The following is a 904,684-nucleotide window of genomic DNA, read 5'->3' as shown; positions in this document are numbered from 1 at the left end:
CAGGGCGTCGACCACTACAACAAGGAGAAGGGCGCGAACGTCCAGGTCGTCGGCTGGGACGGCACGACCGGCTCGTTCACCGGCGGCTTCGAGGCCAACCAGGACGCCAAGCAGGTCGCGGTCAACATCCTCGACCAGGGCGTCGACGTGATCCTCCCCGTCGGCGGGCCGATCTACCAGTCCGCTCAGCAGGCGATCAAGGAGTCCGGCAAGGACATCGCCCTGATCGGCGCGGACGCCGACCTGTTCGTCACCGACCCCAGCACGGAGGACATCGTGCTGACGTCGGTGCTGAAGGCGATGGACCTGTCCACCTACCAGGCGGTCCTCTCCAGCGGCAAGGACGAGTTCGACCCGGAGGCCTACATCGGCACCCTGGAGAACGAGGGCGTCGGCATCGCGCCGCTGCACAACTTCGAGGACAAGGTCGACCCGGCCCTGATGGAGGAGGTCGAGGCGCTCAAGCAGGCGATCATCGACGGCGAGGTCACCGTCACCTCGTACCTCGCCGAGTGACGACCCCGTGACACCGAGGAGGCCGGCTCATGTCGGCCTCCTCGGTTCGTTTCCGCCGGGGCGCCCGAAAGGCGCCGGCATCCGTCTGAATAGGATCGACCACATGAAGCTTGAACTGCGCGGCATAACGAAGAGGTTCGGCGCGCTGACGGCCAACGACCACATCGATCTCACCGTCGAGCCGGGCGAGATCCACTGCCTGCTCGGGGAGAACGGCGCGGGGAAGTCGACGCTGATGAACGTCCTCTACGGGCTCTATCAGGCCGACGAGGGGGAGATCCTCCTCGACGGCGTCGTGCAGCACTTCACCGGCCCCGGGGACGCGATGGCCGCCGGCATCGGCATGGTGCACCAGCACTTCATGCTCATCCCCGTCTTCACCGTCGCCGAGAACGTCATGCTCGGTCACGAGCAGACCACCTTCGGCGGCCGCCTCGACATCGCCGCGGCGCGGACCCGGGTGCGCGAGATCTCGGAGCGCTTCGGCTTCGACGTGGACCCGGATGCCGTCGTCGAGGACCTCCCGGTGGGGGTGCAGCAGCGGGTGGAGATCATCAAGGCGCTCTCGCGCGACGCGGAGGTGCTGGTCTTCGACGAGCCGACCGCCGTGCTCACCCCGCAGGAGACCGACGAGCTGATGGCGACGATGCGGCAGCTCAAGGAACAGGGCGCCTCGATCGTGTTCATCACCCACAAGCTGCGCGAGGTCCGCGAGGTCGCCGACCGGATCACCGTCGTGCGCCTGGGCAAGGTCGTCGGCGAGGCCTCGCCGACGGCGTCCAACGCGGAGCTGGCCTCGCTGATGGTCGGCCGCGCGGTGGAGCTGACCGTGCACAAGGAGCCCCCGCGGCTGCGCGACGAGTCCCTCGTCGTGGAGGGCCTCACCGTCACCGACCAGGCGGGCACCGTGCTCGTCGACGACGTCTCCTTCGAGGTGCGCGGCGGGGAGGTCCTGGCCATCGCGGGCGTGCAGGGCAACGGGCAGACCGAGCTGACCGAGGCGATCGTCGGCTTGCAGCCGCGGGTGCGCGGCAGCATCCGCCTGAACGGCCACGAGCTGGTCGGGCGCAGCGTCCGTGAGATCCTCGACGCCGGCGTCGGGTTCGTGCCCGAGGACCGCAGCGTCGACGGCCTGGTGAAGGAGTTCTCGATCGCCGAGAACCTGATGCTCGACCGCTCCCACGGCGGCGAGTTCGTCTCGGCCGGCACGATCCGCCGAGGTGCTCTCGACGAGTTCGCGCGCGAGAAGATCCGCGAGTTCGACATCCGCACGCAGGGTCCGGCGCAGTCCGCCGGGCGTCTCTCCGGCGGCAACCAGCAGAAGGTCGTGCTGGCGCGCGAGCTCAGCCGCGACCTGTCGCTGTTCGTGGCGGCCCAGCCCACCCGCGGCGTCGACGTCGGCTCGATCGAGTTCATCCACAAGCGCATCGTCGAGACGCGGGATGCCGGGATCCCGGTGATCGTGATCTCCACGGAGCTCGACGAGGTCAGCGCGCTCGCGGACCGCATCCTCGTGATGTACCGCGGCCGCGTCGTCGGCATCGTGCCCGGCGACACCCCGCGGGACCAGCTGGGCCTGATGATGGCCGGCATGAAGGGAGAGGGCGAATGAGCAGCGCTGACACCCGGGCACCGCTGGCCGAGCCGGAGACCCCGGTGGCGCCGTCCCGCTGGCGCGTCGCCTTCCAGAGGATCGTCACCGGCAGCGGCATCATCTCGGTGCTGGCGGTCCTGCTCGCCGTCATCGTCGGCTCGATCATGATCGCGGCCACGAACGAGGACGTGCAGACAGCCGCCGGCTACTTCTTCGCCCGGCCAGGCGACACGTTCGCCGCGATCTGGTCCGCCGTCTCCGGCGCGTACGCGGCCCTGTTCCGCGGCGCCGTCTACAACTTCAACGCCGACGACGTCCTCACCGGCCTGCGCCCGCTCACCGAGACGCTCAAGTTCGCCACGCCGCTGATCGCCGCCGGCCTCGGCGTCGGCCTGGCGTTCCGGGCCGGGCTGTTCAACATCGGCGGCCAGGGTCAGATGCTCATGGCCGCCGCCGCGGGCGGCTACGTCGCCACGATGATCGACCTGCCCTTCCCGCTGCACCTGATCGCCGCCGTCGTCGCGGGCATGGCCGCCGCGGCGATCTGGGCGGGCATCGCGGGGCTGCTGAAGGCGAGGACCGGCGCGCACGAGGTGATCACGACGATCATGCTCAACCACATCGCCGTCTACCTGCTGGCCTGGATGCTGGCCACCCAGGGCGTCTTGCAGGCGCCGGGCTCGAGCAACCCGAAGACCGCGCCGATGCCGGACTCCGCGGTGCTCCCGCTGCTGCTGGGGGAGCGCTACAAGCTGCACTTCGGCCTGCTGATCGCGCTCGCCGCGGTCGCCTTCACGTGGTGGCTGCTCGAGCGCTCCGCGCTCGGGTTCCGTTTCCGCGCCGTCGGCGAGAACCCGGCGGCGGCCAGGGTCGCGGGCATCGACGTGGGCCGGATGTACTTCATCGTGATGCTGATCGCCGGAGCGCTGGTCGGCATCGCCGGGATCAGCCAGATCCTCGGCACCGAGACGAACGGCTTCGGCGGCGGCATCGACGCCGGCATCGGGTTCGACGCCATCACGGTGGCGCTGCTCGGCCGCTCCTCGCCGCTGGGCATCCTCGCCGCGGGGCTGCTCTTCGGCGCGTTCAAGACCGGCGGCTTCACGATGCAGTCCTCGCAGGGCATCCCGATCGAGATCGTGCTCGTGGTGCAATCCCTCATCGTGCTGTTCATCGCGGCGCCGCCGCTGGTGCGTGCGATGTTCGGCCTTCCGCAGCCGGGCCGGCCGTCGCGCCGGAAGACCCGCGCGGCGGCATCGTCCACGAAGCAGGAGGTGCCGGCATGACCACCGCCGCGAACGTCGCCCCGCAGACCGAGGAGCACCGCACCATCGCGGTCGCGTCCTGGAAGGCCCCGATCATCTTCGGGATCTTCACCGTCCTGCTCGCGCTGCTGCCGGGCCTGGCACCGCGGGAGGGCGCGACCACCTTCCGCCTCACCTCCGGTGCCGCGTTCTTCACCGTGCCCGACGTCGTCGTGCCGGCCACGGCGACCGCCTGGATCGCGGTGGGCCTGCTCGCCGCCGCCACCGTGCTCGCGTTCTCGCTCGCGGCCGCGCGCCGCCGCATCCCGCTCTGGCTCGTGATCGGCTACGTCGCCGTGCTGCTGATCGGGTTCCTGGCCTGGGCGGCCGCGGGTAGCACCCTGCCGATGATCGGTCTGCTGGGCGGCGCGCTCGCCCTGGCGACGCCGCTCATCTTCGGGGCGCTGGGCGGCGTGATCGGCGAGCGGGCGGGTGTGGTCAACATCGCCATCGAGGCACAATTGCTGGCCGGCGCCTTCGCAGCGGCGATCGCCGGATCGCTGGCGGGCACGCCGTGGGCCGGGCTGGTCGCCGCGATGGCGGCGGGTGTGCTGGTCGCGCTCGTGCTCGGGCTGTTCACGATCACCTACTACGTCGACCAGGTCATCGTCGGCGTGGTGCTCAACGTGCTCGTGATCGGCCTGACCACCTTCCTGTTCCGGCAGGTGCTCGCGCCGAACACCGAGGCGTTGAACAGCCCGCCCACCTTCGACGCGGTGGCGATCCCCGTGCTCAGCGAGATCCCGGTGATCGGGCCGATCCTGTTCCGCCAGTCGTTCATCGTGTACCTGATGTTCTTCGTGGTGGCGCTGGTCTGGTACGGCCTGTACCGGACCCGCTGGGGCCTCCGGCTCCGCGCCGTCGGCGAGCATCCGCAGGCGGCCGACACGGTCGGCATCAAGGTGTTGGCGACGCGCTACCGGGCGATCCTGCTCGCCGGCGCGGTGGCCGGGCTCGGCGGCGCGTTCTACACGCTCGTGGCCGTGCCGCGGTTCAACCAGGAGATGACCGCGGGCGCCGGCTTCATCGCCCTCGCGGCGGTCATCTTCGGGAAGTGGGATCCGATCCGGGCGACCCTGGCGGCGCTGCTGTTCGGCTTCGCGACGAATCTGCAGGGTGTGCTGTCGGTGATCGGTTCGCCGGTGCCGAGCCAGTTCATGCTCATGCTGCCGTACGTCGTGACGATCTTCGCGGTGGCCGGACTCGTCGGGCGCTCCCGCCCGCCGGCGGCCGACGGCGAGCCGTACATCAAGGCATAGGCGTCACGTGCGCGGGGATGCGCGCCGCGGGCGTCGGAGTGGAGGAGAGACGGTGACCGACATCGACTGGGACGAGCTGCGCCAGGTCGCGACCGAGGCCATGCGGAAGGCGTACGCGCCGTACTCCCGCTACAAGGTGGGGGCCGCGGCGCTCGTCGGCGACGGGCGCATCGTCGCCGGATGCAACGTGGAGAACGCCTCCTACGGGGTGACGCTGTGCGCGGAGTGCGCCCTGGTCGGCGACCTGCACATGTCCGGCGGCGGCCGCCTGGTCGCCTTCGTCTGCGTGAACGGGGACGGGGAGACGATCATGCCGTGCGGACGGTGCCGGCAGCTGCTGTTCGAGCACGCCATGCCCGGGATGCTGCTGGAGACCGTCTCCGGCATCCGCACCATCGACGAAGTCCTGCCCGACGCCTTCGGGCCCCGCGATCTGGAGGAGGCACGATGACGGTCGAGCCCTTCGACGCGGTCGATGTCATCCGCGCCAAGCGCGACGGCGGCGTCGTCCCCGAGCCGGCGCTGCGCTGGATGGTGGACGCCTACACCCGCGGCTACGTGTCCGACGCGCAGATGGCCTCCTTCGCGATGGCGGTCTACCAGCGCGGGATGGAGCGCGAGGAGATCCGCGTGCTCACCGACGCCATGATCGCCTCCGGGGAGCGGATGGACTTCGCCGGCCTCGGCAAGCCCACCGTCGACAAGCACTCCACCGGCGGGGTGGGCGACAAGATCACCCTGCCGCTGGCGCCGCTCGTGGCGGTGTTCGGGGTGGCGGTGCCGCAGCTGTCGGGGCGGGGTCTCGGCCACACCGGCGGCACGCTCGACAAGCTGGAGTCCATCCCCGGCTGGCGCGCGGCGCTGTCGAACGAGGAGATGTTCGCCCAGATGAAGGGCGAGGTCGGCGCGGTGATCTGCGCCGCCGGTTCCGGGCTGGCGCCCGCCGACAAGAAGCTGTACGCACTCCGCGACGTCACCGGCACGGTGGAGTCGATCCCGCTGATCGCCTCCAGCATCATGTCGAAGAAGATCGCGGAGGGCACCGACGCCCTGGTGCTGGACGTGAAGTTCGGCTCGGGGGCGTTCATGCAGGACATCGACCGGGCGCGCGAGCTCGCGCGCACCATGGTCGCCCTCGGCACCGACTCGGGCGTGTCCACCACCGCCCTGCTCACCGACATGAACGTGCCGCTCGGCCGCGCCATCGGCAACGCCAACGAGGTGCGCGAGTCGGTGGAGATCCTCGCCGGGGGAGGCCCCGCCGACGTGCGGGAGCTCACCCTCGCGCTCGCCCGGGAGATGCTCGCCCTCGCCGGGCAGCCGGATGCCGACGTCGAGGCCGCCCTGGACGACGGCCGCGCCATGGACCGCTGGAAGGCGATGATCCGCGCGCAGGACGGCGACCCGGACGCGCCCCTGCCCGTCGCCCGTGAGACCCACGTCGTCACCGCGGAGGCGGACGGCGTCGTCGGCCGCATGGACGCCCTGCCGTTCGGCATCGCCGCCTGGCGTCTGGGCGCCGGACGCGCCCGCGCCGAAGACCCCGTGGTGCACGCGGCCGGCATCGACCTGCACGTCAGACCCGGCGACGCCGTCGCCGCGGGCCAGCCGCTGTTCACGCTCTCCGCCGACGACGAGGCCCGGTTCGCCCGCGCGCTCGAGGCACTGGACGGCGCCTACGCGATCGGCGCCGAGGCGCCCGAGCGGGGACCGATCGTGCGCGAGCGCATCACCGCCGACAGCTGAGAAGAGGACAGGATGACCATGGACCGCAACGCCGACGTCCGCGTGCAGGGCATGTCGCTGCGCCGCCTGCCGAAGGTGTCGCTGCACGACCACCTCGACGGGGCGGTGCGCCCGGAGACGATCCTGGAGCTCGCCGACGCGCAGGGCGTGGCGGCGCCGGCATCCGACCCGAAGGCGCTGCGCCGCTGGTTCGCCGAGCGCAGCGCCGCCGGGTCCCTCGTCGAGTACCTGAAGACCTTCGACCTGACCACCGCGGTGATGCAGACCGAGGAGGCGCTCACCCGCGTCGCCCGCGAGTTCGTCACCGACCTCGCCGCCGACGGCGTCATCTACGGCGAGGTGCGCTGGGCGCCCGAGCTGCACGTCGGCGGCGGTCTCACCCCGGCGCAGGCCGTGGAGGCCGTGCAGCGCGGCATCGAGGAGGGGGAGGACGAGGCGGATGCGGCGGGCCGCAGCATCCGGGTCGGGCAGATCCTCTCCGCGATGCGGCACGCCGACCGGGCCCGCGAGATCGCCGAGCTCGCGGTGTCCTTCCGGGAGCGCGGGGTGGTCGGCTTCGACGTCGCCGGGCCGGAGGACGGCTACCCGGCATCCCGACTGCGGGACGTGTTCGACTACCTCGCCGGCGAGTTCCTGCCGGTCACCGTGCACGCCGGCGAGGCCGCGGGCCTGGCATCCATCCGCTCCGCGCTCATCGACGGCCGCGCGCTGAGGCTCGGCCACGGGGTGCGCATCGCCGAGGACCTGCAGGTGGTCGACCGTGAGGGCGACGAGGTGCAGGTGCAGTTCGGCGATGTGGCGCGCTGGGTGCGCGACCGGGAGATCCCGCTGGAGCTGTCGCCGTCCTCGAACTTGCAGACCGGAGCCATCGCACAGTGGGGCGCCGAGCTCGCCGACCACCCGTTCGACCTGCTCTACCAGCTCGGCTTCGCGGTCACGGTGAACGTCGACAACCGCACCGTGAGCGGCACCTCCCTCACCCGCGAGCTGGCCCTGCTCGTCGACGCCTTCGGCTACGACCTCGACGACCTGGAGGCGTTCCAGTTCAACGCGGCCGCCGCCGCGTTCCTCCCCGTCGAGGAGCGCGAGGAGCTCGTCGAGATGATCGCCGAGGGCTTCGAGCGCTGACCCCCCGCCCTCGCCCCCTCTCTTCGTTTGTCGGGTTTGGGGCGGATTCTCACGTTCGGGGCGGCGCAGCACCGCCCCGAACGTGAGAATCCGCCCCGAACGGGAGGTGAGGTCCTCCTCCACATCGGCGGGGTCTGCCCGGGTTGTGCACATCGCTGGGATTCCGCGCAGGCGACGGCGACGGATGCCGGATGCTGGTCGGATGCTGTACGTGCCGGCACTTCTTCGCGGAACCGATCTGGGCGCCGTCCGTCGCCGGGCGGCCGCATACCGCTCGTCCGCCGTGGACGGCGACCTGGTGCGCGTCCGGCCCGGCGTGTACGCCCGCGACGAGGAGTGGCGGCGCGCCCGGCCCGAAGGGCGCGTCGTCGCACGGGCGCGCGCCCTGATCATGGGGGCATCCGCCGAGCCGGTGCTGTCGCACGAAACGGCGGCGGCCGTGCACGGGTTCCCGCTGTTCCGGCCGCATGCGACCAAGGTCCACGTCAGCCTCGAGCCGTGCCGGCCGGGCGCGGCGCGGGGGACCATCCGGCACAGGGCACAGCTGCGGGACGAGGACATCGTCATCGTGGACGGCCTCCGCGTCACCTCGATGGTCCGCACGGTCGCCGATGTCGCCCGCACCGCATCCTTCGAGCAGGCGGTCGTGGTCGCGGACGCGGCTCTGCGGCGGGTCGCGGGGGAGCGCCCCGATCGGTACGACGAGGTCCGCGCCGCGGAATTCCGGCGCGAGGTGATGTCCGTGGCGGAGCGCTCTGCGCACGGTGTCGCGCGGGCATCGAGGGTGCTGGCGTTCGCCGACGGGCGCGCACAGCTCCCCGGCGAGAGCATCAGCCGCATCCGCCTGACGGAACTCGGTTTCCGCGGCATCTCCTTGCAGCTGCCGGTGCCGGGTCCGCACGGCGAGTCGTACCTCGTGGACTTCGCGGTCGGGGAGGGGCGCGCCGGCTGGCTCGGCGAGTTCGACGGCCGGATCAAGTACGCCGACGCCGACCTGCGCAGCGGACGGTCCGTCGAGAGCGTCGTCGACGACGAGAAGCGCCGCGAGGACTGGATCCGCGGCGTCCGGCAGCAGCCGATGGCGCGGTGGGGGTGGCCGCACATCGACACCGCGGACCTGCTCGGCGCACGGCTGCGCGCCTTCGGCATCCGTCCGCCCCGCTGATCACCCTCGTTCCCCGACCTCTCCCTCATCCCCCGGGCCCTCTTCCCTCGAGTTGGGGGCGGATTCTCGCACTCGGGGCGGCGCAGAACCGCCCCGAACGCGAAAATCCGCCCCAAACCCGGAAAGGTGGGGAAGGTGGGGAAGGTGGGGAGGTGGGGAGGTGGGGAAGGTGGGGAGGTGGGGGAACGGGGGTGGGGGGAGGACGCGGGGTCAGGCGCGATCGGCGAGGAGGGCGCGGACGGCGGCCTCGAGCTCGGCGACGGCGGCGCGCGCCGCCTCGGCCGACTCGCCGCGGGCGTCGATGTACACCTTCAGCTTCGGCTCGGTGCCGCTCGGGCGCACGATGACGCGCGACCCGTCGGCCAGGCGGTAGCGCAGCACATCGCCCGCGGGCATCCCGCCGTCCACCGCGACGGCGAGATCCTCGGCGGATGCCACGGCGCGGTCGCCGAAGGATGCCGGCGCCTGGGCGCGCAGCGAGGCCATCGCTCCCGAGATCACCGACAGGTCGTCGACGCGGATGGAGACCTGCCCGCTCGCGAAGTGCCCGATCTGAGCGCTCAGCTCCTCCAGCAGCCCGCTGATCGTCGTGCCGCGCACGCGCGCATCGGCCGCGAGGCCGAGCATGGCCACGGCCGCGGAGATGCCGTCCTTGTCGCGCACGGTCTGCGGGTTGACGAGATAGCCGAGCGCCTCCTCGTACCCGAAGACCATCCCCGGCGCCCGCGAGATCCACTTGAAGCCGGTCAGCGTCTCGTGGAAGTCCAGACCGTACCGTTCCGCGATCGCACCCAGCCCGGGCGAGGACACCAGCGAGCACGCCAGCGAGGCCCCCTCGGTGTCCTGCGCGGCCCGGGCGGCGCGCCAGCCCAGCAGCAGACCGACCTCGTTGCCGGTGAGCCGGCGCCAGCCGCCCTCCGCATCCGGATCGGGCACGGCGACGGCGAGGCGGTCGGCGTCGGGGTCGTTCGCGAGCACGAACTCGGCATCCACCGCGCGGGCACGGGCGAAGGCGAGGTCCATCGCCCCCGGCTCCTCCGGGTTGGGGAAGGCCACCGTCCGGAACGTCGGGTCGGGGTCGCGCTGCTCCTCCACGATCCGCGGCGCCGGGTAGCCGGCGCTCTTCAGCACGCGGGAGAACGTCTCCCAGCCGACGCCGTGCATGGCGGTGTACACCCAGCGCATCTCCTGCACCCCGTACGGGGCCGGCGCCACGGCGGCGGTCGCCGCCACGTACGCGTCGACGACCTCCTCGGAGGCGATCTCGTAGGCGTCCGAGCGCGGCAGCAGCCCGATGTCCCCGGCATCCGCCACCCGCTGGATGTGTCCGGCGATCTCGGCATCCGCCGGCGCCACGATCTGCGACCCCTGGTCCGCGCCGCCGAGGTACACCTTGTACCCGTTGTCGTCCGGCGGGTTGTGACTGGCGGTCACCATCACCCCGGCATCCGCGCCAAGGTGGCGCACCGCGAACGCGAGCACCGGGGTGGGCAGCAAGCGCGGCAGCAGGATGGCGCGCAGCCCGGCCCCGGCGAACAGCTCGGCGGAGTCCAGGGCGAAGCGCCGGGAGTTGCGGCGGCCGTCGTAGCCGACCACCACGGTCGGCCGCGCACCCGCCGACCGCGCCAGCAGGTAGGAGGCGAAACCGGCCGCCGCCTGCGCGACGAGCACCCGGTTCATCCGGTTGCTGCCGGCACCGAGCGCCCCTCGCAGCCCCGCGGTGCCGAACGCCAGCCGCGACCCGAACCGGTCGTCCAGCTCGGCCAGCGAAGCGGTGTCGCCGCCGGCGGCGCGCGTGATCAGGCCGGCCAGTTCGTCCCGGGTCTCGGGGTCGGGGTCCTGCCGCAGCCAGGCGCGGGCCTGGGTCAGTCGGTCGCTCACAGCGCCTCGATCACTCGGGCGAGCAGGGCCGAGATCACCGGCTCCGCCTCGCGTCCGGCTTCGATCACCTCGGCGTGGCTGAGCGGCGTCTGCTGGATGCCCGCGGCGAGGTTGGTGATCAGCGAGAAGCCGAGGACCTCCATGCCCGCCTCGCGGGCAGCGATGGCTTCGAGCGCGGTGGACATGCCGACGATGTGGCCGCCGATCGCCTTCGCCATCTGCACCTCGGCGGGCGTCTCGTAGTGCGGCCCGCGGAACTGGGTGTACACGCCCTCGTCGAGGGTGGGGTCGACCGAGCGGGCGATGTCGCGCAGGCGCTTCGCGTACAGGTCGGTGAGGTCGATGAAGGTGGCGCCCTCGAGCGGGGAGTCGGCGGTGAGGTTGATGTGGTCGCTGATCAGCACCGGCTGGCCGGGCTTCCACGTCTCGCGGATGCCGCCGGCGCCGTTGGTGAGCACCATGATCTTCGACCCCGTGGCGGCGGCGGTGCGGACGGAGTGCACGACCCGGCGGACCCCGTGGCCCTCGTAGTAGTGCGTGCGCGCGCCGATCACGAGCACGTTCTTCCCCTGCGGGGTGCGGATGCTGCGGAGGGTGCCGACATGCCCCTCGAGGGCGGGCTTGGAGAACCCGGTCACCTCGGTGGCGGGGATCGTGGCGACGGTCTCGCCGATCAGCTCGGCCGCCTTGCCCCAGCCCGACCCGAGGGTGAGGGCGATGTCGTGATGCTCGACCCCGGTCAGCCGCGCGATGTCCGCGGCGGCCTCGGCGGCGACCACGAAGGGGTTCGCGCTCGCGTCGTCCAGGGGGTTCGTGGATGTCTCAGGCATGAGTCCACTCTATGAACGTGCAGGCTCCGCGGCCATGATTGCGGAAGAATGGAATCCATGTCTCAGACTCCCTTCGCGAACAGGCAGAGTGTCGCCGTGCTCGGCGGCGGTCCCGGCGGCTACGAGGCGGCACTCGCCGCCGCGCAGCTGGGCGCGGAGGTGACTCTCGTGGAGCGCGTCGGGGTCGGCGGATCGGCCGTGCTCACCGACGTGGTGCCCTCGAAGAGCCTGATCGCGACGGCGGATGCCGCGGTGGCGATCGCCGAGGCATCCGATCTCGGCGTGCAGTTCTACGCGAAGGGCGCGAACGGCAAGCCGCTCAAGCCCGAGATCGCCATCAACCTCGCCGCCGTGAACAAGCGCCTGCTGGCGCTGGCCGGTCAGCAGTCCGAGGACATGCGCACCGCCCTGCTCGGGGCGGGCGTGCGGATCCTGTCCGGGCACGGCCGGCTGGAAGGGGCGAACGCGATCGTCGTGTCCACCGCCCCCGGCGGCACGGACTTCGACCGGGTGGAGGCCGACACGCTCGTCGTCGCGGTGGGCGCCTCGCCGCGCGAGCTGGACTCCGCCAAACCCGACGGCAAGCGCATCCTCACCTGGACGCAGCTGTACGACATGAAGGAGCTGCCCGAGCACCTCATCGTGGTCGGCTCCGGTGTGACCGGCGCCGAGTTCGCGTCCGCGTACATGAACCTCGGCGCCAAGGTCACCCTGGTCTCCAGCCGTGACCAGGTGCTCCCCGGCGAGGACAAGGACGCCGCGAAGGTGCTCGAGAGCGTGTTCACGCGCGGCGGGATGCAGGTGCTGTCCAAGTCCCGCGCGCAGACGGTGGAGACCACTGAGGACGGCGTGCGCGTGACGCTCGCGGACGGCCGCACGGTGGAGGGCAGCCACTGCCTGATGGCGGTCGGGTCGATCCCGAACACGGCCGGCATCGGCCTCGAGGACGCCGGTGTGGAGCTGACGGAGTCCGGGCACGTCCGGGTGAACCGGGTGGCGCGCACCTCGGTGCCGAACATCTACGCGGTGGGGGACTGCACCAACTTCTTCCCGCTCGCCTCGGTCGCCTCCATGCAGGGGCGCACCGCGGTCTTCCACGCGCTCGGCGACATCGTGATCCCGCTGGAGCAGCGCAAGATCACCGCGAACATCTTCACCGCGCCGGAGATCGCGACCGTCGGCTACTCGGAGCAGGACGTCGAGAACGGGGTCGCGGACGGCATCGTCTACAAGCTGCCGCTGGCCGCCAACCCGCGCGCAAAGATGATGGGCATCCGCGACGGGTTCGTGAAGGTCATCGCCCGCAAGGGGTCGGGCACAGTGATCGGAGGGGTGATCGTCGCGCCGAAGGCCTCCGAGCTGATCTACCCGCTCGCCGTGGCGGTGGAGCGACGCCTGACGGTCGACCAGGTCTCCCGCGTGTTCGCCGCATACCCGTCGCTGTCCACGAGCATCACCGACGCCAGCCGGGCGATGCACGTCAACATCGCGTAGCGTCTGGACGCGCCCGCCGCGGGCCGCGCCGTCCCCGTCCCGGTCGTCGGGCGGGGACGCGTGCGGCGCGCCCGAGACGAACCACGGGTCGCCTCAGACGTCGCCGCCCACGGCTCAGGAGATCGTCAGCAGCTGGTGCCCCGCCGACACGGTCGCACCCGGCTCGGCGTTGATGTTGCCGATGACGCCGTCCTTGTGCGCCTGCAGCGGCTGCTCCATCTTCATCGCCTCGAGCACCACGACCAGGTCGCCCTTGACGACCTGCTGGCCCTCCTCGACGGCGACCTTGACGACGGTGGCCTGCATGGGCGACTTCACCGCGTCGCCGGAGGCTCCCGCGTTCACGGTCGCCGCGTGGCTGCGGCGCGACGGCGGCACGGCGGCCGGGCGACCCGCCGTGTTCGCGACCGGCGCGGCGACGCGGTCGGGCAGGCTCACCTCGAGGCGCTTGCCGCCGACCTCGACGACGACGGTGTGCCGGCCGGGGGCCGACGCCGGGTCCTCCAGCTCGCCGTCCCATGCCGGGATGTCGTTCACGAACTCGGTCTCGATCCAGCGGGTGTACACGCCGAACTCGCCGTTCTCGGCGGTGAAGGCGGGGTCGCGGACGACCTTGCGATGGAACGGGAGCACGGTGGGCAGGCCCGCGACCTCGAACTCGTCCAGGGCGCGGCGGGCGCGCTCCAGGGCCTCCTCGCGGCTGCGGCCGGTGACGATGATCTTCGCCAGCAGCGAGTCGAACGCGCCGGAGACCGTGTCGCCGGCGGTGACGCCGGAGTCGAGACGGATGCCGGGGCCGCCGAACGTCTTGAACACGTGGATCGGCCCGGGCTGCGGCAGGAAGCCACGGCCGGGGTCTTCGCCGTTGATGCGGAACTCGATCGAGTGGCCCTGCGGTTCGGGGTCGGCGTAGTCGATGGTGCCGCCCGCGGCGATGCGGAACTGCTCGCGGACGAGGTCGATGCCGGTGACCTCTTCGGAGACGGGGTGCTCCACCTGCAGGCGGGTGTTCACCTCGAGGAAGGACACGGTGCCGTCCGCGCCGATGAGGAACTCGCAGGTGCCGGCGCCGACGTAGCCGACCTCGCGCAGGATCGCCTTGGATGCGTCGTACAGGGCGCGGTTCTGCTCCTCGGTGAGGAACGGCGCGGGCGCCTCCTCGACCAGCTTCTGGTGCCGCCGCTGCAGCGAGCAGTCGCGCGTGGAGATGACGACGACGTTGCCGGCGGCATCCGCGAGGCACTGCGTCTCGACGTGCCGGGGCTTGTCGAGGTACTTCTCCACGAAGCACTCGCCGCGGCCGAAGGCGGCGACCGCCTCGCGCGTGGCGGACTCGAACAGCTCGGCGACCTCGTCCAGCTCTCGGGCGACCTTCAGCCCGCGCCCGCCGCCGCCGTACGCGGCCTTGATCGCGATGGGCAGGCCGTGCTCCTTCGCGAAGGCGATCACCTCGTCGGCGGAGTCCACCGGCCCCGGGGTGCCGGCGGCGAGCGGCGCGCCCACCTTCTCCGCCACGTGCCGGGCGGTCACCTTGTCGCCGAGGGCCTCGATCGCCTCCGGCGAGGGCCCGATCCAGGTGAGCCCTGCCCCGATCACGGCGCGCGCGAACTCGGCGTTCTCGGCGAGGAAGCCGTAGCCGGGGTGCACGGCGTCGGCGCCGGACCGGCGCGCCACCGACAGGATCTTGTCGATCTGCAGGTACGTCTCCGCACTCGTGGAGCCGTCCAGGGCGTAGGCCTCGTCGGCGAGTCGCGCGTGCATCGCATCCCGATCCTGGTCGGCGTACACGGCGACGGAGGAGATCCCGGAGTCACGGGCGGCGCGGATGATGCGTACGGCGATCTCGCCGCGGTTCGCGATGAGCACCTTGGCGATATCAGGCATGACTGTCAGCCTAGCGAGTGCGCGCGCGTTCCTTTTGACGACTCTCCACAAGAAATCGCGGAGATCGTGTCGTCCCGGCTACCACTGCGCCTGCGGCGTCCCGCGCGTCACCAGAGCTCGGTCCACACCACGCCCAGCTCGCCGGCCAGGCGCCGGAGGGTGGACAGCGACATCCCGACCACGGTCGACGGGTCCCCCTCGACGCGCGTGATGAACGCGCCGCCGAGGCTGTCCACGGTGAACGCGCCGGCCACGTGCAGCGGCTCGCCGGATGCCACGTACGCGGCGATCTCGGCATCCGACACGTCCGCCGCGAACGTCACCGACGCCTCCGCGACCGCCGTTGCCTCGCGCGGGTCGGCGCCGGGGGAGAGCCGGAACACGGAGTGCCCCGAGTGCAGTGTCCCGGTGGATCCGCGCATCCCGCGCCAGCGCCGGGTGGCCTCCTCAGGCGTGTAGGGCTTGCCGTACACCCGACCGCCGATCTCGAACATGGAATCGCCGCCGGCGACGAGGCCGTCGAAGTCCGGCTGCTCGGCGCGCAGCCGCCGGGCCACGTCGGCGGCCTTCTCGCGAGCGAGCAGCAGCACCAGCTCGTCCGGTGCCAGGGCGGTGCCGCGCGCCCTCTCCGCGGCGGCCGCCACCGCCTCCTCGTCCACCTGCGGCGCCATCGTGACCGGCTCGATCCCGGCCTGCCGCAGCAGCATCAGACGGGCGGGGGAGGTGGATGCCAGGCACACGCGCATGCCCTCCACGGTATCTGGGATCATCGGAGGATGACCTCTCCCGCTGGCGACACCCTCGATCTCGATATCACCGGCATCGCCCACGGCGGCACGGTCGTCGCCCGGCACGAGGGACGGGTGGTGTTCGTGTCGGATGCCATCCCCGGGGAGCGGGTGCGTGCGCGGCTGGCCGAGGGCAGCGGGGAGACCCGCCGGTTCTGGCGGGCCGACGCCGTGGACGTGCTCGAGGCATCCCCCCACCGCCGCCCGCACGTGTGGCCGGAGGCGGAGATCACGCGCGCGCCGCAGGACCGCGCCGGCGGCGCCGACCTGGGGCATATCGCCCTGGACCATCAGCGGGTGCTCAAGCGGCGGGTGTTGCAGGAGGCGCTGGACCGGTTCGCCGGCGGCGGCCTGGAGGCCCCGGCGGTGGCCGGTCTCGACGATGGCGACGGGCTGGGGTGGCGCACGCGGCTCACCCTGCACGTGGCCGAGGACGGGCGGATCGGCCCATACGCGCCGCGCAGCCACCGGGTGATCGAGGTGTCCTCGCATCCGCTCGCCCGCCCCGCGGTGGCGGAGGCGGCGCGCGGGCTGCGGGGCCTGAAGCCCGGGCGCGTCGATCTCGTCGAGCCCGCGGACGGCCGCGTGCGGGTGCTCGCCCGCCCGGACCGGGGACGGCACCGTCCGGCGCCGGAGACCATCGTCGAGACGGTGGCCGGACGCGACTTCCGGCTCGATGCCGGCGGGTTCTGGCAGGTGCATCCGGCGGCCGCGCGGACGCTGCACGACGCGGTCGTGGACGCCCTCGCCGGGCGGGTCGATCCGGATGCCACGCACTTCGACCTGTACGGCGGCGTCGGCCTGCTCTCCGCCACCCTCGCCGGGCTCGGCGCCACGGACATCGTCACGGTGGAGTCCGATCCGCGCGCCACGGCCCACGCGCGGGAGAATCTCGCAGACCTCGACGTCGAGGCGGTCACCGCCCGCGTCGACCGGTTCCTGGCGGGTGCGCCCGAGGGCACGCGCGCAGGAACCGTGGTGCTGGACCCGCCGCGCTCGGGCGCGGGGCGCGCGGTCGTGGAGGGCGTGCACGCGCTCTCCCCGGAGGCGATCGCCTACGTCGCGTGCGATCCGGTGGCGCTCGCCCGCGATCTCGGCACGTTCCGCGACCTCGGCTGGCGGGTGGAGCGGCTGCGCGCCTTCGACCTGTTCCCGCACACGCACCATTTCGAGACGGTGGCGCTGCTGCTGCCCGCGGCGTCGTGACGGCGGGCCGTCTCGCGACCGCGGAAGCCGTCAGTAGGCTGAGCGTATGAGCACCGTCGCCCTCATCGACGACCACGAGTCCGTGCGTCTCGGCCTGGAAGCGGCCTGCCAGCGCGACGGTGAGCAGACCGTCGTGTTCTCCGGCGCGACCGTGCGCGAGTACCTCGCATGGCGCGCGTCGTCGGATGCCCCGCCGGTGGACGTCGTCGTCCTCGACCTCACCCTCGGGGACGGCACCACGGTGACCGAGAACGTGGCGACCCTCGTCGCCGACGGCGCGAGCGTCGTGATCCACAGCGTCGCCGACCGGCCGGCCGCGGTGCGCGAGGCGCTCGTGGCCGGCGCCGCCGGGGTGGTGAGCAAGTCCTCCGCGCTCGACGACGTGCTCGACGCGATCCGCACGGTCGCCCGCGGAGACGCGCTGAACAACGTCGAATGGGCCAGCGCCGTCGACGGGGACCGCGAGTTCGCCCACGCGCAGCTCTCCAGCCGGGAGCGCGAGGTGCTGCGCCTGTACGCGACGGGGCTGCCGCTGAAGGTCGTGGCGGAGCGGCTCGGCGTCGCGTACTCCACGGCGAAGGAGAACATCACCCGCATCCGGGTGAAGTACGTCGAGGTCGGACGCCCCGCGCCGACGAAGGTCGACCTGCTGCGCCGCGCGATGGAGGACGGCATCGTCTCCCCCGACGGGGTGACGAGTGGCGGCTGAGGCCGGGTCCATCCGGGAGGCGTGGAGCCGCATCCCGTCGCCCGGGGTGAACGGCGGCGAGTTCGAGCGCTTCACCGGGGAGCGGATGGAGCGCATCCTCGGCATCGTCACCGCGATCGGATCCACGGCGCTGGGGGCGCAGGCGCTGTTCGCCGCGATCACCCGGCTGCCCGAGGCGGACCCCGCGCGCATCGCGATGATGATCATGGTGTTCGGCCCGCTGCTGGCGATGATCCTGGCCTGCATCACCGGCCGGTGGGCCCGGCAGGCGTGCGGGACGTTCGCCGTCGTGTACGTGCTGGCGCTGCTGCTGTGGCCGCAGGTGGTGAACCCGGCGGTGCGCACGCCGGACACCCAGCCGTGGATCTTCTTCCTGGTCAACATCGGGGTGGCCGCGGCCATGATCGCCTTCCCCGTGGTGCTGCAGTTCGCGTGGGCCATCGCCGTCCCGTTCGTGTACGGCTTCGTGCGGCTCGTGCAGGGGGAGTTCTCGCAGAGCTTCTGGATCTCGACCGCGTTCGACGTGTCGTTCACCCTGATCCTCGGCATGGTGATCGTCTCCCTGGCGTGGATGTTCCGTCAGGTCGCCGGCGGGGTCGACGAGGTGCGCTCGCAGACCGTCTCCGCCTACGCCCGGGCCGCGGCCGCCACCGCCGCCGAGGAGGAGCGGGTGTCGCTGGCCGCGCTCATGCACGACAGCGTGCTCGCGGCGCTCATCGCGGCCGAGCGCGCCGAGAGCGACCGCGAGCGCGGCCTGGCCGCGGGGATGGCGAGGGAGGCGCTCACCCGGCTGGCGAACACGGAGGCGTCGATCGCGCAGGAGGGCAACGAGCAGCCGATCGCGGGCGTGCAGGTCGTCGCGGAGCTGCGGCGGGCGCTGTCCGAGCTGGGCGCCGACGCCGTCGTGGAGGAGCGGGGCGTCCCGGCGGCGATCCCGGAGCGGGTGGCGCGCGCGATCGTGCTCGCCGCGCGTCAGGCGATCGGCAACGCGATGACGCACGCGGGCGGGCGCGGCCTGCACGTCGTGGTGGAGGCCGCGCGACCGGATGCCATGTCGGTGACGGTCCTCGACAGCGGCCCCGGCTTCGACGTCGACGCGATCGGGGCGGACCGGCTCGGCATCCGCGCATCGATCCTGGCCCGGATGGCGGCCATCGCCGGGACCGCGGACGTCCGGTCCGGGCCCGGCGGGACGACCGTCACCCTGTCGTGGGAGGCGGCATGAGGCGCACCGTCCGCAGCATGGCCACCGGTCTCGCCCTCGGGTTCGCGGTGTACTTCGCTGCGCGCGCGGTGTGGTGGATCGTGCAGCCCACAGCGCCGCTGCTGATGGTCGCGGCGATCTTCCTCTACCTGGCGACGATCCTCACCGTCGTCCTCGTGCAGCAGGCGGTGAGCGTACGGATGCCGCTGTGGGCCGCCGTCCTCGCGCTCGCCGCGAGCGCCGTGATCCCCGTGCTGGTCAACCTGTCCCTCGAGCCGGCGGTGCGCACCGCGCCCTTCGCCACCTGGTACATCGGGGGGATCGGCCTGCTCGGCGTGGTCTGCGTGGTGCGGCGGCGACCGATGTTCGGCTGGGTGATCCTGGCGACGCTGATCGTGTCGGCCTGCGCCTTCCTCGGCATCGGCGAGGCCTTCACCTTCGGTCTCGTCGGCTCCATCACCTGGCTCGTGCTGGCGCAGCTGCTGGTGTTCTTCTGGGGGCGGGCGGTGCGCGACACGGAGCGGCTGGCGGACATCCAGCAGGCCGTGTCGGCCTGGCATGCGACGCAGCTGGTGCGGCAGCGGGAGAGGCGGATGCGGGTGCAGCTCGCGCTCGAGGTGGCCGGCCCCGTGCTGGGCAGGACGGTCGCCGCGCAGGGTCGGCTCACTCCGGAGGAGCGGCTGGAGGCGCGGCTCGCCGAGGGGCGGCTGCGGGACGAGCTGCGCGGGGCGAGTCTGCTCAACGATGCGGTGCGGGACGCGATCCAGGCTGCCCGGCGCCGTGGCGTCGTGGTCACCGTGTTCGACGAGGGCGGTCTGGATGACGTGCCGGAGGAGCGGCGAGCGCAGATCCGGGACGAGCTCGCCGACGTGCTCGCTGAGGTGCGGTCCGAGCGGGTGATCATCCGCGCCGGCCGGGATGAGACCGTCGCGGTGACGGTGGTCGGCCGGGCGGCCGGCGGGCACGACGAGGACGGGGTCGACCTGTGGCACGAGATCCCGCGTCGGAAGGCGGACTGAGCGCGGCATCCGCCCGGCGTCGTCCGATCCGTCGCGCAGACGGACGGATCGGGCGTGAGCGCGGCTGTCCAGGACCGCCCGGTCGTCCAGGGCCGACCGGCTGGGGATCCGATCGGCTGGGGGAGAGAGAGGGCGAGGGGCGGCGAAGCCGCCCGCCCCTCGCCAGCGCGGAACAGCTACCCGAAAACTGTCCGCTAAAGGGCGGTTGTGCGTCTGCCTACCCTGGGACAGAGCATCCGCCTAACGCGAAGCGTTGACACCAGTCTTCCGATTCGCAACGGGTCTGTCTGTAGGTATTTCGGGGGACAAAACCGGCTCTTCGGGGGCAGATCCGGCCTTCCGGAAGGGATCGCCGCTCGGACGGCATCCTCAGCCGGAGAAGCGGCCCCAGGGGATGTCGCGCCGCAGTGGACGGCGCAGCCCGCGCTGGGTGCGCTGCCACACCGAGACCGGCGGCTGCTCCGCCACGGCCTCCTCGCTCTCGTGCGCGTAGGCCTCGCTCACGACGGCGATCAGCGCGGCGAGCTCCTCCTCGGTGGGTGCTCCGCGCACGATGGCCGGCTGCGGCGACGGCTCGCTCACAGCGGGATGTTCCCGTGCTTCTTCGGCGGCAGCTCTGCCCGCTTGCCGCGCAGGGCCCGGAGGGCCTTGGCGATGGCGACGCGGGTGGCCGCGGGCTCGATGATGCCGTCGATCTCGCCGCGCTCGGCGGCGAGGAACGGCGAGGTGACGCTGTACGTGTACTCGTTGGCCAGCCGCGTGCGCACCGCCGCGACGTCCTCACCGGCCTCCTCGGCCCGCTTGATCTCTCCCCGGTACAGGATGTTGACGGCGCCCTGGCCGCCCATCACCGCGATCTCGGCGGTGGGCCAGGCGAGGTTCACGTCGGCGCCCAGCTGCTTCGAGCCCATCACGATGTAGGCACCGCCGTAGGCCTTGCGCAGGATCACGGTCACCAGGGGCACGGTCGCCTCGGCGTAGGCGTAGATCAGCTTGGCGCCGCGGCGGATGACGCCGGTCCACTCCTGGTCGGTGCCGGGCAGGTATCCGGGCACGTCGACGAGGGTGACGATCGGGATCGAGAACGCGTCGCAGAAGCGGACGAAGCGGCTGGCCTTCTCGCCCGCGTCGATGTTGAGCGTGCCGGCCATCTGCGACGGCTGGTTGGCGATGATCCCGACCGAGCGGCCCTCGACCCGGCCGAAGCCGATCACGATGTTCGGCGCGAACAGCGGCTGCACCTCGAGGAAGTCGCCGTCGTCCACCACGTGCTGGATGACGTCGTGGATGTCGTAGGGCTGGTTGGGGGAGTCGGGGATGATCGTGTTCAGGCTGCGGTCGGCATCCGTCGTCTGGAACTCGAACGACGTCTCGTACGCCGGGATCTCGGCCATGTTGTTGTCGGGCAGGAACCCGAGCAGCGTGCGTGCGTAGTCGATCGCATCGTCCTCGTCCTCGGCGAGGTAGTGCGCGACGCCGGAGCGGGTGTTGTGCGTGAGCGCGCCGCCGAGGTCCTCCATGCCGACGTCCTCGCCGGTGACCGTCTTGATCACGTCGGGGCCGGTGACGAACATCTGGCTGGTCTTGTCGACCATGATGACGAAGTCGGTGAGCGCCGGGCCGTACACGGCGCCGCCGGCGGCCGGTCCCATGATGATCGAGATCTGCGGGATGACCCCGGACGAGCGGGTGTTCAGCCGGAAGATCTCGCCGTACTTGCTGAGCGCGAGCACGCCCTCCTGGATGCGCGCCCCGCCGGAGTCGAGGATGCCGACGATCGGCATCCCGCCTTGGAGGGCGAACTCCATGATCTTGATGATCTTGTCGCCGGAGACCTCGCCGAGCGAGCCGCCGAAGGTGGTGAAGTCCTGGGAGTACACCGCCACGGTGCGGCCGTGGATCGTGCCGATGCCCGTGACGACGGAGTCGCCGTAAGGGCGGTTGCGGTCCATGCCGAAGGCGGTGGTGCGGTGTCGGACGTACTCGTCGAACTCGACGAAGCTGCCCTTGTCGACCAGCAGCTCGATCCGCTCGCGGGCGGTCATCTTGCCCTTGGCGTGCTGCTTCTCCTGGGCTTTCTTCTCCGCGTCGATGACCGCTTCGGTGTATCGCGCGCGCAGGTCCGCGATCTTGGCGGCCGTGGTCGAGAGGTCAGGCGTGTCCGTCACGGAATCCACCCTAGTGCCGGGGCGCGGGGAGCCGTTGGACGCTCGCCACAACGGGTCCGCGGATGGTTTGCAGGATGCCGCGCACTGGGAGCACGGCCGTCGTGCGCTCCTCCGCGTATCACCTCGGTGTAACGAGAAAAGGCCGAAGATTCAGTGCGCGATGGGCGGCGGCGGGGCTTTCGGGTCGATCGGGTAGAGCATGCGGTCACGGTAGGAGCGGCCGCCGACCCGCACACGGCCGCTGGACCCCCGTCGCCGTGACCGGGGGAGAAGCCGGGCTCAGGCCTCGTCTGTGGAGGAGGAGCGCTCCGCGGCGGCGACCTCGTCGCCGGCCTGCTCGCGATCCCTGCGACGCAGCATCCCGCCCGTCTTCCGGCCTGCGGCGCCCAGGCCGCGCACGGCGGAGCCTGCCGCTCCGGCGACGGCATTGCCGACGAACTTCGCGCCGTCGACGATCCTGCTCTCGATCCGCTCCGTGCCGGGCACCGGCTCGAGCTCGGCCGGCAGGCTGGCGGGGGCGATCCCGAACGCACGCCGCGATGTGGTCAGCACGCGACGGCCGAGGAGGTGATTGCCGGCGCCGCCGATCGCGGCGCCGATGCCGAAGGGCAGGGCCTTCCCGAGCAGCGAGGCGCTGTCGCGGGTGGCGAACTGGTGGATGAACGCGGACTTCAGCCGGTCCAGGAGCGGCCCGACCGCGGCGCGCGGCAGCGACTTGGTGACCAGTTCGCCCCAGTACGCCGAGCGAGGGCCGCCCTTTCCGACGGCCTGCCGGGCGAGCTGGGAGACCAGGTCGACGCCCTCCTTGCCGAGCATGAGCGTCATCACCAGCGCCCGCGCGCGATCCGGGTTGTCGATCGCGATGCCGTGGACCTCGGCGAGCGACTGGGCGAACAGGGCGGTGGCCTCCATGAATCCGGCGGTCTCCACGCCCGACAGCGCCAGCGTCACGCCCGTGCCGATCCCGGGGATGACCGCGGTGGCGCCCACCGCTGCGCCCCCGGTGGTCACCGCCGTGAGGTAGCGGTTCTCCAGGATCTTCACGATCTGCGCGGGCGTCGCCTCGGGATGGCGCCGGCGGATGCTGCGGATGTGCGCCACGACGAGCGGGCGCTGCACGGTCATGACGCGGTCGAGGCCGCGCACGACGAGCGGATGCTCCGGGGATCCCACCGGCGGGACGGGGGAGTCCCACGGGGCGTCGTCAGGGAGCGAGTGGATCTTGTGAACCTTCTCGCGCATGAGGCGATCCTATGTGCGAGATCCGCGAGTACGCCGAGAGCCCGGCATACAGAACGCCGAGAGCCCGGCATCCGCTGGGGGAACCGGGCTCTCGACGCGATCGCAGGATCAGACGTAGTGGTTGGCGCGCTCGAGGTCCTCGGCGAAGTCGATCTCGACCGCGTACAGGTCGGAGATGTCCATCGGCTCGAGCAGCAGGCCGTTCTCGGCGATCGCGAGCTCGAGGCCACGCTCGAAGTAGTCCTGGTCGTCCACGCGCTGCAGCTGGCGCATGAACGCCTTCTTGTCCGCCGCGGAGATGTAGTTGATGCCGACCGCCTCGCCGAGCCCGCCCTTGACGGTCTTCGACAGCTCCTTGATGTAGCCCTCGGGGGTGACCGTGTACTTGACCTCCTCGTCGCTCACCTTGGAGGTGTTGACGGTGACGAACGACTGGTCCCGCTCGATGTAGGGCATCGCGCGGCCCAGGATGCGCGGGTCGAAGACGACGTCGCCGTTCATCCACAGCACGCCGCCCTTGCCGGTCACGCTGAGCGCACGCAGCAGGCTCTTGGAGGTGTTGGTGACGTCGTAGCGCTCGTTGTGCACGTAGTTCACGTTCGGGAACGCCTCGATGATGGTCTCGGCGCGGTAGCCGACGACCGTGGTGATGAGGGCGTCGTCGCCGAACGCGGCACGGATGTTGTCGTGCTGCTGCTGCATGATCGTGCGGCCGTCGCTCAACTCGGTGAGCGGCTTGGGCAGGGCGCGACCGAGGCGCGAGCCCATGCCGGCGGCGAGGATGACGGTCTGAAGAGCCACGAAATTCTCCTAAGGTTCGCTGTCGATTCGTTCACTGTCGGTTCATCGACGGGACACCTCTTCGTGCCGCTGTCATGCTAGCGATGTCACCTGGGAGAGCGCCGGTCGCGCGGATGCCGTTGCCGTTTCGTGACCGAGTGCACACCGAACGCTCAGGTTCGCCGGAGTGCGCGGGAAGCGGCTTGATACCTTAGGCACGTGACTTCTTCTCTCGATTCCGGAGCCGATCCTGCTGACGCCGCGACGGACGAGATGACGGATGCCCGCGCGGGCGGCGCCCGGGCGGGAGGCGCGTCCGGGCGCACCGCATCCGAGGGCGCGACCGACGACGCCGGCGCGCGGAAGTCGGCGAAGAAGACCGCTGCTGGCAAGACTCCCGCCGCATCCCCGGATGCCGCCGCGACCGCCGCGGCGAAGGCGGCCGCACGCAAGACCGCCGCCGCGAAGGCGGCCGCACGCAAGACCGCCGCCGCGAAGGCGGCCGCCACCAAGCGAGCGTCGGCGGCCGCCGCGGCCAAGACCGCCGCGGTGAAGGAGGCGGCCGCGAAGGCCGCGGCGGCGAAGAGCAGCGCGAGGACAACCGCCGCCAGGACGACGGCGGCCAAGACGGCTGCCGCCAAGGCCGCCGCTGCGAAGGCCGAAGCGGCGAAGGCGGAGGCCGCGCAGGCGGAGGCGGAGGCGGCTGCTGGGGGGAAGCCCGGGGACGCGGCTGTCGCGAAGAAGACGGCGGCGAAGAAGACCGCGACGACGAAGACGGCGGCGAAGAAGCCGGCTGCGCGGAAGACCACGGCCGCGAAGACCACTGCAACGAAGACCACGGCCGCGAAGACCGCCGCGACGAAGACGTCCGGCACGAAGACCGCGACCGCCAAGACCACCGCGAGGAAGAACGCCGCCGGCGAAGCGGCATCCGTCGAGGACCCGACCAGCGCCGCCACCACCGCGGCCGAGGGCGCGACGACGAAGACGACCACCACGACGGCACGGACCACGAAGGCGCGGAAGTCCGCGGCGGCCACGCTGGCCGCCGATGCGGAGGCGCCGTCCGACTCGACCCAGCCTGCTCCGACCGAGGCCGTCTCGACCGAACCTCCGGCGACCGAGCCCGCCGCGACGGAAGCGACCCCGCGCAGGAAGCCGGCGCGCGCGACGTCCGCGAAGACCGCTGCGACCCGGCCCGCGTCGCGCACCTCGTCCGGCTCCGGGAGCGCTCGCGGGTCGCGGGCGACCGTCTCCAGCGACGACGCCAAGCGCACCGAGATCGACGTCGTGTCCGGGCCCATCGAGACCATCTCGAAGCCGGCCTCGGTCGAGGAGCCCGCGCCGGCGGTCGACGAGTCCGGGTCGGTCGTCGACGAGTCCACGTCCGCCGTCGCGGAGCCTGAACCGGCCGTCGCGGAGGTTGCGCCGGCCGTCGAGGAGCCTGGCCTGGAGCAGGACGCGTCCCCGGCATCCGACGGCCCTGCCGCCGATGCGGCCGCGGCTGAAGCGCCCGTCGCGGAAGCCACCCCCGCCGACGCGCCTGCCGGGGAGACCACCCCGACCCAAGCGCCCGCCGCCGAAACCGCCACCACCCCGCGCGTGACGCCCGCCGCCTCGGCGGCCCCGGCCGAGGCGATCGTGATCCGTGGGCTCGTCAAGCGCTTCGGCGAGAGCCGGGCGGTGGACGGCATCGACATCACGGTTCCGGCCGGCTCCTTCTACGGGCTCGTCGGCCCGAACGGCGCCGGCAAGACCACGACCCTCTCCGTCATCGCCGGGCTGCTGCGGCCGGACGCGGGCAGCGTGATGATCTGCGGCATCGACCAGCGGGTCAAGCCGCTGGCCGCCAAGCGGGTGATGGGCGTGCTCCCCGACCGGCTGCGCACCTTCGACCGCCTCACCGGGCGGCAGCTGCTGCACTACTACGGGCAGCTGCGCGGCCTGCAGCACGCCGTGATCGAGAAGCGCATCGCCGACCTCGCCCGCGCCTTGGACCTGACCGAGGCTCTCAGTCGCGTCGTCTCGGACTACTCGGCCGGCATGACCAAGAAGGTGATGCTCGCCGGCGCGATGATCCACTCGCCGCGCGTGCTCGTGCTCGACGAGCCGTTCGAGGCCGTCGACCCGGTGTCCTCCGGCGTGATCCTCGACATCCTGCGCTCGTACGTGTCGCACGGCGGCACCGTGATCCTGTCCAGCCACGGCATGGACCTCGTCGAGCGGGTCTGCTCACGCGTCGCGATCATCGTCGAGGGGGAGGTCCTCGCAGAGGGCACGATCGACGAGGTGCGCGCCGGCAAGTCCCTGGAGACGCGCTTCGTCGAGCTGTCCGGCGGCGGCGGGGAAGTGGAGGGCCTCGAGTGGTTGCACACGTTCTCCGCCTGAGGCTGGCGCTCCTGGTCGGAGCGCTGCGCGGCGAGCGGCCGGTGCGCACCGCGCTCGGGTTCGCGATCGCGGTCGTGCTCACCGTCGCGGTGTGCGTCGCCGTGCTCGGCCTGGACGACGCGCCCGCGCCCGTCGCGCGCGCCGTCATCGTGCTCGGCGGGGCCGCGGCCTTCCTCGCCTTCCTGGTCGGGCCGATGCTCTCCGGCACGGTGGACCAGCTCGACCCGAGGCGCTTCGCCCCGTTCGGCGTCGACGAACGGCGGATGCCGTGGATCCTCCTGCTCGCCTCGGTGGTCAGCGTTCCGAGCCTGGCGATGCTGGCCATCGCCGCCTGCGTCGCCGTCGTCGCGATCGGCGCCGGCGTGCCGTGGCTGCTGGCCGTGCTGTGCAGCCTCGTCGGCGCGATGACCACGATCATGGTCGCGCGGATCGGCATGGCGGCCAGCGCGATCCTGCTGCCCGAGCGGCGCTCGCGGGAGCTGACCGTGCTGTTCACGATCCCGGTCATCGTGATCGCGTTCCCGGTCGCGGTGTACTTCGCCTCGCTGGCGTGGAAGGGGCGGGTGCCGCACGGCGTCGAGACGATGTCCGCGATCGCCGGTGCGACACCGCTCGCCGCCCCGTACGGGCTCATCTTCGCCGCCGAATCCGGAGACACCGGCGGGGCGTGGCTCTCCGGCATCGTCGCCCTCGCCACCGCGGTCGGCATCGCCTGGCTGTGGAACGCGCTCGTGCGGCACATGCTCACGACCACCGAGCGCCCGGTCGCCGCCCGGGAGCGCTCCGGCATGGGCTGGTTCGGCATCATGCCGTCCACCGCGTTCGGCGCCGTCGCCGCGCGCAGCCTGGTGTACTGGCTGCGCGACCGGCGCTACATCGTCAACGTGATCGTCGTGCCGATCGCCGGCGTCCTCACCGTCTTCCCGCTGCTGGTGGCCGGAGTGCCGCTGTCGATCGCCGCGCTGGTCCCGGTCCCGGTGATGGCGCTCTTCTTCGGCTGGCTGCCGCACAACGACGTCGCCTACGACTCGACCGCCGTGTGGATCCACGTCGCCAGCGGCCTGCGCGGCATCCCCGACCGGCTGGGCCGGCTGGTGCCGGTGACGCTGGTCGCGGTGCCCACCCTGGCTGTCGCGATCTCGGTCAGCCTCGCCGTGGCATCCCGCTGGCATCTGCTGATGCCGATGATCGGCCTCGCCGCGAGCCTCCTGCTCACCGGCCTGGGCATGTCCAGCATCGCGTCGGTCATCGCGCCCTACGCCGTCTCCCGGCCGGGCGACAGCCCGTTCCAGCAGCCGCAGCGCTCCTCGTACGGATCGTTCGGCCCGGCGCTGACCTTCGTGGGTGCGATCCTGCTGAGCGGCCCGACGATCTGGCTGTTCGTTCTCGCGGTGATCACGGGCGGCCACGGGGCCGCCGCGTTCTGGGTGGGCGTCCTCACCGGCGCGGTCGTCGTCGCCGGCGGCGTGATGCTCGGCGGGCGCATCTTCGAACGCAGCGGGGAGCGGCTGATGGAGTTCGCGGAGACGACCTGAGCCGGGCCGGGCGCGACTAGACTCGCGGCATGAGTACTCCGCTGGACAGCCCCGATCAGGGCGGCGTGGCAACGCTTGATCGTGAACTCGAAGAGATCCTCCGCGAGGAGAACCTCGAGCCCGGCGACCATGAGCGCTTCTCGCATTACGTGAAGAAGGACAAGATCCTCGAGTCCGCGATTACCGGCAAGCCTGTGCGGGCGCTGTGCGGCAAGAAGTGGACGCCCGGGCGCGACCCGGAGAAGTTCTCGATCTGCCCCACCTGCAAGGAGATCTACGAGGGCCTCAAGAACTGAGGCCGGGCCCTAACGGGCGTCTTCGAAGACGGTCGGGATCGCCGGGTCGGACTTGCTGAGCGCGAGAGCGCGGATCGGCAGCTCCTCGCGCACCTGCAGGTGATGGGCGCGCGCGGCGGCCGTGCCCTCGGGCCCCTCGTGCGCGGTGTCGATGTCGCCGTGGTCGACCAGGGTGATCTGCAGCGGCCGGGACCCGGGGTGCTCGGACGGCACGTCGACCTCTTCGAAGCCGTCGGAGACCGCGATCGTCTCCGCGGTGGCCACGCCGTCCTCGAGCGTCCGGAACGCGGCCTTCCGGCCGCCCTTGGACCCCTTGTCGGTGGACGCCTTCGCGACGGCCACCCACGAGCCGTCCGGCGCCTGGCGTGCGACGAGCTTGTACACCATGCTCGCGGTCGGGTAGCCGGATCCGGTCACGACCGAGGTGCCGACGCCGTAGGCGTCCACGGGCGAGGCGGCGAGAGCGGCGATCGCGTATTCGTCGAGGTCGCTGGTGACGGTGATCTTCGTCCCGGTGGCGCCCAGCTCGTCGAGGTGCGCGCGCACCTCGGCGGCCACGATCGGCAGGTCGCCGGAGTCGATGCGCACGCCGCCGAGGCCGGTGCCGGCCACGCGCACCGCAGTCTCGACGCCGGCGCGGATGTCGTAGGTGTCGACGAGCAGGGTCGTCCCGGTGCCGAGCGCCTCCACCTGGGCGCGGAACGCGTCCTCCTCGGTGTCGTGCAGCAGTGTCCAGGAGTGCGCGGCCGTGCCCATGGTGGGGATGCCCCAGCGCCGGCCGGCCTCGAGGTTGCTGGTCGCCCCGAACCCGGCGATGAACGCAGCCCGCGCGGCCGCCACCGCGGACTCCTCCGCAGCCCGGCGGGAGCCCATCTCGGCGAGCGGGCGCTCACCGGCCGCGATGCTCATGCGCGAGGCGGCCGTCGCCACCGCCGAGTCGTGGTTGAGGACGCTGAGCGCGAGCGTCTCCAGCACCACCGCGTCGGCGAAGGTGCCCTCCACGGTGAGGATGGGGGATCCGGGGAAGTACAGCTCCCCTTCCCGGTATCCGCGGATGGTCCCGGTGAACCGGTAGCCCTCCAGGTAGCGCAGAGCGTCGGCATCCACCACGCGGTTGTCGCGCAGATAACGCAGCTCGTCCTCGCCGAAGTGGAAGTCGCGCAGCAGCGACAGCAGGCGCCCCGTCCCGGCCACGACCCCGAACCGCCGGCCGCCGGACAGGCGCCTGGAGAACAGCTCGAACACGCTGGGCCGCCGCCCCGTCCCGTCGCGCAGCGATGCCGCCAGCATGGTCAGTTCGTAGCGGTCGGTGAGGAACGCGGTGCTCATGGGCTCAGTGTACTGAGCGGGCTCCGGCCGACCCGCCGCCGGATGCGGCCGGATGCCGCCGCGGCGGCGGCCCCGGTACCGTGATCGCATGACCGGGAACGACGGAGTGCGGGACGAACTGGACACGCTGGCGACGGAGGCCGTGGACCCGGCCTACGCCGAGCTCGACCTGATGAGCACGGCGGAGCAGGTCGCGGCGATGGCGGAGCAGGGGGTCGCCGCGGCCGAGGCGGTCCGCCGGGCGCAGGCGAGCATCGCCCGTGCCGTGGACGGCATCGTGGCGAGGCTGCGCGGCGGAGGCCGGCTCGTCTACATCGGCGCCGGCACGCCCGGCCGCCTCGGCGTGCTCGACGCCAGCGAGGTGCCGCCCACGTTCGGCGCCGATCCCGGCCTCGTGGTCGGCATCGTCGCGGGCGGAGAGACCGCGCTGCGCCGCGCTGCGGGCCGCGCGGGCGAGCGGCGCCTTCACCGTGGCGCTGGCGGCTAACCGCGGCGCCGAGATGTCCGGCGAGGCGGACGTCGCGATCGAGGTCGAGGTCGGCCCCGAGATCGTCGCCGGGTCGACCCGGCTGAAGGCGGGCACCGCGCAGAAGCTGGTGCTGAACACGCTCTCCACCCTGACGATGGTGCAGCTCGGCGCCGTGCACGGGAACCTCATGGTGGACGTGCAGGCCACGAACGCGAAGCTTCGCGCCCGCGCGGAGAGGATCGTGATGCACGCGACCGGCTGCGACGCCCGAGTGTCCGCGCAGGCGCTCGAGGCCGCCGACGGCTCGGCGAAGCTCGCGATCGCGATCGTCGCGGGCGGGACGGATGCCGCGCGGGCGCGCGAGGCCCTGGCCGCCTCCGGCGGCGTGCTGCGGGAGGCGCTCCGGACGCTCGGCGCGTCCGGAGCCTAGGAGCCGCGTCGGGAGCTGCCGGGCCGGGGCTGCCACCGCCCGATCGCACCCGCCGTGCCGGGATAGGCTGGATGATCATGAACGACGCGCCGATCGGCATCTTCGACTCCGGTGTCGGCGGGCTCACCGTCGCACGCGCGATCCGCGCGCAGCTGCCGCAGGAGTCGCTGGTCTACATCGGCGACACCGCCCACTCGCCCTACGGGCCCAAGCCGATCGCCGAGGTGCGCCGGTACGCGCTCGAGGTGCTGGACACCCTCGTCGACCAGGGCGTGAAGATGCTCGTGATCGCGTGCAACACGGCATCCGCCGCCATGCTGCGCGACGCCCGCGAGCGCTACGACGTCCCCGTCGTCGAGGTGATCGGGCCCGCCGTGCGCCGCGCCGTGTCCACCACCCGCAACGGCCGGGTCGGCGTGATCGGGACCGTGGGCACGATCGGCTCCCGCGCCTATCAGGACATGCTCGAGGTGAACGAGCGCCTGGAGGTGTTCACAGCGGCGTGCCCGCGCTTCGTCGAATTCGTCGAGGCCGGGATCACCGGGACTCCGGAAGTGCTCGCGACCGCCGAGGAGTACCTCGCGCCGCTGCGGGATGCGGGCGTCGACACGCTGGTGCTCGGATGCACCCACTACCCGTTCCTGCGCGGGGCGATCAGCTACGTGATGGGCGACGGGGTCACCCTGGTCTCCAGCGATGACGAGACCGCCGCGGACGTGTACCGGCAGCTCGTGCGCGGCGACCTGCTGGCGCCGGAGGGCGCTGTGCCGAGCTACGTGTACGAGGCGACGGGGGAGTCCGCAGACGACTTCACCCGGCTCGCCAACCGCCTGATGGGGCGCGAGGTGCGCGACGTGCAGCTCGTGCAGACCGGGGCGATCACCCTTCCCCACCTGTCGCGGGCCGACCGCGCCTGAGCGTCATCCGCACATCCGAGAGGACACCATGACCGACATCGTCCGCGCCGACGGCCGCGCCCCCGACCAGCTCCGCGAGGTCCGGATCGAGCGCGGCTGGTCGCGCCACGCCGAGGGCTCCGCGCTGATCAGCTTCGGCGGCACCACCGTGCTGTGCACCGCTTCGTTCACCAGCGGCGTGCCGCGCTGGCTCACCGGCAAGGGCAAGGGCTGGGTGACCGCGGAGTACGCCATGCTGCCGCGATCGACGAACACCCGCAACGACCGCGAGAGCGTGAAGGGCCGCATCGGCGGGCGCACTCACGAGATCTCCCGGCTGATCGGCCGTGCGCTGCGCGCCGTCGTCGACACCAAGGCCCTCGGCGAGAACACCATCGTGATCGACTGCGACGTGCTGCAGGCCGACGGCGGCACACGCACGGCCGCCATCACCGGCGCCTACGTCGCCCTCGCGGACGCGATCGCGTGGGGCCGTGCGCAGAAGCTGATCGGGAAGAACGCGGTGCCGCTGCGCGATTCGGTCGCGGCGGTGTCCGTGGGCATCATCGACGGCGAGCCCATGCTGGATCTGGCATACGTGGAGGACGTGCGCGCCGAGACCGACATGAACGTCGTCGTGACCGGCCGCGGACTCTTCGTCGAGGTGCAGGGCACCGCCGAGGGGGCGCCGTTCGACAAGAGCGAGCTGGACGCCCTCCTCGACCTCGGACTGGCCGGATGCGCGCGGCTCACCCAGCTGCAGGCCGCCGCCCTGTCGGACGCTCAGCCGGTCTCGGACGCTGAGCCCGTCGAAGCGCCCGACCCGGGGTCCGCGCGATGAAGGTCGTGCTCGCCACGCACAATCCGCACAAGGTCGCCGAGTTCCAGCAGATCGTGGCGAAGGCCCGCCCGGACCTCGAGGTGATCGGCTACGACGGTCCGGAGCCGGTCGAGGACGGGGTCACCTTCGCGGAGAACGCGCTGATCAAGGCACGTGCCGCCGCCGCGCACACCGGGCTCGCCGCGCTCGCCGACGACTCCGGCATCTGCGTCGACGTGCTGGGCGGTGCACCGGGCGTCTTCTCCGCGTACTGGGCCGGCCAGCGCAAGGACGCCGCGGCGAACCTCGATCTGCTGCTCGACCAGCTGCGCGACATCGCCGACGCGCACCGCGGCGCCGAGTTCCACTCCACGATCGCGCTGGTCACACCCGACGGCCGGGAGCGCGTCGTCGAGGGGATCTGGCGCGGCCGGCTCGCACACGCCCCGTCCGGCAGCGGCGGCTTCGGCTACGACCCGATCTTCATCCCGGACGGCCAGCCTGACGGCGCCGAGCGCACCGTGGGGGAGTACACCGCCGAGGAGAAGCAGGCCGAATCCCACCGCGCCCGCGCCTTCGCGGCGCTGATCCCGCTGCTCGCCGAGCTCTGAGCATCCGACGCCCGGCGGCGGACGTCCGTCGGTCGGGCATCCGGCCGTCCGCATCCGCCTTCTGAGAATCATCACCATTCCCGACTGCGCCGACCTGCGCCGTGCCGGGGCGGTGCCGTCCTAGCCTGGATGCATGCACGACCACGCACATGCACACGGCAGCATCCGGGAGGCCGGCGGGCGCCGGCTGCTCGCGATCTCGCTCGCGCTCACCGCGACCGTGATGGTCGTGCAGATCGTCGGCGCCGTGCTGTCGGGGTCGATCGCGCTGCTCGCCGACGCGGCGCACATGCTCACCGACTCCTCGGCGCTCGTGATCGCACTCATCGCCAGCATCGTCGCCGCCCGCCCGGCCGACGACCGGCGCACGTTCGGCTACCAGCGCGCCGAGGTGTTCGGGGCGCTGATCAACGCCGTCGTGCTGCTCGTGCTGATGACGGTCGTCGCCGTGCAGGGGGTTACCCGGCTGATCCAGCCCGGCGAGGCCGAGGTCGCCGGCCCGCTGATGCTGATCGTCGCCGTGGTCGGCATGCTCGCGAACGGCTTCTCGCTGTGGCTGCTGAGTGCGGCGCAGCGGAAGAGCATCAACGTGCGCGGCGCGTACCTGGAGGTGCTGGGCGACCTCATCGGCTCGGTGTTCGTGATCGCCGCGGCGATCGTGATCGTCGCGACCGGATGGATGCCGGCGGATGCGATCGCCTCGCTCGTCATCGCGGTGATGATCCTGCCGCGGGCGGTCTCGCTGCTGCGCGAGGTGTTCTCCGTGCTGGCCGAGTCCGCACCGAAAGGCACCGCGGTGAGCGAGATCCGCGGCCACCTGGAGGGCTACCCCGGGGTCGTCGGCGTCCACGACGTGCACGTCTGGCAACTCACCCGCGGCGCCCCGGTGTTCACCGCCCACGTCGCGGTCGACCCCGCGCTGCTCGCGTCGGGCGGGTCGTCGGCCCTGCTCGCGGATCTGCAGGCCTGCCTCGCCGACCACTTCGACGTGGAGCACTCCACCTTCCAGCTCGAGCCCGCCGATCACCCGGACTGCGAGGCGGCGCACGCCTGACCACGCCGCCGGTCGGGCTCGGCGCCGGTCGGGGCTCGACGCCGGTCACGGCTCCACGCGCACCTCGTCGGGTGTCTTGTCCGGTCGGAGGCCGCGCCAGCGCGCGTGCCGCAGGATGCCGCCGGGAGTCCACTCCGAGAACTCCACCTCGCCCACGAGCTCGGGTCGCACCCACTGCGCGTCCTTCGCCTCCGGTCGAGGCACGTCCGGCACCGCCGGGGCCGGCGTGCGCAGCGGCTCAAGGCGGGCGGACAGGTCGGCCAGCATCCGTTCGGTGAACCCGCTGCCCACCTTGCCCACATAGCGCAGCCGGAGCGTGCCGGCATCCTCCTCCGGCACGGCCAGCAGCAGCGACCCGATCGTGCCCTGCCGGTTGCCCTGCCCGGGACGGATGCCCACGATCACCGCCTCCTGGGTGCGGGTGTGCTTGAGCTTCAGCCACGCCGACGACCGCACGCCCGGCCGGTAGCGGGAGGCGGGGTCCTTGGCGACCACCCCCTCCAGACCGTACTGCCGGCTGGCGTCCAGCGCCGCGTCGATGTCGTCGAACACCGGGGCGACCTGCACCGGGGCGTCGAGATCGGCGGCGACCTGTTCGAGCAGCTCCCGGCGCTGCCGCAGCGGCATCCCGGTGAGCTCGTGCCCGTTCAGCCGCAGCAGGTCGAACAGCAGGTACACGACGGGCGTGCGCACCACCTCGCGCTCGATCTCCCGAGGCCGGGTCAGGTGCATCCGGTTCTGCAGCCGGGCGAAGCTGGGGCGTCCGGCCGCGTCGAAGGCGACGATCTCGCCGTCCACGACCGCCTCGTCGGCGGGCAGGAGAGGGGCGCCGTCGGCGGTGAGCTCGGGGTAGCGGGCGGTGATGTCGGTGCCGCGGCGGGCGTGCAGCCGCATCCGCCCGTCCCGCCACGTGCCGAGGGCGCGGATGCCGTCCCACTTGATCTCCGCCCAGGCCGGATCCCCGAGGGCGCGGGCGAGGCCGGGCGTCCCCGCCTCGGCCAGCATCGGCTCGAGCGTCGCGAGGGTGGGCTTGTCTCCGGACGCCGAGCCTGCGAACGCTGAGCCCGTCGAAGCGTCGCCTCCGGACGCCGAGCCTCCGGACGCTGAGCCCGTCGAAGCGTCGCCGTGCGTGGCCGCGGACCCGGCGACAGGCTCGGGGGCCGACGGGGGTTCGCCCGGGTGGGCCGTCGGATGCCCGTGCGGGTCCTTCATGCGGTGGAGGAGCCACTGCGACTTCTCCCCGCTGCCCTCGGTGCGGATGAGCGCCAGCCGCACCGACCCCAGCCGCCCGCCGGGGCGGCCGGTGAAGGTGCCGATCACCTCGTCGTCGCGCCACTTCTCCAGTGCCACCGTGCCGGTGTCCCACAGCGTCATGGTGCCCGCCCCGTACTCGCCCTTCGGGATCTCCCCCTCGAAGGTGAGGTACTCCAGCGGATGCGGCTCGGTCATCACGGCCAGATGATTGCGATCCGAGGTCTCCGGCACCCCCTTCGGCACCGCCCAGCTGATCAGCACCCCGTCGCGCTCGATGCGCAGGTCGTAGTGCAGCCGTGAGGCGTGGTGCTCCTGGATGACGAACCGCGGGGCGCCTGAGCCGCCGGCGGATGCCGTCCGCGGCATGGGCTCCGGCGTCTTCGACGCGTCGCGCTTGGCCAGATACGAGGAGAGGGCGGTGGACGGCGGGGCGAGGGAGGCGAACGGGTCGATCCCGGCATCCACCCGGTCCAGCACCTCGCCGAACGAGAGGTGCGCGAGCTCGGGGTCGTCCAGCTCCTCCCACGTGCGCGGCGCCGCGACCCAGGGGTGCGCGCGGCCGCGCAGCGAGTACGGCGCGATGGTCGTCTTCGACGCGCTGTTCTGGCTCCAGTCGATGAACACTTTTCCGCCGCGCGCGGACTTCGCCATCACGTGCGTCGCCAGGTCGGGGTGGTCCGCCTCGATCAGCCGGGCCAGCTCCTTCGCCACCGCGGAGACCTCGTCGCTGGTCTGCAGGCCGGTGCCGTCCTCGCTCGTGGGCAGCCGGCAGTAGAGGTGGATGCCCTTGCTGCCGCTGGTGACCGGCATCGGCTCCAGCCCCATCCCGGTCAGGATGCCGCGGGCCAGCCGCGCCACCTCGGCGCACTCGGGCAACCCGACCTCCGGGCCGGGATCGAGGTCGAGCACCATGCGATCGGGACGGCCCCGTCCGCCCGAGGCGGTGAACCGCCACTGCGGCACGTGCAGCTCCAGGGCCGCCATCTGCGCCATCCACACCAGGGTGGGGACGTCCTCGATGAGCGGGTACTCCTTCGGCCCGTCGGAGTGCTCGATCGGCATCCGCCGGATCCAGTCCGGGGCGCCCTGCTCGAGCTGCTTGGTGAAGAACGCCTCGGCCGGGGCATCCGTCGTCCCCACGCCGTCCACCCACCGCTTGCGCGTCGCCGGACGACCGCGGACGTGCGGGAGCATCACCGGGGCGATCCGCGTGTAGTAGGCGATCACCTCGCCCTTGGTGGTGCCGGTCTCGGGGTAGACGATCTTGTCGAGATTGGTCACGCGCAGGCGGCGCCCGTCGATCTGCACGACCTGCCCGCCGGATGCCATGCCGCCAGCGTATCCGCCGTGCGCAACCCCCTGGTCGTGAAAGGTGTGCCTGGTGTCTACTGGTGTGATGAGAAGCATCTGGAAGGGCGCGCTGACCTTCGGCCTGGTGAACGTGCCGGTGAAGGTGTACTCGGCGACGGAGGACCACGACGTGCCGCTGCATCAGGTGCACGCCAAGGACGGCGGCCGCATCCGCTACCAGCGCACCTGCGAGGTGTGCGGCGAGACGGTCCCCTACGCCGACATCGACCGCGCCTACGTCGACGACGGGCGCACCATCGTGATCACCAAGGAGGACCTCGACGCGCTGCCGGCCGAGAAGAGCCGGGAGATCGACGTGGTCGAGTTCGTGCCCAGCGACCAGGTCGACCTGCTCACGCTCGACCGGGCGTACTACCTGGAGCCGGACTCGAAGTCGCCCAAGGCGTACGTGCTGCTGCGGAAGACCCTGGAGCAGACCGATCGCACCGCGATCGTGCGGTTCACGCTGCGGCAGAAGACCCGGCTGGCGGCGCTGCGGGTGCGCGGGAACGTGCTCGTGCTGCAGACCCTGCTCTGGGCGGACGAGGTGCGCGAGGCATCCTTCCCGGCCCTCGAGGAGGACGTGACGATCAGCAAGAAGGAGCTCGAGCTGTCGGCCTCGCTCGTGGACAGCTATTCCAGCGACTTCGACCCGGATGAGTACGTCGACGAGTACCAGAAGGAGCTGCGCACCCTCATCGACGCCAAGATCGAGGCCGGCGAGGGCTTCGACGTCGCCGAGACCTTCGCCGAGGAGGGCGAGGAGAAGGGCGGCGAGGTCATCGACCTGATGGAGGCGCTGCGCGCGAGCGTGGAGAAGTCCAAGGCCGCGCGGAAGGATGCCGGCGGCAAGGAGTCGAAGGAGTCCGGGGCGCCGGCGAAGAAGGGCAAGAAGAAGGCCGGCTGAGCCTCCGACGTGGGCTGCAGGCGGCGGCTCAGCGCTTGCCGTCGCCGTCGAGGTCGGGGGCCCGCTCGAACACCTCCGGGTCGAGGGCGAGGTGAGCGGCCTCCTCGCGGTCCACGATCACGTCCTCCCCGGCCGCCGCGGCCTTCTTCGCCTTGTGCCGCTCGACGAGGTAGTGCCAGAGCGTGACGACGGCGGTGCCGCCGACCGCGGCGAGCAGGATCAGATCGATGTACTCCTTGACGAACCATGCCACCGGCGGGATGAACCCGATCACGTAGCCGAACATGGTCAGCCCGAAGCCCCACAGCACGGCGCCGATGAGGTTGTAGAGGGTGTACTTGCCCTTGTGCATGTGGCCGACGCCGGCGGCGACCGGCGCGAAGGTGCGGACGATGGGCACGAAGCGGGCGAGGATGATCGTGATGCCGCCGAACCGCTCGAAGAACGCGTTGGTGCGCTCGACGTTCTTGCGGCTGAACAGGCCGGACTCCTTGCGCTCGAACACCGCAGGGCCGCCCTTGTGGCCGATCAGGTAGCCGACCTCTCCGCCGACGAAGGCCGCCAGGCCGATCAGCAGCGCCACCCACCACACGCTGATGCCGAACACCCCGTTCGGGGCGTACGACTGCGCGTGGGCGAGCAGACCGGAGATGACCAGCAGGGTGTCGCCGGGCAGCAGGAAGCCGACGAGCAGACCGGTCTCGGCGAACACGATGAAGCACACCACCAGCAGGGCCCAGGGACCTGCCGCGCCGATGATCGTCTCAGGATCGAGCCAGGGGATCAGCGCCGTCGGCGCCTGCAGAGCGGTGTGAAGCATGACGTCCCGTCGTGTCAGAGGTCGGCGGTGGGCGGCGTCAGCGGGAAGCCTGCGCCCCCGACGCTCGTGCGGAAGGTGGGACTCGAACCCACACGCCCGAAGGCACAGGAACCTAAATCCTGCGTGTCTGCCAGTTTCACCACTCCCGCGCGGTCCGTTCAGTCTACTGACCGGGATCCTCCTGCTGACCGGGATCCTCGCGCCGTCCGCGAAGCCGGTGGACGGCCGCGCCGCTAGGCGGAGGGCACCTGCAGCACCCGGCGCCGCTCCGCGCCGTCCCCGTCGAGGCGGTAGGTGACGACGACGTTCGCCGGTCCGGACAGGGTGAGCCGGGAGACCAGCGTGAACTCCACCGCCTCGCCCGGCGCGAGCAGCGGCCGCGGCGCGGCGCTCAGGCGCCGGCGGTCGAGCTCGGTGAGGCCTTCCACGTGCACGTCGAGCGCGGGCACCGTGCCCTCGTTCACCAGCAGCCAGGTCTCGCCCCGGCGATGGACCCGACCCACTGGGCCCACAGCGAGCTGATCTCGTACGGCGTCATACCGGGAGGGTAGCGCCGGCCGCGGACGGGGTGTGGATAACTTCCGCGGCCGTCGCCGCCGTTCTGTCATGATGCCCGCGTGAGTCATCCGTCCGTCCTCGTCGCCGAGAGCGTGCGGCGGCGGCTGCGCCTGGAGAACACCGACCCGTCGGCGGCGCCGGAGCAGGCGCGCCGCATCGCCCAGGCCGAAGTGCGCCGGCACAACGACCTGGCACTCGCCCGCGGCCACGCCATGATCGACGACGAGGCGGCGTGTGTCCGCGACGTGCTGGCGGCCGTGTCCGGCTTCGGGGTGCTGCAGCCGCTGCTGGACGACCCCGACATCGAGGAGATCTGGATGAACGGTCCGGATCGCGTCTTCGTCGCGCGCGGCGGGGTCAGCGAGAGGATCGACCTGCCGCTCACGGAGGCGACGCTGCGCGATCTCGTCGAGCGGATGCTGCACTCCACCGGCCGTCGGGTGGACATCAGCCAGCCGTTCGTCGACGCATCCCTCCCGGACGGCTCCCGCCTGCACGTCGCGATCGCCGACGTCGTCCGCGGATCGTGGGCGGTGAACATCCGCAAGTTCCTCCGCCGGCACCGAAGCCTGGAGTCGCTCGTCGCCCAGGGCTCCGTGCCCGCCGAGGTGGCCGAGCTGCTGCACCGGGCGCTGCTGGAGGGGCGGAGCATCATCGTCTCCGGCGCCACACACGCCGGCAAGACCACGCTGCTCGGGGCGCTCCTCGCCTCCTGCGCGGACCGGCAGCGGATCATCACGGTCGAGGAGACGTTCGAGCTGGCCGTCGAGGGTCCCGACGTCGTCGCCCTGCAGGGGCGGCAGGCGAGCTTGGAGGGCACCGGGGAGATCACGCTGCGCCGGCTCGTGAAGGAGGCACTGCGGATGCGCCCGGAGCGCCTCGTCGTCGGCGAGGTGCGCGACGCGGAGGCGCTCGACCTGGTGCTCGCGCTCAACACCGGCGTGCCCGCGGCCGGCACGGTGCACGCCAATTCCGCGGTGGAGGCGCTCGAGAAGCTCGCCCTGCTCCCGCTGCTGGCCGGCCGCAACATCGACCGCGCCTTCATCGCCCCCGCGCTGGCCGGGGCGATCTCCTACGTCGTGCACTGCACCCGCGAACCAGACGGCGGCCGGCGGGTGACCGAAGTGGTCGCGCCGACCGGCGAGGTCGTCGACGGGCGGATCGTCACGCGCGACGTGTACCGTGCCGGAGCGCCCGCATGACACTCCTCGTGGGCACCCTGCTCGGCGCCGGCCTGCTGCTGTGCGTCTCGCCCTGGCTGTGGCCGCTCGCGGCGAGAGCCGAGCGCCCGTCGCGGCGCGGCCGTCTCGCCCGGCTGCTCGAGGAGGCCGGATTCCCGCGGGCGGCCCCGCGCACCCTGATCGCGGTGATGGTCGCCGCGGCGCTGCTGGCGGCATCCGTGGTCTGGCTGCTCACCGCCATCCCCGCGCTCGCCGCGGTCGCCGGCCTCGCCGGCGGCGCCGCGCCCGTTCTGCACCTGCGCGGGCGGCGGCTGCGCCTGCGCAAGGCGCGCCGCCAGCTGTGGCCGGACGTGTGCGACCTGCTCGTCGCGGCCATCCGCGTCGGGCTCCCGCTGCCGGATGCGGTCGCCAGCCTTGCCGACTCCGCCCCTCCCGCCGTACGGCCCGCCTTCGCGGTGTTCGCCCGCGATCTTCAGGCGACCGGCCGCTTCGAGACCAGCCTCGACCGGCTGAAGGCGGCGCTGGCCGACCCGATCGCCGATCGCATCCTGGAGACGCTGCGGATGGCCAGACAGGTGGGCGGCACGGAGCTCACCACGGTGCTGCGCGCGCTGTCGTCCTCGGTCCGCGCGGATGCGGCACTGCGCGGCGAGGTGGAGGCGCGGCAGTCCTGGATCCGCGGCGCCGCCGTGCTCGGCGCGGTGGCTCCCTGGGTCATCCTCGGGCTCCTGGCTCTGCGCCCGGAAGGGCGCGACGCGTACGCCAGCCCGGAGGGCGTGATCGTGATCGCGGTCGGCGCGGTCGTGTCCTTCGTCGCCTTCCGCATCATGCTGCGGATCGGTCGCCTGCCCGAGCCGGAGCGGTGGTTCGGATGAGGGCGGTCACCGATCTCGCGATCGCCGTCCTACTCGGCGGCGCGCTCGCCGCAGGGCTGATCGTCCTGCTGTCCGCGCTGCCGCGCTGGCGGGCTCTTCCGCTGGAGCGCCGCATCGCCCCCTACGTGCGCGACGCCGTGCCCGACGAGCTGCTGCCGCCGGGCATCCTCCCCGCCCCGGGTGTGATGCGCATGCCGGGCCGGTGGCTGTGGACGCGGGTGCGCGAGGGCTTCGAACGGATGCTGGGCGGCGGCGACGAGCTCCGGCTGCGCTTGGCGCAGGCCGGGATCGACAGCACTCCGGCGGCTTTCCGCGGCCGGCAGCTCGCCTGGGCGGTCGGCGGGCTGGTCGCCGGGGCCCTCGTCGTGGTGGCTCTCGCGGTCGGCGGGCGGATGACGCCGCTGGCGGCCCTGCTGCCCGTCCTCCTCGCGGCGGGGGCGGCGGTGGGCTGCGACCTGCGGCTGAGCGGCCGGGCCCGTGCCCGCCGGGCGCGTCTCGCTGACGAGCTGCCGACCACCCTGGAGTTCCTCGCTCTGTGCCTGTCGGCGGGGGAGTCCCTGCTCGACGCGCTTCGCCGGGTGTCCGCGATCGGCACGGGCGAGCTCACCGCGGAGCTGCGCCGCTCGGTGCTCGCGGTGCACACCGGCTCGCCGCTCGCGGACGCCCTCGGCGAGCTCGCGGCACGGCTGCGCCTGCCCGGCCTCACCCGCGCGGTGGACCAGGTCGTCGCCGCCCTCGAGCATGGAGCACCGCTGGCGGCGGTGCTGCACGCGCAGGCGGCGGATGCCCGGGACGAGGCCAAGCGCGTGCTCATCGAGCAGGCCGGGCACAAGGAGATCCTGATGCTCCTGCCCCTGGTGTTCCTGATCCTCCCGCTCTCCGTGCTGTTCGCGGTGTACCCCGGTTTGTTCATCCTCCGGCTCGGCCTCGGCTGAGCCCCGACCCAAGGAGCTGCCCATGTCGACGATCGGACGATGGTACGCCGCCCTCCGCGCGAGCGCCCGAGAGACCTTTCAGGACGAGCGCGGTGACGTGCCCGGCTGGGTGCTGGTCACCCTGATGACCGCCGCCCTGGTCGTCGTGATCTGGGCGGTCGCCGGCCCCGCGCTGGTGTCGTTGTTCGAGCAGGCGATCGGCCGGGTCTCCGGGCTCTGAGCGCGATGCGGCGGCGGATGCTCGGCGACGACCGGGGTTCCACCCCGGTCGAGTTCGTGCTCGTCGGGACGCTGCTCACCGCCCTCACCCTGGCCGTGCTGCAGGTCGCGTTCGCCGTGTACGTCCGCAACGTCGTGCACGACGCCGCCGTCGAGGGCGCGCATCATGCCGCGCTCGCCGACACCGCACCCGCGGAGGGCGTCGCCCGCACCCGGGCGGTGATCGAGCGGGCGATCGGCGCCGAGTACGCGCAGGACGTCACGGTCGGGGAGGACACCGCGCTCGGGCATCCGACCGTCGTGGTGCGCGTGCGCACCACGCTCCCCGTCCTGGGGCTCATCGGCATCCCGTACGGACTGGAGGTGGAGGGGCGTGCACCGGTCGAGACCCTCGGCGGGGAATGAGGAGCGGGTGAACGCGCGGGCGCGAGGAGAGGAGGGCTCCGCTGCGCTGGAGTTCATCGTCGTCGGACTGCTGCTGCTGGTTCCGCTGGTGTACCTCGTGATCACGCTCGGCGCCGTGCAGGAGCAGACGCTCGGGGCCGAGGCCGCCGCCCGACACACCGCCCGCGTGATCGGGCAGGCGCCGGATGCCGAGACCGCCGCCGCCCGCGGCGACGCCGTGCTGGCGAGCGTCGTCCGCGAGTACGGCATGGAGGCGGATGCCGTGCAGGTGTCGATGTCCTGCGCGCCGGCGACCGACCCGTGCCCGGATGCCGGGGCCGTGGTCGTGGTGACTGTGCGGACGCGGGTGAGCCTGCCGCTCCTGCCGCCGCTGTTCGGCCTGGACCGGCTCGCCTCCATCCCGATCGAGGCGCAGGCGGCGCAGAAGATCTCGCGACTGTGGGGGAGCGGATGATGCGGCTCCGGCCGGCGCTCGGACGCGACGAGGACGGCAGCATCCTGCCCCTGATCCTCGGCTACGTGCTGCTCGCCGTCGCGGTGGTGCTCGTCTGCGTCTGCGCGACCGATCTCTACATCGCGCAGAAGCGGCTGGACGCGGTCGCCGACGCCGCGGCGCTGGCCGGCGCCGACGGCTTCACGCTGCAGGTGGAGGGCGGCGCCGTCCGCGCCGAGCTCACCGACGCGGGCGTGCAGGAGCAGGCCGCCGCCGTCATCGCCGGCACCGCACCCGGGGTCGCGCTCCTCGCCGCCGGCACCCCCGACGGCGTCTCGGCTCGGGTCACGGTGGGCGCCGCTTGGCATCCGCCCCTCGTCTCCGCGTTCGTGCCCGCCGGGGTGCCGCTGGAGGCCACCGCGACCACCCGCACCGCCCTCGAATAGACCTGTCAGTCTCGGCGCGGGACGTAGCGGGGGATCCAGCGCAGGAAGCCGGCGGCGCCGAGCAGGGCCAGGCCGCCCATCGTCCCGGCAGCCACCGGCAGCGACGCGATCGCGGTCACCGCCGAGACGATCAGCGGCGCCACGGCGCCGCCGGCATCCGTCAGCGTGCGCCACGATCCGAGGAACGGCGCCGGGGTCCGCGTCGGCGCGAGGTCCGCGCCGAGGGTGAGCAGGATGCCACTGGAGAGGCCGTTGCCGACACCGAGCACCGCCGCCATCATGCCGAACCACAGCATCCCCGCGTCGAGGGCGTGGGTGACGGCGAGCACCAGGAACGCCGACCCCATCAGCAGCATGGCCGGCATCGCCGCCCACAACCGGCCGAACCGGTCCATCACCTGGCCGCTGGCGTAGAACAGTGCGAAGTCGATCGCCCCCGAGACGCCGACGACGAGGGCGATCGTCTCGGCGTCGAGGCCCAGCGTCACACCCCACAGCGGCAGCACCACCTGACGCGCCGACCGCACCGCCGACAGGGACGCCGCGGCCAGCCCGAGCCGGGAGAGCACCGCGCGGTACTCCCACATCGTGCGGAACACGCCGTGCCGCGCCACGGTCGGGATGGAGCCGCTCACCGGCTCGCCCGAGTCCTCCTCGGACGGCGTGTCGGTGGGTTTCGTGATCGGCGGAGCGCTCTTCTCCGGGTCCGGCCCGACCAGGACGAGCACCACCATGACCGCGAGGCACGCCAGCAGGAACCAGATCGAGGAGCGCTCGCCGCCGAACAGCCCGATCAGCGCGGCCGCGACGAACGGGCCGACGAAGATCCCGAGCCGGAAGCTGCCGCCCAGCAGCGACAGCGCGCGCGCGCGGAATCGCGGCGGCACCCGCGTCGTCATGAACGCGTGCCGCGCCAGCCCGAACGCGGCGGCGCAGAACCCGAGCAGGAACACCGCCGCGGTGAACAGGCCCAGCGCCGGCGCGAGGAGCATCCCGGTCGCGGCGAGCATGGCGACCAGGCCCGCCACCGCCATCGTCATCCGCTCGCCGATCCTCGCCACCGCCCACCCGGCGGGCAGGTTGCCGCACAGCTGCCCGACGACGAGAGCGGAAGCCACGAGCGCCGCGCCCGCGACGCCGGCGCCCAGCTGCGTGGCCAGCACCGGGATCAGCGGGATGACCGCTCCCTCGCCCAGCGAGAACAGCACCGTGGGCGCGTACACCATCGGCCCGAAGCTGCGCAGGACGGTCGCCGCGGATGTGGTCACGCCCCACACGCTACCCGCGACCGGGCGCGGCGCGGGGGAGCGGCGGCGCGATAGGCTGGAGTGCCATGCTCGAACTCGATCTCTCCGCCGACATCCAGGCCCTGCGACAGACATTCGGCGACATCCGTGAGGTCGTCGACGTGAACTCCCTGCGCGAGGACATCGCGCGCCTCAGCGAGGAGGCCGGCGCGCCCGACCTCTGGGACGATCCCGAGAAGGCGCAGAAGGTGACCAGCGCGCTCAGCCACAAGCAGGCCGAGTTGAAGCGGGTGACCGAGGTCGAGCAGCGCCTGGACGACCTCGAGGTGCTCGTCGGTCTCGCCAACGAGATGCAGGACGAGGAGTCCGCCGCCGAGGCGCGTGCCGAGCTCGCCGCGCTGACCGAGACCATCAACCAGCTCGAGGTGCAGACGCTGCTCGACGGCGAGTACGACGACCGCGCCGCGATCATCACGATCCGCTCCGGCGCCGGCGGCGACGACGCCACCGACTTCGCCGAGATGCTGATGCGGATGTACCTGCGCTGGGCGGAGCAGCACGGCTACCCGGTCAAGGTCATGGACACCTCCTATGCCGAGGGCGCCGGCATCAAGTCGGCCACCTTCGAAGTGGACGCCCCCTACGCGTTCGGCACCCTGTCGGTGGAGGCCGGCACGCACCGCCTCGCGCGGATCAGCCCGTTCGGGTCCGCCGATAAGCGGCAGACCTCCTTCGCCGCCGTCGAGGTCATCCCGCTGATGGAGGAGGCCACCGAGGTGGAGATCCCGGAGGGCGACATCCGCGTCGACGTGTTCCGCTCCTCGGGCCCGGGCGGGCAGTCGGTGAACACCACCGACTCCGCGGTGCGCATCACCCACCTCCCGACCGGCATCGTCGTGTCGATGCAGAACGAGAAGTCGCAGATCCAGAACCGCGCCGCCGCCATGCGCGTGCTGCAGACCCGCCTGCTGCTCCTGCAGAAGGAGGAGGAGGCGGCGAAGAAGAAGGAGCTCGCCGGGAACATCACCGCGAGCTGGGGCGACCAGATGCGCTCCTACTTCCTCTACGGCCAGCAGCTCGTCAAGGACCTGCGCACCGGCCACGAGTCCGGCAACCCCGCCGCCGTGTTCGACGGCGACCTGGACGGGTTCATCTCGGCCGGCATCCGCTGGCGCAAGCGCAAGAGCGAGGACTGAGACACCCGTCCGAAACGCGAGGATCCCCGGGCCGGCGCCCGGGGGATCCGTCGTCTGGGGGAGGGTCAGCGTGCCGTCGCGGTGACGTCGACGCGCGCGACCTCCTGCAGCAGCTCGTCGGTGATGATCACGGTGTACGACGGCGACTCGGCGACGTCGAACGACACCAGTCCCTCCACCTGGTCGCCGCTCTGCACGGAGTCGCCGGGCAGCGCGCCGTCGACCATGAAGTCGAAGTCGCCCTCGTTGCCCTCGGCGTCGAGGACGCTGAAGTACAGCGGGTTGGCGTTCGTGGTGCCCTCGACGCCCTCCCACAGCACGTCGAGGATCAGGTAGCCGCCGTTGACGGCGTCGATGCCGATGTCCGAGCCGTTGTCGACGCCCCAGGTGGCGCTGCGGATCGTCACCTCCGCGGTGCCGTCCATCTGCACGACGGCGACCGGCTCGCCGAGGGCGCCCTCCTCGACCGGGGCGGAGCCCTCACCCGTCTCGGCCGGCTCGTCGATCGGCGGCGCGCTGGGCAACCCGTCCGCGAAGTCCTCGAGCTGGCTGGCGGTGCTGATGACGATCACGAGGAACAGGATCGTGCCGGCGATGCCGCCCACGATCGACAGGACGAGGCCGGTGATCGCGGGCCACTTGCGGGTGTTCTTCAGGAACAGGGCGACGATCGACACCACGAACGCCGCGAACAGCACGAAGACGCCGAGGCCGAAGGTGATGAAGATGCACGCCAGGATCGTGCCGACGACGGCGAGGCCGAGCCCCACATACCCGACGATCGGCTGCTTCTGCGGCCCGGGCGCGGTGGCCGTCGCGTACGCCGGCGCACCGTAGCCGGGGGCCGCCCCGTAGGGCGGCTGACCGCCGGGTGCGGCGTAGGGCGGCTGACCGCCGGGTGCGGCGCCCGGGTAGCCCGGAGCCGCCGGTCCCGCGTACGGGGGCACCCCGGCGCCGGGAGCGGGCGGGGCGGTGTAGCCCGGCGCCGCATACCCCCCGGATGCCGGCGGCGCGTACGCCGGCGAGGCCCCGGGCGCCGGGAAGGCGGTCGTCTCCGCCGGGATCTCCGTCGGCGGAGGGACCACGTCGTCGCGGCCGGGTGCCGGCGACGCGTCCTCGGCGTCGGGCTCGGCGTGAGGGCCGGATGCCGCCTGATCGGACTCCGTGCCAGGGGCCGACTGCGCAGACTGCGCGGCCCCGGCGGACTCCGCAGACTCGGCGGACTCGGCGGACGCTGCGGCCTCGGCCGACTCGGAGGCCGGCTGCGCCTGCGGAGTCTGCGCCTCCTGGGTCTGCGGCTGCTCGGGGGCGAAGTGCTCCGTCCACTGCGTGCCATCCCACCAGCGCTGGCGTCCTGATCCGTCGTCGTACCATCCCGCCGGAACGCTCATGGCACCCTCCTCCTGCTCGCGTCGCATGAGCGACCCCCGTCACGGCGCGATCGCGCAATAACCTGTATAGCAGTCACCGGCGACGCCGCACGATGTGGAGCCCTGCCCATCCCGCGCGGGGAGTGTCGCTGATCCGCCACGGGCGGAGCGCGCTTAGGCTCGAATGGCCATGATCCGGTTCGAGAACGTCACCAAACGCTACCGCGGCACCAGACGACCGGCGCTCGCGGGCGTCGACTTCGAGGTCGAGCGCGGGGAGTTCGTCTTCCTCATCGGCGCCTCCGGGTCGGGGAAGTCCACCTGCCTGCGCCTGATCCTGCGGGAGGAGGTGCCCACCTCCGGCCGCGTCGCCGTCCTCGGCCGCGACCTGCGGGCCCTCGCGAACCGCAAGGTGCCCTATTTCCGGCGCCACATCGGGTCGGTGTTCCAGGACTTCCGGCTGCTCTCGTCCAAGACCGTGTACCAGAACGTGGCGTTCTCGCTTCAGGTGATCGGCGCGTCCCGCGGGTTCATCCAGCAGGCCGTCCCCGAGGCGCTCGAGCTCGTCGGCCTCGAGGGCAAGGGCAAGCGGATGCCGCACGAGCTGTCCGGCGGCGAGCAGCAGCGCGTCGCGATCGCCCGTGCCATCGTGAACCGGCCGCAGGTGCTGCTCGCCGACGAGCCGACCGGGAACCTGGACCCGGCGACCTCCGTCGGCATCATGCAGCTGCTCACCCGCATCAACGCGGGCGGCACGACCGTGGTGATGGCCACGCACGAGGCCGGTTTCGTCGACCAGATGCAGCGTCGCGTGATCGAGCTGCGCGACGGCGAGATGGTGCGCGACGAATCGGGTGGTGGATACGGCGACACCTCCAACATCCCGCGGCTCACGCCCGAAGCGGTCCGCGGCGCGGCCGCCGCGGCGGCGCTCACGGCGGTCAAGGAGGTGCAGCGCGAGACCGCGAGCATCCAGCCGATCCAGGCCCCGGATGCCGGGGACGCCGCGCCCCGCCCGGCACGCACGGATGCCGAGCCCGCCCGCACCCCGGGCGCAGCGCCGGCTCCGAGCCCGGCCCCGGCCGCCCCGCCGGCCCCGGAACCGGGCACGCCCTCCGCGCCCGAACCGCCGCGCCCGAGGACCGGGCCGCGCACGCACCCGATCGTGCTGCCGGAGGTGGAGGTCGCCGAGCTCGGCGTCGCGGACCGCCTCGGCCTGTCGGACTCCGATGACGAGGAAGTGGGTCCCACGTCGTGAACGTCGGTCTCATCCTCACCGAGGCCCTGCTCGGCCTGCGGCGGAACATCTCCATGGTGATCTCCGTCGTGCTCGTCACCTTCGTCTCGCTCACCTTCGTCGGCGCCGCCATGCTCATGCAGGCGCAGATCGGAACCATGCGCGCCTTCTGGGGCGAGCGCGCGGCCGTCACCGTGTACATGTGCTCCTCCGTCTCGGAGTCGGAGAGCTGCGTCGGCGGCGCCGCGACCCCCGAGCAGCTGGAGGAGGTGCGCGCCCAGATCGACGGACCCGCCCTCGCGCCGCTGATCAGTGAGGTGCGCTTCGAGTCCAAGGAGGAGGCGCTCGCCAACGTCGTCGAGCAGCTGGGCGAGGACCAGGCGAGCGTGCTCACCCTCGACCAGATGTCCGAGGCGTTCCAGATCACCCTGAAGGACCCGGGCCAGTCGCAGGTGATCGTCGAAGCGTTCACCGGTCAGCCCGGGGTGGACGCCGTCACCGACCAGCGCCGCTACCTCGACCCGCTCTTCTCCGCCCTCACCGTGGCGACCTACATCGCGGTCGGCATCGCCGCCCTCATGCTGGTGGCGGCCGTGCTGCTGATCGCGACGACCATCCGGCTCTCCGCCTACGCACGGCGGAAGGAGATCGGGATCATGCGTCTCGTCGGCGCATCGAACCGCTCCATCCAGACGCCGTTCGTGCTCGAGGGCGTCTTCGCCGCCTTCCTCGGCTCCCTGCTCGCCAGCGGCGCCGTCGTCGCGGGCGTGCACTTCGGCGTCGAGGGGTACCTGTCGGCTCGCGTGCCGTTCATGCGGCCGCTGGTCGGGATGCAGGAGGCGGCGGTCGTCGTGCCCGTGCTGATCGGGATCGGCGTCGTGCTCGCCGCGCTCTCGGCCGGCTTCGCGATCCGGCGCTGGCTGCGCACCTGATCACCGGCGCCGGCTGCCGAGGTGGCGGAGCGGAGCCCGCTGCGCCGTGCGCGGCGGCGGAGTGTAAGCTGATGGGCTGCCGTGCCCTCACGCGCCTCCGGGCGCGTGCGATCCCCGCACGGCGCGGACCAGGAGAGAACCATGCCCAGGGAACGCGGCGAGAAGCTCATCGCGACCAACCGTCGTGCGCGCCACGACTACAACCTCGAGAAGTCGTACGAGGCCGGCCTCGTGCTCACCGGCACCGAGGTCAAGTCGCTGCGCCAGGGCCGGGCGAACCTGTCCGACGGGTACGCGTACATCAAGGGCGGCGAGGCGTTCCTCGACGCCGTGCACATCCCGGAGTACACCCAGGGCCACTGGACGAACCACTCCGCCAAGCGGGTGCGCAAGCTGCTGCTGCACCGTGAGGAGATCCTCAAGCTCGAGCACGCGGTCTCGGCCGGCGGTTACACCCTCATCCCGCTGCGGCTGTACTTCTCCGACGGCCGGGCGAAGGTCGAGATCGCGCTCGCGAAGGGCAAGCGCGAGTACGACAAGCGCCAGGCGCTGCGAGAGCGGCAGGACAACCGCGAGGCCGAGCGCGCCATGCGGCTGCGCAACCGCCTCGGCGAGTAGCACCCGGCCGGGCCCACGCTCTCAGAGCGCGGGCGTGAACCCGAACACGCGGCCGAGGAAGCGCAGCTCGGTCTCCAGCGACGCGATGATCGTCTCCGCGCGCCGGAATCCGTGCCCCTCGCCCGGGTACAGCACGTACTCGTGCGGGATGCCGCGGGCGGCCAGCGCGTCCCGGATCGCCTCGGATTGCGAGGGCGGCACCACCAGGTCGTCCTCGCCCTGCAGCAGCAGCACCGGCACGTCGATCCGGTCGGCGTGCGTGAGCGGCGACCGCGCCACGTAGACGTCCTCGGCCTCGGGCAGAGGACCCACCAGCCCGGTGAGATAGTGCTTCTCGAAGTCGTGCGTCTCCGCGGCCAGCATCCGCAGGTCGGCGACGCCGTAGCGGCTGATCCCGGCGGCGAACGCCCCGCCGCGCACGAGGGCGCTGAGCACCGTCCAGCCGCCGGCGGATCCGCCGCGGATCGCGATGCGGGCGGGATCGGCGGCGCCCGAGGCGGCGAGTCCGCGGGCGGCGGCGATCACGTCGTCGACGTCGACGACACCCCACTGCCCGTCCAGGCGCTCCCGGTACGCCCGTCCGTACCCGGTGGATCCGCCGTAGTTGACGTCGAGCACGCCGATCCCGCGGCTGGTCCAGAAGGCGTAGGCGGCGGAGGCGGCGCCGGCGACGTGCGCGGTGGGACCGCCGTGCACCATGACGATGTACGGCGGGCGCTCGCCGGACGGGCCCTTCGCGTCCGGGCTGGCGGGCGGGTAGTCGAAGGCGTGCACCGGACCGTGCGGGCCCTCGAAGGTGACCGGCCGGGCCGCTGGCATCCACGCGGGGTCGGACGGCTCACCGCCGCGGACCGCGGTCGCCGCCCCGGAGCTCAGTTCGAGGAGCCAGAGGCCGCGCGCGACCTCGGCGCCCACCCCGGAGACGAGCACGCGGTCGCCGGAGACGTCGTCGACGCTGACCTCGCTCGTCGCCGGCACGGGGAGGCGGTGGACGGATGCCGGGGCGGGGGACGCGTCGATCCCCACGCCCCCTCCACCCGCCGCTACGCGGCGCGCGGAGCCTCCGGCGCGTGGGCCCGGCTCAGCGTCCGGGCCGGGCTCAGCGTCCGGGAGGTCGGGGGAGAGCAGCACCACCTCGTCGGCACCGTGCGTGCGCACCGCGACGATGCGGCCGTCGTCGAGCGGCCGGTACCAGCGGGTGCCGAGCACCCACAGGCCGCCGCCGGTGTCCGCATCCGCCGGCGCCACCGCCGCGTCGTCGGTCACGCCGATGCCGTCCACGGTGAGCCGGCGCAGGTTCCAGCGGCCGGAACGGTCGTCCGCGAACAGGAGACCGCCCTCGCCGACCCACTCCGGTTGCAGCGCGGCGCGGGATTCGACGGTGGTGCGCGCCCCGTCGGCGAGGCGGAGCACGGTCAACTGAGCCTCCTCCCACGGCATCCGCGTGCCGCTCCACTCCACGAACGCCAGCCGGGTGCCGTCCGGCGACAGCGCGGGATGCGCGAAGAAGCCCGGACCGTCCACGAGCACCCGCTCGCGCGCCTCGCCCGCGGCGGCGGAGCCGTCCACCGGGATCTCCACGATCCCGCGCCGGTGCGGCTGCTCGCGCAGGTTCTCGCGCACAGCCAGCAGCCGGCCATGCTGCAGCGACAGGCCGCCGTGCTGCGGCCCCGGAGCGGTGAGCGGATGCGGTTCGCCGCCGCGCGGCATCCGGTACACCCGCTGATCGGCGGCGTGCACGAAGAAGAGAGTGCCCTCGGCATCCGCCGTCCAGGCCCCACCGCCGTACTCGTGGACCCGCGAGCGCGCGCTCCACGGCGCGGGGAGCACCTCCGCGCCGGACGAGCTCCGCACGCTCACCCGCCCGCCCTCGGCGGGCACCGACTCGCCCCACCAGATCTCCTCGCCGACGAAGCGCGCACCGTCGATGCGCGGCGACGCCTGCGCGATGCGGGCGGCGGTGAACGGCGACGGCCAGGAGCCGTAGGGGAGGGATGCGGGTGAGCCGGACATGACTCCGAGCCTAGCCAGCAGCCCGTCCGCGACACGGCCGAGTGCGATCCGGCCGGGCACGCCGCGGCGTCGCGCGACATGCACCGTCATACCGTGCGACACATGGCGTCACACAGTGTGCGCCCGGTTCCGGGGCCGTTCTACCCTGCTGGAGGACGTGACCGACGAGCCGGAGGAGGAGCAGCACCATGGCCCGAGTGCCGTTCTCCTTCGAGCTCTACCCGCCGCGCTCACCCGCCAACGCGGACGCCCTGCACGAGACCATCCGGCAGCTCGCGGCGGTCGGGCCCGAGTTCCTCTCCGTCACCTACGGGGCCGGGGGATCCACCGGCGGGCGCTCGCTCGAAGTGCTCCGCCACATCCGGCAGCACACCGACGTCGAGCCGCTCGCGCACCTCACCTGCGTGGGCAACACCTACGCCGGGGCGACCCGGCTGATCCGCGAGTTCCTCGACGCCGGCATCCTCAGCTTCCTCGCCCTGCGCGGCGACCCGCCCGCCGGTCAGGACGAGGGCGACCCGTTCCTCGGCGACCTGGAGAGCGCCGCGCAGCTCGTGCAGCTCATCGACCGGGTGCAGGCCGAGCGCGCCCCGTACGAGGAGTCCCCGGTCCCGGGCAATCCGGGCGCCGTCCGCGTCGCGCCCCGCCGCAAGGTGAACATCGCCGTCGCCGCCTTCCCGAACGGGCATCCGCGTTCCGCCTACAGCACCCAGCACGTCGAGGCGCTGCTGGCGAAGGAGGCCGCGGGCGCCACCTTCGCGATCACCCAGCTGTTCTTCCACCCCGACGACTACCTCGCCTTCGTGGAGCGCGCCCGCCGCGCCGGCGTGACCATCCCGATCCTGCCCGGCATCATGCCGATCACCTCGCCCGCCCGGCTCGCTCGCGTGCTCGAGCTGACCGGCGAGGAGCTGCCGGGCGAGCTCGCCGTCGCGCTCGAGGTGGAGCCCACCGCCGAGGGCCGTCGCCGCATCGGCATCGAGTGGGCGGCCCGCCTGGCGCGAGCCGTCGTCGCCGGCGGCGCACCGGGAGTGCACCTGTACGCCTTCAACCAGCACGAGACCGTGCTCGAGGTTCTCGCCGAAGCCGGGATCATCCCCGCCCTGCAGTTCTCATCGAAAGGAACACCATGACCGCTTTCCCCGACGGGACCATCCTCGGCTACCCCCGGATCGGACGCCGCCGCGAGCTCAAGAGGGCCGTCGAGTCGTTCTGGGCGGGCCGCATCGACGAGGCCGCGCTCGAGACCGCCGCCGCGGAGCTGCGCGCGGCGAACCGTGAGCGCCTCGCCGCGCTGGGCCTCGGCCGCGACGACTCCTCGATCCCGGAGTCGTTCTCCTTCTATGACCAGGTGCTCGACGCCGCGGTCACGGTCGGCGCGATCCCGGCCCGCTTCGAGGACCTGCGCGACGAGGACGGCCGCATCGGCCTGCCGGCCTACTTCACCATCGCGCGCGGCGAGGGGGACCGCGCGCCGCTGGAGATGACGAAGTGGTTCGACTCGAACTACCACTACCTCGTGCCCGAGATCGGCCCGGACACCGACTTCTCGCTCTCCAGCGACCGCCTCGTGCGCGAGGTCGCCGAGGCCGCGGACGCCGGCTTCCGCACGCGCCCCGTCGTCGTCGGCCCCGTGACCCTGCTCGCCCTGGCGAAGGCATCCGATGACGCGCCCGAGGGCTTCGACCCGCTCTCCCGCCTCGACGATGTGCTGCCCGTGTACGCCGAACTGCTCGCGGCGCTCAAGGCCGCCGGCGCCGCCTGGGTGCAGCTGGACGAGCCGGCGCTGGTGAGCGAGTCGCTGCCGGCGTCGCCGCAGGCCCTCGCGGATGCCGCGGAGCGCGCCCTCGCCGTCCTCGGCGGTGCGCAGGACCGCCCTTCGATCCTCGTCGCCGCCCCGTACGCCGCCCTCGACGCGGCGTTCCCGGTCCTCACCGCCGCACCGATCGAGGCCATCGCGGTGGACCTCGTCCGCGGCGGCATCCCGGCCGGAGCCCCGGGCCTGGAGGGCAAGACCCTCGTCGGCGGCGTGATCGACGGTCACAACATCTGGCGCGGCGACCTCGACGCGGCCTTCGCGAAGCTGGAGGCGCTGCGCACGCTGGGCGCCGCGGCGGTCACCGCCGCCACGTCGACCTCGCTGCTGCACGTGCCGCACGACGTGGAGGACGAGTCGAAGCTGGACGCGCGCCTGGTCTCCTGGCTCGCCTTCGCCGACCAGAAGGTCGGCCAGGTGGTCACCCTGGCGCGCGGTCTCGCCGAGGGCCGCGACGCCATCGCCGCAGAGCTCGACGCCGCATCCGCCGCGCTCGAGGACCGCCGCACCGCACCCGGTGTGCGCGACGGCGCCGTGCGCGAGCGCGCCGCCGGGCTCGCCGAGGCCGACTTCGCCCGCGCCCCGTACGCGGAGCGCGAGGCTGCGCAGCAGGCGCTGGACCTGCCCGCCCTGCCGCTGACGACCATCGGCTCCTTCCCGCAGACCGGCAACATCCGCCGGGCGCGGGCGCAGTTCCTGCGCGGCGAGCTGCCGCAGGAGGACTACGAGGACTTCCTGCGGGCCGAGATCGACCGCGTTGTCTCGCTGCAGGAGGAGCTCGGACTGGACGTGCTGGTGCACGGCGAGCCCGAGCGCAACGACATGGTGCAGTACTTCGCCGAGAATCTGGACGGCTTCGCGGTCACCGAGAACGGCTGGGTGCAGTCCTACGGGTCGCGGGCGACGCGTCCCTCCATCCTGTGGGGCGACGTGTCGCGTCCGGCGCCGATCACGGTGTCCTGGGCTTCGTACGCCCAGTCGCTGAGCGCGAAGCCGGTCAAGGGCATGCTCACCGGGCCGGTGACGATCCTGGCCTGGTCGTTCGTGCGCGACGACCAGCCGCTCGGCGAGACCGCGAACCAGGTCGCCCTCGCGCTGCGCGACGAGATCGCCGACCTCGAGGAGGCCGGCATCGGCATCATCCAGGTCGACGAGCCCGCCCTGCGCGAGCTGCTGCCGCTGAAGCGGGCCGACCAGCCGGCGTATCTGGACTGGTCGGTGCGCTCCTTCCGCCTGGCCACCGGCGGCGCCGCCGCCGCCACGCAGGTGCACACGCACCTCTGTTACTCCGAGTTCGGCGTGGTGATCGACGCGATCCGCGCCCTGGATGCCGACGTCACCTCGATCGAGGCGGCGCGCAGCCGGATGGAGGTCGTCGCCGACGTCGCGGAGGCCGGCTTCGACCACGGCATCGGCCCGGGCGTGTACGACATCCACTCGCCCCGCGTGCCCAGCGTCGACGAGGTCGAGACGCTGCTGCGTCGCGCGACCGAGGAGCTGCCGCTGCGCCAGGTCTGGGTCAACCCGGACTGCGGCCTGAAGACCCGCGGCTACGAGGAGACCGTGGCCTCGCTGCGCAACATCGCGGAGGCGACGCGCCGCGTCCGCGAGGACGTCGCCGTCACGGCCTGACCGGCCCCACGCGTTCGGGGCGGATTCTCACACCCGGGGCGGCGGAGAACCGCCCCGAACGTGAGAACCCGCCCCGAACGGATCAGGCGCGAGGCGTCAGACCGCGCGCAGCACCGCGACGACCTTGCCGAGCACGGTGGCGTCGTCGCCGAGGATGGGTTCGAACGCCGAGTTGCGGGGGAGCAGCCAGGTGTGACCGTCCCGGCGGCGGAAGGTCTTCACCGTCGCCTCGCCGTCGAGCATCGCCGCGACGATCTCGCCGTTCTCGGCCGTCGACTGAGTGCGGACGACGACCCAGTCCCCGTCGCAGATCGCGGCGTCGATCATCGAATCGCCGGAGACCTTGAGCATGAACAGCTCGCCCTTCCCGACGAGCTGCCGCGGCAGCGGGAAGATCTCCTCGACCTGCTGCTCGGCGGTGATCGGCACCCCTGCGGCGATCCGGCCGACCAGCGGAACGAGCGCGGCGTCGCCCACGGCCGGGCCCGCGTCGGCGGGATTCTCGCCGCTCGCCCCGGGCAGATCGATCAGCACCTCCATCGCTCGGGTCTTGCCCGGGTCGCGACGCAGGTAGCCGCTCAGCTCCAGCTGACCGAGCTGGTGCGTCACGCTCGACAGGGACTTCAGTCCCACGGCGTCGCCGATCTCGCGCATGCTCGGCGGGTAGCCGTGCTTGGCGATCGAGGTCTGGATGACCTCGAGGATCGCCATCTGCTTCGGGCTGAGGCTCTTGCGCCGGCGCGTGCGCGGCGCTTCGGCGGCGTTGTTCTCGCTCATCTGTGCTCCTTCGTGCGCCGTCGCTGGCGACCGGGTTCGAATGTCGGTGGCCCGTGATGGGGTGTCGATATCGAAACCGTATCCGAGATCCTCACGATTTCGGAAGATCTGTTCGAGCGTGTCGGAGACCTACCTGACAGGATTTCGAAGACGTGTTGACAGATGTTCGATATCGAAGATAGATTCGGAACGTAGCTTCGCATCCGGCTCTCCCGGCCGAGGGTCGGATGCGAAGCTGCCGATCACATCGAGGAGCACAGCACATGAGCACCATCGCCATCCAGGGTCCGATCGCCCGCCCGCGCACGCGTCTCCGCCTCACCGCACGCGGACGCCGGGTGCTCCTCGCTCTCGCCGCCGCCCCGCTCGCCGCCGGCATCGCCTTCTCGGCGCTCGCGGGCGGCTCCGCCCTCGCCTCGGGTGAGCAGGCGTACCGGGCGTCGTTCGAGACCGTGACCGTGATGCCGGGCGACACGCTGTGGTCGATCGCCGCGCACGTGGCGCCGGACGCTGATCCGCGCGACGTCGTCGACGACATCATCCGCCTGAACAATCTGCCGGGCGGCATGGTGCAGGCGGGCAGTGAGATCGCCATCCCCGCTGCTTACGCGGACTGAGCCGCCGGTTGCGCGGGCTCTCCTGCCGGCTGCGCGGACTGACCCGCCGGCACGCCGGCCGCGCCCGGCTCGGAACCGTTCGTCGCACGCGCCGAGCGCCCCGGCGGTTCGTCCTAGCATGGGAAGGGTGACCTCCCTCGATGAGCTGCCCCTCCGCGACGATCTGCGCGGGCTCACACCGTACGGCGCGCCGCAGGCCCCTCTCCCCGTCGCACTGAACGTCAACGAGAACACGCATCCGGTGCCCGACGAGGTGGCCAGCGACATCCTCGACGACATCGCCCTGGCCCTGCGTGACGTGAACCGGTACCCCGACCGCGAGTTCACCCTCCTCCGCGAGGGATTCGCCGAGTACCTCGGCCACGGCCTCACGCCCGACCGCATCTGGGCCGGGAACGGGTCGAACGAGGTGCTGCAGCACATCCTGCAGGCCTTCGCCGGCCCTGGACGCACCGCGTTCGGCTTCGCCCCCACCTACTCCATGTACCCGCTGCTCACCCAGGGCACGGGCGCGCGCTGGATCGCCGGCACGCGCGAGGCGGACTACCGGGTGAGTGCCGAGGACGGCGCCGCCCAGGTGGCGGACGCCGACCCGGATGTCGTCATCCTCTGCACCCCGAACAACCCGACCGGCACACCCCTCGGCCTCGACGTCGTCGAGGCCGTCTACGAGGCCGCCCGCGGCGTGGTGGTCGTCGACGAGGCGTATCAGGAGTTCGCGCCGAAGGACGCTCCGTCGGCCCTCACCCTGCTCGACGGCCGCCCGCGGCTCGCGGTGTCCCGCACCATGAGCAAGGCGTTCGCGTTCGCGGGTGCACGGGTCGGCTATCTCGCCGCCGACCCGGCCTTCATCGACGCCCTGCGCTTGGTGCGCCTGCCGTACCACCTCAGTGCGCTCACCCAGGCCGCCGCGGTCGCAGCGCTGCGCAACGCGCCGACCATGCTGCGGATGGTGGACGACATCGTCGAGCAGCGCGACCGCATCTCCGCCACCCTGGAGGCGCTGGGTTACCGCCCGCACGAATCGTGGACGAACTTCGTGCTGTTCGGGGGAGTGGACGACCCGAAGGCGGTCTGGCAGTGCCTCTACGACCGAGGCGTGCTCATCCGCGACGTCGGCATCCCCGGCCACCTGCGCGTCACCGCGGGAACCGAGGCCGAGACCACCGCCTTCCTGGACGCGCTCGCATCCGTGGGCGACACCGCCTCGGTAGGATCGGCGTCATGAGCGCCGCCCCCTCCGAGCCCCGCACCGCGGGCGTCCACCGCAGCACATCCGAGTCCACCGTGGAGCTCGAGCTGAACCTGGACGGCACCGGCCGCAGCAGCATCGACACCTCGGTGCCGTTCTTCGACCACATGCTCACCGCGTTCGCGAAGCACTCGCTCACCGACCTCACCGTGCGGGCATCCGGCGACACCGACATCGACGCCCACCACACCGTCGAGGACATCTCGATCGTGCTCGGCCAGGCCATCAGGCAGGCGCTCGGCGACAAGGCCGGCATCTCGCGCTACGGCGACGCGCTCGTGCCGCTGGACGAGGCGCTGGCGCAGGCGGTCGTGGACATCTCCGGCCGTCCGTTCCTCGTGCACGAGGGCGAGCCCGCAGGCTTCGAGTTCCATCTCATCGGCGGGCACTTCACCGGATCGCTGGTCCGGCACGCGTTCGAGGCGATCACGCTGAACGCCGGGCTCACCGTGCACGTGCGGGTGCTCGGCGGACGCGACCCGCACCACATCGCCGAGGCCGAGTTCAAGGCTTTCGCGCGCGCCTTCCGCCAGGCCAAGGCGCTCGATCCGCTCGTCGAGGGCATCCCGTCGACCAAGGGGGCGTTGTGACCCGCACGCCGCGCGTGGCGGTCTTCGACTACGAGTCCGGGAACGTGCACTCCGCCGTCAAGGGGCTGGCGGCCGCCGGCGCCGACGTCGAGCTGACCGGCGACCGGCAGGCCGCGCTGGAGGCCGACGGCCTCCTGGTGCCCGGGGTGGGGGCGTTCGCCGCCGTCCGCGACGCCCTGCACGCGCGCGGCGGCGACGAGATCATCGAGCGCCGCCTCGCCGGCGGGCGGCCCGTGCTCGGCATCTGCGTCGGGATGCAGGTGATGTTCGCGCACGGGGTCGAGCGCGGGCACGACACCGAAGGTCTCGGCCAGTGGCCGGGGGCGGTGACACGGCTGGAATCGCCGGTGCTGCCGCACATGGGCTGGAACACGGTGGAGCCGGATGCCGGGACCGTGCTGTTCCGCGGGATCGAGGACGAGCGCTTCTACTTCGTGCACTCCTACGCGGCCAAGGCCTGGGAGCTCGACGTGATCCCGCCGTTCCCGCAGCCGGCGCTCACCTGGTCGACCTACGGCGAGCGGTTCCTCGCCGCCGTGGAGAACGGCCCGCTGTCGGCGACGCAGTTCCACCCGGAGAAGTCCGGCCAGGCCGGCATCCGCCTGCTGCGCAACTGGGTGGAGAGCCTGTAACGCACCGGTTTGGCGCCCGCCCGATGCGGGACTACTCTCTTGATTCGTGCCCGCGACCGGGCCTCCTCTGATCCACCCAAGGACGACATGAACGACTTCGCGCAGTCACCCTCCCTGATCCTCCTGCCCGCTGTGGACGTCGCCGGCGGCAAGGCCGTCCGCCTGACGCAGGGCGAGGCGGGCACCGAGACCAGCTACGGTGACCCGATCGATGCCGCGGGGGAGTGGGTCTCCCAGGGTGCGCAGTGGATCCACCTCGTCGACCTGGACGCGGCGTTCGGACGCGGCAGCAACGCCGGCATCCTGCGCAAGGTCATCAAGCAGTTCCGCGGCGTCAACGTCGAGGTCTCCGGCGGCATCCGTGACGACGCCAGCCTCGAGTCGGCGCTCGAGTCGGGCGCCGCGCGCATCAACCTCGGCACGGCCGCGCTGGAGAACCCGGAGTGGGCGGCCGACGTGATCAGCCGGTACGGCGAGGCCGTCGCCGTCGGCTTGGACGTGCGCGGCACCACCCTCGCGGCGCGCGGCTGGACCAAGGAGGGCGGCGACCTCTGGGACGTGCTGGAGCGACTGGAGGAGGCCGGCTGCAGCCGCTACGTCGTCACCGACGTGACCAAGGACGGCACGCTGCGCGGCCCGAACCTCGAGCTGCTGCGCGAGATCACCTCGCGCACGCCGAAGCCCGTGATCGCCTCCGGCGGCGTGGCCAGCCTCGACGACATCGCGGCGCTGCGCCAGCTCGTCCCGCTGGGCGTCGAGGGCGCCATCATCGGGAAGGCCCTCTACGCCGGGGCGTTCACCCTGGCCGAGGCGCTGGATGTCGCCGGGGACTGACGACCACGCCTGCCATCCGGCGGGCGACTCCGCCGGCGTTCCCTGGGAGGGGCGCCGCTTCCAGGAGAACCCGCACGCCGCGGACGACGGCTCCGCCGACCCGGCGCTGCTCGACGCGTTGCGGCGCTTCCGCGCCGGCGAGGGGTCGCAGGTCGAGGTGGTCGACGCGTTCCGCGGCGCCCGCGTGCTCGTCCCGCTGCTGGCGGCGAAGGGCGAGGAGGGTGTCGGCCCGCACGGGCTGGTCGTCGACAAGACGCAGGAGCTGTCGATCGTCACGGTTGCGGCGCCGGACGGCCGGCGCGTGCAGCCGGTGTTCACTTCGGTGGAGACCATGGCGCGGTGGGATGCCGGTGCCCGCCCGATCCCGGTCGAGGCGACCCGCGCCGCGCTGGCGGCGTCCAGCGACGACACCGACCTGATCGTGATCGACCCGGCCTCGGACACCGAGTTCGTGATCCGCCGCCCCGCGGTGTGGGCGGTGGCACAGGACCAGCGCTGGGAGCCCAGCCATCTCTCCCCGGAGGTGTTCGCCGCCCTGCAGCGCAGCGTCGCGCACGAACTCGCCGTCGTCGACCTCTCCGTCGCGCCCGGCGACCCCGATGCGCGGATGCGCGGCCCCGAGCTTGTCGTCACCCTGCACCTCGTCGACGGCCTCGAGCGCGAGACCCTGGACGCCGTGCTGGCGCGCCTCGCCCAGCGCTGGGCCGCGGACGACCGCATCGCCGTGCTCGTGGACTCCCTCACCGTCAAGCTCACCGCCGCAAGCTGACCCGCCCGCTCGCCCCGCTCGTCGAGCGAGCGCAGCCAACCTGGCGCCGTAGGCCGACGGATCCCGTGTGCGTTCGCGCGGCCTTGTGCGGTTCCCGCGGCCGAATCTTCGGCATCCGTCCGCGCGTAGCGCACATCTCCGCGCGGACTGTGCGCGGCGGCGCCATCCGTCGGCGTGCTCGGATGCGGATGCCGGGCATCGGAAGGATCCGCGGCGAGCGCAAGGAACCTCCCAGCCGCCGGATCACGGATGCTAGGTGACCGGACCCGTCCACTTCTCGCCCGGTCCCTGCCCGATCGGGTCGGGGATGACGGATGCCTCGCGGAACGCGAGCTGCAGGGAGCGCAGGCCGTCCCGCAGCGACCGGGCGTGCATGTCGCTGACCTCGGGTGCGGCGGCGGTGATCAGCCCGGCGAGGGCGTTGATGAGCTTGCGCGCCTCGTCCAGGTCGCGCTGCGAATCCGGGTCGTCGGCCAGCCCGACCTTCACCGCCGCGGCGCTCATCAGGTGCACGGCGGTGGTCGTGATCACCTCCACCGCGGCGACGTCCGCGATGTCCCGCGTCGCCGCGGCCGCGGCCTCCTCCTGCTCCTGCCAGCGCTCGTGGCGCGCGTCGTCTGCGGCATCCGATCCCGGAATCGTCACTTCATGGTGCTTTCTGGTAGACTTCTGCGGGCTCCGGGGCGTCATGCTCCGGTACGAAAGAGGATTCGATTCCCACCCGCGCTTGCCGTTCCAGGCTACCGGGTTCCAGCGCTCCGCCGGCCGCGTGCCGGTAGGCCGGTGTCCGCACCGGCGACAGGGTGCAGAGCCGGCGTCTGAGCTGCCGGCGGGTGGGGAGACTCCGATTTCGCCCGTGACGCGAACCGCGTCGCGGAGGCCGAAAACCCCCAGCTAAGGAGTTCCGCATCAGCGATCCCCGCACCAATGAGCGCATCCGCGTGCCCGAGGTCCGCCTCGTCGGCCCCGGAGGCGAGCAGATCGGCGTCGTCGCCATCCAGGTGGCGCTCCGCCTCGCACAGGAGGCCGATCTCGACCTGGTCGAGGTGGCACCCAACTCGAAGCCGCCCGTGGTCAAGATCATGGACTACGGCAAGTTCAAGTACGAGGCCGCACAGAAGGCGAAGGAAGCGCGTCGCAACCAGGCCAACACGGTCCTCAAGGAGGTCCGGTTCCGCCTGAAGATCGAGGCTCACGACTACACGACCAAGCTGAAGCGCGCCGAGGGCTTCCTCAAGGCGGGCGACAAGGTCAAGGCGATGATCCTGTTCCGCGGCCGTGAGCAGTCCCGTCCCGAGCAGGGCGTGCGCCTGCTGAAGAAGTTCGCCGAGGACGTGGCCGAGTTCGGCACGGTGGAGTCGAACCCGACCATCGACGGTCGCAACATGGTCATGGTCATCGCACCGCTGAAGAACAAGTCCGAGGCCAAGGCCGAGCAGAACGCCCAGCGCGCCGCCAACAAGCAGGCGGCCCGCGAGGCCAAGTCCGGGAGCGCCGCCGCTCCCGCCGCGGAGTGATCCGCCCCTGAGACTCCCGCGCCGAGCGGGTGCCCACCGTCGCCCGCAGGGCGCCACACGAAGGAAGAGAAGATGCCGAAGCAGAAGACCCACTCGGGCAGCAAGAAGCGCTTCAAGATCACCGGCAGCGGGAAGATCAAGAAGCAGCAGGCCAACATGCGCCACAACCTCGAGCACAAGTCGAGCCGTCGCACCCGCCGCCTGAACCAGGACCAGGTCATCTCCGGAAACGACCTGAAGGTCGTCAAGAAGCTCCTCGGCCGCTGAGCGCCCGAACGCAGGAATAGGAAGACAGAGAAATGGCAAGAGTCAAGCGCGCCGTCAACGCGCAGAAGAAGCGTCGCGTCATCCTCGAGCGCGCCTCGGGTTACCGTGGCCAGCGTTCGCGCCTCTACCGCAAGGCGAAGGAGCAGGTCACCCACTCCCTCGTCTACGCGTACCGCGACCGCCGCAAGCGCAAGGGCGACTTCCGTCGTCTGTGGATCCAGCGCATCAACGCCGCTGCCCGCCAGAACGGCATCACGTACAACCGCTTCATCCAGGGTCTCGGCCTCGCCGGCGTCCAGGTCGACCGCCGCATGCTCGCCGAGCTCGCGGTGACCGACCAGGGTGCCTTCGCGGCTCTCGTCGAGGTCGCCAAGAAGGCGCTGCCTTCGGACGTCAACGCGCCGAAGTCGGCCGCCTGAGACATCGCATCCGGAATCGGGCGTCTCCCTCCGGGGAGGCGCCCGTTTCCGCATCCGGGGCACCCATAGACTGGGAGCGTGCTGGAGAACCCCCGCTCGCCGCGTGTCCGTGCCGTCGCCAAGCTCACCAAGCGCAGCGCGCGCACCGAGACCGGCCTGTTCCTCCTGGAGGGGCCGCAGGCGGTGCGCGAGGCGCTCGCCTACCGGCCGGACGCCATCGTCGAGCTGTTCGCCACGCCGACCAGCTGGGAGAAGCACGCCGACCTCCGCGCCAAGGCGCAGGCGACCGGGGTGCAGGTCGAGTTCGTCACCGAGTACGTCCTCTCGGCCATGGCCGACACGGTGACGCCGCAGGGTCTCGTCGCCGTCGCCCGGCAGACGCCCACCTCGGTGCGCGACATCTTCGCCGCCTCACCGCGGCTGGTCGCGATCTGCGAGGAGGTGCGCGACCCCGGCAACCTCGGCACCATCATCCGTGCCGCGGATGCCGCGGGGGCCGATGCCGTCGTGCTCACCGGCCGCACCGTCGACCCGTACAACCCGAAGGTGGTGCGCGCCACCACCGGCTCCCTGTTCCACCTGCCGGTCTCCGTGGGCGGGGATCTCGCCGACGTCGTCCAGCACGCGCACGGTGCGGGCCTGAGCATCCTCGCCGCCGACGTGAAGGGCGAGGATCTGCTCGCCGCCCGCGCCGAGGGCGTGCTCGCCGGGCCCACCGGATGGCTGTTCGGCAACGAGGCGCGAGGGCTCGAGGAGGGCGCCCTCGCTCTCGCCGACCGCATCCTGAAGCTGCCGATCTTCGGCCGCGCCGAGTCGCTGAACCTCGCCACCGCCGCGAGCGTGTGCCTCTACGAGAGCGCCTTCGCGCAGCGCGCCGACGTCACGAATCGGTAAACACCCACGGCGCGCATCGCCGCCGTCGGTCGCTGCTCCTAATGTGGAGGCATGGCAGAGCGCAACGACGCCCTCGTGGTCGTGGAGAACGTCCAGAAGCACTACGGCGAGTTCCACGCCCTCAAGGACATCAACCTCCGGGTCGACAAGGGCGAGGTCGTGGTCGTGATCGGCCCGTCCGGGTCGGGCAAGTCGACCCTGTGCCGGACGATCAACCGGCTGGAGACGATCACCAGCGGCGAGATCCGCGTCGACGGCAAGGCGCTCCCCGCCGAGGGCAAGGACCTCGCGAAGCTCCGCGCCGAGGTCGGCATGGTGTTCCAGTCGTTCAACCTGTTCGCGCACCTCACGATCCTCGAGAACGTCACGCTCGGCCCGATCAAGGTGCGCGGCATGACGAAGGCGGATGCCGAGCGCGAGGCGATGCAGCTGCTCGAGCGCGTCGGCGTCGCCCAGCAGGCCTCCAAGCTGCCCGCGCAGCTCTCCGGCGGCCAGCAGCAGCGCGTCGCGATCGCGCGGGCCCTGGCGATGCATCCGAAGGTGATGCTCTTCGACGAGCCGACCAGCGCCCTCGACCCGGAGATGATCAACGAGGTGCTCGACGTCATGGTCGGCCTCGCGCATGAGGGCATGACGATGATCGTGGTCACCCACGAGATGGGCTTCGCCCGCAAGGCGGCCAACCGCGTCGTGTTCATGGCCGACGGGCAGATCGTCGAGGAGGCCACGCCTGAGGAGTTCTTCACGAACCCGAAGAGCAGCCGGGCCAAGGACTTCCTCTCCAAGCTGCTCACCCACTGAGCCGTCACAGCCAGCAACCTGCACCAACAGAAGGAGACGCACATGCGACGCACACGGACAATGGCCGGAATCGGTATCGCGGCGGCGGCGCTGCTCGCGCTGACGGCCTGCAACAGCGGCTCGCCCTCGAGCCCGGGCGGCGGCACCGGCGGGGAGACCGGCGAGGGCGGCGAGGAGACCACGTGGTTCGAGGTCGCCGAGGACGTCAACCTCGAGGGCAGCCCCACCTTCGACAAGATGAAGGAGCGCGACGGCGTCGTCGTCGGCGTCAAGGAGGACCAGCCGGGCCTCGGCTACCTCGACGTCACCACCGGCGAGCGCACCGGCTTCGACATCGACATCGCCCGCTGGATCGCCGCCTCGCTCGGCTTCGACGAGGACCAGATCGAGTTCAAGCCGATCGCGTCGGCGAACCGCGAGCAGGCGATCGTGAACGGCGACATCGACTACTACGTCGGCACCTACTCGATCAACGACAAGCGCAAGGAGCAGATCGACTTCGCCGGCCCGTACTTCGTCACCGGTCAGGGCCTGCTGGTCGCGAAGGACGCCCCCGAGGCGGACAAGCTCGAGGACTTCAACGGCAAGACCGTCTGCTCGGCGACCGGCTCCACCCCGATCCAGAACATCAAGGCCAACTTCCCGGAGATCAAGACGCAGGAGTACGACCTGTACTCCGCCTGCGTGCAGGACCTGATCGACGGCAAGGTGGACGCGGTCACCACCGACCAGGCCATCCTGATCGGCTACGCCGCGCAGTACCCGGACGACGTCAAGGTCACCGGCGGCCTGTTCACCGAGGAGCGCTACGGCGTCGGCCTGCAGAAGGGCGACGACGTGCTGCGCCAGCACATCAACGACCTCTTCACCGAGGGCGGCGACATCTGGCAGGCGATCTTCGACAAGAACCTGGGCGACTCCGGCATCGAGGTCGAGCAGCCCGAGGTCGACGCGTACTGAGCGACCGCGGCGGCCCCGCCCTCGGGCGGGGCCGCCTCCCATCCACCTGAGAAGGAGACGGTGACGTGGACGTCATCTTCGGCAACCTCGATCTGTGGGGACAGGCGATCGGGAACACCCTGCTGGTGTTCTTCGTCGGCGGCCTGATCGCGCTGGTCCTGGGCGTCATCGTGGGCGCCATGCGCGTCTCGCCGATTCCGATCGCACGCGCCGTGGGGACCGTGTACGTCAACCTGGTGCGGAACACCCCGCTCACCCTCGTCTTCTTCTTCTTCGTGTTCGGCTACCCGCAGCTCGGGCTGCCGGACCTGTCCAACACCGTGCTCGGCATCCTGGCGATCGGCGTGTACACCGCCACCTACGTCGCCGAGGTGCTGCGCGCGGGCATCAACACCGTCCCGGTCGGGCAGGCCGAGGCCGCGCGTGCCATCGGCCTCCCGTTCGGGCAGGTGATGACCCTGGTGATCCTGCCGCAGGCGTTCCGCTCGGTGGTGCCGCCGATGATGAGCGTGTTCATCGCCCTGCTGAAGAACACCACGGTCGCCGCCGGCTTCTCCATCGCCGAGCTCGCCGCCCTCCGCGCCACCATCAACGACGCGCCGAACCGTCCCGGCAACCCGATGGAGGTCCTGCTCTGGGTCGCCGTCGTCTTCGTCGTCCTGGTGCTGCTGATGAGCGCGGTGCAGCGCCACCTCGAGAACCGCTGGAGGATCGCCCGATGACTTCCGTCCTCTACGACGTCCCCGGCCCCCGGGCGATCGCGCGCAACCGCATCCTCGCCGTCCTCACCGTCCTGGTGGTGCTCGCCGTCATCGGCTTCGTCATCTACCGCATGATCGCCACCGGCCAGTTCACGCCGCAGAAGTGGTACGTGTTCACGTTCAGCGCGGTCTGGATGGGCATCCTGAAGGCGCTCGGCAACACCCTCGGCGCGTTCGCCCTGGCGGCCGTGCTCGCCCTGGCGCTCGGCTTCGTGCTCGCCATCGGCCGGCTCTCCGACCACTCCTGGGTCCGCGTGCCGGTCACCACGATCACCGAGCTGTTCCGCGCCGTCCCGGTGCTGGTGTTCATGATGCTGCTGTACTACGGCCTTCCTGTCGTGGGCATCCGCATGGACCCGTACTGGGCCGTAGTGCTCGCCCTGATGGCCTACAACGGGTCGGTGCTCGCGGAGGTGCTCCGCGCCGGCGTCGAATCCCTGCCGCGCGGGCAGAAGGAGGCCGGCTACGCGATCGGGCTCCGCAAGAGCGGGGTGATGCAGTTCATCCTGCTGCCCCAGGCGATCCGGGCCATGCTTCCGGTCATCATCGCCCAGCTGGTGGTGACCATGAAGGACACTGCGCTCGGGTTCATCATCACCTACCAGGAGCTGCTCTACTACGCCAAGCAGCTGACCTCGCAACAGGGCCGGCCGATCCTGCAGTCGGCCTTCATCATCGGCGGCATCTACGTCGTGATGTGCCTGATCCTGGCCTGGGTCGCGAAGGTCGTCGAGGACCGCACGCGCCGCTCGCCCAAGCTGAAGGGCTACACCCCGGATGCCGGTGGCGGCGACCCACGCATCCACGACGGCTCCACGGTGACCGAGGTGATCGCGATGCAGCGCGGCGCGGGGAAGTTCGACGCCGGCAGCGGAGTCCCACCGACGAACCTCTGATCCGCGCGCTTCGGCCCTCACCGCCTCCGTCACGGGCCGGCGTGCCCGCACCGGTAGACTCGACTCTCGTGTCCGAATCTCCCGAGAATCCGCCTGAGATCACGCCCGAGGCGGTGGAGTCCGCGGTCGCCGCAGCGCTCGCCGCGATCGACGCCGCCGCCGACACCGCCGCGCTGAAGGCCGCGCGCGCCGCGCATGTGGGGGAGGGTTCGCCGCTCGCCGTGCTGAACGCCTCCATGCGCCAGGTCGCGCCCGAGCACAAGGCCGCGTTCGGCAAGCTGATCGGGCAGGGACGAGGCCGCGTCACCCAGGCCCTCGCGGCGAAGGAGGCCGAGCTCGCCGAGGCCGAGACCGCGCGGCGCCTCGAGGCCGAGCGCGTGGACATCACCGCCGTCCCGTCGCGCAGCCGCGTCGGCGCCCGGCATCCGCTCAGCCTGCTGCAGGAGCAGGTGTGCGACGTGTTCGTCGGCATGGGCTGGGAGATCGCGGAGGGACCCGAGCTCGAGCACGAGTGGTTCAACTTCGACGCCCTGAACTTCGACGAGGACCACCCCGCGCGACAGGAGCAGGACACCTTCTACGTCGACCCGCCCGCCCGTCACCTGGTGATGCGCACGCACACCAGCCCGGTGCAGGTGCGCTCCATGCTCGAGCGGGAGGTGCCGATCTACGTGCTCTGCCCCGGCCGGACGTACCGCACCGACGAGTTCGACGCGACCCATCTTCCGGTGTTCAGCCAGTTCGAGGGCCTGGTCGTCGACAAGGGCATCACGATGGCGCACCTGAAGGGCACGCTCGACCACTTCGCCCGGCAGATGTTCGGGCCGGAGGCGAAGACCCGCCTGCGCACGAACTACTTCCCGTTCACCGAGCCGTCCGCCGAGCTCGACCTGTGGCATCCGACCTTCAAGGGCGGCGCCCGCTGGATCGAGTGGGGCGGATGCGGCATGGTCAACCCGAACGTCCTGCGCGCGGCCGGGATCGACCCCGAGGTGTACAGCGGCTTCGCCTTCGGGATGGGCATCGAGCGGACGCTGATGTTCCGCAGCGATGTGAAGGACATGCGCGACATGGCCGAAGGCGATGTGCGCTTCAGCGAGCAGTTCGGGATGGTGGTGTGATGCGCGTTCCGCTGTCATGGCTGCGCGAGTACGTGGATGTGGCGCCGGATGCCACCGCCGAGGACGTCCTGGCGGCCCTCGTCTCCGTCGGCTTCGAGGAGGAGGACATCCACCGCTTCGACATCTCCGGTCCCGTCGTCGTGGGCCGGGTGGTGTCCTTCGAGGAGGAGCCGCAGTCCAACGGCAAGACGATCCGCTGGTGCCAGGTCGACGTCGGCGCGGAGAACGGCGGCGTGCGCGGCATCGTCTGCGGCGCCCGCAACTTCGCCGTGGACGACAAGGTCGTGGTGACCCTGCCCGGCTCGGTGCTGCCGGGGCCGTTCCCGATCGCGGCGCGCAAGACCTACGGTCACGTCTCCGACGGCATGATCGCCTCGGCCCGCGAGCTGGGCCTGGGCGACGAGCACAACGGCATCCTGATCCTGTCCGAACTCGGCGTGGACGCGCCGGTGGGGACGGATGCCATCGCGCTGCTCGGCCTGGACGACGTCGCCGTCGACATCAACGTCACCCCCGACCGCGGCTACGCGTTCTCGGTCCGCGGTGTGGCGCGCGAGTACTCGCACGCCACCGGCGCGGCCTTCCGTGACCCCGCCGACCGGGACTTCGCCGAGCTGCAGCCGGGAACGGGCCGCACGGCGATCGTCGACGACGTCCGGCCGATCCGCGGCCGGGTGGGGGCAAGCGAGTTCGTCACCCGGGTGGTGCGCGACGTGGACCCGTCGCGTCCCACGCCGCCGTGGATGATCGCGCGCCTGTCCCTGGCCGGCATGCGGTCGCTGGGCGTGCTCATCGACATCACCAACTACGTGATGCTCGAGCTGGGCCAGCCCATCCACGGCTACGACCTCGACCGGCTCGACGGCACCATCACCGTCCGCCGCGCCGAGGCCGGCGAGAAGCTCACCACCCTGGACGGGCAGGAGCGGGCGCTGCACCCGGAGGACCTGTTGATCACCGACGGATCCGGGCCGATCGGGCTCGCCGGCGTCATGGGCGGCGGGACCACGGAGATGAGCGCGGACACCCGCAACGTGCTCATCGAGGCGGCCACGTTCGATCCGGTCACGATCGCGCGCACCGCGCGCCGGCACAAGCTGCCCAGCGAGGCGTCCAAGCGCTTCGAGCGCGGCGTCGACCCGCTCATCCCGTTCGTCGCGGCCCGCCGGGTCGCCGATCTCATGGTCGAGTTCGCCGGCGGCACGCTCACCGACGAGGGTGGCGCGCTGTTCACCGACGTCGTGATCGAGGGCATCGAGCTGCCCGCCGGCTTCGTACAGGGCGTCGTCGGGGTCGAGTACAGCGACGACGAGATCACCGGAGCCCTGGAGACCATCGGCGCCGAGGTGACCCGCGCCGACGCTGAGCCTGTCGCGGACGCTGAGCCCGTCGCGGACGCTGAGCCCGTCGCGGACGCTGAGCCCGTCGCGGACGCTGAGCCTGTCGAAGCGTCCCCGTCCGCCGGATGGTTCGTCATCCCGCCGTCCTGGCGGCCCGACCTCACCGACAAGTGGACGCTCGCCGAGGAGGTCGCCCGCATCCACGGGCTGGACCGCATCCCCTCGGTGCTGCCGACCCCGCCGTCCGGACGCGGCCTCACGCCGCTGCAGCAGGGACGCCGTCGCGTGGCGGACGCCCTCGCCGCGGCCGGCTTCGTGGAGACCCCGGCCTTCCCGTTCACGACCGAGGCGCAGAACGACCTGCACGGCTCGGCATCCGGGGAGCACCTGCCGGGCATCCGTCTCGCGAACCCGATCGACGGGCACGTGCCGTTCCTGCGCCGCTCGCTGATCCCGGGCCTGCTGCAGACCGCGCATCGCAACATCTCCCGCGGACTGACCGATCTCGCGCTGTTCGAGACCGGGGTGGTGTTCCTGCCCGAAGCCGGGGTGTCCTACGGCACCGACGACGTGCCGCCGCTGGGCGAGCGTCCCTCGGACGAGAAGCTCGCCGAGCTGAACGCGTCGATCCCGCCGCAGCGTCGTCACGTGGCCGTGCTGCTCACCGGCAGCATCTCGCCGCGCCAGCCCGGCCGGGCCGCCGAGGCCGCCGGGCTGTCCGACGCGCTGGACGCCGTGCGGGTGATCGCCGCGGCGGCGGGCGTCGACATCGAGGTGGCTCAGGGTCGGCGCGCCGCGTTGCATCCGGGCCGCACCGGCGTGCTCACGGTCGCCGGCGAGGAGATCGGCTACGTCGGCGAACTGCATCCGCAGGTCGCGGACGACGCCGACCTGCCCGGACGTGCGGTCGTCGCGGAACTCGATCTCGACCGCCTGCTCGACCTGGCCGGCTCGCGGGTCGTCGCCGCGTCCCTGTCGACCTTCCCGGCGGCGACGCAGGACGTGTCGCTGGTGGTCGCCGCGGATGTGCCCGCCGCCGAGCTGCGTGCCGCCCTCGTCGAGGGGGCCGGCGAGCTGCTGGAGTCCGCGCGGCTGGTCGACGACTACCGGGGCGAGGGTCTGCCGAACGGCTCCAAGAGCCTGACGTTCGCGCTGCGCTTCCGCGCCGCGGACCGGACGCTCACCTCCGCCGAGGCGACCGAGGCGAAGATGGCGGGTGTCGCGGTCGCGGCCGAGCGCTTCGGCGCGAGCATCCGGGACTGACAGGGAGTACCGAACATGAGCGACTACGAGATCACGCAGATCGGCGCCCTCGGGGAGTGGCGCGGGCACTACGGCGGCTTCGACGCGGCGCGCTCGCGCGACGGCCGGCGCGTGGTGGACCACGAGCTGACCATGCAGTACATCGGGATGACGGCGAACGCCCTGGTCCCGGGCGAGGAGGCCGGCTACTGGCACACCCACTCCCGGGTCGAGGAGCTGTACGTGTTCCTGGAGGGGCTCGGGCAGATGGGGCTGGACGACGACGTGATCGACGTGGGCCCCGGAACGGTCGTCCGGGTCGGGCAGGGCGTCTGGCGCACCTGGCGCGCCCGGCCGGAGAGCCCCGGCGAGCTGCGCTGGCTGTGCATCCGCGCCGGCGGCGAGGAGCTGCCGCACATGCCGAACGACGGCGCCCGCGACCCCGACCGGCCGATGCCCTGGGCGGACTGAGCCGTCCGGAATCCGCCCCGCGGCGTCGCGTGGGCGAGAGCCCGGCGGCATCCGCTGACGGCGGATCTCCTTCCGGTGTCGGCCCCCGGACTGGTGTCATGGGGGCATGACGCGTGTGCTGATCCTCGGTGGGACGGGCTGGCTGTCCGGGCGGATCGCCCGGCGCCGGCGGGATGCCGGTGACGAGGTGACGGTGCTGGCGCGCGGGTCGCGTCCGGCGCCCGGCGGCGTGGTGCTCCTCCGCGGCGATCGCGACGACTCCGGCGCGTACGACGCCGCGGCTCGGACGGACTGGGACGAGATCGTCGACATCTCCTCGCGCGCCGGGCACGTCCGGCAGGCGGTCGCGGCGCTCGGCGAACGGACCGCGCACTGGACGTACGTCTCCTCGGTGTCGGTCTACGCCGACGAGACCGTGCCGGATGCCGATGAGACGGCCGCCCGGCATGAGCCCGCCCACGACGGCGACGAGTACGACTACGCACGGGAGAAGGTGGCCGCCGAGGATGCCGTCGTCGCCGGCCTCGGCGACCGTGCGCTCATCATCCGGCCCGGACTCATCGTCGGTCAGGGCGACCCCACCGACCGCTTCGGCTATTGGGCGGCCGCCTTCGCGCGCGCCGGCGCGGAGCCCGTGCTCGCACCGCGCCCCGCCGGGCGGACGACGCAGGTGATCGACGTCGAGGACGTCGCCGCGTTCGCCGCCGGGCCGCCGCGGTCGGGCGTCGTGAACGCGGTCGGCGACCCGCTGCCGCTCGCGGACCTGCTCGGGGACATCCGCGCGGCGGCCGGGCACACCGGGCCAGTCCGACGCCTCCGTCCTCGACGCGCGGGCGGCGCTGGGACCGGACGCGGTCATCGGCCTCACCGCCAACACGGCCGCCCACCTGGACGCCGTGCGCGCTCTGCCCGTCGGCACTGTCGACTACCTCGGCGTCGGCGTCATCCACCCCACCGCGACCAAGCCGGATCACCCGCCTGCGCTCGGGATCGCAGGCTTCGCCGCGTTCGCCGCCGACAGCCCGCTGCCCTGCGTCGCGATCGGCGGGATCGGTCTCGACGACGTCGCCCCGCTCCGCGCGGCCGGTGCCGCCGGGGTCGCCGTGGTCTCCGCCCTGTGCGCGGCTGAGGACCCGTGCGCCGCCGCGCGGACGTTCCTGCGCGCCTGGCGCGGCGACCGGCCGCCCCGCGTGCTCAGCATCGCCGGCAGCGACCCGTCCGGCGGCGCCGGCATCCAGGCCGACCTGAAGTCCATCGCGGCCAACGGCGGGTACGGCATGGCCGCCCTCACCGCCCTCACCGCGCAGAACACGTCGGGTGTGCGGTCCGTGCACACGCCACCGGCGGCGTTCCTGCGCGAGCAGCTGGACGCGCTCTCCGACGACGTCGGCATCGAGGCGGTCAAGATCGGGATGCTCGCCGGGGTCGAGGTGATCGAGGTGGTCGCGGCGTGGCTGCGCCGGGAGCGCCCGGAGACGGTCGTGCTCGACCCGGTGATGGTGGCCACCAGCGGCGACCGGCTGCTGGACGCCGCCGCCGAGGACGCCCTGCGCGAGCTGCTGCCGCTGGCCGACGTCGTCACCCCGAACCTCCCCGAGCTCGGCGCGCTTCTGGGCGAGCCGGCCGCGGACGACTGGGACGCCGCGCTCGCGCAGGCCGGACGGCTCGCCGCCCGCACCGGCGCGCTCGTGCTCGTCAAGGGCGGGCACCTGGACGGCCCGCACGCCCCGGACGCCCTCGTCGGCGCCGACGGCGTCGTCGCCTCCTTCCCCGGGGAGCGGATCGCCACCGACGCCACGCACGGCACCGGATGCTCGCTGTCCTCCGCGCTCGCCACCCGGCGGGCGCGCGGCGCGGACTGGCCGCGGGCGGCCGAGGAGGCCCGCACCTGGCTGCGCGAGTCGATCCGCGCCGGCGCCGACCTCGACGTCGGCCGCGGCCACGGGCCGGTCAGCCACTTCGCCGGCCTGTGGGCCCGCGGCGGCCTGGACACCGCCCCGACGCCCGCCGAGATCGAGGCGGACTGGTGGGACCGGATCGCCGGCATCCGCACCGGCATCGACGAACTGCCGTTCATCCGCCGCCTCGCCGACGGCACGCTGCCCGACCCGGCGTTCCGGTTCTACCTCGCGCAGGACGCACTGTACCTCAGCGATTACGCGCGGCTTCTCGCGGATGCCGCCCGGCGCGCGCCCTCCGCACCGGAACAGGTGTTCTGGGCGGAATCCGCGGCGCGTTGCATCGCGGTCGAGCGGGAGCTGCACGAGTCGTGGCTGGGCGAGCCCGCCGGCGACCCCGCCCCGGCCACCAGGGCGTACCTCGACCATCTCCGCTCCGTCGCGCACGGCGGTGGATACGCGGAGCTCGTCGCCGCCCTGCTGCCCTGCTACTGGCTGTACGCGGACCTCGGCGAGCGGCTGCGGGCCGGGGATTTCGGCGCGTACACGCAGGATCCCGGGCATCCGTACGCCTCCTGGCTGGCGACCTACGGCGATCCGGCGTTCTCCGCCGCGAGCCGCCGCGCGACCGACATCACCGCCGCCGCGGCGTCGACCGCGGACACCGCGACCCGGCAGCGCATGTTCACCGCGTTCGAGCGCTCCGCCGCCCACGAGCTCGCCTTCTTCGCCGCGCCACCCCTGTGATCGGAATCGCGCAATCGGCGGGAATCCGGCCCGGCCGATTGCGCGATTCGAAAGGGCAGAGGATTTGCGGAGGCCGCGACGCGACCGCTATCGTCGCGACATGCCTTCGGCCGCGCACCCCCGTCCGACGCTCGTCCCGAGCGTCCCTGTCGTGCGCCGACGCCGCGGCGGCCGCCGAATCTAGGCGACCCCGCCTCCCGTCGTGTCCGCGGACCCACCGCCGACGGGGTGAGCCGGGTCGCCGTCCCCGGCCAGCGCTCCGGCCCGTTGTCGCACGGCAACAACCGATCGGAGCGGAACCCACGACCGTTAAGGTGGCAACATGACGTACACCGTCGCCGTCTCCGGCGCATCCGGCTACGCAGGAGGCGAGATCCTGCGCCTGCTCGCCGGGCATCCCGACATCGAGATCCGCACCGTCACGGCACACTCGAACGCCGGTCAGCCTCTCATCGAACACCAGCCGCACCTGCGCTCCCTCGCGCACCTCACCCTCCAGGAGACGACCCCGGAGATCCTCGCCGGCCACGACATCGTCTTCCTCGCCCTGCCGCACGGGCAATCCGGGCAATACACGGATGCCCTCGGCGACGCGCCGCTGGTGATCGACGCGGGCGCGGACCACCGGCTCACCTCGCGGGACGCCTGGGATGCCTTCTACGGCGGCGCGTTCCACGAGCCGTGGACCTACGGCGTGCCCGAGCTGCCCGTCGGCGGCGGCAAGCAGCGCGAGCACCTGCGCGGCGCGACCCGCATCGCCGCCCCCGGCTGCAACGCCTCCACGGTCAGCCTCAGCCTGGCCCCGGTGTGGCGGCCGGGGTGATCGACCCGTCCGACATCGTCACCGTCCTCGCGGTCGGGCCGTCCGGGGCGGGCAAGAGCCTGAAGCCGCACCTGCTCGGCAGCGAGCTGCTGGGCACCGCGAACCCGTACGCCGTCGGAGGCACGCACCGGCACATCCCGGAGATCCGGCAGGCGCTGGCGGCGTCCTCGCTCCACGATCGGGGGGACGACGGCATCCGCATCTCCTTCACGCCGGTCCTTGTGCCGATGGCGCGCGGCATCCTCGCCACCTCCACCGCCCCGATCGCCGAAGGCGTCACCGACACCGACATCCGCGACGCGTGGGAGGGCGCCTACGGCGACGAGACCTTCGTGCAGCTGCTGCCCGAGGGACACTTCCCCCGCACCGCGGACGTGCTCGGCGCCAACACCGCGCTGATGGGCCTCGCCGTCGACCGGGCCGCGAACCGCGTCGTCGTGGTCACCGCCGTCGACAACCTCGTCAAGGGCACCGCCGGGGCGGCGATCCAGTCCATGAACATCGCGCTCGGTCTCCCCGAGGACCGCGCCCTCACCGTGAACGGAGTGGCACCGTGACCGTCACCGCACCCCATGGGTTCGAGGCCGCCGGCGTCGCCGCCGGGCTGAAGTCCACCGGAAAGCCCGACGTCGCCGTGGTCGTCAACCGCGGCCCGCGCAAGGTCGGCGCCGCCGTGTTCACCACGAACCGCGCCAAGGCCAACCCGATCCTGTGGTCGCAGCAGGTGATCGTCGACCGCACCGTCGAGGCGATCGTGCTCAACTCCGGCGGGGCGAACTGCTTCACCGGCAGCTTCGGGTTCCAGACCACCCATCTCACCGCGGAGAAGGCGGCCGAGCTCCTTGGGGTGAGCGCGGGCGACGTGCTCGTCTGCTCCACGGGCCTCATCGGCACCGGCGACGAGCAGTTCCGCGCCCGGGTGCTCGCCGGCGTCGAGCAGGGCGTCGCGGAGCTCAGCGCGGACGGCGGGCAGGCGGCGGCGGAGGCCATCATGACCACCGACACGGTCGCCAAGACCGCGGTCGCCGAGCGCGACGGCTGGACGATCGGCGGCATGGCGAAGGGCGCCGGGATGCTCGCGCCGGGCCTGGCGACGATGCTCGTCGTGCTCACCACGGATGCCGACCTCGAGGCCGTCGACGCGGATGCCGCGCTGCGCCGCGCCACGCACGTCAGCTTCGACCGGCTCGACTCGGACGGATGCATGTCCACCAACGACCAGGTCACGCTGCTCGCCAACGCGGCCAGCGGCATCCGCCCCGACCTCGACGAGTTCACCGCCGCGCTCACCGAGGTGTGCCTCGAGCTCGCCCGCAAGCTGCAGCAGGACGCCGAGGGCGCCAGCCACGACATCACCATCGAGGTGAAGGGCGCCGCCTCCGAGGAGGACGCGGTCGAGGTGGGCCGCTCCGTCGCCCGCAACAACCTGTTCAAGGCGGCGATCTTCGGCAACGACCCGAACTGGGGGCGCGTGCTCGCCGCGATCGGCACCACCCGCGCCGTGTTCGACCCGTACGACGTCGACGTCTGGATGAACGGCGTCCGCGTCTGCACCGCCGGCGGGCCCGACCGCCCGCGCGAGGAGGTCGATCTGACCCCGCGCGCCACGCACCTCGTCATCGACCTGAAGGCCGGCGACGAGACCGCGACCATCCTCACCAACGACCTGACCCACGACTACGTGCACGAGAACAGCGCCTACGCCTCATGACAGACCTGCAAGACACCCCGCCCGAGGAGGCCGCGGTCAAGGCGGCGACCCTCATCGAGTCGCTGCCGTGGCTGAAGACCTTCCGCGATCAGATCGTCGTCGTCAAGTACGGCGGGAACGCTATGGTCTCGGAGGAGCTGCAGGACGCGTTCGCCCAGGACATCGCCTACCTGCGCTACGTCGGCGTGCAGCCCGTCGTCGTGCACGGCGGCGGCCCCCAGATCTCGAACATGCTCGACCGGCTGGCCATCCCCAGCGAGTTCCGCGGCGGCTACCGGGTGACCAGCACCGAGGCGATCACGGTGGTGCGGATGGTGCTCACCGGGCAGGTCAACCCGCAGCTGGTGGCGAAGATCAACTCGCACGGACCGATCGCCACCGGCCTGAGCGGCGAGGACGCCGGCCTGTTCGGCGGCCGCCGCCGCGGCGTCGTCGTGGACGGCGAGGAGGTCGACCTCGGCCGCGTCGGGGACGTGGTCCAGGTCGACCCGACGCCGGTGCTCGACCACCTCGCCGCCGGCCGCATCCCCGTGGTCTCCTCGATCGCCCCCGATCTCGACCACCCCGGGCAGTCCCTGAACGTGAACGCGGATGCCGCGGCATCCGCCCTCGCAGTCGCCCTCGGGGCGCGCAAGCTCGTCATCCTCACCGACGTGCCCGGGCTGTACGCGGACTGGCCCAACCGCGACTCCCTCGTCTCGCACCTCACCTCCGCCGAGCTGGTGCAGATGCTGCCGACGCTGGAGTCGGGGATGATCCCGAAGATGCGCGCCTGCCTCGACGCCGTCGAGGGCGGCGTGGGAGCGGCCGCCATCATCGACGGGCGGGTGCCGCACTCGGTGCTCGTCGAGCTGTTCACCAGCAAGGGGATCGGCACGGAGGTGGTGCGCTGATGATCGGCTGGCAGCACGATGCGTCCCGCGACCTGATGAATCTCGGCGGGCGGCTGGCGCTGCTCACCCACGGTGAGGGATCCCAGGTGTGGGACGCCGACGGAAACCGTTACCTGGACTTCCTCGGCGGCATCGCCGTGAACTGCCTGGGCCACGCGCATCCGGTCTTCGTCGAGGCCGTGTCCCGGCAGGCGGCGACCCTCGCGCACGTGTCGAACTACTTCGCCACCCCGCAGCAGCTCGCTCTCGCCGCCCGGCTGAAGCGCCTCGCGGGCACCGGCGAGCAGGGGCGGGTCTTCCTCGCGAACTCCGGCACCGAGGCGAACGAGATGGCGATCAAGCTCGCCCGCCTGCACGGCGGTGCGGAGCGGCCGACCATCCTCGTCGTGGAGGGCGCGTTCCACGGCCGCACCATGGGGGCGCTGTCGCTGACGCCCAAGGCCGCCTACCGCGACCCGTTCCAGCCCGCCATCCCGGGGGTGCGCACGGTCGCCCGCACCCTGGACAGCCTGGAGCAGGCGTTCGACGACACCGTGTCGGCCATCATCGTCGAACCCATCCAGGGCGAGGCCGGGGTCGTGGAGCTGCCCGAGGGCTTCCTGACCCGCGCCCGCGAGCTGTCCACCGCTCACGACGCGCTGCTCATCCTCGACGAGGTGCAGACCGGCTCCGGACGCACCGGCGAATGGTTCGCCTTCCAGCGTGAGGAGGCCTTCGGCCGGGACGGCGTGACGCCCGACGCGGTGACCCTCGCCAAGAGCATCGGCGCCGGGTTCCCGCTCGGTGCCCTGATCACCTTCGGCGCGGCCAGCGAGCTGTTCTACCCCGGCACGCACAACTCCACCTTCGGCGGCAACCCGCTGGCCAGCGCCGTGGCGGATGCCGTCCTCGGCCACATCGAGGACGAGGGGCTGCTCGGCAACGTGACCGCTCGCGGCGCCCAGCTGCGCGACGGCGTGAGCGGCCTGCCGCTGGTCACCGGCACGCGGGGCGCGGGGCTGCTCATCGGCATCACCCTCGCGCATCCGGTCGCCGGCCGCGTGCGCGAGGCCGCCCACGAGCGCGGGCTGATCGTGAACGCGCCCGCCGACGACGTGATCCGCATCGCCCCCGCCTACACCATCGGCGATGCCGAGGTGTCGGAGTTCCTCACCCTGTTCGGCGCGGCGCTCGCCGCCGTCGCCGAGACCATCGACGCCCCCTTGGAGACCCAGAAGTGACCCGCCACCTGCTGCGCGACGACGACCTCACCCCGGCCGAGCAGGCCGAGATCCTCGACCTCGCCCTCGAGCTGAAGAAGGACCGCTGGTCGAACAAGGCTCTCGCCGGTCCGCAGACCGTCGCGGTGATCTTCGACAAGTCCTCCACCCGCACCCGCGTGTCGTTCGCGGTCGGCATCGCCGACCTCGGCGGCTCGCCGCTGATCATCTCCACCGCGAACAGCCAGCTGGGCGGCAAGGAGACCCCCTCCGACACGGCGCGGGTGCTGGAGCGCCAGGTGGCCGCGATCGTGTGGCGCACCTACGCGCAGTCCGGCCTGGAGGAGATGGCCGCCGGCACCCGGGTGCCGGTCATCAACGCCCTCTCCGACGACTTCCACCCCTGTCAGCTGCTCGCCGACCTGCTCACCATCCGCGAGCACAAGGGCCGGCTCGCGGGGCTCACGCTCAGCTTCTTCGGCGACGGCCGCAACAACATGGCGCACTCCTACGTGCTTGCCGGGGTCACCGCCGGCATGCACGTGCGGGTCGCCTCGCCGGCGGCGTACGCGCCGCGCGAGGACGTCGTGGCGGATGCCGAGCGCCGAGCCGCGGAGACCGGCGGATCGATCACGCTGCTCACCGACCCCGAGGAGGCGGCGGCCGGCGCCGACGTCATCGTCACCGACACCTGGGTGTCGATGGGCAAGGAGGAGGAGAAGATCGCCCGCATCCGCGACCTCGGCGGCTACAAGGTGACCTCCGGCATCATGGGGCTCGCCGACCCGGAGGCGATCTTCATCCACTGCCTCCCCGCCGACCGCGGCTACGAGGTCGACTCCGAGGTGATCGACGGCCCGCAGAGCGTCGTCTGGGACGAGGCGGAGAACCGTCTGCACGCGCAGAAGGCGCTGCTGGTGTGGCTGCTCGGGAAGAAGGACGACTGATGGCCGGCACCACCAACGACGGCGCCCTGTGGGGCGCCCGCTTCGCCGGGGGACCCTCGCCCGAGCTCGCCGAGCTCAGCCGGTCCACCCACTTCGACTGGGCGCTCGCTCCCTACGACATCGCCGGCTCGCACGCCCACGCCACCGCGCTGGAGGCAGCCGGGTACCTCGAGCCGGAGGAGGCGCGGCGGATGCACGAGGGCCTGGACGCCCTCGCCGCACGGATCGCCGACGGCAGCCTGCGCCCCGACCCGGGCGACGAGGACGTGCACGGTGCCCTCGAGAAGGCGCTCATCGCCGAGGTCGGCCCGGAACTGGGCGGGCGCCTGCGCGCCGGCCGCAGCCGCAACGACCAGATCGCGACGCTGGTGCGGATGTACCTCATCGACCACGCCCGGGTGATCGCCCGCGACATCCTGCGCGTCGTCGACGCGCTCGTCGCGCAGGCCGAGGCGCATCCGTCCGCGATCCTGCCGGGGCGCACGCACCTGCAGCACGCGCAGCCGGTGCTGCTCGCCCACCACCTGCAGGCGCACGCCTGGCCGCTGGTGCGCGAGCTCGAGCGACTCGTCGACTGGCGCCGGCGCGCCGGGGTGTCCCCGTACGGCGGGGGCGCGCTCGCCGGGTCCACGCTCGGCCTCGACCCGGCTCTCGTCGCGCGCGAGCTCGGCCTGGACCGGCCGGCGGAGAACTCGCTGGACGGCACGTCGGCGCGCGACGTCGTCGCCGAGTTCGCCTTCATCGCGGCGATGACCGGGGTGGACATCTCCCGGCTGAGCGAGGAGATCATCCTCTGGAACACGCGTGAGTTCGGCTTCGTCACGCTCGACGACGCGTACTCGACCGGATCGAGCATCATGCCGCAGAAGAAGAACCCCGACATCGCCGAACTCGCGCGCGGCAAGTCGGGTCGGCTGATCGGCAACCTCACCGGCCTGCTGGCGACCCTCAAGGGGCTGCCCCTGGCGTACAACCGCGATCTGCAGGAGGACAAGGAGCCGGTCTTCGACTCGGTGCAGACCCTCGAGGTCGTCCTGCCCGCGTTCGCCGGCATGATCGCGACGCTGAGGTTCGACACCGCGCGGATGGCGGCGCTGGCCCCGGAGGGCTTCTCGCTCGCCACCGACGTCGCGGAGTGGCTGGTCAAGCGGCGGGTGCCGTTCCGCGACGCGCACGAGATCTCGGGTGCGCTGGTGCGGGCGTGCGAGGAGCGCGGGATCGGGCTCGAGGATGCCGACGACGAGCTGCTCCGCTCGGTGTCCGAGCGGCTGACGCCCGAAGTGCGCGACGTGCTCTCGATCGAGGGCTCCGTGGCCTCCCGCGCGGGAGCCGGCGGCACGGCGCCGGAGCGGGTCGCCGAACAGCGCACCGAGCTGATCGCGCGCGCGCAGGCCGCCGTCCACGCCCTCGGTCTCTGAGGTCTGCCGTCGCCCGATAATGCCGTATACGGTTATATTTTCGGTATATGCCTTTATACAGAATCTTACCGAGATATTCGTGATAAGGTTATGTCATGGTCATCGCGGTCATCGCGGACATCGTCGGCTCCCGCCGGCTGCGCGATCGCGCCGCGGCGCAGCGGATGCTGGATCACACCATCGCTCGGGTGGAGCGGGATCGGCCGCTGGCCGTCCAGCCGCTGACGCCCACCGTGGGGGACGAGCAGCAGGGGGTGTACGGCGGTCTCGGCGAGGCGCTGACCTCGCTGCTGATGCTGCAGCTGGCGCTGCCGGGGGGACTGGGCTTCCGATTCGGGCTCGGCGTCGGCGAGATCCGCGCCTTCGACTCCTCCGGGGGCCCGCTCAGCGACGGGCCGGGATGGTGGGCGGCGCGGGCGGCGATCGGGATCGTCCAGGAGCACGAGCGGGGCGGCATGCCGAGCGCGCGCAGCTGGATCGTGGCCGCCGAGGGGCAGGATGAGGTCATGGAGAGCACCGTGGCCGCCGCGAACGCCTATCTGCTGCTGCGCGACGAGCTGGTCGGCGCGATGAGCGAGCGGGAACGGCGCCTGGCGTACGGGCGTCTGATCGGCACCTCGCAGCAGGAGCTCGCGGAACAGGAGGGCATCACGCAGCCCAGCGTGTCGAAGGCGCTCCGCCGCAGCGGGGCGGTGGCGATCCTGCAGGGGCTGCCGCAGCTGAGCGGAGGGGCGTCGTGATCGTCGCCGGGCTCGTCCTGCTCGTCGTCGGGGCGGCGGATCTCGTGCGCCAGTTCGTCGAGCGGCGATGGATCGGCTACCTCGTCGTCGCCGCGGCCGCGCTCGTCATCGGGGGGCTCACGGATGCGGTGCTGCCGGCGGTCGCCGCGCTCGCCGCCGGGGCCGGCTGGGTGTGGAGCATGCCGGATCGCGGCGAGTCGCGCATGGCGTTCTGGCCCGCGGTCGCCCTCGGCGCGATCACGGCGGCGGCCGTGCTCTGGCTGGGCGATCGGGGGCCGGCCGGCGTCCTCGGCGGCGTGTGGCGGCTGGACACGCCGTTCGGCGAGGTCTCGGCGGATCTGGCCCTCCTCGTGCTGGGCGTCGTGGCCTTCCTGCTGGAATCCGGGAACGTCGTCGTCCGCGCGGCGCTGGCGGGGGAGCACGCCTGGCACCCCGCCGAGGTCGGCTTCGCAGGCCCCACGGCGGCATCCGAGCCCTCGACCCCGAGACCCGAGTCCTCGGCCCCGGGATCCGAGCCCTCGGCCTCGGCATCCGCGGTCCCGCCTCCCGCGGCGGTGCCGGCGCCGCTCACGGGCGGATTCAAGGGCGGGCGCCTGATCGGGCCGCTCGAACGCCTCATCGTGTTCCTGCTCACCCTCGCCACGGCATACTCGCTGCTCGCCGCGATGCTGGCGGCGAAGGGCATCGTGCGCTTCCCCGAGATCTCCCGCGACGGGGAGACCGGTGCGCGCGCGGAGTACTTCCTCGTCGGCAGCCTGGTCAGCTGGGTGATCGCCCTCGCCGCCGCCTTCCTGGTCTGGTGGAGCGTGAACGCCTGATCCCGGGCCCCCTGACCCGAGGGCGCCGCACGGGACGCGTCCGGCGCGCTGATAGCCTGGAACGCGTGTCGAATCCCGCTCTGACGACCGCGCCGGTGGCGCTCGATCCCTCGTTCGAGAACGTGTGGGACGAGCTCGTGTGGCGCGGACTCGTCCACGTGTCCACCGATCCGGAGGCGCTGCGCGCCCTGCTTGCCGGGGACCCGATCACCTACTACTGCGGCTTCGACCCGACCGCGCCGAGCCTGCACCTGGGCAACCTCGTCCAGCTGCTCACGCTGCGGCGCATCCAGCTCGCCGGGCACAAGCCGCTCGGGCTCGTCGGCGGCTCCACCGGCCTCATCGGCGACCCGCGGCCGACCGCCGAGCGCACCCTGAACACCCGCGAGACCGTCGAGGAGTGGGTGGGCCGGCTGCGCGCCCAGGTGGAGCGCTTCCTCAGCTTCGAGGGCGAGAACGCCGCGCGCATCGTCAACAACCTCGACTGGACCGCGCCGCTGAGCGCGATCGACTTCCTGCGCGAGATCGGCAAGCACTACCGCGTCGGCACGATGCTGAAGAAGGACGCCGTCGCCGCGCGGCTGAACTCCGAGGCCGGCATCAGCTACACCGAGTTCAGCTACCAGATCCTGCAGGGCATGGACTTCCTCGAGCTGTACCGCACGTACGACTGCGTGCTGCAGACCGGCGGCAGCGACCAGTGGGGCAACCTCACCAGCGGCACCGACCTCATCCACCGTGTCGAGGGCGTCTCGGTGCACGCGATCGGCACCCCTCTGATCACGAACAGCGACGGCACGAAGTTCGGCAAGAGCGAGGGCAACGCGATCTGGCTGGATCCGGAGATGTGCAGCCCGTACCGGATGTACCAGTTCTGGCTGAACACCGACGACGCCGACGTCATCGACCGGCTGAAGGTGTTCACCTTCCTCACCCGGGCCGAGATCGAGGAGTACGCCGCGCTCGTGGAGGCCGAGCCGTTCCGGCGCGCCGCGCAGAAGCGCCTCGCCCTGGAGGTGTGCGCCACCGTACACGGCCCCGAGGCGACGGCCGCGGCGATCGCCGCGTCCGAGGCGCTGTTCGGCCAGGGCGACCTCGCCGCCCTCGATGCGGGCACGCTGCGCACCGCGCTCGAGGAGCTGCCGAACGCGACCGTGGCGGCCGGCACGCCGGTGACCGAGGCGCTCGTCGAGACCGGCCTGGTCAGCAGCGTCTCCGAGGCGCGCCGCGCGATCTCGCAGGGCGGCGTCTCCCTCGACGGCGCGCGCGTCGCGGACGACACGGCGACGGTGCAGGGCTCGCTGCCAGGCGGCGTGTCGGTGCTGCGGCGGGGCAAGAAGACGCTCGCCGGCGTGTTCCTGCGCTGAGCCGACCGCGGAGGGGCAGCGGATGCCGTTGACACCCAGCCATGCGGTGGTGGCGCTGCCGTTCCTGCGCACTCCGCTGGTGCCCGGCGCGATCGCCGTGGGCGCGATGACCCCGGACCTGCCGCTGTTCCTGCGGGTGCTGGACTACGGGTTCACGCACGCCTTCGGGAACGCGATCTGGACCGCGGCGCTCGCGTTCCTGCTGTTCCTGGTGTGGCGCGTGCTGCTGAGGCCGGTGGTGCCGGAGCTGATGCCCGCCGCGGTGGCGCGCCGGCTGCCGGCCGAGTGGTCGGAGCCGGCGGCGGATGCCGCGCGGCACGCGGTCGGGGTCGGCCGCGGCGTCCGGTACCCGGTGCTCCTGGCGGGATCGCTGCTGCTGGGCGTGTTCTCGCACATCGCCTGGGACCTGTTCACCCACGAGGGACGCTGGGGCGTCACCGCGATCCCGGCGCTGCAGGAGCAGTGGGGCCCGCTGCTCGGCTACAAGTGGCTGCAGCACGGCTCGAGCGCCGCAGGTCTCGCCGTGCTGGCGGTGTTCGCGGTGCTCTGGCTGTCGCGCCGGGACGCATCGACGCCGATCACGCGGGTGCTCCCCGCGTGGGCACGGCTCGGCTGGTGGCTGGCGCTGCCCGCGGTGCTGGTGGTCGCCTGGGTCGCCGGGCTCGTCGCCCTCGGGCCGTTCACCGCCGAGTTCACCCCGCAGCACCTCGCCTACCGGGTGCTGCCGCCGGCGTGCGCGGTGTGGGGCGCGGCGACGCTGGCGCTGTGCATCGTGCTCGCCGCGCGCCGGCGCCGCTGAGCCGCGCCTCGTGCTCAGTCGCGGGTCGAGCGGGCCGCCGCTCGGCGCGGCCGCTCACCAGGACGGAACGTCCGCGCCCCACGGGCGCGGCGCCGCGTACGCGAAGCCCGGGATCGCGGATGCCGCGGTGACCACGGCGCGACCGGCGACCTCGAACGCCTGCGAATGCGCGGCGGGATCGAACGGACGCTCCGGCTCGGGCTCGCTCCGTCGCGGCATCCCGAGCAGCTCCGCCGCCACCCGCCGGAGCGAGGTGCGCACGAGCCAGGTGCCGCCCTCGTCCCGACGGCGTCGGAGCGCCGTGCACACGCCGGCGGCGAGGAGATAGCCGGCGCTGTGGTCGAGCGCCTGTGCGGGAAGCGCGCCGGGCCGCTCGCCGTCGGGCGACTCGATGACCGCGATTCCCGACTCGGCCTGCACCAGACTGTCGAAGCCGCGCCGATCGGGCACGCCCTCGCCCCACGCGCTGAGCTGTGCGATCACGAGGCCGGGGCGGCGGGCCGCGAGCGTGTCGGGGGAGAGGCCGATCGCCGCCAGCCCGCTCGGGCGGTAGCCGAGGACGACCACATCCGCGCCGTCGATCAGGGCGTCCACGGTCGCGGCTCGGGCGTCCGCGATCGCGGACCGCTTCCCGTGCCCGGTGTCGAGGTGCTGCCATTCGGGCTCCGCCAGGCCCGGCGGGTCGATGCGGAGCACCTCGGCCCCGAGGAGTGCCAGCGTGCGCGTGCACACGGGGCCGGCGATCACGCGGGTGAGGTCGAGAATGCGGATGCCGGCGAGCGGGAGCGCCGGGTCTGTCCGGACCTGGCGGGTCGGGCCCTCCGTCGACAGACGGGTCACCGGGATCAGCGCGCGCCGCCGCAGCTCGCGGTCCCGGGCGGGATCCTCGGGCAGCACGCGCACGGCCAGGCCGCCGGCGTCGGTGATCCGGGTGACGGCGTCCTCGGCGTCCAGACCCGCGATGGTCTCGGCGGTCCGCCCGGCCGCGGCGTCCGCGGGGAGGGCGAGACCGCGGCGGAGCGCCCGCGCGTGATGCGGGTAGTTGCCGTGCGTGCGGATCCAGCCGTCCCGCGCCCGCCAGAAGCCGGAGAGCGCAGACCAGACATCGGGAGCGATGCCGTCGATGGTGAGCAGGCGGTCGCTCCGGTACGCCGCCGCGATGCGCTCGGGGTCGGGGACCGCCGGCGGGCGCCGCCCGTCACCGGCGGACGCCGCGGCGGCGAGGATGGATGCCCACGCCAGCGCGCCGGTCGCCAGCCGGGAGGGGAGCGGCACCGGCTGCGGCGGAGCCGCGGGGACCAGCACGGACGCCGGCAGCCGGAGCTCGGCGGAGAGCCGCTCCAGCAGGGGGAGCGCGGGGTCGTCGGCCATGCGCCGATCGTACGACACGCCCGGGATCCGAGGCCGATTTGCCGGGTCGGCGGGATCCGCGTAAGTTATTACCTGTTCGCCCCAAGCGGTTGAGCGGAAGGCCGGAAGGTCCAGCTCCCCTCCAAGCGGCGGACACACCTCCTACTTCACATCAGTGGTCACGTTGGTGTAGGATGGAGGGCCCGGGTCCGGAAGGCTGCACAGCCTCAACGGTGCCCGGACAGATTGCGAAGTTGCCCTGCGCGTCCTGCCTTGGTTGGTGGGTGTGTGGGTGCGTCCGATCCTTGAGAACTCAACAGCGTGCACTTGTCAAATGCCAAATTATCCTCGTCGGCTTTTCGGAGTCGTTGAGAATTCCTTTGGATCAATTTGCGGATGTCAGTGACATTCGTTTTGGTCATGATTGAACTCGCTGGCCTTCGACTGTTTTCCCGGTTGTTGGTTGGCTTCTGTTTTTTTACGGAGAGTTTGATCCTGGCTCAGGATGAACGCTGGCGGCGTGCTTAACACATGCAAGTCGAACGATGAAGCCCAGCTTGCTGGGTGGATTAGTGGCGAACGGGTGAGTAACACGTGAGCAACCTGCCCCTGACTCTGGGATAAGCGCTGGAAACGGCGTCTAATACTGGATATGTGCCATGGCCGCATGGTCTGTGGTTGGAAAGATTTTTTCGGTTGGGGATGGGCTCGCGGCCTATCAGCTTGTTGGTGAGGTAATGGCTCACCAAGGCGTCGACGGGTAGCCGGCCTGAGAGGGTGACCGGCCACACTGGGACTGAGACACGGCCCAGACTCCTACGGGAGGCAGCAGTGGGGAATATTGCACAATGGGCGCAAGCCTGATGCAGCAACGCCGCGTGAGGGATGACGGCCTTCGGGTTGTAAACCTCTTTTAGCAGGGAAGAAGCGTGAGTGACGGTACCTGCAGAAAAAGCGCCGGCTAACTACGTGCCAGCAGCCGCGGTAATACGTAGGGCGCAAGCGTTATCCGGAATTATTGGGCGTAAAGAGCTCGTAGGCGGTCTGTCGCGTCTGCTGTGAAAACCCGAGGCTCAACCTCGGGCCTGCAGTGGGTACGGGCAGACTGGAGTGCGGTAGGGGAGATTGGAATTCCTGGTGTAGCGGTGGAATGCGCAGATATCAGGAGGAACACCGATGGCGAAGGCAGATCTCTGGGCCGTAACTGACGCTGAGGAGCGAAAGGGTGGGGAGCAAACAGGCTTAGATACCCTGGTAGTCCACCCCGTAAACGTTGGGAACTAGTTGTGGGGTCCTTTCCACGGATTCCGTGACGCAGCTAACGCATTAAGTTCCCCGCCTGGGGAGTACGGCCGCAAGGCTAAAACTCAAAGGAATTGACGGGGACCCGCACAAGCGGCGGAGCATGCGGATTAATTCGATGCAACGCGAAGAACCTTACCAAGGCTTGACATACACGAGAACGCCCTAGAAATAGGGAACTCTTTGGACACTCGTGAACAGGTGGTGCATGGTTGTCGTCAGCTCGTGTCGTGAGATGTTGGGTTAAGTCCCGCAACGAGCGCAACCCTCGTTCTATGTTGCCAGCACGTTATGGTGGGAACTCATGGGATACTGCCGGGGTCAACTCGGAGGAAGGTGGGGATGACGTCAAATCATCATGCCCCTTATGTCTTGGGCTTCACGCATGCTACAATGGCCGGTACAAAGGGCTGCGATACCGCGAGGTGGAGCGAATCCCAAAAAGCCGGTCCCAGTTCGGATTGAGGTCTGCAACTCGACCTCATGAAGTCGGAGTCGCTAGTAATCGCAGATCAGCAACGCTGCGGTGAATACGTTCCCGGGTCTTGTACACACCGCCCGTCAAGTCATGAAAGTCGGTAACACCTGAAGCCGGTGGCCTAACCCTTGTGGAGGGAGCCGTCGAAGGTGGGATCGGTGATTAGGACTAAGTCGTAACAAGGTAGCCGTACCGGAAGGTGCGGCTGGATCACCTCCTTTCTAAGGAGCATCTGGCACCTGTTGGTGTCCAGGCGCCGGTTCGGGGCGAACGTTCCCGCCGGTCAGCTCATGGGTGGAACATTTGACATGACGTCAGCGCAGCTGTCTTCTGCTAGTACGCCGCTTCGGTGGTTGGAAGGTGGGGGGTGGTGAGCGGGGCGTCTGCACGCTGTTGGGTCCTGAGGGACCGGGCCGGCTTTCGGGTTGGACTGGACCTCGTGGCCCTTTCTTCTGTCGCCGTGGTGGTGGTGGGGGAGGGGGACCGCCCGTACTTTGAGAACTACACAGTGGACGCGAGCATCTTAAAGAAAACTTCGACCGGCCCTTTTGGGGTTGGTCGTGCTCATGTGATTTCAAGTCTTTAAGAGCAAACGGTGGATGCCTTGGCATCTGGAGCCGAAGAAGGACGTAGCAATCTGCGATAAGCCTCGGGGAACTGATAAGCGAGTTTTGATCCGAGGATCTCCGAATGGGGAAACCCCGCCGGGCGGCGTGCCGACCTGGTGACTCCCGTCTGAATATATAGGGCGGGTAGAGGGAACGTGGGGAAGTGAAACATCTCAGTACCCACAGGAAGAGAAAACAACCGTGATTCCGTGAGTAGTGGCGAGCGAAAGCGGATGAGGCTAAACCGGGTGTGTGTGAGAGCCGGCAGGCGTTGCATATCCGGGGTTGCGGGACTCTCCTGGTCGTTCTGCCGAGTGGCCGACGTGATGCGATCGTATAGACGAATGGTCTTGAAAGGCCAGCCGTAGTGGGTGCCAGCCCCGTAGTCGAAATGCGGTTCGCAGCGTGGAGTGTATCCCAAGTAGCACGGGGCCCGAGAAATCCCGTGTGAATCTGTCAGGACCACCTGATAAGCCTAAATACTCCCAGATGACCGATAGCGGACAAGTACCGTGAGGGAAAGGTGAAAAGTACCCCGGGAGGGGAGTGAAATAGTACCTGAAACCGTTTGCTTACAAACCGTTGGAGCACCCCTGGTAGGTGTGACAGCGTGCCTTTTGAAGAATGAGCCTGCGAGTTAGTGATATGTGGCGAGGTTAACCCGTGTGGGGTAGCCGTAGCGAAAGCGAGTCTGAATAGGGCGTTTGAGTCGCATGTCCTAGACCCGAAGCGAAGTGATCTATCCATGGCCAGGCTGAAGCGACGGTAAGACGTCGTGGAGGGCCGAACCCACTTAGGTTGAAAACTGAGGGGATGAGCTGTGGATAGGGGTGAAAGGCCAATCAAACTTCGTGATAGCTGGTTCTCTCCGAAATGCATTTAGGTGCAGCGTTGCGTGTTTCTTGCCGGAGGTAGAGCTACTGGATGGCCGATGGGCCCCACCAGGTTACTGACGTCAGCCAAACTCCGAATGCCGGTAAGTGAGAGCGCAGCAGTGAGACTGTGGGGGATAAGCTTCATAGTCGAGAGGGAAACAACCCAGACCACCATCTAAGGTCCCAAAGCGCGTGCTAAGTGGAAAAGGATGTGGAGTTGCTCAGACAACCAGGAGGTTGGCTTAGAAGCAGCCACCCTTGAAAGAGTGCGTAATAGCTCACTGGTCAAGTGATTCCGCGCCGACAATGTAACGGGGCTCAAGCACGCCACCGAAGTTGTGGCATTGACATTTTTGGTAGGCCTTCGTGGTCCAGCCGTGTTGATGGGTAGGAGAGCGTCGTGTGGGCGGTGAAGCGGCAGAGTGATCTAGCCGTGGAGGCCACACGAGTGAGAATGCAGGCATGAGTAGCGAAAGACGTGTGAGAAACACGTCCTCCGGAAGACCAAGGGTTCCAGGGTCAAGCTAATCTTCCCTGGGTAAGTCGGGACCTAAGGCGAGGCCGACAGGCGTAGTCGATGGACAACGGGTTGATATTCCCGTACCGGCGAAGAACCGCCCCAGTCAATCCAGTGGTGCTAAGCGCCCGAACCATCACACCGCCGCCTTCGGGTGGCATCGTGGTGGGGAGCGCGCGACCCCATGCTGGTGCGGCTAGCGTATTAACAGGTGTGACGCAGGAAGGTAGCCCAAGCCAGGCGATGGTTGTCCTGGTGCAAGTGCGTAGGCCGAGTCGTAGGCAAATCCGCGGCTCATACAGGCTGAGACACGATGCGGATGAAAAGTGGGTGATCCTATGCTGCCGAGAAAAGCATCGACGCGAGGTTCTAGCCGCCCGTACCCCAAACCGACTCAGGTGGTCAGGTAGAGAATACCAAGGAGATCGAGAGAATCGTGGTTAAGGAACTCGGCAAAATGCCCCCGTAACTTCGGGAGAAGGGGGGCCCTCCGCTTATTAGGACTTGCTCCGAAAGGGCGTGGGGGCCGCAGAGACTAGTGGGTAGCGACTGTTTACTAAAAACACAGGTCCGTGCGAAGTCGCAAGACGATGTATACGGACTGACGCCTGCCCGGTGCTGGAAGGTTAAGAGGACCGGTTAGCCGCAAGGCGAAGCTGAGAATTTAAGCCCCAGTAAACGGCGGTGGTAACTATAACCATCCTAAGGTAGCGAAATTCCTTGTCGGGTAAGTTCCGACCTGCACGAATGGCGTAACGACTTCCCAACTGTCTCAACCGCGAACTCGGCGAAATTGCATTACGAGTAAAGATGCTCGTTACGCGCAGCAGGACGGAAAGACCCCGTGACCTTTACTACAGCTTGGTATTGGTGTTCGGTGTGGCTTGTGTAGGATAGGTGGGAGACGGTGAAGCTCGGACGCCAGTTCGGGTGGAGTCATTGTTGAAATACCACTCTGGTCACTCTGGATATCTAACTTCGAACCGTGATCCGGTTCAGGGACAGTGCCTGGTGGGTAGTTTAACTGGGGCGGTTGCCTCCCAAAGAGTAACGGAGGCGCCCAAAGGTTCCCTCAACCTGGTTGGCAATCAGGTGTCGAGTGTAAGTGCACAAGGGAGCTTGACTGTGAGACTGACAGGTCGAGCAGGGACGAAAGTCGGGACTAGTGATCCGGCAGTGGCTTGTGGAAGCGCTGTCGCTCAACGGATAAAAGGTACCTCGGGGATAACAGGCTGATCTTGCCCAAGAGTCCATATCGACGGCATGGTTTGGCACCTCGATGTCGGCTCGTCGCATCCTGGGGCTGGAGTAGGTCCCAAGGGTTGGGCTGTTCGCCCATTAAAGCGGTACGCGAGCTGGGTTTAGAACGTCGTGAGACAGTTCGGTCCCTATCCGCTGCGCGCGTAGGAAGTTTGAGAGGATCTGACCCTAGTACGAGAGGACCGGGTTGGACGAACCTCTGGTGTGCCAGTTGTTCCGCCAGGAGCACCGCTGGTTAGCTACGTTCGGGATGGATAACCGCTGAAAGCATCTAAGCGGGAAGCCGGCCTCAAGATGAGACTTCCATCACCCTCGGGTGGAGAGGCTCCCAGCCAGACGACTGGGTTGATAGGCCAGATGTGGAAGCCCAGCAATGGGTGCAGCTGACTGGTACTAATAAGCCGACGACTTGATAACACTTTCCCTTGAGAAAGCTCGCGTCCACTTTGTGGTTCTCGACGTACGGTCGGAACCAAACAACACACCACACGAGTGTGTTGCCGATGAACATGTCAACAGTGTTTCGGCGGCCATAGCGTGAGGGAAACGCCCGGACACATTCCGAACCCGGAAGCTAAGCCTCACAGCGCCGATGGTACTGCAGGGGAGACCCTGTGGGAGAGTAGGACACCGCCGGACTTCTCTTAAGTAAGATGGCCACCCAGAGCTGGGTGGCCATCTTGCGTTAACAAGACAACAGGGAGTCAGAATGTCGGAAGATCAGCGAGACCGTCGCGAGAACGCGGACGGAGCCGCGGACCGGCGTTCGGGCTCTGACCGGGCGCGCATGCCGCGCTTCTCCGATGCCGGCAAGCGTCGCCCGCAGGGTGATCGCGACCGGAACGCCTCCGACCGCGGTGAGCGGGGAACGGGTGAGCGCCGTCCCTACGGTGAGCGTAAGCCGTCGGGCGAACGGCGCCCGTACGGCGACCGGAATCAGTCCGGTGGGCGCCGTCCGTTCGGTGACCGGAATCAGTCCGGTGGGCGCCGTCCGTTCGGCGACCGCGCCGCATCCGGTGAACGCCGTCCGTACGGCAACCGGAACCAGTCCGGTGGGCGCCGTCCGTACGGTGACCGGAATCAGTCCGGTGGGCGCCGTCCGTTCGGTGACCGGAACCAGTCCGGCGAACGTCGCCCATACGGCGACCGGAACCAGTCCGGCGAGCGCCGTTCCTACGGCGACCGGAACCAGTCCGGCGAACGTCGCCCATACGGCGACCGCAAGCCCTCGGGCGAACGGCGCGGATTCCCGCAGCGCGGCGGCGCGGACCGCCCCCGCAACGAGCACGCTCCCGTGCGCGAGCGCGTTCCCGAGCCGCCGCTGCCCGAGGACATCACGCCCAAGGACCTGCATCCGGCCGCGCGCAACGAGCTGAAGACGCTGAGCAAGGAGAACGCCGAGCAGGTGGCCCGGCACCTGGCGATGGCCTCGCGGCTCATCGACGACGACCCGCAGCGCGCGCACGAGCACGCCCTCGCGGCATCCCGGCGCGCCGGTCGCGTCGCCGTCGTGCGGGAGACACTCGGCATCACCGCCTACGCACTGGGCGACTTCGCCCTCGCCCTGCGCGAACTGCGCACCTACCGCCGCATCTCCGGGCGCGACGATCAGATCGCCCTCATCGTCGACAGCGAGCGCGGCGTCGGCCGCCCCGACCGCGCGCTCGAGGAGGGCCGCGCCGTGGACCGCGCGTCCCTTCCGGTCGAGGTCCGCGTGGCCCTGGCGATCGCCATGTCCGGCGCCCGGCTCGACCGCGGCGAGACCGAGCTCGCGCTCGGCGAGCTCGAGATCCCCGAGCTCGACCCGAACCTCGCATTCGCGTGGAGTCCCGCTCTGTTCGCCGCCCGTGCCGCCGTCCTCGAGGACCTCGGCCGGACCGAGGAGGCCGCGTTCTGGACCGAACGGGCCGAGGTCGCGGCATCCGCCCTCGGGCTCGAGGACGACGAGGACGAGATCGTCGTCGAGGACGGACTCGTCGAGGACGGACTCGTCGAGGACGAGGGCCACGCCGACGCGAGCGAGGCCGGCGCGGAGGAAGGGACGACGCTTCGACAGGCTCAGCGTCCGGAACCGGCTCAGCGTCCGGAAGAGGCTCAGCGTCCGGAGGAGGGGGAGGCCTGATGGGGCTGTTCCGCCGCAGCACCCCGCCGACCCCGCTGACCGGGCGGGACGCCGTCCTCGCCGACCTCGACGGCGTCGTGTACGCCGGCCCCGGGCCGCTGCCGCACGCCGTGGAGAGCCTGAACCGCGCCGCCGAGGCCGTGCGGCTCGGCTACATCACGAACAACGCGGCCCGCACGGATGCCTCGGTCGCCGCACACCTGCGCGAACTCGGCCTCGACGTGCGGCCCGACGATGTGATCACCAGCCCGCAGGCGGCGATGCGGCTCCTCGCCGACATCGTCCCGCCGCCGGCGACCCTTCTCGTCGTGGGCGGCGACGGCCTCGTGCACGAGGCCGAGAAGGCCGGGTACACCGTCACGCGCAGCGCGCAGGACGGACCCGACGCCGTGGTGCAGGGCTTCGCCCCGCACGTCTCCTGGACCGACCTCGCCGAGGCCGCCTTCGCCCTCAAGCAGCCCGAGGACGAGGGCGGCATCCCGTGGATCGCCACCAACACCGACTGGACCATCCCGCAGCAGCGCGGCGTCGCCCCCGGCAACGGCACCCTGGTCTCCGCCGTGCACACCGCGATCGGCAGGCTCGCGACCGTCGCCGGCAAGCCCGAGACCCCGATCTTCGAGGAGGCGATCGCCCGCTTCGGCGCCGCCAACCCGCTCTTCATCGGCGACCGGCTCGACACCGACATCCTCGGCGCCTGCCGCGCCGGCATCGACTCCGCGCTCGTGCTCACCGGCATCGACCGTCCCAAGCACGTCCTCGCCGCGCCGCAGGGCTCGCGTCCGACCTACATCCTCGGCGACCTGCGCGAACTGCACGAGCCCTACCCGCAGACCGTCGAGAAGAACGGCGTGTTCACGGTCAACGGCGCATCCGTGCGCGTCACCGGCGCCGAGGTCGAGATCGTCGCGGAGGGATCGGCGCAGATCGACCTGCTGCGCGCGGGCGCCGCGGCGATCTGGGCCACCGGGGCCGCGATCTACGTGTTCGACGTCCCCGAGCGTCTGTACGCGGACCCTTTCCACAGGCCCTGAGCGTCACCCCGCCCGCCCTCGCAGCGCGGGATACAGTGGACGGATGGACGACACCGCCGAGCCCGACGCCCGCCGCGTCGACGAGCCCACGGACGCGCTGTGGAGTCGCCTTCGCCTCATCGAAGGCCAGCCGCTGGCCGCGCGCGCCGAGGCGTACTCCGCGCTGCACGACGAGCTGATGAAGCGCCTCGACAGCGGGCCACGGTGACCCGCCTCGACGCCGCACTCGCCGCCCGCGGCCTCGCACGCTCACGGACCCATGCCGCGGCGCTGATCGCCGACGGCATGGTGCGCGTCGACGGGCGCCCCGCCGTGAAGCCGTCCCTGCAGGTGTCCGACGATGCACGGCTCACCGTCGACGGCGCCGACCAGTACGTCAGCCGCGCCGCGCACAAGCTCATCGCCGCGCTCGACGGGTTCCGGATCCCGGTCGCGGGCCGGCTCGCCCTCGACATGGGAGCCTCCACCGGAGGCTTCTCCCAGGTGCTCCGCGAGCGCGGCGCCCGGCGCGTCCTCGCCGTCGACGTCGGGCACGGTCAGCTCGCGGCATCCGTCGCGGCGGACCCGGGCGTCGTCGCTGTCGAGGGCTACAACGTCCGGCACATGACCCCGGAGAACCTCGCCGCCGCCACCGGCGAATCAGCGGCGCCCGACCTCGTCACGGGGGACCTCTCCTTCATCTCGCTCGAGCTCGTGCTGCCCGCCGTCGCGGCGGTGGCGGCGACGGATGCCGACGTGGTGCTGCTCGTCAAGCCGCAGTTCGAGGTCGGACGCACCGCGGTGCGCGGCGGGCTGGTCACCGATCCCGCCACCCGGGCCGACGCCGTCGCGCGCACGGTGTGGAGCGCGTGGGATGCCGGACTGGGCATGCTCGGCATCCTGCCCTCTCCGATCCTGGGCACCCGCGGGAACGCCGAGTACCTGGTGCACCTCGCTCCGGGCCGCGGCGAGGATCCGTCAGAATGGACGAAGCGGATCGACGAGCTGGCAGGAGGACGATGAACGAGCGCAGCATCCTGGTCGTCGCCCACGCCCACCGGGACGACACCGTGGCCGCCGCGCTGCGCGTGGTCGAAGCACTCCGCGCAGCCGGAGCCCGCCCCGTGGTCGCCCCCGGCGACCGGGAGGACCTCGGCGCCGTCGACCCGCGCTTCAGCGGCGTGGACGTGCTCGGCGCCGACGTCGAGGCGTCGGCGCTCGAACTCGCGATCGTCCTCGGCGGCGACGGCACCATCCTCCGCGCGGCCGAGCTCGTCCGGGGCACCGGTGCGCCGGTGCTCGGGATCAACATGGGTCACGTCGGATTCCTCGCCGAGATCGAGCGGGACGACATGGATGACGCGGTGCACCGCGTCATCGCACGCGACTACGAGGTCGAGGAGCGGCTCGCACTGTCCGTGCGGGTGAAGGACGCCGACGGCGCGGTCGTCTACGAGACCTGGGCGCTCAACGAGGCGACGGTGGAGAAGGCCAGCCGGGAGCGGATGATCGAGGTGGTCGTGGAGATCGACGGCCGCCCGTTGTCCACCTTCGGATGCGACGGCATGGTGGTGTCCACGCCGACCGGATCCACCGCGTACAACTTCTCCGCCGGCGGTCCGGTGATCTGGCCGTCGGTCGAGGCCATCGCGCTGGTGCCGCTCTCCGCCCACGCCCTGTTCGCCAAGCCGCTCGTGGTCGGCCCTGAAGCGGCCGTGGCGATCGAGATGCTCGAGCGGACCGACGGCACCGGCATCCTGTGGTGCGACGGACGGCGTTCGCACGAGCTGCCGCCGGGCGCGCGCGTCGTCGTGCGCCGCTCCTCCCAGCCGGTGCGGCTGGCGCGGCTGCATCCGGCCGCGTTCACGGACCGCCTGGTGCGCAAGTTCCAGCTCCCGGTGACCGGCTGGCGCGGACAGGGGGCGTCGGCGTGATCGACGAGATGCGCATCCGCGGCCTCGGCGTGATCGACGACGCCGTGCTGCCCCTCGGGCCCGGCTTCACCGCCGTCACCGGCGAGACCGGCGCCGGGAAGACCATGGTCGTCACCGGGCTCGGCCTGCTCCTCGGCGCTCGCGCCGACTCCGGCGCCGTGCGCGCCGGCGCCGCCCAGGCATCCGTCGCCGGCGTCTGGGTCGTCCCGCCGGAGGGGCGCGTCGCCGAGATCGTCGCGGATGCCGGCGGCGATCTCGAACCCGCCGGCGACGCCGCCGAACTGTACGTCTCGCGCACGCTCACCGCCGAAGGGCGCAGCCGGGCCAGCGTCGGCGGTCGCCCGGCTCCGGCCGGCGTGCTCTCCGCCCTGGCCGACGAGCTCGTCGTCGTGCACGGCCAGTCCGAACAGCTCCGGCTGCGATCCGCCGCCGCGCAGCGCGACGCGCTCGACCGATTCGGAGGAGCGGCCGTCACCGGCCCCCGCGCCGTCTACGCGGACGCCTACGCCCGGTGGCGGGAGCTGGAGGCCACGGTCGCCGACCTCACCGAGAACCGCGACCGCCGCGCCGAGGAGGCCGCCCGCCTGCGCGAGGACCTCGCGCAGATCGAGGCGATCGACCCGCAGCCGGGGGAGGACGTCGCCCTCACCGAGCGCGCCGAGCGGCTCAGCAACGCCGAGGAGCTGCGCCTGGCCGCCGCCCTCGCCCACGAGGCCCTCTCCAGCGAGAACGACGCCCCGGACGTGCAGGGCCTGCTGGCCGAGGCGCGACGCGCCCTGGAGCGCTCCTCCGACACGCAGCTGACCGCGATCGCAGAGGGCGTCGCCGAGATCGGGTACCGCGCCGCCGACCTCGCCGGCCAGCTCTCCGCCTACCTCGCCGACCTCGACGAGACCGGGCCGCACGAGCTCGCCGCCGTCGAGGAGCGTCGCGCGGCGCTGGCCACCCTCATCCGGCAGCACGGCTCGCTGGACACGGCGCTGGAGGTGTGGCGGACCGGATCGGCCCGGCTCGCCGAACTGGACGACGACGGCGACCGCATCGAGCGCCTGCAGGCCGAACGCGACGCCGCCCGCGCCGCGCTGGACGAGGCGGCCGCCGCGCTGACCGCCGCTCGATCCGCCGCGGCCGAGCGCCTCTCCGCCGCCGTCACCGAGGAGCTGCACGCCCTCGCCATGCCGGACGCCCGGCTCGAGGTGCGCGTCGCACCCGGCGCGGAGAGCTCCCACGGCCGCGACGACGTCGCGATCCTGCTCGCCCCGCACCCGGGCGCCGAGCCGCGTCCCGTGGCGCGCAGCGCCTCCGGCGGAGAGCTGTCGCGCGTCATGCTCGCGATCGAGGTCGTGATCGCCGGCACCGACCCCGTGCCGACCATCGTGTTCGACGAGGTGGACGCCGGAATCGGCGGCGCCGCGGCGATCGAGGTGGGGCGCCGGCTGGCACGGCTCGCCGAGACGTCGCAGGTCATCGCGGTCACGCATCTGGCGCAGGTCGCGGCGTTCGCCACGAACCACTTGTCCGTGGTGAAGTCGAACGACGGCGTGGTGACGGCCTCCAGCGTCCGCCGCCTCGAAGGCGAGGAGCGCGAGGCGGAGATGGCGCGGCTGCTGTCGGGTCTCACTGACTCGGATGCCGCGCTCACGCACGCCCGCGAGCTGCTCGACCTGCCCCGCTGAGACCCGCCCCGCTGAGACCCGCCCGGCTGCGCCTCAGCGCAGGTCGCGGACGGATTCCCGCACGATGAGCGGCATCGGCACCCGCTCGTGCGCGAGCTCCGGCCACGATCTCCGGCAGATCGCCGATGATGCCGATCCTGCGGTGCCCGCGCTCGAGGAGGTGGCGGACCACCGCCGCGCCGGCCTCCCGCTCCGCGGGCAGCACGTTCGGATGCTCCAGTGACGAGGAGCCGTTCACGATCACGAGCGGTAGATCGTGCTCGGGCACGACGACGCCGGGAACGGGGGCGTGCGGATCGCGTACGACGCGGAGTCCGGCGTCCTCACGCACGACCGGACCGGCGCGGGGACGGCCTTCCCGGACGCCTTCCGGACCGTGCAGCGGATGCCCGTCGGCGCGGGCCGTCGGCTGGCGTTCACGGCCTGGCTGGATGTCTCCTCCGTGGAGATCTTCGCCGACGGAGGCGTGTCGGTGCTCACCGATCTCACCGACGTGAAGGCCGGCGAACGGGTGTCCGTGCGCGGGCTCGGCGGGCCTGTCGAGCTGGAGCGGTTCGCGGTCGCCGCGCCGCGCGGCTGACCGTACGATCAGCCCGTTCGAGGGTGCGGGCTGATAGCATGGAAGCCCGTGACGGACATTTCTCGCGCGGACGCCCGCCCCTCGGCCGGGGACAAGACCACCAAGCACATCTTCGTGACGGGCGGTGTCGTCTCCTCGCTCGGAAAGGGCCTGACGGCCGCCAGTCTCGGCAACCTGCTCACCGCGCGCGGACTGCGCGTCGTGATGCAGAAGCTGGACCCGTACCTCAACGTGGACCCGGGCACCATGAACCCGTTCCAGCACGGCGAGGTGTTCGTCACGGACGACGGCGCCGAGACCGACCTCGACATCGGACATTACGAGCGCTTCCTCGACATCAACCTGTCCCAGGCCGCGAACGTCACCACCGGGCAGATCTATTCGCAGGTGATCGCGCGGGAGCGCCGCGGCGAGTACCTCGGCGACACCGTGCAGGTCATCCCGCACATCACGGACGAGATCAAGCGCCGGATGCGGCTGCAGGCCACCGAGGAGCCCCGGCCCGACGTCATCATCACCGAGGTGGGCGGCACCGTGGGCGACATCGAGTCGCAGCCGTTCCTGGAGGCCGCCCGTCAGCTGCGTCACGAGCTCGGCCGCGACAACGTGTTCTTCGCGCATGTGTCGCTGGTGCCGTTCATGGGCGCCTCCGGCGAGCAGAAGACCAAGCCCACGCAGCACTCCGTCGCCGCGCTGCGTCAGCTCGGCATCCAGCCGGACGCGCTCGTGCTGCGCAGCGACCGGCCGGTGAGCGAGAGCAACCGCAGCAAGATCGCGCTGATGTGCGACGTGGATGCCGAGGGCGTGGTGAACACCGTCGACCTGCCCAGCATCTACGACATCCCGTCGACGCTGAACGAGCAGGGCCTGGACTCGTACATCGTGCGCCGGCTGGGCCTGCAGGCCGGCGAGGTGGACTGGACGCGCTGGAACCGGGTGCTGCACGCCGTGCACAACCCGAAGACCGAGGTGACCATCGGCCTGGTCGGCAAGTACATCGACCTGCCGGACGCGTACCTGTCGGTGACCGAGGCGCTCCGCGCCGGCGGCTTCGCGCACGAGACCAAGGTCAACATCCGCTGGATCCCCTCCGACACCTGTCAGACGCCCGAGGGCGCCGCGAAGGCACTGGCCGACCTGGACGGCATCTGCGTGCCCGGCGGCTTCGGCATCCGCGGCATCGAGGGCAAGCTCGGCGCGCTGCGTTTCGCGCGCGAGCAGGGCATCCCCGCCCTGGGGCTGTGCCTGGGCCTGCAGTGCATGGTCATCGAGTACGCCCGCCACGTCGCCGGCATCGAGGGCGCCTCCTCGACCGAGTTCGACCCGGAGACCTCCGAGCCGGTGATCGCGACCATGGCGGAGCAGGTCGAGATCCTCGACGGCGGCGACCTGGGCGGGACCATGCGCCTCGGACTGTACGAGGCGGCACTGGCGGAGGGCTCGCTCGCGCGCGAGCTGTACGGCGAGGCGGTCGCCTCCGAGCGCCACCGCCACCGCTACGAGGTGAACAACACGTACCGGGACCGCCTGGCGGAGGCAGGCCTGGTGTTCTCCGGCCTGAACCCGGAGCTGGACCTCGTGGAGTACGTCGAGCTGCCGCGCGAGGTGCACCCGTTCTACATCGCCACGCAGGCCCACCCCGAGCTGCGCTCCCGGCCTACCGCGGCGCACCCGCTGTTCCGCGGGCTGGTCGGCGCGGCCATCGAGCGTCACCGCGCCAGCGAGCTGTTCCGCGACGATGAGTGACGCCGCCTCGGCCGCCGGTCTGCGTGACGAGCCGTTCCAGCCGGAGGTGCTGGAGAGCACCCTCGCGTACCGCGGAGCGGTGTGGGACGTCCGCGACGACCGGGTGCGCTACGGCGACGGCGAGATCCGCCGCCAGTACGTCGACCACACCGGCGCGGTCGCCGTGGTCGCCCTCGACGACGAGGGGCGGGTGCTGCTGATCCAGCAGTACCGGCATCCGATCCGCTGCCGCGACTGGGAGCTGCCCGCAGGACTCCTCGACGTGGAGGGCGAGGAGCCGCTGCTCGCCGCGCAGCGGGAGCTGGCCGAGGAGGCCGACATCGTCGCCGCCCACTGGGAGCCGCTGCTGTCGACGTACACCACCCCGGGCGGGAACAGCGAGATCATCCACGTCTTCCTCGCCACGGGGCTCGCGCGCGTGGATGCCGTGCACAGCCGGATCGACGAGGAGGCGGACATCCGGGTCGCCTGGGTGCCGCTGAGCGAGGCGGCCGACGCGGTGCTGGAAGGGCGGATGCGCAACGCGGTGCTCTCGATCGGCGTCCTCGCCGCGGAGCGCCGGCTCGGCGCCACGCGTACCGACGGCGGGGCATCCGCGTCCGGAAGCGCGCAGGGCGGGACGCGAGCCGGCGGGGCCTAGCGTGCAGCTCGACCGCGCGATCGACGCCTACCTGAGGCACATCACGATCGAGCGCGGCCTGTCCGCCCACACGGTCGCCGCCTACCGACGCGACCTCGACGGCTACCGCGACTGGCTGACGGAGCGCGGGATCGGCGACACCGCCGAGGTCACCGCATCCGTCATCGCCTCGTTCGTCGCCGAGCGGGCCGGGGCCGAGCCGCCGCCCGCGGCGACGAGCCTGGCCCGCCTGCAGTCCTCGGTGCGCGGCTGGCACCGCTTCCTCGCCCGCGAGGGCATCGAGCCGGACGACCCCTCCGGCCGGCTGCGGCCGCCGAAGACCCCGAAGCGGCTGCCCAAGGCCCTCACCATCGACCAAGTCGAGCGGCTGCTGGCCGCACCCCCCGCCGACGAGGCGATCGGCATCCGCGACCGCGCCCTGCTGGAGCTGCTGTACGCGACCGGAGCGCGGGTGTCGGAGGCGGTCGCGCTGGACGTGGACGACCTCGCCTACGGGGACGTGCTGCGGCTGCGGGGCAAGGGCGACAAGGAGCGGATCGTCCCGGTCGGCTCCTTCGCGCGCGCCGCGGTGGACGCCTACCTCACCCGGGTCCGCCCGGCGCTGGCGGCGAAGGGCAGGGCGACCGCGCGCCTGTTCCTCGGCGCCCGGGGCGCCCCGCTGTCCCGGCAGAGCGCGTGGCTGATCATCCGCGACGCCGCCGCCCGCGCGCAGATCAGCGCGGAGGTCTCGCCGCACACCCTGCGGCACTCCTTCGCGACCCACCTGCTGCAGGGCGGGGCGGACGTGCGGGTGGTGCAGGAGCTGCTCGGGCACGCCTCGGTGGCCACCACGCAGATCTACACGCACGTCTCGGTCGACACGCTCCGCGACGTCTACGCCACCTCGCATCCGCGCGCCCGCTGAGCGCCGCGTCCGTCGCCCGCCGGGAGGCGGATGCGGCGGATCGCCGCACACCGTCAGGGATCGACGGACGCGGGTCGCTACAATCGACCAAGCACGAGGGAGCAGGAGAACCGGTGGCGGAGAACGCGGCGAAGACGAGGACCAAGAAGGGCGACACCCCGATCGGACCGACCGGACGCCCGTACAACGGCTTCCCCATTCCGGCGCCCCTGGACTCGCACGGGCCGGCCCGCATCATCGCCCTGTGCAATCAGAAGGGCGGGGTCGGCAAGACCACCACCTCGATCAACCTCGCCGCCGCCCTCGCCGAGTACGGACGCAAGGTGCTCGCCGTCGACTTCGACCCCCAGGGCGCGCTGTCGGCAGGCCTGGGCATCCAGACCCACGACGTGCCCACGATCTACGACCTGCTGCTGGACACCAAGCGGGACGCGCACGACGCGATCGTGCACACCGCGGTGGACGGGCTGGACGTGATCCCGGCGAACATCGACCTTTCCGCGGCCGAGGTGCACCTGGTCAACGAGGTCGCCCGCGAGACGATCCTGTCCCGCGTGCTGCGGCAGGTCACCGGCGAATACGACGTCATCCTCATCGACTGCCAGCCGTCCCTCGGCCTGCTCACGGTGAACGCCCTCACCGCCGCGCACGGCGTGCTCATCCCGCTCGAGTGCGAGTTCTTCGCACTGCGCGGCGTCGCGCTGCTCATCGAGACGATCGACAAGGTGCGCGACCGGCTGAACCCGGCGATCACGCTGGACGGGCTGCTCGCCACGATGTACGACCCGCGCACCCTGCACTCCCGCGAGGTGCTGGAGCGGGTCGTGGAGGCGTTCGGCGACGACGTGCTGGAGACCGTGATCGGCCGCACCGTGAAGTTCCCGGATGCCTCGGTCTCGGGCGTTCCGATCACCGAGTTCGCGCCGGAGCACGCCGCCGCCCAGGCGTACCTGCGACTGGCGCGGGAGCTGGTCGCACGTGGCGCCGTCGCCTGACAGGGTTTCCGGGTCCGCCCCTGCGCCCGTCGAAGGGCCTGACGCTTCGACAGGCTCAGCGGACGCTTCGACAGGCTCAGCGTCCGATACCGGCTTCCGCGTCTCGCTCGGCAACTTCGACGGCCCGTTCGATCTGCTGCTGAACCTCATCTCCAAGCACGAGCTCGACATCACCGAGGTGTCGCTGAGCAAGGTCACCGACGAGTTCATCTCCTACCTGAAGGAGCTCGACGGCGACGAGGAGCTCGAGCAGGCCTCCGAGTTCCTCGTGGTCGCCGCCACGCTGCTGGACATGAAGGTCGCCGGACTCCTGCCGCAGGGCGAGCTGGTGGACGCCGAGGCGGTCGCGCTGCTCGAGGCGCGCGACCTGCTGTTCGCCCGCCTGCTGCAGTACCGCGCCTTCAAGGAGGTGTCCGTCTGGTTCGCCCGCTGCCTGCAGCGCGAGGAGCGCCGGCACGTGCGCGCCGTGCCGCTGGACGAGAAGCACCGCCGGAAGACCCCGGAGCTGGTGTGGACGCTCAGCAAGGAGGACTTCGCCGCGCTGGCGGTGCTGGCCTTCGCGCCCAAGGAGATCCCCACGGTCGGACTCGACCACCTGCACGCGCCGCTGGTCAGCATCCGCGAGCAGGCCGCCACCGTTGTGACGTTGCTGCGCAGCACCGAGTCGATGACCTTCCGCGAGCTGGTGTCGGGGGTGACCGAGCCGGGCATCGTCGTGGCACGGTTCATCTCGGTGCTGGAGCTGTACCGGCACGCCGCGCTGTCGTTCGAGCAGCTCGAGCCGCTGGGGGAGCTCACGCTGCGCTGGAGCGCGGAGAGCTGGTCGGATGAGATGCTCGCGACCCTGGGAGCCGACTATGACCGATGAAGGAGCGACCATGGACACGGACCCCGAGCCCGCCACGGACCCTGAGCTCGCTGCGGACCCTGAGCCCGTCGAAGGGTCCACCCAGCGCGCGGAGACGCCGCTCAGCGAGCGCGTCGAGGCGATCCTGCTGATCGTGGACGAGCCGATCGGCCTCGTCGCCCTGGCCGCGGCCGTCGGCGCGCCCGTGCCCGCCGTGCGGCAGACCCTGGAGCGGCTCGTGGCGGACTACGACGGGGGCGGGGACGGCCCGCGTCGCGGCTTCGAACTGCGCGAGGTCGGCGGCGGCTGGCGGCTGTACGTGCGCGAGGACCACGACGACCTCGTCGCCGAGTTCGTCGGCGGGCAGGCGCCGGCACGGCTCTCGCAGGCGGCGCTGGAGACGCTGGCCGTGATCGCCTACAAGCAGCCGGTCACCCGCGGCCAGGTGGCCTCGATCCGCGCCGTGAACGTCGACTCCGTAGTGCGCACGCTGCTCGCGCGCGGCCTGATCACGGAGCTGTTCGCGGATGCCGAGACCGGCGCGATCAACTACGGCACCACGGACGCCTTCCTGCAGCACCTCGGCATCAACTCCCTCGACGAGCTGCCGCCGATCTCCCCGCTGCTGGACGACGGGGCCAACGGGTTCGACGAGGTGATCGCGCGATGAGCGGCGGCACGGGCCTCGAGGGCGGGGCTGAGGGCGTCCGCCTGCAGAAGGCGCTGGCGAACGCCGGGGTCGCCTCCCGCCGGGTGATCGAGCAGTACATCGTCGAGGGCCGCATCCGCGTGAACGGGCGGACGGTCACCGAGCTCGGCACCCGCATCGACCCCGAGCACGACCTCGTCGACGTCGACGGCACCGCGGTGCAGCTGGACGTGTCGAAGCGCTACGTGATGCTGAACAAGCCCACCGGCGTGGTCAGCTCCCTGCGCGACGAGAAGGGCCGGCCGGACCTGCGCCGCTTCACGAAGGAGTGGCCGGAGCGGCTGTACAACGTGGGCAGGCTCGATGCCGACACCAGCGGCCTGCTCATCCTCACCAACGACGGGGAGCTCGCGCACGTGCTCGCGCACCCGTCCTTCGGCGTCACCAAGGTGTACATCGCGAAGGTGGCAGGCACCGTCACCCCGCACACGATCGCCCGGCTCACCCGCGGCATCGACCTCGAGGACGGGCCGATCGCGGCCGACAAGGCGCGGCTGCTGGACACCTCCTCCGGTGGCGGCAGGCCGTCCAGCCTGGTGGAGCTGACCCTGCACTCCGGACGCAACCGCATCGTGCGCCGGATGATGGCGGCGGTCGGGCATCCGGTGCTCGAGCTGGTGCGCCGGCAGTTCGGGCCGCTGCACCTGGGAACTCTCCCGGCGGGGAGGACGAGGGAGCTGACTAAGATCGAACGCGGCGCGCTGCTGACCCTCGCGCGCCAGGATCCCTCTACGGACGCGTCGTCGAGCCGCGAGCAGGGCAGCGTGCAGGAGACCGAGTGAGCGATACCATCCCGTCGCGCGAGAGCGAACGAGCGCGTGCGGCGCAGGTCGCCCCACGCCTGTCGGGGACCGTGCGCATCGTCGGCGCCGGCCTGCTCGGGTCGAGCATCGGCCACGCGCTGCGCGCCAAGGGCGTGGACGTGGTGCTCGCGGATGCCTCGCCGGCACAGCTGCGGCTCGCCATCGACTACGGCGCCGGCCGTGCGGCGCGGGACGACGACCGCCCGGCGCTGATCGTGGTGGCAGTGCCGCCGGACGTGACCGCCGACGTCATCGAGGCGGAGCTGGAGCGGTACCCGGATGCGGTGGTGACCGATGTGGCCAGCGTGAAGCTGGAGCCGCTGCACGAGCTGCGCCGTCGCGGCGTCGACCTCACCCGCTACATCGGCTCGCATCCGCTCGCCGGCCGGGAGCGGGGCGGGGCGATCTCCGCCCGCGCCGACCTGTTCATCGGGCGTCCGTGGGTGGTCTGCCGCGACGAGGAGACCCGCCCGGCCGACCTCGCGCTCGTGGAGGACCTCGCCCTCGACCTCGGCGCCATGCCGCTGGAGATGACCCCGGAGGAGCACGACCGCTCGGTCGCCCTCACCTCGCACGTGCCGCAGGTGGTCGCCAGCCTGCTCGCCGCTCGCCTCGCCGCCGCCGACGAGGGCGCGCTGCGGCTGGCGGGTCAGGGCGTGCGCGACACCACCCGCATCGCGGCGTCCGCCCCCGAGCTGTGGGTGCAGATCCTCGGCGCGAACGCCGAGCCGGTTGTCGAGGTGCTCGACGCGTTCGCCGAGGACCTGCGCGAGGTGGCGGAGGCGCTGCGCGCGCCGGAGGCCGCAGGCGCCCGCCGCACCGTCGCCGACGCGATCCGCCGCGGCAACGACGGCGTGGAGCGGCTGCCCGGCAAGCACGGCCAGAACCGCCGGTTCGAGAAGCTCGTCGTCATGGTCGACGACACCCCCGGCCAGCTCGGCCGGCTGTTCGGCGAACTGGGCGAGCTGGGCGTGAACGTGGAGGACCTGCGGCTCGAGCACTCGCCGGGCGCGCAGTTCGGCCTCGCCGAGATCAGCGTCGAGCCGGCCGCGCTGCGCGGCGCGATCGAGGGTCTGGAGCAGCGCGGATGGCGGATCGCGGGAGACACGAATGAATGAGCACACGGTCGATCTCATCGCGATCGACGGCCCGGCCGGGTCCGGCAAGTCCAGCGTCTCGAAGGAGATCGCCCGCCGCCTCGGCTACGGCTACCTGGACACCGGGGCCGCGTACCGGGCTCTCGCCTGGCACGTGCTGGAGCGCGGCGCGGACACCGAGGACGCCGAGGCGGTGCGCGCCGCGGCATCCGATTTCCCGCTCCGGCAGGGACTGGACCCGGACGACCGCCGCGTGCTCGTCGGCGACACCGAGGTGACCGACGCGATCCGCGAGTCGCGGGTGTCGGCGGCGGTGAGCGGCGTGGCGCGCGTGCCCGAGGTGCGCGTGCAGGTGAACGAGATGTTCCGGCGCATCGTCGCGGAGGCGCCGTATCCGGCGGTCGTCGTCGAGGGCCGCGACATCACGACCGTGGTGGCACCGGATGCCCCGGTGCGCATCCTGCTGACCGCGGCGCCCGAGGTGCGCGCCGCGCGCCGGGCGAACGAGCTGGGCGCGGAGAACGCGTCCGCCGTCGCGGAGGCGCTGCACAAGCGCGACGCACGCGACAGCACCGTGGTCGACTTCCTCACCGCCGCGCCGGGCGTGGATGTGGTGGACTCGACCGCACTGGACTTTCCGCAGACCGTCGAGGCCGTGCTCGCGGTGATCGAGCGACGATGCGGCGATGGAAGAGGAGTGGACAATGGCTGAGGACGAGTACGAGGGCGCGCCCGATCATCTCGCCGAGAAGATGGCGGAGCTCGACGAGGACCTCGCCGAGCAGCGGGCCGAGGCGCTGCGCGCCTCCCTCGCGGACTACGAGCTCGACGAGGACGACGCCGAGCTGCTCGAGGGCTCGGTGCTCGGCGAGGACGGCATCGAGTACCTCCCCGCGCTGCCGGTGGTGGCGATCGTCGGGCGGCCGAACGTCGGCAAGTCGGCGCTGGTGAACCGCATCCTCGGTCGCCGCGAGGCCGTCGTCGAGGACACCCCCGGCGTGACGCGCGACCGCGTGACGTACAAGGCCGAGTGGATGGACCGGCGGTTCTCGCTCGTCGACACCGGCGGGTGGGAGCCGGATGCCCGCGGCATCGACCGCTCGGTCGCCGCGCAGGCGGAGGTCGCGATCGACCTGTCGGACGTGGTGCTGTTCGTGGTGGACGCCATGGTCGGCGCCACCTCGACGGACGAGCACGTCGTGCGGCTGCTGCGCAAGAGCGGCAAGCCGGTGTTCCTCGTCGCCAACAAGATCGACGACGCGCGGCAGGAGCCGGAGGCCGCCGCGCTGTGGAACCTCGGGCTCGGCGAGCCGTACCCGGTGTCGGCGATGCACGGGCGCGGTGTGGCCGATCTGCTCGACGCCGTGATGGCGAAGCTGCCGGAGGTGTCGGCGGTCGCGAAGCAGGAGATCGGCGGACCGCGCCGCGTGGCGATCCTCGGCCGGCCGAACGTGGGCAAGTCATCGCTGCTGAACAAGGCCGCGGGGGAGGAGCGCGTGGTCGTCAACGACCTCGCCGGCACCACCCGCGACCCCGTCGACGAGGTCGTCGAGCTGGGCGGCAAGATGTGGCGCCTGGTCGACACCGCCGGCATCCGCCGCCGCGTGCACCTGCAGCAGGGTGCCGACTTCTATGCGTCGCTGCGCACCTCGACGGCGCTGGAGAAGGCCGAGGTCGCCGTCGTCGTGCTGGATGTGAGCCAGTCGATCAGCGTGCAGGACCTCAACATCATCGACATGGTGCTCGAGTCCGGGCGCGCGCTGGTGCTCGCGTTCAACAAGTGGGACCTGCTGAATACGCCGGAGTACGAGGACCAGGACCGCCGCCGCTATCTGGAGCGGGAGATCGAGCAGGATCTCGCCCACGTCGCGTGGGCGCCGCGGGTGAACATCTCCGCGAAGACCGGACGTCACCTGGACAAGCTGGTGCCGGCTCTGGAGAAGGCGCTGGAGAACTGGGACCGCCGCATCCCGACCGGGAAGTTCAACGCGTTCCTCACCGAGCTGGTCGCCGAGCATCCGCACCCGCTGCGCGGGGCAAGCAGCCGCGCATCCTGTTCGGCACCCAGGCGTCCACCCGTCCGCCGACCTTCGTGCTGTTCACGACCGGGTTCCTCGACCCGGGGTACCGCCGGTTCATCCAGCGGCGCCTGCGCGAGCTGTACGAGTTCGAGGGCACGCCGATCGTCATCAACATGCGGGTCCGCGAGCGCCGCCAGCGCTAGCGCTCCCGTCTCCTCGGCTGACGGGCCCTGAGCCTGTCGAACGGTCCCTGAGCCTGTCGAAGGGTCCCTCCGCGCGCGATAATGGATGCGGATGCCGCAACACCGCGGCATCCGCAGCGCACGCCCACAAGGCCCGCCGAAAGAGGACGCGATGACGCACCACACCCTGCCCCTGCCTGATTTCACGCACGAACGGGTGGAGGTGATCACCGGGTCTCGGAGCGGCCTGTTCATCGCCGTCGCGCTGCACTCGTCCGTGCTGGGCTCCGCTCTCGGCGGTGCGCGGCTCTGGACGTATCCGCACTGGAGCGACGCGCTGGGCGACGCGCTGCGGTTGTCCGCCGCGATGACGCTCAAGAACGCGGCGGCGGGGCTGGACGCCGGCGGCGGCAAGTCCGTGATCGGCTTGCCGGAGGGAACCGTGCTCGACGCCGACCGGCGGCGCGCCGCCTTCCTCGACCTCGGTGACGCCGTGGAACTGCTCGGTGGTCTCTACCGCACCGCGGAGGACGTCGGCTCGACCACGGAGGACATGCTCGTGGTCAGCGAGCGCACGGCACACGTCGTGGGCCTTCCGTCGACGGTCGGCGGGTCGGGCGAGCCGGCCGGGCCGACCAGTCTCGGTGTGTACTCCTCCATGCAGGCGGTGTTCGAGCGCATCGCCGGATCCGCGTCGCCTGCGGGCCGCCGGGTGACGATCTCCGGCCTGGGCCAGGTGGGCGGGCGGCTCGCGAAGCGCCTCGCCGACGAGGGCGCGGTGCTCACCGTCACAGATGTGAACCCCGCCAAGAAGGAGCTGGCGGAGGCGATCGGGGCCACCTGGGTCGAGCCCGGCACCGAGCACCTCGTGCCCGCCGACGTCTTCGTGCCGGCCGGGATCGGCGGGGTGCTCACCGACGAGGTCATCGACGCGCTCGACGTGAAGGCGGTGTGCGGTCCGGCGAACAACCCGCTTGCCGATCACTCGGGAGCGGACCGCCTGGCGGCGCGCGGCATCCTGTACGCGCCCGACTTCGTCGTCAACGCGGGAGGCGTGATCTACCTGGACCTGGAGGCCAAGCACCTCGGCAGCACGGAGGAGATCATGGCGCGCGTCGCGGGCATCGGTGACACGGTGCGCCGGATTCTGGACGACGCGGAGACTCGCGGCATCACCCCGCTCGCCGCGGCGGAGGAGCTGGCGGCGGCGCGGCTGAACGCCGGGGTCGCCGCGCGCTGACGATCGCGGTCGGCTGCAGGTGCGTCCGGGCGCGAACTGATGCGCGGCGTCCGATCCGGACGGCGGCACGGGCGCCGCGGCTGTGAAAGGCTGGAGAGGTGACGATCGTTCCTCCCCAGCCCGGTGAGCCGCGGCGCCCGGAAGGGCCGCGGGACAGCGGCGACGCCTGGGTGGTCGCGCCGTCGGGGGAGCGGTACTGGGGGCGGTACGGCGCGGCGGGCCTGCTGGCGGTCGACCCGGAGCGCGGCGTGCTGCTGCAGCACCGCGTCGGGTGGAGCCATTACGGGGGGACCTGGGCGCTGCCCGGGGGTGCACTGCACGAGGGGGAGTCCGCGCTGCACGGCGCTGTGCGAGAGGCGCAGGAGGAGGCCGGCATCCCGGACGAGGCGGTGCGGCCCTGGTTCGCGAGCGTGTTCGATCTCGGGTACTGGTCGTACACGACGGTGGTCGGGGAGGTGCTGGAGCCGTTCGAGCCGGTGATCAGCGACCCGGAGAGCCTCGCGCTGGAATGGGTTCCCGTCGGCGAGGTGACGGAGCGGCCGCTTCATCCCGGGTTCGCGGATGCCTGGGCTCGGCTGCGTCCGCTGCTCGAGGTGCGGCCGGCGATCGTGGTGGATGCTGCGAACGTCGTCGGATCGGTTCCGGACGGGTGGTGGAAGGATCGAGCCGGCGCAGCCACGCGGCTGCGCGAGCGTCTGCGCCGGTGGACGCACGCCGGAGTGACGGGGGCCGCGCTCGGCCTGGACGCGGAGCGGTGGTACCCCGAGGTGTCCCTCGTCGTCGAGGGCGCCGCACGGGGCATGGATGACGGTGCCGGGGCGGCTTCGAGCGGTCGTCCGGATGGTGGGCTCGCCGGGGGCGCTGCTGTCCGTGTGGTGCGTGCCGACGGACACGGCGATGACGCGATCTTGCGCGAGGCTGTGGCGCGACGCGACGCCGGGCGCCGCGTGACGGGCGTCACCAGCGACCGGGAACTGCGGGGGCGTCTCGAGGCCGCCGGGGTGCCGGTGATGCCGGCCGGGTGGTTGCTCGACCAGTTGCCGGACTGACGGTCCTTTCAACCATGAGGCGTTCGCAATCGTGCGGACGCGGGCATGTTCGGACGTGGGCACGTTCGGACGCGGGCGTGATCGGACGGCTTGCTCGACACGGCTTGCTCGACAGGGCTTGCTCGGACGCGCGGCATGTTCGGAGCCGGCCTGCTCAGACGCGGGCACGCTCAGAGCCCTGGACTGGAGGTGGCCGTTCAGAAGGGTGCGGGCTCTCGTTCCGGTGCGGGTCGCCAGTGATCGGGCCGCTGGCGCGCGGGATCGGATTCAAGGACTGGATCTGAACGTCGGTCTGGATCTGGACCCGGGTCGGCATCCGGACCCGGATCGGGGTTGGGGGTGAAGAGGACCCGTGCTCGGGGTCGGTCGGTGTGGGTGCGGCCGAGGGGGCTGGTCCATTCCAGAGTGCCATCAGGAAGCTGGCGGACGGCCCAGCGGATGTGGTCAGGCAGATCGGGGTGCTTGATGGTGTGGTGGGTCAGGCAGAGGTGGCTGAGGTTGCCGATCGCGGTGGGTCCGCCTTTGGCGTGATCGTGGTTATGGTCGATCTGGCAGCGGTGGGCGGGCATGCGGCAGCCGGGGAAGCGGCAGTGTTGGTCGCGCGCGCGGAGGAACCGTCGCATGGGCTCGGTCGGTGTGTAGGTGTCGGTGTGGGTGGTGAGGCCGGTGGGCGAGAGGAAGAGTCGGGTCCATCCGGTGGTGCGGCCGGCGAGGGCGCGGGCGGTGTCGGGGTGGAGGGGGCCGTGGCCGTCGAGTTCGGCGGGGTGGTCGTCGTCGCCGTGGAGGGTGGTGGCGTTGATGGTGACCTGGATGCGGGCGGTGATGGCGTCCAGAGCAGTGCCCCGGGCCTGGGCCGGATCCGTGGTCAGGAGGAGGTCGGCGAGCAGGTCCGCGCGGATCTGATCCAGCGTGCGCGTCTCCTCGACCGTGGGCGATTCGGCGGGGAGAAGCGGTGCGGGGTCGGCGGAGAGGATCTGTTCCCAGATCCGCGTCCATTCCTTCTCATCGATCCCGCCGTCGTCCTCGTCTTCACCGTCGTCATCGACGTCGTCGTTGTCGGAAAGAAGCGATCCTTCGTCGTGCTCACCATCAACCTCGTCGAGTTGGCGGCGGAAAGCGTCGACGGCTGCCCAGTCCTCGGCGGTGAGGGCATGCTCGTCCTCGTGCGCGTCCAGGAGGGCGATGCCAAGGTCGGGATCGAGCGGTCCCGGCCGCCCGGTCCCCGCCGCCGCACCGGCTCCGGCCGCTGCGGTGGTCCCTGCACCCGCCCCGGCTCGTGCGGTTCCCGCCGCCTTGGTGGTTCTGGTGGGTTTGTGGGTGCGGAGGAGGTGGCGGCCCATCTGGGTGAGGCGGTCCATGATGCCGGCGGCGAGGTGTTCGGGCAGGACGGCGGTGAGCAGGGCGAGGCCGTCGCCGACGGAGCGGATGGTGACGGTGCGTTCGGCGCGGGCTTTGCTGTGCCGTTCGGTCACGGTCTGCCCGGCCAGGGACGCGGCGACCTGCCGGGCGTGCGCGCGGGTGCGGGCGGGGCTGTCCTGTTCGGCCACCACCAGCACCGCCGCCTCGTACAGGGCCAGGGTGCCCGGGGCGACCGCGCCGTGCCCGATCGCCTCGTGCACCGCACCGGCGCAGCGCACGATCTCCCGCACATGCCCGATCGTGACCCGCCCATCCTGGAGCGCTTCACGTACGGCGGGGAAGTCCTCCGCCAGCGCCCACGCGTCCGTGAACGCGTACTCCACGCTGCCCTTGGAAAGCCGACCGGCGGCGGAGTACTCCGCGACCATCGACCGCCAGATCCCGTCCCGATGCACCGGCGACCGGGCCGCATCGGTCTCCATCACCCGCATCCGCTCCGCGAGCAGCCCCGCCGCCCGCGCCTCCAGCGCCGCGATCTCGGCCCGGGTCCGCACCCACTCATCCAGCAGCGCCGTCCGCCGCTCGAAGTCCAGAGGATCCGTCCCTGCCATGAACCCATACTAGAACACAACTACGAAAGAAGCAACAGAATAGTTAGAAGAAATCTTCGCTTGTGGGGTAGGAGTCGCGGCCGCGCAGACGGTCGATCTCCCGGCGCTCGCGCTTCGTGGGCCGACCCGCACCGCGATCACGCACGGCGACCAGAGCGACAGGTTCCCGTGGTGGGGTGCGGTCCTCGTACGCCGTGACGGCGACCGGGGCCCCGACCCGCTTCGACAGCGTCTGCCGCACGACGAGGAGCCGATCGAAGCCCGAGATGCGGACGCGTACTTCGTCGCCCGGTCGGACGGTCTGTGCTGCCTTCGTCCGTTCCCCGTTGACCCGGACGTGCCCCGCTCGGCAGGCGGTGGTCGCCGCCGATCGGGTCTTGTAGATGCGGATCGCCCACAGCCAGCTGTCCACTCGGACCGGCTTGTCGTTCATCGGCGGGCTCACGTTCGCGCAACATCCGTCCATCGTAGGCGCGGGATGCGGGTGAAGTCCGGCGTCATCCCTGAGATTGAGGGTCACGAGGACGCGCCCCCGCGTCAACGGAGCACCCTGATGGAAGCCCTGCGCGAGGAACGTCGAGAGCGTGCCGTGGAAGAGATCGTTGGAGCGGTGCTCGCCCTCGGAAGTGTCGACGGGATACGCCTCGATGAGGCGGGCGCCGGACTCGCGCGCATAGTCGATCGCCGCGCGGAGCAGTTCGGTGTTGAGCCCCTTGCCGCGATGATCTCGGCGCACCACGAAGCAGGTGACCGACCAGACGCCGGGGTCGCCGAAAGGTTCGGTCGTGGCCGCCGCGATCGCCCGGGTGCGAGGAATGCGCCGTTGCCGGTCGCGCGGTCCGATGCGGATCCAGCCCGCTGCCTCTCCGTCGACGTACGCGACCAGGCCGGGCGCGGGTCCGGCGGCGATCTCGTCGTGGAACATCGCGCGCCGTTCGTCGACGTTCGTGGCGTTCCAGTCCTTGTTCGTCAGCATCGGCCACATGCACTGGCAGCTGCGTCCGTCGCCGCCGCCGGTGAGCGAGTGCTGAATGTCGTCCCAGCGCTCGATGGTGGCCTTCTCAGTCGTGATCCTCGACATGTCAGCACGCTACGCGGTGCCTCCGACTTCGGGCAACGATCCGGCGCCACGCCCGTCCGTCCGCGGTTCGCGGGGCTCTGCCTGGTGGGCTACGATAGGGGAGTTGCCCGCGCGAGAGCGCGGTCGTCCACGGGCTGTGGCGCAGCTTGGTAGCGCACTTGACTGGGGGTCAAGGGGTCGCAGGTTCAAATCCTGTCAGCCCGACCAGGTGAGGCTTACTGCAAATACCGACCCTATGGGCCGGGTTTGGAGGAGCTTCCAGGGTCAACGAAGTAAGGGAGTCGCCCATGTGGGCGGCTCCCTTCTTCTTCGTCTGGTAGTGCTTGGCCCAGGAGGCCTGGGCGAGGTCGTGCAGGCGGCCAGGCGGTGCTCCGATGGTGCTGGCGTGGTAGATCGTCTGGACGGTGAACAGGTCTCCGAGCGGGTCTTCGAGGTCGTGGTCGATGATCTCGTCGTGGTCGATGAAGATGTGCTTGAAGATGGCCTGGTTGAGGCGTCGGCGGACTTCGTCGCTGGCGTTCATGTACAGCTCGTAGGGGGTGAGTCGCCCCGGCATGTCCGGAGACTGGATTCCTTGGAAGGATCAGTCTCATGGGACGTCCCAGTAAATACCCGGTCGAGTTGCGCGAGCGCGCCGTCCGGATGGTCGCGGAGGTGCGACCGGACCACGACAGCGAGTACCAGGCGATCAGTCACGTCGCCAAGCTCCTCGGCGTTGGCTCGCCGGAGACGGTGCGGCAGTGGATCCGGCGGATGCAGGTCGACACCGGCGCTCGGCTGGGCGTGACGAGCGAGGCGCAGGAGGAGATCAAGCGTCTCAAGCGCGAGGTCGCGGAGTTGCGGCGGGCGAATGAGATGGCGGATTCAACCGGTCAACGCAATGGGAGCTGTGAACTTCTCCGATGGTGTCAGATAGCCGAGCGTCTTGCGTGGTCGTCCGTTGAGCGAGTCCTGGATCGCGGTCAGGTCCGCGCGGGTGACGATGCTCAGATCGGTGATCGTCGGAAGGTATTGACGTAGCAACCCGTTGGTGTTCACATTGCTGCCCCGCTGCCACGGGGAGTGCGGGTCGCAGAAGTAGATCGGGATCCCGGTTGTGGCTGTGAACTTGAGGTGCTTGGCCATCTCCGCGCCCTGATCCCAGGTGATCGTCCGCGCCAGCGACGACGGGAGCGCGGTGATCGCTTCGCGCATCCGCGGCCTCCACCTTGTCTGCACTCTTCCCATCAGGCAAATGCAGCAGGAGCGTGAGGCGGGTGCTGCGTTCGACGAGGATTCCGACGGCGCTACGGCTGTTCTCACCAAGGATGAGATCGCCTTCCCAATGCCCGGGAACGGCACGGTCCTCGTCCTCAGCGGGGCGCTCGCTGATCATGACCATCCCTGGCAGACGGCCGCGCCGATCCGTTGCCGTTCGCGCCTTCCTGGCCGTGCGTCCCGATCTCAGGCAGCGGGCGAGTTCTCGGCGCAGTTGCCCGCGTCCCTGTACGAACAGGGACTGATAGATCGTCTCGTGGCTCACGTGCATCTCCGGGTCGTCGGGATGCTCCAACCGTAGGCGGGCAGCGATCTCCTGCGGCGACCACAGCTGCTTCAACTGCGCTGTCACGGTCTCGAGCAACCGGCCACCGTCAAGCTTGAACGGCTTCGGCCTGCGGGCCTGCTCCCGGGCGTCCTCATGCGCCCGCCACGCCGAGTACTCCTCGCGTCCGCCGCCCCGCTTGACCTCGCGGCTGACCGTCGACACCGCCCGCCCGAGGCTGCGCGCGATCGCAGTGAGCGTGTCACCGCGGGCGAGACCACGAGTATCTCCTCGCGATCGAAGACCGGGTGATGACCCTCGCGCGGCTCCCAGCCGAACGGTTTCCCGTCGAGGTGACGCCCTTCCCGCGCCATGCGGCCGACCATCGGCGCCGTGCACCCGATCTCGCGAGCGATGTCGATGAGTCCCCATCCCTTCGAGTGGAGACGGAGCGCGAGCTGCTTCTGCTCACGACTGCGATGACCATGCTTGCCCTGCAACCGATGCCTCCTGAGATCAATGTCTACTTCATCTCACAGCACCCATTGCGTTGACCGGTATGATCCGCCTAGATGTACCGGGTCATCACGTTGGTGCCAGTCGGGTGATCGGCGGGTGGCCTCCGAGGGCTGAGTGGCGCCGTCCAGTGTTGTAGTGCTCGAGCCAGGGTGCAAGCGCTGCGGTGCGGTCTGTGTTGGTGAGGAAGACGTGCCGGTAGGCCCATTCGGTCTGCAGGGTGCGGTTGAAGCGTTCGACCTTGCCGTTCTGCCAGGGGCAGTGCGGCTTGATGAACTTCTGCCGGATCCCGTGCGCGGCGCAGACCTCGCGCAGCGAGAACCTGTAGGCCCAGGCGTTGTCGGTGATGAGCCGCTCGATGCGGGGGATGCCGTGGGCGGCAAAGTAGGCGATCGCGCGTTCCAGGAACGCCGCGCAGGTGGCTCCCTTCTCGTCGGGCAGGACCTCCGAGTACGCGAGCCGGGAGTGATCGTCGACGAGTGAGTGGACATAGTCGTACCCGACCTTCGTGTTCCGGTCTCGCAGGATGGATCCGCTGGCGCGGCCGTGTGCTTTCCAGCCGCCGCCGTCGGGATCTTGCCGAGCTTCTTCACGTCCATGTGGACCAGCTCGCCGGCCCGGTCCCGCTCGTAACGGACCGCGGTGGTCTTCGACGCGCGGATCACCTCCCCCGTGATCGGATCCAGTGCCCGCAGCGGCGGGACGCCGTGACGGGCGAGGATGCGCGAGACCGTCCGAGCCGACATGCCCAGTCGCGCGGCGATCTCCTCACGCCCGATGCGTTCCCTCTGGCGCAGCTCGAGCACTGCCTCCTCGCGCCCGGGACTCGTACGCGTCGGGCTGGTGTGCGGACGCGAGGAACGGTCGACCAGCCCAGCCTCGCCCTCGGCGCGGTAACGCTCGATCCAGCGCTTCACGCAACGACGTGAGACTCCCATCGCCGCGGCGATGTGCGCCTGCTTCCAGCCGGCTCGGGCACGTTCAATGATCAACCGCCTGCCATGAACGGTCAGACGGGCGTTAGCGTGGGCCATGGGACCTCCGTGTGCTTCGTGAAGACGTCAGATATCTCCACTAAGCCCGGAGGTCCTCCCCATTCACAATCCCAACGAGGGGACCAACCTCATGGCCGGGTACACCTAGAGCGTTGTCCTTCGCTCGTCGGATGGTGCGGTCCTGTGCCGCGCTACGTGATTGTGGAGGTAGTTCAGATGGCTACGAATGAGACGAACACGGCAGCTTCTGCTGAGGGGGCCGTTCCGGATACTCCTGCGGCCAAGGCGCCGGGCTCTGCGTCGCGAGTTGACCGCGCACCTTCGGCTGCGCGGGTCCCTGACGGGGCCGGGGCCGAGTCGGCGGGGCGTACGACGATCGCGGACGGGGTCGTGGCGAAGGTCGCCGGTATCGCTGCCCGTGAGGTGTCGGGTGTGCACGCGCTGGGCGGCGGGGGAGCTCGCGCGCTGGGCGCGATCCGCGATGCGGTGAACGCAACGGACTTCACGCAGGGTGTGAAGGTCGAGGTCGGCGAGACGCAGGCTGCTGCGGACATCACGATCGTGGTGGACTACCCGGCGCCGATCCAGGACGTCGCGGAGAACGTCCGTCAGGCTGTGACCGATGCGATCACTCGACTGGTCGGTCTGCAGGTCGTCGAGGTGAACATCGACGTGAACGACGTGCACCTGCCCAGCGACGACGCTGACGACGACAGCGAGTCCCGCGTCTCATGAGCACCACGCTGACCGGCGCCCTCGTCGGCGCAGTGCTCGCCTTCGCGGCGTTGACCTTCGGATTCTGGGGATTCCTGCTGGTCGCGCTGCTGATGGGTATCGGTGCCCTGGCCGGGCGAGTGGTGTCCGGTCAGCTGGATCTCCGCGCCCTGGCCGGGGTGTTCACGGGGAGGCGCGTCTCGTCATGAGCACGCTGACCGTTGAGGCACCGGCCGGAGCCGCCCCCGCGGTTCGGGGATCGGTGCACGTGCGGGAGCGGGTGATCGAGAAGGTCGTTCGCGAGGCATCGGCGGTCACGATCGGCGTGCCACGGGCAGACGTGGATGTTGAGGTGTCCGAGTGGGGCGGTGGTCTCGCCGTGCGTGTAGCGGCGAAGCTGCCGATCCCGGACCTCGACGACACGGAGGCCATCCGTGCTGCGCCGACGGTGATCGAGCGGCTCCGGCAGATGCAGACGGTGCTCGGTGTCGAGCTCGGTCGGTTGACCGGGCGCGATATTCGACGGGTGTCGTTCACCGTGACGGGTGCGACGGTTCCGGAGCGAAGGAGGGTGAGGTAGATGACGAACACCGTGATGACGCGCGTGGTGCGCCGCGAGATGCATTCTCCGCGCACAGTGGTGACGGTGGTCGTGCTCGGCCTCGTCGTGGTCGCCGCTGTTTATGCCGGTGTCGAGATCGTCCTGCACCTGGTGGGGGCGGCCCCGTTGCTGGCGGCGCCGGGTGCGGCGCTCGCGTGGGTAGCGGAGCTGCCCGCAGCGGAACCGCGCGCGGCGGTCATCGCCGGGGCCGTGGCGGTCGCGATCGTCGGGCTCGTCCTGTTGTGGTTCGCGGTCACCCCGGGGCGCCGCCCCAAGCATGCCCTGGGTGTCACGGGGCACGCGGTGATCGTGGACAACGGGGTGATCGCCTCGGCGGTCGCCGAGCGGGTGCGGCGTGAACTCGATGTTCCGAAAGGGGCGGTGGTCGTGGGGATCGGTCATCGCACCGCGGATGTGACGGTTCGCCCGGAGCCCGGGCAGGTGATCGATTGGGCCCGTGTTCGTTCGATCGCGGGGGAGGAACTGAACGGGTACGCGCCCGAGCCGCGGTTGAAGGTGCGGGCACGGGTGCTGCCGCCCGCGGGGAGGGACGAGACGTCATGAACGCGACAAATCGAGGAACGAACCGGGCCATCCTTCTCCTCACCGGGCTGATACTTCTCGCCGCCGGTGCGTGTACGGTCCTCGCATCGGCGTGGCCGGTCGCAGCCCAGGCCTGGGAGGCGTGGGCAGGTGATGCGGTGTCCTGGATGCAGGATGCGGATGAATCCTCCCGCCTCTCCGACGCGACGACCGTGAGCTGGCTCACGATGGGCGTGCTGGCCGTGCTGCTGGTCATCGCGGTGGGAGCGGTGGCGGTGATCGCCCGGTTGGGTGGCGGTCAAAGCAGCGTGGTGATCCGTGAGGAGAGCGGCGAGGGTGCGCAGGGAGCGGTGGTGATCCGGCAGGGCTTCGCCTCCGATGCCATCACCCATTCGCTCGCCTCCCGGGGGAGATCCTCACGTCGCGCGTGAGCGCGAGCAGGGTGCGTGGCGAAGACGTGCTGCATGTCCGTGTCACGCCGAGGCAGAACACCTCACCGGTCGATGTCGCCGAAGCGGTGGCCCGGCTGGTCGACAACCTGGCGAGGCTTACCGGCCGTGAGACCCCGACGCTCATCTCGATCCACTCGGGCGTCCGAGCCCGTCTCGCAGCCGACCAGCCGCGAGTCAACTGACACTCCCTCGGGAGAGAAAGGAGTAACGCGATAGGCAAGAACATTGTGATTCTCGCGGTGATCGTCACCGCCGCCTATCTGGTCGGTGTGGAATCGGCGAAGTCGCGGGGGAAGAACTACGAGGACCTGCGTCACCAGATCGAGCACCTGTGGACGAGTCCGGACGCGAAGAAGGCGAGGCGGCGGATGCGGAAGAACCTGCGGAAGTCGATGGGGAAAGCACGCAATAACGTCCTCGGCAGTTAGCTGACGACCCGCCGCATGGCACGCACCCGGTCAAGATGCGGCAGCGTCGGCCACGTCTCGATCTCGCCCGACGCGCGGTCGACCACGATCCACGGGGCGCCGATCTCGACAAGCCCGCGCCGCTCGTCGTCGACGACCCGTTGCGGCGTCACGAGGAGCGCGCCGTCGTCTTCCCAGCCGTCACGAGCGAAGGGCTCGCCGAAGTGCTCGGCGGCGACCCGCAGCGCTTGCTCGAACGTCAGCATCAGGTGTTCTCTCGGCGTCGATGTGACCGGAAAGTGTCAAGGCGGGTGAGACAGATTCCGTCAGGCGGTCTGTATGAGGGCCTCCTGTGAGGGCTGGTTGATCCAGGCGGCCTCGGGCAGCTTGGGCGCCTGGGGTCGGCGGTGGCCGAAGCGCTCGGGACGGGCGGCGTAGGCCGCGTCCAGGGTGGCCTGGCGCTGGGCGCGGACCTGCCCGGCGGTGCCGAAGTGGACGCTGGCGGGGGTGTGCAGCCCGATCCCGCAGTGGCGGTGCTCGTGGTTGTAGTAGGCGAAGAACTGCTCGGCGAACGCGCCGGCGTCGGCCAGGGACCCGAAGCGCTCGGGGAAGACCGGGGCGTACTTCAGCGTCTTGAACGCCGCCTCGCTGTAAGGGTTGTCGTTCGACACGTGCGGGCGGGAGTGCGACCTGGCCACCCCGAGGTCGACGAGCAGCTGAGCGACCGGTTTGGAGGTCATCAGGTCCCGCGGTCGGCGTGGATCGCCTCCGGCACGCCATGGATGCCCATGGCGTGCTCGAGCAGGTTCTTGGCGATCTCGGCGTCCTCGCGGGCCGCGATGGTCCAGCCCACGACGAACCTGGAGAAGATGTCGAGCACGACGTACAGGTCGTAGTACACGCCCCGCTCCGGCCCCTTGAGCTTTGTGATGTCCCAACTCCACACCTGCCCCGGCGCCGTCGCGACGAGCTCGGGCCGGGTCCGGGGCGGGTGGCTCGCCTGCCGGCGCCGTTCCCCGGCCATGTCGTGCTCGCGCAGGATCCGGTGCATCGTGGACATCGAGCACAGGTAGGTGCCCTCGTCCAGCAGCGTGGCCCAGACCTGGGCGACCGACTTGTCCGCGAACCGCTGGCTGGTCAACACGGCCAGCACGTGGGCCCGCTCGGCGGCGGACAGCTTGTTCGCCGGTGCCGGCCGCGGTGTCCGTGGACGTGGCGGTGGCGGGTTCTTGGCCCGGTAGTGACTGGCGCGGGAGCGACCCAGCAGCGCGCACGCAGCCGCGGTGCCGACGTGCTCGGCCAGCCCGTCGACGGCCGGGTTGATCACCGCGGCGACCGCGGCGGCTTGTCCGCGCTCTCGGAGAGCGTCTCCAAGAGCGCGTGTGCTTTTCCCATCAGGTCCAGCGCCGCCCTGGTCTTGGCCAGCTCGGCCTCGGCCTTCTCCGCCCGGGCCCGTAGCGCCTGCAGCTCCCGCTCGCGCCGGTCCCGCGGCTTGCTGCCCAGCCCGGACAGCGAGCCGGCGGCCGCGGCCTTGCGCCACTCGATGATGTGGGAGGTGTACAGGCCCTCCCGGCGCAGGATCTCCCCACGCCCAGAGCGGTCCGCGGCGTCGTACTCGGCCAGGATCGCCGCTTTGAACTCGGCGGTGAACGTCCGCCTCTTGGGCCGGTCAGCACGAGGAGCCATAGCCCCATCATCGGTGCCGACGTCAGCAACCGTCATCGTCATCTCAGTATTGGTCCGTTCTCGCCCCGTGCAGTGCGAAGGTCAGCAGTGCTGGTGTCTCACCCCATCCTGACGCACAGGGGGACGCCGACCGAAGGCGCAGGCAACCACTGGTGGTACCGTCTTGAGCCCGATGACCTCTACGCGCATCAGCTCCCGAACGTGATCTCGTCCCGGATCACGAAGCCCGCACCATGGTGACGAGCGCTAACATGGGGTCATACCACCCGGCGCCTCTGGCGCCGGGTCTTTTCTTTGCGCATCACCGACGGTCCGGGGCGCTCGGTACCCTGGGAGCCGTGCGCCGTCCGGAGACCACCGCTGAGATCGATACCCTGCGGACACGGATCGCGAGACTGGAGCGGGAACTTGCAGAAGCCCGCGAACAGCTGAGGGAGCTTCAGCGAGAGGAGCCGGTCGGCGCGCGCCCTCGCTCCGATCTGCTTCCTACCGTCACGGCGGCCTCGTCGAGCGCCGAGAAGCTCGCCTTGTTCCGAGCGCGCTTCACCGGCAGGAACGACGTCTACGCAACGCGCTGGACCAGCGCGCGCACGGGGACGTTCGGCTGGAGCCCTGCCGTGCGCGGCGGCTTCTACACCGGCTCCGAGACCGCTGCTGACTACCTGCCACTCGATGAGCGCACGATCGAACGGCATCTGCGGGGCGCGGCTGCTCATGGGGAGCGCGAGTTCCATATCGGTCTCTACCCGATGCTCGAAGGCGACCAGTGCAGGCTTCTCGTCTGCGATTTCGACGACGCAGAGTGGCGGCACGATGCCGCGGCCTTCGTCGCAGAGTGCGAGCAGGTTGGGATCCACGCGCTCACCGAGGTCTCCCGTTCCGGCGAAGGCGCGCATGTCTGGATCTTCTTCGAGGACGTGCTCCCCGCCATGACGGCTCGCGCAGCGGGGATGCGGCTCCTGCGCGCTGCGATGACACGCAGGCCGGCGATGGACTTCCGCAGCTACGACCGCTTCTTTCCCTCGCAGGACACGCTGCCCGAACGATCCTCAGGGCGGGCGCGCCTGGGCAACCTCATCGCGTTGCCCTTGCAAGGCGACTGCCGCCGACGCGGGACGACCGTGTTCGTCGACCCCGACACATGGCGTCCGCACGAGGACCAATTCGCGGCACTCGCGTCGACGACGCCCGTCTCCGCAGAACGAATCAGGGAACTTGGAGCGACGAGCCACGCAGAGGCGCGCGTGGGGCCCGCCGAGTCGTTGGCCACCAGGCCACGGCGAGCGAGCATCCGAGCGGCCGCGCGCGGAACCGCGCATAGGTCGCTGAAGCTTCGCCGCGATGCTCTGCTGCACGTCCCGACGGCACACCTTGCGGGCATCGTGATCACCGAGCTCAAGCACATGGCATCGGTGCCCAACCCCGAGTTCTATCGGAGGCAAGCACAGCGGTTCAGCACCTTCGGGACGCCACGCCTGGTCACCAGCTTCGAGCACGACGAGCACGAGCTGCGGCTACCACGGGGGCTTACCGACGAAACCGTGGCGCTCCTCGCGGATGCGGGATTCCAGGCAGCGATCGAGGCAACAGCGACGGCACAGACACGTCTGGAGCTGACATTCACGGGGCAGCTGCGAGAGAAGCAACAGGAAGCCGTCGACGCGCTCCTCGCACATGACACCGGAGTGCTCGTTGCACCGCCCGGGGCGGGCAAGACGGTCATGGCCTGCGCGCTCATCGCCGAGCGCGCCAGGCCGACGGCGATCCTCGTGAACCGGGCCGAACTGCTCACACAGTGGCGTGAGCGTCTACAGCAGTTCCTCGGCCTCACCGACAAGCAGATCGGACAGCTGGGAGCCGGGCGTCGGAAGCGGCGAGGTGTCGTGGACCTGATCATGATGCAGTCCGTCTCGCACCGGAACGCCGACCCTGCGGTGCTGGAAGAGTACGGGCAGATCATCGTCGACGAGTGCCATGCCGTCGCCGCTCCCGCGACCGAGGCCGCCCTGCGCAATGTCAGCGCACGCTACTGGGTCGGGCTGACAGCGACCCCCTACCGTGCCGATCAGATGAACGGCCTGATCACGATGCAGTGCGGGCCGGTGCGGCACGTGCTCGACTCTCAGGAGCGAGCGGAGCGCAAGCTGATCGTCCACGAGACGACCTTCCGCACGGACGAGCCCGGGACAGACGGGCCGTCTATCCAAGCGATCTACTCGGAGCTCGCCGCCGATCCCGAGCGCAACGCGATGATCGCCCGGCACGTCAATGAAGCGGTCGCCCAGGGGCGGACGTGCCTCGTCCTGACGAACAGGCTCGAGCATATCGACGCGCTCGCAGATGCATTGAAGGGATGCGCGGCGCCAGTGGTCGGGCTCCATGGGCGCCTCCCCACCGCGGAACGCCGAAGCATTAGAGCGTCTCTCAACGAGATGGAAGCACGGCAGCAGCCATACGTGCTCCTCGCCATCGACAAGGTCGCCGGCGAAGGGCTCGATCTCCCGGCGCTCAACACGCTGTTCCTGGGAGTTCCGGTCTCCTCCAAGGGGCGAGTGATCCAGCAGATCGGACGCATCACCCGCGGGCATGATGCCAGTCACCTCCCCGCCACCGTTCATGACTACCGCGACATGTACGTACCGCTTCTGGAGCGCATGTACTCGCGACGACGGCGCATCATGGCGAAGGAGGGCTTCGTGACGGCGGGGCCCTCCGAAGAGGAGTAGGTGTCGTTCATCGACGAGGACGCAGTACCCGTCTGATCGTGGATTCGCTCACTCCGTACATCTCCATCAGCTCGCGTCGGGTCGCCCCGCTGGCGAACAGACGCCGAGCCTCGGCCTTCTGCTCCTCGCTCAGGGCTGCGCGCTTCGACTTGGCGGTGAGGTCGAACCCTGCGCGCCGGAGCGTGTCGCGGACGGTGTTGCGGCGCACGTTGTACCGCTTGGCAAGCTCATACGTGGATGCTCCGGCCTCATAGTCATCGATGATGAGCCTCACGACCGATCGATGCAGTGCGTTTTGCTGGGGGAGTGGTCGGTCATCCGCTTCCCGCGTCGAGCCTCGCGCAGTGGCCAGGAGTTCGGCCAGTTCCGCGGTTTTCCGCGCTTGTTGGCAGTAGTTTCGCAGCAGCCCGACCATTGAGGGCCGGATCTCGCACGAGTTTCCGGTCCTTCTAGCGTCCGCCGCCATGCCGCTTCCCGGGGCTCGCAGACCCGAGCGCCCGGTCTGGTGTCGGGTGCGTAACGCTGAGTCGCTGGTGACATGTAGCCGCGAATCGGCTCGCCGAAGCTCGGCCCGGAAAAGGGCTCAGACCTGCTCGGTCAGCTCCTGTAGTCTCCGCGCCAGGAACCCCCGATCGAGCTCGTTGTCCGCGAACTCCCATGCCCGGGCGAACTCGGCCCGGGCATCCGCGTTCCGGCCGAGGCGGTGCAGCAGCTCGCCGCGGGCCGCGTGCAGGTGGTGGTAGCCGTCGAGGTCGAGCGTGTCGAGCATCGACAGCCCGGCATCCGCCGACTCCGCCTCTGCCACGGCGATCGCCTTGTTCAGCGTCACGATGTCGGAGTCCAGCACCTGCTGCAGATCGGTGTACAGCGACACCACACGCGACCAGTCGACCCGGTCGCGCGCGTGCTCGGCCGCGATCTGCGCCTGGATGATGTACGGCGTCCGGATGCCGGTCGACCCCGTGGAAGAGCATCAGGGCGAGCAGGCCGTGGATGCGGCACGAGTCGGGCAGCAGCGCGCTCATCACCCGTGCCAGCCAGATCGCCTGGTCCGCCAGCTCGGCGCGCCCCGCATACCCGGCGTTGAAGATGAGGTAGATCACGGTGAGGACGGCATCCACCCGCGTGTCGAGGTCCGCCGGGCGCGGCATCGCGAACGGGATGCCGGCGTCACGGATCTTGGCCTTCGCGCGGGTCAGCCGGCGCTTCATCGTCTCCTCCGGCACCAGGAACGCCCGCGCGATCTCGACCGTGCTCATGCCGATCAGCGACCGCAGCACGAGCGCCACCTGCGCCTCGCGCGACAGCGCCGGGTGACAGCAGGCGAAGATCAACTCCAGCCGGCCGTCCGGGATGGCCGTGGCCGCCCCGGCATCCGTCCCCGGGTTGCCGACCGCCGATGGCAGGGACTCGTCGAGCCCGACGTCCACGCGCTTGTCCCGCCGCAGCGCGTCGATCGCCTTGCGGCGCCCGGTGGTGCGCAGCCAGGCACGCGGGCTCTCCGGCACACCGTCCCTCGGCCACGCCCGTGCCGCCGCCTCGAAGGCCTCCTGCGCGGCCTCTTCGGCGACGTGGATGTCACGGAAGAGGCCGCACAGGTAGGCGACGAGCTGGCTCCACTCGTCGCGGAAGATCGTCTCGATCAACCGGTCCGCTCCACGACCGGGCGGATCTCGATGGCGCCACCCTCCGACGCGGCCGGGATGCGGCGCGCGATCTCCATGGCCGCGTCGAGGTCGGGCACGTCGACCAGATAGAACCCGCCGAGATACTCCTTGCTCTCCACGAACGGCCCGTCGGTCACGAGCTCGCGCCCGTCCTGGATGCGGACCGTGGTCGCGCTCTGCGGCAGCTGCAGCTGCTCGCGGCCGACGGTCGCGGCGTCCATCCCCACCGCCGCATACCGGCTCATGACCTCGGCCACCTCGGCCTCGCTCCGGGTGCTCCAGGCGTCCGGGGTGTCGTAGATCAGCAGTGCGTACTTCATCTTCTCTCCGTTCTCTCGGACGATCCCGCCGTCGATGGACGTCACCGTCGACGCTCGTCACAGTGTTGACGGACGGGATGCCCGGATGGGGACACCGGCGCCGGAATCCGCTGCGGATCCACTATGGCGCCGGCACGGCCTCACCGGCCAGGAGCTGTTCCGCCTCTCGACGAGGCCGGCGGACATCAGCGAGCGGTCGAGCGACAGGCTGCCGTGCGATGGCATCGACGGCTCCTCGCAGCGGAGTGCGTTCAACGCTCCGCCGCGCCGAGGAACAGCGCGACGAAGGCCAGCAGGTTGACCGTGACGTGCACGACGACGGCGGTCGCCGTCTTGCGCTGCACGCCGGCGAGCGCCACGAGAGGCACGGTGAACACGAGGATGGTGAGGACGGCCTGCGGCTGCCACAGGTGATACAGGCTGAACAGCCCGGCCTCGGCGATGCCGCCGATCATCCACCCGCCCGGCATCAGCGGAAGGAGGCGGCCGCGGAAGTACACCTCCTCGATCACGGGTCCAACGATGACCTGCGTGATCAGCCAGAGAACCACGGTGGTGCCGACCACGAGGGGTGGATGCTCCGCGAGTGCGCTCGGACCGGCGGTGAACCATCCCGGCAACCAGGACAGCACGGCGTCGTGGATGATCGGCTCCAGCCAGACCACGGCCCCGGGCGCCAGCAGCGCCGCCACCAGAGCCGCGAGAAGCACCGGCAGGTCCTCCCGGCCGATCCGCCCCAGAGGGAGGACGGTCACGCCGGTCGCGGCCGCGCGGCGCTGCAGCCGTCGACCCAGCCAGACCTCGAGGGGCAGGATCACCAGCACGGTGCCGAAGAGCAGCGCCCACACAGGTGGCAGGCCCGCGGTCTGCAGCGCAGGAGCGGTGAGGAGGAAGAAGAGCAGCAGCGCCGCGCCCGGCGCGAGGTGCAGCAGCACGGCGGCCGGCCAGGACAGCAGGCGAGGACGCTCGCCGGCGCCGGCTACGCGGCCGGCGGCGGGCAGAGGAGTGGCGTTCACGACATTCGACCTTCACCTTCGGAGCCCTCCTTCCGGGTGCCGCCGGGCGGCACCCGGAAGGAGGGCGGGTCGGGATCAGCTCCAGAGCCCGACCGGGTTCCCGTCCGGGTCGCTGACGATCGCGATGCGCCCGTAGTCGCCGGGCAGGTCCATCGGTGGGAGGTACACCGTCGACCCGAGCTCCTGCGCCCGGGCGACCGTGTCCTCCAGCGAGTCGGTGCGCATGTAGATCTTCACGGCCGCGTCTTCCGGACTCGTCTTGGGCCCGATGCCGCCGCCGACGCCGTTCTCTCCGACGCCGTTCTCTCCGACGCCGTTCTCTCCGACGCCGTTCTCTCCGGCGCCGGTGTCGACGAGGCCGTAGCCGTCCTCATCGACCTGGATGCGCCAGCCGAACAGGTCCGAGTAGAACGACCGGAGCCGCGCCGGGTCGTCGCTGACGATCTCGAAGAAGTTCACGGGATGGTTCGACATTGCTCTTCCTTTCGATATGCGGATGATGCGAGGGGGACGCCGGGGTCAGTGGACCGGGCGCGGATCGACCGCGACCGGGAACGGCAGCAGCAGCCAGTCGACCGTGCCGACGTCGTCGAGATACGCCGGGTCGTGGTCCCGCAGGCGCTCCAGCTCGTCCTCCGAGTCGGCCTGCACGACGCACATCCCCCAGCTGCCGTCGGGGTCGGCCACCGGCGAGTAGATCAGCACCCGCCCCTGCTCGAACGGCTCCCGCCAGTACTCGATGTGGCGCTGCATGGTCGCCATCTCGGCATCCGACATCGTCTGGGCGAAGTCGGGGCGATGCGCCCGCAGGCGGTACAGATACCAGGACATCTCCGCTTCCTTTCGCGTGAGTTCCGGCAAGGTGGGCGTCGTCGGCCGCCGGAACCCAGTAGACGCCGGCGTCCGTTAAGCGATCGTTAGCGGTTTCGGCACGCCGGCCCCCGTCGGGCGCCGGGTCGCGGCATCCGCTCGCGACCGGTACGCTCGCAGACGACGTTCCCGCATCCGAACGAAGGAGCACCCTCCCGTGACCCAGAGCGCCTCCCCGGCAGCCGGCGCCGTCCCGCAGCGCGCGGAGTGGACCGGTCAGGTCGGCTTCATCCTGTCCGCCGTCGGCTCGGCCGTCGGACTCGGCAACATCTGGCGCTTCCCCGGCGTCGCCTACGAGAACGGCGGCGGGGCGTTCCTCATCCCGTACATCGTCGCCCTGCTCACCGCCGGCATCCCGATCCTGTTCCTCGACTACGCCATCGGCCACCGCTTCCGTGGTTCGGCGCCGCTCGCGCTGCGCCGCCTGGCCGGCCGGTTCGGCGAAGGCCTGGGCTGGTTCCAGGTGATGATCTGCGTGTTCATCTCGCTCTACTACACCGCCGTGCTCGCCTGGGCGCTGAGCTTCTTCGTGTTCTCCTTCGACCTGCGCTGGGGGTCGGATGCCGCGGCGTTCTTCACCGGCGACTACCTGCGTGTCGCCGGCGAGCCGTTCACTCTCGACTTCGTGCCGGGCGTGCTCCTGCCGCTGGTGCTGATGTGGGTGGTCACCCTCGGGATCCTCGGGGCCGGGGTGGTCAAGGGCGTGCAGCGCCTGAACGTCATCGCCGTCCCGCTGCTGGTGGCGGGATTCCTCATCCTGGTCGTGCGGGCGCTGTTCCTGCCCGGCGCGATCGACGGCCTGAACGCCTTCTTCACCCCCGACTTCGCCGCGCTGGGCAGCCCGTCGGTGTGGGTCGCCGCGTACAGCCAGGTGTTCTTCTCGCTGTCCGTCGCCTTCGGCATCATGCTCACGTACTCGTCGTACCGCCGGCGCAAGTCCAACCTCACCGGGCCCGGCCTCGTCGTCGCCTTCGGGAACTCGTCCTTCGAGGTGCTCGCCGGCATCGGGGTGTTCGCGACGCTCGGGTTCTTGGCCCACCAGCAGTCGATCGCCATCGCCGAGCTCGAGGGCCTCACCGGCGTCGGACTCGCCTTCATGACCTTCCCGGCCATCGTGGCCGAGATGCCCGGGGGACAGTTCTTCGGCGCCCTGTTCTTCGGAGCCCTGGTGCTCGCCGGCCTCACCTCGCTGATCTCGGTGATGGAGGTGATCCTCGCGGCCGTGACGGACAAGTTCGGCCTCAGCCGCGCGCAGGCCGTGTACGGTCTCGGCGGTGCGCTCGCCGTGATCTCGATCGTCCTCTTCGGCACCACCTCGGGCCTGACCGCCCTGGACACCATCGACAACTGGGCGAACAACATCGGCATCGTCGGGTCGGCCGTGGTGATGACCATCACCGTGTTGTGGATCCGCCGTGCCGGCACCGAGCTCAGCGGCCACCTCAGCATGCTGTCCACCTTCAAGGTCGGCCGGATCTGGCTGTTCCTGGTGTCCGTCCTCGGACCGGTGGTGCTCGGGTACATGCTCATCGCCACCGTGTTCGGACTCCTCTCCGAGCCCTACGGCGGCTACGACGAGACCTACCTGCTCATCGTCGGCTGGGGTTCGGTGGTGCTCATGATCGCCGGGTCGCTGCTGCTCACCCTGAGCCCGTGGCGGCGCGACCCCGCGCTGTTCACGGTCTGGCCCGCGGTGCCGGGGGAGCGCCCGCGTCCGGCATCCGCAACCACGGAAGGAGGTGCACGATGACCGGCATCGCACTCGTGTTCCTGGTGATCGCCGTCGTGATCATCTGGGGCGGTCTCGTCGTCAGCACCGTCCTGCTGTCCCGGCGCCCCGAGGTGACCGCGTACCCGCCCGGCGGCGACGAGGTCGAGGCGCAGGACCACTCGGGGCGCGCATAGCGGCTCGCGGCAGCGCGCGCCACCCCCGTTGACCGGCTCGCGGGCGCGGGGTAGACCGGATGCTCCGACGACCCCCACCGGGAGGAGCGACCATGCGCGTGGCGACAGAAGCGGTGCCGGAGACGATGCGTTCCCTGATCGGCCGCATCGGAGCGGCGAAGTCCCTCGACCCCGTCGTGGAGAAGGTCAGCGGCTGGGTGACCGCGCTCACCCGATCGACACCGGTCAAGAACGCCCTGTCCGGCTCCTGGCTCGGCCATCAGCTGCATCCGGTGCTCACCGACCTGCCGATCGGGGCGTGGAGCTCCGCCGTCGCGATCGATCTCACCTGCGGCGAGGCGGGCGCCCCGGTCGCGCGCCGCCTGGTCGGTCTCGGGCTGCTGGCATCCGCCCCCACGGCTCTCTCGGGCGCCGCGGACTGGAGCGACACCTACGGGCGCGACAAGCGGGTCGGCTTCGTGCACGCGGCGAGCAACGAGACCGTCTCCGGACTGCAGGCGGTGTCGTGGCTGCTCCGGCGGCGCGGCCACCGCGGCGCGGGAGCCGCGCTGAGTCTGCTGGCGCTCGGCGTCACCCTCGGGTCCGCGTATCTCGGCGGTCATCTCTCCCTCGCCCGCGGCATCGGCGTGAACCACACCGCGTTCCAGCCGCGGGTCACCGACTGGACCGACGTCGCGGCGGACGCCGACATCGCCGAGGGGGAGATGATCCGGGTCGAGGCGGACGGCGTCCCGGTGCTGCTGGCCCGGCAGGACGGAAGCCTGAACGCGATCTCCGCCGTCTGCTCGCACGCCGGCGGCCCGCTCGAAGAGGGCAGCCTGGATGCCGACGGCTGCGTCACCTGCCCCTGGCTCGGCAGCCGGTTCTTCCTGGAGGATGGGAGCGTTCAGCGCGGCCCTGCCAGCGTCCCGCAACCACGGTGGAAGCTGCGGGTCGAGGGCGGACGCGTCCGCGTCCGCTCCGCCTGACACCGGCTGTCCCGGGCGGACCGGGAGCAGTGGAAGGAGAAAAGCACCATGACACACCGCATCGGCTACCTCGTCGGCAGCTTGTCCAAGGACTCGATCAACCGGGTGCTCGCGAAGGCGCTGGTCCGCCTCGCGCCTGACGAGCTCGAGCTCACCGAGATCCCGATCGGCGACCTGCCGCTGTTCAACCGCGATGACGAGATGAACCCCGACCCGGCAGTTCCCCGGTTCAAGGAGCGGGTGGAGGCCTCGGACGGCCTGCTCTTCATCTCGCCGGAGTACAACCGCTCCATCCCCGCCCCGCTCAAGAACGCCATCGACTGGGGCTCCCGGCCGTGGGGGAAGAACTCCTTCGCGCGCAAGCCCACCGGCATCATCGGCGCCTCGGTCGGCGCGATCGGCACCGCGGTGATGCAGTCGTCGATGCGCAGCGTGCTGAGCTTCCTCGACGCGCCGCAGCTGAATGCCCCGGAGGCGTACATCTCGTTCAAACCGGAGGTGTACGGCGAGGACGGCGAGGTGAAGGACCCCGGCACCGAGAAGTTCCTGCGCCACTACATGGAGGAGTACGCCGCCTTCGTCGCGCGGGTGCTGTCGGTCACGCTGCCGGGGCACATGGGGGACTCCGATCCCGACACGATGCACTGAGCGGTGCGAGCCGCGACGGATGCGGAGGAGGAGGCGGCACGATGCCCGACGTGGACCGTCCGGCGCCGCCCGCTGGGTACCGGATGCGGCGGGCATCGACGAGCTCCGCAGCGCCGTGCACGACTGCCGCGGATGCGAGCTGTGGCGTGACGCCACCCAGGCGGTGTTCTCGCAGGGAGCGCCAGGGGCCGCGCTGATGCTCGTGGGCGAGCAGCCCGGCGACAAGGAGGATCTCGCGGGCGAGCCGTTCGTCGGCCCGGCCGGGCGGGTGCTGGACGACGCCCTCGCGGATGCCGGGATCGGTGGGGCCTCCGCCTACGTCACCAACGCGGTGAAGCACTTCCGCTTCGAGCGCCGCGGCAAGCGCCGCATTCACGAGAAGCCCGCCGTCGGGCACATCGTCGCGTGCCGGCCGTGGCTGGAGGCAGAGATCGCCGTCGTGCATCCGCAGGTCATCGTCGCCCTGGGCGCCACCGCGGCCCGCGCGGTGCTGGGGCGCACGGTGAAGATCGGCGAGGTGCGCGGCGTCCCCCTCGAGGCCGCGGATGCCGCGCGGACGACCGTGGTCGTGACCGTGCACCCCGTCGAGCATTCTGCGCATCCGCGAGGAGGAGGAGCGCCGGGCGGGCTTCCGCGCCTTCGTCGCGGATCTGCGCACGGCGGCGGACCTGGCCGGCTGAACGGCAGCATGCGCCCCGCTCAGGACTCGCGCGCGATCCGCTCGTGGACGGCCTCCGCGATGGCCGCGTCCAGCGCGACGATGCGGATGTCCTGCACGGACGTCGGCGTCCCGGCGAGCATCCGCACCGCCGTGTCGATGGCGTCCTCGCGCGGCCAGCGGTACACGCCCGCGCTGATCAGCGGGAAGGCGACGCTCAGCGCGCCGAGCTCGTCGGCGACCTGGAGGGAGCGGCGATAGCAGGACTCCAGGAGTGAGCGCTCGCGCTCGCCGGATCCCCAGTCCGGGCCGACGGTGTGGATCACCCAGTGGGCGGGCAGGTCCCCGGCGGTGGTCCAGCCGGCGTCGCCGGTCGCCAGGCCGTGCGGGAACCGACGGATGCAGTCCTCGAGGATCGCGGGTCCGCCCGCGCGGTGGATGGCGCCGTCGACGCCGCCCCCGCCGCGCATCGAACGATTGGCGGCGTTGACGACGGCATCCACCTGCTGGGCGGTGATGTCGCCCTGGACCGCGGTGAGAGCGGGCACTGCTACGCCGGGACCAGCGCGCTCTCGGCGCGCGCGATGCGTGCCAGCACGTGGCGGACGTGCCAGCGGGCGGCGAAGCTCTGCTCCGGCAGCAGCTCGAGCAGGGCGGTGTCCTCCGCAGACAGCCCGTCGCGCGCCGCCTCGCGGAGCAGATCGTCCTTCACAGCCGGGTACTCCATACTGCGCAGGAAGCGATCGAGGGTGGGGGAGAGGCTCATCGTGTCGTCCTTTAATGCGGGAGTCGGCGGATGCGGAAGGGGGCGTCCCTCCGCGGGGGCGCCCCCTCGATGGCGGGGCGGATCAGGCCGCGATCTCCTGGCGGTGCTCCGCGGCCTCGACCGTGATCTTGCGTGGCTTGGCGCGCTCGCTGACCGGGATGATCACCGACAGCACACCGCTCTCGTACGACGCACTGATCTTGTCCACGTCCACGCCGTCGCCGAGCGTGAACTGGCGCAGGAAGGTGCCGGAGCTGCGCTCGCGCGCGAGCCAGCGGACGCCTTCGCCGCTGTCGGCCGTGCGCTGGGCGCGGATCGACAGCTGCGAGCCGTCGACGTCCACGTCGATCGACCCGGGGTCCACGCCGGGCAGATCGGCGTGCAGGACATACTTGTCACCGTCGCGGAACAGGTCCACCGGCATCAGTCGGGGTGCCCGAACGGAGTCCAGCACGCTGGCAGCAAAACGATCGAGCTGACTGATCGGATCGAATGTCATTCCCATGTGTTCTCCTTTCGTGCGGCCCGGGAAGGGCGGGATCGGTTGTATGATGATGCAGGTAATCTGCATCTGTGACTGCAAATTTGTTATAGGACAAATCGAGAAGATTTGCAACAGATCTGAAGGAAACTCTCAGCATGACGGAACGCGACGGGCGCACTCCGCTGTACGGCATCGCCGTGGCGGCACAGCTCGTGGACATGCCGGAGGCGACCCTGCGTCTCTTCGAGCGCAAGGGCCTGCTCACACCCTCCCGCAGCGAGGGCGGCACGCGCCGCTACAGCGACGACGACATCGAGCGACTCCGGCGCGCCGCGCAGCTGCGCAGCGAGGGCATGAACATCGCCGGCATCGGCCGCATCCTCGAACTGGAGGACGAGAACGCCGGTCTGCGCGAGGAGCTCGCCGCGGAGCGCGGCGAGGTGCCGGGGCGTGGAGAGGTGCCCGGGCACGACGAGGTGCCGGGGCGTGGGGATGTGCCGGGGCGTGACGCGGACAGGCGCTGAGCCGGCGCGTGGACGGGTTCGGCGGCCGGCGGTTCGGACGCTTCGACGGGGCTCGGCGCGTCGAAGTCAGTGCTCGCGCAGCATCCGGATGAGCTCCGCCTTGCGCTTGCCGGAGTACCCCTCGAGCCCGAGTTCCTTGGCGCGCTTGCGCAGCTCGTCGACCGTCCAGTCCTCGTAGTCGCCGGCCTTGCCCCCGCGACGGCCCACCGTGGAGCGCCCGTCCCTGGCCGCCGCGTTCGAGATGCGCGCGGCCTTCTCTTTGGAGGCGCCCTCATCGCGGAGCTTCTCGTACAGCTCCTCGTCCTTCAGTTCCGGCTGAGGGGTCATCCGGTCCTCCTCTCGGCTGCGGCCCGCGCTCGTCCGCGCCGGGGCCCTGGGGACGAGGTTAGGCGCGCTCCCGCGCATCCCGCACCGCCTTGACAGCCGCAGGGCGCGCACCTAGAGGACGGCCCGCTCCCACGGCTCGACCTCGCCCTCGATCGCGACGAAGAGCGGATGCGGCGACGGCGCCTCCCGCTCCCAGCGCGCGGCCGCTGCGGCATCGCGCAGCGCGAGCTTGCGCCCGAGATGCGCCCACTCGAGCGCCAGCTGCCCGGTGGTCACCGGGATGGTCCCATCCGGCTCGGCCGGTGACAGGATGCAGGTGGCATCGAACCGGTAGCCGCGGCGGCCGGCCTCGGCGCGGAGCCCGGTCAGATAGGCGCCGACGGCCGCCAGCGGATCCGGCCGGGTGCGGAACCGCTCCAGCTGCGGGTGGTGGCGGTACCCACGCGTGCGGCCGGACAGCACGGCCTGGGCGAGCAGGGACTCCCGCCAGCAGGCGGTGAGGCCGGCGCGGTCGAGATGGCGCGGATGCAGCGACCAGAGCCTCATGCGCTGCGCCTCCTTCCGACCGGCCCGGCAAGGCTAACAGCACGGCGCGGTCGGCCGGTCCGGTGGCAGGTGCCGGAGCCTAAAGTGGGGGCATGGAGAGAACGCTCGTCGTCGCGGCATCCGCTCCGGTGCCGCGCGGGAACCGGGTGGAGATCGCGCAGGTGCGCGAGGGCGAGGCGGATGCCGGGGCGGTGGCCTTCGTGTTCGACCTCGACCGCGGCATCCGGTACCGGCTGCGGGACATCCCGGGCGAGCGGGTCGAGGTGTGGCGCGGGCACGTGCGCGACTGCACCGTCGCCGACACCGCGGCGGGACCGCAGACGACGCTCGTGGTGGCGGCCGTGGATCCGGCCGAGTCGGCCGACGCGGCCCTTCGCGAGGCGGATGCCGCTGCCGCAGCGGCGAAGGCCGAGGCGGATCGGTGGGGCGGCGCGGACCGTCCGCCGGCGGAGGCGCCGGACCGGTTCTGGTGATCAGGCCGCGCCGCGCGCGGTGCCGCCGGACCATCCGATCGGCTGATCCGATGCTCGCCGGTCGTCCGATGCCGGCCGAGGCGGGAGGCCGCAGACTGGGGGCATGACCCCGCGCCCGATCACCCCGTATCCGAGGTTCCCGCGCGCGATCGCCCTGCTCGCCGGTGTGGCGGCGGCCGTGCTCGTCGCCTGCGCACCCGCGGCACCCGACCGATCGGGTCCATCCGGTCCATCCGGTCCATCGTCGTCGGCATCCGCCGCGAGCGATCAGCAGCAGCGGTTGGACGCGCAGCTGCGGGAGGCGGCCTGGGCGGACGACGTCGAGACCGCCGCCGACCTCATCGCCCGCGGCGCGGACGTGAACGCCAAGGACGACACGCAGCAGTCCGCGTACCTCATCGCCACCAGCGAGGGCCACCTGGAACTGCTGCGGCTGACGCTCGCGCACGGCGCTGTCGTCGACGACAAGGACAGCTGGAACGGCACCGGTCTGATCCGCGCCGCCGAGCGCGGGCACGGATACGTCGTCGGCGAGCTGCTGCGCGCCGGCATCGACCGCGACCACGTGAACCGGATCGGCTACCAGGCCATCCACGAGGCGGTCATCTTCGGCGAGGACACCGAGAGCTACGCCACCACCGTCCGGGCGCTGATCGCCGGCGGGGTGGAGCTGGACCGCCCCTCCGGCGGGGAGGGCTGGACGCCGCGGGAGATGGCGGAGCAGCGGGGACTGGAGGGGCTGCGCGCGATCCTGGAGCACGCTCTCCGCCCCGGCGCCGTCGGATCCGGACGCCGCCCTGCTCGCCGCCGCCCGCGAGGGCGATGCGGATGCCGCAGCCGTCGCGCTGCGGGCGGGGGCCGCGGTCGAGGCGCGGGATTCCGAGCAGCGCACCCCGCTGATGCACGCGGTGCTGGGCGACCACGTCGCGGTGGCCTGGGTGCTGGTCGCGATGGGCGCCGACCCCGGCATCCGGGACGCGCAGGGGCGCACGGCGCTCGAGAACGCGCGTCGTCTCGGGCACGAGGAGATCGTGGCGGTCCTCGGCGGGTGAGCCGGCGCGCGGCGCCGTCGCGCGGCGCGGCTGCGGGCGGAGGTCGCGGGCTCACCGGAAGTCCCTCGAACGGTGCGGGACGCCGGTGGGCAGATCCTCGAAGGCATCCGCCATCACGTTGACCACCCCCTCGGGGGAGCGCTCCAGGATGCCGCGGACGATGAGAGCGGGGGAGTCCCGCGCGACCCGGCGGTAGCGGTTCCACACCCCGGTCGAGCACACCACGTTCACCAGGCCGTGCTCGTCCTCCAGGTTGAGGAAGGTCACGCCGGCCGCGGTCGCCGGCCGCTGCCGATGCGTCACCAGCCCGGCGACCTCGATCCGCCGGCCGGGCTCGTGGTCGCGCAGCCGGTCGGAGGGGAGCACCCCGCGCTCGGTCAGCGCGGGGCGAAAGTGCGTCATCGGATGGTCGTCGGTGGAGACGCCGGTCGCCCACAGATCGGCGGTGAGCCGCTCGTAGCTGGTCTGGTCGGCGAACAGCGGCGGCTGCACGGCGACGGCGGTGCCGGGCAGGTAGCGGGCGCGGTCCTCGGCCGCGGCCCCGGCCATCCAGATCGCCTCCCGGCGGGTGAGGCCCAGGCACTCGAAGGCGCCCGCGGTGGCGAGGGCCTCCAGCTGGGCGGCGGTGGCGTCCGTGCGGCGCACCAGGTCGTGCAGGTCGCGGAACGGCCCGTCCTGCGCGCGCGCGGCGACGATGCGCTCGGCCAGCGCGGTGCCGATCCCGCGGATGCCGGAGAGTCCCAGCCGCACCGCGAACCGCCCGTCACGGCGGTGCGCGGCGGAGGTGTCCGGCGCGTCCGGGTCGAAGGGGCCGGGTTTCGGATGCTCCTGCGCGAGGCATGCGTCCATCCCGGTCGGGCCGGTCGGGTCCGCCGGATCGAGCGGCTCCAGCCCGTCCAGCACCCCCGAGGCGTGCAGATCGGGCCGCAGCACCCGCACCCCGTGCCGGCGGGCGTCGGCGGTGAGGGTGGACGCCGAGTAGAAGCCCATCGGCTGCGCCCGCAGCAGCCCGGCCAGGAACGCCGCCGGGTAGTGCAGCTTGATCCAGGAACTGGCGTACACCAGCAGCGCGAACGACAGCGAGTGCGACTCCGCGAACCCGAAGTTGGAGAACGCCTGGATCTGCGCGTAGATGCGGTCGGCGGTCTCGTCGTCCAGCCCGTGCCGGCGCATCCCGGCGTACAGCGATTCGCGGATGCGCTCGATCCTCTCCAGGCCGCGCTTGGATCCCATCGCGCGGCGCAGCAGGTCGGCCTCGTCGGCGGTGCAGTCGCCGAGCACGGTCGCCATCTGGATCAGCTGCTCCTGGAACACCGGGATGCCCAGGGTGCGCTCCAACACCGGCTCCAGCGCCGGATGCGCATAGGTCACCGGGTCCTTCCCGGTCTTGCGGCGCACGAACGGATGCACCGCGCCGCCCTGGATCGGGCCGGGGCGGATCAGGGCGATCTGGATCGCCAGCTCGTAGAACTCCCGCGGCTGCAGCCGCGGGAGCAGGCCCATCTGGGCGCGCGACTCCACCTGGAACACCCCGATCGAGTCGGCCCGGCAGAGCATGTCGTACACCGCCGGCTCTTCCTTGGGCAGGGACTGCAGCGTCCAGGTCTCCCCGGTGTGCGCGGCGATGAGGTCGAAGCAGTGCTGCAGCGCGGCCAGCATCCCCAGCCCCAGCAGGTCGAACTTCACCAGCCCCATCCAGGTGGCGTCGTCCTTGTCCCACTGGATGACCGTGCGGCCGGGCATCCGGGCGTGCTCCACCGGCACCACCTCGCCGACCGGGCGGGCGGTGATCACCATGCCGCCGGAGTGGATGCCGAGGTGCCGCGGCGCCTTCAGCAGCTGCCCGGCGTAGGCGAGCACGTCCTCGGGGATGTCGTGCCCCTCGCCGACCTCGACCCCCGCGCTCCAGCCGTCCACCTGCCGCGACCAGGCGTCCTGCTGCCCGGGGGAGTGCCCGAGGGCCCTGGCCATGTCGCGCACCGCGTTCTTCGGCCGGTACTGGATGACGTTGGCCACCTGGGCGGCGCGCTCCCGGCCGTACTGCTCGTACACCCACTGGATGATCTCCTCGCGCCGGTCGGAGTCGAAGTCCACGTCGATGTCGGGCTCCTCCTCGCGGGTGGTGGCGAGGAAGCGCTCGAACGGCAGCCGGTAGCGGATCGGGTCGACGGCGGTGATGCCCAGCAGGTAGCAGACCGCGCTCGCCGCGGCTGATCCCCGCCCCTGGCACAGGATGCCGCGGCGCTTCGCCTCCGTCACGATGCCGTGCACGATGAGGAAGTAGCCGGGGAAGTCCTTCTCCTCGATCACGGCGAGCTCCCGCTCGATCCGCGCCCTGCCCTCGGCGTCCAGGTTCGGGTACAGCCGCGGCACCGCCTCCCAGACCAGGGCGCGCAGGTGCTCCATCGGCGTGCGGCCGTCCGGCTCGTCCAGTCGGGGCAGGTCGGGCTTGGCGCGCCGCAGCGGGAACGCGCACTCCTCCGCGATCCGCAGCCCGGTCGCGATCGCCCCCGGATAGCGGCGGAACCGCTCGGTCATCTCCGCGCCGCTGCGCAGGTGGGCGCTGCCGTGCACGGGCAGCCAGCCGTCCAGCTCGTCCATGCTGCGGGTGGCCCGCACGGCGGCCACGGCCTCGGCCAGCCCCGCACGCTCGGGGGCCGCGTAGTGCACGTTGTTGGTCGCCACCACGGGCAGCCGGAACTCGGCGGCGAGATCGGCGAGCGCGTCGTTGCGGCGGGTGTCGAGCGGGTCGCCGTGGTCGATCAGCTCGACCGCGACGCTGTCGTGACCGAAGAGGTCCACCAGGCGCCGCAGCGGCGTGACCGCATCTCCGCGGGCGAGCCCCCGCCGCACGCCCCCCTTGCGGCATCCGGTGAGGATCGTCCAGTGCCCGCCGGCGCTGGCAGCCAGATCGTCCAGGTCGTACAGCGGGCGGCCCTTCTCGCCGCCCCGCAGCTGGGCGCGGGTGATCGCGCCGGAGAGCCTGTGGTACCCCTCGATGCCGCGGGCGAGGACGAGCAGATGCTCGCCGACCGGATCGGGCGCACCGCTGCGCGCGGGGGACGGACCCGTCCGCGTGCGACCCGTCCCCTCGAGGTCGCCCAGGGAGAGCTCGGCGCCGAACACGGTCTGCACCGAGGTGAACTCCGCGGCCTCGGCGAAGCGGGCCGCCCCGTAGAAGCCGTCGTGGTCGGTGATCGCCAGTGCGGTCAGCCCCAGCGCCTCCGCCTCGGCCAGCAGCTCGTCAGGGGAGGAGGCGCCGTCGAGGAAGGAGTACGAGCTGTGCGCGTGCAGCTCGGCGTACGGGACCGCATCCTCCGGCCGGACCACCGGCGGCGGGGCGGCCGGAGTGCGGCGCCTGCTCAGCGGACCGGGGTCGGCCCGGATTCCGGTCGGTTCGGCGGATGCCGGCTCGGTGGGGGCGCTCAGGGTGCGCTCCAGTTCGGCCCAGGTGTAGCCGGGATTGTGCCAGCCCATCAGCGGTACCTCCCCTCGGCCCACCACCGGCCGTCGGCGAGCATCACCAGCCAGGCCCGCTGGTGTGCGTCCAGCAGCTGGAACCGGTGGGCGTCCAGCGCCCGGTCCGGATCCCAGCGGTGTTCGCGGATCGGCCAGGGCCCGGCCCAGCCGGCGACCTGGCAGTCGTCGATGAACGCGGGCGGGGCCGACAGCGCGCCGCGCGCATCGACCCGGATCTTCTCCCCGCCCGCCGCGGTCACCCGGATCGGCCGCGGCGGGACGAACACCTCGGCCGGGAGCGGACCGGGCAGCCTCCCCGGCCACGGCTGCGACGGGTCGCGCTCGGTCACCGGCCGCTCGCCCCACGGGGTCAGCACCTGCCGGTCGGCGAGCAGCCGTCCGCCGGCCACGCTCGCCGTGACCACGCCGCGGTGGCCGAGCAGCGTCTGCACCCGGGAGACGGCGTGGTGCAGACGCTCGTCCGTCCCCGCGCCGAAGAGACCCGGCTGGTGGTGCGCGGCGTCGTCGACGGCGACCGGGACGATCCGCACCCCGACGATGCCGTGGAACGCGTGCGCGGCGTCGTCGTCGGGGACGTCGGAGACGAGCGCCTCCAGCTGCCAGCGCACCCGGTCGACGAGATCGGCGGCGTCGAAGCAGGTCGGATGCAGCCAGGTGCGCGAGTGCACCCTGCCGTCGTCGTCGGTGAGGTCGATGCGCACCTCCGTGCACACCGCGGAGGCGTCGGCGAGGGCGAGCAGCACGGCATCCGCGGTCTGCCGCACCGCGAAGGCGATCTGATCCGCCTGGCCGAGCGGGGTGTCGAACGCGATCTCGCGCGCCAGCTCCGGATCCGGCGGACGGGGGGAGAGCGGACGGGAGTCGGCACCGCGCGCCAGGGCGTGCAGGCGCGCGCCGTGCTCCCCGAACCGGGTGCGCACCTGGTCGGCGCCGAGCGCGGCGAACCCGCCCAGAGTGGTCACCCCGAGCCGGAGCAGCAGGCCGGTCAGCTCCTCGTCGTCGAGCACCTGCACCGGCAGCGGGGCGAGGAACTCCCGCGCGCCGCCGGGCGGCACCGTCGCCCAGGGCGGCCCGTCCGCCGCCGCGCTCGCCCTGGCCGCCAGTTCCGCGGTGAACACGCCGTCGGCGATGCCCACCCGCACCTCCGGGTACCCCGCCTCCGCCAGCATCCGCAGCAGCGCCAGGGCCGCCTCCTCCTCGCCGCCGTGGTAGCGGGAGACGCCGCGGGAGCGGAGGGCGGCCAGGCCGGGGCGGATCAGCAGCACGCCCGGGGAGTGCTCGTCGATCAGGCGCAGCACGGGGAGGAAAGCCCGATCCTCCTGTGCCTCGTCGTGCGGCAGCAGCCGCAGCTGCGGCATCCGTCCCTGCGCGAGGCGCCGGCGCTGCCCGGCCCGCACCCCGTGCGCACGGGCGGAGGCGGTGCAGGCGGTGACGACGTTCCCGCGGACGAGGGCGACGGGCGGATGCGGGGGCGGCTCGCCCAGCGCCGCGCGCAGCGGCCAGTCGGGGAACCACAGCGCGTGCACCCGGAGGGGCTCCTGCGCGGTCATCCCGCGGCCCTCCAATCCGGCACGGCGGCGATCCGCGCGGGAGCGCGCTCGACTCCGCGCTCCACGCGGTCCGCAGTCACGCGGTCCGCAGTCGTGCCGTTCGCAGCCGCGCGCTCCACGCCGCCCAGGCTGCCGGGGAGCCGCACCCGCACGCTCTGCGGGCGCGGGGTCGTCCTCGTCTGCGCCGTCACCGTGACCGTCCGGTCGGACAGCAGCCCCACCCCTCGCCGAGCCCCTCCCAGTGCGGATCGTGCAGGGTGATCAGCCCCTCGCCCTGCGGCCACGGGGAGGTGGTGAGCAGGGTGCTGCCGCGGTCGCGCAGACGGGCCGCGAGCCGCGCGGCCTCCGCCTCCCGCACCGGCGTGCCGGGGTTCATCGCGATCAGCGGCACCACCTCGGAGAGCGCGGAGACCACCGCCAGCCAGCGCTCCCCGGGCGAGGGCACCAGGATGAGGCGGGAGAGGTCGATCCCGGAGGCGGCCGCCGCCTCGAGGCCCAGCGTGGGCATCCCGACCGCGGCGCACCAGCCGCCCCGGCGGGAGGCGGCGCTCATCAGCGCGAAGATCAGGCTCGGGGAGGGGGAGACGGAGTAGACCGTCCCGGTCTGCAGCCCGCCGCCCGGCAGCAGCCCCGCGAGCGCGGGGTCCAGCGGCAGGGTGGGGTCGTCGCTGCGTCGCCGCTGCATCCGCCCGATCTCGCGGCGCAGGCGGAGGATCTCCCCCGCCCTTTCGTCGGCGGGGGAGAGCGCCGACAGCGTGGCCTTTCCCATGCATCCATCCTCGAAAACATCTTCGAATAGTTCAAGTCCGATATGGACGCTAGTTCGGACATCCGACATCCGCGGAACGGCGCCGATGTCGGCGCTCGAAGGTACGCTGAGCGCATGCGGATCGAGTTCGAGAGTCCGGTGACCCGGTGGGACGCCCGCGTCGACTCCTGGTTCTTCGCGACCCTGCCGGAGGAGCTCTCCGCCGACATTCGCGAACTGCCCGCCCCGCCGCGCGGCTTCGGGTCGCTGCGCGTGAACGTCCGGATCGGCACGACGACCTGGCGCACCTCGATCTTCCCGGGCCGGTCGGGGTACCTGCTGCCGGTGAAGAAGGCCGTGCGCGACGCCGAGGGCATCGGCGACGGCGACGTCGTGCTCGTGGACCTCGAGATCCTCGACCTGTAGCGGCTTATCCACAGGGCGTCGTCGCCCTGCGCGCGGATGCCCTAGCCTTCGGGCATGTCCCTCCACGCCGTCGCCGTCGTCCTCGTGCACCTCGCGCTCGCGGCCGTCGGGCTCCGGCTGATCGTCATCGACGCCCGCGAGCACCGGCTGCCGAACCGGATCGTGCTGCCGACCCTCGCCGCGCTCGTCGCGCTGGTCGTCGTCGACGCGCTCGCGACGGGGGAGAGCGGGCGGATGCTGCGCGCGCTGCTCGGCGGTCTGGCGCTCGGGGCCTTCTACGCCATCCTGCACCTGGTGTCGCGCCAGGGCGTGGGCGGCGGCGACGTGAAGCTGGCCGCCGTGATCGGCCTGGTGCTGGCGTGGCACGGCTGGCAGACGCTGCTGATCGGAGCCGCGGGGGCGTTCGTCCTCGGCGCGGTCTACGCGCTCGCGCTGATGGCGCTCCGGCGCGCGGACCGGTCCACCCGGATCGCGTTCGGGCCGTGGATGATCCTCGGGGCGGTTCTCGGGATGGTCGCCGGCTGAGCGGCCCACGGGGGTGTCGGAAGCCCTCGGCGGGCGTGCCGGGCGCCCTTCGGCCCGATGACCGTGACCGGGTCTATGGTGAGCACATGGCACTCGCACGACTCCACGGCGGCCCGCTCGACGGGCAGATCATCCGGCTCGACGACGCCGAGCAGCAGACGCTCATCGTCCCGTACAGCGAGACGCAGCTCACCTACCGCCGCGGCGGCGAGCCGAGCAACACCGGACCGCACGACGGCCCCACCGAGATCGGATTCTGGTTCGCCGAATCCGAGGACGACTTCGTCCCCCGTGTCGACTGACCCCGTGTCGACTGACCCCGTGTCGACGGGCCCCGTGTCGACGGGCCCCGTGTCGACGGACCCCGTGCCGACGGGGGCCGGGGCGGACGAGCCGTCGCGCGCGTTCGAGGTCGAGCGCAAGTACGACGCGGATGCCGCGACGCCCCTGCCGGACTGGTCGGCAGTGCCGGGCGTGACCGCGGTCACGGAGGGGGAGCACCGCGCCCTCGACGCGCGCTACCTCGACACGGCCGACGCCGCCCTGGCGCGCGCGGGCGTCGCCCTGCGCCGGCGCACCGGCGGCCCGGACGCGGGATGGCACATCAAGGGGCCGCGTCAGGGCGACGGACGCCTGGAGCTGGGCTGGCCGTTGGACGAGGACGGGACCATCCCGGCCCCCGTCGCCGAGACCGTCGCGCAGTGGACCCGCGCGCCGCTCGCGCCGCTCGCGCGCATCGAGAACGCGCGCACCGCGTACCACCTGCTCGGCGACGGCGGCGTCGTCGCCGAGTTCGTCGACGATCACGTGCGCGCGACCGACGAGCGCACCGGCATCCGTCGCGAGTGGCGCGAATGGGAGATGGAGCTGGGTCCTGCGGCCCCGACGGATGCCGCGGAGCGGGCGGACTTCTTCGCCGCGGTGGAGCGGGCGGTCGTCGCCGCCGGCGGGCGTCCGGCGTCCTCGGCGTCGAAGCTGGCCCGCGCGCTGGGGTTCTGAGCGGCCGGCGCGGAGCACGGACCTTCCCAGAGAGCCCGGGACGACGCAAGCCCCTTCCCCCGGGCGGCGCGTGCTGATTGAGTGTCGGCATGAGCCGTCCGGTGCAGCTGAGGTCCCTGTCCACCGTCGTCCCGGAGACACCCCTCGAACAGCAGACCGTGCGCGACGTGTTCGCCGCGCAGCCCGAGCTGGGGCGGCTCGCGAAGCGCCTCGTCACGGCATCCTTCGACGGCTCCGGGATCGAGACCCGGCACACCGTGCTGCGCGAGCTGGACCTGTCCGAGGAACCTGACGACCCGATGTTCTTCGACCGCGCCAGCGGCACCCTCCTCGCCCCGGGGACGAAGGCGCGCAACGAGGTCTACGCCCGCGAGGCGGGCGCGCTGTTCGTCGAGGTCGCCCGCGGCGCGCTCGAGGCCGACCCGGTGATCGGCCCGGATGACGTCACGCACGTCGTCACGGTCTCGTGCACCGGGTTCTACGCCCCCGGCCCCGACTATGCGATCGTGCAGCGGCTGGGACTGTCGGATGCGGTGCAGCGCTACCACCTGGGTTTCATGGGCTGCTACGCCTCGGTGCCGGCGCTGCGCGCCGCGCGGCAGTTCTGCCTCGCCGACCCGGACGCCGTCGTGCTCGTGGTGAGCGCCGAGCTGTGCACCCTGCATCTGCGCTCCTCGGAGAACCCGGACACGATCGTCGCCACCTCGCTGTTCTCCGACGGCGCGGCGGCCTGCCTGGTCACCGCCCGCGAGCTCGGCGACGAGGCGCCGTCGTTCTCGCTGGACGGCTTCCACACCGCGATCGCCACGGAGGGCGAGAAGGACATGGCGTGGACGATCGGCGACAGCGGGTTCGAGATGGTGCTCTCCACCGCGGTTCCGCAGATCATCGGCGAGAACATCGAGGCGGCGCTACGGCCGCTGTACGCCGCGGAGGAGGAGCTGGGCGCCGCATTCGACGCCGGCGACATCGGCGACGCCGTGACGCACTGGGCCATCCATCCGGGCGGGCGCAGCATCCTGGACAAGGTGCAGGAGCGGCTGCGGCTCAGCGACGACCAGCTGCGCCCGGCGCGGGAGACGCTCCGCGAGTACGGGAACATGTCCAGCGCCACCGTGCTGTTCGTGCTGCAGCGGATCCTCGAGCAGGAGCGGGCGCGGCCGGGCGAGCGCGTCGCCGCGATGGCGTTCGGGCCCGGGCTCACCGCCGAGAGCGCGCTGCTCACCGTCCTCGCACCAGGACATGGGGCCTGACCTCAGCGCACGCGCCACCGGCATCCGGGAGCTGATGGACGAGCCGGATGCCGACCGGCGGATGCTGCAGCGCACCTACGCGCGCTTCGCCCTGGTCAATGGGATCGTCTCGCCGTGGCGGGGCGGGTACCGGCGCGACATCCGGCCGCGCGCCCGTCGCGGATCAGTGCGGATCCTCGACGTCGGATCCGGCGGCGCCGACCTCACCCGCGCCCTCGCCCGGCGGATGCGCAGGGACGGGCTGGCCGCGGAGATCACCGCCCTGGACGCGGACGCGCGGGCGAACGCGTGGGCGTCGGCGCGCGACGGCGGGCTCGGGATCCGCTACGTGCACGGCGTGACCGCCGACCTGGTGCGCGCGGGCGAGGAGTACGACGTCGTCCTCTCCAACCACCTGCTGCATCACCTGACCGCCGGCGAGCTGCGCGCGCTGCTGGCCGACGCGCAGCGGCTGGTGCGTCCCGGGGGCGTCGCCGTGCACCACGACATCGCCCGCAGCCGCGCCGCGTACCTCCTGTTCGCCGCCGTGACGCTGCCGCTGGCTCCGACCGTGCTGGCGGGTTCGTTCATCCGGCCGGACGGGCTGACCAGCATCCGCCGCTCCTACACCGCTGACGAGCTCGCCGCGGCGGTCCCGCCGGCCTGGACGGTGCGCCGCCGGGCGCCGATGCGCCTCGAGCTGCGCTGGGAGGCGCCGGATGCCGGATCATGACGTGATCGTCGCCGGCGGCGGCCCGGTCGGGCTGCTGCTGGGCTGCCTGCTCGCCGCGCGCGGGATCGACGCGATCGTATGCGAGCGCCGGGACGGCCCGGACCCGCGGACGCGCGCGATCGGCATCCACCCGCCGGGGCTTGCCGCGCTCGCCGAGGCGGGTCTGGCCGACGCGATCCGGGCGGAGGCGCTCGCGCTGCGCGGCGGCGAGGTGCTGTCGCGTGGACGCGTGCTGGCGGCGGTGGCATTCGGGGCCGGGTCAGGTGCCGGGCTGAGGTCCGGGGTGGGCTCCGGGCCGGGCTCCGGGCGCCCGGTGCTCACGCTCCCGCAGCACCGCACGGATGCCCTGCTGCGGGCGCGTCTTGCCGAACTGTCCGGCGGACTGCGGCCGGGGACGGAGGTGCTGTCGGTGCGCGACGAGGGATCGCGGGTGCGGGTCGCCGTGCGCGAGCGCGGCCGGGAGCGGGAGCTGACGGCGGCCCTCCTCGTCGCGGCCGATGGGGTGCGCAGCGGCATCCGCACCGCACTCGGCCTCGGCTGGCGACGGCGACCGGGCAGCGCCGGGTACGCGATGGCGGACGTGCCGGATGCCGGGGCAGGCGTGCGATCGGGGCCGGATGCCGGCTCGGATGCCGTCGCCCGGCTGCACTGCGAACCCGGCGGGCTGGTGGAGTCGCTCCCGCTGCCCGGCGGGATCCGGCGCTGGGTGGTGCGGCGGACCGGGCCCGGCTCGCTGGCAGATGCGGCGGCCTTCCGGGCCGAGATCGCCGCGCGGCTCGGGACCGACCCCGGCATTCCGGAGGACGCGCGGCCGGTCGAGTTCCTGGCCGCGCAGCATCGCGCCGGCCGGATCGCGACCGGCCGGATCGCCCTCCTCGGTGACGCGGCGCACGAGATCAGCCCGATCGGCGGCCAGGGGATGAACCTCGGCTGGGCGGATGCCCGTCGTCTCGCCGCGGCGATCGAGGAGGCGCTGCGCTCCGGCCGCCCCGACCTTGAACGGTACGCCCGGGCATCCGTGCGGGCCGCCGCGAGCGCGCACCGGCGGTCGGCGTTCTACATGGCGATGGGCGCACCGGCATCCGGCCCTCTCCTCACCGCCCGCGAGACGCTGATCCGCGCCCTCGGCGCGCCCCGCTGCGGGCGCGCGCCGCCGCCCTCGTGACCATGGGAGGCCTCTGACCCCCGCGACCCCTCCGCCCCCTTGCACGGGAAGGCCCCGGTCCCTTGGGGAGGGGCCGGGGCCTTCGCGGGCGCAGCGCGCCGCGTGTCAGAAGTTGATCATGTGACCGGCGAGGCCGTGGAAGCCCTCCTGCAGCGCCTCCGACAGCGTCGGGTGGGTGTGCACGTTGCGGGCCAGCTCCAGAGCGGTGAGGTCCCACTTCTGGGCCAGGGTCAGCTCGGGCAGGAGCTCCGACACGTCCGGGCCGACCATGTGCGCACCGATCAGCTCGAGGTGCTCGGCGTCCGCGATGAGCTTCACGAAGCCGACCGGCTCGCCCAGGCCGTGCGCCTTGCCGTTGGCCATGAACGGGAAGGTCGCGACCTTGATCTCGCGGCCCTCGTCCTTCGCCTGCTGCTCGGTGAGACCGAACGAGGCGACCTGCGGCGAGCAGAACGTCGCCCGCGGCATCATCCGGTAGTCGCCCAGCGTCATCGTCTCGGCGTTGCCGATGGTCTCCGCCGCGACGACCGCCTGCGCCTCGGCCACGTGGGCGAGCTGCAGCTTCGCGGTGACGTCGCCGATGGCGTAGATGCCCTCGACGTTGGTGCGCATGTGGTCGTCGATCTCGATGGCGCCGCGCTCGGTGAGCTTGACGCCGGTGTTCTCCAGGCCGTAGCCGTTCACGTTCGGAGCGAAGCCGACCGACATGAGCACCTTGCCGGCCTCGATCGAGCCCTGCTGGCCGTCCTTGCCGGTGTAGGTGACGGTGACCGACGAGCCGTTGTCGACCACGGACTCCACCTTGGTGGACGTGAGGATCTCGATGCCGTAGTTCTTGTACTGCTTGGTGATCTCCTTCGACACGTCCGCGTCCTCGTTGGGGAGCGCGCGGTCGAGGAACTCGATGATCGTCACCTTCACGCCGTAGTTCGACATGACGTAGGCGAACTCCATGCCGATGGCGCCGGCGCCGACGATGACGATCGACTCGGGGAGCTCCCGGGAGAGGATCTGCTCCTCGTAGGTGACGACGTTGTCGCTGAGCTGCACACCCGGAAGCAGGCGGACCGTGGAGCCGGTGGCGATGATGACGTTGTCGAAGGTGACCTCCTCGGTGGAGCCGTCCTTCTTGGCCACCGAGATGGCCTTCGGGCCGGTGAAGGTGCCGCGGCCCTCGTACTCGGTGACCTTGTTCTTCTTCATCAGGAAGTGGATGCCCTTGACCCGGCCGTCCGCGACGACGCGGCTGCGGTCCCACGCCTTGCCGTAGTCGATCGTGAACTCACCCGAGATGCCGAAGAAGTCGGCCTTGTGCTTCAGGGTGTGCGCGAGTTCGGCGTTCTTCAGGAGGGCCTTGGAGGGGATGCAGCCCACGTTCAGACACACACCACCCCAGTACTTCTCCTCGATGATGGCGGTGGACAGGCCGAGCTGGGCGCTGCGGACGGCGGCGACGTAGCCGCCAGGGCCCGCGCCGAGGATGACGACATCGTAGTGTGGCATGCCCTCAGCCTATCGTCCCGAGGTGCGCGACGACGCAGTGCGACAAGGTGCCTGCGGATGCCGGGAGACTCCTCCCGCCGGGCGGAGGGGATCGGATAGGCTGGGGATCGAGGAGGGAACCCGTGACAGAGAGCGACAGCCCGATCGGCGCCGATGGCGCGATCCACCGCAGCGGCGAGCAGCGGCACGACGTGACGCAGACATTCGGCCACGACTCCGATCTGTCCTTCGTGCCCTTCGGCGTGGAGTTGACGGATGCCGAGCAGGCCGCGATCGCCGCTCTGCCCTCGGGCTCCGCACTGCTGCTGGTCCGCTCCGGCGCCCTCGCCGGCGCGCGGTACCTCCTCGACACCGACGTCACGACGGTCGGCCGCCACCCGGAGGCGGACATCTTCTTCGACGACGTGACGGTGTCGCGTCGTCACGCCGAGATCACCCGCTCCGGCACCGCGTTCGAGATCATCGACCAGCGGTCGCTGAACGGCACCTACGTCAACGGGGAGCGCGTCGACCGCAGCAGCCTGGCCAACGGCTACGAGCTGCGGATCGGGAAGTTCCGACTGAACTTCTTCGCCTCGCCGGTCGACCTCGCGGCGGCGAACGCCTGATGGCGGCAGTGCGTGCGGCCCGGGAGCGCTCCGCGCCCACGGGCCTCCTGAGCATCGGCCAGGTCCTGGCGCGGCTGACGCCGGAGTTCCCGCAGCTCACCTCGAGCAAGCTGCGGTTCCTGGAGGTCCAGGGGATCGTCACGCCGTCGCGCACCGAGTCCGGGTACCGCAAGTTCTCGCCGTCGGATGTCGAACGGCTGCGCACCGCGCTCATCCTGCAGCGCGACCACTACCTGCCGCTGAGCGTGATCCGCGAGCAGCTCGACGAGGCCGAGGCGCGCGGGACCGCCTGGAGCGACGTCGTGCCGCGCTCGATCGCGCCCGCGGCGCGACGCTACCGCCGGGACGAGCTGCTGTCCGCGACCGGCGCGGCCCCGCAGCTGCTGAACGAGGCGGTCACGGCCGGGCTCATCCCGGCCGCGGAGACCTACCCCGAGCAGGCCGCGACGCTGCTGCGAGAGCTGGTGGCGCTCGGCCGGCACGGCATCGAGCCCCGGCACCTGCGCGCGCTGCGCCAGTCCGCCGAGCGTGAGGTCGCCCTGATCGAGTCGGCCCTCTCCTCGCTGCTGCGCCGCACCGACGCCGCATCCCGCGGCAGGGCCGGCGAGCTCGCCCCGGAGCTGGCGGCCCGGATCGGCGAGGTGCGGGCGCTGCTGGTGAAGCAGGCGCTCGCCCGCGTGGTGTCGTGACCGGCGCGGTTTCGTAACGAACTGGTTGCGACACACCTTCGCCCGATCACGGATGTCGTTGCCGCTGCGGGGGTGCTGCTTTAGCGTTGAGGTAACCGTTCAAGGAGGACAGAGATGAATGCGGATGAGCTCTCCGGCGACCCGCGGTTCGTGACCGAGCTCCTCTTCACGGACGGGCTTCCGGCCATGGATGACGAGGTCGGCTACCGCGGTGCGGTGGCCGCTCGCGCCGCCGGCATCACCTACCGTCAGCTGGACTATTGGGCGCGCACGGAGCTCGTCGAGCCCACGGTGCGCGGCGCCAGCGGCTCGGGTTCGCAGCGCCTCTACGGGTTCCGCGACATCCTCGTGCTGAAGCTCGTCAAGCGCCTCCTCGACACCGGCATCTCGCTGCAGCAGATCCGCACCGCCGTGGAGCAGCTGCGCGCCGCCGGCATCCGTGATCTCGCCGGCACCACGCTGATGAGTGACGGCGCCTCGGTGTACCTGTGCACCTCGAACGACGAGGTCATCGACCTCGTCAGCCGCGGTCAGGGCGTGTTCGGCATCGCGGTGGGCAAGGTGCTCCGCGAAGTCGAGTCCACGCTCGTCGAGTTCGACCCGACCGCGCCGGATCCCGTCGACGAGCTCGCCGCTCGTCGCGCGAAGCGCACCGCCTGACGGACCGGCCGACAGTCGACAACCCGGTCAGGCCTGCGGCCCGGCCTCCGGAACCGGCACCCGGCCGGTGCGGATGATGCGGTTCAGCAGCTGATCGAAGTCCGCCGCCAGCTCCTGCGCGGAATCGCCCGGCCAGATGTGCAGCGGCTTCGCGGCGCCCTGCGCCTGCTGCAGCGAGGTGCGCTCGGGCAGCTGCGGGGCGAGCACCAGCGGACCGAACATGTCGCGCAGCTCCTTGATCCGGAACTGGTGCTCGATCGACTGCGGGCGCACCCGGTTCACCACGATGCCCAGGGGCTGCAGGCGGGGGAGAGGCCGCGGCGGATCTCCTCGATCGCGCGCAGCGCGCGGTCGGCCGCGGCGACGGAGAACAGCCCCGGCTCGGTGACGACCATGACGCGGTCGCTGGCCGCCCAGGCGGTGCGGGTGAGCGCGTTCAGCGAGGGCGCGCAGTCGATGAGGACGAGGTCGTACTCGGACTCGACGGTGGCCAGCGCCTCCTCCAGCTTCCACACGTCGCGGACGCTCGGGTGCGGGCCGTCGAAGTTGATCGCGGATGGGCTGCCGATGAGCACGTCGATGGTCCCCGGATGCACCTTCGCCCAGCCGCTGGTGGTGATCGCCTGACGGACGACCTTCTCCTTCGGGTTGGCCAGGACGTCGGCGACGTTGAGGCGCCCGGCGATCTGGATGTCCATGCCCGTGGAGACGTCCGACTGCGGGTCGAGGTCCACGACGAGGGTTCGGATGCCGCGGGCGAAGGCGGCGGAGGCCAGACCGAGGGTCACGGTGGTCTTCCCGACGCCTCCCTTCAGGGAGCTGACGCTGAGTACGTGCACGGACACCACGTTACCGTGCCCTAGTCTGGACACACACTCAGCCCCGGCCCCTGTGCGCGCACCGCGTACATCGAGCAGACAGAGGTGTGCATGTTCCAGAAGATCCTGGTGGCCAACCGCGGCGAGATCGCGATCCGGGCATTCCGAGCGGCATTCGAGGTGGGGGCGCGCACAGTCGCGGTGTTCCCCTACGAGGACCGAGGCTCCCTGCACCGGCTCAAGGCCGATGAGGCTTACGAGATCGGGGAGCGCGGGCATCCGGTCCAGGCCTACCTGGACGTGGACGAGATCGTCCGCGTCGCCCTCGAGGCGGGCGCCGACGCGATCTACCCGGGCTACGGGTTCCTGTCCGAGAACCCCGAACTCGCCGAGAAGGCGGCCGCGAACGGCATCGCGTTCATCGGCCCGCCCGCGCGCGTGCTGGAGATGGCGGGCAACAAGGTGGCAGCCAAGGCGCACGCCATCCGGGCGGGTGTCCCGGTGCTGCGGTCCACCGAGGCCTCGAGCGACGTCGAGGAGCTGGTCGCGCAGGCCGACGAGATCGGCTTCCCGCTGTTCGCGAAGGCGGTCGCCGGCGGCGGCGGCCGCGGCATGCGGCGCGTGGAGACGAAGGGGGAGCTCGCTCCTGCCCTCGCCGAGGCGATGCGCGAGGCGGATGCCGCGTTCGGCGACCCGCGGATGTTCCTCGAGCAGGCGGTGCTGCGCCCGCGTCACGTCGAGGTGCAGATCCTCGCCGACGGGCACGGGCACATCGTGCACCTCTTCGAGCGCGACTGCTCGGTGCAGCGGCGGCACCAGAAGGTGATCGAGATCGCGCCGGCGCCGAACCTCGACGACGGCATCCGTCAGGCGCTGCACCGCCACGCCGTGGCGTTCGCCGAGTCGATCGGCTACCAGAACGCCGGCACCGTGGAGTTCCTGCTCGAGACAGCCGGTCCCCGTGCCGGCGAGGTGGTCTTCATCGAGATGAACCCGCGCATCCAGGTGGAGCACACCGTCACCGAGGAGGTCACCGACGTCGACCTCGTGCGGGCCCAGATGCAGATCGCGGCGGGCGCGACCCTGGCCGAGCTGGGACTGGAGCAGGAGGACATCCACCTGCGCGGCGCGGCGCTGCAATGCCGGATCACCACCGAGGACCCGACGCGGGGGTTCCGCCCGGACACCGGCAAGATCACCACCTACCGGTCGCCCGGTGGCGCGGGCATCCGTCTCGACGGCGGCACCACCGCCGCCGGCGCCCAGGTCAGCCCGTACTTCGATTCGATGCTGTCGAAGCTCACCTGCCGTGGCCGCACCTTCGAGAGCGCCGTCTCGCGCGCCCGCCGCGCCCTCGCCGAGTTCCGCATCCGCGGCGTCTCCACCAACATCCCGTTCCTCCAGGGCGTGCTCGAGGACCCGGCCTTCCTCGCCGGGGACCTCTCCACCTCGTTCATCGACGAGCGCCCCCAGCTGCTGCGCAGCCGCCCCTCGAAGGACCGCGGCACGAAGATCCTGCGCTGGCTGGTGGACACCACGGTGAACAAGCCGCATGGCGAGAACCCGCTGGCCGCCCCGCCGGCGTCGAAGCTGCCCCCGATCGACGTGCGGGAGCCGGCGCCGGCGGGCTCGCGGCAGCGGCTGCAGCAGCTCGGACCGGCCGGGTTCGCCGCCGACCTGCGCGCGCAGACCGCGCTGGCGGTCACCGAGACGACGTTCCGCGACGCGCACCAGTCCCTGCTGGCGACGCGCGTGCGCACCAAGGACCTCGTCGCCGTCGCGCCCTACGTGGCCCGGATGACCCCGCAGCTGCTGTCGGTGGAGGCGTGGGGCGGTGCCACCTACGACGTGGCCCTTCGCTTCCTCGCCGAGGACCCGTGGGACCGGCTGGCCGCGCTGCGCGAGGCGCTGCCGAACATCAACATCCAGATGCTGCTGCGCGGTCGGAACACGGTCGGGTACACGCCGTACCCGACCGAGGTGACCGACGCGTTCGTCGCGGAGGCCGCGGCCACCGGCGTGGACATCTTCCGCATCTTCGACGCGCTGAACGACGTCTCGCAGATGCGCCCCGCGATCGACGCCGTCCTCGCCACCGGCACCGCTGTCGCCGAAGCCGCCCTCTGCTACACCGGGGACCTGCTCAATCCCGCGGAGGATCTGTACACCCTCGACTACTACCTGCGCCTGGCCGAGCAGATCGTGGACGCCGGTGCGCACGTCATCGCCATCAAGGACATGGCAGGCCTGCTGCGACCCGCCGCCGCGGCGAAGCTCGTGCGCGCGCTGCGGGAGCGGTTCGACCAGCCGGTGCACGTGCACACGCACGACACCGCCGGCGGACAGCTCGCGACGCTGCTCGCCGCGAGCGACGCGGGGGCGGATGCCGTGGACGCGGCGTCCGCGCCGATGGCGGGAACGACGAGTCAGCCGCCGCTGTCGGCCCTGGTCGCGGCCCTCGCGCACACCGAGCGCGACACCGGGATCGACCTGCAGGCCGCCGCAGACCTCGAGCCGTACTGGGAGGCGACCCGCCACCTCTACCGTCCGTTCGAGTCGGGGCTGCCCGGCCCCACCGGCCGGGTCTACCACCACGAGATCCCGGGCGGTCAGCTGTCCAACCTGCGGCAGCAGGCGATCGCGCTCGGTCTGGCCGACGACTTCGAGCTCATCGAGGACATGTACGCCGCGGCGAACCGCATCCTCGGCAGGGTGCCGAAGGTGACGCCGTCCTCGAAGGTGGTCGGCGACCTCGCCCTGCATCTCGCGGCGGTGAAGGCCGACCCGGACGACTTCGAGCGCAACCCCGAGCGCTACGACATCCCGGATTCGGTGGTCGGGTTCATGGCGGGGGAGCTCGGCGACCTGCCGGGCGGATGGCCGGAGCCGTTCCGCAGCAAGGTGCTCGCCGGGCGCTCGGTGAAGCCCGCGATCACGCCGATCACCGACGAGCAGGCGGCCGCGCTGTCCGGCTCGTCCGAGGAGCGCCGGGGGATGCTCAACGAGCTGCTGTTCCCCGGTCCCACCCGGATCTTCCGCCAGAACCGGGACGAGTACGGCGACCTGTCCGTGCTGGACACGGCCGACTACCTGTACGGGCTGGTGCCGGGTGCCGAGCACGTGGTGGAGATCGAGCGCGGCGTCCGCCTGTACGTCGGCCTGGAGGCGATCGGCGAGGCCGACCCGAAGGGCATGCGCACGGTGATGACCACCCTGAACGGGCAGCTGCGCCCGGTGGCGGTGCGCGACCGCTCGATCGCGGTCGAGGTGCACGAGGCGGAGAAGGCCGACACGTCGAAGCCGGGTCAGGTCGCCGCGCCGTTCTCCGGTGCGGTGACGCTCAAGGTAGAGGAGGGCACCGAGGTGCGGGCCGGGGAGCCGGTCGCCTCCATCGAGGCGATGAAGATGGAGGCCGCGATCACGGCCCCCGTCGACGGCGTCGTCGAGCGGCTCGCGATCGCGTCGACCCAGCAGGTGGAGGCGGGGGATCTTTTGGTCGTCATCCGCCCGTCGCACTAACCTTGTGCGGGCGAGAAGCTCGCACAAGCTTGGAGTGAAACAGTGACGCCGAAGAAGACCGACGAGCCGGAGGCCGACGACGAACTGGGTGTCCTCGACGAGACCCCATCCATCGACACCACCAGCCTCGGCATCCTCGGCGGCACGGCGCAGGTGAGCGTCAGCCTGCCCGCGGAGGAGGACGACGACCTCGTGGACGACGGCGTCGTCGACGGCGAGATCCCCACCGACCTCATCATCGACACCTCCGCGGTCGCGGACCCGGACACGATCGCGCGCATCCAGCAGGAGACGCCCGAGATCGTGATCGAACTCCCGGCAGGTGCGGACGAGGCGGCAACGGATGCCGGGTCCGCGCCGGTCGACGAGGACGAAGCCGAGGTCGAAACCGAGGTCGAGGTCGAAACCGAGGCCGAAGTCGAAACCGAGGTCGAGGTCGAAACCGAGGCCGAGGTCGAAACCGAGGCCGAAGTCCAAGCCGTCAAGGCTGAAGCCGTCGATCCCGAGGACGCTGCGGCGGAGGGCGCCGGTCCTGCGGCCCGGTCCGCGGACGACGCGCCCACGGATGCCGAAGACGGTCGTCTCGAGGTCGCGCACGACGCCGCGGACGCCGAGGGCGCCGAGGTCGAGGACGAGGACGAGGGCGCCGGGCTCGAAGACGAGGACGCCGAGGTCGAGGACGCCGAGGTCGAGGACGCCGAGGTCGAGGACGTCGAGGTCGAGGACGAGGGCGCCGGGCTCGAGGCCGAGGCTGCCGAGGACGCGGACCTCGAGGACGACGCTGCCGAAGACGCGGACCTCGAGGGCGACGGCGCCGAGCTCGAGGCTCAGGGTGCCGAGGACGCGGAGCCGGAGGAGGAAGGCGCCGAGCTCGAGGAGGAGGACGTCGAGGTCGAGGACGCCGGGTTCGCGGGCGACGAGGTGGAGCTGCGGGAACGCGCGGACGAGGACGTCGACGACGTGGCCGAGTTCGACGACGCGGATCTCGAAGACGCCGAGGACGCCGACATCGACACCGCCGGCGCGCCGGCAGCCGGCATCCGCTCCGTCCCATCGCCGGCCGCCGCATCTCTGTCCGCGACGCCTGACGAGCGGCACACCGCCGAGCGGCAGACCATCGCCGACGGGCTCGCCGCGGCGAGAGCCGCCGTCGCGGCGGCCGCGGCCCGCAGGCCCGGCACCCCGACCCAGGAGGAGCGACCCGTGGACACCGACGATCGTCCGAATGCGCCGCGCGCGGCATCCGAAGTCCCCGCGCGCGAGGTGACGCTCACGGCCAAGCGTCTCGAGGACCTCGGCGATACCTCGCGGGAGAGCGCCGACCTGCTCACCGCCGACCGCCTGCTCGATCCGCACCGCGTGGCGAAGCCCGAACCCGAGGGACCCTGGAGCCGCCTGCTCTACACCCTCTCCGGCCGGCGCATCAACATCGGCGACGGCAAGCGCGTCAAGGCCCGCAAGGAGCTCACCGCCCGCATCGCGGCGCCGCTGACCGGAACCGCCCGCTTCGTGCCCGTGCTCTCGCGCAAGGGCGGCGTCGGCAAGACCACGGTCACCGCCCTGCTCGGCATGGCGCTCGCCGACGCCCGCGACGACCGGGTGGTCGCCATCGACGCGAACCCCGACCGCGGCACGCTCGCCGAGCGCGTCGTCGGAACGCACCACGGCAGTTCGGTGCGCGACGTGGTCCGCATCCAGGACGACATCCGCGGCTTCCACGACATCTCCGCGATCGTCGCGCGCGACGAGACGCGCCTCGACGTGATCGCCTCGGACACCGACCCGCACGTCTCCGAGGCGTTCGGCGATGCCGACTACCGTGACGTCGCCGCCGTCGCCGCGCAGTACTACTCGCTCGTGATCACCGATTCCGGCACCGGCATCGTGCACTCCGTGATGGGCGCGATGCTCGACCTCGCCGACCAGCTCGTGATCGTGTCCGGGCTCAGCGTGGACGAGGCGCGGCTGGCGTCCGAGACGCTCACCTGGCTCGAGACCAACGGGCGCACCGAGCTCGCCCGGCAGGCGATCGTCGTGCTCAATCAGTCCACGCCCGGATCCCCGCTGGTGCGGCTGAACGAGCTGGAGACGCACTTCGCCACCCGCGCGAAGCACGTCGTCAGGATCCCCTACGACCCGCAGATCGCCGGCGGGGGAGCGATCGACTTCCAGAGCCTGCAGCCGGAGACCCGGCGTGCGGCTCGTGAGCTCGCGGCCCGCCTGGTCGAGGGCCTGCGGGAGGCGGCGCGATGACGGTCCGCGAGATCCGCCTGTATGGCGACCCCGTCCTGCGCACCGTGTGCGCGCCGATCGAGGAGATCGACGAGGGCGTGCGCGCTCTCATCGCCGATCTGCTCGACACCGTCGCGGTGCCCGGGCGCGCGGGCGTCGCTGCCAACCAGATCGGGGTGGCGCAGCGGGCGTTCAGCTACAACATCGACGGCGACATCGGGTACGTGATCAACCCGGTCCTCACCGAGGTGCGCGGCGAGCCGGTGCCGACCGGGGAGGGATGCCTCTCGGTCCCCGGGCTCTGGCACGACACGCCGCGGCATCCGTGGGCGCGGGTCGAGGGCATCGATCTGGACGGGAATCCGGTCGTGCTCGAGGGGGAGGGGCTGCTGGCCCAGGCCCTGCAGCACGAGACCGACCATCTCGATGGCACGGTGTACCTGTCCCGCCTCCAGGGGGAGACGCGCCGGCTGGCGATGCGCCAGGTGCGCGAGAGCGACTGGTTCTGACACGGGCACCCGGTCGTCGAACGGGTGTAGCGCTCATCCGTCTCGCGGGCGCAGCCCCACCTGGTCGTTGAGCGAGCGTCAGCCGAGGGAGACGTTGGTGGTCTGCACCGGCTCGTCGTAGATGCGGTCGATCTCGTCGGCGAAGTCGCTGAGGATCACGTTCCGCTTGATCGACATCTTCGGGGTGAGGTGTCCGCTGGCCTCGGTCCATTCGATCGGCAGGATGGTGAACTTCCGGATCGACTCCGCGCGCGAGACGGCCTTGTTCGCGTGGTCCACGGCTCGCTGCACCTCGGCCCGCACGGTCTCGTTCTTCGCGGCCTCGGCGAGCGGCATGTCTGCCGGCAGCCCGTTGTTAGCCAGCCAGGTCGGCAGCATCTCCGGGTCGAGGGTGATCAGCGCGGAGATGAACGGGCGCTGGTCGCCGACGACCACGACCTGGCCGACGATGGGGTTGGAGCGGATCGGGTCCTCCAGCGCGGCCGGGGCGACGTTCTTGCCGCCGGCGGTGACGATGATCTCCTTCTTCCGCCCGGTGATGGTGAGGAACCCTTCGGTGTCGATGCTGCCGATGTCGCCGGTGCGGAACCAGCCGTCGTGGAAGGCGGCCTCGGTGGCCTCCGGGTTCTTCCAGTACTCCTTGAAGACGTTGATGCCGCGCACCTCGATCTCGCCGTCCTCGGCGAGACGGATGCCGACGCCCGGCAGCGCCGGGCCGACCGTGCCGATCTTCGACTTGTCGGCGAGGTTGACGGTGGCCGGCGCCGTGGTCTCGGTGAGGCCGTAGCCCTCGAGGATCACCACGCCGAGGCTGTGGAAGAAGTGACCGAGCCGCGGTCCGAGGGGAGCCGAGCCCGACACCGCGTACACGACGTTGCCGCCCATCGCGTGGCGCAGCTTGGCGTACACGAGCTTGTCGAACAGGGCGAACTTCAGCTTCAGGCCGAGGGGGATCTTCTTCCCCTCCTCGCGCAGCTGGGAGTGCTCCACCGCGACGGCGGCCGCGGCGCGGAAGATCTTGCCCTTGCCGGCCGCCTCGGCCTTCTGCTCCGCGGAGTTGTACACCTTCTCGAACACGCGCGGGACGGCGAGCAGGAACGTCGGTTTGAAGCTGCCGAGCGCCGGGAGCAGCTGCTTGGTGTCGGGCTGGTGCCCGGTGCGCACGCCGGCGTGCACGTTGAGGATCGAGATGAAGCGGGCGAACACGTGCGCGGTGGTGATGAACAGCAGCGTCGAGGCGCCCGGCGTCGCCACGACGGCGTCCAGAGCCTTGGCGGCGTTGCGGGTCAGCTCCACGAAGTTGCTGTGCGTGAGCACACACCCCTTGGGGCGCCCGGTCGAGCCGGACGTGTAGATGAGCGTCGCGATGTCCGAACCGACGGCGAGGCTGCGGCGCCGCTCGATCTCGGCATCCTCCACCTCCGCTCCGCGTGCGGTGAGGGTGTCGATCATGCCGAGGTGCAGCTGCCACACCTCGCGGATCAGGGGGAGGTCGCCGCGCACCTCGTCCACCCGCGCGTAGTGGTCGGCGGACTCGACGATGAGGCCGACCGCACCGGAGTCCTCGAGGATCCACTGGATCTGCGCCGGGGAGCTGGTCTCGTAGATCGGGACCATGACCGCGCCGGCGTAGAACAGCGCGAAGTCGACCAGCGTCCACTCGTAGGTGGTGCGGGCGAGGAAGCCGATCTTGTCGCCGGGCTGCACGCCGGCCGCGACGAATCCCTTCGCCAGGGCGACCACGGCGGTGCGGAAGTCCGCGGCGCTGATGTCGCGCCAGCCGTCGCCCTCCGGCACGGCGAACAGGGCACGGTCCGGCGTGGACTCGACGCGCTTCTCGAGCAGATCGGTGATGTTGGCCTCGGGGTCGGCAGGGACGATCGCGGGGACTTCGAACTGGACCACGGCAGCTCCTTCGGTACCGGACGGGCGGCTATGCACTGAGTCTAGGCCATGGGATTCAGTCGCACAGAATGTGGAACTGGGTCGCGCAGGCATCCGCGGCGCTAGACTGCAAGGCGATGTTCTACTGGCTGATGAAGTACATCGTGCTCGGGCCCCTGATCAAGGCGGTCTTCCGCCCCTGGATCGTGGGTCGTGAGAACGTGCCCGCGACCGGGGCCGCCATCCTTGCCAGCAATCATCTGTCCTTCTCGGACTCGATCTTCCTTCCGCTCATGATCGATCGCCCGATGTCGTTCCTCGCGAAGAGCGACTACTTCACCGGCCGCGGACTGAAGGGCTGGGCGACCCGCTTCTTCATGAAGGCGACGGGCCAGCTGCCCATCGACCGCTCCGGCGGCAAGGCATCCGAGGCCTCTCTCAACACCGGCCTGCAGGTCCTGGGCCGCGGCCACCTGCTCGGGATCTACCCGGAGGGGACGCGCAGCCCGGACGGCAAGCTGTACCGCGGACGCACCGGCATCGCACGCATGGCGCTGGAGGCGCACGTGCCGGTGATCCCGGTGATCATGGTCGACACCGACACGGCGATGCCGATCGGGCAGCGCATCCCGAAGGTGATGCGCGTCGGCGTGGTGATCGGGGAGCCGCTCGACTTCTCGCGCTACGCCGGCATGGAGAACGACCGGTACATCCTCCGCTCGGTCACCGACGAGATCATGGTGGCGCTGCAGCGCCTCGGCGCGCAGGAGTACGAGGACGTGTACGCGTCGACGGTGAAGGATCGCCTCCCGGTGCGCGCGGGCAGGCGCCGCTGAGCCGCCTCCGAACGGGCGTCACAGCGCGATCGGCACCTCCGGACCCGCACTAAGCTGAGAGGATGCTTCCCTCGCACCCTGACCTCGACGCGTGGCGATCCCTCCCCATCAAGCAGCAGCCCCAGTGGCCCGACGCCGAGCGCGTCTCCGAGATCTCCGCGCAGATCGCGGCGCTGCCCCCGCTGGTGTTCGCCGGTGAGGTGGACCACCTCCGCGACCGGCTGGCCCGCGCGGCATCAGGGAAGGCGTTCCTGCTGCAGGGCGGCGACTGCGCCGAGACCTTCGCCGGCGCCACCGCCGACCAGATCCGCAACCGCATCAAGACGGTGCTGCAGATGGCGGTCGTGCTCACCTACGGCGCCTCGATGCCCGTGGTGAAGATGGGGCGCATGGCCGGGCAGTTCGCCAAGCCGCGCTCCAGCGCCACCGAGACCCGCGGCGACGTCACGCTGCCGGCCTACCGCGGCGACATCGTCAACGGCTACGACTTCACCGAGCAGTCCCGGCAGGCCGACCCTTCGCGCCTGCTGCAGGGCTACCACACCGCGGCATCCACCCTGAACCTCATCCGCGCGTTCACCCAGGGCGGCTTCGCCGACCTCCGCGAGGTGCACTCGTGGAACAAGGGCTTCGCGCAGAACCCGGCCAACCAGCGCTACGAGCGCATGGCCGCCGAGATCGACCGCGCCATCCAGTTCATGGAGGCCGCGGGCGCCGACTTCGACGAGCTCAAGCGCGTCGAGTTCTACACCGGGCACGAGGGTCTGCTGATGGACTACGAGCGCCCGATGACCCGGATCGACTCGCGCACCAACACGCCCTACAACACCTCCGCGCACTTCCTCTGGATCGGGGAGCGCACGCGCGACCTCGACGGTGCGCACGTGGACTACTTCTCCCGCATCCGGAACCCGATCGGGGTCAAGCTGGGCCCGACCACCACGCCGGAGACCGCGCTCGCCCTCATCGACAAGCTCGATCCCGAGCGCGAGCCCGGCCGGCTCACCTTCATCACCCGCATGGGCGCCGGCAAGATCCGCGACGCGCTGCCGCCGCTGCTCGAGGCCGTGAAGGACTCGGGTGCCAACCCGCTGTGGGTCACCGACCCGATGCACGGCAACGGCATCACCACGCCGACGGGGTACAAGACCCGGCGGTTCGACGATGTCATCGACGAGGTGCGCGGCTTCTTCGAGGCCCACCGCGCCGTGGGCACGTACCCGGGCGGCATCCACGTCGAGCTCACCGGTGACGACGTCACCGAGTGTCTGGGCGGCTCCGAGCAGATCGACGAGGCCGGCCTGGCGACGCGCTACGAGAGCCTGTGCGACCCGCGCCTGAACCACATGCAGAGCCTCGAGCTCGCCTTCCTCGTCGCGGAGGAGCTCGAGAAGCGCTAGGTAGTCCCCTTCCGGTCGTTGAGCGAGCACCGCCGGAGGCGGAGCGAGACGAAACGCACTGTTGCGCCGGTCGGTCGGTGACCGGTCGTGGGGTGCGGATGCTTTGACGCGCTCAGCATCCGGGGCGGGGCGTTTCGTCTCGGTCGCGCTGCGCGCGTCCTCGCTCAACGACCGGAAGCGTGGCATCCGTTCGGGGGGCGTTTCGTCTCGGTCGCGCTGTGCTGGGTCAGCCGCTGAGCTGGATGGTCAGCTTCACGGTGCCGCCGCGGGGGAGGGAGGCATCCGAGCCCGGGTCCTGCGCGGTGACCTGGGCGAGATCGGCGAATCCAGGCAGGTCGCCCCAGGCGGCGTAGGTCGCCGTGAAGCCGTGCTCCTCGAGCTCGGCCTTCGCCTGCGCGAGCGTCTGACCGGTCACGTCGGGCACCGGGAAGAGCTCCGGGCCCTTGGACACGATGAGGGTCACCGTGTCGCCGAGACGCCAGTTGCCCTCCTCGGCGCGGTCCGCGACGCCGATCACGATGCCCTTGTCGAGCTCGTCGCTGAAGGCGTACTGCGGCTCCGACGATACCTGCAGATCGTGCTCGGTGAGCGTGCGCGTCGCCTCCTCCACCGACATCCCGGACACATCGGGGAACGCGCCCACCGAGACGTACAGCTCCACGCTGTCGGCCTCGAACAGGTCGCACCCCTCGCCGCATCCGTACGCCTCCCCGCCCGCGCGCGGCGTGACGAACGCGTTGATCACGGTGTCGCGGTCCGCGCGCGAGAACATCCGCAGCGACTCCTCGGCCACGGTGACGTTCAGGCTCGCCAGGTACTCCCGCGCCTCCGTCTCGGTCTTCCCGTTCAGCGGCTCGACGGTGTGCGCGGCAGGTCCGGCCGAGACCACCACCGTGACCTCCGCGCCCTGGTCGAGGCGCTCCCCCTCGCCGGGCTGCGAGCGGATCGCGATCCCGGCCGGCACCTCGACGGAGTTCTCCTCCGCGCGCGCCGGGATGAACCCGTCCTCCTCCAGCGCGGCCGCCGCCTCCTCGTAGGTCATCCCGGCGACCGCCGGAACCGCCACCAGCGATCCCGGCCCGGAGCCGAACCACCAGCCCACGCCGCCGGCGAGCACCGCCAGCAGCAGCACGAGCGAGAGCAGGAACGCACCGCGCGCCCGGCGCCGTGCGGTGCGCCGGCGCAGCAGCGTGGCGTTGTCCGCGTCGGCGAGAGGTGCCTCGCCGGTCTGCCGCCCGATCACCGCCGTGGCCCCGGGGAGCACGGTGGTGACCGCGCCCGAGTCGAGACCGCCGCCGCCGTGCGCCGTGGTGGTCGTCACCACCGGCGTCACGCCGATCTCGCGCTCGATCTCGCGCAGCCGGTCGAGCATCTCCTGCGCATCCGAGGGGCGCTCGTCGGGGGACTTCTCGGTCGCCCACAGCACGAGCTCGTCGAGGGCCTCCGGCACCCCGGGATTGCGGATGCTGGGGCGCGGCACCTGCTCGGTGGCGTGCTGGAACGCGATCTGCATGGGCTGCTCGCCCTTGTACGGCTGCTCCCCGACGAGCATCTCGTACAGCATGATGCCCAGCGCGTAGATGTCGCTGCGGGCATCCGCCGTGCCGCGGGTGACGAGCTCGGGCGCGAGGTACGCGATCGTGCCGAGCAGCTGCTGACCGGTGGCGGTGTTCGCCGTGGTCGCGCGGGCGAGCCCGAAGTCGCCGATCTTGATGCGGCCGTCCTCGGCAAGCAGCACGTTCTCCGGCTTCACGTCGCGGTGCACGATGCCGGCGCGGTGCGCGGCGGCGAGCCCGGCCAGCACGGCGTCCATGATCGTGATGGTCTGCGTGACCGTGAGACGCTTCTGCTCCTTGAGCAGTTCGCGCAGCGTGATGCCGGGCAGGTACTCCATCACCAGGTACGCGAGCTCGCCGTCCTGACCCTGGTCGAAGACGTTCACGACGTGCGGGTCGGCGAGGCGGGCCGCGGCGCGGGCCTCCTGGATGAACCGGCTTTGGAACGCCGAGTCATCGCTGAGGTGCGCGTGCATGACCTTCAGGGCGATGCGGCGCTCGAGACGCATGTCGGTGGCGACATACACGGTGGCCATGCCGCCGCGGGCGATGCGCGCTCGCACCCGGTAACGGCCGTCGACAAGCCGCCCGATGAGGGGGTCGGCCTGCTGATTGGTCGTCACAGGGAGAGTCTATGAACAAGCGCCTGTGAGCCCCGGCAACGGCTCACCGCTGCAAGGTTTCGATCCGGTGACGGATGCCCGGGTTCAGCTGAGACCGGCCAGCCACTGGTGCGCCTGCTGCTCCCACTGTCCGTAGCGGTCCGGGTAGGCGGAGATCTGCACGGCCTGTGCCGCCTCGCTGAAGCCCATCTCGTGCCAGCCGCTGAGATCGCGCAGGCCGCGCGAGGCGTGGCCGTTCGGGTCGCCGGAGCCGCCGTAGAACACGCGGGTGCTGCGGTCGGCGTCCAGGATCTGCTCGGGCGTGCCCCAGCCCTGGCTGGGCCGCTGCTGGAACAGGCCCAGCGAGTCGCGGTCGCCGTAGTCGAGGTTCCGCAGCGACGATTCCACCATCGCCGTGGCGAGGGCGATCGCGATGCCGCGGTCGGGCACGCCGAGCTCCCGGCCGATGCGGATGATCAGCGAGGCGTTGGCCGCCTGCTCCGCATCGAGGGTCGCGAAGCGCTGCGCGTTCGGCGGGGGAGTGAGTCGCAGCGTCTGGCCCGGGTAGATGATCGCGCCCTCGCCGAGTCCGTTGGCGGCCAGGAGGGTCGCCACCGTGGTGCCGTGCTTCGCGGCGATCCCGAACAGCGTGTCGCCCGCGACGACGGTGTGCGTGTCGGCGGGCGTGGCCGGTGCGGGGGCGGCCGCCGGCGCGGGGGTCGACGCGGCGACGGGGACGGGAGCGGCCCCGCCGATGCGGAGCTGCTGGCCCGGGTAGATGATCGCGTCGGGGCCGAGGCCGTTGGCGGCGATGATCGCGGCGACCGACGTGCCGTGGGCGCGAGCGATCCCGTACACCGTGTCGCCGGGGGCGACGGTGTACGAGGCGGGCGCCGCCGAGGTCGGCGCCAGGCGAGCGGCGTGGTGCGGGAGGGCGGCGGTCGCGGGGGACGGGTGCTGCGCCGGGCGCGGCAGCGACGCCGCGGGCACCGCGAGCGGCCCGGTCTCGGCCCCCGCCGGCGCGGCGGTCAGGGTCGCGGCGAGCGTGCCGATCACGGCGGCCGGCAGCCCGACCCGCAGACCGTGCTCGCGGATGGTCCGGTGGCGAAGTATCACGGATTCCCCCTTGCTTCTCACTCACGACACGCTGGCACGGCTGTAAACAGTTGTCAACAGGAGTGACGCGTGTGACTGATGTGACGGATGCGTGGTGACGACGCCGTCGGCCCGGGATGAGCGGCGCGCGCGGAGGTGAGATAGTGGGCTCGTGCCTGAGAACGACCCTGTTCCTGAGAACGACTTTGTTTCTGAGAACGACCCTGTTTCCGAGAACGATCCCGTGTCCGACAGCGACGCCGTGCAGTGGCTCACCGTCCCCGAGGTCGCGGAGGCGCTGGGTGTCACCCCCGGACGTGTCCGCCGCCTGCTCGACGAGCACTACCTCGTCGGATCCCGCCGTCACGGCCCGCTCGCCGTGCCCGCCATCTTCCTCGTCGACGACGGCCCGCTGCCGTCCCTGCGCGGCACGATCATCGCGCTGCACGACGCCGGCTTCGACGACGACGAGGTGATCGATTGGCTCCTCGCCGAGGAGGACACCCTCGGCCGCACGCCGATCGCGGCGCTGCTCGCGGGGCACAAGAGCGAGGTACGCCGGGTCGCCCGGACCCTCGCCTGAGCCCCTCGTAGCGACATCCGCGTGGTCAGGACGTCCGCGTGGTCGCGGCGTGGGCGAGCCGCCGCAGCTCCTCGAGAGCGGATGCCTCGAGTGCGACGCCCTCCCGTGCGGCATCGTCCAGGGCGGCATCCGCAGCGGCGACGTAGTCGGCGATCATCGCCTCGACGCGCTGGAGCGCTCCGCTGGAGCGGATGGCGTCCTGCATCCGCTCCACCTGTGCCGGGTCGAGCCCGGGATTTCCGAGCGCGGCGTCCAGGGCGGCCCGGTCCGCGCCGGAGAGCCGCTGCCGGGTGAGCGCCACCAGCACGGTGCGCTTGCCCTCGCGCAGATCGTCCCCGGCCGGCTTCCCGGTGAGCGCCTCGTCGCCGAACACTCCGAGCACGTCGTCGCGCAGCTGGAAGGCCATCCCGATCGGATGCCCGAAGGCGCGCAGCGCGTCGCGCTGCCCGGCATCCGCCTCTGCCAGCGCGGCGCCGAGCAGGAGCGGCTGCTCCACGCTGTAGCGCGCCGACTTCAGGGAGGCCACCCGCAGCGCGCGCTCCAGGTGCATCTCGTCGGTGTGCGCGCTCCACGCCGACTCCTCGGCGATGTCCAGCATCTGCCCGACCGTGACGTCCCGGCGCATCCGCGCGTACTCCGCCCGCACCGCGGCGGCCTGCGGATGCCCCGAGATCGCCTGCTCCATCAGATCGTCGCTCCAGGCCACCAGCAGATCGCCGAGCAGGACCGCGGAGGCGCGCCCGAAGGACTCGGCGTCGCCGTCCCAGCCCTCCCGCCGGTGCGCGGACTCCAGCGCCCGGTGCGTGGCGGGCCGGCCCCGGCGGGTGTCGGAGTTGTCGATCAGGTCGTCGTGCACCAGCGCCGCGGACTGGAAGACCTCCAGGGATGCGGCCAGATCCCACAGCGCCGCCGGTTCGGTCGCCTCGGCGGAGCGGGCGCGGGCGACGGCCGCCCATCCGCTGTGGCAGAAGCGGGCGCGGAGCCGCTTGCCGCCCTCGAGCGTCGCGGCGGCGGACTCCATGAACAGGGCCGCATCCGGACCGTACTGGGCACCGTCCGCACGCACGTCGGAGACGAAGGCGGCGAGGTGCGCGGAGACCGCGTCGATGACCGGAGAGGAGGGCACGATTCCCAGCCTAGATGCAGGTATCCAGGGGCTCTCCGGCTAGCCGCTGCTTCCGAACGAGCGTAGACTGGAAGGACTGACCCGAGGGGGACGGACATGCCTCTTTCCGAACAGGAGCAGCGTCTGCTCGACGAGATGGAACGCCATCTCCTCCAGAACGATGCCGATGTCGTGAGCGCGCCATCCGGGGACCGTGCGCTGAGCTACCGGAACCTCGTCTACGGCGCCCTTCTGCTGCTCGCAGGCATCGGCGGACTCATCGCGGCGGTCGCCCTCGGCGGCCGGCTGGGACCCGTCGCCAGCATCGTCGTCGGCGTGCTGGCCTTCCTCGCGATGCTGGCGGGCGTCATGCTCGCCTTCACCCCGGTGCGGCGCTCCGCGTCCGGTGCCTCGGGATCCGATCCGTCCCGCGGGCGCGGCCCGAAGCCGAAGGGCTCGGGCTCGTTCATGGACCGGCTGAACGACCGCTGGGATCGGCGCCAAGAGGAGCGCTGAGCCCACCCCGTCACGAAGACCCGGATGCTGAGCATCCGGGTTTCGTCGTTTCCGGAGGGGTCGGGATCCTCCGCAAGCGTCGCCTGCGGTCCTCCTCCCCGCCCCCTCCACCCGCCCTCCACTGCGCCTCCAGTGCGCTCCACCCCCGTGATTCCGCGGAATCACGGGGGTTCTCTGCGTCCGGGGCGCGATCCGGCTCCAGAAAGTGGCGCGCGACCGTAGGAAAGTGGAGGGAAGTGGAGTAAAGTGGGGTGCACCTCGAGTCAGGCCGGAGCACAGAGGGGGTGATGGCCGATGTTGCTGGGGACGCACACGCCGAAACTCGACGACAAAGGGCGTGTCATCCTCCCCGCGAAGTTCCGTGAGGACCTGGCCGGCGGCATCGTCGTCACTCGAGGTCAGGAGCGCTGCCTGTATGTGTTCAGCACGGCCGAGTTCGAGGCCGTGCACGAACGGATCCGGCAGGCGCCCCTGAGCAACAAGCAGGCCCGTGACTTCCTGCGGCTGTTCCTCTCCGGCGCGAGCGCCGAGATGCCGGACAGCCAGAACCGGATCACCATCCCCGCCCACCTCCGGCAGTACGCGGGGCTGGAGAAGGAGCTGGTGGTCACCGGAGTCGGCGCCCACGCCGAGATCTGGGATGCCGCGGCCTGGAACGCGTACCTGGAGAGCAACGAAGAGACCTATGCCGAGCTGGAGGAGGAGGTGATCCCGGGCTTGTTCTGACCACGGCTGTGATGCCTCGCCGCTCCGCCCCGACACACTTCCCCGGTGCCGGGTCGAGCGGAGAGGAATCAGAGCCGGAGGTCCCCGGAAGAGAGATGAACCTCCGCGACATCCACACCCCGGTCCTCCTCGAGCGCTGCATCGAGCTGCTCGGCCCCGCCCTGAACCGCGACGGCGCCGTCCTCGTCGACGCCACACTCGGCATGGGCGGCCACGCCGAGGCGTTCCTGGAGCGCTTCCCCGGCATCCGCCTCATCGGCCTGGACCGCGACACGGACGCGCTGCGCATCGCGGGGGAGCGGCTGTCGCCCTTCGCCGACCGCATCGCTCTCGTGCACGCCGTGTACGACGAGATCGGCCTGCACGCGCAGGGCGCCTCGGCGATCCTCTTCGACCTCGGCGTCTCCTCGCTGCAGCTGGACGAGGCCGAGCGCGGCTTCGCGTACGCCAAGGACGCCCCGCTCGACATGCGGATGGACCAGACCCGCGGGATGACCGCCGCGCAGGTGCTCGCCGAGTACAGCGAGGGGCAGCTGCGCCGCATCTTCGAACGCTACGGCGAGGAGAAGCTCGCGGCACGGTACGCCCGGTTCATCGTCCAGGCCCGCACCGAGAAGCCCATCACCCGGTCGGGCGAGCTGGTCGACCTGCTCGTGGCAGCCACCCCGGCCGCCGCGCAACGGGCCGGCCACCCCGCCAAGCGCGTCTTCCAGGCGCTGCGCATCGAGGTCAACGCCGAGCTCAGCGTCCTCGCCGACGCGATCCCGGCCGCGATGGACGCCCTCGCCGTGGGCGGTCGCATCGCGGTGATGTCCTACCAGTCGCTCGAGGACCGGCTCGTCAAGCAGGCCTTCGCCGCGGCATCCGCCTCGACCGCGCCCGCCGGGCTCCCGGTCGAGCTGCCCGAGCACGCCCCCCGGTTCCGCACCCTGACCAAGGGCGCCGAGCAGGCGAGCGACGAAGAGCGCGCCCGCAACCCGCGCGCCATCCCGGTGCGGCTGCGCGCCGCCGAGAAGCTGAGGGAGAAGCCATGAGCCTCCAGGCGCTGCGCGCGCAGCCGCGGACGGAGCCGATCGCGGCCCCGGTCCGCCGACTGCAGGCCGTCCCCGAGCCCGACCGCCGCCGGCGGCCGAAGCTCGCCTACGCCCTGCTCGCCGTCGGCGGCGCGCTCGCGATCGGGGCGGCGCAGATGGGCCTGTCCCTCGCCGCCACGCAGGACTCGTTCGTGCTCGCCGAGCTCACCGCGCAGCAGCGCGCGCTGACCCTGGAGAAGCAGGCCCTCAGTGAGGAGATCGTCGCGCTCAGCTCGCCGCAGTCGCTGGCCAGCAAGGCGGATGCCCTGGGTCTCGTCGTCGCCGGCTCCGCCTCCTACCTGCGCCTCAGCGACGGTGTGATACTGGGGGCGAGCCAGAGCGCCGACGGCCGGTCCACCGTGAACCCGAACGGGCCCAGTGCGGTGGGCAACGCGCTGCTGGCGCCCGAAGGGGCGCTGGTGGGCTCCGGGGAGATCGCCGACTCGACGGCCCAGGACGTGCAGGGCCCGATCGCCCCGCCCGCCCTCAGCGACGGACTGCCCACCCCCACGACCCGCTAGCCATCACCCGGACGGAGACCGCAGCATGACGACACGAGCAACGCGCGGCCCCCGCCGCCGCACCGTCGCCGCCCTCGCCGTCATCCTCGCCGTGCTGTCCGCCTTCATCGTCCGCCTCGTCGACATCCAGGTGGTCCGTGCCGATGAGCACGTGGCCGACTCCCTCAGCGTCGGCCAGCTCGGCTCGACCCAGACGATCGCCGGCGCGCGCGGCGACATCGTCGACGAGAAGGGGACCGTGCTGGCCTCGAGCGCATTCGTCTACGACGCCGAGCTCGACCCGCTGGTGATCACGCAGCTCGAGGAGGACGAGGAGCATCGGCCGGACCTGCCCTGGGCCGAGGCCAGCGACCGGATCGCCGACGTCATCGGCAAGAGCGGCGACGAGGTGCGCGCGCTCGTCGCGGACGCGCTCGTCGCCAACCCGCAGTCGCGCTGGGTGCAGCTGGCCCGCGGCCTGTCCACGCAGCAGTACCTCGATCTGCGCGAGCTCGGCCTGCCCTACCTGCACATGCCGCCCCGCTCGGTGCGGGTGTACCCGAACGGCGCGGTCGCGGGGAACATGATCGGCTTCCTGAACGGGGAGGGCGAGGCGCAGTACGGCGTCGAGCGCCTCGAGGCCGAATGCCTGGCGCCCACCAACGGCGAGCGGTCGTTCCTTCGCGGCAAGGACGGGGTGATCATCCCTGGAAGCGAGCGCGTCACGCCCGCGGTCGACGGCGGCACGGTGAAGCTCACGATCGACAGCGACCTGAACTGGTACCTGCAGCAGATGATCGCCGAGGAGGCGCAGCTGCAGGGCGCGAAGGGCGCGACCGTCACCGTCGTCGAGGCGGAGACCGGCAAGATCCGCGCCGCCGCGGAGTACCCCGCGGTCGACCCGAACGACATCGAGGCGGTCGACCCGGCGCACTGGAGGTCGCAGATTTTCTCCGACGCGTACGAGCCCGGTTCGACGTTCAAGGCGATCACGGCCGCCGCTCTCATCGACCAGGGCGCCGCCACGCCGCTGTCGACGGTGTCGGCCGCCGACCGCGAGGTCTTCCCGAACGGCGCGGTCATCAACGACCCCTTCCGCCACGGCGTCTCTCAGTACACGCTGGCCGGGGCGCTCATCGACTCGTCCAACGTGTCGATGTCCAAGTTCGGCACCATGGTGGCGCCCGAGGTGCGCGGCGAGTACCTGGAGCGGTTCGGGGTCGGCCGGCCCACCGCGGTCGGCTTCCCCTTCGAGGAGGAGGGGATGCTCACCGACCCGCTCCGCTGGGACAACCAGACCCTCTACACCAGCACCTTCGGGCAGGGCGCCTACACGATCACGATGGCGCAGCTCGCCGGCGCGTACCAGGCTCTCGCCAATGACGGCGAGAAGATCGACCTGTCCCTCGTCGAGTCGTGCACCGGTGCCGACGGAACCGTCACGGAGGCCGCCGATCCCGGTCGCGAGCGGGTCGTCTCCGCCGACACCGCGGCTCAGCTGCGGCGGATGCTGGAGAACGTGGCCGTCCAGGGCGGTCTGAACGAGCAGGTGCAGATCCCGGGGTACCGGGTCGGGCTGAAGACCGGCACCGCGCAGAAGACCGACGGCAACGGCGGATACAAGGCCGGGGTGTACTACACCAGCATGGTCGGCATGGCGCCGATCGAGGATCCGAAGTACATCGTCGTGGTGAGCATGGACGAGCCGACTAGGCTGAGGTCTTCCGCGGCGACCGCGTCGGCCTTCCAGAAGGCGATGACCCAGGTGCTGAAGACCTACCGGATCGCCCCGTCCTCGCAGCCGATGGACGAACCGCTTCCCAAATTCGATTGAGCCGGCCCTCCGCCGCGCATGGAGACACGATGATCGCCCTGTCGCTCGCCGAGATCGCCGCCATCCTCGGCGGTGAGCTGCGCCCCACGGCCGGAGACACCCCTGAGACGGTGGTCGACGGTCCCGTCGACACCGATTCCCGCACGATGGTCCCCGGCGCGATCTTCGTCGCCAAGCCGGGGGAGACCACCGACGGCCACCGGTTCGTCCCCGAAGCGGCCGCCGCCGGCGCGGTCCTCGCGGTCGTCGAGCGCCCCGTCGACGCCGACGTGTCGCAGATCGTCGTGCCGGATGCCGTCGCCGCCCTCGCCGACCTCGCCCGGGCCGTCGTCGCGCGGGTCCGCGCGCAGGGCGACCTGCGGATCGTCGGCATCACCGGATCCAACGGCAAGACCACGACCAAGAACTTCCTCGCCCGCATCCTGCAGGACGAGGGAGAGACCGTCGCACCGATCAAGTCCTACAACAACGAGGTCGGCGCCCCGCTGACGATGCTGCGGGTGACGCCCACGACGCGCTTCCTGGTCAGCGAGTTCGGCGCCGCCGGCCCCGGCAGCATCGCCCGCCTCGCCGGCCTGGTCGAGCCCGATGTCGCCGTGGTGCTCATGGTCGGCCTGGCGCACGCCGGCGGGTTCGGCGGCATCGAGCTGACCGCGAAGGCGAAGTCCGAGCTCGTGCGGTCCGCCCGCCCGGGCGGCACGGCCGTGCTCAACCTGGACGACCCCCGCGTCGCCGCCATGCGCGCGATCGCCGAGGAGCGGGGCATGACCGTCGTCGGATTCGGGCAGGGACCCGCCGCCGACGTGCGCGCCCGCGACATCGAGGTGACGGCATCCGGCACGTCCTGCGTCGTCGAGACGGCGGGCGAGCGCCTGCCGCTGCGGTTGCAGGTGCTCGGCGCCCATCATGTGGCGAACGCCCTTGCGGCGATCGCCGCGGCCGGGGTGCTCGGCGTCCCCGCCGCGGATGCCATCGCGCGCCTGGAGACGGTCGAGCTGGCCGAACGCTGGCGGATGCAGCCGATGGGCAACGACCGGGTGCGCATCATCAACGACGCCTACAACGCCAGCCCGGACTCCATGGCGGCGGCGCTGCGCACCCTCGCCCAGATCACCGGGCCGGGGGAGCGCACGGTCGCCGTGCTCGGCGCGATGAGCGAGCTGGGGGACGCCGCCGGGGAGGAGCACGACCGGATCGGGCTGCTCGCGGTGCGCCTGAACATCCAGCGGATCGTCGTCGTGGGCCCCGAGGCCCGCCGCCTCTACCTCGCCGCCGTCGGCGAGGGCTCCTGGGACGGCGAGGCCGTCCACCTGCCCGACCAGGACGCAGCATTCGAGTACCTCCGGGCCGAGCTGCGCGACGGCGACCGGGTGCTGGTGAAGTCCTCCAACTCCGTCGGGCTCCGGCACCTCGGCGATCGTCTGGGAGAATTGTTCTCGTGAGGTCTCTGCTTATGGCGACGGCGATCTCCCTCGCCTTCTCGCTCTTTCTGACCCCCGTCTTCCTGAAGCTGTTCCGCAGGCTCGGCTGGGGGCAGGTGATCCGCACCCCTGAGGACATCGCCAACCCGAGCCACGGCGCCAAGCGCGGCACCCCCACCATGGGCGGCCTCATCTTCATTCTCGGCACCATCGTCGGCTACCTCGTGGGCGTCTTCGTCGGCGGCAGCACGCCGGCGCTGTCCGCGATCCTCGTGCTCTGGCTCATGCTCGGCTTCGGGGTCGTCGGCTTCATCGACGACTACATGAAAGTGCGCAGCCAGCGCAGCCTCGGCCTCTCCGGATGGCGCAAGATCATCGGCCAGCTGCTGGTGATCATCCCGTTCGGCGTGGTCGCGCTGAACTTCCCCAACCGGTGGGGGCAGTACCCGGCATCCAGCCACGTGTCGCTGTTCCGCGACATCCCGTGGCTCGACCTCATGCTCATCGGCGGCCCGATCCTGGGCTGGGTGCTCTACCTGATCTGGATCTCCGTGATCGGCGTGGCCACCTCCAACAGCGTGAACCTGACCGACGGCCTGGACGGCCTCGCCGCCGGCGCCGGCGTGTTCGTCGTCGGCGCGTACAGCCTGATCGCGTTCTGGCAGTTCAAGCAGTCCTGCATCGGCGCCTCCATCGCCGGATGCTACGAGGTGCGCGAACCGCTCAACCTCGCCACCGTCGCCGCCGCCTTCGCCGGTGGCCTGGTCGGGTTCCTGTGGTGGAACGCGCCGAAGGCGAAGGTGTTCATGGGCGACGTCGGCTCCATGGCCATCGGCGGCGTCATCACCGCGATGGCGATCCTCACCCGCACCGAGCTGCTCCTGTTCGTCATCGCCGGCATCTTCGTGATCTCCTCCGGCTCGGTGATCCTGCAGCGGCTGTACTTCAAGGTCACCCGCGGCAAGCGGCTGTTCCTGATGAGCCCGTTCCACCACCACCTCGAGATGCGCGGCTGGCCGGAGGTCACCATCGTCGTCCGACTGTGGATCATCGCGGGCCTGCTCGCCGTCTCCGCGGTCGGGCTGTTCTACGTCGACTGGCTGATCCTGATCCACGCATGAGCGCCGACCGTCTGGACCGGCTCACCTCGTGGCACGCCGACTGGTCCGGCCTGCGGGTGGCCGTGCTCGGCCTGTCCGTCACCGGCTTCTCCGTCGCCGACACGCTCACCGAGCTCGGCGCCGAGGTGCTCGTGCTCTCGGAGTCCGCGAGCGATGAGTACGAGCGGCTCGTCCCGGTGATCGGAGCACGGCTCGAGCTCGGCGCCCTCGACGAAGTGCCGCAGGCGCTGCGCGCGTTCGACCCCGAGGTGGTCATCGCCTCGCCGGGGTTCCCGCCCTCGCACCCGGTCATCCGCTGGACGCAGGATGCCGGGATCGCGCTCTGGGGCGACGTCGAGCTCGCCTGGCGCGTGCGCGACAAGGTCGTCCGCCCGGACGGCACGCCCGCCGAGTGGATGCTCATCACCGGCACGAACGGCAAGACGACGACCACCCAGCTCACCGCGACCCTGATGTCCGAGGGCGGGCTGCGGGTCGCACCGTGCGGCAACATCGGCGTTCCCGTCCTGGACGCGGTCCGCGACCCCTCCGGCTTCGACGTCCTCGTCGTCGAGCTGTCCAGCCACCAGCTCTGGTACATCGGGCAGTCCAGCCCGGCCGGCGAGCTCGTGCCGTACGCATCCGTCTGCCTCAACCTCGCCGACGACCACCTGGTCTGGCACGGCAGCGCGCAGGCGTATCGCGACGCGAAGGCCGTGGTGTACCGCAACACGCGCGTCGCGTGCGTGTACAACAAGGCGGATGCCGCGACCATGCGCATGGTGGAGGAGGCCGATGTCGTCGAGGGCGCCCGCGCCATCGGCTTCGATCTCGGCAGCCCCGGCCCCAGCGAGGTCGGCATCGTGGACGGCATCCTCGTCGACCGCGCCTTCCTCGACGACCGCCGGCACCGCGCCATCGAGCTCACCACCCTCGAGGAGCTCCGCCGTGCCGGGCTGTCGGCGCCGCACATCGTGCAGAACATCCTCGCCGCCTCCGCGCTGGCGCGCTCCTTCGACGTCGCGCCGGAGGCCATCCACCGTGCCCTCGCCGGCTTCCGCCTGGACGCGCACCGCATCGAGCTGGTGGCCGAGCACCGCGGCATCCGCTGGATCGACGACTCGAAGGCGACCAACCCGCACGCGGCGGCGTCCTCGCTGCGCGCCTACCCGGGCGCGGTCTGGGTGGTCGGCGGCGATCTGAAGGGCGTGGACCTGTCCGAGGTGGTCGCGGATCCCGGCGGCACGGCGCGTGCCGCGATCGTGATCGGCGTGGACCGGGAGCCGGTGCTCACGGCATTCCGGCGACACGCGCCGCACGTGCCGGTGTACGAGGTCGACGCTGGCGACACTGGAGATGTCATGGCCCGTGTCGTGGAGCTCGCGACGGGGATCGCCGGTGACGAGGGCACGGTCCTCCTGGCCCCCGCCGCGGCATCCTTCGATCAGTTCCACAGCTACGCGGACCGTGGACGCCGCTTCGCCGAGGCGGTGCGGCAGTGGATCGAGCGGGGGAGTGCGGATGACGCAGACGGCTCGCCCGCCTCGCCCTGACGGCGCCGGGCTCGCCGCCCGGGTGTCGCTCGGGCGGCTGTTCACGCCGGTGTCGACCGAGTTCGTGCTGATCGCGTCCACGGCGCTGATGCTCACCGTCTTCGGCCTGGTGATGGTGCTCTCCGCCACCAGCGCCAACGCGACCGCGCCGTTCGAGGGCGCGCTCAAGCAGGGCATGTTCGCGCTGCTCGGCATCCCGCTGATGTTCCTCGTCAGCCGCATCCCGATCGCGGTGTTGAAGCGGCTCGCGTGGCCGGCGCTGATCGGCGCGGTGATGCTGCAGCTGCTCGTGTTCGTCCCGGGGCTCGGCATCGAGTCCGGCGGCAACCGGAACTGGATCGGCCTGTTCGGGTTCACGCTGCAGCCCTCCGAGTTCCTCAAGCTCGCGCTGGCGCTCTGGGCCGCGTTCGTGCTGCTGCGCAAGCAGACCCGGCTCGGCATCTGGCACCACGTGTTCATCCCGGTCGTGCCGGTCTCGCTGCTCGCGATCGGCACGGTGATCGCGGGCAAGGACCTCGGCACCGCGATGGTGCTCATCCTCGTCGTCCTCGGCTGCCTGTTCTTCGCGGGCGTGAAGCTGCGGCTGTTCATCATCCCGGTGCTGCTCGGCATCGCCGCCGTCGCGTTCCTCGCGGTCGCCAGCCCCGACCGGATGCGGCGCATCCTCGCCGCCTGCGACGACATGTCGCTGTACGCGACCGACTGCTATCAGCCGATCCACGGCATCTGGGGCATGGCCAACGGCGGCGTCTTCGGCGTCGGGCTCGGCAACTCCCAGGAGAAGTACGGCTGGCTGCCCGCCGCCGCGAACGACTACATCTTCGCGATCATCGGCGAGGAGCTCGGGCTCATCGGGTGCGTGCTCGTGCTCGCCCTGTTCGGATGCTTCGCGGTGGGCGCCTTCCACATCATCCGCAAGACCGACGACCCGTTCGCCCGCGTCGCCACCGGCGGGATCGTGGTGTGGGTGATCGGGCAGGCGCTGATCAACATCGGCGTCGTGCTGCGGGTGTTCCCGGTGCTCGGCGTGCCGCTGCCGTTCATGTCGCAGGGCGGCACGGCGCTGCTGGCGGTGCTGATCGCGTGCGGCGTGATGCTCGCCTTCGCCCGCACGATCCCCGCGGGCGGACGGGGTAGGGTCGCGGGGTGACCACCTACCTCCTCGCCGGCGGGGGCACCGCCGGCCATGTCAATCCGCTGCTCGCCGTCGCCGACGTGCTGCGCGAGCGCGAGGGCGCGTCCGTGCTCGTGCTGGGCACCCGGGAGGGGCTGGAGGCGCGTCTCGTGCCGGCCCGCGGATACGAGCTGCTGACGATCGAGAGGCTGCCGTTCCCGCGCCGTCCGAACCGCGCCGCGCTGGGTTTCCCGCTCCGGTTCCGGCGCGCGGTGGCGCAGGTGCGCCGGTACATCCGGGAGCGCGGGGTGGACGTCGTCGTCGGTTTCGGCGGCTACGCCTCGGCGCCGGCCTACATCGCGGCGGCGCGTGAGCGCATCCCGTTCGTGGTGCACGAGGCGAACGCGCGGCCTGGCCTGGCGAACGTGCTCGGCGCGCGCTGGGCGGCCGCCGTCGGTGTGGCCTTCGAGGGGACGCCGATCCGCAAGGCCGAGGTCGTCGGGATGCCGCTGCGCCGCGAGGTCGTCGACCTCGACCGTCGCGCCGCCCGCCCCGAGGCGGCCGCGGCGTTCGGGCTCCACCCGGACCGGCCCGTCCTCCTCGTCTTCGGCGGGTCGCTGGGAGCGCAGCGTCTGAACGAGGCCTTCGCCGACGCGTGGCGCGACGTGCTCGCGGCCGGATGGCAGCTGCTTCACGTCACCGGGGAGCGCAGCGACCTCGCCGACCCGGGGGCGCCGGGCTACGCGCTGCGGCGCTACGTGGACCGGATGGACCTCGCGTTCGCGCTGGCGGATGCCATCGTCTCCCGGGCCGGATCCGCGACCGTCAGCGAGGTCAGCGCCCTCGGCATCCCGGCGGTGTACGTGCCGTACGCGGTGGGCAACGGCGAGCAGCGGCTGAACGCCGCCTCGGCGGTCGCCGCCGGTGCCGCCATTCTCATCGACGACGCGGGCTTCGACGGCGACACCGTGCGCTCGCAGGTGATCCCGCTGCTGCAGGACCGGGAGCGGCTGGACGCCATGGCCGCCGCGGCCGCCCGGGTGGGCACCCGCACCGGCACCGAGAACGTCGTCGCCCTCGTCGACCGAGCCCTCGCCGCCTCCGGTCGTTGAGCGAGCGGCGCGACGAGAGACGCACCGACCCCGGGCGCCCGCGGCGTGCTCGCTCGGCGCCCCGAGATCGCGACGTAGACTGAACCAGCCATGATCAGACCCGACCTCACCCTCCCCATCCCCGAGCACATCACCGCCGCGCACTTCATCGGCATCGGCGGTTCGGGCATGAGCGGTCTCGCGCGGATGTTCCTCGATGCGGGCATCCGCGTGTCGGGTTCGGACCGTGCCGACAGCGACAATCTGCGCGCCCTCGCCGAAGCCGGCGCGACCGTGCACGTGGGCCACGACGCGGCCCACCTCGGCGATGCCGACACCGTCGTGCACACCGGCGCCATCTGGCCGGAGAACCCTGAGTTCGTCACCGCCAAGGAGCGCGGCCTGCACGTCATCCACCGCTCGCAGGCGCTGCACTGGCTGATCGGAGGGCGTCGCCTGGTCGCCGTGGCCGGCGCGCACGGCAAGACCACCTCGACCGGGATGCTGGTGACCGCCCTGCAGGCGCTCGGCGCCGACCCCAGCTTCGTGAACGGCGGGGTGATCGAGCAGCTGGGCACCTCCAGCGCCACCGGATCCGACGAGCTGTTCGTGATCGAGGCGGACGAGTCCGATGGCACGTTCCTGCTCTACGACACCGCGGTCGCGCTGATCACCAACGTCGACCCCGACCACCTCGACTTCTACGCCTCCGAGGACGCCTTCTACGACGCGTTCGTGCGTTTCGGGAACGAGGCCTCTGAAGCGGTCGTCATCTCCAGCGACGACCCGGGCGCGCAGCGCGTGCGCGCGGGCCTCAGCCACCGCGCCGTGGTGACGTTCGGCCAGGCGGAGGACGCCGACGTCCGGCTCACCGACGTCGCCACCGCGGGCGCCGCCGCCGCCACGCTCACGCACCGCGGCGAGTCCGTGCGGATGCAGCTCGCCGTCCCCGGCGCGCACAACGCGGTCAACGCCACCGGTGTCGTCGCCGTGCTGCTCACCCTCGGTCACGGGCTCCCCGACGCGGTCCGCGCCGTGGAGGGCTTCGCCGGCACGGTCCGCCGCCTCGAGCTGCACGGCGAGGAGCGCGGCGTGCGTGTGTACGACGACTACTCGCACCACCCCACCGAGGTGCGCGCCGCGCTGCAGGCGCTGCGCGGGCTCACCGGGGAGGGGCGCCTGATCGCGATCCAGCAGCCGCACACCTACTCGCGCACCCAGCACATGTACCGCGAGTTCGCGGAGGTGCTCGAGGAGTGCGCCGACCACACCGTCATGCTCGACGTGTACGGCGCCCGCGAGGACCCGGTGCCCGGCGTGACCGGCGCGCTGGTCAGCGGCGCCTTCGCCGATCCGGCGCACGTGCACTACGTGCCGGAATGGCAGGAGGCGGCCGACTACACCGCGCGCATCGCGCGGGAGGGCGACGTGGTGGTCACCCTGGGCTGCGGGAACGTGTACCAGATCATCCCGCAGGTGCTCGACTCCCTTCGGCGCATCCCCGGGGCCTGACGTGCGCCGGCCCGCACCGCTGCCCGCCCGGCCGGACGAGCCGAGCCAGGAGGACGCGGAGGTCCGCGCCCCCGCGCCGTTCCGCAAGCCGCGTCGCGGGGTGTCGGATGCCGCGGTGCCCACCGCCGACGCCGCGGACGCGCAGGCCCTCGCCGGCGCGGCGGACGTGCAGGCCCGTGACGGTGCGGCGGATGCCGTGCCCGACCGGCCGCTCAGCAGCGCGGACGTGTGGCGGGCCGCCCGCGCGCGCCGGAGAGCGCTGCGCGCCGAGATCCGCCGGTTCACGCTGCGGTCGCGCCGGCGGCGGATGATCTGGTTGGGATCGCTGGGAGCGGTCCTGCTGCTGGTCCTCGGCAGCGTCGTGGCCGCCTACAGCCCGCTGTTCGCGGTGCAGAAGATCACGGTGGCAGGCGCGCAGACGCTGGATCCGGCTGCGGTCGAGGCCGCCCTCGCGGAGCAGCAGGGGACGCCACTCGCTCTCGTCGACCGCAGCGCGGTGCGCGCGGCGCTGATGACGTTCCCGCTGATCGAGTCGTACTCCCTGGAGGCCAGGCCCCCGCACGAGCTGCTGGTGCGGATCGTGGAGCGCGTGCCGATCGGGGTGATCGAGTCCGAGGCGGGCTTCACCCTGGTCGACGCCGCCGGGGTGGTGCTCTCGACCACGCCGAGCAGGCCCGACGGCGCCCCCCTGCTGGAGATCGACGGCGGCACCGATTCGGCTGCCTTCCGCAGCGCAGGGATGGTGGTGCGTTCCCTCCCCGCCGACGTGCGCGCGGCCCTGGTCGGCGTGAGCGCCTCCTCGGCGGACGACGTCACGCTCACCCTCACCGACGACCGCTCGGTGGTGTGGGGGAGCGCCGAACGCTCCGCCGAGAAGGCGGCGACCCTCGACCGGCTGATCGCGGCGCGGCCGGATGCACGCACCTTCGACGTCTCCTCGCCGAGCGTCGGCGTCGTCGGCGGCTGAGCCCGCGCCGTCGCCGCTGATTCCGGAGGCGATCGTCACGACACGCCGTGTCGCTGCGGGCAGCCGGGATGCCTGCGCATACCTTCGTCTCAGGAGAACGCAATACCGGGAAATACTTTACACCTCTAGTTGAGGTTTAAGGTTCACCCCGCACCAGGCTCGAATAACGGAGGCCGGCCATGAGCCAGAACCAGAACTACCTCGCCGTGATCAAGGTCGTCGGCGTCGGCGGTGGCGGCGTCAACGCCGTGAACCGCATGATCGAACTCGGCCTGCGTGGCGTCGAGTTCATCGCCGTCAACACCGACGCGCAGGCGCTGCTGATGAGCGACGCCGATGTCAAGCTCGACGTGGGCCGCGAGCTCACCCGCGGCCTCGGCGCCGGTGCGGACCCCGAGGTCGGCCGTCGCGCCGCCGAGGACCACGCCGAGGAGATCGAGCAGGCGCTCACCGGCGCGGACATGGTCTTCGTCACGGCGGGCGAGGGCGGCGGTACCGGCACCGGCGGTGCGCCGGTGGTGGCGCGCATCGCGAAGTCCATCGGCGCCCTCACCATCGGCGTCGTCACCAAGCCGTTCTCCTTCGAAGGCCGTCGCCGGCAGAGCCAGGCCGAGGCCGGCGTCGCGAAGCTGAAGGAAGAGGTCGACACCCTCATCGTGGTGCCGAACGACCGGCTGCTGGAAATCAGCGACCGCGGCATCTCGATGATCGAGGCGTTCGCCACCGCCGACCAGGTGCTTCTGGCCGGTGTACAGGGCATCACCGACCTGATCACCACCCCCGGCCTGATCAACCTCGACTTCGCCGACGTGAAGTCGGTCATGCAGGGCGCGGGCTCCGCGCTGATGGGCATCGGCTCCGCGCGCGGCGCGGACCGCGCGATCAAGGCCGCTGAGCTGGCCGTCGAATCGCCGCTCCTGGAGGCGTCGATCGAGGGCGCCCACGGCGTGCTGCTGTCGATCCAGGGCGGTTCGAACCTCGGCATCTTCGAGATCCACGACGCCGCGGACCTGGTCAAGGAGGCCGCGCACCCGGAGGCGAACATCATCTTCGGCACCGTGATCGACGACACCCTGGGCGACGAGGTGCGCGTCACCGTCATCGCCGCAGGCTTCGACGGCGGGGAGCCGGCTCCGCGCCTGGAGCCCATGGTCGTCGAGCGCCCGGCCGCCGCGCTGCCCGAGGTGCGCCTCGAGGAGAAGGCCGAGGAGCCCGCGGCATCCGAGCCGGTCCGTCCGTCGTCCCCGGTGTCCGCTCCGGCCCCGACCAGCCTCGAGCCGGCCTTCGCCGACGACGACATCGACATCCCCGAGTTCCTGAAGTGAGTCTGGAGGCGCGGCTGTCGGCGATCGACGAGCGGATCGCCGACGCTGCGCGCCGGGCCGGCCGCGACCCGGGGGAGATCACCCGGATCGTGGTCACCAAGTTCCACCCGGCGTCGCTGGTGCGCGAGCTGCACGCTCTCGGCGTGCGCGACGTCGGCGAGAACCGCCAGCAGGAGCTCACCGCCAAGCGCGGCGAGCTCGGCGACCTGGATGGTCTGCGCTGGCATTTCATCGGCCAGGCGCAGACCAACAAGGCGTCCGCGATCCGCCGCGACGCGCACGTCGTCCACTCCGTCGACCGCGTCAAGCTCGCGGACGCCCTGCATCGCGCGGCATCCGGCGAGGACGTGCTGGACGTCCTCGTGCAGGTCAACCTCACCGACGATCCCGGCCGCGGCGGTTCGAGCCTCGCGGATGCCGAGGCCGTCGCCGAGCACGTTCTCGGCCTGGACTCGCTCCGGCTGCGCGGCGTGATGGCCGTCGCACCGCTCGACGAGGACCCCGCATCCGCCTTCGCGCGGCTGCGCACCGTGGCCGACCGCGTCCGCCTGCTCGCCCCCGACGCGACCTGGATCTCGGCCGGGATGACCGGCGATTTCGTGGAGGCGATCGAGGCCGGCGCGACACACCTGCGGATCGGTTCCGCAATCACCGGCCCCCGGCCCGACCGGGTTTAGCCTTGCAAACAGACCAGCCCGACACGTTCGAACCGGAGGACACGATGGGTAACCCGCTGAAGAAGACCATGGTGTATCTCGGCCTCGCCGACGAGGAAGAGGTCTACCAGGAGGAGGCGCAGGCGCCCGTCCGCGCCCAGCGCGAGACCCCGGCGCACCGCGAGGAGCCGGCGCCCGCGCCGGTGACGCCGCTGCGTCGTCCCACCGCGATCCGCCAGCCCGCCGCCGGTGCGGTGAACGAGATCCTCACCGTGCACCCGAAGCAGTACCGCGACGCGCAGGTGATCGCCGAGAACTTCCGCGAGGGCGTGCCGGTCATCATCAACCTGTCGCAGATGAGCGACGCCGACGCGCGCCGGCTCATCGACTTCGCGAGCGGGCTGTCGCTGGGTCTGTACGGCCGCATCGAGCGCGTGACCAGCAAGGTGTTCCTGCTTTCGCCGGAGAACATCTCGGTCTCGGGTCAGGGCGGCATCGCGCAGGCGGACTCCGCCTCGTTCGACCACTCCTGAGCGGGTGGGCGGGTTTCTCAGCATCCTCGGCGGCATCGTCGAGACGGTGCTGACGCTGTACATCCTGGTGCTGTTCGCACGCCTGATCCTGGACTACATCCCGATGCTCAATCGGGAGTGGCGGCCGAAGGGCTTCGGGCTGGTCGCCGCGGAGGCCGTCTACACGGTCACCGACCCTCCGATCCGCTTCTTCCGCCGGCTGGTCCCGCCGCTGCGCATCGGCACGATCTCCCTCGATTTCGGCTTCGCGCTGACCATGATCGTGGTGCTGATCGTGATGTCGATCGTGCGCGCGCTGACCTGACCGCCGAACGCGCGGCCCGGCGCCCGGCGACCTCGCACCACTCAGGCGGGGGGACTATGCTTGGCTCCCAGGTGCGCGCCCCGGGTTCGCGCCGCAGCTGACAAACGCGCCATCTCGCAACGAACTGGCCACCGAACTCATCGAAAGAGGAGCCACACATGGCACTGACCCCGGATGACGTCGTCCACAAGGAGTTCCAGCACGTCCGCTTCAAGGACGGGTTCGACCCTGAGGAGGTCGACGACTACCTCGACGAGATCGTCGTTGAATGGCGTAAGACCATCGAGGAGAACAACGAGCTGAAGGCCAAGCTCGCCGCCTACGAGTCGGGCGAGGCCACCCCGGTCGCCGCCGCCGCTCCCGCCGAGGCGGGCGCACCGGCTGCCGAGGGCAACGCGACGAGCGCCACCGCCGGCATCATCGAGCTCGCGCAGCGTCTGCACGACGAGCACGTCGCCGAGGGCGAGGCCAAGCGCCGCCAGCTCATCGAGGAGGCCGAGGCCGAGGTCGCCCGCATCCGCAGCGAGGCCGAGGCCAAGCAGCGCGAGGAGTCCGCCCGCCTCGAGCGCGAGCGCAACACCCTCGAGGGCCGCATCACCGAGCTCCGCGAGTTCGAGCGCGACTACCGCAGCAAGCTGCGCAACCTCATCGAGGGCCAGCTCCGCGAGCTCGACCAGAAGGCTGCGGCCTCGGACTCCACCCCGGTGTCCGCCACCGGGCTGTAAGGCGTCCCTTTGCCAGGACGTCGTCCGCTTCGTCGGTCGGCGGCCGGCGCGATCGTCGCAATCCTCGCGGCGCTCGTGCTGGCCGCCGATCAGTTTGTGAAGCACCTGACCATCGAGAACCTGCCGCTGCAGGAGCCCGTGCCCGTGCTCGGGGAGTTCCTGCAACTGTACCACGCGCGCAACTCCGGTGCGGCGTTCTCGATCGGCGCCGGGGTGACCTGGATCTTCACCATCGCTCTCGCGCTGGTCGCCGGCATCATCGTGTGGAAGGCGTTCGCCCTGCGCTCGCGCCTGTGGGCCGTGGTGCTCGGATGCCTGCTCGGCGGCGTGCTCGGGAACCTCACCGACCGGCTGTTCCGGGAACCGGGCTTCGCCGTGGGGCACGTGGTCGACATGATCTCGATGCCGTGGATGATGCCCGCGATCTTCAACGTGGCGGACATCTTCATCGTCTGCGGCATGATCGCGGTCGCGCTGCTCATCGTCACCGGCCTGCGCTTCGACGGCACCCGGGAGCGGGATCACGTCGCAGCGGCGGCGCGGGCCGACGGCGCCGCGGCCGACCGCGGATCGGCGGGCGGCGCGGCGGCGGGTGTCACCGGCACCGAGGAGCGCTGAGCGTGCAGTCGCGGTCCCTCCCCGTCCCGGACGGTCTCGACGGCGCCCGCGTGGACGCTGCGCTGGCGAAGATGCTCGGGTTCTCCCGGACCTTCGCGGCGGAGGTCGCCGAGGCCGGCGGCGTCACGCTCGACGGCGCGGTGCTCGGCAAGTCCGACAAGCTCCGCGCCGGCGGCTGGCTCGAGGTGAGCTGGCAGCCGAAGGAGGAGCCGCGCATCGTGCCGATCGCGGTGCCCGAGCTGGGGATCATCCACGACGACGACGACATCGTCGTGGTGGACAAGCCGACCGGTGTGGCCGCGCATCCGTCCCTGGGGTGGGACGGGCCGACCGTGGTCGGGGCGCTGGCGGCCGCCGGCTTCCGCATCGCCACGAGCGGGGCGCCGGAGCGGCAGGGCGTCGTGCACCGGCTGGACGTGGGGACGAGCGGCCTGATGGTCGTCGCGAAGACCGAGTCCGCCTACACCGCCCTCAAGCGCGCGTTCAAGGAGCGCACGGTCGAGAAGATCTACCACGCCGTGGTGCAGGGGCATCCCGACCCGCTCGCGGGCACGATCGACGCGCCGATCGGCCGGCATCCGAACCACCAGTGGAAGTTCGCGGTGACCCCGGAGGGCAAGCCGTCGGTCACGCACTACGAGACCCTCGAGGCGTTCCCCGGGGCGTCGCTGCTGGAGATCCACCTCGAGACCGGCCGGACCCATCAGATCCGCGTGCACATGGCCGCGCACCGGCATCCGTGCGTCGGCGACCCCCTCTACGGCGCCGACCCGACGATGGCGGCGCGCCTGGGCCTCACCCGCCAGTGGCTGCACGCCCACGAGCTCGCGTTCACGCATCCGCGCACGGGCGAGTGGGTGCACTTCGCCTCGCCGTATCCCGACGACTTCCAGCACGCCCTCGCCGTTCTCCGCCTCTCCGGTCGTTGAGCGAGCGCAGGGAGACGAAACGCGTTCCGGCCCCGGTGTCCGACGCCGGTGGCACACTGACCCCATGAGCATCGAGGTCCGCCCCGCGACCGTCTTCGAAGACGTCGCCACACTGGTCGGCCCGAAGAAGCCGACCTCCAACGTCTGCTTCTGCCTGAGCTACCGCCTCGGCAGCAAGGAGAATCTCGCTCTGCGCGGTGCTGCCAGGGCGGAGAAGGTCCGCGAGCTCTGCGCGCAGGATCCTCCGCCCGGCGTCATCGCGTACCTCGATGGGGAGCCGGTCGGCTGGGCGGCGCTGCATCCACGTCGGGAGACGAGCTTCGCGCGCAACCGGCTGATCCCGCACGTCGACGATCTCGACGTCTGGTCGCTGTGGTGCTTCCGGGTGAGGCCCGGGTACCGCAAGCAGGGGGTGACGCACGCGCTGATCGACGGCGCCGTCGCCTACGCCCGTGAGCGCGGCGCCCCGGCCGTCGAGGGCTACCCGGTGGACAACCGCGGCGAGAAGGTGGATCTGACCATGGCGTACGTCGGCACGCGTGCGCTGTTCGAGCGCGCCGGGTTCGTGAAGGCCGCCGACACGGGCTCTGTCCTCAGCGGGTTCCCGCGCGTGCTGATGCGGCTCGATCTGCGCCACCCCGCGTGACGGATGCCCCGGCTCAGGGCGTGACGCGCCCGCCGCGGAAGTGCGCCGGGTCGTCCTCAGCCAGGGCGAGGGCGATCTTCCGCACGTGGGCCTGGTCCACCTCGCCCATGGCGCCGAGGTCGTAGAAGCCGACCTCGGTGAGCTCCCCGTCCGCGGGATGCGGGTCCCCGGACACCCATGTGCAGCGGAACACGATGTCCAGGTAGTCGACCTGATCGCCGTTGGCGTAGGTCACGCGCGGCAGCTGCTGCACGAGGGCGAGCCGGTCCACCGACACCACGACCCCCGCCTCCTCCAGACACTCCCGCGCGGCGGCATCCGCCGGCTCCTCGCCCGGCTCGACGATCCCCGCGACCAGCTGCCAGGCGCCGTTGTCGGCGCGCTTGCCGAGCAGCACCTTCTCGTCCCGGAAGACGACCGCGGTGACCCCGACCAGCGAGAGCGGCGCGGTGCCGACGTGCCGGCGGAGGGCGGTCACGAAGTCAGGTGTGGGCATGCCACTCAGGCTATCCCGGCCGACAGCCGCCGGTGTCCGAACTCAAACGTAGACTCGAGGCATGGCATCCGACTCCTTCGTCCACCTCCATGTGCACAGCGAGTACTCGATGCTGGACGGGGCCGCCAAGATCAACGCGATGACGCAGACTGCCGCCGATTACGGGATGCCGGCGATCGCCGTCACCGACCACGGCAACACCTTCGCCGCTTTCGAGTTCTACAACGCCGCCCGGGCATCCGGGGTCAAGCCGATCATCGGCCTCGAGGCGTACGTCACCCCGGGGACGCACCGCAGCGACAAGTCCCGGGTCTCCTGGGGATCCCCGGACCAGAAGAACGACGACGTCTCCGGTGGCGGCGCGTACACCCACATGACGCTGTGGAGCGAGAGCACCGAAGGGATGCACAACCTCTTCCGACTCAGCTCGCTCTCCAGCATCGAGGGCTACTACTTCAAGCCGCGCATGGACCGCGAGCTGCTGCAGACCTACGGCAAAGGGCTCATCGCCACGACCGGATGCCCGTCCGGCGAGGTGCAGACCCGCCTGCGCCTCGGCCAGTACGACGCGGCGCGCGCCGCCGCCGCCGAGTTCCAGGACATCTTCGGCAAGGACAACTACTTCGCCGAGATCATGGACCACGGTCTCTCCATCGAGCGCCGGGTGATGACCGACCTGCTCCGGCTCGCCAAGGACCTCGGCATCCCGCTGGTCGCCACCAACGACTCGCACTACACGCATCAGCACGAGGCCGACGCGCATGCCGCGCTGCTGTGCGTGCAGTCCGGCTCCACGCTCGACGATCCGAACCGGTTCAAGTTCGACGGCGACGGCTACTACATCAAGACCGCGCAGGAGATGCGTCAGCTGTTCCGCGACCACCCCGAAGCCTGCGACAACACGCTGCTCATCGCCGAGCGGTGCCAGGTGGAGTTCAACACCTCCGCGAACTACATGCCGCGCTTCCCGGTCCCCGAAGGCGAGACCGAGGACAGCTGGCTGATCAAGGAGGTCGAGAAGGGCCTGCACTACCGGTACCCGAACGGCATCCCCGACAAGGTCCGCAAGCAAGCGGAGTACGAGACGGGCATCATCCTGCAGATGGGCTTCCCGGGGTACTTCCTCGTCGTCGCCGACTTCATCAACTGGGCGAAGGACCACGGCATCCGCGTCGGCCCCGGCCGCGGCTCCGGTGCCGGCTCGATGGTCGCGTACGCGATGCGCATCACCGACCTCGACCCGCTCGAGCACGGTCTCATCTTCGAGCGCTTCCTGAACCCCGACCGCGTCTCCATGCCCGACTTCGATGTCGACTTCGACGACCGCCGTCGTGGCGAGGTGATCGAGTACGTCACCGAGAAGTACGGCTCGGAGCGGGTCGCTCAGATCGTCACCTATGGCACGATCAAGTCCAAGCAGGCACTGAAGGATGCCGGGCGCGTGCTCGGCTTCCCGTTCAGCATGGGGGAGCGGCTGACGAAGGCGATGCCGCCGCCCGTGATGGGCAAGGACATGCCCCTGGACGGCATGTTCGACCCGCAGCATCCGCGCTACAAGGAGGCGAGCGAGTTCCGCGCGCTGATCGAGACCGACCCGGACGCGAAGACCGTGTTCGACCGGGCCGTGGGGCTCGAGGGGCTGAAGCGTCAGTGGGGAGTGCACGCCGCCGGCGTCATCATGTCGAGCGAGCCGCTGCTCGACATCATCCCGATCATGAAGCGGGAGCAGGACGGGCAGATCGTCACCCAGTTCGACTATCCCGCCTGCGAGGCGCTCGGCCTGATCAAGATGGACTTCCTGGGGCTGCGGAACCTCACCATCATCTCGGACGCGCTGGACAACATCCGCTCCAACCGCGGCGAGGAGCTCGACCTCGAACATCTCGCCCTCGACGACCGCGCCGCCTACGACCTGCTCGCCCGCGGCGACACCCTGGGCGTGTTCCAGCTCGACGGCGGGCCGATGCGCTCGCTGCTGCGGCTGATGAAGCCCGACAACTTCGAGGACATCTCCGCCGTCATCGCCCTGTACCGCCCGGGGCCGATGGGTGCGAACTCGCACACGAACTATGCGCTGCGTAAGAACGGGCAGCAGCCGATCACCCCGATCCATCCCGAGCTCGAGGAGCCGCTGCGCGACATCCTCGACACGACCTACGGCCTGATCATCTATCAGGAGCAGGTCATGGCGATCGCGCAGAAGGTGGCCGGGTTCAGTCTCGGACAGGCCGACATCCTGCGCCGCGCCATGGGCAAGAAGAAGAAGTCCGAGCTGGACAAGCAGTACGAGGGCTTCTCCGGCGGTATGAAGGAGCGCGGCTTCAGCGACGAGGCGATCAAGGCGCTGTGGGACATCCTGCTGCCGTTCTCGGACTACGCGTTCAACAAAGCGCACTCCGCCGCGTACGGGCTGGTCTCCTACTGGACCGCCTACCTGAAGGCCCACTATCCGGCCGAGTACATGGCCGCGCTGCTCACCAGCGTCGGCGACTCGAAGGACAAGATGGCGCTCTACCTCAACGAGTGCCGCCGGATGGGCATCAAGGTGCTGCCGCCGGACGTCTCCGAGTCGATCGCGTTCTTCGCGGCCGTCGGCGAGGACATCCGCTTCGGTCTCGGGGCCGTGCGGAACGTCGGCAGCAACGTGGTCGACGGCATCATCGAGGCGCGCAAGGACGGCACGTTCACCTCCTTCCACGACTTCCTCGACAAGGTGCCCCTGCACGTCGCGAACAAGCGGACCGTCGAGTCGCTGATCAAAGCCGGTGCGTTCGACTCGCTCGGCAACACGCGCCGGGCGCTGCTGGAGATCCACGAGGATGCCGTCGAGGCGGCCGTCGACCGCAAGCGCAACGAGGCCCAGGGGGCCATCGGCTTCGACTTCGACAGCCTCTACGACGAGCCCGAGGCGATGCCCGCCAAGGTGCCGGAGCGACCGGAGTTCACCAAGAAGGACAAGCTCGCCTTCGAGCGCGAGATGCTCGGGCTGTACGTCTCGGATCATCCGCTCGCCGGGCTCGAGGTCGCGCTCGCCAAGCACGCCTCGATCTCGATCCACGACCTGAACAACTCGGAGGATCTCCAGGACGGCGATCAGGTCACCGTCGCCGGGCTGGTCACCAGCGTGCAGCACCGGGTCGCGAAGGCCAGCGGCAACCCGTACGGCATGATCACGATCGAAGACTTCAACGGCGAGGTCACCGTCATGTTCATGGGCAAGACGTACACCGAGTTCCAGCACGTGCTGCAGCAGGACGCGATCCTCGCCGTGCGCGGCCGGGTGTCCCGTCGCGACGACGGCCTGAACCTGCACGCGCAGTCCGCGTTCGCGCCCGATGTCGGCTCCTTCGACGCCGCCGGACCGCTGTCGCTCCTGGTCGCGGAGCAGCGCGCCACGGAGCGGGTGATGACCGATCTCGCCGAGGTGCTGCGCCGGCACGCTGGCGACACCGAGGTGCTGCTTCGCGTGCACCGCGGCTCCTCCGCCAAGGTGTTCGAGGTGCCGATGCCGGTCCGCGTGTCGGCGGACCTGTTCGGCGACCTGAAGTCCCTGCTCGGGCCGTCCTGCCTCGGCTGAGCGCGGCCCTGCCCCGGGGCAGCGCGACGCCGGCGACCTCCGGCCGCATGAGCGAGCCGGGTAGGATCGGTGGCGCGCGCGGGAACCGCGACGAAAGGAACTCTCCCATGAGCACGGACCGGGACATGCCGGGCGCCGAGGACAGCGCGGGCGTCGACGAGACCACGCACGAGCGCCTGGGGAACGACAGCATGCGCCCCGCTGTCGACACGACGCAGCCCGAGGAGGACGGCGTCCTCTACGAGGAGCAGGTGAAGCCGGAGTACGGCATCCTCGGGATGACCCTGCGCGAACTGCTCATCGTCGGCGCCTGGGCCCTCGCCTTCCTGGTGTCGTTCTTCCCGCTCGCCTTCCACGGCACCTCGGTGTGGGGGAGCGGGCTCGGCTGGATCCTCACCATCGGCGTGCCCACCGCCGCCGTGTTCCTCATCGTGCTTCGCCGGTTCTCTCCGGACGGCATCCGCCGCGTCGGCTCGCTCGGCATCGACCAGTTCGCCTCCGTCGCGTTCTCCGTCGGGGCCGTGGCGTGGGCCCAGGAGGTCTGGGCCCGTGCGGCTGCGTCGATCGAGACCGGCCTGTACCTGGTGGGCTGGGTGCCGATCCTGCAGCTCCTGTTGATGCTCGCCCTGGTCGCGTTCACGGTCGCCGCCCCGCTCATCCCCGGGCTGCGCGAGGACTTCCACGGTCGCCTCGAGACGCTCGCGCACCGCAACGCCAACCCCGTCCGCCCGGTCATCGCACGTCCGCGGCCGGCGACGGATGCCGGCGGGCACGCCCCTGCCGTCCCGGCGCGCGCGGAGACGGGTGCCGCCGCCCCTGCGGAGTCGGGTGCCGCCGCTCCCGCGGTGGCGCGGCCGACGACCGGCTTCGCGCCGGTCGCGCCCGCGGGCCCGGATGCTGCGGCCCGCGACGCGCAGGAGACGACGGTGATCCCGACCGGTGCCGTCGGCGAGCCCTTCGAGGCCGCGAGTTCCGAAGCCGCGAGTTCCGAAGCCGCGATTTCCGGGGCCGGGGCTTCCGAGGGTGAGCCCGCGTCTGCGGGTGAGCCCGTGGCGGCGTCGGTGCCGGGCCCGCCTGCGCCGGCGTCAGAGCCGGGCCAGCAGGCCGAGGAGCCCGTCGACGCCGGAGCCGCCGCTGGTTCCTCACCGGATGGGTCCCCCGATGAGCCAGGGCCGTCCGAACCGGTCGCCGTGGCCGAGGCATCCGGCGCCGACGCCACGGCGTCCGCACCCGCCGAGCCGGACTCGACCGGAACCCGCCCCGACGAGGCGGACTCGGCCGGACCCCGCCCCGACGCGGACCGGCCCGACCCTGAGGACCCGACCCTGGCGTTCCAGACGCCCGTCGCCCAGCCGTTCTGGATCCTCGCCCCGACCGAGCGCGACGTCCACGACGAGCGAGGCCGCCCGATCTTCCGGATCGGCCCGACGGCGTGGGCGCTCGTCATCGAGGACCGCGGCGGCGCCTACGTCGTGCGGCACGACGACGGCCGGATCGGGTTCCTGCACGACATCTCCGACGTGACGAAGGGCTGACAGTTGCGCACCATCGATCTCCGCGGGCAGCGACTCTCGCCCGCAGGAATGCTCGCCGCCGTCCCGCGTGCCGTGCAGGCGCGCGCCGAGGCGCTCGAGGCCGCCGCCCGCATCGTTGAGGACGTCCGCGCTCGCGGCGAGGAGGCGCTCCGGGAGCAGGCCGAACGCTTCGACCGGGTGACCGGCCACGCCATCCGTGTCCCCGCCGAGCACCTCGCCGAGGCCGCGGCATCCCTCTCCCCGGCGGTGCGGGACGCGCTCGAGGAGGCCATCGCGCGCGTGCGCCAGGCATCCGCCGCCCAGGTCCCGGCTCCGCAGACCACCCGCATCGGCCCCGGCGCCACCATCGCGCAGCGCTGGCAGCCGGTCGGCCGTGCCGGCGTATACATCCCCGGGGGCAAAGCGGTGTACCCGTCCAGCGTCGTGATGAACGTCGTCCCCGCCCAGGTCGCCGGCGTCGCCTCGATCGCGCTGGCGTCCCCGCCGCAGGCCGATCACGACGGACGCGTGCACCCGACGATTCTCGCGGCCGCGGCGCTGCTGGGCGTGGGCGAGGTGTACGCCATGGGCGGCGCCGGCGCCATCGGCGCCCTCGCCTGGGGCGTGCCGAGCCTCGGCCTCGACCCGGTCGACGTCGTCTCCGGACCCGGCAACAACTACGTCGCTTCCGCCAAGCGCGCGGTCGCCGGCATCGTGGGGACGGATGCCGAGGCCGGCGCGACCGAGATCCTCATCGTGGCGGATGCCGACGCCGACGCGCGGCTCGTCGCCGCCGACCTGATCAGCCAGGCCGAGCACGACGAGCAGGCCTCGGCCGTGCTCGTCACCGACTCCGAGGAACTGGCCGGCCGTGTGGCGGACGAGGTGGCCGAGCTCGCCGCGCGCACGCGGCACCGCGAGCGTGTCGCCGCCGCCCTCGCCGGCCCGCAGTCCGCGATCGTGCTCGTCGACGACGGCGACATGGCGGCGGCGTTCAGCAACGCGTACGCCCCCGAGCACCTGGAGCTGCACATCGCCGACGCGGCGGCGGCCGCCCCTCGGTTCACGAGCGCCGGCGCGGTGTTCGTGGGTCCGCAGACCCCGGTCAGCCTCGGCGACTACATGGCCGGCAGCAACCACGTCCTGCCCACCGGGGGTCAAGCGCGGTACGCGGCCGGACTGGGCGCGTACACCTTCCTGCGTCCGCAGCAGGTCATCGAGTACGACCACGAGGCCCTCGCCGGCGTCCGGGCGGGCGTGGTCGCACTCGCCGACGCCGAGGCGCTGCCCGCACACGGCGAGGCGATCGAGGCGCGGTTCGAGGACGCCCGGCGGGCCCCCGGCGCCGAGCGAGTACGCTGAGAGATCATGCACTGCCCCTTCTGCCGGCATCCGGACTCCCGAGTGATCGACTCGCGCACCAGCGACGACGGTCTCTCGATCAAGCGCCGGCGCCAGTGCCCCGAGTGCGGAGGCCGCTTCTCGACCACTGAGACCGCGAGCCTGATGGTGATCAAGCGCTCCGGCGTGATGGAGCCGTTCAGCCGTGACAAGGTGATCACCGGCGTCCGAAAGGCGTGCCAGGGGCGCCCGGTCACCGAGGCGGATCTCGCCGTCCTCGCCCAGCGCGTCGAAGAGGCGGTACGGCAGACCGGCGTCTCGCAGCTGGACACGCGCGAGATCGGCCTGGCCATCCTCGGTCCGCTGCGCGAGCTCGACGAGGTCGCCTACCTGCGCTTCGCGAGCGTCTACCAGGAGTTCGACTCGCTGGAGGACTTCGAAGCAGCGATCGGCGATCTGCGCGCCGATCATGCGCGGACCGAGCAGTCCGACCGGTAGCCTGGCAAGGATGTACCCGCTTCTCTTCCGTCACGTCCTGTCGCGCCTCGATCCGGAGTTCGCCCACCACGCCGCGATGGCCGTGATCCGAGTGCTCGGCGTGCCGCCCTTCTCCTGGGCTGCGCGGGCGCTCACCGCACCGGACCGGCGCCTGGAGGTGCGCGCCCTCGGGCTGACCTTCCCGTCGCCCTTCGGCGTGGCGGCCGGGTTCGACAAGAACGCGGTCGGCGTGCGCGGTCTGGAGGCGCTCGGGTTCGGGCACATCGAGGTGGGCACGATCACCGCGATCCCGCAGGAGGGGAACCCGAAACCGCGGCTGTTCCGGCTCGTCCCCGACCGTGCGGTGATCAACAGGATGGGCTTCAACAACGCCGGTGCGGATGCCGCGGCGCGTCACCTGAGCCGGCTGCGCCGCCGAGCGCCCCGCGCGGTCATCGGCGTGAACATCGGCAAGAGCCGCGTGGTGGAGGTCGAGAACGCCACCGCGGACTACGTCGCCTCGGCCACCCGGCTCGCTCCGCTCGCGGACTACCTGGCGGTGAACGTCTCGTCGCCGAACACGCCCGGGCTGCGCGGCCTGCAGGCCGTGGAGACGCTCGCGCCGCTGCTGCGGGCCGTGAAGGAGGCGGCCGGCGCGACCCCGCTGCTCGTGAAGATCGCCCCCGACCTCCCGGACGAGGAGATCGCCGCCATCGCGAAGCTCGCCGTCGCCGAGGGGCTCGCCGGCATCATCGCCCACAACACCACGATCTCGCGCGAGGGCCTGCGCACCGACCCCGCCGTGGTCGAGGCGGCCGGCGCGGGCGGTCTCTCCGGCGCGCCGCTCAAGGAGCGCTCGCTCGAGGTGCTCGCCGTCGTCAAGGCGGCCGTGCCGGATGACTTCTGCGTGATCTCGGTCGGGGGCGTGGAGACCGCCGAGGACGTGCAGCGGCGGCTGGATGCCGGGGCGACCCTGGTGCAGGGCTACACCGCGTTCCTCTATCGCGGTCCGCTCTGGGCGCGCCAGATCAACCGCGGCCTCCGCTGACGCCGCCGATCACCCCCTCCTCCCGCCGAACACGCCACATTGTGGCTCGTTGTGCTGGTTGGACGCGCTGCGACCCGTCGAACGCGCCACATTGTGGCTGGCCGTGCTGGTCGGATGCCTCATACCCCAGCGGACGACACATTGTGGCGCGTTGTGCTGGTTGGAGGCGCCGCGACCCGTCGAATGCGACACATTGTGGCTGGCCGTGCTGGTCGGACGCGCCATGCCTTAGCGGACGATACTTTGTGGCGCGTCGTGCTGGTTGGAGGCGCAGCGACCTGCCGAACGCGACACAATGTGGCGCGGGTGGCAGGTGCGGCGTGGAGCAGGGGGTCAGACGGGGTACTGGCCGCGCTTGACCTGCGGCTTCGGGAGGCGCATGAAGCGCATCTGCAGGGCGCGCATCGCGGCGTACCAGCCCAGGCCCTTCTCACGGCGCTCGATGCCGAACTTCGCCGCGGCCTTCTTCTTCACCCGGATGCCGAGGATCACCATGTCCGCGATCGCGAGGAGCATGTAGCCCCACAGTGCGGCCATCGACCACAGCGACACCTCGGGGATCGGCACCATCGCCAGCAGGATCACCACGAGCATCGCGGCCATGACCCACTCCGAGAGGTGCCAGCCGGCATCCACGTAGTCCCGCACCCAGCGGCGCTGCGGACCCTTGTCGCGCGGGGGAAGGTACTTGTCCTCGCCGCGCTCCATGCCGAGACGGGCACGCTCCCGGCGCGCCTGCAGCTCGGCCTTCGCCGCGGCCCTCGCCTCCTTCGTGTTGGCCACGAGCGGACGACGGCGCTCCGCCTCCCGCTCGGCACGTGTCGGCGTCCGCCGTCCCTTACCCGTGGCGGGCGTCTGCGGGGCGTCGTCGTTCGTCGAGGGGGTGGGAGTGGGCACGGGCATCCTCAGTTCCGAGTCGGGGTCCTCTTAAGATTACTCGCATGACCCCCTCTGCATCCCCGGCGTCCGCCGAGCGCGAAGCCGCGCTCACCGAAGCCGTCGCGCTCGGCATCCCCTCCGCTCTCTCCGACCTGGGCGCGCTGGTGCGCATCCCCGGCATCGCCTGGCCGGCCTTCGATCAGGCCCAGCTCGAGCGCAGCGCCGACGCGGTGGCGGAGCTGGCCCGCGGCACCGGGGTCTTCGACGACGTCAGGGTGCTGCGCGCCGCGATCGACGACACCGACGAGCTCGGCCAGCCGGCGGTCCTGGCGACGAGGGCCGCGCGCAACGGGCGTCCGACGATCCTGCTGTACGCGCACCACGACGTGCAGCCGCCGGGCGACGACGCGCTCTGGGAGACGCCGCCCTTCGAGCCGACGGTCCGGGACGGACGCCTGTACGGGCGGGGAGCGGCGGACGACAAGGCCGGCATCATGGCGCACATCGCCGCCCTCCGCGCGGTCGCGGAGGTGCTCGGCGACGACCTCGACCTCGGCATCGCGATGTTCATCGAGGGGGAGGAGGAGTACGGCTCGCGCTCCTTCGCACGCTTCCTGCGCGACAACGCCGATGCGCTGCGCGCCGACGCGATCGTCGTCGCGGACTCCGGCAACTGGGATTCGCGCACGCCCGGCCTCACCGTCTCCCTCCGCGGCAACGCCCGCTTCACCCTGCGCGTGCGCACCCTCGAGCACGCGTCGCACTCCGGCATGTTCGGGGGAGCGGTGCCGGATGCCATGATGGCGGCCGTCACGCTGCTGGCCACGCTCTGGGACGAGGACGGCGCCGTCGCGGTCGAAGGACTCGCCTCGAGAGACGCCGACACCCCCGCCTACGAGGAGGCCACGCTCCGCGAAGAGGCGGGGCTGCTGCCCGGCACCCGGCCGATCGGCCGCGACAGCATCCTCAGCCGCATCTGGAACAAGCCCTCCGTGACGATCACCGGCATCGACGCCACCAGCGTCGCTGCGGCGTCGAACACGCTGCTGCCGGAGGTGAGCGTCGTCATCAGCGCGCGCGTGGCCCCCGGTCAGAGCGCTCGCGAGGCGTACACGGCGATCGAGGCGCACCTCCGGGCGCACGCCCCCTTCGGCGCCGAGCTCACGTTCAGCGACATCGACCTCGGCGACGGGTTCCTCGTCGACACGGCCGGATGGGCGGTCGGGCTCACCCGCGACGCGATGGCGGACGGCTACGGCGTCGCCCCGGTCGACCTCGGGGTCGGCGGATCCATCCCGTTCATCGCCGATCTCGTTCGCGAGTTCCCTGCGGCGCAGATCCTGGTGACCGGGGTCGAGGACCCGCACTCCCGTGCGCACAGCCCCAACGAGTCGCTGCACCTCGAGACCTTCCGCAACGCCGTGCGCACCGAGGCCCTGCTGCTGGCGCGGATGAACGAGCGCACGGCATCCTGAGGCCGCGCCATCGGGCGCCGAGCCCTCCCCGCACCCCGGCGGTAGAATCGAGCGCAGCAGCAGTTCGTGCTGCGCGTCCCAAGGAGTGACATGAGCGACACCACACTGACCGCCCAGAACTCGACCGAGGCTCCCGCCCACGGTGTCTCGCTGACGGCTGCCGCGGCGCAGAAGGTGAAGAGCCTTCTCGAGCAGGAGGGCCGCGACGACCTGCGTCTGCGCGTCGCCGTCCAGCCCGGAGGATGCTCGGGCCTGATCTACCAGCTCTACTTCGACGAGCGCTTCCTCGAGGGCGACCAGACGGTCGACTTCGACGGGGTCGAGGTGATCGTCGACAACATGAGCATCCCGTATCTGGATGGCGCGTCGATCGACTTCAAGGACACCATCTCGGAGCAGGGTTTCACCATCGACAACCCCAACGCGGCAGGCAGCTGCGCGTGCGGCGACAGCTTCCACTGAGACCCGCCGAACCTGCGTGGTTGGCATGAATCGGGTGTGAGGTTGCCCTAGACTTGAGGCTGTCCCTGTCCGCGATCTGAAAGGTGCATCGTGCCCTCGAAACGCCGCCTTCGTTGGGCCGCCCTCCCGCTGGGAGTTTCGGCGGCCGTGGCCCTGGCGGGATGTACTCCCACCGAACTCCACGGCTTCCTCCCGGGCTTCGTCGAGGACGGCACCGCCGCCACGAACCAGACCGACCGCGTCGCCGCCCTCTGGGTGAACTCGTGGATCGTGCTGCTGGCCGTCGGCCTGATCACCTGGGCCCTGATGGGCTGGGCCGCGGTCGCGTACCGCCGTCGCAAGGGCCAGACCGGCCTCCCGGTGCAGCTGCGGTACAACATGCCGCTGGAGATCCTGTACACGGTGATCCCGCTGATCCTCGTGCTGGGTTTCTTCTTCTTCACCGCCCGCGACCAGGCGGAGATCGAGACGCAGTGGGAGGACCCCGACGTCGAGATCACCGCGATCGCCAAGCAGTGGGCGTGGGACTTCCAGTACAACGGCGAGGAGGAGGACAACTCCGACGCCGTCTGGACGATGGGCATCCAGGCCCAGCCCGACGCCGAGGGCAACATCGACAAGTCGCAGCTGCCGACGCTGGTGCTTCCGGTCGACCAGAAGGTCACCATCCACCTGCAGTCCCGCGACGTCGTCCACTCCTTCTGGATCATCGACTTCCTCTACAAGAAGGACATGTACATCGGGAAGGACAACACCTGGTCCTTCACCCCGACCCGCGTCGGCGAGTATGACGGCAAGTGCGCCGAGCTCTGCGGCGAATACCACTCGATGATGCTCTTCAACGTGAAGGTCGTCGAGCAGGACGAGTACGAGGACTACCTCGACTCGCTGCGCGAGGAGGGCAACACGGGCGACATCAACGACGCCTACGACCGCCTCGGCAACTTCCCGGGCACCGGACCGAGCTCGAGCTCCGAGGAAGAGGAGTAAGACATGACGACCACAGCCGAACCTCAGACGAACGGCGTCCGTCCCACCACGATCCCGCCGCGTCAGGCCGCACTGCTCACCTCCTCGCGGGTGGAGCAGAAGGGCAACATCGTCGTCAAGTGGATCACCTCCACCGACCACAAGACGATCGGCTACATGTACCTGATCGCCTCGGTGATCTTCTTCCTCCTCGGCGGCGTGATGGCGCTGGTCATCCGCGCCGAGCTGTTCGCGCCGGGCATGCAGATCGTGCCGACCAAGGAGCAGTACAACCAGCTGTTCACGATGCACGGCACGATCATGCTGCTGATGTTCGCGACGCCGCTGTTCGCCGGATTCGCCAACGCGGTCCTGCCGCTCCAGATCGGCGCCCCTGACGTCGCCTTCCCGCGTCTGAACGCCTTCGCGTTCTGGCTGTTCCTGTTCGGCTCGACCATCGCGGTGGCCGGCTTCCTCACCCCGCAGGGCGCCGCCTCGTTCGGCTGGTTCGCGTACCAGCCCCTCGCGAACGCCACGTTCTCGCCGGGCGCCGGTGGGAACCTGTGGATGCTGGGCCTCGGCCTCTCCGGTTTCGGCACCATCCTCGGTGCGGTGAACTTCGTCACCACGATCATCACCATGCGCGCTCCGGGCATGACGATGTGGCGGATGCCGATCTTCTCCTGGAACACCCTGATCACCAGCCTGCTGATCCTGATGGCCTTCCCGGTGCTGGCGGCGGCGATCTTCGCCGCCGGTGCGGACCGCGTGCTCGGCGCTCACATCTACGACGTGGCCAATGGCGGTGTGCTCCTCTGGCAGCACCTGTTCTGGTTCTTCGGCCACCCCGAGGTGTACATCATCGCGCTGCCGTTCTTCGGCATCGTGTCCGAGATCTTCCCGGTGTTCAGCCGCAAGCCGATCTTCGGGTACAAGACGCTGGTGTACGCGACGATCGCGATCGCCGCACTGTCGGTGGCCGTGTGGGCGCACCACATGTACGTCACCGGCTCGGTCCTGCTGCCGTTCTTCGCCCTGATGACGATGCTCATCGCGGTGCCGACCGGTGTGAAGATCTTCAACTGGATCGGCACGATGTGGCGCGGCTCGGTCACGTTCGAGACGCCGATCGTGTTCGCGCTCGGCTTCCTGGTGTCGTTCGTGTTCGGCGGTCTCACCGGCGTGATCCTCGCGTCGCCGCCGCTGGACTTCCACCTCAGCGACTCGTACTTCGTCGTCGCCCACTTCCACTATGTGGTGTTCGGCACGGTCGTGTTCGCCATGTTCGCCGGCTTCTACTTCTGGTGGCCGAAGTGGACGGGGCGGATGCTGAACGAGCGCCTCGGCTACGTGCACTTCTGGATGCTGTTCATCGGCTTCCACATGACCTTCCTCGTGCAGCACTGGCTCGGCGTGGACGGCATGGTGCGTCGCTACGCGGACTACTCGGCCGCCGACGGCTGGACCTGGGGCAACCAGGTCTCCACGATCGGCGCCGTGATCCTGGGCGCCTCGATGCTGCCGTTCTTCCTGAACGTGTGGATCACGGCGCGCAAGGCGCCGAAGGTCACCGTGAACGACCCGTGGGGCTACGGGGCCTCGCTGGAGTGGGCCACCTCGTGCCCGCCGCCGCGGCACAACTTCACGTCGATCCCGCGCATCCGCAGCGAGCGTCCGGCGTTCGACCTGAACCACCCCGAGGCTGCCGAGCACCCGGTGTCCGCATCCGCCGGCGCCGCTCACGGAGAGGTCAAGTAATCCATGCGCGACAACGTCATCCTCTGGTGGGTGCTGACGGTCTTCTTCCTGATCGTCGCCGCGATCTACACGACCTGGAACATCATCGCCCACCCCGACCGTCCGGTCGTGACCGCGATCGAGTGGGTCGGTACCGTCGCCCTGCTGTTCGTCGCCTTCATGAGCGCGATGATCGCCTGGTACCTGCACCGCACGCACCGTGCGCAGGGCGGTGAGCTGCCGGAGGACATCCTCACGGCGGACATCGACGACGGAGACCCTGAGCTCGGTGAGTTCAGCCCGTGGTCGTGGTGGCCGATCGTGCTCGCGGCCTCCGCCGCGGTCTTCCTGATCGGGCTCGCCGTCGGGCATTTCCTGCTCCCGATCGGTCTGGCGATCTTCGCTGTCGCGATCGTGGGCTGGGTGTACGAGTACTACCGCGGACACTTCGCCCGCTGACATCTCCTACCAGAGAGGCCCTCCGGATCCGTCCGGAGGGCCTCTCTCGTTTTCAGGCGCGGCTGCGGATGCGGGGGACGCCGGTGAGCGGGTCGATCGGCCGACGGTGCACGCCGTCCGCGTCCTCGACCGGGTAGCCCTCCCGCACCCAGTACTCGAAGCCGCCGATCATCTCACGCACCGCGTAGCCCAGATTCGCGAACTCGAGGGCGCCCTTCGCACCGGCGTTGCATCCTGGGCTCCAGCAGTACACCACCACGGCGGCATCCGCGGGGATCTCCTGGGGGGCCCGCCTTGCGATCTCGCTGTAGTGCATGTGGATCGCGTCGGGGACGCGTCCTTGAGCCCACGCCTCATCGGAACGCACGTCCACCACGTAGAGGGTCTCTCCGGCCTTGCGGGCGGCATGGACGTCGCTGGGGTCGGTCTCGGCGGCGAGTTTGGCGGCGAAGAATGCGGCGCGCTCGTTCATGGCTTCAGCCTACTGAGCGTCGTGCGTGACCGCGTCGTCGATGACTGCGCGATGTCGTCGATTCCCTGCCATGGTCGACTGTTCACTCATGCGCGTACGGGGCGACCGCGAGGTCGGGGGAGCGGAGCAGCTGCACGACGGAGGACACGCATCGATCCTTTCACGGTCGGGGAGGGGACGACGAAGAGGGCCCCGTCCATTCGGACGGGGCCCTCTTCTGAGGACGAGCGATTACTCGCCGTCCTCCGATTTCCGGCGCCGCGGCTTCCGCACCGGCTCTGTTGCGATCACGGAGCTCGGCACGTTGCCGGTCTCGGTGACGTGCGGGTCACTGGCGATGATCTGGTCGTCGGTGACACCGGCGCGCTCGTGGGCACCGGCGATCTCCTCGGCTTCGATCTCCGCCATGGTGGCCAGAGCGTGGTGCTGGTGGGCATCCGCCGCGTCCAGCTCCGCCTGGGTGAGCGGCTGGAGGCGGTCCTCGAAGAACCACCGGGACAGCGCCGAGCGCAGGTTCTCGTGCCACGGGATACGGCCCTTGGCGTTCGGGCGCACGACCAGCGGCTCGTAGGTCGCGTAATCGATGAGCTTCCAGCGGTCGTAGACGTCGACCGGCTGGTGGACCTCGATGAACTCGCCGCCGGGAAGACGGACGATGCGGCCGGATTCGTAGCCGTGCAGGACGATCTCGCGGTCCTTCTTCTGCAGCGCGATGGCGATGCGCTTCGCGACGAAGTAGCCGATGATCGGGCCCACGATGAGCAGGATCTGCAGCGCCCGGATGACGCCCTCCATCGTCAGCATGAAGTGCGTGGCGATGAGGTCGGACGACGCGGCGGCCCACATCACGGCGTAGAAGATCACACCGGCGACACCGATCCCGGTACGGGTCGGGGCGTTGCGCGGGCGGTCTGCGATGTGGTGTTCGCGCTTGTCGCCGGTGATCCACGCCTCGATGAACGGGTAGAACATCACCGTGACGAGGAACAGACCCAGCACCGCGACCGGGATCAGGATGCCGAAGGACCAGGTGCGGTCCAGGAACACGATGTCCAGATTCGACGGCGCCAGACGCAGCGCGCCGTCCGCGAAGCCGATGTACCAGTCGGGCTGGGTTCCGGCCGACACGGGGGACGGGTCGTACGGTCCGTAGTTCCAGATCGGGTTGATCTGGAACATCGACGCGATGAGGACGATCGTGCCGAAGGTGATGAACAGGAAGCCGCCCATCTTCGACATGTAGACCGGCATCATGGGGTAGCCGACCACGTTCTCATTGGTGCGGCCCGGGCCGGCGAACTGCGTGTGCTTGTTGATGACCATGAGCATCAGGTGCACGACGATCAGGCCGATCACCAGGAGGGGCAGCAGCAGGATGTGGAGCGTGTAGAGGCGACCGACGATGTCGGTGCCGGGGAACTCCCCGCCGAAGAGCAGGTACGAGGTCCAAGTCCCGATGAGCGGGAGGCCCTTGATCATCCCGTCGATGATGCGCAGACCGTTGCCGGAGAGCAGGTCGTCGGGGAGCGAGTAGCCCGTGAAGCCCTCGGCCATCGCCAGGATGAAGAGCACGAAGCCGATCACCCAGTTCAGCTCACGCGGCTTGCGGAATGCACCCGTGAAGAAGATGCGCAGCATGTGGACGCCGATGCCGGCCACGAAGACCAGTGCCGCCCAGTGGTGGATCTGACGCACCAGCAGGCCGCCGCGCAGATCGAAGGAGATGTGCAGCGTGGACTCCAGCGCCGCGGACATCTCGATGCCGCGCATCGGCTCGTACGCGCCGGTGTAGTGCGTGGGGACCATCGACGCCTGGAAGAAGAACGTCAGGAACGTGCCCGAGAGGAACACGACGACGAAGCTCCACAGCGCGATCTCACCCAGCATGAACGACCAGTGGTCGGGGAAGATCTTCCGGCCGAGCTCTTTGACGAAGCCGGACAGGCTCGTCCGTTCGTCGATGTAGTTGGCCGTCGCGCCGATGAATCTGCCGCCGAGCGGCGCCTCACGCGCCTCGGTGGGCTGGGTCTCGCGAGGAGTTGTTGCGGTGCTCAATGACGCTCCCAGAAGCTCGGGCCGACGGGTTCGTGGAAGTCGCTCTGCGCGATCAGGTAGCCCTCGTCGTCGACGGTGATGGGCAGCTGCGGCAGCGGACGGGCCGCCGGGCCGAAGATGACCTTGGCGTGCTCGGTCACGTCGAACTGCGACTGGTGGCAGGGGCAGAGCAGGTGGTGGGTCTGCTGCTCGTACAGCGCCACCGGGCATCCGACGTGGGTGCAGACCTTCGAGTAGGCGACGATCCCGTCGTACGACCAGGACTTGCGCTCCTCGGTCTCGATGAGCTGCTCGGGGCGCAGGCGCATGAGGAGCACGATGGCCTTCGCCTTCTCCTCGAGGAGGCCGCCGTCGTGGCCGAGCTCGTTCAGGCCCTCGGGGATCACGTGCACGGCCGAGCCGAGCGTGACGTCCGCGGCGCGGATCGGGGTGCCGTCGGGGTCGCGCACGAGGCGGGTGCCCTTGTCCCACATGGTTTGCTTCAACAGCGCCACCGGGTCGCCCGCGTTGGGGTGAGCCTCGGAGGCGTGCGGGGCGAGGCCGCGGAACAGCGTCACACCGGGGACGACGGATGCCACGAGCGCGGCGATCAGCGAGTTGCGGATCATCGTGCGGCGCCCGAAGCCGGACTCCTCGTTCGCGTCCGCGAAGGCCTTGACCGCGGCGGCACGGACGGAGTCGCGACCGCGCGTCGGGTGCCGGTGCTCGATGAACTCCTTGTCGCTCATCACGGCCTTCGACCAGTGGATCGCGCCGAGACCCAGCGCGAGCAGGGCGAAGCCGATGCCGAGACCGATGAACAGGTTGTTGTTGCGCACGTCGATGAGTGCGCCGCTCTCGATCGGGAACAGCATGTAGGCAGCGACGGCCCAGATGCTCGCGGCGAGCGAGAGGTAGAAGAGGGTGTAGACCGTGCGGACGGCGGCCTTCTCGGCGCGCGGGTCCTTGTCGGTCATCCGCTCACGATGCGGGGGCAGCCCCGGGTTCTGCACGGGATCGCTGACCGCGACCCCCAGCCCTGGCGAGGGCTGGTAGGCCCTGTCAAGAGCCAGCGTGTCCTCGTCGTGTGCCATGGTGCTCCTCGTACGTTCCTCTTCGATGAAAATTCGTCAGTTGGACTTCGCCGTGATCCACACGGTGAGGGCGACGAGAGCGCCGATACCGAAGATCCAGATGAACAGACCCTCGGAGACGGGGCCCAGCGAGCCGAGGGAGAGTCCGCCGACCTGCACGGCCTCCTGCTGATAGAGCAGAGCCGAGATGATGTCGCGCTTGTCCTCGGGGCTGAGGTTCATGTCGCCGAACACGGGCATGTTCTGCGGGCCGGTGACCATGGCCGCGTAGATGTGCAGGGCGCTCGTCGAGGTCAGCGCGGGGGCGTACTTGCCCTCGGTGAGCGCACCGCCTGCGGCGGCGACGTTGTGGCACATCGCGCAGTTGATCCGGAACAGCTCGGCGCCGTGCGAGACGTCGCCTTCGCCGTCGAGGATCTCCTCGTCGGGGAAGGTCGGGCCCGGGGCGACGGACTGCACGTACGCGGCCATCGCCTTGATCTGCTCGTCGGTGAACTGCGGCGGCTTCTGCGGAGCCTGCGGTGCCTGCATCTGCAGCGGCATCCGTCCGGTGGCGAGCTGGAACTCGGTGGCGAGCTCACCCACGCCGATCAGGCTGGGGCCGTTGTCGGTGCCCTGCAGGTCGAGACCGTGGCAGGTGGCGCAGTTCGCGGTGAACAGCTTCTCGCCGTCCTCCACGGTGAGCTCCGTGGAGACCGCGGTCTGCGCGTCGGTGGAGGCCATGGCCGCGGATGCGCCGGCGTAGGCGCCGCCGGTGAGCAGGAGGCCTGCACCGATCAGCGCGGCAGCGGCGAGGGGACTGCGACGGCCGCGCGAGCGGCGCTTCTTCTCTCGTGCCATTTCGGGGAATCGCTCCGCTCTCACTTAAGGAAGTAGATGACGCCGAAGAGGACCAGCCAGACGACGTCGACGAAGTGCCAGTAGTAGGACACGACGATCGACGAGGTCGCCTCTTTGTGCGTGAAGTTCTTGACCGCGTAGGCGCGCCCGATGACGAGCAGGAACGCGATGAGGCCGCCGGTCACGTGCAGGGCGTGGAAGCCCGTCGTGAGGTAGAACGCGGAGGCGTACGAGTCCGCCTGGATCGGCATCCCCTCGACGACGAGCTGCGCGTACTCCCAGACCTGGCCGCACACGAAGATCGCGCCGAGCGCGAAGGTGACCCAGAACCACTCGACCATGCCCCAGCCGAAGATGCGGCGACGGCCCGCGGCGTTCACCTGACCGCGCGGCAGGCGGTAGGCCTGCATGTCCTCGGCGGCGAACACACCCATCTGACAGGTGAACGAGGACGCCACGAGGATGGCCGTGTTGACCGCTGCGAACGTCACGTTCAGCAGACCGGTGCGGTCGGCCCACAGTTCGGGGGAGGTGCTGCGGAGAGTGAAGTAGATCGCGAAGAGACCCGCGAAGAACATCACCTCGCTGCCGAGCCACACGATGGTGCCGACAGCTACCGGATTGGGCCGCTTGATCGTTCGGGCAGCCGGGGCATACGTCGCTGAGGTGGTCACCCGTCCATTATGGCCGATCCGTCGCGCGAATTCTTGCACCCGGGGACCCCGTTTCGCTGTCGTCGCACGTAGGCCGTGTTGCTAAATGCTGGTTCGGGGCCTTCGGGTGATTCTTGAGTCGTGTCGCGAGATGTCATCACGGACGAGGTCTGGGAGCTGATCCGGGACGTGTTCCCGCCGGTGAGGACACGGGGCCGTCCTCCGGTGGATCGGCGCACGGTGGTCGAGGCGACCGCGTGGCGGTTCCGCACGGGATCGGCGTGGCGAGACCTGCCCGACCGGTTCGGGAGCTGGAACACGATCTACAAGAACTTCCGCCGGTGGGCGAGCGACGGCGTCTGGGAGGACCTGCTCACCCACGTGCAGAAGCGGGCGTCGCTTCAGGGTGAGATCGACTGGGTCGTGTCGGTGGATTCCTCGATCGCGCGTGTCCATCAGCATGGCGCGACCTTGCCCCGGGTCACAGGGGGATCCGTCGAACTACAAGAAGTCCGGGCCAGAGCCTCCTGACCACGCGATCGGCCGGTCACGGGGTGGTTTGACGACGAAGATCCATCTCGTCTGCGACGGGAAGGCCCGGGCGCTGGCGTTCGTCCTCACCGGCGGGCAGGTCGCAGACACGAGCATGTTCACCTGCGTACTCGACGAGATCCACATCCCCGGCCGAGGGCCCGCGCGCACGAGACCGGACCGGGTGCTCGCGGACAAGGGCTACCCGTCGAAGAAGAACCGGGCCTGGCTGCGCGAGCGCGGCGTCAAGGCCACGATCCCCGAACGCGACGACCAGATCGCGCACCGTCGCAAGCGGCCGGGCCGTCCGATCGACTTCGGCGATGAGCAACGGGAGCGCTACAAGGGCCGCAACGTCGTCGAGCGGTGCTTCAACTTCGTGAAGCAGTGGCGCGGACTCGCTTCCCGCTACGACAAGACCGCCCGGTCATACGCGGCAGGGCTCTGCCTCTCCGCCGCCTTGCAATGGATTTAGCAACACGTCCTAGCTTGTCCGCCACGTGGCGAAGATAGGCGTGGACCTCTGCCCCTTTCGGATAGCGTTCCGTCCAAGACCAGGAGTCGGTGACTTCCTGGGCAAAGGACAAGCAGTAATAGTGCGATTCGCTGTCTGTTCGGACCCCCGGGTACCGGTTCGCATGCCAAGTGCCACCGACGTCGTCACTTGCTTCGACAATCACGGCGTCGATCCCTGCACGGCGCAGCAGGTGGAGATTGGCCAGGCCGCTGAAGCCGGCGCCTACGATGAGGACTTCACGATGCTCTGGGGCGTACTGCTTGGAGTTCATGTCAACCTTCCTGATGGTCGCTGATCGGTATGTCGCGCACATGCCGCAACGACGACGGCCAGGTTGCTGAGCAACCTGGCCGTCGTCTTACGCCTTCCCCCAGAACTGGTCCTCGGCGGGGCCGTCTGAGGAGAAGAGCCGGACCTCGACGATCCGGCCGTCCCGGACAGTGAGAAGATCTACCCCGGGCTGGTCCAGCTCTCGCCCATCTCGGTGACCCGTGAAGCGCACCGGGGCGGCCACCACGTCCTCGTTCGCCATGAGGGGGCCGGTCGGGGCCACCGCGAATGTCCCGCCGGTGGCTTCCATCATGCCGCCGATCAGGGCACGGATGGCATCCGGGCCGCGGTGCACGCCCGAGAAGCGGTTGTCGCCAGGCTGGTGCCACGCGACGTCCGGGTCGAGCACGGCCATGGCCTGCTCGACGTTGCCCTGGGCCAGATGGGTGAAGTAGGTTTCGACGGTCTCAACGGGGGGTGTGGCAGTCATGGTCAGTTCTCCTTCGTTCGATCCGCAGCAGGATCGCCGCCCTCTGAGGGTGGCCGATGCTGTTGTGGTCACTTCAACGTAACCACGGAAGGAGTTCACCTGATGGTCACCGAACGTTCATGGAATCCCCTGCTCGCGACCTGCCCGTCGCGCACCTCTCTCGCGCGGATCGCCAACAAGTGGACCGCATTGATCGTCATCGCGCTCCAGCATCGGCGTCTGCGCTTCGGCGAGCTCCAGGCGGCCGTCGACGGCATCAGCAAGAAGGTTCTGGTGGACACTCTCCGCGACCTGGAGCGCGACGGGATCGTCGAGCGGATCGATCACGGCACAGTGCCCCGCCACGTCGACTACGGCCTCACGCCACTCGGCTCGACCTTGGAGCATCCACTTGGGGCGCTGGTCGATTGGGCGGCCGAGCACTTCGATGACGTCCTTGAAGCTCGTCAGGCCTATGACGAGAAAGCACTGGGCACCCCGCACGGCTGAGCCCCGGGCCCGGGCCACCATCCCACACGGCCGCCGGCGGCCCCCTCACCACGTCCGACGCGGCTTAGGGGAACCTAAGAACCATCTGCGAATCCTCGGTGCTTCGCGGGGAGAACCGGATCCCGCGCGGGGCCGGACCGCGTCCCGCGTGCGTCATCTCGAATCGGCATCGATGGGCGCGCGGATAGGATCGCAGCTATGGCGGACTACCTCACCTGGCCCGATGTCCTGACGAACCTCCTGGAGCGCCGGGACCTGAGCGTCTGGGAGTCCACCTGGGCGATGCGTCAGGTGATGCAGGGGAAGGTGACGGATGCCCAGCTGGCCGCCTTCCTGGTCGCGCTCCGCGCGAAGGGCGAGACGGTCGACGAGATCGTCGGCTTCCGCGATGCCATCCTCGAGGCGGCGGTGCCGCTTCCCGTCTCGCCGGACGTGCTCGACATCGTCGGCACCGGCGGCGATCGTGTGGGCACGGTGAACGTCTCCACCACGGCCGCCATCATCATCGGCTCGATGGGCATCCCGGTCGTCAAGCATGGAAACCGGGCCGCCAGCTCCTCCTCGGGCTCTTCGGACGTGCTCGCCGCGCTCGGACTGGACATCTCCCTCGACCCCGCGCGTGTCGCCTCCGTGCTCGACCGCACCGGGATCACCTTCGCGTGGGCGGCGGCGTTCCACCCCGGCTTCAAGCATGCTGGCGCGGTGCGCAAGGAGCTCGGCGTGCCGACGGTCTTCAACATGCTCGGCCCGCTGTGCAACCCGGCCCGGGCGGAGGCCAACGCCGTCGGCGTCGCCCAGCTCGACCGGGTGCCGCTGATCACCGGCGTGTTCCGTACCCGCGGCGCCACCGCGTTGGTCTTCCGCGGCGACGATGGGCTGGACGAGCTGACCACCACCGGACACAGCCGGATCTGGGAGGTGGCGGTCGGCGACACGCACGAGCACGACCTCGACCCTCGCGACCTCGGCATCCCGCTCGCGGATCTGTCCGATCTGATCGGCGGCTCGCCGGAGCACAACGCGGAGCTCCTGCGTCGCACGCTCGCCGGCGAGAAGGGCCCGGTGCGGGACATCGTGCTGCTGAACGCCGCGGCCGGCGTGGTCGCGTTCGAGCTGTCGCGGGACGCCACCCTCACGCAGGTGCCGATCCTCGACCGCCTCCGGGACGCGATGGAGCGCGCGGCGGCGGCGGTCGATGACGGCCGCGCCAGCGCCAAGCTCGACGAATGGGTGCAGGCCACCCGGGAGCCTCTCGCCTCCTGAGGACGCCATGGACGCCGTCGAAGCCCTTCTCGAGATCGCCACCCTGCTGGAGCGGGAGCGGGCGTCGCGGTACCGGGCGCGGGCGTTCCGCCAGGCGGGCGCGGCGCTCGAAGGGCTGCCTGAGGAGGTCCTGCACGACCCGACCCGGCTGCGCGCGGTGAAGGGCATAGGGTCGTCGACGTTCGAGGTGATCCGGCAGGCGCAGGAGGGGCGGGTGCCGGACTACCTGGTCGAGCTGCGCGGGGTGGCAGAGCCGGAGCGCACGTCCCAGCTGCGGGCGAAGCTGCGCGGCGACCTGCACGCGCACACCGACTGGTCGGACGGCACCACGCCGATCGAGACGATGGTGGCGGCGGCGCGGGCGCTGAAGCACGAGTACCTCGCGATCACCGATCACTCGCCGCGGCTGCGGGTCGCCCGCGGACTGTCACCCGAGCGGCTCCGCGAGCAGATCCCGCTGGTGCGCGGGCAGTCCGGCGACGGGCTCACCGTGCTCGCCGGCATCGAGGTGGACATCCTCGAGGACGGCGCGCTCGACCAGGAGCCCGAACTGCTCGAGGAGCTCGACATCGTCGTGGCATCCGTCCACTCCCTGCTGCGCATGGACGCCGGGCCGATGACCGCGCGCATGATCGCCGCCGTGTCGAACCCGCACGTGAACGTGCTCGGCCACTGCACCGGACGGCTGGTGCAGGGATCGCGCGGGACCCGGCCGCAGTCGCAGTTCGACGCGCGAGCCGTGTTCGCGGCGTGCGCCGAGAACGGGGTTGCGGTCGAGATCAATTCGCGCCCGGAGCGCCAGGACCCGCCGGACGACCTCATCGCGATCGCGCTGGAGGAGGGGTGCCTGTTCTCGATCGACTCCGACGCGCACGCGCCCGGGCAGCTGTCGCTGCTGGACTACGGCGCGGAGCGCGCCGAGCAGGCCGGCGTGCCGCCCGAGCGCATCGTCACCACGTGGGGTCTGGATCGTCTCCGCGCGTGGGCGAGCTGAGGCGGGCCGACCCGGATCAGGCGGTGGCGGCGAGCGCGTCGACGGCGCGGGTCATCGAACCGCCCAGGTTCCACTGCTCGGCGAAAGCCGTCGCGGCCTTGGCGGCCGGTTCGTCGAGCGGATGCAGGGGCGCGGCCGGCACCGCGATGTCGAGATCGGTGGCCACCCGCACGACGGTGGGCGCGACGTCGAGGTAGTCCGCTGCGGCCAGGAACCGCGCCGACACCGTGGCGCTCAGACCGGAGCCGTTCGCCGCGGCCGTGCGGATCGCGTCGAGGTCGCCGTGCGTCTGCAGCAGCGTCGCCGCGGTCTTCTCGCCGATGCCCTTGACGCCGGGCAGTCCGTCGGATGCGTCGCCGCGGAGGGTGGCGAAGTCGGCGTACTGCGACGGGAGCACGCCGTACTTGGCGACCACGACGGCGTCCGTCACGATCTCCAGGTTGCTCATGCCGCGGGCGGTGTAGATGACCCGCACGTCGCGGGCGTCGTCGATGAGCTGGAACAGGTCGCGGTCGCCGGTGACGATGTCGACGGGCATGGTCGAACGGGTCGCGAGAGTGCCGATCACATCGTCCGCCTCGTGCTCGGCGACGCCGATGATCGGGATGTCGAGAGCGGCGAGCGCTTCACGGATGAGCGGCACCTGCTGCTCCAGCGGGTCGGGCACCTCTTCGACGTCCGGTCCGCCGGGAACGACCTCGACGACTCGGTGGGCCTTGTAGCTCGGGATGAGGTCGACCCGCCACTGCGGGCGCCAGTCGTCGTCCCAGCAGGCGACGAGATGAGTCGGCCGGTACGTGGACACGAGCTTCGCGACGATGTCGAGCAGCCCGCGGACGGCGTTGACCGACATGCCGTTCGGCGCCTTCACCTTGTCGGGGACGCCGTAGAACGCGCGGAAGTAGAGGGACGCGGTGTCGAGCAGCATCAGTCGGTCGGTCACGCGTTCAGCATACGGGCGGGCGCCGACAGGGCCGGGCCGCAGCGGGCGGTCAGCAGCCGGCGGCGCCTGGGGTCTCGGTGCAGGTGTGCGCGACGAGCGCGGTGTGGGCTTCGAAGACGCGGATGCTCTGCGCCGGCCCGGTCGTGGTGAGCAGGCCGTCGACCGGGAACCAGCCGATGCCGAGGTCGATCTCGGCGGAGTAGGAGACGTCGACGCGGGCGTCGTAGGTACCGCGTGCGGCGTAGGTGTGGCTGGTGTCGGTCGGAGTGAACTGGGCCTGGCCGAGGGCGTCCCAGCTCGCGCCGCCGGTGGAGGTGGTCCTGGTGGCGCCGTCGCCGTAGTGGAAGGTGAAGGTCTCGGGGGTGAAGCGCACGCTGATGGGGAAGCCGAACAGCGTGCCGTTCGCGGTGTGCTCGGATGCCGTCGCGACGAAGTTCGAGGGGAGCCCGGCTACACCGAGGTTGTCCGGCTCGCCGGCGACGGTGCTCGGGGTGGGGGAGAAGCGCGCGAGGTCGGTGATGGTGACGGCGGGGATGGCGGGCGCGTCGTCCTCGGGTGCGGGGGCGGCCTCGTCTTCGTGCCGGGCGCGGAAGCAGCCGATGTAGTCGTTCCAATTGACCATGCACTCGCCGAAGCTCGGCGGGTCCGCCGGACTGAAGTCCATGACCGGATCACTGGTGTCATTCCCGACCCCGTGATACCCGGGGCCATCGCCATCGGAGCCTCCCGAGCCCGGTCGGGTGTCGGAACCGGAGATGATGAGAGAACTACCGTCGTTGTCCGAGATCGGGCACCCAACCCACATCACTCCGCAGTTCGGAGCACTCGAACCCGCCGCCGCTGGTGATACCAGGCTGTTGGCAACAATGAGAGCGACACCGATGCCGGTCATTGTTGGCATACGACGCTCCCATCACCTTTGCTCGAATCGATCGAGAGGCCGGTTGGTGTCTCTGCTACTACGAATTCGACGACCAGCGCCTGGATATCCTTCCGATCCGGAGGAACGACAGAGGCGCCATGACTGTCGACAACGTCAACGTTGCTGACGTCAACGCAAACATTTGCGCTGACACGATCGCGTTTGAGGTCGGCGCCGGTTGGCTCGAACGACACAACCAGCGTCTCGCCCGAAGTTGTGTAGCCATCGGCATGAAAACTAGTCAGCATCTCTTTGGCGGACGCTTCGGCGTCTCCCGACATCCACCGATAGAGCGGCTCGAACGTTTCCGGATCGCTGAGGTCGACGGCGTTCAGGGCATCGGTGTACTCGCGATACGTCTCCTCGGCGGCCGCGAAGGCCTCCTCCTCGGATGCGAACAGCGCGGTCTCGGTCGGCGTCGGCTCCGGAGCAGGAGTGCATGCGGTCAGCATCCCGAGCACGATCGCCGACGCGCACAGGACGGTGGCGCGGGTCTTCCTCACGCCCGACACGCTAACCGAACGCGCCGACACGCCGCAGGAGTTATCCACAGGAATACGCGCTTCGCGGCATCCGTTGCATCTGATAATCTGAAGTGTCACTCGTGGCGCGCCTAGGCATGCCTTCGTGACACTGCAATCCCATCCACCCGCCTCGAGGTTCACACCTGGGCCGATGCCGGCTCGGGCTCGGGGCCCGATCATCCATTCAACAAGGACAACCCACTACATGACTAGCGCAACGACCGCCCCGGCCACCAAGCAGGTCGCGATCAACGACATCGGCTCTGCTGAGGACTTCCTGGCCGCGGTCGAGAAGACCCTGAAGTTCTTCAACGACGGCGACATCATCGAGGGCACGATCGTCAAGATCGACCGCGATGAGGTTCTGCTCGACGTCGGCTACAAGACCGAGGGTGTGATCCCCTCCCGCGAGCTTTCCATCAAGCACGACGTCGACCCCAACGAGGTCGTCGCCGTCGGCGACCAGGTCGAGGCCCTCGTTCTCCAGAAGGAGGACAAGGAAGGCCGCCTGATCCTCTCCAAGAAGCGCGCCCAGTACGAGCGCGCCTGGGGCGACGTCGAGAAGATCAAGGAGAACGACGGCGTCGTCACCGGCACCGTCATCGAGGTCGTCAAGGGCGGCCTGATCGTCGACATCGGCCTCCGCGGCTTCCTCCCGGCCTCGCTCATCGAGCTGCGCCGCGTCCGCGACCTGACCCCGTACCTGGGCCAGGAGCTCGAGGCGAAGATCCTCGAGCTGGACAAGAACCGCAACAACGTTGTGCTCAGCCGCCGCGCGCTGCTCGAGCAGACCCAGTCCGAGTCGCGCACCACCTTCCTGAACAACCTGCACAAGGGTCAGGTCCGCAAGGGTGTCGTCTCCTCGATCGTCAACTTCGGTGCGTTCGTCGACCTGGGCGGCGTGGACGGCCTCGTGCACGTCTCCGAGCTGTCCTGGAAGCACATCGAGCACGCCTCCGAGGTCGTCGAGGTCGGCCAGGAGGTCACCGTCGAGATCCTCGAGGTCGACCTCGACCGCGAGCGCGTCTCGCTGTCGCTCAAGGCGACGCAGGAGGACCCGTGGCAGGTCTTCGCCCGCACCCACGCGATCGGCCAGATCGCTCCGGGCAAGGTCACCAAGCTCGTTCCGTTCGGTGCGTTCGTCCGCGTCGCCGACGGCATCGAGGGCCTCGTGCACATCTCCGAGCTCTCCAGCAAGCACGTCGAGCTGGCCGAGCAGGTCGTGTCGGTGGGCGAGGAGGTCTTCGTCAAGGTCATCGACATCGACCTCGAGCGTCGCCGCATCTCGCTCTCGCTGAAGCAGGCGAACGAGTCGGTCGACCCGTACGGCACCGAGTTCGACCCGGCCCTGTACGGCATGCTCGCCGAGTACGACGAGAACGGCGAGTACAAGTACCCCGAGGGCTTCGACCCGGAGACCAACCAGTGGAAGGAAGGCTTCGAGGAGGCCCGCGACAAGTGGGAGCAGGAGTACGCCGCTGCTCAGGCCCGCTGGGAGGCGCACAAGGCTCAGGTCCTCAAGGCCGCCGAGGCCGAGGCCGCCGCGGGCGACGACTTCGGCGCCCAGTCGTTCTCGAGCGAGTCGGCCGGCGCCGGCACCCTCGCTGACGACGAGGCTCTCGCGGCTCTCCGCGAGAAGCTGTCGGGCGGCAACGCGTAAGCACGCCCCTTCGAAAGCGGGCCGTCACCTCCGGGTGGCGGCCCGCTTTCGCGTCTCCCCGCGCGCCGGATGCCGGAGGGCGGCGTGCCAGGATGGACACCATGCCCCTCATCGCGCTCACCGGCGGCATCGCATCCGGCAAGTCGACGATCGCCCGGCGCCTGGCCGCACTCGGCGCCGTGATCGTGGACGCCGACCAGCTCGTGCGCGAGGTGCAGGCCCCCGGCTCGCCTGTGCTGGGCGAGATCGCGGCCGCGTTCGGCGACGACGTCCTGCTGCCGGACGGCTCCCTCGACCGCGCCGCCCTGGGCGCCCGCGTCTTCGGGGACCCGGAGGCGCTCGCGCGTCTGAACGCGATCGTGCATCCCGCCGTCCGCGCCGAGTCCGCACGTCGCTTCGCCGACGCCTTGGCCGCGGACCCGGAGGCCGTCGTGGTGTACGACGTGCCGCTGCTGGTGGAGGCGCGCGTGGACGACCCGTGGGAGCTCATCGTCGTCGCCGACGCGCCCGCCGAGGTGCGGCGGCGCCGGCTCGTCGAGCAGCGCGGCATGACGTCCGAGGCCGCGGAGGCGAGGATCGCCGCACAGGTGACGGATGCCGAACGCCGCGCGATCGCGGACGTGGTGATCGACACCTCGGGGACGCTGGAGGAGACCTTCGCACAGGTCGACGCGCTCTGGCGCCGGATCCGCTCCCGGTGAGCACAGCAGGTTCTGGGCACGCCCCGGGCTCCCGATCGTACCGCCGGCTTCTCGCCGGCCTCTTCTTCGCCGGGATCGCCACCTTCGCCCAGTTGTACTCGACGCAGGCGGTGCTGCCGCGGATGGCCGACGACCTGTCCGTCTCCCCGGCGACCGCCGCGCTGAGCGTCTCGGCCGCGACCCCCGGACTCGCCGCGGCGGTGATCCCGTGGTCCCTCGTCGCCGACCGCTTCGGCCGCATCCGTGCCATGGGCGGCGGCGTGATCGCCGCGACCCTGCTCGGCCTCGCCGCGCCGTTGACCGGAGAGGTGACCCAGCTGCTCCTGGTCCGCTTTGCGGAGGGCATCGCGCTGGGCGCCGTGCCTGCGGTCGCCCTCGCCTACCTGAGCGAGGAGGTGGGCGCACGCCATGCGGCCGCGGCGGCGGGAAGCTACATCGCCGGGACTACGGTCGGCGGCCTCAGTGGCCGCATCGTGTCGGGCGCCGTCGGCGAGCTCGCCGGCTGGCGGGCCGGCGTCTGGGCGGTCGCACTGCTCTGCGCCATCGCGGCGGCGCTGTTCCTCTGGCTCACCCCGCGCTCCCGCCGCTTCACGCCCCGTCCGCTCCGGGCGGAAGGCCCGGGCCTGCTGGCACGGCTGCTGGTGCCGCTGCGGTCCTTCCCGCAGATCGCGCTCTACGCGCAGGGCTTCCTGCTGATGGGCGCCTTCGTCGCGGTGTACAACTACCTCGGCTTCCACCTCGCCGCGGCGCCGTTCCTGCTGCCCGCATGGCTGGTGACGCTGCTCTTCCTCGCCTACCTCGCCGGCACGATCTCCTCACCCTGGGCGGGGTCGGCGGCCACCCGATACGGACGCTACCGGGTGCTGCTCGGATCGCTCGCCGTGACGGCGCTGGGCGTCCTGCTCATGCTCGTCCCGCTCACGGCGGCCGTGCTGATCGGCCTGGTGCTCTTCACGGCGGGCTTCTTCGCCGCGCACGCGATCGCGTCCGGGTGGGCGCCGGTCGCGTCGGATGCCCGGCACCGCGCCCAGGCATCCTCCCTGTACTACTTCGGCTACTACTCCGGATCGAGCCTTTTCGGCTGGGCGCTCGGGCTGGTCTTCGGCCGGGCTGACTGGGCCTGGTTCGTGCTGCTCATCGTCGGGATGTGCGCGGCCGCCGCAGCCCTCGCCGTCGCCGCACTGCGGTCGGAACCCTCGGGTCGGGTCTGAGGCCCTCGAACCTCGGGGCCGAGGGCCGGGGTCACGTCGGTATGCCGCCCGCCGCGCTCCGGGTGCGCTCTCGCCGGCGCCGCAGGCGACGGGTGATCGCCACGACACCCATGACGAGGGCGATGAGCACGACGCCGGCGAGGACGGGGATCGTCAGGGCCAGCGCCGCGAGCAGGAAGGACGTGCCGTCCTCGGCCGTGCTGAGCACCGGGCCCGCCATCCCGGCGGTCGTCGTGTTCGCCGCCACGCGCGTGCTCGCCTTGACCACGTGCACGACCAGCGCGACCGCGATGCCGAGCGCGACCGGCACCCAGGCGTTGTCCGCGAAGAACGCCGCGGGGTCGCCGACGGCCAGCGTCTCCGCTCCGGCGCCCGCCCCGAACGCGATGCCGCCGGCGGCGGGGCGGATCACGCTCTGCACGATGTCGTTGACGGAGTCCAGCGCCGGGATCTTGTCGGCCACGATCTCCAGCACGAGCAGCGCCCCGATGATCCACAGCGCCGGATCGCTCGACAGCCACGCCCACGCGCTCGGCAGCTGCACCGGTGGAAGCAGGCGATCGGCGAGCCCGAGCAGGAACAGCGGCATCCACGCATTCAGCCCCGCGGACGCCGCGAGGCTGGTGCCGATCAGGAACTCGATCACGGCTCCACGATAGGCGGCGCCGTCGACATCCGCTCCCGCGCACCGTGCGCGAACCTGCGGACAGGACCCGAGGGGGGACGTCGGCGCCGGCGGACCCGATGTCCGGGGCCCGGCCTACGCTGGAGGTATGCAACCCACGCGCAGCGTCCGCCCCTTCGAGGTCGTCAGCGAGTACGCGCCCGCCGGCGACCAGCCCCAGGCGATCGCCGAGCTCGCGGCGCGCATCAACGCCGGCGAGACGGACGTCGTGCTGCTGGGCGCGACCGGAACCGGCAAGTCGGCGACCACCGCCTGGCTCATCGAGCAGGTGCAGCGGCCCACACTCGTGCTCGCGCACAACAAGACCCTCGCCGCGCAGCTGGCGAACGAGTTCCGCGAGCTGATGCCCCACAACGCCGTCGAGTACTTCGTCTCCTATTACGACTACTACCAGCCCGAGGCGTACGTGCCGCAGACGGACACCTTCATCGAGAAGGACTCCTCGATCAACGCCGAGGTCGAGCGGCTCCGGCACTCGACGACCAACTCGCTGCTGTCCCGCCGGGACGTCGTCGTGGTCTCCACGGTGTCCTGCATCTACGGCCTCGGTGCGCCCGAGGAGTACCTCCGCGCCATGGTCGCGCTGCAGGTGGGGGAGCGGTACGACCGGGACGCCCTCATCCGCCAGTTCATCTCGATGCAGTACAACCGCAACGACGTCGACTTCTCGCGCGGCAACTTCCGCGTCCGCGGCGACACGATCGAGATCATCCCGGTGTACGAGGAGCACGCGATCCGGATCGAGTTGTTCGGCGACGAGATCGAGGCGCTCTACTCCCTGCATCCGCTCACCGGCGAGGTGCTCGCCAAGCTCGACTCGGTCCCGATCTTCCCGGCATCCCACTACGTGGCAGGAACCGACGTCATCCAGCGCGCGATCGGAACGATCGAGGCGGAGCTGGCGGAGCGGCTCGCCGAGCTGGAGCGCCAGGGCAAGCTGCTCGAGGCGCAGCGCCTGCGCATGCGCACCACCTTCGATCTCGAGATGCTGCAGCAGCTCGGCTTCTGCTCCGGCATCGAGAACTACTCCCGCCACCTGGACGGCCGGCAGCCCGGCGAGCCGCCGCACACCCTGCTCGACTTCTTCCCCGACGACTTCCTGCTCGTCATCGACGAGTCGCACGTCACGGTCCCGCAGATCGGCGCCATGTACGAAGGGGATGCGTCGCGCAAGCGCACGCTGGTCGAGCACGGGTTCCGACTGCCCAGCGCCATGGACAACCGGCCGCTGCGTTGGGACGAGTTCAAGAACCGGATCGGGCAGACCGTGTACCTCTCGGCCACCCCGGGCAAGTACGAGATGGGCATCGCCGACGGGGTCGTCGAGCAGATCATCCGCCCGACCGGTCTGGTCGACCCGGAGATCGTGGTGAAGCCGTCGAAGGGGCAGATCGACGACCTGCTCGAGGAGATCCGGCTGCGCGTCGAGCGCGACGAGCGGGTGCTGGTCACCACCCTCACCAAGAAGATGGCCGAGGAGCTCACGGACTTCCTCGGCGAGCACGGCGTGCGGGTGCGCTACCTGCACTCCGACGTCGACACCCTCCGGCGCGTGGAACTGCTCACCGAGCTACGGGCGGGGGTGTACGACGTGCTCGTCGGCATCAACCTGCTGCGGGAGGGCCTCGACCTGCCCGAGGTGTCGCTCGTCGCGATCCTGGACGCGGACAAGGAGGGCTTCCTCCGCTCGGGCACCTCGCTCATCCAGACCATCGGACGCGCGGCCCGCAACGTGTCCGGTCAGGTGCACATGTACGCCGACAACATCACGGAGTCGATGCGCAGCGCCATCGAGGAGACCGAGCGTCGTCGCGAGAAGCAGATCGCCTACAACACCGCGCACGGCATCGATCCGCAGCCGCTGCGCAAGCGGATCGCCGACATCACCGAGGTGCTCGCCCGCGAAGCCGCGGACACCGCCGATATGAGGGCCGGCCGCGGCAAGGCGGGCAAGAGCGGCAAGGGCAAGTCGCCGACGCCGAATCTGCGCCGCGAGGGCATCGCCGCGGAGGGCGCCACGCAGCTGGAGGAGACGATCGCCGATCTGTCCGAGCAGATGCTCGCGGCCGCTGCGGAGCTCAAGTTCGAACTCGCCGCCCGTCTGCGCGACGAGGTGCAGGACCTGAAGAAGGAGCTGCGGGCGATGGAGCGGGCCGGCCACGCCTGACGATCAGCCCACGGCGGCCGGCGCTCACGGCTTCCCGGGGAAGCTCAAGGGCAGTGCATGAGCGGCTTGGGGCCGCTGCGGTCGATCTCGTGCCGGTTCATCGGTGCGCCGCACAGCGGGCATCCGCGTTCGGCGCGTTCCTCCGGGGTGGGCGGCGGCGTCTTCTCATACGGACCGACGGATGCCGGTCCCGCGTAGCGGATGAGGCGCGAGTTGAACCACGCGTACCACCCGCCCGCCTCGCGCACGCGGGTTCGGAGGGAGGTGCGCTCGGGATGCTCGTTCATGATCCTTAGTGTACTAACTATTTGCTACCCGGTATCATGAACGTCATGACGAGCGACGACGACCTCCTCCGCCTGGAGAACCAGCTCTGCTTCGCCATGGTCACCGCCGCACGGAACGTCGTCGCGGTGTACCGGCCCATCCTCGAGCCGCTCGGGCTCACGCATCCGCAGTACCTGGTCATGCTCGCGCTGTGGGAGAGGGCGCCGCGGGCGCTGCACGACCTCGCCGCCGACCTCGCGATGGATCCGGCAAGCGCCTCGCCGCTGGTCAAGCGCCTCGAGCGCGACGGCCTGGTGCGGCGCACCCGCAGCGCCCAGGACGAGCGCCGTCTCGACATCGAGCTGACGGATGCCGGTCGCGCACTCCGCGCCAGGGCGGTCGAGGTGCCGAAGCAGGTGATGGCCCGCGTCGGCATGGACGTGGACGAGGTCGCGCGGCTCCGCGACGCCCTCGCACCCTTCGCCGGGCGCGCCCCGGAGGAGCCGCCGGTCCGCTCCGTTCCCGCCGTCCGCTGAGCCTGCCGCAGCCCTCCGCGATTACGCTGTCAGCGACTCCGGAGCCGGTGTCCGTGGCCCCTCCTAGACTTGACGGGTGCCCATCGTTCCCGTCGCCAGCCAAGGAAAACTCAGTGTTCGCGGTGCCCGCGTGCACAATCTCAAGAACGTCGACCTCGACATCCCCAGAGACGCGCTGGTCGTCTTCACCGGCCTGTCCGGCTCCGGGAAATCGAGCCTCGCCTTCGACACGATCTTCGCGGAGGGGCAGCGCCGGTACGTCGAGTCGCTGAGCGCCTACGCCCGTCAGTTCCTCGGTCAGGTGGACCGACCGGACGTGGACTTCATCGAGGGTCTCAGCCCTGCGGTGTCCATCGACCAGAAGTCGACGAACCGCAACCCGCGGTCGACGGTGGGCACGATCACCGAGATCTACGACTACATGCGTCTGCTCTGGGCCCGCATCGGCGTGCCGCACTGTCCGGAGTGCGGTGAGAAGATCCAGCGCCAGACCGTGCAGCAGATCGCCGACCAGCTGATGGAGCTGCCGGAGCGCACCCGCTACCAGATCGTCGCTCCCGTGGTCTCGCAGAAGAAGGGCGAGTTCGTCGACCTGTTCCGCGAGCTCGGGGCCAAGGGGTACTCGCGGGCCATCGTCGACGGGGAGCTCATCCAGCTCTCCGAGCCGCCGACGCTCAAGAAGAGCTACAAGCACGACATCGCCGTCGTCGTCGACCGTCTCGTCGCGTCGCCAGACATCCTCGCACGGGTCACCGACTCGGTGGAGACCGCGCTGAGCCTGGCCGGCGGCGTCATGCAGGTGAACTTCGTGGACCAGGAGGGGGATGCCGCCTGGCAGTCGTTCTCCGAGAAGCTCGCCTGCCCCAACGGGCATCCGATCACCCTCACCGAGATCGAGCCGCGCACCTTCTCCTTCAACGCGCCGTTCGGCGCCTGCCCCGCCTGCTCGGGCCTGGGCACCCGGATGTCGGTGGACGTCGACCTCATGCTCGGCGACGAGGATCTGTCCATCCGGGAGGGTGTCATCCTGCCCTGGACCACGCAGGGCAAGGGGCTCTTCCAGTACTACGAGCGGCTTCTGGAAGGGCTCGCTCGCGATCTCGACTTCTCACTGGACACGCCGTGGCGGGAACTGCACTCCGACGTGCGCGAGGCCGTGCTGCGCGGTGACAACTACAAGGTCACCGTGAAGTGGAAGAACCGGTACGGCCGGGAGATGCGGTACACGTCCGGCTTCGAGGGTGTCGTCCCCTACATCGAGCGCCAGTACCTGCAGGCCGAGAGCGACACCCAGCGCAACCGCTGGGGCGAGTACCTCCGCGAGGTGCCGTGCCCCGTCTGCAACGGCGATCGGCTCAAGCCGGAGGTGCTCTCGGTGCTCGTGCACGGCCACTCCATCGCCGAGGTGTCGCACCTCAGCCTCGCCGAGGCGCGCGAGTTCATGGAGAAGCTGGTGCTCACCGATCGCGAGGCGAAGATCGCTGCGCAGGTGCTGCGCGAGATCCGGCTCCGGCTCGACTTCCTGCTGCAGGTGGGCCTGGCATACCTCAACCTCAGCCGCTCGGCCGGCTCCCTCTCGGGCGGCGAGGCGCAGCGCATCCGGCTCGCCACGCAGATCGGCTCCGGCCTGACCGGGGTGCTCTACGTGCTCGACGAGCCCTCCATCGGCCTGCATCAGCGCGACAACCGCCGTCTCATCCAGACCCTGGAGAAGCTGCGCGACCTCGGGAACACCCTGATCGTCGTCGAGCACGACGAGGAGACCATCGAGGCCGCCGACTGGGTCGTCGACATCGGGCCGCGGGCCGGTGTCGACGGGGGACAGGTCGTCCACTCCGGCCCGTACTCCGCGCTGCTCACCGACCGCGACTCGCTCACCGGCGACTACCTCTCCGGTCGTCGCGAGATCCCGATCCCCGCCAAACGCCGCAAGATCGACCGGAAGCGGATGCTGACCGTCGTCGGCGCCCGGGAGAACAACCTGAAGAACGTCAGCGCCGAGTTCCCGCTCGGCGTGCTCACGGCCGTCACCGGGGTGAGCGGCTCCGGCAAGTCGTCCCTCGTGAACGACATCCTGTACCAGGTGCTCGCCGCGCGGCTGAACGGTGCCCGCACCGTGCCGGGCAAGCACACCCGGGTCACGGGACTCGACAACCTCGACAAGGTCGTGCACGTCGACCAGGCGCCGATCGGCCGTACGCCGCGCTCGAACCCGGCGACGTACACGGGCGTCTTCGACCGGATCCGGTCGCTGTTCGCCGAGACCCCCGAGGCGAAGGTGCGCGGCTACCAGCCCGGGCGGTTCAGCTTCAACGTCAAGGGCGGCCGCTGCGAGGCGTGCTCAGGCGACGGCACGATCAAGATCGAGATGAACTTCCTGCCGGACGTGTATGTCGACTGCGAGGTGTGCCACGGCAAGCGGTACAACCGGGACACCCTCGCCGTGCACTACAAGGGCAAGAACATCGCCGAGGTGCTCGAGATGCCGATCGAGGAGGCCGCGGAGTTCTTCGAGCCGATCCAGGCGATCCATCGCTATCTGAAGACGCTCGTCGACGTCGGGCTCGGCTACGTCCGGCTCGGGCAGTCCGCGACCACGCTCTCCGGCGGGGAGGCGCAGCGCGTCAAGCTCGCCACCGAGCTCCAGCGCCGCAGCAACGGGCGGAGCATCTACGTACTCGACGAGCCGACCACCGGTCTGCACTTCGAGGACGTGCGCAAGCTCCTCGAGGTGCTGAACGGCCTGGTCGACAAGGGGAACACCGTCATCGTCATCGAGCACAACCTCGACGTCATCAAGTCCGCCGACTGGGTCATCGATCTCGGTCCCGAGGGCGGCTCCGGCGGCGGCGAGATCATCGCGACCGGCACCCCCGAACAGGTGGCGCGCGTGCACGAGAGCCACACCGGGCAGTTCCTTGCCGAGATCCTCGGCGACCGGACGGCACGCAAGGCGGGTTGATGGCCGACGTCCTGCCGTACAAGCCGCGGACGGGCGAGATCCCCACGGATCCGGGCGTGTATCGGTTCCGCGACGCCGACGGACGGGTGCTCTACGTCGGCAAGGCGAAGAACCTCCGTCAGCGGCTGTCGAACTACTTCGCGCCGCTGCACACGCTGCACGAGCGCACCCGCCGGATGGTGACCACCGCGGCATCCGTGGAGTGGACGGTGGTGGCCACCGACGTGGACTCGCTGCAGCTCGAGTACATGTGGATCAAGGAGTTCGATCCACCGTTCAACGTCCGCTACAAGGACGACAAGTCGTACCCGTTCATGGCGATCACGCTCGCCGACGAGGCACCCCGGGTGATGGTCACGCGCAACCGGCGCATCCCCGGCGCCCGCTACTTCGGTCCATACCCGAAGGTGTGGGCGGTGCACGAGACGATCGACCTGATGATCAAGGCGTTCCCGATCCGCACCTGCAGCGACGCCAGCTACAAGCGGGCCATGCAGACCGGGCGGCCGTGCTTCCCCGGGCAGATCGGCAAATGCGGCGGACCGTGCTCGATGACCGTGACCATCGAGGAGCACCGGGCCATGGTCGACGACTTCGTCGCCTTCATGGCCGGCGGTGACGAGCGCTTCACGCGGGAGCTGACGAAGCGGATGCACGAGGCGTCCGCCGCCATGGACTACGAGGCGGCGGCGAAGTACCGCGACAAGCTCCGCGCGATCGAGGCCGTGCTCGGCAAGAGCGCCCTGGTGCTGCCCGCGGACGAGGACGCGGACCTGTTCGGCATCGCCGAGGACGAGCTGGCCGCGGCGGTGCAGCACTTCGTCATCCGCGGAGGACGCGTGCGCGGCGTCCGCGCCCTCACGATCGAGAAGGAGCTCGACATCTCCGGCGGCGAGCTCGTCGAGCAGGTGCTCCAGCAGGCGTACGGCGAGGCCGCCGACGTGCCGCGCCGCATCCTCGTCCCGGTGCTGCCGGACGACGCGCGGGAGCTCGAGGAATGGCTGCGGGAACGGCGCGGGCGCAAGGTCGAGATCGCCGTCGCGCAGCGCGGACAGCGTGCCGAGCTGATGCGGACGGCGACGCTGAACGCCCAGCAGGCGCTGCTGCGGCACAAGACCCGCCGCACCAGCGACTACGTCTCACGCACGCAGGCGCTGACCGACCTGCAGGAGGCGCTCGGGATGGACGAGGCGCCGCTGCGGATCGAGTGCTTCGACATCTCACACCTCGGCGGCACGAACGTCGTCGCCTCGATGGTCGTCTTCGAGGACGGTCTGCCGCGCAAGGACCAATACCGCTCGTTCAACATCGCCGAGACCACCGACGACACCGACTCGATGTACCAGGTGCTGATGCGGCGGCTGGCGTACATGGATGCCGACCCGCTTTCGCCGGCCGCGGACGCTGAGCTCGTCGAAGCGTCACCGGACCCTTCGACAGGCTCAGGGTCCGTCGAAGGCTCAGGGTCCGTCGAAGGCTCAGGGTCCGTGGAAGCGGCAGGGGTCGTCACGCGGCGGAAGCCGCGCTTCGCGTACCGGCCGCAGCTGCTGATCGTGGACGGCGGACGCCCGCAGGTCGAGGCCGCCGCGCGGGCGCTGCGCGACAGCGGGCATCCGGAGGTCGCCCTGTGCGGCATCGCCAAGCGGCTCGAGGAGATCTGGGTGCCCGGCGACGAGTTCCCGGTCATCCTGCCCCGCACCAGCGAGGCGCTCTACCTCGTGCAGCGGCTGCGCGACGAGGCACACCGGTTCGCGATCTCCCACCAGCGCCGCCGCCGCAAGCGCGACATCACCACGGTGCTCGCCGAGGTGCCGGGGCTCGGCGAGGCGCGGATCAAGGCGCTGCTGAAGCACTTCGGCTCGGTCACCGCGCTGCGGGCGGCGACGCCCGAGCGGATCACCGAGGTGGCCGGCATCGGCCCCGCCCTCGCCGCGGCCATCCACACCCATCTGACGGCGCAGCGCCCGGCCGCCACTCGATAGGCTGGAGCCGCAGGGGAGGGAGAAGCGATGACCGCCGAGGAGAAGGGCGAGTTCCTGATCGTCACCGGGATGTCGGGAGCAGGCCGGACCACGGCGGCGAACGCCCTGGAGGACCTCGGCTGGTACGTGGTCGACAACCTGCCGCCGCAGATGCTGCGGCCGCTGCTCGACCTCACCGACATGGGCGGCGGCAGCCTGCCGAAGGTCGCCGCCGTGGTCGACGTCCGCGGGCGGAACCTCTTCGACGACTTCCCCGGCGTTGCCCGCGCGCTCCGCTCCCGCGGCTCGGTGAAGGTGCTCTTCCTGGACGCCTCGGACGACGTGCTGGTCCGCCGGTTCGAGTCGGTGCGGCGCCCGCATCCGCTGCAGGGCGACGGCACCCTGCTCGACGGCATCCGGATCGAGCGGCAGCGTCTCGCCCCCATCCGCGAGGCGGCCGACGTGCTCCTGGACACCTCCGGTCTGAACATCCACCAGCTGGCCACGCAGGTGTCCGAGCTGTTCTCCGAGGAGGGCGCGGCACGGCACAAGCTGACCATCCTCAGCTTCGGGTTCAAGTACGGCCTGCCCACGGACGTCGACCTCGTCGCCGACATGCGGTTCCTGCCGAACCCGTTCTGGAACGAAGACCTGCGCAACTTCACCGGTCAGGACGCCGCGGTGCGCGACTACGTGCTCGGCCAGGAGGGCGCCGGCGAGTTCCTCGACGCCTACGCGGCCGCGCTGCGTCCGGTGCTGGAGGGGTACCAGCGCGAGAACAAGAGCCATTCCACGGTCGCGATCGGATGCACCGGCGGCAAGCACCGCTCGGTCGCGACCGCGGAGGAGCTGGCACGGCGTCTGGCGAGCGTGCCCGGGGTGGCCGTGAGCGTGCGGCACCGCGACCTCGGCAAGGAGTAGCGGAGCCGTCCGGCCTTGTAGGCTATTCCCTTGCGTCGCGATCCGACGCGCAAGCGTGAGGGAGTTCCGTGGCACTAACCACCGACGTCAAGGCAGAACTGGTCAGCATCCGCAACGCACCCCCGACGGTGCGCGTCGCGGAGGTGACCACCATCCTCCGGTTCGCCGGCGGCCTGCACTCCATCGCGGGGCGCGTGGCGGTCGAGGCCGAGGTGGATGCCGAGACGCTGGCGCGGCGGGTCGCGCGCGATCTCGCCGAGATCTACGGCGTGCGCCCGGAGATCGCCCAGGTGAAGTCCGGCGGATCCACGCCGGGCGCCGCGAACGAGGGCGCGCGCTGGGCCGTGCGGGTGATCGGTGCAGGGGAGACCCTGGCGCGTCAGACCGGTCTGCTCGACCCGCGCCGTCGTCCGGTCCGCGGTCTGCCGAACCGGCTCACCACCGGCTCGCGCGAGGAGCTCGCGGGCATCTGGCGTGGCGCGTTCCTCGCCGCCGGTTCGCTGAGCGAGCCGGGCCGCTCGGCCGTGCTCGAGGTCTCCTGCCCGTCCGGCGAGGCTGCGATGGCCCTCGTCGGCGCCGCGCACCGCCTCGGCGTGACCGCCAAGGCCCGCGAAGTGCGCGGTCTGCCGCGCGTCGTCGTGCGCGAGGGCGAGGCCATCCGCGCGATCCTCAGCATCATGGGCGCCCGCCGCACCGCCGCCGCCTGGGAGGAGATGCGCCAGCGCCGCGAGGTGCGCGCCGGCGTGAACCGGCTGGTGAACTTCGACGACGCGAACCTGCGCCGCTCCGCCCAGGCCGCCGTCGCGGCCTGCGCCCGCGTGGAGCGCGCCCTCGAGATCCTCGGCGACGACGTCCCCGAGCACCTGCGGATGGCCGGCAACCTGCGCCTCGCGCACCGCGACGCCAGCCTCGACGAGCTCGGCCACCACGCCGACCCGCCGCTCACCAAGGACGCCGTGGCCGGCCGCATCCGCCGCCTGCTCGCCATGGCGGACAAGCGCGCGCAGCAGGAGGGCATCCCCGGCACCGAGGCCGCCGTGCCCGCCGGCCTCGACGACTGATCCGCCCGGCCGATCCCGTCACACGGGGAAGGAACCCCTTCCCTCCCGCGTTGCCGTCACTAGGATGTGAGAAGACCGCTCTGCGAAGCACTTCGGCTCGCAGACGATCGCAAGCGCCGCGGGCGCGGCGCGGATTGGATGATATCGACATGGCGACATACACGCTCCCGGACCTTCCGTACGACTACGCGGCGCTCGAGCCGCACATCAGCGCGAAGATCATGGAACTGCACCATGACAAGCACCACGCCGCGTACGTCGCAGGCGCCAACACCGCCCTCGAACAGCTCGCCGAGGCCCGCGAGAGCGGCAACCTGGCGAACGTGAACAAGCTCGAGAAGGACCTCGCGTTCAACCTCGGCGGCCACGTCAACCACTCGATCTTCTGGACCAACCTGTCGCCGGAGGGCGGCGGGCAGCCCGAGGGCGAGCTCAAGGCCGCGATCGACGAGTTCTTCGGCTCCTTCGAGAAGTTTCAGGCGCACTTCACCGCCGCCGCCACGGGCATCCAGGGCTCGGGCTGGGCCGTGCTCAGCTGGGACCCGATCGGTGCGCGCCTGATCATCCAGCAGCTGTTCGACCAGCAGTCGAACACCGCGCAGGGCACCATCCCCCTGTTCCAGCTGGACATGTGGGAGCACGCGTTCTACCTCGACTACCTGAACGTCAAGGCGGATTACGTCAAGGCGGCGTGGAACATCGCCAACTGGCAGAACGTCGCTCAGCGGTTCGAAACAGCCCGCGAGAAGACCTCGGGCCTGCTGGTACTGTCATAAACAAGACGGGCGTCCCGACGGGCCACCGCCCGTCGGGACGCCGTTGTCCATATATCCCCCTGAATAGAACGCGCATCTCGCGCACGAGACACAGGAGAATCTGAGTGTCTGTCAAGATCGGTATCAACGGCTTCGGTCGTATCGGACGCAACTACTTCCGCGCCGCACTCGCACAGGGTGCGGACCTCGACATCGTCGCGGTCAACGACCTCACTGACAACAAGACGCTGGCGCACCTCCTCAAGTACGACTCCGTGACCGGGCGCCTGGATGCCGACGTGACCTACGACGAGGAGAGCATCACCGTCGACGGCAAGGTCATCAAGGCCTTCGCGGAGCGCGACCCCGCCAACCTGCCGTGGGGCGAGCTCGGCGTCGACATCGTGATCGAGTCCACCGGCTTCTTCACCAACGCGGATGCCGCGCGCAAGCACATCGAGGCCGGCGCCAAGAAGGTGCTCATCTCCGCACCCGCCACCGGCGAGGACGCCACCTTCGTGATGGGCGTGAACGAGGACACCTACGACCCGGAGAAGCACAACATCATCTCCAACGCCTCGTGCACCACGAACTGCCTCGCCCCGCTGGCGAAGGTCTTCAACGACGCCTTCGGCATCGAGAACGGCCTGATGACCACGGTCCACGCCTACACCGCCGACCAGAACCTGCAGGACGGCCCGCACAAGGACCTCCGCCGCGCCCGCGCCGCGGCGATCAACATCGTCCCGACCTCGACCGGCGCGGCCAAGGCCATCGGCCTGGTCCTGCCCGAGCTCAAGGGCAAGCTCGACGGCTTCGCGCTGCGCGTGCCCGTCCCCACCGGGTCGATCACCGACCTCACCGTCACCACCTCGCGCCCGGTCACCGCCGACGAGGTGAAGGCCGCGTACAAGGCCGCCGCGGAGGGCCCGCTCAAGGGCATCCTGAAGTACACCGAGGACGACATCGTCTCGAGCGACATCGTCACCGACCCGTACTCCTCGATCTTCGACGCCGGACTGCTGCGCGTCCTGGGCAACCAGGTCAAGCTGTCCGCCTGGTACGACAACGAGTGGGGCTACTCGAACCGCCTGGTCGACCTCACCGAGTACGTCGCCGAGCGTCTCTGAGCCGTACGCTATGAGCCTGCGAACCCTTGAATCCCTGACGGGAGACGCCGGGTCGCTGGAGGGCAAGCGCGTCATCGTCCGCTGTGACCTCAACGTCCCGCTGCGGGACGGGGTCATCACGGACGATGGACGTGTCCGCGCCTCCCTGCCGACCCTGAACGCCCTCATCAACGCGGGAGCCCGCGTCATCGTGTGCTCGCACCTCGGCCGGCCCGACGGCGCGCCCGACCCGCAGTACAGCCTTGCGCCGGTCGCGCAGCGACTGTCCGAGCTGCTCGGCAAGCCGGTCGCCTTCGCCCGTGACACGGTCGGCGAGTCCGCGCGCGAGGCGGTCGCCGCGCTCGAGGACGGCGACGTCGTCGTGCTCGAGAACCTGCGGTTCAACCCCGGCGAGACGTCGAAGGACGACGGCGAGCGACAGGCCTTCGCGGCACAGCTGGCCGAGCTCGGCGACGCGCTCGTCTCCGACGGGTTCGGCGTGGTGCACCGCAAGCAGGCGAGCGTCTACGACCTCGCGCAGCTGCTGCCGTCCGCTGCTGGACTGCTGATCGCCGCCGAGCTGGACGTGCTCGACCGGCTCACCGAGAAGCCGGAGCGCCCGTACACGGTCGTGCTCGGCGGATCGAAGGTCAGCGACAAGCTCGGCGTCATCTCGCACCTGCTGCCGCGGGTCGACCGGCTCCTGATCGGCGGCGGCATGCTGTTCACCTTCCTCGCGGCGGAGGGCCACGCCGTGGCATCCAGCCTCCTCGAGCAGGACCAGCTGGAGACCGTGCGCGGCTACATCGCGGAGGCGAAGGAGCGCGGCGTGGAGCTCGTGCTCCCCACCGACGTCGTGGTCGCGTCGGCGTTCGCCGCGGATGCCGAGCACGAGGTGGTCGCCGCGGATGCCATCGAGCAGAGCTCGTTCGGTGCCTCCGGCATCGGCCTGGACATCGGCCCGGAGACCGCCGCCCGCTTCGCCGACGCGATCCGCGACTCGAAGACGGTGTTCTGGAACGGCCCGATGGGCGTGTTCGAGTTCCCCGCCTTCGCGGCGGGCACGAAGGCGGTCGCGAAGGCCCTCACCGAGGTCGACGGCCTGGCCGTCGTCGGCGGCGGCGACTCCGCGGCAGCCGTGCGCCAGCTCGGCTTCGCGGACGACGAGTTCGGACACATCTCGACGGGCGGAGGGGCCAGCCTCGAGTTCCTGGAAGGCAAGAAGCTCCCCGGACTGGAGGTCCTCGGATGGCAGTGAGCAGCCGCGTCCCGCTGATCGCGGGCAACTGGAAGATGAACCTCGACCACCTGCAGGCGGTCGCCACGGTGCAGAAGCTGCACTGGACGCTCAAAGAGGCGGGGCATGAGGACGGCTCGGTGGAGGTGGCGGTGTTCCCGCCTTTCACCGACATCCGCAGCGTGCAGACGCTCATCGACGCCGACAAGATCCCGTTCGCGCTCGGCGCGCAGGACCTGTCCGCGCACGACTCGGGCGCGTACACCGGCGAGGTCTCCGGTGCGTTCCTCGCGAAGCTCGACGTGAAGTACGTCATCATCGGGCACTCCGAGCGCCGCGAGTACCACCGGGAGACCGACGAGGTCGTCAACGCGAAGGTCAAGGCCGCGCTGAAGCACGGCCTGGTGCCGGTCATCTGCGTCGGCGAGACGGCGGAGGACCTGGAGAAGCACGGCGCGAGCGCCGTCCCGGCGGCACAGCTCGAGGCCGCCCTCCAGGGTGTGCCCGCCTCCGCGGACATCGTCGTGGCGTACGAGCCGGTGTGGGCGATCGGGTCCGGTCAGGCGGCGACCCCGCAGCAGGCCCAGGAGGTCTGCGCCGCGCTGCGGAAGGTCATCGCCTCGGTGCTCGACGAGGATGCCGCGGCACGCACCCGCATCCTCTACGGCGGATCCGTGAAGGCCGCGAACATCGCCTCGTTCATGCGCGAGCCCGATGTGGACGGCGCTCTCGTCGGAGGAGCCAGCCTCGTGGTCGACGATTTCGCGGCCATCGTCCGCTTCGAGAAGCACGTCGGCGTCTGAGTGTGCGGCGGGGCTCCGGCCCCGCCGCCCCGTATACTTGACCGTTACGCGGGCCGAACGGCCCGGTCGAAAGGCTTTCACTCGTGCCAGTTCTTGAGTTCGTGCTGCAGGTGCTGCTGGGCATCACCAGCGTCCTGCTGACCCTCCTCATCCTTCTCCACAAAGGCCGCGGCGGCGGGCTGTCGGACATGTTCGGCGGCGGCATGTCCGCGGCGGTCGGCTCGTCCGGCCTCGCCGAGCGGAACCTGAACCGGTTCACGGTGGTGCTCGCGCTGCTGTGGTTCGTGTCCATCGTCGCCCTCGGGCTCATCACGAAGTTCCAGGTGATCTGATGGCCACCGGAGGGAACGCGATCCGCGGCACCCGAGTCGGCTCCGGGCCGATGGGCGAGCAGGACCACGGCTATCACGCCGACCGCATCGCGGTGTCGTATTGGGATGCCCTGGGCAACGAGACCGTCCGCTACTTCGCGGCCGGCCTGCCCGAGGAGGAGATCCCGGACGTCATCGACCACCCGCACTCGGGCCTCCCGGCCGGGCGGGACAAGGACAATCCGCCGGCGCTGGCGAAGGCCGAGCCGTACAAGACGCACCTCGCGTACGTGAAGGAGCGTCGCACCGAGGAGGAGGCCGAGCAGCTCCTCCAGGATGCGCTGAACCAGCTGCGCGCGCGGCGAGGGCAGGCCTGACGCCCCGCTGATCGAGCATCGGAACGGGCCCCCGAGGAACCTCGGGGGCCCGTTCGCGTCAGGCCGTACTCGGCGTTCGCCTGCGTGTACCCGGCGACGCCGGACGGCACCCGCCAGGAGATGGTGATGGTCGGCGCGAGCGCGAGGAGCCCGGGATCCGTCACGCAGCCCGGCGAGCGCGAGCTCACCGGCTCCGGCACGTTCAGCGCGGTGAACGTCGCCGAGGCCGCGTGCTCGGCATCCGTGAACGCGGCATCCGTCACCTCCGTGCGGGCCGCGGCCTGCGCGCCGGATGCCGAGAAGGCGAGGAGCACGAGACCCGCCACCGCGGCGGGAAGACCGCGCTTCATGAGCGGCCTCCGCGGTCCGGCCGCCGCAGGACGAGCAGCGCCAGCCCTGCGAGGAGCAGCGCGCCGCCGCCGAGCGCCCAGGGAGCGAGCGGGGGTGGGCCGGTGACGGCGAGGTCGCCGCCTGGGGCGATCGCGGCGGACTCCCCGGCGCCGTGCGCGTGCACGCGCAGCCGGGTGCTGCCGCCGCTTCCGGATACCAGGGCGACGGTGAGCCGCAGGCGGGCGACCTCGTCGTCGCGGATCCGGGTCAGCGGCACCTCGGCGCCGTCGAGCGGAACCCGCCACTCGGTCCGGATCGGCAGCGCGCCGGCCGGGCATCCGCTGATCCCCCACGCGGCTTCGCAGCGGTGCACGGCGACGGTGAGTGCGGCGTCGCCGGCCGCGCTGACGCCGATCAGCACCGTCCCGGGGTCCGGCGCGTCCGCGCTCACCGTCACGTCCCAGTGCACGGGGCGGCCGGGCACCAGCCGGGAGGCGGCATCCCAGTCCGCCACCGAGACGAGGCGCAGCACGTCGCCCTGCACCACTTCGGTCGCCGGCGCCGCCCACGCGGGCGTGGGGGACAGGAGCGCCGCGACGACCGCGGCACCGGCGAGCACCCGTGCCGCTCTCATGCCGACGCCCCGTTCCCGTCGCTCCGAGGACGAGCCCGCGCCGGACCGCGCGGCCAGAAGGCCCAGACGACCAAGGCGGCCGGCCGTGAAGGTCGCGCTGCCATGCTCGGTGTCGTTCCACGCCGCGAGCGTGGCCGCGGCACCCACACCGAGCACCAGGCCGCCCGCGAGGAGCGCCTGGATGCGGCGGAAGCGCAGCCGCCTCGCCTCCCGCCGGCCTCTGCGGGTGCGTGTCATGTCAGTCCGCGGTCGAGGTGGCGGTGAACTTCCACGTCGCGGTCGCCGAGGCGCCCTGAGTGATGCCCTCGCCGGCCGTCACCGCGAAGCAGAGCTGCACGGCGGTCCCGGGCGCACCCGCGGCGGCCCCCTTGGTCAGCGGCACCGAGGTCGCCCCCGTCTGCGCGCTCAGCGTGCTCCCGGAGGCGATGAGCGTGCCGGCAGCGGTCGCGTCGCAGGTCGCGGCGGGGGCGATGGCGCGCACCGTGTACGAGAGGTTCGCCTCGTTGCCGCCGGTGCCGGCAGTGGTCCCGTCCGGCACGAGCGTGGCGTCGTTCGTGGTCGTCTCGTCCAGGCGCACCCAGAACGGCGCGTACACGACGTCGCCGGGCGACATCGCGGCGGCGGTCTCGGGCAGCTGGAAGACCAGGCTCGCGGCGGCGTCGCCGTTGTCGACGTTGTGGTCGCCGTAGGACGCGTTGAAGCGCCCTGTCGTCGACCCCTCGAGGTTGAACGAGCCGGCGGTGAACGTGCCGGTCGCGAACTCCGAGTCGTTCCACGCCGCGAGCGTCACGGCCGCGCCGACGCCGAGCACGAGGCCGCCGGCGAGGACGGCGAGAACCTTGCGTCGTCGAGTGGATGTCAGTGCCGCCCCCGCGGCAGTCCGGTGCTCCATGGAGCATCCCCCTTCCGAATCACTCGGGTGATGCGCACCGAGTCGGGTCAGCGTATTGGTATATCGCGAGGAGGCGAACCGGATTTGCCGGGACTGCATAAACGGGCAGCCGATTTGGGACGCGGCGGCTGTGGAACGTCTTCGATCCTGATGTGCAAAGGCCCCGCCGTGCGGCGGGGCCTTTGCACATCAGAGGGGGCGACGGGAATCGAACCCGCACCACCAGTTTGGAAGACTGGGGCTCTACCATTGAGCTACGCCCCCGGACCGGAATCCGGCGCCGGCCGTCTGCCGGCCGACCGATCAAGCATAGCGGACGGGGCGCGGCCTCCCGTCCGTTAGACTCGTGGAGGCCGTTCCCGTGCGCGCGGGTTCACCGGGGCGTAGCTCAGCTTGGTAGAGCGCCCGCTTTGGGAGCGGGAGGTCGCAGGTTCAAATCCTGTCGCCCCGACCACGGAATCCAGACCCACCACGGAATCCAGACTTCACGACCGCGTCGTCTGCGCGGAAACCACAAGGAGAACACACCAGCATGGCCAACAGCACCGTCGAGAAGCTGTCCCCGACTCGGGTGAAGCTCAGCATCACGGTCACCCCCGAGGACCTCAAGCCCAGCATCCAGCACGCCTACGAGCACATCGCCCGCGACGTGCAGATCCCGGGCTTCCGCAAGGGCAAGGTCCCCGCGCCGATCATCGACCAGCGCATCGGCCGCGGCGCCGTGATCGAGCACGCCGTGAACGAGGGCCTCGACGGCTTCTTCCGTGCCGCAGCCGCCGAGCACAACGTGCGCATGGTCGGCCGTCCCACCGCTGACATCACGCAGTGGCCGAGCGAGAAGGACTTCTCGGGCGACCTGCTCGTCGACATCGAGGTCGACGTCCGCCCGGAGATCGAGCTCCCCGACCTGTCGGACATCACCGTCACCGTCGACGCCGTCGAGGCCGACGAGGCGGCGGTCGACGCCGAGCTGGACCGCCTGCGCGCGCGCTTCGGCACGCTGATCCCGGTCGACCGCCCGGCCGCCAAGGGCGACTTCGTCGAGCTCGACCTGACCGCGTCGATCGACGGCGCCGAGATCGACCGCGCCGACGGCGTCTCCTACGAGGTGGGCTCGGGTGAGCTGCTCGAGGGCATCGACGAGGCGATCGAGTCCCTCACCGCAGGCGAGCAGACCACGTTCCGCTCCAAGCTCGTCGGCGGCGACCACGCCGGCGAGGAGGCCGAGGTCTCCGTCACCGTCAAGGCCGTCAAGGAGCGCGACCTCCCCGAGGCCGACGACGACTTCGCGCAGATGGCCAGCGAGTTCGACACCCTCGCCGAGCTGCGCGCCAGCCTCGCCGAGCGCGTCGCCCAGCAGGGCGTCTTCGCCCAGGGCGCCGCCGCCCGCGACAAGCTCATCGAGACCCTTCTCGAGCAGATCGAGATCCCGGTGCCGCCCCAGCTCATCGAGGACGAGGTGCACAGCCACCTCGAGGGCGAGGGCCGTCTCGAGGACGACGAGCACCGTGCCGAGGTCACCGAGGCCAGCGAGAAGCAGTTCCGCACCCAGGTGCTGCTCGACGCGATCGCCGAGGACGCCAAGGTGCAGGTGTCGCAGGAGGAGCTCAGCCAGTACCTGATCCAGTCCGCCGCGCAGTACGGCATGGCGCCGCAGGAGTTCGTCGAGGCGCTGCAGTCGGCCAACCAGCTGCCCGCGCTGATCGGCGAGGTCGCCCGCAACAAGGCGCTCGCGGTCGCGCTCAGCAAGGTGAAGGTCGTCGACACCGCCGGCAAGGACGTCGACCTGTCCGAGTTCATCGGCGACATCGATGAGGCCGAGGACGAGGCCGCGGACGCCGAGGCCGCCGACGCCGAGAAGGCCGAGGAGAAGCCCGCGAAGAAGGCTCCGGCGAAGAAGGCTCCGGCGAAGAAGGCCGCCGCGAAGAAGGACGAGGCCGCCGACGCCGAGAAGGCGGAGGAGAAGCCCGCGAAGAAGGCTCCGGCGAAGAAGGCTCCGGCGAAGAAGGCCGCCGCGAAGAAGGACGAGGCCGACAAGGCCGAGTGATCGCGGATCATTCACGGAAGGGCGGATGCTGCGGCATCCGCCCTTCCCCGTTCCCGGAAGGACCCGTGCCGGACTGGCAGCAGCGGATCGACGCGATCTGGGCAGACGACGCGCTGACCGACCTCGAGCGCATCGCGCGCATCGATGCCCTCGCGGCCGAGGCCCCGGACGAGGCGCACGCGGCGTTCGAACGCGCGGGCGCCCGCGATTCGGCGGGCCTGGAGTCCGAGACGGAGCCGCTCTACCGTCGCGCGCTCGATCTCGGCGCGCTCGATCTCGGCCTGCCCGAAGACCTGCGCGCGCAGGCCGTGATCCAGCTGGCGAGCACGCTGCGCAACCTCGGCCGCGTCGCCGAGAGCCTCGAGCTGCTGGCGGCGGAGCGCGAACGCGGCGGTCCGCTCGCGGATGCGGCATCCGCGTTCTACGCCCTCGCGCTCGCCTCCGCGGGGGATCCGCTGGCCGCGGCTTCCGTCGCCCTGGAGGCCCTTGCACCCCACCTGCCGCGGTACACGCGGTCCGTGACCGGATACGCCCGGGAGCTCCGTCCGCCACGCTGATATGCCGACGGCGAACACGACCGGCCGTCCGTGTTGTCGCCGGTAGATTCGAATCACCGAAACACGGAAACAGGAGCTGACATGGCTGCAGAACCCCTCGTCGCGACGAGTGTCTTCGACAGGCTGCTGAAGGACCGCATCATCTGGCTCGGATCCGAGGTGCGCGATGAGAACGCCAACGAGATCTGCGCGAAGATCCTCCTTCTCGCCGCAGAGGACCCCGAGAAGGACATCTACCTCTACATCAACTCGCCCGGCGGCTCGATCACCGCGGGCATGGCCATCTACGACACCATGCAGTTCGTGCCGAACGACATCGTCACGGTCGGCATCGGCATGGCGGCCTCGATGGGCCAGCTGCTGCTGACCAGCGGCACCAAGGGCAAGCGGTACATCACGCCGAACGCCCGCGTGCTGCTGCACCAGCCGCACGGCGGCTTCGGCGGCACCGCGAGCGACATCCAGACGCAGGCGCAGCTCATCCTCTCGATGAAGAAGCGCCTCGCCGAGATCACCGCCGCCCAGACCGGCAAGACCGTGGAGCAGATCAACGCCGACGGCGACCGCGACCGCTGGTTCACCGCCGAGGAGGCGCTCGAGTACGGCTTCGTCGACCACATCCGCGAGCACGCCCGCGACGTGTCCGGCGGCGGCGGCACGGCGGCGGCGAACTGAGGCAGGAGAGGACCTACATGTACACACCCACCTTCCGCGCCGCCGGGAACCTTCCCCAGAGCCGGTACATCCTTCCCCAGTTCGAGGAGCGCACGGCCTACGGCTTCAAGCGCCAGGACCCCTACAACAAGCTGTTCGAGGACCGCGTGATCTTCCTCGGCGTGCAGGTCGACGACGCCTCCGCGGACGACGTCATGGCCCAGCTGCTCGTCCTGGAGAGCCAGGACTCCGAGCGTGACATCACGATGTACATCAACTCTCCCGGCGGCTCGTTCACGGCGATGACCGCGATCTACGACACCATGCAGTACGTGGCGCCGCAGATCCAGACCGTGGTGCTCGGGCAAGCGGCGTCGGCGGCGGCCGTGCTGCTGGCCGCCGGCACGCCGGGCAAGCGACTGGCGCTGCCGAACGCCCGCGTGCTGATCCACCAGCCGGCGATGGGCGAGGCCGGGCACGGCCAGGCATCCGACATCGAGATCCAGGCCGCGGAGATCATGCGCATGCGCACCTGGCTGGAGGAGACCCTGGCCAAGCACACGCACAAGACCGCCGAGGAGGTCAACCGCGACATCGACCGCGACAAGATCCTCTCGGCCGAGGACGCCCGCGCCTATGGCATCGTCGACCAGGTGCTGACCAGCCGCAAGCGCGCCTGAGCGCTGCGTTCCCGCGAAGGGCGGTCCCGGTTCGCCGGGGCCGCCCTTCGTCGTCCCCGCCGCAGATGCGCACCACCACAGGCATCCGCTGCTCATCTGAGCATCGCCATGCGCGTGTGCCGGATTCCTCCTACCCTGGAGGGGAAGGAGGAAGCCGTGGACGACGAGCTGCTCTCGGTGCGCGTGGCCGAGCTCTACTACGACGAGGGCAAGACCCAGGACGAGATCGGCGCCCTGCTCGGCATCTCACGGTGGAAGGCGGGACGGCTGCTCACCCAGGCGCGGGAGCGCGGGATCGTGCGGATCGAGATCGTGCATCCGCGGGCGCGTCGCCTCGGGCTCGAGCGCGAGCTGTCGGACCGCTTCGCTCTGACGGATGCCGTGGTGGTGCCGGCCTCCGAGGACGACGAACTGGCGCGCGTCGCCCAGGCCGCCGCCGACCACCTCGCCGCGTCGCGTCCCGTGCCGCGCACCCTCGCCGTGAGCTGGGGCCGCACCTTGACCGCGGTCGCCGAGGCGCTGCCGTACGGCTGGGCGAACGGCGTCACCGTCGTGCAGGCGAACGGGGGAGTGAGCCTCAACCGGCGCTCCGGCGGGGCCGCGAGCCTCGCCGCGACCATCGCTCAGCGGGCATCCGGACAGGTGGTGCTGCTGCCGAGCCCCGCGATCCTGGAGCGCGTCGAGACCAAACGGGCCATCGAAGCGGACCGCACCGTCGCGGCCATCCTCGATCAGGCCGCCCACGCCGACGCCTTCCTCTTCTCGGCCGGTCCCGCCGACCGCACCTCCGCGCACGTCGAGCACGGCTACCTCACCGCGGAGGACGTCGCCGAGCTCGCCCGTCGCGGCGCCGTCGGGGACCTGCTGGGCCGGTATGTCGACGCCGACGGCAACATCGTCGACCCCGCCCTCGACGCCCGCACGGTCGGCATCGACCTGGACCGCCTGCGCGCGGCCCGCCGTGCGGTGTTCGTCACCGCGGGGGCCGCGAAGCACGACATCGCGCGTACAGTCGTCAGCAACGGCCTGTGCACCGCGATCATCACCGACGAGAACACCGCCCGAGCACTGCTGGAGGAACGATGACGACCAAGGAACTCACCCGCCGCGGCGTGGTCGACGTGCTGGGCGGTGAGCCCGACGACGCGACCCTGCGGCGGTTCCTGCACGGTCTCCCCGGCGTCGACGCCGTGGGCCTGGAGCAGCGCGCGGCCGCACTCGGCACGCGCTCCATCAAGACGACCTCGAAGGCGTGGGCGCTGGACAGGATCATCTCGCTGATCGACCTCACCACCCTGGAGGGCGCCGACACCGCAGGCAAGGTGCGCTCGCTCGTCTCAAAGGCGAAGACGCCGGATGCCTCGGACCCCAGCTGCCCGCGCGTGGCGGCGGTCTGCGTGTACGGGGACATGGTGGGGCACGCGGTCGAAGCCCTCGGGGCGCTGCACGGCGACCCGGACGACGGTCTCATCGCGGTGGCGGCCGTCGCCACCGCCTTCCCGTCGGGCCGTGCGTCGCTGGACATCAAGCTCGCCGACACCGCGGATGCCGTCGCCGCCGGCGCCGACGAGATCGACATGGTGATCGACCGCGGCGCGTTCCTGGAGGGCCGCTACGGCCTCGTGTTCGACCAGATCGCCCGGGTGAAGGAGGCGTGCCGCCGGCCGGACGGCACCTACGCGTCCCTCAAGGTGATCATGGAGACCGGCGAGCTGAACACGTACGACAACATCAAGCGCGCCTCGTGGCTGTCGATCCTCGCCGGCGGCGACTTCATCAAGACCTCCACCGGCAAGGTGCAGCCCGCCGCGACGCTGCCGACCACGCTGCTGATGCTCGAGACCGTCCGCGACTGGCACCGGTTCACCGGCGAGCGGATCGGCGTGAAGCCCGCAGGCGGCATCCGCTCGTCCAAGGACGCGATCAAGTACCTCGTGACCGTCGCCGAGACCGCGGGCGAGGAATGGCTGCAGCCGCACCTGTTCCGCTTCGGCGCGTCGAGCCTGCTCAACGACGTGCTGCTGCAGCGCCAGAAGATCACCACCGGCCACTACTCCGGCCCCGACTACCTCACCATCGACTGACAAGGATCACGGACATGTCGTTCCTGGAATACGCTCCGGCCCCCGAGTCGAAGGCGATCCTCAACCTCCGCGACAGCTACGGACTGTTCATCGACGGCGAGTTCGTCGACGGCACGGGTCCCAGCTTCCTCACCATCTCGCCGTCGGACGAGAGCCGCATCGCCGAGATCGCCGGTGCGAGCGAGGCGGACGTGGACCGCGCGGTCGCCGCGGCCCGCCGCGCCTACGACCGGGTGTGGTCGAAGATGAGCGGGCGCGATCGCGGGAAGTACCTGTTCCGCATCGCCCGGCTGGTGCAGGAGCGCTCCCGTGAGCTCGCCGTCGCCGAGAGCCTCGACAACGGCAAGCCGATCAAGGAGAGCCGCGACGTCGACGTGCCCCTGGTCGCATCGTGGTTCTTCTACTACGCCGGCTGGGCCGACAAGCTCGACTATGCGGGCCTCGGCGCCAACCCGCGCGCCCTCGGCGTGGCGGGCCAGGTCATCCCCTGGAACTTCCCGCTGCTGATGCTGGCGTGGAAGGTCGCCCCCGCTCTGGCCGCCGGGAACACGGTGGTGCTGAAGCCGGCGGAGACGACGCCGCTGACCGCACTGATCTTCGCCGAGATCCTGCAGCAGGCCGACCTGCCCGCGGGCGTCGTGAACATCGTCACCGGCGCGGGCGCGACCGGTGCGGCCGTGGTGCGGCATCCGGACGTCGACAAGGTCGCGTTCACCGGGTCGACCGCGGTCGGGCGCGACATCGCCAAGGCCGTGGCCGGCACCCCCAAGAAGGTGACGCTCGAGCTGGGCGGCAAGGCGGCGAACATCGTCTTCGACGACGCGCCGATCGACCAGGCGGTGGAGGGCATCGTCAACGGCATCTTCTTCAACCAGGGTCACGTGTGCTGCGCGGGCAGCCGGCTGCTGGTGCAGGAGTCGATCCACGACGAGGTCCTCGACCGGCTGAAGCACCGCCTGTCCACTCTGCGCCTCGGCGATCCGCTGGACAAGAACACCGACATCGGGGCGATCAACTCCGCCGAGCAGCTCGCCCGCATCCGCGAGCTGAGCGACATCGGCGAGGCGGAGGGCGCGCAGCGCTGGACCGCGGACTGCGTGATCCCGGAGAAGGGGTTCTGGTTCGCGCCGACGATCTTCACCGGCGTCGAGGCCTCGCACCGGATCGCGCGCGACGAGGTGTTCGGCCCGGTGCTGTCCGTGCTCACCTTCCGCACCCCGGCGGAGGCGGTCGCGAAGGCGAACAACACCCCCTACGGCCTTTCCGCGGGGATCTGGTCGGACAAGGGCTCCCGCATCCTCGCGGTCGCGGACCGGCTGCGCGCGGGCGTGGTCTGGGCGAACACGTTCAACCGGTTCGACCCGGCGAGCCCGTTCGGCGGCTACAAGGAGTCCGGGTACGGGCGCGAGGGCGGCCGTCACGGGCTGACCGCCTACCTGAAGGGCGCCGCGCCGGCCGGGACCCCGGTCCTCGAACGCGCGAAGAGGGCCGCCACCCCGGTCGTCGAGCGAGCGAAGCGAGACGAGACGCGCCGAACCCGTTCCGCGAAGAAGGGAGCATCCGCATGACCGCGCGACTGAGTGTGCCGAAGACGTACAAGCTCGCCATCGGCGGGGCGTTCCCGCGCAGCGAGTCCGGCCGCACCTTCGAGGTGCGCACCGCCAAGGGGGCGTTCCTCGCGAACGCCGCGAAGGCCTCGCGGAAGGATGCCCGTGACGCCGTGGTCGCCGCCCGCGCGGCGGTGAAGGGCTGGTCCGCTGCGACCGCGTACAACCGCGGGCAGGTGCTGTACCGGGTCGCGGAGATCCTGGAGGGGCGCCGAGCGCAGTTCATCGACGAGATCACCGCGCAGGAAGGCGTGTCCGCCGCGGCGGCGGCCGCCCAGGTGGACGCCGCGATCGACCTGTGGGTCTGGTACGCCGGATGGTGCGACAAGTACGCCCAGGTGGCCGGCAACGCGAACCCGGTCGCCGGTCCCTACTTCAACATCTCGGTGCCCGAGCCGACCGGCGTGGTGGCGATCGTCGCCCCGCAGGACACCGCGCTGCTCGGACTGGTCGCGGTCGTCGCGCCGGCCCTGGTGGCGGGGAACACGGTGGTCGCGATCGCCAGCGAACGGTTCCCGCTGTCGGCCATCAGCCTGGCCGAGGTGCTCGCCACCAGCGACGTGCCCGGGGGAGTGGTGAACGTGCTCACCGGCTCGCCGGCGGAGATCGCGCCCTGGCTGGCCTCGCATGCCGACGTCAACGCCCTGGACCTCGCCGGGGCGGGGGAACTGGACTGGGTCGACCTCGAGATCGCCGCGGCGGACACGCTGAAGCGGGTGCTGCCGCCTGTCGCCGGCACCGCCGACGTGGACGCCTCCCCGCAGCGGATCACGGCGTTCGTGGAGACGAAGACGGTGTGGCACACCAAGAGCATGGTGTGAGGCGGATGCGGGGAAGCCGCTCGACTCCCCGTCCGCGGACACCGGGGCGCGCCAATCCGCCCCGGTGTCCGATGCAGCGATTAGGCTCGAAGGACGATCTCAGAATCGTTGAGGAGGACGGGCATGGCACGCATCGGTGAGAGCGCCGACATGTTCAAGTGCTCATTCTGCGGAAAGAGCCAGAAGCAGGTGCAGCAGCTGATCGCCGGTCCCGGCGTGTACATCTGCGACGAGTGCGTCGAGTTGTGCAACGAGATCATCGAGGAGCGGATGGCGGAGGCCGGCGACGGCCCCATCGCGGACTTCGACCTCCCCAAGCCGCGTGAGATCTACGCCTTCCTCGAGGAGTACGTCGTCGGCCAGGAGGCCGCCAAGCGCGCGCTGTCAGTCGCCGTCTACAACCACTACAAGCGCGTCCGCGCCCGCGGCACGCTGGTGCCCGCCGAGCAGAAGGCCAACGAGGTCGAGATCGCGAAGAGCAACATCCTGCTCATCGGCCCGACCGGGTGCGGCAAGACCTACCTGGCGCAGACGCTCGCGAAGCGGCTGAACGTGCCGTTCGCCGTCGCCGACGCCACTGCGCTCACCGAGGCGGGGTACGTCGGTGAGGACGTCGAGAACATCCTGCTCAAGCTCATCCAGGCGGCCGACTACGACGTCAAGCGCGCCGAGACGGGCATCATCTACATCGACGAGGTCGACAAGATCGCCCGCAAGGCGGAGAACCCGTCGATCACCCGCGACGTCTCCGGGGAGGGCGTGCAGCAGGCGCTGCTGAAGATCCTCGAGGGCACCGTGGCTTCGGTCCCCCCGCAGGGCGGACGGAAGCACCCGCACCAGGAGTTCCTGCAGATCGACACCACGAACGTGCTGTTCATCGTCGCCGGGGCCTTCGCCGGGCTCGAGGACATCGTGTCGTCGCGGGTGGGCAAGCATGGCGTCGGCTTCGGGGCACCGTTGCACGACAAGGGCAAGGACCTCGACCTGTTCAGCGAGGTGCTGCCGGAGGACCTGCACAAGTTCGGCCTCATCCCCGAGTTCATCGGCCGCCTTCCGGTCGTCGCTTCGGTGACCCCGCTCGACCAGGACGCCCTGATCGACATCCTCACCGGCCCGCGCAACGCCCTGGTCAAGCAGTACCAGCGGATGTTCGAGCTCGACGGCGTGCAGCTGGAGTTCGAGGAGGACGCGCTGCGCTCGATCGCCGACCTCGCGGTCGCCCGCAAGACCGGCGCGCGCGGCCTTCGCGCCATCCTCGAGGACGTCCTCGGCCCGATCATGTTCGAGATCCCGTCCGCCGATGACGTCGCCAAGGTCATCGTGACCAAGGCATCCGTCGACGAAGGGGCGCCCCCGACCGTCGTCCTCGAGCGCAAGCGCAAGAGCGCCTGACCCCGGATCGGCGGGCCCGAACGGGCCGGCCGGCGATGCGGTCACCGCGTCTCCTGGTCGACGGGCGGCGGCGGATCGAGCGTAGGCGGCAGAAGGCTCCAATAGGTGCGGCGGAGGCGGGCCCAGTCGTTGCCGGGCAGCTGCGGGTACAGGATCGACGCGGCTAGGCAGTACTTGCTCACACGGTGGGGGCGGATGCCCGCGCGCACCAGCATCCGGTCCAGGTCGGACGCGCCCGCCGGCGTCTTGGTCTCGACCAGGATGTCGTCAGGGCCGGTGATGCGCCGCTCCGCCGTGCCGAACTCGAGGTCGGCGTCGAGGGTGATCCGCTGGTCGCCGAGCACCAGGGTCGAGCGGCGGTACAGGGTGTGCAGCACGGGTCGCAGCTGCGCGGCATCCATTCCGGTGATCCTGCTCACGAACGCCTGCCCCGCTTCGTCCTGCTGCCACGGCACCGCGGGGTCCCACGCGATCCGATGCTTGACCGTGAGATCCCTGGCTCCCTTCGTCTTCACCTCGAGCACGTCCCCGCCGGAGTCGCAGTAGGTGCGGGTGCGCACCTTGAAGCGGTGCCGGCGCCGTTGAACATGCTGGCGGAAGAAGTCGAACCGCTCGGTGTCGAGGTACACAGTCCAGTAGCGGAAGCGGTTCCGCCCGGCGATGCGCAGGATGCGGGCCTCGGTCCCCAGGGCGGCGATGAGCTCGGCGAGCGTGTCCCTCGGGACGAAGTACTTCCGATCCACCCGGTTCATCAGCGCCGCCTGCGCGTTCAGCTCCGGCAGCGAGATCGGCGGCAGGGCGCCCAGCACCTCGGCGAGGATCACGCGAGCGCCTCCTCCGGCATCCGCTCCGTTCGCGCGATGGCGGGCCGGCTCCCGGTGCCGCCTCGGACGGATGCCGGCCGCGCGGCGCGGACGCGATAGCGGACATCGACGAGCGTGGTGTCCCGGACCAGATCGAGGTCCCGTACCTCCACGCGCAGCACCGAGGCGTCGAGCAGCCGGGTGACGGCGTCGGTCAGCTGACGCTCGTCGGTGTACGCCCGGTCCAGCACGAGCGTGTGATGACGGGTCCGCGCGGCGGTCCATCGACTGTCCGCGACCAGCATCACCCCGAGCATGAGCGCCGACAGCGCGGGGGTCATCCACTCCGGCGCGGGCCGGAGCCCCGCCAGCAGACCGAGGGCGAGGGCGACGAAGTAGTACGCGATCTCCTGCTGCGTGATCTGATCGGAGCGCAGCCGGATGATCGACAGGATGCCGAACAGCCCCATGCCGAGGCCGACGCTCACCGGGACCGAGCTCATCGCGATGGTCACTGCGAGCACACCGACATTCAGCGCGACGTAGGACAGCAGCAGGTCGCGTCGCCGGTGCCGCCGGAAATACAGCGCGTAGGCGAGGAGGACGATCGCGACGAGATCGGTCAGGATCGGGACGAGCAGGGACATGGCGGACTCCTTCGTGACGATCCTTCGATGCTCACCGGCCGCGATGAGGTCCTCGTGAGCACTGGATGAGAGAGAGTTCACATGCAGCGCAGACGGTAACCCGCGCCGCGCACCGTCTCGATCCGCTCGGCCCCGATCTTGCCCCGCAGGTACCGGATGTAGACGTCGACGACGTTCGATCCCGGGTCGAAATCGAACTCCCACACCCGGCTCAGCAGCTGCTGCCGCGAGAGCACCTCCTCCGGATGCCGCAGGAAGGTCTCGAGCAGCGCGAACTCCCGCGCGGTCAGGTCGACGCTGCGGCCGTCGGCAACCGCGCGGCGGGTGCGGAGATCCAGGGACAGCTCACCGGAGCGCAGCACGACCGCCTCGGCCGGCGCGGCGGATGCCAGCCGCAGCCGGATCCGCGCGAGCAGCTCGTCGAACGCGAACGGCTTGCGCATGTAGTCGTCGGCGCCGCCGGACAGCCCCGCCACGGTGTCCTCCACGGCGTCGCGCGCGGTGAGGATGATGATCGGCAGATCCACGCGCTCCGAGCGCAGCTGGCGCAGCACGCTGAACCCGTCGAGGCCCGGCAGGCCGATGTCGAGCACCATCAGGTCGAAGCCGCCACTCCGGGCGAACTCCACCGCGGACCCGCCGTCCGTGACCGTCTCGCAGCGGAATCCGTTCGCGCGCAGGCCCTTCTCCACGAAGGAGGCGATGCGCTCCTCGTCCTCGGCGATGAGGATGCGGTTCACGGTGCGGGCTCCCTTCTCGGCAGGTCCAGGGTGAAGACGGCACCCTCGCCCGGACGGGAGCGCACATGCACCTCGCCACCGTGCGCCTCCGCGATCCGTGTGACGATCGCCAGGCCCAGGCCGCTGCCCGGCCCGTGGTGCGGCCCGGGTCCGCGAGCGAACCTCTCGAAGATCCGCTCCTGGTCGGTCTCGGGGATGCCGGGGCCGGTGTCGCGCACCCACAGCCGCACGCGTGCCGGGCCGGCCTCGCCGCCGAGGGCGATGGTGTCCTCCTCGCCGGTGTGGGCGACGGCGTTGGCGGCGAGCTGGAGCAGCGCCTGGGTGAGGCGCTGCCCGTCCGCGCGGATGGCGCCCTCCGGCACCGCATCGAGCGCCCACACGCGCGGCGCCATCGCGGATGCCTTCGCCAGGGTCTCCACCACGAGATCGGTGAGGTCGACGGCAGTGGTGGTGAGGAATCCGGGGCTCTCGCTGCGGGCGAGCAGGATCAGCTCGTCGACGAGACGGGACATCCGCTCAAGTTCGTCGGTGACGAGCCGGAGGGTCTGCGCACGCTCCTGCGGGTCGTCGCCCATCAGCTCGAGATGCCCGCGGATCACCGTAATCGGGGTGCGCAGTTCGTGTCCGGCATCATCGAGGAATCGGCGCTGCCCGTCGAACGCGGCCTGCACGCGGTCCAGCATCCGGTTGAACGTCTGCGCGAGCTGGGCCGCGTCGTCGGAACCGACCACCTCGATGCGCCGGGTGAGGTCGCTGCCGTCGATGCGGGCCGCCGTCTCGCGCACCTCCCGGATGGGGGTGAGAGCACGTCCGGCGACGAACCAGCCGACCGCGGCCGCGATCGCGAGCGCGATCAGTCCGGCCGCAGCCATGGTGAGCACGGTCGACCAGGTGCGCGCCTGCGCGGGGCCGAGGAATTCGGCGACCACGAGCACCCCGCGGGAGGAGTCCCCGTCGATCCGGACGGGCAGGGCGGCGTACATGACGGGGCCGGCCGGCGTCTCCTCACGGCCCCACACCGGCCGCTCGGCATCGGCCGCGGTGCGGATCAGGGTGTCGTCGGTGTCCAGCCGGGCCGGTGGGGCGGTGCCGCTGCGCCGATCGGCCCGGCCGTCCACGACGCTGAAGAACGTCTCGTGCTGCTCGGGCACGTTGTGCGCGAGGTACCGGGTGAGCAGGGTCCGCGCATCCGTGAAGCCGGCGCCCGTCGCGGGGTCGGCTCCTTCCGCGAAGGCGCGCAGCTTGGCGGCCTCGTGGCCGAGCTCGGCCGCCGCGTCGCTTCGATGCGGGTGAACAGTGTCCTCGCGGTCACCAGGACGATGGCGCACAGCGCGATCGCGACGACGAGGAGCGTCCAGGCGAGGATCCGCGTGCGCACGGTCAGCGCACGGCGCCCGTCACTCCGCGGAGTCATCGTCGTCGCCGTCGTCCTGGTCCGGCTCCCGGCCGTCGTCGTCGTCGCCTCCGGCATCCTGCGGCGGAGCGGGCGGCACGGTCTGCGCCGGGCCGACGGGCGCGGTGTCGCCCGGGGATTGCCCGCCGGGCGCCGGATCGCCGGGCGCCGGATCGCCGGGGGCCGGGGGAGGTGCCGACGGGGTCATGGATGGCGCGGGGGTGAGCGTGATCGCCGGTCCGAGATCCGGCTCCGGCTCGCCGAAGCCCCGGTCCGCCGCCCACCACGCCCCGAGCAGGAGCACGGCGCCGACCGGGAGGGAGAGGTACGCCCAGCGTGCCATGGCTCCAGTCTGGCCGAGTCGGCCGCGCCGCGTGCGCGGATGAGAGAGTTCTCATCCGCAGATCGGGCGCCGCTCGCACAGTGAGCTGCCACCTCGTCATCGAGCGCAAGCGCACGAGCGCCTGACCGCGCGCCCGACCGGCCTGGGTCAGGGTCGCAGCGGCATGATGAGGTCGGTGCGGAGACGGTCGGCGGGAGTGTCGCTGGGGTCCGAGACGTAGCTCTCGATCCAGATGCCCGCCGGTGCGGCGCCCTGGTCGGCGGCGCGCTGCACCAGTGCGCCCCACGCCGATCCGAGCTGGTCGTACGGGCCGACCGCCGTGGTCGCGAACGCCGGTCCCTGAGGCAGCTCCGACGGATGCACGGTCTCCGCGCCACCGGCATCCACCGCATCCGCGAGCGGCGTGCGCAGAGGGAAGCCGATCTCCAGGTCGAAGACGCCCATCGGGTCGCCGCGGTAGATCGCCATCGCAGGACCGGCCGGCACCACCCGGCCGTCCGCGATGAGCCGGCCGAGCGCCCCGTACCCTGCATCGAACGCCTCGGTGAGGTCGTCGACCCGCAGACCGGCGCGCCGGACGACGGCGAGAGGCGTCGCGGTCAGGTCGATCCGATCGGCGGGCCCGAACGGGCCGGCGGGCAATGCGGTCATGAGTCCTCCTCAGGGAGCGGTGTGCGAGCTCGGGATGGCTTCCGCGAGGCGAATCGGGCGCAGCTCCGCCATCAGGATGCCATGATCACCGCATCTCCATATCTCGCGGCGCCGACTCCGCTGGAACGGACACTGCAGCGCATCGCCTCGGCACTCTCCCGGTACGTCGAGCGGCGCATCGCCGCCCGCGCCGAGCGCCGCGAGCTCGCCGCCGACCTGCTGCGCGAGCAGCGGGCGCGCCGGCAGGACCCGCGGGCGCTGGACATCGCGCTGCTGGCGATCGGATCGCGGCCGCGCTGACGCGCGGGCGGTCGCGTCGTCCGCCGCGGGGAGGAAATCGCACCGGGGAGGCGCTGCGGGATGCGGGAAGCTCCCGGCGACGTTGATGGCCGGTGCCGCCGGGAGCAAAACGCATCGCGGAAGCCGCTGAGGGATGCGGGATCCTCCCGCCGACATCGCTCGACGACCCCGGGGTCAGTCCTCGAAGGGACGGGCGATGACGTCGCCGGATGCAGTGAGGAGGACCTCCCACCCGGCATCCAGCTCGGCGATCGGGCGGCCCTCGAGCCACGTGAGCGTCCAGTGCCCGCCGAGGCCCTTCGCCTCGACCTCGGCGATCGCGGGGCGCAGCGCCGCGGGAACGGATGCGGGCGGCTCCGCCCCCGCGGCCCAGCGCGTTCCGAGCTGCATCACACCTCCACCGGGGCGAGCTCGATCTGCGTCACGGTCAGCTCCTCGGCATCCGCGAACTCGAGGTGCGCGATGCGGCCCACGGCGCGCAGATCGTCGACCGCCGCGCGCAGGGCGTCGATGGTCGCCGCCGGCGCGGCGATCGTCGCCCGCGCGACCGGCGTCTTCTGCGAAGCCTTGGCCTCGGTCTTCGCACGCCGGATGCCGATCAGCGCCGCGCTGGTCGCGGCGAGCACGGTCGGGTCGCCCTCGATGCCGAGCGGCTCCGGCCAGGACGCGGTGTGGATCGAGCCCTCCTCGAACCACGACCACGCCTCCTCGGTGGCGAACGAGATGATCGGGGCGAGCAGCCTCAGCAGCGTCGACAGCGCCAGGCGCAGCGCCAGCGCGGCCGATGCCTGACCCACGTCGGCCTGATTGTAGGCGCGCTCCTTCACGAGCTCGAGGTAGTCGTCGCAGAACGTCCAGAAGAACGCTTCGGTCACCTCGAGCGCGCGGGCCTGGTCGTAGTTCTCGTACGCCTTCGTCGCCTCACGCACCACGCCGTCCAGCGCGGTGAGCATCGACGCGTCCAGGGCGTGCGTGATCTGCGCCCCCTCCGGAACCGGGAAGGACAGCACGAACTTCGCGGCGTTCAGGATCTTGATCGCCAGGCGCCGGCCGATCTTCACCTGCGTCGGGTTCTGCGGGTCGAAGGCGGCGTCCATGCCCAGCCGGCTCGACGCGGACCAGTAGCGCACAGCGTCCGACCCGTGCTTGTCGAGGATGTCGGCGGGGGTGACCACGTTGCCCTTCGACTTCGACATCTTCTTGCGGTCCGGGTCCACGATGAAGCCGGAGATCGCCGCGTTGCGCCACGGCGACCGGCCGTCCTCCAGGGTGGAGCGCAGCATCGTCGAGAACAGCCAGGTGCGGATGATGTCCTGACCCTGCGGGCGCAGGTCGAACGGCGCCACGAGCTCCCAGAGGTCCTCGTCGCGCTCCCAGCCGCCTGCGAGCTGCGGGGTCAGCGACGACGTCGCCCAGGTGTCGAAGATGTCCTTCTCGCCGTCGAACCCGCCGGGCTTGCCGCGCTGGTCCTCGGTGTAGCCGGCCGGCACGTCGCTGGTCGGGTCGATCGGCAGCTGCGCGGCGTCCGGCACGAGCACCCGGTCGTAGTCCCGCTCGCCGTTCTCGTCGAGCGCGTACCAGACCGGGATCGGCACGCCGAAGAAGCGCTGTCGCGAGATGAGCCAGTCGCCGGTGAGGCCGCCGACCCAGTTCTCGTAGCGCACCCGCATGAAGTCGGGGTGCCAGGTGAGCTCGCGGCCGTTCTCGATGAGACGGTCGCGCAGGTCGGTGTCGCGGGCGCCGTTGCGGATGTACCACTGGCGCGTGGAGACGATCTCGAGCGGGCGGTCGCCTTTCTCGTAGAACTTCACCGCGTGCTGGAACGGCTTGGACACTTCGAGCAGCTCACCGGACTCCTCGAGCAGCTCGACGATCCGCTTGCGGGCGCTGAACACGGTCTTCCCGGCCAGTTCGGCGTACGCGGACCGCCCCGCGTCGCTCGTGATCGCCTCCGGCGCCTCGGCGAGGACGCGGCCGTCCTGGCCGAGGATGGTGCGGTTGGGGAGGTCCAGCTCGCGCCACCACACGATGTCGGTGACATCGCCGAAGGTGCAGATCATGGCGATGCCGGTGCCCTTGTCCGGCTGCGCGAGGTGGTGCGCGAGCACCGGAACCTCGACGTCGAACAGCGGGGTCTGCACAGTGGTGCCGAAGTGCGGCTGGTAGCGCTCGTCGTCCGGATGCGCGACGAGGGCCACGCAGGCGGCGAGCAGCTCGGGCCGGGTGGTCTCGATGTGGATGTCGCCGGAGCCGTCGGTCTTGTGGAAGGCGAGACGGTGGAACGAGGCCGGCTGCTCGCGGTCCTCCAGCTCGGCCTGCGCGATCGCGGAGCGGAAGTCGATGTCCCACAGCGTGGGGGCGAGCGACTGGTACGCCTCGCCGCGCTCCAGGTTGCGCAGGAAGGCGAGCTGGCTCTGCCGGATCGTCTCGTCGGAGATGGTGCGGTAGGTCTGGGTCCAGTCGACGCTCAGGCCGAGCTGGCGGAACAGCGCCTCGAAGTGCTTCTCGTCCTCGACGGTGAGCTTCTCGCACAGCTCGATGAAGTTGCGGCGGCTGATCGGCCTCTGATCGGCGGCGCGGCTGGACTTGTTGTCGCCGCCCTCGAACGGGGGTGTGAAGTCGGGGTCGTAGGGGAGCGAGGGGTCGCAGCGCACGCCGTAGTAGTTCTGCACCCGCCGCTCGGTGGGCAGGCCATTGTCGTCCCAGCCCATCGGGTAGAACACCGTCTTGCCCCGCATCCGCTCGAAGCGTGCCTTGATGTCGGTGTGCGTATAGGAGAACACGTGGCCGATGTGGAGGCTGCCGGATGCCGTGGGCGGCGGCGTGTCGATCGAGTAGACGCCCTCACGGCCGGAAGCGGCGGCGCGTGCGCGGTCGAACAGGTAGGTCCCCTCCCGGGACCAGACCTCGTCCCACTTCGCTTCGAGACCTTCGAGGGCGGGCTTGTCGGGGATCGCGGACATGAGGGTCTCCTTGAGCGATGTGTGCGGCACCGTGTGAGCGTGCCTGAGTGTGGGTTGTCGGGACAGTCTACAAGGCGTTGGACGGCGGATGCCGCTGTGGTAGATCGACCCGGTCCAACAACCCGGGAGTAGCATGGATCGTTCCCTGCTCGTCCCTGCTCCGAGGTCTGTCATGCCCGCATCCGTGCGCCGTCTCGTGCCCTTCGCCGCGCTCGCCGCGGCTTCCGCCCTCCTGCTCAGCGCGTGCACCGCACCCGGCGGCGGCAGCTCGGACGGCGACGGCGAGATCGTCTGGGCGATCGAGGGCGCGAACCTCTCCGCCGGTCACATGGACCCGCAGGTCAGCCAGCTCGACGTGTCGGCGATGGTGCAGCGGCAGGTGCTCGACTCCCTGGTGTTCCAGGAGGCGGACGGCACGTTCTCGCCCTGGCTGGCGGAGAGCTGGGAGGTCTCACCCGACGGCACCACCTACACGTTCCGGCTGCGCGACGACGTGACCTTCCACGACGGCGAGCCCTTCGACGCCGAGGCGGTGAAGGCGAACTTCGACCGGATCGCCGACCCGGAGACGGCATCGGCCCAGGCGGCCAGCATGCTCGGCGCCGACTACTACGCCGGCACCGAGGTGCGTGGCGAGCACGAGGTCGCCGTGCGCTTCACTCAGCCGTACGCGCCGTTCCTGCAGGCGGCGAGCACCGCCCAGCTCGGCTTCTACTCGCCGAAGGTGCTGGCCGAGGCGGCCGACGAGCTGAAGGCCGGGGGACCGGGCATCACGGTCGGCACCGGCCCGTTCGAGCTCACCGAGTACACCCCCGACCAGGAGATCGTGTACACCCGCAACGACGACTACGCCTGGGGCCCGCACGGCGAGGAGGCGCCCGCATTCGAGACGCTGCGCGTCGAGATCCTCCCCGAGGCATCCGTGCGCGCCGGCGTCGTGGAGAGCGGCGAGGCGGATCTGGCCAGCAACCTCACCCCGCGTCAGGTCGGCGAGCTGCCCGAGGGGCTGACCGTCGAATCGATCGAGTACCCGGGGCTGCCGTACTCGCTGTTCCTCAACGAGGCGTACGGCGTCTTCGCCGACCAGCGCGTGCGCCAGGCGTTCGCCCGTGCGATCGACGTGGACACCGCCGTCGAGGAGATCTTCCACGGCGAGTTCCCGCGCGCCTGGAGCATCCTCAGCGCCTCCACCCCGTACTACGACGCCTCCGTCGAGGGGGCCAACGCCTTCGACCGCGACGAGGCGAACGCGCTGCTGGACGCCGCAGGATGGACGGCGCGCGACAGCGACGGCATCCGCATGAAGGACGGCAAGCGGCTCTCGGCGCGCTGGATCGCCTGGACCCCGGTGCCCGAGGAGCGCACCACCCTCGCGAACGCCATCCAGTCCGACCTCGCCGAGGTGGGATTCGAGATCCAGCGCGAGGTGCTCGAGCCCGGCGCCTACAACGAGCAGTACGGCCCGAAGACGTTCGACATCACCGACTGGGGCTTCTCGGGCGTGGATGCCGACCTGCTGCGTAGCCACCTCTCCACCGACGGGTTCCAGAACGCCTCTCAGGTGAAGGACGCCGAGGTCGACGCGCTCCTCGCGCGGGGCCTGGCGTCCACCGACGACGCCGAACGCGCGGAGGCGTACGGGGCGCTGCAGCGGTGGAACGCCGAGCACGTGGCGATCGTCCCGCTGTACACGCCCTCGCTGATCACGGCCGTGGCCGACACCGTCGACGGGCTGACCTTCGACCTGTACGGGCGCCCGCTGTTCCACGGCGCCACGGTCGCCGGGAAGTGATCCGGCGGGGCGCCGAGCTCGCCGTCTCCGCGGCCCTCGTGCTGTGGGGCGCGGCGACCCTCGCGTTCCTCGCCTTCCGGGCGATCCCCGGCGACCCGGTCGAGGTGATGCTCGGTCCGCAGGCGCAGGTGTCGGATGCCGTGAAGGACGGCATCCGCGCCGAGCTCGGCCTGGACCGGCCGTGGCCCGCGCAGTACCTCGCGTTCTTGGGCCGGCTGCTGCGCGGCGATCTGGGCGAGTCGTACCAGCTGCGGATGCCGGTGGCGGAGGTGATCGGGCGGCAGCTCGGCGCCACGGTGCAGCTGGCCACACTCGCCCTCGCGATCGCCGTCGTGCTCGCGCTCGCGCTGGCGCTCTTCGCCCGCCGCGGCCCCGCCCGCGCCGTGGTCGTCACGGTCGAGCTCGTCGTGCTGTCGTCCCCGGTGTTCTGGATCGGGCTGGTGCTGCTGGGTGTCTTCGCCTTCGGCCTCGGCTGGTTCCCGGTCGCCGGGACGCGCAACCCGGCCACGATCGTCCTGCCTGCGGTGACGCTCGCGCTTCCGGTGGCCGCCCTGATCGGGCAGGTGCTCCGCGACGGCATCGACCAGGCGGAGCGGCAGCCGTTCGCGGAGACCGTCCGCGCCCGGGGCGCCGGGCCGGCGTGGCTCACACTCCGTCACACGCTGCGACACGGTGCGGCGAACGCGCTCACGCTCACCGCCTACCTCGTCGGGTCCCTCCTCGGCGGCGCCGTGCTCGTGGAGACGGTGTTCGCCCGGCCGGGACTCGGACGGGTGACGCTCACCGCGATCACCGACCGGGACCTGCCGGTGGTGACCGGGGTGATCATGCTCAGCGCCGCCGTGTTCGTCGTGGTGAACGTCATCATCGAGCTGCTGCATCCGCTCATCGATCCGCGGCTGCGCGGGTCCAGGCCGCTCACGGCGGCGTCCGCGGTCGCGGTGCCGGCGGTGGAGGAGCGGCGGTGAGCGCGGCATCCGGCATCCGGAGCGAGGTGCGCACGCGGATCCGGCGACCCGGGCCGTCGTCTCTGGCGACCATCGGCCTGTGGTCCGCGGTCGTGGTCCTCGCCGTCGTAGCGTTCGCGGCACTCGCACCAGGGCTGGTCGCGACGCACGACCCGCTGCAGACGGATGTGCGCGCGGCGCTGCGGCCGCCGAGTGCAGAGCACCTCTTCGGCACCGATCAGAGCGGTCGCGACGTGTTCTCGCGGGTGGTGCACGGCGCCGGGGCGTCGGTCGGCATCGGCGTGCTCGCCACCGGCCTGGCACTGCTGCTGGGGCTGGTGGCGGGAGCGCTGTCGGGGAGTGCGCCGCGGGTCGTCGACGCGGTGCTGATGCGCCTGACCGACATCCTGCTGGCGTTCCCGGAGTTCCTCGTGGCGCTCGTGATCGTGGCCGTGCTCGGCCCCGGGCACGCCAACGTGGCGATCGCGGTGACCATCGCCGCCGTGCCGGTGTATCTGCGGCTCGCCCGCACTCAGACCCGTACCCTGCGCCTGGCGGAGCACGTGGAGGCGGCGCGCATCCTGGGCGTCGGGCCGGTGCGGGCGTTCCTGCGGCATGTCATCCCGGGGGTGCTCGGCGCGCTCAGCGTCCTGGCGACGATCGGCATCGGATCCAGCATCCTGGCGGCCGCCGGACTCAGCTTCCTCGGGCTCGGGCCGACCGAGCCGACGCCGGAATGGGGTCTGATGCTCGCCGGCGGGCGGAACGTGCTCGGCACGGCGTGGTGGGTGCCGGTGTTCCCCGGCGCGGCGATCACCGTCACCGTGATCGCGGCGACGATCGTCGGCCGCGTGCTGCGGGCTCGGAGCGAGGGGCGGCGATGAGCGCGCTCGAGGTCGAGGGGCTGCGCATTCGCTTCGGGGATGCGACCGTCGTCGACGGCGTGTCCCTGGCGGTCGCACCCGGCGAGTGCGTGGCGATCGTCGGGGAGTCCGGAGCGGGGAAGTCGCTCACCGCGCGTGCCCTGCTCGGCCTGCTTCCCACGGATGGCGCCGTGGACGCATCCCGGCTCGAGATCGGAGGAGAGGACGCGCGGCGGCTCGGTGAGCGCGCATGGCGGCGCCTGCGCGGGGCGGCGATCGCCCTCGTCTCGCAGGATGCGCTGGTCTCGCTCGACCCGCTGCAGCGGATCGGCAACGAGGTGGCGGAGCCGCTCCGGCTGCACGAGCCCGGTGTGCGCGGCGCGGCGCTGCGGGCCCGGGTGCGCGCGCAGCTGGAGCGGGTGTGGATGCCCGAGCCGGAGCGGCGTGCGCGGCAGTACCCGCACGAGCTGTCCGGCGGTCTGCGGCAGCGGGCGCTGATCGCCTCGGCGCTGGCGGCGGGCCCGCGGATCCTCATCGCCGACGAGCCGACCACGGCCCTCGACGCGACCGTGCAGGCGCGGGTGCTCGACCTGCTGCGCTCGATCGCGGATCAGGGGACGGCCGTGCTGTTCATCAGCCACGACTTCGCGGCCGTGCGCCGAATCGCCGACCGGGTGCTGGTCATGCGCGAGGGGACGATGATCGAGTCCGGGGCGACCGTGGAGGTGCTGGAGCATCCGCAGCACGAGTACACGCGGCAGCTGATCGCGGCGACCATGCACCGCCCCCGGCCGCAGGCGGAGGGAGACCCGGACCCCGTGCTGGAGGTGCGCGGGCTGTCGAAGGCGTTCGCCGGGGTGCCGGCGGTGACGGATGCCGGGTTCACGGTGCGCCGCGGCCGGACGCTCGGGATCGTGGGGGAGTCGGGATCGGGGAAGACCACGCTCGCCCGGATGCTGATCGGCGTGGATCGCCCGGATGCGGGCGAGCTGCGGTGGACCGGCGCGCCGCGGGTGCAGTTCGTGCACCAGAACCCGCTGGGGGCGTTCGATCCGCGTTGGACGATCGAGCGCTCACTGCGGGAGGCGCTGCAGGCCGCCGGCATGCCGCGGAGTCGGCGCCCCGCGCGGGTCGCGGCGCTCCTGGCGGAGGTGGATCTCGACCCGCGGCTGGGTGCGCGACGGCCGAGGGCGCTGTCGGGCGGGCAGCGGCAGCGCGCCGCGATCGCACGGGCGCTCGCCGCGGACCCGACCGTGCTCGTGCTCGACGAGCCGGTCTCCGCGCTGGACCCGTCGGTGCGCGAGCGGGTGCTGCAGCTGCTGCTGCGCCTGCAGCGGGACCGCGGGCTCACCATGATCTTCATCTCGCACGACCTCGACGTCGTCGCCGCCGTCGCCGATGACGTCCTCGTCATGCAGGACGGAGCGATCGTGGAGCAGGGGCCGGTGCGGGACGTGTTCGCCGCCCCGCGGCATCCGTTCACGCGCGAGCTCCTCGACGCCGGGAGGTGACCCGGGGCCGGCGCGCTGCGGGTTTCGGGTGGGAGCTCGGTGCGTGCTGTTCGCGCGGAGTTGTGCGCTTCGCGCGGATGGAATGCGGGGAAACGGCCGCGGGAACTGCACATGTCCGCGGTTGTGTACGGCTGGATACGGCCGGGCAGGGCCGGGGTACGAGTGCGGCGGCGCGGTACGGATGTCGGCCGGCTTCGATCCGCGGGGTCGGATGCGCGGCGGAGCGTGTTCTTCGCGCGGCCATGTGCGCTTCGCGCGGACGGATGCCGGAGAACGGGCCGCGGGAGGTGTACATGGCCGCGCGAGGGGCGCGGGGATGGTTCTGCACAATCCCGGCGACGGGGGAAGCTCTCCACAGTTCCCGGGTCCGCCGGGTCCGCGCACCTGCGGCACGATCACGATGGCGGGATGACGCCGTCCGTTTCCGACATCGTCCGCTTCGTGTCCGAGCACGGCGAGGTGATCCGCACCGCCCGCCTCATCGAGCAGGGTTTCGGCAGACGCGCCCTGGAGACCGCCGTCCGCGCCGGGCTGCTCATCCGCCCGCGGCGGGGCTGGGTCGCCGTCCCCGCCGCGCGCCGGATGCTGCTGTCCGCCGCCCGGTTCGGCGTGGTGCTCACGTGCCGCACCCGGGCCCGGATGCTCGGCCTGTGGCTGCACGATGCCGGAGGTGAGCCGCATGTGGCGGTGCCGCCGAACCGGACCGGCAGGGTCGGCGTGCGGGCGAAGGTGCACTGGGGTGAGCCGGTGGTGCCGCGGCATCCGGACGCCCTCGTCGACCCGATCGAGAACGTCCTCGCCTACATCGCCGAGTGCGAGCCGTTCGAGCAGGCGCTCGCGACGTGGGAGTCCGCGCTCAACCTCGGCCTCGTCGAGCGCGGAGTGCTGGAGCGGCTGCCGCTGCGGCCCGCGGCCCGCCGGGTGCTCGCGGAAGCCTCGCCGTTCGCGGATGCCGGTCTCGAGACGTATCTGCGTCGCCGGCTGGCCTGGCTGCGGCTGCCGATCCGGGTGCAGATCTGGATCCACGGGCACCGGGTCGATGCGCTGATCGGCGACCGCCTCGTGCTGCAGATCGACGGGAAGCATCACGTCGGCGCGCAGCGCAGCGAGGACATCCGTCACGACGCCGAGCTGATGCTGCTCGGCTACCACGTGATCCGGGTCTCGTATCGGCAGGTGATGTTCGAATGGCACGTGGTGCAGGACCTGATCATGCGCGCCGTGGCCCAGGGGCTGCACCGCGCCGCATAGCCTCCCTCCGCGGCAACGCCCCGCCCGCCCGGCGGCCCGCGTACAATGGAGCGCATCGGCATCGATCCGGCCATCACCGGGGAGCTCTCGGAAGAACGTCTCGACAGGTTCAGCGCACGCGCAGCAGGTCGAGGCAAGTAGAACCGAGCGGGTCAGGCCCGTCACAGCCGCAGTGAGAGTGGCGTCGCCGTCCGGTGACGCACGCGGGGTGGTACCGCGGTCCGCAAGGGTCGTCCTCGCAGCAGCATCCGCCGTCACCACCGATCACTGCGAGAGACCGATGACCTACCCCCGCATCCCCGTCAGCGCCCCCGGCGCGTCGTTCGGCCAGGCCGCCACGGCATCCGTCAGCCCGAGCCCGCGGTTCCCGGAGATCGAGCGCGAGGTGCTCGAGTACTGGAAGGCCGACGACACCTTCCGGGCGTCCATCGCGCAGCGCGAGGGCGCCGAGGAGTGGGTGTTCTACGACGGCCCGCCGTTCGCCAACGGCCTGCCGCACTACGGCCACCTCCTCACCGGGTACGCGAAGGACGTGTTCCCGCGCTTCCAGACCATGCTCGGCAAGAAGGTCGACCGCGTGTTCGGGTGGGACACGCACGGCCTGCCCGCGGAGCTCGAGGCGATGAAGCAGCTCGGCATCACCGAGAAGAGCGAGATCGAGGAGATGGGCATCGACGTCTTCAACGCGAAGGCGCGCGGCTCGGTGCTCGCCTACACCCGCGAGTGGGAGGACTACGTCACCCGCCAGGCCCGCTGGGTCGACTTCGAACGCGGGTACAAGACCCTCGACCTCGGATACATGGAGAGCGTGCTCTGGGCGTTCAAGACCCTGTACGACAAGGGCCTCGCCTACGAGGGCTACCGCGTGCTGCCGTACTGCTGGCGCGACGAGACTCCGCTCTCCGCGCACGAGCTGCGGATGGACGACGACGTGTACCAGATGCGTCAGGACCCGTCCGTCACCGTCGCGTTCCCGCTCACCGGCGAGCGCGCGCAGGCCCTCGGCCTCGACGGCGTCCGGGCGCTGGCGTGGACGACGACGCCGTGGACCCTGCCGACGAACCTCGCGCTCGCCGTGGGGCCCGAGATCGAGTACGTCGTCGTGCCCGCGGGCCCGAACGGCGCGTCGGATGCTGCGGGCGCTTCGACCGGCTCAGCAACCGCTTCGACAGGCTCAGCGGACGCTTCGACGGGCTCAGCATCCGCTTCGACCGCTTCGACGGGCTCAGCTCCCGCCGCCCGCTACCTCCTCGCCCGGGAGCTCCTGGGCGGCTACGCGAAGGACCTCGGCTACGAGAGCGCCGAGGACGCGCTCGCCGCGGTCGAGACCGTGCACCGCGGCGCTGACCTCGACGGGGTCGCCTACGAGCCGCTGTTCGACTACTACACCGACACCGAGACGTGGGGCACCGAGAACGCCTGGCGGATCCTCGTCGACGACTACGTCACCACCGGCGACGGCACCGGCGTCGTGCACCAGGCTCCGGCCTACGGTGAGGACGACCAGCGGGTGACCGGCGCCGCCGGCATCCCCACGATCATCTCCCTCGACGACGGCGGGCGCTTCCTGCCGCAGGTGACCGACGTCGCGGGCGAACTCTGGATGGACGCGAACACGCCGCTGGTCCGCCTGATCCGCAGCGCCGGGCGGCTGCTGCGCCTGCAGAGCTACGAGCACTCGTACCCGCACTGCTGGCGCTGCCGGAACCCCCTCATCTACAAGGCGGTCTCCAGCTGGTTCATCCGCGTCACCGACATCAAAGACCGGCTGCTGGCGAACAACGAGCAGATCACCTGGGTGCCGGAGAACGTCAAGCACGGCCAGTTCGGCAAGTGGCTGGAAGGCGCCCGCGACTGGTCGATCAGCCGCAACCGCTACTGGGGTTCGCCGATCCCGGTGTGGAAGAGCGACGACCCCGAGCACCCGCGCGTGGACGTGTACGGCTCCCTCGAGGAGCTCGAGCGCGACTTCGGCGCGCTGCCGCGCAACCCCGAGGGCGAGATCGACCTGCACCGGCCGTACATCGACGCGCTGACCCGGCCGAACCCGGACGACCCGACCGGCAAGAGCACCATGCGCCGCATCGAGGACGTCTTCGACGTCTGGTTCGACTCCGGCTCCATGCCGTACGCCCAGGTGCACTACCCGTTCGAGAACCAGGAGTGGTTCGACACGCACGCCCCGGCGGACTTCATCGTGGAGTACATCGGGCAGACCCGCGGCTGGTTCTACGTCATGCACGTGCTCTCCACCGCGCTGTTCGATCGCCCGGCGTTCACCGGCGTCAGCTGCCACGGCATCGTCCTCGGCAGCGACGGGTACAAGATGTCGAAGTCGCTGCGGAACTACCCGGACGTGTCCGAGGTCTTCGACCGGGACGGCTCCGACGCGATGCGCTGGTTCCTGATGTCCAGCTCGGTGCTCCGCGGCGGCAACCTGTCGGTGACCGAGGAGGGCATCCGCGCCGGCGTGCGGGAGTTCATCCTGCCGCTGTGGAACTCGTGGTACTTCTTCGCCACCTACGCGAATGCCGCCACCGGTGCCGCAGCCGGCGGCTACGAGGCGCAGTGGCGCACCGACTCCGCCGACGTCCTCGACCGCTACATCCTCGCCCGCACCGGCGACCTCATCCGCGAGGTGCGCGAGGACCTCGAGGGGCTCGACTCCACGACCGCGGCCGCGCGCCTGCGCGACTTCGCCGAGGTGCTCACGAACTGGTACATCCGCCGTTCGCGCGACCGGTTCTGGGCGGGCGTGACCGAGGACCCGGAGAGCCGCCAGGCGTTCGACACCCTGTACACGGTGCTGGAGACCCTGACCCGCGTCGCCGCACCGCTGGTGCCGCTGATCAGCGAGCGGGTCTGGCAGGGGCTCACCGGCGGCCGCAGCGTGCACCTGACCGACTGGCCGGACGCCTCCGCCTTCCCCGCGGCGGACGACGTCCGCGACGCGATGGACGCGGTCCGCGAGCTCTCCAGCGTCGGCAACGCGCTGCGCAAGAAGGAGAAGCTGCGGGTGCGCCTGCCGCTGGCCCGGCTCACGGTGGTGTCTCCGCTCGCCGCCGAGCTCGCCCGGTTCGAGGACATCCTGCGCGAGGAGCTCAACGTCAAGTCCGTCGAGCTCGTGCCGCTCACCGACACCGCCGCCGCCGAGTACGGCATCAGCCACCGGCTGAGCGTGAACGCCCGCGCCGCCGGCCCGCGCCTGGGCAAGGAGGTGCAGCGGGTGATCCGCGCCGCCAAGGAGGGCTTCTGGACCGAGGAGAACGGCGTGGTCACCGCGGACGGCGTCGTGCTCGAGCCCTCGGAGTACGAGCTGGTGCTGGAGACCACCGGCCGGCCGGAGGGCGAGGCCCTCGCACTGGTCCCGTCCGGCGGCTTCGTGCTGCTCGACACCGCCACGACCCCGGAGCTGGAGGCCGAGGGGCTCGCGCGCGACGTGATCCGCGCGGTGCAGGACACCCGCAAGAACGCCGGTTTCGACGTCAGCGACCGCATCCGCCTCGAGCTGCGCTTCGAGGACGACGCGGATGCGGATGCCGTGGCCTCGGCGTTCGACATCGCCGACGTCGCGGGGGAGACCCTCGCCCTCGAGCACCGGGTCCTGCGCGCCGGCGAGGCGCTCGCGGATGCCGAGCACGTGGCCGAGATCGCCAAGGGCACCTACGCCAACCGCGGCGCCTTCGCCGTCGCCGTGACGCGGCTCGGCGCCGGCGCGCCCGAGGCGCTGAGCGAGCGGAGCGCGGCACTGTGAGCGACGTGCAGCGAGCGGATGCCGTGTACGAGGCCCTGCTGGCCAGGGCGGGGGAGCGCTGGGTGCAGCCGCGGAAGGAGCGGGTCGCCCGCATCCTGACCCTGCTGGACGACCCGCAGCGCACCTACCGCGTCGTGCACATCACCGGCACGAACGGGAAGACCTCGACGGCGCGGATGATCGAGAGCCTGCTGCGGGCGCACGGCCTGCGCACCGGGCTGTTCACCAGCCCGCACCTGAAGCGGTTCACCGAGCGGATCATGATCGACGGCGAGCCCATCGCGGATGCCGCGATCGCCGACGCCTGGGACGAGATCGAGCCGTTCGTCGACATCGTGGACGCCGAACTCGAGGCGACCGGCGACGCGCCGCTGACCTTCTTCGAGCTGCTCACGGTGCTCGCCTTCGTCGCGGCATCCGACGCACCGGTGGACGTGCTGGTGCTGGAGGTCGGCATGGGCGGCTCGTGGGACTCCACGAACACCGCCGACGGCGACGTGGCGGTGTTCACCCCGATCGATCTCGATCACGCCGACCGCCTCGGCGACACGATCGCGAAGATCGCCGAGGTGAAGGCCGGCATCATCAAGGACGGCGCGGCCGTGGTCTCGGCGCAGCAGCCGCCGGAGGCGGCCGAGGTGCTGCGCCGGGTGGCGGCCGAGCGGGGCGCGACCATCGCCTTCGCCGGCGACGACTTCGGCCTCGTGGATCAGCGCCTCGCCGTGGGCGGGCAGCTGCTCACGATCCGCGGGCTCGCGGGCGAGTACGTCGAGGAGTACCTGCCGCAGTACGGCGCGCACCAGGGGCACAACGCCGCCCTCGCCGTCGCCGCCGTGGAGTCGCTGATCGGCGCGGCCTCGCAGCACATCGCCGGCGACATCCTCGCCGAGGGGCTGCAGAACGCCACCTCGCCCGGACGCCTCCAGCTCGTCGGCATCGCGCCGACCGTGCTGGTCGACGCGGCGCACAACCCGCACGGCGCCGCCGCGCTGGCGCAGGCGCTCGGCGACAGCTTCGACTTCGACGAGTGGGGTCTCGTGCTCGGCGTGCTCGCCGACAAGGATGCCGAGGGCATCGTCGACCGGCTGCTGCCGGCGGTCACGGAGGTGTTCGCCACCGCCCCCGACTCCGAGCGCGCCAGCGACGCGGATGCCATCGCCGACCTCGTCGAGGAGCGAGGACGCCGCGCCAGCGTGCATCCGACCCTCGCCGAAGCCGCGGATGCCGCCCGGGAGTGGGCGGCCGCATCCGACCGCCGCGCCGTGGTGATCGCCGGGTCCGTCGTGCTGGCGGGCGAGGCGATCGGCCTCGCGGAGGAGGAGGACTGGAAGTCGGGGTGGCGGGCGTGAGCGGTCCGCGCGTCCGCGCGCCGCGCACCCTCGTCCAGAAGCTCGGCGCGATCGTGCTCGGCTTCGAGTCGATCATCGTCTTCCTCGCCGGGCTCACCGTGTTCGGGCTGCGGGCGCTGCCGGACGGCATCCCGGACTGGTGGGGCGTCGTCGGCGGTCTCGCCGTCGCGGTCGCGATGATCGCCACGGCCGGGGCGATCGCCCGGCCCGGCGCCATCGCGGTCGGCTGGGCGCTGCAGGTCGTCGTGCTGCTCGCCGCCGTGGTCGTGCCCGCCATCGCCCTCGTCGCCCTGATTTTCGGCGGAATGTGGGCGTATGCGACGATCGTGGGGGCCCGCCTGGACCGGCGAGGTCCGGCCGGGCCGCCGGCAGACACTCACACAGAGAGCGAATGACATGGCCACTGAAGAAACCCTCGTCCTCGTCAAGCCCGACGGCGTCGCCCGCGGCCTGACCGGCGCGATCCTCGCCCGCATCGAGGCGAAGGGGTACGCGCTCGTCGACATCCGTCTCGTCGAGCCCGACCGCGAACTGCTCGCCGCGCACTACGCCGAGCACGAGGGCAAGCCGTTCTACGAGCCGCTCATCGAGTTCATGATGTCGGGCCCGTCGGTCGCGATCCGCCTCGCCGGCAACCGCGTGATCGAGGGCTTCCGCTCGCTCGCCGGCGCCACCGACCCGACCGTCGCGGCGCCCGGCACCATCCGCGGCGACTTCGGCCGGGACTGGGGCCTGAAGGTGCAGCAGAACCTGGTGCACGGCTCGGACAGCCCCGAATCCGCCGCCCGCGAGCTGCAGATCTGGTTCGGCTGAGCCGACCCCTGAAACGAGAAGGGCGCCCCTCGTGGGCGCCCTTCGTCGTCCGTGCGGGTCAGAACACCATCCCGGCGACCTCGCCCAGCACGTCGAGCCCCGCCAGCTGCGCCAGCGCGATCACGAGCGCGTAGGCGAGGATCGTCGCCAGCGGCACCCACGCCATCAGCCTCCCGGCCCGCGCCCTGGCCGCCGCCGACCCGCCCAGGGTGCCGTTGCGCACCAGGTGCACCGCGGTGGCGAGGAAGGTCGGGATGGTCACCGCCCAGGTCGCCATGCACCACGGGCACAGCACCGCGAGCACGTAGATGCTCTGCGCGATCAGCCAGCACACGAACGCGAAGGCGCCGGCGATGCCGAGGCCGAACAGCGCCCAGAACCAGCGCGGGAAGCGGGCGCCCGCGATCACCGCGACGCCCATCACGAGCACGGCCATCCAGCCGGTGAGACCGATGATCGGGTTCGGGAAGCCGAAGACCTCGCCCTGCCACGAGCCGAGGTTCTTGTCGCACTGCAGCAGCACGCTCACGTAGCAGCTGGTCTGCTCGCCCGGGTTCTCCAGCAGGAAGAACTTCTCCAGCGTGAGCTGGAACGCCGCCCACCATCCGATCAGGCTCGCCACGATGAGCCAGATTCCGTAGCCGAGGTGCCGAGTGCGCGGGGCGGTCATGGCGCGATTATCCCAACGGTTGCTATGCGATCGGCGTGAGACGCGAGCGGCGCGGCGCGCACGGATGCCGCGGCGGAGGCTCCGAGGTGCGATAATGAGGGGAGATGACGTCGTGACCTGTTGCGACACGCATCGATGAGACTTCGGGGTAGACGCCCCACGCGGTCCGACAGGGCGGCCTGAGCCGATCTGCTGAGCCGGCCGCACGCCGATTGAGTTCGCGGCATCCGATGCCGCACGAGTTTTCGCGGAGCACCCAGTGCCCGCGCAGGGAGCAAGCCAGAGATGGCCGACGAGAACGATGACAACAACACCCGCACCCACGACGCGACGCCGGAGCAGCCGGTAGCCGAGGAGATCCTCGCGCCCGTCGACCCCGTCACGGACGCCGACCCCGTCGCGGACGCCGAGCCTCCTGCGGACGCTGAGCCTCCTGCGGACGCTGAGCCTCCTGCGGACGCTGAGCCTGTCGAAGCGTCGGCTTCCGCGCCCGAGCCGGAGCCCGCCCAGCCGGAGCCGGTGACCGCGGTCAGCCTGGGCCTGCTGCCCGAGGTGTTCGTGTCGAAGGTGTCGACGCAGCTGCACTTCTACGCACCCGAGATCGTGCCGCTGCCGGCCCGCTCGCGCCGCGACGAGGAGCCCGAGGACCAGGGCGGCTCCGGCCGCCGGGGACGCCGTCGCCGCGGCGGGTCCGACGCCGACGACCAGCGCGACGAGCCTCGTCAGCGCCAGCGCACCGTCGAGTTCATCACCGAGCCGAAGGCGATCAAGGGCTCGACCCGCCTGGAGGCGAAGAAGCAGCGCCGCCGCGATGGCCGCGACGCCGGACGCCGGCGCCCCGTCGTGACCGAGGCCGAGTTCCTCGCCCGCCGCGAGTCGGTCGACCGGATGATGGTGGTGCGCTCCAAGAACGGCCGCACCCAGATCGGCGTCCTCGAGGACAACGTGCTCGTCGAGCACTACGTCGCCCGCAACCAGGACGCGTCGCTGATCGGCAACGTGTACCTCGGCCGCGTCCAGAACGTGCTGCCCAGCATGGAGGCCGCGTTCGTCGACATCGGCCGCGGCCGCAACGCCGTGCTGTACTCCGGCGAGGTGGACTGGGACGGCGTGGAGACCGGCAACCAGCCGCGGCGCATCGAGCTCGCGCTCAAGCCTGGCGACCGCGTGCTGGTCCAGGTCACGAAGGACCCGGTCGGCCACAAGGGCGCCCGCCTGACCAGCCAGATCTCGCTGCCCGGCCGCTACCTGGTGTACGTGCCCGGCGGGTCGATGAACGGCATCTCGCGCAAGCTTCCCGACAACGAGCGCGCCCGGCTGAAGCGCATCCTGAAGGAGGTGCTGCCCGAGTCCGCCGGCGTGATCGTGCGCACCGCCGCCGAGGGCGCCACCGAGGAGCAGCTCACCCGCGACGTGCAGCGCCTCACCGCGCAGTGGGAGCACATCCAGAAGCAGGTGGAGACCCAGCAGGCCCCGGCGCTGCTGCACGCCGAGCCGGATCTGCTCGTGAAGATCGTCCGCGACGTGTTCAACGAGGACTTCACGAAGATGCTCATCCAGGGCGAGGACGCGCAGCGCACGATCCGCGCCTACCTGGAGAGCGTCGCCCCCGACCTGCTGGAGCGCGTGGAGTCGTACGAGGACGAGATCGACCCGTTCGACGCGTACCGCATCACCGAGCAGATCGAGAAGGCGCTGGACCGCAAGGTGTGGCTGCCCTCCGGCGGCTCGCTGGTGATCGACCGCACCGAGGCGATGACGGTCGTCGACGTGAACACCGGCAAGTTCGTCGGCTCCGGCGGCAACCTCGAGGAGACCGTCACCAAGAACAACCTGGAGGCGGCCGAGGAGATCGTGCGGCAGCTGCGCCTGCGCGACATCGGCGGCATCATCGTCGTCGACTTCATCGACATGGTGCTCGAGTCCAACCGCGACCTGGTGCTGCGCCGCCTGATCGAGTGCCTGAGCCGCGACCGCACGAAGCACCAGGTGGCGGAGGTCACCTCGCTCGGCCTCGTGCAGATGACCCGCAAGAAGCTCGGGCTCGGGCTGCTGGAGACCTTCAGCGAGCCGTGCGACGTGTGCGCCGGCCGCGGCATCATCGTCCACCACGACCCCGTCGTGAAGCACCGCAGCGCCTCCGCCAACGGCGGCCAGGGCCGTCGCTCCCGCGGCAGCGCCCCGTCCGCGCCGGCTCCCGCCGCCCCGAGCGTCGGCACGCACGGCATCCCGGAGGGGGCGAAGACCGCGCTCGCGCAGATCGCCGCCTCGACGCTCAGCGTCTCCGAGGAGGCGCCGCGTGAGACGGCCGAGCCGGCCGCTCCCGCCGCCGAGCGTCCGAAGAAGGCGCGCAAGAAGCGGTCCGCGGACCGCAAGCCGCCGCGCACCGAGGCCGAGGCGCTCCTGGAGACCGTGCTCGACGCGCTCCCCGAGCCGAAGGCCCCCGGTCAGGGGCGCAACCGCCGCCGGGTGACCACCGCCGCCCTCGCCGGCACTCCCGTCGTCGTCCGCCCGGAGCCTTCAGCGCCGGTCGCGGGCGGGGACCCGCAGCCCTGACGCGATCAGCCTCCTGACGAGCTCCTTGCCGCCGACGTGCTCCGCGCCGGCGGCGAGGAGTCGCGGCAGCATGTCCGCGGGGACGTCGTAGTGGTCGCGGTCGAAGGCCCGCGCGGGCACGTCCTGCGCCGCGGCGAAGGCGTGCAGCTCGTCGAGGCTCTCGTCGCTGATGAGATGCGCCCAGAGGCGGCCGTGCGCCGGCCAGAGGGGATCGTCGACGAGAACGGTCATGTCGCGATCCTAGGACGGATGCTCAGGGGAGGCGGTGCGTTTCGTCTCGCTTCGCTCGCTCACCGACCGGGGCGAGGAGGCCGGGGCCGTGTCGCTTTGCGGCATCGGGCGGCATCCGGTAAAGTTGTCCTTTGGTGCGCGAACCCTGTCGTCCCCGGCGGACGGCGAGGACAAGCCTTGCATCCGCACCCGTCGCCCGCGCGACGAACGCAAGCAAACAGTCTTCCCGTGAGATTCCCGGAGCCCCGTGCTCCCCAACGAAACAGGTATGAAGTGGTTTACGCAGTAGTGCGCGCCGGTGGCCGGCAGGAGAAGGTCGAGGTCGGCACGATCGTTCAGCTCGACCGTGTTCAGGCTGCTCAGGGCGAGAAGATCGAGCTGCCCGCAGTGCTGCTCGTCGACGGCGCCACGGTGACCACCGACGCCGAGAAGCTGGCGAAGGTCAAGGTCACCGCCGAGGTTATCGGTGACCTCCGCGGCCCGAAGATCGTCATCCAGAAGTACAAGAACAAGACCGGCTACAAGAAGCGTCAGGGCCACCGCCAGGAGCTCACGCGCGTCAAGATCACCGGCATCAAGTAAGCACGGAAGAGGCTGAACAATGGCACACAAGAAGGGTGCGAGCTCGACCCGCAACGGTCGTGACTCCAACGCACAGCGACTCGGCGTGAAGCGCTTCGGCGGCCAGACCGTCAACGCCGGCGAGATCCTCGTCCGTCAGCGCGGCACGCACTTCCACCCCGGCGTGAACGTCGGCCGTGGTGGCGACGACACGCTCTTCGCGCTCGCGTCGGGCGCCGTCGAGTTCGGCACGAAGGGCGGCCGCAAGGTCGTCAACATCGTCGCTGCCGCTCAGTAAGAACTGCAGCATCCGGACGGGGCGGGCTTCGGCTCGCCCCGTCCGCGTATCCGCCCTCCTCTCGGGCGCATGCGCATCCACACACTCCGCAACCAAGGGATGCCACGAATGGTCTCGTTCGTCGACACGGTGACGCTCCACCTGCGCGCAGGCAAGGGCGGCAACGGCTGCGTCTCGGTGCGCCGCGAGAAGTTCAAGCCTCTCGCCGGACCGGACGGCGGCAACGGCGGCGACGGCGGCGACATCATCCTCGTCGCCGATCCGCAGGTGACGACGCTGCTGTCGTACCACCACTCGCCGCACCGCTCCGCCGGCAACGGCGGCTTCGGCATGGGCGACATGCGCTCCGGCGCGGCGGGGGAGGACCTCGAGCTGCCCGTGCCGGTCGGCACCGTCGTGAAGACCGTCGACGGCGAGGTGCTGCACGACATGGTCGTGCCGGGCGAGCGCTTCGTCGTGGCACCCGGCGGACGCGGCGGGCTCGGCAACGCCGCGCTCGCCTCGCCGAAGCGCAAGGCGCCCGGGTTCGCGCTGCTCGGCACCCCCGGCTTCGAGGGCGACGTCGTCCTCGAACTGAAGACCGTGGCCGACGTCGCCCTGGTCGGCTACCCGTCCGCGGGCAAGTCCAGCCTGATCGCGGCGATCTCCGCCGCACGGCCCAAGATCGCCGACTACCCGTTCACCACCCTGCACCCCAACCTCGGCGTCGTGGAGGCCGGTGACGTGCGCTACACCGTCGCCGACGTGCCCGGACTGATCGAGGGCGCCAGCGAGGGCCGCGGGCTCGGCCTGGACTTCCTGCGTCACGTCGAGCGGTGCTCGGCGCTGCTTCATGTGCTCGACTGCGCCACCCTCGACCCGGGCCGCGACCCGATCTCCGACCTGGAGGTGATCCTCGCCGAGCTGGCCGCCTACGAGGTCCCCGAGGGGCAGAAGCCGCTGCTGGAGCGCCCGCAGCTGGTCGCCCTGAACAAGGTCGACGTGCCGGAGGCCCGCGACCTCGCCGAGCTCGTCCGTCCGGACCTGGAGGCGCGCGGCTTCCGCGTGTTCGAGATCTCCACGGTCTCGCACGAGGGGCTGCGCCCGCTCACCTTCGCCCTTGCCGAGCTCGTCGAGCAGCACCGCTCCGAGGTCGCGGTCGAGGCGCCGAAGGAGCGCATCGTCATCCGTCCCAAGGGTTCGGAGGCCGAGTTCAGCATCCGTGTCGAGGGTGGGACCTACGGCAACGTGTACCGCGTGCTCGGCGAGAAGCCGGTGCGCTGGGTGCAGCAGACGGACTTCCAGAACGAGGAGGCCGTCGGGTACCTCGCCGACCGGCTGGAGCGCCTGGGCGTCGAGGACGCGCTGTTCCGCGCCGGCGCGACCCCCGGGTCCACCGTGGTGATCGGCGAGGGCGACGGCATCGTGTTCGACTGGGAGCCGTCCATCTCGTCGGCGGCGGAGCTGATGACCGCTCCGCGCGGCACCGACCCCCGCTTCGACCGCAGCACGCGCCGCACCACCAGCGAGCGTCGCGAGCGGTACCACGAGCGGATGGATGCCAAGGCCGCCGCCCGAGCGGAGCTGGAGGAGCAGCGCCGCGCGAGCCGCGAGGGCGACGAGTGAGCGCGCGGTCCCGGGAGGAGCTGGCCACCGTCCAGCGCGTCGTCGTGAAGGTGGGCTCCTCGTCCATCAGCGGCGAGGCCGCGTGGCGGATCCCGATCCTCGTCGAAGCACTGGCCAAGGCGCACGCGCGGGGCGCCGAGATCGTGCTGGTGTCCTCCGGCGCGATCGCCACAGGCCTCCCGTTTCTGCGTCTCGAGTCCCGGCCCACCGACCTGGCGACCCAGCAGGCCGCGGCCGCGGTGGGTCAGAACGTCCTGGTGTACCGGTATCAGGAGGCGCTGCGTCCGTTCGGGATCGTCGCCGGCCAGGTGCTGCTCACCACCGGCGACCTGGAGCATCCCACCTCCCGCAGCAACGCGCGCCGCGCCATGGAGCGCCTGCTCGGGCTGCGCATCCTGCCGATCGTGAACGAGAACGACACGGTCGCCACCCAGGAGATCCGCTTCGGAGACAACGACCGGCTCGCCGCTCTCGTCGCGCAGCTGGTGCAGGCGGATGCCCTGGTGCTGCTCAGCGACATCGAATCGCTGTACACCAAGCCGCCGACCGACCCGCGCGCGGAGCCGATCGACGTGATCGCCGCGGACGCCGACCTGTCCGGTCTCGAGTTCGGGGCCACCGTCGTGAACAGCGTGGGCACCGGCGGCGCGGCGACCAAGGTGTCCGCCGCGCGCATGGCGGCGGCATCCGGCATCGGCGTCCTCGTCACCAGCGCCGACCTCGTCGGCCAGGCCCTGGACGGCGCCCGCATCGGCACCTGGTTCGAGCCGGCGACGACCGCCTGAGCCGCGTCATCCCGCGGCTTCACCGCGAGCGGCGTGGCTAGACTGAGCGGATGACCACCACCGTCCCCGACGCCGTCGCGACCGACACCGCCCAGGACCGCCTCGTCAAGGCGAAGGACGCTTCCCGGCTGGTCGCCCGTCTCACCAGCGGGGAGAAGGCAGCGGCCCTCGAGGCCATCGCGGCCGGGATCGAGACGGAGGCCGCGCGCATCATCGCGGCGAACGAGGAGGACGTCGAACGCGGACGCCGGGACGGCATCGGCGACGCCCTGATCGACCGGCTGCGGCTCGACGAGAAGCGCGTGGCGGCTCTCGCGTCCGCGGTCCGCGACGTGGCCGCGCTGCCGGACCCGATCGGCCAGGTCGTCGGCGGGCACCGGATGCCGAACGGCGTCGCCCTGGAACAGGTGCGGGTGCCCTTCGGCGTGGTCGGCGCCATCTACGAGGCGCGCCCGAACGTGACCGTCGACATCGCCGCGCTCGCGCTGCGCGCCGGCAACGCGGTCGTGCTGCGGGGCGGCAGTGCGGCCCTGCGCTCCAACACCGTGCTGGTCGAGGTCATGCGCGCCGCCCTGGCATCCGCCGGCGTCACTCCCGAGGCCATCCAGACGGTCGACGACTTCGGCCGCGACGGTGCCAAGGCGCTCATGCACGGTCGCGGGTTCGTGGACGTGCTCGTGCCCCGCGGCAGCGCCGCCCTGATCGAGACGGTCGTGACGGAATCCACCGTGCCGGTGATCGAGACCGGCGCCGGTGTGGTGCACATCGTGCTCGACGAGTCCGCGCCGATCGACTGGGCGCGCGACATCGTCGTGAACGCCAAGGTGCAGCGCCCGAGCGTGTGCAACGCCGTGGAGACCGTGCTGGTGCTGCGACAGGCGGCACCTCAGCTGGTGCCGGTCGTGGCCAGCGCGCTGCAGAGCGAGGGCGTCACGATCCACGGCGACGACATGGTCGCGGGCCTGGTCAGCAACGTGGTGCCCGCGACCGAGGAGGACTGGGCGGCGGAGTACCTCAGCCTCGACATCGCGATGAAGGTCGTGGACACGCTCGACGACGCCCTGGAGCACATCCGCCGCTACAGCACCGGCCACACCGAGTCGATCATCACGACCGACGCGCGCAACGCCGAGCGCTTCCTCGCCGAGGTCGACTCGGCCGTGGTGATGGCGAACGCGTCCACCCGCTTCACCGACGGCGGGGAGTTCGGCTTCGGCGCCGAGGTGGGCATCTCCACGCAGAAGCTGCACACCCGCGGGCCGATGGGGCTCGCCGAGCTGACCAGCACCAAGTGGCTGGCGCGCGGTTCCGGGCAGACGCGCGGCTGAGGACTAGACTGGAGAGGCGTTTTCCCGCCGGTCAGGAACGGAGACAGGATGAACCTCGTCGCGCAGATTGCGATGGCAGCCGCAGAGACGGAGCACCACGGCAACGTGGCGGCCGACACGGTGATCTACGGGATCATCGCCGCGGTGGTGTTCCTGCTGCTCGCGCTCGTGACGCTGTCCTACAAGAACGTCGCGAACCGGCACTCGGCCAAGGCCGAGGCATGGGCGGAGAAGCACGGCAAGGACGGTCACGGATCGGGACACGGCCACTAGGACCGTATGCTCTCCTCGACCACTCGGGCTCCGCGCATCGGCGTGATGGGTGGCACGTTCGACCCCATCCATCATGGGCACCTGGTGGCGGCGAGCGAGGTGGCGCACTCCTTCGACCTCGACGAGGTCATCTTCGTGCCGACCGGGCAGCCGTGGCACAAGGAGCACGTGACCCCCAGCGAGCACCGCTACCTGATGACGGTGATCGCCACGGCATCCAACCCCGATTTCACGGTCAGCCGCGTGGACATCGACCGTGAAGGGCCCACGTACACCATCGACACGCTGCGCGACCTGCGGCGTGAGCGGCCGGACGCCGAGTTCTTCTTCATCACGGGTGCGGATGCCGTGGCGCAGATTCTCAGTTGGAGGGACCATGATGAGTTATGGGACCTGGCCCACTTCGTCGCCGTCTCCCGACCGGGACACGTGCTGAGCACGGAGGGACTGCCCACCGACGACGTCAGCCAGCTCGAGGTCCCGGCCCTCGCGATCTCGTCGACCGACTGCCGCGAACGCGTGCGTGACGGGGAACCCGTGTGGTATCTGGTTCCCGACGGGGTCGTCCAGTACATCGCGAAGCATCATCTGTATCGGAGCAAGGCATGAGCACATCGGATCAGAACGGAAGGACGCCGCTGACGCGCAAGCAGCTGCGTGAGCTCCGCCTGACCGGTTCGACGCCGGTCGTCACGGAGCAGGAGGGGGCCGCGCCCCCGCCGCCGACCCCCGTGCTGCCGCGGCCGGCCGAGCCCGCACCGGTCGCTCCCGCGCCCGAGGAGAAGGACGTCGACCTCCGCGCGACCCCGCTGACGCGCAAGCAGGCGCGCGCCCAGGAGCGCATCCGCACGGCCTCCTTCCCGGTCGTCGCCACGATCGACGCGCCGGCTCCGGATGCCCGGCCCGCGGAGGAGGCGTCGCAGCCCGCGAACGCGAGGCCCGAGGATGCGGAACCCGCGGATGCCGGAGCCGCAGATGCTGCGGAGCAGGCTTCCGCGCAGACGCCCGCGCCTGACTCCGCACAGCCCGAGGTTCTCGTCGAGGAGGTGCCGACCCCGGCATCCGCCCTCGCCCCCGTCGACGAACGACCGGCTGAGGTCGTGCCGGTCGAGGACGTGCCGGTCTCCGGCGCTCCCGCTGAGGCGGGTGCCGCCGGCACGGAGGACACGGCGCCGTCCGACACTCCCGCACCCGTCGACGCCGCCCCCGCTCCGATCGACGCCGTGCCCCTGGCCGGGGCGGCCGAGCCCTCCGAGAACGCACAGCAGCCGCGGGCGACCGTGAACCCCCGGTTCGGCCAGGGCCTGATCGAGGCGAAGAGCTCGGAGGTGCCCGGCGCGTTCGACGAGCTCATCGACAGCGACTCGGCCGGGTCCCAGCACTCCGCGCCGAACGCGCTGATCTTCACCCAGGCGCCGACCGAGGCGTCGCTGTCCGGTCCGATCGCCGCGACCGGCGAGGTCCTCATCACCGGCACCTACGAGCTGCCGAACGGCCTCGGCTCGCAGGGACACGCCGACGGCGTCGCCGACGGCAAGGACGTCGACGCGGTGCTCATCGACGGCGAGCTGCCGCCGACCTCCTCGCCCACGCCGATCGCCGCCAGCTCGGCCGTCAGCACCTCCCGACCCGCCGGCGAGGTCATCCGGCCGCCGGCCCCGGAGACCGGCAACAAGCTCATGCTCACCCTGGCGATCGTCGCCGGCGGCCTCGCGCTCGCGCTGGCCGCCGCCCTGATCGTCGCCTTCACCACGAACGTCTTCTGATGCAATCACCTGAATCCGCCGCCCACATGCTCCAGATCGCGGCCGACGCCGCCGCGTCCAAGGGCGGTGAGGATCTCGTCGCGCTCAACGTGTCGGAGCCGCTCCCGCTCGTCGACATCTTCCTGCTCGTCACCGGCACGAGCGAGCGCAACGTCGCCGCGATCGCCGACGAGGTCGAGGACAAGCTCATCGAGGCGGGCCACAAGCGCGTCCGCCGCGAGGGACGCGCCGAGGCGCGCTGGGTGCTCCTGGACTTCGGCGATCTCATCGTGCACGTGTTCCACGCCGAGGAGCGCGTGTACTACGGCCTCGAGCGGCTGTGGAAGGACTGCCCGGTCATCCCGATCGAGCTGTCCCAGCCGGGAGTCTGACGCCCGGCGCGTGCCGGCCCGGCGCGCGTCCTCACGGCATCCGTCCTGACAGCACCCCGTCAGGCGTCGCCGCTCACTCGGCGACGGAGCCGCTGTCGATCACGTACGCCTGCGGATGCCCCGGCAGATACCGCACCGTGACGGTCCCGCCGGCGCCGACCGAGGCGTGCCGGTCGGGGTGGACCGACGGCGTGAAGACGTCGTTGGGCAGCGTGTAGGCGGTGCCGTCCGCGGTCGTGAAGCGCACCCAGTTCCCGTCGACCGTGCCCTGCGCCTCGACGCCGTTGGCGTGGATGTACGCGCGCGTGACCGGCACGCCGACAAGCGACAGCAACCCGATGAGGCCCCCGCCGAGCAGGACGAGGAAGAGGACGCGGAAGGCCACCCGCTGCAGGTGTGCCGCGGCGGAGGAGGTCGTCGTCGGAGCGTCCGCCGGGAGCAGCCCCTCGCGCTCGCGCACGGCACGCAGCCGGCCGGCGGCGGTCACCGACGGTCCGCGGAGCGCGCGCATGCCGACGCCGGTGGCGCCGAAGGCGGCGAGGAAGACCATGGCGTAGCCGTTCGCTGCCGGGAAGTTCAGCAGCCAGAAGATCGTGTCGAGCATGTCAGGCCGCCTCCTCCTTGTGGAGCGTGACCGCCACACGGCGCGGGTCCTCGGGCCGGTACATCGCCCACACGGGGGAGCCGACCTGCAGCTGCCCGACGGCCTCCGGATAGACGAACACCGTGGTCTCCGCCTGCCAGGCGGTCTGCCCCTCCGGGCTGACCAGGACCGTGAGCGCCAGCTCGCTCTGCCCCTCCCGGCGCCGGCCCGTGGGACGCACGGCCACGACGTCGGCGGGAGCGGTGACGCCCGTGGTCCGTGCGGGCACCAGGCGCGGATCGATCAGTCCCTTGGCGATCCGCCAGTCCAGCAGCGCCTTGCGCACGGCCGGGTCGCCGGTGTCGGCGAGGGAGACGTCGTCGTGCCGGCCCGGGGCGTAGGAGACCGGGATGCTGCGCCCGATCCGGAGGATCGCCTGATCCTCCGGACGCACCAGCGTGCGCAGGCGCGCGACGAACTCGCCCGCGTGCGGTGGGGAGACGCGCACGAACACGTCGTACTGCGGGATCTCGTTGACGCGGAGTCCGGTGCGCTGCACCTCCACGATCCGCCCGATGGCCACCTCGTCACCGGGCTGCGGCGGGCGCCTGCGGATGCCGCTGAACGCCGAGCCGAACGTTCCCAGCACACCCCAGGCGACGCCGATCAGCACCGCCGGAATCGTGGGATCGTCACCGCGGAAGGGCAGCAGCGAATTCCGCTGATCCACGCCGAGGAGGCCTTCGGCCACCCACAGGACGAGCCATGCGGACAGCAACACCCGGACGGCCAGGATCGCGATGCGCAGCACGCGTTCAGGCTAGCGCCACGCCACCCACGCCGTCATCGGCTGCGAGACGGCTGGTTTCGGACCGCGACGGCTCCCGCCGGCCATCGGTCGTGGTGCCCCGCTTCGGCGGTCATTCCTCCCGGCGCGTGCCGACACCCGGGGTGTCGTTCGTCTCGGAGATGTCCGGGATCGACGCCTCGTCGTCGGGATCGACTCGTACGGCATCCGCGGCGCCCGAGTCGGCGCCGGCTCCGCCGGCGGGCACGTCGTCCACCGACTCCGGCGGCGTGTCCTCGTCGCCGGCGGCGACACGGTCCGCGGCCGCGCTGTCGATGAGATCGTCGTTCGCGTCGGGGTCGAGGACGGTCTCCCCGTCGACCTCGCGTGTGGCGATGTCGTCATCGGGCAGCCCGTCGCCGGGCAGGCCGTCATCGTCCGGGCCGGGGACGGGCAGGTAGGGAGGGGTGGGGTTCGACATGATCGGCTCCTTCCGTGTGCGTTCACGGTAGAGGCGGCACGGCGGAGCAAGGGAACGCCTTGACCACGGGTGGATGCGGCGCTAGAGGAGGCGTGTGGGCGGTACCCCCGCAGCCGGTCCGTCCTCCGCATCCCGAGTGCGGCACAATGGGGCGATGGGTGAAGCCCCGAAGGATGCCCTGGACGACATCGCGGCCGAGCTGCTCGCTCTGCCGCCGGACGAGTTCACCGCCGCCCGCAATGCGAAGGCGAAGGAGCTGGACGACCCGCAGCTGGTGAAGGATGTGAAGGGCCTGCGCAAGCCGGTGCTCGCCGCCTGGGCGGTGAACCTGTTCGCCCGGGAGCGCGCGGCGCAGCTGCAGGAGGTGCTCGACCTCGCGGAGGCTCTGCGCGAGGCGCAGGACGATCTGGACGCGGCCGCGCTGACGGCCCTGACCCGACAGCGTCGTGCCCTCGTCCGGGGACTGACCGCGCAGGCGGCGGATCTCGCGAAGGCGCGCGGGCAGACGCTGACCCCCGCCGTGACCGAGGCGGTGGAGCAGACCCTCAACGCGGCGATGTTCGACGTGCGCGCGGCCGCGGCCGTCGCCTCCGGGCGCCTGCTGCGCCCTCTCGATCCCGCCGACGACCTCGCCGCCGTCCTCCCCGAGGCCGTGGCCGGCTCGTTGCCGTCGGCTCCGGAGCGCCGTGAGGTGCCGGAGGACGAGGTGGGTGCCCGCCGCGCCCGCAAGGAGGCGGAGCGGCGGTTGCATCAGGCGGAGACGGACGCGGCGCGCACCGAGCGGGAGCACGGCCGGATCGCGGCTGAACTGCGCGCCGCCACCGCGCGCGTCGACGAGCTGGCCGAGCAGGAGCGGCGGCTGGAGGCCGAGCTGACGCGGGTGCGCGAGGCGCGTGACGAGGCGCGCACCGGCCTCGGCGAGCTCGAGGAGCGGCTGGCCGCCGCCGCGCGGGCGCATGAGGACGCCCGGCACGAGCTGGAGCAGGCTCGCGCGCAGCTCCAGGAGTGAGACCCGCTGCGCTCAGTACTCGATGACGCTGCGGATGCCCTGGCCCTGCCGCATCCGTGCGAAGGCGTCGTTGACGTCGTCGAGCGCGATGCGATCGGTGACCATGGAGTCCAGGTCGATCCGGCCCTCCATGTATAGGTCGATGATCTTCGGGAAATCGATCGACATGCGGGTGGACCCGTCGTTGCAGCCGATCAGCTTCTTCTCCTGATCGCTCATCACGAAGGGATCGATCGAGATCTTCACGCCGTCGGCGACCTGGCCGACGACGACCGCGGTGCCCCCGCGGCGGATCGCCTCGAAGCACGCCTCGATGGTGAACGGCAGGCCGATCGCCTCGAACGCGTAGTCCACACCGCGGCCGTCGGTGAGGTCGCGCACCGCCTCGACGAGATCGACGTCGTGACTGTAGCGGCGAACGGCGCGCAGACAACAGCCCGCAGAGAACGCCGAGCCCCAGAGAACAGGACGTAGCGCAACCCGCAAGACAGGTCGTGACTACGTCAGTTCGATCGACCGAAAGTCGCCAGCCCGTGTCGAGCCAGCAGGCGCCGCCTGCGCACGATAGCGGTCCCGCACGGTTGGGGCCGGAACATCTGGGTTCCGCACGAGATATCTCGCTACGCTCCTGAACTCCTCGAGCCGACCGTCGGGAATCGATATCTGGCCATGGGGCCTCTTCGGATCGAGGTCGTTCACCCCAAGTGCGACCGCCAGAGCAGTCCAGTACAGACCGATTCCCGGATACCCAATCGGCGCGTGCTGCGGCTCGAAGTCTATAAACACCACCCCGCGCGACGTATCCGCGCACGCTATGGCGAGCCGGCGTCCCAGCTCACCATAGCTTTCCACTGCGTGCTGATACTGCCAGAATGTCGTCCACCCCGCGAGACTTGCCGCTCTCTCAACTTCGCGCACCGACTTGAGCACATGACCGTGTTTCAGATCAAGCGCGATCCTGATGTCGCGATCAAGGTCAATCGACGCCCGACTTGCCCGTGTAAACCGCTCGGCATCCGATCCCTTGATGTCCGCAGCGCGAGAGGTCGTGCGGGTCTCTTCGCGCGAATGGAGTATCGACCTGATGTCGTCCAAATTGGTATCCGCCTGCTCCAGCAGTGCGGCCGTCAGCGCGAATCGTCGGTGGACGTCTGCGGTTATATCGACCGGACCCGGCTTATAGCGGATGTCGTGTTCAACTTCTGCGAAGCCGTGCTCAAGGAGCGTCCTGATCTGGACCTCCACCTTGTCACCTGAGTTGACCGATACCTGCCACATTGGGTCCGGATACGCGTCCCAGCCGCCCTTCTTGGTCCGGCCGATGAACTGAATGCTGCGATACCCAAACTCGCTGTCCTGCAAGAGATCGGCCTTGTCTACGTAAGACCCCTGCTCGAGGATCAGCATCTTCCGGACAACCTCCTCCGCCACCACGAGATCAGATCGGAAGAATACGAGAATGCGAACGCCCACGACGTCTTCGACCTCGCGAGTCGGATTCTTACGTACCTTCTGCTCAAAGCTGGCGCGGGACTTGACGCGTGCTTCGACGCGGAAGTGATTGAGCCCTGCGGCATGGAGCCGCTTCTCGACGGCGGGCTTCATTTCCTCGACGAGTGCTTTTCGGCGGGCGAGATTCGCGTCGTAATAGTCCAGGCGGTGGGTAGTCAGTAATTCGAGGTCACCATGGGTCGAGTTCACACTGACAACGTAGCGGCGATTCGAGGCTGCTGCGGGAACTGGTGACAGTCCGGTGAGGCCATGAGCGCCAGCAAGCCGCCGCGTTCACCGCGGCCGTGCTTCCGTCGGCCCGCCGCATTTGACGGGTCATTCGGTCGGCTTGACCAGGACTGTGGACGTGGGGTCCACGTCTTCTGCTGAGGCGAGCGTAGGAAGTTCCGCACCGTCGAGTCCGGCCATCTCCAAGGCGACTTGCCCGGCGAGGTGTGCTGAGGAGACGGACTGGCCGTTCGCGATCGAGGCATAGAACTGGGTTGCGTAGTTGATCGCGTCGCCGTCGGCGATGCTGTCCGCCATGCCGATCGCGAACGGCACCACATCGGCAACGAGCTGGTCGATCTGCGCGGCAGACCTGCAGGCGTTGAGCAGCACTAGCAACGGCGGCTCATCGGTCGCAGCGATCGCACGGGAGAAAGCGCGCGCGGTTACCGGGTGCCCCCGATGGGGGTTGTCGTTCTCGTACTCGAAGATGATCAGGTCTTCGTTGCTGTGCCCTGAGAAGTGCAGGATGTGCGGCCGGAACTTCGTGATGCCGTCCAGCAGATCGGCGGCGGTTGCGGCGGGGCGCACGTCGAGTTCGATCAGATCGCGGTGCAGGGCAGACTCGACGGCGGCCCGGATGCGCTTCTGCTCTCGCCCGACTCGCAGATCACCCTCCGAGGATGCGCCTAATAGCAGCACGCGCAGTTTCTCCGGTTTCGGGGCGCGCAGCTCTCGGAGAGCTTCACCGAGAGCGCGCTCGGTGCGGATCAGCTGGGCATTAGTCTGCGCCCTCTCAGTCGCGGCACGGCGATCCGCAGCAGCCTGCTCTCTTTGGCGCTTTCGTTCGGCCGCGTCAGCCTCGGACCGCTCAGCTTTGGCCAGTTTGGTCTGGAGGTTAGCTTCCTGCTTCGCATACCCCGCGGCCTTGGTCTGCCACCGATTCGCCTCGGCACCTGCAGTGGCTGCTTCCTTGTCTCGCTGGGCGGCGCGGTTCAGCTTCGACTTTCTCGTCGCTTCGCTCTTCGTACTCGCCGCCTCGCGCCGCGCCCGATCGGCCTCACTGCGCTTCTTCGACTCCTTGCTCCGGTAGTCGCCGGCCTTCTTCTCGGCATCTACGCGCTGCTTCCGCTTGCGCTGCAATTCACCGCGGTACTGCGCCGACCCCACCCTTGCCTCCCGATCTGCTGCTCTACCTGGTTGAAGAGCACCGTATCCGAGGCCACTGACACGGATAGCGTCCGCGGCGCACAGGGTCGCTACCGCGGCGAGCGAGAGACCCCATAATGCCCAAGTGACCCAGCACGTCGAGGATGCGGACGTGCCGTATCGGGTGATTAGCGACCTGATCGCAACCACCCGAGATCGCGGCCAGGTGCGGAGCTCGCCCGCCCCCACTAGTCGTACTCAGCCCAGGCCGCGACGGATGCCGACGACCGGCAGGGGGCAACCGGCTCATGTTCCAGGCATCCGCGACCCTGCACGAGGACGCCGCCCTGGTGCTGGAGATGCTCGACAGGCACGGCCGGGATACGCGTACCACGCGCGCTGGGTTCTCGGCGAAGCGAAGGTGAGCGATGCCCTGGAAACGGCTGCGGCCTGGACCCACGGTACGAGTCGCAGCAGATCGCGCTGCCAACGACGGCGACTGCGCCATCACCAGCCGGCTTCCGGCTACGTCGGTCTCGCCGGATGCATCACCATTACCCCGATGACCAAACTGACGGGGAACGCGACGGCGGCAGCGGTCGTTGCCGAGACGCAACTCTCGTGCCGAACGAGCCCATCGCAACGATCCTGGCGACGAGCGCCAGGCAGCACAACGAAAGAACCTTGCACCACGATAAGCGGCGCAAGGTTCGAACGTTTCCGATTTGGTGGACCTGAGGGGACTCGAACCCCTGACCCCCTGCATGCCATGCAGGTGCGCTACCAGCTGCGCCACAGGCCCAGATGCTGCTCCGTAGAAGCCCGGAGCAACCCGTTCAGAATACAACAGCATCCCGCGCGAACGCCAATCGAGGCGGGGACGGGCGTGCGTCCCGGGCGTGTCCGGAACAACGGCGGCGCCGCGGGCGTTGGGACGGTCGTGGACATCCTCGAGAGCGTGGTGATCGGCGCCGGCCAGGCCGGGCTCTCCGCGTCGTACCACCTGCGGCGCCTCGGCATCCGTCATCTCGTGCTCGATGCCGACGAGCGGCCGGGCGGGGCGTGGCAGCACCGCTGGGACGCCCTCACGATGGTCGACGTGCACGGCGTCGCCGAACTGCCCGGTTCGCAGCCCCCGCCTCGGACCGCCGCCCGGGCGAACCGCGTCGTGCCGGCGTATTTCGGCTCCTACGAACGCGAGCACGCGCTGCCGGTGCTCCGCCCGGTGTCGGTCCACACGGTCACCGACGAGGACGGCATCCTCGTCGTGCACGCCGCGCAGGGGGAGTGGCGCACGCGCACGCTCGTGAACGCCACCGGCACCTGGACGCGTCCGTTTCTGCCGCACCATCCCGGCCGGGAGAGCTTCCTCGGCGAGCAGCTGCACACCGTCGACTACCCCGGGCCGGACCACTTCCGCGGGAAGCGGGTGCTGGTCGTGGGCGGTGGAGCGTCTGCCGTGCAGTTCCTCGGCGCCCTGGCGCCGATCACGGACACCCTGTGGGTGACCCGGCGGGAGCCGGTCTGGCGCGACGACGAGTTCACCCCGGAGGCGGGCGCCGCGGCCGTCGCCCTCGTGGAGCAGCGGGTGGCGCAGGGCCTGCCTCCGCAGAGCGTGGTGAGCGTGACCGGCCTGATGCTGCGCCCGCAGGAGCAGGAGGCCGCGCGGCTGGGCGCCTACGCGGCGCGCCGGCCGATGTTCGAGCGGATCGAGCCGGACGGCGTGCGGTGGGCGGACGGGACGTTCGAGCGGGTCGACGTGATCCTCTGGGCGACCGGGTTCCGGCCGGCCATCGCGCACCTCGCTCCGCTGCGGCTGCGCAGCGCCTCGGGCGGCATCCGCCTGGATCGCGGCGGACGCGGCACCACCGCCGTCGCAGACCCTCGGGTGCAGCTGGTCGGATACGGGCCCTCGGCGAGCACGATCGGCGCCAACCGCGCGGGGCGGACAGCGGCGACCGGCGTCCGGCGGTACCTGCAGGAGGTGCGGCCCGCGGACGGGCTCCGGCTGGCGTCGTAGCGGATGCGGCGGGCGGACCCTTCGACAGGCTCAGGGTCCGCTGACAGGCTCGGGGTCCGCTGACAGGCTCAGGGTCCGCTGACAGGCTCAGGACCCTTCGACGGGCTCAGGGTCCGGCGACGGGCTCAGGGTCCGGCGACGGGCTCAGGGTCCGACGGCGGCGGCGGACTTCGCCTGGATGAGAACCTCCTCGAGCATGGCCGGAGTGAGCCGGCCGGTGAAGGTGTTCTGCTGGCTGACGTGGAAGCATCCGAGCACTTCCAGCGCCCGGCCGTCGGGATGCGCGAGCCGCACCCGGGCGCCGTGACCGAACCGCGGGCGCGGGCGGGGCACCAGCCACCCGGCATCCGTCAGCGTGGCCAGCAGCGCCTGCCAGCCGAACCCGCCCAGCACCACGACCACGCGCAGGGTGCCGGCCAGCAGCTCCAACTCCCTCGCGAGGAACGGCGCGCACGTGCGGCGCTCCTGCGGGGTCGGCTTGTTCTCGGGCGGGGCGCACCGCACCGGCGCGCTGATCCGCGTGCCGAACAGCTCCAGCCCGTCGTCGCGCGACGCGGCGACCGGCTGCGAGGCGAGCCCCACGGCGTACATCGCCGCGTACAGCACGTCCCCGCTGCGGTCGCCGGTGAACATGCGCCCGGTCCGGTTCGCGCCGTGCGCCGCCGGGGCCAGGCCGACGATCAGGATCGACGCGGCGTGCGGCCCGAACCCGGGCACCGGACGCCCCCAGTAGTCCTGGTCGCGGAACGCGGCGCGCTTCGTGCGCGCCACCTCCTCCCGCCAGGCGACCAGGCGCGGGCAGGCGCGGCAGGTGGTGACCAGCGCATCCAGAGCGGTGAGGTCGCTCGCGGCCGCGGCATCCTGCGGCGCCTGCTCGGGCGGATGCCGGCGGATGCCCGGAGGCGGAGGATCGTCGCATGCCATCACCGTCATGTCAGCACGCTCGTGCCGGCCGCGCAACGGCGTCGCGGCATCCGGCGGCGCTTCAGGCGGCCGCCGTAGGCTGAGGCCATGTCCGCGATCCGAAGCCTCCTCGCCGTGCTCGCCGCGGCGGCGGTGCTCGCGGCATCCGGATGCTCCGCGCCGCAGGCCTCGCCGCAGCCGCATCCGTCCACGCCGTCCCCCACGCGCACCCCGTCGCCGACGCCCACGCCCGACCCCGCCGCCGCCCTCGTCGCCGAGATGACCACCGCGCAGCGCGCCGCCACCGTGGTGATGGGGCACATCCCGACCACCGACACCGCCGCGCTCCGGCAGTACATGTCCTCCGGCCTGGGCGGATTCATCCTGATGGGCGCGAACATCCCGCCGACCCCCGAGGAGCTGCGCACCGTCACCGCCGCCCTCGTCACCGACCCGCGGCTGCCGCCGCTGATCGCGATCGACCAGGAGGGCGGCGACGTGTCGCGCCTGCCCTGGGACGACCTGCCCGCCGCGGACACCCTCAAGGACCGTCCGTCCGGCGACGCCCGCGCCGCCTTCGCGGCCCGCGGCGCCCTCGTCGCCGACGCGGGTGCCAACGTGAACTTCGGGATCGTCGCCGACGTGCCCGCCGCCCCGTCGTCCTTCATCCACCGCCGCGCCCTCGGCGCCGACCCGGCCGGCGCCGCCGAACGCGTCGCCGCAGCGGTCGAGGGGGAGCGGGCCGCGGTCGCCTCGACCCTCAAGCACTTCCCGGGGCACGGCGCCGCGCCGGGGGACTCCCACCATGGCATCCCGTCCACGACGCGGACGCTGGAGGAGTGGCGTGCGACCGACGCCGTCCCGTTCGCCGCGGGCATCGACGCCGGCGCTCCGCTGCTCATGTTCGGGCACCTGGCCTACACGTCGGTCGACCCCGCGCCCGCCTCGCTGTCGCCGCGCTGGTACGCCATCGCCCGCAGCGAGCTGGGCTTCGACGGGGTCGCCGTCACCGACGACCTCGGGATGCTCGGCGACTCCGGCGTCGACGCGTACGCCGACCCGGTGCAGAACGCGGTCGCGGCGCTGGCCGCCGGAGCAGACATGGTGCTGATGATCGCCGGATCCACGCCCGACACCGCACCGCGGATCGTCTCCGGCATCGTGCAGGCGGTCGGCGACGGACGCCTGCCGGCCGCGCGTCTGCAGGAGGCCGCCGAACGGGTGGTGCGGCTGCGGCTGCAGCTCGCGGCGGACATAACCGGCGGGTGAGCCGCGCGCATCGCCGCACGCGCCGCCGCCGCGACGCCCTCGCCCGGCGCGCCCTGGTCAGAGGCCCTCGTCAGGTGATCTCGTCAGGCGCCCTCGTCCTCGCCGAGCCACGCGCGCAGCATCCGCTCGCGCAGGGCGTTGCCCCGCTCGGCGAACGCCCGCTGCCGGCGGACGTACTCCGCCTTGCCCTCGGCCGTCTCGATCCGCACCGGCCGGATGCCCCACGCGGCGAGGTCGTACGGCGCCGCCTCCATGTCCAGCAGACGGATGTCGCGGGCCAGCTCGAACGCGTCCAGCAGCAGCTCGCCGGGCACCAGCGGCCCCAGCTTCATCGCCCACTTGTAGACGTCCATGCCGGCGTGCAGGCATCCGGGCTGCTCGAGCGCGGGCTGCTCCTCGCGGGTGAGCGGCCGGCGGTTGCGGGCGACGGCATCCGGTGTGAAGAAGCGGAAGGCGTCGAAGTGCGTGCAGCGCAGCTCGTGCGACTCCACCACCGCGTCCGTGCCGGCCTGCCCCAGGCGCAGCGGAACCGGATGCCGGTGCTCCTCGGCCCGGTACACCATCGCCCACTCGTGCAGCCCGAAGCAGCCGAACTGGCCGGGGCGCGCGGCCGTGCGGCGCAGCATCCGCTCGATCAGGCGCGCCAGCTCGGGCTTCTCCGCCGCGAAGGCGCCGGCATCCGGCACCGCGTCCACCTCCGACGGACCGGGGGAGTACCAGCGCCAGGAGCGGCGCTCCGCCGCGCCTTCGAGCACGACACCGGCACCCGGATGCCAGCGGCGCAGCCGTGCCGGCTTGTACGAGTAGTAGGTGAACAGGAAGTCCCAGACGGGGTGCTTCTCGCCCCGCGCCGTCCGCTCGCGGTGCCCGGCGGTCAGTGCATCCGCCCGCTCCTCGTGGGCGCGGGCACGCGCACGCCACTCGGCGCGGGAGAGGACGGATGCGGGCACCAGACGAGGATACGTGTCGGCGACGCGGGCCGAGAATCAGTTCAGCGAGCGTCGATGAGCCCGGCGGCGCTCAGCTGCTCGCGCAGTCCGGCGCCGTCCTCCGCGCTCACCCACGGCACGCCTTCGCCGGAGTGGTCCTCCACCTCGGTGCGGCCGCCGGCGAGCACCGCCTCGGCGGGGAGCAGCCGGCGGATTGCGACGCCGGCAACGGAACCCGGATGCTCGCGCTGGAACTCCGAGTAGATCGCCTCGTCATGCTGACCGTCGTCGCCGATGAGCAGCCAGCGGATGCCGGGGAACTCGTCGGCCAGGCGACGCAGGTTGCGGGCCTTGTGCTCGCGGCCGCTGCGGAACCAGCGGTCGTGCGTCGGGCCCCAGTCGGTGAGCAGCATCGCCCCGGCGGGGAACAGGTGGCGGCTGAGGAAGCGGCGCAGGGTGGGGGCGATGTTCCAGGCGCCGGTGGACAGGTAGATCATCGGAGCACCGGGGTGACTGCGCATGATCTGCTCCAGCAGCACCGACATGCCGGGCACCGGGATGCGGGCGTGCTCGTCGACGACGAAGGAGTTCCAGGCGGCGATGAACGGTCGGGGGAGCGCGGTGACCATGACGGTGTCGTCCACATCGCAGACGACGCCGAAGCGGATGTCGTCGGCGACGACGAAGACGCTCGCCTCGACCGGCTCCTGCCCCTCCACCGACATCGTGAAGGTCTGCCAGCCCGGCTCCAGGTGCGTCTCGATCCGGGCGTCGATCACGCCGCCGCGGTCGGCGACCACGTCGTGGCTGCGCCCGCCGATCTCGATGCGCACGGCGGCGAAGCTGACCGGGATGCCGGCGAAGCTGCGCCATCCGCGGACGCTGGCCAGCTCGCCGTCCGCGTTCTTCCGCGGCGGCGGGACGATCAGCACCCGGCCGACGACCCGCACCCAGCCGGTGCCGCCGTACCCGGGGAACGGAACGACGGTCGCCGAACGGCCGCGCCGGCGAGCGCGCCGCTCGCGCCAGACGTGGATGCGGTGCTCGAGTCGGGCGAACCAGTGGATCTTGGCCGCTGAGGCTGGGGACATCGCTCCCAGTCTTTCACGCCTGCGCCGGTCGCGCCTCTGCGGCCGGACGGTCACGCCTCCGCGGCGGGGTCGTCCGCGGTGGACATGTGCCGCTCTTCGCGATGCGCGATGACCTTCTTCGCGATCACCGCGACGAGGAGGAACAGCAGGATCGCACCGACGAACAGGTACCCGGCGTAGTGCACGGTCTGGGAGAGCTCCTTGTAACCGCCGGCGACGGCGGAGCCGATCCCGACATAGGCGCAGGCCCACAGCACGCAGGCCGGCACGGTCCAGGCGAGGAACCGCCGGTAGCCGAAGCCGCTCATCCCGACGGTCAGCGGCACGAGCGAGTGCAGCACCGGCAGGAAGCGGGACAGGAAGATCGCGATGCCGCCGCGGCGGCGGAGATACAGCTCCGAGCGCTGCCAGTGCCGTTCGCCGATCCGCCGGCCGAGCCACGAGTGCCGGATGTGCGGTCCGATCCAGCGCCCCAGCCAGAACCCGATCGACTCGCCGATGAGCGCGCCGACGATCACCGTGATCCCGAGCAGGACGCCCTCCGGCAGCGAGCCCACCCCGATCGAGGCGACGAGCACGACAGTGTCGCCGGGGACGAGCAGACCGATCAGCACACTGGTCTCGAGCATGATCGCGAGACCCGCGAGCAGCGTGCGCAGGAGGGGATCGACCGACTGCACGACCTCGATGGCCCACAGCACGACGTCATTCACACCATGAGCGTACGACGCCTGTCCGGCCTCTACTCTGTGAACGTGCCCGCTCCTTCGACGCTCTCCGCGCGCCCGATCCACGGCTGGGGCGACCCCGAGAACCTGTTCGTCGCCCTGTGCGCCGGGGAGTCCGCCGCGTTCTGGCTGGACGCCGGGTCGGATGCCGCGCGGGGATGGAGCATCCTCGGCAGCGGCGTGGCGGAATCCGACGCCGACGTCGTGCGGGAGACCGTGCTCGCCGCGCCCGGTCGCGACGGAGACGCGGATGCCGATGCCGGGGCGCCCTTGCCCGCCGCCGTCCCGTTCCGCGGCGGCTGGGTGGGCTGGCTCGACTACGAGGACGGGGCGGCCCGCGCCGGCGCGCCGACAGCGCCGGGCCTGCGCGTCCCCTCGTGGATCGCCGTGCACCGCGCCGTCGCGATCGACCACGAACGCCGCGCCGTGTGGGCGCTCGCCGAGGCGGGGGAGCTCGACGCCTGGAGCGCCGCCGTCGAGCGTGCGCTCGACGCGGTCGTCCCGCCGCCGCCGGCCGCGCCCCCGGCATCCGCATCCGCCCGCCATACGGTGCCGGAGTACGTCGCGCTGGTCGAGCGCTGCCGCGAGGCGATCCGCTGCGGCGACGCCTACCAGCTGTGCCTCACGACCCGCTTCACGGTCGCGGATGCCGGCGACCCGATCCACGCGTACCGGCGGCTGCGCCGCGCCACGCCCTCGCACCACGGCGGGTTCCTGCGGATCGGGGATCGCTGTCTCGCCAGCGCGAGCCCCGAGCAGTTCCTCGAGGTCGCCGGCGGCGTGGTGCGCACCAGCCCGATCAAGGGCACGCGCCCGCGCGGCGCGACCCCGGCGGAGGACGACGATCTGGCACGCGAGCTGCGGGCGAGTGAGAAGGAGCGCGCGGAGAACGTCATGATCGTCGACCTGATGCGCAACGACCTGTCGCACATCGGGCAGCCCGGATCCGTGCGCGTCGAGCGCCTGTGGGAGGTCGAGTCGTACCCGGCGGTGCATCAGCTGGTCAGCACGGTGAGCGCGCGGCTGCGCCCCGGGGTCACCTTCGGGGAGCTGTGCGACGCCGCCTTCCCGGCGGGCAGCATGACCGGCGCGCCGAAGCTGTCGGCGATGACGATCCTGCACGAACTGGAGCGGGGACCGCGCGGGGTGTACTCGGGCTGCTTCGGGCACGTCGGCCTGGACGGCACGGCCGACCTCGCGATGGTGATCCGTTCGATCGTCTTCGAGGGCGACGAGGCGTACGTCGGAGCCGGGGGCGGCATCACGTGGCTGTCGGATGCCGCGGCCGAGGCGGCCGAGGTCGCCACGAAGGCGCGCGCCCCGCTCGCCGCCCTCGGCGCCACCCTCCCACCCGATTGGGCCCCGCCCGGTCGTTGAGCGCCCTTCGACAGGCAGACGAAACGCCCGACACCGGGACGCGATACCCTGGAATCTCCCGTCTCACCGGGCTGTCCGCATCCGTAGATTGGCCGTTCCTTGTCCGAGCATCCGTCCGCATCCACCGTCGAAACCGCCGCGTCCCTGTCCCCGCACGCCCTCCAGGAGAAGTGGCAGCGGTACTGGGCCGAGAACGACACGTTCCGGGCCGGCGGCGCGGACGACACGCGCCCGCGCAAGTACGTGCTGGCGATGTTCCCGTACCCCTCGGGCGACCTGCACATGGGGCACGCCGAGAACTACCTGTACTCGGACATCGTGGCCCGGTTCTGGCGGCACCGCGGGCACAACGTGCTCAACCCGATCGGCTGGGACTCGTTCGGCCTGCCCGCCGAGAACGCGGCGATCCGCCGCGGCGCGGACCCGCGGGAGTGGACGTACCAGAACATCGACCAGCAGAAGGCCGGATTCCTCGCCTACGGAGTCTCCTTCGACTGGAGCCGGGTGCTGCACACCTCCGACCCGGAGTACTACCGCTGGAACCAGTGGCTGTTCCTGAAGATGTACGAGCGGGGTCTGGCGTACCGCAAGAAGAGCCCGGTGAACTGGTGCCCCAACGACCAGACCGTGCTGGCCAACGAGCAGGTCGTCGACGGCCGGTGCGAGCGCTGCGGCGCCGAGGTCGTGAAGAAGAAGCTGACCCAGTGGTACTTCAAGATCACCGAGTACGCCGACCGGCTGCTGGACGACCTGAACCAGCTGGAGGGCTTCTGGCCGTCGAAAGTGCTGCAGATGCAGCGCAACTGGATCGGCCGTTCCACGGGTGCGGACGTCGACTTCCGCATCGAGGGCCGTGAGGAGCCGGTGACCGTGTTCACCACGCGCCCGGACACGCTGCACGGCGCCACCTTCTTCGTCGTCGCGCCGGACTCCGACCTGGCCGCCGAGCTGGCCGCGGACGCCTCGCCGGAGGTGCGCGAGCGCTTCGAGGACTACCTGGCGCAGGTGCAGAAGGAGACCGAGATCGACCGGCAGTCCACCGACCGGCCGAAGACGGGCGTGTTCCTGGAGCGCTACGCGATCAACCCGGTGAACGGGGAGCGGCTGCCGATCTGGGCCGCCGACTACGTGCTGGCCGACTACGGTCACGGCGCGGTGATGGCCGTCCCCGCGCACGACCAGCGCGACCTCGACTTCGCCCGCGCGTTCGACCTGCCGGTCAAGGTCGTCGTCGACACCACCGCGCCGATCACCGGCGCGATCCCGGTGATCGAGACGGACGAGGACGGCGTGCCGATCGAGACCGAGAACCTGGACGACCTGCACCCCGCGCGCACCGGCGTCGCGCTCACCGGCGAGGGCCGGATGATCAACTCCGGCGACCTGGACGGGCTGTCCAAGCGCAACGCCATCGCCCGCCAGATCGAGAAGCTGGAGCAGGCCGGGCTGGGCCGTGCCGCGAAGAACTACCGCCTGCGCGACTGGCTGATCTCGCGTCAGCGGTTCTGGGGCACGCCGATCCCGATGCTGCACCGTCAGGACGGCGAGGTCGTCCCGGTGCCGGAGGACCAGCTGCCGGTCCGGCTGCCGAGCGTCGAGGGCCTGGACCTGTCGCCGAAGGGCACCTCGCCCCTGGGCGCCGCGGAATCGTGGGTCCGCACGATCGACCCCGCCACCGGCGAGCCGGCGCTGCGCGACCCGGACACGATGGACACCTTCGTGGACAGCTCCTGGTACTTCCTGCGCTTCCTGTCGCCGAACAGCGAGGAGTTCGCGTTCGACCCCGAGGAGGCGCGGCGCTGGGCCCCGGTCGACTCGTACATCGGCGGCGTGGAGCACGCCATCCTGCACCTGCTGTACGCGCGGTTCATCACCAAGGTGCTGTTCGACATGGGCCTGGTGGACTTCACCGAGCCGTTCTCGAGCCTGATCAACCAGGGCATGGTGATCCTGAACGGCGCGAAGATGTCGAAGTCGAAGGGCAACCTGGTGCTGTTCCAGCAGGAGCTGGACGCGTACGGCGCCGACGCGCTGCGGGTGGGCCTGGCCTTCGCCGGTCCGGTGGAGGACGACAAGGACTGGGCCGACGTGTCGATGACCGGTGCGCAGAAGTTCCTCTCCCGCGCGCTGCGCGTCGCGGAGGAGGTCTCCAGCCCGGTCGACGTGGTCTTCTCGCGCGGTGACGCGGGCCTGCGCCGGCTCACGCACCGTCTGCTGGCGGATGCCCCGGGCCTGGTCGAGCACACGAAGTTCAACGTGCTGGTGGCGCGCCTGATGGAGCTGGTGAACGCGATCCGGAAGACCATCGACAGCGGCGCCGGCGCGGGTGACCCCGCGGTGCGCGAGGCCGCCGAGACGGTCGCCGTGATGCTGGACCTGATCGCCCCGCACACCGCGGAGGAGATGTGGGAGAAGCTGGGCCACGAGCCGTCCGTCGCGCTCGTGCCGTGGCGCTCCGCCGACCCGGCGCTGCTCGTCGAGGACACTGTGACCTGCGCGGTGCAGGTGAACGGCAAGGTCCGCGCGACGCTGGAGGTGCCCGCGAAGGTCGGCGAGGGCGAGCTGGAATCGCTGGCCCGCGCCGACGAGAAGGTTCAGCGGGCGCTGGAGGGCAAGGAGATCGTGCGCGTCATCGTGCGCGCGCCGAAGATCGTGAACTTCGCGGTCAAGGGCTGACGCTCCCAGCTCCTCCCGCACGGTCACGCCCGGTTCATCCTGCACAATCCCGCCGCCACGGCGAGTTGTGAACAGGGCGCGGGTTCGCGCGGCCGAGCGCGTCGAACGCGTGCCTAGTGTGGCGTGGTGCCACCCTCGGATGCCCCCGCCGCAGAGCCGCCCCCGCGGTCGCGGCTGCGGCTGGGGGTCGGCGCGGCGGTCACGATCGGGCTCGTGGTGCTGTCCGCCGCGGTGGGCTGGGGCCTGCTGCGCGGGCAGGCCGCGCCGTCCGAGACCGTGCCGCTGGATGCCGCGGGGGCCGGTGCCTCCGCGGACCAGGGTGCGGAGATCCGCGGCGCCGAGATCTACGTGCACGTGCTCGGTGAGGTCGCCGCGCCCGGGCTGTACATCCTGGAGCCGGATGCCCGGCTCGTCGACGCTCTCGCCGCGGCCGGCGGCACCCTGGAGACCGCCGATCTGCGCGCGGTCAACCTGGCGCGGCCGCTGACCGACGGCGAGCAGGTCTTCGTGCCCGCGCAGGGAGCGGATGCCGCGGCCAGCGGTCCCGGCGCGGCACCGGGCGCGGGCGGGGGCACGCCGGGCGGTCCGGGCGCCGGTGCGACCGGCGGTCTGCTCGACCTGAACACCGCCGATGCGGCGGCGCTGGAGACCCTGCCGCGCATCGGCCCGGCCCTGGCGGCGCGGATCGTCTCCTGGCGCGAGGAGAACGGCCGGTTCACCTCGGTCGACGACCTGCTCGCCGTGCCCGGGATCGGCGAGAAGCTGCTCGACGGCATCCGGGATCTGGTGCGGGTATGAGCGCCGGCCGGGCGGAGACGGACGCGGGACGGAGGCGCCTGCTCGGCACCCAGGGCCTCGACCTGCGCAGCACCGTCCTCGCCGCCGCGGTGTGGGGCGTGGCGCTCGCCTGCGTGCTCGCTCCCGCGGCGGCGCCGCCCCTGGCAATCGGATGCGGTGCACTCGCGGCCGGCTGGGTGCTCGCCGCACCGTGGCGGCGCGGCCTGGTCGCCCTCGTGCTGCTCGGCTGCGCGGCGGCAGCCGTGTCGGTGACGCTGGCGCAGCCCGCCCGCGAGGCGGTGGCGCGGTTCGACGGCCGCGTGACCGAGATCACCGCGGTCGTGACGTCCTCGGCGTCCTTCGGCCGGGACGGGCGGGTGTGGTTCGATGCGCAGACGCTGCGGGCAGGACCGCCCGCGCGGGCGTCGCCGGTCAGCGCGCCGGTGCGCGTGGGCGTCGATCCGCAGCCGGGCATCGAGCTGGGCGCGACCGTGCGCGTCGTCGCGGAGACCGCCGCGGCCGATCCGGGGGAGCGGGCCGCGCTGATCCTCTTCGGCTCCGAGGCGCACGTCGTCCGCCCGGCATCCGGTGTCTTCGGGGTCGCGGCCGGCGTCCGCGCGGACTTCCTCGAGCGCGCAAGAGGCCTGCCGCCGCCCGGCGCCGCGCTCCTTCCCGGCCTCGCGGTCGGCGACACCCGGGCGGTCGGGGAGGAGCTGAACGCCGCGATGCGGGCATCCGGCCTCAGCCATCTCACGGCGGTGTCCGGGGCGAACTGCGCGATCGTCGTCGCGGCGGTGTTCTGGCTCGTCGCGCTGTGCGGCGGGGCGCGCTGGCTGCGGGTCGTGCTGGCGCTCGGGGCGCTCGGGGCGTTCATCGTGCTGGTCACCCCGGAGCCGAGCGTGGTGCGGGCGGGCGTGATGGCCGCGCTGGCGATGCTCAGCATCCTGCTGGGCCGTCCGAGCGCCGGGCTGGGGATGCTTTCGCTGGCCGTCACGGTCATCCTCGTCGCCGACCCGTGGCTCGCCGCCACGCCGGGTTTCGCGCTGTCGGCCGCCGCCACCGCGGCGCTGCTCCTCCTCGCGGGCCCGCTGATGGACGGTCTGCGGCGCTGGATGCCGGAGCCGCTCGCCCTGGCGCTCTCGGTGCCGGTGGCCGCGCAGCTGGTGTGCGGGCCGATCATCGCCCTGTTCTCCGAGGAGCAGTCGCTGGTCGGCGTCGCGGCCAACCTGCTCGCCGCACCCGCGGCTCCGGTCGCCACCGTCATCGGCCTGCTGGCATGCCTGGCCGGCGCCGTGCCCCCGATCGCGGACCTCCTCGCCGCGGCGGCGTGGCTTCCGGCATCCTGGATCGCGGCGACGGCGATCACCACCGCCGCACTCCCGGGCGCGACCTTCGCCGTGCCACCGGGCCCGGTGACGGCGCTGCTCGTCGCCGCCGTCAGCGCGGCCGTGTGCGGGGTGCTGCTGCGGCACGGCCTCGACCGGCTGCGGGCGGCGTCGGCGCTCGTGCTGGTCACGGTGCTCGCGCTCGGCGGGGCACGGATGCTGCTCACCGGGCCCCTGGCCGGGATGACCGCACCGGACGGCTGGAGCGTCGCAGCCTGCGACGTCGGCCAGGGCGACGCCCTGGTGATCCGCTCCGCCGACCGCGTCGCGCTCATCGACACCGGTCCGGCGCCGGAACCGCTCTCGGCCTGCCTGTCCGCGCTCGGCATCGCGCGGATCGACGTCTTGGTGCTCACCCACTTCGATCTCGACCACGCCGGCGGGGTGGACGCGGTCCGAGGGCGGGTCGGCGCGGTGCTGCACGGTCCGTTCGGCAGCGCCGACGACGAGCGGCTGATCGCCGGCCTCACCGCGGCCGGCGCGGTGGCGACCCACGGCGCCGCCGGGATGTCCGGCACCCTGGGCGAGGCGTCGTGGCGCGTGCTGTGGCCGGTGCGCGACTCGCGCGCCTTCCCGCCCGGGAACGACGCCAGCGTGGTGGTCGAGATCGGCGGGGGAGAGGTGCCGCGCACCCTGCTGCTCGGTGACCTCTCGGCGTCGCCGCAGCGGATGCTGCTGTCGAGCGGGCGCCTGCGAGGACCGTACGACATCGTCAAGGTCGCGCACCACGGCAGCGCGGACCAGGAGCCGGCTCTGTACCAGGAGGCGCGAGGGCGGGTGGCGCTGTTCAGCGCCGGCGCCGGCAACGACTACGGGCATCCGCGCGCCGAGGCGCTCGCGACCGCCGCCTCGCTCGGGTCCCGCGTCCTCCGCACCGACCTGCAGGGCCGGATCCTCCTCGCCCTCGAGGACGGGGCACTGGCGGTATGGGCGGAGCGGCAGGCGGAACAGCATCCGTCTCCCACACCCGTGCCCGGCGGCGGATGACCGCCTGATCGCCCGGCATCCGCGCTCGGATCGGGAAGCCCTTGACACGGGTGCACAGCCCGAGGAGACTCCACTCGAGGTTGCTCTGGGGGCTGACTTCACGGGGATCCGCGGATGTCATCGCGGGACGCCCGGAGACCAGGACGCAGGCACTCGGCCACATGTTCTCCTCGAGTCGAGGCGGTGCGTCATGATGCGCGAAACGGTCGAATTCTTCCCGTCCCGGCGGCATGCCGGGCGGCTGGCACTGGCGGCCGCCGTCGCCGGCGTCATGCTGGTGCCGGCGGGCGCGGCCGCGGCCGGCCCGGAGGAGAGCACGGAGAGGTACTCGTTCGTGAACTGGGACTGCGGGCATCCGCTCCAGGTGGACGGCGAGGTGACCAGCCGGATGCTGGAGCGCACGAATCCGCAGGGCGGTGACCTCCCCCTGACGCACGCGAACGTGGAGTTCATCAACACCTGGACGAGCGCCGACGGCGACTCGTTCACGACGTCGGGACGCTTCCTCGCGAAGGATCTGCGGATCACGCCGCTCGGCGGCTCGGTGTACGAGGTGACGGCCCAGCAGCTCGGCCAGCCGTTCGTCGTCTCGGCCGACGACCGCGTGCTCACCCGCGACCGCGGGAACATCACCTTCACCTTCACTGTCGACACGGCGACCGGCGCCTTCGAATTCCTCGGCGCGGACATCGCCGGGCCGCACCCCGGATTCGACGCCGATCTGTGCGCGATCGTCGAGCCGGTCATCGGCACCGGCTCGGGGGAGCGGCACACGCCGCATCCGCTCGGTTCGACCGAGGCGTCGATGGGGTACTACGAATACCTGCCGCCGTCCTACGGCACGGTCGACGGGGGCAGTCCGCTGCTCGTCACAGCCAACGGCTACGGCGAGAACGGCGACGGCTCCGCCGAGGCCCTGGACCGTCTGCTCTGGACGGGCATCCCGCGGTTCATCGACATCGGCGGGTGGCCGCTCGATCGCGACTTCGTCGTGCTGTCGACGCAGCACGTCGAGCAGCCACCGGGGCTGCCGGGCGCCGAGTCGTGCGACGGCGCGGAGTGGCCGGGATCCTGCGTCATGCAGCTCCAGCACGACCTCGGCCATCCGCCGCAGTCGCCGTGCACCACGCCGCAGGAGCTGCACGACTTCATCGCGTACGCGACGACCGAGTACGACGTCGACCCCGATCGCGTGTACGTCACCGGGCTCTCGTGCGGGGCCTTCGGGGTCTGGGAATACCTCGCCGCGTACGGCGACGAGCAGGTCGCCGCCGCCGTGCCCATCGCGGGCGACGGCAGGCCGGCATGGTCGACCGTCGGATGCGGACTCGCGGAGGTGCCGGTCTGGGCGATCCACGGCGAGTTCGACGATGTCGTGAACCCGGCCGGCAGCGTGGACACCGTCGGGGCGGTGAGCGGATGCCCGGGAGCGACGCCCGACAGTGCGATGCTGTCGATCTACGCCGAGCTCGGGCACGAGGGCTGGGATCAGGCGTACAGCGGCAGCGAGGGCGACGACATCTACTCCTGGCTGCTCGCGCACGAGCGGGAGTGACGGCCGATCGGGCGGAATCATGCGGAGCGTCCGCTCGCGCCCTGCTGGGATCCGATCCTAGGATCCCCTCCTAGGATCGGAGGGGTGAGCATCCCGACCCCGCCCCTCGGCCTCCTCCTCGACGTCGACGGACCCATCGCCAGCCCGGTGACCCGCTCGATCGCGATCCCGAGCATCGCCCGCGATCTCGCCGAGCTCGCGAACCGCGGCATCCCGATCGCCTTCAACACCGGCCGCTCGGACGCCTTCCTCCGCGACCAGGTGATCCCGCTGCTGGTGGCGGAGGGGCTCGGCGACGACGCGCGCCTGTGGGGCATCTGCGAGAAAGGCGCCGTGTGGATGCGCATCACGGCGGCGGGTGCCGGCGAGGTGACGGTCGACGAGAACCTGCGGATGCCGGAGGCGTTCGCCCGCGACATGGAGCAGCTGGTGCGCACCGACTTCGCCGACCTCGTCTTCTTCGACGACACCAAGCGGGCGATGATCTCCGTCGAGCAGCTCACCGACATCCCCAATCGCGAGTTCCGGGACCGGCAGCCCCAGCTGAACGAGGCGATCGCCGCGCTGATGCGCCGGCACGGCCTCGGCTACGAGTGGGAGGGGCGGCGGGCTGCGGATGCCGAGGGGCGGATCCGCTACCGCATCGACCCGACGATCATCTCCACCGACATCGAGTCGAACCGTCTCGGCAAGGACCGCGGCGCCAGCCTCATGCTCTCGTTCCTCGCCGAGGAGGGCATCCCGCTGCCTCGGCGCTGGCGCACGCTGGGCGACTCGCGCACCGACTACGCGATGTCGGACTGGCTCTACGACAACGGACACGACGTCGTGCACGTCGACGTCCGTCCGGGCGACGGGGTGCCGTCGACGCCGTACCCGGTGCGTCACCACTCCTCGCTCATCCACGACGAGGCGGGAGCCCTCTATCTGAACCGCTGGGTCGCCATGGTCCGCGGCGAGGCCGACGACGACGCCGACCTCGGCTGATCACTCCCGGTCGTTGAGCCCCGCCCGATCGTTGAGCGAGGACGCGCGAAGCGCGCCCGAGACGAAACGCACCGACGACCGCGGAACGCCCTCCCCGATCCGCGACCATCGCGGTGTCATACCCGGCCGGTAGGCTGGGATCATGCCCGCAGCCCGCACGTCCGCCCGAGGCTCCGGCGCGCGCGGGAGCGCAGCGAAGGCGTCCATCCCGCAGGTGTCCTGGCGCGAGCCGCGTCCGGCGCCGATCGTGCTCGTCTCCGGCCCCGAGGAGATCTGCGCGGAACGGGCGATCGCGGGCATCCGTGACTACCTGCGCGCGGAGGATCCGGCGCTGGAAGTGAGCGACGTCCGTGCCGACGACTACGCGCCGGGCACGCTGCTGGCGCTCACCTCGCCGTCCCTGTTCGGTGAGCCGCGTCTCGTGCGCGTCGCGGGGGTCGAGAAGTGCACGGACGCGTTCATCCAGGAAGCCGTGGCGTACCTGGAGCATCCGCAGGAGGGCGCGACGGTCATCCTGCGTCACACCGGCGCCAGCGTCCGGGGCAAGAAGCTTCTCGACGCCGTCCGAGCCGGCACTGGAGGCGGCATCGAGATCGCCTGCCCGGCGATCAAGCGCGACGGCGATCGCGTCGACTTCGCGGCGGGGGAGTTCAAGGCCGCCGGCAAGCGCATCGCCCCGGCCGCTCTGCGGGCGTTGGTATCGGCCTTCGGCGAGGACATCACCGAGCTCGCCGCCGCCTGCCAGCAGCTCATCGGCGATGTCGAGGGCGACATCACCGAGGACGTCGTCACCAAGTACTACGGCGGACGAGTCGAGGTCTCGGCCTTCGTGGTCGCCGACACCGCGATCGCCGGCCGCTACGGGGAGGCCTTGATGGCTCTCCGGCACGCCCTCGCTTCGGGTGCGGATCCGGTGCCGATGGTCGCCGCCTTCGCCATGAAGCTGCGCACCATGGCGCGTGTGGCCGGCAATCGCGAACCGAGCCGTCAGCTCGCCCAGAGGCTCGGCATGAAGGACTGGCAGGTCGACCGCGCCCGCCGCGACCTGATGGGCTGGAACGAGCGGTCTCTCGGCATGGCGATCCAGGCCACGGCGAGGGCGGATGCCGAGGTGAAGGGCGCCGCCCGCGACCCGATCTTCGCGCTCGAGCGGATGGTCACCGTTATCGCGACCCGGCAGCCGTTCGGGTCTGAGGGCTGAGGCGTTTCGTCTCGCTCGCCTGCGGCTCGCTCGCTCAACGACCGGTTGGGGGACGACGGAGTGGGGCGTTTCGTCTCGGGCGCCTGTGGCGCCCTCGCTCAACGACCGGGTGGGGGAGGACCGGGTGGGGCGTTTCGTCTCGGGCGCCTGCGGGGCCCTCGCTCAACGACCGGGTACGAGTCGGGCGGGGAACGGAGAAGGCCCGCCCCTGGCGGGACGGGCCTTCAGCGAAACGTGCGGGTTCAGAGCGCGGCGACCTGCTTGGCGATGGCCGACTTGCGGTTCTTCGCCTGGTTCTTGTGCACGACACCCTTGCTGACGGCCTTGTCGAGCTTGACGGATGCCTTGGCCAGGGCGGCCTCAGCGGCCTCCTTGTCACCGGCGGCGACGGCCTCGCGGGTCTTGCGGACCCAGGTCTTCAGCTCGCTCTTGACGGCCTTGTTGCGCTCCTGAGCCTTCAGGTTCGTCTTGTTGCGCTTGATCTGCGACTTGATGTTTGCCACGTGCGGACGCTTTCTGTCTTGTTGGTGTTCGGAATGCCGCAGGCGGGAGAGGGGCGCCGAACGGCGGTCGTGAGGGTAGAACCCACACGCAAGCCAAGAGTCGAGTCTACCAGGTCCGCGGAAGGATCACGTCGCGGCCGCGACCTCCACCGTCGCGATCGCCAGGCGCAGCACGGCGTTGAACACCTGCGGTCGCATCGCGGTGACCAGGTGCGTGCTGCGCGGCACCACGATCAGCTCCGCGTGCGGCGCGAGGCGCCGGAACAGCGCCTCGTGCACGCGCAGCTGATCGTATTGCCCGTTCACGAACCACAGCGGCACCGTGATCCGCGACACCGCGGTCGCCAGATCCAGCGCCGAGAGGCTGCCGAGCGCGATGTCCTGGGCATCCAGCGCATACCCGCCGGCCCCGAAGTCCGCGCGCGTGTCCTCCGGGATCGTCGCGCGCAGCACCCGCTCGGTCAGCCACATGCCGCGCCCCGGCATCCGATCGATGGCGCGCGCGAGCACACGGTAGGTGCGCAGGGCGGCGCCGCGGGGGAGCGCGGTGCACGACGCCGCGACGAGCCCGGCGAGCGGCGGCGGCTCCTCCGACCCCGCGTACGCCAGCGAGAGCAGCCCGCCCATGGAGTGCCCGACGAGCAGCACCGGCCCCGCCGAGGATGCGTCGCGCACGGCGACGTCGATGGTGTGCAGCGCCTCGTGGATGGTGAAGTCCTCGTCCATCCGCGTGCCGTGCCCGGGCAGGTCGACCGCGGTGGCGGGCACACCGGCATCCTCGAGGAAGGCCAGCTGCGAGCGCCACATCGTGGCGGACGTGCGGATGCCGTGCACGAGGACGACGTGAGGAGTCACACCGCCAGCCTAGGAAGGATCCCGGACGCCGGCTCCGGTTCCGGCGCTACTTCTTGTCCTTGCCCTCGACGTCCCCGGACAGCGCGGCGATGAACGCCTCCTGCGGCACCTCGACCCGGCCCACCATCTTCATGCGCTTCTTGCCCTCCTTCTGCTTCTCGAGGAGTTTGCGCTTGCGGGTGATGTCACCGCCGTAGCACTTGGCGAGCACGTCCTTGCGGATCGCGCGGATGGTCTCGCGGGCGATGATCCGGGCGCCGATCGCGGCCTGGATCGGCACCTCGAACTGCTGCCGCGGGATGAGCTTGCGCAGCCGCTCGGCCATCATCGTGCCGTACGCGTACGCCTTGTCGCGGTGCACGATCGAGCTGAACGCGTCCACCTTCTCGCCCTGGAGCAGGATGTCGACCTTGACGAGGTCGGCCTCCTGCTCGCCGTTGGGCTCGTAGTCGAGGCTCGCGTACCCCTGCGTCTTGGACTTCAGCTGGTCGAAGAAGTCGAACACGATCTCGCCGAGCGGGATGTTGTAGCGGAGCTCGACGCGCTCCTCCGAGAAGTACTCCATGCCCAGCAGCGACCCGCGCCGCGACTGGCACAGCTCCATCACGGTGCCGACGTAGTCCTTCGGCAGCAGGATCGCCGCCTTCACCATCGGCTCGTGCACGCTCGCCACCCGGCCGTCCGGGTACTCGCTGGGGTTGGTGACGGTCACCTTCTCGCCGGTGTCGGTGATCACCTCGTACACCACGCTCGGCGCGGTGGTGATCAGGTCCAGCCCGAACTCGCGGGCGAGCCGCTCGGTGACGATCTCGAGGTGCAGCAGGCCGAGGAAGCCGCAGCGGAACCCGAAGCCGAGCGCGACGGAGGTCTCCGGCTCGTAGACCAGGGAGGCGTCGGAGAGCTTGAGCTTGTCGAGCGCCTCGCGCAGCTCGGCGTAGTCGCTGCCGTCGATGGGGTACAGACCCGAGAACACCATCGGCTTCGGGTCGGTGTAGCCCGGGAGGGCTTCGGATGCCGGCTTGCGCGACGTCGTGACCGTGTCGCCGACCTTCGACTGGCGCACGTCCTTCACGCCCGTGATCAGGTAGCCGACCTCGCCGACGCCGAGGCCCTGGGTCGGGATCGGCTCCGGGCTGGACACGCCGATCTCGAGCAGGTCGTGCGTGGCCTTGGTGGACATCATCTGGATGCGCTCCCGCGGCTCCAGCTTGCCGTCGACCATCCGGACGTAGGTCACCACGCCGCGGTACGCGTCGTACACCGAGTCGAAGATCATCGCGCGGGCCGGCGCCTCGGGATCGCCGACCGGAGCCGGGATCTCCTGCACGATGCGGTCCAGCAGCTCCTCGACGCCCACGCCGGTCTTCCCCGACACCCGCAGCACGTCCTCCGGCTTCCCGCCGATCAGGTCGGCCAGCTCCTTCGCGAACTTCTCCGGGTCCGCCGCGGGGAGATCGATCTTGTTCAGCACCGGGATGATCGTGAGGTCGTTCTCCAGCGCGAGGTACAGGTTCGCCAGCGTCTGCGCCTCGATGCCCTGCGCCGCGTCGACGAGGAGGATGGCGCCCTCGCACGCGGCGAGCGAGCGGGACACCTCGTAGGTGAAGTCGACGTGCCCGGGTGTGTCGATCATGTTCAGCGCGTAGGTGGATGCTGAGCCCGTGGACGGGTCGGTGACCTGCCACGGCATCCGCACCGCCTGCGACTTGATCGTGATGCCGCGCTCGCGCTCGATGTCCATCCGGTCCAGGTACTGCGCGCGCATGTCACGGTCGGCCACCACGCCGGTGATCTGCAGCATCCGGTCGGCCAGCGTCGACTTGCCGTGGTCGATGTGGGCGATGATGCAGAAGTTGCGGATCTGCGAAGCCGGCGTCGCAGCAGGCGACAGCGGAGTGAGGGCGCGCGGAGACATGGTTCCCTGAATCGGTGGACGGGCTCCGTCGATTCTACGGGCCCGGCGCGCTGATGCCGATTCGGTGCAGTGGTGATAGTCTCGCGAGGTTGCCTGGGGCTCTGACACTCAGTCCCAGCCTGAGCACAACTCCGTAACAGCCCGTACGGGGTGCCGTGTCGCAGGATCGGTTCGGATGATGTTGAATGTCTTCCCGACCCAGCGTTGCGTCGGCAGATCCCGCGCACGGCTGTAAAAGAGAAAGAATCAACACCTTGATCAAGTATCTCGTGCGCCGCCTCATCGGGTGGGTGCTGATGATCGTCGCCGCGACGAACATCACGTACTTCCTCGCCTGGCTGTATCTCGATCCCGAGAACAACTACGTCGGCCGCAGGCCCCCGCTCTCACCCGAGCAGATCGACGACCTGCTGCGTCCTCGCAACCTCAGCGAGTCCGTCCCGCTCATGGAGCGGTGGTGGACCTGGCTGACCAACATCGTCCTGCACTGGAACTGGGGCCTCGGCCCCACCGGCGAGTCCGTGAACGAGCAGGTGGCCTATCGGATCTGGGTCAGCGCGGAACTGGTCCTCGGCGCCACCATCCTCACGACCGTCATCGGCATCGCGCTCGGCGTGTACACCGCATCCCGCCAGTACAAGCTCCCCGACCGCATCGGGCAGGCGACCTCCATCATCACGATGAACATCCCGGTCGTCGTCGCCGGCCTCGGACTGGTGATCCTCGCCATCGGGTTCAACAACTGGGTCGGCACCCGCGTCTTCTACGTCACCGGCTCGGCGAGCCAGGGGGTGACCGGATTCTTCCCGGTGCTCATCGACACGCTCCAGCACCTGTTCCTGCCGACGCTGGCCCTCGTGCTCACCGGCTACGCCGGCTACCACTTCCTGCAGCGCTCCCTCCTCCTCGACAACATCAAGGCCGACTACGTGCGCACCGCGCGTGCGAAGGGCCTGACCAAGGCGCAGGCGGTGCGCAAGCACGCGCTGCGCACCTCCCTCATCCCGGTCACGACCCAGGTCGCCTTCACCATCCCCGGCGTGTTCACCGGCGCCGTGCTGACCGAGACGATCTTCAACTGGAACGGCATGGGACGGTACTTCTTGCAGACCCTCGCGACCAACGACATCCACGGCACCGTGGCGATCGCCGCGTTCGGCGCGCTGATGACCGCGATCGGCGCGATCCTGGCCGACATCGCCGTCGTCGCCCTCGACCCGAGAGTGCGGGTGAGCTGACATGTCCACGGAAATGATCGACCCCGTCGTCCAGCCGCCGGTCGGCCCGGACACCACCGCCCAGCGCCTGCCCCGCAAGCGCACCTCCAAGTGGCGGCTGTACACCCGCCGCTTCCTGCGCAACCGTCCGGCCGTGGCCGGCGTGATCGTGTTCCTGCTGCTCGTGCTGTTCGCGATCATCGGCCCGCTGGTGGCGCCGTACAGCCACACCGAGCTGGACTTCCTGTCCCTGCGCGACGCGCCCAACGGCGACCACTGGTTCGGCACGAACGGCTCCGGCAACGACAACTTCGCCCAGGTGGCGGTCGGCCTGCAGCGGTCGCTCATGATCGCCGTGGTCGTCGCGGTCGGCACGACCGTCGTCTCCGCGATCGTCGGCGCCACGGCCGCCTACTTCGGGGGCCCGTATGAGCGGATCATGCTGTTCCTGATCCACTTCATGATGGTGATCCCGAACTTCCTGATCCTGTCGATGATCTCCAACGACGCCGGCGGGAACTGGCTGGTGATCTCACTGGTGCTGGTGTTCGTGGTCGGCTGGTTCATGCCGGCGCGCATCATCTGGACGCTGTCGCTCTCCCTGCGCGAGCGCGAGTACATCCACGCCGCCCGCTACGCCGGCATCTCCGGGTTCCGGGTCGTGCTCCGGCACATGCTGCCGAACATCGGCTCGCTGCTGGTGATCAACTTCACGCTCGGCATCGTCAACGCCGTGATGGCGGAGACGGCGCTGTCCTTCCTCGGCTTCGGCGTGAAGCTGCCGGACGTGTCGCTCGGCGCCCTGATCGGGTACGGCGCCGGCACCATCACCAGCGCCCCCTGGCTGTTCTACTTCCCGGCCGCCGCGCTGACCCTGCTGACCGTCTCGATGTCGCTCATCGCCGACGGCCTGCGCGACGCCCTCGATCCCACCTCGGCGGCAGGAGGCCGCGCATGAGCACTGTTCTCTCCGTCCGTGACCTGAAGGTCAGCTTCCCCTCCGAGGCGGGGCGCGTCGACGCCGTCCGCGGCGTCTCCTTCGACCTGGAGGCCGGCAAGACGCTCAGCATCGTCGGCGAGTCCGGCTCCGGGAAGTCGGTCACCTCGCTCGCGATCATGGGCCTGCTCGACGACAACGCCCGCGTGTCCGGCTCGATCGTCTTCGACGGCCAGGAGCTGCTCGGCAAGACCGACAAGCAGATGTCCATGATCCGCGGCAACGGCATGGCCATGGTCTTCCAGGACCCGCTCACCTCGCTCACCCCGGTGTACACGATCGGCGACCAGCTCATCGAGGCGCTCACCGTGCACCGGCGGCTGTCGGCGAAGGACGCCTGGAACCGGGCGGTCGAGCTGCTCACGCTCGTCGGCATCCCCGACCCGGAGCGGCGCATGAAGTCGTTCCCGCACGAGTTCTCCGGCGGCATGCGGCAGCGCGTCGTGATCGCCATCGCGATGGCGAACGACCCGAAGCTGATCATCGCCGACGAGCCCACCACCGCGCTCGACGTCACCATCCAGGCGCAGATCCTCGACCTGATGGAGAAGGCGCAGCAGGAGACCGGCGCGGCGATGATCATGATCACGCACGACATGGGCGTGGTCGCCAAGACCGCCGACGACGTGATGGTGATGTACGCCGGCAAGCCCGTCGAGCACGCCCCCGTGCGCGAGCTCTTCTACCGCACCCGGATGCCGTACTCGATCGGCCTGCTGGGCGCGATCCCGCGCGTGGACAAGTCCGAGAAGGTGCCGCTGATCCCGATCAAGGGCAACCCGCCGCTGCTCATCGACCTGCCGGACGCATGCCCGTTCGCCGCGCGCTGCCCGATCGCGATCGAGGCCTGCGTGCAGCGCGAGCCCGACCTCCTCCCGGTCGCCACCGGCGGCCACGAGGAGCACACCGCGGCCTGCATCCGCGCCCACGAGATCGACGACGAGGGCCGCATCGGCGGACTCCCGGTCTACCCCGTGCCGGCCATCCCGGAGAGCGACCTGGCGCGCGTGCCGCGTGAGGAGCGCCCGATCACCCTCGAGGCGACCAACCTCACCAAGACGTTCCCGCTGATGAAGGGCGCGTTCTTCAAGCGCAAGGTCGGCGAGGTGCAGGCGGTCAAGGGCATCAGCTTCGACGTCCGCGAGGGCGAGACGCTCGCGATCGTCGGCGAGTCCGGCAGCGGCAAGACCACGACGCTGCTGCAGATCATGGACCTCGTGCCGCAGGAGAACGGCGACATCCGCATCGCCGGCACCAGCGTCGCCGACATCCGCGGCCGCGCCGAGGAGCGACGCGTCCGCCGCGACCTGCAGATCGTGTTCCAGGACCCGATGGGCGCCCTGGACCCGCGCATGACCGTCTGGGACATCATCGCCGAGCCGATGTTCGCCATCGGCATGGACAAGGACGAGGTGGCCCACCGCGTCGACGAGCTGATGGGCCTGGTCGGTCTCGACCCGGCGCACAGCGACCGCTTCCCGCAGGCGTTCTCCGGCGGCCAGCGTCAGCGCATCGGCATCGCCCGCGCCATCTCGACGAACCCGAAGATCGTCGTCCTCGACGAGCCGGTCTCCGCCCTGGACGTGTCGATCCAGGCCGGCGTGATCAACCTGCTCGACGAGCTGAAGGCGCGCCTGGGGCTGTCCTACCTGTTCGTCGCGCACGACCTCGCCGTGGTGCGGCACATCGCCGACCGCGTGGCCGTGATGTACAAGGGCGAGTTCGTGGAGCACGGCGACGTCGACGACGTGTTCGACAGCCCGCAGCATCCGTACACGAAGGCGCTGCTGTCGGCGATCCCGATCCCCGACCCCGACATCGAGCGCACGCGCCAGCGCATCGTGCTGCCGGTCGAGGGCTTCGGCGCGACCGAGCCCGTCGCCAGCTGACGCGCGGAGAACTCGGATGCCCGGCCGCACCTTCCGCGGCCGGGCGGGAGCCTGCCCTCTGCCGGGCGGGAGCCTGCCTCTGCGGCCCGGCGGAGGGTGCCTGCGGTCCGCCGGCGCTTAGTGCACAGTCCGATAACATTCGGTCCCCCCGCGCCTGAACCGCAGTCTCAGAGACATATCCTGCCCCTATCCCCAAGTAAGGCCGAAAGGCACAAAGGAGAACCATGAACCGGCACAAGAAGCTGATGGGAGCCGCTGCGATCGGCGGCGCTCTCGTCCTCGCCATGAGCGGTTGTTCGACGGCGAACAACGGCGGCGGCGGCGGCAACGAGGGCGAAGGGCCCACGACCGTCACCGGGGCGGACTACAACCCGCAGCCGCGCGAGAACCTGCAGAAGGGCGGTGAGCTGCGCATCCCGGTGTCGAACATCGCGGAGCAGCTGAACCACTTCCACAGCGACGGCGACGCCCGCGTCACCCAGATCGCGACGTGGTACACCCCGCAGATCCTTCTGATGGAGCCGGACGGCACCGTCTACAAGAACGACGCCTACCTCGACGAGTACGAGATCGGCGAGGAGGGCGGCAACACCGTCATCCGCTTCAAGGTGAACGAGAAGGCGGTCTGGAACGACGGCACCCCGATCGACTGGAAGTCGTTCGAGACGACCTGGGTCGCCCAGCGCGACAACTCGGAGTACCAGCCGAACGCGACCGACGGCTGGAAGGAGATCAAGTCCGTCGAGAAGGGCGAGACCGACCGCGACGTCATCGTCACCTTCGACGGCAAGTTCGCCTGGCCGGAGATGGTCTACACCGGCGGCCTGCTGCACCCCGCGGTGAACTCGGCGGAGCTGTTCAACACCGCCTTCCTCGGCGACTGGCACCCGGAGTGGGGCGCCGGCCCGTACACCATCGAGAACTTCGACAAGGCCGGCGGCGTGGTCACCCTCGTCCCGAACGAGAAGTGGTGGGGCAACGAGCCGCTGCTCGACAAGGTCACCTTCATCCAGATGGAGCCGAACGCGGCCGTCAACGCCCTGCGCAACGACGAGGTCGACATGGCCGAGACCGGCACCGCCGACCACCTCGCCCAGGTCGCCGACCTCGAGGGCGTGAAGACCTACCGGGGCCAGGCCACGGCGAACGCGCTGCTCGAGCTCGACTCCGAGAAGCCCGCCCTCGCCGAGCTCGAGGTCCGCGAGGCGATCTTCTCCGCGATCAGCATCGAGCAGCTCAAGGAGATCACCTGGGACGGCCTGAACTACACCGAGGAGCCGGCCGGCTCGCTCACGCTGTTCTCGTTCCAGCCCGGCTACAGCAACTCGCTGGAGAAGGCCGGCCGCAAGGACGGCGACGTGGAGCACGCCAAGGAGCTGCTCGACGAGGCCGGCTGGGTGCCCGGTGAGGACGGCATCCGCGAGAAGGACGGCGTCCGCCTGTCGATCGTGTTCCCGATCCACAGCGACACCGAGACCGCCCGTGCGCGCGGCCTCGCCGTCCAGTCCCAGCTGAAGGAGATCGGCGTCGAGGTCGATGTCCAGATCCGCCCCTCGGCGGACTTCGCGGACGACTACACGTCCAAGAACTGGGACATCTTCCTGCTGAACTTCACGTCCTCCGACCCGTTCGGCGCCGCGTGGTTCTGCCAGCTCTACTGCTCCGACAGCAGCCTGAACCTGTCCGGCACCGGCACCCCGGAGATCGACAAGAAGATCCACGAGGAGATCGAGACGATCACCGACCCGGAGGAGCAGACCAAGGCCGCGATGGAGCTCGAGGCCGAGATCTACGCTCAGACCTGGGGCGTCATGCCGCTGTTCAACGGCCCGGAGATCTGGACCGTCAAGGAGGGCCTGGCCAACCTCACGCCGGAGCCGTACGTCGGTCTCGACCTGTTCGGCGTCCAGCCCGTCGAGAACGTGGGCTACGAGAAGGAGTAAGCACGGCGCTCGCGTCGCAGCCTCCTGAAGCGGGGCCGGTGGTTCGCCACCGGCCCCGTCGCCGTCCCCGGGCGGCATCCGGAGGAAGGGACGCCACCCGGCATCCGCTGGGGACGCCGTCCAGGTACGCCGTCTAGGCTTGTCCCCATGCGTCGCGGAACATTCCGAGAAGGCACGGTGGACTACGCCGCGGTCGGTGCCACCCATGCGCCGGACCTCATGCAGTATCCGCCGGAGCGCAGCATCCCCGCCGAGGAGTCGTGGCGCATCGGCAGCGGCGAGGAGCGCTTCCGGGTCGCCGGCGAGGCGCTGCTGTCGTGGACCGCGCAGCGCGCGGCGGGCCTCGAGCTCGCCGACCTGCGGCCCGCCGCCAGTCCCGGCTACACGGGCGTCAGCTTCGACGCCGAGGGCGCCCCGATCGCCCCGAGCCGCCCGCAGACCGAGCAGCGCTTCGACGCCGAGGGCACGCCGTTCGTCGCCCCCGGCACGACCCTGAAGGTGCGCGGCCGGGTCGCCGGGATGCGCGCCGACGCCGAGCTGCGGGTGATCTCGGTCACCGAGGAGCGCCGCCGCATCGGCTTCGTGCTCGGCACCGTCGGCGGCTCCGTGGTCAGCGGCGAGGAGTCGTTCGACGTCGACTGGCGCGAGGACAGCGACGAGGTGTGGTTCACCGTGCGCGCCTTCGACGCTCCCGTCGCGCTGCTCTACCGCCTGGTGCCGGCGCTGGTGAAGCGCCGCCGCCGTGAGCTGTTCGCCCGCTACCTGCGGGCGATCTCCCCGCTGTACGCCACCCCGGTCTGATGGCAGGACCGCTGCCTCTGGGCGACCCGGCTCCGCCGGACGGGCGCCTGCCGGCATCCGTCCGCGTCGATCCGGCGACTCCGTTCTCGGCGTACCTGCACGTGCCGTTCTGTCGCGTCCGCTGCGGGTACTGCGACTTCAACACGTACACCGCCACCGAGCTGCGCGGCGCCCGCCAGGAGGACTACGCCACCACGGTCGCCGCGGAGATCGCGCTCGCGCGCGACGTGCTCGCGGATGCCGGGGGCGTGCGCCCGATGGACACCGTGTTCTTCGGCGGCGGCACGCCCACGCTGCTGCCGGCCGGGGACCTGGCGCGGATGCTGCAGACCGCCGTGGACGCGTTCGGGCTGCGCGACGGCGCGGAGGTCACCGTCGAGGCCAACCCCGACACGGTCACGCCCGGCGTCGCGCGCGAACTCGCGGCGGCCGGCGTCACCCGGATGTCGGTGGGGATGCAGTCCGCCGTCCCGCACGTGCTGGCGGTGCTGGACCGCACCCACCGGCCGGAGAACGTCGCCGCGGCCGTGCACGCCGCCCGTGAGGCGGGGCTCGCGGTGAGCGTGGACCTCATCTACGGCACCCCCGGCGAGTCCCTGTCCGACTGGGAGCGCTCCCTGGACGCCGCGCTCGCCCTGGAGCCCGACCACATCTCCGCGTACGCGCTCATCATCGAGGAGGGCACGGGCCTGGCCCGCCGCATCCGCCGCGGCGAGGTGCCGGCGCCGGACGACGACCTGCAGGCGGACATGTACGAGCTGGCGGACGCCCGGCTCGCCGGCGCCGGGTACGCCTGGTACGAGGTGAGCAACTGGGCGCGCCCTTCGGCAGGCTCAGGGGCCGAGACGGGCGCGGAGGTCGGCGCGGGCGCCGGCACCGTGCACGACAACCGCTCCCGGCACAACCTCGCCTACTGGCGCGGCCACGACTGGTGGGGCTTCGGGCCCGGGGCGCACAGCCACGTGGCCGGGCTGCGCTGGTGGAACGTGAAGCACCCCGCCGCCTACGCGCAGCGGCTCGCGGCGGGGGAGTCGCCCGCGGCCGGCCGCGAGCAGCCCGACCCGGAGGCGCGGATGCTGGAGAGCGTGCTGCTGCGCAGCCGCATCGCCGAGGGCATCCCCATCGCGGAGCTGCCGGACGGGAATCGCGACCGCGTCGCCGGCCTCATCGCGGACGGCCTGATCGACCCCGCGGCGGCCGTGCGCGACCGCGCGGTGCGCCTGACCCTGCGCGGGCGCCTCCTCGCGGACGCCGTCGTGCGCGCCCTCACGCGGTAGAATTGGCACTCAGAGTGGCCGAGTGCCAGCGGGAGGGATGATGGTCACAGAGCGCGGGCTGCAGGTCCTCCGGGCGATCGTGCAGGACTACGTGGAGACCCACGAGCCGGTCGGCAGCAAGTCCATCGTCGAGCGGCACGCCTTCGGGGTGTCCGCCGCGACGATCCGCAACGACATGGCGCAGCTGGAGGACGAGGAGCTCATCACGGCGCCGCACACGTCCTCGGGGCGCGTGCCGACCGACAAGGGCTACCGCGTCTTCGTGAACCACCTCGCCCAGCTGCGCCCGCTGTCCAGCGCGCAGCGGAAGGCGATCGAGTCCTTCCTCTCCGACCCCAGCGACCTCGACGACCTGATGGCGCGGACCGTGCGGGTGCTCACCCGTCTGACCGGCCAGGTCGCGCTCGCGCAGTACCCGTCCTTCGCCCGGGCGCACATCACGCACGTCGAGCTGGTCTCGCTCGCCCCGAACCGCCTGCTGGTGATCCTGGTGACGGATGCCGGCGGCGTGTCGCAGCGCATCGCGCACCTGCCCATCGACGTGGACGCCGAGGACGTGGCCGTGCTGCGCGCGCGCCTGGCCTCGCTGATCACCGGGCGCGCCGTGGGCGACGCCTCCGAGCGGGTGCAGACCATCGTGGACCCGGAGCCGTCGGCGACCCGCACGCACCCCGCCCTGCTCACGCTGGGCGGGGTGATCGCCGAGGAGCTCGAGGAGTTCCGGCAGGACCGGCTGGTGATGGCCGGTGCGGCCACGCTCGCGCGCCGGGAGCAGGACTTCCGCGGCAGCATCCACCCGCTCCTGGAGGCGATCGAGGAGCAGGTGACGCTGCTGAAGCTGATGAGCGAGATGGTCACCGACGAGCACGGGCTCGCGGCGAGCATCGGCACCGAGAACGCGCCGTTCGGCCTCGGTGAGGCGTCGATCGTGGCGAGCAACTACGCCGCCCCGGGCGGCACCGCGCGGGTGGGCGTGATGGGCCCGACGCGGATGGACTACCCGACCAACCTCGCCGCCGCCCGGGCGGTGGCGCGCTACCTCTCGAAGCTGCTCGAGGAAGACGAAGCCGCCCGCTGAGGCGGTGCGGAGAACAGATCCAGAAAGGTGACCGTGGCGGACCACTATGAGGTCCTCGGGGTGTCTCGCGATGCCACCCAGGATGAGATCAAGAAGGCCTACCGGCGCCTGGCGCGCCAGCTGCACCCGGACGTGAACCCGGGGGAGGAGGCCGCCGAGCGCTTCAAGCTCGTCACGCACGCGTACGACGTGCTCAGCGACGAGGAGTCCCGCCGCCGCTACGACATGGGCGGCGACGCGAACGGCTCCTTCGGCGGGTTCGGCGGTTTCGGCGATATCTTCGAGACGTTCTTCGGCGCGGCCGGCGGCGCCCGCGGCGGCCGTCCCCGCTCCCGCCGCGAGCGCGGGCAGGACGCCCTGGTGCGGGTCACCCTCGACCTCGGCGATGTCGTCTTCGGCACCCACCGCGACATCGAGGTGGACACCGCCGTGCTGTGCGAGACCTGCAAGGGCAGCTGCTGCCAGCCGGGCACCTCTCCGGTGACCTGCGACGTGTGCGGCGGCACCGGGCACGTGCAGCGCCAGGTGCGCAGCCTGCTCGGCAACGTCATCACCTCGCAGCCGTGCGGCAGCTGCGAGGGCTTCGGCACCCGCATCCCGTACCCGTGCGGCGCGTGCGGCGGGCAGGGACGGGTCCGCTCCCGGCGCACCGTCTCGCTCGACATCCCGGCCGGCGTCGAGACCGGGCTGCGCCTGCAGCTGCCGGGCTCCGGCGAGGTCGGCCGCGCCGGCGGCCCGAACGGCGACCTGTACGTCGAGGTCACCGTCGCCCCGCATCCGGTGTTCAGCCGCGACGGCGACGACCTGCTCGCGACGCTCGAGGTGGCGATGACGGATGCCATCCTCGGCACGACCACGACGATCGAGGCGCTCGACGGCCCGGTCGACCTGGAGATCCGGCCCGGCATCCAGTCCGGCGACGTGCTCACGATCGCCGGCCGCGGGATCACCCCGCTGCGCGGCACGCAGCGCGGCGACCTGCGCGTGGGCGTGCAGGTGGTCACGCCCACCAAGCTCGACTCCGCGCAGCGCAAGCTCATCGAGGACTTCGCCCGCAAGGCCAAGCCGCCGCAGCCGAAGCTGGCACAGTTCCAGCAGGGGCTGTTCTCCAAGCTGCGCGACCGCCTGCGCGGGCACTGAGCGGGGCGCCGAGGGATGGTCCTGCACTTCCTTGCCCCTGCCAGCACGGATGCCGAGGTCGGCGAGACCGTCGTGCTCACCGGCGCGGAGGCCAAGCACGCCGCCGTGGTCCGGCGCGTCCGTGTCGGCGAGACGGTCACCATCGGCGACGGCTCCGGCGTCTGGCTCACCGGCACCGTGGAGGACGTCTCCGCCAGCCAGGTGACGGTGCGGGTCACCGAGCGGCGCACCCACCAGCCGCCCTCCTCCCGCATCCTGCTGGCGCAGGCGCTGGCGAAGGGCGACCGCGACGAGCTCGCGGTGCAGGCCGCGTGCGAGCTCGGCGTGGACGGCATCATCCCGTGGCAGGCCGCGCGGAGCGTGTCGCGCTGGGAGGGGGCGAAGGCGGCGAAGGGACGCGAGCGCTGGGCCGCGATCGTGCGCGAGGCGGCGAAGCAGGCGCACCGGGCATGGGTGCCGGACGTGACCGAGGTGCACAGCACCGCGCAGCTGGCCGCACGGGCGCAGGCCGAACGGATGCTCGTGCTCGACCCGACCGCGGAGCACCGCCTCACCGGCATCCGCCCGGATGGCAGGGATGTCGTGCTCGTCGTGGGTCCCGAGGGCGGCATCGCCCCCGAGGAGCTCGCCCGGCTGGAGGACGCGGGCGCGGAGCGGGTGCGCCTGGGCGACACGGTGCTGCGCACCTCGACGGCCGGGCCCGCCGCGATCGCCGTGCTGTCCGGCATCCTCGGCCGATGGTGACCGTAGACTGGCGTCTATGACGGAACCCTCGATCTTCACCCGCATCCGGAACGGGGAGATCCCCGGTGACATCCTCACCGAGACCGACCGCGTGTTCGCGCTCCGCGACATCGCCCCGCAGGCGCCGGTGCACCTGCTGGTGATCCCGAAGACCGAGGAGTACCGCGACGTGACCGAGCTCGCCGCCGGCGATCCCGCTCTGCTGGCCGAGATGGTCGAGGTCGCGAAGCGGCTCGCCGACGAGCACGCCGACGGCGACTTCCGTCTGGTCTTCAACACCGGGGCCGGTGCCGGTCAGACCGTCTTCCACGTGCACGCTCACGTGCTCGCCGGCGGCCTCGACGAGAAGAGCGTCGGTGCCTGACGAGCAGCGCCCCGAGGGGGCCGAACCCGGGCGGACCGACGCCGAGCGGAACGGGCAGCAGCGGACCGAGCGCATCTACGCCGACGGCGTCGCGATGGTGCAGCTGCTGGGCCCGCAGGACCGGCTGCTGCGGGTGCTGGAGCGTCAGCATCCGTCTGTGCAGGTCCTCGTGCGTGGCAACGAGATCACGCTGACCGGAGCGGACGCCGACGTCGCGGCGGCGAAGACACTGGTGGACGAGCTCCTCGCGATGACGAAGGCCGGGCACGACCTGGGGCCGGCGGACGTGGAGAACTCCGCCCGGATGCTGCGCCGCGACGAGAACGTGCGGCCCAGCGAGCTGCTCGCCGAGGCGATCCTGTCCACCCGCGGCAAGGTGATCCGGCCCAAGACCCCCGGGCAGAAGGAGTACGTCGACGCGATCGACCAGAACACGATCGTGTTCGGGATCGGCCCGGCCGGCACCGGCAAGACCTACCTGGCGATGGCGAAGGCGGTGCAGGCGCTGCAGCGCAAGGACGTCGACCGGATCATCCTCACCCGGCCCGCGGTCGAGGCGGGGGAGCGGCTCGGGTTCCTGCCCGGCACCCTGACCGACAAGATCGACCCGTACCTGCGGCCGCTGTACGACGCGCTGAACGAGATGATGGACCCCGAGATCGTGCCGCGCCTGATCGCGACCGGCACCATCGAGGTCGCGCCGCTGGCGTACATGCGCGGCCGCACCCTGAACAACTCCTTCGTGGTGCTGGACGAGGCGCAGAACACCACGCCCGAGCAGATGAAGATGTTCCTCACCCGCCTCGGCTTCGGCACCAAGATGGTCGTCACCGGCGACATCACCCAGGTGGATCTGCCCACCGGCGCGTCCGGGCTGCGGCTGGTCACCCGGGTGCTGAAGGACATCGAGGACATCCACTTCGCCCGCCTCACCAGCGAGGACGTGGTGCGGCACTCCCTGGTCGGCCGGATTGTCGACGCGTACAGCGAGTACGACGAGAAGCGGGTCGCCGCCCGCCACGAACGCGAGCAGGCCGCCGAGTTCGCCAACCGCGCCGAGCGCCGCGCCGGGCTGCAGCGCGGGCCGAGGGACCGGATGCCGAAGCGAGGACTGTCATGATCGAGATCAACAACGAGTCCGCCGTCGAGATCGACGAGACCGTGCTGCAGCGGCTCACCGAGTTCAACCTCGCCCAGCTGCACGTCAGCCCGGATGCCGAGGTCGCGATCGTCCTGGTCGACGAGGGCGCCATGGAGGCGCTGCACGTGCAGTGGATGGACGAGCCCGGTCCCACCGACGTGCTCAGCTTCCCGATGGACGAGCTGCGCCCCGGCACCGCCGACCGGCCCACCCCGCCCGGCCTGCTCGGCGACATCGTGCTCTGCCCGCAGGTGGCCGAGTCGCAGGCGCAGACCGCCGGGCACTCGCTGATGGACGAGCTCATCCTGCTCACCACCCACGGTCTGCTGCACCTCCTCGGCTTCGACCACGCCGAGCCCGAGGAGGAGCGTGAGATGTTCGGGCTGCAGCGGGAGCTGATCCGCGGCTTCGCGGAGTCCGAACGGCGCCGATGACCGCAGCCTTCCTGCTCGCCGCCGCCGTGCTCCTGGTCGGCTTCGGCGGCCTGATGGCCGCGGTCGACGCCGCCTTCTCGGTGAGCTCCCGGTCCGACCTGGAGGAGATGGCGGAACAGGGCCGCAACGCCGACGCGCTGCGCCGGATCGCCGCCGACCCCGACACGCACGTCAACGCCGTCGCGTTCATGCGCGTGTTCGCCGAGACCACCGCCGCCGTGCTGGTGACCGTGGCGTTCGTGTTCCTGCTGCCGAACATCTGGTGGGCGATGCTCGCCACCGCCGTGCTGATGACCGGGATCACGTTCGTGCTCGTCGGCGCCAGCCCGCGCTCGTTCGGCCGGCTGCACGCCGACGGGATGCTGCGCACCTGGGCCCCGGTGGTGCGCGGCGTGCGCATCCTGCTCGGCCCGCTGGCCTCCGCCCTGGTCGCCGCCGGCCGCCGGGTGACCCCCGGCACCGGGCGCAGCAGCTTCGCCTCGGAGGAGCAGCTGCTGAGCATGGTCGACGAGGCCGCCTCCAACGACCTGATCGAGGAGGACGACCGCGACCTGATCCACTCGGTGTTCGACTTCACCGATCAGTTCGTGCGTGCCGTGATGGTGCCGCGCACAGAGATGCTCACGGTCGACGCCGAGGCCACCACCACCGACGCCATGGAGCTGTTCCTGCGCAGCGGCGTCTCCCGCATGCCGGTGGTCGATGACGAGGCCGACGACGTGGTCGGCGTGCTCTACCTGAAGGACCTGGTGCAGTTCGCCTACCGGGACGAGAGCGCGTGGCGCGGCGCGCCGGTGCGGCCGATCGCGCGGCCGGCCACCTTCGTGCCGGAGTCGATGCGCGCCGAGACCCTGCTGCAGCAGATGAAGCGCGACGCCGTGCACGTGTGCCTGGTCATCGACGAGCACGGCGGCATCTCCGGCCTGGTCACCCTCGAGGACCTCATCGAGGAGCTGGTCGGCGACATCTCCGACGAGTACGACCGCGGGCCGGCGGAGGTGGTCGACCTCGGCGAGGGACGCTACCGGGTCAGCTCGCGGCTCTCGCTGGAGGACGTGGGCGACCTGTTCGGGCTGGAGCTCGAGGACGACGACGTGGACTCCATCGGCGGACTGCTCGGCAAGGCCCTCGGGCAGATCCCGCAGCCGGGCGCGACCGCGACGATCGGCGGGCTGGTGCTCACCGGCGGCGCGTCGCGCGGACGCGGGCGGGGCATCGCGACGGTGTTCGTGGAGCGGGCGCCGGAGGAGACGGAAGGAGCGGACGATGAGGGACCGCGAGGACATGACTGACGGGACCCGCAGCGGGTTCGTGACCTTCGTGGGGCGCCCGAACGTGGGCAAGTCTACGCTCACGAACGCCCTGGTGGGGGAGAAGATCGCGATCACCAGCGAGAAGCCGCAGACCACGAGGCGGGCGATCCGCGGAATCGTGAACCGGCCGGACGGGCAGCTGGTGATCGTGGACACGCCCGGCATCCACAAGCCGCGCACGCTGCTCGGGGAGCGGCTGAACGACCTCGTCGAGCAGGTGCTCGGCGACGTCGACGTGATCGGGTTCTGCGTGCCGGCCACCGAGAAGGTGGGCCCGGGCGACCGCCGCATCGCCGCCTCCCTGGACGGCTACCCGCGGGCGAAGAAGATCGCGATCGTGACGAAGACGGATGCCGCCGAGAAGGACGCCGTCGTGGAGCGGCTGATGGAGGTGGACTCGCTGCGCGAGGACTGGGAGGCGGTCATCCCGCTCTCCGCGCTCACCCGACAGCAGCTGGACGTGCTCGCCGACGAGCTGGTGCAGCTCATGCCGGAGGGTCCGCGCCTGTACGAGGACGGCGTGGTCACCGACGAGTCGGTGGAGGACCGGATCGCGGAGATCATCCGCGAGGCCGCACTCGAGGGCGTCCGCGACGAGCTGCCGCACTCGATCGCCGTCGTCGTCGACGACATCGCCCCGCGCGAGGACGCCGACCTCACCGATGTGCACGCCTCGATCGTCGTCGAGCGCGACAGCCAGAAGGCCATCATCATCGGCCGCAAGGGCGCCCGGCTGCGCGACGTCGGGGCCACGGCGCGGGCCGGCATCGAGGAGCTGCTGGGCACCCGCGTGTTCCTGAAGCTGCACGTGAAGGTCGCCAAGGAGTGGCAGCGCGACCCGAAGCAGCTCGGCCGCCTCGGCTTCTGAGCACTATCCCGCTTCCCGCAGTGCGGACCGGATGACGACGACGCCCTCGCCGAACTCGGCGTCCGCCGCCTCCTGGTAGGTGCCGTCATCCCACAGCACGTCCACCCACAGGTACCCGTTCTCCGGATACGACCCGAAGTACGTGCGGCCGTCACCGCCCAGCCGGTCGTCGAGCTCCGCCTGGATATCCAGAAGCCGCTCCTCGGCGGTGTGCCCCGGCTGCCCGCCGGTGGGGTCCTCGGGCGCGGGCGGGTCGTACAGCGCCAGCAGGATGGGCGGCTGTGTCACGGTGAACGTCTCCCCGTCGTACCGGCCGGTGAGCGCGTAGGCGCCCCAGCGCACGTCCCCGGATGCCTCCGCGCCGTCGACGCCGTCCCAGCTCCACCCCGCCAGCGGGATGCCGCGGCACTGCGGCGGGTACGACTCCGCGATCGGGCCGAGGCAGAACTCGGCCGCGCCGGCGTGGTCCATCACCGTGCCGGCGCCGGTCACCTCGCCCTCCGGCGGCGCGGGCGCCGCGGCGCCGAGCGGATCGCCTCCGGATCCCGCGGAGCTCGTCGGCGGGTGCCCGCCCGGGGTCCCGGCGCAGCCGGCGAGGGCGAGCAATCCGGCAAGTCCGAAGGCCGCGAGGAGTCGGATGCTGCGCACTGTGCTCATGACTGACAGTGTCCACCCGCGACCGATCGTCTCGGCGGAGCCGCCGGGCGCGGGTGCGCACCGGCATCCGATGCTGTTACCATCGATGCATGCCTTACGGCGCGCTGCTTCTTCTTAGCTGCCGCGACGAGGCCTGATTCCCGGGCCTTCCTCGTCGCGGCGCTCGTGTTGGCCTGAGAACATCCCCGACGAAGAGAAGAAGTCCCATGAAGAACAATCAGCGCCCGTCCTCGATGCCGATCCACCGGTACCGTCCGTTCCACGAGCAGATCCGCGTCGACCTGCCCGACCGCACCTGGCCCTCGCAGCGCATCACCCAGGCGCCCCGCTGGTGCGCGGTCGACCTGCGCGACGGCAACCAGGCCCTCATCGACCCGATGTCCCCCGAGCGCAAGCGCATCATGTTCGAGCTGCTCGTGAGCATGGGCTACAAGGAGATCGAGGTCGGCTTCCCCTCGGCGAGCCAGACGGACTTCGACTTCGTCCGGCAGCTGATCGAGGAGAACCTCATCCCGGACGACGTCACGATCCAGGTGCTGACCCAGGCGCGTGAGCACCTCATCGCCCGCACCTACGAGGCCATCGCCGGCGCGAAGCAGGCGATCGTGCACCTGTACAACTCGACCAGCGTGCTGCAGCGCGACGTGGTGTTCCGCACCGACAAGCAGGGCATCATCGACATCGCCCTGAACGGCGCCCGGCTGTGCCGCCAGTACGAGAAGACGGTGCCGGGCACGCAGGTGTACTACGAGTACTCGCCGGAGAGCTACACCGGCACCGAGCTCGAGTTCGCCGTCGACGTCTGCAACCAGGTGCTGGAGGTGTTCCAGCCGACGCCCGACCGCAAGGTGATCATCAACCTGCCCGCCACGGTGGAGATGGCCACGCCGAACGTGTACGCCGACTCGATCGAGTGGATGAGCCGGCACCTGAACCACCGCGAGAACGTCATCCTGTCGCTGCATCCGCACAACGACCGCGGCACCGCGATCGCCGCCGCCGAGCTCGGCTACATGGCCGGCGCCGACCGCATCGAGGGGTGCCTGTTCGGCAACGGCGAGCGCACCGGCAACGTCGACCTGGTCGCCCTGGGCGTGAACCTGTTCACGCAGGGCATCGACCCGCAGATCGACTTCAGCGACATCGACCAGATCAAGCGCACCGTCGAGTACTGCAACCAGCTGCCGGTGCCCGAGCGCAGCCCGTGGGCGGGCGACCTCGTCTTCACCGCGTTCAGCGGATCGCACCAGGACGCCATCAAGAAGGGCTTCGAGGCCATGGCGGCGCGCGCCGAGGCGGAGGGCCGGCCGGTCGACGAGATCGGGTGGGCCGTGCCGTACCTGCCGGTCGACCCGAAGGACCTCGGCCGCTCCTACGAGGCCGTGATCCGGGTGAACTCGCAGTCCGGCAAGGGCGGCGTCGCCTACCTGCTGAAGACCGACCACGCCCTCGACCTGCCTCGCCGGCTGCAGATCGAGTTCTCCGGCGTCGTGCAGGCCAAGACGGATGCCGAGGGCGGCGAGGTCACCAGCGACCAGATCTGGGAGATCTTCACCGACGAGTACCTGCCGGCCGACGACGCGGATGCCAAGTGGGGCCGGTTCGAGCTGCTCGGCACCGAGATCCGCAGCGACATGTCGGGCGAGGTGCAGCTGGACGTGGTGCTGCGCGACGAGGACGAGCGGGTCACCGCATCCGGCCGCGGCAACGGGCCGGTGGCGGCGTTCGTGGAGGTGCTCCGCGAGCACGGCTTCGACATCACGGTGTACGACTACGTCGAGCACGCGCTCAGCGCCGGCGGCGACGCGCAGGCGGCCGCCTACGTCGAGCTGCAGGTCGGCGACCAGCGGCTGTGGGGCGTCGGCATCGACGGCGACATCTCCACCGCGTCCCTCAAGGCGATCGTCTCCGGCGTGAACCGCTCGATCCGCGCCCGTCAGCCGGAGCTCGTCGCCGGCTGACCCCGTCGCCGGATCCCCCCTTCCCTTCTCTTTCGGGTTTGGGGCGGATTCTCGCGTTCGGGGCGGCGGAGAGCCGCCCCAAGGTCGAGAATCCGCCCCAACCCGGGGTGAGGGTCAGGGTTTGACGATCGGGATGGAGCCGGTCTCGGCGGCCACCTTGCGGCGGTAGAGGCGGCGCTGCTCGGGGAGGGAGACGTCGAACACGACGGCGAGCACCCGGAACACGGCGGTCACGGCGATCCCGATGATCGCGGCCGGGGTGATCGGCATCCCCAGGGTGTGCGCGGTGACGATGAAGGCGCAACCCGCGCCGGCGGCCACCGCGTACAGCGACCCGACGTGCATGATCGCGACGGGCAGTCCCACGAGGACGTCGCGCAGCACGCTTCCGCCGACCGCGGCGCACACACCGATGAAGACCGCAGGCACCTCGGGGGATGCCGACCGCGATCGCCTTGCTGGTCCCGAACGCGCCGAACATCCCGATCACCACGGCATCGAGCACGACGATCACGGTGTTCACGCGCTGGAACAGCCCGGCCAGCAGCATCCCGAGCAGCGCGGCGCCCCCGGCGGTGAGCAGGTACCAGTTGCTCTGCAGCGTCGCCGGGGGCTCGCCGAGCAGCAGGTCGCGGATGAGTCCGCCGCCCATGCCGATCATGATCCCGATGATCGCGACGCCGAGCAGGTCGAGCCGGCGCTGGCCCTGGAAGCCGGACGCGAACATCGCGCCCTGGATGCCGCCGAGCCCCACGCCGAGCAGGTCTGCCCAGAGCGGGATGGTGAAGAGCGGTTCGGTCACGCGACCATTCTCCCGTGCGCGGAGGATAATCGTTGGATGCCCACCTACCGAGACGAAGCGGTGATCCTGCGCACCCACAAGCTGGGTGAGGCGGACCGCATCGTCACGATGCTGTCGCGGCGCAACGGCAAGATCCGCGCCGTCGCGAAGGGCGTCCGGCGCACCTCGTCGAAGTTCGGGTCCCGGCTGGAGCCGTTCATGGTCGCCGACGTGCAGCTCTACCAGGGCCGCTCGCTGGACATCGTCCAGCAGGCCGAGTCGCTGGGCGCCTACGGCGCCGACATCGCCGCGGACTACGACCGCTTCACCGCCGCGAACGCCATGGTCGAGACCGCCGACCGGCTGAACGAGGCCGAGGCGACGCCCGAGCAGTACCTGCTCCTGGTCGGCGGGCTGCGCGCCCTGTCCCGCGGCGAGCACGCCCCGCGGAGCATCCTCGACTCCTACCTGCTGCGGGTCATGGCGCTGTCCGGCTGGGCCCCGGCGCTGCAGGACTGCGCACGCTGCGGGGCGCCCGGCCCGCACGCCGCCTTCGTCGCGCAGCTCGGCGGGCTGATCTGCGCGGACTGCGCCCCGGCGGGGAGCCCGCGCATCGCGGCATCCGCCCTCGCCCTGCTGCGCGCGCTGATGGCGGGGGACTGGGCGACCGTGGATGCAGCGACCCCGGCCGACACGGCCGCCGCCTCCGGCACGGTCGCCGCATACGCGCAATGGCATCTCGAGCGCGGCATCCGCTCGCTCGCCCACGTGTCCGACCCGCAGCGCGAAGGAGCCCGGTGACCCCGAAACCGTACACGCACAAGGACGCCGTGCCGTACCGGCCGCTGGACTGGACCGGCATCCACCCGCCCGCGTTCCCGGCCGTGCCGAACCATGTCGCGATCGTGATGGACGGCAACGGGCGCTGGGCGAACCGGCGGGGCCTGAACCGGATCGAGGGGCACAAGGCCGGCGAGGAGGTGCTGCTCGACGTGGTCGCCGGCGCGATCCAGGCCGGCGTCAAGCACCTGTCGGTGTACGCGTTCTCGACCGAGAACTGGGCGCGCTCCCCGGAGGAGGTGCGCTTCCTGATGGGCTACAACCGGGACGTGCTGCATCGCCGCCGAGACCAGCTCAACGAATGGGGGGTGCGGGTGCGCTGGGCCGGGCGCAAGCCGCGCCTGTGGGGTTCGGTGATCAAGGAACTGCAGTACGCCGAGCAGCTCACCCGCGGCAACGACGTCCTCACGCTGACGATGTGCGTGAACTACGGCGGGCGGGTCGAGCTCGTCGACGCCATGCGCGCGATCGCCGAGGACGTGGCCACGGGGCGCATGAAGCCGGGCGCCATCACCGAGAAGCAGATCCGCCGGCACCTGTATGTGCCGGACATGCCCGATGTGGACCTGTTCCTGCGCAGCTCGGGGGAGCAGCGCACGTCGAACTTCCTGCTGTGGCAGTCGGCCTACGCGGAGATGGTCTTCCTGGACACGCTCTGGCCGGACTTCTCCCGCGAGGAGCTGTGGCGCGCGATCGAGATCTATCTGTCCCGCGATCGCCGCTTCGGCGGCGCGGTGAACGCGCCGTCCCGCTGACGAAGCCACGCCTCCGTCTCGCGCGGATGCCGGAACCGCAGCACCTGCAGGTGCGGGTAGCGCCGCTGCAGCTCGGGCATCTGCTCCTGCCAGTGGTGCAGGGTGCGCTTCTGCCACGCCAGGATGTTCACCTCGGGGTCGCGGCGGAACATGTTCGCCACGCCGCGTTCGCGGTTGCCGTTCCACAGCTCGGTGCGCAGCACCGCCCGACCGAACGTGCGCCGGACCAGCCGTGCCCGCACCACGCGGTAGGGGTAGTCCAGCCAGACGACGAGCTCGGCACGCGGGGCGAGGATCTCGCTCGTGCCCTTGCTGGTGTACTGCCACTCGGTGACCCAGCGCTCCTCGGCCGCGAAGGCGCGCACGTCGTCGAGGAACGACGCCCTCGGTGACCCAGCGCTCCTCGGCCGCGAAGGCGCGCACGTCGTCGAGGAACGACGCCCTCGGTGTCCAATCCGGGCCGTGGTAGAGCGCGTCGATCTCGACGTGGCGCAGGCCCCAGCGCTCCGCGAGCCGGGCCGCCAGTGTCGTCTTGCCCGATCCGGTCACGCCGGCCACGAGCACGCGGTGCGGGGTGTCGAGCATCCGAAGATGCTACCAACGGAATACGACGCCGGTGAGCGCGGTTGCGCCTGGGTGTGAGCGAACCCATCTCGATCGACATCTGGTCCGACATCGCCTGCCCGTGGTGCTACATCGGCAAGCGCAATCTGGAAGCGGGCCTGGCGGCCGCGGCAGCCGGTGAGGACGCCCCGCAGGTGCGGGTGACCTACCACTCCTTCGAGCTCGCGCCCGACACCCCCGTCGACTTCGACGGCGACGAGGTGGACTTCCTGTGCGGGCACAAGGGGATGCCGCGTGCGCAGGTCGAGCAGATGCTCGACCATGTCACCGGCGTCGCCGCGCAGGCGGGCCTGGACTACCGCTTCGACCTGCTCCAGCACACCAACACGGTCAAGGCGCACGAGCTGCTGCACGTCGCCAAGGACAAGGGCCGTCAGCTGGAGATGCAGGAGCGGCTGATGTCGGCGTACTTCACCGAGGGCCGGCACGTGGGCCGCATCGACGACCTCGTCGAGCTCGCGGCCGAGGTCGGGCTCGACCGCGACGAGACACGGGAGGCGCTGGAGAGCGCGCGGTACCTGCCCGCGGTGCGCGCGGACCAGGCGCAGGCGCGCGCCTACGGCATCAACGGCGTGCCGTTCTTCGTCATCGACGGACGGTACGGCATCAGCGGCGCGCAGCCGCCCGCCGCGTTCGAGAACGTGCTGCGCGACCTGTGGGCGCAGCGCCGCGAGGCGGCCGCGCAGCCCTGACCTCGACCGGGGCGGTCGCGCGCCGCGCCCCGCGACCGGTCCGCCTCAGCGCACCGTCGCGAGCGCCTGCTCGATCGCGCCGACGATCTCGGGGTCGTCCGGGCGCTGCTTCGGCCGGAAACGGCGCACCTCGCCGTCGGGCAGCACCAGGAACTTCTCGAAGTTCCACTCCACCCGGCCGGCCTTCCCCGAGGCGTCCGGGGTTCGCTTCAGCGCCTGGAACAGCTCGTGCGCGTGACGGCCGTTCACCTTCACCTTCTCGTTCACCGGGAAGGTGACCCCGTAGGTCGTCGAGCAGAAGTCCAGGATCTGCTCCATCGATCCCGGCTCCTGGCCCAGGAACTGGTTGCACGGGAACCCGACGACCGTGAACCCGCGATCGCCGTAGCCGCGCTGCAGCTGCTCCAGCTGCGCGTACTGCGGGGTGAGGCCGCACCGGGAGGCGACGTTCACGACGAGCACGACGTCCGCGCCGAGGTCGTCGAGCCGGGTCTCGGCGCCCTGCGCGTCGCGGTACGGGATCTGCCTGATCGGGATGTCGGTCATATCCACAGCCTAGGCGTCTCCACAGCCGCCGGAGGCCTGGCCGGAAACCCTCCCGGGTCTGGGAGAATGGAGACGATGACCATCGCCACCGCCCCCGCCCGCCCGCTCCGCATCGGCCCGATCGATCTCGACGTGCCGGTGGTCCTGGCACCCATGGCGGGGATCACGAACACCGCGTTCCGCCGGCTGTGCCGTGAGTACGGCGCCGGCCTGTACGTCAGCGAGATGATCACCTCGCGAGCACTGGTGGAGCGCAACGCGATCACGATGCGGCTCATCCAGCATCACGAGAGCGAGACCCCGCGCTCGATCCAGCTGTACGGCGTCGACCCGGCGACCATCGCCGAGGCCGTGCGCATCATCGTCGCCGAGGACCGCGCCGACCACATCGACCTGAACTTCGGATGCCCGGTGCCGAAGGTGACCCGCAAGGGCGGGGGAGCGGCGCTGCCGTGGAAGACGTCGCTGTTCGCGGACATCGTCTCCCGCGCCGTGAAGGCCGCCGGCGACATCCCGCTCACCGTGAAGATGCGCAAGGGCATCGACCGGAACCACCTCACCTTCCTCGACGCCGGCCGCGCCGCGGAGGACGCCGGCGCCGCGGCGGTCGCGCTGCACGCGCGCACCGCGTCGGAGTACTACTCGGGGCATGCCGACTGGAACGCCATCGGCGAGCTGAAGGAGGCCGTCACCTCGATCCCGGTGCTCGGCAACGGCGACATCTGGTCGGCGGATGACGCGGTGCGGATGATGGCCGAGACCGGATGCGACGGCGTCGTCGTCGGCCGCGGATGCCTGGGCCGGCCGTGGCTCTTCGGCGAGCTCGCCGCCGCCCTCGGCCCCGCGAACGCCGAGTCCATCGAAGCGTCCTCCTCGTCCGCGCCCGTCGTCGACGCCACCTTGCAGTTCGTCGCCGCCGCGTTCCGCCGGCACGCCGAGCTGCTCGTGGAGTTCTTCGAGGACGAGGACCGCGGCTGCAAGGACATCCGCAAGCACGTCGCCTGGTACTTCAAGGGCTACCCGGTCGGCGGCGACCTGCGCGCGGCGCTCGCCCGCGTGTCCACGCTGCAGGAGATCGACGACCTGCTCGGCACGCTCGGCGACGCCCCCTACCCGGGCGCGGCCGCCGAGGGACAGCGCGGGCGGGCAGGCTCGCCGAAGCGCACCGCCCTGCCGGACGGCTGGCTGGACTCGCGCGAGGTGGCGGGGGAGACCTGCGACATGATGCGCGGCGCCGAGGTCGAGAACAGTGGCGGCTGACCCGCAGGCGGCCCCCGGCCGCGCCGGCGGGTACGGACCGCACGACGCCGAGCGCTTCTTCGCCGAGACGCACCGCTCGGAGCGGGACGACTTCTCCCGCGATCGGGCCCGGGTGCTGCACTCGGCCGCGCTGCGGCGGCTGGCGGCCAAGACGCAGGTGCTGAGCCCCGCCAGCACCGCCGACTTCGCCCGCAACCGCCTCACGCATTCGCTGGAGGTGGCGCAGGTGGGTCGCGAGCTCGCCATGGCGCTCGGCGTGTCCGCCGATGTGGTGGACACCGCCTGCCTGAGCCACGACCTCGGGCATCCGCCGTTCGGGCACAACGGCGAGCGCGCGCTGAACGAGTGGGCCGAGGACATCGGCGGCTTCGAGGGCAATGCGCAGTCGCTGCGGATCCTCACCCGGCTCGAGGCGAAGGTCCTCGACGACGAGGAGCACTCCGTCGGCCTGAACCTGACCAGGGCGAGCCTGGACGCCACCTGCAAGTACCCGTGGACCGTGGACAGCCCGATGCCCGATCCGGGCGGGCGGCTGAAGTTCGGCGTCTACCCCGAGGACGAGGCGGTGTTCCGCTGGATGCGGGAGGGGGCGCCGGGGCGCCTGCGCTGCATCGAGGCGGAGATCATGGACCTGTCCGACGACATCGCGTACTCGGTGCACGATTTCGAGGACGCGATCGTGAACGGGTACCTCGACGCCGCGCAGCTGGCCGACCCCGTCGAGCATCACCACCTGATCGGGCGCATCCAGCAGTGGGTCGGCTACGACTTCACCCGCGACGAGCTGGCGGACGCCCTGTACCGGCTCACCTGCCAGCCGATGTGGCTGCGCTCCTTCGACCGCTCCCGCCGTGACCTGGCGCGGTTGAAGAACCTCACCAGCGACCTCATCGGCCGCTTCGCCCGCGCGGCTGTGGCGGCGACCCGCGAGGCCTATCCCGGGGCGAGCCTGGCGCGGTACGACGCGCAGGTCGTCGTGCCGCGCGTGGTCGAGGCGGAGATCGCGGTGCTGAAGGGCATCATGGGGCAGGCGATCGTCACGATCGACGCCCGCAAGGGCGTGTACAAGGAGCAGCGCCGGGTGCTCAAGCGCCTCGCCGACGCGCTGTGGTCGACGGACGCGCTGTGGTCGGCGGGTGCGGACGTGCTCGAGCCCGCGTTCGCCGCGGACTTCCTCGCCGCGACGACGGATGCCGAACGCGCGCGCGTCGTCGTGGACCAGGTCGCCAGCCTCACCGATCAGACCGCGGTCGACTGGCACAACCGCCTGGTCGGCGAGATCGATCCGGCCGAGGTGGGCATCTGGAGCCCGCGGCACGCCCGGCCCGGGGCGAAGCCGCGCGCGGAGGCGCGGATGGTCGGCGAAGGGGTGACCTGATGCCCCGCATCCGGCAGGCCGACATCGACGAGGTGAAGGCGCGCACGAACATCGCCGACATCGTCGGCGAACGCGTCGCGCTGAAGTCCGCCGGGGTCGGGTCACTGAAGGGGCTGTGCCCGTTCCACGACGAGAAGAGCCCCAGCTTCCACGTCCGCCCGCAAGTCGGGTTCTACCACTGCTTCGGATGCGGCGCCTCGGGCGACGTGTACTCCTTCCTGCGCGAGATGGACCACGTCAGCTTCACCGAGGCGGTCGAGCGGCTGGCCGGCCGGATCGGGTACTCGCTGCATTACGAGGACGGGGGAGCGGCTCCGGAGACGAGCGGCCGCAGCCGGCTGTACGCCGCGAACGCGGCCGCCGTGGAGTTCTTCCGCGCCCAGCTGCTCAGCCCCGAGGCCGAGACCGCGCGCCGCTTCCTCGGCGAGCGCGGCTTCGACGCCGGTGCGGCGGCGCACTTCGGCGTCGGGTACGCGCCCCGCGGCTGGGACGGGATGCTGAAGGCGCTCACCGCGCAGGGCTTCACGCGGGACGAGCTCAGCGCCGCCGGCCTGGTCTCCACCGGGCAGCGCGGTGTGTACGACCGGTTCCGCGGCCGGGTGGTCTGGCCGATTCGCGACGTCACCGGGCAGACGATCGGCTTCGGCGCACGGAAGCTGTACGACGACGATCAGGGCCCGAAGTACCTGAACACGCCGGAGACGCCGATCTACCGCAAGGCGCAGGTGCTCTACGGCCTCGATCTCGCCAAGCGCGACATCGCCCGCGGCGACCCCCGCCGCGTGGTCGTCGTGGAGGGCTACACCGACGTGATGGCCTGCCACCTCGCCGGGGTCACCACCGCGATCGCCACGTGCGGCACCGCGTTCGGTGCCGAGCACATCAAGGTGCTGCGGCGCGTGATGGGGGACGACTCCGCGGCCGGTGAGGTCGTGTTCACCTTCGACGGCGATGAGGCCGGGCAGAAGGCCGCGCTGCGCGCGTTCAGCGAGGACTCCCGGTTCACCGCGCAGACCTTCGTCGCCGTCGCTCCGGACGGTCTCGACCCGTGCGATCTCCGGCTGCAGCGGGGGGATGCCGCGGTGCGCGCCCTGCTGGACGCGAAGGTGCCGATGTTCGAGTTCGCCCTCGACCGGAAGCTCGCCGGTTACGACCTCGCCACCGTGGAGGGGCAGGTCGGCGCGCTGCGCGCCGCGGCCCCGATCGTCGCCGAGATCCGGGACGAGCTGCTCCGGCCGGGGTACGAGCGGGTGCTCGCCCGCCGGCTCGGCATGGACCCGGTCGCGGTGCATCAGGAGGTGCGCCGCGCCGCGCGCGCCGGCGAGCGCGGCGCGGGCAGGCAGTCGCAGCGCCGCGACCCGACCGTATCCGCACCCGCGCGGCCGGGCGGCTCCGGCGCACCCGGCAACCCTGGCGCACCGGGCATCCCCGGCGCACCGGGCGTGCCGGGCGGGCCGGGAGTCTCCGACGCGCCGCCCGCGCGGGTGCGGATCGCCGACCTGCCGCGGAATCCCGACGTCGCCCTCGAGCGCGACGCGCTGATGGGGGTGCTGCAGTACGGGCACCGGGTGGACCCCGGGCTGCTCTCGCGGGCGCTGGCGCCGCCGTTCCGGCATCCGGCGCTCGAGGCGGTGCGCGAGGCGGTCGCGGCGGTGCCCGACCGCACCCGGGTGGGCTGGGCGGCGGAGGCCGCGGATGCCGTGCGCGAGCCGTTCCGCGGGCTCGCCGGCGAGCTGCTGATGATGCCGTTCCCGGCGCGGGACGAGGAGGGCGCCGTCGCGTCCGCGACGGGGCTGTGCCGCCGCCTGATCCTGCGCGACATGGATCGGGAGAAGCACGAGCTGCTCGCGGCCGTGCAGCGCGTGCCGGCGGACTCGGACGGCGGGCGGGCGCTGCGGATGCGGCTGCGCGACATCGACGCGGAACGACTGCAGTTCGCCGAGTCCTGACCCGCCGGTGCGCGACGCACGGCAGGATGGAGGCATGCCCGATGCCCCCGCCATCGTCTGCTCGGACCTCGTCATCGACCGGATCGGCCACGGCGGTGCGACCCGTGCCGTGGACGGCGTCACGTTCACCCTGCCGCCGGGAGACCTGCTCTGTGTCGCCGGTCCCACGGGGTCGGGGAAGTCGACCCTCGTCACCGCGCTGTCCGGTCACGCCGACGGCTCCGTGAAGGTCGCCGGCGGGCGCGCCGTGGTGTGCGGGGTCGACGTCCGGCGGCCTGGGCGACGGCTCCGGCAGCTCACCGCGCTGGCCGGGTATCTGCCGCAGGGGGCGGGAGCGGGGCTCCCGCCCCGGCTCACCGTGGGTGAGGTGATCGCCGAGCCGATCACGTCGCGGCAGCGGCGGGTGAACGCCAGGGCGCTGTCGATCCGGGTGGCGTCGCTGCTGGACGAGCTGCACCTGCCGCTCGGGGCGGCCGAGAAGTTCCCGTACGAGCTGAGCGCCGGCATGCGCCAGCGGGTCGCGATCGCCCGTGCTCTGATGCTCGACCCGCACGTGCTGATCGCCGACGAGCCGCTCGCCAATCTCGACCTGGAGGTGCGCCCGGTGGTGTTCGACGCGATCACCCGTCGCCGCGAGGAGCGCGCCATGGCGGCTCTTCTGGTCACCAACGACGCGGACTTCATCCGCGAGCTCGACGCCGAGGCGCTCATCCTCCGCGCCGGCCACGTGGTCGCCCGCGGGACCGGCCGCAACCTCGCCTGGACCCCCAACACCGAGCACGATTCGCGCCGCTGACGCGCCACGCCCGGCATGCGCCGCAGGTTTCTGAGAGCGCCGCGGAGTTTGCTAAGCTTGGGGAGTTGCCCGCCGCGGCGGGCGCTTTCCTCGGTAGCTCAATTGGCAGAGCAATCGGCTGTTAACCGATAGGTTCTTGGTTCGAGTCCAAGCCGGGGAGCCACCACGGGCCCGTCCAGCTGGACGGGCCCTTTCGCGTACCGGCGGGGCTCAGCCCTCCAGATCGTCCACTCCGGGCATCCAGCTCGCGCCGGGCCGGCCCCAGCCGCGCTTGCGGGCGATCTTCTGCGCGGTCTTCCAGTCGCCGTCGGACAGCCGGTCGACGTACAGGATGCCGTCGAGGTGGTCGAACTCGTGCTGCATGATGCGCGCGCGCCATCCGTCCACCTCGATGCGCACGGCGTTGCCGCCCAGATCCGTTCCGGTCACGAGGACCCGGTCCGCGCGCCGCAGCGGGAACCGCTCGCCCGGAAACGACAGGCACCCCTCCGACTCCAGGTCGGGGTCGGGGGAGCCGGGCTCGGGCGGACTCATCCACAGCACCGGGTTGATGATCTCCCCGCGCCACGGGCGCTCCTCGTCGTCCACGTACGAGTAGACGTAGATCCGCAGCGGCACACCCACCTGCGGGGCGGCCAGCCCGACGCCGGGAGCGGCATCCATCGTCTCGTACATGTCCGCGACCAGCGTGCGGATCTCGTCGGTGATCTCGCCCACCTCGTTCGCGGGTGCGTGCAGCACCGGGTCGCCCATGATGCGGATCGGAAGAACAGCCACGCCACAACCCTACTGGGCGGCCGGCGGCGGGTAGGGTCGTACTGTGAGTCTTGCAGGGGGCGTCGTCTCGAACATGGGCGACGAGCTGGTCGGGGTCTTCCAGAACCCCGGGCTCCTCTTCGGCATCCCGCTCGCCCTCGCCGGCGCCGTGTTCATGTCGCTGGGCGCGCAGTACCAGCACCGCGGCGTGGAGAAGGTCGAGCGGCTCACCGGCACCGAGGGCACCACCGGCCTCAGCGGCGCCCAGCTGAAGGGTCTGCTGCGGCGCCCGTCGTGGGTGGTGGGCACCCTCATGCTCGGCTTCGCGATCCTGTGCCAGCTCAGCGCCCTTGCGGTGGCCCCGCTGATCGTCGTGCAGCCGCTCGGCGCCGTCGCCCTGGTGATCACGACGCTGCTGAACGCGCGCATCTCCGGCCACGCCCCGACCCGGCATTCGCTCATCGCGATCGGCGCCTGCATCGGCGGCATCTTCCTGTTCGTCTCGCTGGCGGCGCTGTACGCCAAGGAGCGGGAGATCAGCGACATCGACCTGTTCGTGATCCTGACGATCCTGCTGCTGGTGATCATCCTGCTCGGAGCGAGCTGGCTGATCCTGCGCCACCGCATGCGCGCGCTGTTCTACGTCACGGGCGCGGGCATCCTGTACGGCTTCGTCGCCACGCTCGCGAAGGCCGCGATCAAGCGGATCCAGGCCGGGAACTTCGACTGGATCACCGTGGTCTGCGTGATCGCCCTCATCGCGGCCGCCGCCGCGGGGGCGTACTTCGTGCAGACCGCCTACAGCTCAGGCCCGCCGGACCTCGTCATCGCCGGGCTCACCGTGATCGACCCGATCGTGGCGGTCCTCATCGGCGCCCTGGTGCTCGGCGAGGCCTCGGCGGCGCCGATGTGGGTGGTGGTGCTGTTCATCGTCACCGGCGCGGCGGCGATCTGGGGCGTGTTCGGGCTGGCCAGGTTCCATCCGCAGATCCTCAGCGAGAGCCAGGAGCTCGGCCTGCGCCGCGGCAGCGACAAGCCGGACGAGACCCGTCAGTAGTCCCGGTCGATGAGGTCGGGCGCCACCTCGGCCGCCGCCGCCTCGTCCACGAAGAACACCGTCCGCCGGCGCCCCTTCGCCCCCGCGACCGGAACGCTGGCGTAGCTCGCGCCCGCCAGCGCCAGCCCGAGAGCGGATGCCTTGTCGGCGCCGGTGAGCACCAGCCACACCCGCTTGGACGCGTTCAGCACCGGACGGGTCAGCGTCACCCGCTCCGGCGGCGGCTTGGGGGAGTTGCGCACCGGCAGCGCCGCCACGTCGGTGACGGTCACCTCGGGCCGGTCGGGGAACAGCGAGGCGATGTGGCCGTCGGGGCCGACACCCAGGAAGCACACCGCGAAGGAGGGCCACGGATGCCGCTCGGTGCCGAACCGGGCGAGCTCGGCGGCGTAGGCGGCCGCCGCCTCCTCCAGGGACACGCCGTCGTCGGGAGAGGCGACCTCGTGGATGTTCTCCGCCGGCACCGGGATGCGGTCCAGGAGCGCCTCCCGCGACTGCCGTGAGTTCCGGTCCGCGTGGTCGAGCGGAACGAACCGCTCGTCGCCCCACCAGAAGTGCACCCGGGACCAGTCGATCCCCTCCAGCCGCGGGTCACCGAGCGCGGCGGCCAGTACGGCGGCGCCCATCGATCCGCCGGTGAGGCAGATGTGCGCGGTCCGTCCGTTGCGCGTGCGCGCCTGCAGCCGGGTGAGGAAACGGTCCGCGACCCGTGCGGCGAGCGCCTCCGGTGTCGGTTCCACGACGACGGTCTTCGTCGACCCCTGGACTTTCACTGCTGTCATGCCTCCCGGTCCGGCGGCCCGAGCCGCTCCCATCCCTCTGTCACGACTCGACCGTAGAGCAGATCCGCGTCCAGACGGCGCAGCTCCTCGGCGAGGCACTCACGCAGCGTCCGTCGTGGCAGGTGCAGCTCGTGATCGGGCTGCCCGGGCTGGGTGAGCACCGCCACCCCGGGCACGGGCCGCTCCAGCAGGATGTCGCCGCTGGCTCGCGTGAGCCGCACCGACTTGATGCCCTCCTGCCAGTGTTCCGGGTCCTCGTACGACCAGCGCACCCGCACATCGAGCGCCAGCCGCAGCCAGGCCGCGAGCAGCGCGGTGGACGGGGAGGCCGCGGCGCCGCGGACCTCCACCCCGGTGACCGGTTCGTACGGCGGCTGGTCGAGGACGGCGGCGAGCTGCTCCCGCCAGTGGGTGAGCCGGGTCCACGCCAGGTCGGTGTCGCCGGGGGCGTGCGTCTTCCCCAGCAGCGCCAGGCGATCGCGAACGTCGGGTGAGGTCGCGGCATCCGTGATTCTGCGCTGCGCGATGCGGCCCAGCGGCGAGGCCGACACGTCCGTCGGCGCCTCCTCCGGCCACCACGCCACGACCGGCGCGTCCGGCAGCAGCAGGCCGGTGACCAGGCTCTCCTCGTTGCTGGCGGCCTCGCCGTACGCGCGGAGGACCACCACCTCGCTCGCGCCGGCGTCGCCGCCCACGCGGATCTGCGCGTCCAGGCGCGCGTCGCCGTCGCCCGCGGTGAGCACGATCACGCGCATCGGATGCTCGCGCGAGGCGTCGTTGGCGGCGTCGATCGCCGCCTCCGCGACGCCGTTGCGGGCCGCGATGATCAGCGTCAGCACGCGGCCGAGAGCGACCGCGCCGCCTTCCTCGCGGACCTTGACGAGCTGCTTGGCCACCTGGCTCACGGTGGTGTCGGGAAGGTCGATGATCACGGGCGTCTCCAGACTCGTCCGTCGCGGGCAAGGAGGGCGTCGGCGGATGCCGGTCCCCAGGAGCCGGGAGCGTACTGCTCCAGGCCGCCGGGCAGCGAAGCCCAGTACTCCTCGATCGGGTCGAGGATCTTCCAGGACAGCTCGACCTCCTCGTGCCGCGGGAACAGCGGCGGATCGCCGAGCAGCACGTCCAGGATGAGGCGCTCGTACGCCTCCGGGCTCGCCTCGGTGAAGGCGTGCCCGTAGCCGAAGTCCATCGTGACGTCGCGCACGTTCGCGCCGCTGCCGGGGATCTTCGAGCCGAACCGGATGGTGACGCCCTCGTCCGGCTGCACCCGGATCACCAGGGCGTTCTGACCGAGCTCCGAGCTCTGCCCGCGGCCGAAAAGGTGCTCGGGGGCGCGTTTGAAGACGACGGCGATCTCGGTGACGCGGCGGCCGAGGCGCTTGCCGGTGCGCAGGTAGAACGGCACGCCGGCCCAGCGGCGCGTCTCGATGTCGAGCTTGACGGCGGCGTAGGTCTCGGTGCGGGAGTGCGGGTCCATGCCCTCCTCCTGGAGGAAGCCGTTGACCTTCTCGCCGCCCTGCCAGCCGCCGGCGTACTGGCCGCGCGCGGTCGCCAGGGACAGGTCGTCGGGCAGCCGCACCGCTTCGAGCACCTTCTCCTTCTCGGCGCGCAGGTGCTCGGCGGACAGGCTGATCGGCTCCTCCATCGCGGTGAGCGCGAGCAGCTGCAGCAGATGGTTCTGGATGACGTCGCGCGCGGCGCCGATGCCGTCGTAGTAGCCGGCGCGCCCACCGACGCCGATGTCCTCGGCCATCGTGATCTGCACGTGGTCGACGTAGTTGCGGTTCCACAGCGGCTCGTACAGCTCGTTCGCGAAGCGCAGCGCCAGGATGTTCTGCACCGTCTCCTTGCCGAGGTAGTGGTCGATGCGGAAGATCGAGTCGGCCGGGAAGGCCACCTCGAGCGCCCGGTTGAGTGCCCGCGCCGACTCCAGGTCGTCGCCGAACGGCTTCTCGATCACGACGCGCCGCCAGCAGGTGTCGTCCGCGCTGTCGTCGCCGACGAGGCCGGAGTCCTTCAGCTGCTTCGCGACCAGCGGGAAGTCCTTCGGCGGGATCGACAGGTAGTACGCGTGGTTGCCCATCGTGCCGCGCTCGACGTCGAGCTTCTCGACCGTCTCGCGCAGGTGCGCGAACGACGCGGGGTCGTCGAAGGTGCCCTGCACGAAGCGGATGCCCTGCAGCAGCTGCTGCCAGGTCTCCTCGCGGAACGGCGTGCGGGCGTGCTGCTTGACGGCTTCGTACACCACCTGCGCGAAGTCCTGGTCCTCCCACTCCCGGCGGGCGAACCCGACCAGGGCGAAGCCCGGGGGGAGCAGCCCGCGGTTGGCGAGGTCGTACACGGCGGGCATCAGCTTCTTGCGGGACAGGTCGCCGGTGACCCCGAAGATCACCAGCGCGCTGGGGCCGGCGATGCGGTTCAGCCGGCGGTCGTCGGGATCGCGGAGCGGGTTGTGTCCGCGTGAGATGGGGGCAGTCATCGGTGGGGGATGTCTCCAGGGGAGGGGGTTACTGGGCGGCTTCGAAGAGGGCGAGGATGTCGTCCGCGGCATCCGTGATCGTGAGCGAGACGACGGGACGGCCGTGCGCGGCGAGGACCGCGGCGTCGCCCGCGGCCTGCGCCTCGATCAGCCGCCCGAACGTGAACGGGCGGCCGGGGATCTCCAGATCCACGTCGGTGCGCTCCAGGATCTGCAGGAACACGCCCTGTGCCGGACCGCCCTTGTGGTACTGACCGGTCGAATGCAGGAAGCGCGGGCCCCAGCCGAAGGTGGTGGGACGTCCGGAGTCGGCCGCGATCATCTCGCGCAGGCCCTGCAGCTGGCCCATCTCCAGGCGGTTGACGTACGCCTGGACGGCCACGTAGCCGTCCGAGGGGAGCTGCGCCCAGAGCGCGTCGAGCACGCCCTCGACGGTGCCGGATGCGGCCAGGGCCGGGTCCGACACGCGCACCTCGATGCCGTCCTGCACGAACGCCGGCGGCGTCGGCTCGGGCTGCTTCTCGAGCAGGCCGCGGGCCGCGGCCTTGGCCGACTCGACGTCGGGCTGGTCGAACGGGTTGATGCCGAGCAGATGCCCGGCGATCGCGGTGGCGTACTCCCAGAGCAGGAACTGCGCGCCCAGGGTGCCGCTGACGAGGATCTCGCCCTCATGCCGCTCGGTGAGGTGGAACTCGTCGGCGTCGTCCACGAGCCGCACGATCTGCAGGTCGGCCGGGCGGCTCTCCAGCTCGGGGGATACCGGCAGCAGGACGACCGGCAGGATGCCGGTGCCGGCCTTGCCGGTGGACTCGGCGATCAGCTGCTCGATCCAGTCCGGCAGGCCCTCGATGTGGGTGCCGTCGGGCACCAGGCCGAGCTTGTCGCGGCGCGGCGGGATTCCGGTGATCGCGGCGCCCAGCCGCAGGGCGGGGTTCTCGGCCGAATCCACCGCCAACTGAAGCATCGAGGCCTCCGCCTCGTCCAGCAGCTCGGCGATGTCGGCGCCGGCGAGACCCGCCGGGACGAGGCCGAAGGCGGTCAGCGCCGAGTAGCGCCCGCCCACCGCGGGGTCGGCGTGGAAGACGCGGTATCCGGCCTGCTGCGCCTCCGCGTCCAGCGGCGAACCCGGGTCGGTGACCACCACGATCCGCTCGGCCGGATCGATGCCGAGGTCCGCGAACGCGGCCTCGAACGCCCGGCGCTGCGCATCCGTCTCCACGGTCGAACCGGACTTCGACGACACCACGAGCACCGTGCGCTGCAGGTCCTCGTCGAGGGCGGCCAGCACCTGCGCCGGGGCGGTCGAGTCGAGGATGGTGAGCGGCACGCCCGCGGTGCGGGCGATCACCTCGGGCGCCAGGGACGACCCGCCCATCCCGGCCAGCACCACCCGGTCCACCCCGCGCGCGCGCAGCTCGCCGCGGAGGGCGAGGATCTCCGGCACGAGCGGTCGCGACACCGACACCGCCTCGACCCAGCCCAGCCGGACGGATGCCTCGGCCTCGGCATCCGGACCCCACAGGGTCGGATCCCCGGCGGTGATCCGCGAGGCGACCAGCTCGGCGACCAGTCCGGGGACGAGCTCGTCGATCGCGGTCTTCGGCACGCCCGAGACGTGGACCGCGGCGGTCATCGCGCGGCTTCCAGGCCCTCGCTGACGGTGGTGAGCAGGCCGTGCCAGGAGTCGATGAACTTCGCGACGCCCTCGTCCTCGAGCACCTGGGTGACGTCGTCGAAATCGACGCCGACCTCGGCGAGTCCCGCGAACACCTCGCGCGCCTCGTCGTAGCGGCCGGTGACCGTGTCGCCGGTGATGACGGCGTGGTCGAAGGTGGCCTCGAGGGTCTTCTCCGGCATGGTGTTGACCACGCCGGGGGCGACGAGCTCGGTCACGTACAGGGTGTCCGGCAGCGCCGGGTCCTTCACGCCGGTCGACGCCCACAGCGGGCGCTGCAGGTTGGCGCCGGCGTCCAGGAGCGCCTTGGCGCGGTCGGTCGCGAACTCCTTCTCGAACAGTTCGTAGGCGAGCCGGGCGTTGGCCAGACCGGCCTTGCCGCGCAGGGCGAGGGCCGCCTCGGTGCCGATCGCGTCGAGGCGCTTGTCGGTCTCGGTGTCGACGCGGGAGACGAAGAACGAGGCGACGGAGTGGATCGTGGACAGGTCGATGCCGTTGGCCTTCGCCGTCTCCAGACCGGTGAGGTACGCGTCGATCACCTCGGCGTACCGCTCCAGGCTGAAGATCAGCGTCACGTTCACGCTCACCCCGGCGCCGATGGAGGCCGCGATGGCGGGCAGGCCCGCCTTCGTCGCCGGGATCTTCACCAGCAGGTTCGGGCGGTCGATGCGGTCCCACAGCTCCTTGGCCTGGGCGATGGTGCCCTCGGTGTCGTGCGCGAGGTCGGGGGAGACCTCGATCGACACACGTCCGTCGACGTGGTTCGTCGCCTCCCAGACCGGGCGGAACACGTCCAGCGCCGCGGTGACGTCCTGCGTCGTCGCGGCGAACACGGCGTCCACGGCGCTGGCGCCGGAGGCGGCGAGCTCGTGCACCTGCGCGTCGTAGGAGGTGTCGTCCGGGTTGGTGATCGCGTTCGCGAAGATCGTCGGGTTCGTGGTCACCCCGGTGACGTTGCGGGTGTCGATCAGCTCCTGCAGGTTGCCGGAGGCGATGCGGGTGCGGGACAGGTCGTCCAGCCAGATGCTGACGCCGGCGGCCGCCAGCTGTGCGGTGGGAGTGCTCATGGGGGGATGCTCCTTCTCGGTCAGTGGGCGGCGTTCGCCGTGGTGGTCTCGCGCGGGGCGTTCGCTGCGATGGTCTCGCGCGCGGCCTCGACGACGGCCTCCGTGGTGACGCCGAACTTCTGGAACAGCGTCTTGTAGTCGGCGCTGGCGCCGAAGTGGTCGATGCCGACGGAGCGGCCGCGGTCGCCGACGATGCCGCGCCAGGTGAGCGGGGAGCCGGCCTCGACGGACACCCGGGCGGTGACCGCGCTCGGCAGCACCGACTCGCGGTACTTCTCGTCCTGCTCGGCGAACCACTCCAGGGACGGCGCGGACACGACGCGCGCGTTCACGCCCTCGGCGGCGAGCGTCTCGCGCGCGGCGACGGCGAGCTGCACCTCGGAGCCGGTGGCGATGATGATCACGTCCGGCGTGCCGCCCGGCGCCTCGGCGAGGACGTACGCGCCCTTCGCGGCGTTGCGGGCGGCGGCGAGGGTCTCGCCGGCGGCGTCGCCGTCGCCGCGCTCGAACACCGGGATGTTCTGCCGGGTGAGGGCGATGCCGGCCGGGCCCGCCTGGCGGCGCAGCATCTCCAGCCACACCACGGCGGTCTCGTTCGCATCCGCCGGGCGGACCACGGTGAAGTTCGGGATCGCGCGGAGCGAGGCCAGCTGCTCGATCGGCTGGTGCGTGGGGCCGTCCTCGCCGAGGGCGACGGAGTCGTGGGTCCACACGAAGATCGAGGGGATGTTCATCAGCGCGGCCAGGCGCACCGACGGGCGCATGTAGTCGCTGAAGATGAGGAAGGTGCCGCCGAACGCGCGGGTCGGGCCGTGCAGCACGATGCCGTTCACGATCGCGCCCATCGCGTGCTCACGGATGCCGAAGTGCAGCACCCGGCCGTACGGGTCGCCCGACCACTCGTGCGTGGACCACTGGGCGGGGATGAACGAGGGGGCGTCCTTGATCGTGGTCAGGTTCGACTCGGCGAGGTCGGCCGATCCGCCCCACAGCTCGGGAAGCTGCGCCGCCAGCGCGTTGATCACCTGACCGGATGCGGCGCGCGTGGAGACCTCCTTGCCGGCCTCGAACACCGGCAGGGCGTCCTCGATGCCCTCCGGCAGCTCGCCGGCCTCGAGACGGTCCAGCAGCGCCTTGCGCTCCGGGTTCGCCTCCGCCCATGCGTCGAACGCGGTCTGCCACTCGGCGCGCGCCGCGGCGGCGCGCTCGGCCAGGGCGCGGGTGTGCGCGATCACATCGTCGGCCACCACGAAGGACTGCTCCGGGTCGAAGCCGAGCACCTTCTTCGTCGCGGCCAGCTCGTCGGCGCCGAGCGCCGAGCCGTGGATCTTGCCGGTGTTCTGCTTGCCGGGCGAGGGCCACCCGATGATCGTCTTCAGCACGATCAGCGACGGACGGTCGGTCTCGGCCTTCGCCGCCTCGATCGCGGCGTACAGCTCGGCGACGTCCTCGACGTACTCGCCGGACTTCTTCCAGTCCACGGTCTGCACGTGCCAGCCGTACGCCTCGTAGCGCCCTGCGACGTCCTCGGTGAACGCGACGTCGGTGTCGTCCTCGATCGAGATCTGGTTCGAGTCGTAGATCGCGATGAGGTTGCCGAGCTGCTGGTGGCCGGCCAGGGACGACGCCTCGCTGGTCACGCCCTCCTGCAGGTCGCCGTCGCTGGCGATCACGTACACGAAGTGGTCGAACGGGCTCTCACCCGGCGCCGCGTCCGGGTCGAACAGGCCGCGCTCGTAGCGGGCGGCGTAGGCGAAGCCGACCGCCGAGGCCAGGCCCTGGCCGAGCGGGCCGGTGGTGATCTCCACGCCCTTGGTGTGGCCGTACTCCGGGTGACCGGGGGTCTTCGAGCCCCACGTCCGCAGCGCCTTCAGGTCGTCGAGCTCCAAGCCGAAACCGCCCAGGTAGAGCTGCACGTACTGCGTCAGCGAGGAGTGCCCCGCCGACAGGATGAACCGGTCCCGCCCCAGCCAGTCGGTGTCCGCCGGGTCGTGGCGCATGACCCGCTGGTACAGCAGGTAGGCCGCCGGTGCGAGGCTCATCGCGGTGCCCGGGTGGCCGTTGCCGACCTTCTCCACCGCATCCGCCGCCAGCACCCGCGCCGTGTCCACAGCGCGCCGGTCGATCTCATCCCATTGCAGTTCCGTCACGGCCATGCTCCTTCTGACGCAATCGAAGGCGCCCGTATTCGATGCGCGGGATCCGCGTCGTCACGGAGGGGGGTGCACAGCGCGGGCGCGCGAGTGGGTTTCAGCATAGCGGGGTCGACTCCGTCGCAGCGCCGCATTTCGCCATGGATCGGAGGACCCCGGAACGCGGTCCGACACGCCCGGTGCCATAGACTGAGAGGAGTGTCCGGGCGCGCGCAGGAGGAGGGGATCGCGATCACCACGACGTCGCAGACCATCGAGGCGAGGCACTCGATCGGTCAGAAGATCCGCGGGTACATCGCCCTCACCAAGCCGCGAGTCCTCGAGCTGCTCCTCGTCTCCACCGTCCCGGTGATGTTCCTCGCCGCGGGCGGCCTGCCGAACCTGTGGCTCGTGCTGGCGACCGTGATCGGCGGGGCGATGAGCGCCGCATCCGCTGCGTCCTTCAACATGTACCTGGACCGCGACATCGACGTGCACATGAAGCGCACCGAGAACCGGCCCCTGGTCACCGGCGAGGTCTCGCCCCGGGGCGCCCTGGTGTTCTCCTGGGTGCTCGCGGTGGTCTCCACGCTCTGGCTGTGGCTCACCACGAACTGGCTGGCCGCGACGCTGTCGGCGGGGGCGATCTTCTTCTACGTCGTGATCTACACGATGATCCTGAAGCGGCGCACCGAGCAGAACATCGTCTGGGGCGGGATCGCCGGATGCTTCCCGGTGCTGATCGGCTGGAGCGCCGTGACCGGGTCGCTGGACTGGCCGCCGCTGGTGCTGTTCGTGCTGGTGTTCCTGTGGACGCCGCCGCACTATTGGCCGCTGTCGATGAAGTACAAGGACGACTACGACGACGTGGACGTGCCGATGCTGGGCGTCACCCGCTCCGCACCCCAGGTCGGCCTGCAGGTCATCCTCTACGCCTGGGCGACGGTCGCCTGCTCGCTGCTGCTTGTCCCGGTCGCCGGCATGGGCATCGTGTACACGGTGTCCGCCCTGGTCGTCGGCGGCTGGTTCATCTACGAGTCGCACCGCCTCTACAACCGCGCCGTGCACGGCACCGAGGCGCGCCCGATGCGGGTGTTCCACGCCTCGATCACGTACCTGACGCTGATCTTCCTCGCCGTCGCGGTCGACCCGCTGCTGCCGCTCTGACCCGAAGCCCGGTCTCCTGATGCTCAGGCCGGAGCGACCGGGCGCTTGAGGTTCAGCACCACGACCGTGTACGCCGCGGCGGACAGCGCCGCGAGCACCATGTGGACGCCGACCAGCACCGGTGGCAGTCCCTCCCGCGCCTGCCACACCCCGACGAGGATCTGCACCAGGATCGCGGCGGCGAGGACGACGAGCCAGCGGGCCACCGGCAGGCGCAGCCGCAGCGCGGCGGCCAGCAGCACCAGGACGAGCCCGGCGAGGATGTAGCCCGGCCAGGAGTGCACGTGCGCCAGCACGGTGGCGTCGAAGCCGGTGCGGATCACGTCCGCGTCACCCGAGTGCGGGCCGTTCCCGGTGGTGAGCACGCCGAACACGATCGTCACGGCCAGCGCAAGGCCGGTGACGTGGGTGAGCGCGGCGAACCAGGACGGCACGACGCGTTCGCGCGGGCCTGGTGCGGTGTTCATCCGGACCAGGAACGCTGCCGTGACGCACACCAGCAGCAGCGAGGCGACGTAGTGGAAACCGACGATGAACGGGTTCAGGCCCGTCCAGACGATGATGCCGCCGACCACCGCCTGCGGCAGGATGCCGCCGAGCAGCACCACCAGCGCGAGGGCGAACAGGTCGCGGCGCTCGCGCCGCATCCGCCACACCAGCAGAAGCACGGCCAGCGCGAGCAGCCCCACCACCCCGGTCATCAGGCGGTTGCCGAACTCGATCATCCCGTGCACGCCCTGCACCTCGTAGACCGGGACCAGAGACTCGGGCGTGCACAGCGGCCACTCCGAGCAGCCCAGTCCCGAGCCTGTCAGCCGCACCGCGCCGCCCGTGGCGATGATCGTCACCTCGGCGAGGAAGGACAGCCAGGCGAAGATCCGCAGCGCGCGGCCGATCGGCGCGTGCCCCGGGCGGGTGGTGGCGGCGTCCGGGACGGACGCGGTGGTCTCGGTCATGGGTCCTCCGGTGCGCGGTGAGGACGCACGCGGCCCCTCAGCCAGGCGGAACCTGTAGAATCGGGATTGTTGGGATGAACGCGCGGTATGCGACGCGCATCGTCAACAGTCTAGGCGCGACGCGAGCGCCGAAGGTCAGGGCCCACCAGCGGCATCCGATTCCCGCAGACTCGACGGGGATCAGGTGTGTCGGGGCGGATGACACCGTTGCGGCCCGCAGAGGAGAGTGTGTGATGTCGGATGTGCTGATCGACCGCCCGGAGCTCGAAGGTCTGGGGGTGTACGAGTTCGGCTGGCACGACCCCGACGCCGCGGGCGCCAGCGCCCGCCGCGGCCTTTCCGAGGCGGTCGTGCGTGACATCTCCGCGCTCAAGAGCGAGCCGGAGTGGATGCTGAAGACCCGTCTCAAGGGCCTGCAGCTCTTCGAACGCAAGCCGATGCCGACCTGGGGCGCCGACCTCAGCGAGATCGACTTCGACAACATCAAGTACTTCGTCCGCTCCACCGAGAAGCAGGCGCAGTCCTGGGAGGAGCTCCCCGAGGACATCAAGAACACCTACGAGCGGCTCGGCATCCCCGAGGCCGAGCGCCAGCGCCTGGTCGCCGGCGTCGCCGCGCAGTACGAGTCCGAGGTCGTCTACCACCAGATCCGTGAGGACCTGGAGGCGCAGGGCGTCATCTTCATGGACACCGACACCGCGCTGCGCGAGCACCCCGAGTTCTTCGAGGAGTACTTCGGCACCGTGATCCCCCCGGGGGACAACAAGTTCGCCGCGCTGAACACGGCCGTCTGGTCGGGCGGCTCCTTCGTGTACGTGCCGAAGGGCGTGCACGTGGAGATCCCGCTGCAGGCCTACTTCCGGATCAACACCGAGAACATGGGCCAGTTCGAGCGGACCCTGATCATCGCCGACGAGGACAGCTACGTCCACTACATCGAGGGCTGCACCGCCCCGATCTACAAGTCGGACTCGCTGCACTCGGCCGTCGTCGAGATCATCGTGAAGAAGAACGCCCGCGTGCGCTACACGACGATCCAGAACTGGTCGAACAACGTCTACAACCTCGTCACCAAGCGCGCCGTCGCCCACGAGGGCGCGACCATGGAGTGGGTCGACGGCAACATCGGCTCGAAGGTGACGATGAAGTACCCGTCGATCTACCTGATGGGCGAGCACGCCAAGGGCGAGACCCTGTCGGTCGCCTTCGCCGGTCCCGGCCAGCACCAGGACGCCGGCGCGAAGATGATCCACATGGCGCCGTACACGCAGTCGTCGATCGTCTCGAAGTCGATCGCCCGCGGCGGCGGCCGCGCCGGCTACCGCGGCGAGGTCCGCGTCGACGCGAACGCGCACCACTCCGCCAACACCGTGCGCTGCGACGCGCTCCTGGTGGACACCAAGTCGCGTTCGGACACCTACCCGGCCATCGACATCCGCGTGGACGACGTGCAGCTGGGCCACGAGGCCACCGTCTCCAAGGTGAGCGAGGAGCAGCTGTTCTACCTGCAGTCCCGCGGCCTTCCCGAGGACGAGGCGATGGCGATGATCGTGCGCGGCTTCATCGAGCCGATCGCGCGCGAGCTGCCGATGGAGTACGCGATGGAGCTGAACAAGCTCATCGAGATGGGCATGGAAGGATCGGTCGGCTGATATGACGGCCCCGACGCAGGCGCCTGAGCAGGCGCAGGACACGAACGCGCACATCGACCCGGCGGCGAAGGCGGCGAACGCCGCGTTCCGGCCGGTGCAGACCCGCTCCGAGCGGCCGCACTCCTTCGACCCGGCCGACTTCGGGGCGCCGAGCGGCCGCGAGGTGAACTGGAAGCACACGCCGGTGGCGCAGCTGAAGCCGCTGTTCCAGCCGGCCGAGGTGAACGACGGCGTCAGCTGCGCCGTGACGCCGGAGCGGTTCGCCGGCGCCGGCCTCGCCTTCGGCGACACGCCGCGCGGAGAGTTCTTCCGTCCGGAGGACGTCGTCTCGGCCGTGGCCTGGCAGGGCGCGCAGGAGGCGCTGCACATCAGCATCCCGCGCGACGAGGAGCTCGACGAGCCGGTTGTCGTCGCGATCACCGGCCAGGGCGCCGAGCGCCGCGCCGACGCGCACCTCGTGATCGAGGCGGGCGCGAACAGCCGAGCGACCGTGCTGCTGCGGCACAGCGGATCGGCGCAGTACGCGCAGAACGTGGAGATCCTGGTCCGCGACGGCGCCAAGCTCACCGTCGTGTCCGTGCAGCAGTGGGACGACGACGCCGTGCACGCCGCGGCGCACCAGGCCCGCGTGGACCGCGACGCCGAGCTCACCCACGTCGTGGTCAGCTTCGGCGGCGGCATCGTGCGCGTCAACCCGAACGTGGAGCTCGCCGGCGCCGGCGCCCAGGGCCGCCTCTACGGCCTGTCCTACGCGGACGCCGGGCAGCACCTGGAGAGCCAGGTGTACCTGCACCACAAGGGCCCGCACACCGTCGGCGACGTGCTGTACAAGGGCGCGCTGCAGGGCGAGAGCGCGCACAGCGTGTGGATCGGCGACGTGCTGATCGGGCCGGATGCCGTCGGCACCGACTCCTACGAGGCCAACCGCAACCTGGTGCTCACCGAGGGCGCGCGCGCCGACTCCATCCCGAACCTCGAGATCGAGACCGGCGACATCCTCGGTGCCGGCCACGCCAGCGCGACCGGTCGTTTCGACGACGAGCAGCTGTTCTACCTGCAGGCCCGCGGCATCCCCGAGGACGAGGCGCGCCGCCTGGTCGTGCTCGGCTTCCTCACCGACATCGTCCAGCGCATCGGCATCCCGACGCTGCAGGAGGAGCTGCTGGCCGCGATCGAGGCCGAGCTCGCGCAGACGCCCGTGGTCGCGCACCACAGCGAGGTCTCGGCGTGAGCGCGCAGCGCGCCTGCTCCGTCAGCGAGCTGGAGCAGGACACGCCGCTGCGCGTCGAGCTCGACGGCGTGCCGATCGCGATCGTGAAGGACTCCGACGGGGAGATCCACGCGATCGGCGACACCTGCACGCACGGCGACATCTCCCTGTCCGAAGGCTTCGTCGAGGGCAAGACGCTGGAATGCTGGGCGCACGGCTCGGCGTTCTCCCTCTGCACCGGCAAGCCCCTCAACCTCCCCGCTTATGAGCCCGTCCCGGTCTACGTCGTCCAGATCGACGGCGACGACGTGCTCATCGACCCGACCGTGATTAAGGAAGTCTGAAATGTCTGTTCTCGAGATCCGCGACCTGCACGTGACGGTCGAGACGGATGAGGGCACCACGCCGATCCTCAACGGCATCGACCTCACCATCCGCACCGGCGAGACCCACGCCATCATGGGCCCGAACGGCTCGGGAAAGTCCACGCTCGCCTACACGATCGCCGGTCACCCGAAGTACACCGTCACGCAGGGCTCGATCACCTTCGACGGCGAGGACGTGCTGGAGATGAGCGTCGACGAGCGCGCCCGCGCCGGCCTGTTCCTGGCGATGCAGTACCCGGTGGAGATCCCCGGCGTCACCGTGACGAACTTCCTGCGCACCGCGAAGACCGCGCTGGACGGCGAGGCGCCCTCGATCCGCCAGTGGACAAAGGATGTCAAGGCCGCGATGGCGAACCTGCGCATGGACCCGAAGTTCGCGCAGCGCAACGTCAACGAGGGCTTCTCCGGCGGCGAGAAGAAGCGCCACGAGATCCTGCAGCTCGAGGTGCTCAAGCCCAAGCTCGCCGTCCTCGACGAGACCGACTCCGGTCTCGACGTCGACGCGCTGAAGATCGTCTCCGAGGGCGTGAACCGCGCCAAGGAGCAGACGAACCTCGGCGTGCTGCTGATCACCCACTACACCCGCATCCTCCGCTACATCCGTCCCGACTTCGTGCACGTCGTCGTCGCCGGGAAGATCGTCGAGGAGGGCGGCCCGGAGCTCGCCGACCGTCTCGAGGACGAGGGGTACGACCGCTACCTCGACCCCAGCGCCCCGATCGAAGCGTAGGCTGGGAGCATGACGGCGACGCTCTCCGAGGAGAAGTACGACGAGGTCATCGAGGCTCTGAAGGACGTCATGGACCCGGAGCTCGGGATCAACGTCGTCGACCTCGGCCTGATCTACGACCTCGCGTGGGACGAGGAGAACGACGCCCTGGTCATCCACATGACCCTGACCAGCGCCGGATGCCCGCTCACCGACGTGCTCGAGGAGCAGACCGCGCAGGCGCTGGACAACGTCGTGGAGCGGTTCCGCATCAACTGGGTGTGGATGCCGCCGTGGGGGCCGGAGCGGATCACCGACGACGGCCGCGACATGATGCGCGCGCTCGGCTTCGCGATTTGACACGAGCCGGGTCACGGCCGCGCAGCGGACTTGACGCGGCTGCGTGTCAAGGTTGAGCGAGCACCGCGAAGCGGAGCGAGTCGAAACCTTGGAGGACCGATGCGGGTGAAGGCCTTGCCCTTGGAGCAGTTGCGGCAGCGCACCAGCGAGAAGTGGCGGGAGTACCCCGAGGACGTCCTGCCGCTGTTCGTCGCCGAGACGGACTTCCCGCTGGCGCCCGCCGTCGCGCGCGCCCTGGAGCACGCCGTGCGGCTCGGCGACACCGGGTACATCGCCTCGCGCACCCCGCTTCCTCAGGCGTACGCGGCGTTCGCGCAGCGGCGTTTCGGCTGGACCCCGGATGCCGCGCGGATGCGCTCCACCGCGGACGTCAGCATGGGCATCGTGGAGCTCCTCCGCCGCGTGATCGCGCCGGGGGAGCGGGTGATCGTGAACCCGCCGGTGTATCCGCCGTTCTACGAGCTGGTCGAGGAAGCCGGCGGCGTCGTCGAGCGAGTGCCGCTGCGGGACACCGGCGGGGCGTGGGAGCTCGACCTGGACGGCATCGCCGCGGCGCTGGCATCCGGCGCACGCGCGGTGCTGCTGTGCAACCCGCACAACCCGACCGGCACCGTCCACTCGGCCGAGGCGCTGGACGCGCTCGCCCGGCTCGCCCGTGAGCACGGCGCGACGGTCGTCTCCGACGAGATCCACGCGCCGCTGGTGCAGCGCCGCGTCCCCTTCACGCCCTTCCTCGCCTCCGGAGACGCGGCGGCCGAGGTGGGCTTCACCGTGGTCAGCGCCAGCAAGGCCTTCAACCTCGCCGGCCTGAAATGCGCCCTGATGGTGGCCGGCTCCGCCGAGCACGCCGCGCTGCTGCGCGCGCTGCCCGTGGAGGTGGAGTGGCGCACCGGCCAGTTCGGCCTGCTCGCGGCGATCGCCGCGTTCGCACCGGAGAGCGACGAGTGGCTGGACGGCCTGCTCCTCACACTCGACGAGAACCGGCGGCTGCTGGGATCGCTGCTCGCCGAGCATCTCCCCGAGGCCCGCTACCGGATGCCGGATGCCGGATACCTGGCCTGGATCGACCTCGCCGGGCTCGGCTGGGGCGACAACCCCGCCCGCCGCATCCTCCGCGAGGCGAAGGTGGCCCTGCATTTCGGGCCGGCCTTCGGCGCGGAGGGACGCGGCCACGTCCGCTTCAACTTCGGCACGAGCCCGGAGATCATCACCGAGGCCGTGGAGCGCATCGCCCGGATCCGGGGGTGAGCACGATCGCGATCGCGACGATCTGGGACCGCGACCGGCTCGGCATCACGATCGGGTCGGTCGTCCTCATCCTCCTCGCGGCGATCGAGGCACTCGCCGTCACCACGGTGATGCCGATCGTCAGCCGAGACCTGGACGGGGAGGCGCTGTACGCGGTGGCGTTCTCGGGAACGCTCGCCACCAGCGTCATCGGCATGGTGGCCGCCGGGGCGTGGAGCGACCGGAGCGGGCCGCGGGCGCCGCTGTACACCGCCGTGCTGCTGTTCACCGCGGGGCTCGTGGTGTCCGGCGCCGCACCGGACATGGAGCTCTTCATCGCCGGGCGGCTGATCCAGGGGCTCGGCGCCGGCGGACAGACGGTCGCCCTCTATGTCGTCGTCGCGCGGGTGTATCCGCCGCAGCTGCACGGACGCATCTTCGCCGCCTTCGCCGCCGCCTGGGTGGTGCCGTCGATGGTGGGTCCGTTCCTCGCCGGCGCGGTGGCGGAGTTCCTGCACTGGCGCTGGGCGTTCCTGGGCGTCGCGGTGCTCACCGCGATGGCCTTCCTGCTCGTGGTGGCCAGGCTCCGCCGGGTGCCCCTCCAGGCGCCGGAGGGGGAGCGACCACTGCGCGGCCGGATCGGCATGCGGCTGATGCTGGCGGCGGTCGTCGCGGCGGCCGCGGTGGCGGTCGGCCTGGCGGGTGAGGCGCCCCCGGCGATCGGCTGGCCCGTCGCGCTGGCCGCGATCGCGGTGATCGGCGTCGCGATCGGCCATCCCGCTGCTCCTCGCCGCGGTGCTCGGGGTGCTCGCCGTGTCGGTGACCGGCGCCCTGCCCTGGCTCGTCGTCGGCGCGTGGGGTTTGGCCGGCGCCGGCATGGGCCTGATCTATCCGCGGCTCACGGTGCTCACGCTCGCGTACTCGACCCCGGCGAACGAGGGCTTCCACTCCTCGGCGCTGTCCATCTCGGACGCCTCCGGCTCCTCGGTCGCGATCGCGCTGGGCGGCCTCGTCTTCCTCGCCCTCCCGTCCGCGGCGGCCGGCTTCGCCGGCGTGTACCTGTTCACGGCGGCGCTGCTGCTGCTCTCCCTCGTCCCCGGGCTGCGGATGCGCGACGGGCTCCGGGTCGGAACCCGCGTCGAGGACGGGATCAGGACGGGCGACGGGCGGCGCTGAGCGCGGCGAAGGCGCGGATGCCCGCGTCGAACACCTCCGCGGAGCGGGCGGTCGGGTCGGCGGCATCCGGTTCCACCGCCCCGATGCTCTGCGCGTGCATCCGCTGCTGCAGCAGCATGGCGTGACCGAGGATGAACTCGAAGGCGGCATCCGCGAGATCCTCGTCCCCATCGGTGCCGAGCGAGGCGATCAGCGCCTCCTGGGCGCGCCGGGCGCCGAGGCGCAGCGCGTACGTGCTCATCACGACCTCCGCCCCGTCGCGGTAGGCGAGCAGCGAGTCGCGGATGGCCCGCGCGACGTCCGCGAGGGGCGCGGCCGGGTCGGGCTCGGGGACCGTGCGCAGGATGCGGTCCGCGACCGCGGCCAGCAGCTCCTGCTTGCTGGCGACGTGCCAGTACAGCGCACTGGGCTGCACGTCGAGCTCGGCCGCCAGCCGGCGCATGGACAGGTCCGGCAGCCCGACCCGGTCGAGCAGGTCGAGGGCGGCGCAGGTCACGCTCTCGCGGTCGTGCCGGGTGGGGGACATGATCCCGAGTATAGTGAACACCGTTCAGGTGAACACTGTTCAGGAAGGGTCCGCGCGGCGCCCGCCCGCTCCCGCATCCGCCTACCCGAAGGAGTCCCCGATGACCGATACCCCCGTGCGCCCGCTCGGCGCCGACCTCGCCCGCATCGCCGTGTTCGCGGCGCTCATCGTGGTGCTCGGCATGGTGGTCGTGCCGCTGCCGGGCGGCGTGCCGATCACGGCGCAGACCCTGGGCGTGATGCTCGCCGGCCTCGTGCTCGGTCCCCGCCGCGCGCCGCTGGCGATCCTCCTCGTCCTCGGACTGGCCGCGATCGGGCTGCCGGTCCTGGCCGGCGGCCGGGGCGGACTCGGCGTCTTCGCCGGACCCACGGCCGGGTACATGCTCGGCTGGATCTTCGGCGTCGTGGTGATCGGGCTGATCGCGCACCGCGGTCGGTTCACCTGGTGGCGCGCGGGCCTGGCCTGCGTGGCGGGCGGCATCCTCGTGGTGTACCTGTTCGGCGTCCCGGTGCAGGCGGCCGTGCTCGGCACGCCGCTGCTGCCGACCGCGGCATCCGCTCTCGTGTTCCTGCCCGGCGACCTGCTCAAGGCGGCGGCGGCCACGGCGCTCGCGGTCGCGCTGGCCCGGGCCTACCCGCGGGCGTTCGGAGGCTCACGGGCCCTCGCGCATGCGGCCTGAGACCGCGGCGGAGCCCCGCGCCACCGGCGGCGGGATCGTCGCCGACGGCGTCGGACTCACGATCGACGGCCGTGAGGTGCTGCACGACGTCACGCTGAGGTTGACCGCCCGGCGCACGGCTGTGATCGGCGCGAACGGCTCCGGCAAGTCGTCCTTCGCCCGGCTGCTGAACGGGCTGCGGATGCCGACGGCCGGCGCTCTGAGCGTGCTCGGCCTCGACCCGCGGAGGGACGCGGCGGCCCTTCGCGCGCGCGTCGGCTTCGTCTTCACCAATCCCGAGGCGCAGATCCTGATGCCCACCCCGGCGGAGGACGTGGCGCTGTCGCTGCGCGGCCTGGGCCGGCGGGAGGCGGATGCCCGCGCGCGGGAGATCCTCGCCGGTCACGGCCTGGATGCGCTGGCGGACGTTCCGGCATCCGCGCTGTCCGGCGGGCAGCGGCAGCTGCTGGCCATCGCGTCGGTGCTGGCGAGCGGGCCGGCGATGCTCGTGGCCGACGAGCCGACGACCCTGCTCGACCTGCGCAACGCCCGCCGGATCGGCGATCTGCTGCTCGGCCTGGACATCCCGGTGGTGCTGGTGACGCACGATCTCGAGCTCGCGGCGCGCTGCGAGGAGGCCGTGCTGTTCCAGGACGGGCGGGTGGGGGCCGTGGGGGAGCCGGAGACGGTGATCCGCACGTACCGGGCGGAGTGCGGATGATCTCGCTCTTCGTGCCGGGGGCAGGGCCGCTGCACCGGATGCCGGCTGGGGTGAAGCTCGCCGGGCTGGCGCTGTGCGCCCTGGCGATCTCGCTGTATCCGCACGGGGTGGTCAGCGTGGTGGCGATCCTCACGGCGGCGACCGCGGCGTACCCGCTCGCGCGGCTACCGTGGCGCGTGCTCGCCGCGTCCTGGTGGCGGATGCGCTGGCTGGTCCTGGTGCTCGGCGGGGCGCTGTGGGTGTTCGCCGGGGCGGATGCCGCCGTCGTGGCCGTCGGCCGCATGGTGTCGCTGCTGCTGCTCGCCGATCTGGTCACCGCCACCACCCGGATGGGGGAGCTGCTCGACGTCCTGCGACGGATGCTGCGGCCCCTGCGCCGGGTCGGCATCGACCCTGAGGGCGTTGCGATGACCTTGTCGCTGACGCTCGCGATGATCCCGGTCGTGGCGGGGTTCGCGGAGCGCGTGCGGGAGGCGCAGCGTGCCCGCGGTGTGCGCCTCGGGGTGCGGGCAGCGGTGCCGCTGCTGGTGATGACGATGCGGCACGCGGACGATGTGGGGGATGCTTTGGCGGCGCGGGGGCTGGTCCGATGAGCGAGGTGCAGGTGAGCGAGGTGTGCGTGGGCGGGGTCCTGGTCCGCGGGCGGGAGGTCGACCCGCAGACGCGATGCGCCCACTACCGCGCCGCGCACGACGTCGTCGCGATCCGGTTCGCCTGCTGCGGGGACTGGTACCCGTGCCTGCACTGCCACGCCGAGGCGGCCCGGCATCCGCTCCTGCCGTGGACACAGGCGGATGCTGGGGTCGAGGCCGCCCTGTGCGGGGTGTGCGGGGAGCGGATGCGGATCGCCGCGTACCGGGCGGCGGCCGCGTGTCCCGCGTGCGGGACGGCGTTCAACCCGGGATGCGTGCGGCACCACCCGCTCTACTTCGGCTGAGCCGGGCTCCCGGAAGCGGCTCCTATACTGGGAGGCTGGCCATTCGGCCGCCCACCCTCACGAAGAACGGATCCCGCTGTGCTTGCCGTGGACCAGCTCGAGATACGCGTCGGCGCGCGCGTGCTCATGTCCGACGTGTCCTTCCGCGTCGCCGACGGGGACAAGATCGGACTGGTGGGCCGGAACGGCGCGGGCAAGACGACCCTGACGAAGGTGCTCGCGGGGGATCTGCTGCCGTCGGAGGGCAAGGTGACCCGCTCCGGCGAGCTGGGGTACCTGCCGCAGGATCCGCGCTCGGGCGACCCGGAGATGCTCGCCCGCACCCGCATCCTGGACGCGCGCGGGCTCGGATCGCTGACCCTGGGCATCCGCGAGGCGTCCGAGCAGATGGGCTCGGCCGACCCCGCCGTCGCCGAGAAGGCGATGAAGAGGTTCGCGAACCTCACCGAGCGCTTCGAGGCTCTCGGCGGCTACGCGGCCGAGGCGGAGGCGGCGTCGATCGCGCACAACCTCTCGCTGCCGGATCGGATCCTCGACCAGCCGCTGAAGACGCTGTCGGGCGGTCAGCGCCGGCGCATCGAGCTCGCCCGCATCCTGTTCTCGGACGCCGGGACCATGATCCTGGACGAGCCGACCAACCACCTCGACGCGGACAGCGTGGTCTGGCTGCGGGACTTCTTGAAGGGCTACAAGGGCGGGCTGATCGTGATCAGCCACGACGTGGAGCTGGTCGGGGAGACGGTCAACCGGGTGTTCTACCTGGACGCCAACCGCCAGGTCATCGACATCTACAACATGAACTGGAAGAACTACCTGCGCCAGCGGGTGGCCGACGAGGAGCGGCGCAAGAAGGAGCGCGCGAACGCCGAGAAGAAGGCGACGCAGCTGCAGCTGCAGGCGGCCCGCTTCGGGGCGAAGGCGACGAAGGCCGCGGCGGCGCACCAGATGCTCGCGCGGGCCGAGAAGCTGCTGTCGGGACTCGAGGAGGTGCGGCAGGAGGACAAGGTCGCCAAGCTCCGGTTCCCGAAGCCGGCGCCCTGCGGGAAGACGCCGCTGCAGGCGAAGGGCCTGTCGAAGTCGTACGGGTCGCTGGAGATCTTCACAGATGTGGACCTCGCGATCGACCGCGGCTCGAAGGTCGTCGTGCTCGGGCTCAACGGCGCGGGCAAGACGACGCTGCTGCGGATCCTCGCCGGCGTGGACCAGCCCGACACCGGGCGGCTCGAGCCGGGGCACGGCCTGAAGATCGGATACTACGCCCAGGAGCACGAGAACCTCGACGTCTCGCGCACCGTGCTGCAGAACATGGTCTCCGCGGCGCCCGACCTCACCGAGACCGAGGCGCGCAAGGTGCTCGGCTCCTTCCTGTTCACCGGGGACGACGTGCACAAGCCCGCCGGAGTGCTCTCCGGCGGCGAGAAGACCCGACTGTCGCTGGCGACCCTCGTGGTGTCGTCCGCGAACCTGCTGCTGCTCGACGAGCCCACGAACAACCTCGACCCGGCCTCCCGCGAGGAGATCCTCGGCGCGCTGGCGCACTACGAGGGCGCCGTGGTGCTGGTGTCCCACGACCCCGGCGCCGTGGAGTCGCTGAACCCCGAGCGGGTGCTCATCCTGCCCGACGGGGTCGAGGACCTGTGGAGCAAGGAGTACCAGGAGCTCATCGAGCTCGCCTGAGGCTCCGGGCCGGCGGTCCGTACTCGAAATTCGTCGACACGGATCGCGGAGGCGCTCGACGCGTTGATCGCGGTCGGCGGCGACCGTGTGCCGGACGCGCTGACCGACGCCGAACTCGCCGCGGTCAACGCGGCGTTCGGAACGCTGCGGCGGTGCGTCGAGGCGGCGCATGTGAAGATCGCCGCCGAGGTGGCCCGGCGGTCCACCGCCGATCTCGGGCGCGACTCCTTCGTCCGGCGCCGCGCACGTCGATCTCGGGAGAACGGATGCCGGCCAAGCATCCGCACGTCGCGCGAGCGCTCGACGCGGGGGAGCTCTCGGTCGCCGCCGCGTCGGAGATCATCCGGATGCTGGACAGTGTCGCGCCCCGCGCCGACGCGGACAGCGCGGCCGAGATGGAATGGCACCTCGTCGAGCGACCGCGAGGGATGCATCCGGGTCGAGGGGCGGTTCGATCCCGAGACCGGTGCGTCGATCGTGGCCGCGCTCGGTGAAGCAGATGCAGGCCGACGCCCTCGCCGACCTCTGCCGGCACGCGCTCGGCTGCACGAAGATGCCGACGCTGGCGACGACCACGGTCGTGGTCCGCATCTCGCTCTCCGATCTCCAGAGCGGCGCGGGGACGGCCACGATCGACGGGATCACCCAGCCGGTTTCGGCGGCGACCGCGCGGCGGATGGCCGCGGACGCCCAGGTGCGAACGCGACGGCGGGTGCGCTTTCTGCGGGGCACCGCCCGGGGTACGTGGTGGCGCATCACCTGCGCTGGTGGATGCGGGACGGCGGAGGCACGGATCTCAGCAACGGCATCCTGCTCTGCGTCGCCTGCCATCACCGCATCCACGACGACGGCTGGGAGATACGCATCGAGGGGACGGGCGTGACGGCGACGCCGGTCTTCATCCCGCCGCCCTGGCTGGACCCTCAGCGCACACCCCGGCGCGGCGGCCGGGCACGATTCGACCTGGCCGCCTGAACCCGAACCGCACCCGGCCGCTACCGCGGGTGGCTACCGCGGGCGGCTACCGCGGGCGGCTACCGCTGGGCGGCTACCGCGGGCGGCTACCGCTGGGCGGCGTCGAGCAGGGCGTCCTCGTCGTCGGCGTCGCGATCGCGCCGGCGAGAGGCACGGGCGGGGCGCTCACCGGCATCCTCGCGGGCCTTCACGATCTCGGTGCGGATCACGTAGCCGATGAACCCGAAGCCCATCACGGCGAACAGGATCCACTGGATCGCGTACGACAGGTGCGGCCCCGGGTCCTCGGTGGGCGACTCGAACCCGCCGGGCGTGCGGTCGGCCGGCGGCGTCTCCGACACCAGCTGCCCGTACGCGCCCGTGACGAGCGCGGCGTCGACCGCCGCGTCCACGGTCGGCAGGTGGATCGTCGGCACCTGTCCCTCGGGCGCGCCCCGCCCGGAGGAGGGCAGCGGCTCGCCGGGACGCAGCCGGGCGATCACCGTCACCTCGCCGGAGGGCGGCGCCGGGACCGCATCCGGGGCGTCGCCGTCCCCCGGCGGCACCCAGCCCCGATCCACCAGCAGCACCAGGCCGCTGCGGTCGCGGAACGGGACCAGCACCTCGAAGGCGCTCGTGCCGCCGTGGGGACGGTTCCGCACCAGCACCTGCTGATCGGCGAGATACTCGCCGTGCAGTTCGACCGGACGCCACTCGTCACCGGGGTCGAGCTCATCGCCGTCCAGCACCGCGTCGAGCGGGGCGGCGGGCGCATCGTAGTTCCGCTCCACGAGCGCGATCTGGCGCGCACGCTCTTCGTTGCGGTCGAACTGCCAGTGCGACAGGAACGCGCAGGCGACCGCGAAGCCCGCGGCCACCAGCAGATAGGCGCCCCAGCGCAGCATCCGCCGGCTCACTCGGGAAGACCCTCTCGCACGTCGACGGGGAAGTCGCGCGCACGCAGGTAGTCGCCCAGATACCCGACGTGCTCATCGCAGGCCAGCCAGATCTTGCGGCGATCCTCGCCGTGGATGCGCGGGTTGCGCCACACGACGTGATGAGTCGCGGTGCGCCGGCATCCCGCGCGGGAGCACTCGAACTCCTCGGTCACTTCCCCTCGTCCCGCTCGTCGGCCCGCGCATCCCCGCGGTCGGGGCTCTCGTGGATCGTGATCACGTCCGGCGCCGTCGGCTCCGGTCCCGTCGTCGCGGGCGCGCCGAGCTGCGGGCCCGGGGACTCCACGCGCGTCTCCACACTGTCGCTGCCGGCGTTCGCGAAGACGACGGCGATGTACGGCAGCACGGCCGCGGCGATCGCGAACACCCACGTCCACCAGCCGTAGGGCTGCACGAACGCCATCAGCAGGAAGCACACCATCCGGATGCCCATGGTGAGCGCATACCGGCGCACGCGGTGGCTCGCCTCATCATGCGGCGCCTGCGGCAGAGAGGTGACAGCGGGGGCGTGTCGGGTGTGCTTCACGGTGCTTCCAGCCTACGCCGCGCGGGGGTGCCCGGACGCGTCCGCCCGGCCCCGCCGATAGGATGTCCTCGGTCCCGAACGAACAGGCAGGAGCCCCTCATGAGCACGGATCGCGTCGTCCTCGTCACCGGCGGAAACCGCGGCATCGGTCGTGCGATCGCCGAGCGCTTCGTCCGCGAGGGGTACCGGGTCGCGGTCACCGCCCGCAGCGGCGAGGGCCCGGAGGGGACGCTCACCGTGCGGGCCGACGTGACGGATGCCGCGGCCGTCGACGCCGCCTTCACTGAGGTCGAGCGGCAGCTCGGCCCGGTCGAGATCGTCGTCGCGAACGCCGGGATCACCAAGGACACCCTGCTGATGCGGATGTCGGAGGACGACTTCGACAGCGTCGTCGCCACGAACCTGGGCGGCTCCTTCCGCGTCGTCAAGCGCGCCTCGAAGGGGATGCTGCGCGCCCGGTTCGGCCGCGTCATCCTCATCTCCAGCGTCGTCGGCCTGTACGGCTCGGCAGGCCAGGTCAACTACGCCGCCTCCAAGAGCGGCCTGGTCGGCTTCGCCCGCTCGCTCACCCGGGAGCTGGGCGGCCGCGGGATCACCGCGAACGTCGTCGCTCCGGGCTTCATCGAGACCGACATGACCGCCGAGCTGCCCGAGGAGACCCAGAAGCAGTACAAGGCGAACATCCCGGCGGGGCGCTTCGCGACCGCCGACGAGGTCGCCGGCGTGGTGACCTGGCTCGCCTCCGACGACGCCGCCTACATCTCCGGCGCGGTCATCCCGGTGGACGGCGGCCTCGGGATGGGCCACTGAGCACCACCCCGCGGGCCTAGCGCTTCACCGCCTCCACGAGCAGCTCGCCGAGCCGCTGCGGCCAGCTGAACTGCGGCCAGTGCGCCGAGCCGATCCGCGCCACCTCGACGTCCTCGATCGCGCGGTACTCGTCGGCGTACGGCCCCCACTTCTCCAGCTCGCGCTCCAGAGCCTCGCGGTCGTACTCGCCCATCAGCATCTCGGTCTCGAAGTCGTTGATCGGGAAGCCGGGCGGCGTGGGCACGGTGTCGACGAACACCACCCGCGCCACACGGTCGGGCCGGGCATCCGCCGCACCCCACACGACGCTGCCGCCGCCGGAGTGCCCCACGAGCACGACCTCGCCGGGAAGCGCGTCGATGCGCTCGACCGCCGCCGCCACCCATTCCGCGAGCCCGATCCCGTCGGGGTGCGGCTCGTCGACGCCAGGCATCGTCATCGGATGCGGGCGGAGGCCGGCGGCCTCCAGCGTTGGTGTCACCTCGTCCCAGGAGGACGCGTCGAGCCAGAGACCGGGGAACCAGAATGATGTCCATGGTCCCGACGCTACGGGATGCCGCCGACATCGGCCCCCGGCATCCGCTCACGGCAGAGCTCGGGATGAGCCCGGGACGGCTCAGGGCAGGAGCGGGATGACCTCGCGCAGGTCCACCGGCCCGACCACGAGGCTCGCCGCCTGGCGGACGGCGGGCTTCGCGTTGAAAGCGATGCCGAGGCCGGCCGCCGCCATCATCAGCAGGTCGTTCGCACCGTCGCCGATCGCGATCGTGGCCCGCCGCGGCACGCCCAGTTCGTCCGCCCACTCCTGGAGGGCGGCGGCCTTCGCCGCGGCATCCACGATGGCGCCGTCCACCAGCCCTGACAGCGCGGCCGCCGCGATCGCGAGCCGGTTCGCGCGCCAGCGGTCCACGCCGAGCGCCGGCGCGATGTGGTCGAGGATCTCGTGGAACCCGCCCGAGACGACGCCGACCACGCCGCCGCGCTCATGCACCGCCTCGATCAGCTCGTGGACGCCGGGGGTCGGACGCACCCGCGCGCGGACCGTCTCGAAGGCCGTCTCCGGCACTCCCTCGAGCGCCGCCACCCGCGAGCGCAGGCTGGCGGCGAAGTCCACCTCGCCGCGCATGGCCGCCTCCGTCGCGGCCTGCACCTGCTCGCGCCGGCCGGCCTCCTCGGCGAGGAGTTCGATCACCTCATCCTGGATGAGCGTGGAATCGGCATCGAGGACGACGAGGAAGCGCGCTGCGGTCACCCGATCGAGCGTAGCGGTCAGCGCGCGACGTGCACGCCCTTGCCCACCACCGTGATCCCGGACTCGGTCACCGTGTAACCGCGCTCCAGGTCGCGCTCCCGGTCCACACCGACCGTCGCTCCGTCCTCGAGCACCACGTTCTTGTCCAGGATCGCCCGGCGCACGCGCGCCCCGGCACCGACCCGCACCCCGTCGAACAGCACGGAGTCCGTGATCGTCGACCCGCCCGCGGCGAGCGTCCACGGCCCGACCACGCTGCGCTCCAGATGCGTGCCGGAGAGGACCGAGCCGAGCGAGACGATCGAGTCGATCGCGTTCCCGATCCGGCCCACCGAGTCGCGCACGAATTTCGCCGGCGGCGAGTTCACCGACTGCGCGTGGATCGGCCAGTCCGTGTTGTACAGGTTGAACACGGGCAGCGTGGAGATGAGGTCCATGTGCGCGTCGAAGAACGACTCGATGGTCCCCACATCGCGCCAGTACGAGCGGTCGCGTGGCGACGAGCCCGGGACGTCGTTCTGCTTCATGTCGTAATACCCGGCTTCGCCGCGGTCGACGAAGTAGGGGATGATGTCGCCGCCCATGTCGTGCCCGCTCGTCGCGGACTCCCCGTCCGCCTCGACCGCGGCGACGAGGGCATCCGCGTCGAACACGTAGTTGCCCATCGAGGCGAGCACCTCGCTGGGGGAGTCGGTCAGCCCCGTGGCATCCGTCGGCTTCTCCAGGAACTGCCGGATGCGGCCGGTTTCGGCATCCGCGTCGATCACGCCGAACTGCGAGGCCAGCGCGAGCGGCTGACGGATGCCGGCCACGGTGGCGGCCGCGCCGGACTCGATGTGCGCCTGGACCATCTGCATGAAGTCCATCCGGTACACGTGGTCGGCGCCGATGACCACGACGATGTCCGGCTTCTCGTCGACGATCAGGTTGAGGCTCTGCAGGATCGCGTCCGCTGACCCTGAGAACCAGCGCTTGCCGAGCCGCTGCTGGGCCGGCACCGACGCCACGTACGAGTTCAGCAGCGCGGAAAGCCGCCAGGTCTGGGAGATGTGCCGGTCGAGGCTGTGGGACTTGTACTGCGTCAGCACGACGATCTGCCGCAGCCCCGAGTTGATCAGGTTGGATATCGCGAAGTCGATGAGGCGGTACTGCCCCCGAAGGGCACCGCGGGTTTGGCTCGATCCGCTGTGAGAGGCATGAGTCGCTTGCCCTCGCCACCGGCGAGGATGATCCCGAAGACCTTCTTTGGTGCCGACATGGTTCCACCATAGAGGGCGAATCCCGTCGTGTACTAGCGTTCAGTCATGAGAGTCGACATCGTGACGAAGGAGTATCCGCCGGAGATCTACGGCGGTGCCGGCGTGCACGTCGCGGAGCTCGTCGCGGCCCTCCGCCGGAGCATCGACGTGCAGGTGCGCGCGTTCGGAGCGGAGCGCGGAGAACCGGGCACGCACGCCTATCGGACGCCGGTCGAGCTCGCCGGCGCGAACGCCGCCGTGCAGACGCTCGGCACGGATCTCACCATGGTCGGCGACATCGCCGGCGCCGACGTCGTGCACAGCCACACCTGGTACGCGAACTTCGCCGGACACCTCGCTTCGCAGCTGCACGGCATCCCGCACGTGCTCACGGCGCACAGCCTTGAGCCGCTGCGGCCCTGGAAGGCCGAGCAGCTCGGCGGGGGCTACGCGGTCTCGAGCGGCATCGAACGGCTCGCCTACGAGAACGCCGCGGCGATCATCGCCGTGAGCGCCGGCATGCGCAACGACATCCTCCGCAGCTACCCGCAGGTCGACCCCGAGCGGGTGCGGGTGATCCACAACGGCATCGATGTGGAACGCTGGCGGCCGGTCGAGAACCCGGAGTTCCTGGCATCCATCGGCATGGACCCGTCCCGCCCGTCCGTCGTGTTCGTCGGGCGGATCACCCGGCAGAAGGGGCTGCCGTACCTCCTGCGCGCCGCCCAGCAGCTACCGCCCGAGGTGCAGCTCGTGCTGTGCGCCGGCGCCCCCGACACGCCCGAGATCATGGCCGAGGTGCAGGAGCTCGTGCGGGTGCTCCAGCAGACCCGCCAGGGCGTCATCTGGATCGAGCGGATGCTGCCGCGCGACGAGCTGTCCGCGATCCTCACCGCCGCCACGACGTTCGTGTGCCCGTCGGTGTACGAGCCGCTCGGTATCGTGAACCTGGAGGCGATGGCGTGCGGCGCGGCGGTGGTCGGCACCGCCACCGGCGGCATCCCGGAGGTCGTCGACGACGGCGTCACCGGGCGCCTGGTGCCGATCGAGCAGCTGCAGGACGGCACCGGCACCCCGGTCGACCCGGACCGGTACGTCGCGGACCTGGCGGCGACGCTCAGCGAGGTGGCGATGGATCCCGCGCGGGCCGCCGAGTACGGCGCCGCCGGACGCGAGCGCGCCCGCAGCGCGTTCAGTTGGGGTGCCATCGCCGACACCACGCGCGCGCTCTACGAGGAGCTGACGGCCTGAGCGATAGGCTGGCGGCATGCCGAGTGCTCTGGAACTCACCGATGTCGTCGTGCGCCGCGAGGGGCGCAACATCGTCGATCACGTGACCTGGGCGGTCTCGGATGACCAGCGATGGGTCATCCTCGGACCGAACGGCGCGGGCAAGACGACGCTGCTGCAGTTGGCGGACACGCTCCTGCATCCCACCTCGGGAACCGTGACGGTGCTCGGCGAGACGCTCGGGCGCACCGATGTGTTCGAGATCCGGCCGCGGATCGGCTTCGCATCATCGGCGATGGCACGCCGGGTTCCCCGCGACGAGACGGTGCTGAACGCCGTGCTCACCGCGGCGTACTCGGTGCTCGGTCGCTGGAACGAGGCGTACGAGGGCATCGACGAGCGCCGTGCCCAGCGGGTGCTCGCCGAGTGGAAGCTCGAGCACCTGTCCGAGCGGCTGTTCGGCACGCTCAGCGACGGCGAGCAGAAGCGCGTGCAGATCGCCCGCGCGGTGATGACCGACCCGGAGCTGCTGCTCCTCGACGAGCCGACCGCCAGCCTCGATCTCGGGTCCCGCGAGGAGCTGCTCAGCCTGCTCGGCGGCTACGCCGGCTCGCCGACGACGCCGGCGATGGTGATGGTCACCCACCACGTGGAAGAGATCCCCATCGGGTTCACCCACATGCTGCTGCTGCGAGAGGGGCGGGTGGTGGCATCCGGCCCGATCGAGGAGACGCTCACGTCCGACTCGCTCAGCGAGGCGTTCGGGATGCCGATCGCGCTGTCCGCCGAGGGCGGCCGCTTCGCGGCCCGCGCCGCCTGACGGGTTTCTGTCCCCGCCCAACAACTGATAGAATCGACCCTTGGTGCATCTTGTGCCCTCCGGCTTTTCCGAAGTACACCCTCCGCGATCCAAGGATTCCGCATGAAGACTGACATTCACCCCGACTACCAGGCCGTCGTGTTCCGCGACCTCGGCTCGGGCGAGACCTTCCTCACCCGCTCCACCGTGACCAGCGACAAGACGATCGAGCTGGACGGTGTGGAGTACCCCGTCATCGACGTCGAGATCTCCTCGGCCTCGCACCCGTTCTACACGGGCAAGCAGCGCATCATGGACTCCGCCGGCCGCGTGGAGAAGTTCAACCAGCGCTTCAAGAACTTCGGCGGACGCTAAGTCCCATACGGCGTGTCGCCGGGATAGTCCCCGGACAGACATCAAGAAGGCCCCCACCCTCGATTCCGAGGTGGGGGCCTTCTGCGTGGCCGATGAGACCGCGCGCGTGAGGAGATTCGGTCTCTTCGGGAGCGGGTCAGGGCCTCGCGATGCTACCGCGGGTCATGAAAGCGAGGGGCGCCGATCTCCCAGCCTGCGAACCGCGGGGCGGTGGCCAGGCCATCGGGGTCGGGTGCGTTCAGCGGCGGGCTTTGCGCGCGCCGCGGATGGCGACGGTGAGCGCCGCGAGCGAGACGCCGAGGGCCGCCGCGGAGACGATCCACGTGAGTAGTTCCATTCTCGCTTCTCCTTTGCCATGCTGGGACGGTGGCCCCGGGATGCTTACTCTATCCCGGGGCCTCTCTTCTCCCTCCGCATCCGTTTGGGGCGGATTCCTGCGTTCGGGGCGGGGTATGTGCGCCCCGAACGCGAAAACCCGCCCCGACCCCGCCGGATCCGGAGCGGGGACTCAGGCGGATTCCCCGCGGACCGGCCAGGTGCCGTCCACGGTCTGTTCCGGGTCCAGCCGGCCGATCCTGATGAAGTATTCGGTCAGGCTGGACGCCTGCGCCCGCGCCCACGCGATCTGCCGGGTGTGCAGCTCGACCGGCGAGTCTGGCAGCGGGAACCGGCGGGCGAGAGCCTGCGCCACGCGCCCCGCGGCGACCGCATCCGCGGACGCCTCGTGTGCGGCGTCCAGTCCGACCGCGTAGTGCGCGGCCACGATCTCGAGCGTGCGCTTCCCCGGCCGGTAGCGGTCGTAGGCCTTGTCGATCACGAACGGGTCGATCACCGGCGCGGGATCCACCAGCTCCGGAACACCGTGCCGCCGTGCCTCGTGCGCGAGCAGGGAGAAGTCGTACGACGCGTTGTACGCCACGATGGGCAGGCCCTGCGCGAGCAGGGTGCGCAGCGCCCGGGTGATCTCGGCAACGACCTGGGCCGCCGGCCTGCCGTGCGCCCGGGCGTGCGCCGTGGTGATGCCGTGCACCGCTGCGGCGCCCTCCGGGATCTCCACCCCAGGATCGGCCAGCCAGTCCCGCGCGGCGATCTCCCGCCCGCGGGCGTCGAGCACGCCGACGTGGGCGGTGACGATGCGGTCGGCGGTCACGTCGACACCGGTCGTCTCCAGGTCGAACACGCCGACCCGGGTGATCCAGGACGGGAGCTGCGCTGCGTGGGTCATGGCGACAGGGTAAGCGTGGGCTCCGACACCGCCCCCGTAGACTCGGACCATGCCCGCGACCTCCCCCTACGCTGCGCGCCTCGCGGAGGTCCCGGTCGAACGGCGTGAGGTGGAGATCGACGGCTCCGTCACGGCGTACTGGGTCTACGGGCCGCCTCCCGCGGAAGCCGCGGCCACGATCGTGGCCGTGCACGGCTTCCGCGGCGAGCACCACGGCCTCGAGCCGGTGATCGCCTTCCTGCCCGGGGTCCGGGTGCTCTCACCCGACCTCCCCGGATTCGGGGAGACACCGCCGCTGCCCTCCGGCCGGCACGACCTCGAGGCGTACACCGGCTGGCTCACCGCGTTCACCGCCGCGGTCGCCCCGGGGGCCGTGGTCCTCGGCCACTCCTTCGGCTCGATCGTCGCCTCTGCGGCCGTCGCGGAGGGCCTGCGGACGCCGCGCCTCATCCTGATCAACCCAATCGGCGCCCCGGCCCTGGAGGGGCCGAAGGGGCTGCTCACCCGGCTCGCCATCCTCTACTACACGCTCGGCGCCCGCCTGCCCGAGCGGCTCGGAACCGCCCTGCTGCGGCATCCGCTCATCGTGCGCGCGATGAGCATCGCGATGGCGAAGACGAAGGATCCGGTGCTCCGCCGTTTCATCCACGACCAGCACGACACGTATTTCTCGCGGTTCGCCGATCGCGACCAGCTGCACGACGCCTTCGTCACCAGCGTCTCGCACGACGTGCGCGCCTTCGCCCCCCGCATCGACGTGCCCACGCTGCTGATCGCGGCGCAGCGGGACGACATCACCCCGATCGAGGCGGAGCGGAGGCTCGCGACGATGTTCCCGCACGCCGAGCTCGTCGAGATCGCCGACGTCGGGCATCTCATCCACTACGAGACGCCGGCCGAGGCGGCCGCCGCGATCCGTCGCTTCCTCAGGCTTCCCGTCGCGCCAGGCCGATGAGCCCGGCGACGCGGAACGGGATCACCTCGCCCCTCGCCAGCGAGGTCTCGGTGCGCTCCACGCCGTCGATCGAGAGGATGCGGGCGTCCGTGTCGAACAGGTGGCGCGCGTCGCGGCAGGCCACCCGGGCGAGCAGATCGACCGAGCCGCTCAGCCCGTGCGCCTGCACGATCTCCGGCACGCGGGCCAGCTCGGAGATGATCTGCGGCAGCTCCGTCTGGCGCACGCCGATGCTGATGAACGCCTGCAGCGGGAACCCCAGCACCTCGGTCGAGAACGACCGCTCGTAGGACTGGAACACCCCCGTCTGCTCGAGCCTGCTCATCCGCGCCTGGATGGTGTTGCGGGACAGCCGGAGCCGCTCGGCGAGGGCCACCACGGTGATCCGCGGGTCCTCGGCGAGCGCGGTGAGCAGATCGAGATCGGTGCGGTCGAGCGCGGGCATAGTGCCACACGATAGCAGGCGGCACCGGCCACCGCCTGGGCAACATGCTCACCGGCCCCGGACATGCTTGAGCGAGGTGTCACACGGACGTACCCTCGAATCAGGGCCGACGATGCCGTCGGTCGCCGTGGACGCCCCACAAGGGCAGCACGTCAGGAGGACACCGATGTCACCGCACACCGCACCGATCGTGGACACCGCTCACGATCTCGAACTCGCCGAACGGATCCTCGCTCCGGACGGCTCCCGCGTGCCGAATCCCCAGCTGGACCGACATCTCGCGGACCTCACCCCGCAGACCCTCCGGGACCTGCACCGCGACATGGTCGTGCTGCGCCGCATCGACGCCGAGGGCGTCGCCCTGCAGCGTCAGGGCCAGCTCGGGCTGTGGGCGCCCTGCCAGGGCCAGGAGGCCGTGCAGATCGGCACGGCCCGCGCCCTCGCCCCCCAGGACTTCGTCTTCCCGAGCTACCGGGAGACCGGTGTCATGTACGTCCGCGGCGCCCAGCCCGGCGACTACGTGCGCATGTGGCGCGGCGAGGAGGGGGCGGCCTACGACCCCGCGGCGCTGCGCATGGCGCCGCTGCAGATCATCATCGGCGCGCAGACGCTGCACGCGGCCGGCTATGCCCTCGGCATCCGCAACGAGGGCATCGACGAGGTGGCCGTGGCCTACTTCGGCGACGGCGCGACCAGCCAGGGCGATGTGAACGAGGCGATGATCTTCGCGTCCTCGTACCGCGCCCCGGTCGTCTTCGTGTGCCAGAACAACCACTGGGCGATCTCCGAGCCGGTCGGCCTGCAGTCGCAGTACCCGCTCGCCGGACGCGCGCCCGGGTTCGGCATCCCGAGCCTGCGCGTCGACGGCAACGACGTGCTGGCGTGCCTGGCCGCGATGCGCTGGGCGCTCGAACACGCCCGCTCCGGCAAGGGCCCGGCGTACCTGGAGGCCGTGACGTACCGGATGGGGCCGCACACCACCGCCGACGACCCGAAGCGCTACCGCGACGATGCCGAGCTGGAGGCATGGCGCCGACGCGACCCGATCACCCGCCTCGAGGCGCACCTGCGCGCCGCCGGTCAGCTCGACGAGGCGCACCTCGCCGCCGTGCAGGAGGCCGCGGATGCCGCCGCCCGTGAGATGCGCGCCGCCTGCCTGGGCATGACGACGCGCCCGCCGCTGGCCGTCTTCGACGGCGTCTACGCCGAGCCGCACTCCGGGCTCGCCCGTCAGCGCGAGCAGTACCGGGCCTACCTCGACACCTTCGCGGAGGCGTGACATGGTCCAGCTCACGCTCGGCAAGGCCCTGAACGCGGGCCTGCGCCAGGCCATGCTCGACGACGACAAGGTGGTGCTGCTGGGCGAGGACATCGGCCGCCTCGGCGGGGTCTTCCGGATCACCGACGGGCTGCTCGACCAGTTCGGCCCCAAGCGCGTGATCGACACGCCGCTGGCGGAGTCCGGCATCGTCGGCACCGCGGTCGGGCTCGCCTTCCGCGGCTACCGGCCGGTCGTCGAGATCCAGTTCGACGGCTTCGTCTACCCCGCGTTCGATCAGATCGTCTCGCAGGTGGCGAAGCTGCACTACCGCACGCAGGGACGGGTGCGGATGCCGATCACGATCCGCGTCCCGTGGGCCGGCGGCATCGGCGCGGCCGAGCACCACTCCGAATCGCCCGAGGCGTACTTCGTGCACACCGCCGGGCTGCGGGTGGTCGCCGTGTCCAACCCGCAGGACGCGTACCGCTGCCTGCGCCAGGCGATCGCCTCGGACGACCCGGTCGTCTTCTTCGAGCCGAAACGGCTGTACCACCACAAGGACGAGGTCGATCTGGCCGCCCCGCTCGCAGACGCCCCGCCGATGGGGCTGGCGCAGATCGTCCGGCCCGGCCGGGACGCCACGGTGATCACGTACGGCGCCATGGTGCGCACCGCTCTCGACGCCGCCGCGGCCGCCGAGGACGAGGGGATCTCCCTCGAGGTCATCGATCTGCGCTCGCTGTCGCCGGTCGACTACGACACGGTGGCCGCGGCGGTCCGCCGGACCGGCAGGGTGGTCGTCGCGCACGAGGCGTCCCGTGAGGCCGGGGTCGCCGCCGAGGTGATCGCCAGCATCACCGAGCTGTGCTTCGAGTACCTCGAGGCGCCGCCGCTGCGGGTCACCGGCCACGACATCCCGTATCCGCCCGCCAAGCTCGAGAAATACCACCTGCCCGATCTCGACCGCATCCTCGACGCCGTGGACCGGGTGCTGGACCGCCCCAGCAGCCTCAGCGTCGCCGGTGACGGCTCCGCCGACGGGAAGGGGACGCAGCGATGATCGCCGAGTTCCGCCTGCCCGATCTCGGTGAGGGACTCACCGAGGCGGAGGTCGTGCAGTGGCTGGTGCAGCCCGGAGACACCGTGGCGCTCAACCAGACCCTCGCCGAGGTGGAGACCGCGAAGGCCGTGGTCGAGCTGCCCTCGCCCTACGCGGGGACGGTCGCCAGCCTGCACGCCGAGGCGGGCGAGACGGTAGCCGTCGGCTCGCCGCTGATCGCCTTCGACGTCGCCGGCGACGGCCCGGATGCCGGAGCACCGGGAGCATCCGATGCCGCGGCCGCGTCGTCGCCGGAGGTCGCGCCGGATGCCGGCACGCGAGCGGATGCCGACGCCGGCACGAGCACGCAGGGCGAGACGGCGCACGAGGTTGCGACGGTGCACGACCCCGCGACGGCGGGAGAAGCCGCCGCGGACGCAGGGGAGAAGGCGCAGCCCAACCTCGTCGGATACGGCGCCGCACCCGCGGCCGGCGACCGGCCGCGGCGCCGGCCGCGCCGGGCATCCGCGGCACCGGCCGCCACCGCCGCGGACACCGCCGTCATCGAGGCCGCGCCGCATGACGCGCTCCCACCCGCCGCGGCGGAGCCCGTGGTGGGCGAGCGCCCGCGCTCCACGCCGCCGGTGCGCGCCTACGCCAAGCGCCGGGGCGTCGACCTCGTACTCGTGGCGGCGCAGGTCGGCGACCGGCTGATCACCCGGGAGGACGTGGACGCTTACGCCGACAGCGCCGGCATCCCGCTCGCACCCGCGACGGCGCCGGAACCGTCCGCCGCACCGTCGGCGGTCCCCGCGCTGGGCGGCCCGGAGCGGGAGACCCGCATCCCGATCCGCGGCGTGCGCAAGCACACCGCCCAGGCGATGGTGCAGAGCGCGTTCACCGCCCCGCACGTGACCACGTTCCACACCGTCGACGTCACCGCGACGATGGATCTGATCGCGCAGCTGAAGGCGGACCGCGCGCTCTCGGGCCACCGGATCGGTCCGCTCGTCCTCGTCGCCAAGGCCGTCTGCCTCGCGCTCGGCCGCAACCCGTCGCTGAACGCCCGCTGGGACGAAGAGGCCGGCGAGATCGTGCAGCACCACTACGTCGATCTCGGCATCGCCGCCGCCACCGAGCGCGGCCTGATCGTGCCCAACATCCGCGACGCCGACCGGATGTCCCTCACCGAGCTGGCCGACGCGCTGCAGGCGCTCGCCGAGACCGCGCGGGCCGGCAAGACCGGCCCCGCCGAACTCGCCGGCGGCACCTTCTCGATCACGAACATCGGCGTGTTCGGCATCGACGCGGGGACGCCCATCCTGCCGCCCGGACAGTCCGGCATCCTCGCGGTCGGCGCGGTGCGCCGGCAGCCGTGGGAGCACGAGGGCGGGATCGCGCTGCGTCAGGTGATGACGCTGAGCCTGTCCTTCGACCACCGCCTGGTGGACGGTGCGGAAGGCGGGCGGTTCCTCAAGGACGTCGCCGACATCCTCGAGCAGCCCGGCCGGGCGATGCTGTTCTGACGGTCGGATGCGGCGCTGCGCGCGGGCTCAGACGTCCGCGCGCAGCGCCGCATCCGCCATCGCGGCCAGCAGCTCGGCGGTCCGCGCCTGCGAGCGGGAGGCCGAGCGGGTGCTGTGCGGGGTGGAGTTGATCAGGCCGAAGCACGCCTGCACCCGCAGCCGCAGCTCGTCCCGGCTGCCCGCGCGCAGCGCGGCGAGCGCGTCGATCCAGAGATCGATGTACGCGCGCTGCAGACGGCGCACCTCGGTGCGGTCGTCGTCGGCGAGGTGCACCAGGTCGCGGTCCTGCACCCGGATGACGTCGGCGTTGCCGAGGGCGAAGTCCACGTGGAAGGCGATCAGCGCGCGCATCCGGGCGTCCGCCTGCTCGGCCCGGGCGGCGACGGCGGCGCCGCCCTCCGTCAGCCGCGCCGAGACGCCCACCAGCACGGCGCCGAGGAGAGCCTGCTTCCCGGTGAAGTGGCGGTACACGGCGGGGCCGGACACGCCGACGGCGGCGCCGATCTCCTCCAGGCTCACGCCCGAGTAGCCCCGCTCGGCGAACAGGCGCGCGGCCGCGGCCAGGATCGCGTCGGTGCGCTCGGCCTTCGCGCGATCGCGGGCGGTCGCCGTGCTTGTCATCTCGGTTAATCCTCGCTAACCTGAATCATCGGATTAGTGAACACTAACCGAAACCGCGGATCGGCGCCACAGCCGGGATCCGCAGCAGAGGTCGCACACGTCGAAGTCGCACACGTCGAAGAGGACGCACGATGCCGTTCACCCAGCAGGAGCTCGCCGCGCAGCTGCACGAACGCCTCGCCGAAGCCGCCCGCGGCGGACCCGAGGCCTCCCGCGAGCGCCACGTCGCACGCGGCAAGCTGCTGCCGCGCGATCGCGTCACCCGTCTGCTCGACGAGGGCAGCCCGTTCCTGGAGGTCGCTCCGCTCGCCGCGCACGGTCTGTACGGCGGCGAGGCCCCCGGCGCGGGCGTGATCGCCGGGATCGGACTGGTGCACGGCCGGCACGTCATGGTGGTGTGCAACGACCCCACGGTCAAGGGCGGCACCTACTTCCCGCTCACCGTGAAGAAGCACCTCCGCGCCCAGGAGATCGCCCTGGAGAACCGGCTCCCGTGCCTCTACCTCGTCGACTCCGGCGGGGCGTTCCTGCCCAAGCAGGACGAGGTGTTCCCCGACCGCGACCACTTCGGGCGCATCTTCTTCAACCAGGCGCGGATGTCGGCCGCGGGCATCCCGCAGCTCGCCGCCGTGCTGGGGTCATGCACCGCCGGCGGTGCATACGTGCCGGCGATGAGCGACGAGACGGTCATCGTCCGAGGCCAGGGCACGATCTTCCTGGGGGGCCCGCCGCTGGTGAAGGCGGCGATCGGCGAGGTGGTCAGCGCCGAGGAGCTGGGCGGCGGCGAGCTGCACGCCCGGCGCTCCGGCGTCGTGGACCACCTGGCCGAGGACGACGAGCACGCCCTGGAGATCCTGCGCGACATCGTGGCGACCCTGCCGCCGCCCGCGGCGCCGGCCTGGGAGGTGCAGCCGTCCCGTCCGCCGGCGGTGCAGGGGAGCCTGTACGACGTGGTGCCGGTCGACGTCAACGCCGCCTACGACGTGCGCGAGGTGATCGGCCGGCTCGTCGACGCCGAATCGGTCCGCGAGTTCAAGGCCGAGTACGGGACCACGCTGGTCACCGCGTTCGCCCGGCTGCACGGGCATCCGGTCGGCATCATCGCCAACAACGGCGTGCTGTTCAGCGAATCCGCGCTCAAAGGCGCGCACTTCATCGAGCTGTGCGATCAGCGCGGCATCCCGCTGCTGTTCCTGCAGAACATCACCGGCTTCATGGTGGGCACGGACGCCGAGGCAGGCGGCATCGCCAAGGACGGCGCGAAGATGGTCACCGCGGTGGCCACCACACGGGTGCCCAAGCTCACCGTGATCATCGGCGGCTCGTTCGGCGCCGGCAACTACTCCATGTGCGGGCGGGCGTACTCGCCGCGGTTCCTGTGGAGCTGGCCGGCCAGCCGCATCTCGGTGATGGGCGGCGCGCAGGCGGCATCCGTCCTCGCCACCGTGAAGGAGGACCAGCTCACCGCCCGCGGCGAGTCGTGGACGGCAGAGGAGCGCGCCGCCTTCGAGGACCCGATCCGCGCCCAGTACGAGGAGCAGGGCGAACCGTACTACGCGACCGCGAGGCTCTGGGACGACGGCATCGTCGACCCCGACCGCACCCGGGACCTGCTCGGCCTCGCCCTCGACGTCGTCTCCCGCAGCCCGCTACGGGGTGCCGAGCCCGTCGAAGCGCCGCGCTTCGGCGTCTTCCGGATGTGAGGCCGTGATGTTCCAGACCGTGCTCGTCGCCAACCGGGGCGAGATCGCCCGCCGCGTGATCCGGACGCTGCGCCGTCTCGGCATCCGCAGCGTGGCCGTGTACAGCGACGCCGACGCCGATGCCCCGCACGTGCGCGAGGCGGATGCGGCGGTGCGGATCGGCGGCCCCGCGGCATCCGACTCGTACCTGCGGGTCGACGCGATCGTGGATGCGGCGCGGCGCACGGGGGCCGACGCCGTCCACCCCGGATACGGCTTCCTGTCCGAGAGCATGGCGCTGGCCTCCGCGTGCGCCGAGGCGGGCGTCGTCTTCATCGGACCGGATGCCGAGGCCCTCGAGGTCATGGGGGACAAGGCGAGGGCGCGCGACCACGTGGCGCGGAACGGCGTCCCGGTGGTGCCAGGCTTCAGCGCCGCGGGCATGGGCGAGGAGGAGATCCGGCGGCGGGCGGCCGAGGTCGGCTACCCGCTGCTCGTCAAGCCCAGCGCCGGAGGCGGGGGCAAGGGTATGGAGATCGTCCGCGACGGCGACGGGCTCGCCGCGGCCCTGGCCTCCGCGCGGCGCGTCGCCGCGGCCGCGTTCGGCGACGACACCCTGGTGCTGGAGCGGCTGATCCGGCGCCCGCGGCACATCGAGGTGCAGGTGTTCGGGGACCGGTACGGCACCGTGCGGGCGCTGGGGGAGCGGGAGTGCACCCTGCAGCGCCGGCACCAGAAGGTGATCGAGGAGGCGCCGGCCGCGAACCTGCCCGACCCCGTGCGGCAGCTCCTGTTCGAGGCCGCCGTGCGCGCCGCGGAGAGCGTGCACTACGTGGGTGCCGGCACGGTCGAGTTCCTCGTGGATGCGGATGCCGTGGACGAGGTGTTCTTCATCGAGATGAACACCCGGCTGCAGGTGGAGCACCCGGTCACCGAGGAGGTCACCGGCCTCGACCTCGTCGCGCTGCAGCTGCAGGTCGCGGCGGGGGAGGCGCTGCCCGAGGCGCCGCCGGTGCGCGGTCACGCGATCGAGGCGCGCGTGTACGCGGAGTCGCCGGAGCGCGGCTTCCTGCCGCAGACGGGCACCGTGCTGCTCTTCGACGCGCCGGCCGGGGTGCGCGTGGATGCCGCGATCGAGACCGGTTCGGCGGTGACCGGGTTCTACGACCCGATGATCGCGAAGGTCGTCGCCGCCGGCCCCGACCGCGAGACGGCGCTGCGCCGGCTGGACGCCGCCCTCGCCGACACCGTCGTGCTCGGGGTGGAGACGAACATCGCCTTCCTGCGCGCGCTCTGCCAGGACGAGCGGGTGCGCGCCGGCGATCTGGACACCGGCCTCATCGAGACGCTCCTGCCGTTCCGCACGGGTGCGCCGGGCGAGCGGATGCTGGCCGCCGCGGCATCCGTCGCCCGATCCGCCGCCGGGGCGGGCGCCGCTGCGGACTCGGCGGGGCCGTCGGGGGCGGGGCCGTCCGGGGTGGGCCCGCTGTGGCGCGAGCTGCGCGGCTGGCGCCTCGGCGAGCGTGCGCCGGAGCCGGCCGTCGCCTTCCTCACCGACGACGACGAGACCCTCGAGGCGCCGGATGCGGGAAGCGGGACGCCGGCGCTGCCGGCGGCCGTCGACGAGGACGGTGCGGTCTGGGTCGCGGAGGAGGGCAGGACCGTGCGGCTGCGGCCGCTGAGCCGGCGCGCCCGCATGGAGCGGCGGCTCGCCGAGCGACTGCCGGCCACCGGGCCGCGCCAGCCGGAGGGCCGTGCGCCCATGCCCGGCAGCGTCGTCGCCGTGCACGTGCCGGACGGTGCGCGGGTGCGCGCCGGCGACCCGCTCGTCTCGATCGAGGCGATGAAGATGGAGCATCCGGTGCTCGCGCCGCACGACGGCACGGTGCACCTCCTGGTCGCGCTCGGCGACCAGGTGCGGCGCGACCAACCCGTCGCCCGCGTGAGCGAGGAGGAGACAGCATGACCGAGGACCTCAACGACGAGGAGCGCGAGCTCGCGGCGATGGTGCGCGACTTCGCCGAACAGGTGGTCGCCCCCCAGGCGTACGAGGCGGACCGCAGCCACGCCCTGAACATGGAGGTGGTGCGGCAGATGGGGGAGCTGGGCCTGTTCGGCCTGCCGTTCTCCGAGGAGTACGGCGGACAGGGCGGCGACTACCTCGCCCTCGGCATCGCGATCGAGGCGCTCGCCCGGGTCGACCAGTCCATCGCGATCACGCTGGAGGCGGCGGTCAGCCTCGGGGCGATGCCGGTGTACCGGTTCGGATCGGAGCAGCAGAAGCAGGAGCACCTCCCGGCGCTGCTCGCCGGCGAGGCGCTGGCCGGCTTCGGCCTCACCGAGCCCGAGGCCGGCAGCGACGCCGGAGCCACCCGCACCACGGCCCGCCTGGAAGGCGACGAGTGGGTGATCGACGGCAGCAAGCAGTTCATCACGAACTCCGGGACGCCGATCACGCGCTTCGTCACGGTCACCGCCGTCACGGATCAGACCCCCGACGGGCGCAAGGAGATCTCCACGATCATCGTGCCGAACGGCACGCCCGGTTTCACCGTCGAACCCGGATACGACAAGGTCGGCTGGCGGGCATCCGACACGCATCCGCTCACCCTGCAGGGCGCGCGGGTTCCCGCCGGCAACCTGCTCGGGGAGCGCGGCGCCGGCTTCCGCAACTTCCTCAGCATCCTCGACGAGGGCCGCATCGCGATCGCCGCTCTCGCGACCGGAGCGGCGGAGGGATGCCTGGAGGCCGCGGTCGACTACGCGCAGAAGCGGACCGTGTTCGGGGCGGCGCTGAGCACCCGGCAGAACGCGCAGTTCACGCTGGCCCGGATGCGGGCGCGCGTGCACACCGCGCGGCTGGCCTGGCACCATGCGGCCCGGCTGCGGGACGCCGGCAGACCGTTCGCCGAGGCGGCGGCGATCGCGAAGCTCGTCTCCGGCGAGGCGGCGATGGACAACGCCCGCGACGCCACGCAGATCTTCGGCGGCAACGGCTTCATGAACGAGTATCCGGTGGCGCGACACTACCGCGACTCGAAGATCCTCGAGATCGGCGAGGGCACCACCGAGGTGCAGCTGCTCGTGATCGCGCGGGCGCTGGGACTCGCGGGGTAGCGTGGCGCCATGACCGACATCGTCCAGCGCGGGCTGTACTACGAGGAGTTCGAGGTCGGCGCCCGGTACCTGCACCGGCCGGGCCGCACCGCGACCGAAGCCGACAACGTGCTGTTCACCACGCTCACGATGAACACGCAGGCGCTGCACCTGGACGCCGCGTTCGCCGAGACGCAGCAGCCGTTCGGGCAGCGCCTGATGAACTCGATGTGGACGCTGTCGACGATGGTGGGCTCGTCGGTGGCGCAGCTGACGCAGGGCACCCTGGTCGCGCAGCTGGGGCTGGGGGACATCGCGTTCCCGCATCCGCTGTTCCCCGGCGACACGCTGTACACCGAGAGCGTCATCACCGAGAAGCGGCTGTCGTCCTCACGCCCGGGGCAGGGGATCTGCACGATCGCGCACACCGGGCGCAATCAGGACGGCACGGTGGTCGCCACCGCGACCCGGACCGTCCTCGTGCGCTGCATGCCGGAAGGGGAATGAATGTCCTTCGATCTCGGTCCCGCGCTGCTGTTCTGCCCCGCCGACCGTCCGGAGCGCTTCGCCGGAGCGCTGGCGAAGGCGGATGCCGTCATCCTCGATCTGGAGGATGCGGTGCTGCCCGGCGCGAAGGCGAGCGCCCGCGAGAGCATCGTCGCGGCCGACCTGGACCCGACCCGCGTGATCGTGCGGGTGAACCCGGCCGGCTCGGCGGATTTCGACGCCGACCTCGCGGCGGTCGCACGCACCCCGTTCCGGACGGTGATGACCGCGAAGACGGAGGATGCCGGGGCGCTCGACGTCTTCGGGGAGGACTATCGCGTGCTCGCGCTGTGCGAGACCGCTCGAGGAGTGCGAGCGGCCGATACCATCGCCGCGCATCCGCGGGTCGCCGGGCTGATGTGGGGCGCGGAGGACCTGGTCGCCTCTCTCGGCGGCACCGCCAGTCGCTTCGCGGACGGACGCTACCGCGACGTGGCGCGTGTCGCCCGCGCCCAGGTGCTGCTCGCCGCCGGGGCTCACGGCAAGGCCGCCATCGACGCCGTGCACCTGGACATCGACGACGAGGACGGGCTGGCCGCCGAGGCGGCGGATGCGGTGGCATCCGGCTTCCGGGCGACCGCGTGCATCCACCCGCGGCAGGTGCCGATCATCCGCGCCGCCTACCGGCCCGACGAGGACACGCTGGCGTGGGCGCGCGCCGTGCTCGCCGCCGCCGAGGGGGAGCGGGGCGTGTTCCGCTTCCAGGGCCGCATGATCGACGAGCCGGTGCTGCGGCACGCTCGATCGCTGCTGGCCCGCGCGTGAGCCGGTTCGTGCCGCCTCTCACCTCCGGGTCGCCCTGCGCGCGTCAGGCTTCGACGGTCTCCGCCGTGACGACGGCGGTGTCCGCCGCGGCGACGGCCTGCACCGGCACATCGTCGAGCAGGCGCAGCGTTCCGCGCTCCGCGAGGAAGCGGTGCACCGAGCCGTTGCGCAGCACGTCGCCCTCTCGGGGCAGCGTTCCGCCCGACACGTGCTGGAGGAGGGCGCGAATGACGCCGCCGTGGCTCACCACGACGATGGACTCGGCCCGGGGTGCGGAACGCCGACGTGATGCGCGCACGATGCGCTCGAGCGAGTCCAGGGCGCGGTCGCGCACCTGTGCCATCGTCTCCGCACCGGGAACCTCGGCGTGCCAGTCGCCGTACCGGGCGAGGTAGTCGGCGACCAGCATCCCCTCGCCGTCGCCGAACTCGCGCTCCCGCAGCCCCCGGGTCACCCCGGGTTCGGGCAGCCCCAGCGCGCCTGCGATGATCTGCGCGGTCTCCCGCGCGCGCATCAGCGGGCTGGCGTAGATGGCGTCCGGCCGCAGCTCTGCGAGCACTGCCGCGGCGGCGTGCGCATCGGCACGCCCGGTGTCGTTCAGCGGGATGTCGGTCGAGCCCTGGATGCGGCGCGCGAGGTTCCAGTCGGTCTGACCGTGGCGGACGAGGGTGAGAAGGGTCACCCCTCGAGACTACGTGAGCGGCCTGAGAGCCCCCGCGCCGAGCATCCGGGCCAGGCCGCCGAGCACCTCGGTGGTGCCGCCCGGCACGACGACGTCCGCCCAGGCATCCGCCCGCGTCGGCTCGCGATTCACGATGACCAGGGGGATGCCGCGCCGGCGCGCCCGCTCGATCACGCGCACGCCGGAGTTCACCGCGAGCGAGGTGCCGGCCACGAGCAGCGCGTCGGAGCCGCGCAGCAGCGATTCGGTGGCGCGGAAGCGGTCGGCCGGGACGTACTCGCCGAAGAACACCACGTCCGGTTTCAGCATCCCGCCGCACACCGTGCACGGCGGGATCACGAACCCCGCCGTGCTCTCGGGGGAGACGTCGCCGTCCGGATTGAGGACGATGCTCTCCGGGACGGTGATCCACGGGTTGAGCTCCTCCAGGCGGGCGGCGACGTCGCGACGGTCGAAAACCTGACCGCAGTCCAGGCAGAGGACCCTCCGCATCGTTCCGTGGATCTCCACGACGCGGGTGCTCCCGGCGCGCAGGTGCAGCCCGTCCACGTTCTGGGTGACGACCCCGGTGACCGCGCCGGCGCGTTCCATCGCGGCGAGCGCCAGATGGCCGCCGTTGGGCTCCGTGGAGGTGAACGCCCGCCAGCCGAGGTGCCCGCCCACCCAATAGCGGCGGCGGGCGGACTCGTCGGCCAGGTACGTCTGGATCGTCATCGGGGTCCCGCGCGTCCGCGCCCCGGCGCCGCGGTAGGCGGGGATGCCGGAGTCGGTGGAGATGCCGGCGCCCGTGAGCACGGCGATCCTGCGACCGCGGAGGACATCGGCCGCCTGCGCGACCAGGTCCTCCGGCGCCTGCTGCTGCTCGCTCGTCCGCACCTGCCCGAGTCTAGGTCGGCAGGAGCGGGTGCGGGCCGGGAGCCGGGATGTGGCGCCCCGTTCCGCCGCGGCCGCGGGGCTGCCGACCATCGTCGATTCCGTCATGGCCGCGCCCATCGTGCCGATCTCGAACGTAAGTACCAATGTCGGTGGCCCGTGGTGTAGTGGAGATATGAACAAAGAGCTGCTGGATGTGAGTGCCGACAAGGCCGCGGCGCTGGAGCGGCTGGTGTGCTCGGTCGGCGAGATCGAGGGGGTGCTGACCCGCCTGCAGGCGATGCGCGACGGGTTCCTCGCGGTGGGCGCGCAGCTCGCGGTCGAGATCGCGGCGGAGGCGGAGCACCCCGATGGCGGGGACATGTCGATCCGGTCGCTGACGGCGGAGCTGGGCGCGCTGCTGCGGGTCAGCGACCGGACCGTGCAGCGGCGGATGTCGGATGCCTCGGCGCTGGTGACCCTGTTCCCGTCGGTGTGGGAAGCGCAGGGGGAGGGGCGGATCAACGCCGGGCACGCACGGGTGATCGCCGATGCCGGGTCGGGGCTGACGGAGGCGAGCGATCGGGCGGCGTTCGCCGCGCTGGCGTTGGAGGTCGCGGAGCACGAGTCGCCGAACCGGCTGCGCAAGATCGCAGCGCGCCTGGCCGAGCGGTTCCAGCCGCGGTCGATCGAGGAGCGGCATCGGGAGCAGCGGGCGCGGCGGGGCGTGTGGGTCAAGGACGGTGCGGACGGGTGCGCCGAACTGGGGATGTCCGGCCCGGCGGCGCTCGTGCACGGCATGTTCGACCGGCTCACCCGCATGGCGCAGACCGTCAAGGCGGAGAACGCCCGCGCCGCCCGCGACCTCGCCCGCGCCGCTGGGGAGGATCCGGAGCGGGAGCTGCGCGCCTCCGATGACCGGACGCTGGGGCAGTTGCGGGCGGATCTGCTCGCCGATCTCGTGCTCACCGGCACCCCGGCCGGGCACGACACCCCGGAGGGATTGCTTGCAGGCATCACCGCGCAGGTGGAGATCACCGTCCCCGCGATGACGCTGATGGGCTGCGACCTCACGGCCGTCCGAGCGGCTGCCGGCGCCTTCCTCGCCGGCACGGGCCGCGCACCGGTGTCGGCGGGCGTCGGGTCGAGCGTGTGGACCGGGGGCCGATTGCCGCCGGCGATGCTGAACGGCCGCTCGCCGATCGATCTGCGTACCGCGCGGATGCTCGCCGGCGCGGCCTCCGGGTGGGACCGGGTGCTCACCGACCCGTTCACCGGGGCGATGCTCGCGGTGGATCGGTACCGGCCCGGCGCAGACCTGAAACGGCATCTGAAGGCCCGCGATCAGCGCTGCCGGTTCGTCGCCTGCGGCTACCCGGCGCGCCTGTGCGACCTGGACCATCATCAGGACGCCGCCCTCGGCGGGGCCACTCGCGCCGACAATCTCGGCGACTTCTGCCGACGGCACCACGTGCTCAAACACTGCGCGCCCTGGCATGTGCGGCAGCTGCCCGGCGGACTGATGGAATGGACCAGCCCCACCGGCCGCATCTACATCGACCAGCCGCCACCCCAGAACACCGTCACCTTCACCCCGCCGGACGCTCCCGGGGGCGTCTCTCGCACGCCTGATCTCTGGGGTCCGCTCGAGCAACGGCAAACAGCGCTCGCCCCCTTCTGACATCGCCTGACACCGACGTCGCTGACATCGCCTGACACCGACATCGCTGACAGAGTGGACGCATGCATGTCGTGCGCCTCACCGATCCGGGCGATCCCCGTCTCGACGACTACCGCGCTCTGACCGACATGGCGCTGCGCCGCGTGCACGAGCCGGCCGGAGGCCTCTACATCGCGGAGTCCATGAAGGTGATCGAGCGCGCGCTCAGCGCCGGGCACGTCCCGCGCTCCGTCCTCATCCAGGAGAAGTGGCTCGGACAGGTCACGAGCCTCGTCGGCGCCCTCGACATCCCCGTCCTCGTCGTCCCGGACACGGTCGCCGAGCAGGTCACCGGCTTCGCGGTGCACCGCGGCGCGCTGGCGGCCATGCACCGGCCCGCCCTTCCGACCGTCGCCGACGTCGTGCGCGATGCCCGGCTCGTCGTCGTGCTCGAGGACATCGTCGACCACACCAACGTCGGCGCCGCCTTCCGCGCCGCGGCCGGCCTCGGTGCCGACGCCGTGCTGGTGTCCCCGCGGTGCGGCGACCCGCTGTACCGGCGCAGCGTCCGCGTGAGCATGGGCACCGTGTTCCAGGTGCCGTGGACGCGGATCGGCGACTGGCCGGATGCCGCCGACGAGATGCGCCGGCTCGGCTTCGAGCTCGCCGCCCTCGCCCTCCGGGAGGACGCCGTCCCGCTCGACGCCTACGCCGCCGCGCGACCGGCACGCGTCGCCCTGATGCTCGGCACGGAAGGGGACGGGCTGTCACCCGCCGCGCTGGACGCGGCGGACCGGATCGTGACGATCCCGATGACCGGCGGGGTGGACTCCCTCAACGTGGCATCCGCGGCCGCCGTCGCCCTCTGGGCCCTGACCCACTGACCCCACCCGCCCCCGCGCGACCACGCGCACCGGCAGGGGCCGCGAAGGCTACTCCGCGTCCAGGAACGCGACCGGCGCGGCATCCGGCCGCTTCGGCGTGACGTTGTCCCCCGAGGACTGGTGGCGCAGCCGTCGCAGCACCCACGGCACCAGGTGCTCCCGAGCCCAGCTGATGTCCTCCGCACGAGCCTGGCGCCAGGTCTTCACCGGTACCGGGTCGGGCTGCATGGCCTGCAGCTCGTTCGGGACGTTCAGTGCCCGCAGCACCATCCGCGCCACCTCGTGATGCCCGAGCGCGTTGTAGTGGAGCCGGTCGTCGGCGAAGAACCGCGGGTCCTGCACCACCTTCAGCGCCCACTGGTCGGCCACGATGCAGTCGTGACGATCGGCGATCGCCCGCACGTTCTCGTTGTAGATCGCGACTTTGCCGCGGAACGGCCGGAACACCGGCGTGAAGCCGGTGTCGATCCCGGTGAAGAGGACGACGGCCGCCCCCGTCGAGGCGAGCCTTGCGACGGCGTCCTCCAGCTGCTGCGCGATCTCGTCCGGATCCGTGCCGACGCGGATGACGTCGTTGCCGCCCGCGCAGATCGAGATCAGATCCGGCCTCAGGGCGACAGCGGGCTCGATCTGGTCGGCGACGATCTGCGCGATGAGCTTGCCGCGCACGGCCAGATTCGCGTAGGCGAAGTCGTCCGCGTCCTGCGCCAGCACCTCGGCGACGCGGTCGGCCCACCCGCGGTGCCCGCCCGGCACGTTCGGGTCCGGGTCGCCGATCCCCTCCGTGAACGAGTCGCCGATCGCGACGAACCGCCGCCAGGGATGCGTGCCCTCGTTGTCGCGGTGCGGGGTGCGGGCCGAGTCCTGATCGGGCATCGTGCTCTCCTTCGCTCGCGGTGCGCCGGGGGTGGTGGCGGCACCGCATGCGAGCCTACCCCCGCCCCGCGCCGGGGCAGCCGAGCGGTGTCCGCGGGCTGGATTATCGTAGAGGCGATGCTCTCTCCGTCCTTTCCTCAGCGTGCGCCGTGGGGGACGGCCGACAAGCTCAGGGCATGGCAGCGGGAGGCACTGGAGGAGTACTTCCGGGCCGACAAGCGCGACTTCCTGGTCGCCGCGACGCCGGGCGCCGGTAAGACCACCTTCGCGCTCACGCTCGCGGTCGAGCTGCTGCGCATGGGCGAGGTGGACCGGGTGATCGTGGTCACCCCCACCGAGCACCTCAAGACGCAGTGGGCGGATGCCGCCGCGCGCGTGCACATCCGCCTCGACCCCCGCTTCCGCAACAGCCACTGGGCGCCGTCGCGCCAATACCACGGCGTGGTCGTCACCTACGCCCAGGTCGCCGCGAAGTCCAGCGTGCACCGGCATCTCACCGAGTCCGCGAAGACCCTCGTCATCCTCGACGAGGTGCACCACGGCGGCGACGCGCTCAGCTGGGGCGACGCGATCCGCGACGCGTACACGCCCGCGAAGCGCCGCCTGCTGCTCTCCGGTACGCCGTTCCGCAGCGACACCGCCCCGATCCCGTTCGTCGAGTACCTGCCCGACGAGTCAGGCGCGCGCGTCTCCAGCACCGACTACCGCTACGGATACGGCCGCGCCCTCGCCGACGGCGTCGTCCGCCCGGTGCTGTTCCACATGTACGCCGGCAAGATGCGCTGGCGCACCAGCGCCGGCGACGAGCTCGAGGCGCACCTCGGACAGGACAACACCAAGGACGTCACCTCGCAGGCCTGGCGCACGGCACTGGATCCGGAGGGGGAGTGGATGCCGGCGGTGCTCTCCGCCGCCGACCGCAGGCTGAGCGAGATCCGCCACCACGTCCCGGATGCCGGCGGGCTCGTCCTCGCGACCGACCAGACCGTCGCCCGCGCCTACGCGAAGATCCTGCACAGCATCACCGGCGAGCACCCGACCGTCGTCCTCTCCGACGACGCCACCGCCTCCGAGCGGATCGAGAAGTTCAGCGCCGGTACCAGCCGCTGGATGGTGGCCGTGCGGATGGTGTCCGAGGGGGTCGACGTCCCGCGCCTGGCCGTCGGGGTGTACGCCACCTCCTCCTCGACCCCGCTGTTCTTCGCACAGGCCATCGGCCGGTTCGTGCGCGCCCGCCGGCGCGGCGAGGCCGCCAGCGTGTTCCTGCCCAACGTGCCCGTGCTGATGACCCTCGCCAACGAGATGGAGCGCCAGCGGGACCACGCCCTCGACCGGCAGACGAAGGACGACGACGGCTTCGACGACTCCCTGCTGGAGAGCGCCAACCGTGAGGAGGAGGCCTCCGACGCGCTCACGCAGGAGTTCAGCTATCAGGCCATCTCGTCGGTCGCGCACTTCGACCGCGTCGTGTTCGAGGGCAAGGAGTTCGGCCAGCTCGCCGAACCCGGAACACCCGAGGAGGAGGAGTTCATCGGCATCCCCGGGCTCCTCGAACCCGAGCACGTGCACGAACTGCTCATGCAGCGTCAGGCCCGGCAGAGCCGGCTCCGCGAGGCGCGCGAGGCTGCGCAGGGCCCCGAGCAGACGACCACGCTGCCGCCCCCGCTGCACCGCACGCTGCGCGAACAGCGCCAGCTGCTGAACAGCCTGGTCGGGTTGTACGCGCGCCAGAGCGGCGAGCCGCACGGCGCGGTGCACGCCGAGCTCCGTCGGCTCTGCGGCGGCCCCGCCGTCGCGCAGGCCACGGTCGCCCAGCTGCAGGCGCGGATCGACCTGCTCCGCAAGCGCGTCCGCTCCTGAGTGCGTTCGCGGAGCGGGTTCGGATGCCCGAAATGCTGGCAATCCGGCATCCCGGGGCATCCGGCAGCCGGGCCGCCGATAGCGTGGAACGGTTGTCCCGACCCGTGAGGAGAGTCATGCAGGCCCCCGCTGAGCCGACCGCCGCCGACCGGAAGCGCTGGGCGCGCTACCTCGTCGAGGAGCGCTCCGAAGGCGCCGTGTACCGCCGGCTCGCCGCCCGTCGCGACGGCGAGGAGCGGGAGATCCTGACCGCGCTGGCGGATGCCGAGCGTCGTCACGAGCAGCACTGGCTCGACCTGCTCGGCGGGGAGCCGGCGAGGCTGCCCTCCGCAGGCATCCGTTCACGCATGCTGGCCTGGATGGCCGGCCGCTTCGGGCTCATCTTCGTGCTGGCCCTCGCGCAGAGCGCCGAGGCGCGGTCGCCGTACGACGCCGAGCAGTACGCCACTCCGGCGATGCGCGCCGACGAGAAGGTCCACCACGAGGTGGTGCGCGGGCTCGCCGCCCGCGGCCGGCGGCGCCTGTCCGGATCGTTCCGCGCGGCGGTGTTCGGCGCGAACGACGGCCTGGTCAGCAATCTCGCCCTGGTGCTCGGAATCGGCGCGACCGGGGTGAGCAGCAGCTTCGTGCTGTTCAGCGGCATCGCCGGGCTTCTCGCCGGGGCGCTCTCGATGGGGGCGGGGGAGTTCGTGTCGGTGCGCTCCCAGCGCGAGCTGCTGGCCGCCACGGAGGCCAACGACCATGCGGATGCCGCAGCCGCAGACCTCGACATCGACGAGAACGAGCTCGCCCTCGTCTACCGCGCCCGCGGGATGGATCAGGACGAGGCGCTGAAGCGCGCGCGGCGCATCGTCAGTGCCGCCCGCGAAGGCGTGCGCCGCGCCGCCACCGGGCCGGTCGGCGCGGTCGGCACGGATCACGAGATCGTCGGCAGCGACTGGACCGCCGCGCTCTCCAGCTTCCTGCTCTTCGCCTCCGGCGCGATCGTCCCCGTGCTGCCGTGGATCTTCGGACTCAGCGGGACCACAGCGATCGTCACGGCCCTGATCCTCGTTGGCGTCGCCCTGCTCAGCACGGGCGCCATGGTCGGCATCCTGTCCGGCGGCCCGCCGCTGCGCCGCGCTCTGCGGCAGCTGGCGATCGGCTTCGGGGCGGCGGCGATCACCTACGGGCTGGGGTTGGTTTTCGGCGTCGGGGCGGTCTAGGACGAAACGATCGAGGCCCCGGTCCGTGGGACCGGGGCCTCGTTTCGTGCGCGAGGGGGTGTTGGAATTCATCACATCGTTGACAGCCGATCGTGCGGACCTCGTCGGTGATCGTTGACGCCTGAGTCGCGACATCGTTGACCAACTCGACTCGGTAGTCCTCGGCCCGCTCGATGAGCGTCAAGGCGTCCGGGATCTCGTCGAGGAACAGCCGCTCGTACTTCAGCGTCCCGAACCCGCGTTCGCGTGACCCGTTCTGGCCTGGCGACTTCACCCGGGTGCGGACATGCCGAAGCTCGGGGTGACGCATGATGAACAACTCGAAGTTCAACGACCGGAACGGGCCGCCATTGTCCGTGACGATGGTGAGGACCGGCAGCAGCTCCCCGGTGTCCGCATCGACCTCACACTCGTCGACGAGCGGGTGCCCGAACAGACGCTCGTACTCGGCCAAGGCGAGATCGATCGCGGCGATCGCGTCGTACTGGTTCGCCGTCGGCGACACATGGAACGGGTACTCGAGCTTCGAGAACCAGTCCCGACACCCCGCGATCCGCCAGGTCCCGCCCTGGGTGGTCTCGAACTCGCTGAAGTCCAGCTGCCACACCTGGTTCGGTCCGGTCGGGTTGCGAGCGAACGCTGCCTTCCGGTCCTTCGCCAACTCCCGACGCTGCTTCTGGTACTCCGACGGCAGGATCAGCCCGTCGTCACGCAGCAGCCGCAGCACCGTCGCCTGCGACACCTTGTGCCCGTCGTGCCGCGTCATCGCCCAGATCTTCCGGTGACCCCACGCCGGCTTCGCCAACGCATGCTTCACCACCAGCGGCCGAGCGGCATCCCTCGCCGGCTGCGGCCGCGGCCCCTTCGGCGGCTGTTCCTGCCGCGCCTTGGCCTGCCAGCGTCGCCAGGTGCGTTCGGGCATGTCGATCAGCTTGCAGAACCTCGCGGTCGACATGCCCGCCTCGACGCGGATCACCTCGAGGTCCTCGAAGGGCCCAAGCGTCCCTCCGCGGACTTCTTCCATACCCGGATCTCGACCGCCGCCTCACCGAGCGCCTGGGTCAGCTCCGCGACCTCCGCCTCGAGCTGCTGCTCCCGGGTCGAGGGCCCGTTCTTGCCCGCCGCGAGACTCGTCTTCCCGGCCTCGAGGAAGTCCGCCTTCCACCGGCCGATCGACTGCTCGCTGACCTTCTCGCGCCTGGCCGCCTCGGCGATCGTCATCTCGCCGGCGAGGATGCTCAGCACGATCCTCGTCTTCTTCTCCACCGGGATCACAGGTGGTCTTCCCATGTCGAACTCTCCGCTCAGGACTCAATCAATGGTCCTGCCACAAAGTCTGACGCGCGACACTCGGGTCCAGCCCCTATCAGCGATCACACACCGCCAACCAGGCCCGGTGACAACACCCCCCGGATCATCGAGGACAGGGGGCAGCAATCATGCCGGGCCCGGCAGGCCGTCACCGCCCAGCATGGCCGCCGAGCGGGTCACGAAGAAAGTAGCGGGGGCGAAGTCCGAGGTGAAGTCCGCCGGAAGCGGGCGGGATGTCGCCTGGACGGCGGATAGAATCATGCGCGGCGGTATCCGTCTGCCGCGCGCAGCTGCGACTCGACGTGCTGCGCACACCTCCGCTCGAGCACGAGGCACACCGTGAAACGACTACGCCCAGATTCCCCTCCCTTCAGACGCCGCACCCGCCGCACCGCCAAGGCTGTGCTCGCGGGCGCCCTGGCCGGCGCGCTCGCGCTCGGCGGTTCGGCGGCCGCCTACGCGGTCGAGTCGACCGTCGAGCCCGCGCCGAACCCGCCGATGGTCGAGCAGTGCGAGCTCGACCTGGCCATCAGCGTCGACCTGTCCAACTCCGTCACCGATGCTCAGCTCGCGCAGGTGCGCAGCGAGCTCGGCGACCTCGCCGCATCGCTCGAGGGCTACCCCGTGCGCTTCGCGGTGCACAACTTCGCGTCGAGCGCCCCGGCCACCCGCGCCGCCGCCAACGCCCCTCTCGCGCTGACCTCGGTCGCGGACGCCGCGGGCGTCGCGGCCATCACCTCGCACGTCAACGGGATGCAGCGTCCCGCCCGCGCGCAGGGCGGCACCAACTGGGACCGCGCCTTCGCGGCCATCACGCGCGCCGACGAGACCTACGACGCCCTCATCTTCCTGACCGACGGCAACCCGACCCAGTACGGCAGCCCCGCGCGGGGCCCCGGCAGCAGCACGAACGTGCCGGTGATGGACGCCGCCGTCCGCAGCGCCAACGAGCTCAAGGCCACCGGTACGCGGATCGTGCCGATCGGCGTGAGCGACAACCTCGCCGGCCAGGCGCTCGCCGACTTCCGCGAGCACATCCGCCAGGTCTCCGGGCCCGTGGAGGGCAGCGACTACCATATCGCCGGCTTCGCGGCGCTGCGGAGCACCCTCGTCGAACTCGTGAACGAGAACTGCGCGTCGATCGCGCTCGAGAAGACGGGTGTGCTCGACGGTGACGTGGCCACGTACACGTTCACGGCTACCAACACCGGCAACGTGACCCTCACGGGCGTGTCGATCGCGGATGAGCTGCCCGGCCTGTCGGACATCGTCTACGGCGAGTGGCCGGGCGCGGAGGGCGTGCTGGCTCCCGGCCAGTCCGTCACGGCGACGGCGACGTACACGCTGACGCAGGCCGACCGCGAAGCGGGCGTCGTGCACAACACCGCGACGACCACGGGCACCCCGCCCACCGGCGGCCCGGTGACCGACGAGGACGAGTTCGACCTGCCGGTGCCGCAGACGCCCGGCATCTCCCTCGTGAAGACGGGTGTGCTTGACGGTGACGTGGCCACGTACACGTTCACGGCTACCAACACCGGCGACGTGACCCTCACGGGCGTGTCGATCGCGGATGAGCTGCCCGGCCTGTCGGACATCGTCTACGGCGAGTGGCCGGGCGCGGAGGGCGTGCTGGCTCCCGGCCAGTCCGTCACGGCGACGGCGACGTACACGCTGACGCAGGCTGACCGCGACGCGGGCGTGGTGCACAACACCGCGACGACCACGGGCACCCCGCCCACGGGCGGCCCGGTGACCGACGAGGACGAGTTCGACCTGCCGGTGCCGCAGTCCCCGGGCATCTCGCTGGTGAAGACGGGTGTGCTCGACGGTGACGTGGCCACGTACACGTTCACGGCTACCAACACCGGCAACGTGACCCTCACGGGCGTGTCGATCGCGGATGATCTGCCCGGCCTGTCGGACATCGTCTACGGCGAGTGGCCGGGCGCGGAGGGCGTGCTGGCTCCCGGCCAGTCGGTCACGGCGACGGCGACGTACACGCTGACGCAGGCTGACCGCGACGCGGGCGTGGTGCACAACACCGCGACCACCACGGGCACCCCGCCGAGCGGTGATCCGGTGACCGACGAGGACGAGTTCGACCTGCCGGTGCCGCAGTCCCCGGGCATCTCGCTGGTGAAGACGGGTGTGCTCGAGGGCGACGAGATCGCCTACGAGTTCACGGCTACCAACAACGGCGACGTGACCCTCACGGGCGTGTCGATCGCGGATGAGCTGCCCGGCCTGTCGGACATCGTCTACGGCGAGTGGCCGGGCGCGGAGGGCGTGCTGGCTCCCGGCCAGTCGGTCACGGCGACGGCGACGTACACGCTGACGCAGGCTGACCGCGAAGCGGGCGTGGTGCACAACACCGCGACCACCACGGGCACCCCGCCCACCGGTGGCCCGGTGACCGACGAGGACGAGTTCGACCTGCCGGTGCCGCAGTCCCCGGGCATCTCGCTGGTGAAGACCGGCGTGCTCGAGGGCGACGAGATCGCCTACGAGTTCACGGCTACCAACACGGGCAACGTCACCCTCGCCGAGGTCTCGATCGCGGATGAGCTGCCCGGCCTGTCGGACATCGTCTACGGCGAGTGGCCGGGCGCGGAGGGCGTGCTGGCTCCCGGCCAGTCCGTCACCGCGACGGCGACGTACACGCTGACGCAGGCCGACCGCGACGCGGGCGTCGTGCACAACACCGCGACCACCACGGGCACCCCGCCGAGCGGTGATCCGGTGACGGACGAGGACGACTACTCGCAGCCGCTGCCGCCCAACCCCGGCATCTCGCTCGTGAAGACGGGTGTGCTCGACGGTGACGTGGCCACGTACACGTTCACGGCCACCAACAACGGCGACGTGACCCTCACGGGCGTGTCGATCGCGGATGAGCTGCCCGGCCTGTCGGACATCGTCTACGGCGAGTGGCCGGCGGCGGAGGGCGTGCTGGCTCCCGGCCAGTCCGTCACGGCGACGGCGACGTACACGCTGACGCAGGCCGACCGCGACGCGGGCGTCGTGCACAACACCGCGACCACCACGGGCACCCCGCCCACCGGTGGCCCGGTGACCGACGAGGACGAGTTCGACCTGCCCGTGCCGCAGTCCCCGGGCATCTCGCTGGTCAAGACCGGCGCGCTCGAGGGCGACGAGATCGCCTACGAGTTCACGGCTACCAACACGGGCAACGTCACCCTCGCCGAGGTCTCGATCGCGGATGAGCTGCCCGGCCTGTCGGACATCGCGTACGGCGAGTGGCCGGGCGCGGAGGGCGTGCTGGCTCCCGGCCAGTCCGTCACCGCGACGGCGACCTACACGCTGACGCAGGCCGACCGCGATGCCGGCGCCGTCGAGAACACCGCGACCACCACGGGCACCCCGCCCACCGGTGGCCCGGTGACCGACGAGGACGACTTCGTCCAGCCCGTGCCGCAGTCCCCGGGCATCTCGCTGGTCAAGACCGGCACGCTCGACGGCGACATCATCGCCTACGAGTTCCTGCTGACCAACACGGGTGACGTCACCCTCACCGGCGCATCCATCACCGACGAGCTCGAGGGCCTGTCGAAGATCGCGTACGGCGAGTGGCCGGCGGACGAGGGCGTGCTCGCCCCCGGTGAGTCCGTGTCGGCGACGGCCACGTACTCCCTGACGCAGGCCGACCGCGACGCCGGAGTGGTGGAGAACACCGCCACCGGCACCGGCAACCCGCCCAGCGGCGACCCGGTGAGCGACGACGACACGCACGAGGAGCCGGTGCCGCAGGCGCCGGGCATCTCGCTCGTGAAGACCGGCGAGTTCGACGGCGACCGGATCCGGTACACCTTCACGGTGACCAACACCGGCGACGTCACGCTGCGCGATGTCGCGATCACCGACGAGCTCGAGGGCCTGTCGAAGATCGCGTACGGCGAGTGGCCGGCGGCCGAGGGCGTGCTCGCCCCCGGCGAGTCGGTGACCGCCACGGCCACGTACGCGGTGACCGCCGCCGACCGCGCCGCCGGCGAGGTCGTCAACGACGCCACCGCCACCGGCACGACGCCCGGCGGTGACGACGTGACCGACAGCGACAGCGCGACCGTCGAGGTCGGCTCGCTCGCCGTGACCGGTGCCGACGCCGCCCAGTTCGCGCGGCTCGCCCTGTTCGGGTTGCTCACGATCGCGCTCGGCGCGTTCGCGGTCATCCTGGCCCGTCGGAGCGCGCGTGCATAGCGCGCGCTGACCAGGCGACGCCCCCGCGACCAGCGCTGACTCCCCCCAGCGGTCGCGGGGGCGTCGTCCTGCCAATGCCCGCCCGCCGCGGCCCCGCCGCGCATCGCAATCGGGTTTCCCAGCCGCGCGAACCTGAATCGTTCGCATGTGTGGAATCGTCGGCTATGTCGGGCCCCGTGAGAGCCAGGACATCCTTCTTTCAGGTCTCGCCCGTCTCGAGTACCGCGGCTACGACTCCGCGGGCATCGCCGTGATCGACGGCGCCGGCGACCTGCACGCCGCCAAGAAGGCGGGCAAGCTCGCCCGCCTGCGCGAGCAGCTCGACGCGGCGCCGATCCCCGCGGGCACCACGGGCATCGGCCACACCCGGTGGGCCACGCACGGCGGCCCCACCGACCAGAACGCGCACCCGCACCTGGCCGACGACGACCGCCTCGCGGTCATCCACAACGGCATCATCGAGAACTTCGCCGAGCTGCGCTCGGAGCTGCTCGCCCAGGGCTACGCCTTCCGCAGCGAGACCGACACCGAGGTCGCGGCGGTGCTGCTCGGCCGCGAGTACCGCGCGCACGGCGGCGACCTCATCGCCGCGTTCCGCGCCGTGGCCAAGCGCCTCGAGGGCGCGTTCACGCTGCTCGCGATGCACAAGGACCACCCCGGGCTCGTCGTCGGCGCCCGCCGCAACTCGCCGCTCGTCATCGGGCTCGGCGAGGGCGAGAACTTCCTCGGATCCGACGTCGCCGCGTTCGTCGAGCACACGCGCCGCGCCGTCGCGATCGGCCAGGACCAGATCGTCGCGATCACGCCCGAGACGGTCGACGTCACAGACTTCGACGGCAACGCGGTCGAGACCTCGCCGTTCGACGTGATGTGGGACGCAGCCGCTGCCGACAAGGGCGGCTGGTCGAGCTTCATGGCGAAGGAGGTCTCGGAGGAGCCCGAGGCCGTCGCCAACACCGTGCGCGGTCGCGTCAAGGACGGCCAGGTCGCGATCCCCGAGCTCGACGGCATGGACGAGCTGTTCGCCGGGATCAACCGGATCATCGTGGTCGCGTGCGGCACCGCGTCGTATGCCGGGCAGGTCGGCAAGTACGCGATCGAGCAGTGGGCGCGCATCCCGGTCGACGTCGAGCTCGCGCACGAGTTCGCTACCGCGACCCGATCGTCGGCCCAGACACGCTCGTCGTCTCGATCAGCCAGTCGGGCGAGACGATGGACACGCTCATGGCGGTCAAGGAGGCCGCGCGCCTCGGCGCGAAGACGCTGTCGATCTGCAACACGCAGGGCGCCACCATCCCGCGCGAGTCCGACGCCATCATCTACACGCACGCCGGTCCCGAGGTCGCCGTCGCGTCGACGAAGGCGTTCGTCGCTCAGATCACCGCGCTCTACCTCCTCGCCCTGCACGTCGGACGGATCCGCGGATCCATCACTCCCGAGGCGTCCGCCGAGGCCGTGCGCGAGCTGGAGTCGCTCCCGGAGAAGATCCAGTGGATCCTCGAGCACGAGCAGGAGCGCACCGAGCAGCTGGCGCACTGGATGGCCGACACCCGGTCGGTGCTCTTCCGGCCGTCACGTGGGCTTCCCGATCGCGCTCGAGGGCGCGCTCAAGCTCAAGGAGATCTCCTACATCCACGCCGAGGGCTTCGCCGCCGGCGAGCTGAAGCACGGCCCGATCGCGCTCATCGAGCCCGGCCAGCCCGTCTTCGTCGTCGTGCCGTCGCCGCGCGGCGCCGCCACCATGCACGCCAAGGTCATCTCGAACATCGAGGAGATCCGCGCCCGCGGCGCTCGCGTCATCGCGATCGCGGAGCAGGGGGACTCGGCCGTGCTGCCGCATGCCGACGAGGTGCTGCGCATCCCGCTCGCCGCGCCGCTGTTCGAGCCGATCCTCGCGGTCGTGCCGCTGCACATCTTCGCCATGGGGCTCCCCAACCCCGCACCACACGTCAACACCCCAAGCAACAAAAAAGTCCTGAGCCGCGACTCGTTCGTAAACGATGTCGCGACTCAGGACATTTCGTGCGCGAGGGGGACTTGAACCCCCACGCCCTATGCGGGCACTAGCACCTCAAGCTAGCGCGTCTACCTATTCCGCCACCCGCGCAGGTGATGAAAGGTCGTTGCCGACCGAAGAACGAGATTAGCACGTTCCGGACCCCGGATCGAACCGGCACAGCGCCCGGGCGTGGCATCCGGGTTCGATAGCCTGGGAGCATGCCGGAGCCCGAACGTCCCGAGGTCGTCGAGATCGCCCGAGACCTCATCCGCATCGACACGTCGAACTGGGGAGGCGGCAAGGCGAACGGGGAACGGGAAGCCGCCGAGTACGTCGGCGCCCGGCTCGAGGGGCTCGGGCTGACCCCCGAGTACTACGAGCCGATCCCGCGGCGCACGAACGTGATGGCGCGCGTGCCCGGCCGCGACCCGGAGCGCCCGGCGCTCGTGGTTCACGGCCACCTCGACGTCGTCCCCGCGATCGCCGAGGACTGGAGTGTCGACCCGTTCGCGGGCGAGATCCGCGACGGGATGCTGTGGGGGCGCGGCGCTGTCGACATGAAGAACATGGACGCGATGATCCTCGCCGCCGTCGGGGACATCCTCCGCGGCGGAGAGCAGCCGGAGCGCGACCTCATCCTGGCCTTCTTCGCCGACGAGGAGAACGGGGGAGTCGAGGGCTCGGCCCTGGTGGTGCGGAACCGGCCGGAGTGGTTCCGCGGCGCCACGGAGGCGATCAGTGAGGTGGGCGGCTACTCCATCACCGTGGACGACCGGCGCGCCTACCTGCTGCAGGTGGGGGAGAAGGCCCTGATGTGGCTCCGGCTGGTCGCGAAGGGACGCGCCGGGCACGGCAGCCGCCTCCACGAGGAGAATGCGGTCACCCGCCTCGCCGAGGCGGTCGCGGCGATCGGACGCACGCGCTGGCCCGTCCGCCTCACCCCGACCACACGCGCCCTGCTGGACGGGCTGAGCGCGCTCACCGGACGCCCCGTGGACGATCCGGATGTCCTCGCCGCGGCATCCGGCCCCGCCGAGGCGTTCCTGCGCTCCACCTTCCGCACCACCGCCAACCCGACGGTCCTGAGCGCAGGCTACAAGCACAACGTCATCCCGGAGGCCGCGGAGGCGTTGATCGACGTGCGCGTCATCCCCGGCACCGAGGACGACGTGCTCGCCGAGCTGCAGCGCATCGTCGGCGACGACATCGAGATCCAGACCGTCGTCCGCGACATCGGCATGGAGACCCCGTTCGAGGGCGACCTGGTGGAGGCCATGATCGCGGCGCTCGGCCGTCACGACCCCGGTGTCCCGGTCATCCCGTATCTCCTCGGCGCCGGCACCGACAACAAGGCGCTGGCCTCGATCGGGATAACCGGATACGGCTTCGCGCCCCTGCGGCTGCCGGCGGGCCTGGACTTCACGGGCATGTTCCACGGCGTCGATGAGCGCGTCCCCGTAGAATCGCTTGTCTTCGGCCAGCGTGTGCTGGCCGATCTGCTGCGCACCTGCTGACCGCCGCGCCCGTGCTCACCCGCCCGCGCGTGTGCGCCGCGCCCACGATCAAGAAAGCCACTGCATGCATCTGCTCGAAGCACTCATCCTCGGCATCGTCCAGGGACTGACCGAGTTCCTCCCGATCTCCTCCAGCGCCCACCTGCGCATCCTCGGATCGTTCCTTCCGTCGGCGACCGACCCGGGTGCCGCCTTCACGGCGATCACGCAGATCGGCACTGAGACGGCCGTGGTGGTGTTCTTCTGGCGCGACATCGTCCGGATCATCGGGCGCTGGTTCGGCTCGCTCACCGGACGCGTGCCGCGCACCGACGCGGATGCCCGGATGGGCTGGCTGATCATCATCGGCAGCATCCCGATCGTGGTGCTCGGCCTGCTCTTCCAGGACCAGATCGAGACCGTGTTCCGCTCGCTGTGGGTCGTGGCGATCATGCTCATCGTCTTCGGCGTCCTGCTCGGGATCGCCGACTACGTCGGCGCCAAGCGCCGCAACCTCAGCCAGCTCACCTATCCGCACGGCATCGCCTACGGCTTCGCGCAGGCCCTCGCCCTCGTCCCCGGCGTCTCCCGCTCCGGAGGCACGATCACCATGGGGCTGTTCCTGGGCTACGAGCGCGCCGCCGCCGCCCGCTACGCGTTCCTGCTCGCGATCCCCGCCGTGTTCGGCAGCGGCTTCTACCAGCTGTTCAAGAACTGGGGCGAGACCTCGATCTTCACCATGGGGGAGACGCTCGCCGCCACCGGCATCGCCTTCGTCGTCGCGCTCGGCGTGATCGCGTTCTTCATGCGCTGGATCTCCCGGCGCAGCTTCCTGCCGTTCGTGATCTACCGCATCCTGCTCGGCGGCGTGCTGCTGATCATGCTCGCGACGGGGGCGCGGCAGCCCTGACGCTTCGACGGGCTCAGCGTCCGCTTCGACGGGCTCAGCGTCCGCTTCGACGGGCTCAGCGTCCGCTTCGACGGGCTCAGCGTCCGCTTCGACGGGCTCAGCGTCCGCTTCAGCGCTTGTGGTCGGGGCCGTCGTTGCGGCGGCGCAGGTAGCGCTCGAACGCCTGCGCGATCGCGTCGCCGGACGCATCCGGGGAGTCCCACGCGTCGCGCGTGCGCTCCAGCTGCCGGATGTATTCCGTCATCTCCTCGTCCTCGGCGGCGGCGGCATCGATCGACGCCTCCCAGGCGGCCGCTTCGGTGCGCAGATGCTCGCGGTCGGTGCCGATGCCGGTGAGCTCCTCGAGCCGGTCGAGCAGGGCGAGGGTCGCCTTCGGAGAGGGCGCCGCGGTCGCGACGTAGTGCGGCACGCTCGCCCACAGGCTGGCCGTGGGGATGCCGGCGGTCTCGGCGAAGTGCTCGAACACGCTGAGGATGCCGACCGGGCCCTCGTACGTGGAGCGCTCCAGGCCGTGCGCCTCCCGCACCGCTTCGTTCTGACTGGAGGCGAACACCGAGATCGGCCGGGTGTGCGGCACGTCGGACAGCATCGCCCCGAGCGTCACGAACCCGGTCACGTCGTCGCGCAGCGCGACGTCGACGAACTCGCCCGCGAACGCCTGCCACGCCCGGGCCGGCTCTGAGCCGGTCAGCAGCCACAGCTCCGGTCCCTCTCCCGAGGTCGCCGGGCGCCACAGCGACGCCGACGGCCAGCGCAGCTGACGGCGGCCCGTGGCGTCCATCGCCGTGGTGGGACGGGTGTACTGGTAGTCGAAGTACAGCTCCGGGTCCGCGGAGTGCACGAGCTCGTAGTCCGCATCGCGGCGCAGCGTCGCGATGGCGCCGCTGGCGGCCTCCCCGGCGTCGTTCCAGCCGTCGAACGCCGCCACGATGATCCGCGAGCCGAGTACGTCCACTCCGCGTGTCCCTTCCTCGAACCGATGTCCCTCCAGGCTAGTCGCCCCCGGCCGGGACGGGGCGGCGGCCCGGATAGCATGGACCGGTGAACAGCAGAAGCGATGCCGGAGGGCCCAGCGCCGTCCTATGGGACATGGACGGAACTCTCGTCGACACCGAACCGTTCTGGATGGTGGCCGAGACCGAGCTGGTGGAATCCTTCGGCGGCACGTGGACGCACCAGGACGCCGTCGAGCTCGTCGGCAACGGACTGCTCGACAGCGCCGCGGTGCTGCAGCGCGCCGGCGTCGACATGGAGGCCGAGGCGATCGTCCAGCACCTGACCGACCGCGTCACCGACGCCCTGCGCACCCAGGGGGTGCCGTTCCGCCCTGGCGCGCGCGAACTGCTCGCGGACCTGCGCGCCGCCGGCATCCCGACCGCGCTGGTGACCATGTCGCTGCGCCGCATGGCCGAGGGCGTCGTCGGCCTGATCGACTTCGACGCCTTCGACCACATCGTCGCCGGCGACGACGTCTCCCAGCCCAAGCCGCACCCCGAGCCGTACCTGCGGGCGGCCGAGCTGCTCGGCATCGACATCGCCGACGCCGTCGTGATCGAGGACTCCCGCACGGGCCTGGCCGCCGGCCTGGCATCCGGTGCCGTCACCCTCGGCGTGCCGCACATCGTGCCCCTCGACGACGCCGGCGCGCACGCGCTGTGGCCCACGCTGAGCGGACGCACCACCGATGACATCGTCGCGCTGCACCGCGAGGGACGTCTCGCCTCGGAGGCCGCGCGATGACCGCGGCGCGTCGGCCCAGCGGCCCGTTCCGCGAGGGCGACCGCGTGCAGCTGACAGGACCCAAGGGTCGTCTGCACACCATCACCCTGCGCGCCGACGGGGAGCTGCACACGCACCACGGCGTGCTGCGTCACGCCGACATCATCGGGCTGCCCGACGGGTCGGTCGTCACGAACAGCTCCGGGCACGACTACCTCGCCCTGCGCCCGCTGCTGCGCGACTTCGCGATGTCGATGCCGCGCGGCGCGGCCATCGTGTACCCGAAGGACGCCGCGCAGATCGTGATGCAGGCGGACCTCTTCCCCGGCGCCACCGTCGTCGAAGCCGGCGTCGGCTCCGGGGCGCTCTCGCTGGCCCTGCTGCGCGCGGTCGGCGGCGACGGCACGCTGGTCTCCTTCGAGCGCCGCGAGGACTTCGCCGAGGTCGCCAAGGCGAATGTGGAGACCTTCTTCGGCGGCATCCCGGACAGCTGGCGGGTCGTCGTGGACGACCTCGCCGAGGCGCTGCCCGGCGAGTTCCCCGCCGGCACCGTCGACCGGGTCGTGCTGGACATGCTCGCCCCGTGGGAGTGCATGGACGCCGTCGCGGACGCCCTGGCGCCCGGCGGCGTGGTGCTCTGCTACGTCGCGACCGCCACCCAGCTCTCCCGAGTCGCCGAGTACATCCGCGGCACCGGGCTGTTCACCGAGCCGGATGCCTCGGAGACCATGGTCCGCGGCTGGCACGTCGAAGGCCTCGCCGTCCGCCCCGACCACCGCATGGTCGCCCACACCGGCTTCCTGCTCACCGCCCGTCGCCTCGCACCGGGCGCCATCCCGCCCGAGGTGCGCCGCCGGGCATCCAAGACCAGCTACGGCGACGAGGACGTGGAGCTGTGGACGCCCGGCGCCGTCGGCGACCGGGAGATCACCGACAAGAACCTGCGCAAACGGGTGCGGGAGGCGCAGAAGACCGCGGCCGGCGCGCGCACGGCCGCCGCCGCGCGCGAAGCGGAGCAGGCTTCGGAATAGACTGGGGCGCGTGCGTAGATCGTCCGCTGCCCTCTCCGTCCTCGCCCTCTCCGCCCTTGCCCTGACCGGATGCTCCGGCGCGCCGGGATTCGACGGCGCCGCCTGCGAGCGCACCTCCACGGAGGGCCTGGCGGACGCGGTCACGGCTTCGGGCGAGCTCGGCGACCCGGAGGCCGAGCTGGTCACCCCGGTCGGCACGGACGAGTTCGCGTACGCCGACCTCATCGTCGGCGACGGCCGGGCGACGACCTCGCCCACCCAGGGCATGATCCTCACCTTCGCGCTGTACGACGGCACCACCGGCTCCGAGCTCGGCAGCGGCACGCGGCTGTGGGACATGGACTCGCTCGAGCAGCAGATCCCGGGGATGCAGCAGATGATCCCGTGCGTCACCGAGGGCAGCCGGGTGGTCGCCTCGCTGCCCGCGAAGGAGCTCCCCGAGGGCATGGCCGAGCAGATCGGGCTGAGCCAGGACGACAGCATCGTCGGCGTCTTCGACGTCATACACACCCTGCTCGCGAAGGCCGAAGGCCGCCACCTGTTCCACGACGCCCACGGACTGCCGACCGTGGTCCGCGCCGCCGACGGCCGCCCGGGCGTCATCATCCCGGACGCCTCTGCGCCCACGAAGCCCGTGGTGCAGACGCTGATTGAAGGCGACGGCGACAAGGTCGGCGAGGACGCGCCGCTGTTCCGGCACACCGCCGTGGACTGGGCGGACCGCAGCGTCACCAGCTCGTCCTGGGGCACCACCCTCGGCACCGACCCCTCGGTGCTGCCGCAGGAGGTGGCGGATGCCGTCACCGACGCGACCATCGGCTCGCAGCTGCTCGTCGTGGTGCCGGGTGAGGCGAAGGGCGACGCCGCGGTCTACGTGGTCGACGTGCTCGGCGTGATCCCGCCGGATCTGGCGGGCTGATGGCCGCCCCGATCCCCGCGGAGGAGCGGCAGACGAACCTCGTCGTGGCGCTGATGGCCACGGAGATCGGGCTGACCAAGCAGCAGATCCTCGACAACGTCTCGGGCTACCGCCAGCGCGCGGATGCCGGCGCGAAGCCGGAGGCGCTGGAGAAGATGTTCGAGCGCGACAAGGACGACCTGCGCGCCCTCGGCGTGCCGATCGAGACGATCGGCGACCCGTCCGACCCGAACGATCTCCGGGAGGCGCGGTACCGCATTCCGCAGGCGGAATACGACCTGCCGGCCGACATCGAGTTCACACCCGCGGAGCTCGCGGTACTCCGGCTCGCCGGCAGCGTCTGGAGCACCGAGTCGGTGTCCGCGGACGCTCAGGCCGGGGTGCGCAAGATCCGCGCGCTCGGCATCGACGGCGACGAGCCGATCATCGGCTTCGCCCCGCGCATCACCGCCCGGGACGCCGCCTTCGCGCCGCTCCAGGAGGGCATCGAGCGCAGCCGGGTCGTCGTCTTCGACTACCTCAAGCCCGGGGAGCACGCGCCGCGCACCCGGCGGGTGCGGCCGCTCGCGCTGGTGGACTACGAGGCTCGGTGGCACGTGTACGGCATCGACGTGGACGCGGAGGACGAGCGCACCTTCCTGCTCAGCCGGATCGTGGGCGACGTGAAGGTCACCCGCCAGGGCTTCGATCCCGCGTTGCGCGACGGCGCCGGGGAACGGGCCCTCGCCGGGCTGAAGGCCGTCGCCGAGGCGCAGCGGGCGCTGCTCGAGGTCACCCCCGGCACGGAGGCCGCACTGCGGCTGGGGCGGCGTGCCGAACCCGCCCCGCAGGGCATCCGGGTGCCGTACGTGGACCTGCACATCTTCGCCGACGAGCTCGCCTCGTACGGGCCGGAGGTGCGCGTAGTCGAACCGGAGCAGCTGCGCGACGCGGTCGTCGCGCGGCTACGCGCCATCGTGGCGTCCCACACCGACCGGGAGGGGGACCGACGATGACCCCGTCGCCGACACCGCTGCTGGCCGCCGACCGGGTGCGGCTCTACCTGACGCTGGTGCCCTACCTGCTCGAGCGCGGGCAGGTGACCCTCGCCGAGGCCGCGGCGGACTTCGGCGTGACGCCCGAGGAGATGCGGGCGATGGTGGAGAAGCTCACCGTGATCGGGCTGCCCGGGGCGGACGGGTACTGGCAGGCCCCGCAGGAGATGTTCGACATCGACTGGGACCTGCTCGACGAGCACGACATCATCGAGATCACGAATGACGTCGCTCTCCGGCGCGTGCCCCGCTTCACCGCCCGCGAGGCGGCGGCGCTCCTGGCGGGACTGCAGATGGTGGCCGCGGTGCCGGCCGTCTCCGACTCCGGTCTGGTCTCAGGCCTCATCGCCAAGCTCTCCCGCGGCGCGGCCGACGCGCCGCCGGATGTCGTGATCGCCCCGGGGGCGGTCAGCGAGGTGCAGTCGGTGGTGTCGCGCGCCCTCAGCGACGGCGTGGCGGTGTCGTTCACGTATCAGGCGCCGGATGCCGCGCCGACGACCCGCACGGTCGACCCGATGCAGATCCTCATCACCAACGGGCAGTGGTACCTGCAGGGCTGGTGCCATCTGAGGCAGGCGATGCGCACCTTCCACCTCGACCGCGTCAGCGACCCGAAGCTCACCGACATCCCCATCACGCACCGCGACGAGAAGGTGCCGGAGGCGTTCGGGCAGGACACCGCGTCCGGCGAGGTCACCGTCCGCGTCCCCGAGCGGCTGCTGCCCCTCGTCGGCGCGTTCCCGATGGAGGAGATCGACCGCCGTGACGGCGAGCTGATCCTGCGCCTGCGGATGGCCGATCCCCGCGGCATCAAGCGGATCGCCGGCCGCTTCGGCGGCGCCCTGGAAGTCCTCGAACCCGGCATCGCGCGCACCACGACCCGCGACTGGGCTGCGGCCGGACTGGCCCTCTATCGTGCGCCGGATGCCGCGGACGCTCGGATAGACTGAACCGATCCCAAACGCTTAGGAGAATGTCAATGTTCAGCAATCTCAACGGCTGGCACCTGGTCATCCTCCTCGTCGTCATCCTTCTCCTCTTCGGCGCGGCGAAGCTGCCGGCGCTGGCCAAGAGCATGGGCCAGTCGGCCCGCGTGTTCAAGGGCGAGATGAAGGCCATGCGCGAGGAGGACGCGGCCGCGGAGAGCGCCAAGACCGACGGCAAGACCGATTCGACGGCCGCTGACACGGACGCCTCGCCCGGTTCGGACCGCGGCACCAGCACAAGCTGACGGTCGTGGCAGTGGTCGATCGCCACGCCGCGAAGGAGGACGAGCCCCGTCACGAGCGGCGGATGTCGCTCGGCGCGCACCTTCTGGAGCTCCGGAAGCGCCTCGTCCGCGCGGCGCTGGGCCTGCTCGCCGGAATGGTCGTCGCGTTCCTCGTGACCGACCCGATCATCGCGTTCATCGTGCAGCCGGTGAACGACGTCGCCGAGAACCGCGACGCGCTCGTCGGACTGACGTTCAGCTCGGTGACCGAGCCGTTCGACCTGCGCATGCGGATGGCGTTCTCGATCGGCATCTTCCTGTCCGCACCGATCTGGATGTGGCAGATCTGGGCGTTCATCATGCCCGGCCTGACCCGCAAGGAGATCAAGTACACGATCGGCTTCATGGCGGCAGCCATCCCGCTGTTCTTCGCCGGCTGCTATGTCGGCACCCTCGTCGTCCCGCACATCGTCGAGCTGATGGCGAACTTCACGCCCGAGGGTGCGAACAACCTGTACAGCGCGAAGATGTACTACGACTTCGTGTTCAAGATGATGATGGTGATCGGCGTCGCCTTCGTCCTGCCCGTCTTCCTCGTCGCACTGAACTTCGCCGGCATCATGTCCGGCAAGGCGATCCTGAAGGGCTGGCGCGTTGCGGTGCTCATCGCCACCACCTTCGCCGCCCTCGCCACCCCGGCCGCCGACGTGGTCAGCATGCTCATGCTGGCCGGCATGCTCACCGTGCTCTACTTCGCCGCGGCCGGGCTGTCGCTGCTGCTCGACCGGCGCAAGCGCAAGAAGGCCGCCGCCGAGGGACTGATCCCGGACCTGCCGTCATGAGCACCCCGGCCGAGCGCTACGCCGCCGCGAGCGCCGCGGCCGAGCATCCGCGGACCACCGAGTTCGCCGCGCGGCAGCGCTTCGCCCTCGACCCGTTCCAGATCGCCGCGTGTCACGCCCTGGAGCGCGGCCGCAGCGTGCTCGTCGCGGCGCCCACCGGGGCCGGCAAGACCATCGTCGGGGAGTTCGCGATCCACCTGGCGATGCAGACGCCGAACGACAAGGCGTTCTACACCACGCCGATGAAGGCCCTGTCGAACCAGAAGTTCCGCGAGCTGGTCGACGTCTACGGCCCCGACGACGTCGGTCTGCTCACCGGCGACACCAACATCAACGGCAACGCGCGCATCGTGGTGATGACCACCGAGGTGCTGCGCAACATGCTGTACGCCGACTCCGACGCGCTGCGCGGGCTGCGCTACGTCGTCATGGACGAGGTGCACTACCTCGCCGACCGCTTCCGCGGACCCGTCTGGGAGGAGGTGATCCTGCACCTGCCGCCCAGCGTGCGGCTGATCTCGCTCAGCGCCACCGTCTCCAACGCCGAGGAGTTCGGCGACTGGCTGGACACGGTCCGCGGCGACACCGACGTCATCGTCTCGGAGACCCGGCCGGTGCCCCTGGAGCAGCACGTGCTCGTCCGGGACGACCTGTTGCCGCTGTTCGACGACCGCGCCGGCATCGCCACGGCCCAGGTGAACCAGGAGCTGTTCCGCATCCGCTCCTTCACCGGCTCCCGCTACGACGAGAACCGGCGTGCGCAGGAGCATCGCAGCGCACGGCACGGCGGCAGGGACGCGCACCGCCCGCCGCGCGGCGGCCGGCGTCCGGTGCGCGCCGGCAACATCCGCCGCATCGAGCGCATGGACCGACCGGACGTCGTCCAGCTGCTGGAGCGCTCGAACCTCCTGCCCGCGATCTTCTTCATCTTCAGCAGGGTCGGATGCGACGCCGCCGTCGACCAGGTGCGCCGCGCCGGCCTGCGGCTGACGACGCCGGAGGAACGCGCGGAGATCCGCGAGATCGTGGAGGACCGCACCCGCGCCCTGCTCGACGAGGACCTCGCCGTGCTCGGCTTCTGGCAGTGGCGGGACGACCTCGAGCGCGGTGTCGCGGCGCATCACGCCGGCCTGCTGCCGGCGTTCAAGGAGGTCGTCGAGGAGCTGTTCCAGCGCAAGCTGATCAAGGTCGTCTTCGCCACCGAGACCCTCGCCCTCGGCATCAACATGCCGGCGCGCACCGTCGTGCTGGAGAAGATGGAGAAGTTCAACGGCGAGGCTCGGGTCGCGATCACGTCGGGGGAGTACACCCAGCTCACCGGCCGGGCCGGACGCCGCGGCATCGACGTCGAAGGCCACGCCGTCGTGCAGTGGAGCGAGGGCATGGACCCCCAGGCCGTCGCCGCGCTGGCGTCCCGACGGACGTATCCGCTCAACTCCAGCTTCCGCCCGACGTACAACATGGCCGTGAACCTCATCGACCGGTTCGGCCGCGCCCGGGCCCGCGAGATCCTGGAGTCCTCGTTCGCCCAGTTCCAAGCCGACCGCGCGGTCGTCGGCCTGGCACGCAAGGTGCGGGACGCCGAGGAATCGCTCGCCGGGTACCTGAAGGCCATGGAGTGCGAGCACGGCGACTTCGCCGAGTACGCCGGCATCCGGCGCGAGCTCAGCGACATGGAGAAGAAGAACCGTCAGGATGCGGCCGGCCCGCGCTCGATCCGCGACAAGCGGCTCCGCAAGATCCAGAGCCTGCGCACCCGGATGCAGCGGCACCCCTGCCACCGCTGCCCGGACCGCGAGGCGCACGCCCGCTGGGCGGAGCGGTACTGGAAGCTCAAGCGCGAGACCGACCGGATGCGGCGCCAGATCGAGACGCGCACCGGCACCGTGGCGCGCATCTTCGACCGCGTGATCGACGTGCTCGAGGTGCTCGAGTACGTCTCCGGCAGCGGCGACGAGCTGCAGCTGACGGATGCCGGGCGCACGATGCGCCGCATCTACGGGGAGCGCGACCTCCTGGTCGCCGAATCGCTGCGCCAGAACCTGTGGCGCAGTCTGGACGCCCCGTCGCTGGCCGCGATGGCGAGCTGCCTGGTGTACGAACCGCGCCGGGACGAGCAGAACGCGGGGGAGCGGGGGCTGCCCCGCGGCGCCTTCCGGATCGCGTACGACAGCACGGCCCGGCTGTGGGCCGAGCTCGACGAGATCGAGAAGGAGCGCGGACTCTCCGGCACCGAGCCGCTCGCCCCAGGACTGGCCGCCGCGATGCACGCCTGGGCGCGCGGGGCGTCGCTGGACCGCGTGCTGATCGAGGCCGACATGGCCGCGGGCGACTTCGTGCGCTGGGCGAAGCAGACCATCGACCTGCTCGACCAGCTGTCCATCGTCGCGGAGGACGGCGACCTGGCCCGCACCGCGCGCCGCGCCCTGGACGGCGTGCGTCGCGGGATCGTCGCCTACAGCGCGGTATGACCGAGCGCGGCATGACCGCCACGAGCGAGGACCGGCGCACGCCGCAGGCCATGCCCGGCGCCCGCCCGGTGCTGCCTCTGTGGCTCGCGATCGTCGTCGCCGCGGCCGCCGGCTTCACGATGGACCTCGCCTTCCCGTCGGTGGCGGCCTGGCCGCTCGCGTTCCCCGCCGTCGGGATGCTGCTGGTCGCGCTGATCGGTCGCAGCGTCGGCGGGGCGCTGCTGGTGGGGCTGGTGTACGGCGCCGCGTTCTACCTGCTGCTGGTGTCCTGGACCACCCGCTTCCTCGGTCCCGTCCCGTGGGCGGGACTGGCCGGCGCGGAGGCCGTCCTCACCGCCGTGGCGCTGGTCCCCATCGCGCTGGCGTACCGGTGGGTCCCGCGGGCGTGGCCGCGGCGCCGCGCGCTGATCCTGCCGCCGCTCGTCGGAGCGCTGTGGACCGCGCACGAGACGTTCCTGGGTTCCTGGCCCTACGGCGGCTTCCCGTGGGCGCGGATAGGGATGACCCAGTCGGCGAGCCCGCTCGCCCCGGTCGCCTCGTGGGTCGGCGTGACCGGGCTCGGGTTCCTGATGGTCACCACGGCGGCGCTGGCGATCGAGCTGGTCCGCACCGGCGCCTGGCGGCGACCGGTGTCCCTGGCCGTGCCGGCGGCGCTCGTCCTGGTGCTGCTGTACACCCCGCTGTTCCCGACGACGGCATCCGGGCAGCTGCGGATCGCGGCCGTGCAGGGCAACGGCAGCACCGGCTACTTCGACGAGCGGGAGCCGTACGGCGTGATCGACGCGCAGACGGTGGCGACCGACGCGATCGCGGGGGACGAGGTGGACCTGCTGGTCTGGCCGGAGGGCGGCGTGGACTACGACCCGTTCCAGGACGAGAGCACCGCGCGGCGCCTCACCCGCATCGTGACCCGCTTCGACGCTCCGCTGCTGGCCAACACCGCGACCGAGCGCGGCGAGAACATCTTCAACACCTCGTTCCTGTGGACCGCCGGCGGTGAGGCGCCGCAGCGCCACGACAAGCGGCATCCGGTGCCGTTCGGCGAGTACGTGCCGGACCGTCCGTTCTTCCACGCCCTCGTCCCCGACCTGATCGGCCTGCTCCAGCGCGAGTACACCGCCGGCACCAACCCCCCGATCGTGCGCGTGGGCGGCGTCGGCGTGGGGCTGGCGATCTGCTTCGACGTGATCTACGACGAGGTGATCCGCGAGGGCGTGCAGCACGGCGCCGAGGTGCTGGTCTTCCAGACCAACAACGCCGACTTCCGCGGCACGGACGAGAACCTGCAGCAGCTGGCGTTCGCGAGGATGCGGGCGATCGAGACCGGCCGCAGCGTCGTGAACGTCTCCACCGTGGGCACCAGCCAGATCATCCGGCCCGACGGCACGACCGTGGCGTCCCTGGACGCGGATGAGGCCGGAGCGCTGCTCGAGGATGTCGAGCTGCGCTCCGGCCTCACCATGGGTGTCGTGCTCGGCCCGTGGATCCCGCAACTGCTGCTGTGGGCGGGGCTGGTCACGCTCGTCGTCGCCGGGCTCGTCTCCCGTCGCCGGGGCTGATCAGGCGATCTTCTCCCGGGTCGGATCGTCGCCGGCGCCGCGGCGGGCGCGAATGTAGGCGAGGCGCTCCTCGAGGAGCTCCTCCAGCTCCGCACGGGTGCGGCGCTCCAGGAGCATGTCCCAGTGCGTGCGGGCGGCCTTCTCCTCGCCCTCGTCGAGCTTGACCGGCTCTCCGTCGACCTGGAGGACGGCCTCGGAGCCGCACGAGCGGCACTCCCAGGTCGGCGGCGCCTCCGCATCGGCGGCGAACATCAGCGTGGTGTCGTGGCCGCAGGCCGGACACGTGTACGTGGTGGCACGGCGCTCCATGAAGACGACGCCCTCTTCGCTCTGCAGGCTCTGGGCGCCGAGGCGGATGCCGCGCAGACTACGATCTGCCATTGTGTGGTCCTCTCGTCGCTGTCAGGTATAACGCTCGCGTCTGTGCGCTTCATCCACGTCCGCGAGAACAGCGAGGGATTCACAGGGGAATCCCAGCACGGCGTCCCCGGCGGCAGGTCAGCCGCCGCCGAGGGTGCGCAGCGCGAGGTCCGTGCGGTCGGTGACGATCCCGTCCGCGCCGGCCGCGACGAGACGCCGCATCTCGTCGGGATCGTCGACGGTCCAGACGTGCACCTCGATGCCCCGGCGATGCGCGGCGCGGACCAGTGCCGGCGTGAACACGGTCACCCCGCGGTGGCGCACCGGGATCTGTACGGCGTCGATCCCGCTCAGCGTGGGGGAGAGGCGGATCGCCGAGGCCGCGCGCAGGCCGGCGATGGTGGTGCGCCCGGCCGAGGCGGCGGGCCGCTGAGCGGCGCCCGCGCGGAGAGCGGATGCCACCGCCGCCCGGCGCCGGCGATCCGAGAAGCTGGTCACCAGCACGCGATCGGTGTGGTCGGCGATCAGCGCGCCGAGCGGGGCGGCCGCGGCATCCGTCTTCACATCGATGTTGAACCGGAGGTCGGGGAAGGCGTCCAGGGCGTCGGCGACGGTGAGCAGCCCGCCGTGCGGGGCCAGCATCCGCTCGAGGTCACGGGTGCGCACCTGGGAGACCGGATGCGGGTCCCCGGCGAGCCGCCGCAGCGTGTCGTCGTGGAACAGGACCACGTCCCCGTCGGCCGTGACCCGGCAGTCGGTCTCCACGAACTCCGCCCCGACGGCATGCGCACCGGCTACGGCCGCCGCGGTGTTCTCCCACACGCCGGAGTCCCCGCCCTCCGCGGAGATGAACCCGCGGTGGGCGAGGACCCGGGGATGCCGTGCGCCGGCGAAGTAGGGGTGCGTCACGCGCCGGGCGGTGTGGGCGAGCCCGGGCCCTGGCGCGGAGTGAAGGCGGTGCCGATGTTCTTCAGCGCCTCGGTCAGCTCGCTGGGGATGATCCACATCTTGCTGGACGGGCTCTCGCTGATCTTCGGCAGCATCTGCAGGTACTGGTAGGCGAGGAGCTTGTCGTCCGGCTGTCCGACGTGGATCGCGTTGAACACGTTCTGGATCGCCTCCGCCTCACCCTGCGCGCGCAGCACGGCGGCCTGCTTCTCGCCCTCGGCCTTGAGGATCGCGGCCTGCCGCTGCCCCTCCGCCTCGAGGATCTGCGACTGCTTGGATCCCTCGGCGGTGAGGATCGCGGCGCGCCGGTCGCGCTCGGCGCGCATCTGCTTCTCCATCGAGTCCTGGATCGAGGCGGGCGGGTCGATCGCCTTCAGCTCGACGCGGGAGACGCGGATGCCCCACTTCCCGGTCGCCTCGTCGAGGACGACGCGCAGCTGGCCGTTGATGTTGTCGCGGCTGGTGAGCGCCTCTTCGAGGTTGAGGCCGCCGACCACGTTGCGCAGCGTCGTGGTGGTCAGCTGCTCGACGGCGCCCAGGTAGTTGGCGATCTCGTAGGTCGCGGCACGGGCGTCCGTGACCTGGAAGTACACGACCGTGTCGATCGAGACGACGAGGTTGTCCTCGGTGATCACCGGCTGCGGCGGGAAGGACACCACCTGCTCGCGCATATCGATCAGCGGACGCAGCCGGTCGATGAACGGCACCAGGATGTTCAGGCCCGGGTTGAGCGTCTTGTGGTAGCGGCCCAGCCGCTCCACGATGCCGGCGGTGGCCTGCGGGATGATCCGGATCGAGCGTGCGACGGTCACCACCACGAAGATGATGACCGCGAGGGCGAGGATCCACCCGATCGCGGTGGGGATGAACGAGGCGTCGTCCATGGCTTCTCCTATTCGGACAGGGGGCGCACGACGGCGGTGGCGCCGTTGATCTCGGTCACGGCGACGCGGCTGCCCTTCGGGATCGGCGCACCGTCCGCGCTGCGCGCGGTCCAGGTGTCGCCGTTGCTGAGCTTGACCTGGCCGGTGATCCGGGTGATGTCCAGCAGCGCGACGCCGGGCAGTCCGATCAGCGCCTCCACGTTGGACTTGGTCGGATCCTCGCCGCGGTGCAGCCGCCGCAGCAGCGGCGGACGCAGGAAGAGGATGAAGAGGGCGGCAGCCGCGGCGGCGACGATCAGCTGCGCCCACAGCGGCAGACCGGCCACGCCGCTGACGAGCCCCGCGGCGCTGCCGAGCGAGAGCATCAGGAAGGTGAAGTCGAGGCTGAGCATCTCGATCACCAGGAACACCGCGATCAGGACCAGCCAGCCGATCCACGCCCACTGCTCGATGACCTGCATGACGTCCATGCGCCCCTCCCTGCGGTCAACCTATCACGCGGCACGATCCGGGTCCCGGGCGGCCGCGTTGGTAGGGTGGGGGAGCGCGATCGCGCGATCCGGCCGTGTACAAGGAGTCAGCTGTGACCGACGTTCTTCCCGCAGGATCCCTCGAGGGCAAGGTGGCGCTCGTCACCGGATCGTCCCGGGGCATCGGCGCCGACACCGTGCGCTACTTCGCCGAGGCCGGCGCCGACGTCGTCATCAACTACCGCAACAAGGCTCCGCGTGCCGAGAAGCTGGCGCAGCAGCTGCGCGAGCTCGGCCGCCGGGTGCTGGTCGTGGGGGCGGACCTCACCGACCCGGCATCCGTCGACGCCATGTTCGAGGCGGTGCGCGAGGAGTTCGGCCGGCTGGACATCCTCGTCCTGAACGCCTCCGGCGGCATGGAGTCCGGCATGGCCGAGGACTACGCGCTGAAGCTCAACCGCGACGCCCAGCTCGGGGTGCTGAACGCCGCGCTGCCGCTGCTCGGCGACGGGTCGCGCGTGGTGTTCGTGACCAGCCACCAGGCGCACTTCATCCGCACCACGCCCACCATGCCGGAGTACGAGCCGGTCGCGAAGTCCAAGCGCGCCGGTGAGGACGCGCTGCGCGAGCTCATCCCGTCGCTGGCGGAGAAGGGGATCGGCTTCACCGTCGTCTCCGGCGACATGATCGAGGGCACCATCACCGCCACGCTGCTCGAGCGTGCCAATCCGGGCGCGATCGCCTCGCGGCGGGAGTCGGCGGGCAAGCTCTACAACGTGTCGGAGTTCGCCGCGGAGGTGGCGCGGGCCGCCGTCGAGCCGGTGCCCGAGGACAACACCCGGCTCGTCGGCGACACGTCGGACTTCATCCCGGAGTGAGCGCCGCAGCGGTCGGCGTGCGCGTCAGCCCTCGGCGACCGCGGATGCGGCCCGGCCGATCATCACGGCGCGCACGATCTGCGTGACGCCCAGGACCAGCAGCGCCGCACCGAGGAAGATCCACAGCACCGCGGCCGCGAACAGCGGCGAGAGCAGCACGACGACGCCCGCCGCGATGCTGAGCAGCGCGTAGATCAGCGTCCACGCCTTCGAACCGTCCATGCCCATCAGGCTCAGCGCGACGACGCCGTCCACGATCCAGCTCGCGCCGATGAAGATCACCGTCACCAGGGCGAGCGCGACCGTCGCAGCCGGCAGGTTCGCGTAGGCGAGCGCGCCGGCGAGGATGTAGAGCAGGCCGAGCAGGATGTGGCCGATGCGGGCCCAGCCGCCCTCCTGCCGGGAGAAGATGCCCAGTCCGAGGTAGATCAGGCCGCCGACGATGAGGTAGGCGGCGACGATGCCGGTGACGATCACCGCGGATTTGGCCGGCCAGATGAGCAGGACGAGGCCGGCGAGCGCGGCGAGGACGCCGGAGAGGAGGAGGAAGAGCCGCACAGATCGCGCGAAGCTTGCGATTCCCGAGGTGAGGTCGGACATCGGGGATCCTTTCTGGGAGGCGTGTGCTCAGTCTAGGCCGGGCACCGGCGGGATGGGGGAGCGGGGGCGGCGCGTGCCCGATGGCTGGCCTACGTCGAGTCGCTGGCCCGCGACGTGCACATGTCGTCGGGGCATCTCAGCCGCCGGTTCCGGTAGGCGTTCGGCGAGTCGCCCTACTCGTACCTGATGACGCGGCGCATCGAGCGCGCCATGGCGCTGCTGCGCCGCGGGGACCTGTCCGTGACCGAGGTGTGCTTCGCGGTGGGGTTCTCCTCGCTCGGCACCTTCAGCACGCGGTTCACCGAGCTCGTCGGCGTCCCGCCGAGTGTCTTCCGTCGGGCGGGCCAGCGGGAACGAAGGAGGAACTCCAGCCGCTCGCGCGAGAGGTCGGTCAGCAGGGACGACATTGCATCTCCTTCCGGCTTCGCGGGCCATAGCTTGTGGCATCACAGGGATGCCCTCAAGCTATCGAGTTATCGGATTCGGATTCCTCAGCAGTCAGCAGGGACGAGCTTGTGCGCGAGTTCGTGGACATCGAGTCGATGAAACCGTTAGAGCTGCGTAACTCCGGCCGACTTGGCACGAACAGCCGATAATGCACATTATGTCAGTACTCAAGGATTGTTCCGCGCTCAGAGTCCTCCCCTGATACGAGTGTCCAGTGTCATCGAACCTTGGACAATCTCACGCACTTGAGACCTGTCCCATCGAAGATGACAGTGATCTCAGAAAGATGAGAGCAGCGAACCCGGCGAACGCTCAGCAAGTTCCGACACGCCAGACGTAGTACTAGTGATACGCTTCGTGTGCCGCCTCACACGAAGGACGCGTCATGGACCTCTTCTCCCCCTGGGACGCTGCAGCGACCGACGTCGAAGAGGCCTGCCGTGTGGAGTTCGAGTTCGACGGTGTGCGGCTCGAGCGCGATGCGTCGGACGTCTTCGCCGTCCCCTTCGAGCGCTGCACGCCGGTGCGGTCCTTCCCGAGCTGGCCGCACAAGCGGCACTACTCCGGTCACCAGTGGATGCAGCGGCTCGGCCTCCACGTCCCGTTCGAGTCGCTCGCCGAGCGCACCTGTCTCATCGAGCTCGACCGCTCGCCCGTTCTGGCAGGCATCGCGAGCCAGCCGATGTGGCTCTCGTGGCCGCGCCTGGGCGCTCGGCACGCTCCGGACTTCTTCGTACGTCTGTCGGACGGTGCGGGTCTGGTGATCGACGTGCGCCCGCACGAGCGCATCGACGGTCGCGCACGTGAGCAGTTCGACCGCACCGCTCGGATGTGCACGGCGCTCGGTCTGCGCTACAGCGTGTACTCCCCTGTCTCTTCGGTGCGCGACGCGAACCTGCGGTTCCTCATGCGCTATCGCGACCCGGTGTGGCACGACCCGCGCGCCGTCCTGGCACTGCCGCCCGGTGAACACCTTCTCGACGAGGTGGCCCGGGCGCTCAATCACCTCGAGAACCCCCTCGCCACCTGCTATGCGCTGATCTGGCACGGCGATCTGCTCGCTGATCTCGACACGCCGCTGTCTCTGCGTACGCGCCTGACGCTCCCGGAGTCCGCATGATCGCCACGGCAGGCACCCAGATCTCCTGGGCGAGCACGACATACACCGTCATCGCGGTCTCGGCGCTCGAGGTGCTCCTGCGCGACGCCGATGGCGCAGAGCTGCGCGTCTCGCTCGAGGAGCTCAATCGCACGGGGAGCCCGGCGACGCCTTCGAGAGCAATGGTGCCGATAGACGCGTCGACCGATGACGCGCTCCCCCGTGAGGTCTCTGTGTGGCAGGCCTCGCTTGAGCGAATCGTCGGTACAGACGACGCTGACCCCGTCGAGGTGCGAGTCTCCCGAGAGCAGGCCACGCTCCAACGGGCGCTCGGCCGCACCGTGGGCCGGAGCACGATCTTCCGCAAGCTCGCGCTCTACCGCGAGGAGGGCATCGCAGGTCTGCTCGACAAGCGCCGGTCACGCGCGACGACGAGCTCCGTCGATCCGCGTGTCGTCGAGGTCCTCGGCGAGGTGCTCGCGTCTCGCGCGAAGAGCTCCACCGTCAGCCGCGCGGTCCTCATCGCGGACATCTCCCGGCGGGTGCGCGACCGCTACGGCGACGAGGTGGCGGTGCCGAGCCGCTCCACGCTCTACCGGCTGATCGACGCCGAGGACCGTGGCCGCCACTCCTTCGGCTCCGCCAAGACCCGCGAGACGCTCTCGCTTCAGCCGGGGCGCGATTTCGTCGGCCGGATCGCCCTGCGGCCTGGCGAGCAGGTGCAGATCGACTCGACGCCGCTGGACGTCATGGTCCGGATCGACGACCAGACCATCGGCCGGCCCGACCTGACGATCATGGTCGACGTCGCCACCCGATCGGTGCTCGCGGCGGTGCTGCGCCCGGAGTCGACCAAGAGCATGGACCTCGTCGTCGTGCTCGCGCGTGCGCTCGTGCCCTACGCCCGTCGCCCCGAGGGTGCACGGGAGACCCGACGGCTGATCTCGACCGCGTGGGCCGAAGAGGCACTGGTCGAACAGGAGCGCTACGAGCGTCTGCGGGACGCTCAGCCGTTCATCTTCCCTGAGACGATCACGACCGACCGGGGCAAGAACTACCTGTCCGCCCACTTCCGTTCGGCCTGCCAGACGCTCGGCATCTCGCTCATCACCTCGGCTCCGCACACCCCGACCGACAAGCCGCACGTCGAGCGCACCTTCGAGTCGATCGCCTCCCTGTTCCTGCAGCATGTGCGCGGCTACGTCGGCCGTAGCGTCGAGTACCGCGGCAAGGACGTCGAGGCACAGTCGGCGACGCTGCTCACCATCGCGCAGATGCAGGAGCTGCTCGAGGACTGGATCGCCGTCGAGTGGCAGAACCGCAGCCACGACAGCCTCCGCGACCCGCTTCACCCGACGATCACACTCTCGCCCAACGAGATGTGCCGGGCGTTCCGTCAGGTCGCACCCGAGCTGCACGTACCGCTCACACGTGACGACTTCATCGGGCTGCTGCCGGTTGATGCACCGGCGCATCAACCGCTACGGCGTGACGATCAACCACCGGGTCTACGACTCCGCGCGGCTGGCCGAGTTCCGCCGTCGGCACTCGCCGTCCAAGCTTCAGGACGGCCGCTGGCCGGTGCGCGTCGACCCCTACAATCTCTACACCGTCTGGCTCGACCTCGGCGACGAGTACGTCCCGCTGGCATGGACCAACCGTGGGCTCGACGCCCCGATGCTCGGCGACGTGTGGCGTCATGCCCGCGACGCCTACCGCGCCGACGACGGGCAGGTACGTGCCGAGGCCGCCGAGCTGACGACGACGATGAAGCGCTTCGCCGCCGCCGGCAACGCTGTCGTGAGCCCTCGTCAGGCAGCGCGCGTCAAGGCCGTCGCCGCCGACCCGATGAACCCGACCAGCTTGCTCGAGACCACCTGGCCGGAGGTCCTGCCGGCACCCGAGCTGCCGCGCCCAGCGACGACGACCACGGACAACAGCGATGCCGGCACCGATACGGGCAGCGACACCGGCGAAGCATGGCCGCACCGGGGCGGTTTCACGTTCGTGGCCGACGACGACACCGACGACGTGGACATCCACAGCGAGGACTGGAGCGTGCAACATGGAGATCGGTAGCAAGGAAGGCTGGCGCGCGCTCGTCGACGCACGGGTGGAACGTCCCGAACGCCTCTCGCTCGCGCAGTTCTCGGCCCTGATGGCCGAAGAGCGCGCGGCCTACAACGACGCGCGGATCCGGTACTCCCAGGCCGGGGCGTTCATCAACACACCGCAGCTGCGCGAGGTCAAGCGCGCCGTGCACGAGCGCATGCTCATCAACGCCCACCGCACCGTCGGCAAGCTCGGCGTGATCCTCTCGGGCGAGCCGGGTCAGGGCAAGACCACCACCCTCATGCAGATCGGCAAGGAGCACGAGCTGCGCCGCCGTACGACAGGGCACCCGGCGGGTGCGCCGGGGAAGATCCCCGTCGTCTACGTCGCCGTCCCTGCCCAGTGCACGGCCAAGGAGCTCCTGCACGAGTTCACGCGGTTCCTCGCGCTGCCGAGCCCCAAGGGTGCGACCTACGGGCGGCTGGTCGAGATGGTCGCCCACGCCCTGCGGGAGTGCGGCACGGAGCTCGTCCTCGTGGACGACGTCCACCACCTCGACCTGCGCTACCGGCAGAACGTCGAGGCATCCGACATGCTCAAGCAGCTCTCCGAGCGTTGCGGCGGCACCTTCGTCTACGCCGGGATCGCTGTCGAGGACACCGGGCTGCTCTCGGGTTCCCGAGAGGGCCAGATCCGCAAGCGCTTCGCTCTCCACCACGCCGAGCCGTACCGGATCGGCCGCAAGGACGAGCGCGCCGACTGGGGCGACCTGCTGCTCGCTCTCGAGGACTCCATGTGCCTGCTCGAGCAGCCGCAGGGCAAGATCCTCGACGTCGCGCGTGAGCTCCACGCCCTTTCCGGCGGCGAGATCGGGCTGCTCAAGGACACCCTGCAGCTGGCTGCCATCCGGGCGATCGAGTCGGAGACCGAGAAGCTCGATCAGCGATCGCTCACGCAGGCGGCAAAGGCGCTCGGTGCAGGGGCACAGCTCGTCGGGAGCAGGTGACCGTGCTCCGTGCGCTGCCGGTGCCGGTCCCTCCCTTCCCTCGCGAGACGCCGGACAGCTACGCCATCCGGCTGTGCCGTCGCAACGGGCTGTCCTGGGCAGAACTGTGGCATCTCGTCGAGCGCGCCGACCCGCGTTCCCGCAGGGTCTCGAACGGCATCTTCTCCCGAGTCCCAGACGTGCTGTGCCGCCTCGGCGGTCTCGAGCCCCGCGATCATCCGCAACTGACAGTGATGATGGTGGTGGGAGCCCCGCAGCGGTTGTCCTGACTCAGCGACTGACTGACTACGGGTCTTGAACGCGATCTGTCGTTCGATCGCTGCGGGGCTGCCATGCACTCACCGTGCGAGGGTTGTGACCTCATAGGAGCCTGTGCCAGCAGGCACCCATCACTGTCTTGTCCGCTCGCTCTCGGATGGTGCGTGCCGTCCGATCGGAGAGTTGAGAGGAAGGGACGGCGATGACCACCATCGCACGAGAAGAGCAGCAGGACCAGGTCATGATCGTGGCGGGTATCGACACGCATGGCGATTCCCACACCGCGGCGGTCATCGACACCACCGGCCGGCTGCTCGGGAGCGCGCAGTTCCCCGCGAATCGTTCCGGTTATGCCGCGTTGCTGAGTTGGGCGTGTGCGTTCGGTGTGCTCGTGATCGCGGGGATCGAGGGCACCGGCGCATACGGTGCCGGTCTTGCCCGTCACCTGCGCGCTGCGGGTGTCGAGCTGCGGGAAGTGGACCGACCGGACCGGAAGTCGCGGCGCTTTGCCGGTAAGTCCGACCCGCTGGACGCGGAAGCTGCCGCCCGGGCAGCGTTGGCAGGCACACGATCGGGGATCCCGAAGGACCGAGCAGGGAAGGTGGAAGCGCTCCGCAATCTGCGGATCGCCAGGCGCAGCGCCGTGACCCAGCGCGCCGACTGTCAACGCCGGATGAAGGCGATCATCGTCACCGCACCCGACGCGCTCCGCGAACGGTTGCGGGGGCTGTCAGACCGGGAGCTGATCGAGGTATGTGCCGCTGCACGTCCCGACACCACACGCGCCGACGAACCCGAGCAGGCATCGAAGATCGCGCTGCGCGCTCTCGCACGCCGCCACCAGTCGCTGACCGCCGAGATCGCCGAACTCGACGCACTCATCGACCCTCTCGTCGCGGACATCAACCCGCGGCTGCTCGCCCTCAACGGGGTCGGCGCCGATGTCGCCGGGCAACTGCTCGTCACCGCTGGCGAGAACCCCGGCCGGCTCCGTTCCGAAGCCGCATTCGCGATGCTCTGCGGCGTCGCGCCCATCCCCGCCTCATCAGGCAAAACCCACCGACACCGCCTCAACCGCGGCGGCGACCGCCACGCGAACGCCGCGCTCTACCGCATCGTGCTCTGCCGGCTCCGCTGGGATCCCAGAACCCGCGCTTACGCCGCCCGACGCACCACCGAGGGCCTCTCGAAGAAGGACATCATCCGCTGCCTCAAACGCCTCATCGCCCGCGAGATCTACACCGCCCTCACCACTTGACATCCATAGGAGCATCGAGACGGTGGACATGCAGCGCGCACTGCGTCGAGCGGCTCGCGCTGTGCGGACGCGGCCATGGCCACGCCGGTGCGACGTTCCTGTGCCGGCGGTGCAGCCACGGCGAGGTGGTCGAGGTGCTCGACGCGCGCAGCCCCGTCTGCGTCCGGCACCGGCGCTGGTGCGCTGACGGTCATGACATCGACGTCGCTGCGTTCCCGGATCTGCTGCACGCCGGGCGGATGCTCGGCGGCACGATGCGCCTCTCCGAGCTCACGATCTCGTCCCCCGAGGCGCGCTTCCTGCGCGGCATGCTCTATGGCTGGCAGGACCGTGGCGACCGCACCGCGCGCACTGAAGTCTCGCTCGCGCGGCAGATGGCCGACCTGCCCGTCCTCGTGAGCGGCATGCTGCTGCTGGCCTCCGAGGACTTCTTGCGACTGGTCGAGTGCGGCCCCGTAGGACTCGCCGCAGGCACCGCTCACGTCCGCGCCTTCTTGCGCCGCGAGCTCGCAGCGCCCGCTCATACACGGCTACGCGAGAAGCTGCACGCCGAGCTCGGTCTCGAGCCGGAGAGCGATGACAACGACATCGACGCGCGGCTCTCCGAAGAGCTCGACGGCAACCTCTGGGACCGCTGGTACGGCGACGTCCCCGGCCTGCAACGCATGCAGATCCTCGAGAAGCTCAGCCGCACCGAGCTTGCCGTCTGTCGTGGCGAAGCGGAACCTGCTGGGCCACGTCGCACACCCGACAGCATGGAGCGATGGTCGGCGGTCGCCCGCCGTTCTCCTGCTGCCTATCCGACCTGGTACCGCTGGTGAAGATCGTGACGGGGGAAGACCCGCCGGGCGGCGACGCAGGAATGTCCGAGGTACCCGATAAACACGTTCTGGGAGGTACATATGCCTGACAGGCAGGCGCGCACGATGTAAGGTTTCTGATACAAGCACACGACTCGCCACCCCTGACGAAGAGGTTCCATGACCCCGACCGCACTCGCGACGGCTCCGCCGGTCACTGCGCCCGCGTTCGAGCCGCGCAGCATCGACGGCACCTTCGTCACGCCCGAGGCACCTGCGAGGGGTGCTCTCCCCTTGCCGGGTGGCGCACCCGTCTCGTTCACCTCCTACCGACGGAAGATCGCTATGAGCAACCCTGACGCTGACCGCCTCTTCGTGAAGTCGCGGCACCGCGTCAAGACCTACGGCGAGGTGTTCACGCCGCGCTCGATGGTCGATCAGATGCTCGACCTGGTCAGCGAGGACCTCGAGAGCGGAGACGGGTTCGTCGACAAGACCTTTCTCGAGCCCGCTGCAGGTGACGGCAACTTCCTCGTCGCGATCCTGCAACGCAAGCTCGCTGCGATCGAGGAGCGGCTAGATCCTTCGACCTGGCCCCGAGAGTCGCTGTTCGCGCTCGCGTCGATCTACGCGATCGAGCTGCTCGAAGACAACCACCAGGACGCGCAGGCTGCGCTGGTGAGCGAGTTCGTGAAGTTCCACGCCTCGCACGGCACGCCGTGCTCGCCGCGAACCGACCTCTACCGCGCGGCGCTGTTCCTCGTCAAGACCAACATCCTGCGAGGCAACACCCTGACGGGCAAGACGCCCGACGGCGACGAGATCGAGTTCTCCTGGTGGACCCGCCAGTCGGACGACCCTTCGCTGGTCAGGAGAGAGCCGTTCACCTTCAACTCGCTGCGCGAGGACGGGGCCTTCGACTTCACCGTGTACGCCTCCTACGAGCCGTGCCCGGTCCACCACGTTCACAAGAAAGCGAACGCAGATGCCTAACCCCACAATCAGCACGTTCCGGGAGATCACCCCGCAGATCTACTCGTGGAGCACGCCCGACCTGCCCAAGTACGCCGGCTGGGAGAAGATCGGCTACACCGAGCAGGCCGGCGGCGCACAAGCACGCATCGCCCAGCAGGCCTCGCAGCTGTCGATCGACAAGAAGATCGAGTGGGTGTTCAAGGCCACATACATGACGCCCGACGGCGGGCGGTTCACCGACCACGACTTCCACGCCTTCCTCAAGCAGCAGGGCATCGAGCGCGAACACGTCTCCGGGCCCGGGGGCCGCACCACGCGGACCGAGTGGCACCGCTTCGAAGGCGCTCCGAAGACCTCGAAGCAGTACTTCTTCGACTTCGCCTCGGGCAGCTTCGAGATCGACCTCTCGGGCATCGAGCAGGACTACGAGCTGCGCCCCGAGCAGAAGGCGGCCGTCTCTCAGGCGCTCGGGGCGTTCCAGGGCGGCAAGGCCGAGGTGCTGTGGAACGCGAAGCCGCGCTTCGGCAAGACCCTCACGACCTACGACCTCATGCGCAAGCTCGACGCGCGCCGCGTGCTGATCGTGACGAACCGACCGGCGATCGCGCACTCGTGGCTCGACGACTTCCTGCGCTTCATCGGGCACCAGACGACCTACCGGTTCGTCTCCGAGTCACCGTCGCTCAACGGCCGCCCGACGATGACGAGGCAGCAGTGGCTCTCCTACTCGCGGGAACAGATCGACCAGGATCCGCGCATCGTCGAGTTCCTCTCGCTGCAGGACCTCAAGGGCTCGACGTACTTCGGCGGGAGCTTCGACAAGCTCAAGCACATCGCGCAGTTCGACTGGGACCTGCTCGTCATCGACGAGGCGCACGAGGGTGTCGACACGACGAAGACCGACGTCGCCTTCGACCAGATCACCCGCAAGTGGACGCTGCACCTGTCCGGCACGCCGTTCAAGGCGCTCGCGTCGGGCCGTTTCGACCAGGACCAGATCTTCAACTGGACCTACGCGGACGAGCAGACCGCGCGTGCGGAGTGGGACGACCCGAGCCAGGATAACCCCTACGAGGCTCTCCCCACGCTGAACCTGTTCACCTATCAGGTCTCCCGGATGATCAGCGACCGTCTGGCCGAGGGCGTGGCGATCGCCGAGGACGACGCGAACATCGACTACGCCTTCGATCTCGGTGAGTTCTTCCGCACGAAGGACAACGGGTACTTCGAGCACGAGGCCGACGTGCAGGCCTTCCTCAACCGGCTGTCCGTGAACGAGAAGTACCCGTTCTCGACCCCGGAGCTGCGCGACGAGATCCGGCACTCGTTCTGGCTGCTCGACCGCGTGGCCTCGGCGAAGGCCCTGCAGCGGATGCTGAAGAAGCACCCGGTGTTCAAGGAGTACACCGTCGTCCTGGCCGCCGGTGACGGGCGCAGCACCGAGGACGACAGCAACCTCGAGGTCTCGAAGGCGTCCCTGACGAAGGTCCGCGAGGCCATCGCCGAGGCCGAGAAGACCGGAGGAAAGACGATCACCCTCTCGGTCGGCCAGCTCACCACGGGCGTGACCGTCCCCGAGTGGACAGCGGTCGTCATGCTCTCCAACGTGACCTCGCCGGCCCTTTACATGCAGGCGGCGTTCCGGGCGCAGAACCCGTGCACCTTCGAGCGCGACGGCAAGGTGCTCCAGAAGAAGAACGCCTACATCTTCGACTTCGCTCCCGAGCGCACCCTCACGATCTTCGACGAGTTCGCGAACAACCTTCACCCGAACCCCTCGGGTGACACCGCCGTGCGCCAGCAGAACATCCGCACCCTGCTGAACTTCTTCCCCGTCATCGGTGAGGACGCCGAGGGGCGGATGGTCGAGCTCGACGCCTCCCAGGTGCTCACCTTCCCGAAGGTGTTCAAGGCCCGCGAGGTCGTGCGCCGCGGGTTCCTGTCGAACCTGCTGTTCGCGAACGTCGCCGGGATCTTCCGCTACTCCGAGCACGTGAAGAAGATCCTCGACAAACTCCCGACCGCTGAGCAGGGCAAGCTCAAGAAGAAGGAGCTCGACCTGCCCGAGCCGCTGCCGAACGTCGATCGGGACGGCAACGCCGAGGTCGACCTCGAGACGGTCATCAACCCCAAGGTCGCCGAGCTCGGCGTACCGGTGTGGAGCGTCGAGGAGATCCCGACGACGGACCCCCAGGCTCCTGCGGCCGAGGTGGCGAGGAAGCTCGCGAAGCTTGCCACAGAGAAGACGCGCGAGACCCGTGACAAGCTCCAGGCCGAGTACGGGCTGACGAAGAAGCAGGTCGAGCGCGACGAGAAGGCCACCGAGGCTGAGGTCGTGCGCAGGTACGAACGTGCGCGCGTCGAGCACGAGATCGCCTCGAAGCACCTCGCCGACGAGCTGGCCGAAGCCGCCACCGAGGCCGACGCTGCTGTGATCGCCGTGAAGAAGGCCGAGCAGGAGAGGGCCTTCCACGAGAACGTCGCCAAGATTCTCATGGAGACGACCGAGTCGATGACCCAGGCCATCGTCGAGCGCGAGGAGAAGAAGAAGGAGCAGAAGCGCGCCGACCAGACCATGGACGACGCGCGCTCGCACCTGCGCGGCTTCGCCCGCACAATCCCGATGTTCCTCATGGCCTACAGCGACCGGAACATCCGTCTGGCGAACTTCGACAACTACCCACCCGACGACGTGTTCGAGGAGATCACCGGCATCAGCGTGGCGGAGTTCCGCGTGCTGCGCGACGGCCAGGAGGTCACCGAGGCGGACGGTACGGTCACGAAGATCCCCGGCCTCTTCGACGAGGCCGTGTTCGACCAGTCGATCCAGGAGTTCCTCGACAAGAAGGAAGCCCTCGCCGACTACTTCGACGACGCGCAGACGGAGAACATCTTCGCCTACATCCCGCAGCAGAAGACCTCGCTCGTCTTCACGCCGCAGCCGGTCGTCAAGCAGATGGTCGACATCCTCGAGACCGAGAACCCCGGCATCTTCACGGATCCCGAGAAGACCTTCGCCGACCTGTTCTCTACCGCCGGTCTGTTCCTCATGGAGCTCGTGCGGCGTCTCGACACCGGCCTGGCCGATCGGATCCCGGATCAGGGCGAGCGGCTCAAGCACATCCTCACCTCGCAGCTGTTCGAGATGAGCCACAACAAGATCCTCCACGAGATCAGTCTCGAGGCGGTCTCCGGCGGGGTGCCCGAGCGCAAGCGCTGGCTCAAGGAGTCCGGCCACTTCAGGGTCGGCAACCTCGCGAAGATGACCAGCGAACAGCGCGCCCAGACGATCGACGACATGCTGACGGAAGGCAACTGATCATGGGTAAGAAGTTCGATGTCGTGATCGGCAACCCTCCCTACCAGGAGGAGGCGCAGGGCGAAGGTACTCGTGACACGCCGGTCTACCACCAGTTCATGGACGCGGCGTACGAGGTCGCCAGCAAGGCCGTGCTCATCACACCGGCCCGCTTCCTCTTCAACGCCGGGTTCACCCCGAAGGCGTGGAACGAGAAGATGCTCGCGGACCGCCACCTGAGCGTTCCGTACTACGTGCCCAACAGCAACGATCTGTTTCCGGGGACCGACATCAAGGGTGGGATCGCAGTTACCTACTGGGACGAAGAGCGTGACGACGAGCCGATCGACACGTTCACCAGCTACCCCGAGCTCAACGAGATCATGCACAAGGTCAACGCTGCTCACGATGCATCGATTGCGCCGTCAGTGTCGAGCGGGCGCGCATATGCCTATACGGAACTCATGCACAACGAGAACCCCCAGGCTTCAGGCCTCATGTCGTCGGACGCTCAGTACCGTGTGAGTACCAACACCTTCGAACAGCTGCCGTTCCTGTACTTCGAAACAATGCCCGACGACGGTCACGAATACGGCCAGGTCCTGGGGCTCGTGAAGAACAAGCGGTTCTCCCGCTGGATCCGTCGGGACTATCTCCGTGGCCCTAAGAGCTTCGACAAGTTCAAGGTGGCGCTCCCGGCCGCCAACGGCTCTGGCGCTCTGGGGGAATCCCTGTCTTCGCCCGATGTGATCGGGCCCGAAGTTGCAGTCACCCAGAGTTTCATCACGATCGGGGCGTTTGATGACGAGGCTGACGCTAAGGCGTGTCTCAAATACGTGAAGACGAAGTTTGCTCGCGCCATGCTCGGCATCCTGAAGATCACACAGCACAACCCGGCGAAGGTCTGGAAGCACGTCCCACTCCAGGACTTCACGGAGGCATCGGATATCGACTGGAGCAAGTCGATCCCCGAGATCGACCAGCAGCTGTACGCGAAGTACGGCCTCGACCAGGCCGAGATCGACTTCATCGAGTCGCACGTGAAGCCGATGTCCTGACGGGTCGGGATTCCGCGTCCGTACCGAAGGTCCGAGCTGGCTGAGAGGCGTCATCTGACATGGCCAAGAAGAAGTTCTCCACCAAGGAGTGGCAGCGCAAGATGTGCGACGACACGCTTCGTGCGCGCACCCTGGAGTGGTTTGTCTTCCGCGCGCGCCGTGTCGAGACCCACTCGTTGCTCACGAACCGCGATCTGCCTGTACCTCGCTGGATGGCGGGCGGACTGTCTCTCCGCCCTGCTGCTGACGGATCCTTCTCTCTACACGCCGATCTCCCGCCCGAAGAGGCGTTCGAGTCTCTCGCCGCGCGCTGCCGTCCGTTCATGATGGAACGTGACGACCTGTACCTCGAGAAGGTGCTTGCTGCACTCGAAGTCGAACTGCAGTCGTCGACCGAGCACCCCGATCCCGAGTACGCGGAAGTGTTCTCGAACGCCAGGTCGCAGTGGAAGCAGCTCGATCCGAAGTCGGGCGCGACGCTCGGGTTCTCGATGCAACGTGGTTCGGTCGACGGCGATCTGGGCGCGATGATTCCCGATACGAAGCTTGCCGATGCGTGGCTCTACTGCGACTTCGGCCACGGCGACACCGATGTGACCGAGCGTGTCGGCGATCATGACCTGGACGACCGATACCTGGCTGCGTCCTACCTCGTCATGAACCTGGCACGCATCGTCGTCGCCCTGTTGCAGATCATGCGCAAGTGGCATGCGCGCGGTCTCGTCGCTGTGCGCAGCGACGCTTTCGACGTCCGCCTTCTCGCGCGACCGAACCGCACGATCGGCACCGGGGGAAAACTCTACACAGCCCCTGTCGGTACCGATCCTGACGCTTTCCTCGCTCAGATCGACGCGGTCGCGACAACAGATCAGAAGGCTGCCGATGCCAAGCCCTGACAGGTCCATGCCGGAGATCGCTCACCGCATCCGCGAAGCTCGCAACGCTCGTCGGTGGTCTCAGAACGACCTTGCGGAAGCAGCTCACGTCTCGCGACCGTCCATCGCTCGGATCGAGGCCGGCGAGGACGTGAGCACAGCGACTCTCTCCAAGGTCGCAGACGCTCTGGGGCTGGCGCTCCGTCTCGCCCCCACAGAGGAACAGGCCGAGCGCGAGTGACCCGCCTCGGTCAGGCCTCCTGCTGCTGCTCGGCCACGGCGAGCTGAACGCCGTCGAGCAACACGCTCGGGTCGATCTCGAGCGCGGCCGCGATGCGCAGCAGCGAGCCGATGTTCATGAGCGAGCGGCCGTTCTCGTAGAAGCTGATATTCGCCGCGCTCACGCCCGAGCGGCGGCTCAGCTCCGCAGCGGTCATGCCCAGCTCGTTGCGCCTCGCGACGATCCGCGAGCCGACCAGGGCGGCGACAGGTGAAGCGACTCGGGCCATGTCATCATGCTCTCACAGCCGGGTGCCCTGTCCAGGAGCACGAGGTCAACGCCTCGGTCATCGCGCTGCCGGCTGTCGATCGGCTCCACCGAACACATCAGCCCACGTTGGACACTGTCATCTTCGATGAGACATACTCGCGCTCGATACATACCGAGCACCCGCATGATCCTGCGGGTCTCGCGTCTCACGAGATGTCAGGATCGCTGAGAAGGGACACCACGTATGCTGGAGAAGTAGACGGAAGGGGATCTCATGACTAAGACGGCAGTCGCCCCCGAGATCGTGGATTTCGACCCGATGGTCTACGACATCATGCGCGAGACCGCGACCGAGCTTGGCGGCGAGTACGTCTGGCTCTCTCGTCACGCGGCGACCGCGACGGAGCGCGAGGCGGCGAAGGCCGCTGACGTCGCCCTGTGGCAGGACGTGAACAGCGTGCGCGGTTCCGACCTGGCGACGATCAAGGCGAAGACCGACGAGTACCGGTCGCGCCTGCGCGAGCTGCGCGCGACTGCGTGAGCTGGAGGGACGATCTCAGCGCGGACGAGCTGCGCGAGATCTTCGATCGCGACATTGCGCCCACGCTGACCGCAGCCGGCGCCGCCGAGCTGCACCCCTCCGTGGTGTTCGTCGGCGCCCAGCCAGGAGCGGGCAAGTCCCGCGCGATCGCGGACGTGCACAGCGAGCGGCCCGGTGCGGTTCCCGTCATCGGTGACGACTTCCGGAGATTCCATCCCGACTATCGGGATCTGATGCGCACCGACCCGCTCGCGATGCCGCACGTCACCGCGCAGGCCTCCGGCGCGTGGGTCGGCATGGCCGCCGACTACCTCCGCGCCGAACGCCGCAGCGTCATCCTGGAGACGACGATGCGACAGCTGCCGGTGGTCGAGTCCACCGCGGCCGCGTTCCGTGCGCAGGGCTATCGAGTCGAGGCGCACGTGCTCGCCGTCCCTGGCGCCGTCTCCGCCCTCGGCACCGTGAGCCGCTACCTCGGGGAGGCCGCCGGCAACGATCAGAACCGGTGGACGCCCTCAGCGGCGCACGAGGCCGCCTACGAGGCCATGCCCGTCACCGTGGAGCAGCTGGTGGCCCGTGGGCTCGTCGACCGGATCACGGTCACCACGCGCACGCAGCGCGTCCTCTACGACCGCACCGTGACGACCGACGTCGCCCAGACCGCGGCCGCCGATGCGCGCCGCGCGATCGAGGCCGGCCGCAGCGCCTCCGCGATGACCAGTCGCGACGGCCGCGCGTGGGTGCGTGAGTTCGTTCTGGCGGCCGCCCGAGTCTCACGCCTCCCCCACGTGGCCGAAGATCTCCACGAGACGATGCGGCGCCTGGCGGCCGCATCCGGCGAGATCATCCGGCACACGCACGAGCCGGCCCAGCGCACCGCAGCTCGGGAAAGCGTGGCGGCCGCCCAGATCCCCGCTGCATCGTCCGGTAGGTCGACGAGCAAGGATCATGCGCGCTGGTGGGGCGTCGACGTCGACCACGGTCCCAAGCGCACGCGCGGCGATCTCGCCGCCCGCAGCGCCAAGGACGCCGAGGCAACGACCATCGCGCACGACGTCGCCAAGAGGCGCGATCGCGGGCGCGGTCTGGACCGCTGACCCCGCCCTGTCCGCACCCTACAAACCCCAGTGCCCTCCCCGCGATCGCGAGGAGGGCACTTTGTGGGTTTCGCTGCGTGAGCTCCGCCGGCATCTTGTCGGAAGGTCACAGCCGAGCAGCTGGTCGTGGCGCTGTGTGAATCCTCCAATCCGCTGATCGTGGATCAGCCGAGCACATATTGGTCCACCGCGGCGTCGATCTCCTCGAACTCGGGGCGCTCCTCGGGCGGCTCCACCGGCCCCGTAGCGACGCGGTGCAAGTACGTGCGGGATAGGCCGAGCAGTTCGCCGGCCTCTCGCGTCGAATACCCCGCGTCGAGGAGTTCTTGCAGGGCGAGCGCGTGGAGGCGCTGCCGCTCCTTCGTCTGATGCACCCGCAGCTGCGCCAGGCGCTCCCGAACGATCCGAGCGCGGGTGATGACGTCGTGGTCGTAGACAGACACCGTTGTCCTCTCCTGGATCAGTTCGAGGGCTGGAAGCGCGTCACACCCCACGCAGCGGAGGGGTCGTCGCGGCGCAGCTCGATCGTGTACTCCCCGACCGACGTGGGGACGTACACGACCGCGTAGACGTCCGTCGACGTCGGCGCGGCCTCTGCACCATCCTGAATCGTCATGGCCGGGATACGGGACGGCTGCACAGTGCTGTACGCCTCGATCGTGGCCAGGCGGGCGCGCCAGGGCACGCGATCGAGCACGGCGGATGCCCGGACGCCGAAGGCCAGGGCGACGAGTCCTCGCAGGCGCGGCATCCGACCGCGAGCGTGCAGGACGCGCACGTCGAGCACCGCGTCGTCGAGGCGCCGGCGCTGCAGCGGCACCATCGACACCGAGGAGTTCTCCCCCGCCGCGACCGCCACCGACCATACCTTCGCCGTCCGGCCGTCGACGCGCACATCGATCGTGTCGGCCCCCGCCAGCACCTTGATCGCGGCGATCAGCGCCGCGACGGGCTTGCCGAGATGGTTCTCCATCGCCTCCCGCTCGGCGACGAAGTCGGGATACACGCCGACGGTGCCGCATTCAGCACCGTGAGCGGCTGCTGCCCGTCGATGGTGAGCTCGGCGACATCCACCCGCCGACCGGATCCCGCCCGCAGCGCCTCGATCCCGTCCGCAGCGCCTCGATCCCGTCCTCGATCGTGGGCACCCCGGCCGTGCGCGCGAAATGGTTGAACGTGCCGCCCGGAAGCACGAGCAGCGGCAGGCCCACGCGACGCGCGGCATCCGCCACCGCCGCCACCGAACCGTCACCGCCCCACACGCCGAGGACGCGGGGCGGTGAGGAGGACGCGACGGCGTCGCGGACGAGCGCGGCGATGTCGTCCCCCTCCTCCAGCACGTGGACGCGGGCGGCGGGCGCCTCCGCCGACAGGAAGTCGACCGGGTCCGGCCGCAGCGGGCGAGGGCGGGCAGCGCGATCTCCGGCGCCGAGGGCTCGGTGTCGACACGAGGCGGCGCCGGCACGAGCATCCGTCCGCCGACCGCGACGGCCGAGCCGAGCGCCACTCCCCCGATCACGTCCGAGAGCCAGTGCGCCCCGGTGTGCAGCCGCGAGTAGGCCACCGCCGCGCCCAGCGGCGCCAGGACGGCGCCGCTGGGCGGCGACTCCAGGGCGACGCCGGTGACGAAGGCCGCGGCCGAGGCGGAATGCCCCGACGGGAAGGACGCCGACGTCGGCATCCGCTTCAGCCTCCGCGGCACCGGGACGTCCTTGAGCAGCGGCCGGTCTCCCCCGAAGATCCGCTTGCCGATGAGGTTCGCGATCGCGCTGCCGACCACGAGCGAGCCGACGCCCCGTACCGCCGCCCTCCGGCGCCTGCCGCCGCTGAGATACAGCACGACCGACAGGGCGATCCACAGCCCGCTGCGGTCGGCGAGGTGGGAAAGGCGTGCCAGAGCGCGGTCGAGCGAGGGCAGGTGCCGGTGGCCGTTGATCGCCGCGGCGGCGCGCGCATCCATGCGGCGCACCCAGCGCGGCAGGATGCGGATGCGGCGCAGCGCCACCAGCGGTCGAGCGAGCATGCCCATCTTCTGAGCGTAGAGTGCCCGCGCCCCGCCGGGGCGGCAACCTGAGCACGTCGGGGTGCTATCGCCTCACGGGCCGCACGTCCACCCCGTCGACCGGCGTCCGCCGCGCCGCCATGATCGGTCCATGCCGACCGTGCGCGACGTGGACCTGCAGGGCCAGAGGTTCCGGGTGTTCTCCTCCCTCCACCCGGAATCCTCGGTCGCCTTCCTGCTCGTGCACGGGATCGGCATCTCCCACCGGCTGTTCTCGCGGCTGCACGGCGTCCTTGCGGCGGAGCACACGGTGCATACCGTCGACCTGCCCGGATTCGGCGGGCTCCCCCGCCCGCCGTGGTCGCCGGACGTGCCGGAGATGTCCCGGCTGCTCGGACAGGCGCTGGACCGGCTCGGTGCCGACCGGCTCGGTGCCGACCGGCTCGGTGCCGGCGGGCTCGGTGCCGGCCGGCTGGTCGCCGTCGGCGACTCCATGGGCACGCAGTGGGTCGTCGAGCTCGGTGTGCAGCGGCCCGATCTCGTCTCGCACGTCGTCGCGATCGGGCCGGTCGTCGACGACCGGCACCGTACGGCCGGCGCTCAGGCGCGGGCGTTGGCACTCGACTGCCTGCGGGAGCCGCCGTCCGCGTACGCGCGCGTCCTCACGGAATACCTGCGTTGCGGACCCCGCTGGTACAGCAGCCAGCTGCGCCACATGCTCAGCTACCCCATCGAGGAGCGCGTCCTGCTGCTCCCCCGCCCGCTGCTGATCCTCCGCGGCGGGCGGGATCCGATCGCGGGACCGGCGTGGTGCGCACGCCTGCAACGGCGCGCGCCGCTCGCCCGGACGTCGGAGATCCCCGGGCATCCGCACCTCGTGCAGCACACCGCGCCGTGGGAGGTCGCCGGCGAGATCGTGCGGTTCGTGCAGGGTATGGCGACCGGCGCCGAGGCCGCGCGGGACGACGCCGCGGTCACGGCCGACGAGGCGCCGTAGCACGGATCAGATGCGGCCGCGCACCGGGGTCCGTTCGACCGGGTCTCCGCCGTCGGGCATGCTCATCTCCGCGCGCACGCCGAGCAGCCGCACCTCCCGCGTCGGGTCGAGCCCGGCGGCGAGGTCCAGTGCCGCGGCGACGAACGTCACGCGGTGGGTGGTCGGCTCGGCGAGCTTGCGCCCGACGGTTTTCGTCTCGAACGGCGCGTACCGCACCTTGAGGTGCACCCGGATGATCGGCCGGCCCTCGGCACGGCAGTCGTCGAACGCCTGACCCGCCAGCACCCGGACGGCGTCCGCGACCTCGGCGACGGTCGTCAGGTTCCGCTGGTAGGTCGTCTCCCGGCTGTGGCTGCGCGCGACCCACGGTGTGTCGTCGACGGTGACGGGACCCCTGCCGAAGCCCAGGTCGTGGTACCAGAGCCCCATCCTCGGCCCGAATTCGGCGACGAGCTCGTCGCGGTCGGCGTCCGCCAGCTCGCGCACGGTGCGGATGCCGTGGTCTGCCAGCCGCTTCTGCACGCGGGAGCCGATCCCCCACAGCTCACGCGTCGACCGCTCCCCCATCACCTCGAACCAGTTCGCGTCGGTGAGGCGGAAGATCCCGCGGGGCTTGCCGAACCCGGTGGCGATCTTGGCGCGCACCTTGTTGTCGCCGATCCCGACGGAGCAGTGCAGCGCCGTCGCCTCGAGCACCGCCCGCTGCGCCTCGCGCGCGACGGCCTCCGGGTCCTCGGTCGTCACGCCGAGGAAGCACTCGTCCCAGCCGATGACCTCCAGGACGACGCCGGGCAGCGCGCGCAGGGTGGCCATCACCTCAGCCGACGCCGCCTCGTAGGCCGCATGGTCGACGGGCAGGAAGACGGCATCCTCCGGCGCTTTGCGTGCCGCGATCTTCAACGGCATCCCCGAGCCGATGCCGTATGCCCTCGCCTCGTACGAGGCCGTCGAGACCACCGCCCGCTCGGCGGGGTCGCCGTGCCCGCCGACGATGACCGGGCGCCCGGCGAGCTCGGGGCGCCGCAGCACCTCGACCGCCGCGATGAACTGATCCATGTCGACGTGGAGCACCCAGGGATCCGCGGTCATGTCACGAGTCTGCCCTCCTTCCCCGGCCTTGTCACGGAAGCCGACCACGGGCCGCCGACACGGCGTCGTCGCCGAGCTCCCGCGTACTACCGTGGAGGGGTGACCGCAACGCCTCTCCTCCGCTCCGAGCCGGGGTGGCGCGCGTGGGTCATCTGGATCGTCGCGGTCGCGGCGTACGTGCTCGCGATCACGAATCGCGCCTCGCTGAGTGCGGTCGGCGTCGACGCCGCCGAGCGGTTCCACGCGGATGCGGCGACGCTGTCGCTCTTCGCGGTGGTGCAGCTGGCGGTGTACGGCGGTGCGCAGATCCCCATCGGCATCCTGCTCGACCGGCACGGCTCCCGGCCGATCATGGCGATCGGGATGGTGCTGATGGCCCTCGGCCAGCTCGTGATGGCGCTGTCCCCCAGCATCGGCATCGCCCTCGTGGCCCGCGTGCTGCTCGGCGCCGGGGACGCGGCCGTCTTCCCGGCGGCGCTGCGTCTGGTCGCGACCTGGTTCCCCGCGCAGCGCGGGCCGGTGATGGTGCAGTTCACCGGCATCATCGGTCAGACCGGCCAGCTCGTCGCCCTCATCCCGGTGGCGGCGCTGCTGCACGCCACCACCTGGACGATCACCTTCGGCAGCGTCGCCGGTCTCGGCGTCCTGTTCGCCATCCTGGTCTGGCTGGTCATCCGCAACCACCCGCGTCAGCGCGCCGCCGACGTGTCGGTGAACACCGAGACCGGGGTGGTCCGCGTGGTCACCTCCGCGATCGACACCGGCGTCGGCATCCGCGCCGCCTGGGCGCACCCCGGCACCCGCCTGGCGTTCTGGTCGCATTTCACCACCCCGTTCGCGGGCACGGCCTTCGTGCTGCTGTGGGGCATGCCGTTCCTCACCGCCGGCGAGGGTCTGACCACCCCCGCAGCGGCGGGGCTGCTGTCGCTGTTCGTGGTCGCCGGCATGCTGTTCGGCCCGCTGCTGGGCGAACTGTCCAGACGCATCCCCACCCGCCGGTCGCTGGCGCTGGTGCTGCCGACCGTCGCCGTGCAGCTGCTGGCGTGGGTCGCCGTGATCGCCTGGCCCGGACCGGCGCCGCTCTGGCTCCTCGTCGTCCTCATCGTCGCGCTCGCGGCGGGCGGGCCGGCATCCATGATCGCGTTCGATCACGCCCGCACGCACAACCCGGCGCATCGGCTCAGCACCGCCACCGGCGTCACGAACGCCGGCGGGTTCCTGGCGGCCCTCATCGCGATCTTCCTGATCGGACTCACCCTCGACCTGCAGGGCGCCGGGACCCCGGACACCTACTCCCTGGAGGCGTTCCGCCTGGCGTTCCTCACCCAGGTGCCGCTGTGGCTGCTCGGGGCGACCTTCATCGTCATCGAGCGCAAGCGCACCCGGATCCGCATGGGTCTGGACACGGAGAAGCCGCGCCGGCGGTCGTGAGTCCGGCGACCCCCGGAGTCCCGCCGGTGCGCGGACCGTTCGGCGCCTCGGCGGCATCCACGGGCAGCGGCACGGTGAACACGTGCAGGAAGAACTGGCACAGGGGCCCCACGAGCAGCGCGAACACCACGGTGCCGATGCCGAGGTTCCCGCCCAGCACCCAGCCGACCGCCACCACGGTCACCTCGATCGCCGTGCGCACGACCCAGATCGGGAGGCCGGTGCGACTGTGCAGGCCGGTCATCAGGCCGTCGCGCGGACCGGGACCGAAGTGCGCGCCGATCATTGACGAGCGTGCCGATCCCGAGCCGCTGACCGATCGGGATCCACAGCACCAGCACCACCACGCTCACCAGCACGGTGATCACGCCGAAGCTCAGCGGCAGGTGGTTCGCCAGTCCCTGTGTGAGCACGTCCCACGGCGCCGCGCCGATCGCCCCGCGGACGATGAACGCGATCCCGATGCCGTACAGGAACACCCCGACGATCAGCTGCGTGATCCGGCGCGTCAGGCGCCGTCCCGGCGTCCGGCTCATCGCGGCGTCCGCTCCACCCACGTGGGGTGCTTCGCGGCGCGACCGTCGCCGGAGGACGTGCCGGTCAGCCGCCGCCGCACCCACGGCGCGACGTGCCGGCGATAGTACTCGAGGCCGCCGGGGCGGGCCTCCGGATGCGCGGCGGGCGCCCACCACTCCGCCGGCGGCTCCAAGCCGAGGGCGTGCAGCACACGGGCGGCGACCCGGTGGTGCCCGTTCGCGTTCATGTGCAGCCGGTCCTCCGACCAGTACTCCGGTCCGGACAGCACGGTGTCGGGCCAGTTCAGGGCTCGGATCACATCCGGCCGGTCGGCGATCCGCCGCAGCACTGCGGCGGACAGCTCGTCGCCGCGGCGCTGGATCAGCCGGCCCATCGGCAGCTGCGCGCTCGGGTTCGCGCCGGAGAGCAGGATGAGGGTCACGCCCTCCTCGTCGCAGCGGCGCAGCACGTGGGAGAACGCGTCCGCGATGTGCTCCATGTCGGCCTTCGGCCGCAGCATGTCGTTGCCGCCGCCGTTGAAGGACAGATGGGTCGGGTGCAGCGCCAGCGCCGGCTCCAGCTGCTCCTGCACGATCGGCCAGGCCAGTCGTCCGCGGATCGCCAGGTTGGCGTACTGGACCGGTTCGCCGAGAGCATCCGCCCAGCCCTGCGCGACGAGATCCGCCCAGCCGCGCACGCGCCCGTCGGGCAGCTCGTCGCCGACGCCCTCGGTGAAGGAGTCGCCGATCGCGACGTACCGCACTGCAGCCATGCCGCCAGCCTATTGCGTCGGCCGTCAGCGGTCGTCGAGCGCGGCGCCCCGCCGGTCGGCCAGGCCCCACGCCGCCGCCGCGGCGACCACGAAGAACCCGGCGAAGACCGCGAAGGTGAGCGGCGCTCCCCCGGCCTGCAGCAGCACCGGCACGGTGAGCGGTGCGACGATGGAGGCGATCCGACCGACGCCGGCCGCCCAGCCCGCCCCCGTCGCCCGCACCGAGGTCGGATAGATCTCCGGGGTGATCGCGTACAGGGCGCCCCAGGCGCCGAGGTTGAAGAACGACAGCGCCATGCCGGTGGCGATGATGGCGCCCTCGCCGGTGGCCGTGCCGAACAGCACCGCCGACGCGGCGGAGCCGGCGAGGAACACCGACAGCGTGGCACGGCGTCCCCACACCTCGATCAGCCAGGCCGCGACCGCGTAGCCGGGCAGCTGAGCGAGGGTGATGACGAGCGTGAATCCGAAGGAGCGCACGAGGTCGTACCCGGCGGCGACCAGGATGCTCGGGATCCAGATGAACGCGCCGTAGTAGGCGAAGTTCACGCACAGCCACACCAGCCAGATGCACGCGGTGCGCAGACGGAACTCCGCCGACCAGAGCACGCCGAGCCGGCCCCCGGCGGTGTCGGCGAGGGAGCGGCGGGACGGCACGGTGCGGATGCGGGGCTGCTCCACGACCCCGGCGGAGGACTCCAGCCCCTCGACGATGCGCTCCGCCTCCGCCAGGCGGCCGCGCGACGCCAGCCAGCGTGGGGACTCCGGCAGTCCCCAGCGCACGACGAGCGCATACACGGCGGGCACGGCGCCGATGAGGAACGCCCAGCGCCAGCCGTCGGCGGATGCCGGGATCACCAGGTAGCCGATCAGCGCCGCCGCCGTCCATCCCAGGGCCCAGAACGCCTCCAGGATCACGATCATCCGGCCGCGGATCGCGGTCGGCGCGAACTCGCTGACATAGGTGGACGCCACCGGCAGTTCGGCGCCCAGCCCGAGCCCGACGAAGAAGCGGAGCACGAGCAGCAAGGCCACCCCGCCCACCAGCGCGCTGGCGCCGGTGGCGATCCCGTACACCAGCAGGGTGATCGCGAACACCTGCCGACGTCCGAGCCGGTCGGCGAGGAGCCCGCCGAGGCTTGCGCCGACGGCCATTCCGACGAACCCGATCGAGGCGATCCATCCCGACTCCGCCGGGGTCAGCGACCATTCTCGGATGAGCACGGCGATGATGAACGAGATCAGCCCGACGTCCATCGCGTCCAGCGCCCAGCCGATGCCCGACCCGGTCAGCACCCGCAGGTGGCGCCGGGTGAACGGCAGGACGTCCAGTCTCTCGCCGAGCGTGTGGCGGCTCGGCAGTGCGGTCTCGGGCATGCCTTCATCGTAGGGCCGCCGGGCCCGCCTCACCGCTCGGCGCCGAAAGCGGCGCTCAGGCGTCCGCGGCGAGCAGCCGCCGCACCCGCGGCACCACCTCGGAGCCGTACAGCTCGATGCTGCGCATCATCGCCTCATGCGGCAGGGTGCCCGTGGAGTATTTCAGGTCGAACCGGCCGATGCCGAGCGTGCGGACGGTGTCGGCGATCTTCGCCGCCACCCGGTCGGGTGAGCCGACGTACAGCGCCCCCGCGGGGCCCACGTCGTTCTGGAACCGCGCACGGCTGTACGGCGGCCAGCCGCGCTCCCGGCCGATGGTGTTGTTCATCGCCTCGAAGCCGGGGTAGGCGGTCTCCCACGCCTCCTCGTCGGTGCCGGCGATATGCCCCGGCGAGTGCACCGCGACCGGATGCGCGGTCGTGCCGAAGCTGCGCACGGAACGGTGATACAGCTCGACGAACGGTGCGAAGCGCGCGGCCGGGCCGCCGATGATGGCGAGCATCAAGCCGAGGCCGTGCCGCGCCACCCGCACCACGGACTCCGGGCTGCCGCCCACGCCGACCCAGGTGCGCAGCCCGTGCTCGGTCTTCGGGAACACGTCGGCGTCGGTCAGCGGCGCGCGCATCGTGCCCGACCAGGTCACCGGCTCTTCGCGAAGAAGCTGCACGAACAGGTCGAGCTTCTCCTCGAAGAGCGCCTCGTAGTCCTTCAGGTCGTAGCCGAACAGCGGGAAGGACTCGATGAACGAGCCGCGCCCGAGCACCACCTCCGCGCGGCCGTCTGACAGTGCGTCCAGGGTGGCGAAGCGCTCGAACACCCGCACCGGGTCGTCCGAGGAGAGGACCGTCACCGCCGTCCCGAGCCGGATCCGCTTCGTGCGCCCCGCGATCGCGGCGAGCACCATCTCGGGTGCGGACACCGCGAACTCGGCGCGGTGGTGCTCCCCCACCCCGAAGAAGTCGACGCCGACGGCGTCGGCGAGCTCCGCCTGCGCCACGACGTTGCGGATCGTCTGCGCCGCGCTGAGCGGCTTCCCGTCCGGGCCCACCGTGATGTCGCCGAAGGTGTCCAGTCCGAACTCGATGTCCATGATCGTCCTCTCCATTCAGACGAATGAACCCCGCGCCGTCCGACGCTATTCCGCCGGCTCCGGAAGCCCGCTCAGCGCAGGAAGACGCTGCGCAGGGTGTCCAGGCCGACGCCGCCCAGGTCCAGCGCCCGCTTGTGGAACTCCTTGAACGAGAAGTCCGGCTCCTGCTCGGCCGCGGCCCGCACCTGCTCCCAGATCCGCTGTCCGACCTTGTACGACGGCGCCTGACCCGGCCAGCCCAGGTACCGGTTGACCTCGAACCGGACGAACTCGTCGGGCATGTTGACGTTCGCGCGCAGGAACTCCAGCGCGTAGGCCGCATCCCACGCTCCGCCGCCCCCGGGCCGCTCCTTGCCGAGGTGCACGCCGATGTCCAGGACGACGCGAGCGGCGCGCATCCGCTGGCCATCCAGCATGCCGAGCCGGTCGGCCGGGTCGTCCAGGTAGCCGAGCTGCTCCATCAGCCGCTCCGCGTACAGCGCCCAGCCCTCCGCGTGGCCGGAGGTGCCGGCCAGCAGGCGCCGCCAGGAGTTGAGCTGCCCGCGGTTGTACACCGCCTGCGCGATCTGCAGGTGGTGGCCCGGCACCCCCTCGTGGTAGACGGTGGTCAGCTCGCGCCAGGTGTCGAACTCGGTCACGCCCTCCGGCACCGACCACCACATCCGCCCGGGGCGGGAGAAGTCGTCGGTGGGGCCGGTGTAGTAGATGCCGCCCTCCTGCGTCGGGGCGATCATGCACTCCAGTGTGCGGATCTGCTCCGGGATGTCGAAGTGCGTGGCGCCGAGCTCCGCGATGGCGCGGTCGCTGGTCTCCTGCATCCACCGCTGCAGCGCCTCGGTGCCGTGGAGCTTGCGGGACGGGTCGGCGTCGAGATGCGCCACCGCCTCCGCCACGCTCGCGCCGGGGAGGATCTCGTGCGCGATCGCGGTCTGCTCCGCGATCATCCGCTCCAGCTCCTCGCGCCCCCACTCGTAGGTCTCGTCGAGGTCGATCGTGGCGCCGAGGAAGCGCCGGGAGTTCAGGGCGTAGAGCTCGCGGCCGACGGCATCCGTCTCGCTCGCCGCATCCGCCAGGGTGCCGGTGAGGAAGGCGCGCAGCTCGTCGTAGGCGACGCGCGCGGCCGCGGCGTTGTCGGCGAGGTCGCGGGCGAGGGATGCCGGCAGCTGGCCGTCGGCGGGAGCGGCGTTCGCCACGAGCTCGGCGAAGAATCCGTCGTCGGCGGTGTAGCGCACGATCTGGTCGGCGACCTCCCGCACCTGCCTCCGGGCCGGCACCACGCCGCGGGCGATGCCCTCGCGGAGCGTCTCGGTGTAGCCGCGCAGCGCCTCCGGGACCGCGGCGAGCCGGGTGGCGATCGTGGACCAGTCCTCGGTGCTGGCCGTCGGCATCAGGTCGAACGCCTGGCGGACGTCCTGAGGCGCCGAGGCGATCACGTTGAGATCCCGCAGATGCCACTGGGCGTCGTGCAGCTCGATCTCCAGGCGCAGCTCGGCGCTCAGATCCGCCTTGGTGACCTCGTCGACCGCGTCGGCCGGCTCCAGCGCCTCCAGCGACCGCAGCGCGGCGCGCGCGGCCTCGGCGTACTCCTCGTGGCCAGCGGGGCTCAGGTCGCCGAACCGGTGATTGTGCTCGGTGCGGCCGATGTAGGTGCCGATGGTGGGGACCAGGCGGGCGATCGTGTCGACCCACTCCTCCGCGACCGCGTCGATCGCGGTCGGCGTGCGCGTTTCTGACGTCATGCCGCTCAGCCTAGTGGGACGTCCCCGAGGCCTCGCGGAACGTCAGTGCCCGGCCTCGTTCCAGTCGCTGCCGCGCCCGACCTGCACGTCCAGGGGCACCGACAGGTCGGCAGCTCCCGCCATGCGCTCGCGGACGATCCGCTCCGCCTCGTCCCACTCCCCCGGCGCGACCTCCACGACGAGCTCGTCGTGGATCTGCAGCAGCACGCGCGAGCGGAGACCGGCCGCGGTGAGATCGTCGTGGATGCGGAACAGCGCGATCTTCATGATGTCCGCCGCGCTGCCCTGGATCGGCGCGTTCAGCGCCGCCCGCTCCGCGTTCTCGCGCAGCACCCGGTTCGGGCTGGACAGGTCCGGGAAGGGCCGCCGGCGGCCGAAGATCGTCTCGGTGTAGCCGTCCTCCTTCGCCTTCATCACGGAGGCTCGCAGGTAGTCGCGCACCGCGCCGAACCGGGCGAAGTACTCCATCATCAGCTGCTTCGCCTCGGCCTGCTCGATGCGCAGCTGCTTCGACAGGCCGAACGCGCTGAGCCCGTACACGAGCCCGTACGACATCGCCTTGACCTTGGTGCGCATGGCGGGGGTGACGTCCTCCGGCGCCACGCCGAACACCCGCGCGCCGACGAACCGGTGCAGGTCCTCCCCGGAGTTGAACGCCTCGATGAGTCCCGGGTCCCCGGACAGGTGCGCCATGATCCGCATCTCGATCTGCGAGTAGTCCGCGGTCAGCAGCGTCTCGAACCCTTCGCCGACCCGGAAGGCGCTGCGGATGCGGCGGGACTCCTCGGTGCGGATCGGGATGTTCTGCAGATTCGGGTCGGTGCTGGAGAGGCGTCCGGTCTGGCTGCCGGTCTGCAGGTAGGTGGTGTGGATGCGCCCGTCCTCGCGGATGGCGACATCGAGGGACTCGATGATCTGGCGCAGCTTCGTCGCCTCGCGGTGCTGCGACAGCTGCTCCAGGAACGGATGCGGGGTGCTCTCCTGCAGGTCGGCCAGCGCCGCGGCATCCGTGGAGTACCCGGTCTTCGTCTTGCGCGTCTTCGGCAGCTGCAGCTCCTCGAACAGCACCTCCTGCAGCTGCTTGGGTGAGCCGAGGTTCACCTCGTGCCCGATCGTCGCGTACGCCTGCTGGGCGATCGCGTCGGCGCGGGCGCCCAGCTCGGCCGAGAACGCGGAGAGCACGTCGTGCGAGACGGCGACGCCTGCCAGCTCCATGTCGGCGAGGGTGAGCAGGGTGGGCAGCTCGATGGCGGTGAGCACGGTCGCGACGCTGTCCGGCATCGCCGCGCGCAGCGCCTCGTCGGTGCGCAGCGTGAACCACGCCTCCTGCGCCGGCGTGGCGCCCTCGTTCTCCGGCACCAGCTGGGTCGGGTCCGCCTCGGGGAGCTTCTCGCCGAGGTAGCGCTCCACCAGGTTGGCGAGCGTCTTGTCGGGGAAGCTGGGCCGCATCAGCCAGCCGGCGAGCAGCGTGTCCCCGGCGAGCCCGCGGAGACGGATGCCGGCGCGGCGCAGCGCCTTCACCTGCGGCTTCGCGTCATGCAGCACCTTCGGGGCGTCCGATTCCAGCCAGGCGCGCAGCGCGTCGGCGGCGTCATCCGACCAGTCCGTCTCGCGCAACTCGGTGGCCGAGGCGACCCCGATCCGGTGCACGCGTTCACCGGCGAGCACGAGCGCGACGCCGAGCGGTCCCTGCTGCGCGGCCGCCCACGTGGCGATGTCGGCGGCGCCAGTCTCCACGGGCGAGGGCATCTCCACGGCATCCGCCTGCGCGCCGCCGTCGTCCTCGGCGCCGACGGCCTCGAACACGCGCGGCAGCAGGGTGCGGAACTCCAGCCGGGCGAAGATGTCGCGCACGGCCAGCGCGTCGATCGGCGTCACCACCAGCTCGGCGGGCCCGACCGGCAGGTCCACGTCCCGCAGCAGCCGGTTCAGCTGGCGGTTCCGTCGGACGTCCTCGATGTGCTCGCGCAGGTTGCCGCCGACCACGCCCTTGATCTCCCCGGCGCGTTCGAGCAGCTCATCGAGCGAGCCGAACTGGTTCAGCCACTTCACCGCCGTCTTCTCGCCCACTTTCGGGACGCCGGGCAGGTTGTCGCTGGTCTCCCCCACCAGCGCGGCGATGTCGGGGTACTGCTCGGGCCGGACCCCGTAGCGCTCGACCACCGTCGCCGGGTCGTAGCGCTTCAGCTGCGACACCCCCTGCACGGACGGGTAGAGCAGGGTGATCTCGTCGTTGACGAGCTGGATGGTGTCGCGGTCGCCGGAGACGACGAGCACGTCGTAGCCCTGCGCGGCGCCCTGGGTGGCCAGGGTCGCCAGGATGTCGTCCGCCTCGACGCCCTCCTTGGTGAGCACCGGGATGGACATCGCGTTCAGGCACTCCTGCAGCAGCGGGATCTGCCCCCGGAACTCCGGCGGGGTCTCCGAGCGGGTGGCCTTGTACTCGGCGTACACCTCGGTGCGGAACGAGTGGCGCGACGTGTCGAAGGCGATCGCCATGTGGGTGGGACGCTCGGCCTTGATCAGGTTGATCAGCATCGACAGGAAGCCGTAGATGGCGTTCGTGTGCTGGTTGTCCCTGGTGGTGAAGTTCTCGACCGGCAGCGCGAAGAAGGCGCGGTAGGCGAGCGAATGGCCGTCGACGACCATGAGGGTAGGCTTTGCGGAGTCCGTCACCCTGTCAGCCTAACGAGGGCTGACGACACTCGCTGAGGAGGACGCGTGAGCGACCAGACCCTCTCCCCCGGCCTGGAGTGGGCCACCCGCCGCGGCATGGGCGCGCTGGCGGAGAAGATGGGGATCCGGTTCACCGAGTTCAGCGTGGAGCGCGCCGTCGCGACCATGCCGGTGGAGGGGAACACGCAGCCGGTGGGGCTGCTGCACGGCGGCGCGTATGTCGTGCTGGGCGAGTCGCTGGGGTCGATGGCGGCGAACATGCACGCCGGTCCCGGGCGGCTCGCGGTGGGCGTGGACATCAACGCCACGCACACCCGGTCGGCGACCTCGGGCACCGTCACCGGCGTGTGCACCCCGATCCACCTCGGCCGCACCATGACGGTGCACGAGATCGTCGTCACCGACGAGCAGGGCCGGCGCTGCTCCACGATCCGGATCACGAACCTCATCCGCGACGTCGCCGACTGAGCGACGCGCGCTCAGTCCCCTTCGCACAGCGGACGGGGCTGGACCCCGCCGCCGAGCGGGATCACTGCTTCTTCGGCGCCAGCTGCTCGATGATCGCCTTGGCGACGTCCTGCATGGTCAGTCGGCGGTCCATCGACGCCTTCTGGATCCAGCGGAACGCCTCGGGCTCGGTGAGGCCCATCTTCTCGTTCAGCAGGCCCTTGGCGCGGTCGACGAGCTTGCGGGTCTCGAAGCGCTCGACCATGTCGGCGACCTCGGCCTCGAGCGTGATGATCTGCTCATGCCGGGCCAGGGCGATCTCGATCGCCGGGAGCAGGTCGTTCGGCGTGAACGGCTTGACCACGTAGGCCAGGGCGCCCGCCTCGCTGGCCCGCTCGACGAGCTCCTTCTGGCTGAACGCCGTGAGCAGGACGACCGGCGCGATGTGGTTCTTGTGCAGCCGCTCGGCGGCGCTGATGCCGTCCAGCTGCGGCATCTTCACGTCCATGATCACGAGGTCCGGCCGCAGCTCGGTGGCGAGCTGGACGGCGGTCTCGCCGTCGCCGGCCTCGCCGACGACGTCGAAGCCGTTGTCGCGGAGGATCTCGACGATGTCGAGGCGGATCAGCGATTCGTCCTCGGCGACGACGACGCGTCGCGGGGCGGATGCCGTGGACTGCTCAGGCTGCTGCTCGTGATCGGTCACACAGACATCCTATTGGTGCCGGCGGTGGGACTCGAACCCACACGCCCTTTCGGACAAAGCATTTTGAGTGCTCCGCGTCTGCCATTCCGCCACGCCGGCCCTGGTCGACTCTAACGCACGAGGGGGGCAGGCCGATCGCCTGCCCCCTCGTGCGCGTCCTCGAAGCGCGCGCTCGATCAGAGCCCGCGCTTGTACACCGGGGCGGCGCCGCCGTGCGCGTCGCCGACCTTGTGCACGCGGATGTCGTTGGTGGAGCCGATGATGCCGGGAGGGGATCCGGAGATCACGACGACCTTGTCCCCCTCCTTCGCCAAGCCCGTGCCGAGCAGGTAGTCGTCCACCTGGTGGTACATCAGGTCGGTGTGCTCGACGCTGTCGACCAGGGTGGAGGTGATGCCCCAGGTGAGCGCCATGCGGCGGCGGATGCCGGGCTCGGGCGTGAAGGCGAGCATCGGGATGCGCGAGCGCAGCCGGGACAGCCGGCGTGCGGAGTCGCCGGACTGGGTGAACACGCAGAGGAACTTCGCCTCCACGAACTCGGCGACCTCGAGGGCGGCGAGCGTGATCGCCCCGCCCTGGGTGCGCGGCTTGGTGGTCAGCGGGAGGATCCGCTCGAGGCCGTGCTCCTCGGTGGACTCGATGATCCGGGCCATGGTCTGCACCGCGATCACCGGGTACTCGCCCACGCTGGTCTCGCCGGAGAGCATCACGGCGTCCGCACCGTCGAGCACGGCGTTGGCGACGTCGGAGGTCTCGGCGCGGGTGGGCACCGGGCTGTTGATCATCGACTCCAGCATCTGGGTGGCGACGATGACCGGCTTGGCGTTGCGGCGGGCCAGCTCGACCGCGCGCTTCTGCACGATCGGCACCGCCTCCAGCGGCAGCTCGACGCCCAGGTCGCCGCGGGCGACCATGATGCCGTCGAAGGCGTCGACGATCTCCTCGAGGTTGTCCACCGCCTGCGGCTTCTCGATCTTGGCGATGACCGGGATGCGCACGCCCTCCTCGGCCATGATCTCGTGCACGCGGGTGACGTCGGCGGCGTTGCGCACGAACGACAGCGCGATGATGTCCACGCCGGTGCGCAGGCCCCAGCGGAGGTCGGCCTCGTCCTTCTCGCTGAGCGCGGGGACGCTGACCGCGACGCCGGGCAGGTTGATGCCCTTGTTGTTGGACACCGCGCCGGCGACCACGACCCGGGTCGTCACGACCGTGCCGTCGGTCTCCAGCACCTCGACGCGGACCTTGCCGTCGTCGATGAGCAGGAAGTCGCCGGGCTTGACGTCGTTCGGCAGCCCCTTGAACGTCGTCCCCGAGATCTCCTTGGTGCCGAGGATGTCCTCGGTGGTGATCTTGAAGATGTCGCCCTCGGCGAGCTCGTACGGGCCGCCCTCGAACTTGCCGAGCCGGATCTTCGGCCCCTGCAGGTCGACGAGCACCGCGACCGCCCGGCCGGAGTCCTCGGCGGCGCGGCGCACGTTGGCGTAGTTCGCCTCGTGCACGGAGTAGTCGCCGTGGCTCAGGTTCAGGCGGGCGACGTCCACTCCGGCGTCGATCAGGGCGCGGACCGATTCATAGGTCGAGGTGGCCGGGCCGAGGGTGGCGACGATTTTCGCGCGTCTCAACAGATGTCTCCAGGGTATGAGGGGGATCAGGTACAGGCGGCGCTGCCGCGCTCAGCCTACGCGGGCTGGACGCTCAGCGCGACATCCGTGGGACGCACCGGCGCGGGCAGCACGGTGGTGCCCATCAGGTGCCGGTCGACGGCCGCGGCGACCGCGCGGCCTTCGGCGATCGCCCACACGATGAGCGACTGGCCGCGGCCGGCGTCCCCGGCGACGAACACGCCGGGCACGGTGGTCTGGTAGTCGCCGTCGCGGCGGATCGCCCCGCGGTCGGTGAACTGCGGAGTCGTCTCGCCGTGGTACCCGTCCCGCTCCGGGCCGGTGAAGCCCATCGCGATCAGCACGAGATCGGCCGGGATCTCCCGTTCGGTGCCGCTCTTGGGCACGCGGCGTCCATCCACGAACTCGGTCTCGGCCACGCGCAGGGCGCGCACTTCGCCGGCCGCGTTCGGCAGGAACTCGACGGTCGAGGCGAGGTAGACCCGCTCGCCGCCCTCCTCGTGCGCGGACTGCACCTCGAACAGGTTCGGCATCGTCGGCCACGGCTGGTGCTCCGGGCGCTCGGTGGACGGCTGCCGGCCGATGGCGAGGTTGGTCACGCTGAGCGCCCCCTGCCGGTGCGCGGTGCCGATGCAGTCGGCGCCGGTGTCGCCGCCGCCGATCACCACCACGTGCTTGCCCTCGGCGGTGATCTGGTTCGGCACGTCGTCGCCGGCGACCCTGCGGTTCGATTCGACGAGGTACTCCATCGCGAAGTGCACGCCGTCCAGGTCGCGCCCGGGGATGGGCAGGTCGCGCGGCACGGTCGCGCCGGTCGCGATGACCACGGCGTCGTACCGGGCGCGCAGGCCGTCCCAGCTGAGGTCCTTGCCGATCTCGACGCCGGCGCGGAAGCGGGTGCCCTCCTCCTGCATCTGGCGCAGGCGCGACTCGAGGTGCCGCTTCTCCATCTTGAAGTCCGGGATGCCGTAGCGGAGCAGCCCGCCGATGCGGTCGTCCCGCTCGTACACGGCGACGGTGTGCCCGGCGCGGGTGAGCTGCTGCGCGGCGGCCAGGCCGGCGGGTCCGGAGCCGACGACGGCGACGGTCTTGCCGGTGAGCCGGGCGGGGGGCTGCGGCTCCACCCAGCCGCGGGCGAAGGCCTCGTCGATGATCGAGACCTCGACCTGCTTGATGGTCACGGCGGGCTGGTTGATCCCGAGCACGCACGCGCTCTCGCACGGCGCGGGGCACAGCCGCCCGGTGAACTCCGGGAAGTTGTTCGTGGCGTGCAGCCGCTCGATCGCGGTGCGGTCCTCGCCGCGCCAGGTGAGGTCGTTCCACTCCGGGATGAGGTTGCCCAGCGGGCATCCGGAGTGGCAGAACGGGATGCCGCAGTCCATGCAGCGGCTGGCCTGGCGGCGGAGCACGGCCCGGTCGCCGGGCTCGTACACCTCCTTCCAGTCCATGATGCGGACGGGCACGGGGCGCCGGGCCGGCAGCTCGCGCTCCGTGATCTTCAGGAAGCCTTTGGGATCAGCCACCGGTCACCTCCAGGATCCGGTTCCAGACGACGTCGCCGTCGGGGTCGAGCCCCTCGGCCTCCGCCTCCCGGCGTGCGTTCTGCACCGCGGCGAAATCGCGCGGCACAACCTTGACGAAGTCCGCCTGCGCCGCATCGAAGTCGGCGAGGAGCTCGGCGGCGAGCGGGGATGCCGTCCGCTCGAGGTGCTCCGCGAGCAGGTCGCGCAGCAGTTCGAGGTCGGCGCGGTCGAGCGGCTCGAGCTGCAGCTCGCCGCTGTCCAGCGACTGGGCGTTGATGTTCTCGCGGCGCAGGCCCCGCACGAAGGCGACGCCGCCGGACATGCCGGCGCCGAGGTTGCGCCCGGTCTCGCCCAGGATGACGGCCAGACCGCCGGTCATGTACTCCAGGGCGTGGTCGCCGACGCCCTCCACGACCGCCGTGGCGCCGGAGTTGCGGACCAGGAACCGCTCCCCCACGACGCCCGAGATGAACATCGTCCCCGAGGTGGCGCCGTAGCCGATCACGTTGCCGGCGACGACGTTGCGGTGCGGGGCGAAGGTCGCCGCGCGCGGCGGGCGGATGGTGATGTCTCCGCCGGACAGGCCCTTGCCGACGTAGTCGTTGGCGTCGCCCTCGAGCCGCAGGATGATCCCGGGCGGGAGGAAGGCGCCGAGCGACTGCCCGGCCGTGCCGTGCAGGGTGATGTCGATGGTCTCGCGGGCGAGGCCGTCCGCCCCGAACCGCGCGGTGACCTCGTGGCCGAGCATGGTGCCCACGGCCCGCTCGGTGTTGCGGATCGGCAGCTCGATGACCACCGGCGCCCTGTCCTCGAGGGCCTCGCGCGCCATCTCGATGAGCTGGGAGTCGAAGTGGGCGTCCAGCTCGTGGTCCTGCGGCCGGCCGCTGCGGCGCGGCTCGTCGGCGGGGAACACCGGCCCTTCCAGGATCGGCGTGAGGTCCAGGCCCTCCGCCTTCCAGTGCCGGATCGCGGCGTCCGTGCGCAGCAGGTCGGTGCGGCCGATGATCTCGTCCAGGGAGCGGAAGCCCAGCTCGGCGAGGAGCTCGCGCACCTCCTCCGCGATGAACTCCATGAAGTTCACCACGAACTCCGGCTTGCCCGTGAAGCGCTGCCGCAGCACCGGGTTCTGCGTGGCGACGCCGACCGGGCAGGTGTCCAGGTGGCACACCCGCATCATCACGCATCCGCTGACCACGAGCGGCGCGGTGGCGAAGCCGAACTCCTCCGCCCCGAGCAGCGCGCCGATGATCACGTCGCGGCCGGTCTTGAGCTGGCCGTCCACCTGCACCACCACGCGGTCGCGCATGCCGTTCAGCATCAGCGTCTGCTGGGTCTCGGCCAGGCCCAGCTCCCACGGGGTGCCGGCGTGCTTGAGGGAGTTCAGCGGGCTGGCACCCGTGCCGCCGTCGTGGCCGGACACCAGCACGACGTCGCTGAGCGCCTTCGCCACGCCCGCGGCGACCGCGCCGATGCCGGACTGGCTGACCAGCTTGGTGTGGATGCGGGCCTTCGGGTTCGCGCGCTTGAGGTCGAAGATCAGCTGCTTCAGATCCTCGATCGAGTAGATGTCGTGGTGCGGCGGCGGGGAGATGAGCCCCACGCCGGGGGTGGCGTGCCGGGTGCGCGCGACCCACGGGTACACCTTCTGCGGCGGCAGCTGCCCGCCCTCGCCGGGCTTGGCGCCCTGCGCGAGCTTGATCTGCAGGTCGTCCGCCTCGGTCAGGTACTGGCTGGTGACGCCGAACCGGCCGGAGGCGACCTGCTTGATGGCGCTGCGGCGCTCCGGGTCGACCAGGCGCTCCGGGTCCTCGCCGCCCTCACCGGTGTTGGACTTCGCGCCCAGCCGGTTCATCGCGATCGCGAGCGTCTCGTGCGCCTCCTGCGAGATCGAGCCGTAGCTCATCGCGCCGGTGGAGAACCGCTTCACGATCTCCGACACCGGCTCCACCTCGTCCAGCGGCACCGGGGGCCGCTCCCCCGTGCGTAGCTCGAACAGGCCGCGCAGCGTCTTCAGCTCGCGCGACTGGTCGTCCACGAGCCTGGTGTACTCGCGGAAGATGTCGTACCGCCGGGTGCGCGTGGAGTGCTGCAGCCGGAACACGGTCTCCGGGTTGAACAGGTGCGGCGAGCCGTCGCGGCGCCACTGGTACTCCCCGCCGGTCCACAGCCGCTCGTGGGCGCGGGCCGCGGCGTCCTCCGGGTAGGCGAAGTCGTGCCGCGCCTGGTTCTCGGCGAACACGTCCTCGATGCCGATGCCGCCGAGCTTGGTCTCGGTTCCGGTGAAGAACTCGTCCACGAATTCCTGGCTGAGGCCCACCGCCTCGAACACCTGTGCGCCGGCGTACGAGGACACCGTGGAGATACCCATCTTCGACATGATCTTCAGCACGCCCTTGCCGAGCGCGTAGATGAGGTTCCGCACCGCCTGCTCGGGCGTGACGCCGGTGATGAAGCCGGTGCGCACGAGGTGTTCGACGGTCTCCATCGCCAGATACGGGTTGACGGCGGATGCTCCGTAGCCGATCAGGGTGGCGACGTGGTGCACCTCGCGCACGTCGCCGGCCTCGACGATGAGACCCACCTTCATCCGGTTCTCGTTGCGGATCAGGTGGTGGTGCACTGCCGACAGCATCAGCAGCGACGGGATCGGCACCAGGTCCTTGTTCGAGTCGCGGTCGGACAGGATGATGAACTCCGCTCCGCGTTCGATCGCGGCATCCACCTCGGCGCACATCTCCGTGAGCCGCTCGCGCATGGTGTGCGGGCCGGCGTCGAAGTGGTACAGCCCCTTGATCGTCACGCTGGAGCGGTCGGGCAGGGCGCGGTCGATGTGCCGGATCTTCGCGAGCTCGTCGTTGTCGATCACCGGGAAGTCCAGCGTGACCGTGCGGGCGTGCTCGGGCCCCCAGTCCAGCAGGTTGCGCTCCGGTCCGAGGCCGAGGCGCAGGCTGGTGACGACCTCCTCGCGGATGGCGTCCAGCGGCGGGTTGGTCACCTGCGCGAACTGCTGCACGAAGTAGTCGAAGAGCAGGCGCGGCCGCTCGCTGAGCACGGCGATGGGCGTGTCGCTGCCCATCGCGCCCAGCGGCTCGACCCCGGTCTGCCCCATCGGGGTGAGCAGGATCCGCACCTCCTCCTCGGTGTAGCCGAAGGTGCGCTGGCGGCGGGTGATCGAGGCGGCCGGATGCACGATGTGCTCGCGCTCCGGCAGGTCGGCCAGGCGCACCGCGCCGGCATCCAGCCACTCCTGCCACGGATGCATGGTGGCGAGCTCGCGCTTGATCTCCTCATCCTCGATGATGCGGCCCTGCGCGGTGTCGACGAGGAACATCCGGCCCGGGCGCAGCCGGCCGCGGCGCTTGATCCGCTCCGGCTCGAACTCCAGCACGCCGGTCTCGCTGCCGATCACCACCAGCCCGTCGGTGGTCTCGGTCCACCGGCCGGGGCGCAGCCCGTTGCGGTCCAGGGTCGCACCGACCAGGGTGCCGTCGGTGAAGATCAGCGCGGCGGGACCGTCCCACGGCTCCATCTGGTTGGAGTGGAACTCGTAGAAGGCGCGCAGGTCGGGGTCGAGGCCCGGCTGCTTCTCCCACGCCTCCGGCACCATCATCATGATCGCGTGCGGGAGGCTGCGGCCGGTGAGGGTGAGCAGCTCGAGCACCTCGTCGAACGATGCGGAGTCGCTCGCGCCGGGCGTGCAGATCGGCAGGAGCGGCTTCATGTCGCCGAGCAGCTCGGACTCCAGCTGCGACTGCCGGGCGCGCATCCAGTTGCGGTTGCCGCCGACGGTGTTGATCTCGCCGTTGTGCGCCAGCATCCGCAGCGGCTGCGCGAGCGGCCACGACGGGAACGTGTTCGTGGAGTACCGCGAGTGCACGACCGCGAGCTCCGAGGCGAAGCGCTCGTCCTGCAGGTCGGGGTAGAACGGCTCCAGCTGCAGGGTGGTGACCATGCCCTTGTACCCGAGCGTGCGGGCGGACAGGGTCACGAAGTAGGCGCCGAGCTCGTGTCCGGCGCGCTTGCGGAGCCGGTACGCGATCCGGTCCAGCGCGATCCCGGACGCCGCCTCCCGGTCACCGGCGGCGGGACGGGAGACGAACAGCTGCTCGAAGGCCGGGCGCGCCTCGTCGGCGAGCTTGCCGAGGTGCTCGTTCGCGGTGGGCACGACGCGCCAGCCGAGGACGGTCAGGCCCTCCTCGCGGGCGATCCGCTCGATGCCGGCCTTCTGCTCGCGGCGCGCGCTGGAATCGCGCGGCAGGAACGCCAGTCCCGCGGCGTACTGTCCCGCCGGGGGCAGCGGGAAGGACACCACGTCGCGCAGGAACGCGTCGGGCATCTGGGTGAGGATGCCCGCGCCGTCGCCGGTGCCGGCGTCGGAGCCGATCGCCCCGCGGTGCTCGAGGTTGCGCAGCGCCTGCAGGGCGAGCGCGATGATGTCGTGTCCCGGCGTGCCGCGCAGGGTCGCGACCATCGCCAGGCCGCAGGCGTCCTTCTCGTGCGCGGGGTTGTACAGCCCCTGGGCTGCGGGGAACCGCTGGCCCACCGGCTGTGCGGGGTCGTTCGTGTGGCGGCTGGAAGCCATGCTGCCGTCCTCGGTCGGGTCTTGGTGCACAAAGGACGTCGTCGGCCTGCGCAGTGCGGGCGGGGGATCCCACAGACGGAACCGCGCCTCAGGGGCGGGTGTCAGCTGGTGGGAGCGGCGCTTGTGGCGGTGTCCCCTGCTTCGATGTCGCCGGCCGGAGGCTCACTCACGTCGACGTACTCGCTGGTGTTCTGTGATTGTACATGCACGGACTCGGGTGCTCGCCCTGGCATGTACGGCGAGGGCTCGCGGCCCGGGTGACGGCGCGTCTGCACGATCAGGATGACGACGCCGACGACGACCCCGAGGATCGCGGCCCACACGTTGCTGCGCAGGCCGAGGATGACCTCGCTCGGGTCGATGCGGATGGACTCCCAGACGATGCGGCCCGCGCTGTACCAGATCAGGTAGCAGGCGAACAGCTTGCCCCACTGCAGCTTCAGCCGGTGGCCCAGCCAGAGCAGCACGATCACGCCGAGGCCGTTCCAGACGACCTCGTACAGGAAGGTGGGGTGGAACAGGGTGTCCTCGGCCAGGCCCGGTGGGAACGCCGGGTTGTCCGGGTCGATCTCCAGGCCCCACGGCAGGTCGGTGGGAAGGCCGAACAGCTCCTGGTTGAACCAGTTGCCGAACCGCCCCACGGCCTGCGCGAGCAGGAGGCCCGGCGCGAGGGCGTCCGCGAAGGTCCAGAACCGGATGCCGGTCCACCGGCACCCCAGCCAGGCGCCGACGGCGCCGCCGAGCAGCGCGCCGAAGATGGCGATGCCGCCCTCCCAGATCGCCCACACCGAGCCCGGCTCGAACGGGTTCCAGGTGTTCTTCCCGGGGCCGAAGTAGAAGTTCGGGTGGGTGAGCACGTGGAAGATCCGGGCGCCGATGATCGCCAGCGGCACGGCCAGGATCGCGATGTCGATGACCACCCACTTCTCCGCGCCGCGGCGGGTGAGGCGATGGTTCGTGATCAGCACCGCCGCGATGATCCCCGCGATGATGCAGAGGGCGTAGAAGTGGATCCGGAGCGGGCCGACCTCGATGAAGCTGATCGGCGGGCTCGGGATGCTGGCGAGCACGCCCGGGACGGTGCTGTGAAGCGCGAGGGACATGAGAGCGATTCTAGTTTCCTGTTCCGAAGCGCGCCGACGGCGTACCGGCCGCCAGCGCCCTGGTGGTGTCGGCGAGGCCGTCCAGGCCGCCGTCGCGGAGGGCGCGGACGAGGGCGGTGCCCACGATGGCGCCGTCGGCGTACTCGACGACGCCGGCCACCTGCTCCGCGTTCGAGATGCCGATGCCGACGCACGCGCGGGACGCCCCGCGGTCGCGCAGCCGCTCCACGAGCGTGCGGGCGGCGCGGTCGAGCGCGGCGCGCTCCCCGGTGATGCCCATGGTCGACACGGTGTACACGAAGCCGGTGGAGGAGGAGATGACCAGATCGAGACGCTCGTCGGTCGAGGTCGGCGCGGCGAGGAAGATCCGGTCCAGGCCGGTGCGCCTGCTCGCCGCGATCCACTCCCCCGCCGCCTCGGGCGTGATGTCGGGGGTGATCAGCCCTGCCCCGCCGGCGGCGAGGAGGTCGTCCGCGTACCGGTCGACGCCGTACTGCAGCACCGGGTTCCAGTACGTCATCACCACGACCGGGACGTCGGTCTCGGCGGTGATCGCGCGCACGGCGGTGAACAGGTCCCGCATCCGGAAGCCGTTCGCCAAGGCGTGCTGCGTCGCCTCCTGGATGATCGCACCGTCCATCACCGGGTCGCTGTAGGGCGGCCCGAGCTCGATCACGTCCACGCCGTTGCGGGCGAGGGTGAGCGCCGCCTGGATGCTGGTGTCCAGGTCGGGGTAGCCGACGGGCAGGTAGCCGACGAACGCGCCGCGGTCGGCGTCGTGCGCGCGCCGGATGGCGTCCTCGACGCGGGTCACGGGGTGCTCTCCACGTCGTACAGGTGGAAGTACCGAGCGGCGGTGTCCATGTCCTTGTCGCCGCGGCCGGAGAGGCAGACCGCGATCAGGCCGTCCGGGCCAAGCTCGCGCCCGATCCGCAGCGCGCCGGCGAGGGCGTGCGCGGACTCGATCGCCGGGATGATCCCCTCGGTGCGGCTGAGCAGGCGCAGCGCCTGCATGGCCTGGTCGTCGGTGGCCGGGATGTAGGACGCGCGGCCGATGTCCGCCAGCCACGCGTGCTCGGGGCCGACGCCCGGGTAGTCCAGGCCGGCGGAGATCGAGTGCGACTCGATGGTCTGGCCGTCCTCGTCCTGCAGCACGTAGGTCTTCGCGCCGTGCAGCACGCCCGGTCGTCCTCGCTCGATCGAGGCCGCGTGCCGCGGCGTGTCCACGCCGTCGCCGGCCGCCTCCACGCCGTACAGCTTCACGTCCTCGTCGTCCAGGAACGCGTCGAACATGCCGATCGCGTTCGACCCGCCGCCGACGCAGGCGACGACGGCGTCCGGCAGCCGGCCGGCCTCCTCCAGCAGCTGCGCGCGGGCCTCCTCGCCGATGATCTTCTGGAAGTCGCGCACCATCGCCGGGAACGGATGCGGACCGGCGGCGGTGCCGAAGATGTAGTTCGTGGTCTCCACGGAGGCCACCCAGTCGCGGTACGCGTCGTTGATGGCGTCCTTCAGGGTGCGCGACCCGGTCCGCACCGGCACCACCTCGGCGCCGAGCAGCCGCATCCGGGCCACGTTCAGCGCCTGCCGCTCGGTGTCGACCTCGCCCATGTAGATGGTGCAGTCCAGGCCGAACAGGGCGGCCGCGGTCGCCGTGGCCACGCCGTGCTGGCCGGCGCCGGTCTCCGCGATCACGCGGGTCTTGCCGAGCCGCCTGGTCAGCAGCGCCTGGCCCAGCACGTTGTTGATCTTGTGCGAGCCGGTGTGGTTGAGGTCCTCCCGCTTGAGGAACACCCGGGCGCCGCCTGCGTGCTCGGCGAAGCGCGGCACCTCGGTCAGCGCGGACGGGCGCCCGGCGTAGGAGTGCAGCAGCCGGGCGAGCTCGTCGCGGAAGGCGGGGTCGGTGATCGCCGCCTGGTAGGCCTCCGCCAGCTCGTCGATCGCCACGATCAGCGACTCGGGCATGTACCGTCCGCCGAAGTCGCCGAAGAACGGCCCCGGCTGGTCGCGCAGACCGCTCATGTCGCCTCGCTCCGCTCTGTCCGCACCTTCTCATCCCCGGCCGCGAGGAACGCCTGCAGGGTGGCCACCGGGTCGCCGGTGACCAGGGCCTCGCCGATGAGGACGACGTCGGCACCGGCACGGCGGTAGTGCGCCACGTCCGCCGGGCTCAGCACGGCCGATTCGGCGATCCTCACGGCCGTGTCCGGGATGCGCTCCGCGAGCCGGCCGAACAGGTCGCGGTCCAGCTCCAGGGTCTTCAGGTCGCGGGCGTTGACCCCGATCAGCTCGGCGCCGAGGTCGATCGCCACCTCCAGCTCCTCCGCCGAGTGGGTCTCGGCGAGGGGGGTCATCCCGAGCTGCCGGATCAGGTCGTACAACTCGCCCAGCACGCGCCGCTCCAGCCCCGCGACGATCAGCAGCACGAGGTCGGCGCCGGCGGCGCGGGCCTCGAACACCTGGTACGCGGTGGCGATGAAGTCCTTGCGCAGCACGGGCACGCTCACGCGCGCGGTGACCGCCTCGAGGTCGGCGAGGCTGCCGCCGAAGCGGCGTTCCTCGGTGAGGACGCTGATGGCGGAGGCGCCGCCCTGCTGGTACAGGGCGGCCTGGTGAGCCGGGTCGGGGATCTCGGCCAGGGCGCCGCGCGAGGGGCTGGCGCGCTTGACCTCGGCGATGATCTTCACCCGGTCGGCGGGCGCGAGGCCGGCCAGGGCGTCCCGGGCCGGCGGGCGCGCGAGGGCGTCGCGCTCCACCGCGGAGAGCGGCCGCGCCTGGGCGCGACGCTCGGCATCCTCGACAGCGCCGGCCGTGAGGTCGGCGAGCACCATCAGTGACCCTTCGGCGTGTACTTCGGGCCCTTCACTCCGTACCCGGCCTTCGCGAGGATCCACCCGATCAGGGCGCCCAGCACGATCACCGCCGCAGAGATCCAGACCAGCGTGACCTGCCCTAAGCAGAACGCGATGGTGCCGGCGGTGAAGCCGATGAGCATGATCACGACAGCCGTCCAGGCAGCAGGCGAGTGTCCGTGTCCGGGGTCGGCGATCGAGTTCGTCATGTTCTCCTCCGTGGGAAAGCGGGCGTCCCGACAGTCTATCGGGCTGTGGGGTCGGTCCCGTGCGACATGTCGTCCCACGAGTCGACCGGGTCGAGGGGGCCGGAGCGGCGGGGCGCCCCGGCATCCGTGCGGTACCGGCGGCCGCCGCCGCGCCAGCCGCGCGCGGTGGCGGCGGTGAAGACGGATGCCGCCAGCAGCAGCACCCAGCCGGCCAGGGCGATCGCGGGCCACGCGGTCGGGTCGACCGCGGCCACCAGATCGCGCAGCGCCTGCTCGCCGGCGAGGCCGGTCGCCTCGGTCACCGCGGGGGCGACCACGGACAGCGGCGGGTCGGCGACCAGGGGGGCGGTCGCGACGGCGAGCACCACGGCGGCCGCGGCGCCGAGCGCGGCGAACGCGTACCGCAGCGCCGACCCCGCGATCGACAGGGCCGCGCCCAGGGCCAGCACGGCGAGGGACAGCGGGGCGAGCAGGGGGACCGCGTCGGCTCCGGCGACGGCCAGCGGCTCCCCGGCATCCGTCCGCGCGGCGGTGAGCCAGGTCTGCGTCGAGGACACGACGCCCACGGCGCCGGCGAGCAGGAACCCGGCGACCGCCGCGCCCCTGCCCCCGGCGCGGAGGCCGCGGGCGCGCAGACCCCGGGCCGGCCGGCTCATGCCGGCTCGCCGCCGAGCGGCAGGTCGCGGCCGTCGAAGCAGGTGCGGGTGCCGGTGTGGCAGGCGGGGCCGATCTGGTCCACCGTGAGCAGCACGGTGTCGCCGTCGCAGTCCAGCTGCACGCCGCGGACGTGCTGCACGTGGCCGGAGGTGTCGCCCTTGCGCCAGTACTCCTGGCGGGAGCGCGACCAGTACACCGCGCGTCCGCCGGTGAGGGTGCGTCGCAGCGCCTCCTCGTTCATCCAGGCGAGCATGAGCACCTCGCGGGTGTCCCACTGCTGCACGACGACCGGGACCAGGCCATCCGCGTTCCAGCGCACGCGCTCCAGATTCACCGGACGGTCACCCCCGCGGCGCGCAGCGCGTCCTTGACCTCGCCGATGGTCAGCTGCCCGGTGTGGAACACGCTGGCGGCGAGCACGGCATCCGCCCCCGCCTCGATCGCCGGCGGGAAGTGCGCGACCTCGCCGGCGCCGCCCGAGGCGATCACCGGGACGGCCGAGACCTCGCGCATCCGGCGCACCAGCTCGAGGTCGAACCCGTCGCGGGTGCCGTCCGCGTCGATCGAGTTCACCAGCAGCTCGCCGGCGCCGCGCTCGATGGCCTCGCGCGCCCAGGCGAGGGCGTCCAGCGAGGTCTCGGTGCGGCCGCCGTGCGTGGTGACCACGAAGCCGGACGGGGTGTGCTCGGAGCGCTTCACGTCCAGGGACAGCACCAGCACCTGCGCGCCGAAGCGGTCGGCGATCTCGCCGATCAGCTCCGGGAGGGCGATCGCGGCGGAGTTCACGCCGACCTTGTCGGCGCCCACCGACAGCAGCCGGGCGACGTCGTCGACGGTGCGCACCCCTCCCCCGACGGTGAGCGGCACGAACACCTGCTCCGCGGTGCGCTGGACCACGTCGTAGGTGGTGGCGCGGGCGTCCACGGTGGCGGTGACGTCGAGGAAGGTGATCTCGTCCGCGCCCTGCGCGGCGTAGTGGGCGGCCAGCTCGACAGGGTCGCCCATGTCGCGCAGGTTCTGGAAGTTGACGCCCTTGACGACGCGGCCGCCGGCCACGTCCAGGCACGGGATGACGCGTGCGGCGAGGGCCATCACAGTCTCGCCGCGTGGATCTCGGTGACCAGGATCGCGCGGGCGCCGAGCTCGTAGAGCGCGTCCATGACCTTGTTCACCCGACGGCGCGGGATCATCACGCGCACGGCCACCCACTTCTCGTCGCGCAGCGGGGAGATCGTGGGCGACTCGCGGCCCGGGGCGATCGCCACAGCCTGGTCGACGAGGTCGGCGGGCAGGTCGTAGTCGAGCAGCACGTACTGCCGGGCGACCATGACGCCGCGCAGCCTGCGCAGCAGCGTGTCGGTGCCCTCGGCCTCTCCGGGCCGGCTGATCAGCACGGCCTCGGACTCGATGATGACCGGGCCGAAGATCTCCAGACCCGCCTGGCGCAGCGTGGTGCCGGTCTCCACGACGTCGGCGATCACGTCGGCGACGCCCAGGCGCACGGCGGACTCGACGGCGCCGTCCAGCGGCACGAGGTGGGCCTCCACGCCGTGCGCGCGCAGGAAGTCGTCGACCAGGCCCGGGTAGGCGGAGGCGACGCGGACGCCCTGCAGCTGCTCGATCGAGCTGAAGCGGCCGGGAGGGCCGGCGAAGCGGAAGGTGGAGCGGGCGAAGCCCAGCGCCTCGATCTCGCGGGCGTCCTGCTCGCGCACGTCGCGGAGCAGGTCGCGGCCGGTGATGCCGACGTCGAGGGCGCCGGAGGCGACGTAGGTGGCGATGTCGCGCGGGCGCAGGAAGAAGAACTCGACGTCGTTGTCGGCGTCGATGAGGTGCAGGGTCTTGGTGTCGCGCCGGCCGGCGTAGCCGGCTTCGGCGAGCATCTCGGCGGCGGTCTCGGACAGCGAGCCCTTGTTGGGAACGGCGATGCGGAGCATGGGGGTCTTTCGGGTCGATCGAGCGGGGACGGCCGGATCAGAGATGTCGGTACACGTCCTCGAGCTCGAGGCCCTTCGCAAGCATGAGCACCTGCAGGTGGTAGAGCAGCTGGGAGATCTCCTCGGCGGTCTCCTCGTCGCTCTGGTACTCGGCGGCCATCCACACCTCGGCGGCCTCCTCGACGATCTTCTTGCCGATCGCGTGCACGCCGCGGTCGAGCTGCGCCACGGTGCCCGAGCCCTCCGGCCGGGTCCGGGCGGTCTCGCTCAGCTGGCCGAACAGCTCGTCGAAGGTCTTCACGATTCCAGGCTAGCGGCTCGCGCACGGGCCCGGAGACCGCCGATCGCCGCCTCGATGTCGTCCGCGCCGTACACCGCGGAGCCGGCGACGAAGGTGTCCGCCCCGGCGGCGGCGGCCTGCGCGATGGTGTCGGCGGAGATGCCGCCGTCGACCTGCAGCCACACGTCCGACCCGCGGCGGCGCGCCTCGTCGCGCAGGGCGCGCAGCTTCGGCATCGTCTCGGCCAGGAAGCCCTGGCCGCCGAATCCGGGCTCGACGGTCATCACCAGGATCTGGTCGAACTCGTCGAGGATGTCGTACAGCGCCTCCCCCGCGGTGCCGGGCTTGATGGCGACGCCGGCGCGGGCGCCGATGTCGCGCAGCCGTCGCGCGAGGGCGACCGGGTCGGCGGCGGCCTCGAGGTGGAAGGTGACGCTCGCCGCGCCCAGCTCCGCGTAGCCGGGGGCCCAGCGGTCGGGGTCGGTGATCATCAGGTGCACGTCGAGCGGGATCGGGCTGGTCTGCTGGATGCGCTCGACCATCTGCGGGCCGAAGGTGAGGTTCGGCACGAAGTGGTTGTCCATGACGTCGACGTGCACGAAGTCGGCGGTCGCGATGCGGGCGAGCTCGGCCTGCATGTTCACGAAGTCGGCGGCCAGGATGCTGGGGTTGATGCGCGGCGGGTCGGGAAGGCTCACCCGTCTATCCTGCCTCAGTCGCGTCCCGCGCCGTCGCGCGGCCGCCCGTCCCGCCGCAGCAGAGCGAGGAACATGGCGTCGGTGCCATGCCGGTGCGGCCACAGCTGCACCCGGCCGGTGCCGTCGGAGGCGAGGTCGATCGGGCTGCGGGCGAGCCCGGCGACGACGGCGCGGGCGTCCAGCTCGGTCACGTCGGTGCGGCCGCGGAGCACGTCGGCGACGACGCCGGTGGTCTCCGCGAGGTGCGGCGAGCAGGTGGCGTAGGCGACGATCCCGCCGGGTGCGAGGGCGTCGAGCGCGGCGTCCAGCAGTCCGGTCTGCAGCGCGACCAGCTCGGGCACGTCGGCCGGGGTCTTCCGCCAGCGCGCCTCCGGGCGGCGGCGCAGGGCGCCCAGGCCCGTGCACGGCGCGTCCACGAGAATGCGGTCGAAGGCGCCCGGATGCCGCGCGGCGAGCATCCGTCCGTCCTCCTCGTGCACCGGCACGTCCACCGGCAGCGGGCGCAGCGCCTGGCGGACCAGGCCCGCCCGCGCCGGCACCACCTCGTTCGCCTCCAGGCGGGCGCCGTGCCGCAGCGCCTCCGCGGCCAGCAGCGCCGTCTTCCCGCCCGGCCCGGCGCACAGGTCGAGCCACCGCTCCCCCGCCCGGACCGGCGCCGCGGCGGCGAGAGCGAGGGCGACCAGCTGCGAGCCCTCGTCCTGCACGCGGACGGCGCCTTGCGACGTGAGGACGACCGCGCGGGGGTCGCCGCCGGGCGAGCCGAACGCGGTGGGCGCATAGGGGCGGCGCGGCTCCCCGGGCTCGGCGAGTCCGGGCAGGGCGGCGAGCGTGGCCTCGGGCGAGGCGTTGTCGGCCTCGAGCAGGGCGTCCAGCTCGTCCGCGCGGTCCTCGGCGGCCAGCGCGCGGCGCAGGGCGCGGATCACCCACACCGGGTGGGCGGTGCGCAGCGCGAGCCGTTCGTCGTCGGAGCGGGCGCTGCTCTCCACGACCTGCTGCCAGTGCTCGGGGGCATCGCGGGAGATCCGCCGCAGCACGGCGTTCGCGAAGCCGGCGGCGCCGCGCCCCTGCGCGGCGGCGAGGTTGACCGACTCGTTCACAGCGGCGTGGCCGGCGACCCGGGTGGCCAGCAGCTGGTGGGCGCCCAGGCGGAGCGCGTCGAGGACGGCCGGGTCGATGTCTGATGCTGGGCGGCCGGCGGCCGCGGCGATGATCGCGTCGTAGGTGCCGCGTCGGCGCAGCGTCCCGTAGGTGAGCTCGGTGGCGAGCCCCGCGTCCTGCGCGTCCAGGCCCGCCTCGTCGATCAGGGCGGGCAGCAGGAGGTTGGCGTAGGCGTCGGAGTCGCTCACCGCGCGGAGCACGTCGTACGCCACACGGCGGGCCGGCTGCACGGTGCGATCGTGCACGGTGCGATCGACGTTCCCGCCCCGGTTCCCGCCCCGGCCCCGGTTTCCGTTCCCGCCCCGGGTCCCGTTCCCGCCCCGGTTCACGATCCCGCCCTCACCGGGGTGCGCAGGCCGCGCCACCAGTCGCCCGCCGCCATGGCAGCCTTGCCGGCGGGCTGGACGCGGCGCACCTCGAGCGGCGCGGTGCCGGTGCCGACGAGCACGTGCTGCCGTCCCGCGGCGATCTCGCCGGGCGCCAGCGGCACGGCGTCCCCGGCGGGGGCGGCGTCGAGGATCTTCAGCCGGGCGCCGTCGACGGTGGTGTGCGCGCCGGGTTCCGGGGTGGTGCCGCGGAACCGGGCGTACACCTCGGCGAGCGGGCGGGTCCAGTCCAGGAGCCCGTCGGCGAGGGTGAGCTTGGGTGCGAGCGTGTGCGGCCCCGACTGCGGCACCGCGACCGCGGTGCCCGCGGCGATGGCGTCGACCACCTCGGCGGTGATCCCGGCGCCCGCCTCGGCCAGCACGCCCAGAGCGGTGGCGGCGGTGGCATCCGGCGGCACCGGGACGGGCCGGGAGGCGAACACGTCGCCGGCGTCGAGCTCCGGCACGAGCTGGAAGACGCTCACGCCGAGTTCCTCGTCACCGGCGATGAGCGCGTGCTGCACCGGGGCGGCGCCGCGCCAGCGCGGCAGCAGGGAGAAGTGCAGGTTGATCCAGCCGTGCGTCGGGGCGGTCAGCAGCGGGGCGCGCACCAGGCCGCCGTACGCGACGATCACGCCGAGGTCGGGCCGCAGCGCGGTCACCTTCGCGGTGGCGTCCGCGTCCAGCCGGGCGGCGCGGATCACCGGGATGCCGAGCCCGGCAGCGGCCTCGGCGACCGGGGACGGGGCGAGCACCCGCTTGCGGCCCAGCGGCGCGTCCGGCCGGGTGACGACGGCGGCCACCTCGTGGGCCGCGGCGAGGGTGCGCAGGGTGGGGACGGCGACGGCCGGCGTGCCGGCGAAGACGAGGCGCATGAAGGTGCTCCGGTTCGGATCGCGGGATCGGGTCAGATCTCCGGTTCGAGGATATCGAGGTGCACGGACAGGGTCGCCCTGCCCCTGCCGCCGGTGCGGTCGCGTCCGCGCCGCGCCAGCGTGGCGTCGGCGATCACGGCCGCGCGCAGTGCCGCGGCCACCGCGGGCCCTGCCCCGTATCCGAACCGCACCAGGGCGCGGACCCGGCCGTCCTCGTCCACCGGAACAGGCCCGAGCACGGCCTCGCCGTCGACGCCGATCCCGCGGAGCGCGTCGAGGGCGCCGCGCACGGATGCCGAAAGCCCGTCGACCTGCGCCACCCGCACGGTCGGCGGCATCCGCAGCGGTGCGCGCGCCTGCAGCTCTCCGCGCGCATAGGCCGGCTGCGTCCAGGTCGCCAGCGCCCGCGCGACCGGGCCGTCCACCCCGACCAGATGCACCGGGGCGCCCGGGGCGGCGAGGGCGGCGGCGTTCGACCACCACCGCAGGCAGGACTCGCCGATCCGCAGCTCCGGGGCCTGCAGCATCCGCGCCCCGTCCAGCAGCAGCACCGCGCGGTAGCCGCCGTCGGCGAGCGGCTCGGCGCCGCGGGTGGCGATCACGAGCGCCGGCTTCGCATCCACCCGCTCGACCGGGTGGGTGCCGTCCGAGACGATCACCCGCACGCCAGGGAAGGCGCGTCCCAGCTCGTCGGCGGTGCGCTCGGTGCCCGAGGAGGCCAGCCGCACCTGCTCGGAGGAGCAGTGCGAGCATCGCCAGGCGTGCGCCGCGCGGCCGCACCATCCGCACACCGGCACCGCGCCGCGGCGCCGGGCGCCGAGCGGGCCGCCGCAGTGGGCGCAGCGCGCCGGCGCCCGGCAGGTGGCGCACACCAGGGAGGGCGAGAAACCGGGTCGGGCCACCTGCACCAGCACGGGACCCTCCGCCGCCGCGGCGCGCGCGGCGGCGTACGCGCTGGATGGCAGCCGCTGCGCGGCCTGCTCCAGCTCCTGCGGCGTGCTCAGCACCACCCGCGGCAGCACCCGGCGGGTCGCGGTGATCTCCCGCAGCCAGCCGTGCTCGACGAGCCGCTGCGCCTCGGAGGTGCGGGTGTGCCCGGCCAGCAGCAGCGCCCCGCCCTCCTGCTCCTGCCGCAGCAGCGCCGCGTCCCTGGCGTGCACGTACGGCGCCAGCGGCTCGGCGAGCAGCGGATCGCCGTCGTCCCACAGGGCGACCAGGCCCGCCTCGACCGGCGCGTACACCGCGGAGCGGTTGCCGACGACCACGCACGGGCGGGACTCCAGGGTGCGCAGGAAGGCGCGGTACCGGTCCGGGTTCGCCTGCCGGGCGTCGTGCCGGACCACGGCCTCCTCGGGGAGCAGCTCGGCCAGCGCCGCGAGCAGCCGGTCCTGGTCGCGGTGGTCGGGCACCACGAGCACGGCGGAGCGCCCGCCGGCGAGGACCGCGGTCGCCGCGGCGGCGAGCATCCGCGCCCACTGCGGCATGCCGTCGTCCAGCCCGGGCACGGCCTCGACGGCGGCGCGGCCGCCCTCGGCGAGCACGGCTTCCAGGCCGTCGTACCCGGCGAGCACCGCTCGGGCGCGCTCGGCCGCATCGGTGAGCGGCACCGGGGCCTCCTCCTCCGGGCGCCACGCCTTCTCCACGCGCACCTGCCGTTTCGGGATCGCCAGCCGCAGGATGTCGGAGGCGGAGCCGGCGGCGCGGTCGGCGGCGCGGCGGGCCAGACGGTACAGCCGGTCGGGCATCACGGCCACCGGGGAGACGACGCTCTCCACCGCGGACAACGGGCGTGCGGCATCCGTCTCCTCCGCGATCCCGGCGACGTAGCCGTCCACGACCCGTCCCGCGGTGCGCAGCGGCACGCGCACCCGCACGCCCGGGGTCACCGGGCCGAGCTCCGCCGGCAGGGCGTAGTCGAACAGCCGGTCCAGCTGCGGCAGCGGCGAGTCGATGACCACCCGCGCGATACGCCGGGTCACGGCGGTCAGCGTCCGGCGGCGCGGCGCAGGGCGTCAGCGCGGTCCGTGCGCTCCCAGGTGAAGTCGGGCAGCTCGCGGCCGAAGTGGCCGTAGGCGGCGGTCTGGGCGTAGATCGGGCGGAGCAGGTCGAGCTCCTCGATGATCGCCTGCGGGCGCAGGTCGAACACCTCGGTGATCGCCTTCGTGATCACCTCGTCCGGGACCGTGCCGGTGCCGAAGGTCTCCACGTACAGGCCGACCGGCCGGGCCACGCCGATGGCGTAGGCCACCTGCACCTCGGCGCGGGAGGCGAGGCCGGCGGCGACGACGTTCTTCGCCACCCAGCGCATGGCGTAGGCGCCGGAGCGGTCGACCTTGGACGGGTCCTTGCCGCTGAACGCCCCGCCGCCGTGGCGGGCGGCGCCGCCGTAGGTGTCGATGATGATCTTGCGGCCGGTGAGCCCGGCGTCGCCCTTCGGACCGCCGGTGACGAACGGGCCGGCCGGGTTGATGAAGTAGGCGAGGCCGTCGGCGAGGTCCAGTCCGGTCTGCTCGAGCACGGGGTCGATCACGCGCTCGCGGACCAGCTCCTTCAGCTCCTCCTGCGACACGTCCGGGTGGTGCTGGGTGGACAGCACGACCGCGTCGACGGTCTTCGGGGTGAACCCGTCGTAGCCGAGGGTGACCTGCGTCTTGCCGTCGGGGCGCAGGAACGGCAGCACGCCGGAGCGGCGCACCTCGGTGAGGCGCTCGGCGATCCGGTGCGCCGTCCACGCCGCCATCGGCATCAGTTGCGGGGTCTCGTCGGTCGCGAAGCCGAACATGATGCCCTGGTCGCCGGCGCCGAGCGCGTCGCGCGGGTCGGTGGAGCCGCCGTCGCGGTGCTCCTGGGCCTGGTCCACGCCGTGCGCGATGTCGCTGGACTGCTCGCCCACCGACACGCTGACGCCGCAGGAGGACCCGTCGAACCCGGTGTCGCTCGAGGTGTAGCCGATGCCGTTTACGACGTCGCGCACGATCGTCGGGATGTCGACGTAGCCCTCGGTGCGGATCTCGCCCGCCACGTGCACGAGGCCGGTGGTGACGAGCGTCTCGACGGCGACGCGGGAGCCGCGGTCGACGGTGAGCAGGCCGTCCAGGATGCTGTCCGAGATCTGATCGCAGATCTTGTCGGGGTGACCCTCCGTGACGGACTCGGAGGTGAACAGGCGCAGAGCGCTCATCGAAGCACTGCCGCCCGTCACTCGGCGTGACGGATGCGGAGCTTGTCCTCGTTGATCTCGTGGAGCGCGATGGTGAGCGGCTTGTCCTCGACGGTCGAGTCGACCAGCGGGCCCACGTTGTCGAAGAGGTTGCCCTCGTGCAGGTCCGAGTAGTAGTCGTTGATCTGGCGGGCGCGCTTGGCGGCGTAGATCACCAACTCGTACTTGTTGTCGACGCGCTCGAGCAGGTTGTCGATGGGCGGGTCGATGATGCCGTTGGTGTGGTGTCCGGCCATGGTGGACCTCCTGATCGGGCGACGGGATCGTCGCGAAGTCGGTGATGCGGGCGCGCGACCCTTCGACGGGCTCAGGGCCCTTCGACGGGCTCAGGGCCCTTCGACGGGCTCAGGGGCCGGGTCAGCGCGGTGACGCCGCTGACAAGTCTACGACCTCCTGCGCGGCGCGGGCGACGTCCTCGTTCACGATGCGGTAGTCGAACTCGTACTGCGCGGCCAGTTCGGCCTTCGCGGTGCGCAGCCGGCGCGCCCTCTCCTCGGCATCCTCGGTGCCGCGTCCGACGAGCCGGTGCACCAGCTCGTCCCAGGACGGCGGCAGCAGGAAGATCAGCGTCGCGGACGGCTCGGCGGCGCGCACCTGACGGGCGCCCTGCAGGTCGATCTCCAGCAGCACCGTCTTCCCCTCGGCGAGGGCGGCGTCGACGGGGCCGCGCGGCGTGCCGTAGCGGTGCTTGTTGTGCACCACGGCGTACTCGAGCAGCTCGCCGTCCGCGATCAGCCGGTCGAACTCGGCGTCGTCGACGAAGTAGTAGTGCACGCCGTCGATCTCCCCCGGCCGCGGGGCGCGGGTGGTGGCGGAGACCGACAGGTGGATCTCGGGATGCGTCTTGCGGATGTGCGCGGCGACGGTGCCCTTGCCGACCGCGGTCGGTCCGGCGAGCACGAGCAGGCGGCTTCGGCCGGCGCGGGGCTCCGGGATCGGGAAGCGCTCGTCCAGCCAGTGCGACAGGTCGGCGATCTGCCGCACGCCCAGTCCGCCCAGCCGCTTCACCGGAGAGATGCGCAGCTCTTCGAGGATGCGGTCGCGCTTGCCCGCGCCGATCGCGGGAAGGGCGATCAGGAAGTCGGTGATCCGCATCGTGCCGGCGTCCGAGTCGGCGTCCTCCACGGCACGGCGGAGCACCTCCTGCGGGGACACCACGCGGGTGGACAGGTCGCGCTTGAGCGACGCGCGGGCGCGGCGGCGCTCCAGCGCGCGCTGGGCGGCCGCGGCCCGGTCGACCTCGGGGACGATGCGGCGTTCAGCCACGGAGCACCTCCCGGTAGCGGGCGGCCCGCTCCTGGATCGTCGCGGCCAGCCGGTCCGGCCCCGCGCCGAGGACGCTGCGGCTCTCGTTCGCGAGCACGTTGCCGGCCAGCGGGCCGAAGCGGACGGTGAGGTCCTCGGGGGTGGCGCCCTGCGCCCCGAACCCGGGAGCGAGGATGGGGGTCCCAGCGAGCAGCGCGTCGGGCAGTCCGAGCTCGTCGCGGTCCACGGTGGCGCCGATCACCAGCCCGATCGGGCCGAGGCCGCCGTCGAAGGCGGGCGAGCCGTTCGGCCAGGTGACGTCGCGGGCCACGCGCTGGGCGACGGTCTGCTCCTCGGCGGCGGCGACGTCGACCGTGCGGGCGGTCTGCAGGGCCGCCGCCTCCGGGTTGCTCGTCGCGGCGAGGACGAACAGGCCTTTCCCGGCGCGGACGGCCGTCGCGATGGTCTCCCGCAGCGACTCCGGGCCGAGGTAGGGGCTGACGGTCACGGCATCTGACTCCAGCGGGGACCCGGGGCTCAGCCACGCGTCCGCGTACCCGGCCATGGTCGAGCCGATGTCGCCGCGCTTGGCATCCGCGATCACGAGCAGCCCGGCCTCCCTGGCCGTGGCGAGCACGTCCTCGAGGGCGGCGAAGCCGCGCGAGCCGAACCGCTCGTAGAACGCCACCTGCGGCTTCACGGCGCCGACCCGGCCGGCGGCCGCGTCGACGACCCGCAGGCCGAACGCGCGCACGCCGTCGGCGTCCTGCGGCAGTCCCCACGCGTCCAGCAGGGCGCCGTGCGGGTCGATGCCGACGCACAGCGGACCGTGCGCGGCCATCGCCGCGCCGAGACGCTCTCCGAAGGTCACACCGCCGCCTTCCGGTCCAGGTCGTACTCCTGCAGGCTCTTCACGTCGAAGCCCTGGTCGGCGGCGTCCATGCCCGTCACCGCCGCGCCGAGCACCGCGATCGTGGTGAACAGCGCCTTGTCAGCGGCGACGGCGGCGGCGCGGATCTCGTACCCGTCCGCGCGCGCCGCTCCCCCGCCCGGGGTGTTCACGACGATGTCGATCTCGCCGGCGTTGATGAGGTCGACGATGTTCTGCTCGCCGGACTCCTGCGTCTCGCTGTACTTGGCGACCACGGTCACCGCGATGCCGTTGCGGCGCAGGATCTCCGCGGTCCCCTCGGTGGCGACCAGGGTGAAGCCGAGCTGCTGCAGGCGGTGCGCCGGCAGGATCACGGCGCGCTTGTCGGCATCGGCCACCGAGATGAACACGGTGCCCGAGGTCGGCGTCCCGCCGTACGCGGCGGCCTGGCTCTTCGCGAACGCGGTCGGGAAGTCGCGGTCGATGCCCATCACCTCGCCGGTGGAGCGCATCTCCGGGCCGAGCACGGAGTCGACGATCTTGCCGTCCCTGGTGCGGAACCGCTTGAACGGCAGCACCGCCTCCTTCACCGCGACCGGCGCGTCCAGCGGCACACGCGAGCCGTCCTGCTCCGGCAGCATCCCCTCCGCGCGCAGGTCCGCGATGGTGGCGCCGGCCATGATGCGGCTGGCGGCCTTCGCCATCGGGATGCCGAGCGCCTTGGACACGAACGGGACCGTGCGGCTGGCGCGCGGGTTCGCCTCGATCACGTACAGCACGCCGGCGCTGATGGCGAACTGCACGTTCAGCAGCCCGCGCACGCCCACGCCCTCCGCGATCGCGAGGGTGGCCTCCCGGACGCGGTCGATGTCGGAGCGGCCCAGCGACACCGGCGGGAGGGTGCAGCTGGAGTCGCCGGAGTGGATGCCGGCCTCCTCGAGGTGCTCCATCACGCCGCCGATGAACAGCTCCCGGCCGTCGTACAGCGCGTCCACGTCGATCTCGATCGCGTCGTCCAGGAAGCGGTCCACGAGCAGCGGCTGCCCGGGGCCGATGATGGCCTGGTCGGCGATGCGCAGGAAGTAGTCCCGCAGCGCCTCGGTGCTGTAGACGATCTCCATGCCGCGGCCGCCGAGCACGAAGCTCGGGCGCACCAGCACCGGGTAGCCGATCTCCTCGGCCACGCGCACCGCGCCCTCCACGTCGATCGCCGTGCCGTTGCGCGGCGCGACCAGACCTGCGGTATCGAGCAGGCGGGAGAACTGCTCCCGCTCCTCGGCGAGGTCGATCGCGGCGGGGCTGGTGCCGAGCACGGTGTACCCGGCCGCCTCGATGCCCTTGGCCAGGCCCAGCGGGGTCTGCCCGCCGAGCTGGCAGACGACGCCGAGGATGGTGCCGCTCTGCGCCTCGGCGTGCAGCACCTCCAGCACGTCCTCCAGGGTGAGCGGCTCGAAGTACAGCCGGTCGGAGGTGTCGTAGTCGGTGGACACGGTCTCCGGGTTGCAGTTGACCATGACGGTCTCGTACCCGGCATCCGCGAGGGCGAACGACGCGTGCACGCACGAGTAGTCGAACTCCACGCCCTGGCCGATGCGGTTCGGGCCGGAGCCGATGATGACGACCTTGGTGCGCTCGGACGGCTCGACCTCGGTCTCGTGGTCGTAGCTGGAGTAGTGGTACGGGGTGAGCGCGGGGAACTCGCCCGCGCAGGTGTCCACCGTCTTGTACACCGGGCGGACGCCGAGGCCGTGACGCACCCCGCGGACCTCCTCCTCGGTCAGGCCGCGCAGCTGCGCCAGCTGCGCGTCGGAGAAGCCGTGCTCCTTCGCGTACCGGATGACCTCGGCGGTCAGCTCCGGCTCCTGGGCGACGGCATCCGCGACCTCGTTGATGAGCACGATCTGGTCGAGGAACCACGGGTCGATCGCGGTCGCCGCGAACGCCTGCTCGATGGTGGCGCCCTTGCGCAGCGCCTGCTGCACCACGACGATGCGCCCGTCGGTGGGGGTCTTCGCGATCTCGAGCAGCTCCTCCACGGAGCGCTCCTCCTCGCCCCAGTGGAAGCTCGAGCCGCGCTTCTCCAGCGAGCGGAGCGCCTTCTGCAGGGCGGTGGTGTAGTTGCGGCCGATCGCCATCGCCTCGCCCACCGACTTCATGGTGGTGGTGAGAGTCGGGTCGGCGGCCGGGAACTTCTCGAAGGCGAACCGCGGCACCTTCACCACGACGTAGTCGAGGGTCGGCTCGAAGCTCGCCGGGGTGACCCCGGTGATGTCGTTCGGGATCTCGTCCAGCCGGTAGCCGAGGGCGAGCTTGGCGGCCAGCTTCGCGATCGGGAAGCCGGTGGCCTTGGACGCCAGCGCGCTGGAGCGGGACACCCGCGGGTTCATCTCGATGACGATGATGCGCCCGTTCTCGGGGTTCACCGCGAACTGGATGTTGCAGCCGCCGGTGTCCACGCCGACGGCGCGGATGATGTCGATGCCGATGTCGCGCAGCCTCTGGTACTCGCGGTCGGTGAGCGTGAGCGCCGGGGCGACCGTGATCGAGTCGCCGGTGTGCACGCCGACCGGGTCGACGTTCTCGATCGAGCAGACCACGACGGTGTTGTCGGCGGTGTCGCGCATCAGCTCGAGCTCGTACTCCTTCCAGCCGAGGATGGACTCCTCCAGGAGCACCTCGCTGGTCGGCGAGTCGTGCAGGCCGGCACCGGCGATGCGGCGCAGGTCGTCCTCGTCGAACGCGAAGCCGGAGCCGAGGCCGCCCATCGTGAAGCTGGGGCGCACCACCAGCGGGTAGCCGAGCTCGGCGGCGCCGGCGAGGACCTCGTCCATGGTGTGGCATATGCGGGATGCCGCAACATCGGCGCCCGCCTCGATCACGAGCTGCTTGAAGATCTGCCGGTCCTCGCCCTTGCGGATCGCGTCCACCTTGGCGCCGATGAGCTCGACGTCGTACTTCTCCAGGATGCCGCGCTCGTGCAGCGCCATCGCGGCGTTCAGGGCGGTCTGGCCGCCCAGGGTGGGCAGGATGGCGTCCGGGCGCTCCTTGGCGATGATCGTCTCGATCACCTCGGGGGTGATCGGCTCGACGTAGGTGGCGTCGGCGAAGTCAGGATCGGTCATGATCGTGGCCGGGTTGGAGTTGACCAGGATGACCCGGACGCCCTCCTCGCGGAGGACGCGGCACGCCTGGGTGCCGGAGTAGTCGAACTCGCAGGCCTGACCGATGACGATGGGGCCGGAGCCGATGACGAGAACGGAGTTGATGTCGTCGCGCTTGGGCATTACTTGCTGTCCTTCTCGGTCTTCTGGCTGAGGGTCGCGACGACGAGATCGCGGAACCGGTCGAAGAGGTAGTTGGCGTCGTGCGGGCCGGCGGCCGCCTCGGGGTGGTACTGGACCGAGAATGCGGGGATGTCCAGGGCGCGCAGGCCCTCGACCACGCGGTCGTTGAGGCCGACGTGGCTGACCTCGACGCGGCCGTAGCCGGCCGGGCTGTCGAAGGGGCCGTCCAGGGGCGCGTCGACGGCGAAGCCGTGGTTGTGCGCGGTGATCTCCACCTTGCCGGTGGACTTGTCGAGCACCGGCTGGTTGATGCCGCGGTGTCCGAACGGCAGCTTGTAGGTGCCCAGGCCCAGGGCGCGCCCGAGCAGCTGGTTGCCGAAGCAGATGCCGAAGAACGGCAGCCGCTCGTCGAGCACCTCGCGCAGCAGCGTGACGTGCGCGTCGGAGGCGGCGGGGTCGCCGGGGCCGTTGGAGTAGAACACGGCGACCGGGTCGAGGGCGCGGATGTCGTCGATCGTGGCGCTCTGCGGCAGCACGTGCACCTCGAAGCCCCGCGCGGCGAGGTTGTCCAGGGTGGCCTGCTTGACGCCCAGGTCGAGCACGGCGAGGTTGCCGATGCGCTCGCCGACCGCCGGCACCACCTGCACCGCGCTGACGGAGACCTCGGCGGACAGGTTCCGGCCGGTCATCTCCGGCGCCGCGGTGACCCGGCGCAGCTGCTCCTCCGGGTCGAGGGCGGCCTCCGGGCCGGAGAAGATGCCGCCGCGCATGGAACCGGCCGAGCGGATGTGCCGGGTGATCGCCCGGGTGTCGATGCCGGCGATGCCGACGATGCCGTCGCGGACCAGGAGATCGTCCAGCGAGGTGCTCGCCCGCCAGTTCGACACGACGCGGGAGGGGTCGCGGACGATGTACCCGGCGACCCAGATGCGTCGGGACTCCGGGTCCTCGTCGTTCATGCCGGTGTTGCCGATGTGCGGTGCGGTCTGCAGCACGATCTGGCCGGCGTAGGACGGGTCGGTCAGGGTCTCCTGGTAGCCGGACATGCCGGTCGCGAAGACCACCTCGCCGAGGGTGGTGCCGCGGGCGCCATAGGCGCGGCCGCGGTAGCGGGTGCCGTCCTCGAGGACGAGCACGGCGGGCTCGATCAGGGACCCTGAGCGTGTCGAGAGGGTCATTCTGCTGCTCCTGTCTCCGGAGCGGCGCACAGGTGCCGCAGGTCGGGAAGAATTCGTTCCGGGCCGCCGTCGGCGACGCGGAGGTAGGAATCGACGAGGATGCCGTCGGTGACGCGCCAGACCAGGCGGATCAGACCGCCCGGCTCCACGACGCGGTCGATGGTCACGGTCGCGGTGTCCGCCTCGACCAGGCGGTCGGAGGCGAGGAACACCGTCGGCGCCCCGTCGAGGCTGAGCGCCGCGCCGCGGTCGGTGAGCACGAGCTCACCACGAGCGCGGTACGCGAGCGGGCGGATGGTGAGCCGCTCCAGCGGCTCGTCGTGACGGGTGGTGGCGACGTAGAGGATCTCGGAGCGCCCGGTCACCTCGGCGTGCTCCGGCACGCCGAGCGGCGCCTCGAGGCCGGAGTCGCGGCGGAGCCGCCTCCGCCAGGCGAGGTACATGGCGCCGAGCGCGAGCAGCGCGAGGGCCGCCACGATCAGCACGGCGAGCTCGCGGCTCACTGCGCTCCGCTCCGCTCGCCCAGGGTCCCGGGCAGCTCCTCGACCAGCTGGCCGTCGGCCAGGGTCACGACGCCGCCGTGGATGGTCCACTGCACCCGCCCCGGGAGCTCGCGACCCAGGTAGGGCGAGTTGCGACTGCGGCCGCGCAGGTCGTCCTCCGTGAACACGCCGCCGGCAGCGGGGTCGTACAGCGTGATGTGCGCGGGCTCGCCGACGGCGAGCGGACGGCCGTGGCCGTCCAGGCTGCCGATCCGGGCGGGGGCTGCGCTCATCACCCGGGCGACGTCCGCCCAGTCCAGCATCCCGGTGGCGACCATGGACTGGTGCACCACGCGCAGTGCGCTCTCCAGCCCGACCATGCCGTTCGCCGCGGCCTGCCATTCGCACGCCTTGTTCTCGGACGGATGCGGGGCGTGGTCGGTGGCGACGATGTCGATCGTGCCGTCGGCCAGGCCCTCGCGGACCGCGCGCACGTCCTCCTCGCGCCGCAGCGGCGGGTTCACCTTGTAGCGGGCGTCGTAGCCGCGGACGAGCTCGTCGGTCAGCAGAAGGTGGTGCGGGGTGACCTCTGCGGTGACCTGGATGCCCCGCTTCTTGGCCCAGCGGATGATGTCGACCGACCCGGCGGTGGAGAGGTGGCACACGTGCAGGCGCGACCCGACGTGCTCGGCGAGCAGCACGTCGCGGGCGATGATCGACTCCTCCGCGACGGCCGGCCAGCCGGCGAGACCGAGCTCGGCGGAGACGGCGCCCTCGTTCATCTGCGCGCCCTCGGTGAGACGCGGGTCCTGCGCGTGCTGCGCGATCACGCCGCCGAACGATTTCACGTACTCCAGCGCGCGGCGCATGATCAGCGGGTCCCACACGCAGAAGCCGTCGTCGCTGAACACGCGCACGCGGGCGCGGGAGGAGGCCATGGCGCCGAGCTCGGCCAGCCGCTCCCCCTTCTGCCCGACGGTGACCGCGCCGATGGGCTGCACCGTGGCGTAGCCGGATGCCTCGCCGAGGGCGAGCTCCTGCTCGACGACGCCGGCGGTGTCCGCGACGGGCGAGGTGTTCGGCATGGCGAACACGGCGGTGAACCCGCCGGCGGCGGCCGCCCGGGTGCCGGTGAGCACCGTCTCGGACGCCTCGTACCCGGGCTCGCGCAGGTGCGTGTGCAGGTCGACCAGCCCGGGCAGGGCGATCAGTCCCGCGGCATCCACCACGCGCGCGCCGGCGCGGCTGAGGCCGGTGCCGATCTCGGCGATCCGGCCGTTCTCCACGATCAGGTCGGCGGTGTCGCCTCCGGTCAGCTGAGCGCCGGTGATCACGAGGGACTCGGTCACTGCTCTCCCCCTCGTTCCTCGTTCCGCTCCCCCGCCAGCAGCAGGTAGAGCACGGCCATTCTCACGGACACCCCGTTCGCCACCTGCTCGAGCACGGTGGCGCGGGCGGAATCGGCGGCCTCGCTGGAGATCTCCAGACCGCGGTTCATGGGTCCGGGGTGCATCACAATGCTAGTCTCCGGCAGGCCCGCCACGCGCACGGCGTCGAGCCCCCAGAGCCGGGAATACTCCCGCTCAGTGGGGAAATAGGCGGCGTTCATGCGCTCCGCCTGGATGCGCAGCATCATCACCGCATCCGGACCCGCGCCCAGGGCCCGGTCCAGGTCGAACTCGACGTCGACCGGCCACAGCGACACGTTCTGCGGCAGCAGCGTGGGCGGCGAGACTAGGGTGACGTGGGCGCCGAGCGTGGTCAGCAGCCACACGTTGGAGCGGGCGACCCGCGAGTGCAGCACGTCGCCGACGATGACCACGCGCAGCCCGTCCAGGTCGCGGCCGCGGCTGTCGTCGCCGTAGAAGCGCTTGCGGATGGTGAACGCGTCCAGCAGCGCCTGGGTGGGGTGCTCGTGGGTGCCGTCGCCGGCGTTCACGACCCCGGCGGAGATCCAGCCGCTGGTTGCCAGGGTCTGCGGGGCGCCGGAGGCGGAGTGGCGGATGACGACGGCATCCGCACCGATCGCCTCGAGGGTCTGCGCGGTGTCCTTCAGGCTCTCGCCCTTGGAGACGCTGGAGCCCTTGGCGGCGAAGTTGATGACGTCGGCGGAGAGGCGCTTGGCGGCGGCCTCGAAGGAGATGCGGGTGCGCGTGGAGTCCTCGAAGAAGAGGTTGACCACGGTCTTGCCCAGCAGCGTGGGCAGCTTCTTCACCTGGCGCGACTGGGTGTCGGCCATGTCCTCGGCGATGTCGAGGATGCGCAGGGCGGTGTCGCGGTCGAGGGTGCGGGTGTCGAGCAGGTGCCTCATGCTTCGATCGTCACCTCGTCCGCGCCGTCGATCTCGCGCAGGTGAACGTTGACGCGCTCCGAGCGGGCCGAGGGGATGTTCTTGCCGACGAAGTCCGGGCGGATGGGCAGATCCCGGTGCCCGCGGTCGACGAGGATCGCGAGCCGCACCACCGCGGGCCGGCCGATGGACTGCAGCGCGTCCAGCGCGGCGCGGATGCTGCGCCCGGAGAACAGCACGTCGTCGACGAGCACCACGGTCTTCCCGTCGATGCCGCCGGCGGGGATCTCGGTGCGCTTGGGCGAGCGGGTCGGATGCTTGGCGAGGTCGTCGCGGAACAGCGTGACGTCGAGCGAGCCCACCGGGATGTCCACCTGGGCGATGCCGCTGATCAGCGGGCCGAGGCGCTCGGCGAGAGTGGTCCCGCGGGTCGGGATGCCGAGGAGGACGAGACCGTCGGCCCCCCGGTTCGATTCCAGGATCTCGTGGGCGATGCGGGTCAGCGCCCGCGAGATGTCGGCTTCGTGCAGCACGGTGCGTGCACTCATTCGACGCTCCCTTCTCCGCCTCTCCGGACGGTGTTAAAGGTTGCTTGCCCGCCCAGTCTACCGGGTCAGGCCGCAGCGACCGTCACACCCCGTCGGTCTCAGAGCGCGGGGCGGAGCGCTTCCTCCGTGACCTCGTCGACCTTCTTCGCGCGGATCGGGTGGCCCTGGGTGCTCAGGCAGCGGCCGGTCTTCAGGTCCCACTTCCAGTCGTGCATGCTGCAGGTGAGCACGCCGTCCTCGTCGATCCTCCCCGTGCGGGTGAGATCGGCGCGCAGGTGCGGACAGCGGCGCTGCACGATCCAGTCGCCGATCTCGGCGTCCTCGGTCTGGTCGGTCTGCTCCTGGTACCAGTTCTCGACGTACTCGATCCGGTCGACGGAGAGGCACTTGAAGAACGTGTAGATGAACTCGTTGAACTTGCCCTTGCGGCCGGCGCTGAACTGCATCGACAGGAAGATCGAGTTCGACCAGTCGATCTCGTGGTCGCGGATGTTCGTCGAGACGAGGTCGGCGGGGATCGTGTACCAGAACTCGACGTCCTCGCCGGCGTACTCGCGCACCTTGGCCTTGGGGAAGTCGACGACGAGGTCGAGCTCGCCGATCGTCATCCGCACCGGGCCGCCGACGCCGAGCCGGATCGTGCGCGACTTCTTCAGCAGCGGCTCCCACCACGCCTTCAGCTCGGCGAGCATCTCCTCCGGCGGCAGGACCGGGGCGCGCGAGGCCTCCTCGTCGCGCAGCTCCTGCTGGCGGGTGGCGCGCTGCTCCTCGAGGTAGCCCCACTTGTCGTCGAAGATGCGGGCGATCTCCGCATCGGTGAACAGCGACTGGGTCACCGACATCTCGCCGTGGTTCATCTCCACGACCGTGCCGGGCAGGAACAGGTGCCCGTCGTACTGCGGCGCCTGCTCCTTCAGATGGGCGAGGAACTGCTTCTGGTCGGTGAAGATCGAGTCGTCGTCCGCGCCCCAGCCGTTGTACCGGAACAGGTCGTCGCGCAGGAACATCGGCGGGCCCGCCATCGGGAACACGTGCGGCGCGTCGACCTTCTCGATGTAGTACATCGCGCGCTTGTTCTGCGCCTCCCGCTTGAGACGGGCGAAGTTCTGCTTGGCGTCCTGCGGCAGGTCGTAGACCATCGGCCACCAGATCGCGCCGGAGACCTGGGTGAAGTACGCCTCAGGCTTGCCGAACGTGAGCAGCTTCTCCAGGTCCAGCGGGTGCGAGTCGTTCTGGTTCAGGATCGACGCCGTGCCGTCGTCCACGCTGAGGGAGGAATCGCCGATCGGCCCGTCGCTGGGGGCGCGGAGCGGGGTGATCATCAGCTTCAGCTCGCCGCGCTGGATGATCTCGCCGGCGGGCGCGTAGGTGATGTTGTGGTAGCCGAGCGCCCGGATGTCCTGCTCCAGGTCATCGGTCGGGTACTCCGGCAGCAGCACCTCGATGTCGGTGCGGATGTAGCGCTGCAGCAGCCGCGGGTCGAAGTGGTCGCGGTGCCGGTGGGAGATGTACAGGAAGTCGGCCTCGCGTCCGAGCCGCTCCCAGTCCAGGCCGCGGTTGTCGGGGAACGGGAACCACGAGCCGTAGAACGAGGGGCCGATCACGGGGTCGCAGATGATGTTCCCGCCGGCCGTCTCGATGAACATCCCGGCGTGGCCGAGTCCCGTGATCCGCATGCTTCTCCTCCTGAGTCGACCGGTCGATTCTACCCGCGGGGCCCTGTGCATCCCCGGCATCGCGCCGGGCGGCGGCTTGGTGGCCGGAGGACTCATGCGTTCATCCTGCCCGGGGTCTCCGACACCGCCCGGCCGGGCGAGTCAGCTGGCGCGGGCGATCCGCGCCAGAACGCCGTGCACGAACGCACCGGAGTCCTCGGTGGAGAGCTCCTTGGCGAGTTCGACCGCCTCGTCGATCGCGACGGCCGTCGGCACCTCGTCGTTGAAGAGGATCTCCCAGGTGCCGATGCGCAGCAGAGCGCGGTCGACGGCGGGCATCCGCTCCAGCTTCCAGTCCCGGCTGTGCGTCGTGATCTGCTCGTCGATCTCCTCGCGGTGGTCGAGGATGCCGTCGACGATGTCGCGGGCATACAGCCATGAGGCCTCGCGCGCCGGTTCGTTGGCGGCCCGCTTCGCCGCGGCGGCCAGGCTCACGGCGATCTCGTCCCCGCGCACATCGGCGGAGAAGAGGATGTCGAGGGCGCGCTTGCGCGCCTTGGTGCGGGCGCTCACGCCTTACTTCTCGCGGCCGAGGTACTCGCCGGTCCGGGTGTCGACCTTGACCTTGGTGCCGGTCTCCACGAACAGCGGGACCTGGATCTCGTACCCGGTCTCGAGGGTCGCGGGCTTCGTGCCGGCCGAGGAGCGGTCGCCCTGCAGGCCCGGCTCGGTGTAGGTGACCTCGAGCACGACGGACGCCGGGAGGTCGATGTACAGCGGGTTGCCGTTGTTCAGCGCGATGGTGACCTGCTGGTTCTCGAGCAGGAAGTTCTTCGCGTCGCCGACGGTGGCGGCGCCGACCGTGATCTGGTCGTAGTCGGTGGTGTCCATGAAGACGAAGCCGTCGCCGTCGGTGTACAAGTAGGTGAAGTCGCGGCGGTCGACGTTCTCGATGTCGACCTTGGCGCCGGCGTTGTACGTCTTGTCGACGACCTTGCCGGTGACGACGTTCTTCAGCTTGGTGCGCACGAACGCGCCGCCCTTGCCCGGCTTGACGTGCTGGAACTCCACGACGCTCCAGAGCTGTCCGTCGATGTTGAGGACGACGCCGTTCTTGATGTCTGCGGTCGATGCCATGCGGAAGAGTCCGTTCGTGTGTGAGAAGAGATGGGGCCGGTCGACGCGGCCAGCGCGGAGGGCCGACAGTCGATTCTACGGGATCGCGGCGGACCGAGTACGACGCGACCCCGCGCACACCGGGCGAGGTCGTCGCGTTCCTGCTCGACGATCTCGCCTGCACCGGCAACGAGGCGAACCGTCAGGCTTCCCGTCGCGCGCAGCGGATCGTCGAGGCGATCGAGATGGCTCGCGAGCATCCCGAGGTGTCGTCCCCCACGGGGAGACGGATGCCGCCGCTCTCGCGGAGCGTTCCGCGATCCTGGCGGGCCGCCGTCGATGCGTCGCCGGAGGAGACGGATGCCGAGGCCGCGGCCTTCGAGGCCGTGGACCGTGCCGCCGCGGACGCCCGGGCCGCGCACCGCCGGCTCACCGCGACCGCCAAGCACATGCAGAAGTCCGAGCGGGACGGTCGCACCCGCGACCAGATCCGTGCCGACCTTTTCGCCTCCTGGCTGAAGGGCGAGGGCACCCTCACCGCCGTGAAGACCTGCGTGTACGTCACGATCCCGATGCAGCTGCTGGCAGGCGAACCGGTTCCGATGGAGAGCGCGCGGTTCGTCGGAGGCGACACCATCGATCCGGTCATGGACCGCCGCACGTACCGGCCGACCAAGGCGCAGCGCGACTTCCTGATCCTGCAGCACGGCACGTGCGCCCGCGACGGATGCGAGCGGCTCGCCGCGGAGGCTGACATCGACCACGAGCGACCCTGGGCAACCGGCGGCCGGACGAACGTCGCCGATCTGCGCCCCCTCTGCCCCCGGGATCACACCCACCGGCACCGCACCAAGGCCAGATTCCGATCCCGACCCGACCGGACGGTTCAGGTGATCATGCCCACGGGCAAGGAGAGCTCCGCGCCGAGGGAAGCGCGAACCGGCCCGATCCCGTGGACGGATCCGGCCGCTCCGGCCGCTCCGGCCGCTCCGGCAGACGCACCGCCGCCGTTCTGATCGCTACAGGCGTGCGACGAGCTCCCGCACCGCTTCGGCATAACCGTCCACGCCGTGACCGACGACGCGCACCGCGGCGACGTCGTCCAGGTAGGAGAAGTGCCGGAACTCCTCGCGCGCGTACACGTCCGAGATGTGCACCTCGGCGAACGGCAGGCCGACACCGGTGAGGGCGTCGCGCAGCGAGACCGAGGTGTGCGTCAGCCCGCCCGGGTTGATCACGATGCCGGCACAGTCCTCGCGCGCGGCGTGGATCGCGTCGATGAGCGCGCCCTCGTGGTTGCTCTGGACGGCGCGCACCTCGTAGCCGAGCTCGGCCGCCGCATCCGCGGTGAGGCGCTCCACGTCGGCGAGGGTGGCGGTGCCATACACCTCCGGCTCCCGGGTGCCGAGCAGGTTCAGGTTCGGGCCGTTCACGAGCAGCAGGCGTCGTCTCATGCCGCGACCTCCTGGTACGCCGCGAACAGCAGCGACTCGTCCGGGGCCTGCAGCACCGTCGGCCTGGCGATGTCGTCCAGCACGATGAAGCGCAGCATCCCGCCACGGGCCTTCTTGTCGCGCTGCATCGTCGCGAGCAGCTGCGGCCAGGCACCCGCCCGGTAGGAGGTGGGCAGGCCCAGCGACTCCAGCACGGTGCGGTGGCGCTCGGCCGCCGCGTCCGACAGTCGCCCGGCGAGGCGGGACAGCTCCGCCGCGTACAGCATCCCGACCGAGATCGCGGCGCCGTGGCGCCACCGGTAGCGCTCGGCGTGCTCGATCGCGTGCCCGAGCGTGTGCCCGTAGTTCAGGATCTCGCGCTGCCCGGCCTCGCGGAAGTCGCTGGAGACGACCTTCGCCTTCATGTCGATCGCGAGCTCCACGGCGCGGCGGAACTCGTCGGTGGTGGTGTCCACGGCGCGGGCCGGATCCGCCTCGACGATGTCGAGGATCTCCGGCGCCCAGATGAACCCGGCCTTGACGACCTCGGCGAACCCGGCGGTGGCCTCGTTCGGGCTGAGGCTGGCGAGCTCGTCGAGATCGCCGATGACGGCGCGCGGCGCCCAGAACGCGCCGACGAGGTTCTTCCCCTCGGCGGTGTTGATGCCGGTCTTGCCCCCGACAGCGGCGTCCACGAGGCCGAGCACCGTGGTGGGCACCTGCACCACCTGCACCCCGCGCAGCCAGGTCGCGGCGACGAAACCGGCCAGGTCGGTGACCGCTCCCCCGCCGTAGCCGACGACGGCGTCCGTGCGGGTGAAGTCCGCCTGCCCCATCACCTGCCAGCAGAACGCGGCCACCTCCACCCGCTTGCCCTGCTCGGCATCCGGGATCTCCGCGAGCAGCACCTCGCGGGGTCCTTCCGCGGTGTCGGCGAGCAGCCGCTCGCGCAGCTGCGCGGCGCGGTCGGCGAGCGTCGGCGGATGCACCACGAGCACCTTCCGCACCGACGGCGCCAGCGCCTGCGACACCCGGTCGAGGATGCCCCGCCCCACGGTGATGTCGTAGGCGTCCTGTCCGGTCACGCTGATGGTCGTCATGCTCATGCCTGTCCTCTCCTCCACTCGGCGATCTCCTCGGCGATGCGCCGTATCGGCCGCCGCGACGTGTCCACCGTCAGGTCGGCGACCTCCTGATACCAGCCACGCCGGGCGGTGAAGATCTCCTGCCAGCGCTGCACCGGGTCCTCGGCCTGCAGCAGTGGCCGGCCTCCGCCCCGGATCCGGTCGGCCACCGCCTCCGCGGTGACGGTGAGGAAGACGACCGGATGCCGCGCCAGCAGCGCCCGCGTGCCGGCATCCGTCACCGCTCCTCCCCCGAGCGAGACCACGCCGCCCTCGTCGAGCGCCCCGGCCACGGCCGCGCGCTCAAGCTCGCGGAAATGCGCCTCGCCGTGTTCCTGGAACAACGCCGGGATCGGGCCGTGCGCCGCCGCGATCCACTTGTCGGTGTCGATGAACGGCACCTCCAGCAGGCGGGCGACTCGGCGTCCGATGCTCGTCTTCCCCGCGGCCATCGGCCCGACGAGGACGAGGGTGAGCGGGCGCTCAGCCGAGCTCATCATGCGCGAGCAGCGCCGCCTCGGATGCCGGCGCGGTGCGCAGCGCCTCCGGGATCGCCGCGAGGTAGCCCTCGAGGTTGCGGCGGGTCTCGCCGACGCTGTCGCCGCCGAACTTCTCCAGCACCGCGCGGGCCAGCTCGATCGCGACCATGGCCTCGGCGACGACGCCCGCCGCCGGCACCGCGCACACGTCGGAGCGCTGGTGGTGGGCCGTGGCGGGTTCGCCGGAGGACACGTCGATGGTGCGCAGGGCATGCGGGACGGTCGCGATCGGCTTCATGCCCGCGCGGACGCGGAGCACCGTCCCGGTGGACATGCCGCCCTCGGTGCCGCCGGCCCGGTCGGAGGCGCGCGTGATGCCGTCCTCGGCCGCGAACAGCTCGTCGTGCGCGGCCGAACCGCGGCGGCGGGTCGTCTCGAAGCCGTCGCCGACCTCGACGCCCTTGATGGCCTGGATGCTCATCAGCGCCTGCGCCAGCCGGCCGTCCAGCCGCCGGTCCCAGTGCACGTGCGAGCCGAGCCCCGGCGGCAGCCCGTAGGCGAGCACCTCGACGATGCCGCCCAGGGTGTCGCCGTCCTTGCGGGCTGCGTCGACCTCGGCGACCATCCGCTCGGACGTCTCGGCGTGGAAGCAGCGCAGCGGGTCGGCATCGAGCGCTGCGACATCGTCGGGCGTGGGCAGCGGCGCGCCGTCCGGCACGTGCACGGGGCCGATGGACAGCGTGTGGCTGACCAGGCGGATGCCGAGCTCGCCGAGGAAGGCGCGGGCCACGGCGCCGAGCGCGACGCGGGCGGCGGTCTCCCGTGCGCTGGCGCGCTCCAGGATCGGGCGGGCCTCGTCGAAGTCGTACTTCTGCATGCCGACGAGGTCGGCGTGCCCGGGGCGGGGACGGGTGAGCGGGGCGCCGCGGCCACGGGACTTGTCGGTCAGCTCGACCGGCGCCGGGTTCATCACCTCGACCCACTTCGGCCACTCGGTATTGCCGATGCGCAGCGCGATCGGGCTGCCCAGGGTCCTGCCGTGCCGCACGCCCCCGGAGATGGTCAGCTCGTCCTGCTCGAACTTCATCCGCGAGCCGCGCCCGTAGCCGAGCTTGCGCCGCTGCAGGTCGGCCTGGATGGCCTCGGCGGTGACGGGGACACCGGAGGGAAGACCCTCCATGACGGCGATGAGTTCGGGACCGTGCGATTCGCCGGCCGTGAGCACGCGGAGCATTGCTCTAGTCTCCCATGGCCGCGGAGCGCATCACCGCCACGATGACGTCCTCCTGCGGCAGCGGCTCGTCCTGTGCGCCGTGCCGGAAGATCCGGATCTGCCGCACCGCCTGGTGCAGCAGCATCTCGAAGCCGGAGATCACCGTCGGGTGCGGCCAGCCGGCCGCCAGCGCGGACGGCCACGGCGCGTAAGCCGCCTCGAACAGCACGCCCCCGCTCTCGATGAGCGGCTCGGCGACGACGGGGTCGAGCACGGTGCCGCTGGGCAGCGTGGCGATCGTGGCGTCGACAGGGGCCGCGGGCGCGTCGAACGGCCGCACCGCGACCGCCGTGCCGGTGCGGTCGCCGATGGCGGCCAGGCCGGCAGCCGCCTCGGGCCGGCGTGCGCGGATCTCGGCGCGCTCGGCGCCGAGGAGGGAGGCGGCGACGAGCGCGGATGCCGCGGTGGCCCCGGCGCCGAGGATGCGGACGCTGCGGATGCCGTCGACGCCGGCCTGCGTGAACGCGTCGACGATCCCGCCGACGTCGGTGTTGAAGCCGCGCAGCATGTCGCCCAGGAGCAGGGTGTTCACCGCTCCGGTGAGCTCGGCGTGACGATCCCGCTCCTGCGCGGCCCGATGGGCGACCTCCTTGAGCGGCATGGTCAGCGACAGGCCCCGCCAGGTGTCGTCCAGCCTCGCGAGCTCCGCCGCGAACGCGGCCTCGGACACGCGGCGGCGGCCGTACGACCAGTCCAGCCCGAGAACGCGGTACGCGGCGGTGTGCAGCTGCGGGGAACGGCTGTGCGCGATCGGGTCGCCCCAGACCTCGAGCCGCGTGCGAGCGGTCGCCGCCGCATCCGTCATGTCGGCACCCGTCATGTCAGCAGCCGGAGTCGGGATGCGCGCTGCACCATTCCTGCATCTCGCGGATGCCCTGCTGGTGCTGTTCGTAGCTCTCGGAGAACCGCGTCTCGCCGGTGTCCATGTTGACGGTGACGAAGTACAGCCACGGGCCATCGGCCGGATGCATCGCCGCATCGATCGCGGCATCGCCCGGGTTCGCGATCGGGCCGGCCGGGAGGCCGTCGATGACGTAGGTGTTCCACGGATTCGCGTCGAACTGCGCCTCCTCGGACGTGCTCGCCGATCCGGCGTGCAGCTCCCCGTAGCCGTACTGGGCCGTGGAGTCCATCTGCAGCTTCATGCCCTGATCCAGGCGGTTCCGGATCACGCGGGACACCTTCGCGAAGTCGGCCGTGCGCGCCTCGCGCTCGATGATCGAGGCGATCGTGAGCACGCGGTGCGCCTCGGCGTCGGGCACGCCCGCGGCGGCCAGCGACTCGCGGGTGCGCTCGACCATCCGGGCGATCACGTCCTGCGCGGTGACGCTCGGATCGAAGGTGTACACGGCCGGGAACAGCCAGCCCTCGAGGCTCTGTGCGGTGACGCCGTACACGCTCGGGTCCGCCACGGCGGCCTCGAGATCGGCGAGCGGGATGCCGACGCCCTCGGCGATCAGGGGCAGCGAGGACTGGACGGTGCCGCCCTCGGGGATCCGCACGCTGTTCTCCATGCGGGTGGCCGGATCCTGCAGGGCCTCCGCGGCGGCCGCGGCGGTCATCCGCTTCTGCAGCTTGTAGACCCCGGGGTGGAAGGTGATCGACACGTTCTCGGCGATCAGCCAGTCGTAGAAGACCGCGTCGGTCTTGGTGACGCCGGCCTCGTGCAGCGCCGAGGACACCGAGCGCCCGGTGTCGCCCTCCTCGATCGTGATCAGCGCCTCGCCGTGAGCCTGGCCGGGCTCGTAGTCCTTCGGCTCGCCCCAGCCGAGCGCGTCGCTGATCCGATCGCCGAAGCTGCTCCACACCCAGGCGCCGCCCGCGGCGATGCCGCCGCCGAGGACGAGGACCACGATGAGCGCCACGATCCAGCCGCGCCTGCGGCTCTTGCGCGGCACCTCGCGGTGCTGCTCCGGGGCGAACAGCGCCTCGAGTCCGGCGTGCGCGGCGTCGTCGCGGTCAGCGTGATCGCCGTGCTCATCGCCGCGGTGCTCGGGGACAGGGTCGCGGTGCTCGTCGCCGCGGTGCTCGTCGCCGCGGTGCTCGTCGTCCAGGGGTGTCTCCCCCGCCTGTCGGGCGCCCATCGGGATGTGCGTCGACCGGCGCGGCCGGGCGCTGGAGGCATCCGCCTGCCCGGAAGCGGGCGCGCTGCGATGCGTCTCGGCGGGTGCCGGCGTCGTGCGATGCGCGTCGGCGGACGCGCGCTGCGTGGCAGCGGCGGCTCGTCGCGCCTCGCGGGCGGCGCGCCGCGAGCCGGGCGCAGGCGCGGACGGGCGCTCCGGCTTCGGCAGCGACGGCGAGGCGGTGGGCAGCCGATCGAAGAGGTCGCCGCCGGCGGCCTTGTCTGCGGACCTGTCGGGTTCAGGCATCGGTGCGCGGCTCCTCGTCGAAGCGGATCGTCTCACCGGGCGGGCGGCCGGTGCTCTTCTCGGTGTCGACCGCGTGCTGCAGCAGCACCACCGCGGCGACCTGATCGACAATGCTACGAGAGTTCCGCTGAGTTCTCCCGGAGGATCTGAGCGCCGAATGCGCGCTCACCGTGCTGAGCCGCTCGTCCACCAGGCGCACCGGCGCGGACACGGCCGCCGCGAGCTCCCCGGCGAAGCCGCGGGCATCCGCCGTCGACGGCGTCTCCTCGCCGCGCAGGTTCACCGGCAGGCCGACCACGATCTCGATCGGCTCCCACTCCGCGGCGAGCTCCGCGAGGCGCGCGATCGACCGTTCCGAGCGCGGCACGGTCTCGACCGGAACGGCGAGCATGCCGTCCGGGTCGCAGCGGGACACGCCAACACGGGCCTTCCCGACGTCGACGCCGAGACGGATGCCGCGCCGGAACCCGCTCACGCGGCGCGCAGCTCCGCGGCGATGGCCTCGAGTGCCGCGTCCAGCGCACCGGCATCCGTGCCGCCGCCCTGCGCGACGTCGTCGCGGCCGCCGCCGCCGCCGCCGAGCACACCGGCGGCGACGCGCACCAGCGCGCCGGCCTTCGCACCCTTGCCGCGCGCGGCTTCGTTCGTCGCGACCACGACGATCGGCCGGCCGTTCGCCGTGCCGCCGAACGCCACGACCGCGGCATCCGCGCCGAGGCGCTCCCGCACGCTCAGCGCGAGCGTGCGCACATCGTCGGCCGAGCCGACCTCACCGAGCGCGGCCCGCGCGACGCGGAAGCCGCCGACGGTCTCGGCGGCCTCGGCCAGCGCGGGCACGCGGCCCTCGCGCTCCTTGGCCTCGAACTGGGCGATCCGCTTCTCCGCCGCCTTCAGGTTCGCGGCGAGCTCCTCGATGCGGGCGGGCAGCTGGTCGCGCGGCGTCTTCAGCGCGGCGGTCAGCTGCGACACGATGCTGCGCTCGGCGGCGAGCTCGCGGAACGCGTCCTGGCCGACCAGCGCCTCGATGCGGCGGTTCGACGCGCCCACCGACGACTCCCCGACCAGGCTCACCACGCCGATCTCGGCGCTCGTGGACACGTGCGTGCCGGCGCACAGCTCGCGCGACCACGGGCCGCCGATGTCGACCATGCGCACCACGTCGCCGTACTTCTCCCCGAACAGCGCCATGGCGCCCGCGGCCTTCGCCTCGTCCAGGGTGACGATGCGAGTGGTCACCTCGAGGGCGTCCTGGACGGCCTTGTTCGTGATGTCCTCGATCTCGGAGCGGGTCTCCGCCGACAGCGGCTGCGACCAGGTGAAGTCGAAGCGCATGTACCCGGCACGGTTGAGCGACCCGGCCTGAGTCGCGGTCGGACCCAGGGTGTCGCGCAGCGCCGCGTGCACGAGGTGCGTGGCCGAGTGCGCCTGGCGCGCCGCGCGGCGGTTCGCGGCGTCCACCACGGTGGTGGCGCGGTCGTCGACCGCGACCGTGCCGGAGCTGACGTGCACGGTGTGGCTGATCAGGCCGGGCACCGGGCGCTGCACGTCCAGCACGTCGAGCTCGAACCCGGCGCCGACGATGGCGCCCTTGTCGGCGACCTGGCCGCCCGACTCGGCGTACAGCGTGGTCTCGGCGAGGATCACCTCGGCGACATCGCCCTCCGACGCGGTCGGCGCGGGGCGGCCGTCCACGATGATGCCGAGCACGCTCGACTCGGTCTCCAGGTCGGTGTACCCGGCGAAGGTGGTCTCGCCCAGGGCGCGCAGCTCGCGGTAGACGGACACGTCGGCGAGCTGGCGCTTGCGGCTGCGGGCATCCGCCTTGGCGCGGGCGCGCTGCTCCTGCATCAGGCTGTCGAACGCGGCGCGGTCGACGCTCAGGCCGGCCTCCTCGGCGACCTCCAGGGTGAGATCGATCGGGAAGCCGTAGGTGTCGTGCAGCAGGAACGCCTCCGAGCCGCTGAGGGTCTTCGCCCCGCTCTTCTTCGTCTCGTCCAGGGCGAGGTCGAGGATCGTCGAGCCCTGCGCCAGCGTGCGCCGGAAGGTCTCCTCCTCCGCGAATGCGGCGGCCGAGAGCGTGGACCAGTCCTTCTCCAGCACCGGGTAGGCGGACTTCATGGCGTCCTTCGACGCGGCGAACAGCTCGGGGAAGGTCGGCTCGTCCACGCCGAGCAGGCGCATGGCGCGCACGGTGCGGCGCATCAGGCGGCGCAGGATGTAGCCGCGGCCCTCGTTCGACGGACGCACGCCGTCGGAGAGCAGCATCAGCGAGGAGCGGACGTGGTCGGCGATCACGCGGAAGCGGACGTCGTCCTCGTGCACGGCGCCGTAGCGGCGGCCGGACAGCTCCACGGCCCGGTCGAGCACGGGGCGGACCTGGTCGGTCTCGTACATGTTCTCGACGCCCTGCTTCAGGAAGGCCACGCGCTCCAGGCCCATGCCGGTGTCGATGTTCTTCTGGGGCAGCTCCCCCACGATGTCGAACTCGGTCTTGCTGCGCACGTTCTCGATGAAGTCCTGCATGAACACGAGGTTCCAGATCTCCAGGAACCGGGAGTCGTCCACCGCCGGGCCGCCGTCGCGGCCGTACGCGGGGCCGCGGTCGAAGAAGATCTCGGAGTCGGGGCCGCCGGGGCCGGGCTGACCGGTGTTCCAGTAGTTGTCGGCGCGACCGAGCCGCTGGATGCGGTCGGGGCGCACGCCGATGATGTCGCGCCAGATGGCCTCCGCCTCGTCGTCGGTCTCGTAGACCGTGACCCAGAGGTCCTTCTCGTCGAAGCCGAGCCCGCCGTCCGTCTCGGAGGTGGTCAGCAGCTCCCACGCGTAGCGGATCGCGCCCTCTTTGAAGTAGTCGCCGAAGGACCAGTTGCCCAGCATCTGGAAGAAGGTGCCGTGCCGGGCGGTCTTGCCGACCTCTTCGATGTCGTTCGTGCGGATGCACTTCTGCAGGTCCGCGATCCGCGGGTGCGGGGCCGGGACGACGCCGGTGAGGTACGGGATGAAGGGCACCATGCCGGCGACCGTGAACAGCAGCGACGGGTCATCGCTCACCAGCGAGGCGGAAGGCACGATGAGGTGGTCGTTCTTCTCGAAGTAGGCGAGGTAGCGCTGCGCGATCTCCGCGGTTCTCATGGGGCTCGTGGGTGTCCTTGCGTGGTGAAGTCGCGTCCGCGGGCACGGACGCGGGGTGTCTCGGGGTGATCAGTCGTCGGATGCCGTCGCCGCGGGCGTCACGGCGGAGGCGGATGCCGGGGCCGCCGGCGCATCCGTGAGGCGGGCCTCCTGCGCGCGGTACGCCTCGCCGAGGATGCCGGTGAACTCCGCGATGCGCGCGTCGATCTCGGCGAAGAGCTCCTGGCCGCGGGGGTCCTTGTTCATGAAGTGGGCGGCGACGAAGCCGCCGATCACGCCGATCAGGAACCACAGCACGTTCTTCATGTCGTCATCCTCGTCTCCGCGCGATGGCGCGGTTCCTCCATCGTATGCGGAAACGGAGAGAGGCGCCGGGGGTACCGGCGCCTCTCGTGAGCGTTGGACGCTGGACGCGTCAGCGAGCCGCGTAGTACTCGACGACCAGCTGCACGTCGCAGACCACGGGGACCTCGACGCGCTTCGGGCGGCGGACCAGGCGTGCCTGCAGCTTGTCCAGCTCGACCTCGAGGTAGCCCGGGACCGGGGGCAGCACCTCGGCGTGGCCGCCGGCGGCGGCGACCTGGAACGGCTCGAGGCTCTCGCTCTTGGCCTTGACGTGGATCAGCTGACCCGGCTTCACGCGGAACGAGGGGCGGTCCACGATCTGGCCGTCGACGAGGATGTGACGGTGCACGACCAGCTGACGGGCCTGCGCGGTGGTGCGGGCGAAGCCGGCACGGAGCACGAGGGCGTCCAGACGCATCTCGAGCAGCTCGACCAGGTTCTCACCGGTCAGGCCGTCCTTGCGGCGGGCCTCGTTGAACGCGATGCGCAGCTGCTTCTCGCGGATGCCGTACTGCTCACGCAGACGCTGCTTCTCACGCAGACGGACGGCGTAGTCGCTGTCGGCCTTGCGCTTGGTGCGGCCGTGCTCGCCCGGAGCGTAGGGACGCTTCTCCAGGTAGCGGGCGGCCTTCGGGGTGAGGGCCACGCCGAGGGCGCGGCTGAGACGGACCTTGCGGCGGTCCTGGGACTTCGTGACCACGAAGCATTCCTTCCATGACGTGGACGCGTCTCTCGCGTCTCACGGGCGTATCTCCCCCGCTCTGCCTTCCGGCGCACGCCGGGGCGCCGGAACGGTGTGGGGTGAGCGAGGGGATGCCCGAAAACACGGTTTCGAGCCGATCAAGTCTAACAGACCGGATCTCAGCGATCGCCGAGGATGCGGCGGATGCGCTCCAGCCGGGCGGCGACGTCGCGCTCGGCGCCCAGCGGCTTCGGGTTGTAGTAGCGCCGGCCGTCCAGTTCGTCGGGGAGGTACTGCTGCGGCAGCACGCCCACATCGCTGTCGTGCGGGTAGCGGTAGCCGCGGCCGTGCCCGAGGCGCTTCGCCCCGGGATAGTGCGCGTCCCGAAGGTGCACAGGGACCCGGCCGAACCCGCCCGCCCGGACGTCGGCGATCGCCGCGTCGATGCCCAGATACGCCGCGTTCGACTTCGCCGTGGTGGCGAGGTAGACCGTCGCCTCCGCCAGCGGGATGCGGCCCTCGGGCATCCCGATGAACGCGACGGCGTCGGCCGCGGCGTTCGCGATCACGAGCGCGTGCGGATCGGCCAGACCGATGTCCTCGGCGGCGGAGATCACCAGGCGGCGCGCGATGAACCGCGGGTCCTCCCCCGCCTCGACCATGCGGGCCAGGTAGTGCAGGGCGGCATCCGGGTCCGAGCCGCGGATCGACTTGATGAACGCGCTGATCACGTCGTAGTGCTCGTCGCCCTGCCGGTCGTACCGCAGCAGCGCCCGGTCGACCGCCTGCGCGACGTGGTCGGCGGTGACCACGGGGACGCCGTCGTCCTCATCGTCCTCGTCGGTCTCCTGCGCGCCGCCGTCGTGCCCCTCGGCGGACTGCGCGACCGCTGCCGCCGCCTCCAGCCCGGTGAGGGCACGGCGGGCGTCGCCGGAGGCGAGCCGGATGAGCGCCGCGCGCGCCTCGGCGGACACCGTCACGGCTCCGCCGAGCCCGCGCGGGTCGGTGACCGCGCGATCGATGAGCACGCCGATGTCGTCGTCCGTGAGCGGCTGCAGGGTCAGCAGCAGCGACCGGGACAGCAGCGGCGAGATCACCGAGAACGACGGGTTCTCCGTGGTGGCCGCGATGAGGATGACCCAGCCGTTCTCCACGCCGGGCAGCAGCGCATCCTGCTGAGCCTTGGTGAACCGGTGGATCTCGTCCAGGAAGAGGATGGTGGACTGGCCGTACAGATCGCGCTGGGTGATCGCCTCCTGCATCACCTCGCGCACGTCCTTGACGCCGGCGGTGATGGCGGAGAGCTCGACGAACCGGCGCCCCGAGGAGCGCGCGATCGCCTGAGCGAGCGTCGTCTTGCCGGTGCCCGGCGGGCCCCACAGGATGATCGAGACCGCGCCGGGAGCCGTGGCGGCCGGGTCGGCCAGGGCGACGATCGGCGAGCCCGAGCGGAGCAGGTGGCGCTGGCCGGCGACCTCGTCCAGGGAGACCGGCCGCATCCGCACGGCCAGCGGCGTCTGACCGGACATCAGGGGCGCGGAGGACATGCATCCCAGGCTAGTGCGGGCCGCGGACACGGGATCCGCGCGGAGGCGGCGGTAGGCTCGCAGACGTCGGATGCACCGGATGCAGGAGGGTCGACGATGGCGGTACGCGGTTCCCGGAGTGCGCAGCGGGCACGGGAAGAGGCCGAGCGCGCCCGGCTGTACGCGGCACGCAAGGACTGGCACGACAGCCGACTGCGCCGTCGCCACCGCGACACCGTGATCGCCGTCGCCGCCGGGGGCGCGATCGTGATCGGCGCCCTGGTCAGCCAGGTGATCCACGCGCAGGTCACCACCCCCGCGCCGGACCCGTCGCCGAGCGGCACGCCCGCGCCGAGCGTCGCGCCGACGACGGAGCCCACGACGGTGCCGATCCTGCCGAACGCGCCCAGCGACGGGCCGACGCCGCTGCCGACGCAGACGCTGGACGACTGACACCGGACGACGGGCCCCTTCCCCTCACACCGCACCGCGGCGGATGTGAGCGGATCGCTTCACGGGCGTAACGCCGGCGGCGCTTTCCCGAAACGCGGCCGGGCGACGCTGGACTCACGCCAGTCCACCCGACCCGTGGAGGTTCCGTGTCCTACGTCAAGCCCGCCGATCTCGTCACCCGCATGGTCGACGCCGGCGCCTACAAGATCCAGATGTCCGCCCGCGACACGCTGATCCGCTCGTTCATGGGCGCGGCGCTGCTCACCATCGCCGCCGCCTTCGCGGTCACCGTGTCGACGAACACCGGGCGTCGCCGCCGAGAAGCCGGCTCGCGGCGACCTCCGCCATCGCGTACCCGGGCGCGACCAGCCCGACCGTCCTGCCCTCGAAGCAGGCCACTTCGCCGATGGCGAGGATGCGCCGGTCGCTGGTGGTGCAGTGTTCGTCGATGAGGACGCCGCCGCGCGGGTGCACGGCGAGTCCGGCCTCCCGGGCGAGCTCATCGCGGGGCCGCACACCGACGGTGAAGACGACGACGTCGGCCTCGTGCAGGCTGCCGTCCTGGAACTCGAGCCCGGTGACCTGGCCGGAGGCGTCCGGGTCGAGCCGGGTGGTGCGCGCCTCCGTCCGCACGGCGATGCCGCGCGCCTCGATCAGCCGGCGCAGCATCCGCCCGGCGGCGGGGTCGAGCTGCGCCGACATCAGCCGGTCCGAGTACTGCACGACGGTGCAGTCGACGCCGAGGCCCTGCAGCGCGCCCGCCGCCTCCAGTCCGAGCAGGCCGCCGCCGATCTCGGCGCCGCGCAGCGGCCGGCCGAGCTCGGCGCCGCGGCGGCGCACGAAGTCCCGCAGGCCGCGGACGTCGTCCAGGGTGCGGTAGACGAAGCAGCCCGGCAGGTCGGCGCCATCAACGGCGACGCGCGCGGCGGACGAGCCGGTGGCGAGCACCAGGGTGTCGTAGCGGAGGCGGCGGCCGGAGCGCGTCACGGCGTGCGCATCGCGGCGGTCGATGCGCTGCACGCGCTCCCCGGTGAGCAGCGTCACCCGGTCGTCGTCGAACACCGCCGGGTCGAGGGCCAGGTCGTCGACGGTGGCGCCGTCGAGGAACCCGGTCAGACCGACCCGGTCGTACGGGCCCAGGGGCTCTTCGCCGACCACCGTGACGCGGACGGCGGCGTCGCGGCTGAGCAGGCTCTCCACGAACCGGTGGGCGACCATCCCGGCTCCGGCGACGACGATCTCGGCAGGCTGTTGCACGGTCACTGCGGCTCCTCACGTCGGGGATGCGACTGCTCCCGACGGTAGGAGCGCGATGTGTCCCGAACCGGCCGCGTCGCGTTACGCCGAGCGAACGTTCTCCTCGCAAACCGATAACGACGGTGTGAGCGTGCGCCCTCCGGACACGCGACCGGCGCGGATGCGTCGTACTAGGCTGAACTCCGTCCTTACCCCCTCCGCGGCATCCCCGCGCAAGGAGCACACCGTGTCTGCCACTGAGCCGTCCACCCCCGAGTCCGCCACCCCCGAGTCCGCCACCCCCGCGCCGACGAACGCCGAGGTTCCGAGCACCGAGGTCCCGAGCACCGACGCTCCGAGCACCGACGCTGCCGCCGCTCAGGAGCCGAGCGCCGACGCCGCATCGTCGGAGCCGGCGCTCGCCGACCCGGCGAAGGACGACGCGGACCCGGCGAAGGACGACGCGGACCCGGCGAAGGACGACGCGGACGACGCGAAGGCGAAGCCGGCGCCTCCGGTTCCGGGACCGCCGGTGCCCGCTCCTCCGCGTGTTCCCGCTCCTCCCCGCGTCCCGATGCCGCGCAAGGCGGCAGCCCCGGTCGTCCCTCCCGCGGCCGCGGTCGCCCCGACGAACGCCGACGTCGAGAAGTGGGGCCGCGTCGCCGAGGACGGCACGGTCGAGGTGCGCGACGGCGACGACTGGCGGCCGGTCGGCCAGTACCCGGACGGCACCCCCGAGGAGGCGCTCGCCTACTTCGGGCGCAAGTACGACGACCTCGCGCTCAAGCTCGGCACCCTTGAGACCCGCGCGCAGGGCGGCGGCGCCTCGGCATCCGACCTGTCCAAGCAAGCCACCCACCTGCTCGGCGAGATCAACGGCGCAGCCGCCGTGGGCGACCTGGCCGGGTTGCGCACCCGCACCGAGGCGCTGATCTCCTCGCTGGCCGAGGCCACCGCACAGGAGGCCCAGGCTGCGAAGGAGGCGCTCGACGCCGCGATCGCCGAGCGGACCGCGATCGCCGAGAAGGCGGAGGAGATCGCCGCCCGCGATCTGGCCAAGGTGCAGTGGAAGCAGGTCACCGCCGAGATGGCGGCGCTGTTCGAGCAGTGGCAGGCCCACCAGCAGAACGGTCCGCGGCTGCCCAAGGGCGTCGCGCAGCAGCTGTGGAAGCGCTTCCGCGACGCGCGCGCCACCGTCGACAAGGCGCGGCGTGCGTTCTTCTCCGAGCTGGACGAGACGCACAAGGCCGCCCGCGACGCGAAGACCCGGCTCGTCGAGAAGGCCGAGGCCCTGGCGCCGCGCGGTGTGGACGCCATCCCGGCCTACCGTGCGCTCCTGGACGAGTGGAAGGCCGCCGGTCGCGCGGGGCGCAAGGTCGACGACGCGCTGTGGGCCCGGTTCAAGGCCGCCGGCGACGCCCTCTACGCCGCGCGCGCCGAGCAGGCCGCCGCCGAGGAGGCGGACTCCGCCCCGAAGATCGCGGCCCGCGAGGCGCTGCTCGAGGAGGCCAAGGCCGTCGGCGAGGAGAAGAACCTGAAGCGCGCCCGCGCGCTGCTCACCCGCATCCAGCGCCAGTGGGACGAGGTCGGGCGGATCTTCCCGCGCGAGAAGGAGCGCGCCCTCGACGACCGCCTCCGCGTCATCGAGCAGGAGCTGAAAGCGCGTGAGGACGTCGACTGGAAGCGCAACAACCCCGAGACCAAGGCGCGCGCGAACGACATGAGCGCCCAGCTGATCGAGGCCATCGAGAAGCTCGAGGCGGAGCTCGCCGCGGCCGAGAAGGCCGGCGACGCCAAGGCGATCAAGGAGGCGACCGAGGCGCTGGCCGCCCGTCGCGCCTGGCTCAGCGCCCTCGGCGGCTGAGCGCCGTGCCGGCCGGCGTTATCCACAGTGTGGGCCGTGCCCTCCCCTGGCGGGAGCGCACGGCCCACACTGTGTGCATGCACCCTGCGCTGTTCTACCGCCCCGGCATCCGGCTGACCCTGCCCGAGCTCACCGCAGCCCGGCTGGACGGGCACGTGGTCGAGGTCGGCGAGGGCTACATGCCGGCCGACACCGTGGAGGGGCCGGATGCCCGAGCCACCGGCATCGCGGAGCTGGTGCCGCCGCGGACCGCGGCCTGCGGGCCCAGCGCCGCGTGGGTGCACGGCGCCGGCGACCGGCCGCCGGCCGTGCACCACGTGCGCCGCACCAGCGCCGTGCGGCTGCGCACGCCGCCGTCGGGGCGCGTCGTGCACCACGACGTGCTGCTGCCGCCGGAGGACGTCACGACGATCGGCGGCATCGCCGTCGCCACCCTCGACGCCTGCGCTCTGGAACTCGCCCTGGCCGCGCCGCGGCATCCGGAGCACGTGCCGTGGCTGCGCGCCGTGCTCGCCCTCTCCCCCGGCGTCGCGGAGACGGTGCGCGCCCGCATCGCGGCGCACCGCAAGCATCCGGGCCGCCGCGCCGCCCTGACCCTGCTGGACGAGGTCACCGCCGGCGCCGGGATCAGGACGTGGTGACCCGGTAGACGTCGTATACGGCGTCGATGCGCCGCACCGCGTTCAGCACCCGGTCCAGGTGCACCGCGTCGCCCATCTCGAACACGAATCGGCTGAGGGCGAGGCGCTCCTCGGTGGTCGAGACGGTGGCCGAGAGGATGTTCACGTGGTGCTCGCTGAGCACGCGCGTCACATCGGAGAGCAGGCCGGCGCGGTCGAGTGCCTCCACCTGGATCTGAACCCGGAACACGCTCTTCGTGGTCGGCGCCCACTCCACCTCGACGAAGCGGTCGGTCTGCTCGCCGAGGGCCTTCACGTTCACGCAGTCCGCGCGGTGCACGGACACGCCGCTGCCGCGGGTGACGAAGCCGACGATGGGATCGCCGGGCACCGGGGTGCAGCAGCGGGCGAGCTTGACGAGGATGTCCGAGGCGCCGCGCACGAGCACCCCGGAGTCGCCGCCGCGCGGCTCGCGCGCGGGCATCCGCCCTGGCAGCTGGATGGCGCCGGTGCTGGTGTCCTCCGACGCGGAGACGAGGGCGGTCACCTTCTCGAGCACGGACTGCGTCGACACGTGCCCCTCGCCGACCGCGGCGTACAGCGCGGAGACGTCCTCGTACTTCAGCTGATGCGCGACCTCGGCGAAGGACTCCTGGCTCATCAGGCGCTGCAGAGGCAGGTTCTGCCGGCGCATCGCCCGGGCGATGGCCTCCTTGCCCTGTTCGATGGCCTCTTCGCGCCGCTCCTTCGTGAACCAGCCGCGGATCTTGTTCCGCGCCCTGGTGCTCTTCACGAAGCTCAGCCAGTCCTGGCTGGGTCCGGCATCCGGGTTCTTGGAGGTGAACACCTCCACGACGTCGCCGCTGCGCAGCTCCGACTCCAACGGCACCAGACGGCCGTTGACCTTGGCCCCCATGGTGCGGTGGCCGATCTCGGTGTGCACCGCGTACGCGAAGTCCACCGGTGTGGCGCCGGCGGGCAGCCCGATCACCCGGCCCTTCGGCGTGAAGACGTAGACCTCCTTGGCGCCGATCTCGAAGCGTAGCGAGTCCAGGAACTCGCTCGGGTCGGCGGTCTCCGCCTGCCAGTCCGAGATGTGCGCCAGCCAGGCCATGTCCGTGTCGGTGGCCCGCGCCTCCACCTTGCCGCCGTTCACCCGCTCCTTGTACATCCAGTGCGCGGCGACGCCGAACTCCGCCTGCTGGTGCATCTCGTGCGTGCGGATTTGGATCTCCACGGTGCGACCGCCGGGGCCGATCACCGTGGTGTGCAGCGACTGGTACAGGTTGAACTTCGGGGTGGCGATGTAATCCTTGAACCGGCCCGGCAGCGGCGTCCACCGCGCGTGGATCGCCCCCAGCACGGCGTAGCAGTCGCGCACGGAGTTCACCAGCACGCGGATGCCGATGAGGTCGTAGATGTCGTCGAACTCGCGGCCGCGGACGACCATCTTCTGGTACACCGAGTACAGCTGTTTGGGGCGGCCGACCACCTTGCCGCGGATGCGGAGCTCACGCAGGTCGTCGTCGATCGCCTCGATCACCTGCTGCAGGTACTTCTCGCGCTGCGGGGTGCGCTGCGCGATGAGGCTGTTGATCTCGGCGTAGATCTTCGGATGCAGCACCGCGAAGGACAGGTCCTCCAGCTCCGACTTGATCGTCTGGATGCCGAGGCGATGCGCCAGCGGGGCGTAGATCTCCAGCGTCTCCTTGGCCTTCTTCGCCGCCTTCTCCGGCGGCACGAAGCCCCAGGTGCGGGCGTTGTGCAGCCGGTCGGCGAGCTTGATCAGGAGCACGCGGATGTCCTTCGACATCGCCACGATCATCTTGCGGACCGTCTCGGCCTGGGCGCTCTCGCCGTACTTCACCTTGTCGAGCTTGGTGACGCCGTCGACCAGCATCGCCACCTCGTCGCCGAACTCGGCGGTCAGCTCGGCGAGGGCGTAGCCGGTGTCCTCCACGGTGTCGTGCAGCAGGGCCGCGGCGATCGCGCGCGGCCCCAGCCCGAGCTCGGCGAGGATCTGCGCCACGGCGAGCGGATGCGTGATGTACGGCTCACCGCTCTGGCGGAACTGGCCGGAGTGCTTCTCCTTCGCCACCGCGTAGGCGCGCTCGATGATCGGCAGGTCGCCGCGGGGGTGGTTGGCCCGGACGGTGCGGATCAGGTTGTCGAGGTCGTTGACGCGCGGGGCGCGCGAGAAGATGCGCGGCACCAGCCGGCGCAGGCTCGAACCCTGCGACGTCGTCTGCGAATCCGCCATGCCGTTCACCTCCCCGGATCAGAACATCCTACGCGGGGCCCGGGCGCGGATCCCCGCTCCCATCAGACGCGGGCGGCCGGACGCCGCGCCTCGAGGACCTTCGCGTCCCGCTCCGCGATGGCGGGCTCCCTCTCCCGCAGCAGCGAGTACAGCGGCGCAGCGACGAACAGCGTGGAGTAGGTGGCCACGATGATGCCGACGAAGATCGACAGCGAGATGTCGGTGAGCGTCTCCGCGCCCAGCCAGAACGCGCCGATGAACAGGATCGCGCCGACCGGCAGCGCGGCCACGACCGAGGTGTTGATCGAGCGGATCAGGGTCTGGTTCACCGCGAGGTTCACCGACTCGCCGAAGGTGCGGCTGCTCTGCTCGCCGTCCTCGGTGGTGTTCTCGCGGATCTTGTCGAACACGACGGTGGTGTCGTACAGCGAATAGGCGAGGATCGTCAGGAAGCCGATCACCGCGGCGGGCGAGATCTCGAAGCCGGCCAGCGCGTAGACGCCGATCGTGATCACGAGCACGTCCAGCAGGCCGATGATGGCTGCCGCCGACATCTTCCAGGTGCGGAAGTAGATCGCCAGGATCAGGAAGGTGAGGGCGAGGAAGATCGCCAGGCCCCACAGCGACTGGCGCGTGACGTTCTCACCCCACGCCGGGCCGATGAACGAGTTCGCCACCTCGTCGGCGGGGACGTCGTACGCCTCGGCGAGGGCCGCGGCGACCTGCTGCGTCTCCTCCGGGCTCATCTGATCGGTCTGCACCCGCACGTCGCGGCCGCCGACGATGACCACCTTGGTGGTCGCCTCGGGGACGATCGAGCGCACGGCATCCGTCGCGCGGCCCTGGTCCGTGCTCTCCGGCGCCTGCACGGTGAACTGCGAGCCGCCGGTGAACTCGATCGAGAACTGGATGGGGCGGATCAGCGGCACCAGGGCGGAGCCGACCACGAGCAGGATCGCGATGAGGAACCACAGCCGCCGCTTCGCGACGAACGGGAAGGACACCTTCCCGGAGTAGAGCTTGTTGCCGAACTCGTTCATGGAGAACATCAGGCGTCCCGGTCCTTTCCGGCATCCGCGCCCTGTGCGGCGAGAGCCTCGGCGCGCTTGCGCTCGGCGATGGTCTGGCGCCGGTCGGCCTCCGCGCGGGAGGCCTTGTTGCGGGCCGCGCGCCCGGCCGGGCCGGTGGCGACGGCGCGGTACTGCGAGCGGCCCCGGTACACGGCGCCGAGCGACTCCGGGTCGAGACCGGAGAGGCGGTGCCCGCCGCCGAAGAAACGGGTGCGCACCAGCAGCTGCATCACCGGATGCGTGAAGATCACGAAGATGAACACGTCGATGAGCGTGGTCAGGCCCAGCGTGAACGCGAAGCCCTTCACGGTGGCGTCGGCGAGGATGTACAGCACGACCGCGGCCAGCACGTTGATCGACTTCGAGATGTAGATGGTGCGCTTCGCGCGCCCCCAGCCGTCCTCGACGGCGGCGGTGACCGACTTGCCGTCGCGCAGCTCGTCGCGGATGCGCTCGAAGTAGACGATGAACGAGTCGGCGGTGAAGCCGATCGACACGATCAGACCCGCGACGCCGGCGAGCGACAAGCGGAAGCCCATCCGCCAGGCGAGGATGCAGACGATGATGTAGGTCAGCACCCCCATCACCGCGATGGACGCGATGATCACCCAGCCGAGGGCGCGGTAGCTGAGCAGCGAGTAGACGGCGACGAGGGCGAGGCCGATGAGGCCGGCGATCAGGCCGATCTGCAGCTGCTGCGACCCGAGCGTCGCCGAGATGGTGTCGGAGCTCTCCACGGTGAAGCTCAGCGGCAGTGCGCCGTAGCGCAGCTGGTCGGCGAGGACCGTGGCCGACTCCTGGGTGAACGACCCGGAGATGCTCGGGCGGCCGTTCATGATCGCCGCCTCCATGCGCGGGGCGGAGATGACGGTGCCGTCCAGCACGAAGGCGAACTGGTCGCGCGGGGTGAGGCCGGCGATCCGGTTCTGGTTCAGGCGGACGCTGATGTCGCCGAAGACCTCGGTGCCCTTCTCGTCGAGCGTGAGCTGCACGGTCCACGCGCCCGAGGTGGGGTCGCGGCCGGCGACGGCGTCGTCGATGACGGAGCCGTCCAGCTCGGCCGGGCCGAGGAGGTACTTGACCTGGCCGGTGGGGTCGCAGGCCACCAGCGGCTGGTCCTTCGGGGCCTCGGCGGGGTCGCGCTCGGCGGAGCAGTCGTGGGAGAGGAACTCGGCCTGCACGCGCTCGGTCGCCCACGCCGGGTCGCTGGCGTCGGTGGGCTCGGGCGTGGGGACCGCGTTCATGGTGTCGGCCGGCGTGGGGTACGGCGTGGCGTTGCCGTCCTCGCCGACGAACTCGGTGGCGGCGTCGGTGGCCGCGAGCACGGCGCGGAACTCCAGCTGCGCGGATGCCTGGATCCGCGCCCGGGTCTCGTCGTCCACCGCGCCGGGCACCTGGACGACGATGTTGCGTCCGCCCTCGGTGGTGATGTCGGACTCGCCGACGCCGGAGGCGTCGACGCGCTGGCGGATGATCGCGGCGGCCTGGTCCAGCTGCTCCTGGCTGGGGTCGGCCCCGTCCTCGGTCTGGGCGCCCAGGATGATCTGGGTGCCGCCCTGCAGGTCGAGGGCCAGCTCGGGCGTCCACGAGCTCTTGCCGAACACGTGCACGCCCAGCGCGTTCACGCCGAACAGCGCCGCTGTGACCAGGAGCAGGCCGAGGAGGACCCGCCAGGCATGGCGGACCGGAGAGGATGTTGCCACGAAGTCCCGCTTTCCGAGGATCAGATCCGCGTCAGATGTCGCCGTCGCGCTCCAGCCGGGCGCGGGTCTCCTCCGGCGTCTCCGGTCGCGACGGCGCGGCGTCGGCCGGTCGCGCCTCGTCCTCGATCACCGGGGCGGCGGCACCGGCCTCGGCGGTGACAGTCGCGTCCGCGTCGTCCGCGAGGGTCGCGTCCGCGGCGGTCGTGCCCGCGACGGCATCCGTCGGCTCGACGATGCGCAGGATCGCCTGGCTGTGCACGTCGATCACGACGCCGGGGGCGATCTCGATGCGGGCCGGCTTGTCCAGGTCGACCGCGTCGTACTCGACGATGGTGCCGTACAGGCCGCCCTGCAGGAGGACGCGCGCGCCGGGGACGGACTTGGCCGCCTTCTCCTCCTGCTCGGCCTTCATCTGCTTCTGCCGCTTGCGGGTGTTGACGAACATGAACACGAGCATCACGGCGAGCAGGCCGAAGAGGATGATTTCCATGAGGATGGAGCCTTTCGAAGGGCGACCGCCGTGCGCGGCGGTGCGGAGGGGGCGGGAAGCCTTCAGCGATTATAGGTCATCGAACAATGCCGCCCCCTCGGCGCGTGGCACGCCGAGATGCGCGTACGCCTCGGGCATGGCGATGCGTCCGCGGGGGGTGCGACCGAGGAATCCGATCCGCACCAGGTACGGCTCCACGACGCTCTCCACCGTCTCGGCCTCCTCGCCCACGGCGACCGCCAGGGTGCTCAGCCCGACCGGCCCGCCGCGGAAGCGGTGGACCAGGGCGTCGAGCACGGCGCGGTCGAGGCGGTCGAGGCCGATCGCGTCGACGTCATAGAGCTCGAGGGCCGCGCGGACGTCGGCGAGGGTCGCCGAGGCGCCCTGACCGTGCACGAGCGCGTAGTCGCGCACCCGCCGCAGCAGCCGGTTGGCGATGCGCGGAGTGCCGCGGGAGCGCCGCGCGATCTCGGCGAGGGCGTCGGTGGGCAGCGACACGCCCAGCACGGTGGCGGAGCGGGCGATCACGCGCTCCAGCTCGTCCTCGCCGTAGTACTCCAGATGACCGGTGAAGCCGAAACGGTCGCGCAGCGGATTGGGCAGCAGGCCCGAGCGCGTGGTGGCGCCGACGAGCGTGAACGGTGCGAGGTCGAGCGGGATGCTGGTGGCGCCGGCGCCCTTCCCGACCATGATGTCGATGCGGAAGTCCTCCATCGCCAGGTACAGCATCTCCTCCGCGGAGCGGGCCATGCGGTGGATCTCGTCGATGAACAGCACCTCGCCGGGGGTGAGGCTGGACAGCAGGGCCGCCAGGTCGCCGGCGTGCTGGATGGCCGGACCGCTGGACAGGCGCAGCGGGCGCCGGCTCTCGTGCGCGACGATCATCGCCAGCGTGGTCTTGCCCAGGCCCGGAGGGCCGGCGAGCAAAATGTGGTCGGCCGGGCGCTCCTGGATGCGGGCGGCCTCGAGCAGCAGCTGCAGCTGGCCGCGCACCTTCGGCTGCCCGACGAACTCGCCCAGGCTCGAGGGCCGCAGCGCGCCCTCGATCGCCAGCTCGGTCTCGTCCAGCGGCTCGGCCGCGTCGCGCGCCTCAGACACGCTGCGCCCCCGGCCCCAGCGCCGCCAGGGTGCGGCGCAGCAGTGCGGACACGGACTCGCGTTCGGCATCCGTCGCGTCCTGCGCGGTCTGCGCGGCGGCCTCGGCGGCGACCTTCTCCGACCAGCCCAGCCCGACGAGGGCGGCGGCGACCTGCTCGGTGACCGAGGAGACGGCGGCCGGTGCCGGAGCGGAGGCGACGCGGGGCCGCACCTTGCCCGCGAGCTGGACGACGATCAGCTTGGCGGTCTTCGGGCCGATGCCGGAGACCCGCCGGAACGGCGCGTCGTCCTCGCCGCCCACCGCCTCGGCGATCTGGTCGACGGTGAGGTGCGAGAGCACCCCCAGCGCCGACTTGGGGCCGACGCCGGTGACGCTGAGCAGCTGCCCGAAGATCTCCAGCTCGTCGCGGTCGGCGAACCCGTACAGCGTCAGGGCGTCCTCGCGCACGATCAGGCTGGTGTGCAGCTGCAGCTGCTCCCCCACGATCGCGGTGTGTGCGACGTCGCCGGGGACGAACACGGCGAACCCGACACCGCCGGTCTCGACGATGACGTGGTCGGAGGCGGTGTGCAGCACCGTGCCGCGCAGGGAGGAGATCATGGGTATAGCCTAACGAGCAGGTCGTACATACGTTCGAGCGACACGCTCCGCTTCGGCCCAGGCCCGCTGCGCGGGGGTGAGCGCGCCGGAGCCGGGAGCGGACGCGGAGCCCTGCCGCCACGCGTGGCACAGCGCGATCGCGAGGGCGTCGGCGGCGTCCGCGGGCTGCGGCGCGGCGTCCAGGCGCAGGATCCGCGCGATCATCGACTGCACCTGGCGCTTGTCGGCCGAGCCGTAGCCGGTGACGGCGGCCTTCACCTCGCTCGGGGTGTGGGTCTGCGCGGGCAGCCCGGCCTCGGCGGCGACGAGCAGGGCGACGCCGGATGCCTGGGCGGTGCCCATCACGGTCTGCACGTTGTGCTGGGCGAACACCCGCTCGACTGCGACGGCCTGCGGGCGGTGCTCCTCGATCACGGCTCGGATGCCGGCCGCGACGCGGGCCAGACGCACCGAGATGTCGGCATCCGCCGGCGTGCGCACCACCCCGACGTGCACCAGCGTCACGCGGCGCGACCGGTCGACGTCGACGATGCCGACGCCGCAGCGGGTGAGGCCCGGGTCGATGCCGAGAACGCGCAGGGAGGTCACTCCCCCAGGCTATGCGCGCCCGCCGGCGTCACGTCGAGGACGCGCGGGCAGCGTCACAGCAGCGCGCGATTCGCGATGCCACCGGTCGTCGAGCGAGCGATCGAAGCGACCAGACGCGTCACTCGTCGTCGGTCTCGAGTTCCGCCTGCACCTCGGGAGACAAGTCGAAGTTGCTGTAGACGTTCTGCACGTCGTCGCTGTCCTCGAGGGCGTCGATGAGCCGGAACACCTTGCGGGCGGTGTCGGCGTCGATCTCCACCTTCAGGTTCGGCACGAACTCGACGTCGGCGGACTCGTAGTCGAGGCCCGCCTCCTGCAGCGCCTTGCGCACCTCGACCATGTTCGACGGGTCGGTGATGACCTCGAACCCCTGGGCGTGCGGCTCGATCTCCTCCGCGCCCGCCTCGAGCGCGGCCATCATCACGTCGTCCTCGGTGGTGCCCTCGCCGGAGACGACGATGACGCCCTTGCGGCTGAAGTTGTAGGCCACCGAGCCCGGGTCGGCGAGCGTGCCGCCGTTGCGGCTGAGCGCGGTGCGCACCTCGGCGGCGGCGCGGTTCTTGTTGTCGGTGAGCACCTCGATCATCAGGGCGACGCCGGAGGGGCCGTACCCCTCGTACGTGATGTTCTGGTACTCGACGGCCTCGCCGCCGATGCCGGCGCCGCGCTTGATCGCGCGGTCGATGTTGTCGTTGGGGACCGAGGTCTTCTTCGCCTTCTGGACGGCGTCGTAGAGCGTCGGGTTGCCGGCCAGGTCGGGCCCGCCGAGCTTCGCGGCGACCTCGATGTTCTTGATGAGCTTGGCGAACGACTTCGCGCGGCGCGCGTCGATGACGGCCTTCTTGTGCTTGGTCGTCGCCCACTTGGAGTGCCCGGACATATCTCTCCGCTCGTGTGTTCCGCCCCCGTTCGGAAAGAGGGCGTCGTCCATTCTATGCGTCCGCGACGGCGCCTCGTCCGGCGGCCGCGGGGCCCGCTCGGGCGGTCGACGCCGCCGGCGACCGCGGAGCTCAGCGCCCTGCGCGCGTGAGCGCCGCGGGGACGGGGCCGGTCCGGCGCGCGTGGACGTGATCCAGGAAGCGGCGGTGGAACCGGGTCTCCCCGGAGATCTCCGGATGGAAGCTCAGCCCGATCAGGCCGCCCTGCTCGACCGCGACGACCCGCCCGTCCTCGAGCGCGCCGAGCGGGGTGGCGGCGGGTCCGACGGATTCCACGACCGGGCCGCGGATGAACGCCGCGTGCACCGGCGCCGGGCCGAGCGCCGGCACGTCCAGCTCGGCCTCGAACGATTCGGTCTGCCGTCCGAAGGCGTTGCGGCGCACGACGACGTCGAGCCCGCCGAAGGTCTGCTGCCCCTCGATGGCGTCCCGCACCGTGTCGGCGAGCATGATCAAGCCCGCGCACGTGCCGAGCACCGGCATCCCGTCGCGGATCGCGTCGCGGATGGGCTGCTGCAGGCCGAAGATGCGGGAGAGCTTGTCGATCACGGTCGACTCGCCGCCGGGGATGACCAGCCCGGACACGCCGGCGAGCTCCTGCGGCCGGCGCACCGCCACGACGTCGGCGCCGAGCCCGGCGAGCAGGGCGGCGTGCTCGCGCACGTCGCCCTGCAGCGCGAGGACGCCGACCCGGGGGTTACCAGCCACGCTCGGCGAGCCGGTGCGGCGCCGGCAGGTCGGAGACGTTGATGCCGACCATCGCCTCGCCCAGCCCTCGCGACACGTCGGCGATCACCTTCGGGTCGTCGTAGAACGTGGTCGCCTTCACGATGGCGGCGGCCCGCGCGACGGGGTCGCCGGACTTGAAGATGCCCGAGCCCACGAACACGCCGTCCGCGCCCAGCTGCATCATCATCGCGGCATCCGCGGGCGTAGCCACGCCGCCGGCGACGAACAGCACGACGGGCAGCTTGCCGGTCTCGGCGACCTCGGCGACCAGGTCGTACGGCGCCTGCAGCTCCTTGGCGGCGACGTACAGCTCATCCTTGGCCAGCGACTGCAGGGCGGCGATCTCACCGCGGATCTTGCGGATGTGCTTCATCGCCTCCGAGACGTCGCCGGTGCCGGCCTCGCCCTTGGAGCGGATCATCGCCGCACCCTCGGTGATGCGGCGCAGGGCCTCGCCGAGGTTGGTCGCCCCGCACACGAAGGGGACGGTGAACTGCCACTTGTCGATGTGGTTGACGTAGTCCGCCGGGGAGAGCACCTCGGACTCGTCGATGTAGTCCACGCCCAGCTCCTGCAGCACCTGCGCCTCGACGAAGTGCCCGATGCGCGCCTTCGCCATCACCGGGATCGAGACGGCGTCGATGATGCCGTCGATCATGTCCGGGTCGCTCATCCGCGAGACGCCGCCCTGTGCGCGGATGTCCGCGGGGACCCGCTCGAGCGCCATGACGGCGACGGCGCCGGCATCCTCGGCGATCTTCGCCTGATCGGGGGTGACGACGTCCATGATGACGCCGCCCTTGAGCATCTCGGCCAGGCCGCGCTTGACGCGCTGCGAGCCGGTGGTCGGGGTGCTGAGCTCTTCCAGGGTGGTCATGGTCACTCCTTGTGACAAAGTCGGGTTTGGCCTATGTCAAACCATAGCACCGGCCCGGATGCCCCGTAGACTCGTGACGATGGACGACGTGATCACCGGGACGACCGCCGCCGAGATCGCCGACAGCGTGCGGTCGCTGCGGGAACGCGGGATGCTGCGCCCTGGCGACGCCCTGCCGCCCGTGCGCGAGCTGGCGGCGCGGCTGGGCGTGAACCGGAACACGGCGGTCTCCGCCTACCGGCAGCTGGCTCAGGCCGGTCTCGTCGTCTCCCGCGGCCGCGCCGGCACCGTGGTCGCCGGCGCCGAGACGTTCGCCCAGGAGGGCGTCGCGCACGACACCGTGCTGCAGGACGTCGGCTCCGGCAACCCCGACCCCCGGCTCATCCCGGACCCGACACCGGCGCTCGGCCGCATCGTGGGGCGGCCCGTGCTCTACGGCGAGCCGGTGATCGACGCCGGTCTCGAGGCCTGGGCCGAGGAGTGGGCGCGCGCCGACCTCGGCCGCGACGATCTGCGGATCAGCGTCACCAGCGGCGCCGTGGACGCCGTGGAGCGGCTGCTCGCGCAGGCGCTTCTGCGCGACGACGCCGTCGCCCTGGAGGACCCCTGCTTCCTCGCCAGCATCCACACCGTGCGCCTCGGCGGCTATCGCGCCGTCCCGGTGCCCGTGGACGACGAGGGCATGACCGTGGACGGGCTGCGCGCCGCTCTCGACGCCGGCGTGCGGGCCGTGATCTGCACGCCCCGGGCGCAGAACCCGACCGGCGTCAGCCTCTCCCCCGCCCGCGCGGCGGCGCTGCGGGAAGTGCTCGCCGCGCATCCGTACGTGCTGGTGATCGAGGACGACCACTTCTCGCTGCTGTCGCAGCATCCCTACGCGACGCTGATCGGGCCCGGGCACCGGCGCTACGCGCTGGTGCGCTCGGTGTCGAAGTTCCTCGGGCCGGACATGTGCCTGGCCATCGCGGCCACCGATCCGACCACCGCCGAGCGGCTGGCGATGCGGCTCAGCCCCGGAACGACGTGGGTCAGCCATCTGCTGCAGCGGCTCGCGCACGCGCAGCTCACCGACCCGCAGGTGCGGCAGCGGATCGACGCCGCCGGCCGGCACTACGCCGACCGCAACGCCGCGTTCGCGGCGGGACTGGCAGCGCGCGGCATCCGCACCTCCTCCGCCGACGGCCTCAGCCTGTGGGTCGAGCTCGATGTGCCGGCCCGCCGGGCCGCGGAGGCGCTGATGCGGCGCGGCTGGCTCGCGCGCACCGGCGACGAGTTCCGGCTGGACGACGCCGGGCCGGCATCCCGCCACCTGCGGCTGACCGTGCACGATCTCGACGACGAGGCGGCCGAGCGGCTGCTCGACGACCTCGCCGCCGCAGCCCGATGAGCGCGGCGCGCTGACGGATGCGCCGCCGGGCACATCGCCCGGGTCGGCTGCCGGGGGTGCGCCGGGCGGAATGAGAGGATGGCGGGATGAAGATCCTCTCGATCCAGTCCGCCGTCGCCTACGGCCATGTGGGCAACTCCGCGGCCGTGTTCCCGCTGCAGCGCATCGGCGTGGAGGTGCTGCCGGTCTACACGGTCAACTTCTCCAACCACACCGGGTACGGCGCGTGGCGCGGTCCGCTGATCGACCCGGCGGATGTGCGCGAGGTCATCACCGGCGTCGAGGAGCGCGGGGTCCTGCCGCAGATCGACGCCGTGCTCAGCGGCTATCAGGGCGGCGAGGGCATCGCGGATGTGATCATCGACGCCGTGTCGCGGGTGAAGGCCGCGAACCCGGATGCCGTGTACGCGTGCGACCCGGTGATGGGCAACGCCAAGTCCGGATGCTTCGTCGCCCCCGGCGATCCCCGACCTGCTGCGCGACCGCGTGGTGCCGGTGGCCGACATCATCACGCCGAACCAGTTCGAGCTCGGCTACCTCACCGGCACCGAGCCCGCCGATCTGGAATCGACGCTCGCCTCGGTGGACGCCGCGCGGGCGATGGGGCCCTCGACCGTGCTGGTGACCAGCGTGGAGCGCCCGGATCGCGAGGAGGGCACCATCGAGATGCTCGCCGTGGACGACAAGGGCGCGTGGCTGGTGTCCACGCCGCACCTGCCGATGAAGGCGAACGGCTCCGGCGATGTCACCGCGGCGCTGTTCACCGCGCACTACGTCGGCACGGGCGATGCCAGGACGGCGCTCGAGCGCACCGTGTCGAGCGTGTTCGACCTGCTGCAGACGACGCTGGACTCCGGTGAGCGCGAGCTGCAGCTGATCGAGTCGCAGGAGTTCTACGCGAACCCGCGCCTCCAGTTCACCGCCCGCCGGGTCCGCTGACCCCGCGGTCCGCAGAACGGCACAAACAGAGCCAGGCGGCGAGGCGTTCAGCGGGGCCAGGCGTGGGCGACGGCCTCACGGACCTCGCCGAGCAGCTGCGGCAGCGCCTTCGTCTTGGCGATGATCGGGAAGAAGTTCGCATCCGACGACCACCGCGGCACGATGTGCTGGTGCAGGTGCGCGTCCACGCCGGCACCGGCCACGGCGCCCTGGTTCATGCCCAGGTTGAAGCCGTCGCAGCGCGACACCTCCCGCAGCACCCGCATCCCGGTCTGGGTGAGCGCGCCGATCTCGGCGACCTCCTCCGGGCTGGCCTGGTCGTACGTGGCGATGTGCCGGTACGGGCACACCAGCAGATGACCGGAGTTGTACGGGAACAGGTTCAGCAGCACGAACGCGGTCTCGCCGCGCGCGACGATGAGCCGCTCGGGGTCCGGATGCTTCGGCGCCTCGCAGAACGGGCACTCCTCACGCAGCGGCTCCCGCCCCGCCTGGATGTACGCCATCCGGTGCGGGGTCCACAGCCGCTGGAACTCGTCCGGCACGCCGGCGAGTTGCGCGCCGTCCTCCGTCACGCCAGATCCTCCGCTGTGCGCACGAGCGTGTGGCTCTCCACCGCCCGGCGGATGCGCGCGATCGCCTCGTCCAGCGGCACGCCGTTCTCCTGAGAGCCGTCGCGGAACCGGAACGACACCGTGCCCGCGGCACGGTCCTGCTCCCCCGCGATGAGGATCAGCGGCACCTTCGCGGTGGTGTGGTTGCGGATCTTCTTCTGCATCCGGTCGTCGGAATGGTCCACCTCGGCGCGGATGCCGGCGGCGCGCAGCCGCCCCACGACGTCGTCCAGGTACGGCGCGTACTCCTCAGCCACCGGCACGCCGACCACCTGGGCGGGCGCCAGCCAGAGCGGGAAGTCGCCGGCGTAGTGCTCGAGCAGGATCGCGAAGAACCGCTCGATCGAGCCGAACAGCGCGCGGTGGATCATCACCGGCCGGTGGTTCAGCCCGTCCGGGCCGGTGTACTCGAGCTCGAAGCGCTCCGGCTGGTTGAAGTCCAGCTGGATCGTGGACATCTGCCAGGTGCGGCCGATCGCGTCGCGCGCCTGCACCGAGATCTTCGGCCCGTAGAACGCCGCCCCGCCCGGATCCGGCACGAGCTCGAGCCCGGATGCCAGGGCCACCCGCCGCAGCGTCTCGGTGGCGACCTCCCACTGCTCGTCGGAGCCGAGGAACTTGTCCTTGCTGTCGTCCTTCGTGGACAGCTCGAGGTAGAAGTCGTCCAGGCCGTAGTCGCGGAGCACCTTCAGCACGAACTCGAGGTTGCGGGTGAGCTCGGCCTCCACCTGGTCCTGGGCGACGTAGATGTGCGCGTCGTCCTGGGTGAGGCCGCGCACGCGCGTCAGCCCGGACAGGGTGCCGCTCTTCTCGTAGCGGTACACCGTGCCGAACTCCGCCAGCCGCAGCGGCAGTTCGCGGTAGCTGCGGCCGCGCGAGCGGTAGATGAGGTTGTGGAACGGGCAGTTCATCGGCTTCAGGTAATAGTCCTGGCCCTGCCGGGTGACGTTGCCCTCCTCGTCGACGATCGCGTCGAGGTGCATGGGCGGGTACATGCCGTCCGCATAGGTTTGCATGTGCCCGCTGGTGACGAACAGGTCGCCCTTGGTGATGTGCGGGCTGTTCACCATCTCGTAGCCGTGGGCGAGCAGCTGCTCGCGCATGTACCGCTCGATCTCGTACCGGACGATCCCGCCGCGGGGGTGGAAGACGGCCAGCCCCGGGCCGACCTCGTCCGGGAAGGAGAACAGGTCCATCTCGGCGCCCAGGCGCCGGTGGTCGCGCTTGGCGGCCTCCTCGAGCCGCTGCTGGTGGGCCCGCAGCTCGTCCTTGCTCGGCCACGCGGTGCCGTAGATGCGCTGCAGCTGCGGATTCTTCTCGCTGCCGCGCCAGTACGCGGCCGCGACGCGGGTGAGGTCCCAGCCGTTGCCGATCATGCGCGTGTTCGGCAGGTGCGGGCCGCGGCAGAGGTCCTTCCAGACCACCTCGCCGTCGCGGGTGACGTTGTCGTAGATCGTCAGCTCGCCCTCGCCGACCTCCACGGATGCCCCGTCGGCGGCGTTCCCCGCGCCCGGGCCCTTCAGGCCGATCAGCTCGAGCTTGAACGGCTCGTCGGCGAGCTCGGCGCGCGCCTCTTCGTCGGTGACGACGCGGCGCACGAAGCGCTGACCCTCGCGGATGATGCGCTGCATCTCCTTCGAGATGGCCTTCAGATCCTCCGGGGTGAACGGGGTGTCCACGCCGAAGTCGTAGTAGAAGCCGTCGGTGATGGGCGGGCCGATGCCCAGATTCGCCTGGGGCTTGATGCGCTGCACGGCCTGCGCGAGCACGTGCGCCGTGGAGTGGCGGAGGATGCTCAGCCCCTCCTCGCTGTCGATGGTGACCGGTTCGACGTCGTCCGTCTCGGTCACCGTGGCCGCCAAGTCCTTCAGGACGCCGCCGACGCGCATCGCGACGACCGAGCGATCGGGGAACAGGGCGAAGCCGTCGCGCTTCTCGGCGGTCGGCTGGGCGTTCTCAGGCACAGAAGGTCTCCATCCAGGTCGCTTCTAGGCTACCGCCACGCCGCGACCCGGATGAGCGGCCGGAGGGCCTGCTCAGCCGGTGGAGTCCCGCCCCACGTGGAACCGCTCGTGGTAGACGCGCTCCGCCTCCTCCAGCAGTTTCCGGCGCGAGCTGGGCGACCGGCCGCACGTCGTCGAGCAGCGGCTCGCAGTCGGGGCCCCGGCCCACGATCCGCCCGGTGAGCACCCACGCGATGCGGTCGTCGCCCCACCCCTTCGAATAACGGACGGCGAGACCCCGATGAGCTCGCACAAGGCTTTCGAGATCATCGAGGTCTCGCACCAGCGGCATCCCCTCGGCCCGGGATGCCGGGTCCGAGGTCATACGCTCGTGTTGCGTCCCGAGATCGCGCGGATCAGCCAGGCGATCACCGCGATGGCCAGGAGGACGAGCCCGACCCAGAGCAGGAACTGCAGGGACTGCACGAGACCGCCGGTGATGGCCAGGATGATGGGTGCGCATCCCGTCGGTGGCGGCGGATCCCGCACGCCGGGCCGACATGGCGCGATCCGCGCACTGGCTGGCCTCTGCGATGCGCGCCGCGGGCCTGGAGGCGCGGATCCTGCCGACCGGGGACGCGTGGGCCGTCCTCGGCGAGGGCGCCCGCGATCCGGCGGCGCCCACCGTGCTCGTCTACAGCCATCACGATGTGCGTCACGCCAAGCCCGAGCAGTGGCACCAGACCGATCCATTCACGGCCGCGCGACGGGACGGGCGGCTCTACGGGCGCGGCGCCTCCGACGCCAAGGGGCAGGTGCTCGCCCACCTCTGGGCGCTGCGTGCGCACCGCGCCGCATCCCCGCACCCCGTCAACGTCGTGTTCCTCGTCGAAGGCGAGGAGGAGATGGGCTCGCCTCACCTGGCCCAGCTCATCGCGGAGCACGCCGATGATCTCGCCTGCGACCTCGTCGTGTTCTCCGACACGTTGCAATGGCGCGACGACGCCCCCGCGCCGGTGACGTCCATCCGCGGCATCCTGACCGCCACCGTGACGGTCGTCGGGCCGGAGCGCGACGTCCACAGCAGGGTGGCCTCCGGCGTCACCCTCAACCCCGCGTTCGCACTCGCGCGCCTGCTCAGCCGGATCCACGACGATGAAGGACGCATCGCCCTTCCCGGGTTCTACGACGACGTCGAGCCGCTCAGCGCGGAGCGCCGGCGCGAACTCGCGGCACTCCCGTACGACGCGGATGCCTGGACGGAGCGCACCGGCACCCGGCAGATCACTGGGGAGCGCGGCTTCACGCCGTTGGAGCGGCTCTGGGCGCGACTCACCGTCGAGGTGCTGTCCCTGCTGTCGGGAGACCCTGGCGACTTCGATCGCTCGGTGATCCCGGCGCGGGCGACCCTCAGCATCCGCACCGTTCCCCGGCAGCGGATCCAGCGGGTGGCCGACCAGCTGCGCAGGTTCGTCGCCGACGCCGTGCCGGACGACGCGGCTTACGAGCTGAGCGTCGACGAGGCGATCGCGCAGGAGCCGCTCGTCTCTCCCTCAGGGCCGGTCCTGGACGCCCTCGAGCGCGCTCTCGCCGCCGGCTTCGGCACGGCACCGCGGGGGCGGATGGGCAATGCCGGCGGCGGACCGGCCGAGCTGCTGTCCACGCGTCTGCACGTGCCGGTGTACTTCCTCGGCACAGGACCGCCCGAGGGCGGCTGGCACGGCGCCGACGAAAGCGTCGACATCGACACGCTGCTGGCCGGCGCGCGCACCATCGCCCACTTCTGGGACGAACTGTCCGTCCTGGGCCGGGACGCCATCCGAGAGAGCGACAGGATCATGGCTGAGACCCCGACGGGAGTGCCGCCGCTCGTGCGCGAGGCGGCCCTCCGCTTCGTCCGCGACGGCTATCTGTTCGGCATCCGCGGCTATCGGGATGCCGGGGCCGACGCGTTCCGCACGCGCCTGCTCGGGCGCAACGTCGTCGTCGCCCGCGGCGCCGAGGCCGTGCACGTGTTCGGCAGCGGCTTCCAGCGCACCGGCGCCGTCCCGCGCTCGGCCTCGCATCTGCTGCAGGACGAAGGCAGCGTGCAGTCGCTGGAGGGCCCTCGGCACGACGCGCGCAAGGAGCTGATGGTCGAGATCGCCCTGCACGGGCGGGCGCCGCTGGTGGACCTGTTCCACGAGGAGTGGGAGGCCGCGGCAGAGCGCCGGCGCGGCTCACGGGTGTCGCTGCTCGACCTCGGCACGGATGCCCTGGCCCGGGCCGCGCTGCGCTGGGTCGGCCTGCCGTCGGCGGCGGGCGACGCGACCCTCGCCGGCGACCTGCGGGTGATGGTGGACCGGGCCGCGAGCGTGGGTCCGGTGAACTGGGCCGCCCGCGTGCGGCGCCGCCGGGCCGAGGCGTGGGCGCGGCGGATGGTGGAGGATGCGCGGGCCTGGGGCGACGAGGAGACCGCGGTGGGGCGCGTGTCGCACTTCCGAGAGGACGGGCGGATGCTGCCGGCGCCGATCGCCGCGGTCGAGCTGCTGAACCTGGTCCGCCCGGTGGTCGCGGTGGCCCGGTTCATCGCCTTCGCCGGTCACGCGCTGCAGCGCCGGCCGGAATGGGCGCGCCGCATCCGCAACGACGAGATCCTCACCGGCTGGATGGCCGAGGAGATCCGCCGCTTCTACCCGTTCTTCCCGATGATCGGCGGTGTCTCGACCCGGCCGTTCCACCTCTGCGGCGAGCGCTTCCCGGCCGGCCGGTGGATGCTGCTCGATCTGTACGGCACGGATCACGACCCGCGCATCTGGGGCGAGCCGGAGCGGTTCGACCCGGCGCGTTTCGAGAAGGCGCCGGACCACGCCGTGGTCGCGCAGGGCGTCGGCGACATGCTGACCTCGCACCACTGCCCCGGCGAGCGGGCGACGACCGACCTCGTCGCCGCGGCGCTGGAGGAGCTGTCGGATCGCGGCTGGTACACCGTTCCCGACCAGGATCTGCGGATCAGCCTGCGCCGCATCCCGGCACAGCCGCAGGACGGCATGCTCATCGACATCCGCTGAGGGCCCCGGAGACGACGAAACCCCCGGCGAACCGGGGGTTTCCGGTGGTGCGCGATACTGGGATCGAACCAGTGACCTCTTCCGTGTCAGGGAAGCGCGCTACCGCTGCGCCAATCGCGCCCGTGGGCTATTCAGTTGTGCCGAGGTGGCGACGGGATTCGAACCCGTGTAAACGGCTTTGCAGGCCGGTGCCTAGCCTCTCGGCCACGCCACCGCGAGGTGGATTCGAACCCACATGCCGAAACCCCCCGAAGGGGGCTCCTGCACTCGAGCGGATGACGAGACTCGAACTCGCGACCCTCACCTTGGCAAGGTGATGCGCTACCAACTGCGCTACATCCGCATTTCGTTCCCGGTGTCCCGGGCACTTCCAATACATTAGCCGAGGATCCGCGCATCGCCAAACCGTGACCGGCCCTCGGGCGTGTCTGCGTCGCGCCTCCCCGCCACGCCCGGGACGGCGGCCCGTGTCATGCACGGGCCGCCGATCGGGTATGCTCTTTACCTGTGCCCCCGCGGCACGCGACAACTCCACACGGGCGATTGGCGCAGTTGGTAGCGCGCTTCCTTCACACGGAAGAGGTCATCAGTTCGAGTCTGGTATCGCCCACCGCATCGGAACCCCGGGATCTCCCGGGGTTTCCTCGTCTCCGGCTCGCTCAGCGGATGCCCGCGCGGCGCGCCGCCGTGATCGCTGACGCCACGCCGTCGCGCCAGGGCACCCCGTGGCCGGGTAGCAGCACCGCGGCATCCGCCTCCCGGAACACGTCGAGGGCGTCCAGTGCCTGCGCGCTGTCGGCGGTGGCCGCGCGCGCGACCAGCCGCGCGGCGCCGCCTCCACGCCCCGCACCATCAGGGCGCCGGCGGCCGCCATCGCGGCGAGCACGGGGACCGCGCGCGGGTACCGGATCGGGTACGCGCTCCGCGGCCGCTCGTGCCCGTAGCGGTACGGATGCCGGAGCATCTCGGCGTCCCGCGGATGCACCAGCAGCGGCGTGCCGGACTCGTCCACGAGCCGCCGCGCCATGCCGACGTGGTCGAAATGGCCGTGCGTGAACAGCACCGCGTCGATGTCGCTGCGCCGCGCCCCGAGGTGATCCAGTACGACGTCCAGCACACGCCCCGTCCGTGGCAGGCCGGCGTCGACGAGCGTCATGCCGTCGGGGGTGACCACCAGGTAGCAGTTCACCTCGGCGAGGCCGAGCCGGTGCACTCCCGGCGCGACCTCGTACCATCCGGCCGACATCCTGCCCACGTCAGCAAGGATGATCGCGCTCGTCCCCGCGCGCAGGAGGGTTGTGCGCGCCTGTGCCGGGTGCTAACGGTTCCGGGGCGGCCGCCGCTGTCGCACGGGATCCGGCGGCTACGCCCGCGCCCAGCCGTACCGGCGGATGAGCGCCTCCGCGACGCGTCCGTAGCGCGCCTCGTCGAGCACCGCCGCCTCCCGGCGCATCCCGTCGCGGTGCACGCTGTACAGCTGCTCGATGTCCACCCAGGACTCCCGGCCCCGGCTGTCCCACTCCCCCGACCCGATCCCGATGTAGTCCCGGTCGCCGTCGTGCGGCCGGCTCGTCATCCGCACCGCGTACACCCGGTCGTCCGACTGCCGGCCGATCACGAGCACCGGCCGGTCCTTGCCGCGGCCGTCGCCCTCCTCGTAGGGCACCCAGGTCCAGATCACCTCGCCCGAGTCAGGCAGGCTGTTCCGCGTCGGCGAGTACCCCACGGAGACATCGTCCACCCGCTCGGGCTCGACGCGGATCGTCTCCGATCCCGGCATCCGCCCGGCATCCGCCTCCCCGCCGCGTCGTCCCTCACGCGCGCCGACGCCGTCCGGACGCAGGGTGGCGTTCGGACGGCGCGGCTCGACGGGGGTGGCTCTGGATTCGCGGGACAGGGCCTTGAGGAGGATGCCGGCCAGGGTGGACAGGATGCTCTTGGAGGACGTCACCCCGCCACCCTAGCCGGGCGGTCAGGACTCGGTGAGGACGTATCCCTCCTCGCCGTGGACGACGAAGTCGACGCCGGCGATCTCGTCCTCGCTGGTGACGCGGAAGCCGATCGTCTTCTCGATGGCGAGGCCGATCACGAGCGAGGTGACGAAGGCGTACAGCAGCACTCCCACGCCCGCGATCGCCTGCAGGGCCAGCAGGCGCAGGTCGCCGCCGGTGAAGAAGCCCTGGCCGGTGGCGAAGAAGCCGAGGTACAGCGTGCCGAGCAGACCGCCGACGAGGTGGATGCCGACGACGTCGAGGGAGTCGTCGAAGCCGAGGCGGAACTTCAGCTCGACGGCGAGGGCGCAGGCGACGCCGGACAGCGCGCCCAGCAGCAGGGCCCAGCCGGGGGTCAGGTTCGCGCACGCCGGGGTGATCGCCACAAGCCCGGCCACGGCCCCGGACGCGGCGCCGATCGAAGTCGCCTTGCCCTCCTTGAGCTTCTCCACCAGGATCCAGCCGAGGATGGCGGCGGCGGTCGCGCCGAGGGTGTTGATCGCGATCAGGCCGACCTTGCCCATGTCCTCGGACAGCCACTCGGCGCCGGCGTTGAAGCCGAACCAGCCGAACCACAGCAGGGAGGCGCCCAGCAGGGTGAGCGGCACGTTGTGCGGCTTCTGGATGCCCTTCTGGAAGCCGATCCGCTTGCCCAGCACGATCGCCAGGGCGAGCGCCGCGGCGCCCGCGGTGGTGTGCACGGCCAGGCCCCCGGCGTAGTCGATGACGGCCAGGCCGCTCTCCTCGCCGAAGAGCATGGCGCCCAGGTTCATGATCCAGCCGCCGCCCCACACCCAGGCCGCGATCGGGAAGTAGCCGAGCGTGCCGAACAGGCCGACGTAGATCAGCCACGGGCCGAACCGCGCCCGGTCGGCGATCGCGCCGGAGATCAGGGCCACGGTGATGATCGCGAACGTCGCGCCGTAGGCGATGCCGAGCAGGGCGACGTTGGCGCCCGCTCCGCTCGCCGCGGACACCAGGCCGAAGTCGGCGAACGGGTTCCCGGCGAACTGGCCGGGGTCGTCCACGGCGCTCATCGAGAAGCCGTAGAGGATCCAGAGGACCGCGATCAGGCCGATCGAGCCGAAGCTCATCATCATCATGCTGATCACGCTCTTGGCCTTGACCAAGCCTCCGTAGAAGAACGCCACGCCCGGCGTCATCAGCAGCACGAGCGCCGTCGCGGTCACGGCCCAGGAGATGTTGCCCGGTGCATCCATGTCGAACCTCACTTTCGGGAAGAAGTGAGCTTCAGTGTGTGCCTGCGACGTTTCCGCGGATGGCGGGATGTGTTGCGTGCACGTTACGGCGCGCCCGCGGATGTGACGATCGTGTTACCCGGCGGCGGCGTGCGTGAGCGCGTTCAGCCGGGAGATCGCGCGCAGGTACTTCTTGCGGTAGCCGCCGCCGAGCATCTCCGCGCCGAACACCTCGTCCAGCGGCGTGCCGGTGGCCACGATCGGGATCTGCGCGTCGTACACGCGGTCCACGAACGCGACGAACCGCAGCGCCTCGGACTGGTCGGTGAGCACGTGCACGTCGCGCAAGGCGATCAGGTCGACCCCGTCGATGAGACGGATGTAGCGCGACGGATGCACCTGCGCCAGGTGCCGGATCACGGCGGTGAAGTCGTCGTCGGACGTCGTCCCGTCGGCGGCGCCGTTCGCGACCGCGTGGTCGAAGGCGGTCTGCTCCAGCACGACGGCGTGACCGTCGATCGCGCGCTGGCGGTAGTCGACGCCGTCGATGCGCAGTGTCTCGAAGCTGTCCGCCATCTGGTGGATCTCGCGCAGGAAGTCCTGGGCGGCGAAACGCCCCTCGCCGAGGGCGTTCGGCGGGGTGTTCGAGGTGGCGGCGAGCTTGGTGCCGGAGGTGACCAGCTCGCCCAGAAGCCGGGTCATCACCATGGTGTCGCCCGGGTCGTCGAGCTCGAACTCGTCGATGCACAGCAGGTCGGCACCGCGGAGCAGATCCACGGTGTTCTTGTAGCCGATGGCGCCGACCAGTGCGGTGTACTCGATGAACGAGCCGAAGTACTTCCGGCGGGCGGGGAGGGCGTGGTAGACGGACGCCAGCAGGTGGGTCTTGCCCACCCCGAACCCGCCGTCCAGGTACACGCCCGGCTTCACCGGGGTCTCCTTCGGGGCGCGCCGGAAGAATCCGCCCCGCTTGACCGGCTCGCTCCGCCCCGAGAAACGCTGCAGCTTCTGCTTCGCCTCGTCCTGCGACGGGTAGGCCGGATCGGCGCGGTAGCTCTCGAAGGTCGCGTCGTCGAACTGCGGCGGCGGGACCAGGCTCGCCAGCATCTCGGGACCCGTCACGGTCGGCGTGCGCTCGGTGAGGTGGACGATGCCGGTGCTGGTCGTCGGGGTCATGGGCATCCTGTGTCGAAGTCTTACGATCCGCGTGCGAGGGGTCCGGAGGGGATCTATCGTCGGAGGGGACGGCTCCACACTACGCCGTCTCCCCTGCGCCCGATCACCCTGAGGAGCCTCCGTGACCGTCGAATTCGACACCTCGTCCCCCAAGTTCGCCGAGTACGCGGAGCCGGGTCGCCTGGTGAGCACCGAATGGCTCGCTGCGAACCTCGGTCGCCCCGGCCTGGTCGTCGTCGAATCCGACGAGGACGTGCTCCTCTACGACACCGGGCACATCCCCGGCGCCGTGAAGGTCGACTGGCACACCGAGCTCAACGACCCGGTCGTGCGCGACTACGTCGACGGCGAGGGGTTCGCCGAGCTGCTCAGCCGCAAGGGCATCTCCCGCGACGACACGGTCGTGATCTACGGGGACAAGAACAACTGGTGGGCGGCGTACGCCCTGTGGGTGTTCTCGCTGTTCGGACACGAGGACGTCCGCCTGCTCGACGGCGGCCGCGACCGCTGGATCGCCGAGGGTCGCGAGCTCACCACCGAGGTGCCGCAGCGGGAGCGCACCGATTACCCCGTCGTGGAGCGCGACGACTCGGTGCTGCGGGCATACAAGGACGACGTGCTGGCCTTCCTCGGCCGCGGGCCGCTGATCGACGTCCGCTCCCCTGAGGAGTACAGCGGGGAGCGCACCTCCGCCCCCGCCTACCCGGAGGAGGGCGCGCTGCGGGCAGGGCACATCCCGACCGCGCAGAGCGTTCCGTGGGGGAAGGCGGTCGCCGAGGACGGCGGGTTCAAGACGCGCGCGGAGCTGGAGGAGATCTACCGCGACGGCGCCGGGCTCAAGGACGGCGACGCGGTGATCGCCTACTGCCGCATCGGTGAGCGCTCCAGCCACACCTGGTTCGTGCTCAAGCACCTGCTCGGCTTCCCGGATGTGCGCAACTACGACGGCTCCTGGACCGAGTGGGGCAGCGCCGTGCGCGTGCCGATCGTGACCGGCACCGAGCCCGGCTCGCTCTGACCGTGGGAAAATGGCGGTGATGACCGCCACCCCCGACACCCTCGCGCAGATCCGCGACGACTTCCTCGAACTGCCCGAGAACGAGCGCCTGCAGCTGCTGCTCGAGTTCTCGCAGGAGCTCCCCGCGGTCCCGGACGCGATCGCGCAGCATCCGGAGATGTGCGAACGCGTCGCGGAATGCCAGTCGCCGGTGTACATCTACGTCGAGGTCGACGACGGCGTGGTGACCATGCACGCCACGGCACCGCCGGAGGCGCCCACCACCCGCGGCTTCGCCAGCATCCTCGTGCAGGGGATCACCGGGCTCACCGCTGACGAGGTGCTCGCGATCCCGGACGACTTCCCGCAGAGCATCGGGCTCACCCGCGCGGTGTCGCCGCTGCGGATCGCAGGGATGACCGGGATGCTGATCCGCGCGAAGCGGCAGGTCGCGCAGAAGCGCTGAGGGCGCTCAGCGACCGGAGAGCGGGACGCTCAGACCCTGATCCCGCATCCACGCGGTGATCGCGTCGGTCCACGCCGTCTGGTCGTAGTTCCACAGCTTGGTGTGCCGGGCCCCCGAGAACCGCGGCATCGTGACGATGTCCGGCCGGGCCGCGGCCAGGGCGTGCGACGCGTCCGCGGGCACGAAGCCGTCGTCCTCGCTGTGCAGGATGAGGATGGGCGCCTCCAGCTCGGACGCCCGCGCGACCATGTCCAGCCGGTCGAACGGGATCGCCTCCTCGGCGCCGCTGAGCCGCGCGGTCACCGCGGAGGACAGCGCGCTCATCGCCAGCTGCGGCAGCGGCTCGCGCAGGCCGGACTCCCGGGCCTGGAAGCGCAGCACGGTGCGCCAGTCCACGACCGGGGACTCCAGCACCACGCCGGCGATCGCGCCGCGCCGCCCCGACGACACCGCCGCCTGCAGCGCGATGGCCCCGCCCATCGACCAGCCCATCAGCACGACCCGCTGCGCCCCGCGCCGCAGGGCGTAGGCGATCGCGGCGTCCACGTCCCGCCACTCGGAGGCGCCCAGGGCGTAGCTGCCGCCGCGGCTGCGCGGCGCCTCCCCGTCGTTGCGGTAGGAGACGACGAGGGTCGGATGCCCGAGCGCGTGGAACACCGGCACCGCGCGCAGACACTCCGAGCGCGTGGTGCCGCGCCCGTGCACCTGGATCACCCAGGTGGACCAGTCCTCCCCCGGGAAGAGCCACGCCGGGCACGGCCCCGCCGGGCTGCCGATGAGGACGGCCTCCCACGGCAGGTGCAGTTCGCTCGGCGCGGTGTAGTACCAGCCGCTGAAGGCCGCGTCCCGATCCACGCGCGCCCCGGGCTCGATCTGGGTGAGCAGCTTGCGACGCACCCGGCCGGCGTCGGCGCTGAGCACCGCGCCCAGCTTCACGTAGCCGTGGGTGCCGGTGGTGAACAGCCCGTAGCGCCCCGGCAGCTCGGTGTCGGGTGTGCGGCCGAGCTCGATCGTCTGCGCGCCGGTGTCGACCGCGAGGATGACGGTGTCGTTGCGGCGGATGGCGGGCGTGACCACCCGTCGGGCGGTCGCGAACACGGCTGCGGCACCCGCGAGGCCGGCGGCGACGAGGGCGGGTGCGGCCAGCGCTACGGCGTGCCTGAGACTCTTCATCGCCTCCTGACTCTAGCCTGTCACCGTGACCGCCCACCCGGATGCCGCCGCCGCCTTCGAGGAGGCCGCCGCCGAGCTGCGCGCGACGCCGTTCCGCACGGACATCGTCGTCCGCGAGATCCCCTCCCCCTCCGGCCTGGCGCCCTTCGCGCTCGCCCTGGCCGCCGATGTCCGCCCGGACGACCACGGCGACTCGGTGTACGGCACCGGGCGCTTCGTGCTGCTGCACGACCCGGACGAGCCGGGCGCCTGGGACGGCGCCTGGCGCGTCGTCGCCTTCGCTCAGGCGCCGTTGGAGCCGGAGATCGGCACCGATCCGCTCCTGGCTGACGTCGCCTGGTCGTGGCTTGTGGACGCGCTGGAGTCCCGGAACGCGGTGTATCACTCGGCATCCGGCACCTCGACGAAGATGCTCTCGAAGGGCTTCGGCGGGCTCGCCGGCGAGGGCGACGGCGCGCAGATCGAGCTGCGCGCGTCGTGGACGCCGGAGGGGCCGATCCGGCCGCATGTGGAAGCATGGGCGGAGCTGGTGGGGATGCTCGCGGGACTGCCGCCGGGCTCCGAGAACGTCGCCGTGTTCGGCGCGAGGAAGGGCGGACGTGGCTGACTACTCCGTGATCGACGACCGCGCGGAGTTCGAGGCCGCCTGCCGCGCCCTCGCCGCGGGCACCGGCCCGGTCGCGGTCGACGTGGAGCGGGCCTCCGGGTTCCGGTACTCGCAGCGCGCCTACCTGGTGCAGGTGTTCCGCCGCGGGGCGGGCGGCGTGCGGCTGTTCGATCCCCCCGCGCTCGGCGACTTCGCACCGCTGCAGGACGCGATCGGCGACGCGGAATGGGTGCTGCACGCCGCGAGCCAGGATCTGCCGTCGTTGCGCGAGCTCGGCTTGGAGCCGCCGTCGATCTTCGACACCGAGCTCGCCGCCCGGCTGCTCGGTCACGAACGCGTGGGCCTTGCGGCGGTGGTGGAGCGCACGCTGGGGATCGCGCTGGCGAAGGAGCACTCCGCCGCCGACTGGTCGACGCGCCCGCTGCCGGCCGCCTGGCTGGAGTATGCCGCCCTCGATGTGGAGCACCTGGTCGACGTCCGCGACGTGCTCGCCGCCGAGCTGGCAGAGACCGGGAAGACCGAGATCGCCGCGCAGGAGTTCGCAGCCACCCTCGCCCGCGCCCCCAAGGCGCCCCGGGAGGACCCATGGCGCCGGCTCAGCGGCCTGCACCGGGTCCGCGGCGCCCGGAACCTGGCGGTGGCGCGGGAGCTGTGGCTGGCGCGGGAGGAGTACGCGCAGCAGCAGGACGTCTCCCCCGGGCGGCTCGTCCCCGACCGCTCGCTGGTGGCGGCCGTGCTCGCCGCTCCGGCGAGCAAGCAGGCCCTGGCATCCGTCCCCGACTTCACCGGCCGCGCCAGCCGGAGCCAGCTGGACCGCTGGTGGCAGGCGATCGTGCGGGGCCGCGAGAGCACCGAACTCCCGCGCGAGCGCGTGCCCAGCGACACGCTGCCGCCGCCGCGCGCATGGGCCGACCGCAATCCCGAGGCGGATGCCCGACTGAAGGCCGCCCGCCCGGTCGTGGAGCAGCTCGCCCAGGAGCTGAACATGCCCACGGAGAACCTGCTCACGCCCGAGCACCTGCGCCGGATCGCCTGGGAGCCGCCGGCGCCCACTCCGGATGCCATCGGGAAGGCGCTCGAAGAGCTCGGGGCGCGCCCCTGGCAGATTGCGCACACCGCACAGAAGATCTCGGATGCCTTTGTAGAGGCTGCGCAATCGTTCGAGGAGCCCGCCGAGGACGGTTCGTAGGTTCGACCCAACCGATTCCGGCGCCGATTTTCGCCCTCCTAGGCTGGCGGTATCCCAACCTATGGAGGCAGAGTGGCCGAGATCTCGGACGTCTTCTTCGTCGACGGAGTGCGCACGCCTTTCGGGCGCGCCGGCGAGAAGGGCATGTACTGGAACACCCGCGCGGATGACCTCGCCGTCAAGGCGACCATCGGCCTGATGGAGCGCAATCCCGGCGTCCCCCGCGATCGCGTCGACGACGTGGCGATCGCCGCGACCAGCCAGACCGGCGACCAGGGGCTCACGCTCGGCCGCTCGGTGGCGATCCTCGCCGGGCTGCCGCAGACCGTGCCCGGTCTGGCGATCGACCGGATGTGCGCGGGCGCGATGACCGCGGTGACGACCATGGGCGCCTCGATCGGCGTGGGCATGTACGACCTCGCCCTCGCCGGGGGCGTGGAGCACATGGGGCGCCACCCGATCGGCACGAACGCCGACCCGAACCCGCGCTTCGTGGCCGAGAAGATGGTCGATCCCGGCGCGCTGAACATGGGCGTGACCGCCGAGCGCATCCACGACCGGTTCCCGCACCTGACCAAGGAGCGCGCCGACCGGTTCGGCATGCTCAGCCAGCACAAGGTGCAGGCCGCGTACGAGGCCGGCAAGATCCAGCCCGACCTGGTCCCGGTCGCGATCAAGGACGCCGAGGGCGCCTGGGGCCTGGCCAGCGAGGACGAGGGCCGCCGTCCGCAGACCACCATGGAGGACCTGGCCGGGCTGAAGACGCCGTTCCGCCCGCACGGGCGCGTCACCGCCGGCACCTCCTCGCCGCTCACCGACGGCGCCACGATGTCGCTGCTCGCCGGGCGGCAGGCCGTGAAGGAGCTCGGCCTGCAGCCGAAGATGCGGATGGTGTCCTTCGCGTACGCCGGCGTGCAGCCGGAGATCATGGGCATCGGGCCGATCCCATCCACCGAGAAGGCGCTGAAGAAGGCCGGGCTGGACATCTCCGACATCGGGCTGTTCGAGCTGAACGAGGCGTTCGCGATCCAGGTGCTGTCCCTGCTCGACCACTTCGGCATCGCCGACGACGACCCGCGGGTCAACCCGTGGGGCGGCGCGATCGCCCTCGGGCATCCGCTCGCCGCCTCCGGCGTGCGCCTGATGATCCAGCTGGCCGCGCAGTTCGCCGAGCGCCCCGACGTCCGCTACGGCCTCACCGCCATGTGCGTGGGCCTCGGCCAGGGCGGCTCGGTCATCTGGGAGAACCCGTTCTACGACGGAAAGAAGAAGAAGTGAGCTACGACGACATCGACTTCTCGCAGCTGTCGGCCCTCGCCGAGGGCGAGGTGATCACCCACTCGCGGGTGCGCGACATCCGCCTTCCCTCGGGCCGGACGCTGGCGCTGATCACGCTCGACAACGGGCGCGACCACACCCGACCGAACACGCTGGGGCCGGCGACCCTGTTCGAACTCGGCGAGACGCTGGAGGGCCTCAAGGCGCGGGCGGCATCCGGGGAGATCCAGGCCGTCGGCATCACCGGCAAGCAGTACATCCTCGCCGCGGGCGCCGATCTGTCCGACATCAGCAAGGTCGGCTCGAAGGAGAACGCGCGACGGATCGCCCAGCTCGGGCACAAGGTCCTCGGCTCTCTGTCGGAGCTCGGGGTGCCGTCGTTCGCGTTCGTGAACGGCCTGGCCCTCGGCGGCGGCCTGGAGATCGCGCTGAACTCGAGCTACCGCACCGTCGACGCCTCGGCCGCCGCGATCGCCCTGCCCGAGGTGTTCCTCGGCATCATCCCCGGGTGGGGCGGCGCGTACCTGCTGCCGAACCTGATCGGCATCGAGAACGCCCTCGAGGTCGTCATCTCGAACCCGCTCAAGCAGAACCGGATGCTGAAGCCGCAGCAGGCGTTCGAGCTGGGCATCATGGACGCGATCTTCCCCGCCGCGAACTTCCTCGAGGACTCGCTTCGCTGGGCGGACGAGGTCCTCGGCGGGAAGAAGGTCGAGCGGAAGAACCAGCCCGGGAGGATCGAGCGGCTCACCAAATGGCCGATCGCGATCAAGATGGCCCGCGGGATGCTGGAGTCGAAGATCGGCACCGTGCCCCGCTCCCCCTACGTCGCGCTCGACCTGCTCGACAAGGCCAGCAGCGGCACCTCGCCGAAGGATCGCGCCGAGGGCTTCGCCCGCGAGGACGAGGCGCTGGCGGAGCTCGTCACGGGCGACCAGTTCGCGGCATCCATGTACGCCTTCGACCTCGTGCAGAAGCGCGCCAAGCGGCCGGTGGGCGCGCCGGAGAAGGAACTGGCGAAGAAGGTGACCAAGGTGGGCATCATCGGCGCGGGGCTCATGGCCACCCAGTTCGCGCTGCTGTTCGTGCGCAGGCTGCAGGTGCCGGTGCTGATCACCGACATCGACCAGGCGCGCGTGGACAAGGGCGTCGCCTCGATCCACGAGGAGATCGGCAAGCTGGAGGCGAAGGGCCGTCTGGACGGCGACACCGCCGCCCGGCTCCGCGCCCTGATCACCGGCACCACCGACAAGAGCCTCTACGCGGACTGCGACTTCGTGATCGAGGCGGTGTTCGAGGAGGTCGGCGTCAAGCAGCAGGTGTTCGGCGAGATCGAGAAGATCGTGGCCGAGGACGCCGTCCTCGCCACCAACACCTCGTCGCTGTCGGTCGAGGAGATCGGCGCGAAGCTCGCCCACCCGGAGCGTCTCGTCGGGTTCCACTTCTTCAACCCGGTGGCGGTGATGCCGCTGATCGAGATCGTGAAGACGCCGCAGACCTCGGATGCCGCGCTGTCGACGGCGTTCGTGGTCGCGAAGAACCTCGGCAAGAACGCCGTGCTCACCGCGGACGCCCCCGGCTTCGTGGTGAACCGTCTGCTGGCCAAGGTGATGGGCGAGGCGGCGCGCGCCGTGTACGAGGGCACCCCGGTGGCGGATGTCGAGAAGGCGTTCGCGCCGCTCGGGCTTCCCATGGGGCCGTTCCAGCTCATCGACCTGGTCGGCTGGAAGGTGGCCGCGCACGTGCAGGACACCATGGTGCGCGCCTTCCCGGACCGGTTCTACGCGAACGACAACTTCCACGCGCTGGCCGAGCTCGACCAGGTCGTCGAGAAGGACAAGGGCGGCCGGGTCACCGGATGGACGAAGGCGGCGGAGAAGACGCTCAAGGGCGCGGTCGGCTCGACCCCGGCATCCGCGGACACGATCCTTCGCCGCGTGCAGGACGGACTCGCGCAGGAGATCCGGATCATGCTCGACGAGGGCGTGGTGCCGGAGGTCGAGGACATCGACCTGTGCCTGATCCTGGGCGCGGGCTGGCCGTTCATCGACGGCGGCGCCTCCCCTTACCTGGACCGTGAGGGCGCCTCGCAGCGGGTGTTCGGCGACACCTTCCACCACCCGCCGATCCGCGGCATCGCGCAGGCTTGAGCAGGGCCCACGACGGGCGGGAGGCGCGTTCCTCCCGCCCGTCTGCGCGTCCCGGACGCGACGTGCCCCAGGAGCATCCGTTTCCGTGCCCCGACCCGTCGCCGAACGCACGGGGAACAGCGTGTGAACACATCCGCGCCGGGGCCGGATCCGTGCTCCGGCGCCGGCGCGAGGCGGCACAGTGGTGACATGGACATGCTCGTGACCATGATGAGCGGCAAGGGGATGTCGGGGCTGCTGCGGACGGGGACGGCGATCCTCACCATCCTGCTCGTGGTGCCTGCGCTGCTGAAGCTGTTCGTCGTCACCGTGGACGAGGGCTGGGCGGCCATCCGCACGCGGAACGGGAAGCCGATCATCCGCAACCGGCCGGCCCGCCGGAAGTCCGCCGGGGGCGCCGTCGGCGAGGTGGTCGTGCTGCAGCCGGGCTCGCACGGCGCCTTCCCGCTGTTCTACTGGTACCGCCTCGTCGACGTGCGGTGCCGCGCCACCGACCTGCCGGCCAGGGAGATGACCGGGGCCGGCGGTCATCAGCACCGCGTGCACGCCTCGTTCGAGTGGCGTCCGATCGCCACCGGACGCGATCTGCGGGTGTTCGAACTCGACGTGGTGAATGTCAAGGAGCGCGCCTCGAACATCGTCGGCGCAGCGCTGCGGGACGCGATCCGGATGCTGGACGGCACGGAGCTGCCGCACAACGACGAGATCAGCACCCGCGTGCTCGCCGCGTGCGCGGCCCAGGTGCGGGAGACCTGCGGCGTGGAGCTGTTGCGGGTGATGATCACCGGCGACGCGCTCACCGACGGCTACCTGCTGGCTCGCGCGCTCCGCGACGCGGAGCATCCGCACCCCGTGGTCGGGGCGCTGCACGCCCTGAACTGACCGGGAGTTCGTCAGCCGCGCTCGTGCAGGGGCAGCTCGATCGCGCCGGTCTCGCCGGCCTGACGGGCGACCGGGACGCGCCGGCCGAGGACCTGCGCGACGACGTCGTGGGCGATCTTCGCGGCGGTCAGCCCGGCGTCCGCGAGGATCTCCTCGCGGCTGGCGTGGTCGATGAACTCGTCGGGCAGACCGAGCTCGTCCACGGCGGTGTCGATCCCGGCCTCGCGCAGCACCTGGCGCACGCGCGTGCCGATGCCGCCGACGCGGATGCCGTCCTCGAGGGTGATCACGAGACGATGGCGCGCGGCGAGCTCGACGATCGACGGCTGCACCGGGATCACCCAGCGCGGGTCGACCACCGTCGCACCGATCCCCTGGGCGCGCAGCCGGGCGGCGACATCCAGGGCGAGCGCGGCGAACGGGCCGATGCCGACGAGCAGCACGTCCTCGCCCTCCCCCCGGGCGAGCACGTCGACACCGTCCTCGAGACGCTCCACCGCCGGGATCTCGGGGCCCACCGAGGCCTTCGGGTAGCGGATCACCGTGGGCGCGTCGTCGACCGCCACGGCCTCGTCCAGCGTCTCCCGCAGCCGCTCGGCGTCGCGCGGGGCGGCGATGCGGATGCCCGGCACGAGCTGCAGCATCGCCAGGTCCCACACGCCGTGGTGGCTCGGCCCGTCTGGCCCGGTCACACCGGCCCGGTCGAGCACGAAGGTCACGCCGGCGCGGTGCAGGGCGACGTCCATCAGCACCTGGTCGAAGGCGCGGTTCATGAAGGTGGCGTAGATCGCGACGACGGGATGCAGGCCGCCGAAGGCGAGACCCGCTGCCGAGGCGACGGCGTGCTGCTCGGCGATGCCGACGTCGTAGACCCGGTCGGGGAAGCGCTCGGCGAACGGCGCCAGACCGGTGGGGCGCAGCATCGCCGCGGTCATCGCGATCACCTTCGGATCGCGGGCGCCGATCTCGACCAGGGCCTCCGCGAAGGCGTCGGTCCAGGCGCGACCGGAGGACGCCGTGAGCGGGCCGCCGGTCTTCGGGTCGATGCGTCCGACGGCATGGAACTGGTCGGCCTCGTCGTCGAGCGCGGGCTGGTAGCCGCGGCCCTTCTCCGTGATCGCGTGCACGATCACCGGGGCGCCGTAGTCCTTGGCGAGCTGCAGCGTCTCGATGAGCGCCGGGATGTCGTGCCCGTCCACGGGGCCGAGGTACTTGATGTCGAGGTTGGAATACAGCGCGGCGTTGTTCGTGAACCGGGACAGGAAGCCGTGGGTGCCCCCGCGGACGCCGCGGAACAGGGCCCGGCCGAACGGTCCGAGGGCGCGGAACAGCCGGTCGGACTTCCGGTGCATCTCTCGGTACGCGCCGGCGGTGCGCACCCGGTTCAGGTACCGCGACATGCCGCCGATGGTCGGCGCGTAGGAGCGGCCGTTGTCGTTGACGACGATCACCAGGTTGCGGTCGTTGTCGTCGGTGATGTTGTTCAGCGCCTCCCAGGTCATGCCGCCGGTGAGAGCGCCGTCGCCGACCACGGCCACGACGTGCCGGTCGGCGCGTCCGGTCGCAGTCAGGGCGCGGGACACCCCGTCGGCCCAGCTCAGCGAGCTCGAGGCGTGCGACGACTCCACGACGTCGTGCGGGCTCTCGCTGCGCTGCGGGTAGCCGGCGAGGCCGCCGCGCGAGCGCAGAGCGGAGAAGTCCTGCCGCCCGGTGAGCAGCTTGTGCACGTACGACTGGTGACCGGTGTCGAAGATGATCGGGTCGTCCGGGGAGGAGAACACCCGGTGCAGCGCGATCGTCAGTTCGACCACACCGAGGTTCGGACCGAGGTGGCCGCCGGTCTTGGCGACGTTCTCCACCAGGAAGGTGCGGATCTCGGCCGCCAGCGCGGTCAGCTCGGCGGCGGAGAGCCGGTCGAGATCGCGGGGTCCGGTGATGCTCGGCAGGATCGGCATCGAAGCTCCTCCTCGACTCGACGGGCGCGCGGCCGAGGCCGTGCAAGACCCCCCAAGTCTATCTGCGGGTCGGTGGGAATCCGGTGTGACGACAGCGACAGGGGCCCGGACGCCGCGCGGCGTCCGGGCCCCTGGCCTATCGGGTCAGACCAGCGAACGCAGCACGTACTGCAGGATGCCGCCGTTGCGGTAGTAGTCCGCCTCACCGGGGGTGTCGATGCGGACGACCGCGTCGAAGGTGATCGTCTGCTTGCCCTCGGGCGAGAACTCGCTCGGCTCGGCGGTGACCTTCACGGTCTTCGGGGTGACGCCCTCGTTGAGCTGCTCGAGGCCCTCGATCGAGACGATCTCGGTGCCGTCCAGGCCCAGCGACTCCCACGACTCGCCGGCGGGGAACTGCAGCGGCACCACGCCCATGCCGATGAGGTTCGACCGGTGGATGCGCTCGAAGCTCTCCGTGATGACGGCCTTCACGCCGAGCAGGTTCGTGCCCTTGGCCGCCCAGTCGCGCGACGAGCCGGAGCCGTACTCCTTGCCGCCGAAGATCACCAGCGGGGTGCCCTGTGCCTGGTAGTTCATCGCCGCGTCGTAGATGTACGACTGCGGACCGCCGGGCCGGGTGAAGTCGCGGGTGTACCCGCCCTCGATCTGCTGGCCGTCGTTGACGGCCTTGACCAGGGCGTTCTTCAGCCGGATGTTCGCGAAGGTGCCGCGGATCATCACCTCGTGGTTGCCGCGGCGCGACCCGTAGGAGTTGAAGTCCTTCGGCGCGACGCCGTGCTCGGTGAGGTACTGCGCGGCCGGCGTGCCCGGCTTGATGCTGCCGGCCGGGCTGATGTGGTCGGTGGTGACCGAATCGCCCAGGGTGGCCAGCACGCGGGCACCCTTGATGTCGGTGACCGGCGCCGGGGTCAGCTCCATGCCGTCGAAGTACGGCGCCTTGCGCACGTACGTCGAGTTCGGGTCCCACTCGAAGATCGGGCCGGTGGGCGTGGGGAGGTTCCGCCAGCGGTCGTCGCCGTCGAACACGGTCGCGTACTGCTTGATGAACTGGTCGCGGGAGATCGCGGTGTCGATGATCTCCTGCACCTCCTCCGGCGCCGGCCAGATGTCGCGCAGGAACACGTCGTTGCCGTCCGCGTCCTTGCCGAGCGGGTCGGTCTCGAAGTCGAAGTGCATCGATCCGGCCAGCGCGTACGCCACCACGAGCGGCGGGCTCGCCAGGTAGTTCATCTTCACGTCCGGGCTGATCCGGCCCTCGAAGTTGCGGTTGCCGGAGAGCACCGCGGTGACCGCGAGGTCGTGCTCGTTGATCGCCTCGGAGACCTCCTCGATCAGCGGACCGGAGTTGCCGATGCAGATCGTGCATCCGTAGCCCACGGTGTAGAAGCCGAGGCCCTCGAGGTCCTTGTCCAGACCGGACTTCTCGTAGTAGTCGGTGACCACCTTCGAGCCCGGGCCGAGCGTGGTCTTCACCCACGGCTTCTGCTTCAGGCCCTTCTGCCGCGCCTTGCGGGCGAGCAGACCCGCCGCGATCATCACCGACGGGTTCGACGTGTTCGTGCAGGACGTGATCGCCGCGAGGGTCACGGCACCGTTGTCGAGCAGGTACTTCTGCCCGTCAGGAGTCGACACCTCGACCGGATTGGAGGCCGGGTGAGGGCCGCCGCTGGAGAGCAGCGCCGACTCGGCCTGCTCCGTCTCGTGGTGGTGCGAGACGCCGTTGGGCGAGACGTGCTCGCGCTCCACACCCGGTGCCGTGCCCGGGTCCGATGCCGGGAACGTGCCCTCCACCTCGACCGGCTCCTCCGGCGTGACGGTGGCGTAGTTCAGGATGTCCTTCTCGAACTGCTCCTTCGCCTCGGACAGCAGGATGCGGTCCTGGGGGCGCTTCGGGCCGGCGATCGAGGGCACGACGGTGCCGAGGTCGAGCTCGAGGTACTCGCTGTACTGCGGCTCGCGGGCCGGGTCGTGCCACAGCGACTGCTCCTTGGCGTACGCCTCGACCAGCGCGACGGCCTCCTCGCTGCGGCCGGTGAGGCGCAGGTAGTCGAGGGTGACGTCGTCGATCGGGAAGATCGCGGCGGTGGAGCCGAACTCCGGCGACATGTTGCCGATGGTGGCGCGGTTCGCCAGCGGCACGGATGCCACGCCGGCGCCGTAGAACTCGACGAACTTACCGACCACGCCGTGCTTGCGGAGCATGTCGGTGATGGTGAGCACGACGTCGGTGGCGGTGACGCCGGCCGGGATCTCCCCGGTGAGCTTGAAGCCGACCACGCGCGGAATGAGCATGGACACCGGCTGGCCGAGCATGGCAGCCTCGGCCTCGATGCCGCCGACGCCCCAGCCCAGCACGCCCAGGCCGTTGACCATGGTGGTGTGCGAGTCGGTGCCGACGCAGGTGTCGGGGTAGGCGCGCAGCACGCCGTCGACGGTGCGGTCGTAGATCACCTTGGCCAGGTGCTCGATGTTCACCTGGTGCACGATGCCGGTGCCCGGCGGGACGACCTTGAAGTCGTCGAACGCCGTCTGACCCCAGCGCAGGAACTGGTAGCGCTCGCCGTTGCGCTCGTACTCGATCTCGACGTTGCGCTCGAGCGCGTCTTCGCGGCCGAACAGGTCGGCGATCACGGAGTGGTCGATCACCATCTCGGCGGGCGAGAGCGGGTTGATCCGGTTCGGATCGCCGCCGAGGGCGGTGACGGCCTCGCGCATGGTGGCGAGGTCGACGATGCAGGGCACGCCGGTGAAGTCCTGCATCACCACGCGCGCCGGGGTGAACTGGATCTCGGTGTCCGGCTCGGCGGTCGGGTCCCACGAGCCGAGCGCCTCGATCTGGGCCTTCGTCACGTTCGCACCGTCCTCGGTGCGCAGCAGGTTCTCCAGCAGGACCTTGAGGCTGAACGGGAGCTTCTCGTACCCGGCGACCGTGTCGATGCGGAAGATCTCGTAGTCGGTGCTGCCGACCGTCAGGGTGCTCTTGGCACCGAAGCTGTTCACCGTGGACACGTATCCGTCTCCTTCTGATCGGATGGAAGCGACAGGCGACTCCATCTTGCTCGCCGACGAAGGACCGGGGCCAGCAAGGCGGGCCTTACCAGTCTGCGTCTCCTCGAGCGTCGGCGGAACACCTGATTTATCTTGACGTCGAGATAAATCTAGCACGGATGCCGAGTGTCAGCGCGATCCTCCGCGGGGATAGAGCCGGCGTGTCACCACCCAGGTCAGGGCGAGCAGCACGGCGAAGAAGGGAAGGCCCATCAGGATCTTGACGGTGCCGAGCGCGGCGACGTCCCCGGCGAAGTAGAACGGCAGCTGGGCGGCGAGCCGCGCGGCGAACAGCGCGGCCCAGGCGACCGACAGCCAGAAGAAGGTGCGGCGCTTGTGGGCGTCCGTCCGCCAGGCCAGGCCCTCACCCATCAGGAAGCCGACCACGACGCCGATCAGCGGCCAGCGCACCAGAGCCGAGACGAGGAAAGCCGTGCCGTAGGCGATGTTGGTCAGGAAGCCGATGACGAACTGGTCCTCGGCGCGACCGGTGAACAGCGGCAGTCCGGCGGCGACGACGGCGGCGACCAGCCCGGAGAAGGCCGCCACGGGCGGCGACTTCATCGCCAGCCGCACCACGGCGAACACCGCGGCGATCCCGACCGAGATGCCAAGGGCGAGGAGGAGCTCCCGGGTCGCGGTGTACACCACGGCGAAGGAGAGCACCGGCAGCACCGACTCCACGACGCCGCGCCAGCCGCCGATCACCTGCCACACCATGCGGCCGGTGGACTGTTCGGCCTCCGGGTCGATGCCGGCGCGGCGAGCAGCCGAGCTCAGCGCGGCGCCGATGGTCTCGGCGGCTCCGGGCTCCGGAGCCCCCTGCTCGGGGACGCCGGGCTCCCCCTCGGGGCGATCCGGGTCGACCGTCACGCGGCGCCCGGAGTGGAGGGCATCTTCAGCGGGATGAGGTCGCGCGGAGGCATCGGCGCGCTGCCGCGGACGACGACGATCGAGCGGAACAGGTCCTCCACCTGCGCGGCCGCCGCCGGATCGGCGGCGGCGTCCCCGCCGATCACGCCGCGTAGGAACCAGCGCGGTCCGTCGACGCCCACGAAGCGCGCCAGGCGCATGCCGGACCCCTCGGCCGCGGTGGCCGGGACCTCCGCGAGCAGCTCCTTGCCGAGCGGTCCCTCGCGCTCCTCGACGCGCCCGCCCTGCGCCCGGATCTGGTCGCGCAGCTGGACCCGCGTCTCATCCCACAGTCCGCGCGAGCGCGGGGCGGCGAACGGCTGCACCTGCAGGGAGGATCCGGCGTAGTCGAGGCCGACGGCCACGATCCGTTTGGTCTGCTCCTCCACCTCCAGCCGCAGGTTGAGGCCTTCGCGCGGCAGCACCTTGATGCCGCCGAGGTCGATGTAGGGGCGGACCGGGTTCGCCTCGGCGTCGTCGAACGGCCCGGCCGTGGCGCGATCGGCGGGCGCCGACTTCAGCACCGGCGCGGCCTGCTCTGGAGTGTTCTCTTCGCTCATTCGCTCTCTCCCCGTGTATAGCCGGTCGATCCGAAGCCGCCGTCGCCGCGCACGCTGTCGGGCAGCTCGTCGACCGGTGAGAAGACGGCCCGGACGACGGGCATCACGATCAGCTGCGCGATCCGGTCACCGACCGCCACATCGTACGCGTCGTTCCTGTCGGTGTTCAGCAGGCAGACCTTGATCTCCCCGCGATAGCCCGCGTCCACCGTGCCGGGGCTGTTCACCACGGTGATGCCGTGCTTGGCGGCCAGCCCGCTGCGGGGCACCACGAAGGCGGCGTACCCCTCCGGGAGGGCGATCCGCACGCCGGTGCCGACGAGGGCGCGCTCCCCGGGGGCGAGGGTCACCGCCTCGGCGGCGACGAGATCGGCACCCGCGTCGCCCGGGTGGGCGTAGGCCGGGACGGTGGCGGCGATAATGGGGACACCAACGGATTCGGTCACCCCATGAGGCTAATGCAGAACCACGAACGCGATACGCGGCCGCTCTACCGTGAGCGCCTGGCGCCCGGCCTCTGGCTGCTGGTGACCATCGCCCTGGCGGGGCCGATGACGACACTCGTGTTCCTGCCCGCCGGATCCACGACCCTCGCCCTGGTCATCGGCGTGCTGGTCTCGCTGCTCCTCGTCGTCGCGAGCATCGCCTTCTCCCCCGTCGTCGCCGTCGCCGACGGCGAGCTCCGCGCCGGTCGCGCGCACATCGACGCCGGCTGGCTGGGTGAGCCGGAGGTGTACACCGGCGAGGAGGCGAGGGCGCGCCGGGGTCCGCGGCTGCCCGGGGACGGCTGGCACCTCATCCGCGGCGGCATCGACGGCCTGGTGGTGGTCCCGATCACCGACCCGGCCGACCCGGTGCGCTCCTGGAGCATCTCCACCCGCACACCGGATCGGCTCGCAGCGGCCATCCGCCGCGCCGCCGGCCGGCCCGGACGCTGACCCGGCAGACGACAGCGCGCCCCGGGCCTTCCGGCTCGGGGCGCGCGGGTTCGCGGCGACGTCAGGCCGCGCACTCCTTGCAGATGGGGCCGTTCGCGTCCTCGTGGTCCAGCTGCGAACGGTGCTTCACCAGGAAGCAGTTCATGCAGGTGAACTCGTCCTGCTGGGCGGGCAGCACGACGACGTCGAGCTCCACGTCGGACAGGTCCGCCCCCGGGAGCTCGAAGCCCGTCGGGTTGTCCGAGTCTTCGACGTCCCCGGAGCCGGACCGGGCGTCCGGCACACGCTCCTTGAGGGCTTCGATCGACTCGGAGTCGTCTTCGCTCTTGCGGGGCGCGTCGTAGTCGGTTGCCATGCGGTCAGTCTCCACTTCCGTGGTTCGAGTGGTTTGCGGGGAACGCCGGATCGGGTGAGCGGCGGCCATAGTTTGCATGACGTCAGAGCATTTCGCAAATGCCCGGTCATGCGCCAGGACAAACTCACGGCACGCCCGCGCTATTCCCGGGTTTGCCCCATCCTCCGTGACAGCATGAACCCACACCCACCAGAGGGGCATCAGCATGGAAAACGTCACCATCGTCGGAACAGAAGCGGGAGTCCTCGTCCTCGCGACCGAGTCCGGGCAGCGCTTCGCGCTCCCCATCGACGACGTGCTGCACCGCGAGATCCGTCGTGCGACGCGTGAGGCGGATCCCGCCCCGGCGCGCCTGGCGGCGAGCCCCCGCGAGATTCAGGCGCAGATCCGCGCCGGGCTGTCCGCGGCCGAGGTCTCCGAGCTGCTGGGCGTCAGCCTGCAGGACGTGGAGCGCTTCGAGGGCCCGGTGCTGGCCGAGCGCGAGCACATCATCGATCAGGCGCTGGCGGTGCCCGTGCTCATCGGCAGCGAGGTCGAGCCCGACGCGCAGCCGACCTTCGGCACCGCGATCCGCGCCAAGCTCGCCGATCTGGACGCCACGGACGAGCGCTGGGCGAGCTGGAAGGACGAGTCCGGCTGGACCGTCAAGCTCGAGTTCACCGCGAACGAGGTCGCCCACGACGCGCGCTGGAGCTTCGACCCGCGCCGCAGCGCACTCGCACCGCTGAACGCAGACGCCACGCAGCTGTCGCGGCAGGGCTCGCTGCCGGACGGCCTCATCCCGCGCCTGCGCGCGCTGGAGACCGAGCGGGTCTCGCCGTACAAGGACGACAGCCGGTTCGACTCGGGCGCGTTCGGCCCCCGCCTGGTGCCCACCCCCGAGCCGGATGCCGGCGACCCGTCCGCCCCGGAACGGCCCAGCACCGCCGCGCACGAGGCCGCCGCCCGCCGCGCCCCGGAGCAGTCCACCACCAGCGCGGAGACGGCCGATCTGCTGGAGGCGCTGCGCCGCCGCCGCGGTCAGCGCGAGCCGGCGCCGGTGCTGGCCGAGGAAGAGGACGGCGCCCGCACCACCGAGCCCACCCCGATCGCGCTCTTCGACGCCCCCGACGCCGAGCGCGAGGAACCGCGCCCGCAGCCCGAGCCCGCCGAGAGCGGGGGCCGCCGGCGCCGCCGGAACGCGATGCCGTCGTGGGACGAGATCGTGTTCGGCGCCCGCTCCGATGAGTGAGTGCCGGCGAGTGAGTACAGCGGCGTAACCCGAGCGCTTCGCCGCTCAGCCCTCGAACGCGCCGCGCAGCAGCAGCGGAACCCGCCACTCCTCGTCGGTCAGCCCGCCGTGCTGCCCGACCATGTTGCGCCCGCGCTGATCCGCGTCGGCGCCGTCGTACAGGGCCCGGTTGCCGCGGGCGACGACGAGGAGATCGCCCAGGCGCTCGACCGCGGCGGCGCTGACCACGGCGCCGAACAGGCCCGCGCGCACGGCCTCGTCACGGGTGACCACGTCGGCGGCGCCCTCCAGGCCGGAACGCCAGCGCAGGGCGACCGCGGCGGCATCCGCCTCCGGCTCCAGGTACACGTGCAGCATCCGCGGCTCCCCGCCGATGTGCCGCACCCCGTCGTGCCAGCCCTCCCCGTCCTCGAGGACGAGCTGCCGGTGCGCGGGGACGTCGATCATGCCGTGGTCCGCGGTGATCGCGACGCCGACGCCGTCCGGCATCCGCAGCCCGAGTGCGGCGTCGACGTCCTCGAGCGCGCGCACCCACTCCGCGGAGGCGATGCCGTGCTTGTGCCCGGCCTTGTCGACCTCGGGCAGGTAGCAGTACACGAGGGCGCCCGGATGCGCGGCGGCAAGCTCCCAGGCCGCGGCCACCCGGTCGGCCGGCTTCTTCTCCGGCACGAACGACGCCCCGCGCAGCGTGGCCCGGGTGAATCCGCTGGTGGCGTAGGCGGGGATCCCGACCGCGAACGCCTGGTGCCCGGCGGCGACGGCCCGTTCGAACACGGTGGGGACCGGCTGCCAGGCGAACGGATCGATGCCGGCGTCCTCCCAGTCGCTGAGCTGGTTCACCAGGACGTCGCGGCGGGGGTCGCGCACGCGGTAGCCGACGAGCCCGTGCTCGCCGGGCGCCGCGCCGGTGAGGATGCTGGTGAGCGCGGCGGCGGTGGTGGTGGGGAACACCGCTGCGGCGACATCGCGCTTGGACATGCCGGCGGTGAGGTGGCGGGCGTGCCCCGCGTGCGCCCGCAGTGGCAGAGCCCCCAGCCCGTCGACGACAACGAGGACCGCCGAGCGCACCGCCGGGAGGCTCTCCGCCTCGCCGCGCAGCGCACGCAGCAGCTCCGGCGCCACCCCGGCGATGTTCCGCGTCGCGGCGGGGCTGGACGGTAGCATGAGAGACATCCGGGCCAGTCTTTCACAGGCATCCCGACGCGTCGCCCCCACCGCGGCGACGCGAGTCCGCACCGACAGCCCCGCAGGAAGTCCATGCCGCGCACGCAGCCGTCCGAGCCCGTCCAGGAGCGCATCCAGGACATCGATCTGTCCCAGGAGATGCAGGGATCGTTCCTCGAGTACGCGTACTCGGTGATCTACTCCCGCGCGCTGCCGGATGCGCGCGACGGGCTCAAGCCGGTGCAGCGGCGCATCCTGTACCAGATGGCGGAGATGGGGCTGCGCCCCGATCGCGGCCACGTGAAGAGCGCCCGCGTCGTCGGCGAGGTGATGGGAAAGCTGCATCCGCACGGCGATGCTCCCATCTACGACGCGCTGGTCCGCCTCGCCCAGCCCTTCTCGCTGCGCGTGGCGCTCGTGGACGGCCACGGCAACTTCGGCTCCCTGGACGACGGTCCGGCCGCCTCGCGGTACACGGAGGCGCGCCTGGCGGCCCCGGCCCTCGCGATGACGGAGGGCCTGGACGAGGACGTCGTCGACTTCATCCCGAACTACGACGGCCAGTTCCAGCAGCCGGCCGTGCTGCCGGCAGCCTTCCCGAACCTGCTGGTCAACGGCACGAGCGGCATCGCGGTCGGCATGGCGACGAACATGGCGCCGCACAACCTCATCGAGGTGGTCGCCGCCGCCACGCACCTGCTGGAGAACCCGGACGCGACCACCGAGGAGCTGATGGAGTTCGTCCCGGGCCCCGACTTCCCCTCCGGCGGGATCGTGATGGGCCTGGACGGGGTGCGCGAGGCGTACGCCACCGGCCGGGGCGCGTTCAAGGTGCGCGGCAAGGTGTCGGTCGAGCCGCTCGGGCCGCGCAAGACCGGGATCGTGGTCACCGAGCTGCCCTACATGGTCGGCCCGGAGCGCCTGATCGAGAAGATCCGCGACGCCGTGCAGTCGAAGAAGCTGCAGGGCATCAGCGACGTCACCGACCTGACCGACCGCAACCACGGGCTGCGCATCCAGATCGGCATCAAGACGGGCTTCGACCCGCACGCGGTGCTGGAGCAGCTGTACCGGCTCACCCCGCTGGAGGACTCCTTCAGCATCAACAACGTCGCCCTCGTCGACGGCCAGCCGCGCACCCTCGGCCTCAAGGAGCTGCTCTCGGTCTACGTGCAGCACCGCCTCGAGGTGATCACGCGGCGCAGCCGATTCCGCCTCGCGCGGCGCGAGGAGCGTCTGCACCTCGTCGAGGGTCTGCTCATCGCGATCCTGGACATCGACGAGGTCATCCAGGTGATCCGCACCTCGGACGACTCCGATCAGGCGCGCGCGCGGCTGCGGGACGTGTTCGACCTCAGCGACCCGCAGGCCGAGTACATCCTCGAGCTGCGGCTGCGCCGGCTGACGAAGTTCTCCCGGATCGAGCTCGAGGCCGAGCGCGACCGGCTGCAGGCCGAGATCGCCGAGCTGAAGGATCTGCTGGCCAGCGACGTGCTGCTGCGCGCCCAGGTCGCGAAGGAGCTGGACGCGGCGGCGGAGGCCTACGGCACCCCGCGCCGGACGATGCTGCTGAACGCCGCCCCGCCGAAGCCGCGCAGCGCGAAGGGCGCCGCGGACCTGCAGATCGCGGACGCGCCCACCGTGGTGGTGCTCTCCACCACCGGGCGCGCGGTGCGGGTCGATCTCGCCGACGGCCAGGGCATCGTCCCCCCGGCCCGCCGCAGCAAGCACGACGCCATCCTGGCGACCCTGAGCACGACGACGCGCACCGAGATCGGGGCGATCACCTCGGCCGGCCGTGTGATGCGCTTCTCCCCCGTCGATCTGCCGTCGGTGCCCCCGGCATCCATCCACCTCTCCGCCGGGGTGGCGCTGCGCGACTACATCGGCCTGCTCGACAAGAGCGAGCGCATCCTCGCTCTGATCCGCTTCGACGACGACACCCCGGTCGCCCTGGGCACGAAGGACGGCGTCGTCAAGCGCATCGTGCCGTCGGCGCTGCCGCCCCGACCCGAGCTGGAGATCATCGGCCTCAAGCCCGGTGACAGCGTGGTCGGCGCCGCCTCCGCGCCCGACGACGCCGAGCTGGTGTTCATCTCGTCGGATGCCCAGCTGCTGCACTTCGCGGCATCCGCCGTGCGGCCGCAGGGCGCGCCCGCGGGCGGCATGGCCGGCATAAAGCTGGGCGCCTCGGCCGAGGTGGTCGCCTTCTCGGCGGTCACCGCCCCCGACGAGGCCGTCGTCGTGACGGTGTCCGGGGCCGAGGGCGTGATCGCGGGGACGGATGCCGGACGCGCCAAGGTGTCGCGGTTCGACGAGTTCCCCGGCAAGGGCCGGGCGACCGGCGGCGTCCGCGCGCACGCCTTCCTGAAGGGCGAGGACCGGCTGCGCCTGGCCTGGGCCGGACCGGAGCCCGCGCTCGCGGTCGGACCCGACGGCGCGGCCCGCACGCTCCCCGAGGCGGGGGCCAAGCGAGACGCGTCCGGTCAGCCGCTGGACGCCGTGATCGGATCGGTGGGACGGGGCATCCCGGCGACGTTCTGACCCGCAGGGCGGCGAGCCGGCCCGGTCGCGGCGGGATCCTGTCCGCGTCGATCGCCTCAGGCGTCGATCGCGTCAGGCGTCGATCGCGTCAGGCGTCGATCGCGTCGCGGGTGAGGCGGTCGGCGGAGTCGACGATGAACTCGCGGCGCGGTGCGACCTCGTTGCCCATCAGCAGCTCGAACACGCGACCGGCCGCCTCGGCGTCCTCCATCCGCACCCGGCGCAGCAGGCGGCCGTTGCGGTCCATCGTCGTGGTGGCCAGCTGCTCGGCGTCCATCTCGCCGAGACCCTTGTAGCGCTGCACCGGCTCGTGCCAGCGGCGGCCCTGCTTGCGCAGCTTCGCGAGCAGGCTGTGCAGCTCCTGCTCGGAGTAGGTGTAGATCGTCTCGTTCGGCTTGGAGCCGGGGTTCATCACGATCACGCGGTGCAGCGGCGGGACGGCGGCGAACACCCGGCCGTCCTCGATCAGCGGCCGCATGTACCGGAAGAACAGGGTCAGCAGCAGGGTGCGGATGTGCGCGCCGTCGACGTCGGCGTCGCTCATCAGGATGATCTTGCCGTAGCGGGCGGCGTCCAGATCGAAGGAGCGGCCGGAGCCGGCGCCGATCACCTGGATGATCGAGGCGCACTCGGCGTTGGAAAGCATGTCACTGATGGACGCCTTCTGCACGTTGAGGATCTTGCCGCGGATCGGCAGCAGCGCCTGGAACTCGCTGTTGCGGGCGTGCTTGGCGGTGCCGAGGGCCGAGTCGCCCTCGACGATGAACAGCTCCGACTGGCTCACGTCGTTCGTGCGGCAGTCGACGAGCTTGGCCGGCAGCGAGGACGACTCCAGCGCGTTCTTGCGGCGCTGGGTCTCCTTGTGGGCCCGCGCGGAGACCCGCGCCTTCATCTCGGCGACGACCTTGTCCAGCAGCATCGACACCTGGTTCTTGTCGTCGCGCTTGGTCGACGAGAACCGCTGCGCGAGCTCCTTGCGCACCACCTGCGCGACGATCGCGCGCACCGCAGGGGTGCCGAGGACCTCCTTGGTCTGCCCCTCGAACTGCGGCTCCGGCAGCGAGACGGTGAGCACGGCGGTGAGACCGGCGAGCACGTCGTCCTTCTCGAGCTTGTCGTTGCCGACCTTGAGCCGCCGCGCGTTCTGCTCGACCTGGCCGCGCAGCGTCTTCAGCAGCTCCTGCTCGAAGCCCTGCTGGTGCGTGCCGCCCTTCGGCGTGGCGATGATGTTGACGAAGGAGCGGATCACGGTGTCGTAGCCGGTGCCCCACCGCAGTGCGATGTCGACCGTGCACTCGCGCTCCACCTCGGTGGACTTCATCGACCCGTCCGGCTGCAGCACCGGGACGGTCTCGGTGAAGCTTCCGCTGCCCTGCAGACGCCAGGTGTCGGTGACCGGGGCATCCGTGGCCAGGTACTCGACGAACTCGGAGATGCCGCCCTCGTAGTGATACGACGTCTCGTTCGCCGCGCCGTCGGTCGAGGCGCGCTCGTCGCGGACGACGATCTCGAGCCCCGGGACGAGGAAGGCGGTCTGCCGGGCGCGGGTCTCCAGCTCCGCGAGCTGGAACGCGGCGTCCTTGGTGAAGATCTGCCGGTCCGCCCAGTAGCGCACCCGGGTGCCGGTGACGCCCTTGGCGACCTTGCCGACGATGCGCAGCTCGCTGCGCTCCTCGAACGGGGTGAACGGCGCGTCGGGGCGCGGCTCGCCGCGGTCGGCGAACACGCCAGGCTCGCCGCGGTGGAAGGACATCGCGTAGGTCTTCCCGCCGCGGTCGACCTCGACGTCGAGCCGCTCGGAGAGGGCGTTCACGACCGAGGCGCCCACGCCGTGCAGGCCGCCGGAGGCCGCGTAGGAGCCGCCGCCGAACTTCCCGCCGGCGTGCAGCTTGGTGTACACGACCTCGACGCCGGAGAGCCCGGTGCGCGGTTCGATGTCGACCGGGACGCCGCGCCCGCGGTCACGCACCTCGACGCTGCCGTCGGCGTGCAGCACCACGTCGATGCGGGAGCCGTTGCCGGCCACGGCCTCGTCCACGGCGTTGTCGATGATCTCCCAGAGGCAGTGCATCAGGCCCGGGGAGCCGTTCGACCCGATGTACATGCCGGGTCGCTTGCGGACCGCCTCGAGGCCTTCGAGCACCTGGAGATGATGGGCGGAATACTCGGCGGTCACGGAGATCGATTCTATGCCCGCGGGTGCGGCCGGTCGGGACGACACTCCCCCGCCGGCGCAACCCCGGGGGCCGGTCGTACGCGCAGAGCGAAACACGCCGTGATCCGGGCATGCCCCCCGGTGAGGCGTGGTTTCATTTAGTGACACTCCGAACACCCGACACCCGAGGAGGCACCGAGATGAACGCTACGACCGAGCGGGTCGAGTACCGCCTCACCGCCATGGACCGGTGCGACTCCTGCGGGGCCCAGGCCTACATCGCCGCCGAGGTGAACGGGTCCGAGCTGCTGTTCTGCGCCCACCACGGACGCAAGTACGAGGAGAAGCTGCGCGCCATCGCCACGAGCTGGCACGACGAGACCGCCCGTCTCGAGGAGACCGCCTGAGCGTGTAGACGCGGCCTGAGGAACCCTCAGGCCGCGGTCACGACACGGCCCACCGCGGGTGTGAGCCGGGTGACGATCTCCTCGCCGACCGTGCCGATCCGCTCCGCGAGAGCGGTGGCATCCGGTTCCCCGTGCGCGCCCGGCCCGAACAGCCGGACCTCCTGACCGGGGGCGGCGCCCGGCCAGCCGCGCACGCTGCTGCGCAGTTCGTCGATGCGGGTGAGTTCCCGCAGACCTGCCGGAGTGGCGATCCGCACACCGGCGAGGGTCGAGGGCAGCCCGTGCAGCGCGCCGATGCCGATCACCGCATCGCCGCCGTCGCCGTCCGCGGCGATCACGGGCGCCGTGAGCGCCGCGATCGGGCGCACCCCGGGGATCTCGGGTCCGTCCGCCGAGCGGATGCCGTAGCAGAACGCGCCGATCCGGCACACGCTGCCGCGCAGCTCGGGGCGCCACCACGACGCGGCCGACGCCGTCAGGTGCAGGGCCGCCGGCCGGGCGCCGGCCGTGCGCACGGCGGCGACCGCGCGGCGGAACTCGGCGGCCGCGGCGTCGTCCTCCTCGTCGCTGGCCTCCGCGAGGTGGCTCCACACCCCGGCCACGTCGAGCAGACCCGCCCGCTGCGCCGCGGCGGCTTCGGCCACCGCCTCCGGCCACTCCTCGGGACGCATGCCGTTGCGGCGCAGTCCGGTGTCGATCTTCAGGTGCACGCGTGCCCGCCGGCCGAGCCGTTCGGCCGCGGCGATCACGCGCCGCAGGTACGCCGTGGTTCCCACGCCGAGCTCGACCCCGGCGTGCAGAGCCTCCTCCACCTCGTGCTGCGCGGAGGTGGCCCAGGCGAACACGCGCGCGCCGGGTGCCCGCGCGGCGATCCGCAGCGAGGTCGGGATGTCGTAGCCACCGAAGAGGTCCACGTCGCCGCGGGCGGCGTCCACCGCCCACTCCAGGCCGTGGCCGTAGGCGTCGTCCTTCATCACCAGCATCAGCTCGGACGGGGCGATCCGCATCCGCACGGCGTCGATGTTCGCGAGGAACCGGCGGTGCGAGATCCTCAGGGTCGGCCCGGCGGCCGGCGGGATCATGCTCGCCATTCGCGCACCGCCTTCGCGCCGGCCACGGCGACCAGCTCGGTGGGGCGGAGGCCGGTGATGCGGGCCCAGTCCGCCAGCGCGTCCCGGGCCGGCCCGGTGCCGCCGAAGTAGATCACGTCCGTCCCCTCCTCCGCGTGCGCCCCCTCCAGGTCCACGACGCAGACGTCCATCGCCACGCGGCCGATGATCGGGCGCAGCACCCCGTCGATCTCCACCCGGGCGTGATTGCCGAGAGCCCGCACGACGCCCTGCGCGTACCCGCCGGTGACGAGCGCCGTGGTGGTGTCCACGGTGGCGCGGTGCGTGTACCCGTACGAGACGGCCTCGCCCGCGAGCATCCGCTTCACCGAGAGCACCCGCCCGGCGAGGCGCATGGCGGGCGTCCGGCTGTCCTCCGCGCCGGGCAGGCCGTACAGCGCCTCGGGGGCGATGTCCGCCTCGCCGTCGGTGACGGCGCGGATGCCGGATGCCGCGAGGCTTTCGACGGTCCGCGCGTCGTCCACCAGCACGGCGCGGACGCCGGCATCCGTCACCACCCGCGCCGTCTCTGCGACGCCGTGACCGTACGCGTCGCCGCGCAGGTCGGCGACAACGCCGCCGGCGGCGACGGCCGCCTCGGCCGCCTCGCGGACGGCGCGCGCCGAGATCTCGGCCCGCGGCAGGCTGCGAGAGCCGCTCATCGTGCGTCGGAGGCCGCGGTCATCGGCGGCTGGCCTCGATCACCGGGCGATGCCGCTCCTTGCTGCCGGTGCGGATGCCGGTGGCGCTGACGCGCGTCTCGTACAGTCCGGGGGTCCAGTTGCCCTCGATCAGCACCGGGCCGTCGGGGCCGACGGCGACGTCCCAGCCGACGTAGGGCACGGTGGGCACCTCGCGCGCGGCACGGTCGACGAGCTCGACGACGCGGTCCCACATCGGCACCTGGAAGTCGACGATGGAGGCGCCCGAATCGGGGTGCGTCTCGTAGCGGCTCTTGTGCTTCCCGGTGTGCCCGGGCCCCACCGAGTGCCCGTTCTCGTCCAGCATCGTGAAGAACCCGCCCCAGGTGAACTGGTCGCTGACCGCGCCGCGGCCGAACTTCTGCGCCGCCATCAGCACGTGCACGGTCTGCCCGTCGAAGAACGTGGCCACGCGGGTCGTGTTCACGGTGCCCGCGCAGTACTCGGCGAGGTACGGATGCTGCACGATGGGCTGCTCGAGCAGGCGCTGCCCCTTCTCCAGCAGCTCGGTGCGGAACCCCTCCCAGTCGGCGACCTCGGCGGTGTCGTAGCGGAACACGCCCTTGCCCTCGCGCCCGACCGGCGTCTTGGCGATGATCACCGGATGCCGCTCGGCGAAGGCGCGCAGCCCCTCCGCGTCGGTCTCCGCCAGGTCGAGCCACTCGCGGCCGAGGTAGGCGGCGAAGCGGCGGTTGAAGGAGAGCTTGTTCTCGAACTGCAGCACGTCGGTGCGGTCGTTCAGCGCCTGCGCGAGGTGGTGCTGGATCAGCGAGGTCATGAACGTCTTGCGCTCGGCGCGGGTGAGCAGCGCGAAGTCGGCCTCGTAGTAGTCGATGTACGCGGTGTCGTGGAACGCCGCCCAGATGAGCATGTCCACGAAGATCCACGGGGCCCACTTGCCCTGCTCCTGCGCGATCTGCGTCGCGAACGACCAGACCCGGCCGGGGTTGAACGCGGTCAGCCGCTTCAGCAAGTACTTCAGGCGCGCCGTGAGTGCGACGTCTCGGGACAAGGCAGGACCTTTCGAGGCGGACGGGTGGGAACGTCCCATGGTAGCCGCTCCCCCTCGCCGGGCCCTGTGACGCCTGCGTGTTAACCTGGTCGGATGGATCAGAAGCGGTTGCGCGTCCGGTACCTCATCGACCGGGCACGGCGGCTGAATCCGACCCAGCTGCTCGAGCTCGCTCGCCAGGTGAAGCGGGTGTCGAAGGCTCCGCTGCCGGTCATCCTCGCCGACATGCTGTGGTGCTCGGTGCGCTACGAGATGGGCTTCCGGGACTACGTGGTGTGGGACATCCGCATCCTGAACGCACGGGAGCGCGCCACCTGGATGACGCATCCGAAGGCGTTCCGGCTGAACAAGACGCTGAACGGCCCGGACTCGAAGGTGATCCTGGGCGACAAGCTGCGCTTCCTCGCCGACTTCGCCGACCTCACCCGGCGGGACTGGATCGACGCCTCCCGCGCCTCCGAGCAGGATCTGCGCGACTTCCTGGAGCGCCACCCCCGCGTGATCGCCAAGCCGGCGCAGGGCGAGGGCGGCGCGGGGATCGCGATCTACCACACCGCGGACATCGAGGACGTCGCCGCGTGGCGCGCCGCGCTCGTCGAGCGCGATCAGACGCTGCTGGAGGAGGTGCTGCGCCAGCATGACGACCTGAACGCGCTGTACCCGGACAGCGTCAACACGGTGCGGATGATCACGTACCGCGACCCGCAGGACCGGCTGCACGTGATCGCCTCGGTGCTGCGCATCGGCAACGGCTCGGTGATCGACAACTTCGCCTCCGGCGGGATGTTCACGATGCTCGACGACGACGGCGTCGCGCTCTACCCGGGCGTGGACAAGCAGTCGAACATCTACCACGAGCACCCGGCCACGGGCACGCGGATTCAGGGCTTCCGGGTGCCGTTCTACCCCGAGGTCGTCGCGATGATCGAGGACGCGGCCAAGCGCCTGCCCACCGTGCCCTACGTCGGCTGGGACATCGCGATCACCCCGGACGGCCCGGCTCTCATCGAGGCGAACCACAACTCGAGCGTGTTCCAGATGAAGCCCTCGGCCTCCGGTGTCCGCACCGGCCTGCTGCACCGCTACGTCGAGGCGATCGGCCCCGGCGTGCTCGACAAGCGCTGACGGACGCTGAGCCTGTCGACGCGGACGCTGAGCCTGTCGAAGCGGACGCTGAGCCTGTCGAAGCGTCAGCGCCGGCGCAGCGCGCCCAACGCGGTGCGCAGCTCCGGCACCCGGAACAGCGCGAGCAGCGCCACGTACACGGCACCGGCGGATGCGGCGATGAGGCAGCATCCGAGCACCCCCCAGAGCTGACCGGCGAGCATCCATCCGCCGACGCCACCGGAGAGCAGGTACACGCCGTACCCGGCCGCGCCGGCGGGCACCGCCATCAGCGCGAAGCGGGTCAGGGCGCGCCACACCCCGCCGAGGCCGAGCGAGCCGATCCGGCGGCGCAGCAGCACCGTCGCCAGCACGGTCTGCAGGATGCCGGCGCAGGACTGCGCGAGCGCGACGGCCGCGGCCAGATTCTCGACCGGCACCGTGGCGGCCACGACGAGGGTGAACGCGAGCACGAGCGAGCCCTGCACCATCGTGAACACGAACGGGGTGCGCGCGTCGCCGTACGCGTAGAAGGTGCGCTGCACGATGAAGAGCACCGCCATCGGCAGCAGGCTGACCAGGTACGCCAGCAGCACCGGCGCGACGGCGACCGCCTCCCCCGGGCCTTCGCTGAACACCCGTGCGGCGGGCTGCGCGGCGGCGGCGACCGCGGCGATCGCGATCACGATGAACAGGCCGAGCACGCGGAGCGACTGCCGGATGTCCGCCTTCAGCTCGTCGTCGCGCTCCGCGGCCGCGTGCTCGCTGATGCGGGTGAAGTACGGGGTGCCGATGGCGAGGATGATCATGGAGTACGGCACCATGTACACCAGCCAGGCGTAGCCGGATGCCGCGACGGAGGCGTGCCCGCCTTCGGAGGCGGGCGTGACCGTGAGAGCCTGCACGATCCCCACCAGCTGCCCGACCAGGGTGGTCAGGAACGTCCAGGTGGCGAGCTTCCCCATGTGCCCGAGGCCCATGCCCCGCCAGCGGAAATCGAGCCGCAGCGGGATGCCCGCCCGTCGCCAGAACAGTACGAGCACGACGGTCTGCGCGATGACGCCGAGGGTTGCGGTGCCGGCGAGGGTGGCCACCATGGCGGGCGACCAGCCCTCGAGCGCGCTGCGGCCCTGTCCGAACAGCACGATGAAGACACCGAACCCGCCGATGGAGACGAGGTTGTTCACGATCGGCGCCCAGGCGTACGGCGCGAACATCCGCCGCGCGTTCAGGATCTCCCCCAGCAGCGCGAACATGCCGTAGAAGAACAGCTGCGGCAGGCACCAGTAGGCGAACTGCGTGGCCAGCGCGTGCTGCTCCGGGCGGTACTGCGAGTAGAGGTCCACGAGCAGCGGCGCGGCGAGGGTCGCCACGACCGTGACGGCGCCGACCAGGACCGCGCCGAGCGTGAGCAGCTTGGCGAGGAAGTCGTGTCCGCCGTCCTCCTGCGCGCTCACCCGCACCACCTGCGGCACGATCACGCCGGTGAGCAGCCCGGCGGAGATCACCGCATAGATGCTGTTCGGCAGCTGGTTCGCGGTCGCGAACGCGTCACCGGCCTGGCTGATCGTGCCGACCGCCGCCACGAGCACCATGGCCCGCAGCAGCCCGGTGACCCGGGACGCGAGCGTCCCGGCTGCGATCATCGCACTCGCGCGACCGATCCCCATCAGGCGGCGCGGATGACGCCCATCGGCGTGGACTCGTGTCCCTGCCCGAGCGGGTTGTCCCGGAGGATGGCCACGAGCCGCTGCTCCCCCGCGCGGTCCAGCGTGGAGCCGAGGATGTTGCCGCCGATGTCGTTGATGTCCACGACGGCGACCTCCACGCCGGCCGGCAGCAGCGTCCGCAGGTGCTGGGCGACCTGCCTGGGCTTCTCCGGGCCGAGCACGACCGCCGTGTTGTACGGCGGGATCGTGTGCGAGGTGGGGCCGTCGATGGAGCGCGCCTTGTACCCGGCGACGCGGTAGAAGTCGCCGCGGCGCCCGAACGCCTTGGTCACCGCGGAGACCGCGGCGGCGAGCAGGATGCGGGGCGTCCCGCACTCGCGCAGCGCCATCTCCATCGTCTCGGGCATGCCCAGGCCGATGCCGTAGCTGGTGCGGGTGACATACTTCGACAGGAAGCGGGCGAGCCGGCGGGGCCGGATCTCCTCGAGCTGGTACGACCGGCCCTGCGTGATGGCGACGATCTTCTCCGTGACGAAGAGGATGTCGCCGTCCTGCAGCACGCCGGCGGTGTACTCGCGGATGATCTCGTCGAGGTCGTCGCCGGGCATCACGACGCGGGTGCGGATCGGGATGCGCTGGTACGTGGTGCCGTCGATGTCGACGGTGAGGGCCTTGCCCTTGTTCGCCTCGGCCATCACTCGAGGTAGTCCCGGAGCGACTGCGAGCGGCTGGGGTGCCGCAGCTTCGCCATCGTCTTGGACTCGATCTGGCGGATCCGCTCGCGCGTGACGCCGAAGGTGTCGCCGATCTGGTCGAGCGTCTTCGGCTGCCCGTCGCCGAGGCCGAAGCGCATGCGGATCACGCCGGCTTCGCGCTCGGACAGCGAGTCCAGCAGCTGCTCCAGCTGGCGCTGCAGCATGGTGAATCCGACCGCGTCGGCCGGGACGACCGCCTCGGTGTCCTCGATCAGGTCGCCGAACTCGCTGTCGCCGTCCTCGCCCAGCGGGGTGTGCAGCGAGATCGGCTCGCGACCGTACTTCTGCACCTCGATGACCTTCTCCGGGGTCATGTCGAGTTCCTTGGACAGCTCCTCCGGCGTGGGCTCGCGGCCCAGGTCCTGCAGCATCTGGCGCTGCACGCGGGCGAGCTTGTTGATGACCTCGACCATGTGCACCGGGATGCGGATGGTGCGCGCCTGGTCGGCCATGGCGCGGGTGATCGCCTGACGGATCCACCAGGTGGCGTACGTGGAGAACTTGAAGCCCTTGGTGTAGTCGAACTTCTCCACCGCGCGGATGAGGCCCAGGTTGCCTTCCTGGATGAGGTCCAGGAACTGCATGCCGCGACCGGTGTAGCGCTTGGCGAGGGAGACGACCAGACGCAGGTTCGCGCCCAGCAGGTGGCTCTTCGCACGCTGGCCGTCGCGGGCCACCCACTGCAGGTCGAGGCCGAGCTGGCTGGACTTCTCGGCCTCGCTCATGTGCGAGAGCTTCTCCTCGGCGAACAGGCCGGCCTCGATGCGCATGGCCAGCTCGACCTCTTCGGCCGCGTTCAGCAGCGCGACCTTTCCGATCTGCTTCAGGTAGTCCTTGACCGGGTCGGCGGTGGCGCCGGTAATCTGCGTGGAGTAGACCGGGACGTCGTCCTCGTCGCTGGAGGAGATGACGATGGCGCCGGTGGGCAGCGGCTCGGTGAAGGCCGGCTTCTTGTCGCCCTCCTCCTCGGCATCCGCCTCGGCGACCTCGCCCTCGGCCTCGGCCGTGTCGGCGTCGGCGAGCTCTTCGGGGGCGTCCTCGTCGTCGTCCTTCTTCTTGGACGTCTTGGCGGCCGCCTTCTTGGGCGCGGCCTTCTTCGCCGGCGCCTTCTTGGATGCAGTCTTCTTCGCGGGCGCCGCGGTCTCGGCGGCGGCGTCCTCGGTCTCCGGAGCGTCGGCTTCCGCGGTCTTCTTCGTCGTCCGGGTCTTCTTGGTCGTGGCAGGAGTCACGTTTCGCCTTTCACGGAGCGGTGCACTCGCCCCGGGCCATTTCGGACACTAGTAAGACCCTTGTCAACTCCGGGCGCGGAACGCCGGTTGACAACGGGTCGAACATCCATTATCACACACCGCGGGCCCGAGGGGCGCCCGCCGGCCGGATGCGGCGCGCTCAGCCGAGCTTGTCCTCGTCGCCCGGGCGGCGGGTGGCGAGGTAGCGCTCCAGCTCCGCGGCCAGCTCGTCCGCGGAGGGCAGGTCGCGCTCGTCGAAGCCGTCGCCGACGTCCTCCGCATCCCGTCCGGACATGTACGCGTCGTAGCGGCGCTCCAGGGTGTGCACCATCTGCACCAGCTCGTCGTTGCCCTGCACCTGCTCGTCGACGCGCGCGCGGAACTCGTCCCGGGCGGCGGCGATCTCGTCGGTGCGCAGCACCAGCCCGGTGGCCACCATGATCTTGTCGGCCGCGGCGAGCACCGTGTCCGGGTAGTCGGTGTCGGCCAGGTAGTGCGGCACGAGCAGCACGAAGCCGGCGACGCGGATGCCGCGCTCCGCGATCCGGTACTCCAGCAGGTGCCCGGCGGTCGAGGGCACCTGGGTGCGCGGACGCCACACCGAGTGCGCCGCGACGAGGTCGCGGCGGTTGCCGCTCACCGTCGTGCCGAGCGGGCGCGTATGCGGCACAGGCATCGCGATCGAGTGCACCCAGGCCACGCCGGACACCTCGAACTCCGCGATGAGGTCGAGCACGGCGTCCGCGAAGGCGTCCCAGGCGAAGTCGGGCTCGTAGCCGGAGAGCAGCAGGAACGGCTGGCCCAGGGCGTCGTGCGCGAGGGACAGGTCCAGCCGTGCCGGGCGGTACTCGGTGAGGTGGTCCTGGTCGAAGACGACCACGGGGCGGCGGGCCCGGTAGTCCAGGAGCAGGTCGTTGTCGAAGACGGTCACGGGCGCGGGCGCCGTGGTGGCGTGCAGGTGGTCGATCAGGCCGGACACGGCGCTGCCGGCATCCGTGAACCCGGTGAGCAGGACGACCAGCGGAAGGCCCCCGGGGACCGCGGGGCCGTCTGCGACACGTGCATGAAGCTCTCCCGAGAACGGCATGCTCCCATGCTACGAGCCGCCGGAGGCGTGCGCTCGGCGGGAGCGATGCTCACAGCGAACACGCGGACCCGGTGGTGACGGGCCGCGGCGGGCGCCTCTCCCTAGGATGGTCCCCATGACGCTTCCCGAGATCACGCCCTCGTCCGATCGGTTCCCAGGAAGTGCGGCCGACGCCGCAGTGCTCGTCATCCCGGACCCGGCCGCCGCGGACGGCGCTCTCGACGGATACCCCGGTCTCGCCGACGCCCTCGCCGGCATCGGCTTCAAGGGCACCGCTTCGGCGTTCGCCCGGCTGCACCTGCCGGAGGTGTCGCCGGTGCCGCTGGCGGTGGTCAGCACGGGACGGAATGCGGATGCCGGTGCGGTGCGCGACGCGGTCGGCACGGCGGTGCGCTCGCTGACCGGCTACGGCACGGTCGCGATCGGCTTCGCCCCGGGTCTGGAGGCGTACGCGGATGCCGCCGCGGAGGGCGCCCTGCTCGGCGGCTACCGCTTCGACGACTACCGCTCGGAGAAGAAGCCGGGCAAGGCGTCCGCGCTGGTGCTGCACGCCGCGCTGGACGAGACGGCGCTCACGCGCGCCCGGGCGGTAGCCGAGGCCGTGGCACTGGTCAAGGACCTCGTCTCGGTGCCGGCCGAGTGGCAGAGCCCGGCGGATCTGGCCGCCTCCGCCGCAGGCGCGGTCGCCGGCCTGCCCGTGGACGTGCGGATCCTGGACGAGAAGGAGCTCGAGGAGCAGGGCTACGGCGGCATCATCGGCGTGGGGCGCGGGTCGGACCGGCCGCCACGGCTGGTGCGTCTGGACTACTCCCCCGCCGCCGCCGTCCGCCACATCGCGCTCGTCGGCAAGGGCATCACCTTCGACACCGGCGGCCTCTCGCTCAAGCCCGCCGCCAGCATGGTCGGGATGAAGTTCGACATGGCCGGCGCCGCCACCGTGCTGGCGGTGCTGCGCGGCATCGCCGAGCTCGCCCTGCCCGTACGTGTCACCGCATGGATGTGCATCGCGGACAACATGCCCTCCGGTCGCGCCACCCGGCCCGGCGACGTGCTGCGGATGCTGGACGGGCAGACCGTCGAGGTGCTGAACACCGACGCCGAGGGACGGCTGGTGCTCGCCGACGGCCTGGTCGCCGCAAGCCGGGAGAAGCCGGACGTGATCGTCGACGTGGCCACGCTCACCGGCGCCATCCTGGTCGCGCTCGGCAAGCGCCACACCGGTGTGATGGGCGAGGACGAGGCGGTGCGCGAGTACCTCGAGGCGGCGGCTGCGACGGGTGAGCCGGCCTGGGCCCTGCCGCTGCCGGACTACATGGAGGAGTCGCTGGACTCGCAGATCGCCGACATGGTCAACGCGAACATGGGCGACCGCTCCGGCGGGTCCCTGTTCGCCGGCCTGTTCCTGCGGCGGTTCGTGGGCCGGACCTCGCAGGACGAGGACGCACCGCGGATCCCGTGGGTGCATCTGGACATCGCCGGGTCGGCCGAGCACAGCGGCTCGCCGTACGGTTTCACCGAGAAGGGCCCGACCGGAGCCGCCGTGCGCTCGCTGATCGCGTTCGCCGAGGCATCCGCCGCCGCATCCGCCGAGGAGGCATGATGACCGCGCACGACACCGACATCGTCGTCCTGGGCGGCGGCAGCGGCGGATACGCCGCCGCTCTGCGCGCCAGCGAGCTCGGCAAGAAGGTCGTGCTGATCGAGAAGGACAAGGTGGGCGGCACCTGCCTGCACCGCGGCTGCATCCCGACCAAGGCGCTGCTGCATGCCGCGGAGGTCGCCGACCACGTACGCGACGCCGCATCCGTGGGCGTCGCCGCCGCTTTCCAGGGCATCGACCCGGCCGGGGTGCGCGCCTATCGCGAGGGCATCGTCGCCAAGAAGCACAAGGGTCTCGAAGGACTCATCAAGGCGCGCGGCATCACGGTCGTCGCCGGCGAGGGGCGGCTCCAGGCCGACCGCTCGGTCCGCGTCGGCGACGACGTCTACCGGGGGGCCGACGTCATCCTCGCCACCGGCTCGTACAGCCGCTCCCTGCCCGGGCTGGAGATCGGCGGGCGGATCCTCACCAGCGAGCAGGCGCTCGCCCTGGACGAGGTGCCCGAGCGCGTGATCATCCTCGGCGGCGGCGTCATCGGCGTCGAGTTCGCCAGCGTGTGGCGCTCGTTCGGCGCCGAGGTCACGATCATCGAGGCGCTGCCGCACCTCGTCCCGAACGAGGACGTCGCCCTCAGCAAGGGACTCGAGCGCGCCTTCCGCCGCCGCGGCATCGCCTACTCCCTGGGCGTGCGCTTCCAGCAGGCCGTGCAGGACGACACGCAGGTCACCGTCACACTCGAGGACGGCACCGTGCACAGCGCCGACTATCTGCTCGTCGCGGTCGGCCGTGGGCCGGCCACGGCCGGTCTCGGCTTCGAGGAGGCCGGCGTCGCCCTCGACCGCGGCTTCGTGACCGTGGACGAGCGGCTGCGCACCAGCGCGCCGGGCGTGTGGGCGGTCGGCGACATCGTGCCGGGCCTGCAGCTCGCGCATCGCGGATTCCTGCAGGGCATCGCCGTCGCAGAGCGGATCGCCGGGCTCGAGGTGCCCGCGGTCCCGGAGACGCAGATCCCGCGCGTGACCTACAGCAGCCCCGAAGTCGCCTCGGTCGGACTCACCGAGGAGGCGGCGAAGGCCGCGCACGGCGAGGACGCCGTCGTCGCCTACGAATACAACCTGGCCGGGAACGGCAAGAGCGAGATCATCGGAACGGGTGGCACCGTCAAGGTCGTCCGCAGGAAGGACGGCCCCGTCGTGGGCGTCCACCTGCTCGGCGACCGCGTCGGCGAGCTCATCACCGAGGGTCAGCTCGCCGTCGCCTGGGAGGCGCACCCCGAGGACATCGCACCGCTGGTGCATGCCCATCCGACGCAGAGCGAGGCCCTCGGTGAGGCGTTCCTCGCGCTGTCCGGAAAACCGCTTCACGCACTCTGAACCGCAACAATGGACGTCCAGGTCACTAAGCTGAAGGCGTCACAGATTTCAAAGGAGACTCCGTCATGAGCACACCCGTGGTCCTCCCCGCTCTCGGTGAGAGCGTCACAGAGGGTACGGTCACCCGCTGGCTGAAGCAGGTCGGCGACACCGTTCAGGCGGACGAGGGCCTGCTCGAGATCTCGACCGACAAGGTCGATACCGAGATCCCCTCGCCCGTGAGCGGCGTGATCGAGGAGATCCTCGTCGCGGAGGACGAGACGGTCGAGGTCGGGGCGCTCCTGGCGCGCATCGGCGACGGCAGCGGTGCCGCGCCGTCCGGCCAGGCCCCCGCCGCCGAGACCCCGCAGGCCGAGGCCGCTCCCGCCGAGGCCGCACCGGCCGAGGCGCCCGCCGCCACGTCGGCGCCGGCCGCGCAGGAGGCTCCCGAGCAGGCCGCACCCGGGCAGGCCGCACCGGCCGCTTCCTCGGGCGATGCGACCGACGTCGTCCTCCCGGAGCTCGGCGAGAGCGTCACCGAGGGCACCGTCACCCGCTGGCTGAAGCAGGTCGGCGACGAGGTCGCCGTGGACGAGGCGCTGCTGGAGATCTCGACCGACAAGGTCGACACCGAGATCCCGTCACCGGTCGCCGGCGTGCTGCAGGAGATCGTCGCCGCCGAGGACGAGACCGTCGCCGTCGGCGCCGTGCTGGCCCGCATCGGCTCGGGCGCTCCCGCCGCACCCGCCCAGGAGGCTCCGGCCCAGCCCGCTCCGCAGGCGCCGGCCCAGCCGGCTCCGGCACAGGAGGCTCCGGCGGCGCAGCCCGCGGCACCCGCCCCGGCAGCCCCCGCCCAGCCCGCGGCACCTGCCGCCGCTCCCGCCCAGCCGGCGGCCCCTGCCGCCGCTCCCGCCCAGCCCGCGGCACCGGCCGCCGCCCCGGCGCAGCCTGCCGCGGCCGCGGAGCCCGCCGCGGCCGAGGGCGACACGCTGTACGTGACCCCGCTGGTGCGGCGCCTCGCCGCGCAGCAGGGCGTCGACCTGGCATCCGTGAAGGGCACCGGCGTCGGCGGCCGCATCCGCAAGGAGGATGTCTTGAAGGCCGCCGAGGCGAAGGGACAGGCATCCGCACCCTCCGCCGCCCCCGCGCCGAAGCCGCTCGAGGTCTCGCCCCTGCGCGGTACCACGCAGCCGATGTCGCGCCTGCGCAAGGTGGTCGCCGAGCGTGCGGTCGCCTCCATGCAGCAGACGGCGCAGCTGACGACGTTCGTCGAGGTCGACGTCACCAAGCTCGCCGCCTACCGCGACCGGGTGAAGGGCGAGTTCCAGCAGAAGACCGGCGACAAGCTCTCCTTCCTGCCGTTCTTCACGCTGGCCGCCGCGGAGGCCCTGCAGGCGTTCCCGATCATCAACTCGACGGTCGACGGCGACAAGATCGTCTACCCCGACACCGAGAACATCTCGATCGCGGTCGACACCGAGCGCGGGCTGCTCACCCCGGTGGTCCGCGATGCGGCCACCAAGAACCTGGCGCAGCTCGCACACGAGATCGCGGACCTCGCGGCCCGCACCCGTGACAACAAGCTGAAGCCGGACGAGCTGGCCGGCGGCACGTTCACCGTGACCAACACCGGGTCGCGCGGCGCGCTGTTCGACACACCGCTGGTGTTCCTGCCGCAGTCCGCGATCCTCGGCACCGGCACGGTGTTCAAGCGTCCCGGTGTGGTGACCGTCGACGGCGTGGACGCGATCGCGATCCGTTCGTACGTGTACCTGGCGCTGTCGTACGACCACCGCACGATCGACGGCGCGGACGCCGCGCGCTTCCTGGGCGCGGTCAAGGCCCGCCTGGAGGCGGCCGACTTCGCCGCGCAGCTGGGCATCTGAGCAGCTAGCCCGGCCCTGATGGCTGGTCCGCGATGTCGTAGACGTCGCGGACCAGCCATCTTCCGTCTGCGCGGGCGAGGACGACGATCTGCGGCCCCGTCCCGTCGCCGCTGACACGCAGCACAGCGACGTCCCCGTAGTCCTCGACGAGCTCCACCGCGGACGCCGGACCGGCCGCGAGGTTCTCCTGCACGGCGGGCGCGGCGCCCGGTGCGATCGCCTCGGCGCACTCCGCGTCCCCTTCCGCCCGGCAGCGGGCGATCCCGGCGAGAAGCGTCTGCCCGGTCCGCACCAGGTCGGCGGGCGCGGCGGAGGCGCCCGCCTCATCGCCGGCGGCGCAGTCTCCCGGTGCGGCGCACGCTCCGGATGCGCCGTCCCCGGCGCCGGAATCGGTGGCCTCGGGCCGAGTGTCGCGCGTCAGCACGCCGCCCGCGCCCGCCGCAGCCGGGTCCGCGTCGCCGTTGCCGCGCGACCCCGGCGCCTGCGCGGTGGCCGAGGCCGGAAGCCGCTCATCGGCTCGCGTCTCCCCCGGCACCGCCGGCCAGAGGATGCCCGCAGCGAGCACCGCGACGGCCGCCGCTGCACCCACGAGAAGAGGCCGGCGCCCGACCCTTCCCGGCGTCCGCGCGGCCTGCTCGCCGGGCGCCATCACCGACGTTCTCATCCGGGCGCGCCCGCCGCGGCCTCGCATCCGGAGCTCCGTCAGCCGGGAGCCGACCGCGGCACGCACACCGGGTGGATGCGTGCCCGGCTCGGCGGTCACCCGCCGCGCCCGTTCCGAGGGTGCCGTCCGCCATCTGAGGATCGCCCCGAGGGGCGCCCGGAGGAGCGGCACCCTCGTGCCCGCCGGGGGCGCGGCACGACCGATGACCGCCGAGGGCACGGTCCGCCCTGCACCCGCCCGACGGCGCACGGCGTCCGTCCCCGCCTCGGGATCCGCGGTCGCGGACGCCCACGGCACCGCCGCCGCGTGCGCGGCAGAGGCCGCCGCCGGGAGAACGCCGCGGGCCACCGTCGTGCGAGTGTCGCGGGCGGTCGCTCGGTCGCCGCGGACCGCGATCGCCACCTCGCCGACATCTCCCGCGCCGACCTCCCCCGCGGCGACGACCTCGCGCCGCAGCGGCTTCGGAGCCGCGAGCTCGGTGAGAGCGTCCTCCCAGCCGTCCAGCCGGCGACGGACAGCGCGCGCGCCGTCCGGCATCCGCTCCACCTCGGCCAGCAGGCGCTCCAGCGCTCTGTCCGTGCATCGTGCGCGCACCCGGGCGACGAGCGCCCGCACGGCGGGGATCAGCGCCTCCCCCGCCCCAGGGACGAACAGCGGGCGGGCGTCGCCGTCCAGCCACCACGCCCCCGTGAACGGCTCGTCCCCGGCCTCCCCGATCCCGCGCAGCAGGCTGCCGACGAGCGTGACCGCCTCGCCGGTCGCGAGCGGCTCCTCGGCCGCCGCGCGGCGCCCCAGGAACACGTCCACCCGCTCCGCACACCACGGCAGCAGGACATCAAGCCCGTCGCCCCGGCGGACGACGTCGGTCACGCCCGCAATGTGCTCACTGCCGGCGAAGCGCCACAGCGGCGCGGGCGTCCGCTCCGCCGGCATCCGCACGCGCACCCGTCCGCCGTCGGCCACCAGCACGCCGGCGAAGGCAGACTCGGCGTCGTCCACCTGCCGGATGACCCGGTGCGCCCCGGGTACGAGAGCCGCCGCTGCGTCGTCCATGCCCCCATCAGAGCGCATGCGGGCCGGTGCCGGTGCGCGATGCACCGGTCGCTGTGCACAGATCGGGGCATCCGCGCTCCTGTGCAGGACGGCCGGAGCACCGCCGACTCGGTAGGCTGGTACCCATGGCAAAGCGTGCTCCCGAACCTGAGAAGCGTCCCGGCTTCTTCTCGCAGATCCGGTCCCTGTTCCGGTTCACGCGCGAGGTCTACGGCTGGCTGCCCTGGGCGCAGCTCGCGATCCTCGTCGGCGGCGTCCTGATCGGGCTCATCATCGGGCTCCTGCTCGGGCACGCGCAGTGGTACGCGCTGCTGCTCTGGGGCATCACCGGCCTCATGCTCGGTCTGCTCGGCGCCATGATCCTGATGACGCGGCTGTCCACCAAGGCCATGTACGCCAAGATCGACGGGATGCCCGGCGCGAGCGGTCACGTGCTCAGCACCGGCCTCGGCCGCAGCTGGCAGGCCGCGGACACCCCGGTCGGCATCAACCCGAAGACCCAGGAGGCCGTCTACCGCGTCGTCGGCCGCGGCGGCATCGTCATCGTCGGCGAGGGCGCCCGGGGCCGCTTGACGCGTCTGGTCAACGAGGAGCGCACCAAGGCCCAGCGGGTCGCGCACGGCGTGCCGGTGACCGTGCTCTACGTCGGACACGGCGAGGACGACGTCGCGATCGCGGACCTCGCGAAGACCATCAAGAAGCTGCCCAAGGCGATCGACAAGGCCACGATGGCCGCCGTCATCCGCCGTCTCGAGTCGGTGTCGCAGTCGTTGTCGTCGCTGCCGATCCCGAAGGGCATCGACCCGACCAAGGTCAGGGCGCAGCGTCCGCGCTGAGCATCCGCGACGAGGAAGGCCTCCCGCCCCGCAGAGGGCAGGAGGCCTTCGTCGTCCTGGCGGTCGCTCGAGGCGCCCGTTCAGTCGCCGAGCGGCTCCTTCGGCAGGCGCCGCACCTTGGCGCGGCGGCGCTTGCGCTCGGGGATCATCGAGCGCATCTCCTCGAGCTTGCCGAAGCACAGCAGCCGGTCCTCGGGCTCGAGCACCACGTGCTTGCGCGGGTTCGGGATGACGCTCACCCCGCGGTGCAGGGTGAGGACGGTGATGTCGCGGTCCCACAGCCCCAGGTCGCCGAGCTTCTTGCCAACCTGCTCCGCACCGGCGTGCATCACCAGCTCGGCGACGCCGTAGCCGGTGGAGACGGAGAGACGCTGGCGGATGTCGATCTCGGGGAAGGCCACCTGCGCGGCGATGTAGTCGATGATCGCGCCGGCGACGTCGAGGTTCGTCGCCGCCTCGATGCCCTGCAGTCCCGGGGAGGAGTTCACCTCCATCACCAGGGGGCCGTCCTCGCCCTCCAGCATGTCGACGCCGGCGACCCGCAGTCCCATGATCTGCGCGGAGCGGACCGCGGTCTGCTCGTACTGCGGGTCGAGGGTGACCGGCTCCACCCGGCCGCCGCGGTGCACGTTCGAGCGGAACTCGTCGCCATCGGCAACGCGGCGCATCGCGGCGACCACGCGGTCGCCGACGACGAGGGCGCGGATGTCGCGGCCGCGGCTCTCGGCGATGAACTTCTGGATCAGCACGTTCTGCTTGGTGGAGTGCAGCGTCTCGATGATGGCCTCGGCCACCTTCACCTGCGGGGCGAGGATCACGCCGATCCCCTGGGTGCCTTCCAGCAGCTTGATCACGACCGGAGCGCCGCCGACCCGCTCGATCGCGGGGCGCACGTCTGCGCGGTTGCGCACGAACGCGGTCGGCGGCATGGAGATGTTGTGCCGGGAGAGGATCTGGTTCGCCCGCAGCTTGTCGCGGGCGCTGGAGATGCCGTTCGCCGTGTTCGGGGTGTACACGTCCATCTGCTCGAACTGACGCACCACGGCCGTGCCGAAGTAGGTGATCGAGTTGCCGATCCGGGGCAGGATCGCGTCGTAGTCGCTGAGCTGCCTGCCTCGGTAGAACAGGTCCGGCACGTCCGCCGACAGATCGATCGCGAAGCGCAGGGTGTTCAGCACCTTCACGGTGTGACCCCGCTGCAGTGCGGCCGCCCGGAGACGCTGCGTGGAGTAGGACTGCGGTGCCCGTGAGAGGACGGCGATCTTCACAGAGGGTTTCCTGCCAGGATGTAGGGGTGGGTCGGTCCTCTCATTCAAACACGCTGACGGGGTGGCGCGAGTGGGTCGCGCTGCCCGACCTCGGCATCGACTGGATCAAGGCGAAGATCGACACCGGCGCCCGCACCTCCTCGCTGCACGCCTACGACGTGCACGAGTTCGAGCGCGAGGAGGAGGAGTGGGTGCGGTTCACGGTGCGGCCGTGGCAGAACAGCCAGGCGGATGCCGTCGTCGCCGAGCTCCCGGTGCACGATCGTCGCGCCGTGCGCAGCTCGTCCGGGCATGCGCAGGAGCGGATCGTGGTGCAGCTGATGCTGCGACTCGTCGACCGCGAGGTGCTCGCGGAGGTCACGCTCAGCAACCGTGACGAGATGGGATTCCGGATGCTGATCGGGCGCGAGGCGCTGCGCCAGGGCTTCGTCGTCGACCCGGCCCGGTCCTTCCTCGGCGGCCGCGCGCCGCGTGAGACGCGCCGCCGCAACCGCGGCAGGGAATGAGCCCGTCCCCCGCGGACGCCGAGCCTGTCCCCCGCGGACGCTGAGCCTGTCGAAGCGTCCCGTTTCAGGAGCGGATCAGCACCGTGCTGGCCGCCTTGTCGTGCAGGCCGCGCTGATCGGCATCCCAGATCACGGCGGGGATGACGAACACGAGCAGCAGCGTGCGCACCACCGGACGCCACAGGCCCACCCAGCCCCCGCCCATGCGCACCACCCGCATCCCGAGGATGCGGTGCCCGGGGCTGCCGCCCGCGGTCGGGATGAACAGGATCTGCAGCAGGGCGAAGACGAGCATGGGCGCGAACTGCCGCCAGCCCGCCTCGTGCGGCAGCGCGAGCGGGTCGTAGCCGAGGAAGCCGATCGCGATGATCGTCGCGGCCGTGTAGTCGATCAGCAGGGCGCCGACGCGGCGGCCGATCCGGGCGATGCTGCGCGGCCCGCTCTCCGGCAATCCGAGGCGCTCCCCGGGGTACGCGTTCACGGCATCCGTCACCGTCTCAGCCTACCCAGCCGCTGTAACATCCCCGAAACACGACGGACACGGTCGGGAAACGGGTCGGCCATAGCCTGCGTAAGGTTGCAATCGACCAGTACCCGATCCAGGAGTCGTTCATGTTCACAGATCCCGCAGAGGTGCTCCAGTACATCAAGGAGCAGGACGTCAAGTTCCTCGACATCCGCTTCACCGACCTCCCCGGTGTTCAGCAGCACTTCAACATCCCCGCTTCGGCGGTCGACGAGGACTTCTTCCGTGACGGCCAGCTGTTCGACGGCTCCTCGATCCGCGGCTTCGCCAGCATCCACGAGTCCGACATGCAGCTCATCCCGGACGTCACCACGGCCTACCTCGACCCGTTCCGGGCCGAGAAGACGCTGATCATGGTCTTCGACATCTACAACCCGCGCACCGGCGAGATCTACTCGAAGGACCCGCGCCAGGTCGCCAAGAAGGCGGAGAAGTACCTCGCCTCCACCGGCATCGCCGACACCGCGTACTTCGCACCCGAGGCGGAGTTCTACATCTTCGACGAGGTGCGCTACGAGGTCACCGCCGGCAAGAGCTTCTACGCCGTGGACTCGGACGAGGCCGCCTGGAACTCGGGTCGCAAGGAGGAGGGCGGGAACCTCGGCAACAAGACCCCGTTCAAGGGCGGCTACTTCCCCGTCTCCCCGGTCGACAAGCAGGCCGACCTGCGCGACGACATCGTCCTCAAGCTCGCCGACGCCGGCCTCATCGTCGAGCGCTCGCACCACGAGGTGGGCACCGCGGGTCAGGCGGAGATCAACTACCGCTTCGACACCATGGTGCGCGCGGCCGACGACGTGCTGAAGTTCAAGTACATCGTCAAGAACACCGCCCAGGAGTGGGGCAAGACGGCGACCTTCATGCCGAAGCCGCTGTTCGGCGACAACGGCTCGGGCATGCACACCCACCAGTCGCTGTGGCTCGACGGCAAGCCGCTGTTCTTCGACGAGACCGGCTACGGCCAGCTCAGCGACACCGCGCGCTGGTACATCGGCGGCCTGCTCAAGCACGCGCACGCCGTCCTGGCCTTCACCAACCCGACCCTGAACAGCTACCACCGCCTGGTGAAGCACTTCGAGGCGCCGGTGAACCTGGCCTACTCCGCCGGCAACCGCTCGGCCGCGATCCGCATCCCGCTCACCGGCTCGAACCCGAAGGCCAAGCGCATCGAGTTCCGCGTGCCGGACGCGTCGGGCAACCCGTACCTCGCCTTCGCGGCCCAGATGATGGCGGGCCTGGACGGCATCAAGAACCGCATCGAGCCGATGGAGCCGATCGACAAGGACCTCTACGAGCTCCCGCCGGAGGAGGCCAAGAACATCCCGCAGGTGCCGAACTCGCTGCTGGACTCGCTCGAGGCGCTCCGCAACGACCACGACTTCCTCCTCGAGGGCGGCGTGTTCACCAAGGAGCTCATCGACACCTGGATCGAGTACAAGTACGAGAAGGAGATCCTGCCGATGGCGCAGCGTCCGCACCCGTACGAGTACGAGCTGTACTACGGGGTCTGACCCCTTCGCGAAAGCCCGTCCCGGTCACCTGCCGGGGCGGGCTTTCGGGTGTCTGGGGCGTCACACCCCACCCCACTCTCCACGCCCTGACCGGGCTCAGAGCACGCGCAACGCGCCCTTCTGCACACGCACGCTGAACTCGGACACCTCGCCGGCCTCCTCGCCGTCGATCTCGAACGGCTGCGGCTCCAGCAGCTTCACCCGGATGCGCTCCGCCGACGCGTGCGTCGCGGAATCCGTGCTCACGGCGCTGACATCGACGGACCGCTGCAGTAGGCGCTTCAGGCCGTTGTCCCACAGCACCGACCGCGCCGTGTCGATCCAGCCGGCCACGTCGTCGGCGCTGACCAGGAGGACGTCCAGCCGGCCGTCGTCGGGCTTCGCATCCGGCAGCAGCGTGATGCCGCCCTGGATGGTGCCGCAGTTGCCGATCAGCATGGTGTGGATGCTGGTCGCCTCCGGCTCCTCGTCGTCCAGCGCGATCTGCGCGCCGACCAGCTCGGTCGCCGCGGCCGCCCGGCCCAGGGCCTGCACGTACGCCAGCCACCCGGCCTTCGCCTTCAGGTCGTCGTCGGTCTCCGCGAGCATCTGCGCGTCCAGCCCGAAGCCGATCATGACCGCGAACGCCTGCTCCTCGGCATCCTCGCCCAGCGTCACCCAGCCCAGGTCGAGCGGACGCTCCTCCCCCGCGCTGATCCGCGCCAGCGCCGCGGGGATGTCGCCGAGCGGGATGCCGAGATTGCGGGCGAGCAGGTTCCCGGTGCCCCGCGGCACGATCCCGAGCGCGGCCTCCGTGCCGGCGACGGCCTCCGCCACCGCGCGGACCGTGCCGTCCCCGCCGACCGCGATGAGCAGATCCCGGCCCTCCGCGATGGCCTGCTCAGCCATCCCGCGGCCCGGGTCCTCCTCGCTGGTCTCCAGCCACAGCACGTCCTCGCCGAGCGCCGCGTCGACCGCGGTCCGCAACTCGTCCTCGTCCACCTTCGAGGGGTTCCAGATCACCGCGGCGGAACGCCGCGCCTCCGTCGTCTCTGCCATGTGTCCCATCCTCGCCGAATCCCCCTTCATCCGTAGAACAGCTGCTCGAACACCCGCCGCGCCCGCCGTGTGACCCGGAGGTAGTCCTCCTCGACCACCGCCCCCGAGCGGTCGGGGTAGCCGAGGATCCGCCCCACCCCGTCCAGCTCCCGCAGATCGGCCGGCAGCACGTCCCTGGTCTGCCCGGTCAGCAGCGTCATCGCCGAGCGCAGCCGGCTGGACAGCACCCACGCCTCGCGCAGCAGCGCCGCGGCATCCGCCGGGATCAGCCCCTCCTCCGCCGCCACCTGCAGCGCCCGCAGCGTGGACGTGGTGCGCAGCGCCGGGATGCGGTGCGCGTGCTGCAGCTGCAGGATCTGCACCATCCACTCCACGTCGCTGAGGGTGCCAGGGCCGAGCTTGAGATGCCGGCGCGGATCCGCGCCCTGCGGCAGACGCTCCCCCTCGACCCGCGCCTTGATCCGCTTGATCTCCCGCACGTCCTGCACCGCGATCTCCGCCGGATACCGGACGCCGTCCGCGAGCTCGAGGAACCGGGCGATGAGCTTGCCGCTGCCGGCCACGCCGCGGGCGCGCAGCAGCGCCTGCGACTCCCAGGACAGCGACCAGCGCCGGTAGTACTGCGCATACGCGTCCAGGGTGCGCACGATCGGACCGTTGCGGCCCTCGGGGCGCAGGTCCGCGTCGAGCTCGAGCGGCACCCGGTGATCGTCGAGCTGCTCCCGCAGACCGGCGACGATCCGGCTGGACAGCTGCTGCGCCCGATGCGGGTCCACCCCGTTCGGTTCGTAGACGAACAGCACGTCGGCATCCGACCCGAACCCGAGCTCGCCGCCGCCGAAACGGCCCATCGCGATGATCGAGAAGTCCAGGGCGTCGTCCTCGGGCGGCACCACCTCGCGCCGCACCGCCCGCAGCGCCGCCTGGATCGTGGCATCCGTGATGTCGGTGAGCGCCTGCGCGACCTGGTCGATGTCGAGCACGTCGAGCACCGCGCCCATCGCCGTGCGCAGCAGCTCGCGGCGGCGCAGCGCCCGCACCGCCCGGAACGCGTCCTTGGCCCGGTCGTGGCGGGTCTGGATCGCGCGGGCCTCCTCGTCCAGCGCCGCCTGGCCGCGCGGCTGCAGGGCATCCGTGCCGTCCAGCCAGGCCACGGACTCCGGGATCCACTCCATCAGCTCGCCGACGTAGCGCGACGCGGTCAGCAGCGTCGTCAGCCGCTCCGCGGCGCCGGACGAATCGCGCAGCATCCGCAGGAACCACGGGGTGTCGCCGAGGCGCTCGCTGATCCGCCGGAACGCGAGCAGGCCGTAGTCCGGGTCGGTGCCGTCCGCGAACCAGCGCAGCATCACCGGCATCAGGTGCCGCTGGATGGTGGCCTTGCGGCTCAGCCCCGAGGTGAGCGCGGCGATGTGGCGCAGCGCGCCCGCGGGGTCGCGGAACCCGATCGCGGCGAGACGGTCGCCGGCCTGCTCCGGGGACAGCTCGCGCTCCTCCTCGGGCAGCGAGGCGACGGCGCTCAGCAGCGGACGGTAGAACAGCCGGGTGTGCAGGTCGCGCACCTCGCGCCGCACGCCCTCCCAGACCCGCTGCACCCCGTCGCCGGTGTCGGCGAGGCCGGTCGCACGCGCCAGCGACCGCAGCGCGTGCTCGGCGCGCGGCATCAGATGCGTGCGCTGCAGGTCCGCCAGCTGCAGCCGGTGCTCCAGCAGCCGCAGCACGCAGTAGTCCCGCGCGAACGAGGCCGCCTCGGCGCGTCCGATGTAGCCGCCCGCGACGAGCGCGTCCAGCGACTCCAGCGTCCCCCGGGTGCGCAGCGTCGCGTCGGTGAGCCCGTGCACCAGCTGCAGCAGCTGCACCGTGAACTCGATGTCGCGCAGCCCGCCCGGTCCGAGCTTGAGCTGGTACGGCACGTCGTCCGGCGGGATGTGCTCGGTGACCCGCTCCCGCATCCGCTGCACGCTGCCGACGAAGTCCTCGCGGGCCGCGCTGGAGAACACCTTCGGCTGCAGCGCATCGATGTACGCGGCGCCCAGCTCCGCGTCCCCCGCGATCGCGCGGGCCTTCAGCAGCGCCTGGAACTCCCAGCTCTTCGCCCAGCGGTCGTAGTACGCCAGGTGCGCGGCGAGGGAGCGCACCAGCGCGCCCTGCTTGCCCTCGGGGCGCAGGGCAGCGTCCACCTCCCACAGCGGAGGCTCGGTCTCCACGCCGGAGAGCACGCGCATCGTGCCGCGGGCGAGGCGGGTGGCGATGTCGATCGCCCGCGGCTCCGGCAGCAGCTCCTCGTCCGCGGTGCCGGCCACGAAGATCACGTCGACGTCGCTGACGTAGTTGAGCTCCCGGGCGCCCGCCTTGCCCATGCCGATGATCGCGAGCCGGGTCGCCGCGACCTCGCGTGCGGCGACGGATGCCGGATCCCCGCCGCCCAGTTCGGCCCGGGCGACCGCGAGGGCGGCGTCGAGGGCCGCGGCGGCGGCATCCGCCAGGCAGGCGGACACGGCGGGGATCGCCGCCACCGGGTCCGCGGATGCCAGGTCGGCCGCGGCGATCTCGGCCAGGCAGCGCCGGTAGCACACGCGCAGCGCGACCGCCGGGGAGGCGGCCGTGGCGAAGCCATCGGTCGCGCCCACAGCGGCCAGCATCCGCTCGCGCAGCTCGGCGGCGTCCGGCAGGGCGGTGCGGCTCACCGCATCCGCCTGCAGCTGCGACGGATGCCGCTCGAAGAACCGTGCGAGCCCGGCGGAGGCGCCGAACAGCCGCCACGTCGCCGGCCGCAGCTCCTCGTCGCCGAGGAGCGCCGCGACCCGCGCGTAGTCGCGGCGGGCGACCCGCAGCAGTCCGTCCAGAGCGCCGTCCGGGTCGGCGGCGGAGAGCCCGTCGACGAGGTCCGCCCGGTCGACGCCGGTCAGCGCGGACAGCTCCTCGAGGCGCGCCGAGGCGGGCGACAGCTCGACGAACCCGAGCCGTGCGAGCGCCGACAGCGAGACGGACGCGTCGGGGCGGGCCATCACGATCGGTTCATCGCCGGAACGTCAGAGCAGCTCGAGGTTGCTCTTGAGCTCGAACGGCGTCACCTGACCCCGGTAGGCCTCCCACTCCTTGCGCTTGTTGAGCAGGACGTAGTTGAACACCTGCTCGCCCAGCGTCTCGGCGACCAGCTCGGACTCCTCCATGTACTCCAGCGCGTGGTCCAGGCTGGCCGGCAGCGGGGCGTACCCGAGGGCGCGGCGCTCGGAGTCGCTCAGCGACCACACGTTGTTCTCCGCCTCCGGCGGCAGCTCGTAGCCCTTCTCGATGCCCTTCAGCCCGGCGGCGAGCATGAGCGCGAACGCCAGGTACGGGTTCGCGGCGGAATCCAGCGCCCGGTACTCGACCCGGGTGGACTGCCCCTTGTTCGGCTTGTACATCGGCACGCGCACCAGGGCCGACCGGTTGTTGTGTCCCCAGGTCACGAAGCTCGGGGCCTCGTCCCCGCCCCACAGCCGCTTGTACGAGTTCACGAACTGGTTCGTGACCGCGGCGATCTCGTTCGCGTGCCGCAGCAGGCCGGCGATGAACTGCCGCCCGATCAGGGACAGCTGGTACTCCGCACCCGCCTCGTAGAACGCGTTGGTGTCGCCCTCGAACAACGACATGTGCGTGTGCATGCCGCTGCCGGGATGGTCGGTGAGCGGCTTGGGCATGAACGTCGCGTACACGCCCTGCTCGATCGCGACCTCCTTGATCACGGTGCGGAACGTCATGATGTTGTCGGCCGTGGTGAGCGCGTCCGCGTAACGCAGGTCGATCTCGTTCTGGCCCGGGCCGCCCTCGTGGTGGCTGTACTCGACGGAGATGCCCAGGTCCTCCAGCATCCGCACCGAGCGGCGCCGGAAGTCGTGCGCCGTGCCGCCGGGGACGTTGTCGAAGTAGCCCGCCGAGTCGACCGGCACCGGGCCCTCCGGCCCGAATGAGGACGACTTCAGCAGGTAGAACTCGATCTCCGGATGCGTGTAGAAGGTGAACCCGGCATCCGCGGCCTTCGCCAGGGTGCGGCGCAGCACGTGCCGCGGGTCGGAGACCGCCGGGCGGCCGTCCGGCGTGGTCAGGTCGCAGAACATGCGCGCGGTGGGGTCGATCTCACCCCGCCACGGCAGGATCTGGAACGTGGTCGGGTCGGGCTGCGCGAGCAGGTCCGACTCGAAGCTGCGCGTGAGGCCCTCGATGGCGGAGCCGTCGAAGCCGATGCCCTCCGCGAAGGCGCCCTCGACCTCGGCCGGGGCGATCGCCACGGATTTCAGCGTGCCGATGACGTCGGTGAACCACAGGCGCACGAACTTGACGCCGCGCTCCTCGATCGTGCGGAGCACGAAATCGCGCTGCTTGTCCATCGCTCAGCTCTCGGCGCCGGAACCGGAGTCGGCGTCCGGACCGGAGCCCGTGCGGTTCGAGCCCCACGCGTCCTCGGCGGCCTCCTCCTCGGCCCAGGCGCGGGAGCGCTCCTCGAGCTTCTCGGGCGCGTGTTCGGCCTCTTCACGGGTGTCGAAGGGACCGACGCGGTCGACCGCGGGCGAGAGCATGCCGTACTCGACCTCGCGGGTGCTCAGGTTGAACCAGTACTTGTCGTCGCCGTCGGGCATTTCCGTCCCCTTCATCGAGATCTGTCACGATCCTAGACCGGAGCGCGACCATCGCTAGGCTATTCGCCATGGCACAGGCAATCGGCGTCGACATCGGCGGCACGGGCATCAAAGCGGGAATCGTCAACCTCACCCACGGCACGCTCGACTCCGAGCGCATCCGGGTCCCCACCCCGGCGGGCGCGGCCCCGGCGGACGTGCTCAGCACGGTGCGCCAGGTGCTCGAGACGCTCGGCGTCGCCGACTCGCGGCTTCCCCTCGGCGTCGCGTTCCCGGCGATCGTCAAGAACGGCCGGACGCTGTCCGCCGCGAACATCTCCAAGGACTGGATCGGCTTCGAGGCCGAGAAGTTCTTCGAGGACGGGCTCGGCCGCGACATCACGTTCGTCAACGACGCGGATGCCGCCGGCGTCGCCGAGGTCCGCCACGGCGCCGCCCGCGATGCCCAGGGTCTGACCATCATGGCCACCCTCGGCACCGGCATCGGGTCGGCGTTCCTGTACAACGGCGTGCTGATCCCGAACACCGAGCTGGGCCACCTGCTGTACGAGGGCGAGTCCATCGAGCGCTGGACCGCCTACTCGGCGATGGAGCGGGAGAACCTGTCGTGGGAGGCGTGGTCGTCGCGTCTGCAGGTGTTCTTCAAGCACGTCGAGTTCCTGTTCTCCCCCGACCTGTTCGTCGTCGGCGGCGGGGTGTCCAAGCACCCGGAGAAGTTCCTGCCGCTGCTCGACTTGAACACGCCGATCGTTGCGGCGATCCACCGCAACGCTTCCGGCATCATCGGCGCGGCCTCGCTCGCGGCGAACGGCTGAGCACCGAGGAACCGGCTCGACCCGGATCGCAGGAAGCCCCGGCGCCGTGACGGCGGCCGGGGCTTCCTGCGTATCGGGCTTGCTGCGTTTCGGCGTGTTGCGTTTCGGCGTGTTGCAGAGGGGCGAGCGGGCCGGTCTGTACGCCGGGTTCTGTTCCGGGGACGAGCCCCTTCGACGGTCATCTCTCTCGGCGACACGTTGCCGTGCCGCTCCAGCGGCCTACCCGAGGACTCGGCGGGCCGCGTCATCATCCTCTGTCTGGCCTTGCTCCGGGCGAGGTTTACCTGGCGGGTCATGTCGCCATGACCCCCGGTGGTCTCTTACACCACCCTTTCACCCTTACCCCGCCGGACCCTTCGACAAGCTCAGGGACCGGAAGAGGCGGTCTGCTCTCTGTGGCACTGTCTCGCGGATCACTCCGGGTGGGTGTTACCCACCGCCCTGCCCTGTGGAGCCCGGACGTTCCTCGGTGCGGTCTCCCGCAACGCGACCGTCCGACCGACCTGCTCGCCCTTCCAGTCTACGGGTCCTTGCCCGCGTCCCGGCTGATGCGCAGGTCGAGCGGGATGTCGATCTCCACGCCGGGGAACAGCCGGGCGGTCGCCGCCGCGGCCGCGTCCCGCACCGCCGCGGCCGCGGCCTCGGCGTGCTCGGCCGGCGTGTGCACGATGACCTCGTCGTGCAGGAAGAAGGCGAGGTGGGCGCGCGCGGCGAACACGGGGCCGGATGCCGGGGCGGGGACGGATGCCGGGGGCAGCGCGAGCAGCCGGTGCCGGATCTCCGCCAGCCACAGCAGGGCCCACTCCGCCGCGGTGCCCTGCACCACGTAGTTGCGGGTGAACCGTCCGCGGTCGCGCGCCCGGCTGCGCGCGCGGGACTCCTCGGCCCCGCCCGCGTCCGGACCGCTCGCGAGCGACTGCGCCGTGCGCCACCCGGCATCCGGACGCGGGGAGGTGCGGCCGAGCAGCGTACTGACCACGCCGCCGTCCTCGCCGACGCGCGCGGCCTCGTCGACCAGGCCCATCGCACGCGGGAAGACCGCACGCAGCCGCGGCACCAGCCGCCCGCTCTCCCCCGTCGTGGCGCCGTACATGGCGCCGAGCACCGCGTACTTCGCCTCCTCCCGGGTCGCCACCGCGCCGGAGCGGACCACGCCGTCATACAGATCCGAGCCGCGCCCGGCATCCGCCATCGCCCGGTCCCTGGACATCGCCGCGAGCACCCGCGGCTCCAGCTGCGCGACGTCCGCGCGGACCAGCATCCAGCCGTCGTCGGCGCGCACCGCGGCCCGCAGCCGCCGCGGGATCTGCAGCGCCCCACCGCCCGCGGACGCCCACCGCCCGGTCACCACCCCGCCGGTGAGGTAGACGGGGCGGAAGCGCCCGTCCACCACCCATTCATCCAGCCAGCCCCAGCCGTTGGCCGTGAACAGGCGGGCGAGCTTCTTGTACCGCAGCAGCGGCGGCACCACGGGATGGTCGCTGCGCGCCAGCTCCCAGCGCGCGGTCGACTCGACGAGCACTCCCGCGCGGTGCAGCGCCCGCAGCAGCCGCGGCGGGCTGTCGGGGTTCACGGCCGGGTCTCCGAGGTGCTCCCCGATCTCCGCCGCCAGCCGGGCCATCGCCCCCGGCCGCCCGCCGCGCAGGGGCCGGGGACCGAGCTCCTCGACGAGGATGCGCTCGTGCACGTCGCGATCCCACGGCAGACCCGCCGCCGTCATCTCCTCGGCGACCAGGGCCCCGGTCGACTCGGCGCGGCACAGCAGCGCCAGCCGACCGTCGCGCGCGCGGGCGAGCGCCTCCTCCTGCCGCCGCCACTCGGCGAGGATCTCCGCGAACTCCTCGTCGCCGCGGCGGTCGCGGACGGTGAGCTCGAACAGCGCGGGACGGTCGTCGGCGCCGGGCATCGGATCCTCCCGGAGCCACGCGGTGGACGCCGGCAGCGGCTCGTCGAGGGAGGACGTGTCCCGCAGGATCGCGTGGCACAGCAGCAGATCGTGCGCCCTCCGCAGCCGGACGCCGGCCGCCAGCAGCGGCGGATAGAACGTGCGCAGGCTGCGGACCGTCCACCGCGGGGAGACGGCGGCCTCGACATCCGCGATCCACGCCGCCAGATGCTGATCCGGGATGTGCACCGGATCGGCCGCGGCGCCCTCCTCGTCGACGCCCGCGGCGAGCCAGCCGCCTTCCGGGTGGCGCCCGACGACCACGACGGGCGGCGCGGGGTGCTTCACACCGTCGGGTCTAGCACCGGGGGCGGACATCGACGAGGGGGTTCACAGACCGGACTCCTCGGTGCGGACCAGGATGGCTCCGCATTCCGGGCAGGAGGCCAGCTCGTCCGGTGCCGCGCGGCGCACGGCCGTCAGATCGGTGCCGGAGAGCACCATCCGGCATCCCTCGCACACGCCGCGACGCAGCAGCCCGGCGCCGACGCCGCGGGCGGCGCGCCGCTCGTACTCGGCCAGCAGCGCGGGCGGGATGGTGCCTGCCACGGCGGCGCGGTCGCGGGTCAGCCGCTCCCCCTCGGCGGTGGCGGCGGCGACGGCCTCCTTCGCCTTCCGGGTGAGCTCGGAGCCCTCGGCGTTCGTGGCGTCGATGAGTGCCTGCTGCGCGTTCACGGCGGCCTCCGCATCCTCGACGCGCCCCATCACCTCGAGCTCCGCGTCCGCGAGCGCGCTCAGCCGCCGTCCCAGGCTCTCGATCTCGTGCTCGAGCGCCTGCGCCTGCTTCGGATCGCTCGCGGATGCCAGGCGCTCGGCGTCCCGGTCGCGCCGCTGCTCGGCGAGGGTGACGTCGGACTCCAGGCGCTTCAGTTCCGCGCGGGCGTCCTCGAGCAGGCCGGTGAGCGCGGTGAGCTCGCGCAGCTGCTCCTGCCGGATCCCGGCCAGCTCGGTGATGCGGGCGGCGTGCTCGGGCCTGGTGCGCGCCCGCTCCGCCTGCTGGATGCGACGGTCGAGTTCGGCGATCTCGAGAAGGACGCGCTGGTGTTCGGGACTGGCGTTCACGTCTCCAACCTACCCACTGCCCCGTCGAGGTAGTACCAGCGCCCGCCGTCGCGCCGGAAGCGGCTGCGCTCGCGCATCGAACCGCGCTCGCCGTCGTGCCGGTAGAAGGCCTCGAACGTCACCACTCCCTCGCTGTCGAACGGCCCGCCCGCGGCGGTGCCGAGCACGTCCAGGCGGGTCCAGCGGATGCCCGGGTCGGGCTCCAGCTCCGCAGGGCGGGTGGACGGATGCCAGGACGCGAGGATGTGGTCGGCGTCGCCGATCGCGAAGGCGGTGAACCGCGACCGCATCAGCCGCTCCGCGGTGGGAGCGACGCCGGAGGCGATCACCGGCCCGCAGCAGGCGCCGAAGGAGTCCCCGCTCGTGCAGGGGCAGCGGTCGGCGGGGTCCGGGCGGTGCGGCATCCTCCCATCGTGGCAGGACCGCCGGCGGGCCGCGACGTAGGCTGTCCGAGGACCGGGCAGACGCCCTCCGCAGCTGCCGTGACGACACTCGAGGAGCACGCATGAGCGACATTCCCGCCTTCACCGCGCACAACGGCTTCGCCCTGCCCGCCGTCGGGCTGGGCACGTATCGCCTCAACGGCGAGGCCGGCGCCGCCGCCGTGACGGCCGGCATCGAGGCCGGGTACCGTCTGGTCGACACCGCCTTCAACTACGAGAACGAGGGCGCCGTGGGCCGGGGCGTGCGTGACGCCGGGGTCGACCGCGACGAGATCATCGTGACCACGAAGCTCCCCGGCCGCCACCACGCCGCCGACAAGGCGCGCTGGAGCATCGAGGAGAGCCGCTACCGCCTGGGCCTGGACGCCACCGACCTGCACCTGATCCACTGGCCGAACCCGAGCGTCGGCCTGTACCCCGAGGCGTGGGCGGCGCTCGTGGAGGCGCAGCGCCGCGGCGTGGTGCGCCAGGTCGGCGTGTCCAACTTCCTCCCCGAGCATCTGGACCGCATCGAGGCGGAGACCGGCGTGCGGCCGGTGGCGAACCAGATCGAGGTGCACCCGTACTTCCCGCAGGAGGAGGCGCTGGCGCTGCACGCCGAGCGCGGCATCCTCACCGTGGCGTGGAGCCCGCTGGGCCGCGCGAAGGAGCTGCTGCAGGAGCCGGTGATCGTGGAGGTCGCGCGGGTGCACGGCATCACCCCCGCGCAGGCCGTCATCGCCTGGCACGTCGCGCGCGGAACGGTGTCGATCCCGAAGGCCTCCTCGATCGAGCATCAGCGGGCGAACCTCGAGGCCGCGTCGGTGACGCTCGAGGATGCCGAGGTGGCGGCCATCACTGCCCTGGGCCGCCCCGACGGGCGCCTGTTCGACGCCGACCCGGCGGTGCACGAGGAGATGTGACGGTGGGCCCTGCCGGGGTCGAACCGACGACCTACGGTGTGTAAAACCGTTGCTCTACCAGCTGAGCTAAAGGCCCTGACCGGTCCAGTGTAGCGACGCCGGTTCTGTCCTCCCGCGGCGAAGGGGGTTAGGCTGAGCACAGCGCGTGTTGTGCCGAGCCGACAAGGCTCCCCGCGTCGCATCCCGTTTCCTTGGCACGACCTGCCAGCATGACGAAAGGCTCCCCCGTGACCGTCCACGACCAGGATCCGTACTCCCAGGGCCCCCTCGACAGCGACCCGGAGGAGACCAGCGAGTGGCAGCAGTCGCTCGACGAGCTCGTCGACGCGAAGGGCCACGGTCGTGGCCGCGAGATCATGCTGAGCCTGCTCAAGCGCTCCAAGGAGCTGCACCTGGGCGTGCCGATGGTCCCCACCACGGACTACATCAACACGATCGCCCCGGAGAACGAGCCGGAGTTCCCCGGCGACGAGGAGATCGAGCGCCGCTACCGCGCCTGGATCCGCTGGAACGCCGCGATCACGGTGCACCGCGCGCAGCGCCCCGGCATCGGCGTCGGCGGCCACATCTCCACCTATGCCTCGTCCGCCTCGCTGTACGAGGTCGGCTTCAACCACTTCTTCCGCGGCGCCGACCACCCCGGCGGCGGTGACCAGATCTTCATCCAGGGCCACGCCTCCCCGGGCATCTACGCCCGCTCCTTCCTCGAGGGCCGGCTCACCGAGCAGCACCTCGACGGCTTCCGGCAGCAGCAGTCGCAGGCCCCGTTCGGCATCCCGTCCTACCCGCACCCGCGGCAGATGCCGGACTACTGGCAGTTCCCCACCGTGTCGATGGGTCTCGGCCCGATCAACGCCATCTACCAGGCGATGTCGAACCGGTACCTGGAGAACCGCGGCATCAAGGACACCTCCGACCAGCACGTCTGGGCGTTCCTCGGCGACGGCGAGATGGACGAGGTGGAGAGCCGCGGCCAGCTGCAGCTCGCGGCGAACGAGGGCCTGGACAACCTCACCTTCGTGATCAACTGCAACCTGCAGCGCCTGGACGGGCCGGTGCGCGGCAACGGCAAGGTCATCCAGGAGCTGGAGTCGTTCTTCCGGGGCGCCGGCTGGAACGTGATCAAGGTCGTCTGGGGTCGCGAGTGGGACGACCTTCTCGCCCGCGACACCGAGGGCGCGCTGCTGAACATCATGAACTCCACGCCAGACGGCGACTACCAGACCTACAAGGCCGAGTCCGGCGCCTACGTGCGCGAGCACTTCTTCGGCAAGGACGAGCGCGCCGCCGCCCTGGTCAAGGACTACACCGACGACCAGATCTGGCACCTGCGCCGCGGCGGCCACGACTACCGCAAGGTGTACGCGGCGTTCAAGGCGGCCGTCGAGCACAAGGGCCAGCCCACCGTCATCCTCGCCAAGACCGTCAAGGGCTACGGTCTCGGGCCGCACTTCGAGGGCCGCAACGCGACCCACCAGATGAAGAAGATGACGCTGGAGAACCTGAAGACCTTCCGCGACACCATGCACATCCCGATCACGGATGCGCAGCTCGAGGAGAACCCGTACCTGCCGCCGTACTACAACCCCGGCCCGCAGGACGAGACCATCCAGTACATGCTCGAGCGCCGCCGCGCGCTCGGCGGCTTCCTGCCCGAGCGGCGCTCCACGCACGTGCCGATCTCCCTGCCGGACGACAGCGCGTACGCCCTGCCGAAGAAGGGCTCGGGCACCCAGGAGGTCGCCACCACGATGGCGTTCGTCCGCCTGCTGAAGGACCTGCTGCGCGCGAAGGACTTCGGCCACCGCATCGTCCCGATCATCCCGGACGAGGCGCGCACCTTCGGCATGGACGCGTACTTCCCGACCGCGAAGATCTACAACCCGAACGGGCAGCACTACACGTCGGTGGACCGCGAGCTGCTGCTGGCCTACAAGGAGAGCCCTCAGGGCCAGATCGTGCACGTCGGCATCAACGAGGCGGGCGCCGTGGCGGCGTTCACCGCGGCGGGCACCTCGTACGCCACCCACGGTGAGCCGCTGATCCCGATCTACATCTTCTACTCGATGTTCGGCTTCCAGCGCACCGGCGACGCGCAGTGGGCGGCCGCCGACCAGATGGCCCGCGGCTTCATCATCGGCGCCACCGCCGGCCGCACCACGCTCACCGGCGAGGGCCTGCAGCACGCCGACGGCCACTCGCACCTGCTCTCCGCCACCAACCCCGCCACGATCTCGTACGACCCGGCCTTCGGCTACGAGATCGCCCACATCGTGCGTTCGGGCCTGGACCGCATGTACGGCGGGCAGCACGAGGACCCGAACGTGATGTACTACATCACCGTCTACAACGAGCCGCTGGTGCAGCCGGCCGAGCCGGAGGGCGTCGACGTGGACGGCATCGTCCGCGGCATCCACCGCATCGCGCAGGGCGAGGGCGACGGCCCGCGCACGCAGCTGTTCGCCTCGGGCGTCGGCGTGCCGTGGGCGCTGGAGGCGCAGGAGCTGCTGAAGAACGACTGGGGCGTCGTCGCCGACGTGTGGTCGGTCACCTCGTGGACCGAGCTGCGCCGCGACGGCCTCGCCGCCGACGAGCACAACTTCCTGCACCCGGACGAGGAGCCGCGCACCGCGTACCTCACCGAGAAGCTGCGGGGTGCCGAGGGCCCGGTCATCGGCGTCAGCGACTTCATGCACGCCGTGCAGGATCAGATCCGCCCGTGGGTGCCGCAGCCGTACTACACGCTCGGCGCCGACGACTTCGGCTTCTCCGACACCCGCGCCGCGGCACGCCGCTACTTCAAGATCGACGGCCCGTCGATCGTCGTCCGCGCCCTGCAGGCCCTCGCCGACCAGGGCGCCGTGGACCGCTCCCTCGTGGGCCAGGCGATCGCGAAGTACGACCTGTTCAACGTGAACGCCGGCACGAGCGGGAACGCGGGCGGCGAGAGCTGACCGCCGTGACCGGTTCCTCACAGCCGGCCATGGACAAGGCCGCGACCCTCGTCTGGCTGCGCCGCATCTCGGGCGACCTGGCCACGGCGACGATCAAACGGCTCGAGGAGACGCTGCCGTGGTACGCCGAGATGCCGCCGGCGCGGCGCTCGGCGGTCGGGTTGGTCGCGCAGGCGGGGATCACCGCGTTCATCCAGTGGTACGACGACCCGACCTCCACCCCGTGGATCGCGGCGGACATCTTCGCTGCCGCGCCGCGCGAGCTGCTGCGCAGCGTCAGCCTGCAGCAGACGCTGCAGCTGATCCGGGTGACCGTCGAGGTCACCGAGGAGCGGGTGGCCGGCAAGGGCGAGCACCTGCGCGAGGCGATCCTGCTGTACTCCCGCGACGTCGCCTTCGCCGCCGCGGACGTGTACGCGCGCGCCGCCGAGGCGCGAGGCCTGTGGGATGCCCGGCTGGAGGCGCTCGTCGTCGACTCGATCCTCACCGGCGAGGCCGACGAGGAGCTGCCCAGCCGGATCGCGGCCCTCGGCTGGCACGGTCACGGCGAGGTGTGCGTCATCGTCGGCACCACGCCGCCGCAGTTCGACGTGGACCAGGTGCGGCGCACGGCGCGGAAGCTGTCCGTGGACGTCCTGATCGGCGTGCAGGGGTCGCGGCTCGTGCTCGTGATCGGGCGGGCGCGCGTGCCCGGCCGCGAGCCTGAGGGCGAGGAGCTGCCGTTCAAGGAGATCGCCGCGCGCCTGGAGCCGTCCTTCGGCCCCGGCTACGTCGTGCTCGGGCCGCCCGTGGCGGCGCTCGTGGACGCCGGGCAGAGCGCTCGCGCCGCCCTCGCCGGGTTCGCCGTGGCCCGCGCCTGGCGCAGCGCGCCCCGTCCGGTCGAGGCGGACGATCTGCTGCCCGAGCGCGCCCTCGCCGGGGACGCGCTGGCCAAGCAGACGCTCATCGAGCGGATCTACCGCCCGCTGCAGGCCCACTCCACCGACCTGGTCACCACGCTGTGGAGCTACCTCGACAGCGGCCGTTCGCTGGAGGCCACCGCCCGCGAGCTGTTCGTGCACCCGAACACCGTCCGCTACCGGCTCAAGCGCGTCAGCGAGGTGATCGGCTGGGACGCCACCGGCCCCCGGGAGGCGCTGATCCTGCAGACCGCGCTCATCCTGGGTTCGATCGGCACCGCCGAGCCGGTGCGCCGACGCCCGATCCGCAGGCGCTGACGGGGGTCGTCGCCGCGGCGCCGCGCGCACCCCGCGACTGTACGCCACGCACAAGCGGATTGCGAATTGTTGTGAGGGATCATCCACCGTCCGGGCCGGATCGTTGGCAGACTGGTGGGGTGATCGTCGTCGCCTGCCCTGGACAGGGCTCACAGACCCCCGGCTTCCTCTCCCCCTGGCTCGAACTCCCCGGCGTCGCCGAGCGTCTGGCCGCGTTCTCCGAGGCCGCACAGGTCGATCTCGCCATCCACGGCACGCAGTCGGACGCCGACACGATCCGCGACACCCGCATCGCGCAGCCGCTCATCGTCGCCGCGTCGATCATCGCCGCCGAGGAGCTCGAGCGGCGCGCCGGGCGCCGTCCCGACGGCCTGGCCGGGCACTCCGTGGGCGAGCTCGCGGCCGTCGCCCTCGCCGGCGTGATCGGCGCGGAGGATGCGCTGCGGCTGGTGGGCGTGCGCGGGCGCGCGATGGCGGATGCCGCGGCGCGGGCCGAGACCGGCATGAGCGCGGTGCTGGGCGGCGACCAGGACGCCGTCGTCGCCCGCCTGCAGGAGCTGGACCTGACGCCGGCGAACTACAACGGCGGCGGGCAGATCGTCGCCGCCGGCGCCCTGCCGGCCCTCGCCGCGCTGGCCGAGGAGCCGCTGCGCGGCACCCGCGTGGTGCCGCTGCAGGTCGCCGGCGCCTTCCACACCGCGTACATGGCCCCTGCGGTCGAGGCGCTGCGCCAGGCGGTGGCGGGCGTCGCCACCTCCGACCCCGGGGTCACCCTGTGGACCAACCGCGACGGCTCCACGGTCGCAGACGGCGCGCGCGCACTGGAGCTGATCGTCGACCAGGTGGCCTCGCCGGTGCGCTGGGACCTGTGCATGGCCTCTTTCACCGAAGCCGGCATCACCGGCATGATCGAGGTGGCGCCGGCCGGGGCCCTGACCGGCCTCGCCAAGCGCGGCCTGCGCGGCGTCCCCGCCGTGGCCGTGAAGACCCCCGAAGACCTCGACGCCGCCGTCGCCCTGCTGAACGGAGAAGCATGACCGCCACCCTCGCCCAGGCATCCGGGCCCGCGTACACCCGCATCTACTCGTTCGGGGCGGCACGGGGCGAGAACGCCGTGCCCAACGAGGACCTCATCGGCCCGATCGACTCCAGCGACGAGTGGATCCGTCAGCGCACCGGCATCATCACCCGCACCCGCGCACTGCCGGAGACCGACACCGTCGACCTCGCCACCATCGCCGCCGCCGAGGCGATCGAGAAGTCCGGCGTCCCGGCGCAGGAGGTCGACCTGGTGATCGTGTCCACGGTCACCAACCCGAAGCAGACGCCCTCCGTGTCGGCCATCGTCGCCGACCGCGTCGGCGCGAACCCGGCCGCCGCGTACGACGTGAACGCCGCGTGCGCGGGCTACGCGTACGCCGTGGCCCAGGCCGACGCGCTGATCCGCGCCGGCGCCGCCCGCTACGCGCTCGTGATGGGCGCCGAGAAGCTCTCCGACGTGGTCGACCCCACCGACCGCAGCATCTCCTTCCTCCTCGGCGACGGCGCCGGAGCCGCCCTGATCGGCCCCAGCGACACCCCCGGCATCGGTCCCGCGGTGTGGGGCTCGGACGGTTCGAAGGCGGATGCCGTGGGCATGAACGCCCCGCTCACCGCCTTCCGCGACGGCCTGGCCCCGTGGCCCACGCTGCGCCAGGAGGGCCAGACGGTGTTCCGCTGGGCTGTGTGGGAGATGGCGAAGGTCGCCCGGGAGGCGCTCGACCGGGCCGGTGTGAAGCCCGAGGACCTCGCGGCCTTCATCCCGCACCAGGCGAACATGCGGATCATCGACGAGTTCGCCAAGCAGCTGAAGCTACCCGAGACCACGGTGATCGCCCGCGACATCGAGACCACCGGCAACACGTCGGCGGCGTCGATCCCGCTGGCCAGCCACCGGCTGATGACCGAGCACCCGGAGCTGTCCGGCGGGCTGGCGCTCCAGATCGGCTTCGGCGCCGGCCTCGTGTTCGCGGCGCAGGTCGTCGTGCTCCCCTGACAACGGCCGGTCGTTCCCTAGACTGTTCCCCGGTTCCGAAACCACCCCCGAGAAAGAGGAAAACATGGCTCTCACCCACGACGAGGTCCTCGCCGGCCTTGCCGAGCTGATCACCGACGAGACCGGCATCGACGCGTCCGATGTCGCGATGGAGAAGTCGTTCACCGACGACCTCGACATCGACTCGATCTCGATGATGACGATCGTCGTCAATGCCGAGGAGAAGTTCGGCGTCACCATCCCGGACGACGAGGTCAAGAACCTGAAGACCGTCGCCGACGCCGTCAACTTCATCGTCGCCGGCCAGGAGTAAGCCCTCTGCGGATGCCACCCCCGCCGACCGCGGGGCGTGGCATCCTCTGTCCCCGACCACCCCTACGGAGGATCACCCATGAGCAAGCGCATCGTCGTCACCGGAATCGGAGCGAGCTCGCCGCTCGGCGGCACCGCACCGGAGAGCTGGGCGAACCTCCTGGCCGGAGTGTCGGGGGCCCGCACCCTCGAGTACGACTGGGTCGCCGAGTACGAGCTCCCGGTCACCTTCGCCGCCGAGGTCGCCGTGCGCCCCGAGCAGGTGCTCGCCCGTCCCGTCGCGAAGCGCCTCGACCCCTCGTCGCAGCTGGCGATGGTCGCCGCGATGGAGGCCTGGGAGGACGCCGGCTCCCCCGAAGTGGAGCCGGAGCGCCTCGGCGTCGACTTCGCCACCGGCATCGGTGGCGTGTGGACGCTGCTGGACGCGTGGGACACCCTGCGCGAGAAGGGTCCGCGCCGAGTGCTGCCGATGACGGTCCCCATGCTGATGCCGAACGCAGCCGCCGGGAACCTGTCGCTGCACTTCAACGCGCGCGCCTACGCCCGCACCGTCGCCAGCGCCTGCGCCTCCAGCACCGAGTCGCTCGTGAACGCGATCGAGCACCTGCGCGACGGGCTGGCGGACGTCGTGATCGCCGGCGGCACGGAATCGGCCATCCACCCGATCACGGTGGCCGCGTTCTCCTCCATGCAGGCGCTGTCCCGCCGCAACGAATCCCCCGAGACCGCGTCGCGTCCCGGCGCGATCGATCGCGACGGCTTCGTGATGGGCGAGGGCGCCGCTGCGCTCATCCTGGAGCGCGAAGATCACGCCAGGGCGCGCGGGGCCAAGATCTACGCCTATGTCGCCGGCGGCGGCGTGACGGCGGACTCGTACCACATCACCGCGAACGACCCGGAGGGCCAGGGCGCCGCCCGCGCCGTCCGGATGGCGCTGGAGTCGGCCGACGCCTCCCCTGACGAGGTCACCCACGTGAACGCCCACCTCACCTCCACCCCGGTCGGCGACCCGAACGAGTACACCGCGCTGCAGGCCGTGTTCGGCGACCGCATCCGCGAGGTGCCGGTCTCGGGCACGAAGGCGTCCACGGGCCACCTGCTCGGCGGCACCGGGGCCCTGGAGGCCGTGTTCAGCGTGCTGGCCCTGCGCGACCGCCTCGCCCCGCCGACCATCAACATGACCGAGCAGGACCCGGCGGTGCCGTTCCGTCTGTCGGTCGAGCCGCAGCAGCTCGGCGCGGGCGACCAGCTGGCCATCAGCAACTCGTTCGGCTTCGGCGGGCACAACGCCGTCGTGGCCTTCCGCAGCGCCTGACCCTTCGACAAGCTCAGGGACCGCCCTTCGACAAGCTCAGGGACCGCCCTTCGACAAGCTCAGGGACCGCCCTTCGACAAGCTCAGGGACCGCCCACGACGATGCCCCCGCTTCCCCGCGGGGGCATCGTTCGTTGTGCGGAGGATTCGCCTTCTCGGTTCCAGGGACGACTCACCGGGTCCCGGTACTCGCGCCTCCTCCGCAGGTCCTCATCGCGACCGCTAGCCCACCTTGTGGAGCCACACGACGCGGGCGTCGTCGCTGGGGTGACGGAACGGCTCGAGCTCCTCGTCCCACGCCGAGCCGAGCGCGACGTCCAGCTCGCGCTGCAGCTCGACCGGGTTGCCGGCGGCGATCTCCATCGCGTACCGGATGCGGTCCTCGCCGACGACGATGTTGCCCGCGGCATCCGTCTGCGCATAGTGGATGCCGAGGTCGGGCGTGTGCAGCCAGCGTCCGCCGTCGCTGCGCGGCGTGGGATCCTCGGTGACCTCGAAGCGCAGGTGCTCCCAGCCGCGGATCGCCGTCGCCAGGGCGGCGCCGGTGCCCACCGGCCCGTCCCAGAAGAACTCGGCCCGGCGCGTGCCCTCCTGGACCGGCTGATCGGCCCAGTCGAAGCTGACGGCACGACCGAGAGCGCGTCCGACCGCCCATTCCAGGTGCGGGCAGAGCGCGCGAGGAGCGGAGTGGATGAACACCACTCCGCGTGCGTAACCCGTCGCCATGATCTCTCCGTTTCATCAGGTGCGTCTTCCCCTACGACCTGACCGAGCGATCCCGGCGAGCTATGCGGTTGTACGGCGATTATCGCCCACTTCGGCGGGAATCACAAGCGTGTGATTCCACGGGAAGGGCCCCGGTCCCGCGACGCTTCGCGGCCGGGGCCCTTCGTCAGCGCAGGCGGCGGCTCAGGCCTCGCTCATCGCCTGCTTGACCTGCTGGCCCTTCGCAGCGTAGTAGGCGGCGCGGGCGGCGTCACGACGCGCCTGCTCGGCGTAGCCGGCCTCGAGCACGTCCTGCGGAACGGGGTAGTTCTCCACCTCGTCGGTGCCGTGGTACTTCTCGATGTACGCGTCGAGCTCGGGGCCCGACGTCCACGAGGTGATCAGGCAGTAGCGCGGCTCGGTGCCGTTGTGGGTCGCGGCGTGCCACAGGCGCTGGGTGTCGACGACCAGCTGCGCGCCGGCCGGCAGAGCGATGCGGTACTCGATGCTCGGGTCGGTGCGGTTCTCGCGCAGGACGAAGTAGCTGTCCTTGTCGTCGGTCAGGTTGAAGAAGCCGCGCACGACCCAGCCGGTGCCATCCGGGTTCAGGCGGTTGTTGTCGTCCTGGTGCAGGTTGTACAGGCACTCGCCGTACGGGGTCGGCTGCAGCTCGATGACGCGGCAGCGGCCGACGTTCGCGCCCGGCTCCTGCGCGCGGCGGGTCAGGTTCGGCGCCTTCTCCACCTGCGACTCGATCCAGACGCCGTCCTTGTCGGTCCGCGGCGGCTTGTGGTTCCAGAACCCGTTGCACTCGATCTCGCCCTTGGCGCTGGCGAGCGGCGCGAAGCGGGTGTCACCCGAGGACTTCCAGTCGACGTACTCGATGTCCAGCCACTCCTTGGGGTCGGCCTCCTGGTCGTACCGGTCCAGGACGACGAAGCCCTTCTCCTCGAGCGCTGCGGACTTGATGTATCCCATGATGCGAGTCATGTTCCTTTCGTACGGGGCCAGCGAAGTTCTTACAGGCCCACTTAGGCAAGCCTACATCGGGCCCCTGAGCGGGCCCGGGAGCCCGGGCCGGGCGGAGGCCGGCGGCTAGACTCGACGGGGCGGCTCTCGCATCCCCGCCCGTCCGGAGGCATCACACAGTCATGGCAACGGCGACCAATGTCGAAGCAACCGCAACAGGCACGATCGAATGGCTCTCCGCCCCGTCCACGAACATCGTGGTCCCGGTCTACCAGCGCCAGTACCGCTGGGACATCGGCGGATGCGAGAAGCTGCTCTCCGACGTCCGCGCCGTCGCCGCCGAGGACGAATCGCACCGCCACTTCATCGGCTCGATCCTGTCCGCCCAGGACGCCTCCGGCGCCGACCTCATCCTCATCGACGGGCAGCAGCGGATCACCACGGTGATGCTGCTGATCGCGGCGCTGCATCACGCCGTCCGCGACACCGACCCGGCCATGGCGACCGAGCTGGAGCGCGTGCTGGTGCGGCACGACGACCCGTCGCGCACCAAGCTGCGTCCGCACCACACCTGGGCCGACCTGTACGAGTCCGTCGTGCTCGACCGCCGCGACGACGCCGACCGCGAGTCCCGCTTCGACGACAACTACGCGTTCTTCCGCAGCCAGGTGCACGCCGAGGAGGCGCCGCGGGTGTGGCGCGGGCTGCAGAAGCTGGAGCACGTGTCGATCACGCTCGGCGCCGAGGCGAACGCCCAGCAGATCTTCGAGAGCCTGAACTCCACCGGCGAGCCGCTGCGGGACCACGAGCTGATCCACAACTACATCCTGATGGGCCTCTCGCACGCCGAGCAGCTGGCCGTCGAGGAGGAGTTCTGGCTGCCCATCGAGCGCAGCACCGGCGAGACGATCGGCGCGTTCTGGCGGCACTACCTGGTGATGACGACCGGGCGAGAGGTCGCCGCCGCCGGAGAGCACGGCGTGTATGCCGCCTTCCGCGGCTCGTTCCCGCGGGTGGACCTGGAGCGCCTGCGCGCCGAGGCGACGGTGTGGCGCGAGTACGCGGAGATCTACGGCAACCTGCTCGACCCGTCGCGCGAGCCCGACCCGGAGATCCGCCGTCAGCTCGGCTTCCTGAACACGTTCGGCCGGATCGCCTACCCGCTGGCGATGAGCGTCTACGGCGACCACCGCCGCGGCCTCATCGACCGCGCCGAGCTGATCGAGACGCTGGAGTGGGTGCAGGCGATGCTGCTGCGTCGTGCGATCGTGGGCCTCCCCACGGAACGCCTGATCGCGCGGCTGTGCCGGGCCCGGGCGCAGGGACGCGACGCCCTGATGCGCGCCGTGGCGCGCATCACGCCGTCCGACGAGCGCGTCTCCGCGGTGCTGAAGTACGGCGAGCTGCCGCACGCCGCATACGTTCTCGGCCGCCTGGAGGGGGTCGAGGACGTCGCCGGGTTCGACGTGGAGCACATCGTGCCGGCCGCGCCCGCGGACAGCTGGTCGGGCGACGGCATCCGTCCGTGGAGCGAGTTCAGCGAGGACGAGCAGAACAGCCACCGCGCACTCGCACCGACCCTGGGCAACCTCACGCTGCTCGAGCAAGAACTCACCGAGCGCGTCTTCGGCGCCCCCTTCCCGGTCAAGCGGGACGAGGCGTACGCGCGCAGCGCGGTGCCCGCGACACGCGCCCTCGCCGCGACGGATGCCTGGGGCACGGCCGCGATCGGGCAGCGGACCGCGGCGCTCACCGCGGAGCTCGTGCGGATCTGGGCGCGACCGGCGCTGCCGGAGATCGATGACGACGGCCTCACCCCGATCCTGGACGCCGTGCGCCGGCGCGGCTGGCCGGCCGGCTGGGAGCGCGAATTCGACTACGTCGAGTACCGCGGCGAGCACTGGGAGATCAAGGACGTGAAGGCCCTGTTCAACCGGGTGTTCCGACGGGCGTGGACGGACGACCGCGGCGCGGCCGTGGCGTACAGCGCGCGCCACGGCGGCCCGATCTACGACGCGATGGCGTGGAAGGGCCACTGGGACGCGCTCGACGAGGAGCACTTCCTCTACATGGGCTGGGACTCCAACTACATGATGAACGCCATCCAGGGCGTGCTCGAGGAGTCCGGCATCGCACCGGAGGTGTTCGTGAAGTACTCCTACATCGGCAACGTGATGTGACCGCTCCCGCCGCGGGTGACCGCTCCGGCCGCCCGATGACCCGTCACTCCTCCTCGTCGAGATCGTCCACGTCGGGCACCTCGAGGGACTGCTCGAGCACGTCGACGGGGTCGGCGTGGATGTCCTCGGCCCGCGGCACGGCCGGCGTGACCGGCTGCTCGGGGTCGGCCGCGTCCGTCTCCCACGCCTCGCGCTCCTGATCCAGACGGTCCCCTTCAGGGACGTCGGCGACGGGGTCGTCCTGGAACCCGCTCATGTGGCCCTCCTTCCGGCGGTTGTCCTCCCAGCATGCCGGGTCGGCGGCATCCGCGGGAAGGGGCTTGCGCGGCGCGGGCCGCTCCTGCGTAGCATCGCGGGATGAGCACGGATGCCGCGGCGACGCCGGCCGGTCCGGCCGGCCGTGTGCGCGTGGGCACGTCCGGGTGGCGGTACGCCCCCTGGCGCGGCGACTTCTACCCGCGGGGGCTGCCGCAGCGCCGGGAGCTGGAGCACATCGGGCGCACGATGTCGACGGTCGAACTGAACGGCTCGTTCTACTCGCTGCAGCGTCCGGAGAGCTACCGCCGCTGGCGGGAGAGCGTACCGGACGGCTTCGTGTTCGCCGTCAAGGGGTCGCGCTACATCACCCACATGCTGCGGCTGCGCGAGCCGCGCACCGCCCTGGCGAACTTCCTCGCCTCGGGGGTGCTCGCCCTGGGGCCGGCGCTCGGGCCAATGCTGTGGCAGCTGCCGGCGCGCCAGGACTTCGAGCCCGAGGTCGTCGGTGCGTTCCTGGCCGCGCTCCCGCGCACCACCGGAGAGGCGCTCGAGATCGCCCGAGAGCACGACGAGCGTCTGCAGGGGCGGGCCTGGCTGAGCGTCGACGAGGACCGCCCGCTGCGTCACGGCCTCGAGCCGCGGTCGCCGAGCTTCCACGACGAGGCGTTCGCCGCGCTGCTGCGCGAGCACGGCGCGGCGATGACCGTCGCGGACACCGCCGGCCGCTGGCCGCAACGACGCGCGCGGGCATGCCCCGCACGACGCGGTCGCGCTGGCCCGACGGGTCGGCGACGCCCCGGTGGAGGTGCGATGAAGCGGCTCCCCGTGACCTCGAGCGCCCTCGCCGCCGTCGGCTACGACCGGGCGACGGCGGTGCTGGAGGTCGAGTTCCGCAGCGGCGAGGTGTACCGCTATTACGCGGTGCCGGCATCCGTGCATCGCGAGCTGCTCGCGGCGCCCAGCCTCGGCCGGTTCTTCGCCGAGCGCATCCGCGACCGCTACCCGACCGAGCACCTGCGCGCCTGAGGCGCCGCTCAGGAGCGCCGGATCCGCCGGGCCTCCTGCACCTCGTCCGCCTCGCGCCGGGTCTCCGCGGCGATCCGCCGCGTGTCGCGCAGCGGCAGCTGCACCCGCCGCTCCGCCGGCAGCCCCGCCCGCAGCTCGCGCGCCCGCTCGATCTCCACGTCGAAGAGCACCCCGACCAGCAGCGCCATGTTCGCGATCCACAGCCACAGCAGGAACAGCACGGCGCCGGCGAAGGCGCCGTAGATCCGGCCGTAGTCGGCGATGCCGACGGCGAAGAAGCCGAAGGCGGCGGATGCTGCGGCGAGCACGGCGATCGCGATCACGGCGCCGACGCTCACCCAGCGGAAGCGCGGCTGCTCCACGTTCGGGGCGAAGTAGTAGAGCACCGCGACCACGAGCACCACGAGGAGGAGCAGCGCGGGCCACCGCAGGATCCGCCAGGCGGCGAGCACCGGCTCCCCCGCACCGAGGAGGTCGGCGAGAGCCTGCGCGAGCGGCCACGACGCGACGGCCAGGGAGACGGCGGCGAGCACCAGCACGAACACGAGCACGGTCACCAGCAGGTGCGCCGGCTTCGCCTTCCAGTACGGCCGACCCTCGGTGACGCCGTACACCCCGTTCATCGTGCGTCCGAGGGCGGTGATGTAGCGGGCGACGGTCCACAGCGCGATGACGAGGCCGATCGTCAGGGCCACTCCGGCCCCGGAGGCGGTGGCGAGCTCCTCGATCGGCTCCTGCACCGCGGCGGCCACCTCCGGCGAGAGCACCTCGCCGATGAGGTCGAGCACCACCCGCTCCGCGTCCCGGCGACGCCCGAACAGGCCGACGAGGGCGAACCCGGCGATGAGCGTCGGGAACAGGGCGAGCAGCGCGTAGAAGGCCAGGCCCGCGGCGGCGTTCGGGCATTCGTTGGCCGTGAACCCGTGCACGACGCGCCGGACGATGTGCGCCGCGATCCGGCGCCTGCTCCCCATGCGCGTGCTCCCCACGCCGGTAGCCTGCACCGTTCCCGCCGGGTGCGCACCTCCCTTGCCCGGAAGCGGATGCCGATGCTACGGCGCCCGTCCCCGGCGGGCACCGCGGCGGAGTATAGCCGCGCCCTGCCCGCTGTCGAGGGCCTGGGGCGGCCGCGGCGCGGCTCGTAGCATCGGATGCCACTCCGAAGGAGGGATCCATGGACGAGCAGCAACAGGACGAGAAGGATCAGCGAGACCGCCGGGAGCGGCCGGAAGAGCCGACGACCGAGGAGCTCGAGGAGCCGAGCACGGAGAAGGATCCCGGCGAAGAGCCGAAGGCCCCGCCGCGGACCGAGCCGGAGCCGGACCACCAGGCCATCGGCATCGGCGTGATCGGCGGGCCCCAGACCGACCCGGACGCGGCGGCCGGCGGCGGCGACAGCGTCGGGGACGCCGTCGGCGGCGGTAGTGCGACGGCCGGCGGCGACGCCGGCGCGGATGGTGGGGCCGGTGGGACTTGAACCCACGATCGTCGGGTTATGAGCCCGCTGCCTTGACCAGCTTGGCCACGGCCCCGTGAGGATCCAGCCTACCGGTGCGCTCCGGCCGCGGCGGCGACGGGATCAGAGGGCGGTCGCGTTCCGGTGGGTCTGCACGTGGCGGAGGTAGATCTCGGCGTTCTCGATCAGCCCGGAGCGCTCCTCCTCGGTGAGCGCCCGGCGCACCTTCGCCGGCACCCCGGCGACGAGCGACCCGTCCGGCACCTCGGTGCCGCCGAGCACGACCGCGCCGCCGGCGACCAGGCATCCGCGGCCGATCACGGCGCCGCTGAGGATCACGGCGCCCATCCCGATCAGCGACCCGTCGCCGATGCGGCAACCGTGCACCACCGCGTTGTGCCCGATCGACACCTTCGCGCCGATCTCCGCGGCGTGGCCGCTGTCGACGTGCACCGAGACGTTGTCCTGCACGTTGCTGCCCGCCCCCACCGTGATCGGGGCGGAATCGCCGCGCAGCACGGCGTTGTACCAGACGCTGGCGCCGCGTGCCAGGCGCACCTCGCCGACGATGCGGGCGCCGGCGGCGACGAAGGCGTCCTCGGCGAGCTCGGGACGGCGATCGGGAAGGGCGATGACGGATGCTCCGGGGGCGACGGTCATGCTGCCGAGACTACCGCGATCGCGGTCGCTCCCCCGGAATCCCGCGGCACTAAGCGTTGCCTCAGCTTGCTTGCGGAATGCGGAGGGCTGAGTAGCGTTGGACATGTCAGGCCCGGAGAACACACACTCGGAGGATCCCATGAGCAAGGCACAGACCGTCCCCACCACCGCCGTCGACCCGACCATCGCGGCCGCCGCCGCACAGTTCCTCTCCCCGATCGTCCTGGGTCTGGAGGCGCTCACCGTCAACGGCAAGCAGGCGCACTGGCACGTCCGCGGCGCGAACTTCGTCGGCGTCCACGAGCTGCTCGACACGATCGTCGCCCACGCGGGCGAGTTCGCCGACACCGCCGCGGAGCGGATCGTCGCGCTCGGCCTGCCGATCGACGCCCGCCTGTCCACCGTCGCGGAGAAGGCCGGGAAGACCGCCGTTCCCGCCGGCTTCACCCAGTCCGACGACCTCGTCCGCGCCGTGATCAGCGACATCGACGCGATCCTCGCCGACGTCAAGGCCGCGATCGAGGGCCTGGACGAGGTCGACCTGACCAGCCAGGACGTCGCGATCGAGATCATGCGCGGTCTCGAGAAGGACCGCTGGTTCCTGGTCTCCCACATCGCCGCCTGACGCCCGACGACCCGAGCCCGCCCGTTCCCGACCCCGGGAGCGGGCGGGCTCCGTCGTGTCGGCCGCGTGGTCTCCGGTTTCGTCTCAGCCGAGGTGCGTGAGGCGTCCGCCCAGCAGCGTCGCCGCCACCGGCATCCCGCGCAGCTCGGCGGCCGACGCCGTCCGCGGGTCCCGCCCGCACACGGCGAGGTCGGCGTCCGCTCCGGGGCGCAGCTCCGCCTCCCCGTGCCGGCTGCTCGCGCGCAGGGCGGCGGACACCGGCACCCGCTCCTCGGGATGCCAGGGCGCCCGGTCGTCCCCGGTGCGGGCGACCGCGGCGGCGATGCCCAGCCAGGGGTCCAGCGGCGCGACCGGGGCATCCGATCCGAACCGCACCGGGACGCCGGCGGCGAACAGCGAGGCGAGCGGATAGCCGATGGCGTCCTGGTCGCGCCACAGACGCGTCGCGAGATCCCTGTCGTCCACGGCGTGCTGCGGCTGCACGCTCGCGACGACGCCGAGCCGGCCGAACCGGGCGAGATCGGCGTGCCGCACCAGCTGCGCGTGTTCGATGGTGCCGCGCGCCTGCGTGTAGGTGAACGCGTCGAGCGCCGCGGCCACGGCGCGGTCGCCGATCGCGTGCACCGCGACGTCGATGCCGGCCGCGGTCGCCGTGGTGAGCAGCTCGCGCAGCTCGTCCGGTGCGATGGTGAGCACGCCGGTGTTGCCGGGGTCGTCGGCGTAGGCGTGCGAGCAGGCGGCGGTGCGGGTGCCCAGGGATCCGTCGGAGATGAGCTTGAGCGGGCCGACCCGCACCAGCCCGCCGGTATCCGGGAGCTCCGCACCGGTGCGCAGGCCCTCGTCGATCGCGCGGGTCAGCCCGGGTGGGTAGAACGCGAACTCGACATGGTGCAGGTCGAAGCCGGCCACGCAGCGCCGCCGCCACGCTTCGGCGTTCCAGGCCATGTCGAAGTCCACGATCCCGGTCACGCCGCGCGCCGCTGCGCGGCGTCCGGCCTCCTGCACCGCGGCGTCCGCCAGCGCGTCGTCTGCGGCGTTCAGCCGGCGGGAGATCTCGAAGGCCTCCTCCTCGCGCAGCATGCCGTCCTGGGCGGGCGGGAAGCCCTCCCGCCGGATCGCGGCCGAGTTCAGCCACACGCTGTGCACGTCGGCGTTGATCAGGTAGGTCGGCACGTCGCCGGTGACCGCGTCCAGGGCGGCGAGGTCCGGGCGATCGGGCCACAGGCCGTCGCGCATGCCGGCGCCGACACGGCGGCCGTCGGGCAGCGGTGCGGCGGCCGCCATCACCGCCGCCGCCTCCGCCGCGCTGCGCACCCCGCCGAGAGGGACCCGCTGGGAGTCCAGCGCCCACTGCACGGTGTGCACGTGATGGTCCCAGAGCCCCGGCAGCACCCAGCATCCGTCGGCCTCGAGCACCGCCCCGCCGGGGGTGAGCGCGCCCGCCGGGGCGATGTCCGCGATCCGCCCGTCCGCGATCGCGATGTCGATCGGATCGTCGGATCCGAACAGCGCCGCCCCGTCGACGGGACGCGCGCCGCGGATGAGGGAGATGCGCTCGCCCGCGGCAGTCACGCCTTCCCGCCGTCGGCGACCGGGACGGCCTGGGTCTTCCACTCCTCCCAGCCGGGTTCGCCGGCCATGAAGGCGTCGACCTCCGCGGTCGTGGCGCGCAGCTTCGGATCGTTGTCCAGGTACTTCTTGGTCTCCCGCGCCACGAGACCGGACAGGATGAGCAGGCCGATCAGGTTCGGCAGCGCCATCAGGCCGTTCATCACGTCGGAGAACGTCCAGACCAGGCTCAGCTGCACCGTGCAGCCGACGAACACGACCAGCGAGAACAGGATGCGGAACGGCATCACCGCCCGCCGGCCGAGGAGGCGCTCGATGTTCCGCTCGCCGTAATACGACCAGCCGAGGATCGTGGAGCCGGCGAACATCACCAGGCCGATGGTGACGATGTAGTGGCCCCAGTCGCCGGGCAGACCGTGCGAGAAGGCGGCGCCGGTCATCACGGCCGGGCTGATCTGCTGCCCGGTGGCCGGGTCGATGTCGTCCCAGGTGCCGGTCGCGATGATCACCAGGCCGGTGCAGGTGACCACGATGATCGTGTCGATGAAGGTCTGCGTCATCGAGACCAGGCCCTGACGGACCGGATGACTGGTCTTCGCGGCCGCGGCGGCGATGGCCGCCGACCCCATGCCGGACTCGTTCGAGAAGACGCCGCGGGCCACGCCGTACTGCACGGCGATGATGATCGCCGACCCCGCGAACCCGCCCACCGCGCTGGTGCCGGTGAACGCGTCCGTGAAGATCTGCGCGAACGCCGCCGGCAGGGCGCCCACGTTGACGATGAGGATGTACAGCGCACCCAGGACGTAGAAGATGATCATGATCGGCACGAAGCCTGCGGTGACGCGGCCGATCGACTTGATGCCGCCGACCAGCACGAGCAGCGCGAACACCGTCAGTGCGATGCCGGTGACCCAGGTGGGGACGCTGAAGCTCGCCTCGAGGTTGCTCGCGATCGAGTTGCCCTGGGTCATGTTGCCGATGCCGAAGCAGGCGATGACGGCCGCGATGGCGAAGAACAGCGCGAGGAACCTGCCGAACGGGCCGGGAATGCCGCGCTCCAGATAGTACTGGGGGCCGCCCGACTTCTCCCCGGCGTCGTCGGTCTTGCGGAAGCGCACGCCGAGGAAGGCCTCGGAGTACTTCGACGCCATGCCGAGCAGGCCGGTGACCCACATCCAGAACAGGGCGCCCGGACCGCCGATGCCGATCGCGGTGGCGACGCCGACGATGTTGCCGGTGCCGACGGTGGCGGCCAGCGCGGTGGTGAGCGCCTGGAACTGGGAGATGTCGCCGTCGGCGCCGGGGTCCTTGCGCGTGAACAGGCCCAGCCGGAGGGCCGCGCCCAGGCGCAGGAACTGCAGGCCGCCGAGGCGGATGGTCAGGTACAGCCCGGTGCCCAGCAGCAGCGGGATGAGGAAGAACGGCCCCCAGATGAAGCCGCTGAGGGCGCCGAGCGCCTGTTCAAGACCGGTCAGGTCCATGCCGTCTCCTGTCGTGCGTCGTCGCGATGGGACTCCGTCATCCTACGCACGGGGGCGGGCCATCCTCGGCAGGCGCGGCGCTCAGCGCTGGCAGGACGGGCACCAGTACAGCTTGCGGGCGCCGATCTCCTCGAGGGCGATCTCGGTGCCGCACACGCGGCACGGCAGCCCGGCGCGGTGGTACACCCAGTGCCGGTCGTCGCGGTGGGCCATCGCCGCGCGGTACTGCTCCGGGGTGAGGTCGTCCATGGTCATCATCTGGCCGGTCTCCACGCCGATCGCCAGCAGCTTCACCCAGTCCCGCCACAACTCCCGCACCACCTCCTCGGGCACGTCGCGGCCGGGCGTGTGCGGGTTCAGGCGGGCGCGGAACAGCATCTCGGCGCGGTACACGTTGCCGATGCCGCTGATCACCGCCTGGTCCATCAGCAGCAGCGCGATCGGGGTGGCCTTGCGGCGCACCGTCCGCACGAAGCGCTCCTCGCCCTCGGCGGGGTCGCCCACCAGCGGATCGGGACCGAGCCTGGCCACGGTGGCGAGCATCTCGTCCGGCGTCTGCAGTTCGCACGCGGTCGGGCCGCGCAGGTCGGCGCAGGTGATGTCGGTGAGCAGCCGCAACCGCACCTGCCCGACCACGGGCGGCGGCCACTGATCGCCCTCGTCGGCCAGACCGCTGGTCTGCTCCGACATCCGCACGTGCACGCGCGCCCGTCGGGGCGCGCCGATCGAGGACAGCGAGTTCTCGCCCGCGTCGTCGAAGATCGCCTCGTCGAGGTCGGTGCCGCGCTGGTTGGTCTGCCCCATCCGCCCGTTCGCGGAGGCGATGGTCGGGTCGACGAGGATCTCGCCAGAGAAGTCCCAGGCGCCGTACAGGCCGAGATGCACCCGCAGCCACAGCTCGCCCTCGACCTCGAGGAACATCTGCTTGCCGACGGCCTTCGCCTGCAGCGCTTCGCGCCCGTCGAGCACCGCCGCGCCCTCGGCGAAGCGGCCCTGCGGGCTGGACGCCTGCAGCGTCTTGCCGACGAAGTTGCGCTGGAACTGCCGGGCGATCCGGTGGACGGAATGACCCTCGGGCATGTCACGCCCGCGGATCCGGCAGCAGCGACCCGTCGCGCTCGAAGTCCGCGATCTGCCGGATGCGGCGCACGTGCCGCTCGTCCCCCGAGAACGGGGTGCCGATGAAGCGGTCGATGAAGGAGACGACCTCCTCGAAGGTGTGCTGCCGGGCGCCGATCGAGATGACGTTCGCGTCGTTGTGCTCGCGCGCCAGCTCGGCCGTGGACAGGTTCCACACCAGCGCGGCACGGATGCCCTGGACCTTGTTCGCCGCGATCTGCTCCCCGTTGCCGGAACCACCGAACACGACGCCGAGGGCGTCCACGCCCGCCGCCTGGTCGGCGACGACGGCCTGCGCGGCGCGGATGCAGAAGGCCGGATAGTCGTCGACGGAGTCGTACTCGACCGGGCCGTGGTCGACCACCTCGTGCCCGGCGGACCGGAGGTGCTCCTGCAGCCGGGTCGAGAAGTCCAGGCCGGCGTGATCGGTGGCGATGTGGATGCGCATGGGGTCAATCCTATTCGCGGGCGTCGACAGGCTCCGCGTGCGGTGGGGTCAGGGGGCGAGACCGGCGGCGGCGGGCTTGAAGCCGGCGCGGACCTTCTCGCAGCATCCGGGCCGGCACACGTCGTACGACGGCAGGGCGGTGACGTGAGCACGCTCGGCGTCCGGTCGCCCCTCCAGCCGTTCCCGCACCAGGTCGACGATGCCGGAGACGAACGCGGGCGAGACCCCCGGGGTGGGCGTGCGCGCGAACCGCAGGCCGGCGTCTGCCGCGGCCTGCGCGGCCTCGGTGTCCAGGTCCCAGAGGACCTCCATGTGGTCGCTCATGAAGCCCACCGGCACGACGACGACGGCCTTCCGGCCGCGGCCGGGCAGCTCCTCGATCACGTCGCACACGTCCGGCTCGAGCCACGGCTGCGAGGGCGGGCCGGAGCGGGACTGGTAGACGAGCTCCCACGGCACGTCGCCGGCCGCGGGCAGCAGCTGCGCCACCCGATCCATCACCCAGGCCGCGACCGCCTCGTGCTGGGCGGCGTACGCGCCGCCCTCGCCCCAGTCGATGTCGCGCGGGCCGGACCGCTCGGCGTCCGCGGTGGGGATGCTGTGCGTGGAGAAGAGCACCTGCACCTCCTCCGGGGCGAGCCCCTCGCCGAGCATGCCCGCGATCGCGACGTGGACGCCGTCGACGAACGCCTGCACGAAGCCGGGGTGGTCGAAGAACGGCCGGATCTTGTCGATCGTGACGACGCCGCCGAGAGAGGTGGCCTCCAGCACGCGGGCGAAGTCCTCGCGGTACTGCCGGCAGCTGGAGAAGGAGCTGTAGGCGCTGGTGGCGAAGGCCAGCAGCGTGGTGTCGCCGTTGCGGGCCGCCTCGGCGACGGCGTCCTCGAGGTACGGTGCCCAGTTCCGGTTGCCCCAGTACACCGGCAGGTCGATGCCCTGCGCGGCGAGCTCCGCCTCCAGCGCGGCCTTCAGCTCGCGGTTCTGCGCGTTGATCGGGCTCACCCCGCCGAAGTGCCGGTAGTGGTGGGCGACCTCCTCGAGCCGCTCGTCCGGGATCCCGCGGCCCCGGGTCACGTTCCGCAGGAAGGGGATGACGTCCTCCTGCCCTTCGGGACCTCCGAATCCGGCGAGCAGGATCGCGTCGTACGCGACCGGCTCCTCGACGTGGCGGGGGCCGCCCGCAGCGGCGGGCGACGCGTGGGGAACGGCATCCGATACGTTGACAGTCACCCTGTCATCCTCGCATCCGAACCCTATGAGCGAGCGCGGAAGAGATGCGCGGCGCCCGCTCTGGCGTAGGCTGTCAGGGTTGTCGCCGGCGCCAGCAGCGTCGGCTTTGGGACGACATCCCCTCACCCCTGGGAGAACAGCTGTGCCTGGAGAGAACCTCACCCGCATCGAAGCGCAGGAGCGCCGCGCCGTCATCGACACGCGTTCCTACGAGATCGCCCTCGATCTCACCAAGGGCGCCGAGGTGTTCGGATCGCGCAGCGTCGTGCGCTTCTCCGCGACGCCGGGGAGCTTCACGTTCATCGACCTCATCGCGCGCGAGGTGCGCGAGATCTCGCTCAACGGTGAGCAGCTCGACCCGAACGAGGTGTTCGCGGACTCGCGCATCGCGCTGAGCGGCCTGCAGGAGGAGAACGTCCTCGTCGTGGACGCCGACTGCCTGTACACGAACACCGGCGAGGGCCTGCACCGCTTCGTCGATCCGGTCGACGGCGAGGTGTACCTGTACACCCAGTTCGAGGTGCCCGACTCCCGGCGGGTGTTCGCGGTGTTCGAGCAGCCCGACCTGAAGGCGACGTTCCAGTTCACCGTCACGGCGCCGGCGGCGTGGACCGTGGTGTCGAACTCCCCCACGCCCGAGCCGATCGTGCACGACCCGTCCACGGGCAGCGAGCCGACCGCGACCTGGGGCTTCGAGCCCACCCCGCGCATCTCCTCGTACATCACGGCGCTCATCGCGGGGCCGTACGAGGCGACGTTCTCCGAGTTGACCAGCGCCTCCGGTCGCGTGATCCCGCTCGGCGTGTACGGCCGCAAGAGCCTGTGGCAGCACGTGGACGCCGAGGACATCTTCGAGAAGACCCGGCAGGGCTTCGCGTACTTCGAGTCGAAGTTCGGCGTCCCCTACCCGTTCGCGAAGTACGACCAGCTCTTCGTCCCCGAGTTCAACGCCGGCGCGATGGAGAACGCGGGCGCCGTCACCTTCACCGAGACGTACGTCTTCCGCAGCAAGGTGACGGATGCCGTGAAGGAGCGCCGCGTCGTCACGATCCTGCACGAGCTCGCGCACATGTGGTTCGGCGACCTGGTGACGATGAAGTGGTGGAACGACCTCTGGCTGAACGAGTCGTTCGCCGAGTGGGCCTCCACGATCGCCACGGCGGAGGCCACGGAGTGGACCGAGGCGTGGACGACCTTCAACGCGATGGAGAAGACCTGGGCCTACCGACAGGACCAGCTGCCGTCCACGCATCCGATCGTCGCCGAGATCAACGACCTCGAGGACGTGCAGGTCAACTTCGACGGCATCACCTACGCCAAGGGCGGCTCGGTGCTCAAGCAGCTCGCCGCCTGGGTCGGCATCGAGGCGTTCTTCGCCGGGGTGTCGCAGTACTTCCAGAAGCACTCCTGGGGCAACACCGAGCTGAACGACCTGCTCGTCGAGCTGGAGGCGACCAGCGGGCGGGACCTCGGCACCTGGTCGAAGAAGTGGCTGGAGACGGCGGGCGTGAACACGCTCTCCCCGGTCATCGCCGAAGACGCCGAGGGCGTCATCACCCGCTTCGCGGTGACGCAGACCGCGCCGGCCGACTACCCGACCATCCGGCCGCACCGCCTCGGCATCGGCTTCTACGACCTGGTCGACGGCACCCTCGCGCGCAGGCACCACATCGAGGTCGACATCGACGGCGACCGCACCGAGATCCCGGAGCTGAACGGTCGCCGCCGCCCCGACCTGGTGCTCCTGAACGACGAGGACCTCGCCTACGCGAAGATCCGCCTGGACGAGCGCTCGCTGGCCACCGCGATCGCCCACCTCTCCGACATCGCCGATCCGCTGGCGCGCTCGCTGGTGTGGGGCGCCGCGTGGGACCAGACCCGCGACGCGGAGAGCGCGGCATCCGATTACATCGACCTGGTCCTCGGCAACATCGGCCGGGAGACCGAGTCGACCACGGTGCGCACCACGCTCGCTCAGCTGCAGACCGCGGTGAGCCTGTACGTCGCCCCGGAGAGCCGCGCGGCCGCGCGGGAGAAGGTCGCCGACCGGCTGTGGGCGCTCGCGCAGGAGGCCGCCCCGGGCGGCGACAACCAGCTGCAGTTCGTGACCGCGTTCGCCAACTCCCTGGTCACTCCCGAGCACGCCGGCATCGTCGGCCGCCTCCGCTCCGGCGAGGAGACCCTCCCGGGCCTGGAGATCGACGCCGACCTGTCCTGGCAGCTGCTGGTGGGCCTGGCCACGGTGGGCGCCACCGACACGCAGGCCATCGACGCCGCCCTCGCCGCCGACAACACCGCCAAGGGGGCCGAGTTCGCGTGGATGGCGAAGGCCGCACTGCCCACCCCCGAGGCCAAGCGCGCGGTGTGGGACGCCCTGGTCGAGCACGACGACCAGCCGAACACGATCGTCCGCTCGGCGGCGGCCGGCTTCGTCCACCCGTCGGGCGCGGCGGTGCTCGCGGAGTTCGTGCCGGCGTACTTCGACATGCTGCTGCCGGTGTGGGAGTCGCGCACCTATCAGATCGCGCAGTACCTCATCGTGGGCCTGTACCCGAAGGCGCTCGCCGACACCGCCCTGCGCGACGCGACCCGCTCCTGGCTGTCGGCGCACCAGGACGCCGCCCCGGCGCTGCGCCGCCTGGTGGCCGAGAACCTCGCCGACGTCGAGCGGGCCCTGGCCGCCCAGGCGAGGGATGCGGACCGCGACGACAGCTGATCGTCCGAACCCTCGGAGGCCTCCGCGCGCTCAGCCCGCACGGAGGCCTCCGTCGTTAGGATCGGGAGGTGATGCTGCTCCCCCTCGAGACCGCGCCGCCCGAACCCGACGTCACCGACCCCGGCTGGTGGGGCGCCGTCCTCGCCGGACTCGTCGAGATCGGCATGAAGGCGCTCGGCGTGCTGGCCATCATCGTCGCCTGCGTCCTGGTCGCGCTGATCCTGCGCGGTGTGATCCACCGCATCGTGAAGCGGATCGTGGACAGCGCGAAGAGCAAGGCCGCCGTCGACGACACGCAGGCCCTGGAGCGATCCCCTCTGGCCGACATGCGCCTGGTGCAGCGCACCCGCACCCTGGGGTCGATCCTGCAGAACATCGTGAACGTGATGCTGGTGGTCATCGCGATCGTGCTCATCGTGAACCACCTCTCCCCCAGCCTGCTCGGCTCGCTGACACTGCTCACCGCCGCCGTGGGGGCCGGCCTCGGCTTCGGCGCGCAGAACATCGTCAAGGACGTGCTGAACGGCATCTTCCTCGTCGCCGAGGACCAGATCGGCATCGGCGACGTCGTGGACCTGGGTCTGGCGACCGGCGTCGTGGAGTACGTCAGCGTCCGGGTCACCCAGGTCCGCGACGTGAACGGCACGCTGTGGTACGTCCGCAACGGCGAGGTCACCCGGATCGGGAACATGTCGCAGGGCTGGGCGCGCGCGATCATCGACCTCGGCGTGCCGCCGGACGCCGACCTCGCCGCCGTCGAGAAGGTGATGCTGGAGACCGCGCAGGGGCTGGCGAAGGACGCCAAGTGGCGCACCCGCATCATCGAGAAGCCGGAGATCTGGGGGCTGGAGTCGATCGACGGCGATGCGCTCGTGGTCCGCGTCGTGATGAAGACCAGGGCGAACGCGATGGACGACGTGTCGCAGGAGCTGCGCCGCCGGCTGCACGCCGCGCTCGCCGAGAGGGAGATCGGCATCCCGAAGATGTCCTCGGTGATGCTCACCGGGCTGGAGGGGGCGCGGCGGGTGCGCGGGGCGAACCCGCCGAAGACCCGGCCGAACGCCGTCACCGGCGTGCCGAAGCCGCTCGAGCGCGGCATCTGGCGGCGGAAGCGGCCCGCCGGCCAGCAGGACGATCAGGAGGCCCCGAAGTGACGTTCTACGACGAGGTCGGCGGCCACGCCACCTTCGAGAAGCTCGTCGCCGCGTTCTACCGCGGCGTCGCCGAGGACCCGGTGCTGCGTCCGATGTACCCGGAGGAGGATCTCGGACCGGCCGCCGAGCGGCTCACGCTGTTCCTGGTGCAGTACTGGGGCGGGCCGACCACCTACGGCGAGCGGCGCGGCCACCCGAGGCTGCGGATGCGGCACATGCCGTTCCACGTCGACCCGGACGCGCGCGATCGGTGGCTGCGGCACATGCGGGCGGCCGTGGACGAGCTCGGGCTGTCGCCGATGCACGAGGCCACGCTGTGGGACTACCTGGAGCGGGCGGCCCACGCCATGGTGAACACCTTCGAGCCCTCCGGCATCGGCCCCGCCCCCGGCGGGCGCCCGACGCTCGAGACGCGCGCGGCGGAGGACCCCGGCGCCACCGGCTGAGCCCGCTCTGCCGCGTGCGGCGGGTGCGCTCAGGCGCTCCGGCCGGTCGCCCTCACCTCGGTCAGACCCACGGCCGCCGGACCGCGGCTGAGCACGTGGCCGCGCTGGAACGCGAGCCGCGTCCAGCGGCCCGAGGCGGTGACCGGGACCCGCTCGGCGCCGGAGATGAACCCGAATGCCTGGGCCGCGAACGCGACCCCGCGCGGGAGGTCGCCGAGGTCGGCATCCGGCTCGCCCCACACCGACGCCCGCACCGCGCGCACGACGTCCTCCCCGGACTGCGTGCCGGTGGCGCGCGCCACGGCGGACATCCCCCACTGCGCCCGCTCGGCGATCGCCGAGGCGGTCAGCGCGGCGATCGGCGCCCACCCGCTGCGGGGCGGGGACACGCCCGCCCACGCGGGCGAACGCGCCGTGTCCGGCAGCTCCAGGGCCCGCTCATCGTCGCTGGCGCGCAGCTCGTCCACGACGAGGTCGCACTCCAGCTCGGGGTCGGCGTGCACGATGCGCATCGCCAGCACGGTCGGGGTGCGGTCGAACAGCCCCTGCGGGGCGAGTGCGGCGGCGGTGAGCACGAGCACGCCGCCGGAGGCCTGCAGCCGCACGCCGTCGTCGGAGATCGCCCGGGCGCGGCCGGCGAAGGTCAGCACATCGCGCGCGGTGGGCGCGTCGGCGAGGACGAGGCGAGGGGGCACGCCTCTAGACTACCGAGCAGGGACCGACCGGAAGCGGGGTGCGATGAGCGAGGACGGCAGCGCGAGGGAGTCCGTCGACCGGCTGCTGCGCGTGCTCGATCTCGCCGACTCGCAGGCGCGCACCACGGAGGACATCTTCACCGGCATCTCGCATCCGATGCCCACCGGCCGCATCTACGGCGGACAGGTGCTCGCCCAGTCGCTCATCGCCGCCGAACGCACGATGCCGGAGGGGCGCCACCTGCACTCCATGCACGGCTACTTCCTGCGGTCCGGCGACGCCGGCCAGGGCCTGACCATCGCGGTGGACCGGATCCACGACGGCCGCTCCTTCTCGACGCGCCGCTCGCAGGCGTATCAGAACGGCGTGCCGATCTTCTCCATGATCGCCTCCTTCCAGGACGACGGTCCCGGCGTCGAGCACGCCGCGCCCATGCCCGAAGGCATCCCGGCGCCGGAGGACGTGCCCGGCGACGAGGAGCTCGCGGCGTCCGTGCATCCGCTCACCGGACGGATGCTGCGCGACCGCCCCGCCGACCTGCGCCACGTCGAGGGGCCGATCTACCTCGCCCCCGGTGCGGAGCGCACGCCGCAGCAGGCGGTGTGGATGCGGATGCGGGCGCGCATGCCGGACGACCCGCGGCTTCACCAGGCGGCGCTCGCCTACCTGAGCGACATGACCATCCAGGAGTCGATCCTGCGCGCGCACGGCGTGGCCTGGTCGCTGCCCGGGCTGAAGGTCGCCAGTCTCGATCACGCCATGTGGTGGCACCGGTTCGCGCGGGTCGACGAGTGGCTGCTCTACCTGCAGGAGTCGCCGAACGCGCGCGGCGGCCGGGGGCTGGCCACCGGCCGGATCTACACCAGGGACGGGATGCTCGTCGCCAGCGTCGCGCAGGAGATCATGGTCCGGGTGCCGGACGAGTCCGCCCCGTGAGCCGGTTCAGCGCCGGTTGTACTCGATCGGGTCGCCGAGGTACGGCTCCCACGCGGCCCGCAGTTCCGGGGTGATCCGGGTCGGCCGGCCGGTCGCCGCGTCGACGAGGACGATGACCGCGGTGGAGCGGGCGTACAGCATCCGTCCGTCGCTCTCGGGATGGTTGTACACCTCGTAGCAGACCTCGACGCTGGAGCCGCCGAGCTTGCCGAACCACATCTGCACCTCGAGCGGGCGGCGCTGGTAGGGCACCGGCGCGAGGTACTCGATCTCCTGCCGCGCGATGAGCGTGAGGACGCCCTGCTCGATGCCGGAGTCGAGGAGCGCGGTCGGGGGCGCCTCCTCCCCCGGCGCGGCCTTCCAGAAGGCGCGCACGCGGGCCTCCTCCAGCAGCTTCAGCATGGAGGTGTTGTTGACGTGGTTGAACGCGTCGAGGTCGCCCCAGCGCAGCTGGATCGGGATGTGCAGCTTCCGGTCAGTCACGGGTGAGCTTGCGGTGCGTCGTGCGGTGCGGGCGGGCGGCCTCCGGGCCGAGACGCTCGATCTTGTTCCGCTCGTACGACTCGAAGTTGCCCTCGAACCAGTACCACTGCGCCGGGTTCTCGTCCGTGCCCTCGTAGGCGAGGATGTGCGTGGCGATGCGGTCGAGGAACCACCGGTCGTGGGTGATGACCACCGCGCACCCGGGGAACTCGAGGAGCGCGTTCTCGAGCGAGCTCAGGGTCTCCACGTCGAGGTCGTTGGTCGGCTCGTCGAGGAGCAGCAGGTTGCCGCCCTCCTTCAGGGTGAGCGCGAGGTTGAGGCGGTTGCGCTCACCGCCGGAGAGCACGCCCGCCTTCTTCTGCTGGTCCGGGCCCTTGAACCCGAACTTCGACACGTAGGCGCGGGACGGGATCTCGGTCTTGCCGACGGTGATGATGTCCAGCCCATCGGAGACGACCTCCCACAGGGTCTTCTCCGGGTCGATGTTCGCCCGGGACTGGTCGACGTAGCTGATCTTGACCGTCTCGCCGATCTTCAGGTCGCCGCCGTCGAGGGGCTCCAGACCGACGATGGTCTTGAACAGCGTGGTCTTGCCGACGCCGTTCGGACCGATCACGCCGACGATGCCGTTCGGCGGCAGGCTGAAGCTGAGGCCGTCGATGAGGGTGCGGTCGCCGAAGCCCTTCTGCAGGTTCTTCGCCTCGATCACGACGGTGCCCAGGCGCGGCCCCGGCGGGATCTGGATCTCCTCGAAGTCGAGCTTGCGGGTGCGCTCCGCCTCGGCCGCCATCTCCTCGTAGCGGGCCAGACGGGCCTTCGACTTGGTCTGGCGGCCCTTGGCGCTGGAGCGGACCCACTCCAGCTCGTCCTTCAGGCGCTTGGCGAGCTTGGCGTCCTTCTTGCCTTGGATGTCGAGGCGCTCGGCCTTCTTCTCCAGGTACGTCGAGTAGTTGCCCTCGTACCCGATCAGCCGCCCGCGGTCGACCTCCGCGATCCACTCCGCCACGTTGTCCAGGAAGTACCGGTCGTGGGTGATCGCGATCACGGCGCCCTTGTAGGACTGCAGGTGCTGCTCGAGCCAGAGCACGCTCTCTGCGTCGAGGTGGTTCGTGGGCTCGTCGAGCAGCAGCAGGTCGGGCTTCTGCAGCAGCAGCTTGGCCAGCGCCACGCGGCGCTTCTCACCGCCGGAGAGCGGGCCCACCGGGGCGTCGGCGGGCGGGGTGCGCAGCGCGTCCATGGCCTGCTCGAGCTGCGAGTCGAGGTCCCAGCCGTCCGCCGCGTCGATCTCCTCCTGCAGCACGCCCATCTCGGCGAGCAGGGCGTCGAAGTCGGCGTCCGGGTCGGCCATCAGTGCGGAGATCTCGTTGAACCGGTCGACCTTCGCCTTGATCGCCACGCCCTCCTGGATGTTCTCCAGCACGGTCTTCGACTCGTCCAGCTCGGGCTCCTGCATGAGGATGCCGACGCTGTAGCCCGGCGTGAGCTTGGCCTCGCCGTTGGAGGGCTGGTCGAGTCCGGCCATGATCTTCAGGATCGTCGACTTGCCGGCGCCGTTCGGGCCGACCATGCCGATCTTCGCGCCGGGCAGGAACGACATGGTGACGTCGTCGAGGATGACCTTGTCGCCCACGGCCTTGCGGGCTCGGACCATGGAATAGATGTACTCGGCCACGAAGCAGCGCTCCTTCTGTCGGCGGGCATGCGGATCGGGCGGCGGGCCCGACTCTCCAGCCTAACGGGTGGCGCGGACGGAGGCGGGCCGAGGGGTCGGCGTCAGCCGGCGCCGCGCGCGGCGGCGGCGCGGCGAGCGTCCGCCGGCACCCGGCGCGACCAGAACCCGGCGAGCAGAGAGCCGGAGACGTTGTGCCAGACCGAGAAGATCGCCGCCGGCAGCGCCGCCTCCGGGGTGAAGTGGGTGCGCGCGAGTCCCGCTGCCAGCCCGGAGTTCTGCATGCCGACCTCGATGCTCACAGCGCGCCGCGAGGCCTCGTCGAGGCCTGCGAGGCGGGCGGCTCCGTAGCCGAGGAGCAGCCCGACGCCGTTGAGGGCGATGACGACCGCGAAGATCAGCAGACCGGAGGCGAGGATCGTGGCGGCGCTGCCGGCGACCACGGCGAGGACGACGAGCGTGATGCCGACGACCGACACCAGCGGCATCCACTCGACGAGCACGTCCACGAGGCGGGGCAGGAAGCGGCGCAGCAGCAGGCCGACCGCGATCGGGATCAGCACGATCTGCACGATGGAGAGGAACAGGCCGGCCGCGTCTACCGGCAGGTAGGACCCGGCGAGGAAGAGGACCAGTAGCGGTGTGAGGATCGGCGCGAGGAGCGTCGAGACGGTGGTCATCGCGACGGACAGGGCGACGTCGCCCTTGGCGAGATAGGTCATCACGTTCGAGGCCGTGCCGCCCGGCGCGGATGCGACGAGGATCACACCGACGGCGATCGCCGGGTCCAGCTGCAGGAGCGTGACCAGCAGCCAGCCGGTCGTGGGCATGACGATGTACTGCGCGAGCACCCCGATGAGGAGCGCGACGGGTCGGCGGGCGACGATCGCGAAGTCGGACGCCCGCAGGGTCATCCCCATGCCGAGCATGATGATCATCAGCAGGGGCGTGATCCACGGTCCGAGGACCAGGAACGGCCCCGGGACGAACACGGCGATCGCCCCCGCCGCGAGCACGATCAGCGGGAACCAGGCTCCGGCGATCCGGCCGATGCGGGCTGCGGTGGTCTCAGGCGGAAGGGTGGATGCGTCGGTGTCCACCCGGACAGACTACCGAGATGCCGTCACATCCCCGGTCCCGCATGACGCGTCGGCGGGGCCGTGGGCGGGCGTCCGGCCGGTGGGCAGGCTCGGAGGCGGCCCGGCCTTTCCGGGCGGCCCGGATCACCAGTCGATCGGCCGGGTCCGGCCGATGAGGCACCGCCCGTCGCCGAGCTGCGGCATCACCGCGGTCACCGGGTCGCCCGTGGACGGCCCCACCTGACCGATCAGGCACTGGCCGTCGTGCCACGCGACCGAGAACTGCAGGCTCTCGGCCGGATTGCCGACCGTGGACTCGTCCTCCGTCACCTGCATCCGTGCCTTGTCGAACCCCGCGGCGACGAGCGCGTCGATGTACGCCCCGCCCCGCGCACGATCCTCCGACGCCCACACGCCGGCGGTGACGTGCGCGAACAGCGGCAGATTGTCCGCCGCGGTCCCCTCCGGATGCAGCACCGGCGGCTCCGCCGCGGGCGGCGGTGCGGCACCGGGGCCGGTCGTCTCCCCGGGAGGAGCGCTCGACCCGGGCGGGACCGACGACGCCCCGGCGGTCGGGGCCGCCGTGTCCCGGGCATCCGGAGCCGGCTGCCCGCACCCGGTCAGCGCCAGCAGGAGCGCGAGCACCGCCCCGTACCGCCACGGGCGGACGCTGCGGGGTGCGGCGGCGGACGATCCAGGGGGCACGCCCGTAGTCTAGGCGTCCGGCATCCGCCCGCCGCCGCAGACCACGCCCCTTCGCGCCACCACCCCGGGCCCTCCCACCGCCACCGCCCGCATCCCCCGCCGCCGCAACCGCGGGCATCGCTCGCACCAGCGGCCGTCGGGGCCCGGGGCTAGGCGTACGCCTCGGCAGGTTCCTCCTCCACCCGCGCCAGCCCGGCGTCGTCCCACAGCTCCTGGTCGCTGTCCGCGTCCTCCTCCGCCGCGCCGCCCGCGACCGGCTCGCCGGCGGGGGCCCAGCTCTGGGGGGCCGAGGGCGCGGCGACCGCCGGAGCGGGCATGGTGGTCGGCGGCACCGCGACCTCGGTCGCCTGCGGCGCTGCCCGCCGGGCGCGCAGGAACGCACTGGTCCCCCACCGCAGATCGTGCCCGATCGCATCCGCGACGATGTCCGCCGCGTACCCCTTCCGGCCGTTGCTGTCCCACTCCTTGAGCTGCAGCGTGCCGGTGATGATCACCGCATCACCGCTGCGCAGCGAGGCCTTGGCGTGCTCGGCCAGCTGGCGGAACGCAGAGACCGAGTACCAGTTCGGCTCCTTCTCCACCCACTCGCCGGTGCGGCGGTCGCGATAACGGGATGTCGTGGCCACCCGGAAGTGGACCACGGCGTCGCCGTTCGCCGTCACGCTCCTGACCGGATCTCCGCCGATGTTGCCGCGGATGGTCACCGTGTCGCTCATGTTCGTCCTCCTGTCGTGCCGGGTCCGCGCCCGGATCACTACAGCGTGCTCCGGCGCGGACGCCGGCATCAGGCTGGAAGCCGGTGCCGGTGGAGAACCCGCGGGATCCGCCCGCTGTGGAGGAGGAACGACTCAGGCGACGTACTCGGCGAACCGAGCGCGCACCTTGTTGACCTTCGGCACCGCGACGGCGTTGCAGTAGCCCTGGGTCGGGTTCTTCGCGAAGAAGTCCTGGTGGTACTCCTCCGCCGGGTAGAACTCGCCGAGCGGCTCCATCGTGGTGACCGGCTCGCCGTCCCAGTACGTGGCGGCGCGGTCGCGGGCCTTCTGGAACAGGGCGCGCTGCTCGTCGTCGGCGGGGAACATGGCGCTGCGGTACTGCGTGCCGATGTCGTTGCCCTGACGGTTGAGCTGGCGCGGATCGTGCATCGTGAAGAACGCGTCGAGGATCACATCCTCGGGGATCACGTCCGGATCGAAGGTCACCGCCACCGCCTCGGCGTGACCGGTCGTGCCGGTGCACACCTGCTCGTAGCTGGGGTGGGGTGTGGTGCCGCCGGTGTAGCCGGACACCACCGTCTCCACCCCGCGCAACGGGCGGTAGGCGGCGTCGAGACACCAGAAGCAGCCGCCGGCGAGCACGAACGTCTTCTTCGCCATGTCGATCTCCTTGTCGTCGCTACCACGCTACACCCTCCGTGTCGGCCGGGGCGTGCGTCACGGCGCGTGCGCGCACCTCACGACGGCCTCGGTGCACCGTGAGCAGCTCAGTGCACCAAGAGCAGCAGCGCGGCCACGGCGATGAACAGCCCGCCGAACACGGCGTTCAGGATGCGCTGCCCGCGGATGCTGCCGGTGAGCCGGCGGAACGGCCGCGCCGCCACCGCGAAGAAGAACCACATCACCAGCACGTCCACCGCCACGACCGTCGCGACGAGGATCAGGTACTGCGGCAGCGGATCGCGGTCGAGCCGCACGAACTGCGGCACGAAGGCAAGGAAGAACACGATCGCCTTCGGGTTCAGGATGTTGACCCAGAAGCCGCGGCGGAACATCGACCAGCGCCCCTCGCGCCGCCGTGCCGCGGGCTCCGAGGCGTCTTCGGCCTGTGGACGGGCGAGGATCAGCCGGATGCCGAGGTAGACCAGGTACGCGGCGCCGAGATAGCGGATCGTCTCGAACAGCACGGGCGACTGCGAGACGAGCAGCCCGACTCCGGCCGCGACGATCGCGATGTGCACGACGAGCGCGGCCTGCTGGCCGAGCACTCCCCAGATCGAGCGCCGCCAGCCCTCGTTGAGCGCGTTGGTCATCGTGTTGATGGCGCCCGCGCCCGGGGTGAGGCTGATGACGATGCACGCGGCGAGCAGCGAGAGCCAGATCGTCCACGTCACCAGCACAGTGTAGGGATGCCGCGCGGCGGGTGCACATCGCCCGGGAGCCGATGTCGGTGGTCGTCCTTATGTTCGAAGCACGGAAAGGAGACGACATGAACACCCTGATCGAGAACCTGCCTTCGATGCTGTGGGAGACCCCGGCGCTGCGCGGTCCCGAGCACCTGGAGCGCGCGGCCGACCATCTCTGGCGCGTGGTCGACGAGCGCGGCAGCATCCGCGGCCACCTGCGGGTCGTGGCCGATCCGCTCGGCATCCGCTACCGTGCCGAGCGGCTGCATCTGGCCTCCGGAACGTTCCGGCTCGTCGGCGAGTTCTGGCAGGCGGACGATGCGGTCGCGGCGCTGCGGTACTGAAGAACGGCGAACGCCGACCTCGGGCTCGTCGGCCACCAGGCGTGCCCCCTGCAGGATTCGAACCTGCGACCAACAGATTAGAAGGCTGTCGCTCTGTCCACTGAGCTAAGGAGGCGGTATCCCCAAGGCTACCGCGCACGATGGAGCTTCGCCCGCCATCACTAGGATGTGAGCATGGTTTCTGCCTCCGAGAACGACCGCCTGGTCTGGATCGACTGCGAGATGACCGGCCTCGACCTCGCCGTCGACGAGCTGGTCGAGATCGCGGTGGTCGTCACGGACTTCGAACTGCGCCCGCTCGATCCGGGCTTCCAGGTCGTGATCAAGCCGAGCGACGCGGCACTGGCGCACATGAACGAGTTCGTCACCGAGATGCACCGCACGTCCGGGCTTCTCGACGAGATCCCGCACGGCGTCTCCATCGCCGAGGCCGAGGAGCGCACGCTCGAGTACATCAAGCGCTTCGTCCCGCTCGAGCGCAAGGCGCCGCTGGCCGGGAACACGATCGGCACCGACCGGATGTTCCTCGCCAAGTACATGCCGCGGATCGACCAGTACCTGCACTACCGCAACGTGGACGTCTCGAGCATCAAGGAGCTCTCCCGCCGCTGGTACCCGCGCGTGTTCTTCCAGGCGCCGGCCAAGGACGGCGGGCACCGCGCCCTGGCCGACATCCTCGAGTCGATCCGCGAGCTCCAGTACTACCGCCAGGCGGTGTTCGTGACCGAGCCGGGACCGTCCAGCGACGACGCGCGCGACATCGCCGCGCGCACGGTGTCGGAGTTCACCTCAAACGTGTAATAGACTCTTCTGGTTGCCTGCGGAAGCGGGCGCATGGTGGGTATAGCTCAGTTGGTAGAGCGCCTGGTTGTGGTCCAGGAGGTCGCGGGTTCAAGCCCCGTTACTCACCCCACTCGGAAGCCCGGTGATCAGAAGGTCACCGGGCTTCCGCTCTTCGGTGCCGCATGCCCGCACCGCTCCCGCTCGGCTCGATAGCATCGAGACATGCCCTCCCACGTCCGCCCCGCGACCGAGGCCGATCTGGCCGCGCTGGCCGGCATCGAAGCCGCGGCCGACGCCCTGTTCGAGGAGGCGTTCGGTCCGCTCGACTGGGGGACGTCGCCCTCGGGACGTGCACGTCTCGACGACGGCGGGTTCGTCCTGGTGGTCGCCGAGACCGGGTCCGGCGCCCCGGTCGGCTTCGCGCACGTCATCGAGCACGAGGAGACCGCGCACCTCGAGCAGCTGTCCGTGCTGCCCGGGCACACGCGCCGCGGTCACGGCCGAGCCCTGCTCGAGGCGGCGATGGACGAGGCAGCCGCGCGCGGCGCGACCCGGATGACACTGCGCACCTACGCCGATGTGCCCTGGAACGCCCCGTTCTACGCCTCGGCGGGCTTCCAGGAGCATCCCGACCCCGACGACGACTTCCACCGCGGGCTGGTGTCGGCCGAGGCGCGTCTGGGCCTGGATCGGCACGGCCGGCGGGTGCACATGGAGCGACCCCTCCCCCGCGGCATGCAGCTGGACGCGGATGCCTTCGAAGCCCTGGTGATCGAGGAGCTCGACCGGCTGCCCGACGACATGGTCGACGGACTGGAGAACGTGGTGTTCGTCGTCGAGGACGCCCCCGAGGACGGCGAGGAGCTGTTCGGCCTCTACGACGGCCTGGCCCTCACCGAGCGCGGCCAGTACGGCATGGGCGAGCTGCCCGACCGCATCGTCGTCTACCGCCGCGCGCATCTGGCCGCGTGCGAGACCGAGGACGAGCTGCGGGACGAGATCCACACCACACTGGTCCACGAGATCGCGCACTTCTACGGCATCGACGATGCGCAGCTGCATGAGCTGGGGTGGGCATGAGCGCGCCCTTCGCCGCCCCTGAGGTTGACGAGGACGTCGACGAGGCCGTCGATCTCACCGCCGCTCCGCTCGAACCGTGGCAGGTCGTGGTGTGGAACGACCCGGTGAACCTGATGAGCTACGTCGTGCGGGTCTTCCGCACCTACTTCGGGTACTCGCGGGAGCACGCCACGCGCCTAATGCTCGCCGTGCACCACGAGGGGCACGCCGTGGTCGCGACCGGGCCGCGGGAGACGATGGAGACCCACGCCCGTGCCATGCACGACTATGGCCTGTGGGCGACCGTGCGGAAGGCGCCGCTGTGAGCACGCCCGGGGAAGGAACCGAGACATGGACGACCGCGTGATCCTGCTGCCGCTGGCGCTCATCGAGGGCGTGCACCTGGCGCGGCTCGTGGACGAGTTCCGGATGCTGCTCGACGAGGAGGCGCCCGAGGACGCCGGGCTCGCTCGCCTGACCCCGGACGCCTACCCGGAGGACCGCGACGCCGCCGCCACGTACTCGGAGCTGACCCGGCGGGAGCTGCTGGACCGGCGGGCGGGGGACGCCCGCGTGGTGCGCGCCGCGCTGGACGGCTTCCGCATCGAGGACGACGACGATGACGACGCGGTGCTGGCTCCGCGCGACGTGGTGATCCGGGTGGACGACCTCGACGCGTGGTTGCGCACCTTGACCGCGATGCGCCTGGTGATGGCGTCCCGGCTCGGTGTCGACGAGTCCGATGAGCATCACCCCGACGACCCGCGGTTCGCCGTGTACGACTGGCTCGGCTACCGCCTGGACGGGCTGATCCGCGTCGCGGACGAGCAGGACGCGCCGCCGGAGCGGCCCTGACACCTCAGGGGATGGGGATCACGACGTCTGCGAGCGCCACCGGGTCGTGACGGGCGATGTGCGCCCGCTCCTGCGCCGCCCAGCGGTCCCAATGCGGCCGGAACGCGTCCCCGTCGCGCCCGAGCGCGCGGTGCCGGCGACTCGGCTCGGGTGAGTCCACCCAGACGCGGACGTCCGCCAGGCGTGCGGTCGCTGTCGTGAGCGCCCCGCACCCCTCCACGATCAGCCCGAGCGCAGGATTCACCGCGTGGCTCTCCGCGTACTCCCCGGCCTCCCAGTCGAAGCGCTGCCAGGTGCCGAGGAGGCCGCGCGCATGCGGACGGAGGATGCGCTCCCGCGCCGTCTCCACCCCCTCGGCGAGGCCGTCCCAGCCGGGGTAGATCGAGTCCAGAGCCACGAGCTGCGGCGCTGTCTGCAGCGGCCACTCCCGCACCAGCACACGGGCGATGGTCGTCTTGCACGCGCCGCTGCGGCCGTCGATCAGGACGACCGGGTTCGAGGCCGCGACCTCGCGGACGGCCTCGCGCAGCCGTGCCACGCCCGCGGCGATCGCCGCCGCGACCGGGTCGTCACTTCTTGAGGGCACGGATGATGCGGCTCAGCGCGCGGCCGGCGATCCAGACGAACGGCGTCGCCACGGCAAGCAGCGACACGAAGTTCGGCTCGAAGCGCAGCCCCTCCTCACGACGGACGTACACGCCGAGCGGGATGGCGACTCCGCCGCCTCCTCCGCCGCCGGCGGAGTCGTCCATGTTGCCTCCGCCGAAGCCGGTCAGCGTGAGCGCGACGGGCGTGAACTCCGCCCCGTCCACCTGCTGCGGTTCACCGTAGGCGCTTTTCACGCCGAAGGACGCGGCGCTGCGGCCGAGCTCGAGTGCGATGTGAGGCATGCAGCTACGCTAGCCCACCGGCCGGGGCATCCGTCATTCGAGATCTCGGCGCGGATCGGAGGGGCTGCGCGGGTGCGGTGCCGCCCCGCGCCCGTCGCCTGCGCCGAGGTGCCGGGCGCGCGTGACCATGGCGGTTCCGAACCGGGAGCGCGCCCGATCGAGGGCGCCCTCGACGCGGCGCCAGTCCTCGTCGTCGTCCCAGAGGCCGAGCGCCCCGCCCGCCGGGCGGAGGCGTTCCGCACGCACCCCGACGAGGCGGACCGGGTCGCGCCGGGCGATCTCGTCGAAGAGCCCCCGGGCGACCTCGCCGAGGCGCTGGCCGACCGAGGTCGGCTCGGGGAGCGTGTGCGATCTGCTGACCGTGCTGAAGTCGGCGAAACGCACCTTGATCGCCACGCCGCCGGCCTCCCACTCCGCCCGGCGCAGCCGCGCCGCGACCCGGTCGGCCAGGCGCAGCAGCTCCGAGCGCAGGAACTCCGGATCGGAGACGTCGGTGTCGAAGGTCTCCTCATGCCCGACGCTCTTCTCGACCCGGCTGGTCTCCACCCGGCGCGGGTCGTGCCCGGCCGCCAGCTCCCGCAGCCTGCCGGCGAGGGCGGGGCCGACGGCACGCTCGAGCGCGGACGGCGATGTGGTGCGGATGTCGCGGATGAAGCGGATGCCGCGGGACTCGAGCGCCTCGGCGGCCTTCGGCCCGACACCCCACATCGCGCGCACCGGTCGGGGGTCGAGGAACTCCTGGGTCCGGGCCGCGGGGACGATCAGCATCCCGTCCGGCTTGGCGATCGTGGACGCCATCTTCGCGACGTGCTTGGTCGCGGCGACCCCGACGCTGCAGGTGATGCCGACCTCGTCGGCCACGCGCCGGCGGATCAGCTCCGCGATCCGCCCGGGGCTGCCCCACAGCCGGCGCACACCGCGCACGTCGAGGAACGCCTCGTCGATCGACAGCGGCTCGACGACGGGGGTGATCTGGTCGAAGATCGCCATCACCTGCGTGGACACGGCGTGGTAGCGGGAGAAGTCGGGCGGGACGATGCGGGCCGTCGGGCACAGCCGCAGCGCCTGGGACACCGGCATGGCGGAGCGCACGCCGAAGCGGCGCGCCTCGTATGAGGCGCTGGAGACCACCGAGCGCCCGTCCGGGGATCCGATGATCAGCGGCAGGCCGCGCAGGGACGGATCATGCAGCACCTCCACCGCCGCGTAGAACGCGTCCATGTCGACGTGCAGGATGCCGGTGCCGCTGTCGTCGGCCCCGGGCGGCGAGACGATGCGCCCCGATCCGTCACCGCGTCCCATCAGGCCATTCTCCCTCCCCCATGCGTTCGGGGCGGGTTTTCATGTTCGGGGGGTCGTCCGCCGCCCCGAACGCGAGAACCCGCCCCAAACGGGTGGGAGCTACTGGGCGGCGCGGTCGAGGATGAGCTCGCGGACGCGAGCCGCATCCGCCTGGCCCTTCATCGCCTTCATCACGGCGCCGATGATGGCGCCCGCCGCCTGCACCTTGCCGTCCTTGATCTTGGCGAGCACGTCCGGCTGCGCGGCGAGGGCCTCGTCGATCGCGGCGATGAGCGCCCCGTCGTCCGAGACGACGGCGAGCCCGCGGGCGTCGACGACCTCCTGGGGCGTTCCCTCCCCCGCGATGACGCCCTCGAGCACCTGCCGGGCGAGCTTGTCGGTGAGCGTGCCGGCATCGACGAGCTTCTGCAGCGCGGCGACGTCGGCCGGGGAGACCAGCGAGGCGGCATCCGTCTCCTGCGCGTTGGCGATGCGGCTGATCTCACTCATCCACCACTTGCGCGCGGCCGCCGGGGATGCCCCGGCCGCGACGGTCGCCTCGACCTCGTCGAGCAGGCCGGCGTTGACGACGCCCTGGAACTCGATGTCGCCGAAGCCCCAGTCCGCCTTGAGGCGGCGCCGGCGCGCGACGGGCTGCTCCGGCAGGGCGGCCCGCAGCTCCTCCACGAGCTCGCGCGACGGCTGCACGGGCAGCAGGTCCGGCTCGGGGAAGTACCGGTAGTCGTCGGCATCCGACTTCGGACGGCCCGGGGAGGTGACCCCGGTGTCCTCGTGCCAGTGCCGGGTCTCCTGCACGATCGTGCCGCCGTCGGCGAGGATCTGCGCCTGACGCTGGATCTCGTAGCGCACGGCCCGCTCGACCGAACGCATCGAGTTCACGTTCTTCGTCTCGGTGCGGATGCCGAGCGGCTCGGGCGGCGCCCCCTCGGGGACGCGACGGCGCAGGGAGACGTTCGCGTCGCAGCGCAGGTTGCCGCGCTCGAGGCGCGCCTCGGAGATGCCGAGGCTGCGCACGATGTCGCGGATCGTGGCGACGTACGCCTTGGCGATCTCGGGGGCGCGGTGCTCGGCGCCGAAGATCGGCCTGGTCACGATCTCGACGAGCGGCACACCGGCGCGGTTGTAGTCCACGAGTGAGTACTCGGCGCCGTGGATGCGGCCGGTCGACCCGCCCATGTGGGTGAGCTTGCCGGCGTCCTCCTCCATGTGGGCGCGCTCGATCGGGATGGTCACCCGGGTGCCGTCCTCGAGCTCGACCTCGACGGCGCCGTCGAAGGCGATCGGCTCGTCGTACTGGGAGATCTGGTAGTTCTTGCCGAGGTCAGGGTAGAAGTAGTTCTTCCGCGCGAACCGGCAGGATTCCGCGATCGAGCAGCCCAGCGCCAGGCCGAGGCTGATCGCGGATCGCACCGCCTGCTCGTTGACCACCGGCAGCGACCCGGGCAGCCCGAGGTCGACCGGGGCGATCAGCGTGTTCGGCTCGGCCCCGTGGTACGCGTCGTTGGCCGGGTTCGGGGCGTCCGAGAACATCTTGGTCTCGGTGTTCAGCTCGACGTGCACCTCGAAGCCGAGCACCGGCTCGAACAGCTCGAGCGCCTTGTCGTAGTCCATCAGCGCAGCGGCCATCAGCGGTTCCCTCCCACGAGCGACGGGGCTCGGTCCAGCAGCAGGCCACCCCAGGAATCGGTGAGCACGGCCTCGAGGGCCGCGCCGACCCGGTACAGCTGGGCGTCCTCGCGCGCCGGCGCAAGGAACTGGATGCCGACCGGGAGGCCGTCATCCTCGGCGAGCCCGGACGGGATCGAGATGCCGGGGACCCCGGCGAGGTTGGCGGGGATGGTGGTGATGTCGTTGAGGTACATCTGCAGCGGATCGTCGATCCGCTCGCCGAGCCGGAACGCCGTGGTGGGCGCGGACGGCGTGGCGATGACGTCGACGTCGGCGAACGCGTTCGCGAAGTCCTGCTGGATGAGGGTGCGCACCTTCTGGGCGCTGCCGTAGTACGCGTCGTAGTACCCGGCGGACAGGGCGTAGGTGCCGAGGATGATGCGCCGCTTCACCTCGGGCCCGAAACCGGCCTCGCGCGTGGCGGACATGACGTCCTCCACGGTGGGGGTGCCGGCCGGGGTGACGCGGAGGCCGAAGCGGACGGAGTCGAACTTCGCCAGGTTGCTCGAGGCCTCCGCGGGGAGGATGAGGTAGTACGCGGCCACACCGTACTCGAAGTGCGGGGCGGAGATCTCCACGATCTCGGCGCCCTGCTGCTCCATCAGGGTCAGGGCCTGGTGGAAGGAGGCCGCCACGCCCGGCTGGAAGCCGGAGTCGGGGAGCTCACGGATGACGCCGACCTTCAGGCCCTTGAGGACCTCCCCGCTCGCGCCCTCGCGCGCGGCGTCCGCGAAGGACGGCCACGCGTCGGGAAGGGAGGTGGAGTCCTTGGGGTCGTGCCCGCCGATGACGTCGTGCAGCAGACCGGCGTCGAGCACGGTGCGCGTGACCGGTCCGACCTGGTCGAGGCTGGAGGCCAGCGCGATCGCGCCGTAGCGGCTGACGCCGCCGTAGGTGGGCTTGACGCCGACCGTGCCGGTGACGTGCGCGGGCTGGCGGATCGAGCCGCCGGTGTCGGAGCCGAGGGCGAGAGGTGCTTCGAAGGCGGCGACCGCCGCGGCCGAGCCGCCGCCGGAGCCGCCGGGGATCCGCTCGAGGTCCCACGGGTTGCGGGTCGGGCCGTAGGCGGAGTGCTCGGTGGACGAGCCCATCGCGAACTCGTCCATGTTGGTCTTCCCGAGCGGCACGAGACCGGCCGCACGGGAACGCGCGACCACGGTGGCGTCGAAGGGCGACATGTACCCCTCGAGGATCTTCGAACCGCTCGTCGACGGCTGATCGGTGGTGACGAGCACGTCCTTGATCGCGAGCGGCACGCCGGCGAGGGCGCCCAGCTGCTCGCCGGCGGCCCGGCGACGGTCGATCTCGGCGGCGGCGTTGGGCGCGTGCTCGTTGACGTGCAGGAAGGCGTGCACGTCGCCGTCGACCTCGGCGATCCGGTCGAGGTGCGCCTGGGTGGCCTCGACGCTGGAGATCTCCCCGGCGGTGAGCCTGTCGGCCAGGTCCGCGGCGCTCAGGCGGATGATGTCGCTCACTGCTGCCCGCTCGCTCACTGCTCCTCCCCCAGGATCGCGGTGACGCGGAACCGGCCCTCCGCCGCATCCGGTGCGTTCTGCAGCGCCTGATCCTGCGTCAGCGTCCGACCCACGACGTCCGGCCGGAACACGTTGTGCATCGCGATCGGGTGACTGGTCGCGACGACGTCGGGGGTGGCGACCTGCGACACCTTCGCGATGTTGTCGACGATGACGTCGAGCTGACCGGTCAGCTGTGTCACCTCGTCGTCGGTGAGCTTGATGCGCGCGAGCACGCCGAGATGGCGCACGAGATCGGGGGTGATTTCAGACACCACCCCAGTCTAGGAGAGGGACGCCGCCCCTCCGGTGCGATCCCCGGCCGCGCGGTACTCGATGGTGACGATGCCGGTGGGGCCCGCCTCGGTGTGATCCAGTTCCAGCCGGAGGTGCGGCATGCCCGCGGGGGCGAAGGATCGGCCGGCGCCGAGCACGACCGGCAGGATCCTCAGGCGGAGGACGTCGACCTGGCCGGCCCAGAAGAGGGCGTCGGTGAGGTCGAGGCTGCCCCACACGATCACGTCCCCGTGACGGGAGCGCAGCAGCTCCGCGGCATCCGTCGCCGTTCCCGAGAGCACGGCGATCTCGCCCTCGCCCCACGGTGCGCGTTCCAGGGTGGACGACAGCACGTATTTGGGCAGCCCGTTCACGTACGTCGCGACGGCCTCCTCCTCGGCGGTGCGCTCCGGCCAGTACGCGGCGAACATCTCGTACGTGCGGCGTCCGAACAGCACGGCGTCCACCCGCGCGAGCCGGTGCATCTGCTCGGACGCCGGATCGGACTCGTCGCCGAAGTCGGCCTCCCAGAAGAAGTCGATGCCGCCGAGCTCGTCGACGGCGTATCCGTCGGCGGAGACGATCTGTTCCACGATGATGCTGCCCATGACATCCTCCCGGCGCACCCGACTCCCGGCGCACCCGACGGTAGCACTCGGCCGCGGGCGGCGTAAGTGCCCTCGCACATAGGCTGGAGGTCGTGACCGTCTTCGATCCCCCGCGCCCCTGGACCGCCAGCTACGCCCCCGGGGTTCCCGAGGACCTCGCGCCTCTCGACGGCTCCCTCGTCGACATCGTCGCCGCATCCGCCCGCGACTATCCGCAGGCCACGGCGCTGCAGTTCTTCGGCGCGGAGACCACATACGCCGAGCTGCAGCAGGCCATCGATCGCGCCGCGGCAGGGCTCCGCGACCTCGGCGTCGGCCCGGGCGATCCCGTGGCGATCGTGCTGCCGAACTGCCCGCAGCACATCATCGCCTTCTACGCGGTGCTGCGGCTGGGCGCGGTGGTCGTCGAGCACAATCCGCTCTACACCCCGCGCGAGTTGCGCAAGCAGTTCGAGGACCACGGCGCCGCGCACGCGATCGTCTGGAGCAAGGTCGCCGCGACCGTGCAGGAGTTCCCCGCCGACCTCGCCGTGTCGACGCTCATCTCCGTCGACGTGACGCGTGCCATGCCGCTGCGCATGCGGGCCGCGCTGCGCCTGCCGGTCGCGAAGGCGCGGGAGGCCAGGGCCGCGCTGACCGCGCGCGTGCGCGGCGCGATCGCGTGGGACGACGTGGTCTCCGGCCCGCCCCTGCCGGCGTCCCACCCGAAGCCGGCGACCAACGATCTGGCCATCATCCAGTACACCTCCGGCACCACCGGGACGCCCAAGGGCGCCGCGCTGACGCACCGGAACCTGCTGGCGAACGCCGCTCAGGCGCAGGCGTGGGTGCCGTCGATCCGGAGAGGCGAGGGCTGCGTCGTGTACGCGGTGCTGCCGATGTTCCACGCGTACGGGCTCACGCTGTGCCTGACCTTCGCGATGTCGATGGGTGCGCGTCTGGTGCTGTTCCCGAAGTTCGATCCCGATCTCGTGCTGGAGGTCGTGAAGAAGCACCCGGCGACGTTCCTGCCGCTCGTCCCGCCCATCGCCGACCGCCTTCTCGCCGCCGCCCGGCGCAACGGCGTCTCCCTCGCCGGCATCGAGATCGCCATCTCCGGGGCGATGGCCCTGCCGCACGAGCTCGTCGTCCCGTTCGAGGAGGCGACCGGCGGCTACCTCGTCGAGGGGTACGGACTCAGCGAGTGCTCCCCCGTGCTGATGGCCAACCCGGTCGCGGAGAACCGCGTACCAGGCACCGTCGGGCTCCCCCTGCCCGGCACGGAGTGCCGCGTGGTGGACCCGGAGAACCCGACGGTCGACGTGCCGGCGGGGACGGCGGGCGAGCTGATCGTGCGCGGCCCGCAGGTGTTCTCCGGCTACTACGGCAAACCCGAGGAGACCGAGGCGGTGTTCGTGGACGGGTGGTTCCGCACCGGCGACATCGTCACGATCGACGAACACGGGTTCGTGCGGATCGTGGACCGGATCAAGGAGCTCATCATCACCGGCGGCTTCAACGTCGCGCCCACCGAGGTGGAGAACGCGCTGCGTCAGCATCCGCTCGTCACGGATGCCGCAGTGGTGGGGCTTCCCAGCGAGCACTCCGGGGAGGAGGTCGTCGCCGCCGTCGTGGTGGCCCCGGATGCCGAGGTGGACGTGGACGCGATCCGGGACTTCGCCCGCGGGATCCTCACCCCGTACAAGGTGCCGCGGCGGATCTTCGTCGTCGACGACCTGCCGCGCTCACTGATCGGCAAGGTGCTGCGCCGTCAGGTGCGGGAGAGGCTGCTCGCGCTCACCGCCGGCCGGTAGACGACGTCAGGTCAAGGGCGGACGGACGGAGACGGCCACCGGTGGAGGGCGGCGGGCGGGCATCTCCCAGCCGCGGCGGAAAGCGGCGCGCTACCCTTGGCCAGTGAGCCCTGAAGACGCAGACACGATCGACCCGACCGACGCACCGCCCGCGAGCCCCGGATTCGAGGAGCTCGGCATCACGGGGCCCGTGCTGAAAGCGGTCCGCGATCTCGGCTACGAGACGCCCTCGCCGATCCAGGCCGCGACCATCCCCACCCTGCTCGCCGGACGCGACGTCGTCGGCATGGCGCAGACCGGCACCGGCAAGACCGCCGCCTTCGCGCTGCCCGTCCTGGAGCGGCTGGACGTGTCGCAGAAGACGCCGCAGGCCCTGGTGCTCGCTCCCACCCGCGAACTGGCGCTGCAGGTCTGCGAGGCGTTCGAGTCCTACGCCTCGCGGATGCGGGGCGTGCACGTGCTGCCGGTGTACGGCGGCCAGGGGTACGGCGTGCAGCTGTCCGCGCTCCGCCGCGGCGTGCACATCGTCGTCGGCACCCCCGGGCGCATCATGGACCACCTGGCCAAGGGCACCCTCGATCTGTCCGCACTGACCTATCTCGTACTGGACGAGGCCGACGAGATGCTGAAGATGGGCTTCGCGGAGGACGTGGAGCAGATCCTCGCCCAGACGCCGGTCGAGAAGCAGGTCGCCCTGTTCTCGGCGACCATGCCGGCACAGATCCGCCGCCTCGCGCAGAAGTACCTGCGCGACCCGGAGGAGATCACGGTCAAGTCGAAGACCGCGACTAGCACGAACATCACCCAGCGCTACCTCGTCGTCTCCTACGCGCAGAAGGTGGATGCCCTCACCCGCATCCTCGAGGTGGAGAACTTCGACGGGATGATCGTGTTCGTCCGCACCAAGAACGAGACCGAGACCCTCGCCGAGAAGCTCCGCGCCCGCGGCTATTCCGCCGCGGCGATCAACGGCGACGTGCCGCAGGTGCAGCGCGAGCGGTCGGTGAACCAGCTCAAGGACGGCAAGCTCGACATCCTCGTGGCCACGGATGTCGCCGCCCGCGGTCTGGACGTGGAGCGGATCAGCCACGTGGTGAACTTCGACATCCCGACGGACACCGAGTCGTACGTGCACCGCATCGGCCGCACCGGGCGCGCCGGCCGCACCGGCGACGCGATCAGCTTCATCACCCCGCGCGAGCGGTACCTCCTGAAGCACATCGAGAAGGCCACCCGCCAGCAGCCGACGCAGATGCAGCTGCCGACCACGGAGGACGTGAACACCACGCGTCTGGCGCGCTTCGACGACGCGATCACGGCCGCCCTGCAGGAGACCGACCGGATCGAGGGCTTCCGCGACATCATCGCCCACTACGTCCGCCACCACGATGTGCCGGAGGCGGACGTCGCGGCCGCGCTCGCCGTCGTCGCGCAGGGCGAGACGCCGCTGCTGCTGGATCCCGCCACCGACGAGCTGTCCCGAGCCGTGGAGCGGGACAACCGCCCGCCCCGTGAGCGCACCGACCGCGCGGACCGCCCGGACCGCGAGGCGCGCGGGCCCCGCCGCGGCCGTGGCGACTACGCCCCGTACCGGATCGAGGTGGGGCGTCGCCATCGGGTCGAGCCGCGGCAGATCGTCGGTGCTCTCGCCAACGAGGACGGCCTGGGTCGCGACGACTTCGGCGCGATCGACATCCGCCCCGACTTCTCCATCGTCGAGCTGCCGGCGAACCTGGACCGCTCGGTGCTCGACCGGCTGCGGGACACCCGCATCTCGGGCCGGCCGATCGAGATCAAGCCGGATCGCGGGACCGGCGGACGCGGTGGCGGGCGCCGAGACGCCCGGCGCGAGGACCGGCCCTCCCGCAAGCCCCGCCACCGGGCCTGAGCCGTCTGCTGCCGTGACGCCGCGCTCATGGCGTGGCGCCGGGTGCTCCCCGCCCGCGACCTATCCCCGACGGGATGGCGTCGCGGCTCCTGGGAGGCGTTCCCCGTGATCGTCGGGGTTGACCGCGGGCCCGTCACGCATCGAGCGCGTCCGGCCCCTGCGTCACGAGGATGTGGAACTGCGCCGCATCCAGGATGCGGATGCCCAGCTCCTCGGCCTTCGCGAGCTTGGAGCCGGCGCCGGGGCCGGCCGCGACGAAGTCCGTCTTCTTGGACACGCTCGAGGCCGCCTTCCCGCCGGCCTTGATGATCGCCTCCTGCGCTCCCTCGCGCGTGTAGCCCTCGAGGGATCCGGTCGCCACGACGGTGAGGCCCTCGAGGACTCCCCCGCCGGCCCCGGCGGCGCCGGGGCCGGGGTGGCCGGGCGTGGACCACTGCACTCCGGCATCCGCCCACCGCTGCACGATCTCCTGGTGCCAGTCCACGGCGAACCAGTCCCGTAGCGAGTCGGCGATGATGCCGCCCACGCCCTCGACCGCGGCGAGCTCGTCCCGAGATGCGGCGCGAATGGCGTCCAGCGATCCGAACCACTGCGCCAGCGCCCGAGCGGCGACCGGGCCGACATGGCGGATGTTCAAGCTGACGAGCAGACGCCAGAGGTCCTTCGTCTTCGCCTTCTCGAGCTCGTCGAGCAGCTTCAGCGCCTGCGACGAGGGCTGCGGGCCGTCGAGCCCCGCCTTGCGCTCCGCCGGGCTCGGGTTGCGGCGGAACGGGGCGCGGGTCTTGGCGATGCCGTCGTCGTCGACCTTGGGCAGGCCGGTCTCGGCATCCTTCACGACGACCTCGATCGGGACGAGATCCTCGAGCGTGAGGTCGAACAGCCCGGCCTCGGTCTCCAGCGGCGGGACCTCGGGCACGCTCGGCTGTGTGAGTGCAGCGGCGGTCACCTCGCCCAGCGCTTCGATGTCGAGGGCGCCGCGGGAGCCGATGTGCTCCACCCGCCCGCGCACCTGCGCGGGGCACGACCGGGCGTTCGGGCAGCGGAGGTCGATGTCGCCCTCCTTCATCGGACGCAGCGGAGTGTCGCACTCGGGGCAGCGCTCCGGCATCACGAACTCCCGCTCCGTGCCGTCGCGCTTCTCCACGACCGGGCCGAGCACCTCGGGGATCACATCCCCCGCCTTGCGAAGCACGACCGTGTCGCCGATGAGGACGCCCTTGGCCTTCACGACGTCCTTGTTGTGCAGGGTCGCCTGCCGCACCACCGACCCGGCGACGTGCGCGGGCGCCATCACGGCGTACGGGGTGGCCCGGCCGGTGCGCCCGACGGAGACGACGATGTCGAGCAGCTTCGTCTGCACCTCCTCCGGCGGGTACTTGTACGCGATGGCCCAGCGCGGCGCCCGGCTGGTGGCGCCGAGCTCGTCGTGCAGCGCGAGCTCATCGACCTTGACGACGATGCCGTCCAGCTCGTGCTCGATATCGTGCCGGTGCTCGCCGAAGTGCTCGACGAAGGCGACGACCTCGTCGATGCTGCGGCACACCTTCGTGTGCGGGCTGGTGGGGAGTCCCCACTCCGCGAGCAGGTCGTACACCTCGCTCTGCGCCGCGACCGGCGGGTCGGGCCAGGCGCCGATGCCGTGCACGTAGAGCGACAGGGAGTCGACGCGCAGCAGGCCGGCCTCCCGTTCCAGACCGGTCTTCTTGTCCAGCTGCTGGCGCAGGCCTCCGCTGGCCGCGTTGCGGGGGTTGGCGAAGGCCGGGAAGCGGCGGGCCGCGGCGGCCTTCGCCTTGTCCTCGTCGAACGGCCGCTTCGCCCCGGCACGGGACTCCCAGCGGCTGCGCGCCTCCGCCACGGCGCGGTCGCGGAACTCGGCCTGCGCGGCGTTGAGACGTTCGAACGCGGCGACGGGGATGAACACCTCGCCGCGCACCTCGACGACCGGCGGATGCCCGGAGCCGGCGAGCCGCTCGGGGATGTCGGCGAGCCGCAGGGCGTTCTCGGTGACGATCTCCCCGACACGTCCGTCGCCGCGCGTGGCCGCGGAGGTGAGGACTCCGTCCTCGTAGCGGAGGTTGATGGCCAGGCCGTCGATCTTCAGCTCGGTGAGCCAGGCGACCTCGCGCCCGGCGGCCGCCTGCGTCTTGGCGGCCCAGTCGCGCAGCTCGTCGATCGAGAAGACGTTGTCGAGGCTCAGCATCCGCTCGGCGTGCTCGATCGTCGCGAGGGCGGTGCCCTCCGCCGCGCCGATCATCTGCGTCGGCGAATCCTGCCCCTGCAGCTCGGGGTGCAGCCGCTCGAGCTCCTCCAGCCGCCGCATCCAGGAGTCGTAAGTGGCGTCGTCGACGAGCGAGGTGTCCCGCCCGTAGTAGGCGTCCTTGGCCTCGAGGATGCGGGTGGTCAGCTCCTCGGCCTCGGTGCGGGCGGCTTCCAGCGAGATGTTCTCCGGCACCCGGCCAGTCTACGAGCGGCCACCGACGTCGACACGGCACGCCGTCCCGCCGAGCGACTTCGGTGCGTGCGGGTCGCGGCATCCGTCGCTCGCGCTCGCACTCGCACTGCACTCGCTCGGCCATGTGCGCTACGCGCGGATGCCTCGGGCGGATGCGTCCGCGGGAAGCGCACAGATCCGCGCGAAATGGACAGGGGATTCGCGGGTCAGGCGCCGACGGGGACGGCGGAGACCGTGGTGTCGATCGTGAACTGACCGAGCACGCGCGTGCCGACGTAGAGGACCGCGCTCTGACCCGGGGCGACGCCGTCGAGCGGCTCGTCCGGGACGGCGCGCACTCCGGCATCGGTCACGAACGCGGTCGCCGGCACCGGGTCGGCGTGCGCGCGGATCTGCACCTCGCACGGGAACTCGGATGCCGTGGGCGCGGCGCCGGCCCAGCTGAACCGCTCCCCCGCGATCTCCGCGATCGCGAGCGCCTCCTTCGGGCCCACGACCACGATGTTCGAGACCGGACGCACCTCGAGCACGAATCGCGGCTTCCCGTCCGGAGCGGGGACGCCCAGCCGCAGACCGCGGCGCTGTCCGACCGTGAACGCATGCGCGCCGTCGTGGCTGCCCACCACGGCGCCGGTCCGGTCCACGATGTCGCCCCGCGCGGCGCCGACCTTCTCCGCGAGCCAGCCGCGGGTGTCGCCGTCGGGGATGAAGCAGATGTCGTGGCTGTCCGGCTTCTGCGCGACGCCGAGGCCGCGGCGCTCCGCCTCGGCGCGCACGAGCGCCTTCGAGGGAGTGTCGCCGAGGGGGAAGTAGGTGTGCGCGAGCTGCGCCGCGGTGAGCACGCCGAGCACGTAGGACTGGTCCTTGGCGGAATCGGAGGCGCGGTGCAGCTCCAGACCGCCGGGACCCTCGACGAGCGTCGCGTAGTGGCCGGTGCAGACCGCGTCGAAGCCGAGTTCGAGGGCGCGCTCCAGAAGCGCGGCGAACTTGATCTTCTCGTTGCAGCGCAGGCACGGATTCGGGGTCCGCCCGGCCCGGTACTCGGACACGAAGTCCTCGATCACGTCCTCGCGGAAGCGCGCGGAGAAGTCCCACACGTAGAACGGGATGCCGAGCCGGTCGGCGGCGCGGCGGGCGTCCATGGCGTCCTCGATGGTGCAGCACCCGCGCGAACCCGTGCGCAGCGTGCCGCCGGCGCGGGACAGGGCGAGGTGCACGCCGACGACGTCGTGGCCGGCGTCCACCGCCCGCGCCGCCGCGACGGCGGAGTCCACGCCGCCGCTCATCGCCGCCAGAATCCGCATCCGTCCAGTCTACGAGCGGGTGGCTGAACGGGGGCCGGTGGCGCGCCCGCTCAGCGACCGGGGGTGCCGGAGGCGCGGGCGTAGGCGTCGGCGATGACGGCGAGCACGGCGTCCACGTCGGCATCCGTCGAGGTGCGGCCGAGCGTGAATCGCAGCACGCTGCGCGCGTCCTGCTCGCTGCGCCCCATCGCCATCACCACGTGCGACGGCTCGGCGACGCCCGCCTGGCATGCGGCGCCGGTGGACGCCGCGATCCCCGCCATGTCCAGCAGGAATAGCAGGCTCTCCCCCACAGCGCCGGGGAACAGCACATGAGCGTTTCCGGGGAGACGGTCCCGAGGATCGCCCAGCAGCTCCGCCCGCGGCACCCGGTCCCGGATGCCGTCCACCAGCCGGTCCCGCAGGGCGGCCAGCCGCGCCGACTCCGCCTCGCGCTCGGCCTCTGCGGCCTCGAGCGCCACCGCAAACGCGGCCGCCCCCGGCACATCCTGCGTCCCGGCGCGCAGGCCGCGCTGCTGGGCGCCGCCGTGCAGCAGCGGTGCGATCCGGGCGGAGCGCGCGACGACGAGCCCGCCGATCCCGACCGGCGCGCCGATCTTGTGCCCGGCGACCGTCATCGCCACGAGCCCGGAGCCGTCCGGGGCGTCGCCGCGCAGACCGCGGAACGACAGCGGCAGGTGACCCCAGGCCGCGACCGCGTCCAGGTGCAGCGGCGCCCCGGCATCCGCCGCCGCCTGGGTGAGCCCCGCGACGTCGTTGACCGTGCCGACCTCGTTGCTCGCCACGAGAGCCGTCGCCAGCGCCGCACCCGGGAGAGCCTCCGCGAAGGCCGCGACGTTGATCCGCGCGAGGCAGTCCACGGCGACGCGACGCACCACCGCACCGCGCGCGGCGAGATCCGCGACCGTCTCGATCGTGGCGTGGTGCTCGGCATCCGGCAGCACGATCGCCTCCGTCCCCGCCGCGCGCCGCTCCCACAGTCCGCGGAGGGCCGTGTTGATTGCCTCGGTCCCGCCGGAGGTGAACACCACCTCGACGGGGTCGCAGCCGAGCACCGCCGCCGCCCGCTCCCGCGACTCCTCCAGCAGCCGGCGGGCGTCCTGTCCCGCCCCGTGCGTCGACGCGGCGTTCCCGACGATCGCGCCGGCCGCGATCCAGGCATCGCGGGCCTCCGGGCGCAGCGGCGCGGTCGCCGCGTGGTCGAGGTAGAACCGCATCGTCCCATCCTCGCACCGCCGCCTGCGCGAATCCCGTACCGGGACCGAGACTCACAGCCCATGCGACCGGGAATCAGAACCGGCGATCCGGCGATAAGCTGTTCGTCATGCCCGCGCAGACCGCTCCGCCCCTCGGGGACACCGCCCTCGACGATCTGGGCGTGCGCCTGCACGACGGTGTGGGCACGTTGCGCGTCTGGTCGCAGAACGCGTCGTCCATGGAGCTCGTCGTCTTCGACGCCGCCGACCTCGACTGGGAGGTCGCGCAGGTGCCGCTGGAGCGGCGTCCGGGCGGCGTCTGGGAGGTCACCTCCGACCTGCTGCAGCCCGGCACCCGCTACTCGCTGCGCGTGAACGGCCCGCACGGACCGGGCAACATGTTCAACCCCGAGACGCTCCTGCTTGACCCGTACGCCCGCGGCCTCGCCCAGGGCCACGGCTATGAGGAGTGGCGCTCGGTCGTCATCGAGGACGGCTTCGACTGGGGCGGCGTGCAGAAGCCGCGCACCCCGCTCGACCGCACCATCATCTACGAGGGCCACATCAAGGGGCTCACCAAGCGGCATCCGCAGGTCGACACCGCCCTGCACGGCACCTACGCCGGGCTCGCCCACCCGGCCATGATCGAGTACTTCCAGTCGCTCGGCATCACCGCGGTCGAGCTGCTGCCGGTGCACGCCTTCGTCCCCGAGCCGCGACTGCTGGAGCGGGGGCTGACGAACTACTGGGGCTACAACACCCTGAACTACTTCACCCCGCACTACGCGTACGCCACCGAGGGCGCGCGCAAGGGCGGCCCCGAGGCCGTGCTGCGCGAGTTCAAGGGCATGGTCAAGCTGCTGCACGAGGCCGGCATCGAGGTCATCCTCGACGTGGTGTACAACCACACCAGCGAGGAGGGCATGGGCGGGCCCCGCTCCGGCTTCCGCGGCATCGACAACGCCCTCTACTACCGCCAGCTGCCCGACGGCGCCTACGTGGACACCACCGGCTGCGGCAACACGGTGAACACGGCGACGGATGCCGCGGCGCGGCTCGTGCTGGATTCGCTGCGCTACTGGGCGAACGACATGCAGATCGACGGCTTCCGCTTCGACCTCGCCACCGCCCTGGGACGCGACGCCAACCACGAGTACGACCCCGAGCATCCGCTGCTGCTCGCCATCCGCGACGACCCGGCCCTGGAGGGCACGAAGATCATCGCCGAGCCGTGGGACGTCGGGCTCGGCGGCTGGCAGACCGGGAACTTCCCCACCGGGTGGAGCGAGTGGAACGACCGCTACCGCGACCGGGTCCGCAACTTCTGGCTCAGCGACATCGACTACGCCCGGCGCGCATCGGCCCCGGTCGGCATCGGCGGCTTCGCGAGCCGGCTCGCCGGATCGGCGAACACGTTCAGCGAGGAGCGCGGTCCGCTCGCGAGCATCAACTTCGTCACCGCGCACGACGGGTTCACCCTGCACGACCTCGTCTCCTACGACGTCAAGCACAACGAGGCGAACGGCGAGAACAACCGCGACGGCGCAGACATGAACCGCTCCTTCAACCACGGCGTGGAGGGTCCCACCGACGACCCGGTGATCCTCGCGGCGCGGCGGAAGGCGATGCGCAACCTCCTCGGCACGTTGCTGCTCTCGGCCGGCATCCCGATGCTGACCGCCGGAGACGAGTTCGGCCGCACCCAGCGCGGCAACAACAACGCCTACTGCCAGGACTCGGCGCTGACCTGGCTGCACTGGGAGCACGAGCCGTGGCAGGAGGACCTCGTCGCGCACGTGTCGCTGCTGACCCGGCTGCGCGCCGAGAACCCGGCGCTGCGCCCGTCCCGGTACGCCCGGCTGGGCGAGCACATCCCGAACGCGTCGGTCATGGACTGGTACGACCAGAACGGCGAGACCATGGACGTGGAGCAGTGGAACGACCCGCGCAACCGCACGCTCCAGTACGTCGCCGCCTCCACGCCCGACAAGGAGGACTACAACCGCATCCTCCTGATCGTGCACGGCAACGAGAACCCGACCGATGTGCGGCTCCCCGAGTCGATCGAGGGCGCCACGTCGTTCATCTCGCTGTGGTCCAGCGCCGAGGAGCGCCCGAGCGAGGAGCAGCGCACCTTCGCCCCCGGCGACGTGCTGCCGATCGCCGGCACGTCCATGCACCTGTTCCGGGTCGAGTAGCCGGTCGCACGGCGGCGCCCGCCCGGATCGGCGACCCTGCGACACGACCTCGTCGCGGACCTACCTCGGTGCCACCGGGAACGGTATGTTCAAGATGTGGCTGCACGTACTGGCACTCGTCCGACGGCGCATCGCAGCGCCGCACAGATCCCCCTGCGGCCTGCGCCGGAGCGGTCCCCGCACGAGCCGGCGACCATCGCCGGGCGCATCCCGCTGACCGACCCGAGTCCCCGGGTCGCGGACGGATACCCGGCGAAGGCGTTCGCCGGGGAGGTGGTGCCGTTCCGCGTGGTCGCGTTCCGCGAGGGCCACGACCTCATCGGCGTGCACCTGCGGCTCACCGACCCGAGCGGGGAGGAGTCGCTGCACCGGCTGACGCCGCTCAAGGACGGCACCGACGGCTGGCGCACCGAGGTCGCGCTGGATGCGCAGGGGGTGTGGCGATACCGGTTCGAGGCGTTCTCCGACGATTTCGCGACGTGGGCGCACGCCGCGTCCGTCAAGGCCGAGGCCGCCGTGGACGTGCCGGTGATGTCCGCCCTCGGCGTCGAGCTGCTCACGCGCGCCGGGAAGGAGCGCGACCGGCCCGCCGCCGAGAAGCGGGCGCTGAAGGCCGCCGCCGCGCGGCTGAAGGACGGGGCCGAGGACGCCGCGGAGCTGCACGCCGTCGCCACCGACGAGACGCTGGCCGCGTTCTTCGCCGATCGGCCGCTGACCACCCTGCACTCCGCCGGCGATGAGCTGCGGCTCGTCGTCGAGCGCACCACGGCCGGGGTGGGCGCCTGGTACGAGTTCTTCCCGCGGTCGGAGGGCGCCAAACGGCTGAAGGACGGCTCGATCAAGAGCGGCACCTTCCGCACCGCCGCCAAGCGCCTGCCGGCCGTCGCGGACATGGGCTTCGACGTCGTCTACATCGTGCCGATCCACCCGATCGGCACCACGAACCGGAAGGGCCGCAACAACACCCTCACCGCCGAGCCGGGCGATCCCGGTTCGCCGTACGCGATCGGCGCCCCCGAGGGCGGCCACGACGCGATCCACCCCGACCTCGGCACGCCCGCGGACTTCCGCTCGTTCGTGCGGACGGCGCGCAAGCTCGGCCTCGAGGTCGCGCTCGACCTGGCGCTGCAGGCCTCCCCCGACCACCCGTGGGTGACCGAGCACCCGGAGTGGTTCACCACGCTGCCCGACGGCACGATCGCCTACGCCGAGAACCCGCCGAAGAAGTACCAGGACATCTACCCGCTGAACTTCGACAACGATCCCGAGGGCATCTACGCGGAGATGCTGCGGATCGTCCGGCACTGGGTCGCCCAGGGCGTGAAGATCTTCCGCGTCGACAACCCGCACACCAAGCCGCTGCAGTTCTGGGAGTGGCTGATCGCCGCCGTGAACGCCGAGGACCCCGACGTGATCTTCCTCGCCGAGGCGTTCACCCGGCCGGCCGTGATGCGGGCGCTGGCCCGGGTCGGCTTCCAGCAGAGCTACTCGTACTTCACCTGGCGCAACACCAAGGCGGAGCTGGAGGAGTTCCTCACCTCCGTGGCGCACGAGACCAGCGACTACATGCGCCCGAACCTGTTCGTGAACACCCACGACATCCTCACCGAGTACCTGCAGTTCGGCGGGCGGGCGGCCTATCGCATCCGCGCCTGCATCGCCGCGACGGCGGCGCCGGTGTACGGGGTCTACGCCGGCTACGAGCTCATCGAGAACGTCGCCCGCCCGGGCTCCGAGGAGAACATCGACAACGAGAAGTACGAGTACAAGTTCCGCGACTGGGCAGGCGCCGAGGCGCGGGGCGAGTCGCTCGCTCCCCTGCTGCGCCGTCTGAACGCCATCCGTCGCGAGCATCCCGCTCTGCGGCAGCTGCGCAACATCTCGTTCCACTGGAGCGACGACGACGCGATCCTCGTGTACAGCAAGCATCTGGACGCGGCGTTCACCGGCACCGGGGCATCCGACACGATCATCGTCGTGGCGAACGTCGACCCGCACTCGGTCCGCGAGACGACCGTGCACCTGGACACCCGGGTCTGGGGCGTCGAGCCGGGCGACACGTTCGAGGTCGAGGATCTGCTCACCGGCGCCGTCTGGACGTGGGCGGATCACAACTACGTTCGACTCGACGCATTCGCCGAGCCGGTGCACATCCTGAGGGTGAAGGAGCGATCATGAGCTACATCGAGGACGTCACCGCATCCGAGGACTGGGCGGCGGTCGCCCACGCGTCCCACCACGACCCGCATTCGGTGCTCGGCGCGCATCCGGACACGGATGCCGTGGGCCGCACCACCACGACCATCCGCGCCCGCCGCCCGCTCGCGGCATCCGTCGCGGCGGTCTTCGAGGACGGCACCCGGCTCGACCTCGCGCACACCGCGCACGGCATCTGGGAGGGCCGGCACGACGGTCCCCCGGTGAAGTACCGGATCGCGACCCTGTACGAGGGGCACGAGGAGACGATCGCCGGCGACCCGTACCGGCACCTGACCACCCTGGGCGAGCTGGACCTGCACCTGATCGCCGAGGGACGGCACGAGCGGCTGTGGGAGGTGCTCGGCGCGCACCCGCGGATGCTGGACGGCGAGACCGGCGTCGACTTCGCCGTCTGGGCCCCGAACGCGAAGGCGGTCCGCGTCGTCGGCGACTTCAACGCCTGGAACGGTGAGGGGCACGCGATGCGCTCGATGGGCTCGAGCGGCGTGTGGGAGCTGTTCATCCCGGACGTCGTGGTCGGCGCCCGGTACAAGTACGAGATCCTCACGCCGGACGGGCGCTGGATCCTGAAGGCAGATCCGATGGCGCAGGCGGCGGAGACCCCGCCGGCGACCGCCTCGGTGGTCACGCTCAGCGCCTACCGCTGGAACGACGGCGCCTGGCTCACCCGCCGGGCGGCCACGCACGCGGTGGCGCAGCCGATGTCGGTGTACGAGGTGCACCTCGGGTCCTGGCGCGGGGGTCTGAGCTACCGGGACGCGGCGGACCCGCTGATCGAGCACGTCACCGCCACCGGGTTCACACACGTGGAGTTCATGCCCCTGGCCGAGCATCCGTTCGGCGGCTCGTGGGGCTACCAGGTCACCGGGTACTACGCGCCGACCAGCCGCTTCGGCTCTCCCGACGACCTTCGCTACCTGATCGACCGGCTGCACCAGGCCGGGATCGGCGTGATCATGGACTGGGTGCCCGGGCACTTCCCGAAGGACGACTTCGCCCTGGCCCGCTTCGACGGCCGCCCGCTCTACGAGCACCCCGACCCTCGCCGCGGAGAGCACCAGGACTGGGGCACGCTGATCTTCGACTACGGGCGCAACGAGGTGCGCAACTTCCTCGTCGCGAACGCCCTCTACTGGTTCAGCGAGTTCCACGTGGACGGGCTGCGCGTGGACGCGGTCGCCTCGATGCTGTATCTGGACTACTCGCGCAAGGACGGCGAGTGGGAGCCGAACATCCACGGCGGCCGGGAGAACCTGGAGGCGATCCGGTTCCTGCAGGAGGTCAACGCGACGGCGTACCGGCTGCACACCGGGATCGTGATGATCGCGGAGGAGTCCACCGCCTTCCCCGGGGTCACCGCCCCCACCAACCGGGCCGGGCTCGGTTTCGGGTTCAAATGGAACATGGGGTGGATGAACGACTCGCTCGAGTACATCAAGCGCGACCCGATCCACCGCTCCCACCACGAGGGCGAGATCACCTTCTCGTTCGTGTATGCGTTCGGCGAGAACTACGTCCTGCCGATCAGCCACGACGAGGTCGTGCACGGCAAGGGCAGCCTGATCGCGCGGATGCCCGGCGATCACATGCACAAGCTCGCCAACGTGCGCGCCTACCTCGGCTACATGTGGGGGCACCCGGGTAAGAAGCTGCTGTTCATGGGCCAGGAGTTCGGGCAGATCGCCGAGTGGTCGGTCGACCGGGAGCTGGACTGGTGGCTGCTGGAGCAGCCCCTGCACGCGCAGCTGCAGTCGTTCGTCGGGTCCATGAACGCGATCTACCGCGCGCAGGCCCCGCTGTGGGAGCGGGACAACGACGGCTCCTCGTTCTCGCGGCTGGGCGCGCCCACGTGGGATCCGAGCGTGGTCGCGTTCGAGCGGCGCGACGCGCACGGCGGGCGGCTCGTGGTGGTGGCGAACTTCGCCGGCGCCACGCGCACCGGCTACCGGCTCGCGCTCCCCGCGGAGGGGCTGTGGCAGGAGGTGCTGAACACGGATGCCGCGGAGTACGGCGGTCACGGCGTCGGCAACTACGGCCAGATCGCCGCGCACCCCGAGGCGGAGGACGGTCCGTCGATCGCGTCGGTGACGCTGCCGGCCCTGTCGACCCTGTGGTTCCGCTACCAGCCGGAGCCGCACGTGCCGACCCCGGCGCACGGCTGAGGCGCGGCCGGCTCAGGCGCGGTCGGGCCGCGGCTGGGGCGCGGCGGTCTCAGAAGAGCAGTGAGGCCAGCCGGGTGCGCGCGGCGGTGACCCGCGGGTCAGCGGAGCCGACGAGGTCGAACATCTCCACCAGGCGCTCGCGCACCGGCGTGCGCTCGCCGGCGGGCAGCTCGGCGAACAGGTCGAGCAGACGTGCGAAGGCGTCTTCCACGTGCCCGCCGGCCAGGTCCAGATCGGCGACGGCGAGCTGCGCCTGCACGTCTCGCGGCGCCGCCGCCGCGGCCTCCCGGGTCTTCTGCAGGTCGAGTCCCTGCACCCGGTGGAGCAGCCGCACCTGACCGAGGCCGGCCTTGGCGTCCTCGTCGCGCGGGTTCTCCGCCAGGGCCTTCTCGTACGCGGCGATCGCACGCGCGTAGTCGCCGTCCTCGATCGCCTGGTACGCCTCGGCGTGCAGCGGCGGCAGCGGCGCCTCCTGCGGCTCGGCGGTCCCGCCCTCGCCCGGCGTCACCGAGCCGGTGACGCCGTTCTGCGCGGCGACCTCGAGCAGCCGCGCGAACACCTCGCGCACCTGCTCCTCGGGGACGGCGCCGGTGAACATCGGCACCGGCTGCCCGGCGATGAGGGCAATCACCATCGGGATCGACTGCGCGCGGAACGCCTGGGCGATCTGCGGGTTCGCGTCCACGTCGACCTTCGCGAGCACCACGCGTCCCTGCTGCTCCCGGGTCACCTTCTCGATGATCGGGCTGAGCTGCTTGCAGGGGCCGCACCATTCGGCCCACAGGTCGACGACGACCGGGACGGTGCGCGAGAGCTCCAGCACCTCGCCGAAGGAGGCATCCGTCACGTCGAGGACGACGTCCGAGACCGCGCCGCCCCCGGGCGCCGCCGGCGCCTCGCCGGATGCCGGGGGCTGCGGACGGTTGCGCAGCGACGACAGGTCGACGGCGCCGCGGAGCGCGGCAGGAGAGATATCGCTCACGGGGTTCCCTTCACACTCACTTGATGACGGATACGCCGATGAGGTCCTGGTGCACCGCGAGCAGACGGATCTGCTCGGACGAGCCCTGGGCCGGCACGGCGAAGAACAGCTGCAGCGCGTAGGTCGTGACGACGCCCTTGGCCGACTCGCCGACCCCGGTGAGCGCCTTCGCCTCGGCGTTGTCGCCGAAGCGGATGACGGCGTCCGGCGTCGTGGGGGTGATCGTCTCGGTGTCGGTGACGGAGACGGTGACCACGGCCCCGCTGTCGAGGGTCGCGAGAGACACCGGCTCCTTGTCGGTGGGCGCCATGTCGAAGGCGGCCGAGGACGTCTCGGCGGCCCCGCGGTCGGAGAGCCCCTGGACCACCGCCGCACGGCTCTCCCGGATGGAGGCGGCGAGCTCGTTCGCCGCGCTGTCGAAGGCGGAGCCGAATGCGCTCGCGTCGCCGCTGTCGACGAGGTCGGAGAAGCCGGCGGCCACCTCCCCGGGCGCGAGGGCGAGGAACGGGGACTCGGCGGGAACGCGGGTGGCGCCCAGCCAGGCCGGGGCGACGTCCGGGAACTCCACGGCGGCGGGCATCTCCGCCATGCTCGTGATGCGGTAGTTCGACCACGGGTCCGCCTGGGTCATCGTGAGGATCACCGGCGGCACCGTCTCGTCGGATTCCGAGGCGGCCAGCACCAGGACGGTGCGCGGCCAGGTCTCCGTCGCCTCGGGCAGGACGACACTGAGCTTGTCGCTGGGCAGGCCCGCCGGCGCGGGGCGGTCGGGGATCGCGGCACGGAGGGCGTAGTCGGTGCGGCGCGCGTCGAGCGCGGCGCCGTCGAGGCGGGTCGCGGCGAGGTCGATGTTGCGCTCGGCATCCGCCTGCTCGAGGGTCGAGGCGATCTGCTGCACGATGCGCACCGCCTGACTCTCGGTCACCGCCGGGGGCTTCTGGTTCTCCGGCGCGACCACGCTGGGCGACGGCGACGGGGTCGGCGAGGACTCCCCGAACTGGGGCCACGATTCCGGGGAGCATCCGGTGGCGAGCACGGCGGTCACGACGACGGCGGGCAGGGCGAGCGCGATGCGGCGCCTCCGGTGCGCGGTGCGCGGCGCCGTGCCCTCGTCGGTGCCCTTCGCGCCGGACGTGCCCTGGGCGGCATCCGCGGGGCCGCGATCCGCGCCGGCCTCACCCGCGGCGACCTCGCCGTCCGCTGCCTCACCGGCCTCGACGGCGGCGCGGGCGGGGGCGGGAGCGAGGGCGATCGGCTCGGTCGGGGGCAGCGGGCCCGGGCCCTTCCGGCGCGGACCGCGACCGCGGCGCTGGTGCCGGATGGCGAGGACGTACAGCACGAGGCCCGCGGCGAGCACGACGCACCCCGCCGCGATGAGCGGCCCCGCCCACGGCGTGCGGGTGTCCAGCGGCCACGAGACGAGGATGTCGGTGGGCGCGTCCTCGACGCCGTCGCGGGCGATGAGCACGCTGACCCCCTCGGTCAGCTGCATCTCCGCGACCAGCGCGTCCTCGTCGCTGAACGAGTCCAGCCACAGATCCGATCCGGCGGGGTTCCGCCCCGAGGTCGCGGCCCCGTCCTCCCGCGGCTGCGCGGCGTCGACATGCTCGGTCTTCGGCCGCTGCGTGCGGGTGAGCGAGACATGGTTGTAGGCGGTGTCGGACAGCCACGCGGTCATGTCGGCGGTGCGGCCGTAGGCGACGAAGATCTCGCCCTCGCCGCGGACCAGCAGCGTCTGCAGACCGGGGTTGGCGCGCAGCACCTCGGCGTCGACGAGCACGTACGGCTCGGGGTCCTCGATGCTCAGCTCCATCCGCTCCTGCGATGGCCCCATGAACACCGTGCGCTGGGCGATCCCGGCACCGATGAGAAGCGTGGCCAGCACGAAGGCCAGGACGGCCCATACGAAACGCACGAAATGACTCCTTACGTGACCCCGGACATCCGCCGGAGGTCCCCGCTCGACATTTCAGACTAGCGAAACCACCTGGGCATTGCCCACGAGCAGGCCTTCGGCGACCCGCCGCACGCGTGCGGCGCGTCAGCCGGGGTCGGCGGAACTAGGCTTCTCGGCAGAGGGAGGGCTCATGAAGATCCACAATCCGTTCCGCACAGCACTGGTGGCGACGCTCGGGGTGGGGCTCGGCGTGCTGCTGATCGGCAGCCTGCAGACGCTGTCCACGGTGCTGCTCTACGTCGGGACCGCCCTGTTCCTCAGCCTCGGCCTCGACCCGCTCGTCTCCTCGCTGGAGCGACGCGGTCTGCCGCGCTGGGCCGCGGTGCTGATCACGATCATCGGCGTGCTGGCGATCTTCGCCGGGATCGTGCTGATGGTGGTGCCGATCCTGGTGGAGCAGATCGGCCAGCTGGTGAAGCAGATCACGTCCTTCCTCGAGGGATCCACGATCAGCGATGTGAAGGAGTGGATCCTCTCCGTCTTCCCGGCGCTGCAGGAGAGCTTCGTCGACGACACCTTCACCAACGCGACGAACTGGCTGCTGGGCAACTGGACCCAGATCACCGAGAGCGTCGTGGTCGTCGGCACGACGATCGTGACCGGGCTGTTCGGCGCGTTCATCGTGCTGATCCTTACCATCTACCTCACCGCCTCCACCCCCTCTCTCAAGCGCGCCGTGTACCAGCTCGTCCCCGCGACGAAGCGCCCGCGCTTCATCGACCTCGCCGACCAGATCACCGACTCGGTCGGCTACTACGTGATGGGGCAGGTCACGCTGGGCGTCATCAACGGCGTGCTGAGCGCGATCTTCCTGACCATCATCCAGGCGCCGTTCCCGGCCGTGCTGGCCGTCGTCGCCTTCTTCTTCTCGCTGATCCCGCTCGTCGGCACGCTCACCGGCTCCACGCTGATCGTGCTCACCTGCCTCATCCCGGGTCTAGGCTCGCCGGGCACGGCGATCGCCGCGGCGATCTACTACCTCATCTACATGCAGGTGGAGGCCTACTTCATCAACCCGCGCATCATGAGCCGGGCCGTCGCGGTGCCCGGCGGGGTGGTCGTCGTGGCCGCTCTGGCGGGCGGGTCGCTGCTCGGCCTCCTCGGCGCGCTGATCGCGATCCCGGTCGCCGCGAGCATCCTGATCATCTACCGGCAGGTGCTCATCCCGCGGATGAACGAGCGCTGACCTCGGCCCACGTGATCGCCAGCGGCAGGGCATCCGGGTTCACCGCGGCGACGATCTCGGTGAACACGCGCCGGGTCTGACTCTCCCCCACCCACAGATGCCGGCCGCCGTCCACGGCGATCAGCGTGGCGTGCGGGACGGATGCGAAGCGGCGACGCGCCTCGTCGGGGCGGAGGTAGTCGTCGAGCTCGGGCACCAGGATCACCATCCGCCGGGGGTCGCCCGCCCACGCGGCCACCTCGGCGTCGGTGGCGCGGTGCAGCGGAGGTGAGAGGAGGATGACGCCCTCGACGTCGTGGTCGCGGCCGTACTTCAGCGCCAGCTCGGTCCCGAACGACCAGCCCAGCAGCCACGGCCGGGGAAGGCCGCGGTCGTGCACGAGGTCCATCGCGGCCGCGACGTCGAACTGCTCCGCTGCGCCGCCGTCGAAAGCACCCCCGCTGGTGCCGCGCGGCGAGCTCGTGCCGCGCGTGTTGAACCGCAGCACGGCCAGGTCCGCCTGGGCGGGCAGGCGGGCGGCCGCCTTGCGGATGATGTGCGAGTCCATGCAGCCGCCCGCCGTCGGCAGCGGATGCAGGGTCACCAGCGTCGCCACGGGCGGCCGCTTCAACGGCAGGGCGAGCTCGCCGACGAGCGTCAGATCGTCCGCGGTGACCAGCTCGACGTCCTCGCGCCGGGCGGGGAGCTGGACGGGCCCGCGGATCTCGAAGGTCACCCGATCCGCCAGCAGTGCGTGTGCCAGTGCCGGCGGGCGGCGAGGTCGGCGGCCTCCCCAAGCACGCCGTCGGCACGCCAGGCGACGAGGTGGGCGGTGCCGGCGGTGATCGCGTTCCCGCATCCGGGGCAGACGTAGTCCTTCACGGCCTGCGCACCGGACACCGGCTGCACGCTCCACTCCCGGCCGCGACGCACCTCGGTGCGCTTCCAGCCGGCGATGAGGCGCTCCAGCGCGTCCTCACGCTCCGGCGGTGCGGGGCGGCGTCTGCGTGATCGCGGCATGGCGGCGGGTTACCACCAGTGGTTGTTCGTCCAGAAGGCGTAGGCGCCCGCCCAGCTGCCGTACCGACCGGTGGCGTAGCCGTCGGCCCAGCGGAGGTTGTCCACCGGGTCGTACCCGTTGCCCGGGACCTTGCTGCACGGCAGCGCCTGCACCAGACCGCAGGCGCCCGAGGAGCTGTTGGTCGCGTTCGGGTTCCAGCCGCTCTCCCGCGAGACGATGTAGTCGACGTACGGCCAGTCGGCGGGGGCGATGCCCGCAGCGGCCATCCACTCCTCCTTGGAGCCGCCGCCGGTGTAGAACGGCTTCGCAGGCGCGCTGTCGCCGCCGTCGGACTCCTCCTCGGCGGGCGCGGCGGCCGGCACCGGAGCCGGCTTGGGCGTGACGTACACCTCGAATCCCGCGCGCGCGACCGGGGCGATGTCGGTGCCGCCCACGGACACCGTCAGGTTCTGGGTGTCGGCCGCGGCGAGGGAGAACGCGGTCACCGCGGAGTCCTCGGCGGGCGGTTCGGCGATGGCGATGCCGGTCGGTGCGATCATCGCGGCCGAGAAGCCGACGACCGCCAGGCTCGCGAAGATCGCGGCGATGGGACGCCGCGTTCCGGTCCGGGTGGCCGACGGCCCGGAACGCCGTCCGGCTGAGATCGATTCGTTATCGGAAGTCACGATGGCCAACAGTCTACGCATCCAGCGCTGAATCCTCCATGAGAACTCACCGGACGAGGACGACTCACCGGACGGCGAGCATCACCTCGACGGTCGCGTCCAACAGCGCATCCACCTGCTCCTCGCGGTAGCCTCCGCGCTGCATCCGGAACGCGGCGGTGCGCACCTGGTCGACGGTGAGCGCGTCGCCGTCGCGGAGGAACCCGGCGATGCGGTCGGCGACGTGGTCCACCTCGTCCACGCGGTAGCCGAAGGTGAGGAAGCCGGTGCGGGCGAAGCGGTGCCCGCGGGGACGGCCGAGGTGGTCCAGGATGACCTGCGCCTCCTCGCGGGCGCGCGCCACCCACTGCTCGACGCCCTGCTCGCGCACGGCGCGCTCGCGGGCGCGGGCGGCGAAGGCATCCTCCACCCGGCCCAGGGCCGCGTCGACGTCAGAGATCACGTACCCCTCGCGGACGAGCGGGAAGGAGGCGGTGCGCACGTCCTCGGCGGTGAGCTCGTCCCGGTCGTTCTCGAACGCGCGGCGGGCCGCCTCAAGGAAGGTGTCCACCGCGGCGCGGTGATACCCCTTCTCGCGTCCGGAGGTGAGCGGGAACGCGGGCGGGCGCTCCGGCGTGTCCGAGGCGTCGGGGGCGTCAGTCATCAGGCAACCGTCCAGGGGGCGAACAGGAGGTACAGCGCCAGCGCCGGCACCGTCGAGGGGAGGATGCTGTCCAGCCGGTCGAGCAGACCGCCGTGGCCGGGCAGCCAGGAGCTCATGTCCTTGATCCCGAGGTCCCGCTTCAGCATCGACTCGCCGAGGTCGCCGAGCGTGGCCGAGAGCAGGATCGCGGCGCCGAGGATCAGGCCGGTCCACCAGGGGACGTGGAGCAGGAACATCGCCAGCAGCACCCCGGCCAGCAGGGAGCCGAGCACCGCGCCCGCGAAGCCCTCCCACGTCTTCTTCGGGGAGATCCGCGGCGCCATCGGATGCCGGCCGAAGGCGAGCCCGGCGGCGTAGGCGCAGGTGTCGGCGACGACCGCGACGATGATGAACGAGAGCACCCACCATTCGCCGTTCTCGCGGCTGAGCAGCATCAGCGCGACGGAGGCGAGGAAGGGCACGTAGACCTGGATGAAGCCGCCGACGAGGACGTCGGAGAGCACGTCGCCGTAGGTGCGCCCGTCTTGGGCGATCATCTGCGCCAGCATCCGCCACACGACGACGAAGGCGACGGAGGCGAACAGCACGACCCAGCTGAGCCAGGCGTCGGCGAAGTATCCGCTGAGCACGATGAGCCCGGCGCCGATCAGCTGCGGCACCATGTCGATGTGCCGGCCGGCGCCGCGCAGCGCGCGCCCGAGCTCGTACACACCGAGCAGCGCCGCGGCGAGGGCGATCGGCACGAACAGCCACTTCACGATCAGCAGCGAGGCCAGCAGCACCGCGCCGAATCCGACCCCGATGAGGATCGCGACGAGCAGGTCGCGGCCGGTGCGCTGCTTGATGCGCTCGTTGGCCTGGTCGAAGTGGTCCTTGGCGTGGGAGACGTGGGACTCCAGTTCCTCGCGCGCGGCGTGCCACTGCTCGCGGATGATGCTGCGGTCTCCGGTGCCGAGGCGATGCTCGTGCCGTGCTCCCCGCCCCGGCGCGCCGGCGCGTACCGGGGCGCCCTGGGCGGCGGATCCGGAAGGCGTTCCGGATGCCGGCGGCGGCGCCGGTGCGGGGGGCGGGGGCGCCGGCAGCCGCAGCGGCGGCGGGGGCGCCGGAAGGGAAGGTGCCGCGCTCTCGGCATCGCCCGACGGTGCTCGCGGCGGCAGGGGCGGTCGCGGCGGGATCGCGGAGGCGTCGAACGCGGGGAACACGGCGTCGGAGAGACGCCCCGACGAGCCGGCCTCCTCGGGCGTCCCGTCGCCGACGTCATCCGCTGCGGTCTCGCCCGCGCGCGCCTCACGGCGCGTCAGCGGACGGTCCTCCTCCGCCTCGCCATCGCCTGACATCTGCGCTCAGACCTCGAGGAGCTCGGCCTCTTTGCGCTTGAGCGCGTCGTCGATCAGGTCGACGTGCTGACGCGTGAGGGCGTCCAACTCCTTCTCGCCGCGCGCGATCTCGTCCTCGCCGACCTCGGCCTTGAGTGCGTCGAGCTCGTCCTTGGCCTTGCGACGGATGCCGCGCACGTGCACCTTCGCGTCCTCACCCTTGGAGCGGACGAGCTTGACGTACTCCTTGCGCCGCTCCTGCGTGAGCTCCGGCATGGTCACGCGGATGATGTTGCCGTCGTTGCTCGGGTTGGCGCCGAGGTTCGGCATGTCGCGGATCGCCTGCTCGATCGCCTTCAGTGCCGACTTGTCGTAGGGCGTGACGATGAGCGTGCGCGCCTCGGGGTTCGCGAGCGATGCGAGCTGCGCGAGCGGGGTGGGCGTGCCGTAGTAGTCCACGAGCAGCTTCTGGAACAGCTGCGGGTTCGCGCGTCCGGTGCGGACCGTCGCGAAGTCCTCCTTGGCGGCGTCGACCGCACGTGCCATCCGTGCAGTGGTTTCAGCGAGGACATCCGCGATCACGGGTTCTCCTATCGTCGTGTTCTTCCGGCAATTCTATCGGTCGGGATGCGCGGGACACGCGCCCGGCCGGGTCACGCGGTGACCAGCGTGCCGATCTCCTCGCCCAGCAGCGCGCGGGTGACATTGCCCGCCGGCTCCATGCCGAACACGCGCATGTCCATGTTGTTGTCCATGCACAGGCTGAAGGCGGTGGAGTCGACGACTTTGAGCCCCTTCTGCAGCGCCTCCCGGTAGGTGACGCGCTCGATGCGCTCGGCGGCGGAGTCCTTCTTCGGGTCGGCGGTGTAGACCCCGTCGACGCCGTTCTTCGCGACCAGCACCTCGTTGGCGCGGATCTCCAGGGCGCGCTGCGCGGCCACGGTGTCGGTGGAGAAGTACGGCAGTCCGGCCCCGGCGCCGAAGATCACGACCCGGCCCTTCTCCATGTGCCGTTCGGCGCGCAGCGGGATGTACGGTTCGGCGACCTGGGTCATCGAGATGGCGGACTGCACGCGCGTGGCGGCTCCGGCCTGCTCGAGGAAGTCCTGCAGGGCGAGCGCATTCATCACGGTGCCGAGCATGCCCATGTAGTCGGCGCGTCCGCGGTCCATGCCGCGCTGGCTGAGCTCGGCGCCGCGGAAGAAGTTCCCGCCGCCGACGACGACGGCGATCTCGACGCGGTCCACGGCCGCCGCGATCTCGCGGGCGATCCCGCTGACGACGTCCGGGTTCACACCCAGCTGCCCGGCTCCGAAGGCCTCTCCGGAGAGCTTGAGCAGGACGCGGCGGCGTCCGGTGCGTTCGGTCATGGATGGGTCCTCTCGTCCGGGATTCACGATAGTGGCTGGCTGGGCATGAAGAAGGGGTTCGGACCCGTGGCGGATCCGAACCCCTTGCAGCGTGTTACGCGCCGACCTTGAACCGCACGAAGTCGGTCACGGTGATGCCGGCGTCCTTGGCGACCTGGCCCACGGACAGCTTGTTGTCCTTGGCGTAGTCCTGGTCGAGCAGGGCGACCTGCTTGAAGAACGCGGCGACACGGCCCTCGACGATCTTCGGCAGGGCGGCCTCCGGCTTGCCCTCGTTGCGGGAGATCTCGGTCACCAGCTGGCGCTCCTTCTCCACCTCGTCGGCCGGGACGTCCTCACGGGTGAGGTACGACGGGTTGGCGAAGGAGATGTGCTGGGCGATGCTGCGCGCGGTCTCCGCGTCGTCGCCCGAGTAGGCGACGACGACGCCGATCTGCGGCGGCAGGTCCTTGCTGGTGCGGTGCAGGTAGACCGACACGTTCTCGCCCTTGACGGTGCGGACGCGGCGCAGCTCGACCTTCTCGCCGATGATGGCGGCCTCGTCCGAGATCAGCTGCTCGACGGTCTGGTCGCCGGCCGGAGCGGCCAGGACGGCCTCGACCGAGTCGGCCTCGACCGCGGCGGCCGCGTCGGCGACCTTCTCGGCCAGGGCGATGAAGCGCTCGTTCTTCGCGACGAAGTCGGTCTCGCAGGTCAGCTCGATGAGCGTGACCGCGCCGTCCTTCTCCCGCGCGACGACGAGGCCCTCGCTGGTGGAACGGTCGGCGCGCTTGGCGTTGCCCTTCGCGCCCTTGAGGCGCAGGATCTCGGTCGCCTTCGCGACGTCGCCGTCCGCCTCCTCGAGCGCCTTCTTCGTGTCGACCATTCCGGTGCCGAGCTGCTCACGCAGCGCCTTGATGTCGGCGATGGTGAAGTTGGCCATGTGTGGTGGCTCCTTGCTTCGTGGGTGTGCGTGTCTGCTGATTCGTGCTTACTTGTCCGCGGTCTCGGCGGCGGCGACCTCGACGGTCTCCTCGGCCGGAGCGGCGTCCGCCTCGGGGGCGGTCTCGGTGGCGGCGGCCTCGGTGGCCCCGCCCTCGAGGAGCTCGCGCTCCCACTCGGCGAGCGGCTCGGCGTCGCCGGCGTCCGGGTTGTGACGCTGCTGCAGCCCCTCGGCCGCGGCGTCGGCGATGATGCGGGTCAGCAGCGACACGGAGCGGATCGCGTCGTCGTTGCCGGGGATCGGGTACTGGAAGTCGTCCGGGTCGGCGTTGGTGTCGAGGATGCCGATCACCGGGATGCCGAGCTTCTTGGCCTCGTCGATGGCGAGGTGCTCGCGCTTGGCGTCGACGACCCACAGCGCCGACGGGGTCTTGGAGAGGTTGCGGATGCCGCCGAGCGACTTGTGCAGCTTGTCCAGCTCGCGCTTCTTGAGCAGCAGCTCCTTCTTGGTGAAGCCGGAGGCGGCCGGGTTCTCGTAGTCGAGCTCCTCGAGCTCCTTCATGCGGGCGAGGCGCTTCGCGATGGTCGAGAAGTTGGTCAGCAGACCGCCCAGCCAGCGCTGGTTGACGTACGGCTGGCCGACGCGCGCGGCCTGCTCGGCGAGGATCTCCTGCGCCTGCTTCTTGGTGCCGACGAAGAGGATGGTGCCGCCGCGGGCGACGGTCTCCTTGACGAAGTCGTACGCCTGGTCGATGTAGGACAGCGACTGCTGCAGGTCGATGATGTGGATGCCGCTGCGCTCGGTGAGGATGAAGCGCTTCACCTTCGGGTTCCAGCGACGGGTCTGGTGTCCGAAGTGCACGCCGCTGTCGAGCAGCTGGCGGATGGTGACCACAGCCATGGTCTTCTCCTGATTCTGGCGCTGTGTGCGCCGTTGAGGTTGCTTGGCCGATCGGGCCGATCGGCTGTCCTGGTGCCCGGCGCGCACCCGCCCGACGACGTATCGTTCGAAGGGACCTGTGGGTGCGGATGCCGCGACCGGAGTCGCTCTGGGCACGCGTAGTCACCTCGGAGTCGAGGTGCATCGCCCAGTGTACAGGATCGAGGTGCCCGGGACGGTGCGCCGAGGACGGCGCGGGGCTGGTGTTCTCCTGCACCGGCGGGTGGTTCTCGCGGGTTCTCCCCCGCGTGCGGCATCCGCGATCCGCGCGGGGGCCGGAGCGGCGGATGCTGGGGCGATGCGCACACACTCCTCGCGCCGGCGGGCGCGTTCCTGGTGCCGGCGGACGGTGTCGTCGCGACGGCGGGCTGTTCCCTCGCGCCGGCGGATGCTGCTCGCCGCCGTGATCCTCGCCCTGACCGTTCTCGCCGCGGGAGGTCCGGCGTCCTCCGCGGCGGACGCCCCCGAGGCGGCCCCGGGCTTCCCGTGGACGTGGCCCGTGCCCGGCCCGCGCGCCGTGGCGGAGCCGTTCCGGGCGCCCGCGCACGCCTACGGCCCGGGGCACCGCGGCATGGATGTGCGCGCCGTGACCGGTGCGGCCGTCCGCTCCCCCGCGGCCGGGGTCGTCGCCTTTCGGGGCGTCGTCGTGGACCGGCCGCTGCTGACGATCGATCACGGTGCCGGATACGTCACGACCCTCGAGCCGGTCGCCTCCGACCTCGCCCCCGGCACGGCGGTCGAGGCGGGCGAGGCGGTGGGCGTGCTGGTCACGGGCGGTCACGCCGACCCGGGGACGCTGCACGTGGGCCTGCGGGTGGACGGGGCGTACGTCAACCCCGCCCCGTTGTTCGGCGCCGTCCCGCGCGCGGTGCTGCTGCCGTGCTGCGGGACGGTTCCCTGAGTGTTCCGCGCGGGTGTCCGGTCACGCCCGCGGGTGCGCGAGCCGGTAGGTGGCGGTGAGCCGCTCGGCGGAGACGTGCGTGTAGATCTGGGTGGTGCCGAGGCTTGCGTGCCCGAGGATCTCCTGGACGGCGCGGAGATCGGCGCCGCCGTCGAGCAGGTGCGTCGCGGCGGTGTGCCGGAGCGCGTGCGGGCCGACGGTCTCGGCGCCGATGAGCGGGGCGAGCACGCGCGCCACGAGGGCGTAGACCGTCCGCGGCCCGATCCGGCCGCCTCGAGCGCCCAGGAACAGCGCCGGCGTGTGGCCGTCGCGTCGCGCCGACAGCGCGGGCCGTCCGCGGGCGAGGTAGGCGCCGACGGCGTCCCGCGCCGGGAGGCCGAACGGGACCACCCGCTCCTTCGACCCCTTGCCGAGCACGCGCGCGGTGGCGCGGTCGAGGTCGACATCGTCGACGTCGAGGCCGCAGAGCTCGGAGACCCGCATCCCGGACCCGTACAGCAGCTCGAGCATCGCGCTGTCGCGCAGCGCCACGGGGTCGCCCTCGGCCGCCCGCGCCTGCTGTTCGTCCAGGAGCGCCCGCATGCCGTCCCTCGATGCGACCGCGGGGAGCGTCTTCGGCTTCTTCGGCGTGACCAGTCGCAGGCTCGGGTCGACCGGGACGACGCCCTCGTCCCTGGCCCATCCGAAGAAGGATCGGGCGGCGGCCGCGCGGCGCGCGAGGGTGGAGCGGGCGTCTCCGCGCTGCGTGGCCCGCCAGAGCCAGTCCCGCAGATGCTCGAGGTCCACGGCGGAGACGTCCATGTCGTCACCGAGGCCGGCGCCGAGATCGGCGAGGTCGCTGCGGTACGCGCGCACCGTGGCAGGCGACAGCCGGCGCACCCGTTCCAGGTGCGTCACGAAGGCCGCGACCGCGTCGGTGTACCGCACCCGTCCAGCTTGCCGCCGCTGCGCCGCCGGCGGTATGCGCCGCGCCGCCGGCGTGTGCGCCGCGCCGCCGCACCGCCGTCCGCGGGGGTACGGGCGCGGACCGACCCCGCGGACGGACCGTGGCCCCCGGGCCGCTCGCGGCCGGTCATCCGCCCCGGCGCCAGCCGACCTCCCCGCGCACCGCGCTGCCGTCCAGGGCGAGCAGCCCGAGCACGGACCGCACCCGGTCCACCGACATCCCGGTGCGCCGTGCCAGATCCTCGACCCCGCGCTGCGCGCGTCCGCTGAGCGCGTCCAACACCCGTGTGCGGTCCGGGTCGTCGCCGTGCGCCGCGGCCGCCGCCGGCTCCTCGCCCCACAGCTCCCGCACCTCCTGCGCCGTGGTCACGCACACCGCGCCGTACTCGCGCATCAGCCGGTGGCATCCGGCCGACGCCGCCGAGGTCACCGGCCCGGGCACCGCGCCGAGCGGACGGCCCAGCGCTGCCGCGTGCCCGGCGGTGTTCAGCGATCCGCTGCGCCAACCCGCCTCGACCACCACGGTCGCCATCCCGAGCGCCGCGATGAGCCGGTTGCGCTGCAAGAACCTCCACTTCGTCGGCGCTGCGCCGCAGGGCACCTCGCTGACGACGGCGCCGTGCTCCCGGATCCGCTCGAACAGCTGCTGGTGCCCCGCCGGATACGCGCGGTCGACGCCACCGGCGAGGAAGGCGACCGTCGTGCCGCCGACACCGAGTGCCGCCCGGTGCGCCGCCCCGTCGATGCCGTACGCGCCGCCCGAGACGATCGCGACGCCGCTCGCCGCCAGATCCCCGGCCAGCTCGACGGCCACGTGCTCACCGTATCCGGTGGCGGCGCGAGCGCCCACGACGGCGACCGCGGGCTCCGCGGCCATCGCCGTCGCGTCGCCGCGCACCCACAGCACGAGGGGCGCGTGTGCGCCCAGATCATCGAGGAGGACCGGCCACTCGCCGTCGCCGGGCATGACCATCCGCGCGCCCACCTCGGCCGCGCCGCGCAGTGCGTCGGCGAAGGCCCGCAGATCCGCACGGGGCCGCCACCGGGCCTGCGCGTCCGCGAGCGCGCGCGGCGTGACGTCGTCCCCGGCGGCCAGGAGAGCCGCCTCGTCGAGCGCGAGCTCCAGGGCGCGCGGTGCGCCGAGCATCCGGACCAGGGCTCCCGCGACGCCGTCGCCGGGCTCGGCGAGCACCGACCACGCGGCCCGCGCCACGGTCTCGGCGGGGTCCGCATCCGGCCGCACCGCGGCGGCCGCCTCTCGGATGGCGCGGTCCGCGAGCAGGCCGTCGATCGTCAGGTTCCTCATGCCAGCAGTCCTCTCTTCAGGAACAGCGCCCGCCCGATCTCGTCGGCGCCGGGGCGATCGAGGCCCCCCAGATCCGCCATCGTCCACGCCAGGCGCAGCGTCCGGTCGTAGGCGCGGAGCGTGAGGCCTCCGCGCTCCAGCGCGCGGTCCAGCGGCGCCCGCACCTCGGGCGGCAGCCGCAGCGGCCCCTGCCGCAGCCGGCTGCCCGGCACGTCGCCGTTCCGCCGCCACGGCGTCCCCTGCCAGCGCTCCGCCGCCGCCTCCCGTGCCGCCAGGACCCGAGCGCGCGCCGCCGCCGAGGTGACGGCCGAACGCTCCCCCGAGGTGGCCCGGGCGGCGGCCACCCGGGCCACGTGCAGCTCGATGTCCAGCCGGTCGCGCAGCGGTCCGGACAGCTTGGACGCGTACCGGCGGATCGCGATCGGCGGGCAGGTGCACTCCGCGCCGCGCACCCCGTAGTTGCCGCACGGGCACGGGTTCATCGCCATCACCAGCTGGAATCGCGCCGGGAAGCCGGCGGTGAACCCGGAGCGGTGCACGTCGATCCACCCGGACTCCAGTGGCTGGCGCAGAGCGTCCAGCGCGGCCCGGGCGAACTCGGGCGCCTCGTCGAGGAACAGCACGCCACGGTGGGCCCGGACGATCGCCCCCGGCCTGACCACCCGGGACCCGCCACCGACCATCGCCGCGGTGGACGCGCTGTGGTGCGGCGCCTCGAACGGCGGCATCGGATCGAGGTTCGTCACCGCCTCGCCGGACAGCGAGCGGATCGCAGCCACTTCCAGGGCCTCCTCCTCGCCCAGCCGTGGCAGGATCCCGGGAAGCCGGCGCGCGAGCATGGTCTTCCCTGCGCCCGGCGGGCCGCTGAGCAGCAGATGATGTCCGCCGGCGGCGGCCACGACGAGCGCCGCGACCGCCTCGTCCTGGCCGATGACGTCGGCGAGATCCAGCTCCTCGGCCGGCGGAGGCTCGGAGGCGGGCAGCCTCACCGGCTCGACGTCCCCGACCTCGACGTCCGCGCCGTGCGAGGCGGCGACCTCCCCGAGGGTCGCGGCGCCCCGCACCTCGATCCCGGGCACCAGGCGCGCCTCCTCCGCGTTCGCCTCCGGGACCACGACTCGGCCGAACCCTGCGCGGGCCGCCGCGTACACGGCGGGCAGCACGCCCGCCACCGGGCGGAGCCGGCCGTCCAGGCCGAGCTCGCCGATGTGCACCGTCGACCGGATCGCGCCGACCGGCAGCGCCCCGCCGGCCGCGAGGGTCGCCACCGCGATGCTGAGGTCGAAGCCGGAGCCCTGCTTGGGCAGGCTCGCCGGGGACAGGTTGACGGTCAGTCGCCGCCGGGGCAGGTCGAGCCCAGTGTTCGTGCAGGCGTTGTGCACGCGCTGCACCGCCTCGCCGAGGGACTTGTCCGGCAGTCCGATGATCTTGAACTCCGGCGTCTGATTCGACACGTCCGCCTCGACCTCGACCATGTGGCCGTCGACTCCGGTGAGCGCGACCGCCCACGTCCGCGCGGTCCTCACAGCAGGTCCACGAGGTGCTCGAGCCGCGCGGTGGCGGCATCCCGGCCGGTGAGGCCGATGGCTTCCAGACGGATGGTGCGGTGCTCCGCGGCATCCGGATGCGCCTGCGCCCACGCGTACGCGAGCTGCCACAGCCGACGGCGCTTGCGCGCGTCGATCGCCTCGAACGGATGCCCGTAGCTCTCGGATCGGCGGGTCTTCACCTCGACGACGGCGAGGACTCCCCCGATCCGCGCCACGATGTCGATCTCGCCCTGGGGGCATCGCCAGTTCCGGTCGATGATGTCGTAGCCGAGCGCATCCAGGTGCGCCGCCGCGCGGTCCTCACCTGCGCGTCCGAGGTCGTCCTTCGCTGCCATGCCGACAGCCTGAGGCACCGGCCGCACCGCCCGGGACCGGGATCACGGCACCTCGGGACGGATTCCCGGATCGGGCTGTCTGTGCAGGACGATCGCTCACTTGCCGTCGAGCGACAGCTCCTCCGGCAGCTCGAACTCGCGGCGCTGCAGCTCCTCGACGTTGACGTCCTTGAAGGTGAGCACCCGCACGGCCTTCACGAACCGGTCGGCGCGGTAGATGTCCCACACCCACACGTCGTGCATCGAGATCTCGAAGTAGAAGTCGTGCTCGGTGTCGCGCCGCACCACGTTGACCTCGTTGGCGAGGTAGAAGCGGCGCTCGGTCTCGACGACGTACTGGAACTGCGAGACGACGTCCCGGTACTCCCGGAACAGCGCCAGCTCGAGTTCGCGGTCGTAGTCGTCGAAGGCTTCCTCATCCATGATGACTCCATCCTACGAGTCCGGCCGGGCCGCGCCGTCCTGGTCAGAACAGGGTGGGTGCGTCGGCGATGGACCAGGAGGCGCGATGGAACGGCGACAGCCCGCACTCGCGGATCGCCTCGCGATGCTCGGGGCTCGCGTACCCCTTGTTGCGGTCCCACTGGTAGGCCGGGTGCTCGTCGTGCAGCGTCGTCATGTACGCGTCCCGCGCCACCTTCGCGATCACGGATGCGGCGGACACCGACGCGCAGTCGCGATCGGCCTTGATCACCGGCCGCACCGTGAGACGCGTGGGATGCACGCGGGAGACGTAGTCGTGGTTGCCGTCGAGGATCACCAGGGCGCTGTCGACGTCCGCGCCCTGCGCGACCACGGCCTCCACCGCCCGCGAGGCCGCCAAGCCCAGTGCCCGCATGATGCCGACCTCGTCGATCTCCGCGGCGCTGGCCCATCCGACGCCGGAGGCGAGCACCCACCCGCGCGCCTTCTCGGCGATCTCGGGCCGTCGCCTCTCCGTGATGAGCTTCGAGTCGCGCAGTCCCTCCGGCACCCGGCGCCGCGCCCCCGCGGCATCCATCACCGCTGCTCCGACCGCGACCGGTCCGGCCAGCGCCCCGCGACCGACCTCGTCCAGCGCGATGATGAGGTCGAACTCCTTCAGCAGCGACCTCTCGAGCGTGAGTCTGGGTGCGACGACGGTCATTCCGGCTCCCGCACAGCACGATACACGTCGTCGTGGGTGTCGATCAGTCCCAGGCGGTCCAGCGGCCAGGTGGTCAGGAACGCCCGGCCCACGACGTTCTGCAGCGGCACGAACCCGCCGCCGGGCAGGTCCTGGTGAGCCCGCGAGTCCTGGGAGCGGTCGCGGTTGTCGCCCATCACCCACAACGACCCCTCGGGCACGGTGACGTCGAAGGCCGCGTTGGAGGCGGCGGTGTCGCCGTCGGGGAGGTTGAGGTAGCTCAGCTCGTCGATGGGCGAGCCGTTGATCGTGATCTGCCCGAGAGCGTTGCAGCACACGACATGGTCGCCGGGCATCCCGATCACACGCTTGACGAGGTGGTCCTGCGAGTCGGAAGCGGAGATGCCGATGAACGTGAGGACGGCGTCCACGGCCTCGACGAGGGCGGGGCGGGCGGGACGCTGCGGCTGCGGCGGCAGCCAGCCGCCGGGATCCTTGAACACGACGACGTCGCCGCGGTCGTAGCCCGCCCAGCGCGGCGTCAGCTCGTCGACGAGGATGCGGTCGTCCACCAGCAGGGTCCGCTCCATCGACCCGGACGGGATGTAGAACGAGCGCACCACGAAGGTCTTCACGACGAAGGAGACCAGGGCCGCGACGAGGAGGATGACCAGCACATCCCGCACGAAGACGAGCATTCCGCGGTGCCGCTTGGGTCGATCGGCGGCGGGAGCGGCTTCGGTCGTCATGTCCATCCTCTGCATCGGGCACCGCCCCACGACGGCATCCTCAAGCCTTGCACATCACCGGCACAACGAAACGCACCCCGGGAGCGGGTCCCGGGGTGCGTCGTGGCAGAGGCGCGGTCAGTTGTCGCGCTTCTCCTTGATCTTCGCCTTCTTGCCGCGGAGGTTCCGCAGGTAGTAGAGCTTGGCGCGGCGAACGTCACCGCGGGTGACGACCTCGATGTGGTCGATCACCGGGGAGTGCACCGGGAAGGTGCGCTCGACGCCCACCTGGAAGCTGATCTTGCGGACCGTGAAGGTCTCGCGCACGCCGTCACCCTGGCGGGCGATGACGACGCCCTGGAAGACCTGGATGCGGGAACGGTTGCCCTCGGTGATGTTCACGTGCACCTTGACGGTGTCACCGGGGTTGAAGTCGGGGATGTCGGAACGGAGCGAAGCCGCGTCGACGGCGTCGAGGATCTGCATGATCGTCTCTCTCTGCACTCGCCACAGGTCGGATGCAATGGAAGGGAATGGAACGGGTTCGTGCCGAACGGCGCGCAAGGCGTCCGCGGGCTCCCCTGAGGCAGAGCCGGGTCACGGCACAAGCATCCATTCTGCCATGAAGCGGACGGCCCGCCAAACCGCGTCACTCGCGCTCGTCGCGCTCCCGGATGACGATCACGTCGTGCGCGGTCGTCGGCGGCGCGGCGCTCTCGACCCGCGACCAGGTGATGGTCTCGCGGATGCGTGCGCCGCTCCCCCGCGCCTCGTTCCACAGCTGCCACAGCTGCAGCCAGAACAGGCCGATGGCGGCCAGGATCGCGCCGGTGAGCAGCCAGCCGAATGCGCCGTCGATGAAGAAGCCGACGGCGATGGTGAGCGCGTGCCAGCTCGTGAAGCCGAGCACGTCCCACCACGAGACGGCCCGTTCCGCGCGCACGGAGGGCCGGGAGCGGGTGAGCAGGGTCAGCAGCAGCTGCCCGACCAGCACCGACGGGATGGCGATGAACAGCACCCAGACGAACGCCCAGCCACCGGCCTGGAAGACGCCCCAGCCGACCAGCAGCCACAGCGGCAGCACGAAGGCCGCCGGGAGGAGCCAGCGGAAGAAGGCGCGTCGCAACCACATGCCTCGATCGTACGTCGCGTCCCCGGGTCGCCACCCGGGTTTCGCTGTGAGCATCCACCGTGTGCGCATCGGGGAGAATGGATGCCGACGAGAGGACTACCCCATGATCGAACTGCGCACCCCGGCCGAGATCGACGAGATGCGCGCCGCCGGCCGCTTCGTCGCCGAGACCCTGGCGACGCTGCGCGAGGAGACGACCGTGGGCACCAACCTGCTCGACATCGACCGCCGCGCCCACGACCTCATCCGCAAGGCCGGGGCCGAGTCGTGCTACATCGACTACCACCCGTCGTTCGGAGCGAGCCCGTTCGGGAAGGTGATCTGCACCTCCGTGAACGACGCGGTGCTGCACGGCCTGCCGCACGACTACGACCTGCGCGACGGCGACCTGGTCTCGCTCGACTTCGCGGTGTCCGTCGACGGCTGGGTCGCCGACTCGGCGATCTCCTTCGTCGTCGGCACGCCGCGCGACGAGGACCTGCGCCTCATCGACACCACGGAGCGCGCCCTGGACGCGGCGATCGCTGCCGCCACGGTCGGCAACCGGATCGGCGACATCTCGGCCGCCATCGCCGCCGTCGCCCGGGGCGAGGGGTACTCGATCAACACCGACTTCGGCGGGCACGGCGTCGGGCGGATCATGCACGGCGACCCGCACGTGCCGAACGACGGACGCGCGGGCCGCGGGTTCCCGCTGCGCGCGGGCCTCGTCTTCGCCCTGGAGCCGTGGTTCCTCGCCACGACCGACGAGCTGATCACCGACCCCGACGGCTGGACGCTGCGCAGCGCCGACGGCTCCCGTGGAGCCCACTCCGAGCACACCGTCGCGGTCACCGCGGACGGACCGATCGTGCTCACCGACCGCTCCTTCCTCGGCGTCGACTGACCGGCAGCGGGACGGTTCTCGTGCAGGCGGCTCCCAGGCACAGCTGAAGCCCGCCGTCTACCCTCGTGCGTGACACGTCCGACGACCGGGGGAACGCCAGACGATGACGATGCGACACGCCGCGGCGAACGACGGATCCTGGCTGGGCTGGCTGATCGACACGGTCGTGCGTCTGATGGATGTGATCGGACCCGCCGGCGCCGGCGTGGCCATCGCTCTGGAGAACCTCTTCCCGCCGTTGCCGAGTGAGGCCATTCTCCCGATGGCGGGCCTCGCGGCCCATCAGGGGGCGTTCGCGCTGTGGGAGGCGGTGACGTGGACGACGCTCGGTTCGCTTGCGGGGGCGTTCGCCCTGTACGGGCTGGGGGCGGCTTTCGGCGTGAGCCGACTGCGCCGGGTGGCCGACCGGCTGCCGCTGGTGTCGGCGGCGGACGTGGACCGGACGGTGGCGTGGTTCGAACGGCATGGCGGCAAGGCGGTGTTCTTCGGGCGATTCGTGCCCGTGTTCCGCAGCCTCATCTCCCTCCCGGCGGGCGTCGCGCGGATGCCTCTGTGGCATTTCGGCCTGCTGACCGCGATCGGCAGCCTGCTCTGGAACACGCTGTTCATCCTGTGCGGCTGGTTCCTCGGCACCGGCTGGCACATCGTCGAGCAGTACGTCGACGTGGCCCAGAACGTGGTGATCGCCGCCGTCGGCCTCGTACTCACGATGTTCGCCGTCGTGCGCGCCCGCTCGCTCCGGGCGGCCCGGCGCGAACCGGAACCGCGTGAGCTGCGGCGCGGGCGGACGGCAGCCGGTGCCGACGCGGATCAGGACGCGGAGGCCTCGACCGGACCGCTCCCCGCGGGTTCCGCCCGCTGAGCAGATCCCGTGCCGTCCCGGCGCTTCGCGCTCCGGTACACGAACACCTCGGTGATCCCGGCCGCCTCGATCCCCGCCGTCATCCGCCGACGCTCCCGGTCATCCGCGACGAGGAAGCTGCTGACGGTCTGCCAGCGGCGGAGGTAGCCGGTGCGCGTGATCCGCTCGCGCCACGCGATCTCGCGACGGGCCTCGAGCACGAATCCCGGCAGCTCCTCGGTCACCGACGCGGTCGTGGCACCCGGTCGGTCGCCGAGAGCAGGATGCAGGATCCGCTGACACGCGCGGTCCCATGCGCACGCGGGATCGAAGCGGTTCCACAGCAGGCCCAGAACGCCGCCCGGAACCAGCACGAGGCGGATCTGCGCGCAGGCGCGCTCGCGGTCGAACCAGTGGAAGGCCTGCGCCACCGTGACGACGTCGACCGAGGCGTCCTCCACGGGCACCTCCTCGGCGGTGCCGATCAGCGCCTCCACGGACGGCAGCTTGGCGCGCAGCACGTCGAGCATCGGCCTCGAAGGCTCGACCGCGATCACGCGGGATGCCCGGCCGATCAGCCGCTCGGTGAACTTCCCCGTTCCCGCGCCGAGATCGAGCGCCGCCCGCACCGGCACGGGGATGATCGCCTCGGCTGCGGCCTCGGGGAAGCCCGGCCGGTACCGCTCGTAGTCCTCCCCGGCATCCAGGAACGACTTCGCCAGCACCTCATCGACCATGCCTGGACGCTATCAGCGCCGAGAGCGATCACTCGCCGGCGAGGAGATCGGGGCGGCGGGCGCGGGTCCGCTCGAGCTGCTGCTCGCGCCGCCATGCGGCGATCGCGCCGTGGTTGCCGCTGAGCAGCACCTCCGGCACCGGCCGGTCGCGCCACACGGACGGCTTCGTGTAGGAGGGGTACTCCAGCAGGCCGTCCTCGTGCGACTCCTCGACGAGGCTCTCGGGATTGCCCACCACGCCGGGGATGAGCCGGCCGATGGCCTCGATCATCGCCATCACGGCGACCTCTCCCCCGTTGAGCACGTAGTCGCCGAGGCTGATCAGCCGGACCTCGCCGCGGGTCGCGGCGTAGTCGAACACCCGCTCGTCGATGCCCTCGTAGCGCCCGCAGCCGAAGACGAGGTGCTCGCGCGTGGCCAGTTCCCGGGCCGTGCGCTGCGTGAACAGCTCGCCGGCGGGAGAGGGGAAGATGATGGTCGGCCGCGGGTCTGCCATGCCTTCGGCCGGAGTGAGGGCGTCGAGCGCCTCGCCCCACGGCTCAGGCTTCATCACCATGCCGGCGCCGCCCCCGTACGGGGTGTCGTCGACAGTGCGGTGCCGGTCGTGGGTCCACTCGCGCAGGTCGTGCACGTGCAGATCGAGGATGCCGGCGTCCCGCGCCTTGCCGAGCAGCGACAGGGTCAATCCGTCGAAGTAGGACGGGAAGATGGAGACGACGTCGATCCGCATGGCTGCGTCCGCGCGGGTCAGTCGGATGCCGGGGACGCGTCGCGCGCCGCCGAGGGGGCGGCGTCCGTGTCCGAGGTCTCCGCCGGCAGCTCCTCGAACAGCCCGGGCGGAGGGGTGACGACGATGCGCCCAGCGGCCACGTCGACGGTGGGCACGATCGCCTCGACGAACGGCACCATGACCTCGCCGGCATCCGTCTTCACGATGAGCAGATCCTGGGCGGGCAGGTGATCCACGCGCAGCACACGGCCGACGACCCGGTCGTCGCGGACGACGTCCAGCCCGACGAGCTGGTGGTCGTACCAGGCGTTCTCCTCGGCCTCGTCGTCCTCGTCCATCCACAGGATGGCCCGGACCAGGGACTCGGCGGTGGTGCGGTCCTCCACGCCCTCGAGGAAGACGACCGAGCTGCCGTTCATCACGCGGTAGTCGCGGACAGTGACGGTCTTGCCGTGCCAGACCGACGCCTCGGGCACCTGCAGGGTGAACTCGGCGCCCGGCACGAACCGGCGCTCGGGATTGTCGGTGTAGAGCTCGAGCTTGAGGGCGCCCTTGAGCCCGTGCGCCTTGAGGAGGCGTCCGACCCGGAGCTGGTTGCGGGCCTTGTCCTGCGCCACGTCAGTCGTCCGCGACGTCGACGCGCACGCGACGCCCGTCGGCCAGTGCGGAGATGAGCGTCCGCAGCGCCTTCGCTGTGCGGCCGCCGCGCCCGATCACGCGACCACGGTCATCCGGGTGCACGTGCACCTCGAGCAGGTCGCCTCGCGGCGATGCGGATGCGGTGATGCGGACGTCGTCCGGGTGATCGACGATCCCCTTGACGACGTGTTCGAGCGCGGCGGCGAGCACGACGGCTTACTCGGCGTCGGCCGCGGCCTCGGCGGCGTCCTCGGCAGGCGCCTCAGCCGGCTCGGCCGGAGCCTCGGCCTTCTTCTCGGCCTTGGGCTTGATGACCGACTTCTTGGCGGAGTCGATCTCGAAGGCCGGCTTCGGCTCTGCGGTCTTCAGGGTGGACTTGGCGTCCTTGTCGCCCTTGAACTTGCCCCAGTCGCCGGTGATCTTCAGCAACGCGGTGACCTGCTCGGTCGGCTGCGCGCCGACGGACAGCCAGTACTGGGCGCGCTCGGAGTCGACCTCGATGAACGAGGGCTCCTCGGTCGGGTGGTACTTGCCGATCTCCTCGATCACGCGACCGTCGCGCTTGGTGCGCGAGTCGGCGACGACGATGCGGTAGTAGGGTGCGCGGATCTTGCCCATGCGCTTGAGACGGATCTTGACAGCCACGATTCTCCTGAGTGGTGTGGAAGGAAGACGAACTGGTCGCCTGGAGCGTGGGGTGCACACCCGGCGGAAGCTCTGAGGGTGGACGGATGCTGGATAGAGGGTCGAGCAGGCCGTCCGACCCTCCATTCTGCCAGATCGCTCCGTGTGACGCGAACCATGACGCGCGCGGATGCACCGGCCGGGGGGGCCGTGCCAGACTGAGCGCGTGCCGCTGGAATTCGCGCCGTCCGCCCGCTCCACCGTCGGCGTGGAGTGGGAGATCATGCTCGCCGACCCGAAGACCGGGGATCTGGTGGGAAGAGCTCCTGAGCTGCTCGGCGCGCTCGAGGAGCAGAGCGCCGCCGAGCGCCACACCGTCACCGGCGAGCTGCTGACCAACACGATCGAGGTCACCAGCGGCGTCGGCGGCACCGTCGCCGAGGCGCTCGACGACATCGCCGCGGCGATCGCGACCGTCCGCGCCGCGACCGACCCGGCCGGGATCGAGCTGCTATCCGCCGGCAGCCACCCCTTCGCGCAGTGGTACAACCAGCGGGTCACCGACAAGACCCGCTATCACAAGCTGATCGAGCGGACCCAGTGGTGGGGCCGGAACATGATGATCTGGGGCATCCACGTGCACGTCGGCGTCGACGACCGCGACAAGGTGCTGCCGATCATCGCGGCGCTCTCCAACTTCCTGCCCCATCTGCAGGCCCTCGCCGCCTCCAGCCCGTACTGGGCCGGTGAGCGGACCGGGTACGCGTCCAACCGCGCCCTCGTCTTCCAGCAGCTGCCCACCGCCGGGCTGCCGTGGTCGCTGCACACGTGGGCGGAGTTCGAGTCGTACTTGGACGACATGGTCCGCACGGGGGTGATGCAGGACGCCTCGGAGGTGCGCTGGGACATCCGCCCCGCGCCGCGGTGGGGCACCGTCGAGGTGCGCGCGTGCGACGGCATGTCCACGCTCAGCGAGCTGGCCTCGGTGGCGGCGCTCGTGCAGTCGCTCGTGGAGCACTTCTCCCGCGAGCTGGACGAGGGGCGCACTCTCGCGACCATGCCGCCGTGGTTCCACCGCGAGAACAAGTGGCGCGCGGCTCGCTACGGCCTGGACGCCCGCGTGATCGTGGATGCCGCGGGGTCGCAGGTCCCCGTGCGCGAGCACCTGGCGGCCGTCGTCGAGGATCTCCGCCCGGTCGCCCGTGACCTGGGGTGCGCGGCGGAGCTGGACGGCGTGCTCACCACGCTTCAGGTGGGCGCCAGCTACGAGCGGCAGCTGGCCGCGGCCGACGGCGCCGACGGAGATCTGCACGCGGTCGTGCATCACCTGATCCGGGAGTTCCGTCAGGGCCCGGAGACCTCGGTGGCACCCTCGCCCTCGGCGGCGCCGTAGCCTCGGCGACCGGGCCTCGGCGCCGCAGCCCTCGGGTCGGCGTCGCGGGCGTCAGCGTTCGCCCTGCTCGGCGAGGCCGCGGGCGAGGGTCTCGTCCAGCACCACGTCCGTGACGACGCCGGCGGCGATGGCCGCGCGCAGGCTGTCCAGCTTCGCCACCCCGGACACGATGCACACCCGGCGCGGCACGCGGCGCAACCGGTCCAGCCCTGGCCCGGTGGCCCGGGCGTTCAGCCGGATGTCGCGCCAGCTGCCGTCCGCGCGGAAGAACACCGTCGCGACATCGCCGATGGCGCCGTCCTCCCGGAGGTTGCGGTAGTCCTCCTCGCTTAGGTATCCGCCGACGTAGACGCGGCTGGGCACCTCGGCGGCGGGTGAGCCGAGGCTGAACACGGCGACGTCCATCTTGGCCTGATAAGCCAGCACCCGGCGGGTGCTGCGCTCGCGCCACATCGCCTCGCGGGTCGCCGGGTCGTCGAAGAAGGCCGGCACCGGGAACTGCTCGACCTGCGCGCCGAAGGCGCGGCCGAAGCGCTGCAGGATGTCGCTGGAGTACTCCAGGCCGCTGGTCTGCGTGTTCCCTGCGCCGTTGAGCTGCACGAACGTCGTGTTGTGGGTGTCCTTCTGCACCAGGGAGCGGCTCACCATGCTGATCGTCGATCCCCAGGCGATGCCGACCACCATGTTCGAGTCGATGAACTGCGACAGGAGGCGCCCGGCGGTGAGGGCCACGCGCTCCATGCGCTCCACCTCGTTGATCACTCCGGGCATGGGCACCACGTGCGCCGCGACGCGGAACCGGTCCCGGATGCGCTGTTCGAGCATGCCCGCGCGTTCGAACGGCGAGTTCACCCGGATGTCGACCAGCCCGGTGTCGCGCGCGTAGCCCAGCAGCCGGGACACCGAGGAGCGGGAGGTGCCGAGCTCGCGGGCGATCGCCTCCATGGTCATGTCCTGCAGGTAGTAGAGCTTGGCGGCGGTGAGCGCCGCGCGCACCTTCGTGTCCCGTCCCCGGGCTTCCGTGACAGCCATCCCCGCACCTCCAACGCTCAGCTTTGCACATATGTGCAGTGGACTTGTCCATCAGCGCGAAGAGGTCGATCATGGTGCCAGCAGGAACGGAGTCCCATGATGACTGAGACCACCCGCACAGCCCGCCGCGATGCCGAGCTGACCGCAGTCCGCGATGCGGGCCGCACCACCGTCCTGGTGATCGGCGGGGGCATCAACGGCATCTCGCTGTTCCGGGATCTCGCCCTGCAGGGCGTGGACGTGGTGCTCGTGGAGCGCTCCGACTTCGCCTCGGGCGCGTCGGCGGCATCCAGCCACATGATCCACGGCGGCATCCGGTATCTGGAGAACGGCGAGTTCCGCCTCGTCCGCGAGTCCGTGCAGGAGCGCAACGGCCTGCTGCGGATCGCCCCGCACTTCGTGAAGCCGCTGCAGACCACGATCCCGATCTACTCGACCTTCTCCGGCATCCTCTCCGCTCCCCTGCGCTTCCTCACGCACCGCAGCGGCAAGCCGAAAGAGCGCGGGGCGTTCCTGATCAAGGTCGGCCTGACGATCTACGACACCTTCTCGCGCGATGGCGGCGCGGTGCCTCGGCACCGCTTCCTCGGCCGTCGGCGCTCGCTGCAGGAGCTGCCGCAGCTGGATCCCGACATCAAGTACACCGCGACCTACTACGACGCCTCGATGCATGACCCCGAGCGCCTCGCCCTCGACGTGCTGCAGGACGGCCGCAGCGCGCACGCGGGGGCGTACGCGGTCAACTACGTCGAGGCCGTCGGCCGCCGGGACGGGAAGGTCGTTCTGCTCGACCGGGAGAGCGGCGAGGAGTTCACCATGGCCGCGGACGTGGTCGTGAACACCTCCGGCCCGTGGACCGACCTCACCAACGAGGCGCTCGGCACCGAGACGCACTTCATGGGCGGCACCAAGGGATCGCACATCGTCCTCGACCACCCCGATCTGCTGGCGGCCACGAAGGGCCGGGAGATCTTCTTCGAGCACGACGACGGCCGGATCGTGCTCATCTATCCGCTCAAGGGCCGGGTGCTGGTCGGCACCACCGACATCGACGCCGACCCGCGGGTTCCGGCGCGCTGCACCGAGGAGGAGGTCGACTACTTCTTCGACCTCATCCACCACGTCTTCCCGCGCATCCAGGTGTCCCGCGACGACATCGTGTTCCGCTTCTCCGGCATCCGTCCCCTGCCCCGCCACGAGGACACCGCGCCGGGCTTCGTCTCCCGCGACTACCGCGTCGAGGTCGACGACTCCGGCGAGACGCCGGTGCTCAGCCTGGTCGGCGGCAAGTGGACCACGTTCCGCGCGCTCGGCGAGTCGCTCTCGGACCGCGTGCTCGGCCTGCTCGGACGTTCCCGGCGGGTCTCCACGGCAGCTCTGCCGATCGGCGGCGGGCGCGGGTTCCCGCGTACGGTCCGTGCTCGGCAGTCGTGGAAGGAGACCCATCTTCCCGGTGCCGGCGACCGCGGCGACCAGCTGCTCGCCCGCTACGGGACGCGCGCGGCCGAGGTGTGGGCGCACATCCGCGCCGGCGAGGACCGTCTGCTCGCGGGCGGCGCGCTGTCCACGCGCGAGCTGGAGTGGATGGTCGAGAACGAACTGGTCGTACGCCTGGCCGACATCCTGCTGCGACGCACCAGCATCGCGTTCGTCGGGGATGCCGACGCCGCGGTGCTCCGGGAGATCGCGGACGCGCTCGCACCGCTGCTGGGCTGGGACGCCGCACGGCGCGACGCCGAGATCGCGCGGACACGAGAGATTCTGAACGACGCCCACGGGCTGTCGATCACCGAGCCTGCACGCCCCTGAGCGATGCAGACCGCCCTGGCGGCGGATCCATCACAAGTCGCGCCCGCTCGCACGACGACCGCGGGTGCACGGAAAGGTCAATGAAGACATGGCAGATGTCAATCTCGGACTGTACTTCCTGTCCGAACTCGTCGGCACGGCGATGCTCGTCCTCCTCGGCTGCGGCGTCGTCGCGAACGTCGCGCTGGCCAGGAACAAGGGCTACGGCGGCGGCTTCTTCATGGTCAACTGGGGATGGGGTCTGGCGGTCTTCGCCGGTGTCCTCGTCTCGTCGTACTCGGGTGCGCTGCTGAACCCGGCGGTCGCGATCGGCCTGCTCATCGCCGGCAAGATCTCGTTCGTGATGTTCCTCGTCGCGGTCGCCGCTGAGATGGTCGGCGCGATCCTCGGCGCGGTCGTGGTGTGGCTGGCGTACCGTCAGCACTTCGACATCGAGGAGGACCCGGCCAACAAGCTCGGCGTGTTTTCCACGGGACCGGCCATCCGCTCGTACGGCGACAACCTCGTCACCGAGATCATCGGCACGTTCGTCCTCGTCTTCGTGATCTTCGCGTTCGCGGACTACGGTGACGTGGAGATCGGCACTCCCGGTGCGCTCGGCCCGCTCACGGCACTGCCGGTCGCCCTGCTGGTGGTCGGCATCGGCGCCTCGCTCGGTGGACCCACCGGCTACGCGATCAACCCGGCGCGTGACCTCGGTCCGCGGATCGCCCACGCCATCCTGCCGATCAAGGGCAAGGGCTCCAGCGACTGGGCCTACTCGTGGGTGCCGGTCGTGGGCCCCCTCGTCGGCGGCGCGCTCGCGGCCCTCGCCGCACCGGCGCTGCTCTCCCTCGCCTGATCCGCCGCATCACCCATTTCAAAGGAGAAAGACATGGCAGATTACGTCATCGCCATCGACCAGGGCACGACCTCGAGCCGCGCGATCATCTTCGACCGCAAGGGCGACATCGTCGCCACCGGTCAGAAGGAGCACGAGCAGATCCTGCCGAAGGCGGGGTGGGTCGAGCACGACCCGCTGGAGATCTGGCGCAACGTGCAGGAGGTGATCGGCCTGGCCCTCAGCCGGGCCGACCTCACCCGCCATGACATCGCGGCCGTCGGCATCACCAATCAGCGCGAGACCGCGGTGGTGTGGGACAAGACCACCGGCAAGCCGGTGTACAACGCGATCGTGTGGCAGGACACCCGCACGCAGGAGATCGTCGACCGCCTCGCGGCGGACGGCGGCGTGGAGCGGTTCAAGCCCGTCGTCGGCCTGCCGCTGGCCACGTACTTCTCGGGCACGAAGATCGCCTGGATCCTGGAGAACGTCGACGGCGCCCGCGCCAAGGCGGAGGCCGGCGACCTGCTGTTCGGCACCACCGACAGCTGGGTGCTGTGGAACCTCACCGGCGGCATCGAGGGCGGCGTGCACGCGACCGACGTGACGAACGCCTCGCGCACGATGTTCATGGACCTCGAGACGCTGGAGTGGCGCGATGACATCCTGGAGGCCTTCGGGGTGCCGCGGTCGATGATGCCGGAGATCCGCTCCTCCTCGGAGGTGTACGGTGCCGCCGAGAGCTCGTCGCTCCTGCGCGAGACGCCGATCTCCGGAATCCTCGGCGACCAGCAGGCGGCGACCTTCGGCCAGGCGGCGTTCAAGACCGGTGAGAGCAAGAACACCTACGGCACCGGATGCTTCCTGATCTTCAACACGGGCGAGAAGATCGTCCATTCGAAGAACGGGCTGCTGACCACCGTCGGGTACAAGCTCGGCGACGGTCCGACGCACTACGCCCTGGAGGGGTCGATCGCGGTGACCGGGTCGCTCATCCAGTGGCTGCGCGACCAGCTGGGCATCATCTCCTCCGCCCCGGAGGTGGAGGAGCTCGCCCGGCAGGTGGAGGACAACGGCGGCGTGTACATCGTCCCGGCCTTCTCGGGGCTGTTCGCGCCGTACTGGCGGCCGGATGCCCGCGGCGCGATCGTGGGTCTGACCCGCTACGCGAACAAGAACCACATCGCCCGCGCCGCCCTGGAGGCCGTCGCCTTCCAGACCCGCGACGTGCTCGACGCGGTGAACGCGGATGCCGGGGTGGACCTCACCGAGCTGAAGGTCGACGGCGGCATGGTCGCGAACGACGCGCTGATGCAGTTCCAGGCGGACGTCCTCGGCGTGCCGGTGGTGCGGCCGAAGGTCGCCGAGACGACCGCGCTGGGTGCGGCCTACGCAGCGGGACTCGCGATCGGCTTCTGGAACGGCCTGGACGACCTGTCTGCCAACTGGCAGGAGGACAAGCGCTGGGAGCCGAGCATGGACGAGGCCGAGCGCGACCGTCAGCTGCGGCTGTGGCGCAAGGCCGTGACGAAGTCGATGGACTGGGTCGACGACGACGTGAAGTGATCGGCGCCGGGGTGGCTGATCCTCGCTGATCACGCACGACGGCTGATCCACGAAGGGCGGGTCCGGATGCTCCGGGCCCGCCCTTCGACGTCAGTGGCACAGCAGCTCAGCGCTTGCCGAAGAGCTTCTGGATCTCGGCGAGGTCGGCCTCGGTAGGGCCGCCCGCGGCCGCACCTCCCCCCAGGCCGAATCCGGAGCCGGTCGGGTTCGCCGGTGCAGCGGCGAGGCCGGCGTTCTCCGCGGCGCGCTTGGCCGGGTTGCCGGAGCGGGAGCCGCTCTTGGCCTTGCCCTTCTTGCCGCCGCGCTTCGCGGACGCGCCCGGGCGGCCCATGCCGGGCATCGGGCCCATGCCGGGGATGTTCGGCATGCCGCCGCGGGCGACGGTCTTCATCATCTTCGCCGCCTGCTCGAAGCGCTGCACGAGCTGGTTGACGTCGGTCACGGTCATGCCCGAGCCTCGTGCGATGCGCAGACGGCGCGAGCCGTTGAGGATCTTCGGGTTACGGCGCTCGGCGGGCGTCATGGAACGGATGATCGCCTCGGTACGGTCGATCTCGCGCTCGTCGAAGTCCTCCAGCTGCTGCTTCATCTGGCCCATGCCCGGGAGCATCCCGAGCATCTTCTTCATCGAGCCCATCTTCTTCATCTGCTGAAGCTGGTCGAGGAAGTCCTCCAGCGTGAAGGCCTCGTTCGCGAGCTTCTCGGCGACCTTGCGCGCCTCCTCCTCGTCGAAGGCCTGCTGCGCCTGCTCGATGAGCGTGAGGATGTCACCGAGGTCGAGGATGCGGCTCGCCATCCGGTCGGGGTGGAACGGCTCGAGGTCGTCGAGGTTCTCCCCCGTCGACGCGAAGATGATCGGGCGCCCGGTGACCGATGCCACCGAGAGCGCCGCGCCGCCGCGGGCGTCGCCGTCGAGCTTGGACAGGACGACGCCGGTGAAGTCCACGCCCTCCTGGAAGGCCTTGGCCGTGTTGACCGCGTCCTGACCGATCATCGCGTCGATGACGAACAGCACCTCGTCGGGGTTGGTCGCCTTGCGGATGTCGGATGCCTGCTTCATCAGCTCGGCGTCGACGCCGAGGCGGCCGGCGGTGTCGATGATGACCACGTCGTGCAGGTGGCGGCGTGCGTGCTCCACGCCGTCCCGTGCGACGCGGATCGGGTCTCCGACGCCGTTGCCGGGCTCGGGGGCGTACACGGCGGCGCCGGCGCGCTCGGCGACGACCTGCAGCTGGGTGACCGCGTTCGGGCGCTGCAGGTCGGCAGCGACGAGCAGCGGGGTGTGGCCCTCCGACTCGAGCTGCTTGGCGAGCTTGCCGGCGAACGTCGTCTTGCCGGAGCCCTGGAGTCCGGCGAGCATGATCACCGTCGGCGGGGTCTTCGCGAACTCGAGCCGGCGCTGCTCGCCGCCGAGGATCGCGATGAGCTCCTCATTCACGATCTGCACGACCTGCTGGGCCGGGTTCAGGGCCTTGTTCACCTCGTCGCCCAGGGCGCGCTCGCGCACCTTGGCCGTGAAGTCCTTGACCACCGTGAGGGCGACGTCGGCATCGAGCAGGGCACGCCGGATCTCGCGGACGGTGCCGTCGACGTCGGCGGGGCTCAGCTTTCCCTTCGTGCGCAGGTTACGGAAGGTCTCGGTGAGCCGGTCGGAGAGCGTGCCAAAGGTAGCCATGGTGCCTCCGATTCTACGCGAGCGGCGCCTCCCCCCTCTCCGGCATCCGACCTACTCCCAGGGCAACTGGTGGATGCTGCGCAGCGCCTCGTCGAACTGCGCCTCGAGCGACGCCTGGCCGGCCCCCTGCTCCGCCCACACGCGCAGCGAGGAGAGCACGGCGGCGGCGTAGGCGGCCCCGAGGATGTCCGCGGGGATGATGCCGATGCCGGCGCTCCGGGCGGCGGCGGCCACGGCACCGGCGATCCGCGCCTGACGCAGTCCCGTGTCGCGCAGCAGCTCCTCCTCCAGCCCCATCGCCCCGGCGTTCCGGAACGCGAGCGCGAGCGGGTCCGGTGCGAAGTCCTCGACGATGTACCGCAGGGCATCGGCCACGCGCTCCCCGGTGGCCTCCGTGCCCAGGGATGCCAGCGCGACGAGCACCTGGTCGATCCGGGCGTCCAGGCCCGACCACAGCACGTCGCTCTTCGAGGCGAAGTAGTTGAAGAAGCTCGAGCGGCTGACTCCGGCCCGGCGGGTGATGTCCACGATGGCGGTGGCGTCATAGCCCTGCTCCAGGAACAGCTCGCATGCGGCCTCGGCGAGCGTCTCGCGAGAGGATGCGCGCGGCCTACCGGCCCGGGACACCGATTCCATAGGCGTCACCTTACCCCGGGCCCGTACCGCGCGCGTGCCGCGTCGCACCGCGATCCGAACAGGCGTAAGGTGGTGACCGGTCTTTTCTTGGACTGCATCCAACAACTCGAAGGACGGTCATGATCGACATCCAGATCGCAGGCCTCGCTCCCGATTTCGTCCCCTACCTCGACGGATGGGATCTGCAGCGCCGCATCCACCGCGAGGTCGTGGAGGGAAGCCGTCCCGACACGCTGCTGCTCCTGGAGCACGAGGCGGTGTACACCGCCGGCAAGCGCACCGAGCCGCACGAGCGCCCGAAGGACGGGACGCCCGTGGTCGACGTCGACCGCGGAGGCAAGATCACGTGGCACGGGCCGGGACAGCTCGTCGGCTACCCGATCGTGCGCCTGCCGGAGCCCATGGACGTCGTCGCGCACGTGCGGCGCCTGGAGCGGCTGCTGATCGAGGTGCTCCGCCCGTTCGGCGTGGACGGCTACCAGGTCGAGGGCCGTAGCGGCGTCTGGGTGCGCCGGCCGTTGTCCGAGGACAAGGTCGCCGCGATCGGCGTGCGCGTGCAGCAGGGCGTCACCATGCACGGTTTCGCGGTGAACTGCGACAACTCGCTCGCCGCGTTCCGCGGCATCATCCCGTGCGGGATCACGGATGCCGGTGTCACCACCGTCAGCGAGGTGAGCGGACGCGCGGTCTCCCCCGCCGACCTGGTCGACGCGGTCTCCGCCGCCTTCACCGCCGAGTACGCGACGGAGGTGGCCGCATGAGCGCCGCTCCGGAGGGACGCAAGCTCCTGCGCCTCGAGGTGCGGAACGCGCAGACGCCGATCGAGCGGAAGCCGGAGTGGATCCGCACCAAGGCGAAGATGGGCCCGGAGTACAAGGCGCTGCACACCCTGGTGAAGGACGAGGACCTGCACACGGTGTGCCAGGAGGCCGGCTGCCCGAACATCTACGAGTGCTGGGAGGACCGCGAGGCGACCTTCCTCATCGGCGGCTCGCAGTGCACGCGCCGCTGCGACTTCTGCCAGATCGACACCGGCAAGCCCGCCGAGTACGACACCGACGAACCGCGCCGCGTCGCTGAGAGCGTGCGCCGGATGGGACTGCGGTACGCGACGGTCACCAGCGTCGCCCGCGACGACCTGCCCGACACCGGCGCCTGGCTGAACGCGGAGACCGTCCGCAAGATCCACGAACTCAACCCGAACACCGGCGTCGAGCTGCTCGCGAACGAGCACAACGCGGACCCGGCGTTCCTCGGCCAGATCTTCGACGCCCGGCCCGAGGTGTTCGCCCACAACGTCGAGACGGTGCCGCGGATCTTCAAGCGCATCCGCCCGGCGTTCAAGTACGAGCGCTCGCTCAACGTGATCACCCAGGGCCACGAGGCGGGGCTGATCACGAAGTCGAATCTCATCCTCGGCATGGGCGAGGAGCCGGAGGAGGTCGTGCAGGCGCTGCACGACCTCCACGAGGCCGGATGCGACATCATCACGATCACCCAGTACCTGCGGCCCTCGCCGCGGCACCTGCCGGTGGCGCGCTGGGTGAAGCCGGCCGAGTTCGTCGAGTTCAAGGAGGAGGCCGAGCGGATCGGGTTCCTCGGCGTGCTCGCCGGGCCCCTGGTGCGCTCGTCCTACCGGGCGGGGCGGCTGTGGGCGCAGTCGATGCTGTCCAAGGGCCGGGAGATCCCGCCGCACCTCGCGCACATCGCGGAAGGCGTGGAGCAGGGGTTCGCGCAGGCGGTCTGAGAGGCGTTTCGTCTCGCTCCGCCTGCGGCGGTGCTCGCTCGACGACCGGGGGGCGGCGGTCCTCGCTCCACGACCGGGGGCCGGACCCTGAGCGTGTCGAAGGGTCGGGCGACGCTTCGACACGCTCAGCGTCCGCTCGACCTCAGTCGGCGCTCATCACGGACTGGACCGAGCCGTCGGAGCCGAGGTTCACCAGAAGGACGTCGTCGGTGGCATCCGCGTCGAGGGCGTACTCGAGCACCGCGAACGGCTCCGAACCCCCGTGCTCGTCGGCGAGGATCGTCATGCTCATCAGGCGCAGCGAGCGGATGATGTCGACCGCGGCATCCCCGCTGACGTCCACGAGCACCGCGGTGAGCTCCTCGCCGTAGGCCTCCTGCTGCTGGAGGATGTACTCGGTCACCTCGCTGGTGCGTTCGTCGACCTCGGAGAGCATGCTGCGGCGGGCGACGGCGTCCACGTGCTCGAGACCAGCGATGAGCGCGGCGGCGACATCGAGCGCCTCCGGCGACACGTCCTCCTGGTCCGGCGCGGTCAGGTCGACGGTGACCGACTGATCGCCGAACTCGACCCGCTCGGTCCAGAAGATCGACCCGTCCGGACCGGAGGAGAGGACTCCGAAGTAGTCGTGCTCGATCGCCATATCGCTATGAAACCAGCCGCATGCCCGGGACGGTAGCCCTACGCGCCGACCAGCGACTGGACGAACACGTGCGGCGTGAATCCGGTGAGGTCGTCGATGCCCTCGCCCTGTCCGAGCAGCTTCACGGGGATGCCGGTGCGCTCCTGCACGGCCAGCACGAAGCCGCCCTTCGCGGACCCGTCGAGCTTTGTGATCACGAGTCCGGTGACGCCGGCGTGCTGCAGGAACGCCTCCGCCTGGAGCACCCCGTTCTGGCCCGTGGTGGCGTCCAGCACGAGCAGCACCTCGCTGATCGGCGCCTGCTTCTCGATGACACGGCGCACCTTGGACAGCTCGTCCATCAGCCCGCCCTTCGTGTGCAGGCGGCCGGCGGTGTCGATGATCGCGATCTCGATGCCGTGCTGCTTGGCGTACTCGACGGTCTGATACGCCACGGAGGCCGGGTCCTGCCCCTCGTGCTGCGGTCGGACCATCGCCGCACCGGCGCGCTGGGCCCAGGTGGCCAGCTGGTCGACGGCGGCGGCGCGGAAGGTGTCGGCCCCGCCGACAACGACGCTGCGCTGGTAGCCGCGCAGGAACTTCGTGAACTTGCCGATCGTGGTGGTCTTCCCGACGCCGTTCACGCCGACGACGAGCACGACCGCCGGCCGCTCGGAGAGCTTCAGCGTGGTGTCGAACCTGGCGAACCGCTCCTCGAGCGTCTCGCGCAGCATCCGCTGCAGGTCGCGCGGGTCGGTGGTGCGGTACCGGTCGACCTTCTCGCGCAGCTCGTCCAGGAGCTGCTCGGTGATGTCAGGCCCGAAGTCGGCCGTGATCAGCGCGGTCTCGAGGTCCTCCCACGTAGTCTCGTCGATCGTGGGCTTGACGAACATGCCGCGCAACGCGCGGCCGAGGGACCAGGACTTCTCCGCCATGACTCCAGCCTAGGGTGCGTTCGCACGCGGGCATGGACGTTTCGTCTGGCTGGAGCGCGGCGCCTGAGCCTGTCGAAGGGCGCTCGACGAGCGGGCGGCGGCGGGGGTCGGGACTCGGCGGGGTCGGGAGGCGGGGGTCAGGAGGCGGCGGCGCGGTCGCCGACCCGCTGGCCGACCACGGCGGAGACGCCGTCCTGCCGCATGGACACCCCGTAGAGGGCGTCGGCGATCTCCATGGTGCGCTTCTGGTGCGTGATGATCAGCAGCTGCGAGCTCTCCCGCAGCTGCTCGAAAACCGTCAGCAGACGCCCCAGGTTGGCATCGTCGAGCGCGGCCTCGACCTCGTCCAGGATGTAGAACGGGCTCGGCCGCGCCTTGAAGATCGCCACGAGAAGAGCCACCGCCGCCAGCGACCGCTCGCCGCCGGAGAGCAGCGACAGCCGTTCGATCTTCTTGCCGACCGGCCGCACCGCGACCTCGATGCCGGTGGTGAGCATGTCGTCCGGGTTCGTGAGCGAGATGCTGCCGGAGCCGCCCGGGAACAGCAGCGGGAAGACCTCGCCGAACGCCTGCTTGGTGTCCTCGAACGCCGCGGCGAAGATCGTCTGCATCCGCTCGTCGAGCTCGGCGATGATCGTGAGCAGGTCCTGCCGGGTCTTGGTCAGGTCCGCGAGCTGCTCGGTGAGGAAGGCGTGCCGCTGTTCGAGCGCGGCGAACTCCTCCAGGGCGAGCGGGTTCACCCGGCCGAGCTGCGCGAGCTTGCGCTCGGCGTCCTTCAGGCGTCGCTCCTGGATCCGCCGATCGAACGGGATCGCGGTGTCCTCGGAGCCGTCCTCGGCACCCGGGTCGCGAGGAACCGGCTGATCAGGGCCGTATTCCGCGACGAGAACGTCCTCATCGAGGGCGAGCTCGGAGGCGACCCGCTCCAGCAGGCTGTTCAGGTGCAGCTTCTTCTCGTGGATCTGCAGCTCGAGGCCGTGCACACTCTCGGTGAGGCCGGCGAGCCGCTCGCGCAGCGAGGTCTCCTGCGCGCGCAAGGCGGTGAGCTCCTCGTTGTGCGCGCTGCGCGCCGCCTCAGCCTCCGCGAGGGCGACGCGCGCCTCGGTGACCGAACGGTCGAGCGAGTCGAGCACCCGAGGCAGCTCCTCGGCCACGCCGGATGCGGCCGCGCGCTGCGCCCGGCGGATCACCGCACGGCGGGCGGCCTCCTCGGCGGCGGCCCGCTCCTGCTCGCGCTGACGCTCCAGAGCGGCGACCCGGGCCTGCGCGGCCCGCACCCGCTCGCGGAGCGTCTCGATCTCCAGCCGCGCGCGCACCTCGCCCTCCCGCGCGGCCTCGAGCGCCTCCAGCAGCCCGTCCCGTGCGGAGGCGTCAAGCACGGGGCGCGGCGTGGACTCGGCTTCCTCGAGCTCGGCCTTCGCCCTCGCAGCCGCCGCCTCGGCATCCGCCACCGCCGACTGCGCCTGACGAAGCCCGGCCTCGAGACGCTCACACTCGGCGACCGCCGCCTCATGCCGCACCGTGATCCGGTTCACCTGCTCGGCGTGGGCGGCGAGGGCCGCATCGTGCTCACGCAGCGCGCGCAGGGCCTCCTTCGCCTCGCGCCGTGTCTCCTCGACCCGTTCGGTGGCCTCGGTGCGCGCCTCGCGGAGGCTGTCGACGATGACGCGGACCTCGTCGAGACGCTCGGCCGCGGCATCCCGCTCCGCGGCCAGCTCCAGGCGGGACGTCTCGCCGGAACCGGCGCGGACGGTGTGCGCGGTGACCACCTCGCCCGTCCGCGTCACGATCGTGGTCGTCCCGTCCCCCGCCGCGGTCAGCGCGGCGTGGGCGCGGCGGGCGGCATCCAGGTCGTCGGCGACCAGCACGTGGGACAGGATCGCCTGAACCCCCGGCGGAGCGGTGGCGACCTCGACCGCCGGGACGGTGCCGGGGATCTCCGGCAGCGACGGCGAAGCTGCGCCGGCCTCCGCGATCACGAAGTCGACCATCCCGCGGGCGCCGGCGACCAGAGCGAACGCGTCTTCGGCGCGGTCCACCAGCACGCCCTCCGCGAGCGGGCCGAGCACCGCGGCGACGGCCGCCTCGAAGCCCGCCCGCACCTGGACGGCGTCGCCGACCAGTCCGCGCACGCCGCTCCCGCCGTTCGCGACGATCTCGGCCGCGCCGCCCGAGAGCGCCAGGGCGCTGCTCAGCGCCGCGGCCTTGGCGGTGAGGGCATCCGCCTCGCGCTCCGCCTCGTGCAGCCGCTCGCGGAGCGCGTCGCGCTCGGCCTCCGCCGCGGTGAGACGCTTCTGCGCGTCCTCGTAGGCGGCCGCGTGCTCGGCCGCGGTTCCCTCCGGTGCCTCGGCGTCCTCGATGGCCTCGAGCGCCTCCGCGGCCTCCCGACGCCGGGTGTGCGCGGCCTCCAGGGCGTTCTCCTGCCGCAGCACCGCGCCGCGGACGGCGGCGAGGGCGGATGCCGCGGCGTCGGCGTTGCCGCGCAGGGCGGTCAGCCGCATGTCGTACTCGGAGACGAGGGCGCTCTGCTCGGCGATGTCCACGTCGAGGGTGTCCAGCTCGGCACGGGCCTGCATCACCTCGCGGCTGGCCTGCGCCGCGGCATCCTGTGCGTCGCCGAGCCCTTCCGAGATCCGCGAGATCTCCGCCTTCGCCTCGTCGATGGTGTCCTGCGTGACCGTGATGGCGGTGACGGCGTCGTCGTCCTCGGAGCCCAGCAGCGCGAGGCGCTGGTTCGCGAGCGTGAACAGCCCCCGCATCCGCTCCTGCACCTGCTCGAGGCCGAAGGCGACGCGGCGCGCCTCGTCCACGGCGGCGGAGTTCTGCTCGCGCTCGAGCCGCTGGATGGCGGCGCGCACTCCGTCGAGCTGCTCGGACAGCACCAGCCGCTCGGTGTGGCGCTCGTGCTCGGTGCGGGTGTGATCGGCGAGTGCGGTCCGCAGCGCGACCACGTCGTCGGCGAACAGGCGCGCCTTCGCGTCGCGCACCACGGCGGCGATGGTCTGCGCCTCGCGGGCGATCTCCGCCTGGCGCCCCAGCGGCTTCAGCTGACGCCGGATCTCGCCGGCGAGATCGCTGAGGCGGGTGAGGTTGGTCTCCATCGCCTCGAGCTTGCGGAGGGTCTTCTCCTTGCGGCGGCGGTGCTTGAGGATGCCGGCGGCCTCCTCGATGAACCCGCGGCGGTCCTCGGGCGAGGCCTGCAGCACGGTGTCCAGCCGGCCCTGACCGACGATGACGTGCATCTCCCGCCCCAGGCCGGAGTCGCTGAGCAGCTCCTGCACGTCCAGCAGCCGGCAGTTGGAGCCGTTGATGGCGTACTCGCTGGACCCGTTGCGGAACAGGGTGCGGCTGATCGTCACCTCGGAGTACTCGATCGGCAGCGCGCCGTCGCTGTTGTCGATCGTGAGCTGCACCTCGGCGCGCCCGAGCGGTCCGCGCGTGGAGGTGCCGGCGAAGATGACGTCCTCCATCTTGCCGCCGCGCAGGGTCTTGGCTCCCTGCTCCCCCATCACCCAGGCGAGCGCGTCGACGACGTTCGACTTGCCGGAGCCGTTGGGCCCGACGATGCAGGTGACCCCGGGTTCGAAGACGAAGGTCGTGGGCTGCGCGAAGGACTTGAAGCCCTTCAACGTCAGGCTCTTCAGGTGCATGCCGGCGCCTTCACGATCGGGAGAATCACGTGCATACGCTACCCGAACGGCCGTCCCGGGCCGGGATCCCGCGCGGGCGGGAGCCTGTTCGCGCAGCTTCCGACACGCCGATGAATCATGAGGATGCTTGACGCGCCGACGGAAACCCCGCTAGCGTGACTGCTCGATCGCCTGAAAGGAGGTAACCGATGATGATCACGAAGCTCGACGCCCGCCACACCGGCTGGAACGCGACGCACGTGACAGCGCGATACCGTGCGCTCGCGGTGACCTCCGCCGGCGTCCGCGGCCTCCACGCGCTCAGCACCGTTTGCTAGCAGCGCACCACCGCCGCCCGACCGTCTCCGGATCTCTCGTCCGGACACCGATCCGCGCGTCCGCCTTCTGAGCGGCCGCCCTCCCCGCCCACCGGGCGCTCCGCATCCGCTGCGGTCGCCTCAGGGCCTTCCCCCGGATGCCCGGCGACCGCCGTTCCGGCGCACCTCGGCATCCGTCTGCGACCTCTCGCACCCATCACCACCTGAAGGACACATCGTGAACACCACCGTGCGTTCCCTGGACGACACCACCGGGCGGCTCAACCGGAGCACGACCCACCCGCCGGATACCGGGGATCGTCAGATCCTCACCATCCCCGACCGGGACGATCGGCAGCGGCTGACGCCCGCCGAGCGCCTCACCCTTCGCATCGGTCTCTGGCTGCAGCGCAGCATCCGTGCCGTCCAGCGGCAGGAGATCCGCGTGCAGGAGCACGCGGAGCGGCACGAGAGCGCGCGCCTCGCCCTCAGCCAGCGCGAGGCGATGATCCTGCTCACCTACGACCTGCAGCGTCAGCTGCGCTGAGAGAAGGACGCCGTGATCGTTCCGCTTCCCGCCGGGGCGACCCTGCGTCCGCTCGAGCTTCCGGCTCGGGCGGACGCGGGGCCCACCCCGCTCATCCGCGCGTACGCCGACGTGCGCAACACGTCGCTGCACGAGACCACGGGGCGCACCGACGCGTTCCGCACCGCCGAATCCCTGCTGCCGATGCTGCGCTCCACCCCGGAGCAGCGCCGCCGGCAGTGGTACGTCGAGCAGGACGGCGAGATCGTCGGATGCTGCGCCACCACGATCCTGCTGGACGACGGCGGCGACACCGGCATGATCGGCATCGCCCTCCTCCGCCGGGTCTGGGATCAGGGCATCGGCGGCGCCGTCCTCGCGCACGTCGAAGCGGAGCTGCGCGCCGCCGGGGTCCGGAGGCTGCTGAACTGGACCGAGCACGCCGAGACCGCCGGGGCGGACGTCGACCGTCTCCCGTCGCCCACCGGGTACGGATCGGTACCCCACGACCACGCGGCCCGGTTCCTGCTGCGGCACGGCTACCGACTGGAGCAGGTCGAGCGGATCAGCCGCTTCATCTGGACCGGCGACAGCGTCGCGCACCTGCAGCGGCTCCTGGACGAGGCGCGCTCCCACGCGCCCGGATACGGCATCGTGCAGTGGATGCTTCCGACACCGCCGGCACGGCTCGACGGCTACGCGCTGTTAAAGTCGCGCATGTCCACCGACGTGCCGGATGCGGATCTGGACATGCCGGCCGAGGCGTGGGACGCCGACCGCGTGCGCCGGCACGACGACCTGTACGCGGTCCGCGGCTCCTCGGTGCTCGTGACCGCCGCCGAGGAGGTGGCGACGGGTCGTCTGTGCGCGTTCAACGAGCTCGCCATCACCGCCGACCACACCACCGCCACGCAGCAGGAGGACACCCTCGTGCTCGCCGAGCACCGCAGCCGCCGGCTGGGAATGCTCGTGAAGACCGCCGGCCTGTTGACCTGGCGCGAGCGCTTCCCGGAGTCGCCGTACGTGATCACCGCCAACGCCGAGGAGAACCGGCCCATGCTCTCCATCAACGAAGCCATCGGCTTCACCCCGATCGCCTACGAAGGCGCCTGGAAGAAGGAACTGACATGACCACGCTCGCCGAGGAGCTCACGATCGCGCCGCTGACCGTCCCGGCGGCGCTGGACGCCGCCGACGCCGCCGACTTCCTCGCCTACGCGGAGCTGAACCGCCGCGTGTGCGCCCACGACGCCGGCCTTCCGGAGCTGGCGCCCAGCGCTCAGGAGATGCTGCCGGACTGGCTGGACGCGACGGACCGGCTGCAGCTGGGCTTCGTCGCCCGCCGGCAGGGACGACTGGTCGGGGTCGCCAGCATGACCCTCGCCCAGGAGGACGGGTCCACCACGGGCGAGTCCGACGTGCTGATCGAGCCGGACGCCTGGAGTACGGCGTGGGGCCCGCGTGCCGCCGCCGCGCTTCTGGCCGCCCTCGAGGACGAGGCTCGGCGCCGCGGGCGCACAAGCCTGCAGACGTGGACGCTGCACCGACCGGGCTCGGCCGATCGAACGCTGATCCCTGCGACCGGCTGGGGACGGGTCGCCGCCACCGAACTGAGCGAGACGCTGGAGAGCGCCGGGTACCGGCTCGAGCAGGTGGAACGCAACAGCGAGTTCGATCTGCAGGGCGACACCGCCGGATTGGAGAAGCGTCTGGCATCCGCCCTGGCATCCGCCGGGCCGGACTACCGCGTGGTCGCCTGGACCCTGCCCACGCCGCCCGAGCACCAGGACGGGTACGCCCAGGTGCTGTCGCGGCTGGCCACCGATGTGCCCAGCGGCGATCTCGCCATCGACGAGGAGCGCTGGGATGCGGCGCGCGTCCGCCGCCGCGACCGCCGGTTCGCCGACAGCGGCCAGACGGTGTCGGTCGCGGCCGTGCAGCACGTCCCGACCAGCGCGCTCGTGGCCTACAACGAGCTCGTGATCGGCCCCGACCTCACCGGCGTCACCCACCAGTTCGGCACCCTGGTGCGCAAGGAGCATCGCGGGCACCGGCTCGGCACCATCGTGAAGTGCGCAAACCTGCTGCGCTGGCGCTCGATCGCCCCGGCGTCGCCGAAGGTGTCCACCTTCAACGCGGAGGAGAACCGCCCGATGCTGGACATCAACGAGGCGCTGGGCTTCGTGCCGGTCTCCTATACCGGCGCCTGGCAGAAGCGCCTGTCCTGAAACGGCGCGGTCGTCGAGCCGCACCGGAGTCATCCCCGGGGATGACGCCTCCGGTCCGGGATCATCCGCTGGTGCGATGACCCGGATCGGGGGCCCGGAGGACGCTGGAGGTATGAACGACACCGTCCTGCATGCACGATCCCTTCGGAAGAGCTACGGCCCCACCCGCGCGCTCGGCGGCGTCGATGTCATCGTCGCGCGCGGCGAGTCCGTGGCGATCATGGGCGCCTCCGGGTCGGGGAAGACGACGCTGTTGCACGTTCTGGCCGGAATCATCGTGCCGGACGGCGGTGCGGTGACGTTTGCCCCGGCGGGCGGCGCGCCGGTCGAGGTGGCGTCGCTGTCGGAGAGCGCCCGGTCACGGCTGCGGCGGGACAGGTTCGGGTTCGTGTTCCAGCAGGGACTGCTGATCCCGGAGCTCACCGCGATCGAGAACGTGGCGCTGGCGCTGATGATCAACGGCATGAAGCGCCAGGAGGCGGTGCCGCACGCGGCCTCCTGGCTGCAGGCGCTCGGCCTGGCCGGCATGGAGGATCGCCGCATCGTCGAGCTGTCCGGCGGGCAGGCGCAACGCGTCGCGATCGCGCGAGCGCAGGTCACCGGGGCGGAGCTGATCTTCGCGGACGAGCCGACCGGCGCCCTGGATTCGCACACCTCCGCCGAGGTGATGGACGCCCTGCTCTGGTCGACGACCGGACAGGGGCGGACGCGATCGTCGTCACGCACGACCCGCAGGTGGCCGCGCGGTGCGGTCGCACGGTGTCGATGCGGGACGGCGTCATGGCCGGGGCGGAGGTGGCGGCGTGAACCTCTCCGTGCTGCGGATGCTGCTCCGCCCCGAGCCCGGCAACACCGCGACCCTGGTCATTCCGGCATCCGCCTTCGCCGTCGTGACGACGCTGGTGCTGACCGTCGTCGGCGGCGCGCAGGCGTTCTGGCGCTGGGACCACGACGACGCGCTCATCTACCAGGCGCTGGCGGCGGTGGCGCTGGTGCTGCTCGTCGTGCCGCTCGCCTCGCTCGGCGGCGCGGCGGCGCGTCTCTCGGCACGGCGGCGGGACGAGCGGCTGTCGACGCTGCGTCTGCTCGGCATGACCCCGGCCGGCGTGGCGACGCTCACCGTCCTCGAGTCGACCCTCGTCGCCGCGATCGGCGCCCTCGCGGGGGTGCTCGGTCACCTCGCGCTGGCGCCTGCGATCGCTCTCATCCCGTTCCGCGGCGAAGCGCTCGGGCTGGACGCCGTGCTGCTCGGCGCCCCGGCGATGCTCGCCGTCTGCGCCGGGGCCGTGCTTCTCGCCGCGGTCAGCGCGGTGCTCGGGTTGCGTCGTGTGGTGATCTCGCCGCTGGGCGTGCGGACGCGGGCGCAGCCGGCATCCGTGCACTGGCTCCGTGCTGTCGCAGGCGCGGCGCTCCTCGGGCTCGCGGTGCTCCTCGCCCAGTCGGTGCCGGCGATCGCGGCGGCGGTGTCGATCGCCGCGGTGCTCGCGGTGCTGTTCGGCGGCACGCTGGCGCTGCTGAACCTCATCGGGCCGTGGGTGCTGACGGCGATCGCGACCCGGCAGGCCCGCCGTGCGCAGACGCCGGAGCGCCTGCTCGCGGCCCGCACCGTGCTGGACGCGCCGAAGGCCGCGTGGCGGCAGGTCGGCGCCATCGCGATGGCGAGCTTCATGGCCGTGTTCGCCGGCACGGGCGTCTCGCTGATGAGCACCATGAGCGCGGAGGGCGCGTCCGCGCAGGATCTGACGCTGGTGCCGGACATGCGGACGGGGCTGAACATCACGCTGGTCGGGTCGTTCCTCATGGTCGCGGCCTCGGTGGGCGTCACCCAGGCGGCGGACGTGCTCGACCAGCGTCCGCTGCACCACAGCCTGCATCAGCTCGGGGTGCCCCTGCGGACGGTGGATGCCGCGCGGCGGCGGGCCATCATGTCACCGCTCGTGGTCACCGCACTCGGCTCGGCGCTGTGCGCCGGCGTGGTGGTGTTCCCGCTGCTCGGGATCGCGCTGATCGTCGCGCCGGTGTCGCTGCTCACGATCGCACTCGTGCTGGCCGCCGGGATCGCGGTCGTCGGGCTGAGCACGCTGGCGACGCGGCCGATGCTGGCGAGGGCTTTCGCGTGACGGCGGGGCGGGTGAGGTCTGCGGCACGCCGCGCCTCTAGCGCCTCCGCTGGCACCTCGGGCAGTAGTGCGACGACCGGTTCATGAACGCCTCCCGCCGGATCGGGCCGCCGCACCGCGGGCACGGCCGGCCACCGCGGCCGTAGGCGTTCAGCGAGTGTGCGAAGTAACCCGCCTGCCCGTTCACGTTCACGTACTGGGCGTCGAAGCTGGTGCCGCCCTCGGCGAGAGCCTTCTGCAGCACGAGCCGCACCTCGCCGAGCAGGCGCCCGACGGCCTGCGCCGACAGCCTGCCGCCGGACGTCTCGGGGTGGATGCGCGCGGCCCACAGCGACTCGTCGGCGTAGATGTTCCCGATGCCGCTGACGAGGGTCTGGTCGAGCAGGATGCGCTTGATCGCGCTCGACCGTCGGCGCGCCGCGATCGTGAACGCCGCATCGTGGAAGGCCGGATCGAGCGGGTCGCGCGCGATGTGGGCGGCCTGCGCGGGGATGCGGGCGAGGTCGCTGCCGAAACCGCCCGGCGCGCCGTCCGGGGTGTCCCGCAGCTCGTCCACGGCGAGGGAGCCGAAGGTGCGCTGGTCGCTGAACACCACGGCGAGTTCGCCGTGCGCGGGGTGCGCGATGTGCATCCGGATGCGCTCGTGCCGCTCGCGCGGGGCATCCGGTGTGCGCAGCAGCATCTGGCCGCTCATGCCGAGATGCGTCATCAGTGCCGCACCCCCGCCTTCGAGGGGCATCCACAGGAACTTGCCGCGGCGCGCCGCGCCGAGGATGCCGGTGCCCTCGAGCCGGCGGACGAAGTCCGCGGCGCCGGCCGGATGCCGGGTGAGGGCGCGCTCGTCGAGCACCTCGACGGCCTCGATGCGGGCGCCGACGACGGCGGGTGCGAGGCCGGCGCGGACGACCTCGACCTCGGGGAGCTCAGGCACGTTCGCTGAGCGTGCGCCACGCGCTGAGCGCCGCGGCCATCTCGGCCGTCTTCTTGCTGGTGCCCTCACCCGTGGAGACCACGTCGCCGACCGTCACGGTGGCGGTGAACACGCGGTTGTGGTCGGGGCCGTCGGATGCCACCGAGTACACCGGCGGCGGCGCGCCCAGCCGCGCCGCGAGCTCCTGCAGGCTGGTCTTCGGATCCATGGCCGCGCCGTACCGCTCCGGGTTCGCCAGCAGCGGCTCGGTCAGCCGGAGCACCAGCTCGGTCGCGGCATCCGGACCCGCCGACAGGTATGCGGCACCGAACACGGCCTCCATGGTGTCGGCGAGGATCGAATCCTTGTCACGACCCCCGGTGAGCTCCTCACCGCGTCCGAGGCGCAGGTGGGCGCCCAGACCGATGCCCCTTGCGACCTCGGCGAGGGCGACCGTGGACACGACGCTCGCGCGCCGCTTGGCCAGCTCGCCCTCGTCGAGGTCGGGATAGGTCGTGAACAGCATCACCGTGACGGCGAGACCCAGCACGGAGTCGCCGAGGAACTCCAGGCGCTCGTTGTGCGGGATGCCGCCATGCTCGTAGGCATACGAACGGTGCGTCAGAGCTCGTCCCAGGAGCTGCTCGTCGATCGCGACGCCCAGCTTCTCGGTGAGAGGCCTCTCCCCCGCGGGGACCTCGGTCACCATGGGGAGATCAGATGTCGGCGACCTTGCGGCCCTTGTACTCGAGGAAGAGCTCGGTGCCCTGCGAGTCGGTGACGACCTTCGCCTGGTGCGGACGGCTGTAGACGACCTTGCCGTTCTCCACGGTCTTCACGAGCGCGGGGGCCTCGGCCTTCCACTGCGCGCGACGCGAGCGGGTGTTGGAACGGGAGACCTTGCGCTTCGGGGGGTTACCAGCCATGACTAGCTCTCTTCTTTCTCGGCGGCGCGGCCATCTGCCTCGCCGTCCTGGTCTGTGATCTGTCGGAGCGCGCTCCATCGAGGATCGATGGGAGCGGTGCTCTCTGCTCCGGCGCTTCCGGTCAGCTTCTCACCCGTGTTCGGGTCGAGACCCGGGCAGTCCGGCTGACACACCGGCTGAAATGGAAGCGACAACACGATCGCATCCCTGACGAGAGTTTCAAGATCCACGTGGTCGTCTTGAACCTCGAAGTCAGTTTCTTCCTCACCAGGATACGCGAAAAGCTCCTGGAACTCGACTTCGACGGGCGCGGTGATGTCGGTGAGGCAGCGTCCGCACACGCCGACGTAGTCGGAATCGGCGGTTCCGGAGACGAGGATGCCCTCGTGCACCGACTCCAGGCGGACGTCGAGGTCGACGGTCTCCCCCGCCTCGACGGAGACGATGCCCTCACCCCACTGCTCGGCGAGGGTCACCTGGAAGCGGTGCTCGCGCATCTCGCCCGGCTTGCGAACGATGTCGCGGACGGGGAGGACGAAGGGGCCGTTCAGTCGGGATTTCACCCCGCCATGCTACCGGCCTGCACCTGGCAGCGGGCCGTGCCGTCGGCTGCGGCGGTGTCAGAGGCCGCGGGCGCCGGTGTCCAGGAACGCCGCGACCGCGGGCGGCACGAACGGCGAAACGTCACCGCCCAGGGACGCCACCTGGCGCACCAGCGAGCTGGAGACGAGGGCGTGCGCGGGGTCGGGCAGCAGGAACACGGTCTCGATGTCGGCGAGGTGCCGGTTCACGATCGCCATCGGCGACTCGTAGGCGACGTCGACCTGCGAGCGGATGCCCTTGACGAGCACTCCGGCGTTGACGTCGCGGGCGTAGTCGACGAGCAGGCCCATGCTCCACGAGCCGACGATGATGTGCCCCTCCAGGCCGGCATCCGCGATCGACTGCTCCAGCAGGCTGAGCCGCTGCGCGATCGGGAGCATCGCCTGCTTGCCCGGGTTGTGCACGACGAGGACGTGCAGCTCGTCGTACAGCCGGGCGGCACGCCGGATGACATCCAGATGCCCCAGCGTGGGCGGATCGAAGGAGCCAGGGACGACGGCGATCCTGCTGTTCACTGCCACTCCCTCGTTCGCTCGGTGCATCGCATCCCCCCAGCCTAGGACACCGCACCCTCGGCGCCCGCTGAGTGCGGCCCGCGCGCCAGTCCCGGCCGAGCGCTCAGTTCCTGCCGAGCGCTCAGGTCCAGCCGAGCTCAGTTCTTGCCGAGAGCGGCGCGGTCGTCCTCGGTGACGCGGCGCTCGATCGCGTCGCGGAGGCCGGCGTGGCGTTCCAGCGTCGGGTCGGCGGTGAGGATGTCCCGCGCGATGTCGCGGGCCTGCGCGATCAGCCCGGCATCCTTCACCACGCGTAGCAGACGCAGCGACGAGCGCGTGCCGGACTGCGTGGCGCCGAGCACGTCGCCCTCGCCGCGCAGCTGCAGGTCCACCTCCGCGAGCTCGAAGCCGTCCAGGGTGGCGGCGACCGCCTCCACGCGCTCGCGCGCGGGCGTCCCCGCCTCGGCCTCGGTGACGAGGAGGCAGAGTCCCGGCACGGATCCGCGGCCGACGCGGCCGCGCAGCTGATGCAGTTGGGAGACCCCGAAGCGGTCGGCGTCGAGGATGATCATGGTGGAGGCGTTCGGCACGTCGACGCCGACCTCGATCACGGTGGTCGCGATGAGCAGGTCGATGTCCCCGCGAGCGAACGCCTGCATCACGGCATCCTTCTCCTCCGACGCCATCCGCCCGTGCAGCACCGCCCGGCGCACCTGGGACAGCGTGGGATGCGTGCCGAGCGCTTCGTCGAGCTGCACCACTCCCCAGCGGGGGCCTCGGCCCTCCGCATCCGGCGGCGGCGCGTCGTCGGCCTCCACTGTGTCGCGGGCGGTGTCGATCGCCGCGCACACGGCGAACACCTGGCGCCCCTGCGCGATCTCCTCCCCCGCCCGTGCCCACACCCGCTGGAACCAGTTGGGATGGTCCGCGAGCGGGGCGACGTGTGTCTGGATGCCGGCGCGCCCGGCCGGCATCGACCGGATCACGGAAGTGTCCAGGTCGCCGAACACCGTCATGGCGACCGTGCGCGGGATGGGCGTGGCGGTGAGCACCAGCGCATGCGGGCTGGTGCCCTTCGCGCGCAGCGCCTCCCGCTGCTCCACGCCGAAGCGGTGCTGCTCGTCGACGACGACGAGACCGAGGTCGGCGAAGGTCGTGCGGTCGGCGAGCAGCGCGTGCGTGCCGACGACGATGAGCGCCTGGCCGGAGGCGACGCGCAGCGCGGCCCGCCGTCGTTCCGGCGCCGACATCTGGCCGGTGAGCAGCGTCGGCATCAGCTGCGGTGCGAGGTCGGGGCCGAGCATCTTCACGATCGAGCGCAGATGCTGCGCGGCGAGGACCTCCGTCGGCGCGATCAGGGCCGACTGCCCGCCCGACTCGGCCACCTGGAGCATCGCCCGCAGCGCCACGAGCGTCTTGCCGGAGCCGACCTCGCCCTGCACGAGCCGGTTCATGGGGCGGCCGCGGGAGAGGTCCTCGGCGATCTCGGCGCCGACAGCCTGCTGGTCCGGAGTGAGGGTGAACGGCAGCGCGGCGTCGAAGCGCTCCAGCAGTCCGCCGGTGCCGGAGGCGCGGGGAGCGGTCGTCAGCGCGCGGACGCGTTCACGCTGCTGCAGCAGCGCCGCCTGAAGCGTGAGCGCCTCGTGCATCCGCAGCGTGCGCACCGCCGGGTCGATGTCGCCGCGGGTGCGCGGCCGGTGGATGCGCTCGAGCGCCTCCCTCGCGACCAGCAGGCCCTCGCGGGTGCGGACCTCGTCGGGCACCGGGTCGGGCACGTCGCCGAGTCCGTCGAGCGCGCCCGCGACGAAGCTCGCGATCTGCCAGGACTGCACGGCGGAGGTGGCGGGGTAGATCGGGATGGGGATGTTCGCGCGGGCATCCGCGCTGCGCCGCGCGGCATCCTCGTCGTCGAACAGCTCGTACTGCGGATGCGCGAACTGCAGCACGTCGCGGAACATGCCCACCTTGCCGGAGAACACGCCGCGGCGCCCGGGAGCGAGCTGCTTGCTGCGCCACTCCGCCTGGTTCATGTTCTTCGCGAAGAAGGTGAGCGACATCGTGCCGACGCCGTCGCCGATCAGCACGTCGACCATGGCGCCCGGCTTGTTCCGCATCCGCCGCACCGTGGAGGAGAGCACCTCCGCGACGATCGTGACCGTCTCGCCGAGTGGCAGGTCGCGGATGGGCGTGAGCTCCCCCGGGTCGGCGTACCGGCGCGGGTAGTGCGCGAGCAGGTCGCCCACGGTCGTCATCCCGAACGCGCGCTCGAGCGTCTTCGACGGCGCACCCCCGACGGCCTGCGCGAGGGGCGTGTCGAGCTGGAACGGCATGATCCGAGTCTAGAGAGGGGCGCGGACGCCGCCCGCGGCGGGTGCCGCCCGCGACGGGTGCCGTATCGTGAACCGGGTGACCAGGATCATCGCCGGAGCGGCCCGCGGCGTGCGTCTCGACGTCCCCGGCGCCGGCACCCGGCCCACCAGCGACCGCGTGCGCGAATCGCTGTTCGGGGCGCTGGAATCCATGGACGCCGTGCACGGCGCCCGGGTCCTCGACCTGTACGCCGGCACGGGCGCGCTCGGGCTCGAGGCGTGGAGTCGCGGGGCGGCGTCGGTGGATCTCGTGGAGCGCTCCCGCCCTGCCGCGCTCGTCGTCAAGCGCAATGCGGCCGCGGTGGCGAAGTCGATGGGCGTCGGCCGGGCGGCGCAGGTGCATCAGGCCACCGTGCGGGGCTTTCTGCAGCGCGGTCTCGGCGCCTACGACCTCGTGTTCACCGACCCGCCGTACGACCTCGACGACGCCGCCATGACCGGGGACCTGGTCGCCCTCGCGCCGCTGCTGTCTGCGCACGCCGTCGTCGTCATCGAACGGGCCCGGCGTTCCTCCGCGCCGGACGTCGCCGCCGCGGGGCTCGAGATCGTCCGCGAGAAGAGCTACGGCGACACCGCGGTGTGGTGGGCGGTGCCGGTCGCCTGATGACTCGCCGTCGGCGGGTCAGTCCGCGACGGCGTCCCAGTCGCGATAAGGGTCCCAGCCCTGGGCGCCCACGGGTTCGCCGTCGCAGGTCACCCGGTGCGCACCGGCATCCGTCACCACGCCGATGCGGCGGAAGCCGGGAGGCAGGATGTCGCCGGGGAAGGCGGCGAGCAGAGCGTGGTCCTCGCCCCCGGCCAGCGCACGCGCCGGATGCGGGCCGAGGGCGTCGCTCTCCAGAGCGATGGTGACACCGGATGCCGCGGCCATCCGCGACGCGTCGAGGGCGAGTCCGTCCGAGACGTCCATCATCGCGGTCGCGCCGGCGACCGCGGCGACCGGTCCGAGTCCGATCGGCGGCGCGGGGCGCAGCTGCGCCTCGACCGCCCGCCGTTCGGACGGATCCAGCCGGGACGGGTCGACCGGCACGGCCGTCTCGCCGTCGCGGAACCGGCCGAACAGCAGCGACAGTCCGTGGGCGGCGAGCCCCATCTCCCCCGCCACCGCGACGACGTCGCCGGGACGCGCGCCGGCGCGGGTGACGGCCGGCCGTCCGCCGAGGTCGCCGAGCGCGGTCACCGCGATCGTGAGCACGTCCGACACCGTGAGGTCGCCGCCGACGACGGCGCAGCCGGGCGCGAGCGCCGCGCAGCAGTCGCGCAGACCGTCCGCCATGGCCTCGACGAACGACAGGCGGGTATCGCGCGGGACGGCCAGCGCGACCAGCAGACCGGTGGGGACGGCGCCCATCGCGGCGACGTCGGCGAGGTTGACGGCGGCGGCCTTCCAGCCGAGGTCGTATCCGCTCGACCAGGCGAGCCGGAAGTCGGGACCGTGCACGAGGGTGTCGGTCGTGGCGACGACCGAGCCGGAGGGGGCGGCGATCACGGCGGCGTCGTCGCCGGGGCCGAGGATGCTGTGGGCTGCGGGAACGGTGCGCGCGAGGATCGCCCGCAGCACGTCGCCTTCGGAGATCTCGCCGAGGGTCGGGTCGCCGGCGGGTTCGGATGCCATGGTCACAACGGTAGCCTGGATGCATGCTCCGTCGTTTCGCCGCCGTCCTCGGCGTGCTCGCGACGCTCGCCCTGGCCGGATGCTCCAGCACCGTGCACCTCGAGCCCGCGGACGACGCGAACAACCCCGCGTGCGCGGAGGTGACGGTGCGGCTGCCGGAGGTGGTCGCCGGCCAGGAGCGGCGATGGACGGATGCCCAGGCGACCGGCGCCTGGGGTGAGCCGACCGCGGTGATCCTGTCCTGCGGGGTGACCGTGCCCGGACCGACCGCGGAGCTGCAGTGCGTCACGCTGGAGGGCATCGACTGGCTCGTGGACGAGTCGGATTCGCCACGGCTGCGGATGACGAGCTACGGCCGCGACCCGGCGGTGCAGGTGTTTGTCGACACGGAGCGGGTCAGCTCGAACGAGGTGCTGACCAACGCCGGGCTGGTCTCCGCGGTGCGGACGATCCCCGCCGAGCGCTCCTGCATCGCGCCGGACACCCTCCCCGAGGGCTGACCTCCCCCGGACGCTGCGCCTGTCGAAGCGCCCCCACATCAGACGGACGCTGAGCCTGTCGAAGCGTCCGCCCCGCCACTGCGAACGTTCTCCACACTTCTCACCTCAACGCCCTCGCGTCGCTTCGCGTGCGTGAGACTTCTGCGATGGCATGGATGTACATCCTCCGCTGCAGGGACGGCACGTACTACACCGGCAGCACGGCGATCGACGTCGAAGCCCGGGTCTGGGAGCACAACAACGACGAGCGGGCAGCGTCCTACACGCGCAAGCGGCGCCCCGTGACCCTCGCGTACGCGGAGTTCTTCGACAGCGTCGAGGCGGCATTCCGTCGTGAGAAGCAGGTTCAAGGATGGTCGCGAACGAAGAAGGAGGTGCTCATGGCCGGGCGTGGTGATGAGCTGCCGCAACTCTCACGAACACGGCTGGGTTCGAAGGGGACTGCCGAGGGAACGGCGGACGCTTCGACGAGCTCAGCGTCCGAGCGATGAAGGGGACGCTTCGACAGGCTCAACGACCGGGAGCGGCAACGACGGGGAGCGGGACGGGGTGGGGTCAGCGGTGGAGGGCGGATTCGATGAGCTCGGTGATGAGGTCGCGGTAGCTGAGGCCGGAGGCGATCCAGCACTTCGGGAACATCGATATCGGGGTGAACCCGGGCATCGTGTTCAGCTCGTTCACCACCAGGCGCCCCTCGGGGGTGAGGAACATGTCGACGCGGGCAAAGCCCTTCCCGTCCACCGCCTCGAACGCGCGGATGCCGGCATCCTGCACCGCCGCGACCTCCGCCTCGGTGAGCGAGGCCGGGCACACCACGTCCACGCCGTCGCCGCCGAGGTACTTGCCCTCGAAGTCGTAGAACCCGCGGGAGGTCAGCACGATCTCGCCCGGGAGCGACGCGCGCACGGCATCCGCCCCCTCCAGCACCGCCACCTCGATCTCGCGACCGGTGATGCCGGTCTCGACGAGCACCTTCTCATCCTCCACGAACGCGACCTCGAGGGCCGCGTCCAGCTCGGACGGGTCGGTCACCTTCGACACGCCGACGCTCGATCCGGCCCGGGCCGGCTTCACGAACAGCGGCATGCCGAGCGCCTCGATCTCGGCGCGCAGCGCGGCGGCATCCCGCTCCCACGCCCGGCGTCGCACCGTCACCCAGGGGGCGACCTCGATGCCGGCGGCCTGCAGCGCGACCTTCATGAAGTGCTTGTCCATGCACAGCGCGGAATCGAGCACGCCGCCGCCGGCGTACGGCACCTCGAGGGTGTCGAAGAAGCCCTGGATGGTGCCGTCCTCGCCGTGCGTGCCATGCAGGATCGGCAGCACCACGTCGACCTCGCCGAGGTCGACGGTCGAGCCGTCCGGAGCGGCGACGCGCAGCATCCGATCCCCGCCGGGCTCAGGCCACCGCACCCGCGTGCCGTTGTCGACGACCTCGGGCAGCTTGGCGGCGTCGAGGGCGAACTTCGCGGGGTCGTCCTCCTCGAGGACGAAGGCGCCCTCCCGGGTGATCCCGACCGGGATCACCGCATAGCGGTCACGATCGATCGCGGCCAGCACCCCGCCCGCCGTTGCGGAACTGATCGAGTGCTCGCTGGAACGCCCGCCGAAGAGCACCACCACCGTCTGTCTGTCCAAGATTGGTCCTCTCCCCCTGCGGGGTGTCGTCGTCCGTCGTCAGGTGCGGAGCGATGTCGCGCGGGTTCATGGTGCCGTCCAGCACCATCTTCACCTGCTCGACGATGGGCATGTACACGTCCGACTCCCGCGCCAGCTGCAGCACCGGCGCGACCGAGGCCAGTCCCTCCGCGGTCTGCTCCATCTGCTTGACCACGTCGTGGAAGCTGTACCCCTGGCCGAGCAGCCGGCCGGCGGTGTTGTTGCGGCTCAGCGGCGACTGGCAGGTGGCGATGAGGTCGCCGAGGCCGGCCAGGCCCTGCAGGGTCTCCGGGTGCGCGCCGTTGGCGACCGCGAAGTCCGTCATCTCCACCAGTCCGCGGGTGATGATCGACGCCTTCGTGTTCTCGCCGTAGCCGACGCCGTCGACGATGCCGATCGCCACCGCGATCAGGTTCTTCAGCACCCCGCCGAACTCGGTGCCGATTACGTCGGTGTTCACGAAGGAGCGGAAGTACGAGTTGCGGGCGGTGCGCGCGACGGCATCCGCCGTCTCCTGGCTGCGCGAGGCGATCACCGCCGCCGTGGGCTGCTCGCGGGCGATCTCCAGGGCGAGGTTGGGTCCGGATGCCACCGCGATGCGCATCGGATCGCAGCGCAGCTCCTGCTCGATCACCTGGCTCATCCGCAGCCCGGTGGTGCGCTCGACGCCCTTCATCAGGCTCACGATCGGATAGTCGGTGCCCTCCAGCAGCGGCCGCAGCGCCTTCAGGTTCTCCCGCAGCGACTGGCTGGGCACCGACAGGTACACCTGCTCGGCGCCGTCGAGGGCGCGGGCGAGCTCGTGGGTCGCGGCCATGGTGCGCGGCAGGTTGATGCCGGGCAGGTACTTCGAGTTGCGCTTGGCCTCGGCGATCTCGTGCGCGAGCTCCGGACGCCGGGCCCACATCGTCACCTGGGCGCCCCCGTCGGCGAGGATCTTGCCGAACGTCGTTCCCCAGCTGCCGGCCCCGATGACCGCGACCCGCGGTCCCGCCGGGGTGCTGTGTCGTCTAGGAGTCAAGGCGTCCGGTCTCCTTCTGGCCGTGATCGGTCGGGTTCCAGCGCTCCGGGGGCGCCTTCTCGCCGCGTGCCTGCTCGAGCAGGGCGGTGATGGCTTCCATCAGACGACGGGTGGCCTCGGCGAGGGCGGCCTGGTCGCCGGCCTTGCCCTGCAGGTCGCTGAGGTCGATCGGGTCGCCGACGATGACCTGCACCGGCTTGCGCGGCGGCCACAGGCTGATCCCCTTCTGGTACCGGCCCATGATCCGCTGGGTGCCCCACTGCGCCATCGGGATGAGCGGGATGCCGCCGGCCAGCGCCAGCCGCACCGCCCCCGACTTGCCGCGCATGGGCCACAGGTCGGGGTCGCGGGTGAGCGTACCCTCGGGGTAGACGATGACGCCGCGGCCGTGCGCGACGAGCTCCCGGGACTGCGCCATCGTCTGCTTGGCGGCCGAGGCGGATGAGGCCCGCGCCACGGGCACCATGCCGGTGCGGCGCAGGATCCAGCCCACGACCGGGATGCGGAACAGGCTGTCCTTCGCCATGAAGCGCGGCAGCCGCTTCATCCGCCACACCGCGACCGCCACGATGAGCGGGTCGAACTCGGTGTAGTGGTTGGGGGCGAGAACGAACGCGCCCTCGCGGGGCAGCTTCTCCGCGCCGACGATCCTGATCCTGGCCAGGTAGGAGATGATCGGGATGACGACCACCGCCAGCGGCCAGAAGAGAGAGGGCCGGCTCCGTTCCGAGGCAGCCATCAGATCACCGGACGACGTCGAAGTCGGCGCCGAGCGCCTGGAGCTTGTCGAGGAACTTCTCGTAGCCGCGGCTGAGGATGTCCACCCCCGACACCTGCGACTCGCCCTTCGCGGTCAGAGCCGCGATCACGTGGCTGTACCCGCCGCGCAGGTCCGGCACGACGATGTCGGCCGCGTGCAGCGGGGTGGGGCCGGTGATCACGGCCGCCTGCTCGAGCTCGCGGCGCGGCACGCGGCGAGGACCGTCCTGCAGGCCGTGCGGGTGCACGACGATGTCGGCGCCCATCTTCACCAGCGCCTGCGTGAAGCCGAACCGGTTCTCGTAGACGGTCTCGTGCACGATGGAGCGGCCCGCCGCCTGCGTGAGCGCCACGATGAGCGGCTGCTGCCAGTCGGTCATGAACCCGGGGTGCACGTCGGTCTCGACGACGACCGGCTTCAGCTCGCCCTCACGGCGGAAGAGGATGCCGTCCTCCTTCACGTCGAACCAGCCGCCGGCCTTGCGGAACACGTTCAGGAAGGTCAGCATCTCCTGCTGGCGGGCGCCGCCGACGAAGATCTCGCCGTCGGTCGCCAGCGCGGCGCACGCCCAGGACGCGGCCTCGTTGCGGTCGAAGATGCAGCGGTGGTCGTAGCCGCGCAGGTGCTCCACACCCTCGATGAGGATGACCCGGTTCGGCTCGTAGGAGATGATCGCGCCCATCTTCTGCAGCACGCCGATCAGGTCCATGATCTCGGGCTCGATGGCCGCGTTGCGCAGCTCGGTGACGCCCTTGGCGCGCACGGCGGTGAGCAGCACCTGCTCGGTGGCGCCCACACTCGGGTACGGCAGGTGGATGTTCGCCCCCTTGAGCCCGTCCGGGGCGGAGAGGCGGATGCCGCTGGGCAGCTTCTCCACGATCGCGCCGAACTTGCGCAGCGCGTCGAGGTGGAAGTCGATGGGGCGGTCGCCGATCCGGCATCCGCCCAGGTCGGGGATGAACGCCTGGCCGAGACGGTGCAGCAGCGGGCCGCAGAACAGGATCGGGATCCGGGATGCCCCCGCGTGCGCGTCGATCTCCTCCATGTGCGCCGACTCGACGTCGCTCGGGTCGAGCACGAGCGAGCCGGGCTCGGTGCCCTCGCTCACGGTGACGCCGTGCACCTCGAGCAGCGAGCGCACCACGGCGACGTCGCTGATGTCCGGCACATCGCGCAGGACGCTGGTGGTCTCCCCCAGCAGCGAGGCGACCATCGCCTTCGTGGCGAGGTTCTTCGCGCCCTTGATCTCCACGCGGCCCCGCAGCGGACGGCCGCCGCGGATGGCGAGGACGGAACCGGCGGGAACCGAGATCTCCTCGGGGACGGCGTCGCGCACGGGTGTCGTCATTCGGGCCTCTTCCTCGTCTGCATTCGCGGCGGTCGCCGCGTCGTCTGCGTGGTTCACGGCGGATGCCGCTGGGGCTCGTGACCCCCGGCCCACACCGTCTCCCGGCCTAGCGGACGGGAAGCGTGCGTGGCCGCCACGATTCGCGGCGGGCCTCGAACTGAGCGATCTTGTCTTCGTTGCGCAGCGTGAGCCCGATGTCATCGAGCCCCTCGAGGAGCCGCCACCTAGTGTAATCGTCGATGCCGATGGCGACCTGGAAGTCGCCGATCGTGGCCGTCCGCGCCTCGAGGTCGACGGTGATCGTGCGACCGGGCTCCTGGTCGATCAGCGCCCAGATGCGCTCGATCTCCTCCTCCGAGACGGTCGCGGCCAGCAGTCCCTGCTTGCCGGAGTTGCCGCGGAAGATGTCCGCGAAGCGGGGGCTCAGCACGACGCGGAACCCGTAGTCGCGCAGCGCCCACACGGCGTGCTCGCGGCTGGATCCGGTGCCGAAGTCGGGGCCGGCGACGAGCACGCTGGCGCCCCGGAACGGCTCCTGGTTCAGCACGAAGTCGGGGTCCTGCCGCCAGGCGTGGAACAGCGCGTCCTCGAAGCCGGTCTTGGTGACGCGCTTGAGGAAGACGGCGGGGATGATCTGGTCGGTGTCGACGTTCGACCGCTTCAGCGGCGCGGCGATGCCGGTGTGCGTGGTGAACTTCTCCATGATCAGGCTCCCACCTTCTCGGTCGACGTCGCGGACGCTTCGGCGGGCTCAGCGTCCGCAGGGTCGAGGTCGCTCGGGCTGGAGAGCGTGCCGCGCACGGCGGTGGCGGCGGCGACCAGCGGCGACACCAGATGCGTCCGGCCGCCCTTGCCCTGGCGGCCCTCGAAGTTGCGGTTCGAGGTCGACGCGCAGCGCTCCCCCGGCGCGAGCTGGTCCGGGTTCATGCCCAGGCACATCGAGCATCCGGCGAAGCGCCACTCGGCGCCGAAGTCGGTGACGATCTTGTCGATGCCCTCGGCCTCCGCCTGCAGGCGCACCCGCGCGGAGCCGGGCACGACCATGACGCGGACGCCCTCGGCCTTCTTGCGGCCCTTGATGATCGACGCGAAGGCGCGCAGGTCCTCGATCCGGCTGTTCGTGCAGGAGCCCATGAAGACGGCATCCACGGCGACGTCCTTCAGCGGCGTGCCCGGCTTCAGGTCCATGTACTCGAGGGCGCGCTCGGCGGCGGCGCGCTCGCTGGCATCCGTGAAATCGGCCGGGTGCGGCACGGAGCCCGACAGCGACGTGCCCTGACCCGGGTTGGTGCCCCACGTCACGAACGGCTCGAGCTCGTTCGCGTCGATGAAGACCTCGGCGTCGAACACGGCGCCCTCGTCGGTGGGCAGCGTCCGCCAGTAGGCGACGGCATCCTCCCAGTCCTGGCCCTGCGGCGCGTGCGGGCGTCCCTTCAGGTATTCGAACGTGGTCTCGTCGGGCGCCACCATGCCGGCGCGGGCGCCGGCCTCGATCGACATGTTGCAGATGGTCATGCGGCCCTCCATGGAGAGCGCGCGGATCGCGCTGCCGCGGTACTCGAGCACGTAGCCCTGGCCGCCGCCGGTGCCGATCTTCGCGATCACCGCGAGGATGATGTCCTTCGCGGTCACGCCCGGCTTCAGCTCGCCCTCGACGTTGATCGCCATCGTCTTGAACGGCTTCAGCGGCAGCGTCTGGGTGGCCATGACGTGCTCGACCTCGCTGGTGCCGATGCCGAACGCCATCGCGCCGAAGGCGCCGTGCGTGGAGGTGTGCGAGTCGCCGCACACCACCGTGATGCCGGGCATGGTGAGCCCCAGCTGCGGGCCGACGACGTGCACGATGCCCTGCTCGGCATCCCCCAGCGAATGCAGGCGCACGCCGAACTCGGCGGCGTTGCGCCGCAGCGTCTCGATCTGGGTGCGGCTGGTCGGGTCGGCGATCGGCTTGTCGATCGCGAGCGTGGGGGTGTTGTGGTCCTCGGTCGCGATCGTGAGGTCGAGGCGACGGATGCCGCGCCCCTCGGCGCGCAGGCCGTCGAAGGCCTGCGGGCTGGTGACCTCGTGCACCAGGTGCAGGTCGATGTAGATCAGGTCGGGCTCGCCGTTCTCGCCCTTCACGACGAGGTGGTCGTCCCAGACCTTTTCCGCCAGCGTGCGCTTGGTGGCCTTCTCGGCGGGGGTGTGCGGTCGCGCCTGCGTGGTCATGCGGTCTGTTCCTTCTGGCTCGGTGTGTCGGCCCGCAACGGACTCCGCGACGAGGAAGGCCTTAGATCGAGGTCTCGCCGCGGCCGCTAAGAAGGAGAACCACCCGCCGCATAGCGGTCAGTTTACACCGCTGCGACGGGTGGTCCTCCTCAGGTTGCGGACGCCTCAGTGCTCGAGCGCCTCGGCCTTCTTCGCCCGCCGCTCGCGCGACGAGGCGATCAGGCTCGCCGCGGTGGCGACGAGCATCGACGTGAGGATCACGCCGAGGGAGACCATGTTGTTGATGTCGGGCACCCACTCGACGTGGTGGCCGCCGTTGATGAACGGCAGCTCGTTCACGTGCAGCGCGTGCAGGATGAGCTTCACGCCGATGAAGCCCAGGATGACGGCGATGCCGTAGTGCAGGTAGCGCAGCCGGTCGAGCAGGTCCCCGAGCAGGAAGTAGAGCTGGCGCAGGCCCATCAGGGCGAAGATGTTCGCGGTGAAGACGAGGAACCCGTTCGTGGTGATCTCGAAGATCGCCGGGATCGAGTCGATCGCGAACATCAGGTCGGTGATGCCGATGGTGATGAACACGATGATCATCGGCGTCCACATCCGCTTGCCGTCGACCGTGGTGCGCAGGCGCGCACCGTCGTAGCCGTCGCTGATCTCGATGCGGCGGCGCAGCACGCGCACGATGAAGGTCTCGCGCTTGACCTCGTCCTCGTGGTGCTCCTCCTCGGGCATCGCCTGACGGATCGCCGTCCAGATCAGGAACGCGCCGAAGATGTAGAAGATCGGCGAGAAGCTCTCGATCACGGCGACGCCGACCAGGATGAACAGTCCGCGCAGCACGAGGGCGATGATGATGCCGACCATCAGCACCTGCTGCTGCAGCCGGCGCGGCACCGCGAACTGCGCCATGATCAGCACGAACACGAAGAGGTTGTCGATGGAGAGGCTGTACTCCAGCGCCCAGCCGGTGATGAAGTCGCCGGCGTGGCTCCAGCCGCCGATCGTGCCGAGGAGGACGGCGAACAGCATCGCGAGGGCGACGTAGAAGACCACCCACAGCGTGGACTCGCGGGTGGAGGGGATGTGCGGACGCAGCTTGATCAGCAGCAGGTCGGCGATGAGGACGATCGTGAGCACGACCATCGAGGTGATCTCGAACCAGACGGGGATTGCCAAGGGCGCACGGCCTTTCGATGAGGGGTCGGTAACGGGCCGAAAGTCTCTCCCCCGCCGATGGCGGCACGCGTCCGGAGCGACGACGATGTGCTCGTGATGACGAACGCGCGAACCGGGATACTCCCTCTCGCGGAACTCATCGTACCGGACCCGGATGCGGGTCTGAGACGATGAGACCTCCTTCGACACTCTCAGGCGAGAGAGACCGATCGGAGCATGATGCCGGAGCGCAGCGACGACCAGGAGTGGGCGGCGAGGGCCGCGGCGGGAGACCAGCAGGCCTTCCGGGCGATCTACCGCGCCCACATCCGCCCCGTGTACTGGATCGCCTACGGCGTGCTGGGGTCGGCGGCGGATGCCGAGGACATCGCCCAGGAGACGTTCGTCGTCGCCTGGCGCAAGCTCCCCGGCCTGCAGCTGGCGGGGACGTCGCTGCTGCCCTGGCTGGCGACGATCTGCCGGTTCCAGGCCGCGAACCGGCTGCGGCTGCTGCAGCGCGACCGCGCGCACACGGCGGATGCGGTGGGTGAGACCGTCGCCGACGTCGTGAACGTCGAGGACCAGGTGATCTCCGCCGAGCTCGCCGAGCGGATCGCGGAGGAGGTCGGGTCGCTGAGCGAGCTCGACCGCGCCGTGTTCCGGCTGTGCGCGGTCGAGGGCTACGCCTACCGGGCGGCCGCCGACGAGCTCGGCGTGAGCCACGCCGCGGTCCGGAACCGTCTCTCCCGGGTGCGCACGCATCTGCGCGGCGCCGTCAAGGAAGTGAGAGACGCATGAGCGAGAACGTGGTCGAGCTCCCTCCCCTGAGCGAGGAGAGCATCGAGCGGATCGAGAGGCGCGTGTTCGCCGAGATCGAGTCGGAGCGGCCGCCGCGGCGCGGCGCACGCCGGCGCGCGCGGGCGGTCTGGACGGGACTCGGCATCGCCGCGGCGTTCGCGGTGGGGGTCGCGGTGACGCCGCCGCTGCTGTCCGCGGTGTCCCCCGCATCCGACGACGCCGCCTCCACGTACGGCGCCGAGGGCGGCTCCTCCGGCGGCGCCGCGGACTCGGCGACGACGGATGCCGGGCAGGGCGAGTCCGCCACGGCGCCGGAGGGCGTCACCGGGCTGTCCGGCGGGTCCGCGCAGTCGGACCGCTCCGCCGCGACGGACGAGGGCGGCGAGGGGCGGGAGATCATCGCCGCCGGTCAGCTCTCGCTGGAGGTGCGCGACATCCCCGCCGCCGTCGACGGCGTGGAGGCGGTCGCGGAGGAGCACGGCGGGTACGTCGAGGCGACGGATGTCGGCGGCGCGCCGACGGCGTACGACGCGACCGTGCCGTCGCCGGTGCCGCCGGACGGGGAGTACGGCTGGGTCACCATCCGGGTGCCCTCCGCCGATCTCACCGCCGTGATGGACGAGCTCGGCGAGATCGGGGACGTGGTGCGCTCCTCGGTGTCACGGCAGGACGTGACCTCGACCGCCGTGGATCTGCGGGCGCGCGTGGAGGCGACCCGGGCGTCCGTGCAGCGGCTCACCGAGCTGATGGCGAGGTCGGCGACGGTCGCGGAGCTCATCGAAGCCGAGGTGGCGCTGACGGATCGGCAGGCGCAGCTGGAGTCGTACGAGCAGGAGCTGAAGAACCTCGAGGAGCAGGTGGCGATGTCGTCGGTGCGCGTCGAGCTGAGCGAGAGGACCGCGGCGGAGACCGCCGACCCGGCGGGCTTCGCGGACGGGCTGCTGGCCGGGTGGAACGGGCTGGTGGCGTCGCTGAACGCGGTCGTGATCGCCGTCGGCTTCGCCCTTCCGTGGCTGGCCGTGGCCGGCGTCGTCTTCCTCGTGGTGTGGCTGATCCGCCGGGGACGACGGCGCGCGCGAGCGATGGACGAGGCGCAGAACCCCTGACCCCCGCTGCGGATAGCCGTCGCGGCCGGTGATGTAAACCCCCTCGGCGCGCCGCGCACCGGCGGGCTAGCGTCCGGGGCATGGACACGCTCGACTTCCGGCCGCGGACGGCCATCGTCACCGCATCCGACTCCGGCATCGGCGCCGCCACCGCCCTCGCTCTCGCCGATGCCGGCATGGACGTCGGCATCACCTGGCATTCCGACGAGGAGGGCGCGCAGCGCACCGCCGCCGGGGTGCGGGAGCGCGGCCGCAAGGCCGTGGTGACGAGGTTCGACGCCACCGACCTCGACACGGTGCCGGGGGTGGTGAACCGGCTGGCCGACGAGCTGGGCGGTCTGGACGTCTTCGTGAACAACGCGGGCGGCAGCCCCCAGCACCCGTTCCTGGAGACCACGGTGCAGGAGTGGCGGGACATCCTCGCGCTGAACCTCGACGGCGCCTTCGTCGGCATGCAGGCCGCCGCCCGGCGCATGGTCGAGGCCGGCCACGGCGGGCGGATCGTCGCCGTCACCAGCGTGCACGCGCATCAGCCGCGGATCGGGCTCACCGCGTACACGACCGCCAAGCACGGCCTGTCCGGCCTGATCGAGACGATGGCGCAGGAGCTCGGCCAGTTCGGCATCACAGCGAACGCCGTCGCCCCGGGCGAGATCGCGACGCCGATCAACAGGATGGAGTCCGAGGACGCCGAACGGACGCACCGGCCCGGTGTGCCGCTCGGGCGCCCCGGCAAGCCGGAGGAGGTGGCCGCCGTCATCGCGTTCCTGGCGTCCCCCGGCGCCAGCTACGTCACTGGCGCGAACTGGACGGTCGACGGCGGGATGCTGCAGATGGGACCGCAGGCGGGATCGCATCTCCCGGACGATGAATGGCGGAAGGGCTGAGCTGCGGGAATGAGCACCGCGCCGGGAACGACGAAAGCCCTCGGAGATCCGAGGGCTTTCGTCGTGTTGTGACCCCAGCGGGATTCGAACCCGCGTTACCGCCGTGAGAGGGCGGCGTACTAGGCCGCTATACGATGGGGCCGTCCGGCCGATTTCTCAGGCCGTCCTTGCAACCGTTCAAGTATGACATGACGATTCGGCGCGCTCCAAATCGAGCCGGGCCGCATCGCGATCACGGGCGTGTCGCGCCGGATGACGGGTTGCCCGGATGCCCCGCCGGCGGTTGACTGCTCTCATGCGCGTCACGAAGTACGAACATGCCGCCCTCCGCATCGAACGCGCCGGGGATGTGCTGCTGATCGACCCGGGGTCCTTCACCACTCCCCTGGACGACCTCGGCGGCGTGGCCGCGGTGGTGATCACGCACGAGCATCCGGACCACTGGACACCCGGGCACCTCGACCGCGTGCTCCGCGAGGCGCCGGATGCGGTGGTCTTCGCGCCGCAGAGCGTCGCCGACCTCGCCGCGGAGCACCCCATCACCGTCGTCTCCCCCGGCGACCTCGTCGCCGCCGGCCCCTTCACGCTGCGGTTCTTCGGCGGGGAGCACCAGATCATCCACTCCAGCCTGCCGCGCATCCCGAACGTCGGCGTCCTCGTCGACGACGAGCTGTACTACCCCGGCGACTCCTACGCGGTCCCCGAGGGTGTCGAGGTGGGCACGCTCGCCGCTCCCCTGGGCGCCCCGTGGCTGCGGATCGGCGACGCCATGGACTTCGTCCTGGCCGTCCGGCCGCGACGGGCGTTCGGCACGCACGACATGACGCTGTCCGCGATCGGCAAGGAGATGCACCGGCAGCGCCTGCGGTGGGCGACCGAGCAGGGCGGCGGGGAGTTCTTCGAGCTGGAGCCCGGCGACTCCCTCACCATCTGATGCCGGACTCTCCGGCATCCGAGGTCACCGTCGGCGAGGCGGACGTCCGCCGCCTGCTCCGGCGGAGCGCACCGCACCTTGCGGAGCTCCCGCTGCAGCGTGCCGCCGAGGGCTGGGACAACAGCATGTGGCGGCTGGGCGCGGACCTGGCGGTGCGGATGCCGCGCCGCCAGGCCGCCGCGCGGCTCATCGCGCACGAGCAGCAGGCGCTGCCCGCCCTCGCCCGGGCGCTGGCGCCCACGGGCGTCCGCGTTCCCGAGCCGCTGCTCGTCGGCGCGCCGGACGGCCGGTACCCGTGGAACTGGTCCATCGTGCCGTGGCTGCCCGGTCTGCCGGCGATCGAGACGGCGCGCGCGGATCGGACCGCCTGGGCGGCGCAGCTCGCGCGGGCGCTCCGGCATCTGCATCGGCCGGCACCGGCGGATGCCCCCGCGAACCCGGTGCGGGGCGTGCCGCTCGCGCGGCGCGACGGCGCCATCCGCGCGCGACTGGACGGGATCGGTCCGGGTCGCGTGGCCGAGTTCCTCCGCGCTGCGTGGGATGCCGGACTCGCGGCACCAGCGGCCACGGAACGGGTGTGGATCCACGGCGACCTGCATCCCGGGAACCTGCTCGTCGAGGACGGCTGGCTGCGGGCGATCATCGACTTCGGCGACGTCACCGCGGGCGATCCCGCCTACGACCTCGCCGGCATGTGGCCCGCGTTCGACGCCGACGGCCGGCGAGCCTTCCGGACGGCGATCGGCGACCGGTACGACGCCGCCACCTGGACGCGGGCGCGCGCGTGGGCCGCGGCCCTGGCCGCGATCCTGCTGCACGCGAGCGACGATCTGCCGGCGTTCCGTGCGCTGGGCGAGAGCACCGCCGCCGAGCTCATGGCCGATCACTGACCCCGGCGGGGAACACCGGGCGATCGCCCCGGGTCACCGGCCGGATCCGGTCAGGCGGGCTGGGACGCCCGTACGCGGAGGTCGCGGGCGAGATGGTCGCGCTGCTCGAGGACGAGGCGGCGCAGGGCGGCGGGCGCGTCCTCGTTCTCCGCCAGCCACGCGTCCACGGGATCGAGCGTGTCGCCGGCGGGGAACAGGCCCACCACCAGCCGCTGCGCGATCTCGATGCTGCGCTCCGCCCAGGCCGAGCGGATGCGGCGGAAGTACTCCTCGTCGAAGCCTGCGACCAGGTCCCGCCGGCCGCCGGCGCGGAATCCGGCGATCGTGGCGTCGAGGTGGTCGTTGCTGAGCGATCGGTCCTCCCACGCCGCCCGCCAGGCCTCGGCGCGCACGGCGGGGTCCGGCCGGGAGGCGAGCGCGCGGACGAACCATTCTTTTGCAATCGTGGGCGCCGTGAGGATCCAACCCCCCCGCACCGTCGGGCAGGTGATAAACGCCGTCCCCACGAGAGAACACGGGTGCGACGTCCACATGCCCGCCTGTCTTGTAGAAGACGCGATTTGCCTGCCCTCGCGTGCCCACCTGCTGGATCAGCGTCCCACTGTAGGCGTCGCGAATCCTGTAGATGAACGCATGAGAATTATTCCAGTACTTATCCGGCTCTTCACGAACGAGGGTGTAGTCGGTTGTGCGCGTCGGTGGCCGGGTAGGGGTCGAGGTCTCCCGGATGATGGAAGTTCTTCACGCTCGCCATCCCGAAAGACCTCGACGTGCTCCACCCTACTTTCGCGACCCCTGACCTGACCACGTTCTGCCGCCTCGACGAGCTCGGCCTCGTCGCCGTCGGCCAGCTGATCGAGCCGGATCGGGCCGCGATCGAATGCCGCGTCGTCGAGGACGACCCGTGGTGTCGGAAGTGCGGTGTCGAGGGCGTGCCGCGGGGCACGGTCACGCGTCGACTGGCGCACGAGCCGTTCGGGCACCGGCCGATGACCCTGCTGGTGCGGGTGCGCCGGTACCGGTGCGGACACTGCCGGCGCACGTGGCGGCAGGACATGACGCGGGCAGCGGCGCCGCGTGCGAAGATCTCCCGCGGCGGCCTGGAGTGGGCGCTGCGGGGCATCGTCATCGACCACCTCACCGTCACCCGCGTCGCCGCAGGTCTCGGGGTGTCCTGGAGTGCCGCGAACGCCGCCGTCCTCGCGGAAGGCAAGCGGCGCCTGATCGACGACCCCGCCCGGTTCGACGGGGTCACCACGATCGGTGTCGACGAGCACGTCTGGCGACACACGAGGCTGGGCGACAAGTACGTCACCGTGATCATCGACCTCACGCCCGCGAGGAACAAGACCGGGCCGGCGAGGCTGCTGGACATGGTCGAGGGCCGCTCCAAGGCGGTGTTCAAGCAGTGGCTCGCCGCCCGCCCTGCGGACTGGGCGAAGCGGATCGAGGTGGTCGCGATGGACGGCTTCGCCGGGTTCAAGACCGCTGCCGCCGCGGAACTCCCCGACGCCGTCCCCGTCATGGACCCGTTCCACGTGGTCCGCCTCGCCGGCGACGCGCTGGATGTCTGCCGGCGTCGGGTCCAGCAAGACACCACCGGTCACCGCGGGCTCAAGGGCGACCCGCTCTACAAAGCCCGCCGCACCCTGCACACCGGGGCGAGCCTGCTCACCGACCGGCAGCGGGCACGCCTGGACGCAGTGTTCGCGAGCGAGGAGCACGTCGAGGTCGAGGCGACCTGGGGCATCTACCAGCGCATCGTCGCGGCCTACCGGGAGCCCGACAAGAAGAAAGCGAAGGCGATGATGCAGGAGGTGATCGCTGCGATCAGCAGCGGCGTTCCCGCGGCGCTCGTCGAGGTCCGCAAGCTCGGCCGGACCATGAAGCAGCGGGCGGGCGACATCCTCGCGTTCTTCGACCGCCCCGGCACCAGCAACGGCCCGACCGAGGCCATCAACGGGCGGCTCGAACACCTCCGCGGCTCCGCCCTCGGCTTCCGCAACCTCACCCACTACATCGCTCGGTCGCTGCTCGAACCCGGAGGGTTCAGACCCGCGCTACACCCTCGTTCGTGAAGAGCCGGGTATCTCGACTCGCGTGCCACGTACAGCTGAGTGAGTCTCATCGCCTGACTGGCCGCGTTACTTATGGCCGAATTGATCGCGCGCTGTTGAATGCCGTTGTAGGAGACAATGGTAACCACCGCAAGGATCGCGATAACGACGATGACGATCAGTAGCTCCACAATGGTGAAGCCTTGAAAATGGGATATGATTCTGTTTCGAGAGCCATACATATATGCGCCCGGAAGCATGAGCGCAATAAGTCAAGTCATGCTTGCTAAGCAGCTCACGTCGCCTCCCGGCCTCACCAGCCGGCAATGCTTGGTCCGTCGAAGTCGGCGGGTCGCTCTACGGCGAGATGCGGGTCGAAGTGACCGCACTCCGGACAGCGGTCGCCGCCATCGACCGGGCGCATCACGACGTTGCAGTCGGGGCAACGCGGCCGTGCGCCGAAGTCGAGATCGTTCACTGCCAGCGCAAGCCCTCGCGCGAACTAGTTAGGCCGCAGCTGGCTCGAGGACCGACAACCCCTGTGCAGACGGTGCCAGCTCCAGCACGGTTTGGTCGGACTCCGTGAAGAGAGGGAGGCCGCTGGGAGCAGAGTGCAGCGCCCGCGCAAGCCGAGCGAAGCTCGTGCGTGCGTTCAGCGTGCCCTTGCCCGCGAACGACACCGGGACCTTGCTCGCATCCAGTCGCAGCGTGCTGAGATCGTCGAGCAGCCCCACCAACTGTGACTGCCGCTCGGCCAGGCCAGACAGTTCCGCCCGAAGGACGTTCTCGACGTGCGGCAGCGAACGATCAGGGTTCGAGAACTCCGCCGCGATCTTCTCCAGAACGACCACGCGTGCTCGGAGCGCGAGGGCTTGGTACGTCTGCCCGACCATCCGCTCGAACTCCTGGATCGGGTTCTCACGATTGCTGACGAGCGACTTCATCAGGTCGGGGCCGTAGACGCGGTCGGCGTCTGCATGCTTCGCCGCGATCTCCAGCCAGCCGTCGAGCCGCTCGATGTAGGAGTTGGTAAGGGAGTCGAGCTCTCCGAACGCGTGGTTCGCGGTGTTGAGAGCCGGAAGCGTCGCCTGGTCGAGCAGATAGCCAGCGACCTTCCGCGCCTGCTTCTCAGCCGTCGTCAGCACCGAGCGCTCCTGCTTATCGAGGTGCAGCTGTACTCCCGCAACCGCGTTCTTGATTGCGTCGAGCTTCATGTTCATCTGGTGCTGCGCGAGCATCTCAGCGGCCATTGCAAGGCCCACGGTCGCGATCAGCGGACCAGCAGCCACGGTGGCGCCAGTACCCGCCGCTGCGGCCGGGACGAGGCGCGCGTGCCCCGCGATCTTTGTCGATCCAGCGGCACGAACCATGCCCCGGAATCCACCGCCGACCGCAGGCACGAGGTCTCGGGCAGCCGCGCCCGTCGGCAGCACGACCCGATAGAGCCCCTCGCCAGCAGATGCCGCGCGATTGATCTGCCCGACGGCCTGCCCGATCGCCTTAGCGAACGCACCCGTGGTCGGTGCCACCATGCCCGACGCCGTGCTCTTGGTCGGGGCCACCGGGCGCGTGATAAGTAGCGCTTCCCGGTTGAGCAGCATGCGGAGCATCGCCTCGGTGCTCGGCTCTGCGCTCATGGGCACGAGCGGAACAACGACAGCTTCTTCAGGCTCCATGCTTCCTCCAGATCGATCTCCTGCACATTCTGTCAGCAACCGCGGACATAGCTCCCGCTCCTGCGTTCGACGAAGTCTGAAGCGCCTGTAAGTCTCTGAAGTGGCTGGCCTGGGGTCGGCTGGCAGGGTGGGTGCTGGTGCTCCGTCTGGTCGTGACTCTTGAATCGCCTGGCCTCCCGCTTCGGCGGGGTGCCTTTCCCAGGATCTGTCCGGCCGGGTGGGTGCCGGCGCCGACCCTGCCCACTCCGATGGCTTGATCAGAAGCTTGCCCGACCGTTCACGGCGGTCGTGGCCCATTACAGGCCTGCCTCGAAGTGACCATTCCCGGGTCGACGCCAGCAGTGACGTCAACCCAGTGGAGAGGATCACGGTCACCATGACCATCGTCGCAAACACGTTCGCGTATGTCATCGGCGCGGACACCCATTCCAGAACACACACTCTCGCCGTGCTCGACGCGCGCACTGGCGCCAGAGTGGACACTCGGACCTTCCCGACGACGCCGGCGGGATTATCACGCGCGGTCGCGTGGATCGCTCGGCGCACCAGCGGGCTGGCCGATGTGCTCGTAACGATCGAGGGCGTCGGCTCGTATGGCGCCCGGCTCGCGAGAGCATGCCAGGACGCCGGCTACCGGGTCGTGGAGTCGTTCCCGACAGCGGCACGTGAACGTCGCGGACGAGGCAAGAGCGACGAGATCGACGCGGAACTGATCGCCCGCTCCGTGCTCGGCGTCGATGCCGACAACCTCCGTGATCCGCGTCAGGACGCGGGAGTCCGCGCGGCGCTGCGGGTGCTGATCGGCGCCCGCGACCTCATCAACCTCGAACGCACCAGGTCGATCAACGCCTTGACCGCGCTGCTTCGAACGGTCGACCTCGGCATCGACGCCCGCGCCTCGCTCACCAAGAAGCAGCTCGCGGCGATCGAGTCCTGGCGCACGCGACAGGAGGACCTCGCGACCGCGACAGCCCGCCGGGAAGCGATCCGGCTGGCCCGACGGGTTGCCGTCTGCGATGAGGACCTCGCTGCTAACCGTGACGCGATCACCGCGCTGGTCGCCGCCAGCGACGCCGCAATCCTGCTCGACGAGCCCGGGATCGGCGCGATCAACGCGGCCGTGATCATCGCCGCCTGGTCACACCCCGGCCGGGTCCGCTCCGAAGCAGCGTTCGCCGTGCTCGCCGGCGTCAGTCCCGTGCCCGCCTCGAGCGGAAACACCACCCGTCATCGCCTCAACCGAGGAGGCGACAGGCGTCTGAACAGAGCCTTATCGTCGATCGCGCTGACCCGAATGTCGCACCACCCGCCGACCCGCGCTACGTCGAACGCCGACGAGCCGAAGGACGCACCACCAAGGAAATCCGCCGCTCACTCAAGCGATACATAGCCCGCCAGCTCTACCGCCGCCTCAGCGAGCAGAGCGGACTTGACAACACATAGAAGCATCCTGGGTCTGATGGAGACTCCTGACCTTGGAAACGAGGATGGAGTTATGCCCAAAGAACTGGCGAATGGGAAGCCGACAACGCGTCGCTACTCGAGCGAGGAGAAGGCCGCCGCAGTGCGGATGGTGAGAGCGCTGCGCGCTGAGCTCGGCGTCACGCAAGGGTGGGGTGTACCAAGGTTCTTGGACAGCTCTCTTTGAGAGAGGATCAAGAGCATGTCATCGGTATCGAGGCGGAAGTTCAGTCCGCAGTTCAAGGCTGAAGCGGTACAGCTGGTCATCCAGTCGGGCCGTCCTATCGTGAAGGTCGCGGGTGAGTTGGCGATCAATCCCGGGACGCTGGGCAACTGGGTGAACAAGTACCGCGCCGAGCACGGCAACGACGAGAAACCCGAGATGTCACCGGCGGACCACGCGCGGCTGGCCGAGCTGGAAGAAGAAGTACGACGGCTGCGAATGGAGAATGAATTCCTAAAAAAAGCCGCGGCCTTCTTCGCGAAGGAGCAGGGCTGAACGAGAAGTCGGCCCTGATCGTGTTTCGCCGTAGCCGGGCTCAACACCCATCAAACGCGCTGCTTGCGCGCGGCGAGGAAGCGCTCCACCCGTTCAGAGCGAGTGACACCGACCGGCACCGACCTGTTCTCCAACGCCGCCGACGCCCGCGTGGAACGCAGAGCGGCACGGTGAAGCGCCTCACGAGTGACGTCCTTGCGCTTCATATGCTCACCTCCGGGAAAACAGGATCGACTTCATTCTATCGTGCCGACTCCCTTCTGGCGGGGCGCGGTACACGCCCCACCCCAGGCACTTCCCTGGCCAGCAGTTGGGCGGACACCGACCTGCTCCGCGAGAATTGATCGCGATGGCGCATCCCGACGTGATGTGCCCGTGACGGGAGAAGGAAGATGGCATCCGAGAAGTTCGAGGCACCGGATCTTCAGAAGTTCATCGCCTCGCTGAGGCCCGACGCTGATGACCTGGACGATCTCTGGCGGCGCCCCGAGCCGCAGCTCCTCGCCGTCCCCGCAACGGTGCGGGGTTTCCGCATCCGTATCGATCTGCAGCGCACGAAGCCGCCGGTGTGGCGACGTGTCGAGGTGCCCGGCGACATCCTCCTCCCGCGGCTGCACGAGGTGATCCAGGCGGCGATGGGATGGACCGACAGCCACCTGCACCGCTTCCGCACGAGCAACGACCGAAACCCTCCCGAGTTCCTCACCCAGTTCGACCTCGACGAAGGCGACGAGGGGATGCTCGAAGACGACGTACGTCTCGACCAGGTCGTCGCTAACGAGGGCGACCGCCTTTGGTACGACTACGACTTCGGCGATGACTGGAAGCACCTCCTCCGCGTCGAGAAGGTGCTCGACGACCCTCCATCGGCTCCGGTATGCGTCGGCGGGAAGCTCGCCTGTCCACCAGAAGACTGCGGCGGCGTCTGGGGCTACAGCGAACTCGCGGATTGGGTGCGCAGCGACTACGACGACACGCTCCGCCCTGAGGTGTTCGACAGTGCTGAGGAAGGACGCGCATGGCTGCCCGACGGCTGGCACCCCGATGTCTTCGATATCGATGAGACGAACGAACTGATCGCCGCAGCCACCGCGGAGCCGATCCCGGTCGTCGAGGAACTCGAATCTCTGCTCGAACTGGCGCAAAACCGCGGCGCACGCGGCCTGCGCAACGCGCTCGCGCATCCCTCTGCTTCCGGCGCGACCGATGTCAGCACCGACGATGCTGCTGATCTCACCGAGCCGTTCCGAGTGCTCCTCGACGTCGTCGGAGACGGCGTGACGCTCACCGGCGCCGGCTATCTGAAACCCGCCGTCGTCGAGCAGATAGCACATCGCACAGGCATCACCGAATGGTGGATCGGCAAGGCCAACCGCGAAGACCTCACCTGGCCCGTCGCGGACCTGCGCGCCACGGCGCGAGCACTGGGGCTCGTGTCGGTGCGCAAAGGCCGCATTGCTCCGACTCAGGCCATCGCAAGACGTAGAGATGACCCGCACGCGATCCTGAGGCACATCACCGGCCGGCTCCCGCTCGGAACAACCCCTGCAGAGCGGCACGCCGGATGGATGGCACTCGCCGTCGTCGCGAACGAGACACCCGCGGAACTGTGGGAAGCGAGCATCAGCGAGCTCCTCTTCGACCTCGGCTGGCGCGACCGTGAGGACCCCTACCGTGTTCCCTCCCCCGACAGCCTCACGCTCGATACACTCAACCTGCTCGCGGGCACGATCCGCGCGAGCTGGAGGCCTAAGGGCGTGAACGCCGCCGTCGCAGCCATCGCCCGGGGCGTCATACGGGCTTGACCGTGTGGTCACCGGATCGGCTGCGGCTGAGCCCGACGAAAGCCGTCACAGGTCGGTCGTACCTGTAGTGGATTCTGTCGGCTCAGACGGTGCGCCGGATGCCGTGTGCCAGTTCCGTTCGACGGGGCTCCACAGGGCCTTGGCGTCGAGCCCGTCGAGCACCGGGTCGACGAAGTCAGCAACGACAGCGACGGTGTCGGAGAACCTCTGCGGCAGACTCGCGCCTGCGTCGCCGAGCCCCCTCCGGTAGGCGACATAGGTTGAGTCTCGGAGCACGGCGAGCCCCTCGGTGGCCCGCGCTAACGGAATCAACGTGGTCCCGCGGAAAGTTGCGGTCGCCGTGAGCGCGTCGCGCAGTTGCCCGCACTGGAGAGCCTGTGTGCCGGTCAAGAGGTGGATGTCAGCGAAGTCACGCACGCGCGTGTTCGCTCGTCCCAGTTCGATCGCGGTGACGAGTTTCTCTGCGAGCACCGTCTCGATCGGGTAGCCCAGGATGCGGATCGGCGGAGCGTCCGGCCGCAGCGATGGCAGCTCAACTGTTCGCGGGGCCGGAGTGACGGGGTCGCCGAAGTTGATGTCGAGCCGCAGTTTGACCTGCGCTGTTACGAGCTGTGCCGTCATCGTCACCCGCACGCCGGAATACAGCGCGTCGTCACGAATCACCGCAGTGGTGACTGTGTCGGGCAGGAACTCCACGCCGTCGTCTGGGTCTTCGATCGCGGCGATCTCGGCCACACGACGGGCCACGGTCTCTTGATCAGAGGCCATATTACGAGCGAGGGCGTCGGCGTCGACCGTGGGACGGCGGGTGCCGAACGAAGCCAGCAACATCCCGCCCTTCAGGATGAAGTCCTCGGCGTACGGTGAGCGCGACATCCGCGACAGCCATCGCTCGACGATGTACATCGTGAGCAGTTCCTGCGTGCCGCGCTTCTGGCGGCGAGCCTGGTTCTGCAGGTCGAGGTATGCGCGCCCTGCGGCGCTCTCTCGCGTGGGGCGACTCATCGGGCACTCGCAACATCGAGCGCAGCGCGCATCGGCCCAAAAGTCCCCAGCGCCTCCGCGTACTCCAGCAGCAGTGCCGGTTTCGAGTTCGGTGCCGCCAGGTATCGGTGAAGCGCGGCGTGCGCGATCGGTTCGCCAAGGCGTCTCCGGAACCGCATGAGATCCACCACAGTCCTCGCCGCGTCGTAGATGCGCACGGGCTCCCCCGGCCCCGCCTCGAACGCGGTCACACCGAGTTCGAACGTTGCTTCATCGAAGCGAAACACTGTCACGGGCGGGTAAGCGATCACCGGCGTATGCGACCGTTTGGGAACCGCGATCTGTACCGACGCCGGCATCTCATCCGTCAGTTCGTGGATTGCTGCCGCCGAGACGCAGCACACGATCGCGCGAGGAGCGCGGTGCGTCACGGCGATCATGTCGGGGGAAGACGCCGGGGGCGCGTCTGCTCGCCGGAAGACCCCACGCGAGAGCTCGATGATCTGCCCGCCATCTCGCCAGGCATACAGATCTCGCGGATGCACACCGTGCGCCCGCGAGGTCTCCGTCGTGAACGTCGACGGGAGCGACTCGTCCAACTCCTTCATGGATACAATCCTCGCACAGAACGCTCAACTATGTGTGGTTTTTATCCACCACTGGTCACTCCGTTGCGCCCAGCGTCAGGCAATCTCTCGCCGCTCCCCCTGGCTACGCCATAACGGGGATCATGTCAGTGCGCGTCGCCACCGAAAACTCGACCTCTTCCGTCTCGGTCTCTGCGTTGGCGCCCAAAGCAGTGAGCTTCGCGACTTCTCGACTGCTCAGATACCGAAAGCTCTGCGCTGGCTGGAGATGCAGCAGCCGCTGCGTGCATCCCAAGCGACTGCCAGAACCCATCGATTCCGTAGTCAGCACGGCAGGCAGCCGTGAGGAAAGATCTACTGGGGTGGAGGCTGATCGCTTCCTCGACCAGCGACTTCGCGATCCCGCTGCCTCGCGCATCCGCACCGACGCAGAGGTGAACGAGCTTGATCAGGTTGTGCCTTGGGATGTCGTAAAGCAAGTAGGCAACAATCGTCCCGTCACGACGACCGAGTAGGAGGCCCGCATGCTTCGCCCGATCTCGGAAAGCGGCGTCGGGCATCGGGCCGAGAGTGGCTGGAACACGGTAGGCGAGGCGCCGAGCCCGAGCCCCCATATGATCGCGGCGACAGCCATTATGGCGGGGGTGTCGGTGATGGCGAGGAGGAGCATGCCGATCGTGAACGCCGCCATCGCGGTCAGCGCGACCAGGCGCAGGTGCCGGTCGATGACGACGCCGGTGAGAAACAGACCCGCGATCGCCGCGACGCCGACGGTGAGTAGGAACGCGCTCACCGGCAGCGGATCCCCCCGCGCGGTGAGGTACGGGGCGAGGTAGGTGTAGAGGTTCATATGCCCGAGCTGGAACGCGCCGGCGCCGATCAGCAGCGCGGCGATACCGGGGACCCGCAGCGCCGTCCACGGCGAACGGCTCGGCGCGCCCGTCGGGGGCACGGTTGGCAGGACTCGGGTTCCTGCGGCGGCGAGGGCGAGGGGGATGCCACCCATCGCCAGTGACAGTGCTCGGCCCTGTCTATTGCGGCCGACCAGACGCATCGCGTATCCGGCCAGGATCGCCCATTGCAGAGCCGCGGCTGCGCCGCCGAGCACGCGGGCGGCGAACGCGAGCCAGAACACAGGAGAGAGCGCGGTGATCAGGTTCGCGACCGCGACGCCGGTTATGGTGGCGATGATGAGCGTCTTGCGGGGCGCTCGGCCAGTGGCGGCGACCAGCGGGATCGCGGCGAGCATCGACGCGCCCGCGTAGGCGGTGAGCAGCTGCCCGGTGGCCGCGTCGCCGGCATCGAGGCTGCGCCCGATAGCGGGCAGGAGGCCGGCCGGGATCGTTTCGGTGAGCATGGTCAGGAAGCCGGCTGCGGCGAGCAGGACCAGCCGCCCCAACGGAAACCGGCCCGTATCTGATGGTGCTGTCATCGGCGGTGGATCTTCCCGTTGCTGCCCTGCGCGGTCGGGCGCAGGACGAGGCGGTCGATGTTGACATGCGCGGGCTGGTCGAGCACGTACTCGACAGCGCGAGAGATGTCGGTCGGGGTCAGCGGGTCGAGCCCGGTGAACATCTGCGCAGCCCGATCGGGGTCGTTCGGGAAGCGCTGGGTGAAGAACTCGGTGTCGATCAGGCCGGGTGCGATCTCGGTGACGTTCACGCCGGCGCCGAGGAGTTCGTTGCGGAGCGTCTGCACGATCGCCGATTGGGCGTGCTTGCTGGTGCTGTACCCGGAGCTGCCCTCCAACGCCTGGAACGCGGCGGCGGAGGTGATGACGACGATCGTGCCGCGCCCCTGCTTGACCAGGCGCGGCACGAGCGCGCGGAGCAGGTGCATGGTGCCGAGCACGTTGGTACGCCACATCCATTCCCAGTGCTCGGTGTCCGACGCCAGCACCGGAGCCGAGCCGCGGGCGCCGCCGGCGGCGTGCACGATGTCGTCGAGCGGTCCGACACTGTCGGCGAGCCGGTCGACGGCGGCCTCGTCGCTCACGTCGACGGGCCACGGGCGCACTGTCGGGTGTTCGGCGGCGATCGCGTCCAGGCGGTCCGCCCGGCGTGCGACCGCGTGCACCGTGTGGCCGGCCCGCGCGAGACGACGACAGAGTTCCCGGCCGACGCCGGAACTCGTGCCGGTGACGAGTACCGTCCGGCGGCGCTCCGGCACCGCGTCGAGCGAGGGATCTGAGGCAGGGGTGTGCGGCATGAAGGGCTCCCTTCTCTGTGCGGCGGTGCGTGGCGTGTACACCGCGGTCAGGGCGGAACTGTGGTCAGCGAGCGGCGATGGCGGCGCGGGCGACGCCGGCCGCCGACTGCGGGTTCTGCCCGGTTACCAAGCGCCCGTCGGTGACGACGTTCTCGGTGAAGTCCGGGCCGGGCACAGGGGTCGCGCCCTGCGCGGTGAGCGCGTCGGCGAGGAGGAACGGCACGACATCGGTGAGGCCGACGGCCGCCTCCTCGCTGTTGGTGAAGCTCGCGACCCGCTTCCCGGCCACGAGCGGACTGCCGTCGGAAAGCGTGAGGTGCACCAGGGCGGCCGGGCCGTGGCATACCGCCGCGATCACGCCGCCGGCCTCGTACACCGCCCGGCCGATGCGGGTGATGTCGGGTGCGTCCGGGAAATCCCACATGGTGCCGTGCCCGCCGACGAAGAACACGATGTCGTAACCTGCCGGGTCGACCTCGGCCAGGCTCGGGGTGTGCTGCAATTGAGCGGCGACGTGGGGGTCGTGCAGGAAGGCCCGCTGAGTCGGATCCTGCTCATCGCGGCCGTCCTCAGGCGGGGCGCCGCCAGCGATCGAGACGAGGTCGACGGTGTAGCCGGCGTCGGTGAACACCTGCCACGGGTCGGCGGCCTCGCCGACGTAGAAGCCGGTCTTGCGGAGGCCGCCGAGGTCGGCGTGGCTGGTCAGAACGAGAAGGGCGCGAGGCGAATCGGACATGGGGGCTGCTTTCTCATCGGAACGGAGGATGACCCCGAACAGGTCACCTCCGACCGTAGAAACCAGCTCCGCGTCGCCGGTAACCGAGAACCCGACAGGGGGTATCGGGATCCCGATAGGCGCCTCAGCCGGCCGCCTGTCCGATCTCGACGATCGCCTCCCGCACCGACGCGACAACCGGGTCGAGATGGCCAGAGGTCTTGCGGGTCGCCACGTACAGCGTGTTCAACGGAGCCACCTCCGGGGAGTCCAGCGCGACGAGGGCGCCCGAGGCCAGGTGCTCGCGCACGAGGTAATCCGGCAGCACCGTCATGCCCGCACCGCTCAGCGCCAGTCGCAGCAGGGCGCGCAGATCCGGGGCGATGATACGAACCGCCAGGTCGTCCGGCCGGCGCCCGAACACGCTGCGCCAGTACCGGCGGATGATGGGCAGCTCCGGGCCGTAGGCGAGCAGCGGGACCGCCGCAAGGTTCTGCTCTGCGCGGGCGGCCCAGTTGGGGTGGGCGACCAGCGCGAACTCCTCGTCGTAGACCGGCTCCGGCGACAGATCCGTGCCGCGAACCGGGAGGGCGCTGACGAGCACCTCGATCTCCCCAGCGTGCAGGTCATCGATCAGATCCTCCGCCAGACCGAACCGCGCCATAACCCGAATACCCGCGGGCAGCCGGTCGGCAAGCCCCGGCAGCACGACTTCGGAGAGGAACTCGGCCGGGCCGCCGACGAACACGATGCGTTCAGCACAGTCGGTCTCCTCGGTCAGCGCGGCGGCAGCGGCGAGCGCGTCCACCGGAGCCGCGATCCGCGCCGCGAGCTCGATCCCGCGCTCGGTCGCGCGAACCCCGGAAGGCGTGCGGTCCAGTAGCGTGTAGCCCAAGTTCCGTTCCAGGCGGGCAACCTGCTCGGACACCGACGACTGCGCGACTCCGAGTTCGTCCGCGGCCGCCGAGAATGATCCTGCCCGGTGCACCGCGAGGAACACCCGCAGCGCATCCCACGACATCACCGACCGCACACCGGGCTCCCGACGACATCGTGCTTACTCATGAAGACATTCTCTCGCGTATGGCAAGGGCGGCGCCAACAGCAGACCAGGCCAGGCAGAGGCGAGTACCCCGCGGGACTGTGTCAGTAGTCGCGCCTGGATGGGCTTGTTTCTGCGGCTCATGTCCTGCTGGTTGGTTACTCCGTCATTGCTCAGCGCGCCGAGCCGTGTAGGTGGAGAAGATGTTGGCGAACTCGCGGATCGCGTCTTGTGCGGCGTCGTCGTCTCGGGTTGAGAGCCAGGACGTCGTCAGCCCGGAGAGTGCGGCGAGGATCATCTCGGCGAGTCTCTCGACCGGGATCGCGTAGTCGACGTCGGCGTGCGAGGCGAAGCGCCGGAGGTGGGCGATGAGGCGGTCACGGTAGGCGCTCTGCTCCCAGGCAGGAAGCTCCTGCAGTGCAGGGTCGCGCAAGGCCAGGGTGGTCAGCTCCGTCAGTACGATCTGCGCCTGCGGGTCGTGCTCGACCGTGCGCCAGTAGGCGATCATCAGCGCGTAGATGCTGTCGTGGATGCTGCTGGCGTTATCGATCGTCGCCCATGCTTGATCCAGATCGACGTTGATGTCGGTCGAGAACAGCGCTGTGTAGAGCTCTTGCTTGGAGCGGAAGCAGTAGTGGAACGCCCCGTGGGGCATCCCCGCCTCTGCGCAGATCGCCCGCGTCGTCGCCGCCTTCACCCCCTCGCGCTTCATCACCTGCAACGCCGCCTCGGTCAGCAACCGCCGCCGCTCGTCCGCACTCAGGTGTAAACGTGCCGTTCCTGCCTCATCGTCGGTAGCCATGACCTCATCATACCGGATACTGGCCGAATGCCTTGGTCGCTTGACTTGGCCAGATGGGCAAATTAGATTGGAGGGCATCGCCGCCGACGTGAGGAGACTCGAATGACCACTGCTGCTGCTCCCCGTGCTGGTGCTCGTGAGTGGGCGGCACTGGCTGCCTTGACGGTGCCGGTGCTGCTGATGAGCATCGACCTGACCGTGCTGGCGATCGCGATCCCCGAGCTGAGCGAAGACCTCGCCCCGACCGGCACGCAGCTGCTGTGGATCGTGGACATCTACGGGTTCTTCCTCGCCGCACTGCTGGTGCTCATGGGCAACATCGGCGACCGGATCGGCCGACGCCGACTCCTGCTGATCGGGGCAGTCGCATTCGGGCTCGCCTCGGTGCTGGCCGCGTTCGCGTGGTCGGCGGAGGTGCTGATTGCCGCCCGCGCGCTGCTCGGGATTGGCGGGGCTACGCTCATGCCCTCCACGCTCGCGCTGATCCGCAACATCTTCACCGACCCCGCCCAGCGCCGCCGCGCCGTCTCGGTCTGGGTGGCCGCATTCGCCGGCGGCGCCGGCCTGGGCCCGGTGGTCGGCGGCCTGTTGCTGGAGAACTTCTGGTGGGGATCGGTGTTCCTCATCAACGTGCCGGTGATGCTCGCCCTACTCATCGCCGCCCCGCTACTCATCCCCGAGTTCCGCAACCCCGCACCGGGCCGCTTCGACCTACTCTCCGCCGGGCTGCTGATGGCAGCGATGCTCCCCGGTGTATACGGGCTCAAACACGCCGCCGAGTACGGCTGGGATCTCCCAGCGATCCTGTGGCTGACAACAGGACTCGCGCTCGGCGTCGTCTTCACGCTGCGGCAACGCCGCCTGACTGACCCATTGATCGACGTGGCACTGTTCCGATCCTTGCCATTCAGCGTCGCCGTCATCGCCAACATCGCCGGAGTCTTCGCGCTGACCGCCCTGCTGTACTTCCTGCCCCAGTACCTCCAGCTCATCCTGGGCCACTCGCCGCTCCTGGCCGGACTCTGGGCGCTGCCCGTCGCCGTCGGAGCGATCGTCGGCTCTCTCCTCGCCGCCACGATCGCCCGCGTCGTGCGCCCCGGCTGGCTGATCGGCGGCGGGCTGATCGTCGCCGCGGGCGGGTACCTCACGCTCAGCGCCCTCGACCTCGACGGCACCGCCTGGGTCGCATTCACAGGCGGTGCGCTCATCGGGGCCGGGATCGGGATCGCTGACACCGTCTCCAACGACGTCATCGTCGGCACCGCCCCACCCGAGAGAGCCGGAGCCGCCGCGGGCATCAGCGAGACCGCCTACGAACTTGGCGGCGCGCTCGGCACCGCCATCCTCGGCGCCCTCGGCACTAGCCTCTACCGCACCGAGGTCAGAGCCGGATTGCCGGACACAACGCCGCCCCAGATCGGTGACGCCGTCACCGAAACGCTCGGAGCTGCCGTCGCCACCGCCCAGCAGCTCCCTGCGGACCTCGCCGAGACGCTGCTTGGCATCGTCCGCCCCGCCTTCACCGACGCAATGACCACCGCGTTCACCACGGCAGCGATCATCGTCACCATCATCGGCATCGGTGCGGCCGCGACACTCGCACAGAACCGCACCACCAGCACACAGGGCGATCCACACAGCGACCACTGATCACTGCTATCCCATTGTCCGTACCGCGACCACCGAGCCGAAGGCCGACTCGTCGAAGGGCAAGTCGTCACGAACTGGATGAAGGCACTCGAGCAACTCGCGCTCGTCTATCCCGAGCGCATCGAGCCCTACCTCTGAAACCGAGACCCCGACTCCTTACACACACAACTTGACAAGCTCGAGGTCCGTCGCCAGGCGTGGAACGAGGCCCGCGGCGCCGTCCGGCAGCGCCGGGCCGGGCGGGCCGGCGGGCACGCCAAGGCGCTCAAGCACGCCCGGTACGCGCTGTGGAAGAACCCCGAGAACCTCACCACCCGGCAGCAGGCCAAGCTCGCCTGGGTCGCCAAGACCGACCCGCGCCTGCACCGGGGCTACCTGCTCAAGGAAGGACTGCGCCTGGTCTTCCAGCTACCCGCCGACGAGGCCGAAGCAGCCCTGGAACGCTGGATCGGCTGGGCCCGACGTTGCCGCATCCCCGCCTTCGTCGAGCTCCAACGCCGCATCGTCAAGCACAAGGCCTCGATCCTCGCCGCGATCGAGCACGGCCTGTCCAACGGACGTATCGAGTCCGTGAACACCAAGATCCGACTCATCACCCGCGTCGCCTTCGGCTTCAAGTCCCCCGAAGCCCTCATCGCCCTGGCCATGCTCAACCTCGGCGGCCACCGACCCGTCCTACCGGGCCGGAAATGACCCACGGATCAGTCAGGAGAGCCCAAATTGACGGAACCGTCCGGCCTCCCGAAGTTCAGATGGCCGAGTCCTCGCGCGGTGGTGGCAAATTGACACCGCCTGCAATCCCGGGGTTCGTGGTGGTGCAAGATTTGCGCCACCACGGTGGTTGGGATTCCGCACCGCCGCCGCACGCTCATGGACTTGTGGTGCAGGTACGTTACCTCTCCTCTCGCACAGGCAACAAGGCTTCGGTGAGAAGGTACGCGGCTCGTCCCGCGAGACCGGCGAGCCGCATGACTCACGTCCCAAGGATCGTGTCGAGGATGTCGGCGGTGACAACATCGACTTGCTCGGCGGTGATGACGTAGCTGTTGCGGGTGACCATCTCGTTCGCGTGCCCGAGCAGCCGTGACGCGATCGTGAGTCCGGCCGCGCGCTCCACGAGTGTCGCGGTGGTGCCCCGTGCGCCGGTAGATGTGCGTCGAGTACTCATCGACCTCGACACCGAGGCGCACGAGTTGGTCGCGGTTGTCGTCGATGAACGAGCGCAGCAGGCGTTCGTAGTTCGAGACACTCATCGGCTTGCCGGTCTTCGTCGGAAACAGCAGTGCCTCAGGTCCTCGCTCTGCGAGCGCGAGTCGGCGTCGCATCGCGTCGGCTGCGAGAGCTGGCAGCGCGACGCGGCGACGCTGTCGGGTGCGTTTGGGTGCGTTCTTGCGCTGGACGCCCTGCACCTTGTTCTGGATCACGGTGCCGTCGATCAGGATCGTCGGCGGGGCGGTGGTCATGTCCACGTCGCAACGGCGCAGGCCGATGCACTCCCCCACGCGGGCGGAGGTGCCGAGCATGATGTCCATGCCGTCCACGAGCGCCCGCCAGTTGGGGCGCGGCCCCATGCCCTCCGTCTCCCGCCACCGGGTCATGAGGTCGCGGATCGCCTCGATCTGCTGCGGAGTGAGCATCGAGGTCTTCTTCTCCGGCGTCGGCAGTCGGGTGACGTCGCGTGCCGGGTTCGTCGGGATCGCGTCGTCGCGCACGGCGAACCCGCAGATGAGCGAGAGCACCGAACGGGCTTTCCGCGCCGCGGATACGCCCCGGTCGGCGAGGAGGTTCTGGATGATCCGGTCGCAGCGGCCGACCGTGAGCGCCTCCAGCGTGACGCCGCCACAGACGGGGACGAGGGTGAGACGGACGGTGGTCTCGTAGTTCTCATACGTCGACCACGACAGCGTGCCGTTCTCGGCGCGCACCTTCACCGTCGGCAGCCATGCCTCGGTCGCCTCCTGGATGGTCGATGCGGCGGTGACAATGGCCTTCGTGTGCGTGGTCAGCGTCTTCGCGCGTGACAGCAGCTCCTCGCGGGCCGCAGCTTCGGTGACTGCTTCGGCGCGGAGCTGCACCAGCTCGCCGGAGTCGTCGCGCATCCGGGCGCGTGTCCGCCACTTGCCGTTCGCGAGCTGGGTCACCTGCACCTGGCCGACCTCGCCCGCGGCGATCTTCGGTCTAGCCATGACGCTGCTCCCGCGCCCAGGCGAGCACGTCGTCGCGGTCGTACTTGACGTGTCGGCCGAGCTTGAGCCACGGCGGTCCGGACTTCGTGAGTCGCCAGCCTTCGAGCGTGCGCTCGGGCACGCCCAGCAGAACGGCGACCTCCGCCTGGGTCAGGAACGCGGGCTCGACCTCGATGCGTGCATGAACTTCCATGCCTGATAGGTGCGGAGCGCGTACCCATGCGAAAGAGCGGGGCCGAGTGCGTACCTCATCAGCAGAGACGACCGCGAAACGCGCCCCGTGGGGGTTTCTGGTCACCAATCTGGTCACTGGACGCCAGATCGGGCCATCCGATGGAGTGCGGAGGGAGCCGGACTTCCTAGAGAACTCTAGCGATTCGTTGCTGGGGTACCTGGACTCGAACCAAGAACAACTGAACCAGAATCAGCCGTGTTGCCAATTACACCATACCCCAAGGGCGAAACCGGAGCCTCGCACCGAGGTTCAAGCTTACCCGACGGGCGCGCACGGAGCAAAACGGCGGCGGTGCTCCGCGCGTGGCGGATCAGACCTCGACGACCCGGCCCGACTGCTCGGGCTCGATCCACTTCGCAAGGTCGAATCCCTGCTCCTCCGCGGTTGCGAGGAACGATGCTACCACGTCCGTATCGATCCGCGGCTCGCGCGCCAGCAGCCAGAGATGCTTGCGATCCGGGGTCCCGACCAGGGCATGACGGTAGTCCTCGTCGACGCGCAGCACCCAGTAGTCGGCGCGGGTGAACGGGATCCAGCGCAGTGCCTCGGGCAGGAAGCTGACGCGGAGGCGTCCGGGGTGATCCGCGTCGCGGAGCGCTTCGCCGATCGCCTGGGTGGGTTCGCCGTCCTTGTTCAGGCAGCGGTTGTCCACGCGGACCGTGCCGTCGGGGTTCAGGGAATACTCGGCGGTGACGTCGCGCGCGTCGTCGTCCTCGAAGCGCAGCGGCAGCCGGCCGATCTCGTACCAGAGGCCCAGGTACCGGTCGAGTTCCAGCGCCGGCACCGAACGCACGTCGCTCATGTCGTCCCCCGATCTGTCGGTGTGGCCAGGGTACCGGGAACTCGGAGTGTAGCGAGGCGTTTCGTCTCGCCTGCGGCTCGCTCAACGACCGGAAGGGGCCAGCCGGAAGGGCGAGGCGTTTCGTCTCGCCTGCGGCTCGCTCAACGACCGGAAGGGGCCAGCCGGAAGGGCGACCGCCCCGCCTGGGCGTGCGACTTGCCTGCGGCTCGCTCGACGACTGAGAGGGACGTCTCGCTTCGGGGTCAGCGACCGGAAGCGAGGTGGGCGGAGAGTGCGCGCAGGCGGCGCAGCGTCTCGTCCTTGCCGAGCAGCTCCATCGACTCGAACAGCGGCGGCGACACGCGCCGGCCGGTGATCGCGACCCGCGGCGGACCGTACGCGACGCGCGGCTTGAGGCCCAGGCCGTCCACGAGCGCCGCCGAGAGCGCCGTCTGAATGGCATCCGGAGTGAACTCCGCGACCTGCTCCAGCGCCGCGACGCACGCGTCGAGCACCTCGCCCGCGTTCGCCGGGAGGCCCTTCAGCGCGTCGTCCTCGTAGGCGACCTCGTCCGCGAACAGGAACCCGAGCATCCCCGGGGCCTCGCCGAGCAGCTGCACCCGCTCCTGGATGAGCGGCGCGGCGCGGAAGGCGAGCACGATCTGCTCGTGCGTCGGCTCGCCGCCGAACACCCCGGCGTCGGCGAGGTACGGGATCATCCGCTCCGCGAAGTCCTTGCCGTCCAGCATCCGGATGTGGTCGCCGTTGATCGACTCGGCCTTCTTCTGGTCGAATCGAGCCGGGTTCGGGTTGACGTCGGCGATGTCGAACGCCTCGATGAACTCCTCGAGCGAGAACACGTCGCGGTCGGGACCGATCGACCAGCCCAGCAGCGCGAGGTAGTTCAGCAGGCCCTCGTGGATGAACCCGCGCTCGCGGTGCAGGAACAGATCCGCCTGCGGGTCGCGCTTGGAGAGCTTCTTCGTGCCCGTCTCCCCCAGCACCAGCGGCATGTGCGCGAACCGCGGCACGAACGTCGTCACCCTGGCCTGGATGAGCGCGTCGTAGAGCGCCAGCTGGCGCGCGGTCGACGGCATCAGGTCCTCGCCGCGCAGCACGTGCGTGATGCCCATCAGCGCATCGTCGACCGGGTTCACGAACGTGTACAGCGGCACCCCGTTGGGGCGGACCACGACGAAGTCCGGGAAGGACCCGGCCGGGAAGGTCACCTCGCCGCGGATCAGATCGACGTAGGTGAGATCCTCGTCCGGAACCCGCAGACGCAGCGCCGGCTGACGGCCCTCCGCCCGGAACGCCGCCTTCTGCTCCTCGGTCAGATCGCGGTCGTAGTTGTCATAGCCGAGCTGTTTGGCGCGCCCGTTGGCCTCGTTGCGGGCGTCGATCTCCTCCGCCGTGGAGTAGCTCTCGTACACGGCGCCGGATGCCACGAGCTTGTCGATCACCTCGCGGTAGATGTCGTGCCGCTGCGACTGCCGGTACGGCGCGTGCGGACCGCCGACCTCGACGCCCTCGTCCCAGTCGATCTTCAGCCAGGTGAGCGCGTCCACCAGCTGCCGGAAGCTCTCCTCGCTGTCGCGCGCGGCATCCGTGTCCTCGATGCGGAACACGAGCTTTCCGCCGGTGTGGCGCGCGTACGCCCAGTTGTACAGCGCCGTGCGGACCATGCCGACATGTGGGAGGCCGGTCGGCGACGGGCAGAAGCGCACGCGGACGTCGGATCCGGAGGCGGTGGTGGTGAGGGGGTGCGGAGTAGCCATAACCCTCCAATCCTACGGTTCGGCGCGGCGCCGTCCGACCCGCGTCACCCGGATTCGACGGGGATGTCGGTGAGCCGCCACCCCGGCGCGCGGTGGACGGCGATGGCGGCGGTCTGCTCCAGTCGCACCCTGCCCCCGCCGGCGGCGACGACCTCGTCGAACGCGCGGCGGAACCGGGCGCGCTCGGGTGCTGCCAGGTTCCGGTAGGCCGCGCCGGCGCCGGCGACCCCGCCCTCGACCGAGGTCCACAGCGTCTCGGCATCCGGCGTCCACGTCCAGGTCAGCTCGGTCACCTCCGGCCGCCAGCCGGCGTCGCGCAGCATCCGTTCGAATCCCGCTGCCGTGCGCTCGAAGTCCTTGTCGGCGGGCAGCGGCGTGCCGGATGCCGGCTCGAGCCCCGCCCGTTCGAAGACGTCCAGCCAGAGCGCCGTCGGCGATCGGGTCCAAATCGTGGCGGCGACCGTCTCCGCCGCCACGCGGCGCAGTTCGGCGGCGCCGGCGCGCGGATCCGCGACGTGGTTCAGCACGAAGTTCGCGGTGACGGCATCCGCAGCCCGGTTCGCGAACGGGAGATGCGGCAGCCCGCCGGCGACGATGCGGAGGTGCGGATGCCGCTGCCGCGCCGCCGCCCGCATGGACGGCTCCGGCTCGCACGCGACGACCCGCCAGCCCGCATCCGACCAGGCGGCCGCCAGCCTGCCGTCGCCGGCGCCGACGTCAAGCAGCGTGCGGCCTCGTCCGGGGCCGAGCAGCTCCCGCATCCGCTCCCCCGTGCCGGCGCACAGCGCGGCGTACGAGGCGGCGTACGCGGCGCCGACCCCCGCCCAGCTCATGCCGGCGGACGGATGCGGCCGAGCGGGGCGAGCAGCGTGATCGCCGCGACGATCACGAGCGCCGTCGCCCCGAGACCGCCGTAGCCGAGATGGGTCAGCACGACACCGGCGCCGGCGGCGCCGGCCGCCGCGGTGAGGCTCATCAGCGAGTCGCTCACGCCCTGACGGCGTGGGCGACGCGAGACCTCCGAGGCCTCGGTGAGCAGCGCGGCGCCGGCGACGGTCGCCGCGCTCCAGCCCAGGCCGAGCAGCGCCAGCGCCACCATCACGCCGATCGCGTGCTCGCCGGCGACGATCGCGACGACCAACGAGGCGGCCAGCATGGCCTGGCCGAGCAGCACGACCCGGATGCGGCCCCAGCGGTCGGCGAGCACGCCGAAGACCGGCGACAGCCCGTACATGCCGGCCACGTGCAGCGCGATCGTGAACCCGACCAGGGAGGTGACGTCGGTGGTGCTGCCGTGCCCGCCGTGCGCGGCGTGCGCCATGTGCGCCAGGTGCACCGGGGTCATCGCCATCACCGAGGCCATCACCGCGTGCGACCCGGCGACGGCGAAGACCGCATACCGCGCGGCGAGCGGGTGGTCCTCGGCGGACCCGAGCAGGCCCGCGGTCGTGGGCGTGGCGGCGATCCCCTTGGCCGTCAGCAGCGGGTCGGGGCGCAGCGCGACGAGGTAGAGCACCAGCGCGGCCGACTGAGCGACGAGGGAGAACAGGTACGAGCCGGTCAACGGCGGCATCCCGATCGCCTGCCCGACCGCCTCCCCCGGGGTGAGCATCAGCGGGCCGGCGACGCCGCCGAGCGTCGTGGACCACACCACGACGGACAGGTCGCGGCCGCGGTGCTCGGGCGCGGCCAGGTCGGTGGCGGCGAACCGGGACTGCAGGTTCCCGGCGTTGCCCATCCCGATCAGGACGATCCCGACCAGCAGCAGCGGGAAGGAGCGCACCGCGGCGGCCGTGATCACGAGCACCACGCCGACGAGGGCGAGGAGGTTTCCGGCCGTGAGGGACATGCGCCGGCCACGTCGTGCCGCCAGCCGTGCCAGCGGGATCGCGAACGCCGCCGCGCCGAGGGTGACGGATGCCGTGGCGAAACCCGACAGCGCGTCGTCGCCGGACAGGTCGGCGGCCAGCAGCGCACCCAGCGACACGGTCGAGCCGAACGCGATGCCGCCGAGCACCTGGCCGAGCGACAGCACCCGGACGGTGCGTCGCTGCAGCGCGTGCAGCGCCTCGGCGGTGAGCGCGGTCACGACGCGGGGACGGCGTCGCGCACCGTGTTGCGGAGGATGCCGATGCCCGAGACCTCGACCTCGACGGTGTCGCCTGCGGTGATCTCCCCCACGCCGGCGGGCGTTCCGGTCATGATCACGTCGCCCGGGAGCAGGGTGAACACGGCGGAGGCGTGCGCGACGATGTCGGCGACGGAGTGGATCATATCGGTGAGCGGCGCGTGCTGGCGCACCTCGCCGTTCACGCGGGTCTCGATCGTGGCGGATGCCGGGTCGAGCTCGGTCTCGATCACCGGGCCGAGCGGGCAGAACGTGTCGAATCCCTTCGCGCGCGACCACTGCCCATCCTTGCGCTGCAGGTCGCGAGCGGTGACGTCGTTGCCGACCGTGTACCCGAACACGTAGTCCAGGGCGTCCTCGGCGCGCACGTTCTTCGCGATCCGGCCGATCACGGCGACCAGCTCGCCCTCGTGCTCGGTGCGCTCGGACAGCGCCACCGGCCGGACGATCGCGTCGCCGGGACCGATCACGGCGGTGTTCGGCTTGAGGAACAGCAGCGGCTCCTCCGGCGCGACGCCGCCCATCTCCGCCGCGTGGTCGTGGTAGTTCTTGCCGACGCAGACCACCTTCGACCGCGGGATCACCGGCGCGAGCAGCGCGGCATCCGACAGCGGCACGCGCTGCCCCGTCGTCTCGAACCCGGCGAACATCGGGTCGCCGGCCAGGACGACGAGAGCGTCGTCGTCGAGGATGCCGAAGTGGATGCCGTCGTTGTGACTGAACCGCGCGATCTTCACCCGTCCAGCCTATCCACGCCGCCCGGCCCGTTGCCCTCCCCTGCGTGCTCCGACGTTCCGCGGACACCCCGTCCGAATGCCGATACCCCGCCCTGTGGACGTCGACACCACGGGGTGTCGACAGCAGGACGGGGTGTCGGCGGTGATTCGGGAGCGCGGGCGGGGTCAGCCGTCCAGGCGGTAGAGCCAGCCGTGCTTGTCCTCGCGGCGGCCGTACTGGATGTCGGTGAGCTCCTCGCGCAGCGAGAGGGCGAGCTCGCCGAGCGGCTGCTCGTCCTCGAAGTCCTGCGCGACGAGCGCGCCGATCGGGGTGACCACCGCGGCGGTGCCGCAGGCGAACACCTCGACGATGTCGCCGGAAGCCACGCCCTGACGCCACTCGCCGAGCGTGACCGCGCGGCGCTCGACGGTGTGTCCGCGGTCCTCGGCGAGCTGCAGCAGCGAATCGCGCGTGATGCCCTCGAGGATCGAGTCGGACTCGGGCGTCACGATGCGGCCGTCCCGGTACACGAACACGATGTTCATGCCGCCGAGCTCCTCGACGTGGCGGTCCTGGTCGAGGAAGACCACCTGGTCGCAGCCCTTCTCATACGCCTCTGCCTGCGGCAGCAGGCTCGCGGCGTAGTTGCCGCCGGTCTTCGCCGCACCGGTGCCGCCCTTGCCGGCCCGGGAGTACGTCTCGCTCAGCCAGATGCGCACCGGCTTCGCGCCGCCCTTGAAGTAGGCGCCGGCGGGGCTGGCGATCAGGTAGTACGCCACCTTCTTCCCCGGGCGCACCCCGAGGAACGCCTCCTTGGCGAACATGAACGGCCGCAGGTACAGGCTCTGGTCCGCACCGGAGGGCACCCAGTCGCCGTCCACGGCGATCAGCTCCCGCAGCGACTGCAGGAAGTACTCCTCGGGCAGCTCCGGCAGGGCGAGGCGCTGGGCGCTCTTCTGCAGGCGGCGGGCGTTGCGGTCGGGGCGGAAGGTGTGGATCGAGCCGTCGGCGTGGCGGTACGCCTTGATGCCTTCGAAGATCTCCTGCCCGTAGTGCAGCACCGAGGCGGCCGGGTCGAGCGAGATCGGCCCGTACGGCTGCACGCGCGGGCGGTGCCAGCCGCCCTTCTCGGACCAGCAGATGTCGACCATGTGGTCGGTGAAGCTGGTGCCGAATCCGGGGTCCTTCAGGATCTCCTCGCGCTGTGCGGGGGTCTTGGCGGCCAGGTTCTTCGTCACGGTGAAGGTGAGCGGGGCGGTGGCGGTGTCGGTCATGTCACATCCTGCGGTCGTGCGCGGCGTCGAGCGTCTCTCAGACTACGCCTGAAGCCGGGCGATGATGGCGTCACCCGTCTCGCGGGTGGTGCGTGCTCCCTCACGGGCGGCGATGTCCTCCTCCACGGCCCGCTGCACGCGTCCGGCCTCGTCGCGGAGACCGAGGTGGTCGAGCAGCAGCGCCACGGAGAGGATCGCCGCGGTCGGGTCGGCCTTCTGCTGGCCGGCGATGTCCGGGGCCGAGCCGTGCACGGGCTCGAACATCGAGGGGAAGGCGCCGTCGGGGTTGATGTTGCCCGAGGCGGCGAGGCCGATGCCACCGGTGACGGCGCCGGCCAGGTCCGTGAGGATGTCCCCGAAGAGGTTGTCGGTGACGATCACGTCGAAGCGGGAGGGGTCTGTCACGAGGAAGATCGTGGCCGCGTCGACGTGCAGATAGTCTACGGCCACGTCCGGGTGCTCGGATGCCACGGCGTCGACGATCCGCTTCCAGATGGCGCCGGCGTGCACGAGCACGTTCGTCTTGTGCACCAGGGTGAGCTTCTTGCGGCGCCGCTCGGCGAGGTCGAACGCGTAGCGGACCACACGCTCCACGCCGAACGCGGTGTTCACGCTGGTCTCGTTCGCGACCTCCTGCGGGGTGCCCTTGCGGATCGATCCGCCGTTGCCGACGTAGGGGCCCTCGGTGCCTTCGCGCACGACGACGAAGTCGATCTCGCCCGGGTCCGCCAGGGGTCCGGATGCCCCGGCGAAGAGCTTCGACGGGCGGAGGTTGACGTAGTGGTCCAGTTCGAACCGGAGCTTCAGCAGCAGGCCGCGCTCGATGTTCGCATCCTTCAGACGCGGGTCGCCCGGGACGCCGCCGACAGCGCCGAGCAGGATGGCGTCGTGCGCGCGGATCGCGTCGAGGTCGGCATCCGTGAGCGTGTCGCCGGTCTCGAGGTACCGGGCCGCACCGAGTGAGAAGCGGGTCTTCTCGAACGACACCGCTCCGCCGGCGGTGACCGCGTCGAGCACCTTCTCGGCTTCGGCGACGACCTCCGGACCGATGCCGTCACCCGGGATGACGGCCAGCTTCACGACACGCGACATGACTCTCCTCGCACACGGACGGCCGGCCGCGCCGGATCGCGCGGGGCCCGTTCCAGCGTAGCGCCGGCGGCTCCACGCCCCTCCCCGCGTGACACCCCCGCGCCCGCCCGCTGCCACCCGCCGCGCGCGACACATTGTGTCCTGTCGTGAGGGTGTCAGGGGCCCGCACCCGCACATCGCGACACAATGTGGGGCTTGGGGTGGGGTCCGGGCGGCGAGCGGGCCGGAGGTCAGCGGCGGGTGGGATCGGTCCGCAGGGTCAGCGCGGCGATCGTCCCGGCGGCGACGACCAGGCCCGCGCCGATCAGGGACGTCACGGTGACACCCGACCCGAAGGCCGCGGCGGCGGCGTGCCACAGCGCGTCGCCGAGCCCGTCCGGCAGCTCACCCGCCGCGGTGTACGCGCCGGCCAGCGTCTCGCGGGCGTGGGCCGCCGCCTCGGCCGGGATGCCGGCGGGCACGACGAGCGCTCCGCGGTAGAACGCCGTGATGATGCCGCCGAGGATCGCGGTGCCGAGCACCGCGCCGAGCTCGTACGCCGTCTCCGACACGGCGCTCGCGGCGCCCGCCTTCTCCGGCGGAGCGCTGGAGAGGATGAGCTCGTTCGAGATCGTCTCCGCCGCGCCGATGCCGATGCCGAGCACGATGAACGCGGCGATCAGCGGCGCGACGCCGTGCTCGTGCGAGGAGAGCGCGACGATGAGGTATCCGCTCACCGAGAAGACCAGCGCCGCCGGGACGAGCACGTGCGCCGAGACGCGGCGCGCCACCGGCACGACGGCGAGCCCGGCGACGATCATCGCCGCCATCCCCGGGGCGAGGGCGAACCCGGCGACCATCGGCGACAGCCCGAGCACGAGCTGCAGGTGCTGGGACACGAAGTACAGGAAGCCGACCAGAGCGACCACGCTGAGCAGGTTGACCAGGATGGCGCCCGAGAACGACCCGCGCCGGAACAGGCCCATGTCGAGCATCGGCGTGGGCGAGCGCAGCTGGCGGCGCACGAACAGCGCGCCCATCACGATCCCGAGCAGCGCCCAGACCCCGCCGGCGACCGTGGGGCCGTCGACGGCCAGCGCCTTGATCGCGTACACCACCGGGATCATCGCGGCCATGGACAGCATGATGCTGACCGGATCCACCCGCCCCGGGTGCGGATCGCGGCTCTCCGGCACCAGCAGCGGCCCCGCGATGAGAAGCGGGATCAGCACCGGCACGGCGATCAGGAAGGCGGCGCCCCAGCCGAAGTGCTCGAGCAGGAAGCCGCCGACGATGGGGCCGAGCGCGGAGCCTGCGGAGAATCCGGCGGCCCAGACCGCGATCGCGAAGCGGCGCTGCTCGCGGTTGACGAAGATCGACCGCAGCAGCGACAGGGTCGAGGGCATCAGCATCGCGCCGAAGAAGCCGAGCAGGGCGCGGGCCGCGATGAGCAGGCCCGCCGTCGGCACGAAGGCCGCCAGCGCCGATACGGCGGCGAAGCCGGTCGCGCCGATCAGCAGCATCCGCCGCCGCCCGAACCGGTCGCCCAGGGTGCCCATCGTGACGAGCAGCCCGGCGAGCACGAGCGGGTACGCGTCGATGATCCAGAGCTGCTCGGCGCCCGAAGGCGCGAGAGCCAGCGAGATCTCGGGCAGCGCGAAGCTGAGCACCGTGTTGTCGACCGAGACGAGCAGCACCGGCAGCATCAGCACGACCAGCGCGGTCCACCCGCGCGCGCCGACCCGGGGGCCGTCCGTGTCCGTGATGTCGATGGATGCCGTGGCAGGCATGATGTCCTCCGTTAGTAAACCGTCTGGTTGGTATAGTAACAGGACAAGCCGTGCGATCGCTGGGCATTCGCGGCAGGATCGACGGCAGCACGGAAGGAGAGCCATGCCCCGTCCCCCGCTGGCGCGCGAACGCGTCCTGGACGCCTACGAATCGATCCTCATCGCCGAGGGCGAGCGCGCGGCGACACTGGACGGCGTCGCCGCGACGGCCGGGGTGTCCAAGGGCGGACTGCTCTACCACTTCGGCTCGAAGGAGGAGCTGGCCGCCGGGCTGCTCCAGCGCCTGGACGATCTCGTCACGGCGGACGTCACCGCGATGAGCGCAGCACCCGAGGGACCGGTGGCGTACTACATCCGCACCTCGATCATGGAGGGCAACGCGCTGGACCGCGCCCTGGTGGCATCGACGCGGCTCGCCCAGGGCGGGCACCCGGCGGCCGCACGGCGGCTGCGCGAGGTGCGGGAACGATGGGCGGATGCCCTGCGCCCGGCGGTCCGCGACGAGGCCGCCCTGCAGCTGGTGATGCTGCTCAGCGACGGCCTCTACTTCAACAACGCGATCGAGGGCGCGGCCACGCCGGGGGTCTCACGCGACGTCTTCGTCCCCTCCGGACGAGCGCTCGACGAGCTCATCGCGCTCGTGGAACGTGCCGTGCTCGCCCGGTGAGGGGCCGGGGGCGCGGTCGGACGCTTCGACAGGCGGGGCGCGGTCGGACGCTTCGACAGGCGGGGCGCGGTCGGACGCTTCGACAGGCTCAGCGTCCGCGCACTCAGCGCCCGACCGCGGGTCCCACGCGCCTCAGACCTCGCTGATCTCGATCTGCCGGAACAGGTCGGCGTCGATCGCGGTGCGGATGTCCTCGAGCAGCTCCTCGTCCACCGGGGAGTCGAGGGTGAGCACGCTGAGCGCCTGCGCGCCCGCGGCCTGACGCGCGATCTGCATGCCGGCGATGTTGATGCCGGCGTCGCCGAACTTCTGGCCGTAGACCGCGACGATGCCGGGACGGTCGGTGTAGAGCATCACGACGTGGTGCTTTTCGATGGGCAGCTCGATGGCGTACTCGTTGATGCCCACCAGCTTCTCGATCTGCTTCGGACCGGTGAGGGTGCCGGAGACCGCCAGCTGCGAGCCGTCGGAGAGGGCGCCGCGCAGCGTGATGACGTTGCGGTACTCCTCGCTGACCTCGTCCTGCAGCAGCCGCACCGCGACGCCGCGCTGCTCCGCGAGCAGCGGCGCATTCACGTACGACACCGTCTCGCTGACGATGTTGGTGAACACGCCCTTCAGCGCGGCGAGCTTGAGCACGCTCACGTCGTAGTCGTTGAGCTCGCCGTGCACCTCGACGTCGAGGCTGGTCAGCGGCGCCTGCGCGAGGGCGGAGAAGATCTGACCGAGCTTCTCGACGAGCGGGATGCCCGGGCGCACGTACGGGTCGATGACGCCGCCGGCGACGTTCACGGCATCGGGGACGAGGTCACCGCCGAGCGCGAGCCGCACCGAGCGCGCGACCGAGACGCCGGCCTTCTCCTGCGCCTCGTCGGTGCTCGCACCGAGGTGGGGGGTGACCACGACGTTCGGCAGGTCCAGGAGGGCGCGGGCGGTGCCGCCCTCGGCCGGCGGCTCCGAGGTGAACACGTCGAGCCCGGCGCCGGCGATCTCGCCGGCGACGAGCGCCTCACGCAGCGCCTCCTCATCGATGAGACCGCCGCGGGCCACGTTGACCACGAACGCGGTCGGCTTCATGGCCTTGAACTGCTCGGCGCCGATCATGCCGGTCGTCTCGGGCGTCTTCGGCATGTGGATGGTGAGGAAGTCCGCCTCGGCGACGAGCTCCTCGAGGGAGACCAGCTGCACGCCCAGCTGCTGGGCGCGGGCACTGGTGACGTAGGGGTCGTACGCGATCAGGCGCATGTCGAAGGCCGCCAGCCGTGCAGCGACGAGGGCGCCGATGCGGCCCAGGCCGACGATGCCGACGGTCTTCTCGAAGAGCTCGGCGCCGGTGAACGCGCTGCGCTTCCATTCCCCCGCCGCGAGCGACGCGTGCGCTGCCGGGATGCGGCGGGCGAGGCTGAGGATGTGGCCGACGGTGAGCTCGGCGGCCGAGACGATGTTCGAGGTCGGCGCGTTGACGACCATGACGCCGGCGGTGGTGGCCGCCTTGATGTCGACGTTGTCGAGCCCCACGCCGGCCCGCGCGACCACCTTCAGGCGCGGGGCGTGGCTCAGCGCCTCGGCGTCGATCCGCGTCGCCGAGCGGATGAGCACCGCATCCGCGTCCGCGAGGGCGGCGAAGAGCGCCTCACGGTCGGTCCCGTCCACGTGGCGGATGTCGAAATCGGGACCCAGCGCCTCGATCGTGGCGGGTGAGAGCACTTCGGCGATGAGCACGACGGGCTTGGACGCAGACTGGTTCGGCACGTGGATCCTTCGGGGCAGGAGGACAGGGCGGAGGGCCGATGCGCCGCACGCCGTGGGGGCGCGATCGGGTCACACTTTACCGCAGCGGATGCCGCGGCCCCGCCGATGTGACGACCGACGACGGGCGGCGAGCGTCAGCCGGCGGCCAGGACCAGCTGATCCATGTTCAGGATGCTGTACCCGATCAGGCTCATCCAGAACACCGCGACGACGCCGAGGCCGGCGAGCATCACGAGCGCGAGCTCCCCGACGTTGCGCCGGCGGCCGACGGCAGAGGCGAGGGCGAACACGATGGCCGGGAACACGACGCCGAACAGCAGCGTCGCCCAACCGGCGGCGGTGAGGCCGTCGCGGGCGAGCGCGATCAGGTGCGCGATCGCGTTCCAGACGGCGTACGCGTAGAAGAGGCCGCTGAGTCCGATCACGAGACCGGACAGCCAGCGCGGGCCGGCAGGGGCGAGGTCGTTCACGATCCCAGGGCTCCCATCATCACGAACGGCCAGGGCACCAGCAGCACGACGCCGGCGAGCAGCACGAGCATCCGCAGCCACATCGCCCTGCCGCGGGTGAGCACCCAGCCGGTGAGGAACCACAGCGCCGGCGCCGCGACCGCGAGGATCAGCCACGGCACATACATCGCGTCGGCGACGATGAGGTTCGCGAGCTGCTTGAGCCGGATGCCGCCGATCAACCAGCCGACGGTGTACAGCAGGTACACGCCGCCGAGAACGCCGAGCAGCACCAGGCTGACCGTGCCCAGCGCGTGCGTGTCGTCGTCCGCGGTCTCCGCGTCGTGGCGAGCGGATGCCGCATCCGCCGGCGACCCCGGGACGTCGTCGCTGCCTTTGCCGACCGCCTTCCAGCCGGGCGGGAGCGACGCGGGGCCGTTCTCGTCATCGCCGTCCCAGCGGAGGGCGTCGTCGTCATCAGGATCGGAGCGCACACGCCCAGCGTAGTCACGCGCGGGCGGCGGATGCGGCATCCTCGCCGCCGGCGGGCGGCGCGCCCAGTTCCCGGCAGACTTTCCGCATCGCCTGCTCGGCGAGGTCGACCGTCAGCAGCGTGTTGCCGCTGACGATGTGCAGTCCATACGCGTCCTCGAGCGCCACCAGGGTCATCGCGAAGGTGTCCGGGTCCAACCCGGGGGCGAAGACCCCGGCATCCGCCCCCCGCTCGAGCACCCCGCGGTAGGTCGCCAGCTGACGCCGGTACATCGTCTGCACCAGCTCGTCGTGCAGCTGCGAGTTGCCGGCGAGGACGTCGAACTCGTACAGCAGCCGCATCAGTGCGTCGTCGGGGCCGTCGGGCAGACCCTCACGGATGGCAGTGGCCAGCTGCTCGCGGGGGTCGTCGATCTCGGCGATGAGGGCGTCGCGCGCGTCGCAGAACCGCCCCACCCCGGCGCGGTGCGCCTCGACGAGCAGCTCGTCGAGGTCGGAGTAGTAGTACAGGATCGCTCCGCGCGTGAGCCCCGCGCGCTGGGCGACGTCGGTGAGGGAGATCGCGCGCAGACCGCGCTCCGAGACGGCGGTGAGGGTCGCCTCCACGAGGTCTGCACGGCGGGCATCCTGCCGTCGGGGTCGGGCCATGCCTTGACACTACCCGGGTCGCGTGACATGCTCGACCCATTCTTTGACGTTGATGTCAAAAAACTATCGAGGAAGATATGACCGACGCGCGAGCCTCCTGATCGTCGCCGCGGCCGGCGCGTTCTTCGTCGTGGTCACCTACTGCATGCAGGTGCTCTTCCCTGACGTCAGCGCGGTGGGTGACATCGTCGGCGCCTCTCCGGAGATGGCCCGGTACATCGGCGGCGCACTGTTCCAGTCGCTGTTCATCGGCGGTTACATGGTCGCCGTCCTCGGCTGCGGCATCACGCAGCAGATGTCGGCCGCGCGGCTGCTGTACGCGATGGGGCGCGACGACGTGCTGCCGCGCCGCCAGTTCGCGCGGCTCAACGCGAAGGGCGTGCCGTCGGCGAACCTGCTGCTGATCGGGCTGCTCGCCGCGACCGCCGTCTTCCTCGACCTGTTTCAGGCCGCCTCGCTGATCAACTTCGGCGCGTTCGTGGCCTTCACCTTCGTGAACCTGTCCGTGATCGCCACCTGGCTGCGGTTCCGCCGGGACCGCGGTGCGCGCAGCATCCTGGGCTGGGTCGTCGTCCCCGCTGCCGGCGCCGTCATCAACGTCGTGCTCTGGTTCAGCCTGGAGCCGGGAGCCATGCTCATCGGCGCACTCTGGACCGCGATCGGCCTCGTGTACCTGCTGTGGCGCACCCGACTCTTCCGCGCCGCACCGCCCGTGCTCGCCGGCCCACTCGAGATCGAGGTGGAGGAGGGCCGACTGCCCGCGTGACGCGCATATCCCGCCGCGGGCATGCATTCCACTAGGCTCACCGCTATACCGTTCGGGGAGGGACGAGATCGTGGCAGAGAGCAGCAGGAAGTCGGTGCGTTCGCAGGCCGACGCGGCACGCGAGACCGAGACGCGGGAGTGGGCGCCGACGGCGGAGTCGAAGAAGCGCGCGACGACGTTCCGCTGGATCGCGGCGGTGCTCTGGGCCCTCGCCATCGCCGGTGAGGCCGTCGGCATCTTCTGGCTGCTGCGCCAGCGGGAGTTCGTCGGCGAGGACGGCACCCTCGTCCGCGACCTCGAGACCGGGCTGCTCGAGGAGCAGGGCGTCACCGCGCACTTCCCGCAGTGGGCGTTCATCACGCTGCTGGTGCTGCTCGTCGTGATCGCCGTGCTGTCGATCACCGGCTCGATGCTGTGGAAGAAGGCCAACCGGCTCGATCCGGCCCGCAGATCCGACACATTCCGCTTCTTCGTACAGAACCAGCTCGGCGCGATCATCGCGATCGTGGCCTTCCTGCCCTTGATCATCCTGATCTTCCTGAACAAGGACATGGACAAGGGGCAGAAGACGACCGCGGGCATCGTCGGCATCGTGCTGGCCGTCCTCGCCGTGGTTCTCGGCATCGACTTCAACCCGCCGTCGGTGGAGAAGTACACCGCCGACCAGTCCACCGTGATCCAGCTGCTCGGGAAGGACGAGGTGGTGTGGGTCGACGGCGGTGGTGTGTATCACGTGTGCGAAGAGGTCCCCGACATCCAGACCGGCAGCGAGAAGCGGATTGGAACCACCGCGGAAGCGGTCGCCGCCGGCAAGACCCGGCTGACGTTGGAGTTCGCATCCGAACTGCGCACCTGCGGGATGCCGGTGCCCGAGAACTCGCAGGAGATCGTCGAGGCGCTCCGGGCGATCCGTGACGGCGCCACCGACACGCTCCTTCCCGCCCCTGTCTGGGCGGACCCGGCCGATGCACCGATCCAGGTCGAGGACGCCCCGGCCGAGTGACGTCCCGCGCGGGGCTCCGCTCCCCTAGCGTCTGACGGCCGAACGTTCCGCCGCCCACCTGAGATCCGGGCGTCGATGCACCGGAACGCGGAACGGGGGCGCCTCGGAAGAGGCGCCCCCGTTCCGGTGCGGGACCGGGTGGATCAGCGCGCTGCGCTGCCCTCGACGTAGTCCTCGTCGGTCTGCTTCCAGGCGAACAGGGCGCGCAGCTCCTTGCCGGTCGCCTCGATCGGGTGACCCTGCTCCTTCTCGCGGAGGGCGAGGAACTCCTTCGCGCCGTTGTCCTGGTCGTCGATGAAGCGCTTCGCGAAGGCGCCGGACTGGATGTCCGCGAGGACCTCCTTCATCCGCTCCTTCACGCCGGCGTCGATGACGCGCGGGCCGGAGACGTAGTCGCCGAACTCGGCGGTGTCGGAGATCGACCACCGCTGCTTGGCGATGCCGCCCTCCCACATCAGGTCGACGATCAGCTTGAGCTCGTGCAGCACCTCGAAGTAGGCGATCTGCGGCTGGTAGCCCGCCTCGACGAGGGTCTCGAAGCCGGCCTGCACCAGGTGGCTCATGCCGCCGCAGAGCACCGCCTGTTCGCCGAAGAGGTCGGTCTCGGTCTCCTCGGTGAACGTGGTCTTGATCACCCCGGCACGCGTGCCGCCGATCGCCTTCGCGTACGACAGCGCGGTGTCCCAGGCCGAGCCGGAGGCGTCGCGCTCCACCGCGATGATGTCCGGGATGCCGCGGCCGGCGACGAACTCTCGGCGCACGGTGTGGCCGGGGGCCTTCGGCGCGACCAGGATGACATCCACGCCCTCCGGCGCCTCGATGTAGCCGAAGCGGATGTTGAAGCCGTGCGCGAAGGCGAGCGTCTTGCCCGGCGTCAGCTTGTCCTTGATCGACTCGTTGAAGATCGTGCGCTGGTGCTGGTCGGGCGCGAGGATCATGATCAGATCGGCCCACTCGGCGGCATCCGCCACCGACTTGACCGGGAAGCCGGCCTCCTCCGCCTTGGCGATGGACTTCGAGCCCTCCTTGAGGGCGATCGCGACCTCGACGCCGGAGTCGCGCAGGTTCATCGCGTGCGCGTGGCCCTGCGAGCCGTAGCCGACGATCGCGACCTTCTTGCTCTGGATGATCGACAGGTCGGCGTCAGCGTCGTAGAAGATCTCGGTGCTCACTGTGTGTTTCTCCTTGTGTGTGGTTCTGGAAGATGTTGCGCTTCGTCTCGCTGCGCTCGCTCAACGGCCGCGAAGGCGACGGCGCTCGTTCGACGATCGGGTCAACCGCGCAGCACCCGTTCGGTGATGCTCTTGCCGCCGCGGCCGATCGCGAGCAGGCCGGACTGGGCGAGCTCCTTGATGCCGAACGGCTCCAGCGCCCGCAGCAGCGCGCCGACCTTGCCCTTGTCGCCGGTGACCTCGATCACCAGCGCGTCCGGCGCGTAGTCGACGACCGAGGCGCGGAACAGGTTCACCACCTCGAGCACGTTCGATCGCGTGCTGTTGTCGGTGCGCACCTTGATCAGCATGTGCTCGCGCTGCACCGACGAGGACGGCTCCAGCTCCACGATCTTGATGACGTTGATGAGCTTGTTCAGCTGCTTGGTGACCTGTTCCAGCGGCAGGTCCTCGACATCGACGACGACCGTGATCCGCGAGATGCCGGGCACCTCGGTGACGCCGACCGCGAGCGAGTCGATGTTGAAGCCGCGGCGTGCGAACAGGCCGGCGACGCGGGTCAGTAGACCCGGCGTGTTCTCGACGAGAAGGCTCAGCACGTGTGTGGACATGGCTCAGGCCTCCTGATCGAATGCCGGCGCGTGGTCGCGCGCGTACTGGATGTAGCTGTTGCTCACGCCCTGAGGCACCATCGGCCACACCATGGCGTCCGCGCTCACGACGAAGTCGATCACGACGGGGCGGTCGTTCGTCTCCAGCGCGGTCTTGATGGCGGCATCCACCTGGTCCTCGGTCTCCACGCGCAGCGCGAGGCAGCCGTACGCCTCGGCGAGCTTGACGAAGTCGGGGACCCGGACGGTGTCGTGCCCGGTGTTCAGGTCGGTGTGCGAGTGCCGGCCGCCGTGGAACAGCGTCTGCCACTGCCGCACCATGCCCAGCGACGAGTTGTTGATGATCGCGACCTTGATCGGGATCTCGTTGATGACGCAGGTGGCCAACTCCTGGTTGGTCATCTGGAAGCATCCGTCGCCGTCGATCGCCCACACCACGCGCTCCGGTTCGGCCACCTTCGCGCCCATCGCGGCGGGGATCGCGTAGCCCATGGTGCCGGCTCCCCCGGAGTTGAGCCACGAGTTGGGCCGCTCGTACTTGATGAACTGGGCGGCCCACATCTGGTGCTGGCCGACGCCGGCGGCGTAGATCGCCTCGGGCCCGGTGAGCTCGCCGATGCGCTGGATCACGTACTGCGGCGCGAGCAGGCCGTCGTCGGTGGGCGCGTAGCCGAGCGGGAACTCGGCGCGCAGCCCGTCCAGGTACGACCACCACTCCTCGATGTCGGGCTTGGTGGTGCCGACGACGCTGCGGAACGCGGTGTCCAGGTCGATCAGGACGTCGCGGACGTCGCCCACGATCGGCACATCGGCGGTGCGGATCTTGGAGATCTCCGCCGGATCGATGTCCACGTGCACGACCTTCGCGTGCGGGGCGAAGTGCTCGGCCTTGCCGGTGACACGGTCGTCGAAGCGGGCGCCGAGGGCGACGATGAGGTCGGCCTCCTGCAGCGCGAGCACGGCGGGGACGGTGCCGTGCATGCCCGGCATCCCGAGGTGCTGCGGATGCGAGTCCGGGAACGCGCCGCGGGCCATCAGCGTCGTCACCACGGGCGCGCCGGTCGACTCCGCCAGCGCGAGCAGCTCCTTGGACGCCTTGCCGCGGATCACGCCGCCGCCGACGTAGAGCACCGGCTTCTTGGCCTCGGCGAGCAGCGCGGCCGCCGCCTGGATCTGCTTGCCGTGCGCCTTGGTCACCGGGCGGTACCCGGGCAGCTCCACCTTGGGCGGCCAGATGAACGGCACGCTGGCCTGCTGGGCGTCCTTGGTGATGTCGACGAGCACCGGGCCGGGGCGGCCGGTGGAGGCGACCTCGAAGGCCGCGGCGATCGCGCCGGGGATGTCCTCGGCGCGCTTGACGAGGAAGGAGTGCTTGGTGATCGGCATGGTGATGCCGACGATGTCCGCCTCCTGGAAGGCGTCCGTGCCCATCAGGTGGCTGAAGACTTGGCCGGTGATGCACACCAGCGGCACCGAGTCCATGTACGCGTCGGCGATCGCGGTGACCAGGTTCGTGGCTCCCGGGCCGGAGGTCGCCAGCGCGACGCCGGTCTTCCCGGTCGCGGACGCGTAACCCTCGGCGGCGTGACCGGCGCCCTGCTCGTGCCGCACCAGGATGTGACGGACCGACTCGTGGTCCAGCAGCGGGTCGTAGACGGGCATGATCGCCCCGCCCGGGATGCCGAAGACGTCCGTGACCCCGAGGAGGTCGAGCGAGCGGACGACCGCCTGGGCTCCGGTGAGCACAGGCGGGGAGGCCGGACGGGCGGGCGGCCGTGGCACGGCCGGAGCGGAATCAGCAGTCATGTCATTCCTCGGTGATCAGCAGAGCGCGGATGCCGGCGGTAGCCGCCGGCACCGGCACGCCCCGAACTGTCGGACGGTCACCCGGTCGTCGCGCCCTCCGCGGCGGAGCGCACGAGACGGGAGTACTTGGCAAGAACGCCACGGGTATAGCGCGGGGGAAGCGGCTCCCAGCCAGAGCGGCGGGAGCTGAGCTCGGACTCGTCGACGAGTAGGTCGAGAGTGCGAGCCGCGATATCGACCCGAATAAGATCACCATCGCGCACGAAGGCGATGGGACCAGCGTCCACCGCTTCGGGTGCTATGTGGCCGATGCACAGGCCGGTTGTGCCGCCTGAGAATCGCCCGTCCGTCAAGAGTAGTACATCTTTTCCGAGCCCCGCGCCCTTGATGGCCGCGGTGATGGCGAGCATCTCGCGCATGCCGGGGCCGCCCTTGGGGCCCTCGTAGCGGATCACGATCACCTCGCCCGGGTTGATGTCACCGGCGGCGAGGGCGTCCATGGCGGCGCGCTCGCGGTCGAACACGCGCGCGGGCCCCTCGAACACGTCGGCGTCGAAGCCGGCCGACTTCACCACGGCGCCCTCGGGCGCGAGCGAGCCGAGCAGGATCGTGATGCCGCCGGAGGCGTGGATCGGGTTGTCAAAGGTGTGGATCACCTCGCCGTCGATCGGGTCGGGGTTCAGGTCACGGAGGTTCTCGGCGACGGTCTTGCCGGTGACGGTGAGCGCGTCGCCGTAGATGAGGCCCTCGTCGAGCATGGCCTTCATGATCACCGGGATGCCGCCGTGCCGGTCGACGTCGTTCATGACGTACTTGCCGAACGGCTTCATGTCGGCCACGTGCGGGGTGCGGCTGCCGATGCGGTTGAAGTCGTGCAGGCTGAGCTCGATCTCCGCCTCGCGCGCGATCGCGAGCAGGTGCAGCACGACGTTGGTCGAGCCGCCGAGCGCCATCGCGAGCGCGATCGCGTTCTCGAACGACTCCTTCGTCAGGATGTCCTTGGTGGTGATGCCCTGGCGGAGCAGGTTCACCACGGCCTCGCCGGAGCGGTGCGCGAAGTAGTCGCGGCGGCGGTCCGCGGCCGGCGGGGCGGCGGACCCGGGCAGGCTGAGCCCGAGAGCCTCGGCGACGGATGCCATCGTGTTGGCGGTATACATGCCGCCGCAGGCGCCCTCGCCGGGGGCGAACGCGCACTCGATGCGCTTCAGGTCCTCCTCGGTCATGCGGCCGGCGCGGCAGGCGCCGACACCCTCGAAGGAGTCGATGATCGTGATGTCCTTCTCGGTGCCGTCCGAGAGCTTCACCCAGCCGGGAGCGATCGACCCGGCGTAGAGGAACACGCTGGACAGGCCGAGCCGTGCGCTGGCCATCAGCATCCCGGGGATGGACTTGTCACAGCCGGCCAGCAGCACCGTGCCGTCCAGTCGCTCCGCCATGATCACGGTCTCCACCGAGTCTGCGATGACCTCGCGGCTGACCAGCGAGAAGTGCATCCCCTCGTGCCCCATCGAGATGCCGTCGGAGACGGAGATGGTGCCGAACTGCAGCGGGTAGCCGCCGCCCGAGTGCACGCCCTCCTTGGCGCCCTGCGCGAGCCGGTCCAGGCTCAGGTTGCACGGGGTGATCTCGTTCCAGCTCGACGCGATGCCGATCTGCGGCTTCTCCCAGTCCGCGTCACCCATCCCGACCGCGCGGAGCATGCCGCGGGAGGTCGTCGCCTCGATGCCGTCGGTGACGACGCGGCTGCGGGGCTTGATGTCGATATCGGGTCGTGCGGCCGGCGCGCCGCCGGAGGCTTCGTGCGAGGACATGAGGGAAGTCTATTCCCGGCGGCGTGCGCGCTCCGCCGCGATGACGCCGAGGAGTGCCGCGATCTGTTGTGGGGAGTCCACGCGCAGGGTCGCGGCGGTGTCCCCCGGCCCGACCCGCACGCCGAGGTCGTCCGGCCCGAGCACGCGCATCGCGTCCTCGTCGGTGACGTCGTCGCCGGCGAACAGAATGCCGGTGGCGTCGAAGCGCTCCCGCAGCACCCGCATGGCGGTGTCCTTGCCCTCGATGCGCGAGGAGAACTCCAGGATGTGGTTGCCCAGCCGGCGCCGCCAGTGCGGGAACCGTTCGGCGACGAGGGCGTCCACCTCGGCGAACGCGGCGGCCTCGGCCTCGGGTGCGGCGCGCCGCCCGTGCACGCCCATGCCGTAGGTCTTCTCCTCGAGCTCGACGCCCTCGTACCGGTCGATGATCGGCCTTGCGGCCGCCCACAGCTCCTCGCGCGTGCCCTCCACCTGCTCGGCCTCGATCACATCCACCTCGCCGTGGCCCGGGTACCAGTACTGCGCGCCGTGCGACCCGGCCAGCGCGATGGCGGAGTCGTCGTCGTGCTCGGCGATCACCCGCAGGTCCTCCAGGCTGCGCCCGGAGACGAACGCGACGACCGTGTCGGGCAGCGCGGCGAGGCGCTGCACGGCCTCGGTCACCTCGGGCAGGGCGCGGGCCGACATCGGCTCGTCGACGAGGGGCGAGGCGGTGCCGTCGAAGTCGAGGGCGACCACGAGCCGTTCCGTCGCGGCGATGGCCGCCAGTTCCGGGTCGAGGCTGCCCGGGGTCCAGGTGCGGGTCATGTCCGTATGCTCCGTCTCCGCCGCGTCCGCGCTCAGCGCGCCGCCCTGGCCTTCTCCAGGGCGTCCAGGAAGGAGGACGACCACGCGGCGACGTCGTGCTCGAGCACCCGCTTGCGCAGCGCCCGCATCCGTCTCCCCTGCTCCCCCGGGGTCATCTCGATCGCCGTGATGATGGCGTCCTTGAGTCCTTCGATGTCGTGCGGGTTGACCCGCACCGCCTGCCGCAGCTCGTCCGCCGCGCCGGTGAACTCGCTGAGCACGAGCACGCCGCGGTTGTCGGCGCGGGTGGCGACGTACTCCTTCGCGACGAGGTTCATGCCGTCGCGCAGCGCCGTGACCAGCATGACGTCGGCGGCGAGATAGAGCGCGACCATCTCCTCCCGCGGGAATCCCTGGTGCAGGTAGCGGATGGCGGTGTGGTCCATGGTGTCGTGGTCGCCGTTGATCCGCCCGACCGCCAGTTCGATCTCGTCGCGGAGGTGCACATAGGCATCGACGCGCTCGCGGCTGGGGCTCGCGACCTGAACCAGCGTCACCTCCTCGACCGAGACGCGCCCCTGGTCGAGGAGTTCGCCGAACGCCTTGATGCGATGCCGGATGCCCTTGGTGTAGTCGAGCCGGTCGACGCCGAGCAGGATCTTGCGCGGGTTGCCCAGGCTCTCCCGGATCTCTGCGGCGCGGGCGCGGATGTCCGGCCGCTGCGCGAGCTCGCGGTACGGGGTGGTGTCGATGGAGATCGGGAACGCCTTGACCAGCGGGGTCCGCCCGTCCGGGAGGGTGACCGAGGCGCCCTTCACCTCGTACCGCAGCCGCCGGCGCACGGCGGCGAGGAAGTTCGTGGCGTCCTGCGCGCGCTGGAACCCGATCACGTCGGCGCCGAGCAGCCCGCGCAGCACCTGGTCGCGCCAGGGCAGCTGGGCGTACAGTCCGTGCGCGGGGAACGGGATGTGGTGGAAGTAGCCGATGGTGACGTCCGGCCGCAGCGCGCGCACCATCTCCGGGACGAGCTGCAGCTGGTAGTCGTGCACCCACACCGTGCCGTGCTCGGCGACGGCGTCGGCGGCGGCCTCCGCGAACCGGCGGTTGACGGCCATGTACGCCTCCCACCACTCCCGGTGGTACTGCGGGGGCGCGATGACGTCGTGGTACAGCGGCCAGATGGTGTCGTTGGAGAAGCCCTCGTAGTACTCGGCGACCTCCTCCTCGGAGAGGGTGATCGGGATCAGCCGGATGCCGTTCGCCTCGAACGGCTCGAGCTCCAGGTCGGCCTGGCCCGGCCAGCCCACCCAGGCCCCGTCGACGGTGTGCATCATCGGCTCCAGTGCCGCGACGAGACCCCCGGGGGACGTGCGCCACAGCTCCTCGCCGTCAGGGGTCACCAGCCGATCGACGGGCAGGCGGTTGGCGACGACGACGAACTCTGCAGCGACCACGGGACTCCTTCAGCTCGTTTCCTCCAGGCTACCCGTGTCGCCGTGCACCCGCCGGACACGCCCGGGCGCAGGGCCCGGTTCACCAGCGCGGCGCGGGCGTGAGGAACCAGTTGGCGACGCCGCTGAGCAGCACGATCGCGGCTGCCGCGGCCGGCATCCACAGCGCCGCCCCGGTGCCGGCCTGCTCTGCCAGCCGGCCGGTGACGGCTGCGGAGAGGGACTGCCCGACGACGACGCCCGAGCCGAGCATGGTCATCACGGTGGCCGATCGGCCGAGCGGGCTGCGGGCGGCGCCGAAGCTGTACTGGGTCACCAGCGTCGGCCCGACCCCGACGCCCAGGACGGCGAGCGCGACGAGCATCATCGGCACGGAGGAGGCGAACGCGACGAGCAGGGTCCCGGCGGCCAGCACCGCGGCGCACACCAGCCAGCGCGCCCGCAGACTGAACCGGGCCGGCAGCCAGGCGACCCCGAGCGCGAGCACCGCCGAGCCGATGCCCATGACGCCGTACAGCAGTCCGGCCTGCTCGGAGGCGTCGCGATCGGCCATGAACGAGGTGAGCGAGGTGAGCATCGACCCGAAGAACAGGCCCACCCCGAAGATGCCCACCACCACGACGAGCAGCGCGGGCCGGAACAGTTCGGCCACCGCGGAGGGCGCGGATCCGTCCTCGTGGCGCCCGGTGGAGACCAGGCGAGCGGTGGGGTGCAGCGCGAACGCGCCGACGAAGAGGAGGGTGAGGGCGGATGCCGCGGCGAGCGGCGCCCAGGGCGCCAGGAGGGAGGCGAGCAGGCCGACCAGGAACGGGCCGAACACGAACACCGTCTCGTCCGCCGCGGACTCGTACGACATGGTGGCCGACATGGTGCGGACCCGCCGCTCCTGCGGCATCCGCTCCTGGATGATGGTGACCAGCCGGGACCGCGACAGCGGTGACACCTGCGGCGCCGTGGCGCCGATGCCGAACCCGGCGAGCAGGACGATCGGGTCGGGCGCGACGCTGTAGACGACGACGGCGAACAGGGCGAGCATGGCGGCGTTGGCGACCGCGAGCGCGGCGAGCACCCGCCGCTGGCCGAAGCGGTCGGCCGCTGCACCGAGGAGCGGCCCGATCAGGGCGGTGCCGAGGCCGACGGCGGCGGAGGTGAGACCGCCCAGCGACAGCGACTCCCGTGCCGAGACGACGACGGTGAGGACGCCGACGACGTTCATGGCGAACGGGAGGCGGGCGATGAACGCGATGAGGAAGTAGGGAAGTCCCGCCAGTCGCAGCAGGCCGGGAGAAGGGGCGATCTGTGTCATGGCTCTCGCGCGTCCGAGGACGCGGGGTCGGGTGCCGCCGCTGTCCGCCGGGGTGCCGACGGCCGGTAGATACACAGCTTGGTGGCCCGTGGGGCCGGATCGATGATATCGCGGTGTGACACCGGAATCCCTGGATCCCGGCTGGATAGGTTAGGCTCACCTTGCTCCCGACCGGTTGGAAGTGAGGCCGCGTGCTCCCCCTCTCCCCCGCCCCCGCCGTCGACCTGCTCCGCGGCGACCCGTCCGCCGTCGCCCTCTGGACGGACGACGGCCCCGCCCGCTACGACGAGCTGTCCGCCCGCGCCGCCGGCATCCGAGCCGCTCTCGGCACCACGCGGCGACTGGTGATGCTGCCGGCGCGCAACACCGCCGCCACAATCGCCGGGTACCTGGCCGCCCTGTCCGGCGGGCATCCGGTGCTGCTCGTGCCCGGCGGGGACGACGAGCCCGCCGTCCGCACCCGGGAGGCGCTCGCGGCGCGCTTCGATCCCGACGTCGAGCTGACGGAGGGCGAGGTGCGGCCGCGGCGGGACGGCTCCGCGCACGAGCTGCACGAGGACCTCGCGCTGCTGATGAGCACCTCCGGCTCGACCGGGTCTCCGAAGCTGGTGCGCATCTCCGGGGCCTCGCTGCTCGCCAACGCGGCCGCGATCGTCGACTACCTCGGCCTCACGGATGCCGACCGCGCGATCACCTCGCTGCCGATGCACTACTGCTACGGGCTGTCGGTGGTGAACAGCCACCTCCTCGCCGGCGGCGGGCTCGTGCTCACCGAGCGCTCCGTGTCGGACGAGGAGTTCTGGCGCCGAGCGGAGGAGGCGCGGATCACCGGGTTCGCCGGGGTGCCGTACTCCTTCGACCTCCTCGACGCCGTCGGCGGGCCGGATCGGCTGCCCTCGAGCATCCGCTACGTGACGCAGGCGGGCGGGCGCCTTCCCGTCGAGCGCGTGCGCGCCCTCGCCCGCGCCGGGGAGCGGCGGAGCTTCGCGTTCTTCACCATGTACGGGCAGACCGAGGCGACGGCGCGCATGTCGTACCTGCCGCCGGCGGATGCCGTGCGCGCGGCCGGCTCGATCGGGCGGGCGATCCCGGGCGGCTCCTTCCGGATCGAGATCGAGGAGGGGACGGATGCCGGCGAGCTGGTCTACTCCGGCCCGAACGTGATGCTCGGGTACGCGCAGTCGCCCGCGGATCTGGCGCTCGGCCGCACGGTCGAGGAGCTGCGCACCGGGGACCTCGCGCGCTGGCGGGAGGACGGCTACGTCGAGATCGTCGGGCGGATGAACCGGTTCGTGAAGCTGTTCGGCCTGCGGATCGATCTGGACGCCGTGCAGCGGGAGCTGGAGGACGCGGGGATCCCGGCGCGCACCGCCGCCGACGACGAGGATCTCCTGGTGTTCGTGCACAGCGAGCGCGAGGCGGATCGGGCCAGGGAGGTCGTGGCGCGCCGGGTGGGCATCCCGGCTCGCAGCGTGCAGGCCTACGCGGTGGACGCGTTCCCGGTGACCTCGTCCGGCAAACCGGACAACGCGGCACTGGTGCGCCACCACCGCACGGCGGCGGCCTCGCCGGCGCGGGCCGCGAGCGGACCGGTCACCGCGGCGCGGGTGCGCGACGTGCTCGCGGTGTGCACGGGCCGGCCCGATGCCACTGAGGCGGACGGCTTCGCCGCGCTCGGCGGCGACTCGCTCAGCTACGTGGAGGCCTCGGTGCAGCTGGAGGAGCTGCTCGGCACGCTCCCCCGCGACTGGCCGTCCCGCTCCGCCGCGGAGCTCGCCGCGGCGGCGGCCCCGGCATCCGCAGCGGCCGAGAGGCAGCCGTCCCGGCGCCGCGCGTTCCCGGCGGTGGAGACGCCGGTGCTGCTGCGGGCGCTCGCGATCGTGCTCATCGTCGGCACGCACGCCGACCTGTTCCGCGGCGACGGCTTCTCCCTGAAGGGCGGCGCGCACCTGCTGCTCGTGGTGGCCGGCTACAACGTCGCCCGCTTCGCGCTGTCCGCCGCACCGGGCGCACGTCCGGCGCGGCTGCTGGGCGCGACGGCGCAGGTGGCGGTGCCGGCGGTGCTGTGGATCGGCGCGGTCGCCCTGCTGAGCGGCAAGTACGCCCTGGCGACCGCGCTGCTGGTGAACAACGCGACCGCCGGCGGCGGCACGGAGGGGCGCTGGAGCGAGCAGTGGCAGTTCTGGTTCCTCGAGGCGATGGTGTGGAGCATGCTCGCCCTCGCCGCCCTGTTCTCGGTGCCGGCGGTGGACCGGCTGGAGCGGCGGGCGCCGTGGGCGTTCGCGGTGGGCGTGCTCGCCGCCGCCGCCGCCGTGCGGTTCGCGATGCTCGGGACGGCGCCGGCGGAGCACCTGGAACGGTACGCGCTGCCCACCGTGCTGTGGTGCCTCGCCCTCGGCTGGCTGGTCGCGCGGGCCGACGGCGTCGGCCGGCGCGTGCTGGCGACGCTCGCGTGCCTCGCCCTCGTTCCCGGGTTCTTCGGCGAGCCGCTGCGCGAGGGGATCGTCGTCCTGGGGGTGCTCGCCCTCGTCTGGCTGCCGGCGGTGCGCGTACCCGCCCCGCTGCGACCGGTGCTGACCGTCCTCGCCTCGGCCTCGCTGTTCGTGTACCTCACGCACTGGGTGGTGTACCCGCCGTTCGAGGCCTCGGCGCCGCTCCTCGGCACGCTGCTGTCGTTCGCCGTCGGGATCGCCGCGTGGCTGCTTCACCGGCGGGTCACGGATCTGGTGCGCGGGGTGCGCGCACGGGTCGCGGCGTCGCGGGCCTGAGCCCGGCGCGCTCAGGCGGGCTGCCGTTCCGTGCGCTCCGTCGGGTCAGGTATGCTCAGGCGGGCCGCGGGATAGAGCACCACGCCGCCGTCGATCCGCAACCCGACGACGTCGCCGTCCCTGGTGCCCTGCGCGCGGTGCGTGGGCACCTGCAGCCAGACTCGCGCGCTCTCGTCGCCCTCGATGTCCAGCCGCAACTCGGTACGGGCGCCGACGGCGCGGCGCGCGGTGATCGTGGCGCGGCCACCGCATCCGTCCTCCGCCACGATCTCCAGCTGATTCGGCCGGACCATCGCGACCACCTCGGCGGCACCGGCAGCACGGTCGTGGCGCACCGGCACCGTTCCCAGGGCGCACCGCACCGCACCGTCGTCCCCGCGCCGCGCCCTCAACTGCAGCGCGTCACCGAGGAAGGCGGCGGTGGCGGCGTCGGCCGGAGCGTCGAACACGGAGGCCGGTTCGCCGTGCTGCACCAGCGCGCCGTCCGCGACGACCCCGATCAGATCCCCGAAGGAGAGCGCCTCGTCCTGGTCGTGGGTGACCAGGAGCGTGGTGACGCGGGCGCGCTCGAGGATGCCGATCGTCGCCTCCCGGGTCTGCGCCCGCAGCCCGGTGTCCAGGGCGCTGAACGGCTCGTCCAGCAGCAGCACGCGGGGGGCCGGGGCGAGGGCGCGCGCGAGCGCCACCCGCTGCTGCTGCCCGCCGGACAACTCGTGCGGCATCCGGTCCGCGAACTCGGGCGCAAGGGAGGTGAGGGCCATCATCTCCCGCACCCGCTCGCGGCGAGCCGCGCCGCGCGGCAGCCCGAAGGCGATGTTGCGGGCGACGGTCAGGTGCGGGAACAGTGCCCCGTCCTGGGGCACGTAGCCGATGCCGCGGCGGTGGGCCGGCACCAGGGTGCGCTCGTCGGCGAGCACGACGCCGTCCAGCGCGATGCGCCCGGCATCCGGCCGCTCGAATCCGGCGATCAGCCGCAGCAGGGTGCTCTTGCCGCTCCCGGAGGCGCCGACCAGCGCCATCCGGGAGCCGGTGGGCACGTCGAAGCCGACGCCGGTGAGCACCCGCGCTGCGCCGAACGACTTGCCGACGTCGCTGAGCTGAAGGGTCATGCGCTCCCCCTCGAGGTCGCTTCGGAGAACATCAGGTGCACCGCGGGCACCGACAGGGCGATCAGCGTCACGGCGTACGGCGCGGCGGCGATGTAGTCGATCGCGGACGCCGCCGACCAGAACCCGGTCGCCACGGTCTCGGTGCCGGTCGGCGCGAGCAGCAGGGTCGCGGTGAGCTCGTTCGCCGCCCCCAGCGCCACGAGAGCCGCACCGCCGGCGATCGCGGGGGCCAGCAGCGGCAGGGTCACCCGCAGCCGGGCGACCAGGGGCGGCGCGCCCAGAGACCGTGCCGCTTCCTCCCAGGCCGGGGAGATCTGCGCCAACCCGGCGCGGATGGGCACGAGGCTCCGCGGCAGGAACAGGATGGCGTAGGCGACGATGACCGTGACGGCGGTCTGGTAGAACGCCGGCGCCGCCCGGAGCACCACCGCGACGAGCGCGAGGGCGACGATGATCGCCGGCAGGCTGCCGGCCAGGTAGAACGCTCCCTCGAGCACCCCGCTCGCACGGCCCCGGTGGCGGACCGCGAGCCAGGCCGCGGGGAGGGCGACCGCGGTGCACGCGGCCGCGCCGCCGAGGGCGAGGAGCACGGTCTGCCCCGCCGCCGGCAGCACCGGCAGCCAGTCCGCCGCCTCGGCACGCAGCGCCCAGCGCAGCACGGAGGACAACGGCACCAGCAGGGATGCGGCGACCACCGCGGCCAGCGCGAGCAGCGCCGGGCCGGTCCAGCCGCCGAGCCGTGCGCGGCGGGCAGGGCGGGCGGGGGCGGTGCTGGACAGTCGCACCGAGCCCCGCATCCGGAACTCGCCGCACACCAGCAGCAGGCAGAGCGCGGTGAGCACCACCCCGAGCGCGGCGGCGTTCGGGCCGCCGAAGTTCGCCCGGTAGGCGGTCATGATCGCGGTGGTGAACGTGTCGAACTCGAGGAACGCGAAGGCGCCGTACTCGGCGAGCAGGTGCAGGCCGACGACGAGACCGCCACCGAGCGCCGCCAGACGCAGCTGCGGCAGCACCACCCGCAGGAACACCCGCCACGACCCGAGCCCGAGCGACCGCGCACTCTCCTCCCGCGCCGGGTCCAGCCCGCGCAGCGCGGCGACGGCGGGCAGGTACACCAGCGGCGAATATGCGCACGCCGAGATGAGCACCGCGCCGGCGAGGCCGCCGAGGGCGGGCGCCACGGTCGCCCAGCCGTAGCTGGTCACGAACGCCGGGATCGCCAGCGGCGCGGCCAGCGCGACCGCGAAGAACCGGCGCAGCGGCAGGTCGGTCCGCTCGACCAGCCACGCCCCGCCGATGCCGACGATGAGGGTGGCCGCGACGCCCAGCACGACCAGCAGCACCGTGTTCGCGGTCAGCTCGCCGACCATCGGACGCAGCAGCAGCCGGGCGAGCGCCGGCCCACCGGTCTGCGCCGCGGAGACCAGCACATACCCGACCGGGACCAGCGCGACGGCCGCGGCGAGCGCCACGCCCGTCGCGAGCGTCCACGGGAACGCCCGTCCGGCCGGGCGCGCGGTGGCGTTCCCGGCCGGACGGGCGGGTGCGATGGTCAGAGCAGCCCCGCCTCGGTCATCAGCTCGATGACGGTCGGGCCGTTCAGCTCGGACGGGTCGATCTCCGGGGCGCCGAGCGACTCCAGCGGCGGCAGCGGCGAGCGCGCCGGGATGCCGCTGGCCACCGGGTACTCGTAGCTGTACCCCTCGCCGAGGATGGTCTGCCCCTGCTCGCCGACCAGCCAGGCCAGGAATTGCTGCGCCTGCTCCTGCCGGGTGCTGGAGGCCAGCACCCCGCCGCCGGAGATGCTCACGAACGCACCCGGGTCACCGGGAGCGAAGCGGTGCAGCGCGGTGTTGCCGCTGTTCTCCTTGGTGTCGGCCTGATCGCGGTACCAGTAGTAGTGGTAGATGATGCCCATCGGCACCTCGCCGGCGTTCACCGCCTTCATCGTGACGACGTTGTTCCGGTAGATGGTGGCGTTCTCGGCCATCCCCTCCAGCCAGGCCGCGGTGGCCTCCTCGCCCTGGGTGGCGAGGATGGCCGACACGATCGCCTGGAAGTCGGCACCCCCGGGTGCCGCACCCCACTTGCCCTTCCAGGCCGGGTCCTGCAGCTCCATGATCGAGCTCGGCAGCTCGCTCTCCGAGATGAGCTCGGGGTTGTAGACCAGGACCGTGTCCCGGGCGGCGATGCCGGTCCATGCGCCGGTCCCGGGGCGGAACTGCTCCGGCACCAGGGCCAGCGTGTCCTCGTCGACGGGGGCGAACAGCCCGGCCTCCTCGACCAGCGACATGGCCGGCGAGTTCTCGGTGAGGAACACGTCGGCGGGTGAGGCCTCGCCCTCCTGCACGAGCTGGTGGCCGAGCTCGCTGTCGTCCCCGTGGCGCAGCTTGACCTCGATGCCGGTCTGCTCGGTGAACGCCGCCGTCCACTCCTCGGTGAGCTGCTCGTGCTGGGCGTTGTAGATCACGAGCGCGTCGTCCTCACCCGCGGCGTCGTCGCCGGCTCCTCCGGCCGGCGCGCAGCCGGCGAGCGGGATCAGCAGGAGCGAGGCCGCGAGGGCGAGCGGACGCAGGCGGGTGGCGGGCATGGGCGGGTCCTCTCGGGAAGGTAAGGCTGGCCTATCCTACCGGCTGCGAGCACGGATGCCACACGCGACGCAACCCCTGGACACGGTCCCGCCCGCGCCGGATAGCGTGGGAGCATGCGCTATCTCTTCAGCACCGGCCTCTTCGGCGCGATCACCGCGGGCGCGACGCTGCTGCGCGGCTCACGCGACACCCCGATCACGTGGCGCGCCGTGCTCGCCTGGGTCAGCTGGGGCATCACGCTCGCCCTAGCGATCGGCACCGCCGTGGACATGCGCCGCGATGCGCGGGGCCTTCCGGTCGCGCCCGACTCCCCCGTGGCCGAGGCCAAGGAGAAGCGGCGCAAGAAGGAGCAGAAGGAGCGGGCGAAGGCCGAGAAGAAGCTCGCCAAGCTCCGCTGACCCCGCCGGTCTCGGACGCTGACCCCGCCGGTCCCGGACGCTGACCCCGCCGGTCCCGGACGCTGAGCCCGTCGGTCCCGGACGCTGAGCCCGTCGAAGCGTCCGTGCTCGTCACGAACGCTGAGCCCGTCACGGACGCTGAGCCCGTCGAAGCGTCCTGCCCGTCGGGCATCCGCTCACCGCGTGAGGATCAGCGCCTCGCCCTGTCCTCCGCCGCCGCAGAGACCGACCGCCGCCGTGCCCGACCCGCGCCGCGCCAGCTCGTGCGCGGCGTGCACCACGAGCCGCGCGCCGCTGGCGCCGATCGGATGCCCGATGGCGATGCCGCCGCCGTGGATGTTGACGATGTCGGCCGACAGGCCGAGCTCCTGCTCCGAGCGCGCCACGACCGCGCCGAACGCCTCGTTGATCTCCACCAGGTCGAGGTCCGCCGCGGAGATGCCCTGCTTCTGCAGCGCCCGCTCGATCGCCCGCGCCGGCTGGGCGTGCAGCGAGTTGTCCGGCCCCGCGGTCTGCCCGCTGGCGCCGACGACGGCCAGCACGGGCCAGCCCTTCTCCTCCGCGTGCTCCCGCGTGGTCACCACCACGGCGGCCGCGCCGTCGGAGATCTGCGAGGAGTTGCCGGCGGTGATCGAGCCGCCCTCCGCGAAGGCCGGACGCAGGCCGGCCAGGGTCTGCACCGTGGTCTCCGGGCGCACGCCCTCGTCCTCGGTGACGACGATCGGATCGCCCTTGCGCTGCGGCACCTCGACGGGGACGATCTCGGCGCCGAACACGCCCGCGCTCTTCGCCGCGGCGGCGCGCTGGTGGGATCGCGCCGCGACCTCGTCCTGCACCTCGCGGCTGATCTCGAAGCGGGCGTTGTGCCGCTCGGTGGAGGCGCCCATGCTCTCCCGGTCGTACGCGTCGGTGAGACCGTCGTACGCCATGTGATCGAGCACCTCGACACTGCCGTACGCCCAGCCGTCCCGGGAGCCCATCAGCAGGTGCGGGGCGCGGGTCATGGACTCCATGCCGCCTGCGACCACGGTGAGGGCGTCGCCGGTGCGGATCATGCGTGCGGCGTCGATGATCGCGGTCAGGCCGGACAGGCACACCTTGTTCACCGAGCTCGACGGCACGTCCCAGCCGATGCCGGCGCCGATGGCGGCCTGACGGGCGGCGTTCTGCCCGGATCCTGCGGCGAGGACCTGGCCCATGATCACCGCGTCGACCTCCCCCGGGTCGATGTCGGCCTGCGCGAGGGCGCCGCGGATCGCGAACGACCCGAGCTGCGGGGCGGTGAAGGCGGCGAGCCGGCCCTTCAGGCGGCCCTGCGGGGTGCGGGCGGCGGCGACGATGACGATGTCGCTCATGATGCGGTCTCCTTCAGTGCGTCGGCGACGGTGAGCGGCGGCTCGGTCGCGGCGATGACGTCCTCGACGCGGACGCCGGGCGCGGTCTCCACCAGCACGAGGCCGTCGGGGGTGACGTCGATCACAGCGAGGTCGGTGATGATCCGGTCGACCACGCCGCGTCCGGTGAGCGGCAGGGAGCACTCGTTCACGATCTTCGCCGAGCCGTCCTTGGCGACGTGCTCCATCAGCACGATCACGCGCGCGGCGCCGTGGACGAGGTCCATCGCACCGCCCGGACCCTTGACCATCTTCCCCGGGATCATCCAGTTGGCGAGGTCTCCGGCGGCGGAGACCTGCATGGCGCCGAGGATGGCGGCGTCGATCTTGCCGCCGCGGATCATCCCGAAGCTCGTCGCGGAGTCGAAGAAGGCGGCACCCGGCAGCACCGTGACCGTCTCCTTGCCGGCGTTGATGAGGTCGGGGTCGACGTCCGCCTCGGCCGGGTACGGCCCGACCCCGAGGATGCCGTTCTCGGACTGCAGCACCACGGCCACGCCCTCGGGCACGTAGTTGGGCACCAGCGTGGGCAGGCCGATCCCGAGGTTCACGTAGGAGCCGTCGGCGAGTTCCCTGGCCGCACGGGCGGCCATCTCGTTGCGGGTGAGCGGCATGTCAGGCTCCTTCCGGCATCGGGCGCGCGGCGGCCTGCTCGACCGAGACCGTGCGCCGCTCGATGCGCTTCTCGATGTCCGTGCCGACCTCGACGACCCGGTGCACGTAGATGCCGGGCAGGTGGACGCGGTCGGGGTCGATCTCCCCCGGCTCCACGAGGCGCTCGACCTGTGCGATGCAGATGCGCCCCGCCATGGCGGCGAGCGGGTTGAAGTTGCGGGCGGCCTTGTTGAAGACCAGGTTCCCGTGCCGGTCGCCGAGCGCGGCGTGCACCAGCGCGTAGTCGGTGGTGATCGCCTCCTCGAGCACGAACTCGCGCGGCTCGCCGCGGTACTCGAAGGTGCGCACGTCCTTGGCCGGAGAGACCACCGCGACGGCCCCGCCGGGGGCGTAGCGCCGCGGGAGCCCGCCCTCGGCGACCTGGGTGCCGACGCCGGTCTGTGTGAAGAACGCCGCGATCCCGGAGCCGCCGGCGCGCAGCTTCTCGGCCAGGGTGCCCTGCGGGGTCAGTTCGAGCTCGAGGTCGCCCTCGAGGAACTGGCGCTCGAACTCCTTGTTCTCACCGACGTACGACGAGGTCATCTTGCGGATGCGGCGGGAGTGCAGCAGGATGCCCAGGCCCCAGTCGTCCACGCCGCAGTTGTTGCTCACCACGCTCAGATCCGTCGTCCCCTGCGCGTGCAGGGCTTCGATGAGAGCCATCGGGTTGCCGGAGAGGCCGAAGCCGCCGACCGCCAGCGAGGCGCCGTCCGGGATGTCGGCGACGGCCTCCGCCGCCGACGGCCAGAGCTTGTCGATCACGCGTCACTCCTTCGTGTCGGGAGGACTCCAGCTTCGTCCCGCGATGCGACCGGCGGCAAGCCGGTGCTTGCCATGTGGTCGCGGTGCCGACTAGCGTCCACATCATGGAACAGCGTGCCGCCGCGAGACGCTCCGTGCCGGGCGCCCAGGCCGTCGCCCGTGCCGCGGCGCTGTTGCGCCTGGTGACCGCCGCGGCCGACGGGGTGTCGCTGCAGGAGCTCTCCCGGCGCTCGGGGCTGAGCCGCTCCACGGCGCACCGCCTGCTGACCGCGCTGCGCCTGGAGGGCCTGGTGGATCAGGACGAGGCATCCGCGCTCTGGATGCCGGGACCGGAGCTCTACCTCATGGGAAACGTGGCCGCGGCGCGCTACGACATCACCGAGCTGGCGCGCGACATCGTGCGCTCGCTGGCCGTGAAGACCGAGGAGAGCGCCTTCCTCTCCGCGCGGCGCGCGGACGAGACGGTGTGCCTGCTCCGGGAGGAGGGGTCCTTCCCGATCCGCTCCTTCGTGCTGAGCGAGGGCGTGCGCTTCCCCCTCGGCGTGGCCAGCGCAGGCCTGGCGATCCTGGCCTTCCTGCCTGACCACGATGTGGATGCCTACCTCGAGCGGCATCCGGAGCTGCCGGAGCGCTGGGGCGCCGCACACGCCGAGAAGCCGCTGCGCCGCCGGCTGCGGGAGACGAAGGAGCGCGGATACGCGGTGAACCCGGGGCTCATCGTGGCGGGCTCCTGGGGCATGGGCGCGGCGGTGTTCGATCGCGAGGGCCGGCCCGAGTGGGCGCTCAGCCTCACCGGCGTGGAGTTCCGGTTCGGCCCTGACCGCATCGGGCAGCTCGGGCGGACTCTGCTCTCGCACGCGCACCAGCTCTCCTCACGGATCGCGGGATCGCGCCGCTGAGAGCATTTACATACCGCTTGTTATATACTTGTTGGTATGAATCGCGCGGACATCCTCCCTCGCATCGTGATCGCGGCGCACGCGCTCGCGCGGATCGCCGCCCGGGATGCCGGGAACGACGCACCCTCGGCGCAGTGGCGCGTGCTCAGCCTCCTCGAGGCTTCGGCGGGCGCCCGCATCGGCGCCCTGGCGACCTCGGCGCGCACGACGCAACCGGGCATGACCCGGCTGATCGGCGAGATGGAGCGCGCCGGTCTGGTGATCCGCACCGCGGATCCGGAGGATTCGCGCGCCACGGTCGTCACCGCCACGGAGGAGGGACGCCGGGCGCTCCGGGCGTGGCGCGACGAGCTGCGGGACACGCTCGCGCCCCGGTTCGCCGACCTCTCCGAGGCGGACTGGCGGGCGCTGGAGCGGGCCGCGCAGCTGCTCGCCGAGCGCAGCGACGGAAGCACCATCGACAGGACAGGAGACGAAGGATGAGCAGCACGGGAACCGGATCGGTGTGGAGGCAGCCGTCGCAGGTGTGGGCGGTCGCGTTCGCCGACGGGCCTGGCCATGCTCGTCACCAGCTGGGTGTCCAGCCGGATCGGCGCGAAGGCGACGCTGCTGGCCGGGCTCGGTCTCATCGTCGTGTTCGCTCTGCTCTGCGCCCTGAGTGGAAGCGTCGACGCGGTGATCGGCTTCCGCGCGGGGTGGGGGCTCGGGAACGCGCTGTTCATCTCCACGGCCCTGGCCACGATCGTCGGCGCGGCAGCCGGCGGCAGCGGCGCGGCGATCGTGCTGTACGAGGCGGCGCTGGGTCTCGGCATCGCAGTCGGTCCGCTGCTGGGCGGACTGCTGGGCGAGCACAGCTGGAGGGCGCCGTTCTTCGGGGTGGTGGCGCTGATGGCGATCGCCTTCATCGCCGTGCTGCTCCTGCTGCGCACTCCGGCCGAGCGCCGCGAGCGGGTGCCGTTCTCCGCTCCGTTCCGCGCGCTGAAGCGCCCCGCGCTCGCGGTGCTCGCCGTGGCGGCGCTGTTCTACAACATCGGGTTCTTCGTTCTGCTGGCCTTCTCCCCCTTCCCCCTCGGGTTCGGGGCGATGGGCATCGGCCTCACCTTCTTCGGCTGGGGCGTGGCGCTCGCGGTGACCAGCGTGTGGGTCGCGCCCGTGCTGATGCGGCGGATGCCGCGCACAGCGATCATCCTGATCACGCTGCCGCTGCTGGCCGCCGACCTGATGGCGGCCGGGCTCGTGGTGGCCTCGCCCGCGGCGCTCGTGATCTGCATCGTGATCGGCGGCCTCCTGCTCGGCGTGATGAACACCGTGCTCACCGAGGCGGTCATGGAGGCGACCGATCTGCCCCGCGCGGTGGCGTCCTCCGCCTACTCGGCGGTGCGCTTCCTGGGCGGTGCCGTCGCGCCGCCGGTCGCGGCCGCGCTCGCGCACGCGTTCGGCGACACGGTGCCGTACCTGTTCGCCGCGGCGGCGGTGCTCCTCGCCGCGCTGACCGTGCTGCTGGGACGCCGCGTGCTCGCGCACATCGACGATCCCGCGGACGGCCCGGCGGAGGATGCCGCGGCTATCCTCGTGGGTGACGCGGCCTGAGCGGAGCCGCACGTATCGGGCGCCGCACAGACGCCGCCATCGGCATGAACGAGGAGAGATAGTGACCGCCACCCTCCCGGACCGCAGCCGCATCGTGCAGGAGCACCTGGCGGCGGCGGGCATCGACACCGAGATCGTCGTGCTGCCGGATTCGGCCCGGACGGCGCCCGAGGCCGCGCAGGCGGTCGGATGCGAGGTCGGAGCGATCGCGAACAGCCTGGTGCTCGTCGCCGACGGCAGGCCGATCCTGGTGATGACGAGCGGCGCGCACCGCGTCGACGTCGACGTCCTCGCGGCGGCGATCGCGGCGGAGTCGGTCGCGATGGCGCCGGCCGCGGTCGTGCGCGCGGCGACCGGTCAGGCGATCGGGGGCGTCGCCCCCGCCGGGCATCCGCAGCCGCTGCCGACGTATCTCGACGAGGACCTTGCGGCCTTCGACCGGATCTGGGCCGCGGGCGGCACGCCGCACACGGTCATGCCGTTGACCTTCGAGCAGCTGCGCGCGCTGACCGGCGGCACGACCGTCCGCGTGGCCTGAGCCGGACCCCCCCGCCGGGCGCGGGTCATTCGACCATGATGTCGTCGATCTCGAGATCGTCGTCCAGCAGGCAGTAGATGGTGAGGTCCGGGTACTCCTCGGGGGCGACATAGAGGAGCGTCATCCCGCCGTCGCCGAAGACGACGACGCCGTCCAGGCTGATGTCCTCCCGCAGCGCGGCGAGCGGCTCCTCGAGGTCGTCCTCGTCCTCGTCCTCGTAGGCGGCCTCGATGAGCGACTCCGCCACTTCGCGTTCGCGCGCGTCGAGAACCTCGGCGGTGAGGCGCGCGAGGGCGTGCTGGACGGTCTCCTGCATGGTGTCCATGTCGGGGAGGTCCTCCGGCTCGAGACCCTCGTCGAGGTCGTCCTCCTCGTCCTCGTCCTCGTCCTCGTCGAGCAGTTCGAAGTCGTCCTCGAATTCGTACTCCACGGTGACGCGGCGACCGCCGGGCAGTTCGACTGTCGCGGTGAGCGCGCCGTCCTCATCGGTGTCGATGTCGTCGAGTTCGATCATCAGGCCTCCTCGTCAATCGCCATGGTCTCACTCGAACCGGGATCAGGGAAGAGCCCCCGCACACGACGAAGCCCCGGACCTCCCTGTGCGTCAGGATGGGGTGAGACACCAGCACTGCTGACCTTCGCACTGCACGGGGCGAGAACGGACCAATACTGAGATGACGATGACGGTTGCTGACGTCGGCACCGATGATGGGGCTATGGCTCCTCGTGCTGACCGGCCCAAGAGGCGGACGTTCACCGCCGAGTTCAAAGCGGCGATCCTGGCCGAGTACGACGCCGCGGACCGCTCTGGGCGTGGGGAGATCCTGCGCCGGGAGGGCCTGTACACCTCCCACATCATCGAGTGGCGCAAGGCCGCGGCCGCCGGCTCGCTGTCCGGGCTGGGCAGCAAGCCGCGGGACCGGCGCGAGCGGGAGCTGCAGGCGCTACGGGCCCGGGCGGAGAAGGCCGAGGCCGAGCTGGCCAAGACCAGGGCGGCGCTGGACCTGATGGGAAAAGCACACGCGCTCTTGGAGACGCTCTCCGAGAGCGCGGACAAGCCGCCGCGGTCGCCGCGGTGATCAACCCGGCCGTCGACGGGCTGGCCGAGCACGTCGGCACCGCGGCTGCGTGCGCGCTGCTGGGTCGCTCCCGCGCCAGTCACTACCGGGCCAAGAACCCGCCACCGCCACGTCCACGGACACCGCGGCCGGCACCGGCGAACAAGCTGTCCGCCGCCGAGCGGGCCCACGTGCTGGCCGTGTTGACCAGCCAGCGGTTCGCGGACAAGTCGGTCGCCCAGGTCTGGGCCACGCTGCTGGACGAGGGCACCTACCTGTGCTCGATGTCCACGATGCACCGGATCCTGCGCGAGCACGACATGGCCGGGGAACGGCGCCGGCAGGCGAGCCACCCGCCCCGGACCCGGCCCGAGCTCGTCGCGACGGCGCCGGGGCAGGTGTGGAGTTGGGACATCACAAAGCTCAAGGGGCCGGAGCGGGGCGTGTACTACGACCTGTACGTCGTGCTCGACATCTTCTCCAGGTTCGTCGTGGGCTGGACCATCGCGGCCCGCGAGGACGCCGAGATCGCCAAGAACCTGCTCGAGCACGCCATGGGCATCCATGGCGTGCCGGAGGCGATCCACGCCGACCGCGGGACCTCGATGACCTCCAAACCGGTCGCTCAGCTGCTCGTCGACCTCGGGGTGGCCAGGTCGCACTCCCGCCCGCACGTGTCGAACGACAACCCTTACAGCGAGGCGGCGTTCAAGACGCTGAAGTACGCCCCGGTCTTCCCCGAGCGCTTCGGGTCCCTGGCCGACGCCGGCGCGTTCGCCGAGCAGTTCTTCGCCTACTACAACCACGAGCACCGCCACTGCGGGATCGGGCTGCACACCCCCGCCAGCGTCCACTTCGGCACCGCCGGGCAGGTCCGCGCCCAGCGCCAGGCCACCCTGGACGCGGCCTACGCCGCCCGTCCCGAGCGCTTCGGCCACCGCCGACCCCAGGCGCCCAAGCTGCCCGAGGCCGCCTGGATCAACCAGCCCTCACAGGAGGCCCTCATACAGACCGCCTGACGGAATCTGTCTCACCCGCCTTGACACTTTCCGGCCACCGCCGTTTCGATCAGCGGGTGATGTCGTCCTCGACGTGCTCTGCCTCGTACTCGGCGAGCGCACGCATGATGCCGAATTCTGGCGTCGTGGGGAGGTTCACTTGGCCGTGGCCCACGATGTAGAGCCGGACGTCGACCTCGTTCAGCGTCTTCATGATGTGCGTGATCGTGTCGAACGTGCGGCCGAGTCGGTCGAGGCCAGCAGCGACGACCGCTGACGCCTTGCCGTCACGGACCGTGGCGAGGAGCTGGTCAAGTCCCGGCCGCGCCTTACCGACGTCGTGGAACTGCTCGATGACCTCGTAGCCGAGCTCTGCGATCAGGCGTTCGCAGGCTTCCATCTGCTCCTCGTGCGATCGGCGGTTCGGCCTCGCGCTACGGGTGTAGATCACGGCGCCCATCAGGCAACGCTCACTTCCGCGTAGTGAAGCGAGCGGGCCGCTCCGTCCTGTCGCCGCGCGCGGCGGCGCGCTGTAACTTCCTGGGAGCGAACACGGACCAGGAGCGCGAAGCTGACCGGCCCAATAATGAGGAACTTCATCGCGTTCCAGATGAAGAGGAGCACGAGGAGATTGAGCCACCCAGGGCCACCGTCCGCGATGAGGTTGGTGCAGATGCTCGCGGCGAGCAGGTAGGGCGCGGCGAGAAGCATCGCGGGGATGCCCCACTTGAATCGGCTGTAAGTCTCTGAAGTGGCTGGCCTGGGGTCGGCTGGCAGGGTGGGTGCTGGTGCTCCGTCTGGTCGTGACTCTTGAATCGCCTGGCCTCCCGCTTCGGCGGGGTGCCTTTCCCAGGATCTGTCCGGCCGGGTGGGTGCCGGCGCCGACCCTGCCCACTCCGATGGCTTGATCAGAAGCTTGCCCGACCGTTCACGGCGGTCGTGGCCCATTACAGGCCTGCCTCGAAGTGACCATTCCCGGGTCGACGCCAGCAGTGACGTCAACCCAGTGGAGAGGATCACGGTCACCATGACCATCGTCGCAAACACGTTCGCGTATGTCATCGGCGCGGACACCCATTCCAGAACACACACTCTCGCCGTGCTCGACGCGCGCACTGGCGCCAGAGTGGACACTCGGACCTTCCCGACGACGCCGGCGGGATTATCACGCGCGGTCGCGTGGATCGCTCGGCGCACCAGCGGGCTGGCCGATGTGCTCGTAACGATCGAGGGCGTCGGCTCGTATGGCGCCCGGCTCGCGAGAGCATGCCAGGACGCCGGCTACCGGGTCGTGGAGTCGTTCCCGACAGCGGCACGTGAACGTCGCGGACGAGGCAAGAGCGACGAGATCGACGCGGAACTGATCGCCCGCTCCGTGCTCGGCGTCGATGCCGACAACCTCCGTGATCCGCGTCAGGACGCGGGAGTCCGCGCGGCGCTGCGGGTGCTGATCGGCGCCCGCGACCTCATCAACCTCGAACGCACCAGGTCGATCAACGCCTTGACCGCGCTGCTTCGAACGGTCGACCTCGGCATCGACGCCCGCGCCTCGCTCACCAAGAAGCAGCTCGCGGCGATCGAGTCCTGGCGCACGCGACAGGAGGACCTCGCGACCGCGACAGCCCGCCGGGAAGCGATCCGGCTGGCCCGACGGGTTGCCGTCTGCGATGAGGACCTCGCTGCTAACCGTGACGAGATCACCGCGCTGGTCGCCGCCAGCGACGCCGCAATCCTGCTCGACGAGCCCGGGATCGGCGCGATCAACGCGGCCGTGATCATCGCCGCCTGGTCACACCCCGGCCGGGTCCGCTCCGAAGCAGCGTTCGCCGTGCTCGCCGGCGTCAGTCCCGTGCCCGCCTCGAGCGGAAACACCACCCGTCATCGCCTCAACCGAGGAGGCGACAGGCGTCTGAACAGAGCCTTATCGTCGATCGCGCTGACCCGAATGTCGCACCACCCGCCGACCCGCGCCTACGTCGAACGCCGACGAGCCGAAGGACGCACCACCAAGGAAATCCGCCGCTCACTCAAGCGATACATAGCCCGCCAGCTCTACCGCCGCCTCAGCGAGCAGAGCGGACTTGACAACACATAGAAGCATCCTGGGTTTCGTTCCTATCGGTTTCCCTGTCCGGCGGTCGCCGGGAGGCCTGATTCGAGGTCAGCGTAGTACGCGTCCTCGATCTCGATCGGGGTGCGCATGCCGAGTTCGCCGTGCAGGCGTTGATGGTTCCACCACCACACCCATTCGAGCGTCGCGAGCTCGACCTGCTCGACGGTCCTCCAGGGGCCGCGCTGGCGGATCAGCTCGGTCTTGTAGAGGTTGTTGACCGCCTCGGCGAGGGCGTCATACGAGTCCCCGACGGTTCCCGTCGAGGGTGTTGCGCCAAGCTCGACGACCCGGTCGGTGTAGACCATCGACATGTAGTTCGAGCCGTGATCGGCGTGATGGATCAGCCCGTCCAGCGGGCCGTCCGCGCCCCAGGCGGCCATGTCCAGCGCTTGCAGCGGCAGCACCTCCGCGCGCAGCGTCGCCGCGACGTTCCAGCCCACGATCCGACGTGAATAGACGTCGGTGACGAACGCGACGTATGCGAAGCCCGCCCAGGTGGCCACATACGTGATGTCTGCAACCCAGAGTCGGCGCGGCGCGTCCGCACGGAACCGCCGCTGGACGAGGTCCCGCGGTAGGGCCTGCGCCTTGTCCGGCCTGGTCGTGAACACCTTCTCCGACTTGCGAACCCCACGCACTCCCGCGAGGCGCATGAGGCGCTCGGTCTGGTCGCGGCCGATGTCCCACCCCTGCCGTTTCAGGAGAGCATGCATCTTCCGCCGCCCGTAGACGCCGTAGTTCTCCGCATGCAGCCTGGCGACCTCGGGCACCAGCAGCTCGTCGCGCAGCTGCCGGGCGGAGGCTATACGGGTCTTCGCGGCGCGATACCCGCGGGACGTGATGAATCCTGCACTGCCGGGCGCAGCGTCCGGCAGATGAGCTCGACCCCGAACCGCTCTCGATACTCGTCGATGAAGCGGATCATCTCGGTCAGGGCCGGTCGAGCTCCTTCGCGAAAAACACGCTCGCAGCCTTGAGGATCTCATTCGCCTTTCGCAGCTCGGCCACCTCGCGGCGCAGGCGCTTGTTCTCCTCAGCGACATCGCTCGGGACACCGGGCTTCGCGCCGGCGTCGACCTCGCGGCGGCAATGCCACACCCGCAGCGTCTCCGCGCTCATGCCGAGGAGCCCCGCAACATGCCGCACGGCGGACATCAGATTCGAGTGCTCACCGGAGGCCTTGGCCTCATCGAGCATCCGCAGCGCGCGCTCGCGCATCTCGGGAGAGTACTTCTGGTTCATCGTGTTCCATCCTTGCTTCAAGAACGGAACGAAACCCAGGATGCTTCTATGTGTTGTCAAGTCCGCTCTGCTCGCTGAGGCGGCGGTAGAGCTGGCGGGCTATGTATCGCTTGAGTGAGCGGCGGATTTCCTTGGTGGTGCGTCCTTCGGCTCGTCGGCGTTCGACGTAGGCGCGGGTCGGCGGGTGGTGCGACATTCGGGTCAGCGCGATCGACGATAAGGCTCTGTTCAGACGCCTGTCGCCTCCTCGGTTGAGGCGATGACGGGTGGTGTTTCCGCTCGAGGCGGGCACGGGACTGACGCCGGCGAGCACGGCGAACGCTGCTTCGGAGCGGACCCGGCCGGGGTGTGACCAGGCGGCGATGATCACGGCCGCGTTGATCGCGCCGATCCCGGGCTCGTCGAGCAGGATTGCGGCGTCGCTGGCGGCGACCAGCGCGGTGATCGCGTCACGGTTAGCAGCGAGGTCCTCATCGCAGACGGCAACCCGTCGGGCCAGCCGGATCGCTTCCCGGCGGGCTGTCGCGGTCGCGAGGTCCTCCTGTCGCGTGCGCCAGGACTCGATCGCCGCGAGCTGCTTCTTGGTGAGCGAGGCGCGGGCGTCGATGCCGAGGTCGACCGTTCGAAGCAGCGCGGTCAAGGCGTTGATCGACCTGGTGCGTTCGAGGTTGATGAGGTCGCGGGCGCCGATCAGCACCCGCAGCGCCGCGCGGACTCCCGCGTCCTGACGCGGATCACGGAGGTTGTCGGCATCGACGCCGAGCACGGAGCGGGCGATCAGTTCCGCGTCGATCTCGTCGCTCTTGCCTCGTCCGCGACGTTCACGTGCCGCTGTCGGGAACGACTCCACGACCCGGTAGCCGGCGTCCTGGCATGCTCTCGCGAGCCGGGCGCCATACGAGCCGACGCCCTCGATCGTTACGAGCACATCGGCCAGCCCGCTGGTGCGCCGAGCGATCCACGCGACCGCGCGTGATAATCCCGCCGGCGTCGTCGGGAAGGTCCGAGTGTCCACTCTGGCGCCAGTGCGCGCGTCGAGCACGGCGAGAGTGTGTGTTCTGGAATGGGTGTCCGCGCCGATGACATACGCGAACGTGTTTGCGACGATGGTCATGGTGACCGTGATCCTCTCCACTGGGTTGACGTCACTGCTGGCGTCGACCCGGGAATGGTCACTTCGAGGCAGGCCTGTAATGGGCCACGACCGCCGTGAACGGTCGGGCAAGCTTCTGATCAAGCCATCGGAGTGGGCAGGGTCGGCGCCGGCACCCACCCGGCCGGACAGATCCTGGGAAAGGCACCCCGCCGAAGCGGGAGGCCAGGCGATTCAAGAGTCACGACCAGACGGAGCACCAGCACCCACCCTGCCAGCCGACCCCAGGCCAGCCACTTCAGAGACTTACAGCCGATTCATGTGGACCGCGACAACCCGCGTCCCGGATTGCGGCGCTGGGTGGCCGTGAACACGGCGACCGGTGAACGCTCGGTCTGGAGGGAGGCGTGGATGAGCGTCCACCATCACGGCTCGGTGACGGTCACCGCGGCTGTCGGCGGGCATCGCATGAGCAACGATGGGTACTTCGATGGCTGGCAAGTGGAGCCTGCCGCCATCGAGTGCGCTGTCGCTGACCTGATGGCGCTCATGCGGACCACAGCCGGGGCGACCACCCAAGACGAGTACGATGTGCGCCTTGGGATCGAGTGGACCGGCGAGCAGCCGTTGACGATCCTGACGAAGGACAACATGGGCTTCACATACGACGGCGTTTCAGTCCCGTTGCACCGCTACACCCCGTGCGTCAGGATGGGGTGAGACACCAGCACTGCTGACCTTCGCACTGCACGGGGCGAGAACGGACCAATACTGAGATGACGATGACGGTTGCTGACGTCGGCACCGATGATGGGGCTATGGCTCCTCGTGCTGACCGGCCCAAGAGGCGGACGTTCACCGCCGAGTTCAAAGCGGCGATCCTGGCCGAGTACGACGCCGCGGACCGCTCTGGGCGTGGGGAGATCCTGCGCCGGGAGGGCCTGTACACCTCCCACATCATCGAGTGGCGCAAGGCCGCGGCCGCCGGCTCGCTGTCCGGGCTGGGCAGCAAGCCGCGGGACCGGCGCGAGCGGGAGCTGCAGGCGCTACGGGCCCGGGCGGAGAAGGCCGAGGCCGAGCTGGCCAAGACCAGGGCGGCGCTGGACCTGATGGGAAAAGCACACGCGCTCTTGGAGACGCTCTCCGAGAGCGCGGACAAGCCGCCGCGGTCGCCGCGGTGATCAACCCGGCCGTCGACGGGCTGGCCGAGCACGTCGGCACCGCGGCTGCGTGCGCGCTGCTGGGTCGCTCCCGCGCCAGTCACTACCGGGCCAAGAACCCGCCACCGCCACGTCCACGGACACCGCGGCCGGCACCGGCGAACAAGCTGTCCGCCGCCGAGCGGGCCCACGTGCTGGCCGTGTTGACCAGCCAGCGGTTCGCGGACAAGTCGGTCGCCCAGGTCTGGGCCACGCTGCTGGACGAGGGCACCTACCTGTGCTCGATGTCCACGATGCACCGGATCCTGCGCGAGCACGACATGGCCGGGGAACGGCGCCGGCAGGCGAGCCACCCGCCCCGGACCCGGCCCGAGCTCGTCGCGACGGCGCCGGGGCAGGTGTGGAGTTGGGACATCACAAAGCTCAAGGGGCCGGAGCGGGGCGTGTACTACGACCTGTACGTCGTGCTCGACATCTTCTCCAGGTTCGTCGTGGGCTGGACCATCGCGGCCCGCGAGGACGCCGAGATCGCCAAGAACCTGCTCGAGCACGCCATGGGCATCCATGGCGTGCCGGAGGCGATCCACGCCGACCGCGGGACCTCGATGACCTCCAAACCGGTCGCTCAGCTGCTCGTCGACCTCGGGGTGGCCAGGTCGCACTCCCGCCCGCACGTGTCGAACGACAACCCTTACAGCGAGGCGGCGTTCAAGACGCTGAAGTACGCCCCGGTCTTCCCCGAGCGCTTCGGGTCCCTGGCCGACGCCGGCGCGTTCGCCGAGCAGTTCTTCGCCTACTACAACCACGAGCACCGCCACTGCGGGATCGGGCTGCACACCCCCGCCAGCGTCCACTTCGGCACCGCCGGGCAGGTCCGCGCCCAGCGCCAGGCCACCCTGGACGCGGCCTACGCCGCCCGTCCCGAGCGCTTCGGCCACCGCCGACCCCAGGCGCCCAAGCTGCCCGAGGCCGCCTGGATCAACCAGCCCTCACAGGAGGCCCTCATACAGACCGCCTGACGGAATCTGTCTCACCCGCCTTGACACTTTCCGACACGCCGGTCGAGACCACCTAAACGCCATTGAGCCGGCGGCGGACTGCTTCTGGCACGTTCACGACTTCGCTCAGGACTGCGTGAACCAGGGCGGCATCTCGAACGTGCTGATGATCCAGCCGCCTGCCCGCGAGGAGTCTTAGTTCCGCCCCGCCTCTCCCACGGTGGTGACCGTCTCTCGACATGCGGTGACGGTCGTTCGTCTTCTCGGAGCGGGTGCGTCTACGTTGTCGGCGTGAGCGGCCAGCCTTGTCCAATCTCTGGAACGGACTCAGAGAGCACGGCGACCTCAGTGGCCTTGCCGACACGATGCGCCGAATAGTGGAGCTCGAACTCTCGACGGCGGCGTGCCGCGTAGAGCTCCGCTACCTGTGGAGCATTGTCGTAGGTAAGAACCCACGGTCTATCTGCGACGGAGTTGAGGACTCTCGCAAGGTCTTCGTGGTCGGTTGCAGAGAAGGCGTTGAGGTACAACGACCCGGCCTTCTCGAAGTAGGGAGGGTCGGCGTAAATGAAGACATCGTCTTTCGGGGCGTACTCAGAAATGACTTCGATGCCATCGCGCGACGTCGGGACGATGTTGTCCGCATAGAGCGACAGTATGCGGATACGTTCAGCGAGGCCATCCCGGTTGAAGCGGGCGTCGATCTTGTAGTTGCCCGTTTGGTCTAGCCCGCCGATCGGGCCTCCGTTGAGCACGCCGGACCTGTTCGTGCGATTGAGATAGAAGGTGGCGAATCCGAGCTGCGACAGATCGCTGGTGTCTGCGGCGACGTAGATTTCGCGCTGCCGCCGCCACTCGGTGACGTCGAGCTTGGTCTTGTGGATTCGTTCGATCAGCCATCCGGGCTCGGACTGAACCGTCGTCCAGAATGCATGGATGGCCGGGTCGAGGTCGTTAATGACGACGCGCTCTACTTGCCCCGTGACTAGAAGACTGAGGCCGGCGCCGACGCCGCCCGCGTAGGGCTCGACGTAAGTGCAGCCTACCAGGTCCATGTCCCGGATCATTTTGCGAAGGCGCGAGTACAACGCTGATTTGCCGCCGGGGTACCGGAGCGGTGAGATTCGCGGGCGGCGCGTGGAGACGCCGATGGCGCTCGCCGTCATGGCTTCATCACGTATCTCATGATCGAGTCGATGGAGGCCCACATCGAGAACGCTTGGTCGGGATCGACCAGGAAGTGGTGGTTGTGGTTGATCGCATTGAGTGAGTCACCCGAGTTTGTGTAGGTCACGAGCTTCCCTGTCCTGACGCCCTCGATGACCTGGATCAAGTACTTCGGCCCGTTCGCCTTGGCGTAGTCCAGCAGCCAGTTCAAAGCGTGGCTGAGCTGGACACGGCCGTTCTGGTTGTTCCCGGAACCCTTGATGTCGATCGACTTCGCCTCCGCGTACGCCTTGATCGACTTCTCCAGTACGGCTCGGATCATGAGGAAAGTGGCGTTAGGGAACTTCTGCACGTCGACCTCGGATAGTTCGCCGAGTAGCAGTTTCAACCCTTCGGGGTAACTCGCGGGAGCCTTGATCTGCCCGAGATCGAGGTTCCTAAGCTTCTTCTTCGCCGGAGGCTTCGGCCCTATCGGGCCAGGCGCACCACTCGGAGGCTTTCCGGGACCGGGTCCTCCCGTGGGCGGAGTCGGCGTAGAGCCGGGGCCACCAGACGGCGGGTTTCCCCCTCCGCCGGGACTCGTCCCTGTAGTGGCGGTCGTGGGGTCAGACGGAGCTGCTTCGCCTGCGTCGGCAACGATCTGACGCAGTTCCTTCATGAGTTGCGTGTAGCGAGGACTAGAAACCGAGTTCAGGCTGCGCGTGTTGATGTTCTCCTCATGCATCCCGCGGACGATCGCGGTAGCAACGTCCTTGAAGACTGCGTCCGAGAGCGTCTTCGTGACGTTGCCGTTCGAATCCATCGCGAGCCCAGTCAGGTCAAGGAACTCCTTCGACTCGTAGATGCGCGCCAGCGTCGATAGACCCCTGGCCCACTTTTTCGTTGCAAGGAAGTCTTGAAGTTCGGCCTCGTCGTAGTGCACGGACTTGAAGAGATTGATGATGTGCGCGCGGAAGACGAACTTGCGAACGTCGATCGTGGGGTACCTAGTCAGAAGTTCCGGCAACTTCCTTCCCGCGTCGATCTGTGCCTGGAAGAACGCCGCCTGCCTGCTGGGGCTCCAAGCCCGTCGCAGGTTCCCGGTGTGGATAGCCGCGATCAACTGATCCGCCTCGGTCTGGTTAGGTGCGACCATGACCCGGACCTTCGCAAGTGCGGAGCGATCTGGCAGAAGGGCTGCCAACGACGCGACTCGCGCCTGATAGTCGGGAACCAACATCGGGTTCTGGATGGCTTTGAGCGCAGCAAGACGGCGGTTTCCCTCCACCATCACGTACTTACCGCGTCGCTTGAGGACGACCGGAGTCTCGTGCGTTAGATAGCCGACCTTGCAGATGCCCTCGACAAGGCCCAGCGCATCTTCGTTGACGAACAGGTCTTCAATGATGTCCGCTTCGACCTTCGCGTCTGCCACTTCAAGGCGGACGTTCTTCGGGTCGAGTTGGACTTCCTTCAAGACGTCCAGCTCAATCTCGGGCCATTTCGATGTGTCCAGCATCAGCAGCGACCCTCTGCGCTCTGCGATTCAGACGACGCCCTTACAGTCTCAGTCATCTTGCTCCGTTCCCGTCTGCGGTAGTGAGCCCCGGACATACGCGAGGACATCGCTCCTGACGAAGCGCCAAGCGCGCCCCACCTTCTCCCCAGGTAGTGACCCGGCACGCGCGAGCGCGAGCACGGTCTTGGTGGAGCCTCGCAAGAGCGCCGCTGCCTCTTCGGCAGTCAGGACCTCGTGATCTTCCGGCACCTTCTCGTAGCCTCCTTGAACGGGATGCAACTTCACGCTACCAGCGTAGAGGCGACCGCGCACCCAGCGCGGGACGCGTGGTGAGGGTGGCCTGAGCGCGGAGCTTCATGATCGTCGCCGGCGACGGGCGCCGCCCATGCTCGGAGACGTAGCGGTCGATGAGGCGATCCGTCTCGGCGTCGATGTGCCGGGCGCGGGTGGAGAACTCCTTGACCAGCTCCTCCGGCACCGCGGCGATCGCCCAAGCCGGGTTCCGATCCCGCCCCGTGTCCCGCGCCTCCCATCCCACGCCGAATGAGCGGGTGAGGTGGTCAGCGAAAACGGCCTCGTGCAGCTCCGACAAGGCGACGGTCGCGGCGTGCATCGGGCGGCCGTCGAGTGAGCGCCACTTGCCGTCGAGGACGGTCTGCACCTTGTTGCTGATGACGATGTGCGTGTGCAGGTGCGGGTCGCCCGCCCGGGAGTCGTAGTGATCGAACGCGGTAGCGATCAGCCCGGTGACATCGACCTGTGCAACCGCGCCGTCACGGGCGGTTGCGCCCGTGACGGCGCGGTTGCAACCTCCCGTTCCATGAACGCAACCACCTCCGCAACCGCCGCGTGATGCGCGTCCGCGATGAGTGCCTGAGTGCCCGCGTCCGCAACGGCCCAGAGCACCGAGGCGGACTTCGGGATGGAGAAGGTGAAGTCGTAGCCCGCAACCGCTCGCCGGGTTCCGCGGGCCTGCTCATCCGCCTCGATGGCCGCGATCGCCTCCGCACGCCTCGCCGGGCTGAGGCCGGGATCGAGCGCGGCGGTGCGTTCCGCGATCCGCTCGGCCACGGACTTGAAGGCCGGATACGCCAGCCCCAGCGGGGCACCCGTGACGGGGTGCCGGCCGAGGCCGAGGAGGAGTTCGAGCTGGGTTTCGGAGACAGGATCGCCCTCCGCGATCATCCCGCCGAGTGAGGCGACCCCGCCGCCGAGCCAGCGGCCCGGTGGCGTGCCCGCCTCCGCGTAGTAGCGGGTCAGGGGCGTCGAGAGGGAGCGGTCGCCGTCGCCCGCGACAACGCTGCGCAGCAGGTACTTGTATCCATCGCCCGCGCTCATCACGCGCATCGAGACCGTCACGCCCGCCCGCCTTTCTCTGCTCGATCACGAGGTGAGCGAGAGCCCGCCGGAGGCCGGCTCAACCTCGACCTGCAAGAGGCGTGGTGGCTCTGAGGCGTGGTGGCTCCGAGGCGGGTCGGAGGCGAAGAGCTCTGAGCGTGGGGGGTGCCCCTATGTCCTCTGTCAAGCGGCGAGGGCGGGTTGGGCTGGTCGCGGTTGGTAGAGGGTGCCGTCGCGGAGCATGGCGTAGAGGACGTCGGAGCGGCGTCGAGCTAGGGCGATGAGGGCCTGGTTGTGGCGTTTGCCTTGGGCGATCTTGCGGTCGTAGTAGGCGCGTGATTCGGGGTCTCGGAGTGCGGCGAACGCGGAGAGGAACATGGTCCGTTTCAGGATCTTGTTCCCGCGCCGGGAGGGATGCTCGCCGCGGATCGAGGTGCCGGATCGTCGGGTCACGGGTGCGAGGCCGGCGTAGGCGGCGAGGTGCCCGGCAGTGGCGAAGGTCTTGGTGGTGACTTCGGTGAGGAGCCGGGCTGCGGTCCTGACGCCGACTCCGGGCATGCTCGTCAGGACCGGTTGAAGAGGGTGAGCGTCGACGATCTTCTCGACCTCGATGGCGATCTCATCACGCTGCCGTCGCAACGCCTGGAGCTGCTCTGCGAGCCTGGGGAGCACCAGCGCGGCGGCGTCGGTGCCGGTCACCACGACGGTCTGCTCGCCGAGCGCGGTCATGATCTCTGCCGCCCAGACACGACCTTTGCGGGGCGCGTTCTTCAGCAGCCGGTTCCCTAGCCGCTTCTCACCCGCAGTCTTCATCGCCGCCGGCGACGGGTAGCGCTGCAGCAGGTCCAGGATCGCGGGGTGATCCAGCCGCGGCCCGAGCACGCGTTCCAGCGCCGGGTGGATTTGGGTGAGCAGACCCCTGATCCGGTTGGAGACCTGGACGATCTGACCGGCGAGGTCGTCGTCGAACCCGCAGAGCATGCTCAGCTCCGCGACCTTCTCGTCGGCGACCTGGATCGACCGGAGCGTGTGCGGCATGGTGCGGGCCGTTTCGGCGATGATCGCCGCGTCTCTCGCGTCGGTCTTCGCCTCACCGGGATGCAGATCCGCGATGCGCCGCATCGCCAACCCCGGCAGGTAACCAACGAGAGCACCTGCGGCTTGCGCGACCGCGACCGGGAGTGCACCGATCGTCGCGGGTTGATCTACGACCAGCAGCACCACGCCATGCGAGGCGAGCTGGTCGATCACCGCCCGCAATTGGCGCTCGTCGTTCGGGAGTGCTCGGTCGAATAGTCGCTTGGCTTCCCGGTCGAGCGCGACCGCGTGATGCTCGCCCTTGCCGACGTCGAGCCCAACGAACACGTCGACCTCGTCGTATCTGTCGATGCTGGTGACCACTTCGTCCTCCGCTTCACTCGTGACGGCGTCCGCGGCGGCGCGTCTCGGCATCCACGTTACGAACGGCCTCGAGCATGCTCGGGTCCAGCCCCTATCAGCGATCACACACCGCCAACCAGGCCCGGTGACAACACCCCCCCCCGGATCATCGAGGACAGGGGGCAGCAATCATGCCGGGCCCGGCAGGCCGTCACCGCCCAGCATGGCCGCCGAACGGGTCACGAAGAAAGTAACGGGTCGGGGCTGAGGCGCGACGAACTCGGGCGGGCGCGAGCACCTGACAGGTGACCAGCCCGGTCATCAGTCGCACGCGACGACGGCCGGGGATCACCGATCCGCCGGACTCCTCATGCATCAGCCGAACAAGCGAACGACGACCGTCGTCTACGGGTCGGATCGCTGTTCTCCGGCTACGGCGGACTCGACCTCGCCGTCGAGGAAGTCTTCAACGCTCACACGGTGTGGTTCTCTGAAATCAACGAGCCCGTCGCACGTGTCTTCGCCCAACACTGGCCCGACGCCCCGAACCTCGGCGACATCACGACGATCGACTGGAGCTCCGCCGAGCCCGTGGACATCATCTGCGGGAAGATGGCCGGCCTCACTCCCGGCACCCGCTCAGGCCTATGGGCGCACATGGCAACGGCAATCGACGCGCTGCACCCCGAATGGGTCGTCATCGAGAACGTGCGCGGGCTGCTTTCGGCACAGGCCGTCATCCCCGACAAGCGAGACCAGATCGCCGCACGAAAGCGCCGCGGCAGCCGTGGCGGCCGACCACCCGGGTTCGACGGCGACGCCTACCGCGGCCGCAACGTGATCGAGCGATTCTTCGCTCTCGCCAAGCAATGGCGCGGCATCGCCACCCGATTCGACAAGCTCGCGATCACCTACCGCGCCGGCGTCACACTCTGCGCCATCCTCACCTGGGTACGCCTATTGGGAGACACGCCCTAGAGAACTGCGCCGACATCTACGCCCGCTGCGACGACACCAACCGCCGCCTGTGCAACCAGGCGTTCTTCACCAAGGTCTACGTCGAGGAAGACGACGAGCTGCGCGTCGAGAACGCGCGCCCCTTCGAGATGCTGCTGGACCCCGAAGTCAACGCCGACGTCCTGACCTGGGCCGCGAACGCCGACAAGGCCCGAACCTCAGCCCTTGATTCTCTGGGCCAAGGTTCGAGCCTTGTGCGTTGGGTGCACCCCCTGGGACTCGAACCCAGAACCCACTGATTAAGAGTCAGTTGCTCTGCCGATTGAGCTAGAGGTGCGTGGTGCTCTCAGCACCGAGGAAATACGTTACCAGTCGGCCGGGTGCGCGACAAATCAGGCGCGTCCCGGGCGCGTCCGCGCTCACCGGCACAGCGGCTTCTCGACTCGGTCCAAGTATTCTGTGGGGTGACCGTCTCCCCCACCGCCACGTCCATCGACGCCGACCTCGCGCTGGCTCTGCGTCTCGCCGACGCCGCGGACGCGCAGTCCCTGCCGCGGTTCGACACCGCCGACCTCGAGATCTCCACGAAGGCCGACCGCTCCCACGTCACGGACGCGGATCTCGCGACCGAGCGCGCGATCCGCGACCTGCTCACCGCCGAGCGTCCGGGCGATGGCATCTTCGGCGAGGAGTTCGGCACCGAGGGGGACGCGCAGCGGCAGTGGATCATCGACCCGATCGACGGCACCGCGAACTTCCTCCGCGGCGTGCCGCTGTGGGGCACGATGATCGCACTCGCCGTCGACGGCCTGCCGCGCCTCGGCGTCGTCAGCATGCCCGCCCTGGGCCGCCGGTGGTGGGCCGCCGAGGGTCTCGGCGCGTGGACCGGGGACGCTGCGGAGCCGCGCCGCCTGCGGGTCTCCGCCGTGGACACCCTGGAAGACGCCAGCGTCAGCTTCCAGAGCATCGGGCAGTGGGCGGATGCCGGGCGGCTGCCGCAGCTGCTCGCCCTGGCGGACCGGGTCTGGCGCGACCGGGCGTACGGCGACGTGTTCAGCTACATGATGCTCGCCGAGGGCCGGCTGGAGATGGTCGCCGAGTTCGGGGTCAAGGAGTACGACATCGCCGCCGCCGTCGCGATCGTCCGCGAGGCCGGCGGCCGGATGACCGCGTTCGACGGGGCCGAGACGATCGCCGCCGGTTCGACACTGGCCAGCAACGGCATCCTGCACGACGCCTTCCTCGAGCTGTTCCGCGCCGCCGAGCGCGCCTGACCCCGCCCTTTCCGAACCCATGACCGCTCGCATCCCCGCAGCCCTCGGCGTCCTCGCCCTCCTGGCCGGTCTGGCCGCGTGCGCCGCCGCCGCGCCGCCCGCGCGCGAGACCTCCGGCCCGTCCTCCGCGCCGCGGGAGGACCTGCCGGCGGTGACCACCGCTCCGGAGCCGGTGGAGACCACCACGCCGCCGACGGAGCCCACCTGCGAGACGCTGATCTCCCCCGCGACCGTCGAGGCGCTCACGGCGCAGGGCTGGACCGCCAAGGAGAAGGAGTTCCGGATCGGGGCGATGCCGCCGCTGGAGGGCGGGATGCTGTGCCTGTGGTCCGACTACTCCACGGCATCCGACCACGGGCAGATGTACGGCTGGGCGCCGATCGACGCCGTCACCGCCGCGGAGGCGCAGCAGACACTGCTCGCCGAGGGGTGGCTGCGCGACGACGACACCTCCGGCGTCTACATCACGGAGGACCCGCAGTACGCGATCGCCGTCGACGACGAGGGCTACGGGATGACCTACCTGTTCGGCGACGGCTGGGTGACCTTCGCCGACACCAAGCAGGGCCTGCTGCTCATCGAGGGGCGCTGAGCGGCGGAACGGTCGGCCGTCTCAGCGCCGTGCGGTCACTGCTGGCGGCGCGACCACGAGTCGCTGCGACGCGTGGCGGAGCCCGCCTGGCGCATCACCCAGGCCAGGGAGAGGCTGACCAGCAGGATGCCGGCCGTGAAGACGACGCCCTGCGCGGCCGGGAGACCGTGCGCGAAGCCGGTGAGGAACACCCCGCCGAGGAACAGGATGATGAACACGATGAAATCGACCACGTCGAGACCTCCTGGAATCCGGCTGCCCTCTCAGCTTAGCGGGAACGCCGCCACGGCCCTCGCGCATCCCGGCGGTCCCGCTGCGGCGCTAGGTTGGGAGCGATGAGCCTCTCCGATCCCCGCAGCGCCCGCCGTGGCCGTCCCGGCCACGATCGCGCTCATGTGCTGAGCACGGCCGTCGGCCTGTTCAACGAGCAGGGCTACGATGCGACCTCGGTGGCGGACCTGGCCCGCCGGCTCGGGGTCACCAAGTCCGCGCTCTACCATCACTTCGACTCCAAGGAGCAGCTGCTCGAGATCGCGCTGGAGGACGCTCTCGGCGCACTCGAGCAGGCCCTGGACGATGCCCTCGGCGAGCCGACGCCGGCGGCGCGTCTCAGCGAGGTGATCCGCGGTGCCGTCCGCGTGCTCATCGACAAGCAGTCGGAGGTGACCCTCCTGCTGCGCCTGCGCGGCAACAGCCCGGTGGAACTGGCGGCGCTGGAGCGGCGGCGCGCCTTCGATCACCGCGTGACGCAGCTGGTCCGCGATGCCCAGTCCGAGGGTCTGATCCGCGGCGATCTGGACGCCGGCACCGCCACGCGCCTGGTCTTCGGGATGATCAACTCCCTCGTCGAGTGGTACCGGCCCGGCGGGCGGATCGACCCGGAACTGCTCGCCGAGGAGGTCCTGGCGGTGTCCATGGACGGCCTGCGCCCGCGCCGCGAGGACTGATCGCACAGCGCCCCACGGGCATCCGTGCACCAGGTGCGAAGAGGCCGCCCCGTGCGGGACGGCCTCTCGGCTGACACTCCGTGCGACAGCGGTCAGTGGAGCTGGGGGGAATCGAACCCCCGTCCGACGCTGAGTCTCCACGCCTTCTCCGGGCGCAGTCTGTGCGGACGTTCTGCTCGGCCCCGACCTTTGTCACAGACACCTAAGTCGACGGGCCCAGTCCGGGAAGAGTCCCGCGTGACGTCCGGACGCCGTCACGCAGCGAGATTCCTAGATGACGCCAGGATCCGTACCGGAATCACATACGGTCTGACGGACTATCGGGCTCGCTCAGGCGGCGAGGGCGAAGTCAGTGCGCTTTGCATTGGCACTTATTGTTTTGCAGGGAGCGTTCACGAGATGACCCTGCATCCTCGGCCCGCTTCTCGTGGATTCACAGGCGCCGTCGAAACCGATCAGCCCCGTGGACCTTCTCGCGAAGGAGCCGCTGTCGCACTGTGGAGTTGTCGATCGGATGCCGGGGCACCCGAGCACCACAGACTATAACGGATCGCGGGCGGAAGCTATTCCGGCTCTCCCGGCGGCCTCGGCGTAGAGTCGCTTGCATGAGCGAGGTCATCATCACGGTGCGTGGCGAGCACACCGCCCGCATCTCCCCGGAGCGCGCCACGGTCCACCTGTCCGTCTCGATGGAGGGTGCCGACCGGGCCGCCGTCGTCGACCGGACGCTGTCGCTCGCCGCCCCCGTGCGCGACAGCATCACCGAGCGCCTGCAGGGCGGCAGCGTCGCGGAATGGTCGAGCCGGCGGCTCACCGTGCGCGCGGACCGGCCGTGGAACTCGAACGGCAAGCGGCTGGCACCCGTCTACCGCGCGGCCGTCGACTTCACCGCCACCTTCGTGGACCCCTCGGAGATGTCGCTGTGGACGACAGAGCTGTCGGGGTGGGACGGCGTGGCGGTCGGTCACGTGGACTGGCACCTCACACCGGAGACCGAGGCGGAGACGGAGCGCACGGTGGCCGCCCAGGCCGTGGCCGTCGCGGTCGCCCGCGCCGAGGCCTACGCACAGGCGCTCGGGCTGACCTCCATCACACCGCTGGAGGTCGCCGATCGCGGGCTCATCTCCTCCGGCCCCGAGCTGCGCTCGGCCGTGGCGCGCGGCGCCGCCTTCGCCGCGTCGCCCGTCGGCGCTCCCGCCATGGAGTTCCAGGCCGAGGACATCACGGTCTCAGCGACGGTGGAGGCGCGTTTCCGGGCTGCCTGAGCGCTAGTCCGCTTGCGGGGAGTCCGCTGCCGGCGAGTCCTTCTCGGGCGAGTCGTCGCCGAGGGAGCCGTCCTCCGTAGTCGTCTCCGCGCTGGTGAACGGTGCGAGATCGGCCGCCAGCCGCTCGGACACGTGGGCGTGGATCGCCGTACCGCCCTCCTCGTGCTCCGCGGAGAGCAGCACGCCGCTCTCGTGCACGGCCGAGACGAGGTCGCCGCGGTCGTAGGGCACGAGCGCGCGGACCTCGACCGCCGGCATCGGCAGCGCCGCCTCGATCGCCTGACGCAGTTCCGCGATGCCCTCGCCGGTCCGCGAGGACACGAAGTGCGCGTCCGCGGCGAGGCCTCGCAGCACCAGACGGTCGTCCTCACCGAGGAGGTCGGCCTTGTTGAACACGATGATCTCGGGGATGTCGCGCGCGCCGACGTCGCCCATCACGTCCCGGACCGTCTGGATCTGCGCGGCCGGGTCCGGATGCGAGCCGTCCACGACGTGCAGGATGACGTCGGCGTCGGCGACCTCCTCCAGCGTGGAGCGGAACGCCTCGACGAGCTGATGCGGAAGGTTCCGCACGAATCCGACGGTGTCGGTGAGGGTGTACACCCTCCCGTCCGAGGTCTCCGACCGGCGGACGGTGGCATCCAGCGTCGCGAACAGCGCGTTCTCGACGAGCACGCCGGCGCTGGTGAGCGCGTTCAGCAGGCTGGACTTGCCGGCGTTGGTGTAGCCGGCGATCGCCACCGACGGGATCGTGTTGCGCCGGCGCTCGGCGCGCTTGGCCTCGCGGGCCGGTGCGAAGTCGCGGATCTGCCGGCGCAGCTGCGCCATGCGGGTGCGGATGCGGCGGCGGTCGAGCTCGATCTTCGTCTCACCGGGTCCGCGCGATCCCATGCCCGCGCCGCCGGCGCCCACCTGGCCACCGGCCTGGCGGCTCATCGACTCGCCCCAGCCTCGCAGGCGCGGCAGCAGGTACTCGAGCTGCGCCAACTCCACCTGCGCCTTGCCCTCGCGGCTCTTGGCGTGCTGGCTGAAGATGTCGAGGATGACCGTGGTGCGGTCGATCACCTTGACCTTCACGACGTCCTCGAGAGCACGGCGCTGGCTCGGCGCCAGCTCGGTGTCGGCGATCACGGTGTCGGCACCGGAGGCGGCGACGATGTCGCGCAGCTCCTCCGCCTTGCCGCGGCCGAGGTAGGTCGCGGGGTCCGGATGGGGGCGCCGCTGCAGCAGCCCGTCGAGCACGACGGCACCTGCGGTCTCGGCCAGGGCGGCGAGCTCGCGCAGCGAGTTCTCGGCATCCGTCTGCGCGCCCTGCGGATACACGCCGACGAGCACCACGTTCTCCAGACGCAGCTGGCGGTACTCGACCTCGGTGACGTCCTCGAGTTCGGTGGAGAGCCCGGCGACGCGTCGCAGAGCGTGGCGGTCCTCGAGATCCCACTGGGTGCCGTCCGCATCCGTGTGCGTGGCGGTCGCGGCATCCTGCAGCGCCTGGGCGGCACCGAACACGCGCGCCTGGGTGCGCTGCTCGGCGTTCGCGAGCACGCGCTCGAGCGTCTCGTCGGTGTTGTCGTCGTCGGTGGGTTTCGTCATCCGGTCCTGAACTCTGCTTCTCTCTTCGGCGCCTTAACCTTAGCCCCGCTGTCCGGTACGCTCGCGGTATGGGGTCAGACCACTACTTCAGTGCGGCCCCGGCAAGTGCGGAGAACCTGCGGACCATTCGCGTCACCCTGGCAGGGCGAGACCTCGAGATCACCACCGCGAGCGGTGTGTTCAGTCCCGACCGCCTCGATGCCGGAACCGCCGTGCTGTTCGCGAACATGCCGCCGCTGCCGCCGGGCGGCGACTTCCTCGACCTCGGATGCGGCTGGGGCCCGATCGCGCTGACCATGGCCCTCTCCTCGCCGCACGCGACGATCTGGGCCGTGGACGTCAACGAGCGGGCGCTGGATCTGACCCGGCGCAACGCGGAGGCCCTCGGCCTCACCAACGTCAACGCGGTCACTCCCGACGATGTTCCCGACCACGTGCGGTTCCGGACCATCCGCTCCAACCCGCCCATCCGGGTGGGCAAGAACGAGCTGCACAGCATGCTCGAACGCTGGATCCCGCGGCTCGCCGAGCGCAGCGACGCGTGGCTGGTGGTGCAGCGCAATCTCGGCGCCGATTCGCTGCAGCGCTGGATGGCGGCCACCTTCGCGCCCGGCTTCAGCGTGTACCGCGCCGCCACCGGCAAGGGCTACCGGGTGCTGAAAGTGCGTCGACACGGCACACCGCCGACCGCCCCGATCGTGCTGCCGGACTGAACCGGCCCCGGCGAGCGCCGGTCGACGTTTCAGTGCAGGTCGATCTCGCCGCGGTAGACGAGCTGCGCCGGGCCCGAGAGCGCGACGTGCTCGCCGTCCTCTGCGGGGAACATCCGCACGCCGAGCACGCCGCCGGGCACTTCGACGCGCCAGTGGTGCGGCGCCCGCTCCCCTGCCCAGTACCGCACCGCCAAAGCGGTCGCGGCCACACCCGTGCCGCAGCTGAGCGTCTCGCCGACGCCGCGCTCGTGCACCCGCATCCGCACGTGCCCGACGCCGTCGCGCACCAGCGGCTCGGCCGGCACCACGAACTCGACGTTCGCACCGGCCGGGGGAGCCGGGTCGAGGATCGGCGTGGGGTTGAGGTCCAGCCCGGCGAGCTCCTCCTCCGAAGCGAGCGCGACCACCACGTGCGGGTTGCCGACGTCGATGCCCAGTCCCGGGCGCGCCACGGACAGCCCGGCGGCGCGCGCGAGCGGCTCCCCACCCGCCAGGCGCCACCGGCCCAGGTCGACCTGGTAGCCGTTCTCCGAACGCATAACGTCGCGCACGCCCGCGCGGGTGCCGATCGGCAGCGTGGATCCCGGCTCGAGGGAGGCCAGCCCGGCGCGCAGCAGGTAGTGCGCGAAGACACGGATGCCGTTGCCGCACATCTCGGCCACCGAGCCGTCGGCGTTGCGGTAGTCCATGAACCACTCCGCATCCGGCTCCTCGGCCAGAGCGGCGGCGCCCTCGGGGAGCGCGGCGGAGCGCACCACGCGCAGCACGCCGTCCGCGCCGACGCCGAAGTTGCGGTCGCACAGCGCCGCGACCTGATCCGGCCGCAGGTCGAGGGCGCCGTCGGGGTCTTCGATGATGACGAAGTCGTTGCCGGTGCCGTGCCCCTTGGTGAATGCGACCATGCCGACCAGTCTAGGGAGCGCGGAGGACCCGGTACCGCCCGCACAGGAAACCGCGGTTGTGGGCGTGGTCGACGAGCTCCAGGTCCAGCGCACGGGGAAGCACCGGCGACCCGGCGCCGAGCGTCACCGGCGCGTACTGCAGCCAGACCTCGTCGAGCAGCCCGGCATCCGCGAACTGGCCCGCGAGGTCTCCGCCGCCCACGATCCAGAGGTCCTTTCCGCCGGCCGCATCCGTCATCTCTGCGTGCACCGTGCGGACGTCGGCCTGGGTGAGGCGCACGTCGGCGCCGTCCGGCAGAGCGAGGTCGCGGTGCGTGAACACCCAGGTGGGCTGGGTGTAGCCCCATCGGCCGTTCTCGTGCCGCATCACCCACTCGTAGGTGGACGCGCCCATCGCGAGCGCGCCGATCGACTCGATGAACTGCGTGTACGACATCGGGCCGCCAGGGTCGAAGTCCTGCTTCAGCAGCCAGTCCAGCGAGTGCTCCGGCGTCGCGATGAATCCGTCGAGGCTGGTCGCCGTGAAGTAGTGCGTGGTCATGACAGGATCATGCCCCCGTCCACCGACATCGGGCGCGGGTCAGAGCCCGAGATCGGAGAGCGCTGCGCCCGCCTCGGGCCCGGACGGCAACCAGGTCACGTCGCGGTAGCGGCGGAACCAGGAGACCTGGCGACGGGCGTAGCGGCGGGTCAGCGCCTGCGTCTCGGCGATCGCCTCCTGCTCGCTGCTCTCGCCGCGCAGCTGCGCCAGCGCCTGGGCGTAGCCGATCGCCCGCGACGCGGTGACACCCTGTTCGAGGCCGGCGGCGCGCAGGCGGGCCACCTCGTCGAGCATCCCGTCGCGCCACATCCGCTCCACGCGGCGGTCGAGACGCTCCACGAGCTCCTCACGAGGCGCCTGCAGACCCAGCAGGCGGGTGTGCGGATGCCACAGCGCCGGCTCCTCGGGCAGGGCCGCGCCGTGGGTCGCACTCCCCTGTTCGACGATCTCGAGTGCGCGCACGACGCGACGGCCGTTCTTCGGGTCGATGCGAGCGGCCGTCGCCGGATCAAGGGCACGCAGCCGGTCGAAGAGGGCGCCGGGGCCGTGCGCCTCGAGCTCCGCCTCCAGGCGGGCGCGGAGTTCGGTGTCCCGCGGCGGGAAACAGAAGTCGTAGATCACGCCGGAGACGTACAGGCCCGACCCGCCGACCAGGATGGCGTCGCCCCCGCGTGCGTGGATCTCCGCGATCGCGGCGCGCGCGACCGGCTGGAACCAGGCGACGGCGGCCTCCTCGGTGACCTCCCGCACGTCCAGGAGGTGGTGCGGGATGCCGCGCCGCTCCTCGGGCGGGAGCTTCGCGGTGCCGATGTCCATGCCGCGGTACAGCTGCATCGCATCGGCGTTGACGATCTCGGCCGGGTTGCCCCGTGCACGGAGCCCTTCGGCGAGGTCGAGGGCGAGATCGCTCTTGCCGGTGCCGGTCGCGCCGACGACCACCCAGAGGCGCGGCATCACTCACCCCCGCTCTCTGAGACCCCGGCTTCGCGCCGACACCCCGTGGCATCGGTGCCGGCAGCGCGGGGTCTCGATGGCAGCACGGGGTCTCGACGAAGGGCGGCGCGGGCTCAGTGGCCGACGGGACGGAGGGTCGGCAGCCCGAGGGAGACCGGCCGCGGGCCGCCGGCGGCGGTCGGGGCGGGCACGGCGCAGGACTCGGCCTGCGCGCGGTCCCAGGCGTCGCCGCCGCGGGTGCGTCGGATGCGCAGCGGGGCGCCGGTGGGGTCGTCGGCCAGCAGGTGGAAGGGCGCCGCGTGCGACACGGTGACCGTGACCACGTCGCCGGGCCGCGGGATCTCCGAGCCGGGCGTGACCTCGAAGTGCACGAGCCGGTTGTCCTCGGCGCGGCCGGTGAGCCGGTGTGTCTCGGCATCCTTCTTGCCCTCGCCGACGGAGACGAGCACCTCGACCTCGCGGCCGACCTGCTTCTGGTTCTCCTCCAGGGAGATGCGCTCCTGCAGGGCGATGAGGCGGTCGTAGCGCTCCTGCACCACCTCCTTGGGCACCTGGTCCGCCATCGTGGCGGCCGGGGTGCCCTCGCGGATGGAGTACTGGAAGGTGAAGGCGCCAGAGAACCGCGACTGCTCGACGACCCGCAGGGTGTCCTCGAAGTCCTCGTCCGTCTCGCCCGGGAAGCCGACGATGATGTCGGTGGTGATCGCGGCGTGCGGGATGCGCTCGCGGACGCGGTCGAGGATGCCCAGGAACCGCTCGCTCCGGTAGGAGCGGCGCATCGCGCGCAGGATGCGGTCGCTGCCGGACTGCAGCGGCATGTGCAGCTGCGGCATCACGGCCGGCGTCTCGGCCATCGCGTCGATCACGTCGTCGGTGAAGGCCGCCGGATGCGGGCTGGTGAACCGGATGCGCTCCAGGCCCTCGATCTCTCCCGCCGCGCGCAGCAGCTTGCCGAACGCCTGCCGGTCGCCGAACTCGACGCCGTAGGAGTTGACGTTCTGACCGAGGAGGGTGACCTCGATCGCGCCGTCCTCGACGAGGAGGCGGATCTCGTTCAGGATGTCGCCGGGGCGGCGGTCCTTCTCCTTGCCGCGCAGGCTGGGCACGATGCAGAAGGTGCAGGTGTTGTTGCAGCCGACGGAGATGGACACCCAGCCGCTGTGCGCGGAGTCGCGCTTGGTCGGCAGCGTGGAGGGGAAGGTCTCCAGGGACTCGAGGATCTCCAGCTCTGCCTCGCCATTGTGGCGGGCGCGCTCGAGCAGTCCGGGCAGCGAGCCCATGTTGTGCGTGCCGAAGACGACGTCGACCCACGGGGCCTTGTCGAGCACGGCCTGCTTGTCCATCTGCGCCAGGCATCCGCCGACGGCGATCTGCATGCCCTCGTGGCGGTCCTTGCGGGACTTGAGGTGGCCGAGCGTGCCGTACAGCTTGCCGGCGGCGTTGTCGCGCACCGCACAGGTGTTGATGATGACGACGTCGGCTTCCTCGCCCTGGGCGGCGCGGACGTAGCCGGCGCTCTCGAGCGATCCGGACAGCCGTTCGGAGTCGTGCACGTTCATCTGGCACCCGAAGGTGCGCACCTCGTACGAGCGGCGACGCCCGTCGGATGCGATCGCGGCCGACGAGGGCGCGATGATCGTCGGTTCACTGCTCGGAGTAGTCATGATGACTGCCATTCTACGAGCGCCGCCCGATCCCCGGGCGCGACGCGGACAACCCGCGCGTGCGAAAGCCCTCGCCGCCCCGCGCCCGGGGCCGATGGTCAGTCGGATTCGACGAAGCGCACGCCGCCCTGAGGTCCGCCGGTCTCGCGCAGTGCGGTGCGGGCGGCGGTCATCGCGACGGAGCCGGCGTACCCGCGTCGGGCCAGCTGGCCGAGCAGTCGCCGCAGGGCGGTGTCCGGCTCCAGCCCGGTCATCCCCCGCGCCTTGGTGCGGGCGAACTCGAGGGCCCGCTCGGCCTCGTCGTCGGGAAGGGCCGCCAGCGCCTCGTCGATGATCTCGCGCGGGATGCCGCGCTGGGAGAGGGTGCGCGCCAGTGCGAGCCGCCCCTGTCCCTTCCGCTCGGACCCGGAGGTGACGAGGTGCCCGGCCAGGGTGCGGTCGTCGAGGTACCTCCGCGCGGTGAACTCGTCGATGATCTCGTCGATCCGCCGGTCGTCGAGGCCGGTGTCGGCGAGGATCGCCCGGGCCTCGGCGACCGAGAGGGCACGGGCGCGAAGCCGGCGGACGAGCACCTCCTCGGCGTGCCAGCGCACCTCCTCGTCGGTGTGATCGGCGTCCCCTGCGGCTGCCGCGGTGGCCGCTGGCTCGAGCGTCGCGGGGTCCTCGTGCGGACGCAAGGCGCGCAGCCTGGGGCGGGCCGCCTGCGTGGCGCCGCCGGAGAACGCCGGATGCCTGCTGCTCACCGGTGCTCCGCCGCCGCTCGCCGCGCCGTCGGCTGCGGTGCGGTTCGCCGTCCCACCGACGTCGGCGCGGTTCGCGGCACCGTCGACGTCGGCGCTGTTCTCCGCGTCCGCGGCCCCACCGCCGCTCCCGCGGCTCCGGGCGCCGGTATCGGAAGCGGCGGCACGGCGTCCGAAGATCGGGATCACCGGGGCGAGGCGCTCGGCGTCGCCGTGCCCCTCGCCCCGATCAGCCATGATCCACCCCGGTTACTGAGCTCCGTCGAAGTGCGGTTACTGAGCTCCGTCGAAGTGCGGTTGCCAAACTCCATCGACGCGCGGTAGCTGCGCTCGGCCGACGCATCAGGCCGGACGCCGCTGGCTCAGCTCGTCGACCGGAGCCTCCTCCGCGGCCTTGGCCCCGATGCCCATCTTCTGCTTGATCTGAGCCTCGATCGCCGCCGCGATGTCCTCGTTCTTGATGAGGAAGTTGCGGGCGTTCTCCTTGCCCTGACCGAGCTGGTCGCCGTCGTAGGTGTACCAGGCGCCCGACTTCTTCACGATGCCGTGTTCGACACCGAAGTCGATCAGGCTGCCCTCGCGCGAGATGCCGACGCCATAGAGGATGTCGAACTCGGCCTGCTTGAACGGCGGGGCCATCTTGTTCTTCACCACCTTGACGCGGGTGCGGTTTCCGACCGCCTCGGCCCCGTCCTTCAGCGTCTCGATGCGGCGGATGTCGAGCCGCACCGAGGCGTAGAACTTGAGGGCCTTTCCACCCGCAGTCGTCTCCGGCGAGCCGAAGAAGACGCCGATCTTCTCACGCAGCTGGTTGATGAAGATGGCCGTGGTCTTGGTCTGGTTGAGGCCACCGGTGAGCTTGCGGAGCGCCTGGGACATCAGGCGCGCCTGCAGGCCGACGTGCGAGTCGCCCATCTCGCCCTTGATCTCCGCCTCCGGGACCAGCGCGGCCACGGAGTCGATGACCACCAGGTCGATCGCGCCGGAGCGGATCAGCATGTCGGCGATCTCGAGGGCCTGCTCTCCGGTGTCGGGCTGCGACACGAGGAGCTGATCGATGTCGACGCCGAGCTTCTTGGCGTAGTCGGGGTCGAGGGCGTGCTCCGCGTCGATGAACGCGGCGATGCCGCCGGCGCGCTGCACGTTCGCGATCGCGTGCAGGGTGAGCGTCGTCTTACCCGAGGACTCCGGGCCGTAGATCTCGATGATGCGCCCGCGCGGCAGACCGCCGATGCCGAGGGCGACATCGAGCGCGATGGAGCCGGTGGGGATGACCTCGACCGGGGCGCGCTCATCGCTGCCCAGTCGCATGATCGATCCCTTGCCGAACTGGCGTTCGATGTGGGCGAGCGCGGAATCCAGTGCCTTGTCGCGGTCGTCCGGGGATGGCATGACGTGCTCCTTCGTGCTCGATGTGCTGCCGCCTGTAGGCTGTCGCGACCTGTCCCGGCGGGACGGATTCTCCGACAAGGCGTATGGCTCGGTGCCATGTCTTCACCGTAGGCGTGGCCACCGACATCGCGTCGGCCAGGGCCCCGTCTGTGGAGAGAAATCGCCTCGAAACCACTCGTGCAGAACGATACGCCCCCATCGAACACACGTTCGACGACACGCCGGGAATCCGTGAGAGGACGCGATCTCAGCGTCGCCGGGGCTCCAGCCGGCCCACGCCGTAACGGCGTTCGGCGGGCACGTCGGTCTCGGCGCACAGCGCGAGCCAGATCTCGCGCGGCGGCACGCCGTCGTCCAGGGCTTCGATCGCCGTCCGGCCGAGGCCGCTGAGCACGAGGTCGTGCGTCAGCGCCGTGGCGCGGCCGCCGAACTCGTCATCCACCGCGCGCAGGAACTCGCTGCGCCGCATCCGTCGTCCCGTCCCCGCTCAGCGGAGCGAGAGCTCGGGCTCGACGGAGGCCACGAGATCGTCGGGCACGACATCCGGGAATCCGTGCATGCCCTCGAGAACCGAGATGCGGTCGCCGACCTCGCGCATGATGGTCGAGATCGGAACGTCGAGCGCTTCGGCGACCGAGGCGAGGATCTCGCTGGAGGCCTCCTTCTGGCCCCGTTCCACCTCGCTGAGGTAGCCGAGGGCGACGGATGCCTTGCTGGCGACCTGACGGAGCGTGCGGCCCTTCTGCAGACGGAAGTCCCTCAGCACATCGCCGATCTCCTGTCGTACAAGGATCATCGGAACCTCCTCTCCGTCGTTCCCCTCGTCTGCGATCTCGAGGGGATCGCCAGTCTAACCCGACCGGATGCCACTGAATCTAGTGTGTCACTCTGTGCTTCGCGTGTGAGCGCCGCGCCGGGCGACGCCTGTTCCGTGATCCGTGTGTTGATCGGCACATGTGAGTCAACGCCCGCGGAGTCCCGGCTATTCCGAGGCCCGATCCGCGAGCGCCTCGCAGCCGGCGCGGAGTGCGGCCGCGACGGCGGATGCCCGCACCGCGGCGCGGTCGCCGGGGAACACGAAGGAGCGCACGTCCCGGACCGCCGGCGTGACGACCCCGATGTGGACCGTCCCCACCGGCTGCCCGTCGGGCGAATCGGGGCCGGCAATCCCGGTCGTGGCGATGCCGACGTCGGCCGGGCATCCGTCCACCGCGACGGCGCGCCGGACTCCGGCCGCCATCTGCAGGGCGACCTCGGGATGCACCGGGCCGTGGGCCGCCAGCAGCGCGCCGTCCACCCCGAGGAGGCTGTGCTTGACCGGCGTGGCGTAGGCGACGACGGCGCCGCGCAGACTCGCGGAGGCCCCGGGGACGGCGACGACCTCGGCCGAGAGCGCGCCGCCGGTGAGGGACTCTGCGATCCCGAGGGTCCAGCCGCGCTGCCGGAGCAGCGACAGCAGCTCTGCCGCGTCGTTCACGCGTCGGCCGACCGTGCCCCGCGCACCTGGGCGACGACGTAGTCGATGCCGCTGGCGATGGTGAGCACCAGGGCCGCGTACATCAGCACGACCCCGACCCCGATCCACCACGTCTCGCCGATGAGCGCGTGCAGCGGCAGCAGCCACCAGGACAGGGCGACGGCCTGCACGAGGGTCTTCAGCTTGCCCATCCAGGCGGCCGCGACGATGTGCTGCTTGGCCACGAGGAACCGGTGGACGGTGATGCCCCACTCGCGGATGAGGATGACGATCACGATCCACCAGGGCCACTCGCCGAGCACGGCGAGGCCGATGAACCCGGCGCCGGTGAGGAGCTTGTCCGCGATCGGATCCCACAGCTTGCCGAAGTCGCTGACGATGTCGTGCTTGCGGGCGAGGTAGCCGTCCACCCAGTCGGTGGAGATCGCGAGGACGAACAGCGCCGCGGCGGTCCAGCGCAGCCCGAGGTGGGCGTCCCCGGCGGGTCCGCCGAGCAGCAGCAGCACGAGGAAGACGATCGCGAGCGGGATGCGGACGATCGTGATGGCGTTCGGGAGCTGCCGCGGAATGGCCATCAGTCGCGTCCCGTCAGTCCCCAGGCGTCCTCGTCGCCCTCCTCCTCGACGACCGGGAGGCCTTGGAACTGCGCCTCGACCGGGTCGGACTCGGCGCCGCGCGGTGCGGCCGGCGCTGCGGCGGCGGGCGCCGGGGCGGGTGCGTCCTCGCCGCGCAGGCGGGCGAGCACGCCCGGAAGCTGCTCGGCGGTGACCAGCACGTCGCGCGCCTTCGAGCCCTCGGACGGGCCCACGATCTCCCGCGACTCGAGCAGGTCCATGAGGCGGCCGGCCTTGGCGAAGCCGACGCGCAGCTTCCGCTGCAGCATCGAGGTGGACCCGAACTGGGTCGACACGACGAGCTCGGCGGCGGCGAGCAGCAGCTCGAGGTCGTCGCCGATGTCCTCGTCGACCTCCTTCTTCTTCGGCTCGATCGCCTCCTGCACGTCCGGCCGGTACTCCGGGCGGGCCTGCGCGGTGACGTGCTTGACGACGGCGTCGATCTCGCTCTCGTCCACCCACGCGCCCTGCAGGCGGAACGGCTTGGACGACCCCATCGGCGAGAACAGCGCGTCGCCCTGGCCGATGAGCTTGTCCGCACCGGGGCTGTCCAGGATGACCCGGCTGTCCGTGACGCTGGTCACCGCGAACGCCAGACGCGAGGGCACGTTCGCCTTGATCAGGCCGGTGACCACGTCGACGCTCGGTCGCTGGGTGGCCAGGACCAGGTGGATGCCCGAGGCGCGCGCCAGCTGGGTGATGCGCACGATCGAGTCCTCGACATCGCGCGGGGCGACCATCATCAGGTCGGCGAGCTCGTCCACGACGACGAGCAGGTACGGGTACGGCTTGAGCACCCGCTCGCTGCCCGGCGGTACCTCGACCTCACCGGCGCGCACGGCGCGGTTGAAGTCGTCGATGTGACGGAACCCGAACGACGCGAGGTCGTCGTACCGCATGTCCATCTCCTTCACGACCCACTGCAGCGCCTCGGCCGCCTTCTTCGGGTTCGTGATGATGGGCGTGATCAGGTGCGGCACGCCGGCGTAGCTGGTCAGCTCGACCCGCTTGGGGTCGATCAGCACCATCCGGACGTCCGACGGGCGGGCACGCATCAGCAGGCTCGTGATCATCGAGTTCACGAAGCTGGACTTGCCCGAGCCGGTGGAGCCGGCCACGAGCAGGTGCGGCATCTTCGCGAGGTTGGCGACGACGAAGTTGCCGCCGACGTCCTTGCCGACGCCGATGGTGAGCGGATGCGTGCTCTTCTGTGCGGCGGCCGAGCGCAGCACGTCGCCGAGCGCCACCTTCTCGCGGTCGGAGTTGGGGATCTCGATGCCGATCGCGCTCTTGCCCGGGATGGGCGAGAGGATGCGCACATCGTTCGAGGCGACCGCGTAGGCGAAGTTGTTGCTCAGCTGCAGGATCTTCTCGACCTTGACCCCGTGCCCGACCTCCACCTCGTACTGGGTGACCGTCGGGCCCCGGGAGAAGCCGGTGACCTTGGCGTCGACGTTGAACTGGGTGAGCACGTTGGTGATCTGCTGCACCACGCGGTCGTTCGCCTCCGAGCGCGCCACGGCGGGAGGTCCCTCGCTGAGCAGGGCGGGCGGAGGCAGCGTGTACGGCGCGGCGGGCGGCTGCGGCCCGCGCTCCCCCGGACCCTCGGTGCCGAAGCCGTCCAGTCCGGGCAGCTCGCCGGTGGAGCCGGAGTCGTCCAGCAGCGCGGTGGCGTTCTGCTCGTCGAGCATGCCGGTGATCGCGCTGACATCGGTGAGGACCTCGGTGGCGGCGTCGTACGGCTCGTCGTCGACGATGACGGCCTGGTCGTACGCGGCCTTCGACCCGGGTTCGTCCAGCAGTGCGGTGATCGCCTGCGAGTCGGATCCGGCGTCGGGGTCCTCCTCGCGTCCGGTCTTGTTCCGACGCCACCACGGCAGGGCGTCGTCCTGGTCCGCGTCCGCGTCGTCGGCGCGCGCCTCGCCGGGAGCGGGACGCTCGGGGCGCTCGGGACGCTCGGTGCCGAACATCCACGCGTACAGGTCGCCGAGGCGCTGTCCGATCCGGTTCGGCGGGGTCTTGGTGAGGATGAGGATGCTGAGGAACGTCAGCAGCCCGAGCACGAGGTAGGCGACGATCGGGGTCAGGAAGGCCAGCGGCTCGCCGAGCATCCATCCGAACAGGCCCCCGGCGGCGCTGAGCGCCGGCATCCCGTCCCGCGGCTGGGGGCGCTCCAGCACCCCGAGGTCGTTCGCGGTGCCGGAGGCGACGTGGCAGATCCCGGCCAGGGCGAGCGTGAACAGGCCGAAGCCGATCCCGATCCGGCCGTTGTCGTGCACGGAGGACGGATGCCGGAACAGCCATCCGGCCAGCAGGAGGAGCAGCACCGGCATCACGAACGCGATGCGGCCGACCAGCATCCCCCAGCTGTACGCGCTGATGATCTGCGCGACCGCGTCGCCGATGAAGAACCACTCCACGACCGCGCCCACGCAGGCCAGCAGCACGAGCAGGAACGGGAAGCCGTCCCGCCGCTGGTCCTTCTCGAGGGTCTCCGGCCCGAAGGCGCGGAACAGGCCGCCGACGCCGTGCGCGAGGCCCAGCCACATCCGCACCGCCAGCGGCGGACGCTCGGGCTCGTCGATGTACTTCCTCGGCGCGGGCGCCGCCTTCGCGGGTGCCTTGGAGGCCGTCTGCCGCTTCGAGCGCGACGGAGTGTCCTCGGCGGCGCGCGCGGTCTTCGTGGTGCTCCTGGCCATTCCTCTACGGTACGTCCCGGGTCCGACGCCGGCCCGCAATGACGCGGCTTTCCGCGGGATCGGACCCGGTCAGGCCTCGATCACAAGCGGCACGATCATCGGCCGGCGGCGCAGCTTCTGGTTCACCCAGCGGCCGATGGTGCGGCGGACGACCTGCGAGAGCGCGTGGTTGTCGCGGACGCCGTTGCCGGCGGCCTCCTTGAGCGCGGCGACGATCTTCGGCACCACGTCGTCGAACACGGCGTCGTCCTCGGCGACGCCGCGGGCGTGGATCTCCGGGCCGGAGATGATGCCGCCGGTCTGCGCGTCCACGACGACGATGACCGAGATGAAGCCCTCCTCGCCGAGGATGCGGCGGTCCTTGAGGTCGGCATCCGTGATCTCGCCGACCGTCGACCCGTCGACGTACACGAAGCCGAGATCGAGCTGCCCCGCCACGTGCGCCTCGCCGTCGCGGAGGTCGATGACCGTGCCGTTCGAGGCGATGATGGTGCGCTCCTCGGGCACGCCGGTGTCGCGGGCGAGCTTCGCGTTCGCGATCAGGTGGCGGTACTCGCCGTGCACCGGCAGCACGTTCCGGGGCTTCAGGATGTTGTAGCAGTACAGCAGCTCTCCGGCCGCGGCGTGACCCGACACGTGCACCTGGGCGTTGGCCTTGTGCACGACGTTCGCGCCGAGCTTGGTGAGGCCGTCGATCACGCGGTAGACGGCGTTCTCGTTGCCGGGGATGAGGCTGGAGGCGAGGATCACGGTGTCGCCCTCGCCGGGCTCGATGGCGTGGTCGAGGTTCGCCATGCGGCTGAGCACGGCCATCGGCTCGCCCTGCGAGCCGGTGGACATGTAGACGATGCGGTCGTCGGGCAGGTCCTTGGCCTTCTTGTAGTCGATGAGGACGCCGTCCGGCACCTTCAGGTAGCCCAGATCCTCGGCGATGGTCATGTTCCGCACCATGCTGCGGCCGAGGAAGGCCACCCGGCGGCCGTGGGCGTAGGCGGCGTCGATCACCTGCTGCACGCGGTGCACGTGGCTGGAGAAGCTGGCGACGATCACCCGGCGCGGCGCCTTGGCGATCACCTGGTCGAGCACCGGGCCGATGGAGCGCTCCAGGGGGGTGAAGCCGGGGATGTCGGCGTTGGTGGAGTCGACCAGGAACAGGTCGACGCCCTCCTCGCCCAGGCGCGAGAAGGCGCGCAGGTCGGTGAGCCGGCCGTCCAGCGGGAGCTGGTCCATCTTGAAGTCGCCGGTGGCGAGCACCAGGCCGGCGGGGGTGCGGATCGCGACGGCGAGGGCATCCGGGATCGAGTGGTTCACTGCGACGAACTCGAGGTCGAACGGGCCGGCCTGCTCGCGCTGCCCCTCGGCGACCGTGAGCGTGTAGGCCTTGATCCGGTGCTCCTTGAGCTTCGCCTCGACGAGCGCGAGCGTGAGGCTGGAGCCGATCAGCGGGATGTCGCCCTTCAGGCGGAGCAGGTACGGCACCGCGCCGATGTGGTCCTCGTGACCGTGCGTGAGCACGATGCCGACGATGTCGTCGAGGCGGTCCTTGATCGGCTCGAAGTCGGGCAGGATCAGGTCGACGCCCGGCTGGTGCTCCTCGGGGAAGAGCACGCCGCAGTCGACGACGAGGATCTTGCCCTGGAACTCGAAGACCGTCATGTTGCGGCCGACCTCGCCCAGTCCTCCGAGGGGGATGACGCGCAGGGTGCCGGCGGCGAGGGGTTCCGGTTCGGACAGGGGGATGGACATGCTGTCTCCTCAGTCGGACACCGCTCGTGTCCGTTCGTGGCGTTGCGCGCCTGCCCGGCTCAGCGGGTGGTGCCGTGCACCTTGGGCAGCGCGCCACCCGCGGCCGCGTTGCGGTCGGGGCGGAAGTTCGAGAAATCGGCACCGGGGACGTCCTTGACCAGCGACAGCTCGTCCTCGATGAGGGCGGCCTCCCACTCCTCCGGCCCGACCAGCGGGAGCCGCACGCGCGGGCTGCCGATGCGGCCGAGCCCGTGCAGGATGTACTTGGTCGACACGGTCCCCGGCACGTGGGTCATCACCGCGCGGACCAGGGGCTCGAGGCGCTTGTGCTCCGCCGTGGCCGCCTTCAGGTCGCCGCGGTTCACGGCGTCGACGATGGTGCGGTACGGCGCGGAGGTGATGTTCGCGGTGACGCCGATCAGGCCGGTGGCCCCGATCGACAGATGCGGCAGCACGTTCGCGTCGTCGCCGGAGAAGTACATCAGGTCGGTCTGGTTGAGCACCCGGCTGACCTCGCTGAAGTCGCCCTTCGCGTCCTTCACGGCGAGGATGTTCGGATGCTTGGCCAGGCGCAGGATCGTCTCGTACTTGATCGGCACGCCGGTGCGGCCGGGGATGTCGTACAGGATGACCGGCAGGTCGGTGGCGTCGGCGACGAGGCGGAAGTGGGTCAGGATGCCGGCCTGGGTGGGCTTGTTGTAGTACGGCGTGACGATCATGATGCCGTCGGCGCCGGCCTTCTCGCTCGCCTTGTACAGCTCGATGGCGTGCGCGGTCTCGTTGGATCCGCCGCCGGTGATGATCTTCGCCCGTCCGGAGGCGACGTCCTTGCCGACCTCGACGAGGCGCAGCTTCTCGGCGTCGGTCAGGGTCGAGGTCTCACCGGTGGTGCCGGTGACCACGATGCCGTCGGCGCCGTCGGCGATGACGGTGTCGATGTGCTTCTCGACCGCGGGCCAGTCCACCTCGCCGTCGGCGGTCATCGGCGTGACCAGCGCGACGAGAACCTGTCCGAAGGGGTTGCCCGTGTGCGTCATGAGTTCAGGTTATCGTCTCGCGGCGCGCTCTCGCGCCGGAACGGCCGCGCCGGGACCGTAGGCTCGGGGGATGGTGTGGCAGATCGACGACTCGCGGACCGTGTACGAGAACCGGTGGATCGAGGTGCGGGAGGACCGCGTGACCGGCCCGTCGGGCGCCGGGATCTACGGCGTGGTGCGGATGCAGCATCCGGCCGTCTTCGTGGTCGCGCTCGACGAGGACGAGCGCGTGTGCCTGGTGTCCCTGCACCGTTACACCACCGGCGCGTCGATCGAGGTGCCGGCCGGCGGCACCGACGGGGAGGATCCGCTCACGGCCGCCCGGCGCGAGCTGCGCGAGGAGACCGGGCTCGAGGCCGACGAGTGGACCGCGCTCGGCACCGTGAACGCCCTGAACGGCATCGCCGTGGCGCGGGAGCACGTGTTCCTGGCGCGCGGACTGCGCCCGGCCGCGGACGCTGATGACGAGGGCCGCACCGAGGAGGGCATCGACGCCGTGCTGCGGGTGCCGTTCGCCGAGGCGATCGCGATGATCGCGGACGGTCGGATCACCGACGGCGAGACGGTCGCGGCGCTCGCGCTGGCCGGCATCCGCCTCGGCCGCTTCGCCTGACCGCGGGCCCGACGCGGGGTCCGGTCGTCCGGGCGCGGCGTCCGGTCGTCTGGGCGCGGCGCCGAGTGCGTCCGCCCGACCGGCCGGGCCCGCTACATCCGCCCGCGGCCGCCCGCCCGCGCCGCCACCGACGGCGGCAGTAGCCGCGCGAGGGCGACGATCGCCTTGTAGCGCAGCGACGGCACCGAGACCGCGCGGCCGCGGGCGGCATCCCGCAGTCCCTCGCGCACCACCGCCCGCGCATCCAGCCACGCGAACGCGGGGACGCCCTCCTCCCCGGCGGCCAGTCCCATCCGCTCGTGGAACGTCGTGTGCGTGAACCCGGGGCACAGCGCGGTGACGCTGACGCCGTCGCGGGCGTACTCGATGTTCGCCCACCGGCTGAACCCGATCAGCCACGCCTTACAGGCGGCGTAGGTGGAGCGCGGGATGAAGCCGGCGACGGAGGCGACGTTGACGATCCGGCCGCCGCGACCCCGCATGGTCTGCAGAGCCGCGTGCATGAGCCGCAGCGGTGCCTCGACGTGCACCCGCAGGTGGCGCACCTCGTCGTCGACGTCGTTGTCCGCGAACCGCAGCGGCAGCCCGAACCCGGCGTTGTTGACCAGCAGATCGACCGGGGACGCGGCATCCGTCAGCCGGTCGGCGACACGCTGCAGGTCCGCCTCCACGGCGAGATCGGCGGGCAGCACCCGGACGTCGACGCCGTGCGTCGTGCGCAGCTCCACCGCCAGCTCCTCCAGGGCGTCGGCGGAGCGTGCGACCAGGATCAGATCCGCGCCGCGCGCGGCGAGCTGCCGGGCGAACTCGGCTCCGAGCCCGGCGCTGGCGCCCGTGATCAGCGCCTGCGGCATCAGCGCTCGTACCCCAGGAATCGGTAGCGGATGCCGGTGCGCGAGGTGCGCCACTCCGCCTCGTCCACCAGCCGCCAGCCCTCGCGGGAGGGCGCGAACGCGTCCCCGGTGACGTCGAGGTCGAGCTCGGTGACCTCGAGCCGATCGGCGTCGCCGAGCACCTGCCGGAAGATCTCGGCGCCGCCGATCACCCAGGCGCTGTCGAGTCCGCGGACCGCGTCGTGGATGCTCGAGGCGCGACGCGCGCCGTCGGCGGCCCAGTCCTGGCGGCGGGTGATCACGATGTTCTCCCGCCCTTCCAGCGGCCGGAACCGCTCCGGCAGGGACTCCCAGGTCTTGCGGCCCATGATCACCGGACGGCCCAGGGTGACCTCCTTGAAGTGGGCGAGGTCCTCCGGGACGTGCCACGGCATGCCGCCGCCGGCGCCGATGACGCCGCCGTGCGCCTCCGCCCAGATCAGCCCCAGCCAGGTCATACCGCGACCGCCGCGCGGATCGCCGGGTGGTGCTGGTAGTCCTCCAGCACGAAGTCCTCGTACCGGTAGTCGAAGAGGGACGCGGGCCTGCGGGCGAGGCGCAGCGTGGGGTACGGGTACGGGTCGCGGCGGAGCTGCTCCTGCACCTGCTCGATATGGTTGTCGTAGACGTGGCAGTCACCGCCGGTCCAGACGAAGTCCCCGGGCTCGAGGCCGGTCTGCTGCGCGATCATCAGGGTCAGCAGCGCGTAGGAGGCGATGTTGAACGGCACCCCGAGGAACAGGTCGGCGCTGCGCTGGTAGAGCTGGCAGGAGAGCTTCCCGTCGGCGACGTAGAACTGGAACAGCGCGTGGCAGGGCGCGAGGGCCATGTCCGGGATGTCCGCCGGGTTCCACGCCGACACGATCAGCCGCCGGGAGTCGGGAGTGGCGCGGATCTGCTCCACCACCTGGGCCAGCTGATCGATGTGCCCGCCGTCGGGCGTCGGCCAGGACCGCCACTGCACGCCGTACACCGGACCGAGGTCGCCGTCGGCATCCGCCCACTCGTCCCAGATCGTGACGCCGTGCTCCTGCAGCCAGCGCACGTTCGAGTCGCCGCGGAGGAACCAGAGCAGCTCGTAGGCGACCGATTTGAAGTGCACCCGCTTGGTGGTGATCAGCGGGAAGCCCTGCGACAGGTCGAACCGGATCTGCCGTCCGAAGACGCTGGTGGTGCCGGTGCCGGTGCGGTCGTCCTTGTGCGTGCCGTTCGCGAGCACGTCGCGGAGCAGGTCCTCGTACGGGGTGGGAACCGTCATGACAGCCACGATACCGGGAGGCTCCCCCGCCCCGCCTGCGCGTCACCCGGCGTCATATCGGACCCGGTGCCGGACGCCCGGCGTACCCTCGGGACATGGACCTGTGGGCTGCCCTCGCGACCGTCGGCGTCCTCGTCGCGGCGACCGCCGCGCTGGGCGCCGTGTGGCGACGGCGCGACGGGCGACGGCGCCGCGGCGACGGGTCGGTGGTCGACCCCGCCGACCTGCCTGGACGGCTCGCACCGCGCGCCACCTTCGTCCAGTTCAGCACCGAGGTGTGCGCCCGCTGCCCGCAGGTGCGACGGATGCTGTCCGACCTGGCCATCCGGCACGAGGGCGTCGGCCACATCGAGGTGGACCTCACCCGGCGCACGGAAACGGCCGGCCGGTACCGGATCCTGCAGACCCCGACGACCCTGCTCGTGGACGCCGGCTGCCGCATCCGCTCGCGCTTCAACGGCGTCCCGCGCCCGGCGGATCTGGAGGCCGCGCTCGCCGCCCTCCCCGCATCCGCGCCCCGGACCGCATCCGCAACCCGGACCGCACCCCAGGAGATCCGATGACCACTCCCCCCGGAATCGACCCCCGCGGCCCCCGCTTCGCCGCCGCCATCACCTCCGTGCTGCTGCTGATCGCCACGCTTCTCGGACTGCTGACCGCGTCGGGCGCTCGGCTCGCAGCCGTGCTCGTCGCCGTGCTCGTCGCGCTGCTGTTCCTCTGGGGCGTCCTCTCGCCGCAGACGCATCCCTGGGCGGTGCTGTTCCGCAGCGTCATCCGGCCTCGCCTGGTGCCGCCGGCCGAGCTGGAGGATCCCCGTCCGCCGCGGTTCGCCCAGGGCGTCGGCCTGTTCGTGGTCGGGGTCGGCCTGCTGCTGCACCTGGCCGGCGTGCCCGCAGCGCTGCCGATCGCCACGGCGGCTGCGTTCGCCGCGGCGTTCCTGAATGCGGCGTTCGGCTACTGCCTGGGCTGCCAGATCTACCTGCTGCTGCGGCGCGCGGGCGTGCTGCGCTCCGCGGCCTGAGCGTTCCCTCCCGCCGCGACCCCTCGCTAGGCTGGCCGGAGACGACGCGAGCCCGCGTCGTGACCCCGAGACCTCTGGAGGAACCATGACCGTCACCAGCGAAGCCACCACCACCTGGACCGGATCGCTCATGGAGGGGTCCGGCACCGTCGCCTTCTCCTCCTCGAACCTGGGCACCTTCCCCATCGACTGGAAGGCCCGCAGCGAGGGCTCCGAGACGACCACCACGCCGGAGGAGCTCATCGCCGCGGCGCACGCCTCGTGCTTCAGCATGGCGTTCTCGCACGCCCTCGCCGAGAACGGCACCCCGCCCGAGCGCCTGAACACCACCGCCTCGGTGACCTTCAAGCCCGGCACCGGCATCACCGGCAGCCACCTGAACGTCAACGCCACCGTCGCGGGCATCACGCCGGAGAAGTTCCAGGAGATCGCCGAGGGCGCCAAGGCCGGCTGTCCGGTCTCCCAGGCGCTCGCCGGCATCGAGATCACCCTCGAGGCGTCCCTGGCCTGACTGCCACCCACCCTTCCCGGCACATTGTGTCACCAGGTGCAGGTCGGACGACCCACCGCCTGCACGACGGGACACAATGTGCCGGGATGAGCGGGTCAGGGGTCTAGAAGCTGAGGCTCAGGGCCTGGGCTGTGCGAGGCGGATCGCCTGCCGGATGCTGGCACGGGCATCCTTCCGTCGGCCGGCGGCGTCCTGGACGACGCCGACCCGGTAGCGCGCCCGCCAGTCCTCCGGCGCGGCTTCGGCCTCCGCGGTGTAGCGGGCGAGCAGGACGGCGGCATCCTCGCTCTTCAGGCGTCCGCTGGGCATGAGCTCCGCGGGCGCCTCCGGCATGCCGCCCTCGGCATCCAGCATCCGCCCCAGCCGGTCAGCCGCGAAGCCGAACTGCAGCTCGCGCACCAGCGCCCACGCCCCGATCAACGGCAGCACCAGCAGCGCCACCCCCATCGCCACCGCGATCGGCTCGCCCGAGCCCAGCAGCACCACGGCACGCCAGCCCACCACGGCGATGTACAGCAGCAGGGCGGCCGCCATCACGGCGACGCCGAGGCGCGAGGTCACGACCGGGTCCGGATGCCGATGTCGATCATGTTCTCGAGGCCGACGACGACGCCGCGCGCGTCGCGTGCGAACGGCACGGCCAGACGGATGCCGGGCGCGTACGCCAGAGCGGGCTCGATCGTGTCATGCACGAAGGAGAGCGACTCCCCCGGCCCGGACAGGATGACCTCCTGCTTGGCGATCACACCCGGGCGGCGCAGCGAGTGGACAGGGATGCCCGCGACCTGCTGGCCGCGCGCGCGCTGATCCGCGTGCGGGGCGCTCACCGGGCCCTGCTCCTCGCGGGCCGCGGTGATCAGCTCGGCGGTGCGGACCGCGGTGCCGCTGGGCGAGTCGATCTTGGTGTCGCGGTGCGCCTCGATGATCTCCGCGAACGGGAAGAACGGCGCCGCCGCGGCGGCGAGGGCCGAGCCCAGCACCGAGCCGAGGGAGAAGTTCGGGATGAACACGGCGCCGGTGCCGGCGGCCTCGACGAGCGGCCGCACCAGCGCGATGCGCTCCTGCGACCAGCCGGACGTGCCGACGAGGACGTTGATGCCCATCTCCGTCGCCGCCCTGACCACCTCCACGCTCACCGCCGGGGTGGACGCGTCGATGACCAGGCCCGCGCCGTCGAGCTCGCGCAGATCGCTGGCGGAGGTGAGGATGCGGCTCACCTCGAACCCGTCCAGCTCGTCGACGACGGTGCGGATGATGCCGCCGAGATTCCCGGTTCCGCCGACGAGGGCAACCTGCGTGGTCATGTCTCCAGTCTAGTTTCGCGCGGCGACCCGGGCCCGGAGGTGACGCGCAGGTCACACCATGGGCGTGTCCGGAAGGCCGGTGCGCAGCTCCATCGGCAGGTGACCGAGGTCGTTGTGCGACAGCAGCGTCCAGGGGCGCCCCTGCTTCTGCGCGATGATCGTCAGTCCGCAGTGGCCCTGGTTCAGGGTCATCCACCGCCACTCCGGCGCACCGAGCACCTCGCGGACGAACCACGCGATCACGAAGTTGTGCGTGATCAGCACCTCGTGCACGTCGCCCTGCTTGCGCACGAGGAACTCCCCCACGGCATCCGCCATCTGCGCGCGGCCGGCGTCGATCTCCGCCTCGGTGACGGAGCCGAAGAAGGTCTCGTACACGGCCGGCGTGTCCTCCGTCATCCCGGTGGGCACACAGTCGAACAGCAGGGCGGAAGGCTCCGGGTCGACCGCGGGCAGCCGCGCTGCGACGGCCCTGGCGGTCTCGGCCGCGCGCAGCAGCGGGGAATGCCAGACGGCGTCCAGCGGGAGCCCGGAGAGCCGGTCGGCGATCAGCTCGGCCTGACGCTGGCCCCGGGGCGAGAGCGGTCCGTCGTCGACGCCGTGCTCGGCGTCCTGATGCTCGCCGTGCCTGACCAGATAGATGTAATGCGTCACAACCCCGCCCGTTCCTGCCCCCGTGTCGGGATGCCCCCAGCTTATGTCACGGCGCGGACACGGGACCGGCGGCGCTCCGCAGCGCCCACGTCGGACGCGTCGCGCCCCCCGCAAGCACCACCCCGGCGCCGGAACGGCCGCAGCCGCGCCGGATGCCCGTCACTCGGCGGCGCGACTCAGCTCGGCGAGCTGGGCGCGCGACAGGGTCACGCCGGCGCCCTGCATGAGCTCCTCGACGTGCTCGGTCGCGAACACGTTCACGATGGGCGCAACGACCGTGCGCTGCGCGAGCAGCCAGGCGATCGAGACCGCGGCGACGGGCACGCCGAGCTCGCCCGCCACGAGGTCGAGCGCGCGCAGGATGCGGATGCCGCGCCGGTTCAGGTTCCCGCGCAGCTGCACCGCGCGCACCCCGGACGAGGAGCCCTTGGTGCGGTGGCGTCCGGATAGGAAGCCGTGCTCGAGGGCGTGCGAGGGCGTCACCGCCAGGCTCTGCGCGCCCGCGACGAGACGGAGGTCTCCTTCGAAGGGCTTGCGGCGCACCAGGTTGTATGGCTCGTCCAGCATCTCGATCCGCGGGTAGCCGGCCGCGGCGAGGATGCGGGCCTCGACGAGGCGCTCGGCGGAGAACCGGAAGGCGCCCACGGTGGAGATCTTGCCGGCGTCGCGGAGCCATTCCACCGTGGCCAGGGTGTCCTCGAGGTTGGTCCCGTCGTCCAGGGTGGCATCGAGGTAGACGATGTCCAGGCGCTCGACGCCCAGCCGGGTCAGCGACCCCTCCACGGCGCGCACCAGGTTCACCGACCCGAGCCCGGGGTTGTCGGCGTGCGCGCCGATGCGGACGGCGAGGACGGTGCCCTCCCGCCGACCCCGGGAGCGCAGCCACTGGCCGATGATGTGCTCGCTGCGGCCGCCGGAATACCCGTCGGCGGTGTGCACGGCGTTGCCGCCGAACTCCGCGTAGCGGTCCAGGATGCCGTGGCTGGTCTCGAGGTCGACGTTCCAGCCGAACTCCGCGGCGCCGATCATCAGCGGGAACACCGTGAACCCGCTCTCGCCGAGAGGCACGCGGATCTGCTCGCCGACGCCCGGTCCGACGACCGGGATCGGAGCGGAGGGGTGCGCGTCGTGCGCCTGCGGGGCGCGTCCGTTCTCGGCTGCCGTCCCTACGCCGAACAGACGCATCATCTCACCCCCGCGGGTCCCCCGACTCGTGTCCCGCACCGGCGTCCCCGATGCGCGGTACTTCGAGGGTAGAGGACGATCCCCGGGGCTCCCGACACCGTGACGGGCGTGATCGACGGCCGCGGATAACGTTTTGGTCACATCGGATACGACGAGACCCCGGGATCCGCGGATCCCGGGGTCTCGTGACGTGCGGGCGCGGGGCCCGCACCGAGGGTCAGGCCTCGGCCGGCTCTTCGGCCGGGGCCTCCTCGGCGGGGGCGTCGTCGAGCACCGGCTCGAGGGACAGCTTGCCGCGGTCGTCGATCTTCGTGATGCGCACCAGGATCTTCTGGCCGACGGAGAGGACGTCCTCGACGTTCTCCACGCGCTTGCCGCCGGCGAGCTTGCGCACCTCGGTGACGTGCAGCAGGCCGTCCTTGCCGGGCAGCAGCGAGACGAAGGCGCCGAACGTGGCGATCTTCACCACGGTGCCCAGGAACTGCTCGCCGACCTCCGGGTTGGTGGGGTTGGCGATCGCGTTCACCTGGGCGCGGGCGGCCTCGGCCGAGGGGCCGTCGGTCGCGCCGATGTAGACGGTGCCGTCCTCCTCGATGGAGATCTGCGCGCCGGTCTCGTCCTGGATGGCGTTGATCGTCTTGCCCTTCGGGCCGATCAGCTCGCCGATCTTGTCGACCGGGATCTGCACGCTGATCACGCGCGGAGCGGTCGGCGCCATCTCATCCGGGGAGTCGATCGCCGCGTTGAGCACGTTCAGGATGGTCAGGCGCGCGTCGCGGGCCTGGGTCAGCGCGCCGGCGAGCACCTCGGAGGGGATGCCGTCGAGCTTGGTGTCCAGCTGGATCGCGGTGACGAACTCGGCGGTGCCGGCCACCTTGAAGTCCATGTCGCCGAGAGCGTCCTCGGCGCCGAGGATGTCGGTGAGCGCCGCGTAGCGGGTCTCGCCGTCGACCTCGTCGGAGACCAGGCCCATCGCGATGCCGGCCACCGGGGCGCGCAGCGGCACACCGGCGTTCAGCAGCGACAGCGTGGACGCGCAGACCGAGCCCATCGAGGTGGAGCCGTTGGAGCCGAGAGCCTCGGACACCTGGCGGATCGCGTACGGGAACTCCTCGCGGCTGGGCAGCACCGGCACGAGGGCGCGCTCGGCGAGGAAGCCGTGCCCGATCTCGCGACGCTTCGGCGACCCGACCCGGCCGGTCTCACCGGTGGAGTAGGGCGGGAAGTTGTAGTGGTGCATGTAGCGCTTGCTCGTGGTGGGCGACAGCGAGTCGATCTGCTGCTCCATCTTGAGCATGTTCAGCGTGGTGACACCCAGGATCTGGGTCTCGCCGCGCTGGAAGATGGCCGAGCCGTGCACGCGCGGGATCACCTGGACCTCGGCGTCGAGCGGACGGATGTCGGCGAGGCCGCGGCCGTCGATGCGGACGTTCTCGGTGAGGATGCGACCGCGGACGATCTTCTTGGTGACCGACTTGTACGCCGCGGAGAACTCCAGCGGCGCGGCGGCGGGCAGGTTCCCGGCCTCGGTGGCCTCGATGAGCTCGGCGCGGACACGGTCCTTGATCGCGTCGTCGGCGTTCTGGCGCTGCTGCTTGTCGGCGATCTGGTAGACGTCGCTGAGCTCGGCGTAGGCGCGCTCGGCCACGAAGTCGTAGACCTCCTGGCTGTACGCCGGGAACACCGGGTACACGCCGGGCTCCTTCGACGCGGTCGCGGCGAGCTCGGCCTGCGCCTTCACCAGCTGGGCGATGAACGGCTTGGCGGCCTCCAGGCCCTGCGCGACGACCTCCTCGCTGGGCTTGACGGCGCCGGCCTTGATGAGGTTCCAGCTGTTCTCGGTCGCCTCGGCCTCGACCATCATGATCGCGACGTCCTCGGAGCCGTCTGCCTTGGTGATCACGCGGCCGGCGACGACGAGGTCGAACACGGCCTGCTCCACCTGCTCGGCGTTCGGGAACGCGACCCACTGGTCGGCGTTCTCGCCGTGACCGGGGATGAGCGCGAGGCGGACACCGGCGATGGGGCCGGAGAACGGCAGACCGGAGATCTGCGTGGACGCCGAGGCGGCGTTGATCGCCAGTGCGTCGTAGAACTCGCCCGGGGCGATCGAGAGGACGGTGATGACGATCTGCACCTCGTTGCGCAGGCCGTCGACGAACGACGGGCGCAGCGGGCGGTCGATGAGACGGCACACCAGGATCGCCTCGGTGGAGGGGCGGCCCTCGCGGCGGAAGAACGAGCCGGGGATCTTGCCGGCGGCGTAGGAGCGCTCCTCGACGTCGACCGTCAGCGGGAAGAAGTCGAAGCCCTCGCGCGGCTGCTTGCTCACGGAGGTCGCCGACAGCAGCATGGTCTCGCCGTCGAGGTAGGCCGCCACCGAGCCCTGCGCCTGCTGGGCGAGGCGTCCGGTCTCGAAGCGGATGGTGCGGGTGCCGAAGCGGCCGTTGTCGAGAACGGCCTCGGTGGCGGTGATTTCAGGACCTTCCAAGAGGTCTCTCCTTCTTTGTTTAGGCTCGCGCGTCCGTGTGACGCACGAGCGTTCGCGAAGGAGCGGATGCGGACAGATATAAGCGCGCGGGCAGTCCCGCGAACAGCGCCTGCGCTGGCCACCAGTAGAAGATCACCCGGCGCCGCGTGCGACGAGGAACCCACCACAGGGGACCAGCTTCTCAGCCGACCGCTCCGTGTGAAGCCTGTATGCAGTTTCGATGGATGCCACAGGCAGCCTTCCCCAGCGTACCAGCCCTTCCCCGGCCGCCCGCAGGCCGGCCGCGTTCAGCCGACGGCGATCGAGCGGTCCGGCGAGGCCGAGCGCCCGATGAACACGTACCCGGTGTGCTTGGCGGTGAGCCCGTCGCCGGCGGTGCGGCCGTGCATCCGCCGCCACACCCACGGCAGCGCGTAGCGCCGCCACCACATCCGCCGGGTGAGCCGCTCGCCCTCGTGCAGCGCCTCGTCGAGCGCGCCCAGCTCCTCGGCGTACGGCACGCCGAGCGCCTCGCCGACCCGGTAGGCGAGGAACCGGTGCCCGCTGCGGGAGAGGTGCACGAGGTCCTCCGCCCAGTTCGGCCGCTCCCCCAGCGCGGGGTGCAGGTCCGTGTCCACCAGCAGGGCGCCGGTGCGTTCGGCGACGCCGCTCAGCGCATCGGCGAAGGCGGCGAACCGCCGCGCGTACACCGCCGCCTCGCGTCGTCGGGGCAGGAAGGGCGTCAGCAGCACCACGTCCGCGCCGGCGCCGCGCAGCCGGCGGACGGCGTCCTCGACGCGGGCGGCCAGGGCCGTCACGTCCACCCGGATCCGCACCAGGTCGTTCGCGCCGACGAGGATCGTGACGAGGTCGGGCCGCAGTGCGAGGGCACGCTGCAGCTGCGGCCCGCACACGTCGTCGACCCGCCGCGAACGCACCGCGAGGTTGGCGTACTGCAGCCCGCTGCGGGCGGCGAGGAGCAGCGCGAGCCGGTCCGCCCACCCGCGCAGCGTCCCGTCGCGGTCCGGATCGCACAGGCCCTCGGTGAGCGAGTCGCCCAGCGCCACGTACCGCATCCAGGGGCGCGCGGTCGCCGGGACCGGTTCCGGCCGGCGCAGGCGCGGCGCGCGCAGCGACCGGTCGACGGCGTGCAGCATCCGCGCCTCCTCGAAGTGTTCGAGCAGCTGCGTGCACACCCGCTCCCAGCTGCGGCTCTCCACCGCCTCGCGTCCCGCCCTGCCGAAGGCGCGCCGCTTGCGCGGGTCGCCGGCGAGGTCCGCGACCCGCATCCGCAGGTCGTCGAGGTCCCCGGGACGGTACAGCCAGCCGTCGACGCCCATCCGCACCAGATCCCGCGGACCGCCGCGACCGGTGGCGACGACGGGGACGCCGCTGGCGTGCGCCTCCTGCAGGGTCTGCCCGAACGTGTCGCTCTCCCCCGGATGTACGAACACGTCGATCGAGGCCATCACCGCGGCGAGCGCGTCGCCGGACAGATGGCCGAGGAAGACGGCATCCGGTAGCAGGGCCTGCAGGCGCGGCCGCGACGGCCCGTCGCCGACGATGACGAGACGGATGCCGGGCAGCCCGGCGAGGGCCGCGAGATCCTCCACCTGCTTCTCCGGGGCGAGCCGGCCGACGTAGCCGACGACGGTCTCGCCCGGCATCCGGTGCTCCCACCGCGGGATGCGGCGGTCCGGGTGGAACCGGTCGGCGTCCACCCCGCGCCCCCACCGCCGCACCCGGTCGACGCCGAGCCGCGCGAGCTGCTGCTCGGACGCCGAGGACGGGGCGAGGGTGAGCGTGGCCCGCCGGTGCAGCCGGGCGACATGCCGCTCGGCGATCGCGGTGGTCAGCGCCACCCCGTAGCGAGCCGCGTACGCCGCGACGTCGGTCTGGTAGGCGGCGACCGCGGGCACCCCGAGCCGGCCGGCGGCGAGCACGCCGCGCCAGCCCAGCGCGAACGGGGATGCCAGGTGCACGACGTCCGGGCGGAAGGCTTCGAGCGCGGCGGTCAGCCGGCCGGTGGGTGACGTGCCCACGCGGACGCTGCGGTACCCGGGCAGCGGGATGGAGGGGACGGCGTCGATGCGCGCGTGTCCGCTGCGCAGCGGCATGCCCGCCGCAGCGGGGGCGATGACGTGCGCCTGGTGGCCGGTGCGCTCCAGGTGGCGGAGGATCTGCAGCACCGACCCGGTCACGCCGTTCATGTGCGGGAGGAAGGACTCTGTCACGATCGCCACTCTCACGGTGCCAGGATGCCCGGCGCCGGGGCGTGTACCGGCCGCGTGCGGGCCGTCGCGGGAAGAGTTCACCGGATGCACGGATGCCGGTCACCCGCAGTCCTCCGGGAGGTTCCGCCGGGCACCGCCCGGTCCCCTGCCGTTCACCGGCGTGCGTCACAGTGGACGCGTGCTGCCGGAACCGCTGCTCGCGATCCTGACCGGGCCGTCCGGTCTGGCGCTGATGAGCGTTCTGGTGCTGTGCGATGCGTTCATCGTCGTCGTGCCCGGGGAGATCGCGGTCACGGCGCTGGGCGCCCTGTCCATCGCACACGGCGCCCCGCCGCTCCCGGCCGTGATCGCGCTGGCCGCCTGCGCCGCCTGGGCCGGCGACGCGGGCTGCTATCTCGTCGGGCGGCTGGTGGGCCTGCAGCGGTGGGGATGGATGCGCGGGCACCGGATGCGCCGCGCCTTCGGCTGGGCGCGCCGCCGGCTCGACACCGGCACCGCGACCGTGCTGTTCACCGCCCGCTTCGTGCCGTTCGCACGCCTGGCGGTGAACCTCGTCGCGGGTGCGTCGCGCGTGCATCCGCCTCGGTATCTGGCTCTCGCCGCCCTCGCCGCCGCCGGGTGGGCCGCGTACCAGGCGGCGGTCGGCGCGGTGATCGCCGCGCTCGTCCCGGGAGGACCGCTGGTCGCGATGGCGGTGTCGGTCGTCGCGGCGGTCCTCGCCGGCCTCCTCATCGACCTGGCCGCGACGCGCCGGCGCGGGGATGGCGTTCTCGAGCGCCTTCGTCGTCGGCAACAGCCTGCGGCTGCGCCGGTTCCGCTGACCGGCCCACACGCTCGGGAGGAGAACTCGGCCAGCGGCGGATCCTCAGGCCGGATTCCTCCTCCCGAGCCTGAGAACTCCTCCCCAACGGATGCCGGGGCCGGGTGAAGCTAGGCTGGCGCCATGAGCGAAGACAAGGCCGTCCCCTCCGAGGACATCAAGCGGAAGTTCAAAGAGGCGCTCGAGAAGAAGAACGCCCGGCACCGCGACGGTGAGGCGCATCTCGACGGCGACTCACCGGTGCACGCCACCCCCGCGCCGCCGATGAAGCGCGAGTTCCGCCGCAAGAGCGGCTGACGACGAGGGGCGACTCGTCGGGGCCGGCCGCTCAGCCGGCTCGTCGGGCGCGCCCCCTCACACGTGCGGCTGCGCCTCCAGCCACTCGGCGAAGGTCACCCGCCCGAGCTGCGCGTCCGGACCGGGAAGGATGCTGCCGTCCCGCAGTGCCCGGCCGAAGCGGCCAGGCGACGGCACCCGCGGCATCCATGCGCGCCGGCCGGCGTGCGCGGCCCAGGCGCGCATCATCGCGGCGAGATCCTCCTCGCGCGGCCCTGCCATATCGGGGACGCGCCCCGACGGTCCGGCCTCGGCGAGATCGACGATCCGCACCGCAAGTTCGGTCAGATCCACCGGCTGGGTACGCGCGGCGATCGCCGGATGCAGCGGTCCCAGCGCGACCCGCTCGAACAGCTGCCGGGCGAAATCGTGGAACTGGGTGGCCCGCAGGATCGTCCACGGCACCGCTCCGGCCTGCACCGCCCGCTCCTGCGCCAGCTTGCCGGCGTAGTAGCCGTACGGCGCCCGGTCGATGCCGACGATCGACAGCGCGAGGTGGTGGCCGATCTCGGCCCTCTGCTCGGCCTCGAGCAGGCCGGTGGTGGTGCGCTGGAAGAACTCGGCCGCCTTCCGCGGACTCTGCGTCCGCACGTTGAGGACGTCGATCACCACGTCGCTGCCGCGCACGGCGTGGTCGAGCCCCCGCCCGTCCAGGATGTCGACGCCGGTGCTGCGCGCCAGTGTCCGCACGCCGTGCCCGCGTTCGGCGGCGACGCGGGCGACCGCGGCGCCGATCGCGCCGGTCGCCCCCGCGATCGCGATGTCCATGGCTCAACGGTAGTGCGGGAGCGGCCGCGGCGCATCCGTCCCCTCCGTGGCATCCGTCGCGCGGCCGGCGGCGGTGCCGTGATCGTCCACCCCGTCGAGGATCGACTCGTCGAAGGGCAGCCGGCCGCTGAGCACCTCGCGCAGCCGGTCGCGGTCGACCTCCTTCGTCCACGTGCCGATCAGCAGCGTGGCGATCGCATTGCCGGTGAAGTTCGTCAGGGCGCGGCCCTCCGACATGAACCGGTCGATGCCGACGATCACGCCCACGCCGTCGACGAGGTCGGGGCGGTACGCCTGCAATCCTCCGGCGAGGGTGGCCAGCCCCGCGCCGGTGACGCCCGCGGCGCCCTTGCTCGCGATGATCATGAACACGAGCAGGCCGATCTGCTCCCCGATCGACATCGGCTTGCCGAGACCGGTGGCGATGAACAGCGACGCCATGGTCAGGTAGATCGCGGTGCCGTCCAGGTTGAAGGAGTAGCCGGTCGGCACCGTGATGCCGACGACCGGCTTGGAGACGCCGGCGTGCTCCATCTTCGCAATCAGCCGCGGCAGCGCCGACTCCGACGAGGAGGTGCCGACGATGAGCAGGTACTCCCGCCCGAGGTACGTCATCAGGCGGAACACGTTCACCCGGGTGACCGCCCACAGCAGACCGCCGAGGACCACCACGATGAAGACGATTCAGGTGAGGTAGAACGCGCCCATCAGGATGCCGAGGCTCCAGATCGCGGCGATGCCCGACTTGCCGACCACGGCGGCGATCGCGCCGAACGCGCCCAGCGGCGCCACCCACAGGATCATGCCCAGGATGCGGAACACCAGCCGCTGCAGGTTCCTGACCGCCTCCATGATCGGCGCGCCGCGCTCGCCGAGCCCCTGCAGGGCGAATCCGGACAGCAGCGCGACGAACAGCACCTGCAGCACGCTCTCGCCGGTGAAGGCGGAGAAGAACGTGGCCGGGATGATGCCGAGCACGAACTCCTGCGTGGTCTTCGCCTCGGCGGCGCCGGCGGCGCCGGCGGCGTCGTACGTCGCGCCGGCCATGTCCAGACCGGAACCGGGGTGGATCACGTTCCCGACCACGAGTCCGATGCTCCGCGTAGCAGCGCCGCCTCCCGCGTCTTCGTCGTGCTGATCGCCGCGTCCCTGCTCCTCGCCGGCCTCGTCGCCGCCTTCCTCGTCGTCGAGGCGCAGCGCGCCGTCCGTGCGGAGGCGGAGCGGGTCACCGCCGCGGCGTCCGCGACGATCGCCGTCGATCCGACCGTGGTGTCCGTCCTGCGCGAGGGCGACGCCGCCGCGGCGACGTGTGCGCTGCAGCCGTACGCCCTGGCTGTGAGCGAGGGGGCCCGCCTCGACTTCGTGACGATCATGGATCCGCACGGGGTGCGGATCACGCATCCGGACGCCGCCGAGATCGGCGGGCGCTACCTGGGCACGATCCCGCAGCGGCCGAAGGTCCTCACCGAGGTCTTCACCGGCACGCTCGGGCCCTCGGTCCGCACGATCGTGCCGGTGCGCGCCGAGGGGACCCTCGTCGGCTGGGTCGCCAGCGGGGTGACCACAGAGTCCATCGTGGAGACACGCTGCAGCGCCGCCTGCCGCTGTCGCTCGCCATCACGCTCGTGCTCGTCGCCATCGGCGTCGCCGGAGTATGGGCGGCGCGCCGGATCACCCGCCGCATCGCCGGCGACCTGCCGCCCGGGCGGGTCCGCGACGCCGTCTCCTCCTACGAGTCGCTGCGCACCCTCGGCGAGGCGCTGCGCGCGCAGACGCACGAGCACGGGAACCGGATGCACACCGCCGTCGCCCTGCTCGAGCTGGGCCGCACCGACGAGGCGATCGAGATCCTCACCGAGACGTCGCGGCAGAGCCAGTCGCTCGTCGATCAGGTGACCGCCCGGCGGCACGGCGATCCGACCGTGGGGGCGCTGCTGCTGGGCAAGGCCTCGCAGGCGAAGGAGCGCGGCATCGACTGGCGCGTGCGCATCGATCCCGACACCCCGCGCTCCCCGCTCGCCCCCGTCGACAGCGTCGCGGTGCTGGGCAACCTCATCGACAACGCGATGGATGCCGCGGCCTCCTCCGCCGAGCGATGGGTCGAGGTGTCGCTGCGTCCCACCGCGGAGGGCGGCATCCTCCTCGAGGTGTCCGACAGCGGCGAGGGCGTGCCCGCGCACCTGCGCGAGCGGGTGTTCTCCCCCGGGTTCTCCACCAAACCCGCGGGCGCGGAGGGCCGGGGTGTGGGTCTCGCCCTGGTGCGCTCGGTGGTGACGGATGCCGGCGGGACGGTGGAGATCGGGGACCATCCGACGACGTTCCGAGTCACGCTCCCGCCCGCGACCGGACGGCGGCGACGGTGATCCGCACGCTGATCGTCGACGACGACCCGCTCACGCTGGAGCTGCACCGGGAGTATCTCGGCCGGCTGGACGGCTTCGAGGTGACCGGCGAATGCACCGGCGCGCGGGCCGCGCTCACCGCCGTGCTGGAGAACCCCGGCCCCGGGGCCTTCGACCTCGTCCTGCTCGACATCACCATGCCCGACGGCTCCGGGCTCGACGTGCTGCGGACGCTCCGCGCCAGGGCCGCGACCGTCGACGTGATCGCGATCACCGGGGTGCGCGACGCCGACACCGTGCGCCGGATGGCCGGGCTCGGCGTGTTCCAGTACCTGGTGAAGCCGTTCCCGTTCGCGGTGTTCCGCGAGCGTCTCACCGCCTACCGGGCGCACCGCGAGCAGGCGCAGGCCACGAACGGCGAGGCCACGCAGGCGGAGATCGACGCGCTGCTGGGGCGCACCACGGGCCGCATCCCGATCCCGAAGGGCCTGTCGGCCGAGTCCCTGGAACGGGTGACGGCCGCCGTGCGGGCGGCCGGGACGATGTCGGCGAGCGAGGCGGCCGCGCAGCTGGGCATGTCGCGCGTCTCGGTGCGGCGCTACCTGGAGCACCTCGTCGCGGACGGCGTGCTCCGCCGCGGGGCGCGATACGGTGCTCGCGGACGCCCCGAGACGGAGTACACCTGGATCCGCGGCGGGCAGGACGGCGGCTGACCGCGCCCGATCACTCCCCCGCGAGACCGCCGAGCAGGTGACCGAACGACTTCCCCTCACCGAGGTAGGTCGCCGGGTCGAACGGGTCGGCATCCCGCACCGGCTCGCGGCGGGCGACCGCCTCGGCCAGCTCGCGGGCGCCGCGCTCGACGCGGGCGCTCAGCGGCGCCACGTCGTCGGCGTTCGCGCCCCAGTCGCTGGACGCGGCGAAAACCCCGGTGGGCACCGGCTCGGCGTGCAGATAGGTGAACAGCGGGCGGATCGCGTAGTCGATGGCCAGCGAGTGCCGCGCGGTCCCGGCGTTCGCGCCGATCAGAACGGGCGTGCCGGTGAGCGCGTCGGGGTCGAGCACGTCGATGAACGACTTGAACAGCCCGGAGTAGCTCGTCGAGAAGATCGGGGTCACGGCGATCAGCGCGTCCGCGGAGACGACCGTGTTGATCGCCGACTCCAGGGCCGGCGGTGCGAAGCCGGTGAGCAGGTTGTTCGTGATGTCGTGCGCGAGGTCGCGCAGCTCGATCACGTCCACCGTCACGGCGATGTCGCGCTCGCGCAGGAAGCGCGCGGTCTCCGCCGCCAGGCGGTCCGCCAGCATCCGCGTGGACGAGGGGTTGGACAGGCCGGCCGAGACCACGGCGATGCGGCGCTCGCTCATCTCACGCCTCCTTCCGGCTCAGGCCGAATGCGGCGCCGGAGGCGGGCGGCGCGTCCTGGTAGGGCGAGCCCGCGGTGAGGTTGTCGCCGCGGTTCGCGGACGGGCGCGCCTCGCGGGTGGGACCGTCGCCGAAGACCGCCTTCACCCGGGCCGCGTGGGTCGGCGCGTCCGGGACGTCCGCCGGGCGACCCTTGGCCAGCTCCCGACGCAGCACCGGGACGACCTCCGTGCCGAGGATGTCGATCTGCTCCAGCACGGTCTTCAGCGGCAGACCGGCGTGATCCAGCAGGAACAGCTGACGCTGGTAGTCGCCGAAGTGGTCGCGCATGGCGGCGTACCGGTCGATCACCTGCTGCGGGGAGCCCACCGTCAGCGGCGTCATCTCGGTGAAGTCCTCCAGGCTCGGGCCGTGGCCGTACACCGGGGCGTTGTCGAAGTATGGGCGGAACTCGTCGACGGCGTCCTGCGACTTCGCGCGCATGAACACCTGGCCGCCGAGGCCCACGATCGCCTGCTCCGGGGTGCCGTGACCGTAGTGCGCGTAGCGCTGGCGGTACAGCCCGATCAGACGCTGGTAGTGCTCCTTCGGCCAGAAGATGTTGTTCGCGAAGAAGCCGTCGCCGTAGTAGGCCGCCTGCTCGGCGATCTCCGGGGTGCGGATGGACCCGTGCCACACGAACGGAGGCACGCCGTCCAGCGGCCGCGGCGTCGCCGTGAAGCCCTGCAGCGGGGTGCGGAACTTGCCGTCCCAGTCGACGACGTCCTCGCGCCACAGCTTGTGCAGCAGCGCATAGTTCTCGATTGCAAGGGGCAGGCCCTGTCGGATGTCCTTGCCGAACCACGGGTACACCGGACCGGTGTTCCCGCGGCCCATCATCACGTCCATCCGACCCCCGGAGAGGTGCTGGAGCATCGCGTACTCCTCCGCGATCCGCACCGGGTCGTTGGTGGTGATCAGGGTCGTGGAGGTGGACAGGATGATCCGCTCGGTCTGCGCGGCCACGTACGCCAGGAACGTGGTGGGGCTGGACGACCAGAACGGCGGGTTGTGGTGCTCGCCGATGGCGAAGACGTCGAGCCCGGCCTCCTCGGCGTGCGTGGCGATGGTCACCGTCGCCTGGATCCGCTCGCGCTCGCTCGGGGTGACGCCGGTGGTCGGGTCGCGGGTGATGTCGCTGACCGACATGAGCCCGAACTGCATGGCGCTGTGCTCGTTCACTGTTCTCTCCGCTCGGGATGCCGCAGGCATCCGCTTCTATTCAGGTGAATGTATCTGGTACAACGCGGAAGACGCAACTCTATTCCCGCCGGTACCGTGGAGGGATGAGCAGCGCCGCGCAGCATCCGCCGGCCACCGGCCCTCTCCCCCGCCCGCGGCGGCGCGTCCCGTTCTGGGACAACGCGCGCTTCGCGTGCATCGTCCTGGTCGTCCTCGGCCACGGCATCCAGCGCCTCATCTACGACTCCGACGTCGCGTACGCGTTCTACCTGAGCATCTACGCCTTCCACATGCCGGCGTTCGCGATCATCTCGGGCTACTTCTCCAAGTCCGGCAGCCCGACCCGGCGCCAGATGGCACGTGTGATCACCGACATCCTGGTGCCCTACGTCATCTTCGAGATGCTCTGGACGCTCACCAAGTGGCTGGTCGAGGGTCGCGCCGACCCGAACCTCACCCAGCCGTCCTGGACCCTGTGGTTCCTGCTCGCCCTCGGCATCTTCCGGCTCGTGCTGCCCTACCTGGCGCTGCTGCGCTGGCCGTTGCTGTGGGCGCTGGCGATCTCCATCGGGGTGGGCTATCTCGGCAACGTCGACAGCACCTTCTCGCTGTCGCGCACCCTCGGGCTGCTCTTCTTCTTCACCCTGGGCTGGTGGCTGCGCGAGCACGACATCGTGCGGCGCTTCGGCCTCATCGACCACCGCCCGTGGTGGGTGCGCGTCGCCGCCGTGGCGGTGCTCGCGGGCTGGGCGTTCGTGTGCTGGCTGTGGCTGCCCACATGGCAGGAGATCGACCTGCGGCACTGGCTCTTCTACGAGGACTCGTACGCCGACCTCGGCGGCGAGCAGTGGTGGGCGGGCGGCCTGCGGCTGGGCCTGATGGCGCTGGCGATCGTGCTCAGCGCGGCGTTCCTGGCCCTGATCCCACGCAGCACGCGGCGGTGGACCCGCTTCGGCCAGTACACGATGTACGTCTACCTGCTGCACTCCTTCGTGCTGTATCCGTTCCGCGAGTCCGGTGTGCTGCGCGGGCTCGACCCCACCTGGCTCTGGCTGCCGCTGGTCACCCTGCTCTCGGTGTTCACCGCGTTCGTGCTGGCCACGAGGCCGGTGCGCACGGTGTTCCGGCCGCTGATCGAGCCGCGGCCGCGCTGGATGTTCGCCGACCGCACCCTCGCCTCCGCCGAGGACCACCGCAGCGACCCGACCGGCTCGCGCCGGAGCTGACCGGGTAACGCGGCGCAACAGTCGCCCGCCCCCGCCGTGCGGCGCGTAGCGTTCCGGCATGGCAGATCTCACGCTCCCCGTCCTCGACCTGTCGGAGCTCGACCGCGGCCCGTCCGCCGCAGCGGCGTTCCGGGAGGCGCTGCGCGCGGCGACACGGGACGTCGGCTTCTTCTACCTCACCGGCACCGGCGTCCCCGCCGCGCTCGAGGAGAGGCTGCACCGCGCCGCCCGCGACTTCTTCGCCCTGCCCGAGGACGACAAGCTCGCGATCGAGAACGTGCGCAGCCCGCACTTCCGGGGGTACACGCGCATCGGCGGCGAGCGCACCCAGGGGAGGGTGGACTGGCGCGAGCAGATCGACATCGGCCCGGAACGCGAGCCGGTGACCGGCGGCCCGGCGTACAACCGGCTGATCGGACCGAACCTGTGGCCGGCCGCGCAGCCCGGGCTGCGCGAAGTCGTCGAGGAGTGGCACGCCGCGCTCTCCGCCGTGTCCCGGCGGCTGCTGCGCGCCTGGGCGCTGTCCCTGGGCGCCGAGGAGTCGTACTTCGACCGCCACTTCGGCGAGCCGTCGACGCTCATCAAGATCGTCCGCTATCCCGGCACGGACGCGCCGGAGCCGCAGCAGGGCGTGGGCGCGCACAAGGACTCCGGCGTGCTCACCCTGCTGTGGGTCGAGCCGGGCAAGGGCGGCCTTCAGGTGGAGCGCGACGGCGCCTGGGTGGACGCCCCGCCGGTGCCGGGCGCGTTCGTGGTGAACATCGGCGAGCTGCTCGAGCACGCCACCGGCGGCTACCTGCGAGCGACGAACCACCGGGTCCTGTCCCCGCGTGCACCCGAGGACCGGATCTCGATCCCGTTCTTCTTCAACCCGGCCCTGGACCAGCGCCTCCCGCCGATCCCACTGCCGCCGGAGCTGGCCGCCCAGGCCCGCGGCGTGACCGCGGACCCGGCCAACCCGATCCACGCCCTCTACGGCGAGAACGCGCTGAAGTCCCGACTGCGGGCGCACCCGGACGTCGCAGCCGTCCACCACCCCGATCTCGTCGGCGCGTCCGCCTGAGCGCGCGTCGCCGGCGGGCGGGCTTCACCAGCCCAGCTTTTCGGCGAGCGCGCGGATGATGGGTTCGCGCGCCAGCTCGATGTGCGCGAACGCCTGGGCGGCGGCGAGCTCGGGGCGTCCGGCGGCGATCGCGTCGAAGAGCTGCCGGTGCTCCAGCGCATGCTCCTGCTCGCGCGCGCTCTGCGTGAGGCGGAACATCCACGTCCACGCCGGCGGTCAGGGCATCTGGCAGGCCCGCATGATGCGCCGGCTGGGCGCCTCGGTCACGCTGTGCAGCGTGCTCACCGGCGAGACCGGCCGGGTGGTGCGCAGCCTGCTGGAGCAGGAGGGCTTCTCGGTCATCGCGGTGGAACGGGAGGGGTTCGGCGCCGCGTACGTGCACGACCGGCGCGGCGGCGCCGACTCCCTGACCGCCGGACTGTGCGTCGGGCTCGCGCTGGGCGAACCGCTGCGCCACGCGGTGACCCTGGGCGCGGCCGCCGGGGCGCTGAACGTGACCCGTCACGGCCTCGGCACCGGCGACACCGAGGCGATCGAGCGCCTGCGCGGGGCCGTGCGCACGCGGGTGCTGCGCGAACCCGATGGCGACATGCCGCATCTCAGCCCGGATCAGCTGGCCTCGCTCGCCGACGACGGCCGCCGCGAGGACGGGGACCCCCGATGACCCGCACGCTGATCACGAACGACGACGGCATCGACGCCCCCGGCCTCGCCGTGCTCGCGCGGGCCGCCGTGGCGCACGGGCTCGAGGTCACGGTCGCCGCCCCCGAGCGGCAGTCCAGCGGCACCAGCGCCTCGATCGTTGCCGGCGAGGAGGGCGGTCGCATCGCGGTCGACCGGCGCCGGCTCGACGGCCTCGAGGACGTCCCCGCGTTCGCGGTCCGCGGCGGGCCGGGCCTGATCGCGCTGATCGCCGCGCACGGCGCCTTCGGCGATCCGCCGGACCTCGTGCTCAGCGGCGTCAACCACGGGGCGAACGTCGGACGCGCCATCCTGCACTCAGGCACGGTGGGGGCGGCCCTCACCGGCGGGCTGAACGGCGCCCGTGCGCTCGCGGTCTCGCTCGACGTCGGGATGCATCCGACGTCCTTCGCCTGGGAGACGGCGGCGGGGGTCGCGATGACGCTGCTGCCGTTCCTCTCCCGGCTCGAGGAGGGCGCCGTGCTCAACCTGAACGTGCCGAACACCGACGCGCCGCGGGGCATCCGCGAGGCGCCGCTGGCGCCCTTCGGCATCGTGCAGACCACGCTGAGCGAGCGCGGCGTGGGACACATCCGGCTCGCGGTGGAGGATCTGCCGAACGAGCCGCTGCCGGGAACGGATGCCGCGCTGCTGGCGGAGGGCTGGGCGACGCTGACCGGCATCGAGCCGGTCTCGCACCGCCCCGTCGGCTACGAGACCGCCGAGTCCGCCGGCGACGACGAAGGCCGCCCCACACCGTGAGGCGGCCTTCTCAAGAACGTTTTGCGCGATGAACGCTGGTCGTCCTGTCTGTCTTATCGGCGCAGCCCCAGGCGCTCGATCAGCGAGCGGTAGCGCTCGATGTCGATGTCCTGGAGGTAGCCGAGCAGACGACGGCGCTGACCGACGAGCAGGAACAGGCCACGGCGCGAGTGGTGGTCGTGCTTGTGGTCCTTCAGGTGCTCGGTGAGGTCCTTGATGCGCTGCGTCAGCAGAGCGACCTGCACCTCGGGGGATCCGGTGTCACCGGGGTGCGTCGCGTACTCTTCGATGATCGCCTTCTTGACGTCTGCTTCCAGTGCCATGGATTCGATCCCCTCTCTGCTTGTTGCGCGGTGCCCGACGCCGGTTGCGCAGGCTCTCTTTATCCGCGGCCGATCTAACGGCAACTGAACGAGTCTACCAGCCGTGACGGCCGCGGCCGCACCGCCCCGATAGCCTCGAGGGGTGCAGTTCTCCCGCGGGCATCTCATCGATCTCACTCCGCTCACCGCCTCGCCGGCCTTCGCCCGTATGTGGATCGGCTCGTCGCTGGCCGGCATCGGCGGCCAGCTCACGATCGTCACGGTGATGCTGCACGTGTTCGCGCTCACCGGCAGCAGCCTGGCCGTGTCGATGATCGCCGTCGCCGGGCTGGTTCCCATGGTCCTCGCCGGGCTGTACGGCGGGATGCTCGCCGACGCGTTCGACCGGCGACGGGTGGCCCTGCTCGCCGCGGCGGTGGCGTTCGCCGCGACGACGCTGCTGGCCGCGCTCACCTGGACGGGCCTGGAGACGATCTGGTGGCTGTACGCGCTGAGCATGATCATCGCGGCGGCCAACTCGGTGGGCATGGCGACCCGCACCGCGATCGTGCCGCGGCTCATCCCCCGCGAGATGCTCGCCGCCGCCTCCGCCCTGAACGGCGTGGCCTTCGGCCTGACCGTCATGGTCGGCCCTGCTGTCGCCGGCGTCCTGGTGGCGCTCACCGGGGACGGCTGGACGTACACGATCGACGTGCTGCTGATGCTGTCGATGTTCCTCGGGCTGTGGACGCTGCCGGCGCTGCGGCCCCGAGGGCGAGATCGTCCGCCCCGGTCTGGCATCGCTCGTGGACGGGTGGCGCTTCCTGCGCCGCGCGCGCAACATCCGGATGCAGTACGTGCTCGATCTGATCGCGATGACCTTCGGCCAGCCTCTGGCGCTGTTCCCCGCACTCGGCACGGTGCTGCTCGGCGGCGGGGCGATCACGACGGGCGCGCTGACCGCGGCCGTCGCGGTCGGCACGTTCCTGTCCAGTTTGATGTCGGGCCGGGTGGTGCAGTACCGCTGGCACGGCCGCGGCATCGCCAGGGCGGTGCAGGCCTACGGGGCCGCGATCGCCGTGTTCGGTGCCGTGCTGCTGGCCGGGGTGCCGGATGCCATGCGCGGGCGTCTGCAGGGCGTGTTCATCGTCGTGGTCGCCGGCGGTCCGCGCGTGGGGGCGCTGTACGCGGGCGCGCTGGCGACGGTCACCGCGCTCTGGTTCCCGCCGCTGCTCGGCGGGTTCGTCGTGATCGTGCTGGTGGCGGTGCTCGCCCGGCTGAACCCGCGCTTCGCCGGCTACGACGCCGAGAGCCCCGAGCCCTGACGGGCCCGGGGCTCTGCGAAGGCCTCCGTCAGCCGACGGAGACGAGGTCGATGATGAAGATGAGGGTCTTGCCGGAGAGGAAGTGACCGGCGCCGGCCGGGCCGTAGGCCAGGTGCGGCGGGATGGTGAGCTCACGGCGCCCGCCGACCTTCATGCCGGGGATGCCCTCCTGCCAGCCCTGGATGAGCCCGCGCAGCGGGAACTGGATGGTCTCGCCGCGGCCCCACGAGGAGTCGAACTCCTCGCCGGAGTCGTACTCGACGCCCGCGTAGTGGACGGTGACGGTGTCGCCCGGCTTGGCCTCGGGGCCGTCGCCGACGATGATGTCGCGGACGACGAGGTCCGCGGGGGCGGGGCCGGTCGGCGCGTCGAACTCGGGCTTTGTGCGATCAGTCATGCCTCCATCCAACCCGAGCCGCGGCGGCGCGGTCAACGCGGGGCCTCCGCTGAACGCGAAATCGTCAGTCCCGCTCGGTCACGTCGCGCCCCAGCCGCTGCGACACCCAGACCGGGATGAAGGAGGCGAGGATCACCACCGTGGCGACCACGTTGACCACGCTCGCCTCGTTCGGCCGCGCCATCTGGTTCATGATCCACAGCGGCAGCGTGTCCACCCCGGGCGGGGCGGTGAAGATCGTCACGTAGACCTCGTCGAAGCTGAGCGCGAAGGCGAGGATCGCCCCGGCCACCAGGGCGCTGCGGAACTGCGGGAAGGTGACCAGCCGGAACGTCTGCCAGGGCGTGGCGCCGAGGTCGGTGGAGGCCTCCTCGATGCTCGGGTTCAGCCGGCGCAGCCGCGCCAGCACGTTGTTGAACACCATCACGATGCAAAAGGTGCCGTGCGCGATGATCATCCCGAAGAACCCGACCTGGACGCCGATCGGCTCCAGCATCTGGTTGTAGGTGTTGTTCAGCGCGACGCCGGTGACGATGCCGGGCAGCGCGATCGGCAGCACCACCAGCAGGTTCACGGCGCGCTGACCGAAGAAGCGATGACGCTGGAGCGCGAAGGCGACCAGCGTGCCGAGGACGACGGCGATCACGGTGGCGCCGGCGGCGACCAGCAGCGAGTTGACCAGCGCGTCGCGCACCGGGCGGCTCGTGAACGCCCTCCCCCACCACTCCAGGGAGAAGTCCGCCACGGGCCAGCTGGCGATCCGCGCGGCGTTGAACGAGTTCAGCACGACCAGCAGCAGCGGCACGTACAGGAACGCGAGGATGAGCGCGACGACGACGCCGAGCATGACCTTCGCGGTGCGGGACGGCCTCAGCATGATCCGCTCACATCCTTTCCAGGGCGCCGGTGCGCTGCACGCTCACCAGGTACACGACGACGAAGGCGATCGGCACCAGCGAGAACGCCGCCGCCAGCGGCGGATTCAGGTTGATGTTGGAGGCGATGACGCTGCCGATCATCTGGGTGTCCCCGCCGACGAACTTGGCGACCAGGTAGTCGCCCAGGCTCAGGGAGAAGGTGAACACCGACCCGGCGATGATCGCCGGCTTGATCAGCGGCAGCACGACGGTGCGGATCGTCCGCCACGATCCGGCGCCGAGGTCGGCCGACGCGTCGAACAGGTTCGGCGGGAGCTGGCGGATGGCGGTGTACACCGGCACCGCCATGTACGGCAGCCAGAGATAGGTGAGGGTGATCACGACCGTGACCAGCGTGAAGCCGGGGCCGTGCAGCCCGAACGGTGCGAGCAGCCAGTTGAAGAAGCCCTGTTCGGTGAAGGTGATCCGCATGGCGAGCACCTTCACCAGGTAGCCCGCCCACAGCGGGAGCGTGATCGAGACCGCGAGCACGCCGCGCAGCCACGGCGAGGCGACCTTCGCCATGAAGATGCCCAGCGGCACCGAGATCACGATCGACAGCACGGTGACGCCGAGGGCGATGCCGAGCGTGCGCAGCGATGTGGACAGGTAGGCCGGGTTCGCGATGAGCTGCTCGAAGTTGCGCAGCGTGAAGCCGGGCTTCACCTTGGAGGTGAACGGGTCGGTCACCCAGAACGCGGTCACCAGCAGCATCACCAGGGAGAAGATGTAGATCCCGATGAGCCAGGTCATCGGCAGGGCCAGCAAGCCCGCGATGCGGATGCGGCGTCTCATGTCGGTCCTCGTGTCGGTGCTCGTGTGGTGGTGGGGAGCCCGGGGCGGGACGCGGTCCCGCCCCGGGCGCAGGTGTTCAGCCCTTGATGCTCATCCAGGCGTCGGTCCACTGCTGGAAGTTGGTGCAGGTGACCTCCTCCGGGTCGCGTCCGTCGATGCACTGCTCGATCGGAGTGGTCCAGAACCACACCTTCTTGAAGTACTCCTCGTCGGTGGCGTGGTAGTAGTCGCAGTGCGCCTTCGCCTCGGCGCTGGTCTCGCAGAACGCGGCGTTGGCCGGGGCCATGCCGAAGTTCATCGCGATCGCGCCGTTCACCTCGGGAGAGGAGGCGTAGTCCATCCACGCGTACGCGCAGTTCGGGTTCTTCGCCTCGGCCGCGAGCATCCAGGCGTCCGACCAGCCGGTCGAGCCCTCCTCGGGCAGCACGCTCTTGAACTTCTCGTCCTGGGTGAGCTTGCGCAGCACCTCCCACGAGGTGCCGACCACGGTGGTGCCGCCGGCGAACGACGTGATCTGCGCGGCCGGGTCGGACCAGTACTCGGAGACGATCTCGTTCTGTTGCTTGAGCAGGTCGACGGCCGCCGCCAGCTGCTTCTCGTCCAGCGCGTACGGGTTCTCGATGCCGAGCTCGGGCTGGTGCGCCATCAGGTAGACGGCGGCGTCGGCGATGTAGATCGGCGCATCGTAGGCGGTCACCTTGCCGGCGTACGGGCTGTCCTTCTCCCAGACGACGTCCCAGCTGGTGGGCTCCTCGGTGACGACCTCGCTGTTGTACTGCAGGATGTTGGCGCCGCGGCCGATCGGGATGCCGTAGGACTTGCCGTTGATGGTGTCGTAGATCTGCCCCTTCATGCCCTCGACGATGTCATCGCCGAAGTTCGGGATCAGATCCAGGTTCAGCGGCTGCACGTCGCCGCCGGCGATCAGCCGGAGGCTGGCGTCGCCGGAGGCGGAGACGAGGTCGTAGTCGCCGGTGCGCATCAGCTGCACCATCTCGTCACTGGTCCCGGCGACGCGGCGGTTCACCGTGCATCCGGTCAGCTCGGTGAACTCGTCGCTCCAGGCCGGCTCCACGAAGCCCGACCAGGCGATGATGTTCACCTCCTTCTCGTTCTCGCCGAGCTCCTCGATCATGGGGATGTCGGGGACCTCGATCTTCAGCTGCCCGTCGCCCTCGGGCGTGCCGCCTTCGGCGGTGCCGGAACAGGCGGACAGGGCGAGGGCGGCGGTCGCCGCCATCGCCGTGGCGATGATCTTCCTGCGCATGGATCGCTCCTTCGTGATCGTGCTTCTGGTGTGGGACGGGATCGGCGTCGATCCTCAGGGAAGCCGGGCCGCGTGGGCTGGGGTCCACGCGGCCCGGACTCGGTCGCCGCGGCGGAGGGACGCTCCGGCGGCGGGATCGTGGGCGTTCGGCTGCTCGGAGATGATCTCCATGCCGGCATCCGCCGCGACGAGGTAGCGGGTGGCGGGGCCGGTGTACACGATCTCCCGGATCGTGCCGGCCAGCCCCACGTCGCCGTCCGGGAGCGGGGCGTCCGTGGGCAGCAGCCGGACACGCTCGGGACGGATGCTCATGGTGCGCCGGTCACCGGTGAGCTCTTCGGCGAGACCGGCCTCGACGAGGTTGGACAGGCCGAGGAAGCGTGCCACGAACTCGGTCTGCGGGTTCTCGTACACCTCGCGGGCGCTGCCGACCTGCTCGATGCGGCCGTTGTTGAACACCGCGACGCGGTCGCTCAGGGTCAGGGCCTCCTCCTGGTCGTGCGTGACGAAGATGAACGTGATGCCGACCTCGCGCTGGATCTGCTTCAGCTCGATCTGCATGTGCTCGCGCAGCTGCTTGTCCAGGGCGCCGAGAGGCTCGTCCAGCAGGAGCACCTGCGGCCGCAGGATGAGCGCGCGGGCGAGGGCGATCCGCTGCCGCTGCCCACCGGAGAGCTGGTGCGGGAGCCGGTCGGCGAGGTGGTCGAGGCGCACCCGGCGCAGCGCCTCCTGCACCTGCGTGACGCGCTCCGCCTTCGCCGTCCCGCGCACCCGCATCCCGTAGCCGACGTTCTCGGCGATGGTCATGTGCGGGAAGAGCGCGTAGTCCTGGAACACGGTGTTCACGTGGCGCTGATGCGGCGGCACTCGGGTGACGTCCACGCCGGAGAGGCGGACCGTGCCGGAGGTGGCGGACTCGAAACCGGCGATCACCCGCAGCACCGTGGTCTTGCCCGAGCCGGACGGGCCGAGCATGGAGAGGAACTCCCCCGGCGCGACGTCGAGGTCGAGATCGCGCACCGCGGTGAAGTCGCCGAACGACTTGGTGAGCTTCTGCAGCGAGACGCTGCCCTGGACGGATTCGGCGTCCTTCGCGGGCTGCGCGGCGGGGGCTGCGGTCGTCATCTCGGTCTCCTCGGATCATCCTCGAACGCGGAAGGTCTGCTAAACCTATAAAACCGTAGGACATATTTCAACTCTTCGACGCGAACCGTCCCGCGAGATGGAAGAATCGGCCCATGGACCCGCTGACCACCGCCTCCGGAGCGCGCCCGCACCGGTCCGGTGACGGCCGGTCCCGGCAGCCGCACCGCATCCAGGGCGCCGTCTTCCAGCCGATCGGCGACGAGGGCCGCGCCGAGCTCGTCGAGCGCAGGCTCGTCGAGGCGATCACCCGCGGGCACCTGCGCGCCGGGGAGCGTCTGCCGTCGGAGTCCGAGCTCGCCCGCAGCTTCGGCGTGGCACCGGTGACCGTGCGCGAGGCGCTGCTCGCGGTGCGCGGACGCGGCCTCATCGTGACCCGGCGCGGCCGCAACGGCGGCAGCTTCGTCGCCGACGACGCCGATCCCCTCGCCCACGCCCGCGACGCCGTGCTCAGCAGCTCCCGGCTCGCGCTGCGCGACATGGGCGCGCACTACGGCGCGATCACCTCCGCCGCCATCCGCCTGGCCGCGCGGCGCGCGGACCCGAGTGAGACGACGCAGGTGCGCGGCCGGCTCGAGCGGATGCACGAGCTCGACGCGGAACAGCAGCTGCGCCTGCTCGACGACGTGCAGGTCGAGCTCGTCTCGCTCAGCCAGTCCGCCCGGCTCACCCGCGAGCAGATGAAGCTGCAGGCCGAGTTCTCCCCGTTCCTGCGCCTGGTGGCGCCCGACGAGGAGGGGCTGCGGCGGCGCGCCGAGGCGCTGCGCGGCATCATCGACGCGGTCGAGGCCGGGGACGCCGACGACGCCGGCCGGCGCACCGAGCAGATGGTTGCCGACGCGATCGACGCCCTGATCCAGATCCAGACCCGGGTCGCCGCGGAGCCGCGATGACCCGCGCCCCCATCGACGTGCACAGGAGGACGCGATGAGCAGGACCACCACCGCCCCGGCGAGCGCCGCAGCGGAGATCGTCACCCGGTACTTCGGCTCCCCGATCCGGATGCTCTCCGGCTGGGTCGAGCCGTTCGCCGAGCGCGTCGCCGAACTGCAGCGGACCGGGCCGCTGACCCGGGCGAAGATCGACGACCTGGTCGAGCCGTACGCCCTGCGCACGCTCGACCTCGAGGACGTCCCCGTGTACGGGGCGGGGTTCATCGCGGCGATCGATCTGCTCGCCGACGCGCACAGCCATCTGGCCTGGTGGCAGGGCGAGGACCGGCGGCAGCTCGTGTTGGCGTCCCAGTCGGTGAACAAGGAGCACATCGACTACAGCGAGCTGGAGTGGTACCGGGTGCCGATGGCGACCGGCGCGCCGCACGTGGCGGGGCCGTACGTCGACTACCTGTGCAGCGACGAGTACACCATCACGATCGCCGTGCCGGCCACGGTCGACGGGACCCGGATCGGCGTCGCCGGCCTTGACCTGCTCGTCTCCGAGGTGGAGCGCGAGCTCACCCCGCGCTTCGCCGCCCTCGGCCAGCAGGTCACCCTCACGAACGGCGTCGGGCGCGTGGTCGTGTCCACCGACCCGCGCTGCGCGACCGGGGACTCCGTGCGCGGCAGCCGCCTCGCCGACCTCCCCCGCATCCACTGCGCGGGCGTCGCGCTCGACGTCATCGTCGAGGACTCCGGGGCATCCGGCTCTTGACACCCGGCGCGGACCGGGTGCACCCTGGGTACAAGCCAACTCAGCGCCCGGTCGACCTGCAGGCGATGCCGCAGCACCGGGCGCTGAGTGTTGACACGAGGATCGCACGTGAGCGAGCGCAGCGAGTCGAAACCTCCGTCCGGACGCTCTCGCCGGATCAGTACGCCAGCAGCGCCGCCCTCGTCGCCCGCATCCGCATCAGCAGCGCCTGCTCGTCCGCTGCGGCGTGCACGTCCCGGCCGTGCATCGCCCGCTGCCGCACCGCCGCGAGCGCCGCGGCGTCCTTGATGAACGAGCGCATCAGCGGACGGCGATCGCCGCGGAGACCGGCGGCCCACTTCATCCCGATCCTGCGCCCGGCCGGGGTGGCGAGCATGGTGACCTCCTCCGGGGTGAACCAACCGGCGGCCGCGTAGTCGCCGAGCCGTTCCCGGGTCAGCCGCGCCTCCTCGCGGCGCAGGGCGATGATCGCGAGGATGAACCCGACGAACAGCGGCACCTGCGCGGTGAGGTAGAGCGCGAAGAAGTCGCCCAGCAGCGAGGAGCCGTTCCAGAACGCGTGCAGCGCCATGGCCCCGACGGCGCCGACCGCCGCGGCGCCCAGCACTCCCCCGCCGTTCGCGCCGCGTCGGGCCGCCAGGCCGATCGCGAAGCCGGTGAGCGCGGTGAACATGGCGTGCGCGAACGGCGACATCAGCGCGCGGAGGACGAAGGTGATCGTCAGCTGCACCACGCCGCCCTCGATCAGGCTGACCGCGAAGTACTGCACGTTCTCGGTGAACGCGAACCCGGCGCCGACGAGGGCGCCGTAGACGATGCCGTCCACCGGGCCGTCGAACGCGCGACGGCCGATCAGGTAGATGATCAGCAGGCCGGCGCCCTTGGTGATCTCCTCCACCACGGGCGCCTGGATCACCGCGCTGAAGAACTCCGAGCGCATGCCGACGCCGACCGCCAGGGCGAGGTCGATCAGCAGGGTGAGCCCCACCGAGGCGACGGCTCCCCACGCCACCGCGAACACGATCAGGCTCCGCGGCTCCGGCTCCCATCGGTCGATCAGCCGGATCCCCAGCAGCACGATCGCCAGCGGGATGATCGCCAGGATGAGCCCCACGACGGACGCGCCGGGGCCGAGCGCGAGGACGAAGTAGGCGATCAGCAGCAGCAGCAGGAAGCCGAGCACGCCGAACAGCCAGATCGAGGCGGTGCGCCCCTTGCGCACCGGCATCGGCAGCGCGGGCATCGCCGGGGCCGGTGCCGGGGCCTGCGGGGGCGGCGGGGTGTACACCAGCGGCTGGGCGAGCGCGGTCGGGAAGGACTGCGGCGGAGGAGGCGCGTACCCTGCCGACGGGGGCGCGTACGCGGACCCTCCCGACTGAGGCGTGTGTCCGGACCCTCCGGCCGGCGGCGGGGAGTACGGGGACCCTCCGGGTGGCGGGGAGTACGACGGGGGCTGTCCTCCAAGACTCATGGCAAAAGCCTAGAGGTCGCCTACCGCGCACCGCGCGCACCGGCCGGTAGCGTAAAAGGATGCGTTTCGCCCATCTGCGCGCTCCAGAATCCGATTCGATCCGGCTCGCCGTCGTCGACGGACTGGACGCCATCCTCGTCTCCGACCTCGTCGACCCCGCCCCCGCCACGCTGCAGCAGCTGATCGAGGGCGGCGACGAGCTGCTCGCCCGCATCCGGTCCGCGGTCTCCGAGGGCGGTGCGCCGCGGCATCCGCTCGACGGCTTCGGATTCGCCTCCGCCGTGCTGGCGCCGCCCGCGGTGCTCGCCGTCGGCCTGAACTACGCCGCCCACTCCAGCGAGCTGGGGCTGAAGACCGACACCGCTCCCACCGTGTTCACGCTCTGGCCGAACTCGCTCACCGGGCACGAGGGCACCACGTCCTGGCCGCGCGCCCTCAGCGAGAACGTCGACTACGAGGCCGAGCTGGGCGTGATCATCGGCGTCCCCACCAAGGACGTCGACGCCGCCGACGCGCTCGACGCGGTGTGGGGCTACACGGTCGTGAACGACATCACCGCGCGGAACATCCAGTTCGCCGAGGCGCAGTGGTCGCGCTGCAAGTCGTTCGACGGCTTCACCCCCACCGGGCCGGTCGTGGTGACCGCCGACGAGATCCCCGACCCGCAGGACCTGCACATCTGGACCGTCGTCGACGGGCACACCGTGCAGGACTCCACGACCGGGCAGATGGTGCGCTCGGTGGCCACGCTGATCGCCCACCTGTCGACCTCGATCACCCTGCTTCCCGGGACCCTGATCTCCACCGGAAGCCCGGGCGGCGCCGGCTACTCGCGCGACCCGCAGATCTTCCTGCGCGACCGGTCCACGGTCACCGTCGGCATCGACGGCATCGGCGAGCTGACCACGCACTGCCGCATCCTGGACTGACCCGCCCCGCCGCATCCGAGCCGCCCGCCGCATCCGAGCGGCCCGCCGCGCCGGCCGCGCCACGACAGCAGAAGGCGCCCTCCCGCATGCACGGGAGGGCGCCTTCCTCGTCCTCAGTTCTGCGGCAGATCCTCGGCGGCGATCACCGGGATGGCCGCCGTCACCGTCTCCAGGCCCGACAGGCGCGCCGGCGAGATCTGCTTGGTGACCTCCTCACGGGTCATCAGCCCCGCCTCGACCACGAGGTCGGCGACGTTGCGGTTCGTCAGCAGCGCCGTCTTGGCGAGGGCCGCCGCCGCCGCGTAGCCGATGAAGGGCGTGAGCGCGGTGACGACGCCGACCGAGGCGCCGACCATGGCGCCCAGCCGGTCGCGGTTCGCGGTGATGCCGTCGACGCAGTTCACCCGCAGCGTCCACATCGCCTGGCGCATCCACGTGATCGACTGGAAGATCGAGTGCGCGATCACCGGCTCGAAGGCGTTCAGCTGCAGCTGGCCGCCCTCGACCGCCATCGTCACGGTCAGGTCCGCGCCGGCCACGGCGAACGCGACCTGGTTGACCACCTCGGGGATGACCGGGTTCACCTTGCCCGGCATGATGCTCGAACCCGCCTGCTTGGCGGGCAGGTTGATCTCGCCGAGGCCGGCCTGCGGACCGGAGGAGAGCAGACGCAGGTCGTTGCAGATCTTCGACAGCTTGATCGCGTTGCGCTTGAGCGACGAGGAGAACGACATGAACGAGCCGGTGTCGCTGGTCGACTCGACCAGGTCGGTCGCGGTGACCAGGTCCAGCCCGGTGATCTCGCGCAGGTGCTTCAGCACGGCCGCGGCGTAGTCCGGGTGCGTGGTGATGCCGGTGCCGATGGCGGTGGCGCCCATGTTGATCTCGTACAGCAGCCAGGCGTTCTCGGTGAGGCGGCTGTGGTCCTCGCCGAGGGTCGTGGCGAAGCCGTGGAACTCCTGGCCCAGGGTCATCGGCACGGCGTCCTGCAGCTGGGTGCGGCCGACCTTGAGGACGTCGTGGAACTCCTCCGACTTGGACAGGAACGACTTGCGCAGCAGGTCGAGCTCGTCCAGCAGCGAGCGCAGCGTCAGCGACAGGCCGATCTTGATCGCGGTCGGGTACACGTCGTTGGTCGACTGGCTGCGGTTGGTGTGGTCGATCGGCGACAGGTAGGCGTAGTCGCCCTTCTGGCGGCCGGCCATCTCGAGCGCGATGTTCGTGATGACCTCGTTGGCGTTCATGTTGGTCGACGTGCCGGCGCCGCCCTGGATCACGCCGACGATGAACTGGTCGTGGAACTCGCCGTCGATGACCCGCTGGGCGGCGTGGTCGATGAGGTCCGCGCGCTCGGCGTCGAGTACGCCGATCTCCTTGTTGGCGCGGGCGCTGGCCTGCTTCACCATCGCCAGGGCGCGGATCAGGTCGGGATACACCGAGATCGGGCGCTTCGTGATGGGGAAGTTCGCCTCGGCGCGGGCGGTGTGGATCCCCCAGTACGCTTCGGCGGGGATCTCCATGCTTCCCAGGGAATCGGTCTCGGTACGGGTCGGGGCAGGCGCGTCGGCGGCCATGTCACTTCCTTGTGGGGTGGTGGCGGGTACAGGAGACGGGGGATCCCCTCCAGTCTACGCGCTTCCCCGGGGCGGCTTGCGCGAGAACGCCTCCAGCCGCTGCTCCGGGGTGAGCCGGGCCATGGCGCGCAGCCACTCCTCGGTGAAGAACTCCCCCGTCGCCGCCTCGACGACCGGCACCACCGTGTGCGTGATCGTGTCGGCATAGACGTGCACCAGCTGGAACGCCTGCGCGGCATCCATCCCGTTCACCTCCGCGGCGGGACGGGCGACGTTCATCGTGTAGCACGTCGAGGAGGCGACGCTGACCGGCACCCCGGCGAACATGCCGGTCGAGGAGTAGTGCAGATGCCCGGCCAGGATGCCACGCACGTCGGTGCCCCGGATGACATCGGCCAGCTCGTCCTGGTGCCGCAGCTCGAGGATGTCGAACAGCGGCACGTGCGCCGGCAGCGGCGGGTGGTGCATCGCCAGCAGCGTCCCGTGCGGTGCCGGCGTGCGCAGCTGGTCGGCCAGCCAGCGCAGCTGCCCCTCGTCGAGGTCGCCGTGATGCCAGCCGGGGACGCTGGTGTCGAGGGCGATGAGCCGCAGCCCGTCGAGGTCCCACACGCCGGTCACCGGCTCCTCCGTGGCGGGGGCGTCCAGCAGCCCGGCGCGCAGCGCGGGGCGCTCGTCGTGGTTCCCCGCCACCCACACCAGCGGGCAGGCCAGCTCGGCGGCCGCCGGCTCCAGCATCCCGCGCAGCCGCCGGTATGCGTCCGGCTCGCCGAGGTCGGTGAGGTCTCCGGTCACCACGATCGCGGACGGATGCGGATGCACGCGTCGCACCGCGTCGAGGGTGCGGCCGAGGTTCGCATCCGTGTCCGCCCCGCCCGGGTGCCGGGCCGAGCCGGCGAGGAAGTGCGGGTCGCTGAGGTGAACGATCGTGTGGGATGCCGGGGCGTGGCGGCCGAACGAGGGCAGATCGTGCATGCGCCCAGCCTACGGACGCGCGGGGACGCCGGTGCGCTCGCGCGCCGCGCGCCCCGTCCCGGGCGGCTCAGCCGAGCACGATCAGCAGGATGCCGCCGATCACCGCGACCGCGCACATGCCGAAGCAGGCCACCGCGGCCGTGTACGCCAGCCGCTTCTGCCCCTCGGTGAGCGGGTTCTTCCGGGCGGCCTTGGCCGCCTGCTTCGCCGCCTTGCGCGCCTCCTTCTCGGAGACGACCGTGATGGCATCCGTGAACTCCGCCGGGCTCACCACCGGCACCCGTCCGCTGCGCACGAGCATCCGCAGCCCGAGCGCGTAGAAGAACACGACGGCGACCGCGCCGATCAGCGCGGCGGCGAACACCAGGACGAACGCACCCCAGTCGATCTCGACGTTCATCGCCCGCCCTCCCGGTTCGCATCGGCGGCGTCCTCGGCGGACTTCCGCTTGGCGGCCTTCGCCGCCTCGGCATCCGACTTCTTCTTCGCCTTCGCGTCGGACTTCGCCTTCGCGCGCGCCTTGGCCTCCATGATGCGCTGCTGCCGGCGCGTGGGCGGCGGGTTCTCGGGCAGCTCGACCGCGAGCGCGGATTCGGCCACGTCGCTCATGGCGTTGGCGTGGGTGACGGCGTTGCGGCGGGAGAACAGGTACAGGCCGAGGATGACCACCAGCGCCAGCACGGCGTCGACGACCACGCCGGCGTTGCCCCACCAGACCACGAGCATCGCCGCGGCCGCGCCCACGGCGCCCGCGGCCGGCAGGGTCAGCAGCCAGCCGATGCCGATCCTCCCCGCGGTGGCCCAGCGCACGGTCGACCCGCGGCGGCCCAGCCCCGAGCCGATGACCGACCCGGAGGCGACCTGGGTGGTGGACAGCGCGAAGCCGAGGGCGCTGGAGGCGAGGATGGTCGCGGCGGTGGCGCTCTCGGCCGAGAAGCCCTGCGCGGGCTTGACGTCGGTGAGGCCCTTGCCGAGCGTGCGGATGATGCGCCAGCCGCCGAGGTAGGTGCCCAGGGCGATGGCGGTCGCGGCCGAGACGATCACTCACAGCTGCGGCTCGTGGTGGGCCGAGGACTGCCAGCCGGCGGTGATCAGCGCCAGCGTGATCACACCCATCGTCTTCTGGGCGTCGTTCGTGCCGTGCGCGAGCGCCACCAGCGAGGAGGTGAAGATCTGGCCCCATCGGAACCCGGAGCGGCCGTCCGGCTTGCCGTCGTAGCGGCGCGTGGCGGCGTACGCGATCTTCGTCACCACGAACGCGATCAGCCCCGCGGTCAGCGGCGCCAGCACCGCCGGCAGCACCACCTTGGACATCACGACGCCGAAGTCGATGCCGGACAGGCCGACGCCGACGAGGGTGGCGCCGATGAGACCGCCGAAGAGGGCGTGCGACGAGCTGGAGGGCAGGCCGAGCAGCCAGGTGAGCATGTTCCAGGTGATCGCGCCGATGAGACCGGCGAAGATCAGCGAGGGCAGCAGCGCGTGCGCGATCTCGTCCTCGCGGATCATGCCTCCGGAGATCGTCTTGGCGACCTCGGTGGACAGGAACGCGCCGACGAGGTTGAGCACGGCCGCCAGCAGGACGGCGGTCTTCGGCTTCAGTGCGCCCGTGGCGATCGGGGTCGCCATGGCGTTCGCCGTGTCGTGAAAGCCGTTCGTGAAGTCGAAGAAGAGTGCCAGCAGGATCACCAGCACGACGATGAGGGCTGCGGTTTCCACCGTTCGCTTTCGTTGAGACTGCAAGGGAGGGGGGTGTGCCGAGGATCTCGGCGTGACGAACGAAGAGTTCACCGTGGGTTAAGCATCCGTTTACGGGCCCACTGAATGGGCGCACCCCGCCCGGTCACGGTCAACTCGCCTCCGGTAGCGTGGACGGGTGACCGACTCCCGCCCGACTCCCCCGCTCGCCGCACGCCGCATCCGCACCCGCACGCACCACGGAGACAGCGTGGACGACCCGTACGAGTGGCTGCGCGCGAAGGACGACCCCGAGGTGATCGCGCACCTGGAGGCGGAGAACGCGTACACCGCGGAGCGCACCGCCCACCTCGAGCCGCTGCGCGAGCGGCTGTTCCAGGAGGTGAAGAGCCGGGTCCTGGAGACCGACCTGTCCGTCCCCACCCGGGAGGGCGACTGGTGGTACTACGGCCGCACCGAGGAGGGCGCGCAGTACGGCATCCACTGCCGCACCGCCGCGCGCGGCGACGACTGGACGCCGCCGGTGCTCGAGCCCGGGGTGCCGGTCCCCGGTGAGCAGGTGCTGCTGGACGGGAACGCGGAGGCCGAGGGGCACGACTTCTTCGCCCTCGGCGCGATGGACGTGTCGGACGACGGCCGGATGCTGCTGTGGTCCACCGACTTCGACGGCTCCGAGGTGTACACGGTGCACGTCCGCGACCTCACCACCGGCGAGCGCCTGGCGGACGAGATCCCGAACACGGCGCAGGCGTTCTTCACCCCGGACGGGCGTGCGGTCCTGTACACGACGCGCGACGAGGCGTGGCGGCCGGACACGCTGTGGCTGCACCGGCTCGGCACCTCGATCGCGGAGGACGTGAAGCTGTTCCACGAGCCGGACGAGCGGTTCTGGCTCGGCGCCGGCATCACCCGCAGCCGCCGGTACCTCGTGATCGGGCTGGGCTCGAAGATCACCAGCGAGGAGCTGCTGGTCGACCTCTCCGATCTCACCGCGCCGCCGCGCGTGGTCTGGCCGCGGCGGGAGGGCGTGGAGTACTCCCTGGACCACGCCGTCGTCGACGGCGAGGACCGGCTGCTGATCCTGCACAACGACGGGGCGCTGGACTTCGAGCTGGTGTCGGTGCCGGCATCCGACCCGCAGGCCGAGCGGACGGTGATCCTGCCGCACGTGCCGGGCCGTCGGCTGCTCGAGGTGGACTGCTTCCGCGACTTCGCGACGGTGGAGTACCGCAGGGAGGGCCTGGCCCGAGCGGCGCTGCTCGACTACCGCACCGGCGGCATCGACGAGGTGTCGTTCGACGAGCCGCTGTACGAGGCGTACTTCAGCGGCAACCCGGAGTGGCATGCGCCGTTCCTGCGCATGGGGTACGGCTCGTTCGTGACCCCGGCGACCGTGCTGGAGTTGGAGGTGGCCACCGGCGAGCGCCACATCCGCAAGCAGCAGCCGGTGCTCGGCGGCTACGAGCCCGCCGCGTACGGGCAGCGCCGGGACTGGGCGGAGGCGCCGGACGGCAGCCGCGTGCCGATCTCGCTGGTGTGGAACCGCGCCTTCGGCGAGCCCGGTGAGGAGCCCCGCCCGCTGCACCTGTACGGGTACGGCTCGTACGAGCACTCGATCGACCCGGGGTTCTCCGCGATGCGGCTGTCGATGCTGGACCGCGGCGTGGTGTTCGCGGTGGCGCACGTGCGCGGCGGCGGCGAGATGGGCCGCAGCTGGTACGAGGACGGCAAGCTGCTGAACAAGAAGAACACCTTCACCGACTTCATCGCCTGCGCCCGGCACCTCGTGGCTGCCGGGGTGACCACTCCCGAGCGGATGGTCGCCGAGGGCGGCTCGGCGGGCGGGCTGCTCATGGGCGCGGCGGCCAACCTCGCGCCCGAGCTTTTCGCCGGCATCCTCGCCGCGGTGCCGTTCGTCGATGCGCTCACCTCCATCCTCGACCCGTCGCTGCCGCTCACGGTGGTCGAGTGGGACGAGTGGGGCGACCCGCTGCACGACCCGGACGTGTACGCGTACATGAAGTCGTACAGCCCGTACGAGAACGTCCGGGAGGGCGTCGCATACCCGCGCATCCTCGCGATGACGTCGCTGAACGACACCCGGGTGCTGTACGTGGAGCCGGCGAAGTGGGTGGCGCGGCTGCGCGAGGCGGGAGCCGCCGACGTGCTGCTGAAGTGCGAGATGTCCGCCGGTCACGGCGGCGTCAGCGGGCGCTACAACGCGTGGCGGGAGCGGGCGTTCGAGCTGGCCTGGATGCTCGACGTCCTCGGCCTCGCCGACGCCGAGCCGGTGCCGCCGGTCGCCCCGTAGCGCGCGTGCGACGTGTCGCAGGAGTGGCGGGCTCCGGCTCCCGGATGCCGCCGTTCCTGTGACCGGCCCGGCCAGCCTGTCACGGCTGTGGTAGGTGGACGGGGCGCGATACCGCCGTTCGTGTGACAGACCGGTCTTCCTGCACATTCCAGATCGCTTTCGGGTTCTCCACCATCACCGGCATCCGAGGCGGCGGAGCAGTGAGGAATGCTGCGGAATGGAAGGATGACCCGAGCTGAGCCCCTTCCCGAGCACTTGACCGGTCGGCCGTTCGCGGTATCCGAAGCGCAGGCATCCGGCGTCTCCCGCTCCCGGCTGCGCGCCCGCGACCTGGACAGCCCCACTCGGGGTGTGCGGACAGCGAGGCGCGAGCCGGAATCGCCGCCGCAAGGCGAATCCCCCTCCCAGCGGATGCAGCGGCTGCGACGGGAGCTGCTCGAGAAGACCAGTGCCTTCGCTCCGGCGCTGACTCCCGACCAGTTCTACAGCCACGAGACGGGCCTCGCCCTGATCGGCGCCCCGCTTCCCTACACGTCAGCGCAGCAGCTCGAACTGCACGTATCGGCCCGGAGGCCGGCCGGAGAGCCGAGACGGAAGGAGGTGGTCGGGCATAGGCTGCAGCGGCGTCCCCCCGCACGCTTCCGCGTGAACGGCCTGCCGATCGAGCATCCCGCGCGGATGTGGCGCCAGGCGGCGACGACGTGGGCGTTGGACGACGTGATCGCCGCGGGCGACTTCCTGATCCTTCCGAAGCGGCGCCTGCTCACGATCGACGACCTGAAGCGCGAGGTCGATGAGGCCGGCGACGTCGCCGGTGGCATCCTGCGCCGGGCGCTGGCGGAGATCCGCCCGGGCGCCGAGACGGCGGAGGAGACGCGCCTGCGCCTGATGCTCGTGCGGGCCGGTCTGCCCGAACCGGAGCTGAACCTCGACCTCCGCACGACGGACGGCCGGTTCGTGGCGCGCCTGGATCTCGCGTACCCGCGCTACCGCACGGGCGTCGAACACGACGGCCGGGTGCACGCCGACGACGACAAGCAGTTCGCCCGGGACGCCGACCGCTGGGACGACATCCGTGCGAATGGCTGGGCGCACGTCCGCATCCTCAGCCACCACATGCGCCCCGACCCTCGCGTCGCCATCCGCAAAGTCGCGAACGCTCTCATCGCGGCCGGGTGGACGCCGGGCGCGTGACCGTGTCACAGAAGGTGCGGCCTGAACAGCATCCGTCCCGCCCCTTCGGTGACACAGCCGCGCCCGCGTCACACAAGACGTCGGATGCCTGCCGAGCGATCCGCCACTGGTGTGACACCCCGGCGCCAGGCGTCACCCGAACAGCGCCGCGGCCTCCTCGTACCGGTACAGCGGCACCGTGTTCAGCTCGCCGAGCGCCTCGGCGAACGGGACGCGGACGATGTCGGTGCCCCGCAGCGCCACCATCTGCCCCCACGCCTCGTCGACGAGGGCGTCGGCGGTGTGCAGGCCGAGCCGGGTGGCCAGCACCCGGTCGAAGGCGGACGGCGAGCCGCCGCGCTGGATGTGGCCGAGCACGGTGGAGCGGGTCTCGATCCCGGTGATGCGCTCGATCTCGGGGGCGAGGATCTCGCTGATCCCGCCCAGGCGCGGCCGGTTGAACGCGTCCAGCCCCTTGTCGCTGTACGCCTCGTCCATGCCCTTGAGCTTGAAGCCCTCGGACACGACCACGAGCGGCGCCCGCCCCCGGTCGTGCGCGCTGGTGACGAGATCGCAGATCTCCTCGATCGACATCGGCACCTCGGGGATGCAGATGGCGTGCGCTCCCGCGGCCATGCCGGCGTGCAAAGCGATCCAGCCGACGTGACGTCCCATCACCTCGGCGACCATGCAGCGCTGGTGCGAGTCGCCGGTGGTGCGCAGCCGGTCCATGGCGTCGGTGGCGATGTTCACGGCGGTGTCGAAGCCGAAGGAGTAGTCGGTCGCGCGCAGGTCGTTGTCGATCGTCTTCGGCACGCCGAGCACCTTGATGCCGTCCTTCGAGAGCCGGTCGGCCGCGGCCAGCGTGCCCTCGCCGCCGATCGCGACGATCCCGTCGATGCCGTGCGCCGCGAGCGTCTTCGCGATGCGCTCCGCTCCCCCGCGCGGCCCCTCGCACGGGTTGGTGCGGCTGGTGCCGAGGATGGTGCCGCCCACCTTCGACAGGCCCTTCACCTCGTGGCGGGTCAGCGGGAAGAAGTCGCCGTCGACGACGCCGCGCCATCCGTCGCGGATGCCGACGAACTCGAGCTCGTACGTGGTGGTGCCCTTGAGGACGACGCCGCGGATCACCGCGTTGAGGCCGGGGCAGTCGCCGCCGCTCGTGAGGATGCCGATCTTCATGCTGCTGCCTTCGTGCTTCGGGTGGAGGGGAAAGGCGACGCTGCCTGAGTCGACCCTAGCGCCGAGGGGCCCGCGAGCACCATTCGATGACGTCGAAAACACGCGATCTTGCGCCCCGATCGGCGCCAGATCACGGTTCCTCGCGTTTCCGCGCGATTCTCCGCCCGGAATCCCGGGAAGAACCTCGATTCTTAACGCTTGTCGATTCAGGCGGCGCCGAGCGCCTCGCGCAGCAGGTGCATCAGCGCGGCCATCTGCACCGACTCGGTGCTGCCTGCCTCGATCTCCTCGCCGTCCAGCGCACGGCCGGCGAGCCCCTGCTTCTGGTCGATGAGCTCGGCGATCTTCGTGTCGATCGTGTGCGCCGCGATGATCCGCCACGCCGTCACCGGCTCGTCCTGCCCGATCCGGTGCACCCGGTCGATCGCCTGCGTCTGCTCCGCGGCGGTCCAGCTCAACTCGGACAGCACGACGTTCGAGGCCGCCTGCAGGTTGACGCCGACGCCGGCCGCGGTGAGCGAGCAGACCGCGATGCCGACCTCGGGATCGGTGTTGAACGCGTCGATGGCCAGCTGCCGGACCGGCGTGGTCTGGTCGCCGCGGATCGACACGGCCTTGATGCCGGATGCCGCGAAGTGCGCCTCGGCCTGGTCCATGACGTCGATGTGCTTGGCGAAGAACACCACCTTGCCGACCGAGCGCTGCAGCTGCGCGGCGTAGTCCGCGGCGAGCTGCGCCTTGGCCTGGCCGATGCGGCGGACCATCGTGAACACGTTGTCCCCGCCGGTGCCGGCGGTCTTCGACTCCTCGAGCTCGTTGTGCGCAACGAGACGGAGGATGTCCTCGTCGACCTCGCCGTGCCGCACCACGCGGTCGGGACGCTCGCCGCGCGCCTCGATGATGCGGCGGTACTTCGCCGCCATCCGCTCGCCCAGCTCGCGCTCGGCCTGACGGATGCTGCGCCCGTACTCGTCGTCGAGCTGCACCGGCAGGTCTGCGATGAGCTTGTCGGGCAGATCGGCCGCGACGTCCTTCTTCTTGCGTCGCACGATGCCCATGGAGATCACCGCGTCGCGAGCCGCCGGGTAGAACGCCTTGTCGGCCGGGGTGAGCCCGGTGGCATCCAGCTTCTCCATCAGCTCGGGGCCCGGCTTCTCACCGTTCGTCCAGCCGAGGAACCGCCAGATGGCGTCGAAGTCCTCGACGTCGTTGATCAGCGGGGTGCCCGTCAGCGCCATCATCAGCGGGTTGCGGGTGCGCTCCCGGATGCGGGCGGCGAGCGCGAGCACGTTCTGCGAGCGCTGCGAGGAGAGGTTCTTGATGAAGTGGGCCTCGTCGACGACCATGCCCTTCAGCCCGATCGATCCGAGCCAGGAAAGGTGCCGGTCGAGGATCTCGTAGTTGACGATGAACACGTCCGCGAACGCGTCGATGTCGTCGCCGTCGCCCTGGATCACGGTGGCGCAGCGCTGCGGCGTCCACCGCTCCACCTCGCGCGCCCAGTTCATCTTCACCACGTTCGGCACGACGGCCAGCAGCGGGTACGCGCCGGCGACGGATGCCGCGAGCGCGGACTGCGCCGTCTTGCCCAGACCCGGCTCGTCCGCGAGCAGGAAGGTGCGGTGGCCGGCGCGGACCGCCTCGAGGAAGCGCGCCTGATGCGCCATCACCTCGAGGCCCTTCGGGGACACGTGGTCGAACTCCGGGGTGGGCGGCAGCTCCATTGTGGCGGATCCGCCGCCGGCGCCCATCTCGAACGCCTTGTACAGCGGACCCATCAGCTCCCAGCCGTCCAGGCGGCGCCGGGGCACCGCCGCCGGGCGCGGGGTGAGGTCCGGCTCCAGGAACGGGTTGGCGAGCTGGCGGGCCTCCACCGACGGCGGGGTCACCTGACGCTCGGCCAGCGCCGCCGGCACGACCGGCGTCTGGATCGGCGCGCTGTCGGTGATGATGAGCTCCTCGGGCGGCAGCTCGGCGCCGGACTCCAGCAGCCAGTCCCGGCGCATCCGCTTGGCGACCGGGCTGGTGGCCTGGTCGGCCTCCAGCAGCTGGATCAGCGAGGTGTCGCGGGCGGCGGTCTTGGCCAGGATCGTGGCGACCCCGTCCAGGCGCTTCAGCAGCTCGACGCGCGAGGCGTCGGACAGCTCGCCGTCCGCCTTCACCCGGGCGCGCTCCTCGCGCACCAGGAACGCGACGACCTGGAACTTCACCCGGTTGGTGGGTCCGAGCTTCCCCCGCTGCGCCTTCGCCTCGATCTCGCGCACCTTGCGCGCGAGGATCGGGATGAGCGGGGCTTCGTCGTCGTGACGGGACGTCTTCCTGCGCCGCGGTGCGGCGGTTGCCGTGCTCGGCATGCTCCTCCTGAGCTGAGTATCCGTCGCCTGTGACCGGCGAACATGGCTCTTCCGTGCGCGGCGCGTGCCGGAACGTCACGGATGGCGGGGCTGCGCGCGCGCATCTCGGCATGCGTGACTGCGGGAGCCCACGCCCGATTCTACGCCATCACGTCGCCGGATGCCGGAAGATGCCAGCGGAACCGCCTCGCCCGACGCCGGGCGACGTCACCTCCAGAGCTGGGCGACCATGTCGTCGGCGTACCCGGTCATGTCCAGATTCAGCCAGCGGGTGGACAGCCACGCGTTCGCCCGGAACACGTGGATCTCGCCGAGCTCCCCGGGCAGCTCGCCCTCGAACACCTGGTGCATCGCGCACCGGGTCTGCGCGGGGTCCTCCGGCAGGTCCGCGCATTCGTATCCCTCCGCGGCGAACGCCTGCTGCAGCTGCGCGGCCTGCGCCTCGTCGACGAGGGCGACGTCGGTTGCGGCGCCGACCTCGGAGGCGGCGCCCCAGGTGCAGTGCAGCCGGGGGACGCTCTCCAGCAGCGCCTGCCCGGCCGGCAGCTCCGTGGACGGCATGGTGAGGGACGGGTCGTTCAGCTGCTGACCGGCGTCGAGCATCCGCGCGGTGAGCTCGTTGCTGAAGACGTCCTCGCAGGACTCCGGCAGGGCGATGTCGTCGGCCGCGTCGTCGGTCGCGTCGTCGGTCGGGGTCGCATCCGGCGACGGCGACGCCGAGGTCGGCGGCGCGGATGCGGGCGGGGATGCCGGGTCCGCGGTCGGTCCCGGGCCTGGTGCGCAGCCGCTCACGGCGGGAAGAAGGAGGAGCGCGGCGAAGGCGACCGCGGCGACGCGACGGCGGGACATGCCCTGATCCTAAGCCGGGGGGCGGCGTCCGGGGTCGTTCTGCGGCTCTTCCCGGGAGAGCACGGCAAAGGCGGCGGCGACGTCGTCGGCGATCTGCTCACGCAGGGCGTCCATGTCGGCGAACGCGACCATTCCGCGCAGGTGCTCGGTGAACTCGACGGTCACCCGGTGCCCGTACAGGTCGAGGTCGTCGGCGCCGAGGACGTGCGCCTCGACCTGGCGGCGGGCGACGTCGTCGAAGGTCGGGTTCGTGCCGACCGAGATCGCGGCCGGATGCCGGATGCCGGAGTCGTGATCGCGCAGCCATCCGGCGTACACGCCGTCCGCGGGGACCAGAGCGTCGACGGTCTCGGACAGGTTCGCGGTCGGGAAGCCCAGCTCGCGGCCGCGCTTGAGCCCGTGCACGACCTCGCCGGTCACGTCCACCGGACGGCCGAGCAGGCGCGCCGCACCGGCGACGTCGCCTTCGGCGAGCAGCTCCCGGATCCAGGTGGATGAGACGCGGCGGTCGGAGCCGGGCAGGTACACGTCCTCGACGACCTCGACCTCGAAGTCGTGCGCCGCGCCCAGTTCCCCCAGCAGTTCGGGACTGCCGGCGCCGCCGCGACCGAAGCGGAAGTCGTGGCCGACGAGCACGGCGCACGCGCGCAGCGCGGCGACGAGGATGTCCGCCACGAACTCCTCCGCGGTCCGGGAGGCCAGCTGCTCGTCGAAGGTGAGCAGCAGGGTGGCGTCGGGATCGTGCTCCCCGAGCAGGGCGATCTTGCGATCGACGTCGACGAGGTTCTCCGGGCAGCGGTCGGGGCGGATCACCGCGAGCGGGTTGCGGTCGAAGGTGACCGCGACCGAGCGCGCTCCGTGCCGGGATGCCAGCTCGCGCATCCGCCGGATCACGGCCTGATGTCCGAGGTGCACGCCGTCGAACTTGCCGATGGCGACGACGGTGCGCCCGAAGTCCGCCGGGATCTCGCCGGGGGCGCGGAAGACGATCACGCCGTCACCTCCGCGGGACGGTGCGTGCGCAGCCACCACAGTCCGAAGACGGGGAGCACCAGCGGCACGAACAGGTAGCCCATCCCGAAGGCGGACCACACGCTGTCGTGCGCGAACAGCTGGGGCATGGTGAGGCTCAGGGTGCCCACCACGAGGACGCCGGTCAGCTCGAACACGATCGCCGTCCAGGCCACCGCGTACCAGCCGCGACGGCCGGCGAGCACGAGCGCCAGCGTGGCGAGGATGTAGACGACGGCGGCGACGGCGGAGAGCGTGTACGCCAGTGGCGCCTCCTCGAAGCGCCGCACGATCTGCACGAAGCTGCGCCCGGTCGCGGCGAGCGCCATCACGGCGTAGACGATGACGAGGACGCGCCCGATGCCCGTCATCCGGGTCCGCGTGAGTGTGTGGGACATTGCGTGTTCCATCCTAGGCCCGGCGGCGGACCCGGGACGGCGCCCGCCGGGTCGGGGGCGCCGCCGCGGCGGATGCCGGCGCGGGGCGGTCTCAGGCGATCTGCACGGTCCAGATCACCTGCATCCGCCACAGCATGATCGCCAGTGCGAAGGCGACCACGCCGAGGATCACCGTGCTCCAGCGGCTGCGCTCGAGCAGCGCCCAGAGCACGCCGCCCACCGGCAGCAGGGCGGCAGAGACGAGGTAGACCCAGAACTCGAGCAGGTCGCCGGTGGGCGGGTTGCCGGCGAGCGGCGCGACGATCGCGACGACGATCTGCACGATCAGGAGCAGCTCGACGACCGCGAGGCTGCCGACCGTGTAGTCGCTGGGACGCCGGCCCGCCAGTCCCGCGACGGTGCAGAACAGCCCGGCGGCGCAGGCCACTGCGATCTGCACGATCGTGAACCACAGGATCATCGCTCCCCCTCCGGCATGTTCATCGCGCTCTTGATGTCCTTCCCGCGCGCCTCCACGACACCCACGAGCAGACCCTCCGGGTCGATCGCGGCGACCTCGGCGGCGACCAGCCGGCCGGCCTGGCCGATCAGGCGCTTGCCGTGGCGCAGGTCCCGCGCCTCCTCGGCGTCCACCTCCAGCACGGGCATGACGCGGCGGGCGGCCTCGGCCGGCGTCAGCGGCACGGCGCCGGCCAGCTCGTCGATGCCGACGGCCGATGCCACGTCGAACCCGCCCACGCGGGTGCGCCGCAGCGCGGTGAGGTGCCCGCCGACGCCGAGCGCGTCGCCGAGGTCGCGGGCGAGGGCGCGGATGTAGGTGCCGGAGGAGCAGTCGACGATGACGTCGAGATCGCGGATGCCGTCCCCGGGCCGGTCGGCGAGCACCTGGAACCTGCGGACGGTGACGCGGCGCGCGGCGAGCTGCACGTCCTCGCCGGCGCGGACCCGGTCGTACGCGCGACGGCCGTCGACCTTGATCGCCGAGACGGCGCTGGGCACCTGCGCGATCGCCCCGGTGAGGGCGGCGACGCCGGCGGCGATGCGGTTCTCGTCGACGCAGGCCCAGGCGCCGGCATCCGCCTGCGCCAGGATCTGGCCGTCCGCGTCGTCGGTCGTGGTGCGCTGACCAAGGCGGATGGTCGCGGTGTACGTCTTGTCCGCGCCGACGATGTAGGTGAGCAGGCGAGTCGCACCCTCGATGCCGATGACCAGCAGCCCGGTCGCCATGGGGTCGAGGGTGCCGGCGTGCCCCACCTTGCGCGTCCCGAAGGCGCGGCGCGTGCGGGCGACCACGTCGTGACTGGTCAGTCCGCCGGGTTTGTCGACGAGGAGGATGCCGGGCGATACCACCCGTTCAGCCTACGCGGCCCCGGCTCCACGGGAGGGCCGTGCGCCCACGGGCTCCCGTCTGCGCGATTATGCTGGCCGGATGCCCGCCACGACCGTCGCCGGAACCGCCTCCGGCATCGCGGACGCGCTGCGGGAATGGTACGCCGCGAACGCGCGCGATCTGCCGTGGCGGCGGCCCGCCTTCCACGAGCGCTACGGCGCGTGGGGCGTGCTGGTCAGCGAGTTCATGCTGCAGCAGACCCCGGTGACCCGCGTGATCCCGCATCTGGACGCCTGGCTCCGGCGGTGGCCGACGCCGGCGGCCTTGGCCGCCGCCACGCCGGCCGATGTGGTGCAGCAGTGGGCGAACCTCGGGTATCCGCGGCGGGCGCTGTGGCTGCACCGCGCGGCGACCGCGATCACCGAGCGCCACGGCGGCGTCGTCCCCCGGGAGGTGCCCGTACTGCTCGCCCTGCCCGGGATCGGCGACTACACGGCGCGCGCGGTCGCGGTGTTCGCGTACGGCGACCGGCATCCCGTCGTCGACACCAACACGCGTCGCGTGCTCGCGCGCGCCCTCGCCGGCCTTTCGCAGCCCGCTCCCCCGTCGCCGCGCGACCTGCACGCCATGGCGGCGCTGCTGCCGGCTGGTGCGGCCGAATCCGCCGTCGTGAACGCCGCGGCGATGGAGCTGGGCGCCACGGTCTGCGTCGCCCGCGCGCCACGGTGCGAGGCGTGCCCGCTGCGCGGCGGCTGCGCCTGGGTCGCGGCCGGCCGCCCCGACACCGGGGACACCCGGCGGCGTCAGGCGCGCTACGAGGGCTCGCACCGGCAGGCGCGCGGCGCGGTGCTGCGCGCGCTGCGGCACGCGGACGGGCACCGGATGCCGGCGGATGCCGTCGCCGCGGACTGGCCGGACCCGGCGCAGCGCGACCGGGCGATCGACTCCCTCATCGCCGACGGGCTGCTCGAGGCGGCCGACGGGATGCTGCGGCTGCCGCGCTGAACGCGCCGGCACGGGTGGTTCCGGCAGGCGCCGCGCCGGCACGGGTGGTTCCGCCAGCGCCGCTCCGGCGTGCGTCACTCCGGCACGTTGCCGGTGTCGTGGCCGAGCAGGAACGGCGTGGAGACCCCGTCGTACACCACATGCGCGACGAGGCCCTCGGCCGCGTGCGGCAGGTTGTGGCAGTGGTCCATCCAGATGCCGGGGTTGTCGGCGAGGAACGCGATCTCGTAGGTCTCGCCGTGTTCCACGTTCAGCGAGTCGACCCACCACGGGCTGCCCGTCGCGGCGACGCCGTTGCGGGAGAGCACCAGCACGTGGTGGCCGTGCAGGTGCATCGGATGCACCTCCCCACTGGCGTTCGAGATCGTCACCCGCACCACATCCCCCTCTCTGACGGGGAACATCGCGGCGTCCGTGCCGGTGCGGCCGTTGACCGTCCACCACAGACCGGGGCGCCCGTCCAGGAAGCCGGGGAGCCGGCCGATCTCGTAGCGGAAGTCGCGGTCGGGGTGCGCCGGGTCGAAGCCGGCAGGCATGGCGCCCGCCCCCTCCGGTGAACCGTAGTGCAGTGAACCGTAGTGCAGCAGGTCGAGCTGACGCTGCGGCTGCGGAGCCGCTGCGGCGTCCTCCCCGAGCAGCACGGATGCCCCGGGCACGTGCACGCGCACCCCGCCGCTGCGCGGCATCCGCACCTCGACGTCGACGCGGCCGCCGGCGGTGATCAGCACCCGCTCCCCCTCCACCGGCGTCGGCCGGTTCACCTCGGTGCCGTCGACGGCGCGGACGAGGAACGGCACGGACGCCCACACCGAGATCGGCGCGTTGTCGGTGTTGATCACCCGGACGCGGACCCGGTCTCCGGGCTCGGCATCCGCTCGCAGCTCGCGTCCGGCGTCCCCGAGCGAGCGGATGCCGTCCGGGTAGGTGTGTGCGGCGGCGACCACCTCGGTCACGTCCGGCTCCGCACCGGCAGCAGGATCGATCACCAGCGCACCGTAGAGGCCGGCGATGACCTGGCGGTGCGACACCTGGTGCGAGTGGTACCAGTAGGTGCCCGCCCGGTCGGCGATGAAGCGGTACACGAAGCTCTCGCCGGGCGCGATCGCGTCCTGTGTGACGCCGGCCACCCCGTCCATCGCGGCGGGCACGTCGACGCCGTGCCAGTGCAGGGTGATCCCCTCCGGCACGTCCTCGTTCCGAAGCCGCACCTCGACCAGGTCGCCCTGCCGCGCTCGGATCACGGGCCCCGGCGTGCTGCCGTTCAGGGTGTTCCCGGTGAACGCCCTGCCGCCGGCGATCCGCACGGTCTCGGTGCGGGCCACCAGGTCGACGGCGACGTCGGCGGGCCGTTCTGGATCGGTGACGAGATCCACGACGCTCACGGGTCCCCCGCCGTGAGCGCCGTGGCCCGCCGCCGCCGTGACGGCGTACGCTCCGGGCCGCAGGCTCTGCCACCACATCGTCCCCAGCACGATGAGGAGCAGAGCCAGCAGCCCGAGCGCGATGACCCGCGCGATCAGTGCCGTGCGGGAGCGGATGCCCTCGGCCGCCGGCATGTCAGACCGTCGCGGAGACCGGTTCCGCGGCCGCGCGCTCGACCAGCGGCCGCCGGCCGACGACGGTGCCGGCGGTGAGCGCGGTGCCGAAGAGGACCAGGGCGTTCAGGCCGTGCAGCAGGGCGAGGAACGTCAGGCCGTGCCCGAGGATGCCGAGCGTCACCTGCAGACCCACCAGCAGCACGATCGCCACGGCGAACGCGACCGCCTTGGGCGCCTTGACGAAGAACGACAGGATGAGCAGCACGATCGACACCAGCGGGATGACGTACATCCCGTTCATGCCGTGGATCATGAGGCCCAGGAACTCCGGCACGGGCGGCGGCGCCGCGGCGCTGGGATCGATCGTCCCTCCGCCGAAGATGTAGGCCGCCAGGCCGGCCGACGCCCACGCGTGGCTGGCCGCCTGCACGGCGACGAGCGCACACACGAGATACGCGAGCACACGATAAGCAGTTCGCACGATGACCCCCAGGTTCATCGGCCGGCCGGAGCATCCGCCGGTCCCCCCTCCGCGACCGTGCGGAGGGACATGCCAAGTACACTCCGCCGAGTCTACGCGTGTCAACTGTTTGCCCGAAAGTACGGAAATACGATCTGAACGGGGACTTCCCGTTCGAGTGATTCGCGCCCGGCTGGGGCCGTTCTACGCGGTCGGAAACGCCGCGGGAGGGTGGTCAGCGCTCGTCGTCGTCCTCGTCGTCGTCGCGACGGTACGGGTCGGCGTCGCCGGCGTGGGTCGCCGCGGATGCCAGGCGGGCGACCTCCTCATCCCGCTCGCGCGCCTGCCGCAGCAGATCGGCGATGTGATCGGCCGTCTCGGGCAGGGCATCCGGGATGAACTCCAGCGTCGGGACGAGGCGCACGTTCAGCTGACGGCCCACCTCGCGGCGCAGCATCCCGGTCGCGGAGGTGAGCGCGGCGCCGCTGGCGATGCGCTCCTCCTCGCTGCCGAGGACCGTGTAGAACACGGAGGCGTGCTGCAGGTCGCCGGAGACCCGGACGTCGGTGATCGTCACGAAGCCGAGCCGCGGGTCGCGCAGGCCCTTCTCCAGACGCTCGGCGAGGATCACGCGGATGCGGTCCGCGAGCCGTGCCTGTCGTTCTCCAGCCATCTTCCTACCTCTTTCCTACTTACCCCGCACAGTACAGCGACGACGGGCCGGAACGTGCGGAGGCGGCTGCCTTCCCGGCGCGAGCATCGGGGTGCCCGCGAAGCGGGCGGGGCCCCCGCTCTGCGAGCGATGGGAAGGCAGCCGCCGGAGCAGCCGTCAGATCAGCCGCGAGGCTTCTCGACCAGTTCCGTGGTCTCGATCTCGTCGCCGATCTGGATGTCGTTGTACTTGCCCAGGCCGATACCGCACTCGAAGTCCGTCCGGACCTCGGTCACGTCGTCCTTGAAGCGGCGCAGCGACTCGATGGCGAGGCCATCGGCGATGACGACGCCGTCGCGGATGACGCGGGCCTTGGCGTTGCGGGTGATCGTGCCGGAGCGGACGATGCAGCCCGCGATGTTGCCGAACTTCGAGGAGCGGAACACCTCGCGGATCTCGGCGACACCGGACTGGACCTCTTCGAACTCCGGCTTGAGCATGCCCTTGAGAGAGTTCTCGATCTCGTCGATCGCGTTGTAGATGACCGAGTAGAACCGGATGTCCACGCCCTCGCGCGCCGCGGCCTCACGGGCCTTGGTGTCGGGGCGGACGTTGAAGCCCACGATGATCGCGTTGTCGATCGTCGCGAGGTTCACGTCGGACTCGGTGATCGCACCCACCCCGCGGTGGATGATCCGCAGCTGGACCGAGTCGTCGACCTCGATCTTGAGCAGCGACTCCTCCAGCGCCTCGACGGCACCGGACACGTCGCCCTTGATGATGAGGTTGAGCGTCTCGACCTTGCCCTCTTCCAGAGCGCGGGTGAAGTCCTCGAGCGAGATGCGCTTGCGAGCCTTCGCCAGCTGCGCGTTGCGCTCCACGGCCTCGCGCTTCTCGGCGATCTGACGCGCGGTGCGGTCCTCGTCGGTGACGATGAACACGTCGCCGGCGCGGGGCACCGAGTTCAGACCCTGCACCTGCACCGGGCGCGACGGGGCGGCGGCCTCGACGGCCTCGCCGTTCTCGTCGAGCATGGCGCGGACGCGACCGTACGCCGTGCCGGCGACGATCGCGTCGCCGACGCGCAGGGTGCCGGACTGGATCAGCACGGTCGCCACGGCGCCGCGGCCCTTGTCGAGCTTCGCCTCGATGGCCACACCGCGTGCCGCCTTGTTCGGGTTGGCGGTGAGGTCCAGACCGGCGTCGGCGGTGAGCAGCACGGCGTCCAGGAGCTCCTGGATGCCGGTGCCCTGACGCGCGGACACGTCGACGAACATGACGTCGCCGCCGTACTCCTCGGCCACCAGGCCGTACTCGGTCAGCTGCTGGCGCACCTTGGCCGGGTTGGCCTCGGGCTTGTCGACCTTGTTGACCGCGACCACGATCGGCACACCGGCCGCCTGGGCGTGGTTCAGGGCCTCCACCGTCTGCGGCATGATGCCGTCGTCGGCGGCGACCACCAGGATCGCGAGGTCGGTCACCTGCGCACCACGGGCGCGCATGGCGGTGAACGCCTCGTGACCCGGGGTGTCGATGAAGGTGATCGCGCGCTCGATGCCCTCGTGCTCGGTCCACACCTGGTACGCACCGATGTGCTGGGTGATGCCGCCGGCCTCGCCCTCGATGACGTTGGTCTGGCGGATCGCGTCCAGCAGGCGGGTCTTACCGTGGTCGACGTGACCCATCACGGTCACCACCGGCGGGCGGATCTCGAGGTCCTCCTCGTTCTCCTCCTCGAGCTCCTGCTCCAGGTTGAGACCGAAGCCCTCGAGGAGCTCCTTGTCCTCGTCCTCGGGCGAGACGATCTGGACCTTGTAGCCCAGCTCGGCGCCGAGGACCTCGAAGGTGGCCTCGTCCAGCGACTCGGTCGCGGTGGCCATCTCACCGAGGTTGAAGAGGATCGTGACGAGGGTGCCGGGCTGCACGGTGTAGCCGGTCAGCGCCTCGATCTTGTCCGCGAAGTCGGCGATGGAGGCGCCACGGCGCATCCGGATGATCTCGCCGTTGCCCTTCTGGACGTTGACGCCGCCGACGACCGGGGCGTCCCGCATCTCGAATTCCTGGCGCTTCGCCCGCCGCGACTTGCGCTGCTTGCTCTTGCCGCCGCCCTTGCCGAACGCGCCAGCCGTGCCGCCGCCGGGACCGCGGCCACGGCCACCGCCGGGACGGCCGGCGAAGCCGCCACCGCCGCCGGGACGCTGGAAGCCGCCGCCGGTGCCGGCGCCGCCGGGACGACCCGGACCGCCGGAGCGCTGCTGGAACGGCGCGCCGGGGCGACCGCCCTGGCCGCCGCGAGCGCCGCCGGGACGACCCGGTCCGCCCGGACGCGGAGCGCCGATGCGGGGCGAGCCGGGACGCGGGGCCTGCGGACGCGGGATGTTGCCCGGCGTCGGGCGCTGGCCCATGCCCTGCTGCGAGGAGAACGGGTTGTTACCAGGACGCGGTCCAGCCGGACGCTGGCCCATGCCCTGCGCCGACGAGAACGGATTGTTGCCCGGACGCGGGGCGCCGGGACGCGGAGCGCCGCCACCGGGCTTCGGGGCGTTGCCGCCGGGCTTGGGCGCGGCGGAGCCGGGCTTCGGCGCGGGGGCGGCCGGGCCGGGGGCCGGTGCGGCGGGCTTCGCCGCGGGGGCCGCCGGAGCGCCGGCTGCGGGAGCCGGTGCCGCCGAGGCTGCCGGCGCCTCCGGGGCGGCCGGAGCGGCGGGCTTCGCCGGGCCGGGCTTGGGCCCGGGGGTCGAGGTCGCGGGCTTCGCGGCACCCTGGGTCTTCGGGGCGGGCTTGGACTCCGCCTTCGCGGCGGCGGGCTTCGCCGCCGGGTCCGCCTCGATCGCCGCACGCAGCTTGCGCGCCACCGGCGGCTCGATGGTCGAGGACGGGCTCTTCACGAACTCGCCGAGCTCCTTGAGCTTGGCGAGCGCGAACTTGCTGTCGACGCCGAGCTCAGCGGCGATCTCGTGTACACGTGGTTTGGCAGCCACAATTCTCCTGTCTGGGTCGGTCGGCCCAGACAGGGCAGACCATTAGTCGCGGACGGGTCTCATTTCGAGCCGTTCACTTTGTTTCCATAGCCGTTCAGCCGTTTCTCGATGGTCTGCATGTCCTCGCCCTCGGGGAAATCGAGCGGCGGAGACACACGGAGTGCTCGTGCGAAAGCCCGGCGCCGCAGCGCGGCCTCCAGGCATCCGGGCGTCGGATGTAGCCACGCTCCCCGGCCCGGCATCACGGCGCGCTCGTCCAGGACGAGCTCTCCGTTGACGGCGACCACCCTGATCAGGGCGGAGCGGGGAGCGCGCAGGCGACAGCCGACGCACGTTCGTACGGGTTCCATCCTACACCTCGAAGCTGCGCCCCGGTCTCAGCGCCTCACTCCATCACGCTGTCGGGCTGGATGTCGATCTTGGCGCCGGTGAGCTTCGCGGCCAGGCGGGCGTTCTGCCCTTCCTTGCCGATGGCGAGCGACAGCTGGTAGTCGGGCACCAGGGCGCGGACCGCCTTCGTGCCGGCGTCCAGCACGAAGGCGCTGCTCACCTTGGCCGGTGACAGGGCGTTCGCGACGAAGGTCGCCAGATCCGGGCTGTAGTCGACGATGTCGATCTTCTCGCCGGCGAGCTCCTCGGTCACGGCGCGGACGCGGCGGCCCATCTCGCCGATGCAGGCGCCCTTGGCGTTGACGGAGGGGTCGTTCGCGCGCACCGCGATCTTGGTGCGGTGGCCCGCCTCGCGGGCGAGCGAGACGATCTCGACGAGACCGCCGGCGATCTCCGGCACCTCGAGCGCGAACAGCTTGCGCACCAGGCCGGGATGCGTGCGGGAGACCGTGATCGACGGGCCCTTGGCGCCCTTGGCGACGCTGGTGACGTACACGCGCAGGCGCGACCCGTGGGTGTACTCCTCGCCGGGGACCTGCTCCTCGGGAGGCAGGATCGCCTCGACCGAGCCGAGGTCGACGTGGATCATCCGCGGGTTGGGGCCCTGCTGCACGACGCCCGCGACGATGTCGCCCTCCTTGCCGCGGAACTCGCCGAGCACGGCGTCGTCGGCGAGGTCGCGCAGGCGCTGGCTGATGACCTGCTTGGCGGCGTAGGCGGCGATGCGGCCGAAGTCCTCGGGAGTGGTCTCCTCCTCGCCGATGATCGCGCCGTCCTCGTCGCGCACCGGCTGCAGCACGGCGACGTGCCCGGTCTTGCGGTCGAGTTCGACACGGACGCCCTCGGGGACGGTTCCCTCGGCGGAGACGTGCTTGCCGTATGCCGTCAGAACGGCCTGCTCGATGATCGCGACGAGTTCGTCGAAGGGGATCTCCTTCTCCTTCTCGATCCCGCGCAGCAGCCCCAGTTCGATGTCCATAGCGGCCTCCCTATTCAGCTCTCACCGCGGGCAGACTTCCCCGCGGGCATCCGTACAGGATAGCCGACGCGGGGGGGCGCGGAGCAGCCGCCGGCGCTGCGCCGATCACGCGGGACCGGCGGAGTGGCGCCCGGGTTCGTTCGCGGGCCCTGGGCGTGCAGGACGAGGCGGGGCCCGCCCGACGGCGGCCCCGCCTCGTGTCATGCGGATCAGCCGCGGTACACCTGCACCACGGACGGCCGGGGCGCGTCCGGCACGTCGCCGGGGGCGGTGGAGCCGTAGTCGGGGAACAGCGAGCGCGGGGCGCCGAACTCGCCGTCCTCGCCGGGGTGCTGCACGGCGACGAACACCAGGCCCTCACGGTCGTGGATCACCGGGCCGCAGGTCTCGGCGTCCCGCGGGACGGCGAGGAACTGCTGCACGTGCCCGCGGTGCTCGCCCTCGAGCGGCACCTTGAACAGGCCGTCGTTGCGCCCGATGGTGCTCGGCGCGCCGTCGGTGGAGATCCACAGGTTGCCCTCGGAGTCGAAGGCGACGTTGTCCGGGCAGGAGATCGGCGAGACCAGCTCCTTCGGGAAGCCGGCGAAGTAGGCGTGCTCGAAGGACGCCGGGTCGCCGCACAGCATCAGCACGCTCCAGCCGAACGTCTCCCCGCCTGGCCGGCGGTCTCGGTGATCTCCAGGATGTGGCCGTAGCGGTTGCCGGTGACCGGGTTCGCCTCGTCGGCCACGGTGCGGCGGGTGTTGTTCGTGAGCGCCACGTAGACGCGGCCGGTCTGCGGGTGCGGCTGGACGTCCTCCGGGCGGTCCATCTTGGTGGCGCCGACCGCATCCGCGGCGAGACGCGTGTACACCAGCACCTGCTCGGTGGTGAACCCGGGCATCGCGCTCTCGCCGTTGCGGGTGAGCGCGATCCACTCCCCCGTGCCGTCGAAGGCGCCGTCGGAGGGCAGCGCGCCGGAGCCGTCGATCTCGGATGCCGGCGAGTTGCCGCGGAACCGCGCCACGTACAGGTCGCCCTCGCTGAGCAGGGTCAGGTTCTTCTTGCGCGAGCCGGAGATGCGGTTCTTCGACACGAACTTGTAGAGGTAGTCGTTGCGCTCATCGTCGCCCATGTACGCGACGACGCGGCCGTCCTCGGCGACGTGCACATTCGCACCCTCGTGCTTGAACCGGCCCATCGCGGTGTGCTTGCGCGGCGTCGAGGTGGGATCCTGCGGATCGATCTCGACGATGTAGCCGAAGCGGTTCGGCTCGTTCACGTAGCCGGGGTCGTGGGCGTCGAAGCGCGGATCGTACGTCTCCCACCCGGTCGAGGTGGCGCTCGTGCTGGAGCCGCTGTAGCGCTTCTGCTCGGGCGTGTCCGCGGCCCAGGCGAAGTAGCCGTTGAAGTTCTCCTCGCCGGAGAGGACGGTGCCCCACGGCGTGGTGCCGCCGGCGCAGTTGCCGAGCGTGCCGTGCACCCAGCGACCCTCCGGGTCGGCGGCTGTCTTCACCAGGTCGGACCCGGCAGCCGGTCCGGTCAGCTCGAACACGGTCTCCACCGTGATGCGGCGGTTGCGCTTGCCGTCCACGACGTACTGCCACGGGTCGCCGACCCGGTCGCGGCGGATCTCCAACACCGACATGCCCTGCGCGGCCTTGTAGATGTCGCCGCGGCGACGCAGCTCGGCCGGGTCGGTGGTGGCCGGGAACATCAGGTTCGGGTTGACGTACTCGTGGTTGTTCACGAGCACGCCGGTCTTGCCGCTCGGGTCGGCGAGGATGTCGAGGTAGTCGCAGTTGTAGCCGAACTGGCGGGCCTGCGCCTCGGGGGTCTGGGCGTCGATGTCGAAGACCGGCGCGTCGGAGAACAGCCGGTCGCCCCAGCGGATGATCGGCTTCCAGGTGTATCCGGCGGGCACCGAGACCGCATCGATCGTGGCCGGGACCGGCGGGATGGCCTCGAAGGCGAGGCCGGCCGTGCCGGGGCGGCCGAACGACGCGCCCGCGCCGGCGGCGCCCGCCGCGGCAGGAGCGGAGGTCGGGGTGCCGCGCCCGACGCCGACGACGGCGGCGACGGCACCGGTGACGCCGAGTCCGAGCAGGGCGCGCCGCGAGAAGACCGCGGAGGCGATGGAGCGGAAGTGCTCGTTGTCGGAGGTGTTGCACTCCGGGCCGAGGCAGGCGCTCGCGCACTTCAGCGCGCAGGTCACCGGCGAGCGCTTGCCGCGCGCGTGGTCGGCGCCGGTGGCCACCAGCGGCAGGCTGCGGCGGATGTTGTCGATCAGGGGCATCGGTTCCTCCAGGGGCGGGTCGTGCATGCGCGGGTCGTGCATGCGGCAGGTTCCTCCCCCGAGGTGACCGGCGCGTGATCGCCGCCTGAACTCTCGCTCAGCGTGCCGAGGGCAGCTCGTTGATCGCGCGGATCAGCGTGTGCAGCGATCCCACCGCGCGCTGCTTGAGGGTGAGCACCAGGCGCGGCAGCTCCACGGCGTCCCCGTCCGACCGCTCCACCGGGAGCGGGCCGCTGCGGGCGATCGAGCCGTCCGCCAGCATGTCCGCGAACCGCTCGTTGAGGGCCGCGATGTCGGCATCCGTGGGCTCGTGCACGAGACGGAGGACGAGCTGGTCCCCCACCCAGCGCAGCGAGTCGTAGTTGCGCCAGAACCCGGTCACCTCGGCGACCGCGCGCTCGACGGAGTCCGTGACCAGCACGCGGTCGAGATCGTCCGGGGAGATCACCCCGGCCGGCACCATCTGCTCCTGGACGAAGCGGCGCAGGCCCTCCCAGAATCCGCCGCCGGGCGCGTCGAGCAGCACGATCGGCATCGGCTCGGCCTTGCCGGTCTGCTGCAGGGTGAGCAGCTCGAACATCTCGTCCAGGGTGCCGAATCCGCCCGGCAGGCAGATGAACCCGCGGGACTCCTTCATCAGCATGAGCTTGCGGGTGAAGAAGTACTTCATCGAGACGACCTGGGCGTTCTCGGCGACGATCGAGTTCGCCTTCTCCTCGAACGGCAGCCGGATCGACACGCCGAGCGACATCTGCGCCCCGGCGCCCTCGGCGGCCGCCTGCATGATCCCGGGACCGGCGCCCGTGACGACCATCCAGCCGTCCGCGGCGAGCGCAGCGGCGACGTCGCGGGCCTGCAGGTAGAGCGGGTCGTCGTGGCGGGTGCGCGCGGACCCGAAGACGGTCACCTTGGGCACGTCGTGGAACGGCCGGAACAGCCGGAACGCATCCCGCATCTCGCTGAGCGCCGCGGACGCGATCTTCAGGTCGAGCCGGTCGGTGTGCTCGATCCCGAGCATCAGGCCGGTCTGCAGCATCCGCGCCACCAGGGCCCGATCGGATCGGATGCCCGCGTCGTCGAGCAGTGCGGTCACGTCGCGGCGGAGACCCTCCGGCAGGGATGCATCAGTCATGTCCCCAGCCTGTCACGCGAGGCCGCTCGCGGGGTGCAGCGGTCAGCGGATGCCGCGCAGATACGCCACCACGGCCGCGACGCGCCGGTGGCTGCCGCCGGAGCGGTCGAGGCCGAGCTTGGTGAAGATCGCGGTGGAGTGCTTCTCCACTGCGGACAGCGAGATGTGCAGCATCCGGCCGATCTCGGCGTTCCCGTGACCCTCGGCCATCAGGGCGAGCACCTCCCGTTCGCGGGGCGTGAGCCGCGCCAGCCCCTCGGCGTCGGCGGCGAGACCGGCGGTGCCGATGCCGGTCCTCGCGGCGCCGGCGGATGCCGTCGTGGCCGGGCGGCTCCCCGCGATCAGAGCGACCGGCAGCGAGGAAGGCGGCCGTCGCGAAACCCCCGGAGACCACGGCGCCGGCGGCCAGCAGCAGCCCGACGAGCGCGAGCGCCGCGAGCGGAAGCGTGAGCCGCCCGCGGATGTCGCGACCGTCGCGGACGAACCGGACGATCGCGATCACGGCGGCGACCAGCGGCAGTGCGAGGACGACGGCCGAGGCCGTCGCGATCCACGGCGGCAGGACCGCCGCGATCGGACCGTACTCGCCATCGCCGAGCACGGCGGGCGTGGGGCCGGCGAGGGCCGCGGCGACCGGGACGACGAGTGCGGCCAGCGCCGACCAGGCGGGCCGCGGCACAGGACCCGCCGGATAGCCGGCGGCGAGGACGACCAGCAGCGCGAACCCGGCGACGAAGAGCAGCTGCGACAGCAGATGCCACCACGCGGCCGCGGCGGGGATCACCCGTGCGGCCGCCGACGCCGCGAACGCCAGCAGGTGCGCGGCCCCGAGCGCGACGAGCAGACGGCAGCTGAGGTCGGCCGCCCGCCACAGCGGACCCAGGAGGCCGGCCAGCACGAACAGCGCCGGGACGAGCAGCGCGGACTCCACGCCGCCGACCACCGCCCCGGCGAAGACCAGGGCCGCCGGCGCGAGCGCCGCCGGCACCAGGGTGGCCGCGGTCCACGTGGTCGCCGCCCGGCCGGCTGCCGGCCGGCGAGCAGGATCGCGCTTCCTCCGCCGCTTCATCCGCTCAGTATGACCACTCCGCGCCGGTCCGGGGCGGCCTCCGCGGCATCCGTCCGGAGAAATGCGGTCGACCGCACCCCCTGTTGCGGTCGCCGCAGTGCCGCGCGGCGGTGCGACGGCATAGCGTCACGGCATCCGGTCCCCGATCGAAGGAGTCCTCATGTCCGCCACCGCCCTCGCCCACGCGCCCGCCGCCGACCGCCGCCCGCGGGTCCGCATCCGCACCGGTCAGGTGCTTCTGAGCGTGCTGTTCGCGCTCTGCGCGATGATCGCCGCGTCGACCGCGTTCGCCGACGACCCGTTCGAGCCGGCGGCCGTGGTGCTGATCGCCTCGTTCGGATGCCTCGCGGCCGTGCTCGGCGCGGCGATCGTCTGGAGCCTGCCGGCCGCACCCCGGCTGTGGTGGGCGCTGTGGGCGCTGCCGGGCTTCTTCGTGCGGCACGTCGCGGCGCTCGGCACGTGGGTGCCGGATGCCGTGTTCGCGGTCGCCGCGACCGCGGGAGTGCTGCTGGCCAAGCCGGCGCGGGCCAGGCCGGCGCGGGACTGAGCCGCGACCGGTGCTGCGCCTCAGCGGGCGGACAGCCGCGTCACCGCTTCCTCGACGGACAGGGTGTCGCGGTCGCCGCTGCGACGGTCCCAAAGCTCGACCTGGCCGTCCGCGGCACCGCGTCCGACGACGAGGATCCGCGGCACGCCGACGAGCTCGGCGTCGCCGAACTTCACGCCGGGAGACACCTTGGGCCGGTCGTCGTAGAGCACGTCGAGGCCGGCGCTCTCGAGCTCGGCGGAGACGCGCTCGGCGAGCTCGTACGCGAGCTCGTCCTTGCCGGTCGCGACCACGTGCACGTCGAACGGAGCGACGGACGCCGGCCAGATCAGGCCCTTCTCGTCATTGTTCAGCTCGGCGAGGATCGCGAGGATCCGGGTCACGCCGATCCCGTACGAGCCCATCGTGACGGTGGCGAGCTTGCCGTTCTCGTCGAGGACCTTCAGGCCCAGCGTCTCGGCGAAGAAGCGGCCGAGCTGGAAGACGTGGCCGATCTCCATGCCGCGGGCGAGCTCCACCGGGCCGGAGCCGTCCGGCGCCGGGTCGCCGGCGCGGACGTTCGCGATCTCGACGGTGCCGTCGGCGACGAAGTCGCGGCCCGCGACGAGCGAGTGCACGTGCTTCTCGTCGATGTTCGCGCCGGTGATCCAGCGGGTCCCGTCGACGACGCGCGGGTCGACGAGGTAGCGGATGCCGGTGGCCGACTCCTCCCCGAGGATCGGGCCGGTCTCCGACCACGGTCCGATGTAGCCGCGCACCAGCAGCGGGTGGCGCTCGAAGTCGGCATCCGTCGCGGGCTCGACCGCCGCAGGGGCGAACGCGACCTCGGCGCGCTTCTCGTCGACCTCGCGGTCGCCGGGGATGCCGACGACGACGAGCTCGCGGGTGCCGTCGAGGTGGGTGAGCGCGAGCACGACGTTCTTCAGCGTGTCGGCGGCGGTGTACTCCCCCTCGAGCACCTCGTTGGCGTACGCGACGAGCGTGTCGATGGTGGGCGTGTTCGGGGAGTCGAAGACGACCGGGGCCGGCGCGTCGTCCCACGCGATGGGTTCGGGCGCGATCGTGGTGAACGCCTCGACGTTGGCGGCGTAGCCGCCGGCGCTGCGGACGAACGTGTCCTCGCCGACCGGCGTGGGGTGCAGGAACTCCTCGCTGCGGGCGCCGCCCATCAGACCGTTGTCCGCCGCGACGATGACGTACTCGAGGCCGAGCCGCTGGAAGATGCGCTCGTAGGCGTCGCGCTGCGCCTGGTAGCTGGCATCCAGCCCGGCATCCGTGACGTCGAAGGAGTACGCGTCCTTCATCGTGAACTCGCGGCCGCGGAGGAGCCCGGCTCGCGGACGCGCCTCGTCGCGGTACTTGTCCTGGATCTGGTAGATCGTCAGCGGCAGGTCCTTGTACGAGGAGTAGAGGTCCTTCACCAGCAGGGTGAACATCTCCTCGTGCGTGGGCGCGAGCAGGTAGTCGGCGCCCTTGCGGTCCTGCAGGCGGAAGATGCCGTCACCGTACGACTCCCACCGGCCGGACTGCTCGTACGGGTCGCGCGGCAGCAGGGCCGGGAAGTGCACCTCGAACGCGCCGGCGGCGGCCATCTCCTCGCGGATGATCTGCTCGAGCCTCGCCTTCACCCGCAGGCCCAGCGGCAGCCAGGTGAAGATGCCCGGCGCGGTGCGCCGGATGTAGCCGGCCCGGACCAGGAGCCGGTGGCTGGTGACCTCCGCATCGGCGGGGTCCTCACGGAGCGTGCGCAGGAAGAAGTTCGTTAGGCGAGTGACCACCCGTCGATTCTAGTGACGCGCGGGAGGCGGCCGGAACGGCGGCGGGTGCGGATGCCCGGGATGCGGGCTGCCGGTGCGGATGCCCGGTGCGGCATGCCCGGGGTGCCTCGGCGCGGGGCATCCGCCGTCCGCGTCGGGAGCGGATCGTAGGCTGGCGTCATGCCTCAGCTCCGATCGCACGTCGCCCCGTCCGCCGCGCAGAGCGAGCTGGCCGCCGCCCTCGCCGCTCTGCGGGAGTCGCTCGATGCGCCGGAGGAGTTCCCGGCGCAGGCCCTCGCCGAGGCGGAGGCGGCGCGTCCGGCGGAGACCGGCCGCGACCTGCGCGAGGTGCCGTTCGTGACCCTCGACCCGGCCGGCGCACGGGACCTCGACCAGGCGTTCCACCTCGAGGGGTCGGATGCCGGGTACCGCGTGCGCTACGCGATCGCGGACGTCCCGGGGTTCGTCACCCCCGAGGGGGCCGTGGACCGCGAGGCGCGCCGGCGCGGGCAGACCCTGTACGCCGCCGACGGCACGATCCCCCTGCATCCGCGAGTGCTCAGCGAGGACCGGGCGTCCCTGCTGCCCGGCGTCGACCGTCCCGCACTGGTGTGGACGTTCGACCTGGACGACGCCGGCGCGGTGACCGCATTCGGCCTGGAGCGCGCGCTGATCCGCTCTCGCGAGCAGCTGGACTACGTCTCGGCGCAGGTCGCAGTCGACCGCGGGGATGCCGGGCAGCTGTCGCTGCTGCGCGAGATCGGCACGCTGCGTCAGGAGCAGGAGCGGCGCCGCGGCGGCGCCAGCCTGAACATCCCGGATGCCGAGGTCGTGCAGGACGCGGACGGCACGTACGGCATCCAGCGTCGGCATCCGCTGCCGGTCGAGGACTGGAACGCGCAGCTGTCGCTGATGACCGGGATGGCCGCGGCGGCGCTCATGCTGGAGGCGGGGATCGGCGTGCTGCGGACCATGCCGCAGCCCAGCGAGGAGGCGTTCGAGACGTTCCGCCGGAGGACCGTGGCGCTCGGCCGGCCGTGGACCAGCGGGCGGTACGGCGAGTACCTGCGCAGCCTCGACCGGAACGACCCGATGACGCTGCCCGTGCTCGAGGCGGCCGCCTCGCTGTTCCGCGGGGCCGGATACCTCGCCTTCGACGGGGAGGCGCCCGAAGACGCCGTGCAGGCGGCGATCGCGGCGCCGTACGCGCACGCGACCGCGCCGCTGCGTCGGCTGGTCGACCGCTGGTCGCTGGCGATCTGCCTGGCCGTGACGCAGGGCCAGGCGGTGCCCGAGTGGGTGCGCCGGTCGCTCGCCGAGGTGCCCGCGCTGATGGAGGCGTCGGCGCAGCGGGCGTCGCGGCTGAACGCGGAGACGCTCGACCGGGTCGAGGCGGCGCTGCTGACGCCGCTGGTGGGCTCGCGGCTGGAGGGGACGGTGATCGAGCCCCGTGGCGAGGGCCGGGCGAGTGTGCAGTTCGCCGAGCCCGCCGTGACCGTGGCCGCTCCGGTGCCGGACGGGACGGCCCCCGGCGAGACGGTGTCGCTGCGCCTCGTGCGCGCCGACATCGCGAACGGCACCGTCGACTTCGAGCTCTGACCGGACGCCCCGGTCGTTGAGCGAGGACGCGCGCAGCGCGACCGAGACGAAACGCCCCGCGCACCCCCGGTCGCCCTCCCCCGGTCGTTGAGCGAGCACCGGCGCAGCCGGAGCGAGACGAAACGCCCCACCACGCCAGGTCGCCCTCCCCCGGTCGTTGAGCGAGGACGCGCGCAGCGCGACCGAGACGAAACGCCCCGCGCACCCTCGATCACGCGGCGCAAGCGCGGGTCGGCGAGCCAGCCGAGCCGGCGCACCACCCGTCGCCCGAGCAGGCCGATCATCAGCAGCGTCCCCGCGAGCGCGACGGCGTAGGCCGTCACGTACAGCACCCCCTCGGCGAACGACACCGGCAGCACCGCCGCGACGATCAGCGCGTAGGTGGGGCTGCAGCTCGAGAACACCGGCCCCAGGGCGGCACCGGTCAGCACGTCGCCGAGCGCCCCGCGACGGGATCCGGATCCCTGCAGCAGCTCGCCGCTGCGCTCCTGCCACCGGAACCGGGCGGAGAGCCGGTCCCAGAGAGCGGGGAAGATCAGGTCGACGCCGAGCAGGATGATGAGCGCCCCGGACACCGCCTGCCACGCCGCGGGAGGGACGCCGAGCAGCGCCGTCGTCGCCTTGAGCGCCAGCGTGAAGACCACCACGCTCACCGCCAGAGATGCGGCGATGACGTACGGGCGGAAGCGACTGCGCGTGCCATCCGCGACGGCCGCGCCCCCGACGATGACCGGCAGCAGCGGCAGCACGCACGGGGCGGCCACCGTCAGCACCCCGGCGGCGAGACTGAGCAGGAGGGATGCCGTGATCGCGGTCTCACGGGGCCGCGGCGAGCAGCGAGGCGATCGACGGGTCGTCGTACAGGACCGCGCTGGACAGCTTCCGCCCCTCGTCGTCCACGTACACGACGGTGGTCTGCCGGGTGACCCCGTACTTCTGCCGCAGATCCACCCTGTCGTCGTAGTCCACCTTGAACACGGTCATCCCGTCGGGGACGCCGGCGCTGCGCAGCTCCTCGTCCAGCGCCCGGCACTGCGGGCACCAGGAGGCGTGGAAGAACAGCACCTTGGTGCCGGAGACGGCCTCGATCGCGCCGTCGTCGTAGTCGCGGTACACGCCGGGGGCCGGTGCGGCGGTGTCCTCCGCCCCGGGTTGCGGCGGGGTCTCGGATGCCGACGGCTGACCGGATCCGGATGGGGTGTCGCTCGGGGACGCGGACGCCGTCGCGGACGGCACAGGGTCATCGGCTCCCGGCGGCGCCGCCCCGGCGCATCCGCTCAGGCCGAGCGACAGCACGACGACGACGAGACACGTGGCGATACGCATGGCGCCTCCCGGGCATCCGTCCCCCTAGGGACAACGGTACGCCGGCACCCGCGCGAACGGCAGGGCAGGTGCTTAGGCCGTGACGACCTGGGCGGTGCCGATGGGCGCGTCCGGACCCATCTCGGCGGCGATCCGGTTCGCCTCCTCGATCAGCGTCGGCACGATCTCGGCCTCGGGCACGGTCTTGATGACCTCGCCCTTCACGAAGATCTGGCCCTTGCCGTTGCCGGAGGCGACACCCAGGTCGGCCTCGCGAGCCTCGCCGGGACCGTTCACGACGCAGCCCATCACCGCGACGCGCAGCGGCACGGTCATGTCCTTCAGCCCCTCGGTCACGCTGTCGGCGAGCGAGTAGACGTCCACCTGCGCGCGACCGCAGGACGGGCACGACACGATCTCGAGCTTGCGCTCTCGGAGGTTCAGCGACTGCAGGATCTGATGGCCGACCTTGACCTCCTCCGCGGGCGGGGCGGAGAGGGAGACGCGGATGGTGTCGCCGATGCCCTCGCCCAGCAGGATGCCGAACGCGGTGGCGCTCTTGATCGTGCCCTGGAACGCGGGGCCTGCCTCGGTGACGCCCAGGTGCAGCGGCCAGTCGCCGCGCTCGGCGAGCATCCGATAGGCCTTCACCATCACCACGGGGTCGTTGTGCTTGACCGAGATCTTGAAATCGTGGAAGTCGTGCTCCTCGAACAGCGACGCCTCCCACACGGCGCTCTCCACGAGCGCCTCCGGCGTGGCCTTGCCGTACTTCTCGAGCAGGCGGCGATCCAGCGAGCCGGCGTTCACGCCGATCCGCAGCGACACGCCCGCGGCGGCGGCCGCCTTCGCGATCGCGCCCACCTGGTCGTCGAACTTGCGGATGTTGCCGGGGTTCACGCGCACGCCCGCGCAGCCGGCGTCGATGGCCTGGAAGACGTACTTCGGCTGGAAGTGGATGTCGGCGATGACCGGGATCTGGCTCTTCTTCGCGATGATGTGCAGCACGTCGGCGTCGTCCTGAGACGGCACGGCGACGCGCACGATCTCGCAGCCGGATGCCGTCAGCTCGGCGATCTGCTGCAGCGTGCCGTTGATGTCGGTGGTCTTCGTCGTGGTCATCGACTGCACACTGACAGGCGCGTCACCGCCGACGAGCACCTTGCCGACCCGGATCTGGCGGGACTTGCGACGCGGGGCGAGGACGTCGGGGACGCGCGGCATCCCAAGGTTCACTGCTGGCACGCCTCAAGCCTACGACGCCAGGATCGACGGAGGCTGGGTGCCCCGATGTGGTAGTTTCAGGCGCGTGAACGTCCCCGCATGGTGGCCCGCCGTCTAGGCGGTGTGTTCGCGTACTCACAGACCGCCCACCAGGGCGGTCTTTTCGTCTGGCCGCCCGGAATCCAGGAGAACCATGAAGCTGGCCGACCCCAGCACCTCGTACGTGCTCATCGCACGCGACGGCGCCGACACCGTGGAGCTGCTCACCGGCGAGGTGGTCGACGTCGACCTGCTCGCCGACATCCCGCTCGACGACGACGGCAGCGCCCGCGAGGTGTTCGCGATGGTGCCGTACCGGCAGGTGCGCGAGCGCGGGTTCGAGGCGCAGGACGACGGCACCCCGCTGCGCTGCCTGCTCGTCGCGACGCACGAGCACATCCCGACGGCAGAGCTGCTCGCCCAGCTGCCGGATGCGCCGATCCCGCTGCGCGACGGCGGCTTCGACCTGTCCGACGAGGAGTACGCCGGGATCGTGGAGCGGGTGATCGCCGACGAGATCGGCCGCGGCGAGGGGGCGAACTTCGTCATCCGCCGCGACTACACCGCCTCCTTCGACGGGGACGACCGCACCGCCGCGCTCACCTGGTTCCGCGCGCTGCTCGAGCACGAGCGCGGCGCTTACTGGACCTTCGCGGTGGTCACCCCGGGTCACATCGCGGTCGGCGCGAGCCCGGAGGCGCACGTCGTCGCCCGCGACGGCGTGGTCACCATGAACCCGATCTCGGGCACGTTCCGGCATCCGGCCGGCGGCGCCACCAAGGAGTCGCTGACGGAGTTCCTCTCCTCCACCAAGGAGACCGAGGAGCTGTTCATGGTGGTCGACGAGGAGCTGAAGATGATGAGCGCCGTCTGCTCGGACGGCGGGCGCATCACCGGACCGCACCTCAAGGAGATGTCGCGCCTCACCCACACCGAGTACATGCTCCGCGGCCGCAGCCGGCTCGACCCGCGCGACGTCCTGCGCGAGACCATGTTCGCCCCGACCGTGACCGGCTCCCCCATGCAGAACGCGTGCGCCGTCATCCGCCGGCACGAACGGGAGCCGCGGGGCTACTACTCCGGCGTCGCCGCGCTGTTCACCCCCAACGCGCACGGCGGACACGACCTCGACGCCCCCATCCTGATCCGCACCGTGTACATCGACGGCGGGCGCCTGCGGGTGCCGGTCGGCGCGACCCTGGTGCGGCACTCCGACCCGCTCGGCGAGGTCGGCGAGACGCACGGGAAGGCCGCGGGCGTGCTGGGGGCGATCGGCGCGATCGAGCGCGACCACGTCGCCGAGGCGCAGGAGGACCCGGATGCCCCGACCGTGCCGCGTCCGCTCGCCGACGACCCGGAGATCGCCGCGCTGCTCGCCTCCCGCAACGCGAGGCTGGCCGACTTCTGGCTGCAGCCGCAGGAGGCCCCGGGCACGGGTCCGTTCGCGGGGCACCGCGCACTCGTGGTGGACGCCGAGGACCGGTTCACCACCATGCTGGCGCACCAGCTGCGCCACCTCGGGCTGGACGTCACGATCGCGCCGTGGGACGAGGTGGCGGATGCCGCGGTGGACGCCGCCGAGCTCGTCGTGGCCGGTCCCGGACCGGGCGACCCGCGGGACGGCTCGTCGCCGCGGATCGCGCGGATGCGGGAGGTCGTCGCGCGGCGGATGGATGCCGGGCGCCCGCTGCTCGCGGTGTGCCTGAGCCACCAGATCCTCGCCGACCGGCTCGGCATCCCGCTGGTGCCGCTGAACGCGCCGCATCAGGGTGTGCAGAAGACGGTCCCCGTGTTCGAGGAGGAGGCGTCGGTCGGCTTCTACAACACGTTCACGGCGCGCGTCGCGCCGGGCACCGGCGCTGTGGGGCCCGCGGAGGTGTCGGCGGATGCCGGGTCCGGCGACGTCTACGCGCTCCGCGGCGAGCGCTTCGCGAGCGTGCAGGGCCACCTGGAGTCGATCCTGTCCCGCGACGGCATCCGCACCCTGCACCGGCTGGTCGCGCACGCGCTCGGCTGAACCGTCAGCCGAACAGATCGACCGGTTTCACCAGGTCGGCGATGAGCAGCAGCGCGCCCATCCCGATCAGCACCGCGGCGACGATCACCGTCAGCGGCACCAGGCGCGTGGCATCCACCGGCCCCGGCTCCGGGCGACCGGTGAGGCGCGCCCACGCCCGGCGCAGACCGTCCCACAGCGCGACGACGATGTGTCCGCCGTCCAGCGGCAGCAGCGGGATCATGTTGAACACGAACAGCGCGATGTTGAGCGCGCCGAGCAGGTTCAGCAGCACCACCAGGCGGTTCAGCACCGGGGCATCCGTCGCCGCCACCTCACCGGCGATGCGGCCGACCCCGACGACGCTGAGCGGGCCGTTCGGGTCGCGCTCGCGATCGGTGAACAGGGCGACCCCGATGTCCCACAGCCGCACCGGCAGGGTGGCGATCATCGAGGTCACCGCGCCGGCCTGCTGCAGTGCCAGCGCCGGGCCGGTGCCGATCGGCTGCGCCACGTACGCGACCTGCGCGGACACGCCGGCGTAGCCGACCTCGCGGACCACGGTCCTGCCGTCCTCGGCGAACTCCCGCTCGGCGGTGACCGGGGTGAGCGTCAGGTGCACCTCCTCGCCGTCCCGGCGCACGACGACCGGCAGCGGCTCGCCCGGCGAGGCCTGGATGATCGCCGACGCCTCGGCGAACGTCTCGGTGCGGGCGCCGCCGACGCTCACCAGTTCGTCGCCGGGACGGATGCCGGCCTCGGCGGCCGGCGCGGGCGGGTCGCCCGGGCCGCACTCGGTCGGCTCCGACGCGGCCGGCAGCACGCACTCGCTGACCGCGGCCACGGTCGTCGTGGCCTGCTGGATGCCGATCCCGGAGGCGAGGACCGTGAAGACGAGGATGCCGAGGACGAGGTTCATCAGCGGCCCGCCGAGCATCACCACGATGCGCTTCCACACCGGCAGCCGGTAGAACACGCGATGCTGCTCCCCGTCCGCGATGGTCTCGTCGTTCGCGGTGCGGGCGTCCTGCACGAGGGTGCGGAAGACGCCCTTGGCGGGGCCGGAGACGTCCGACGGCGGATACATGCCCGACATCGAGATGAACCCGCCCAGCGGCAGCGCCTTCACGCCGTACTCGGTCTCGCCGATGCGCCGGGACCACAGCCGGGGGCCGAACCCGATCATGTACTGGCCGACCCGCACGCCGAACAGCTTCGCGGGCACGAGGTGCCCGATCTCGTGCAGCCCGATGGACAGGCCGAGACCGACGAGCATGAACAGGATGCCGCCCAGATACAGCAGGGTTTCCACCCGTCCACGCTAACGCCCCGCACATGCCGCGCGATGACCGCGTGAGAACATGGATGCGACATGAGCAACCTTCCTCCTGTGCTCCGCCCCGCCGACCCACCCCGTCGCGCCCTGGCCGAGCTCGCCGACCGCTTCGCCCGTGACGTCCGCGGCGACATCGCCGACGTCCACCTCAGCGGGATCACCCTCGCCACCGCCGACCTCCGGGCCGGGGAGGCGTTCGTGGCGATCCAGGGGGTGAACCGGCACGGCGCGGAGTTCGCGGGGACCGCGGCCGAGAAGGGCGCCGTCGCGATCATCACGGATGCCGCCGGCGCCGAGCTCGCGGCATCCGCCGGTCTGCCGATCGTGGTCGTGGACGACCCCCGCGGGGTCCTCGGCGCGCTGAGCGCCTGGGTGTACGGCACCGGCGCGGACGACCCGCTGCCGCTGCTGTTCGGCACCACCGGCACGAACGGCAAGACCAGCGTGTCGCACCTGCTCGAGGGCATCCTCGATCAGCTCGGGGTCGTCACCGGGCTGTCGTCCACCGCGGAGCGGCACATCGCGGGACAGGTGATCGTGTCGCGGCTGACCACGCCCGAGGCATCCGAGATGCACGCGCTGCTGGCCTTGATGCGCGAGCGCGCGGTGGAGGCGGTGGCGGTCGAGGTGAGCGCACAGGCGCTGTCGCGTCATCGCGTGGACGGGATCGTGTTCGACGTCGCCGGCTTCACCAACCTGTCGCACGACCACCTCGACGACTACGCCGACATGGAGGAGTACTTCCGGGCGAAGCTGCCGCTGTTCCAGCCGGACCGCGCCCGCCGCGGCGTGGTGTGCCTGGACTCCCCGGCCGGTGCGCGGGTGGTGGCCGAGGCCGGCATCCCCGTGGTCACCGTGGGCACGCCGGCGATCGCCGCCGACGCGGATGCCGCGGCCGCGGCCGACTGGGTGGTCACGATCGACGACGAGCGGCAGAACGGCACCGTGTTCACCCTGGCCGGGCCGCAGGGCCGGCTGACCACGACGGTGCCGGTGATCGGCCCGCACATGGCCGCGAACGCCGGGCTCGCGATCGTGATGCTGCTCGAGGGCGGCTACTCGTGGGAGCGGATCGCCGGCGGACTGGAGCGGGACGGCGGCATCCGCGCGTACCTGCCCGGGCGGACCGAGTTCGTCTCCGGCGAGCGGGGACCGGCCGTGTACGTCGACTTCGGGCACTCCCCCGACGCGTTCGAGAAGACGCTCGCCGCGGTGCGCCGGGTGACGCCCGGCAAGGTGCTGATGCTGTTCGGCGCGGACGGCGACCGCGACGCCACCAAGCGGTACGACATGGCCCGCACGGCCGTGGAGGGCAGCGACATCCTGGTGGTCACCGACCACCATCCGCGGTTCGAGGACCCGGCGTCGATCCGGAGGACTCTCGTCGAGGGCGCCCGGCGGGCGCGTCCGGATGCCGAGATCCACGAGTACTCCCCGCCCGAGGAGGCGATCGTGGCCGCGGTCGGCCTGGTCGGCGAGGGCGACGCGATCCTGTGGGCCGGCCCCGGACACCAGGACTACCGCGACATCCGCGGGGTGCGCACGCCCTACTCCGCCCGCGAGCTCGCCCGCCGCGCCCTGCGCGACGCCGGCTGGCCCGTCCCCGAGCCGCGCTGGCCCGTCCCCTACGACGACTGACAGCGCGCCCCGACCCCGGGAGGGGATCCGGGGGATCGGATCGGTCGTGGGGGTCAGGAGGCGGCGATGAGGGCGTCGGCCTTGGCGCGGGCCCAGCGCTCGGCCTCCGCCAGAGTGTCGATCGTGAGCGTCTCGGGGGGCTCGTGAGCGTCGATCACGCGCTGGATCGTGTCGACGATGCCGAGGAACGGCAGCCGACCTTCGTGGAACGCGTCCACCGCCTGCTCGTTGGCGGCGTTGTACACCGCCGGGAACGTCTCACCGGCACGCCCGACCGCCTTCGCGAGCGCGACCGCCGGGAACGCCTCGTCGTCGAGGGGCTCGAACGTCCAACTGGTCGCCGTCCGCCAGTCCAGCGGGCGTCCGACGCCGCCGACGCGGTGCGGCCAGTCCAGCCCGAGCGAGATCGGCAGCCGCATATCGGGCGGGGACGCCTGGGCGATGGTGGACCCGTCGACGAACTCGACCATCGAGTGCACGATCGACTGCGGGTGCACGACCACCTCGATGTCGTCGTAGGGCACGCCGAACAGCAGGTGCGCCTCGATCACCTCCAGCCCCTTGTTCACCAGGGTCGCCGAGTTGGTCGTGATGACGCGGCCCATGTCCCACGTCGGGTGCGCCAGCGCCTCGGCGGGTGTGACATCCGCCATGTCCTCCCGGCTGCGTCCACGGAACGGTCCGCCGGATGCCGTGACGATCAGCCGCCTGACCTCACCCGGACCGCCGGAGCGCAGAGCCTGGGCGAGGGCGGAGTGCTCCGAGTCGACCGGAACGATCTGGTCCGGGGCCGCGGCGGCGAGCACCAGCTCGCCGCCGACGATGAGCGACTCCTTGTTGGCCAGCGCGAGGGTCCGCCCCGCCTTCAGCGCGGCGAGCGTGGCCCCCAGCCCGATCGAGCCGGTGATGGCGTTCAGGACGACGTCCGCCTCCACGTCGCGCACCAGCTGCTCCGCCTCGGCGGCGCCGAGCGCGGTGCTCTCCACCCGGAACTCCGCGGCCTGCTGCGCAAGCAGCTCGGCGTTCGAGCCCGCGGCGACGCCGACCAGCTCGAATCGCCGCGGGTTGGCGCGGATGACGTCCAGCGCCTGAGTGCCGATGGAGCCGGTGGAGCCGAGGACGATGACGCGACGCATGCCGCCAGCCTAGGCCGTGTCAGCGGGCGATCACTGCTCCAGCGGCGTGGTGCCCAGGATGTCGATCACGAAGACGAGCGTCTCCTCCTTGAGCTCGTGCTCGGCGGCCGCGCCGTACCCCTCGGCGGGCGGGATCTCGACGAGCACCTGCGAACCGACGGTCTGCCCCTCGAGGCCCTTCCGGAAGCCGGTGACGACACCGCTCGCCGGGAACTGGGCGGGGAAGGCCGCATTGGTCCAGGTGGAGTCGAACTCCTCGCCGTCGCTCCACTTCACGCCGCGGTACTGCACGGTGACGAGGTCGCCCGCGCCGACCACCGCGCCGTCGCCCTTCTTCAGCACGGCGAGGGTGGTCTCGGTGGGTGCGTCGCCCTCGGGGATGCCGATGGTCGGCTCGCCCTTGTCGTCCAGCTTCACAGTCGCCATGCCGTCCTGCGGCTCCTGCTCGGCGCCCTTCGCGACCGTGGGGAGCTTCTCCAGGGTCTGCACGTACAGCGCGACCGGGTTCTGGCCCTCGCCGAGCATGGAGCTCGGCAGCGTCAGCACGATCTCGGAGCCGATCGGCTCGCACTCGGCCGCCACGAGGAAGATCGAGGACTGCGTGAAGTCGTACAGCTGCTGCTGCTGGTTCGGGTTCAGCAGCACCGGCAGCACGCCGTCGGGCCCGCGCTCGGAGGTGCCGAGCACCTGATTGGTGACCGCGTCGACCAGCTGGTAGCGCACCGAGATGAGATCGCCCGGGAGCACGTCCTCGCCGTCCCCCTTCGAGACGACCGTGCGCTCCGCATCCGCGAATTCGGTGCCGGCGGGCACCGTGACCTTCGCCTCCAGGCCGGAGCCCTCCACCTGCACCGCATCCGACCCGGGACCGGACTTCTTGTCGAGCACGCACGAGGACTCCGCGGACGGCGTCGGCGTCGCCTCGGCGTCCCCCTCACCCGCGCACGCGGTCAGCAGCACGCCGGCGAGGGCGATGGTGGACAGGAGGGCGACGGGACGCAGGCGCACGATGAGACCTCGGGATCGCGGACGGAAAGCACCATCATCCCCCACGCGTCTTTGCCCGCGCTGAACGCGGACGGCCCGCCGGCCATGCCGTGCCCGGCATGTTCCTCCGGTTACGCTTCTCGGATGACCTCTGATCAGGTGGATGCCGCCGCATCGGATGCCCCGACGCCCCGCCGCGCAGGTCTGGCCTACTTCTTCGGCCGCCTCGTCGCCGCCCCGCTGGCCCGCGCCGTGTACCGGCCGCACGTGGAAGGCCGCGAGAACGTCCCACGCACCGGGCCGGTCATCTTCGCGAGCAACCACCTGTCCTTCATCGACTCCATCGCGATCCCCGTCGCCGCTCCCCGCCCGGTGCACTTCCTGGCCAAGTCGAGCTACTTCGACGGCCCCGGGCTGCGCGGCGCCCTGTCGCGGCTGTTCTTCACCTCGGTCGGGGCGATCCCGGTCCGCCGCGGCGCCGGGCAGGCGGCGCTTGACGCGCTGGATCAGCAGCGCCGGCTGCTGGAGGACGGGCTCGCCGTCGCGCTCTACCCGGAGGGCACCCGCTCCACCGACGGCCGCCTGTACAAGGGCCGCACCGGGGTCGCGTTCCTCGCGCTGCAGACGGGGGCGCCGGTGGTCCCGGTGGGGCTGATCGGCACCGACCGGGTGATGCCGGTCGGTGCGTCGATGCCGTCGCTGAACGAGCGGGTGACCGTCCGCTTCGGCCGGCCGCTCGATCTGTCGGTGCATGGCGCCGCTTCGAGCGGGCGGGCGCGCCGTCAGGCGACCGACGAGATCATGGCGGCGATCCACGCCCTCTCCGGCCAGGAGCTCGCGGGGGTCTACAACGAGCCGCCCGCGCAGACGCCGATCGAGAAGATCAAGCAGGTCCTCCCGCACGAGCGGCGGTAATCACCGCGAGAGGTCGCGGACCCTTCGACACGCTAGGGTCCTTCGACCGGCTCAGGGTCCGTCGGCGGTGACCACCGCTTCGTGGCGCACCGGGAAGTTCACCGAGTTCGCGATGAAGCACCACTCGTGCGCCCGGTGGTGCGCCTCCTCCGCCGCCGGGATCATCGACGGCTCGGCGACGACGACCCGCGGTCGCAGCACCACCTCGGTGAACGCTCCGCCGCCGCGGCCGTCCTCCCGCATCACCCCGGCCGCCTCGTCCCGGTACGCGGTGACCACGACGCCGGCGGTGACACAGGCGTGCAGGTAGGACAGCAGGTGGCACTCGGACAGCGCGGCCAGCAGCAGGTCCTCCGGGTTCCACCGCGACGGGTCGCCGCGGAACGGCTTGTCGGACGAGGCGAGCAGGTCCGGCTTGCCCGGGATGCGCAGCGTGACGTCGCGGGAGTAGTCGCGGTAGCCGCTGGTGCCGGTTCCCCGGTTCCCGGTCCAGGTGGCGGTGAGGGCGTAGCGGTGTTCCCCGAGCGGAGTGGCCATGGCCACAGTCTGTCACGGCGTCGGCGATAGGCTGGAGGGCGTGCTGGAGACTCTCACCGTCGCGGATGCCGTCGAACTCGCCGTCGTGGAACGCAGCGGCTTCGTAGAATCACGTCATGCCGGTGCGGCCGTCGTGCTCTCCCCGGACGGGGACCTGATCGCCCGGCACGGCGACGTCGACGCGCTGATCCTCCCCCGCTCCAGCCTCAAACCGCTGCAGGCGATCGCGTGCGTCACCGCCGGCGCCGCCCTCGACGGCGAGCAGCTGGCGCTGGGCACGGCCAGCCATTCCGGCACCGACCGGCACGTCGAAGTGGTGCGAGAGGTGCTCGCCGCGGGCGGCCTCACCGAAGACGACCTGGGATGCCCTCCGGACTGGCCCTCCGACGCGCGCACCCGCTGGGAGCTGATCCGCGACCACGCGGAGAAGTCTCGCCTCCGGATGAACTGCTCGGGCAAGCACGCCCTCATGCTGCGCGCCTGCGTCGCCACCGGCTGGCCCACCGACGGCTACCTCGACCCGGCGCACCCGCTCCAGGTGCACATCCGCGAGGTCGTCGAGCGGCTCACCGGTGAGAAGGTCGCGCACACCGCGGTGGACGGATGCGGCGCACCCGTGCACGCGGTCACCCTGACCGGCCTCGCCCGCGGCATCCACCGCATCGGCACGGCCTCCGAGCGCTCCCCGTTCGCACTGCACCGGGTCGCGGGCACGCTGGTCCGCGTGGTGCGGGAGAACCCGTGGACCATCGCCGGCCCGGGCGAGCCGGACACCCTCGCGATCGAGTCGCTGGGCGTGTTCGCGAAGGTCGGGGCCGAGGGCGTCATGGTGATGGTGGCGCCGAACGGGGCGACCGTCGCGCTGAAGATGCTCGACGGCAACGGCCGCGCCGCGACGATCGTCGCCGCCACGCTCCTGGCCCGCGCCGGCGCTCTCGCCGAGGCCGACGTCGCCGCGCTGGCCGCACAGCTGCCGCTGACCGTCCGCGGCGGCGGCAAGGACGTCGGGATCATCCGTCCCGGCGCCGGCATCTGACACCCCCACCAGGGGTGCTGACCCCTCGATGACGAGGAGGAAAGAGGAATCGCGATGAGAATCGGCGTCCCCCGCGAGATCAAGAACAACGAGTTCCGGGTGGCCCTGACCCCCGCCGGCGTGCACGACCTCGTGGCGGCGGGCCACGAGGTGCTCGTGGAACGGGGCGCCGGGGCGGGCTCCTCGATGAGCGACCAGGAGTACGCGGATGCCGGCGCCACGCTCGTGCCGGATGCCGACGAGGTGTGGGGTCGCGCCGAGCTGCTGCTGAAGGTGAAGGAGCCGATCGCGTCGGAGTACCGTCACTTCCGCGACGACCTGGTGCTGTTCACCTACCTCCACCTCGCCGCGGATCGGGCCCTCACCGAGCGCCTGCTCGCCGACGGCGTCACCGCGATCGCGTACGAGACGGTGCAGCTGCCCGGCGGCTCCCTGCCCCTGCTGGCGCCGATGAGCGAGGTGGCCGGCCGCCTGGCGCCGCTGGTCGGCGCGCACACCCTGATGCGCTCGCAGGGCGGTCTGGGGCTGCTGATGTCGGGGGTGCCGGGCACCCGGCCGGCGCAGGTCACGGTGATCGGCGGCGGGGTCGCCGGCGCGAACGCGGCGACGATCGCCGCCGGCATGGGCGCCGACGTCACCGTCTTCGACACGAACATCCCCCGCCTGCGGTACCTCGACGAGCTGTTCGCCGGCCGGGTGAAGACGGCAGCCTCGAACCCGATGGATCTGCGCCGTGCCGTCGTCGGCTCGGACCTGGTGATCGGCTCGGTGCTGATCCCCGGCGCCCGGGCGCCGAAGCTGGTCACCGGCGACATGGTCGCCGACATGCGCGAGGGCAGCGTGCTCGTCGACATCGCCGTCGACCAGGGCGGATGCTTCGAAGGCACGCGCCCCACCACGCACGACGACCCGACGTTCATGGTGCACGGCTCGGTGTTCTACTGCGTCGCGAACATGCCCGGCGCGGTGCCGAACACGTCGACCTCCGCGCTGACGAACGCGACCATGCCGTACGTGCGGCAGATCGCGCGGCTCGGGTGGGAGCAGGCCCTGCGCAACGACCCGGCCCTCGCGGCGGGACTGAACACCGCGGGCGGGCGCGTCGTGAACGCCGGCGTGGCCGCGGCGCACGGGCTGGAGGAGACGCCGCTGGCATCCGTGCTCTGAGTCACGACAGCAGCACCCGCTCCGGCGGTCGCCCCTGCCGCACGCGCCACGCCCGCCCGGCGTGCAGTCGCGCGAACGGCGGCAGGTCGCGGATGCCCAGCTGACGCAGCTCCGGGGCGCACTCCGCGGCCACCGCGAACTCGCCGGTGGCACGAACGAGCTGCAGCTGGGCCCAGTGGGTGCGCCACTGCTCCGGGTCGGCGACGAGGATCCGGGGCCGGTCCGCGGGAGCGGCCCCGCTCGTCGCGACGCCGTGCTCGGGGTTCGCCGCGGCGCCGTGCCGGCTCTCGGGGGCGGCGTCGTCCAGCCCGGTGACGAGGTGGCCGGGGTGTGCGACGCGCAGCGCCGCGAGCGCCGGGGCGACAGCCGGGGTGAGCACGCCCGACACGGCGGCGCGCGGCTGCCAGCGGGGCGTCAGCGGCGCGACCGGATTCCGGGCGGCGATCGCGGGCGCGTGGCGGCCGCCCGGCGCCGCGGTCCGCGGGTCGGGCTCGTCCACCCAGCACAGCTGCACCTCGTGGGCGCCGATCAGCGCGCGGCCGGCAGGACGGTCGCGGTCGAAGGCGCCCGGTTCGCCCCCTGCGGCGAGGTGCTCCACCCGGCTCGGCAGGCGCAGCAGCGCGCGGTGCGGCAGGAGGTCGATCACCCGGGTGAGCGGCCCCGAGGCCCGGGACAGCGTCACGACCGCTCCGCCTTCGGACCGGGCGATCGTCTCCCAGCGGCTGAGGAACAGCTGGGCGTACTCCGACGGGTAGCCGGCCAGCAGCACGTCCAGGTCGTCGCACAGCACGAGCCCGTGCCGCCCGGTGGACAGCTCCGCCACGGCATCCCATGCGCCTTCCGGGTCGGCGGGGACGAGCACCGCATCCGGGTGCTGCACGGCGAGGAGGCGGATCGCGGCGGTCTTCCCGCTGCCGGGACCGCCCACGATCGCCCAGCCCGCACCCGCCGGCACCCAGGTCTGCCGCTGCAGCTCCGGATCGTCGGCGAGTCCGAGCACCGGCGTCCCGCCGGCATCCGCGGCGTCGGCGAGCGGAACGCGGTCCGGGAGCGGCGGCAGCCAGGGGCTCGGCGGCACCGGAACGCCCTCCCAGCGCCGCGCAGCGACGCGCAGGTCGTCGGCGACGGTGAGCGCCACCCGCACCGCCTCCGCCTCGGCGTCCCGCGGGCGACGCACGAACGCGAGGCCACGGGACTCCGGGCCGCCCGGGATCTCGGCGGCCGCCGCGGAGCCGATGACGAGCCGGCTGTCGGCGGGGTCCGCGACGCGGAGGCTGATCCGCAGCGGGCAGTTCGCGGCGAGGGCGTCCCGGATCACCCCCGCCGCCCGCTGCGTGCCGAGGACGAGGTGCATCCCGAGCGCACGGCCGCGGGCGGCGATGTCGGTGAACACCGCCCCCAGATCCGCATGCTCCGACAGCAGCGCCGCGAACTCGTCGACGACGATGACCAGCCGTCCGAGGCCGGGGCAGTCCCGGATGTCGCGGGCCCCGGCCTGCGCGAGCACCGCCTCGCGCCGGCGCAGCTCGGCCGTTAGGCTGCGCACGCCGCGCTGAGCACCGCCGGCGTCGAGATCGGTGACGACCGCCGTGACGTGGGGCAGCGCCCGCAGCGGCTCGAATGCCGTGCCGCCCTTGAAGTCGATGAGCACGAAGGCGATCTCGTCCGGGCCGTGCGCGGCGGCGAGCGCGGCGACCCAGGTGGTCAGCAGCTCGCTCTTGCCCGTCCCGGTCATGCCGGTGACGACGGCGTGCGGGCCATCCTCGACGAGGTCGACGACCGCCTCGTCCCGCACGCCGCGGCCGATCGCGACGGCGAGGCTCGCCGCGGCGCCCTTCCCGCGCGCGGCGGCGTGCGCGCCCAGCTCCGCGAAGCCCACCCGCGCGGGCAGTCCCTGCTCCTCCTCTCCCCTGGCCGCGAACCGGGGCGCGGCGCACTCCGCGATGGCGAGCAGAGCCTGCTCGCGCGACACCCCCTCGACGGCGACCTCGCGGACCCCGTCGGGCGTCCGCAGCCACGCCCGGAGCAGCTCCGTCGCGTCGAGCACGGTGGTGATCCCGTCCGGCGGGTCGGCATCCGGGGGGCACACCCACACCGCGGCATCCGCCCCGTCCTGCGTGCCGACGCCGAGTCGGAACGCGCCCCGGCGCCCCGCGGCGTGCGGCAGGGCGCCGAGTCCCCACTCCTCCAGCCGGTCGCCGTGCACGGCCAGCTGCGCGGGGGTGAAACGCAGGCACAGCTGCATCAGGAGCGCGCGGACAACCGCCGCCGCCACCGGCTCGGGGGCGCGGATGCAGATCCCGCCGCCCAGCGGCACGGTCACCGGCGCGTCCCGGATCCGCGCCGCCCGCTCGCGGAACGCGCGGGAGCGGTCGTCGTCGCCTCCGCTCACCCGCACGCCGCTGGGCAGCTCACCGCGTCCGATGACGACCGCGGTGCCCCGCGCGATGCCCTCGGAGCCGCGCAGCGGCGGCTGCCGCAGGCACGCGGCGGCGTCCGGACGGCGGTGCCACAGGTCGGCGTGCTCGGCGGCGTGCAGCCGCTCCAGCTCGGCATCCGCGCGCATCCACGCCTCATCCGCCTCGGACGCCGCCCGCCGGCGCGCCCGGCGGCGTGCCCGGTGCCCGTCCGCGAACGAGGCGCCCAGCATGAGCGGGCCCAGGCCCGCGAAGCACAGCGCGATCAGCGACCCGGTGACGAGCCAGAGCACCACCCCGGCGACCACCGGCACGACCGCCGCCAGCACCGGCAAGGGCGGACGGCCCGGATCGGCCGGGGCGGACGGCAGGACGATCGTGGTGGCATCCATGCCCCCATCCCACCGCACGCGACGGGGCGGAGAGCGGTTGTCCCCAGGGTCAGCCGGTCAATTCCCGGATCCGTCGTCTGTGGAGGACGACTCGGCGGCCCCCGTCGATGCGTCGGCGGCCGTGTCGGACGTAGACTCCGCGTCGGCGGCCGTCTCCGACGACGCCTCCTCATCGGCATCCACTCGCACCACGATCAGCGTCACGTTGTCGCGGCCGCCGTTCTCCAGCGCGGCCTCCATCATCGCGTCGACCGCGGTGCCCGGATCCGGGTTCTCGCGGAGGAAGTGCAGGATGCCGTAATCGGTCAGCTCCTTGGTCAGCCCGTCCGAGCACACCACGAGCACGTCCTCGGGCTGCAGGTCGACCGCGACGTAGTCCGGGGCGGCCAGCTCCCCGGCGCCGACGGCGCGGGTGATCACGTTGCTGTACGGATGCCCGTCCGCCTCCTCCGGACTGATCTTCCCCGCCGCGATCAGCTCCTGCACCACCGAGTGGTCGGTGGTCACCTGCGCGAGCCGATCCCCGCGCTTCAGGTACACGCGCGAGTCGCCGATGTTCAGCGCCACCCAGCGCGGCTCGTCGCCGGCCTCCAGGACGACCCCGGTCAGGGTCGTGCCGGTGCCCTCGTCGGTGGTGTCCGGATGCGTGCGGATGTCCTCGACCGCGTGGATCAGCGCCTGCTCGATCGCCTCGATCGACACCTCGCCGCTCTCCACCACCGCGTCGAGCCTGCTGATGGTGCGCTGGCTGGCGATCTCGCCCCCGGCGTGCCCGCCCATCCCGTCGGCGACCACGAAGAGGGGGTACCGGGCGAGGAAGGCGTCCTGGTTGTTCTCGCGACGTCGTCCGCGGTCGGTCGCCCCCGCCCAGGACACGCGCAGTCCTCCGCTCACGCGATGCGTGTGCGTCGTCGTCTCAACCACGTGCGGCCTCCGGTGCGGGGGTGGCCGCCGATGCGGCGGCTCGTTCAGTCATCGTAGTGGAATCCGTGCTCACATCCGCGCGCCCGGGTCCTCCGGCAGCGGGAACAGCGCGTCGATGGCGGCGAGGTCCTCCCCGGTGGGCGTCCACGCGTCCGCGGCGGCCGCGTTCGCCTCCACCTGGGCGGCCGAGGTCGCCCCGGCGATCACGCTGGAGACCCCCGGCTGCGCGAGCAGCCAGCCGAACGTCGCCTGCAGCATGGTGATGCCGCGCTCGGTGCAGAACCGCTGGTACGCCTCGAGCGCGTCCCACGGGGCATCCGCCCAGATGTGCCGCCGCGTGGCCATGATGCGGCTGCGCTCCGGTCCGCCCTCGCGGGTGAACTTGCCGGTGAGCAGCCCGTTCTTCAGCGGGAAGTACGGGAAGAAGCCGAGTCCGTAGCGGTTTACCGCCGGCAGCACCTCGCGCTCGGCGGCACGTGCCAGCAGCGAGTAGTGGTTCTGCGCCGAGATGAACCGGCCGGTCGAGCGTGCGCGGGCGGTGAACTCCGCCTCCGCGATCTGCCAGCCGTCGAGGTTGGAGTGCCCGTAGTAGCGGATCTTGCCCTCCGCGACGAGCTCGTCCAGGGCGTCGATCGTCTCGGCGATCGGGGTCTGCGGGTCGGGCAGGTGCAGCTGGTACAGGTCGATCCAGTCGGTGCGCAGGCGGCGCAGCGACTGCTCCACCGCGTGGCGCACGTACCGGCGCGAGCCGCGGCCGGCCGGGAAGTCGTAGCCCATGTCCCGCTCGTGGCCGAACTTCGTGGCGAGCACGACGCGGTCGCGGCGGCCCTGCAGCGCCTCCCCCATCAGCGTCTCGCTGAGGCCGGGATCGGCGCCGTACATGTCGGCGGTGTCGAAGAAGAACACGCCGTTGGCCAGTGCGGCGTCGATCACCTCGCGCGTGCCCTCGATGGTCTGGGTGGCGGTGCCGGACCGGCCGAAGTTGTTGCATCCGAGGCCGGTGGCGGAGACGACGAGACCGGATGCGCCGACGCGGCGCTGCGAGTTCACCATGTCTCCACGTTAGCCGAGCCCAAGACGCCGTCCCGCCCCGCGCCGCGCCGCATCGATCCGCGCGCCATCGACAGGCGCCGGATCGACAGTCGGCGGACCGGCAGTCACTCCGGGCGCGAACAGGAGAACCCCCGGCGGGTGCCGGGGGTTCTCGGGTCAGGCCGGGGGCCGGTTCGGGTCCGTGGGCGGAGCCGGGGGCCGGTTCGGGTCCGTGGGCGGAGCCGGGGGCGCCGGAGGAGCCGCCGGCGGCGCCGAGGGCGGCGCGGGCGGGGTGTTCGGCGCCGGCGGAGTGCTCGGCGGCGGCGGCACCGCCGGTCCGCCGGGAGCGCCGGCGCCGGGAGCGGACGGCGTGCCGGGGGCCGGCGGAGCCGGCGGGGTGTTCGGCGTGCCGTAGCCCTGCGGCGGTGCGTAGCCCTGCGGGGGTGCGTAGCCCTGCGGCGCGGCGCCGTAGCCGGGAGCGGCCGGGCCGGCGGCGCTCGGCTGCACCGGGACGCCCTCCCAGACCGTGCGGTCGGCGAGGAAGCCGTTACCCGCCCACGGGGCGGGGGCGATGTTCGGATTCCAGCGCGACTTGTCGAAGGCGTTGATGCCGAGCCAGACGATGCTGAGCAGCACCCAGAGGACGACCCAGACGGCCTCCTTCTGGAGCTTCAGGCCGACGCGCCAGGCGGCCAGCGCCGAGACGACGACCATCGCGATGCCGACGAGCCACCCCAGGACCGGGATCCAGGTCAGCAGGAACCCGAACGCCAGCCAGGGGCTCAAGTCGCCCAGCTTGAAGAACACCATGAAGTTGTAGAACGGGACCCAGGCGCGCCACTTGCCCTGCACGCCGGCCTTCTCGAAGATCTTCATCAGGAACAGGGACGTGAGGACGTACCCCACGACCACCATCAGGAAGAGGACGAAGAAGTAGACGGCGAAGAACGCCGCATAGCTTCCGTCGTAGTCGTCGTACATGAGACTCACATTCCCTCGGTCTCGGGAGGACGCGTGTCGTCCCCCGCTGCAAGGCCCTGGGCCTCGCATTCGCCATGCTAGCGGCGCGGAGAATATCGGATCAATCGCACACGCGGGCGGTGCCGCAGGCGCCGTTCACGCCTCGCCGACGAGTTCGAGGACGCCCTGTTCCGCCTCGCGCAGCGGCACGCCGGCGTCGTCCGCCCACCGCAGCAGGCCCTCCAGCGACCGCACCCGCGGGCGTTCGGACGCGAGGCGACGCACCAGCGCGCCCTTCGCCTTCTTGTTGAAGTGGTTCAGGGCGCGGCCGCCGTCGCTCACCACGCGCACGTACGCGGAGGGGACGGATGCCGGCACCGGCCCGAGCGCGACGTACGCCTCGCTGCGGAGATCGAGGACGAAGCCCTCCCCCGTCAGGGCGCCGGTCACGGCATCCGCCCAGTGCCGGCGCAGCGGCGGGATGCCCGGCAGCGACGTGCCCGCGGCGAGGCGGTACGGCGGGATGCCGTCGAGCGCGCCGACCGGGCCGAACGGCGCGGAGTGGATCAGGACGTGGTCGCGGAGCCAGCGGCGCCCGGCGGCGTCCAGACCCGCGGCGTCCAGGGCGTCGTAGAGGACGCCGGTGTACCGGTCGATCGCGGGCATCACCGCCGCGCTGCGCAGCATCCGGTTGTGCGCGACCTCACCCGCCTGGCGCTCGCTGAGCTTGAGCACCCGCCGCGAGGCATCCGCATCCGCCGCGAGCGCGACGAGGGCGTCGATCACCGCCTCCCGCTGCGGGAGCAGCGAGGGCAGGGCCAGGGCGGCCGGGTCGAAGGCCGGGCCGGAACCGCCCGGGCGCTTGGTCTCGGACGGCGGGAGGAGGATCTTCATCGTGCTCCGGGGATGCAGACGAATCCGCCTCGGACACTCCGGCGAGCGGAGGGTCCGAGGCGGATGGGAAGGTCGTCAGGCGATCAGTGCGGCGTTGCCGGCGACGATGGTGAGCTCGTCGCCCTCCATGGACAGGAACCCGTCCTGGGCGTTCGCGAGCACCTTCGATCCGTTCGGCTCGGTGATGCGCACCTCGCCCTGGGCGAGGATCGCGAGCACGGGCTCGTGGCCGGCCATGATGCCGATCTCACCCTCGACGGTCTTGGCGACGACGAGGGTGGCCTCGCCGGACCAGACCTCCGCGTCGGCGGAGACGAGGTGGACGTTGAGCGCCATGATCAGGCGTTCTCCTTCTGGATCTTCGCCCACTTCTCCTCGACGTCCGAGATCGGGCCGACGTTGAAGAAGGCCTGCTCGGCGACGTGGTCGAAATCACCGCGCGCGATCGCGTCGAACGACTCGATCGTGTCCTTGAGCGGAACGGTCGAGCCCTCGACACCGGTGAACTTCTTCGCCATGTAGGTGTTCTGGGAGAGGAACTGCTGGATGCGGCGGGCGCGGGCGACGATGATCTTGTCCTCTTCGGACAGCTCGTCGACACCGAGGATCGCGATGATCTCCTGCAGCTCCTTGTTCTTCTGCAGGATCTGCTTCACGGTGGTCGCCACGCGGTAGTGGTCCTCGCCCAGGTAGCGCGGGTCCATGATGCGCGAGGTCGAGGTCAGCGGGTCGATCGCCGGGTACAGACCCTTCGAGGCGATCTCGCGCGAGAGCTCGGTGGTGGCGTCGAGGTGCGCGAACGTGGTGGCCGGGGCCGGGTCGGTGTAGTCGTCCGCGGGGACGTAGATCGCCTGCAGCGAGGTGATCGAGTGACCGCGGGTCGAGGTGATGCGCTCCTGCAGGAGGCCCATCTCGTCCGCCAGGTTCGGCTGGTAGCCCACCGCGGAGGGCATGCGGCCCAGCAGCGTGGAGACCTCGGAGCCGGCCTGGGTGAAGCGGAAGATGTTGTCGATGAAGAGGAGCACGTCCTGCTTCTGCACGTCGCGGAAGTACTCCGCCATCGTCAGCGCGGACAGGGCGACGCGCAGCCGCGTCCCCGGCGGCTCGTCCATCTGGCCGAAGACGAGCGCGGTCTTGTCGAAGACGCCCGCCTCCTCCATCTCGTGGATGAGGTCGTTGCCCTCACGGGTGCGCTCGCCGACACCGGCGAACACCGACACACCGCCGTGGTCCTGCGCCACGCGCTGGATCATCTCCTGGATGAGGACGGTCTTGCCGACGCCCGCGCCGCCGAACAGTCCGATCTTGCCACCCTGCACGTACGGGGTGAGCAGGTCGATCGACTTGATGCCGGTCTCGAACAGCTGGGTCTTGGACTCGAGCTGGTCGAAGTTCGGAGCCTTGCGGTGGATCGGCCAGCGCTCGGTGACCTCGATCTGCTCGCCCGGCTCGGCGTTGAGCACCTCGCCGATCACGTTGAACACGCGGCCCTTGGTGACGTCGCCCACCGGCACCGAGATCGGCGCACCGGTGTCGCGCACCTCCTGGCCGCGGACCAGACCGTCGGTCGGCTTGAGCGCGATCGCGCGGACGAGGTCGTCGCCCAGGTGCTGCGCCACCTCGAGGGTGATCTCGGTGGACTGCTCGCCGATGGTGATCGTCGTCTTCAGCGCGTTGTAGATGTCGGGGATCGAGTCGTGCGGGAACTCGATGTCGACGACCGGGCCCGTGACGCGTGCGACGCGCCCGACGACCGCGGTCGCGGCGGTTTCAGCCGTAGCGGTGGGGGTCATATCTTCGTCTCTCTCTTAGAGGCTTACTTGCTCGACGCCAGGGCGTCGGCGCCGCCGACGATCTCGGCGATCTGCTGCGTGATCTCCGCCTGACGCGCGTTGTTGCGCAGACGGGTGTAGTCCGTGATGAGCTTGTCGGCGTTGTCGCTGGCCGACTTCATCGCCTTCTGCGTGGCGGCCTGCTTGGCGGCGGCCGACTGCAGCAGCGCGTTGAAGACGCGGCTCTGGATGTACACCGGCAGGATCGCGTCCAGCACGGTCGCGGCATCCGGCTCGAACTCGTACAGCGGGTAGACCTGGCTGCCCGGATCCGTCTCGTCCGACTCGGCGATCTCGAGCGGCAGCAGGCGCAGGGTCTCCGGCGTCTGCGTCATCATGCTGACGAAGCGGTTGTAGACGAGGTGGATCTCGTCCACGCCGCCGGCGTCGCCGCCGCGCGAGAACGCGTCCAGCAGCGACTGCGCGATCTCCTCCGCCGTGTGGAACGACGGGGTGTCGGTGTCGCCGGTCCACTCGGCCGCCGAGTCGATGCCGCGGAACTGGAAGTACCCGACGGCCTTGCGGCCGATCAGGTAGAACACCGGCTCCTTGCCCTGCTCGCGCAGGAGCTCCGCCAGCTCGAGGCCCTCACGGAGGATCTGCGAGTTGAAGGCACCGGCCAGACCGCGGTCGGACGAGAAGATGACCACCGCGGAGCGGCGGATCGTCTCGGGCTCGCGGGTGAGCGGGTGGTCGACGTTCGAGTGGGTGGCGACCGCGGAGACGGCCCGCGTCACGGCCCGCGCGAAGGGGGACGACGCCTTGACGCGCGCCATCGCCTTCTGGATGCGCGAAGCCGCGATGAGCTCCATCGCCTTCGTGATCTTCTTGGTCGTCTGAGCAGAACTGATCTTCTGCTTGTAGACCCTGAGTTGAGCGCCCATGATTATCTCGCCTCAGCGCTCAGCCGCGGCGGCCCTTGACGATCTTCTCCTGGTTCACGTCCTCGGCGGAGGCCGCCTCGTGCTCCTCGTGGCCGGGGGCGCCGATGGCGTGGCCCTTGCCGCCCTGGAACTCCAGGATGAAGGCGTCGGTGTGCTTCTCCAGCTCGGCCACGGTGTCGTCGTCCAGGACGTTCGTCTCGCGGAGCGTGTCGAGCACCTTGGTGTTGCGGCGCAGGTAGTCCAGCAGCTCGCGCTCGAACCGCAGCACGTCGGACACCTCGATCGAGTCGAGCTTGCCGTTGGTGCCGGCCCAGATCGAGACGACCTGCTCCTCCACCGGGTACGGCGAGTACTGCGGCTGCTTGAGCAGCTCGGTCAGGCGCGCACCCCGGGCGAGCTGACGACGCGAGGCCGCGTCGAGGTCGGACGCGAACATCGCGAACGCCTCGAGCGAGCGGTACTGCGCGAGCTCCAGCTTCAGCGTGCCGGAGACCTTCTTGATCGACTTCACCTGAGCGTCGCCGCCGACGCGGGACACCGAGATGCCGACGTCCACGGCGGGACGCTGGTTCGCGTTGAACAGGTCGGACTGCAGGAAGATCTGACCGTCGGTGATCGAGATCACGTTGGTCGGGATGTACGCCGAGACGTCGTTCGCCTTGGTCTCGATGATCGGCAGACCGGTCATCGACCCGGCGCCGAGGTCGTCGGACAGCTTCGCGCAGCGTTCGAGCAGACGCGAGTGCAGGTAGAAGACGTCACCCGGGTAGGCCTCGCGCCCCGGCGGGCGGCGCAGCAGCAGCGACACGGCGCGGTAGGCCTCGGCCTGCTTCGACAGGTCATCGAAGATGATCAGGACGTGCTTGCCGCCGTACATCCAGTGCTGGCCGATGGCCGAGCCGGTGTAGGGGGCGAGGTACTTGAAGCCCGCGGGGTCGGATGCCGGAGCGGCGACGATCGTGGTGTACTCCATCGCGCCGGCCTCCTCGAGGGCGCCCTTCACACCGGCGATGGTCGAGCCCTTCTGGCCGATCGCGACGTAGATGCAGCGGACCTGCTTGCTGACGTCGCCGGACTCCCAGTTGGCCTTCTGGTTGATGATCGTGTCGATCGCGATCGCGGTCTTGCCGGTCTGGCGGTCGCCGATGATGAGCTGGCGCTGGCCGCGGCCGACGGGGATCATGGCGTCGATGGCCTTGATGCCGGTCTGCAGCGGCTCGTGCACCGACTTGCGCTGCATGACGCCCGGAGCCTGCAGCTCGAGCTCGCGCGAGCCCTCGGTGGCGATGGCGCCCAGGCCGTCGATCGGGTTGCCGAGCGGGTCGACGACGCGGCCGAGGTAGCCGTCGCCGACGGGCACGGAGAGCACCTCGCCGGTGCGGGTGACCTGCTGGCCCGCCTCGATGCCGGTGAAGTCCCCGAGGACGACGACGCCGATCTCGTGCTCGTCCAGGTTGAGCGCGAGGCCCTTGGTGCCGTCCGCGAAGGTCACCAGCTCGTTGGCCATGACGCCCGGCAGGCCCTCGACGTGCGCGATGCCGTCTGCGGCGTCGATGACGGTGCCGACCTCGGTCGCTGCGGCCCCGGTGGGCTCGTAGGCGGCGGCGAAGTCCTTCAGCGCGTCACGGATGACGTCGGGGCTGATCGATAGTTCTGCCATTGTCTTCCCTTTGATATGTGAGAGTCCGCGCGGTTCCCCGCGCCAAGTCGTTGTCAGCTCGCGAGCTTCTGGCGAAGGTCGGCGAGTCGGGCGGAGATGCTGCCGTCGATGACGTCGTCCCCGACCTGCACGCGCAGGCCGCCGACGACGCCGGGGTCGGACACCACGTTGAGCGAGACCTCGCCGCCGTAGCGGCGCGAGAGCGCGTCGCGCAGGCGGGTCTGCTGCTCGGCGTTCAGCGGAGTCGCGGTGTGCACGGTGGCGACGGTGCGGCTGCGCTGGGCGGAGACGATCCGGATGGCGCGGCCCAGCAGCTGGCGCACACGGCGCTCGCGCGGCTGGCGCACCAGCGAGGAGGCGATCAGCACGGCGGCCGGCGAGGCCTTCCCGGCGAGCAGCTTCTCGATGAGAGCGCCCTTGGCCTCGGCGTCCCCGAGCCTGCTGCCGAGGGCGAGCTCGAGCTCGGGGTTCGCGGCGACGAGGCGCGAGACCGAGAACAGCTCGGCAGCGACGTCGTCTCCGACCGAGGCGATCGCCGCGGTGCGGATGGCCAGCTCCTCGATCCCCTCGACGAGGTCGGAGGCGCTGGACCAGCGCTGGGCGACGGCCGCGGTCAGCACGGATCGGACGGGGGCGGAGGAGCCGGCGAAGACGGCCTGTGCGAGCGCGGTGCGGGCCCGCGCGGGCGCCGCGGGGTCGGCGAGCGCGCCGCTCAGCTGTCCGGACTCGCCCACGGTGCGCGCGGCCGCGAACAGCTCCGCCGCGCTGTCGAGGGTGAGGCCCGACTCCGCGGCAAGCGCGTCCGTCGTCGCCGCGAGTGCCTGAGTGGTCGCGCTGCCCATCAGGACACCGGTCCCTGAGCCTGCCGGACGGTCTCGGACGCCTCGAGGTCCGCGAGGAAGCGGTCCACCACGGCTGCGGCGCGCGCGTCGTCGGAGAGGGTCTCGCCCACGACGTTGCCGGCCAGGTCGATGGCCAGGGTGCCGACCTCGCTGCGGAGCGAGACGAATGCGGCTTGGCGCTCGGCCTCGATCTGCGCGTGCGCGGCGGCGGTGATGCGCGCCGCCTCGGCGGATGCGGTCTCCTTGGCCTCGGCGATGATCTTCTTGCCGTCCTCGCGGGCGGCCTCGCGGATCTCGCCGGCCTCGGTGCGGGCCTCGGCCAGCTGGCGGGTGTACTCCTCCAGCGCGGCTTCCGCCTGCTTCTGCGCCTCGTCGGCCTTGGCGATGTTGCCCTCGATGGCCGCGGAGCGCTCATCGAGCATCGCGATCAGGCGCGGCAGGGCGACCTTCCACACGACGAGGAGGATGACGAGGAACCACAGGCCCGACCAGATGATGTCGTACCAGGCGGGGATCAGCGGGTTGTTCGCCGACTCCCCCTCCGCGGCCAGGTTCGTGACAAGAGCGTTCAGCATCCTGTCTCCTTCAGAAGTCGGTGTGGATTACGGGAAGGGGATGAATCCGACGGCGATGCCGACGAACGCAAGCGCCTCGGTGAAGGCGATACCGATCCACATGAGGACCTGAAGGCGACCGGCCAGCTCGGGCTGACGGGCGACGCCCTCGATGGTCTTGCCGACGACGATGCCCACACCGATGGCCGGGCCGATGGCTGCGAGGCCGTAGCCGACCGCTGCGAGGTGACCGTTGATCTCAGCGAGAACCGTAGTAGCGTCCACGGGGTTTTTCCTTTCGTTGGGTGGGCGGCTTTCGCCGGCCCGCTCAGTGCTCTTCTGCGACCGCGAGCTGGATGTAGATCGCGGTGAGGACGGTGAAGACGTAGGCCTGCAGCACGGCGACCAGGATCTCGAAGACCGTGAACGCACCGCCGAAGACGAGGGTTCCGACACCCAGCGCGGCCCAGCCGCCGCCTGCGGTGAAGAAGAAGAAGTGCGTGGCCGCGAAGCAGAGGACCAGCAGCATGTGGCCGACCACCATGTTCATCAGCAGTCGCAGGGTGAGCGTCACCGGGCGGATGATGAACGTCGAGATGAACTCGAGCGGGGTGACGATGATGTACACCGGCCACGGCACGCCGGCCGGGAACAGCGCGTTCTTCCAGAACCCGAGCGGGCTCTTCTTCATGCCCGCGTAGATGAAGGTGACGTAGCTGATCACCGCGAGCACCAGCGGGACGGCGATGATGCTGGTGCCGGCGATGTTGATGAACGGGATGATGCCGGTGATGTTCATGAACAGCACCATGAAGAACATGGTCACCAGGATCGGCGCGAACCGGTCGCCGTCCTTGCGGCCGAGCAGGTCGTGGCCGATGCCGGTGCGGGCGAAGCCCAGACCCATCTCGACGAGGCTCTGGAAGCGGCCGGGGACCACGCGCATGTTGCGGGTGCCGAGCCAGAGGATGAGGACCACCGCGATCGTCGAGAGCAACTGCGCCAGGTGGATGCGGTTGAACTCGAGGCCGGCGATGGAGAAGATCGCCTCGGGGAAGAACTCGTCGATCGACGGGCCGTGGAACTCGCCGTCTTCGGCGGCCGTTCGGGGGATCAGGGTCGCAGCGAGATTAAACAGCGCGGGCTCCAGCTTCGGGGCCACCGGTGAACACCGGGGCGACGATGGTCGTGTGCTTCAGGCGCAAGCGCTCGCGTGGCGAGCGGCGGGCACCACCCCACCCTATCAGAATCGGCGGCGCCCCGAATCAGCCCCGGGGGCCCTGACCGGGCTCGCCCGGGGCGGTGTCCTCGGGGGCCTGGGTGGGCAGCGAGACGTCGCTCACGTGCGGCAGCCGCATCCGGGTGAGCACGATCACGTCGACGACGAGTGACATCAGCACCCCCGCGACGATGGAGAGGAAGAACACCATCGGCACGATCCACGGCTGACCGCTGAGCACGATCATCACCACGACGAACACGCCGAGTTTGAGCAGCCAGCCGCCGAGCACGATCGCGAAGAACAGCTGGACGTACAGCGGGTCGCCGAACCAGCGGTTCGCGAACAGGATGCTGGCGCCGGTGATGGCGAGGAACACCACGGCGAGGAGCACGCCCAGCAGGCCGCTCCACAGTCCGTCCGCGCCGGCCGCCGCGAAGCCGATCCCGCCGGCGAGGACGGCCAGCGCCGCGGCGCCCACGGCGGACCAGAGCAGCGTGCGGCGCAGGATCGGCGTGCTGGAGACGGGGCTGGTGCTCATTCGGGCTCCCGGGGCTGGGTGGTGGGCTGGGCGGTCGGCCGGGTGGTCGGCCGGGTGGTCGGCTGGGCGGCAGGCGGTGCGGTCGGCCGGGGTGCGGCGCGGGTCGTGCCGGCGCGGTCGCTCCGGCGCCGCGTCGGGCTGAACGTGACCACCAGGCAGGCGGCGCCGCCGAGGACGCCGAAGCCGACCCCGACGAGGTAGCCGCCGGGCCAGTCCTCACTGCTCGCGATGTACATCAGCAGCACCGCGAGCGAGGCGATGGCGGTCCAGGCGTAGAAGATCAGCACGGCGTCCCGGTCGCGGTGGCCGAGATCGAGCATCCGGTGGTGCAGGTGCTTGCGGTCCGGGGAGAACGGGGACTTCCCCGCGCGCATCCGCCGGAAGACGGCGAGCCCGAAGTCCAGCAGCGGCAGCAGGATCACCACGAGCGGCAGCAGGATCGGCAGGAAGCTGCCCAGCAGCTGGGAGCGGCCGAACTGCTCGGGGTCGAGGGCACTGGCGGGCATCTGCCCGGTGAGCGACACCGCGGAGGTCGCCATCAGCAGGCCCATCACCAGGGCGCCGGAGTCGCCCATGAACAGCTTGGCGGGGCTCCAGTTCAGCGGGAGGAAGCCGAGGCAGGCGCCGATCAGCACGGCCGCGAGGAAGGTCGCCAGGTTGAAGTAGCTGGACGCCCCCGAGTCGCGGGTGAGGATGTACGCGTAGACGAAGAAGACGCCGTTCGCGATCAGGCACACGCCGGCGACGAGACCGTCCAGGCCGTCGATGAAGTTCACCGCGTTCATCACCATGACGATCGCGAACATGGTCACGCCGATGCTGACCCAGCTGGAGACGAGGATCATGTCGCCGATCGGCAGCGACAAGATCTGCAGCCCTCCCCCGACGGTGATCACCCCCGCGGCCAGGAACTGCACGCCGAGCTTGATGAACCAGTCCAGGTCCCACAGGTCGTCGATCGCGCCGGTCACCGCGATCAGCAGCGCCGCGCCGAGCACGGACCACATCGTCTGCGGCGGCGACCACATGATCTCGAAGAACGGGTTCGCCGCGGAGGCGCCGATCGCGGCCGCGATGCCGAGGAAGATCGCCACGCCGCCCAGGCGCGGGGTCGGCGTCTTGTGCACGTCGCGCTCACGGATGCCCGGGTAGAGCTTGAACCGCAGGCTCAGCCGCCACACCGCCCAGGACAGCGCGAACGTGATGGTCGCCGTCAGGATGATGGTGAAGAGGTACTGCTTCACGCCGAGCCGTCCGGGCCGGGCTGCTCCTCCGGCTCCAGGAGCTCGCCGAGCACGCCCTCGAGCTGCTCGCGGGTCACGGCGCCGTCGCGGAGGATGCGCACCACCGGCTTCTCGGCGTCGCCGACCAGGGAGGTGGCGTCGACGATGGTCGAGGGGATGCCGGTCTCGCTGAACCCGGCCTCGAGGTAGACCGCCACGCTGTCGCCGAGCATCTCCTGCGCGTTCGCGGCGGTGATGGCCGCCTCGCGGCCGGTGAGGTTCGCGCTGGACACGGCCAGCGGGCCGGTCTCCGCCAGCAGCTCCAGGGCGATCCGGTTGTCCGGCATCCGCACGGCGACGGTGCCCTTGGTCTCGCCGAGGTCCCACACCAGCGACGGCTGCGCGGGCAGGACGATGGTGAGCCCTCCGGGCCAGAACGCGTCCACGAGGCGCTGCACCGGCTCGGGCACCCGCTCCACCAGTGCGGCGAGGGTGTCGGGGCCGGCGACGAGGACGGGCGGCGGCATGTCGCGCCCGCGGCCCTTGGCGTCCAGCAGGCGCTGCACGGCGGACGGCGAGAAGGCGTCGGCGGCGATCCCGTACACGGTGTCGGTGGGGATCACGACGAGCTCGCCGCGGGCGATGGCCTGACGGGAGTGGCGCATGCCGGCGAGGAGCTGGGCCTCGTCGCGGCAATCGAAGGCGGAAGACATGGCGGATCCCAGTCTACGCGGCGCGGTCGGCCGGCCGTCCTCAGGCAGGGGCGGTGCCGCGCCGGCGGCGCGCGAGGCGGTGCCGGGCCGGCGGCCGCGAGGCGGCCGCGACGCCGGTCAGGCGCGCAGCGCCGTCGTCGCCCGGTCGCGCCGGGTCAGGTCCTGGTGCGTGGCGGGCGCGCGCCAGCCGTCGCCGGTGAGGATGCCGCGGATCGCCTCGCCCTGCAGCTCGCCGTGCTCCAGCACGAGCATCCCCCGGGGCGGAGCAGCTCCGCCGCCCTGCGGCTGATCACGCGGACCACGTCCAGCCCGTCGGCGCCGCCGTAGAGCGCCTGCGCGGGGTCGAACAGGCGCACCTCGGGATCTCGGGGCACCGCGTCATCGGGGACGTACGGCGGGTTGGACACGACCACGGCGACCGTGCCGTCCAGCTCCGGGAGGGCGGTCGCAAGATCGCCGTGCACGAGGGTGAGGTTCTCGGTCCCTGCGACGTTGCGGGCCGCCCAGGCGTGCGCCGCCTCGGACAGCTCGACGGCGAAGACGCGCGCGTGCGGCACCTCGGTCGCCATCGCCAGTGCGATCGCGCCACTGCCGGTGCCGAGATCGACCGCGATCGGCGCCTCGTCCGGGCTGCTCAGCAGCGCGTCGATCGCGAACTGCACCACCGTCTCGGTCTCCGGGCGGGGCACGAACACGCCGGGCCCGACGGCCAGCTCGAGATGCCGGAAGGCCGCGATGCCGGTGAGGTGCTGCAGCGGCTCGCGCGCCGCACGGCGTGCGGCGAGGGCGTCGAGCGCCGCGGCATCCGCATCCGTCAGCGCATCCCCGCGGACGACCGCCGCCTGCACGCCGCCTCGGGAGAGCCCGAGCACGTGACCCGCCAGCAGCTCTGCGTCCCCAACGGGGTCGGGCACGCCGGCGGCGGCCAGCCGCGCGGCGATGGCGCGCAGGCGCGCGGCGAGGGTCTCGGGCATGAATCCAGGGTACGGGCATGCCGGCACGCGCTTCGCGTCGCTTCGTTACGCCGCGCACGCACGGCCGCCGACCCCGGGAAGTAGTCTGGTGCAGCATCCGCAGCCTCCGAGAAAGGCCCGCAATGACCGGCATCCACCCCGACATCACCACCGCGTTCGGCAACACCCCGCTCGTGCGCCTCAACCGCGTCACCGAGGGCGCGGGCGCGACCGTGCTCGCCAAGCTCGAGTACTACAACCCCGCCGCCAGCGTGAAGGACCGCATCGGCATCGCCATGATCAACGCCGCCGAGGCATCCGGCGAGCTGAAGCCCGGCGGCACGATCGTCGAGTCCACCAGCGGCAACACCGGCATCGCCCTGGCCATGGTCGGCGCGGCGCGCGGCTACCGCGTCGTCCTGACCATGCCGTCGTCGATGTCGAAGGAGCGCCGCGTGCTGCTGAAGGCGTTCGGCGCGGAGATCGTGCTCACCGACCCGACCAAGGGCATGAAGGGCGCCATCGAGGAGGTCGAGCGCATCGTCGCCGAGACCCCGGGCGCCGTCTGGGTGCGCCAGTTCGAGAACGAGGCCAACCCGCAGATCCACCGCGAGACCACCGCGCAGGAGATCCTCCGCGACACCGACGGCGCCGTCGACATCCTGGTCGCGGGCGTGGGCACCGGCGGCACCGTGACCGGCACCGGCCAGGCGCTGAAGGAGGCGAAGCCCGAGGTGAAGGTGATCGCCGTCGAGCCGAAGGACTCCCCCGTGCTGACCGAGGGCCGCCCCGGGCCGCACAAGATCCAGGGCATCGGCCCGAACTTCGTGCCCGCGATCCTCGACCGCGACGTGATCGACGAGGTCATCACCGCCGACTTCGACGACGCTCTGCGCGTCTCGCGCGACCTCGCCGCCCGCGAGGGGCTGCTGGTCGGCATGTCCTCCGGTGCGGTCGTGTGGGCGGCGCTGCAGGTCGCGGCGCGGCCGGAGAACGAGGGCAAGACGATCGTCGCGGTCGTCCCCGACACGGGCGAGCGCTACATCTCCACCGCGCTGTTCGAGGACCTGCGCGAGGACTGATGGGCGTCATCGGCCGCCTGCGCGAGGACGTGGAGGCCGCCCGGCGCGGCGATCCGGCCGCCCGGAGCGGTCTGGAGATCGCGCTGCTGTACCCGGGGCTACACGCGGTGTGGGCGCACCGGGTGTGGCACGCGCTGTGGCGGCGCCGGGTGCGCTTCCTCGCGCGGGCGGGATCGCAGCTCACCCGCTGGCTGACCGGCATCGAGATCCACCCCGGGGCGTCGATCGGCCGCCGGCTGTTCATCGACCACGGCATGGGCGTGGTGATCGGCGAGACCGCCGAGGTCGGCGACGACGTGATGCTGTACCACGGCGTGACGCTCGGCGGCCGCACCCGGGACGGCGGCAAGCGGCATCCGACCCTCGAGGACGGGGTGGCGGTGGGCGCCGGCGCGAAGGTCCTCGGCCCGATCACGATCGGCGCCCGCTCGGTGATCGGCGCGAACGCCGTGGTGACCAGGGATGCGCCGCCGGACAGCGTGCTCACCGGCGTCCCCGCCCGGCCGCGCACCGGCTCGTCCACCGCCGACGCGCGCGCCCTGCTCCTCTCCGCCCCGACTACACGATCTGACCCCGCGACGATCCGCCCCCTTTGCGTATGGGGGGTGCCCCTATGTCCTCTGTCAAGCGGCGAGGGCGGGTTGGGCTGGTCGCGGTTGGTAGAGGGTGCCGTCGCGGAGCATGGCGTAGAGGACGTCGGATCGGCGTCGAGCTAGGGCGATGAGGGCCTGGTTGTGGCGTTTGCCTTGGGCGATCTTGCGGTCGTAGTAGGCGCGTGATTCGGGGTCTCGGAGTGCGGCGAACGCGGAGAGGAACATGGTCCGTTTCAGGATCTTGTTCCCGCGCCGGGAGGGATGCTCGCCGCGGATCGAGGTGCCGGATCGTCGGGTCACGGGTGCGAGGCCGGCGTAGGCGGCGAGGTGCCCGGCAGTGGCGAAGGTCTTGGTGGTGACTTCGGTGAGGAGCCGGGCTGCGGTCCTGACGCCGACTCCGGGCATGCTCGTCAGGACCGGTTGAAGAGGGTGAGCGTCGACGATCTTCTCGACCTCGATGGCGATCTCATCACGCTGCCGTCGCAACGCCTGGAGCTGCTCTGCGAGCCTGGGGAGCACCAGCGCGGCGGCGTCGGTGCCGGTCACCACGACGGTCTGCTCGCCGAGCGCGGTCATGATCTCTGCCGCCCAGACACGACCTTTGCGGGGCGCGTTCTTCAGCAGCCGGTTCCCTAGCCGCTTCTCACCCGCAGTCTTCATCGCCGCCGGCGACGGGTAGCGCTGCAGCAGGTCCAGGATCGCGGGGTGATCCAGCCGCGGCCCGAGCACGCGTTCCAGCGCCGGGTGGATTTGGGTGAGCAGACCCCTGATCCGGTTGGAGACCTGGACGATCTGACCGGCGAGGTCGTCGTCGAACCCGCAGAGCATGCTCAGCTCCGCGACCTTCTCGTCGGCGACCTGGATCGACCGGAGCGTGTGCGGCATGGTGCGGGCCGTTTCGGCGATGATCGCCGCGTCTCTCGCGTCGGTCTTCGCCTCACCGGGATGCAGATCCGCGATGCGCCGCATCGCCAACCCCGGCAGGTAACCGACGAGAGCACCTGCGGCTTGCGCGACCGCGACCGGGAGTGCACCGATCGTCGCGGGTTGATCTACGACCAGCAGCACCACGCCATGCGAGGCGAGCTGGTCGATCACCGCCCGCAATTGGCGCTCGTCGTTCGGGAGTGCTCGGTCGAATAGTCGCTTGGCTTCCCGGTCGAGCGCGACCGCGTGATGCTCGCCCTTGCCGACGTCGAGCCCAACGAACACGTCGACCTCGTCGTATCTGTCGATGCTGGTGACCACTTCGTCCTCCGCTTCACTCGTGACGGCGTCCGCGGCGGCGCGTCTCGGCATCCACGTTACGAACGGCCTCGAGCATGCTCGGGTCCAGCCCCTATCAGCGATCACACACCGCCAACCAGGCCCGGTGACAACACCCCCCGGATCATCGAGGACAGGGGGCAGCAATCATGCCGGGCCCGGCAGGCCGTCACCGCCCAGCATGGCCGCCGAACGGGTCACGAAGAAAGTAACGGGAAACGGGGGGTCAGGCGCGGCGGCGGAGGGCCGCGCGGATGCGGCGCAGGGCCTCCGCCTCCTGACGGAACACCAGCTCGTTCGTGAGCCGGACGGTGTCCCATCCGGCAGCGGCGTACGCGTGATACTTGTCGATGTCGCGCGCGAGCTGCGCCCGGGTGAGGTGCGTGCTCTCTTCGCCCCCGCGAACACGGCCAGCTGATCGCGGGTGGCCACCGCCTTCGCCTGCGGGTCGGCCGGGCGCCCCGGCATCCGCGGCAGGGTCGCAGCGGCACCGGAAGACGCTGCAGCACCGCAGCGACGTACCCGGTGAGGAACGCTCCCTCGGGCAGCGCCGGCAGATACTCGTGCACGCGCCCGAGCAGCAGCGTGCGGTGCTGCCCCCACGCCCGCTCGATCTCGGCGAAGTCTGCGAGGCCGTCCGCCGTGGACACAGGCTCCGGTGCGTCGAGTTCGCCGAACGCCCGCGCGCCATGGTGCGGTCGGCGCAGTTCCGGATGCCGCAGCCGGGCGTCGCTCAGACCGTGCCGTCTCCCCTGGGCGACGGTGAACGCGTCCGGGAGTCCGTCCGGTCGGTGCTGGCGGCGCTTCGGCATCCGCCCAGTGTGCCCGCCGCCCGCGCCGACCCGCTCCGGTTGTCCACAGCCCCGCCCCTCGCCCCATCAGGGGGTCAGAACCGCCCGGCGGGTCAGGAGCCGAGGGCGGCGAGGCGCTCCGCCTCGTCGGCCTCGATGCAGGACTCGATGACGGGGTCGAGGGCGCCGTCCATCACCTGGTCGAGGTTGTACGCCTTGTACCCGGTGCGGTGGTCGGCGATCCGGTTCTCCGGGAAGTTGTAGGTGCGGATCCGCTCCGAGCGGTCCATGCCGCGGATCTGCGAGCGCCGGGCATCCGATGCCGCAGCCGCGAGCTCCTCCTGCTGCTTGGCCAGCAGCCGGGCGCGCAGCACGCGCAGCGCCGCCTCACGGTTCTGCAGCTGCGACTTCTCGTTCTGCATCGACACCACGATCCCGGTCGGCAGGTGCGTGATCCGCACCGCCGAGTCGGTCGTGTTCACCGACTGCCCGCCCGGGCCCGAGGAGCGGAACACGTCGATCTTCAGATCGTTCGGGTTGATCTCGATCTCGTCCGGCTCGTCGACCTCGGGGAACACCAGCACCCCCGTGGTCGAGGTGTGGATGCGGCCCTGCGACTCGGTGGCCGGCACCCGCTGCACGCGGTGCACGCCGCCCTCGTACTTCAGGTGCGCCCAGACGCCCTGCGCCGGGTCGGTCGAGGTGCCTTTGATCGCGAGCTGGACGTCCTTGTACCCGCCGAGGTCGGACTCGTTCCGCTCCAGCAGCTCGGTCTTCCAGCCTTTCGAGGCCGCGTACTGCAGGTACATCCGCAGCAGATCGGCGGCGAACAGGGCGCTCTCGGCGCCGCCCTCCCCCGCTTTAATCTCCATGATCACGTCGCGGGCGTCGTCGGGGTCGCGCGGGATGAGCAGGCGGCGCAACCGCTCCTGCGCGGCCTGCAGCCCCTCCTCGAGCGCGGGGATCTCGGCCGCGAAGGCCTCGTCCTCACGCGCCAGCTCTCGGGCCGCCTCGAGGTCCTCGGATGCGGCGAGCCACGCCTCGTGCGCGGCGACGATCCGGCTCAGCTCGGCGTAGCGCCGGTTCACCCGCTTCGCGCGGGCTGCATCGGCGTGCACCGCCGGGTCGGAGAGCTCCTCCTGCACCCGGCGGTGCTCGTCGATGAGAGCCTGGACGGACTCGAACACGTCAGCTCAGCGGATGTTGTTCTCGTGCCCGTGGCCGGAGCCGGTCGCCGGCGGGGCCGGGATCGACTTCTGCATCTGGAACAGGAACTCGACGTTGGAGCCGGTCTCCTTGAGCTTGCCGAGGACCACCTCGAGCGCCTGCTGCGGGTCGAGACCGGCGAGGGCGCGGCGCAGCTTCCATGTGATCTTGACCTCGTCCGGGGAGAGCAGCATCTCCTCGCGGCGGGTGCTGGACGCGTTCACGTCGACCGCCGGGAAGATCCGCTTGTCGGCCAGGGCGCGGGACAGGCGCAGCTCGCTGTTGCCGGTGCCCTTGAACTCCTCGAAGATCACCTCGTCCATCTTGGAGCCGGTCTCCACGAGGGCGGTGGCGAGGATGGTCAGCGATCCGCCGTTCTCGATGTTGCGCGCCGCGCCGAAGAACCGCTTCGGCGGGTACAGTGCCGAGGCGTCCACACCGCCGGTGAGCACGCGGCCGGATGCCGGCGCGGAGATGTTGTAGGCGCGGCCGAGGCGGGTGATCGAGTCGAGCAGCACGACCACGTCCCGGCCCAGCTCCACCAGGCGCTTGGCGCGCTCGATGGCGAGCTCGGCGACGGTGGTGTGGTCCTCCGCGGGGCGGTCGAAGGTCGAGGCGATGACCTCGCCCTTCACCGAGCGCTGCATGTCGGTGACCTCTTCCGGGCGCTCGTCGACGAGCACGACCATGAGGTGCACCTCGGGGTTGTTCTGCGCGATCGCGTTCGCGATCTGCTGCAGCACGATGGTCTTGCCGGCCTTCGGCGGCGCCACGATCAGGCCCCGCTGGCCCTTGCCGATCGGGGCGACCAGGTCGATGATCCGCTGGGTCAGCTTCTCCGGCGCGGTCTCCAGACGCAGGCGCTCCTGCGGGTACAGCGGGGTGAGCTTGCCGAACTCGACGCGGTTGCCGGCGTCCTCGGGCGACAGGCCGTTGATGGAGTCGACCTTCACCAGGGCGTTGTACTTCTGACGCCCCTGCTGCTCGCCCTCGCGCGGCTGCTTGATGGCGCCGACGATCGCGTCGCCCTTGCGCAGGTTGTACTTCTTCACCTGGCCGAGCGAGACGTACACGTCGGTCGCGCCGGGCAGGTAGCCGCTGGTGCGGACGAAGGCGTAGTTGTCGAGCACGTCGAGGATGCCCGCGATCGGGATGAGGACGTCGTCCTCGCCGATCTCGGTCTCGAACTCGTCCGCGGTGACGTTGCCGCCGCCGCGTCGCTTGTTGCGCTGACGCGTGCGACCGCCGGCCTGCTCCTCCTCGGCCTGGGGCTGCTGGGCCTGCCCGCCGCCGTTCTGGCCGCGCCCGCGGCTGCGGTTGCGGTTGCGGCCACGACCGCGGCCGCCGCCCTCGCCCTCGTCGCCGTCGGCCTCGGGCTTCTCGGACGCGTCGCCCTGCTTGCCCTCGCCCTGCCGGGCTTCTGCCTGCTTGCCGTCCGCCTGCTTGCCGTCGGCCTGCTTCGCGTCGCCGGTTGCTGCTTCCGCCGCGGCGGCGTCGGCCGGCTTCTGCCCGGCGGTCGTCTCGCCTGCCGCGTCGGCGCCGGATGCCTCAGCGCCCTGGGCCTTGTCGGCGTCCTTTGCCTTGTCGGCGTCCTGCGCCTTGCTGCGGCGACCGCGCGCGGGGCGCTTGGCCGGGGCGTCGCCGGCGCGCTCGGCCGTCTCGCCGGCCGGCGCGGCCTCGGCAGAGATCGCGGTGTCGGCTGCCGCCGTGTCGGACGCCGGTGCCTCGGATGCCGGAACGGCGGCCGCCTCGGCATCCGCCTTCTTCGCCCGCGTACGGCGCGGCGCCTTGGCCTTCGGCTTCTCCTCGGCAGCGTCCGCGCTCGACTCCGCGGCGGTCGCGGAGGAGCCGGCCGCAGCAGGGGAGGCAGCGGCGTCGGATGCCGGAGCCGCCGGCGTCTCGGCGGACGGCGCCGCCGCAGGCGCGGCATCCGCGGCGGCGGATGCGCTGGTCGCGCGCCGGGGTGCGCGCTTGCGCACCGGTGCTTCGGTCACCGTCGCGGCGGCCGCAGCCGACTCGGACGCGGCCGGAGCCTGGTCGTTCTGGGTCTCGGAGAAGTTCTCCACGAGTACTCCCTCATATGTCGTGGGAAAGAGCAATCCTGCGCACAGCAGAAGCTGCGCGTGTCACGCGCGCGGGCACAGAGCGCCAGCCGGCCAGGACCACGGAAGTCCTGGGGAAACACGTGCGGATCTCGCAGAAGTGCGAGGGGGCGAGATTCACGAAAGGTACGTGGAGCCCTCCGCTCGATCCCTAACTGTACCACCCCGTACGTCGACGGCGAGCATGTGCGCGGTCCACGGAGTGTCCGCCGCGGCGTCCGCCACCTCGACCGCTCCGCGGCGGCGTCCGGGCCCGTCGGCGAGCACGAGCACGCTGGGGCCGGCGCCGGAGACGACGGCCGCATATCCTTCGCGGCGCAGCGCCTGCACCAGCCGCAGCGTCTCCGGCATCGCCGCGCCGCGGTAGTCCTGGTGCAGCCGGTCGGCGGTGGCGTCCAGCAGCAGCTCCGGGCTCTGCGTCAGCGCGGCGACCAGCAGCGCCGAGCGCGACACGTTGAACACGGCGTCCTCCCGGGGCACCTGGTGCGGCTGCAGCGAGCGCGCCAGGGACGTGGACATCGTGAAGCCGGGCACGAGCACCAGCGGCGCCACGCCGCGGTGCACGAGCAGCTTCTTGTGCTGCGGCCCGCGATCGCCGGTCCAGGCGATGGTGAGGCCGCCGAACAGCGCGGGCGCGACATTGTCGGGGTGGCCCTCCAACTCGGTGGCCAGGCGCAGCAGGGTGTCGTCGTCCAAGTCGACCTCGCCGGCGAGCAGCCCCTTGGCGGCGAGCACGCCCGCCGTCACCGCGGCGCCGGACGAGCCGAGCCCCCGCCCATGCGGGACGCCGTTCGCGGCGTGCAGCCGCAGCCCGGGCAGCGGGCGCCCGGCATCCGCGAACACGTGCGCGATCGAACGGACGACGAGGTTGCTGGCATCCCGCGGGATCTCCTCGGCGCCGGAGCCGGTGACCTCGATCTCGAGCCGGTCGTCCGGGAAGGAGGACACGGTGAGCGTGTCGTAGATGCTGAGCGCCAGGCCGAGCGTGTCGAAGCCGGGTCCGAGGTTGGCGCTCGTGGCGGGGACGGTGACCTGCACGGTCCGGGTGGCGCCCTCCGGTGCCGGCGCCTCCGGGTGGCCGGTGACCGCCTCGGAGGGGACGATGGTGACGCCCACGCTCACTCCCCTTCGACGCGCAGCACCGACACCACGCGCTCGACGACCCCGCTGGCGGCCAGCCGGTCGACGGTGGCGCTCAGGGCGCTCTCGGATGCCCGGTGCGTGCCGATGATGAGCCGCGCGGTCGGCACCTCCTCGCCCTCCACGGTCTGCACCACGGTCGCGACGGACACGCCGCCCTCGCTGAGGATGCCGGCGACGGTGGCGAGCACGCCCGGCTCGTCGTCGACTTCGAGGGTGATCTGGTAGCGGGTGGTGACGTGCCCGATCGGCGCGACCGGCAGGTTCGCCCTGGTCGACTCGCCCACCCCGACGCCGCCGGCGATGTGCCGCCGCGCCGCCGAGACCACGTCGCCGAGCACGGCCGAGGCGGTCTGCACGCCGCCGGCGCCGGCGCCGTAGAACATCAGCGACCCCGCCGCCTCCGCTTCGACGAAGACGGCGTTGTTGGCGCCGTGCACAGAGGCCAGCGGATGCGTGCGCGGCACCAGGGCCGGGTAGACGCGCACGGAGATCGACTCGGCGCCCTCGTCCACGAGCCGCTCGCACACCGCGAGCAGCTTGATGACGAAGCCGGCACCGCGGGCCTCCTCGATCATCGACGCGGTGATCTGCGTGATGCCCTCGCGGTGCACGGCATCCAGCGGCACGGCGGTGTGGAAGGCGAGGCTGGCGAGGATCGCGGCCTTCTGCGCCGCGTCGAAGCCCTCGACGTCGGCGGTCGGGTCCGCCTCGGCGTAGCCCAGCCGCTGCGCGTCGGCGAGGACCTCGGCGAAGTCGGCGCCCTCGCTGTCCATCCGGTCCAGGATGTAGTTCGTGGTGCCGTTCACGATGCCCATGATCCGCACCACACGGTCGCCGGCGAGCGAGTCCCGCAGCGGGCGGATGATCGGGATCGCCCCGGCCGCGGCGGCCTCGTAGTACACCGACGCGCCGACGCGGTCGGCGGCCTCGAACACCTCAGGACCGTGGGTGGCCAGCAGCGCCTTGTTCGCGGTGACGACGTCGGCGCCCGACCCCAGGGCGAGCAGGATGTGCGAGCGGGCCGGCTCGATGCCCCCCATCAGCTCGATGACGATGTCCGCCCCGGTGATCAGGCTCTCGGCATCCGTGGTGAACAGCTCCCGCGGCAGGTCGACGTCGCGACGGGCGTCGAGGTCGCGGACGGCGATGCCGGCCAGTTCCAGGCGGGCGCCGGCGCGGTCGGCGAGTTCGTCGCCGTGCCGCAGCAGCAGCGCCGCCACCTGAGAGCCGACGGCGCCTGCGCCGAGCAGTGCCACCCGAAGTCGTCGATAGTCGGTCATCGTGCTCCTTCTGTGCGGTGTCCGGTACCGTCCCCCGGATCGAGCCCCGGGTCGCGGGCCAGCAGGTCCTGCACGGTCTCGCCGCGCAGGATCAGCCGGGACTCCCCGTCGCGCACGGAGATCACCGGCGGACGCGGGACGTGGTTGTAGTTGCTGGCCAGCGGCGCGCAGTACGCGCCGGTGACCGGGACGGCGAGCAGGTCGCCGGGGGCGACGTCGTCGGGGAGGTACTCGTGATCGACGACGATGTCGCCGGACTCGCAGTGCCGGCCGACGACGCGCACCAGCGCGGGGTCCCCGGATCCGGCGCGCGAGGCGAGCCGCGCCGAGTACTGCGCGCCGTACAGCGCGGTCCGCGCGTTGTCGCTCATGCCGCCGTCCACGCTCACGTAGCGGCGCACCCCGGCCTCCAGCACGACGTCCTTGATCGTGCCGATCTCGTAGAGGGTGACGCCCGCGGGCCCGACGACGTAGCGTCCGGGCTCGAAGGACAGCGCCGGCACCGGGATGCCGCGGGCCGCGCACCCTTCCGCCACGGCGGCGACGATGCCGTCGGCCAGCTCCTCGATCGGCGTGGGGTCGTCGGCGCGGGTGTAGGCGATGCCGAAGCCGCCGCCGAGGTTCAGCTGCGGCACCTCGCCGTCGCGGAGCAGCTCCTCGTGCAGGTCGAGTACGCGGGCCGCGGATTCGCGGAAGCCTGCGACGCCGAAGATCTGCGAGCCGATGTGACAGTGCAGCCCGAGGAAGCGCAGCCCGGGGATCTCCCGGATGCGGGCCACCGCGGCCGCGGCATCCGCCATCGGGAATCCGAACTTCTGGTCCTCGTGCGCGGTGGCGAGGAAGTCGTGGGTCTCGGCGTGCACGCCGCTGCTCACCCGCAGCATCACGCCCTGCTCGGCGTCCAGGCGCGCGGTGAGCGCGGCGAGCCGCTCGATCTCGATGGCGCTGTCGATGATGATCGTGCCGACCCCGGCCTCGATCGCGCGCTCGAGCTCGGCGGTGGACTTGTTGTTGCCGTGGAAGCCCAGCCGCGACGGCTCCGCGCCGGCCGCGAGGGCGAGCTCGAGCTCCCCGCCGGTGCACACGTCGACGCACAGGCCCTCGGCGGTGACCCAGCGGACGATCGCGCTGGTGAGGAACGCCTTGCCGGCGTAGTACACGCGGGCGGAGGTGCCGTGGCGCCGCGCGGCGGACTCGAACGCCGTGCGGACGGCGGCGGCTCGGCGGCGCACCTCCTGCTCGTCGATGACGAGCAGCGGCGTGCCGTGGGCGCGGACCAGGGCGGATGCCCGGGCGCCGCCGATCACGAGCTCGCCGTCCTCGTCGCGGCGCGCGGATGCCGGCCACACCCCCTCGACGAGGTCGTTCGGGTCGTCGGGCACGACGAGCCAGCCCGGGGCAGGCGGGGAGACAGCGGAATGCACAGTGCACCAATCGTGGGGACGGGTACCCCGGGGCGGAGGACGGCCGGCGAGGATGCCCCCGATTCTAGGGCACCGCCGGGCGCCGTCCTGTCAAGCCCTGCACGCCCGCGGCCGTTCTGGTTAGGGTGATTCGGATGGATGCCGCAACCGAAGCCGAACGCCGGGAGAAGCGCCCGGGGGCGATCGCCCGGGCCGGTGCGGCGCTGATCCGCCGCGGTCTGCAGCTGCGGATCGTGCGCGCCGTGCTGCTGCACATGGAGCGGCACGGGCCGATACTCGCGGACGGCGTGACCTACCGGGCGCTGTTCAGCGTCTTCGCCGCCGTGCTGCTCGGGTTCTCCGCGGCCGCGCTGTGGCTGACATCGGACGACGTGGCGTGGAACGCCGTGGTGTCCGCGATCGACTCCGCGGTGCCCGGGCTGATCAAGGAGCGCCCGGACGGGCCCGGGCTCATCGACCCGTCCGAGATCCGCGCGCCCGCGGGGCTGTCGATCACCGGGATCGTGTCGCTGGTCGGCCTGATCGGCGCGGCCCTCGGGGCCATCGGGTCGCTCCGGGTGGCGATGCGGTCCATCGCCGGAACGGTGTCGGACGATGTGGCACCGCCGCTCGTCATACTTCGCAATCTGAGCCTCGCGGCGATCATCGCGGCCGCCTTCGTCGGCTCCGCCGCCCTCACCTTCGCCGGCCGTGCGGTGCTGAGATGGGCGGGCGGGCTGCTCGGGCTGCCGGAGGATTCGCCGGTGCTGTTCTGGTCGGTGCGCCTGATCTCGCTGGTGATCGTGTTCGCCCTGAACACGGTGCTGATCGCGGCCGCGTTCCGCGCCCTCGCCGGCGTCCGGGCCCGCGCACGCGCGCTCTGGTCGGGCGCGATGATCGGCGGCGCCGGCCTGCTCGTGCTGCAGGAGCTGTCCGGGCTGTTCGTCGGCGGGGCGCGCGCGAACCCGCTGCTGGCGTCGTTCGCGTCGCTGCTGGCCCTGCTGATCTGGCTGAACCTGTCCACCCAGGTGATCCTGCTCGCCAGCGCCTACATCGTCACCGCCGCCGCCGAGGACGAGGACCGGGTCGCGAATCGCTACGGCGCGCAGACTCTGGCCGAGCACCGGCTGCGTCGCGCGGAGCAGGACGCGCAGATCGCGACCGCGGAGCTGCGCAGCGCCCAGCAGGCCGTCGAGGACGAACGCCCCTGACCCGCCCTCCGCCCGCCGACCCGCCCACGACCACCTCCGACCCGCCCTCCGACCCGCCCTCCGACCCGTTTGGGGCGGATTCTCACGTCCGGGGCGGACCTGCGCCGCCCCAATCGTGAGAATCCGCCCCAAACCCGAAGAAAGGAGTCAGGGGGCAAGGAGGGTCGGGGGGAAGGAGGGTCAGGGGGAGGGAGGGTCAGGGGGAGGGAGGGTCAGGGGCAGGTGCCGGGGTCGAGGAGGGCCGGGTCCGTCGCGATCCGGCCGTCGATGTCGATCTCGGCAACGGCGCTCTCACCCTCGATCCGCAGGCCGGTCAGGATCAGCCCGGCGGGGAGCCGGTCGGCGATGCACACCTGCTGCGGGGCGGACAGGCGCTCTCCGACGTCGCCGAGCCGTCCGGAGAGCCCGGCGAGGTCGATCACGCTCCCGCCGACCGACACCGATACGGGTGTGAGCACCAGCTCCCCCGCATCCGCGCCGGGCGTGGCCGTCACACTCACCGGGATGTCGGCGCCGAACACCGTGATCGCGCCGCTCGCGGTGACGTTCGGCTCCTCGAGAGTCACATCGGTGACGGGCAGATCGGAGCGCGACAGCAGCGCGACGAGCTGCGCCTGGTCGATGCGGACCGTGCCGTGCGCCGCACCGATGTCGCCGCCGCGGAGCGGTACGCCCTGCGCGGTGACGTCCGCGGCCCCGGTGACGCCCTCGAGGGTCACCCGCTCGGAGGAGAGGCGCAGCCGGTCGAGTCGCCCGGCGATCAGCTGCGGCAGCAGGATGCCGGAGGCTTCGACGTCGAGCTGCTGATCGGCCGGCAGGTCCAGCTGCTCGACGACCAGGGAGCGGACCACCCCCGGCAGCACGGCGCGCGCCACCAGCTCGGCCGCCACGGCGAGGGCCGCCGCCAGCAGCACGAGCACGACCAGCACGACCGGCCAGCGGCGATGCCGCCGCGACGCGCGCCCTCCGGCGGTCACGTCACATCCGCTCCGGGGCGGACACGCCGAGCAGCGACAGCCCGTTGCGCAGCACCTGCCCGGTGGCGTCGTTCAGCCACAGCCGGGTGCGGTGCACCGCCTCGACCGGGTCGTCGCCCTGCGGGATGATCCGGCAGTTGTCGTACCAGCGGTGGTAGAGCCCGGCGAGCTCCTCCAGGTAGCGGGCCACGCGGTGCGGCTCGCGGACCTCGGCCGCGAAGCCGACGATCCGCGGGAACTCCTGCAGCGCGCCCAGCAGCGCCGACTCGGTCTCGTGCGTGAGCAGGTCGGGGGCGAACTCGGATCGGTCAACCCCGGAGTCCGCGGCGTTGCGGGCGACGTTGTGCGTGCGCGCGTGCGCGTACTGCACGTAAAAGACGGGGTTGTCGTTGGTGCGCTTCTGCAGCAGCTCGGGATCGAGCGCCAGGGGCGAATCGGCCGGGTAGCGCTCCAGCGAGTACCGCAGCGCGTCAGTGCCGAGCCATTCGCGCAGATCGTCCATCTCGATGATGTTGCCGGCGCGCTTGCTGAGCCGGGCTCCGCCGACGGAGACCAGCTGCCCGATGAGCACCTCGATGTCCTTGTCCGGGTCGTCCCCGGCCGCGCCGGCGAGCGCCTTGAGCCGGTGCACGTAGCCGTGGTGGTCGGCGCCGAGCAGGTAGATCTTGTGCTCGAAGCCGCGGTCGCCCTTGTTCAGGTAATAGGCCGCGTCCGCGGCGAAGTAGGTGTACTCGCCGTTCGAGCGGCGGATCACCCGGTCCTTGTCGTCGCCGAAATCGGTGGTGCGCACCCACACGGCGTCGTCCCGGTCGAAGACGTGCCCCTGCTCGCGCAGGCGGTCCACCGCCCGGTCCACCAGGCTCGGGCCGCCGTCCGCGGCGGGGGCGTGCAGCGTGCGCTCGGAGAACCAGACGTCGAACTCGACGTTGAACTTCGACAGCGAGTCCTTCTGCTCGGCGAGCTGGTACTCGTAGCCGAGCTCGCGGGCGACGAGCCGCTGCTCGTCATCGGGAAGGTCGAGGAAGTCGGGACGGGCGGCCAGGACGCGCTGGGCGAGGTCGGCGATGTAGCTGCCGGTGTACCCGCCCTCGGGGGTCGGCTGCCCCTTGGCCGCCGCCACGATGGATGCTGCGAACCGCTCCATCTGCGCCCCGGCGTCGTTGATGTAGAACTCCCTCGCAACGGTAGCGCCGGAGGCGGCCAGCAGCCGTGCGATGGCGTCGCCGAGCGCCGCCCAGCGGGTGTGGCCGATGTGCAGCGGACCGGTGGGGTTGGCGCTGACGAACTCGATGTTGATGGACCGGCCGGCCTGGGTGTCGTTGCGGCCGTACTCCGCCCCGGCGTCGACGATCGTCTTCGCCAGCGCGCCGGCGGCGGCCGCGTCCAGGCGGATGTTGATGAACCCGGGGCCGGCGACCTCGACGCCGGCAATGCCGTCGGTCGCGGCGAGGCCGTCCGCGACGCGCTGGGCGAGCTCCCGGGGGCTGGTGCCCAGGCGCTTCGCGAGCCGCATCGCGACGTTCGTCGCCCAGTCCCCGTGCTCGCGGTTTCGCGGGCGGTCGAGCACGACATCGGATGCCGAGAGCCCGAGGTCCTCGTCCGGTCGCAGCTCCGCCGCGATCGGGGTGAGGACGGCGAGGACGGCGGCGGCGAGGGATTCGGGGCTCATAGGTGTCCCAGTCTAGATGCCCGGGACCCGGGCATCCGCGGGCTCCCGCCGGCACCGGCCTTCCCGCCGGCGCCGCGGCGGCGGGTCAGCGGAAGCGTGCGAGGGAGGCGGTGAGCGCCAGGAGCGTCTCCTCCGTGGGCACCACGCCGGCCGCCCGCAGCGCGAGCTGCCCGGCGCCCACGGCGCCGTCGGCCACCGGCCGCGGCTCGAGCCGGTCCGCGACCGTCCCGAGCCGGTGCAGGAACGCGTCGCGCACCGGCCCCGATCGCGACAGTACGCTGCCGCCGAGCACGAGCGGCCCGGGACCGGAGAGCACCGCCGAGAGCGTGTCGGCGAGCTCTTCGCCGGCGCGGCGCAGGATGCCGGCGGCGACCGGGTCGCCGGCATCCGCGAACGCGATCGGGGCGAGGCCGGCCAGCTCGATCGGCGGGCGCGCGTAGAGGGCGCCGACGACACCGATCAGCGCCTGCGACCGCCCCTCGGCGCCCGGCCCGCCGGTGTGCACGCCGAGGTGGGCGATCACGCGCGGAGTCATCCCGGTGGCGGGGCCGGTGCCGTCCAGATCGCCGACCACGGCCTTGGCGACGCGGTGGCCGATCCAGAAGCCGCTCCCCCGGTCGCCGAGCAGCCAGCCCAGGCCGTCGCCGGTGGCCTCGATGACCCCCGCCGAGACGCGGATGACGCAGGCGCCGGTGCCGGACACCAGCGCGTAGCCGAAGGGTGCCGCGGTGCCGCTGAAGTAGGTGGCGAGCAGGTCGGACTCGAAGGTGAGCCGTCCCGCGAACCCGTGCTGCGCGAGCCGTCGCCGCAGCCAGTCGTCGTCGCCCGACGTGCGCTGCCCGGCCATCGCCGCGGTGATCACCGCGACGTCCGCAAGCGCGAGACCGGTGCCGGCGAGGGCGCCCTCGATCGCCGTCATGACGCCGTCGGCGGCGCGCTCGGGGCCGGCCGTCATCGTCGTCGGCGTCGCGCTGCTGCTGGTGATGCTGCTCGGCTCGATGTGCGCCTACGTGCTCGCGAGGTTCTCGATCCCGGGCAGCCGGGCGATCTACTACCTGATGCTCGCCGGGCTCACCCTTCCGGTGTTCCTCGCGATCGTCCCGCTGTTCTTCATCCTGCAGGGCATGGGGCTGCTGAACACGCTGCCGGGTCTGATCATCACCTACGTCGCGTTCGCGCTGCCGTTCACGGTGTTCTTCCTGTTCTCGTTCTTCAAGTCCCTGCCGTACGAGATCCAGGAGGCGGCCTACGTGGACGGCGCCAGCGAGTGGCGCACGTTCTTCCAGGTGATGCTGCCGATGGCCAAGCCCGGGCTCGCGGCCGTGGCGATCCTGAACTTCCTCGGGCTGTGGAACCAGTTCCTGCTGCCGGTCGCGCTGAACACCGACCAGGGGCAGTACGTGCTCTCCCAGGGCATGGCCGCCTTCGCCTCCGCCGCAGGCTACGAGGTCGACCAGGGCGCGCTGTTCGCCGCGGTGTTCATCACGATCGCGCCGGTGCTGCTGGTGTACGTCTTCTTCCAGCGGCAGCTGCAGGGCTCCGTGTCGCAGGGCACCCTGAAGTGACACGCGAACCGTTCGGATCGCCCCTCCGCGCCCTCGGGCCGGAGGGGCGATCCGGTTCCGTCGGGGCATCCGCGATCGCGGCATCCGTGTCCGAATTCGCATTCCGGCGAACGTCGCCTACTCTCATCCCATGAAGCTGCGCGCCCGTACCCGACGGCGCCGCACGGTGCTGGCCGCCGTGGGTGCCGCGGCCGTCCTCGTCGGGGTCGTCCTGGGCGTCTGGCGGCCCTGGACGCCGCCCGTCGAGACGCCTCCCATCGCCGCGGCGGACGCCGCCGTCCCGCCGCCCGCCCCGCTTGAGCTGCCCGAGCATCCGACGGTGCTGGTGTTCGGCGACTCGTGGACGTTCGGCGCGGCCGCGACCGTGCCCGAGGGCGGCTACGCGTACCGGCTGGCCGAGCTGCTGGACGGCGAGACGATCGTCCGCGGAGTGAGCGGCAGCGGGTATCTGCGACCAGGGCTGCCGACCTTCGGCGAGCGCATCGCCGCGCTCGAGCCGGAACTCGACCCCGATCTCGTGATCGTGCAGGGCTCCATCAACGACCGCCGCGAGGATCTCACCGGCTACGCCGCCGCGGTGAACGCCGCGTGGGACGCCCTGGCGCGGACCTACCCGGAGGCGGCGATCGTCGTCCTCGGCCCGGCGCCGCACGAACTGCCCGTGGGCGTGGCGACCGCGCGGATCGACCGGGAGCTGGCCGCTCTGGCCGCCGCGCGGGGCTGGTGGTACATCTCCCCCGTGCAGGAGGAGTGGATCACCGACGCGAACTACCTCGACGTCATCGACGTCGGCATCGGCCGCCAGCACCCCTCGGATGCCGGGCACGCGTTCCTCGCGGAGAAGGTCGCCGCAGCGCTCGAGGACCTGCGCGCGGCGGCGGTGACGGCCGCGGACGAGGCGGATCCGGAGCCGGCGAAGTAGCGGGGACGGCGTCAGAGGCCTGAGAACGAGAGAAGGCCGCCCTCGGGGCGGCCTTCTCTCGTTCGTGCCCCCGACAGGAATCGAACCTGCGACCTACGGTACCGGAAACCGGCGCTCTATCCGCTGAGCTACGGAGGCGTACCGGACGAGCTTATCAGTTCCGGAGGGGCGTCCTTGTCCGCCCGACGTCAGTCCAGCTTCCGCAGCGCATCCTCGGCGGCGACCCAGGCGAGCATGGCGCACTTGACGCGGGCGACGTACTTCGACACCCCGCCCAGGGCCGCGGCGTCACCGAGCAGGTCGGGGTCCGGCTCGACGCGACCGCGCGAGCGCATCGCCTCGCGGAACACGTCGATCCGGCGCGCCAGCTCCGCCACCGGCATCCCCTCCGCGAGCTCGGCGAGGAGCGAGGCGGACGCCTGCGAGATCGCGCATCCGTGCCCCTCCCATGCCACCGCCTCGATCGTGCCGTCCCCGGCGCGGTGCACCTGAAGGGTGATCTCGTCACCGCAGGTCGGGTTGACCTGATGCGACTGTGCCGCCACCTCCCCACGGAGCCCGTATCCGTGCGGCGTGCGCGAGTGGTCGAGGATGAGCTCCTGGTAGAGCCCCTGCAGGTCGGACGAGGTCATCATGCCCTCCGGAAGAAGCGGATCGCGGCGGCGACGCCGTCGATCACGGCCTCCACCTCGTCGCGGGTCGTGTAGAGATAGGCGCTCGCCCGCGTGGAGGCGGTGATGCCCAGGCGGCGATGCAGCGGCTGGGCGCAGTGGTGGCCGACGCGCACCGCGATGCCGGCGTCGTCGAGGTACTGCCCCACGTCGTGTGCGTGAACGCCGGCGACGTCGAAGCTCGCCAGACCCACCCGCGGACGGTCGATCCCGGCGCCGAGCACCCGCACGCCGTCGATCGCCGCGAGCCCGTCGACCAGGCGGGCGCCCAGCTCCGCCTCGTGGGCCGCGATCCGCGCCATGCCGACGCCTTCGAGATAGCGGACCGCCGCGGCGAGCGCGACCGCCTGGGACACCCGCTGCGTCCCCGCCTCGAAGCGCTGCGGCGGCGGCAGGTACTCGGCGGACATCGTCGTCACGGTCGTGATCATCGATCCGCCGGTGAGGAACGGCGGCATGATCTCCAGCAGCTCGCGACGGCCGTAGAGCGCGCCGATGCCGGTGGGGCCGAGCATCTTGTGCCCGGACAGCACGGCGAAGTCGACGTCCAGCGCGTGCACGTCCAGCGGCAGGTGCGGGGCCGACTGGCAGGCGTCCAGCAGCACCAGCGCGCCCACCTCCCGCGCCGCCGTGACGATCTCCTCGATCGGGTTCACCACCCCGAGCACGTTCGACACGTGGGTGACGGCGACGATGCGCGTGTGCGTGCCGATCAGGCGTCGCGCCTCGTCCATGCGCAGCGCGCCGTCGTCGTCGAGCGGGATCACCCGCAGTCCCGCGCCGGTGCGGTGGGCCAGCTCCTGCCACGGGATGAGGTTGGCGTGGTGCTCCATCTCGGTGACGAGGATCTCGTCGCCCCGGCCGAGCCGCAGCCGGTCGGCCTCGCTTCCGCCGCGGCCCGAGGACGCGTTCGACAGCGAGTACGCCACCAGGTTGACGGCCTCGGTGGCGTTGGAGGTCCACACGACCTCGTCCTCGTCCGCGCCGATGAACCGGGCGAGCGTCGCCCTGGCATCCTCGAACACCTCGGTGGCCTCCGCCGCGAGCGTGTGGGCGCCGCGGTGCACGGCGGCGTTCAGCGTCGTGGCGAAGGTGCGCTCGGCGTCCAGCACCGCGAGCGGCCGCTGCGAGGTCGCCCCGGAATCCAGGTAGACGAGCGGATGCCCGTTCACCTCGCTCTGCAGGATCGGGAAGTCCGCGCGCAGGCGCAGCACCTCGGCGTCGCCGAGCGTCGTGGCGGTCGTGATCGGGTCATGCACCCTTCCAGCTTCCCACTCCTGCGGCGGCCCCGGGTGGCCGGACTCCCAGGGAAGGATGTCAGAGCAGGAAGATCGGCAGCAGTCCGGGGTTGTGGGCGTGCACGAGCACCGCGAACACGACGGCGTCGAACAGCAGGTGCACGGTCACGACGTAGCCGAGGGAGTGCGTGCGCAGGAAGATGACGCCCTGCAGCAGCGCGAACGGGATGGTCAGCACCGGCCCCCAGGCGCGGTAGCCGAGCTCCCACAGGAACGACACGAACACGACAGCCTGCAGCACGTTCGCCAGGTGGTCGGGCAGATGACGGCGCAGCAGGGCGAACACGGTGCAGATGAAGAACAGCTCGTCCCAGATCCCGACCGCGCCCACGCCGACGAACAGCCGGGCGATCAGCTCGGGCGTGTCGACCACCGGCCAGTTGCGGTACACGCCGCTGGTGATGAAGTAGAACGGCAGGATCAGCCAGCCCAGCACCAGCACCGCGACCAGCCAGCTCCACTGCAGCCGGCCCCAGCGGCGGCCGCTCCGCCACGGGAACGAGATCGCGCGGTCGCGGAACACATACCGCGAGATGACGTACGGCACCAGCACCGCTCCCCCGAGTGCCGCCGTGAACCGCAGCATCGCCGCGTCGTCGAGCTCCGCGGCGAGCGGGATCGAGTGCACGATCAGCATTCCGAGCCCGATCAGCGAGAGATCCCGGCTGAGGGACGGATGCCGCCGCCCACCGCTCGTGGGCCGCTCGCCCCGGTCGTCCCGTCGCGCTGCGGCAGCGGCCGCCGTCACCGGCATCCGTCGCTCGATCATCGCGGCGGCGCCGACGCCGGCGGCGAGCAGGACCCAGCCCGCCCACGTCCAGCCGAGCACGAAGAAGGCCGGAGCCGCCGCGCACACGGCGGCGGCGGGCGCGAGGGCGAGCCGGGCGGCGTGGCTCACGTCCGCGGCACCCGGCGGTAGGCGAGGTCGCGGATGTCCCTGCCCTTCGCGATGCCCTTCCGCTCGAACGCGGTCATCACGCGGCCGTCGAAGCGCTCCGCCCAGTCCCCGTCGAACGCGCGCTCGAACTCGGGGGCCTCGTCGAGCACCTCCCGCATCTGCAGCGCGTAGCCCTCCCAGTCGGTGGCCAGGCGCAGCGTCCCGCCGTCGCGGAGGGCGCGCGCGGCCGTCGCCGGGAACCCGGGACGGACCAGCCGGCGCTTGGTGTGCCGCTTCTTGTGCCACGGGTCGGGGAAGAAGATCCAGACCTCGGATGCCGCGGCCTCCGGCAGGTACGTGGAGAGGACCTCGGGGGCGTTCGCCTCGGCGAGGCGGAGATTGCGCACGCCGGCGCGGTCGGCGTCGCGCATGGTGCGCGCCAGCCCGGCGCGGAACACCTCGACGGCCAGGAAGTCGTCATCCGGGCGGGAGGCGGCGGCGGAGACGATCGCGTGCCCCTGCCCGGAGCCGATCTCGACGATCAGCGGGGCGACGCGGCCGTACGCGGATGCCGGGTCGAGCCGTGCCTCCGGATGCACGGACGTCCAGGCCGTGTCGCGCGGGACGTCGAGGAGGTAGAACGGCGAGAGGTCCCGGAAGGCCCGCTCCTGCGCCTCCGACATCCGGCCGCTGCGGCGCACGAAGGACACGGGCTCGTCGCGGAAGGTGCGCGGTTCTGGCATCCCTCCAGCGTATTCGCTCGCTCCCCTCCCGGTCGTTGAGCGACGACGCCCGCAGGGCGACGGAGACGAAACGCACCACGCCCCGACACCTTCGCGAAAAGACGCGTTTCGTCTCGCTCCGGCTGCGCCGGTGCTCGCTCAACGACCGGTTGAGGGGCGGTGACGAAGTCGATGAGCTCCTCGACGCGGCCCAGGAGCGCCGGCTCCAGATCGCGGTACGTGCGCACGCGCGACAGGATGCGCTTCCAGGCGTGCGCGATGTCGGCCTGTGACTCGACGGGCCAGCCGAACGCCCGGCACACGCCGGTCTTCCAGTCCGTGCCGCGCGGGACCTCGGGCCAGGCCCGGATGCCGAGCGCCGCCGGCGTGACGCACTGCCACACGTCCACGTACGGGTGCCCGACGATCTTCAGGTGCGCGCCGTGCGGGCCGCGCAGGATCTGCTCCGCGATGCGCGACTCCTTCGACCCGGGCACGAGGTGGTCGACGAGCACCCCGTACCGCCGCGTCTCGCTCGGAGGCGCCTCGGCCAGCAGTCCGTCGAGCAGGTCGATGCCCTGCAGGTACTCCACGACGACGCCCTCCACCCGCAGGTCGTCGCCCCACACCTTCTCCACGAGCTCGGCGTCGTGGCGGCCCTCCACGAGGATGCGGCTGGGCAGCGCCACCCGCGCGCGGTCGTCGTCGACGGCGAAGGAGCCCGAGGCGGTGCGCTTCCGGCCCTGCGGTTTCGCGACCGGATGCACGAGCCGCACCGGCTTCCCGTCGATCAGGTAGCCGCCGCCGAGCGGGAAGCTGCGGCGCCGGCCCTTCCAGTCCTCGAGCTCGACCATGCCCGCCTCGACGCGCGTGACCGCCCCGCAGTAGCCGTCCGCGGCGACCTCGACGACGAGGTCCTTCTCGGCGGGAACGTCGACGGCCCGCGTGAAGCCGCGCTCCTTCCAGCCGGGGGCGAGCACGTCGGTCCCGTACCTGTCGTCCATGCTCTCCAGGGTATGCGCCTCCGCTGATGGCGAACGGCCGTCCGGCCAGCCTGTCGCGTGCCTGTGGGTTTGCATAGACTCATGCCATGGGGGCACGGCTGCCGGAGGGATCGCGATGAGGACACGGTGGCTGGCGCTGGTCGCACTCGTCGCTGCCGTGGCCGCCGGCCTCGTCTCGCCCCTCGCCGCCTCCGCCGCTGACCCGGTCACCCTCGACCCGGGCTATGTCACCGACGAGGCCGACGTACTCAGCCCGAGTGAGCAGGAGCGCGTCGAGGCGCGCCTGCAGGAGCTCAGCGAGAACTCCACCGCCGACCTGTTCGTGGTGCTGGTCGACGGCTTCACCTCGCCGCCCGACCGCGTCGCGTGGGCCGACACCGTCGCCGAGCGCAACGGCCTCGGGCCCGACCAGTATCTGCTGGCGATAGCCGTGGAGGAGCGCAACTACTACATCTCCGCGGCCGCGGGCGGGCCGCTCAGCGACAGCAGGCTGGACGCCGTCGAGGAGCGCATCCAGCCGCTGCTGTCGCAGAACGACTGGGACGGCGCGATCGTCCTGGCCGCGGACGAGATCCAGGGCGACGGCGGCGCCGGCATGCTGCGCGCGGTGCTGATCGTCGCCGGCATCGCGGTCCTCGCCTTCCTGGCCTGGCTGGTGGTCCGGCTGGTCATCCGGGCGTGCCGGAACGCGGAGATCCGCCGTCGCGGCGCGATGCCGGAGACACCCGACCCGAACGACCCCTTCTCCACGCTGACCGACGAGCAGGTCGAGGCGCAGGCGGGATCGGCGCTGGTCCGCGCCGACGACGCCATCACGTCCAGCCGGGAGGAGCTGGGCTTCGCGATCGCCCAGTTCGGCGACGCCGCCACCGAGGAGTTCACCCGCGCCGTCGACGCCGCCAAGGCGAAGATGTCGGAGGCGTTCGACCTGAAGCAGAAGCTCGACGACGAGGTCGAGGACTCCGTCCACGACCGCCGGGCATGGCACATCCGCATCATCCGGCTGTGCGACGAGATCGACGACATCCTGGACGAGAACACCGAGGCCTTCGACGCGCTGCGCCGCCTGGAGCAGAACGCCCCGCAGGAGCTGGAGCGCGTCCGCGCCCAGCGCGCCGAGCTCGAGCCGATCCTGGCCGGCGCCGACCCGGCGTTCGCGAGCCTCGCCGCCGCTTACGACCCCGCCGCGCTGAGCACCGTCGCGGACAACCCGGCGCAGGCGCGCGAGCGCGCCGCCCTCGCCGACCGGTCGATCGCCGCGGCTGCCGAGGCGATCGCGCAGGGCGCATCCGGCACCGCCGCGTTCGCCATCCGCGCCGCCGAGCAGTCGGTCGCCCAGGCGGCGCAGCTGGTGCACGCGATCACCGACCTGGGACGCGAGCTGGGCACGCTGGAGGACCAGGCGCAGACGCTCATCGCCGAGCTGCAGGCCGACGTGGCCGCCGCGCGGCAACTGCCCGACGCCGACGGCTCCGTCGCCTCCGCCGTGGCGGCCACGACCGCCCAGCTGCAGCAGGCCCAGGCCGCGCTGTCCGGCCAGAACCGCAACCCGCAGCGCGTGCTCGAGGCGCTCACCGCCGCGAACGCGCAGATCGACGCGGCCATCGCCGCGGGAGCGGAGCGGGTCGAGCGCGCCCGGCGGGTGCAGCGGATGCTGGAGCAGACGCTCGCCCAGGCCGAGTCCGAGATCCGGGCCGCCCGCCAGTACATCGAGACGCGCCGCGGCACCGTCGGCCCCACCGCCCGCACCCGCCTCGCCGAGGCGGAGGCCGCGCTCGGGCAGGCGCTGGGACTGCGCACCGCCGACCCCGACGCCGCCCTGAGCACCGCCGGACGCGCGCTCGACCTCGTCCGGCAGGCCGCCGCGTCCGCGCAGGCGGACATGAGCGCGTACGCGCCGCACCCGTACGAGCCGGACGGCGGGCTGTTCGGGGGCGGCGGCTACCGTCCGAACGACTCCGGACTCGCCGGTGACATCCTCGGCGGCATCATCGGAGGCCTCCTCGCCGGCGGTGGAGGGGGCGGCGCATCCCGCCGCGGGGGCTGGCGATCCAGCGGCGGCGGCTTCCGCAGCTCCGGCTTCGGCGGCGGCGGGCGCTCGATCGGGCGCAGCGGCCGTTCGGGAGGTGGACGCTTCTGAACCATCCCGACCGCCGGCCCGAGTCGACAGACACTCGAATCCGTCCCTCTGAAAGGAACAACGCATGACCAAGCAGTCCATCTTCGGGCGCATCTCCACGCTCGTCCGCGCGAACATCAACGCCCTCCTCGACTCCGCCGAGGACCCGCAGAAGATGCTCGACCAGCTCGTCCGCGACTACACGAACAACATCGCCGACGCCGAGTCCGCGATCGCCGAGACGATCGGCAACCTCCGTCTGCTCGAGCGCGACCACGAGGAGGACGTGCAGGCGGCGAAGGAGTGGGGTAACAAGGCCCTGGCAGCCAGCCGCAAGGCCGACGAGCTGCGCGCCGCCGGCAACACCGCGGATGCCGACAAGTTCGACAGCCTGGCGAAGATCGCGCTGCAGCGGCAGATCGGCTCGGAGCGCGAGGCCCGTGCCGCCGAGCCGCAGATCGCCGCGCAGACGGAGATCGTCGACAAGCTCAAGAGCGGGCTGAACGGCATGAAGGAGAAGCTGGAGCAGCTGAAGTCCAAGCGCAGCGAGCTCCTCGCCCGTGCGAAGGTCGCCGAGGCGCAGACGAAGGTGCAGGACGCCGTCTCGTCCATCAACGTGCTCGACCCGACCAGCGAGCTGGGCCGCTTCGAGGACAAGATCCGCCGTCAGGAGGCCCTCGCCGCCGGCAAGGCGGAGATCGCCGCGTCCTCGCTGGACGCCCAGTTCGAGAGCCTCGAGGACCTCGGCGAGCTCACCGAGGTGGAGGCCCGCCTCGCCGAGCTCAAGGCCGGCGGCCGGCCGCAGGCCGCGCTCGAGGCCGAGTGAGGACGAGGGTGGATGCCGCGCCCGCGGCATCCACCCCACCTCGGAGAGCACGATGACCCGATTCCTCATCGTCCCGCAGTGGCAGGGCTCCCCTGCCGCTCGCGCGATGCTGCTGACCGACGGCGCCACCGCGATCGCCGGCGATCTGCCCCGCAAGGACACCGTCACCCTCGACATCCCGCTCGAGGCGGGCGAGTCGCTGGGCACCGGCGTCCGGCGGCTGAGCTCGCTGCTGCGCATCCGCGAGCTCGTCCGTGAGGCGTACACCGGCGGCACGGTCGTCGTCGGCGGCGACTGCAGCGTGACACCGGCGGCGCTGTCGGCCGTCGACACCACCGACCTCGCCGTGGTGTGGTGCGACGCCCACCCCGATCTGCACGTGCCGGACACCTCCCGGTCCGGGGCGTTCTCCGGCATGGCGCTGAGCGCGGTGCTCGGCGATGGCGAGCCGCGCCTGGCGCTCTCCCCCGGCATCCCGCGCGAGCGGGTCGTCACCGTGGGCGCTCGGGCGATCGACGTCGGCGAGGCGGAACGGCTGGACGGCATCTCCGCGCTCGGCAGGGGCGACCTGTCCGACCCGGACGCCCTCGCGGAGGCCGTGCACGCCACCGGCGCCTCGCACGTGTGGGTGCACATCGACGTCGACGTGCTCGACCCCGCCGATCTCGGCGGCGTGTCCGCGCCCGCCCCGTTCGGCGTGGACGCGGCCGAGCTCGCCGCGAGCATCCGCCGACTGCGGGAGCGCCTTCCGCTCACCGGCGCGACGATCGCCGGGTTCGCACCGCGCACGCCGGCCGATGCCGTGCAGGATCTCGGCGCCGTGCTGCGCCTGATCGGCGCGGTGGCATGACGACACCCGCCGAACGGGCCCGCATCCTCGAGCGCGGGAGGCGGTTCGACCGGAGGCTCCCGGCGTTCCTGCTGCGCTCCCCGCTGAGCCGTCTCGGCTTCGCGTGGGGCACCGCGGTCGGCTGGCTCTGGGGCGCGCTGTGGAGCACCGGCCCCGTGGAGCGCCGCAGCGGGCTCTGGGTCTTCCGCGGGATGCCGCGGTGGACGTTCGCGCGCGGCGGCGTGTGCGTCGGCGGGTGCTACCTGACCGGGGACGCCGTGCCGGGCGACGCGGTGCTGCGGCACGAGGCCGTGCACAAGAGGCAGTGGCTGCGGTACGGGTTCCTCATGCCGGTGCTGTACCTGCTCGCCGGGCGGGACCCGCTGCGCAACCGGTTCGAGATCGAAGCGGGCCTGGAGGACGGCGGGTACCTGCGGCGTCAGCGGGTGCGCAGGCCGTAGCGCTCCGGCACGTGGATCGCCGCGGCGTCCACGCCGATGACCTCGGTGAGGTGCTCCAGGATGTCCATGGTGCCGAGGTAGCCGCCCAGCAGCGTCACCTCGGTGCGCAGGCCGGAGTCGCCGTCCTCGCAGAGCATCTCGTCGGCCCATGCCGTGGCGGCGCGGGCGACGGCCTGGCCCTGCGCACAGCGGCGTCCGGTGCCGGGAGCGCCGGAGCGGCGGGCACGCGGCAGCCAGGTCACGGTCATCCGCGACGGGGCCGTGACGACGCTGATGTCCTCCACGTCGGGGACCTCGATGAACACCCGCCCGACGGCGCACAGCGGCAGCGTGGCCAGCAGCGCCTCCAGCTCGGCGAGCGAGTGCTCGTCGGCCGTGATGAGGTGCTGCACGCGCGGGCCGCGGGATGCGCGACGGGCGGCGCGAACGGTCGTGCGGATGTCGGCGGTGGTCATGATGCTGTCAGTCTAACACCGAGGAAGGGTTGCCTTACCTACTCGAAGCCGCGGCCTCCTCGAGGACGCCCTCCAGCCCGCGCCTCCTCGACCAGGGCCGCGCGCAGCCGATCGAGCTCCCCCTGCGACATCCCGCCCGCGCGGAGGTACCCGGCGACCGAGCCGTGCCGCCGGTCGATCTCCTCGAGCAGCTCCCGCATCACCGGCGCGGGCGACGCCGTGGCCAGGTCGATCGCATGCCGGGCATCCGGCATGTGTGCCTTCAGGTACTCGATCACGGCGCGGGTGCGCGTCTCCGGCAGCAGCGATGCCGTGAGGGCGTAGTCCGCCACGACGGCGTCACGGTCGGCGCCGACCGCGGACAGCGCCAGGGCCACGGTGACCCCGGTGCGGTCCTTGCCGACGGTGCAGTGCACCAGCGTCGGCTCGCCCTCGGCGAGCACCCGGATCGCCTCGACGAGCCGCGGCGCGGCGTCCTCGACGAGGTGGCGGTACATGTCCGCCAGGCTCATGTCCTCGGTGAAGAACGAGCTCACCGATCCCAGGAAGAGCGGGATGCGGGTGACCGGCAGCCCGGTGAGCGCCGACGGCTCGGCCGCCACCTCCGCGTCGTCCCGCAGGTCGATCACCCGGCGCACCCGCCGGGAGAGCAGCGCGCTCCCCTCGGGGGTGAGCCTGGCGAGCTGCCCGGAGCGGTACAGCACGCCCTCCCGGATGCGCGAGGCGCCCGCGGGGATGCCGCCGACGTCGCGGATGTTGTGGACGCCGGGGATGTCGAGGACGGTCACTGCTCCTGCCTGCGCGGCACCGGGTAGCGCCCGGCGATGACGATGCGGTTGAACGCGTTGATCGACACGCACGCCCAGCTCAGCGCCGCGTACTCCTTCTCGGTGAACACGCTGCCGACGCGGTCGTAGACGTCGTCCGGGATGCCGTCCTCGGCGATGAAGGTGAACGCCTCCGCCAGCTCCAGCGCCGCCCGCTCGCGCTCGTCGAAGACGTGGCTCTCCCGCCAGGTGGGGATCTGGGTGAGGGTGTCGACGTCGATGCCTGCGGCCAGCGCGCGGTCGAGGTGCACGCGCGTGCAGTACGCGCATCCGTTCAGCTGCGAGCAGTGCATCATCACCAGCTCCTTGAGTCGGTCGCTGATGCCGTTCGCCTTGCAGATGTCACTCACGGTCTTCGAGAAGGCGTCGAGCGCCTGATATGCGGCAGGCTCGGTCTTGGACAGGTGCACGCGCTTCTCGGTCATGACTCCCAGCCTAGGCGAGCCCGTCGACTCTGCGCACGGGACAGCCGGATGCAGAATATCCAACCAACCCTCGCAACAACAGCCATAATGCGCAACATAGCGGAAGATGACGTAACGAAATGCGCTCGCGTTTCCTCCCCTCGTCCTGGCGGGAGCAGAATAAGGCCGTGTCCACCGACCTCAGCGAGTTCCGCTACCTGCCCGGGCAGGCCCGCGCCCTGGGCGTGGCCGCCCCCGCCGTGGAGCGCCTCGCGCTCACCCTCCCGGACGGCCGCACGCTCAGCGCGCTGCGGTACGGCGCCGGCACGCCCGAGGCGACCTTCCTGCACGGCGCCGGTCTGAACGCGCACACCTGGGACACGACGCTCCTGCTGCTCGGCCGCCCCGCGCTCGCGATCGATCTCGCCGGGCACGGCGACTCGTCCTGGCGCGAGGACCGGGACTACTCCCCGCGCACCCTCGCCGCCGACGTCGCCCTGGCCCTCGAGGAGTGGACGGACCGGCCCCAGGTGCTCGTCGGGCAGTCCCTCGGGGGGCTCACCGGGGCGGCGGTCGCCGCGCGGCATCCGCAGCTCGTGCGCAGCCTCGTCGTCGTCGACATCACGCCGGGGCTGGACACCGAGGCCGCCCCCGCGGTGCTCCGCGACTTCTACACCGGCGCCACCGACTTCGCCTCCCGCGAGGAGGCGGTCGACCGGGCACAGGCGTTCGGCTTCGGCGGCAGCCGCGCCGACACCGAGCGCGGCGTCTTCCTGAACACCCGCGAGCGCCCGGACGGCCGCATCGAATGGAAGCACCACTTCGCGCACATCGTCGGCCACGCCCTGTCCACGTTCGAGCGCACCGTGGCCGACCGCACCGAGCCCGACCGCACCGTGCCCGAGGACGCCGAGCACGGCTCGGAAGGATGGGCGGACCTGGCCGCCGTGACCGCGCCGATCACGCTGGTCCGCGGCGCCGACGGCTTCCTCCAGGACGCCGACGTGGACGAGTTCACCCGGCGCGTGCCGGCGGCGTCCGTCATCACCGTCGAGGCCCGCCACAACGTCCAGGAGACCGCACCCGCGGCTCTGGCCTCCCTCGTCTCCGACGCCCTCGGGCGCCCCGCCCGCTGACCCGCATCCGGCCGCCCGAGGCCGGCAGAGAGGACGCCCCGCATGTTCCGCATCCCCGCCTCCCGGCGCTCCGCCCGCATCGCCCTGCTCGCGACCGTCGCCGCCGGCGCCCTCGCCCTCAGCGCCTGCACCGGGTCGTCCGCCCCGGCGCCGACCCCGGCCGGCGAGCCCGACCCGGACGCGACGCTGACCGTCGGCCTGGTGCTGGAGCCGACCAACCTCGACATCCGGCACACCAGCGGCGCCGCGCTGGAGCAGGTCCTCGTCGACAACATCTACGAGGGTCTGGTCACCCGCACCGAGGAGAACGAGATCGAGCCCCGCCTGGCCAGCGACTACGAGATCTCGCCGGACGGGCTCACCTACACGTTCACCCTGCACGAGGGCGTCACCTTCCACAGCGGCGACGCGCTCACGGCCGCGGACGTGGTCGCGTCGTACGAGACGGTGCGGACGGATGCCACGGTGCAGGGCCACGCGGACTTCGCCGGCGTGACGGCGGTGACCGCTCCCGACCCGCAGACCGTGCAGATCACGCTCGCCGAACCCAACCAGAACTTCCTGTTCGCCCTCACCGGGCCGGCCGGGCTGGTGTTCCGGTCGGGCGACACGACCGATCTGAAGACCGCGGAGAACGGCACCGGCCCGTTCACGCTGGAGCGGTGGAGCAAGGGCAGCAGCATCACGTTCACGCGGTACGAGGAGTACTGGGGAGAGAAGGCCGGCGTCGCCGAGGTCGTCTTCCAGTACATCCCCGACTTCACGGCGGGCGTGAACGCGGCGCTGGACGGCACGCTGGACGTGCTCACCGCCGTCGACCCGAATCTCGTCTCCCAGCTGGAGGAGTCCGGGGAGTTCGAGATCACCACCGGGCGCACCACCGACAAGGCCACCCTGGCGTTCAACAACAAGCGGGCCCCGCTGGACGACGCGCGCGTACGCGAGGCCCTGCGCCTGGCGATCGATCATGAGGCGCTGGTGGAGGCGGTCGGCGCCGGCGAGACGCTGTACGGCCCGATCCCGGAGCTCGACCCCGGCTACCAGGACCTGTCCGACGTGGCGCCGTACGACCCGGAGCGCGCCGAGGAGCTGCTCGCCGAGGCCGGCCACGAAGAGCTCGACCTCACCCTCACCATCCCCTCGTTCTACGGCACCACGGTCGCCCAGGTGCTCATCTCCGACTTCGCGAAGGTCGGCGTCACCCTCGAGGTCGACCGAGTCGAGTTCCCCGCATGGCTGGAGAAGGTGTACACGAACCACGACTACGACCTGAGCTTCGTGCTGCACGTCGAGCCGCGCGACTTCGGGAACTTCGCGAACCCGGACTACTACTTCGGATACGACAACCCCGAGGTGCAGCGGCTGTACCGGGAGGCGCTGACCGAGCTCGACGCCGACGCCTCCGCCGAGCTGCTCGCCGAGGCCGCCCGGATCGTCTCCGAGGATCACGCCGCCGACTGGCTGTACAACGGGGCCACGCTGACCGCGGTGCGCCCGATCGTTTCCGGGTTCCCGCAGGACTCGATCAACTCCCGCATCGACCTCGCCGGCGTCACCCGAGCGGCCGACTGAGCAGCCCGTGCTGCGGTACGCGCTGACCCGGGGGGTCCTGCTGATCGCAGGGCTCCTCGTGTCGAGCGTGCTGATCTTCCTCACGCTCCGGGTGCTCCCCGGCGACGTCGCCCAGCTCATCGCCGGCACCCAGGCGAGCCGCGAGCAGGTGGCGGCGCTGCGCGAGGCGCTCGGGCTGAACCGCCCCATCCCGGTGCAGTACCTGGACTGGATCGGCGGCGTCCTGCGCGGCGACCTCGGCACCTCGCAGCTCAGCGGGGCATCCGTCGGCGACGAGCTGCTGGAGAAGTCGCGGGTCACGGTGCCGCTCGGCATGATGGCGCTCACGATCGCCCTGCTGGTGGCCGTGCCGTTCGGGGTGCTCGCCGGCGTCCTCCGCGGCCGCGCGGCCGGCACCGGGATGAGCGTGGCCGCCCAGGCGGTCGCCGCGGTGCCTGTCGTGTGGGCCGGGATGATGCTCGTGGTCGTGTTCGCGCACTGGCTGGGCTGGCTGCCCGCGCAGGGCTTCCCGCGCACCGGGTGGGCCACGCCGTGGCGGGCGTTCGAGGCGCTGCTGCTGCCCGCGCTGACCATCGGACTCGTGGAGGGGGCGATGCTGATGCGGTTCGTTCGCAGCGCCACGCTGCAGGCGGCGGGGCAGGACTTCGTGCGCACTGCGGCGGCCAAGGGACTCACCCGCCGCCAGGCGCTGATCCGGCACGGGATCCCGGCGGTCGGGCTCTCGATCGTCACGGTGCTCGGCCTGCAGGTCGCCGGGATCATCGTCGGCTCCGTCGTCATCGAGCAGCTGTTCACGCTGCCGGGCATCGGACGGATGCTGGTCGCCGACGTCGGCACGCGCGATCTCGTCAAGGTGCAGAGCGAGCTGCTCGTGCTCACCGGCATCGTGCTGGTGATCGGGTTCGTGGTGGATCTCGTCCACCACGCCATCGATCCGCGGCAGAGGGAGGCGGAATGAGGTCGGCCCCGTCGCAGGACTCCCGCTCCCGGGCCGCGCATGGGAACGGCACCTGGCTGCACCGGCTGTGGTCGTCGGGCACCGGCCGGTTCGGCCTCGTCGTCACCGCCCTCATCGTCCTCACCGCGATCACGTCGACGGCGTGGACCCCGTTCGACCCGATGATCGGCGACGTGCGCGGCCGCTGGGCGCCGCCCGGGTGGCCGCACCTGCTCGGCACCGACGGCACCGGCCGCGACATCCTCAGCCTGGTCATGGCCGGCGCACGGACGACGGTGTTCGTCAGCGTCGGCGCCGGGCTGGTCGCCACGCTGGTCGGCGTGCTGCTGGCGGCCCTGGGGGCGCTCACCGCGCGCTGGCTGCGGGAGACGGTCGCCGTGCTGGTCGACATCCTGATCGCCTTCCCGGTGCTGATGATCGCCATGATGATCGCGGCCGTGTGGGGCGGATCGCTCTGGGTCGTCGTGGCCGCCGTCGGCATCGGCTTCGGCGTGAACGTCGCCCGGGTGACGCGCCCCGAGCTGCGCCGGGTGCAGCGGAGCGACTTCGTGCTCGCCGGCCGCGCCAGCGGGCTCACCGCCGGGCAGAACCTGGTCCGGCATCTGCTGCCGAACATCGCCCCGGTCTTCATCGTGCAGCTGTCCTGGTCGATGGCGGTGGCGGTGCTCGCCGAGGCCGGGCTGTCCTACCTCGGCTTCGGGGCCTCGGTGGCCGAGTCGTCGTGGGGCGTGCTGCTGGCGGATCTGCAGCGGTACATCGGCGTGCATCCGCTCACCGTGGTCTGGCCGGGCCTGGCCATCACGCTCACCGTCCTCGCGCTGAACCTCCTCGGCGACGCGCTCCGGGACGCGACCGATCCCACGCTGACCCGCCGCGCGGCGGAGGTCCACATCCCGGAGGTGGTCGCGTGACGCTGCAGGTGCAGGATCTCGTCGTCGAGGTGGGCGGGCGCCGGGTCGTCGACGGGGTGTCCTTCGAGGTCCCCGACGGGCAGCGCCTCGGGCTCATCGGCGAGTCCGGGTCGGGCAAGTCGGTCACCGCTCTCGCGGTCCTCGGGCTGCTGCCGGACGGGATGCGGGCGCGGGGCAGCATCCGCTGGGACGGCACCGAGCTGATCGGGATGCCCGACCGCGAGCTGGCGGCGCTGCGCGGCGACGAGATCGGAATGGTGTTCCAGGAGCCGCGCACCGCGCTGAACCCGATCCGCACGGTGGGACGCCAGATCGCCGAGTCGGTGCGGATCCACGAGGGCCTGGGGCGGCGCGAGGCGCGTACCCGGGCGATCGCCGAGGCGGCGCGGGTGCGGCTGCCCGATCCGGAGCGGATCGTGGACCGCTATCCGCATCAGCTGTCCGGCGGTCAGCGGCAGCGCGTGGCGATCGCGATGGCGCTGGCCTGCCGCCCCCGTCTGCTCATCGCCGACGAGCCGACCACCGCGCTCGACGTCACCATCCAGGCGGAGGTGCTGCGGCTGCTGCTGTCGCTCGTCGAGGACGAGGGCATGTCGCTGGTGTTCATCACGCACGACCTCGCCGTGCTCTCCCAGGTCGCCACGTTCGGGGTGGTGCTGGAGCGCGGCCGCGTCGTGGAGGCGGCACCGGTGTCCACCCTGCTGAGCGCCCCTGCCTCCCCGATCACGCAGGCGCTGCTGCGCGACGCGACGGCCACGCTGTGGCGGCCGGGAGGCGACGGATGAGCCTGATCACGGCCGAGGGCCTCAGCCGTACGTTCCCGCTCCCCCGGCGCACCCTGTTCGAGAAGCGCCGGCGCACCGTCGCGCTGCATCCCACCGACCTGGCGATCGCCGAGGGCGAGGCGCTCGGCCTGATCGGCGAGTCCGGCTCGGGCAAGTCCACCCTGGTGCGCCTGCTGCTCGGTCTGGACCGCCCCACCTCCGGGCGGGTGCGGGTGGACGGACGGGAGGTGGATGCCGCGGCGCCGGCCCGCTCCCTGCACTGGCTCCGCCGGCAGACCGGCCTGGTGTTCCAGGACCCGTACGCGTCGCTCGATCCCCGGATGCCCGCGGGCCGGATCGTCGCCGAGCCGCTGTGGGCGCTCGGCATCCCCGGCGATCATCGCGCACGCGTCCAGGAGGTGCTGACGCAGGTCGGCCTGGAGCCGGAGGCGGCCGATCGGCATCCGCACGAGTTCTCCGGCGGGCAGCGGCAGCGGATCGCCCTCGCCCGCGCCATCGTGCACCGCCCGCGCATCCTCGTCGGCGACGAGCCCCTGTCCGCGCTCGACGTCACGGTGCGGGCGCAGATCCTCGCGCTGCTGGCGCAGCTGCGAGCGCAGGAGGGCCTCACCCTCGTGCTCGTCTCGCACGACATCGGCCTGGTGCAGAACCTGTGCGACACCGTCGCGGTGATGAAGGACGGCCGGATCGTGGAGCGCGGCGGGACGGATGCCGTGCTGCAGCATCCACGCGAGGACTACACCAGGGCGCTGCTGGCGGCCATTCCGGTCATCGACCGCCCGTTGCCCTGAACCGGACACGCGCACGCGACCGCTTCCGTCGGCCCACGGAACGGTATACCATTCGAGCCAACGCACGCGAAACATCCGTTTCACCATACGAAACGGTTCCCGGCGTGCGCACAGCCCGCAGCGGTCGCCCCTGACCGCTGCCTGAGCATCCCGACATCGCCCCGGTCCGCCAGCGCACCTGGGGCGTGTACAACCTGTTCGCGATGTGGATGTCGAACGTCCACTCCGTGGCCGGGTACGTCTTCGCCGCCGGGCTGTTCACCCTGGGCCTGGCCGGCTGGCAGGTGTTCACCGCTCTGCTGGTGGGCATCACGCTGATCTACTTCCTCACCAACCTCGCCGGCCGCGGCGGCCAGAAGTACGGGATCGCGTTCGCCGCGCTGTGCCGTCCGGCGTTCGGCATATACGGGGCGAACATCCCGAGCATGATCAAGGCGACGACCGCGACGGCCTGGTACGGCATCCAGACCTGGGTGTCCTCCACGGCCCTGGTCGTGGTGGTGCTCCGCTTCTTCCCCGACCTCACGCCGCTCGCCGAGAACTCGATCCTCGGTCTGTCCACGCTGGGCTGGGCCTGCTTCGGCTTCATGTGGCTCGCCCAGCTGCTGGTGTTCTTCTACGGCTGGGAGGCGATCCGCCGGTTCACCGACTGGGCGGGACCGGTGATCTACGTGGTCATGTTCGCGCTGGCGATCTGGATCGTCGTGAGGGCCGGAGGCCCCAGCGCGATCAGCTTCACGCTCGGCTCGAAGGATCTCTCCGGCGGCGCCGCCGTCGGCATGTGGCTGACCGCGGTGGCCCTCACCGTGGCCTGGTTCGCGGGCACGACGCTGAACTTCGCCGATTTCTCC

Annotated in this window: 835 protein-coding genes, 20 tRNA genes, 3 rRNA genes, 2 other RNA genes and 43 pseudogenes (2 of these 903 running past the window's edge); 448 read left to right on the top strand and 455 right to left on the bottom strand. The window is 71.3% G+C overall.

All coding sequences use genetic code 11. The features are described 5' to 3' along the window. The 8 genes from JSY13_RS08765 to JSY13_RS08730 form a co-directional block, all read left to right on the top strand. Positions 1-516, top strand: the 3' end of a protein-coding gene (locus JSY13_RS08765; RefSeq protein ID WP_259606324.1) for a BMP family lipoprotein. It extends 582 nt beyond the left edge of the window; only the last 516 of its 1,098 coding nucleotides appear in the window; its start codon lies beyond the left edge, outside the window; the stop codon is at positions 514-516. A gap of 103 nt (positions 517-619) precedes the next feature. Next, entirely contained in the window at positions 620-2,128 is a 1,509-nt protein-coding gene (locus JSY13_RS08760; RefSeq protein ID WP_259606323.1) for an ABC transporter ATP-binding protein, read from the top strand. Further along, positions 2,125-3,396 (top strand): ABC transporter permease, encoded by a 1,272-nt coding sequence (locus tag JSY13_RS08755; RefSeq protein ID WP_259606322.1) that lies wholly within the window; start codon positions 2,125-2,127, stop codon positions 3,394-3,396. The genes JSY13_RS08760 and JSY13_RS08755 overlap by 4 nt, the downstream gene beginning before the upstream one ends. Beyond that, positions 3,393-4,673 carry an ABC transporter permease gene (locus tag JSY13_RS08750; RefSeq protein WP_259606321.1) on the top strand — a complete coding sequence of 427 codons (1,281 nt, stop codon included), beginning with the start codon at positions 3,393-3,395 and terminating at the stop codon, positions 4,671-4,673. Before JSY13_RS08755 ends, JSY13_RS08750 begins: the two co-directional genes overlap by 4 nt. Before the next feature lie 52 nt (positions 4,674-4,725). Continuing rightward, positions 4,726-5,124 carry a cytidine deaminase gene (locus JSY13_RS08745; RefSeq protein WP_259606320.1) on the top strand — a complete coding sequence of 133 codons (399 nt, stop codon included), beginning with the start codon at positions 4,726-4,728 and terminating at the stop codon, positions 5,122-5,124. After that, a complete protein-coding gene (locus JSY13_RS08740) occupies positions 5,121-6,419 on the top strand; it encodes a thymidine phosphorylase (RefSeq protein ID WP_259606319.1) in 1,299 nt (432 codons plus the stop codon). Before JSY13_RS08745 ends, JSY13_RS08740 begins: the two co-directional genes overlap by 4 nt. A 12-nt stretch (positions 6,420-6,431) precedes the next feature. Then, positions 6,432-7,547 (top strand): adenosine deaminase, encoded by a 1,116-nt coding sequence (locus JSY13_RS08735; protein ID WP_259606318.1) that lies wholly within the window; start codon positions 6,432-6,434, stop codon positions 7,545-7,547. Positions 7,548-7,758: 211 nt separating this feature from the next. Further along, entirely contained in the window at positions 7,759-8,712 is a 954-nt protein-coding gene (locus JSY13_RS08730) for a hypothetical protein (RefSeq protein ID WP_259606317.1), read from the top strand. 210 nt (positions 8,713-8,922) lie between these two features. On the opposite strand, the gene JSY13_RS08725 is transcribed toward JSY13_RS08730, so the two are convergent. Both JSY13_RS08725 and JSY13_RS08720 read right to left on the bottom strand, forming a co-directional pair. Then, positions 8,923-10,593 carry a phospho-sugar mutase gene (locus tag JSY13_RS08725; protein ID WP_259606316.1) on the bottom strand — a complete coding sequence of 557 codons (1,671 nt, stop codon included), beginning with the start codon at positions 10,591-10,593 and terminating at the stop codon, positions 8,923-8,925. Beyond that, positions 10,590-11,423 (bottom strand): purine-nucleoside phosphorylase, encoded by an 834-nt coding sequence (locus tag JSY13_RS08720; RefSeq protein ID WP_259606315.1) that lies wholly within the window; start codon positions 11,421-11,423, stop codon positions 10,590-10,592. Before JSY13_RS08720 ends, JSY13_RS08725 begins: the two co-directional genes overlap by 4 nt. A gap of 48 nt (positions 11,424-11,471) precedes the next feature. Here JSY13_RS08720 and JSY13_RS08715 point away from each other — a divergent pair, with 48 nt between their 5' ends. Further along, a complete protein-coding gene (locus JSY13_RS08715; RefSeq protein WP_259606314.1) occupies positions 11,472-12,917 on the top strand; it encodes an NAD(P)H-quinone dehydrogenase in 1,446 nt (481 codons plus the stop codon). A gap of 114 nt (positions 12,918-13,031) precedes the next feature. Here the strand turns inward: JSY13_RS08715 and JSY13_RS08710 are convergent, their stop codons facing one another. Both JSY13_RS08710 and JSY13_RS08705 read right to left on the bottom strand, forming a co-directional pair. Further along, positions 13,032-14,801, bottom strand: a complete 1,770-nt coding sequence (locus JSY13_RS08710) for an acetyl/propionyl/methylcrotonyl-CoA carboxylase subunit alpha (protein WP_259606313.1) — start codon at positions 14,799-14,801, stop codon at positions 13,032-13,034. Positions 14,802-14,908: 107 nt separating this feature from the next. Beyond that, positions 14,909-15,547 (bottom strand): Maf family protein, encoded by a 639-nt coding sequence (locus tag JSY13_RS08705; RefSeq protein WP_259608180.1) that lies wholly within the window; start codon positions 15,545-15,547, stop codon positions 14,909-14,911. A 30-nt stretch (positions 15,548-15,577) separates the two neighbouring features. Between JSY13_RS08705 and JSY13_RS08700 the strand changes: the two genes are divergently transcribed. The 4 genes from JSY13_RS08700 to JSY13_RS08685 are packed head-to-tail and all read left to right on the top strand — an operon-like array spanning position 15,578 to position 19,727. Then, the gene (locus tag JSY13_RS08700; protein ID WP_259606312.1) at positions 15,578-16,795 is read left to right on the top strand and encodes a class I SAM-dependent RNA methyltransferase; all 1,218 of its coding nucleotides are present in this window, start codon (positions 15,578-15,580) and stop codon (positions 16,793-16,795) included. Positions 16,796-16,841: 46 nt separating this feature from the next. Then, positions 16,842-17,504: a response regulator transcription factor gene (locus JSY13_RS08695; RefSeq protein ID WP_259606311.1), complete on the top strand. Its 663-nt coding sequence runs from the start codon at positions 16,842-16,844 to the stop codon at positions 17,502-17,504. Next, positions 17,494-18,729, top strand: coding sequence for a sensor histidine kinase (locus JSY13_RS08690; RefSeq protein WP_259606310.1), 1,236 nt, complete (start codon positions 17,494-17,496; stop codon positions 18,727-18,729). Before JSY13_RS08695 ends, JSY13_RS08690 begins: the two co-directional genes overlap by 11 nt. After that, positions 18,726-19,727 carry a hypothetical protein gene (locus JSY13_RS08685; RefSeq protein ID WP_259606309.1) on the top strand — a complete coding sequence of 334 codons (1,002 nt, stop codon included), beginning with the start codon at positions 18,726-18,728 and terminating at the stop codon, positions 19,725-19,727. Before JSY13_RS08690 ends, JSY13_RS08685 begins: the two co-directional genes overlap by 4 nt. A 369-nt stretch (positions 19,728-20,096) precedes the next feature. Here the strand turns inward: JSY13_RS08685 and JSY13_RS08680 are convergent, their stop codons facing one another. The 4 genes from JSY13_RS08680 to JSY13_RS08665 all read right to left on the bottom strand — a co-directional run bounded on the left by JSY13_RS08680 (position 20,097) and on the right by JSY13_RS08665 (position 23,938). Then, the gene (locus JSY13_RS08680; RefSeq protein ID WP_259606308.1) at positions 20,097-20,309 is read right to left on the bottom strand and encodes an acyl-CoA carboxylase subunit epsilon; all 213 of its coding nucleotides are present in this window, start codon (positions 20,307-20,309) and stop codon (positions 20,097-20,099) included. Next, positions 20,306-21,904 (bottom strand): acyl-CoA carboxylase subunit beta, encoded by a 1,599-nt coding sequence (locus JSY13_RS08675; protein ID WP_432806405.1) that lies wholly within the window; start codon positions 21,902-21,904, stop codon positions 20,306-20,308. Before JSY13_RS08675 ends, JSY13_RS08680 begins: the two co-directional genes overlap by 4 nt. 270 nt (positions 21,905-22,174) lie before the next feature. Beyond that, positions 22,175-23,137, bottom strand: coding sequence for a hypothetical protein (locus tag JSY13_RS08670; protein WP_259606306.1), 963 nt, complete (start codon positions 23,135-23,137; stop codon positions 22,175-22,177). Between the two features lie 108 nt (positions 23,138-23,245). Beyond that, complete coding sequence (locus tag JSY13_RS08665; protein ID WP_259606305.1) at positions 23,246-23,938, bottom strand: phosphocholine cytidylyltransferase family protein; 693 nt, start codon at positions 23,936-23,938, stop codon at positions 23,246-23,248. A 198-nt stretch (positions 23,939-24,136) separates the two neighbouring features. Between JSY13_RS08665 and JSY13_RS12555 the strand changes: the two genes are divergently transcribed. From JSY13_RS12555 to JSY13_RS08650, 3 genes are read left to right on the top strand one after another with little or no spacing between them, the layout of a single operon-like run. Continuing rightward, the gene (locus JSY13_RS12555; protein ID WP_349773847.1) at positions 24,137-26,305 is read left to right on the top strand and encodes an ATP-binding cassette domain-containing protein; all 2,169 of its coding nucleotides are present in this window, start codon (positions 24,137-24,139) and stop codon (positions 26,303-26,305) included. Continuing rightward, positions 26,281-27,840, top strand: coding sequence for a hypothetical protein (locus JSY13_RS08655; RefSeq protein ID WP_259606304.1), 1,560 nt, complete (start codon positions 26,281-26,283; stop codon positions 27,838-27,840). The genes JSY13_RS12555 and JSY13_RS08655 overlap by 25 nt, the downstream gene beginning before the upstream one ends. A 29-nt stretch (positions 27,841-27,869) precedes the next feature. Next, positions 27,870-28,136, top strand: coding sequence for a DUF3039 domain-containing protein (locus tag JSY13_RS08650; RefSeq protein WP_259606303.1), 267 nt, complete (start codon positions 27,870-27,872; stop codon positions 28,134-28,136). A gap of 9 nt (positions 28,137-28,145) precedes the next feature. On the opposite strand, the gene JSY13_RS08645 is transcribed toward JSY13_RS08650, so the two are convergent. Beyond that, positions 28,146-29,555, bottom strand: coding sequence for a nicotinate phosphoribosyltransferase (locus JSY13_RS08645; RefSeq protein ID WP_432806404.1), 1,410 nt, complete (start codon positions 29,553-29,555; stop codon positions 28,146-28,148). On the opposite strand from JSY13_RS08645, the gene JSY13_RS08640 reads away from it, so the two are divergent. From JSY13_RS08640 to JSY13_RS08615, 6 genes are all read left to right on the top strand, one after another. Next, positions 29,554-29,952 carry an N-acetylmuramic acid 6-phosphate etherase family protein gene (locus tag JSY13_RS08640; RefSeq protein WP_259606302.1) on the top strand — a complete coding sequence of 133 codons (399 nt, stop codon included), beginning with the start codon at positions 29,554-29,556 and terminating at the stop codon, positions 29,950-29,952. The two genes, JSY13_RS08645 and JSY13_RS08640, sit on opposite strands and share 2 nt — an antisense overlap. Beyond that, positions 29,936-30,364 (top strand): N-acetylmuramic acid 6-phosphate etherase, encoded by a 429-nt coding sequence (locus JSY13_RS08635; protein WP_259606301.1) that lies wholly within the window; start codon positions 29,936-29,938, stop codon positions 30,362-30,364. The genes JSY13_RS08640 and JSY13_RS08635 overlap by 17 nt, the downstream gene beginning before the upstream one ends. 77 nt (positions 30,365-30,441) lie before the next feature. Then, complete coding sequence (gene murI / locus JSY13_RS08630) at positions 30,442-31,281, top strand: glutamate racemase (protein WP_259608176.1); 840 nt, start codon at positions 30,442-30,444, stop codon at positions 31,279-31,281. A gap of 28 nt (positions 31,282-31,309) precedes the next feature. Then, positions 31,310-32,101 (top strand): ribonuclease PH, encoded by a 792-nt coding sequence (gene rph, locus JSY13_RS08625; protein ID WP_259606300.1) that lies wholly within the window; start codon positions 31,310-31,312, stop codon positions 32,099-32,101. Beyond that, complete coding sequence (rdgB, locus tag JSY13_RS08620; protein WP_259606299.1) at positions 32,098-32,691, top strand: RdgB/HAM1 family non-canonical purine NTP pyrophosphatase; 594 nt, start codon at positions 32,098-32,100, stop codon at positions 32,689-32,691. Before rph ends, rdgB begins: the two co-directional genes overlap by 4 nt. A gap of 133 nt (positions 32,692-32,824) precedes the next feature. Next, entirely contained in the window at positions 32,825-33,745 is a 921-nt protein-coding gene (locus JSY13_RS08615) for a cation diffusion facilitator family transporter (RefSeq protein WP_259606298.1), read from the top strand. Between the two features lie 45 nt (positions 33,746-33,790). On the opposite strand, the gene JSY13_RS08610 is transcribed toward JSY13_RS08615, so the two are convergent. Beyond that, the gene (locus JSY13_RS08610; protein ID WP_259606297.1) at positions 33,791-36,328 is read right to left on the bottom strand and encodes an ATP-dependent DNA ligase; all 2,538 of its coding nucleotides are present in this window, start codon (positions 36,326-36,328) and stop codon (positions 33,791-33,793) included. Positions 36,329-36,395: 67 nt separating this feature from the next. On the opposite strand from JSY13_RS08610, the gene ku reads away from it, so the two are divergent. Next, on the top strand, positions 36,396-37,256 hold the full coding sequence (gene ku / locus JSY13_RS08605) for a non-homologous end joining protein Ku (protein ID WP_259606296.1): 861 nt from the start codon (positions 36,396-36,398) through the stop codon (positions 37,254-37,256). A gap of 28 nt (positions 37,257-37,284) precedes the next feature. On the opposite strand, the gene JSY13_RS08600 is transcribed toward ku, so the two are convergent. The 3 genes from JSY13_RS08600 to JSY13_RS08590 all read right to left on the bottom strand — a co-directional run bounded on the left by JSY13_RS08600 (position 37,285) and on the right by JSY13_RS08590 (position 38,588). Then, entirely contained in the window at positions 37,285-38,076 is a 792-nt protein-coding gene (locus tag JSY13_RS08600) for a DedA family protein (RefSeq protein ID WP_259606295.1), read from the bottom strand. 67 nt (positions 38,077-38,143) lie between these two features. Beyond that, positions 38,144-38,225, bottom strand: a tRNA-Leu gene (locus JSY13_RS08595). A gap of 84 nt (positions 38,226-38,309) precedes the next feature. Next, positions 38,310-38,588, bottom strand: a complete 279-nt coding sequence (locus JSY13_RS08590; protein ID WP_259606294.1) for a hypothetical protein — start codon at positions 38,586-38,588, stop codon at positions 38,310-38,312. Positions 38,589-38,693: 105 nt separating this feature from the next. On the opposite strand from JSY13_RS08590, the gene JSY13_RS08585 reads away from it, so the two are divergent. The 7 genes from JSY13_RS08585 to JSY13_RS08555 are packed head-to-tail and all read left to right on the top strand — an operon-like array spanning position 38,694 to position 43,128. After that, positions 38,694-39,836 (top strand): TadA family conjugal transfer-associated ATPase, encoded by a 1,143-nt coding sequence (locus JSY13_RS08585; RefSeq protein ID WP_259606293.1) that lies wholly within the window; start codon positions 38,694-38,696, stop codon positions 39,834-39,836. Continuing rightward, on the top strand, positions 39,833-40,690 hold the full coding sequence (locus JSY13_RS08580) for a type II secretion system F family protein (RefSeq protein WP_259606292.1): 858 nt from the start codon (positions 39,833-39,835) through the stop codon (positions 40,688-40,690). The genes JSY13_RS08585 and JSY13_RS08580 overlap by 4 nt, the downstream gene beginning before the upstream one ends. Further along, entirely contained in the window at positions 40,687-41,625 is a 939-nt protein-coding gene (locus JSY13_RS08575; RefSeq protein ID WP_259606291.1) for a type II secretion system F family protein, read from the top strand. The genes JSY13_RS08580 and JSY13_RS08575 overlap by 4 nt, the downstream gene beginning before the upstream one ends. Before the next feature lie 22 nt (positions 41,626-41,647). Continuing rightward, complete coding sequence (locus JSY13_RS08570) at positions 41,648-41,845, top strand: hypothetical protein (protein ID WP_259606290.1); 198 nt, start codon at positions 41,648-41,650, stop codon at positions 41,843-41,845. A gap of 17 nt (positions 41,846-41,862) precedes the next feature. Continuing rightward, complete coding sequence (locus JSY13_RS08565; protein WP_259606289.1) at positions 41,863-42,249, top strand: TadE/TadG family type IV pilus assembly protein; 387 nt, start codon at positions 41,863-41,865, stop codon at positions 42,247-42,249. A 7-nt stretch (positions 42,250-42,256) separates the two neighbouring features. Continuing rightward, entirely contained in the window at positions 42,257-42,703 is a 447-nt protein-coding gene (locus JSY13_RS08560; RefSeq protein ID WP_259606288.1) for a TadE family protein, read from the top strand. Then, entirely contained in the window at positions 42,700-43,128 is a 429-nt protein-coding gene (locus JSY13_RS08555; protein ID WP_336297678.1) for a pilus assembly protein TadG-related protein, read from the top strand. Before JSY13_RS08560 ends, JSY13_RS08555 begins: the two co-directional genes overlap by 4 nt. A 5-nt stretch (positions 43,129-43,133) precedes the next feature. Here JSY13_RS08555 and JSY13_RS08550 read toward each other — a convergent pair whose 3' ends face one another. Beyond that, positions 43,134-44,354 carry an MFS transporter gene (locus tag JSY13_RS08550; RefSeq protein WP_259608173.1) on the bottom strand — a complete coding sequence of 407 codons (1,221 nt, stop codon included), beginning with the start codon at positions 44,352-44,354 and terminating at the stop codon, positions 43,134-43,136. A gap of 107 nt (positions 44,355-44,461) precedes the next feature. On the opposite strand from JSY13_RS08550, the gene prfB reads away from it, so the two are divergent. Further along, positions 44,462-45,571, top strand: coding sequence for a peptide chain release factor 2 (prfB, locus tag JSY13_RS08545; RefSeq protein WP_259606287.1), 1,110 nt, complete (start codon positions 44,462-44,464; stop codon positions 45,569-45,571). Between the two features lie 65 nt (positions 45,572-45,636). On the opposite strand, the gene JSY13_RS08540 is transcribed toward prfB, so the two are convergent. Beyond that, positions 45,637-46,962, bottom strand: coding sequence for a DUF2510 domain-containing protein (locus JSY13_RS08540; RefSeq protein ID WP_259606286.1), 1,326 nt, complete (start codon positions 46,960-46,962; stop codon positions 45,637-45,639). Positions 46,963-47,131: 169 nt separating this feature from the next. Here JSY13_RS08540 and ftsE point away from each other — a divergent pair, with 169 nt between their 5' ends. The 3 genes from ftsE (at position 47,132) to smpB (ending at position 49,728) form a co-directional block, all read left to right on the top strand. After that, positions 47,132-48,199, top strand: coding sequence for a cell division ATP-binding protein FtsE (gene ftsE / locus JSY13_RS08535; RefSeq protein WP_259606285.1), 1,068 nt, complete (start codon positions 47,132-47,134; stop codon positions 48,197-48,199). Beyond that, the gene (ftsX, locus tag JSY13_RS08530; RefSeq protein WP_259606284.1) at positions 48,196-49,110 is read left to right on the top strand and encodes a permease-like cell division protein FtsX; all 915 of its coding nucleotides are present in this window, start codon (positions 48,196-48,198) and stop codon (positions 49,108-49,110) included. Before ftsE ends, ftsX begins: the two co-directional genes overlap by 4 nt. Before the next feature lie 141 nt (positions 49,111-49,251). After that, positions 49,252-49,728, top strand: a complete 477-nt coding sequence (gene smpB / locus JSY13_RS08525; protein ID WP_259606283.1) for an SsrA-binding protein SmpB — start codon at positions 49,252-49,254, stop codon at positions 49,726-49,728. 21 nt (positions 49,729-49,749) lie between these two features. Here the strand turns inward: smpB and JSY13_RS08520 are convergent, their stop codons facing one another. Then, a complete protein-coding gene (locus JSY13_RS08520) occupies positions 49,750-51,741 on the bottom strand; it encodes a S9 family peptidase (RefSeq protein WP_259606282.1) in 1,992 nt (663 codons plus the stop codon). A 188-nt stretch (positions 51,742-51,929) separates the two neighbouring features. Between JSY13_RS08520 and JSY13_RS08515 the strand changes: the two genes are divergently transcribed. Next, positions 51,930-52,874 carry a methylenetetrahydrofolate reductase gene (locus tag JSY13_RS08515; protein ID WP_259606281.1) on the top strand — a complete coding sequence of 315 codons (945 nt, stop codon included), beginning with the start codon at positions 51,930-51,932 and terminating at the stop codon, positions 52,872-52,874. Continuing rightward, positions 52,871-55,189: a 5-methyltetrahydropteroyltriglutamate--homocysteine S-methyltransferase gene (gene metE, locus JSY13_RS08510; protein WP_259606280.1), complete on the top strand. Its 2,319-nt coding sequence runs from the start codon at positions 52,871-52,873 to the stop codon at positions 55,187-55,189. Before JSY13_RS08515 ends, metE begins: the two co-directional genes overlap by 4 nt. A 96-nt stretch (positions 55,190-55,285) precedes the next feature. On the opposite strand, the gene lexA is transcribed toward metE, so the two are convergent. After that, complete coding sequence (lexA, locus tag JSY13_RS08505) at positions 55,286-55,966, bottom strand: transcriptional repressor LexA (RefSeq protein WP_259606279.1); 681 nt, start codon at positions 55,964-55,966, stop codon at positions 55,286-55,288. Positions 55,967-56,229: 263 nt separating this feature from the next. On the opposite strand from lexA, the gene JSY13_RS08500 reads away from it, so the two are divergent. The 6 genes from JSY13_RS08500 to JSY13_RS08475 all read left to right on the top strand — a co-directional run bounded on the left by JSY13_RS08500 (position 56,230) and on the right by JSY13_RS08475 (position 60,660). Beyond that, entirely contained in the window at positions 56,230-56,583 is a 354-nt protein-coding gene (locus JSY13_RS08500; RefSeq protein WP_259606278.1) for a LysM peptidoglycan-binding domain-containing protein, read from the top strand. Between the two features lie 127 nt (positions 56,584-56,710). Continuing rightward, the gene (locus tag JSY13_RS08495; protein WP_432806403.1) at positions 56,711-57,811 is read left to right on the top strand and encodes a histidinol-phosphate transaminase; all 1,101 of its coding nucleotides are present in this window, start codon (positions 56,711-56,713) and stop codon (positions 57,809-57,811) included. Next, positions 57,808-58,425 (top strand): imidazoleglycerol-phosphate dehydratase HisB, encoded by a 618-nt coding sequence (hisB, locus tag JSY13_RS08490; RefSeq protein WP_259606276.1) that lies wholly within the window; start codon positions 57,808-57,810, stop codon positions 58,423-58,425. The genes JSY13_RS08495 and hisB overlap by 4 nt, the downstream gene beginning before the upstream one ends. After that, complete coding sequence (gene hisH / locus JSY13_RS08485) at positions 58,422-59,057, top strand: imidazole glycerol phosphate synthase subunit HisH (RefSeq protein WP_259606275.1); 636 nt, start codon at positions 58,422-58,424, stop codon at positions 59,055-59,057. The genes hisB and hisH overlap by 4 nt, the downstream gene beginning before the upstream one ends. Positions 59,058-59,144: 87 nt before the next feature. Continuing rightward, on the top strand, positions 59,145-59,891 hold the full coding sequence (gene priA, locus JSY13_RS08480) for a bifunctional 1-(5-phosphoribosyl)-5-((5-phosphoribosylamino)methylideneamino)imidazole-4-carboxamide isomerase/phosphoribosylanthranilate isomerase PriA (RefSeq protein WP_259606274.1): 747 nt from the start codon (positions 59,145-59,147) through the stop codon (positions 59,889-59,891). After that, positions 59,875-60,660 (top strand): SseB family protein, encoded by a 786-nt coding sequence (locus tag JSY13_RS08475; protein WP_259606273.1) that lies wholly within the window; start codon positions 59,875-59,877, stop codon positions 60,658-60,660. Before priA ends, JSY13_RS08475 begins: the two co-directional genes overlap by 17 nt. Before the next feature lie 252 nt (positions 60,661-60,912). Here the strand turns inward: JSY13_RS08475 and JSY13_RS08470 are convergent, their stop codons facing one another. Then, complete coding sequence (locus JSY13_RS08470) at positions 60,913-61,350, bottom strand: DUF1844 domain-containing protein (RefSeq protein WP_432806402.1); 438 nt, start codon at positions 61,348-61,350, stop codon at positions 60,913-60,915. 251 nt (positions 61,351-61,601) lie between these two features. On the opposite strand from JSY13_RS08470, the gene infC reads away from it, so the two are divergent. The 22 genes and pseudogenes from infC to JSY13_RS08360 all read left to right on the top strand — a co-directional run bounded on the left by infC (position 61,602) and on the right by JSY13_RS08360 (position 84,709). Beyond that, positions 61,602-62,177: a translation initiation factor IF-3 gene (infC, locus tag JSY13_RS08465; RefSeq protein WP_432806401.1), complete on the top strand. Its 576-nt coding sequence runs from the start codon at positions 61,602-61,604 to the stop codon at positions 62,175-62,177. A gap of 72 nt (positions 62,178-62,249) precedes the next feature. Continuing rightward, positions 62,250-62,444: a 50S ribosomal protein L35 gene (rpmI, locus tag JSY13_RS08460; RefSeq protein ID WP_259606271.1), complete on the top strand. Its 195-nt coding sequence runs from the start codon at positions 62,250-62,252 to the stop codon at positions 62,442-62,444. A 32-nt stretch (positions 62,445-62,476) separates the two neighbouring features. Then, a complete protein-coding gene (gene rplT, locus JSY13_RS08455) occupies positions 62,477-62,863 on the top strand; it encodes a 50S ribosomal protein L20 (protein WP_259606270.1) in 387 nt (128 codons plus the stop codon). Between the two features lie 78 nt (positions 62,864-62,941). After that, positions 62,942-63,757 (top strand): TrmH family RNA methyltransferase, encoded by an 816-nt coding sequence (locus JSY13_RS08450; protein WP_259606269.1) that lies wholly within the window; start codon positions 62,942-62,944, stop codon positions 63,755-63,757. A gap of 51 nt (positions 63,758-63,808) precedes the next feature. Continuing rightward, positions 63,809-64,558 (top strand): amino acid ABC transporter ATP-binding protein, encoded by a 750-nt coding sequence (locus JSY13_RS08445; protein ID WP_259606268.1) that lies wholly within the window; start codon positions 63,809-63,811, stop codon positions 64,556-64,558. Between the two features lie 42 nt (positions 64,559-64,600). Then, positions 64,601-65,518 carry a glutamate ABC transporter substrate-binding protein gene (locus JSY13_RS08440; RefSeq protein ID WP_259606267.1) on the top strand — a complete coding sequence of 306 codons (918 nt, stop codon included), beginning with the start codon at positions 64,601-64,603 and terminating at the stop codon, positions 65,516-65,518. Between the two features lie 65 nt (positions 65,519-65,583). Next, positions 65,584-66,240 (top strand): amino acid ABC transporter permease, encoded by a 657-nt coding sequence (locus tag JSY13_RS08435; protein ID WP_259606266.1) that lies wholly within the window; start codon positions 65,584-65,586, stop codon positions 66,238-66,240. After that, positions 66,237-67,175, top strand: a complete 939-nt coding sequence (locus JSY13_RS08430; RefSeq protein WP_259606265.1) for an amino acid ABC transporter permease — start codon at positions 66,237-66,239, stop codon at positions 67,173-67,175. Before JSY13_RS08435 ends, JSY13_RS08430 begins: the two co-directional genes overlap by 4 nt. Before the next feature lie 68 nt (positions 67,176-67,243). Continuing rightward, complete coding sequence (pheS, locus tag JSY13_RS08425; RefSeq protein WP_259606264.1) at positions 67,244-68,296, top strand: phenylalanine--tRNA ligase subunit alpha; 1,053 nt, start codon at positions 67,244-67,246, stop codon at positions 68,294-68,296. Continuing rightward, positions 68,296-70,899 (top strand): phenylalanine--tRNA ligase subunit beta, encoded by a 2,604-nt coding sequence (locus JSY13_RS08420; protein ID WP_259606263.1) that lies wholly within the window; start codon positions 68,296-68,298, stop codon positions 70,897-70,899. Before pheS ends, JSY13_RS08420 begins: the two co-directional genes overlap by 1 nt. A 15-nt stretch (positions 70,900-70,914) precedes the next feature. Continuing rightward, positions 70,915-71,349 (top strand): cupin domain-containing protein, encoded by a 435-nt coding sequence (locus JSY13_RS08415; protein WP_259606262.1) that lies wholly within the window; start codon positions 70,915-70,917, stop codon positions 71,347-71,349. An 839-nt stretch (positions 71,350-72,188) separates the two neighbouring features. Beyond that, on the top strand, positions 72,189-73,994 hold the full coding sequence (locus JSY13_RS08410; RefSeq protein ID WP_336297713.1) for a bifunctional hydroxymethylpyrimidine kinase/phosphomethylpyrimidine kinase: 1,806 nt from the start codon (positions 72,189-72,191) through the stop codon (positions 73,992-73,994). A gap of 322 nt (positions 73,995-74,316) precedes the next feature. Continuing rightward, a pseudogene (gene argC / locus JSY13_RS08405) lies at positions 74,317-75,374 on the top strand (N-acetyl-gamma-glutamyl-phosphate reductase). Then, entirely contained in the window at positions 75,371-76,528 is a 1,158-nt protein-coding gene (argJ, locus tag JSY13_RS08400) for a bifunctional glutamate N-acetyltransferase/amino-acid acetyltransferase ArgJ (RefSeq protein WP_259606261.1), read from the top strand. The pseudogene argC and the gene argJ overlap by 4 nt, the downstream one beginning before the upstream one ends. Continuing rightward, positions 76,525-77,421: an acetylglutamate kinase gene (gene argB, locus JSY13_RS08395; RefSeq protein ID WP_259606260.1), complete on the top strand. Its 897-nt coding sequence runs from the start codon at positions 76,525-76,527 to the stop codon at positions 77,419-77,421. Before argJ ends, argB begins: the two co-directional genes overlap by 4 nt. Continuing rightward, positions 77,421-78,641: an acetylornithine transaminase gene (locus JSY13_RS08390; protein ID WP_259606259.1), complete on the top strand. Its 1,221-nt coding sequence runs from the start codon at positions 77,421-77,423 to the stop codon at positions 78,639-78,641. The genes argB and JSY13_RS08390 overlap by 1 nt, the downstream gene beginning before the upstream one ends. Continuing rightward, on the top strand, positions 78,638-79,567 hold the full coding sequence (gene argF, locus JSY13_RS08385; protein WP_259606258.1) for an ornithine carbamoyltransferase: 930 nt from the start codon (positions 78,638-78,640) through the stop codon (positions 79,565-79,567). The genes JSY13_RS08390 and argF overlap by 4 nt, the downstream gene beginning before the upstream one ends. Beyond that, positions 79,567-80,985, top strand: coding sequence for an argininosuccinate lyase (argH, locus tag JSY13_RS08380; protein ID WP_259606257.1), 1,419 nt, complete (start codon positions 79,567-79,569; stop codon positions 80,983-80,985). The genes argF and argH overlap by 1 nt, the downstream gene beginning before the upstream one ends. 95 nt (positions 80,986-81,080) lie before the next feature. Next, entirely contained in the window at positions 81,081-81,725 is a 645-nt protein-coding gene (locus JSY13_RS08375) for a SatD family protein (protein WP_259606256.1), read from the top strand. Then, positions 81,722-82,543 (top strand): hypothetical protein, encoded by an 822-nt coding sequence (locus tag JSY13_RS08370; protein ID WP_259606255.1) that lies wholly within the window; start codon positions 81,722-81,724, stop codon positions 82,541-82,543. The genes JSY13_RS08375 and JSY13_RS08370 overlap by 4 nt, the downstream gene beginning before the upstream one ends. Before the next feature lie 65 nt (positions 82,544-82,608). Continuing rightward, positions 82,609-83,910, top strand: coding sequence for a tyrosine--tRNA ligase (tyrS, locus tag JSY13_RS08365; protein ID WP_259606254.1), 1,302 nt, complete (start codon positions 82,609-82,611; stop codon positions 83,908-83,910). 22 nt (positions 83,911-83,932) lie between these two features. After that, positions 83,933-84,709 carry a DUF4184 family protein gene (locus JSY13_RS08360; RefSeq protein ID WP_259606253.1) on the top strand — a complete coding sequence of 259 codons (777 nt, stop codon included), beginning with the start codon at positions 83,933-83,935 and terminating at the stop codon, positions 84,707-84,709. 54 nt (positions 84,710-84,763) lie between these two features. Here JSY13_RS08360 and JSY13_RS08355 read toward each other — a convergent pair whose 3' ends face one another. Continuing rightward, complete coding sequence (locus JSY13_RS08355) at positions 84,764-86,080, bottom strand: CoA transferase (protein WP_259606252.1); 1,317 nt, start codon at positions 86,078-86,080, stop codon at positions 84,764-84,766. Positions 86,081-86,536: 456 nt separating this feature from the next. Between JSY13_RS08355 and JSY13_RS08350 the strand changes: the two genes are divergently transcribed. The 3 genes from JSY13_RS08350 (at position 86,537) to rrf (ending at position 91,738) form a co-directional block, all read left to right on the top strand. Continuing rightward, positions 86,537-88,060: ribosomal RNA gene (locus tag JSY13_RS08350) — 16S ribosomal RNA — on the top strand. 351 nt (positions 88,061-88,411) lie between these two features. Then, positions 88,412-91,516, top strand: a 23S ribosomal RNA gene (locus JSY13_RS08345). A 105-nt stretch (positions 91,517-91,621) separates the two neighbouring features. Then, positions 91,622-91,738: ribosomal RNA gene (gene rrf, locus JSY13_RS08340) — 5S ribosomal RNA — on the top strand. Together the 16S, 23S and 5S rRNA genes form the textbook arrangement of a ribosomal RNA operon. A gap of 46 nt (positions 91,739-91,784) precedes the next feature. On the opposite strand, the gene JSY13_RS08335 is transcribed toward rrf, so the two are convergent. After that, the gene (locus tag JSY13_RS08335) at positions 91,785-92,387 is read right to left on the bottom strand and encodes a hypothetical protein (protein WP_259606251.1); all 603 of its coding nucleotides are present in this window, start codon (positions 92,385-92,387) and stop codon (positions 91,785-91,787) included. 6 nt (positions 92,388-92,393) lie between these two features. On the opposite strand from JSY13_RS08335, the gene JSY13_RS08330 reads away from it, so the two are divergent. From JSY13_RS08330 to JSY13_RS08235, 20 genes and pseudogenes are all read left to right on the top strand, one after another. Next, positions 92,394-93,221, top strand: a complete 828-nt coding sequence (locus JSY13_RS08330) for a hypothetical protein (protein ID WP_259606250.1) — start codon at positions 92,394-92,396, stop codon at positions 93,219-93,221. Further along, positions 93,221-94,255, top strand: a complete 1,035-nt coding sequence (locus tag JSY13_RS08325) for an HAD-IIA family hydrolase (RefSeq protein WP_259606249.1) — start codon at positions 93,221-93,223, stop codon at positions 94,253-94,255. The genes JSY13_RS08330 and JSY13_RS08325 overlap by 1 nt, the downstream gene beginning before the upstream one ends. A gap of 43 nt (positions 94,256-94,298) precedes the next feature. Beyond that, positions 94,299-94,463 carry a hypothetical protein gene (locus tag JSY13_RS08320; protein ID WP_259606248.1) on the top strand — a complete coding sequence of 55 codons (165 nt, stop codon included), beginning with the start codon at positions 94,299-94,301 and terminating at the stop codon, positions 94,461-94,463. Next, complete coding sequence (locus JSY13_RS08315) at positions 94,460-95,257, top strand: TlyA family RNA methyltransferase (RefSeq protein WP_259606247.1); 798 nt, start codon at positions 94,460-94,462, stop codon at positions 95,255-95,257. Before JSY13_RS08320 ends, JSY13_RS08315 begins: the two co-directional genes overlap by 4 nt. Further along, positions 95,254-96,168 (top strand): NAD kinase, encoded by a 915-nt coding sequence (locus JSY13_RS08310; protein WP_259606246.1) that lies wholly within the window; start codon positions 95,254-95,256, stop codon positions 96,166-96,168. Before JSY13_RS08315 ends, JSY13_RS08310 begins: the two co-directional genes overlap by 4 nt. Beyond that, positions 96,165-97,844 carry a DNA repair protein RecN gene (recN, locus tag JSY13_RS08305; protein WP_259606245.1) on the top strand — a complete coding sequence of 560 codons (1,680 nt, stop codon included), beginning with the start codon at positions 96,165-96,167 and terminating at the stop codon, positions 97,842-97,844. The genes JSY13_RS08310 and recN overlap by 4 nt, the downstream gene beginning before the upstream one ends. Positions 97,845-97,908: 64 nt before the next feature. Next, positions 97,909-98,067, top strand: a complete 159-nt coding sequence (locus tag JSY13_RS08300; protein WP_259606244.1) for a hypothetical protein — start codon at positions 97,909-97,911, stop codon at positions 98,065-98,067. Positions 98,068-98,100: 33 nt separating this feature from the next. Beyond that, on the top strand, positions 98,101-98,424 hold the full coding sequence (locus tag JSY13_RS08295) for a GH32 C-terminal domain-containing protein (RefSeq protein ID WP_259606243.1): 324 nt from the start codon (positions 98,101-98,103) through the stop codon (positions 98,422-98,424). 48 nt (positions 98,425-98,472) lie between these two features. Beyond that, positions 98,473-100,170, top strand: a complete 1,698-nt coding sequence (gene pyrG / locus JSY13_RS08290; RefSeq protein WP_432806400.1) for a CTP synthase — start codon at positions 98,473-98,475, stop codon at positions 100,168-100,170. Next, complete coding sequence (locus JSY13_RS08285) at positions 100,163-100,810, top strand: NUDIX domain-containing protein (protein WP_259606242.1); 648 nt, start codon at positions 100,163-100,165, stop codon at positions 100,808-100,810. Before pyrG ends, JSY13_RS08285 begins: the two co-directional genes overlap by 8 nt. Before the next feature lies 1 nt (position 100,811). Then, complete coding sequence (gene xerD, locus JSY13_RS08280; protein ID WP_259606241.1) at positions 100,812-101,714, top strand: site-specific tyrosine recombinase XerD; 903 nt, start codon at positions 100,812-100,814, stop codon at positions 101,712-101,714. Between the two features lie 113 nt (positions 101,715-101,827). After that, positions 101,828-102,709 (top strand): ParA family protein, encoded by an 882-nt coding sequence (locus JSY13_RS08275; protein WP_259606240.1) that lies wholly within the window; start codon positions 101,828-101,830, stop codon positions 102,707-102,709. Next, positions 102,693-103,577: a segregation and condensation protein A gene (locus JSY13_RS08270; RefSeq protein WP_259606239.1), complete on the top strand. Its 885-nt coding sequence runs from the start codon at positions 102,693-102,695 to the stop codon at positions 103,575-103,577. The genes JSY13_RS08275 and JSY13_RS08270 overlap by 17 nt, the downstream gene beginning before the upstream one ends. A 10-nt stretch (positions 103,578-103,587) precedes the next feature. Further along, the gene (gene scpB / locus JSY13_RS08265; RefSeq protein WP_259606238.1) at positions 103,588-104,226 is read left to right on the top strand and encodes an SMC-Scp complex subunit ScpB; all 639 of its coding nucleotides are present in this window, start codon (positions 103,588-103,590) and stop codon (positions 104,224-104,226) included. Beyond that, a complete protein-coding gene (locus JSY13_RS08260; RefSeq protein WP_259606237.1) occupies positions 104,223-105,047 on the top strand; it encodes a pseudouridine synthase in 825 nt (274 codons plus the stop codon). The genes scpB and JSY13_RS08260 overlap by 4 nt, the downstream gene beginning before the upstream one ends. Then, complete coding sequence (locus JSY13_RS08255; protein ID WP_432806399.1) at positions 105,044-106,186, top strand: prephenate dehydrogenase; 1,143 nt, start codon at positions 105,044-105,046, stop codon at positions 106,184-106,186. Before JSY13_RS08260 ends, JSY13_RS08255 begins: the two co-directional genes overlap by 4 nt. After that, positions 106,179-106,877 (top strand): (d)CMP kinase, encoded by a 699-nt coding sequence (gene cmk / locus JSY13_RS08250; protein WP_259606236.1) that lies wholly within the window; start codon positions 106,179-106,181, stop codon positions 106,875-106,877. Before JSY13_RS08255 ends, cmk begins: the two co-directional genes overlap by 8 nt. Then, positions 106,870-108,389, top strand: a pseudogene (gene der, locus JSY13_RS08245) (ribosome biogenesis GTPase Der). The gene cmk and the pseudogene der overlap by 8 nt, the downstream one beginning before the upstream one ends. 151 nt (positions 108,390-108,540) lie before the next feature. After that, a complete protein-coding gene (locus JSY13_RS08240; protein WP_259606235.1) occupies positions 108,541-109,608 on the top strand; it encodes a Glu/Leu/Phe/Val dehydrogenase family protein in 1,068 nt (355 codons plus the stop codon). Between the two features lie 98 nt (positions 109,609-109,706). Further along, the gene (locus JSY13_RS08235; protein WP_259606234.1) at positions 109,707-110,657 is read left to right on the top strand and encodes an NUDIX domain-containing protein; all 951 of its coding nucleotides are present in this window, start codon (positions 109,707-109,709) and stop codon (positions 110,655-110,657) included. A 197-nt stretch (positions 110,658-110,854) separates the two neighbouring features. On the opposite strand, the gene JSY13_RS08230 is transcribed toward JSY13_RS08235, so the two are convergent. The 3 genes and pseudogenes from JSY13_RS08230 to JSY13_RS08220 form a co-directional block, all read right to left on the bottom strand. Continuing rightward, positions 110,855-112,627 (bottom strand): HNH endonuclease signature motif containing protein, encoded by a 1,773-nt coding sequence (locus tag JSY13_RS08230; RefSeq protein ID WP_259606233.1) that lies wholly within the window; start codon positions 112,625-112,627, stop codon positions 110,855-110,857. A 43-nt stretch (positions 112,628-112,670) separates the two neighbouring features. Then, on the bottom strand, positions 112,671-113,060 hold the full coding sequence (locus JSY13_RS08225) for an RNA-binding S4 domain-containing protein (protein WP_259608168.1): 390 nt from the start codon (positions 113,058-113,060) through the stop codon (positions 112,671-112,673). A gap of 180 nt (positions 113,061-113,240) precedes the next feature. Next, positions 113,241-113,603: pseudogene (locus JSY13_RS08220) on the bottom strand (GNAT family N-acetyltransferase); the annotation flags it as partial. Positions 113,604-113,838: 235 nt separating this feature from the next. On the opposite strand from JSY13_RS08220, the gene JSY13_RS08215 reads away from it, so the two are divergent. Next, positions 113,839-113,915, top strand: a tRNA-Pro gene (locus JSY13_RS08215). Here the strand turns inward: JSY13_RS08215 and JSY13_RS08210 are convergent. Beyond that, positions 113,878-114,231 (bottom strand): hypothetical protein, encoded by a 354-nt coding sequence (locus tag JSY13_RS08210; protein WP_259606232.1) that lies wholly within the window; start codon positions 114,229-114,231, stop codon positions 113,878-113,880. The two genes, JSY13_RS08215 and JSY13_RS08210, sit on opposite strands and share 38 nt — an antisense overlap. A gap of 68 nt (positions 114,232-114,299) precedes the next feature. Here JSY13_RS08210 and JSY13_RS08205 point away from each other — a divergent pair. Beyond that, positions 114,300-114,566 (top strand): annotated as a pseudogene (locus JSY13_RS08205) (transposase); the annotation flags it as partial. 6 nt (positions 114,567-114,572) lie between these two features. Here the strand turns inward: JSY13_RS08205 and JSY13_RS12720 are convergent. Next, on the bottom strand, positions 114,573-114,935 hold the full coding sequence (locus tag JSY13_RS12720; RefSeq protein ID WP_432806398.1) for an IS30 family transposase: 363 nt from the start codon (positions 114,933-114,935) through the stop codon (positions 114,573-114,575). A gap of 58 nt (positions 114,936-114,993) precedes the next feature. Next, positions 114,994-115,629, bottom strand: a pseudogene (locus JSY13_RS12715) (IS30 family transposase); the annotation flags it as partial. Here JSY13_RS12715 and JSY13_RS12710 point away from each other — a divergent pair. Further along, complete coding sequence (locus JSY13_RS12710; RefSeq protein WP_432806397.1) at positions 115,542-115,784, top strand: hypothetical protein; 243 nt, start codon at positions 115,542-115,544, stop codon at positions 115,782-115,784. The pseudogene JSY13_RS12715 and the gene JSY13_RS12710 overlap by 88 nt on opposite strands. Positions 115,785-115,815: 31 nt before the next feature. Here JSY13_RS12710 and JSY13_RS08195 read toward each other — a convergent pair. Next, positions 115,816-116,780 (bottom strand): annotated as a pseudogene (locus JSY13_RS08195) (IS481 family transposase). Between the two features lie 177 nt (positions 116,781-116,957). On the opposite strand from JSY13_RS08195, the gene JSY13_RS08190 reads away from it, so the two are divergent. The 6 genes from JSY13_RS08190 to JSY13_RS08165 all read left to right on the top strand — a co-directional run bounded on the left by JSY13_RS08190 (position 116,958) and on the right by JSY13_RS08165 (position 119,479). Next, positions 116,958-117,476 (top strand): Asp23/Gls24 family envelope stress response protein, encoded by a 519-nt coding sequence (locus JSY13_RS08190; protein WP_259608167.1) that lies wholly within the window; start codon positions 116,958-116,960, stop codon positions 117,474-117,476. After that, positions 117,473-117,664 carry a DUF2273 domain-containing protein gene (locus JSY13_RS08185; RefSeq protein ID WP_259606231.1) on the top strand — a complete coding sequence of 64 codons (192 nt, stop codon included), beginning with the start codon at positions 117,473-117,475 and terminating at the stop codon, positions 117,662-117,664. Before JSY13_RS08190 ends, JSY13_RS08185 begins: the two co-directional genes overlap by 4 nt. Then, positions 117,661-118,035, top strand: a complete 375-nt coding sequence (locus JSY13_RS08180; RefSeq protein WP_259606230.1) for an NTP pyrophosphohydrolase — start codon at positions 117,661-117,663, stop codon at positions 118,033-118,035. The genes JSY13_RS08185 and JSY13_RS08180 overlap by 4 nt, the downstream gene beginning before the upstream one ends. Next, positions 118,036-118,620, top strand: coding sequence for a DNA/RNA endonuclease G (locus JSY13_RS08175; protein WP_259608258.1), 585 nt, complete (start codon positions 118,036-118,038; stop codon positions 118,618-118,620). It abuts the gene before it with no gap. Positions 118,621-118,757: 137 nt separating this feature from the next. Then, the gene (locus JSY13_RS08170; RefSeq protein WP_259606229.1) at positions 118,758-119,030 is read left to right on the top strand and encodes a hypothetical protein; all 273 of its coding nucleotides are present in this window, start codon (positions 118,758-118,760) and stop codon (positions 119,028-119,030) included. Positions 119,031-119,278: 248 nt separating this feature from the next. Beyond that, the gene (locus tag JSY13_RS08165; protein WP_259606228.1) at positions 119,279-119,479 is read left to right on the top strand and encodes a hypothetical protein; all 201 of its coding nucleotides are present in this window, start codon (positions 119,279-119,281) and stop codon (positions 119,477-119,479) included. Here the strand turns inward: JSY13_RS08165 and JSY13_RS08160 are convergent. Then, positions 119,476-119,724, bottom strand: a complete 249-nt coding sequence (locus JSY13_RS08160; RefSeq protein ID WP_259606227.1) for a hypothetical protein — start codon at positions 119,722-119,724, stop codon at positions 119,476-119,478. The genes JSY13_RS08165 and JSY13_RS08160 overlap by 4 nt on opposite strands. 60 nt (positions 119,725-119,784) lie before the next feature. After that, positions 119,785-121,180 (bottom strand): annotated as a pseudogene (locus JSY13_RS08155) (IS3 family transposase). Positions 121,181-121,482: 302 nt separating this feature from the next. On the opposite strand from JSY13_RS08155, the gene JSY13_RS08150 reads away from it, so the two are divergent. Next, positions 121,483-123,870, top strand: coding sequence for a DEAD/DEAH box helicase (locus tag JSY13_RS08150; RefSeq protein ID WP_259606226.1), 2,388 nt, complete (start codon positions 121,483-121,485; stop codon positions 123,868-123,870). 7 nt (positions 123,871-123,877) lie between these two features. Here JSY13_RS08150 and JSY13_RS08145 read toward each other — a convergent pair whose 3' ends face one another. From JSY13_RS08145 to JSY13_RS08115, 7 genes and pseudogenes are all read right to left on the bottom strand, one after another. Beyond that, complete coding sequence (locus JSY13_RS08145) at positions 123,878-124,285, bottom strand: helix-turn-helix domain-containing protein (protein WP_259606225.1); 408 nt, start codon at positions 124,283-124,285, stop codon at positions 123,878-123,880. 168 nt (positions 124,286-124,453) lie between these two features. Next, a complete protein-coding gene (locus tag JSY13_RS08140; RefSeq protein ID WP_259606224.1) occupies positions 124,454-124,744 on the bottom strand; it encodes a hypothetical protein in 291 nt (96 codons plus the stop codon). 100 nt (positions 124,745-124,844) lie between these two features. Then, a pseudogene (locus tag JSY13_RS12705) lies at positions 124,845-125,516 on the bottom strand (RNA polymerase sigma factor); the annotation flags it as partial. After that, positions 125,513-125,902, bottom strand: a complete 390-nt coding sequence (locus JSY13_RS08130; RefSeq protein WP_259606222.1) for a YciI family protein — start codon at positions 125,900-125,902, stop codon at positions 125,513-125,515. The gene JSY13_RS08130 and the pseudogene JSY13_RS12705, both read right to left, overlap by 4 nt. Positions 125,903-126,108: 206 nt before the next feature. Continuing rightward, on the bottom strand, positions 126,109-126,873 hold the full coding sequence (locus JSY13_RS08125; protein ID WP_259606221.1) for a CPBP family glutamic-type intramembrane protease: 765 nt from the start codon (positions 126,871-126,873) through the stop codon (positions 126,109-126,111). Between the two features lie 75 nt (positions 126,874-126,948). Then, positions 126,949-127,347: a VOC family protein gene (locus JSY13_RS08120; RefSeq protein ID WP_259606220.1), complete on the bottom strand. Its 399-nt coding sequence runs from the start codon at positions 127,345-127,347 to the stop codon at positions 126,949-126,951. A 45-nt stretch (positions 127,348-127,392) separates the two neighbouring features. Next, the gene (locus tag JSY13_RS08115; RefSeq protein ID WP_259606219.1) at positions 127,393-127,704 is read right to left on the bottom strand and encodes a YciI family protein; all 312 of its coding nucleotides are present in this window, start codon (positions 127,702-127,704) and stop codon (positions 127,393-127,395) included. Positions 127,705-127,900: 196 nt separating this feature from the next. On the opposite strand from JSY13_RS08115, the gene JSY13_RS08110 reads away from it, so the two are divergent. From JSY13_RS08110 to JSY13_RS08090, 5 genes and pseudogenes are all read left to right on the top strand, one after another. Beyond that, entirely contained in the window at positions 127,901-129,493 is a 1,593-nt protein-coding gene (locus JSY13_RS08110; protein ID WP_259606218.1) for a sodium-dependent transporter, read from the top strand. Continuing rightward, a complete protein-coding gene (locus tag JSY13_RS08105) occupies positions 129,490-129,648 on the top strand; it encodes a methionine/alanine import family NSS transporter small subunit (RefSeq protein WP_259606217.1) in 159 nt (52 codons plus the stop codon). The genes JSY13_RS08110 and JSY13_RS08105 overlap by 4 nt, the downstream gene beginning before the upstream one ends. Positions 129,649-129,740: 92 nt before the next feature. Further along, positions 129,741-130,616, top strand: a complete 876-nt coding sequence (locus tag JSY13_RS08100; RefSeq protein ID WP_259606216.1) for a Rieske (2Fe-2S) protein — start codon at positions 129,741-129,743, stop codon at positions 130,614-130,616. A gap of 48 nt (positions 130,617-130,664) precedes the next feature. Beyond that, entirely contained in the window at positions 130,665-131,264 is a 600-nt protein-coding gene (locus JSY13_RS08095; RefSeq protein WP_259606215.1) for an NADPH-dependent FMN reductase, read from the top strand. Positions 131,265-131,283: 19 nt separating this feature from the next. Next, positions 131,284-131,808 (top strand): annotated as a pseudogene (locus tag JSY13_RS08090) (UdgX family uracil-DNA binding protein); the annotation flags it as partial. A 155-nt stretch (positions 131,809-131,963) separates the two neighbouring features. On the opposite strand, the gene JSY13_RS08085 reads toward JSY13_RS08090, so the two are convergent. The 3 genes from JSY13_RS08085 to JSY13_RS08075 all read right to left on the bottom strand — a co-directional run bounded on the left by JSY13_RS08085 (position 131,964) and on the right by JSY13_RS08075 (position 133,193). Next, complete coding sequence (locus JSY13_RS08085) at positions 131,964-132,470, bottom strand: O-acetyl-ADP-ribose deacetylase (RefSeq protein WP_259606214.1); 507 nt, start codon at positions 132,468-132,470, stop codon at positions 131,964-131,966. 2 nt (positions 132,471-132,472) lie between these two features. Next, complete coding sequence (locus JSY13_RS08080) at positions 132,473-132,688, bottom strand: DUF2795 domain-containing protein (RefSeq protein ID WP_259606213.1); 216 nt, start codon at positions 132,686-132,688, stop codon at positions 132,473-132,475. An 82-nt stretch (positions 132,689-132,770) separates the two neighbouring features. Continuing rightward, positions 132,771-133,193, bottom strand: coding sequence for an Hsp20/alpha crystallin family protein (locus JSY13_RS08075; RefSeq protein WP_259608166.1), 423 nt, complete (start codon positions 133,191-133,193; stop codon positions 132,771-132,773). A gap of 134 nt (positions 133,194-133,327) precedes the next feature. Between JSY13_RS08075 and JSY13_RS08070 the strand changes: the two genes are divergently transcribed. After that, a complete protein-coding gene (locus JSY13_RS08070) occupies positions 133,328-133,696 on the top strand; it encodes a MerR family transcriptional regulator (protein WP_259606212.1) in 369 nt (122 codons plus the stop codon). Positions 133,697-133,762: 66 nt separating this feature from the next. Here the strand turns inward: JSY13_RS08070 and JSY13_RS08065 are convergent, their stop codons facing one another. Then, positions 133,763-134,023 (bottom strand): Rho termination factor N-terminal domain-containing protein, encoded by a 261-nt coding sequence (locus JSY13_RS08065; RefSeq protein WP_259606211.1) that lies wholly within the window; start codon positions 134,021-134,023, stop codon positions 133,763-133,765. 111 nt (positions 134,024-134,134) lie between these two features. Further along, positions 134,135-134,569, bottom strand: a complete 435-nt coding sequence (locus JSY13_RS08060; RefSeq protein WP_259606210.1) for a pyrimidine dimer DNA glycosylase/endonuclease V — start codon at positions 134,567-134,569, stop codon at positions 134,135-134,137. A 92-nt stretch (positions 134,570-134,661) separates the two neighbouring features. Here JSY13_RS08060 and JSY13_RS08055 point away from each other — a divergent pair, with 92 nt between their 5' ends. Together JSY13_RS08055 and JSY13_RS12700 are read left to right on the top strand one after the other, a co-directional pair. After that, a complete protein-coding gene (locus tag JSY13_RS08055) occupies positions 134,662-135,042 on the top strand; it encodes a hypothetical protein (RefSeq protein ID WP_259606209.1) in 381 nt (126 codons plus the stop codon). A gap of 103 nt (positions 135,043-135,145) precedes the next feature. Then, positions 135,146-136,216, top strand: coding sequence for an ankyrin repeat domain-containing protein (locus JSY13_RS12700; protein WP_432806396.1), 1,071 nt, complete (start codon positions 135,146-135,148; stop codon positions 136,214-136,216). Here the strand turns inward: JSY13_RS12700 and JSY13_RS08045 are convergent. From JSY13_RS08045 to imuA', 3 genes are all read right to left on the bottom strand, one after another. After that, positions 136,146-139,571: an error-prone DNA polymerase gene (locus tag JSY13_RS08045; protein WP_259606208.1), complete on the bottom strand. Its 3,426-nt coding sequence runs from the start codon at positions 139,569-139,571 to the stop codon at positions 136,146-136,148. The two genes, JSY13_RS12700 and JSY13_RS08045, sit on opposite strands and share 71 nt — an antisense overlap. Next, on the bottom strand, positions 139,571-141,124 hold the full coding sequence (locus JSY13_RS08040; protein WP_259606207.1) for a DNA polymerase Y family protein: 1,554 nt from the start codon (positions 141,122-141,124) through the stop codon (positions 139,571-139,573). The genes JSY13_RS08045 and JSY13_RS08040 overlap by 1 nt, the downstream gene beginning before the upstream one ends. 187 nt (positions 141,125-141,311) lie before the next feature. Further along, complete coding sequence (gene imuA', locus JSY13_RS08035) at positions 141,312-141,893, bottom strand: DnaE2-dependent mutagenesis accessory factor ImuA' (protein WP_259606206.1); 582 nt, start codon at positions 141,891-141,893, stop codon at positions 141,312-141,314. A gap of 114 nt (positions 141,894-142,007) precedes the next feature. Between imuA' and JSY13_RS08030 the strand changes: the two genes are divergently transcribed. The 7 genes from JSY13_RS08030 (at position 142,008) to JSY13_RS08000 (ending at position 146,952) form a co-directional block, all read left to right on the top strand. Further along, positions 142,008-142,298: a DUF1905 domain-containing protein gene (locus JSY13_RS08030; protein ID WP_259606205.1), complete on the top strand. Its 291-nt coding sequence runs from the start codon at positions 142,008-142,010 to the stop codon at positions 142,296-142,298. Between the two features lie 54 nt (positions 142,299-142,352). Then, positions 142,353-142,823 carry a prepilin peptidase gene (locus JSY13_RS08025; RefSeq protein WP_259606204.1) on the top strand — a complete coding sequence of 157 codons (471 nt, stop codon included), beginning with the start codon at positions 142,353-142,355 and terminating at the stop codon, positions 142,821-142,823. An 86-nt stretch (positions 142,824-142,909) separates the two neighbouring features. Beyond that, positions 142,910-143,125, top strand: a complete 216-nt coding sequence (locus tag JSY13_RS08020; protein WP_259606203.1) for a response regulator — start codon at positions 142,910-142,912, stop codon at positions 143,123-143,125. A gap of 49 nt (positions 143,126-143,174) precedes the next feature. Beyond that, entirely contained in the window at positions 143,175-143,822 is a 648-nt protein-coding gene (locus JSY13_RS08015; RefSeq protein ID WP_259606202.1) for a CYTH domain-containing protein, read from the top strand. A gap of 89 nt (positions 143,823-143,911) precedes the next feature. Beyond that, positions 143,912-145,075 (top strand): type III polyketide synthase, encoded by a 1,164-nt coding sequence (locus JSY13_RS08010; protein WP_259606201.1) that lies wholly within the window; start codon positions 143,912-143,914, stop codon positions 145,073-145,075. Continuing rightward, on the top strand, positions 145,065-145,787 hold the full coding sequence (locus JSY13_RS08005) for a methyltransferase domain-containing protein (RefSeq protein WP_259606200.1): 723 nt from the start codon (positions 145,065-145,067) through the stop codon (positions 145,785-145,787). Before JSY13_RS08010 ends, JSY13_RS08005 begins: the two co-directional genes overlap by 11 nt. Beyond that, positions 145,774-146,952, top strand: a complete 1,179-nt coding sequence (locus JSY13_RS08000; protein WP_259606199.1) for an FAD-dependent oxidoreductase — start codon at positions 145,774-145,776, stop codon at positions 146,950-146,952. Before JSY13_RS08005 ends, JSY13_RS08000 begins: the two co-directional genes overlap by 14 nt. Positions 146,953-147,057: 105 nt before the next feature. Here the strand turns inward: JSY13_RS08000 and lpdA (JSY13_RS07995) are convergent, their stop codons facing one another. Further along, positions 147,058-148,455: a dihydrolipoyl dehydrogenase gene (lpdA, locus tag JSY13_RS07995; RefSeq protein WP_259606198.1), complete on the bottom strand. Its 1,398-nt coding sequence runs from the start codon at positions 148,453-148,455 to the stop codon at positions 147,058-147,060. Positions 148,456-148,577: 122 nt separating this feature from the next. Between lpdA (JSY13_RS07995) and JSY13_RS07990 the strand changes: the two genes are divergently transcribed. From JSY13_RS07990 to JSY13_RS07980, 3 genes are all read left to right on the top strand, one after another. Next, positions 148,578-149,063, top strand: a complete 486-nt coding sequence (locus tag JSY13_RS07990; protein WP_259606197.1) for an FHA domain-containing protein — start codon at positions 148,578-148,580, stop codon at positions 149,061-149,063. Beyond that, positions 149,063-149,752, top strand: a complete 690-nt coding sequence (ftsR, locus tag JSY13_RS07985; protein WP_259606196.1) for a transcriptional regulator FtsR — start codon at positions 149,063-149,065, stop codon at positions 149,750-149,752. The genes JSY13_RS07990 and ftsR overlap by 1 nt, the downstream gene beginning before the upstream one ends. Positions 149,753-149,866: 114 nt before the next feature. Beyond that, a complete protein-coding gene (locus tag JSY13_RS07980) occupies positions 149,867-150,412 on the top strand; it encodes a MerR family transcriptional regulator (protein ID WP_259606195.1) in 546 nt (181 codons plus the stop codon). Between the two features lie 27 nt (positions 150,413-150,439). On the opposite strand, the pseudogene JSY13_RS07975 reads toward JSY13_RS07980, so the two are convergent. Then, positions 150,440-151,251 (bottom strand): annotated as a pseudogene (locus JSY13_RS07975) (ParA family protein). Between the two features lie 90 nt (positions 151,252-151,341). On the opposite strand from JSY13_RS07975, the gene JSY13_RS07970 reads away from it, so the two are divergent. From JSY13_RS07970 to def (JSY13_RS07960), 3 genes are read left to right on the top strand one after another with little or no spacing between them, the layout of a single operon-like run. Next, positions 151,342-154,749 carry a pyruvate carboxylase gene (locus tag JSY13_RS07970; protein WP_259606194.1) on the top strand — a complete coding sequence of 1,136 codons (3,408 nt, stop codon included), beginning with the start codon at positions 151,342-151,344 and terminating at the stop codon, positions 154,747-154,749. Between the two features lie 42 nt (positions 154,750-154,791). Then, entirely contained in the window at positions 154,792-157,002 is a 2,211-nt protein-coding gene (locus JSY13_RS12545; protein ID WP_349773846.1) for a MinD/ParA family ATP-binding protein, read from the top strand. Next, positions 156,999-157,490 carry a peptide deformylase gene (gene def, locus JSY13_RS07960; RefSeq protein WP_259606193.1) on the top strand — a complete coding sequence of 164 codons (492 nt, stop codon included), beginning with the start codon at positions 156,999-157,001 and terminating at the stop codon, positions 157,488-157,490. Before JSY13_RS12545 ends, def (JSY13_RS07960) begins: the two co-directional genes overlap by 4 nt. Positions 157,491-157,568: 78 nt before the next feature. Here the strand turns inward: def (JSY13_RS07960) and JSY13_RS07955 are convergent, their stop codons facing one another. Beyond that, positions 157,569-159,395 carry an AMP-dependent synthetase/ligase gene (locus tag JSY13_RS07955; RefSeq protein ID WP_259606192.1) on the bottom strand — a complete coding sequence of 609 codons (1,827 nt, stop codon included), beginning with the start codon at positions 159,393-159,395 and terminating at the stop codon, positions 157,569-157,571. A 116-nt stretch (positions 159,396-159,511) separates the two neighbouring features. On the opposite strand from JSY13_RS07955, the gene JSY13_RS07950 reads away from it, so the two are divergent. Together JSY13_RS07950 and JSY13_RS07945 are read left to right on the top strand one after the other, a co-directional pair. Further along, a complete protein-coding gene (locus JSY13_RS07950) occupies positions 159,512-160,210 on the top strand; it encodes a lysophospholipid acyltransferase family protein (protein WP_259608163.1) in 699 nt (232 codons plus the stop codon). A gap of 62 nt (positions 160,211-160,272) precedes the next feature. Further along, positions 160,273-161,610 carry a class II 3-deoxy-7-phosphoheptulonate synthase gene (locus tag JSY13_RS07945; protein WP_259606191.1) on the top strand — a complete coding sequence of 446 codons (1,338 nt, stop codon included), beginning with the start codon at positions 160,273-160,275 and terminating at the stop codon, positions 161,608-161,610. Positions 161,611-161,836: 226 nt separating this feature from the next. On the opposite strand, the gene pknB is transcribed toward JSY13_RS07945, so the two are convergent. Continuing rightward, positions 161,837-163,789, bottom strand: coding sequence for a Stk1 family PASTA domain-containing Ser/Thr kinase (pknB, locus tag JSY13_RS07940; protein WP_259606190.1), 1,953 nt, complete (start codon positions 163,787-163,789; stop codon positions 161,837-161,839). A gap of 84 nt (positions 163,790-163,873) precedes the next feature. Then, positions 163,874-164,884 (bottom strand): LysM peptidoglycan-binding domain-containing protein, encoded by a 1,011-nt coding sequence (locus JSY13_RS07935; protein ID WP_259606189.1) that lies wholly within the window; start codon positions 164,882-164,884, stop codon positions 163,874-163,876. Positions 164,885-165,107: 223 nt separating this feature from the next. Between JSY13_RS07935 and JSY13_RS07930 the strand changes: the two genes are divergently transcribed. Beyond that, positions 165,108-165,446: an Rv2175c family DNA-binding protein gene (locus JSY13_RS07930; RefSeq protein WP_259606188.1), complete on the top strand. Its 339-nt coding sequence runs from the start codon at positions 165,108-165,110 to the stop codon at positions 165,444-165,446. Positions 165,447-165,471: 25 nt separating this feature from the next. Here JSY13_RS07930 and JSY13_RS07925 read toward each other — a convergent pair whose 3' ends face one another. Next, the gene (locus JSY13_RS07925; RefSeq protein WP_259608162.1) at positions 165,472-166,575 is read right to left on the bottom strand and encodes a polyprenyl synthetase family protein; all 1,104 of its coding nucleotides are present in this window, start codon (positions 166,573-166,575) and stop codon (positions 165,472-165,474) included. 93 nt (positions 166,576-166,668) lie between these two features. Here JSY13_RS07925 and JSY13_RS07920 point away from each other — a divergent pair, with 93 nt between their 5' ends. The 20 genes from JSY13_RS07920 (at position 166,669) to JSY13_RS07825 (ending at position 185,694) form a co-directional block, all read left to right on the top strand. Next, complete coding sequence (locus JSY13_RS07920; RefSeq protein WP_259606187.1) at positions 166,669-167,067, top strand: DUF3040 domain-containing protein; 399 nt, start codon at positions 166,669-166,671, stop codon at positions 167,065-167,067. 294 nt (positions 167,068-167,361) lie between these two features. After that, entirely contained in the window at positions 167,362-167,793 is a 432-nt protein-coding gene (mraZ, locus tag JSY13_RS07915) for a division/cell wall cluster transcriptional repressor MraZ (protein ID WP_259606186.1), read from the top strand. A gap of 95 nt (positions 167,794-167,888) precedes the next feature. Beyond that, positions 167,889-168,827 carry a 16S rRNA (cytosine(1402)-N(4))-methyltransferase RsmH gene (gene rsmH / locus JSY13_RS07910; RefSeq protein WP_259606185.1) on the top strand — a complete coding sequence of 313 codons (939 nt, stop codon included), beginning with the start codon at positions 167,889-167,891 and terminating at the stop codon, positions 168,825-168,827. Beyond that, positions 168,824-169,387 (top strand): cell division protein FtsL, encoded by a 564-nt coding sequence (gene ftsL / locus JSY13_RS07905; RefSeq protein WP_259606184.1) that lies wholly within the window; start codon positions 168,824-168,826, stop codon positions 169,385-169,387. The genes rsmH and ftsL overlap by 4 nt, the downstream gene beginning before the upstream one ends. A gap of 25 nt (positions 169,388-169,412) precedes the next feature. After that, the gene (locus JSY13_RS07900) at positions 169,413-171,200 is read left to right on the top strand and encodes a peptidoglycan D,D-transpeptidase FtsI family protein (protein ID WP_259606183.1); all 1,788 of its coding nucleotides are present in this window, start codon (positions 169,413-169,415) and stop codon (positions 171,198-171,200) included. A gap of 29 nt (positions 171,201-171,229) precedes the next feature. Next, positions 171,230-172,642 carry a UDP-N-acetylmuramoyl-tripeptide--D-alanyl-D-alanine ligase gene (locus JSY13_RS07895; RefSeq protein WP_259606182.1) on the top strand — a complete coding sequence of 471 codons (1,413 nt, stop codon included), beginning with the start codon at positions 171,230-171,232 and terminating at the stop codon, positions 172,640-172,642. Next, entirely contained in the window at positions 172,639-173,742 is a 1,104-nt protein-coding gene (gene mraY, locus JSY13_RS07890; protein ID WP_259606181.1) for a phospho-N-acetylmuramoyl-pentapeptide-transferase, read from the top strand. The genes JSY13_RS07895 and mraY overlap by 4 nt, the downstream gene beginning before the upstream one ends. Beyond that, entirely contained in the window at positions 173,739-175,274 is a 1,536-nt protein-coding gene (gene murD, locus JSY13_RS07885) for a UDP-N-acetylmuramoyl-L-alanine--D-glutamate ligase (RefSeq protein WP_259606180.1), read from the top strand. Before mraY ends, murD begins: the two co-directional genes overlap by 4 nt. Further along, a complete protein-coding gene (ftsW, locus tag JSY13_RS07880; protein WP_259606179.1) occupies positions 175,243-176,424 on the top strand; it encodes a putative lipid II flippase FtsW in 1,182 nt (393 codons plus the stop codon). Before murD ends, ftsW begins: the two co-directional genes overlap by 32 nt. Next, positions 176,421-177,500 carry a UDP-N-acetylglucosamine--N-acetylmuramyl-(pentapeptide) pyrophosphoryl-undecaprenol N-acetylglucosamine transferase gene (locus tag JSY13_RS07875; protein ID WP_259606178.1) on the top strand — a complete coding sequence of 360 codons (1,080 nt, stop codon included), beginning with the start codon at positions 176,421-176,423 and terminating at the stop codon, positions 177,498-177,500. The genes ftsW and JSY13_RS07875 overlap by 4 nt, the downstream gene beginning before the upstream one ends. 90 nt (positions 177,501-177,590) lie before the next feature. Then, on the top strand, positions 177,591-178,991 hold the full coding sequence (gene murC / locus JSY13_RS07870; RefSeq protein ID WP_259606177.1) for a UDP-N-acetylmuramate--L-alanine ligase: 1,401 nt from the start codon (positions 177,591-177,593) through the stop codon (positions 178,989-178,991). Between the two features lies 1 nt (position 178,992). Further along, on the top strand, positions 178,993-179,958 hold the full coding sequence (locus JSY13_RS07865) for a cell division protein FtsQ/DivIB (protein WP_259606176.1): 966 nt from the start codon (positions 178,993-178,995) through the stop codon (positions 179,956-179,958). 179 nt (positions 179,959-180,137) lie between these two features. Then, positions 180,138-181,283 (top strand): cell division protein FtsZ, encoded by a 1,146-nt coding sequence (gene ftsZ / locus JSY13_RS07860; protein ID WP_259606175.1) that lies wholly within the window; start codon positions 180,138-180,140, stop codon positions 181,281-181,283. Beyond that, complete coding sequence (locus tag JSY13_RS07855; protein ID WP_259606174.1) at positions 181,280-181,960, top strand: YggS family pyridoxal phosphate-dependent enzyme; 681 nt, start codon at positions 181,280-181,282, stop codon at positions 181,958-181,960. Before ftsZ ends, JSY13_RS07855 begins: the two co-directional genes overlap by 4 nt. A 44-nt stretch (positions 181,961-182,004) precedes the next feature. Continuing rightward, on the top strand, positions 182,005-182,472 hold the full coding sequence (locus tag JSY13_RS07850) for a cell division protein SepF (protein WP_259606173.1): 468 nt from the start codon (positions 182,005-182,007) through the stop codon (positions 182,470-182,472). A gap of 4 nt (positions 182,473-182,476) precedes the next feature. Beyond that, positions 182,477-182,776 carry a YggT family protein gene (locus tag JSY13_RS07845; RefSeq protein ID WP_259606172.1) on the top strand — a complete coding sequence of 100 codons (300 nt, stop codon included), beginning with the start codon at positions 182,477-182,479 and terminating at the stop codon, positions 182,774-182,776. Positions 182,777-182,934: 158 nt separating this feature from the next. Continuing rightward, the gene (locus JSY13_RS07840) at positions 182,935-183,501 is read left to right on the top strand and encodes a DivIVA domain-containing protein (RefSeq protein ID WP_259606171.1); all 567 of its coding nucleotides are present in this window, start codon (positions 182,935-182,937) and stop codon (positions 183,499-183,501) included. A 9-nt stretch (positions 183,502-183,510) separates the two neighbouring features. Then, a complete protein-coding gene (gene lspA / locus JSY13_RS07835) occupies positions 183,511-184,119 on the top strand; it encodes a signal peptidase II (protein WP_259606170.1) in 609 nt (202 codons plus the stop codon). A gap of 2 nt (positions 184,120-184,121) precedes the next feature. After that, complete coding sequence (locus tag JSY13_RS07830; protein WP_259606169.1) at positions 184,122-185,048, top strand: RluA family pseudouridine synthase; 927 nt, start codon at positions 184,122-184,124, stop codon at positions 185,046-185,048. Positions 185,049-185,112: 64 nt separating this feature from the next. Beyond that, positions 185,113-185,694: a GNAT family N-acetyltransferase gene (locus tag JSY13_RS07825; RefSeq protein ID WP_259606168.1), complete on the top strand. Its 582-nt coding sequence runs from the start codon at positions 185,113-185,115 to the stop codon at positions 185,692-185,694. Between the two features lie 13 nt (positions 185,695-185,707). Here the strand turns inward: JSY13_RS07825 and JSY13_RS07820 are convergent, their stop codons facing one another. Continuing rightward, complete coding sequence (locus tag JSY13_RS07820) at positions 185,708-186,190, bottom strand: NUDIX hydrolase (protein WP_259606167.1); 483 nt, start codon at positions 186,188-186,190, stop codon at positions 185,708-185,710. A 61-nt stretch (positions 186,191-186,251) separates the two neighbouring features. Between JSY13_RS07820 and dnaE the strand changes: the two genes are divergently transcribed. From dnaE to JSY13_RS07795, 5 genes are all read left to right on the top strand, one after another. Further along, entirely contained in the window at positions 186,252-189,767 is a 3,516-nt protein-coding gene (dnaE, locus tag JSY13_RS07815) for a DNA polymerase III subunit alpha (RefSeq protein ID WP_259606166.1), read from the top strand. 107 nt (positions 189,768-189,874) lie between these two features. Then, positions 189,875-191,302, top strand: a complete 1,428-nt coding sequence (locus tag JSY13_RS07810; protein WP_259606165.1) for a hypothetical protein — start codon at positions 189,875-189,877, stop codon at positions 191,300-191,302. A 48-nt stretch (positions 191,303-191,350) separates the two neighbouring features. After that, positions 191,351-192,643: a histidinol dehydrogenase gene (gene hisD, locus JSY13_RS07805; protein ID WP_259606164.1), complete on the top strand. Its 1,293-nt coding sequence runs from the start codon at positions 191,351-191,353 to the stop codon at positions 192,641-192,643. A 6-nt stretch (positions 192,644-192,649) separates the two neighbouring features. Then, the gene (nrdR, locus tag JSY13_RS07800; protein ID WP_259606163.1) at positions 192,650-193,120 is read left to right on the top strand and encodes a transcriptional regulator NrdR; all 471 of its coding nucleotides are present in this window, start codon (positions 192,650-192,652) and stop codon (positions 193,118-193,120) included. Positions 193,121-193,130: 10 nt separating this feature from the next. Then, positions 193,131-194,147, top strand: coding sequence for a quinone-dependent dihydroorotate dehydrogenase (locus JSY13_RS07795; RefSeq protein WP_259606162.1), 1,017 nt, complete (start codon positions 193,131-193,133; stop codon positions 194,145-194,147). Between the two features lie 333 nt (positions 194,148-194,480). Here JSY13_RS07795 and JSY13_RS07790 read toward each other — a convergent pair whose 3' ends face one another. Further along, positions 194,481-195,050: a DUF3043 domain-containing protein gene (locus JSY13_RS07790; protein ID WP_432806395.1), complete on the bottom strand. Its 570-nt coding sequence runs from the start codon at positions 195,048-195,050 to the stop codon at positions 194,481-194,483. Positions 195,051-195,088: 38 nt separating this feature from the next. On the opposite strand from JSY13_RS07790, the gene JSY13_RS07785 reads away from it, so the two are divergent. The 5 genes from JSY13_RS07785 to JSY13_RS07765 all read left to right on the top strand — a co-directional run bounded on the left by JSY13_RS07785 (position 195,089) and on the right by JSY13_RS07765 (position 200,128). Then, positions 195,089-196,501 carry a dipeptidase gene (locus tag JSY13_RS07785; protein WP_259606160.1) on the top strand — a complete coding sequence of 471 codons (1,413 nt, stop codon included), beginning with the start codon at positions 195,089-195,091 and terminating at the stop codon, positions 196,499-196,501. A gap of 90 nt (positions 196,502-196,591) precedes the next feature. Beyond that, positions 196,592-196,963: an iron-sulfur cluster insertion protein ErpA gene (gene erpA / locus JSY13_RS07780; protein ID WP_259606159.1), complete on the top strand. Its 372-nt coding sequence runs from the start codon at positions 196,592-196,594 to the stop codon at positions 196,961-196,963. A gap of 90 nt (positions 196,964-197,053) precedes the next feature. Next, on the top strand, positions 197,054-197,953 hold the full coding sequence (gene ctaC, locus JSY13_RS07775) for an aa3-type cytochrome oxidase subunit II (RefSeq protein WP_259606158.1): 900 nt from the start codon (positions 197,054-197,056) through the stop codon (positions 197,951-197,953). Between the two features lie 3 nt (positions 197,954-197,956). Further along, positions 197,957-199,690 carry an aa3-type cytochrome oxidase subunit I gene (gene ctaD / locus JSY13_RS07770; protein WP_259606157.1) on the top strand — a complete coding sequence of 578 codons (1,734 nt, stop codon included), beginning with the start codon at positions 197,957-197,959 and terminating at the stop codon, positions 199,688-199,690. 3 nt (positions 199,691-199,693) lie between these two features. Further along, entirely contained in the window at positions 199,694-200,128 is a 435-nt protein-coding gene (locus JSY13_RS07765) for a cytochrome c oxidase subunit 4 (RefSeq protein WP_259606156.1), read from the top strand. Between the two features lie 52 nt (positions 200,129-200,180). Here JSY13_RS07765 and JSY13_RS07760 read toward each other — a convergent pair whose 3' ends face one another. The 5 genes from JSY13_RS07760 to ctaE all read right to left on the bottom strand — a co-directional run bounded on the left by JSY13_RS07760 (position 200,181) and on the right by ctaE (position 205,242). Beyond that, positions 200,181-200,600: a rhodanese-like domain-containing protein gene (locus JSY13_RS07760; protein WP_259606155.1), complete on the bottom strand. Its 420-nt coding sequence runs from the start codon at positions 200,598-200,600 to the stop codon at positions 200,181-200,183. A gap of 231 nt (positions 200,601-200,831) precedes the next feature. After that, positions 200,832-202,655 (bottom strand): cytochrome bc1 complex cytochrome b subunit, encoded by a 1,824-nt coding sequence (qcrB, locus tag JSY13_RS07755; RefSeq protein ID WP_259606154.1) that lies wholly within the window; start codon positions 202,653-202,655, stop codon positions 200,832-200,834. Continuing rightward, positions 202,652-203,728 (bottom strand): cytochrome bc1 complex Rieske iron-sulfur subunit, encoded by a 1,077-nt coding sequence (gene qcrA, locus JSY13_RS07750; protein ID WP_259606153.1) that lies wholly within the window; start codon positions 203,726-203,728, stop codon positions 202,652-202,654. Before qcrA ends, qcrB begins: the two co-directional genes overlap by 4 nt. Positions 203,729-203,764: 36 nt before the next feature. Next, positions 203,765-204,568, bottom strand: coding sequence for a cytochrome bc1 complex diheme cytochrome c subunit (qcrC, locus tag JSY13_RS07745; RefSeq protein WP_259606152.1), 804 nt, complete (start codon positions 204,566-204,568; stop codon positions 203,765-203,767). A 20-nt stretch (positions 204,569-204,588) separates the two neighbouring features. Then, positions 204,589-205,242 carry an aa3-type cytochrome oxidase subunit III gene (ctaE, locus tag JSY13_RS07740; protein ID WP_432806394.1) on the bottom strand — a complete coding sequence of 218 codons (654 nt, stop codon included), beginning with the start codon at positions 205,240-205,242 and terminating at the stop codon, positions 204,589-204,591. 120 nt (positions 205,243-205,362) lie between these two features. Here ctaE and JSY13_RS07735 point away from each other — a divergent pair. Then, positions 205,363-206,227 (top strand): annotated as a pseudogene (locus tag JSY13_RS07735) (IS5 family transposase). On the opposite strand, the gene JSY13_RS12695 reads toward JSY13_RS07735, so the two are convergent. Then, positions 206,124-206,474: an NAD(P)-binding protein gene (locus JSY13_RS12695; RefSeq protein ID WP_432806452.1), complete on the bottom strand. Its 351-nt coding sequence runs from the start codon at positions 206,472-206,474 to the stop codon at positions 206,124-206,126. The pseudogene JSY13_RS07735 and the gene JSY13_RS12695 sit on opposite strands and share 104 nt — an antisense overlap. On the opposite strand from JSY13_RS12695, the gene JSY13_RS07730 reads away from it, so the two are divergent. Further along, on the top strand, positions 206,391-206,564 hold the full coding sequence (locus JSY13_RS07730; protein ID WP_259606151.1) for a hypothetical protein: 174 nt from the start codon (positions 206,391-206,393) through the stop codon (positions 206,562-206,564). The genes JSY13_RS12695 and JSY13_RS07730 overlap by 84 nt on opposite strands. Before the next feature lie 63 nt (positions 206,565-206,627). Here JSY13_RS07730 and JSY13_RS07725 read toward each other — a convergent pair whose 3' ends face one another. After that, a complete protein-coding gene (locus JSY13_RS07725; RefSeq protein WP_221845054.1) occupies positions 206,628-207,029 on the bottom strand; it encodes a nuclear transport factor 2 family protein in 402 nt (133 codons plus the stop codon). A 102-nt stretch (positions 207,030-207,131) separates the two neighbouring features. On the opposite strand from JSY13_RS07725, the gene JSY13_RS07720 reads away from it, so the two are divergent. The 3 genes from JSY13_RS07720 (at position 207,132) to JSY13_RS07710 (ending at position 209,775) form a co-directional block, all read left to right on the top strand. Next, positions 207,132-207,518: a winged helix-turn-helix transcriptional regulator gene (locus JSY13_RS07720; protein WP_221845053.1), complete on the top strand. Its 387-nt coding sequence runs from the start codon at positions 207,132-207,134 to the stop codon at positions 207,516-207,518. 198 nt (positions 207,519-207,716) lie between these two features. Continuing rightward, positions 207,717-208,781 (top strand): anthranilate phosphoribosyltransferase, encoded by a 1,065-nt coding sequence (gene trpD / locus JSY13_RS07715; protein ID WP_259606150.1) that lies wholly within the window; start codon positions 207,717-207,719, stop codon positions 208,779-208,781. A gap of 7 nt (positions 208,782-208,788) precedes the next feature. Further along, positions 208,789-209,775 carry a PHP domain-containing protein gene (locus tag JSY13_RS07710; RefSeq protein WP_259606149.1) on the top strand — a complete coding sequence of 329 codons (987 nt, stop codon included), beginning with the start codon at positions 208,789-208,791 and terminating at the stop codon, positions 209,773-209,775. 16 nt (positions 209,776-209,791) lie between these two features. Here the strand turns inward: JSY13_RS07710 and JSY13_RS07705 are convergent, their stop codons facing one another. The 3 genes from JSY13_RS07705 to JSY13_RS07695 all read right to left on the bottom strand — a co-directional run bounded on the left by JSY13_RS07705 (position 209,792) and on the right by JSY13_RS07695 (position 212,143). After that, the gene (locus JSY13_RS07705; protein WP_259606148.1) at positions 209,792-210,718 is read right to left on the bottom strand and encodes a 5'-3' exonuclease; all 927 of its coding nucleotides are present in this window, start codon (positions 210,716-210,718) and stop codon (positions 209,792-209,794) included. Between the two features lie 49 nt (positions 210,719-210,767). After that, the gene (locus JSY13_RS07700) at positions 210,768-211,382 is read right to left on the bottom strand and encodes a hypothetical protein (protein ID WP_259606147.1); all 615 of its coding nucleotides are present in this window, start codon (positions 211,380-211,382) and stop codon (positions 210,768-210,770) included. Between the two features lie 224 nt (positions 211,383-211,606). After that, positions 211,607-212,143 (bottom strand): hypothetical protein, encoded by a 537-nt coding sequence (locus tag JSY13_RS07695; RefSeq protein WP_259606146.1) that lies wholly within the window; start codon positions 212,141-212,143, stop codon positions 211,607-211,609. 226 nt (positions 212,144-212,369) lie between these two features. On the opposite strand from JSY13_RS07695, the gene rpsA reads away from it, so the two are divergent. The 3 genes from rpsA (at position 212,370) to JSY13_RS07680 (ending at position 215,736) form a co-directional block, all read left to right on the top strand. Next, entirely contained in the window at positions 212,370-213,824 is a 1,455-nt protein-coding gene (gene rpsA / locus JSY13_RS07690) for a 30S ribosomal protein S1 (protein WP_259606145.1), read from the top strand. A gap of 101 nt (positions 213,825-213,925) precedes the next feature. Beyond that, positions 213,926-214,525, top strand: coding sequence for a dephospho-CoA kinase (gene coaE, locus JSY13_RS07685; protein ID WP_259606144.1), 600 nt, complete (start codon positions 213,926-213,928; stop codon positions 214,523-214,525). Continuing rightward, positions 214,522-215,736 (top strand): MFS transporter, encoded by a 1,215-nt coding sequence (locus tag JSY13_RS07680; RefSeq protein ID WP_259606143.1) that lies wholly within the window; start codon positions 214,522-214,524, stop codon positions 215,734-215,736. The genes coaE and JSY13_RS07680 overlap by 4 nt, the downstream gene beginning before the upstream one ends. Before the next feature lie 31 nt (positions 215,737-215,767). On the opposite strand, the gene JSY13_RS07675 is transcribed toward JSY13_RS07680, so the two are convergent. After that, complete coding sequence (locus JSY13_RS07675; RefSeq protein ID WP_259606142.1) at positions 215,768-216,382, bottom strand: DUF4126 domain-containing protein; 615 nt, start codon at positions 216,380-216,382, stop codon at positions 215,768-215,770. A 127-nt stretch (positions 216,383-216,509) separates the two neighbouring features. On the opposite strand from JSY13_RS07675, the gene uvrB reads away from it, so the two are divergent. Further along, positions 216,510-218,588: an excinuclease ABC subunit UvrB gene (uvrB, locus tag JSY13_RS07670; RefSeq protein ID WP_259606141.1), complete on the top strand. Its 2,079-nt coding sequence runs from the start codon at positions 216,510-216,512 to the stop codon at positions 218,586-218,588. A 44-nt stretch (positions 218,589-218,632) separates the two neighbouring features. On the opposite strand, the gene JSY13_RS07665 is transcribed toward uvrB, so the two are convergent. Further along, the gene (locus JSY13_RS07665; protein WP_259606140.1) at positions 218,633-218,875 is read right to left on the bottom strand and encodes a hypothetical protein; all 243 of its coding nucleotides are present in this window, start codon (positions 218,873-218,875) and stop codon (positions 218,633-218,635) included. A gap of 45 nt (positions 218,876-218,920) precedes the next feature. Here JSY13_RS07665 and JSY13_RS07660 point away from each other — a divergent pair, with 45 nt between their 5' ends. The 11 genes from JSY13_RS07660 (at position 218,921) to JSY13_RS07610 (ending at position 230,888) form a co-directional block, all read left to right on the top strand. Continuing rightward, positions 218,921-219,391, top strand: a complete 471-nt coding sequence (locus JSY13_RS07660; RefSeq protein ID WP_259606139.1) for a MarR family winged helix-turn-helix transcriptional regulator — start codon at positions 218,921-218,923, stop codon at positions 219,389-219,391. Positions 219,392-219,467: 76 nt separating this feature from the next. Next, positions 219,468-222,353, top strand: a complete 2,886-nt coding sequence (gene uvrA, locus JSY13_RS07655) for an excinuclease ABC subunit UvrA (protein ID WP_259606138.1) — start codon at positions 219,468-219,470, stop codon at positions 222,351-222,353. Beyond that, the gene (gene uvrC / locus JSY13_RS07650) at positions 222,353-224,335 is read left to right on the top strand and encodes an excinuclease ABC subunit UvrC (RefSeq protein WP_259606137.1); all 1,983 of its coding nucleotides are present in this window, start codon (positions 222,353-222,355) and stop codon (positions 224,333-224,335) included. Before uvrA ends, uvrC begins: the two co-directional genes overlap by 1 nt. Positions 224,336-224,362: 27 nt before the next feature. Then, positions 224,363-225,235, top strand: coding sequence for an RNase adapter RapZ (gene rapZ, locus JSY13_RS07645; protein ID WP_259606136.1), 873 nt, complete (start codon positions 224,363-224,365; stop codon positions 225,233-225,235). A 68-nt stretch (positions 225,236-225,303) separates the two neighbouring features. Then, entirely contained in the window at positions 225,304-226,296 is a 993-nt protein-coding gene (gene whiA, locus JSY13_RS07640) for a DNA-binding protein WhiA (protein WP_259606135.1), read from the top strand. Positions 226,297-226,445: 149 nt separating this feature from the next. Next, complete coding sequence (locus JSY13_RS07635; RefSeq protein WP_259606134.1) at positions 226,446-227,072, top strand: superoxide dismutase; 627 nt, start codon at positions 226,446-226,448, stop codon at positions 227,070-227,072. Between the two features lie 104 nt (positions 227,073-227,176). Beyond that, positions 227,177-228,181, top strand: a complete 1,005-nt coding sequence (gap, locus tag JSY13_RS07630) for a type I glyceraldehyde-3-phosphate dehydrogenase (protein WP_259606133.1) — start codon at positions 227,177-227,179, stop codon at positions 228,179-228,181. A 10-nt stretch (positions 228,182-228,191) separates the two neighbouring features. Next, on the top strand, positions 228,192-229,418 hold the full coding sequence (locus JSY13_RS07625; protein ID WP_259606132.1) for a phosphoglycerate kinase: 1,227 nt from the start codon (positions 228,192-228,194) through the stop codon (positions 229,416-229,418). Next, entirely contained in the window at positions 229,409-230,200 is a 792-nt protein-coding gene (tpiA, locus tag JSY13_RS07620) for a triose-phosphate isomerase (RefSeq protein ID WP_259606131.1), read from the top strand. Before JSY13_RS07625 ends, tpiA begins: the two co-directional genes overlap by 10 nt. 83 nt (positions 230,201-230,283) lie before the next feature. Then, the gene (secG, locus tag JSY13_RS07615) at positions 230,284-230,532 is read left to right on the top strand and encodes a preprotein translocase subunit SecG (protein WP_259606130.1); all 249 of its coding nucleotides are present in this window, start codon (positions 230,284-230,286) and stop codon (positions 230,530-230,532) included. Beyond that, positions 230,532-230,888: an RNA polymerase-binding protein RbpA gene (locus JSY13_RS07610; protein WP_259606129.1), complete on the top strand. Its 357-nt coding sequence runs from the start codon at positions 230,532-230,534 to the stop codon at positions 230,886-230,888. Before secG ends, JSY13_RS07610 begins: the two co-directional genes overlap by 1 nt. A 346-nt stretch (positions 230,889-231,234) precedes the next feature. Here the strand turns inward: JSY13_RS07610 and JSY13_RS12485 are convergent, their stop codons facing one another. The 3 genes from JSY13_RS12485 to JSY13_RS07595 form a co-directional block, all read right to left on the bottom strand. Continuing rightward, complete coding sequence (locus JSY13_RS12485; protein WP_272653260.1) at positions 231,235-232,089, bottom strand: SipW-dependent-type signal peptide-containing protein; 855 nt, start codon at positions 232,087-232,089, stop codon at positions 231,235-231,237. Position 232,090: 1 nt separating this feature from the next. Next, positions 232,091-232,744 carry a SipW-dependent-type signal peptide-containing protein gene (locus JSY13_RS07600; protein ID WP_259606128.1) on the bottom strand — a complete coding sequence of 218 codons (654 nt, stop codon included), beginning with the start codon at positions 232,742-232,744 and terminating at the stop codon, positions 232,091-232,093. 193 nt (positions 232,745-232,937) lie between these two features. Beyond that, positions 232,938-233,008, bottom strand: a tRNA-Gly gene (locus JSY13_RS07595). A gap of 113 nt (positions 233,009-233,121) precedes the next feature. Here JSY13_RS07595 and JSY13_RS07590 point away from each other — a divergent pair. The 10 genes from JSY13_RS07590 (at position 233,122) to clpX (ending at position 242,586) form a co-directional block, all read left to right on the top strand. After that, positions 233,122-233,198 (top strand) — tRNA-Pro (locus JSY13_RS07590). Between the two features lie 78 nt (positions 233,199-233,276). Continuing rightward, positions 233,277-234,791, top strand: a complete 1,515-nt coding sequence (gene tig, locus JSY13_RS07585) for a trigger factor (protein ID WP_259606127.1) — start codon at positions 233,277-233,279, stop codon at positions 234,789-234,791. Positions 234,792-234,856: 65 nt separating this feature from the next. Then, positions 234,857-235,348, top strand: coding sequence for a tetratricopeptide repeat protein (locus tag JSY13_RS07580; protein ID WP_259606126.1), 492 nt, complete (start codon positions 234,857-234,859; stop codon positions 235,346-235,348). A gap of 81 nt (positions 235,349-235,429) precedes the next feature. Beyond that, positions 235,430-236,023 carry an ATP-dependent Clp protease proteolytic subunit gene (locus JSY13_RS07575; RefSeq protein WP_259606125.1) on the top strand — a complete coding sequence of 198 codons (594 nt, stop codon included), beginning with the start codon at positions 235,430-235,432 and terminating at the stop codon, positions 236,021-236,023. Positions 236,024-236,040: 17 nt separating this feature from the next. Beyond that, a complete protein-coding gene (locus JSY13_RS07570) occupies positions 236,041-236,682 on the top strand; it encodes an ATP-dependent Clp protease proteolytic subunit (RefSeq protein ID WP_259606124.1) in 642 nt (213 codons plus the stop codon). Positions 236,683-236,838: 156 nt separating this feature from the next. Then, entirely contained in the window at positions 236,839-237,768 is a 930-nt protein-coding gene (locus JSY13_RS07565; protein WP_259606123.1) for a sugar-binding transcriptional regulator, read from the top strand. Next, positions 237,765-238,766, top strand: a complete 1,002-nt coding sequence (deoC, locus tag JSY13_RS07560; RefSeq protein WP_259606122.1) for a deoxyribose-phosphate aldolase — start codon at positions 237,765-237,767, stop codon at positions 238,764-238,766. The genes JSY13_RS07565 and deoC overlap by 4 nt, the downstream gene beginning before the upstream one ends. A 14-nt stretch (positions 238,767-238,780) precedes the next feature. Then, positions 238,781-240,334, top strand: coding sequence for an aldehyde dehydrogenase family protein (locus JSY13_RS07555; protein WP_259606121.1), 1,554 nt, complete (start codon positions 238,781-238,783; stop codon positions 240,332-240,334). Next, positions 240,331-241,194, top strand: a complete 864-nt coding sequence (locus tag JSY13_RS07550; RefSeq protein ID WP_259606120.1) for an aldehyde dehydrogenase family protein — start codon at positions 240,331-240,333, stop codon at positions 241,192-241,194. Before JSY13_RS07555 ends, JSY13_RS07550 begins: the two co-directional genes overlap by 4 nt. A 123-nt stretch (positions 241,195-241,317) precedes the next feature. After that, the gene (gene clpX, locus JSY13_RS07545; RefSeq protein WP_259606119.1) at positions 241,318-242,586 is read left to right on the top strand and encodes an ATP-dependent Clp protease ATP-binding subunit ClpX; all 1,269 of its coding nucleotides are present in this window, start codon (positions 241,318-241,320) and stop codon (positions 242,584-242,586) included. Positions 242,587-242,627: 41 nt separating this feature from the next. Here the strand turns inward: clpX and JSY13_RS07540 are convergent, their stop codons facing one another. The 6 genes from JSY13_RS07540 to JSY13_RS07515 all read right to left on the bottom strand — a co-directional run bounded on the left by JSY13_RS07540 (position 242,628) and on the right by JSY13_RS07515 (position 247,163). After that, positions 242,628-243,410, bottom strand: a complete 783-nt coding sequence (locus JSY13_RS07540; RefSeq protein WP_259606118.1) for a polyphosphate polymerase domain-containing protein — start codon at positions 243,408-243,410, stop codon at positions 242,628-242,630. Further along, on the bottom strand, positions 243,407-244,036 hold the full coding sequence (locus JSY13_RS07535) for a DUF4956 domain-containing protein (RefSeq protein ID WP_259606117.1): 630 nt from the start codon (positions 244,034-244,036) through the stop codon (positions 243,407-243,409). The genes JSY13_RS07540 and JSY13_RS07535 overlap by 4 nt, the downstream gene beginning before the upstream one ends. A gap of 77 nt (positions 244,037-244,113) precedes the next feature. Continuing rightward, positions 244,114-244,776, bottom strand: a complete 663-nt coding sequence (locus JSY13_RS07530; protein WP_259606116.1) for a response regulator transcription factor — start codon at positions 244,774-244,776, stop codon at positions 244,114-244,116. Beyond that, positions 244,773-246,104: a sensor histidine kinase gene (locus JSY13_RS07525; RefSeq protein ID WP_259606115.1), complete on the bottom strand. Its 1,332-nt coding sequence runs from the start codon at positions 246,102-246,104 to the stop codon at positions 244,773-244,775. The genes JSY13_RS07530 and JSY13_RS07525 overlap by 4 nt, the downstream gene beginning before the upstream one ends. Positions 246,105-246,173: 69 nt before the next feature. Further along, on the bottom strand, positions 246,174-246,512 hold the full coding sequence (locus JSY13_RS07520; RefSeq protein ID WP_259606114.1) for a hypothetical protein: 339 nt from the start codon (positions 246,510-246,512) through the stop codon (positions 246,174-246,176). A 147-nt stretch (positions 246,513-246,659) separates the two neighbouring features. Beyond that, positions 246,660-247,163, bottom strand: a complete 504-nt coding sequence (locus JSY13_RS07515; protein WP_259606113.1) for a GyrI-like domain-containing protein — start codon at positions 247,161-247,163, stop codon at positions 246,660-246,662. A gap of 81 nt (positions 247,164-247,244) precedes the next feature. Here JSY13_RS07515 and JSY13_RS07510 point away from each other — a divergent pair, with 81 nt between their 5' ends. Then, positions 247,245-247,463, top strand: coding sequence for a hypothetical protein (locus JSY13_RS07510; protein ID WP_259606112.1), 219 nt, complete (start codon positions 247,245-247,247; stop codon positions 247,461-247,463). Positions 247,464-247,637: 174 nt separating this feature from the next. Here JSY13_RS07510 and JSY13_RS07505 read toward each other — a convergent pair whose 3' ends face one another. After that, positions 247,638-247,853 carry a hypothetical protein gene (locus tag JSY13_RS07505; RefSeq protein ID WP_259606111.1) on the bottom strand — a complete coding sequence of 72 codons (216 nt, stop codon included), beginning with the start codon at positions 247,851-247,853 and terminating at the stop codon, positions 247,638-247,640. Continuing rightward, positions 247,853-250,426 (bottom strand): valine--tRNA ligase, encoded by a 2,574-nt coding sequence (valS, locus tag JSY13_RS07500; RefSeq protein ID WP_259606110.1) that lies wholly within the window; start codon positions 250,424-250,426, stop codon positions 247,853-247,855. The genes JSY13_RS07505 and valS overlap by 1 nt, the downstream gene beginning before the upstream one ends. A gap of 172 nt (positions 250,427-250,598) precedes the next feature. Between valS and JSY13_RS07495 the strand changes: the two genes are divergently transcribed. From JSY13_RS07495 to ndk, 9 genes are all read left to right on the top strand, one after another. Next, positions 250,599-252,218, top strand: a complete 1,620-nt coding sequence (locus tag JSY13_RS07495; protein ID WP_259606109.1) for an ABC transporter substrate-binding protein — start codon at positions 250,599-250,601, stop codon at positions 252,216-252,218. Then, a complete protein-coding gene (locus JSY13_RS07490) occupies positions 252,215-253,186 on the top strand; it encodes an ABC transporter permease (protein ID WP_259606108.1) in 972 nt (323 codons plus the stop codon). Before JSY13_RS07495 ends, JSY13_RS07490 begins: the two co-directional genes overlap by 4 nt. Continuing rightward, complete coding sequence (locus JSY13_RS07485) at positions 253,183-254,049, top strand: ABC transporter permease (protein ID WP_259606107.1); 867 nt, start codon at positions 253,183-253,185, stop codon at positions 254,047-254,049. Before JSY13_RS07490 ends, JSY13_RS07485 begins: the two co-directional genes overlap by 4 nt. Further along, positions 254,046-255,539, top strand: coding sequence for an ATP-binding cassette domain-containing protein (locus tag JSY13_RS07480; RefSeq protein ID WP_259606106.1), 1,494 nt, complete (start codon positions 254,046-254,048; stop codon positions 255,537-255,539). Before JSY13_RS07485 ends, JSY13_RS07480 begins: the two co-directional genes overlap by 4 nt. 408 nt (positions 255,540-255,947) lie before the next feature. Beyond that, positions 255,948-256,790, top strand: a complete 843-nt coding sequence (locus tag JSY13_RS07475) for a type IV toxin-antitoxin system AbiEi family antitoxin domain-containing protein (RefSeq protein WP_259606105.1) — start codon at positions 255,948-255,950, stop codon at positions 256,788-256,790. Positions 256,791-257,070: 280 nt separating this feature from the next. Beyond that, positions 257,071-260,544 carry an isoleucine--tRNA ligase gene (locus JSY13_RS07470; protein WP_259606104.1) on the top strand — a complete coding sequence of 1,158 codons (3,474 nt, stop codon included), beginning with the start codon at positions 257,071-257,073 and terminating at the stop codon, positions 260,542-260,544. Beyond that, positions 260,541-261,893 carry a bifunctional folylpolyglutamate synthase/dihydrofolate synthase gene (locus JSY13_RS07465; RefSeq protein WP_259606103.1) on the top strand — a complete coding sequence of 451 codons (1,353 nt, stop codon included), beginning with the start codon at positions 260,541-260,543 and terminating at the stop codon, positions 261,891-261,893. Before JSY13_RS07470 ends, JSY13_RS07465 begins: the two co-directional genes overlap by 4 nt. Continuing rightward, positions 261,890-262,288 (top strand): DUF4233 domain-containing protein, encoded by a 399-nt coding sequence (locus JSY13_RS07460; protein WP_259606102.1) that lies wholly within the window; start codon positions 261,890-261,892, stop codon positions 262,286-262,288. The genes JSY13_RS07465 and JSY13_RS07460 overlap by 4 nt, the downstream gene beginning before the upstream one ends. Before the next feature lies 1 nt (position 262,289). Then, positions 262,290-262,706, top strand: a complete 417-nt coding sequence (gene ndk / locus JSY13_RS07455; RefSeq protein ID WP_259606101.1) for a nucleoside-diphosphate kinase — start codon at positions 262,290-262,292, stop codon at positions 262,704-262,706. Between the two features lie 58 nt (positions 262,707-262,764). Here the strand turns inward: ndk and JSY13_RS07450 are convergent, their stop codons facing one another. Next, the gene (locus tag JSY13_RS07450; protein WP_259606100.1) at positions 262,765-263,376 is read right to left on the bottom strand and encodes a vitamin K epoxide reductase family protein; all 612 of its coding nucleotides are present in this window, start codon (positions 263,374-263,376) and stop codon (positions 262,765-262,767) included. A 285-nt stretch (positions 263,377-263,661) separates the two neighbouring features. Between JSY13_RS07450 and JSY13_RS07445 the strand changes: the two genes are divergently transcribed. Then, the gene (locus JSY13_RS07445) at positions 263,662-265,932 is read left to right on the top strand and encodes an Rne/Rng family ribonuclease (protein ID WP_259606099.1); all 2,271 of its coding nucleotides are present in this window, start codon (positions 263,662-263,664) and stop codon (positions 265,930-265,932) included. Here JSY13_RS07445 and JSY13_RS07440 read toward each other — a convergent pair. After that, positions 265,897-266,163: a DUF4031 domain-containing protein gene (locus JSY13_RS07440; RefSeq protein ID WP_259606098.1), complete on the bottom strand. Its 267-nt coding sequence runs from the start codon at positions 266,161-266,163 to the stop codon at positions 265,897-265,899. The two genes, JSY13_RS07445 and JSY13_RS07440, sit on opposite strands and share 36 nt — an antisense overlap. 273 nt (positions 266,164-266,436) lie before the next feature. Between JSY13_RS07440 and rplU the strand changes: the two genes are divergently transcribed. From rplU to rsfS, 9 genes are all read left to right on the top strand, one after another. Then, positions 266,437-266,745 carry a 50S ribosomal protein L21 gene (gene rplU, locus JSY13_RS07435; RefSeq protein ID WP_259606097.1) on the top strand — a complete coding sequence of 103 codons (309 nt, stop codon included), beginning with the start codon at positions 266,437-266,439 and terminating at the stop codon, positions 266,743-266,745. Positions 266,746-266,764: 19 nt separating this feature from the next. Further along, on the top strand, positions 266,765-267,022 hold the full coding sequence (gene rpmA / locus JSY13_RS07430) for a 50S ribosomal protein L27 (RefSeq protein WP_259606096.1): 258 nt from the start codon (positions 266,765-266,767) through the stop codon (positions 267,020-267,022). Between the two features lie 108 nt (positions 267,023-267,130). Continuing rightward, the gene (gene obgE / locus JSY13_RS07425; RefSeq protein WP_259606095.1) at positions 267,131-268,627 is read left to right on the top strand and encodes a GTPase ObgE; all 1,497 of its coding nucleotides are present in this window, start codon (positions 267,131-267,133) and stop codon (positions 268,625-268,627) included. Further along, the gene (proB, locus tag JSY13_RS07420) at positions 268,624-269,412 is read left to right on the top strand and encodes a glutamate 5-kinase (RefSeq protein WP_259606094.1); all 789 of its coding nucleotides are present in this window, start codon (positions 268,624-268,626) and stop codon (positions 269,410-269,412) included. Before obgE ends, proB begins: the two co-directional genes overlap by 4 nt. Positions 269,413-269,462: 50 nt before the next feature. Next, the gene (locus JSY13_RS07415) at positions 269,463-270,740 is read left to right on the top strand and encodes a glutamate-5-semialdehyde dehydrogenase (RefSeq protein ID WP_259606093.1); all 1,278 of its coding nucleotides are present in this window, start codon (positions 269,463-269,465) and stop codon (positions 270,738-270,740) included. A 48-nt stretch (positions 270,741-270,788) separates the two neighbouring features. Further along, a complete protein-coding gene (locus JSY13_RS07410; protein WP_259606092.1) occupies positions 270,789-271,013 on the top strand; it encodes a hypothetical protein in 225 nt (74 codons plus the stop codon). 6 nt (positions 271,014-271,019) lie between these two features. Further along, on the top strand, positions 271,020-271,622 hold the full coding sequence (gene nadD / locus JSY13_RS07405; RefSeq protein WP_259606091.1) for a nicotinate-nucleotide adenylyltransferase: 603 nt from the start codon (positions 271,020-271,022) through the stop codon (positions 271,620-271,622). After that, positions 271,619-272,779, top strand: coding sequence for a hypothetical protein (locus JSY13_RS07400; protein WP_259606090.1), 1,161 nt, complete (start codon positions 271,619-271,621; stop codon positions 272,777-272,779). The genes nadD and JSY13_RS07400 overlap by 4 nt, the downstream gene beginning before the upstream one ends. Next, complete coding sequence (rsfS, locus tag JSY13_RS07395; protein ID WP_259606089.1) at positions 272,779-273,150, top strand: ribosome silencing factor; 372 nt, start codon at positions 272,779-272,781, stop codon at positions 273,148-273,150. The genes JSY13_RS07400 and rsfS overlap by 1 nt, the downstream gene beginning before the upstream one ends. 73 nt (positions 273,151-273,223) lie before the next feature. On the opposite strand, the gene JSY13_RS07390 is transcribed toward rsfS, so the two are convergent. The 3 genes from JSY13_RS07390 to JSY13_RS07380 form a co-directional block, all read right to left on the bottom strand. Next, positions 273,224-273,754 carry a hypothetical protein gene (locus JSY13_RS07390; RefSeq protein WP_259606088.1) on the bottom strand — a complete coding sequence of 177 codons (531 nt, stop codon included), beginning with the start codon at positions 273,752-273,754 and terminating at the stop codon, positions 273,224-273,226. 1 nt (position 273,755) lies between these two features. Continuing rightward, positions 273,756-274,544: a hypothetical protein gene (locus JSY13_RS07385; RefSeq protein WP_259606087.1), complete on the bottom strand. Its 789-nt coding sequence runs from the start codon at positions 274,542-274,544 to the stop codon at positions 273,756-273,758. A 109-nt stretch (positions 274,545-274,653) separates the two neighbouring features. Beyond that, on the bottom strand, positions 274,654-275,001 hold the full coding sequence (locus JSY13_RS07380; protein WP_259606086.1) for a hypothetical protein: 348 nt from the start codon (positions 274,999-275,001) through the stop codon (positions 274,654-274,656). 154 nt (positions 275,002-275,155) lie between these two features. On the opposite strand from JSY13_RS07380, the gene JSY13_RS07375 reads away from it, so the two are divergent. Then, entirely contained in the window at positions 275,156-276,010 is an 855-nt protein-coding gene (locus tag JSY13_RS07375) for a coiled-coil domain-containing protein (protein ID WP_259606085.1), read from the top strand. Positions 276,011-276,022: 12 nt separating this feature from the next. Here the strand turns inward: JSY13_RS07375 and JSY13_RS07370 are convergent, their stop codons facing one another. The 4 genes from JSY13_RS07370 to JSY13_RS07355 form a co-directional block, all read right to left on the bottom strand. Next, a complete protein-coding gene (locus JSY13_RS07370; RefSeq protein ID WP_259606084.1) occupies positions 276,023-276,496 on the bottom strand; it encodes a zinc-binding dehydrogenase in 474 nt (157 codons plus the stop codon). 12 nt (positions 276,497-276,508) lie between these two features. Beyond that, positions 276,509-277,711, bottom strand: a complete 1,203-nt coding sequence (locus JSY13_RS07365) for a GTP pyrophosphokinase (RefSeq protein WP_259606083.1) — start codon at positions 277,709-277,711, stop codon at positions 276,509-276,511. 126 nt (positions 277,712-277,837) lie between these two features. After that, complete coding sequence (locus tag JSY13_RS07360; protein WP_259606082.1) at positions 277,838-278,899, bottom strand: hypothetical protein; 1,062 nt, start codon at positions 278,897-278,899, stop codon at positions 277,838-277,840. A 705-nt stretch (positions 278,900-279,604) separates the two neighbouring features. After that, positions 279,605-279,680: transfer RNA gene (locus JSY13_RS07355), tRNA-Ala, on the bottom strand. A gap of 138 nt (positions 279,681-279,818) precedes the next feature. Between JSY13_RS07355 and JSY13_RS07350 the strand changes: the two genes are divergently transcribed. Continuing rightward, positions 279,819-280,898 carry an NAD(P)/FAD-dependent oxidoreductase gene (locus JSY13_RS07350; RefSeq protein ID WP_259606081.1) on the top strand — a complete coding sequence of 360 codons (1,080 nt, stop codon included), beginning with the start codon at positions 279,819-279,821 and terminating at the stop codon, positions 280,896-280,898. 144 nt (positions 280,899-281,042) lie between these two features. On the opposite strand, the gene JSY13_RS07345 is transcribed toward JSY13_RS07350, so the two are convergent. After that, the gene (locus JSY13_RS07345; protein WP_259608160.1) at positions 281,043-281,822 is read right to left on the bottom strand and encodes a uracil-DNA glycosylase; all 780 of its coding nucleotides are present in this window, start codon (positions 281,820-281,822) and stop codon (positions 281,043-281,045) included. Positions 281,823-281,909: 87 nt separating this feature from the next. Between JSY13_RS07345 and JSY13_RS07340 the strand changes: the two genes are divergently transcribed. Further along, positions 281,910-283,070, top strand: a complete 1,161-nt coding sequence (locus JSY13_RS07340) for a glycoside hydrolase family 3 N-terminal domain-containing protein (protein WP_259606080.1) — start codon at positions 281,910-281,912, stop codon at positions 283,068-283,070. Between the two features lie 83 nt (positions 283,071-283,153). On the opposite strand, the gene JSY13_RS07335 is transcribed toward JSY13_RS07340, so the two are convergent. From JSY13_RS07335 to JSY13_RS07325, 3 genes are read right to left on the bottom strand one after another with little or no spacing between them, the layout of a single operon-like run. Continuing rightward, complete coding sequence (locus tag JSY13_RS07335) at positions 283,154-284,020, bottom strand: 3-methyladenine DNA glycosylase (protein ID WP_259606079.1); 867 nt, start codon at positions 284,018-284,020, stop codon at positions 283,154-283,156. 41 nt (positions 284,021-284,061) lie between these two features. Further along, on the bottom strand, positions 284,062-285,090 hold the full coding sequence (locus JSY13_RS07330) for an App1 family protein phosphatidate phosphatase (RefSeq protein ID WP_259606078.1): 1,029 nt from the start codon (positions 285,088-285,090) through the stop codon (positions 284,062-284,064). Positions 285,091-285,140: 50 nt separating this feature from the next. Beyond that, on the bottom strand, positions 285,141-285,803 hold the full coding sequence (locus JSY13_RS07325) for a DedA family protein (protein WP_259606077.1): 663 nt from the start codon (positions 285,801-285,803) through the stop codon (positions 285,141-285,143). 42 nt (positions 285,804-285,845) lie between these two features. Between JSY13_RS07325 and pabB the strand changes: the two genes are divergently transcribed. From pabB to holA, 7 genes are all read left to right on the top strand, one after another. Further along, positions 285,846-287,195: an aminodeoxychorismate synthase component I gene (gene pabB, locus JSY13_RS07320; protein WP_259606076.1), complete on the top strand. Its 1,350-nt coding sequence runs from the start codon at positions 285,846-285,848 to the stop codon at positions 287,193-287,195. A gap of 99 nt (positions 287,196-287,294) precedes the next feature. Next, positions 287,295-289,871: a leucine--tRNA ligase gene (leuS, locus tag JSY13_RS07315; protein ID WP_259606075.1), complete on the top strand. Its 2,577-nt coding sequence runs from the start codon at positions 287,295-287,297 to the stop codon at positions 289,869-289,871. Positions 289,872-289,997: 126 nt separating this feature from the next. Beyond that, positions 289,998-290,669, top strand: coding sequence for a ComEA family DNA-binding protein (locus JSY13_RS07310; RefSeq protein WP_259606074.1), 672 nt, complete (start codon positions 289,998-290,000; stop codon positions 290,667-290,669). Then, on the top strand, positions 290,666-293,020 hold the full coding sequence (locus JSY13_RS07305) for a ComEC/Rec2 family competence protein (RefSeq protein ID WP_259606073.1): 2,355 nt from the start codon (positions 290,666-290,668) through the stop codon (positions 293,018-293,020). Before JSY13_RS07310 ends, JSY13_RS07305 begins: the two co-directional genes overlap by 4 nt. Before the next feature lie 190 nt (positions 293,021-293,210). Next, entirely contained in the window at positions 293,211-294,575 is a 1,365-nt protein-coding gene (locus JSY13_RS07300) for a carboxylesterase family protein (RefSeq protein WP_259606072.1), read from the top strand. 84 nt (positions 294,576-294,659) lie between these two features. Continuing rightward, positions 294,660-295,562: an HAD family hydrolase gene (locus JSY13_RS07295; RefSeq protein WP_336297674.1), complete on the top strand. Its 903-nt coding sequence runs from the start codon at positions 294,660-294,662 to the stop codon at positions 295,560-295,562. Positions 295,563-295,704: 142 nt separating this feature from the next. After that, on the top strand, positions 295,705-296,763 hold the full coding sequence (holA, locus tag JSY13_RS07290) for a DNA polymerase III subunit delta (RefSeq protein WP_259606071.1): 1,059 nt from the start codon (positions 295,705-295,707) through the stop codon (positions 296,761-296,763). Positions 296,764-297,005: 242 nt separating this feature from the next. Here the strand turns inward: holA and rpsT are convergent, their stop codons facing one another. From rpsT to lepA, 3 genes are all read right to left on the bottom strand, one after another. Beyond that, positions 297,006-297,266 carry a 30S ribosomal protein S20 gene (gene rpsT, locus JSY13_RS07285; RefSeq protein WP_259606070.1) on the bottom strand — a complete coding sequence of 87 codons (261 nt, stop codon included), beginning with the start codon at positions 297,264-297,266 and terminating at the stop codon, positions 297,006-297,008. A 126-nt stretch (positions 297,267-297,392) separates the two neighbouring features. Then, entirely contained in the window at positions 297,393-298,121 is a 729-nt protein-coding gene (locus tag JSY13_RS07280) for an alpha/beta fold hydrolase (protein ID WP_259606069.1), read from the bottom strand. Positions 298,122-298,167: 46 nt separating this feature from the next. Then, a complete protein-coding gene (gene lepA / locus JSY13_RS07275; protein WP_259606068.1) occupies positions 298,168-300,036 on the bottom strand; it encodes a translation elongation factor 4 in 1,869 nt (622 codons plus the stop codon). Between the two features lie 254 nt (positions 300,037-300,290). On the opposite strand from lepA, the gene JSY13_RS07270 reads away from it, so the two are divergent. The 14 genes from JSY13_RS07270 (at position 300,291) to era (ending at position 315,242) form a co-directional block, all read left to right on the top strand. Further along, a complete protein-coding gene (locus tag JSY13_RS07270) occupies positions 300,291-301,274 on the top strand; it encodes an ABC transporter permease (RefSeq protein ID WP_259606067.1) in 984 nt (327 codons plus the stop codon). Between the two features lies 1 nt (position 301,275). Next, entirely contained in the window at positions 301,276-302,211 is a 936-nt protein-coding gene (locus tag JSY13_RS07265) for an ABC transporter permease (RefSeq protein ID WP_259606066.1), read from the top strand. Beyond that, positions 302,208-304,139 (top strand): ABC transporter ATP-binding protein, encoded by a 1,932-nt coding sequence (locus JSY13_RS07260; RefSeq protein ID WP_259606065.1) that lies wholly within the window; start codon positions 302,208-302,210, stop codon positions 304,137-304,139. The genes JSY13_RS07265 and JSY13_RS07260 overlap by 4 nt, the downstream gene beginning before the upstream one ends. A 224-nt stretch (positions 304,140-304,363) precedes the next feature. Further along, complete coding sequence (locus JSY13_RS07255) at positions 304,364-306,082, top strand: ABC transporter family substrate-binding protein (RefSeq protein ID WP_259606064.1); 1,719 nt, start codon at positions 304,364-304,366, stop codon at positions 306,080-306,082. 147 nt (positions 306,083-306,229) lie between these two features. Continuing rightward, positions 306,230-306,883 carry a DUF1990 domain-containing protein gene (locus JSY13_RS07250; protein WP_259606063.1) on the top strand — a complete coding sequence of 218 codons (654 nt, stop codon included), beginning with the start codon at positions 306,230-306,232 and terminating at the stop codon, positions 306,881-306,883. Then, entirely contained in the window at positions 306,883-308,160 is a 1,278-nt protein-coding gene (hemW, locus tag JSY13_RS07245; RefSeq protein WP_259606062.1) for a radical SAM family heme chaperone HemW, read from the top strand. Before JSY13_RS07250 ends, hemW begins: the two co-directional genes overlap by 1 nt. A 40-nt stretch (positions 308,161-308,200) precedes the next feature. Next, entirely contained in the window at positions 308,201-309,238 is a 1,038-nt protein-coding gene (hrcA, locus tag JSY13_RS07240; RefSeq protein WP_259608158.1) for a heat-inducible transcriptional repressor HrcA, read from the top strand. Between the two features lie 33 nt (positions 309,239-309,271). Beyond that, entirely contained in the window at positions 309,272-310,378 is a 1,107-nt protein-coding gene (gene dnaJ / locus JSY13_RS07235; RefSeq protein WP_259606061.1) for a molecular chaperone DnaJ, read from the top strand. A 15-nt stretch (positions 310,379-310,393) separates the two neighbouring features. Further along, on the top strand, positions 310,394-311,122 hold the full coding sequence (locus tag JSY13_RS07230; protein WP_259606060.1) for a 16S rRNA (uracil(1498)-N(3))-methyltransferase: 729 nt from the start codon (positions 310,394-310,396) through the stop codon (positions 311,120-311,122). A 16-nt stretch (positions 311,123-311,138) separates the two neighbouring features. Beyond that, positions 311,139-311,486: a histidine triad nucleotide-binding protein gene (locus JSY13_RS07225; RefSeq protein WP_259606059.1), complete on the top strand. Its 348-nt coding sequence runs from the start codon at positions 311,139-311,141 to the stop codon at positions 311,484-311,486. Positions 311,487-311,580: 94 nt separating this feature from the next. Further along, positions 311,581-312,606 carry a PhoH family protein gene (locus tag JSY13_RS07220; RefSeq protein WP_259608157.1) on the top strand — a complete coding sequence of 342 codons (1,026 nt, stop codon included), beginning with the start codon at positions 311,581-311,583 and terminating at the stop codon, positions 312,604-312,606. After that, on the top strand, positions 312,603-313,061 hold the full coding sequence (gene ybeY, locus JSY13_RS07215; RefSeq protein ID WP_259606058.1) for an rRNA maturation RNase YbeY: 459 nt from the start codon (positions 312,603-312,605) through the stop codon (positions 313,059-313,061). The genes JSY13_RS07220 and ybeY overlap by 4 nt, the downstream gene beginning before the upstream one ends. Then, positions 313,058-314,353 (top strand): hemolysin family protein, encoded by a 1,296-nt coding sequence (locus tag JSY13_RS07210; RefSeq protein WP_259606057.1) that lies wholly within the window; start codon positions 313,058-313,060, stop codon positions 314,351-314,353. The genes ybeY and JSY13_RS07210 overlap by 4 nt, the downstream gene beginning before the upstream one ends. Then, entirely contained in the window at positions 314,346-315,242 is an 897-nt protein-coding gene (gene era, locus JSY13_RS07205; protein WP_259606056.1) for a GTPase Era, read from the top strand. Before JSY13_RS07210 ends, era begins: the two co-directional genes overlap by 8 nt. Positions 315,243-315,245: 3 nt before the next feature. Here era and JSY13_RS07200 read toward each other — a convergent pair whose 3' ends face one another. Then, positions 315,246-315,899, bottom strand: coding sequence for a hypothetical protein (locus JSY13_RS07200; RefSeq protein WP_259606055.1), 654 nt, complete (start codon positions 315,897-315,899; stop codon positions 315,246-315,248). 206 nt (positions 315,900-316,105) lie between these two features. On the opposite strand from JSY13_RS07200, the gene leuA reads away from it, so the two are divergent. Further along, a complete protein-coding gene (leuA, locus tag JSY13_RS07195; protein ID WP_259606054.1) occupies positions 316,106-317,860 on the top strand; it encodes a 2-isopropylmalate synthase in 1,755 nt (584 codons plus the stop codon). Between the two features lie 114 nt (positions 317,861-317,974). On the opposite strand, the pseudogene JSY13_RS07190 reads toward leuA, so the two are convergent. Continuing rightward, positions 317,975-318,662, bottom strand: a pseudogene (locus tag JSY13_RS07190) (trimeric intracellular cation channel family protein). A 36-nt stretch (positions 318,663-318,698) separates the two neighbouring features. Between JSY13_RS07190 and recO the strand changes: the two are divergent. Together recO and JSY13_RS07180 are read left to right on the top strand one after the other, a co-directional pair. After that, positions 318,699-319,442, top strand: coding sequence for a DNA repair protein RecO (gene recO / locus JSY13_RS07185; RefSeq protein ID WP_259606053.1), 744 nt, complete (start codon positions 318,699-318,701; stop codon positions 319,440-319,442). After that, a complete protein-coding gene (locus JSY13_RS07180) occupies positions 319,439-320,236 on the top strand; it encodes an isoprenyl transferase (RefSeq protein ID WP_259606052.1) in 798 nt (265 codons plus the stop codon). The genes recO and JSY13_RS07180 overlap by 4 nt, the downstream gene beginning before the upstream one ends. Here the strand turns inward: JSY13_RS07180 and JSY13_RS07175 are convergent. After that, positions 320,182-320,601, bottom strand: coding sequence for a hypothetical protein (locus JSY13_RS07175; RefSeq protein WP_259606051.1), 420 nt, complete (start codon positions 320,599-320,601; stop codon positions 320,182-320,184). The two genes, JSY13_RS07180 and JSY13_RS07175, sit on opposite strands and share 55 nt — an antisense overlap. Before the next feature lie 273 nt (positions 320,602-320,874). Here JSY13_RS07175 and JSY13_RS07170 point away from each other — a divergent pair, with 273 nt between their 5' ends. Next, the gene (locus JSY13_RS07170) at positions 320,875-321,552 is read left to right on the top strand and encodes a DsbA family oxidoreductase (protein WP_259606050.1); all 678 of its coding nucleotides are present in this window, start codon (positions 320,875-320,877) and stop codon (positions 321,550-321,552) included. Positions 321,553-321,597: 45 nt separating this feature from the next. Here JSY13_RS07170 and JSY13_RS07165 read toward each other — a convergent pair whose 3' ends face one another. Beyond that, positions 321,598-322,098, bottom strand: a complete 501-nt coding sequence (locus tag JSY13_RS07165) for a glutathione peroxidase (RefSeq protein WP_259606049.1) — start codon at positions 322,096-322,098, stop codon at positions 321,598-321,600. 75 nt (positions 322,099-322,173) lie between these two features. On the opposite strand from JSY13_RS07165, the gene dusB reads away from it, so the two are divergent. The 5 genes from dusB to JSY13_RS07140 all read left to right on the top strand — a co-directional run bounded on the left by dusB (position 322,174) and on the right by JSY13_RS07140 (position 327,644). Beyond that, positions 322,174-323,358, top strand: a complete 1,185-nt coding sequence (dusB, locus tag JSY13_RS07160) for a tRNA dihydrouridine synthase DusB (RefSeq protein WP_259606048.1) — start codon at positions 322,174-322,176, stop codon at positions 323,356-323,358. Continuing rightward, on the top strand, positions 323,348-324,736 hold the full coding sequence (locus tag JSY13_RS07155) for a deoxyguanosinetriphosphate triphosphohydrolase (RefSeq protein WP_259606047.1): 1,389 nt from the start codon (positions 323,348-323,350) through the stop codon (positions 324,734-324,736). Before dusB ends, JSY13_RS07155 begins: the two co-directional genes overlap by 11 nt. After that, on the top strand, positions 324,736-326,685 hold the full coding sequence (gene dnaG, locus JSY13_RS07150) for a DNA primase (protein WP_259606046.1): 1,950 nt from the start codon (positions 324,736-324,738) through the stop codon (positions 326,683-326,685). The genes JSY13_RS07155 and dnaG overlap by 1 nt, the downstream gene beginning before the upstream one ends. Before the next feature lie 34 nt (positions 326,686-326,719). Further along, entirely contained in the window at positions 326,720-327,481 is a 762-nt protein-coding gene (locus JSY13_RS07145) for an ATP-binding cassette domain-containing protein (RefSeq protein WP_259606045.1), read from the top strand. An 87-nt stretch (positions 327,482-327,568) separates the two neighbouring features. Continuing rightward, positions 327,569-327,644 (top strand) — tRNA-Asn (locus tag JSY13_RS07140). Between the two features lie 47 nt (positions 327,645-327,691). Here JSY13_RS07140 and def (JSY13_RS07135) read toward each other — a convergent pair. Beyond that, positions 327,692-328,258, bottom strand: a complete 567-nt coding sequence (def, locus tag JSY13_RS07135) for a peptide deformylase (protein WP_259606044.1) — start codon at positions 328,256-328,258, stop codon at positions 327,692-327,694. Between the two features lie 73 nt (positions 328,259-328,331). On the opposite strand from def (JSY13_RS07135), the gene JSY13_RS07130 reads away from it, so the two are divergent. Beyond that, on the top strand, positions 328,332-329,294 hold the full coding sequence (locus tag JSY13_RS07130; RefSeq protein ID WP_259608156.1) for a DMT family transporter: 963 nt from the start codon (positions 328,332-328,334) through the stop codon (positions 329,292-329,294). On the opposite strand, the gene pgl is transcribed toward JSY13_RS07130, so the two are convergent. From pgl to tkt, 6 genes are read right to left on the bottom strand one after another with little or no spacing between them, the layout of a single operon-like run. Further along, positions 329,288-330,076 (bottom strand): 6-phosphogluconolactonase, encoded by a 789-nt coding sequence (gene pgl / locus JSY13_RS07125; protein ID WP_259606043.1) that lies wholly within the window; start codon positions 330,074-330,076, stop codon positions 329,288-329,290. The two genes, JSY13_RS07130 and pgl, sit on opposite strands and share 7 nt — an antisense overlap. Beyond that, positions 330,073-331,008, bottom strand: coding sequence for a glucose-6-phosphate dehydrogenase assembly protein OpcA (locus JSY13_RS07120; RefSeq protein ID WP_259606042.1), 936 nt, complete (start codon positions 331,006-331,008; stop codon positions 330,073-330,075). The genes pgl and JSY13_RS07120 overlap by 4 nt, the downstream gene beginning before the upstream one ends. After that, positions 331,005-332,555 carry a glucose-6-phosphate dehydrogenase gene (gene zwf, locus JSY13_RS07115; RefSeq protein ID WP_259606041.1) on the bottom strand — a complete coding sequence of 517 codons (1,551 nt, stop codon included), beginning with the start codon at positions 332,553-332,555 and terminating at the stop codon, positions 331,005-331,007. Before zwf ends, JSY13_RS07120 begins: the two co-directional genes overlap by 4 nt. A 28-nt stretch (positions 332,556-332,583) precedes the next feature. After that, positions 332,584-334,188, bottom strand: a complete 1,605-nt coding sequence (locus JSY13_RS07110; protein ID WP_259606040.1) for a phosphoglucose isomerase-related protein — start codon at positions 334,186-334,188, stop codon at positions 332,584-332,586. Then, a complete protein-coding gene (gene tal, locus JSY13_RS07105) occupies positions 334,185-335,297 on the bottom strand; it encodes a transaldolase (protein ID WP_259606039.1) in 1,113 nt (370 codons plus the stop codon). Before tal ends, JSY13_RS07110 begins: the two co-directional genes overlap by 4 nt. Before the next feature lie 20 nt (positions 335,298-335,317). Beyond that, complete coding sequence (tkt, locus tag JSY13_RS07100; RefSeq protein ID WP_259606038.1) at positions 335,318-337,447, bottom strand: transketolase; 2,130 nt, start codon at positions 337,445-337,447, stop codon at positions 335,318-335,320. Positions 337,448-337,681: 234 nt separating this feature from the next. Here tkt and JSY13_RS07095 point away from each other — a divergent pair, with 234 nt between their 5' ends. Next, on the top strand, positions 337,682-338,596 hold the full coding sequence (locus JSY13_RS07095; RefSeq protein ID WP_432806451.1) for a heme o synthase: 915 nt from the start codon (positions 337,682-337,684) through the stop codon (positions 338,594-338,596). A gap of 23 nt (positions 338,597-338,619) precedes the next feature. On the opposite strand, the gene JSY13_RS07090 is transcribed toward JSY13_RS07095, so the two are convergent. Beyond that, positions 338,620-339,552: a COX15/CtaA family protein gene (locus JSY13_RS07090; RefSeq protein ID WP_259606037.1), complete on the bottom strand. Its 933-nt coding sequence runs from the start codon at positions 339,550-339,552 to the stop codon at positions 338,620-338,622. 233 nt (positions 339,553-339,785) lie between these two features. Here JSY13_RS07090 and sufB point away from each other — a divergent pair, with 233 nt between their 5' ends. From sufB to JSY13_RS07050, 8 genes and pseudogenes are all read left to right on the top strand, one after another. Beyond that, the gene (sufB, locus tag JSY13_RS07085; RefSeq protein ID WP_259606036.1) at positions 339,786-341,204 is read left to right on the top strand and encodes a Fe-S cluster assembly protein SufB; all 1,419 of its coding nucleotides are present in this window, start codon (positions 339,786-339,788) and stop codon (positions 341,202-341,204) included. A gap of 1 nt (position 341,205) precedes the next feature. Further along, entirely contained in the window at positions 341,206-342,435 is a 1,230-nt protein-coding gene (gene sufD, locus JSY13_RS07080) for a Fe-S cluster assembly protein SufD (RefSeq protein ID WP_259606035.1), read from the top strand. Next, positions 342,432-342,758 carry a non-heme iron oxygenase ferredoxin subunit gene (locus JSY13_RS07075; protein WP_259606034.1) on the top strand — a complete coding sequence of 109 codons (327 nt, stop codon included), beginning with the start codon at positions 342,432-342,434 and terminating at the stop codon, positions 342,756-342,758. The genes sufD and JSY13_RS07075 overlap by 4 nt, the downstream gene beginning before the upstream one ends. A gap of 1 nt (position 342,759) precedes the next feature. Further along, complete coding sequence (gene sufC, locus JSY13_RS07070) at positions 342,760-343,530, top strand: Fe-S cluster assembly ATPase SufC (protein WP_259606033.1); 771 nt, start codon at positions 342,760-342,762, stop codon at positions 343,528-343,530. Between the two features lie 9 nt (positions 343,531-343,539). Further along, positions 343,540-343,869, top strand: a complete 330-nt coding sequence (locus tag JSY13_RS07065) for a metal-sulfur cluster assembly factor (protein WP_259606032.1) — start codon at positions 343,540-343,542, stop codon at positions 343,867-343,869. Between the two features lie 99 nt (positions 343,870-343,968). Then, a complete protein-coding gene (locus tag JSY13_RS07060) occupies positions 343,969-345,117 on the top strand; it encodes a MalY/PatB family protein (protein ID WP_259606031.1) in 1,149 nt (382 codons plus the stop codon). A gap of 110 nt (positions 345,118-345,227) precedes the next feature. Further along, a pseudogene (locus JSY13_RS07055) lies at positions 345,228-345,866 on the top strand (MFS transporter); the annotation flags it as partial. A gap of 25 nt (positions 345,867-345,891) precedes the next feature. Beyond that, the gene (locus JSY13_RS07050) at positions 345,892-346,272 is read left to right on the top strand and encodes a hypothetical protein (RefSeq protein WP_259608257.1); all 381 of its coding nucleotides are present in this window, start codon (positions 345,892-345,894) and stop codon (positions 346,270-346,272) included. Here the strand turns inward: JSY13_RS07050 and JSY13_RS07045 are convergent. Further along, positions 346,247-346,798 (bottom strand): TetR family transcriptional regulator, encoded by a 552-nt coding sequence (locus tag JSY13_RS07045; protein ID WP_259606030.1) that lies wholly within the window; start codon positions 346,796-346,798, stop codon positions 346,247-346,249. The genes JSY13_RS07050 and JSY13_RS07045 overlap by 26 nt on opposite strands. A gap of 100 nt (positions 346,799-346,898) precedes the next feature. On the opposite strand from JSY13_RS07045, the gene JSY13_RS07040 reads away from it, so the two are divergent. The 7 genes and pseudogenes from JSY13_RS07040 to JSY13_RS12685 all read left to right on the top strand — a co-directional run bounded on the left by JSY13_RS07040 (position 346,899) and on the right by JSY13_RS12685 (position 351,766). Then, on the top strand, positions 346,899-347,477 hold the full coding sequence (locus tag JSY13_RS07040) for a biotin transporter BioY (protein ID WP_259606029.1): 579 nt from the start codon (positions 346,899-346,901) through the stop codon (positions 347,475-347,477). Beyond that, on the top strand, positions 347,467-348,177 hold the full coding sequence (locus tag JSY13_RS07035; protein WP_259606028.1) for an energy-coupling factor ABC transporter ATP-binding protein: 711 nt from the start codon (positions 347,467-347,469) through the stop codon (positions 348,175-348,177). Before JSY13_RS07040 ends, JSY13_RS07035 begins: the two co-directional genes overlap by 11 nt. Then, positions 348,174-348,770, top strand: a complete 597-nt coding sequence (locus JSY13_RS07030; protein ID WP_259606027.1) for an energy-coupling factor transporter transmembrane component T family protein — start codon at positions 348,174-348,176, stop codon at positions 348,768-348,770. Before JSY13_RS07035 ends, JSY13_RS07030 begins: the two co-directional genes overlap by 4 nt. Next, complete coding sequence (locus JSY13_RS07025) at positions 348,767-349,114, top strand: CHY zinc finger protein (protein ID WP_259606026.1); 348 nt, start codon at positions 348,767-348,769, stop codon at positions 349,112-349,114. The genes JSY13_RS07030 and JSY13_RS07025 overlap by 4 nt, the downstream gene beginning before the upstream one ends. Before the next feature lie 78 nt (positions 349,115-349,192). Beyond that, the gene (abc-f, locus tag JSY13_RS07020) at positions 349,193-350,791 is read left to right on the top strand and encodes a ribosomal protection-like ABC-F family protein (RefSeq protein WP_284439532.1); all 1,599 of its coding nucleotides are present in this window, start codon (positions 349,193-349,195) and stop codon (positions 350,789-350,791) included. A gap of 400 nt (positions 350,792-351,191) precedes the next feature. Continuing rightward, positions 351,192-351,431 (top strand): annotated as a pseudogene (locus JSY13_RS12690) (DUF222 domain-containing protein); the annotation flags it as partial. Positions 351,432-351,562: 131 nt separating this feature from the next. Next, positions 351,563-351,766, top strand: a complete 204-nt coding sequence (locus JSY13_RS12685; protein WP_432806393.1) for an HNH endonuclease — start codon at positions 351,563-351,565, stop codon at positions 351,764-351,766. Positions 351,767-351,852: 86 nt separating this feature from the next. Here JSY13_RS12685 and JSY13_RS07010 read toward each other — a convergent pair whose 3' ends face one another. Genes JSY13_RS07010 through JSY13_RS07000 form a run of 3 tightly spaced genes read right to left on the bottom strand, consistent with a single transcriptional unit; the run spans position 351,853 to position 353,227 of the window. Next, positions 351,853-352,662 carry an SURF1 family cytochrome oxidase biogenesis protein gene (locus tag JSY13_RS07010; RefSeq protein ID WP_259606024.1) on the bottom strand — a complete coding sequence of 270 codons (810 nt, stop codon included), beginning with the start codon at positions 352,660-352,662 and terminating at the stop codon, positions 351,853-351,855. Beyond that, entirely contained in the window at positions 352,659-352,856 is a 198-nt protein-coding gene (locus JSY13_RS07005; protein ID WP_259606023.1) for a hypothetical protein, read from the bottom strand. Before JSY13_RS07005 ends, JSY13_RS07010 begins: the two co-directional genes overlap by 4 nt. Further along, on the bottom strand, positions 352,853-353,227 hold the full coding sequence (locus JSY13_RS07000) for a DUF3099 domain-containing protein (protein WP_259606022.1): 375 nt from the start codon (positions 353,225-353,227) through the stop codon (positions 352,853-352,855). Before JSY13_RS07000 ends, JSY13_RS07005 begins: the two co-directional genes overlap by 4 nt. Before the next feature lie 99 nt (positions 353,228-353,326). On the opposite strand from JSY13_RS07000, the gene fabG reads away from it, so the two are divergent. Then, a complete protein-coding gene (gene fabG, locus JSY13_RS06995) occupies positions 353,327-354,037 on the top strand; it encodes a 3-oxoacyl-ACP reductase FabG (RefSeq protein WP_259606021.1) in 711 nt (236 codons plus the stop codon). Positions 354,038-354,053: 16 nt separating this feature from the next. Here the strand turns inward: fabG and JSY13_RS06990 are convergent, their stop codons facing one another. From JSY13_RS06990 to JSY13_RS06980, 3 genes and pseudogenes are all read right to left on the bottom strand, one after another. After that, positions 354,054-354,518, bottom strand: coding sequence for an alpha/beta fold hydrolase (locus JSY13_RS06990; protein ID WP_259606020.1), 465 nt, complete (start codon positions 354,516-354,518; stop codon positions 354,054-354,056). A gap of 135 nt (positions 354,519-354,653) precedes the next feature. Further along, on the bottom strand, positions 354,654-355,289 hold the full coding sequence (gene serB / locus JSY13_RS06985; RefSeq protein ID WP_259606019.1) for a phosphoserine phosphatase SerB: 636 nt from the start codon (positions 355,287-355,289) through the stop codon (positions 354,654-354,656). A 17-nt stretch (positions 355,290-355,306) separates the two neighbouring features. Next, a pseudogene (locus JSY13_RS06980) lies at positions 355,307-356,547 on the bottom strand (glucose-1-phosphate adenylyltransferase). A 46-nt stretch (positions 356,548-356,593) separates the two neighbouring features. On the opposite strand from JSY13_RS06980, the gene glgA reads away from it, so the two are divergent. The 3 genes from glgA to JSY13_RS06965 all read left to right on the top strand — a co-directional run bounded on the left by glgA (position 356,594) and on the right by JSY13_RS06965 (position 358,931). Then, positions 356,594-357,778, top strand: a complete 1,185-nt coding sequence (glgA, locus tag JSY13_RS06975) for a glycogen synthase (RefSeq protein ID WP_259606018.1) — start codon at positions 356,594-356,596, stop codon at positions 357,776-357,778. A 16-nt stretch (positions 357,779-357,794) separates the two neighbouring features. After that, the gene (locus JSY13_RS06970) at positions 357,795-358,577 is read left to right on the top strand and encodes an ABC transporter ATP-binding protein (RefSeq protein ID WP_259606017.1); all 783 of its coding nucleotides are present in this window, start codon (positions 357,795-357,797) and stop codon (positions 358,575-358,577) included. Between the two features lie 102 nt (positions 358,578-358,679). Continuing rightward, the gene (locus JSY13_RS06965) at positions 358,680-358,931 is read left to right on the top strand and encodes a type B 50S ribosomal protein L31 (RefSeq protein WP_259606016.1); all 252 of its coding nucleotides are present in this window, start codon (positions 358,680-358,682) and stop codon (positions 358,929-358,931) included. A 508-nt stretch (positions 358,932-359,439) separates the two neighbouring features. On the opposite strand, the gene JSY13_RS06960 is transcribed toward JSY13_RS06965, so the two are convergent. Next, entirely contained in the window at positions 359,440-360,156 is a 717-nt protein-coding gene (locus JSY13_RS06960; RefSeq protein ID WP_259606015.1) for a 3'-5' exonuclease, read from the bottom strand. A 49-nt stretch (positions 360,157-360,205) separates the two neighbouring features. Between JSY13_RS06960 and JSY13_RS06955 the strand changes: the two genes are divergently transcribed. Continuing rightward, a complete protein-coding gene (locus tag JSY13_RS06955; RefSeq protein WP_259606014.1) occupies positions 360,206-361,111 on the top strand; it encodes an alpha/beta fold hydrolase in 906 nt (301 codons plus the stop codon). Here the strand turns inward: JSY13_RS06955 and JSY13_RS06950 are convergent. Next, complete coding sequence (locus JSY13_RS06950; RefSeq protein ID WP_259606013.1) at positions 361,083-361,556, bottom strand: Lrp/AsnC family transcriptional regulator; 474 nt, start codon at positions 361,554-361,556, stop codon at positions 361,083-361,085. The two genes, JSY13_RS06955 and JSY13_RS06950, sit on opposite strands and share 29 nt — an antisense overlap. A gap of 166 nt (positions 361,557-361,722) precedes the next feature. Here JSY13_RS06950 and pdhA point away from each other — a divergent pair, with 166 nt between their 5' ends. The 3 genes from pdhA to JSY13_RS06935 are packed head-to-tail and all read left to right on the top strand — an operon-like array spanning position 361,723 to position 365,382. Next, complete coding sequence (gene pdhA, locus JSY13_RS06945) at positions 361,723-362,835, top strand: pyruvate dehydrogenase (acetyl-transferring) E1 component subunit alpha (protein WP_259606012.1); 1,113 nt, start codon at positions 361,723-361,725, stop codon at positions 362,833-362,835. A gap of 1 nt (position 362,836) precedes the next feature. Beyond that, positions 362,837-363,877, top strand: coding sequence for an alpha-ketoacid dehydrogenase subunit beta (locus tag JSY13_RS06940; RefSeq protein WP_259606011.1), 1,041 nt, complete (start codon positions 362,837-362,839; stop codon positions 363,875-363,877). Continuing rightward, positions 363,874-365,382 carry a dihydrolipoamide acetyltransferase family protein gene (locus JSY13_RS06935; protein ID WP_259606010.1) on the top strand — a complete coding sequence of 503 codons (1,509 nt, stop codon included), beginning with the start codon at positions 363,874-363,876 and terminating at the stop codon, positions 365,380-365,382. Before JSY13_RS06940 ends, JSY13_RS06935 begins: the two co-directional genes overlap by 4 nt. 27 nt (positions 365,383-365,409) lie before the next feature. Here the strand turns inward: JSY13_RS06935 and JSY13_RS06930 are convergent, their stop codons facing one another. Beyond that, positions 365,410-366,003 carry a TetR/AcrR family transcriptional regulator gene (locus JSY13_RS06930; RefSeq protein ID WP_259606009.1) on the bottom strand — a complete coding sequence of 198 codons (594 nt, stop codon included), beginning with the start codon at positions 366,001-366,003 and terminating at the stop codon, positions 365,410-365,412. Between the two features lie 131 nt (positions 366,004-366,134). Here JSY13_RS06930 and JSY13_RS06925 point away from each other — a divergent pair, with 131 nt between their 5' ends. The 5 genes from JSY13_RS06925 to JSY13_RS06905 are packed head-to-tail and all read left to right on the top strand — an operon-like array spanning position 366,135 to position 372,092. Continuing rightward, positions 366,135-367,706, top strand: a complete 1,572-nt coding sequence (locus tag JSY13_RS06925; protein ID WP_259606008.1) for a carboxyl transferase domain-containing protein — start codon at positions 366,135-366,137, stop codon at positions 367,704-367,706. 7 nt (positions 367,707-367,713) lie between these two features. Further along, positions 367,714-369,651 carry an acetyl/propionyl/methylcrotonyl-CoA carboxylase subunit alpha gene (locus tag JSY13_RS06920; RefSeq protein ID WP_259608153.1) on the top strand — a complete coding sequence of 646 codons (1,938 nt, stop codon included), beginning with the start codon at positions 367,714-367,716 and terminating at the stop codon, positions 369,649-369,651. After that, a complete protein-coding gene (locus JSY13_RS06915) occupies positions 369,648-370,802 on the top strand; it encodes an acyl-CoA dehydrogenase family protein (protein WP_259606007.1) in 1,155 nt (384 codons plus the stop codon). The genes JSY13_RS06920 and JSY13_RS06915 overlap by 4 nt, the downstream gene beginning before the upstream one ends. A gap of 9 nt (positions 370,803-370,811) precedes the next feature. Beyond that, positions 370,812-371,288, top strand: coding sequence for a MaoC family dehydratase (locus tag JSY13_RS06910; protein ID WP_259606006.1), 477 nt, complete (start codon positions 370,812-370,814; stop codon positions 371,286-371,288). Continuing rightward, on the top strand, positions 371,289-372,092 hold the full coding sequence (locus JSY13_RS06905) for an HpcH/HpaI aldolase/citrate lyase family protein (protein ID WP_259606005.1): 804 nt from the start codon (positions 371,289-371,291) through the stop codon (positions 372,090-372,092). 43 nt (positions 372,093-372,135) lie between these two features. Here the strand turns inward: JSY13_RS06905 and JSY13_RS06900 are convergent, their stop codons facing one another. After that, positions 372,136-372,774 (bottom strand): histidine phosphatase family protein, encoded by a 639-nt coding sequence (locus JSY13_RS06900; protein ID WP_259606004.1) that lies wholly within the window; start codon positions 372,772-372,774, stop codon positions 372,136-372,138. Positions 372,775-372,783: 9 nt separating this feature from the next. Then, positions 372,784-373,755, bottom strand: coding sequence for a Sir2 family NAD-dependent protein deacetylase (locus tag JSY13_RS06895; protein ID WP_259606003.1), 972 nt, complete (start codon positions 373,753-373,755; stop codon positions 372,784-372,786). 67 nt (positions 373,756-373,822) lie between these two features. On the opposite strand from JSY13_RS06895, the gene JSY13_RS06890 reads away from it, so the two are divergent. Together JSY13_RS06890 and JSY13_RS06885 are read left to right on the top strand one after the other, a co-directional pair. Next, complete coding sequence (locus tag JSY13_RS06890) at positions 373,823-375,307, top strand: HNH endonuclease signature motif containing protein (RefSeq protein WP_259606002.1); 1,485 nt, start codon at positions 373,823-373,825, stop codon at positions 375,305-375,307. A 62-nt stretch (positions 375,308-375,369) separates the two neighbouring features. Next, a complete protein-coding gene (locus JSY13_RS06885; protein WP_259606001.1) occupies positions 375,370-376,170 on the top strand; it encodes a TrmH family RNA methyltransferase in 801 nt (266 codons plus the stop codon). Between the two features lie 48 nt (positions 376,171-376,218). Here JSY13_RS06885 and JSY13_RS06880 read toward each other — a convergent pair whose 3' ends face one another. Beyond that, positions 376,219-377,046, bottom strand: a complete 828-nt coding sequence (locus JSY13_RS06880; protein WP_259606000.1) for an SGNH/GDSL hydrolase family protein — start codon at positions 377,044-377,046, stop codon at positions 376,219-376,221. Between the two features lie 117 nt (positions 377,047-377,163). Here JSY13_RS06880 and JSY13_RS06875 point away from each other — a divergent pair, with 117 nt between their 5' ends. After that, complete coding sequence (locus JSY13_RS06875) at positions 377,164-378,906, top strand: DEAD/DEAH box helicase (protein WP_259605999.1); 1,743 nt, start codon at positions 377,164-377,166, stop codon at positions 378,904-378,906. Between the two features lie 116 nt (positions 378,907-379,022). Further along, complete coding sequence (locus JSY13_RS06870) at positions 379,023-380,111, top strand: VIT1/CCC1 transporter family protein (RefSeq protein WP_259605998.1); 1,089 nt, start codon at positions 379,023-379,025, stop codon at positions 380,109-380,111. Here JSY13_RS06870 and JSY13_RS06865 read toward each other — a convergent pair. Continuing rightward, complete coding sequence (locus JSY13_RS06865) at positions 380,068-381,087, bottom strand: IS3 family transposase (protein WP_259605997.1); 1,020 nt, start codon at positions 381,085-381,087, stop codon at positions 380,068-380,070. The genes JSY13_RS06870 and JSY13_RS06865 overlap by 44 nt on opposite strands. Further along, positions 381,084-381,401 carry a transposase gene (locus JSY13_RS06860; RefSeq protein ID WP_022883238.1) on the bottom strand — a complete coding sequence of 106 codons (318 nt, stop codon included), beginning with the start codon at positions 381,399-381,401 and terminating at the stop codon, positions 381,084-381,086. Before JSY13_RS06860 ends, JSY13_RS06865 begins: the two co-directional genes overlap by 4 nt. A gap of 423 nt (positions 381,402-381,824) precedes the next feature. On the opposite strand from JSY13_RS06860, the gene JSY13_RS06855 reads away from it, so the two are divergent. Together JSY13_RS06855 and glmS are read left to right on the top strand one after the other, a co-directional pair. Next, positions 381,825-385,640: a DUF7507 domain-containing protein gene (locus JSY13_RS06855; RefSeq protein ID WP_259605996.1), complete on the top strand. Its 3,816-nt coding sequence runs from the start codon at positions 381,825-381,827 to the stop codon at positions 385,638-385,640. A 145-nt stretch (positions 385,641-385,785) separates the two neighbouring features. Continuing rightward, positions 385,786-387,570: pseudogene (gene glmS, locus JSY13_RS06850) on the top strand (glutamine--fructose-6-phosphate transaminase (isomerizing)); the annotation flags it as partial. A gap of 92 nt (positions 387,571-387,662) precedes the next feature. Here the strand turns inward: glmS and JSY13_RS06845 are convergent. Next, a tRNA-Leu gene (locus JSY13_RS06845) sits at positions 387,663-387,748 on the bottom strand. 109 nt (positions 387,749-387,857) lie between these two features. Here JSY13_RS06845 and JSY13_RS06840 point away from each other — a divergent pair. Together JSY13_RS06840 and JSY13_RS06835 are read left to right on the top strand one after the other, a co-directional pair. Continuing rightward, the gene (locus JSY13_RS06840; RefSeq protein WP_259605995.1) at positions 387,858-389,153 is read left to right on the top strand and encodes a M20/M25/M40 family metallo-hydrolase; all 1,296 of its coding nucleotides are present in this window, start codon (positions 387,858-387,860) and stop codon (positions 389,151-389,153) included. 64 nt (positions 389,154-389,217) lie between these two features. Further along, complete coding sequence (locus JSY13_RS06835) at positions 389,218-390,042, top strand: undecaprenyl-diphosphate phosphatase (RefSeq protein WP_259605994.1); 825 nt, start codon at positions 389,218-389,220, stop codon at positions 390,040-390,042. Between the two features lie 109 nt (positions 390,043-390,151). Here the strand turns inward: JSY13_RS06835 and JSY13_RS06830 are convergent, their stop codons facing one another. After that, the gene (locus tag JSY13_RS06830; RefSeq protein ID WP_259605993.1) at positions 390,152-390,997 is read right to left on the bottom strand and encodes a PAC2 family protein; all 846 of its coding nucleotides are present in this window, start codon (positions 390,995-390,997) and stop codon (positions 390,152-390,154) included. 86 nt (positions 390,998-391,083) lie between these two features. Between JSY13_RS06830 and JSY13_RS06825 the strand changes: the two genes are divergently transcribed. The 9 genes from JSY13_RS06825 to lnt all read left to right on the top strand — a co-directional run bounded on the left by JSY13_RS06825 (position 391,084) and on the right by lnt (position 400,827). Continuing rightward, the gene (locus JSY13_RS06825; protein ID WP_259605992.1) at positions 391,084-391,782 is read left to right on the top strand and encodes an HAD family hydrolase; all 699 of its coding nucleotides are present in this window, start codon (positions 391,084-391,086) and stop codon (positions 391,780-391,782) included. After that, on the top strand, positions 391,779-392,792 hold the full coding sequence (locus JSY13_RS06820; protein WP_259605991.1) for a tRNA (adenine-N1)-methyltransferase: 1,014 nt from the start codon (positions 391,779-391,781) through the stop codon (positions 392,790-392,792). Before JSY13_RS06825 ends, JSY13_RS06820 begins: the two co-directional genes overlap by 4 nt. Positions 392,793-392,802: 10 nt before the next feature. Then, entirely contained in the window at positions 392,803-393,711 is a 909-nt protein-coding gene (locus JSY13_RS06815) for a hypothetical protein (protein WP_259605990.1), read from the top strand. Beyond that, entirely contained in the window at positions 393,711-394,706 is a 996-nt protein-coding gene (locus JSY13_RS06810) for a helix-turn-helix transcriptional regulator (RefSeq protein WP_259605989.1), read from the top strand. The genes JSY13_RS06815 and JSY13_RS06810 overlap by 1 nt, the downstream gene beginning before the upstream one ends. Beyond that, positions 394,703-395,695, top strand: a complete 993-nt coding sequence (locus JSY13_RS06805) for a helix-turn-helix transcriptional regulator (protein ID WP_259605988.1) — start codon at positions 394,703-394,705, stop codon at positions 395,693-395,695. Before JSY13_RS06810 ends, JSY13_RS06805 begins: the two co-directional genes overlap by 4 nt. Positions 395,696-395,724: 29 nt before the next feature. Then, positions 395,725-395,976: a Sec-independent protein translocase subunit TatA gene (tatA, locus tag JSY13_RS06800; protein ID WP_259605987.1), complete on the top strand. Its 252-nt coding sequence runs from the start codon at positions 395,725-395,727 to the stop codon at positions 395,974-395,976. A gap of 62 nt (positions 395,977-396,038) precedes the next feature. Beyond that, the gene (gene tatC, locus JSY13_RS06795; protein ID WP_259608152.1) at positions 396,039-396,797 is read left to right on the top strand and encodes a twin-arginine translocase subunit TatC; all 759 of its coding nucleotides are present in this window, start codon (positions 396,039-396,041) and stop codon (positions 396,795-396,797) included. Continuing rightward, positions 396,794-399,268 carry a DEAD/DEAH box helicase gene (locus JSY13_RS06790; RefSeq protein WP_259605986.1) on the top strand — a complete coding sequence of 825 codons (2,475 nt, stop codon included), beginning with the start codon at positions 396,794-396,796 and terminating at the stop codon, positions 399,266-399,268. The genes tatC and JSY13_RS06790 overlap by 4 nt, the downstream gene beginning before the upstream one ends. 11 nt (positions 399,269-399,279) lie before the next feature. Next, entirely contained in the window at positions 399,280-400,827 is a 1,548-nt protein-coding gene (lnt, locus tag JSY13_RS06785; RefSeq protein ID WP_259605985.1) for an apolipoprotein N-acyltransferase, read from the top strand. Here lnt and JSY13_RS06780 read toward each other — a convergent pair whose 3' ends face one another. The 4 genes from JSY13_RS06780 to JSY13_RS06765 form a co-directional block, all read right to left on the bottom strand. Continuing rightward, the gene (locus tag JSY13_RS06780; protein WP_259605984.1) at positions 400,828-401,208 is read right to left on the bottom strand and encodes an RNA polymerase-binding protein RbpA; all 381 of its coding nucleotides are present in this window, start codon (positions 401,206-401,208) and stop codon (positions 400,828-400,830) included. It lies immediately after the preceding gene. 117 nt (positions 401,209-401,325) lie between these two features. Continuing rightward, the gene (locus tag JSY13_RS06775) at positions 401,326-402,096 is read right to left on the bottom strand and encodes a glycerophosphodiester phosphodiesterase family protein (protein ID WP_259605983.1); all 771 of its coding nucleotides are present in this window, start codon (positions 402,094-402,096) and stop codon (positions 401,326-401,328) included. Continuing rightward, positions 402,093-403,019, bottom strand: a complete 927-nt coding sequence (locus JSY13_RS06770; RefSeq protein WP_259605982.1) for an SPFH domain-containing protein — start codon at positions 403,017-403,019, stop codon at positions 402,093-402,095. Before JSY13_RS06770 ends, JSY13_RS06775 begins: the two co-directional genes overlap by 4 nt. Positions 403,020-403,027: 8 nt before the next feature. Next, positions 403,028-403,489, bottom strand: a complete 462-nt coding sequence (locus JSY13_RS06765; protein WP_259605981.1) for an NfeD family protein — start codon at positions 403,487-403,489, stop codon at positions 403,028-403,030. A gap of 113 nt (positions 403,490-403,602) precedes the next feature. On the opposite strand from JSY13_RS06765, the gene JSY13_RS06760 reads away from it, so the two are divergent. After that, positions 403,603-404,367 carry an SDR family oxidoreductase gene (locus JSY13_RS06760; RefSeq protein WP_259605980.1) on the top strand — a complete coding sequence of 255 codons (765 nt, stop codon included), beginning with the start codon at positions 403,603-403,605 and terminating at the stop codon, positions 404,365-404,367. Positions 404,368-404,391: 24 nt separating this feature from the next. Here the strand turns inward: JSY13_RS06760 and JSY13_RS06755 are convergent, their stop codons facing one another. After that, the gene (locus tag JSY13_RS06755) at positions 404,392-404,967 is read right to left on the bottom strand and encodes an HdeD family acid-resistance protein (protein WP_259605979.1); all 576 of its coding nucleotides are present in this window, start codon (positions 404,965-404,967) and stop codon (positions 404,392-404,394) included. Positions 404,968-405,060: 93 nt separating this feature from the next. Between JSY13_RS06755 and JSY13_RS06750 the strand changes: the two are divergent. From JSY13_RS06750 to JSY13_RS06690, 13 genes and pseudogenes are all read left to right on the top strand, one after another. Next, positions 405,061-405,315, top strand: a pseudogene (locus tag JSY13_RS06750) (helix-turn-helix transcriptional regulator); the annotation flags it as partial. Positions 405,316-405,799: 484 nt separating this feature from the next. Then, positions 405,800-406,534 (top strand): TnsA-like heteromeric transposase endonuclease subunit, encoded by a 735-nt coding sequence (locus JSY13_RS06745; protein WP_259605978.1) that lies wholly within the window; start codon positions 405,800-405,802, stop codon positions 406,532-406,534. Next, a pseudogene (locus tag JSY13_RS12785) lies at positions 406,531-407,652 on the top strand (hypothetical protein); the annotation flags it as partial. The gene JSY13_RS06745 and the pseudogene JSY13_RS12785, both read left to right, overlap by 4 nt. A 322-nt stretch (positions 407,653-407,974) precedes the next feature. Then, complete coding sequence (locus tag JSY13_RS06735; protein ID WP_259605976.1) at positions 407,975-408,592, top strand: Mu transposase C-terminal domain-containing protein; 618 nt, start codon at positions 407,975-407,977, stop codon at positions 408,590-408,592. Then, positions 408,579-409,571 (top strand): ATP-binding protein, encoded by a 993-nt coding sequence (locus tag JSY13_RS06730; RefSeq protein ID WP_259605975.1) that lies wholly within the window; start codon positions 408,579-408,581, stop codon positions 409,569-409,571. The genes JSY13_RS06735 and JSY13_RS06730 overlap by 14 nt, the downstream gene beginning before the upstream one ends. Positions 409,572-409,573: 2 nt before the next feature. Then, positions 409,574-409,840 (top strand): TniQ family protein, encoded by a 267-nt coding sequence (locus JSY13_RS06725; RefSeq protein ID WP_259605974.1) that lies wholly within the window; start codon positions 409,574-409,576, stop codon positions 409,838-409,840. A 191-nt stretch (positions 409,841-410,031) separates the two neighbouring features. Beyond that, complete coding sequence (locus JSY13_RS06720) at positions 410,032-411,087, top strand: IS110 family RNA-guided transposase (RefSeq protein ID WP_432806392.1); 1,056 nt, start codon at positions 410,032-410,034, stop codon at positions 411,085-411,087. A gap of 125 nt (positions 411,088-411,212) precedes the next feature. After that, on the top strand, positions 411,213-411,908 hold the full coding sequence (locus tag JSY13_RS06715) for a hypothetical protein (RefSeq protein WP_259605973.1): 696 nt from the start codon (positions 411,213-411,215) through the stop codon (positions 411,906-411,908). 324 nt (positions 411,909-412,232) lie between these two features. Further along, complete coding sequence (locus JSY13_RS06710; protein ID WP_259605972.1) at positions 412,233-412,880, top strand: hypothetical protein; 648 nt, start codon at positions 412,233-412,235, stop codon at positions 412,878-412,880. After that, the gene (locus JSY13_RS06705) at positions 412,873-416,181 is read left to right on the top strand and encodes a DEAD/DEAH box helicase (protein WP_259605971.1); all 3,309 of its coding nucleotides are present in this window, start codon (positions 412,873-412,875) and stop codon (positions 416,179-416,181) included. The genes JSY13_RS06710 and JSY13_RS06705 overlap by 8 nt, the downstream gene beginning before the upstream one ends. A gap of 2 nt (positions 416,182-416,183) precedes the next feature. Continuing rightward, on the top strand, positions 416,184-417,218 hold the full coding sequence (locus JSY13_RS06700) for an Eco57I restriction-modification methylase domain-containing protein (protein WP_259605970.1): 1,035 nt from the start codon (positions 416,184-416,186) through the stop codon (positions 417,216-417,218). A gap of 59 nt (positions 417,219-417,277) precedes the next feature. Continuing rightward, positions 417,278-418,114 carry a hypothetical protein gene (locus JSY13_RS06695; protein ID WP_259605969.1) on the top strand — a complete coding sequence of 279 codons (837 nt, stop codon included), beginning with the start codon at positions 417,278-417,280 and terminating at the stop codon, positions 418,112-418,114. Then, positions 418,101-418,334: a helix-turn-helix transcriptional regulator gene (locus tag JSY13_RS06690; RefSeq protein ID WP_336297673.1), complete on the top strand. Its 234-nt coding sequence runs from the start codon at positions 418,101-418,103 to the stop codon at positions 418,332-418,334. Before JSY13_RS06695 ends, JSY13_RS06690 begins: the two co-directional genes overlap by 14 nt. A 10-nt stretch (positions 418,335-418,344) precedes the next feature. Here JSY13_RS06690 and JSY13_RS06685 read toward each other — a convergent pair whose 3' ends face one another. Further along, complete coding sequence (locus tag JSY13_RS06685) at positions 418,345-418,602, bottom strand: helix-turn-helix domain-containing protein (RefSeq protein ID WP_259605967.1); 258 nt, start codon at positions 418,600-418,602, stop codon at positions 418,345-418,347. 255 nt (positions 418,603-418,857) lie between these two features. On the opposite strand from JSY13_RS06685, the gene JSY13_RS06680 reads away from it, so the two are divergent. Together JSY13_RS06680 and JSY13_RS06675 are read left to right on the top strand one after the other, a co-directional pair. Next, entirely contained in the window at positions 418,858-419,124 is a 267-nt protein-coding gene (locus JSY13_RS06680) for a hypothetical protein (protein ID WP_259605966.1), read from the top strand. Further along, entirely contained in the window at positions 419,121-420,221 is a 1,101-nt protein-coding gene (locus tag JSY13_RS06675; protein ID WP_259605965.1) for a zeta toxin family protein, read from the top strand. Before JSY13_RS06680 ends, JSY13_RS06675 begins: the two co-directional genes overlap by 4 nt. 164 nt (positions 420,222-420,385) lie before the next feature. Here the strand turns inward: JSY13_RS06675 and JSY13_RS06670 are convergent, their stop codons facing one another. The 3 genes and pseudogenes from JSY13_RS06670 to JSY13_RS12675 all read right to left on the bottom strand — a co-directional run. Continuing rightward, the gene (locus JSY13_RS06670) at positions 420,386-420,664 is read right to left on the bottom strand and encodes a hypothetical protein (protein ID WP_259605964.1); all 279 of its coding nucleotides are present in this window, start codon (positions 420,662-420,664) and stop codon (positions 420,386-420,388) included. Positions 420,665-421,243: 579 nt separating this feature from the next. Continuing rightward, on the bottom strand, positions 421,244-421,561 hold the full coding sequence (locus JSY13_RS12680) for a diacylglycerol kinase family protein (protein ID WP_432806450.1): 318 nt from the start codon (positions 421,559-421,561) through the stop codon (positions 421,244-421,246). A 152-nt stretch (positions 421,562-421,713) separates the two neighbouring features. After that, positions 421,714-422,181: pseudogene (locus tag JSY13_RS12675) on the bottom strand (phosphatase PAP2 family protein); the annotation flags it as partial. Between the two features lie 193 nt (positions 422,182-422,374). On the opposite strand from JSY13_RS12675, the gene JSY13_RS06660 reads away from it, so the two are divergent. Continuing rightward, positions 422,375-423,220 carry an alpha/beta fold hydrolase gene (locus JSY13_RS06660; protein ID WP_259605962.1) on the top strand — a complete coding sequence of 282 codons (846 nt, stop codon included), beginning with the start codon at positions 422,375-422,377 and terminating at the stop codon, positions 423,218-423,220. A gap of 6 nt (positions 423,221-423,226) precedes the next feature. Here the strand turns inward: JSY13_RS06660 and JSY13_RS06655 are convergent, their stop codons facing one another. Continuing rightward, a complete protein-coding gene (locus JSY13_RS06655; protein WP_259605961.1) occupies positions 423,227-424,309 on the bottom strand; it encodes a DNA polymerase IV in 1,083 nt (360 codons plus the stop codon). Between the two features lie 99 nt (positions 424,310-424,408). Between JSY13_RS06655 and JSY13_RS06650 the strand changes: the two genes are divergently transcribed. Continuing rightward, entirely contained in the window at positions 424,409-425,740 is a 1,332-nt protein-coding gene (locus tag JSY13_RS06650; RefSeq protein ID WP_259605960.1) for an MFS transporter, read from the top strand. Here JSY13_RS06650 and JSY13_RS06645 read toward each other — a convergent pair. From JSY13_RS06645 to polA, 7 genes and pseudogenes are all read right to left on the bottom strand, one after another. Then, positions 425,673-426,026, bottom strand: a complete 354-nt coding sequence (locus JSY13_RS06645) for a YczE/YyaS/YitT family protein (protein WP_259605959.1) — start codon at positions 426,024-426,026, stop codon at positions 425,673-425,675. The genes JSY13_RS06650 and JSY13_RS06645 overlap by 68 nt on opposite strands. Before the next feature lie 91 nt (positions 426,027-426,117). Then, positions 426,118-426,276, bottom strand: a pseudogene (locus tag JSY13_RS12780) (DUF6198 family protein); the annotation flags it as partial. Continuing rightward, positions 426,273-427,028: an SGNH/GDSL hydrolase family protein gene (locus tag JSY13_RS06640; RefSeq protein ID WP_259605958.1), complete on the bottom strand. Its 756-nt coding sequence runs from the start codon at positions 427,026-427,028 to the stop codon at positions 426,273-426,275. The pseudogene JSY13_RS12780 and the gene JSY13_RS06640, both read right to left, overlap by 4 nt. A gap of 24 nt (positions 427,029-427,052) precedes the next feature. Then, positions 427,053-428,405, bottom strand: a complete 1,353-nt coding sequence (locus JSY13_RS06635) for an MFS transporter (RefSeq protein ID WP_259605957.1) — start codon at positions 428,403-428,405, stop codon at positions 427,053-427,055. A 55-nt stretch (positions 428,406-428,460) separates the two neighbouring features. Continuing rightward, positions 428,461-429,495, bottom strand: a complete 1,035-nt coding sequence (locus JSY13_RS06630; protein WP_259605956.1) for an LLM class flavin-dependent oxidoreductase — start codon at positions 429,493-429,495, stop codon at positions 428,461-428,463. Positions 429,496-429,566: 71 nt separating this feature from the next. After that, on the bottom strand, positions 429,567-431,234 hold the full coding sequence (locus tag JSY13_RS06625) for a DUF885 domain-containing protein (protein ID WP_259605955.1): 1,668 nt from the start codon (positions 431,232-431,234) through the stop codon (positions 429,567-429,569). Between the two features lie 42 nt (positions 431,235-431,276). Beyond that, on the bottom strand, positions 431,277-433,910 hold the full coding sequence (polA, locus tag JSY13_RS06620; protein WP_259605954.1) for a DNA polymerase I: 2,634 nt from the start codon (positions 433,908-433,910) through the stop codon (positions 431,277-431,279). 96 nt (positions 433,911-434,006) lie between these two features. Here polA and JSY13_RS06615 point away from each other — a divergent pair, with 96 nt between their 5' ends. Continuing rightward, on the top strand, positions 434,007-434,378 hold the full coding sequence (locus JSY13_RS06615; RefSeq protein ID WP_259608150.1) for a hotdog fold thioesterase: 372 nt from the start codon (positions 434,007-434,009) through the stop codon (positions 434,376-434,378). A gap of 61 nt (positions 434,379-434,439) precedes the next feature. Here JSY13_RS06615 and JSY13_RS06610 read toward each other — a convergent pair whose 3' ends face one another. The 32 genes and pseudogenes from JSY13_RS06610 to efp all read right to left on the bottom strand — a co-directional run bounded on the left by JSY13_RS06610 (position 434,440) and on the right by efp (position 468,834). Beyond that, the gene (locus JSY13_RS06610) at positions 434,440-435,063 is read right to left on the bottom strand and encodes an ANTAR domain-containing response regulator (RefSeq protein ID WP_259605953.1); all 624 of its coding nucleotides are present in this window, start codon (positions 435,061-435,063) and stop codon (positions 434,440-434,442) included. A gap of 13 nt (positions 435,064-435,076) precedes the next feature. Further along, positions 435,077-435,162: transfer RNA gene (locus tag JSY13_RS06605), tRNA-Leu, on the bottom strand. Positions 435,163-435,239: 77 nt separating this feature from the next. Continuing rightward, complete coding sequence (pyk, locus tag JSY13_RS06600) at positions 435,240-436,688, bottom strand: pyruvate kinase (protein ID WP_259605952.1); 1,449 nt, start codon at positions 436,686-436,688, stop codon at positions 435,240-435,242. Between the two features lie 56 nt (positions 436,689-436,744). Further along, entirely contained in the window at positions 436,745-438,211 is a 1,467-nt protein-coding gene (locus tag JSY13_RS06595) for a glutamate synthase subunit beta (RefSeq protein ID WP_259605951.1), read from the bottom strand. Beyond that, on the bottom strand, positions 438,204-442,793 hold the full coding sequence (gene gltB / locus JSY13_RS06590) for a glutamate synthase large subunit (RefSeq protein ID WP_259605950.1): 4,590 nt from the start codon (positions 442,791-442,793) through the stop codon (positions 438,204-438,206). The genes JSY13_RS06595 and gltB overlap by 8 nt, the downstream gene beginning before the upstream one ends. A 101-nt stretch (positions 442,794-442,894) precedes the next feature. Then, the gene (gene lgt, locus JSY13_RS06585; RefSeq protein WP_259605949.1) at positions 442,895-443,896 is read right to left on the bottom strand and encodes a prolipoprotein diacylglyceryl transferase; all 1,002 of its coding nucleotides are present in this window, start codon (positions 443,894-443,896) and stop codon (positions 442,895-442,897) included. A gap of 10 nt (positions 443,897-443,906) precedes the next feature. After that, a complete protein-coding gene (trpA, locus tag JSY13_RS06580; RefSeq protein WP_259605948.1) occupies positions 443,907-444,710 on the bottom strand; it encodes a tryptophan synthase subunit alpha in 804 nt (267 codons plus the stop codon). Then, a complete protein-coding gene (gene trpB, locus JSY13_RS06575) occupies positions 444,707-445,918 on the bottom strand; it encodes a tryptophan synthase subunit beta (RefSeq protein ID WP_259605947.1) in 1,212 nt (403 codons plus the stop codon). Before trpB ends, trpA begins: the two co-directional genes overlap by 4 nt. Then, positions 445,915-446,724 carry an indole-3-glycerol phosphate synthase TrpC gene (gene trpC, locus JSY13_RS06570; RefSeq protein WP_259608149.1) on the bottom strand — a complete coding sequence of 270 codons (810 nt, stop codon included), beginning with the start codon at positions 446,722-446,724 and terminating at the stop codon, positions 445,915-445,917. The genes trpB and trpC overlap by 4 nt, the downstream gene beginning before the upstream one ends. 2 nt (positions 446,725-446,726) lie before the next feature. After that, positions 446,727-446,957: an HGxxPAAW family protein gene (locus JSY13_RS06565; RefSeq protein ID WP_259605946.1), complete on the bottom strand. Its 231-nt coding sequence runs from the start codon at positions 446,955-446,957 to the stop codon at positions 446,727-446,729. A 35-nt stretch (positions 446,958-446,992) separates the two neighbouring features. Beyond that, on the bottom strand, positions 446,993-447,613 hold the full coding sequence (locus JSY13_RS06560; protein ID WP_259605945.1) for a Trp biosynthesis-associated membrane protein: 621 nt from the start codon (positions 447,611-447,613) through the stop codon (positions 446,993-446,995). After that, entirely contained in the window at positions 447,610-447,948 is a 339-nt protein-coding gene (hisI, locus tag JSY13_RS06555) for a phosphoribosyl-AMP cyclohydrolase (RefSeq protein ID WP_259605944.1), read from the bottom strand. Before hisI ends, JSY13_RS06560 begins: the two co-directional genes overlap by 4 nt. Then, the gene (gene hisF, locus JSY13_RS06550; RefSeq protein ID WP_259605943.1) at positions 447,945-448,706 is read right to left on the bottom strand and encodes an imidazole glycerol phosphate synthase subunit HisF; all 762 of its coding nucleotides are present in this window, start codon (positions 448,704-448,706) and stop codon (positions 447,945-447,947) included. Before hisF ends, hisI begins: the two co-directional genes overlap by 4 nt. After that, positions 448,706-449,548: an ATP phosphoribosyltransferase gene (gene hisG / locus JSY13_RS06545; protein ID WP_259605942.1), complete on the bottom strand. Its 843-nt coding sequence runs from the start codon at positions 449,546-449,548 to the stop codon at positions 448,706-448,708. The genes hisF and hisG overlap by 1 nt, the downstream gene beginning before the upstream one ends. Positions 449,549-449,585: 37 nt before the next feature. Continuing rightward, positions 449,586-449,849 carry a phosphoribosyl-ATP diphosphatase gene (locus JSY13_RS06540; RefSeq protein WP_259605941.1) on the bottom strand — a complete coding sequence of 88 codons (264 nt, stop codon included), beginning with the start codon at positions 449,847-449,849 and terminating at the stop codon, positions 449,586-449,588. Next, positions 449,846-450,526, bottom strand: a complete 681-nt coding sequence (rpe, locus tag JSY13_RS06535) for a ribulose-phosphate 3-epimerase (RefSeq protein ID WP_259605940.1) — start codon at positions 450,524-450,526, stop codon at positions 449,846-449,848. The genes JSY13_RS06540 and rpe overlap by 4 nt, the downstream gene beginning before the upstream one ends. A gap of 14 nt (positions 450,527-450,540) precedes the next feature. Next, positions 450,541-451,929, bottom strand: a complete 1,389-nt coding sequence (locus JSY13_RS06530; protein ID WP_259605939.1) for an RsmB/NOP family class I SAM-dependent RNA methyltransferase — start codon at positions 451,927-451,929, stop codon at positions 450,541-450,543. A gap of 80 nt (positions 451,930-452,009) precedes the next feature. Next, the gene (gene fmt / locus JSY13_RS06525) at positions 452,010-452,924 is read right to left on the bottom strand and encodes a methionyl-tRNA formyltransferase (protein ID WP_259605938.1); all 915 of its coding nucleotides are present in this window, start codon (positions 452,922-452,924) and stop codon (positions 452,010-452,012) included. A gap of 32 nt (positions 452,925-452,956) precedes the next feature. Next, positions 452,957-454,903, bottom strand: a complete 1,947-nt coding sequence (locus JSY13_RS06520) for a primosomal protein N' family DNA-binding protein (protein WP_432806391.1) — start codon at positions 454,901-454,903, stop codon at positions 452,957-452,959. Between the two features lie 5 nt (positions 454,904-454,908). Beyond that, the gene (metK, locus tag JSY13_RS06515) at positions 454,909-456,105 is read right to left on the bottom strand and encodes a methionine adenosyltransferase (RefSeq protein ID WP_259605937.1); all 1,197 of its coding nucleotides are present in this window, start codon (positions 456,103-456,105) and stop codon (positions 454,909-454,911) included. Positions 456,106-456,122: 17 nt separating this feature from the next. Continuing rightward, complete coding sequence (gene rpoZ, locus JSY13_RS06510) at positions 456,123-456,380, bottom strand: DNA-directed RNA polymerase subunit omega (protein ID WP_259605936.1); 258 nt, start codon at positions 456,378-456,380, stop codon at positions 456,123-456,125. A gap of 121 nt (positions 456,381-456,501) precedes the next feature. Continuing rightward, positions 456,502-457,410 (bottom strand): guanylate kinase, encoded by a 909-nt coding sequence (gene gmk, locus JSY13_RS06505; protein ID WP_259605935.1) that lies wholly within the window; start codon positions 457,408-457,410, stop codon positions 456,502-456,504. Next, entirely contained in the window at positions 457,403-458,260 is an 858-nt protein-coding gene (gene pyrF, locus JSY13_RS06500; RefSeq protein ID WP_284439531.1) for an orotidine-5'-phosphate decarboxylase, read from the bottom strand. The genes gmk and pyrF overlap by 8 nt, the downstream gene beginning before the upstream one ends. Beyond that, positions 458,257-461,544, bottom strand: a complete 3,288-nt coding sequence (gene carB / locus JSY13_RS06495; RefSeq protein WP_259605934.1) for a carbamoyl-phosphate synthase large subunit — start codon at positions 461,542-461,544, stop codon at positions 458,257-458,259. Before carB ends, pyrF begins: the two co-directional genes overlap by 4 nt. After that, a complete protein-coding gene (gene carA, locus JSY13_RS06490; RefSeq protein ID WP_259605933.1) occupies positions 461,544-462,722 on the bottom strand; it encodes a glutamine-hydrolyzing carbamoyl-phosphate synthase small subunit in 1,179 nt (392 codons plus the stop codon). Before carA ends, carB begins: the two co-directional genes overlap by 1 nt. Further along, complete coding sequence (locus JSY13_RS06485; RefSeq protein ID WP_259605932.1) at positions 462,719-463,225, bottom strand: PH-like domain-containing protein; 507 nt, start codon at positions 463,223-463,225, stop codon at positions 462,719-462,721. Before JSY13_RS06485 ends, carA begins: the two co-directional genes overlap by 4 nt. Continuing rightward, on the bottom strand, positions 463,222-464,553 hold the full coding sequence (locus JSY13_RS06480) for a dihydroorotase (RefSeq protein WP_259605931.1): 1,332 nt from the start codon (positions 464,551-464,553) through the stop codon (positions 463,222-463,224). Before JSY13_RS06480 ends, JSY13_RS06485 begins: the two co-directional genes overlap by 4 nt. Next, the gene (locus tag JSY13_RS06475) at positions 464,550-465,515 is read right to left on the bottom strand and encodes an aspartate carbamoyltransferase catalytic subunit (RefSeq protein ID WP_259605930.1); all 966 of its coding nucleotides are present in this window, start codon (positions 465,513-465,515) and stop codon (positions 464,550-464,552) included. Before JSY13_RS06475 ends, JSY13_RS06480 begins: the two co-directional genes overlap by 4 nt. Next, a pseudogene (pyrR, locus tag JSY13_RS06470) lies at positions 465,512-466,045 on the bottom strand (bifunctional pyr operon transcriptional regulator/uracil phosphoribosyltransferase PyrR); the annotation flags it as partial. The gene JSY13_RS06475 and the pseudogene pyrR, both read right to left, overlap by 4 nt. A gap of 95 nt (positions 466,046-466,140) precedes the next feature. After that, entirely contained in the window at positions 466,141-467,718 is a 1,578-nt protein-coding gene (locus JSY13_RS06465; protein ID WP_259605929.1) for a Rieske 2Fe-2S domain-containing protein, read from the bottom strand. Positions 467,719-467,859: 141 nt separating this feature from the next. Further along, positions 467,860-468,270 (bottom strand): transcription antitermination factor NusB, encoded by a 411-nt coding sequence (gene nusB / locus JSY13_RS06460; protein ID WP_259605928.1) that lies wholly within the window; start codon positions 468,268-468,270, stop codon positions 467,860-467,862. Between the two features lie 3 nt (positions 468,271-468,273). Then, entirely contained in the window at positions 468,274-468,834 is a 561-nt protein-coding gene (gene efp / locus JSY13_RS06455; RefSeq protein ID WP_259605927.1) for an elongation factor P, read from the bottom strand. Positions 468,835-468,854: 20 nt separating this feature from the next. Between efp and JSY13_RS06450 the strand changes: the two genes are divergently transcribed. Then, positions 468,855-469,829 (top strand): HNH endonuclease signature motif containing protein, encoded by a 975-nt coding sequence (locus JSY13_RS06450; RefSeq protein WP_259605926.1) that lies wholly within the window; start codon positions 468,855-468,857, stop codon positions 469,827-469,829. Positions 469,830-469,832: 3 nt separating this feature from the next. Here the strand turns inward: JSY13_RS06450 and aroQ are convergent, their stop codons facing one another. From aroQ to JSY13_RS06395, 11 genes are all read right to left on the bottom strand, one after another. Further along, complete coding sequence (aroQ, locus tag JSY13_RS06445) at positions 469,833-470,267, bottom strand: type II 3-dehydroquinate dehydratase (protein WP_259605925.1); 435 nt, start codon at positions 470,265-470,267, stop codon at positions 469,833-469,835. Further along, positions 470,264-471,352 (bottom strand): 3-dehydroquinate synthase, encoded by a 1,089-nt coding sequence (gene aroB / locus JSY13_RS06440; protein ID WP_259605924.1) that lies wholly within the window; start codon positions 471,350-471,352, stop codon positions 470,264-470,266. The genes aroQ and aroB overlap by 4 nt, the downstream gene beginning before the upstream one ends. Then, positions 471,349-471,870 carry a shikimate kinase gene (locus JSY13_RS06435; RefSeq protein WP_259605923.1) on the bottom strand — a complete coding sequence of 174 codons (522 nt, stop codon included), beginning with the start codon at positions 471,868-471,870 and terminating at the stop codon, positions 471,349-471,351. The genes aroB and JSY13_RS06435 overlap by 4 nt, the downstream gene beginning before the upstream one ends. Next, positions 471,854-473,083 carry a chorismate synthase gene (gene aroC / locus JSY13_RS06430; protein ID WP_259605922.1) on the bottom strand — a complete coding sequence of 410 codons (1,230 nt, stop codon included), beginning with the start codon at positions 473,081-473,083 and terminating at the stop codon, positions 471,854-471,856. Before aroC ends, JSY13_RS06435 begins: the two co-directional genes overlap by 17 nt. A gap of 4 nt (positions 473,084-473,087) precedes the next feature. After that, positions 473,088-473,942 (bottom strand): shikimate dehydrogenase family protein, encoded by an 855-nt coding sequence (locus tag JSY13_RS06425; RefSeq protein WP_259605921.1) that lies wholly within the window; start codon positions 473,940-473,942, stop codon positions 473,088-473,090. A gap of 1 nt (position 473,943) precedes the next feature. Next, positions 473,944-475,491 carry an endolytic transglycosylase MltG gene (mltG, locus tag JSY13_RS06420; RefSeq protein WP_259605920.1) on the bottom strand — a complete coding sequence of 516 codons (1,548 nt, stop codon included), beginning with the start codon at positions 475,489-475,491 and terminating at the stop codon, positions 473,944-473,946. Continuing rightward, positions 475,484-475,966, bottom strand: coding sequence for a Holliday junction resolvase RuvX (gene ruvX, locus JSY13_RS06415; protein ID WP_259605919.1), 483 nt, complete (start codon positions 475,964-475,966; stop codon positions 475,484-475,486). The genes mltG and ruvX overlap by 8 nt, the downstream gene beginning before the upstream one ends. After that, entirely contained in the window at positions 475,963-478,623 is a 2,661-nt protein-coding gene (gene alaS / locus JSY13_RS06410; RefSeq protein WP_259605918.1) for an alanine--tRNA ligase, read from the bottom strand. Before alaS ends, ruvX begins: the two co-directional genes overlap by 4 nt. A 69-nt stretch (positions 478,624-478,692) precedes the next feature. Next, positions 478,693-478,929 carry a hypothetical protein gene (locus JSY13_RS06405; RefSeq protein ID WP_259605917.1) on the bottom strand — a complete coding sequence of 79 codons (237 nt, stop codon included), beginning with the start codon at positions 478,927-478,929 and terminating at the stop codon, positions 478,693-478,695. A 109-nt stretch (positions 478,930-479,038) separates the two neighbouring features. Next, positions 479,039-479,668, bottom strand: a complete 630-nt coding sequence (gene rpsD / locus JSY13_RS06400) for a 30S ribosomal protein S4 (RefSeq protein ID WP_259605916.1) — start codon at positions 479,666-479,668, stop codon at positions 479,039-479,041. A 161-nt stretch (positions 479,669-479,829) separates the two neighbouring features. Further along, complete coding sequence (locus JSY13_RS06395) at positions 479,830-481,197, bottom strand: replication-associated recombination protein A (protein ID WP_259605915.1); 1,368 nt, start codon at positions 481,195-481,197, stop codon at positions 479,830-479,832. A 96-nt stretch (positions 481,198-481,293) separates the two neighbouring features. Here JSY13_RS06395 and JSY13_RS06390 point away from each other — a divergent pair, with 96 nt between their 5' ends. Continuing rightward, entirely contained in the window at positions 481,294-481,629 is a 336-nt protein-coding gene (locus tag JSY13_RS06390; RefSeq protein WP_259605914.1) for a hypothetical protein, read from the top strand. A 285-nt stretch (positions 481,630-481,914) separates the two neighbouring features. Here JSY13_RS06390 and JSY13_RS06380 read toward each other — a convergent pair whose 3' ends face one another. Beyond that, positions 481,915-482,892, bottom strand: coding sequence for an NAD(P)/FAD-dependent oxidoreductase (locus tag JSY13_RS06380; protein ID WP_432806390.1), 978 nt, complete (start codon positions 482,890-482,892; stop codon positions 481,915-481,917). 220 nt (positions 482,893-483,112) lie between these two features. Here JSY13_RS06380 and JSY13_RS06375 point away from each other — a divergent pair, with 220 nt between their 5' ends. Both JSY13_RS06375 and JSY13_RS06370 read left to right on the top strand, forming a co-directional pair. Continuing rightward, positions 483,113-484,729, top strand: coding sequence for a DUF349 domain-containing protein (locus JSY13_RS06375; protein ID WP_336297671.1), 1,617 nt, complete (start codon positions 483,113-483,115; stop codon positions 484,727-484,729). A gap of 77 nt (positions 484,730-484,806) precedes the next feature. Next, complete coding sequence (locus tag JSY13_RS06370) at positions 484,807-485,370, top strand: type IV toxin-antitoxin system AbiEi family antitoxin (RefSeq protein ID WP_259605913.1); 564 nt, start codon at positions 484,807-484,809, stop codon at positions 485,368-485,370. Here the strand turns inward: JSY13_RS06370 and JSY13_RS06365 are convergent. The 10 genes from JSY13_RS06365 to pdxS form a co-directional block, all read right to left on the bottom strand. Next, positions 485,357-487,609, bottom strand: a complete 2,253-nt coding sequence (locus JSY13_RS06365) for a RelA/SpoT family protein (RefSeq protein WP_259605912.1) — start codon at positions 487,607-487,609, stop codon at positions 485,357-485,359. The genes JSY13_RS06370 and JSY13_RS06365 overlap by 14 nt on opposite strands. A gap of 62 nt (positions 487,610-487,671) precedes the next feature. Further along, positions 487,672-488,658, bottom strand: a complete 987-nt coding sequence (gene secF / locus JSY13_RS06360) for a protein translocase subunit SecF (protein WP_259605911.1) — start codon at positions 488,656-488,658, stop codon at positions 487,672-487,674. Next, positions 488,658-490,382, bottom strand: a complete 1,725-nt coding sequence (secD, locus tag JSY13_RS06355) for a protein translocase subunit SecD (protein WP_259605910.1) — start codon at positions 490,380-490,382, stop codon at positions 488,658-488,660. The genes secF and secD overlap by 1 nt, the downstream gene beginning before the upstream one ends. Positions 490,383-490,413: 31 nt before the next feature. After that, positions 490,414-490,872, bottom strand: coding sequence for a preprotein translocase subunit YajC (locus tag JSY13_RS06350; RefSeq protein ID WP_259605909.1), 459 nt, complete (start codon positions 490,870-490,872; stop codon positions 490,414-490,416). Positions 490,873-490,941: 69 nt separating this feature from the next. Continuing rightward, positions 490,942-491,970 (bottom strand): Holliday junction branch migration DNA helicase RuvB, encoded by a 1,029-nt coding sequence (gene ruvB, locus JSY13_RS06345; protein ID WP_259605908.1) that lies wholly within the window; start codon positions 491,968-491,970, stop codon positions 490,942-490,944. Further along, positions 491,963-492,571 carry a Holliday junction branch migration protein RuvA gene (ruvA, locus tag JSY13_RS06340; protein WP_259605907.1) on the bottom strand — a complete coding sequence of 203 codons (609 nt, stop codon included), beginning with the start codon at positions 492,569-492,571 and terminating at the stop codon, positions 491,963-491,965. The genes ruvB and ruvA overlap by 8 nt, the downstream gene beginning before the upstream one ends. Before the next feature lie 9 nt (positions 492,572-492,580). After that, the gene (ruvC, locus tag JSY13_RS06335) at positions 492,581-493,159 is read right to left on the bottom strand and encodes a crossover junction endodeoxyribonuclease RuvC (protein WP_259605906.1); all 579 of its coding nucleotides are present in this window, start codon (positions 493,157-493,159) and stop codon (positions 492,581-492,583) included. 118 nt (positions 493,160-493,277) lie between these two features. Beyond that, on the bottom strand, positions 493,278-494,039 hold the full coding sequence (locus JSY13_RS06330; protein ID WP_259605905.1) for a YebC/PmpR family DNA-binding transcriptional regulator: 762 nt from the start codon (positions 494,037-494,039) through the stop codon (positions 493,278-493,280). 130 nt (positions 494,040-494,169) lie between these two features. Next, positions 494,170-494,805, bottom strand: coding sequence for a pyridoxal 5'-phosphate synthase glutaminase subunit PdxT (gene pdxT, locus JSY13_RS06325; RefSeq protein ID WP_259605904.1), 636 nt, complete (start codon positions 494,803-494,805; stop codon positions 494,170-494,172). Next, on the bottom strand, positions 494,795-495,703 hold the full coding sequence (pdxS, locus tag JSY13_RS06320) for a pyridoxal 5'-phosphate synthase lyase subunit PdxS (protein ID WP_259605903.1): 909 nt from the start codon (positions 495,701-495,703) through the stop codon (positions 494,795-494,797). Before pdxS ends, pdxT begins: the two co-directional genes overlap by 11 nt. 79 nt (positions 495,704-495,782) lie before the next feature. Here pdxS and JSY13_RS06315 point away from each other — a divergent pair, with 79 nt between their 5' ends. Together JSY13_RS06315 and pdxY are read left to right on the top strand one after the other, a co-directional pair. Continuing rightward, positions 495,783-497,090, top strand: coding sequence for an aminotransferase class I/II-fold pyridoxal phosphate-dependent enzyme (locus JSY13_RS06315; RefSeq protein ID WP_259605902.1), 1,308 nt, complete (start codon positions 495,783-495,785; stop codon positions 497,088-497,090). Positions 497,091-497,176: 86 nt separating this feature from the next. Next, positions 497,177-498,029 (top strand): annotated as a pseudogene (pdxY, locus tag JSY13_RS06310) (pyridoxal kinase PdxY). 47 nt (positions 498,030-498,076) lie between these two features. Here pdxY and JSY13_RS06305 read toward each other — a convergent pair. The 3 genes from JSY13_RS06305 to JSY13_RS06295 all read right to left on the bottom strand — a co-directional run bounded on the left by JSY13_RS06305 (position 498,077) and on the right by JSY13_RS06295 (position 500,938). Beyond that, entirely contained in the window at positions 498,077-498,604 is a 528-nt protein-coding gene (locus tag JSY13_RS06305; RefSeq protein WP_259605901.1) for an HIT family protein, read from the bottom strand. Continuing rightward, positions 498,601-500,532: a threonine--tRNA ligase gene (thrS, locus tag JSY13_RS06300; protein WP_259608145.1), complete on the bottom strand. Its 1,932-nt coding sequence runs from the start codon at positions 500,530-500,532 to the stop codon at positions 498,601-498,603. The genes JSY13_RS06305 and thrS overlap by 4 nt, the downstream gene beginning before the upstream one ends. A gap of 67 nt (positions 500,533-500,599) precedes the next feature. Further along, entirely contained in the window at positions 500,600-500,938 is a 339-nt protein-coding gene (locus JSY13_RS06295; protein ID WP_259608144.1) for a DUF6098 family protein, read from the bottom strand. Between the two features lie 163 nt (positions 500,939-501,101). Between JSY13_RS06295 and JSY13_RS06290 the strand changes: the two genes are divergently transcribed. After that, on the top strand, positions 501,102-503,636 hold the full coding sequence (locus JSY13_RS06290; RefSeq protein WP_259605900.1) for a M20/M25/M40 family metallo-hydrolase: 2,535 nt from the start codon (positions 501,102-501,104) through the stop codon (positions 503,634-503,636). A gap of 45 nt (positions 503,637-503,681) precedes the next feature. Here JSY13_RS06290 and JSY13_RS06285 read toward each other — a convergent pair. From JSY13_RS06285 to JSY13_RS06275, 3 genes are all read right to left on the bottom strand, one after another. After that, positions 503,682-503,756 (bottom strand) — tRNA-Val (locus tag JSY13_RS06285). A 23-nt stretch (positions 503,757-503,779) separates the two neighbouring features. After that, positions 503,780-503,850, bottom strand: a tRNA-Cys gene (locus JSY13_RS06280). A gap of 56 nt (positions 503,851-503,906) precedes the next feature. Further along, positions 503,907-503,979: transfer RNA gene (locus JSY13_RS06275), tRNA-Gly, on the bottom strand. Positions 503,980-504,173: 194 nt separating this feature from the next. On the opposite strand from JSY13_RS06275, the gene JSY13_RS06270 reads away from it, so the two are divergent. Further along, positions 504,174-504,246, top strand: a tRNA-Val gene (locus tag JSY13_RS06270). Here the strand turns inward: JSY13_RS06270 and JSY13_RS06265 are convergent. The 4 genes from JSY13_RS06265 to zapE form a co-directional block, all read right to left on the bottom strand. Beyond that, positions 504,223-504,882 (bottom strand): MBL fold metallo-hydrolase, encoded by a 660-nt coding sequence (locus JSY13_RS06265; protein ID WP_336297670.1) that lies wholly within the window; start codon positions 504,880-504,882, stop codon positions 504,223-504,225. The two genes, JSY13_RS06270 and JSY13_RS06265, sit on opposite strands and share 24 nt — an antisense overlap. Before the next feature lie 117 nt (positions 504,883-504,999). Beyond that, complete coding sequence (locus JSY13_RS06260) at positions 505,000-505,587, bottom strand: type II toxin-antitoxin system PemK/MazF family toxin (protein ID WP_259605899.1); 588 nt, start codon at positions 505,585-505,587, stop codon at positions 505,000-505,002. Positions 505,588-505,608: 21 nt separating this feature from the next. Then, complete coding sequence (locus tag JSY13_RS06255) at positions 505,609-506,847, bottom strand: ammonium transporter (protein ID WP_259605898.1); 1,239 nt, start codon at positions 506,845-506,847, stop codon at positions 505,609-505,611. A gap of 114 nt (positions 506,848-506,961) precedes the next feature. Next, complete coding sequence (gene zapE, locus JSY13_RS06250; RefSeq protein WP_259605897.1) at positions 506,962-508,002, bottom strand: cell division protein ZapE; 1,041 nt, start codon at positions 508,000-508,002, stop codon at positions 506,962-506,964. 121 nt (positions 508,003-508,123) lie between these two features. On the opposite strand from zapE, the gene JSY13_RS06245 reads away from it, so the two are divergent. Continuing rightward, a complete protein-coding gene (locus JSY13_RS06245) occupies positions 508,124-509,020 on the top strand; it encodes a sulfurtransferase (RefSeq protein WP_259605896.1) in 897 nt (298 codons plus the stop codon). Positions 509,021-509,039: 19 nt separating this feature from the next. Beyond that, complete coding sequence (locus JSY13_RS06240; RefSeq protein WP_259605895.1) at positions 509,040-509,465, top strand: SufE family protein; 426 nt, start codon at positions 509,040-509,042, stop codon at positions 509,463-509,465. A gap of 6 nt (positions 509,466-509,471) precedes the next feature. Here the strand turns inward: JSY13_RS06240 and JSY13_RS06235 are convergent, their stop codons facing one another. Further along, entirely contained in the window at positions 509,472-510,638 is a 1,167-nt protein-coding gene (locus JSY13_RS06235) for an alpha/beta hydrolase family protein (RefSeq protein WP_259605894.1), read from the bottom strand. A gap of 25 nt (positions 510,639-510,663) precedes the next feature. Between JSY13_RS06235 and JSY13_RS06230 the strand changes: the two genes are divergently transcribed. The 5 genes from JSY13_RS06230 (at position 510,664) to JSY13_RS06210 (ending at position 516,744) form a co-directional block, all read left to right on the top strand. Continuing rightward, positions 510,664-511,245 (top strand): DUF3000 domain-containing protein, encoded by a 582-nt coding sequence (locus JSY13_RS06230; protein ID WP_259605893.1) that lies wholly within the window; start codon positions 510,664-510,666, stop codon positions 511,243-511,245. Then, entirely contained in the window at positions 511,238-512,434 is a 1,197-nt protein-coding gene (locus JSY13_RS06225; RefSeq protein ID WP_259605892.1) for a ribonuclease D, read from the top strand. Before JSY13_RS06230 ends, JSY13_RS06225 begins: the two co-directional genes overlap by 8 nt. Positions 512,435-512,506: 72 nt before the next feature. Beyond that, complete coding sequence (locus JSY13_RS06220; protein ID WP_259605891.1) at positions 512,507-513,712, top strand: thiolase family protein; 1,206 nt, start codon at positions 512,507-512,509, stop codon at positions 513,710-513,712. Next, complete coding sequence (locus JSY13_RS06215; protein WP_259605890.1) at positions 513,709-515,862, top strand: 3-hydroxyacyl-CoA dehydrogenase NAD-binding domain-containing protein; 2,154 nt, start codon at positions 513,709-513,711, stop codon at positions 515,860-515,862. Before JSY13_RS06220 ends, JSY13_RS06215 begins: the two co-directional genes overlap by 4 nt. A gap of 189 nt (positions 515,863-516,051) precedes the next feature. Beyond that, positions 516,052-516,744, top strand: a complete 693-nt coding sequence (locus JSY13_RS06210) for an SPFH domain-containing protein (protein ID WP_259605889.1) — start codon at positions 516,052-516,054, stop codon at positions 516,742-516,744. 11 nt (positions 516,745-516,755) lie between these two features. Here the strand turns inward: JSY13_RS06210 and dxs are convergent, their stop codons facing one another. The 5 genes from dxs to dut form a co-directional block, all read right to left on the bottom strand. Further along, the gene (gene dxs / locus JSY13_RS06205; protein WP_259605888.1) at positions 516,756-518,699 is read right to left on the bottom strand and encodes a 1-deoxy-D-xylulose-5-phosphate synthase; all 1,944 of its coding nucleotides are present in this window, start codon (positions 518,697-518,699) and stop codon (positions 516,756-516,758) included. A 144-nt stretch (positions 518,700-518,843) separates the two neighbouring features. After that, a complete protein-coding gene (locus JSY13_RS06200) occupies positions 518,844-521,756 on the bottom strand; it encodes an aconitate hydratase (RefSeq protein WP_259605887.1) in 2,913 nt (970 codons plus the stop codon). A 123-nt stretch (positions 521,757-521,879) separates the two neighbouring features. Next, the gene (locus JSY13_RS06195; protein WP_259605886.1) at positions 521,880-522,623 is read right to left on the bottom strand and encodes a DUF3159 domain-containing protein; all 744 of its coding nucleotides are present in this window, start codon (positions 522,621-522,623) and stop codon (positions 521,880-521,882) included. Beyond that, positions 522,620-523,222, bottom strand: a complete 603-nt coding sequence (locus JSY13_RS06190; protein WP_259605885.1) for a DUF3710 domain-containing protein — start codon at positions 523,220-523,222, stop codon at positions 522,620-522,622. The genes JSY13_RS06195 and JSY13_RS06190 overlap by 4 nt, the downstream gene beginning before the upstream one ends. Beyond that, entirely contained in the window at positions 523,219-523,668 is a 450-nt protein-coding gene (gene dut, locus JSY13_RS06185; protein WP_259605884.1) for a dUTP diphosphatase, read from the bottom strand. Before dut ends, JSY13_RS06190 begins: the two co-directional genes overlap by 4 nt. Before the next feature lie 3 nt (positions 523,669-523,671). Here dut and JSY13_RS06180 point away from each other — a divergent pair, with 3 nt between their 5' ends. Then, positions 523,672-524,160 carry a DUF3093 family protein gene (locus JSY13_RS06180; protein ID WP_432806389.1) on the top strand — a complete coding sequence of 163 codons (489 nt, stop codon included), beginning with the start codon at positions 523,672-523,674 and terminating at the stop codon, positions 524,158-524,160. Positions 524,161-524,221: 61 nt separating this feature from the next. Here the strand turns inward: JSY13_RS06180 and JSY13_RS06175 are convergent, their stop codons facing one another. Next, entirely contained in the window at positions 524,222-524,515 is a 294-nt protein-coding gene (locus JSY13_RS06175; protein ID WP_259605883.1) for a DUF4193 domain-containing protein, read from the bottom strand. A 205-nt stretch (positions 524,516-524,720) separates the two neighbouring features. On the opposite strand from JSY13_RS06175, the gene sepH reads away from it, so the two are divergent. Further along, positions 524,721-525,746 carry a septation protein SepH gene (gene sepH / locus JSY13_RS06170; protein ID WP_259605882.1) on the top strand — a complete coding sequence of 342 codons (1,026 nt, stop codon included), beginning with the start codon at positions 524,721-524,723 and terminating at the stop codon, positions 525,744-525,746. A 45-nt stretch (positions 525,747-525,791) separates the two neighbouring features. On the opposite strand, the gene JSY13_RS06165 is transcribed toward sepH, so the two are convergent. After that, entirely contained in the window at positions 525,792-526,919 is a 1,128-nt protein-coding gene (locus JSY13_RS06165; protein ID WP_259605881.1) for an alkaline phosphatase family protein, read from the bottom strand. 84 nt (positions 526,920-527,003) lie between these two features. On the opposite strand from JSY13_RS06165, the gene JSY13_RS06160 reads away from it, so the two are divergent. Further along, on the top strand, positions 527,004-529,454 hold the full coding sequence (locus JSY13_RS06160) for a DNA gyrase/topoisomerase IV subunit A (RefSeq protein ID WP_259605880.1): 2,451 nt from the start codon (positions 527,004-527,006) through the stop codon (positions 529,452-529,454). Positions 529,455-529,542: 88 nt separating this feature from the next. On the opposite strand, the gene JSY13_RS06155 is transcribed toward JSY13_RS06160, so the two are convergent. Next, positions 529,543-531,630, bottom strand: a complete 2,088-nt coding sequence (locus tag JSY13_RS06155; protein ID WP_259605879.1) for a DNA gyrase/topoisomerase IV subunit B — start codon at positions 531,628-531,630, stop codon at positions 529,543-529,545. A gap of 179 nt (positions 531,631-531,809) precedes the next feature. Between JSY13_RS06155 and JSY13_RS06150 the strand changes: the two genes are divergently transcribed. Next, positions 531,810-532,016, top strand: a complete 207-nt coding sequence (locus tag JSY13_RS06150; RefSeq protein ID WP_259605878.1) for a DUF7455 domain-containing protein — start codon at positions 531,810-531,812, stop codon at positions 532,014-532,016. 26 nt (positions 532,017-532,042) lie between these two features. Here JSY13_RS06150 and JSY13_RS06145 read toward each other — a convergent pair whose 3' ends face one another. The 3 genes from JSY13_RS06145 to JSY13_RS06135 are packed head-to-tail and all read right to left on the bottom strand — an operon-like array spanning position 532,043 to position 534,838. Further along, positions 532,043-533,107: an alanine racemase gene (locus tag JSY13_RS06145; RefSeq protein WP_259605877.1), complete on the bottom strand. Its 1,065-nt coding sequence runs from the start codon at positions 533,105-533,107 to the stop codon at positions 532,043-532,045. After that, positions 533,095-533,787 carry an alanine racemase C-terminal domain-containing protein gene (locus JSY13_RS06140; RefSeq protein ID WP_259605876.1) on the bottom strand — a complete coding sequence of 231 codons (693 nt, stop codon included), beginning with the start codon at positions 533,785-533,787 and terminating at the stop codon, positions 533,095-533,097. Before JSY13_RS06140 ends, JSY13_RS06145 begins: the two co-directional genes overlap by 13 nt. A 19-nt stretch (positions 533,788-533,806) precedes the next feature. Next, positions 533,807-534,838: a sugar-transfer associated ATP-grasp domain-containing protein gene (locus tag JSY13_RS06135; RefSeq protein WP_259605875.1), complete on the bottom strand. Its 1,032-nt coding sequence runs from the start codon at positions 534,836-534,838 to the stop codon at positions 533,807-533,809. A 93-nt stretch (positions 534,839-534,931) separates the two neighbouring features. Between JSY13_RS06135 and JSY13_RS06130 the strand changes: the two genes are divergently transcribed. Continuing rightward, the gene (locus tag JSY13_RS06130; protein ID WP_259605874.1) at positions 534,932-535,963 is read left to right on the top strand and encodes a sugar-transfer associated ATP-grasp domain-containing protein; all 1,032 of its coding nucleotides are present in this window, start codon (positions 534,932-534,934) and stop codon (positions 535,961-535,963) included. Between the two features lie 65 nt (positions 535,964-536,028). Here the strand turns inward: JSY13_RS06130 and murJ are convergent, their stop codons facing one another. From murJ to JSY13_RS06110, 4 genes are all read right to left on the bottom strand, one after another. After that, positions 536,029-537,588: a murein biosynthesis integral membrane protein MurJ gene (gene murJ / locus JSY13_RS06125; RefSeq protein WP_259605873.1), complete on the bottom strand. Its 1,560-nt coding sequence runs from the start codon at positions 537,586-537,588 to the stop codon at positions 536,029-536,031. 23 nt (positions 537,589-537,611) lie between these two features. Next, positions 537,612-538,307 (bottom strand): coenzyme F420-0:L-glutamate ligase, encoded by a 696-nt coding sequence (locus JSY13_RS06120; protein WP_259605872.1) that lies wholly within the window; start codon positions 538,305-538,307, stop codon positions 537,612-537,614. Continuing rightward, entirely contained in the window at positions 538,307-539,596 is a 1,290-nt protein-coding gene (locus JSY13_RS06115) for an RNA polymerase sigma factor (protein ID WP_259605871.1), read from the bottom strand. Before JSY13_RS06115 ends, JSY13_RS06120 begins: the two co-directional genes overlap by 1 nt. A gap of 160 nt (positions 539,597-539,756) precedes the next feature. Next, positions 539,757-540,683 carry a proteasome assembly chaperone family protein gene (locus JSY13_RS06110; RefSeq protein ID WP_259608116.1) on the bottom strand — a complete coding sequence of 309 codons (927 nt, stop codon included), beginning with the start codon at positions 540,681-540,683 and terminating at the stop codon, positions 539,757-539,759. Between the two features lie 115 nt (positions 540,684-540,798). Between JSY13_RS06110 and JSY13_RS06105 the strand changes: the two genes are divergently transcribed. From JSY13_RS06105 to sucB, 3 genes are all read left to right on the top strand, one after another. Continuing rightward, entirely contained in the window at positions 540,799-542,283 is a 1,485-nt protein-coding gene (locus JSY13_RS06105; RefSeq protein WP_259608115.1) for a leucyl aminopeptidase, read from the top strand. After that, positions 542,283-543,656, top strand: a complete 1,374-nt coding sequence (gene lpdA, locus JSY13_RS06100) for a dihydrolipoyl dehydrogenase (protein ID WP_259608142.1) — start codon at positions 542,283-542,285, stop codon at positions 543,654-543,656. The genes JSY13_RS06105 and lpdA (JSY13_RS06100) overlap by 1 nt, the downstream gene beginning before the upstream one ends. Positions 543,657-543,721: 65 nt before the next feature. Continuing rightward, entirely contained in the window at positions 543,722-545,521 is a 1,800-nt protein-coding gene (gene sucB, locus JSY13_RS06095; RefSeq protein ID WP_259608114.1) for a 2-oxoglutarate dehydrogenase, E2 component, dihydrolipoamide succinyltransferase, read from the top strand. A gap of 4 nt (positions 545,522-545,525) precedes the next feature. Here the strand turns inward: sucB and JSY13_RS06090 are convergent, their stop codons facing one another. Further along, a complete protein-coding gene (locus JSY13_RS06090; protein WP_259608113.1) occupies positions 545,526-547,238 on the bottom strand; it encodes a hypothetical protein in 1,713 nt (570 codons plus the stop codon). Between the two features lie 125 nt (positions 547,239-547,363). Between JSY13_RS06090 and JSY13_RS06085 the strand changes: the two genes are divergently transcribed. Continuing rightward, a complete protein-coding gene (locus tag JSY13_RS06085; protein WP_259608112.1) occupies positions 547,364-548,074 on the top strand; it encodes a DUF4191 domain-containing protein in 711 nt (236 codons plus the stop codon). Between the two features lie 80 nt (positions 548,075-548,154). Here JSY13_RS06085 and JSY13_RS06080 read toward each other — a convergent pair whose 3' ends face one another. Further along, positions 548,155-549,342 carry a RimK family alpha-L-glutamate ligase gene (locus JSY13_RS06080; RefSeq protein WP_259608111.1) on the bottom strand — a complete coding sequence of 396 codons (1,188 nt, stop codon included), beginning with the start codon at positions 549,340-549,342 and terminating at the stop codon, positions 548,155-548,157. Between the two features lie 26 nt (positions 549,343-549,368). Between JSY13_RS06080 and JSY13_RS06075 the strand changes: the two genes are divergently transcribed. After that, positions 549,369-549,848, top strand: coding sequence for an ATP-dependent zinc protease family protein (locus tag JSY13_RS06075; protein WP_259608110.1), 480 nt, complete (start codon positions 549,369-549,371; stop codon positions 549,846-549,848). A 64-nt stretch (positions 549,849-549,912) separates the two neighbouring features. Here JSY13_RS06075 and JSY13_RS06070 read toward each other — a convergent pair whose 3' ends face one another. Next, positions 549,913-550,341, bottom strand: coding sequence for an RDD family protein (locus JSY13_RS06070; protein ID WP_259608109.1), 429 nt, complete (start codon positions 550,339-550,341; stop codon positions 549,913-549,915). A 119-nt stretch (positions 550,342-550,460) separates the two neighbouring features. Between JSY13_RS06070 and glnA the strand changes: the two genes are divergently transcribed. Further along, positions 550,461-551,885 (top strand): type I glutamate--ammonia ligase, encoded by a 1,425-nt coding sequence (glnA, locus tag JSY13_RS06065; RefSeq protein WP_259608108.1) that lies wholly within the window; start codon positions 550,461-550,463, stop codon positions 551,883-551,885. Positions 551,886-551,981: 96 nt separating this feature from the next. Here the strand turns inward: glnA and JSY13_RS06060 are convergent, their stop codons facing one another. Genes JSY13_RS06060 through JSY13_RS06045 form a run of 4 tightly spaced genes read right to left on the bottom strand, consistent with a single transcriptional unit; the run spans position 551,982 to position 557,542 of the window. Then, positions 551,982-552,923, bottom strand: coding sequence for a diacylglycerol/lipid kinase family protein (locus tag JSY13_RS06060; protein WP_259608107.1), 942 nt, complete (start codon positions 552,921-552,923; stop codon positions 551,982-551,984). 26 nt (positions 552,924-552,949) lie between these two features. Further along, on the bottom strand, positions 552,950-555,931 hold the full coding sequence (locus JSY13_RS06055; RefSeq protein ID WP_259608141.1) for a bifunctional [glutamine synthetase] adenylyltransferase/[glutamine synthetase]-adenylyl-L-tyrosine phosphorylase: 2,982 nt from the start codon (positions 555,929-555,931) through the stop codon (positions 552,950-552,952). 24 nt (positions 555,932-555,955) lie between these two features. Continuing rightward, complete coding sequence (locus JSY13_RS06050) at positions 555,956-557,293, bottom strand: glutamine synthetase family protein (protein WP_259608105.1); 1,338 nt, start codon at positions 557,291-557,293, stop codon at positions 555,956-555,958. A gap of 3 nt (positions 557,294-557,296) precedes the next feature. Then, entirely contained in the window at positions 557,297-557,542 is a 246-nt protein-coding gene (locus tag JSY13_RS06045; RefSeq protein ID WP_259608104.1) for an SPOR domain-containing protein, read from the bottom strand. Between the two features lie 68 nt (positions 557,543-557,610). Between JSY13_RS06045 and ppgK the strand changes: the two genes are divergently transcribed. Next, entirely contained in the window at positions 557,611-558,357 is a 747-nt protein-coding gene (gene ppgK, locus JSY13_RS06040) for a polyphosphate--glucose phosphotransferase (RefSeq protein ID WP_259608103.1), read from the top strand. A 123-nt stretch (positions 558,358-558,480) separates the two neighbouring features. On the opposite strand, the gene rnpB is transcribed toward ppgK, so the two are convergent. The 4 genes from rnpB to JSY13_RS06020 form a co-directional block, all read right to left on the bottom strand. After that, positions 558,481-558,863: RNase P RNA component class A (gene rnpB, locus JSY13_RS06035), an RNA gene on the bottom strand. Positions 558,864-558,877: 14 nt separating this feature from the next. Further along, positions 558,878-560,590 (bottom strand): bifunctional 3'-5' exonuclease/DNA polymerase, encoded by a 1,713-nt coding sequence (locus tag JSY13_RS06030; protein ID WP_432806443.1) that lies wholly within the window; start codon positions 560,588-560,590, stop codon positions 558,878-558,880. Between the two features lie 42 nt (positions 560,591-560,632). Continuing rightward, positions 560,633-561,364, bottom strand: coding sequence for a zinc ribbon domain-containing protein (locus JSY13_RS06025; protein ID WP_259608101.1), 732 nt, complete (start codon positions 561,362-561,364; stop codon positions 560,633-560,635). After that, the gene (locus JSY13_RS06020; RefSeq protein ID WP_259608100.1) at positions 561,361-561,768 is read right to left on the bottom strand and encodes a YchJ family protein; all 408 of its coding nucleotides are present in this window, start codon (positions 561,766-561,768) and stop codon (positions 561,361-561,363) included. The genes JSY13_RS06025 and JSY13_RS06020 overlap by 4 nt, the downstream gene beginning before the upstream one ends. Positions 561,769-561,869: 101 nt before the next feature. Between JSY13_RS06020 and JSY13_RS06015 the strand changes: the two genes are divergently transcribed. Beyond that, on the top strand, positions 561,870-562,709 hold the full coding sequence (locus tag JSY13_RS06015; protein WP_259608099.1) for an aldo/keto reductase: 840 nt from the start codon (positions 561,870-561,872) through the stop codon (positions 562,707-562,709). Positions 562,710-562,712: 3 nt separating this feature from the next. Here JSY13_RS06015 and JSY13_RS06010 read toward each other — a convergent pair. Continuing rightward, positions 562,713-562,785, bottom strand: a tRNA-Val gene (locus JSY13_RS06010). A 151-nt stretch (positions 562,786-562,936) separates the two neighbouring features. Between JSY13_RS06010 and aceE the strand changes: the two genes are divergently transcribed. The 6 genes from aceE (at position 562,937) to JSY13_RS05980 (ending at position 570,542) form a co-directional block, all read left to right on the top strand. Continuing rightward, a complete protein-coding gene (aceE, locus tag JSY13_RS06005) occupies positions 562,937-565,663 on the top strand; it encodes a pyruvate dehydrogenase (acetyl-transferring), homodimeric type (RefSeq protein ID WP_259608097.1) in 2,727 nt (908 codons plus the stop codon). Between the two features lie 29 nt (positions 565,664-565,692). Further along, positions 565,693-566,880, top strand: coding sequence for a PucR family transcriptional regulator (locus JSY13_RS06000; protein ID WP_259608140.1), 1,188 nt, complete (start codon positions 565,693-565,695; stop codon positions 566,878-566,880). Between the two features lie 119 nt (positions 566,881-566,999). Further along, positions 567,000-567,917 (top strand): ACP S-malonyltransferase, encoded by a 918-nt coding sequence (locus JSY13_RS05995; protein ID WP_259608096.1) that lies wholly within the window; start codon positions 567,000-567,002, stop codon positions 567,915-567,917. Continuing rightward, positions 567,914-568,915 (top strand): beta-ketoacyl-ACP synthase III, encoded by a 1,002-nt coding sequence (locus JSY13_RS05990; protein WP_259608095.1) that lies wholly within the window; start codon positions 567,914-567,916, stop codon positions 568,913-568,915. Before JSY13_RS05995 ends, JSY13_RS05990 begins: the two co-directional genes overlap by 4 nt. A 64-nt stretch (positions 568,916-568,979) precedes the next feature. After that, positions 568,980-569,228, top strand: a complete 249-nt coding sequence (locus tag JSY13_RS05985; protein ID WP_259608094.1) for an acyl carrier protein — start codon at positions 568,980-568,982, stop codon at positions 569,226-569,228. A gap of 78 nt (positions 569,229-569,306) precedes the next feature. Then, positions 569,307-570,542 carry a beta-ketoacyl-[acyl-carrier-protein] synthase family protein gene (locus tag JSY13_RS05980; protein WP_259608093.1) on the top strand — a complete coding sequence of 412 codons (1,236 nt, stop codon included), beginning with the start codon at positions 569,307-569,309 and terminating at the stop codon, positions 570,540-570,542. A gap of 221 nt (positions 570,543-570,763) precedes the next feature. On the opposite strand, the gene JSY13_RS05975 is transcribed toward JSY13_RS05980, so the two are convergent. Both JSY13_RS05975 and JSY13_RS05970 read right to left on the bottom strand, forming a co-directional pair. Beyond that, positions 570,764-571,267 (bottom strand): DUF3145 domain-containing protein, encoded by a 504-nt coding sequence (locus tag JSY13_RS05975; protein WP_259608092.1) that lies wholly within the window; start codon positions 571,265-571,267, stop codon positions 570,764-570,766. Between the two features lie 183 nt (positions 571,268-571,450). Then, entirely contained in the window at positions 571,451-572,224 is a 774-nt protein-coding gene (locus JSY13_RS05970; protein WP_349773876.1) for a hypothetical protein, read from the bottom strand. Between the two features lie 173 nt (positions 572,225-572,397). On the opposite strand from JSY13_RS05970, the gene JSY13_RS05965 reads away from it, so the two are divergent. After that, entirely contained in the window at positions 572,398-574,395 is a 1,998-nt protein-coding gene (locus JSY13_RS05965; RefSeq protein WP_259608090.1) for a DUF262 domain-containing protein, read from the top strand. A gap of 43 nt (positions 574,396-574,438) precedes the next feature. On the opposite strand, the gene JSY13_RS05960 is transcribed toward JSY13_RS05965, so the two are convergent. After that, positions 574,439-574,651: an Rv3202a family protein gene (locus tag JSY13_RS05960; protein ID WP_259608089.1), complete on the bottom strand. Its 213-nt coding sequence runs from the start codon at positions 574,649-574,651 to the stop codon at positions 574,439-574,441. Positions 574,652-574,752: 101 nt separating this feature from the next. Between JSY13_RS05960 and JSY13_RS05955 the strand changes: the two genes are divergently transcribed. Then, on the top strand, positions 574,753-575,679 hold the full coding sequence (locus JSY13_RS05955; RefSeq protein WP_259608088.1) for a DUF72 domain-containing protein: 927 nt from the start codon (positions 574,753-574,755) through the stop codon (positions 575,677-575,679). 8 nt (positions 575,680-575,687) lie between these two features. Here the strand turns inward: JSY13_RS05955 and JSY13_RS05950 are convergent, their stop codons facing one another. Further along, positions 575,688-576,668, bottom strand: coding sequence for a YihY/virulence factor BrkB family protein (locus JSY13_RS05950; protein WP_259608087.1), 981 nt, complete (start codon positions 576,666-576,668; stop codon positions 575,688-575,690). 185 nt (positions 576,669-576,853) lie between these two features. Here JSY13_RS05950 and JSY13_RS05945 point away from each other — a divergent pair, with 185 nt between their 5' ends. Continuing rightward, positions 576,854-577,156: a hypothetical protein gene (locus tag JSY13_RS05945; protein WP_259608086.1), complete on the top strand. Its 303-nt coding sequence runs from the start codon at positions 576,854-576,856 to the stop codon at positions 577,154-577,156. Here the strand turns inward: JSY13_RS05945 and JSY13_RS05940 are convergent. After that, a tRNA-Ile gene (locus JSY13_RS05940) sits at positions 577,135-577,211 on the bottom strand. The genes JSY13_RS05945 and JSY13_RS05940 overlap by 22 nt on opposite strands. A 47-nt stretch (positions 577,212-577,258) precedes the next feature. Further along, positions 577,259-577,795, bottom strand: a complete 537-nt coding sequence (locus JSY13_RS05935; protein ID WP_259608084.1) for a gamma carbonic anhydrase family protein — start codon at positions 577,793-577,795, stop codon at positions 577,259-577,261. Between the two features lie 139 nt (positions 577,796-577,934). On the opposite strand from JSY13_RS05935, the gene JSY13_RS05930 reads away from it, so the two are divergent. Beyond that, positions 577,935-578,420 (top strand): Dps family protein, encoded by a 486-nt coding sequence (locus tag JSY13_RS05930; RefSeq protein WP_259608083.1) that lies wholly within the window; start codon positions 577,935-577,937, stop codon positions 578,418-578,420. Between the two features lie 84 nt (positions 578,421-578,504). On the opposite strand, the gene JSY13_RS05925 is transcribed toward JSY13_RS05930, so the two are convergent. From JSY13_RS05925 to JSY13_RS05905, 5 genes are all read right to left on the bottom strand, one after another. After that, positions 578,505-579,992 carry an amidohydrolase gene (locus JSY13_RS05925; protein ID WP_259608082.1) on the bottom strand — a complete coding sequence of 496 codons (1,488 nt, stop codon included), beginning with the start codon at positions 579,990-579,992 and terminating at the stop codon, positions 578,505-578,507. Further along, the gene (locus JSY13_RS05920) at positions 579,989-581,473 is read right to left on the bottom strand and encodes an alanine/glycine:cation symporter family protein (RefSeq protein ID WP_259608081.1); all 1,485 of its coding nucleotides are present in this window, start codon (positions 581,471-581,473) and stop codon (positions 579,989-579,991) included. The genes JSY13_RS05925 and JSY13_RS05920 overlap by 4 nt, the downstream gene beginning before the upstream one ends. A gap of 81 nt (positions 581,474-581,554) precedes the next feature. Continuing rightward, positions 581,555-582,553 (bottom strand): Fpg/Nei family DNA glycosylase, encoded by a 999-nt coding sequence (locus tag JSY13_RS05915; protein ID WP_259608080.1) that lies wholly within the window; start codon positions 582,551-582,553, stop codon positions 581,555-581,557. Between the two features lies 1 nt (position 582,554). Continuing rightward, positions 582,555-583,040 (bottom strand): ribose-5-phosphate isomerase, encoded by a 486-nt coding sequence (locus JSY13_RS05910; protein ID WP_259608079.1) that lies wholly within the window; start codon positions 583,038-583,040, stop codon positions 582,555-582,557. Between the two features lie 48 nt (positions 583,041-583,088). Next, positions 583,089-584,270: a ferrochelatase gene (locus tag JSY13_RS05905; protein ID WP_259608078.1), complete on the bottom strand. Its 1,182-nt coding sequence runs from the start codon at positions 584,268-584,270 to the stop codon at positions 583,089-583,091. A gap of 142 nt (positions 584,271-584,412) precedes the next feature. Between JSY13_RS05905 and pepN the strand changes: the two genes are divergently transcribed. The 3 genes from pepN to JSY13_RS05890 all read left to right on the top strand — a co-directional run bounded on the left by pepN (position 584,413) and on the right by JSY13_RS05890 (position 588,586). Beyond that, positions 584,413-586,986 carry an aminopeptidase N gene (gene pepN, locus JSY13_RS05900; RefSeq protein WP_259608077.1) on the top strand — a complete coding sequence of 858 codons (2,574 nt, stop codon included), beginning with the start codon at positions 584,413-584,415 and terminating at the stop codon, positions 586,984-586,986. Between the two features lie 71 nt (positions 586,987-587,057). After that, positions 587,058-588,140 carry a mechanosensitive ion channel family protein gene (locus tag JSY13_RS05895; protein WP_259608138.1) on the top strand — a complete coding sequence of 361 codons (1,083 nt, stop codon included), beginning with the start codon at positions 587,058-587,060 and terminating at the stop codon, positions 588,138-588,140. Continuing rightward, positions 588,137-588,586, top strand: a complete 450-nt coding sequence (locus JSY13_RS05890) for a globin (protein ID WP_259608076.1) — start codon at positions 588,137-588,139, stop codon at positions 588,584-588,586. The genes JSY13_RS05895 and JSY13_RS05890 overlap by 4 nt, the downstream gene beginning before the upstream one ends. A 29-nt stretch (positions 588,587-588,615) precedes the next feature. On the opposite strand, the gene JSY13_RS05885 is transcribed toward JSY13_RS05890, so the two are convergent. Then, positions 588,616-589,281 carry a DUF8185 domain-containing protein gene (locus tag JSY13_RS05885; RefSeq protein WP_259608075.1) on the bottom strand — a complete coding sequence of 222 codons (666 nt, stop codon included), beginning with the start codon at positions 589,279-589,281 and terminating at the stop codon, positions 588,616-588,618. Between the two features lie 43 nt (positions 589,282-589,324). Between JSY13_RS05885 and JSY13_RS05880 the strand changes: the two genes are divergently transcribed. Then, on the top strand, positions 589,325-590,218 hold the full coding sequence (locus tag JSY13_RS05880) for an acyl-CoA thioesterase (RefSeq protein ID WP_259608074.1): 894 nt from the start codon (positions 589,325-589,327) through the stop codon (positions 590,216-590,218). A 6-nt stretch (positions 590,219-590,224) separates the two neighbouring features. Here the strand turns inward: JSY13_RS05880 and JSY13_RS05875 are convergent, their stop codons facing one another. The 7 genes from JSY13_RS05875 to JSY13_RS05845 form a co-directional block, all read right to left on the bottom strand. Further along, complete coding sequence (locus tag JSY13_RS05875; RefSeq protein ID WP_259608073.1) at positions 590,225-590,701, bottom strand: acyl-CoA thioesterase; 477 nt, start codon at positions 590,699-590,701, stop codon at positions 590,225-590,227. Then, the gene (gene ettA / locus JSY13_RS05870; RefSeq protein WP_259608072.1) at positions 590,694-592,373 is read right to left on the bottom strand and encodes an energy-dependent translational throttle protein EttA; all 1,680 of its coding nucleotides are present in this window, start codon (positions 592,371-592,373) and stop codon (positions 590,694-590,696) included. Before ettA ends, JSY13_RS05875 begins: the two co-directional genes overlap by 8 nt. A gap of 101 nt (positions 592,374-592,474) precedes the next feature. Then, positions 592,475-593,470, bottom strand: coding sequence for a bile acid:sodium symporter family protein (locus tag JSY13_RS05865; RefSeq protein WP_259608071.1), 996 nt, complete (start codon positions 593,468-593,470; stop codon positions 592,475-592,477). Between the two features lie 123 nt (positions 593,471-593,593). Next, the gene (locus tag JSY13_RS05860; protein ID WP_259608070.1) at positions 593,594-594,154 is read right to left on the bottom strand and encodes a DUF6993 domain-containing protein; all 561 of its coding nucleotides are present in this window, start codon (positions 594,152-594,154) and stop codon (positions 593,594-593,596) included. A gap of 149 nt (positions 594,155-594,303) precedes the next feature. Beyond that, entirely contained in the window at positions 594,304-594,870 is a 567-nt protein-coding gene (locus JSY13_RS05855) for a single-stranded DNA-binding protein (protein WP_259608069.1), read from the bottom strand. Between the two features lie 132 nt (positions 594,871-595,002). Further along, positions 595,003-595,530, bottom strand: coding sequence for a peptide-methionine (S)-S-oxide reductase MsrA (gene msrA / locus JSY13_RS05850; protein ID WP_259608068.1), 528 nt, complete (start codon positions 595,528-595,530; stop codon positions 595,003-595,005). A gap of 107 nt (positions 595,531-595,637) precedes the next feature. Then, positions 595,638-596,264, bottom strand: coding sequence for a LysE family transporter (locus JSY13_RS05845; RefSeq protein ID WP_259608067.1), 627 nt, complete (start codon positions 596,262-596,264; stop codon positions 595,638-595,640). Between the two features lie 95 nt (positions 596,265-596,359). Here JSY13_RS05845 and JSY13_RS05840 point away from each other — a divergent pair, with 95 nt between their 5' ends. Then, positions 596,360-596,620: a hypothetical protein gene (locus tag JSY13_RS05840; RefSeq protein WP_259608066.1), complete on the top strand. Its 261-nt coding sequence runs from the start codon at positions 596,360-596,362 to the stop codon at positions 596,618-596,620. A 42-nt stretch (positions 596,621-596,662) separates the two neighbouring features. Here JSY13_RS05840 and JSY13_RS05835 read toward each other — a convergent pair. Continuing rightward, positions 596,663-596,735: transfer RNA gene (locus JSY13_RS05835), tRNA-Arg, on the bottom strand. Positions 596,736-596,794: 59 nt separating this feature from the next. Here JSY13_RS05835 and orn point away from each other — a divergent pair. From orn to JSY13_RS05805, 6 genes and pseudogenes are all read left to right on the top strand, one after another. Continuing rightward, on the top strand, positions 596,795-597,421 hold the full coding sequence (gene orn / locus JSY13_RS05830; RefSeq protein WP_259608065.1) for an oligoribonuclease: 627 nt from the start codon (positions 596,795-596,797) through the stop codon (positions 597,419-597,421). A 36-nt stretch (positions 597,422-597,457) separates the two neighbouring features. Further along, positions 597,458-597,533 (top strand) — tRNA-His (locus JSY13_RS05825). 92 nt (positions 597,534-597,625) lie between these two features. Continuing rightward, positions 597,626-598,024 (top strand): annotated as a pseudogene (locus JSY13_RS05820) (GNAT family N-acetyltransferase); the annotation flags it as partial. A 114-nt stretch (positions 598,025-598,138) separates the two neighbouring features. Then, on the top strand, positions 598,139-598,483 hold the full coding sequence (locus tag JSY13_RS05815; RefSeq protein WP_259608137.1) for a metallopeptidase family protein: 345 nt from the start codon (positions 598,139-598,141) through the stop codon (positions 598,481-598,483). Then, positions 598,480-598,788 (top strand): ATP-dependent Clp protease adapter ClpS, encoded by a 309-nt coding sequence (gene clpS / locus JSY13_RS05810; protein ID WP_259608064.1) that lies wholly within the window; start codon positions 598,480-598,482, stop codon positions 598,786-598,788. The genes JSY13_RS05815 and clpS overlap by 4 nt, the downstream gene beginning before the upstream one ends. Before the next feature lie 25 nt (positions 598,789-598,813). Then, on the top strand, positions 598,814-599,317 hold the full coding sequence (locus tag JSY13_RS05805; RefSeq protein WP_259608063.1) for a DUF2017 domain-containing protein: 504 nt from the start codon (positions 598,814-598,816) through the stop codon (positions 599,315-599,317). 4 nt (positions 599,318-599,321) lie between these two features. On the opposite strand, the gene JSY13_RS05800 is transcribed toward JSY13_RS05805, so the two are convergent. The 7 genes from JSY13_RS05800 to JSY13_RS05770 all read right to left on the bottom strand — a co-directional run bounded on the left by JSY13_RS05800 (position 599,322) and on the right by JSY13_RS05770 (position 605,575). After that, positions 599,322-599,903: a nucleoside/nucleotide kinase family protein gene (locus tag JSY13_RS05800; RefSeq protein WP_259608062.1), complete on the bottom strand. Its 582-nt coding sequence runs from the start codon at positions 599,901-599,903 to the stop codon at positions 599,322-599,324. Beyond that, positions 599,887-600,207 carry a hypothetical protein gene (locus JSY13_RS05795; protein WP_259608061.1) on the bottom strand — a complete coding sequence of 107 codons (321 nt, stop codon included), beginning with the start codon at positions 600,205-600,207 and terminating at the stop codon, positions 599,887-599,889. Before JSY13_RS05795 ends, JSY13_RS05800 begins: the two co-directional genes overlap by 17 nt. Before the next feature lie 33 nt (positions 600,208-600,240). Beyond that, the gene (gene dinB, locus JSY13_RS05790; protein WP_259608060.1) at positions 600,241-601,509 is read right to left on the bottom strand and encodes a DNA polymerase IV; all 1,269 of its coding nucleotides are present in this window, start codon (positions 601,507-601,509) and stop codon (positions 600,241-600,243) included. Between the two features lie 99 nt (positions 601,510-601,608). Next, positions 601,609-603,138 carry an Asp-tRNA(Asn)/Glu-tRNA(Gln) amidotransferase subunit GatB gene (gatB, locus tag JSY13_RS05785; RefSeq protein ID WP_259608136.1) on the bottom strand — a complete coding sequence of 510 codons (1,530 nt, stop codon included), beginning with the start codon at positions 603,136-603,138 and terminating at the stop codon, positions 601,609-601,611. After that, the gene (gene gatA / locus JSY13_RS05780; protein WP_259608135.1) at positions 603,135-604,652 is read right to left on the bottom strand and encodes an Asp-tRNA(Asn)/Glu-tRNA(Gln) amidotransferase subunit GatA; all 1,518 of its coding nucleotides are present in this window, start codon (positions 604,650-604,652) and stop codon (positions 603,135-603,137) included. Before gatA ends, gatB begins: the two co-directional genes overlap by 4 nt. A gap of 14 nt (positions 604,653-604,666) precedes the next feature. Next, entirely contained in the window at positions 604,667-604,966 is a 300-nt protein-coding gene (gene gatC, locus JSY13_RS05775; protein WP_259608059.1) for an Asp-tRNA(Asn)/Glu-tRNA(Gln) amidotransferase subunit GatC, read from the bottom strand. 9 nt (positions 604,967-604,975) lie between these two features. Further along, positions 604,976-605,575 (bottom strand): dihydrofolate reductase family protein, encoded by a 600-nt coding sequence (locus JSY13_RS05770; protein ID WP_259608058.1) that lies wholly within the window; start codon positions 605,573-605,575, stop codon positions 604,976-604,978. A 92-nt stretch (positions 605,576-605,667) separates the two neighbouring features. Between JSY13_RS05770 and JSY13_RS05765 the strand changes: the two genes are divergently transcribed. Beyond that, a complete protein-coding gene (locus JSY13_RS05765; protein WP_259608057.1) occupies positions 605,668-607,368 on the top strand; it encodes a long-chain-fatty-acid--CoA ligase in 1,701 nt (566 codons plus the stop codon). Between the two features lie 103 nt (positions 607,369-607,471). Then, positions 607,472-609,256: a DEAD/DEAH box helicase gene (locus JSY13_RS05760; protein ID WP_432806442.1), complete on the top strand. Its 1,785-nt coding sequence runs from the start codon at positions 607,472-607,474 to the stop codon at positions 609,254-609,256. A gap of 133 nt (positions 609,257-609,389) precedes the next feature. On the opposite strand, the gene ligA is transcribed toward JSY13_RS05760, so the two are convergent. The 3 genes from ligA to JSY13_RS05745 form a co-directional block, all read right to left on the bottom strand. Then, positions 609,390-611,708, bottom strand: a complete 2,319-nt coding sequence (ligA, locus tag JSY13_RS05755; RefSeq protein ID WP_259608056.1) for an NAD-dependent DNA ligase LigA — start codon at positions 611,706-611,708, stop codon at positions 609,390-609,392. A gap of 206 nt (positions 611,709-611,914) precedes the next feature. Beyond that, positions 611,915-613,012, bottom strand: coding sequence for a tRNA 2-thiouridine(34) synthase MnmA (gene mnmA, locus JSY13_RS05750; protein WP_259608055.1), 1,098 nt, complete (start codon positions 613,010-613,012; stop codon positions 611,915-611,917). 50 nt (positions 613,013-613,062) lie between these two features. Continuing rightward, positions 613,063-614,229 (bottom strand): cysteine desulfurase family protein, encoded by a 1,167-nt coding sequence (locus tag JSY13_RS05745; RefSeq protein WP_259608054.1) that lies wholly within the window; start codon positions 614,227-614,229, stop codon positions 613,063-613,065. 107 nt (positions 614,230-614,336) lie between these two features. Here JSY13_RS05745 and glgX point away from each other — a divergent pair, with 107 nt between their 5' ends. From glgX to glgB, 3 genes are all read left to right on the top strand, one after another. Further along, the gene (glgX, locus tag JSY13_RS05740; protein ID WP_259608053.1) at positions 614,337-616,406 is read left to right on the top strand and encodes a glycogen debranching protein GlgX; all 2,070 of its coding nucleotides are present in this window, start codon (positions 614,337-614,339) and stop codon (positions 616,404-616,406) included. 96 nt (positions 616,407-616,502) lie between these two features. After that, positions 616,503-618,584, top strand: coding sequence for an alpha-1,4-glucan--maltose-1-phosphate maltosyltransferase (locus JSY13_RS05735; protein ID WP_432806441.1), 2,082 nt, complete (start codon positions 616,503-616,505; stop codon positions 618,582-618,584). Then, the gene (glgB, locus tag JSY13_RS05730) at positions 618,581-620,788 is read left to right on the top strand and encodes a 1,4-alpha-glucan branching protein GlgB (RefSeq protein WP_259608052.1); all 2,208 of its coding nucleotides are present in this window, start codon (positions 618,581-618,583) and stop codon (positions 620,786-620,788) included. The genes JSY13_RS05735 and glgB overlap by 4 nt, the downstream gene beginning before the upstream one ends. A gap of 49 nt (positions 620,789-620,837) precedes the next feature. Here the strand turns inward: glgB and JSY13_RS05725 are convergent, their stop codons facing one another. Both JSY13_RS05725 and JSY13_RS05720 read right to left on the bottom strand, forming a co-directional pair. Beyond that, on the bottom strand, positions 620,838-621,770 hold the full coding sequence (locus JSY13_RS05725; protein ID WP_259608051.1) for a tetratricopeptide repeat protein: 933 nt from the start codon (positions 621,768-621,770) through the stop codon (positions 620,838-620,840). 16 nt (positions 621,771-621,786) lie between these two features. Further along, on the bottom strand, positions 621,787-623,685 hold the full coding sequence (locus tag JSY13_RS05720; protein WP_259608050.1) for a DUF8094 domain-containing protein: 1,899 nt from the start codon (positions 623,683-623,685) through the stop codon (positions 621,787-621,789). Positions 623,686-623,857: 172 nt separating this feature from the next. Here JSY13_RS05720 and JSY13_RS05715 point away from each other — a divergent pair, with 172 nt between their 5' ends. Next, positions 623,858-624,913, top strand: a complete 1,056-nt coding sequence (locus tag JSY13_RS05715) for an AI-2E family transporter (RefSeq protein ID WP_259608049.1) — start codon at positions 623,858-623,860, stop codon at positions 624,911-624,913. On the opposite strand, the gene JSY13_RS05710 is transcribed toward JSY13_RS05715, so the two are convergent. The 3 genes from JSY13_RS05710 to JSY13_RS05700 are packed head-to-tail and all read right to left on the bottom strand — an operon-like array spanning position 624,888 to position 626,452. Beyond that, positions 624,888-625,628: an alpha/beta hydrolase gene (locus JSY13_RS05710; protein WP_259608048.1), complete on the bottom strand. Its 741-nt coding sequence runs from the start codon at positions 625,626-625,628 to the stop codon at positions 624,888-624,890. The two genes, JSY13_RS05715 and JSY13_RS05710, sit on opposite strands and share 26 nt — an antisense overlap. Further along, positions 625,625-625,912, bottom strand: a complete 288-nt coding sequence (locus JSY13_RS05705) for an Rv1322 family protein (RefSeq protein WP_259608047.1) — start codon at positions 625,910-625,912, stop codon at positions 625,625-625,627. Before JSY13_RS05705 ends, JSY13_RS05710 begins: the two co-directional genes overlap by 4 nt. A 9-nt stretch (positions 625,913-625,921) precedes the next feature. After that, positions 625,922-626,452 carry an aggregation-promoting factor C-terminal-like domain-containing protein gene (locus JSY13_RS05700; RefSeq protein WP_259608046.1) on the bottom strand — a complete coding sequence of 177 codons (531 nt, stop codon included), beginning with the start codon at positions 626,450-626,452 and terminating at the stop codon, positions 625,922-625,924. Between JSY13_RS05700 and JSY13_RS05695 the strand changes: the two genes are divergently transcribed. Continuing rightward, positions 626,427-626,609, top strand: coding sequence for a hypothetical protein (locus JSY13_RS05695; RefSeq protein WP_259608045.1), 183 nt, complete (start codon positions 626,427-626,429; stop codon positions 626,607-626,609). The two genes, JSY13_RS05700 and JSY13_RS05695, sit on opposite strands and share 26 nt — an antisense overlap. Before the next feature lie 33 nt (positions 626,610-626,642). On the opposite strand, the gene JSY13_RS05690 is transcribed toward JSY13_RS05695, so the two are convergent. From JSY13_RS05690 to rpsB, 6 genes are all read right to left on the bottom strand, one after another. Then, positions 626,643-627,221 carry a DivIVA domain-containing protein gene (locus JSY13_RS05690; protein ID WP_259608044.1) on the bottom strand — a complete coding sequence of 193 codons (579 nt, stop codon included), beginning with the start codon at positions 627,219-627,221 and terminating at the stop codon, positions 626,643-626,645. Next, positions 627,221-628,558: a phosphatidate cytidylyltransferase gene (locus JSY13_RS05685; RefSeq protein WP_259608043.1), complete on the bottom strand. Its 1,338-nt coding sequence runs from the start codon at positions 628,556-628,558 to the stop codon at positions 627,221-627,223. Before JSY13_RS05685 ends, JSY13_RS05690 begins: the two co-directional genes overlap by 1 nt. A 6-nt stretch (positions 628,559-628,564) precedes the next feature. Further along, a complete protein-coding gene (gene frr, locus JSY13_RS05680) occupies positions 628,565-629,119 on the bottom strand; it encodes a ribosome recycling factor (RefSeq protein WP_259608042.1) in 555 nt (184 codons plus the stop codon). 71 nt (positions 629,120-629,190) lie between these two features. Continuing rightward, positions 629,191-629,907, bottom strand: coding sequence for a UMP kinase (gene pyrH / locus JSY13_RS05675; protein ID WP_259608041.1), 717 nt, complete (start codon positions 629,905-629,907; stop codon positions 629,191-629,193). Positions 629,908-630,001: 94 nt separating this feature from the next. Further along, on the bottom strand, positions 630,002-630,829 hold the full coding sequence (gene tsf, locus JSY13_RS05670) for a translation elongation factor Ts (protein ID WP_259608040.1): 828 nt from the start codon (positions 630,827-630,829) through the stop codon (positions 630,002-630,004). 48 nt (positions 630,830-630,877) lie between these two features. Then, positions 630,878-631,729, bottom strand: a complete 852-nt coding sequence (gene rpsB / locus JSY13_RS05665) for a 30S ribosomal protein S2 (RefSeq protein WP_259608039.1) — start codon at positions 631,727-631,729, stop codon at positions 630,878-630,880. Between the two features lie 427 nt (positions 631,730-632,156). On the opposite strand from rpsB, the gene JSY13_RS05660 reads away from it, so the two are divergent. Beyond that, positions 632,157-632,669 carry a murein hydrolase activator EnvC family protein gene (locus JSY13_RS05660; RefSeq protein WP_259608038.1) on the top strand — a complete coding sequence of 171 codons (513 nt, stop codon included), beginning with the start codon at positions 632,157-632,159 and terminating at the stop codon, positions 632,667-632,669. Positions 632,670-632,690: 21 nt separating this feature from the next. On the opposite strand, the gene JSY13_RS05655 is transcribed toward JSY13_RS05660, so the two are convergent. From JSY13_RS05655 to JSY13_RS05615, 9 genes are all read right to left on the bottom strand, one after another. Beyond that, the gene (locus JSY13_RS05655) at positions 632,691-633,596 is read right to left on the bottom strand and encodes a tyrosine recombinase (protein WP_259608037.1); all 906 of its coding nucleotides are present in this window, start codon (positions 633,594-633,596) and stop codon (positions 632,691-632,693) included. A gap of 145 nt (positions 633,597-633,741) precedes the next feature. After that, positions 633,742-634,920 (bottom strand): DNA-processing protein DprA, encoded by a 1,179-nt coding sequence (gene dprA, locus JSY13_RS05650; RefSeq protein ID WP_259608036.1) that lies wholly within the window; start codon positions 634,918-634,920, stop codon positions 633,742-633,744. Beyond that, positions 634,917-636,446 carry a YifB family Mg chelatase-like AAA ATPase gene (locus tag JSY13_RS05645; RefSeq protein ID WP_259608035.1) on the bottom strand — a complete coding sequence of 510 codons (1,530 nt, stop codon included), beginning with the start codon at positions 636,444-636,446 and terminating at the stop codon, positions 634,917-634,919. Before JSY13_RS05645 ends, dprA begins: the two co-directional genes overlap by 4 nt. Further along, on the bottom strand, positions 636,443-636,805 hold the full coding sequence (locus JSY13_RS05640) for a YraN family protein (RefSeq protein ID WP_259608034.1): 363 nt from the start codon (positions 636,803-636,805) through the stop codon (positions 636,443-636,445). Before JSY13_RS05640 ends, JSY13_RS05645 begins: the two co-directional genes overlap by 4 nt. Positions 636,806-636,901: 96 nt before the next feature. Continuing rightward, positions 636,902-637,228, bottom strand: a complete 327-nt coding sequence (locus JSY13_RS05635) for a DUF2469 domain-containing protein (RefSeq protein ID WP_259608033.1) — start codon at positions 637,226-637,228, stop codon at positions 636,902-636,904. A 43-nt stretch (positions 637,229-637,271) separates the two neighbouring features. Then, positions 637,272-637,931 carry a ribonuclease HII gene (gene rnhB, locus JSY13_RS05630; RefSeq protein WP_259608032.1) on the bottom strand — a complete coding sequence of 220 codons (660 nt, stop codon included), beginning with the start codon at positions 637,929-637,931 and terminating at the stop codon, positions 637,272-637,274. Next, on the bottom strand, positions 637,928-638,659 hold the full coding sequence (lepB, locus tag JSY13_RS05625; protein ID WP_259608031.1) for a signal peptidase I: 732 nt from the start codon (positions 638,657-638,659) through the stop codon (positions 637,928-637,930). The genes rnhB and lepB overlap by 4 nt, the downstream gene beginning before the upstream one ends. 117 nt (positions 638,660-638,776) lie before the next feature. Beyond that, positions 638,777-639,124 carry a 50S ribosomal protein L19 gene (gene rplS / locus JSY13_RS05620; RefSeq protein WP_259608030.1) on the bottom strand — a complete coding sequence of 116 codons (348 nt, stop codon included), beginning with the start codon at positions 639,122-639,124 and terminating at the stop codon, positions 638,777-638,779. Positions 639,125-639,287: 163 nt separating this feature from the next. After that, positions 639,288-639,770 carry an MFS transporter permease gene (locus JSY13_RS05615; protein ID WP_259608029.1) on the bottom strand — a complete coding sequence of 161 codons (483 nt, stop codon included), beginning with the start codon at positions 639,768-639,770 and terminating at the stop codon, positions 639,288-639,290. A 103-nt stretch (positions 639,771-639,873) separates the two neighbouring features. Here JSY13_RS05615 and map point away from each other — a divergent pair, with 103 nt between their 5' ends. Beyond that, the gene (gene map / locus JSY13_RS05610; protein ID WP_259608028.1) at positions 639,874-640,656 is read left to right on the top strand and encodes a type I methionyl aminopeptidase; all 783 of its coding nucleotides are present in this window, start codon (positions 639,874-639,876) and stop codon (positions 640,654-640,656) included. A 109-nt stretch (positions 640,657-640,765) separates the two neighbouring features. Then, positions 640,766-641,518 carry a DedA family protein gene (locus tag JSY13_RS05605; RefSeq protein ID WP_259608027.1) on the top strand — a complete coding sequence of 251 codons (753 nt, stop codon included), beginning with the start codon at positions 640,766-640,768 and terminating at the stop codon, positions 641,516-641,518. On the opposite strand, the gene JSY13_RS05600 is transcribed toward JSY13_RS05605, so the two are convergent. The 5 genes from JSY13_RS05600 to rpsP are packed head-to-tail and all read right to left on the bottom strand — an operon-like array spanning position 641,467 to position 644,248. Continuing rightward, positions 641,467-642,234 (bottom strand): class I SAM-dependent methyltransferase, encoded by a 768-nt coding sequence (locus tag JSY13_RS05600; RefSeq protein ID WP_259608026.1) that lies wholly within the window; start codon positions 642,232-642,234, stop codon positions 641,467-641,469. The genes JSY13_RS05605 and JSY13_RS05600 overlap by 52 nt on opposite strands. 28 nt (positions 642,235-642,262) lie before the next feature. After that, positions 642,263-642,964, bottom strand: a complete 702-nt coding sequence (gene trmD / locus JSY13_RS05595) for a tRNA (guanosine(37)-N1)-methyltransferase TrmD (RefSeq protein ID WP_259608025.1) — start codon at positions 642,962-642,964, stop codon at positions 642,263-642,265. A 17-nt stretch (positions 642,965-642,981) separates the two neighbouring features. Next, entirely contained in the window at positions 642,982-643,581 is a 600-nt protein-coding gene (gene rimM, locus JSY13_RS05590) for a ribosome maturation factor RimM (protein WP_259608024.1), read from the bottom strand. Position 643,582: 1 nt separating this feature from the next. Next, positions 643,583-643,813, bottom strand: coding sequence for an RNA-binding protein (locus tag JSY13_RS05585; RefSeq protein ID WP_071644715.1), 231 nt, complete (start codon positions 643,811-643,813; stop codon positions 643,583-643,585). 6 nt (positions 643,814-643,819) lie between these two features. Beyond that, positions 643,820-644,248, bottom strand: coding sequence for a 30S ribosomal protein S16 (gene rpsP / locus JSY13_RS05580; RefSeq protein WP_259608023.1), 429 nt, complete (start codon positions 644,246-644,248; stop codon positions 643,820-643,822). A 169-nt stretch (positions 644,249-644,417) separates the two neighbouring features. On the opposite strand from rpsP, the gene JSY13_RS05575 reads away from it, so the two are divergent. Then, positions 644,418-645,620, top strand: a complete 1,203-nt coding sequence (locus tag JSY13_RS05575; protein WP_432806440.1) for a glutamate--cysteine ligase — start codon at positions 644,418-644,420, stop codon at positions 645,618-645,620. Positions 645,621-645,671: 51 nt separating this feature from the next. Here the strand turns inward: JSY13_RS05575 and JSY13_RS05570 are convergent, their stop codons facing one another. After that, the gene (locus JSY13_RS05570) at positions 645,672-646,652 is read right to left on the bottom strand and encodes a sugar-binding transcriptional regulator (RefSeq protein ID WP_259608021.1); all 981 of its coding nucleotides are present in this window, start codon (positions 646,650-646,652) and stop codon (positions 645,672-645,674) included. Between the two features lie 99 nt (positions 646,653-646,751). Between JSY13_RS05570 and JSY13_RS05565 the strand changes: the two genes are divergently transcribed. From JSY13_RS05565 to glpK, 3 genes are all read left to right on the top strand, one after another. Then, positions 646,752-648,461 carry a glycerol-3-phosphate dehydrogenase/oxidase gene (locus JSY13_RS05565; RefSeq protein ID WP_259608132.1) on the top strand — a complete coding sequence of 570 codons (1,710 nt, stop codon included), beginning with the start codon at positions 646,752-646,754 and terminating at the stop codon, positions 648,459-648,461. An 88-nt stretch (positions 648,462-648,549) separates the two neighbouring features. After that, entirely contained in the window at positions 648,550-649,302 is a 753-nt protein-coding gene (locus JSY13_RS05560; protein WP_259608020.1) for an MIP/aquaporin family protein, read from the top strand. A gap of 33 nt (positions 649,303-649,335) precedes the next feature. Further along, positions 649,336-650,850: a glycerol kinase GlpK gene (glpK, locus tag JSY13_RS05555; RefSeq protein ID WP_259608019.1), complete on the top strand. Its 1,515-nt coding sequence runs from the start codon at positions 649,336-649,338 to the stop codon at positions 650,848-650,850. A gap of 106 nt (positions 650,851-650,956) precedes the next feature. Here glpK and ffh read toward each other — a convergent pair whose 3' ends face one another. Beyond that, entirely contained in the window at positions 650,957-652,525 is a 1,569-nt protein-coding gene (ffh, locus tag JSY13_RS05550; RefSeq protein WP_259608018.1) for a signal recognition particle protein, read from the bottom strand. Positions 652,526-652,576: 51 nt separating this feature from the next. After that, the gene (locus JSY13_RS05545; protein WP_259608017.1) at positions 652,577-653,161 is read right to left on the bottom strand and encodes a TetR/AcrR family transcriptional regulator; all 585 of its coding nucleotides are present in this window, start codon (positions 653,159-653,161) and stop codon (positions 652,577-652,579) included. A 119-nt stretch (positions 653,162-653,280) separates the two neighbouring features. Between JSY13_RS05545 and lipB the strand changes: the two genes are divergently transcribed. Together lipB and lipA are read left to right on the top strand one after the other, a co-directional pair. Then, a complete protein-coding gene (gene lipB / locus JSY13_RS05540) occupies positions 653,281-653,922 on the top strand; it encodes a lipoyl(octanoyl) transferase LipB (protein WP_259608016.1) in 642 nt (213 codons plus the stop codon). Next, positions 653,919-654,908 (top strand): lipoyl synthase, encoded by a 990-nt coding sequence (gene lipA, locus JSY13_RS05535; protein ID WP_259608015.1) that lies wholly within the window; start codon positions 653,919-653,921, stop codon positions 654,906-654,908. Before lipB ends, lipA begins: the two co-directional genes overlap by 4 nt. A 142-nt stretch (positions 654,909-655,050) precedes the next feature. On the opposite strand, the gene JSY13_RS05530 is transcribed toward lipA, so the two are convergent. The 3 genes from JSY13_RS05530 to smc form a co-directional block, all read right to left on the bottom strand. Then, positions 655,051-655,551, bottom strand: a complete 501-nt coding sequence (locus tag JSY13_RS05530) for a DUF2004 domain-containing protein (RefSeq protein ID WP_259608014.1) — start codon at positions 655,549-655,551, stop codon at positions 655,051-655,053. Between the two features lie 38 nt (positions 655,552-655,589). After that, entirely contained in the window at positions 655,590-656,465 is an 876-nt protein-coding gene (gene ftsY / locus JSY13_RS05525) for a signal recognition particle-docking protein FtsY (RefSeq protein ID WP_259608013.1), read from the bottom strand. A gap of 137 nt (positions 656,466-656,602) precedes the next feature. After that, on the bottom strand, positions 656,603-660,115 hold the full coding sequence (smc, locus tag JSY13_RS05520; RefSeq protein WP_259608012.1) for a chromosome segregation protein SMC: 3,513 nt from the start codon (positions 660,113-660,115) through the stop codon (positions 656,603-656,605). Positions 660,116-660,649: 534 nt separating this feature from the next. Here smc and JSY13_RS05515 point away from each other — a divergent pair. The 5 genes and pseudogenes from JSY13_RS05515 (at position 660,650) to JSY13_RS05495 (ending at position 665,285) form a co-directional block, all read left to right on the top strand. Next, positions 660,650-660,958, top strand: coding sequence for a hypothetical protein (locus tag JSY13_RS05515; protein ID WP_259608011.1), 309 nt, complete (start codon positions 660,650-660,652; stop codon positions 660,956-660,958). Between the two features lie 12 nt (positions 660,959-660,970). After that, positions 660,971-662,068, top strand: a complete 1,098-nt coding sequence (locus JSY13_RS05510; protein WP_259608010.1) for a GNAT family N-acetyltransferase — start codon at positions 660,971-660,973, stop codon at positions 662,066-662,068. Continuing rightward, positions 662,065-663,165, top strand: coding sequence for a GNAT family N-acetyltransferase (locus JSY13_RS05505; RefSeq protein ID WP_259608009.1), 1,101 nt, complete (start codon positions 662,065-662,067; stop codon positions 663,163-663,165). The genes JSY13_RS05510 and JSY13_RS05505 overlap by 4 nt, the downstream gene beginning before the upstream one ends. 112 nt (positions 663,166-663,277) lie before the next feature. Continuing rightward, a pseudogene (locus tag JSY13_RS05500) lies at positions 663,278-663,972 on the top strand (ABC transporter ATP-binding protein). Next, positions 663,969-665,285 (top strand): FtsX-like permease family protein, encoded by a 1,317-nt coding sequence (locus tag JSY13_RS05495; RefSeq protein WP_259608007.1) that lies wholly within the window; start codon positions 663,969-663,971, stop codon positions 665,283-665,285. Before JSY13_RS05500 ends, JSY13_RS05495 begins: the two are co-directional and overlap by 4 nt. A 36-nt stretch (positions 665,286-665,321) precedes the next feature. On the opposite strand, the gene mutM is transcribed toward JSY13_RS05495, so the two are convergent. The 6 genes from mutM to JSY13_RS05465 all read right to left on the bottom strand — a co-directional run bounded on the left by mutM (position 665,322) and on the right by JSY13_RS05465 (position 670,547). After that, positions 665,322-666,215 carry a bifunctional DNA-formamidopyrimidine glycosylase/DNA-(apurinic or apyrimidinic site) lyase gene (gene mutM, locus JSY13_RS05490; protein ID WP_259608006.1) on the bottom strand — a complete coding sequence of 298 codons (894 nt, stop codon included), beginning with the start codon at positions 666,213-666,215 and terminating at the stop codon, positions 665,322-665,324. Continuing rightward, on the bottom strand, positions 666,208-666,903 hold the full coding sequence (gene rnc / locus JSY13_RS05485) for a ribonuclease III (RefSeq protein WP_259608005.1): 696 nt from the start codon (positions 666,901-666,903) through the stop codon (positions 666,208-666,210). The genes mutM and rnc overlap by 8 nt, the downstream gene beginning before the upstream one ends. Before the next feature lie 7 nt (positions 666,904-666,910). Beyond that, positions 666,911-667,120, bottom strand: a complete 210-nt coding sequence (rpmF, locus tag JSY13_RS05480; RefSeq protein WP_040165203.1) for a 50S ribosomal protein L32 — start codon at positions 667,118-667,120, stop codon at positions 666,911-666,913. A 2-nt stretch (positions 667,121-667,122) separates the two neighbouring features. Continuing rightward, positions 667,123-667,671 (bottom strand): YceD family protein, encoded by a 549-nt coding sequence (locus JSY13_RS05475; protein ID WP_259608131.1) that lies wholly within the window; start codon positions 667,669-667,671, stop codon positions 667,123-667,125. Positions 667,672-667,740: 69 nt separating this feature from the next. Then, positions 667,741-668,238, bottom strand: coding sequence for a pantetheine-phosphate adenylyltransferase (coaD, locus tag JSY13_RS05470; protein WP_259608004.1), 498 nt, complete (start codon positions 668,236-668,238; stop codon positions 667,741-667,743). Positions 668,239-668,375: 137 nt separating this feature from the next. Beyond that, entirely contained in the window at positions 668,376-670,547 is a 2,172-nt protein-coding gene (locus tag JSY13_RS05465) for an ATP-dependent DNA helicase RecG (protein WP_259608003.1), read from the bottom strand. Between the two features lie 76 nt (positions 670,548-670,623). On the opposite strand from JSY13_RS05465, the gene rsmD reads away from it, so the two are divergent. Continuing rightward, positions 670,624-671,190 (top strand): 16S rRNA (guanine(966)-N(2))-methyltransferase RsmD, encoded by a 567-nt coding sequence (rsmD, locus tag JSY13_RS05460; protein ID WP_259608002.1) that lies wholly within the window; start codon positions 670,624-670,626, stop codon positions 671,188-671,190. Positions 671,191-671,208: 18 nt separating this feature from the next. On the opposite strand, the gene thiL is transcribed toward rsmD, so the two are convergent. Further along, positions 671,209-672,201, bottom strand: a complete 993-nt coding sequence (thiL, locus tag JSY13_RS05455; protein ID WP_259608001.1) for a thiamine-phosphate kinase — start codon at positions 672,199-672,201, stop codon at positions 671,209-671,211. Between the two features lie 23 nt (positions 672,202-672,224). Between thiL and JSY13_RS05450 the strand changes: the two genes are divergently transcribed. Beyond that, complete coding sequence (locus JSY13_RS05450; RefSeq protein WP_259608000.1) at positions 672,225-672,701, top strand: DUF3515 domain-containing protein; 477 nt, start codon at positions 672,225-672,227, stop codon at positions 672,699-672,701. 146 nt (positions 672,702-672,847) lie between these two features. After that, positions 672,848-673,192, top strand: coding sequence for a GIY-YIG nuclease family protein (locus JSY13_RS05445; RefSeq protein ID WP_259607999.1), 345 nt, complete (start codon positions 672,848-672,850; stop codon positions 673,190-673,192). 64 nt (positions 673,193-673,256) lie between these two features. Here the strand turns inward: JSY13_RS05445 and JSY13_RS05440 are convergent, their stop codons facing one another. The 7 genes from JSY13_RS05440 to JSY13_RS05410 all read right to left on the bottom strand — a co-directional run bounded on the left by JSY13_RS05440 (position 673,257) and on the right by JSY13_RS05410 (position 680,870). Next, positions 673,257-674,339: a D-alanine--D-alanine ligase family protein gene (locus JSY13_RS05440; protein ID WP_259607998.1), complete on the bottom strand. Its 1,083-nt coding sequence runs from the start codon at positions 674,337-674,339 to the stop codon at positions 673,257-673,259. Beyond that, positions 674,239-675,381, bottom strand: a complete 1,143-nt coding sequence (locus JSY13_RS05435) for an NAD(P)H-dependent glycerol-3-phosphate dehydrogenase (RefSeq protein ID WP_259607997.1) — start codon at positions 675,379-675,381, stop codon at positions 674,239-674,241. The genes JSY13_RS05440 and JSY13_RS05435 overlap by 101 nt, the downstream gene beginning before the upstream one ends. After that, on the bottom strand, positions 675,371-676,120 hold the full coding sequence (locus JSY13_RS05430) for a lysophospholipid acyltransferase family protein (RefSeq protein WP_259607996.1): 750 nt from the start codon (positions 676,118-676,120) through the stop codon (positions 675,371-675,373). Before JSY13_RS05430 ends, JSY13_RS05435 begins: the two co-directional genes overlap by 11 nt. Before the next feature lie 4 nt (positions 676,121-676,124). Beyond that, positions 676,125-677,489 carry a UDP-N-acetylglucosamine 1-carboxyvinyltransferase gene (murA, locus tag JSY13_RS05425; protein WP_259607995.1) on the bottom strand — a complete coding sequence of 455 codons (1,365 nt, stop codon included), beginning with the start codon at positions 677,487-677,489 and terminating at the stop codon, positions 676,125-676,127. A 106-nt stretch (positions 677,490-677,595) separates the two neighbouring features. Further along, the gene (gene leuD, locus JSY13_RS05420; protein ID WP_259607994.1) at positions 677,596-678,192 is read right to left on the bottom strand and encodes a 3-isopropylmalate dehydratase small subunit; all 597 of its coding nucleotides are present in this window, start codon (positions 678,190-678,192) and stop codon (positions 677,596-677,598) included. 2 nt (positions 678,193-678,194) lie between these two features. After that, entirely contained in the window at positions 678,195-679,697 is a 1,503-nt protein-coding gene (leuC, locus tag JSY13_RS05415) for a 3-isopropylmalate dehydratase large subunit (RefSeq protein WP_259607993.1), read from the bottom strand. A 165-nt stretch (positions 679,698-679,862) separates the two neighbouring features. Beyond that, positions 679,863-680,870: a TerC/Alx family metal homeostasis membrane protein gene (locus JSY13_RS05410; RefSeq protein WP_259607992.1), complete on the bottom strand. Its 1,008-nt coding sequence runs from the start codon at positions 680,868-680,870 to the stop codon at positions 679,863-679,865. Between the two features lie 216 nt (positions 680,871-681,086). Between JSY13_RS05410 and JSY13_RS05405 the strand changes: the two genes are divergently transcribed. The 3 genes from JSY13_RS05405 (at position 681,087) to JSY13_RS05395 (ending at position 683,640) form a co-directional block, all read left to right on the top strand. Beyond that, positions 681,087-681,647 (top strand): RNA polymerase sigma factor, encoded by a 561-nt coding sequence (locus tag JSY13_RS05405; protein ID WP_432806439.1) that lies wholly within the window; start codon positions 681,087-681,089, stop codon positions 681,645-681,647. After that, a complete protein-coding gene (locus tag JSY13_RS05400) occupies positions 681,644-682,753 on the top strand; it encodes a DUF4349 domain-containing protein (protein WP_259607991.1) in 1,110 nt (369 codons plus the stop codon). Before JSY13_RS05405 ends, JSY13_RS05400 begins: the two co-directional genes overlap by 4 nt. Positions 682,754-682,833: 80 nt before the next feature. Next, positions 682,834-683,640 (top strand): SDR family oxidoreductase, encoded by an 807-nt coding sequence (locus JSY13_RS05395; protein ID WP_259607990.1) that lies wholly within the window; start codon positions 682,834-682,836, stop codon positions 683,638-683,640. A 69-nt stretch (positions 683,641-683,709) separates the two neighbouring features. On the opposite strand, the gene JSY13_RS05390 is transcribed toward JSY13_RS05395, so the two are convergent. Further along, positions 683,710-683,782, bottom strand: a tRNA-Glu gene (locus JSY13_RS05390). Positions 683,783-683,935: 153 nt separating this feature from the next. Between JSY13_RS05390 and JSY13_RS05385 the strand changes: the two genes are divergently transcribed. Next, positions 683,936-684,574, top strand: a complete 639-nt coding sequence (locus JSY13_RS05385; RefSeq protein ID WP_259607989.1) for an MBL fold metallo-hydrolase — start codon at positions 683,936-683,938, stop codon at positions 684,572-684,574. Continuing rightward, on the top strand, positions 684,574-685,464 hold the full coding sequence (locus JSY13_RS05380) for a phosphotransferase (RefSeq protein WP_259607988.1): 891 nt from the start codon (positions 684,574-684,576) through the stop codon (positions 685,462-685,464). The genes JSY13_RS05385 and JSY13_RS05380 overlap by 1 nt, the downstream gene beginning before the upstream one ends. A 50-nt stretch (positions 685,465-685,514) precedes the next feature. Here the strand turns inward: JSY13_RS05380 and JSY13_RS05375 are convergent, their stop codons facing one another. Next, positions 685,515-685,997, bottom strand: a complete 483-nt coding sequence (locus JSY13_RS05375) for an ERAP1-like C-terminal domain-containing protein (RefSeq protein ID WP_259607987.1) — start codon at positions 685,995-685,997, stop codon at positions 685,515-685,517. 237 nt (positions 685,998-686,234) lie between these two features. Between JSY13_RS05375 and JSY13_RS05370 the strand changes: the two genes are divergently transcribed. After that, complete coding sequence (locus JSY13_RS05370) at positions 686,235-687,542, top strand: ISL3 family transposase (protein WP_259607986.1); 1,308 nt, start codon at positions 686,235-686,237, stop codon at positions 687,540-687,542. On the opposite strand, the gene JSY13_RS12670 is transcribed toward JSY13_RS05370, so the two are convergent. Further along, positions 687,479-687,763 (bottom strand): type IV pilin protein, encoded by a 285-nt coding sequence (locus JSY13_RS12670; protein ID WP_432806449.1) that lies wholly within the window; start codon positions 687,761-687,763, stop codon positions 687,479-687,481. The genes JSY13_RS05370 and JSY13_RS12670 overlap by 64 nt on opposite strands. 264 nt (positions 687,764-688,027) lie before the next feature. Continuing rightward, entirely contained in the window at positions 688,028-689,158 is a 1,131-nt protein-coding gene (locus tag JSY13_RS05365; RefSeq protein WP_259607985.1) for a hypothetical protein, read from the bottom strand. A gap of 415 nt (positions 689,159-689,573) precedes the next feature. Here JSY13_RS05365 and JSY13_RS05360 point away from each other — a divergent pair. Next, positions 689,574-690,640, top strand: a pseudogene (locus tag JSY13_RS05360) (IS110 family RNA-guided transposase). A 220-nt stretch (positions 690,641-690,860) separates the two neighbouring features. Beyond that, positions 690,861-691,157: a transposase gene (locus JSY13_RS05355; RefSeq protein WP_259607984.1), complete on the top strand. Its 297-nt coding sequence runs from the start codon at positions 690,861-690,863 to the stop codon at positions 691,155-691,157. 50 nt (positions 691,158-691,207) lie between these two features. Here the strand turns inward: JSY13_RS05355 and JSY13_RS05350 are convergent, their stop codons facing one another. Next, positions 691,208-691,363 carry a hypothetical protein gene (locus JSY13_RS05350; protein ID WP_259607983.1) on the bottom strand — a complete coding sequence of 52 codons (156 nt, stop codon included), beginning with the start codon at positions 691,361-691,363 and terminating at the stop codon, positions 691,208-691,210. A gap of 186 nt (positions 691,364-691,549) precedes the next feature. On the opposite strand from JSY13_RS05350, the gene JSY13_RS05345 reads away from it, so the two are divergent. Further along, complete coding sequence (locus JSY13_RS05345) at positions 691,550-692,962, top strand: plasmid pRiA4b ORF-3 family protein (protein WP_259607982.1); 1,413 nt, start codon at positions 691,550-691,552, stop codon at positions 692,960-692,962. Positions 692,963-693,007: 45 nt separating this feature from the next. Here JSY13_RS05345 and JSY13_RS05340 read toward each other — a convergent pair whose 3' ends face one another. From JSY13_RS05340 to JSY13_RS05310, 8 genes are all read right to left on the bottom strand, one after another. Then, entirely contained in the window at positions 693,008-693,967 is a 960-nt protein-coding gene (locus JSY13_RS05340; RefSeq protein ID WP_259607981.1) for a nucleotidyl transferase AbiEii/AbiGii toxin family protein, read from the bottom strand. Beyond that, complete coding sequence (locus JSY13_RS05335; RefSeq protein ID WP_259607980.1) at positions 693,964-694,554, bottom strand: type IV toxin-antitoxin system AbiEi family antitoxin domain-containing protein; 591 nt, start codon at positions 694,552-694,554, stop codon at positions 693,964-693,966. Before JSY13_RS05335 ends, JSY13_RS05340 begins: the two co-directional genes overlap by 4 nt. A 125-nt stretch (positions 694,555-694,679) precedes the next feature. Further along, the gene (locus JSY13_RS12665; protein ID WP_432806438.1) at positions 694,680-695,093 is read right to left on the bottom strand and encodes a GNAT family N-acetyltransferase; all 414 of its coding nucleotides are present in this window, start codon (positions 695,091-695,093) and stop codon (positions 694,680-694,682) included. Beyond that, positions 694,982-695,965 carry an MFS transporter gene (locus tag JSY13_RS05330; protein WP_259607979.1) on the bottom strand — a complete coding sequence of 328 codons (984 nt, stop codon included), beginning with the start codon at positions 695,963-695,965 and terminating at the stop codon, positions 694,982-694,984. The genes JSY13_RS12665 and JSY13_RS05330 overlap by 112 nt, the downstream gene beginning before the upstream one ends. Beyond that, the gene (locus JSY13_RS05325; protein WP_259607978.1) at positions 695,962-696,741 is read right to left on the bottom strand and encodes an SDR family oxidoreductase; all 780 of its coding nucleotides are present in this window, start codon (positions 696,739-696,741) and stop codon (positions 695,962-695,964) included. Before JSY13_RS05325 ends, JSY13_RS05330 begins: the two co-directional genes overlap by 4 nt. 64 nt (positions 696,742-696,805) lie before the next feature. Continuing rightward, the gene (locus JSY13_RS05320) at positions 696,806-697,477 is read right to left on the bottom strand and encodes a type 1 glutamine amidotransferase domain-containing protein (RefSeq protein ID WP_259607977.1); all 672 of its coding nucleotides are present in this window, start codon (positions 697,475-697,477) and stop codon (positions 696,806-696,808) included. A gap of 124 nt (positions 697,478-697,601) precedes the next feature. Then, entirely contained in the window at positions 697,602-698,489 is an 888-nt protein-coding gene (locus JSY13_RS05315) for a LysR family transcriptional regulator (RefSeq protein WP_259607976.1), read from the bottom strand. A gap of 175 nt (positions 698,490-698,664) precedes the next feature. Then, on the bottom strand, positions 698,665-699,300 hold the full coding sequence (locus JSY13_RS05310; protein ID WP_259607975.1) for a TetR/AcrR family transcriptional regulator: 636 nt from the start codon (positions 699,298-699,300) through the stop codon (positions 698,665-698,667). Between the two features lie 102 nt (positions 699,301-699,402). On the opposite strand from JSY13_RS05310, the gene JSY13_RS05305 reads away from it, so the two are divergent. Both JSY13_RS05305 and JSY13_RS05295 read left to right on the top strand, forming a co-directional pair. Further along, a complete protein-coding gene (locus tag JSY13_RS05305) occupies positions 699,403-700,950 on the top strand; it encodes an MFS transporter (protein ID WP_259607974.1) in 1,548 nt (515 codons plus the stop codon). A gap of 180 nt (positions 700,951-701,130) precedes the next feature. After that, a pseudogene (locus tag JSY13_RS05295) lies at positions 701,131-701,643 on the top strand (ISL3-like element ISTesp2 family transposase); the annotation flags it as partial. 8 nt (positions 701,644-701,651) lie between these two features. Here JSY13_RS05295 and JSY13_RS05290 read toward each other — a convergent pair. The 11 genes from JSY13_RS05290 to JSY13_RS05240 all read right to left on the bottom strand — a co-directional run bounded on the left by JSY13_RS05290 (position 701,652) and on the right by JSY13_RS05240 (position 712,910). Then, on the bottom strand, positions 701,652-703,136 hold the full coding sequence (locus JSY13_RS05290; RefSeq protein ID WP_259607973.1) for a tyrosine-type recombinase/integrase: 1,485 nt from the start codon (positions 703,134-703,136) through the stop codon (positions 701,652-701,654). Beyond that, positions 703,129-703,329 (bottom strand): helix-turn-helix domain-containing protein, encoded by a 201-nt coding sequence (locus tag JSY13_RS05285; protein WP_259607972.1) that lies wholly within the window; start codon positions 703,327-703,329, stop codon positions 703,129-703,131. Before JSY13_RS05285 ends, JSY13_RS05290 begins: the two co-directional genes overlap by 8 nt. Positions 703,330-703,519: 190 nt before the next feature. Beyond that, positions 703,520-703,591: transfer RNA gene (locus tag JSY13_RS05280), tRNA-Gln, on the bottom strand. Positions 703,592-703,681: 90 nt separating this feature from the next. Beyond that, the gene (locus JSY13_RS05275) at positions 703,682-704,173 is read right to left on the bottom strand and encodes a lipocalin family protein (RefSeq protein ID WP_259607971.1); all 492 of its coding nucleotides are present in this window, start codon (positions 704,171-704,173) and stop codon (positions 703,682-703,684) included. A gap of 242 nt (positions 704,174-704,415) precedes the next feature. Beyond that, positions 704,416-705,930: a glutamate--tRNA ligase gene (gltX, locus tag JSY13_RS05270; RefSeq protein WP_259607970.1), complete on the bottom strand. Its 1,515-nt coding sequence runs from the start codon at positions 705,928-705,930 to the stop codon at positions 704,416-704,418. A 44-nt stretch (positions 705,931-705,974) separates the two neighbouring features. Further along, positions 705,975-706,763: a class I SAM-dependent methyltransferase gene (locus tag JSY13_RS05265; RefSeq protein WP_259607969.1), complete on the bottom strand. Its 789-nt coding sequence runs from the start codon at positions 706,761-706,763 to the stop codon at positions 705,975-705,977. Then, on the bottom strand, positions 706,760-708,019 hold the full coding sequence (locus JSY13_RS05260) for an MFS transporter (protein ID WP_259607968.1): 1,260 nt from the start codon (positions 708,017-708,019) through the stop codon (positions 706,760-706,762). The genes JSY13_RS05265 and JSY13_RS05260 overlap by 4 nt, the downstream gene beginning before the upstream one ends. Then, the gene (locus JSY13_RS05255) at positions 708,016-708,795 is read right to left on the bottom strand and encodes a fumarylacetoacetate hydrolase family protein (RefSeq protein WP_259607967.1); all 780 of its coding nucleotides are present in this window, start codon (positions 708,793-708,795) and stop codon (positions 708,016-708,018) included. Before JSY13_RS05255 ends, JSY13_RS05260 begins: the two co-directional genes overlap by 4 nt. 165 nt (positions 708,796-708,960) lie before the next feature. Then, complete coding sequence (locus JSY13_RS05250; protein WP_259607966.1) at positions 708,961-710,049, bottom strand: branched-chain amino acid aminotransferase; 1,089 nt, start codon at positions 710,047-710,049, stop codon at positions 708,961-708,963. A gap of 42 nt (positions 710,050-710,091) precedes the next feature. Further along, on the bottom strand, positions 710,092-711,141 hold the full coding sequence (locus JSY13_RS05245; protein WP_259607965.1) for a 3-isopropylmalate dehydrogenase: 1,050 nt from the start codon (positions 711,139-711,141) through the stop codon (positions 710,092-710,094). A 230-nt stretch (positions 711,142-711,371) separates the two neighbouring features. Further along, positions 711,372-712,910, bottom strand: coding sequence for an MFS transporter (locus tag JSY13_RS05240; RefSeq protein WP_259607964.1), 1,539 nt, complete (start codon positions 712,908-712,910; stop codon positions 711,372-711,374). Between the two features lie 103 nt (positions 712,911-713,013). Between JSY13_RS05240 and JSY13_RS05235 the strand changes: the two genes are divergently transcribed. Then, the gene (locus tag JSY13_RS05235; RefSeq protein ID WP_259607963.1) at positions 713,014-713,577 is read left to right on the top strand and encodes a TetR/AcrR family transcriptional regulator; all 564 of its coding nucleotides are present in this window, start codon (positions 713,014-713,016) and stop codon (positions 713,575-713,577) included. Between the two features lie 132 nt (positions 713,578-713,709). Here the strand turns inward: JSY13_RS05235 and serA are convergent, their stop codons facing one another. The 4 genes from serA to JSY13_RS05215 all read right to left on the bottom strand — a co-directional run bounded on the left by serA (position 713,710) and on the right by JSY13_RS05215 (position 716,918). After that, positions 713,710-715,329: a phosphoglycerate dehydrogenase gene (gene serA, locus JSY13_RS05230; RefSeq protein WP_259607962.1), complete on the bottom strand. Its 1,620-nt coding sequence runs from the start codon at positions 715,327-715,329 to the stop codon at positions 713,710-713,712. Positions 715,330-715,463: 134 nt separating this feature from the next. After that, the gene (locus JSY13_RS05225) at positions 715,464-715,799 is read right to left on the bottom strand and encodes a hypothetical protein (RefSeq protein WP_259607961.1); all 336 of its coding nucleotides are present in this window, start codon (positions 715,797-715,799) and stop codon (positions 715,464-715,466) included. Then, entirely contained in the window at positions 715,796-716,272 is a 477-nt protein-coding gene (locus JSY13_RS05220; RefSeq protein ID WP_259607960.1) for a hypothetical protein, read from the bottom strand. Before JSY13_RS05220 ends, JSY13_RS05225 begins: the two co-directional genes overlap by 4 nt. 13 nt (positions 716,273-716,285) lie before the next feature. Next, positions 716,286-716,918, bottom strand: coding sequence for a TetR/AcrR family transcriptional regulator (locus tag JSY13_RS05215; protein ID WP_259607959.1), 633 nt, complete (start codon positions 716,916-716,918; stop codon positions 716,286-716,288). A 52-nt stretch (positions 716,919-716,970) separates the two neighbouring features. On the opposite strand from JSY13_RS05215, the gene JSY13_RS05210 reads away from it, so the two are divergent. Together JSY13_RS05210 and JSY13_RS05205 are read left to right on the top strand one after the other, a co-directional pair. Continuing rightward, a complete protein-coding gene (locus JSY13_RS05210; RefSeq protein WP_259607958.1) occupies positions 716,971-717,684 on the top strand; it encodes an APC family permease in 714 nt (237 codons plus the stop codon). A 70-nt stretch (positions 717,685-717,754) separates the two neighbouring features. After that, complete coding sequence (locus JSY13_RS05205; protein ID WP_259607957.1) at positions 717,755-718,687, top strand: hypothetical protein; 933 nt, start codon at positions 717,755-717,757, stop codon at positions 718,685-718,687. Positions 718,688-718,830: 143 nt separating this feature from the next. On the opposite strand, the pseudogene ilvC reads toward JSY13_RS05205, so the two are convergent. The 7 genes and pseudogenes from ilvC to JSY13_RS05170 form a co-directional block, all read right to left on the bottom strand. After that, a pseudogene (gene ilvC / locus JSY13_RS05200) lies at positions 718,831-719,874 on the bottom strand (ketol-acid reductoisomerase); the annotation flags it as partial. An 86-nt stretch (positions 719,875-719,960) separates the two neighbouring features. After that, a complete protein-coding gene (gene ilvN, locus JSY13_RS05195) occupies positions 719,961-720,470 on the bottom strand; it encodes an acetolactate synthase small subunit (protein ID WP_259607955.1) in 510 nt (169 codons plus the stop codon). A 3-nt stretch (positions 720,471-720,473) separates the two neighbouring features. After that, positions 720,474-722,276: an acetolactate synthase large subunit gene (locus JSY13_RS05190; RefSeq protein ID WP_259607954.1), complete on the bottom strand. Its 1,803-nt coding sequence runs from the start codon at positions 722,274-722,276 to the stop codon at positions 720,474-720,476. Between the two features lie 77 nt (positions 722,277-722,353). Further along, positions 722,354-724,087 (bottom strand): dihydroxy-acid dehydratase, encoded by a 1,734-nt coding sequence (ilvD, locus tag JSY13_RS05185; protein ID WP_259607953.1) that lies wholly within the window; start codon positions 724,085-724,087, stop codon positions 722,354-722,356. A gap of 9 nt (positions 724,088-724,096) precedes the next feature. Further along, complete coding sequence (gene otsB / locus JSY13_RS05180; RefSeq protein WP_259607952.1) at positions 724,097-724,894, bottom strand: trehalose-phosphatase; 798 nt, start codon at positions 724,892-724,894, stop codon at positions 724,097-724,099. A gap of 32 nt (positions 724,895-724,926) precedes the next feature. Beyond that, a complete protein-coding gene (locus tag JSY13_RS05175) occupies positions 724,927-726,327 on the bottom strand; it encodes an alpha,alpha-trehalose-phosphate synthase (UDP-forming) (RefSeq protein WP_259607951.1) in 1,401 nt (466 codons plus the stop codon). 79 nt (positions 726,328-726,406) lie between these two features. Then, positions 726,407-727,630 (bottom strand): MFS transporter, encoded by a 1,224-nt coding sequence (locus JSY13_RS05170; protein ID WP_259607950.1) that lies wholly within the window; start codon positions 727,628-727,630, stop codon positions 726,407-726,409. 191 nt (positions 727,631-727,821) lie between these two features. On the opposite strand from JSY13_RS05170, the gene JSY13_RS05165 reads away from it, so the two are divergent. Beyond that, entirely contained in the window at positions 727,822-730,398 is a 2,577-nt protein-coding gene (locus JSY13_RS05165) for an AMP-binding protein (RefSeq protein WP_259607949.1), read from the top strand. 11 nt (positions 730,399-730,409) lie between these two features. Here JSY13_RS05165 and JSY13_RS05160 read toward each other — a convergent pair whose 3' ends face one another. From JSY13_RS05160 to JSY13_RS05150, 3 genes are all read right to left on the bottom strand, one after another. After that, positions 730,410-731,507, bottom strand: a complete 1,098-nt coding sequence (locus tag JSY13_RS05160) for an ABC transporter ATP-binding protein (RefSeq protein ID WP_259607948.1) — start codon at positions 731,505-731,507, stop codon at positions 730,410-730,412. Beyond that, positions 731,504-732,979: an ABC transporter permease gene (locus JSY13_RS05155; protein WP_259607947.1), complete on the bottom strand. Its 1,476-nt coding sequence runs from the start codon at positions 732,977-732,979 to the stop codon at positions 731,504-731,506. The genes JSY13_RS05160 and JSY13_RS05155 overlap by 4 nt, the downstream gene beginning before the upstream one ends. A gap of 80 nt (positions 732,980-733,059) precedes the next feature. Then, positions 733,060-734,097, bottom strand: a complete 1,038-nt coding sequence (locus JSY13_RS05150; RefSeq protein WP_259607946.1) for an iron ABC transporter substrate-binding protein — start codon at positions 734,095-734,097, stop codon at positions 733,060-733,062. Positions 734,098-734,211: 114 nt separating this feature from the next. Here JSY13_RS05150 and JSY13_RS05145 point away from each other — a divergent pair, with 114 nt between their 5' ends. Further along, a complete protein-coding gene (locus tag JSY13_RS05145) occupies positions 734,212-734,496 on the top strand; it encodes a hypothetical protein (protein ID WP_259607945.1) in 285 nt (94 codons plus the stop codon). 176 nt (positions 734,497-734,672) lie between these two features. Here JSY13_RS05145 and JSY13_RS05140 read toward each other — a convergent pair whose 3' ends face one another. From JSY13_RS05140 to JSY13_RS05130, 3 genes are read right to left on the bottom strand one after another with little or no spacing between them, the layout of a single operon-like run. Then, positions 734,673-735,851 carry an acetyl-CoA C-acetyltransferase gene (locus JSY13_RS05140; protein ID WP_259607944.1) on the bottom strand — a complete coding sequence of 393 codons (1,179 nt, stop codon included), beginning with the start codon at positions 735,849-735,851 and terminating at the stop codon, positions 734,673-734,675. Further along, positions 735,848-736,504 carry a CoA transferase subunit B gene (locus JSY13_RS05135; protein ID WP_259607943.1) on the bottom strand — a complete coding sequence of 219 codons (657 nt, stop codon included), beginning with the start codon at positions 736,502-736,504 and terminating at the stop codon, positions 735,848-735,850. Before JSY13_RS05135 ends, JSY13_RS05140 begins: the two co-directional genes overlap by 4 nt. A 1-nt stretch (position 736,505) precedes the next feature. Continuing rightward, entirely contained in the window at positions 736,506-737,306 is an 801-nt protein-coding gene (locus JSY13_RS05130; RefSeq protein ID WP_259607942.1) for a CoA transferase subunit A, read from the bottom strand. Positions 737,307-737,410: 104 nt separating this feature from the next. On the opposite strand from JSY13_RS05130, the gene JSY13_RS05125 reads away from it, so the two are divergent. The 4 genes and pseudogenes from JSY13_RS05125 (at position 737,411) to JSY13_RS05110 (ending at position 740,333) form a co-directional block, all read left to right on the top strand. Beyond that, a complete protein-coding gene (locus JSY13_RS05125) occupies positions 737,411-738,205 on the top strand; it encodes an IclR family transcriptional regulator (protein WP_259607941.1) in 795 nt (264 codons plus the stop codon). A 36-nt stretch (positions 738,206-738,241) separates the two neighbouring features. Next, positions 738,242-738,688: a MarR family winged helix-turn-helix transcriptional regulator gene (locus JSY13_RS05120; protein WP_259607940.1), complete on the top strand. Its 447-nt coding sequence runs from the start codon at positions 738,242-738,244 to the stop codon at positions 738,686-738,688. Then, positions 738,685-739,795 (top strand): annotated as a pseudogene (locus tag JSY13_RS05115) (MFS transporter). Before JSY13_RS05120 ends, JSY13_RS05115 begins: the two are co-directional and overlap by 4 nt. A 61-nt stretch (positions 739,796-739,856) precedes the next feature. Next, complete coding sequence (locus tag JSY13_RS05110; protein ID WP_259607939.1) at positions 739,857-740,333, top strand: YbaK/EbsC family protein; 477 nt, start codon at positions 739,857-739,859, stop codon at positions 740,331-740,333. A gap of 25 nt (positions 740,334-740,358) precedes the next feature. Here the strand turns inward: JSY13_RS05110 and JSY13_RS05105 are convergent, their stop codons facing one another. After that, positions 740,359-740,847, bottom strand: coding sequence for a hypothetical protein (locus JSY13_RS05105; protein ID WP_259607938.1), 489 nt, complete (start codon positions 740,845-740,847; stop codon positions 740,359-740,361). Positions 740,848-741,013: 166 nt separating this feature from the next. Here JSY13_RS05105 and JSY13_RS05100 point away from each other — a divergent pair. Next, positions 741,014-742,410 (top strand): IS3 family transposase gene (locus JSY13_RS05100; protein ID WP_370428832.1). Its coding sequence is split into 2 segments (ribosomal slippage): positions 741,014-741,350 and positions 741,350-742,410, totalling 1,398 coding nucleotides; the frame shifts between segments, so codons are not numbered across the junction. A 49-nt stretch (positions 742,411-742,459) separates the two neighbouring features. Here JSY13_RS05100 and JSY13_RS05095 read toward each other — a convergent pair. Continuing rightward, entirely contained in the window at positions 742,460-742,849 is a 390-nt protein-coding gene (locus tag JSY13_RS05095; RefSeq protein ID WP_259607937.1) for a recombinase family protein, read from the bottom strand. Continuing rightward, positions 742,849-743,100 (bottom strand): hypothetical protein, encoded by a 252-nt coding sequence (locus JSY13_RS05090; RefSeq protein WP_336297707.1) that lies wholly within the window; start codon positions 743,098-743,100, stop codon positions 742,849-742,851. Before JSY13_RS05090 ends, JSY13_RS05095 begins: the two co-directional genes overlap by 1 nt. Positions 743,101-743,416: 316 nt before the next feature. Here JSY13_RS05090 and JSY13_RS05085 point away from each other — a divergent pair, with 316 nt between their 5' ends. Further along, positions 743,417-744,484, top strand: a complete 1,068-nt coding sequence (locus JSY13_RS05085) for an IS110 family RNA-guided transposase (protein WP_061873125.1) — start codon at positions 743,417-743,419, stop codon at positions 744,482-744,484. A 20-nt stretch (positions 744,485-744,504) separates the two neighbouring features. Here the strand turns inward: JSY13_RS05085 and JSY13_RS05080 are convergent. Together JSY13_RS05080 and JSY13_RS05075 are read right to left on the bottom strand one after the other, a co-directional pair. After that, positions 744,505-745,744 (bottom strand): annotated as a pseudogene (locus JSY13_RS05080) (IS3 family transposase). Between the two features lie 46 nt (positions 745,745-745,790). After that, a complete protein-coding gene (locus tag JSY13_RS05075; protein WP_259606526.1) occupies positions 745,791-746,858 on the bottom strand; it encodes an IS110 family RNA-guided transposase in 1,068 nt (355 codons plus the stop codon). Positions 746,859-747,158: 300 nt separating this feature from the next. Here JSY13_RS05075 and JSY13_RS05070 point away from each other — a divergent pair, with 300 nt between their 5' ends. Beyond that, positions 747,159-747,557, top strand: a complete 399-nt coding sequence (locus JSY13_RS05070; RefSeq protein WP_259607936.1) for a hypothetical protein — start codon at positions 747,159-747,161, stop codon at positions 747,555-747,557. 62 nt (positions 747,558-747,619) lie between these two features. Then, positions 747,620-749,016 (top strand): IS3 family transposase gene (locus JSY13_RS05065; RefSeq protein WP_370428832.1). Its coding sequence is split into 2 segments (ribosomal slippage): positions 747,620-747,956 and positions 747,956-749,016, totalling 1,398 coding nucleotides; the frame shifts between segments, so codons are not numbered across the junction. A gap of 257 nt (positions 749,017-749,273) precedes the next feature. Here the strand turns inward: JSY13_RS05065 and JSY13_RS05060 are convergent. The 5 genes and pseudogenes from JSY13_RS05060 to JSY13_RS05040 all read right to left on the bottom strand — a co-directional run bounded on the left by JSY13_RS05060 (position 749,274) and on the right by JSY13_RS05040 (position 754,450). Then, positions 749,274-750,161, bottom strand: coding sequence for a DNA adenine methylase (locus JSY13_RS05060; RefSeq protein ID WP_432806437.1), 888 nt, complete (start codon positions 750,159-750,161; stop codon positions 749,274-749,276). Continuing rightward, entirely contained in the window at positions 750,158-751,660 is a 1,503-nt protein-coding gene (locus JSY13_RS05055; RefSeq protein ID WP_259607934.1) for a hypothetical protein, read from the bottom strand. The genes JSY13_RS05060 and JSY13_RS05055 overlap by 4 nt, the downstream gene beginning before the upstream one ends. Before the next feature lie 48 nt (positions 751,661-751,708). Beyond that, on the bottom strand, positions 751,709-751,945 hold the full coding sequence (locus JSY13_RS05050) for a helix-turn-helix domain-containing protein (RefSeq protein WP_259607933.1): 237 nt from the start codon (positions 751,943-751,945) through the stop codon (positions 751,709-751,711). A 16-nt stretch (positions 751,946-751,961) separates the two neighbouring features. After that, positions 751,962-753,019 (bottom strand): annotated as a pseudogene (gene mobF, locus JSY13_RS05045) (MobF family relaxase); the annotation flags it as partial. 162 nt (positions 753,020-753,181) lie between these two features. After that, positions 753,182-754,450 (bottom strand): IS110 family RNA-guided transposase, encoded by a 1,269-nt coding sequence (locus tag JSY13_RS05040; RefSeq protein WP_239541894.1) that lies wholly within the window; start codon positions 754,448-754,450, stop codon positions 753,182-753,184. Between the two features lie 282 nt (positions 754,451-754,732). On the opposite strand from JSY13_RS05040, the pseudogene JSY13_RS05035 reads away from it, so the two are divergent. Beyond that, positions 754,733-755,095 (top strand): annotated as a pseudogene (locus tag JSY13_RS05035) (DNA cytosine methyltransferase); the annotation flags it as partial. A gap of 12 nt (positions 755,096-755,107) precedes the next feature. Next, positions 755,108-755,356, top strand: a pseudogene (locus JSY13_RS05030) (IS5/IS1182 family transposase); the annotation flags it as partial. A 243-nt stretch (positions 755,357-755,599) separates the two neighbouring features. Here JSY13_RS05030 and JSY13_RS05025 read toward each other — a convergent pair. Then, a tRNA-Lys gene (locus JSY13_RS05025) sits at positions 755,600-755,672 on the bottom strand. A 127-nt stretch (positions 755,673-755,799) separates the two neighbouring features. Between JSY13_RS05025 and JSY13_RS05020 the strand changes: the two genes are divergently transcribed. Further along, entirely contained in the window at positions 755,800-756,609 is an 810-nt protein-coding gene (locus JSY13_RS05020; RefSeq protein ID WP_259607932.1) for an inositol monophosphatase family protein, read from the top strand. A 19-nt stretch (positions 756,610-756,628) separates the two neighbouring features. Continuing rightward, positions 756,629-757,201, top strand: a complete 573-nt coding sequence (locus JSY13_RS05015; RefSeq protein WP_259607931.1) for a hypothetical protein — start codon at positions 756,629-756,631, stop codon at positions 757,199-757,201. A gap of 35 nt (positions 757,202-757,236) precedes the next feature. On the opposite strand, the gene JSY13_RS05010 is transcribed toward JSY13_RS05015, so the two are convergent. Next, positions 757,237-757,434: a hypothetical protein gene (locus JSY13_RS05010; RefSeq protein WP_259607930.1), complete on the bottom strand. Its 198-nt coding sequence runs from the start codon at positions 757,432-757,434 to the stop codon at positions 757,237-757,239. 102 nt (positions 757,435-757,536) lie between these two features. On the opposite strand from JSY13_RS05010, the gene JSY13_RS05005 reads away from it, so the two are divergent. Next, positions 757,537-758,148 (top strand): TetR/AcrR family transcriptional regulator, encoded by a 612-nt coding sequence (locus JSY13_RS05005; RefSeq protein WP_259607927.1) that lies wholly within the window; start codon positions 757,537-757,539, stop codon positions 758,146-758,148. Positions 758,149-758,241: 93 nt separating this feature from the next. Here JSY13_RS05005 and ssrA read toward each other — a convergent pair. Then, positions 758,242-758,611, bottom strand: a transfer-messenger RNA (tmRNA) gene (gene ssrA, locus JSY13_RS05000). Positions 758,612-758,753: 142 nt separating this feature from the next. Here ssrA and JSY13_RS04995 point away from each other — a divergent pair. Then, positions 758,754-759,413: an SIMPL domain-containing protein gene (locus JSY13_RS04995; protein WP_259607926.1), complete on the top strand. Its 660-nt coding sequence runs from the start codon at positions 758,754-758,756 to the stop codon at positions 759,411-759,413. Positions 759,414-759,416: 3 nt separating this feature from the next. Here the strand turns inward: JSY13_RS04995 and hflX are convergent, their stop codons facing one another. Continuing rightward, positions 759,417-761,006: a GTPase HflX gene (hflX, locus tag JSY13_RS04990; protein ID WP_259607925.1), complete on the bottom strand. Its 1,590-nt coding sequence runs from the start codon at positions 761,004-761,006 to the stop codon at positions 759,417-759,419. Between the two features lie 68 nt (positions 761,007-761,074). On the opposite strand from hflX, the gene JSY13_RS04985 reads away from it, so the two are divergent. Next, positions 761,075-761,719, top strand: a complete 645-nt coding sequence (locus JSY13_RS04985; protein ID WP_259607924.1) for a class I SAM-dependent methyltransferase — start codon at positions 761,075-761,077, stop codon at positions 761,717-761,719. 29 nt (positions 761,720-761,748) lie between these two features. On the opposite strand, the gene dapF is transcribed toward JSY13_RS04985, so the two are convergent. From dapF to dapA, 13 genes are all read right to left on the bottom strand, one after another. Then, the gene (dapF, locus tag JSY13_RS04980) at positions 761,749-762,621 is read right to left on the bottom strand and encodes a diaminopimelate epimerase (RefSeq protein ID WP_259607923.1); all 873 of its coding nucleotides are present in this window, start codon (positions 762,619-762,621) and stop codon (positions 761,749-761,751) included. A gap of 10 nt (positions 762,622-762,631) precedes the next feature. After that, positions 762,632-763,162 (bottom strand): dihydrofolate reductase family protein, encoded by a 531-nt coding sequence (locus JSY13_RS04975; RefSeq protein WP_259607922.1) that lies wholly within the window; start codon positions 763,160-763,162, stop codon positions 762,632-762,634. A 39-nt stretch (positions 763,163-763,201) separates the two neighbouring features. Continuing rightward, positions 763,202-764,116, bottom strand: a complete 915-nt coding sequence (miaA, locus tag JSY13_RS04970) for a tRNA (adenosine(37)-N6)-dimethylallyltransferase MiaA (RefSeq protein WP_259607921.1) — start codon at positions 764,114-764,116, stop codon at positions 763,202-763,204. A gap of 113 nt (positions 764,117-764,229) precedes the next feature. After that, positions 764,230-765,780 carry a tRNA (N6-isopentenyl adenosine(37)-C2)-methylthiotransferase MiaB gene (miaB, locus tag JSY13_RS04965; protein WP_259607920.1) on the bottom strand — a complete coding sequence of 517 codons (1,551 nt, stop codon included), beginning with the start codon at positions 765,778-765,780 and terminating at the stop codon, positions 764,230-764,232. Positions 765,781-765,878: 98 nt separating this feature from the next. Then, on the bottom strand, positions 765,879-766,757 hold the full coding sequence (locus tag JSY13_RS04960; RefSeq protein ID WP_259607919.1) for a regulatory protein RecX: 879 nt from the start codon (positions 766,755-766,757) through the stop codon (positions 765,879-765,881). Between the two features lie 105 nt (positions 766,758-766,862). Further along, positions 766,863-767,912 carry a recombinase RecA gene (gene recA / locus JSY13_RS04955; protein ID WP_259607918.1) on the bottom strand — a complete coding sequence of 350 codons (1,050 nt, stop codon included), beginning with the start codon at positions 767,910-767,912 and terminating at the stop codon, positions 766,863-766,865. Positions 767,913-768,159: 247 nt separating this feature from the next. Further along, on the bottom strand, positions 768,160-768,381 hold the full coding sequence (locus tag JSY13_RS04950; protein WP_259607917.1) for a DUF3046 domain-containing protein: 222 nt from the start codon (positions 768,379-768,381) through the stop codon (positions 768,160-768,162). 18 nt (positions 768,382-768,399) lie between these two features. Further along, entirely contained in the window at positions 768,400-768,708 is a 309-nt protein-coding gene (locus JSY13_RS04945) for a helix-turn-helix domain-containing protein (protein WP_259607916.1), read from the bottom strand. 186 nt (positions 768,709-768,894) lie between these two features. Then, a complete protein-coding gene (locus JSY13_RS04940; RefSeq protein ID WP_259607915.1) occupies positions 768,895-769,389 on the bottom strand; it encodes a CinA family protein in 495 nt (164 codons plus the stop codon). Further along, positions 769,386-769,964, bottom strand: a complete 579-nt coding sequence (pgsA, locus tag JSY13_RS04935) for a CDP-diacylglycerol--glycerol-3-phosphate 3-phosphatidyltransferase (protein ID WP_259607914.1) — start codon at positions 769,962-769,964, stop codon at positions 769,386-769,388. The genes JSY13_RS04940 and pgsA overlap by 4 nt, the downstream gene beginning before the upstream one ends. After that, on the bottom strand, positions 769,964-772,702 hold the full coding sequence (locus JSY13_RS04930) for an FtsK/SpoIIIE family DNA translocase (RefSeq protein WP_259607913.1): 2,739 nt from the start codon (positions 772,700-772,702) through the stop codon (positions 769,964-769,966). Before JSY13_RS04930 ends, pgsA begins: the two co-directional genes overlap by 1 nt. Before the next feature lie 69 nt (positions 772,703-772,771). After that, positions 772,772-774,448 carry a ribonuclease J gene (locus JSY13_RS04925; protein WP_259607912.1) on the bottom strand — a complete coding sequence of 559 codons (1,677 nt, stop codon included), beginning with the start codon at positions 774,446-774,448 and terminating at the stop codon, positions 772,772-772,774. Between the two features lie 59 nt (positions 774,449-774,507). Continuing rightward, positions 774,508-775,485 carry a 4-hydroxy-tetrahydrodipicolinate synthase gene (gene dapA, locus JSY13_RS04920; protein ID WP_259607911.1) on the bottom strand — a complete coding sequence of 326 codons (978 nt, stop codon included), beginning with the start codon at positions 775,483-775,485 and terminating at the stop codon, positions 774,508-774,510. Between the two features lie 70 nt (positions 775,486-775,555). On the opposite strand from dapA, the gene JSY13_RS04915 reads away from it, so the two are divergent. Then, on the top strand, positions 775,556-776,098 hold the full coding sequence (locus tag JSY13_RS04915; RefSeq protein ID WP_259607910.1) for an NUDIX domain-containing protein: 543 nt from the start codon (positions 775,556-775,558) through the stop codon (positions 776,096-776,098). Positions 776,099-776,190: 92 nt separating this feature from the next. Here the strand turns inward: JSY13_RS04915 and JSY13_RS04910 are convergent, their stop codons facing one another. The 3 genes from JSY13_RS04910 to JSY13_RS04900 are packed head-to-tail and all read right to left on the bottom strand — an operon-like array spanning position 776,191 to position 778,228. Then, on the bottom strand, positions 776,191-776,952 hold the full coding sequence (locus JSY13_RS04910; RefSeq protein ID WP_259607909.1) for an SDR family NAD(P)-dependent oxidoreductase: 762 nt from the start codon (positions 776,950-776,952) through the stop codon (positions 776,191-776,193). Continuing rightward, positions 776,952-777,428, bottom strand: a complete 477-nt coding sequence (locus JSY13_RS04905) for a dihydrofolate reductase (RefSeq protein ID WP_259607908.1) — start codon at positions 777,426-777,428, stop codon at positions 776,952-776,954. Before JSY13_RS04905 ends, JSY13_RS04910 begins: the two co-directional genes overlap by 1 nt. Further along, on the bottom strand, positions 777,425-778,228 hold the full coding sequence (locus JSY13_RS04900) for a thymidylate synthase (protein ID WP_259607907.1): 804 nt from the start codon (positions 778,226-778,228) through the stop codon (positions 777,425-777,427). The genes JSY13_RS04905 and JSY13_RS04900 overlap by 4 nt, the downstream gene beginning before the upstream one ends. 95 nt (positions 778,229-778,323) lie before the next feature. Between JSY13_RS04900 and JSY13_RS04895 the strand changes: the two genes are divergently transcribed. The 3 genes from JSY13_RS04895 (at position 778,324) to JSY13_RS04885 (ending at position 779,760) form a co-directional block, all read left to right on the top strand. Further along, positions 778,324-778,791 (top strand): thioredoxin family protein, encoded by a 468-nt coding sequence (locus tag JSY13_RS04895; RefSeq protein ID WP_259607906.1) that lies wholly within the window; start codon positions 778,324-778,326, stop codon positions 778,789-778,791. Beyond that, a complete protein-coding gene (locus JSY13_RS04890; protein WP_259607905.1) occupies positions 778,788-779,249 on the top strand; it encodes a DUF4395 domain-containing protein in 462 nt (153 codons plus the stop codon). The genes JSY13_RS04895 and JSY13_RS04890 overlap by 4 nt, the downstream gene beginning before the upstream one ends. 85 nt (positions 779,250-779,334) lie before the next feature. Beyond that, positions 779,335-779,760, top strand: coding sequence for an OsmC family peroxiredoxin (locus tag JSY13_RS04885; RefSeq protein ID WP_259607904.1), 426 nt, complete (start codon positions 779,335-779,337; stop codon positions 779,758-779,760). A gap of 117 nt (positions 779,761-779,877) precedes the next feature. Here JSY13_RS04885 and JSY13_RS04880 read toward each other — a convergent pair whose 3' ends face one another. From JSY13_RS04880 to JSY13_RS04855, 6 genes are all read right to left on the bottom strand, one after another. Further along, positions 779,878-780,321: a hypothetical protein gene (locus tag JSY13_RS04880; RefSeq protein ID WP_259607903.1), complete on the bottom strand. Its 444-nt coding sequence runs from the start codon at positions 780,319-780,321 to the stop codon at positions 779,878-779,880. Beyond that, positions 780,318-781,064, bottom strand: a complete 747-nt coding sequence (gene dapB / locus JSY13_RS04875) for a 4-hydroxy-tetrahydrodipicolinate reductase (protein WP_259607902.1) — start codon at positions 781,062-781,064, stop codon at positions 780,318-780,320. Before dapB ends, JSY13_RS04880 begins: the two co-directional genes overlap by 4 nt. A 51-nt stretch (positions 781,065-781,115) precedes the next feature. Further along, positions 781,116-781,718: a histidine phosphatase family protein gene (locus JSY13_RS04870; RefSeq protein WP_259607901.1), complete on the bottom strand. Its 603-nt coding sequence runs from the start codon at positions 781,716-781,718 to the stop codon at positions 781,116-781,118. 159 nt (positions 781,719-781,877) lie between these two features. Continuing rightward, positions 781,878-782,903: an aldo/keto reductase gene (locus tag JSY13_RS04865; RefSeq protein ID WP_259608129.1), complete on the bottom strand. Its 1,026-nt coding sequence runs from the start codon at positions 782,901-782,903 to the stop codon at positions 781,878-781,880. 217 nt (positions 782,904-783,120) lie between these two features. Then, on the bottom strand, positions 783,121-785,394 hold the full coding sequence (locus JSY13_RS04860) for a polyribonucleotide nucleotidyltransferase (RefSeq protein ID WP_259607900.1): 2,274 nt from the start codon (positions 785,392-785,394) through the stop codon (positions 783,121-783,123). A gap of 287 nt (positions 785,395-785,681) precedes the next feature. Beyond that, a complete protein-coding gene (locus tag JSY13_RS04855) occupies positions 785,682-787,607 on the bottom strand; it encodes a GDSL-type esterase/lipase family protein (RefSeq protein ID WP_259607899.1) in 1,926 nt (641 codons plus the stop codon). Between JSY13_RS04855 and JSY13_RS12660 the strand changes: the two are divergent. Together JSY13_RS12660 and JSY13_RS04845 are read left to right on the top strand one after the other, a co-directional pair. Next, a pseudogene (locus tag JSY13_RS12660) lies at positions 787,489-788,244 on the top strand (DedA family protein); the annotation flags it as partial. The gene JSY13_RS04855 and the pseudogene JSY13_RS12660 overlap by 119 nt on opposite strands. A 306-nt stretch (positions 788,245-788,550) precedes the next feature. Further along, positions 788,551-788,724 (top strand): DUF5302 domain-containing protein, encoded by a 174-nt coding sequence (locus JSY13_RS04845; RefSeq protein ID WP_259607896.1) that lies wholly within the window; start codon positions 788,551-788,553, stop codon positions 788,722-788,724. Positions 788,725-788,781: 57 nt separating this feature from the next. Here JSY13_RS04845 and JSY13_RS04840 read toward each other — a convergent pair whose 3' ends face one another. Together JSY13_RS04840 and JSY13_RS04835 are read right to left on the bottom strand one after the other, a co-directional pair. Continuing rightward, complete coding sequence (locus JSY13_RS04840) at positions 788,782-789,531, bottom strand: SDR family oxidoreductase (protein WP_259607895.1); 750 nt, start codon at positions 789,529-789,531, stop codon at positions 788,782-788,784. Between the two features lie 3 nt (positions 789,532-789,534). Next, positions 789,535-790,629, bottom strand: a pseudogene (locus JSY13_RS04835) (cation:dicarboxylate symporter family transporter); the annotation flags it as partial. Here JSY13_RS04835 and JSY13_RS04830 point away from each other — a divergent pair. The 3 genes and pseudogenes from JSY13_RS04830 to JSY13_RS04820 form a co-directional block, all read left to right on the top strand. Further along, a pseudogene (locus JSY13_RS04830) lies at positions 790,597-791,046 on the top strand (ATPase); the annotation flags it as partial. The pseudogenes JSY13_RS04835 and JSY13_RS04830 overlap by 33 nt on opposite strands. A 110-nt stretch (positions 791,047-791,156) precedes the next feature. Beyond that, complete coding sequence (locus tag JSY13_RS04825) at positions 791,157-791,894, top strand: sensor histidine kinase (protein WP_259607894.1); 738 nt, start codon at positions 791,157-791,159, stop codon at positions 791,892-791,894. Further along, the gene (locus JSY13_RS04820) at positions 791,891-792,586 is read left to right on the top strand and encodes a response regulator (RefSeq protein ID WP_259607893.1); all 696 of its coding nucleotides are present in this window, start codon (positions 791,891-791,893) and stop codon (positions 792,584-792,586) included. The genes JSY13_RS04825 and JSY13_RS04820 overlap by 4 nt, the downstream gene beginning before the upstream one ends. 10 nt (positions 792,587-792,596) lie before the next feature. On the opposite strand, the gene JSY13_RS04815 is transcribed toward JSY13_RS04820, so the two are convergent. Next, positions 792,597-793,241 carry an FMN reductase gene (locus tag JSY13_RS04815; protein ID WP_259607892.1) on the bottom strand — a complete coding sequence of 215 codons (645 nt, stop codon included), beginning with the start codon at positions 793,239-793,241 and terminating at the stop codon, positions 792,597-792,599. Between the two features lies 1 nt (position 793,242). Beyond that, positions 793,243-794,442 (bottom strand): LLM class flavin-dependent oxidoreductase, encoded by a 1,200-nt coding sequence (locus JSY13_RS04810; protein WP_336297709.1) that lies wholly within the window; start codon positions 794,440-794,442, stop codon positions 793,243-793,245. Positions 794,443-794,564: 122 nt separating this feature from the next. On the opposite strand from JSY13_RS04810, the gene JSY13_RS04805 reads away from it, so the two are divergent. Both JSY13_RS04805 and JSY13_RS04800 read left to right on the top strand, forming a co-directional pair. Then, on the top strand, positions 794,565-795,686 hold the full coding sequence (locus JSY13_RS04805; RefSeq protein WP_259607890.1) for an acyltransferase family protein: 1,122 nt from the start codon (positions 794,565-794,567) through the stop codon (positions 795,684-795,686). A gap of 58 nt (positions 795,687-795,744) precedes the next feature. Continuing rightward, positions 795,745-796,749 (top strand): isopenicillin N synthase family dioxygenase, encoded by a 1,005-nt coding sequence (locus JSY13_RS04800; RefSeq protein WP_259607889.1) that lies wholly within the window; start codon positions 795,745-795,747, stop codon positions 796,747-796,749. A gap of 24 nt (positions 796,750-796,773) precedes the next feature. Here JSY13_RS04800 and JSY13_RS04795 read toward each other — a convergent pair whose 3' ends face one another. Continuing rightward, entirely contained in the window at positions 796,774-796,947 is a 174-nt protein-coding gene (locus JSY13_RS04795; protein WP_259607888.1) for a GntR family transcriptional regulator, read from the bottom strand. On the opposite strand from JSY13_RS04795, the gene JSY13_RS04790 reads away from it, so the two are divergent. Beyond that, positions 796,934-797,413 carry a hypothetical protein gene (locus JSY13_RS04790; RefSeq protein WP_259607887.1) on the top strand — a complete coding sequence of 160 codons (480 nt, stop codon included), beginning with the start codon at positions 796,934-796,936 and terminating at the stop codon, positions 797,411-797,413. The two genes, JSY13_RS04795 and JSY13_RS04790, sit on opposite strands and share 14 nt — an antisense overlap. Beyond that, the gene (gene surE / locus JSY13_RS04785; protein WP_259607886.1) at positions 797,410-798,192 is read left to right on the top strand and encodes a 5'/3'-nucleotidase SurE; all 783 of its coding nucleotides are present in this window, start codon (positions 797,410-797,412) and stop codon (positions 798,190-798,192) included. The genes JSY13_RS04790 and surE overlap by 4 nt, the downstream gene beginning before the upstream one ends. A 53-nt stretch (positions 798,193-798,245) precedes the next feature. Here surE and rpsO read toward each other — a convergent pair whose 3' ends face one another. Further along, positions 798,246-798,515 (bottom strand): 30S ribosomal protein S15, encoded by a 270-nt coding sequence (gene rpsO / locus JSY13_RS04780; RefSeq protein ID WP_259607885.1) that lies wholly within the window; start codon positions 798,513-798,515, stop codon positions 798,246-798,248. A gap of 208 nt (positions 798,516-798,723) precedes the next feature. Between rpsO and JSY13_RS12540 the strand changes: the two are divergent. Then, positions 798,724-799,233: pseudogene (locus JSY13_RS12540) on the top strand (MFS transporter); the annotation flags it as partial. A gap of 67 nt (positions 799,234-799,300) precedes the next feature. After that, the gene (locus JSY13_RS12535; protein WP_336297722.1) at positions 799,301-799,819 is read left to right on the top strand and encodes a hypothetical protein; all 519 of its coding nucleotides are present in this window, start codon (positions 799,301-799,303) and stop codon (positions 799,817-799,819) included. A 28-nt stretch (positions 799,820-799,847) separates the two neighbouring features. Here the strand turns inward: JSY13_RS12535 and JSY13_RS04770 are convergent, their stop codons facing one another. The 5 genes from JSY13_RS04770 to JSY13_RS04750 all read right to left on the bottom strand — a co-directional run bounded on the left by JSY13_RS04770 (position 799,848) and on the right by JSY13_RS04750 (position 804,320). Continuing rightward, positions 799,848-800,216 (bottom strand): FKBP-type peptidyl-prolyl cis-trans isomerase, encoded by a 369-nt coding sequence (locus tag JSY13_RS04770; protein WP_259607884.1) that lies wholly within the window; start codon positions 800,214-800,216, stop codon positions 799,848-799,850. A gap of 64 nt (positions 800,217-800,280) precedes the next feature. Beyond that, on the bottom strand, positions 800,281-801,093 hold the full coding sequence (locus JSY13_RS04765; protein ID WP_259607883.1) for an ABC transporter permease: 813 nt from the start codon (positions 801,091-801,093) through the stop codon (positions 800,281-800,283). A gap of 7 nt (positions 801,094-801,100) precedes the next feature. Beyond that, a complete protein-coding gene (locus JSY13_RS04760; protein WP_259607882.1) occupies positions 801,101-801,928 on the bottom strand; it encodes an ABC transporter permease in 828 nt (275 codons plus the stop codon). A 76-nt stretch (positions 801,929-802,004) separates the two neighbouring features. After that, a complete protein-coding gene (locus JSY13_RS04755) occupies positions 802,005-803,195 on the bottom strand; it encodes an extracellular solute-binding protein (RefSeq protein WP_259607881.1) in 1,191 nt (396 codons plus the stop codon). Positions 803,196-803,249: 54 nt separating this feature from the next. Beyond that, positions 803,250-804,320 carry an ABC transporter ATP-binding protein gene (locus JSY13_RS04750; RefSeq protein WP_259607880.1) on the bottom strand — a complete coding sequence of 357 codons (1,071 nt, stop codon included), beginning with the start codon at positions 804,318-804,320 and terminating at the stop codon, positions 803,250-803,252. A 113-nt stretch (positions 804,321-804,433) separates the two neighbouring features. Between JSY13_RS04750 and JSY13_RS04745 the strand changes: the two genes are divergently transcribed. After that, positions 804,434-805,231 (top strand): FadR/GntR family transcriptional regulator, encoded by a 798-nt coding sequence (locus JSY13_RS04745; RefSeq protein WP_259607879.1) that lies wholly within the window; start codon positions 804,434-804,436, stop codon positions 805,229-805,231. A 34-nt stretch (positions 805,232-805,265) separates the two neighbouring features. Beyond that, positions 805,266-805,988, top strand: a complete 723-nt coding sequence (locus JSY13_RS04740; protein ID WP_259607878.1) for a cache domain-containing protein — start codon at positions 805,266-805,268, stop codon at positions 805,986-805,988. Between the two features lie 157 nt (positions 805,989-806,145). Here the strand turns inward: JSY13_RS04740 and JSY13_RS04735 are convergent, their stop codons facing one another. Further along, positions 806,146-807,231: a PrsW family intramembrane metalloprotease gene (locus JSY13_RS04735; protein ID WP_259607877.1), complete on the bottom strand. Its 1,086-nt coding sequence runs from the start codon at positions 807,229-807,231 to the stop codon at positions 806,146-806,148. Positions 807,232-807,518: 287 nt separating this feature from the next. Between JSY13_RS04735 and JSY13_RS04730 the strand changes: the two genes are divergently transcribed. Then, positions 807,519-808,388 carry a fumarylacetoacetate hydrolase family protein gene (locus tag JSY13_RS04730; protein WP_259607876.1) on the top strand — a complete coding sequence of 290 codons (870 nt, stop codon included), beginning with the start codon at positions 807,519-807,521 and terminating at the stop codon, positions 808,386-808,388. A 113-nt stretch (positions 808,389-808,501) separates the two neighbouring features. Here the strand turns inward: JSY13_RS04730 and JSY13_RS04725 are convergent, their stop codons facing one another. The 4 genes and pseudogenes from JSY13_RS04725 to JSY13_RS04710 form a co-directional block, all read right to left on the bottom strand. Beyond that, positions 808,502-809,962 carry an aspartate ammonia-lyase gene (locus JSY13_RS04725; RefSeq protein WP_259607875.1) on the bottom strand — a complete coding sequence of 487 codons (1,461 nt, stop codon included), beginning with the start codon at positions 809,960-809,962 and terminating at the stop codon, positions 808,502-808,504. Positions 809,963-810,016: 54 nt separating this feature from the next. Beyond that, the gene (locus JSY13_RS04720) at positions 810,017-810,934 is read right to left on the bottom strand and encodes a phosphodiesterase (RefSeq protein WP_259607874.1); all 918 of its coding nucleotides are present in this window, start codon (positions 810,932-810,934) and stop codon (positions 810,017-810,019) included. Positions 810,935-811,001: 67 nt separating this feature from the next. Beyond that, the gene (locus JSY13_RS04715; RefSeq protein WP_259607873.1) at positions 811,002-811,334 is read right to left on the bottom strand and encodes a peptidase; all 333 of its coding nucleotides are present in this window, start codon (positions 811,332-811,334) and stop codon (positions 811,002-811,004) included. Then, a pseudogene (locus JSY13_RS04710) lies at positions 811,331-812,653 on the bottom strand (inorganic phosphate transporter). The gene JSY13_RS04715 and the pseudogene JSY13_RS04710 overlap by 4 nt, the downstream one beginning before the upstream one ends. 157 nt (positions 812,654-812,810) lie before the next feature. Between JSY13_RS04710 and JSY13_RS04705 the strand changes: the two are divergent. Together JSY13_RS04705 and JSY13_RS04700 are read left to right on the top strand one after the other, a co-directional pair. Then, positions 812,811-814,943 carry a S9 family peptidase gene (locus tag JSY13_RS04705; protein ID WP_259607872.1) on the top strand — a complete coding sequence of 711 codons (2,133 nt, stop codon included), beginning with the start codon at positions 812,811-812,813 and terminating at the stop codon, positions 814,941-814,943. A gap of 411 nt (positions 814,944-815,354) precedes the next feature. Beyond that, positions 815,355-816,137 carry a hypothetical protein gene (locus JSY13_RS04700; protein WP_259607871.1) on the top strand — a complete coding sequence of 261 codons (783 nt, stop codon included), beginning with the start codon at positions 815,355-815,357 and terminating at the stop codon, positions 816,135-816,137. A 132-nt stretch (positions 816,138-816,269) separates the two neighbouring features. On the opposite strand, the gene JSY13_RS04695 is transcribed toward JSY13_RS04700, so the two are convergent. The 7 genes from JSY13_RS04695 to truB all read right to left on the bottom strand — a co-directional run bounded on the left by JSY13_RS04695 (position 816,270) and on the right by truB (position 823,260). Continuing rightward, entirely contained in the window at positions 816,270-817,298 is a 1,029-nt protein-coding gene (locus JSY13_RS04695; RefSeq protein WP_259607870.1) for an ATP-dependent 6-phosphofructokinase, read from the bottom strand. 206 nt (positions 817,299-817,504) lie between these two features. Beyond that, a complete protein-coding gene (locus JSY13_RS04690) occupies positions 817,505-819,652 on the bottom strand; it encodes a DEAD/DEAH box helicase (RefSeq protein WP_259607869.1) in 2,148 nt (715 codons plus the stop codon). 207 nt (positions 819,653-819,859) lie between these two features. Further along, a complete protein-coding gene (locus JSY13_RS04685; RefSeq protein WP_259607868.1) occupies positions 819,860-820,501 on the bottom strand; it encodes a hypothetical protein in 642 nt (213 codons plus the stop codon). Between the two features lie 9 nt (positions 820,502-820,510). Beyond that, the gene (locus JSY13_RS04680) at positions 820,511-821,494 is read right to left on the bottom strand and encodes a bifunctional riboflavin kinase/FAD synthetase (RefSeq protein ID WP_259607867.1); all 984 of its coding nucleotides are present in this window, start codon (positions 821,492-821,494) and stop codon (positions 820,511-820,513) included. Beyond that, positions 821,491-821,883, bottom strand: a complete 393-nt coding sequence (locus JSY13_RS04675; RefSeq protein ID WP_432806448.1) for a hypothetical protein — start codon at positions 821,881-821,883, stop codon at positions 821,491-821,493. Before JSY13_RS04675 ends, JSY13_RS04680 begins: the two co-directional genes overlap by 4 nt. A 118-nt stretch (positions 821,884-822,001) precedes the next feature. Beyond that, positions 822,002-822,370: a hypothetical protein gene (locus tag JSY13_RS04670; RefSeq protein ID WP_259607865.1), complete on the bottom strand. Its 369-nt coding sequence runs from the start codon at positions 822,368-822,370 to the stop codon at positions 822,002-822,004. After that, positions 822,367-823,260, bottom strand: coding sequence for a tRNA pseudouridine(55) synthase TruB (gene truB / locus JSY13_RS04665; RefSeq protein WP_259607864.1), 894 nt, complete (start codon positions 823,258-823,260; stop codon positions 822,367-822,369). Before truB ends, JSY13_RS04670 begins: the two co-directional genes overlap by 4 nt. Positions 823,261-823,339: 79 nt before the next feature. On the opposite strand from truB, the gene JSY13_RS04660 reads away from it, so the two are divergent. After that, on the top strand, positions 823,340-824,245 hold the full coding sequence (locus tag JSY13_RS04660) for an HhH-GPD family protein (protein ID WP_259607863.1): 906 nt from the start codon (positions 823,340-823,342) through the stop codon (positions 824,243-824,245). 74 nt (positions 824,246-824,319) lie between these two features. On the opposite strand, the gene JSY13_RS04655 is transcribed toward JSY13_RS04660, so the two are convergent. The 9 genes and pseudogenes from JSY13_RS04655 to JSY13_RS04615 form a co-directional block, all read right to left on the bottom strand. Further along, on the bottom strand, positions 824,320-825,801 hold the full coding sequence (locus tag JSY13_RS04655; protein WP_259607862.1) for a multicopper oxidase family protein: 1,482 nt from the start codon (positions 825,799-825,801) through the stop codon (positions 824,320-824,322). A 1-nt stretch (position 825,802) separates the two neighbouring features. Continuing rightward, the gene (locus JSY13_RS04650) at positions 825,803-826,282 is read right to left on the bottom strand and encodes a hypothetical protein (RefSeq protein ID WP_259607861.1); all 480 of its coding nucleotides are present in this window, start codon (positions 826,280-826,282) and stop codon (positions 825,803-825,805) included. Positions 826,283-826,478: 196 nt separating this feature from the next. Further along, positions 826,479-826,916, bottom strand: coding sequence for a 30S ribosome-binding factor RbfA (gene rbfA, locus JSY13_RS04645; protein ID WP_259607860.1), 438 nt, complete (start codon positions 826,914-826,916; stop codon positions 826,479-826,481). A gap of 161 nt (positions 826,917-827,077) precedes the next feature. Continuing rightward, positions 827,078-829,873: a translation initiation factor IF-2 gene (infB, locus tag JSY13_RS04640; protein ID WP_259607859.1), complete on the bottom strand. Its 2,796-nt coding sequence runs from the start codon at positions 829,871-829,873 to the stop codon at positions 827,078-827,080. A 59-nt stretch (positions 829,874-829,932) separates the two neighbouring features. Then, positions 829,933-830,223, bottom strand: coding sequence for a YlxR family protein (locus JSY13_RS04635; RefSeq protein WP_259607858.1), 291 nt, complete (start codon positions 830,221-830,223; stop codon positions 829,933-829,935). Positions 830,224-830,258: 35 nt separating this feature from the next. Then, positions 830,259-831,242, bottom strand: a complete 984-nt coding sequence (gene nusA / locus JSY13_RS04630) for a transcription termination factor NusA (protein ID WP_259607857.1) — start codon at positions 831,240-831,242, stop codon at positions 830,259-830,261. A 209-nt stretch (positions 831,243-831,451) separates the two neighbouring features. Further along, positions 831,452-833,517: pseudogene (locus JSY13_RS04625) on the bottom strand (PhoX family protein). A gap of 97 nt (positions 833,518-833,614) precedes the next feature. Next, positions 833,615-834,649 carry an LOG family protein gene (locus JSY13_RS04620; protein WP_259607856.1) on the bottom strand — a complete coding sequence of 345 codons (1,035 nt, stop codon included), beginning with the start codon at positions 834,647-834,649 and terminating at the stop codon, positions 833,615-833,617. A 42-nt stretch (positions 834,650-834,691) separates the two neighbouring features. Next, positions 834,692-834,859, bottom strand: coding sequence for a LuxR C-terminal-related transcriptional regulator (locus JSY13_RS04615; protein ID WP_259607855.1), 168 nt, complete (start codon positions 834,857-834,859; stop codon positions 834,692-834,694). A 1,019-nt stretch (positions 834,860-835,878) separates the two neighbouring features. Between JSY13_RS04615 and JSY13_RS04610 the strand changes: the two genes are divergently transcribed. Continuing rightward, on the top strand, positions 835,879-836,265 hold the full coding sequence (locus tag JSY13_RS04610; protein ID WP_259607854.1) for a hypothetical protein: 387 nt from the start codon (positions 835,879-835,881) through the stop codon (positions 836,263-836,265). Between the two features lie 20 nt (positions 836,266-836,285). On the opposite strand, the gene JSY13_RS04605 is transcribed toward JSY13_RS04610, so the two are convergent. Continuing rightward, positions 836,286-838,043, bottom strand: coding sequence for a proline--tRNA ligase (locus JSY13_RS04605; RefSeq protein WP_259607853.1), 1,758 nt, complete (start codon positions 838,041-838,043; stop codon positions 836,286-836,288). 159 nt (positions 838,044-838,202) lie between these two features. On the opposite strand from JSY13_RS04605, the gene JSY13_RS04600 reads away from it, so the two are divergent. Continuing rightward, a complete protein-coding gene (locus tag JSY13_RS04600; protein WP_259607852.1) occupies positions 838,203-839,621 on the top strand; it encodes an RNB domain-containing ribonuclease in 1,419 nt (472 codons plus the stop codon). 816 nt (positions 839,622-840,437) lie between these two features. On the opposite strand, the gene JSY13_RS04590 is transcribed toward JSY13_RS04600, so the two are convergent. Both JSY13_RS04590 and ispG read right to left on the bottom strand, forming a co-directional pair. Beyond that, on the bottom strand, positions 840,438-840,947 hold the full coding sequence (locus tag JSY13_RS04590) for a thioredoxin family protein (RefSeq protein WP_259607851.1): 510 nt from the start codon (positions 840,945-840,947) through the stop codon (positions 840,438-840,440). Positions 840,948-841,019: 72 nt separating this feature from the next. After that, a complete protein-coding gene (gene ispG, locus JSY13_RS04585) occupies positions 841,020-842,171 on the bottom strand; it encodes a flavodoxin-dependent (E)-4-hydroxy-3-methylbut-2-enyl-diphosphate synthase (protein WP_259607850.1) in 1,152 nt (383 codons plus the stop codon). 172 nt (positions 842,172-842,343) lie between these two features. On the opposite strand from ispG, the gene JSY13_RS04580 reads away from it, so the two are divergent. Then, the gene (locus tag JSY13_RS04580) at positions 842,344-844,206 is read left to right on the top strand and encodes a chorismate-binding protein (protein ID WP_259607849.1); all 1,863 of its coding nucleotides are present in this window, start codon (positions 842,344-842,346) and stop codon (positions 844,204-844,206) included. A gap of 4 nt (positions 844,207-844,210) precedes the next feature. Here JSY13_RS04580 and JSY13_RS04575 read toward each other — a convergent pair whose 3' ends face one another. Continuing rightward, complete coding sequence (locus JSY13_RS04575) at positions 844,211-845,497, bottom strand: M50 family metallopeptidase (RefSeq protein WP_259607848.1); 1,287 nt, start codon at positions 845,495-845,497, stop codon at positions 844,211-844,213. Between the two features lie 60 nt (positions 845,498-845,557). On the opposite strand from JSY13_RS04575, the gene JSY13_RS04570 reads away from it, so the two are divergent. Continuing rightward, complete coding sequence (locus JSY13_RS04570; protein ID WP_259607847.1) at positions 845,558-847,159, top strand: Mur ligase family protein; 1,602 nt, start codon at positions 845,558-845,560, stop codon at positions 847,157-847,159. A 53-nt stretch (positions 847,160-847,212) separates the two neighbouring features. On the opposite strand, the gene dxr is transcribed toward JSY13_RS04570, so the two are convergent. Next, positions 847,213-848,295, bottom strand: coding sequence for a 1-deoxy-D-xylulose-5-phosphate reductoisomerase (gene dxr / locus JSY13_RS04565; protein ID WP_259607846.1), 1,083 nt, complete (start codon positions 848,293-848,295; stop codon positions 847,213-847,215). A 30-nt stretch (positions 848,296-848,325) separates the two neighbouring features. After that, positions 848,326-849,303, bottom strand: a complete 978-nt coding sequence (locus JSY13_RS04560; protein WP_259607845.1) for an FKBP-type peptidyl-prolyl cis-trans isomerase — start codon at positions 849,301-849,303, stop codon at positions 848,326-848,328. A 123-nt stretch (positions 849,304-849,426) separates the two neighbouring features. Here JSY13_RS04560 and JSY13_RS04555 point away from each other — a divergent pair, with 123 nt between their 5' ends. Next, positions 849,427-850,197 carry a lysophospholipid acyltransferase family protein gene (locus JSY13_RS04555; RefSeq protein ID WP_259607844.1) on the top strand — a complete coding sequence of 257 codons (771 nt, stop codon included), beginning with the start codon at positions 849,427-849,429 and terminating at the stop codon, positions 850,195-850,197. 51 nt (positions 850,198-850,248) lie between these two features. Here JSY13_RS04555 and JSY13_RS04550 read toward each other — a convergent pair whose 3' ends face one another. Next, entirely contained in the window at positions 850,249-850,734 is a 486-nt protein-coding gene (locus JSY13_RS04550) for an OsmC family protein (protein ID WP_259607843.1), read from the bottom strand. Between JSY13_RS04550 and JSY13_RS04545 the strand changes: the two genes are divergently transcribed. Continuing rightward, complete coding sequence (locus tag JSY13_RS04545; RefSeq protein WP_259607842.1) at positions 850,733-851,770, top strand: asparaginase; 1,038 nt, start codon at positions 850,733-850,735, stop codon at positions 851,768-851,770. The genes JSY13_RS04550 and JSY13_RS04545 overlap by 2 nt on opposite strands. 54 nt (positions 851,771-851,824) lie before the next feature. Then, on the top strand, positions 851,825-852,937 hold the full coding sequence (ald, locus tag JSY13_RS04540; RefSeq protein ID WP_259607841.1) for an alanine dehydrogenase: 1,113 nt from the start codon (positions 851,825-851,827) through the stop codon (positions 852,935-852,937). A 1-nt stretch (position 852,938) separates the two neighbouring features. Here ald and JSY13_RS04535 read toward each other — a convergent pair whose 3' ends face one another. The 17 genes and pseudogenes from JSY13_RS04535 to prmC form a co-directional block, all read right to left on the bottom strand. Continuing rightward, a complete protein-coding gene (locus tag JSY13_RS04535) occupies positions 852,939-855,746 on the bottom strand; it encodes an FtsK/SpoIIIE domain-containing protein (RefSeq protein WP_259607840.1) in 2,808 nt (935 codons plus the stop codon). Positions 855,747-855,803: 57 nt separating this feature from the next. Further along, positions 855,804-856,640: a PP2C family protein-serine/threonine phosphatase gene (locus tag JSY13_RS04530; protein WP_259607839.1), complete on the bottom strand. Its 837-nt coding sequence runs from the start codon at positions 856,638-856,640 to the stop codon at positions 855,804-855,806. 99 nt (positions 856,641-856,739) lie between these two features. After that, positions 856,740-857,723, bottom strand: a complete 984-nt coding sequence (locus tag JSY13_RS04525; protein ID WP_259607838.1) for an aldo/keto reductase — start codon at positions 857,721-857,723, stop codon at positions 856,740-856,742. A 156-nt stretch (positions 857,724-857,879) separates the two neighbouring features. Continuing rightward, on the bottom strand, positions 857,880-858,692 hold the full coding sequence (locus JSY13_RS04520) for a large exoprotein (protein WP_259607837.1): 813 nt from the start codon (positions 858,690-858,692) through the stop codon (positions 857,880-857,882). A 126-nt stretch (positions 858,693-858,818) separates the two neighbouring features. Continuing rightward, positions 858,819-859,556, bottom strand: coding sequence for a YaaA family protein (locus JSY13_RS04515; protein WP_259607836.1), 738 nt, complete (start codon positions 859,554-859,556; stop codon positions 858,819-858,821). Positions 859,557-859,631: 75 nt separating this feature from the next. After that, complete coding sequence (locus JSY13_RS04510; protein WP_259607835.1) at positions 859,632-859,892, bottom strand: F0F1 ATP synthase subunit epsilon; 261 nt, start codon at positions 859,890-859,892, stop codon at positions 859,632-859,634. Between the two features lie 2 nt (positions 859,893-859,894). Continuing rightward, positions 859,895-861,349, bottom strand: a complete 1,455-nt coding sequence (atpD, locus tag JSY13_RS04505) for a F0F1 ATP synthase subunit beta (protein WP_259607834.1) — start codon at positions 861,347-861,349, stop codon at positions 859,895-859,897. Positions 861,350-861,372: 23 nt separating this feature from the next. Further along, positions 861,373-862,272, bottom strand: coding sequence for a F0F1 ATP synthase subunit gamma (locus tag JSY13_RS04500; protein ID WP_259607833.1), 900 nt, complete (start codon positions 862,270-862,272; stop codon positions 861,373-861,375). A 19-nt stretch (positions 862,273-862,291) separates the two neighbouring features. Continuing rightward, complete coding sequence (atpA, locus tag JSY13_RS04495) at positions 862,292-863,932, bottom strand: F0F1 ATP synthase subunit alpha (RefSeq protein ID WP_259607832.1); 1,641 nt, start codon at positions 863,930-863,932, stop codon at positions 862,292-862,294. 53 nt (positions 863,933-863,985) lie between these two features. After that, the gene (locus JSY13_RS04490; protein WP_259607831.1) at positions 863,986-864,774 is read right to left on the bottom strand and encodes a F0F1 ATP synthase subunit delta; all 789 of its coding nucleotides are present in this window, start codon (positions 864,772-864,774) and stop codon (positions 863,986-863,988) included. Then, on the bottom strand, positions 864,774-865,349 hold the full coding sequence (locus JSY13_RS04485) for a F0F1 ATP synthase subunit B (RefSeq protein ID WP_259607830.1): 576 nt from the start codon (positions 865,347-865,349) through the stop codon (positions 864,774-864,776). Before JSY13_RS04485 ends, JSY13_RS04490 begins: the two co-directional genes overlap by 1 nt. Positions 865,350-865,376: 27 nt before the next feature. Continuing rightward, on the bottom strand, positions 865,377-865,613 hold the full coding sequence (gene atpE / locus JSY13_RS04480; RefSeq protein ID WP_025103147.1) for an ATP synthase F0 subunit C: 237 nt from the start codon (positions 865,611-865,613) through the stop codon (positions 865,377-865,379). A 43-nt stretch (positions 865,614-865,656) separates the two neighbouring features. Then, positions 865,657-866,445: a F0F1 ATP synthase subunit A gene (gene atpB / locus JSY13_RS04475; protein WP_432806447.1), complete on the bottom strand. Its 789-nt coding sequence runs from the start codon at positions 866,443-866,445 to the stop codon at positions 865,657-865,659. A gap of 148 nt (positions 866,446-866,593) precedes the next feature. Further along, on the bottom strand, positions 866,594-867,088 hold the full coding sequence (locus JSY13_RS04470; protein WP_259607828.1) for a Cg1360 family ATP-synthase-associated protein: 495 nt from the start codon (positions 867,086-867,088) through the stop codon (positions 866,594-866,596). Continuing rightward, positions 867,085-868,332: an MraY family glycosyltransferase gene (locus tag JSY13_RS04465; RefSeq protein WP_259607827.1), complete on the bottom strand. Its 1,248-nt coding sequence runs from the start codon at positions 868,330-868,332 to the stop codon at positions 867,085-867,087. The genes JSY13_RS04470 and JSY13_RS04465 overlap by 4 nt, the downstream gene beginning before the upstream one ends. Then, positions 868,329-869,024 (bottom strand): L-threonylcarbamoyladenylate synthase, encoded by a 696-nt coding sequence (locus tag JSY13_RS04460; RefSeq protein ID WP_259607826.1) that lies wholly within the window; start codon positions 869,022-869,024, stop codon positions 868,329-868,331. Before JSY13_RS04460 ends, JSY13_RS04465 begins: the two co-directional genes overlap by 4 nt. Before the next feature lie 117 nt (positions 869,025-869,141). Continuing rightward, a pseudogene (prmC, locus tag JSY13_RS04455) lies at positions 869,142-869,998 on the bottom strand (peptide chain release factor N(5)-glutamine methyltransferase). Between the two features lie 122 nt (positions 869,999-870,120). Between prmC and cysK the strand changes: the two are divergent. Together cysK and epsC are read left to right on the top strand one after the other, a co-directional pair. Continuing rightward, positions 870,121-871,059 (top strand): cysteine synthase A, encoded by a 939-nt coding sequence (gene cysK / locus JSY13_RS04450; RefSeq protein WP_259607825.1) that lies wholly within the window; start codon positions 870,121-870,123, stop codon positions 871,057-871,059. After that, positions 871,059-871,604 (top strand): annotated as a pseudogene (epsC, locus tag JSY13_RS04445) (serine O-acetyltransferase EpsC); the annotation flags it as partial. The gene cysK and the pseudogene epsC, both read left to right, overlap by 1 nt. A 78-nt stretch (positions 871,605-871,682) precedes the next feature. Here the strand turns inward: epsC and JSY13_RS04440 are convergent. The 6 genes from JSY13_RS04440 to lysA form a co-directional block, all read right to left on the bottom strand. Next, entirely contained in the window at positions 871,683-872,951 is a 1,269-nt protein-coding gene (locus tag JSY13_RS04440; RefSeq protein ID WP_239541894.1) for an IS110 family RNA-guided transposase, read from the bottom strand. Between the two features lie 871 nt (positions 872,952-873,822). Further along, positions 873,823-874,896, bottom strand: coding sequence for a peptide chain release factor 1 (gene prfA / locus JSY13_RS04435; protein WP_259607824.1), 1,074 nt, complete (start codon positions 874,894-874,896; stop codon positions 873,823-873,825). 6 nt (positions 874,897-874,902) lie between these two features. Then, positions 874,903-876,981 carry a transcription termination factor Rho gene (gene rho, locus JSY13_RS04430; RefSeq protein WP_259607823.1) on the bottom strand — a complete coding sequence of 693 codons (2,079 nt, stop codon included), beginning with the start codon at positions 876,979-876,981 and terminating at the stop codon, positions 874,903-874,905. A 153-nt stretch (positions 876,982-877,134) separates the two neighbouring features. After that, positions 877,135-878,121 carry a homoserine kinase gene (thrB, locus tag JSY13_RS04425; protein WP_259608128.1) on the bottom strand — a complete coding sequence of 329 codons (987 nt, stop codon included), beginning with the start codon at positions 878,119-878,121 and terminating at the stop codon, positions 877,135-877,137. A 14-nt stretch (positions 878,122-878,135) separates the two neighbouring features. Next, positions 878,136-879,440 (bottom strand): homoserine dehydrogenase, encoded by a 1,305-nt coding sequence (locus tag JSY13_RS04420; protein WP_259607822.1) that lies wholly within the window; start codon positions 879,438-879,440, stop codon positions 878,136-878,138. Further along, positions 879,437-880,864: a diaminopimelate decarboxylase gene (gene lysA, locus JSY13_RS04415; protein WP_259607821.1), complete on the bottom strand. Its 1,428-nt coding sequence runs from the start codon at positions 880,862-880,864 to the stop codon at positions 879,437-879,439. The genes JSY13_RS04420 and lysA overlap by 4 nt, the downstream gene beginning before the upstream one ends. A gap of 134 nt (positions 880,865-880,998) precedes the next feature. Here lysA and JSY13_RS04410 point away from each other — a divergent pair, with 134 nt between their 5' ends. After that, complete coding sequence (locus tag JSY13_RS04410) at positions 880,999-882,054, top strand: YihY/virulence factor BrkB family protein (RefSeq protein ID WP_259607820.1); 1,056 nt, start codon at positions 880,999-881,001, stop codon at positions 882,052-882,054. A 212-nt stretch (positions 882,055-882,266) separates the two neighbouring features. Here the strand turns inward: JSY13_RS04410 and JSY13_RS04405 are convergent, their stop codons facing one another. The 3 genes from JSY13_RS04405 to JSY13_RS04395 all read right to left on the bottom strand — a co-directional run bounded on the left by JSY13_RS04405 (position 882,267) and on the right by JSY13_RS04395 (position 885,619). Beyond that, entirely contained in the window at positions 882,267-883,031 is a 765-nt protein-coding gene (locus tag JSY13_RS04405; protein WP_259607819.1) for a DUF2993 domain-containing protein, read from the bottom strand. Position 883,032: 1 nt separating this feature from the next. Continuing rightward, a complete protein-coding gene (argS, locus tag JSY13_RS04400) occupies positions 883,033-884,700 on the bottom strand; it encodes an arginine--tRNA ligase (protein ID WP_259607818.1) in 1,668 nt (555 codons plus the stop codon). A gap of 85 nt (positions 884,701-884,785) precedes the next feature. Then, positions 884,786-885,619: an N-acetylglucosamine kinase gene (locus tag JSY13_RS04395; RefSeq protein WP_259608127.1), complete on the bottom strand. Its 834-nt coding sequence runs from the start codon at positions 885,617-885,619 to the stop codon at positions 884,786-884,788. 28 nt (positions 885,620-885,647) lie between these two features. Here JSY13_RS04395 and JSY13_RS04390 point away from each other — a divergent pair. Beyond that, positions 885,648-886,265: pseudogene (locus JSY13_RS04390) on the top strand (carbohydrate ABC transporter permease); the annotation flags it as partial. A gap of 130 nt (positions 886,266-886,395) precedes the next feature. After that, positions 886,396-887,187: an SGNH/GDSL hydrolase family protein gene (locus JSY13_RS04385; protein WP_259607817.1), complete on the top strand. Its 792-nt coding sequence runs from the start codon at positions 886,396-886,398 to the stop codon at positions 887,185-887,187. Positions 887,188-887,252: 65 nt separating this feature from the next. Here JSY13_RS04385 and JSY13_RS04380 read toward each other — a convergent pair. From JSY13_RS04380 to JSY13_RS04355, 6 genes and pseudogenes are all read right to left on the bottom strand, one after another. Then, positions 887,253-887,325, bottom strand: a tRNA-Arg gene (locus JSY13_RS04380). Positions 887,326-887,375: 50 nt separating this feature from the next. Then, the gene (sufU, locus tag JSY13_RS04375) at positions 887,376-887,819 is read right to left on the bottom strand and encodes a Fe-S cluster assembly sulfur transfer protein SufU (protein WP_259608126.1); all 444 of its coding nucleotides are present in this window, start codon (positions 887,817-887,819) and stop codon (positions 887,376-887,378) included. Beyond that, positions 887,819-889,117 carry a SufS family cysteine desulfurase gene (locus JSY13_RS04370; protein WP_259607816.1) on the bottom strand — a complete coding sequence of 433 codons (1,299 nt, stop codon included), beginning with the start codon at positions 889,115-889,117 and terminating at the stop codon, positions 887,819-887,821. The genes sufU and JSY13_RS04370 overlap by 1 nt, the downstream gene beginning before the upstream one ends. A gap of 58 nt (positions 889,118-889,175) precedes the next feature. Continuing rightward, positions 889,176-890,054, bottom strand: coding sequence for a CPBP family intramembrane glutamic endopeptidase (locus JSY13_RS04365; protein WP_259607815.1), 879 nt, complete (start codon positions 890,052-890,054; stop codon positions 889,176-889,178). After that, positions 890,051-890,776 carry a tRNA (guanosine(46)-N7)-methyltransferase TrmB gene (gene trmB, locus JSY13_RS04360; protein ID WP_259607814.1) on the bottom strand — a complete coding sequence of 242 codons (726 nt, stop codon included), beginning with the start codon at positions 890,774-890,776 and terminating at the stop codon, positions 890,051-890,053. Before trmB ends, JSY13_RS04365 begins: the two co-directional genes overlap by 4 nt. A gap of 152 nt (positions 890,777-890,928) precedes the next feature. Beyond that, positions 890,929-891,759: pseudogene (locus tag JSY13_RS04355) on the bottom strand (DUF3097 domain-containing protein); the annotation flags it as partial. Positions 891,760-891,874: 115 nt separating this feature from the next. On the opposite strand from JSY13_RS04355, the gene JSY13_RS04350 reads away from it, so the two are divergent. The 4 genes from JSY13_RS04350 to JSY13_RS04335 all read left to right on the top strand — a co-directional run bounded on the left by JSY13_RS04350 (position 891,875) and on the right by JSY13_RS04335 (position 895,994). Next, the gene (locus tag JSY13_RS04350) at positions 891,875-893,899 is read left to right on the top strand and encodes a TPM domain-containing protein (protein WP_259607813.1); all 2,025 of its coding nucleotides are present in this window, start codon (positions 891,875-891,877) and stop codon (positions 893,897-893,899) included. Positions 893,900-893,963: 64 nt separating this feature from the next. Further along, positions 893,964-894,704 (top strand): PspA/IM30 family protein, encoded by a 741-nt coding sequence (locus JSY13_RS04345; RefSeq protein ID WP_259607812.1) that lies wholly within the window; start codon positions 893,964-893,966, stop codon positions 894,702-894,704. A gap of 52 nt (positions 894,705-894,756) precedes the next feature. Then, entirely contained in the window at positions 894,757-895,554 is a 798-nt protein-coding gene (locus JSY13_RS04340) for an arginase family protein (RefSeq protein WP_259607811.1), read from the top strand. Next, positions 895,551-895,994, top strand: a complete 444-nt coding sequence (locus JSY13_RS04335) for a Fe-S oxidoreductase (RefSeq protein ID WP_259607810.1) — start codon at positions 895,551-895,553, stop codon at positions 895,992-895,994. The genes JSY13_RS04340 and JSY13_RS04335 overlap by 4 nt, the downstream gene beginning before the upstream one ends. Here JSY13_RS04335 and JSY13_RS04330 read toward each other — a convergent pair. Genes JSY13_RS04330 through JSY13_RS04320 form a run of 3 tightly spaced genes read right to left on the bottom strand, consistent with a single transcriptional unit; the run spans position 895,973 to position 897,701 of the window. After that, complete coding sequence (locus JSY13_RS04330; protein ID WP_259607809.1) at positions 895,973-896,449, bottom strand: SIP domain-containing protein; 477 nt, start codon at positions 896,447-896,449, stop codon at positions 895,973-895,975. The two genes, JSY13_RS04335 and JSY13_RS04330, sit on opposite strands and share 22 nt — an antisense overlap. Positions 896,450-896,487: 38 nt before the next feature. Next, on the bottom strand, positions 896,488-897,237 hold the full coding sequence (locus tag JSY13_RS04325; RefSeq protein WP_259607808.1) for a tyrosine-protein phosphatase: 750 nt from the start codon (positions 897,235-897,237) through the stop codon (positions 896,488-896,490). Continuing rightward, a complete protein-coding gene (locus JSY13_RS04320) occupies positions 897,234-897,701 on the bottom strand; it encodes a carboxymuconolactone decarboxylase family protein (RefSeq protein ID WP_259607807.1) in 468 nt (155 codons plus the stop codon). Before JSY13_RS04320 ends, JSY13_RS04325 begins: the two co-directional genes overlap by 4 nt. A gap of 167 nt (positions 897,702-897,868) precedes the next feature. On the opposite strand from JSY13_RS04320, the gene JSY13_RS04315 reads away from it, so the two are divergent. The 7 genes and pseudogenes from JSY13_RS04315 to JSY13_RS12655 form a co-directional block, all read left to right on the top strand. Then, complete coding sequence (locus tag JSY13_RS04315) at positions 897,869-898,816, top strand: alpha/beta fold hydrolase (protein ID WP_259607806.1); 948 nt, start codon at positions 897,869-897,871, stop codon at positions 898,814-898,816. A gap of 42 nt (positions 898,817-898,858) precedes the next feature. Continuing rightward, positions 898,859-900,388 (top strand): ABC transporter substrate-binding protein, encoded by a 1,530-nt coding sequence (locus JSY13_RS04310; RefSeq protein WP_259607805.1) that lies wholly within the window; start codon positions 898,859-898,861, stop codon positions 900,386-900,388. A gap of 7 nt (positions 900,389-900,395) precedes the next feature. Continuing rightward, positions 900,396-901,346, top strand: a complete 951-nt coding sequence (locus JSY13_RS04305; RefSeq protein ID WP_259607804.1) for an ABC transporter permease — start codon at positions 900,396-900,398, stop codon at positions 901,344-901,346. Continuing rightward, a complete protein-coding gene (locus tag JSY13_RS04300) occupies positions 901,343-902,257 on the top strand; it encodes an ABC transporter permease (RefSeq protein ID WP_259607803.1) in 915 nt (304 codons plus the stop codon). The genes JSY13_RS04305 and JSY13_RS04300 overlap by 4 nt, the downstream gene beginning before the upstream one ends. Next, positions 902,254-903,042: an ATP-binding cassette domain-containing protein gene (locus tag JSY13_RS04295; protein ID WP_259607802.1), complete on the top strand. Its 789-nt coding sequence runs from the start codon at positions 902,254-902,256 to the stop codon at positions 903,040-903,042. Before JSY13_RS04300 ends, JSY13_RS04295 begins: the two co-directional genes overlap by 4 nt. Continuing rightward, complete coding sequence (locus JSY13_RS04290; protein ID WP_259607801.1) at positions 903,039-903,833, top strand: ABC transporter ATP-binding protein; 795 nt, start codon at positions 903,039-903,041, stop codon at positions 903,831-903,833. Before JSY13_RS04295 ends, JSY13_RS04290 begins: the two co-directional genes overlap by 4 nt. Positions 903,834-904,036: 203 nt before the next feature. Then, positions 904,037-904,684, top strand: a pseudogene (locus JSY13_RS12655) (cytosine permease) (its annotated part continues 231 nt past the right edge of the window); the annotation flags it as partial.

Source organism: Microbacterium neungamense (genome assembly GCF_024971095.1).
GTDB lineage: Bacteria > Actinomycetota > Actinomycetes > Actinomycetales > Microbacteriaceae > Microbacterium > Microbacterium neungamense.
Note: the sequence above shows the minus strand (reverse complement) of the source record. Positions and strands in the feature narration are given on the sequence as shown.

What these genes read in the sequence shown, in the direction of transcription:
- JSY13_RS08760 (WP_259606323.1), top strand. Translation starts at nt 620, where the DNA reads ATGAAGCTTGAACTGCGCGGCATAACGAAGAGGTTCGGCGCGCTGACG.
- JSY13_RS08755 (WP_259606322.1), top strand. Translation starts at nt 2,125, where the DNA reads ATGAGCAGCGCTGACACCCGGGCACCGCTGGCCGAGCCGGAGACCCCG.
- JSY13_RS08750 (WP_259606321.1), top strand. Translation starts at nt 3,393, where the DNA reads ATGACCACCGCCGCGAACGTCGCCCCGCAGACCGAGGAGCACCGCACC.
- JSY13_RS08740 (WP_259606319.1), top strand. Translation starts at nt 5,121, where the DNA reads ATGACGGTCGAGCCCTTCGACGCGGTCGATGTCATCCGCGCCAAGCGC.
- JSY13_RS08735 (WP_259606318.1), top strand. Translation starts at nt 6,432, where the DNA reads ATGACCATGGACCGCAACGCCGACGTCCGCGTGCAGGGCATGTCGCTG.
- JSY13_RS08720 (WP_259606315.1), bottom strand. Translation starts at nt 11,423, where the DNA reads ATGCCTGAGACATCCACGAACCCCCTGGACGACGCGAGCGCGAACCCC.
- JSY13_RS08715 (WP_259606314.1), top strand. Translation starts at nt 11,472, where the DNA reads ATGGAATCCATGTCTCAGACTCCCTTCGCGAACAGGCAGAGTGTCGCC.
- JSY13_RS08710 (WP_259606313.1), bottom strand. Translation starts at nt 14,801, where the DNA reads ATGCCTGATATCGCCAAGGTGCTCATCGCGAACCGCGGCGAGATCGCC.
- JSY13_RS08705 (WP_259608180.1), bottom strand. Translation starts at nt 15,547, where the DNA reads ATGCGCGTGTGCCTGGCATCCACCTCCCCCGCCCGTCTGATGCTGCTG.
- JSY13_RS08700 (WP_259606312.1), top strand. Translation starts at nt 15,578, where the DNA reads ATGACCTCTCCCGCTGGCGACACCCTCGATCTCGATATCACCGGCATC.
- JSY13_RS08695 (WP_259606311.1), top strand. Translation starts at nt 16,842, where the DNA reads ATGAGCACCGTCGCCCTCATCGACGACCACGAGTCCGTGCGTCTCGGC.
- JSY13_RS08685 (WP_259606309.1), top strand. Translation starts at nt 18,726, where the DNA reads ATGAGGCGCACCGTCCGCAGCATGGCCACCGGTCTCGCCCTCGGGTTC.
- JSY13_RS08670 (WP_259606306.1), bottom strand. Translation starts at nt 23,137, where the DNA reads ATGCGCGAGAAGGTTCACAAGATCCACTCGCTCCCTGACGACGCCCCG.
- JSY13_RS08650 (WP_259606303.1), top strand. Translation starts at nt 27,870, where the DNA reads ATGAGTACTCCGCTGGACAGCCCCGATCAGGGCGGCGTGGCAACGCTT.
- JSY13_RS08640 (WP_259606302.1), top strand. Translation starts at nt 29,554, where the DNA reads ATGACCGGGAACGACGGAGTGCGGGACGAACTGGACACGCTGGCGACG.
- JSY13_RS08645 (WP_432806404.1), bottom strand. Translation starts at nt 29,555, where the DNA reads ATGCGATCACGGTACCGGGGCCGCCGCCGCGGCGGCATCCGGCCGCAT.
- murI (WP_259608176.1), top strand. Translation starts at nt 30,442, where the DNA reads ATGAACGACGCGCCGATCGGCATCTTCGACTCCGGTGTCGGCGGGCTC.
- rph (WP_259606300.1), top strand. Translation starts at nt 31,310, where the DNA reads ATGACCGACATCGTCCGCGCCGACGGCCGCGCCCCCGACCAGCTCCGC.
- rdgB (WP_259606299.1), top strand. Translation starts at nt 32,098, where the DNA reads ATGAAGGTCGTGCTCGCCACGCACAATCCGCACAAGGTCGCCGAGTTC.
- JSY13_RS08615 (WP_259606298.1), top strand. Translation starts at nt 32,825, where the DNA reads ATGCACGACCACGCACATGCACACGGCAGCATCCGGGAGGCCGGCGGG.
- JSY13_RS08610 (WP_259606297.1), bottom strand. Translation starts at nt 36,328, where the DNA reads ATGGCATCCGGCGGGCAGGTCGTGCAGATCGACGGGCGCCGCCTGCGC.
- ku (WP_259606296.1), top strand. Translation starts at nt 36,396, where the DNA reads ATGAGAAGCATCTGGAAGGGCGCGCTGACCTTCGGCCTGGTGAACGTG.
- JSY13_RS08600 (WP_259606295.1), bottom strand. Translation starts at nt 38,076, where the DNA reads ATGCTTCACACCGCTCTGCAGGCGCCGACGGCGCTGATCCCCTGGCTC.
- JSY13_RS08580 (WP_259606292.1), top strand. Translation starts at nt 39,833, where the DNA reads ATGACACTCCTCGTGGGCACCCTGCTCGGCGCCGGCCTGCTGCTGTGC.
- JSY13_RS08575 (WP_259606291.1), top strand. Translation starts at nt 40,687, where the DNA reads ATGAGGGCGGTCACCGATCTCGCGATCGCCGTCCTACTCGGCGGCGCG.
- JSY13_RS08570 (WP_259606290.1), top strand. Translation starts at nt 41,648, where the DNA reads ATGTCGACGATCGGACGATGGTACGCCGCCCTCCGCGCGAGCGCCCGA.
- JSY13_RS08565 (WP_259606289.1), top strand. Translation starts at nt 41,863, where the DNA reads ATGCTCGGCGACGACCGGGGTTCCACCCCGGTCGAGTTCGTGCTCGTC.
- JSY13_RS08555 (WP_336297678.1), top strand. Translation starts at nt 42,700, where the DNA reads ATGATGCGGCTCCGGCCGGCGCTCGGACGCGACGAGGACGGCAGCATC.
- JSY13_RS08550 (WP_259608173.1), bottom strand. Translation starts at nt 44,354, where the DNA reads ATGGTGTACGCGCCCACGGTGCTGTTCTCGCTGGGCGAGGGAGCGGTC.
- prfB (WP_259606287.1), top strand. Translation starts at nt 44,462, where the DNA reads ATGCTCGAACTCGATCTCTCCGCCGACATCCAGGCCCTGCGACAGACA.
- JSY13_RS08540 (WP_259606286.1), bottom strand. Translation starts at nt 46,962, where the DNA reads ATGAGCGTTCCGGCGGGATGGTACGACGACGGATCAGGACGCCAGCGC.
- ftsE (WP_259606285.1), top strand. Translation starts at nt 47,132, where the DNA reads ATGATCCGGTTCGAGAACGTCACCAAACGCTACCGCGGCACCAGACGA.
- smpB (WP_259606283.1), top strand. Translation starts at nt 49,252, where the DNA reads ATGCCCAGGGAACGCGGCGAGAAGCTCATCGCGACCAACCGTCGTGCG.
- JSY13_RS08520 (WP_259606282.1), bottom strand. Translation starts at nt 51,741, where the DNA reads ATGTCCGGCTCACCCGCATCCCTCCCCTACGGCTCCTGGCCGTCGCCG.
- JSY13_RS08515 (WP_259606281.1), top strand. Translation starts at nt 51,930, where the DNA reads ATGGCCCGAGTGCCGTTCTCCTTCGAGCTCTACCCGCCGCGCTCACCC.
- metE (WP_259606280.1), top strand. Translation starts at nt 52,871, where the DNA reads ATGACCGCTTTCCCCGACGGGACCATCCTCGGCTACCCCCGGATCGGA.
- lexA (WP_259606279.1), bottom strand. Translation starts at nt 55,966, where the DNA reads ATGAGCGAGAACAACGCCGCCGAAGCGCCGCGCACGCGCCGGCGCAAG.
- JSY13_RS08500 (WP_259606278.1), top strand. Translation starts at nt 56,230, where the DNA reads ATGAGCACCATCGCCATCCAGGGTCCGATCGCCCGCCCGCGCACGCGT.
- hisB (WP_259606276.1), top strand. Translation starts at nt 57,808, where the DNA reads ATGAGCGCCGCCCCCTCCGAGCCCCGCACCGCGGGCGTCCACCGCAGC.
- priA (WP_259606274.1), top strand. Translation starts at nt 59,145, where the DNA reads ATGAACGACTTCGCGCAGTCACCCTCCCTGATCCTCCTGCCCGCTGTG.
- JSY13_RS08475 (WP_259606273.1), top strand. Translation starts at nt 59,875, where the DNA reads ATGTCGCCGGGGACTGACGACCACGCCTGCCATCCGGCGGGCGACTCC.
- JSY13_RS08470 (WP_432806402.1), bottom strand. Translation starts at nt 61,350, where the DNA reads ATGACGCCCCGGAGCCCGCAGAAGTCTACCAGAAAGCACCATGAAGTG.
- rpmI (WP_259606271.1), top strand. Translation starts at nt 62,250, where the DNA reads ATGCCGAAGCAGAAGACCCACTCGGGCAGCAAGAAGCGCTTCAAGATC.
- rplT (WP_259606270.1), top strand. Translation starts at nt 62,477, where the DNA reads ATGGCAAGAGTCAAGCGCGCCGTCAACGCGCAGAAGAAGCGTCGCGTC.
- JSY13_RS08445 (WP_259606268.1), top strand. Translation starts at nt 63,809, where the DNA reads ATGGCAGAGCGCAACGACGCCCTCGTGGTCGTGGAGAACGTCCAGAAG.
- JSY13_RS08440 (WP_259606267.1), top strand. Translation starts at nt 64,601, where the DNA reads ATGCGACGCACACGGACAATGGCCGGAATCGGTATCGCGGCGGCGGCG.
- JSY13_RS08430 (WP_259606265.1), top strand. Translation starts at nt 66,237, where the DNA reads ATGACTTCCGTCCTCTACGACGTCCCCGGCCCCCGGGCGATCGCGCGC.
- JSY13_RS08420 (WP_259606263.1), top strand. Translation starts at nt 68,296, where the DNA reads ATGCGCGTTCCGCTGTCATGGCTGCGCGAGTACGTGGATGTGGCGCCG.
- JSY13_RS08415 (WP_259606262.1), top strand. Translation starts at nt 70,915, where the DNA reads ATGAGCGACTACGAGATCACGCAGATCGGCGCCCTCGGGGAGTGGCGC.
- argB (WP_259606260.1), top strand. Translation starts at nt 76,525, where the DNA reads ATGACAGACCTGCAAGACACCCCGCCCGAGGAGGCCGCGGTCAAGGCG.
- JSY13_RS08390 (WP_259606259.1), top strand. Translation starts at nt 77,421, where the DNA reads ATGATCGGCTGGCAGCACGATGCGTCCCGCGACCTGATGAATCTCGGC.
- argH (WP_259606257.1), top strand. Translation starts at nt 79,567, where the DNA reads ATGGCCGGCACCACCAACGACGGCGCCCTGTGGGGCGCCCGCTTCGCC.
- JSY13_RS08375 (WP_259606256.1), top strand. Translation starts at nt 81,081, where the DNA reads ATGGTCATCGCGGTCATCGCGGACATCGTCGGCTCCCGCCGGCTGCGC.
- JSY13_RS08360 (WP_259606253.1), top strand. Translation starts at nt 83,933, where the DNA reads ATGCCGTTGACACCCAGCCATGCGGTGGTGGCGCTGCCGTTCCTGCGC.
- JSY13_RS08355 (WP_259606252.1), bottom strand. Translation starts at nt 86,080, where the DNA reads ATGGCCGACGACCCCGCGCTCCCCCTGCTGGAGCGGCTCTCCGCCGAG.
- JSY13_RS08325 (WP_259606249.1), top strand. Translation starts at nt 93,221, where the DNA reads ATGGGGCTGTTCCGCCGCAGCACCCCGCCGACCCCGCTGACCGGGCGG.
- JSY13_RS08320 (WP_259606248.1), top strand. Translation starts at nt 94,299, where the DNA reads ATGGACGACACCGCCGAGCCCGACGCCCGCCGCGTCGACGAGCCCACG.
- JSY13_RS08310 (WP_259606246.1), top strand. Translation starts at nt 95,254, where the DNA reads ATGAACGAGCGCAGCATCCTGGTCGTCGCCCACGCCCACCGGGACGAC.
- JSY13_RS08300 (WP_259606244.1), top strand. Translation starts at nt 97,909, where the DNA reads ATGAGCGGCATCGGCACCCGCTCGTGCGCGAGCTCCGGCCACGATCTC.
- JSY13_RS08285 (WP_259606242.1), top strand. Translation starts at nt 100,163, where the DNA reads ATGAGTGACGCCGCCTCGGCCGCCGGTCTGCGTGACGAGCCGTTCCAG.
- scpB (WP_259606238.1), top strand. Translation starts at nt 103,588, where the DNA reads ATGGACACGGACCCCGAGCCCGCCACGGACCCTGAGCTCGCTGCGGAC.
- JSY13_RS08260 (WP_259606237.1), top strand. Translation starts at nt 104,223, where the DNA reads ATGAGCGGCGGCACGGGCCTCGAGGGCGGGGCTGAGGGCGTCCGCCTG.
- cmk (WP_259606236.1), top strand. Translation starts at nt 106,179, where the DNA reads ATGAATGAGCACACGGTCGATCTCATCGCGATCGACGGCCCGGCCGGG.
- JSY13_RS08240 (WP_259606235.1), top strand. Translation starts at nt 108,541, where the DNA reads ATGACGCACCACACCCTGCCCCTGCCTGATTTCACGCACGAACGGGTG.
- JSY13_RS08230 (WP_259606233.1), bottom strand. Translation starts at nt 112,627, where the DNA reads ATGGCAGGGACGGATCCTCTGGACTTCGAGCGGCGGACGGCGCTGCTG.
- JSY13_RS08225 (WP_259608168.1), bottom strand. Translation starts at nt 113,060, where the DNA reads ATGAACGACAAGCCGGTCCGAGTGGACAGCTGGCTGTGGGCGATCCGC.
- JSY13_RS08210 (WP_259606232.1), bottom strand. Translation starts at nt 114,231, where the DNA reads ATGAACGCCAGCGACGAAGTCCGCCGACGCCTCAACCAGGCCATCTTC.
- JSY13_RS12720 (WP_432806398.1), bottom strand. Translation starts at nt 114,935, where the DNA reads ATGGGAAGAGTGCAGACAAGGTGGAGGCCGCGGATGCGCGAAGCGATC.
- JSY13_RS12710 (WP_432806397.1), top strand. Translation starts at nt 115,542, where the DNA reads ATGACCCTCGCGCGGCTCCCAGCCGAACGGTTTCCCGTCGAGGTGACG.
- JSY13_RS08190 (WP_259608167.1), top strand. Translation starts at nt 116,958, where the DNA reads ATGGCTACGAATGAGACGAACACGGCAGCTTCTGCTGAGGGGGCCGTT.
- JSY13_RS08185 (WP_259606231.1), top strand. Translation starts at nt 117,473, where the DNA reads ATGAGCACCACGCTGACCGGCGCCCTCGTCGGCGCAGTGCTCGCCTTC.
- JSY13_RS08180 (WP_259606230.1), top strand. Translation starts at nt 117,661, where the DNA reads ATGAGCACGCTGACCGTTGAGGCACCGGCCGGAGCCGCCCCCGCGGTT.
- JSY13_RS08175 (WP_259608258.1), top strand. Translation starts at nt 118,036, where the DNA reads ATGACGAACACCGTGATGACGCGCGTGGTGCGCCGCGAGATGCATTCT.
- JSY13_RS08160 (WP_259606227.1), bottom strand. Translation starts at nt 119,724, where the DNA reads ATGCTGACGTTCGAGCAAGCGCTGCGGGTCGCCGCCGAGCACTTCGGC.
- JSY13_RS08145 (WP_259606225.1), bottom strand. Translation starts at nt 124,285, where the DNA reads ATGGTCGGGCTGCTGCGAAACTACTGCCAACAAGCGCGGAAAACCGCG.
- JSY13_RS08120 (WP_259606220.1), bottom strand. Translation starts at nt 127,347, where the DNA reads ATGTCGAACCATCCCGTGAACTTCTTCGAGATCGTCAGCGACGACCCG.
- JSY13_RS08115 (WP_259606219.1), bottom strand. Translation starts at nt 127,704, where the DNA reads ATGTCCTGGTATCTGTACCGCCTGCGGGCGCATCGCCCCGACTTCGCC.
- JSY13_RS08105 (WP_259606217.1), top strand. Translation starts at nt 129,490, where the DNA reads ATGACCGGCATCGCACTCGTGTTCCTGGTGATCGCCGTCGTGATCATC.
- JSY13_RS08100 (WP_259606216.1), top strand. Translation starts at nt 129,741, where the DNA reads ATGCGCGTGGCGACAGAAGCGGTGCCGGAGACGATGCGTTCCCTGATC.
- JSY13_RS08095 (WP_259606215.1), top strand. Translation starts at nt 130,665, where the DNA reads ATGACACACCGCATCGGCTACCTCGTCGGCAGCTTGTCCAAGGACTCG.
- JSY13_RS08080 (WP_259606213.1), bottom strand. Translation starts at nt 132,688, where the DNA reads ATGAGCCTCTCCCCCACCCTCGATCGCTTCCTGCGCAGTATGGAGTAC.
- JSY13_RS08075 (WP_259608166.1), bottom strand. Translation starts at nt 133,193, where the DNA reads ATGGGAATGACATTCGATCCGATCAGTCAGCTCGATCGTTTTGCTGCC.
- JSY13_RS08070 (WP_259606212.1), top strand. Translation starts at nt 133,328, where the DNA reads ATGACGGAACGCGACGGGCGCACTCCGCTGTACGGCATCGCCGTGGCG.
- JSY13_RS08065 (WP_259606211.1), bottom strand. Translation starts at nt 134,023, where the DNA reads ATGACCCCTCAGCCGGAACTGAAGGACGAGGAGCTGTACGAGAAGCTC.
- JSY13_RS08060 (WP_259606210.1), bottom strand. Translation starts at nt 134,569, where the DNA reads ATGAGGCTCTGGTCGCTGCATCCGCGCCATCTCGACCGCGCCGGCCTC.
- JSY13_RS08055 (WP_259606209.1), top strand. Translation starts at nt 134,662, where the DNA reads ATGGAGAGAACGCTCGTCGTCGCGGCATCCGCTCCGGTGCCGCGCGGG.
- JSY13_RS12700 (WP_432806396.1), top strand. Translation starts at nt 135,146, where the DNA reads ATGACCCCGCGCCCGATCACCCCGTATCCGAGGTTCCCGCGCGCGATC.
- JSY13_RS08045 (WP_259606208.1), bottom strand. Translation starts at nt 139,571, where the DNA reads ATGGGCTGGCACAATCCCGGCTACACCTGGGCCGAACTGGAGCGCACC.
- JSY13_RS08040 (WP_259606207.1), bottom strand. Translation starts at nt 141,124, where the DNA reads ATGACCGCGCAGGAGCCCCTCCGGGTGCACGCGCTGTGGTTCCCCGAC.
- imuA' (WP_259606206.1), bottom strand. Translation starts at nt 141,893, where the DNA reads ATGGGAAAGGCCACGCTGTCGGCGCTCTCCCCCGCCGACGAAAGGGCG.
- JSY13_RS08030 (WP_259606205.1), top strand. Translation starts at nt 142,008, where the DNA reads ATGCGGATCGAGTTCGAGAGTCCGGTGACCCGGTGGGACGCCCGCGTC.
- JSY13_RS08025 (WP_259606204.1), top strand. Translation starts at nt 142,353, where the DNA reads ATGTCCCTCCACGCCGTCGCCGTCGTCCTCGTGCACCTCGCGCTCGCG.
- JSY13_RS08020 (WP_259606203.1), top strand. Translation starts at nt 142,910, where the DNA reads ATGGCACTCGCACGACTCCACGGCGGCCCGCTCGACGGGCAGATCATC.
- JSY13_RS08010 (WP_259606201.1), top strand. Translation starts at nt 143,912, where the DNA reads ATGAGCCGTCCGGTGCAGCTGAGGTCCCTGTCCACCGTCGTCCCGGAG.
- JSY13_RS08005 (WP_259606200.1), top strand. Translation starts at nt 145,065, where the DNA reads ATGGGGCCTGACCTCAGCGCACGCGCCACCGGCATCCGGGAGCTGATG.
- JSY13_RS08000 (WP_259606199.1), top strand. Translation starts at nt 145,774, where the DNA reads ATGCCGGATCATGACGTGATCGTCGCCGGCGGCGGCCCGGTCGGGCTG.
- lpdA (WP_259606198.1), bottom strand. Translation starts at nt 148,455, where the DNA reads ATGCCACACTACGATGTCGTCATCCTCGGCGCGGGCCCTGGCGGCTAC.
- ftsR (WP_259606196.1), top strand. Translation starts at nt 149,063, where the DNA reads ATGGCGGCAGTGCGTGCGGCCCGGGAGCGCTCCGCGCCCACGGGCCTC.
- JSY13_RS07980 (WP_259606195.1), top strand. Translation starts at nt 149,867, where the DNA reads ATGAATGCGGATGAGCTCTCCGGCGACCCGCGGTTCGTGACCGAGCTC.
- JSY13_RS07970 (WP_259606194.1), top strand. Translation starts at nt 151,342, where the DNA reads ATGTTCCAGAAGATCCTGGTGGCCAACCGCGGCGAGATCGCGATCCGG.
- def (WP_259606193.1), top strand. Translation starts at nt 156,999, where the DNA reads ATGACGGTCCGCGAGATCCGCCTGTATGGCGACCCCGTCCTGCGCACC.
- JSY13_RS07950 (WP_259608163.1), top strand. Translation starts at nt 159,512, where the DNA reads ATGTTCTACTGGCTGATGAAGTACATCGTGCTCGGGCCCCTGATCAAG.
- JSY13_RS07945 (WP_259606191.1), top strand. Translation starts at nt 160,273, where the DNA reads ATGCTTCCCTCGCACCCTGACCTCGACGCGTGGCGATCCCTCCCCATC.
- JSY13_RS07920 (WP_259606187.1), top strand. Translation starts at nt 166,669, where the DNA reads ATGCCTCTTTCCGAACAGGAGCAGCGTCTGCTCGACGAGATGGAACGC.
- mraZ (WP_259606186.1), top strand. Translation starts at nt 167,362, where the DNA reads ATGTTGCTGGGGACGCACACGCCGAAACTCGACGACAAAGGGCGTGTC.
- rsmH (WP_259606185.1), top strand. Translation starts at nt 167,889, where the DNA reads ATGAACCTCCGCGACATCCACACCCCGGTCCTCCTCGAGCGCTGCATC.
- ftsL (WP_259606184.1), top strand. Translation starts at nt 168,824, where the DNA reads ATGAGCCTCCAGGCGCTGCGCGCGCAGCCGCGGACGGAGCCGATCGCG.
- JSY13_RS07900 (WP_259606183.1), top strand. Translation starts at nt 169,413, where the DNA reads ATGACGACACGAGCAACGCGCGGCCCCCGCCGCCGCACCGTCGCCGCC.
- JSY13_RS07895 (WP_259606182.1), top strand. Translation starts at nt 171,230, where the DNA reads ATGATCGCCCTGTCGCTCGCCGAGATCGCCGCCATCCTCGGCGGTGAG.
- murD (WP_259606180.1), top strand. Translation starts at nt 173,739, where the DNA reads ATGAGCGCCGACCGTCTGGACCGGCTCACCTCGTGGCACGCCGACTGG.
- ftsW (WP_259606179.1), top strand. Translation starts at nt 175,243, where the DNA reads ATGACGCAGACGGCTCGCCCGCCTCGCCCTGACGGCGCCGGGCTCGCC.
- murC (WP_259606177.1), top strand. Translation starts at nt 177,591, where the DNA reads ATGATCAGACCCGACCTCACCCTCCCCATCCCCGAGCACATCACCGCC.
- ftsZ (WP_259606175.1), top strand. Translation starts at nt 180,138, where the DNA reads ATGAGCCAGAACCAGAACTACCTCGCCGTGATCAAGGTCGTCGGCGTC.
- JSY13_RS07850 (WP_259606173.1), top strand. Translation starts at nt 182,005, where the DNA reads ATGGGTAACCCGCTGAAGAAGACCATGGTGTATCTCGGCCTCGCCGAC.
- JSY13_RS07840 (WP_259606171.1), top strand. Translation starts at nt 182,935, where the DNA reads ATGGCACTGACCCCGGATGACGTCGTCCACAAGGAGTTCCAGCACGTC.
- JSY13_RS07825 (WP_259606168.1), top strand. Translation starts at nt 185,113, where the DNA reads ATGAGCATCGAGGTCCGCCCCGCGACCGTCTTCGAAGACGTCGCCACA.
- JSY13_RS07820 (WP_259606167.1), bottom strand. Translation starts at nt 186,190, where the DNA reads ATGCCCACACCTGACTTCGTGACCGCCCTCCGCCGGCACGTCGGCACC.
- dnaE (WP_259606166.1), top strand. Translation starts at nt 186,252, where the DNA reads ATGGCATCCGACTCCTTCGTCCACCTCCATGTGCACAGCGAGTACTCG.
- JSY13_RS07810 (WP_259606165.1), top strand. Translation starts at nt 189,875, where the DNA reads ATGAGCACGGACCGGGACATGCCGGGCGCCGAGGACAGCGCGGGCGTC.
- hisD (WP_259606164.1), top strand. Translation starts at nt 191,351, where the DNA reads ATGCTCGCCGCCGTCCCGCGTGCCGTGCAGGCGCGCGCCGAGGCGCTC.
- nrdR (WP_259606163.1), top strand. Translation starts at nt 192,650, where the DNA reads ATGCACTGCCCCTTCTGCCGGCATCCGGACTCCCGAGTGATCGACTCG.
- JSY13_RS07795 (WP_259606162.1), top strand. Translation starts at nt 193,131, where the DNA reads ATGTACCCGCTTCTCTTCCGTCACGTCCTGTCGCGCCTCGATCCGGAG.
- JSY13_RS07790 (WP_432806395.1), bottom strand. Translation starts at nt 195,050, where the DNA reads ATGCCCGTGCCCACTCCCACCCCCTCGACGAACGACGACGCCCCGCAG.
- JSY13_RS07785 (WP_259606160.1), top strand. Translation starts at nt 195,089, where the DNA reads ATGACCCCCTCTGCATCCCCGGCGTCCGCCGAGCGCGAAGCCGCGCTC.
- erpA (WP_259606159.1), top strand. Translation starts at nt 196,592, where the DNA reads ATGAGCGACACCACACTGACCGCCCAGAACTCGACCGAGGCTCCCGCC.
- ctaD (WP_259606157.1), top strand. Translation starts at nt 197,957, where the DNA reads ATGACGACCACAGCCGAACCTCAGACGAACGGCGTCCGTCCCACCACG.
- JSY13_RS07765 (WP_259606156.1), top strand. Translation starts at nt 199,694, where the DNA reads ATGCGCGACAACGTCATCCTCTGGTGGGTGCTGACGGTCTTCTTCCTG.
- JSY13_RS07760 (WP_259606155.1), bottom strand. Translation starts at nt 200,600, where the DNA reads ATGAACGAGCGCGCCGCATTCTTCGCCGCCAAACTCGCCGCCGAGACC.
- qcrA (WP_259606153.1), bottom strand. Translation starts at nt 203,728, where the DNA reads ATGGCACACGACGAGGACACGCTGGCTCTTGACAGGGCCTACCAGCCC.
- qcrC (WP_259606152.1), bottom strand. Translation starts at nt 204,568, where the DNA reads ATGGCACGAGAGAAGAAGCGCCGCTCGCGCGGCCGTCGCAGTCCCCTC.
- JSY13_RS07730 (WP_259606151.1), top strand. Translation starts at nt 206,391, where the DNA reads ATGCCAAGTGCCACCGACGTCGTCACTTGCTTCGACAATCACGGCGTC.
- JSY13_RS07725 (WP_221845054.1), bottom strand. Translation starts at nt 207,029, where the DNA reads ATGACTGCCACACCCCCCGTTGAGACCGTCGAAACCTACTTCACCCAT.
- JSY13_RS07720 (WP_221845053.1), top strand. Translation starts at nt 207,132, where the DNA reads ATGGTCACCGAACGTTCATGGAATCCCCTGCTCGCGACCTGCCCGTCG.
- trpD (WP_259606150.1), top strand. Translation starts at nt 207,717, where the DNA reads ATGGCGGACTACCTCACCTGGCCCGATGTCCTGACGAACCTCCTGGAG.
- JSY13_RS07710 (WP_259606149.1), top strand. Translation starts at nt 208,789, where the DNA reads ATGGACGCCGTCGAAGCCCTTCTCGAGATCGCCACCCTGCTGGAGCGG.
- JSY13_RS07700 (WP_259606147.1), bottom strand. Translation starts at nt 211,382, where the DNA reads ATGGACTTCAGTCCGGCGGACCCGCCGAGCTTCGGCGAGTGCATGGTC.
- rpsA (WP_259606145.1), top strand. Translation starts at nt 212,370, where the DNA reads ATGACTAGCGCAACGACCGCCCCGGCCACCAAGCAGGTCGCGATCAAC.
- coaE (WP_259606144.1), top strand. Translation starts at nt 213,926, where the DNA reads ATGCCCCTCATCGCGCTCACCGGCGGCATCGCATCCGGCAAGTCGACG.
- uvrB (WP_259606141.1), top strand. Translation starts at nt 216,510, where the DNA reads ATGCAACCCACGCGCAGCGTCCGCCCCTTCGAGGTCGTCAGCGAGTAC.
- JSY13_RS07665 (WP_259606140.1), bottom strand. Translation starts at nt 218,875, where the DNA reads ATGAACGAGCATCCCGAGCGCACCTCCCTCCGAACCCGCGTGCGCGAG.
- JSY13_RS07660 (WP_259606139.1), top strand. Translation starts at nt 218,921, where the DNA reads ATGACGAGCGACGACGACCTCCTCCGCCTGGAGAACCAGCTCTGCTTC.
- uvrC (WP_259606137.1), top strand. Translation starts at nt 222,353, where the DNA reads ATGGCCGACGTCCTGCCGTACAAGCCGCGGACGGGCGAGATCCCCACG.
- rapZ (WP_259606136.1), top strand. Translation starts at nt 224,363, where the DNA reads ATGACCGCCGAGGAGAAGGGCGAGTTCCTGATCGTCACCGGGATGTCG.
- JSY13_RS07635 (WP_259606134.1), top strand. Translation starts at nt 226,446, where the DNA reads ATGGCGACATACACGCTCCCGGACCTTCCGTACGACTACGCGGCGCTC.
- JSY13_RS07625 (WP_259606132.1), top strand. Translation starts at nt 228,192, where the DNA reads ATGAGCCTGCGAACCCTTGAATCCCTGACGGGAGACGCCGGGTCGCTG.
- tpiA (WP_259606131.1), top strand. Translation starts at nt 229,409, where the DNA reads ATGGCAGTGAGCAGCCGCGTCCCGCTGATCGCGGGCAACTGGAAGATG.
- JSY13_RS07610 (WP_259606129.1), top strand. Translation starts at nt 230,532, where the DNA reads ATGGCCACCGGAGGGAACGCGATCCGCGGCACCCGAGTCGGCTCCGGG.
- JSY13_RS12485 (WP_272653260.1), bottom strand. Translation starts at nt 232,089, where the DNA reads ATGACACGCACCCGCAGAGGCCGGCGGGAGGCGAGGCGGCTGCGCTTC.
- JSY13_RS07600 (WP_259606128.1), bottom strand. Translation starts at nt 232,744, where the DNA reads ATGGAGCACCGGACTGCCGCGGGGGCGGCACTGACATCCACTCGACGA.
- tig (WP_259606127.1), top strand. Translation starts at nt 233,277, where the DNA reads ATGGCCAACAGCACCGTCGAGAAGCTGTCCCCGACTCGGGTGAAGCTC.
- JSY13_RS07575 (WP_259606125.1), top strand. Translation starts at nt 235,430, where the DNA reads ATGGCTGCAGAACCCCTCGTCGCGACGAGTGTCTTCGACAGGCTGCTG.
- JSY13_RS07570 (WP_259606124.1), top strand. Translation starts at nt 236,041, where the DNA reads ATGTACACACCCACCTTCCGCGCCGCCGGGAACCTTCCCCAGAGCCGG.
- deoC (WP_259606122.1), top strand. Translation starts at nt 237,765, where the DNA reads ATGACGACCAAGGAACTCACCCGCCGCGGCGTGGTCGACGTGCTGGGC.
- JSY13_RS07555 (WP_259606121.1), top strand. Translation starts at nt 238,781, where the DNA reads ATGTCGTTCCTGGAATACGCTCCGGCCCCCGAGTCGAAGGCGATCCTC.
- JSY13_RS07550 (WP_259606120.1), top strand. Translation starts at nt 240,331, where the DNA reads ATGACCGCGCGACTGAGTGTGCCGAAGACGTACAAGCTCGCCATCGGC.
- clpX (WP_259606119.1), top strand. Translation starts at nt 241,318, where the DNA reads ATGGCACGCATCGGTGAGAGCGCCGACATGTTCAAGTGCTCATTCTGC.
- JSY13_RS07535 (WP_259606117.1), bottom strand. Translation starts at nt 244,036, where the DNA reads ATGTCCCTGCTCGTCCCGATCCTGACCGATCTCGTCGCGATCGTCCTC.
- JSY13_RS07520 (WP_259606114.1), bottom strand. Translation starts at nt 246,512, where the DNA reads ATGGCACGCTGGGCGTACCTCTCCCTCCCGGTCGGCGCCGTGCTCCTG.
- JSY13_RS07515 (WP_259606113.1), bottom strand. Translation starts at nt 247,163, where the DNA reads ATGACCGCATTGCCCGCCGGCCCGTTCGGGCCCGCCGATCGGATCGAC.
- JSY13_RS07510 (WP_259606112.1), top strand. Translation starts at nt 247,245, where the DNA reads ATGATCACCGCATCTCCATATCTCGCGGCGCCGACTCCGCTGGAACGG.
- JSY13_RS07505 (WP_259606111.1), bottom strand. Translation starts at nt 247,853, where the DNA reads ATGCAGCTCGGAACGCGCTGGGCCGCGGGGGCGGAGCCGCCCGCATCC.
- valS (WP_259606110.1), bottom strand. Translation starts at nt 250,426, where the DNA reads ATGTCCGCGATCCCCGACAAGCCCGCCCTCGAAGGTCTCGAAGCGAAG.
- JSY13_RS07495 (WP_259606109.1), top strand. Translation starts at nt 250,599, where the DNA reads ATGCCCGCATCCGTGCGCCGTCTCGTGCCCTTCGCCGCGCTCGCCGCG.
- JSY13_RS07480 (WP_259606106.1), top strand. Translation starts at nt 254,046, where the DNA reads ATGAGCGCGCTCGAGGTCGAGGGGCTGCGCATTCGCTTCGGGGATGCG.
- JSY13_RS07475 (WP_259606105.1), top strand. Translation starts at nt 255,948, where the DNA reads ATGACGCCGTCCGTTTCCGACATCGTCCGCTTCGTGTCCGAGCACGGC.
- JSY13_RS07470 (WP_259606104.1), top strand. Translation starts at nt 257,071, where the DNA reads ATGACCTACCCCCGCATCCCCGTCAGCGCCCCCGGCGCGTCGTTCGGC.
- ndk (WP_259606101.1), top strand. Translation starts at nt 262,290, where the DNA reads ATGGCCACTGAAGAAACCCTCGTCCTCGTCAAGCCCGACGGCGTCGCC.
- JSY13_RS07450 (WP_259606100.1), bottom strand. Translation starts at nt 263,376, where the DNA reads ATGACCGCCCCGCGCACTCGGCACCTCGGCTACGGAATCTGGCTCATC.
- JSY13_RS07445 (WP_259606099.1), top strand. Translation starts at nt 263,662, where the DNA reads ATGGCCGACGAGAACGATGACAACAACACCCGCACCCACGACGCGACG.
- JSY13_RS07440 (WP_259606098.1), bottom strand. Translation starts at nt 266,163, where the DNA reads ATGACCGTTCTCGTCGACGATCCCCTCTGGCCGGCGCACGGCCGCCTC.
- rpmA (WP_259606096.1), top strand. Translation starts at nt 266,765, where the DNA reads ATGGCACACAAGAAGGGTGCGAGCTCGACCCGCAACGGTCGTGACTCC.
- obgE (WP_259606095.1), top strand. Translation starts at nt 267,131, where the DNA reads ATGGTCTCGTTCGTCGACACGGTGACGCTCCACCTGCGCGCAGGCAAG.
- JSY13_RS07415 (WP_259606093.1), top strand. Translation starts at nt 269,463, where the DNA reads ATGACCACCACCGTCCCCGACGCCGTCGCGACCGACACCGCCCAGGAC.
- JSY13_RS07410 (WP_259606092.1), top strand. Translation starts at nt 270,789, where the DNA reads ATGAACCTCGTCGCGCAGATTGCGATGGCAGCCGCAGAGACGGAGCAC.
- nadD (WP_259606091.1), top strand. Translation starts at nt 271,020, where the DNA reads ATGCTCTCCTCGACCACTCGGGCTCCGCGCATCGGCGTGATGGGTGGC.
- JSY13_RS07400 (WP_259606090.1), top strand. Translation starts at nt 271,619, where the DNA reads ATGAGCACATCGGATCAGAACGGAAGGACGCCGCTGACGCGCAAGCAG.
- rsfS (WP_259606089.1), top strand. Translation starts at nt 272,779, where the DNA reads ATGCAATCACCTGAATCCGCCGCCCACATGCTCCAGATCGCGGCCGAC.
- JSY13_RS07390 (WP_259606088.1), bottom strand. Translation starts at nt 273,754, where the DNA reads ATGCTCGACACGATCTTCTGGCTGCTGAACTTCCCGGCAGCGAACGGC.
- JSY13_RS07380 (WP_259606086.1), bottom strand. Translation starts at nt 275,001, where the DNA reads ATGTCGAACCCCACCCCTCCCTACCTGCCCGTCCCCGGCCCGGACGAT.
- JSY13_RS07375 (WP_259606085.1), top strand. Translation starts at nt 275,156, where the DNA reads ATGGGTGAAGCCCCGAAGGATGCCCTGGACGACATCGCGGCCGAGCTG.
- JSY13_RS07345 (WP_259608160.1), bottom strand. Translation starts at nt 281,822, where the DNA reads ATGGCATGCGACGATCCTCCGCCTCCGGGCATCCGCCGGCATCCGCCC.
- JSY13_RS07340 (WP_259606080.1), top strand. Translation starts at nt 281,910, where the DNA reads ATGTCCGCGATCCGAAGCCTCCTCGCCGTGCTCGCCGCGGCGGCGGTG.
- JSY13_RS07330 (WP_259606078.1), bottom strand. Translation starts at nt 285,090, where the DNA reads ATGTCCCCAGCCTCAGCGGCCAAGATCCACTGGTTCGCCCGACTCGAG.
- JSY13_RS07305 (WP_259606073.1), top strand. Translation starts at nt 290,666, where the DNA reads ATGAGCGCCGGCCGGGCGGAGACGGACGCGGGACGGAGGCGCCTGCTC.
- JSY13_RS07300 (WP_259606072.1), top strand. Translation starts at nt 293,211, where the DNA reads ATGATGCGCGAAACGGTCGAATTCTTCCCGTCCCGGCGGCATGCCGGG.
- holA (WP_259606071.1), top strand. Translation starts at nt 295,705, where the DNA reads ATGCCCGCAGCCCGCACGTCCGCCCGAGGCTCCGGCGCGCGCGGGAGC.
- lepA (WP_259606068.1), bottom strand. Translation starts at nt 300,036, where the DNA reads ATGTCTCCGCGCGCCCTCACTCCGCTGTCGCCTGCTGCGACGCCGGCT.
- JSY13_RS07265 (WP_259606066.1), top strand. Translation starts at nt 301,276, where the DNA reads ATGTCCACGGAAATGATCGACCCCGTCGTCCAGCCGCCGGTCGGCCCG.
- JSY13_RS07260 (WP_259606065.1), top strand. Translation starts at nt 302,208, where the DNA reads ATGAGCACTGTTCTCTCCGTCCGTGACCTGAAGGTCAGCTTCCCCTCC.
- JSY13_RS07255 (WP_259606064.1), top strand. Translation starts at nt 304,364, where the DNA reads ATGAACCGGCACAAGAAGCTGATGGGAGCCGCTGCGATCGGCGGCGCT.
- JSY13_RS07250 (WP_259606063.1), top strand. Translation starts at nt 306,230, where the DNA reads ATGCGTCGCGGAACATTCCGAGAAGGCACGGTGGACTACGCCGCGGTC.
- hemW (WP_259606062.1), top strand. Translation starts at nt 306,883, where the DNA reads ATGGCAGGACCGCTGCCTCTGGGCGACCCGGCTCCGCCGGACGGGCGC.
- hrcA (WP_259608158.1), top strand. Translation starts at nt 308,201, where the DNA reads ATGGTCACAGAGCGCGGGCTGCAGGTCCTCCGGGCGATCGTGCAGGAC.
- JSY13_RS07230 (WP_259606060.1), top strand. Translation starts at nt 310,394, where the DNA reads ATGGTCCTGCACTTCCTTGCCCCTGCCAGCACGGATGCCGAGGTCGGC.
- JSY13_RS07225 (WP_259606059.1), top strand. Translation starts at nt 311,139, where the DNA reads ATGACGGAACCCTCGATCTTCACCCGCATCCGGAACGGGGAGATCCCC.
- JSY13_RS07220 (WP_259608157.1), top strand. Translation starts at nt 311,581, where the DNA reads ATGGTGCAGCTGCTGGGCCCGCAGGACCGGCTGCTGCGGGTGCTGGAG.
- ybeY (WP_259606058.1), top strand. Translation starts at nt 312,603, where the DNA reads ATGATCGAGATCAACAACGAGTCCGCCGTCGAGATCGACGAGACCGTG.
- JSY13_RS07210 (WP_259606057.1), top strand. Translation starts at nt 313,058, where the DNA reads ATGACCGCAGCCTTCCTGCTCGCCGCCGCCGTGCTCCTGGTCGGCTTC.
- era (WP_259606056.1), top strand. Translation starts at nt 314,346, where the DNA reads ATGACTGACGGGACCCGCAGCGGGTTCGTGACCTTCGTGGGGCGCCCG.
- JSY13_RS07200 (WP_259606055.1), bottom strand. Translation starts at nt 315,899, where the DNA reads ATGAGCACAGTGCGCAGCATCCGACTCCTCGCGGCCTTCGGACTTGCC.
- leuA (WP_259606054.1), top strand. Translation starts at nt 316,106, where the DNA reads ATGAAGAACAATCAGCGCCCGTCCTCGATGCCGATCCACCGGTACCGT.
- recO (WP_259606053.1), top strand. Translation starts at nt 318,699, where the DNA reads ATGCCCACCTACCGAGACGAAGCGGTGATCCTGCGCACCCACAAGCTG.
- JSY13_RS07165 (WP_259606049.1), bottom strand. Translation starts at nt 322,098, where the DNA reads ATGACCGACATCCCGATCAGGCAGATCCCGTACCGCGACGCGCAGGGC.
- dusB (WP_259606048.1), top strand. Translation starts at nt 322,174, where the DNA reads ATGACCATCGCCACCGCCCCCGCCCGCCCGCTCCGCATCGGCCCGATC.
- dnaG (WP_259606046.1), top strand. Translation starts at nt 324,736, where the DNA reads ATGCCCCGCATCCGGCAGGCCGACATCGACGAGGTGAAGGCGCGCACG.
- JSY13_RS07145 (WP_259606045.1), top strand. Translation starts at nt 326,720, where the DNA reads ATGCCCGATGCCCCCGCCATCGTCTGCTCGGACCTCGTCATCGACCGG.
- JSY13_RS07130 (WP_259608156.1), top strand. Translation starts at nt 328,332, where the DNA reads ATGGGCGACGAGCTGGTCGGGGTCTTCCAGAACCCCGGGCTCCTCTTC.
- pgl (WP_259606043.1), bottom strand. Translation starts at nt 330,076, where the DNA reads ATGACAGCAGTGAAAGTCCAGGGGTCGACGAAGACCGTCGTCGTGGAA.
- zwf (WP_259606041.1), bottom strand. Translation starts at nt 332,555, where the DNA reads ATGACTGCCCCCATCTCACGCGGACACAACCCGCTCCGCGATCCCGAC.
- JSY13_RS07110 (WP_259606040.1), bottom strand. Translation starts at nt 334,188, where the DNA reads ATGACCGCCGCGGTCCACGTCTCGGGCGTGCCGAAGACCGCGATCGAC.
- tal (WP_259606039.1), bottom strand. Translation starts at nt 335,297, where the DNA reads ATGAGCACTCCCACCGCACAGCTGGCGGCCGCCGGCGTCAGCATCTGG.
- JSY13_RS07090 (WP_259606037.1), bottom strand. Translation starts at nt 339,552, where the DNA reads ATGACCGAGACCACCGCGTCCGTCCCGGACGCCGCCACCACCCGCCCG.
- sufB (WP_259606036.1), top strand. Translation starts at nt 339,786, where the DNA reads ATGTCGGATGTGCTGATCGACCGCCCGGAGCTCGAAGGTCTGGGGGTG.
- sufD (WP_259606035.1), top strand. Translation starts at nt 341,206, where the DNA reads ATGACGGCCCCGACGCAGGCGCCTGAGCAGGCGCAGGACACGAACGCG.
- sufC (WP_259606033.1), top strand. Translation starts at nt 342,760, where the DNA reads ATGTCTGTTCTCGAGATCCGCGACCTGCACGTGACGGTCGAGACGGAT.
- JSY13_RS07065 (WP_259606032.1), top strand. Translation starts at nt 343,540, where the DNA reads ATGACGGCGACGCTCTCCGAGGAGAAGTACGACGAGGTCATCGAGGCT.
- JSY13_RS07060 (WP_259606031.1), top strand. Translation starts at nt 343,969, where the DNA reads ATGCGGGTGAAGGCCTTGCCCTTGGAGCAGTTGCGGCAGCGCACCAGC.
- JSY13_RS07045 (WP_259606030.1), bottom strand. Translation starts at nt 346,798, where the DNA reads ATGTCCCCCACCCGGCACGACCGCGAGAGCGTGACCTGCGCCGCCCTC.
- JSY13_RS07040 (WP_259606029.1), top strand. Translation starts at nt 346,899, where the DNA reads ATGACCGATACCCCCGTGCGCCCGCTCGGCGCCGACCTCGCCCGCATC.
- JSY13_RS07035 (WP_259606028.1), top strand. Translation starts at nt 347,467, where the DNA reads ATGCGGCCTGAGACCGCGGCGGAGCCCCGCGCCACCGGCGGCGGGATC.
- JSY13_RS07030 (WP_259606027.1), top strand. Translation starts at nt 348,174, where the DNA reads ATGATCTCGCTCTTCGTGCCGGGGGCAGGGCCGCTGCACCGGATGCCG.
- JSY13_RS07025 (WP_259606026.1), top strand. Translation starts at nt 348,767, where the DNA reads ATGAGCGAGGTGCAGGTGAGCGAGGTGTGCGTGGGCGGGGTCCTGGTC.
- JSY13_RS12685 (WP_432806393.1), top strand. Translation starts at nt 351,563, where the DNA reads ATGCGGGACGGCGGAGGCACGGATCTCAGCAACGGCATCCTGCTCTGC.
- fabG (WP_259606021.1), top strand. Translation starts at nt 353,327, where the DNA reads ATGAGCACGGATCGCGTCGTCCTCGTCACCGGCGGAAACCGCGGCATC.
- glgA (WP_259606018.1), top strand. Translation starts at nt 356,594, where the DNA reads ATGAGAGTCGACATCGTGACGAAGGAGTATCCGCCGGAGATCTACGGC.
- JSY13_RS06970 (WP_259606017.1), top strand. Translation starts at nt 357,795, where the DNA reads ATGCCGAGTGCTCTGGAACTCACCGATGTCGTCGTGCGCCGCGAGGGG.
- JSY13_RS06965 (WP_259606016.1), top strand. Translation starts at nt 358,680, where the DNA reads ATGAAGACTGACATTCACCCCGACTACCAGGCCGTCGTGTTCCGCGAC.
- JSY13_RS06960 (WP_259606015.1), bottom strand. Translation starts at nt 360,156, where the DNA reads ATGACCCACGCAGCGCAGCTCCCGTCCTGGATCACCCGGGTCGGCGTG.
- JSY13_RS06955 (WP_259606014.1), top strand. Translation starts at nt 360,206, where the DNA reads ATGCCCGCGACCTCCCCCTACGCTGCGCGCCTCGCGGAGGTCCCGGTC.
- JSY13_RS06950 (WP_259606013.1), bottom strand. Translation starts at nt 361,556, where the DNA reads ATGCCCGCGCTCGACCGCACCGATCTCGATCTGCTCACCGCGCTCGCC.
- pdhA (WP_259606012.1), top strand. Translation starts at nt 361,723, where the DNA reads ATGTCACCGCACACCGCACCGATCGTGGACACCGCTCACGATCTCGAA.
- JSY13_RS06940 (WP_259606011.1), top strand. Translation starts at nt 362,837, where the DNA reads ATGGTCCAGCTCACGCTCGGCAAGGCCCTGAACGCGGGCCTGCGCCAG.
- JSY13_RS06935 (WP_259606010.1), top strand. Translation starts at nt 363,874, where the DNA reads ATGATCGCCGAGTTCCGCCTGCCCGATCTCGGTGAGGGACTCACCGAG.
- JSY13_RS06930 (WP_259606009.1), bottom strand. Translation starts at nt 366,003, where the DNA reads ATGACAAGCACGGCGACCGCCCGCGATCGCGCGAAGGCCGAGCGCACC.
- JSY13_RS06925 (WP_259606008.1), top strand. Translation starts at nt 366,135, where the DNA reads ATGCCGTTCACCCAGCAGGAGCTCGCCGCGCAGCTGCACGAACGCCTC.
- JSY13_RS06920 (WP_259608153.1), top strand. Translation starts at nt 367,714, where the DNA reads ATGTTCCAGACCGTGCTCGTCGCCAACCGGGGCGAGATCGCCCGCCGC.
- JSY13_RS06915 (WP_259606007.1), top strand. Translation starts at nt 369,648, where the DNA reads ATGACCGAGGACCTCAACGACGAGGAGCGCGAGCTCGCGGCGATGGTG.
- JSY13_RS06910 (WP_259606006.1), top strand. Translation starts at nt 370,812, where the DNA reads ATGACCGACATCGTCCAGCGCGGGCTGTACTACGAGGAGTTCGAGGTC.
- JSY13_RS06905 (WP_259606005.1), top strand. Translation starts at nt 371,289, where the DNA reads ATGTCCTTCGATCTCGGTCCCGCGCTGCTGTTCTGCCCCGCCGACCGT.
- JSY13_RS06895 (WP_259606003.1), bottom strand. Translation starts at nt 373,755, where the DNA reads ATGACGGAATCGACGATGGTCGGCAGCCCCGCGGCCGCGGCGGAACGG.
- JSY13_RS06890 (WP_259606002.1), top strand. Translation starts at nt 373,823, where the DNA reads ATGAACAAAGAGCTGCTGGATGTGAGTGCCGACAAGGCCGCGGCGCTG.
- JSY13_RS06885 (WP_259606001.1), top strand. Translation starts at nt 375,370, where the DNA reads ATGCATGTCGTGCGCCTCACCGATCCGGGCGATCCCCGTCTCGACGAC.
- JSY13_RS06880 (WP_259606000.1), bottom strand. Translation starts at nt 377,046, where the DNA reads ATGCCCGATCAGGACTCGGCCCGCACCCCGCACCGCGACAACGAGGGC.
- JSY13_RS06875 (WP_259605999.1), top strand. Translation starts at nt 377,164, where the DNA reads ATGCTCTCTCCGTCCTTTCCTCAGCGTGCGCCGTGGGGGACGGCCGAC.
- JSY13_RS06870 (WP_259605998.1), top strand. Translation starts at nt 379,023, where the DNA reads ATGCAGGCCCCCGCTGAGCCGACCGCCGCCGACCGGAAGCGCTGGGCG.
- JSY13_RS06860 (WP_022883238.1), bottom strand. Translation starts at nt 381,401, where the DNA reads ATGGGAAGACCACCTGTGATCCCGGTGGAGAAGAAGACGAGGATCGTG.
- JSY13_RS06840 (WP_259605995.1), top strand. Translation starts at nt 387,858, where the DNA reads ATGCCGGAGCCCGAACGTCCCGAGGTCGTCGAGATCGCCCGAGACCTC.
- JSY13_RS06835 (WP_259605994.1), top strand. Translation starts at nt 389,218, where the DNA reads ATGCATCTGCTCGAAGCACTCATCCTCGGCATCGTCCAGGGACTGACC.
- JSY13_RS06820 (WP_259605991.1), top strand. Translation starts at nt 391,779, where the DNA reads ATGACCGCGGCGCGTCGGCCCAGCGGCCCGTTCCGCGAGGGCGACCGC.
- JSY13_RS06810 (WP_259605989.1), top strand. Translation starts at nt 393,711, where the DNA reads ATGGCCGCCCCGATCCCCGCGGAGGAGCGGCAGACGAACCTCGTCGTG.
- JSY13_RS06805 (WP_259605988.1), top strand. Translation starts at nt 394,703, where the DNA reads ATGACCCCGTCGCCGACACCGCTGCTGGCCGCCGACCGGGTGCGGCTC.
- tatA (WP_259605987.1), top strand. Translation starts at nt 395,725, where the DNA reads ATGTTCAGCAATCTCAACGGCTGGCACCTGGTCATCCTCCTCGTCGTC.
- tatC (WP_259608152.1), top strand. Translation starts at nt 396,039, where the DNA reads ATGTCGCTCGGCGCGCACCTTCTGGAGCTCCGGAAGCGCCTCGTCCGC.
- JSY13_RS06790 (WP_259605986.1), top strand. Translation starts at nt 396,794, where the DNA reads ATGAGCACCCCGGCCGAGCGCTACGCCGCCGCGAGCGCCGCGGCCGAG.
- lnt (WP_259605985.1), top strand. Translation starts at nt 399,280, where the DNA reads ATGACCGCCACGAGCGAGGACCGGCGCACGCCGCAGGCCATGCCCGGC.
- JSY13_RS06780 (WP_259605984.1), bottom strand. Translation starts at nt 401,208, where the DNA reads ATGGCAGATCGTAGTCTGCGCGGCATCCGCCTCGGCGCCCAGAGCCTG.
- JSY13_RS06770 (WP_259605982.1), bottom strand. Translation starts at nt 403,019, where the DNA reads ATGGACGACGCCTCGTTCATCCCCACCGCGATCGGGTGGATCCTCGCC.
- JSY13_RS06765 (WP_259605981.1), bottom strand. Translation starts at nt 403,489, where the DNA reads ATGGACGTCATGCAGGTCATCGAGCAGTGGGCGTGGATCGGCTGGCTG.
- JSY13_RS06755 (WP_259605979.1), bottom strand. Translation starts at nt 404,967, where the DNA reads ATGTCCGACCTCACCTCGGGAATCGCAAGCTTCGCGCGATCTGTGCGG.
- JSY13_RS06745 (WP_259605978.1), top strand. Translation starts at nt 405,800, where the DNA reads ATGGACCTCTTCTCCCCCTGGGACGCTGCAGCGACCGACGTCGAAGAG.
- JSY13_RS06735 (WP_259605976.1), top strand. Translation starts at nt 407,975, where the DNA reads ATGCACCGGCGCATCAACCGCTACGGCGTGACGATCAACCACCGGGTC.
- JSY13_RS06730 (WP_259605975.1), top strand. Translation starts at nt 408,579, where the DNA reads ATGGAGATCGGTAGCAAGGAAGGCTGGCGCGCGCTCGTCGACGCACGG.
- JSY13_RS06720 (WP_432806392.1), top strand. Translation starts at nt 410,032, where the DNA reads ATGACCACCATCGCACGAGAAGAGCAGCAGGACCAGGTCATGATCGTG.
- JSY13_RS06710 (WP_259605972.1), top strand. Translation starts at nt 412,233, where the DNA reads ATGAGCAACCCTGACGCTGACCGCCTCTTCGTGAAGTCGCGGCACCGC.
- JSY13_RS06705 (WP_259605971.1), top strand. Translation starts at nt 412,873, where the DNA reads ATGCCTAACCCCACAATCAGCACGTTCCGGGAGATCACCCCGCAGATC.
- JSY13_RS06700 (WP_259605970.1), top strand. Translation starts at nt 416,184, where the DNA reads ATGGGTAAGAAGTTCGATGTCGTGATCGGCAACCCTCCCTACCAGGAG.
- JSY13_RS06695 (WP_259605969.1), top strand. Translation starts at nt 417,278, where the DNA reads ATGGCCAAGAAGAAGTTCTCCACCAAGGAGTGGCAGCGCAAGATGTGC.
- JSY13_RS06690 (WP_336297673.1), top strand. Translation starts at nt 418,101, where the DNA reads ATGCCAAGCCCTGACAGGTCCATGCCGGAGATCGCTCACCGCATCCGC.
- JSY13_RS06685 (WP_259605967.1), bottom strand. Translation starts at nt 418,602, where the DNA reads ATGGCCCGAGTCGCTTCACCTGTCGCCGCCCTGGTCGGCTCGCGGATC.
- JSY13_RS06680 (WP_259605966.1), top strand. Translation starts at nt 418,858, where the DNA reads ATGACTAAGACGGCAGTCGCCCCCGAGATCGTGGATTTCGACCCGATG.
- JSY13_RS06660 (WP_259605962.1), top strand. Translation starts at nt 422,375, where the DNA reads ATGCCGACCGTGCGCGACGTGGACCTGCAGGGCCAGAGGTTCCGGGTG.
- JSY13_RS06655 (WP_259605961.1), bottom strand. Translation starts at nt 424,309, where the DNA reads ATGACCGCGGATCCCTGGGTGCTCCACGTCGACATGGATCAGTTCATC.
- JSY13_RS06645 (WP_259605959.1), bottom strand. Translation starts at nt 426,026, where the DNA reads ATGATCGGCGCGCACTTCGGTCCCGGTCCGCGCGACGGCCTGATGACC.
- JSY13_RS06640 (WP_259605958.1), bottom strand. Translation starts at nt 427,028, where the DNA reads ATGGCTGCAGTGCGGTACGTCGCGATCGGCGACTCCTTCACCGAGGGC.
- JSY13_RS06635 (WP_259605957.1), bottom strand. Translation starts at nt 428,405, where the DNA reads ATGCCCGAGACCGCACTGCCGAGCCGCCACACGCTCGGCGAGAGACTG.
- JSY13_RS06630 (WP_259605956.1), bottom strand. Translation starts at nt 429,495, where the DNA reads ATGGACATCGAGTTCGGACTGGACACCTTCGGCGACATCACGGTGGGC.
- JSY13_RS06625 (WP_259605955.1), bottom strand. Translation starts at nt 431,234, where the DNA reads ATGACGTCAGAAACGCGCACGCCGACCGCGATCGACGCGGTCGCGGAG.
- JSY13_RS06615 (WP_259608150.1), top strand. Translation starts at nt 434,007, where the DNA reads ATGGGCGCGCTGGCGGAGAAGATGGGGATCCGGTTCACCGAGTTCAGC.
- gltB (WP_259605950.1), bottom strand. Translation starts at nt 442,793, where the DNA reads ATGGCTTCCAGCCGCCACACGAACGACCCCGCACAGCCGGTGGGCCAG.
- lgt (WP_259605949.1), bottom strand. Translation starts at nt 443,896, where the DNA reads ATGTCCCTCGCGCTTCACAGCACCGTCCCGGGCGTGCTCGCCAGCATC.
- trpB (WP_259605947.1), bottom strand. Translation starts at nt 445,918, where the DNA reads ATGAGCGGTCTGCGCGACCAGCCGGGGCCGTTCTTCGGCGACTTCGGC.
- JSY13_RS06565 (WP_259605946.1), bottom strand. Translation starts at nt 446,957, where the DNA reads ATGACGAACTCGATCGCCGACCCCGGACACGGACACTCGCCTGCTGCC.
- JSY13_RS06560 (WP_259605945.1), bottom strand. Translation starts at nt 447,613, where the DNA reads ATGAGCCGGCCGGCCCGGGGTCTGCGCGCCCGCGGCCTCCGCGCCGGG.
- hisF (WP_259605943.1), bottom strand. Translation starts at nt 448,706, where the DNA reads ATGGCCCTCGCCGCACGCGTCATCCCGTGCCTGGACGTGGCCGGCGGC.
- hisG (WP_259605942.1), bottom strand. Translation starts at nt 449,548, where the DNA reads ATGCTCCGCATCGCCGTTCCCAACAAGGGCTCGCTGTCCGAGACCGCC.
- fmt (WP_259605938.1), bottom strand. Translation starts at nt 452,924, where the DNA reads ATGCGCCTCGTCTTCGCCGGCACGCCGGCCGTCGCCGTCCCCACCCTG.
- metK (WP_259605937.1), bottom strand. Translation starts at nt 456,105, where the DNA reads ATGAGCGCTCTGCGCCTGTTCACCTCCGAGTCCGTCACGGAGGGTCAC.
- rpoZ (WP_259605936.1), bottom strand. Translation starts at nt 456,380, where the DNA reads ATGGCCGGACACCACACCAACGGCATCATCGACCCGCCCATCGACAAC.
- carB (WP_259605934.1), bottom strand. Translation starts at nt 461,544, where the DNA reads ATGCCCAAGCGCGACGACATCAACTCCGTTCTCGTCATCGGCTCCGGC.
- carA (WP_259605933.1), bottom strand. Translation starts at nt 462,722, where the DNA reads ATGACCCTCTCGACACGCTCAGGGTCCCTGATCGAGCCCGCCGTGCTC.
- JSY13_RS06475 (WP_259605930.1), bottom strand. Translation starts at nt 465,515, where the DNA reads ATGAGGCACCTGCTCGACACCCGCACCCTCGACCGCGACACCGCCCTG.
- JSY13_RS06465 (WP_259605929.1), bottom strand. Translation starts at nt 467,718, where the DNA reads ATGCGGATCACGGGACTCGGCCACGCCGGGATGTTCATCGAGACGGCC.
- efp (WP_259605927.1), bottom strand. Translation starts at nt 468,834, where the DNA reads ATGGCATCGACCGCAGACATCAAGAACGGCGTCGTCCTCAACATCGAC.
- aroQ (WP_259605925.1), bottom strand. Translation starts at nt 470,267, where the DNA reads ATGAGACGACGCCTGCTGCTCGTGAACGGCCCGAACCTGAACCTGCTC.
- aroB (WP_259605924.1), bottom strand. Translation starts at nt 471,352, where the DNA reads ATGAGCATGACGACCATCAGCGTGACCGGACAGGACGCCTACGACATC.
- JSY13_RS06435 (WP_259605923.1), bottom strand. Translation starts at nt 471,870, where the DNA reads ATGATGAGCTCGGCTGAGCGCCCGCTCACCCTCGTCCTCGTCGGGCCG.
- aroC (WP_259605922.1), bottom strand. Translation starts at nt 473,083, where the DNA reads ATGCTCCGCGTGCTCACGGCCGGCGAATCGCACGGTCCCGAACTCATC.
- JSY13_RS06425 (WP_259605921.1), bottom strand. Translation starts at nt 473,942, where the DNA reads ATGACGGGTGCCGACATGACGGATGCGGCGGCGACCGCTCGCACGCGG.
- mltG (WP_259605920.1), bottom strand. Translation starts at nt 475,491, where the DNA reads ATGCCTGAACCCGACAGGTCCGCAGACAAGGCCGCCGGCGGCGACCTC.
- alaS (WP_259605918.1), bottom strand. Translation starts at nt 478,623, where the DNA reads ATGAGAACCGCGGAGATCGCGCAGCGCTACCTCGCCTACTTCGAGAAG.
- JSY13_RS06405 (WP_259605917.1), bottom strand. Translation starts at nt 478,929, where the DNA reads ATGAAGAACGTGCTGTGGTTCCTGATCGGCGTGATCGGCGGCTTCGTC.
- JSY13_RS06395 (WP_259605915.1), bottom strand. Translation starts at nt 481,197, where the DNA reads ATGTCCTCCGCGCCCCTGATGTCCGGTCAGACGCCGCTGGCCGTGCGG.
- JSY13_RS06390 (WP_259605914.1), top strand. Translation starts at nt 481,294, where the DNA reads ATGGCGGTACGCGGTTCCCGGAGTGCGCAGCGGGCACGGGAAGAGGCC.
- JSY13_RS06370 (WP_259605913.1), top strand. Translation starts at nt 484,807, where the DNA reads ATGCACCCTGCGCTGTTCTACCGCCCCGGCATCCGGCTGACCCTGCCC.
- JSY13_RS06365 (WP_259605912.1), bottom strand. Translation starts at nt 487,609, where the DNA reads ATGGCGGATTCGCAGACGACGTCGCAGGGTTCGAGCCTGCGCCGGCTG.
- secF (WP_259605911.1), bottom strand. Translation starts at nt 488,658, where the DNA reads ATGTTCTCCATGAACGAGTTCGGCAACAAGCTCTACTCCGGGAAGGTG.
- JSY13_RS06350 (WP_259605909.1), bottom strand. Translation starts at nt 490,872, where the DNA reads ATGGAAATCATCCTCTTCGGCCTGCTCGCCGTGATGCTCGTGTTCATG.
- ruvA (WP_259605907.1), bottom strand. Translation starts at nt 492,571, where the DNA reads ATGATCTCCTCCCTGCGCGGCACGGTGCTGCACACCGCCTCCGACCAC.
- JSY13_RS06330 (WP_259605905.1), bottom strand. Translation starts at nt 494,039, where the DNA reads ATGTCCGGGCACTCCAAGTGGGCGACGACCAAGCACAAGAAGGCCGTC.
- pdxS (WP_259605903.1), bottom strand. Translation starts at nt 495,703, where the DNA reads ATGACCACCCTGGAAGAGCTCAGCACCCCGACCACCGGCTCGCAGCGC.
- JSY13_RS06315 (WP_259605902.1), top strand. Translation starts at nt 495,783, where the DNA reads ATGGACGACGTGATCACCGGGACGACCGCCGCCGAGATCGCCGACAGC.
- thrS (WP_259608145.1), bottom strand. Translation starts at nt 500,532, where the DNA reads ATGCGCGTCGGCGGCGTCCTGAAGGACTTGGCGGCCACGGTGACCGAG.
- JSY13_RS06295 (WP_259608144.1), bottom strand. Translation starts at nt 500,938, where the DNA reads ATGCCGCTGGTGCGAGACCTCGATGATCTCGAAAGCCTTGTGCGAGCT.
- JSY13_RS06265 (WP_336297670.1), bottom strand. Translation starts at nt 504,882, where the DNA reads ATGTCGGCCGGATGGTACGAGGTCGCGCCGGGAGTGCACCGGCTCGGC.
- JSY13_RS06255 (WP_259605898.1), bottom strand. Translation starts at nt 506,847, where the DNA reads ATGGATGCACCGGGCAACATCTCCTGGGCCGTGACCGCGACGGCGCTC.
- zapE (WP_259605897.1), bottom strand. Translation starts at nt 508,002, where the DNA reads ATGACCCCGACGACCAGCACCGGCATCGTCCACCTCACCGAGCGCACG.
- JSY13_RS06240 (WP_259605895.1), top strand. Translation starts at nt 509,040, where the DNA reads ATGACCGCCACCCCCGACACCCTCGCGCAGATCCGCGACGACTTCCTC.
- JSY13_RS06235 (WP_259605894.1), bottom strand. Translation starts at nt 510,638, where the DNA reads ATGAAGAGTCTCAGGCACGCCGTAGCGCTGGCCGCACCCGCCCTCGTC.
- JSY13_RS06210 (WP_259605889.1), top strand. Translation starts at nt 516,052, where the DNA reads ATGGACATGCTCGTGACCATGATGAGCGGCAAGGGGATGTCGGGGCTG.
- dxs (WP_259605888.1), bottom strand. Translation starts at nt 518,699, where the DNA reads ATGCCGATCCTGCCGAGCATCACCGGACCCCGCGATCTCGACCGGCTC.
- JSY13_RS06200 (WP_259605887.1), bottom strand. Translation starts at nt 521,756, where the DNA reads ATGGAGTCGCCTGTCGCTTCCATCCGATCAGAAGGAGACGGATACGTG.
- JSY13_RS06190 (WP_259605885.1), bottom strand. Translation starts at nt 523,222, where the DNA reads ATGAGCGAAGAGAACACTCCAGAGCAGGCCGCGCCGGTGCTGAAGTCG.
- JSY13_RS06180 (WP_432806389.1), top strand. Translation starts at nt 523,672, where the DNA reads ATGAGGCTAATGCAGAACCACGAACGCGATACGCGGCCGCTCTACCGT.
- JSY13_RS06175 (WP_259605883.1), bottom strand. Translation starts at nt 524,515, where the DNA reads ATGGCAACCGACTACGACGCGCCCCGCAAGAGCGAAGACGACTCCGAG.
- sepH (WP_259605882.1), top strand. Translation starts at nt 524,721, where the DNA reads ATGGAAAACGTCACCATCGTCGGAACAGAAGCGGGAGTCCTCGTCCTC.
- JSY13_RS06165 (WP_259605881.1), bottom strand. Translation starts at nt 526,919, where the DNA reads ATGTCTCTCATGCTACCGTCCAGCCCCGCCGCGACGCGGAACATCGCC.
- JSY13_RS06160 (WP_259605880.1), top strand. Translation starts at nt 527,004, where the DNA reads ATGCCGCGCACGCAGCCGTCCGAGCCCGTCCAGGAGCGCATCCAGGAC.
- JSY13_RS06150 (WP_259605878.1), top strand. Translation starts at nt 531,810, where the DNA reads ATGAACGCTACGACCGAGCGGGTCGAGTACCGCCTCACCGCCATGGAC.
- JSY13_RS06145 (WP_259605877.1), bottom strand. Translation starts at nt 533,107, where the DNA reads ATGGCGAGCATGATCCCGCCGGCCGCCGGGCCGACCCTGAGGATCTCG.
- JSY13_RS06140 (WP_259605876.1), bottom strand. Translation starts at nt 533,787, where the DNA reads ATGAGCGGCTCTCGCAGCCTGCCGCGGGCCGAGATCTCGGCGCGCGCC.
- JSY13_RS06130 (WP_259605874.1), top strand. Translation starts at nt 534,932, where the DNA reads ATGGATCAGAAGCGGTTGCGCGTCCGGTACCTCATCGACCGGGCACGG.
- murJ (WP_259605873.1), bottom strand. Translation starts at nt 537,588, where the DNA reads ATGATCGCAGCCGGGACGCTCGCGTCCCGGGTCACCGGGCTGCTGCGG.
- JSY13_RS06120 (WP_259605872.1), bottom strand. Translation starts at nt 538,307, where the DNA reads ATGGCCGAGGCGAACAAGGGCAAGGCCCTCACCGTCGACATCGACGGC.
- JSY13_RS06110 (WP_259608116.1), bottom strand. Translation starts at nt 540,683, where the DNA reads ATGCCGTTCTCGGGAGAGCTTCATGCACGTGTCGCAGACGGCCCCGCG.
- JSY13_RS06105 (WP_259608115.1), top strand. Translation starts at nt 540,799, where the DNA reads ATGACGCTTCCCGAGATCACGCCCTCGTCCGATCGGTTCCCAGGAAGT.
- lpdA (WP_259608142.1), top strand. Translation starts at nt 542,283, where the DNA reads ATGACCGCGCACGACACCGACATCGTCGTCCTGGGCGGCGGCAGCGGC.
- sucB (WP_259608114.1), top strand. Translation starts at nt 543,722, where the DNA reads ATGAGCACACCCGTGGTCCTCCCCGCTCTCGGTGAGAGCGTCACAGAG.
- JSY13_RS06090 (WP_259608113.1), bottom strand. Translation starts at nt 547,238, where the DNA reads ATGGACGACGCAGCGGCGGCTCTCGTACCCGGGGCGCACCGGGTCATC.
- JSY13_RS06085 (WP_259608112.1), top strand. Translation starts at nt 547,364, where the DNA reads ATGGCAAAGCGTGCTCCCGAACCTGAGAAGCGTCCCGGCTTCTTCTCG.
- glnA (WP_259608108.1), top strand. Translation starts at nt 550,461, where the DNA reads ATGTTCACAGATCCCGCAGAGGTGCTCCAGTACATCAAGGAGCAGGAC.
- JSY13_RS06060 (WP_259608107.1), bottom strand. Translation starts at nt 552,923, where the DNA reads ATGGCAGAGACGACGGAGGCGCGGCGTTCCGCCGCGGTGATCTGGAAC.
- JSY13_RS06055 (WP_259608141.1), bottom strand. Translation starts at nt 555,931, where the DNA reads ATGGCCCGCCCCGACGCGTCCGTCTCGCTGTCGGCGCTCGCACGGCTC.
- JSY13_RS06050 (WP_259608105.1), bottom strand. Translation starts at nt 557,293, where the DNA reads ATGGACAAGCAGCGCGATTTCGTGCTCCGCACGATCGAGGAGCGCGGC.
- JSY13_RS06045 (WP_259608104.1), bottom strand. Translation starts at nt 557,542, where the DNA reads ATGCCCGACGGCGACGACAAGTACTGGTTCAACCTGAGCACCCGCGAG.
- ppgK (WP_259608103.1), top strand. Translation starts at nt 557,611, where the DNA reads ATGGCACAGGCAATCGGCGTCGACATCGGCGGCACGGGCATCAAAGCG.
- JSY13_RS06020 (WP_259608100.1), bottom strand. Translation starts at nt 561,768, where the DNA reads ATGCCGCACCGCCCGGACCCCGCCGACCGCTGCCCCTGCACGAGCGGG.
- JSY13_RS06015 (WP_259608099.1), top strand. Translation starts at nt 561,870, where the DNA reads ATGAGCGACATTCCCGCCTTCACCGCGCACAACGGCTTCGCCCTGCCC.
- JSY13_RS06000 (WP_259608140.1), top strand. Translation starts at nt 565,693, where the DNA reads ATGGACAAGGCCGCGACCCTCGTCTGGCTGCGCCGCATCTCGGGCGAC.
- JSY13_RS05990 (WP_259608095.1), top strand. Translation starts at nt 567,914, where the DNA reads ATGACCGCCACCCTCGCCCAGGCATCCGGGCCCGCGTACACCCGCATC.
- JSY13_RS05985 (WP_259608094.1), top strand. Translation starts at nt 568,980, where the DNA reads ATGGCTCTCACCCACGACGAGGTCCTCGCCGGCCTTGCCGAGCTGATC.
- JSY13_RS05980 (WP_259608093.1), top strand. Translation starts at nt 569,307, where the DNA reads ATGAGCAAGCGCATCGTCGTCACCGGAATCGGAGCGAGCTCGCCGCTC.
- JSY13_RS05975 (WP_259608092.1), bottom strand. Translation starts at nt 571,267, where the DNA reads ATGGCGACGGGTTACGCACGCGGAGTGGTGTTCATCCACTCCGCTCCT.
- JSY13_RS05970 (WP_349773876.1), bottom strand. Translation starts at nt 572,224, where the DNA reads ATGGGATACATCAAGTCCGCAGCGCTCGAGGAGAAGGGCTTCGTCGTC.
- JSY13_RS05965 (WP_259608090.1), top strand. Translation starts at nt 572,398, where the DNA reads ATGGCAACGGCGACCAATGTCGAAGCAACCGCAACAGGCACGATCGAA.
- JSY13_RS05960 (WP_259608089.1), bottom strand. Translation starts at nt 574,651, where the DNA reads ATGAGCGGGTTCCAGGACGACCCCGTCGCCGACGTCCCTGAAGGGGAC.
- JSY13_RS05955 (WP_259608088.1), top strand. Translation starts at nt 574,753, where the DNA reads ATGAGCACGGATGCCGCGGCGACGCCGGCCGGTCCGGCCGGCCGTGTG.
- JSY13_RS05945 (WP_259608086.1), top strand. Translation starts at nt 576,854, where the DNA reads ATGGACGAGCAGCAACAGGACGAGAAGGATCAGCGAGACCGCCGGGAG.
- JSY13_RS05935 (WP_259608084.1), bottom strand. Translation starts at nt 577,795, where the DNA reads ATGACCGTCGCCCCCGGAGCATCCGTCATCGCCCTTCCCGATCGCCGT.
- JSY13_RS05930 (WP_259608083.1), top strand. Translation starts at nt 577,935, where the DNA reads ATGAGCAAGGCACAGACCGTCCCCACCACCGCCGTCGACCCGACCATC.
- JSY13_RS05920 (WP_259608081.1), bottom strand. Translation starts at nt 581,473, where the DNA reads ATGGACCTGACCGGTCTTGAACAGGCGCTCGGCGCCCTCAGCGGCTTC.
- JSY13_RS05915 (WP_259608080.1), bottom strand. Translation starts at nt 582,553, where the DNA reads ATGCCCGAGGGTCATTCCGTCCACCGGATCGCCCGGCAGTTCCAGCGC.
- JSY13_RS05910 (WP_259608079.1), bottom strand. Translation starts at nt 583,040, where the DNA reads ATGCGCATCCACATCGCCACCGATCACGCCGGCCTGGACTTCTCGACC.
- JSY13_RS05895 (WP_259608138.1), top strand. Translation starts at nt 587,058, where the DNA reads ATGCTGCTCCCCCTCGAGACCGCGCCGCCCGAACCCGACGTCACCGAC.
- JSY13_RS05880 (WP_259608074.1), top strand. Translation starts at nt 589,325, where the DNA reads ATGAGCGAGGACGGCAGCGCGAGGGAGTCCGTCGACCGGCTGCTGCGC.
- JSY13_RS05855 (WP_259608069.1), bottom strand. Translation starts at nt 594,870, where the DNA reads ATGAGCGACACGGTGACCATCCGCGGCAACATCGGCGGAGATCCGGTC.
- msrA (WP_259608068.1), bottom strand. Translation starts at nt 595,530, where the DNA reads ATGGCGAAGAAGACGTTCGTGCTCGCCGGCGGCTGCTTCTGGTGTCTC.
- JSY13_RS05840 (WP_259608066.1), top strand. Translation starts at nt 596,360, where the DNA reads ATGAACACCCTGATCGAGAACCTGCCTTCGATGCTGTGGGAGACCCCG.
- orn (WP_259608065.1), top strand. Translation starts at nt 596,795, where the DNA reads ATGGTTTCTGCCTCCGAGAACGACCGCCTGGTCTGGATCGACTGCGAG.
- JSY13_RS05815 (WP_259608137.1), top strand. Translation starts at nt 598,139, where the DNA reads ATGCAGCTGGACGCGGATGCCTTCGAAGCCCTGGTGATCGAGGAGCTC.
- clpS (WP_259608064.1), top strand. Translation starts at nt 598,480, where the DNA reads ATGAGCGCGCCCTTCGCCGCCCCTGAGGTTGACGAGGACGTCGACGAG.
- JSY13_RS05805 (WP_259608063.1), top strand. Translation starts at nt 598,814, where the DNA reads ATGGACGACCGCGTGATCCTGCTGCCGCTGGCGCTCATCGAGGGCGTG.
- JSY13_RS05795 (WP_259608061.1), bottom strand. Translation starts at nt 600,207, where the DNA reads ATGCCTCACATCGCACTCGAGCTCGGCCGCAGCGCCGCGTCCTTCGGC.
- dinB (WP_259608060.1), bottom strand. Translation starts at nt 601,509, where the DNA reads ATGGGACGCGGTGACGGATCGGGGCGCATCGTCTCGCCGCCCGGGGCC.
- JSY13_RS05770 (WP_259608058.1), bottom strand. Translation starts at nt 605,575, where the DNA reads ATGGGCAGCATCATCGTGGAACAGATCGTCTCCGCCGACGGATACGCC.
- mnmA (WP_259608055.1), bottom strand. Translation starts at nt 613,012, where the DNA reads ATGCGGATTCTGGCGGCGATGAGCGGCGGCGTGGACTCCGCCGTCGCG.
- JSY13_RS05745 (WP_259608054.1), bottom strand. Translation starts at nt 614,229, where the DNA reads ATGCGGTTCTACCTCGACCACGCGGCGACCGCGCCGCTGCGCCCGGAG.
- glgX (WP_259608053.1), top strand. Translation starts at nt 614,337, where the DNA reads ATGCCCGCGCAGACCGCTCCGCCCCTCGGGGACACCGCCCTCGACGAT.
- glgB (WP_259608052.1), top strand. Translation starts at nt 618,581, where the DNA reads ATGAGCTACATCGAGGACGTCACCGCATCCGAGGACTGGGCGGCGGTC.
- JSY13_RS05715 (WP_259608049.1), top strand. Translation starts at nt 623,858, where the DNA reads ATGAAGATCCACAATCCGTTCCGCACAGCACTGGTGGCGACGCTCGGG.
- JSY13_RS05705 (WP_259608047.1), bottom strand. Translation starts at nt 625,912, where the DNA reads ATGCCGCGATCACGCAGACGCCGCCCCGCACCGCCGGAGCGTGAGGAC.
- JSY13_RS05695 (WP_259608045.1), top strand. Translation starts at nt 626,427, where the DNA reads ATGGCGATGCCGGTCGGTGCGATCATCGCGGCCGAGAAGCCGACGACC.
- JSY13_RS05700 (WP_259608046.1), bottom strand. Translation starts at nt 626,452, where the DNA reads ATGATCGCACCGACCGGCATCGCCATCGCCGAACCGCCCGCCGAGGAC.
- JSY13_RS05690 (WP_259608044.1), bottom strand. Translation starts at nt 627,221, where the DNA reads ATGACTGACGCCCCCGACGCCTCGGACACGCCGGAGCGCCCGCCCGCG.
- JSY13_RS05685 (WP_259608043.1), bottom strand. Translation starts at nt 628,558, where the DNA reads ATGTCAGGCGATGGCGAGGCGGAGGAGGACCGTCCGCTGACGCGCCGT.
- pyrH (WP_259608041.1), bottom strand. Translation starts at nt 629,907, where the DNA reads ATGACCGAACGCACCGGACGCCGCCGCGTCCTGCTCAAGCTCTCCGGA.
- tsf (WP_259608040.1), bottom strand. Translation starts at nt 630,829, where the DNA reads ATGGCCAACTTCACCATCGCCGACATCAAGGCGCTGCGTGAGCAGCTC.
- rpsB (WP_259608039.1), bottom strand. Translation starts at nt 631,729, where the DNA reads ATGGCTGTGGTCACCATCCGCCAGCTGCTCGACAGCGGCGTGCACTTC.
- JSY13_RS05660 (WP_259608038.1), top strand. Translation starts at nt 632,157, where the DNA reads ATGCTGCTCGCCGCCGTGATCCTCGCCCTGACCGTTCTCGCCGCGGGA.
- dprA (WP_259608036.1), bottom strand. Translation starts at nt 634,920, where the DNA reads ATGAGGAACCTGACGATCGACGGCCTGCTCGCGGACCGCGCCATCCGA.
- JSY13_RS05640 (WP_259608034.1), bottom strand. Translation starts at nt 636,805, where the DNA reads ATGGCAGCGAAGGACGACCTCGGACGCGCAGGTGAGGACCGCGCGGCG.
- JSY13_RS05635 (WP_259608033.1), bottom strand. Translation starts at nt 637,228, where the DNA reads ATGGATGAGGAAGCCTTCGACGACTACGACCGCGAACTCGAGCTGGCG.
- rnhB (WP_259608032.1), bottom strand. Translation starts at nt 637,931, where the DNA reads ATGACCGTCGTCGCACCCAGACTCACGCTCGAGAGGTCGCTGCTGAAG.
- lepB (WP_259608031.1), bottom strand. Translation starts at nt 638,659, where the DNA reads ATGACGACCGAAGCCGCTCCCGCCGCCGATCGACCCAAGCGGCACCGC.
- rplS (WP_259608030.1), bottom strand. Translation starts at nt 639,124, where the DNA reads ATGCAGATCCTCGACGCCGTCGACGCGGCTTCGCTCCGTTCCGACATC.
- JSY13_RS05615 (WP_259608029.1), bottom strand. Translation starts at nt 639,770, where the DNA reads ATGTGGTTGCGACGCGCCTTCTTCCGCTGGCTCCTCCCGGCGGCCTTC.
- map (WP_259608028.1), top strand. Translation starts at nt 639,874, where the DNA reads ATGATCGAACTGCGCACCCCGGCCGAGATCGACGAGATGCGCGCCGCC.
- JSY13_RS05605 (WP_259608027.1), top strand. Translation starts at nt 640,766, where the DNA reads ATGCGACACGCCGCGGCGAACGACGGATCCTGGCTGGGCTGGCTGATC.
- JSY13_RS05600 (WP_259608026.1), bottom strand. Translation starts at nt 642,234, where the DNA reads ATGGTCGATGAGGTGCTGGCGAAGTCGTTCCTGGATGCCGGGGAGGAC.
- trmD (WP_259608025.1), bottom strand. Translation starts at nt 642,964, where the DNA reads ATGCGGATCGACGTCGTCTCCATCTTCCCGTCCTACTTCGACGGATTG.
- JSY13_RS05575 (WP_432806440.1), top strand. Translation starts at nt 644,418, where the DNA reads ATGCACCGGCCGGGGGGGCCGTGCCAGACTGAGCGCGTGCCGCTGGAA.
- JSY13_RS05570 (WP_259608021.1), bottom strand. Translation starts at nt 646,652, where the DNA reads ATGGCTGTCACGGAAGCCCGGGGACGGGACACGAAGGTGCGCGCGGCG.
- JSY13_RS05565 (WP_259608132.1), top strand. Translation starts at nt 646,752, where the DNA reads ATGACTGAGACCACCCGCACAGCCCGCCGCGATGCCGAGCTGACCGCA.
- JSY13_RS05560 (WP_259608020.1), top strand. Translation starts at nt 648,550, where the DNA reads ATGGCAGATGTCAATCTCGGACTGTACTTCCTGTCCGAACTCGTCGGC.
- glpK (WP_259608019.1), top strand. Translation starts at nt 649,336, where the DNA reads ATGGCAGATTACGTCATCGCCATCGACCAGGGCACGACCTCGAGCCGC.
- ffh (WP_259608018.1), bottom strand. Translation starts at nt 652,525, where the DNA reads ATGGCTACCTTTGGCACGCTCTCCGACCGGCTCACCGAGACCTTCCGT.
- JSY13_RS05545 (WP_259608017.1), bottom strand. Translation starts at nt 653,161, where the DNA reads ATGGAATCGGTGTCCCGGGCCGGTAGGCCGCGCGCATCCTCTCGCGAG.
- lipB (WP_259608016.1), top strand. Translation starts at nt 653,281, where the DNA reads ATGATCGACATCCAGATCGCAGGCCTCGCTCCCGATTTCGTCCCCTAC.
- lipA (WP_259608015.1), top strand. Translation starts at nt 653,919, where the DNA reads ATGAGCGCCGCTCCGGAGGGACGCAAGCTCCTGCGCCTCGAGGTGCGG.
- JSY13_RS05530 (WP_259608014.1), bottom strand. Translation starts at nt 655,551, where the DNA reads ATGGCGATCGAGCACGACTACTTCGGAGTCCTCTCCTCCGGTCCGGAC.
- ftsY (WP_259608013.1), bottom strand. Translation starts at nt 656,465, where the DNA reads ATGGCGGAGAAGTCCTGGTCCCTCGGCCGCGCGTTGCGCGGCATGTTC.
- smc (WP_259608012.1), bottom strand. Translation starts at nt 660,115, where the DNA reads ATGCACCTGAAGAGCCTGACGTTGAAGGGCTTCAAGTCCTTCGCGCAG.
- JSY13_RS05505 (WP_259608009.1), top strand. Translation starts at nt 662,065, where the DNA reads ATGACCACGCTCGCCGAGGAGCTCACGATCGCGCCGCTGACCGTCCCG.
- rnc (WP_259608005.1), bottom strand. Translation starts at nt 666,903, where the DNA reads ATGGTGACCGAGGTCCCCGCGGGGGAGAGGCCTCTCACCGAGAAGCTG.
- rpmF (WP_040165203.1), bottom strand. Translation starts at nt 667,120, where the DNA reads ATGGCTGGTAACCCCCCGAAGCGCAAGGTCTCCCGTTCCAACACCCGC.
- JSY13_RS05465 (WP_259608003.1), bottom strand. Translation starts at nt 670,547, where the DNA reads ATGCCGTTCCAGCTCGACACGCCCCTCGCGCAGGCCGTCGGGGGTGCG.
- thiL (WP_259608001.1), bottom strand. Translation starts at nt 672,201, where the DNA reads ATGGCATCCGAACCCGCCGGCGACCCGACCCTCGGCGAGATCTCCGAA.
- JSY13_RS05450 (WP_259608000.1), top strand. Translation starts at nt 672,225, where the DNA reads ATGCTCCGTCGTTTCGCCGCCGTCCTCGGCGTGCTCGCGACGCTCGCC.
- JSY13_RS05445 (WP_259607999.1), top strand. Translation starts at nt 672,848, where the DNA reads ATGGCATGGATGTACATCCTCCGCTGCAGGGACGGCACGTACTACACC.
- JSY13_RS05430 (WP_259607996.1), bottom strand. Translation starts at nt 676,120, where the DNA reads ATGGCTGCCTCGGAACGGAGCCGGCCCTCTCTCTTCTGGCCGCTGGCG.
- murA (WP_259607995.1), bottom strand. Translation starts at nt 677,489, where the DNA reads ATGACGACACCCGTGCGCGACGCCGTCCCCGAGGAGATCTCGGTTCCC.
- leuD (WP_259607994.1), bottom strand. Translation starts at nt 678,192, where the DNA reads ATGGAGAAGTTCACCACGCACACCGGCATCGCCGCGCCGCTGAAGCGG.
- leuC (WP_259607993.1), bottom strand. Translation starts at nt 679,697, where the DNA reads ATGACCACGCAGGCGCGACCGCACACCCCCGCCGAGAAGGCCACCAAG.
- JSY13_RS05405 (WP_432806439.1), top strand. Translation starts at nt 681,087, where the DNA reads ATGATGCCGGAGCGCAGCGACGACCAGGAGTGGGCGGCGAGGGCCGCG.
- JSY13_RS05400 (WP_259607991.1), top strand. Translation starts at nt 681,644, where the DNA reads ATGAGCGAGAACGTGGTCGAGCTCCCTCCCCTGAGCGAGGAGAGCATC.
- JSY13_RS05395 (WP_259607990.1), top strand. Translation starts at nt 682,834, where the DNA reads ATGGACACGCTCGACTTCCGGCCGCGGACGGCCATCGTCACCGCATCC.
- JSY13_RS05385 (WP_259607989.1), top strand. Translation starts at nt 683,936, where the DNA reads ATGCGCGTCACGAAGTACGAACATGCCGCCCTCCGCATCGAACGCGCC.
- JSY13_RS05380 (WP_259607988.1), top strand. Translation starts at nt 684,574, where the DNA reads ATGCCGGACTCTCCGGCATCCGAGGTCACCGTCGGCGAGGCGGACGTC.
- JSY13_RS05375 (WP_259607987.1), bottom strand. Translation starts at nt 685,997, where the DNA reads ATGTGGACGTCGCACCCGTGTTCTCTCGTGGGGACGGCGTTTATCACC.
- JSY13_RS12670 (WP_432806449.1), bottom strand. Translation starts at nt 687,763, where the DNA reads ATGTATGGCTCTCGAAACAGAATCATATCCCATTTTCAAGGCTTCACC.
- JSY13_RS05365 (WP_259607985.1), bottom strand. Translation starts at nt 689,158, where the DNA reads ATGAGCGCAGAGCCGAGCACCGAGGCGATGCTCCGCATGCTGCTCAAC.
- JSY13_RS05355 (WP_259607984.1), top strand. Translation starts at nt 690,861, where the DNA reads ATGTCATCGGTATCGAGGCGGAAGTTCAGTCCGCAGTTCAAGGCTGAA.
- JSY13_RS05350 (WP_259607983.1), bottom strand. Translation starts at nt 691,363, where the DNA reads ATGAAGCGCAAGGACGTCACTCGTGAGGCGCTTCACCGTGCCGCTCTG.
- JSY13_RS05345 (WP_259607982.1), top strand. Translation starts at nt 691,550, where the DNA reads ATGGCATCCGAGAAGTTCGAGGCACCGGATCTTCAGAAGTTCATCGCC.
- JSY13_RS05340 (WP_259607981.1), bottom strand. Translation starts at nt 693,967, where the DNA reads ATGAGTCGCCCCACGCGAGAGAGCGCCGCAGGGCGCGCATACCTCGAC.
- JSY13_RS05335 (WP_259607980.1), bottom strand. Translation starts at nt 694,554, where the DNA reads ATGAAGGAGTTGGACGAGTCGCTCCCGTCGACGTTCACGACGGAGACC.
- JSY13_RS12665 (WP_432806438.1), bottom strand. Translation starts at nt 695,093, where the DNA reads ATGCCCGACGCCGCTTTCCGAGATCGGGCGAAGCATGCGGGCCTCCTA.
- JSY13_RS05330 (WP_259607979.1), bottom strand. Translation starts at nt 695,965, where the DNA reads ATGACAGCACCATCAGATACGGGCCGGTTTCCGTTGGGGCGGCTGGTC.
- JSY13_RS05325 (WP_259607978.1), bottom strand. Translation starts at nt 696,741, where the DNA reads ATGCCGCACACCCCTGCCTCAGATCCCTCGCTCGACGCGGTGCCGGAG.
- JSY13_RS05320 (WP_259607977.1), bottom strand. Translation starts at nt 697,477, where the DNA reads ATGTCCGATTCGCCTCGCGCCCTTCTCGTTCTGACCAGCCACGCCGAC.
- JSY13_RS05310 (WP_259607975.1), bottom strand. Translation starts at nt 699,300, where the DNA reads ATGGCTACCGACGATGAGGCAGGAACGGCACGTTTACACCTGAGTGCG.
- JSY13_RS05305 (WP_259607974.1), top strand. Translation starts at nt 699,403, where the DNA reads ATGACCACTGCTGCTGCTCCCCGTGCTGGTGCTCGTGAGTGGGCGGCA.
- JSY13_RS05290 (WP_259607973.1), bottom strand. Translation starts at nt 703,136, where the DNA reads ATGGCTAGACCGAAGATCGCCGCGGGCGAGGTCGGCCAGGTGCAGGTG.
- JSY13_RS05285 (WP_259607972.1), bottom strand. Translation starts at nt 703,329, where the DNA reads ATGGAAGTTCATGCACGCATCGAGGTCGAGCCCGCGTTCCTGACCCAG.
- JSY13_RS05275 (WP_259607971.1), bottom strand. Translation starts at nt 704,173, where the DNA reads ATGAGCGACGTGCGTTCGGTGCCGGCGCTGGAACTCGACCGGTACCTG.
- gltX (WP_259607970.1), bottom strand. Translation starts at nt 705,930, where the DNA reads ATGGCTACTCCGCACCCCCTCACCACCACCGCCTCCGGATCCGACGTC.
- JSY13_RS05265 (WP_259607969.1), bottom strand. Translation starts at nt 706,763, where the DNA reads ATGAGCTGGGCGGGGGTCGGCGCCGCGTACGCCGCCTCGTACGCCGCG.
- JSY13_RS05250 (WP_259607966.1), bottom strand. Translation starts at nt 710,049, where the DNA reads ATGACCGACACCGCCACCGCCCCGCTCACCTTCACCGTGACGAAGAAC.
- JSY13_RS05245 (WP_259607965.1), bottom strand. Translation starts at nt 711,141, where the DNA reads ATGTCGCGTGTCGTGAAGCTGGCCGTCATCCCGGGTGACGGCATCGGT.
- JSY13_RS05240 (WP_259607964.1), bottom strand. Translation starts at nt 712,910, where the DNA reads ATGCCTGCCACGGCATCCATCGACATCACGGACACGGACGGCCCCCGG.
- JSY13_RS05235 (WP_259607963.1), top strand. Translation starts at nt 713,014, where the DNA reads ATGCCCCGTCCCCCGCTGGCGCGCGAACGCGTCCTGGACGCCTACGAA.
- JSY13_RS05215 (WP_259607959.1), bottom strand. Translation starts at nt 716,918, where the DNA reads ATGGCCCGACCCCGACGGCAGGATGCCCGCCGTGCAGACCTCGTGGAG.
- JSY13_RS05210 (WP_259607958.1), top strand. Translation starts at nt 716,971, where the DNA reads ATGTCAAAAAACTATCGAGGAAGATATGACCGACGCGCGAGCCTCCTG.
- ilvN (WP_259607955.1), bottom strand. Translation starts at nt 720,470, where the DNA reads ATGTCCACACACGTGCTGAGCCTTCTCGTCGAGAACACGCCGGGTCTA.
- JSY13_RS05190 (WP_259607954.1), bottom strand. Translation starts at nt 722,276, where the DNA reads ATGACTGCTGATTCCGCTCCGGCCGTGCCACGGCCGCCCGCCCGTCCG.
- ilvD (WP_259607953.1), bottom strand. Translation starts at nt 724,087, where the DNA reads ATGTCCTCGCACGAAGCCTCCGGCGGCGCGCCGGCCGCACGACCCGAT.
- otsB (WP_259607952.1), bottom strand. Translation starts at nt 724,894, where the DNA reads ATGACCCGCACCTGGACCCCGGGCAGCCTCGACCCGGAACTGGCGGCC.
- JSY13_RS05170 (WP_259607950.1), bottom strand. Translation starts at nt 727,630, where the DNA reads ATGACACAGATCGCCCCTTCTCCCGGCCTGCTGCGACTGGCGGGACTT.
- JSY13_RS05160 (WP_259607948.1), bottom strand. Translation starts at nt 731,507, where the DNA reads ATGACCCTTCAGCTCAGCGACGTCGGCAAGTCGTTCGGCGCAGCGCGG.
- JSY13_RS05150 (WP_259607946.1), bottom strand. Translation starts at nt 734,097, where the DNA reads ATGCCCGCCACCCGCCTGCGTCCGCTCGCCCTCGCGGCCTCGCTCCTG.
- JSY13_RS05145 (WP_259607945.1), top strand. Translation starts at nt 734,212, where the DNA reads ATGCGCTATCTCTTCAGCACCGGCCTCTTCGGCGCGATCACCGCGGGC.
- JSY13_RS05140 (WP_259607944.1), bottom strand. Translation starts at nt 735,851, where the DNA reads ATGAGCGACATCGTCATCGTCGCCGCCGCCCGCACCCCGCAGGGCCGC.
- JSY13_RS05135 (WP_259607943.1), bottom strand. Translation starts at nt 736,504, where the DNA reads ATGCCGCTCACCCGCAACGAGATGGCCGCCCGTGCGGCCAGGGAACTC.
- JSY13_RS05125 (WP_259607941.1), top strand. Translation starts at nt 737,411, where the DNA reads ATGGAACAGCGTGCCGCCGCGAGACGCTCCGTGCCGGGCGCCCAGGCC.
- JSY13_RS05120 (WP_259607940.1), top strand. Translation starts at nt 738,242, where the DNA reads ATGAATCGCGCGGACATCCTCCCTCGCATCGTGATCGCGGCGCACGCG.
- JSY13_RS05105 (WP_259607938.1), bottom strand. Translation starts at nt 740,847, where the DNA reads ATGATCGAACTCGACGACATCGACACCGATGAGGACGGCGCGCTCACC.
- JSY13_RS05095 (WP_259607937.1), bottom strand. Translation starts at nt 742,849, where the DNA reads ATGGGCGCCGTGATCTACACCCGTAGCGCGAGGCCGAACCGCCGATCG.
- JSY13_RS05090 (WP_336297707.1), bottom strand. Translation starts at nt 743,100, where the DNA reads ATGCTTCTCGCCGCGCCCTACCTGCTCGCCGCGAGCATCTGCACCAAC.
- JSY13_RS05085 (WP_061873125.1), top strand. Translation starts at nt 743,417, where the DNA reads ATGACCATCGTCGCAAACACGTTCGCGTATGTCATCGGCGCGGACACC.
- JSY13_RS05075 (WP_259606526.1), bottom strand. Translation starts at nt 746,858, where the DNA reads ATGACCATCGTCGCAAACACGTTCGCGTATGTCATCGGCGCGGACACC.
- JSY13_RS05060 (WP_432806437.1), bottom strand. Translation starts at nt 750,161, where the DNA reads ATGACGGCGAGCGCCATCGGCGTCTCCACGCGCCGCCCGCGAATCTCA.
- JSY13_RS05055 (WP_259607934.1), bottom strand. Translation starts at nt 751,660, where the DNA reads ATGCTGGACACATCGAAATGGCCCGAGATTGAGCTGGACGTCTTGAAG.
- JSY13_RS05040 (WP_239541894.1), bottom strand. Translation starts at nt 754,450, where the DNA reads ATGCCGAGACGCGCCGCCGCGGACGCCGTCACGAGTGAAGCGGAGGAC.
- JSY13_RS05015 (WP_259607931.1), top strand. Translation starts at nt 756,629, where the DNA reads ATGACCGCTCGCATCCCCGCAGCCCTCGGCGTCCTCGCCCTCCTGGCC.
- JSY13_RS05005 (WP_259607927.1), top strand. Translation starts at nt 757,537, where the DNA reads ATGAGCCTCTCCGATCCCCGCAGCGCCCGCCGTGGCCGTCCCGGCCAC.
- JSY13_RS04995 (WP_259607926.1), top strand. Translation starts at nt 758,754, where the DNA reads ATGAGCGAGGTCATCATCACGGTGCGTGGCGAGCACACCGCCCGCATC.
- hflX (WP_259607925.1), bottom strand. Translation starts at nt 761,006, where the DNA reads ATGACGAAACCCACCGACGACGACAACACCGACGAGACGCTCGAGCGC.
- JSY13_RS04985 (WP_259607924.1), top strand. Translation starts at nt 761,075, where the DNA reads ATGGGGTCAGACCACTACTTCAGTGCGGCCCCGGCAAGTGCGGAGAAC.
- dapF (WP_259607923.1), bottom strand. Translation starts at nt 762,621, where the DNA reads ATGGTCGCATTCACCAAGGGGCACGGCACCGGCAACGACTTCGTCATC.
- JSY13_RS04975 (WP_259607922.1), bottom strand. Translation starts at nt 763,162, where the DNA reads ATGACCACGCACTACTTCACGGCGACCAGCCTCGACGGATTCATCGCG.
- miaA (WP_259607921.1), bottom strand. Translation starts at nt 764,116, where the DNA reads ATGCCGCGCCTCTGGGTGGTCGTCGGCGCGACCGGCACCGGCAAGAGC.
- miaB (WP_259607920.1), bottom strand. Translation starts at nt 765,780, where the DNA reads ATGACTACTCCGAGCAGTGAACCGACGATCATCGCGCCCTCGTCGGCC.
- JSY13_RS04960 (WP_259607919.1), bottom strand. Translation starts at nt 766,757, where the DNA reads ATGGCTGATCGGGGCGAGGGGCACGGCGACGCCGAGCGCCTCGCCCCG.
- recA (WP_259607918.1), bottom strand. Translation starts at nt 767,912, where the DNA reads ATGCCATCCCCGGACGACCGCGACAAGGCACTGGATTCCGCGCTCGCC.
- JSY13_RS04950 (WP_259607917.1), bottom strand. Translation starts at nt 768,381, where the DNA reads ATGCGGCGCAGCGAGTTCCTGCGCGCGGTGGATGACGAGTTCGGCGGC.
- JSY13_RS04945 (WP_259607916.1), bottom strand. Translation starts at nt 768,708, where the DNA reads ATGATCCTTGTACGACAGGAGATCGGCGATGTGCTGAGGGACTTCCGT.
- pgsA (WP_259607914.1), bottom strand. Translation starts at nt 769,964, where the DNA reads ATGGCCATTCCGCGGCAGCTCCCGAACGCCATCACGATCGTCCGCATC.
- JSY13_RS04930 (WP_259607913.1), bottom strand. Translation starts at nt 772,702, where the DNA reads ATGGCCAGGAGCACCACGAAGACCGCGCGCGCCGCCGAGGACACTCCG.
- JSY13_RS04925 (WP_259607912.1), bottom strand. Translation starts at nt 774,448, where the DNA reads ATGTCCATCCCCCTGTCCGAACCGGAACCCCTCGCCGCCGGCACCCTG.
- dapA (WP_259607911.1), bottom strand. Translation starts at nt 775,485, where the DNA reads ATGACGCACACGGGCAACCCCTTCGGACAGGTTCTCGTCGCGCTGGTC.
- JSY13_RS04915 (WP_259607910.1), top strand. Translation starts at nt 775,556, where the DNA reads ATGGTGTGGCAGATCGACGACTCGCGGACCGTGTACGAGAACCGGTGG.
- JSY13_RS04910 (WP_259607909.1), bottom strand. Translation starts at nt 776,952, where the DNA reads ATGCCGCAGGCGCTGATCACGGGCGCCAGCGCCGGGCTCGGAGCCGAG.
- JSY13_RS04905 (WP_259607908.1), bottom strand. Translation starts at nt 777,428, where the DNA reads ATGACCTGGCTGGGGCTGATCTGGGCGGAGGCGCACGGCGGCGTCATC.
- JSY13_RS04900 (WP_259607907.1), bottom strand. Translation starts at nt 778,228, where the DNA reads ATGACGGTTCCCACCCCGTACGAGGACCTGCTCCGCGACGTGCTCGCG.
- JSY13_RS04895 (WP_259607906.1), top strand. Translation starts at nt 778,324, where the DNA reads ATGGACCTGTGGGCTGCCCTCGCGACCGTCGGCGTCCTCGTCGCGGCG.
- JSY13_RS04890 (WP_259607905.1), top strand. Translation starts at nt 778,788, where the DNA reads ATGACCACTCCCCCCGGAATCGACCCCCGCGGCCCCCGCTTCGCCGCC.
- JSY13_RS04885 (WP_259607904.1), top strand. Translation starts at nt 779,335, where the DNA reads ATGACCGTCACCAGCGAAGCCACCACCACCTGGACCGGATCGCTCATG.
- dapB (WP_259607902.1), bottom strand. Translation starts at nt 781,064, where the DNA reads ATGACCACGCAGGTTGCCCTCGTCGGCGGAACCGGGAATCTCGGCGGC.
- JSY13_RS04865 (WP_259608129.1), bottom strand. Translation starts at nt 782,903, where the DNA reads ATGCGTCTGTTCGGCGTAGGGACGGCAGCCGAGAACGGACGCGCCCCG.
- JSY13_RS04845 (WP_259607896.1), top strand. Translation starts at nt 788,551, where the DNA reads ATGAGCGAAGACAAGGCCGTCCCCTCCGAGGACATCAAGCGGAAGTTC.
- JSY13_RS04840 (WP_259607895.1), bottom strand. Translation starts at nt 789,531, where the DNA reads ATGGACATCGCGATCGCGGGGGCGACCGGCGCGATCGGCGCCGCGGTC.
- JSY13_RS04815 (WP_259607892.1), bottom strand. Translation starts at nt 793,241, where the DNA reads ATGAGCGAGCGCCGCATCGCCGTGGTCTCGGCCGGCCTGTCCAACCCC.
- JSY13_RS04810 (WP_336297709.1), bottom strand. Translation starts at nt 794,442, where the DNA reads ATGCAGTTCGGGCTCATGTCGGTCAGCGACATCACCCGCGACCCGACC.
- JSY13_RS04805 (WP_259607890.1), top strand. Translation starts at nt 794,565, where the DNA reads ATGAGCAGCGCCGCGCAGCATCCGCCGGCCACCGGCCCTCTCCCCCGC.
- JSY13_RS04800 (WP_259607889.1), top strand. Translation starts at nt 795,745, where the DNA reads ATGGCAGATCTCACGCTCCCCGTCCTCGACCTGTCGGAGCTCGACCGC.
- JSY13_RS04795 (WP_259607888.1), bottom strand. Translation starts at nt 796,947, where the DNA reads ATGTTCCGCCTCACGCAGAGCGCGCGCGAGCAGGAGCATGCGCTGGAG.
- surE (WP_259607886.1), top strand. Translation starts at nt 797,410, where the DNA reads ATGACCCGCACGCTGATCACGAACGACGACGGCATCGACGCCCCCGGC.
- rpsO (WP_259607885.1), bottom strand. Translation starts at nt 798,515, where the DNA reads ATGGCACTGGAAGCAGACGTCAAGAAGGCGATCATCGAAGAGTACGCG.
- JSY13_RS04770 (WP_259607884.1), bottom strand. Translation starts at nt 800,216, where the DNA reads ATGACTGATCGCACAAAGCCCGAGTTCGACGCGCCGACCGGCCCCGCC.
- JSY13_RS04765 (WP_259607883.1), bottom strand. Translation starts at nt 801,093, where the DNA reads ATGCTGAGGCCGTCCCGCACCGCGAAGGTCATGCTCGGCGTCGTCGTC.
- JSY13_RS04760 (WP_259607882.1), bottom strand. Translation starts at nt 801,928, where the DNA reads ATGAGACGCCGCATCCGCATCGCGGGCTTGCTGGCCCTGCCGATGACC.
- JSY13_RS04755 (WP_259607881.1), bottom strand. Translation starts at nt 803,195, where the DNA reads ATGCGCAGGAAGATCATCGCCACGGCGATGGCGGCGACCGCCGCCCTC.
- JSY13_RS04750 (WP_259607880.1), bottom strand. Translation starts at nt 804,320, where the DNA reads ATGACGACCGCAGCCCCCGCCGCGCAGCCCGCGAAGGACGCCGAATCC.
- JSY13_RS04745 (WP_259607879.1), top strand. Translation starts at nt 804,434, where the DNA reads ATGGACCCGCTGACCACCGCCTCCGGAGCGCGCCCGCACCGGTCCGGT.
- JSY13_RS04740 (WP_259607878.1), top strand. Translation starts at nt 805,266, where the DNA reads ATGAGCAGGACCACCACCGCCCCGGCGAGCGCCGCAGCGGAGATCGTC.
- JSY13_RS04735 (WP_259607877.1), bottom strand. Translation starts at nt 807,231, where the DNA reads ATGCCCGCGCTGCCGATGCCGGTGCGCAAGGGGCGCACCGCCTCGATC.
- JSY13_RS04730 (WP_259607876.1), top strand. Translation starts at nt 807,519, where the DNA reads ATGCGTTTCGCCCATCTGCGCGCTCCAGAATCCGATTCGATCCGGCTC.
- JSY13_RS04725 (WP_259607875.1), bottom strand. Translation starts at nt 809,962, where the DNA reads ATGGCCGCCGACGCGCCTGCCCCGACCCGTACCGAGACCGATTCCCTG.
- JSY13_RS04720 (WP_259607874.1), bottom strand. Translation starts at nt 810,934, where the DNA reads ATGCACGATCTGCCCTCGTTCGGCCGCCACGCCCCGGCATCCCACACG.
- JSY13_RS04715 (WP_259607873.1), bottom strand. Translation starts at nt 811,334, where the DNA reads ATGAACGTCGAGATCGACTGGGGTGCGTTCGTCCTGGTGTTCGCCGCC.
- JSY13_RS04700 (WP_259607871.1), top strand. Translation starts at nt 815,355, where the DNA reads ATGCAGCGGCTGCGACGGGAGCTGCTCGAGAAGACCAGTGCCTTCGCT.
- JSY13_RS04695 (WP_259607870.1), bottom strand. Translation starts at nt 817,298, where the DNA reads ATGAAGATCGGCATCCTCACGAGCGGCGGCGACTGCCCCGGCCTCAAC.
- JSY13_RS04690 (WP_259607869.1), bottom strand. Translation starts at nt 819,652, where the DNA reads ATGCCGAGCACGGCAACCGCCGCACCGCGGCGCAGGAAGACGTCCCGT.
- JSY13_RS04685 (WP_259607868.1), bottom strand. Translation starts at nt 820,501, where the DNA reads ATGTCCCGCCGTCGCGTCGCCGCGGTCGCCTTCGCCGCGCTCCTCCTT.
- JSY13_RS04675 (WP_432806448.1), bottom strand. Translation starts at nt 821,883, where the DNA reads ATGACGGGCATCGGGCGCGTCCTCGTCATCGTCTACGCCGTGATGGCG.
- JSY13_RS04670 (WP_259607865.1), bottom strand. Translation starts at nt 822,370, where the DNA reads ATGATCCTGTGGTTCACGATCGTGCAGATCGCAGTGGCCTGCGCCGCC.
- JSY13_RS04660 (WP_259607863.1), top strand. Translation starts at nt 823,340, where the DNA reads ATGCCCGCCACGACCGTCGCCGGAACCGCCTCCGGCATCGCGGACGCG.
- JSY13_RS04655 (WP_259607862.1), bottom strand. Translation starts at nt 825,801, where the DNA reads ATGCCGGCGGCCGAGGGCATCCGCTCCCGCACGGCACTGATCGCGCGG.
- JSY13_RS04650 (WP_259607861.1), bottom strand. Translation starts at nt 826,282, where the DNA reads ATGAACCTGGGGGTCATCGTGCGAACTGCTTATCGTGTGCTCGCGTAT.
- rbfA (WP_259607860.1), bottom strand. Translation starts at nt 826,916, where the DNA reads ATGGCTGGAGAACGACAGGCACGGCTCGCGGACCGCATCCGCGTGATC.
- JSY13_RS04635 (WP_259607858.1), bottom strand. Translation starts at nt 830,223, where the DNA reads ATGGAACCCGTACGAACGTGCGTCGGCTGTCGCCTGCGCGCTCCCCGC.
- nusA (WP_259607857.1), bottom strand. Translation starts at nt 831,242, where the DNA reads ATGGACATCGAACTGGGGCTGCTGCGCGGGATCGAGAAGGAGAAGGAG.
- JSY13_RS04620 (WP_259607856.1), bottom strand. Translation starts at nt 834,649, where the DNA reads ATGACTGATGCATCCCTGCCGGAGGGTCTCCGCCGCGACGTGACCGCA.
- JSY13_RS04615 (WP_259607855.1), bottom strand. Translation starts at nt 834,859, where the DNA reads ATGGCCGAGGGTCACGGGAACGCCGAGATCGGCCGGATGCTGCACATC.
- JSY13_RS04610 (WP_259607854.1), top strand. Translation starts at nt 835,879, where the DNA reads ATGTCCGCCACCGCCCTCGCCCACGCGCCCGCCGCCGACCGCCGCCCG.
- JSY13_RS04600 (WP_259607852.1), top strand. Translation starts at nt 838,203, where the DNA reads ATGCCTCAGCTCCGATCGCACGTCGCCCCGTCCGCCGCGCAGAGCGAG.
- JSY13_RS04590 (WP_259607851.1), bottom strand. Translation starts at nt 840,947, where the DNA reads ATGCGTATCGCCACGTGTCTCGTCGTCGTCGTGCTGTCGCTCGGCCTG.
- JSY13_RS04580 (WP_259607849.1), top strand. Translation starts at nt 842,344, where the DNA reads ATGAAGCTGGCCGACCCCAGCACCTCGTACGTGCTCATCGCACGCGAC.
- JSY13_RS04570 (WP_259607847.1), top strand. Translation starts at nt 845,558, where the DNA reads ATGAGCAACCTTCCTCCTGTGCTCCGCCCCGCCGACCCACCCCGTCGC.
- dxr (WP_259607846.1), bottom strand. Translation starts at nt 848,295, where the DNA reads ATGCGTCGCGTCATCGTCCTCGGCTCCACCGGCTCCATCGGCACTCAG.
- JSY13_RS04555 (WP_259607844.1), top strand. Translation starts at nt 849,427, where the DNA reads ATGACCTCTGATCAGGTGGATGCCGCCGCATCGGATGCCCCGACGCCC.
- JSY13_RS04545 (WP_259607842.1), top strand. Translation starts at nt 850,733, where the DNA reads ATGGCCACAGTCTGTCACGGCGTCGGCGATAGGCTGGAGGGCGTGCTG.
- JSY13_RS04550 (WP_259607843.1), bottom strand. Translation starts at nt 850,734, where the DNA reads ATGGCCACTCCGCTCGGGGAACACCGCTACGCCCTCACCGCCACCTGG.
- ald (WP_259607841.1), top strand. Translation starts at nt 851,825, where the DNA reads ATGAGAATCGGCGTCCCCCGCGAGATCAAGAACAACGAGTTCCGGGTG.
- JSY13_RS04535 (WP_259607840.1), bottom strand. Translation starts at nt 855,746, where the DNA reads ATGGATGCCACCACGATCGTCCTGCCGTCCGCCCCGGCCGATCCGGGC.
- JSY13_RS04525 (WP_259607838.1), bottom strand. Translation starts at nt 857,723, where the DNA reads ATGGTGAACTCGCAGCGCCGCGTCGGCGCATCCGGTCTCGTCGTCTCC.
- JSY13_RS04515 (WP_259607836.1), bottom strand. Translation starts at nt 859,556, where the DNA reads ATGAAGATCCTCCTCCCGCCGTCCGAGACCAAGCGCCCGGGCGGTTCC.
- JSY13_RS04510 (WP_259607835.1), bottom strand. Translation starts at nt 859,892, where the DNA reads ATGGCGCTCAACGTCCACCTCGTCTCCGCCGACGCGGAGGTCTGGTCC.
- atpD (WP_259607834.1), bottom strand. Translation starts at nt 861,349, where the DNA reads ATGACCCCCACCGCTACGGCTGAAACCGCCGCGACCGCGGTCGTCGGG.
- JSY13_RS04500 (WP_259607833.1), bottom strand. Translation starts at nt 862,272, where the DNA reads ATGGGCGCTCAACTCAGGGTCTACAAGCAGAAGATCAGTTCTGCTCAG.
- atpA (WP_259607832.1), bottom strand. Translation starts at nt 863,932, where the DNA reads ATGGCAGAACTATCGATCAGCCCCGACGTCATCCGTGACGCGCTGAAG.
- JSY13_RS04490 (WP_259607831.1), bottom strand. Translation starts at nt 864,774, where the DNA reads ATGGGCAGCGCGACCACTCAGGCACTCGCGGCGACGACGGACGCGCTT.
- JSY13_RS04485 (WP_259607830.1), bottom strand. Translation starts at nt 865,349, where the DNA reads ATGCTGAACGCTCTTGTCACGAACCTGGCCGCGGAGGGGGAGTCGGCG.
- JSY13_RS04470 (WP_259607828.1), bottom strand. Translation starts at nt 867,088, where the DNA reads ATGAGCACCAGCCCCGTCTCCAGCACGCCGATCCTGCGCCGCACGCTG.
- JSY13_RS04460 (WP_259607826.1), bottom strand. Translation starts at nt 869,024, where the DNA reads ATGTCTTCCGCCTTCGATTGCCGCGACGAGGCCCAGCTCCTCGCCGGC.
- cysK (WP_259607825.1), top strand. Translation starts at nt 870,121, where the DNA reads ATGACCGGCATCCACCCCGACATCACCACCGCGTTCGGCAACACCCCG.
- JSY13_RS04440 (WP_239541894.1), bottom strand. Translation starts at nt 872,951, where the DNA reads ATGCCGAGACGCGCCGCCGCGGACGCCGTCACGAGTGAAGCGGAGGAC.
- JSY13_RS04420 (WP_259607822.1), bottom strand. Translation starts at nt 879,440, where the DNA reads ATGACCGACTATCGACGACTTCGGGTGGCACTGCTCGGCGCAGGCGCC.
- JSY13_RS04410 (WP_259607820.1), top strand. Translation starts at nt 880,999, where the DNA reads ATGGATGCCGCAACCGAAGCCGAACGCCGGGAGAAGCGCCCGGGGGCG.
- argS (WP_259607818.1), bottom strand. Translation starts at nt 884,700, where the DNA reads ATGAGCCCCGAATCCCTCGCCGCCGCCGTCCTCGCCGTCCTCACCCCG.
- JSY13_RS04395 (WP_259608127.1), bottom strand. Translation starts at nt 885,619, where the DNA reads ATGACGGCGATCGAGGGCGCCCTCGCCGGCACCGGTCTCGCGCTTGCG.
- JSY13_RS04385 (WP_259607817.1), top strand. Translation starts at nt 886,396, where the DNA reads ATGAAGCTGCGCGCCCGTACCCGACGGCGCCGCACGGTGCTGGCCGCC.
- sufU (WP_259608126.1), bottom strand. Translation starts at nt 887,819, where the DNA reads ATGACCTCGTCCGACCTGCAGGGGCTCTACCAGGAGCTCATCCTCGAC.
- trmB (WP_259607814.1), bottom strand. Translation starts at nt 890,776, where the DNA reads ATGCCAGAACCGCGCACCTTCCGCGACGAGCCCGTGTCCTTCGTGCGC.
- JSY13_RS04350 (WP_259607813.1), top strand. Translation starts at nt 891,875, where the DNA reads ATGAGGACACGGTGGCTGGCGCTGGTCGCACTCGTCGCTGCCGTGGCC.
- JSY13_RS04345 (WP_259607812.1), top strand. Translation starts at nt 893,964, where the DNA reads ATGACCAAGCAGTCCATCTTCGGGCGCATCTCCACGCTCGTCCGCGCG.
- JSY13_RS04340 (WP_259607811.1), top strand. Translation starts at nt 894,757, where the DNA reads ATGACCCGATTCCTCATCGTCCCGCAGTGGCAGGGCTCCCCTGCCGCT.
- JSY13_RS04335 (WP_259607810.1), top strand. Translation starts at nt 895,551, where the DNA reads ATGACGACACCCGCCGAACGGGCCCGCATCCTCGAGCGCGGGAGGCGG.
- JSY13_RS04330 (WP_259607809.1), bottom strand. Translation starts at nt 896,449, where the DNA reads ATGACCACCGCCGACATCCGCACGACCGTTCGCGCCGCCCGTCGCGCA.
- JSY13_RS04320 (WP_259607807.1), bottom strand. Translation starts at nt 897,701, where the DNA reads ATGACCGAGAAGCGCGTGCACCTGTCCAAGACCGAGCCTGCCGCATAT.
- JSY13_RS04310 (WP_259607805.1), top strand. Translation starts at nt 898,859, where the DNA reads ATGTTCCGCATCCCCGCCTCCCGGCGCTCCGCCCGCATCGCCCTGCTC.
- JSY13_RS04300 (WP_259607803.1), top strand. Translation starts at nt 901,343, where the DNA reads ATGAGGTCGGCCCCGTCGCAGGACTCCCGCTCCCGGGCCGCGCATGGG.
- JSY13_RS04290 (WP_259607801.1), top strand. Translation starts at nt 903,039, where the DNA reads ATGAGCCTGATCACGGCCGAGGGCCTCAGCCGTACGTTCCCGCTCCCC.